This is a genomic window from Skermanella sp. TT6, assembly GCF_016653635.2.
Lineage (GTDB): Bacteria > Pseudomonadota > Alphaproteobacteria > Azospirillales > Azospirillaceae > Skermanella > Skermanella cutis.
This window is the reverse complement of the sequence record NZ_CP067420.1, coordinates 1359057-2262500: the sequence shown is the minus strand read 5'-3', so window position 1 is coordinate 2262500 and position 903444 is coordinate 1359057. Positions and strand designations below refer to the sequence as shown.

At 67.5% G+C, this 903444-nt stretch carries 859 protein-coding genes, 5 tRNA genes, 1 other RNA gene, 10 pseudogenes and 1 other annotated feature (1 of these 876 cut by a window edge); of the genes and pseudogenes, 432 read left to right on the top strand and 443 right to left on the bottom strand.

Translation table 11 applies throughout. The annotated features are described in order from the left end of the window. The 3 genes from IGS68_RS10675 to IGS68_RS10665 all read right to left on the bottom strand — a co-directional run. Positions 1 to 2041, bottom strand: the 5' portion of a protein-coding gene (locus tag IGS68_RS10675) for an ATP-binding protein (RefSeq protein WP_201079754.1). 1484 nt of this gene lie to the left of the window's left edge; 2041 of the gene's 3525 nt are visible here — the first part of the coding sequence; the start codon lies at positions 2039 to 2041; its stop codon lies beyond the left edge, outside the window. Then, entirely contained in the window at positions 2038 to 3303 is a 1266-nt protein-coding gene (locus tag IGS68_RS10670) for a metallophosphoesterase family protein (protein WP_201079752.1), read from the bottom strand. The genes IGS68_RS10675 and IGS68_RS10670 overlap by 4 nt, the downstream gene beginning before the upstream one ends. 145 nt (positions 3304 to 3448) lie before the next feature. Further along, a complete protein-coding gene (locus tag IGS68_RS10665; RefSeq protein WP_201079750.1) occupies positions 3449 to 5431 on the bottom strand; it encodes a protein meaA in 1983 nt (660 codons plus the stop codon). A gap of 462 nt (positions 5432 to 5893) precedes the next feature. On the opposite strand from IGS68_RS10665, the gene ccrA reads away from it, so the two are divergent. Beyond that, positions 5894 to 7177 (top strand): crotonyl-CoA carboxylase/reductase, encoded by a 1284-nt coding sequence (gene ccrA / locus IGS68_RS10660; RefSeq protein ID WP_201079748.1) that lies wholly within the window; start codon positions 5894 to 5896, stop codon positions 7175 to 7177. A gap of 52 nt (positions 7178 to 7229) precedes the next feature. Here the strand turns inward: ccrA and IGS68_RS10655 are convergent, their stop codons facing one another. After that, the gene (locus IGS68_RS10655) at positions 7230 to 8573 is read right to left on the bottom strand and encodes a GH1 family beta-glucosidase (RefSeq protein ID WP_247881271.1); all 1344 of its coding nucleotides are present in this window, start codon (positions 8571 to 8573) and stop codon (positions 7230 to 7232) included. A gap of 207 nt (positions 8574 to 8780) precedes the next feature. Here IGS68_RS10655 and IGS68_RS10650 point away from each other — a divergent pair, with 207 nt between their 5' ends. The 6 genes from IGS68_RS10650 to IGS68_RS10625 all read left to right on the top strand — a co-directional run bounded on the left by IGS68_RS10650 (position 8781) and on the right by IGS68_RS10625 (position 14121). Continuing rightward, entirely contained in the window at positions 8781 to 10478 is a 1698-nt protein-coding gene (locus tag IGS68_RS10650) for an acyl-CoA dehydrogenase family protein (RefSeq protein WP_201079744.1), read from the top strand. Between the two features lie 67 nt (positions 10479 to 10545). Then, positions 10546 to 10743 (top strand): twin transmembrane helix small protein, encoded by a 198-nt coding sequence (locus IGS68_RS10645; protein ID WP_201079742.1) that lies wholly within the window; start codon positions 10546 to 10548, stop codon positions 10741 to 10743. A gap of 49 nt (positions 10744 to 10792) precedes the next feature. Then, a complete protein-coding gene (locus IGS68_RS10640) occupies positions 10793 to 11362 on the top strand; it encodes a cob(I)yrinic acid a,c-diamide adenosyltransferase (protein ID WP_201079740.1) in 570 nt (189 codons plus the stop codon). A 160-nt stretch (positions 11363 to 11522) separates the two neighbouring features. Further along, on the top strand, positions 11523 to 12272 hold the full coding sequence (locus IGS68_RS10635) for an electron transfer flavoprotein subunit beta/FixA family protein (protein WP_201079738.1): 750 nt from the start codon (positions 11523 to 11525) through the stop codon (positions 12270 to 12272). Between the two features lies 1 nt (position 12273). Then, on the top strand, positions 12274 to 13215 hold the full coding sequence (locus IGS68_RS10630; RefSeq protein ID WP_201079735.1) for an electron transfer flavoprotein subunit alpha/FixB family protein: 942 nt from the start codon (positions 12274 to 12276) through the stop codon (positions 13213 to 13215). 33 nt (positions 13216 to 13248) lie between these two features. After that, a complete protein-coding gene (locus tag IGS68_RS10625) occupies positions 13249 to 14121 on the top strand; it encodes a 3-hydroxybutyryl-CoA dehydrogenase (RefSeq protein WP_201079733.1) in 873 nt (290 codons plus the stop codon). A gap of 65 nt (positions 14122 to 14186) precedes the next feature. Here the strand turns inward: IGS68_RS10625 and IGS68_RS36170 are convergent. Then, positions 14187 to 14564, bottom strand: a pseudogene (locus IGS68_RS36170) (CcdB family protein). Further along, on the bottom strand, positions 14509 to 14745 hold the full coding sequence (locus IGS68_RS10615) for a type II toxin-antitoxin system CcdA family antitoxin (protein WP_206379355.1): 237 nt from the start codon (positions 14743 to 14745) through the stop codon (positions 14509 to 14511). The pseudogene IGS68_RS36170 and the gene IGS68_RS10615 overlap by 56 nt, the downstream one beginning before the upstream one ends. Positions 14746 to 14898: 153 nt before the next feature. Between IGS68_RS10615 and IGS68_RS10610 the strand changes: the two genes are divergently transcribed. After that, positions 14899 to 15249, top strand: a complete 351-nt coding sequence (locus IGS68_RS10610) for a DUF3140 domain-containing protein (protein WP_201079727.1) — start codon at positions 14899 to 14901, stop codon at positions 15247 to 15249. A 5-nt stretch (positions 15250 to 15254) separates the two neighbouring features. On the opposite strand, the gene IGS68_RS10605 is transcribed toward IGS68_RS10610, so the two are convergent. After that, positions 15255 to 16262 (bottom strand): alpha/beta fold hydrolase, encoded by a 1008-nt coding sequence (locus IGS68_RS10605; protein WP_247881269.1) that lies wholly within the window; start codon positions 16260 to 16262, stop codon positions 15255 to 15257. Positions 16263 to 16357: 95 nt separating this feature from the next. Next, a complete protein-coding gene (locus IGS68_RS10600) occupies positions 16358 to 16957 on the bottom strand; it encodes a TlpA family protein disulfide reductase (protein ID WP_201079725.1) in 600 nt (199 codons plus the stop codon). A 61-nt stretch (positions 16958 to 17018) separates the two neighbouring features. Here IGS68_RS10600 and argH point away from each other — a divergent pair, with 61 nt between their 5' ends. The 4 genes from argH to IGS68_RS10580 are packed head-to-tail and all read left to right on the top strand — an operon-like array spanning position 17019 to position 22603. After that, the gene (argH, locus tag IGS68_RS10595; protein ID WP_201079722.1) at positions 17019 to 18434 is read left to right on the top strand and encodes an argininosuccinate lyase; all 1416 of its coding nucleotides are present in this window, start codon (positions 17019 to 17021) and stop codon (positions 18432 to 18434) included. Next, a complete protein-coding gene (locus tag IGS68_RS10590; protein WP_201079721.1) occupies positions 18431 to 18649 on the top strand; it encodes a hypothetical protein in 219 nt (72 codons plus the stop codon). The genes argH and IGS68_RS10590 overlap by 4 nt, the downstream gene beginning before the upstream one ends. Next, the gene (gene lysA / locus IGS68_RS10585; protein ID WP_201079719.1) at positions 18646 to 19914 is read left to right on the top strand and encodes a diaminopimelate decarboxylase; all 1269 of its coding nucleotides are present in this window, start codon (positions 18646 to 18648) and stop codon (positions 19912 to 19914) included. The genes IGS68_RS10590 and lysA overlap by 4 nt, the downstream gene beginning before the upstream one ends. Before the next feature lie 40 nt (positions 19915 to 19954). Further along, positions 19955 to 22603 (top strand): TIGR02302 family protein, encoded by a 2649-nt coding sequence (locus IGS68_RS10580; RefSeq protein ID WP_201079717.1) that lies wholly within the window; start codon positions 19955 to 19957, stop codon positions 22601 to 22603. Positions 22604 to 22923: 320 nt separating this feature from the next. On the opposite strand, the gene IGS68_RS10575 is transcribed toward IGS68_RS10580, so the two are convergent. Together IGS68_RS10575 and IGS68_RS10570 are read right to left on the bottom strand one after the other, a co-directional pair. Further along, entirely contained in the window at positions 22924 to 23319 is a 396-nt protein-coding gene (locus tag IGS68_RS10575) for a response regulator (RefSeq protein ID WP_201079715.1), read from the bottom strand. 109 nt (positions 23320 to 23428) lie between these two features. Next, entirely contained in the window at positions 23429 to 24103 is a 675-nt protein-coding gene (locus IGS68_RS10570) for an MJ0042-type zinc finger domain-containing protein (protein WP_201079713.1), read from the bottom strand. A 189-nt stretch (positions 24104 to 24292) separates the two neighbouring features. Here IGS68_RS10570 and ftsE point away from each other — a divergent pair, with 189 nt between their 5' ends. The 6 genes from ftsE (at position 24293) to IGS68_RS10540 (ending at position 30773) form a co-directional block, all read left to right on the top strand. Continuing rightward, the gene (gene ftsE, locus IGS68_RS10565) at positions 24293 to 24955 is read left to right on the top strand and encodes a cell division ATP-binding protein FtsE (protein WP_246148206.1); all 663 of its coding nucleotides are present in this window, start codon (positions 24293 to 24295) and stop codon (positions 24953 to 24955) included. Beyond that, positions 24955 to 25836, top strand: coding sequence for a cell division protein FtsX (locus IGS68_RS10560; protein ID WP_201079711.1), 882 nt, complete (start codon positions 24955 to 24957; stop codon positions 25834 to 25836). The genes ftsE and IGS68_RS10560 overlap by 1 nt, the downstream gene beginning before the upstream one ends. Further along, a complete protein-coding gene (locus IGS68_RS10555) occupies positions 25833 to 26435 on the top strand; it encodes a YdcF family protein (RefSeq protein ID WP_247881268.1) in 603 nt (200 codons plus the stop codon). The genes IGS68_RS10560 and IGS68_RS10555 overlap by 4 nt, the downstream gene beginning before the upstream one ends. A gap of 30 nt (positions 26436 to 26465) precedes the next feature. Then, complete coding sequence (locus IGS68_RS10550) at positions 26466 to 27371, top strand: TrmH family RNA methyltransferase (RefSeq protein ID WP_201079709.1); 906 nt, start codon at positions 26466 to 26468, stop codon at positions 27369 to 27371. A gap of 63 nt (positions 27372 to 27434) precedes the next feature. Continuing rightward, entirely contained in the window at positions 27435 to 28226 is a 792-nt protein-coding gene (locus IGS68_RS10545) for a lysophospholipid acyltransferase family protein (RefSeq protein WP_371821890.1), read from the top strand. Positions 28227 to 28478: 252 nt separating this feature from the next. Next, the gene (locus IGS68_RS10540) at positions 28479 to 30773 is read left to right on the top strand and encodes an adenosylcobalamin-dependent ribonucleoside-diphosphate reductase (RefSeq protein WP_201079707.1); all 2295 of its coding nucleotides are present in this window, start codon (positions 28479 to 28481) and stop codon (positions 30771 to 30773) included. A 24-nt stretch (positions 30774 to 30797) separates the two neighbouring features. On the opposite strand, the gene IGS68_RS10535 is transcribed toward IGS68_RS10540, so the two are convergent. From IGS68_RS10535 to IGS68_RS10510, 6 genes are all read right to left on the bottom strand, one after another. Continuing rightward, entirely contained in the window at positions 30798 to 31820 is a 1023-nt protein-coding gene (locus IGS68_RS10535; RefSeq protein ID WP_201079705.1) for an isopenicillin N synthase family dioxygenase, read from the bottom strand. A gap of 21 nt (positions 31821 to 31841) precedes the next feature. Continuing rightward, positions 31842 to 32720, bottom strand: coding sequence for a glycine betaine ABC transporter substrate-binding protein (locus IGS68_RS10530; protein WP_201079703.1), 879 nt, complete (start codon positions 32718 to 32720; stop codon positions 31842 to 31844). A gap of 201 nt (positions 32721 to 32921) precedes the next feature. After that, a complete protein-coding gene (locus IGS68_RS10525; protein WP_201079701.1) occupies positions 32922 to 33740 on the bottom strand; it encodes a hypothetical protein in 819 nt (272 codons plus the stop codon). Between the two features lie 11 nt (positions 33741 to 33751). Continuing rightward, on the bottom strand, positions 33752 to 34318 hold the full coding sequence (locus IGS68_RS10520; protein WP_201079699.1) for a putative glycolipid-binding domain-containing protein: 567 nt from the start codon (positions 34316 to 34318) through the stop codon (positions 33752 to 33754). Next, positions 34315 to 36453 (bottom strand): mechanosensitive ion channel family protein, encoded by a 2139-nt coding sequence (locus IGS68_RS10515; protein ID WP_201079697.1) that lies wholly within the window; start codon positions 36451 to 36453, stop codon positions 34315 to 34317. The genes IGS68_RS10520 and IGS68_RS10515 overlap by 4 nt, the downstream gene beginning before the upstream one ends. A 4-nt stretch (positions 36454 to 36457) precedes the next feature. Next, a complete protein-coding gene (locus tag IGS68_RS10510) occupies positions 36458 to 36817 on the bottom strand; it encodes an RT0821/Lpp0805 family surface protein (protein ID WP_201079695.1) in 360 nt (119 codons plus the stop codon). A 239-nt stretch (positions 36818 to 37056) separates the two neighbouring features. Here IGS68_RS10510 and IGS68_RS10505 point away from each other — a divergent pair, with 239 nt between their 5' ends. Together IGS68_RS10505 and aqpZ are read left to right on the top strand one after the other, a co-directional pair. Further along, positions 37057 to 37968 carry a hypothetical protein gene (locus IGS68_RS10505; protein WP_201079693.1) on the top strand — a complete coding sequence of 304 codons (912 nt, stop codon included), beginning with the start codon at positions 37057 to 37059 and terminating at the stop codon, positions 37966 to 37968. 204 nt (positions 37969 to 38172) lie between these two features. Continuing rightward, positions 38173 to 38910 (top strand): aquaporin Z, encoded by a 738-nt coding sequence (gene aqpZ, locus IGS68_RS10500; protein WP_201079691.1) that lies wholly within the window; start codon positions 38173 to 38175, stop codon positions 38908 to 38910. A gap of 45 nt (positions 38911 to 38955) precedes the next feature. On the opposite strand, the gene sugE is transcribed toward aqpZ, so the two are convergent. Together sugE and IGS68_RS10490 are read right to left on the bottom strand one after the other, a co-directional pair. Further along, the gene (gene sugE / locus IGS68_RS10495) at positions 38956 to 39276 is read right to left on the bottom strand and encodes a quaternary ammonium compound efflux SMR transporter SugE (protein WP_201079689.1); all 321 of its coding nucleotides are present in this window, start codon (positions 39274 to 39276) and stop codon (positions 38956 to 38958) included. Positions 39277 to 39398: 122 nt separating this feature from the next. Next, positions 39399 to 40097, bottom strand: coding sequence for a gamma-glutamylcyclotransferase (locus IGS68_RS10490; RefSeq protein ID WP_247881267.1), 699 nt, complete (start codon positions 40095 to 40097; stop codon positions 39399 to 39401). A gap of 120 nt (positions 40098 to 40217) precedes the next feature. Here IGS68_RS10490 and IGS68_RS10485 point away from each other — a divergent pair, with 120 nt between their 5' ends. Then, complete coding sequence (locus IGS68_RS10485) at positions 40218 to 41249, top strand: DUF2125 domain-containing protein (RefSeq protein ID WP_201079687.1); 1032 nt, start codon at positions 40218 to 40220, stop codon at positions 41247 to 41249. A gap of 3 nt (positions 41250 to 41252) precedes the next feature. Here the strand turns inward: IGS68_RS10485 and IGS68_RS10480 are convergent, their stop codons facing one another. The 3 genes from IGS68_RS10480 to IGS68_RS10470 all read right to left on the bottom strand — a co-directional run bounded on the left by IGS68_RS10480 (position 41253) and on the right by IGS68_RS10470 (position 44142). Continuing rightward, the gene (locus tag IGS68_RS10480) at positions 41253 to 42173 is read right to left on the bottom strand and encodes a prephenate/arogenate dehydrogenase family protein (RefSeq protein WP_201079685.1); all 921 of its coding nucleotides are present in this window, start codon (positions 42171 to 42173) and stop codon (positions 41253 to 41255) included. Beyond that, complete coding sequence (gene hisC, locus IGS68_RS10475; protein ID WP_201079683.1) at positions 42170 to 43276, bottom strand: histidinol-phosphate transaminase; 1107 nt, start codon at positions 43274 to 43276, stop codon at positions 42170 to 42172. The genes IGS68_RS10480 and hisC overlap by 4 nt, the downstream gene beginning before the upstream one ends. A gap of 68 nt (positions 43277 to 43344) precedes the next feature. Next, complete coding sequence (locus IGS68_RS10470) at positions 43345 to 44142, bottom strand: chorismate mutase (protein ID WP_247881266.1); 798 nt, start codon at positions 44140 to 44142, stop codon at positions 43345 to 43347. A 258-nt stretch (positions 44143 to 44400) separates the two neighbouring features. Between IGS68_RS10470 and metX the strand changes: the two genes are divergently transcribed. Further along, the gene (gene metX, locus IGS68_RS10465) at positions 44401 to 45621 is read left to right on the top strand and encodes a homoserine O-acetyltransferase MetX (protein ID WP_201079679.1); all 1221 of its coding nucleotides are present in this window, start codon (positions 44401 to 44403) and stop codon (positions 45619 to 45621) included. Beyond that, a complete protein-coding gene (metW, locus tag IGS68_RS10460; protein WP_201079677.1) occupies positions 45618 to 46277 on the top strand; it encodes a methionine biosynthesis protein MetW in 660 nt (219 codons plus the stop codon). Before metX ends, metW begins: the two co-directional genes overlap by 4 nt. Positions 46278 to 46295: 18 nt before the next feature. Here the strand turns inward: metW and IGS68_RS10455 are convergent, their stop codons facing one another. Next, complete coding sequence (locus IGS68_RS10455) at positions 46296 to 46709, bottom strand: DUF3574 domain-containing protein (RefSeq protein ID WP_201079675.1); 414 nt, start codon at positions 46707 to 46709, stop codon at positions 46296 to 46298. A gap of 85 nt (positions 46710 to 46794) precedes the next feature. Between IGS68_RS10455 and IGS68_RS10450 the strand changes: the two genes are divergently transcribed. Further along, complete coding sequence (locus IGS68_RS10450; RefSeq protein WP_201079673.1) at positions 46795 to 47157, top strand: hypothetical protein; 363 nt, start codon at positions 46795 to 46797, stop codon at positions 47155 to 47157. A gap of 6 nt (positions 47158 to 47163) precedes the next feature. Here the strand turns inward: IGS68_RS10450 and IGS68_RS10445 are convergent, their stop codons facing one another. Further along, positions 47164 to 47670: a DUF1499 domain-containing protein gene (locus tag IGS68_RS10445; RefSeq protein ID WP_201079671.1), complete on the bottom strand. Its 507-nt coding sequence runs from the start codon at positions 47668 to 47670 to the stop codon at positions 47164 to 47166. Between the two features lie 161 nt (positions 47671 to 47831). Here IGS68_RS10445 and trmFO point away from each other — a divergent pair, with 161 nt between their 5' ends. Then, complete coding sequence (gene trmFO, locus IGS68_RS10440) at positions 47832 to 49211, top strand: methylenetetrahydrofolate--tRNA-(uracil(54)-C(5))-methyltransferase (FADH(2)-oxidizing) TrmFO (RefSeq protein ID WP_201079669.1); 1380 nt, start codon at positions 47832 to 47834, stop codon at positions 49209 to 49211. Positions 49212 to 49257: 46 nt separating this feature from the next. On the opposite strand, the gene IGS68_RS10435 is transcribed toward trmFO, so the two are convergent. Next, positions 49258 to 50109, bottom strand: a complete 852-nt coding sequence (locus tag IGS68_RS10435; protein WP_201079667.1) for a phytoene/squalene synthase family protein — start codon at positions 50107 to 50109, stop codon at positions 49258 to 49260. A 141-nt stretch (positions 50110 to 50250) separates the two neighbouring features. Here IGS68_RS10435 and hpnC point away from each other — a divergent pair, with 141 nt between their 5' ends. From hpnC to IGS68_RS10415, 4 genes are all read left to right on the top strand, one after another. Then, a complete protein-coding gene (gene hpnC, locus IGS68_RS10430; RefSeq protein ID WP_201079665.1) occupies positions 50251 to 51123 on the top strand; it encodes a squalene synthase HpnC in 873 nt (290 codons plus the stop codon). Further along, on the top strand, positions 51120 to 51983 hold the full coding sequence (gene hpnD, locus IGS68_RS10425) for a presqualene diphosphate synthase HpnD (RefSeq protein ID WP_201079663.1): 864 nt from the start codon (positions 51120 to 51122) through the stop codon (positions 51981 to 51983). Before hpnC ends, hpnD begins: the two co-directional genes overlap by 4 nt. A 7-nt stretch (positions 51984 to 51990) precedes the next feature. After that, positions 51991 to 53331, top strand: coding sequence for a hydroxysqualene dehydroxylase HpnE (gene hpnE, locus IGS68_RS10420; protein WP_201079661.1), 1341 nt, complete (start codon positions 51991 to 51993; stop codon positions 53329 to 53331). Positions 53332 to 53400: 69 nt separating this feature from the next. Beyond that, complete coding sequence (locus tag IGS68_RS10415) at positions 53401 to 54000, top strand: superoxide dismutase (RefSeq protein WP_201079659.1); 600 nt, start codon at positions 53401 to 53403, stop codon at positions 53998 to 54000. A 54-nt stretch (positions 54001 to 54054) separates the two neighbouring features. Here IGS68_RS10415 and IGS68_RS10410 read toward each other — a convergent pair whose 3' ends face one another. Genes IGS68_RS10410 through yajC form a run of 4 tightly spaced genes read right to left on the bottom strand, consistent with a single transcriptional unit; the run spans position 54055 to position 57474 of the window. Then, positions 54055 to 54429 carry an Mth938-like domain-containing protein gene (locus IGS68_RS10410; RefSeq protein WP_201079657.1) on the bottom strand — a complete coding sequence of 125 codons (375 nt, stop codon included), beginning with the start codon at positions 54427 to 54429 and terminating at the stop codon, positions 54055 to 54057. Positions 54430 to 54460: 31 nt separating this feature from the next. Continuing rightward, the gene (gene secF / locus IGS68_RS10405) at positions 54461 to 55405 is read right to left on the bottom strand and encodes a protein translocase subunit SecF (protein WP_201079655.1); all 945 of its coding nucleotides are present in this window, start codon (positions 55403 to 55405) and stop codon (positions 54461 to 54463) included. Between the two features lie 12 nt (positions 55406 to 55417). After that, a complete protein-coding gene (gene secD / locus IGS68_RS10400) occupies positions 55418 to 56992 on the bottom strand; it encodes a protein translocase subunit SecD (RefSeq protein ID WP_201079653.1) in 1575 nt (524 codons plus the stop codon). A gap of 29 nt (positions 56993 to 57021) precedes the next feature. After that, entirely contained in the window at positions 57022 to 57474 is a 453-nt protein-coding gene (gene yajC, locus IGS68_RS10395; RefSeq protein ID WP_201079651.1) for a preprotein translocase subunit YajC, read from the bottom strand. A 227-nt stretch (positions 57475 to 57701) separates the two neighbouring features. On the opposite strand from yajC, the gene IGS68_RS10390 reads away from it, so the two are divergent. Continuing rightward, on the top strand, positions 57702 to 58577 hold the full coding sequence (locus IGS68_RS10390; protein WP_201079649.1) for an ATP-binding protein: 876 nt from the start codon (positions 57702 to 57704) through the stop codon (positions 58575 to 58577). Here IGS68_RS10390 and IGS68_RS36165 read toward each other — a convergent pair. From IGS68_RS36165 to IGS68_RS10350, 8 genes are all read right to left on the bottom strand, one after another. Next, positions 58534 to 59883, bottom strand: a complete 1350-nt coding sequence (locus IGS68_RS36165) for a peptidoglycan DD-metalloendopeptidase family protein (RefSeq protein WP_201079647.1) — start codon at positions 59881 to 59883, stop codon at positions 58534 to 58536. The two genes, IGS68_RS10390 and IGS68_RS36165, sit on opposite strands and share 44 nt — an antisense overlap. A 5-nt stretch (positions 59884 to 59888) precedes the next feature. After that, a complete protein-coding gene (locus IGS68_RS10380) occupies positions 59889 to 60554 on the bottom strand; it encodes a protein-L-isoaspartate(D-aspartate) O-methyltransferase (RefSeq protein ID WP_201079645.1) in 666 nt (221 codons plus the stop codon). Then, complete coding sequence (gene surE, locus IGS68_RS10375; protein WP_201079643.1) at positions 60551 to 61333, bottom strand: 5'/3'-nucleotidase SurE; 783 nt, start codon at positions 61331 to 61333, stop codon at positions 60551 to 60553. The genes IGS68_RS10380 and surE (IGS68_RS10375) overlap by 4 nt, the downstream gene beginning before the upstream one ends. Then, positions 61326 to 62600, bottom strand: coding sequence for a serine--tRNA ligase (serS, locus tag IGS68_RS10370; protein ID WP_201079641.1), 1275 nt, complete (start codon positions 62598 to 62600; stop codon positions 61326 to 61328). The genes surE (IGS68_RS10375) and serS overlap by 8 nt, the downstream gene beginning before the upstream one ends. 134 nt (positions 62601 to 62734) lie before the next feature. Continuing rightward, a complete protein-coding gene (gene tatC, locus IGS68_RS10365; protein ID WP_201079639.1) occupies positions 62735 to 63535 on the bottom strand; it encodes a twin-arginine translocase subunit TatC in 801 nt (266 codons plus the stop codon). Beyond that, positions 63532 to 64059 carry a Sec-independent protein translocase protein TatB gene (tatB, locus tag IGS68_RS10360; protein ID WP_201079637.1) on the bottom strand — a complete coding sequence of 176 codons (528 nt, stop codon included), beginning with the start codon at positions 64057 to 64059 and terminating at the stop codon, positions 63532 to 63534. The genes tatC and tatB overlap by 4 nt, the downstream gene beginning before the upstream one ends. Before the next feature lie 104 nt (positions 64060 to 64163). Next, positions 64164 to 64475: a twin-arginine translocase TatA/TatE family subunit gene (gene tatA / locus IGS68_RS36295; RefSeq protein ID WP_201079635.1), complete on the bottom strand. Its 312-nt coding sequence runs from the start codon at positions 64473 to 64475 to the stop codon at positions 64164 to 64166. 113 nt (positions 64476 to 64588) lie between these two features. Continuing rightward, positions 64589 to 65872, bottom strand: a complete 1284-nt coding sequence (locus IGS68_RS10350; protein ID WP_201079633.1) for an ABC transporter ATP-binding protein — start codon at positions 65870 to 65872, stop codon at positions 64589 to 64591. A gap of 664 nt (positions 65873 to 66536) precedes the next feature. Between IGS68_RS10350 and IGS68_RS10345 the strand changes: the two genes are divergently transcribed. Continuing rightward, a complete protein-coding gene (locus tag IGS68_RS10345; RefSeq protein WP_206379354.1) occupies positions 66537 to 67037 on the top strand; it encodes a hypothetical protein in 501 nt (166 codons plus the stop codon). 5 nt (positions 67038 to 67042) lie between these two features. Here IGS68_RS10345 and IGS68_RS10340 read toward each other — a convergent pair whose 3' ends face one another. Together IGS68_RS10340 and IGS68_RS10335 are read right to left on the bottom strand one after the other, a co-directional pair. After that, positions 67043 to 68314, bottom strand: coding sequence for a glycosyltransferase family protein (locus IGS68_RS10340; RefSeq protein WP_201079629.1), 1272 nt, complete (start codon positions 68312 to 68314; stop codon positions 67043 to 67045). A gap of 48 nt (positions 68315 to 68362) precedes the next feature. Then, complete coding sequence (locus IGS68_RS10335; RefSeq protein ID WP_201079627.1) at positions 68363 to 69088, bottom strand: DUF1194 domain-containing protein; 726 nt, start codon at positions 69086 to 69088, stop codon at positions 68363 to 68365. Positions 69089 to 69180: 92 nt separating this feature from the next. On the opposite strand from IGS68_RS10335, the gene ptsP reads away from it, so the two are divergent. Genes ptsP through IGS68_RS10320 form a run of 3 tightly spaced genes read left to right on the top strand, consistent with a single transcriptional unit; the run spans position 69181 to position 74634 of the window. Beyond that, complete coding sequence (gene ptsP, locus IGS68_RS10330; RefSeq protein ID WP_201079625.1) at positions 69181 to 71700, top strand: phosphoenolpyruvate--protein phosphotransferase; 2520 nt, start codon at positions 69181 to 69183, stop codon at positions 71698 to 71700. A gap of 3 nt (positions 71701 to 71703) precedes the next feature. Then, entirely contained in the window at positions 71704 to 72720 is a 1017-nt protein-coding gene (gene pfkB / locus IGS68_RS10325) for a 1-phosphofructokinase (protein WP_201079623.1), read from the top strand. Between the two features lie 33 nt (positions 72721 to 72753). Beyond that, positions 72754 to 74634: a PTS fructose-like transporter subunit IIB gene (locus IGS68_RS10320; RefSeq protein WP_201079621.1), complete on the top strand. Its 1881-nt coding sequence runs from the start codon at positions 72754 to 72756 to the stop codon at positions 74632 to 74634. Positions 74635 to 74701: 67 nt separating this feature from the next. On the opposite strand, the gene IGS68_RS10315 is transcribed toward IGS68_RS10320, so the two are convergent. Further along, positions 74702 to 74929, bottom strand: a complete 228-nt coding sequence (locus IGS68_RS10315) for a hypothetical protein (RefSeq protein WP_201079619.1) — start codon at positions 74927 to 74929, stop codon at positions 74702 to 74704. A 273-nt stretch (positions 74930 to 75202) separates the two neighbouring features. Between IGS68_RS10315 and IGS68_RS10310 the strand changes: the two genes are divergently transcribed. Next, positions 75203 to 76210 (top strand): glycosyl transferase family protein, encoded by a 1008-nt coding sequence (locus IGS68_RS10310; protein WP_201079617.1) that lies wholly within the window; start codon positions 75203 to 75205, stop codon positions 76208 to 76210. Between the two features lie 59 nt (positions 76211 to 76269). Here the strand turns inward: IGS68_RS10310 and IGS68_RS10305 are convergent, their stop codons facing one another. Then, entirely contained in the window at positions 76270 to 78135 is a 1866-nt protein-coding gene (locus IGS68_RS10305) for an NYN domain-containing protein (RefSeq protein WP_247881365.1), read from the bottom strand. A gap of 395 nt (positions 78136 to 78530) precedes the next feature. Continuing rightward, positions 78531 to 78953 (bottom strand): PAS domain-containing protein, encoded by a 423-nt coding sequence (locus IGS68_RS10300; RefSeq protein WP_201079613.1) that lies wholly within the window; start codon positions 78951 to 78953, stop codon positions 78531 to 78533. Positions 78954 to 79389: 436 nt separating this feature from the next. Between IGS68_RS10300 and IGS68_RS10295 the strand changes: the two genes are divergently transcribed. After that, positions 79390 to 79578: a hypothetical protein gene (locus IGS68_RS10295; RefSeq protein WP_201079611.1), complete on the top strand. Its 189-nt coding sequence runs from the start codon at positions 79390 to 79392 to the stop codon at positions 79576 to 79578. A gap of 20 nt (positions 79579 to 79598) precedes the next feature. Here the strand turns inward: IGS68_RS10295 and IGS68_RS10290 are convergent, their stop codons facing one another. The 3 genes from IGS68_RS10290 to IGS68_RS10280 form a co-directional block, all read right to left on the bottom strand. Then, positions 79599 to 80426: a hypothetical protein gene (locus IGS68_RS10290; RefSeq protein WP_201079609.1), complete on the bottom strand. Its 828-nt coding sequence runs from the start codon at positions 80424 to 80426 to the stop codon at positions 79599 to 79601. Between the two features lie 75 nt (positions 80427 to 80501). Next, complete coding sequence (locus tag IGS68_RS10285) at positions 80502 to 81455, bottom strand: aldo/keto reductase (protein ID WP_201079607.1); 954 nt, start codon at positions 81453 to 81455, stop codon at positions 80502 to 80504. A 115-nt stretch (positions 81456 to 81570) separates the two neighbouring features. Then, positions 81571 to 83025, bottom strand: a complete 1455-nt coding sequence (locus IGS68_RS10280; RefSeq protein ID WP_201079605.1) for an acetamidase/formamidase family protein — start codon at positions 83023 to 83025, stop codon at positions 81571 to 81573. A gap of 349 nt (positions 83026 to 83374) precedes the next feature. Between IGS68_RS10280 and IGS68_RS10275 the strand changes: the two genes are divergently transcribed. Beyond that, a complete protein-coding gene (locus IGS68_RS10275; protein ID WP_201079603.1) occupies positions 83375 to 84445 on the top strand; it encodes a glycosyltransferase in 1071 nt (356 codons plus the stop codon). Between the two features lie 117 nt (positions 84446 to 84562). Beyond that, a pseudogene (locus tag IGS68_RS10270) lies at positions 84563 to 85217 on the top strand (transposase). 185 nt (positions 85218 to 85402) lie between these two features. On the opposite strand, the gene IGS68_RS10265 reads toward IGS68_RS10270, so the two are convergent. Then, the gene (locus IGS68_RS10265) at positions 85403 to 85741 is read right to left on the bottom strand and encodes a hypothetical protein (protein ID WP_201081742.1); all 339 of its coding nucleotides are present in this window, start codon (positions 85739 to 85741) and stop codon (positions 85403 to 85405) included. On the opposite strand from IGS68_RS10265, the gene IGS68_RS10260 reads away from it, so the two are divergent. From IGS68_RS10260 to IGS68_RS10250, 3 genes are all read left to right on the top strand, one after another. After that, a complete protein-coding gene (locus tag IGS68_RS10260) occupies positions 85740 to 86696 on the top strand; it encodes a serine hydrolase domain-containing protein (RefSeq protein ID WP_247881265.1) in 957 nt (318 codons plus the stop codon). The two genes, IGS68_RS10265 and IGS68_RS10260, sit on opposite strands and share 2 nt — an antisense overlap. A 258-nt stretch (positions 86697 to 86954) precedes the next feature. After that, positions 86955 to 87764: a DUF2189 domain-containing protein gene (locus tag IGS68_RS10255; RefSeq protein ID WP_201079599.1), complete on the top strand. Its 810-nt coding sequence runs from the start codon at positions 86955 to 86957 to the stop codon at positions 87762 to 87764. 95 nt (positions 87765 to 87859) lie between these two features. Then, positions 87860 to 89200, top strand: a complete 1341-nt coding sequence (locus tag IGS68_RS10250; RefSeq protein ID WP_201079597.1) for a PQQ-dependent sugar dehydrogenase — start codon at positions 87860 to 87862, stop codon at positions 89198 to 89200. Positions 89201 to 89206: 6 nt separating this feature from the next. Here the strand turns inward: IGS68_RS10250 and IGS68_RS10245 are convergent, their stop codons facing one another. The 13 genes from IGS68_RS10245 to IGS68_RS10185 all read right to left on the bottom strand — a co-directional run bounded on the left by IGS68_RS10245 (position 89207) and on the right by IGS68_RS10185 (position 102485). Further along, entirely contained in the window at positions 89207 to 89626 is a 420-nt protein-coding gene (locus tag IGS68_RS10245; protein WP_201079595.1) for a hypothetical protein, read from the bottom strand. A gap of 54 nt (positions 89627 to 89680) precedes the next feature. Further along, positions 89681 to 90397 (bottom strand): ABC transporter ATP-binding protein, encoded by a 717-nt coding sequence (locus tag IGS68_RS10240; RefSeq protein WP_201079593.1) that lies wholly within the window; start codon positions 90395 to 90397, stop codon positions 89681 to 89683. After that, a complete protein-coding gene (locus IGS68_RS10235; protein ID WP_201079591.1) occupies positions 90394 to 91188 on the bottom strand; it encodes an ABC transporter ATP-binding protein in 795 nt (264 codons plus the stop codon). The genes IGS68_RS10240 and IGS68_RS10235 overlap by 4 nt, the downstream gene beginning before the upstream one ends. Further along, a complete protein-coding gene (locus IGS68_RS10230) occupies positions 91185 to 92027 on the bottom strand; it encodes a branched-chain amino acid ABC transporter permease (RefSeq protein ID WP_201079589.1) in 843 nt (280 codons plus the stop codon). Before IGS68_RS10230 ends, IGS68_RS10235 begins: the two co-directional genes overlap by 4 nt. Before the next feature lie 4 nt (positions 92028 to 92031). Further along, positions 92032 to 92913: a branched-chain amino acid ABC transporter permease gene (locus tag IGS68_RS10225; RefSeq protein WP_201079586.1), complete on the bottom strand. Its 882-nt coding sequence runs from the start codon at positions 92911 to 92913 to the stop codon at positions 92032 to 92034. Positions 92914 to 93009: 96 nt separating this feature from the next. Then, complete coding sequence (locus IGS68_RS10220) at positions 93010 to 94137, bottom strand: ABC transporter substrate-binding protein (protein WP_201079584.1); 1128 nt, start codon at positions 94135 to 94137, stop codon at positions 93010 to 93012. A 217-nt stretch (positions 94138 to 94354) separates the two neighbouring features. Then, entirely contained in the window at positions 94355 to 94936 is a 582-nt protein-coding gene (locus IGS68_RS10215; protein ID WP_201079581.1) for an acyl-CoA carboxylase biotin carboxyl carrier protein subunit, read from the bottom strand. A gap of 102 nt (positions 94937 to 95038) precedes the next feature. Further along, a complete protein-coding gene (locus IGS68_RS10210; protein ID WP_201079579.1) occupies positions 95039 to 96040 on the bottom strand; it encodes a hypothetical protein in 1002 nt (333 codons plus the stop codon). Then, on the bottom strand, positions 96037 to 96489 hold the full coding sequence (locus IGS68_RS10205) for a DUF6932 family protein (protein ID WP_201079577.1): 453 nt from the start codon (positions 96487 to 96489) through the stop codon (positions 96037 to 96039). Before IGS68_RS10205 ends, IGS68_RS10210 begins: the two co-directional genes overlap by 4 nt. 365 nt (positions 96490 to 96854) lie before the next feature. After that, complete coding sequence (locus tag IGS68_RS10200; protein WP_201079575.1) at positions 96855 to 98861, bottom strand: acetyl/propionyl/methylcrotonyl-CoA carboxylase subunit alpha; 2007 nt, start codon at positions 98859 to 98861, stop codon at positions 96855 to 96857. A 5-nt stretch (positions 98862 to 98866) separates the two neighbouring features. Beyond that, a complete protein-coding gene (locus tag IGS68_RS10195; protein WP_201079573.1) occupies positions 98867 to 99658 on the bottom strand; it encodes an enoyl-CoA hydratase/isomerase family protein in 792 nt (263 codons plus the stop codon). 38 nt (positions 99659 to 99696) lie between these two features. After that, positions 99697 to 101304: a carboxyl transferase domain-containing protein gene (locus IGS68_RS10190; RefSeq protein ID WP_201079571.1), complete on the bottom strand. Its 1608-nt coding sequence runs from the start codon at positions 101302 to 101304 to the stop codon at positions 99697 to 99699. Between the two features lie 8 nt (positions 101305 to 101312). Then, positions 101313 to 102485 carry an isovaleryl-CoA dehydrogenase gene (locus IGS68_RS10185; protein ID WP_201079569.1) on the bottom strand — a complete coding sequence of 391 codons (1173 nt, stop codon included), beginning with the start codon at positions 102483 to 102485 and terminating at the stop codon, positions 101313 to 101315. Positions 102486 to 102668: 183 nt separating this feature from the next. Between IGS68_RS10185 and IGS68_RS10180 the strand changes: the two genes are divergently transcribed. After that, positions 102669 to 103325, top strand: a complete 657-nt coding sequence (locus IGS68_RS10180) for a TetR/AcrR family transcriptional regulator (RefSeq protein WP_201079567.1) — start codon at positions 102669 to 102671, stop codon at positions 103323 to 103325. Here the strand turns inward: IGS68_RS10180 and IGS68_RS10175 are convergent. The 4 genes from IGS68_RS10175 to IGS68_RS10160 all read right to left on the bottom strand — a co-directional run bounded on the left by IGS68_RS10175 (position 103270) and on the right by IGS68_RS10160 (position 108419). Then, complete coding sequence (locus tag IGS68_RS10175; protein ID WP_201079565.1) at positions 103270 to 104898, bottom strand: acyl-CoA synthetase; 1629 nt, start codon at positions 104896 to 104898, stop codon at positions 103270 to 103272. The two genes, IGS68_RS10180 and IGS68_RS10175, sit on opposite strands and share 56 nt — an antisense overlap. 8 nt (positions 104899 to 104906) lie before the next feature. Beyond that, the gene (gene kdsA, locus IGS68_RS10170) at positions 104907 to 105755 is read right to left on the bottom strand and encodes a 3-deoxy-8-phosphooctulonate synthase (protein WP_201079564.1); all 849 of its coding nucleotides are present in this window, start codon (positions 105753 to 105755) and stop codon (positions 104907 to 104909) included. 95 nt (positions 105756 to 105850) lie between these two features. Next, the gene (locus IGS68_RS10165; protein ID WP_201079562.1) at positions 105851 to 107017 is read right to left on the bottom strand and encodes a hypothetical protein; all 1167 of its coding nucleotides are present in this window, start codon (positions 107015 to 107017) and stop codon (positions 105851 to 105853) included. Further along, on the bottom strand, positions 107010 to 108419 hold the full coding sequence (locus IGS68_RS10160) for a hypothetical protein (RefSeq protein ID WP_201079560.1): 1410 nt from the start codon (positions 108417 to 108419) through the stop codon (positions 107010 to 107012). Before IGS68_RS10160 ends, IGS68_RS10165 begins: the two co-directional genes overlap by 8 nt. Positions 108420 to 108686: 267 nt before the next feature. Between IGS68_RS10160 and IGS68_RS10155 the strand changes: the two genes are divergently transcribed. Together IGS68_RS10155 and IGS68_RS10150 are read left to right on the top strand one after the other, a co-directional pair. Next, positions 108687 to 109811: a hypothetical protein gene (locus IGS68_RS10155; RefSeq protein ID WP_201079558.1), complete on the top strand. Its 1125-nt coding sequence runs from the start codon at positions 108687 to 108689 to the stop codon at positions 109809 to 109811. Positions 109812 to 109834: 23 nt separating this feature from the next. Further along, positions 109835 to 110212 carry a hypothetical protein gene (locus IGS68_RS10150; protein ID WP_201079556.1) on the top strand — a complete coding sequence of 126 codons (378 nt, stop codon included), beginning with the start codon at positions 109835 to 109837 and terminating at the stop codon, positions 110210 to 110212. A 2-nt stretch (positions 110213 to 110214) separates the two neighbouring features. Here the strand turns inward: IGS68_RS10150 and IGS68_RS10145 are convergent, their stop codons facing one another. From IGS68_RS10145 to IGS68_RS10130, 4 genes are all read right to left on the bottom strand, one after another. Next, a complete protein-coding gene (locus tag IGS68_RS10145) occupies positions 110215 to 110574 on the bottom strand; it encodes a hypothetical protein (RefSeq protein ID WP_201079554.1) in 360 nt (119 codons plus the stop codon). A 216-nt stretch (positions 110575 to 110790) separates the two neighbouring features. Next, complete coding sequence (locus IGS68_RS10140) at positions 110791 to 111780, bottom strand: HD domain-containing phosphohydrolase (protein ID WP_247881264.1); 990 nt, start codon at positions 111778 to 111780, stop codon at positions 110791 to 110793. Positions 111781 to 111807: 27 nt separating this feature from the next. Then, the gene (locus IGS68_RS10135) at positions 111808 to 114027 is read right to left on the bottom strand and encodes an ATP-binding protein (RefSeq protein WP_201079552.1); all 2220 of its coding nucleotides are present in this window, start codon (positions 114025 to 114027) and stop codon (positions 111808 to 111810) included. A gap of 73 nt (positions 114028 to 114100) precedes the next feature. Then, complete coding sequence (locus IGS68_RS10130; RefSeq protein ID WP_201079550.1) at positions 114101 to 114625, bottom strand: putative pterin-binding protein; 525 nt, start codon at positions 114623 to 114625, stop codon at positions 114101 to 114103. A 617-nt stretch (positions 114626 to 115242) separates the two neighbouring features. On the opposite strand from IGS68_RS10130, the gene IGS68_RS10125 reads away from it, so the two are divergent. Then, entirely contained in the window at positions 115243 to 115548 is a 306-nt protein-coding gene (locus IGS68_RS10125) for a type II toxin-antitoxin system Phd/YefM family antitoxin (protein ID WP_201079548.1), read from the top strand. Further along, positions 115502 to 115753 (top strand): hypothetical protein, encoded by a 252-nt coding sequence (locus IGS68_RS10120; RefSeq protein ID WP_201081740.1) that lies wholly within the window; start codon positions 115502 to 115504, stop codon positions 115751 to 115753. The genes IGS68_RS10125 and IGS68_RS10120 overlap by 47 nt, the downstream gene beginning before the upstream one ends. Before the next feature lie 21 nt (positions 115754 to 115774). On the opposite strand, the gene IGS68_RS10115 is transcribed toward IGS68_RS10120, so the two are convergent. From IGS68_RS10115 to IGS68_RS10100, 4 genes are read right to left on the bottom strand one after another with little or no spacing between them, the layout of a single operon-like run. Beyond that, positions 115775 to 116824, bottom strand: coding sequence for a formate dehydrogenase subunit gamma (locus tag IGS68_RS10115; protein WP_201079546.1), 1050 nt, complete (start codon positions 116822 to 116824; stop codon positions 115775 to 115777). Between the two features lie 19 nt (positions 116825 to 116843). Beyond that, positions 116844 to 117443, bottom strand: a complete 600-nt coding sequence (fdh3B, locus tag IGS68_RS10110) for a formate dehydrogenase FDH3 subunit beta (protein ID WP_201079543.1) — start codon at positions 117441 to 117443, stop codon at positions 116844 to 116846. A gap of 25 nt (positions 117444 to 117468) precedes the next feature. Further along, entirely contained in the window at positions 117469 to 120360 is a 2892-nt protein-coding gene (locus tag IGS68_RS10105; protein WP_201079541.1) for a molybdopterin-dependent oxidoreductase, read from the bottom strand. A gap of 25 nt (positions 120361 to 120385) precedes the next feature. Further along, on the bottom strand, positions 120386 to 120616 hold the full coding sequence (locus IGS68_RS10100; protein WP_201079539.1) for a twin-arginine translocation signal domain-containing protein: 231 nt from the start codon (positions 120614 to 120616) through the stop codon (positions 120386 to 120388). Positions 120617 to 120825: 209 nt separating this feature from the next. Between IGS68_RS10100 and IGS68_RS10095 the strand changes: the two genes are divergently transcribed. Continuing rightward, positions 120826 to 121188 (top strand): hypothetical protein, encoded by a 363-nt coding sequence (locus tag IGS68_RS10095; protein ID WP_201079537.1) that lies wholly within the window; start codon positions 120826 to 120828, stop codon positions 121186 to 121188. A gap of 118 nt (positions 121189 to 121306) precedes the next feature. On the opposite strand, the gene IGS68_RS10090 is transcribed toward IGS68_RS10095, so the two are convergent. Further along, positions 121307 to 121711 carry a tellurite resistance TerB family protein gene (locus IGS68_RS10090; RefSeq protein ID WP_247881263.1) on the bottom strand — a complete coding sequence of 135 codons (405 nt, stop codon included), beginning with the start codon at positions 121709 to 121711 and terminating at the stop codon, positions 121307 to 121309. Between the two features lie 184 nt (positions 121712 to 121895). Between IGS68_RS10090 and IGS68_RS10085 the strand changes: the two genes are divergently transcribed. Continuing rightward, positions 121896 to 122318, top strand: coding sequence for a response regulator (locus IGS68_RS10085; protein WP_201079533.1), 423 nt, complete (start codon positions 121896 to 121898; stop codon positions 122316 to 122318). Continuing rightward, a complete protein-coding gene (locus IGS68_RS10080; protein ID WP_201079531.1) occupies positions 122251 to 123924 on the top strand; it encodes a sensor histidine kinase in 1674 nt (557 codons plus the stop codon). The genes IGS68_RS10085 and IGS68_RS10080 overlap by 68 nt, the downstream gene beginning before the upstream one ends. Here the strand turns inward: IGS68_RS10080 and IGS68_RS10075 are convergent. Next, a complete protein-coding gene (locus IGS68_RS10075) occupies positions 123901 to 126705 on the bottom strand; it encodes an ATP-dependent DNA helicase (RefSeq protein WP_201079529.1) in 2805 nt (934 codons plus the stop codon). The genes IGS68_RS10080 and IGS68_RS10075 overlap by 24 nt on opposite strands. A gap of 110 nt (positions 126706 to 126815) precedes the next feature. Between IGS68_RS10075 and mtgA the strand changes: the two genes are divergently transcribed. Continuing rightward, positions 126816 to 127526: a monofunctional biosynthetic peptidoglycan transglycosylase gene (gene mtgA, locus IGS68_RS10070; RefSeq protein WP_201079527.1), complete on the top strand. Its 711-nt coding sequence runs from the start codon at positions 126816 to 126818 to the stop codon at positions 127524 to 127526. Positions 127527 to 127592: 66 nt separating this feature from the next. Continuing rightward, complete coding sequence (locus IGS68_RS10065; protein WP_201079525.1) at positions 127593 to 127862, top strand: ATP-grasp domain-containing protein; 270 nt, start codon at positions 127593 to 127595, stop codon at positions 127860 to 127862. Between the two features lie 401 nt (positions 127863 to 128263). Here IGS68_RS10065 and IGS68_RS10060 read toward each other — a convergent pair whose 3' ends face one another. From IGS68_RS10060 to IGS68_RS10050, 3 genes are all read right to left on the bottom strand, one after another. Further along, positions 128264 to 129691, bottom strand: a complete 1428-nt coding sequence (locus tag IGS68_RS10060; RefSeq protein ID WP_201079523.1) for a cytochrome P450 — start codon at positions 129689 to 129691, stop codon at positions 128264 to 128266. A gap of 119 nt (positions 129692 to 129810) precedes the next feature. Beyond that, complete coding sequence (locus IGS68_RS10055; RefSeq protein ID WP_201079520.1) at positions 129811 to 130245, bottom strand: hypothetical protein; 435 nt, start codon at positions 130243 to 130245, stop codon at positions 129811 to 129813. Positions 130246 to 130318: 73 nt separating this feature from the next. After that, positions 130319 to 130939: a TetR/AcrR family transcriptional regulator gene (locus IGS68_RS10050; protein WP_201079518.1), complete on the bottom strand. Its 621-nt coding sequence runs from the start codon at positions 130937 to 130939 to the stop codon at positions 130319 to 130321. A gap of 85 nt (positions 130940 to 131024) precedes the next feature. On the opposite strand from IGS68_RS10050, the gene IGS68_RS10045 reads away from it, so the two are divergent. The 4 genes from IGS68_RS10045 to IGS68_RS10030 all read left to right on the top strand — a co-directional run bounded on the left by IGS68_RS10045 (position 131025) and on the right by IGS68_RS10030 (position 135146). Beyond that, on the top strand, positions 131025 to 132317 hold the full coding sequence (locus tag IGS68_RS10045) for an MFS transporter (protein ID WP_201079516.1): 1293 nt from the start codon (positions 131025 to 131027) through the stop codon (positions 132315 to 132317). A 53-nt stretch (positions 132318 to 132370) separates the two neighbouring features. Continuing rightward, positions 132371 to 132844 carry a MaoC family dehydratase gene (locus IGS68_RS10040; protein ID WP_201079515.1) on the top strand — a complete coding sequence of 158 codons (474 nt, stop codon included), beginning with the start codon at positions 132371 to 132373 and terminating at the stop codon, positions 132842 to 132844. 42 nt (positions 132845 to 132886) lie between these two features. Next, positions 132887 to 133759 carry an SMP-30/gluconolactonase/LRE family protein gene (locus tag IGS68_RS10035; RefSeq protein ID WP_201079513.1) on the top strand — a complete coding sequence of 291 codons (873 nt, stop codon included), beginning with the start codon at positions 132887 to 132889 and terminating at the stop codon, positions 133757 to 133759. 298 nt (positions 133760 to 134057) lie between these two features. Further along, entirely contained in the window at positions 134058 to 135146 is a 1089-nt protein-coding gene (locus tag IGS68_RS10030; RefSeq protein WP_201079511.1) for a fatty acid desaturase, read from the top strand. A gap of 104 nt (positions 135147 to 135250) precedes the next feature. On the opposite strand, the gene IGS68_RS10025 is transcribed toward IGS68_RS10030, so the two are convergent. From IGS68_RS10025 to IGS68_RS10010, 4 genes are all read right to left on the bottom strand, one after another. Further along, on the bottom strand, positions 135251 to 136612 hold the full coding sequence (locus IGS68_RS10025) for a sensor histidine kinase (protein ID WP_201079509.1): 1362 nt from the start codon (positions 136610 to 136612) through the stop codon (positions 135251 to 135253). A gap of 19 nt (positions 136613 to 136631) precedes the next feature. After that, positions 136632 to 137852 carry an FIST signal transduction protein gene (locus IGS68_RS10020; protein ID WP_201079507.1) on the bottom strand — a complete coding sequence of 407 codons (1221 nt, stop codon included), beginning with the start codon at positions 137850 to 137852 and terminating at the stop codon, positions 136632 to 136634. Beyond that, positions 137849 to 138211 carry a response regulator gene (locus IGS68_RS10015; protein WP_247881261.1) on the bottom strand — a complete coding sequence of 121 codons (363 nt, stop codon included), beginning with the start codon at positions 138209 to 138211 and terminating at the stop codon, positions 137849 to 137851. The genes IGS68_RS10020 and IGS68_RS10015 overlap by 4 nt, the downstream gene beginning before the upstream one ends. 458 nt (positions 138212 to 138669) lie before the next feature. Continuing rightward, positions 138670 to 138876, bottom strand: a complete 207-nt coding sequence (locus tag IGS68_RS10010; RefSeq protein WP_201079503.1) for a hypothetical protein — start codon at positions 138874 to 138876, stop codon at positions 138670 to 138672. Between the two features lie 309 nt (positions 138877 to 139185). Between IGS68_RS10010 and IGS68_RS10005 the strand changes: the two genes are divergently transcribed. From IGS68_RS10005 to IGS68_RS09985, 5 genes are all read left to right on the top strand, one after another. Beyond that, positions 139186 to 139506, top strand: a complete 321-nt coding sequence (locus IGS68_RS10005; protein WP_201079501.1) for a ribbon-helix-helix domain-containing protein — start codon at positions 139186 to 139188, stop codon at positions 139504 to 139506. Positions 139507 to 139579: 73 nt separating this feature from the next. Then, positions 139580 to 139975, top strand: a complete 396-nt coding sequence (locus tag IGS68_RS10000) for a VOC family protein (RefSeq protein ID WP_201079499.1) — start codon at positions 139580 to 139582, stop codon at positions 139973 to 139975. Between the two features lie 76 nt (positions 139976 to 140051). Continuing rightward, positions 140052 to 140603, top strand: a complete 552-nt coding sequence (locus tag IGS68_RS09995) for a twin-arginine translocation signal domain-containing protein (RefSeq protein WP_201079497.1) — start codon at positions 140052 to 140054, stop codon at positions 140601 to 140603. 18 nt (positions 140604 to 140621) lie between these two features. Further along, positions 140622 to 142193: a GMC family oxidoreductase gene (locus IGS68_RS09990; RefSeq protein WP_201079495.1), complete on the top strand. Its 1572-nt coding sequence runs from the start codon at positions 140622 to 140624 to the stop codon at positions 142191 to 142193. A gap of 313 nt (positions 142194 to 142506) precedes the next feature. Then, entirely contained in the window at positions 142507 to 143577 is a 1071-nt protein-coding gene (locus IGS68_RS09985) for a fatty acid desaturase (protein WP_201079493.1), read from the top strand. Between the two features lie 54 nt (positions 143578 to 143631). Here the strand turns inward: IGS68_RS09985 and IGS68_RS36160 are convergent, their stop codons facing one another. Continuing rightward, a complete protein-coding gene (locus IGS68_RS36160; RefSeq protein WP_201079491.1) occupies positions 143632 to 145803 on the bottom strand; it encodes a right-handed parallel beta-helix repeat-containing protein in 2172 nt (723 codons plus the stop codon). A 569-nt stretch (positions 145804 to 146372) separates the two neighbouring features. On the opposite strand from IGS68_RS36160, the gene IGS68_RS09975 reads away from it, so the two are divergent. Together IGS68_RS09975 and IGS68_RS09970 are read left to right on the top strand one after the other, a co-directional pair. Continuing rightward, positions 146373 to 147767 (top strand): right-handed parallel beta-helix repeat-containing protein, encoded by a 1395-nt coding sequence (locus IGS68_RS09975; RefSeq protein ID WP_201079489.1) that lies wholly within the window; start codon positions 146373 to 146375, stop codon positions 147765 to 147767. A gap of 312 nt (positions 147768 to 148079) precedes the next feature. Then, positions 148080 to 148535 (top strand): YcbK family protein, encoded by a 456-nt coding sequence (locus IGS68_RS09970; RefSeq protein WP_201079487.1) that lies wholly within the window; start codon positions 148080 to 148082, stop codon positions 148533 to 148535. A gap of 85 nt (positions 148536 to 148620) precedes the next feature. On the opposite strand, the gene lysM is transcribed toward IGS68_RS09970, so the two are convergent. Both lysM and IGS68_RS09960 read right to left on the bottom strand, forming a co-directional pair. Then, the gene (gene lysM, locus IGS68_RS09965) at positions 148621 to 149085 is read right to left on the bottom strand and encodes a peptidoglycan-binding protein LysM (protein WP_201079485.1); all 465 of its coding nucleotides are present in this window, start codon (positions 149083 to 149085) and stop codon (positions 148621 to 148623) included. A 128-nt stretch (positions 149086 to 149213) separates the two neighbouring features. Beyond that, positions 149214 to 150227 carry a zinc-binding alcohol dehydrogenase family protein gene (locus IGS68_RS09960; protein ID WP_201079483.1) on the bottom strand — a complete coding sequence of 338 codons (1014 nt, stop codon included), beginning with the start codon at positions 150225 to 150227 and terminating at the stop codon, positions 149214 to 149216. 108 nt (positions 150228 to 150335) lie between these two features. Here IGS68_RS09960 and IGS68_RS09955 point away from each other — a divergent pair, with 108 nt between their 5' ends. The 3 genes from IGS68_RS09955 to IGS68_RS09945 all read left to right on the top strand — a co-directional run bounded on the left by IGS68_RS09955 (position 150336) and on the right by IGS68_RS09945 (position 153522). Next, positions 150336 to 151262 carry a LysR family transcriptional regulator gene (locus IGS68_RS09955; RefSeq protein ID WP_201079481.1) on the top strand — a complete coding sequence of 309 codons (927 nt, stop codon included), beginning with the start codon at positions 150336 to 150338 and terminating at the stop codon, positions 151260 to 151262. Between the two features lie 121 nt (positions 151263 to 151383). Then, positions 151384 to 152391 carry a calcium-binding protein gene (locus IGS68_RS09950; protein WP_201079479.1) on the top strand — a complete coding sequence of 336 codons (1008 nt, stop codon included), beginning with the start codon at positions 151384 to 151386 and terminating at the stop codon, positions 152389 to 152391. A 129-nt stretch (positions 152392 to 152520) separates the two neighbouring features. Continuing rightward, positions 152521 to 153522 carry an Rpn family recombination-promoting nuclease/putative transposase gene (locus IGS68_RS09945; RefSeq protein WP_201079477.1) on the top strand — a complete coding sequence of 334 codons (1002 nt, stop codon included), beginning with the start codon at positions 152521 to 152523 and terminating at the stop codon, positions 153520 to 153522. A gap of 25 nt (positions 153523 to 153547) precedes the next feature. On the opposite strand, the gene IGS68_RS09940 is transcribed toward IGS68_RS09945, so the two are convergent. From IGS68_RS09940 to urtA, 15 genes are all read right to left on the bottom strand, one after another. Further along, positions 153548 to 154582 (bottom strand): aldose epimerase family protein, encoded by a 1035-nt coding sequence (locus IGS68_RS09940; RefSeq protein ID WP_201079475.1) that lies wholly within the window; start codon positions 154580 to 154582, stop codon positions 153548 to 153550. Positions 154583 to 154591: 9 nt separating this feature from the next. Further along, on the bottom strand, positions 154592 to 155863 hold the full coding sequence (locus IGS68_RS09935) for a glycerate kinase type-2 family protein (RefSeq protein ID WP_201079473.1): 1272 nt from the start codon (positions 155861 to 155863) through the stop codon (positions 154592 to 154594). A 52-nt stretch (positions 155864 to 155915) separates the two neighbouring features. Beyond that, positions 155916 to 156803, bottom strand: coding sequence for a 2-hydroxy-3-oxopropionate reductase (gene glxR / locus IGS68_RS09930; RefSeq protein WP_201079470.1), 888 nt, complete (start codon positions 156801 to 156803; stop codon positions 155916 to 155918). After that, positions 156800 to 157540, bottom strand: a complete 741-nt coding sequence (locus tag IGS68_RS09925; RefSeq protein ID WP_201079468.1) for a FadR/GntR family transcriptional regulator — start codon at positions 157538 to 157540, stop codon at positions 156800 to 156802. Before IGS68_RS09925 ends, glxR begins: the two co-directional genes overlap by 4 nt. 42 nt (positions 157541 to 157582) lie before the next feature. Beyond that, positions 157583 to 158410, bottom strand: coding sequence for an NAD-dependent epimerase/dehydratase family protein (locus tag IGS68_RS09920; protein ID WP_201079466.1), 828 nt, complete (start codon positions 158408 to 158410; stop codon positions 157583 to 157585). A gap of 189 nt (positions 158411 to 158599) precedes the next feature. Then, entirely contained in the window at positions 158600 to 159514 is a 915-nt protein-coding gene (locus IGS68_RS09915) for a DMT family transporter (RefSeq protein ID WP_201079464.1), read from the bottom strand. 116 nt (positions 159515 to 159630) lie between these two features. Next, positions 159631 to 160314, bottom strand: coding sequence for a hypothetical protein (locus IGS68_RS09910; RefSeq protein WP_201079462.1), 684 nt, complete (start codon positions 160312 to 160314; stop codon positions 159631 to 159633). Between the two features lie 171 nt (positions 160315 to 160485). Then, positions 160486 to 161643 (bottom strand): hypothetical protein, encoded by a 1158-nt coding sequence (locus IGS68_RS09905; RefSeq protein WP_201079460.1) that lies wholly within the window; start codon positions 161641 to 161643, stop codon positions 160486 to 160488. 245 nt (positions 161644 to 161888) lie between these two features. Continuing rightward, positions 161889 to 162242, bottom strand: coding sequence for an FmdB family zinc ribbon protein (locus IGS68_RS09900; RefSeq protein WP_201079458.1), 354 nt, complete (start codon positions 162240 to 162242; stop codon positions 161889 to 161891). Between the two features lie 11 nt (positions 162243 to 162253). Continuing rightward, a complete protein-coding gene (gene fmdA / locus IGS68_RS09895) occupies positions 162254 to 163483 on the bottom strand; it encodes a formamidase (RefSeq protein ID WP_201079457.1) in 1230 nt (409 codons plus the stop codon). Positions 163484 to 163539: 56 nt separating this feature from the next. Continuing rightward, a complete protein-coding gene (urtE, locus tag IGS68_RS09890; protein ID WP_201079455.1) occupies positions 163540 to 164229 on the bottom strand; it encodes an urea ABC transporter ATP-binding subunit UrtE in 690 nt (229 codons plus the stop codon). Positions 164230 to 164244: 15 nt separating this feature from the next. Further along, complete coding sequence (gene urtD, locus IGS68_RS09885; protein WP_201079453.1) at positions 164245 to 164991, bottom strand: urea ABC transporter ATP-binding protein UrtD; 747 nt, start codon at positions 164989 to 164991, stop codon at positions 164245 to 164247. Between the two features lie 3 nt (positions 164992 to 164994). Then, positions 164995 to 166134, bottom strand: a complete 1140-nt coding sequence (gene urtC / locus IGS68_RS09880; RefSeq protein WP_201079451.1) for an urea ABC transporter permease subunit UrtC — start codon at positions 166132 to 166134, stop codon at positions 164995 to 164997. Positions 166135 to 166144: 10 nt separating this feature from the next. Next, positions 166145 to 167071: an urea ABC transporter permease subunit UrtB gene (gene urtB / locus IGS68_RS09875; protein WP_201079449.1), complete on the bottom strand. Its 927-nt coding sequence runs from the start codon at positions 167069 to 167071 to the stop codon at positions 166145 to 166147. A gap of 101 nt (positions 167072 to 167172) precedes the next feature. Beyond that, positions 167173 to 168459 carry an urea ABC transporter substrate-binding protein gene (urtA, locus tag IGS68_RS09870; protein ID WP_201079447.1) on the bottom strand — a complete coding sequence of 429 codons (1287 nt, stop codon included), beginning with the start codon at positions 168457 to 168459 and terminating at the stop codon, positions 167173 to 167175. Between the two features lie 167 nt (positions 168460 to 168626). Here urtA and IGS68_RS09865 point away from each other — a divergent pair, with 167 nt between their 5' ends. From IGS68_RS09865 to IGS68_RS09855, 3 genes are all read left to right on the top strand, one after another. Then, positions 168627 to 172016 (top strand): hybrid sensor histidine kinase/response regulator, encoded by a 3390-nt coding sequence (locus IGS68_RS09865; protein ID WP_201079445.1) that lies wholly within the window; start codon positions 168627 to 168629, stop codon positions 172014 to 172016. Beyond that, entirely contained in the window at positions 172000 to 172938 is a 939-nt protein-coding gene (locus IGS68_RS09860; protein WP_201079443.1) for a response regulator transcription factor, read from the top strand. The genes IGS68_RS09865 and IGS68_RS09860 overlap by 17 nt, the downstream gene beginning before the upstream one ends. 126 nt (positions 172939 to 173064) lie before the next feature. Next, positions 173065 to 173514 carry a phasin family protein gene (locus IGS68_RS09855; RefSeq protein ID WP_201079441.1) on the top strand — a complete coding sequence of 150 codons (450 nt, stop codon included), beginning with the start codon at positions 173065 to 173067 and terminating at the stop codon, positions 173512 to 173514. Between the two features lie 72 nt (positions 173515 to 173586). Here IGS68_RS09855 and IGS68_RS09850 read toward each other — a convergent pair whose 3' ends face one another. Further along, positions 173587 to 174135 (bottom strand): hypothetical protein, encoded by a 549-nt coding sequence (locus tag IGS68_RS09850; protein ID WP_201079439.1) that lies wholly within the window; start codon positions 174133 to 174135, stop codon positions 173587 to 173589. A 375-nt stretch (positions 174136 to 174510) separates the two neighbouring features. Between IGS68_RS09850 and IGS68_RS09845 the strand changes: the two genes are divergently transcribed. From IGS68_RS09845 to IGS68_RS09830, 4 genes are all read left to right on the top strand, one after another. Continuing rightward, positions 174511 to 175710, top strand: coding sequence for an IS256 family transposase (locus IGS68_RS09845; protein ID WP_201070895.1), 1200 nt, complete (start codon positions 174511 to 174513; stop codon positions 175708 to 175710). A gap of 548 nt (positions 175711 to 176258) precedes the next feature. Continuing rightward, positions 176259 to 176597, top strand: coding sequence for a hypothetical protein (locus tag IGS68_RS09840; protein WP_201079437.1), 339 nt, complete (start codon positions 176259 to 176261; stop codon positions 176595 to 176597). Between the two features lie 185 nt (positions 176598 to 176782). Continuing rightward, complete coding sequence (locus tag IGS68_RS09835) at positions 176783 to 178252, top strand: mechanosensitive ion channel family protein (protein ID WP_201079435.1); 1470 nt, start codon at positions 176783 to 176785, stop codon at positions 178250 to 178252. A gap of 186 nt (positions 178253 to 178438) precedes the next feature. Then, the gene (locus tag IGS68_RS09830; protein ID WP_201079434.1) at positions 178439 to 178762 is read left to right on the top strand and encodes a hypothetical protein; all 324 of its coding nucleotides are present in this window, start codon (positions 178439 to 178441) and stop codon (positions 178760 to 178762) included. A 50-nt stretch (positions 178763 to 178812) separates the two neighbouring features. Here IGS68_RS09830 and IGS68_RS09825 read toward each other — a convergent pair whose 3' ends face one another. Continuing rightward, on the bottom strand, positions 178813 to 179541 hold the full coding sequence (locus IGS68_RS09825; RefSeq protein WP_201079432.1) for a Crp/Fnr family transcriptional regulator: 729 nt from the start codon (positions 179539 to 179541) through the stop codon (positions 178813 to 178815). Positions 179542 to 179766: 225 nt separating this feature from the next. Between IGS68_RS09825 and IGS68_RS09820 the strand changes: the two genes are divergently transcribed. Beyond that, positions 179767 to 181362, top strand: a complete 1596-nt coding sequence (locus tag IGS68_RS09820) for a DUF4384 domain-containing protein (protein ID WP_201079430.1) — start codon at positions 179767 to 179769, stop codon at positions 181360 to 181362. A 12-nt stretch (positions 181363 to 181374) separates the two neighbouring features. Here IGS68_RS09820 and IGS68_RS09815 read toward each other — a convergent pair whose 3' ends face one another. Next, positions 181375 to 182406, bottom strand: coding sequence for an FAD-dependent oxidoreductase (locus IGS68_RS09815; RefSeq protein ID WP_201079428.1), 1032 nt, complete (start codon positions 182404 to 182406; stop codon positions 181375 to 181377). A gap of 501 nt (positions 182407 to 182907) precedes the next feature. Here IGS68_RS09815 and IGS68_RS09810 point away from each other — a divergent pair. The 4 genes from IGS68_RS09810 to IGS68_RS09795 are packed head-to-tail and all read left to right on the top strand — an operon-like array spanning position 182908 to position 186239. Beyond that, positions 182908 to 183987, top strand: a complete 1080-nt coding sequence (locus IGS68_RS09810; protein ID WP_412766133.1) for an inositol-3-phosphate synthase — start codon at positions 182908 to 182910, stop codon at positions 183985 to 183987. Between the two features lie 7 nt (positions 183988 to 183994). Next, entirely contained in the window at positions 183995 to 184600 is a 606-nt protein-coding gene (locus IGS68_RS09805) for a histidine phosphatase family protein (RefSeq protein ID WP_201079425.1), read from the top strand. Next, positions 184597 to 185355 carry a TIGR04290 family methyltransferase gene (locus IGS68_RS09800; protein WP_201079423.1) on the top strand — a complete coding sequence of 253 codons (759 nt, stop codon included), beginning with the start codon at positions 184597 to 184599 and terminating at the stop codon, positions 185353 to 185355. The genes IGS68_RS09805 and IGS68_RS09800 overlap by 4 nt, the downstream gene beginning before the upstream one ends. Continuing rightward, entirely contained in the window at positions 185352 to 186239 is an 888-nt protein-coding gene (locus IGS68_RS09795) for a glycoside hydrolase 5 family protein (RefSeq protein ID WP_201079421.1), read from the top strand. Before IGS68_RS09800 ends, IGS68_RS09795 begins: the two co-directional genes overlap by 4 nt. Positions 186240 to 186410: 171 nt before the next feature. Here IGS68_RS09795 and IGS68_RS09790 read toward each other — a convergent pair whose 3' ends face one another. Then, entirely contained in the window at positions 186411 to 188078 is a 1668-nt protein-coding gene (locus tag IGS68_RS09790) for an MFS transporter (RefSeq protein WP_201079419.1), read from the bottom strand. 190 nt (positions 188079 to 188268) lie between these two features. Here IGS68_RS09790 and IGS68_RS09785 point away from each other — a divergent pair, with 190 nt between their 5' ends. Then, on the top strand, positions 188269 to 188745 hold the full coding sequence (locus IGS68_RS09785) for a CYTH domain-containing protein (protein WP_201079417.1): 477 nt from the start codon (positions 188269 to 188271) through the stop codon (positions 188743 to 188745). Between the two features lie 19 nt (positions 188746 to 188764). Here the strand turns inward: IGS68_RS09785 and hisE are convergent, their stop codons facing one another. From hisE to IGS68_RS09755, 6 genes are all read right to left on the bottom strand, one after another. Beyond that, entirely contained in the window at positions 188765 to 189130 is a 366-nt protein-coding gene (gene hisE, locus IGS68_RS09780) for a phosphoribosyl-ATP diphosphatase (protein WP_201079415.1), read from the bottom strand. A gap of 165 nt (positions 189131 to 189295) precedes the next feature. Continuing rightward, complete coding sequence (locus IGS68_RS09775; protein WP_201079413.1) at positions 189296 to 190072, bottom strand: ABC transporter ATP-binding protein; 777 nt, start codon at positions 190070 to 190072, stop codon at positions 189296 to 189298. Then, positions 190069 to 190929 (bottom strand): ABC transporter ATP-binding protein, encoded by an 861-nt coding sequence (locus IGS68_RS09770; RefSeq protein ID WP_201079411.1) that lies wholly within the window; start codon positions 190927 to 190929, stop codon positions 190069 to 190071. Before IGS68_RS09770 ends, IGS68_RS09775 begins: the two co-directional genes overlap by 4 nt. Then, entirely contained in the window at positions 190926 to 191840 is a 915-nt protein-coding gene (nikC, locus tag IGS68_RS09765; RefSeq protein WP_201079409.1) for a nickel transporter permease, read from the bottom strand. Before nikC ends, IGS68_RS09770 begins: the two co-directional genes overlap by 4 nt. Further along, the gene (locus IGS68_RS09760) at positions 191837 to 192841 is read right to left on the bottom strand and encodes an ABC transporter permease (RefSeq protein ID WP_201081231.1); all 1005 of its coding nucleotides are present in this window, start codon (positions 192839 to 192841) and stop codon (positions 191837 to 191839) included. Before IGS68_RS09760 ends, nikC begins: the two co-directional genes overlap by 4 nt. A 72-nt stretch (positions 192842 to 192913) precedes the next feature. Beyond that, positions 192914 to 194527 carry an ABC transporter substrate-binding protein gene (locus IGS68_RS09755; protein WP_201079407.1) on the bottom strand — a complete coding sequence of 538 codons (1614 nt, stop codon included), beginning with the start codon at positions 194525 to 194527 and terminating at the stop codon, positions 192914 to 192916. A gap of 240 nt (positions 194528 to 194767) precedes the next feature. Here IGS68_RS09755 and IGS68_RS09750 point away from each other — a divergent pair, with 240 nt between their 5' ends. The 6 genes from IGS68_RS09750 to IGS68_RS09725 all read left to right on the top strand — a co-directional run bounded on the left by IGS68_RS09750 (position 194768) and on the right by IGS68_RS09725 (position 200553). Then, a complete protein-coding gene (locus IGS68_RS09750) occupies positions 194768 to 196057 on the top strand; it encodes an MFS transporter (protein ID WP_201079405.1) in 1290 nt (429 codons plus the stop codon). Positions 196058 to 196191: 134 nt separating this feature from the next. After that, positions 196192 to 197031 (top strand): branched-chain amino acid aminotransferase, encoded by an 840-nt coding sequence (locus IGS68_RS09745; protein WP_201079403.1) that lies wholly within the window; start codon positions 196192 to 196194, stop codon positions 197029 to 197031. Further along, a complete protein-coding gene (locus IGS68_RS09740; protein WP_201079401.1) occupies positions 197028 to 198191 on the top strand; it encodes a bifunctional GNAT family N-acetyltransferase/class I SAM-dependent methyltransferase in 1164 nt (387 codons plus the stop codon). Before IGS68_RS09745 ends, IGS68_RS09740 begins: the two co-directional genes overlap by 4 nt. Positions 198192 to 198314: 123 nt before the next feature. Continuing rightward, positions 198315 to 198671 carry a response regulator gene (locus tag IGS68_RS09735; protein WP_201079399.1) on the top strand — a complete coding sequence of 119 codons (357 nt, stop codon included), beginning with the start codon at positions 198315 to 198317 and terminating at the stop codon, positions 198669 to 198671. A gap of 8 nt (positions 198672 to 198679) precedes the next feature. After that, positions 198680 to 199294 (top strand): chemotaxis protein, encoded by a 615-nt coding sequence (locus tag IGS68_RS09730; protein WP_201079397.1) that lies wholly within the window; start codon positions 198680 to 198682, stop codon positions 199292 to 199294. Between the two features lie 20 nt (positions 199295 to 199314). Continuing rightward, positions 199315 to 200553: a sensor histidine kinase gene (locus IGS68_RS09725; protein WP_201079395.1), complete on the top strand. Its 1239-nt coding sequence runs from the start codon at positions 199315 to 199317 to the stop codon at positions 200551 to 200553. An 11-nt stretch (positions 200554 to 200564) separates the two neighbouring features. Here IGS68_RS09725 and IGS68_RS09720 read toward each other — a convergent pair whose 3' ends face one another. Next, complete coding sequence (locus tag IGS68_RS09720; protein ID WP_201079393.1) at positions 200565 to 200846, bottom strand: PIN domain-containing protein; 282 nt, start codon at positions 200844 to 200846, stop codon at positions 200565 to 200567. Between the two features lie 232 nt (positions 200847 to 201078). On the opposite strand from IGS68_RS09720, the gene IGS68_RS35935 reads away from it, so the two are divergent. After that, complete coding sequence (locus tag IGS68_RS35935; protein WP_256445759.1) at positions 201079 to 201210, top strand: hypothetical protein; 132 nt, start codon at positions 201079 to 201081, stop codon at positions 201208 to 201210. A 67-nt stretch (positions 201211 to 201277) separates the two neighbouring features. On the opposite strand, the gene IGS68_RS09715 is transcribed toward IGS68_RS35935, so the two are convergent. The 3 genes from IGS68_RS09715 to IGS68_RS09705 form a co-directional block, all read right to left on the bottom strand. Further along, a complete protein-coding gene (locus IGS68_RS09715; protein ID WP_201079391.1) occupies positions 201278 to 203461 on the bottom strand; it encodes a xanthine dehydrogenase family protein molybdopterin-binding subunit in 2184 nt (727 codons plus the stop codon). Positions 203462 to 203464: 3 nt separating this feature from the next. Next, positions 203465 to 203926: a (2Fe-2S)-binding protein gene (locus IGS68_RS09710; protein WP_201079390.1), complete on the bottom strand. Its 462-nt coding sequence runs from the start codon at positions 203924 to 203926 to the stop codon at positions 203465 to 203467. Positions 203927 to 204042: 116 nt separating this feature from the next. Further along, positions 204043 to 205368: a YihY family inner membrane protein gene (locus IGS68_RS09705; RefSeq protein ID WP_201079388.1), complete on the bottom strand. Its 1326-nt coding sequence runs from the start codon at positions 205366 to 205368 to the stop codon at positions 204043 to 204045. 167 nt (positions 205369 to 205535) lie between these two features. Between IGS68_RS09705 and fabI the strand changes: the two genes are divergently transcribed. The 3 genes and pseudogenes from fabI to IGS68_RS09690 all read left to right on the top strand — a co-directional run. After that, a complete protein-coding gene (fabI, locus tag IGS68_RS09700) occupies positions 205536 to 206396 on the top strand; it encodes an enoyl-ACP reductase FabI (protein ID WP_201079386.1) in 861 nt (286 codons plus the stop codon). Between the two features lie 4 nt (positions 206397 to 206400). Next, entirely contained in the window at positions 206401 to 207477 is a 1077-nt protein-coding gene (gene aroC / locus IGS68_RS09695; RefSeq protein WP_201079384.1) for a chorismate synthase, read from the top strand. Positions 207478 to 207592: 115 nt separating this feature from the next. Next, a pseudogene (locus IGS68_RS09690) lies at positions 207593 to 209086 on the top strand (PAS domain-containing sensor histidine kinase); the annotation flags it as partial. 99 nt (positions 209087 to 209185) lie between these two features. Here the strand turns inward: IGS68_RS09690 and IGS68_RS35480 are convergent. Then, positions 209186 to 209824, bottom strand: coding sequence for an exopolysaccharide biosynthesis protein (locus tag IGS68_RS35480; RefSeq protein ID WP_247881260.1), 639 nt, complete (start codon positions 209822 to 209824; stop codon positions 209186 to 209188). A gap of 177 nt (positions 209825 to 210001) precedes the next feature. Between IGS68_RS35480 and IGS68_RS09685 the strand changes: the two genes are divergently transcribed. Both IGS68_RS09685 and sppA read left to right on the top strand, forming a co-directional pair. Beyond that, the gene (locus tag IGS68_RS09685; RefSeq protein WP_201079380.1) at positions 210002 to 210574 is read left to right on the top strand and encodes a peroxidase-related enzyme; all 573 of its coding nucleotides are present in this window, start codon (positions 210002 to 210004) and stop codon (positions 210572 to 210574) included. A 47-nt stretch (positions 210575 to 210621) separates the two neighbouring features. Then, the gene (gene sppA, locus IGS68_RS09680) at positions 210622 to 212382 is read left to right on the top strand and encodes a signal peptide peptidase SppA (RefSeq protein WP_247881259.1); all 1761 of its coding nucleotides are present in this window, start codon (positions 210622 to 210624) and stop codon (positions 212380 to 212382) included. Here sppA and IGS68_RS09675 read toward each other — a convergent pair. From IGS68_RS09675 to IGS68_RS09640, 8 genes are all read right to left on the bottom strand, one after another. Then, the gene (locus IGS68_RS09675) at positions 212379 to 214049 is read right to left on the bottom strand and encodes a hypothetical protein (protein WP_201079378.1); all 1671 of its coding nucleotides are present in this window, start codon (positions 214047 to 214049) and stop codon (positions 212379 to 212381) included. The genes sppA and IGS68_RS09675 overlap by 4 nt on opposite strands. Positions 214050 to 214160: 111 nt before the next feature. Continuing rightward, positions 214161 to 214901 (bottom strand): TlyA family RNA methyltransferase, encoded by a 741-nt coding sequence (locus IGS68_RS09670; protein ID WP_201079377.1) that lies wholly within the window; start codon positions 214899 to 214901, stop codon positions 214161 to 214163. 70 nt (positions 214902 to 214971) lie between these two features. Then, complete coding sequence (locus IGS68_RS09665; protein ID WP_201079375.1) at positions 214972 to 217071, bottom strand: hypothetical protein; 2100 nt, start codon at positions 217069 to 217071, stop codon at positions 214972 to 214974. A 490-nt stretch (positions 217072 to 217561) separates the two neighbouring features. Continuing rightward, positions 217562 to 219505 carry a 1-deoxy-D-xylulose-5-phosphate synthase gene (dxs, locus tag IGS68_RS09660; protein ID WP_201079373.1) on the bottom strand — a complete coding sequence of 648 codons (1944 nt, stop codon included), beginning with the start codon at positions 219503 to 219505 and terminating at the stop codon, positions 217562 to 217564. 28 nt (positions 219506 to 219533) lie between these two features. After that, complete coding sequence (locus IGS68_RS09655) at positions 219534 to 220400, bottom strand: polyprenyl synthetase family protein (RefSeq protein ID WP_201081228.1); 867 nt, start codon at positions 220398 to 220400, stop codon at positions 219534 to 219536. 23 nt (positions 220401 to 220423) lie between these two features. Further along, positions 220424 to 220675, bottom strand: coding sequence for an exodeoxyribonuclease VII small subunit (locus IGS68_RS09650; protein WP_158048179.1), 252 nt, complete (start codon positions 220673 to 220675; stop codon positions 220424 to 220426). Positions 220676 to 220796: 121 nt separating this feature from the next. Further along, positions 220797 to 221726: a histone deacetylase family protein gene (locus tag IGS68_RS09645; RefSeq protein WP_201079371.1), complete on the bottom strand. Its 930-nt coding sequence runs from the start codon at positions 221724 to 221726 to the stop codon at positions 220797 to 220799. A 232-nt stretch (positions 221727 to 221958) separates the two neighbouring features. Then, entirely contained in the window at positions 221959 to 222186 is a 228-nt protein-coding gene (locus tag IGS68_RS09640; RefSeq protein WP_201079369.1) for a sulfurtransferase TusA family protein, read from the bottom strand. 245 nt (positions 222187 to 222431) lie between these two features. Between IGS68_RS09640 and IGS68_RS09635 the strand changes: the two genes are divergently transcribed. Next, a complete protein-coding gene (locus IGS68_RS09635) occupies positions 222432 to 222779 on the top strand; it encodes an ArsR/SmtB family transcription factor (protein WP_201079367.1) in 348 nt (115 codons plus the stop codon). A gap of 1 nt (position 222780) precedes the next feature. Here IGS68_RS09635 and IGS68_RS09630 read toward each other — a convergent pair whose 3' ends face one another. Next, on the bottom strand, positions 222781 to 223197 hold the full coding sequence (locus IGS68_RS09630; RefSeq protein ID WP_201079365.1) for a DUF423 domain-containing protein: 417 nt from the start codon (positions 223195 to 223197) through the stop codon (positions 222781 to 222783). A 296-nt stretch (positions 223198 to 223493) separates the two neighbouring features. Here IGS68_RS09630 and IGS68_RS09625 point away from each other — a divergent pair, with 296 nt between their 5' ends. Then, positions 223494 to 225098: a hybrid sensor histidine kinase/response regulator gene (locus IGS68_RS09625; protein WP_201079339.1), complete on the top strand. Its 1605-nt coding sequence runs from the start codon at positions 223494 to 223496 to the stop codon at positions 225096 to 225098. Positions 225099 to 225115: 17 nt separating this feature from the next. On the opposite strand, the gene IGS68_RS09620 is transcribed toward IGS68_RS09625, so the two are convergent. The 3 genes from IGS68_RS09620 to wrbA (IGS68_RS09610) all read right to left on the bottom strand — a co-directional run bounded on the left by IGS68_RS09620 (position 225116) and on the right by wrbA (IGS68_RS09610) (position 227706). After that, a complete protein-coding gene (locus IGS68_RS09620) occupies positions 225116 to 225913 on the bottom strand; it encodes a protein phosphatase CheZ (RefSeq protein ID WP_201079337.1) in 798 nt (265 codons plus the stop codon). 138 nt (positions 225914 to 226051) lie between these two features. Then, the gene (locus IGS68_RS09615; RefSeq protein ID WP_201079335.1) at positions 226052 to 226999 is read right to left on the bottom strand and encodes a glutathione S-transferase family protein; all 948 of its coding nucleotides are present in this window, start codon (positions 226997 to 226999) and stop codon (positions 226052 to 226054) included. Between the two features lie 104 nt (positions 227000 to 227103). Next, entirely contained in the window at positions 227104 to 227706 is a 603-nt protein-coding gene (gene wrbA, locus IGS68_RS09610; RefSeq protein ID WP_201079332.1) for an NAD(P)H:quinone oxidoreductase, read from the bottom strand. A 145-nt stretch (positions 227707 to 227851) separates the two neighbouring features. Between wrbA (IGS68_RS09610) and IGS68_RS09605 the strand changes: the two genes are divergently transcribed. The 9 genes from IGS68_RS09605 (at position 227852) to IGS68_RS09565 (ending at position 238611) form a co-directional block, all read left to right on the top strand. After that, on the top strand, positions 227852 to 228778 hold the full coding sequence (locus IGS68_RS09605; protein ID WP_201079330.1) for a LysR family transcriptional regulator: 927 nt from the start codon (positions 227852 to 227854) through the stop codon (positions 228776 to 228778). A gap of 95 nt (positions 228779 to 228873) precedes the next feature. Then, on the top strand, positions 228874 to 230142 hold the full coding sequence (locus IGS68_RS36155) for a fasciclin domain-containing protein (protein ID WP_201079328.1): 1269 nt from the start codon (positions 228874 to 228876) through the stop codon (positions 230140 to 230142). A gap of 156 nt (positions 230143 to 230298) precedes the next feature. Beyond that, positions 230299 to 230952: a TetR/AcrR family transcriptional regulator gene (locus tag IGS68_RS09595; protein WP_201079326.1), complete on the top strand. Its 654-nt coding sequence runs from the start codon at positions 230299 to 230301 to the stop codon at positions 230950 to 230952. Between the two features lie 10 nt (positions 230953 to 230962). Beyond that, positions 230963 to 232198: an efflux RND transporter periplasmic adaptor subunit gene (locus IGS68_RS09590; protein ID WP_201079324.1), complete on the top strand. Its 1236-nt coding sequence runs from the start codon at positions 230963 to 230965 to the stop codon at positions 232196 to 232198. Positions 232199 to 232230: 32 nt separating this feature from the next. Next, positions 232231 to 235356 (top strand): efflux RND transporter permease subunit, encoded by a 3126-nt coding sequence (locus IGS68_RS09585; RefSeq protein WP_201079322.1) that lies wholly within the window; start codon positions 232231 to 232233, stop codon positions 235354 to 235356. 112 nt (positions 235357 to 235468) lie between these two features. Next, a complete protein-coding gene (locus IGS68_RS09580; RefSeq protein WP_201079320.1) occupies positions 235469 to 236695 on the top strand; it encodes an MFS transporter in 1227 nt (408 codons plus the stop codon). Positions 236696 to 236828: 133 nt separating this feature from the next. Then, positions 236829 to 237410 carry a YqaA family protein gene (locus tag IGS68_RS09575; protein ID WP_201079318.1) on the top strand — a complete coding sequence of 194 codons (582 nt, stop codon included), beginning with the start codon at positions 236829 to 236831 and terminating at the stop codon, positions 237408 to 237410. 31 nt (positions 237411 to 237441) lie between these two features. Beyond that, the gene (locus tag IGS68_RS09570; RefSeq protein ID WP_201079316.1) at positions 237442 to 237948 is read left to right on the top strand and encodes a disulfide bond formation protein B; all 507 of its coding nucleotides are present in this window, start codon (positions 237442 to 237444) and stop codon (positions 237946 to 237948) included. An 18-nt stretch (positions 237949 to 237966) separates the two neighbouring features. Continuing rightward, a complete protein-coding gene (locus tag IGS68_RS09565) occupies positions 237967 to 238611 on the top strand; it encodes a demethoxyubiquinone hydroxylase family protein (RefSeq protein ID WP_201079314.1) in 645 nt (214 codons plus the stop codon). Between the two features lie 111 nt (positions 238612 to 238722). Here the strand turns inward: IGS68_RS09565 and IGS68_RS09560 are convergent, their stop codons facing one another. Beyond that, on the bottom strand, positions 238723 to 239286 hold the full coding sequence (locus IGS68_RS09560) for an HNH endonuclease (protein WP_201079312.1): 564 nt from the start codon (positions 239284 to 239286) through the stop codon (positions 238723 to 238725). A gap of 197 nt (positions 239287 to 239483) precedes the next feature. Beyond that, entirely contained in the window at positions 239484 to 240146 is a 663-nt protein-coding gene (locus IGS68_RS09555) for an alpha/beta hydrolase (protein ID WP_201079310.1), read from the bottom strand. 144 nt (positions 240147 to 240290) lie between these two features. Here IGS68_RS09555 and gluQRS point away from each other — a divergent pair, with 144 nt between their 5' ends. Next, complete coding sequence (gene gluQRS, locus IGS68_RS09550; RefSeq protein ID WP_201079308.1) at positions 240291 to 241130, top strand: tRNA glutamyl-Q(34) synthetase GluQRS; 840 nt, start codon at positions 240291 to 240293, stop codon at positions 241128 to 241130. A 12-nt stretch (positions 241131 to 241142) separates the two neighbouring features. Here gluQRS and IGS68_RS09545 read toward each other — a convergent pair whose 3' ends face one another. The 3 genes from IGS68_RS09545 to IGS68_RS09535 form a co-directional block, all read right to left on the bottom strand. After that, positions 241143 to 241997 (bottom strand): DUF4743 domain-containing protein, encoded by an 855-nt coding sequence (locus IGS68_RS09545; RefSeq protein WP_201079306.1) that lies wholly within the window; start codon positions 241995 to 241997, stop codon positions 241143 to 241145. 57 nt (positions 241998 to 242054) lie between these two features. After that, on the bottom strand, positions 242055 to 242372 hold the full coding sequence (locus IGS68_RS09540; protein ID WP_247881255.1) for a hypothetical protein: 318 nt from the start codon (positions 242370 to 242372) through the stop codon (positions 242055 to 242057). Positions 242373 to 242573: 201 nt separating this feature from the next. Continuing rightward, the gene (locus IGS68_RS09535) at positions 242574 to 243899 is read right to left on the bottom strand and encodes a branched-chain amino acid ABC transporter permease (protein ID WP_247881254.1); all 1326 of its coding nucleotides are present in this window, start codon (positions 243897 to 243899) and stop codon (positions 242574 to 242576) included. A gap of 100 nt (positions 243900 to 243999) precedes the next feature. Here IGS68_RS09535 and IGS68_RS09530 point away from each other — a divergent pair, with 100 nt between their 5' ends. Continuing rightward, a complete protein-coding gene (locus IGS68_RS09530; protein WP_201079304.1) occupies positions 244000 to 244566 on the top strand; it encodes a hypothetical protein in 567 nt (188 codons plus the stop codon). 19 nt (positions 244567 to 244585) lie between these two features. On the opposite strand, the gene IGS68_RS09525 is transcribed toward IGS68_RS09530, so the two are convergent. Then, positions 244586 to 245287 carry an alpha/beta fold hydrolase gene (locus IGS68_RS09525; protein ID WP_201079302.1) on the bottom strand — a complete coding sequence of 234 codons (702 nt, stop codon included), beginning with the start codon at positions 245285 to 245287 and terminating at the stop codon, positions 244586 to 244588. Continuing rightward, complete coding sequence (locus IGS68_RS09520) at positions 245284 to 245826, bottom strand: hydrolase (RefSeq protein WP_201079300.1); 543 nt, start codon at positions 245824 to 245826, stop codon at positions 245284 to 245286. The genes IGS68_RS09525 and IGS68_RS09520 overlap by 4 nt, the downstream gene beginning before the upstream one ends. Before the next feature lie 211 nt (positions 245827 to 246037). On the opposite strand from IGS68_RS09520, the gene IGS68_RS09515 reads away from it, so the two are divergent. Together IGS68_RS09515 and IGS68_RS09510 are read left to right on the top strand one after the other, a co-directional pair. Then, positions 246038 to 247501 (top strand): DEAD/DEAH box helicase, encoded by a 1464-nt coding sequence (locus IGS68_RS09515; protein WP_201079298.1) that lies wholly within the window; start codon positions 246038 to 246040, stop codon positions 247499 to 247501. A gap of 14 nt (positions 247502 to 247515) precedes the next feature. Beyond that, on the top strand, positions 247516 to 247758 hold the full coding sequence (locus IGS68_RS09510; RefSeq protein WP_201079296.1) for an Lrp/AsnC ligand binding domain-containing protein: 243 nt from the start codon (positions 247516 to 247518) through the stop codon (positions 247756 to 247758). A 51-nt stretch (positions 247759 to 247809) separates the two neighbouring features. Here the strand turns inward: IGS68_RS09510 and ggt are convergent, their stop codons facing one another. Further along, a complete protein-coding gene (ggt, locus tag IGS68_RS09505) occupies positions 247810 to 249561 on the bottom strand; it encodes a gamma-glutamyltransferase (protein WP_247881253.1) in 1752 nt (583 codons plus the stop codon). A gap of 55 nt (positions 249562 to 249616) precedes the next feature. Next, the gene (locus IGS68_RS09500) at positions 249617 to 250111 is read right to left on the bottom strand and encodes a hypothetical protein (RefSeq protein WP_201079294.1); all 495 of its coding nucleotides are present in this window, start codon (positions 250109 to 250111) and stop codon (positions 249617 to 249619) included. A 139-nt stretch (positions 250112 to 250250) separates the two neighbouring features. Here IGS68_RS09500 and IGS68_RS09495 point away from each other — a divergent pair, with 139 nt between their 5' ends. Both IGS68_RS09495 and IGS68_RS09490 read left to right on the top strand, forming a co-directional pair. Further along, positions 250251 to 252164 carry an AI-2E family transporter gene (locus IGS68_RS09495; RefSeq protein WP_201079292.1) on the top strand — a complete coding sequence of 638 codons (1914 nt, stop codon included), beginning with the start codon at positions 250251 to 250253 and terminating at the stop codon, positions 252162 to 252164. Between the two features lie 66 nt (positions 252165 to 252230). Further along, positions 252231 to 252644 (top strand): response regulator, encoded by a 414-nt coding sequence (locus IGS68_RS09490; protein WP_201079290.1) that lies wholly within the window; start codon positions 252231 to 252233, stop codon positions 252642 to 252644. A 94-nt stretch (positions 252645 to 252738) separates the two neighbouring features. Here IGS68_RS09490 and IGS68_RS09485 read toward each other — a convergent pair whose 3' ends face one another. Beyond that, positions 252739 to 253422 (bottom strand): SRPBCC family protein, encoded by a 684-nt coding sequence (locus tag IGS68_RS09485; RefSeq protein WP_201079288.1) that lies wholly within the window; start codon positions 253420 to 253422, stop codon positions 252739 to 252741. Between the two features lie 56 nt (positions 253423 to 253478). Next, the gene (locus IGS68_RS09480; RefSeq protein WP_201079286.1) at positions 253479 to 253790 is read right to left on the bottom strand and encodes a hypothetical protein; all 312 of its coding nucleotides are present in this window, start codon (positions 253788 to 253790) and stop codon (positions 253479 to 253481) included. Positions 253791 to 253953: 163 nt separating this feature from the next. Between IGS68_RS09480 and IGS68_RS09475 the strand changes: the two genes are divergently transcribed. Continuing rightward, on the top strand, positions 253954 to 254496 hold the full coding sequence (locus IGS68_RS09475) for a hypothetical protein (protein WP_201079284.1): 543 nt from the start codon (positions 253954 to 253956) through the stop codon (positions 254494 to 254496). 234 nt (positions 254497 to 254730) lie between these two features. On the opposite strand, the gene IGS68_RS09470 is transcribed toward IGS68_RS09475, so the two are convergent. The 4 genes from IGS68_RS09470 to IGS68_RS09455 all read right to left on the bottom strand — a co-directional run bounded on the left by IGS68_RS09470 (position 254731) and on the right by IGS68_RS09455 (position 258662). Beyond that, positions 254731 to 255579, bottom strand: coding sequence for a 3-hydroxyacyl-CoA dehydrogenase family protein (locus IGS68_RS09470; RefSeq protein ID WP_247881252.1), 849 nt, complete (start codon positions 255577 to 255579; stop codon positions 254731 to 254733). A 31-nt stretch (positions 255580 to 255610) separates the two neighbouring features. Continuing rightward, a complete protein-coding gene (locus IGS68_RS09465; RefSeq protein WP_201079280.1) occupies positions 255611 to 257392 on the bottom strand; it encodes an acyl-CoA dehydrogenase in 1782 nt (593 codons plus the stop codon). 193 nt (positions 257393 to 257585) lie between these two features. After that, positions 257586 to 258008 carry a hypothetical protein gene (locus tag IGS68_RS09460; RefSeq protein ID WP_201079278.1) on the bottom strand — a complete coding sequence of 141 codons (423 nt, stop codon included), beginning with the start codon at positions 258006 to 258008 and terminating at the stop codon, positions 257586 to 257588. A gap of 327 nt (positions 258009 to 258335) precedes the next feature. Further along, positions 258336 to 258662 (bottom strand): response regulator, encoded by a 327-nt coding sequence (locus IGS68_RS09455; RefSeq protein ID WP_201079276.1) that lies wholly within the window; start codon positions 258660 to 258662, stop codon positions 258336 to 258338. 232 nt (positions 258663 to 258894) lie between these two features. Here IGS68_RS09455 and IGS68_RS09450 point away from each other — a divergent pair, with 232 nt between their 5' ends. Beyond that, the gene (locus tag IGS68_RS09450) at positions 258895 to 259875 is read left to right on the top strand and encodes a sensor histidine kinase (protein WP_201079274.1); all 981 of its coding nucleotides are present in this window, start codon (positions 258895 to 258897) and stop codon (positions 259873 to 259875) included. Between the two features lie 137 nt (positions 259876 to 260012). Here the strand turns inward: IGS68_RS09450 and IGS68_RS09445 are convergent, their stop codons facing one another. The 4 genes from IGS68_RS09445 to IGS68_RS09430 all read right to left on the bottom strand — a co-directional run bounded on the left by IGS68_RS09445 (position 260013) and on the right by IGS68_RS09430 (position 264327). Beyond that, positions 260013 to 260783: a hypothetical protein gene (locus tag IGS68_RS09445; protein WP_201079272.1), complete on the bottom strand. Its 771-nt coding sequence runs from the start codon at positions 260781 to 260783 to the stop codon at positions 260013 to 260015. 40 nt (positions 260784 to 260823) lie between these two features. Next, on the bottom strand, positions 260824 to 261249 hold the full coding sequence (locus IGS68_RS09440) for a DUF350 domain-containing protein (RefSeq protein WP_201079270.1): 426 nt from the start codon (positions 261247 to 261249) through the stop codon (positions 260824 to 260826). 33 nt (positions 261250 to 261282) lie between these two features. Then, entirely contained in the window at positions 261283 to 262977 is a 1695-nt protein-coding gene (locus IGS68_RS09435; RefSeq protein WP_247881251.1) for a DUF2491 family protein, read from the bottom strand. Between the two features lie 138 nt (positions 262978 to 263115). Continuing rightward, complete coding sequence (locus IGS68_RS09430) at positions 263116 to 264327, bottom strand: acyl-CoA dehydrogenase family protein (RefSeq protein WP_256445758.1); 1212 nt, start codon at positions 264325 to 264327, stop codon at positions 263116 to 263118. A gap of 165 nt (positions 264328 to 264492) precedes the next feature. Here IGS68_RS09430 and IGS68_RS09425 point away from each other — a divergent pair, with 165 nt between their 5' ends. Then, on the top strand, positions 264493 to 265167 hold the full coding sequence (locus IGS68_RS09425) for a TetR/AcrR family transcriptional regulator (protein WP_201079268.1): 675 nt from the start codon (positions 264493 to 264495) through the stop codon (positions 265165 to 265167). On the opposite strand, the gene surE (IGS68_RS09420) is transcribed toward IGS68_RS09425, so the two are convergent. Further along, positions 265159 to 265932 (bottom strand): 5'/3'-nucleotidase SurE, encoded by a 774-nt coding sequence (surE, locus tag IGS68_RS09420; RefSeq protein ID WP_201079266.1) that lies wholly within the window; start codon positions 265930 to 265932, stop codon positions 265159 to 265161. The two genes, IGS68_RS09425 and surE (IGS68_RS09420), sit on opposite strands and share 9 nt — an antisense overlap. A 171-nt stretch (positions 265933 to 266103) precedes the next feature. On the opposite strand from surE (IGS68_RS09420), the gene IGS68_RS09415 reads away from it, so the two are divergent. Then, positions 266104 to 266868, top strand: coding sequence for an SDR family NAD(P)-dependent oxidoreductase (locus IGS68_RS09415; RefSeq protein ID WP_201079264.1), 765 nt, complete (start codon positions 266104 to 266106; stop codon positions 266866 to 266868). Positions 266869 to 266883: 15 nt separating this feature from the next. Beyond that, on the top strand, positions 266884 to 267951 hold the full coding sequence (locus tag IGS68_RS09410; RefSeq protein ID WP_201079261.1) for a phosphotransferase: 1068 nt from the start codon (positions 266884 to 266886) through the stop codon (positions 267949 to 267951). 29 nt (positions 267952 to 267980) lie between these two features. Here IGS68_RS09410 and IGS68_RS09405 read toward each other — a convergent pair whose 3' ends face one another. Both IGS68_RS09405 and IGS68_RS09400 read right to left on the bottom strand, forming a co-directional pair. Continuing rightward, a complete protein-coding gene (locus IGS68_RS09405; RefSeq protein ID WP_201079259.1) occupies positions 267981 to 268223 on the bottom strand; it encodes a hypothetical protein in 243 nt (80 codons plus the stop codon). Between the two features lie 116 nt (positions 268224 to 268339). Next, positions 268340 to 268549, bottom strand: a complete 210-nt coding sequence (locus IGS68_RS09400) for a cold-shock protein (protein ID WP_158046181.1) — start codon at positions 268547 to 268549, stop codon at positions 268340 to 268342. 408 nt (positions 268550 to 268957) lie between these two features. Here IGS68_RS09400 and IGS68_RS09395 point away from each other — a divergent pair, with 408 nt between their 5' ends. Then, the gene (locus IGS68_RS09395) at positions 268958 to 269644 is read left to right on the top strand and encodes a LuxR C-terminal-related transcriptional regulator (RefSeq protein ID WP_201079258.1); all 687 of its coding nucleotides are present in this window, start codon (positions 268958 to 268960) and stop codon (positions 269642 to 269644) included. Between the two features lie 28 nt (positions 269645 to 269672). Here the strand turns inward: IGS68_RS09395 and IGS68_RS09390 are convergent, their stop codons facing one another. The 3 genes from IGS68_RS09390 to IGS68_RS09380 form a co-directional block, all read right to left on the bottom strand. Then, entirely contained in the window at positions 269673 to 270716 is a 1044-nt protein-coding gene (locus IGS68_RS09390; protein ID WP_201079256.1) for an NADP-dependent oxidoreductase, read from the bottom strand. Between the two features lie 425 nt (positions 270717 to 271141). After that, complete coding sequence (locus IGS68_RS09385) at positions 271142 to 271465, bottom strand: response regulator (protein WP_201079254.1); 324 nt, start codon at positions 271463 to 271465, stop codon at positions 271142 to 271144. A gap of 52 nt (positions 271466 to 271517) precedes the next feature. Then, complete coding sequence (locus IGS68_RS09380; RefSeq protein ID WP_201079252.1) at positions 271518 to 273293, bottom strand: histidine kinase famiy protein; 1776 nt, start codon at positions 273291 to 273293, stop codon at positions 271518 to 271520. A 297-nt stretch (positions 273294 to 273590) separates the two neighbouring features. Here IGS68_RS09380 and IGS68_RS09375 point away from each other — a divergent pair, with 297 nt between their 5' ends. After that, complete coding sequence (locus IGS68_RS09375; protein WP_201079250.1) at positions 273591 to 273980, top strand: DUF983 domain-containing protein; 390 nt, start codon at positions 273591 to 273593, stop codon at positions 273978 to 273980. 56 nt (positions 273981 to 274036) lie between these two features. Further along, complete coding sequence (locus IGS68_RS09370; RefSeq protein ID WP_201079248.1) at positions 274037 to 275440, top strand: aminotransferase-like domain-containing protein; 1404 nt, start codon at positions 274037 to 274039, stop codon at positions 275438 to 275440. Between the two features lie 55 nt (positions 275441 to 275495). On the opposite strand, the gene IGS68_RS09365 is transcribed toward IGS68_RS09370, so the two are convergent. Continuing rightward, on the bottom strand, positions 275496 to 278231 hold the full coding sequence (locus IGS68_RS09365) for a glycosyltransferase (protein ID WP_201079246.1): 2736 nt from the start codon (positions 278229 to 278231) through the stop codon (positions 275496 to 275498). A gap of 276 nt (positions 278232 to 278507) precedes the next feature. Between IGS68_RS09365 and pal the strand changes: the two genes are divergently transcribed. Beyond that, complete coding sequence (pal, locus tag IGS68_RS09360) at positions 278508 to 279080, top strand: peptidoglycan-associated lipoprotein Pal (protein ID WP_201079244.1); 573 nt, start codon at positions 278508 to 278510, stop codon at positions 279078 to 279080. Between the two features lie 119 nt (positions 279081 to 279199). On the opposite strand, the gene IGS68_RS09355 is transcribed toward pal, so the two are convergent. The 10 genes from IGS68_RS09355 to IGS68_RS09310 form a co-directional block, all read right to left on the bottom strand. Next, positions 279200 to 279493 (bottom strand): ferredoxin family protein, encoded by a 294-nt coding sequence (locus tag IGS68_RS09355; RefSeq protein WP_201079243.1) that lies wholly within the window; start codon positions 279491 to 279493, stop codon positions 279200 to 279202. Further along, positions 279490 to 280791 carry an FAD-dependent monooxygenase gene (locus IGS68_RS09350; protein WP_201079241.1) on the bottom strand — a complete coding sequence of 434 codons (1302 nt, stop codon included), beginning with the start codon at positions 280789 to 280791 and terminating at the stop codon, positions 279490 to 279492. Before IGS68_RS09350 ends, IGS68_RS09355 begins: the two co-directional genes overlap by 4 nt. Positions 280792 to 280817: 26 nt before the next feature. Continuing rightward, entirely contained in the window at positions 280818 to 281921 is a 1104-nt protein-coding gene (locus tag IGS68_RS09345; RefSeq protein ID WP_201079239.1) for an electron transfer flavoprotein subunit alpha/FixB family protein, read from the bottom strand. A 108-nt stretch (positions 281922 to 282029) separates the two neighbouring features. Next, a complete protein-coding gene (locus IGS68_RS09340; protein WP_201079237.1) occupies positions 282030 to 282860 on the bottom strand; it encodes an electron transfer flavoprotein subunit beta/FixA family protein in 831 nt (276 codons plus the stop codon). A 196-nt stretch (positions 282861 to 283056) separates the two neighbouring features. Beyond that, positions 283057 to 283392, bottom strand: coding sequence for a nitrogenase-stabilizing/protective protein NifW (gene nifW / locus IGS68_RS09335; RefSeq protein ID WP_201079235.1), 336 nt, complete (start codon positions 283390 to 283392; stop codon positions 283057 to 283059). 46 nt (positions 283393 to 283438) lie between these two features. Next, complete coding sequence (cysE, locus tag IGS68_RS09330) at positions 283439 to 284248, bottom strand: serine O-acetyltransferase (protein WP_201079233.1); 810 nt, start codon at positions 284246 to 284248, stop codon at positions 283439 to 283441. Positions 284249 to 284269: 21 nt separating this feature from the next. Next, positions 284270 to 285427, bottom strand: coding sequence for a homocitrate synthase (gene nifV, locus IGS68_RS09325; RefSeq protein WP_201079231.1), 1158 nt, complete (start codon positions 285425 to 285427; stop codon positions 284270 to 284272). 48 nt (positions 285428 to 285475) lie between these two features. Then, a complete protein-coding gene (gene nifS, locus IGS68_RS09320; RefSeq protein WP_201079229.1) occupies positions 285476 to 286672 on the bottom strand; it encodes a cysteine desulfurase NifS in 1197 nt (398 codons plus the stop codon). Positions 286673 to 286677: 5 nt separating this feature from the next. Beyond that, a complete protein-coding gene (gene nifU, locus IGS68_RS09315; protein WP_201079227.1) occupies positions 286678 to 287628 on the bottom strand; it encodes a Fe-S cluster assembly protein NifU in 951 nt (316 codons plus the stop codon). A gap of 69 nt (positions 287629 to 287697) precedes the next feature. Next, positions 287698 to 288096: a HesB/IscA family protein gene (locus tag IGS68_RS09310; RefSeq protein WP_201079225.1), complete on the bottom strand. Its 399-nt coding sequence runs from the start codon at positions 288094 to 288096 to the stop codon at positions 287698 to 287700. Between the two features lie 247 nt (positions 288097 to 288343). Between IGS68_RS09310 and IGS68_RS09305 the strand changes: the two genes are divergently transcribed. After that, a complete protein-coding gene (locus IGS68_RS09305; protein WP_201079223.1) occupies positions 288344 to 288850 on the top strand; it encodes a hypothetical protein in 507 nt (168 codons plus the stop codon). 94 nt (positions 288851 to 288944) lie between these two features. On the opposite strand, the gene IGS68_RS09300 is transcribed toward IGS68_RS09305, so the two are convergent. The 8 genes and pseudogenes from IGS68_RS09300 to IGS68_RS09265 all read right to left on the bottom strand — a co-directional run. Next, complete coding sequence (locus tag IGS68_RS09300) at positions 288945 to 289565, bottom strand: nitrogen fixation protein NifQ (RefSeq protein ID WP_247881249.1); 621 nt, start codon at positions 289563 to 289565, stop codon at positions 288945 to 288947. Positions 289566 to 289620: 55 nt separating this feature from the next. Continuing rightward, a complete protein-coding gene (gene fdxB, locus IGS68_RS09295; protein ID WP_201079221.1) occupies positions 289621 to 289914 on the bottom strand; it encodes a ferredoxin III, nif-specific in 294 nt (97 codons plus the stop codon). A 45-nt stretch (positions 289915 to 289959) separates the two neighbouring features. Beyond that, positions 289960 to 290157: a CCE_0567 family metalloprotein gene (locus IGS68_RS09290; protein WP_201079219.1), complete on the bottom strand. Its 198-nt coding sequence runs from the start codon at positions 290155 to 290157 to the stop codon at positions 289960 to 289962. 14 nt (positions 290158 to 290171) lie between these two features. Beyond that, positions 290172 to 290630, bottom strand: a complete 459-nt coding sequence (locus IGS68_RS09285; RefSeq protein ID WP_201079217.1) for a NifX-associated nitrogen fixation protein — start codon at positions 290628 to 290630, stop codon at positions 290172 to 290174. A gap of 7 nt (positions 290631 to 290637) precedes the next feature. Then, positions 290638 to 291009: a nitrogen fixation protein NifX gene (nifX, locus tag IGS68_RS09280; protein WP_247881361.1), complete on the bottom strand. Its 372-nt coding sequence runs from the start codon at positions 291007 to 291009 to the stop codon at positions 290638 to 290640. Positions 291010 to 291109: 100 nt separating this feature from the next. Next, the gene (gene nifN / locus IGS68_RS09275) at positions 291110 to 292480 is read right to left on the bottom strand and encodes a nitrogenase iron-molybdenum cofactor biosynthesis protein NifN (protein ID WP_201079215.1); all 1371 of its coding nucleotides are present in this window, start codon (positions 292478 to 292480) and stop codon (positions 291110 to 291112) included. 10 nt (positions 292481 to 292490) lie between these two features. Continuing rightward, positions 292491 to 293864, bottom strand: coding sequence for a nitrogenase iron-molybdenum cofactor biosynthesis protein NifE (gene nifE / locus IGS68_RS09270; RefSeq protein ID WP_201079213.1), 1374 nt, complete (start codon positions 293862 to 293864; stop codon positions 292491 to 292493). A 110-nt stretch (positions 293865 to 293974) separates the two neighbouring features. Next, positions 293975 to 294427, bottom strand: a pseudogene (locus tag IGS68_RS09265) (nitrogenase component 1); the annotation flags it as partial. Positions 294428 to 294481: 54 nt separating this feature from the next. Here IGS68_RS09265 and IGS68_RS09260 point away from each other — a divergent pair. Next, positions 294482 to 295713 (top strand): IS3 family transposase gene (locus IGS68_RS09260; protein ID WP_201072042.1). Its coding sequence is split into 2 segments (ribosomal slippage): positions 294482 to 294776 and positions 294776 to 295713, totalling 1233 coding nucleotides; the frame shifts between segments, so codons are not numbered across the junction. Beyond that, positions 294766 to 294882: a sequence feature (AL1L pseudoknot), on the top strand. It overlaps the preceding gene by 117 nt. Before the next feature lie 38 nt (positions 295714 to 295751). On the opposite strand, the pseudogene nifK reads toward IGS68_RS09260, so the two are convergent. From nifK to nifH, 3 genes and pseudogenes are all read right to left on the bottom strand, one after another. Continuing rightward, positions 295752 to 296849 (bottom strand): annotated as a pseudogene (gene nifK, locus IGS68_RS09255) (nitrogenase molybdenum-iron protein subunit beta); the annotation flags it as partial. A 101-nt stretch (positions 296850 to 296950) separates the two neighbouring features. Next, positions 296951 to 298396, bottom strand: coding sequence for a nitrogenase molybdenum-iron protein alpha chain (gene nifD, locus IGS68_RS09250; RefSeq protein WP_201079209.1), 1446 nt, complete (start codon positions 298394 to 298396; stop codon positions 296951 to 296953). Positions 298397 to 298544: 148 nt separating this feature from the next. Then, positions 298545 to 299444, bottom strand: a complete 900-nt coding sequence (gene nifH, locus IGS68_RS09245; protein WP_201079207.1) for a nitrogenase iron protein — start codon at positions 299442 to 299444, stop codon at positions 298545 to 298547. Positions 299445 to 299776: 332 nt separating this feature from the next. On the opposite strand from nifH, the gene IGS68_RS09240 reads away from it, so the two are divergent. The 5 genes from IGS68_RS09240 (at position 299777) to IGS68_RS09220 (ending at position 304842) form a co-directional block, all read left to right on the top strand. Then, on the top strand, positions 299777 to 300640 hold the full coding sequence (locus IGS68_RS09240; protein WP_201079205.1) for an NAD(+)--dinitrogen-reductase ADP-D-ribosyltransferase: 864 nt from the start codon (positions 299777 to 299779) through the stop codon (positions 300638 to 300640). 30 nt (positions 300641 to 300670) lie between these two features. After that, positions 300671 to 301564 (top strand): ADP-ribosyl-[dinitrogen reductase] hydrolase, encoded by an 894-nt coding sequence (gene draG, locus IGS68_RS09235; RefSeq protein ID WP_201079202.1) that lies wholly within the window; start codon positions 300671 to 300673, stop codon positions 301562 to 301564. A gap of 25 nt (positions 301565 to 301589) precedes the next feature. Then, a complete protein-coding gene (locus IGS68_RS09230; RefSeq protein ID WP_201079200.1) occupies positions 301590 to 301982 on the top strand; it encodes an ArsC/Spx/MgsR family protein in 393 nt (130 codons plus the stop codon). Positions 301983 to 302023: 41 nt separating this feature from the next. Continuing rightward, a complete protein-coding gene (locus tag IGS68_RS09225; protein WP_201079198.1) occupies positions 302024 to 302785 on the top strand; it encodes a class II glutamine amidotransferase in 762 nt (253 codons plus the stop codon). Between the two features lie 77 nt (positions 302786 to 302862). Continuing rightward, positions 302863 to 304842 carry an ATP-binding protein gene (locus IGS68_RS09220; RefSeq protein WP_201079197.1) on the top strand — a complete coding sequence of 660 codons (1980 nt, stop codon included), beginning with the start codon at positions 302863 to 302865 and terminating at the stop codon, positions 304840 to 304842. Positions 304843 to 304844: 2 nt separating this feature from the next. Here the strand turns inward: IGS68_RS09220 and IGS68_RS09215 are convergent, their stop codons facing one another. From IGS68_RS09215 to nifB, 11 genes are all read right to left on the bottom strand, one after another. Continuing rightward, positions 304845 to 305678 carry an SIR2 family NAD-dependent protein deacylase gene (locus IGS68_RS09215; RefSeq protein WP_201079195.1) on the bottom strand — a complete coding sequence of 278 codons (834 nt, stop codon included), beginning with the start codon at positions 305676 to 305678 and terminating at the stop codon, positions 304845 to 304847. A 13-nt stretch (positions 305679 to 305691) separates the two neighbouring features. Continuing rightward, a complete protein-coding gene (locus tag IGS68_RS09210) occupies positions 305692 to 306885 on the bottom strand; it encodes a DegT/DnrJ/EryC1/StrS family aminotransferase (RefSeq protein ID WP_201079193.1) in 1194 nt (397 codons plus the stop codon). Further along, positions 306882 to 307163, bottom strand: coding sequence for a hypothetical protein (locus IGS68_RS09205; protein ID WP_201079191.1), 282 nt, complete (start codon positions 307161 to 307163; stop codon positions 306882 to 306884). Before IGS68_RS09205 ends, IGS68_RS09210 begins: the two co-directional genes overlap by 4 nt. 3 nt (positions 307164 to 307166) lie before the next feature. Then, positions 307167 to 307373, bottom strand: coding sequence for a putative nitrogen fixation protein NifT (gene nifT, locus IGS68_RS09200; RefSeq protein WP_201079188.1), 207 nt, complete (start codon positions 307371 to 307373; stop codon positions 307167 to 307169). 51 nt (positions 307374 to 307424) lie between these two features. Then, positions 307425 to 308570: a cysteine desulfurase family protein gene (locus IGS68_RS09195; RefSeq protein ID WP_247881248.1), complete on the bottom strand. Its 1146-nt coding sequence runs from the start codon at positions 308568 to 308570 to the stop codon at positions 307425 to 307427. A 45-nt stretch (positions 308571 to 308615) separates the two neighbouring features. After that, entirely contained in the window at positions 308616 to 308972 is a 357-nt protein-coding gene (locus IGS68_RS09190) for a nitrogen fixation protein NifZ (RefSeq protein ID WP_201079186.1), read from the bottom strand. Positions 308973 to 309010: 38 nt separating this feature from the next. Beyond that, positions 309011 to 309319, bottom strand: a complete 309-nt coding sequence (locus IGS68_RS09185; protein ID WP_201079184.1) for a nitrogen fixation protein NifZ — start codon at positions 309317 to 309319, stop codon at positions 309011 to 309013. A 36-nt stretch (positions 309320 to 309355) separates the two neighbouring features. Next, positions 309356 to 310126 (bottom strand): 4Fe4S-binding leucine-rich repeat protein, encoded by a 771-nt coding sequence (locus IGS68_RS09180; RefSeq protein ID WP_201079182.1) that lies wholly within the window; start codon positions 310124 to 310126, stop codon positions 309356 to 309358. Then, entirely contained in the window at positions 310123 to 310680 is a 558-nt protein-coding gene (locus IGS68_RS09175; RefSeq protein ID WP_247881247.1) for a hypothetical protein, read from the bottom strand. Before IGS68_RS09175 ends, IGS68_RS09180 begins: the two co-directional genes overlap by 4 nt. 117 nt (positions 310681 to 310797) lie before the next feature. After that, complete coding sequence (locus IGS68_RS09170) at positions 310798 to 310989, bottom strand: 4Fe-4S dicluster domain-containing protein (protein WP_201079180.1); 192 nt, start codon at positions 310987 to 310989, stop codon at positions 310798 to 310800. A gap of 131 nt (positions 310990 to 311120) precedes the next feature. Then, on the bottom strand, positions 311121 to 312665 hold the full coding sequence (gene nifB, locus IGS68_RS09165; protein WP_201079178.1) for a nitrogenase cofactor biosynthesis protein NifB: 1545 nt from the start codon (positions 312663 to 312665) through the stop codon (positions 311121 to 311123). Between the two features lie 556 nt (positions 312666 to 313221). Between nifB and IGS68_RS09160 the strand changes: the two genes are divergently transcribed. From IGS68_RS09160 to IGS68_RS09140, 6 genes are all read left to right on the top strand, one after another. Then, positions 313222 to 313581, top strand: a complete 360-nt coding sequence (locus IGS68_RS09160; protein WP_201079176.1) for a hypothetical protein — start codon at positions 313222 to 313224, stop codon at positions 313579 to 313581. Positions 313582 to 313909: 328 nt separating this feature from the next. Beyond that, complete coding sequence (locus IGS68_RS35930; RefSeq protein WP_256445757.1) at positions 313910 to 314038, top strand: hypothetical protein; 129 nt, start codon at positions 313910 to 313912, stop codon at positions 314036 to 314038. Between the two features lie 109 nt (positions 314039 to 314147). Beyond that, a complete protein-coding gene (locus IGS68_RS35460) occupies positions 314148 to 315008 on the top strand; it encodes a transglutaminase family protein (RefSeq protein WP_247881360.1) in 861 nt (286 codons plus the stop codon). 104 nt (positions 315009 to 315112) lie between these two features. Further along, positions 315113 to 315979 (top strand): transglutaminase-like domain-containing protein, encoded by an 867-nt coding sequence (locus IGS68_RS09150; RefSeq protein ID WP_201079172.1) that lies wholly within the window; start codon positions 315113 to 315115, stop codon positions 315977 to 315979. Next, entirely contained in the window at positions 315976 to 316209 is a 234-nt protein-coding gene (locus tag IGS68_RS09145; protein ID WP_247881246.1) for a hypothetical protein, read from the top strand. Before IGS68_RS09150 ends, IGS68_RS09145 begins: the two co-directional genes overlap by 4 nt. Further along, positions 316202 to 316366, top strand: a complete 165-nt coding sequence (locus tag IGS68_RS09140) for a hypothetical protein (protein WP_201079170.1) — start codon at positions 316202 to 316204, stop codon at positions 316364 to 316366. Before IGS68_RS09145 ends, IGS68_RS09140 begins: the two co-directional genes overlap by 8 nt. Before the next feature lie 21 nt (positions 316367 to 316387). Here IGS68_RS09140 and IGS68_RS09135 read toward each other — a convergent pair whose 3' ends face one another. Further along, on the bottom strand, positions 316388 to 316720 hold the full coding sequence (locus IGS68_RS09135; protein WP_201079168.1) for a hypothetical protein: 333 nt from the start codon (positions 316718 to 316720) through the stop codon (positions 316388 to 316390). Between the two features lie 47 nt (positions 316721 to 316767). Continuing rightward, the gene (locus tag IGS68_RS09130) at positions 316768 to 317034 is read right to left on the bottom strand and encodes a hypothetical protein (RefSeq protein WP_247881245.1); all 267 of its coding nucleotides are present in this window, start codon (positions 317032 to 317034) and stop codon (positions 316768 to 316770) included. A 653-nt stretch (positions 317035 to 317687) separates the two neighbouring features. Between IGS68_RS09130 and IGS68_RS09125 the strand changes: the two genes are divergently transcribed. The 5 genes from IGS68_RS09125 (at position 317688) to IGS68_RS09105 (ending at position 323541) form a co-directional block, all read left to right on the top strand. Further along, positions 317688 to 318998 carry a hemopexin repeat-containing protein gene (locus IGS68_RS09125; protein ID WP_201079164.1) on the top strand — a complete coding sequence of 437 codons (1311 nt, stop codon included), beginning with the start codon at positions 317688 to 317690 and terminating at the stop codon, positions 318996 to 318998. Positions 318999 to 319033: 35 nt separating this feature from the next. Then, the gene (locus IGS68_RS09120) at positions 319034 to 320494 is read left to right on the top strand and encodes a hypothetical protein (RefSeq protein WP_201079162.1); all 1461 of its coding nucleotides are present in this window, start codon (positions 319034 to 319036) and stop codon (positions 320492 to 320494) included. Positions 320495 to 320600: 106 nt separating this feature from the next. Continuing rightward, complete coding sequence (locus IGS68_RS09115) at positions 320601 to 322139, top strand: hypothetical protein (protein WP_201079160.1); 1539 nt, start codon at positions 320601 to 320603, stop codon at positions 322137 to 322139. Between the two features lie 83 nt (positions 322140 to 322222). Continuing rightward, entirely contained in the window at positions 322223 to 322987 is a 765-nt protein-coding gene (locus IGS68_RS09110) for a peptidoglycan-binding protein (protein ID WP_201079158.1), read from the top strand. A gap of 11 nt (positions 322988 to 322998) precedes the next feature. Beyond that, complete coding sequence (locus IGS68_RS09105) at positions 322999 to 323541, top strand: hypothetical protein (RefSeq protein ID WP_201079156.1); 543 nt, start codon at positions 322999 to 323001, stop codon at positions 323539 to 323541. A gap of 194 nt (positions 323542 to 323735) precedes the next feature. On the opposite strand, the gene IGS68_RS09100 is transcribed toward IGS68_RS09105, so the two are convergent. Next, positions 323736 to 324827, bottom strand: a complete 1092-nt coding sequence (locus IGS68_RS09100; protein ID WP_201079154.1) for a glycerol dehydrogenase — start codon at positions 324825 to 324827, stop codon at positions 323736 to 323738. 183 nt (positions 324828 to 325010) lie between these two features. Here IGS68_RS09100 and IGS68_RS09095 point away from each other — a divergent pair, with 183 nt between their 5' ends. The 10 genes from IGS68_RS09095 (at position 325011) to pdxA (ending at position 336263) form a co-directional block, all read left to right on the top strand. After that, positions 325011 to 325904, top strand: coding sequence for a DMT family transporter (locus tag IGS68_RS09095; RefSeq protein ID WP_247881244.1), 894 nt, complete (start codon positions 325011 to 325013; stop codon positions 325902 to 325904). A gap of 184 nt (positions 325905 to 326088) precedes the next feature. After that, a complete protein-coding gene (locus tag IGS68_RS09090; protein ID WP_201079150.1) occupies positions 326089 to 326649 on the top strand; it encodes a 2,4'-dihydroxyacetophenone dioxygenase family protein in 561 nt (186 codons plus the stop codon). Between the two features lie 93 nt (positions 326650 to 326742). Beyond that, positions 326743 to 327831, top strand: a complete 1089-nt coding sequence (locus tag IGS68_RS09085) for a TRAP transporter substrate-binding protein (protein WP_201079148.1) — start codon at positions 326743 to 326745, stop codon at positions 327829 to 327831. A gap of 115 nt (positions 327832 to 327946) precedes the next feature. Then, positions 327947 to 329080, top strand: coding sequence for an iron-containing alcohol dehydrogenase (locus IGS68_RS09080; protein ID WP_201079146.1), 1134 nt, complete (start codon positions 327947 to 327949; stop codon positions 329078 to 329080). A 53-nt stretch (positions 329081 to 329133) separates the two neighbouring features. Further along, entirely contained in the window at positions 329134 to 330129 is a 996-nt protein-coding gene (locus tag IGS68_RS09075) for a dihydrodipicolinate synthase family protein (RefSeq protein ID WP_201079144.1), read from the top strand. Between the two features lie 70 nt (positions 330130 to 330199). Then, positions 330200 to 331300 (top strand): TRAP transporter substrate-binding protein, encoded by a 1101-nt coding sequence (locus IGS68_RS09070; protein ID WP_201081206.1) that lies wholly within the window; start codon positions 330200 to 330202, stop codon positions 331298 to 331300. Between the two features lie 43 nt (positions 331301 to 331343). After that, a complete protein-coding gene (locus tag IGS68_RS09065; RefSeq protein ID WP_201079142.1) occupies positions 331344 to 331997 on the top strand; it encodes a TRAP transporter small permease subunit in 654 nt (217 codons plus the stop codon). Continuing rightward, a complete protein-coding gene (locus IGS68_RS09060) occupies positions 331994 to 333886 on the top strand; it encodes a TRAP transporter large permease (RefSeq protein ID WP_201079140.1) in 1893 nt (630 codons plus the stop codon). Before IGS68_RS09065 ends, IGS68_RS09060 begins: the two co-directional genes overlap by 4 nt. 101 nt (positions 333887 to 333987) lie before the next feature. After that, complete coding sequence (locus IGS68_RS09055) at positions 333988 to 335265, top strand: four-carbon acid sugar kinase family protein (protein WP_201079138.1); 1278 nt, start codon at positions 333988 to 333990, stop codon at positions 335263 to 335265. Beyond that, on the top strand, positions 335262 to 336263 hold the full coding sequence (gene pdxA / locus IGS68_RS09050) for a 4-hydroxythreonine-4-phosphate dehydrogenase PdxA (RefSeq protein WP_201079136.1): 1002 nt from the start codon (positions 335262 to 335264) through the stop codon (positions 336261 to 336263). Before IGS68_RS09055 ends, pdxA begins: the two co-directional genes overlap by 4 nt. A gap of 29 nt (positions 336264 to 336292) precedes the next feature. Here the strand turns inward: pdxA and IGS68_RS09045 are convergent, their stop codons facing one another. The 3 genes from IGS68_RS09045 to IGS68_RS09035 all read right to left on the bottom strand — a co-directional run bounded on the left by IGS68_RS09045 (position 336293) and on the right by IGS68_RS09035 (position 338181). Beyond that, the gene (locus IGS68_RS09045; protein WP_201079134.1) at positions 336293 to 336532 is read right to left on the bottom strand and encodes a YlcI/YnfO family protein; all 240 of its coding nucleotides are present in this window, start codon (positions 336530 to 336532) and stop codon (positions 336293 to 336295) included. After that, positions 336529 to 336951, bottom strand: coding sequence for a putative toxin-antitoxin system toxin component, PIN family (locus tag IGS68_RS09040; RefSeq protein ID WP_206379353.1), 423 nt, complete (start codon positions 336949 to 336951; stop codon positions 336529 to 336531). Before IGS68_RS09040 ends, IGS68_RS09045 begins: the two co-directional genes overlap by 4 nt. 495 nt (positions 336952 to 337446) lie before the next feature. Further along, a complete protein-coding gene (locus tag IGS68_RS09035) occupies positions 337447 to 338181 on the bottom strand; it encodes an SDR family NAD(P)-dependent oxidoreductase (RefSeq protein WP_201079130.1) in 735 nt (244 codons plus the stop codon). Positions 338182 to 338265: 84 nt separating this feature from the next. On the opposite strand from IGS68_RS09035, the gene IGS68_RS09030 reads away from it, so the two are divergent. Next, on the top strand, positions 338266 to 338700 hold the full coding sequence (locus IGS68_RS09030; RefSeq protein ID WP_201079127.1) for a winged helix-turn-helix transcriptional regulator: 435 nt from the start codon (positions 338266 to 338268) through the stop codon (positions 338698 to 338700). Positions 338701 to 338768: 68 nt separating this feature from the next. Here IGS68_RS09030 and IGS68_RS09025 read toward each other — a convergent pair whose 3' ends face one another. Beyond that, positions 338769 to 339317, bottom strand: a complete 549-nt coding sequence (locus IGS68_RS09025; protein WP_201079125.1) for a cupin — start codon at positions 339315 to 339317, stop codon at positions 338769 to 338771. 177 nt (positions 339318 to 339494) lie between these two features. On the opposite strand from IGS68_RS09025, the gene IGS68_RS09020 reads away from it, so the two are divergent. Further along, positions 339495 to 341024, top strand: a complete 1530-nt coding sequence (locus tag IGS68_RS09020; protein ID WP_201079123.1) for a UxaA family hydrolase — start codon at positions 339495 to 339497, stop codon at positions 341022 to 341024. 116 nt (positions 341025 to 341140) lie between these two features. On the opposite strand, the gene IGS68_RS09015 is transcribed toward IGS68_RS09020, so the two are convergent. Further along, positions 341141 to 342733, bottom strand: coding sequence for an alkaline phosphatase D family protein (locus tag IGS68_RS09015; protein WP_201079121.1), 1593 nt, complete (start codon positions 342731 to 342733; stop codon positions 341141 to 341143). 335 nt (positions 342734 to 343068) lie between these two features. Then, positions 343069 to 344076 (bottom strand): GntR family transcriptional regulator, encoded by a 1008-nt coding sequence (locus tag IGS68_RS09010; RefSeq protein WP_201079119.1) that lies wholly within the window; start codon positions 344074 to 344076, stop codon positions 343069 to 343071. 488 nt (positions 344077 to 344564) lie between these two features. Between IGS68_RS09010 and IGS68_RS09005 the strand changes: the two genes are divergently transcribed. Genes IGS68_RS09005 through IGS68_RS08975 form a run of 7 tightly spaced genes read left to right on the top strand, consistent with a single transcriptional unit; the run spans position 344565 to position 352294 of the window. Further along, complete coding sequence (locus IGS68_RS09005) at positions 344565 to 345119, top strand: TRAP transporter small permease (protein WP_201079117.1); 555 nt, start codon at positions 344565 to 344567, stop codon at positions 345117 to 345119. Beyond that, positions 345116 to 346396, top strand: a complete 1281-nt coding sequence (locus tag IGS68_RS09000) for a TRAP transporter large permease subunit (protein ID WP_201079115.1) — start codon at positions 345116 to 345118, stop codon at positions 346394 to 346396. Before IGS68_RS09005 ends, IGS68_RS09000 begins: the two co-directional genes overlap by 4 nt. A gap of 58 nt (positions 346397 to 346454) precedes the next feature. Next, a complete protein-coding gene (locus IGS68_RS08995) occupies positions 346455 to 347477 on the top strand; it encodes a TRAP transporter substrate-binding protein (RefSeq protein ID WP_201079113.1) in 1023 nt (340 codons plus the stop codon). A 36-nt stretch (positions 347478 to 347513) separates the two neighbouring features. After that, the gene (locus tag IGS68_RS08990; RefSeq protein ID WP_201079111.1) at positions 347514 to 348791 is read left to right on the top strand and encodes an alpha-hydroxy acid oxidase; all 1278 of its coding nucleotides are present in this window, start codon (positions 347514 to 347516) and stop codon (positions 348789 to 348791) included. Further along, entirely contained in the window at positions 348788 to 349693 is a 906-nt protein-coding gene (locus IGS68_RS08985) for an NAD(P)-dependent oxidoreductase (RefSeq protein ID WP_201079109.1), read from the top strand. The genes IGS68_RS08990 and IGS68_RS08985 overlap by 4 nt, the downstream gene beginning before the upstream one ends. Before the next feature lie 44 nt (positions 349694 to 349737). Continuing rightward, the gene (locus IGS68_RS08980) at positions 349738 to 350667 is read left to right on the top strand and encodes a dihydrodipicolinate synthase family protein (protein WP_201079107.1); all 930 of its coding nucleotides are present in this window, start codon (positions 349738 to 349740) and stop codon (positions 350665 to 350667) included. A 46-nt stretch (positions 350668 to 350713) separates the two neighbouring features. Beyond that, positions 350714 to 352294 carry an aldehyde dehydrogenase (NADP(+)) gene (locus IGS68_RS08975; RefSeq protein ID WP_201079105.1) on the top strand — a complete coding sequence of 527 codons (1581 nt, stop codon included), beginning with the start codon at positions 350714 to 350716 and terminating at the stop codon, positions 352292 to 352294. A 59-nt stretch (positions 352295 to 352353) separates the two neighbouring features. Here IGS68_RS08975 and IGS68_RS08970 read toward each other — a convergent pair whose 3' ends face one another. Further along, on the bottom strand, positions 352354 to 353388 hold the full coding sequence (locus IGS68_RS08970) for an ABC transporter substrate-binding protein (protein ID WP_201079103.1): 1035 nt from the start codon (positions 353386 to 353388) through the stop codon (positions 352354 to 352356). Between the two features lie 219 nt (positions 353389 to 353607). Between IGS68_RS08970 and IGS68_RS08965 the strand changes: the two genes are divergently transcribed. The 6 genes from IGS68_RS08965 (at position 353608) to IGS68_RS08940 (ending at position 359193) form a co-directional block, all read left to right on the top strand. Then, positions 353608 to 354663 carry a TAXI family TRAP transporter solute-binding subunit gene (locus IGS68_RS08965; RefSeq protein WP_201079101.1) on the top strand — a complete coding sequence of 352 codons (1056 nt, stop codon included), beginning with the start codon at positions 353608 to 353610 and terminating at the stop codon, positions 354661 to 354663. After that, complete coding sequence (locus tag IGS68_RS08960) at positions 354660 to 355283, top strand: hypothetical protein (RefSeq protein WP_201079099.1); 624 nt, start codon at positions 354660 to 354662, stop codon at positions 355281 to 355283. Before IGS68_RS08965 ends, IGS68_RS08960 begins: the two co-directional genes overlap by 4 nt. 89 nt (positions 355284 to 355372) lie before the next feature. Then, a complete protein-coding gene (locus tag IGS68_RS08955) occupies positions 355373 to 356353 on the top strand; it encodes a S1C family serine protease (protein ID WP_201079093.1) in 981 nt (326 codons plus the stop codon). An 89-nt stretch (positions 356354 to 356442) separates the two neighbouring features. Further along, positions 356443 to 357198 (top strand): (Fe-S)-binding protein, encoded by a 756-nt coding sequence (locus IGS68_RS08950; RefSeq protein ID WP_201079091.1) that lies wholly within the window; start codon positions 356443 to 356445, stop codon positions 357196 to 357198. Further along, positions 357182 to 358582, top strand: coding sequence for a LutB/LldF family L-lactate oxidation iron-sulfur protein (locus IGS68_RS08945; RefSeq protein ID WP_201079089.1), 1401 nt, complete (start codon positions 357182 to 357184; stop codon positions 358580 to 358582). The genes IGS68_RS08950 and IGS68_RS08945 overlap by 17 nt, the downstream gene beginning before the upstream one ends. Continuing rightward, positions 358579 to 359193, top strand: coding sequence for a LutC/YkgG family protein (locus IGS68_RS08940; protein ID WP_201079087.1), 615 nt, complete (start codon positions 358579 to 358581; stop codon positions 359191 to 359193). The genes IGS68_RS08945 and IGS68_RS08940 overlap by 4 nt, the downstream gene beginning before the upstream one ends. A gap of 137 nt (positions 359194 to 359330) precedes the next feature. Here IGS68_RS08940 and IGS68_RS08935 read toward each other — a convergent pair whose 3' ends face one another. From IGS68_RS08935 to IGS68_RS08925, 3 genes are all read right to left on the bottom strand, one after another. After that, positions 359331 to 360794: an adenylate/guanylate cyclase domain-containing protein gene (locus IGS68_RS08935; protein WP_201079085.1), complete on the bottom strand. Its 1464-nt coding sequence runs from the start codon at positions 360792 to 360794 to the stop codon at positions 359331 to 359333. Between the two features lie 154 nt (positions 360795 to 360948). Continuing rightward, positions 360949 to 361482: a DUF697 domain-containing protein gene (locus IGS68_RS08930; protein WP_201079083.1), complete on the bottom strand. Its 534-nt coding sequence runs from the start codon at positions 361480 to 361482 to the stop codon at positions 360949 to 360951. Beyond that, positions 361482 to 361772, bottom strand: coding sequence for a hypothetical protein (locus IGS68_RS08925; protein ID WP_201079081.1), 291 nt, complete (start codon positions 361770 to 361772; stop codon positions 361482 to 361484). Before IGS68_RS08925 ends, IGS68_RS08930 begins: the two co-directional genes overlap by 1 nt. Before the next feature lie 153 nt (positions 361773 to 361925). Here IGS68_RS08925 and IGS68_RS08920 point away from each other — a divergent pair, with 153 nt between their 5' ends. Beyond that, entirely contained in the window at positions 361926 to 362252 is a 327-nt protein-coding gene (locus IGS68_RS08920) for a hypothetical protein (protein WP_201079079.1), read from the top strand. A gap of 216 nt (positions 362253 to 362468) precedes the next feature. On the opposite strand, the gene wrbA (IGS68_RS08915) is transcribed toward IGS68_RS08920, so the two are convergent. Next, on the bottom strand, positions 362469 to 363149 hold the full coding sequence (wrbA, locus tag IGS68_RS08915; RefSeq protein ID WP_201079077.1) for an NAD(P)H:quinone oxidoreductase: 681 nt from the start codon (positions 363147 to 363149) through the stop codon (positions 362469 to 362471). A 238-nt stretch (positions 363150 to 363387) separates the two neighbouring features. On the opposite strand from wrbA (IGS68_RS08915), the gene IGS68_RS08910 reads away from it, so the two are divergent. Next, positions 363388 to 363681, top strand: coding sequence for a hypothetical protein (locus IGS68_RS08910; protein ID WP_201079075.1), 294 nt, complete (start codon positions 363388 to 363390; stop codon positions 363679 to 363681). Here the strand turns inward: IGS68_RS08910 and IGS68_RS08905 are convergent. Both IGS68_RS08905 and IGS68_RS08900 read right to left on the bottom strand, forming a co-directional pair. After that, positions 363675 to 363872, bottom strand: a complete 198-nt coding sequence (locus IGS68_RS08905; RefSeq protein WP_201079073.1) for a hypothetical protein — start codon at positions 363870 to 363872, stop codon at positions 363675 to 363677. The two genes, IGS68_RS08910 and IGS68_RS08905, sit on opposite strands and share 7 nt — an antisense overlap. Before the next feature lie 69 nt (positions 363873 to 363941). Continuing rightward, complete coding sequence (locus IGS68_RS08900) at positions 363942 to 364790, bottom strand: phytanoyl-CoA dioxygenase family protein (RefSeq protein ID WP_201079071.1); 849 nt, start codon at positions 364788 to 364790, stop codon at positions 363942 to 363944. Between the two features lie 471 nt (positions 364791 to 365261). Between IGS68_RS08900 and IGS68_RS08895 the strand changes: the two genes are divergently transcribed. Continuing rightward, positions 365262 to 366254 (top strand): MBL fold metallo-hydrolase, encoded by a 993-nt coding sequence (locus IGS68_RS08895; RefSeq protein WP_201079069.1) that lies wholly within the window; start codon positions 365262 to 365264, stop codon positions 366252 to 366254. A gap of 47 nt (positions 366255 to 366301) precedes the next feature. Here the strand turns inward: IGS68_RS08895 and IGS68_RS08890 are convergent, their stop codons facing one another. The 6 genes from IGS68_RS08890 to IGS68_RS08865 form a co-directional block, all read right to left on the bottom strand. Next, a complete protein-coding gene (locus tag IGS68_RS08890) occupies positions 366302 to 366874 on the bottom strand; it encodes a hypothetical protein (RefSeq protein ID WP_201079067.1) in 573 nt (190 codons plus the stop codon). Between the two features lie 183 nt (positions 366875 to 367057). After that, positions 367058 to 368854, bottom strand: a complete 1797-nt coding sequence (locus tag IGS68_RS36150) for a calcium-binding protein (RefSeq protein WP_305800086.1) — start codon at positions 368852 to 368854, stop codon at positions 367058 to 367060. A gap of 740 nt (positions 368855 to 369594) precedes the next feature. Beyond that, positions 369595 to 369903, bottom strand: a complete 309-nt coding sequence (locus tag IGS68_RS08880; RefSeq protein ID WP_201079063.1) for an RNA polymerase sigma factor — start codon at positions 369901 to 369903, stop codon at positions 369595 to 369597. A 150-nt stretch (positions 369904 to 370053) separates the two neighbouring features. Continuing rightward, positions 370054 to 370743: an SDR family oxidoreductase gene (locus IGS68_RS08875; protein WP_201079061.1), complete on the bottom strand. Its 690-nt coding sequence runs from the start codon at positions 370741 to 370743 to the stop codon at positions 370054 to 370056. 152 nt (positions 370744 to 370895) lie between these two features. Further along, positions 370896 to 372389, bottom strand: coding sequence for an amidohydrolase family protein (locus IGS68_RS08870; protein WP_201079059.1), 1494 nt, complete (start codon positions 372387 to 372389; stop codon positions 370896 to 370898). Positions 372390 to 372526: 137 nt separating this feature from the next. Continuing rightward, positions 372527 to 372724 carry a DUF2735 domain-containing protein gene (locus tag IGS68_RS08865; RefSeq protein WP_201079057.1) on the bottom strand — a complete coding sequence of 66 codons (198 nt, stop codon included), beginning with the start codon at positions 372722 to 372724 and terminating at the stop codon, positions 372527 to 372529. Between the two features lie 469 nt (positions 372725 to 373193). Between IGS68_RS08865 and IGS68_RS08860 the strand changes: the two genes are divergently transcribed. Then, a complete protein-coding gene (locus IGS68_RS08860) occupies positions 373194 to 374240 on the top strand; it encodes a glutamine synthetase beta-grasp domain-containing protein (protein ID WP_201079055.1) in 1047 nt (348 codons plus the stop codon). A gap of 87 nt (positions 374241 to 374327) precedes the next feature. On the opposite strand, the gene IGS68_RS08855 is transcribed toward IGS68_RS08860, so the two are convergent. From IGS68_RS08855 to IGS68_RS36455, 5 genes are all read right to left on the bottom strand, one after another. Next, positions 374328 to 374825, bottom strand: coding sequence for a DoxX family protein (locus IGS68_RS08855; protein WP_201079053.1), 498 nt, complete (start codon positions 374823 to 374825; stop codon positions 374328 to 374330). 114 nt (positions 374826 to 374939) lie between these two features. Further along, positions 374940 to 376058, bottom strand: a complete 1119-nt coding sequence (arsB, locus tag IGS68_RS08850; RefSeq protein WP_201079051.1) for an ACR3 family arsenite efflux transporter — start codon at positions 376056 to 376058, stop codon at positions 374940 to 374942. An 18-nt stretch (positions 376059 to 376076) separates the two neighbouring features. Next, entirely contained in the window at positions 376077 to 377339 is a 1263-nt protein-coding gene (gene arsJ, locus IGS68_RS08845; protein WP_201079049.1) for an organoarsenical effux MFS transporter ArsJ, read from the bottom strand. Positions 377340 to 377350: 11 nt separating this feature from the next. Beyond that, positions 377351 to 378370 (bottom strand): ArsJ-associated glyceraldehyde-3-phosphate dehydrogenase, encoded by a 1020-nt coding sequence (locus IGS68_RS08840; protein WP_201079047.1) that lies wholly within the window; start codon positions 378368 to 378370, stop codon positions 377351 to 377353. Positions 378371 to 378445: 75 nt separating this feature from the next. Beyond that, positions 378446 to 379381: a metalloregulator ArsR/SmtB family transcription factor gene (locus IGS68_RS36455; protein ID WP_201079045.1), complete on the bottom strand. Its 936-nt coding sequence runs from the start codon at positions 379379 to 379381 to the stop codon at positions 378446 to 378448. Between the two features lie 180 nt (positions 379382 to 379561). Between IGS68_RS36455 and eno the strand changes: the two genes are divergently transcribed. From eno to IGS68_RS08815, 4 genes are read left to right on the top strand one after another with little or no spacing between them, the layout of a single operon-like run. Next, a complete protein-coding gene (eno, locus tag IGS68_RS08830) occupies positions 379562 to 380860 on the top strand; it encodes a phosphopyruvate hydratase (protein WP_201079043.1) in 1299 nt (432 codons plus the stop codon). Next, positions 380857 to 381867 (top strand): phosphotransferase family protein, encoded by a 1011-nt coding sequence (locus IGS68_RS08825; RefSeq protein ID WP_201079041.1) that lies wholly within the window; start codon positions 380857 to 380859, stop codon positions 381865 to 381867. Before eno ends, IGS68_RS08825 begins: the two co-directional genes overlap by 4 nt. Positions 381868 to 381880: 13 nt before the next feature. Beyond that, on the top strand, positions 381881 to 383347 hold the full coding sequence (locus IGS68_RS08820) for a multicopper oxidase family protein (RefSeq protein ID WP_201079039.1): 1467 nt from the start codon (positions 381881 to 381883) through the stop codon (positions 383345 to 383347). A gap of 28 nt (positions 383348 to 383375) precedes the next feature. Next, a complete protein-coding gene (locus IGS68_RS08815) occupies positions 383376 to 383876 on the top strand; it encodes a c-type cytochrome (protein ID WP_247881243.1) in 501 nt (166 codons plus the stop codon). Here the strand turns inward: IGS68_RS08815 and fahA are convergent. Next, the gene (gene fahA / locus IGS68_RS08810; RefSeq protein ID WP_201079037.1) at positions 383857 to 385134 is read right to left on the bottom strand and encodes a fumarylacetoacetase; all 1278 of its coding nucleotides are present in this window, start codon (positions 385132 to 385134) and stop codon (positions 383857 to 383859) included. The genes IGS68_RS08815 and fahA overlap by 20 nt on opposite strands. A gap of 12 nt (positions 385135 to 385146) precedes the next feature. Next, positions 385147 to 386454 carry a homogentisate 1,2-dioxygenase gene (gene hmgA, locus IGS68_RS08805; RefSeq protein WP_247881242.1) on the bottom strand — a complete coding sequence of 436 codons (1308 nt, stop codon included), beginning with the start codon at positions 386452 to 386454 and terminating at the stop codon, positions 385147 to 385149. A gap of 203 nt (positions 386455 to 386657) precedes the next feature. On the opposite strand from hmgA, the gene IGS68_RS08800 reads away from it, so the two are divergent. Both IGS68_RS08800 and IGS68_RS08795 read left to right on the top strand, forming a co-directional pair. Further along, positions 386658 to 387059 (top strand): thiol-disulfide oxidoreductase DCC family protein, encoded by a 402-nt coding sequence (locus IGS68_RS08800; protein WP_201079033.1) that lies wholly within the window; start codon positions 386658 to 386660, stop codon positions 387057 to 387059. Next, complete coding sequence (locus IGS68_RS08795) at positions 387056 to 387997, top strand: alpha/beta fold hydrolase (protein ID WP_201079031.1); 942 nt, start codon at positions 387056 to 387058, stop codon at positions 387995 to 387997. The genes IGS68_RS08800 and IGS68_RS08795 overlap by 4 nt, the downstream gene beginning before the upstream one ends. Before the next feature lie 25 nt (positions 387998 to 388022). Here the strand turns inward: IGS68_RS08795 and IGS68_RS08790 are convergent, their stop codons facing one another. Then, positions 388023 to 388598 (bottom strand): rhomboid family intramembrane serine protease, encoded by a 576-nt coding sequence (locus IGS68_RS08790; RefSeq protein ID WP_201079029.1) that lies wholly within the window; start codon positions 388596 to 388598, stop codon positions 388023 to 388025. An 82-nt stretch (positions 388599 to 388680) separates the two neighbouring features. Further along, entirely contained in the window at positions 388681 to 389145 is a 465-nt protein-coding gene (locus IGS68_RS08785; protein WP_201079027.1) for a response regulator, read from the bottom strand. Between the two features lie 234 nt (positions 389146 to 389379). Between IGS68_RS08785 and IGS68_RS08780 the strand changes: the two genes are divergently transcribed. From IGS68_RS08780 to IGS68_RS08770, 3 genes are all read left to right on the top strand, one after another. Next, positions 389380 to 389775 (top strand): CobW C-terminal domain-containing protein, encoded by a 396-nt coding sequence (locus IGS68_RS08780; protein WP_201079025.1) that lies wholly within the window; start codon positions 389380 to 389382, stop codon positions 389773 to 389775. Between the two features lie 160 nt (positions 389776 to 389935). After that, positions 389936 to 390091 carry a hypothetical protein gene (locus IGS68_RS08775; protein WP_201079023.1) on the top strand — a complete coding sequence of 52 codons (156 nt, stop codon included), beginning with the start codon at positions 389936 to 389938 and terminating at the stop codon, positions 390089 to 390091. 14 nt (positions 390092 to 390105) lie between these two features. Beyond that, positions 390106 to 390930, top strand: a complete 825-nt coding sequence (locus IGS68_RS08770) for a DUF1206 domain-containing protein (RefSeq protein ID WP_201079021.1) — start codon at positions 390106 to 390108, stop codon at positions 390928 to 390930. Between the two features lie 15 nt (positions 390931 to 390945). Here the strand turns inward: IGS68_RS08770 and IGS68_RS08765 are convergent, their stop codons facing one another. The 5 genes from IGS68_RS08765 to IGS68_RS08745 all read right to left on the bottom strand — a co-directional run bounded on the left by IGS68_RS08765 (position 390946) and on the right by IGS68_RS08745 (position 397661). Then, entirely contained in the window at positions 390946 to 392217 is a 1272-nt protein-coding gene (locus IGS68_RS08765; protein WP_201079019.1) for a D-amino acid dehydrogenase, read from the bottom strand. 55 nt (positions 392218 to 392272) lie between these two features. Next, a complete protein-coding gene (locus tag IGS68_RS08760) occupies positions 392273 to 393643 on the bottom strand; it encodes an alanine/glycine:cation symporter family protein (protein WP_247881241.1) in 1371 nt (456 codons plus the stop codon). A 336-nt stretch (positions 393644 to 393979) separates the two neighbouring features. Next, complete coding sequence (locus IGS68_RS08755; RefSeq protein WP_201079017.1) at positions 393980 to 395659, bottom strand: serine protease; 1680 nt, start codon at positions 395657 to 395659, stop codon at positions 393980 to 393982. 179 nt (positions 395660 to 395838) lie between these two features. Continuing rightward, complete coding sequence (locus IGS68_RS36145; protein ID WP_201079015.1) at positions 395839 to 396744, bottom strand: terminase small subunit; 906 nt, start codon at positions 396742 to 396744, stop codon at positions 395839 to 395841. A 140-nt stretch (positions 396745 to 396884) separates the two neighbouring features. Further along, positions 396885 to 397661 carry a sulfite exporter TauE/SafE family protein gene (locus IGS68_RS08745; RefSeq protein WP_201079013.1) on the bottom strand — a complete coding sequence of 259 codons (777 nt, stop codon included), beginning with the start codon at positions 397659 to 397661 and terminating at the stop codon, positions 396885 to 396887. Between the two features lie 164 nt (positions 397662 to 397825). Here IGS68_RS08745 and IGS68_RS08740 point away from each other — a divergent pair, with 164 nt between their 5' ends. From IGS68_RS08740 to IGS68_RS08730, 3 genes are all read left to right on the top strand, one after another. Then, positions 397826 to 398716: a LysR substrate-binding domain-containing protein gene (locus IGS68_RS08740; protein WP_201079011.1), complete on the top strand. Its 891-nt coding sequence runs from the start codon at positions 397826 to 397828 to the stop codon at positions 398714 to 398716. Positions 398717 to 398924: 208 nt separating this feature from the next. Beyond that, positions 398925 to 399605, top strand: a complete 681-nt coding sequence (locus IGS68_RS08735) for a hypothetical protein (RefSeq protein ID WP_201079009.1) — start codon at positions 398925 to 398927, stop codon at positions 399603 to 399605. A 58-nt stretch (positions 399606 to 399663) separates the two neighbouring features. Next, positions 399664 to 399876 (top strand): hypothetical protein, encoded by a 213-nt coding sequence (locus IGS68_RS08730; protein WP_201079007.1) that lies wholly within the window; start codon positions 399664 to 399666, stop codon positions 399874 to 399876. Between the two features lie 64 nt (positions 399877 to 399940). Here the strand turns inward: IGS68_RS08730 and IGS68_RS08725 are convergent, their stop codons facing one another. From IGS68_RS08725 to IGS68_RS08685, 9 genes and pseudogenes are all read right to left on the bottom strand, one after another. Beyond that, on the bottom strand, positions 399941 to 400594 hold the full coding sequence (locus IGS68_RS08725) for a hypothetical protein (protein WP_201079005.1): 654 nt from the start codon (positions 400592 to 400594) through the stop codon (positions 399941 to 399943). A 1224-nt stretch (positions 400595 to 401818) separates the two neighbouring features. Next, positions 401819 to 402241, bottom strand: a pseudogene (locus tag IGS68_RS08720) (DDE-type integrase/transposase/recombinase); the annotation flags it as partial. A 48-nt stretch (positions 402242 to 402289) separates the two neighbouring features. Continuing rightward, the gene (locus IGS68_RS08715) at positions 402290 to 403510 is read right to left on the bottom strand and encodes an IS256 family transposase (RefSeq protein WP_201072050.1); all 1221 of its coding nucleotides are present in this window, start codon (positions 403508 to 403510) and stop codon (positions 402290 to 402292) included. A gap of 58 nt (positions 403511 to 403568) precedes the next feature. Beyond that, positions 403569 to 403792, bottom strand: a pseudogene (locus tag IGS68_RS08710) (IS3 family transposase); the annotation flags it as partial. A gap of 58 nt (positions 403793 to 403850) precedes the next feature. After that, on the bottom strand, positions 403851 to 404195 hold the full coding sequence (locus IGS68_RS08705; RefSeq protein ID WP_201079003.1) for an HVO_A0114 family putative DNA-binding protein: 345 nt from the start codon (positions 404193 to 404195) through the stop codon (positions 403851 to 403853). Further along, positions 404192 to 404485, bottom strand: coding sequence for a toxin-antitoxin system TumE family protein (locus IGS68_RS08700; RefSeq protein WP_201079001.1), 294 nt, complete (start codon positions 404483 to 404485; stop codon positions 404192 to 404194). Before IGS68_RS08700 ends, IGS68_RS08705 begins: the two co-directional genes overlap by 4 nt. A gap of 431 nt (positions 404486 to 404916) precedes the next feature. Then, entirely contained in the window at positions 404917 to 406077 is a 1161-nt protein-coding gene (locus IGS68_RS08695) for a trypsin-like peptidase domain-containing protein (protein ID WP_201078999.1), read from the bottom strand. Between the two features lie 48 nt (positions 406078 to 406125). After that, positions 406126 to 407301: a M20 family metallopeptidase gene (locus tag IGS68_RS08690; RefSeq protein WP_201078997.1), complete on the bottom strand. Its 1176-nt coding sequence runs from the start codon at positions 407299 to 407301 to the stop codon at positions 406126 to 406128. Continuing rightward, positions 407298 to 408083: an IclR family transcriptional regulator gene (locus tag IGS68_RS08685; RefSeq protein ID WP_201078995.1), complete on the bottom strand. Its 786-nt coding sequence runs from the start codon at positions 408081 to 408083 to the stop codon at positions 407298 to 407300. The genes IGS68_RS08690 and IGS68_RS08685 overlap by 4 nt, the downstream gene beginning before the upstream one ends. A 181-nt stretch (positions 408084 to 408264) precedes the next feature. On the opposite strand from IGS68_RS08685, the gene IGS68_RS08680 reads away from it, so the two are divergent. The 6 genes from IGS68_RS08680 (at position 408265) to IGS68_RS08655 (ending at position 415099) form a co-directional block, all read left to right on the top strand. Next, positions 408265 to 409803, top strand: coding sequence for an ABC transporter substrate-binding protein (locus IGS68_RS08680; protein ID WP_201078993.1), 1539 nt, complete (start codon positions 408265 to 408267; stop codon positions 409801 to 409803). A gap of 76 nt (positions 409804 to 409879) precedes the next feature. Beyond that, the gene (locus IGS68_RS08675; RefSeq protein ID WP_201078991.1) at positions 409880 to 410797 is read left to right on the top strand and encodes an ABC transporter permease; all 918 of its coding nucleotides are present in this window, start codon (positions 409880 to 409882) and stop codon (positions 410795 to 410797) included. A 3-nt stretch (positions 410798 to 410800) separates the two neighbouring features. Next, positions 410801 to 411721, top strand: coding sequence for an ABC transporter permease (locus tag IGS68_RS08670; protein WP_201078989.1), 921 nt, complete (start codon positions 410801 to 410803; stop codon positions 411719 to 411721). Between the two features lie 2 nt (positions 411722 to 411723). Continuing rightward, positions 411724 to 412698: an ABC transporter ATP-binding protein gene (locus tag IGS68_RS08665; RefSeq protein WP_201078987.1), complete on the top strand. Its 975-nt coding sequence runs from the start codon at positions 411724 to 411726 to the stop codon at positions 412696 to 412698. Further along, positions 412695 to 413714 carry an ABC transporter ATP-binding protein gene (locus tag IGS68_RS08660; protein WP_247881240.1) on the top strand — a complete coding sequence of 340 codons (1020 nt, stop codon included), beginning with the start codon at positions 412695 to 412697 and terminating at the stop codon, positions 413712 to 413714. Before IGS68_RS08665 ends, IGS68_RS08660 begins: the two co-directional genes overlap by 4 nt. Then, complete coding sequence (locus IGS68_RS08655) at positions 413711 to 415099, top strand: M20 family metallopeptidase (RefSeq protein ID WP_201078985.1); 1389 nt, start codon at positions 413711 to 413713, stop codon at positions 415097 to 415099. Before IGS68_RS08660 ends, IGS68_RS08655 begins: the two co-directional genes overlap by 4 nt. A 19-nt stretch (positions 415100 to 415118) precedes the next feature. Here the strand turns inward: IGS68_RS08655 and IGS68_RS08650 are convergent, their stop codons facing one another. The 4 genes from IGS68_RS08650 to IGS68_RS08635 all read right to left on the bottom strand — a co-directional run bounded on the left by IGS68_RS08650 (position 415119) and on the right by IGS68_RS08635 (position 418286). Continuing rightward, the gene (locus IGS68_RS08650) at positions 415119 to 415427 is read right to left on the bottom strand and encodes a hypothetical protein (RefSeq protein WP_201078983.1); all 309 of its coding nucleotides are present in this window, start codon (positions 415425 to 415427) and stop codon (positions 415119 to 415121) included. A gap of 174 nt (positions 415428 to 415601) precedes the next feature. Then, complete coding sequence (locus IGS68_RS08645) at positions 415602 to 416717, bottom strand: THUMP domain-containing class I SAM-dependent RNA methyltransferase (RefSeq protein ID WP_201078981.1); 1116 nt, start codon at positions 416715 to 416717, stop codon at positions 415602 to 415604. Positions 416718 to 416807: 90 nt separating this feature from the next. Next, positions 416808 to 417356 (bottom strand): hypothetical protein, encoded by a 549-nt coding sequence (locus IGS68_RS08640; protein WP_201078979.1) that lies wholly within the window; start codon positions 417354 to 417356, stop codon positions 416808 to 416810. A 30-nt stretch (positions 417357 to 417386) separates the two neighbouring features. Continuing rightward, a complete protein-coding gene (locus tag IGS68_RS08635) occupies positions 417387 to 418286 on the bottom strand; it encodes a hypothetical protein (protein ID WP_201078977.1) in 900 nt (299 codons plus the stop codon). A 621-nt stretch (positions 418287 to 418907) separates the two neighbouring features. On the opposite strand from IGS68_RS08635, the gene dcd reads away from it, so the two are divergent. After that, positions 418908 to 419501: a dCTP deaminase gene (gene dcd / locus IGS68_RS08630; protein ID WP_201078975.1), complete on the top strand. Its 594-nt coding sequence runs from the start codon at positions 418908 to 418910 to the stop codon at positions 419499 to 419501. 347 nt (positions 419502 to 419848) lie between these two features. On the opposite strand, the gene IGS68_RS08625 is transcribed toward dcd, so the two are convergent. Then, positions 419849 to 421096 carry an MFS transporter gene (locus IGS68_RS08625; RefSeq protein ID WP_201078973.1) on the bottom strand — a complete coding sequence of 416 codons (1248 nt, stop codon included), beginning with the start codon at positions 421094 to 421096 and terminating at the stop codon, positions 419849 to 419851. Between the two features lie 311 nt (positions 421097 to 421407). Here IGS68_RS08625 and IGS68_RS08620 point away from each other — a divergent pair, with 311 nt between their 5' ends. The 14 genes and pseudogenes from IGS68_RS08620 to IGS68_RS08555 all read left to right on the top strand — a co-directional run bounded on the left by IGS68_RS08620 (position 421408) and on the right by IGS68_RS08555 (position 434827). Continuing rightward, positions 421408 to 422277 carry a nitrilase family protein gene (locus IGS68_RS08620; RefSeq protein ID WP_201078971.1) on the top strand — a complete coding sequence of 290 codons (870 nt, stop codon included), beginning with the start codon at positions 421408 to 421410 and terminating at the stop codon, positions 422275 to 422277. A gap of 59 nt (positions 422278 to 422336) precedes the next feature. Next, positions 422337 to 423488 carry a substrate-binding protein gene (locus IGS68_RS08615; RefSeq protein ID WP_201078969.1) on the top strand — a complete coding sequence of 384 codons (1152 nt, stop codon included), beginning with the start codon at positions 422337 to 422339 and terminating at the stop codon, positions 423486 to 423488. 76 nt (positions 423489 to 423564) lie between these two features. Further along, positions 423565 to 424401, top strand: a complete 837-nt coding sequence (locus tag IGS68_RS08610) for a branched-chain amino acid ABC transporter permease (protein WP_201078967.1) — start codon at positions 423565 to 423567, stop codon at positions 424399 to 424401. After that, complete coding sequence (locus tag IGS68_RS08605) at positions 424394 to 426211, top strand: branched-chain amino acid ABC transporter ATP-binding protein/permease (protein ID WP_201078965.1); 1818 nt, start codon at positions 424394 to 424396, stop codon at positions 426209 to 426211. Before IGS68_RS08610 ends, IGS68_RS08605 begins: the two co-directional genes overlap by 8 nt. Further along, on the top strand, positions 426208 to 426939 hold the full coding sequence (locus IGS68_RS08600; protein WP_201078963.1) for an ABC transporter ATP-binding protein: 732 nt from the start codon (positions 426208 to 426210) through the stop codon (positions 426937 to 426939). The genes IGS68_RS08605 and IGS68_RS08600 overlap by 4 nt, the downstream gene beginning before the upstream one ends. A 16-nt stretch (positions 426940 to 426955) precedes the next feature. Continuing rightward, complete coding sequence (locus IGS68_RS08595; protein WP_201078961.1) at positions 426956 to 427699, top strand: DUF1028 domain-containing protein; 744 nt, start codon at positions 426956 to 426958, stop codon at positions 427697 to 427699. A 23-nt stretch (positions 427700 to 427722) separates the two neighbouring features. After that, positions 427723 to 427896, top strand: coding sequence for a hypothetical protein (locus IGS68_RS08590; protein WP_201078959.1), 174 nt, complete (start codon positions 427723 to 427725; stop codon positions 427894 to 427896). Further along, positions 427896 to 429293 carry an amidase gene (locus IGS68_RS08585; protein WP_201078957.1) on the top strand — a complete coding sequence of 466 codons (1398 nt, stop codon included), beginning with the start codon at positions 427896 to 427898 and terminating at the stop codon, positions 429291 to 429293. The genes IGS68_RS08590 and IGS68_RS08585 overlap by 1 nt, the downstream gene beginning before the upstream one ends. A 270-nt stretch (positions 429294 to 429563) precedes the next feature. Further along, positions 429564 to 429707: pseudogene (locus IGS68_RS35440) on the top strand (alpha-hydroxy-acid oxidizing protein); the annotation flags it as partial. Between the two features lie 390 nt (positions 429708 to 430097). Then, a complete protein-coding gene (locus IGS68_RS08575; protein ID WP_201078955.1) occupies positions 430098 to 431045 on the top strand; it encodes a siderophore ABC transporter substrate-binding protein in 948 nt (315 codons plus the stop codon). A 46-nt stretch (positions 431046 to 431091) separates the two neighbouring features. Next, positions 431092 to 432054 carry an ABC transporter permease gene (locus IGS68_RS08570; protein WP_201078953.1) on the top strand — a complete coding sequence of 321 codons (963 nt, stop codon included), beginning with the start codon at positions 431092 to 431094 and terminating at the stop codon, positions 432052 to 432054. 7 nt (positions 432055 to 432061) lie between these two features. Beyond that, the gene (locus IGS68_RS08565; protein WP_201078951.1) at positions 432062 to 433012 is read left to right on the top strand and encodes an iron chelate uptake ABC transporter family permease subunit; all 951 of its coding nucleotides are present in this window, start codon (positions 432062 to 432064) and stop codon (positions 433010 to 433012) included. Then, on the top strand, positions 433009 to 433767 hold the full coding sequence (locus IGS68_RS08560) for an iron ABC transporter ATP-binding protein (RefSeq protein ID WP_201078949.1): 759 nt from the start codon (positions 433009 to 433011) through the stop codon (positions 433765 to 433767). The genes IGS68_RS08565 and IGS68_RS08560 overlap by 4 nt, the downstream gene beginning before the upstream one ends. A gap of 85 nt (positions 433768 to 433852) precedes the next feature. After that, positions 433853 to 434827 (top strand): 2-hydroxyacid dehydrogenase, encoded by a 975-nt coding sequence (locus IGS68_RS08555; protein WP_201078947.1) that lies wholly within the window; start codon positions 433853 to 433855, stop codon positions 434825 to 434827. 28 nt (positions 434828 to 434855) lie between these two features. Here IGS68_RS08555 and IGS68_RS08550 read toward each other — a convergent pair whose 3' ends face one another. Then, complete coding sequence (locus IGS68_RS08550; RefSeq protein WP_201078945.1) at positions 434856 to 435749, bottom strand: LysR family transcriptional regulator; 894 nt, start codon at positions 435747 to 435749, stop codon at positions 434856 to 434858. Positions 435750 to 435849: 100 nt separating this feature from the next. Here IGS68_RS08550 and IGS68_RS08545 point away from each other — a divergent pair, with 100 nt between their 5' ends. Together IGS68_RS08545 and IGS68_RS08540 are read left to right on the top strand one after the other, a co-directional pair. After that, on the top strand, positions 435850 to 436941 hold the full coding sequence (locus IGS68_RS08545) for an aldo/keto reductase (RefSeq protein WP_201078943.1): 1092 nt from the start codon (positions 435850 to 435852) through the stop codon (positions 436939 to 436941). Between the two features lie 39 nt (positions 436942 to 436980). Continuing rightward, positions 436981 to 437490, top strand: a complete 510-nt coding sequence (locus tag IGS68_RS08540) for a nuclear transport factor 2 family protein (RefSeq protein WP_201078941.1) — start codon at positions 436981 to 436983, stop codon at positions 437488 to 437490. Between the two features lie 47 nt (positions 437491 to 437537). On the opposite strand, the gene IGS68_RS08535 is transcribed toward IGS68_RS08540, so the two are convergent. The 9 genes from IGS68_RS08535 to IGS68_RS08495 form a co-directional block, all read right to left on the bottom strand. Next, positions 437538 to 437873, bottom strand: a complete 336-nt coding sequence (locus IGS68_RS08535) for a type II toxin-antitoxin system PemK/MazF family toxin (protein ID WP_201078939.1) — start codon at positions 437871 to 437873, stop codon at positions 437538 to 437540. Further along, positions 437873 to 438109, bottom strand: a complete 237-nt coding sequence (locus IGS68_RS08530; RefSeq protein ID WP_201078937.1) for an AbrB/MazE/SpoVT family DNA-binding domain-containing protein — start codon at positions 438107 to 438109, stop codon at positions 437873 to 437875. Before IGS68_RS08530 ends, IGS68_RS08535 begins: the two co-directional genes overlap by 1 nt. Before the next feature lie 158 nt (positions 438110 to 438267). After that, positions 438268 to 439500 carry an IS66 family transposase gene (gene tnpC, locus IGS68_RS08525; protein ID WP_247881239.1) on the bottom strand — a complete coding sequence of 411 codons (1233 nt, stop codon included), beginning with the start codon at positions 439498 to 439500 and terminating at the stop codon, positions 438268 to 438270. A gap of 13 nt (positions 439501 to 439513) precedes the next feature. Next, positions 439514 to 441118 (bottom strand): ISL3 family transposase, encoded by a 1605-nt coding sequence (locus IGS68_RS08520; RefSeq protein ID WP_201070890.1) that lies wholly within the window; start codon positions 441116 to 441118, stop codon positions 439514 to 439516. A 112-nt stretch (positions 441119 to 441230) separates the two neighbouring features. After that, positions 441231 to 441665: a transposase gene (locus IGS68_RS08515; protein WP_201078933.1), complete on the bottom strand. Its 435-nt coding sequence runs from the start codon at positions 441663 to 441665 to the stop codon at positions 441231 to 441233. Between the two features lie 57 nt (positions 441666 to 441722). Then, positions 441723 to 442076: an IS66 family insertion sequence element accessory protein TnpB gene (tnpB, locus tag IGS68_RS08510; protein ID WP_201078931.1), complete on the bottom strand. Its 354-nt coding sequence runs from the start codon at positions 442074 to 442076 to the stop codon at positions 441723 to 441725. Then, positions 442073 to 442462, bottom strand: coding sequence for an IS66-like element accessory protein TnpA (tnpA, locus tag IGS68_RS08505; RefSeq protein WP_201078928.1), 390 nt, complete (start codon positions 442460 to 442462; stop codon positions 442073 to 442075). The genes tnpB and tnpA overlap by 4 nt, the downstream gene beginning before the upstream one ends. Positions 442463 to 442992: 530 nt before the next feature. After that, complete coding sequence (locus IGS68_RS08500; RefSeq protein WP_201078926.1) at positions 442993 to 444447, bottom strand: class I SAM-dependent DNA methyltransferase; 1455 nt, start codon at positions 444445 to 444447, stop codon at positions 442993 to 442995. Further along, positions 444444 to 445121, bottom strand: a complete 678-nt coding sequence (locus IGS68_RS08495; protein ID WP_201078924.1) for an HNH endonuclease family protein — start codon at positions 445119 to 445121, stop codon at positions 444444 to 444446. Before IGS68_RS08495 ends, IGS68_RS08500 begins: the two co-directional genes overlap by 4 nt. A 177-nt stretch (positions 445122 to 445298) precedes the next feature. On the opposite strand from IGS68_RS08495, the gene IGS68_RS08490 reads away from it, so the two are divergent. After that, the gene (locus IGS68_RS08490) at positions 445299 to 446375 is read left to right on the top strand and encodes an IS5 family transposase (protein WP_201081198.1); all 1077 of its coding nucleotides are present in this window, start codon (positions 445299 to 445301) and stop codon (positions 446373 to 446375) included. A 903-nt stretch (positions 446376 to 447278) separates the two neighbouring features. Here IGS68_RS08490 and IGS68_RS08485 read toward each other — a convergent pair. From IGS68_RS08485 to IGS68_RS08450, 8 genes are all read right to left on the bottom strand, one after another. Continuing rightward, complete coding sequence (locus tag IGS68_RS08485) at positions 447279 to 447428, bottom strand: hypothetical protein (RefSeq protein ID WP_201078922.1); 150 nt, start codon at positions 447426 to 447428, stop codon at positions 447279 to 447281. Continuing rightward, positions 447425 to 447703, bottom strand: coding sequence for a hypothetical protein (locus IGS68_RS08480; RefSeq protein ID WP_201078920.1), 279 nt, complete (start codon positions 447701 to 447703; stop codon positions 447425 to 447427). The genes IGS68_RS08485 and IGS68_RS08480 overlap by 4 nt, the downstream gene beginning before the upstream one ends. Before the next feature lie 133 nt (positions 447704 to 447836). Beyond that, positions 447837 to 448424, bottom strand: coding sequence for a class I SAM-dependent methyltransferase (locus IGS68_RS08475; protein ID WP_201078918.1), 588 nt, complete (start codon positions 448422 to 448424; stop codon positions 447837 to 447839). After that, a complete protein-coding gene (locus IGS68_RS08470) occupies positions 448424 to 449170 on the bottom strand; it encodes an HNH endonuclease family protein (RefSeq protein WP_201078916.1) in 747 nt (248 codons plus the stop codon). The genes IGS68_RS08475 and IGS68_RS08470 overlap by 1 nt, the downstream gene beginning before the upstream one ends. A gap of 133 nt (positions 449171 to 449303) precedes the next feature. Beyond that, on the bottom strand, positions 449304 to 450056 hold the full coding sequence (locus IGS68_RS08465) for an IS5 family transposase (RefSeq protein ID WP_201078914.1): 753 nt from the start codon (positions 450054 to 450056) through the stop codon (positions 449304 to 449306). A gap of 409 nt (positions 450057 to 450465) precedes the next feature. Continuing rightward, positions 450466 to 450541, bottom strand: a tRNA-Glu gene (locus tag IGS68_RS08460). 98 nt (positions 450542 to 450639) lie between these two features. Next, positions 450640 to 451668 carry a threonine aldolase family protein gene (locus IGS68_RS08455; RefSeq protein WP_201078912.1) on the bottom strand — a complete coding sequence of 343 codons (1029 nt, stop codon included), beginning with the start codon at positions 451666 to 451668 and terminating at the stop codon, positions 450640 to 450642. A 75-nt stretch (positions 451669 to 451743) separates the two neighbouring features. After that, the gene (locus tag IGS68_RS08450) at positions 451744 to 452109 is read right to left on the bottom strand and encodes a hypothetical protein (RefSeq protein ID WP_201078910.1); all 366 of its coding nucleotides are present in this window, start codon (positions 452107 to 452109) and stop codon (positions 451744 to 451746) included. Between the two features lie 23 nt (positions 452110 to 452132). On the opposite strand from IGS68_RS08450, the gene IGS68_RS08445 reads away from it, so the two are divergent. Together IGS68_RS08445 and rpoH are read left to right on the top strand one after the other, a co-directional pair. Continuing rightward, a complete protein-coding gene (locus IGS68_RS08445) occupies positions 452133 to 453194 on the top strand; it encodes an RluA family pseudouridine synthase (protein WP_201078908.1) in 1062 nt (353 codons plus the stop codon). Positions 453195 to 453327: 133 nt separating this feature from the next. Continuing rightward, positions 453328 to 454212 carry an RNA polymerase sigma factor RpoH gene (rpoH, locus tag IGS68_RS08440; protein WP_201078906.1) on the top strand — a complete coding sequence of 295 codons (885 nt, stop codon included), beginning with the start codon at positions 453328 to 453330 and terminating at the stop codon, positions 454210 to 454212. A gap of 12 nt (positions 454213 to 454224) precedes the next feature. On the opposite strand, the gene IGS68_RS08435 is transcribed toward rpoH, so the two are convergent. Then, positions 454225 to 454704 carry a hypothetical protein gene (locus IGS68_RS08435; protein ID WP_201078904.1) on the bottom strand — a complete coding sequence of 160 codons (480 nt, stop codon included), beginning with the start codon at positions 454702 to 454704 and terminating at the stop codon, positions 454225 to 454227. Then, the gene (locus IGS68_RS08430; protein ID WP_201078902.1) at positions 454701 to 456749 is read right to left on the bottom strand and encodes a protein kinase domain-containing protein; all 2049 of its coding nucleotides are present in this window, start codon (positions 456747 to 456749) and stop codon (positions 454701 to 454703) included. Before IGS68_RS08430 ends, IGS68_RS08435 begins: the two co-directional genes overlap by 4 nt. Positions 456750 to 457081: 332 nt before the next feature. On the opposite strand from IGS68_RS08430, the gene IGS68_RS08425 reads away from it, so the two are divergent. From IGS68_RS08425 to IGS68_RS08405, 5 genes are read left to right on the top strand one after another with little or no spacing between them, the layout of a single operon-like run. Then, positions 457082 to 458680 (top strand): ABC transporter substrate-binding protein, encoded by a 1599-nt coding sequence (locus IGS68_RS08425; RefSeq protein WP_201078900.1) that lies wholly within the window; start codon positions 457082 to 457084, stop codon positions 458678 to 458680. 10 nt (positions 458681 to 458690) lie between these two features. Continuing rightward, positions 458691 to 459647, top strand: a complete 957-nt coding sequence (locus IGS68_RS08420) for an ABC transporter permease (RefSeq protein WP_201078897.1) — start codon at positions 458691 to 458693, stop codon at positions 459645 to 459647. Further along, positions 459628 to 460467: an ABC transporter permease gene (locus tag IGS68_RS08415; RefSeq protein WP_247881238.1), complete on the top strand. Its 840-nt coding sequence runs from the start codon at positions 459628 to 459630 to the stop codon at positions 460465 to 460467. The genes IGS68_RS08420 and IGS68_RS08415 overlap by 20 nt, the downstream gene beginning before the upstream one ends. Continuing rightward, on the top strand, positions 460464 to 462536 hold the full coding sequence (locus tag IGS68_RS08410; protein ID WP_247881237.1) for a dipeptide ABC transporter ATP-binding protein: 2073 nt from the start codon (positions 460464 to 460466) through the stop codon (positions 462534 to 462536). The genes IGS68_RS08415 and IGS68_RS08410 overlap by 4 nt, the downstream gene beginning before the upstream one ends. Then, positions 462533 to 463387 (top strand): phosphate/phosphite/phosphonate ABC transporter substrate-binding protein, encoded by an 855-nt coding sequence (locus IGS68_RS08405; RefSeq protein WP_201078893.1) that lies wholly within the window; start codon positions 462533 to 462535, stop codon positions 463385 to 463387. Before IGS68_RS08410 ends, IGS68_RS08405 begins: the two co-directional genes overlap by 4 nt. 66 nt (positions 463388 to 463453) lie before the next feature. Here IGS68_RS08405 and IGS68_RS08400 read toward each other — a convergent pair whose 3' ends face one another. The 10 genes and pseudogenes from IGS68_RS08400 to IGS68_RS08355 all read right to left on the bottom strand — a co-directional run bounded on the left by IGS68_RS08400 (position 463454) and on the right by IGS68_RS08355 (position 470378). Further along, a complete protein-coding gene (locus IGS68_RS08400; RefSeq protein ID WP_201078891.1) occupies positions 463454 to 463972 on the bottom strand; it encodes a hypothetical protein in 519 nt (172 codons plus the stop codon). Between the two features lie 29 nt (positions 463973 to 464001). Beyond that, entirely contained in the window at positions 464002 to 464280 is a 279-nt protein-coding gene (locus IGS68_RS08395) for a DUF2934 domain-containing protein (RefSeq protein WP_201078889.1), read from the bottom strand. Positions 464281 to 464513: 233 nt separating this feature from the next. After that, positions 464514 to 464720, bottom strand: coding sequence for a DUF2795 domain-containing protein (locus IGS68_RS08390; protein WP_192499005.1), 207 nt, complete (start codon positions 464718 to 464720; stop codon positions 464514 to 464516). Between the two features lie 313 nt (positions 464721 to 465033). Continuing rightward, a pseudogene (locus tag IGS68_RS08385) lies at positions 465034 to 465234 on the bottom strand (amino acid ABC transporter ATP-binding protein); the annotation flags it as partial. A gap of 75 nt (positions 465235 to 465309) precedes the next feature. Then, entirely contained in the window at positions 465310 to 465657 is a 348-nt protein-coding gene (locus IGS68_RS08380; protein ID WP_201078887.1) for a HepT-like ribonuclease domain-containing protein, read from the bottom strand. Further along, a complete protein-coding gene (locus IGS68_RS08375; RefSeq protein ID WP_201078885.1) occupies positions 465654 to 465947 on the bottom strand; it encodes a nucleotidyltransferase family protein in 294 nt (97 codons plus the stop codon). The genes IGS68_RS08380 and IGS68_RS08375 overlap by 4 nt, the downstream gene beginning before the upstream one ends. A 107-nt stretch (positions 465948 to 466054) precedes the next feature. Beyond that, entirely contained in the window at positions 466055 to 466831 is a 777-nt protein-coding gene (locus IGS68_RS08370) for an amino acid ABC transporter ATP-binding protein (RefSeq protein ID WP_201078883.1), read from the bottom strand. Positions 466832 to 466855: 24 nt separating this feature from the next. Then, on the bottom strand, positions 466856 to 467995 hold the full coding sequence (locus IGS68_RS08365) for an amino acid ABC transporter permease (protein ID WP_201078881.1): 1140 nt from the start codon (positions 467993 to 467995) through the stop codon (positions 466856 to 466858). Between the two features lies 1 nt (position 467996). Then, a complete protein-coding gene (locus IGS68_RS08360; RefSeq protein WP_201078879.1) occupies positions 467997 to 469196 on the bottom strand; it encodes an amino acid ABC transporter permease in 1200 nt (399 codons plus the stop codon). A gap of 156 nt (positions 469197 to 469352) precedes the next feature. Beyond that, the gene (locus tag IGS68_RS08355; protein WP_201078877.1) at positions 469353 to 470378 is read right to left on the bottom strand and encodes an amino acid ABC transporter substrate-binding protein; all 1026 of its coding nucleotides are present in this window, start codon (positions 470376 to 470378) and stop codon (positions 469353 to 469355) included. Between the two features lie 324 nt (positions 470379 to 470702). On the opposite strand from IGS68_RS08355, the gene metC reads away from it, so the two are divergent. Then, positions 470703 to 471878, top strand: a complete 1176-nt coding sequence (gene metC, locus IGS68_RS08350; protein WP_201078875.1) for a cystathionine beta-lyase — start codon at positions 470703 to 470705, stop codon at positions 471876 to 471878. After that, positions 471875 to 472282: a phosphoribosyl-AMP cyclohydrolase gene (hisI, locus tag IGS68_RS08345; protein WP_201078873.1), complete on the top strand. Its 408-nt coding sequence runs from the start codon at positions 471875 to 471877 to the stop codon at positions 472280 to 472282. Before metC ends, hisI begins: the two co-directional genes overlap by 4 nt. Positions 472283 to 472857: 575 nt before the next feature. Here the strand turns inward: hisI and IGS68_RS08340 are convergent. Further along, positions 472858 to 473091 (bottom strand): hypothetical protein, encoded by a 234-nt coding sequence (locus IGS68_RS08340; protein WP_201078871.1) that lies wholly within the window; start codon positions 473089 to 473091, stop codon positions 472858 to 472860. 185 nt (positions 473092 to 473276) lie between these two features. Between IGS68_RS08340 and IGS68_RS08335 the strand changes: the two genes are divergently transcribed. Beyond that, complete coding sequence (locus tag IGS68_RS08335) at positions 473277 to 473462, top strand: hypothetical protein (RefSeq protein WP_201078869.1); 186 nt, start codon at positions 473277 to 473279, stop codon at positions 473460 to 473462. A gap of 536 nt (positions 473463 to 473998) precedes the next feature. On the opposite strand, the gene IGS68_RS08330 is transcribed toward IGS68_RS08335, so the two are convergent. Continuing rightward, positions 473999 to 476269, bottom strand: coding sequence for a helicase-related protein (locus IGS68_RS08330; RefSeq protein ID WP_201078867.1), 2271 nt, complete (start codon positions 476267 to 476269; stop codon positions 473999 to 474001). 514 nt (positions 476270 to 476783) lie between these two features. Between IGS68_RS08330 and IGS68_RS08325 the strand changes: the two genes are divergently transcribed. Further along, positions 476784 to 478103, top strand: a complete 1320-nt coding sequence (locus IGS68_RS08325; RefSeq protein ID WP_247881236.1) for a globin-coupled sensor protein — start codon at positions 476784 to 476786, stop codon at positions 478101 to 478103. Between the two features lie 144 nt (positions 478104 to 478247). Here IGS68_RS08325 and IGS68_RS08320 read toward each other — a convergent pair whose 3' ends face one another. After that, positions 478248 to 479405 (bottom strand): PQQ-dependent sugar dehydrogenase, encoded by a 1158-nt coding sequence (locus tag IGS68_RS08320; protein ID WP_201078863.1) that lies wholly within the window; start codon positions 479403 to 479405, stop codon positions 478248 to 478250. A 185-nt stretch (positions 479406 to 479590) separates the two neighbouring features. Here IGS68_RS08320 and IGS68_RS08315 point away from each other — a divergent pair, with 185 nt between their 5' ends. From IGS68_RS08315 to IGS68_RS08305, 3 genes are read left to right on the top strand one after another with little or no spacing between them, the layout of a single operon-like run. Further along, positions 479591 to 480433 carry an IclR family transcriptional regulator gene (locus IGS68_RS08315; RefSeq protein ID WP_201078861.1) on the top strand — a complete coding sequence of 281 codons (843 nt, stop codon included), beginning with the start codon at positions 479591 to 479593 and terminating at the stop codon, positions 480431 to 480433. Continuing rightward, positions 480430 to 481446, top strand: a complete 1017-nt coding sequence (locus IGS68_RS08310; RefSeq protein ID WP_247881235.1) for a 2-dehydro-3-deoxygalactonokinase — start codon at positions 480430 to 480432, stop codon at positions 481444 to 481446. The genes IGS68_RS08315 and IGS68_RS08310 overlap by 4 nt, the downstream gene beginning before the upstream one ends. After that, positions 481443 to 482120: a 2-dehydro-3-deoxy-6-phosphogalactonate aldolase gene (locus tag IGS68_RS08305; protein WP_201078855.1), complete on the top strand. Its 678-nt coding sequence runs from the start codon at positions 481443 to 481445 to the stop codon at positions 482118 to 482120. The genes IGS68_RS08310 and IGS68_RS08305 overlap by 4 nt, the downstream gene beginning before the upstream one ends. Before the next feature lie 85 nt (positions 482121 to 482205). On the opposite strand, the gene IGS68_RS08300 is transcribed toward IGS68_RS08305, so the two are convergent. Next, entirely contained in the window at positions 482206 to 485580 is a 3375-nt protein-coding gene (locus tag IGS68_RS08300; protein WP_201078852.1) for an ExeM/NucH family extracellular endonuclease, read from the bottom strand. Between the two features lie 471 nt (positions 485581 to 486051). Between IGS68_RS08300 and IGS68_RS08295 the strand changes: the two genes are divergently transcribed. Then, the gene (locus IGS68_RS08295; protein ID WP_201078850.1) at positions 486052 to 486375 is read left to right on the top strand and encodes a hypothetical protein; all 324 of its coding nucleotides are present in this window, start codon (positions 486052 to 486054) and stop codon (positions 486373 to 486375) included. A 213-nt stretch (positions 486376 to 486588) separates the two neighbouring features. Here IGS68_RS08295 and IGS68_RS08290 read toward each other — a convergent pair whose 3' ends face one another. The 7 genes from IGS68_RS08290 to IGS68_RS08255 form a co-directional block, all read right to left on the bottom strand. Further along, a complete protein-coding gene (locus IGS68_RS08290; protein WP_201078848.1) occupies positions 486589 to 488193 on the bottom strand; it encodes an alkaline phosphatase D family protein in 1605 nt (534 codons plus the stop codon). 121 nt (positions 488194 to 488314) lie between these two features. Then, positions 488315 to 489424 (bottom strand): sensor histidine kinase, encoded by a 1110-nt coding sequence (locus IGS68_RS35435; protein ID WP_247881234.1) that lies wholly within the window; start codon positions 489422 to 489424, stop codon positions 488315 to 488317. A gap of 83 nt (positions 489425 to 489507) precedes the next feature. Next, complete coding sequence (locus tag IGS68_RS08275; RefSeq protein WP_201078846.1) at positions 489508 to 490527, bottom strand: ATP-binding SpoIIE family protein phosphatase; 1020 nt, start codon at positions 490525 to 490527, stop codon at positions 489508 to 489510. Further along, positions 490509 to 490946 (bottom strand): ATP-binding protein, encoded by a 438-nt coding sequence (locus IGS68_RS08270; protein WP_201078844.1) that lies wholly within the window; start codon positions 490944 to 490946, stop codon positions 490509 to 490511. The genes IGS68_RS08275 and IGS68_RS08270 overlap by 19 nt, the downstream gene beginning before the upstream one ends. Then, positions 490936 to 491337 carry an STAS domain-containing protein gene (locus tag IGS68_RS08265; RefSeq protein WP_201078842.1) on the bottom strand — a complete coding sequence of 134 codons (402 nt, stop codon included), beginning with the start codon at positions 491335 to 491337 and terminating at the stop codon, positions 490936 to 490938. The genes IGS68_RS08270 and IGS68_RS08265 overlap by 11 nt, the downstream gene beginning before the upstream one ends. Before the next feature lie 17 nt (positions 491338 to 491354). Beyond that, positions 491355 to 492212, bottom strand: coding sequence for an STAS domain-containing protein (locus tag IGS68_RS08260; RefSeq protein WP_201078840.1), 858 nt, complete (start codon positions 492210 to 492212; stop codon positions 491355 to 491357). Between the two features lie 15 nt (positions 492213 to 492227). After that, positions 492228 to 493007, bottom strand: a complete 780-nt coding sequence (locus IGS68_RS08255) for a response regulator (RefSeq protein ID WP_247881232.1) — start codon at positions 493005 to 493007, stop codon at positions 492228 to 492230. A gap of 294 nt (positions 493008 to 493301) precedes the next feature. Here IGS68_RS08255 and IGS68_RS08250 point away from each other — a divergent pair, with 294 nt between their 5' ends. Genes IGS68_RS08250 through IGS68_RS08240 form a run of 3 tightly spaced genes read left to right on the top strand, consistent with a single transcriptional unit; the run spans position 493302 to position 496084 of the window. Beyond that, positions 493302 to 494027, top strand: a complete 726-nt coding sequence (locus tag IGS68_RS08250; protein WP_201078836.1) for a DUF2161 domain-containing phosphodiesterase — start codon at positions 493302 to 493304, stop codon at positions 494025 to 494027. A 42-nt stretch (positions 494028 to 494069) separates the two neighbouring features. Next, on the top strand, positions 494070 to 494939 hold the full coding sequence (locus IGS68_RS08245; protein WP_201078834.1) for a protein-L-isoaspartate(D-aspartate) O-methyltransferase: 870 nt from the start codon (positions 494070 to 494072) through the stop codon (positions 494937 to 494939). Beyond that, the gene (locus tag IGS68_RS08240; RefSeq protein WP_201078832.1) at positions 494867 to 496084 is read left to right on the top strand and encodes an erythromycin esterase family protein; all 1218 of its coding nucleotides are present in this window, start codon (positions 494867 to 494869) and stop codon (positions 496082 to 496084) included. Before IGS68_RS08245 ends, IGS68_RS08240 begins: the two co-directional genes overlap by 73 nt. Here the strand turns inward: IGS68_RS08240 and IGS68_RS08235 are convergent. The 3 genes from IGS68_RS08235 to IGS68_RS08225 all read right to left on the bottom strand — a co-directional run bounded on the left by IGS68_RS08235 (position 496017) and on the right by IGS68_RS08225 (position 498927). Further along, positions 496017 to 497312: a TRAP transporter large permease gene (locus tag IGS68_RS08235; protein WP_201078830.1), complete on the bottom strand. Its 1296-nt coding sequence runs from the start codon at positions 497310 to 497312 to the stop codon at positions 496017 to 496019. The two genes, IGS68_RS08240 and IGS68_RS08235, sit on opposite strands and share 68 nt — an antisense overlap. Continuing rightward, the gene (locus IGS68_RS08230; protein ID WP_247881231.1) at positions 497309 to 497863 is read right to left on the bottom strand and encodes a TRAP transporter small permease; all 555 of its coding nucleotides are present in this window, start codon (positions 497861 to 497863) and stop codon (positions 497309 to 497311) included. The genes IGS68_RS08235 and IGS68_RS08230 overlap by 4 nt, the downstream gene beginning before the upstream one ends. A gap of 74 nt (positions 497864 to 497937) precedes the next feature. Beyond that, positions 497938 to 498927 (bottom strand): TRAP transporter substrate-binding protein, encoded by a 990-nt coding sequence (locus IGS68_RS08225; protein ID WP_201078828.1) that lies wholly within the window; start codon positions 498925 to 498927, stop codon positions 497938 to 497940. A 114-nt stretch (positions 498928 to 499041) separates the two neighbouring features. Here IGS68_RS08225 and IGS68_RS08220 point away from each other — a divergent pair, with 114 nt between their 5' ends. Both IGS68_RS08220 and IGS68_RS08215 read left to right on the top strand, forming a co-directional pair. Next, the gene (locus tag IGS68_RS08220) at positions 499042 to 499794 is read left to right on the top strand and encodes a trypsin-like serine peptidase (protein ID WP_201078826.1); all 753 of its coding nucleotides are present in this window, start codon (positions 499042 to 499044) and stop codon (positions 499792 to 499794) included. Between the two features lie 22 nt (positions 499795 to 499816). Then, entirely contained in the window at positions 499817 to 500413 is a 597-nt protein-coding gene (locus IGS68_RS08215; RefSeq protein ID WP_201078824.1) for a 2-hydroxychromene-2-carboxylate isomerase, read from the top strand. Between the two features lie 63 nt (positions 500414 to 500476). Here IGS68_RS08215 and IGS68_RS08210 read toward each other — a convergent pair whose 3' ends face one another. Next, positions 500477 to 500782, bottom strand: coding sequence for a sll1863 family stress response protein (locus tag IGS68_RS08210; RefSeq protein WP_201078822.1), 306 nt, complete (start codon positions 500780 to 500782; stop codon positions 500477 to 500479). A gap of 391 nt (positions 500783 to 501173) precedes the next feature. Between IGS68_RS08210 and IGS68_RS08205 the strand changes: the two genes are divergently transcribed. Next, on the top strand, positions 501174 to 502226 hold the full coding sequence (locus tag IGS68_RS08205) for a Glu/Leu/Phe/Val family dehydrogenase (protein ID WP_201078820.1): 1053 nt from the start codon (positions 501174 to 501176) through the stop codon (positions 502224 to 502226). A gap of 68 nt (positions 502227 to 502294) precedes the next feature. Here IGS68_RS08205 and IGS68_RS08200 read toward each other — a convergent pair whose 3' ends face one another. Next, entirely contained in the window at positions 502295 to 502582 is a 288-nt protein-coding gene (locus IGS68_RS08200; RefSeq protein WP_201078818.1) for a (2Fe-2S)-binding protein, read from the bottom strand. Positions 502583 to 502736: 154 nt separating this feature from the next. Between IGS68_RS08200 and IGS68_RS08195 the strand changes: the two genes are divergently transcribed. From IGS68_RS08195 to IGS68_RS08170, 6 genes are all read left to right on the top strand, one after another. After that, positions 502737 to 504023, top strand: a complete 1287-nt coding sequence (locus tag IGS68_RS08195; RefSeq protein WP_201078816.1) for an ABC transporter substrate-binding protein — start codon at positions 502737 to 502739, stop codon at positions 504021 to 504023. 9 nt (positions 504024 to 504032) lie between these two features. Further along, positions 504033 to 504992 carry a carbohydrate ABC transporter permease gene (locus IGS68_RS08190; RefSeq protein WP_201078814.1) on the top strand — a complete coding sequence of 320 codons (960 nt, stop codon included), beginning with the start codon at positions 504033 to 504035 and terminating at the stop codon, positions 504990 to 504992. Positions 504993 to 504995: 3 nt separating this feature from the next. Then, a complete protein-coding gene (locus IGS68_RS08185; protein ID WP_201078812.1) occupies positions 504996 to 505829 on the top strand; it encodes a carbohydrate ABC transporter permease in 834 nt (277 codons plus the stop codon). Positions 505830 to 505856: 27 nt separating this feature from the next. Beyond that, positions 505857 to 507497, top strand: a complete 1641-nt coding sequence (locus IGS68_RS08180) for an alpha-glucosidase family protein (protein ID WP_201078810.1) — start codon at positions 505857 to 505859, stop codon at positions 507495 to 507497. 7 nt (positions 507498 to 507504) lie between these two features. Further along, positions 507505 to 508653, top strand: coding sequence for an ABC transporter ATP-binding protein (locus IGS68_RS08175; protein WP_201078808.1), 1149 nt, complete (start codon positions 507505 to 507507; stop codon positions 508651 to 508653). A 620-nt stretch (positions 508654 to 509273) separates the two neighbouring features. Beyond that, on the top strand, positions 509274 to 510167 hold the full coding sequence (locus tag IGS68_RS08170) for an SAM-dependent methyltransferase (protein ID WP_247881357.1): 894 nt from the start codon (positions 509274 to 509276) through the stop codon (positions 510165 to 510167). Here the strand turns inward: IGS68_RS08170 and IGS68_RS08165 are convergent. The 3 genes from IGS68_RS08165 to IGS68_RS08155 form a co-directional block, all read right to left on the bottom strand. Continuing rightward, the gene (locus IGS68_RS08165; RefSeq protein ID WP_201078804.1) at positions 510157 to 510381 is read right to left on the bottom strand and encodes a hypothetical protein; all 225 of its coding nucleotides are present in this window, start codon (positions 510379 to 510381) and stop codon (positions 510157 to 510159) included. The two genes, IGS68_RS08170 and IGS68_RS08165, sit on opposite strands and share 11 nt — an antisense overlap. A 34-nt stretch (positions 510382 to 510415) precedes the next feature. Then, complete coding sequence (locus IGS68_RS08160) at positions 510416 to 510847, bottom strand: Fur family transcriptional regulator (RefSeq protein WP_201081190.1); 432 nt, start codon at positions 510845 to 510847, stop codon at positions 510416 to 510418. Between the two features lie 190 nt (positions 510848 to 511037). After that, positions 511038 to 511904 (bottom strand): protein phosphatase CheZ, encoded by an 867-nt coding sequence (locus tag IGS68_RS08155; RefSeq protein ID WP_201078801.1) that lies wholly within the window; start codon positions 511902 to 511904, stop codon positions 511038 to 511040. 274 nt (positions 511905 to 512178) lie between these two features. Between IGS68_RS08155 and IGS68_RS08150 the strand changes: the two genes are divergently transcribed. Next, on the top strand, positions 512179 to 514467 hold the full coding sequence (locus IGS68_RS08150; protein ID WP_201078800.1) for a sensor domain-containing phosphodiesterase: 2289 nt from the start codon (positions 512179 to 512181) through the stop codon (positions 514465 to 514467). On the opposite strand, the gene IGS68_RS08145 is transcribed toward IGS68_RS08150, so the two are convergent. After that, complete coding sequence (locus IGS68_RS08145) at positions 514454 to 514774, bottom strand: heavy metal-binding domain-containing protein (RefSeq protein ID WP_201078798.1); 321 nt, start codon at positions 514772 to 514774, stop codon at positions 514454 to 514456. The two genes, IGS68_RS08150 and IGS68_RS08145, sit on opposite strands and share 14 nt — an antisense overlap. A gap of 343 nt (positions 514775 to 515117) precedes the next feature. Here IGS68_RS08145 and IGS68_RS08140 point away from each other — a divergent pair, with 343 nt between their 5' ends. Next, the gene (locus IGS68_RS08140; protein WP_201078796.1) at positions 515118 to 515732 is read left to right on the top strand and encodes a TetR/AcrR family transcriptional regulator; all 615 of its coding nucleotides are present in this window, start codon (positions 515118 to 515120) and stop codon (positions 515730 to 515732) included. Between the two features lie 51 nt (positions 515733 to 515783). On the opposite strand, the gene IGS68_RS08135 is transcribed toward IGS68_RS08140, so the two are convergent. From IGS68_RS08135 to IGS68_RS08115, 5 genes are all read right to left on the bottom strand, one after another. Then, positions 515784 to 517301, bottom strand: coding sequence for a TAXI family TRAP transporter solute-binding subunit (locus tag IGS68_RS08135; RefSeq protein ID WP_201078794.1), 1518 nt, complete (start codon positions 517299 to 517301; stop codon positions 515784 to 515786). Positions 517302 to 517314: 13 nt separating this feature from the next. Next, positions 517315 to 518523, bottom strand: a complete 1209-nt coding sequence (gltS, locus tag IGS68_RS08130; RefSeq protein ID WP_201078792.1) for a sodium/glutamate symporter — start codon at positions 518521 to 518523, stop codon at positions 517315 to 517317. A 145-nt stretch (positions 518524 to 518668) separates the two neighbouring features. Further along, positions 518669 to 520033: a pentapeptide repeat-containing protein gene (locus IGS68_RS08125; RefSeq protein ID WP_201078790.1), complete on the bottom strand. Its 1365-nt coding sequence runs from the start codon at positions 520031 to 520033 to the stop codon at positions 518669 to 518671. Next, positions 520023 to 524345, bottom strand: a complete 4323-nt coding sequence (locus tag IGS68_RS08120) for a PAS domain S-box protein (RefSeq protein ID WP_201078788.1) — start codon at positions 524343 to 524345, stop codon at positions 520023 to 520025. Before IGS68_RS08120 ends, IGS68_RS08125 begins: the two co-directional genes overlap by 11 nt. A 103-nt stretch (positions 524346 to 524448) precedes the next feature. Continuing rightward, positions 524449 to 526620 carry a putative bifunctional diguanylate cyclase/phosphodiesterase gene (locus tag IGS68_RS08115; RefSeq protein WP_201078786.1) on the bottom strand — a complete coding sequence of 724 codons (2172 nt, stop codon included), beginning with the start codon at positions 526618 to 526620 and terminating at the stop codon, positions 524449 to 524451. 334 nt (positions 526621 to 526954) lie between these two features. Here IGS68_RS08115 and IGS68_RS08110 point away from each other — a divergent pair, with 334 nt between their 5' ends. The 6 genes from IGS68_RS08110 to IGS68_RS08085 all read left to right on the top strand — a co-directional run bounded on the left by IGS68_RS08110 (position 526955) and on the right by IGS68_RS08085 (position 530802). Further along, positions 526955 to 527953 (top strand): ABC transporter substrate-binding protein, encoded by a 999-nt coding sequence (locus IGS68_RS08110; RefSeq protein ID WP_201078784.1) that lies wholly within the window; start codon positions 526955 to 526957, stop codon positions 527951 to 527953. Further along, positions 527953 to 528708, top strand: a complete 756-nt coding sequence (locus IGS68_RS08105; protein ID WP_201078782.1) for an ABC transporter permease — start codon at positions 527953 to 527955, stop codon at positions 528706 to 528708. The genes IGS68_RS08110 and IGS68_RS08105 overlap by 1 nt, the downstream gene beginning before the upstream one ends. A gap of 93 nt (positions 528709 to 528801) precedes the next feature. Next, positions 528802 to 529026 carry a hypothetical protein gene (locus tag IGS68_RS08100; protein WP_201078780.1) on the top strand — a complete coding sequence of 75 codons (225 nt, stop codon included), beginning with the start codon at positions 528802 to 528804 and terminating at the stop codon, positions 529024 to 529026. A gap of 67 nt (positions 529027 to 529093) precedes the next feature. Beyond that, positions 529094 to 529426: a hypothetical protein gene (locus tag IGS68_RS08095; protein ID WP_201078778.1), complete on the top strand. Its 333-nt coding sequence runs from the start codon at positions 529094 to 529096 to the stop codon at positions 529424 to 529426. 142 nt (positions 529427 to 529568) lie between these two features. Beyond that, positions 529569 to 529895: a hypothetical protein gene (locus IGS68_RS08090; RefSeq protein WP_201078776.1), complete on the top strand. Its 327-nt coding sequence runs from the start codon at positions 529569 to 529571 to the stop codon at positions 529893 to 529895. Positions 529896 to 529953: 58 nt separating this feature from the next. Beyond that, positions 529954 to 530802, top strand: coding sequence for a class I SAM-dependent methyltransferase (locus IGS68_RS08085; protein ID WP_247881230.1), 849 nt, complete (start codon positions 529954 to 529956; stop codon positions 530800 to 530802). 31 nt (positions 530803 to 530833) lie between these two features. On the opposite strand, the gene IGS68_RS08080 is transcribed toward IGS68_RS08085, so the two are convergent. Next, a complete protein-coding gene (locus tag IGS68_RS08080) occupies positions 530834 to 531352 on the bottom strand; it encodes a PAS domain-containing protein (RefSeq protein ID WP_201078774.1) in 519 nt (172 codons plus the stop codon). A gap of 211 nt (positions 531353 to 531563) precedes the next feature. On the opposite strand from IGS68_RS08080, the gene IGS68_RS08075 reads away from it, so the two are divergent. From IGS68_RS08075 to IGS68_RS08065, 3 genes are all read left to right on the top strand, one after another. Further along, the gene (locus IGS68_RS08075; protein ID WP_201078772.1) at positions 531564 to 533129 is read left to right on the top strand and encodes a phospholipase D-like domain-containing protein; all 1566 of its coding nucleotides are present in this window, start codon (positions 531564 to 531566) and stop codon (positions 533127 to 533129) included. 58 nt (positions 533130 to 533187) lie between these two features. After that, on the top strand, positions 533188 to 534060 hold the full coding sequence (locus tag IGS68_RS08070; protein ID WP_201078770.1) for a hypothetical protein: 873 nt from the start codon (positions 533188 to 533190) through the stop codon (positions 534058 to 534060). Between the two features lie 84 nt (positions 534061 to 534144). After that, the gene (locus IGS68_RS08065) at positions 534145 to 534636 is read left to right on the top strand and encodes a hypothetical protein (protein WP_201078768.1); all 492 of its coding nucleotides are present in this window, start codon (positions 534145 to 534147) and stop codon (positions 534634 to 534636) included. Between the two features lie 6 nt (positions 534637 to 534642). Here the strand turns inward: IGS68_RS08065 and IGS68_RS08060 are convergent, their stop codons facing one another. The 6 genes from IGS68_RS08060 to IGS68_RS08035 form a co-directional block, all read right to left on the bottom strand. Next, positions 534643 to 535656, bottom strand: coding sequence for a lytic transglycosylase domain-containing protein (locus tag IGS68_RS08060; protein WP_201078766.1), 1014 nt, complete (start codon positions 535654 to 535656; stop codon positions 534643 to 534645). Between the two features lie 234 nt (positions 535657 to 535890). Continuing rightward, entirely contained in the window at positions 535891 to 536298 is a 408-nt protein-coding gene (locus tag IGS68_RS08055; RefSeq protein ID WP_201078764.1) for a hypothetical protein, read from the bottom strand. Positions 536299 to 536373: 75 nt separating this feature from the next. After that, complete coding sequence (locus IGS68_RS08050; RefSeq protein ID WP_201078762.1) at positions 536374 to 537129, bottom strand: DUF72 domain-containing protein; 756 nt, start codon at positions 537127 to 537129, stop codon at positions 536374 to 536376. Between the two features lie 17 nt (positions 537130 to 537146). Continuing rightward, positions 537147 to 538421: a TRAP transporter large permease gene (locus IGS68_RS08045; protein ID WP_201078760.1), complete on the bottom strand. Its 1275-nt coding sequence runs from the start codon at positions 538419 to 538421 to the stop codon at positions 537147 to 537149. Further along, complete coding sequence (locus tag IGS68_RS08040) at positions 538418 to 538912, bottom strand: TRAP transporter small permease (RefSeq protein WP_201078758.1); 495 nt, start codon at positions 538910 to 538912, stop codon at positions 538418 to 538420. The genes IGS68_RS08045 and IGS68_RS08040 overlap by 4 nt, the downstream gene beginning before the upstream one ends. Before the next feature lie 12 nt (positions 538913 to 538924). Then, positions 538925 to 539905, bottom strand: coding sequence for a TRAP transporter substrate-binding protein (locus IGS68_RS08035; protein ID WP_247881229.1), 981 nt, complete (start codon positions 539903 to 539905; stop codon positions 538925 to 538927). A gap of 219 nt (positions 539906 to 540124) precedes the next feature. Here IGS68_RS08035 and IGS68_RS08030 point away from each other — a divergent pair, with 219 nt between their 5' ends. After that, on the top strand, positions 540125 to 541648 hold the full coding sequence (locus IGS68_RS08030; RefSeq protein WP_247881228.1) for a PAS domain-containing sensor histidine kinase: 1524 nt from the start codon (positions 540125 to 540127) through the stop codon (positions 541646 to 541648). Then, positions 541638 to 542255, top strand: a complete 618-nt coding sequence (gene fixJ / locus IGS68_RS08025) for a response regulator FixJ (RefSeq protein ID WP_201078754.1) — start codon at positions 541638 to 541640, stop codon at positions 542253 to 542255. The genes IGS68_RS08030 and fixJ overlap by 11 nt, the downstream gene beginning before the upstream one ends. Before the next feature lie 1491 nt (positions 542256 to 543746). Here fixJ and IGS68_RS08020 read toward each other — a convergent pair. Further along, entirely contained in the window at positions 543747 to 544289 is a 543-nt protein-coding gene (locus tag IGS68_RS08020; protein WP_201078752.1) for a hypothetical protein, read from the bottom strand. Positions 544290 to 544292: 3 nt separating this feature from the next. Between IGS68_RS08020 and IGS68_RS35920 the strand changes: the two genes are divergently transcribed. Beyond that, complete coding sequence (locus IGS68_RS35920; protein ID WP_256445756.1) at positions 544293 to 544418, top strand: hypothetical protein; 126 nt, start codon at positions 544293 to 544295, stop codon at positions 544416 to 544418. A 44-nt stretch (positions 544419 to 544462) separates the two neighbouring features. Here the strand turns inward: IGS68_RS35920 and IGS68_RS08015 are convergent, their stop codons facing one another. The 3 genes from IGS68_RS08015 to IGS68_RS08005 all read right to left on the bottom strand — a co-directional run bounded on the left by IGS68_RS08015 (position 544463) and on the right by IGS68_RS08005 (position 546567). After that, entirely contained in the window at positions 544463 to 545503 is a 1041-nt protein-coding gene (locus IGS68_RS08015; protein ID WP_201078750.1) for an Rpn family recombination-promoting nuclease/putative transposase, read from the bottom strand. Between the two features lie 147 nt (positions 545504 to 545650). Continuing rightward, on the bottom strand, positions 545651 to 546208 hold the full coding sequence (locus IGS68_RS08010) for an SRPBCC family protein (RefSeq protein ID WP_201078748.1): 558 nt from the start codon (positions 546206 to 546208) through the stop codon (positions 545651 to 545653). Beyond that, complete coding sequence (locus IGS68_RS08005) at positions 546205 to 546567, bottom strand: ArsR/SmtB family transcription factor (RefSeq protein ID WP_201078746.1); 363 nt, start codon at positions 546565 to 546567, stop codon at positions 546205 to 546207. Before IGS68_RS08005 ends, IGS68_RS08010 begins: the two co-directional genes overlap by 4 nt. A gap of 172 nt (positions 546568 to 546739) precedes the next feature. Here IGS68_RS08005 and IGS68_RS08000 point away from each other — a divergent pair, with 172 nt between their 5' ends. Next, positions 546740 to 547126, top strand: coding sequence for a response regulator transcription factor (locus tag IGS68_RS08000; RefSeq protein ID WP_247881227.1), 387 nt, complete (start codon positions 546740 to 546742; stop codon positions 547124 to 547126). 24 nt (positions 547127 to 547150) lie between these two features. Here IGS68_RS08000 and IGS68_RS07995 read toward each other — a convergent pair whose 3' ends face one another. From IGS68_RS07995 to cydD, 4 genes are all read right to left on the bottom strand, one after another. Next, complete coding sequence (locus tag IGS68_RS07995) at positions 547151 to 548365, bottom strand: hypothetical protein (protein ID WP_201078742.1); 1215 nt, start codon at positions 548363 to 548365, stop codon at positions 547151 to 547153. Positions 548366 to 548639: 274 nt separating this feature from the next. Next, positions 548640 to 549914, bottom strand: a complete 1275-nt coding sequence (locus IGS68_RS07990; RefSeq protein WP_201078740.1) for a M20/M25/M40 family metallo-hydrolase — start codon at positions 549912 to 549914, stop codon at positions 548640 to 548642. Between the two features lie 60 nt (positions 549915 to 549974). After that, on the bottom strand, positions 549975 to 551645 hold the full coding sequence (gene cydC / locus IGS68_RS07985) for a thiol reductant ABC exporter subunit CydC (protein WP_201078738.1): 1671 nt from the start codon (positions 551643 to 551645) through the stop codon (positions 549975 to 549977). Next, positions 551638 to 553323, bottom strand: a complete 1686-nt coding sequence (cydD, locus tag IGS68_RS07980; protein WP_201078736.1) for a thiol reductant ABC exporter subunit CydD — start codon at positions 553321 to 553323, stop codon at positions 551638 to 551640. Before cydD ends, cydC begins: the two co-directional genes overlap by 8 nt. Positions 553324 to 553511: 188 nt before the next feature. Here cydD and IGS68_RS07975 point away from each other — a divergent pair, with 188 nt between their 5' ends. Beyond that, complete coding sequence (locus tag IGS68_RS07975) at positions 553512 to 554285, top strand: cyclic nucleotide-binding domain-containing protein (protein ID WP_201078734.1); 774 nt, start codon at positions 553512 to 553514, stop codon at positions 554283 to 554285. Between the two features lie 10 nt (positions 554286 to 554295). On the opposite strand, the gene IGS68_RS07970 is transcribed toward IGS68_RS07975, so the two are convergent. After that, entirely contained in the window at positions 554296 to 554625 is a 330-nt protein-coding gene (locus tag IGS68_RS07970; RefSeq protein WP_201081184.1) for a DMT family transporter, read from the bottom strand. A 27-nt stretch (positions 554626 to 554652) separates the two neighbouring features. Next, the gene (locus tag IGS68_RS07965) at positions 554653 to 555213 is read right to left on the bottom strand and encodes a TetR/AcrR family transcriptional regulator (RefSeq protein ID WP_201078732.1); all 561 of its coding nucleotides are present in this window, start codon (positions 555211 to 555213) and stop codon (positions 554653 to 554655) included. Between the two features lie 216 nt (positions 555214 to 555429). Between IGS68_RS07965 and IGS68_RS07960 the strand changes: the two genes are divergently transcribed. The 9 genes from IGS68_RS07960 to IGS68_RS07920 all read left to right on the top strand — a co-directional run bounded on the left by IGS68_RS07960 (position 555430) and on the right by IGS68_RS07920 (position 562446). Further along, positions 555430 to 556167, top strand: coding sequence for an SDR family oxidoreductase (locus IGS68_RS07960; RefSeq protein ID WP_201078730.1), 738 nt, complete (start codon positions 555430 to 555432; stop codon positions 556165 to 556167). Positions 556168 to 556196: 29 nt separating this feature from the next. Beyond that, positions 556197 to 556997 carry an SDR family NAD(P)-dependent oxidoreductase gene (locus IGS68_RS07955; protein WP_201078728.1) on the top strand — a complete coding sequence of 267 codons (801 nt, stop codon included), beginning with the start codon at positions 556197 to 556199 and terminating at the stop codon, positions 556995 to 556997. A 2-nt stretch (positions 556998 to 556999) separates the two neighbouring features. Then, a complete protein-coding gene (gene nthA, locus IGS68_RS07950; RefSeq protein WP_201078727.1) occupies positions 557000 to 557650 on the top strand; it encodes a nitrile hydratase subunit alpha in 651 nt (216 codons plus the stop codon). After that, entirely contained in the window at positions 557647 to 558303 is a 657-nt protein-coding gene (nthB, locus tag IGS68_RS07945) for a nitrile hydratase subunit beta (protein WP_201078725.1), read from the top strand. The genes nthA and nthB overlap by 4 nt, the downstream gene beginning before the upstream one ends. Then, positions 558300 to 558551 carry a nitrile hydratase accessory protein gene (locus IGS68_RS07940; protein ID WP_201078723.1) on the top strand — a complete coding sequence of 84 codons (252 nt, stop codon included), beginning with the start codon at positions 558300 to 558302 and terminating at the stop codon, positions 558549 to 558551. Before nthB ends, IGS68_RS07940 begins: the two co-directional genes overlap by 4 nt. A gap of 65 nt (positions 558552 to 558616) precedes the next feature. Then, the gene (locus IGS68_RS07935) at positions 558617 to 559609 is read left to right on the top strand and encodes a tripartite tricarboxylate transporter substrate binding protein (protein WP_201078721.1); all 993 of its coding nucleotides are present in this window, start codon (positions 558617 to 558619) and stop codon (positions 559607 to 559609) included. Positions 559610 to 559624: 15 nt separating this feature from the next. Continuing rightward, positions 559625 to 560098 (top strand): tripartite tricarboxylate transporter TctB family protein, encoded by a 474-nt coding sequence (locus IGS68_RS07930; protein ID WP_201078719.1) that lies wholly within the window; start codon positions 559625 to 559627, stop codon positions 560096 to 560098. A 6-nt stretch (positions 560099 to 560104) separates the two neighbouring features. Then, positions 560105 to 561589, top strand: a complete 1485-nt coding sequence (locus IGS68_RS07925) for a tripartite tricarboxylate transporter permease (RefSeq protein ID WP_201078717.1) — start codon at positions 560105 to 560107, stop codon at positions 561587 to 561589. Positions 561590 to 561765: 176 nt separating this feature from the next. Continuing rightward, on the top strand, positions 561766 to 562446 hold the full coding sequence (locus IGS68_RS07920; RefSeq protein WP_201078715.1) for a hypothetical protein: 681 nt from the start codon (positions 561766 to 561768) through the stop codon (positions 562444 to 562446). Between the two features lie 126 nt (positions 562447 to 562572). Here the strand turns inward: IGS68_RS07920 and IGS68_RS07915 are convergent, their stop codons facing one another. After that, positions 562573 to 563043, bottom strand: coding sequence for an Rrf2 family transcriptional regulator (locus tag IGS68_RS07915; protein WP_201078713.1), 471 nt, complete (start codon positions 563041 to 563043; stop codon positions 562573 to 562575). A gap of 118 nt (positions 563044 to 563161) precedes the next feature. After that, on the bottom strand, positions 563162 to 563704 hold the full coding sequence (locus IGS68_RS07910) for a hemerythrin domain-containing protein (RefSeq protein ID WP_201078711.1): 543 nt from the start codon (positions 563702 to 563704) through the stop codon (positions 563162 to 563164). A gap of 446 nt (positions 563705 to 564150) precedes the next feature. On the opposite strand from IGS68_RS07910, the gene IGS68_RS07905 reads away from it, so the two are divergent. Beyond that, a complete protein-coding gene (locus tag IGS68_RS07905; protein ID WP_201078709.1) occupies positions 564151 to 564492 on the top strand; it encodes a DUF2934 domain-containing protein in 342 nt (113 codons plus the stop codon). 54 nt (positions 564493 to 564546) lie between these two features. On the opposite strand, the gene IGS68_RS07900 is transcribed toward IGS68_RS07905, so the two are convergent. The 5 genes from IGS68_RS07900 to IGS68_RS07880 all read right to left on the bottom strand — a co-directional run bounded on the left by IGS68_RS07900 (position 564547) and on the right by IGS68_RS07880 (position 572847). Continuing rightward, positions 564547 to 566103 carry a SpoVR family protein gene (locus IGS68_RS07900; RefSeq protein ID WP_371821888.1) on the bottom strand — a complete coding sequence of 519 codons (1557 nt, stop codon included), beginning with the start codon at positions 566101 to 566103 and terminating at the stop codon, positions 564547 to 564549. Between the two features lie 67 nt (positions 566104 to 566170). Next, entirely contained in the window at positions 566171 to 567478 is a 1308-nt protein-coding gene (locus IGS68_RS07895; protein WP_201078707.1) for a YeaH/YhbH family protein, read from the bottom strand. Between the two features lie 20 nt (positions 567479 to 567498). Beyond that, complete coding sequence (locus IGS68_RS07890) at positions 567499 to 569445, bottom strand: PrkA family serine protein kinase (RefSeq protein ID WP_201078705.1); 1947 nt, start codon at positions 569443 to 569445, stop codon at positions 567499 to 567501. 1207 nt (positions 569446 to 570652) lie between these two features. Beyond that, entirely contained in the window at positions 570653 to 572257 is a 1605-nt protein-coding gene (locus IGS68_RS07885) for an alpha-amylase family glycosyl hydrolase (protein ID WP_201078703.1), read from the bottom strand. Between the two features lie 77 nt (positions 572258 to 572334). Next, positions 572335 to 572847, bottom strand: a complete 513-nt coding sequence (locus IGS68_RS07880) for a hypothetical protein (protein ID WP_201078701.1) — start codon at positions 572845 to 572847, stop codon at positions 572335 to 572337. Positions 572848 to 573075: 228 nt separating this feature from the next. On the opposite strand from IGS68_RS07880, the gene IGS68_RS07875 reads away from it, so the two are divergent. The 3 genes from IGS68_RS07875 to IGS68_RS07865 all read left to right on the top strand — a co-directional run bounded on the left by IGS68_RS07875 (position 573076) and on the right by IGS68_RS07865 (position 576581). Then, positions 573076 to 574818, top strand: coding sequence for a methyl-accepting chemotaxis protein (locus tag IGS68_RS07875; RefSeq protein WP_201078699.1), 1743 nt, complete (start codon positions 573076 to 573078; stop codon positions 574816 to 574818). An 88-nt stretch (positions 574819 to 574906) separates the two neighbouring features. Beyond that, positions 574907 to 575374, top strand: a complete 468-nt coding sequence (locus IGS68_RS07870) for a RidA family protein (RefSeq protein ID WP_201078697.1) — start codon at positions 574907 to 574909, stop codon at positions 575372 to 575374. A 40-nt stretch (positions 575375 to 575414) separates the two neighbouring features. Next, positions 575415 to 576581 (top strand): GNAT family N-acetyltransferase, encoded by a 1167-nt coding sequence (locus IGS68_RS07865; RefSeq protein ID WP_201078695.1) that lies wholly within the window; start codon positions 575415 to 575417, stop codon positions 576579 to 576581. A 6-nt stretch (positions 576582 to 576587) separates the two neighbouring features. Here the strand turns inward: IGS68_RS07865 and IGS68_RS07860 are convergent, their stop codons facing one another. The 5 genes from IGS68_RS07860 to IGS68_RS07840 all read right to left on the bottom strand — a co-directional run bounded on the left by IGS68_RS07860 (position 576588) and on the right by IGS68_RS07840 (position 581757). Next, the gene (locus IGS68_RS07860; RefSeq protein WP_201078693.1) at positions 576588 to 577706 is read right to left on the bottom strand and encodes a CaiB/BaiF CoA transferase family protein; all 1119 of its coding nucleotides are present in this window, start codon (positions 577704 to 577706) and stop codon (positions 576588 to 576590) included. Continuing rightward, positions 577703 to 578221: a hypothetical protein gene (locus IGS68_RS07855; RefSeq protein ID WP_201078691.1), complete on the bottom strand. Its 519-nt coding sequence runs from the start codon at positions 578219 to 578221 to the stop codon at positions 577703 to 577705. Before IGS68_RS07855 ends, IGS68_RS07860 begins: the two co-directional genes overlap by 4 nt. Before the next feature lie 139 nt (positions 578222 to 578360). After that, the gene (clpA, locus tag IGS68_RS07850; RefSeq protein ID WP_201078689.1) at positions 578361 to 580661 is read right to left on the bottom strand and encodes an ATP-dependent Clp protease ATP-binding subunit ClpA; all 2301 of its coding nucleotides are present in this window, start codon (positions 580659 to 580661) and stop codon (positions 578361 to 578363) included. A gap of 6 nt (positions 580662 to 580667) precedes the next feature. Then, positions 580668 to 580994: an ATP-dependent Clp protease adapter ClpS gene (gene clpS, locus IGS68_RS07845; protein ID WP_158046428.1), complete on the bottom strand. Its 327-nt coding sequence runs from the start codon at positions 580992 to 580994 to the stop codon at positions 580668 to 580670. A gap of 334 nt (positions 580995 to 581328) precedes the next feature. Then, entirely contained in the window at positions 581329 to 581757 is a 429-nt protein-coding gene (locus tag IGS68_RS07840) for a phasin family protein (RefSeq protein WP_201078687.1), read from the bottom strand. A gap of 309 nt (positions 581758 to 582066) precedes the next feature. On the opposite strand from IGS68_RS07840, the gene IGS68_RS07835 reads away from it, so the two are divergent. Continuing rightward, positions 582067 to 582834: a peptidase gene (locus tag IGS68_RS07835; protein ID WP_201078686.1), complete on the top strand. Its 768-nt coding sequence runs from the start codon at positions 582067 to 582069 to the stop codon at positions 582832 to 582834. A 13-nt stretch (positions 582835 to 582847) separates the two neighbouring features. Here the strand turns inward: IGS68_RS07835 and IGS68_RS07830 are convergent, their stop codons facing one another. Continuing rightward, positions 582848 to 583420: a hypothetical protein gene (locus IGS68_RS07830; RefSeq protein WP_201078684.1), complete on the bottom strand. Its 573-nt coding sequence runs from the start codon at positions 583418 to 583420 to the stop codon at positions 582848 to 582850. A 202-nt stretch (positions 583421 to 583622) separates the two neighbouring features. On the opposite strand from IGS68_RS07830, the gene IGS68_RS07825 reads away from it, so the two are divergent. Then, complete coding sequence (locus IGS68_RS07825; protein ID WP_247881226.1) at positions 583623 to 584885, top strand: D-alanyl-D-alanine carboxypeptidase family protein; 1263 nt, start codon at positions 583623 to 583625, stop codon at positions 584883 to 584885. Between the two features lie 64 nt (positions 584886 to 584949). Here the strand turns inward: IGS68_RS07825 and IGS68_RS07820 are convergent, their stop codons facing one another. Further along, positions 584950 to 585603 carry a hydrolase gene (locus IGS68_RS07820; protein ID WP_201078680.1) on the bottom strand — a complete coding sequence of 218 codons (654 nt, stop codon included), beginning with the start codon at positions 585601 to 585603 and terminating at the stop codon, positions 584950 to 584952. 149 nt (positions 585604 to 585752) lie between these two features. Between IGS68_RS07820 and IGS68_RS07815 the strand changes: the two genes are divergently transcribed. Then, complete coding sequence (locus IGS68_RS07815; RefSeq protein ID WP_201078678.1) at positions 585753 to 586646, top strand: LysR family transcriptional regulator; 894 nt, start codon at positions 585753 to 585755, stop codon at positions 586644 to 586646. 259 nt (positions 586647 to 586905) lie between these two features. Here IGS68_RS07815 and IGS68_RS07810 read toward each other — a convergent pair whose 3' ends face one another. The 7 genes from IGS68_RS07810 to IGS68_RS07780 form a co-directional block, all read right to left on the bottom strand. Continuing rightward, entirely contained in the window at positions 586906 to 587655 is a 750-nt protein-coding gene (locus IGS68_RS07810; protein ID WP_201078676.1) for an isochorismatase family protein, read from the bottom strand. Positions 587656 to 587777: 122 nt separating this feature from the next. Beyond that, positions 587778 to 589163, bottom strand: a complete 1386-nt coding sequence (pgmG, locus tag IGS68_RS07805) for a phosphoglucomutase/phosphomannomutase PgmG (protein ID WP_201078674.1) — start codon at positions 589161 to 589163, stop codon at positions 587778 to 587780. Next, complete coding sequence (locus IGS68_RS07800) at positions 589160 to 590515, bottom strand: UDP-glucose dehydrogenase family protein (protein WP_201078672.1); 1356 nt, start codon at positions 590513 to 590515, stop codon at positions 589160 to 589162. Before IGS68_RS07800 ends, pgmG begins: the two co-directional genes overlap by 4 nt. Before the next feature lie 86 nt (positions 590516 to 590601). After that, positions 590602 to 591471, bottom strand: coding sequence for a UTP--glucose-1-phosphate uridylyltransferase GalU (gene galU, locus IGS68_RS07795; RefSeq protein WP_201078670.1), 870 nt, complete (start codon positions 591469 to 591471; stop codon positions 590602 to 590604). A 104-nt stretch (positions 591472 to 591575) separates the two neighbouring features. Continuing rightward, positions 591576 to 592298, bottom strand: coding sequence for a DnaJ domain-containing protein (locus IGS68_RS35430; protein ID WP_247881225.1), 723 nt, complete (start codon positions 592296 to 592298; stop codon positions 591576 to 591578). Positions 592299 to 592313: 15 nt separating this feature from the next. Continuing rightward, positions 592314 to 593030 (bottom strand): vWA domain-containing protein, encoded by a 717-nt coding sequence (locus IGS68_RS07785; RefSeq protein ID WP_201078668.1) that lies wholly within the window; start codon positions 593028 to 593030, stop codon positions 592314 to 592316. Positions 593031 to 593146: 116 nt separating this feature from the next. Continuing rightward, positions 593147 to 595201, bottom strand: coding sequence for a molybdopterin-containing oxidoreductase family protein (locus tag IGS68_RS07780; RefSeq protein WP_201078666.1), 2055 nt, complete (start codon positions 595199 to 595201; stop codon positions 593147 to 593149). 153 nt (positions 595202 to 595354) lie between these two features. Between IGS68_RS07780 and IGS68_RS07775 the strand changes: the two genes are divergently transcribed. Next, positions 595355 to 596668, top strand: coding sequence for a hemolysin family protein (locus tag IGS68_RS07775; RefSeq protein WP_201078663.1), 1314 nt, complete (start codon positions 595355 to 595357; stop codon positions 596666 to 596668). A 10-nt stretch (positions 596669 to 596678) separates the two neighbouring features. Here IGS68_RS07775 and IGS68_RS07770 read toward each other — a convergent pair whose 3' ends face one another. The 3 genes from IGS68_RS07770 to IGS68_RS07760 all read right to left on the bottom strand — a co-directional run bounded on the left by IGS68_RS07770 (position 596679) and on the right by IGS68_RS07760 (position 599369). Continuing rightward, the gene (locus IGS68_RS07770) at positions 596679 to 596900 is read right to left on the bottom strand and encodes a hypothetical protein (protein ID WP_201078661.1); all 222 of its coding nucleotides are present in this window, start codon (positions 596898 to 596900) and stop codon (positions 596679 to 596681) included. Positions 596901 to 597082: 182 nt separating this feature from the next. Continuing rightward, positions 597083 to 598432 carry a dihydrolipoyl dehydrogenase family protein gene (locus IGS68_RS07765; protein ID WP_201078659.1) on the bottom strand — a complete coding sequence of 450 codons (1350 nt, stop codon included), beginning with the start codon at positions 598430 to 598432 and terminating at the stop codon, positions 597083 to 597085. Positions 598433 to 598541: 109 nt separating this feature from the next. After that, positions 598542 to 599369, bottom strand: a complete 828-nt coding sequence (locus IGS68_RS07760; protein ID WP_247881224.1) for a transglutaminase-like domain-containing protein — start codon at positions 599367 to 599369, stop codon at positions 598542 to 598544. Positions 599370 to 599576: 207 nt separating this feature from the next. On the opposite strand from IGS68_RS07760, the gene IGS68_RS07755 reads away from it, so the two are divergent. Both IGS68_RS07755 and IGS68_RS07750 read left to right on the top strand, forming a co-directional pair. Beyond that, the gene (locus tag IGS68_RS07755) at positions 599577 to 600485 is read left to right on the top strand and encodes a cytochrome c oxidase assembly protein (protein ID WP_201078657.1); all 909 of its coding nucleotides are present in this window, start codon (positions 599577 to 599579) and stop codon (positions 600483 to 600485) included. 84 nt (positions 600486 to 600569) lie between these two features. Continuing rightward, entirely contained in the window at positions 600570 to 601070 is a 501-nt protein-coding gene (locus IGS68_RS07750; RefSeq protein ID WP_201078655.1) for a YciE/YciF ferroxidase family protein, read from the top strand. A 60-nt stretch (positions 601071 to 601130) separates the two neighbouring features. Here the strand turns inward: IGS68_RS07750 and IGS68_RS07745 are convergent, their stop codons facing one another. After that, positions 601131 to 602699 carry a cisplatin damage response ATP-dependent DNA ligase gene (locus tag IGS68_RS07745; protein ID WP_201078653.1) on the bottom strand — a complete coding sequence of 523 codons (1569 nt, stop codon included), beginning with the start codon at positions 602697 to 602699 and terminating at the stop codon, positions 601131 to 601133. Then, the gene (locus IGS68_RS07740) at positions 602696 to 603796 is read right to left on the bottom strand and encodes a ligase-associated DNA damage response exonuclease (RefSeq protein WP_201078651.1); all 1101 of its coding nucleotides are present in this window, start codon (positions 603794 to 603796) and stop codon (positions 602696 to 602698) included. Before IGS68_RS07740 ends, IGS68_RS07745 begins: the two co-directional genes overlap by 4 nt. Positions 603797 to 603920: 124 nt before the next feature. Between IGS68_RS07740 and IGS68_RS07735 the strand changes: the two genes are divergently transcribed. The 10 genes from IGS68_RS07735 (at position 603921) to cysG (ending at position 617072) form a co-directional block, all read left to right on the top strand. Continuing rightward, a complete protein-coding gene (locus IGS68_RS07735) occupies positions 603921 to 604856 on the top strand; it encodes a carbohydrate kinase family protein (protein ID WP_201078649.1) in 936 nt (311 codons plus the stop codon). 9 nt (positions 604857 to 604865) lie between these two features. Next, positions 604866 to 605846, top strand: coding sequence for a pseudouridine-5'-phosphate glycosidase (locus tag IGS68_RS07730; protein ID WP_201078647.1), 981 nt, complete (start codon positions 604866 to 604868; stop codon positions 605844 to 605846). A gap of 249 nt (positions 605847 to 606095) precedes the next feature. Next, positions 606096 to 606671, top strand: a complete 576-nt coding sequence (locus IGS68_RS07725; RefSeq protein ID WP_201078645.1) for an ANTAR domain-containing response regulator — start codon at positions 606096 to 606098, stop codon at positions 606669 to 606671. Between the two features lie 390 nt (positions 606672 to 607061). Continuing rightward, the gene (locus IGS68_RS07720) at positions 607062 to 608489 is read left to right on the top strand and encodes a CmpA/NrtA family ABC transporter substrate-binding protein (RefSeq protein WP_201078642.1); all 1428 of its coding nucleotides are present in this window, start codon (positions 607062 to 607064) and stop codon (positions 608487 to 608489) included. A gap of 38 nt (positions 608490 to 608527) precedes the next feature. Then, entirely contained in the window at positions 608528 to 609403 is an 876-nt protein-coding gene (ntrB, locus tag IGS68_RS07715; RefSeq protein ID WP_201078640.1) for a nitrate ABC transporter permease, read from the top strand. 13 nt (positions 609404 to 609416) lie between these two features. Continuing rightward, positions 609417 to 610217 (top strand): ABC transporter ATP-binding protein, encoded by an 801-nt coding sequence (locus IGS68_RS07710; RefSeq protein ID WP_201078638.1) that lies wholly within the window; start codon positions 609417 to 609419, stop codon positions 610215 to 610217. Positions 610218 to 610239: 22 nt separating this feature from the next. Continuing rightward, a complete protein-coding gene (gene nirB / locus IGS68_RS07705) occupies positions 610240 to 612705 on the top strand; it encodes a nitrite reductase large subunit NirB (protein WP_201081176.1) in 2466 nt (821 codons plus the stop codon). Positions 612706 to 612710: 5 nt separating this feature from the next. After that, entirely contained in the window at positions 612711 to 613055 is a 345-nt protein-coding gene (gene nirD, locus IGS68_RS07700) for a nitrite reductase small subunit NirD (RefSeq protein ID WP_201078636.1), read from the top strand. Continuing rightward, complete coding sequence (locus IGS68_RS07695; protein ID WP_201078634.1) at positions 613052 to 615676, top strand: nitrate reductase; 2625 nt, start codon at positions 613052 to 613054, stop codon at positions 615674 to 615676. The genes nirD and IGS68_RS07695 overlap by 4 nt, the downstream gene beginning before the upstream one ends. Next, complete coding sequence (gene cysG / locus IGS68_RS07690) at positions 615651 to 617072, top strand: siroheme synthase CysG (RefSeq protein WP_201078631.1); 1422 nt, start codon at positions 615651 to 615653, stop codon at positions 617070 to 617072. Before IGS68_RS07695 ends, cysG begins: the two co-directional genes overlap by 26 nt. Here cysG and IGS68_RS07685 read toward each other — a convergent pair. Continuing rightward, positions 617042 to 618232, bottom strand: coding sequence for a glycosyltransferase (locus tag IGS68_RS07685; RefSeq protein WP_201078629.1), 1191 nt, complete (start codon positions 618230 to 618232; stop codon positions 617042 to 617044). The genes cysG and IGS68_RS07685 overlap by 31 nt on opposite strands. A 486-nt stretch (positions 618233 to 618718) precedes the next feature. Here IGS68_RS07685 and IGS68_RS07680 point away from each other — a divergent pair, with 486 nt between their 5' ends. From IGS68_RS07680 to hemA, 3 genes are all read left to right on the top strand, one after another. Then, positions 618719 to 620206, top strand: a complete 1488-nt coding sequence (locus IGS68_RS07680; protein WP_201078626.1) for a hypothetical protein — start codon at positions 618719 to 618721, stop codon at positions 620204 to 620206. Positions 620207 to 620346: 140 nt separating this feature from the next. Then, complete coding sequence (locus tag IGS68_RS07675; protein WP_201078624.1) at positions 620347 to 621738, top strand: aspartate aminotransferase family protein; 1392 nt, start codon at positions 620347 to 620349, stop codon at positions 621736 to 621738. Between the two features lie 198 nt (positions 621739 to 621936). Further along, positions 621937 to 623154, top strand: coding sequence for a 5-aminolevulinate synthase (gene hemA, locus IGS68_RS07670; RefSeq protein WP_201078622.1), 1218 nt, complete (start codon positions 621937 to 621939; stop codon positions 623152 to 623154). A gap of 46 nt (positions 623155 to 623200) precedes the next feature. On the opposite strand, the gene IGS68_RS07665 is transcribed toward hemA, so the two are convergent. Further along, entirely contained in the window at positions 623201 to 623902 is a 702-nt protein-coding gene (locus tag IGS68_RS07665; protein ID WP_201078620.1) for a PRC-barrel domain-containing protein, read from the bottom strand. Positions 623903 to 624084: 182 nt separating this feature from the next. Here IGS68_RS07665 and IGS68_RS07660 point away from each other — a divergent pair, with 182 nt between their 5' ends. Both IGS68_RS07660 and IGS68_RS07655 read left to right on the top strand, forming a co-directional pair. Beyond that, positions 624085 to 624630, top strand: a complete 546-nt coding sequence (locus tag IGS68_RS07660; RefSeq protein ID WP_201078618.1) for a hypothetical protein — start codon at positions 624085 to 624087, stop codon at positions 624628 to 624630. Positions 624631 to 624747: 117 nt separating this feature from the next. Further along, positions 624748 to 625518, top strand: coding sequence for an Hpt domain-containing protein (locus IGS68_RS07655; protein ID WP_201078616.1), 771 nt, complete (start codon positions 624748 to 624750; stop codon positions 625516 to 625518). A gap of 9 nt (positions 625519 to 625527) precedes the next feature. Here the strand turns inward: IGS68_RS07655 and IGS68_RS35425 are convergent, their stop codons facing one another. From IGS68_RS35425 to IGS68_RS07585, 14 genes are all read right to left on the bottom strand, one after another. Further along, positions 625528 to 626517: a DUF1186 domain-containing protein gene (locus IGS68_RS35425; protein ID WP_247881223.1), complete on the bottom strand. Its 990-nt coding sequence runs from the start codon at positions 626515 to 626517 to the stop codon at positions 625528 to 625530. Positions 626518 to 626589: 72 nt separating this feature from the next. Then, a complete protein-coding gene (locus IGS68_RS07645) occupies positions 626590 to 628548 on the bottom strand; it encodes an O-linked N-acetylglucosamine transferase, SPINDLY family protein (protein WP_201078614.1) in 1959 nt (652 codons plus the stop codon). 96 nt (positions 628549 to 628644) lie between these two features. Further along, the gene (gene rpoC, locus IGS68_RS07640) at positions 628645 to 632838 is read right to left on the bottom strand and encodes a DNA-directed RNA polymerase subunit beta' (RefSeq protein ID WP_201078612.1); all 4194 of its coding nucleotides are present in this window, start codon (positions 632836 to 632838) and stop codon (positions 628645 to 628647) included. A 196-nt stretch (positions 632839 to 633034) separates the two neighbouring features. Then, positions 633035 to 637225: a DNA-directed RNA polymerase subunit beta gene (gene rpoB / locus IGS68_RS07635; protein WP_201078610.1), complete on the bottom strand. Its 4191-nt coding sequence runs from the start codon at positions 637223 to 637225 to the stop codon at positions 633035 to 633037. A gap of 259 nt (positions 637226 to 637484) precedes the next feature. Then, complete coding sequence (rplL, locus tag IGS68_RS07630; RefSeq protein ID WP_201078608.1) at positions 637485 to 637859, bottom strand: 50S ribosomal protein L7/L12; 375 nt, start codon at positions 637857 to 637859, stop codon at positions 637485 to 637487. A gap of 48 nt (positions 637860 to 637907) precedes the next feature. Continuing rightward, on the bottom strand, positions 637908 to 638438 hold the full coding sequence (gene rplJ, locus IGS68_RS07625) for a 50S ribosomal protein L10 (RefSeq protein ID WP_201078606.1): 531 nt from the start codon (positions 638436 to 638438) through the stop codon (positions 637908 to 637910). Between the two features lie 300 nt (positions 638439 to 638738). Then, positions 638739 to 639455 carry a 50S ribosomal protein L1 gene (gene rplA / locus IGS68_RS07620; protein WP_201078604.1) on the bottom strand — a complete coding sequence of 239 codons (717 nt, stop codon included), beginning with the start codon at positions 639453 to 639455 and terminating at the stop codon, positions 638739 to 638741. Positions 639456 to 639461: 6 nt separating this feature from the next. Then, a complete protein-coding gene (gene rplK / locus IGS68_RS07615; RefSeq protein WP_201078602.1) occupies positions 639462 to 639890 on the bottom strand; it encodes a 50S ribosomal protein L11 in 429 nt (142 codons plus the stop codon). A 142-nt stretch (positions 639891 to 640032) separates the two neighbouring features. Next, positions 640033 to 640563 (bottom strand): transcription termination/antitermination protein NusG, encoded by a 531-nt coding sequence (gene nusG, locus IGS68_RS07610; protein ID WP_201078600.1) that lies wholly within the window; start codon positions 640561 to 640563, stop codon positions 640033 to 640035. A 4-nt stretch (positions 640564 to 640567) separates the two neighbouring features. Then, positions 640568 to 640765, bottom strand: coding sequence for a preprotein translocase subunit SecE (secE, locus tag IGS68_RS07605; RefSeq protein WP_201078598.1), 198 nt, complete (start codon positions 640763 to 640765; stop codon positions 640568 to 640570). A 118-nt stretch (positions 640766 to 640883) separates the two neighbouring features. Continuing rightward, positions 640884 to 640959: transfer RNA gene (locus IGS68_RS07600), tRNA-Trp, on the bottom strand. 155 nt (positions 640960 to 641114) lie between these two features. Further along, the gene (gene tuf / locus IGS68_RS07595; protein ID WP_201073040.1) at positions 641115 to 642305 is read right to left on the bottom strand and encodes an elongation factor Tu; all 1191 of its coding nucleotides are present in this window, start codon (positions 642303 to 642305) and stop codon (positions 641115 to 641117) included. A 90-nt stretch (positions 642306 to 642395) separates the two neighbouring features. Then, a tRNA-Gly gene (locus tag IGS68_RS07590) sits at positions 642396 to 642469 on the bottom strand. A 76-nt stretch (positions 642470 to 642545) separates the two neighbouring features. After that, positions 642546 to 642631, bottom strand: a tRNA-Tyr gene (locus IGS68_RS07585). A 125-nt stretch (positions 642632 to 642756) separates the two neighbouring features. Between IGS68_RS07585 and rlmB the strand changes: the two genes are divergently transcribed. Next, the gene (rlmB, locus tag IGS68_RS07580) at positions 642757 to 643602 is read left to right on the top strand and encodes a 23S rRNA (guanosine(2251)-2'-O)-methyltransferase RlmB (RefSeq protein WP_201078596.1); all 846 of its coding nucleotides are present in this window, start codon (positions 642757 to 642759) and stop codon (positions 643600 to 643602) included. Between the two features lie 9 nt (positions 643603 to 643611). Here rlmB and IGS68_RS07575 read toward each other — a convergent pair whose 3' ends face one another. Further along, entirely contained in the window at positions 643612 to 645561 is a 1950-nt protein-coding gene (locus IGS68_RS07575; protein WP_201078594.1) for a bifunctional 2',3'-cyclic-nucleotide 2'-phosphodiesterase/3'-nucleotidase, read from the bottom strand. Positions 645562 to 645738: 177 nt separating this feature from the next. On the opposite strand from IGS68_RS07575, the gene IGS68_RS07570 reads away from it, so the two are divergent. From IGS68_RS07570 to IGS68_RS07520, 11 genes are all read left to right on the top strand, one after another. After that, positions 645739 to 645813, top strand: a tRNA-Thr gene (locus IGS68_RS07570). 194 nt (positions 645814 to 646007) lie between these two features. Next, positions 646008 to 646382 carry a hypothetical protein gene (locus IGS68_RS07565; protein ID WP_201078592.1) on the top strand — a complete coding sequence of 125 codons (375 nt, stop codon included), beginning with the start codon at positions 646008 to 646010 and terminating at the stop codon, positions 646380 to 646382. Positions 646383 to 646541: 159 nt separating this feature from the next. After that, positions 646542 to 647660, top strand: a complete 1119-nt coding sequence (locus IGS68_RS07560) for an NAD-dependent epimerase/dehydratase family protein (protein WP_201078590.1) — start codon at positions 646542 to 646544, stop codon at positions 647658 to 647660. 38 nt (positions 647661 to 647698) lie between these two features. Next, positions 647699 to 649570 carry an SDR family NAD(P)-dependent oxidoreductase gene (locus IGS68_RS35420; protein WP_247881222.1) on the top strand — a complete coding sequence of 624 codons (1872 nt, stop codon included), beginning with the start codon at positions 647699 to 647701 and terminating at the stop codon, positions 649568 to 649570. Further along, positions 649567 to 650871, top strand: coding sequence for a TIGR04295 family B12-binding domain-containing radical SAM protein (locus IGS68_RS07550; protein WP_201078588.1), 1305 nt, complete (start codon positions 649567 to 649569; stop codon positions 650869 to 650871). The genes IGS68_RS35420 and IGS68_RS07550 overlap by 4 nt, the downstream gene beginning before the upstream one ends. Before the next feature lie 2 nt (positions 650872 to 650873). After that, entirely contained in the window at positions 650874 to 652031 is a 1158-nt protein-coding gene (locus tag IGS68_RS07545; RefSeq protein ID WP_201078586.1) for a glycosyltransferase family 4 protein, read from the top strand. A gap of 34 nt (positions 652032 to 652065) precedes the next feature. Next, a complete protein-coding gene (locus IGS68_RS07540) occupies positions 652066 to 653184 on the top strand; it encodes a CgeB family protein (RefSeq protein ID WP_201078584.1) in 1119 nt (372 codons plus the stop codon). After that, on the top strand, positions 653184 to 654281 hold the full coding sequence (locus IGS68_RS07535; RefSeq protein ID WP_201078582.1) for a CgeB family protein: 1098 nt from the start codon (positions 653184 to 653186) through the stop codon (positions 654279 to 654281). Before IGS68_RS07540 ends, IGS68_RS07535 begins: the two co-directional genes overlap by 1 nt. Then, complete coding sequence (locus IGS68_RS07530) at positions 654278 to 655405, top strand: CgeB family protein (protein WP_247881221.1); 1128 nt, start codon at positions 654278 to 654280, stop codon at positions 655403 to 655405. The genes IGS68_RS07535 and IGS68_RS07530 overlap by 4 nt, the downstream gene beginning before the upstream one ends. Positions 655406 to 655615: 210 nt before the next feature. Further along, entirely contained in the window at positions 655616 to 656254 is a 639-nt protein-coding gene (locus IGS68_RS07525) for a helix-turn-helix domain-containing protein (RefSeq protein ID WP_201078580.1), read from the top strand. A 350-nt stretch (positions 656255 to 656604) separates the two neighbouring features. After that, the gene (locus IGS68_RS07520; protein ID WP_201078578.1) at positions 656605 to 657234 is read left to right on the top strand and encodes a S24/S26 family peptidase; all 630 of its coding nucleotides are present in this window, start codon (positions 656605 to 656607) and stop codon (positions 657232 to 657234) included. Here IGS68_RS07520 and IGS68_RS07515 read toward each other — a convergent pair. Together IGS68_RS07515 and IGS68_RS07510 are read right to left on the bottom strand one after the other, a co-directional pair. Further along, a complete protein-coding gene (locus IGS68_RS07515) occupies positions 657225 to 659132 on the bottom strand; it encodes a PAS-domain containing protein (RefSeq protein WP_201078576.1) in 1908 nt (635 codons plus the stop codon). The two genes, IGS68_RS07520 and IGS68_RS07515, sit on opposite strands and share 10 nt — an antisense overlap. 300 nt (positions 659133 to 659432) lie before the next feature. Beyond that, positions 659433 to 660035, bottom strand: a complete 603-nt coding sequence (locus IGS68_RS07510) for a HupE/UreJ family protein (RefSeq protein WP_201078574.1) — start codon at positions 660033 to 660035, stop codon at positions 659433 to 659435. A 361-nt stretch (positions 660036 to 660396) separates the two neighbouring features. On the opposite strand from IGS68_RS07510, the gene IGS68_RS07505 reads away from it, so the two are divergent. The 16 genes from IGS68_RS07505 to IGS68_RS07430 all read left to right on the top strand — a co-directional run bounded on the left by IGS68_RS07505 (position 660397) and on the right by IGS68_RS07430 (position 675022). Beyond that, on the top strand, positions 660397 to 661497 hold the full coding sequence (locus IGS68_RS07505) for a hydrogenase small subunit (protein ID WP_201078572.1): 1101 nt from the start codon (positions 660397 to 660399) through the stop codon (positions 661495 to 661497). Between the two features lie 72 nt (positions 661498 to 661569). Beyond that, complete coding sequence (locus IGS68_RS07500; protein WP_201078570.1) at positions 661570 to 663363, top strand: nickel-dependent hydrogenase large subunit; 1794 nt, start codon at positions 661570 to 661572, stop codon at positions 663361 to 663363. Between the two features lie 16 nt (positions 663364 to 663379). Continuing rightward, positions 663380 to 664138: a Ni/Fe-hydrogenase, b-type cytochrome subunit gene (gene cybH / locus IGS68_RS07495; RefSeq protein WP_201078568.1), complete on the top strand. Its 759-nt coding sequence runs from the start codon at positions 663380 to 663382 to the stop codon at positions 664136 to 664138. Beyond that, positions 664135 to 664746, top strand: a complete 612-nt coding sequence (locus IGS68_RS07490) for a HyaD/HybD family hydrogenase maturation endopeptidase (protein ID WP_201078566.1) — start codon at positions 664135 to 664137, stop codon at positions 664744 to 664746. The genes cybH and IGS68_RS07490 overlap by 4 nt, the downstream gene beginning before the upstream one ends. A gap of 16 nt (positions 664747 to 664762) precedes the next feature. After that, complete coding sequence (locus IGS68_RS07485; RefSeq protein WP_201078564.1) at positions 664763 to 665086, top strand: HypC/HybG/HupF family hydrogenase formation chaperone; 324 nt, start codon at positions 664763 to 664765, stop codon at positions 665084 to 665086. Beyond that, the gene (locus IGS68_RS07480; protein WP_201078562.1) at positions 665086 to 665466 is read left to right on the top strand and encodes a thioredoxin domain-containing protein; all 381 of its coding nucleotides are present in this window, start codon (positions 665086 to 665088) and stop codon (positions 665464 to 665466) included. The genes IGS68_RS07485 and IGS68_RS07480 overlap by 1 nt, the downstream gene beginning before the upstream one ends. Positions 665467 to 665521: 55 nt before the next feature. Next, positions 665522 to 666376 carry a hydrogenase expression/formation protein gene (locus IGS68_RS07475; RefSeq protein ID WP_201078560.1) on the top strand — a complete coding sequence of 285 codons (855 nt, stop codon included), beginning with the start codon at positions 665522 to 665524 and terminating at the stop codon, positions 666374 to 666376. Further along, complete coding sequence (gene hybE / locus IGS68_RS07470; protein WP_201078558.1) at positions 666373 to 667134, top strand: [NiFe]-hydrogenase assembly chaperone HybE; 762 nt, start codon at positions 666373 to 666375, stop codon at positions 667132 to 667134. The genes IGS68_RS07475 and hybE overlap by 4 nt, the downstream gene beginning before the upstream one ends. Before the next feature lie 4 nt (positions 667135 to 667138). Then, positions 667139 to 668323 (top strand): nickel-dependent hydrogenase large subunit, encoded by a 1185-nt coding sequence (locus IGS68_RS07465; protein ID WP_201078556.1) that lies wholly within the window; start codon positions 667139 to 667141, stop codon positions 668321 to 668323. Between the two features lies 1 nt (position 668324). Next, positions 668325 to 668657: a hydrogenase maturation nickel metallochaperone HypA gene (gene hypA / locus IGS68_RS07460; RefSeq protein ID WP_247881356.1), complete on the top strand. Its 333-nt coding sequence runs from the start codon at positions 668325 to 668327 to the stop codon at positions 668655 to 668657. Beyond that, positions 668657 to 669568, top strand: coding sequence for a hydrogenase nickel incorporation protein HypB (gene hypB / locus IGS68_RS07455; protein ID WP_201078552.1), 912 nt, complete (start codon positions 668657 to 668659; stop codon positions 669566 to 669568). Before hypA ends, hypB begins: the two co-directional genes overlap by 1 nt. 3 nt (positions 669569 to 669571) lie before the next feature. After that, on the top strand, positions 669572 to 671821 hold the full coding sequence (gene hypF, locus IGS68_RS07450; RefSeq protein ID WP_247881220.1) for a carbamoyltransferase HypF: 2250 nt from the start codon (positions 669572 to 669574) through the stop codon (positions 671819 to 671821). Between the two features lie 9 nt (positions 671822 to 671830). After that, entirely contained in the window at positions 671831 to 672100 is a 270-nt protein-coding gene (locus IGS68_RS07445) for a HypC/HybG/HupF family hydrogenase formation chaperone (protein ID WP_201078550.1), read from the top strand. Further along, complete coding sequence (hypD, locus tag IGS68_RS07440) at positions 672097 to 673242, top strand: hydrogenase formation protein HypD (protein WP_201078548.1); 1146 nt, start codon at positions 672097 to 672099, stop codon at positions 673240 to 673242. The genes IGS68_RS07445 and hypD overlap by 4 nt, the downstream gene beginning before the upstream one ends. 5 nt (positions 673243 to 673247) lie before the next feature. Beyond that, positions 673248 to 674300 carry a hydrogenase expression/formation protein HypE gene (gene hypE / locus IGS68_RS07435; protein WP_371821887.1) on the top strand — a complete coding sequence of 351 codons (1053 nt, stop codon included), beginning with the start codon at positions 673248 to 673250 and terminating at the stop codon, positions 674298 to 674300. A gap of 14 nt (positions 674301 to 674314) precedes the next feature. Further along, entirely contained in the window at positions 674315 to 675022 is a 708-nt protein-coding gene (locus IGS68_RS07430) for a Crp/Fnr family transcriptional regulator (RefSeq protein WP_201078546.1), read from the top strand. 364 nt (positions 675023 to 675386) lie between these two features. Here the strand turns inward: IGS68_RS07430 and IGS68_RS07420 are convergent, their stop codons facing one another. The 5 genes from IGS68_RS07420 to IGS68_RS07400 all read right to left on the bottom strand — a co-directional run bounded on the left by IGS68_RS07420 (position 675387) and on the right by IGS68_RS07400 (position 679675). Continuing rightward, on the bottom strand, positions 675387 to 675632 hold the full coding sequence (locus IGS68_RS07420) for a type II toxin-antitoxin system ParD family antitoxin (protein ID WP_201078542.1): 246 nt from the start codon (positions 675630 to 675632) through the stop codon (positions 675387 to 675389). Positions 675633 to 675775: 143 nt separating this feature from the next. Beyond that, positions 675776 to 676630: a formyltetrahydrofolate deformylase gene (purU, locus tag IGS68_RS07415; protein ID WP_201078540.1), complete on the bottom strand. Its 855-nt coding sequence runs from the start codon at positions 676628 to 676630 to the stop codon at positions 675776 to 675778. An 88-nt stretch (positions 676631 to 676718) separates the two neighbouring features. Further along, positions 676719 to 678104, bottom strand: a complete 1386-nt coding sequence (locus tag IGS68_RS07410; RefSeq protein WP_201078538.1) for a hypothetical protein — start codon at positions 678102 to 678104, stop codon at positions 676719 to 676721. Continuing rightward, positions 678094 to 678672 (bottom strand): BON domain-containing protein, encoded by a 579-nt coding sequence (locus IGS68_RS07405; RefSeq protein WP_247881219.1) that lies wholly within the window; start codon positions 678670 to 678672, stop codon positions 678094 to 678096. The genes IGS68_RS07410 and IGS68_RS07405 overlap by 11 nt, the downstream gene beginning before the upstream one ends. A gap of 163 nt (positions 678673 to 678835) precedes the next feature. Continuing rightward, positions 678836 to 679675 carry an N-acetylmuramoyl-L-alanine amidase family protein gene (locus IGS68_RS07400; RefSeq protein WP_201078534.1) on the bottom strand — a complete coding sequence of 280 codons (840 nt, stop codon included), beginning with the start codon at positions 679673 to 679675 and terminating at the stop codon, positions 678836 to 678838. A gap of 313 nt (positions 679676 to 679988) precedes the next feature. Here IGS68_RS07400 and IGS68_RS07395 point away from each other — a divergent pair, with 313 nt between their 5' ends. From IGS68_RS07395 to IGS68_RS07370, 6 genes are all read left to right on the top strand, one after another. Further along, positions 679989 to 680150, top strand: a complete 162-nt coding sequence (locus tag IGS68_RS07395; protein WP_201078532.1) for a hypothetical protein — start codon at positions 679989 to 679991, stop codon at positions 680148 to 680150. Positions 680151 to 680268: 118 nt separating this feature from the next. Then, positions 680269 to 681057: a 2-oxo-tetronate isomerase gene (otnI, locus tag IGS68_RS07390; protein ID WP_201078530.1), complete on the top strand. Its 789-nt coding sequence runs from the start codon at positions 680269 to 680271 to the stop codon at positions 681055 to 681057. A 93-nt stretch (positions 681058 to 681150) separates the two neighbouring features. After that, the gene (locus IGS68_RS07385; RefSeq protein WP_201078528.1) at positions 681151 to 682032 is read left to right on the top strand and encodes an FkbM family methyltransferase; all 882 of its coding nucleotides are present in this window, start codon (positions 681151 to 681153) and stop codon (positions 682030 to 682032) included. Between the two features lie 592 nt (positions 682033 to 682624). After that, positions 682625 to 683215: a MotA/TolQ/ExbB proton channel family protein gene (locus tag IGS68_RS35415; RefSeq protein ID WP_247881218.1), complete on the top strand. Its 591-nt coding sequence runs from the start codon at positions 682625 to 682627 to the stop codon at positions 683213 to 683215. Further along, a complete protein-coding gene (locus tag IGS68_RS07375; RefSeq protein ID WP_201078526.1) occupies positions 683202 to 683810 on the top strand; it encodes a hypothetical protein in 609 nt (202 codons plus the stop codon). Before IGS68_RS35415 ends, IGS68_RS07375 begins: the two co-directional genes overlap by 14 nt. Next, positions 683810 to 684334 (top strand): hypothetical protein, encoded by a 525-nt coding sequence (locus IGS68_RS07370; RefSeq protein WP_201078524.1) that lies wholly within the window; start codon positions 683810 to 683812, stop codon positions 684332 to 684334. Before IGS68_RS07375 ends, IGS68_RS07370 begins: the two co-directional genes overlap by 1 nt. A 78-nt stretch (positions 684335 to 684412) precedes the next feature. Here IGS68_RS07370 and IGS68_RS07365 read toward each other — a convergent pair whose 3' ends face one another. From IGS68_RS07365 to IGS68_RS07345, 5 genes are all read right to left on the bottom strand, one after another. Further along, positions 684413 to 685417, bottom strand: a complete 1005-nt coding sequence (locus IGS68_RS07365; RefSeq protein WP_201078522.1) for a TIGR01620 family protein — start codon at positions 685415 to 685417, stop codon at positions 684413 to 684415. Next, positions 685414 to 686832: a YcjX family GTP-binding protein gene (locus tag IGS68_RS07360; protein WP_247881217.1), complete on the bottom strand. Its 1419-nt coding sequence runs from the start codon at positions 686830 to 686832 to the stop codon at positions 685414 to 685416. Before IGS68_RS07360 ends, IGS68_RS07365 begins: the two co-directional genes overlap by 4 nt. 64 nt (positions 686833 to 686896) lie before the next feature. Beyond that, positions 686897 to 687994 carry a right-handed parallel beta-helix repeat-containing protein gene (locus tag IGS68_RS07355; RefSeq protein WP_201078520.1) on the bottom strand — a complete coding sequence of 366 codons (1098 nt, stop codon included), beginning with the start codon at positions 687992 to 687994 and terminating at the stop codon, positions 686897 to 686899. 60 nt (positions 687995 to 688054) lie between these two features. Then, positions 688055 to 689107 (bottom strand): esterase-like activity of phytase family protein, encoded by a 1053-nt coding sequence (locus IGS68_RS07350; RefSeq protein ID WP_247881216.1) that lies wholly within the window; start codon positions 689105 to 689107, stop codon positions 688055 to 688057. Positions 689108 to 689184: 77 nt separating this feature from the next. After that, the gene (locus tag IGS68_RS07345) at positions 689185 to 689976 is read right to left on the bottom strand and encodes a radical SAM protein (protein ID WP_201078518.1); all 792 of its coding nucleotides are present in this window, start codon (positions 689974 to 689976) and stop codon (positions 689185 to 689187) included. A 245-nt stretch (positions 689977 to 690221) separates the two neighbouring features. Here IGS68_RS07345 and IGS68_RS07340 point away from each other — a divergent pair, with 245 nt between their 5' ends. Next, positions 690222 to 690515, top strand: coding sequence for a hypothetical protein (locus IGS68_RS07340; protein ID WP_201078516.1), 294 nt, complete (start codon positions 690222 to 690224; stop codon positions 690513 to 690515). Between the two features lie 379 nt (positions 690516 to 690894). Beyond that, positions 690895 to 691527 (top strand): sensor histidine kinase, encoded by a 633-nt coding sequence (locus IGS68_RS07335; RefSeq protein WP_201078514.1) that lies wholly within the window; start codon positions 690895 to 690897, stop codon positions 691525 to 691527. A 93-nt stretch (positions 691528 to 691620) separates the two neighbouring features. Here the strand turns inward: IGS68_RS07335 and rplS are convergent, their stop codons facing one another. From rplS to ffh, 5 genes are all read right to left on the bottom strand, one after another. Continuing rightward, entirely contained in the window at positions 691621 to 692019 is a 399-nt protein-coding gene (rplS, locus tag IGS68_RS07330) for a 50S ribosomal protein L19 (protein ID WP_201078512.1), read from the bottom strand. A 71-nt stretch (positions 692020 to 692090) separates the two neighbouring features. Beyond that, a complete protein-coding gene (gene trmD / locus IGS68_RS07325) occupies positions 692091 to 692858 on the bottom strand; it encodes a tRNA (guanosine(37)-N1)-methyltransferase TrmD (RefSeq protein ID WP_201078510.1) in 768 nt (255 codons plus the stop codon). Next, positions 692858 to 693472: a ribosome maturation factor RimM gene (rimM, locus tag IGS68_RS07320; RefSeq protein WP_201078508.1), complete on the bottom strand. Its 615-nt coding sequence runs from the start codon at positions 693470 to 693472 to the stop codon at positions 692858 to 692860. Before rimM ends, trmD begins: the two co-directional genes overlap by 1 nt. A 37-nt stretch (positions 693473 to 693509) precedes the next feature. Further along, complete coding sequence (gene rpsP, locus IGS68_RS07315) at positions 693510 to 693887, bottom strand: 30S ribosomal protein S16 (protein ID WP_201078506.1); 378 nt, start codon at positions 693885 to 693887, stop codon at positions 693510 to 693512. 104 nt (positions 693888 to 693991) lie between these two features. Further along, positions 693992 to 695356, bottom strand: coding sequence for a signal recognition particle protein (gene ffh, locus IGS68_RS07310; RefSeq protein ID WP_201078504.1), 1365 nt, complete (start codon positions 695354 to 695356; stop codon positions 693992 to 693994). 970 nt (positions 695357 to 696326) lie between these two features. Here ffh and IGS68_RS07305 point away from each other — a divergent pair. Continuing rightward, complete coding sequence (locus tag IGS68_RS07305; protein WP_201078502.1) at positions 696327 to 696914, top strand: exopolysaccharide biosynthesis protein; 588 nt, start codon at positions 696327 to 696329, stop codon at positions 696912 to 696914. Between the two features lie 989 nt (positions 696915 to 697903). Here the strand turns inward: IGS68_RS07305 and IGS68_RS07300 are convergent. After that, positions 697904 to 698797, bottom strand: coding sequence for an MBL fold metallo-hydrolase (locus IGS68_RS07300; RefSeq protein ID WP_201078500.1), 894 nt, complete (start codon positions 698795 to 698797; stop codon positions 697904 to 697906). Between the two features lie 202 nt (positions 698798 to 698999). Here IGS68_RS07300 and IGS68_RS07295 point away from each other — a divergent pair, with 202 nt between their 5' ends. After that, complete coding sequence (locus IGS68_RS07295) at positions 699000 to 700331, top strand: pentapeptide repeat-containing protein (protein ID WP_201078498.1); 1332 nt, start codon at positions 699000 to 699002, stop codon at positions 700329 to 700331. Positions 700332 to 700375: 44 nt separating this feature from the next. Here the strand turns inward: IGS68_RS07295 and IGS68_RS07290 are convergent, their stop codons facing one another. Genes IGS68_RS07290 through IGS68_RS07280 form a run of 3 tightly spaced genes read right to left on the bottom strand, consistent with a single transcriptional unit; the run spans position 700376 to position 703457 of the window. Beyond that, positions 700376 to 701740: a glutamate--cysteine ligase gene (locus IGS68_RS07290; protein ID WP_201078496.1), complete on the bottom strand. Its 1365-nt coding sequence runs from the start codon at positions 701738 to 701740 to the stop codon at positions 700376 to 700378. 10 nt (positions 701741 to 701750) lie between these two features. Continuing rightward, complete coding sequence (locus IGS68_RS07285; protein ID WP_201078494.1) at positions 701751 to 702548, bottom strand: 16S rRNA (uracil(1498)-N(3))-methyltransferase; 798 nt, start codon at positions 702546 to 702548, stop codon at positions 701751 to 701753. A gap of 30 nt (positions 702549 to 702578) precedes the next feature. Next, on the bottom strand, positions 702579 to 703457 hold the full coding sequence (locus IGS68_RS07280) for an alpha/beta fold hydrolase (RefSeq protein WP_201078492.1): 879 nt from the start codon (positions 703455 to 703457) through the stop codon (positions 702579 to 702581). Positions 703458 to 703712: 255 nt separating this feature from the next. On the opposite strand from IGS68_RS07280, the gene IGS68_RS07275 reads away from it, so the two are divergent. Beyond that, positions 703713 to 705101 carry a hypothetical protein gene (locus IGS68_RS07275; protein WP_201078490.1) on the top strand — a complete coding sequence of 463 codons (1389 nt, stop codon included), beginning with the start codon at positions 703713 to 703715 and terminating at the stop codon, positions 705099 to 705101. Positions 705102 to 705257: 156 nt separating this feature from the next. Next, positions 705258 to 706499 carry a hypothetical protein gene (locus IGS68_RS07270; protein ID WP_201078488.1) on the top strand — a complete coding sequence of 414 codons (1242 nt, stop codon included), beginning with the start codon at positions 705258 to 705260 and terminating at the stop codon, positions 706497 to 706499. On the opposite strand, the gene IGS68_RS07265 is transcribed toward IGS68_RS07270, so the two are convergent. Further along, positions 706490 to 706753 (bottom strand): hypothetical protein, encoded by a 264-nt coding sequence (locus tag IGS68_RS07265; protein WP_158046516.1) that lies wholly within the window; start codon positions 706751 to 706753, stop codon positions 706490 to 706492. The genes IGS68_RS07270 and IGS68_RS07265 overlap by 10 nt on opposite strands. 202 nt (positions 706754 to 706955) lie before the next feature. Here IGS68_RS07265 and efp point away from each other — a divergent pair, with 202 nt between their 5' ends. From efp to IGS68_RS07230, 7 genes are all read left to right on the top strand, one after another. Continuing rightward, the gene (gene efp, locus IGS68_RS07260; RefSeq protein ID WP_201078486.1) at positions 706956 to 707522 is read left to right on the top strand and encodes an elongation factor P; all 567 of its coding nucleotides are present in this window, start codon (positions 706956 to 706958) and stop codon (positions 707520 to 707522) included. Between the two features lie 9 nt (positions 707523 to 707531). Beyond that, positions 707532 to 708353, top strand: a complete 822-nt coding sequence (locus tag IGS68_RS07255; RefSeq protein WP_201078484.1) for an inositol monophosphatase family protein — start codon at positions 707532 to 707534, stop codon at positions 708351 to 708353. 114 nt (positions 708354 to 708467) lie between these two features. Continuing rightward, on the top strand, positions 708468 to 709361 hold the full coding sequence (locus IGS68_RS07250; protein ID WP_201078482.1) for an OmpA family protein: 894 nt from the start codon (positions 708468 to 708470) through the stop codon (positions 709359 to 709361). Positions 709362 to 709426: 65 nt separating this feature from the next. After that, positions 709427 to 710569 (top strand): flagellar motor protein MotA, encoded by a 1143-nt coding sequence (locus IGS68_RS07245; RefSeq protein WP_201078481.1) that lies wholly within the window; start codon positions 709427 to 709429, stop codon positions 710567 to 710569. Between the two features lie 37 nt (positions 710570 to 710606). Beyond that, positions 710607 to 712103 (top strand): peptidoglycan -binding protein, encoded by a 1497-nt coding sequence (locus IGS68_RS07240; RefSeq protein ID WP_201078479.1) that lies wholly within the window; start codon positions 710607 to 710609, stop codon positions 712101 to 712103. A 68-nt stretch (positions 712104 to 712171) separates the two neighbouring features. After that, positions 712172 to 713074 (top strand): Rpn family recombination-promoting nuclease/putative transposase, encoded by a 903-nt coding sequence (locus IGS68_RS07235; protein WP_201078477.1) that lies wholly within the window; start codon positions 712172 to 712174, stop codon positions 713072 to 713074. 17 nt (positions 713075 to 713091) lie between these two features. Continuing rightward, entirely contained in the window at positions 713092 to 713268 is a 177-nt protein-coding gene (locus IGS68_RS07230) for a hypothetical protein (protein ID WP_201078475.1), read from the top strand. A gap of 41 nt (positions 713269 to 713309) precedes the next feature. Here the strand turns inward: IGS68_RS07230 and IGS68_RS07225 are convergent, their stop codons facing one another. From IGS68_RS07225 to IGS68_RS07200, 6 genes are all read right to left on the bottom strand, one after another. Next, complete coding sequence (locus tag IGS68_RS07225; protein WP_201078473.1) at positions 713310 to 714359, bottom strand: sulfate/molybdate ABC transporter ATP-binding protein; 1050 nt, start codon at positions 714357 to 714359, stop codon at positions 713310 to 713312. 33 nt (positions 714360 to 714392) lie between these two features. Further along, positions 714393 to 715301 carry a sulfate ABC transporter permease subunit CysW gene (gene cysW, locus IGS68_RS07220; protein WP_201078471.1) on the bottom strand — a complete coding sequence of 303 codons (909 nt, stop codon included), beginning with the start codon at positions 715299 to 715301 and terminating at the stop codon, positions 714393 to 714395. Then, a complete protein-coding gene (gene cysT, locus IGS68_RS07215; protein WP_201078469.1) occupies positions 715291 to 716139 on the bottom strand; it encodes a sulfate ABC transporter permease subunit CysT in 849 nt (282 codons plus the stop codon). The genes cysW and cysT overlap by 11 nt, the downstream gene beginning before the upstream one ends. A 3-nt stretch (positions 716140 to 716142) precedes the next feature. Further along, entirely contained in the window at positions 716143 to 717183 is a 1041-nt protein-coding gene (locus tag IGS68_RS07210; RefSeq protein ID WP_201078467.1) for a sulfate ABC transporter substrate-binding protein, read from the bottom strand. A gap of 235 nt (positions 717184 to 717418) precedes the next feature. Beyond that, the gene (locus IGS68_RS07205) at positions 717419 to 719353 is read right to left on the bottom strand and encodes an AsmA family protein (RefSeq protein ID WP_201078465.1); all 1935 of its coding nucleotides are present in this window, start codon (positions 719351 to 719353) and stop codon (positions 717419 to 717421) included. 116 nt (positions 719354 to 719469) lie between these two features. Continuing rightward, positions 719470 to 721146 carry an acyl-CoA synthetase gene (locus IGS68_RS07200; RefSeq protein WP_201078463.1) on the bottom strand — a complete coding sequence of 559 codons (1677 nt, stop codon included), beginning with the start codon at positions 721144 to 721146 and terminating at the stop codon, positions 719470 to 719472. Positions 721147 to 721318: 172 nt separating this feature from the next. Here IGS68_RS07200 and IGS68_RS07195 point away from each other — a divergent pair, with 172 nt between their 5' ends. The 10 genes from IGS68_RS07195 (at position 721319) to IGS68_RS07150 (ending at position 729787) form a co-directional block, all read left to right on the top strand. Next, on the top strand, positions 721319 to 721975 hold the full coding sequence (locus tag IGS68_RS07195) for a formyltransferase family protein (protein ID WP_201078461.1): 657 nt from the start codon (positions 721319 to 721321) through the stop codon (positions 721973 to 721975). 6 nt (positions 721976 to 721981) lie between these two features. Further along, positions 721982 to 723088, top strand: a complete 1107-nt coding sequence (locus tag IGS68_RS07190) for a glycosyltransferase (RefSeq protein WP_201078459.1) — start codon at positions 721982 to 721984, stop codon at positions 723086 to 723088. 155 nt (positions 723089 to 723243) lie between these two features. Then, positions 723244 to 725151: a propionyl-CoA synthetase gene (locus IGS68_RS07185; protein WP_201078456.1), complete on the top strand. Its 1908-nt coding sequence runs from the start codon at positions 723244 to 723246 to the stop codon at positions 725149 to 725151. A gap of 118 nt (positions 725152 to 725269) precedes the next feature. Then, positions 725270 to 725542, top strand: coding sequence for a type II toxin-antitoxin system ParD family antitoxin (locus IGS68_RS07180; protein WP_201078454.1), 273 nt, complete (start codon positions 725270 to 725272; stop codon positions 725540 to 725542). Between the two features lie 2 nt (positions 725543 to 725544). Next, positions 725545 to 725715: a type II toxin-antitoxin system RelE/ParE family toxin gene (locus IGS68_RS07175; protein WP_201078452.1), complete on the top strand. Its 171-nt coding sequence runs from the start codon at positions 725545 to 725547 to the stop codon at positions 725713 to 725715. 10 nt (positions 725716 to 725725) lie between these two features. Beyond that, positions 725726 to 725875: a hypothetical protein gene (locus IGS68_RS07170; protein WP_201078450.1), complete on the top strand. Its 150-nt coding sequence runs from the start codon at positions 725726 to 725728 to the stop codon at positions 725873 to 725875. Positions 725876 to 726103: 228 nt separating this feature from the next. Beyond that, on the top strand, positions 726104 to 726613 hold the full coding sequence (locus IGS68_RS07165; protein WP_201078448.1) for a sigma-70 family RNA polymerase sigma factor: 510 nt from the start codon (positions 726104 to 726106) through the stop codon (positions 726611 to 726613). Positions 726614 to 726673: 60 nt separating this feature from the next. Continuing rightward, positions 726674 to 727540, top strand: a complete 867-nt coding sequence (locus IGS68_RS07160) for an anti-sigma factor family protein (RefSeq protein ID WP_247881215.1) — start codon at positions 726674 to 726676, stop codon at positions 727538 to 727540. Between the two features lie 162 nt (positions 727541 to 727702). After that, positions 727703 to 728998: an O-acetylhomoserine aminocarboxypropyltransferase gene (locus IGS68_RS07155; RefSeq protein ID WP_201078444.1), complete on the top strand. Its 1296-nt coding sequence runs from the start codon at positions 727703 to 727705 to the stop codon at positions 728996 to 728998. Between the two features lie 6 nt (positions 728999 to 729004). Continuing rightward, entirely contained in the window at positions 729005 to 729787 is a 783-nt protein-coding gene (locus IGS68_RS07150; protein ID WP_201078442.1) for an alpha/beta fold hydrolase, read from the top strand. A gap of 12 nt (positions 729788 to 729799) precedes the next feature. On the opposite strand, the gene IGS68_RS07145 is transcribed toward IGS68_RS07150, so the two are convergent. The 3 genes from IGS68_RS07145 to IGS68_RS07135 form a co-directional block, all read right to left on the bottom strand. Further along, positions 729800 to 730111, bottom strand: coding sequence for an AzlD family protein (locus IGS68_RS07145; protein WP_201078440.1), 312 nt, complete (start codon positions 730109 to 730111; stop codon positions 729800 to 729802). After that, on the bottom strand, positions 730101 to 730820 hold the full coding sequence (locus IGS68_RS07140) for an AzlC family ABC transporter permease (protein ID WP_201078438.1): 720 nt from the start codon (positions 730818 to 730820) through the stop codon (positions 730101 to 730103). The genes IGS68_RS07145 and IGS68_RS07140 overlap by 11 nt, the downstream gene beginning before the upstream one ends. A 76-nt stretch (positions 730821 to 730896) precedes the next feature. Beyond that, entirely contained in the window at positions 730897 to 731808 is a 912-nt protein-coding gene (locus IGS68_RS07135) for a LysR substrate-binding domain-containing protein (protein WP_201078436.1), read from the bottom strand. A 90-nt stretch (positions 731809 to 731898) separates the two neighbouring features. Between IGS68_RS07135 and IGS68_RS07130 the strand changes: the two genes are divergently transcribed. Together IGS68_RS07130 and IGS68_RS07125 are read left to right on the top strand one after the other, a co-directional pair. Then, positions 731899 to 732762 carry an alpha/beta fold hydrolase gene (locus IGS68_RS07130; protein WP_247881214.1) on the top strand — a complete coding sequence of 288 codons (864 nt, stop codon included), beginning with the start codon at positions 731899 to 731901 and terminating at the stop codon, positions 732760 to 732762. A gap of 45 nt (positions 732763 to 732807) precedes the next feature. Next, a complete protein-coding gene (locus IGS68_RS07125) occupies positions 732808 to 733242 on the top strand; it encodes an acyl-CoA thioesterase (RefSeq protein ID WP_201078434.1) in 435 nt (144 codons plus the stop codon). A 67-nt stretch (positions 733243 to 733309) separates the two neighbouring features. Here the strand turns inward: IGS68_RS07125 and IGS68_RS07120 are convergent, their stop codons facing one another. Then, entirely contained in the window at positions 733310 to 733786 is a 477-nt protein-coding gene (locus tag IGS68_RS07120) for an Hsp20 family protein (RefSeq protein ID WP_201078433.1), read from the bottom strand. Between the two features lie 267 nt (positions 733787 to 734053). On the opposite strand from IGS68_RS07120, the gene IGS68_RS07115 reads away from it, so the two are divergent. Beyond that, complete coding sequence (locus tag IGS68_RS07115) at positions 734054 to 734455, top strand: DUF1465 family protein (RefSeq protein ID WP_201078431.1); 402 nt, start codon at positions 734054 to 734056, stop codon at positions 734453 to 734455. Between the two features lie 12 nt (positions 734456 to 734467). Here the strand turns inward: IGS68_RS07115 and IGS68_RS07110 are convergent, their stop codons facing one another. Then, positions 734468 to 735472, bottom strand: coding sequence for a LysR family transcriptional regulator (locus IGS68_RS07110; protein ID WP_247881213.1), 1005 nt, complete (start codon positions 735470 to 735472; stop codon positions 734468 to 734470). Positions 735473 to 735499: 27 nt separating this feature from the next. Here IGS68_RS07110 and IGS68_RS07105 point away from each other — a divergent pair, with 27 nt between their 5' ends. After that, a complete protein-coding gene (locus IGS68_RS07105; RefSeq protein WP_247881212.1) occupies positions 735500 to 736516 on the top strand; it encodes an NADP-dependent oxidoreductase in 1017 nt (338 codons plus the stop codon). A 141-nt stretch (positions 736517 to 736657) separates the two neighbouring features. Here IGS68_RS07105 and rpmE read toward each other — a convergent pair whose 3' ends face one another. Beyond that, the gene (gene rpmE / locus IGS68_RS07100) at positions 736658 to 736882 is read right to left on the bottom strand and encodes a 50S ribosomal protein L31 (RefSeq protein WP_037457659.1); all 225 of its coding nucleotides are present in this window, start codon (positions 736880 to 736882) and stop codon (positions 736658 to 736660) included. Between the two features lie 183 nt (positions 736883 to 737065). Here rpmE and IGS68_RS07095 point away from each other — a divergent pair, with 183 nt between their 5' ends. The 4 genes from IGS68_RS07095 to IGS68_RS07080 all read left to right on the top strand — a co-directional run bounded on the left by IGS68_RS07095 (position 737066) and on the right by IGS68_RS07080 (position 740460). Next, a complete protein-coding gene (locus tag IGS68_RS07095; protein WP_371821886.1) occupies positions 737066 to 738904 on the top strand; it encodes an ABC transporter transmembrane domain-containing protein in 1839 nt (612 codons plus the stop codon). Between the two features lie 9 nt (positions 738905 to 738913). Further along, positions 738914 to 739138 carry a hypothetical protein gene (locus tag IGS68_RS07090; protein WP_201078427.1) on the top strand — a complete coding sequence of 75 codons (225 nt, stop codon included), beginning with the start codon at positions 738914 to 738916 and terminating at the stop codon, positions 739136 to 739138. Between the two features lie 81 nt (positions 739139 to 739219). Further along, entirely contained in the window at positions 739220 to 739684 is a 465-nt protein-coding gene (locus IGS68_RS07085) for an RrF2 family transcriptional regulator (RefSeq protein ID WP_201078425.1), read from the top strand. 173 nt (positions 739685 to 739857) lie between these two features. After that, positions 739858 to 740460 carry a hypothetical protein gene (locus IGS68_RS07080; RefSeq protein ID WP_201078423.1) on the top strand — a complete coding sequence of 201 codons (603 nt, stop codon included), beginning with the start codon at positions 739858 to 739860 and terminating at the stop codon, positions 740458 to 740460. 9 nt (positions 740461 to 740469) lie between these two features. Here the strand turns inward: IGS68_RS07080 and IGS68_RS07075 are convergent, their stop codons facing one another. After that, positions 740470 to 741084: a PAS domain-containing protein gene (locus IGS68_RS07075; RefSeq protein WP_201078421.1), complete on the bottom strand. Its 615-nt coding sequence runs from the start codon at positions 741082 to 741084 to the stop codon at positions 740470 to 740472. 281 nt (positions 741085 to 741365) lie between these two features. Here IGS68_RS07075 and IGS68_RS07070 point away from each other — a divergent pair, with 281 nt between their 5' ends. Beyond that, positions 741366 to 741572, top strand: coding sequence for a hypothetical protein (locus tag IGS68_RS07070; protein ID WP_201078419.1), 207 nt, complete (start codon positions 741366 to 741368; stop codon positions 741570 to 741572). 40 nt (positions 741573 to 741612) lie between these two features. On the opposite strand, the gene IGS68_RS07065 is transcribed toward IGS68_RS07070, so the two are convergent. The 3 genes from IGS68_RS07065 to IGS68_RS07055 form a co-directional block, all read right to left on the bottom strand. Next, entirely contained in the window at positions 741613 to 741840 is a 228-nt protein-coding gene (locus IGS68_RS07065) for an HNH endonuclease (RefSeq protein WP_247881211.1), read from the bottom strand. Positions 741841 to 741964: 124 nt separating this feature from the next. Beyond that, complete coding sequence (locus IGS68_RS07060; RefSeq protein ID WP_201078417.1) at positions 741965 to 742747, bottom strand: 3-hydroxybutyrate dehydrogenase; 783 nt, start codon at positions 742745 to 742747, stop codon at positions 741965 to 741967. 112 nt (positions 742748 to 742859) lie between these two features. Continuing rightward, the gene (locus IGS68_RS07055) at positions 742860 to 746138 is read right to left on the bottom strand and encodes an AsmA family protein (RefSeq protein WP_201078415.1); all 3279 of its coding nucleotides are present in this window, start codon (positions 746136 to 746138) and stop codon (positions 742860 to 742862) included. Positions 746139 to 746398: 260 nt separating this feature from the next. On the opposite strand from IGS68_RS07055, the gene IGS68_RS07050 reads away from it, so the two are divergent. Together IGS68_RS07050 and IGS68_RS07045 are read left to right on the top strand one after the other, a co-directional pair. After that, positions 746399 to 746581: a DUF4169 family protein gene (locus IGS68_RS07050; protein WP_158046555.1), complete on the top strand. Its 183-nt coding sequence runs from the start codon at positions 746399 to 746401 to the stop codon at positions 746579 to 746581. Positions 746582 to 746701: 120 nt separating this feature from the next. Further along, positions 746702 to 747505 (top strand): DUF2189 domain-containing protein, encoded by an 804-nt coding sequence (locus IGS68_RS07045; protein ID WP_201078413.1) that lies wholly within the window; start codon positions 746702 to 746704, stop codon positions 747503 to 747505. Positions 747506 to 747518: 13 nt separating this feature from the next. On the opposite strand, the gene IGS68_RS07040 is transcribed toward IGS68_RS07045, so the two are convergent. The 3 genes from IGS68_RS07040 to IGS68_RS07030 form a co-directional block, all read right to left on the bottom strand. Further along, complete coding sequence (locus IGS68_RS07040) at positions 747519 to 748634, bottom strand: 5-(carboxyamino)imidazole ribonucleotide synthase (RefSeq protein WP_247881210.1); 1116 nt, start codon at positions 748632 to 748634, stop codon at positions 747519 to 747521. Then, a complete protein-coding gene (gene purE, locus IGS68_RS07035; protein WP_201081147.1) occupies positions 748631 to 749098 on the bottom strand; it encodes a 5-(carboxyamino)imidazole ribonucleotide mutase in 468 nt (155 codons plus the stop codon). The genes IGS68_RS07040 and purE overlap by 4 nt, the downstream gene beginning before the upstream one ends. Positions 749099 to 749237: 139 nt before the next feature. Next, complete coding sequence (locus IGS68_RS07030) at positions 749238 to 749438, bottom strand: YdcH family protein (protein ID WP_158046558.1); 201 nt, start codon at positions 749436 to 749438, stop codon at positions 749238 to 749240. A 197-nt stretch (positions 749439 to 749635) separates the two neighbouring features. Here IGS68_RS07030 and IGS68_RS07025 point away from each other — a divergent pair, with 197 nt between their 5' ends. The 3 genes from IGS68_RS07025 to IGS68_RS07015 all read left to right on the top strand — a co-directional run bounded on the left by IGS68_RS07025 (position 749636) and on the right by IGS68_RS07015 (position 751658). Beyond that, positions 749636 to 750721 (top strand): ATP-dependent 6-phosphofructokinase, encoded by a 1086-nt coding sequence (locus IGS68_RS07025; protein WP_201078411.1) that lies wholly within the window; start codon positions 749636 to 749638, stop codon positions 750719 to 750721. After that, complete coding sequence (locus IGS68_RS07020) at positions 750711 to 751250, top strand: TIGR02444 family protein (RefSeq protein WP_247881209.1); 540 nt, start codon at positions 750711 to 750713, stop codon at positions 751248 to 751250. The genes IGS68_RS07025 and IGS68_RS07020 overlap by 11 nt, the downstream gene beginning before the upstream one ends. A 105-nt stretch (positions 751251 to 751355) precedes the next feature. Next, entirely contained in the window at positions 751356 to 751658 is a 303-nt protein-coding gene (locus IGS68_RS07015; RefSeq protein ID WP_201078409.1) for a hypothetical protein, read from the top strand. Between the two features lie 34 nt (positions 751659 to 751692). Here the strand turns inward: IGS68_RS07015 and IGS68_RS07010 are convergent, their stop codons facing one another. The 3 genes from IGS68_RS07010 to IGS68_RS07000 all read right to left on the bottom strand — a co-directional run bounded on the left by IGS68_RS07010 (position 751693) and on the right by IGS68_RS07000 (position 754177). Beyond that, a complete protein-coding gene (locus IGS68_RS07010) occupies positions 751693 to 752319 on the bottom strand; it encodes a UbiX family flavin prenyltransferase (protein ID WP_201078407.1) in 627 nt (208 codons plus the stop codon). 6 nt (positions 752320 to 752325) lie between these two features. Then, the gene (locus IGS68_RS07005) at positions 752326 to 753027 is read right to left on the bottom strand and encodes a DUF1013 domain-containing protein (RefSeq protein WP_201078405.1); all 702 of its coding nucleotides are present in this window, start codon (positions 753025 to 753027) and stop codon (positions 752326 to 752328) included. 142 nt (positions 753028 to 753169) lie between these two features. Next, positions 753170 to 754177, bottom strand: coding sequence for an NAD(P)H-quinone oxidoreductase (locus tag IGS68_RS07000; protein WP_201078403.1), 1008 nt, complete (start codon positions 754175 to 754177; stop codon positions 753170 to 753172). A 156-nt stretch (positions 754178 to 754333) separates the two neighbouring features. Between IGS68_RS07000 and IGS68_RS06995 the strand changes: the two genes are divergently transcribed. Continuing rightward, the gene (locus IGS68_RS06995; RefSeq protein WP_201078401.1) at positions 754334 to 754516 is read left to right on the top strand and encodes a DUF1192 domain-containing protein; all 183 of its coding nucleotides are present in this window, start codon (positions 754334 to 754336) and stop codon (positions 754514 to 754516) included. Positions 754517 to 754576: 60 nt separating this feature from the next. Next, positions 754577 to 755437, top strand: a complete 861-nt coding sequence (locus IGS68_RS06990; RefSeq protein WP_201078399.1) for a sulfite exporter TauE/SafE family protein — start codon at positions 754577 to 754579, stop codon at positions 755435 to 755437. On the opposite strand, the gene IGS68_RS06985 is transcribed toward IGS68_RS06990, so the two are convergent. From IGS68_RS06985 to fumC, 3 genes are all read right to left on the bottom strand, one after another. Next, positions 755425 to 756144, bottom strand: a complete 720-nt coding sequence (locus IGS68_RS06985; RefSeq protein ID WP_201078397.1) for a DUF599 domain-containing protein — start codon at positions 756142 to 756144, stop codon at positions 755425 to 755427. The two genes, IGS68_RS06990 and IGS68_RS06985, sit on opposite strands and share 13 nt — an antisense overlap. 17 nt (positions 756145 to 756161) lie before the next feature. Then, complete coding sequence (locus tag IGS68_RS06980) at positions 756162 to 756392, bottom strand: ribbon-helix-helix domain-containing protein (RefSeq protein WP_201078395.1); 231 nt, start codon at positions 756390 to 756392, stop codon at positions 756162 to 756164. Positions 756393 to 756489: 97 nt separating this feature from the next. Beyond that, the gene (gene fumC / locus IGS68_RS06975) at positions 756490 to 757890 is read right to left on the bottom strand and encodes a class II fumarate hydratase (RefSeq protein WP_201078393.1); all 1401 of its coding nucleotides are present in this window, start codon (positions 757888 to 757890) and stop codon (positions 756490 to 756492) included. 336 nt (positions 757891 to 758226) lie between these two features. On the opposite strand from fumC, the gene IGS68_RS06970 reads away from it, so the two are divergent. After that, positions 758227 to 761733, top strand: a complete 3507-nt coding sequence (locus IGS68_RS06970) for a PAS domain S-box protein (protein WP_201078391.1) — start codon at positions 758227 to 758229, stop codon at positions 761731 to 761733. A 61-nt stretch (positions 761734 to 761794) separates the two neighbouring features. Here IGS68_RS06970 and IGS68_RS06965 read toward each other — a convergent pair whose 3' ends face one another. From IGS68_RS06965 to IGS68_RS06950, 4 genes are all read right to left on the bottom strand, one after another. Then, positions 761795 to 763201: an FAD-linked oxidase C-terminal domain-containing protein gene (locus tag IGS68_RS06965; RefSeq protein WP_201078389.1), complete on the bottom strand. Its 1407-nt coding sequence runs from the start codon at positions 763199 to 763201 to the stop codon at positions 761795 to 761797. A gap of 334 nt (positions 763202 to 763535) precedes the next feature. After that, complete coding sequence (locus IGS68_RS06960; protein ID WP_201078388.1) at positions 763536 to 763853, bottom strand: c-type cytochrome; 318 nt, start codon at positions 763851 to 763853, stop codon at positions 763536 to 763538. Positions 763854 to 763918: 65 nt separating this feature from the next. Then, entirely contained in the window at positions 763919 to 765169 is a 1251-nt protein-coding gene (locus tag IGS68_RS06955) for a PQQ-dependent sugar dehydrogenase (RefSeq protein ID WP_201078387.1), read from the bottom strand. A gap of 135 nt (positions 765170 to 765304) precedes the next feature. Further along, entirely contained in the window at positions 765305 to 768907 is a 3603-nt protein-coding gene (locus IGS68_RS06950) for a hydantoinase B/oxoprolinase family protein (protein WP_201078386.1), read from the bottom strand. 122 nt (positions 768908 to 769029) lie between these two features. Here IGS68_RS06950 and IGS68_RS06945 point away from each other — a divergent pair, with 122 nt between their 5' ends. Genes IGS68_RS06945 through IGS68_RS06935 form a run of 3 tightly spaced genes read left to right on the top strand, consistent with a single transcriptional unit; the run spans position 769030 to position 770490 of the window. Continuing rightward, the gene (locus IGS68_RS06945) at positions 769030 to 769812 is read left to right on the top strand and encodes a DUF3750 domain-containing protein (protein WP_247881208.1); all 783 of its coding nucleotides are present in this window, start codon (positions 769030 to 769032) and stop codon (positions 769810 to 769812) included. Positions 769813 to 769867: 55 nt separating this feature from the next. After that, the gene (locus tag IGS68_RS06940; RefSeq protein WP_201078384.1) at positions 769868 to 770131 is read left to right on the top strand and encodes a type II toxin-antitoxin system ParD family antitoxin; all 264 of its coding nucleotides are present in this window, start codon (positions 769868 to 769870) and stop codon (positions 770129 to 770131) included. Then, a complete protein-coding gene (locus IGS68_RS06935; RefSeq protein ID WP_201078383.1) occupies positions 770128 to 770490 on the top strand; it encodes a type II toxin-antitoxin system RelE/ParE family toxin in 363 nt (120 codons plus the stop codon). The genes IGS68_RS06940 and IGS68_RS06935 overlap by 4 nt, the downstream gene beginning before the upstream one ends. A 39-nt stretch (positions 770491 to 770529) precedes the next feature. On the opposite strand, the gene IGS68_RS06930 is transcribed toward IGS68_RS06935, so the two are convergent. Beyond that, positions 770530 to 771096, bottom strand: coding sequence for a GNAT family N-acetyltransferase (locus IGS68_RS06930; protein ID WP_201078382.1), 567 nt, complete (start codon positions 771094 to 771096; stop codon positions 770530 to 770532). Between the two features lie 260 nt (positions 771097 to 771356). On the opposite strand from IGS68_RS06930, the gene IGS68_RS06925 reads away from it, so the two are divergent. The 23 genes and pseudogenes from IGS68_RS06925 to IGS68_RS06815 all read left to right on the top strand — a co-directional run bounded on the left by IGS68_RS06925 (position 771357) and on the right by IGS68_RS06815 (position 798418). Next, entirely contained in the window at positions 771357 to 772097 is a 741-nt protein-coding gene (locus IGS68_RS06925) for a TerB family tellurite resistance protein (protein WP_201078381.1), read from the top strand. Between the two features lie 59 nt (positions 772098 to 772156). Then, entirely contained in the window at positions 772157 to 773980 is a 1824-nt protein-coding gene (locus IGS68_RS06920) for an ATP-binding cassette domain-containing protein (protein ID WP_201078380.1), read from the top strand. Continuing rightward, positions 773977 to 774852, top strand: a complete 876-nt coding sequence (locus IGS68_RS06915) for a DMT family transporter (protein WP_247881207.1) — start codon at positions 773977 to 773979, stop codon at positions 774850 to 774852. The genes IGS68_RS06920 and IGS68_RS06915 overlap by 4 nt, the downstream gene beginning before the upstream one ends. Then, complete coding sequence (locus tag IGS68_RS06910; RefSeq protein ID WP_201078379.1) at positions 774849 to 775559, top strand: N-acetylmuramoyl-L-alanine amidase; 711 nt, start codon at positions 774849 to 774851, stop codon at positions 775557 to 775559. Before IGS68_RS06915 ends, IGS68_RS06910 begins: the two co-directional genes overlap by 4 nt. Before the next feature lie 72 nt (positions 775560 to 775631). Beyond that, an RNA gene (rnpB, locus tag IGS68_RS06905) (RNase P RNA component class A) lies at positions 775632 to 776049 on the top strand. A gap of 570 nt (positions 776050 to 776619) precedes the next feature. After that, entirely contained in the window at positions 776620 to 777063 is a 444-nt protein-coding gene (locus tag IGS68_RS06900; protein ID WP_201078378.1) for a division/cell wall cluster transcriptional repressor MraZ, read from the top strand. A gap of 9 nt (positions 777064 to 777072) precedes the next feature. Beyond that, the gene (gene rsmH / locus IGS68_RS06895; RefSeq protein ID WP_201078377.1) at positions 777073 to 778032 is read left to right on the top strand and encodes a 16S rRNA (cytosine(1402)-N(4))-methyltransferase RsmH; all 960 of its coding nucleotides are present in this window, start codon (positions 777073 to 777075) and stop codon (positions 778030 to 778032) included. Next, on the top strand, positions 778029 to 778445 hold the full coding sequence (ftsL, locus tag IGS68_RS06890) for a cell division protein FtsL (protein ID WP_201078376.1): 417 nt from the start codon (positions 778029 to 778031) through the stop codon (positions 778443 to 778445). Before rsmH ends, ftsL begins: the two co-directional genes overlap by 4 nt. Beyond that, the gene (locus IGS68_RS06885) at positions 778442 to 780190 is read left to right on the top strand and encodes a peptidoglycan D,D-transpeptidase FtsI family protein (RefSeq protein WP_201078375.1); all 1749 of its coding nucleotides are present in this window, start codon (positions 778442 to 778444) and stop codon (positions 780188 to 780190) included. Before ftsL ends, IGS68_RS06885 begins: the two co-directional genes overlap by 4 nt. Then, positions 780177 to 781646 carry a UDP-N-acetylmuramoyl-L-alanyl-D-glutamate--2,6-diaminopimelate ligase gene (locus tag IGS68_RS06880; RefSeq protein WP_201078374.1) on the top strand — a complete coding sequence of 490 codons (1470 nt, stop codon included), beginning with the start codon at positions 780177 to 780179 and terminating at the stop codon, positions 781644 to 781646. The genes IGS68_RS06885 and IGS68_RS06880 overlap by 14 nt, the downstream gene beginning before the upstream one ends. Next, positions 781646 to 783157, top strand: a complete 1512-nt coding sequence (locus IGS68_RS06875) for a UDP-N-acetylmuramoylalanyl-D-glutamyl-2,6-diaminopimelate--D-alanyl-D-alanine ligase (RefSeq protein ID WP_201078373.1) — start codon at positions 781646 to 781648, stop codon at positions 783155 to 783157. The genes IGS68_RS06880 and IGS68_RS06875 overlap by 1 nt, the downstream gene beginning before the upstream one ends. A 12-nt stretch (positions 783158 to 783169) precedes the next feature. After that, on the top strand, positions 783170 to 784255 hold the full coding sequence (gene mraY, locus IGS68_RS06870; RefSeq protein WP_201078372.1) for a phospho-N-acetylmuramoyl-pentapeptide-transferase: 1086 nt from the start codon (positions 783170 to 783172) through the stop codon (positions 784253 to 784255). Between the two features lie 4 nt (positions 784256 to 784259). After that, entirely contained in the window at positions 784260 to 785645 is a 1386-nt protein-coding gene (gene murD, locus IGS68_RS06865) for a UDP-N-acetylmuramoyl-L-alanine--D-glutamate ligase (protein WP_201078371.1), read from the top strand. Then, the gene (gene ftsW, locus IGS68_RS06860; RefSeq protein ID WP_201078369.1) at positions 785642 to 786766 is read left to right on the top strand and encodes a putative lipid II flippase FtsW; all 1125 of its coding nucleotides are present in this window, start codon (positions 785642 to 785644) and stop codon (positions 786764 to 786766) included. The genes murD and ftsW overlap by 4 nt, the downstream gene beginning before the upstream one ends. After that, a complete protein-coding gene (murG, locus tag IGS68_RS06855) occupies positions 786763 to 787947 on the top strand; it encodes an undecaprenyldiphospho-muramoylpentapeptide beta-N-acetylglucosaminyltransferase (protein ID WP_201078368.1) in 1185 nt (394 codons plus the stop codon). Before ftsW ends, murG begins: the two co-directional genes overlap by 4 nt. Further along, positions 787947 to 789391 (top strand): annotated as a pseudogene (gene murC, locus IGS68_RS06850) (UDP-N-acetylmuramate--L-alanine ligase); the annotation flags it as partial. The gene murG and the pseudogene murC, both read left to right, overlap by 1 nt. Then, positions 789374 to 790348 (top strand): UDP-N-acetylmuramate dehydrogenase, encoded by a 975-nt coding sequence (gene murB / locus IGS68_RS06845; RefSeq protein WP_201078366.1) that lies wholly within the window; start codon positions 789374 to 789376, stop codon positions 790346 to 790348. The pseudogene murC and the gene murB, both read left to right, overlap by 18 nt. Next, positions 790345 to 791274, top strand: a complete 930-nt coding sequence (locus IGS68_RS06840; RefSeq protein ID WP_201078365.1) for a D-alanine--D-alanine ligase — start codon at positions 790345 to 790347, stop codon at positions 791272 to 791274. The genes murB and IGS68_RS06840 overlap by 4 nt, the downstream gene beginning before the upstream one ends. After that, complete coding sequence (locus IGS68_RS06835; protein ID WP_201078364.1) at positions 791262 to 792170, top strand: cell division protein FtsQ/DivIB; 909 nt, start codon at positions 791262 to 791264, stop codon at positions 792168 to 792170. Before IGS68_RS06840 ends, IGS68_RS06835 begins: the two co-directional genes overlap by 13 nt. A gap of 135 nt (positions 792171 to 792305) precedes the next feature. Continuing rightward, a complete protein-coding gene (gene ftsA, locus IGS68_RS06830) occupies positions 792306 to 793574 on the top strand; it encodes a cell division protein FtsA (RefSeq protein ID WP_201078363.1) in 1269 nt (422 codons plus the stop codon). Between the two features lie 189 nt (positions 793575 to 793763). Next, entirely contained in the window at positions 793764 to 795575 is a 1812-nt protein-coding gene (gene ftsZ / locus IGS68_RS06825; protein ID WP_201078361.1) for a cell division protein FtsZ, read from the top strand. A 316-nt stretch (positions 795576 to 795891) separates the two neighbouring features. After that, complete coding sequence (lpxC, locus tag IGS68_RS06820) at positions 795892 to 796806, top strand: UDP-3-O-acyl-N-acetylglucosamine deacetylase (RefSeq protein WP_201078359.1); 915 nt, start codon at positions 795892 to 795894, stop codon at positions 796804 to 796806. Positions 796807 to 796906: 100 nt separating this feature from the next. Further along, positions 796907 to 798418: a class I SAM-dependent methyltransferase gene (locus tag IGS68_RS06815; protein WP_201078357.1), complete on the top strand. Its 1512-nt coding sequence runs from the start codon at positions 796907 to 796909 to the stop codon at positions 798416 to 798418. Positions 798419 to 798427: 9 nt separating this feature from the next. Here the strand turns inward: IGS68_RS06815 and IGS68_RS06810 are convergent, their stop codons facing one another. Further along, the gene (locus tag IGS68_RS06810) at positions 798428 to 799372 is read right to left on the bottom strand and encodes a bifunctional riboflavin kinase/FAD synthetase (protein WP_201078355.1); all 945 of its coding nucleotides are present in this window, start codon (positions 799370 to 799372) and stop codon (positions 798428 to 798430) included. Between the two features lie 132 nt (positions 799373 to 799504). After that, positions 799505 to 799954 carry a MaoC family dehydratase gene (locus IGS68_RS06805; RefSeq protein WP_201078353.1) on the bottom strand — a complete coding sequence of 150 codons (450 nt, stop codon included), beginning with the start codon at positions 799952 to 799954 and terminating at the stop codon, positions 799505 to 799507. Between the two features lie 238 nt (positions 799955 to 800192). Between IGS68_RS06805 and IGS68_RS06800 the strand changes: the two genes are divergently transcribed. Beyond that, positions 800193 to 800996 (top strand): SDR family NAD(P)-dependent oxidoreductase, encoded by an 804-nt coding sequence (locus IGS68_RS06800; RefSeq protein ID WP_201078351.1) that lies wholly within the window; start codon positions 800193 to 800195, stop codon positions 800994 to 800996. A 7-nt stretch (positions 800997 to 801003) separates the two neighbouring features. On the opposite strand, the gene IGS68_RS06795 is transcribed toward IGS68_RS06800, so the two are convergent. Continuing rightward, positions 801004 to 801627: a LysE family translocator gene (locus IGS68_RS06795; protein ID WP_201078349.1), complete on the bottom strand. Its 624-nt coding sequence runs from the start codon at positions 801625 to 801627 to the stop codon at positions 801004 to 801006. A gap of 297 nt (positions 801628 to 801924) precedes the next feature. Continuing rightward, positions 801925 to 802146 carry a hypothetical protein gene (locus tag IGS68_RS06790; protein WP_201078347.1) on the bottom strand — a complete coding sequence of 74 codons (222 nt, stop codon included), beginning with the start codon at positions 802144 to 802146 and terminating at the stop codon, positions 801925 to 801927. A 194-nt stretch (positions 802147 to 802340) separates the two neighbouring features. Between IGS68_RS06790 and IGS68_RS06785 the strand changes: the two genes are divergently transcribed. After that, entirely contained in the window at positions 802341 to 803090 is a 750-nt protein-coding gene (locus IGS68_RS06785; RefSeq protein ID WP_201078345.1) for a hypothetical protein, read from the top strand. 116 nt (positions 803091 to 803206) lie between these two features. Then, the gene (locus tag IGS68_RS06780; RefSeq protein WP_201078343.1) at positions 803207 to 804241 is read left to right on the top strand and encodes an alpha/beta hydrolase; all 1035 of its coding nucleotides are present in this window, start codon (positions 803207 to 803209) and stop codon (positions 804239 to 804241) included. Here IGS68_RS06780 and IGS68_RS06775 read toward each other — a convergent pair. After that, a complete protein-coding gene (locus IGS68_RS06775; RefSeq protein ID WP_201078341.1) occupies positions 804200 to 804913 on the bottom strand; it encodes an orotate phosphoribosyltransferase in 714 nt (237 codons plus the stop codon). The two genes, IGS68_RS06780 and IGS68_RS06775, sit on opposite strands and share 42 nt — an antisense overlap. 28 nt (positions 804914 to 804941) lie before the next feature. Further along, positions 804942 to 806000 (bottom strand): dihydroorotase, encoded by a 1059-nt coding sequence (gene pyrC, locus IGS68_RS06770; RefSeq protein WP_201078339.1) that lies wholly within the window; start codon positions 805998 to 806000, stop codon positions 804942 to 804944. Positions 806001 to 806179: 179 nt separating this feature from the next. Between pyrC and hisS the strand changes: the two genes are divergently transcribed. After that, entirely contained in the window at positions 806180 to 807541 is a 1362-nt protein-coding gene (gene hisS / locus IGS68_RS06765) for a histidine--tRNA ligase (RefSeq protein WP_201078337.1), read from the top strand. A gap of 136 nt (positions 807542 to 807677) precedes the next feature. Here hisS and IGS68_RS06760 read toward each other — a convergent pair whose 3' ends face one another. The 4 genes from IGS68_RS06760 to IGS68_RS06745 all read right to left on the bottom strand — a co-directional run bounded on the left by IGS68_RS06760 (position 807678) and on the right by IGS68_RS06745 (position 811521). Next, a complete protein-coding gene (locus IGS68_RS06760; RefSeq protein WP_201078335.1) occupies positions 807678 to 807953 on the bottom strand; it encodes a hypothetical protein in 276 nt (91 codons plus the stop codon). Positions 807954 to 808537: 584 nt separating this feature from the next. Continuing rightward, positions 808538 to 809245 carry an ABC transporter ATP-binding protein gene (locus IGS68_RS06755; RefSeq protein ID WP_201078333.1) on the bottom strand — a complete coding sequence of 236 codons (708 nt, stop codon included), beginning with the start codon at positions 809243 to 809245 and terminating at the stop codon, positions 808538 to 808540. Continuing rightward, positions 809242 to 810492 (bottom strand): ABC transporter permease, encoded by a 1251-nt coding sequence (locus tag IGS68_RS06750; protein WP_201078331.1) that lies wholly within the window; start codon positions 810490 to 810492, stop codon positions 809242 to 809244. The genes IGS68_RS06755 and IGS68_RS06750 overlap by 4 nt, the downstream gene beginning before the upstream one ends. Positions 810493 to 810501: 9 nt before the next feature. After that, positions 810502 to 811521 (bottom strand): efflux RND transporter periplasmic adaptor subunit, encoded by a 1020-nt coding sequence (locus IGS68_RS06745; protein ID WP_201078329.1) that lies wholly within the window; start codon positions 811519 to 811521, stop codon positions 810502 to 810504. Between the two features lie 100 nt (positions 811522 to 811621). On the opposite strand from IGS68_RS06745, the gene IGS68_RS06740 reads away from it, so the two are divergent. The 3 genes from IGS68_RS06740 to thiE all read left to right on the top strand — a co-directional run bounded on the left by IGS68_RS06740 (position 811622) and on the right by thiE (position 813798). Then, positions 811622 to 812059: a hypothetical protein gene (locus IGS68_RS06740; RefSeq protein ID WP_201078327.1), complete on the top strand. Its 438-nt coding sequence runs from the start codon at positions 811622 to 811624 to the stop codon at positions 812057 to 812059. Positions 812060 to 812145: 86 nt separating this feature from the next. Then, positions 812146 to 813075 (top strand): class I fructose-bisphosphate aldolase, encoded by a 930-nt coding sequence (locus IGS68_RS06735; protein ID WP_201078325.1) that lies wholly within the window; start codon positions 812146 to 812148, stop codon positions 813073 to 813075. Positions 813076 to 813159: 84 nt separating this feature from the next. Then, positions 813160 to 813798 carry a thiamine phosphate synthase gene (gene thiE / locus IGS68_RS06730; protein ID WP_201078324.1) on the top strand — a complete coding sequence of 213 codons (639 nt, stop codon included), beginning with the start codon at positions 813160 to 813162 and terminating at the stop codon, positions 813796 to 813798. Between the two features lie 19 nt (positions 813799 to 813817). On the opposite strand, the gene IGS68_RS06725 is transcribed toward thiE, so the two are convergent. Further along, a complete protein-coding gene (locus IGS68_RS06725; protein ID WP_201078323.1) occupies positions 813818 to 814270 on the bottom strand; it encodes a hypothetical protein in 453 nt (150 codons plus the stop codon). 212 nt (positions 814271 to 814482) lie between these two features. Further along, the gene (locus IGS68_RS06720; protein WP_201078322.1) at positions 814483 to 815685 is read right to left on the bottom strand and encodes an aspartate transaminase; all 1203 of its coding nucleotides are present in this window, start codon (positions 815683 to 815685) and stop codon (positions 814483 to 814485) included. Between the two features lie 224 nt (positions 815686 to 815909). On the opposite strand from IGS68_RS06720, the gene IGS68_RS06715 reads away from it, so the two are divergent. From IGS68_RS06715 to IGS68_RS06695, 5 genes are all read left to right on the top strand, one after another. Then, positions 815910 to 816629, top strand: coding sequence for a hypothetical protein (locus IGS68_RS06715; protein WP_201078321.1), 720 nt, complete (start codon positions 815910 to 815912; stop codon positions 816627 to 816629). A gap of 92 nt (positions 816630 to 816721) precedes the next feature. Continuing rightward, complete coding sequence (gene uvrB, locus IGS68_RS06710) at positions 816722 to 818911, top strand: excinuclease ABC subunit UvrB (RefSeq protein ID WP_412766132.1); 2190 nt, start codon at positions 816722 to 816724, stop codon at positions 818909 to 818911. A gap of 58 nt (positions 818912 to 818969) precedes the next feature. Further along, complete coding sequence (locus IGS68_RS06705) at positions 818970 to 819257, top strand: AbrB/MazE/SpoVT family DNA-binding domain-containing protein (protein WP_201078320.1); 288 nt, start codon at positions 818970 to 818972, stop codon at positions 819255 to 819257. Continuing rightward, a complete protein-coding gene (locus tag IGS68_RS06700) occupies positions 819254 to 819673 on the top strand; it encodes a PIN domain-containing protein (protein WP_201078318.1) in 420 nt (139 codons plus the stop codon). The genes IGS68_RS06705 and IGS68_RS06700 overlap by 4 nt, the downstream gene beginning before the upstream one ends. A gap of 135 nt (positions 819674 to 819808) precedes the next feature. Continuing rightward, positions 819809 to 820411 (top strand): ATP-dependent Clp protease proteolytic subunit, encoded by a 603-nt coding sequence (locus IGS68_RS06695; protein WP_201078316.1) that lies wholly within the window; start codon positions 819809 to 819811, stop codon positions 820409 to 820411. 96 nt (positions 820412 to 820507) lie between these two features. Here the strand turns inward: IGS68_RS06695 and IGS68_RS06690 are convergent, their stop codons facing one another. The 4 genes from IGS68_RS06690 to aguA all read right to left on the bottom strand — a co-directional run bounded on the left by IGS68_RS06690 (position 820508) and on the right by aguA (position 823332). Further along, the gene (locus IGS68_RS06690) at positions 820508 to 821017 is read right to left on the bottom strand and encodes a DUF305 domain-containing protein (protein WP_201078314.1); all 510 of its coding nucleotides are present in this window, start codon (positions 821015 to 821017) and stop codon (positions 820508 to 820510) included. A gap of 258 nt (positions 821018 to 821275) precedes the next feature. Further along, complete coding sequence (locus IGS68_RS06685; protein WP_201078312.1) at positions 821276 to 821887, bottom strand: LysE family translocator; 612 nt, start codon at positions 821885 to 821887, stop codon at positions 821276 to 821278. A gap of 35 nt (positions 821888 to 821922) precedes the next feature. Then, positions 821923 to 822219: a hypothetical protein gene (locus IGS68_RS06680; RefSeq protein ID WP_201078310.1), complete on the bottom strand. Its 297-nt coding sequence runs from the start codon at positions 822217 to 822219 to the stop codon at positions 821923 to 821925. A gap of 99 nt (positions 822220 to 822318) precedes the next feature. Further along, a complete protein-coding gene (gene aguA / locus IGS68_RS06675) occupies positions 822319 to 823332 on the bottom strand; it encodes an agmatine deiminase (RefSeq protein ID WP_201078309.1) in 1014 nt (337 codons plus the stop codon). Positions 823333 to 823535: 203 nt separating this feature from the next. Here aguA and IGS68_RS06670 point away from each other — a divergent pair, with 203 nt between their 5' ends. Then, positions 823536 to 823727 (top strand): hypothetical protein, encoded by a 192-nt coding sequence (locus tag IGS68_RS06670; RefSeq protein ID WP_201078308.1) that lies wholly within the window; start codon positions 823536 to 823538, stop codon positions 823725 to 823727. 37 nt (positions 823728 to 823764) lie between these two features. On the opposite strand, the gene IGS68_RS06665 is transcribed toward IGS68_RS06670, so the two are convergent. From IGS68_RS06665 to IGS68_RS06650, 4 genes are all read right to left on the bottom strand, one after another. Next, a complete protein-coding gene (locus IGS68_RS06665; protein WP_201081139.1) occupies positions 823765 to 824601 on the bottom strand; it encodes an ABC transporter permease subunit in 837 nt (278 codons plus the stop codon). After that, complete coding sequence (locus tag IGS68_RS06660; RefSeq protein ID WP_201081137.1) at positions 824601 to 825512, bottom strand: ABC transporter permease subunit; 912 nt, start codon at positions 825510 to 825512, stop codon at positions 824601 to 824603. Before IGS68_RS06660 ends, IGS68_RS06665 begins: the two co-directional genes overlap by 1 nt. A 106-nt stretch (positions 825513 to 825618) precedes the next feature. Then, complete coding sequence (locus IGS68_RS06655) at positions 825619 to 826764, bottom strand: ABC transporter ATP-binding protein (protein ID WP_201078307.1); 1146 nt, start codon at positions 826762 to 826764, stop codon at positions 825619 to 825621. A 95-nt stretch (positions 826765 to 826859) separates the two neighbouring features. After that, a complete protein-coding gene (locus IGS68_RS06650) occupies positions 826860 to 827960 on the bottom strand; it encodes a polyamine ABC transporter substrate-binding protein (protein ID WP_201078306.1) in 1101 nt (366 codons plus the stop codon). Between the two features lie 387 nt (positions 827961 to 828347). Between IGS68_RS06650 and IGS68_RS06645 the strand changes: the two genes are divergently transcribed. Together IGS68_RS06645 and IGS68_RS06640 are read left to right on the top strand one after the other, a co-directional pair. Further along, complete coding sequence (locus IGS68_RS06645; protein WP_201078305.1) at positions 828348 to 828560, top strand: hypothetical protein; 213 nt, start codon at positions 828348 to 828350, stop codon at positions 828558 to 828560. Continuing rightward, on the top strand, positions 828557 to 829036 hold the full coding sequence (locus IGS68_RS06640) for a hypothetical protein (RefSeq protein WP_201078304.1): 480 nt from the start codon (positions 828557 to 828559) through the stop codon (positions 829034 to 829036). Before IGS68_RS06645 ends, IGS68_RS06640 begins: the two co-directional genes overlap by 4 nt. Before the next feature lie 349 nt (positions 829037 to 829385). Here IGS68_RS06640 and IGS68_RS06635 read toward each other — a convergent pair whose 3' ends face one another. Continuing rightward, positions 829386 to 830729: a glutamine synthetase family protein gene (locus IGS68_RS06635; RefSeq protein ID WP_201078302.1), complete on the bottom strand. Its 1344-nt coding sequence runs from the start codon at positions 830727 to 830729 to the stop codon at positions 829386 to 829388. A gap of 198 nt (positions 830730 to 830927) precedes the next feature. Here IGS68_RS06635 and IGS68_RS06630 point away from each other — a divergent pair, with 198 nt between their 5' ends. From IGS68_RS06630 to IGS68_RS06610, 5 genes are all read left to right on the top strand, one after another. After that, positions 830928 to 831239: a hypothetical protein gene (locus IGS68_RS06630; RefSeq protein ID WP_201078301.1), complete on the top strand. Its 312-nt coding sequence runs from the start codon at positions 830928 to 830930 to the stop codon at positions 831237 to 831239. Between the two features lie 167 nt (positions 831240 to 831406). After that, the gene (locus IGS68_RS06625; RefSeq protein WP_201078300.1) at positions 831407 to 832504 is read left to right on the top strand and encodes a TRAP transporter substrate-binding protein; all 1098 of its coding nucleotides are present in this window, start codon (positions 831407 to 831409) and stop codon (positions 832502 to 832504) included. A 132-nt stretch (positions 832505 to 832636) separates the two neighbouring features. Then, complete coding sequence (locus IGS68_RS06620) at positions 832637 to 833449, top strand: phosphatase PAP2 family protein (RefSeq protein ID WP_201078299.1); 813 nt, start codon at positions 832637 to 832639, stop codon at positions 833447 to 833449. Further along, positions 833449 to 834726 (top strand): NAD(P)/FAD-dependent oxidoreductase, encoded by a 1278-nt coding sequence (locus IGS68_RS06615; protein WP_201078298.1) that lies wholly within the window; start codon positions 833449 to 833451, stop codon positions 834724 to 834726. Before IGS68_RS06620 ends, IGS68_RS06615 begins: the two co-directional genes overlap by 1 nt. Before the next feature lie 128 nt (positions 834727 to 834854). Next, on the top strand, positions 834855 to 835586 hold the full coding sequence (locus IGS68_RS06610; protein WP_201078297.1) for a hypothetical protein: 732 nt from the start codon (positions 834855 to 834857) through the stop codon (positions 835584 to 835586). A 15-nt stretch (positions 835587 to 835601) separates the two neighbouring features. Here IGS68_RS06610 and aptA read toward each other — a convergent pair whose 3' ends face one another. After that, the gene (gene aptA / locus IGS68_RS06605) at positions 835602 to 836933 is read right to left on the bottom strand and encodes an omega-aminotransferase AptA (RefSeq protein ID WP_201078296.1); all 1332 of its coding nucleotides are present in this window, start codon (positions 836931 to 836933) and stop codon (positions 835602 to 835604) included. A gap of 195 nt (positions 836934 to 837128) precedes the next feature. Here aptA and IGS68_RS06600 point away from each other — a divergent pair, with 195 nt between their 5' ends. Next, a complete protein-coding gene (locus IGS68_RS06600; RefSeq protein ID WP_201078295.1) occupies positions 837129 to 837677 on the top strand; it encodes a cupin domain-containing protein in 549 nt (182 codons plus the stop codon). 173 nt (positions 837678 to 837850) lie between these two features. On the opposite strand, the gene spbR is transcribed toward IGS68_RS06600, so the two are convergent. Together spbR and IGS68_RS06590 are read right to left on the bottom strand one after the other, a co-directional pair. Beyond that, the gene (gene spbR, locus IGS68_RS06595; protein ID WP_201078294.1) at positions 837851 to 838963 is read right to left on the bottom strand and encodes a SpbR family protein; all 1113 of its coding nucleotides are present in this window, start codon (positions 838961 to 838963) and stop codon (positions 837851 to 837853) included. A gap of 236 nt (positions 838964 to 839199) precedes the next feature. Continuing rightward, the gene (locus IGS68_RS06590) at positions 839200 to 839949 is read right to left on the bottom strand and encodes a DUF6969 family protein (protein WP_201078293.1); all 750 of its coding nucleotides are present in this window, start codon (positions 839947 to 839949) and stop codon (positions 839200 to 839202) included. A gap of 200 nt (positions 839950 to 840149) precedes the next feature. Here IGS68_RS06590 and IGS68_RS06585 point away from each other — a divergent pair, with 200 nt between their 5' ends. Beyond that, complete coding sequence (locus IGS68_RS06585; protein WP_201078292.1) at positions 840150 to 840920, top strand: DUF2927 domain-containing protein; 771 nt, start codon at positions 840150 to 840152, stop codon at positions 840918 to 840920. A gap of 23 nt (positions 840921 to 840943) precedes the next feature. Here IGS68_RS06585 and IGS68_RS06580 read toward each other — a convergent pair whose 3' ends face one another. The 5 genes from IGS68_RS06580 to IGS68_RS06560 are packed head-to-tail and all read right to left on the bottom strand — an operon-like array spanning position 840944 to position 845546. Continuing rightward, the gene (locus tag IGS68_RS06580) at positions 840944 to 841915 is read right to left on the bottom strand and encodes a TAXI family TRAP transporter solute-binding subunit (protein WP_201078291.1); all 972 of its coding nucleotides are present in this window, start codon (positions 841913 to 841915) and stop codon (positions 840944 to 840946) included. Positions 841916 to 841921: 6 nt separating this feature from the next. Next, entirely contained in the window at positions 841922 to 842590 is a 669-nt protein-coding gene (locus IGS68_RS06575; RefSeq protein ID WP_201078290.1) for an ABC-type transport auxiliary lipoprotein family protein, read from the bottom strand. A gap of 4 nt (positions 842591 to 842594) precedes the next feature. Beyond that, positions 842595 to 843602: an MlaD family protein gene (locus tag IGS68_RS06570; protein WP_201078289.1), complete on the bottom strand. Its 1008-nt coding sequence runs from the start codon at positions 843600 to 843602 to the stop codon at positions 842595 to 842597. A gap of 2 nt (positions 843603 to 843604) precedes the next feature. Beyond that, positions 843605 to 844396, bottom strand: a complete 792-nt coding sequence (locus tag IGS68_RS06565; RefSeq protein ID WP_201078288.1) for an ABC transporter ATP-binding protein — start codon at positions 844394 to 844396, stop codon at positions 843605 to 843607. A 7-nt stretch (positions 844397 to 844403) separates the two neighbouring features. Beyond that, a complete protein-coding gene (locus IGS68_RS06560) occupies positions 844404 to 845546 on the bottom strand; it encodes an MlaE family ABC transporter permease (RefSeq protein WP_201078287.1) in 1143 nt (380 codons plus the stop codon). Between the two features lie 107 nt (positions 845547 to 845653). On the opposite strand from IGS68_RS06560, the gene IGS68_RS06555 reads away from it, so the two are divergent. Next, positions 845654 to 846169 carry an adenine phosphoribosyltransferase gene (locus IGS68_RS06555; RefSeq protein WP_201078286.1) on the top strand — a complete coding sequence of 172 codons (516 nt, stop codon included), beginning with the start codon at positions 845654 to 845656 and terminating at the stop codon, positions 846167 to 846169. On the opposite strand, the gene IGS68_RS06550 is transcribed toward IGS68_RS06555, so the two are convergent. Beyond that, entirely contained in the window at positions 846157 to 847137 is a 981-nt protein-coding gene (locus IGS68_RS06550; protein ID WP_201078285.1) for an Rpn family recombination-promoting nuclease/putative transposase, read from the bottom strand. The two genes, IGS68_RS06555 and IGS68_RS06550, sit on opposite strands and share 13 nt — an antisense overlap. Before the next feature lie 106 nt (positions 847138 to 847243). Next, positions 847244 to 848449, bottom strand: coding sequence for an amidase (locus IGS68_RS06545; protein WP_201078284.1), 1206 nt, complete (start codon positions 848447 to 848449; stop codon positions 847244 to 847246). Between the two features lie 292 nt (positions 848450 to 848741). Between IGS68_RS06545 and IGS68_RS06540 the strand changes: the two genes are divergently transcribed. The 4 genes from IGS68_RS06540 to IGS68_RS06525 all read left to right on the top strand — a co-directional run bounded on the left by IGS68_RS06540 (position 848742) and on the right by IGS68_RS06525 (position 852266). After that, positions 848742 to 849467: a cysteine hydrolase family protein gene (locus IGS68_RS06540; protein WP_247881206.1), complete on the top strand. Its 726-nt coding sequence runs from the start codon at positions 848742 to 848744 to the stop codon at positions 849465 to 849467. A 49-nt stretch (positions 849468 to 849516) separates the two neighbouring features. Further along, the gene (locus tag IGS68_RS06535; RefSeq protein ID WP_247881205.1) at positions 849517 to 851196 is read left to right on the top strand and encodes a CocE/NonD family hydrolase; all 1680 of its coding nucleotides are present in this window, start codon (positions 849517 to 849519) and stop codon (positions 851194 to 851196) included. Continuing rightward, a complete protein-coding gene (locus IGS68_RS06530) occupies positions 851193 to 851783 on the top strand; it encodes an NAD(P)H-dependent oxidoreductase (RefSeq protein WP_201078283.1) in 591 nt (196 codons plus the stop codon). The genes IGS68_RS06535 and IGS68_RS06530 overlap by 4 nt, the downstream gene beginning before the upstream one ends. A 108-nt stretch (positions 851784 to 851891) precedes the next feature. Further along, positions 851892 to 852266 (top strand): response regulator, encoded by a 375-nt coding sequence (locus IGS68_RS06525; RefSeq protein ID WP_201078281.1) that lies wholly within the window; start codon positions 851892 to 851894, stop codon positions 852264 to 852266. A gap of 6 nt (positions 852267 to 852272) precedes the next feature. On the opposite strand, the gene IGS68_RS06520 is transcribed toward IGS68_RS06525, so the two are convergent. From IGS68_RS06520 to IGS68_RS06505, 4 genes are all read right to left on the bottom strand, one after another. Further along, positions 852273 to 855344, bottom strand: a complete 3072-nt coding sequence (locus IGS68_RS06520; RefSeq protein WP_201078279.1) for an efflux RND transporter permease subunit — start codon at positions 855342 to 855344, stop codon at positions 852273 to 852275. Positions 855345 to 855348: 4 nt separating this feature from the next. Then, a complete protein-coding gene (locus tag IGS68_RS06515; RefSeq protein ID WP_201078277.1) occupies positions 855349 to 856452 on the bottom strand; it encodes an efflux RND transporter periplasmic adaptor subunit in 1104 nt (367 codons plus the stop codon). A 181-nt stretch (positions 856453 to 856633) separates the two neighbouring features. After that, positions 856634 to 857968, bottom strand: coding sequence for a cytosine deaminase (locus IGS68_RS06510; RefSeq protein WP_201078275.1), 1335 nt, complete (start codon positions 857966 to 857968; stop codon positions 856634 to 856636). Between the two features lie 477 nt (positions 857969 to 858445). After that, positions 858446 to 859252 (bottom strand): creatininase family protein, encoded by an 807-nt coding sequence (locus tag IGS68_RS06505; RefSeq protein WP_201078272.1) that lies wholly within the window; start codon positions 859250 to 859252, stop codon positions 858446 to 858448. A gap of 153 nt (positions 859253 to 859405) precedes the next feature. Between IGS68_RS06505 and IGS68_RS06500 the strand changes: the two genes are divergently transcribed. The 7 genes from IGS68_RS06500 (at position 859406) to IGS68_RS06470 (ending at position 865741) form a co-directional block, all read left to right on the top strand. Next, positions 859406 to 860149 (top strand): phosphodiesterase, encoded by a 744-nt coding sequence (locus IGS68_RS06500; protein ID WP_247881204.1) that lies wholly within the window; start codon positions 859406 to 859408, stop codon positions 860147 to 860149. A 40-nt stretch (positions 860150 to 860189) separates the two neighbouring features. Next, positions 860190 to 860960, top strand: coding sequence for an SDR family oxidoreductase (locus IGS68_RS06495; RefSeq protein WP_201078268.1), 771 nt, complete (start codon positions 860190 to 860192; stop codon positions 860958 to 860960). A 409-nt stretch (positions 860961 to 861369) separates the two neighbouring features. Continuing rightward, complete coding sequence (uvrC, locus tag IGS68_RS06490; protein WP_201078266.1) at positions 861370 to 863331, top strand: excinuclease ABC subunit UvrC; 1962 nt, start codon at positions 861370 to 861372, stop codon at positions 863329 to 863331. Positions 863332 to 863396: 65 nt separating this feature from the next. After that, a complete protein-coding gene (pgsA, locus tag IGS68_RS06485) occupies positions 863397 to 864026 on the top strand; it encodes a CDP-diacylglycerol--glycerol-3-phosphate 3-phosphatidyltransferase (protein ID WP_201078263.1) in 630 nt (209 codons plus the stop codon). 42 nt (positions 864027 to 864068) lie between these two features. Further along, positions 864069 to 864320 (top strand): molybdopterin converting factor subunit 1, encoded by a 252-nt coding sequence (gene moaD / locus IGS68_RS06480; RefSeq protein WP_201078261.1) that lies wholly within the window; start codon positions 864069 to 864071, stop codon positions 864318 to 864320. A gap of 5 nt (positions 864321 to 864325) precedes the next feature. Further along, positions 864326 to 864799, top strand: a complete 474-nt coding sequence (locus tag IGS68_RS06475; RefSeq protein ID WP_201078259.1) for a molybdenum cofactor biosynthesis protein MoaE — start codon at positions 864326 to 864328, stop codon at positions 864797 to 864799. A 171-nt stretch (positions 864800 to 864970) separates the two neighbouring features. Next, positions 864971 to 865741: a substrate-binding periplasmic protein gene (locus IGS68_RS06470; protein WP_201078257.1), complete on the top strand. Its 771-nt coding sequence runs from the start codon at positions 864971 to 864973 to the stop codon at positions 865739 to 865741. A 199-nt stretch (positions 865742 to 865940) separates the two neighbouring features. On the opposite strand, the gene IGS68_RS06465 is transcribed toward IGS68_RS06470, so the two are convergent. The 3 genes from IGS68_RS06465 to IGS68_RS06455 all read right to left on the bottom strand — a co-directional run bounded on the left by IGS68_RS06465 (position 865941) and on the right by IGS68_RS06455 (position 868861). Further along, complete coding sequence (locus IGS68_RS06465; protein WP_201078255.1) at positions 865941 to 866210, bottom strand: hypothetical protein; 270 nt, start codon at positions 866208 to 866210, stop codon at positions 865941 to 865943. An 89-nt stretch (positions 866211 to 866299) separates the two neighbouring features. After that, the gene (locus IGS68_RS06460) at positions 866300 to 867163 is read right to left on the bottom strand and encodes a universal stress protein (RefSeq protein ID WP_201078253.1); all 864 of its coding nucleotides are present in this window, start codon (positions 867161 to 867163) and stop codon (positions 866300 to 866302) included. Between the two features lie 144 nt (positions 867164 to 867307). Beyond that, complete coding sequence (locus IGS68_RS06455) at positions 867308 to 868861, bottom strand: bifunctional aminoglycoside phosphotransferase/ATP-binding protein (RefSeq protein WP_201078251.1); 1554 nt, start codon at positions 868859 to 868861, stop codon at positions 867308 to 867310. Between the two features lie 297 nt (positions 868862 to 869158). Between IGS68_RS06455 and IGS68_RS06450 the strand changes: the two genes are divergently transcribed. The 7 genes from IGS68_RS06450 to pqqE all read left to right on the top strand — a co-directional run bounded on the left by IGS68_RS06450 (position 869159) and on the right by pqqE (position 876564). Next, positions 869159 to 872263, top strand: coding sequence for a phosphoenolpyruvate carboxylase (locus IGS68_RS06450; protein WP_201078249.1), 3105 nt, complete (start codon positions 869159 to 869161; stop codon positions 872261 to 872263). Positions 872264 to 872302: 39 nt separating this feature from the next. After that, on the top strand, positions 872303 to 873280 hold the full coding sequence (locus IGS68_RS06445; protein WP_206379352.1) for a phosphatase PAP2 family protein: 978 nt from the start codon (positions 872303 to 872305) through the stop codon (positions 873278 to 873280). Between the two features lie 108 nt (positions 873281 to 873388). Further along, entirely contained in the window at positions 873389 to 873466 is a 78-nt protein-coding gene (gene pqqA, locus IGS68_RS36290) for a pyrroloquinoline quinone precursor peptide PqqA (protein WP_084165078.1), read from the top strand. 40 nt (positions 873467 to 873506) lie between these two features. After that, on the top strand, positions 873507 to 874421 hold the full coding sequence (gene pqqB / locus IGS68_RS06435; RefSeq protein ID WP_201078245.1) for a pyrroloquinoline quinone biosynthesis protein PqqB: 915 nt from the start codon (positions 873507 to 873509) through the stop codon (positions 874419 to 874421). Further along, positions 874418 to 875152 carry a pyrroloquinoline-quinone synthase PqqC gene (gene pqqC, locus IGS68_RS06430; protein ID WP_201078243.1) on the top strand — a complete coding sequence of 245 codons (735 nt, stop codon included), beginning with the start codon at positions 874418 to 874420 and terminating at the stop codon, positions 875150 to 875152. Before pqqB ends, pqqC begins: the two co-directional genes overlap by 4 nt. Positions 875153 to 875155: 3 nt before the next feature. After that, positions 875156 to 875434, top strand: coding sequence for a pyrroloquinoline quinone biosynthesis peptide chaperone PqqD (gene pqqD, locus IGS68_RS06425; protein WP_201078241.1), 279 nt, complete (start codon positions 875156 to 875158; stop codon positions 875432 to 875434). Then, a complete protein-coding gene (gene pqqE, locus IGS68_RS06420) occupies positions 875431 to 876564 on the top strand; it encodes a pyrroloquinoline quinone biosynthesis protein PqqE (protein WP_201078239.1) in 1134 nt (377 codons plus the stop codon). The genes pqqD and pqqE overlap by 4 nt, the downstream gene beginning before the upstream one ends. A gap of 1 nt (position 876565) precedes the next feature. Here pqqE and IGS68_RS06415 read toward each other — a convergent pair whose 3' ends face one another. Continuing rightward, a complete protein-coding gene (locus IGS68_RS06415) occupies positions 876566 to 877939 on the bottom strand; it encodes a hypothetical protein (RefSeq protein ID WP_201078237.1) in 1374 nt (457 codons plus the stop codon). A gap of 198 nt (positions 877940 to 878137) precedes the next feature. Here IGS68_RS06415 and IGS68_RS36140 point away from each other — a divergent pair, with 198 nt between their 5' ends. Then, entirely contained in the window at positions 878138 to 881008 is a 2871-nt protein-coding gene (locus IGS68_RS36140; RefSeq protein ID WP_201078235.1) for a DUF4214 domain-containing protein, read from the top strand. 216 nt (positions 881009 to 881224) lie between these two features. Here the strand turns inward: IGS68_RS36140 and IGS68_RS06405 are convergent, their stop codons facing one another. Continuing rightward, positions 881225 to 884215, bottom strand: a complete 2991-nt coding sequence (locus IGS68_RS06405) for a bifunctional [glutamine synthetase] adenylyltransferase/[glutamine synthetase]-adenylyl-L-tyrosine phosphorylase (protein ID WP_201078233.1) — start codon at positions 884213 to 884215, stop codon at positions 881225 to 881227. A 147-nt stretch (positions 884216 to 884362) separates the two neighbouring features. Here IGS68_RS06405 and IGS68_RS06400 point away from each other — a divergent pair, with 147 nt between their 5' ends. Continuing rightward, the gene (locus tag IGS68_RS06400) at positions 884363 to 887560 is read left to right on the top strand and encodes a YhdP family protein (protein WP_201078231.1); all 3198 of its coding nucleotides are present in this window, start codon (positions 884363 to 884365) and stop codon (positions 887558 to 887560) included. 27 nt (positions 887561 to 887587) lie between these two features. Here the strand turns inward: IGS68_RS06400 and tyrS are convergent, their stop codons facing one another. Then, the gene (gene tyrS, locus IGS68_RS06395; protein ID WP_201078229.1) at positions 887588 to 888841 is read right to left on the bottom strand and encodes a tyrosine--tRNA ligase; all 1254 of its coding nucleotides are present in this window, start codon (positions 888839 to 888841) and stop codon (positions 887588 to 887590) included. A 150-nt stretch (positions 888842 to 888991) separates the two neighbouring features. Here tyrS and IGS68_RS06390 point away from each other — a divergent pair, with 150 nt between their 5' ends. The 3 genes from IGS68_RS06390 to IGS68_RS06380 all read left to right on the top strand — a co-directional run bounded on the left by IGS68_RS06390 (position 888992) and on the right by IGS68_RS06380 (position 891559). After that, positions 888992 to 890062 (top strand): anhydro-N-acetylmuramic acid kinase, encoded by a 1071-nt coding sequence (locus IGS68_RS06390; RefSeq protein ID WP_201078227.1) that lies wholly within the window; start codon positions 888992 to 888994, stop codon positions 890060 to 890062. A 92-nt stretch (positions 890063 to 890154) separates the two neighbouring features. Then, on the top strand, positions 890155 to 891339 hold the full coding sequence (locus IGS68_RS06385) for a type II toxin-antitoxin system HipA family toxin (RefSeq protein WP_201078225.1): 1185 nt from the start codon (positions 890155 to 890157) through the stop codon (positions 891337 to 891339). Beyond that, on the top strand, positions 891332 to 891559 hold the full coding sequence (locus IGS68_RS06380; protein WP_201078223.1) for a helix-turn-helix transcriptional regulator: 228 nt from the start codon (positions 891332 to 891334) through the stop codon (positions 891557 to 891559). Before IGS68_RS06385 ends, IGS68_RS06380 begins: the two co-directional genes overlap by 8 nt. A gap of 7 nt (positions 891560 to 891566) precedes the next feature. Here IGS68_RS06380 and IGS68_RS06375 read toward each other — a convergent pair whose 3' ends face one another. Next, positions 891567 to 892229, bottom strand: coding sequence for an alpha/beta hydrolase (locus IGS68_RS06375; protein WP_201078221.1), 663 nt, complete (start codon positions 892227 to 892229; stop codon positions 891567 to 891569). 368 nt (positions 892230 to 892597) lie between these two features. Between IGS68_RS06375 and IGS68_RS06370 the strand changes: the two genes are divergently transcribed. From IGS68_RS06370 to IGS68_RS06330, 9 genes are all read left to right on the top strand, one after another. Continuing rightward, positions 892598 to 893074 carry an Rrf2 family transcriptional regulator gene (locus IGS68_RS06370; RefSeq protein WP_158046665.1) on the top strand — a complete coding sequence of 159 codons (477 nt, stop codon included), beginning with the start codon at positions 892598 to 892600 and terminating at the stop codon, positions 893072 to 893074. Between the two features lie 27 nt (positions 893075 to 893101). Next, complete coding sequence (locus IGS68_RS06365) at positions 893102 to 894244, top strand: cysteine desulfurase family protein (RefSeq protein ID WP_201078219.1); 1143 nt, start codon at positions 893102 to 893104, stop codon at positions 894242 to 894244. A gap of 170 nt (positions 894245 to 894414) precedes the next feature. Next, positions 894415 to 895077 (top strand): molecular chaperone DnaJ, encoded by a 663-nt coding sequence (locus tag IGS68_RS06360; protein WP_247881203.1) that lies wholly within the window; start codon positions 894415 to 894417, stop codon positions 895075 to 895077. Between the two features lie 150 nt (positions 895078 to 895227). Next, complete coding sequence (locus IGS68_RS06355) at positions 895228 to 895557, top strand: ferredoxin family 2Fe-2S iron-sulfur cluster binding protein (RefSeq protein ID WP_158046668.1); 330 nt, start codon at positions 895228 to 895230, stop codon at positions 895555 to 895557. A 6-nt stretch (positions 895558 to 895563) separates the two neighbouring features. Continuing rightward, positions 895564 to 896235 (top strand): thiaminase II, encoded by a 672-nt coding sequence (gene tenA / locus IGS68_RS06350; RefSeq protein ID WP_201078217.1) that lies wholly within the window; start codon positions 895564 to 895566, stop codon positions 896233 to 896235. Between the two features lie 100 nt (positions 896236 to 896335). Next, a complete protein-coding gene (gene murI, locus IGS68_RS06345) occupies positions 896336 to 897220 on the top strand; it encodes a glutamate racemase (RefSeq protein WP_201078215.1) in 885 nt (294 codons plus the stop codon). Positions 897221 to 897336: 116 nt separating this feature from the next. Then, positions 897337 to 897636, top strand: a complete 300-nt coding sequence (gene rpmB, locus IGS68_RS06340; RefSeq protein ID WP_201078213.1) for a 50S ribosomal protein L28 — start codon at positions 897337 to 897339, stop codon at positions 897634 to 897636. A 251-nt stretch (positions 897637 to 897887) separates the two neighbouring features. Further along, on the top strand, positions 897888 to 898538 hold the full coding sequence (gene upp / locus IGS68_RS06335; protein ID WP_158046673.1) for a uracil phosphoribosyltransferase: 651 nt from the start codon (positions 897888 to 897890) through the stop codon (positions 898536 to 898538). A 126-nt stretch (positions 898539 to 898664) separates the two neighbouring features. Beyond that, positions 898665 to 900350, top strand: coding sequence for an ABC transporter permease (locus IGS68_RS06330; RefSeq protein WP_201078211.1), 1686 nt, complete (start codon positions 898665 to 898667; stop codon positions 900348 to 900350). Positions 900351 to 900374: 24 nt separating this feature from the next. On the opposite strand, the gene ppk2 is transcribed toward IGS68_RS06330, so the two are convergent. After that, positions 900375 to 901289, bottom strand: a complete 915-nt coding sequence (gene ppk2, locus IGS68_RS06325; protein WP_201078209.1) for a polyphosphate kinase 2 — start codon at positions 901287 to 901289, stop codon at positions 900375 to 900377. Between the two features lie 206 nt (positions 901290 to 901495). Here ppk2 and IGS68_RS06320 point away from each other — a divergent pair, with 206 nt between their 5' ends. Next, positions 901496 to 901843 (top strand): hypothetical protein, encoded by a 348-nt coding sequence (locus IGS68_RS06320; protein ID WP_201078207.1) that lies wholly within the window; start codon positions 901496 to 901498, stop codon positions 901841 to 901843. Here the strand turns inward: IGS68_RS06320 and IGS68_RS06315 are convergent. After that, positions 901824 to 903263: a protein adenylyltransferase SelO gene (locus tag IGS68_RS06315; RefSeq protein WP_201078205.1), complete on the bottom strand. Its 1440-nt coding sequence runs from the start codon at positions 903261 to 903263 to the stop codon at positions 901824 to 901826. The two genes, IGS68_RS06320 and IGS68_RS06315, sit on opposite strands and share 20 nt — an antisense overlap. Positions 903264 to 903444 lie beyond the last annotated feature (181 nt).

Sequence of the window (903444 nt, the reverse complement as noted above, 5' to 3'; positions counted from 1 at the left end):
GCCGGCAGCTCGCTTCCAGGTCCCGGGCCGAGTCGGCGTCGCGGACCAGGGCGGCGACGCGGGCGAGCCAGGCCGACATCTCCCGCGGGGACGCCGGGACCAGCCCGGCCGGCCGCCACGCCGCGGTCCAGGCCGCTTCCAATTCCGCACGGCTGCGTTCGCAGGCCGATGCCTCGTGGGCGGCGGAGGTCAGGCGCCGGACCGTATCCTGGTGGCGCGAGGTGAGCTGGACATAGCTGGCGACCCGGTGGGCTTCCGCCTCCTTGCGGTCCACCAGATCGTCGGCGGCGCGGATGGTCCGCTCGAACAGACCCGGCAGGTCGTGCGTCGAGTCGAACAGCTCGGCCTCGTCGGTGGACAGGGGCGGCGGGTCACGGTCGATGAAGGTCCGGCGAACGACCCGCCAGCCGGTATCGCGCCGGCGGCGGGCCTCGGCGATGGCGTCCGCGGTGGGGATTTCGCTGGTCCCCTTGAGGGCCGCCAATTCCGCATCGAGCTGGCTGAGCTGGCCCCGAAGCTCTTCGGCCTTCTCGCGCGCCCGGGTTGACCGGGACTCCAGGTCGGCGAACTCCTTCTCGAACCGGTTGACGGTGCTGTCATCCGGCACCTTGGCCTGGAGCAGGCCATCGAGCGACCCCTGCCACAGGGGCAGCGCCGCGACCTGGGCGGCGATCCGTTCCTTGAGGCGGTGAAGCCGGGCCTGCCCCTCGGCAAGGGTCTGCTCCAGGGTTCCGCGCGCCTTCACTTCGGCGATGGCGGCGGAAAGGATGACGGCGTCGGCGGGCGTGCCGATCGCTTCCAGCTGGGCCTCCAGCCGGGCCGCCTCCACCCTGCATTTCGCGAGCTGGTCGGCGGCCGCGTCGGACCGGGCGCGCAGCCTGCCCTCCTCCGCGATCAGGGCGCGCACGTCGGCCAGGACGGATCTCGGCGGAATCGCTTCCGCCGCCCGGTCGATCGGCAGGGACGAACCGAGCCGGCGCAGCAGGTCGGCTGCCTGGTCGCGCAACTGGCGCAGCTCGCTTTCCCGCTTGGGCAGGTCGGTGCGCTGGTCCCGGATCGCTCCGCGCTGTTCGTGCAGGGCCTCGATCGCCGCCCCGCTCGCCAGGATCGCCTCGGGGACCGTGAGGCCGTCCAGTTCCTCGGCAAGCTTGGCGGCGACGGCGCCGCAGCGTTCGACGTCGCGGGAGGCCTCGTCGCGCTGCCGCAGGGCGGCCTGCCGCCGGTCGGCCGCATCCTCCGCCAGCACGAGGGCGTCGGCGAGCGCACCGAGGGAGTCCTCCAGCTCCGCGATCTGGCTGACCAGGTGGCGGGTGCGGCGGATGCGCTCCGCCTTGGCACGGGCAGCTTCCAGCTGGTTGAGGCGTTCGCGGCAATCGCGGATCCTGGCCTCGGCGGCCTCTGCGTCGGCCTGGACCTGGCGCCACTCGTCGCCGCTGACCGCCGCCTCGCGCAGCCGCTTGCGCGCGTCGGCGTGGCGGTCCAGCGCCTGGTAGAACGGCTTCGACGCGACGCGGCGGGAGGAGAACAGCGCGTTCGCCTCGGCATCCAGTTCGGCGAGCACCTGGGAGATGCCCATCACCCCGGCGCCCGCCCCGAACAGGCTCTGCCCGACGTCGCCGCGGGCGGCCAGGATGTCCTCGCCGCCCCGGCGCAGCCGGTTGTGGTCCAGCCCGAACATGCCTTCGAAGAAGTCGCGGTCGATCGGCCCCAGGAAGGCGGCCAGCGCGGAATCGGGAAGGCTGCCCGAGCCGCCGGCGTCCAGCAGGGTGTTCTGCCGGCCCTTGCGCCGCTGGAAGGCGAGACGCCTGCCGTCCGCCGCCTCGATCTCCGCGGTCAGGCGCAGGTCGGCGTAGTCGTGCTTGAAGTTGTAGGGCGACCGCGTCTCGATCCCGAAGAACAGGTCGCCCAGCGCCCGGAGCGTGGTGGTCTTTCCCGCCTCGTTGCTGCCGCAGACGATATGGAAGTCCGGCCGCACACCGAGATCGATCCCGCCGTCCGTGAAATGGCCGAAGCGGTCGAGGCCCAGTCGGATCAGTCTCATCGGTCGAGCTCCCGGTCGAGCAGGCGTGACAATACGATCGCCCTGGCGTCGGCGATCAGCGCGGCGGGGTCCTTCAAGGCGGCGAGTTCCTCGCCCTGGTCGTGCTGGCGGTCCAGTTCGCGCGGCATCTTGCCCATCATTTCCTCCAGCTCGGACCGGACGGTCTCCTGAAGCTCCGGGTCGGCGGCGAGGCTGTCCAGGGAGCGCAGCAGGCTGCCGACCGCGTCCTGGCGCAGGCTGAGGGTGACGAGGTCGCGCATCGGCCGGGTGGCGCCGATGATCTTCTCGATCCAGACGGCATCCGCCCCCAGGTCGAGCGCCACCGCCCGCACCTCCGCCATGAAGGAGTCCTGCCGGGACAGCAGCCCGCCATGGAGCGGCGTCGCACCGGTCAGCCGCAGGCGGGCGGCCAGCGGCCGGCCCTCGCACCCATCGGCCGCCGCTTCGAGAGCGCCGCGGACCCGGGCAAGCGCCTCGCCGGGCGACTCGCAGCCGGTCAGGTCGGCCTCGACCATGGCCCACCGGAGCACGTCCACCGGGCGGTGGTCGAGCCGGGTCACGTGTCCGTCCTCGACAGTGACCATCATGCAGCCCTTGGCCCCGGTCTCCCGGATGTTGCGGCCCTGGAGGTTGCCGGGGAAGACGATGTACGGGTGCTCGTTCAGCACCTCGCGGGTATGGACATGGCCGAGCGCCCAGTAGTCGTAGCCATGGCGGGCGAGGTCGGCCGGATCGCACGGCGCGTAGCCGGCATGGCCTTCGCGCCCGTCCGCCGAGGTGTGCAGCAGGCCTATGTTGAAATGCCCCGGAACCGGCGGCTTGTACCCGGCCGCCAGGTTGTCGGTCACTTCCCGCTGCTTGAAGCTCTGGCCGTGCAGGGCGACCTTCAGGCCGGGAAGCAGGTGCGTTTCCGGCTTGCGGGAGGAGAATACCGTGACGTTCTCCGGCAGCGGCAGCTTGCGGGTGATCTGGCTTTCCGCGTCGTGGTTGCCATGGATCAGGAAGACGGGGATGCCGGCCTGGCGCAGGCGCGCCATCTGCTGGACGAAGAACAGGCCGGTGTTGAAGTCGCGCCAGTCGCCGTCATACAGGTCGCCGGCGATCACCACGAAATCGACCGCTTCCTCCTGCGCCAGATCGACCATCGCCTGGAAGGCGCGGCGCGTGGCGCCCCGCAGCAGATCGACCGGCGCGCCATCGTAGGCGGCCAGCCCGACCAGCGGGCTGTCGAGATGGATATCGGCGGCGTGGATGAACTTCATGGCTGCCTCGGACCCTGCTCAATACGACAGGTAGTATCCCGAACAGCCGAAAGACGCAAGAGGTTGGGGTTCCTTGGCCACAGATGGACGGCGATGGGCAGGGATGTCCGCTTCCATCGCCGTCCATTTGCGGGCAGACTTCAACTTATGCGGCCCGTTCCCCGCGTTCGTCCACCAGGGTGACGATGTCGTCCATGATGGCGGTCAGGTCGTAGTCCTTGGGGGTGTAGACCCGGGCCACGCCGGCGGCCTTGAGGGTGCGCTCGTCCTCCGGCGGGATGATGCCGCCGACAACCACCGGGATCTCGCCCAGGCCCAGGCGGCGCATGCGGTCGAGCACGTCTGTCACCAGGGCCACGTGGCTGCCGGACAGGATCGACAGGCCGACGACATGGACGCCCTCTTCCAGCGCGGCGTTGACGATCTGCGCCGGGGTCAGCCGGATGCCCTCGTACACCACTTCCATGCCGGCATCGCGGGCGCGCACCGCGATCTGCTCCGCCCCGTTGGAATGGCCGTCGAGTCCCGGCTTGCCGACCAGCATCTTGATCCGCCGGCCGAGCCGCTCCGACACCTGGGTGACCCGCTCGCGCACGGTGGCCAAGCTGTCCGCGCCGCCAGCGGTGGCCGCCTTGCCGACGCCCGTGGGAGCGCGGTACTCGCCGAAGACGCCGCGCAGGACGGCGGACCATTCGCCCGTGGTGACGCCGGCATGGGCGCAGCGGATGCTGGGCTCCATGATGTTGCGCCCCTCGCGGGCGGCGGCGCCGAGATCAGCCAGGGCCGCTTCGACGTCGGAGGCGTTGCGGGCGGCACGCCAGGCTTCGAGCCGGGCGAGCTGGTCCGCCTCCGCCTGGGGATCTACGGCCAGGAAGCCGCCGTCGTCGCCGGCGGTCAGCGGCGACGGCGCCGATTCGGTGAATTTGTTGACGCCGACCACGATCTGATCGCCGGCCTCGATCGCCGCGAGGCGCTTCGTGTTCGACTCGACCAGACGCTGCTTCATGTAGGACGACTCGACGGCGGCGATGGCGCCGCCCATGGCGTCGATCCGGGCCAGCTCGTCCAGCGCCTCGGCCATCAGCTCCTCGACCTTGCCGTCGATCACGTGGCTGCCGTTGAACAGGTCGCCGTACTCCAGCAGGTCGGTCTCGAACGCGACGATCTGCTGGAGGCGCAGGCTCCACTGCTGGTCCCACGGGCGCGGCAGGCCCAGCGCCTCGTTCCAGGCGGGAAGCTGGACCGCGCGGGCGCGGGCGTCCTTGGACAGGACGACGGCCAGCATCTCGATCAGGATGCGGTAGACGTTGTTCTCCGGCTGGGGTTCGGTCAGTCCCAGGCTGTTGACCTGGACGCCGTAGCGGAACCGGCGGAACTGCTGGTCCGCGATGCCGTAGCGGTCGCGGGTGATCTGGTCCCACAGGTAGGTGAAAGCCCGCATCTTGCACAGCTCGGTGACGAACCGGATGCCGGCATTGACGAAGAAGCTGATACGGCCGACCACCTGGGGGAAGTCCTCCGCCGGGACCTGTCCCGACGCCTTGACGGCGTCCAGCACCGCGCAGGCGGTCGCCAGGGCGAAGGCCAGCTCCTGCACCGGAGTCGCCCCCGCCTCCTGCAGGTGGTAGGAGCAGACGTTCATGGGGTTCCACTTCGGCACTTCACGGTAGGTGAAGGCGATCATGTCCGTGGTCAGCCGCATCGACGGTTCGGGCGGGAAGATATAGGTGCCGCGGCTGAGATATTCCTTGATGATGTCGTTCTGGGTCGTCCCGGCGAGCTGCGCCCGGCCGGCGCCCTGCTGCTCCGCGGCGGCGATGTAGAGCGCCAGCAGCCACGGCGCCGTCGCGTTGATCGTCATGGAGGTGTTCATCTCGCCCAGCGGGATGCCGTCGAACAGCGTCTTCATGTCGCCGAGATGGCAGACCGGAACGCCGACCTTTCCGACTTCGCCCCTGGCCAGCGGATGGTCGCTGTCGTAGCCGGTCTGGGTCGGCAGGTCGAAGGCGACGGAAAGGCCGGTCTGCCCCCGCTTCAGGTTCGTCCGGTACAGCGCGTTGGACGCGGCGGCGGTCGAATGGCCGGAATAGGTCCGGATCAGCCAGGGCTTGTCGCGATGTCCACTCATTACGGCGCTTTCCCCTTCGCACGATTCACAATGATCCCATGATCCCGGTCACCGCCGGCCGGCGGGCGGCCCGTCTCCGCTAACACCGCCGGACGCCAGACCGCAAGCTGCCCGATCTCGTCCGATGGAACACCTTCCCAGGGTGTCGGCCCCAGGGTGTCGGCCCCAGGGTGTCGGCCCCAGGGTGTCGGCCCCAGGGTGCCGGCCCGTGCTGCGGATGCGAACAGCCTTTTTCCAACCGATAGTGCTTTCGACTGATTGTTTCAGTGACCGGATGACCGGTGAAACAATTTACCGTATTGTGCGTTGCATCGGAAGGATCATCCTGTTTAGACTGCGCAGACTCTACGATCCATAGGGTTTTAAGCTTCAGGGCGTCTCGACATCGACGCATATGCAGCGAAGTTCGATACGGCCGTATCGGGGTATCCTGCGGCAGAAAAAGGTTTTGAGGAACAAGGCATGACCGAGGCAGCGAACGTCATCACCCGCCCGGCCGGTCCGGCGGTCAAGGACCTCTACGACGTGGGCGAGATCCCGCCGCTGGGCCATGTGCCGGCGAAGATGCACGCCTGGGCGATCCGCCGGGAGCGTCACGGCGAGCCCGAGAAGGCCATGCAGCTCGAAGTCGTCGCGACTCCGGAGATCGGACAGGACGAGGTCCTGGTCATGGTCATGGCGGCCGGCGTCAACTACAACGGCATCTGGGCCGGCCTCGGCAAGCCGATCTCGCCGTTCGACGTGCACAAGGCCGAGTACCACATCGCCGGTTCCGACGCGTCGGGCATCGTCTGGGCCGTCGGCAGCAAGGTCAAGCGGTTCAAGGTCGGCGACGAGGTCGTGGTCCATTGCAACCAGGACGACGGCGACGACGAGGAGTGCAACGGCGGCGACCCGATGTTCTCGACGTCCCAGCGGATCTGGGGCTACGAGACTCCGGACGGCTCCTTCGCCCAGTTCTGCCGCGTCCAGGCCCGCCAGCTGATGGCCCGGCCGAAGCACCTGACCTGGGAAGAGAGCGCCTGCTACACGCTGACGCTGGCGACCGCCTACCGCATGCTGTTCGGCCACCGCCCGCACATCCTGCGGCCCGGCCACAACGTGCTGGTCTGGGGCGCCTCGGGCGGCCTGGGGTCGATGGCGATCCAGCTGATCGCGACGGCCGGCGCCAACGCGATCGGCGTCATCTCGGACGAGACCAAGCGCGACTTCGTGCTGTCCCTGGGTGCGAAGGGCGTGCTGAACCGCAAGGACTTCGACTGCTGGGGCCAGCTGCCGGACGTGGATGACGCCGCCGGCTATGCCGAGTACATGAAGCGGGTCCGCCCCTTCGGCAAGGCGATCTGGGACATCACCGGCAAGGGCAACGACGTCGACTTCGTGTTCGAGCATCCGGGCGAGCAGACCTTCCCGGTCTCCTGCTTCGTGGTCAAGCGCGGCGGCATGGTGGTGTTCTGCGCCGGCACGTCGGGCTTCAACCTGACCTTCGACGCGCGCTTCGTGTGGATGCGCCAGAAGCGTATCCAGGGCAGCCACTTCGCCAACCTGCTGCAGGCCAGCCAGGCCAACCAGCTGGTGATCGAGCGGCGCCTGGACCCCTGCATGTCGGAAGTCTTCTCGTGGGAGGACATTCCGCGCGCCCACACCAAGATGCTCCGCAACGAGCACAAGCCCGGCAACATGGCCGTGCTGGTGAACGCACGGCAGCCGGGCCTGCGGACCCTGGAGGACGTGGCCGAGGCGTAAAGCCGGAGCCGGTTCCGAGGCCGCCGGGGACGACCTCCCCGGCGGCCCGCCTTCACAGCGGCACCGCGTTCGCCTTCGCCACGTCGCCGTACCAATAATAGCTGGCCTTCGGCCGGCGCCGCATCGTCTCCCGGTCGACCTGCACCAGGCCGAAATGCTGGGTGTAGCCGTAGCCCCACTCGAAGTTGTCGAGCAGGGTCCAGACGAAATAGCCCCGCAGGTCGGCGCCGTCACGGATCGCGCGGTGGCAGGCCAGCAGGTGGTCGCGGATGAAGAAGATCCGGGCGCCGTCCTCGGCCTTGCCGCTGGGACCTACCCAGTCGCCATAGGACGCGCCGTTCTCCGTCACGTAGACCGGCGGGTTGCCGTAGCGGTCGCGGAACTCGATGAGCTGTTCGTACAGCCCGTCGGGCTCGATCGGCCAGCCCATGTCCGTATGCTTCGTCCCGTCCGGCGACGGGCCGAAATTGGTGCCGAAGAGGCCGCCGGGATCGGCCACCTGATGCATGCGGCTGTAATAGTTGAGTCCGAGGAAATCGATCGGCTGGCGGATCGTCTCCATGTCGCCCGGCTTGACCAGCGGCTTGAAGTCGGCGATCAGGCTGTCGGGATACTCGCCCTTGAACAGCGGGTCCAGGCAGGCGCGGTTCCACACCGCGTCCCATTGCGCCGCCGCGTGCCGGTTGGAGTCGGGTCCCGGGGCCGGCTTGACCGGCTGGACGCTGAGCACCGTGCCGAGTTGCCAGTCCTTGCCGCCGGCGGAGCGCAATGCCGCGAGCGCCCTGCCCTGCGCGAGGTTCTGGTGGTGGATCGCGGCGCAGTAATTGGTGCGGCCGCGCAGGTCGGGGGCATGGCCGCCTACGCCGTGGCCGAAGATCGCGACGACCGAGGGCTCGTTCAGCATCACCCAGTGCTTCGCGCGGTCGCCGATCCGGCCGGCGACGATCTGCGCGTAGTCGGCGAACCAGGACGCTATGTCGCGGTTGCCCCACCCGCCCCGGTCCTGGAGCGCCTGGGGCAGGTCCCAGTGATAGAGGCACGGCCAGGGTTCGATCCCGCGCCGGAGAAGGGCGTCGGTGAGCCGGTCGTAGAAGTCCAGGCCCCTGGCGTTGGCCGGGCCGGTGCCGGTCGGCTGGATCCGGGGCCAGGCGATGGAGAAGCGGTAGGCCTTCAGCCCCGCGTCGGCCATCAGCGCTACGTCCTCCAGGTACCGGTTGTAGTGGTCTGCCGCGACGTCGCCGGTACCGCCGTCGAGCACCTTGCCCGGAGTGCGGCTGAACGTGTCCCAAACGCTGGGACCGCGCCCGTCGGCATCGGCGGCTCCCTCGATCTGGTAGGAGGATGTCGAGGTTCCCCAGACGAAGCCGTCAGGGAATTGGACGAATTGCTGGGCCATGGCCGACCTCGTGAGCGGGGCCAGCGCGGCCCCTGCCGCAATCCCCAGGAACTCCCGGCGGCCAAGAGTTACACCCGCACCCTCTTTGGCGAACATTGCTCGGCAGCCTCTCGGATCGTTCCATTGTTTCATTGACGCAGTGCACACCATCCCGCATTTTGCAGGACAACACGCAGCCCGGCCTGCATTTAGTACACGGAGCCCGTTATGACCAGCGTCGCCGTCAAGCTCGATCCCGTCCCGTCCGCAGCCTTGCTGCTCGATGATCTGCTGCCGCTCTGCGCCGAGGCCCTGCCCGCCGCGGAACGGCTGGTGGAGAGTGCGCGCGCATCGGTGCTTGGGATCGTGACCGCCCCCGGCGGCAAGATCGACGCCGACCTGCTGGAGGCGAACCAGACCGCGGCCCATGGCTATGCCTGGATGGCCACTTATGTCGAGGGCCTGCGCCAGATGCTCGGTTGGGCGACCAGGCTGGACGCCGCCGGCGAGCTGGGCGAGCTGGAGTCGCTGATGCTCCAGGCGGCCTTCGGGGAATACCTGGCGCAACTGGTCGGCGGCGTTCCGCTGAGCCAAGTCGAGATCGTCCGCCCCGGCGACCTGGGCGTCCCGGCCGAGGCGCTGGCCGAGTACCGCACCGGCGCCGTCGCGACGCTGATCGACCAGGGCGCCGCGGCCCCGGTTCGGCTGCGCATCGCCGAGCTGGTCGCCGATCACCACAGCTTCGGCAAGCTGGCGCTGGAGGACGAGACGCTGGACATGGTGCGGGACCAGTTCAGCCGATTCGCCGCCGACATGGTCGTGCCGCACGCCCACGGCTGGCACGAGCGCGACGAGCTGATCCCGCTGGAAGTGGTCGAGCAGATGGCCGAGCTGGGCGTCTTCGGCCTGACCGTGCCCGAGGAGTTCGGCGGCCTGGGCATGGGCAAGACCGCCATGTGCGTCGTGTCGGAGGTGCTGAGCCAGGCCTATATCGGCGTCGGCTCGCTGGGCACCCGGTCGGAGATCGCGGCCGAGCTGATCCGCCTGGGCGGCACCCAGGAGCAGAAGGAGAAATGGCTGCCCAAGCTGGCCAGCGGCGAGATCCTGCCGACCGCCGTCTTCACCGAGCCGAACACCGGGTCGGACCTGGGCTCGCTGCGCACCCGCGCGGTGCGCGAGGGCGACACCTATAAGGTGATGGGCAACAAGACCTGGATCACCCACGCCGCCCGCAGCGACCTTATGACGCTGCTGGTCCGCACCGACCCGAACACCACCGACTACCGCGGCCTGTCCATGCTGCTGGCCGAGAAGCCGCGCGGCACGGTGGAGGATCCGTTCCCCGCCGACGGCATGACCGGCGGCGAGATCGAGGTGCTGGGCTATCGGGGCATGAAGGAGTACGAGATCGGCTTCGACGGCTTCGAAGTCCCGGCGGAGAACCTGCTGGGCGGCGTCGAGGGCCAGGGCTTCAAACAGCTGATGGAGACCTTCGAGAGCGCCCGCATCCAGACCGCCGCGCGCGCGACCGGAGTGGCCCAGAACGCCATGGAGCTGGGGCTGCAATACGCCACCGAACGGGTGCAGTTCGGCAAGCCCCTGATCAGGTTCCCCCGTGTCGCGGCCAAGATCGGCTGGATGGCGGTCGAGACGATGCTCGTCCGGCAGCTCACATATTTCGCCGCGCGCGAGAAGGACCAGGATCGCCGCTGCGACATCGAGGCCGGCATGGCAAAGCTGCTGGCCGCCCGCGTCGCCTGGTCGAACGCCGACAACGCGCTGCAGATCCACGGCGGCAACGGCTACGCGACCGAGTACCAGATCAGCCGCGTGCTGTGCGACGCCCGCATCCTCAACATCTTCGAGGGTGCGGCGGAGATCCAGGCCCAGGTGATCGCGCGCGGCCTGCTCGGCCGGCGGAACTGACGGGCGGAACGGCGGCACGGCCGATACGGGGCTGTGCGGCGGGACGGCGGCACACTATATCCAGGGGATGAGCGGAATTCTGACATTTCTCCTGGTCGTGGCGATGCTCGCCGTCCTTGGCGCGCTGTTCGTCGGTCTGTTCGCCATGGTCCGTGGCGGCGAGTTCAACGACAAGTACGGCAACCGCATGATGCGGCTGCGCGTGATCCTCCAGGGGGTAGCCCTGGTGCTCTTCGTCCTCGCCGTCATCGCCTCGTCGGCCTGAGGCCGCGCGAAGCCAGACAGGAACAAACGGTACCAGGAGGGCACACCGCATGGTGCAGCTGACGCGGATCTACACCCGGGGCGGCGACAAGGGACAGACCTCCCTCGGCGACGGCAAGCGCGTCGCCAAGCATGACCTGCGCGTCGCGACCTACGGCACGGTGGACGAGGCGAACAGCGTGATCGGGCTGGCGCGCCTGTCCACCGGGGACCATCCCGGGATCGACGCCATGCTGTCGCGGATCCAGAACGACCTGTTCGACCTGGGCGCCGACCTGTGCACGCCGGAGCAGGAAAACCCGCCCTACCCGCCGCTCCGCATCGCCGACGCGCAGGTGGAGCGGCTGGAGCGCGAGATCGACGCCATGAACGCGGAACTCAGCCCGCTCAAAAGCTTCGTCCTGCCCGGCGGCACGCCCGCCGCGGCGCACCTGCATCTCGCCCGCACGGTCGCGCGGCGGGCGGAGCGGCTGATGACGGAACTGGCGGAGCACGAGCCCGTCGGCGGGCCGGCGTTGAGATACATCAACCGGCTGTCGGATCACCTCTTCGTCATCAGCCGTTATGTGAACGACAAGGGCGCGCTCGACGTGCTGTGGGTGCCGGGCGCCAACCGCTGATCCTTCCCGAGGGCGGGCGCCGCCGCGTCATGCCTTCAGATTGACACGGTTGATGCCAAATCCTATGGTTCGCCACCGCTCGCGGTGTATTTTGTGCACTGCGGTCATGCCGTCGCGCGGGCATGAGCCACTGTCGTGTACCGATAACTAAGGATTTGAAATGAAAGTCCTCGTCCCGGTTAAGCGGGTGGTCGACTATAACGTGAAGATCCGCGTCAAGGCGGACGGCTCGGGAGTCGAGACTGCCAACGTTAAGATGTCGATGAACCCGTTTGATGAAATCGCGGTTGAAGAAGCGGTTCGTCTGAAGGAATCGAAGGCGGCGACCGAAGTGATCGCCGTCAGCCTGGGCGTCCAGGCCTGCCAGGAAACCCTGCGCACCGCGCTCGCGATGGGGGCCGACCGGGCCATCCATGTGCTGACCGATGCCGACCTGCAGCCGCTGGCGGTCGCAAAGGCGCTCAAGGCCGTCGTCGAGAAGGAACAGCCGCAGCTGGTCATCATGGGCAAGCAGGCGATCGACGACGACGCCAACCAGACCGGCCAGATGCTGGCGGCCCTGCTCGGCTGGGCCCAGGGGACTTTCGCATCCAAGGTGGTGCCCGGCGGCGAGACCGTGACCGTGACCCGCGAGGTGGACGGCGGCCTGGAAACGGTCGAGCTGAAGCTTCCCGCCGTGGTGACGACCGACCTGCGCCTCAACGAGCCGCGCTACGCGTCGCTGCCGAACATCATGAAGGCGAAGAAGAAGCCGATCGAAACGGTCTCGCCCGCCGACCTCGGCGTCGATCCCGCGCCGCGCCTGAAGACCCTCAAGGTCGTCGAGCCGCCCAAGCGCTCCGCCGGCGTCAAGGTCAAGACGGTGCAGGAACTGGTCGACAAGCTGAAGAACGAAGCCAAGGTGATCTGATATGAGCGTCCTCGTCATCGCGGAAAACGCCGAAGGCGCGATCAAGCCCGCCACCCTCAACACCGTGACCGCCGCCGCCAAGCTTGGCGGGGACGTCCACGTCCTGGTCGCCGGCGCGAACGCCAAGGGCGCCGCCGAAGCCGCCGCGAAGATCGCAGGCGTGTCGAAGGTGCTGGTCGCGGACGCCGAACCCTACGCCCACGGCCTGGCGGAGAACGTCGCACCGCTGATCGTCGATCTGGCGAAGGGCTACAGCCACGTGCTGGCCCCGGCGACGAGCTTCGGCAAGAACGTCATGCCGCGCGTCGCGGCCTTGCTCGACGTGGCCCAGATCTCGGAGATCGTGGGCGTGAACGACCCCGACACGTTCGACCGGCCGATCTATGCCGGCAACGCCATCGCCACCGTCCAGTCGTCGGACCCGATCAAGGTCATCACCGTGCGCGGCACGGCGTTCGACGCGGCTTCGGCCGAGGGCGGCAGCGCCACGATCGAGGATGCGGCGGCCGGTGCGGATGCCGGCCTGTCCAAGTTCGTCGGGCAGGAGCTGTCCAAGTCGGAGCGCCCGGAACTGACCAGCGCCAAGACGATCGTGTCGGGCGGCCGGGGCATGCAGTCCGGCGAGAACTTCCATATGCTGGAAACACTGGCCGACAAGCTGGGCGCCGCGGTCGGCGCGAGCCGTGCGGCGGTGGATGCCGGCTACGTTCCCAACGACTATCAGGTCGGCCAGACCGGTAAGATCGTGGCACCCGAGCTCTACATTGCGGTCGGCATTTCCGGTGCCATCCAGCACCTGGCCGGGATGAAGGACTCCAAGGTCATCGTGGCCATAAACAAAGATGAGGAAGCGCCGATTTTCCAGGTCGCCGATTACGGCCTCGTGGGGGACCTGTTCAAGGTCGTTCCCGAGCTGACGGAGGAACTGGACAAGGTGCGATAACCCCTTCCTCCAACGTCGCCGCAAGGAACATAAATGATTCAGAAGATCGGTGTCATCGGGGCCGGGCAGATGGGTGCGGGTATCGCCCATGTCTGCGCAGTGTCAGGCTTTGACGTCAAACTGTCCGACATCAGTGCCGATGCGCTGAACAAGGCGGTGAGCAATATCGACAGGAACCTGGAGCGCCAGGTCGCCAAGGGCAAGGTGAGCGAAGCCGACCGGCACATGGCCGTCGAGCGCATCACCACCGGCACCGATCTGGCGATGTTCGGGGACTGCGACCTCGTCATCGAGGCGGCGACGGAAGCCGAGGAAGTCAAGCGGGAAATCTTCAAGCGTCTGGTCCCCAACCTCAAGGCCGACGCGCTGATCGCGAGCAATACCTCGTCGATCTCGATCACGCGGCTGGCCGCGGTGACCGACCGGCCGGCCAAGTTCATGGGCATGCACTTCATGAACCCGGTGCCGGTGATGCAGCTCGTCGAGCTGATCCGCGGCATCGCGACCGACGAGGACACGTTCCAGGCGATCAGGGACCTGACGCAGAAGCTGGGCAAGAAGGCCGCCGTGGCGGAGGACTTCCCGGCCTTCATCGTCAACCGCATCCTGCTGCCGATGATCAACGAGGCGGTCTATACCCTCTACGAGGGCGTGGGCTCGGTCGAGGCGATCGACACCGCGCTGAAGCTGGGCGCCAATCACCCGATGGGACCGCTGGAACTGGCGGACTTCATCGGCCTGGACACCTGCCTGGCGATCATGCACGTGCTCTATGACGGCCTCGCGGACAGCAAGTACCGTCCCTGCCCGCTGCTGGTGAAGTATGTCGAGGCCGGCTGGGTCGGGCGCAAAGCGGGCCGCGGCTTCTACGACTACAGCAAGGAAGTGCCGGTTCCGACCCGCTGAGCGTCGGTTCTAATTCACGGCAGACCGACAAGGGACCCGCTGACCGGCGGGTCCCTCGCTTTTCGTCAGAGGTCGCCGGTCAGGATATCGATGGCGGTCCTGACGGCGAGCCTGTGATCGACGAGGCTCGCCACGACAGGCCCGATCTCCGCGGTGGAGATACCGGCGATCTGCGGCGTCATCATGACGACCGCTTCGTCCCCGATCTAGAACACGGGCATCAGGCGGGCTGTCACCGTTCCTACAGCGCCGGCCCGGACCAAAGGCACGACGACCCGGGACCGTTGAACCTGGACGAAGTCGCTTTGAACAACCAGCAGGAAGGGAACCGGGTGATCCTCCCGCCCCTGGGCGGATGGATTGAGGCAGACATCGAGAAAGCGCACGTCAGAAAAGCCGCCTTCCGGCGCTGAAAATCCCGTGCGCTTCGACGAACCTGTCATAGTCCTCGAAGGCTTGGCGGTTCTCCTCGATCCACTGTTTCCGCCGGGCAGCCGCGACCGCGTTCTCCAATGCGGCTTCGAAGACTTCGGACAAGTTGATGCCGAGTGACTTGGCTTCCGCGACCAACTCGGCCCGAGCCGAAACGTTGGTAGGCTTCCGCAGTGCCGTTCCCCGCGCCATGTCCATCCCCATCAATACGATGCGCACGGATTATGCGCGTGAAGCATGATCTGTCAAAGCTCCTCCCTTTCCTTCCGGGAGCATGCCGCCAGTTTATTGTGGCGGATCGGGGTTCCCGTTCCGGAACCGTATCGTCACCGCAAGGGAGCATGCATGTCGTTCAGCGATGAAGAGAAAAAGAAGATCCGCGCCGATTACGCCGACGCCGTCAACATGGCCCCGAAGGAACTGGGGCGCTGGCTGGAAACGGAAGAGAGCAAGGGCGTAGGATTCAACCGAGACGGAGAGGACGAGTCGGTCGGCCATCAATCCGGCCGGCGGATCGTGGAGATCGCCCGCACCAAACAGGGCGACCTGACCGACGACGACTATGCCCACATGCGGAAGGTCGTGGCCTATGTCCACCGGCACTGCGCGCAGGGGCCGTCCCATGATGTCGAGACGTCACGCTGGCGCTACAGCCTGATGAACTGGGGCCACGATCCTCTCAAGAAGAGCGGCTGAAGACCTTAAGGATGTGCCGCCAGGCCGGGAACCCGCGGGGCGCCAACCCGGCCGGCCCGGGCCGTCTGCTCGATGGCGTCGGCCACCTCGTCGGGTGCCGCGTAGTGGACCATGTGCCCGGCTCCGGGAACCAGGCGCAGGTCGCTGGTCGGGATAGTTTCATGCAGCCAGACGGCATGGGTCTCGTGGTCCACCACCCGGTCCTCGGTACCGGCGAAGATCGTGACCGGCATGCGGAGGTCGCGGACCCGCTCCTCCATCCCGTACACGGCCGGCACCATCGTGACGGCATCCTGGGCCTCGGCCCTGATCTGCCCGGGCCGGACGGGGAAGACGCGGGGGAATTCCCGGTCGAAAAGCTCGGGAACCGGCAGCGGCGCGAACATGGCCTTCAAGGTGGGCGTCATCAACGCCGATCCCACGAGCGGGGACACCGTATAGCGCAACACGTCGCCGAAGACGGGAACGGCGGGTGCGGCGACCAGCGGCACGTCCGCCCGGAAGGTGGTCTGGTAGTACCCCGCCAGCAGGACGAGGCCGCTCACCGCGTCCGGGTGGCTCAACGCGAGTTCCAGGGCGACGAGGGTGCCCCAGGAATGACCGACCACGACGGCACGGTCGATGCCAAGTTGGGCGAAAGCCTCGCGCAGCAGGTCCGCCTGTTCCCGCGCCGTCCACATCGGCCCGTACGGCCGGTCACTGTAGCCGAAGCCCGGGCGGTCGATGGCGATGACGCGGTGATTGGCGGCCAGGCGGTGGAACACGCCGCTCCAGACATAATCCTCGGCGGTGACGATGTTGCCATGGAGCAGGACGACCGGCGTGCCCTCGCCCCGCTCGATGTAGTGGAGGCGTACGCCGTCCACCGTGACGAACCGGCCGGAAGGCGGGTGCTCGCGTTCCGCCTTGCGCGACCGCCAGGTATTGAAGAGCGCCGCTGCCGCCAGGGCCGCCGCCGACGCGACAAGGATGGTTCCGGTGCGCGATGCCCGGGGTGGTCTGTAGCCGTACACTGGGTCCTCCGGAATGGTCCGTGGCCGCGGCGCATCATCCTGCGCCGCGGCGATCTCGACTCAGGGAACCGGACGGCCCGGGGAATGTTCCGGCGTCAACCGCCGGTCCTCATCATCCTGGGCGGCCGGACGCCCTGGTCGATGAAGTGACGGAGCATGCGGACCGCCTCCTCGCTGTCCCACTCCGCGTCGCCCTCCAGCCGGCCGAGTTCGAAGCCGTCGCGATCGATCACCAGGGTGGTCGGCAGGCCGCGCGGCTTGAGCGTGCCCATGGCGGCGCTCTGCGGATCCAGATACATGGTCAGGTTGCGCACGCCGACGCGGTCGAAGAACGGCTGGACCACGTTCCTGCCGCCGCGGTCGAGGGACAGGGCCACGACCTCGAACTCCTCGCCGCCCAGCCGGCCCTGCAGGGCGTCGAGCGACGGCATCTCGCGGACGCACGGGGCGCACCAAGTCGCCCACAGGTTCAGCAGGACGACCTTGCCCTTGAAGTCGGACAGATCGCCGCGCCCGCCGTCCGCGGTGATGAAGCTCAGTTCAGGGACCGGCCGGGGCTGGTCCGCCGGCTTGAACTTTTCCATGGAGCCTTCGAGCGGCGGGCGGGCCGCGTTCGCCTGCCCTGCGTCGCTTGCGACCCACCATCCGGCGACGCAGACGATGCCGAGCATTGCGGCGGCGATTAAATTACGCATACTGACCACCTTTTTCATATCCCGTCCCGTAGCTTCCCTGGCCCCGAACAAACCGCATCCCATGACCGAACAAGCAACATCCAAGAACGCCGGCAGCTCCGCCAACCAGCTTTGGGGCGGACGCTTCGCAAGCGGACCGTCCTCGATCATGGAACGCATCAACGTGTCGATCGGATTCGATCAGCGTCTGGCGGTCCAGGACATCGCGGGCTCCAAGGCCCATGCCGCCATGCTCGCCCGGCAAGGCATCATCGGCAAGGACGACGCGTCCAGGATCATCGAAGGCCTGGACCGTATCGCCAAAGAGATTGCCGACGGCGGCTTCACGTTCAAGACCGAACTGGAAGACATCCACATGAACGTGGAGGCGCGGCTCGCCGAGCTGATCGGCGAACCGGCCGGTCGGCTGCACACCGCGCGGTCCCGCAACGACCAGGTGGCGACCGATTTCCGCCTGTGGGTGCGCGACGCGCTGGACCGGCTGGACGCCGGGCTGAAGGACCTGCAGTCCGCAATGATCGACTTGGCGGAACGGCACGCCGACACGGTGATGCCGGGCTTCACCCACCTGCAGACGGCGCAGCCGGTGACCTTCGGGCACCACCTGCTGGCCTATGTGGAGATGCTGGGCCGGGACCGGGGCCGCATGCGCGACGCCCGCGCGCGTCTGAACGAATGCCCGCTGGGATCGGCGGCGCTGGCCGGCACCTCCTTCCCGATCGACCGCCACGGCGTCGCGGAGGCGCTGGGCTTCGACCGGCCGACCGCCAATTCGCTGGACGCCGTGTCCGACCGCGACTTCGCGCTGGAGTATCTCGGGGCCGCCGCGATCTGCGCGGTCCACCTCTCCCGCCTGGCGGAGGAGATCGTGGTCTGGTGCAGCGACGCCTTCCGCTTCGTCAGGCTGACCGACGCCTTCACCACCGGCAGCTCGATCATGCCGCAGAAGAAGAACCCGGACGCGGCGGAGCTGGTCCGGGCCAAGTCGGGCCGCGTGATCGGCGCGCTGGGCGGGCTGCTGATCGTCATGAAGGGGCTTCCGCTGGCCTATTCCAAGGACATGCAGGAAGACAAGGAACCGGTGTTCGAGACCGACGACACGCTCGGGCTGTGCGTCGCCGCGATGGCCGGAATGGTCCGCGACATGACGCCCGACGCCGGCCGGATGCGGGCAGCGACGGAAGCCGGCTTCATCACCGCGACCGACCTCGCGGACTGGCTGGTCCGGGTGCTCGGGCTGCCGTTCCGCCAGGCCCATCACGTGACCGGGCGGATCGTCAAGCTGGCGGAGGACAGGAACGCCAGGCTGGCCGACCTGAGCCTCGACGACCTCCGGTCGGTCGAGCCGCGCATCACCCAGGCCGTCTTCGACGTGCTGACCGTGGACGCCTCGGTCGCCAGCCGGACCAGTTTCGGCGGCACCGCGCCGGAGACGGTCCGCAAGGCGGTGGCTGCGGCCCGGGAGCGCTTCCTGTGAGCCGGCAGGCATCGCTCCGCCTGGCGGCGGCGGGCCTCGCCGTCCTGGCCCTGGCCGGTTGCGGCAAGAAGCCCGGCTATATCGAGCCGCCCCAGGGCCGCGCCGCCGACCGCTTCCCCGGCACCTATCCAAACCCCGCCCTCGACCCGCAGCCGCTGCCGCAACCGCAGCGGCAGGCGCCGGCCCCTACGCAGCCCCAGCCGACCACGCCATGAACCCTCACTTCACCTATCGCGACGGCGTGCTGCATGCCGAGGACGTGGCGCTGCCCGCCCTCGCGGCGGAAGTCGGCACGCCCTTCTACTGCTATTCCACGGCGGCGCTCGAAGCGAACTACCGCGCCTTCGCCACGGCCTTCGAAGGCACCGACACCGGCATCTGCTACGCCCTGAAGGCCAACTCCAACCTTGCCGTGATCCGGACGCTGTCCCGCCTCGGCGCCGGCGCCGACGTGGTGTCGGAGGGCGAGATGCGCCGGGCGCTGGCGGGCGGCGTGCCGGCTGACCGGATCGTCTTCTCCGGCGTCGGCAAGACGCGCGGCGAGATGCGGGCCGCCCTGGAGGCCGGAATCTTCCAGCTCAACGTCGAGTCCATTCCCGAGCTGGAGGCCCTGAGCGAGGTCGCGGCCTCGATGGGCCGGACAGCCTCCATCGCGATCCGGGTCAACCCGGACGTGGACGCCCGGACCCATGCCAAGATCGCGACCGGCAAGAAGGAGAACAAGTTCGGCATCGACATCGACCATGCGCGCGAGATCTACGCCCGCGCCGCCGCCCTGCCGGGGATCGCCCCCGTCGCGGTCGCGGTGCATATCGGGTCGCAGCTGACCAGCCTGGAGCCCTTCCGCGCCGCTTTCGAGCGGGTGGTCGAACTGGTCCACGCGCTCCGCGCAGATGGGCACGACATCAAGCGCCTGGACCTGGGCGGCGGCCTCGGCATCCTGTACCGGGACGAGGAGGTTCCGGCCGTCGGCGCCTATGCCGGGATGGTCAAAAGCATCACCGGCAACCTGGGCTGCCACGTGACGCTGGAGCCCGGCCGGGCGCTGGTCGGCAACGCCGGCATCCTGGTCACCCGGGTGATCTTCCGGAAGACCGGGCTGCACCGGGAGTTCCTGATCGTCGACGCGGCGATGAACGACCTGATCAGGCCCTCGCTTTACGACGCCTGGCACACCATCCTTCCTGTCGTCGAACCGTCCTCCGACGCGCCGGGCTCGCCGATCGACGTTGTCGGCCCGGTCTGCGAGTCGGGGGATACTTTCGCGGTGCAGCGGGTCCTGCCACATTTGGACCAAGAAGATCTGGTGGCATTCCTGTCGGCGGGAGCTTACGGCGCGGTGATGTCGTCCAGCTACAACACCCGCCCGCTGATCCCCGAGGTGCTGGTTTCGGGGGCCGACCACGCGGTCGTCCGTCGGAGACCGACCGTCGAGGAGATGCTGGCGGCGGAACGGGTGCCGGCATGGCTTGACCCCTGACGGGGTGCCGGCGGACAGGGTTTCTTTGGGGGGAAGCGGTATGAACGGGACCGACGATCGCACGCAGAGCCCCACCCGGCGCAAGGGAGCCGCCGGCGAGCCGACGATCCGGCTGGCCCTGGCTCGCGGAGCGCTGGCGTGGGAGCAGCTCTGGCCGGCTCTCTGGCCGGCGGCGGGAGTCGCGGGACTGTTCATCGCCCTCGCCCTGTTCAACGTGCTGCCCGCCCTGGGCGGCTGGCTCCACGCGCTGGTGCTGGTGCTGTTCGCCGCGGCCTTCGCCGCCGCCCTCTATATCGGGGCGCGGCGGATCAGGCTGCCGGACGACACCGCGGCGCTGCGGCGTCTGGAGCGGGACAGCGGGCTGACGCACCGGCCGCTGGCCGCGGTCCGCGACAACCTCGCCAGCGGCTCGGACCCGGCGAGCGCCGAGCTTTGGCGGCTCTACCAGGAGCGCGCGCGCCAGCGCATGAAGTCGCTGCGGGTGAAGCTGCCCCACCCCAACCTCGCCGCCCGCGATCCCTGGGCGTTCCGGGCAGCCGTCGGCCTGATCCTGTTCGTCGCGGCGTTCGGGACCTGGGGCGACTGGCGGCCCCGCCTCGCCGCGGCGCTGTCGCCCCATCTGGACGGGTCGGCGGGAGACGCCCGGGCTATGCTGGACGTCTGGGTGACTCCGCCCGACTATACCGGCCTGCCGCCGATCTTCCTGCGGTCCGCCCAGCCCGCCCCGGCGGCCCAGCAGGCTTCCGGCAATGCCTCCGAGCCATCCCAGCCGGCCGGGCCGGTTCCGGTGCCGACAGGCAGCGTCGTGCTGGCCCGGGTGACCGGCGGTTCCGGCGTCCCGGCGCTCAACGCCAACGGGACCAGCATGGCCTTCGAGCAGATCGACCAGTCCAGCTACCAGGCCAGCCAGCCGGTCACCACCGGCGGCATGATCGAGATCCAGCAGGACGGCGGGTCGCTGGGATCATGGCCGATCACCGTCGTTCCCGATACCGCCCCGATCGTGGCGCTGCCCGCGCCCCCGGCCGCAGGCGAGCGCGGCGCGATGCGGGTGGAATACGAGGCGCGCGACGACTACGGCATCGCCGCCGTCCAGGGCACCATCCGGCTGAGCGGCGACGGCGCCGAGCCGGGATTGGACCGGACCCCGATCGAGCTGCAGCTCCCACTGCCCGGCGTGCGGCCCAAGGTGGCCCGCAGCGCCAGCTTCCATGACCTGACCCCCCATCCCTGGGCCGGCCTGCCGGTCACGCTGCGCGTATCCGCGACGGACGGGGCCGGCCAGACCGGCATGACCGAGGACGTGGCCCTGGTGTTGCCGGAGCGGGAGTTCCTCAACCCCGTCGCCCGGGCGATCATCGAGGAACGCAAGAAGCTGACCCTGCGCCCGGAATCCAGCCGCGAGGAGGTGGCGCGCGGTCTCGGCATCATTTCGGCACGTCCGTTCCAGTTCCGCGACGACGTGGTCGTGTTCCTGTCGCTCCGGTCGGCAGTGGCTCGCCTGTACCTGGACGAGTCCGCCGACGCGGTTCCCGCCATCCAGAAGCTGCTGTGGGATACCGCCCTGCGGGTCGAGGACGGCACGCTCTCGATCGCCGAGCGCAACCTGCGCGACGCGGAGCAGCGCCTGATGGACGCCTTGGACCGGGACGCTCCGGACGCGGAGCTGCAGAAGCTGATGGATGAGCTTCAGCAGGCGTTGAACGAGTTCCTGGACGCCATGGAAGAGCAGATGCGCCAGGCGATGGAACGCGGCGAGCAGCTGCCCCAGATCCCGCCGGAGATGCAGGGCCAGACCATGGACCGGCAGGATCTCCAGCAGATGCTGGACCAGATGCGGCAGATGGCCGAGACCGGCTCCCGCGAGGCGGCACGCGAGATGTTGTCCCAGCTTCAGCAGATGCTCGAGAACCTGCGCAACGGCAACATGGCCCAGATGCAGCAGAACCAGCAGAACCAGGCCGGGCAGATGATGCAGCAGCTCCAGGATCTGGCCCAGCGCCAGCGCGAACTGCTGGACCAGAGCTTCCGTGAATCCCAGCAGGGGCAGGAGGGCCAGGAGGGACAACAGGGGCAGCAGGGCCAGCAAGGGCAGCAGGGGCAGATGCCGAGCCGGCAGCAGCGCCCCGGCCAGCGCGGCCAGCAGGGACAACAAGGGCAGCAGGGACAACAAGGTCAGCAGGGCCAGCAGGGCCAGGGTTCGGCAAGCGCGGCCGAGCAGGAGGCGCTTCGGCGCGAACTGGGTGAACTGATGCGGCAACTGGGCGAGATGGGCGGAGAGATCCCGCGCCCCCTGGGCCGGGCCGAGCGGGCGATGCGCGATGCCGGCCAAGCGCTGGAGCAGGGCATGCCCGGCGCCGCGGTCCCGCCCCAGACCCAGGCGCTGGACGAACTCCAGCAAGGCCTGCAGTCCATGGCCGAACAGATGGCGCAGCAGATGATGATGGGCCAGCAGCCGGGCCAGATGCCCGGCCAGCAGCAGATGCAGCAGTCGAACCGCGGCCGGGACCCGCTCGGCCGCCCCCTGCCCGGCTTCGGCCGCGCGGACACCAACGACGTGCGGATTCCCGAACAGTCGGACCTGCAGCGCGCCCGGGAGATCCTGGACGAACTCCGCCGCCGCGCCGGCGAGTTCAACCGTCCGCAGTTGGAGCTGGACTATATCGACCGCCTGCTTCGGCGCTTCTGAGAGACGGGGCGGCCCCGTGAGGTAGTCTTGTAGGTCGGCGAGAGCGAAGCGGCAGCCGACACCTGCTGGTGCTGCACAGTGGTTCTGACAAGTCCTGTGGAGCGGAGTGGCGTAGGTCGGCCTTCGCCCGTCAGGGCGAACGCCGACACCCTGCGTCAACGCTCCGGCCACGCTGTCGGCGTCGGCCTTCGGCCGAGGCCGACCTACGGTTCATCGATCAAAACCACCGTGTAGAGCCTCTACTCGCCTGCTTGTCGGCTGCCGCTTCGCCATAGCCGATCTACAGTTGCCGCCAGGTCCGACTACAATGCAGGATCGGCTCAGTCCCTGCCGCCGATCTCCAACGCTGCGCGGGCTGCGGCGCAGATTTCCTGAAGGCTGAAAGGCTTGGGGATCACCGCGTGGATCAGGGCTTCCAGGTTGCGGGCGCGGGTGTGCTCCGCCGGGTAGCCGGTGATCAGCAGGATCCTGATCTCCGGACGGTGCTTGGCGGCGCTGAGCGCCAGCGCAATGCCGTCCACGACCGGCATGACGATATCGGCGACCAGCAGGTCGTAAGGCTCGGTATCGAGCGCCTGGAGGGCCTGCTGGCCGTCCTCCACGTCCGTCACCGCGAAACCGGCATGCCTGAGCGCGCGGGCGACGAAGCTGCGCACCCCGGGGTCGTCCTCGGCGAGGAGGACCCGGTGCGCGGGAATTCCCGGAACTTCACTCATCGGCTGCTGAACCCGCGGCTGTCCTGATCGATACCGCCGCCAGTTAGCCACCGGAACGGACGGCGGTCCAGGACGCCGGCGAAGGACCGGGGCCCGCGCCCGGAGTAGTTCAGCCGCCGGTTCCCTGCTGGAAGGTGATGGCGATTTCGGCGATCACGCCGGGAGGTTCGCGCATCTCGCTCTGGAAGGTCGCGATCTCGCCGGGGAGCAGCGTCTCGTGCGAGGCGGTGAAGCTCCAGTCGCCGACGGGGACCTTGTCCGGTCCCAGGGTCACCGCGCGAAGCGGCGGCACCGCACGCTCCCGGTCCGAGACGTTGGTGATCTGCCCTTCGATCACGAGGATCGTGATGCCATCCTCGACCCGCTTCTCGGACCGGACGTTCTGGAGCTGCAACCCGGCGCCCAGCGCCTCGACCGGCAGGCCGATGGTCTCGAACAGCCTTGCCGAGGGGGGCCAGATCTCGGCGATCTCCTGCCGCATGAACAGCCCGCCGGCCAGAAGCAGCACGACCGCCGCCGCCGCGGAGACGATCAGCGGAGCTTTCGACTTGGGCTTCGGCGGCACAGGCTTGCGGATCGCCGGCAGGTTGGATCCGGGCGGGATCGGCTTGACCTCGATCTCCTCCGGCGGGGGTGCCAGATCGACGGGCTTGGGCATGTCCACCGGCGGGCGCTGCATCCAGCTGTGGCCGCACTTGGCGCAACGCACCATGCGCCCGTCCCTGCCCAGGGTGGCGGGGTCGACCAGATAGCGGGTAGAACAGGCCGGGCAGGTGAGAATCATAAAAGCTATGAAGAAATCGTGGAATCGCAGGATGTCTTATAGAAACTAAGGAGGTATTAAGCAAGTCGGGGGCTTGCTTCATATGCCGAAGCGCCGCTGGTATAGACGCCTTCGGGCGCGCCGTGCGATGCTGCCCGCCGTCCAGGGTTGCGAAGGTGGAAGGATTTGATTCGTTTCGAGAATGTCGGTATGCGCTACGGCAATGGGCCGGAGGTGCTGCGGGACGTCAGCTTCACGTTGGAACCCGGGACGTTCCATTTCCTGACCGGCGCCAGCGGCGCCGGCAAGTCCTCGCTGCTGCGCCTGATGTATCTGGCGCACCGGCCGTCGCGCGGGCTGATCACCATGTTCGGCCACGACATCGCGTCGCTGAAGCGGGGCGAGCTGCCGCCGCTGCGCCGCCGCATCGGAGTGGTTTTCCAGAATTTTCGCCTGCTCGACCATCTCTCGGCGCTGGACAACGTGGCATTGCCGCTGCGGGTCGCCGGAGCGCGTGAGTCGCAGGTGCGCGAGCATGTGGCGGAGCTTCTGAGCTGGGTCGGCCTGGGCGACCACCTGAACGACAAGCCGGCGACGCTGTCGGGCGGCCAGCAGCAGCGAGTCGCCATCGCGCGGGCGGTCATCACGCGGCCCAGCCTCCTGCTCGCCGACGAGCCGACCGGCAACGTGGACGACAGGATCGGCATGCGCCTGCTCCACCTGTTCGAGGAACTGAACAAGCTCGGCACGACCATCGTGATCGCGACCCATAACGAAATGATGATAGAACGGTTCGGCTACGCCCGCATGGTGCTCGACAAGGGCATGCTCCAGCACCTGCCGCGGGGCGGCGGCGCAACCCGGATCGCCTGATGTTCCGCACCCACTACGATCTGCCGCTTCAACGCGACGTGACGGGACGGTTCCTGCCCTGGATCATCGCCCTGATGGTCTATCTGGCGATCCTCGCGATGGCCGGGTCCATGGTGCTGTCCGACATGGCGCGGCGCTGGGACCGCGGCCTTGCCGGAACCCTGACCGTCCAGGTGCCGCCGCTGCCCGAGGGAACGCCGGCGCTGGACCAGCGCGTCCAGTCCGCGCTGGGCGTGCTTCGCGCCACGCCGGGAATCGCCAGGGCCGATCCCCTGCCCCGCCAGGATCTGCAGGGCCTGCTGGAGCCGTGGCTGGGCACCGGCGCGCTGAACGCCGACCTGCCCGTGCCGGCCATGATCGACGTGGCCCTGGCCGGCGGCAGGATCGACATGAACGGCCTTGCCCAGCGGCTCAGGGCAGCGGTGCCCGGAGCCGAGCTGGACGACCACGCGGCTTGGCTGAAGGATCTGCTCGCGATCGCCCGGGCGGTCGAGGCGGTGGCGCTGGGAATACTCGCGCTGGTCGGCGGGGCCGCGGTCGCGACGGTGATCTTCGTCTCCCGCGCCGGCCTCGCGATCCACGGGCAGGTGGTCGAGCTGCTGCATGTCATGGGAGCGCCCGACCGCTACGTCGCCCGCCAGTTCCAGAGCCATGTGCTGGGACTTGCGATCCGCGGCGGGATCATCGGGACGGTGCTGGCGGCGGCGACCCTGATCGCCCTGAAGCGGGCCGGAGGGGAGTATGCGGCCGGCCTGATGCCCGACATGGCGCTGAACCAGCTTCAGCTGGTGTCCCTGGCCGCCGTCCCGGCGATCGCGGCCGTCCTGGCGGCGGTGACCGCCCGGATCACCGTCATGCGCGCCCTGGCGCGGATGCCGTGATCCTGGCGCAGCGCGTCGCGCGCGTGCTGCTGCCGCCGGCCGCGCTGCTGGGTCTGGCCCTGGTCTGCTGGCTCGGCGGGCTGGTCTGGTTCGCCCAGACCATCCCGAGGGAGGACGGCTGGGCCGACCGCGCGACCGACGCCATCGTCGTCCTGACCGGCGGCAGCGAGCGGATCAGCACGGGGGTCCAGCTCCTCTCCCGCGGCCTGGGTCGGACCCTGTTCGTGTCCGGCGTCCATCAGGGCGTCGACCTTCGTGACATGCTGCGGGCGGCCAGGCTGGAGCCGAGCACCCTGGAATGCTGCATCGTGCTGGGCTACGAAGCCGGCGACACGGTCGGCAACGCCGCGGAGACGGCGGCCTGGATGCGGAGCCGGAGTTACGAATCGCTGCGCCTCGTGACATCGAACTACCATATGCGGCGCAGCCTGCTGGAGTTCGGCATGGCGATGCCCCAGGTGGACGTGGTACCGCATCCCGTCGCTCCCGACGCGGTCAAGCTGGCGGACTGGTGGCGCTGGCCCGGAACGCTGGCGCTGATCGTCAACGAGTACAACAAGTACCTGTTCGCCCTGGCGCGCTATACGCTGTCGTCCTGATGCCGAGCCCCGGCAGGAATGATCCGAACCATGCCCAAACCACCCCGCCCCCGTCCCCAGCCCGGCAAGGGCGCCCCCCGGTTCAAGGCGGCGGGCCGCCGGCCTCCCGGCAGGGCCGCTCCCGAGCTGATGGACCGCCCGGAAAGGCCCGAACCGCCGCAGGAGAAGCTGCTTCGGATCACCGGCCTTCCGGCGGTCTCCGCGCTGTTCGAGCGCAACGGCCGGCTGGTCGAGCGCCTGTTCTTCGACGAGCGGAACGCCGGGGCGGTCGCCGCCTTCTGCCGCGACCTGGCGAAGGCGCGCAAGCCCTACCGGCAGGTCGATACCGACGAGCTGGCGCGGGTCGCGGGAACGGTCCTGCACGGCGGCGTCGTGGCGGTGACCCGGCCCCGTCCCCTCCCGGCGTTCGATCCGGCCGAAGCGTCCCGCTGGGCGGCGGAAGGCAAGCCGCTGCTGCTGCTGGACGGCATCGGCAACCCGCACAACCTGGGCGCCATCGTGCGGACTGCGGCCTTCTTCGGGCTGGAGCGGATCGTCATATCCGACCATCCCGCGCAGGCCGGCCCGTCCGAAGCGAGCTACCGGGTCGCCGAGGGCGGGATGGAGCATGTCAGGCTCTACCGCGCGACCGGCTTCGCGCGGGTGCTGAAGCAGCTGGCGTCCAGCTACCGGGTGCTGGGAACCGCGCTGGGACGCGGGGAGCCGCTGGACCAGCCCGCCGACCGCCGGCCGACGGCCATCGTGCTCGGCAACGAGGAGGACGGACTGGGGCGCGAAATCCTGGACGCCTGCGAGGGAGTCGTGACCCTGGCGGGATCGGGCCGGGTCCAGTCGCTCAACGTCGCGGCCACCGCGGCGATCCTGATCCACGAACTGACCAGGGCGCGACCCTCCGTCCGCCAAGCCGGACTGGCGTCCGGCGCCCGGGCGCGCTAGAAGGGACGCCGCGCCGGGCGACCGGCGCATCCGACCGTGCGAGATACCTCCATTCAGAAGGCCTTGTCCAAGACGCCCATGACCGTCGCCCGTTCGCTCCTGTTCAATATCGCGTTCTTCACCTGGACGACGGTGTGCTGCTTCGGCCTGCTGTGGATGCTGCTGCTGCCGCGCCGGCAGATGGTGCATGTGGTGGAGTGGTACCTGCGGACCGTCTATTTCCTGGAGCGCGCGATCCTGGGGCTGGACTACGAGGTGCGCGGGCTGGAGAACGTCCCGCGGAACGGCTCCTACATCCTGGCGGCCAAGCACCAGTCCGCCTGGGAGACCATGAAGCTCCACCTGCTGATCGACGACCCGGCGATCATCCTGAAGCGCGAGCTGCTGTTCCTCCCGATCTGGGGCTGGTACGCCGCCAAGGCCCGGATGATCGCGGTCGACCGGAGTGCCCGCGGCAGGGCCATCGCATCGATGGTCGAGGGAGCCGCCCGGGTTAAGTCCGAAGGAAGGCCGATCGTCATTTTTCCCCAGGGAACCAGGACGGCCATCGGACGTTACCTCCCCTACCGGGTGGGGGTAGGAGTGCTCTACAAGGAACTGGACCTGCCGATCGTGCCCATGGCGCTGAATTCCGGCGTCTACTGGGGCCGGCGCAGTTTCCGGAAACGGAGCGGGAAAATTCTGGTGGAGTTCCTTCCGCCGATCGAGCCGGGCCTCGGACGGGACGCGGCGCTGGCGGAACTGGAAACCAGGCTGGAGGCGGCGACCGATCGACTGGTGGTGGAAGCGGGCGGCCCTCCCACGCAGAAGCCGGCCAAGCAGGTGCCCCAAGGAGCGCCGGCAGCAATGCCCTGACTTTTTCAGCCTGTGGAAAACTCTGTGGATGTGCGCGTCGGCGTTGCACCGGATGCGGCTCGCGTGCAATACCGGCCGATCTGTCCGGTTTACGACCGCCTTAAGAACATATCGGGAACAAAATCGGCTTGACCCGGGCGGACAAAGACACCAATTTTCCGGATAGGCCTGAAGAACTCCACGAAAATCCTTGTTGAACAATAAGTTTGACGTTTTCATCGCAGCCAGGAGCGGTGGCGGACGGAGACCAGCATGACCTCGGTGGCAGCCATATCCCAGCAGATCTGGGATATGAAATACCGGTTGAAGCTGCTTGACGGGCAGCCTGTGGACAAAACGGTCAGCGACACTTGGACGCGCGTGGCCAAGGCCCTGGCCGAGCCCGAAAGAGATCCCGCAGCGTGGGTCCCCCGATTCGCCGAAGCGCTGGCCGACTACCAGTTCCTGCCCGCCGGCCGGATCCTCGCGGGCGCCGGTACCGGACGCAACGTCACCCTGTTCAATTGCTTCGTCATGGGACGGATTCCGGACGACATGGGCGGCATCTTCGCCCACCTGCGGGAAGCGGCGCTGACCATGCAGCAGGGCGGCGGCATCGGCTACGACTTCTCGACGCTCCGCCCCAAGGGCGCCGCGGTGCTGGGCGTGGGGGCCGACGCCTCCGGCCCGCTGTCCTTCATGGACGTGTGGGACGCCATGTGCCGCACGATCATGAGCGCCGGACACCGGCGCGGCGCCATGATGGCGACCCTGCGATGCGACCACCCGGATATCGAAGCCTTCGTCGAGGCGAAGCGCGAAGCCGGGCGCCTGCGGATGTTCAACCTGTCGGTCCTGGTGACCGACGCCTTCATGACGGCGGTCCGCCAGGACGACGCTTGGCCGCTCACCTTCAACGGCACCGTCTTCAAGACCCTGCAGGCCCGCGACCTGTGGGACCGCATCATGCGGGCGACATACGCCTATGCCGAACCGGGCGTCATCTTCATCGACCGGATCAACCAACACAATAATCTGTGGTACGTTGAGGATATCTCTGCAACCAATCCATGCGGGGAGCAGCCGCTGCCGCCCTATGGCGCCTGTCTGCTGGGATCGATCAACCTCGCGGCGCTTGTCCGGAAGCCATTCACCGAGCAGGCGCACCTGGATATGGACCGTCTGGCGGAATTGGTGCCCTTGGCCGTCCGCATGATGGACAACGTGGTCGATGCCTCCCGCTTCCCGCTGCCCGAGCAATTGGCGGAGGCGAAGGCGAAGCGGCGGATCGGGCTGGGTGTCACGGGATTGGCCGATGCCCTGATCCTGTGCCGGGCGCGCTACGGCAGCGAGCAGGCGGTCGCCCTGACGGAGCAGTGGCTGGCGGCCCTGCGCCGGCACGCCTATCTGGCCTCGACCCGGCTTGCCGCCGAGAAGGGCAGCTTTCCGCTGTTCGACGCGGAGAAGTTCCTGGCGGGCGCCAATGCGCTGACGCTCGACACGGACGTACGCGACGCCATAGCGGCGTATGGCCTGCGCAACGCGCTACTGACGTCGATCGCGCCGACCGGCACGATCTCGCTGTTCGCCGACAACATCTCGTCCGGGATCGAGCCCGTCTTCGCCTACAGCTACGACCGGAACGTGCTGATGCCCGACGGCTCGCGCCGTCAGGAGGAGGTCTCCGACCATGCCTTCCGGCTGTTCCGGCAGATGTTCGGGGAGCAGGCTCCCCTGCCCGACTACTTCGTCGACGTGCAGGCGCTCAGCCCGGCCGACCATGTGGTGATGCAGGCGGTCGCCCAGAAATACGTCGACAGCAGCATTTCCAAGACGATCAACTGCCCCGAGGACCTGTCGTTCGAGTCGTTCAAGGATGTCTATGTCCACGCCTTCGAGCTTGGCTGCAAGGGCTGCACGACATACCGCCCCAACGAGGTGACCGGTTCGGTGCTCTCGGTGAAGAAGGCGGAGGAGAAAGCCAAGACTCCGCCTGCCGCGCCATCCACTCCGGCAACGGTGCAGGATGCGGGCGCCGTGGTCTACATGACCCAGCCGCTCGACCGGCCGGACGTGCTTCCCGGGCAAACCTACAAGGTCCGCTGGCCGGAGAGCGACCACGCCCTCTACATCACCCTGAACGACATCATCCAGGACGGGCGGCGGAGGCCGTTCGAAGTCTTCATAAACTCCAAGAACATGGAGCATTATGCCTGGACCGTGGCGCTGACGCGCATGATCAGCGCGGTGTTCCGGCGCGGCGGCGACATCGCCTTCGTGGTGGAGGAGCTGAAGGCGGTGTTCGACCCGCGCGGCGGCCAATGGATGAACGGCCGCTACGTTCCCTCGCTGCTGGCCGCCATCGGCGAGGTGATCGAGCGGCACATGATCGGGATCGGCTTCCTGCCCGAACACGGCGAGGGCGGCGGGACGGCGGAACCCGTGCGCCGGGCGGTCGGCGCGCCGGGCGGCCACCAGCGCCAGTGCCCGCAATGCGGCCAGCCCGGACTAGTCCGCCAGGAAGGGTGCGACCAATGCCCGAACTGCGGCTATTCGAAATGTAGCTGAGGAAGGCCGGGCGTTGGGTGGCCGTCAGGACTTGGTCGCCACGCCCCGGGTCTCGACGAAGGACTGCATCGCGCGGATAAGGTGCTCGCCGTAGCGGATCGGTTCGAGATGGGGCGGTCTTTCCGCCGACGGGATCGGATGCATCACCGCATCGACCGCGGGTTCGAAGAAGAACGGCGCGGAGAAGCGCTCGCGCCCGTCGCCCAGCACGCGATGCGCGGTCGCGACGAAGCGCCGGTCTGTCCAGTGCTGGAGCGCCCCGCCGAGGTTCACCACGAACGAGTCCGCCAGCGGCGGAACGTCGATCCACCGGCCGGCGCCGTTGCGGACCTGGAGCCCGCCGGTGTCGTCCTGATAGAGCAGCGTCAGCAGGCCGGAGTCCACGTGGTTCTCCGCCATGACGGGCCGCCGGACGCCGTCATGGACGACATGTCCGTCGGCCACGCCCACCAGGGACGCGTCGGTCCGCGGCGGGTAATGCAGCAGGCGCAGGGTCGAGTTGGTCGCTTCGAAGTGCGGATCGAACCACCCCTCCTCCAGGCCCAGGTAGCGGGCCATGGAACGCATCAGGATCCTGCCCAGGTCCGTCATGGCCGCGTAGTGAGCGCCGATCTCGGCCCGCCAGCCGGGCAGGTCCGCCTCGTCCGGCCAGACGTTGCGTTCGATCAGCGGATGTTCCAGGGGATAGCGCGGATCGCCGTGAACGAACTCCGGCCCGACGTCGATCCCCTCCTTGAACGACAGGTCGCCGTCGACGGTGGGGAAGTAGCCCCGGTAGCTGTTGGTGTTGGCCGGGACGAAGCGCCGCCGCGCCAGCGGCCGTTTCCGCTCTTCCGGCAGGTCGAAGAAGCGGAAAAGGCTGGCGAGCCGCCCGGGCGGCGCGAACTCCCGAAGCGCCGCCCCCGATATCACGAAGAAGCCGATCTCCTCGCAGGCTCCGCCGATCGCGCGATCCACGCCGTCGCGGCCAGGCTTTCCGGCCCCGTCTCCGCCTTGGAACAGGGGAGAGGTATCGATCACCGGAATTTCATCGAATGTATGCTGCATCTCCGCCTCTCCGGCCCGGGGTCAGTTCTGCGCGGACTGCCGCGAATCCAGCCAGCCGTCCACCAGGGACCGGTTGGCGGCGATCCATGTCCTGACCCCCTCCTCGGGCGATTCGGCCTCGCTCACCTCCGCCATCAGGGTCCCCAGGCTGTCGTCGTCCATGCTCCAGGCGTTCAGCCAGCCGAGGACTTCGGGGAAGTCCTCGGCGAAGCCTTTCCGCGACATGAAGTGGATGTCGTCGGTCGCACCGTAGGCGTTGCGGGGATCCTGAAGATACTTGAGGTCGTATTTCGCGAAGACCCAGTGGGGGCTCCACAGCGTCACGACCACCGGCTCTTCCTGGCGGTAGGCCCGGTCCAGAGTGCTGATCATGGCCATTTCGGACGAGGTCACCAGGTTGTAGTCCAGCCCGTAGGTCTTGATCGCCTCCTCCGTCATGGCCATCAGGGAGGAGCCGGCCTCGATGCCGACGATCCTGTCGGACGAGCGGCCGTCGCCGAAGGTGGCCGCCTTGTCCTTGAGATCCTCGATGCTGCCGATTTCCATGTAGGCCGGCACGGCAAGGCCGAGGCGGGCGCCGTGGTACCAGGACTCGTGCAGATCGATCCTGTCCTTGAAGCGCTCGTAATAGGCGGCATCGGTGGTCGGCATCCAGATCTCGAGCGCCAGGTCGATGGCGTTGGTGGAAAGCCCGGTGTAGAGGATCGCCTTCTCGACGGTCTTCAGTTCGACCTCATAGCCTTTCTCCTCCAGCACCTGCTGCCACATGTGGCTGACGGCGATCGCCTCCGCCCAGTTGTTGAGACCGATCCGAATGGGGTCTTTCGCGAATGCGCTCGCCGAGCTCAAAGAGGTGACGAGAAAGGCTCCTAGGATCGAGAAAAGCTGGAGGCGCCTCATGATGCTGTTCTCCTCGCATGATGGCTTCTTTGCTGCCCCTGTGTATTTCAAAACCTCCTTCATTGTTCCCATCAAATCTTTATCGACGCGGATTTTTCTTTTTCGCTCTCGCGCATCCGACGGCCGAGCATCCCGCCGTTGGAACGGACGTCCGCGACCGGGTCTAGGCCGTTCCGCGGATGGGGGCCGGCCCCCGTGGGATCAGTGCCCGAAGGATCGGCAGGCCCTTTGCGCGATCGCTTCGGCGACCCTCGCCTGATGGTCGAGCAGCGGCATCTCTCCCGGTGAGACGTCGAAGCCTTCAGCCCAGATGTAGCGTGCCGTCCGCGTCTCCATCATGCGGGCATTGACGCGGATCCGGCCGTCCACGACGCGGACGCTGCCCTCCAGGATCAAGTCGGCTCCCGGCGCGCCGGGGGCATGCCGTTCGTCCACTACCAACAGATACGGGTTACCCGTCAGGGTCCGCTTCAATTCGTCCTGCAGGCCCGATGCCATGTCGGCCCCCATCCCGTCGAGCGGAACAAAGGCATTGACCTGAACGGTCCGCACCGGGACGCCGCCTCCGGTGTCGCCGCCGAGCAGGGCCAGCAGGCCCAAGGCGAGGACCGTGCCGCCGAGCGCCGTCCGCCGCCGTCCGAATGCGGGTGGCGGCCTCCGTTCCTCCACGGGTGGAGCGATGCGAACGAAGACGGGGACGTAGGATCCTTTCGGCAACTCGATCCGGACGGTGCAGGCGCTCCCGTCGGTCAGGTAGTAATGTTCCAGCCGCCGGCGCAAATGCCCGGCTTCGATGCGGACGACGGGATCGGCCTGGGGATCGAAGCTTTCGTCCCGCCCCAGGACGGACACGGCGATCGCGTAGGCCTTGATTCGGTCGGTGCGGCCCGCCAACGTCTCCTCGACCACGTAGCGCAGGAAGTTCCTGCACCGGGTCGCCCGCCGGAAGGCCTCGGTGGCACAGATGGCGTCGAGATGGTCGAGGATCTCCCCGTCGGTCGGCTCCCCCGTCGGCGCCACGGCGGCCTCCGCTACGCGATGCGCCGGAACAGATCCGGGTATTCGACGACGAGCCCGTCGCCATCCACCTCGACATCCCGCGCGAAGTCGCCGTCCAGGGATTCGTAGCGATACAGCCGGCCAGGCTCCAGGCAGGTGTAGCGCTGGCGGCCGGCGGTCACGGACAGATCGGGAGGCGACACATAGGCGACCAGGATATCGGCGCTCTCGCCGGCGCGCAGCCCGAGCCGGCGGATCGGCAGGGTGTTGGTGAACGGCGTGACGGCGAGATCGACGTCTATCGCCCCCTGGAGAGGCCCGATAGGCGTGCCGGTCGCGGTCGTCCACGCCCCTGCCCCGTCGCCGGCGATGTGCAGCGACCGGGCGGAGCCGATCAGCCGCACCTCCAGCGTCCTGACCCGCCACGTGGGATCGCAGGAGACGCGGTAGGTAAGCGCGAACCGCTCGCCGGGGTCCGACGTGGCGATGACCGTCGCCTCCGCGACGATACCCTGCGGCGTTTCCTGGAGCACCAGGTGCTCCAGCCCCGTCCCCGCCCAATCCCGCCAGCGCGCGATGATGATGCGCCCGTCGCTCATGCCTGCTCCTTCGCTTGCGTCCGGCCGCCGAGCGGATCCCGGATCGCCTCGACCGCCGCGAACCCGACGGCGCGGCTGGCGGCGTTCGGATCGTCGACCCGGACGACCACCCCCCGGCCGACCAGGTCGATGCCGTTCTCGTTGAACGCCTTTATGATCCTCTGATAGGCCTCGCGGCGGATGGTGAACTGCTCTCCGGGCTTGGCGATGTACTTGACGCCGATGATCACCGCGTCGTCCTCGACCCGGCGGACGCCCTGGGATTTCAGCGGCTCGATGAAGCTGGGCCCCATCTCCGGGTCTTCGGACAGTTCGGCGCCGATCCGCTTGATCAACTTCTTGACCAGGCCCAGGTCGGTTTCCGGCGGTACGCGGAACTCCAGCCGCATCAGCGCCCAGTCCCGGGTGTAGTTGGTCAGCGCCCGGATCTGGCCGAAGGGCAGCGTGTGGATCGCACCCCGGTGGTGGCGCAGCTTGAGGGAGCGAAGCGAAATGTTCTCCACGGTGCCCCGGAGCTGGCCGACCTCGACATAGTCGCCGATATGGAAGGCGTCCTTCAGCAGGAAGAAGATTCCCGACAGGATGTCGGCGATGGTCGACTGGGCACCCAGCCCGATCGCGATGCCCACCACGCCGGCGCCCGCCAGGAGCGGCCCGATGGCGATCCCCAGGGAGGACAGCACGATCATCACGACGACGGCGACGAGCGAAACCTGGAGGAACTTGCGGACCAGCGGCAGCAGGGTCGCCATGCGCTGGGCGGTCCGGCGGTCGCGATCGTTCTGGGACGCGATGAGGCGGTCGAAGCTCCGGACCAGCAGCGCCCAGCCCACATAGCCGAGCAGCAGCACCACGCCGGCGTCGAACAGCAGCCGCAGCGCCAATCCGAACGGGCCGGTCTGCCGTTCCGCGTCGAATCCCCAGATGAGGGCGGTCGCGACCACCGCCAGCACCAGCAGGGCAGTCCAGACGGCCCGCATCAGCCGCACCGTGATGGCGGACCCGTCGCCGTCGCCGGCATCGGCCGCCGCGTGGAACCGGGCGATCGGGCGATGGAGCAGCAAGGCGGCCATGGGAACCGCGGCCGCCAGGGCGAAGCTTGCCAGCAGGCGGAGGCCCGTTCCGGGCTCCAGCCGCAGGGCCGCCGCGGCGAGGGTCAGCCAGAGGCCGGCAAGGTAGACGGTCGCCAGAACCAGGCCGGTGCCGATGCCGCGGCTGGCCCGGAGGTCGAGGTCCAGGTAGCCGCCGATGATCGCGGCGATGGCTTGGCGCCGGCTCCAGAGCTGGACCGCCAGATACAGGAACGGAAATGTGCTGACCGGCAGCATCAGGGCGATCAGCGGGTCGTAGGCCATGCCGAGCGCGTTGAGCAGATCGAACAGGCCGAGCAGCGCGGCACTCAGGACGGCGACCCACACGCCCGACCGGCGGATCGCCGCGGCGGCCCCGTCCTCCACGGGGAGGAGCCTGAGGTCCGCTCGTCCGGGGGCGCAGAGGAGCCGGAAGGCCAGGTCGGCGACCAGCACCGTCAGCGCGGCCTGGAGCGCCGCGAGGAAGATCGCGGGGGCCGCGGGATGGGTCGGACGCAGGATCGCATAAGCCAGCAGAAGGCCGGCGATGAACCCCGCGATCCGCAGCAGATCGCGGGCGACGTTCCGCAGCACGCTGCCCGGCGCCGATGGAAGCAGCCGGCTCAGGGCGGCCCAGACGAGGGTACCGGCCGCGAACAGCAGGGCCAGCGACGCCACGAGACGCAACGGCCGGATGGCAGCGTCGCGCCCGTTCGGCCGTTCGAAGGCATCGGCGAGCGCCGCCGGTATGAGCGGATAGGACCTGGCCACGGCATCCAGGCGTCCGGCATAGAAAGCCAGGAGACTGGCGGGCCGGGGAGCCGCGGCGCGGTCCCGGATTTCCCCCAGCAGCCTGTCGCGCAGGGCGGCGCGGACCTGCTCGCCATCCATGACGGCAAGCAGGGCGTCAGCCTGGGCGGACGTCAGCCCGTCGGGAAAAGCCTGCATCACGGCATCGATACCTGCGGCGGATGGCGGTCCGGCCGGTTGGGCGGACGCGACGCCGGGACCGGTCCCGGCACCCAGAAGGAGCACCAGGAAGATCAGCCGGACCAACACCATCATGACGTCAGCGCGACGCGAACTTCCAGGTCCCGTCCGCGATCCGGCAGACCGGAAGCACATACACCACGCTCCGCTGTCCCACGTCGCTGGTGAGCTTGGCGTCGCGGCAGGGCAATCCGTTCCGCTCATAGCTCCGGATCATGGTTATGGTCCCGGCGTTCCCGGTCTGCGGGTTGGACCAGGGCCGAGTCTCGCCGTCGGGGGCGTTGCGCAGCATGTCCGCCCCGACGCCCATGATGATCTTGGTGTCGTCCCCCCGGTAATGCGCCTCGCCCAGGCGGCTGCCGAACAGCAGTTGGGCTTCGGCCGCTTGGATGTGAAGAAGCATCGACGCGGCCAGCGCCAGCAAACCCGCTCTCCTCAAGGCCGACCCTCCCTGGAAAAAAGAACGTTGGCCGAAGACGGACAACAGTGCGCCGCATTTCGGGTGGCGACAGGTCCGCACCGGCATATGCCTATAAGGATCCGCATAGCCTGAATATTTCAAGCCCAAGAATTCATCCAGAGGTATTATAACTCCTGTGGGGAGGGGTCAGGGAGAAGCGAAAGAGTAAGGTCTGTCGGACAGAGGGAAAAAGCCGTCCAACAGGGGGGCAGACGATCATGGGCTCTCGCCAGAACCGGCACTTTCCCGAGCCAGAGGAAACCGCCGTCTTTGCTTCCCCGATATGCCCTTCGCAGGTCCGCCAACAGCTGGACCGTATCTGCGCGTCGGAAGATTTCCGGCGCGCCGATCGGAGCCGGCGCTTCCTGAGCTACATCGTCGAGGAAACCATCGCCGGCCGCGGATCGCGCATAAAGGCCTATTGCGTCGCGACATCGGTGCTCGACCGGGACGAAACGTTCGATCCCCAGACCGACCCGCTGGTCCGGATCGAAGCCGGCCAACTCCGCCGTCGGTTGGAGCGGTATTATCTCACCCACGGAGCCGGGGACCCGGTGCTGATCGATCTGCCCAAAGGCGGCTATATCCCGGTCTTCAGCCTGAGGACGCCCGCGGCAGCGGCCGGCCTGCGATCCCTGAAGCATGTCCGGGCCGGCATATCGGGAACGGCTGCCCTGGCGACGCTCGGTGCGGCCGGGTTTGTCGGTGCGGCCTTCTTCATCCATGATCCGGTCGTGGTCGGTGCCGCCCTGGGCGGCCCGGCGATCCGGGCAGTCCAGGTCCTGCCCTTCACGCCCGCCGACACTGCCCGGAGCGCCGAAATAGCCTCCGGACTGGCGGACGAGATCACCCAGGAACTGATCCGACGCGGGACCCTTGCCGTGCTTGGCCCTCGGGATCCCGGCACGGGGAAGGCGTCCGGCGCCGATGCCATCCTGACCGGCACGGTGCGGACCGGCTCGGGCGTGGTGCGCGTCACCGCCAGCTTGGTGAGCGCCGGGAACGGCACATACATCTGGATGAAGGCGTACGACAGGCCTTCGGGAGAGCCGGTATTGGCCGTGCAGCACGCCGTCGCCACGGAGATCGGCTCGGGATTGAACCCGCAGGCGCAAGGGCAGCGAGATTGATCGCCTGCCGAATTCTTCAATCGGACCAAAGGGCTGAACGGGTAAACTACGGTAATTTACGTTTCCGCGACGCCCTCCGCCTCTACTGTCGCGCGGCAAGAAGAAGCGCCGGTCGAACGCGCGCAGGGAATGGCCCGATGGAAGGGGCCAAGTGGACGGCATGCCGGACGACCGGCACGCCCAGATCCGGTTCAGGAGGGATCAATGTCGCAGTTACGGCGGACTTCCGCTGAGTTTCTCGGTACATTCTGGCTGGTCTTCGGCGGATGCGGAAGCGCCGTGCTGGCCGCCGCGTTCCCCGAGGTCGGCATCGGCCTGCTCGGCGTCTCGCTGGCATTCGGCCTGACCGTCCTGACGATGGCCTACTCGATCGGCCATATCAGCGGGTGCCATCTCAATCCCGCGGTGACCGTCGGCCTGTGGGCCGCCAGACGGTTCCCGGCCAAGGACATCCTGCCCTACATCGTCGCCCAGATCGCCGGTGCGATCGTCGCGGCGATCGCCCTGTACGTGATCGCCAGCGGCAAGGCCGACTTCAGTCTCGCGGTGAACGGCCTGGCGACGAACGGCTTCGGCGCGGCTTCCCCCGGCGGCTACACCCTGGCTTCGGGAATGCTGATCGAGATTATCCTGACCTTCGGCTTCCTGGTCGTGATCCTCGGTTCAACCGACACCCGGGCTCCGGCCGGCTTCGCGCCGCTCGCGATCGGGCTGGCGCTGACCCTGATCCACCTGATCAGCATCCCGGTCACCAACACCAGCGTGAATCCGGCGCGCAGCACCGGCCCGGCACTGATCATGGGGGGCGTGGCCCTGCAGCAACTCTGGCTCTTCTGGGTGGCTCCGCTGATCGGCGGCGTCCTGGGCGGCATCGCCTACCGCATGCTGTCGGCCGAGGAGACGGTCGTGAAGCCGGCGATCACCGGCGAGCCGGCGCGCTGAGACTTCCAAGGGGCGGAGAGGATCCGCCCCTACGCCGACGGGAGGTCAAGGACTGGAAACCAGCTTCAGGCCGACGATGCCGGTGACGATCAGGGCGACGCAGCCCAGCCGCAAGGCGTTTGCCGGTTCTCCATGGATCACGATGCCGGCGATGACGGTTCCCACGGTTCCGATGCCGGTCCAGATCGCGTAGGCCGTCCCAAGGGGAAGGGTGCGCAAAGCGAGGCCGAGCAGCCCGAGGCTGACGACCATGCTGCCCGCCGTCAGCAGCGACGGGACAAGACGGGTGAAGCCGGCCGTCTGCTTCAGGCCAAGGGCCCAACCGATTTCGAAAGCGCCGGCGAGAAGCAACAGAACCCAAGCCATCACAGACCTCCCGAGTCCGTGGCTGGGTCGTCCCGGCCTTGATGAATGGAAATCGCGGGGTCGTCCCCGCAATCGGACATTTGGTCATCCGGGACGGCGGATCAAGCCCCGGCAGCCCAAGGTCACGGGTGCTCCGCTCCCCTTTGCATCAGCTGCCGCACGTCGACCAGGAGCCGTTCCAACCCCCGATCCGCCACGCCCAGTTCGCGCAGGTGTCCCACGGTGTTCGCCAGGTAATCCAGGTTCGGGCCGCGCTCGCCGATACCCTGCCGGATATGCCGGACCACGTCGGACACGCACATGTCGCCGCAATACTGCCGATGGCTCCGGTCGGCGACGAAAGTGCAGGCGGTGACGTTGCCGCCCCTGGTCCGGACCCGGAGCAGCTTGGGGTGATAGACCCCGCTGACCATTTCCCGGTCCCACAGATAGTCCAGCGTCCCGGCCACATGGGCCGCCTCGACCCTGAAGACCATGCCGCGGCAGGATCCGCCGCGATCCAGTCCCAGCACGAGGCCGGGCCGGTCGGGCGTGCCGCGGTAACGGTGGGAATAGACGCAGAACCGGCGGTGATACCCCCGCAGCAGCGCCAGCCGGCGCTCCGCGAAAGGAAATTCCGGGTTCCACATCAGTGAGCCATAGCCGAATACCCACAGGTCGGTATCGGGCGGAACCTTGATCTTGGGGAACGTCCTGGCCGTCGAGGGAGCGAAGACCATGAGCGGTTCGCCGGTACAGGCGGCGGGCTCCGGCAAGGCGGGATCTTGGGTCTCGGAGGCGTCCTCCGCGACCGTATCGCGGAATGAATCTTCGGCAGACATGATCGTCAGATAGTGTCTCCTCGGCGTCGATGCCACGATATCACACATCAAGGCGCCCCTCGACCTCCAACGGCACAACCCGCTATAAGGCAATCGCACAACCGCTCAAGGCCTTCCCACATGCGTGCCAAGCCGTTCGTCTCGCTGATCGTCCTGTTCGGCATCGCCGCCGCTGGCTATTCAGCGTGGTGGTTCTATCTCGCCGGGCGGGTGCGTGACGGCATCACCGACTGGATCGCCCAGCAACGCGCGGAGGCGGCGCTGATCGAGTACAGGGACCTGGAGATATCCGGCTTTCCCCTGTCCCTCACGGCGAGCGCCGCCGACGTTTCGATCCGCCGGGCGGACGGACTGCAATGGCGCGGATCGGCGGTCATCGCCAGCGCCCGCCCCTGGTATCCGCTCGACATCGGCGTCAACCTTCTGGGCAGCCACCAGGCCGGCCTGGTTCAGGCGGGCGGCGATCCGGCACTGGGCATCGACGCTCCCGCCGGGGCGAAGGGGAGCGTTCGACTGGATCTCTCCGGCGCGATCCGCCGGATGACCGTCGACCTCGGGCGGTCGACGGTGACGCTGCCGGACGGTCAGCAGGCGATCCTCGGCCGCGCCGAGGTGACCGCGGCGCTCCCGGAAGCGCCGCCCGCCGACCATACGGCGACGGCGCTGTCGATCGACGCCCGCCTCGGCGACGTCCGGCCGCCGCCTTCGGTCACGACCCCGCTGGAGGGAGACATCGAGACGGCGGCGGTGACTGCCCGGATCAAGGGAGCCTTGCCCGACCGTCTCGGCCGGCCCGCCATCGCCGCCTGGAGCGAGAGCGGCGGCACGATCGACATCGACTCGCTGACGCTGAACTGGGGGCCGCTCCGCATAGCCGGCCAGGGAACGCTGGCGTTCGACCGCGACCTCCAGCCGATCGGGGCGATCAGCGCGGCGGTGGAGGGCGTGAACCCGACGATGGACAGCCTCGCCACGGCCGGGATCGTCCGGCCGGGCGACGCCGCCATGGCGAAGATGGCCCTCACCTTGCTCTCCCGCCGGACGACGGCCGACAACCAGCCGATCGTCGAGGCGTCTCTGACGGTCCAGGACGGCTGGCTCTATTTCGGCCCGATCCGCTTGCTGAGGATCCCCCGCGTCGCGTGGGAGTGAGATTCAGGCCTGCTTGGCGTCGATGACGCCGCGGCGGATCGCCCGGGTGCGGGTGAACAGCTCTTCCAGCTTGTCGCCCTCGCCCCAGCGGATCGCCCGCTGTAGCGCGGTCAGATCCTCGTTAAAGCGCTGGATGATCTCCAGCACCGCTTCGCGGTTGTTGAGGAAGACGTCCCGCCACATCACCGGATCGCTGGCGGCGATCCGGGTGAAGTCGCGGAAGCCGCCGGCCGAGAACTTGATCACCTCGGACTTTGTGTCCTCCTCCAGGTCGGTCGCGGTCCCGACGATGGTGTAGGCGATCAGGTGCGGCAGGTGGGACGTGATGGCCAGCACCTTGTCGTGGTGCGAGGCCTCCATGAACTCCAGGTTGGAGCCGAAGCGACGCCACATCTCGGCGACCCTGGCGACCGCCTGCTCGTTCGCCCCGGGCGGCGGCGTCAGGATGCACCAGCGGTTCTCGAACAGTTCGGCGAAGCCCGCTTCCGGGCCGGAATGCTCCGTGCCTGCGACGGGATGGCCGGGAACGAGGTGGACGCCCTCCGGCAGGTGGGGCGCCACGTCGCGGATCACCGCCTGCTTGACCGACCCGACGTCCGTGACGATCGCTCCGGGACGGCAATGCGGGCCGATGACGGGGGCTATATGGGCATAGGCGCCGACGGGCGCGCACAGCACCACCAGGTCGGCGTCCTTCACGGCCGCGGCGGCGTCGGTGGTGGCACGGGAAACCAACCCCAGCTCCAGCGCCTTGTCGCAGGTGGCCTGGCTGCGGGCGCTGCAGACGATCTCGCCCGCCATGCCATCCCGGGCCAGCGCCCGCGCCATGGACGAGCCGATCAAGCCGATGCCGATGAAGGCGACCCGGTCGAACAGCGGCGAGCCGCTCCCGGCCCGCGCTCCGGCGATGTCGGTCGCGGTCATGCTTCCCCCTTCAGGAACGCGGCGACGGCATCGACCACGGCGCGCATCTCCTCCTCGGTGCCGATCGACATGCGCAGGCAGTGCGGCAGGCCGTAGCCCCCCATCTGGCGCACCAGGATGCCGCGCGCCTTCAGGAACTGCCGGGCCGCCTCGGCCGCCTGGTTGCCGTCGGACGACCGGTTGGCGAAGGAGACCAGGACGAAGTTCGCGATGCTGGGATGGACCTCCAGCCCCAGCTCGGTCAGCCGCGCGCTCAGCCAATCCCGCCAGATCTCGTTATGGCGGCGGGACTCCTCGATGAAGGCAGTATCCTCGACCGCGGCGACGCCGGCGATCTGGGCGGCCGAATTGACGTTGAAGGGCCCGCGCACCCGGTTCAGCACATCGGCGATGGCCGGCGGGCAGTAAGCCCAGCCCAGGCGCAGGCCGCCCAGCGCGTAGATCTTGGAGAAGGTCCGGGTCATCACGACATTGCCGAACTCCTCCACCAGCTCCGATCCCGCGGTGTAGTCGGGACGGTCGACATACTCTGCATAGGCCGCGTCGATCACCAGCACCACGTGCCCGGGCAGCCCCGCGTGCAGGCGCCGCATCTCGTCGGAGGTCAGGAAGCTGCCGGTCGGGTTGTTGGGGTTGGCGATGAACAGGATCTTCGTGCGCTCGGTCACGTGGGCCAGCAGCGCGTCCACGTCGGCCTTCAGCCCCTTCTCGGGAGCGGCCACCGGCGTGGCGCCGACCGACTTGGCAGAGATCGGGTACATCAGGAAGCCGTGCGCGCTGTACAGCACCTCGTCGCCCGGACCGGCATAGGCACGGGTCAGCAGTCCCAGCAGCTCGTCCGAGCCGGTTCCGCAGACGATCCGGGAAACATCCAGCCCGTAGAGCCGGGCCAACCCGTCGCGCAGCGCCGTCGATCCGCCGTCGGGATATCGGTGAAGTTCCGCCGCCGCCTGCCGGTACGCCTCCATCGCGCGCGGGCTGGGGCCCAACGCGCCTTCGTTGGAGGCGAGGCGGATCAGCCGGTCGACACCGGGAGCATGGGCCTCGCCGCCGACATAGGGGGAAATGTCGAGGATTCCGGGACGGGGAGCCGGAGCAGACATGGCAGAGCTACTTTCCTGATGAAATCAGACAGGGGACCGAAGTTCGACGAATCCAAGCTTTTCGGGGATCAGAGCTTCTTGGGGTCGGAGGAGCTTCCGAGCGGCACCGCGTACCCGCCGATCGGGGTGGTCCGCAGCAGGATATCGCCCATGTTGGCCGCGAAGGCGGACAGACGCTTGTCCTGCAGGTCGACATAGTCGGCGACCTCGACCAGATGGAGCGGGCCGCCGCCGGATTCCCGGCCGGTCCAGCTCCGGAAACTGACGGTGGCCAGGCCGGCGGCTTCCAGCGCCTCCTTCAGCCGGCCGCGGCTGCGATCCTCGGTCAACTCGATGCCCAGCAGGGTGCGGTCGTCGCCGGTCCGCTCGTGCTGGATCAGGGCGATGGCGAGGGCGTCCCGGTCGTCGCCGCGCGCGTTGCCGCGGCCGCAGAACGGCAGGCTGGCGACCACCCGCGGCGTCTTGGGGTCCTGGTTCATCAGGTACCGCCACCAGGGATCGTGGTCGTCCTCCTCCGGCATGGGTACGACGCCGACCGTCGCCGTGCCGTCGGCCACGGCTCGGATCGCCGCGGCAGGCGTGTTGACCGCCGTCATCGGGACCGAGCTGCCGTAATGGTCGCGGGAGATATCCCAGAAGCCGCGCCTGTCCTCCGGCGCGTAGACCGCGATGGCGAACGGCCCCTGGATGCGGGAAAAGGTCGCGATCATCTCCCGCCACAGCCGGGCCAGGACCTGCATCGGGAAGGGACCGGTGTGGCGCGCGGCGAGTCGGCGCAGGATCGTCGCCTCCCGCCCGGGCCGGACGATCTGGTTGTCCGGCCGTTTGGCGATGCCGACCAGTTCCACCACCTGGGCGCGCCGCATGATCAGATCATGGATCTTGTCATCGATTTCATCGATTTCGCGACGCAGTTCATCAAGCGATGGCGTTGGTGAGGACATGGACTTCAGATCTTGCCGGTCAGGGAGTGGACGGAGCGGTCAACGCAGCCGGATAGTAGTAGTCTCGGACCCTGGCAAAATCAAAGAAAACGTTGACACCCCCATGGCTTGCTCCCTAGCTATGCGGCTTCCTGGCTGGCAGCTTTGCCCCCACACTTTCGAAGCAGGTTCGCCCGACCGATGAGCGCGTCCATTCCGTTTCGCCAGCCGCCAGGCGTCGCCGAGGCTGCCGGTTCCGTTTCGGAGGGGACGAACCGGCGGGTGGTGCTGGGGACCGACCGGCCGATGCGGCTGGACTGCGGCGTCGAACTGTCGAACTTCACCGTCGCCTACAGCACCTTCGGCACGCTGAACGCCGACCGGTCCAATGCCGTGATGGTCTGCCATGCGTTGACCGGCGACCATTTCGTGACCGACTACCACCCCGTCTCGGGCAAGCCCGGGTGGTGGAGCATGCTGGTCGGCCCGGGGCGGCCGATCGATACCGACCGCTATTTCGTCATCTGCTCCAACGTGATCGGCGGCTGCATGGGCAGCATCGGCCCGGCCGAGACCGATCCCGCGACCGGCAAGCCCTATGGCCTGGGATTCCCTGTCATCACGATCGCCGACATGGTGCGGGCGCAGAAGCTGCTGGTCGACCATCTCGGCATCGAGAAGCTGTTCTGCGTGGTCGGCGGGTCCATGGGCGGCATGCAGGTGCTGCAGTGGGCGGTCAGCTACCCGGAGCATGTCTTCGCAGCGCTGCCGATCGCGACCGCCGCCCGTCACTCCGCCCAGAACATCGCCTTCCACGAGGTCGGGCGGCAGGCGATCATGGCCGATCCGGACTGGTGCGGCGGCGACTACCTGAACCAGGGGGTGCGGCCCCACCGCGGGCTGGCGGTGGCGCGCATGGCCGCGCACATCACCTACCTGTCCGAGGCGGCGCTGCACCGCAAGTTCGGCCGCAACCTGCAGAACCGGCAGGCGGTGACCTATGGCTTCGACGCCGACTTCCAGGTCGAGAGCTATCTTCGGCACCAGGGCATCACCTTCGTCGACCGGTTCGACGCCAATTCGTACCTGTATATCACCCGGGCGATGGACTATTTCGACTTGGCGGCGGAGCATGGCGGCGTCCTCGCCAACGCGTTCCGGGTCAAGGACGGCCCCACTCCGGTCCGGTTCTGCCTCACCTCCTTCTCCAGCGATTGGCTGTTCCCGACCACCGAGTCCCGGGCCGTCGTCCACGCGCTGAACGCGGTGGCGGCCAATGTCAGCTTCGTGGAGGTGGCGACCGATAAGGGACACGATGCCTTCCTGCTGGACGAGCCTGAATTCCACCAAGTCGTGCGGGGCTTCCTGGACGGCTGCGCGGAGCACCGGGGCCTGACCAACCGGCGGGCGGCGACGGCATGAGCCCGCTCGACGATGCCTCCTCCCGGAACCGGCGTTCCGGCACGATCCGTTTCGACCTCAAGCTGATCGCCGACATGGTCGAGCCGGGCAGCCGGGTGCTGGACATCGGCTGCGGCGACGGCGCGCTGCTCGACTTCCTGGTCCACGAGAAGGGCGTCGACGGCCGAGGGATCGAGCTGAGCATGGACGGGGTGCATACCTGCGTCAGCCATGGCCTGTCGGTGATTCAGGGCGACGCCGAGACCGACCTGAAGGACTATCCGAGCGGCGCCTTCGACTATGTCATCCTAAGCCAGACGCTCCAGGCGATGCGCGCACCCCGCACCGTGCTGGAGGAACTGGTGCGGATCGGCGACCGGGCCATCGTGTCCTTCCCCAATTTCGGCTACTGGCGGATCCGCATGGCGCTGCTGTGGCTCGGCCGCATGCCGGTGACCGAGCGCCTGGGTTATGAGTGGTACGAGACGCCGAATATCCATTTCTGCACGATCAAGGACTTCACCAGCCTGTGCGACCGGCTGGACATCACGATCGATCGCAGCGTGATCCTCGGCCGCGACAACCGCCCTACCCGCCTGGCGTCTGCCGACGGCATCGCCAACTTCTTCGGCGAGCAGGGCGTCTTCATGCTGCGCCGGAACGACCGGCAGGGTTGATTCGGGCGGACGCCCCGGTCAGAAACTGACGCAGGCCGGGCGGGTCATGGTCAGCACGGCCTGCTGGTCGAAGCGCCGCTTGTAGGCGTCGGCGATCTCCGCGACGCGGGGGCGGTCCCGCGCGGCGTCGGACAGGACGACCACCAGAACCTTGCTCGGCTCCCGCACGATGGTGCCGTTGCCGGTGTCGCGCCACTGACCGCCGGCATCGAGGACCGTCAGGCCGTCGGGAAAGCGCGGCGTCACCTCCTCGTCCACGAAGCGGCTCCAGTCGGCGTCGGTCACGCCCAGGCTGTTCCCGATGTTGCGGCCGAATACGACTTCCGCCACGAGGCCGGGGGTCGCGCCGGGACCGCAGCCCGCCGCCATCGGGCCGGCGCAGCCGCCGAGAAGGGTGCCCGTCAGCGCCAACGACATCATCCGGTTCCGCATGGCTGTTCCTCCGTCACGGGACGCCCAGGGAATGTACGCGGACATCGGCTGTTGTTCATAGGGAAACCGCCGGAGGAACCCCCCTATGCGCATGCGCTTCTTTGCCGCCGCCCTGTCCCTGGTCTTCGCATCCTCGGCCGCCTTGGCCCAGACCACGGCCCAGGCACCGGCCAACCCGAGCAACGATCCTGCCGAACGGCCCCTGATGACGGCTCCGCAGCCCGGCGACCAGACGACGACCGATCCGGTCACGCCGAGTCCCGGAGTTTCCGGCGAGGCTCCGAGCCGGGAACTGACCGGGCAGGGCGACACCGGCGTGCCGGGCGGCACCCCACAGGCGGAGGATGCGCCCGCCGAGATGACCGGACCGGGCGAAGCCCAGAGCGAAAGCGCAAACCCTCCCCCGGCCGCGGGGACGCCGCCGGCCGCGCAGCCGCCGCAGCGTTGATCGGGGTCAGGCGCCGATGCGCCGCTTCAGGTCGGCGAGCCATGCCTCCACCCGCCGGCGGTTGACCCCCATGTCCGAGTAGCCGAAATGCGACCGGCTGTAGACGGCGACCGTTGATCCGCCCTCGCCCGCCGGCAGGATCGCCACGTCGACATAATCGGGAAAGCGCAGCAGGGCGCTGCGCTGCACCAGCAGCATCCGCATTCCGTCGGGCGACCGTTCCAGCAGGGTCGTGCGCGGCGCCTCCTCGACCACCGCCAGCATGGCGTCGCGCAGCCGTTCCGGCGGGACCGGGAACACGGGGCTCTCGGCGTCCGGCTCCGCCCTCGGCGTCGTTCCCGGAGGCGCCACCAGGTATTGGTTCGGGGTGGAGGCGCGTTCCAGAACCGCGAAGTCCGCAGGCGCGCGGTCTCCCGGCGCCCCGTCGGCCCAGGGTCCGAGCTGCCAGCCGTACCAGCCGATCGCCGCGAGGAGGATCACGGCCAGCAAGCCTCTGGCCACGGGCTTCAGCATGTCGGCTCCTGTCGTGAGGAAGGCGGGCTCCAGGCCCGGAACCGCTTTTCGATCGGTTTAGCTTCATGGGAGGCGCTGGGCAAGGCCGATCCGGACCCTTGCCAATCCGCGTCGGATGCGCCATCTGCGCAGTCTGACCCATGAAGGCAAGTAGCGTACAGATGAGCATATCGCAGCAGCACCTCCCCCGCCCCGTCCATGTCATCGGCGGCGGACTCGCCGGCAGCGAGGCCGCGTGGCAGATCGCCTCGGCCGGCGTCCCGGTCGTGCTGCACGAGATGCGCCCGGTGCGCAAGACCGACGCCCACCAGACCGACGGGCTGGCGGAGATGGTGTGCTCCAACTCTTTCCGGTCCGACGACGCCGAGTACAACGCGGTCGGCCTCCTTCACGAGGAGATGCGCCGCTGCGGTTCGCTGATCCTGCGCTGCGCCGACGCCCACAAGGTGCCCGCCGGCGGCGCGCTGGCGGTGGACCGGGACGGCTTCTCGGCGGCCGTGTCCGAGGCGCTGGCCGGCCACCCGCTCGTCAGCATCGTCCGCGAGGAGGTCGCCGGCCTGCCGCCGGCCGACTGGGACAGCGTGATCGTCGCGACCGGCCCGCTGACCTCCCCCGCGCTGGCGGAGGCGGTCCGGGAGTTGACCGGCGAGGAGAGCCTGGCCTTTTTCGACGCGATCGCGCCGATCGTCTACAAGGAGAGCATCGACCTGTCCAAGGCGTGGTTCCAGTCGCGCTACGACAAGCCCGGTCCCGGCGGCACCGGCCAGGACTACATCAACTGCGCGATGAACCGGGAGCAGTACGAGGCCTTCATCCAGGCCCTGCTCGACGCGCCCAAGACCGACTTCAAGGAGTGGGAGAAGAACACCCCCTACTTCGAGGGTTGCCTGCCGATCGAGGTGATGGCGTCGCGCGGCGTCGATACCCTGCGCTACGGCCCGATGAAGCCGGTCGGGCTGACCAACCCGCATGCGCCCCCCGAGGCCGGCCGCCGCTCCCACGCGATCGTCCAGCTTCGCCAGGACAATGCGCTGGGCACGCTGTACAACCTGGTCGGCTTCCAGACCAAGATGAAGTATGCCGACCAGACCCGGGTGTTCCGGATGATCCCGGGGTTGGAGAACGCCGAGTTCGCGCGGCTGGGCGGCCTGCACCGCAACACCTTCCTGAACAGTCCGAAGCTGCTCGACCGCGAGATGCGCCTGAAGGCGATGCCGAGTTTGCGCTTCGCCGGGCAGGTGACAGGCGTCGAAGGGTACGTCGAATCGGCGGCGATCGGCCTGCTGACCGGACGCTTCGCCGGCGCCGAGCGGCTGGGCAGGACCTGCACCGCCCCGCCGGCCACGACGGCGCTGGGCGCGCTGCTGAACCACATCACCGGCGGCGCCGAGGCGGAGACCTTCCAGCCCATGAACGTCAATTTCGGCCTGTTCCCCGACTTGGAGGGCAAGATCAAGGGCCGGGACCGCAAGCTGGCCTATACCAGGCGGGCGCTGGGCGACCTGGACGGTTGGCTGGGAACGAGGCAGGCCGCGGAGTAGGATCGCCGCGGATCACGATTTCCCGCCGACGGCGAGCCCCGGGCCGTCAATACCGGCCCGTCATGGCCCGCCAAGCCAGCCGGGCCTGCCGGAACGGGTTGGGCATCTGGACACGGGGAGCGAACACGTCGTTCCCCGCCTTCGCGATGACGCCCAGGTAGATGTCCGCCAGGGTCGCGGTCAGCAGGGCCGGATAGCCTGCGCGCGGCACCTGCGCGCGCAGCGCCCGCGCCTCCTCCAGATGGGTACGCGCCATGCCGGACACCTCCGCCACGACGCCCTTCAATCCCTCCGGAGGCTTCAGGTCGAACAGGCTGCGCTCCGACACGCCGTGACGCTCCAGCACGTCCTTGGGAAGGTAGAGCCGGTGGCCGCGCGCGTGGAAGGGTACGGCGCGCAGCAGCCCGGTGAGCGCCCAGGCGATGCCGACATGGCGGGCCGCGGCGTCGGCCGGCGCGTCGCGGACCCCCAGGATCTCCAGCGCCAGCTTGGCCAGCGGCGCCGAGGTGACTTCCGCGTAGCTGGCCAGGCACGTCCCGTCGGCCGGGGGCTCGTCGGTCAGGTCCGCTTCGCGGCCGTCGATCAGCGTCTCGAAATGGGCGCGGGTCAGGTCGAACCGGCGGATCGCATCGGCCAGGGGCATCAGCACCTCGTGGCGGCGGCCGGCGCCGGCATAGACCTCCCCGATGCTATCATGCCACCATTGCAGCCGGATCTGGCCGAGGACGGGTTCGGTCACCACCTCCCTGGTCTTGGCGATCTCCAGGTTGAAGGCGTAGAGGGCGAACAGCGCCTCGCGCCGGTCCGGCGGTGCGAACAGGCAGGTCAGGAACCGGTCGTTGTCATACTTCCGGACCTCTTGCCCGCAATAGGAAAGGGCCGCGTCGGAGTTAGCCATGAAATTTCGAGGGAAGCCGCATCGTGACGAAGGAAACCAGTGCCAACATGCTCTATAGTGGGCCTCTGGCGCCATGACATATTGGCCTCGCGCGGCTGATCGGCCAGACCCTTAGCCCGACCTCGCTCAACGCGGACACCCATGGCCGAGTTCAACATCGCACCGCCCGCCACAGGAAGCACCGAGCCGTCAGCGAAGAAGGACGCGAGCGGCGAGAATTTCCCGGTAGCATCGCGGCTGCTGCCGAAACGCCTTCGCCCGCACGTGATGGCCTTCTATCACTTCGTGCGGCTCGCCGACGACATCGCCGACGATCCCGACCTGGAACCGGAACTGAAGCTGAGCCACCTGGACGCGCTGGAGCGCGCCCTGGTCAAGGGCGAGGCCCACAGCGCCTATCTCCAGCCGGCGCTGGACCTGCACGCCAGCCTGAAGCTGACCCGGATCCCCGATACCCATGCCAGGCAGGTACTCCAGGCCTTCCGGCGCGATGCCAAGAACACGCCGTGCCGGACCTGGAGCGACCTGATGCTCTATTGCCGCTACTCGGCGGCGCCCGTCGGCCGCTACCTGCTGGACCTGCATGGCGAGGGGGCCAAGGCGGTCGGGCCGTCGGACGCCCTGTGCGCGGCTCTCCAGATCCTCAACCATCTTCAGGACTGCCGCGAGGACTGGGTCCAGCTGGGGCGCTGCTATGTTCCGCGGATCTGGTTCGAGCAGTCGAAGGTCAGCCCGGAACGGCTGGTCGAGCGCAGCTCGAACGACCAGCTCCGCGCGATCCTGGACCGCACCCTGGACGAGGTGGACAAGTTGCTGGAACGCGCGGCGCCGCTTCCCGGCCTGGTCGTCCATCGCGGACTGCGCCTGGAAAGCGCCGTGATCCTCAGCCTCGCCCGGGCGCTGTCGCGCCAGCTGCGCCGGCAGGATCCGCTGGCCCGCCGGGTCAAGCTGACCACGCCGGGGCGGGTCGTGGCGACGTTCCAGGGCATCGTGGCCGGGCTTAGCTCCAGATGACCGTGCAGACGGCCGATCCAGCCGCCCCGGGAGAGATCGCGGGGAAGTCCGGCACGACTTTCTTCTGGCCCATGCTGCTGCTGCCCAGGCCCAAGCGGGCAGCCATGTTCGCGATCTATGCCTTCTGCCGGCAGGTCGACGACATCGTCGACGAGCCGGGACCGCTGGAGAAGAAACGCGCGGCGCTGGCGGTTTGGCGCGAGCAGGTCCGCTCGCTCTACATGGGCGGGGCTCCGGTCGGTCCGGTGGCCGCCGGGCTCGCCGATGCCATCGCGCGCTATCATCTGCCCCGCGGGGAGCTGGAAGCGGTCATAGACGGCATGGCGATGGACCTGGGCACGCCGCTTCGGGCGCCCCCTCTCGATACGTTGCGGGTCTATTGCCGGCGGGTCGCAGGCGCGGTCGGGCTGCTGGCGATCCGGGTGTTCGACCGCGCCGATGCCGAGACCGAGGCTTTCGCCCTGGCCGTCGGCGACGCGCTTCAGATGACCAACATCCTGCGCGACCTGGAGGAGGACGCCGCGATCGGCCGCCTGTACCTGCCGCGGGAGCTTCTGGTCCGTGCCGGCATCTCCGCGAACGATCCGACGGAGGTGCTGCGCCACCCCAACCTCGGCAAGGCCTGTGACGCCCTGGCGGACCTGGCCGAGACACGCTTCGCCGAAGCCGACCGCCTGATGGCGGGCTGGCCGAGGCGTCGCCTTTGGGCAGCCCGCGCCATGATGATGCTGTACCGCCGCATGCTGGACCGGCTGCGGGCACGGGGCTGGCGCGACATCGGCCGGCGTCCGCGCCTGCGCCGGGCGGAGAAGGCCTGGGTGACGCTGCGCTGCCTTGCCGGACGGCCGCCGCGGAGCTGATGACGCCATGACTACCGTCCATGTCGTCGGCGCCGGCATGGCCGGCCTCGCCGCCGCCGTCTCCCTGGCCAGCGACGGGGCCAGCGACGGGCGCCGCGTGATCCTGTACGAAGCGGCCGGACAGGCGGGAGGCCGCTGCCGTTCCCTGCGCGACCCTGTGCTGGATCGGACGATCGACAACGGCAACCACCTGCTGCTGGGTGGAAATCGGGCGGTGTTCGCGCTGCTCGACCGGATCGGCGCCCGCGACCGCCTGGTCGCCGCCGCGGATCCTGCGGAGTTCCCGTTCCTCGATCTCGGCACGGGAGAGAGATGGGCCCTGCGACCCAATGGCGGCCCCCTTCCCTGGTGGATGCTGGTACCGGGCCGCCGGGTTCCGGGAACGCGGCTGCGCGACTATCTGGCGCTGCTGAAGCTGCTGCGGGCGGGCCCGGACGCGACGGTGGCCGACTGCCTGGATACGGAATCGGTGCTCTACCGGCGCCTGTGGGAACCGCTGGCCGTCGCCGCGCTGAACATCGCGCCGGACCGGGGATCGGCGCGCCTGATGGGTGCCGTCGTGGCCGAGACCTTCCTGCGCGGCGGGGCCGCCTGCCGGCCCTTCGTCGCCGCGCGCGGCCTGTCCGACACCTTCGTCGATCCGGCGCTGGCCCACCTGGCTTCACGAGGCGGCGACCTGAGGTTGAAGGCCCGGCTGCGGCGACTCGTGACTGAGGACGGACGGGTCGCGGCCCTGGAATTCGCCGGCGAGACGGTGGAGCTGCGGGCCGGCGATGCCGTCGTGCTCGCGCTGCCGCCGGCCGGCGCCGCCGAACTGCTGCCCGGATTGGCGGTGCCGGAGGAGCACACGGCCATCCTGAACGCCCATTACCGGCTGGACCGACCGGCGGTCCTTCCGGGCGGCCGGATCTTCCTGGGCCTGATCGGCGGAACGGCGGAGTGGCTGTTCGCCCGCGACGACGTCGTGTCGGTCACGGTCAGCGCCGCCGACCGGCTGATCGACCGTCCGGCGGACGATCTGGCGGCGCTGCTGTGGCGGGACGTGGCATCCGCCTGCGGCCTGGGTCCGGCGATGCCGCCCGCCCGGATCATCAAGGAGAAGCGGGCCACTTTCCGGCAGACCCCGGCCGACTCGGAACGCCGTCCGGGTCCCGTGACAGACCTGTCGAACCTGTCGCTGGCCGGGGATTGGACCGCGACGGGTCTTCCGGCGACCATAGAAGGGGCGATACGGTCAGGAAACAAGGCCGCCGCTGCGGTGTTAGACTCTGGATCGGTCGAAAGGCCGGCGCGGACCGCGATGCAGGCTTCACAACGGCGCCCGCTCGACATATCTCAACGGGCGTAGCCTCAAGCAAATTTGCCCCGGCGACCCTTCGCTGCGGCATGTGTCCCGAAAAAACGAAATGAGGAACCGATGGCCTTTGAACTTCCCCCGCTGCCGTACGCGTACGATGCGCTGGATCCCTACATGTCGGCGCAGACGCTGCAGTTCCACCACGACAAGCATCATCAGGCCTACGTCACCACCCTCAACAACCTGATCAAGGACACCCCCCTGGCGGACAAGTCGCTTGAGGAGATCTGCAAGGCGTCCTACGGCGACCCGTCCAAGCAGACCATCTTCAACAATGCCGGCCAGCACTGGAACCATACGCTGTTCTGGCAGATGATGAAGAAGGGTGGCGGCGGCGCCATCCCGGGTGAGCTGGAAGCCAAGATCAAGGAGGATCTGGGCGGAATCGACCAGTTCAAGGAGGCCTTCACCCAGGCCGGCCTGACGCAGTTCGGCAGCGGCTGGGCGTGGCTGGTGGTCGACGGCGGGAAGCTGAAGGTCACCAAGACCCCGAACGGCGAGAACCCCCTGGTCCATGGCCAGACCGCCCTGCTCGGCTGCGACGTGTGGGAGCACTCCTACTACCTGGATTACCAGAACCGGCGCGCCGACTACCTCAAGGCGTACCTGGACAACATGGTGAACTGGGAATTCGTCGCCGAACTGTACAGCAAGGCCTGACCGGCCCTGCGAACGGAAGAAAGGGGCCCCGGCGGGCCCCTTTTTTCATGCCTGTCAGACCGGCAGGAGAGCGGCGGCGACGCGGCGCTCCTCGGACAGAAGCACGTTGTAGGTGCGGCAGGCGGCTCCCGTTTCCATCACGTCCACGACGATTCCCGCCTCGCGCAGTTCGCGGCGCAGCTTCGACGGCAGCAGGCCCATCTTGGGACCGGAACCGAGCAGAAGGATCTCGACCGCCGGCTGCGCGCCGCGGATCACGCTGAAGCTTTCCACCGAAAGCTCCGCGAAGCTGCCGGCCTGCCAGCCCTGCGTACGGTCGGGAAAAACCAGCACCGGCCCTTCGTAAAGGGTACCGCTGACTCGGAAGATGCCCGGGCCATAGGCGTCGATGACCTGACGGTCTGCCGGGATCAGCGGCGTCACATCCATGATCGTCCCTTTCGGTTCCGTTCGCCCGCGGTCAGGCGCTGCCCGCCGCGGCGGCCTGGTCCTTCCTTCCCGCACCGCCGGACCGGCCGCGGCGGACGTTGAGATACAGCAGCAGCGGTACGGCGACGCAGATCGACGAGTATGTCCCGATGCCGATGCCCCAGATCAAGGCGATGCTGAATCCGCGGATCACTTCGCCGCCGAACACCACCAGGGCCAGCACCGCCAGCAGGGTGGTCCCGCTGGTGATCAACGTACGCGCAAGCGTCTGGTTGATCGCCGTGTTCAGCACCGTGGGGAGGTCGGTGGATTTGTGCCGGCGCAGGTCTTCCCGAACCCGGTCGAACACCACGACGGTGTCGTTGATGGAGTATCCCGCGACGGTCAGCACCGCGGCGACCGTGCTGAGGCTGAACTCCATCTGGGTCAGCGCGAACAGGCCGATGGTGGCGATCACGTCATGGGTGAGCGCCGCGACCGCGGCCACGCCGAACTGCCACTCGAACCGGAACGAGACATAGGCGAGGATTCCGCCGATCGCCAGGACCACCGCCAGGATGCCGGCCCGGATCAGCTCGTCGCCGACCTGCGGTCCGACGAACTCGGTCCTGCGGTACTCGACGCCCGGCCCGAGGGCACCGCGCACCTGCTCGATCGCCGCCATCTGGGCCGCTTCGCCGCCTTCCTGGTGAGGAATGCGGATCATGACGTCCCGCGGGCCGCCGAACTCCTGAAGCGTGGCCTGCCCGACGCCGAGGCCCGACAGGGTGTTCCGCATGGAAGCGATATCGGCCGGTCCCTCCGTGCGGACCTCCATCAGGATGCCGCCGCGGAAGTCGATGCCGAAATTGAGCCCCTGGGTGGCGATGACCAGGACCGAGCCCAGCACCAGGAGGGCCGAGAAGGCGAAGGCGATCAGCCGGCGGCCGATGAAATCGATCTTCGTGTTGTCGGGTATCAGTCGTATCGGACGCATCGGTATTCCGCCTCAAATCGGGATGGCGCGCGGCCGGGTGCGGCGGAGCCAGGTGATCACCATCAGTCGGGTGACCATGATCGCGGTGAACATGGAGGTCAGGATGCCGATCGCCAGGGTGACGGCGAACCCCTTGACCGGCCCGGACCCCAGGCTGAACAACAGCAGCGCCGCGATCAGCGTCGTCAGGTTGCTGTCTATGATGGTGGTCAGCGCGCGGCTGTAGCCGGCGTCGATCGCCGCGACGGGGCTCCGGCCGTTCTGCATCTCCTCGCGTATCCGCTCGAAGATGAGGACGTTGGCGTCCACCGCCATGCCGATCGTCAGCACGATTCCAGCTATGCCGGGCAATGTCAGCGTCGCCTGGAGGACCGAGAGGGCGGCGAAGATCAAGGCGATGTTGAACACCAACGCCACATTGGCCATCAGGCCGAACAACCCGTATGAAGCGCCCATGAAGACCAGGACCAGGACCAGGCCGAGCATGCTGGCGATCTTGCCGGCCTCGATGCTGTCGGCGCCGAGGCCCGGGCCGACGGTCCGCTCCTCCAGGATGGTCAGCGGCGCGGGCAACGCGCCGGCGCGCAGCAGCAGCGCCAGGTCCTGGGCCGCCTGGACCGTGAAGTTCCCGGAGATGACCCCGCTGCCGCCGAGGATCGGCTCCCGGATGACCGGGGCGCTGATCACTTTCTCGTCGAGCACGATCGCGAAGGGGCGGCCGACATTTTCGCGGGTCGCGTCGCCGAACCGGCGGCCGCCGATCGAATCGAACCTGAAGCTGACCACCGGCTCGTTGTTCTGGAAGGACGGCTGGGCGTCCACCAGCGTGTCGCCGCCGACGATGACCCGGCGATTGACGACGTAGGTCTGTCCCGGCACCTCCGCCGACGGCAATAGCTCGGTCCCCGCGGGAAGCCGCCGCGCCGCCGCGTCGGCCGCGCTGACCGATTGGTCGACGAAACGGAAATTCAGCTTTGCGGTCTGGCCGATCAGGCGCTTGACCCGCTCGGGATCCTGCAGGCCGGGCAACTGCACCAGGATGCGGTCATCCCCCTGGCGCTGGATGGTCGGCTCGCGCGTGCCGGTCTCGTCGATGCGGCGGCGGATGATCTCGATCGACTGATCGACCGCCGACCGCTTGCGCGCCTCGACCGCGGCCTCGGTCAGGCGCGCGTTTATCCTGCCGCCTTCGCCGCTCTCCACCGCGAGGTCGCTGTCGAGCCCCCGGGCCAGTTGGTAGGCCCGATCCCGATCCGCCGGGTCGCGCACGGCGAAGGTCACGGCGCCGTCCTGGACGCCCAGGTCGGTGTAGCCGATGCGGGCTTCCCGCAAGGCGGTGCGGGCACTGTCCACCAGGCCGTTCAGGCGTTCCGTGATGACGGTGTCCACCTGCACTTCGAGCAGCAGGTGCGAGCCGCCCTGGAGGTCGAGGCCCAGGTTGATGGTCCGGGTGGGCAGCCAACTCGGCAGGCCCTGGCCCATTTCCTCCACGGTCGATCGTGCGAGCAGGTTCGGAGCTGCGTAGATCACCCCCAGAACACAGACAAGGATGACCAGGACGATCTTCCACTTGGCGAAATGAACCATGGCTTGCAGATACCTGCCTCTTCGTCTTGTTACTTGCGGCCGAACATCTTGCCGATGCCGCGGGCCGGTCCGGTGGCGTTGTCCTGCACCGGCTCGACTGTCGTCTCGACCGCCTCGGCATCCTTGCCGTCGGCCGTCGTGCCCGCGGCTGTCCGGCCGCCCTTGGCGGGCTCGGTCTTCGCCAGCACCATGTTGATCGTGGAGCGAAGCACGCGAACGCGGACGCCCTCGGCGATCTCGACCACCAGCTCATCGTCCGTGCCGACCTTCGTGATGGTGCCGACGATGCCGCCGCCGGTGACGACCCGGTCGCCTCGGCGCAAAGCCTCGAGCATGGACTTATGCTCCTTCAGCTTCTTTTGCTGCGGACGAATCAGCAGGAAATAGAAGACGACGAAGATCAGGATCAGCGGCAGAAACGACATCAGGCCAGCCGCTCCCGCCCCATCCGCGGCCTGTGCATAGGCCGTTGATACGAACATCCGGTGCTCCTCTCGTTATATTCTTGGCGGACCGCGGGACTATAACGGCCCGCGCCCGGGTTGCAATCGAAACCGGCCAAGACTGACGCGCCGTCCGGAAGTCCTTCCGGGATGGCCGACCCGTCTTGTGCTGCGCCCGAGCTATGCTAGGGTTTGCCGCCCATGCGGCCCGGTCGGGTCGACCGGGCTCCACATTCCTACCGCATATGTAGTCAGGTTCCCGGTCAGTGCAAACAGCTTCAGACAAAGACGATACATCCCTGCCCGTCCTGCTCGCCCGAATCGCCGGCGCGCTCGAACGCCTCGCCCCGCCGCCGGCCCCGTCGCCGGACCTGTCCGGGGCCGACGCCTTCACCTGGCATGCCGAGGGCCGGCGCCTCGTCCCGGTGCCCCAGGTCAACCGGGTGGAGCTGCCGCTCCTGCAAGGGGTCATGCGCCAGCGCGACACCCTGCTGGAGAACACCCGCCGTTTCGCCGATGGGCTGCCGGCCAACAACGCGCTGCTGTGGGGCGCGCGGGGCATGGGCAAGAGCTCCCTGGTGAAGGCCGTCCACGCGACGGTGTCGGAGGAGAAGCCCGGCATGCTCGCCCTGGTGGAGATCCACCGGGAGGACATTCCCTCCCTGCCGGAGCTGCTGAACCTGCTGCGCGCCTCGAAGCGCCGCTTCGTCCTCTTCTGCGACGACCTGTCGTTCGACCATGACGACGCCGCGTACAAGTCGCTGAAGGCGGTGCTGGACGGCGGCATCGAGGGGCGCCCGGCCAACGTCGTGTTCTATGCCACGTCGAACCGGCGCCACCTGATGTCGCGCGACATGATCGAGAACGAGCGCTCGACCGCGATCAACCCCCACGAGTCGGTGGAGGAGAAAGTGTCGCTGTCGGACCGTTTCGGCCTTTGGCTGGGGTTCCACAACTGCGACCAGCAGACCTTCTTCGCGATGGTCGAGGGCTACGCCGATCGTTTCGGCCTCGACATGGGCCGGGAGCAGCTCCGGGCGGAGGCGATCGAGTGGTCGATGACCCGCGGCAGCCGGTCGGGCCGCGTCGCCTGGCAGTTCATCCAGGACTTGGCCGGCCGTCTGGGGAAGCGTCTCGACTGACGCGCCGCTCGCCGGAGAGATGGTCGCGCGGGTCCATCGCCCGGTTGGACTTGCGCAGTTCGAAATGGAGCTGCGGGGACGAGACGTTGCCGGTACTGCCGACCGTGCCGATCTTCTGCCCGCGCTTCACCGTGGCGCCGCGATCCACCGTCATCTCGTCCAGGTGGGCGTAGGCGCTCATCCAGCCGTCCGCGTGCCGGATCAGCAGCAGGTTGCCGAAGCCGCGCAACTCGTTGCCGGCATAGGCGACCACGCCGTTCTCGGCCGCGACGACGGGCGTCCCTTTCGGCGCGCTGATGTTCAGGCCGTCATTGTGAAGACCGCCCGGCTTGGGTCCGAACTCCGACAGGATGGTGCCCCTGACCGGCCACTGGAAACGGCCGGAACTGCGCGGTTCCGGCGTTTCGATGGCGGGCGGCTTGGCCGCCACGGACGGGGGAGGAACGGCCGCGGGCGGTGCCGGGACTGCTGCGGGCGGCGGGGGCGCCGGAGCGGGGACCGCGGCCTGGGGCGGCTTCACCGGAATGCGGGGCACCGGCCGGGCTGCCGCCGGCGCGGGGGGAGGCTCCACGGCGGCGACCTGACCGTTCGGCGGCGGTGCCGGCACGGGGATCGGGGCCGGCTGGACCGGAGCGGGCACCGCCATGACCGGCGGCGCGGGGACCGGTTCCGGAGCAGGCGCCGGCAGGGGACCGGACTGCACCGCACCGTACCCCGGACGCGGCGAATAGGGCGGATACTGCGTCTGGGGCACGGGTTGCGGCACCGGCTGGGCCGGGGGAGGCGGCAGCGCCTGCGCCGAGACGGTCGGGCGCGGCGCCGCATCCGGCGCACGGCCCGCCGCCAGGGCATTCCGTTGGCCGACATCCGCGCCAGGAGCCTGGGCGACCATCGTGTCCGGGCCGCCCGGCAGCTGGAGCTGCTGGCCCACCCTGATCGCGAACGGTTCCTTCAAGCCGTTCGTCCGCGCCAGTTCGGACAGGCCGACCCGATGCATGCGCGAGATGCTTGAGATCGTGTCGCCGCGCTGGACGGTGTAGAACCGGGCCGTAGGCAGCCGGAGCCGCTGGCCGACCGCAAGGCCGTAAGGCGGCTTGAGGCCGTTGAGCTCTATCACCTCGCGCATGGGGACATTGTACCGGCGCGCGATCTCATAGACATTGTCGCCCCGCGCGACCGTGATCATGCCCGGCGCCGACGGTACCGGCTGCTCCTGGTAGATCGAGACGGGAGCCGGCGCGTCGGCGCGGGTACACCCCGCGATGGCGAGAGCGGCGAACAGGGCCAGTCGCTTCCGCGGTCCCATGGCGGTCACGACGTGCGGAGGCGGGCGACCGGCACCGGGACCGGTTCGGGAAGCAGGGGCACGAACCGTACGGGCCACAATTCCTCCCTGTGCAGGCCGGTTTCGGTGCGGCGAATGCGATAGACCCGCTGGTCCCGCCGGTCGTTCCCCAGCGGAACGACCATGACGCCGCCGACAGCGAGCTGGTCGGTCAGGTCCTGCGGTATCGCGCCGTCGGCCGCGGCGGTCACCAGGATGCGGTCGAACGGCGCCTGCTCGGGCCAGCCCTTGGTGCCGTCGCCCGCGCGGGTGGTGATGTTGTGCAGCCCCAGTTGATGGAACCGGGCCTCGGCGTCGCGCAGGAGCGGACGGTGCCGCTCGATCGTGTAGACCCGCCGGGTCAGCCGCGACAGGACGGCGGCCTGATAGCCGGAGCCGGTGCCGATCTCCAGCACCTTCAGCCGGTTATGCAGTTCCAGCGCCTGCGTCATCATGGCGACCACCAGCGGCTGGCTGATCGTCTGGCCGGACCCGATCGGCAGCGCCATGTCCTCATACGCCTGGTCGAGGAAAGACGGCGGGACGAACGCTTCGCGCGGCAAGCGCTCGATCACGGCCAGCACCGCCGTGTCGGTCACGCCCGACCGGCGAAGCTGCATGATCAGGCGGATCTTGCGCGCATCGATGCTCAAGCGAACACCGTCCTCAGCGTATCGAGGGTGGGGGTATGGGTCAGGTCGAGGAACAGGGGCGTGATCGAGATGCCCTTGTCCATCACTACCCCGATGTCGGTGTCCGGCAGCGTGTCGGCGTCGCCCCGAAGGGTTCCGATCCAGAAATAGGCCCGCCCGCGCGGATCGATACGCTCCGTCAGGTCGTCGCCGACCTTTCGCTGGCCGTGGCGCACCACATGGATCCCCTGCGCCTCGCCGGGCTCGACGCTGGGGAAGTTGACGTTCATCAGCACGTTGCGGGGCCATGCGACCGACACCGCCTTCCGCACCACTTCCGGCCCCCAGTGCAGGGCGGTCTGCCACAGCGCCGGCTGGGCCGGATCGAGATGCTGGCTCATGGCGATGGCCGGGACGCCCAGCAGGGTCGCCTCCATCGCGGCGGCGATCGTGCCGGAATAGGTCACGTCCTCGCCCAGGTTGCTGCCGTGGTTGACGCCGGACAGGACCAGGTCGGGCTTGCGGTCCTTGAGGATGTGGTTGATGGCCAGCAGGACGCAGTCGGTCGGCGTGCCGTCCACCGCGAACCGCCGCTCCGCCATCTGCCGCATGCGCAGGGGCCGGTGCAGGGTCAGGGAGTGGCTGGCGCCGGACTGCTCGGTTTCGGGCGCCACCACCCAGACGTCGTCCGACAGGGACCGCGCGATCTTCTCAAGCACCTCCAGGCCGGGCGCATGGATGCCGTCGTCGTTGGACAGCAGGATCCGGGCCTTCGAAACGTCCAGGGGTGCCTTAAGCATCCGCCGCAATCCTATCGAGTCCGCCCATGTAGGGCCGCAAGGCTTCCGGCACGATTATGGACCCATCTGGTTGCTGAAAGTTTTCCATGACGGCGATCAGGCAACGGCCGACCGCGACGCCGGAGCCGTTGAGCGTATGGACGAACTGGGTGTTCTTGTCGCCCCGCGGCCGGCAGCGCGCCTTCATGCGGCGAGCCTGGAAATCCCCGCAGGTCGAGCAGCTCGAGATTTCCCGGTAGGCGTTCTGTCCCGGAAGCCAGACTTCGATGTCGTAGGTCCTGGCCGCGGAGAAGCCCATGTCGCCGGTGCACAGCGCGATCGTGCGATATGGCAGCTCCAGCCGCTGCAGGACGGTCTCGGCGCATTGGGTCATGCGTTCGTGCTCGGCGTTCGACTGGTCCGGGCCGGTCACGCTGACCATCTCGACCTTCCAGAACTGATGCTGCCGGATCATGCCGCGAGTATCCTTGCCGGCGGCGCCGGCTTCGGACCTGAAGCAGGGCGTCAGGGCGGCCATGCGGAGCGGCAGGTCCTCCAGATCGAGGATCCGGTCCGCGACCAGATTGGTCAGCGGCACCTCGGCGGTCGGGATCAGCCAATGGCCGCTGGTGGTGCGGAACAGATCCTCGGCGAACTTGGGGAGCTGGCCCGTGCCGAAGGCGGCCTCGTCGCGCACCATCAGGGGCGGCATGACCTCGGTATAGCCATGCTCGGTCACGTGGAGATCGAGCATGAACTGGCCGATCGCCCGCTCCAGCCGGGCAAGCTTGCCGCGCAGGACCGTGAACCGCGCACCCGACAGCTTGGCCCCGGCGGCGAAGTCCATCATCCCCAGCTTCTCGCCGAGCTCGAAATGCTCCAGCGCCGTGTTCAAGCGGGGCGGCTCGCCGACTCGGCGCAGCTCCACGTTGCCGCTTTCGTCCGGACCGTCGGGAACGTCGTCGGCCGGTATGTTGGGCAGGCTGGCAAGCAGGGTTTCGAGGGCGGCGCCGGTTTCCCGCTCCTCCTCCTCCGTCTGCTGGATGCCTTCCTTCAGGCCGGCCACCTCGGCCATAAGGTCCTGGGCACCGCGTCCCTCTCGCTTGGCCTTGCCGATCTCCTTGGAGGCCTCGTTCCGGCGAGCCTGCATCTCCTGCAGCGCGGTCTGGGCGGCGCGGCGGCGGGCGTCGAGGTCGAGGATTTCACCCGACATGGCCGACAGCCCCCGTCTCGCCAAACCACGGTCGAAAGCTTCGGGATTGTCGCGAATCAGGCGTAAGTCGTGCATGAGGCCACTGGATCGAAGACGTTACGGGAAGTTGTTTATAAAGCTCCTCATGTCCCCGGTCCAGCCGTGCGGACCAGAGTGCCGCGGGCTGTGCTCATTCCGCCGCACTCTGTGGCCTTTTCCACCCAGGCCCCTCACTCTGCCGCTTCGGCTTCCTCGTCGCGCTTGGCCCGCTGCTTCTCCATGACGCGCGCGATCTGCACCGAGACTTCGTACAGCGCATAGAGCGGAATGGCGAGGCCGAGCTGGCTGATCACGTCGGGGGGCGTCATGATCGCCGCGGCGATCAGGATGACGACGATGGCGTATTTCCGCTTGGACGCCAGCGCCTCCGAGGAGACGATGCCGGCCCGGGCCAGCAGCGTCAGCAGCACCGGAAGCTGGAAGGCGATGCCGAACGCGAAGATCAGCGTCATCACCAGCGACAGGTACTCGCCCACGCGCGCCTCGAACTGGATCGGCAGCCCCTCGGGGCCGGGCGCCAGCTGCTCGAAGCTCAGGAAGAAGCTCCAGGCGAGCGGGAAGACCGCGTAATAGACCAGCGCGCCGCCCATGAAGAACATGATCGGCGTGGCCACCAGGAACGGCAGGAAGGCGTTGCGCTCATGCTTGTAGAGGCCGGGAGCGATGAACATCCAGAGCTGGCTGGCGATGATCGGGAACGCCAGGAACATGGCGGCCCAGAAGGCGACCTTGACGTAGGTGAAGAACGCCTCCGTCAGGCCGGTATAGATCATGCGGCGGCCTTCGTGGCCGAGCAGGTCGGCCAGCGGACGGACCAGGAACGCGTAGATGTCGGCGCTGAAATAGTAACAGATCAGGAAGGCGGCGAAGATTGCCGCTATGGAGTACATCAGCCGGTTGCGCAACTCGATCAAGTGATCGAGCAGCGGCATCTTGCTGTCGTCTAGGCCGTCGTCACTCACGGTGGTCATGCCCGCTTGTCAGAGGTATCGGACGGCACAACGGCCGGCTCGGGGGTCTTCCGCTCGGCCGGCACGACCGGAAGCTGCGGCTCGGCGGCCGCCGCGGGGAGCTGCGCGGGCGGGCGACTGGACTCCGGACCCGTCGCACCCCCGTCCGCGTCCCGGTGGGCCACCCTGTCCGCTTCGGCTTCCGGGTCGGAGCCGTCCTCCGCGCGCGGACGGGCCTTGACAGCCGGGGTCGACGTGACGTTGGGATCGAAGGCGTTGCGCAGGGAGCCGGAGGGGTCGATGGTGTTCTCCACCTCCTTCGCCAAGTTCAAGTTGCGCAGTTCGGTCGCCTGCCGGCGCACGTCCTCCAGATCGGCCTCGCGGATCATTTCGTCCACGCTGTTCTGGAAGTCGCGGGTCAGCATGCGCGCCTTGCGCACCCAGATGCCCACGGTCTTCAGGACCTTGGGCAAGTCCTTGGGCCCAATGACGAGCAGCGCCACCACCATGATGACGAGCAGTTCGGACCAGCCAATATCAAGCATTACGGATCGTCCAGGGACGGCGGAAGGGACCCGCTACCAAAGGCGGGACGGCGTGCGACATGGTACTGCTGCCAAGCGCTTTGCGGACGCTCTGCCAGGACCGCTCAGGTCTTGGCCGTTTCGTCCTTCCTGACCGTGGTGGTGTGATCCACTGTCGGCGTTCCGGCCGGCGGAACGGGAGCCATCGGCTGGGCCGGCGCGGCGTGGACCGGGTGCTGGACCGGCTGGGTCGTGGCGTGGCTGTCGATAACCCTGGGCTGGTCGGCGACGCCGTCATCGTCGTCGTCCTTCAGGCCGGACTTGAAGTTCTTGACCCCCTTTGCGACGTCGCCCATCACCTTCGGCAGCTTGCCGGCTCCGAAAATGATCAGGACGATCACGAGGATCAGGACCACCTGCCAAATACCGATACTCATTGAGAAATCTCCAAAGTCCGCTCGTGGGTGCGCGCTGCGGCGCGATATTGGCAGAAAGCCAAACCGACCGCAACGATCCGGGGGATCAAAGCGCCCCGGGATATCACAACTGTTTATGTCGGATCTTTGGCGGGAAATACAAAGGCTTGCCGGAGGTCCAGCGTGATTGCCACGTGCGAATCCTCGGGCGGAAGAAACTGGCCGGGCATCCGGGAGTGCAGATGGCGACCCTGGCCGCCGTCCGGCACGTCGAGATGGATCAGGCTTGTCCGGCCGAGCAGCCGGGCCGCCATCACGCGGCCGAGATTGGGAACGCGGGCGCCTGCGGCAGCTTCCGGCGCGGCAAGCCGGAGCGCCTCGGGACGGATCAGCACCTCCGCCGCGGCTCCTTCGGGCAGGTCGCAGGGCACCCGGCCGACAGGAGTGTCGACCGCGCCGCCGCGTACCCGGCCGGCGATCCGGTTGACCTCCCCGAAGAACTGCGCGGCGAAACCATCGGCCGGGCATGTGTAGAGATCGACCGGGCTGCCGAGCTGGATCAGCTTCCCGTCGCGCATAAGGGCGATCCGGTCGGCCAGGAACATCGCCTCTTCCGGGTCATGGGTGACCAGCATGGTGGCCGCCCCCGTCTTCTTCAGCACATGCAGCGTCTCGTCGCGAACCTGCTCGCGCAGGCGGGCGTCCAGGCCGGAGAACGGCTCGTCGAGCAGAAGGACCGCAGGATTGGGTGCCAGCGCGCGGGCCAGCGCCACGCGCTGCTGCTGCCCGCCGGACAAGGCATGGGGGAAATGGTCCGCATGGGAAGCCATCCCGACCTGCTCCAGCGTCTCCATGGCGCGGCGGCGCCGGCTCTCCACCGGAATGCCGGACAGTCCGAACCGGACATTGTCGATCACCGACAGGTGCGGGAACAGGGCATAGTCCTGGAACACCAGCCCGACGCCGCGCCGTTCCGGCGGAACGCAGCCATCGCCATCGGCGACCACCTTGCCGTTGATCCGCACCGTGCCGTGCTGGAGCGCCTCCAGCCCCGCCGCGATCCGCAGGAGCGTTGATTTCCCGCAGCCGCTGGGACCGACCAGGCACATGATCTCGCCGCGCGCGATGCCGAGGCTGACATCATCCACGGCCATCATTCCGCCGTAGCGGTGCCGCACATGGTCGATGCCGAGCGCCTCCTCCGCCGATGCGGCGTGCTTCGGCGCCGGACCGGCCACGTCGTGCGACGCCGCCTGGGCAATGTCGGGACCACCGGGCGCGGCAGAGACGGAACCGGATCCCGCCGGCGACTTTCCGACCCAGGCCGCCGACCGGCCGCGCAGGGCGGCCCGCAGCGCCGAACGCAGGCTCGAAGGGCGGGAAGCCGCGGTACGGTCGTCGAAATAGGAATGATCCATCGGTCCCGGTCGCTGCTTTGGGGGCGGGCGCAAGCGGCTATTAAGGCACGCCCGCACAGGATTGCAATTGGTTCTTAAAACCAGTCGCAGGGCGGAGGCCGTTTGTCGCAGGTTCCCATGGACCGCAGGAACGGTCGGACGGAGTCATCATGATACGCTCTGGAGGGCCAGCCGGAAATCCGTCTCGCCGAGCGGCACCTTACAAGGCCTTTCGGCCTTCCGGGGAAAGTCCGATTGGCGAACCACATGCCGGTTGCGACACCTTGACTCGAAAACCTCCAAAGTGGCATAAAATTTCCGAAAACTATCAGATCCAAGGTTCGATGATGTCGTTTGATGACTTCGTTCAACGATTGACGCAGTGTCTTGAAGCGGCATTCGGACCTGGAAGGGTCAAGGTTCAACCAGTCGGCGGCTACGGGAACCATGGCAGGCAATTTACCGTAGGTAGCTGCCACGTGATCCTTAATCCTGGAATCGGAGGGCTGAACGTCAATGACGCGCTCATAGCGAAGTTCGTTGCGAAGTTCGATCGCCTGATGAGACCGATTCCGCAAGGGAACAGGTTGTTGTTGGATTGCGCGCGCCAATCTTGATAGCTTGTCGAAGTTGGTATACCCTAATTCTTCACGTTATGGTCGTATGACGTTAGGCAGGAAAACCAATGGCTACGTACCCGGCGACGGTCAAGAACGATCCTGATGAGGGAATATTCGTAATCGAGTTTCCTGATTTCGAGGAAGCGATCGCCGCGGGAAGATTGGAAAAGGACAATCCTTTAGACGTCGGCCGAAGATGCCTGATGGACACCATCTGGTTCCGGCTGGAAGGAGGGCGCGGGATACCGGCGCCATCCCAGCTGAGTTCCGATCAGCTTCCGATTCCCGTTGCCAATTTCACCGTCAACGACAATGCGGCGATCGAGAACGCCGTTCTCGATTCCTTCGTGAAGGCGGTGGACGAGTCCGCGAAGGAGATCATGCGGCACGGCAGGCATCGGATCGCCGAGGCGGTTCACTCGAAGCAGTGGCGCCCCAGGAACAGCAGGATCTCCAACATCCAGGAAGCCCATATGGCGAAGGTCTGGGACATCGTCGCTTCGCTCGTACACCACCGCGAAGAGGCGCGATCCGATGGCCGAAACACCGTCTGGCCGCATTTCTGAAAGGCCTAGGACGATACCGGGCGGGATTTCCCCGCACGGCCCGAGTTCGGGACGGATGCGAGCGCGAACCCGCCGACAGCCAGCAGCATCGGCAGGATGGAGAAGATGAAGCGCCCCTCCTCGCCCCTTTCGCCGATCGATACCAGGATCACGACGAGCAGCGTCGAGGCAGCCAACCACCAGCGTTGGTCGAGCCAGGGCCAGCACCCGCGGCGGATCAGCACGGCGGCCCCGACTGCGGCATAGCCGGCCATGGTCAGGAGCAATACCGTCACGACGCCCCGGTAGGCCAGGATTCCGATTCCCTGGGGATCCCGGTCGTACATCCGCGTCGGCGCGCTGGCGAAAACCGCGAGGCGGTCCAGCACGTGGCCCGCGGCGCGGACCGGATCCTCCAGGATCCTCGCGACGATCAGCGACTTGAGCGCCTCGCTCTCCCTGTACACCTCGGACGTGTTCAGGTCGGCCCAGAGTTCGTCGGCACCTTCCCGGACGCGCGGCAATTCCTCAAGGCGGCGGGCGGACCGTATGTCGGGGTCGAAATCCTCCCAGGCGCGCTGGAGGTTGAAACCTGAAACGTTGGTCCAGGCGATCTGATGGTCATGGGCCAGCCAGACATGCAGGTGCCATCCGCCCGAGAGGATCGCCACGGGAATGAGGAAAGCGGCCAGGGCCCCTGCCCTTCCCGGTGCCGTCCTGGCAATTCGATGGACCTCCACCGCCAGGAACAGCGGCAGCAGGAAGATCATGAAGGGCCGGGTCAGTTCCAGCAGCGAGAGGCACAGCCCGGCGGCCGCCAGCCTGCCCGGCCGCCGATCCCGCAGCCAAGCCCGGACCAGGAGGAAATAGCCGAGAGTCAGCAGGGCGAAGAGGGGGTCGTAGTTCGCCGGGTTTCCGGCGTGGACCGCCACTCCCCGGTGCGCCAGGAACAGTCCGAGGATCAGCACCGCCGCCCGCAACCGGAACCGTTCCGGCTGGATCAGCACGGCCAGCGCGAAGGCCGATGCCACTGTCAGCGGATACAGGAGGTCGGAGAACAGGGTCAGGTCGCGGAAATTGACCCACCACAGCAGTTCCAGGGTCGAGAGCACGGGAGGGATTCCGGTGCGCAACCCCGCCAGGTAACCCCAGACGTCGGCCGCGGTCCGGAACGTCTCCAAATCCAGCGTCCGCATCCAGGTGACCGCGGAGGTGGCCGTGTAGCCCCAGACCGGCACGAGGAAAGCGCCGCAGATCAGCAGGAACCGCCCGACGTTCCCGCACCTATCGATACCCATGCCGGCGATCCGCGCTCCGAAGCCCTGTCAGGATCTCCGAACACCGGGTCAGGGCACAGGTTCCGGCAGGGCCGCGATCTCCCTCAGCAGCTTCGCGATGATCGCGTCGGCGAAACTCGAAGGATCCCTGGCGACGACGACGAACGAGCCGGGCCCGCCGATCACGTTCTCCTGGAAATAGAGATCCAGGTGGCGCCGCCGGTCGCGGTCCTCGGCCCAGGGCAGCAGGCCCGCGCGCAGGATCGGCAGCCCGTTGATGATGATGCCGGCCCGGACGGCATCGTCGCGGGCGAGCGTGACCGGACGGCCGACATTGTTCTCCCCGTCGCCGGAGATGTCGATCACCTGCCGCGTTCCCTCGAACCCGTTCGACTCGAACAGGCGGACGCAGTGGTCGATCAGGGCGCTGATCGAGGTTCGGGACTCGGTAACGGTCGGGCCGCCCGCCAAGTCCCGGCTGAAGGCCCTGGCGCTCGCCGGACCGTCGATCACCCGCCAGTCGACCACGGTGCGCTGCAGCTTGTCGTCGGCCCATTCCACATAGGTCACCGCGATCCGGCCCAGCGCGCCGCCCTGGATCGCCTCGACCACCCGCCTGTCGTTGATGGCGCGGGCATAGCCGTTGCGTTGGAGATGGGCGTCCTCCTCGTTGACCGAGCCGGAGACGTCAACGGCGAGCACCAGTTCCAGGTCCACCGGAACCTCCGCCCGGGCCGCCACTCCGGATAACGCCAGCAGCCCGGCGAAGCCGCTCAGCAGAGCAAGCACCTTCATCCTGTTCCCCCCAATGCCAACCCGACGATTGCAACGCTTTCTCCGGCATCGGGTTAGTTAGTTTGAGTCTGATGCCCTAAAAGGAAAGCCGAATGGTCAGCTTGGGACCGGAGAATGTGCGGATAGGCGCCCATGCCGCGGACAAGGCGGACGCCATACGCCAGGCGGGCGCCATCCTGGTCGACGGCGGCTACATCCAGCCCGGCTATGTCGACAGCATGATGCGCCGCGAGACGGTCACCGCGACCTATCTGGGCAACGGCATCGCGATTCCCCACGGCTTGCCGCAGGACCGTGAGCTGATCCAGCACACGGGCCTGTCGGTCCTGCAGCTGCCCTACGGGGTCGAGTGGAATCCCGGCGAGGTCGTGTATCTGGTGGTGGGGATCGCGGCCCGCTCCGACGAGCATATCGGCGTGCTGCAGAAGCTGACCGACGTGCTGGAGGACGAGGCGACGGTGATGCGGCTCGCCCGCACCCAGGACGTCAACGAAATCGCGGCGGCGCTCGACCCCGCGCGGTCGGCCGAAGCGCCCGCGGCCCCGGCCCCTTCCCCCCCGATCCTGGGCGCCGGACAGCGGGTGGACGTCGAAGTCACTGGCGGCACGGGCCTGCACGCCCGGCCGGCCTCGGTCTTCGTGTCGCTGGCCAAGCAGTTCAATTCCGATATCCGGGTCAGCCACGCGGGCAAGACCGCCAACGGCAAGAGCATGGTGTCCATGCTCCGGCTCGGCGTCGAGCGCGGCGGCATCATCAGCATCACCGCCGACGGCCCGGACGCGGCCAAGGCCCTGCAGACGCTTCGGGAAGCCGTGGAGACGGGCCTGGGCGAGGAGGACGAGGCGGCCCACGCGGCACCGGAACCCGCGGTGCAGGTCGGCCGGCCCGAGTCCTTCCCGCCCGAGGCGGCGCCGGACGAGCCGGGGCTGATCCGCGGCGTCGCGGCGGCTCCCGGGATCGCGATCGCACCGCTCCACCAGCTGCGCAAGCAGGCGGACGAAGTCCTGGACCAGCACGCCGTCGACGCGGCCGCCGAGCATTCGGACTTCGACCATGCGGTCGACCGGGCCGGTGCCGAGCTGGAGGAGCTTCACCGCACCGTCGGACGCCGGGCCGGCGAGATGGAGGCCCGGATCTTCGCCGCCCACAGGGAGTTCCTGGAAGACCCCGATCTGGTCGATGCGGTCCACCACCGCATCGACGGGGGAGAGAGCGCGGCCTTCGCCTGGCGCGAGACGATCGATGAGCGGGCGAACGATCTGGCCGCCCTCAGCGATCCGCTGCTGGCCGGCCGCGCCAACGACCTGCGCGACGTCGGCGCCCGGGTGATGCGCCTTCTGGTCCGACGCAACGAGGCGGAGGCGACCACCCTCCCCGACCACGAGATCATCCTGGTCGCCGAAGACCTGACGCCGTCCGACACGGCGTCCCTCGATCCCGACCTGGTCAAGGGCATCCTGACGGCTCTGGGCGGTCCCAACTCCCACACCGCGATCCTGGCCCGCTCGCTGGACATCCCGGCGGTGGTCGGAGCCGGGCATCAGGTGCTGGAGCTGGCAAGCGGCGTTACCGCCGTCCTGGACGGCTCGCGCGGGACGGTCCTGCCCGACCCCGACGCGGAACGGCTGGAACGGGCCCGGCAGGCGCAGCACGGCGCCGGCCAGCGGCGCGCCGTGGTACTGGAAGCGGCCTATCGCCCGGCGATCACCGTGGACGGCCACCGGGTGGAGATCGCCGCCAACATCGGCGCGGTGCCCGAAGCGGAACGGGCGGTCAATGCCGGGGGCGAGGCGGTCGGGCTGCTGCGAACCGAGTTCCTTTTCCAGGACCGTACCGACCCGCCCAGCGAGGAGGAGCAGTACGAAGCCTACCGCGCGATGGCCGAATCGCTCGGCGGGCTGCCCCTGATCGTCCGCACGCTGGACGCGGGCGGCGACAAGCCGCTGCCCTACATCTCGATGGCGCACGAGGACAATCCGTTCCTCGGCCAGCGCGGCATCCGACTGTCGTTTTCGATGCCGGACCTGTTCCGCAGCCAGCTCCGCGCGATCCTGCGCGCCGCCTCGCACGGGGAGATCAAGATCATGTTCCCCATGATCACCTCCGTGCATGAGTTCCGGCGCGGCCGTGCCCTGGTCGAGGAGGTCCGGCGCGAGGTGGACGGACCGAACGTCGATGTCGGCATCATGGTGGAGGTGCCCTCGTCGGCCGTGATGGCCGACCTGCTGGCACGCGAGGTGGATTTCTTTTCCATCGGGACCAACGACCTGACCCAGTACACCCTGGCGATGGACCGCGGCCACCCGGCGCTGGCCCGCGAAGCCGACGGGCTGCACCCCGCCGTGCTGCGGATGGTCGACCAGACCGTGCGCGCGGCCCATGGCGAAGGGAAATGGGTCGGTGTCTGCGGCAACCTCGCGGCCGATCCCGCCGCCGCCCCGATCCTGATCGGCCTTGACGTGGACGAGCTGAGCGTCGGCGTGCCCAACATCCCGGCCTTGAAGGCGCAGATCCGCGAGATGGCCTACGAGGACGCCAAGGAGCTGGCGCGCCGTGCACTGGCATGCAGCGCCGCCTCGGAAGTCCGGGCCCTGACCGGCGAGGCGGCCTGAGCCATGGACAACAGGGAGACCATGGACACCGAGACCTCGGCCGACACCCGCGCGACGGGCGCCTCGGATGCGGACGCGACGGTGCGCGTCGCCACCGTCACCCTCAACCCGGCGATCGACCAGACGATCTCGATCCCCAACTTCGCCGCCGGACAGGTGAACCGCGTCGAGTGGGAGCAGGCAGATCCCGGCGGCAAGGGCGTCAACGTGGCGGCCTTCCTGGCCGATTTCGGCTGCGCGGTCAGCGTCACCGGGTTCCTTGGCACCGATAACATCGAGATCTTCCGGAATTTCTTCGCCGAGAAGGGGATCGCCGACCGTTTCGTGACCGTGCCCGGCCGTACCCGGGCCAACGTCAAGATCCTGGACACGCCCAGCAAACGCATCACCGACATCAACCTGCCGGGCCTGGCCTTCTCGGCCGAAAACCTGACCTGGCTTCGAGGCGCCATCGACACGCTGTCGATCGACCACGACTGGTTCGTGCTGTCGGGCAGCACGCCGTCCGGCACGCCCGATACGGTCTATGCCGATATGGTCGCCGACCTGGGCGGGCGCGGCAAGAAAGTCGTCCTGGATGCCAGCGGCCCCGCCTTCGCGCAGGGCGTCGCCGCGCTGCCTCATGCGATCAAGCCGAACCTGGAGGAACTGGAGGAGCTGGTCGGCCGCGAGCTTCCCGACGAGGCGGCGATCCTGACCGCGATCGAGGAGCTGATCGACCGCGGCATCGGCTGCGTCGTCGTCTCCATGGGGGCCGACGGCGCGATCTTCGCCGAAGGCACGACCCGTCTCGCGGTGAGGCCGCCGGCGGTCATCGTGCGCAGCACCGTGGGAGCCGGCGACGCCATGGTCGCCGGCTTCATCCTGGGCAAGCTGCGCGGCCTGGACCTGGAAGGCTGCGCCAAGCTGGCGACCGCCTTCTCGCTCGGCACGCTGACGACCGTCGGACCGCACCTGCCGCCTCCGGAAACGATCGAGAAATCCATCGGCGAGATCGATGTCCGGGTCATCGCCCGATAGCCGCGCTCCCGTTGCCGCCTGGAGAAGAGAATCATGAAGAAAGTCGTCGCCGTGACGGGTTCGAGGACTTCCGCCGCCCACACCGCGATGGCGGCCGAAGCGCTGGAAGCCACGGCCGACATGCTGGGATACGACATCCGCGTCGAGCGTCTCGGCCCGGAGGGAGCCAGCGACCGGTTGTCCGAGGTCGAGATCCGCAATGCCGACGTGGTGATCCTGGCGACCGATCAGCCCGACGACCAGGGCCGGTTCGAAGGCAAGAGCGTTCACCGGGCCACGCCCGGCGAAGCGATCCGCCACACCGCGCGCCTGCTGCGGGAGGCTGCCGGAGACCGGGACCTGCCGCCGGTCGCCGAGCTGGCGTCTCCGGGAACGGTGCCGCCGGAGCCCCAGGCCGGCCGGTCCGCACCTCCCCCGGCCGCCTCTCCCGAGCCGGCACCGCAGCCCTCGCGGGCCGCCGCGCCGCCCCCCGCGGCGGAAGCGCCGAAGCGGATCGTGGCGATCACCTCGTGCCCCACGGGCATCGCCCACACCTTCATGGCGGCGGAAGCGCTCAACAAGGCCGCCCGCGCCATGGGTCACCAGATCAAGGTCGAGACGCAAGGCTCCGTCGGCGCCGGCAATCCCCTGACCCCGGAGGAGATCGAGGCCGCCGACGTGGTGATCATAGCGGCCGATACGAACGTGGCGCTCGACCGCTTCAGCAATAAGCGGGTCTATTCGACCTCCACCGGCAGGGCGCTGAAGGGCGGGAAGGAAGTCATCGCGACCGCCTTCGAGAAGGCCGAGATGCCGGGAGACGGCGGCGGAGGCGCCCGGCCCGCCGTCGGCAGGAACCTCGCCGGCGAGGTCGAGCGGCTGAAGGCGGAGCGCTCGGCGCAACGTACCGGCCCGTACAAGCACCTGATGACGGGCGTGTCCTACACCATCCCGGTGGTCGTCGCGGGTGGTCTCGCCATCGCGCTGTCCTTCATGTTCGGCATCGACGCGGCGAACGAGGAAGGCTCGCTGGCCGCGGCACTGATGCAGATCGGCGGGCAGGCCGCCTTCGCCCTGATGGTGCCGGTCCTGTCCGGCTATATCGCCTTTTCCATCGCCGACCGTCCCGGCCTCGCCCCCGGGCTGATCGGCGGCATGCTCGCCAGCCAGATCGGCGCCGGCTTCCTGGGCGGCCTGGCCTCCGGCTTCCTGGCGGGGTACATCGCCTATTACCTCAGGAGCTGGATCAGGCTGCCCCAGAACCTGGAGGGGCTGAAGCCGGTGTTGATCATACCGCTGCTCGCCAGCGTCGCGGTCGGCCTGCTGATGATCTACGTGGTCGGCACGCCGATCGCGGCGATCCTGTCCGGCCTTACCACGTGGCTCAGCGGCATGACCTCGACCAACGCGGTGTTCCTGGGCCTGCTGCTGGGCGGCATGATGGCCGTCGACATGGGCGGGCCGGTCAACAAGTCGGCCTACACCTTCGCGGTGGGTTTGCTGGCTTCGGAGACCTACCTGCCGATGGCGGCCGTCATGGCGGCCGGCATGACCCCGCCGCTGGGGCTGGCGCTCGCCACAATGATCGCGAAGAACCGCTTCAGCCCCGACGAGCGGGATGCCGGCAAGGCGGCAGGCGTGCTGGGCATCTCCTTCATCACCGAGGGAGCGATCCCGTTCGCCGCGAAGGACCCCCTGCGGGTGATCCCGCCCGCCATCGTCGGCTCGGCCCTGACAGGTGCCCTGTCGATGCTTTTCGGCTGCATGCTGCGGGCACCCCACGGCGGGATCTTCGTGCTGGGCATCCCCAACGCGGTCACCAATGTCGGTCTCTATGCGCTGGCGATCGTGATAGGGACCGTGGCGACCGCCGGGCTGGTGATCGTCTTCAAGAAGCCGGGAACGGAAGCGACGCTGGGCGCCGAGGCGGCATAATCCCTTGCCGCCGGCTTCGGTCCGTGGGCGACGGGCAGGTGTCGCTGCCCGGCGCCGGTCGCGATGCTCAGCCCTGCGGCCCGGGGGATCCGGGCACGTCGGTTGCCGGAGGGGTCGGTTCGGGATCGTCCCGGCTGGCATCGTCGCTGTCGGGTGCGATATCCGCGATGGCGTCGTGGTCCAGCCGCTTCGCCTCCTCGACCAGTTCGATGCCTTCGCCATTCTTGCCGGCCTTCGCCTTCTGCATGCCCTCGATAGCCATTTCTCGGGCTTGGTCCTGGTTGTCCTCGGCCATAGGGGCGTCTCCTTGGTGATGTCGGGAGGGAATCCGGTTGACGCATCTGGAACGGAGCCGCGGCCATGCTCGTTCCCACCACTCGCAGGCCGAGTCCGCATCAAGACGCGGCCGGCGTTCCGACGGTGGTGGGATCGGCTGTGCCAAGCCCCGCCCATGCCGGGCGCTTCCCTGTCCGCCTGCACCGGGACGCCGGCTGCCGAACAAGATGCTGCACCGCACCAGCGCGTCCGCTAGAGTATCGTTGATGGAAATCGGGGAAAGTCACCGAGTATGCAGGAGCATCCGTTCGCCGAATATACGAGGGCTTTGGGCAAGGGACCGAAGCTGTTCCGCGACCTGGAGGAGCACGAAGCCGAGGCGGCCATGGCGATGGTCCTGCGCGGCGAGGTCGATCCCATCCAGCTCGGCGCCTTCCTGCTGCTTCTGAGGCGCAAGGGAGAGACCGGAGCCGAGCTGGCCGGATTCGTCAGGGCGGCGAAGTCGGTGCTCGCCCGGCCCGACGACGCGATCGTTCCCGACCTGGACTGGCCCTCCTACGCCGATCGGCACCGGCAGCAGCCCTGGTTCGTCCTGTCGGCACTGCTGCTGGCGGCCGAGGGCGTCAAGGTGCTGATGCACGGCATCGACGGCGGATCGGAAGGGTATGCCCCGACTCCGGCTGCGCTGGCCCGGCTGGGCATCCTGCCCTGCGGATCGCTGGCCGAGGCGGCGGCCAGCCTGCGGAGCGGCAATTTCGCCTATATCAGGCTGCAGGATTTCTGTCCCGAACTGGAGCGGCTGTTCCAGCTCCGCCCGCTGCTGGGCGTGCGGACCGCGGTGAACACCTTCGCCCGGGACATCAATCCGCTGGACGCCCCCGCCCAGATCCAGAGCGTCTTCCACCCGCCCTACCGCCCGCTGCACCAGGAGATCGCGATCCGCCTGGGCCAGCCCCGCGCCGCCATTTTCAAGGGCATCGGCGGCGAGGCGCAGCGTTCCCCCTTGAAGGAGTGCGTGGTCGCGACCGTGGAGGACGGGCAGGCGGCGGAGGAGTTCTGGGCTCCCCGGCTCGCCGAACGGATGGAGACGACCTACCAGTGGCGCGCCGAGGACCTGGATCCCCGCCACCCCGCCCTGCTGTGGGCGGGAGAACTGGACAATCCGGTCGCCGAGCAGGCGGTCATCGCGACCGCAGCCGTCGGCCTGAAGGCCATCGGCCGAGCCGCGTCGATCGAGGAAGCCGAGGCACTGGCCGAGCGGCTGTGGCAGTCGCGGTCTCCAGACCGGTTCCGCACCTGACTTCCCAGGCATCGTCGGGGAAACAGCCATCCGGCACGTAACCGATGGCGAGGCCGGGTTCATACCGTGAGCAGCGGCCCCGGCTTCTCCTCCATCGGCTCCGGATGGGGGGCTGCGCCGGAATCCGCAGCCTCCCCGCTTTTCAGGACGAAGCGCCAGGGCTGGCCGGGAGGCTGCGTGACCATCATCTCGGGGTGGAGATCGATGATCCTCTCGACCAGGATCCGGAGGTTGCCGCAGCCGAACCATGAGCGGTCGCCCCAGGTATTCACCTGCCTGACGATACTGACGAGGTCGAGACCCGTGAGGGTTCCCTTCCCCGTCACCTCATCGAGCACCCGGTCCGCGACCTCCCGGATCAACGTAGAGAAGTCGATGCCGGCGGGGGACGATGACGACGCCGAGCCACCCGCGCCTCGTCTCCCCGGCTGCAGGTCGCCCCAGGTCGCTCCGGTCAGCCATATCGCGAAGAGGGCGTGGTCGCGGTCGCTCAGCGTCAGCTGCGCGTTGGCGCAGGTCTCGATGGCGTTCCGCATGAAGAAGCGGGCTATCGCGCCCGGATCCGCCTCGTCCTCGGTGAAGTTGAAGTCCGACATGGCCAAGCCGGTAACGACGTAGGAGATCGCCGCCTTGTCCACATCGACGCCCCCCTCCGCGCAGATCGCCGAGACCTGCCCTTCGAGGGCCAGCTGATCCTGATAAGGCTCCCGTTCCAGGGCCTGCCCGATGGCGCGGAACAGCTTGCCATAGGTGGCTGCCGGCAAGGGGGGCATGTCGGTGATCGAGGCGATACGCCCGATGAAGTCCTGGAGTTCCTCGGCCTCCGTTTCGGTCGGCTGAACGCCGGCGTCGGGTAACGCCGGCGGCCTGTGCCGCGAGCGGTCGAACGCGAAGCCGGTGCCGGTGGTATCGATGCCGATATCCGGACCGCCGTTGGCAAGGATCAGCGCCTTCAGGGTGCCATGCCCCGCCCATTGGCGCTGCTCCTTGACCCAATGGCCCATGGTGCGGGTGACCGTCTGCCCCAAGGTGGCAAGGGCTACGGGTCTGTCCGACGCCGAAAGCTCGGCACGCACGGCCGCCATGATGCGGCTTTTCAAGGCCGCGTCGTCCAATGCCGCCAGATCCTGCCCGGCGGGCGATCCGGCGGCGGACGGTCCGGCACCCTTCCATTCCACCCGCCAGTCCGCTTCGCCGATCGCCCTCAGTTCCAGGCCGGGCAACAGGCCGCAGAGCTGTTCGACCAGGGAACGCAGGTTGCCGAAGCCGAACCAGGAGCTGTTGGTGAACTGGGGAAACCTGCGCAGCACCTCGTGCACGTCCCGGCTGGCGACCGGTCCGCTGGAACGCGCCTGTTCGGCCAGCGCCCCGGCGACGCTGGGCAGGAGGGCCGCATAGCCATCGCCGCGCCCGCCGGAGGTCGGGATCGGCGCCGCCGAGGACCCGAAGGCGGAACGCGCCTCTATTCCCAGGGCCTCCTCGACGAAGACGTTCTGGTCGATCACGGAGTCGCAAGCGGCGCGGTACGCCGCGGCGGAAAACCGGCTGCTCCAGATGGCGGTGCGCCGGTCGTGGGCGCGCAGCCTCAGCAGGACCGGAGTGAAATCGGCATCCGCGGACAGGATGATGAATTCGTCGATTCGGGTCGTGTGGGTCAGGGTGTCCAGGATGTCCATCACCATCACGATGTCGGCGCTGTTCTTGCCGCGCGACGTGACGGGTGGGCAGTCGATGACCGAAAACGCATTCCGGCTGAAATAGGCCCGATAGTTGCCGAATCCGGTGGCGGTCGGGTTCAGGTAGCAGCGGCGGATAAGGATCGCGCGACGGGCCGCGTGAGGATTTCCCTCGTAAGCGCCGCTTTCGAGCCACCTGAGCCAGCGAAGCGGATCGGTCGCGAAACGCTCGGCCGACTGAGGATTCACATTCAAGAGGTTGATGTAGACGTTATCGAAATCGACGAAGACAGCTGTCTTTATACGACCGGAATCCTGCAACGCGCCTGCTCCCCGCTTTGCCGCCGCCTTCGCTTCGCGATGGCGTCGGCCTTCCCGGTCCCCGATGGGAATCGGCCGATACGTATTTCGCGGGATTTAGTTTAATAATCCGTAATCGGTGCGCCTTCCGCTGCGGTAGCGGCGGAGAGGAACGTGCGAGAGCGCGCTCACGGGATGGTCGTCGGCCGGAGGACAAGGAATATTATGGTTAACGTTTAATCAACCAATCCAGGGCCATAGTGTGCGGGCGCCATACTCGGTGCGGTTCTTCCTTGTAGACTTGGGCCCCGCGCGTCATCCGCTGCGGGGCTCTTTTTTGGTCGTCACGCGATCCCGTTCCAGGACCGCTCGCGGGGGGGCACCTGCCAGATATCCAGGAAGCTCCAGACCATGTTCACCGTTTCGCCGTCGTCCGACAACGGGAACAGGCTGTCCGTCAGCCGGACGACGAGTTTGCTCTGCCCGACATAGGGACGGTCGGTGAGCAGAGGCCGGCCTGTGGTCGCGACATACTCATAATCCGTCCATCCCTTGTTGCCAGGGATCAGGAACGGCAGCTCGGAGAAGCGGAGCCCGCGGAGGTTCCTGGAGGTGATCCTGTCGATCGCCGTGCCCAGCAGCCTGAAGCGGAAGTCCAGGGGATCGCGCAGCACCTCGACCAGTGCCGTGGACGACAGGAGGCGTGGAATCTCCACCGGATCGATGTCGGCCCGTGACGGCATGCGGCGGTCGCCGCGTTTGGCCATCCAGTAGGTCCAGGCTTCCGCTACGAGAGGCGACGAAACCGCCGGAAAATCCTCGAGACTGCTCCTGGCATACTCTGCCCAGACACCGATCAAACTTCACCTCAGCTTCACGCGTATCGGATCAGCTTATCCCTACGCTTCCGAACACGCATTGGTCAGGCATTTTCCCTTGAACCCTTATAGATAAATATAATTACGGTACAAAACCCTACCTAGTCCAGACTCGGTATCGACGAGTCAAGATTGTGCAATTTTCCTCCTTCGGTACTATGACCGTAATCACAGCCATGGCCCCTGTCCGGTGAGATGATTCGCTCTATTGTCTCGACTCGCCACGAATCCGAATTTCGATTGTTGAGTCAAGACCGGATCAAGCGGGACACGATATATGTGCGTTCAAACGACTGAAACGGCAGGGCTTCGGACGATCAGGACATTGGCTGTCGTACTGGCGTGCTCCTTCGGCTACGCAGCGGGTGCCGTGGAACAGGCGGCGGTCGGCGACCCCTGGCCGACCGCGGTCCGCGCCGATGTTGCCGGCAAGCCGGCCCCGCGCGAGGCATACATGCCGGCCGCCACACGTTCCGAGCCCAGCCCGCCGAAGCGGATCGAAAAGCTTCTCTGAGCCCCGGGCCGCCGGTCCGGTCAACTCAGATCGTACCATACTCCGTGCTCCCGGCATATGGTACCGACCCCACCGCGCGAGACGGCGCCATGGGAATACTCACGGATCACGGTACGGCATGTGACCGCGGGGCTTCGCCCATCGTCGCCCTTCGACGTTTCGGCAGCCCCGATCGAGACAACCCCGCTGGCCCCCGTCGCAGGATTGCTCCATGCCAGCTTCGATCCGGCGGCTTCCTCCACCAACCTCAGCAGTGCCGCAGCCTCGCGGGGACGGTCCTCGTCGGGCACCAGGGCGGTCGCGGCACGGGTCGCTTCGCTCGCGGCGTAGGCGGCGTCCACCTCGGCCTGCGCCGCCTGCGCGGCCATCAGCTTGTCGTGCGCGGAAATCGCGCCATCGGCCATGGACGGCAGCCCGGTGACCATCGTGGCGCCGCCGGTGGCCATCGCGATCATCATCCGCCGGGCCACGGCCGGTCCATGCTCCGCGGCGATCTCGGTCAGCGCTTCGCGCACGAGATCCGGCGGACGCGGCCCCGTGACGATGCCGGACGCCAGCGTAGGCAACGGAACGCCGACCGTATCGAGCGGCCTCTCGTCGGTTGCCATGGCTTCCGCGTACCGCGCTGCGGCTTCGTCGAACAGCGCGTTGATACCCGTGCGCTCCGCCACCCGATCGAACACGCCCGTCCTCTGGACGGCGGAATAGGCCTGATCGGTCATCTGCTCGACCGCGCAGCCGGTCATCAGCAGAGCGCCCGCGAGCGCCGCGCCGGCCAGCGGCCGGTGCGGGGACTTGAACGGGGTACGCCTGGAAATCGAAGAATCTGAACCGGTACCGGTTTTCACGGTCGCATCCTGTCGCAGTCACCTGTCGGAAGGGCCGTGAGGTGTCTCACATAACTGGTTAACGGATAGTTCCGCTCACCCTCCACTCGCCTTGTCTAAGCGATCGATCGATGCACGATCAAGTATGAGCCGTGCGGCCGCGGTCAGGTCCTTCAATTGTTCCAGGCTGGTCGCGCTGACGATCGGCGCCGTCAGCCCGGGGCGGGCGATCAGCCATGCCAGCGCGACCTGGGACGGATTGGCATCGTGCCGCGCCGCGACCTCGTCCAGTGCCGCCAGGATCGCCAGGCCTCGGTCGTTCAGGTACTTGCTGACGACGCCCTGGCCGCGCGGGCTCTTGCCGGCATCCTCGGGCGAGCGGTACTTGCCGGACAGGAAGCCGCTGGCCAGCGAGTAATAGGAGATCACGCCGAGCTGGTTCTCGCGGCAGATGCCCTCCAGGTCGGCCTCGTATCCGGCACGGTCGAACAGGTTGTATTCCGGTTGGAGCGACTCATAACGTGCCAGGCCCGGCTTGCCGCCGACCTCGAGCGCCTCCCGAAGGCGTGCCGGGCCGAGGTTGGAGGCGCCGACCGCCCTCACCTTTCCCTGGTCGATCAGGTCCTGGTACGCCGCCAGCGTGTCCTCGAAAGGAGTCTCCGGATCGTCCCAGTGGGACTGGTACAGGTCGATATAGTCGGTCCGGAGGCGGCGCAGGGAATCTTCCACCGCGGTCCGGATGTAGGCCGGTGCCAAGCCCTTCTTTCCCGGTCCCATCTCCGACCCGACCTTCGTCGCGATCACCAGCCTGTCGCGGTCGCCTCGGCCCTTGAGCCAGCTCCCGATGATGGTCTCCGACTCGCCGCCCGTGTTGCCGGGCGCCCAGGTCGAATAGGAATCCGCCGTGTCGATGAAATTGAAGCCCTGCTCGACGAAGGCGTCGAGCAGCCGGTGGGAGGTCGGCTCGTCGATCGTCCAGCCGAACACGTTGCCGCCGAGACAGAGCGGGACGACCGTCAGGCCCGACCGGCCGAGTTGCCGCTTTTCCATGTCATCAGTCCCCGGTATCGGTGAAGGATAGCGAAGCGCCGGCGGCGCTTCGCCCTATCATCCAGCGAACACCGAGCCGGTGGAGACGTTCCGTTCCCGGAAGGTCCCTGTCAGATCAGGCATCGGCCGCGGAGAAGATCGACTTCTTGATGATCGCATGGACGCCCCAGTTGCCGTCCACCACCTGTGTGATGCCGAAATCGACGCCCAGCGACATCAGGGAAATGGCTTCGTCCTCGGTCAGCCCCTTCGCGTTCATCAGGAACCGGCGCATCTTTCGGAAAGCGTCCCGGAGGGCGAGATCCACGGACGACTTCTCGTAAATCGCCGACTGGGCGCCGGATCCCAGCTGCTCCAGGTAGTTCGGATAGCTGAATCCGTGCATCACCCAATCCTCCGCCGTCTCCAGCATGGGATAGTCCAGCCCTTCCAGGGCGGTGCCGGCCAGATCGGCGGCCTTGTGCAGGATGAACTGGAACGTTCCGGTGAAGGAACATTCGATCGCCGTACCGCACAGTTCCGAATCACCCTGGGAGGCGTGCGGGTCCCCGGCAGAGAACAGGGCGCCCGGCACGGCCACCGGGTAATACATGGTCGCCCCTTTGCCAAGCCGCCAATTGTCCATGTTGCCGCCGAAATAGGCGGGAGGAACGGAATCGACGAGTTCCGCCTCCCGGGGAGCGACGCCGAGGACCCCGAAATGCGGGCGCACCGGGATGCGGATGCCTTTCAGCACGTCGAAGTTCTTCTGGATCGTCGAGTGATCGACGGGAACGCCGGGATAATCGATCTTGCCATGGACGACCCCGAACGGGTCCGTCTGCGGCGTCCAGCGGTAATTGTAGACGGCCTTGGCCCAGTTCCTCTCCCCGCGCGCGTCGATCTCGTAGATCGTGATGACCTCGCGCTCCTTGGGCTCGGTCAGCAGGTCCTTGTAGTGATAGCCCCACCACGCGGCGGCATTGACCCCGAAGGTCTTGCCGGCGAATTCCGGGTTCGCGCTGGGCCGCGGCTTCATGTCCACGATGCGGACCTCCAGCACGTCGCCCGGCTCTGCTCCCCGGACCGCCACCGGACCGGTGCAGATATGGACGCCGAACCCTTCGCCGGCCCCGCGGCCATGGATCGAGGCATCCATCGGGCCGGCGCCCCGGCGATCGACGTTCTTCTTCTCCCGTGTCCAGTGGAAGACGCTTTCGGCACCGGGATCGCCCGTCACCATCCGTTCGGCATCGTCGTTGGCATGGTGGGTCAGCGTCTCTATCGTGACGTAATCTCCAGGCGAGATTTCGACGCGCGGCTTCAAGCTCTTGCTGAAGTAACCCCAGTGGACCGTGTCGGCCGTGGCCGGCAGGTAGTGGTGGCTGATCCGCTCCGGCTGCCGCACCTGCGCCGCCGCCGACATCGCAGGGGTGACAAGCGACAGTCCGCCGGCTCCCAGGACGCCGGCGCCGCCCGCGGCGGCAAAGGCGCTCTTCAGGAAAGTCCGGCGCTCATGATCCATGGTATTCAGGAAAGCCCGGCGATGCTCCTCGAAATCCGGGCAGTTGCGGTCGTCACCTTGGCACATTTTCTTGCTTCTCCGCTCTGGTCCAGGCCCACCCTGCGCAGGAGCCTGCTGTGCGCCCGCGCCCATAATACCGTATGCAAGTTATAGGCCTTACGGGAGGCAAGCCACGATGGTCTGGACAAGCGGGATATTGCCCGTCCAAACAGCACATCGACCAACATCGGAGCACTTTCGAACGATCGCGCGACTCGCGATAACAAGTCGCTCAGGCGCGTTGACACCTCATATCTTATGAGTTAATACTTTAGATATAAGCGCTGCAGGGGGATGTCTTCTGAAAAGAGCGCCATCGCCCCCCAGGGTTGCAACAACTCAGCGCCCCAATCAGAAGTACCGGGACCCAAGCGACATGAAAATCATGCAGTTCATGCTAAGTCGTGCAAATGGCGGCGCTGAGATGCATTTTGCCGATATGGTGATGGCGCTGCACAGACACGGCATCGATCAAGTGGTCATCGCCAATCCCCTCTCAGATCGTTACGAAGATTTGAGGTCAGCTGGAGTGAAGCTGGTACTGTCACACGGATGGCAGGCCAAATCCTTAATTCCGCGCTGGTACATCAGGCGAGCGATCGCCTATGAAAAACCCGATATCATACAGTGCTGGATGCGGCGAGCGGCGACGATGACTCCAATCACCGCCATCCCGACGATCGGGTGGTTCGGTGGCTATTATGATCCCGCGAACTTCGCCTCCTGCAAGTATTTCATCGGCGTCACTCCCGGCATCGTGGATCATATGGTTGCCAAGGGAGTCCCTCCGGCGCGGGCGTACTGCGTCAATACTTTTTCCAGCGCCAACGACCAAGCACCAGCCTCACGGGCGGAAATCGGCACGCCCGATGGCGTTCCGGTTCTGCTGACGCTGTCCCGCCTCCATATCAAGAAGGGTCTCGACATCGCCATAAAGGCGCTGGCCTCCATCCCAGACTGTCACCTGTGGATCGCGGGCGACGGGCCACTGGAAGCTGAACTCAAGTCCCTGGCAGGGAGCACAGGGGTAGCCGACAGGGTCAAGTTTCTGGGATGGCGCTCTGACCGGGGCGCTCTCCTGCGCGCGGCGGATATCTGCCTGCTGCCATCCCGGTATGAGCCGTTCGGAACCGTCATTCTCGAGGCTTGGCAAAACCGCACGCCGATCATATCCGCCATGTCTGCCGGGCCTCGCGAAACGATACGCCACGCTGACGACGGTCTCATGGTGCCCATCGATGACGTGGAAGCCTTGGCTGACAGCATACGCCGGATCCTGATCGAACCGGAACTTGCCGACCGCCTCACTTCCAGGGGAAGCGCTCGGTACCACGGCCACTTCACCGAGGAAAGGGCGGTTGGCCGTTTGCTGAGCATCTACGAGGGAATCCATTCGGCAACGCCTATGAGCGTAATGCCGGAGTTGGTGTCGGTCGGAAGTTCGTGAAGGTGTGTATGCTCGACGTCTCCAGCATGTCAAATCATCAGTCCCAAGAAGCTGTCAGGCAAACCTTGGATCCTCTAGGGCCAAATATAGCTTGGTGACTATGCCAATATTCATGGAATGACTGAGCATAACAGTCTTGTTGTTCTGACCGATGATCAATGGGCGGTTTCGAGACCGCTGATCGATGAGTGCCGGCCGCGGGGGCAAAACGGGGTCGGTTGCGCTTCGCGAAACCATCGAGGCGATTGTCTGGCGCCATCGCAATGGTGCCAAATGGCGAAGTGTCCCGGCTGATCTGGTGCCGTGGTGGCGGGCGGCACAAACTTTCATCCGCTGGAGCCAACTGGGCGTCTGGGAGCGGCTTCTGGAACAGGTTCAGGACCGTAGCATTGAGTTGGGCATGTCATTTCTCGACAGGACTTCGACCAGGGCGCACCACAAGGGGGCGGGGGCGTTCAAAAAGGCTCACGAATTGCCGCTGGCGCGCGATCTGGTCGACTGCCTGCCCGGTATTCCCGGCTGGGTCGTTGGCGACAAAGGCTATGCCTCCCACGCCTTCCGCCAGCTCATTTGGGACCACGGCGCGCGGCCGGCGATCCCGGCCAAGAACAAGGACGCGCCTGTGACCTGTCCCGGATGGGTATATGACAATCGCAACCGCGTGGAACGGCTGTGGGCACATCTGAAGGAAAGGCGCGCCGTCGCCACCCGGTATGAGAAGACCGCCTGTTTCTTCATGGGCGTTCTCTGCATTGCTGCAACCTTCTATTAGATGAACCAAGAACTCAATTCATAACAGATCATAAGCCACCCTTTATCCAACGCTTTTCTTCGGAAGCACTGTATAGCTTGCATCGATGCCGCGTGCGATCTGTACGAACCCGACCATTGCCGACTACATAGCCATAACATTTACTCGTGTGGCTGGTCGAAGGCGAGATCACCGGACTGACCGGGTTACTTGTTTTGCTCGGGATCATCTTTCTCCCCGCGGCAAAGATACCCCTCGCTGCGTTTTCCACCTCCGACCGTTGCCTCGCCATCGGCGCGCTTGTCGGGGTCATCACCTTCATATGGCCCCTGCCAAGCAGCCAAAGCGCTTTCAGCAATGGAAGCGGCGGCCTCCTGCGGCTGTCGCTTGACACCAAACGTCCGACCGTCGCTCCAGCGTTGACGAGTGAGCGGCCAGCGCCAATTAAGCGCCATGACCCCGCGCTCATCCCCCTTTTCCCTTCTTTCCATTGGCAAGGCGCTGTTTTTAGCCGCACTTGCTGGGATTATCCCCCATGCTTCCATGGCCGCACAGGTGCCCCGCCCGATGGATCGGGCGGCGCTCGACGGGGCGCTCGCGCAGGCCGCCGACTTGGCGGCCCTCCGTTCGCTGATCGTCGCCCGCGACGGCGTTCCGGTCGTGGAGCGTATCTTCGACGGGCCAGGCCTGGACAGCCCTGTGAACGTCAAGTCGCTGTCGAAGACCGTGATCGCGGCGCTGACCGGCATCGCCATCGACCAGGGCGTCTTCGAGGGAGTGGATCAGCCGATCGTCGAGATCCTGGGCAGCCAGGTGCCCGCCGGCGCCGATCCGCGGCTGGGACGGGTGACCATCGACCATCTGCTGGCGATGCGCTCCGGGTTGGAGCGGACATCAGGTTCCTTCTATGGCCGATGGGTGACCAGCCGCGATTGGGTGAGCTTCGCCCTCGCGCGCCCCTTCGTCGACGAGCCGGGAGGCGGCATGCTCTACTCCACCGGCAACTCCCACATCCTGTCCGCCGCCCTGACCCGAGCGGCCGGGCGCAGCACCCTGGCCCTGGCACGCGACTGGCTCGGCGAGCCGCTGGGCATCGAGGTGCCGGTTTGGCAGCGCGATCCACAGGGCATCTATTTCGGCGGCAACAACATGCTGCTGTCGCCCCGTGCCCTTCTCCGCTTCGGTGAGCTTTACCGCAACGGCGGCGTGGCGGACGGGCGCCGCATCCTGTCGGAAGACTGGATCCGCGCCTCCTGGACCCCGCAGGCCCGATCGGTGCATACCGGGGACAGCTACGGCTATGGCTGGTTCATCCGGGAAATGCAGGGGCATACCGTCTATTACGCCTGGGGCTATGGCGGGCAGATGCTCTATGTCGTGCCCGACCTGGGACTCACCGTGGTCATGACATCCGACCCGGACTCGCCCTCGGGGCGGACCGGCTATGTCCGGGACCTGCATTTCCTGATGGCCGAAGGGATCATTCCGGCTACAGAATAGTTTCCGCCGGTCGCGCACCCGAAAAATCGGGTAATCCCTCCCCCGGCTTTTCCCGGCCGTCGTCGCTTACCGGTTAGGGTTGTATTGGTCTGTCGCCTTAACAATGATAGATTCGGTTGCCAGGGATACGGTCGGCGTCACCCGGCCAGGGTGACCGCACGGTCCGACCCACAGGTCGACGGCCGATGAATCGTGCCACCTGCGCAATGACCGCAGCATGACCGCTTCTGACGGCCGCTCTCAGAGGGAGGCAGGAAGATGGCGAACAGAACCGCGACGAACGGATCTACGGTCCGGGAAGTGGCTTACGGCGAAGCCTATCCCGGCGTGCGCAAGATCGATTTGAACGACATCAGGGATTCCCTATCGAAAGGAGTCGACGACTTCCTCGCGATGCCGACGCAATTGCTTTTCTTAGGCATCATCTATCCGCTGGTCGGCGTGGTCGCCGCTCGCTGGGCTTATGGCGCCGACCTCCGCCCGCTGCTTTACCCGATGATCGCTGGGTTGACGCTGATGGGGCCGGTCGCCGCCATCGGCATCTACGAACTCAGCCGACGCCGCGAACAGGGCAAGCCCGTCTCCTGGCTGAATGCCTTCGACGTGCTGAAATCCCCGGCGATCGGGTCGATCATGGTGCTGGCCGTCGGACTGGCCGCGCTTTTCGTCGCGTGGCTCGCCGCCGCCTCCGGGATATACGAGGCGACCCTGGGCGCGTCCATGGCGGCGCCCGAGGGCGGATTCCTCTACCGGGTCTTCAACACGGCCGAGGGATGGCAGATGATCTTCCTCGGCAACCTGGTCGGATTCCTGTTCGCCGTGGTGGTGCTGGCGACTTCCGTCGTGTCGTTCCCGCTGCTGCTGGACCGCGACGTCGGGCCGGTCGCAGCGGTCAAGACCTCGCTCCGGGCCGTCATGGCCAATCCTGTCCCGATGGCGGCCTGGGGCCTCGTGGTCGCCGTGTCTATCGCGGTCGGATCCGTGCCCTTCTTCGTCGGCTTGGCGGTCGTGATGCCGATCCTGGGTCATGCCACTTGGCATCTGTACCGCAAGGTCATCGTGAACTGATCAACTCTGTGTGATTGGAAAAGCGCCGGGCGCAACAGCTTTACGGGTTTCGTGTTGTTCCTGTAGACACCTTTAGATTTCAGGAACATCGCGAAATGCGCACGCTTTCAACCGCTTCGTTCCTTCTCGCCGCGGCAGGCCTGACCCTGGCCGGCTGCGGCGAGAATGCGTCGCTTCCGGTTTCCGCGGGCACGGGTCCGAACCCGGAACTGCCTGCTCCCAACGAGGAGTCGCCGATCCCCACCGTCCATATCGCCCCTGCGAAGGGCTGGGCAGAGGGCGACAAGCCGACCGCCGCCCAGGGCCTCGGCGTGACCGAGTTCGCCGCCGGCCTGGATCATCCCCGCTGGCTCCACGTGCTGCCCAACGGCGACGTCCTGGTAGCCGAATCCAACGCCCCGCCCAAGGACGAGGACGGCGGAATCAAGGGCTGGGTCATGAACCTGGTGATGAGCAGGGCCGGTGCCGGCGTACCCAGCGCCAACCGGATCAGCCTGCTGCGCGACGGCGACGGCGACGGCATCGCCGAGACCAAGACAGCGTTCCTGGAGAATCTGTTCTCGCCGTTCGGCATGTTCCTGGTCGGCAACGACCTGTACGTGGCGAACGCCGACGCGATCGTGCGGTTTCCCTATGAGGAAGGCCAGACGAAGATCACGGCGCCGGGAACCAAGGTGGTCGATCTGCCGGCAGGCATCAATCATCATTGGACCAAGAACGTCATCGCCAGCCCGGACGGCAATCTGCTGTACGCGACCGTCGGATCGAACAGCAATATCGGCGAGAACGGCATGGAGATGGAGGAAGGCCGCGCCGCGGTCTGGGAGATCAACCCGCAGACCGGCGAGCACCGGATCTTCGCCTCGGGCCTCCGCAATCCGAACGGTCTAGACTGGGAGCCCACCACCGGCATGCTGTGGACCGCGGTCAACGAGCGCGACGAGATCGGCGGCGACCTGGTGCCGGACTACATGACGTCGGTCCAGGACGGCGGCTTCTACGGCTGGCCCTACAGCTACTACGGGCAGCACGTGGATGTCCGCGTCGAACCGCAGCGGCCCGATCTGGTCGAACGGGCGATCGTGCCGGACTACGCCCTCGGCCCCCATACGGCCTCCCTGGGCCTCGCCTTCTCCGACGAGAACACGCTGACCGACCAGTTCTCCAACGGGGTTTTCATCGGCCAGCACGGGTCCTGGAACCGCAAGCCGCGCAGCGGCTACAAGGTCATCTTCGTCCCCTTCGCCGACGGCAAGCCGTCGGGCGATCCGGTCGACGTGCTGACCGGCTTCGTCAACGATCAGGGCGACGCGCTGGGCCGGCCGGTAGACGTGGCGCCCGATGGCAAGGGCGGGCTGCTGGTGACCGACGACGTCGGCAACCGGGTCTGGCGCGTCGGTGTCGAAACGACCGTGGGCCAGGCGGCCCAGCGGTAAGCCAGGTCAGGAGACTATCCCGGCCATGCGGGCCAAGGTCAGCCGCCATCCCCGAAGGCTCCTGACCCGCTGGCCCAGCTCGGCGGCGCTGCGCAGTTCCTGGCTTTCCAGGCGGCTGCGCAGCTTCGCCATCTGGTGCTGGTCCCGCTGGCGGGCCATGTCGTCGTCGGACAGCGCCTCGCCCCGGCTGGGCGGCGGGGCGGAGGCGTCGAAGCTGCCGCCGGCCCGCCGCAATGCGGCGGCCGGGTCGGCGCCGTCCCGCATCATTTCCGCCGCCTTCTCGATGAAGGGCCTGGCCGCTTCAGGCACGCGGACGGTGACGCTGGTCAGCCCGTCGGCATCCGCGGGCCGCTGAACCGGCGCCGCTGTCCGTGCCGCCCGGGTTTTCTGTCGCGCCGCACCGCGGTTGCTGTTTCGTGCCATCATTCACCGATTGCTGGACATCCCGCCAATAAACCGCGGGAATATCAGATTAACTCGTCAATGACCACCCAGATAGGCCGCGGCAACCTGCGGGTTTTCGGCGATCTCCGCCCCCGGACCTTGCAGCGTTATCGTGCCGCTCTCCAGCACATAGGCATAGTCGGCGATTTCCAGCGCCGCCTGGGCGTTCTGCTCGACCAGGAGGATGGTCGCGCCTTCGCGCTTTAGGTCGGCGATGATCCGGAAGATCTCCTCGACGAACAAGGGGGCCAGCCCCATGCTCGGCTCGTCCAGCAGCAGCAGGCGGGGTGCGCCCATCAGCGCGCGCCCGATGGCGAGCATCTGCTGCTCGCCGCCCGACAGCAGGCCCGCCTGCTGGGACAGCCGCTCACGCAGACGGGGGAAACGCTCGAGAACGCGGTCGCGGCGCCTGGCGTACTCCGCCGCACCGGGCGCCTGGAGCCCGCCGAGCTGGAGATTCTCGTCCACGGTCATTTCGGCGAAGACCTGCCGGCCTTCCGGGACCTGACGGATGCCCAACCGGGCGACGCGATGAGCCGCGCTGCCGGTGATGTCGGCGCCGTCGAAGCGGACGGTACCGGCGGTCGGCTTCAGAAGGCCGGCCAGGCCGCGCATGGTGGTGGTCTTGCCGGCCCCGTTGGCACCGATCAGGCAGACCACGCCGCCGATCGGGACGGACAGGTCGATCCCCTTGACCGCCGTGGTCCTGCCATAGCCGAGGTGAAGACCGGATACTTCGAGAAGAGTGCTCATGCGCCGTGCGCCTTCGCCAGACGTTCGGCAACCTTGGTGCCGAGATAGGCCTCGATCACGGCCGGATCGTCGCGCACCTCGCGGGCGGTGCCCTCGGCGATCTTGCGGCCGAAGTTCAGCACGGTGATGCGGTCGCACAGGTCCATGACGAAGCCCATGTTGTGCTCGACCAGCAGAAGCGTGATGTCGCGGCGGGCCACTTGGCGGAGCAGCGCCGCGAGGTCGCGGGTCTCCGTCGGGTTCATGCCGGCGGCGGGTTCGTCCAGCAGCAGCAGGCGCGGATTGCCGGCCAGCGCGCGGGCGATCTCCAGCCGGCGCTGGTCGCCGTAGGAAAGGTCGCCGGACCGCAGCCCCGCCTTGTCGGCGAGTCTCACGAACTCCAGCAATTCCATGGCCTTCGCCTTGGCCGCCCGTTCCTCCCGCCGGAATGCGGGCAGGCGCAGCAGCGCCGCGAGGCCGGACGACTCCAGGCGCGTATGCATCCCGGTCATGACGTTCTCGACCACCGTCATGTCGGAGAACATGCGGATGTTCTGGAACGTGCGGGCGACGCCCAACCGGGTCCGCTCGTACGGGGCCGCGCCGGTGATCTCGTGCCCATCGAGCGTCAGCGTGCCCGACGTCGGCGGCAGGAGCCCCGAGACCAGATTGAAGAACGTGGTCTTGCCGGCCCCGTTGGGGCCGATGATGCCGTGGACGGAACCCGCCGCCACATCGACGTCGACCTGGTTGACGGCCAGCAGCCCGGTGAACTGCTTGGAGACCTGCCGGGCGGAAAGCAGGATGGTCATGGCGCCCGCCTCAGCCTGAAGGGAATGACGCCGCGCGGCAGGAACAGCACCGCGACGACGATGATCAGCCCGTTGATCACGAGCCGGAAATCCTGGAGCGGACGCAGCACCTCGGGCAGCGCCGTCAGGATCATGGCGCCGATCACCGGGGCGATTGGGGTGCCGATGCCGCCCAGCAGCGCGAAGCTGAGGATCGTCACGGCCATTTCGAAACCGAATTCATTGGGACCGATGAAGCTGTTGCTATGCGCCGTCAGGCACCCGGCCAGCCCCGCCAGCATGGAGGAGACGATCAGCGCCCCCAGCTTGTAGCGCGGCAGGTTGACGCCCATCACGCTGGCCACAGCCTCGTCCTCGCGCATCGCCTCCATGGCGCGGCCGATCTTCGACCTGCCGACCATCCAGAATCCGACGACGCCGAGCAAGAGCAGCAGATAGATCAGCCAAAGGTCCGCCTTGCGCGGGATGCCGGACAGGCCGAGCGCCCCGCCGGTCAGCCCTTCGGCATTGATGTAGAGGACGCGCAGCACCTCGCCCAGCGCGATGGTGGAGATCGCCAGGTAGACGCCGCTGAGCCGCAGCGTCGGGCCGCCGATCACCAGCGCGACCAGGGCCGGCGCGAGCGCCGACAGCGGCAGCACCAGCCAGAAAGGCAGTCCCAGGTTCAGCGTCAGCAGCGCCCCGGTATAGGCGCCGATGCCCATGAAGGCGGCCTGCCCCAGGGAGAGCTGCCCCACGGCCATCACGCAATACATCGACAGGGCCAGCAGCCCATGGACCCCGAGAGCGTGGATCAGCGTCTCGTAGGTGAACAGGAAGTCGTCGAGCCAGATGGGCATGGCGTCAGGCCCTCTTCGCCTGGGCGCGGCCGAACAGGCCGACCGGGCGGAACCACAGGGTCAGCACCAGGATGGTGAAGGCGACCGCCTCCCTGGCGTTGGACGAGATGTAGCCGGCCGTCAGCACTTCCAGCAGGCCCAGCAGCACGCCGGCGATCAGCGCGCCGCGGATGTCGCCCAGGCCGCCGATGATGATGACGGCGAAGCCCCGCAGCATCATGTGCTCGCCCATGAAGGGCTGGATCGCGTTGAAGTTCAGGCCGATCAGGACCCCGGCCGCGCCGCCCAGCATGCCGGACAGGAAGGAGACGGCCGCGACGGTCAGGCCGACATTGATGCCCATCAGGCGGGCGGCGTCCTCGTTCTCCGCAAGGGCGCGGATCATCAGGCCGAGCTTGGTACGCTGGAGCAGCACGAACAGCAGGGCCACCAGCACCAGCGTGGTGCCGATGATCAGGATCTGCACCGTGGAGATCCGGACATCACCGAATTCGAGGGCGGAGTTGTCGACGAAGCCGAAGGGGAAGCGCTGGATGTCGGTGCCGATGAAGACGGCCATCAGCGAATAGAGCGCCAGCACGGCGCCCAGGGTCACCATCAGCGACGCCAGTTCGCCGGCCTTGGCCCGGCGGAGCCGCGTCAGCAGGAGCCAGTCCGCAACGACGGCCACCAGCCCGGCCGCGACTGCGCCCAGCGGCAGCGCCACCCAGATGTTGGCGCCAAGCTCGCGCGCGGCGGTCAGCGCCACGAAGGCGCCGACCGAGAAATAGAAGCCATAGGTCAGGTTGATGACCCGGAGCACGCCGAAGATCAGCGTGAACCCCAGCGCGAAAAGCGCATAGGTCGAACCCAGCACCAGGCCGTTGACCAATTGTTGGGACAGCATGGAAGGTAGGCGCCAATTCGTGGATCTGGAAACGCCCCGCAAAGCGGAAGCCCGCCGCGAGGGCGGGCCTCCCTTAGCACGGTGCGTCGGCCGGAACTACTCCAGGATTTCGAACCGGCCATTTTTCATGGACAGCACGACGACGCCCTCGTTGGAGGCGGGATCGCGGCCCTCGGTGAAGGTGAACGGCCCCATGACGCCGTTGAAGTCGGTCTTGTAGAGCGCCTGGCGGATCTTGTCGCTATCGGCCGCACCCGCCCGGTCGATCGCCTGGGCCACGATGTACATCGTGTCGTAGGCCTGGGCGGCGAACTGGTCCGGGTCCTTGCCGTTCCGCTGCTTGTAGTCGGCCACGAACTTCCGGTTCGCCTCGTCCGGCTTGGCGATGAACCAGGGGCTGCCGACCAGCAGGCCGTCGGCCGCGGCGCCGGCGATCTCCCCCAGCTTCGGCGAGTTGGCGCCGTTGCCGCCGATGAAGCGGACGCTGCTGGGAATGCCGAGCTGGCGCGCCTGGAGGACGACGCCGGAGATCGGCTCGACCAGCGCCGAGATGGTGATGGCGTCGACGCCGAGACCCTTGATCTTGGTGAGCTGGGCCGAGAAATCGGTGTCCTTGCTGCCGAAGGTCTCGATCGTCGCGATCTCCAGCCCCAGCTCCTCGGCCGCGGCTTTCATGCTGTCGAAGCCCGACTTGCTGAAGGCGTCGTCGTTCGCGTACATCATCGCGATCTTCTTGATGCCGAACTTCTCCTGCGCCGTCTTCAGCGTGACCGGGACGACGTCGGATTCCGGCAGCGACGTGCGGAAGATGAACGGGCCGATCTCGGTGATGCCCTTTGCGGTGGTCGAGGTGCCGACCGTGACCACCTCGCGGCCGTTGGTGACCGGGCCGACGGCGAACATCTCGTTGGACAGCGTCGGGCCGATCACGACCGGCACCTTGTCGCGGCCGACCAGCTTGCGCGCGGCGTTCACCGCCTGGTCCTTGTTGCCGGCCGAGTCCTCGACGATCAGCGCCAGCTTCTTGCCGCCGAGCACGCCGCCCTTGGCGTTGATCTCGTCCATCGCCAGTTCGAGGCCGCCCTTGATGGCGGTGCCGTAGGCGGCACTCGGCCCGGACAGGATCTCGATGGCGCCGATGGTCACCGTCTCCTGCGCCATGACAGGCGTCGCCAGGAGCGAACCGAGCGTGATCGCCCCTACCGTCGCAAGCATCCTGGACATGTTATTTCTCCCTGAGTTTTCCCGCTGGCCCGGAACTTGTCCGGCCGGCTCTCAAAATGCAAGCTCCGACCCTACGACCGGGCAGTCCCGTAGGTCGGCTAAAGCGAAGCGGCAGCCGATAGAGCAGGCGCGTTGCCGTCGGCTGCCGCTTCGCTTTAGCCGACCTACGATTCCTGCAATCAAAGGTATGTTGTGTCGATAGGGTGCGGGTTCTGACCTATGGCGCCGAGGTCTCCGCGAAGCCGATCAGCTCGGCGCCATCCTCGACTTGGTCGCCGACGGCGTAGCGGACCTTCTCGACGGTGCCGTCCGCGGGCGCCTTGATGGTGTGCTCCATCTTCATCGCCTCCATCACCACCAGCGGCTGGCCCCTGGTGACCACGGCTCCCGGTTCGGTCAGCACGGCGATGATTTTGCCCGGCATCAGGGCGATCAGGCGGCTGCCCGGCGCTTCCGCCGCGTCGGCGCCGGCCAGCGGCTCGATCAGGGTCAGGCGGTGGCTGCCGCGCTCCCGGAACACGGCGATGTCGGCGCTCCGTCGCACGACGGTCCCCTTCAGCCTCCGGCCGCCGAGGTCGGCGGACAACGTGCCGTCAGGGGCCAGGCGGCCCGACGCCTCCACGGTGCCGCCGGGCAGGTCCGGCCGATAGCGCTGGCGGCGATAGATCAGGTAGACCGGCCGGTCCGTCCTGTTGTCGCGGAAGGTGAGCGTGTCGTGGGCGTCGTCGTTCAGACCCCAGCCATCGCTGCCCGCCCACGGGCTGTATGGGACGACCAACGCCGTCGCGATCGCCCGCATCTTAAATCCTCACAACCACTTACTCTCCGCACCCTTTGAGCTTAACTCTGGAAGGTTTTGTGGAAACTTTACTCTGGATTGTCTGACGCTAGATAATGTGAATCAAAAAAGTTCTTTCTGTGGATCGGGCGGCAATGGAGATAGAAAACTAATGCTTTTTACCTCGACAAGGCGAGGACTTTCATCTTTTCTGCGCTCAACAAATCCTCGAACACTGACACGTGCGTCGAGCAGTCTTCTCGGCTCCACTCCCTCAACTCTCGTGTATATGCATCTTATATCTTGTAGTTCATGGTTTGCAATACCTCTAAGCTCAAACCTTTTTGCATCTAAATCTATTTCTCTAATCGTACCCTGAAGCTCTATAAATTCATTACTCACAACAGGCTGGACTAACATTTTCCCTATTTGCTGACGCAATGCTGGGGTTAACTCAGCCGGCCGTCGTTCTTCGATGGCAGAAGTAACACCGATTGCTGATACACCGGTTCGGCCGGACGGCGCAATACGGCGGACTGCGACTAGAGCAGCATCACGAATCTTCGGGTCATCAATTACGTCAGCGACCTGTCGAGTCGCATCCACTGGATCCATTATCTCAATTGTGTGAGAAACGTCATTAATCACTCGAAGTGCATTCTGCGTCGCTTTGAAGAGAGTATCTTCTTGCTGCAATAAATTTGCATGACGCTTGCGCTCTCGCGGAAGCGGTACATTAAACCCGATGTAAAGACTGCCTCGTGCCAATCCTGATAGCTCTAGATCAATGTCAGCTACTGTGACTCTATGCTCGGGAAGCATTCCCGCAATAGATTTTGTTAAATTGCGAACCTGATCCTTAACATTGTTAAACAAGCTTGATACCAACGAAATACGCGGCATCGTCTCGACGGCCGCTCCCTCCACATGCAGAAGAAGCTCAGAGTTATCCTTAGCTTTTGCCAGAGGCATCTCATTGACATAGATTTGGTCTAAAAGGCGAGCATATCGGCCATAGACCGGTTCAAAATCGAACCCCAATTCTTGTGCTCGCATTCTCCAAATCGCTATTTCTTCATGGATCACACGAGCACGCTGTTCGACTTGCTCAACCCAGGTTGTCATGGCACAATCCTTAATAGCCCCTTCCGGGCACCTGGCATCAATCCGCGCCTAAGGGCTTCATCTATTCTAACATACTCGAAAAACGCACGCAGGTCTCTTTGGGCCCCAGGAGCATAAACCCAGAAATCAACACGGAACTGATCTTTAACCATTTGATATTGTGTAGCGTTCACGTAAAACCAGTGGTTGCGCGTTGCGTCAGAATCGTCAGTTAAATCGAAAACGACATCAATGTCCTTGGGGTTCGCTTTGTCGCTGGTGAACCCACCATCGATTAGAATGCATTGAGGAAGCGGTTGATTTCGGACCCAAACCAAAAAACGGTTGAAATCGCCCCACAGCTGCCGCCGGTGGCCATTTCCTGTATATGCACTTTGAACTTCATCCAATGTACAGTTGTGCTGCCCTACCGGCAGGACACCATGTTGTGTAAGCTGGGGAATGGGCATGCGAACGTCTTAAATCCGTCCTTATGGCTGCCAAACCTTTTGCTGCGGGCCTTTTCTGAAGGTGTAGGTTAGCAGCTAGCAGCACGTAGGGTGGAAGACCAATGACTGTGCGAGAACCATCTACGGCATACCCTACATCAAACTCAACCATTAAGAGCTTAACTAGACATATCTGGTCACATTGTCACACCTTACAGCTAGAATACCATTGAAAACGTACGAGCGCGATTTCTACTACCTTTACGAGCATTTTGGACATATTATTTCTCCTTGAGTTTTCTAGCCGGGCCGGAACTTGTCCGGCCGGATCTCAAAATGCAAGCTCCGACCCGAAGGCTGATCAGTCCTGTAGGTCGGCAGGGGGCTTACGATGCGGATGTCTCCGCGAAACCGATCAGTTCGGCGCCATCCTCGACTTGGTCGCCGACGGCGTAGCGGACCTTCTCGACGGTGCCGTCAGAGGGGGCCTTGATGGTGTGTTCCATCTTCATCGCCTCCATCACGACCAGCGGCTGGCCCTTGGTCACCACCGCTCCCGGCTCGGTCAGGACGGCGATGATCTTGCCCGGCATCGGGGCGATCAGGCGGCTGCCCGGCGCTTCCGCGGCGTCGGCGCCGGCCAGCGGCTCGATCAGGGTCAGGCGATGGCTGCCGCGCTCGCGGAAGACGGCGATGTCGGCACCCCGGCGGACGACGGTGCCCTCCAGCCGCCGGCCGCCCAGGTCGGCGGACAGCGTGCCGTCGGGCGCCAGACGGCCCGACGCCTCGACGGTGCCGCCGGGGAGGTCGAACCGATAGCTGCCGCGGCGGTAGATCAGGTGGACCGGCCGGTCCATCCCGCCGTCGCGGAACGTCAGCGTGTCGTGGGCGTCGTCGTTCAGCCGCCAGCCGTCGCTGCCCGCCCACGGGCTGTACGGGTCGGCCGATGCCGCCGCGACAGCCCGCGCCTTGGCGGAGCGGTCCAGCAGCACCGCGAGTGACGCCAGCGCCAGCACCTCGTCGTCGGCCGGGGCCGGTTCCGGCAGCAGGTCGTCCTGGTACCGCTCGATGAACTTGGTGTCTAGATCGGCCGCGAGGAACGCCGGATGGGAGGCGATGGCCAGCAGGAAGTCGGTGTTCGCCGCCAGCCCGACCACCTGGGTCGCGGCCAGCGCGCCGCGCAGCTTGCGCACCGCGGCCGCCCGATCCTCCCCCTTGACGATCAGCTTGGCGATCATCGGGTCGTAGTGGATCGAGATCGTGTCGCCCGCGCGCACCCCGGTATCGGTCCGAATGCCGAAATCGAGCGGCGGAAAGACCAGATGATCCAGGCGGCCGGTCTGCGGCAGGAAGCCCTTCTGCGGGTCCTCGGCATAGAGCCGGACCTCGATGGCGTGGCCGTGGATGTGCAACCGGTCCTGGGTCCGCGGCAGCGGCTGGCCGGAGGCGACGCGCAGTTGCCATTCCACCAGGTCCTGCCCGGTAATGTACTCCGTCACCGGATGCTCGACCTGGAGTCGGGTGTTCATCTCCATGAAGAAGAAAGAACCGTCCTCGTCCAGCAGGAACTCCACCGTCCCCGCCCCGACATAGCCGATCGCCCGGGCGGCAGCCACGGCGGCCTCGCCCATGCGGCGGCGGGTGTCCGGATCCAGGTTGGGGGCAGGAGCCTCCTCCACCACCTTCTGGTGGCGGCGCTGGATCGAGCAGTCGCGCTCGAACAGGTAGACGCAGCCGCCGTGGGTATCGGCGAAGACCTGGATCTCCACGTGGCGCGGTCGGGTGACGTAACGCTCGATCAGCACGCGGTCGTCGCCGAAGGCGTTGATCGCCTCCCGCTTGGCGCCGTTAAGTTGGTCATCGAAATCCTCCGGCCCGGAGACCACCCGCATGCCCTTGCCGCCGCCGCCGGCCGACGCCTTGATCAGCACCGGGTAGCCGATGCGGCCGGCCTCGGCGCGCAGCAGGTCCGGGTCCTGGTCCTCCCCGTGGTAGCCCGGCACCAGCGGCACGCCGGCCTTCTCCATCAGCGCCTTGGCCTCGGACTTGCCGCCCATGGCGCGGATCGCCGACGCCGGCGGGCCGATGAAGACGACGCCGGCCTGCTCGCAGGCTTCGGCGAAGCCGGCATTCTCCGACAGGAATCCGTAACCGGGATGGATGGCCTCGGCGCCGGAACGCTTCGCCACGTCCAGGATGGCGTCGCCGCGCAGATAGCTCTCGCGGGCCGGCGCCGGACCGATATGCCAAGCCTCGTCGGCCATTTCCACATGCAGGGCGCCGGCATCGGCGTCGGAATAGACCGCGACGGTGCGGATGCCGAGTTGCCTGGCGGTACGGATGACCCGGCAGGCGATCTCGCCCCGGTTGGCGATCAGGATCTTGGAAAACATGGTGTCTACCTCGCCGTCCAGGCCGGCTTGCGCTTTTCGAGGAACGCCGCCAGACCCTCGCGCCCTTCTGAGGAGGCGCGGATGGTGGCGATGCGTTCGGCGGTGTCACGGATCACGGCGGCGTTCACGGGCCGGTGCGCCACGGCGAAGATCAGGTCCTTGGCAGCCTTCTGCGCGGCCGGACCGCCTTCGGCCAGGCGCGCCAGCACGCTGTCCAGCGCCTCGTCCCATCGGTCGGCCGGAACCACTTGATGGACCAGCCCGATGCGCAGCGCCTCGTCGGCGGCGAACCGTTCCGCCGTCAGGAAGTAGCGCCGCGACGCCCGCTCGCCGATCGCCGCCACCACATAGGGCGAGATGACGGCCGGGATCAGGCCCAGTCTCACTTCAGATAGGCTGAAGGAGGCCCCTTCGGCCGCGATGGCGATGTCGCAGCAGGCGACCAGCCCGACGCCGCCGCCGAACGCGGCTCCCTGCACCACCGCGATCGTGGGCCGGGGCAGGAAGTTGAGGGTCCGCATCAGCTCGGCCAACCCTTCGGCGTCGCGCAGGTTTTCCTCACGGCCGTAGCCGGCCATACGCTGCATCCAGCCCAGGTCGGCCCCGGCCGAGAAGCTTTTCCCCGCGGCCCGGAGCACGACCGCGCGCACCCGGTCGTCCTCGCCCAGGCGCCGCAGGGTCGCGGTCATCTCGGCGATGACCTGATCGTTGAAGGCGTTGTGGACCTCCGCCCGGTTCATGGTGATGGTGGCGATCCCGTCGTCCCGGATGTCGGTCAGGATGCTGGTGCTGTCCATCGGCGTTTCCTCCCTGCCTTTTGCCCTGCCCTTTCCCATCACATCCGGAACACGCCGAACTTCGGCGGCGGGATCGGGGCGTTGAGGGCGGCGGAAATGCCGAGGCCGAGGGTCATGCGGGTGTCGGCCGGGTCGATGATGCCGTCGTCCCACAGCCGGGCGCTGGCGTAATATGGATGGCCCTGGTGCTCGTACTGCTCGCGGATGGGCGCCTTGAACGCGTCCTCGTCCTCGGCGCTCCAGCTCTTGCCCTGGGATTCCATGCCGTCGCGCCGGACCTGGGCCAGCACGCCGGCGGCCTGCTCCCCGCCCATCACCGAGATGCGGGAGTTGGGCCACATCCAGAGGAAGCGGGGGCCGAACGCCCGGCCGCACATGCCGTAATTGCCGGCGCCGAAGCTGCCGCCGATCACGACCGTGAACTTGGGCACCTGAGCGCAGGCGACCGCGGTGACCAGCTTGGCGCCGTCCTTGGCGATTCCGCCCGACTCGTACTTCTTGCCGACCATGAAGCCGGTGATGTTCTGGAGGAACACCAGCGGGATGCCGCGCTGGCAGCATAGCTCGATGAAATGGGCACCCTTCAGCGCCGACTCCGAGAACAGGATGCCGTTGTTGGCGATGATGCCGACGGGGTAGCCGAAGATGTGGGCGAAGCCGCAGACCAGCGTGGTGCCGTAGAGCTGCTTGAACTCGTCGAACTCGGAACCGTCCACGATCCGGGCGATAACCTCGCGCACGTCGAAGGGCTTCCGGGTGTCGCTGGGGATGATGCCGTACATCTCTTCGGCGGCATAGAGCGGTTCGGCCGGGGCGCGCAGCTCGACCTGGGGGCGCTTCGGCCGGTTCAGATTGCCGACGATCCGCCGCGCGATGCTCAGCGCATGGGGATCGTTCAGCGCGTAATGGTCGGTCACGCCGGAGGTCCGGCTATGGACGTCTGCGCCACCCAGGTCCTCCGCCGAGACGACCTCGCCGGTGGCGGCCTTCACCAGCGGCGGGCCGCCGAGGAAGATGGTGCCCTGTTTCCGCACGATGATCGACTCGTCGCTCATGGCCGGAACGTAGGCGCCGCCCGCCGTGCAGCTTCCCATCACCACCGCGATCTGCGGGATGCCCTGGGCCGACATGGTGGCCTGGTTGTAGAAGATGCGGCCGAAATGGTCCCGGTCGGGGAACACCTCGTCCTGGTTCGGCAGGTTGGCGCCGCCGCTGTCCACCAGATAGATGCAGGGAAGGTTGTTCTCCCGGGCGATCTCCTGGGCGCGCAGGTGCTTCTTGACGGTCAGCGGAAAATAGGTCCCGCCCTTGACCGTGGCGTCGTTGGCGATCACCACGCATTCCCGCCCCGACACCCTGCCGATGCCGGTCAGGATGCCGGCGGCGTGGATCGGCTCCTCGTAGACTCCGTGGGCCGCCAGCTGGGAGAATTCCAGGTACGGTGTGCCGGGGTCGAGCAGCGTGCGGACGCGGTCGCGCGGCAGCAGCTTGCCGCGCGACAGATGGCGGTCTCGGGCCTTCGCCCCTCCCCCCTGCTTGATCTCGTGGACCCTGTCGCGCAGGTCGGCGACCAGCCCGCGCATCGCCTCGGCATTGTCGGCGAAGGCGGGGTCGCGGGTGTCGATGACGGATTTCAGGATGGTCATGGCGGGTCTCAGGCCGTCTCTTTGAACAGTTCGCGGCCGATCAGCATGCGCCGAATCTCGCTGGTGCCGGCGCCGATCTCGTACAGCTTGGCGTCGCGCAGCAGGCGGCCCGTCGGATACTCGTTGATGTAGCCATTGCCGCCCAGCAGCTGGATGGCGTCCAGCGCCACCTGGGTCGCCGCCTCGGCCGCATACAGGATGGCCCCGGCCGCGTCCTTGCGGGTGGTCTTGCCGGCGTCGCATGCGCGGGCGACGGCATAGACATAGGCGCGGCAGGCATTCAGCCGGGTGTAGATGTCGGCCAGCTTGCCCTGGACCAGCTGGAATTCGCCGATCGGGGTGTCGAACTGCTTGCGCTCGTGGACGTACGGAACGACCACGTCGAGGGCCGCCTGCATGATGCCGACCGGGCCGGCGGCCAGGACGGCACGCTCGTAGTCGAGGCCCGACATCAGCACGTTGACGCCCTTGCCCACGGGGCCGAGCACGTTCTCCTCCGGCACCTCGCAGTCCTCGAACACCAGTTCCGAGGTGGGCGAGCCCCGCATGCCCAGCTTGTCCAGCTTCTGCGCCGGGCGGAAGCCCTTGAAGCCCTTCTCGATCAGGAAGGCGGTGATGCCTCGCGGCCCTGCCGCCGGGTCCGTCTTGGCGTAGACCACCAGCGTCTCCGCATAGTGGCCGTTGGTGATCCACATCTTGGAGCCGTTCAGCACGTAGCGGTCGCCGCGCCGGTCGGCGCGCAGCCGCATCGAGACAACATCGGAGCCGGCGCCCGGCTCGGACATGGCGAGCGCCCCGACATGCTCGCCGGACAGCAGCTTGGGCAGGTAGCGGTTCTTCTGTTCCGGCGTGCCCCAGCGGTTGATCTGGTTGACGCACAGGTTGGAGTGGGCGCCGTAGCTGAGCCCGACCGAGGCCGAGGCGCGGCTGATCTCCTCCATCGCGACGACGTGGGCGAGATAACCCATGTCCACCCCGCCGAACTCCTCCGACACGGTGATGCCGTGCAGACCCAGTTCACCCATGGCCGGCCACAGGTCGATCGGGAAGGTATCGGTGGAGTCGATCTCCGCCGCGCGGGGGGCGACCTTGTCCTGCGCGAAGGTGCGCACCGTGTCGCGCAGCATCTCCAGGTCCGAACCGAGGCCGAAATCGAGTTCGCTATGGGTGGGTATCGCCATTGTGTCCGCTCCTCCCGCTGGGCCGTCACCCGGACGCCGCCGGGCTCATTTAAATACGAACATACGTTTTTATTTTGCTGCGCGCAACGGCGCATCGGCCGCATAATAGGGCATGACGCCCAGGATTGCCCCGGCTTTCGGATCTGCTATGAACCCGGTGGCATAGAGCTGAGGAACGCCATCATGGCACGCACCGCGGGATCCAACGGAACCAGGACGCTGGAAGCGATCCGCAAGGCCGGGCTGCGCCTGATCTACCGGCAGGGCTACGAGGCGATGAGCCTGCGCCAGCTGGCTTCCGAGGTCGGCATCCAGGTCGGGTCCCTCTACAACCATATCTCCACCAAGCAGGACCTGCTGTTCGACCTGATCCGGGTCCATATGGAGGAACTGATCGCGCGGCTGGACCGGGCGCTGGAAGGCTTCGACAGTCCGGCGGACCGGCTGGACGCCTTCATCCGCTTCCATGTCGAATACCATATCGCCCGCAAGCGGGAAGTCTTTATCAGCTATTCCGAGTTGCGCAGCCTGGAACCGAAGAACTACGACGTCATCGTGGAGCTTCGCGGCCGCTACGAGCGCCGGCTGATCGACATCCTGGACGAGGGCGTGGCTCATGAAGACTTCACCACCGCTGACACCACCGTCGCCGCCTTCGGCATCCTCGCCATGCTGACCGGCGTCTGCACCTGGTTCAAGCCGGGCGGGCGGCTGAGCAAGGACGAGGTGATCGAGGTTTATTCCGGCATGATCCGGGACGGGCTGGTCCGCCCCGGCGCCGGCTTCACTCCCGACCGGCTGCTTCCTCGGCCGCCTGCCGGCGCAGTACCCGGCGCATGACCTTGCCAGTCACCGTCATCGGCAGTTCGGGGACGAAGGCGACGTCGCGCGGGTACTCGTGGGCGGCAAGCCTGGTCTTCACGAACTCCTGGATCTCGCGGGCCAGATCGTCCGACGCCTCCCGGCCTGGGCGCAGCACCACGTAGGCCTTCACACGCTCGGTCCGGATCGGATCGGGCACGCCGATCACGGCGGCCAGGGCCACCGCTGGGTGGCCGAGCAGGCATTCCTCGACCTCGCCCGGCCCGATCCGGTAACCGGCGCTGGTGATCACGTCGTCGTCGCGTCCGACATACCAGAAGAAGCCGTCCTCGTCGCGGCGCCCCAGGTCGCCGGTCACCAGCCAGTCGCCGACGAACTTGTCGGCGGTGGCCTCCGGCTTGTTCCAGTAGCCCAGGAACATCACCGGGTCCGGGCGGCGGATCGCGATCGAGCCGACGGCGCCGTCCGGCAGTTCGTTGCCCTCGGCGTCGATCACGGCGACATGGTGTCCGGGGACGGCCCTGCCCATGGACCCCGTCCTGAACCCGAGCGGAGCGGCGTTGCCGACCACGACGTTGCACTCTGTCTGGCCGTAGAACTCGTTGATCGTGACGCCGAACACCGAACGTCCCCAGTCCAGCAGTTCGCCGCCCAGAGTCTCGCCGCCGCTCGCGACGGTGCGGAGCGACAGCCCCTCCCCCGTCACGCCGGCCTGCCGCATCAGCTTGATCGCGGTCGGCGGCAGGAAGACGTTGCGGACGCCGTGCCGCTTCATCAGGTCGACAGCGCGCTGCGGGTCGAACTTGCGGAACCGGTGAGCCAGGACGGGGACGCCGTGGTGCAGGGACGGCATCAGCACGTCGAACAGCCCGCCGATCCAGGCCCAGTCGGCCGGTGTCCAGAACAGGTCGCCGGTTTGCGGAAAGAACTCGTGCGGCAGTTCGACGCCCGGCAGGTGGCCGAGCAGCACCCGGTGCCCGTGCAGCGCGCCCTTGGGGCTGCCGGTGGTGCCGGAGGTGTAGATGATCACGGCGGGGTCGTCCGGCCCGGTATCGACCGGCGTGAAGCCGTCCGACGCGCGGGCGAGCGCCTCGTGGAAGCCGAGGGTCCCTTCCGGCGCCCCGTCGATGCACAGTACCAGCGTCAGGCCGGGCAGCCGGTCGCGCAGGGGCATCACCTTGGCGTACCCGGCGGCGTCTGTGACCAGCACGCGGGCGCCGCTGTCGGAGAGCCTGTATTCAAGGGCTTCCTCGCCGAACAGGGCGAACAACGGGATGGTGACCATCCCCGCCTTGAACCCCGCGATGTGGGCGATCGCGGTTTCCGGCGACTGCGGCAGCAGCACGGCCAGCCTGTCGCCCCGGACCGCGCCGTGCGCGGCCAGCACGTTGGCAAGCCGGTTGGACTGGTGGAACAGATCGCGGAAGGTATGGCGCCGGACGGTGCCGTCCTCCTCCTCGACGATGAGGGCGACGCGGGCGGGATCGCCGGAGTGGCGGTCGCAGACATCGACGCCGATATTGTAGCGCTCCGGCACCGGCCAGGAAAACGACCGGTACAGCTCCGCGTAGTCGTCGTGGCGCGTCAGCATGGGGTGCCCTACCGCATCAGTCGCCCGACCGGCCGGCTCTTGGCGAGGCGGTCGAACTCCACCAGATCGCCAAGCACCTCGGCCATGCGCGACAGCGGCACCATGTTGGGGCCGTCGCTCGGCGCATGGTCGGGGTCCTGATGGGTTTCCATGAACACGGAGGCGACGCCGATCGCGACGGCGGCGCGCGCCAGGACGGGCACGAATTCCCGCTGGCCGCCGGAGGTGCCGCCTTGTCCGCCTGGCTGCTGGACGGAGTGGGTCGCGTCGAACACCACGGGATAGCCGGTCTCGGCCATGATCGGCAGCGACCGCATATCGGACACCAGCGTGTTGTAGCCGAAGCTGACGCCGCGCTCGCACAGCAGGATGTTCTCGTTGCCGGTGCTGGCGATCTTCGCCGCGACGTTCTTCATGTCCCAGGGAGCCAGGAACTGTCCCTTCTTGACGTTGATCGCCCGGCCCGTCGCCCCCGCGGCCAGCAGCAGGTCGGTCTGGCGGCACAGGAAGGCGGGAATCTGGAGGATATCGACCGCTTCCGCCACCGGCGCGCATTGGTCGGGCGCGTGGACGTCCGTCAGCACGGGGATGCCATGGACCTCCCGCACCTCCGCCAGGATCGGCAAGCTTTTCTCCAGGCCGAGACCGCGGGCGGTGTTGACAGAGGTCCGGTTGGCCTTGTCGAACGACGACTTGTAGATAAGTCCCAGGCCGAGCTTCCGGGTGATCTCCAGCAGCGCCTGGGAGGTCTCCAGCGCGTGGGCCCGGCTCTCCAGCTGGCAGGGGCCGGCGATCAGCACGAACGGCTTGTCGTTGGCGAAGGTGAGGGATCCCACCTGTACGGACTTGTTCATCATCGGTGTTCCCGGCGTTGCCCGGTCAGGGCGTGAGATCAGGGTGTAAGGATAGGGCGTCTGGCCCCAACCATACTCCACCGGGCACGGCGATCCAGTCAAAGTGCGGCGGTGCGCGCCTTGATCGTCTCGATTCGGCCGACGATCTCGTAGTCGATCTCGCCGGTCCGCCAGTCCTGGAGTTGCTGGACGATCCGGTGGCGGATGCCGGCCAGGTTGTCCATCGTTACCCGGACCGTGTTCTCGCACTCGCTCTTCGGGACCAGCGGGATGACGCGCATGATTTCCGCGATGCGGCGGTGGTCGATGTTCTGCCGGTCGGCCATGGCGGCCTGCCACAGTTCGCAGACGTCGAGCCAGCCGTCGAGCAGCCAAGCGAGCCGGTCGATGCTCTGGCGCAGGCGGAGGATGCTGGCGTCCCACGCGCCGAAGAAGGCCGGCAGGTTCTGAAGCTCGCGGTCGATCTCCGCGATCATCCGCTCGGCCATACGGGCGGTCACGCCGGCGGTCTCGCCGGCGAGATGCCCTGTCGCGCCGATATTGGCGGCCGAGATCGAGTTGCGCAGATCGCCGACCCGGCGCAGGATCCGGCGCAGGTAACCGGAATCCTCTTCGCCGGCGAAGCCCAGCGGTCCGACCGCGTCGCTCAGTTCGAGGATGCGCGCCCGGCACTGCCCCGGCTGCTGCCCGACCAGGCGCGCGAAGGCGTCGGCGACCTGGATGATCAGCGTTTCGCCGACCCGGCCGCGGACGCGCTGCATCAGGTCGTCGGTCGTCCTGTCCAGCACGCCGGTCAGCCGGACGACCCGGCGCAGCATGGCTTCCTGATTGATCTTCTCTTCCCGGGCGATCCGGGCCATGGCGGCGCCGGCCGCCTCCGCCGCCTCCACCCCGGCCAGCCCGGTCTTGGCGACCCGGTAGGCCGCGAGCCGCATGCGCATAGGCGTGATCGCGTCGGCCAGGCTGATCTCCGCCTGGAGCGCCCGGTCGTGCAGGGTCAGCCGCATAACCGAGGTCAAGCCGTCCCAGGGGAAGACGTAGATCGAGCGGCCTCCGGAGAAGCCGGTCACCAGCACTTCCAGGTGATTGGTCCTGGTGTCGCGTCGGACCCGCGAGAACGCCAGTTCCGGCGTGGTGAAGGGAACGGTGGTGCCGCGCTCGTCGAAGGTCGAGGGCGCGTAGTCGTAGGCCAGGCGGAGCGCCTGGGCCTCGCCTGCGGACGGGGACCGGCTTGCTTCCGTTCCCCTGGCCATGGTTCTACTCATGATTGGCGTTCATGGCATGGATGATCTTCAGCAGGAACTGCGCCGGATCGGCGCTCGCCGCGAAACCGAGCCGGACGGCGCAATCCTCCAGCATCCCCAGCACGGTTTCCTCGCTGCTGATCGGCTCGAGCGAGCGGGCGACCTGGACCGCGATGGACAGCGCATTCTGCTTCTCGCGGCTTCCGGCGGCGGCCCGCTCCGAGGCGATCCGCTCCAGACGCCCGGCTACCCCGGAGACGGTGTCCGCCGTCAGGGCCTTGAGTTCGGCGGGAACCTCGAACTGCTGCTTCACCGCGTTGTGGACCTTCGCGACCGCCAGCACGGCCCGTGTCAGGACGGTGATCTCCTCGGCGCTCGGCAGGCTGCCGCCCGGGGACGAAACGAAGGATCCGACGTTTTCCTCCGCGGCCTTGGTGAACCGGTCGCTCAGGAAGTCGTGGATCCGCTCCTCGACCTTGTCGATCCGCTGACCGACCTGCCGGGTCAGGTGCGGCGCCGCGACACGCAGCACGCCGAGGCTCTCGATCGCCGCCCTGACCTTCTCGGCCGCATCGTCGAGGTCGGCCGCCGTTTCCAGCGGCATGGCGAATCCCGCCTTGAGGGTCTCGCCCTCCTTCGTGACCAGTGCCTCGCACAGGTCGGAGGCGACCGAGGGTCCGCCGCGGCTGCCGTTGCTCTCGGCCAGGGCTTCGATCAGCGGAGCGGTGTGGTCCGCCAGGTCCGGGTCCATCAGGAGCACCATGAAGAACAGCTTGAACCAGCGCTGGTCGCCCTTTCGGGAGGCGGCCTCGCGGCCGAGTGATATCACCGATTGGACATACTGTTCGCCGATCCCGATCAGCTGCTCGGACGCCATGATCTGGCGCCGGGCGGTCATGATGGCATCGCGCATCTGGTAGAGCGCATGAACTTCCTGGATGACGTCGGGAAGATCGGGATGTTGCTGCGCCACGGCCTTGGCAAAGGAACGGTCTGCCGCCAGCCTGGAATGGATCTCCTCCACCGCGCGGGCGAAGGATGCGAAGAGTTGGCGGTGGACGGTCAGCGGACACGGCTCGTCCATCAGGTACTCGCCGGAAGCATCCACCTGCCGCGCGGCCTCGGCATCGTCCAGATGCTCGAGCACCAGCGCCCACAGGGGGGAGACGCTGCTGCGCGGGATACTGCCCAGGGGCCGCGGACGGGCCGGTTCGTTGCAAAGCAGGCTTTCGAAGGGCACGCAGAAGAGCCGCTCGGCGGTGAGCCTGCGCAGCGGACGGATCTTCTTCAGCCGATGGCGAAGCTGGTCCTTGAACATTCCCCGCAACGCGTCGTCGGGCATCTTGTCGGCCAGGGCATACACCATCCTGACCTTGTCCTCCGACAACTCGTCGAGCGCCCTTCTTTCCGGCAACTGAAGCATGTCTCTGTCCTTCGGCCACTCCAGGCATGATAGCCGCCACACGTAAAAATTTACATACTATCGATAGGAATAGGTCACGCGATTGGAACGGCATGCGTCGATTAACTGGATTTTTAACCAAGGAGTGCTCTTCTGGAATACCATTATAGTTACCTCTATCAGGTTATACCTCTTTATATAGTTGGATATCCGCCAAGAATGTCTAAAATGGTAGACATCGAAGAATAGGCGGCGATCTTGCCGGACGGTTGCATTTTGAGGGTTGGAATGACTGGTACTTCGGCCATCAGCCAAGTCGCGGATGTCGTCCAGGACATGGTGCCGTCCACGTTCGAGGAGCGTGGCACCACGATCCCCTTCACGACGCCCGAGCTGGCCTATTCCCGCCTGCGCCGCGGCGCCCGCGGGAGCCTGGAAGTCCTGGTGAACGGCTTCTCCGGCGGGCGCTGCACCTATGTGTTCCCTTGGGCCAGCATACCACAGGTCGTCCGGCTCACCCTGCACGACAAGGCGCTTCATGCCGAGATCTCCTATTCAGACGCCACCACTCCGGACAAGATCAGGCTGGCGGCGTATCGGGTGGCGCGGACCGGGCTGGGCGGCCCGGAACTGATCGACATGGCCTCCCGGTCGATCGAGCAGGAAGCGACCGAGAAGCTGGCCAGCAGCTTCTTCCTGATGCTGAAGGTGATCGAGGCGACCGGAGTCAACACCGACCGGGCGACGCTGGCCCTGATCAACATCAACTCGCCGGAAGGCAAGGCCATGGTCCGGCAGGCGTTCCGCCGGCTGGGCGACGTCATCGGAACCACGCCCGAGGTCTGCCACCAGCGGATCACCGAGCTGGGCGACGTGATCCAGCCCATCGGGTTCGAGATCGAGGGGCAGCGCGGACGGCTGCGCCAGCTCCTGCACCGACTGAACCAGTTCCGCGACGAGGTCGTCCGGGGCGAATCGGGGGGCACCGCCCGGACGCTGGCCGACGTGGCCCAGCTCACGCTGCGGATCGGCAACGGGATCATCGCCGACATCGACCGCGATATCGCGGCAATCGTCCGCTACGTGACCGACTGGGACACCCGCCTGCCCGCGACCCGCCAGAGCATGGAGCGGCTGTCCTGGCTTCTGGACGGCTGGACCTATGTCTGCGACCTCTGGGAGGACTCGAATTCCGACCGGTCGGTTCCCAAGCGCCAGCGCATCAACGAGATCATGCGGATCATCCCGGTGGTCCCCAGGAGCGAGGCCAATTCCGGAGTCCGGACGGAGACGGGCGATCCCCAGCGCCGGCAGACCCGCATCGTCCAGCAGAACGAGGACTGGCGGACCGGACAGATCGACCATGAGATGGCGGCGCGGCTGGGCAGGCTCAATGCCCGCACTCCGTCCTGAACCGGCCGGCGGGGAGCAGCGGCATGGCTGACGCGAACGCCAGGACCGGTTCCGAGGGCGGTGAATTCTACAGGGTCGTCGACAGCACGGGCGAACTGATGGGCGAGTTCCCCTCGTCGAGGATCGCCCGGGAATTCGCCCGCCGCATGATCGAGGCGGGCAAGGCCAGCACCCTGGTGGTTGAATGGTCCAACAACGGCCGGCGCGGCGAACTGTCGATCACCCGCAGGATGGTCAACGCGGCCGAGAAGCGCGCGGCCGAGGCGAAGCGCCGGGCGAATCTGGAGGCGCGCCGCAGGGCGAACCTGATCAGCGGCCTCGCCGCGGCGGTCGTGGCCTTCCTGGCGCTGATCCAGGTCGCCGCGACTTACATGCAGGCCAGGGAAAATCTCTGGCCCTAGTGTCAGACCTGGCGGTTCAAGCCGATCTCCAGGCTCGCGAACTCGGCTGCCAGCCGGTCGCGGGCCCGTTCCATCGCGTCGATGTCCTCCAACAGGAGGGCGTCCTGGCAATCGGCGCAGAACTGCCTGACGACGAGAGCCTCCTCCAGAGCGTCCCCGAGATCGTCCGAGAAGCTGGCGAGCTCGGCCACCATGCGGCCGGCAACCTCGCCGATCATCTCGGCCTGCATCTCGAGGTTTCGGAACAGGTCGGCCGCGGTCACCGCGTAGGGGACGGCCTGGGTCACCGCTGAACGGCTCCGTGCGGCGCGGACCTCCGCCAAGTCGATGATGCTGCTGCCCTGGGCCGGATTGCTGGTCATTTGTGCACCTCGCGAGCGATCTTCAAAAATTCAACTCATGAGGAGATGATTTGCACAATCGATGCCAAGTATTCATCTGACTTTTAGCCTACATGGAGGCATTCATAAGCCCTATTCTCTGCGTACTCCTCTGCAAAAAAATGAAAGCCGCTTCGCAATTCGCGAATCCGAAGCACCGGCGAGTGCATTATGCGGCGGTTCGAACGGAACGATGGCTCAGTCCGCGAACTCCGCCCGGATCTTCAGCACCGCGGGCAATTTGGCGAAGAACGCGTCGATGCAGACCGGATCGAAATGCGTCCCGGCATTGTCCCGAAGGAAAGCCAGCGCCTCTTCCAGGGACCATGCCGCCTTGTACGGACGCTGCGTGGTCAGCGCGTCGAAAACGTCGGCGATGGCGATGATGCGGCCGGCCAGGGGGATTTCCTCACCCTTCAGGCCCCTCGGATAGCCGCTGCCGTCGAACTTCTCGTGATGGGTCAGCGCGATCGACGCCGCCAGCCGGATCAGGGGAGAGGAACTGTCGTCCAGGATGCGATAGCCGTGCACCGTGTGCAGTTTCATGATCTCGTATTCTTCCGGCGAGTAGCGACCCGGCTTGAAAAGGATCTCGTCGGCCACCGCCACCTTGCCGACATCGTGCATGGGAGCCGCCATCTGGATGCGCTCCTGCATCGCGTCGGACATCCCGACGCCGGCCGCGATGATCCGGGCGTAGCGTGCCATGCGGTCGAGATGGGCGCCGGTCTCGCTGTCCCGGGACTCGATGGAGCGCGACAGCCGCATGATCAGCTCGTTGGCCGCCTGCTCCCTCAGCCGCCGGTGGCTGGCCCGGAGCTCCAGCAGGTTGCGGCAGCGCGCGGTGAACTCGATGCGGTCGATCGGCTTGCTCAGGAAATCGGTGACTCCCCGGACCAGCGCTTCGCGACGGAATTCCTTAGCCCCCTGCCCGGTCACCATGATCACCGGAACCTCGGCCGTGTTCCCGATGCCCCGAAGACGGTGCAGGAATTCCAGACCGTCCATCTTCGGCATCATGAAGTCCGTGACCACCAGGTCGACGTCGTGCCTGTCGCACCAAGCCAGGGCTTCTGACGCGCAGCCCACGCCATGGACGGAAGCGCCGGCGATCGCCTGGGCGTAACGGCTCATCAGCATCAGGTTCGCCGGATTGTCGTCGACGATCAGCAGATCCATCGCGGTCATTGCGGTCCTTCCGATCCAGGTTCCGGTTCACGCCGCGAGTTCACGCGAGAGCAGGACGCGGCGGGCTTCGGCGAGGGCCGTGTCGAGCCGGTCCATCATCCGGCCGAGGGATGCCTGCGCGCCGTCCGTCCCGTCGCGGCTTCCGGCGATGGCGGTGCGCAGCCTTTCGCTGGCCGCCACCAGCGCCGGCAGCCCGAGCGTTCCCGCGGCACCCGACAGGCTGTGCAGTTCGACCTCGACCGCCCTGAAGTCCCCTGCCGCCAGACGGTCGCGCACCCTCCCGACGCGACCCGCCGAGTCCTTCAGGAACGTCTCGAACAGCTTGCCCGCATCCGGACCCATGGTCTCCAGCAGATCCTCCAGCGCGTTCGGGTCGACGACGGGCGCAGCGAGCCCCGCCTCCTCCGGCGGGACCCAGTTGCGACCCCAGGTCCGCACGGCTTCGTCGAGCCGGGCCCGGCTGATCGGCTTGGGCATGTAGTCGCTCATGCCGGCATCGATGCAGCGGGCCTCGTCGCCGCGCATGGCATGGGCCGTCAGCGCGATGATCGGGATCGTGGCCGCATGACCGCCGAGCGCGCGGATGCAGCGGGTCGCCTCGAAGCCGTCCATCTCCGGCATCTCGATATCCATGAGCACCAGGTCGTAACCGCCCCGTTCGACGCGGTCGACCGCCTCGATGCCGTTGCCGACCACGTCGACCACATGCCCGCGGCGCTTCAGCATGCCTGCGGCCACCTGCTGGTTCACCGGATTGTCATCCGCCACCAGGACCCGCAGCGACCGGGCATCGCCGGCCTGGGAAAGCTGTGCAGGCAACCGGCCGGATACGTGCGCCGCCGACGCGGCCAGCCCCACGCCCGTGGGTTCCGACCTGGCCGGTACGGCCTCGACCGATCCGAGTGCCGGCCTTAGCGGCAAGGTGAACCAGAAGGTGCTTCCGCTGCCCTGGACGCTCTCGACGCCGATGCGCCCGCCCATCATCTCCACGAGGCGCCGGCTGATGGCGAGGCCGAGGCCGGTGCCGCCGGATTTCCCGCGCTCCTGCCCGTCGACTTGGTTGAACATCTGGAACAGTTCGGCCCGCCCCTGCTCGGATATCCCGATGCCGCTGTCCCGGACGGACAATCTCAGCTCCCCCGGATCCCCCGCCTCGACCAGGACGCCGACGCTGCCCTCGGACGTGAACTTGACCGCGTTTCCGACCAGGTTCATGAGCACCTGACGGACCCGGCCGGCATCGCCCCGGAGCGCCACGCGCGCCGCGGGATCGATCACCGCCTCCATCGCGATACCCTTCTCGGCGGCCCCGGGAGCCAGCAGATCGACCACGCCCCGGACCAGCGGCTCGAGCTCGTAGTCGGCATCATCGAGTTCGAGTCGTCCGGCCTCCATCTTGGAGAAGTCCAGGATGTCGTTGAGCACCGTCAGCAGAGCCTCCGCCGAGGTCAGGATCACCTGGGCCTGACGCCGCTGCTCGGGGGTCAGGGAGGTTTCCAGCAGCAGGTCGGCCATGCCGATCACGCCGTTCATCGGCGTGCGGATCTCGTGGCTCATGGTCGCCAGGAAGACGGACTTGGCGCGGTTCGCCGCCTCGGCGGCGGAAAGCGCCCGCTCGAGATCGGCGGCCAGCGCCGTCTGCCGGATGCGGGCGCGGTGGAGGTCCCGAAGCTGCCGGAACAGAAGGAACACGAGGCCCGCCATGCTGGCCGCCAGCGCGGCGACGCAGATCGCGAGCAGGGTCGAAAGACGGTGGGTGCGCTCGCGATAGTCCACCATGTCCGCCGAGCGGCGGGCATTGATCCTGACGAGTTGCTGTTCCGTCAATTGCCGCAACCGGCGGACCGCCTCTCGAAACGGCTCCACCGCGGCCAGCTCGGCATAGGGTGACAGCGACTCGATCTCGGTGACGATCCGCTCCGCAAGGTCTCGGTCGGCCGGATTGAGGGCGATGATACCGGCCAGCTGGCCGCCGCGGAGGAGATTGGTCCGGCTGAACAGGATGTCGTATCGAAGAGACACCTCGCCCGCGTGTTCCGGGGATGGATTGGCGACATAGGTCGCGAGCGCCGATTCCAGCTTCACCGTCTCGCGGTCCAACTGATAGACCGCCCAGACCGCGTCCTCGCGCACGCTGTTCTCGACTTCCGCCTGGCGATCGATCAGGAGGGCCAGCAGTACGACGCAGGAGCCGAACAGCAGGCCGCTGAGCGCGAGCAGCAGCCGCGCGCGCAGGGACTGGATCACGATCGGCCACCTCCTGGTTGACGACATGGACGGAAGAACCACTGCATTGCGGCCACGGCGCGAAAGCACCGCCTCAATGGACCTCAATGCTCTTTACCTGCCAGACCGAGCGGCCGAAATAAACTTCGTTGTAGAGATCCGGATTGGTGTCGAAGGGGTAGATCACGAAAATCGGCCCCTGATGGCGTACCGGCAGATAGGCGTCGTTCTTCTTCAGCGCGAGGATGACATCGAACTTCATGAAATCTTCGAAAGGGACTTCGGCTGAATAGTCGTTGAGCGCGGTGATCCGAAGCTTGGAGCCCTTCGCTCCGACCGCCTGCAGAACGGCCCGGGCGAGCGGCCCCTCGAACGCGTTCACACCTTCCGCCCAGGGAGTCGTCACCTTCGCCACCCGGCGTGGCAAGGCTTCCAGCATCGCGATGTCGAACTGCGCCCCGGCGGCGCCGTTGGTCTGAGCGATTTTGCCGGTGACGGTCAGCACGACCGGCCCGCTCGGCGCTGCGAGCGTTTCGGCGGCAGCCGAATGGAATGCTGACATCCAGATCATCAGCGCGATGGCAATCAACGAAGGGATGGAGCGATGCGACGCGAACATGAGGACACCTATGACGGGTACGGCGAAGTGATACCTCTTAGGATATTTCCATGCTAGCTGGCAATTTGGCATAAATCCCGACGGCATCGAAGTAAGTGGCGGAACGGCCGATCCTCCTCCCCTCCCCCCCTATCGGCCGCAAATGTCAGCATCCGTCATCGACGATCATGTCGGCATGAGGCTGGGCCGGCGGAGCGATGGCCGGTGTGGAGTGTATCAATCAAAAGCGGAGACGGCCGGCCAGCGTGTCTCACGGGACATGCACTCCGTGAGACTCTAGGAATATTATCTCATTAGTCGGAATTCCGCAAACCTTCCGAACAGGATCGGGCTCGGCCTGGAACTGAACCCGATCTGGTCGATCCACCCGGGACGGCTGATCCGATGCGTTGCGCCATGGGCGCAACCTACGACCGTCGGCCCGCATCACCTCTGCCCTGCATCGAGCCGTAGGTCGAGCCCATGGCGCAACACAGTGCGGTGAGTTGAGCGGTCGGCTGCGACGACCGGAGCGGTTCAAACTGATCGGGCACAGTTCTAACCTTTTGTTCACTTCTGCCATTCAACTGTGCCGCCGCTTGAAGTGCCAAGCAACCGCAAAGGCGGGGTGTGAACAAATGAAGATTATTACTGCAACCTCGGTTCAAAACCGCTTCGGGCAGTACCTTGACGAATGCGATCGGGAGGCAGTCGGAATCTCACGAAACGGCCGTATGAAAGGGATTCTTATGGGGATCCATGAATACGATGCGCTGAAAGCCATTGAGGCCGCCTACTTGGCGGACCTGGCAAAATCAGCGACCGATGCCGACTTCCTGGGTACCGACGAATCCGAGGCGATACTTAGGGCACTGCCCAAGCCCGGAGCCCAGATAGTTGACAGTGAAGCTGAACTTCGACAGAGACGTAAAAAAGTATCTTGAGTTTCTTGATCCTCGCACTCAGGCAACCATCAGGCGCAGGCTGGAGAATCTGCGGCTTGATGACGAGATTGGCGAGGTCGAGGGGAAGTATCTGGAGACGGTGATCAGAGACACTTCCCCCGGCATTACAGTCATTTATCAGTATCGAGAACGGCAGTTGATGATCTACAGGATCATCGTCCATCGGCAGGCAAGCCTTCGATGATCGATGCCAACCGTTCCGCCCTCACTCCGCCGGCAGGCCGGGGGATTGAGGGTCACGATGCGTGGGCACCTTGCTCGGGCCGTCGCGGGTGTCGGTCGAGATGCCCTGGGTCTTCAGCCAGCCGGCATGGTGCTCGCGGGCCCAGTTCAGGTCCACTTCGCCGTTGCCCATGGCGTCGAAGGCGCCCTCCATGCCGATGGTGCCGATATAGATGTGGCCGAAGATGACGGCCATCAGGACCGCCGTGCCCAGCCAATGGACGATATGGGAGATCTGCATGCCGTTGACGCCCGTCAGGTAGAACGGGAACATCAGCATGTAGCCGCTGACCGCCATGGCGAGGCCGCCCAGCACGATGGTCCAGAAGATCATCTTCTGGCCGGCATTGAAACGGCCGGCCTCGGGATGCATCCCGTTGTTCAGGAATCCTCCGCCCTGCTTGATCCAGGTCAGATCAGCCTTTTCCGGAATGTTGTCCTTGATCCACAGCACCAGCATCATCAGGATTCCGAGCACGAAGGGGAAGCTCAGGAAGTTGTGGGCGAATTTCCCATAAGTGGCCAGGGCCGTGAAGGCCTCGTGCCCGATCAGCGGAATCATCAGGGGCCGACCGAAGGCCAGCACCAACCCGGTCAGGCCCAAGACGATGAAGCTGGTGGCGGTCAGCCAGTGGGCGAACCGGTCGATCGGCATGAAACGGGTTACCGTCCGTCCGGCCCGGCCCGCAACGATCCGGATCTTGCCGCGGAACATGTAGAACACGGCGAGGCCCAGCAACATGCCGCCCATCACGACGCCGGAGATGATGCGGCCGTAATAATTGCGGAATTCCCGCCAGTCCCGGCCCTGGGGCTGCACCAGCGTCGCCAGCTTGCCGTCCGGGATGCTGACATAGCCCTGAACCTTGCCCTGGAGCTGCTGGTACAGCTCGACCTCCTCCTTGGAAGAGGGGGAGTTGGGCGTGACCACCTGGTCCAGCTGGGCATGGGCCGAGGGCACCGCGGCGAAGAGAAAGGCCGCGACGAGCAATCCGGGCAGAAGCCCGAGGATTTTCCGGGGCGTTATCGGCATAGCGTGTTCTCCTTCGCCATCAGACACCCCGGTCCGTCTGGCCGTAGGCGGTGGTCCAGCCCCAGGCGCCCGAGCCGTAGCCGCGGCGGACGACCCGCTCCTTGTAGATGTCCGCGATGATGTCGCCATCGCCGGCCAGCAGGGAGCGGGTCGAGCACATCTCGGCGCACAGCGGGAGCTTGCCTTCCGCGAGGCGGTTGGTGCCGTACCCGTGGTACTCGATCAGGGTCATGTCCTCTTCCGGCCCGCCGGCGCAGAAGGTGCATTTGTCCATCTTGCCGCGGCCGCCGAAGTTGGTCGTCTGAGGGAACTGGGGCGCTCCGAACGGGCAGGCGTAGAAGCAGTAGCCGCAGCCGATGCACAGCTCCTTGGAGTGCAGCACCACGCCGTCGGCCGTGGTGTAGAAGCAGTCCACCGGGCACACCGCCGCGCAGGGCGCGTCGGTGCAGTGCATGCAGGCCATGGAGATCGATTTCTCGCCCGGCTGCCCGTCGTTCAGCGTGATGACCCGGCGGCGGTTGATGCCCCAGGGAACGTCGTGCTCGTTCTTGCAGGCGGTGACGCAGGCGTTGCACTCGATGCAACGGTCGCTGTCACAGAGGAATTTCATTCTTGCCATGGTCGGTACTCTCGCCCTCCCCCGCTCAAGCCGGCTCGATGCGGCACAGGGTCACTTTGGTTTCCTGCATGAACGTCACAGGGTCGTAGCCATAGGTCATCACCGCGTTGACCGGGGCTCCCAGCACGATCGGGTCGGTGCCCGGCGGATACTTCTCCCGCTGGTCCACGCCCTCCCAGAAGCCCGAGAAGTGGAACGGCATGAAGGCGACGCCCTGCCCCACCCGGTCGGTGACGAAAGCCATGACCCGGGCCTTGCTGTTGTATTCCGGGCCATAGACCCAGACGTCGGACCGGTGGCGGATGCCCAGCCGCTCGGCGTCCCTGGTGTTGACCTCGACGAACATGGTCTGCTGAAGCTCGGCCAGCCACGGGTTGGACCTGGTCTCCTCGCCGCCGCCCTCATATTCGACCAGGCGGCCGGACGTCAGGATGATCGGGAACTCCTTCGAGACGTCCCGCGCCTGGACGGATTTGGCGAGATGCGTCATGCGGAAGTCCCGGCGGTCGTCGATCGCGGGGTACTGCGCCACCAGATCGCGGCGGGGAGAATAGAGGGGCTCGCGGTGGATCGGCACGGGGTCCGGCAGGTTCCAGGCCACCGCGCGCGCCTTGGCATTGCCGTGAGGCACGCAGCCATGCTTCAAGGCGACCCGGATGATGCCCATGGACAGGTCGGTCATCCAACTGACCTGATCGATGTTGTCGCCGCCGATGGCGTCGATCACAGCCAATTCGTCGGGTGTCAGATCGACGTCCCAGCCGAGCTTCCTCAACACCGCCATGGTGAACTCGGGATAGCCGTCGGTGATCTCCGAGCCCTTGGAGTAGGAGCCGTCGGCCAGCAGGCTGACGCCGTTGCGCTCGATCCCGAAGCGGGCCCGGAAGGTCGTGCCCCCTTCCATGACGTGCTTGGAAGTATCGTAGAGGACGGCGGAACCGGGGTGCTTCATCTCCGGCGTGCCCCAGCAGGGCCAGGGCAGGCCGTAATACTCGCCCTCGCACGGTCCCTTGGTCGCCCGCATGCTGATCTTGTCGAAGTCGGCCTGGTACTCCATGTGCATCTTCAGCCGCTCGGGCGACTGGCCGGTGTAACCGGTCGAGAGGGCGCCCCGGTTGATTTCCCGCAGGATGTCCTCGGCCCGGGGCTTGGTGCCGTCCACCGTGATGTGCTTGAAGAGCTGGTCCGCGAAGCCGAGCTTGCGGGCCAGGAGATACATGGTTTCGTAGTCGTCCTTGGACTCGAAGATCGGATCGACGACCGCGTCCGACCACTGGAGAGACCGGTTCGACGCGGCGCGGCAGCCGGCCAGCTCGAACTGGGTGCAGGCCGGCAGGATGTATGTCCCGTTCTTGCGGTCGCTGACCGAGGCGAAGGTCGTCGGGTGCGGGTCGACCACCACCAACAACTCCAACGCCTCGAGGCCGCGGCGCATCTCGGGCATCCGGGTGACCGTGTTGCCGCCATGGCCGAAGGTGATGAAGGCCTTGATGTTGTTGGGCTGGTCCAGTTCACCCGGCTTCGCCAACACGGCGTCGAACCAGCGGGTGGTCGGGATGCCCTTCGTCTCCATCAGCTCCTTGGACGCGAAGCGGCCCTGCAGCCACTCGTATTCGACATCCCACACGCGCGCCCAGTGCCGCCACGCTCCCTCGGCCAAGCCGTAATAGGACGGCAGCGACGTGACGTCGAGGCCCATGTCCGTCGCGCCCTGGACGTTGCTGTGACCGCGGTAGATGTTGGCACCGCCGCCCTCGGCGCCGATGTTGCCCAGCGCCAGCTGGAAGATGCTGAAAGCTCGGACATTGGCGGTGCCGACCGTCTTCTGGGTGGCGCCCATGCACCAGATCAGGGTCGACGGCCTGTTCTTCGCCATCAGTTCCGCGGCCTTGCGGAGCTGGTCTCCCGGCACGCCGGTGACCCGCTCGACCTCCTGCGGGTTCCACTTCTTCACCTCGGCCCGGATCTCGTCCATGCCGTAGACGCGCTGGCGGATATATTCCTTGTCCTCCCAGCCGTTCTCGAAGATGTGCCAGAGCATTCCCCAGATCACCGGTATGTCGGTTCCGGGCCGGATGCGGATGTAGTCGGTCGCGTGGGCGGCGGTGCGGGTGAAGCGGGGATCGATGACGATGAAGGGAGCGCGGTTGTGCTCCTTCGCGCGGAGCATGTGCTGCATCGACACCGGGTGCGCCTCGGCCGGATTGCCGCCGATGATCATCAGCGCCTTGGCGTTCTGGATGTCGTTGTAGCTGTTGGTCATGGCGCCGTAGCCCCACGTATTCGCGACGCCCGCGACAGTGGTGCTGTGACAGATGCGCGCCTGGTGATCCACCGTGTTGGTGCCCCACAGGGCCGCGAACTTACGGTAGAGATAGGCGCCCTCGTTGGAGAACTTGGCCGAGCCCAGCCAGAACACGCTGTCGGGACCCGATTTCTCGCGGATCTCCAGCAGCTTGTCGCCGATCTCGTCGATCGCCTGATCCCAGGAGATGCGCTGCCACTCGCCGTTGACCAGCTTGACCGGATATTTGTTGCGCCGTTCGCCCTTCGTCAGCTCGCGGACCGACGCGCCTTTGGCGCAGTGGGTTCCCTGGCTGATCGGGCTGTCCCACCCCGGCTCCTGCCCGACCCAGACACCGTTCTGCACCTCGGCGATGACCGTGCAGCCGACCGAGCAGTGGGTGCAGATGCTCTTGCGCCGGGTGACTTCCAGGTCCGGGTCGACCGGCCCGGCTTCCGCCTTGCGGACGGTCGCGAGCGGCAGCGCCCCCAGCGCCGCCATCCCGCCGGCGGCCAACCCCGAGTTCCGCAGGAAGGTACGGCGGTCCAGTGAACCGCCGGCGTTCGCCGCCGCGGCCAGGGTTGAAGCGAGCGGCGAGCGTTGGGCGGTTCCCGAGCGTCTCTTGACCAGCATTGACGTCTTTCCTCCTGGATCCGCCCTAGAGGCGGTTCAGCGCATAGAACTGCTTCACATGGGCGGTTTCCTGGTAGCGCGGCTTCACGCGCTCCTCGGGAGACTCCTCGGCCGCCACGCCCGTCGCGGCCAGGGGAACCGCCACCGCGGCCGCCGTGCCGGCGAGGCCGATCGTTTTCAAGAAATCCCGACGCTCGACCGGTGAACCGCCGATCCCGCCCTTCCGCTCAACACCGATTTTCTTATCCGATGACATTGTCCGGTCGTCCTCATTCTTCCCGCCCCTCCCGACACCCGGCCCGGGAGACGGTCTGGCACCTACGTGCTGGACAACACGCAGGGACGCGAAAAGTCCCAGTCTCGAAAGCACTAGAAACCAACTGCCAATGTGGCTGTTGAGCGCTCGACGCAGACCTGTCCGGCCCCGGCCGCGATGGGGCGGATGAAGTAGGAAGGATCAATATCTTGCACGCGAAGCCGATCATCCTGGGGGCGGCCCTGCTGGCCGTGGCCGCCGTCTCGGCCGGGGCCCAGGGAATCAAGAAGGAAACGTTGACCGATGATCCGAACGTCACGCGCAGCCTGGAGCCCGGCTCGACGCCCCAGGGCACGCGGTCGCCGGGCGTCAACGAGAAGCGGAACGAGGACAATGGCGAGATCCAAGGGACCATGGATCGGCTGAGGGCGAATCCGACCGACGTCCAGGGCAACCAGGTGCAGCGGGAAACCCGCGACAGCGGCCAGCCGCAGGGTGAGGAGTCGGAGCAGGACAAGGAGGATCGTGCCGGCGTGCCGGATGCCAACCAGCCGGAGGAACAGCCCAAGTAGAAGGGGCTTTGCCGATCGAGGGCGATCCGATCGCGTCGCGTGGAAAGCCATTCCCCAAAAGATCGAAGGATGGGCGAGCCCGCAGCCTGCCCGCCCCATCCGCCTTTCCGGTTCCGCGCTACAGCACCATATGGCGGGCGCGGGCGCCGCGTTCGATCGCGGCGGCGTTGAGCCGGTCGATCTCCAGGCTGTCGCGCAGCAGTTCCAGCAGGCGCAGTTCCTCCTGGGTCGTATAGCCGTCGGCGGCGGCCACGTCGCAGGCGACGGCGTAGGCGGTTTCCCTCAGCTTCTGGGGCAGCCCCTGCTTGATCTCGCCCAGCGCCGCATCCAACCCGTCGCGCTGACCGAGCAGTTCGGTGCAGTCGGCGGCGATCTCGGCCAGACGGCCGGTATCGAAGTCGCGGAAGACCGGCAGGTACCGGACCGTCTCGCTGATGGTGTTCAGTTCCGCATCCGTCATGTCCGCATCGGAAGCTGACACCATGACCATGGTGTAGATCAGCGCGGTATGGTGGTCGATCATGATGAGCCTTCTCGCGTTTGGTCCTGCGCACATGTGCCCGCGCGCCCGACGAACTTCAAGGGTGGCGCATGACCTCATGCATAGCCGCTTTTTCCGTGCGGAGGCTGCCTCGACACGGCAACGGCTTCACCTTATCTTGTTGCATACCGAGAGACGGCGGTTCCGTCCGATGGGGAATGTTCAGATGACGGCTTTGCCGAACGCCGTGCCGGACCGGAAATCCGCGAAGGATGAGCCGCCCGTCCGTCATTTCGCGCAGGTGATGATCTTGGAGGACGAGCCGCTGGTGGCGCTGGAACTCCAGATCCTGGTCGAGGACATGGGGCACCGCGTGTGCGCCGTGGTCGACACCGAAGCCGACGCCGTGCGCCAGGCCGACGCGACGGCGCCCGACCTGGTGATCGCCGACATCCAGCTCCGGCAGGGCAATGGGGTCAATGCCATGGAGCGGATCGCCGAACGCCGCGACGTTCCGGTGATCTTCGTGTCCGGCAATCATGCCTTCACCCCCAACCCGCAGATTCGGACTGCCCGCTTCATTGCAAAACCCTTCCGCGTCGAGAGCCTCAGGCAAGCAGTCGCCGACCTTTGCCGCGGCGTGGCCTGAAACCGCGTCTCGCTGGCGGCTGATACGTCCGGGCAGCACGGCGAGCACCATCTATCTGAGCATCTTCGCCCTGCTGGTGATCGTCACGGCCGCTTCGTGGCTGATCTACGACGCGCGGCGCAACCTGGTGCTCGAGGCCGAGCGGACGGCGGGCACCGCGGCCTTCTTCCTGGCCGACCATGCCACGCGGCTTTTCGAGGCATCGGACCTGGCGCTGCTGGAGGCGACCAACGCCGTCGAGGCCATGGACTGGGACCGTGTCGCCGGAGACGAGGAGCTGTGGGAGCGGCTGCGGGCCCTCAGCGAACGGTTCCCCTATATCGACCATATCTGGCTGAACGACAGCAGCGGCCAGCTGCGCATGAGCACGGTGGACCTGCCGACGCCGCCCAGTTCGGCGGGCGATCGCGACTTCTTCCGGGCGCACCAGGAACCCGGCAGCGGACTGTTCGTCGGCGAGCTGATCATCGGCCGGGTCACCGGGGAACCGACCTTCCTGCTGAGCCGCCGGCTTTCGGCGGAGGACGGGACGTTCCGCGGCGTGGTCTCCCTGACCATCGACTTGACCTACTTCTCGACCTTCTACGGGTCCCTCGACCTCAGGCTGGACCCGGTGATCAGCCTGGTGCGCGCATTGGACGGCTCGATCCTGACCCGCGTCCCGCTGGGCGAGCCGCAGCCCCTGCCCACCCTGCCGATCCAGGCCGACGCCGGATCGGGGTCGAGCGGCCCCTCCTACTATCTCACCGACTGGCATACGCCCGTCCACGCCTTCCACAAGGCCGAACGCCTGCCGCTCCATGTCAGCGTGGCGGTGCCGAACGGGAACATCACCCGGGAATGGGCATCCCGGATCTGGGCCTACTGGGTGGTCGCCGGGGTCGCGGGGATGGCCTTGTGGCCGTTGTCGGTCATGGCGGTACGCCAGGCCCAGGCGGATCGGATCGCCAAGGAAACCCTGGAGCAGCGGGTGGAGGAGCGGACCCGCCAGCTCACCGCGGCCAACGCGCAGTTGGAGACCCTGTTCCAGGAGGTCCATCACCGGGTCAAGAACAACCTCCAGGTCATCACCTCCCTGCTCCGGCTCCAGGCGGCGCGGTCCGGCGACGCGGAGACCCGATCGTCGCTCCAGAAGAGCGTGGACCGCGTCCATGCCATGAGCCTGGTCCATCACCTGCTCTACAGTTCCAAGGAGCTGACGGACGTCGATTTCGCAAAGTACCTGGGCGAGCTGGCGGCGAACCTTCAGAGCGCCTACGGGACCGAGAGCCATGTCCGCCTGGAGATCGACGTCGGCAGTTCCTGGTTCCCGCTGAACCGGGCGATCCCCCTGTGCCTGATCGTCAACGAGATGATGTCGAACGCGTTCAAGCATGCTTTTCCGCACGGTCGGGCCGGGACCCTGCGCATCCGGCTGCGCGAGGACGACGGCGCCTTCGAGCTGCGGATAGAGGACGATGGCGTGGGGCTGCCCGACGGATTCGATCCGGCGGGCGGCAAGGGCCTGGGAATGCAGATCATCCGATCCCTGGCCGCCCAGCTGGAGGGGACCGTGACGTTCGGACCGTCCGAGAGCGGCGGGTCAGCCTTCCGGCTCACCTTCTGAGGGCTCCGGCGCGAGGAACCCGCGCGTCACCCGGACCGCCTCGGCGAGGCCGACCCGGCGCAGCTCGACGCCCTCCGGGAACGCCCCGGCCAGCCTGGACGGCATCATCGGGTCGAGCAGGACGAAGACACCCGTGTCGTCGGCACGGCGGACCAGCCGGCCGAACGCCTGCTTCAGCCGCAGGCGGGTGATCATGTCGTCGTAGCGCTTGGCGCCGAACGCCTCGCGCCGGGCCCGGTGGAGGATATCGGGACGCGGCCAGGGCACGCGGTCGAACACGATCAGGCGGAGCGAGCGGCCGGGAACGTCCATCCCGTCGCGCACGGCGTCGGTGCCCAGCAGGCAGGCCTGCTCCTCTCCCCGAAAGATGTCGATCAGGGTGGAGACGTCGAGCCCGTCCACATGCTGGCCGTAGAGCGGCAGGCCGGCCAGTTCCAGCGGCTCGGCGATGCGCTGGTAGACGGCACGCAGCCGGCTGATCGCGGTGAACAGCCCCAGAGCTCCGCCGCCGGCCGCCAGGAACAGCTCGCGGTAGGCGGCGGCTACCTGGACCAGGTCGTCCTTGCGAACGTCGTTGACCACCATCACCCGGGTTCGCGCCGGATAGTCGAACGGCGACGGCACGCTGGCCCGCAGCGCCGGCCAGGCCATATGGACGGCGCCGGTGCGGACGGAGGCGGCCAGCCAGTCCTGTTCGACATCCCCCGTGCCGTCGGTCAGGGTGGCCGAGGTCACCACCATGCCGTGGGCCTGGGCGCCGACGGTCGCGACGAACGGGATGGTCGGGTCGACATAGTGCCGGTACATGCCGACATCCAGGTCGCGGCCGTCCTGCCGCTCGATTCCGAACCAATCGACGAAACCGGGCGGGGTCGGCTTGCCGATGCTCGCGAGCATGTCGCGCCAGCCCTTGAGGGTGACGCTGCCGCGCCGCTGGAGGCTGCGGCAGACCGCCTCGATCCGCCGGCGGGTATCGCTGTCCAGCTCGGCCGCCTCCGTGTCGAGCCGGGCCGCGAGGCGCTTGCCCAATTCTTCCAGCGGTTCCTGAAGGCGGGCCAGGGCCTTCCCAAGCTCGACGGCGGCCTCCGTCAGGCCGTCCACCGGGTCGGCGGTCTCGGTCTCCAGGCTGTAGAAGCTGTCGCGGCCATGGGCGCGGGCATGGACCTGCCGCCGGACCATCAGCAGGAAGGCTTCGGCGGCCCCGGTCCCCATCCCGTCGGTCAGTCGGTTCGACCAGCCCTCACCGGGCAGCGCGCGAGCCGCCATGACCACGTCGTCGACCAGGGCGGCGCTGGTCTCGTCGGCGGCGACGAGGTCCTCGACCCGCCGCTTGAGGCCCCGCGCCCGGCTGCTCCGCCCGCCCTCGGCGCCCAGCAGCCAGCGGCGAAGCTCGGCGGTCTCCTGCGCGGTCAGGTGGCCGGCGAAGGCGCTGTCGGCGGCGTCGAAGACATGGTGCCCCTCGTCGAAGACATAGCGGGTCGGGGCCGTCGTATCCTCCCCTCCCAGCGCCGCCTGGATCATCACCAGCGCGTGGTTGGCGATCACGATGTCGGCCTTGCGGGCGCGGCGGATCGTGTTCTCGATGAAGCATTTGCGGTAATGCTGGCAGGCCGAGTAGATGCACTCCCCGCGGCGGTCGGCCAGCGTCACGGTGCGTGCCCGGCCGACCAGGTCGGGCAGCCAGCCTGGGAAGTCGCCGCCCTGCATGTCGCCGTCGCGGGTGGCGGCGACCCAACGGACCATCAGGCCCAGGGCGGTCGCGTAGGCGGGCAGCGACGGCAGGGTGGCGACCGCCTCCTCCAGGTTCAGCAGGCACAGGTAATTCTCCCGGCCCTTGCGCAACACGACCTTGCGCGCCTTCACGTCCGGGTCGCGGTGGAGCCGGTCCAGCTCGCCGTCGATCTGGTGCTGGAGGTTCCGGGTGTAGGTGGAGATCCACACGGGGCCGCGGTTGATCTCCGCCCACAGGCTGGCGGGCGCCAGATAGCCCAGGGTCTTGCCGACGCCCGTGCCGGCCTCGGCCAGGACGAGGTTCGGCGTCCCGGGATAGTTGCGCGGGGTGAAGGCGGTGCTGACCGCGCTGGCATAGTCGGACTGCTGCGGGCGCGGCTCGGCCGCCTTGCCGCGGATGCCGGCCTGGAGCAGGTCGGCGAGGCGGCGGCGCGCGTCGTTCGCATGGACGGCGATCTGGCCGGGCGGCGGCTCTGGAGCCCCCTCCTCCCATTCCGGCAGGCGCTTCCAGACCTGGAAAGCGCCGAGCGCGCGGCGGCCCGGCGGGCCGTTGGGGGCGCCGAGCGCCGACAGCACGAAGGGTGCCCAGCCCCAGGCGTAGCCCTGCGCGCCCGCGCCCATGTACCAGGCGATGGCCACCGGGTCGGACTTCTCCTCCCGGTCGGGATCGGTCAGGTCGGTCAGGAGCTGGCGGGTGGCGCGGATCAGGGTCAGGGCGTCGTCCTCCGCGCCGTCGGGCCTGGGCAGGCCGAGCGCCTCGGCGAGGCCGCGCGGGGTCGGGACGACGAAGCGGGCGGGATGGACGAAGGCGAACAGTTCCAGCAGGTCGAGCGCCGCGAAGCGGTCGGCGTTCAGCCGGCGGCCCAGCGCCCGGGCGTGGCAGACCAGCAGCGTCTCCCGCTGGAGCCGGCGCCGGGCTTCGTCCAGGTCGATGGTGTCGATCTCGCCGTCGGCGGTCAGCCAGACGGCCCGCCGCGCCCCGGCGACCAGCGCGGGCACGTCGGGCAACAGCAGGCGCCGCGGCGGCGCGGGGGATTGAACCATGTCCATCACGGCCGCAGTATAGAAGCCCGGACGCCGCGGCGCGAGCGGAACAGGCCGAGGTTGCCTCCCCCTTCAGGGTGGTTATGATGGCCGCCCGTCCCCAGGCCGCAGGTCCCATGTCCGTCATCCAGCGAGTTTCCACCGCCCTGCCCCGGCGGCGTATCCTTCCGGCCATGCTGGCGATCGGGCTGGGCGTCGCCGCGGTCACGGTCGGATGGGTCGCGCTGTACCGGGTGGTGCCGCCGCCCGGCACGCCGCTGATGCTGATCCGGGCGATCGACGGTGCCGGGATCGAGAAGGACTGGGTCGGCCTCGAAAGCCTGTCCGACGCCCTGCCCCGGGCGGTGATCGCGTCCGAGGACAGCCTGTTCTGCAGCCATGCCGGCTTCGATTGGGCCTCGCTGCGCCAGGCTTGGCAGGGAAACCTGGCCGGCCGGTCGCTGCGGGGCGGCAGCACGATCACCATGCAGACCGCCAAGAACGCCTATCTCTGGCAGGACCGGACCTACCTGCGGAAGGGGCTGGAGGCCTGGTTCACGCTGTGGATCGAGCTGGTCTGGCCGAAATCGCGGATCATGGAGGTCTACCTGAACATCATCGAATGGGGCGACGGCATCTACGGCGCCGAGGCCGCATCCCGCGCCTATTTCGGCAAGCCGGCATCGGCCCTGACCCGCCGGGAGGCCGCGCTCATGGCGGCGGTGCTGCCCAATCCGCTGCGCTGGTCGCCCGCCAAGCCGACCCGCTACATCGCCGGTCGGGCCAACGTGATCCAGCAGCGCATGGCGATCGTGGAACGCGACGGGCTGGACGATTGCATCGGCTGACCGGGGGAAACCCTTCCGCGCTCCTTCTGTTGACATGGGAGATCCATCAAGGAAAGGGACCGACGCATGTCGGAAACGACGACCGACCACGACAAGATCCGCAAGTGGGCCGAGCAGCACGGCGGCAAGCCGGCGGTGGTGAAATCGACCCACGGCCAGGGCGGCGTCGGGATCATCCGGATCGAGTTCCCGGATGCTCCCAATTCGAAGAACGACAGCCTGGAGGAAATCTCCTGGGAGGAGTTCTTCAAGCAGTTCGAGGACCACAAGCTGGCCATGGTGTTCGAGCAGAAGAGCAACTTCAACAAGATCATCAGCCGGGACTCGGCGAAGTAGCGCCGGCGGCGCGGAAGCCGGCACCCTCCTCGGGATAACGTACCATCGGACTCTTCCGGGACAGCGGGCATTCGAGACAAACTCGGTCCCCTGTCACCACCGGGTGGACCCAATGGAGCGTTCGGCTTCCGAGGACCTCATTCGCGCCGTGGTTTGCGCCTATGCCCGTGCGAAGAGCATGCGGCCCCATCCCGACGCCGGGTATCGGGCCGCCCTGGAGATACTCCTGAAACACAATCGAAAATTGACGCCCGAAGAAGCCGCCGACCGTCTGATAGCGATGTTGTGCTATGCTGCTCACCGGCGGCCCGAATGGCTCCAGGTCGAGCAACCGGTGGCCGGCGCCTTCCTGAGGCGGCCTCCGAGCGACCGGGTCGCGGATCCATGACGTTCCGCGTCGCCTAACCGGTCCGCCGGACCAGATCGAACCGGGCCGCACGATCCGGCTGGGTCGTGATGACGGCGGTCGGCAGGACGGGGGGATGGTGATCGGGCAATCCGATCCTGAAGGCCGACGCCATGGCTGCGACGACCAGGACGGCCTCGGTCAGGGCGAACTGCGCGCCGATGCAGACGCGGGGTCCCAGGCCGAACGGGAGATAGGCGAACCGGTCGGGAGGAGCGGCGTCGGGCAGGAAACGGGCCGGGTCGAAGACGTCCGGATCCCGCCACAACTTGCGATGCCGGTGGAGGACCCACGGAGCCACCATGACAAGGTCCCGGGGGCGCACCGGCACGCCGCCCACGAGATCCTCGCCGATCGCCTCCCTGACGAGGATGAATGCCGGGGGGTAGAGGCGGAGCGCCTCCTGGACGACGGCCCTGGTCAGAACGAGGACGGGCAGCGCCAGGGCGGCCCCGTCGCGGGAAAGGTCGAGGCCCGCCGCCTCGCTGGCGACGCCCTCCTGGATGTCCGGCGCAAGCGCCAGCAGGTACAGCGACCAGAAGATCGCGAGCGCCGTCGTCTCATGGCCGGCTACGATCATCGTGGCGACCTGGTCGCGCAGTTCTTCGGCCGGGATCCCGGCGCCGGTCTCGGGATCGCGGGCGGCGCGCAGGAGGTCGAACAGGTCGCGGGGCGTGTCGGCGGAGCGGGCGGCGCCCCGAGACCGCTCCGCCATGATGGTTTCGATCAGCCCCATCCATTCGGCCTGGAAGCGCCTCCGGGCGAGGTCGTGCAGATTGGGAACCGAGGCCGGAAGCAGGAAATCGAGCAGGTAGGGCCGTCCCAGCCGCTCCGCGTAATGCGCGATGAGCCGGCGCATCTCGGCACCGTGGGCCGACATCTCCACCGAGAACATCGAGCGGCCGGCGATATCGAGCGCCAGGTGCTGGCAGAACGAGACCAGTTCGACAGGGCCATCCTCGGCGCGGGCCGCGACGCCGGCGAGCGCCTCCCGGGTCGCGTCGGCGATGTGGCGGGCGAGCACCGGGATCGCGCGCGGTGTGAAGGCCGGCGCCAGGGTCTGCCGCTGGTGGCGCCAGCGCTGGCCCTCGCTGAGGAACAGGCCGTCCCCCACGAGCGGGCGGATGATGCGGATCGACGCCGGTGTCCGCCGGTAATTCGCATGATTATCGATCAGCACATGACGGATGGCATCCGGGTCGTTCACGAGAACCCGGCCCCGCCAGAGGAAGGACGAGGCGATGACGTCCCGCTCGTAGGCCTGCCGGGACCAGGCGGTCAGCGCATTCGTTCGGAAGGCCCTGAGCTGCCTGTACCAGGGCAGCGGCGCCGCCGCCGGTTCCAGGCGGGGAGGAACCACTCCGGCCGGACCCCGGCCGAGGGGGGTGGAAGCCTTGGGCTCGGGGGAGATCGACGCTGTCATCCGTCGGGACCGCGTTCTGGTGCAGGGACCCTATCGTACCCCATCCATGCCGGCCGCGGCGATATCTTCGGTGAACCCCCCGGACGGTAGGGGGGCGGGCTCCGCCTCGGGGGCTGGCGTCACTCGGAAACCGACGCCGGGATGCGGCAGCTGAATTCGCGGCCGTGCAGCGTGCGGTACAGGGCCCGCAGCTTCTGCCGGTCGGCGTCGCGCAGGCAGCCGCGCATCAGGTCGTCGTGGAGTTGCACGGCCTGGGTGCGGTTGAGGCCGTGTCCCTTGGACAGCAGGACGGCGAGCAGAAGGGAAGCGTCGGCGTCGGTCCGGGCCTGGCGCTGGTCCGCGGCGGCCATGGCGCGCCGCAGGTCGGCGATGGCGTCTTCCTTCCCATTGATCCTGCCGGAGGGATCGGTGTTGCGGATCTGGAGCGGAGACGGCCGGCCGCCGATGCCGAGGCGTTCCGCGGCGACCAGGGCGGTTTCATGCTGCGGCGCACCGCCGGTGCGGCTCCGGCGGCGGGACAGCAGGTTGGACAGGCGGTCAAACAGGCCAGCCATCCAAACTCGTCACCCTCCCACCGAACGCGGTTCCCGCACCCGAAGGAGTGCGTCGGAGGTAGTTACGCCATCTTCATTTATTTATAGTTAAGGGACGGCAGGCGGCTTCCACCAGCGCGTCGGCCGCCGCCGCGGCGGCCTGGCCGACACCGTCGGCACCCAGCGTCTGGCCGCTGGTATAGGCACCGTCCATCACGAGCAGGAGCTGGTCGGCCAGCAGCTCGGGATCGATGGCGCCGACGGCGTTCGCCAGGCCCCGCAGACGTTCCCTGAGTTCGCGCTTGTTGGCCCGGGCGACGGCATGGCCGGGATGGTCCGGCTCGGGGAATTCGACCGCGGTGTTGATGAACGGGCAGCCGCGATATCCAGGCGACGTCGTTCGCTTGCCGAGCGCCGTGAACAGCGCCCGGATCTGCGCCCTCGGATCGTCGGGATGATGCGCGGTCACGCGGTCCCACCAGTCCCAGTAAACGCGATCGAAATCCTCCAGGAAGGCTGCGACCAGTTCGTCCTTGCCGGAGAAGTTGCGGTAGAGGCTCATCTTCGCGACGCCGGAACGGGCGATCACGGCATCCACGCCGACCGCCCGGATGCCATCGCGGTAGAACAGCTCGGCCGCCGCCTTAAGGATGCGCGCCCGGGCCGATTTGGCCGAGCCGTCCGAGGCCGGCTCGTCCTGGATAGGTTCCTGCATGGGTGCTCGTCCGATCAAATCCGTTGACAGATGATACAGGACGGTCTCTATCATTGCAAGAGTTCCTCCTACCGGAGCCATTCCGATGTCTCTCCAAGGTTCCCGGCTGGCGCGCGGGCGCGTCCACTATGCATGGTATGTCGCGGGCATCACCTTCGTGACGCTGCTGGTCGCGGCGGGCATCCGGTCGATGCCGAGCGTCCTGATCGTCCCCGTCGAGCAGGAGTTCGGCTGGTCCAGGGCGACCATCTCATTCGCGGTCGCGATCAACCTGGTGCTTTACGGATTGATGGGGCCGTTCGCGGCGGCCCTGATGGATCGGCTGGGCATCCGGACCACGATCGTCGCCTCGCTGCTGCTGGTGGCCTCCGGCATCGCGCTGACCCCGCTGATGACGGCTCCGTGGCAGCTGGTGCTGCTATGGGGAGTGGTGGTGGGAACGGGAACCGGCATGACGGCCCTGGTGCTCGGCGCCACGGTGGTGAACCGCTGGTTCGGGGAGCGCCGCGGGCTGGTCATGGGCCTGCTGACCGCCAGCACCGCGACCGGGCAGTTGCTGTTCCTGCCGCTGCTGGCGATGATCGTGCAGCAAGTCGGGTGGCGCGCGGCGGTGATCGGCGTCGGCGCGGTGGCGCTGGCCGTCATCCCGGCGGTCCTGCTGCTGATGCGCGAGCGGCCGCGCGACCTCGGGCTGGCGCCCTTCGGCCGGACGGAAATCGAGACGCCGCCGCCGCCCGTCGCGGGCAACCCGTTCGGCCATGCGCTGGGCGCCCTGGCGGAGGGCGTGCGGTCCCGGGATTTCTGGCTGCTGTTCGGCACCTTCTTCATCTGCGGGCTCAGCACCAACGGCCTGATCGGCACCCACCTGATCGCCGCCTGCATCGATGCCGGCATCCCGGAACTCCGGGCAGCGGGGCTGCTCGCGATGATGGGCGTCTTCGACCTGGTCGGGACGACGCTCAGCGGCTGGCTGTCGGACCGCTACGACAACCGTCACCTGCTGGCTTGGTATTATGCGCTGCGCGGCCTGTCGCTGCTGTGGCTGCCCTTCGCGCTGGACCTGTCGTTCTTCGGCCTGTCGCTGTTCGCCGTCTTCTACGGCCTTGACTGGATCGCGACGGTTCCCCCGACGGTCCGCCTCGCCACCAACGCCTTCGGGCGGGACAAGGCACCGATGATGTTCGGCTGGATCTTCACCGGGCACCAGATCGGCGCCGCGGTCGCCGCCTTCGGCGCCGGCGCGATGCGGACCGTCATGGACGGCTACCTGGAGGCCTTCCTGCTGGCCGGGCTCGCCTGCCTGCTGGCCGCCGGCATGTCGCTCATGATCGGCCGGGCGCCCGCGACGCCGGCCCGGGTCGTACGGGAAGCGGCCTGACGGCGTCTGCCATCGATACGACACGCCCCCTGGAATATGGAAGGAGCCTGACGATGCGTACGCTGGACGACCTGACGGCGGGAGACCGGTTCGCCGGCGGCCCGCTGGTGGTGACCGAAGCGGATATCCTCGAGTTCGCCGGCCGGTACGACCCGCAGCCTTTCCATCTCGACCCGGTTGCCGCCGGCGAGACGGTGTTCGGCGGCTTGGCGGCGAGCGGCTGGCACACGGCGGCGCTCACCATGAGGATGATCGTCGACGGCGAGGGGGAACTCGCCGGAGGGTTCGTCGGATTGGGCATCGAGGAACTGGCGTGGCCGCAACCGGTCCGTCCGGGCGACGTCCTGCGGATCGAGAGCGAAGTGCTGGGGGTCAGCCCCTCGGCCTCGCGGCCGGACCGCGGAACGGTGCGGATGCGCACCTTGACCTATAACCAGAAGAGCGAGGTGGTCCAGCGATTCACGGCCGTCCTCCTGGTGCCGCGGCGCACCGGGTTGCCAGGGGAACGTCAGGTTGGTAATGGTTAATACATCGATATAAGGAATGGTCGGGCCTGGGGGAGCTTGCGCATGGACATCGAACGGATCGTCGCGGAACCGGCAAAGCTGGGCGAAAGCCCGGTCTGGTCGGTCGCCGAGCAGAAGCTCTACTGGGTCGACATCGACGGACGCGCCCTGCACCGCTTCGATCCCTCCTCCGGCCGGGACGAGAACTGGCCGATGCCGGAGGAGATCGGCTGCATCGCGACCCGCCGGGACCACCGCATGCTGCTGGCGCTGCGCAACGGATTCGCCAACTTCGATCCCCGGACCGGAGACCTTGTCCGTCTGCTCGACCCGGAAGCCGACAAGCCCGACAACCGCTTCAACGACGGCACGACCGACAGCAAAGGCCGTTTCTGGGCCGGCACCATGCGCATGGGACCTCCGGGCGAGCGCCCGGAAGGCGCCTTCTACCGTCTCGATGCGGATCTCGGATGCCATAGGATGATCGACGGATTCTGGACGACGAACGGCCTTGCCTTCAGCCCGGACGGGCGGACGCTGTACATGTCGGACAGCAACGCCAAGGTCCGCACCGTCTGGGCCTTCGACTACGATCCGGACGCGGGCGTTCCTTCCAACCGCCGCGTCTTCGTCGATACGAGGGGCATGGCCGGCCGGCCCGACGGCGGCGCCTGCGATGCCGACGGCTGCTACTGGATGGCCGGGATCGGCGGCGGCGAACTGGTCCGCTTCACGCCCGCAGGCGCGATCGACCGCACCATAAGGGTGCCCTGCCGAACGCCGACCAAGATCGCGTTCGGCGGGCGCGGACTGGACGTCATCTACATGACGTCGCTCCAGAAGGCCGGCGAGGAGCCCGACCCGCTGGCCGGCTGCCTGTTCGCGATCACCGGGACCGGCGTCACCGGTGTGGAAGTTCCGCCGTTTGCCGGTTGAAAGTAATTTTCGGATAATTCAAAAATAGAATCAAAATAGGATCATTGCGACAATTGCCAGGAACTACACCAGCTTTAAACAGAACAGATCGGATACAATAACAACAAAAACTGAATTTTTTATAAGGCTAATATAGCCTTTCAACCATTTCGTAGATTATCTGTAGCAATAGGACCCAACCCAAAGGAGATAAGGGATGTCCATTGCTACGTTCGAACGCAATATTTCCGTCAAAAATGATTCATCGGAAGGGATCGCCAACGCTCTTCCCGCTTCGGCGAACGACATACGGGCCGGCATGTACAGGCGGTTGCCCGCCTCGCTGCAGCCCTTCCTGACGTGGCTGACCGCCCGCCCCGCCCCGGGCGAGGCGGCGCGGCCCCGCACGGCCATGTTCCACGTGGTGACCGCCTTCGGCACCCTCGGCGCCGGCGTGGCGCTCAGCTTCCTGGCGCTGCACCTTTCCGGCTTCTGGCTGGCCGCCCTGCCCTTCCTCCTGATCCTGTCGGCTTCCGGCATGGGCAAGCTGCAGGCCGTCGTCTTCCATCACTGCGCCCACGGCACGGTGTTCCGGAAGAGGGAAACGAACCGCCTGGTCGGGGAAACCATTTCGATCCTTCTGCTGATGAAGCATTTCGACGTGTACCAGCACGAACACATGCTGCATCACAGCCCCAACAAGCTGCTGACCCACGAGGACGAGTTCACCCAGTTCGTCATGAACCTGGCCGGACTGAGGCCCGGCCTGCCGAAGCCCGTGCTGTGGCGCCGGGTGATCATCAGCTTCGTCTCGCCCTTCTTCCACCTGCGATTCCTGCTGGCGCGCGTCTCGGCCTGCCTGCTCTCCCACTCGACGGCCCATAACCTGATCGGCTGGGCGGCCTGGGGCGGCCTGTTCCATCTCGTCTGGCTGACCGGGACCTGGACCGAGGTGGCGGTCGCCTGGCTGCTCCCGGTGACCGTCCTGCTGCAGATCGGAACGGCGCTCCGGACCCTGTGCGAGCACCGCTTCCCGGAACAGGAAGTGATCGATGCCCGCGGCAAGACCTTCGTCTGCCTCGCCACTGCGGGCGTCTTTCCCGGAGCCGCGGTTCCGGCGGCGTCCGCGGCCACTCCGGGCGGCCTGCTGGCCTGGGCCGGCTGGTGGACGTCCATGCTGACGGTCCACCTGTTCTCCCGCGTGTTCGTGCTGGTCGGCGACGCCCCGTGCCATGACTTCCACCATCGCCGGCCGGCATCGCGCCGCTGGACGGACTATATCCACGCCCGCCAGAAGGACGCCGACACCGGCTGCCAGAGCTTCCCGCTCGGCTACATCGAGACGTGGGGGCTGATCGAGGCGATCGACGAGAACCTCGCCTCCCTGAGCACCGCCGGAAAGATCTGAGGGCAAGCCAAGGGTATCGCCGAGGCTGCGGCCTGCCCGAGAATCGGGTGACGCGGCGAAAATTTCCGGAAAGGGATCCGCTCGACGGAGTTCGTTTCGAAGGGTCAGGCGCGGTAGAAGACCGACGCCGACCCGTCGGCGACCCGCTGGCGGGGAAGCTGGACGGTCACGGTGGTGCCCCGTCCCGGTTCGCTGTCGATGGCGAGGGAGCCGCCATGACGTTCCGCGAGCGTCCTGCACAGCGGCAATCCGAGCCCGGTCCCGCCGAACCGGCGGGTATAGGTATTTTCAAGCTGACAGAACGGCTCCATGGCGCGGGGGATATCCTCCGGCGCGATGCCGATGCCGGTATCGATCACCTGGAGCACCGCTCCGCCGTTCTCGGTCAGATCGGCCCGGATCTCGACCCGGCCGCCCGCGGGGGTGAACTTGACCGCGTTCCCGACGAGATTGATCAGGATCTGGCGGATGCGGGTCGGATCCGCGAGAATGGCCGGCATTCCGTTCCGGATACCGACCGCCAGCGTGACGCCGCGGCTCCGCGCCAGGGGCGCGACGGCGCCGAGGGCGGCTGCCGCTGCCTGGTTGAGATCGACATGCTCCTCCCGCAGGGTGGCCTTGCCGGACTGCAGGCGGGAAAAATCGAGGATGTCCTGGATGAGGTTCAGGAGGTGCTGGCCGTTCTCGTGGATGTCGGAAGCATATTCCCGGTACTTCTCCTGCGGGGCCGACCCGTAGAATTCGTCCCGGATGATCTCCGAAAAGCCGATGATCGCGTTCAGCGGCGTGCGCAGCTCATGGCTGAGGTTGGCCAGGAAGGCCGCCTTGATCGAATTGGCCTCCTCGGCCGCGATCTTCGCGATGCGCAACTCCTCCTCGGCCCGCCGGCGCTGCATGATGTCGGCGAAGACTCCGAGCGCCGCCTCGACGATCTCGCGGTCGTCGGCGCCGAAGGGACGCGAAACATTCGCCTCCATCCGGTTGCCGAGCAGCAGCGCTATGCCCGAGGCCGGATCATAGGCCCAGATCACGAACGGGAGGCCGAGCGCTTCCGTCAGGACGGCGCCGATCCCGTCGCAGGCTTCCCGCGACGAGGTGAAGTAGAATTCCGGCGGCTCCGCCAGCGGCACGTTCTCCACGGGACGCGGCCGGCCGAAGCCCAGCCGGTTGACGATGGTGAACAATCCCCGGTGCGGGTCGCGCCGCAGGATGGCGCCCCGGTCACAGACCAGGTTGTCCAGCACGATCTCCAGCATGCGGTTGCCGACCGCCTCCTCCGAGGCCTCGACGTTGACGAGGCCGAAGGCGGTCCGCAGCAGCCGGGCCGCCGTGCGGGACCTGCGCGCTTCCCGGTGGGCACGGCTCTGGTCCTCCTGCAGGCGCAGGACGCGGGCACCCAGATCGTTGCATTGCCGACGATAGAAGGCGAGTTCGCGTTCCAGATCCTCGACCCTGCGTTCCGTCATGCGCGTTCCTGTCCCGCCCTCATGGACCACGGTCGCCGTGCAGGATGGTCAGGACGGCTGTCCAGTCCAGCGAGCGGCTCTGCTCCTCCCCGACGGGCGCGATCTCGACTCCCGAATACAGGCCCAGCAAGGGAGCCGGTATGGCAATCTCGTCCAACAGGACTTCCGCCTCTTCGATCTCGGATCCGCTCCTTGCACTCGCCCGCCCGGCGCAATCGATGTAGAGCGCCAGGATAGGCCGCCGGCCGGAAAACCGTTCGTTCATCAGACGCACGCCGTCACGAACACTTTGCACCATCAGACCATTGTCCCGCGACATAATCTGAACGACCGATCCCAGGTGAAAGTCCGGTTCGAACAAAGTAATGGATCGGCGCTCCGGAGATGCCCGCAGGATCAGGCGATTTACATAGCGATTTTCGTCGTACTCGGCAAACGGATCGCCGTGCTTCTCGCCGAGGGTAACCATAAGAGACAGCGCCCTGCCGTGGCTTTCTCCGATCTCGATCCCGAGCATGCCCTCCAGCACGGAAAGCGCCGGGCGGCCGTCCAATTCCAGGACGTCGGCCCCCTCGACCGCGGTGATCGTCATGAACGCGCTGACCGGCACGCAGCCATGGAGGATGGCCGTCTCGGCGCCCACCGAGGGGGGCAGGACGACGGCGACGGCGGCATGCTTGCGCGGGCGGGTGCCGTCGAAGACGTAGCCGTCCGACAGGTTCATGTCGGTCAAGGTGCCGGCGCCGACCAGATGGGGACGGCGGCCGCCGAGCCCCTGGTAAATGCCTTCGACCAGCGGGCTAGCCGGGTGCAGGCGCGGCGGAACGGTCGACGCGACGCTGTCGTAGAACAGAAGGACGACGCGGCCGTCGTCGACGATCCCGCCCAACCGGTCCCCGAGCCGGCGGCCGGCCGGGCCCTCGCCGTCGAGCAGCCCGTCGTCTACCAGGATGACCGGCTTGCCGAGACCTGCCGGGAACAGGCCCACGGCGACCTCGAAACCGCTATAGCCGAACCCCGCTCCCGTGATGCCGCCCGCGGCCGAACCGCCGACCACCGCGATGGCGCCGACGACCCCGCGGAGGCCCGCCAGGACCAGGGCGGGATCATGCTTGCCCCCGCAGAAGAGCAGCGCCCAGGCCGGCGCTTCGTCCGCGTCCAGCAACGCCACCGCCCGACGCGCCGCTTCCGTGCCGGCTTCCTTCGGATCGGGATTGTTGCTGCGGCCGACGCCGATCAAGATCCCTCCCTTCCTCCCTCTTGCCCGACGAGCCGGAAATTGGCGTGTCGCCGGACCAGCTTGAGCAGTTCAGGCGCGGAAATCGGTTTCGCCACGTACTCGTCGCATCCGGCGAGACGGATCACGGCCTCGTCCTCCGGCGTCGCATAGGCGGTCACCGCGATCAGGGGGATCTTGTGGAGCCGGTCGCTGTTCCGGATCGCCCTTGCGACGTCGACGCCGGACATGTCGGGCAGCCCGATATCCAGCAGGATGACGTTCGGGATGAACTGCATGGCCTGGTCGAGCGCCTGCTCGCCGTCGGTCGCCGTCAGCGTCGTGTAGCCTGCCGCCTGGAGCAGGTCATCGAGCAACTTCAAATTGAACGGATTATCCTCAACGATCAGCACGGACCTTGTGTGAAGCGGAGGCTTGCCTTCACCTCCACCTCGACGGGGCTCCGGTGCCGCCGGGGGAGACGCACCTTCGCCGGAAACAAGAGACAATCGCCGCGACATGCGAACCTGTTATTGAAATGGAGCCTCAATATCTCCCACCTGAATGGGGATATCCAGAAGAAAAATCAGGCCAACTATCGGCGAACATGCTTAACAGAAATCGACCCGCATAGCGGTGCCCATGCCTGTGGATTTTTATTAAACTTGCGCTGCCTTGTCGAAACAACGCGATCAACAAGATGCAAAATTGGAAATGATTTCGGATCGATCTACAACGTGCGGGGCGGCCGAAATCATCGGGGCGGCATGGACCGGAGAGCCGGCGACGGAGATCCTCCGCCACCGGTCGCCGGCAGCTACTTGGAAGGGAATCCAGCCCCTCAGCGGTTCTCGACCGCCCAGCCGCGATAGAACAGGGCGAAGCCCACGATCGCCATGGCCACGGCAATGACCATTCCGAAACCGCCGATTTCCGTCTCGATCCAGAAAGCGTTCAACAGCACGCTGAAGAAGATCACGACGAAGCCTGCCAGTGCCTGCGGCGTCTGCGAACACTTCTGTATGCGGTGGAGCCTTGTCCAGTACATTCCCGGTTCATCCTTCCCCGCCGACGATCGCCCCGGCCCGTACCAGGATCCGGATCGTGACCATTGCGCAGCCGCCGAGCCACGCCTTATTGCTTATCCGTCAGTAAGACGGATTTATTTGAACCCTTCAATGGTTCGGAAGGAGGGTGGCGGGCGATCAAACGTCGCAGGCGCGGATACTCATCCCGATCCGCCGCGTCGTCGTGCAGTCGTCACTTCGGACTAATGGCAAGACGGCGAAACGAGCATATGATTTCTCCCAAGCCGTCGAAAGACACGACAGGACGGCATCATGACGGGAGAGAGACGATGTGCAGAGTATTCGCCATGCAGGATCCGGCTTCCTACGCATGCGAGACACGGGCCGTCCGGCTGCACGGCCATACGACGAGCATCCGGCTGGAGGCCGAGTTCTGGGCGATCCTCGAGGAGATCGCCGGCCGCGAAGGGCTGACGCTGGCCCGCTTCCTCTGCACCCTCCATGACGAGGTGCTCCAGCAGCAGGGCGACGTGCCGAACTTCGCCTCCATGTTGCGGGTCACCTGCGCGCTCTACCTGCGCGACCCGGCAGCCCATGCCGCGGCCATCGCGAGCCGGCGGATGCGGAAAATCGATGCTGTAGTAGCATGATACTACCTCCCGCCTGAAGCGCCGCCCTAGGATTTCGCTTGTACGAGCGAAAGACCAGGGAGGCGGAACCACCATGGCCAAAGTCATCCACGCGATGATCCGCGTGCTGGATGAGGACAGGTCGCGCGACTTCTACGGCCGGGCATTCGGCCTGGAGGCGGCGGACCGTTACGAGTTCGAGGGCTTTACCCTCGTCTACCTGCGCAACCGGGAGGCCGACTTCGAGGTCGAGCTGACCATCAATCACGGCCGGACCGAACCCTATGTCCATGGGGACGGATACGGACACATCGCGGTGGCCGTGGACGACCTGGATACGGAGCATGGCCGTTTCACCCGGCTGGGCTTCAATCCGAACCCGATCAAGGAATTCATGCGCGACGGCGCCCTGATGGCGCGCTTCTTCTTCGTGCAGGACCCCGACGGCTACAAGGTGGAGGTGTTGCAGCGCCACGGCCGATACCGTTGAGCGGACCCGCGAAGGGTCGGAGCGATGCCTTCCAAGAAAAAAACGATCGAAAAACCGTCTCCGAGGGAGGAGCACAATGAGGACCATCGACAAGCGGGTCAAGGTGACCCGGCGCAACTTCCTGAAATCGGGCGCGGCGGCGGCCGGCGTCACGGCCCTGGCGAGCGGAACCGTGGCGATCGCCCCGTCCGGCGCCTGGGCGATGACCGCGAAGCATCTCAAGCCGGCCACCATGGTGACCCTGGTCCGGATGGCGCGCGACCTGTACCCGCACGACCGGCTGGGCGAGGCCTATTATGCCCGGGCCGTCGAGCCCTATGACGGCAAGGCCGGCGAAAACCCCGACCTGAAGCAGCTGATCGAGGACGGCGTGGTCGGCCTCGACACCGCGTCGCAGGCGAAATACGCCCGTCCCTATGCCGATGTCGTCGAGGAGGGCGACCGGGTCGCCGTCCTGAAGTCGATCGAGTCCACCCCATTCTTCCAGAAGGTGCGCGGCGACATGGTCGTGGCGCTTTATAACCAACCGGAGGTGTGGGTGAAGTTCGGCTACGAAGGCTCCTCCGCCGAGCATGGCGGCTACCTGGAGCGGGGCTTCGACGACATCGACTGGCTGAAGAACGCCTGAGCGGGAGGGATCGGGATCATGGCTGCGAAATTCGACCTCAACGACGACGGCGTCGTGGTGATCGTGGGCTCGGGCGCCGGCGGCGGCACGCTCGGCAACGAACTGGCCCAGAAAGGCGTCAAGGTGGTGGTGCTGGAGGCCGGCCCCCGCGTGGAGATGGAGGAGTTCGTCAACAACGAGTGGGAGTCCTTCTCGCAGATCAGCTGGCTCGACAAGCGGACGACCTCGGGTAGCTGGCGCGTCGCGAAGGATTTCGCCGGGCTTCCGGCCTGGATCGTCAAGGCGGTGGGCGGCTCGACCGTCCATTGGGCGGGCGCCAGCCTGCGTTTCCAGGAGCACGAGTTCAAGACGAGGACCCATTACGGCGAGTTGGCCGGGGCCAACCTGCTGGACTGGCCGATCACGCTGGCGGAGTTGGAGCCCTACTACGCCAAGGCCGAGCACAAGATGGGCGTGACCGGGACCAACGGCATCCCCCGCCTGCCCGGCAACAACAATTACAAGGTGCTGGCGGCCGGCGCCAAGGCGCTGGGATACAAGGAATTCCACTCCGGCAACATAGCGATCAACTCGCAGGAGCGCGACGGCCGGGCGTCATGCCGGCAGATCGGCTTCTGCTTCCAAGGGTGCAAGACGGGGGCGAAATGGTCCACCCTGATGGCCGAGATCCCCAAGGGCGAGGCGACCGGCAACCTGGAGGTCCGGTCAGACGCGCAGGTGCTGAAGATCGAGCATGATGCCTCGGGCAAGGTGACCGGCGTGCTTTACGGCGACAGGGCCGGCAACGTGATGCGGCAGAAGGCCCGCGTCGTCGCGGTAGCCGGCAACTCGATCGAGAGTCCGCGCCTGCTGCTGAACTCGGCATCCAGCATGTTCCCGGACGGCCTCGCCAACAGTTCCGGCCAGGTCGGGCGCAACTACATGCGCCATACCACGGGATCGGTCTACGCGGTGTTCGAGAGGCCGGTCCACATGTATCGCGGCACGACCATGGCCGGGATCATCCGCGACGAATCCCGATTCGATCCGTCGCGGGGCTTCGCCGGGGGATACGAGCTGGAGACGCTGTCGCTGGGCCTGCCGTTCATGGCGGCGTTCCTCAACCCCGGTGCCTGGGGCCGCGGCTTCACCTCGGCGCTGGACGGCTACGACCACATGGCGGGCATGTGGATCGTGGGCGAGGACATGCCTCAGGAGAGCAACCGGATCACCCTGCACGCGACCGAGAAGGACCAGTTCGGCCAGCCGATCCCGAACGTGCATTTCGACGACCACCCCAACGACGTCGCCATGCGCAACCACGCCTTCCGCCAGGGTTCGGCCCTGTACGACGCGGTGGGGGCGACCCGCACGATCCATACCCCGCCCTACCCTTCCACGCACAATCTCGGGACAAACCGGATGAGCGAGAAGGCGCGGGACGGCGTGGTCAACAAGCACGGGCAGACCCATGACGTGAAGAACCTGTTCGTGTCGGACGGCAGCCAGTTCACCACCGGGGCCGCCTGCAATCCCACCCTGACCATCGTCTCGCTGGCCATCCGCCAAGCCGAGTTCATCGCCGACCGGATGAGCAAGCGCGAGATCTGACGGCCGCCGGGCGGTACCCGTGAAGGGCGCGCAGCCGGGAAGGCTGCGCGCCCTTTCGATTCGCCTCCTGGTAACCACCCTCGCGCGCGACATATATGTTGGTGCGCAATTGCGCCGGAAAGTGTATAACCCCGAGCGCCGCGTCGATGGCGAATGGAAATTTCAGTATCTTAGGGATTTCCTCGCGCCCCGGACTCGTAAATCATTAAGAAGGGCATAATTTGCCCACAATCAAGGTCCATGAACGCGGTGCGACACTTGCTGATTCTTCCCGTGGCCGGAGCCACCCGTTCTCCCTCTTCAGGAACTCCCTATGCTGCCCGATGAAACCGGGGTGCAGCCAATATGCGCCTCGACCCCAACGCCTGCGACCCTTCAGGACAGAAAGCAGGCAGCTCGCCGCTGGGCCCAGCAGCTCGCGGCCTTCAAGCAGCCCGTCCTGGGCCACAGCGTCGGACAGATCGGAACGACACTGTTGCCGCTCGCCGGCCTGACCGTCCTGATGGGTTTCAGCCTGCAGGTGGGATACTGGCTGACACTGCTGCTTGCCATTCCCGCCGCCTTCTTCCTGGTGCGGGCCTTCATCCTCCAGCATGACTGCGGCCACGGCAGCCTGTTCAAGTCCGGCTGGGCCAACGACGCGCTCGGACGCTGCCTCTCGGTGCTGACCATGACGCCCTATGGCTACTGGAAGCGCGAACACGCGATCCACCACGCCACCTCGGGCAACCTGGAAAAGCGCGGCATCGGCGACATCACGACGCTGACTGTCCGGGAATACCTGGCCCTGTCGCGCTGGGGCCGGCTGCGCTACCGGCTGTACCGGCACCCGATCGTGCTGTTCGGCATCGGCCCGGCCTTCATGTTCCTGATCCGCCACCGGATCGCGATCGGGGACGGCACCAACGACCGTGCCGCCTGGACCAGCGTCCTCAGCACCAACGCCGCGATCCTGGCGGCACTCGCGGCGGCCTCCCTCCTGTTCGGCTGGTTGCCGGTCCTGATGGTGTGGGGCCCGGTCATCCTGCTGGCGGCGACGATCGGCATCTGGATGTTCTACGTGCAGCACCAGTTCGACGGGGTCCAGTGGCACCATGAGGACGACTGGGATTTCCACGCCGCGGCGCTGGACGGCTGCTCCTTCTACGACCTGCCGCGGTGGCTGCACTGGCTGACCGGTTATATCGGTTACCACCACGTGCATCACCTGTCGTCGAAGATCCCGAACTACAGGCTGCGGGACTGCCACCTGTCTATTCCCGACCTGCAGCGGGTCCGCGCCCTGGGCCTGCTCGAAAGCCTGAAGACCGTGAGCCTTGCCCTGTGGGACGAGGACAGCCGCAGGATGATCCGCTTCGGCGACCTTCGCGAGCGCATGGCCTGACACCGGCCGGGCCGCAGGGGAGCGGCCCGGTACAGCCACGGCCCGGCCGGCCGGTCAGACCAGCAGCCAGGCCGCCTTGCCGGGCTGCATCGAGCCGATGTCGTCGGACCCGACCCCCGCCAGGGTGACAAGCTCGTCCACCTTGCCGTCGTTATGGACCCACACGGCCACGGCGCCGGCTCCCTTGGCGACCACCTCGACGTCGTAGTCCGCACGATGGCCGGACATCAAGGGCCTCAGATCCAGGATGTCCTGGCCGACCTTGAAGTCCATGATCACGTCGCCCTTGTCGCCGAGGCCGTTGAACACGAATCTGTCGCTACCGCCGCCGCCGTAGAGCTGGTCGGCGCCGCCGCCGCCGATGATGGTGTCATTGCCGGCACTGCCCTTGATGATGTTCGAGAGGCCGTTGCCGGTCAGTGTCATGCCGCCCGCGCGGAGACCGATCAGGTTCTCGACATTGTCTGGCAGCGTGTAGGCGATGTCCCAAAGCTTGACGGTATCGATCCCCTCACCCGGCTTCTCGACTACCTTGTCGTAGATGCTTCCGGCCACGTAGGTGTCGTCGCCCTTGCCGCCCGCCATGACGTCGTGCCCGGAGCCGCCGTCCATCTGTTCGTTCCGGTCGGTGCCGGTCAGGGTATCGTTCTTCGCCGTGCCCTTGATCGTGTCGGTGAACGCGGCGCTCTCGCGCCACTGGGCCAGGGTGGGCAGCGGCGTCGGCGTCGAACCGACCGGACTGAATCCGAAGTCGTCGGCCGCGAAGGCGGCGATCTTGATGTTCAGGAACTTGAGCGTCTGCCCGCCGCCGAGGTCCAGGACGACATCCGCACCGGCCTGCTTCATGGCCGCCTTGACCGCCGCGAAGCTGCCGAAAGGCGTTCCCTCCAGGCGCACCGTGTCGCCCGCCCCGGCACCGGCCTTGAAGTCGGTGATGACGTCGTTGCCCTTGCCCTTCGCGATCACGAACACGTCGTTGCCGCCGCCGCCGGTCAGGCGGTCGTTGCCGGCGGCGCCGTCGAGCACGTCGTTGCCGGCCCCGCCCTTGATCACGTTGTCCTTGGCGTTGCCGGTGACCTTGGAACCGCCCGGGCGCGTCACGTTGGCGTTCTCGACCGACGACGGCATGGCATAGCTCGGGTCGGTCACCGTGACCGTATCGACCGGATCGGACGGCTTGGGAACCGCTCCGACCGTGCCGGAACCGGGGCCCGCCTTGCCGTTCCACACCCCGTCGAAGCGGTTGTTGGAAACCTCCAGGCCCTTGCCCTGGCCGGATTCGACGTTCAGCCAGTTGTTGGAGCGGTTGATCGTGTTGTTGGTGATCGTGATGTCCGAGGACGGGGTAGCCTTGCCGCCCGTCTTGCCGGCCGCGACGTTGACGACGGTGTAGTATTTGGGATTGCCGGCCAGCAGGTTGCCGGTCGCCGTGCTGTCGACCGCGCCGAGGAAGGTGAGCGGGCGCTTGCCCACGTCGAAGACCTCGTTGCCGATCGCGACGACGTTCTTCGCCTCGTAATCGCGCATGCCCGGCCGCATCCATTTGGGCGTCGTCCAGCCGCCGATGGAAATACCGTCCACGTCGACGTCATGGACCCTGTTGTACTCGATCCGGACGTTCGTCGAACCACCCTTGGCGAACAGGCCGGCCACACCCGTGACCTTGGAAATGTCATTGCGGGCGATGACGCTGTCGTTGACCGCGACGAAGTCGATACCCTGGTCGCCGGCACCGATGATGGTGTTGCCCAGGATATGGACGTTGTCGCCCTGGGAGATCTTGATGCCATCCATGCCGGCGCCGCGGATGATGTTGCCCTCTACGACGATGTTCTTGACCATGTCCTTGAAGTCGGTGCCGGCCATGCCGAACTGGATGCCGTTCTGCTTGGACTGCGCGGTCACGTCGAAGCCGCGAACGACGATGTTTTCCTCGCCGAAGCCGGCGATGGTCGCGGTACCCGCGCTGGCGGGCTTGATCTTCGCGGCCCCGGCCCCATCGGCCGAGATCAACCAGATCGGCGCCTTTTCCGTACCGCTATGCTTGAAATTGACGTTCTCAACATAGGTCCCCGCCTTCACCATGATGGCCGTTCCGGGCGTAGCCTTGTCCAAGGCGGCCTGGATCGTCTTGAAGGGAGAACCTTCGGAGCCGCTGTTGCTGTTGCTGCCCTTGTTGGAAACCCAAATGGTGCGTTGCGGCGTGATGTTGGAAAACGGCGTCAATTTACAGTTCCTCTCGAATTTCTGCGAGGGCCGATCGGCGGATGTCTCCGCGCGAATTCCGGCCCTTCATCGAACCCCGTATCACTAGATCGGGTTACCTCTTTCGAGAGAATGTACTGGACGATTTAATAGACCGTTACCGTCAAGTCCGACCGATCAATGAATCTGGATTATTGATCGATATCGGGGAAATACTCCGATTTCGAAACCAATTCCGATGCACGTGAAATCCCGGATAGTTGCTGGTGTTACGGGCATTTTCCTGCGCCTTTGGACCGGCAATCACAAAGTCTATTAACAGATATTCAGAACTTGTGACCTGAAAACGATCACAGCCGGGTCGGATCCGTGTCACAACTTCGTACCGGCTTTTGTCGGAACAGCAGACGCCTTTTTTGCTCCCCCGCGTGGATCGTTTGCATGTAATTTCCGGTCCGTTCGCTGTACGGACAAGTACAAATCATCAATTCGCTGCACCAGATCCGGATCAAATCCACAATCAGTGAGTAAAACCCACTTTACTCAAGGGAATCCCGGACTGTAACGCACAATCAAAGAGTGGCATTGAAATGGGCGATCGTCAGATCTGGGTTTCCAATTCCGGAAGCAACTCAAACTCCGGCAGCTCTTCAGCTCCTCTGAAGACTATACAGGCCGCAATCGACCGCGCTTCGGGCGGTACCGACATCATGGTCAAGGCGGGCACCTATGTCGAAAACGTTCGCGTCCGCAAAGACGACATTTCGCTGATCTCGGCCGACGGAAAGCATGAGGCGACGATCAAGGCGGCCTCGCAGAAAGGTGCGGCGATCAGCGGCTTCGGGGTCGAGGGCATCACGATCAAGGGCTTCGAGATCGACGGGCCGTCCGGATCCAACGCCGTCCATTTCGGCATGTCCGGCCGCGGGTTCAACGATCCGATCCGCGACCTGACCATCCAGGACAACAAGATCCACAGCTCGGGGCTGGACGGGGTCAAGGTTTCCCAGGCGTACAATGTCAAGGTGCTGAACAACGACATCTCCGGCTCCGGCGAGGAGGGGATCGATTTCGTCGCGGTCAACAACTCGCGCATCGCCGGAAACGACGTGTCGGGAAGCGACGGTCCCTCCGGTCTCGGCGTCAAGGGCGGCTCGTCCAACGTCACGATCGAGGACAACACCGTCTGGGACTCCAAGGGCGCGGGCATCAGCGTCGGCGGCTGGACGACGGCCAAATGGATGTGGCCGAACGCGCGCAGCTATGAGGCCAAGAACCTGACGGTCGTCGGGAACGAGGTCTCGGACGTGGGCAAGGCCGCGATCCTCGTCTCCGGCGCGCGGGACAGCCATATCGGCGACAACTATCTCGACCCCGACAACGGACAGAAGGCCGCGATCTGGGTGGATCGCAGCAAGGCGTCGCACCCGAGCCCCATCTACTCCAAGGACATTTCCATCGAGGGCAACTCCTTCGAAAGCTCCAAGCTGGTGCAGGTGAACACGGGCAACGGCACAGGCCTGGAAGTCAGCGGCAACACGGCGGCCGCTTCGGGGCAAAAGGGCGTCTGGGCTTCGGCCAAATCCGCCGCCGGTGCCGCAGATACCGCCCACGCCGCCCATGCCGCCGAGGCTCCGAACGATGCGGCCCCCGACGTGATCGCGATCGCCCGGGAAGATCTGCCGGAGAGCTTCCACATCCAGGACGGCGGAGACCTGCCGGACATCCAGATCGTCGTGGGCGACGAGTCCGTGATCTATAGCCCGATCCGCGACGGCAGCCTTGACGGGACTGACCTGCCGGACGGCGCCGCGCCGACGGACGGCTACCTGTTCTTCGGACTGCCAGCCGAGAAGGCCGGCGACGCCGCGACCGACGATGCCGCCGTGATCCTCACCGGGTGGCATGCGGTCGAGGATGCGCCGCACGCGGAACTCGCAGCCGCCGTCCAGGGTAGCTCCGCGACCGCGGACTGGCTGCTGTAAGGATAGTCCACACCCCTCTCTTTCGGGGAATTCGAGGCTCTCTTCCGGTTATGCCCACCCGGAAGAGAGCCTGTGCGGAATTGTGCCAAAATGGTCTCTAGCTTGGTTAATTATCGGTAAATTTTTTGGGTTGACGCCGAAACAATTTCCAGTCATGGGCATTGCTTGCGTGACGATATTAACCATAATGGGGCTGGTTTTATGCATTTTCGCGGTAAATCTGGGGCGGTGTCGAGGCGATCGCTGCTGGCGGCGGGGGTTTCCGCAGCATTCCTCTCAGCGATCAAACCAGCCGCTGCCGCGGTCGCTCCCGTGAAGGACAGACAGCTTCACCTTTACCATCGCCAGACCGGCGAATTCTTCAAGGAAATCTATTTCGAGGACGGGTTCTACCGCGTCGACGCGCTGGACAAGATCAACTGGGTCCTTCGCGACTGGCGCACCGACGCGACGACCCCGATAGATCCCGCCCTGCTCGACATCCTGTTCAATGTCGCGAACAGCGTGGAGGCCGGCAAGCCTTTCGAGATCCTGTCCGGTTACCGCACGCCCGCGACCAACGCGGCCCTGCGCCGACATGGCGTCCGGACCGCGTCGCACAGCTATCACATGGTCGGCCAGGCGGTCGACATCACGCTTCCCGGCGTGAGCCTCCGCAACATGCGGAAGGCGGCCCTCGCGCTCGGCAAGGGCGGCGTCGGCTATTATCCCAGGTCGGGCTTCATCCACGTCGATACCGGCGACGTCCGGCAATGGAACGGGCGCTGAGGCGCTCCCGCGCATCACGAGACGACGGAGGGAGCGCCGGCGGCCCGGGCCGCCGGCGCTCCGCGTCCGCCGCGCGGTGGATCGCTCAGGGAATACGCAGCATCTGGCCCGGATAGATCTTGTCCGGATCCTCCAGCATCGGTCGGTTGGCCTCGAAGATCGCCGGATACTTGTTGGGATCGCCGTAGAGTTCCTTCGCAATCTTCGAAAGCGAGTCGCCCTTCTTCACCGTATAGAAGCGGGACTCCGGTGCAGCGTTGGTGGCCGCCGGAGTGGCGGCGGCAGGAGCGTCGGCCTGGGACACCGTCAGGCGATCCTCGACCTTGGCGACGCCGTGCACGTTCCCCAGCGCCAGGACGATCTTCTCGCGCTGCTCCTGGGACGGGGCGGTACCAGAAACGGTGACGGTGTCGTCCTTTACGTCGACCGTGAAATCCTTGGCCTCAAAGCCGAGCTTGGTGACTTCGGCGCGCAGATCGTCGGGTGTCGGGGCGTCGCTGCCGATACCCAGCTTGCGGCCCGCGTCCTTGACAAAATCGAAGAAGCCCATGGTGTTCTCCTCAAAGGGGGTGGACCGGGTGCGGAAACGGGGCGGGCCGTCGAAGCGGCCCGCCCTTGAACCGGACAACAAACACCCGGTCGGCCCCACGGTTGCGTCGAGGGCCGGATCGCGTCGAGTCAAAAGCCGGTCAGGACGATCTTGCCGATCGAGCGGCCGCTCTCCAGTGCCGCATGGGCCTTGCGCAGGTTCGCGGCATCGATCTTGCCGAATTCCTGGCCGAGGGTGGTGCGGATCAGCCCCTCGTCCACCAGGGCGGAAACCTCGTCGAGCAGCTTGTGCTGCTGGATCATGTCGGGCGTCTCGTGCATGGCGCGGACGAACATCAGCTCGATATGGAGCGTCCCCGCCTTGCCCTTGATCTGCATGACGTCCAGGGACGCGGGATCGTCGATCAGGGTGATCTCGCCCTGGGGAGCCAGCACCTTGACGATTTCCGCCCAGTGCCTGTCGGTGTGCGTGAGGGACAGGACGTAGCGAACGGTCGGGTGCCCGATCCTCGCCAGTTCCTCCGACAGCGGCCTTGAATGGTCGATCACGTGATGCGCGCCCGAGGCCGTCACCCAGTCCCGGGTTTCCGGCCGGGAAGCCGTGCCGATGATGGTCAGGTTGGTAAGCCTGCGGGCGAGTTGCACCGCGATCGACCCGACTCCCCCGGCCGCCCCGATGATCAGGATGGCGTCGTCGGTCGGCGCCTTGCCGACCGGAATGCGGAACCGGTCGAACAGGCATTCCCACGCGGTGATGGCCGTCAGCGGCAATGCGGCCGCCTGGGTGAAGGACAGGCTCCGGGGCTTGCGGCCGACGATCCGCTCGTCCACCAACCCGTATTCGGCATTGCTGCCCGGGCGGGTGATGCTGCCCGCATAGAAAACCTCGTCGTCGGGCTTGAAGAGCGTTACTTCGCGTCCGACCGCTTCCACGACGCCGGCGGCGTCCCATCCCAGGATCACAGGCTGTTCGGGCGTTCCGGCACGGCGCATGCGGACCTTGGTATCGACCGGGTTGACCGAGACCGCCTCGATCCGAACCAGCAGGTCACGCGACCCCGGCTCCGGCCGGGGCGCCTCGAAATCGAACAGGGAGCGCTCATCGGTGACGGGCAGGCTTTCGCTGTAGCCGACGGCTTTCACTGGCTGATCCTCCTTCATGAAACTGGCAATCTGCCCCCTAAGATGGATCACCGGTGCTGGACATATAATTGGCTTGAATCCGAATTGACTATTCGGCCTTATCGAACAATGAACCTCAGCCTTTCCGACCTGACGCTCTTTGTCCGCACCGCGACGCTCGGCAACATCAGCGCGGCCGGGCGGGAGATCGGCCTTGCGCCGGCGTCGGCCAGCCAACGCCTCCAGGCGATCGAGCGGGAGATCGGGGCCCGGCTGTTCCACCGGACCACGCGGAAGGTGGCCCTGAACGAGGACGGCCGAGTCTTCCTGGCTTATGCGCAGAAGATCCTGACGGATGCCGAAGAGGCCCGGGACGCGGTGACGGGGGCGCAGTCGCCCGCCGGGATGCTGTCGGTCACCGCCCCCGCCTCCTTCGGTCGCCAGTACATCTCGCCGGTCCTGCCCGAGTTCCTGAAGGCCCATCCCAGGCTGAGGGTCCGGATGCACCTGATGGACCATGTGGTCGATATAGTGGCCCAGGGAATCGACGTCGCCATCAGGATCGGCACCCTGCCCGACAGCACGCTGGTGGCGAAGCGGCTGGTGACCAACCGCCGCGTCGTCTGCGCCGCGCCGGCCTATCTGGCCGAGTACGGCACTCCCGCCACGCCGGCGGACCTGGAGGGGCATGCCTGCCTCGTCCTCGGCGACCAGCGCCTGTGGCGCTTCGAGGGTGCCGGGGGATCGGGAGGCGAGGTCGCGGTGCGCGTCTCCGGCCCGCTGGAGAGCAACCATGGCGAGGTGATCAAGGACGCCGCCGCCGCGGGTATCGGTATCGCCATCAAGTCGACCTGGGATGTCGCCGACCTGCTGCGCGACGGGCGGCTGGTGCCGATCCTCGGAGATTATCCGCTGGCGGGCGACAGCGCGATCTGGGCGGTCTATCCCAACGTGCGGCTGCTGCCGGTCCGGGTCAGGCTGTTCATCGATTTCCTGGGGAAACGCTTCGGGCAGCCGATACCCTGTTGGGACGCTGCGAGCACCGCCGAAGGATAGGGACAATACTTACTAAAGGGTTAATTCTCATTTCACACGCTAACGTGTTATTAACCAACCCGAATGGCGTGGTTAGTGCGCTCCCCTCCTTCTCGACCTTCATTCCTCAAGGGACCCCACGATGACGACCCGGATCGGCACCTCGGTACGCGATGTCCTGTATGGAACCCGCTGGGCGGACACGCTCCGCGGCGAGGCCGGCAACGACTATCTGAACGGACAGGGCGGCAACGACACCTTGTCCGGAGGTACCGGTGACGACAAGCTCGACGGCGGGGCCGGCAACGATACGCTGCGGGGAGGCGACGGCATCGACGCCCTCTTCGGCGGTGATGGTTCGGATGTCCTCCACGGCGACGCGGGCAACGATTACCTCTCCGGTGGCGCCGGGTTCGACCAGCTCTTCGGTGGTGCCGGCAACGACCGCCTGGTCGGCGGCGAAGGTACCAACGACCTGTTCGGCGGTAGCGGCAACGACGTCCTGGTGCTCGAGGAGCACGGCACGGTCCGGGAGACATCCTCCCGCTTCTCCGGCGGGACGGGTCGCGACACCCTGCATGTCGTCGCGGACGACGCCCGGGTGCTCGTGGATCCCTACACCGGATCGACCGCGACCGCGCCGGCGCGCATCGCCATCGACCTGGACGACGAAGGATCCGGCGGCAGCCTGTGGTTCCAGGACGGCGACGGCTGGGCCTTCGAAGCTGCCGGCACGTTCGACGGGATCGAGACCTTTACCGTCTCCGAGGGTACCCGGCTGGACTTTCATGGCGGAGCCGGCGATGCGACGGTGACCGGCGGCCGGCATGCCGACCTGTTCGAGGGCGGCTCGGGCAGCGAGACCTTCCAGGGGGGCGGCGGGGCCGACCTGTTCCTGATGAGCTGGAACGGCTCTCTTCAGGGGATGGGTCATGACAGGATCGTCGGCTTCAAGGCCGCCGAAGGCGACCGCATCGCTTCCGCGTTCTTCACCGGGACGCATGGGGTCGATCTGAAGACGACCTGGGTCGAGAAGAACGGCCATACGGTCTTCACCACCCGGATGCCAGACGGAACGGTCGTCCACACGCTCGACGTGGACGCCGTCGGCCTGCCGAGGGAAACCATGGCCGATTACGATTGGGCATGAGACCCCGGACGAGACGGAACGGGCATCGGCGGATTTGACGCGGCCCGACAGGCAGGGTACCGGTTGGTCCAGCCGACGGGTTCGTGCGATGGCATGCGCACGCACTCCTCCGCCAGGTTGCTTCCCGCCATGCGCTCCCGCCTGATCCGCCGTCACGACCAGTTCTTCAAACGGCTGCTCGAGCAGCCCGGCGCGGCGGGAGCGCTGCTCCGGGAGCGGCTTCCGCCCGAAATCGCGAAGCTGCTGGGTCCCGACGAGCCGGTTCTGGTGCCTGGCTCCTTCGTGGATCGGGAACTCCGCGAATACCGGACGGACCGGCTCTACCGGGTTCGCCTGCGGGACGGCCGAGAAGCGTATCTTTATGTCCTGATCGAGCATAAGTCCAACCCGGACCCGCGGATCGGACTTCAGCTCCTGGGCTACATGGCACAGGGTTGGCTATCCTGGGACAAGCGGGAGGGAAAGGCATCGGACGGCAGCCTGCGGCCGCTGCCGCTGCTGTTCCCTCTCGTGGTCTATCACGGCGCGGCGGAATGGGGCGTGCCTCTCACCTTCGCCGGAGGCCTCGATCCCGTCGATGAGACGATCCGGCCGTATGTCCTGGATTTCCGCTACTCCCTTGCCGACATCGGAAAGATCGACGACGCCGGCCTGTCACGGCAGAAGGTGCTCCGGATCGGATTGCTTCTGCTGAAGCATGGCAGCCGGGGCGGCGACTTGCGCCAGATCCTGATCAAGGTCGGACGCGCCGCGGCGGCCCTGAGCACCGATGACTTGATAGCCCTGTTACGATACATTCTTTCCGAGCCCAATGAGGTCGAGGCGGCGATGCTTCGGGACGTGCTGAGGGAAATCGTACCGGGTCAGGAGGCAAGGATCATGTCGATCGCAGCGGAGCAATTGAAAGCCGAAGGAATCGCTGAAGGGATCGCTGAAGGCATGGTTCGGGGCAAGGCGGAGGGCAAGGCCGAGATCCTGCTGCGGCTGCTGCGGCGACGGTTCGGCGAGATATCCGGGGCGACCCTGGACAGGGTTCGTGCCGCTTCGGACGAGGAATTGACGGCCTGGGCGGAGAACATTCTCGATGCGCCGAGCTTGGATGCGGTCTTCCATCCTTCCAGGGCGAACTGACCGCAGCCATGCCGCGGCGCGTCCGTCAGGCGAACCGGTAGATCGTGGTCGAACGGAAGGCTTTGCCGGGATCCAGGCGCGTCGACGGAAAATGGGGCTGGTTGGGAGAATCAGGGAAATGCTGGGTTTCCAGGCACAGGGCGTCGCCCTGGCGGTATAGCTTTCCGGCGGCCCCGGTCAGGGTGCCGTCAAGATAGTTGCCGCTGTAGAATTGGACGCCGGGTTCCGTCGTCAGCACCTCCATCATCCGCCCGGACCCCGGATCGCGAACGCGGGCCGCGAGCGTCAACTCACCGGGCGAGGACTTGTCCAGCACATAGTTGTGATCGTAGCCGCGGGTGATCGCCAGTTGCGGATGGCCGTCGCGCAGGCGGGCGCCGATCGCGGTCGGACGGGTGAAGTCGAACGGCGTTCCCGCCACCGGCTCGACGGCGCCGGTCGGGATCGAGGTCGGGTCCACCGGCGTGTAGTGCGAGGCGTTGAGATAGACCTCGTGCCCCTCGACGGTGCCGGAGCCCTCGCCCGCCAGGTTGAAGAAGCTGTGGTTGGTCAGGTTGACCACCGTCGCCCGGTCGGTGACCGCGTGATAGTCGATCCGCAGCGCGTTGTCGTCGCCCAGCGTGTAGGTGACGGTCACGTCGAGAGTGCCGGGATAGCCCTCCTCCCCGTCGGGGCTCCGGTATGACAGGGCGAGCGTTCCGTCACCGGCACGCTCGGCCCGCCAGATTCGGGTGTCGAAGCCGCCCGGGCCGCCATGCAGGGCGTTGGGGCCGTTGTTGGCGGCGAGCGTGAAATCCTCGCCGTCGAGGGTGAACCGACCCTTGGCGATCCGGTTGGCGTAGCGCCCGACGATGGCTCCGAAATAACGCCCGGGAGCGGCGTAGTCCTCCAGCCGGTCGAAGCCCAGCACGACGTTGGCGATGCTGCCCCCGGAGTCCGGAACGTGAAGCGCCTTGACGACCCCGCCATAGGTCAGGATCTCCACCGCCATTCCGCTGTCGTTCGCCAGCGTGTGGAGGTCGACGCCCTCGCCGAACGGTCGTTTCTCTTGCCTTGCCATGCCGAACCCCTACTCCGCCGGATCTATCAGGATCGCGCGGAAGTCGTTGACGTTGGTCAGGGTCGGCCCGGTGACGACCTGGTCGCCCAGCGCCTCGAAGAAGGTGTGGCCGTCGTTGTCGGCCAGCTTCGCCTTCGCATTGATGCCGCGCTCGGCGGCCCGGCGCAGGGTGTCGGGAGTGATGATGGCGCCGGCCACCTCCTCCGCCCCGTCGATGCCGTCGGTATCGCCGGCGATGCCCCAGATCCCCTTGGCGCCGTTGAGGGCGACGGCGGTGGAAAGCAGGAACTCGACGTTGCGCCCGCCCTTCCCTTCGCCCTTTACAGTCACCGTCGTCTCGCCGCCCGACAGCAGGACGCAAGGCGCCGGCAACGGGTGGCCATGGGTCGCGGCGGAGAGCGCGATGCCGGCCATGATCTTGCCGACATCCGTCGCTTCCCCTTCCAGCGCGTCGCCCAGCAGCAGCGGGGTCACGCCGGCCTTGCGGGCCACTTCGGCGGCGGCTTCGAGCGAGAACTGCGGCGTCGCGATCATCACGTTGGAGATATTGGCGAGGCGCGGGTCGCCGGGCTTGGGCGTCTCGTCCTCGCCCCGGTCCAGGTGGCGCTGGACCGCGTCCGAGGGCGTGATGTTGTAGCGCCGGAGCACGGCCCGGGCATCCTCGAACGTGGACGGGTCCGGCACCGTGGGACCGGAGGCGATGACCGAGGGATCGTCGCCGGGCACGTCGGAGATCAGCAGGCTGACCACCTTGGCGGGATGCGCCGCGGCGCCCAGCCGCCCGCCCTTGATCGCCGAGAGATGCTTGCGGACCGCGTTCATCTGCCCGATGTCGGCGCCCGAGGCGAGCAGCGCCTTGTTGACGGCCTGCTTGTCCTCCAGCGTCAGGCCCGGAGCCGGCAGGGCCAGAAGGGCCGACCCGCCGCCGGAGATCAGGAACAGCACCAGGTCGTCAGGCCCCGCCCCTTCCGCCAGTTCCAGCACGCGCGCGGCGGCGGCGTGGCCTGCCGCGTCGGGAACGGGGTGGGACGCCTCAACGATCTCGATATGACGACACGGCACGGCATGCCCGTAACGGGTGATCACCAGCCCTTCGACGGGTCCGGGCCAATGGTCCTCGACCGCCTTCGCCATGGCGGCGGAAGCCTTGCCGGCTCCCAGCACGATGGTGCGGCCCTTGGGCGGCGGCGGAAGATGCCGCGGCACGACCTTCTCCGGCAATGCCGCATCGACCGCGGCATCGAACATCGCCCTCAGCAGATCGCGCTGCCGTGTCGCCATGATGGGTGTTCCTTTCCCTCTGTGTCGCCCGTTCGGGCCGTTCTGGGGCGCTCTACTTGGCGCCGATCTCGTGGTTTGCCATAAGTTCGAGGGCCCGCACCAGTGCCGAATGATCCCAGGCCCCGCCGCCGTTGGCCGAACAGGTGTTGAACAGTTCCTGGCAGGTCGCGGTGTTCGGCAACGCCACCTTCAGTTCGCGGGCCCCCTGGAGCGCCAGGTTGAGGTCCTTCTGGTGCAGCTCGATGCGGAAACCCGGATCGAAGGTCCGCTTGATCATCCGCTCGCCGTGGACTTCCAGGATCTTGGAACTGGCGAAGCCGCCCATCAGGGCCTGCCGCACCTTGGCCGGGTCGGCTCCCGCCTTGGAGGCGAACAGCAACGCCTCGCCGACCGCCTCGATGGTCAGGGCCACGATGATCTGGTTGGCGACCTTGGTGGTCTGCCCGTCGCCGTTGCCGCCGACCAGGTTGATGTTCTTGCCCATCAGGTCGAGCAGCGGCTTGACCCTGTCGAACACGGACTGCTCGCCGCCGACCATGATGGTGAGCGTGCCGGCCTTGGCCCCGACCTCGCCGCCGGACACGGGCGCATCCAGGTAGTCGCAGCCCAGCTCGTTGATCCGGCGGGCGAAGTCCTTGGTCGCCATGGGCGCGATCGAGCTCATGTCGATCACCACCTTGCCGGCGGCAAGCCCCGAGGCGACGCCGTCGGTGCCGAACAGCGTTTCCTCCACGTCGGGAGTGTCGGGGACCATCAGGATGATGACGTCGGCCGCCTCGGCGACCGCGCGGCGGGTGTCGACCACCTTGGCTCCGCCCTGGACCAGTTCGTCCGGGATGGGCGAGCGGTGCTTGACCACGGTCAGCTCGTGGCCGGCCGACAGGATGTGCCCCGCCATGGGGCGGCCCATGATGCCGAGCCCGATGAAACCTACCTTCATGTCTCTTCTCCTTGGTTATCCGGTTGCGGGCCCGTTGCGGGCCAGTCCTCGGCCAGCATGATCCTCTCGACCCCCGCCAGATGCTCGCGCATCGCGTCGCGGGCGGCAGGACCGTCGCGGCGCCCCAGCGCGTCGAGGATCCGGGCATGCTCCGCCAGCGACGTCCGATGGTTCTCCGGCAGGCCGGTGCGCCGGCTCAACCCGTCGAAGATCGGCTCGCCGGATTCGCGCCACAGCCGGTCGACCATGGACGCCAGCACCGAGTTGCCGGTCGCCCTGGCGATCCGGGCATGGAAAAGGCGGTCGGCGGGCCGGACGTCCTGGCCGACATCGACCCCTTCCCGCATCCGGTCCAGCGCCTCCGCGATCGAGGCGAGATCGTCCGGCGTCGCGCAGGCGGCCGCGGCGGAAGCGATCTCCGGCTCGATCAGCAGGCGCGCGGCGATCAGGTCGAACGGGCTCGGGCCGATGTCGGGCGCCGAGAAGGGTGGCGATGCCTCCTGCGGGGCCTTGCGGACATAGGCGCCGGACCCGGTCCGCACCTCGACGAGGCCGGCGATCTCCAGCGCGATCATGGCTTCGCGCACCGTCGGGCGGCTGACGCCGAGCTGCCGCGCGAGGTCGCGTTCGGGGGGCAGCCGGTGACCCGGCGGGAATTCGCCCCGCCGGATCAGGTCGCCGAGTTGCCCGGCGACCTGCTGGTACAGCCGCTGCGTCTCTACGGTCTGGATGGGCACGCAAGGTCCTCCGGAGTCCGGCCGGGCGATACCGGCCGGCGGTCAGCGGTCGTCGGCCGACAACGGGCGGGGCCGGCGGTCCTGCGGAGTATAGTTCATCGGGGCGAGGCTGCCGCCCTGGTAACGCCGGCCGACCGCGTCGAGCGGGTTGGTCTTGGACAGGATCTCGGCGGCGTAGTCCTCCGCGTTCTGGCGGGGATGGTAGCCAAGCCGCTCGGCGCCCGAATTGTCCCAATAGGAACGCGTGTTGGCCGAGACGCCCCAGACCGCGAGATAGCCGATGTCCGGCGCCGTGACGCAGCGGACGATCAGTTCGATCATGTCCTCGTGTCCCAGCCAGGTGCTGAGATGGCGGAACTGGGTCGGCCGCTCCTCGGCGGAGCCGATCCGCAGGCTGATCCCCTCGATACCGTGCTTGTCCCAGTACATCCGGGTCATGGCTTCGCCCCAAACCTTGCTGAGGCCGTAGAAGCCGTCGGGCCGGTAGTCGCAATCGAGTTCCAGCTTCTCCTCGACCGGATGCATGCCCGTCGCGTGGTTAGAACTGGCGAAGACGATGCGCCGCACGCCGTGCCGGCGGGCACCCTCGTAGACCTCGTACAGGGCCCGTAGGTTGTTCTCGATGAGTTCGGGCAGAGGCTTCTCGTTGCTGGTGCCGGCCATGTGGACCAGCACGTCGGTGCCGGCGAGCAGCCGGTCCACCACCGCCGGATCGCGAAGGTCGCCGTGGCAGACCTCCTCCTCCGGCGAGATCGGCTCGAGCGGACGGGATCCGCCGGCCGAGCGGAGACCGAATCCCCGGGCCAGCAAGGCCGGACGCAGAACGCGCCCGATCGAGCCGCTACCCCCCGACAGGGCAATCTTCGTCATTGCGGCCGGCTTTCCGTGGCTGCGTGGCTTGAGAAGGCGTCCGATGACGACATCCGCATTTCCATCTCCCTGATGGCGGGCCCGTCTTGCTCCCGCGGGCGTTCGAATGCCGTTGAGTGTCGGACAAAGCGCTTCGGCCGTCAACCGGCTAAATGGCCGGGTGGCCTGACCAATTTTCCGAACCCGTGGTCAGGCCTTGCGTTCCTGCGCCAGCAGGTAGAGGCCCGAAGCGATGATGATCGCGGCGCCGGCGAAGGTCCAGGGCGACGGGACATGGCCGAAGACGAGGTAGCCCAGCGTGACCATGCCGATGATCTGCGCGTAGGTGAAGGGAGCCAGCACGGAGGCCGGGACATGACGATGGGCGAGGATGAGGAGGAAGTGTCCTGCCGCACCGAAGAAGCCGGCGCCGCCCAGCATCGCCCAAGTCGCGAGATCCGGCGGCGGAACCCACGCGGCATAAAGCCAGGGCAGCAGGGCGACCGTCGGGAAGGCCGCCATGACCAGCAGCATGCTGCCCGGCGATTCCGACTGGGCCAGCGACCGGGTCATGATGACGTACCCGGCGCTGGTCGCGGCGGATGCCAGCGACAGGAGCACGGCCCAATGCACTTCTGCGACGCCGGGACGGGTCACCACCAGGATCCCGGCGAATCCGACGGCGATGGCGGCCCAGCGCTTCGGCCCGACCGTTTCCTTGAGGAACAGGACGGACAGGATGGCGATGAACAGCGGTCCCAGGAACTGGATCGTCACCGTCTCGACCAGTTGCAGATAGCGCAGCGCCATGAAGTTGAGGCCGGTGCAGAGCGTCAGCAGGGCCGCGCGGCCGATCTGGGCGAAGGGCCGGTTGGTCCGCCACGCCGACCGGGAGCGCCACGGGTTCAGGAACACCATGGCCAGGACGAAATGGATCGCGTAGCGGAACCAGACGACCTCCACGGTCGGCACATGCCGGCTGCTCAGCTTGGCCAGCGTGTCGAGGAAACAGAACAAGGTCACCGCCGCGACGGCGAGGCCGATGCCCTGGAGCCGGCGGCTGCGCGCGACGGCGGCATCGACCGGGGCGTTATCGGCCAGCGTCTGGGCCTGGGCTTGCGTCACTGCTGTGGTCCGTTCTGCGCGATGCCGGGCAGGAGCAGCCCGGCGGGCGGGGAAGTACCACGCGCAGATAGCCCCTGCGCCGTAAGCTGGCAACTCACCTTATCGTCAGCGGAAAGTCAGCGGAGCGACCAGACGGCGGTCGGAGAGCCGGCGTTCTCGGTGCACAGGGGTAGCGCTTCCCCGTTCCGGTAGACGCGATAGCACTTGCCGGGATCTCCCGGGAGGAAGCGCGACGCCGGATCGAGGCCGGCGGGAATCCCGTCGGTCAGGAGCCACCGGTTGTCGGGCTGGAGGCAGATCGACGCCGGCTGCGTCCGGCAGTCTCCCTGGCCGGGCGCGCAGGCCCGATAGCTCACCGCGTAGCACAGGTCCTGGACCGGCGCGCTCTGGCCGCCGGCCTGGGCCGGCTGTTCCGGCGGGCCGCTCTGCCCGCTTCGGGGGGCGACGGCCGGCGCCTCCTCCCTGTCGTCAGTGGCACCGGTGCAGGTATAGCCGCTGGCTTCGAAATCCCGCTTCATCCTGGCTATGGCGTCGATGCAGACCTGGCCGGTCTCCCGCGCTTCCCACAAGGTCTGCGGCGGTTCGGCGTTACGGTAGTAACGTACGGAACACGGCGCCCCGCCCGGCTCGAAGACCCGGTCCATGCGCCGGGTCTGGTCCGTCAGGGTGCATATGTGGGTTTCGGTCTGCTCGGCCTTGACCGACGCCGGATCGATCAGCAGGCACAGGACGGCGGCCTGGAGCGTCGTAAGCAGCCTGATCGGCAGTCCACCGTCGGTTTTCTGGCGGTCCCGGATCAATGATCTCTCCCCTAGCCTTCCACGATACCGGACCTGTTAACACGTAGAGTCCGCTTTGTGGTCAAGAAGGGTGCGATCGGTCGCCGTGGGCCGGTCGCTCTTTCGGGCTAACGCGGATCGAATGCGCCGGGACCGCGGGCCTCGCGGCCCGCGGTCCCGATGGGACGAGGATCACTGGGACGGCTGGCTCGACCCGCTCGCCGGGGCCTCCCCCTCGGCGGCGGGCCTGGCGGCCGCGCGCAGCACCTCCGCCTGGTTGACCATCTGGTCGCGCAGGAGGCTGAGCTGCTTCTCGGCATCCAGGAAGACAGCTTTGGCCGCTTCGGCCTGACGGGTCGCTTCCTGCTGCTGCTGGCGCAACGCGTTGAGGGCTTCCGAACGCTGGGCCACCTCGTTGCCGATGGCGGCAAGGTTCTGGCTGGCGAGCGATACCGCTCCCTGGAGATCGGCGATCCGCCTTTCGCTCTGGGCGATCTCCTCATTCAGCCGGTCGCGCTGGGCCGTAAGATTGGCGAGCTGGCCTTCGATCTCCTTCGAGGCGGCCTCGGTCCTGGCGACCTGATCTTCCAGGGCTTCCCGGGTGCCGACCGCGGCTTCCATGGCGGCCATGTCGGCGACGACGCGTTCCTTTTCGGCCTGGACCCTTTCGATGTCCCGGCCGAGTTCCGCGACCTTGGCCTGGGCGAGGTCACGCGCCCAGGCGACGCCGCCGATCCTCTGGACAAGCTCGTTGCGTTCGGCCAGCAAGTTGGCGCGCAGGTCTTCCAGCCGGGCGACCTCGTCGACCAACGGCAACAGCTCGTCGCGCTGGCTGGTGAGCGTCGCCATCCGCCTCTGCAGCTGCGCGAGGTCGGCCTCTCCGACATCGCGCGCCCACGTGACGGCGCCGAGCCTCTGGACGATGCCGTTCCGCTCGTTCAGCATCATCGACCGCTCGACCTGGACATCGGCGAGTTCGTCGTTGAGGCTGGCGACCTGGGCGGTCAGCGGCTGCAGCTGGTCGCGCTCGCCGGTAACGGCGGCAAGCTGTTCCTGGGTGGTGGTCAACTGGCCCCGGGCGGTGGTGAGCTGCCCCTGAACGTCGCCGAGCTGCGACTGAAGACCGGCGACTTCCGCTCTCAGGTTATCGGCCTGATTACTGTAGGTATTGGCCCTGGTCCAGCCGGTCACCGCCAGGATCAGGGCGATGGCCGTCGCACCGCCGAGCAGGTAAATCGTCCGCCGATTGACCCAGCCGGGCTCCCGGGCGGCGCTATCCGTATTGGTGTTTTGCGTTCCGCTCGGGGCGGCCGACCCCGTGGGCTCGGCCTCTGGTCCATTGTGAGCCACGCTCGCCTCCCTGTGCTCTCTATTTCGTCTCGATGTTTTGGCTAGAGGGCCATAGGTGCGCATGACAAGTCAATAACCGGGTGAGTACTATCGGGTTTCTCCAGGGACTACGACTTTCGCTCCAGCTTGAAGCCCGCACGCCGTATTGATGGTGGTGAAACCGCTTTCTCGTCTTGGGTAACTACATATTCACGTGACGAGGGGAGCCGATCGTCCGGCTCCCCTTTTTCATGACGACTGCGCAATCAGTGCGAGATCATCCAAGGACGTTTGGACGGGAACGTCTTGGCGCCGTCCCGCGTATACACGGCGCTGCCCTTGCCGCCGGAGCAGCAGGAGCAGCCCGGACCATGGGCCATCGCATGACCTGCCGCCCGGTCCGACTTCTTCGACAGCTTCGGCGCGTGGGCGCTCCGCTCGTTGGTTTCGAAGGCGGTCCGGCGCGCCGGGTCCATGCCGCCGATGTTGGGGAAGGACAGGTAGGCCCGGGGCGCCGGCGCTCCGCAATCGGGGCAGCCGCACGGCTCCGCCGACCGCGCCATGGGCCGCAGCGCCGTGAAGGCGCCGCAGCTTTCGCACATGTAGTCGTAGACCGGCATGGTGCTGCTCCTCAAAGGTCCGGGGTGAGCGGCACGTCGACCGAGCCGTCCAGCATCTTCTTCGGTCCGTCCGAGCCGGGATTGATGTCGAACTCGAACACCCCGGTCGGCAGCCACAGGGTGGCGCAGGCGTTGGGAATGTCGACGACGCCGCTGATGTGACCCTGGACCGGCGCCGTGCCGAGAACCGCGTAGGCCTGGGCGCGGGTGAAGCCGAACTTGGTCAGGTACTCGATCGCGTTCAGGCAGGCCTGGCGGTAAGCCACGTGGACGTCGAGATAGTGCTGGACGCCGCCCTCGTCGACCGAGATCCCCTCGAAGATCAGGTAGTCGTCGTAGGTCGGCTTGATCGGGCTGGGCTTGAAGATCGGGTTCTTGATCCCGAACTTCGCCATGCCTCCCTTGATCAGCCCGACCTTCAGATGGATCCAGCCGGCCATCTCGATGGCGCCGCAGAAGGTGATCTCGCCGTCGCCCTGGCTGAAATGCAGGTCGCCCATGGACAGCCCGGCCCCTGGCACATAGACCGGGAAGAAGACCCTGGCGCCGCGCGACAGGTCCTTGATGTCGCAATTTCCGCCATGCTCGCGCGGCGGCACGGTGCGCGCGCCCTCGGCTCCCGCCGCCTTCGCGTCGTCTCCCTTCATGCGGCCCATGTGGGCGGTCGGGCCGTAGGGCAGCGTGGCGAGCGCCGGCACCCGCTCGGGATCGGTGTCGAACAGAGCCTTCTCGCGGGTGTTCCAGGTCTGGAGCATGTCGCGGGACGGCAGGCAGCCGATCAGGCCCGGATGGATCAGGCCGGGGAAGCGAACGCCCGGCACGTGGCGCGACTTGGTGAACATGCCCTCGAAGTCCCAGATCGACTTCTGCGCCTCGGGGAAATGCTCGGTCAGGAAGCCGCCGCCGTTCTTTTTGGAGAAGAAGCCGTTGAATCCCCACTGGCTGGCCGGGAAGGCACCGATATCCAGGAAGTCCACCACCAGCAGGTCGCCCGGTTCCGCCCCTTCCACGCCGATCGGGCCGGACAGGAAATGGACCTGGGTCAGGTCGACGTCGCGCACGTCGGCGGCGCTGTCGTCGTTCTTGATCTGGCCGCCGGTCCAGTCGAAGCACTCGACGATGAAGTCGTCGCCGGGCTTCACCGTGGCCACCATCGGGATATCCGGGTGCCAGCGGTTATGGATCATGTCGTTGTCGTAGGGGGAAGAGCCCAGGTCGATCTTGATGATTGTTTCCGCCATGTCAGCACTCCTTCTCGATGGGTTGTTTGTCTTGAGGGCGAAAGGAATTCCGGTATTCAGACCGACAGGTATCGGGCGACCTGCGCCTCGTCGATTCCGGCCCTCGGCTGGTCCTGGACGATGTCGCCGTTCTCCAGCACGAGGACGCGGTCGGCGATGTCGAGCGCGAAGCTCAGCACCTGCTCCGACACGACGATGCTGAGGCCGCGCTCGTCGCGGATGCGCTTCAGGGTGCGGGCCATGTCGCGGATGATGGAGGGCTGGATGCCCTCGGTCGGCTCGTCCAGGAGAAGCACCTTGGGCCGGCTGGCGAGCGCGCGGGCGATGGCGAGCTGCTGCTGCTGGCCGCCGGACAGGTTGCCGCCGCGGCGGCCCCTCATCTCCAGCAGCACGGGAAACAGCTCGTAGATGTCGGGCGGGACCCTGCTCTCGCCCGACACCGTCAGGCCGGTCTCGATGTTCTCCTGCACCGTCATGGTGGAGAAGATCATGCGACCCTGCGGCACGAACCCGACGCCCTTGGCCACGCGCTGGTGGCTCTTCAGGTGGGTGATGTCGGCGCCGCCGACCGCGACCGAGCCGCTGCGGGTCGGCACGATCCCCATCAGGGACTTCATCAGCGTGGTCTTGCCCATGCCGTTGCGGCCCATGATCGCGACGATCTCGCCGGGAGCGACCATGAAGTCCAGGCCGTGGAGAACCTCGCTCTGGCCATAAGCCACGTGAAGGTTGGAGACGTTGAGCATTTCCGGCGTTCCCCCTCAATGGCCAAGGTAGACTTCGACGACACGCGGATCATTCTTCACGTGGCCCATTGATCCTTCGGACAGGACCTTTCCCTGATGCAGGACCGTGACGCGGTGGGCGATGTCCTCGACGAACTTCATGTCGTGCTCGATCACGATCACCGCGCGGTCCTTGATGATCCGGTTGAGCAGGTCCGCCGTCTTGACCCGCTCGGCGACGCTCATGCCGGCCACCGGCTCGTCGAGCATCAGGAGCTTGGGGTCCTGGATCAGGAGCATGCCGATCTCCAGCCACTGCTTCTGCCCGTGGCTCAGATGTTCCGCCCGCTGGTCCAGATGGTCGGCCAGGAAGATGGTTTCCGCGATCTCGTCGATGCGGTCGCGCACCGCGGCGTCCCGCTTGAAGGCGAGCGCGCCGAACACGGAGTGGCCGCGGGGATAGGAGATCTCCAGGTTCTCGAAGACGCTGAGATCCTCGTAGATCGACGGGTTCTGGAACTTGCGGCCGATCCCCTCGGCCACGATCCGGTCCTCGCGCAGCCGGGAAATCTCCTTACTCTTGAACTTGATCGACCCCCCGGTGGCGCGGGTCCGGCCGCAGATCAGGTCGAGCACCGTGGTCTTGCCGGCCCCGTTGGGGCCGATGATCACGCGGATCTCGTTCTCCTCCACATAGAAGGACAGGTTCTCGACGGCCTTGAAGCCGTCGAACGACACGGTCAGGCCTTCGACCGAGAGGAGGAAGCTGGTCTCGTTCGCCATGGTTCAGGTCCTCCGCTCGGCGGCGGCGGCAGGCGGGGCGATCGGGCGGGCGCCGGCGCGGAACGCGGCCCAGCGGTCGAACAGCGGCTGGACATGGACCTGCCAGAGGCCGGCAAGGCCGTTGGGGAACGCCATGACGACGCCGATGAACAGGGCGCCCATCGCGAACAGCCACAGTTCCGGGAAGCTCTCCGAGAAGATCGTCTTGGCGTAGTTGACGAACAGCGTGCCGTAGACGGCGCCGAACAGCGACAGCCGGCCCCCGACGGCGCAGTAGATCACCATCTCGATCGACGGCACGATGCCGACGAAGGACGGCGACATGAATCCGACCTGGAGCGTGAACATCGCCCCGCCGACCGCTGCCAGGACGGAGGCGAAGCAGAAGATGAAGATCTTGAAGTTGGAGACGTCGTAGCCGGAGAAGCGGACCCGGTCCTCCTTGTCGCGGATCGCCACCAGGATGCGGCCGTACTTGGAGCGTCGGACGAACTGAGCCAGGAGCAGGCAGCCGAGAAGCAGGGCGACGGTGACGAAATACAGCACCTCCTTCGCGAAGTCGGTGCGGATGTCCCAGCCTTTCAGCGTGCGCAGGTCGGTGATGCCGTTGATGCCGCCGGTATAACCCTGCTGCCCGATGATCAGGATCGTCAGGATCGCGGCGATGGCCTGGGTGATGATCGCGAAATAGACCCCGCCGACGCGCCGCTTGAACATCGCGACGCCGATGATCCAGGCGAAGGCGGCCGGCACCACCAGGATCGCGACGACGGTCAGGGTCAGGCTGTGGAACGGCTGCCAGAAGAAGGGCAGTTCGGTGATCTGGTTCCAGTCCATGAAGTCGGGGATGCCGGGCGTGGACTGGATCGCCGTCGCCTCCGGGCTGGAGGCTTCGAGCTTAAGGAACATCGCCATGCAGTAGCCGCCGAGCCCGAAGAAGATCCCCTGCCCCAGGCTGAGGATGCCGGCGTTGCCCCAGCACAGCACCAGCCCCAGCGCCACGAAGGCGTAGGTCAGGTATTTGCCGACCAGGTTCAGCCGGAAGCTGTCGAGAGCCATGGGGAAGACGACCAGCAGCAGGGCCGCCAGAACGACCAGGAAGAAGACTTCGTTGCGCCTGAGAAAGATATTGCCGCTTCTCATGGATGGTCCCTCATCGCCTTACCTTGAGGACGAACAGGCCCTGGGGCCGCAGCATGAGAATTCCGACGACCGTCAGCAGCGTCAGCACCTTCGCCATCGAGCCGCTGAGGAAGAATTCCATGGTGGACTGGGCCTGGGAGATCACGAAGGCCGACGCGATGGTGCCGAGCAGGCTTTGGGCGCCGCCGAACACCACCACCAGGAAGGTGTCGACGATGTAGAGCTGACCGGAAGTCGGACCGGTCGAGCCGACCATGGTGAAGGCGCTTCCGGCGACCCCGGCGATGCCGCAGCCGATGCCGAAGGTGTAGCGGTCGACCTTCTCGGTATCGATGCCGACCGCGCCGGCCATGACCCGGTTCTGCATGACGGCCCGGACCTGCTTGCCCCAGCGCGAGCGGTACATCAGCACGCCGACCGCGATCGTGATCATCAGGGTCAGCGCCATGACGAACAGCCCGTTGATCGGCACCTCGATCACGTCGGTCACCGGCAGCGAGCCGATCAGCCACTGCGGCAGTTCAACGCCGACCTCCCGGGCGCCGAAGACGGAGCGGTAGAACTGCTGGAGGATCAGGCTGAGGCCCCAGGTCGCCAGCAGCGTATCGAGCGGCCGGCGATAGAGGTGCCGGATCATCGCCCATTCCACCAGCATCCCCAACGCCCCCGCCCCGACGAAGGCGAGCGCCATGGCGACGAAGAAATAGACGCTGAACAGGGCCGGGATATGGTTGAGGAAGAAATTCGACGTGAAATAGGTGATGTAGGCTCCCAGGATCAGAAATTCCCCGTGCGCCATGTTGATGACGCCCATCTGCCCGAAGATGATCGCGAGCCCGAGGGCCATCAGCACGAAAACGGAAAACAGGATCAGACCGGCGAATCCCTGCATGGCGAAAATGGAGCCGAGTTCGGCCAGCGTGTAGCCTTCGAACATGGATCGCTCTCCTGACGAATGGTGCTCCCGCACGGTCGGAGGGTGCGCGTCCCGCGCACCGGAGGCGGCGGGGACGCCGCCCCTCCGAACGCGCCTTCAGGTCACTGGTAGCCCTTGGGGAAGGGATCCGGCTCCATCAGGTCGGCGGTCTCGTAGATCACCTCGTACTGGCCGTCGGCCTTGGCCTTCCCGACGCGGGTCTTGCTCCACAGGTGATGGTTCTCGTGGATCCGGACATAGCCTTCGGGCGCCTGCGGGAACTCGATCCCCGGCGAGGCCGCGGCGACCTTGTCCACGTCGAAGCTGCCGGCTTTCTCCACCGTCAGCTTCCACAGCCACGGCCCCAGATAGGCGGCCTGGGTCACGTCGCCGATCACGATGTTCTCGCCCCACATCTTCTTGAAGGCTTCCACGAAGGCCTTGTTGTTAGGGTTGTCGAGCGACTGGAAGTACTTCATGCAGGCATAGGCGCCGGCGATGTTCTCGCCGCCGATGCCGAGGATCTCGTCCTCGGTGACCGAGATGGTGACCAGCGTCTGCTTGGACAGGTCGATGCCGGCCGCCTTGAGCTGCTTGTAGAAGGCGACGTTGGAGCCGCCGACGATGATCGCGTAGATCACGTCCGGCTTGGTCAGCTTGATCTTGTTGATGACAGAGTTGAACTGGGTATGCCCGAGCGGGAAATACTCCTCGCCGACGACCTTCAGGCTGTTCTTCTCGATATGCTTGCGGGCGATCTTGTTGGAGGTGCGCGGCCAAATATAGTCGGAGCCCAGCAGATAGAAGCTCTTGGCCTGCTTCTCCTTCACCACCCAGTCGATGCCGGCCAGGATCTGCTGGGTCGCTTCCTGCCCGGTATAGATGACGTTCTTCGACTGCTCCAGCCCCTCGTAGAAAGTGGGATAGTAGAGCATGCCGTTGTATTGCTCGAATACCGGCAGCACCGCCTTGCGCGATGCCGACGTCCAGCAGCCGAAAACGGCGGCGGCCTTATCGTTGACCAGCAGCTTCTTGGCCTTTTCCGCGAAGTTGGGCCAGTCACTGGCGCCGTCCTCCTGGATGAACTCGATCTTGCGGCCGAGAACGCCGCCCATCTCGTTGATCTGCGCGATCGCCAGCTTCTCCGCCTGGACCGATCCGGTCTCGCTGATCGCCATGGTGCCGGTGACGGAATGGAGGATGCCGACCCGCACGGTGCTGTCCGTCACCGCGAGGCCCGTCGTGTTGACCGCCGAGGTGGCAGGCGCCTGGGCATAGGCGGGCCTGGAGAGCAGCCCCGGCAGCAGCGTCGCCGCGGGGAGCGCCGCCATGCCGAGCAGAAGCTTGCGGCGCAGGGTGGATTCGGGACCGTTCGATTCCGGGCCGGTCGGGAAATGGTCGGAAGACATGCAACCTCCTTGTGCTTATCGGCGTCAGGCAGGCGCAAAGGTTCCGGTCGATGCCGCGATGCAGCAATACGGCAATTGACGTATATGCTAGTATTCAGGCGTCGGGCTAGCGTGACCGACACCCATCGCTTCGGGGGCTTTTCACTCTGACGGCAGATCGAGGACGGATGGCGGCGCTTCAGAAAATCGTCAGGGTCCGGCGCACCTACAATCAGTGGGTCGCCAACCAGACCCTGGAGGATTTCGCGCTGCGCTTCACCGCCAAGGGTGCGCGCCGCTGGTCGGCGCTGCGGGTCGCCAACACCGCGCTCGGCGCGATCTCGTTCCTGGCGCTGGAGGCGATCGGCGGGACGGTGACGCTGAACTACGGCTTCACCAACGCGATGGCGGCGATCCTGGCCGTGGGCCTGCTGATCTTCATCACGGCGGTGCCGATCAGCTACTATGCCGCCCGCTACGGGGTGGACATCGACCTGCTGACCCGGGGCGCCGGGTTCGGCTATATCGGCTCGACCATCACGTCGCTGATCTACGCTTCCTTCACCTTCATTTTCTTCGCGATCGAGGCCGCGATCATGGCCCTGGCGCTGGAGATGGGGTTCGGCATCCCCCTGTCGGCCGGCTACCTGATCAGCTCCCTGGTGGTCATCCCGCTGGTGACCCACGGCATCACCTTCATCAGCCGGTTCCAACTCTGGACCCAGCCGGTCTGGGTGGTGCTGCACGTGCTGCCCTTCGTCTTCATCGCGATCCACCAGTCCAACGGGTTGCGGGAATGGACCGGATACTCCGGGCTGGTCGGGGCGCCGGACGGATCGTTCGACCTGCTGCTGTTCGGGGCGGCGTCGGGCGTGATCTTCGCGCTGATCGCCCAGATCGGCGAGCAGGTCGATTTCCTGCGCTTCATGCCTGTGAGGCGCAGGGGCAACCGCGTCGCCTGGTGGACTTCCCTGCTGTCGGCCGGGCCGGGCTGGATCGTGCTGGGCATGATCAAGCTGGCGGCGGGGTCGTTCCTGGCGGTGCTGGCGGTCGGCCAGGGCATGTCCGTCGAGCAGGCGGCGGAACCGACGCGGATGTATCTGGTGGCGTTCGGCCACATGTTCACCAGCGCCGACATGGCGCTGTTCGCGATGGTGGCTTTCGTGGTCGTGTCGCAGATCAAGATCAACGTCACCAACTCCTATGCCGGCTCCATCGCCTGGTCGAACTTCTTCTCCCGCCTGACCCACAGCCATCCGGGACGGGTGATCTGGCTGGTGTTCAACGTCGCGATCGCCTTCCTGCTGATGGCGGTCGGGATCTACAAGGCTCTGGAGCAGATCCTGGGCCTTTACTCGGTGGTCGCGGTCTCGTGGGTCGGAGCCATCGTCGCCGACCTGCTGATCAACAAGCCGCTGAAGCTGAGCCCGCCGATCATCGAGTTCAAGCGGGCGCACCTGTACGACATCAACCCGGTCGGCGTCGGCTCGATGCTGCTGGGAGTCCTGGCCTCCGCCCTCGCCTTCACCGGGCTGCTGGGTGCCACGGTGCAGGCGCTGGCTCCCTTCGTGGCTCTGGCGGTACCGTTCGCCGCGGCCCCCCTGATCGCATGGGCCACGGGCGGGAAATATTACATCGCGCGCTCCTCGGCGGGACTGCTGCCGGCAACGCCGACGATCCGATGCGTGATCTGCGAACATATGTTCGAGCGGGAGGACATGGCGTTCTGCCCCGCCTACTCGGGAGCCATCTGCTCCCTGTGCTGCTCGCTGGACGCCCGCTGCCACGATGTCTGCAAGCCGCAATCGCGCATGCCGGAGCAAGTGCTGGGCTGGCTGAGGCTGGCCCTGCCGGAGCGGATGGTCGATCGCGTCAACTCCCGCCTGGGCCACTATCTGGGCCTGCTGGCGCTGTTCGGGCTGATCATCGGCCTGATCCTGACGGTGATCTATCATCAGGCGGTGCTCAACGACGACGCCCACCGCGACACCATCGCCGGCATCTTCTGGAACCTGTTCTTCATCCTGATGATCATCACCGGGGTTGCGACCTGGCTGTTCGTGCTGGCCCAGGAAAGCCGCAAGGTCGCCCAGGAGGAGACAGTGCGCCAGACCAACCTGCTGATGCAGGAGATCGAGGCGCACGAGCGGACCGACGCGGAGCTCCAGAAGGCCAAGGAGGTCGCCGAGGCGGCGAATCTCGCCAAGAGCCGCTACGTCGTCGGCATGAGCCACGAGCTGCGCTCGCCGCTGAACGCGATCTTCGGCTATGCCCAGCTTCTGGAGGCCGACCAGACCATCCCGCCGCGCCGGCGCGACGCCATCAAGGTGATCCGGCGAAGCTCCGAGCACCTGTCGAGCCTGATCGAGGGGCTGCTCGACATCTCGAAGATCGAGGCCGGCCGGCTGCGGCTGAACCGGGACGAGGTCCATCTGGTCGAGTTCCTGAACCAGATCGTCGACATGTTCAGGCTCCAGGCGACGGCGAAGGGAATCGAATTCGTGTTCGACCGGCCCGACACGCTGCCGCTGGTGGTCCATACCGATGCCAAGCGCCTGCGCCAGATCCTGATCAACCTGCTGTCCAACGCCATCAAGTTCACGCCCGGCGGCTTCATCGCGCTCCGCATCCGCTATCGCAGCCAGGTCGCCGACATCGAGGTGGAGGACAGCGGCATCGGAATCCTGCCCGACGACCTGGGCCGCATCTTCGAGCCGTTCGTGCGCGGCCAGCAGGCCGGCGCGCGGATGACGCCCGGCACGGGGTTGGGGCTGACCATCACCAAGCTGCTGACCGAGATCATGGGCGGCGAGATCTCCGTCAGCAGCGCCGCCGGCAAGGGCAGCGTGTTCCGGGTCAAGCTGCTGCTGTCGGAAGTGCGGCGGCCCGGCCGGCTGGCCCCCGTCGCGCGAAACATAACCGGCTATGCCGGGCCGCGCCGGACGGTGCTGGTCGCGGACGACGATCCCGACCACCGGGACCTGGTCACCGACATCCTGGGGCCGTTGGGATTCATCGTCTTCACGGTTACGGACGGCGCGGCCTGCGTGGCCTCGGCCCGGGAGATCCAGCCCGACCTGGTGCTGATGGACATCTCCATGCCCGGGATCAACGGGCGCGACGCCGCCCGGCTGCTGCGGCGGTCCGGCGAGGCGAAAGCGCGGATCATCATGATTTCCGCCAATGCCGCCGAAGGACGGGCGGAGCCGGGGGCCGAGGAGGACGGCGGCACCGCCCATGACGGCTATCTGGAAAAGCCGATCACGATCCCGGCGCTGCTCGACGCGATCCGGGCCGTGCTGGGGCTGGACTGGGTCCACGACGCCTCGGTCGAGCCGGCCGAGCCGACGCGGGCCGGCTTTCCGCCGGACACGGTGCCCGGGCGGGGGCACCTGGACGACCTGCGGCAGCTCGGCCGGATCGGCTATGTGCGCGGGATCAAGACCAAGCTCGACGAGATCGAGGTGAAAAGCCCCGAGTGCGGGCCGTTCGTAAGCCACATGAAGTCGCTGGTGAACGACCTCGCGCTCGACGATTACATGCGGACCTTGGAGGCGCTCGATGGTCATGCTGGATAGGCTGAAGGCACGCGACATCGTGCTGGTCGTCGATGATTCCCCGGAAACGCTCGGCATGCTGACCGACGCGCTGGAAGAGGCCGAAGTGACGGTGCTGGTGGCGCTCGAAGGAGCCAAGGCGCTGGCGCTGGTCGACGAGATCACGCCCGACGTGATCCTGATGGACGCGATCATGCCGGGAATGAACGGCTTCGAGACCTGCAAGCGGCTGAAGGACAAAAAGAACGTCGCCCATGTGCCGGTCATCTTCATGACCGGCCTGACCGAGACCGAGCACATCGTCGCGGGCTTCGAGGCAGGCGGCGTCGATTACGTCACCAAGCCGATCGTGCCGGACGAGCTGATCGTGCGGATGCACGCCCATCTGGCGAATGCGCGTCTGGCCCAGAGCGCCCGCAGCGCGCTGGACGCCACCGGCAGGTTCCTGCTGGCCGCCAGCAAGGCCGGCGAGGTGCTGTGGTGCACCCCGCAGGCGAGCATCCTGCTGGCCCCGCTGCTGGACGCGGCCGCCGGTGACGGCGGACGCCTGCCTTCCGCCGTCAGGAGTTGGCTCGCGGAGCGCGACGGTTCCGGGTCCGACGGGCGGACGGACAGCGTCGCCGTGACGTGCGGCGACGAGGGGCACCGGATCCAGTTCACCTATGTCGGCCGCGCCGGCCCCGACGAGTTCCTGCTGAGGCTGGTCAACAACCGGAGCTGCACCGAGGAGGCCCTGCTGAAGGAACGGCTCTGCCTGACCGCGCGGGAGTCGGAGGTGCTGCTGTGGATCGCCCGCGGCAAATCCAACCGCGACATCAGCGAGATCCTGGGCATGAGCGCCCGCACGGTCAACAAGCATCTGGAGCAGATCTACGCCAAGCTGGGCGTGGAGAACCGCGCCTCGGCGGCGGTGGTCGCGATCCGGACGGTGGGATTGACCTGAGGGAACTCCGCGCCGATCCCCGACAACATTTCGTCTTTCCAAGTGTTGAGTCCATGTCGCCATGCCCGACGCCGGTTCCGGCAGACGGGAGGGCGCCTCTACAACCATCCGCATCGGGAGGAAAACATGGCGGACGACAAGGGCAACACCGGAGCTGCCGCGACCGGCAGGGGGACCCAGCAGGCCGAGAACGCGCTTCGCCAAGGGGCCGACCAGCTTCGCAACCAGATGGGCAACATGGCCGACGTGGCGGGAATGTCGGCGAAGGTTTCCCAGGAGATGATCCAGCGCTCCGGCCAGAACTTCGAGATGATGAAGCGGATCGCCGAGACCATGACCTCGGGCGCCCGCAGCGCGGCCGCCGAGTGCGCGGAGTATGCCAAGCATTCGGCCAAGCGGCAGTCGGAAATGATGCAGCAGCTCGCGTCGGCGCGCAGCCCGAACGATGTCCTGGACATCCAGAACCGTTATCTTCAGGACAATCTGAAGGAGCTCCTGAGCTTCAGCGAGCGCCTGTCCCGCCTGTCGGCGGACAAGGCCAAGGAAGCCAGCGAACGGTTGGACAACAAGGGCTGATTGGCCGTTGTCCGTTCAAAGTGATACAAGCGCAAATCTCCGGGCCGTTCATTGGAGCGGTCCGGAGCGGCATCAGCAGGTCGAGCCGCGGAACGCCTTCAGGCGGGTGACCCCAGCGTCCAGATAACATACCGCATCGAAGAAGATGCCCAGGTTCTCCTGGTTGCAGTGCCGCCTTTTCACCAGATAAAGCAGTTCGGTCTCCAGATCCTGAAGCGCTTTGGCAGTGATATGGGGATTTCGATGAGTCCCCATGAAGCTGGACAGATGATCCTGACTTATGTTGAGGTTCAGAAGCTGCAAGACAGTGTGTATCGCCGCTTTTTCTTGCAAGGTATGCGCTTCGGGCGGATCCTCATCAAGCCCATGTAATTGAAGATGGACGATACGCCTCTGGCAGAGCCTGAACAAGAGCACTCCCGCCACTTTGCCTTCCGATACGCCGTTCTGCAGCTTCCGGCGCGTCTGCAGGAACTCCAAATCGGTTTCACACTCTCGCAATGCGGCGATGAACTCCGCCTTTGAGATGCTGATCAGGGACCGCTTGCTTGGGTCGGTAGCGGCCAACATATAGCACGAAAATTCGGTCACAAGGTATAGAATATTATTTTTATCGAACATAATAATACCATAGCACGAGCGAAGCTTGAACAAACAGAATCACTCTACAAATCGAATCTTTTCATACGCCCTGCTCTTTCGTCCATTGTCGGCTTATCTGCCGCCTCAATCAATTGGTTGAAGCCTTCCGGGGTAGTCGCCATTCCGCTATTTCCGCCTTGCGGAACGCTCGGAGCCCCCTCTTTGACGCCCATGGCTACTTGATGCGCGAAACGCCTGGATCAAGTCCCCAGGCGTGGTGTAGGAGCGCCCGTTCCGGGGCAGGCCCGCAGGGAGGCGTAGCCGACCGGAGGGCCTGCCCCGGAACGGGCGGTCATCGTGGTTCTCGGGTAAAGTCTGGTCACCACAACACATACCTGATCCAAGGTGACCACGATGACCGACGAGATGATGACGCTTCGCTCGATGCTTGAAAAGGGCACAGATGCGGATGTGCTGCGTGAGATGATCGGCTTTGCCGCCCAGCGGCTGATGGAGATGGAGGTTCAGGCGGTGACCGGCGCCGGTCACGGTGAGCGCTCGGCTGACCGCCTCGCACAGCGCAATGGCTACCGGGATCGCGACTGGGAAACCAGAGCCGGCACGGTGGAACTGCGCATCCCCAAGCTGCGCAAGGGCAGCTATTTTCCAGGATTTCTGGAGCCGCGCCGGATGGCCGAGAAGGCGCTGACGGCGGTGATCCAGGAGGCCTACATCCAGGGCGTTTCGACCCGCGGGGTGGACGATCTGGTCAAAGCCATGGGCACGAGCGGCATCTCCAAGAGCCAGGTCAGCCGCCTGTGCGAAGAGATCGACGACCGGGTCAAGACGTTCCTGAACCGTCCGATCGAAGGCGACTGGCCTTACCTCTGGATCGATGCGACCTACGTCAAGGTGCGCCAGCAGGGACGCATCGTGTCTGTCGCCGTGACCGTCGCGGTGGCGGTCAACACCGATGGCCGGCGCGAGGTGCTGGGCATGGACATCGGCGCATCGGAGGCCGAAACCTTCTGGCTCGAATTCCTGCGCAAGCTCAAGCGTCGCGGTCTCGCCGGCGTCAAGCTGGTGATTTCCGACGCCCATGAAGGCATCAAGGCCGCTGTCCAGCGCGTGTTCCAGGCGACATGGCAGCGCTGCCGGGTGCATTTTATGCGCAACGCCATGGCGCATGCTGGCAAGCAGGGCAAGCGCCTCTTCGCCGCGTTCATCGCCACCGCCTTCGCCCAGGACACCGCCGAGGCCGCCAAAGTCCAGTGGCGCCAAGTCGCCGATCAGATCCGCGCCAAAGTTCCCAAGCTGGCAGCCCTCCTGGACGAGGCGGAAACCGACGTGCTGGCCTACATGACGTTCCCAAAGGAACATCGGGTCAAGATACACTCGACAAACCCGATCGAGCGCCTGAATGGCGAGATCAAGCGCCGGACCGACGTTGTCGGCATCTTTCCGAACGAGGACGCCATTACTCGCCTCATCGGCGCTATTCTCCTGGAGCAGAACGATGAATGGGCCGTCCAGCGCGCCCGCTACATGACACTGGAAACTATCGCTCCACTCGGCGATGATAGCCCCATCATGCTGCCCGCCGCAGGGGCATGAGCAACCCGGCCAGACTGCTGGGAACCAGGATGATTGGTGACGCCAATCCTACACCACGTCTGGGGACACGATCAAACGCCTGAGTATTTCTTCGTCTTCAAGTTCGGCAAGTGTCGGCATTAAAAAACTCCTAATTGAAAAATCCACCAGCTTAAGACATCTTTTTAGCATGCTTTTGACGGACTTCAATCACGATTTCACCCCAGTGATTATAATGAAATGTAACGCCAGTCACTTTGAAACTAATGAATACCGTCGTCGTCAAGACTGAATGCCTGTGTGTTCAGTCACCCAAAGGCGTTGAAATATGCAATGACCTGCACATTCCAAACTATCATCCACAAGATATAGGAATACATCGGCCTGTCCGCCTGCCATGCAGCTCAAGCGTCATATGCCCTCGGTGCGATCTCCTTCACACCGAAAGTCAAACTCCTGTGGGCCGGTTTACAGGGTCCGGGGCGGGGAGCGGATAGGGTTTGTCCATCGAGAACGACAGCGGCGACCGCCGCGAACCCAACCACCCAGGCCCTGAAGGAGATACCGTCATGATCCGCATCACCAACGCCCCCGCGCTGGCCGCCCTGATCGCCCTGTCCATCGTCACCGGCTCCCTGCCAGCCGGCCCGGCCCTGGCCCAGCAACGCGGCGGCGTCGAGATCGGCGGCAACGCCACCGTCATCGGCCTCGCGAACAACGCGGTCAACGCCGCCACCGGCTTCCTGGCGAAGGCGGACCAGAACATCGGCGCCGTCAAGGGCGACGTGAACATCAAGGGCAACGCGACCGTCATCGGCCTCGCCAACAACGCGGTCAACGCGGCCACGGGCTTCCTGTCCAACGCCTGCCAGTCGGTCGGCGTGGTCAGTTCCGAGAGCGACTGCTGATCCCGTAGCGCAGCTCCGCGCTCCCTTCCGCCTCTCCTCTCCTCTCCACTCTCGCCCCGCGGCCGACGCCGCGGGGCATTTTTCGTCGGAGCGCATTTCCTCCGCTTCTCGCGAACGGCGCTTCACGCCTAAACTCGCCTGCCCGCTTCCCTGGAACTCGCCGGGAATCGATGATGCGAGACGCGATGAAGACGTCCGGACACCGGCCGCCCCTGCCCATCCTGCCGCTGGCGGTCACCCTGTGCGGTTTCGCCCTGGGCTTCCTGTGGCCCGCCGTCCGGTCGCGGCTCGGGCTGGGACCGGACGGCGCCCTGGACGATACCGTGACCCTGGTGGCCGGGTCCGCCGGCTGGTTCGGGCTTGCCTGGGTCGCGACCCGCGTGGTCGACGGCCTGCTGCGCTCCCCGGCCACATCCGGCCAGTCGCCGGCGGCGCCCCGGCTGGTCGGCGACTTGGCGCGCGTCCTGTTCTTCGGGCTGGCCGGGCTGGCGGTGGCAAGCTTCGTCCTTCATCTGCCGGTCACCGGACTGGTCGCGACGTCGGGCGTGGTCATCGCGGTGCTGGGGTTCGCGCTGCGCAACATCCTGGCCGACATCTTTTCCGGCATCGCGATCAACGTCGAGCACCCCTACCGGATCGGCGACTGGATCCAGGTGGGAACGGCGTCCGGCGGACCGGGGCCGACGGGCAAGGTGGTCGAGGTCAATTGGCGCTCGACCCGGCTTCTGACGACGGATGGGACCACCGTCATCCTGCCCAACGGCCTGATCGCGGGCAGCCGCTTCGTCAATCTCAGCCTGCCGGATCCCTCCTACCGGGCCTCGTTGCGGGTCCACCTGGACGCCGCGGTCCCGGTCAAGAGAGCGCGGCGGGTGCTGATGTCCGCCCTGCTGTCGGTCGATCACCTGCTGGGCGAGGGTCCGTCCGACGTGGTGGTGGAAAGCGTTGGGGAGGCCGGCGTCTGCTACCTGCTGCGGTTCCGCGTGCCCGACCACGGCGCCGAGATTGCCTGCCGGGACGCCGTCGCCGCCGCCATGCTGAAGGCGTTGCGCGACGCCGGCCTGTCGATCGCCGCGCCGCGCCGCAGCCTGGTTCCTCAGAGCCGCACCGCCCGCGACCTGGAGGGTATGGATATCTGCCGCCGCATGCTTGGCGCGGTCCCCTTGTTCCAAGCCTTCACGCCTGGCGAACTGGATGCCCTGGCGAGCCGGATGATGCGCAGGCAGTTCGCGGCCGGCGCCGTCGTGGTGAACCAGGGCGACCAGGGGTCTTCGCTCTTCCTTGTGACGGAGGGGTTGCTGGAGGTCCGCGGGACCCTCGACGGTGACGGCGGTGCCCGGACCGTCGTGCTGGACCGCATGGCGCCGGGAGCGATCTTCGGCGAGATGGCGCTGCTGACCGGCGAGCCGCGCAGCGCCACGGTGGCGGCCATGACCGACGCCGTCGTCCATGAGCTTGCCGGCGAGCATCTGCGCCCGCTGCTGCATGATCGCGCCGAACTGGCGGAGAGGCTTTCCGAGCTGATGGCGGAGCGGGCGGAGCACAACGCGGAGAAGCGCGCGACCGCGTTGCGCCCGGCGCCCGAACCGCCGGTCCCCCATCGGCCGGACCTGCTGAACCGCCTGCGGGACTTCTTCGGACTGCCGGCACCGTGACCCGGTCCATGCGACTGCCGCTCATCGATGAGCCGGGCGTGGCCCGCTTCACAGTGATTCCGGGACGGGTGTAAGCCGGATTACATCGACGGCTCAAGGGTTTGGGTAGGTTTGTTTCATCGCGAAGGACGCGATCGGCGCTGAAGCCGGAACCCACCGCAAACCCAATGAAAAGGAGTTCAGTCCATGATCCGCATCACCACTGCCCTGGTCGCCCTGTCCATCGTCACCGGTTCCCTGGCCGCCGGCCCGGCCTTGGCCCAGCAGCGCGGCGGCGTCGAGATCGGCGGCAACGCCACCGTCATCGGCTTGGCCAACAACGCGGTCAACGCCGCCACCGGCTTCCTGGCGAAGGCCGACCAGAACATCGGTTCGGTCAAGGGCAACGTGAACGTCAAGGGCAACGCCACCGTCATCGGCCTCGCCAACAACGCGGTCAACGCTTCGACGGGGTTCCTGTCCAGCGCCTGCCAGACGGTCGGCGGCATCAACTCGGAAAGCGACTGCTGACCGGCGCCACGGCACGGCCCCGCGGCGCAGCGATCGCCGCGGGGCGGGGATCAGGCTTCCGCCTCGTCCTCGTCGTAGAAGTCGGCAAGCTCGCGCAGGCCGTCGAGGTCGCGGATCGTGACCGATCCCGCCGAGACGGTGATCAGCCCGTCGCGCTGCCATTCGTTCAGGTGCTTGTTGGTGCTTTCCCGGGTGATGCCGACCAGGGTACCCAACTGCTGCTGGGAGAGCTTGACGTCGATCCGGGTTCCCCCGCCGCGCTCCTCCACACCGAAGGCTGTCGCCAAGCGGACGAGGCAGCGGGCGAGCCGGATCGGCACTTCCAGGAACAGGGTGTCCTCCAGCTGGGTGCTGGTCCTCCGCAGCCGGTCGCACAATACGTTGAACATGCGCAGGCAGACGGTGGGATGGCTTTCCAGCCAGGGCAGGAAATGCCGACGCTCCAGCACCAGCAGGCTGGTGTCCTCGATCGCGACCGCCTCGGCCGTCCGCGGCTTGCCGTCCAACAGGGCGATCTCGCCGAAATACTCGCCCTTCCGGACGATGTTCAGCGTGACCTCCTTGCCCTCGGCCGAGTAGCTGCAGATCCGCACCCGGCCCGACAGCACGGCCATCATGCTGGAGCCGGGGTCGCCCTGGCGGAAGATGATGGTCCGGGGCCGGTGCTGCGCCACGGTGGCATAGGCGGCCAGTTGCGACAGATCGCCGGGATCGACATGCTTCAGCAAGGAATGCTCCGCCAGGACGGCAAGCTTTTCCTCCAGTCCCATCATGGCCATCGGCGATGCCTCTCAGGCTAAGCCCTGTCATGGACCAGGACATACCAAGGATTGTGTTTTTCCATGATTTGAGAAGCATTATGGTCACGCCGATCCGGGACTGTCCACTTCTCCCTAGACGGTGGAAAGCTAAACGAAATAGCGATTGCCCCCTCCAGTCTTTCAGATAGAGACTGATACCCCTTCAAGTTCCCAAGCCGTAGCGATCAGGAAAGGAGTCCCACCATGCCCAAGATCCGCCTTCGCCGTCGCGGACCGGCCCGCCGTGGCTGGGCCAGGCGCGCCGGGTGGCTGGCGGGCGGGTGCCTGATGCTCGCGGGATGCATGTCGGACCCGGCGATAGCCCCCGTCGTGGTGGAGCCGAAGACGCCGACCACGAAGACGATCAGCAGCTTCACCAGCAGCCTGCAATGCATGGACACCCTGCTGTGGCAGCACGGCAAGAGCGACATCTATATCATGACCTCGGGCATTCCCGATGCCACCGGCAAGGTCGCTGCCGGAACCAAGGAGATGCTGATCACCGCGATCTCCCGCATGTCGGCGCGCAGCAACGCGTTCCGCTTCGTGGACTTCGAACCCAACCCGAGCAGCGACGTCACGGCCCTGTCCGCCCTGATCGGCGTGCAGCCCAACTTCGTGGTGCCCAGCTATTACATCCGGGGCGCCATCACCCAGCTGGACGAGAACGTGCTGAGCGAGCTGCAGGGCGGTTCCGTGTCCCTGCCCTTCCTGGACCTGGGAGCGTCGCGCGACCGGATCGTCTCGGTCGTTTCGGTCGATCTCAATGTCGGCGAGGTGGTGACCCGCCAGATCCTGCCGGGCATGTCGGCCAGCAACTCGATCGCGGTGGTGCGGTCGGGCATCAGCGGCGATGCCGGCGGCCGGATCGACAAGGCCGGGTTCGCCTTCAACGTGGCCTTCAACAAGTCGGAGGGATTCCACCAGGCGGTCCGGACGCTGGTCGACCTGAGCGTGGTCGAGACGCTGGGCAAGCTGACGCGGGTGCCCTACTGGCAGTGCCTGGGCCTGGACCAGACCAACCCGACCTTCCGGGCGCAGGCCCGCGAATGGTTCGACACCACCCCGCCCGACGAGCAGGTCCGCTTCGCCCAGCAGATCCTGTCCAGCGGCGGCTATTACGAGGGTCCGATCACCGGCATCTATGACATAGACACCAAGGAGGCGGCGGCTCGCTATCAGACCGACAACGACCTGATCGCCACGGGCAGGATCGATTTCGACCTGTACTATTCGATGTTGGGCAAGCCCGGCGTGACCGCCCGCGCGCCCGGACGCACCGGCGCCATAGCCAATGCGGGCGGCCCCGGCATTCCGCTGGTCCCGACCGATGCGAACGGCGAGCGCCGCCTGGACCTGTTCCTCAACACCGACCGCGGCCCGGTGCCCCAGTTCAAACAGGGCGAGGCCCTGGTGGTGAAGGTGCAGGCGACCGCGGACGCGTTCCTCTATTGCTATTATCAGGACAGCGACGGAACCGTGGCGCGGGTCTTCCCGAACCGCTTCCAGCCCGACGCCTTGGTGACGGCGAACCAGCAGGTCGAGATCCCGCCCGGCTACGAAAAGCCTTTCAACATCCGCCTGGACAGCGTCGGCGACAGCGAGGCGGTCGCGTGCTTCGCCTCGGCCCGAGAGGTCGGCCTGTCCCTGCCCGATGCGATGAAGATCGAGGACCTGAGGCCGATCCCGCAGGCGACCCTTCAGGGCGTCACCCAGGCGTTCAACGAGATCCCGGGCGGGAACGTCCGGACAAAGCGCCTGAACCTGCGCGTCGTCCCGGCCAACACGGTCGATTTCTGAGCTGCGTCCGCCTTACGCCACCGCAAGGCTGGACGGCGGAACCGGCAGCATGCCCGACCAGTCCGCGCGTCCGGACAGCGCATCCAGCACGGCATCGGCAAGCGCCAGGGCCGCCCGGGTCTCCGACCGGGCATCGATGCCGAACAGGTTGATCAGCCCCGGGATGCCGTGTTCCGCCTGTCCCTGGATCCGGAAATCGGGCGACCGGGGTCCATCCGTGCCCGGCTCGTCGCCGCGGCCAGCCACGTCCCTCGACTCGGACAGGACGTCCATCCAGCTTTCGCCTTGGAAGCCGGAAAAGAAGAGGGCAGCCGACTTGGGTCCGCGGCAGCCCGGCACCACGAGGCGGTCGAACGGTGCCGTCCCTTCCAGCTTGTACCGTTTCGATCCCGGTCCGGACAGCTCGGGCGGCGCATGGTTCCGCATGCCGTCGACCCGGGCGGCGATCTGGACCGCCTCGTAATCCTCCGTCGCGTTGATCAGGCTATCGCAGCGAACCGTCTCCAGCTCGCCCGGCATCCCGCCGAGATCCACCTCGAACCCGCGTCGCATGGGGTAGGCCGCGACCAGCCTGCAATCCTCGGTGACGAAGGCGCCGGCGTTCTCCGCCTCGATCCGCAGGGCAAGGCGAAGCGCGTCGCCATCGACGATGCCCGCGTCGGGAGCGAACAAGCCGCCGACGCATCGCAGCCCCCGCTCGTGGGCGGCCACATCGGCCACGGACAGCAAATCGACCGAGGGGTCGCGCTGCTTGATGTCTTCGAGCACGGCCATCTCGGCGTCGTCGCGGGCGATCAGGAGCTGTCCCGTTCGCCGGAACGGGATCTCCTGGCGGGCACAATAGGACGCCAACGCCTGCGCCCCCTGGGCGGAGAAGCCGGCCCGCAGGGTCCGGGGCCGGTCCACCACCGAGGCCTCGACCGGCTCCGGCCACCCGCCGGCGGCCATGGCAAGTCCCCCGTCATCCTGCTGGCGGTCGCGCCGGGCGATCAACATCACTTCCCGCCCGTCCAGAGCAAGACGCCTCGCGACGGCGGCACCCAAGGTTCCGCTCCCGATCACGACACATTCTATCCTGTCAGCCGACATGAAAAATCCCTCGTCGTGAATAACCCTGGCCTATGACGAAAGACGCTGCCAGCGGTGGATGGTGCGGAGAATTCGTGGACAAGTTCTCTTCGCTTCCCGACATCTATGTCTCTGGCATCCGGAGACAATGTGACGGCTCCCGATAGTAAATTTAAGTCGCCTTTTGTTCATAGAACGATATGGCATCGAAGTATTTTCCGTGGGCATTCTGCACCTTCCTTCGGACGATGCCGTCCTTCGCTGGTCGATCTACCGTCGGATGCCGGCACGGGGTGGCCCGGATCAAGATAGCCGGAACAAGATGGAACGTGGCGTGTTTCGCTCCTCGCCGTCGGAACCGGGTTTTGCGGTGCCGAAGGCATCCAAGGCCGTGGCGGAAGCCATTTCGGAACCAGGGACGGTACAGGCGGTTGCTCCCATTCCGCCTGGTGCGGATCATCAGAACGGAGCATGCTCGTGAACGGAAAAAAGGTTCGCCTCGCGATCGTCGGCGTCGGCAATTGTGCGTCATCGCTTGTGCAGGGCCTGGAATATTACAAGAACGCCGCCGATGACGATCAGGTGCCCGGCCTGATGCATGTGACGCTCGGCGGCTACCATATCCGCGACGTCGAGGTGGTGGCCGCCTTCGACGTGTCCGACGCCAAGGTCGGGCGCGACCTGGCAGAAGCGATCCATGCCCACCCGAACAATACCGTCCGCTTCGCCGAGGTGCCCAGGTCCGGCGTGACCGTGGAACGTGGGCCGACCCTGGACGGACTCGGCAAATACCTGGGTCAGGTCGTTACGGAATCGGAACGCCCGGTCGCCGATGTCGCCGAGGTGCTGCGCCGGAGCGGCGCAGAAATCCTGGTATCGTACCTGCCGGTCGGTTCGGAACAGGCGACGGAGTTCTATGCCGAGCGGGCCCTGGAAGCCGGGTGCGCGCTGGTCAACTGCATCCCGTCCTTCATCGCGTCGCGCGACTCCTGGCGCCGCCGGTTCGAGGAAAAGCGGCTGCCGATCATCGGCGACGATATCAAGTCCCAGGTCGGCGCCACCATCGTGCATCGCGTGCTGACCAACCTGTTCCGCGAGCGCGGCGTCCGCCTGGACCGCACCTATCAGCTCAATTTCGGCGGCAACGCCGATTTCGAGAACATGCTGGAGCGCGAGCGGCTGGAGTCCAAGAAGATCTCCAAGACCAACGCGGTGACCAGCCAGCTCGACGTGCCCCTGTCCAACGAGAATGCCCATGTCGGCCCGAGCGACTACGTGCCGTGGCTGGCCGACCGCAAATGGTGCTACATCCGGATGGAGGGCACGACCTTCGGCAATGTCCCGCTGAATTGCGAGCTGAAGCTGGAAGTCTGGGACTCGCCCAACTCTGCCGGCGTGGTCATCGACGCCGTGCGCTGCGCCAAGCTGGCGCTGGACCGCGGCATCGGCGGCGCGCTGATCGGCCCGAGCAGCTACTTCATGAAGACGCCGCCGCAGCAGTTCACCGACGCAGAGGCCCGCGCCCGCACCCTGCGCTTCATCGACGGCGAAGCCTGACGGCAACGTGACACCGGGCATCCTGACCATCCATCTCGTGCGGCACGGCGAGCATGACCTCTCCCCGGGTCTGCTCGCCGGCCGCACGCCGGGCGTGACCCTGTCGGAACGCGGGATCGAGCAGGCCCGGCGCACGGCGGAGCGGCTGGCCCGGGCCGGCGGCATCGCCGCCGTGTATGCGAGCCCGCTGGAACGCACCGCACGGACGGCCGGCATCCTCGGGGAGCGGCTCGGGCTGGCGGTCGAGACCGTCGATGCCCTGGCCGAGATCGACTTCGGCGACTGGATCGGCCGCAGCTTCGCCGAGCTGGACGAGCACGAGGACTGGCGCCGCTGGAACCATTTCCGGAGCGGGACGCGCCCGCCCCGCGGCGAGACCATGTCGGAGGTGCTGGGGCGGGCCCTGGGCTTCATCGAGGAGCTGATCCGCGGCGGCCCGAGGGGCTCCGCCGTGCTGGTCAGCCATTGCGACGTGATCCGGGCCGTCCTGGCCCATTATCTCGGCATGCCGCAGGACCTGCTCCTGCGGCTGGAGGTGGCACCCGCCTCCGTCAGCACCGTCGAGATCGGCCCCTGGGGGCCCCGCATCCTGCGGATCAACGAGGAACCATGATGAGCGAGCAGGACGAAATCCGGCGCCAGATCGATGATCTGGGCCAGTGGTTTCATAATATCGAGTTGAAGGGCGTGCGGACCGCGCCAAACCATTTCCTGGGCGACTATCCCAACGTCAAGTGGCAGCGCTTCGCCCACGCGGTACCCGAGGACCTGCGCGGCATGACCGTGCTGGATATCGGCTGCAACGGCGGCTTCTACTCGATCGAGATGAAGCGCCGCGGCGCCGACCGGGTGGTCGCGATCGATTCCGAGCCGATGTATCTGGGGCAAGCGCGTTACGCAGCCGAAATGAGTGGTGCCGAGATCGAGTTCCGCGAGATGTCGGTCTATGACCTGGGCCGGCTCGGCGAGCGTTTCGACCTCGTGATATTCATGGGCGTGCTCTATCACCTTCGGCATCCGCTGCTGGCGCTGGACCTGATCCACGAGCATGCGGCGAGCGACCTGCTGCTGTTCCAGTCCATGATGCGCGGCAGCCAGGAGGTCGAGCCCTTGGAGGAGAACTACCCCATCACGGAGACCGGCATCTTCGACAAACCCGGCTATCCGAAGATGCATTTCGTCGAGCGCCGCTATTCCAACGACGACAGCAACTGGTGGATCCCGAACCGGGCCTGCGTCGAGGCCATGCTGCGCGACAGCGGTTTCGAGATCGAGCAACGGGCGGAAGAGGAGGTCTATCTCTGCCGCCGGACCGAGCGCCGGGCGCCGGGGATGGCCGCCGTATATCCAGCGAGGGGACAGCAATGATCGAAGCGGCGATGATCTGGAACGAGCCCAACAACAAGTCACACTGGGATCCCGAGCTTGACCCGGACTGGGTCGCCTTCGGCCAGATGGCGTCGCTGGCGGGCCAGGCGATCAGGGCGGAAGCACCGAACCTGCTGCGCGTCCTGGGCGGCATCTCGCCGATCGACCCGGTGTTCATCTCCAAGCTCCGCGCGCGCGGCGTGCTCGACCATGTGGACGTGGTGGCGGTCCATGGCTTCCCGCTGGATTGGAACCTGTGGCCGATCCACGAATGGCCGGAACGCCTGAAGGAGATACAGGCGGTCACCGACCTGCCGGTCTGGGTAAGCGAGGTCGGCGTCTCCACGTTCGGCGCGGAGGAGGTCCAGGAGTTCGGCCTGCAGCGCACCGCCGACCTGCTGATCGGCCGGGTACCGCGCATCCACTGGTACAGCCTGTACGACCTGCCGCGCTCCTGGGAGGCGACGACCCGGCACCGGGAGGCGGAGGGATCGTCCTATTACCGGCACTTCTACATGGGCCTGCTGCGCGAGGACGGCTCGCCGAAGCTGGCGATGAGCCACTTCAACCGCTACACGCCCGACATGGGCATCTGCCAGTGGTTCCATTACGAGGACCATCGGCTGGACGATGCCGTACGCTGGCTGCGCGACCTGGGCGTGCGTCACCTGCGCACGGGTCTGAGCTGGGCCGACAGCTTCCGCCCGAACGCCCTGGATTGGTTCGACCGCCAGATGAAGGCGCTGGAGGAATTCGACGTGACGGTGACCTTCTGCTTCACGCCGGAACATCGCGGGCTGGCCCCCCACCACACCAGCCCGCCGCAGGTGCCGGAGGAATTCGCGGAGTTCTGCGCCACGATGGTGCGGCGCTACGCAGCCTGACCTAGGCCCGGCCGCGCTGGCCAAAGCGAAGCGGCAACCGGCAAGCCGGCATGGAGCGCCCGGTCGCCGCTTCGGAGCGCCTCTCCAGGCGACGTGGAACGGCGTGCTTCTGGTTTTCTGCCGCGGATGGACGCTGATGGGTTCGGATATCCGGTTCCATACCTCGTAGCCTCAATGCTCGGCATCGGCACCCGGCGGCCAGCCCATGCGCGGGGTGCCGCGGGCCAGCAGATGGGATACCCGGGGGTCGGCGGAGCCTCGATGGAAGGCGCGGACCCGGTCCAGCGTGTCCCGGTCGGCCATGGTGGTGCGGCGCTGGTGGCGCAGGTCGTCGAGCCAGGAGCGGAGCAGGAAAGCCTCGATCCAGCGCGTCGGGTTGGCGGCATCCTGATAGAGGGTCCAGCGTACGGCCCCGTCGCGGCGCCTCAGCCGGCGCAGGCTCCGCATCGCGGCGGCGAAATCCCTGGCATCGGCGGGATCGACCTCGTACTCGACCGTCACCGCGACGGAGCCCGGCCCGGCGTCCAGGCCGGGCGCCAGGGTCGGGCGCGGCAGCGCCGTGATCGGCGACATGTCGGGCGCGATGTTGGCCGGCAGGCGGAAGCGCAGGCCCAGGACCAGGCTGATCGCCAGGGCGAGGCCGGCGGCGGTGAGCGCCTGCCCCGTGCCGACCGACTCGGCCGCATGGCCCCAGCCCCAGCTTCCCAGCGCCAGCCCGCCGAACAGCGACATCTGGTAGATCGACAGCACCCGCGCCTTCACCCAATTGGCGGCGGAGAGCTGGACCATGACGTTGAAGCTGGAAAGCGTCATCATCCAGGCCGCCCCGCCCAGGACGAGCGCCGGGATCACGGCGTAAAGGTTGGGGAACAGCCCCAGCACCAGCATGGTGACGGCGAAGGAGGCCGTACCGATCGCGACCAGCATCTGGCCGCTGGTGCGCCGGCGCAGCACGCCGATGTTCAGCGCACCGATGATGGCGCCGACGCCCAGGCTGCCGAGCAGGATGCCGTAGGTGAAGGGTCCTCCGCCCAGATCCTCGCGCGCGACCAGGGGAAGCAGCGCCCAGGCGGCGCCGGCCGCTGCGGTGAAGACGAAGCATCGCAGCATGACCGTCAGCACGGTGGGCGAGCCGCCGACATAGCGCAGGCCGCTGGCCATCGCCGGAAGCAGGCTCTCGCGCGGCAGCTCGTCCACTGACCGCTTCGGCCGCCATGCCAGCAGCACGCCGATGATGAAGATGTTGGAGACCGCGTTGAGGATGAAGGAAGCCTGGACGCCCAGCGTCGCCACCACCAGCCCGCCGATCGCCGGCCCGACCGACCGGGCGATGTTGAAGCCGATGCTGTTCAGCGCCACGGCGGCCGGCAGCTCCGACCGGGGCACGAGGTCGCCGACCGAGGCCTGGTAGGCCGGCTGGCGGAGCGCCGACCCGGTGTCCATCACGAACACCAGCGCCAGCAGCAGCCACGGCGTCACGGCCCCCGCCCCCTCCAGCACGGCGATCAGGGTGGCTCCCGACAGCACGATGATCTGGCCGGTCATGAACACCAGCCGCCGGTCCCACAGATCGGCCAACGCGCCGCCGAACAGGGAGAACATCAGCACCGGCAGCGCCGTCGCGGACTGCACCAGCGCCACCATGGCGGCACTGTCGGCGATCGAGGTCATCAGCCACGCGGCGCCGACCGACTGGATCCAGACGCCGAAATTGGACATCAGGGTGGCGAGCCAGATCGCCCGGAACATCGGGTAGCGGAACGGTGCCAGCGCCGAGGGCAGCTTCGGCATGCTCACGGCAGCGGCGGTCGTCTTGATGTCTTCTTCTCGTGCCGGCATGAATCAGCGGAGTCGGGGTGTGCGGAAGATGGGAACGGCATCCGGTTCAACACGTCAGCACGCCAACCGGCCCAGGGGAGAGCAAGGGCGGGGCGAAACAAAAGGTATATGACCGTCGGCGGTATTCCGCTTTACGTACCGGTCATACCGGTCTACTCTCCCCCCGTCTCAACGCACTCGGTTGGCAATTATGTCATTCGAAATCGAAAGAAGATTCCTGGTCTGTCAGGATATCGGCGGGCTCTGCCGACATGGCGACAGAATAATCCAGGGCTATTTTCCTTTCGATCGGCAGTCACGAATCCGAGTTCGTATCCGAAACGATCATGCATACCTGACGATCAAGGGTCCGAGGCGGGGCGCGGTCCGGTCGGAGTTCGAAAGCGACATTCCTTTGGCTATCGCAGCGTCCATGCTATCGCAGCTGCCACGGGAAACACTGGTCGAGAAGGTCCGCTACACGGTCCCTTACGCCGGCCTGATGTGGGAAATCGACGTATTCGGGGGCTTGAATGCCGGCCTCGTCGTGGCGGAAGTCGAGCTTTCCCATCCGGAGCAGGAAGTCGTCCTGCCCCACTGGGTCGGCCGGGAAATCACCTACGACGCCCGCTACGGGAATTCCAGACTCTCCGTCGAGCCCATTTCCAGTTGGACGCAAGCCGCCTGAGCTTCCTGCGCAGGTACTTTCAAACGGCCTTGCGCACCAGAACCGGTTCATCGGCGACCGGCGGCCTGTCGGAACTCTTCGGCAGTTTCTCAGCGATACCGAGCGCGGTTTCGCGCCGCCGCATCTCCTCCCAGATGTCGTCGGGCGTGATCCCCATGTCGGCCCACAGGACGGTCAGGTTGTAGATCAGGTCGGCACTCTCGGCAACCACGCCATCATGGTTGTGCTGGACGGCCTCGATCACGATCTCGACCGCTTCCTCCCCCACCTTCTGGGCCATCTTGGCCCGACCGGCTTGGTGGAGCTTCGCCGTGCGCGACTTCTTGGGATCGAGTTCCCGGTGCTCAAGCACAGAATTGTATAGACGTCTGAACGAGTCATGCATGATATCGGTACCAATGGGCAGCCAGACTGGACTGCGACCCACTATGCCTGAGTCGCTCCCATCCTGGAATGTTAATGACAGACATTACAGGTGGTAAGCTGACGCAGCCTTGTCACCCGTTCTTCATCCCCCTTTCGGGCAGGATGGCCCGGCCCGCTGCGGTACTCAGGCGAAATCCCGGAAACTGTCGGCCGCCGTCCGGTCATAGCCCTGGCTGGCCCGCAGCAGCTGCCGCGTATAGTCCTGCGCGGCCTCGCCCCGGCGCAGGTCTGCGACGGACATCTCCTCCACCACGCGGCCCCGGTTCATCACGGCCAGCCGGTCGCACATGTAAGCGACGACCGACAGATTATGGCTGACCAGGATATAGGTCAGGCCGCGCTCCGTCCGCAGGCGCTTCAGCAGGTTGAGGATTTCGGCCTGGACGGAAACGTCCAGCGCGGAGGTCGGCTCGTCCAGCAGAAGCACGCGCGGTTCCAGGATCAGGGCGCGCGCGATGGCGACCCGCTGGCGCTGCCCGCCCGAGAGCTGGTGGGGAAAGCGGAAGCGGAACCGGGGGCCGAGACCGACCTCCCGCAGGATGCGCTCGATCCGCCGGTCGGCGTCGCCCAGCCCGTGGATCGCGACGGGTTCCGCCAGGATACGGTCGACGGTGTGGCGCGGGTGAAGCGAGCCATAGGGGTCCTGGAACACCATCTGGCAGCGTTTGAAGAACGCCTTTTCCCGCCGGTGCCGTTGCGCCTGCCCGTCGACCGACACGATGCCGGACCAGTCCGGATTGAGCCCGATGATGGCGCGCAGCACGGTCGACTTGCCGGAGCCGGATTCACCGACCAGCCCGAAGCTCTCGCCCTCCCCGACCCGGAAACTGACGTCCTGGACTGCGTGGATGGCGCTCTCGCCGTGGCCGAAGATGACGTTCAGGTCCTCCACCGCGATCATCGGCCGCTCCCTGTCCCGATCCAGGCGGGGTCGCGGTCCAGGACCGGCAGTTCGGGCCGCGTCTCGTCCAACCGGGGAAGACTGTCGAGCAGTCCCCTGGTATAGGGATGCATGGCGTCGTGCAGTTCGTCGGCGCGGCAGGTCTCGACCACGCGGCCGGCATACATGATCAGGATGCGATCGCAGAACGAGGCGACCAGGTTGAGGTCGTGGCTGATGAAGACCAGCCCCATGCCCCGCCTGCCGCACAGCTCGTCCATGATCGCCAGCACCTGCATCTGGACCGTGACATCCAGCGCCGATGTCGGCTCGTCCGCGATCAGCAGGTCGGGGTCGGGGATCAGCATCATCGCGATCATGATGCGCTGACCCATCCCGCCGGAAACCTCGTGCGGGTACAGGTCGAACACCCGCTCCGGATCGCGGATGCGGACGGCTTCCAGCATCTCCAGCGCGCGCCGCCGGGCGTCGCGCCGGCCCGCCCCGCTGTGGACCTGGTAGGCTTCCGCGATCTGGCGGCCGACGGTCATCACGGGATTGAGCGAGAACTTGGGGTCCTGCATGACCATGGAGATGCGCCGGCCGCGGATGCCGCGCATCGTCCGTTCGGAAGCCGTGCTCAGGTCCATGCCGTCGAACTCGATCCGGTCGGCGGAGACCTCGCCCGGCGGCGGGACGAGGCGCAGGACGGCTCGCCCCGTCATGGATTTGCCGGAGCCGGACTCGCCGACGATCCCCAGCTTCTCCCGCCCGACGGTGAAGGAGACGCCGCGGACGGCCTCGGTGAAGCCGTCGCGCGCCGGAAAGCGGACGCGCAGGTTTTCGACGGTGAGGAGAGGAGGTGTCAGGGAAGTCATCCGTTCTTGGGGTCCAGCACGTCGCGCAGACCGTCGCCCAGCAGGTTGAATCCCAGGCTGACCACGAAGATCGCCAGTCCCGGCAGGGTGGCGACCCACCACTGCTCCAGCAGGTACTGGCGCCCGGTCGAGATCATGGCGCCCCATTCCGGCAGCGGCGGCTGGGCTCCCAGACCCAGGAAGCCCAGGCCCGCGGCGGTCAGGATGATGCCGGCCATGTCGAGCGTCACCCGCACGATCAGGGAGGAGGTGCAGAGCGGGATCACGTGCCCCGCGATGATCCTCACCGGAGAGGCGCCTTGCAGGCGGACGGCGCTGATGAAGTCGCTGTGGCGGATCGTCATGGTTTCCGCCCGGGCGATGCGGGCATAGGGCGGCCAGGAGGTGATCGCGATGGCGATGACCGCGTTCTCGATCCCCGGCCCCAGCGCCGCGACGAAGGCCAGCGCCAGGATCAGCTTGGGGAAGGCCAGGAAGATGTCGGTGATGCGCATCAGCACGATGTCGGTCCAGCCGCCGAGATAGCCGGACACGGTGCCGATCAGCAGCCCGACCACCGGGGCGGTCACCGCGACCAGGAGCACGATGTAGAGCGTCAGCCGCGAGCCATGGACGACGCGCGAGAAGATGTCGCGACCGAACTGGTCGGTTCCGAACCAATGGGCAGCGCCGGGCGGCTGGAGGCGGTTGGCGAGGTCCTGGTCGTAGGGCGACTGGGTGGCGATCAGCGGGGCGAACAGGGCGACCAGGACCAGGGCCGCGATGATGAAGAAGCCGACCATGGCGAGCCGGTTGCGCGAGAAAGCCAGCCAGCCGGCATAGAGCCGGCCAAGCCGCGCCTGCCCCCGCGAGCGCGGCGTGTCGGTCAGCAGCCAGTCGCGCAGGCCTCCCTTCATGGATGCGCCGGTCATCGCCGCGCCCTCGGGTCCAGCAGCCGGTACAGCAGGTCGGACAGGAGGTTCAGCCCGATGAAGACGGCTCCCACCACCAGGGTGCCGCCCAGCACGGCGTTCATGTCAGCGCTCAGCAGGCTGTTGGTGATGTACTGGCCCAGGCCGGGCCAGGCGAACACCGTCTCGGTCAGGACGGAGCCTTCCAGCAGGGTGGCGTAGGACAGCGCCACCACCGTGATCAGCGGCACCGCGATGTTGCCCAGCGCGTGGCGCCAGACCACGCGGGCTTCGGACAGGCCCTTGACCCGGGCGGTCGTGATGTATTCCTGCCTGAGCTGGTCCAGCATGAAGCTTCGGGTCATGCGGCTGATATAGGCGATGCTGAAATAGCCCAGGATGGAGGCCGGCAGGACCAGGTGGGACAGCGCGTTCCAGAAGATCTCGGTCTCGCCGGCCAGCAGCGCGTCCACGGTCAGGATGCCGGTCACCGGATCGACCAGCCCGTCGTAGAAGACGTCCAGCCTGCCCGGCCCGGGCGCCCAGTCCAGCTTGGCGTAGAACAGCAGCAGCCCGACCAGCCCCAGCCAGAACACCGGCACGGAATAGCCGACCAGCCCCAATACGCGCACCAGATGGTCGGGCCAGCGGCCGCGATGGACGGCGGCCATCACCCCGGCGGGAATGCCCAGCACCACCCCTATGATGACGGCCGCGGTCGCCAGTTCCAGCGTGGCGGGAAAGACGCGGGCGACGTCCTCCAGCACCGGCCGCGAGGTCAGCACCGAGGTGCCGAGATCGCCGCGCGCCACGTCGGCGACGTACAGGCCGAACTGCTGCCACAGCGGCAGGTCCAGACCCAGCTCCTGCCGCATCCGCTCGTAGGTCTCGGCATTGGCGCGGTCGCCGACGGCGGCGAGCACCGGGTCGATCGGCACGACCCGGCCGATGAGGAAGGTCACCAGCAGCAACCCGAGAAGCGTCAGCGCCACCGAGGCCAGCAGCCCGGCGACCCCCCGCAGCGGCCCGGCGGGGCGCCGGGGCCGCCGGGCGGCGGTGTTGCCGCCCGCTTTGACGATGTCGGTCAAGACCCGCTACTTCTTGGTCGCGAGCCGATACAGGTTGGTGTCGAAGCTGGGCCCCCAGACCAGCCCTTCCACGTTGGTCCGCACCGCGGGGACCTCGACCTGCTGGAACATGATGACGAAGGGGCTGTCCTCCATCACCGTCTTCTGGAGCTCACGATAAGTCTCGGCCCGCTTGGAGGCGTCGCGCTCCAGCACGGCCGAGGCCGTCTTCTTCGTAAGCTCGGGAATGTCCCAGGCGTTACGCCACGCGAGCGTCTTGGACGCACCGTCGTCCGCATTGTTCGGGTTGGACGCGAAGGTCTCGGCGTTGGTGTGCGGGTCCTGGTAGTCGGGCCCCCACTGGCCGATATAGATGTCCTGGTTGCGCGCCCGGTACTTGGTCAGCGCCTGCTTGCCGTCCATGGGCAGCAGCTCGATCTTGACCCCGGCCGCCGCGGCGCTGGCCTGGATGGTCTGCGCCATGTCCATGGTCGGCGAGGTGTTGCGCACGTCCATTGTCACGGTGAAGCCGTCGGGGTATCCGGCGGCGGCCAGCAGTTCCCGCGCCTTCGCCGGATCGTACTTGAACGGCTTGTCCTCCACCGCGCCCAGGAAGCCCTTGGGCAGGAAGGCCTGGTGGACGGTGCCGAGGCCGTTCATGATGCTGCCGCGCATGGCGTCGTAATCGACGAGATGGCGCATCGCCTTTCGGACCTCGGGCTTGGCGAGGATCTCGTTCTTCTGGTTGAGGCTTATGTACCAGAGCGTGCCCTTGGGCGCCTCGACCAGCCGGATGTCCTTGGACGCGCGGAGCGGCTCGAACTGCTCCGGCTTGAGGTTGCGCGCAACATCAACGTCGCCCTTCTCCAGCAGGAGCCGCTGGGTGGCGGGCTCGGGGATGTGGCGGATGATCACCCGCTTCATGGCCGGACCGCCCTGCCAGTAGCCCGGATAGGCATCCAGCATCAGCATCTCGCTGGCTTTCCACTGGCGGAGCTTGAACGGGCCGGAGCCGGCGGAATTGGTCTTCAGCCAGTTGGTCCCGAAGTCGCCGTCCTTCTCGTTCTGCTGGACCAGCTTGGAGTCGACGATGGAGGCGACGCCGGCGGTCAGGCAATACAGCACGAAAGTCGGCGCGTAGGCCTGGTCGGTCTCCATCACCAGCGTCCGGGCATCGGTGGCCCGGACCTTCTGGTCCACGTTGTCCTTGGTGAAGCCGAACTGGGTCAGGATGAAGGCCGGGGACTTGTTCAGCTTGACCGCGCGGCGGAGCGAATAGGCGGCGTCCTCCGCGGCGAGGGCGTTGCCGGAATGGAACTCGACTCCGTCGCGGATCTTGAAGGTATAGGTCTTGCCGTCGTCCGAAACCTCCCAGCTCTCCGCCAGCCCGGGCAGGATCTTGCTGACATCGTTCACGTCGTAGGAGATCAGCCGCTCGTAGACCTGGGCACCGTACTCGGCGCCGGACAGCTCGAAGATCTCGGCGGGATCGAGGCTGATGATATCGTCGAACTGCCAGGCCATCACCAGCGCGTCCTTCGGCGTGTCCGCCAGGGCCTGCGTTCCGGCCCCCACGCCGGTTCCCACGACCGCGAGCGCCACGAAGGCGGCTCCCATAAGATTCCGGGCGAACTTATCCATGACGCGGCCTCTCTCCTGTCCTGGCATCTTGTTGATTCGTTTGCCCTGTCCGGTCCCGGCGTCGGGCTTCGATGCGCCTGCGAAGGATTGACCGTCCGGTCAGGTCCTGTCAAGCGACGCACCTGGAGAAGCGGCGCGATGGAATTGCTGCCCCTTGGCTTTTGGGGGTCGCGCCGGGCTTGCCGACGGGGCAGGATGCGCCCGCCGCATCCGTCCCTCTGAGCAAGCGCCCCATCCATCATGCTGCCGATCGTCCGATCCATCTCCTCCCTGCTGACCGCCGTCGCCCTGCTGATGCTGGGCAGCGGAATGCTCAGCACCCTGGTCGGCGTGCGGCTGACCGCCACGGGGGTCGGGCCGGTCGCGATCGGCTTCGTCATGGCGGCCTATTATGCCGGGCTGACCGCGGGGTCGCTGTTCGGCTACCGGGTCATCGCGAAGGTCGGTCATATCCGGGCCTTCTCCGCCTTCGCGTCGGTGTTCTCCGCCGCGACCCTGGGGCACGCGCTCTATCTCAGCCTGCCGCTGTGGGCGGTGCTGAGGCTGGCCGAGGGCTTCTGCATGGCCGGGCTGTTCATGTGCATCGAGAGCTGGCTGAACGACCGGGCGACCAGCCGGACGCGCGGGCAGATGCTGTCGCTCTACATGATCACGCTCTACGGCGCCATGGCGATCGGGCAGCAGCTGCTGAACCTGGACGACCCGACGGGCATGCTGCGGTTCATCGCGATCTCGATGCTGACCTCGCTGGCGCTGGTGCCGGTGGCGCTGACCCGCAAGGCCCCGCCCCTGCTGCCCGACATCGCCTCCTTCGGCATCCGGCGGCTGTACGAGGCGTCGCCGCTGGGGATCTTCGGGACCTTCGTCAGCGGCATCGTGACCGGCGCCATCTACGGCCTGGCGCCGGTCTACGGCACCCAGCAGGGATTCGGGACGGCGGGCACCGCGCTGTTCATGACCGTTATCATCCTGGGCGGCGTGGCGCTGCAATGGCCGCTGGGCAAGCTGTCGGACGTGTTCGACCGCCGCACCGTGATCATCGCCCTGTCGGCGGCCACGGCGGCGGTCAGCGTCGGCATGATCACGGCGTCCGAGATCGGAGGCGACCTGATGCTGATGCTGGTGGCGGCACTGTTCGGCGGACTGTCCTTCACGCTCTATCCCGTCTGCGTCGCCCACACCAACGACCATATCGACAAGTCGGAGCTGGTGCAGGCCAGCGGCGGACTGATCCTCGCCTATTCGGTCGGCGCCACGATGGGGCCTCTGGCGGGCTCCGCCGTGATGTCTGTCCTGGGCGGCCCGGGGCTGTTCGCCTTCACCGGGGCCGGCGCCGCGGCGGCCGTGGTATTCGGGCTGTACCGTACGGCCAAGCGCGCCGCTCCGCCGTCCGAGGCGCAGGGCCCGTTCCGCAGCCTGCCGCGGACCACGCCCGTGGTCGCCCCCCTGGACCCGCGCGGCGAGGAGGAACCCCAGCTCTCCCTGGACCTGCCGGAAAGCCGGCTTGGCGGGCGGCGTGCCGCGGAATGAGGCATTCCGGGCCCGCGTGGGCATGCTTGCCATTGGTTCATGGGCGGACCGGAGATATGGTGTAGGCAAATCGGTTGACCATCCAACCGGGGCAATCCGGCCCCGGCGCAGCGCAAAACAGTGGAGTACGATTCATGGCCGGCAGCGCGCTCACCTTCTTCAAGGGGCAGTGGCTCGAAGGCAATCCGGGGATCATCGGCCCGATGAACCATTGCATGTGGCTGTCGTCGGTCGTTTTCGACGGCGCCCGCGCGTTCGAGGGCGTGGCCCCCGACCTGGACCGCCATTGCGAGCGGCTGATCGCGTCCGGCCACGCCCTGGGGCTGGCGCCCATGCTGACGGCCGGAGAGATCCAGGAACTGGCGATCGACGGCATCGGCCGCTTCCCGCCCGGCACGGCGCTTTACATCCGCCCGATGTTCTTCGCCGAGGCAGGCTGGGTTATGCCCGATCCGGCGAGCACCGCCTTCGCGCTGACCGTCCATGAATCGCCGATGCCTCCGGTGACGGGGTTCACCGCCTGCCTGTCGACCAGGCGGCGGCCCCTGCCCGGCACGGCCCCGACGGACGCCAAGGCCTCCGCCCTCTACCCCAACGCCGGCCTGGCGCTTCGCGAGGCGCAGGGCCGCGGCTTCGACAATGCGATCCTGCTGGACCCGCTGGGCAACGTCGCGGAGTTCGCGACCGCCAACCTGTTCATCGCCAAGGACGGCGCGGCCCATACGCCGGTTTGCAACGGCACCTTCCTGAACGGCATCACGCGCCAGCGGGTGGCGCAGCTGCTGCGCGACGCGGGGGTCCCGGTGTTCGAGCGCACGATCACCTGGGCCGAATTGATGGACGCCGACGAGGTGTTCTCCACCGGCAACTATTCCAAGGTCGTCCCGGTCACCCGGGTCGAGGACAGCCGCTTCGAGCCCGGCCCGGTCTTCAAGCGTGCCCGCGACCTCTACTGGGACTTCGCGCACCGGTGAGCGGCGCCGACGCATTTCCCGTGGTGCGCGACGGCCGGGACGGCGACGCGGACCAGCTTATCCGTCTGATGGCCGACGTGTTCGCCGAGTATCCCGGCTGCGTGCTCGACGTGGACGGGGAGGAGCCGGACCTGCGCGCCATCGCGACGGCCTATGCCGGCCATGGCGGCCGCTTCTGGGTCGCCGAGTCCCCCTCGGACGGCCGCATCGTCGGCATGGTCGGCGGCCGCCCCCTGGGCTCCGCCGACGGGCATTGGGAGCTGAAGAAGCTCTATGTGGACCGCAGCGCCCGAGGCACCGGCCTGGGATCGCACCTGGTCCGGCTGGTGGAAGCGGAGGCCGCCCGGCGTGGCGCCCCGGTGCTGGAGCTGTGGAGCGACACCCGGTTCCTCGACGCCCATCGCCTCTACCAGCGACTGGGCTTCCGGCGCGGAACGGAGCTGCGGGAACTGCACGACCTCAGCAACAGCGTCGAGTACCACTTCGCCAAGCCGGTCGCCGTGAGCAAGGAAACGCGGTCCCTGGCCCGCATCCTGGAGCACCACGGCATCACCGTGGTGCTGGACGTCGGCGCCAATGTCGGGCAGTACGCGACGCGCCTGCGGCACGGCGGATATGACGGCAGGATCGTCTCGTTCGAGCCGCTGCCGGAGGCGAGGGCCGCCCTCGCCCGCGCCGCCGCCGGAGACCGGCTGTGGCAGATCGCCCCGCAGGCGGCGCTCGGTGCCGACCGCGGCACCGTCACGCTCAATGTCTCCGCGGAGTCGGACATGAGCTCGACCCTGCCGTTCCGGCCGGAGATGGGCGAACTGCTCGACAGCGCCGCCTATACCGGGTCGGTCACGGTGCCGATCACGCGGCTCGACGAGGTGTTCGACGCGCATGTGGCGCCCGGCGACCGCTGCTTCCTGAAGATCGATACCCAGGGCACCGAATCCGCCGTCCTGGACGGCGCCGCCGGCCGGCTCGACCGGATCAGCTGCATCCAGCTGGAGTTGTCCGTCGTTCCGGTCTACCAGGGGGAGCCGGGTTATCTAGACATGATCGACGGGCTGGCCCGGCTCGGATTCCAGCCGGCGCTCTTCATCCCGGGCTATTTCAACCGGCGCACGGCACGAATGATCTCCATGGACGGAGTGTTTGTGCGTTTATCCCAGTAATTTTCATTTAAGCATCTGTAAATGACTCATCGGCCATATCTGTAGGTACGATCCAGGACGCTCCGACGGCGCGTTCGACACGGTTCGGACGGCAGCGTTTCTGAGTTTTCTGAAAGTCACTTCATGACCACGATCCTGATCATCGACGACAGCCAGCTTGCCCGCAACATGGTATCGGGCATGGTCCGCGGCGCGCGGCCGGAGTGGCAGATCGTCACGGCGAAGAACGCGGACGACGCCCTTGAGAAAGTCGCCGAGGTCACCCCCGACGTCGCGATCGTGGATTTCAACATGCCCGGCATGGACGGGCTGAACCTGTCCTGCGAGCTGCACAGCCGGTTTCCCGACCTGGACATCAGCATCCTGACCGCGAACGTCCAGGACAGCATCCGCCGCAAGGTGACCGACAAGGGGTTCCGCTTCGTCGAGAAGCCGATCACGCCGGACAAGATGCGCGACCTTCTGGCCTCGATCCCGTGAGGACCGTCATGCAGTTGACGGAAGCGGAAAGCGACGCGATCATCGAACTGTTCAATCTCGGTATGGGCAGGGCCGCCGGCGCGCTCGGCCAGATGGTCGATGCCGAGGTCGCCCTCTCCGTTCCCAGCCTGGAGATCGTCCGCCGGACCGATGCCCCCGATCAGCTCGGCTGCCCGGCGGGGCAGCGGATCTGCGCGGTCCGGCAAACCTTCGCCGGCCCCTTCGACGGCCAGGCCATGCTGATCTTCCCGGAAGGCAGCAGCCTGGAGCTGGTCCGCCGGCTGCTGCCAGACAGCCCGCCGCTGGGCGACATGACCGACCTGGAGGAGGAGGCGCTGACGGAGGTCGGCAACGTCATTCTGAACCATTGCCTCGCCAGCTTCGCCAACTTGCTGCATTCCGAGATCAGGACCGAGATCCCGGTCTATCAGATCGGCCGGCCGGAGGAGATCATCGGAACGGCGGCCGGGACGACGGCCAGCACCTATGTGCTGATCATCCGGGTCGATTTCGGCCTCTTCGCGAAGCGCATCGAGGGCCATGTCCTCTTCCTGCAGGACATCGCGTCGATCCAGGCATTCCAGACCGCCATCCGCGCCTTCGTGGCCAGCATGGACGCCTGACGGGCGGAATCGAAGGCGCCATGTCGATTCCCCCGGGCCTGTCAGACCAGATCGTCCACAACAGCGATATCGGTCTCCTGGTCGTCGACCGGGACGAGCGTGTGGTGGTCTGGAACCGCTGGCTGGCCGTTCATTCCGGAATTCCCGAGACGACGGCGCTCGGAGCGCCGCTGACCGGGCTGTGGCCGACGATCGCGAATTCCCGTGCGCATCAAGCGATCCGGGAGGCGCTCGAGCATGGCCGGGCCGGCTTCATTTCCCACGCCTTCAACCCCATGCCCTTCCCGCTCCACGGGCTGGCCGGCGACCGCTTCGGCGACCCGATCGACCAACTCGTCCTGGTACGGGCGCTGGACTCCGAGCGTGGCGAGCGGCGCTGCCTGATCCAGATCGAGAACATCTCCAGCGCGGTCCGCCGCGAGAAGCACCTTCGCGCCCAGATCCGCGAGTTGCAGGAGACCAAGTCGCGCCTGGAACAGCAGGGCCGCGACCTCGAGGAGATGGCCCGGCGCCTGCGGTCCGCGCGCGACGACGCCGAACGCGCGAACCGCGCCAAGACGGAGTTCCTGGCCAACATGAGCCATGAGCTTCGCACGCCGCTGAACGCGATCATCGGCTTCTCGGAGATGCTCGAGTCAGGCTATGGCGGCACGCTGAGCGAGCGGCAGGCCAGCTACACGCGGGACATACACGACAGCGGACAGCACCTGCTCCAGATCATCAACAACGTGCTCGACATGTCGAAGGTCGAGGCGGGGCAGTACCAGCTTTTCGAGACGGCGGTGGATATCGGCGAAGTCGCCCGCACTGCCCTGTCGATCGTGGGCGGCCAGGCACGGGACCGCGGGCTGTCGCTGGAAACGAGGATGGCCGCCGACCTGCCCGTGGTGATGGCGGACGAACGGACCTTGCGGCAGGTCCTGCTGAACCTGCTGTCGAACGCGGTGAAGTTCACCCATCCCGGCGGCCGGATCACCCTGTCGGGCGGAAGGAACGCCGAGGGCGATATCGAGGTGCATGTGGGCGACACCGGCATCGGCATCCCGCCGGAAGCGCTGGACCTGGTGATGGAGCCGTTCCAGCAGGCGAACGGCAGCTTCAGCCGGGAGTACGAGGGGACGGGGCTGGGACTGACCATCAGCAAGAACTTCATCGAGCTTCACGGCGGCCGGCTGACGATCGCCAGCGAGGTCGGCGTCGGCACGGTGGTGACCGTTCTGCTGCCGAAGTTCAGGGTGCTGAGCGACACGGGGGATTGATCGAGCCGGCGTCAGGCGCTCCGCCAGGGGTTGGGAAGCCTGACGCCAATCGGCTCGAATTCCCGCCGATCGCGGGTGACCATGGTCAGACGATGAGCCAAGGCGATGGCGGCGGTGAGGCTGTCGCGGTGCGGTTGCGGATCGGGCAACCGCAAGGCGGCGCAACACAGCGCGACGGCGGCACCGACAGGAAGGATGCGGCTATCGAACGCAGGGATCGCTTTGGAACCGATCCAGCCGATCAGGCCGCGGTTTGCCGTTTCCGGCCGGAAGCGAACGCCGGCATCCACCATCTTCGCGACCCCTCTGAACGGAAATGCCGTTTCCCCTGTTAAGGGTGGTACCCGCAACCAAGTGGAGGTCAATTTGCTTCCCCCGCAGCCACTCCCGCCGCAGCCCCTCCCGCCGGGTGGGTCGCCGCTGCCGAACGAGGATTTGCCAAATCCCGGCCCCGCCGACGTGCCGCCGGCTCCCCAGCCGGATTTGCCGCCGAGCCAAGTCCCTCCTTCGATGGGTTGAACCACCATGGCAGAAAAGAAAGTAAATTCAGTCGAGGCAAAGCAGGCGACGAAGGAGGGGGTGGGACGCTACGTCCTCACCATCTCCTTCGTGCTCGCGGCGATCGCGCTGGTGATCGCCTACTTCGTCGTCATCTGAACGCCGGCTCCCGGCGATCCGCGGGGGTGGGCGTTACGCCCACCCGAGGTGGGCATGATGCCCACCCTTACACGTTCATGTCGCGGGTGAAGGGCAGGTTCCGGATGCGCCGGCCCGTGGCGGCGAACACGGCGTTGGCGACGGCCGGGCCGACGGGTGGCACGCCCGGCTCGCCGACTCCGGTCGGAGCAGCCGCCGATGGGACGATGTGGACCTCCACCGCCGGCATCTCCTCGATCCGGAGCACCCGGTAGTCGTGGAAATTTGACTGCTCCACCCTGCCCCGGTCCAGCGTCACTTCCCCGTACATCACGCCGCCCAGGCCGAAGCCGATGCCGCCTTCCATCTGCGCCCGGATCACGTCGGGGTTGACCGCGAGCCCGCAATCGACCGCGCAGACCACGCGGTCCACCTTGACCGACCCGTCCGTCTGCATGGTGACCTCGGCAACCTGTGCGACGAAGGTCGAGAAGGACTCGTGGACGGCGACGCCGCGCGCCTTGCCTTCCGGCAGCGGCGTCCCCCATCCGGCCTTCTCCGCCGCCAGGTTCAGCACGCCCAGGTGGCGGGGATGCTTGGCGAGCAGCGCGCGGCGGAACTCGACGGGATCCTTGCCGGCGGCACTCGCCAGTTCGTCGATGAAGACCTCCGTCGAATAGGCCGTGTGGGTGCTGCCGACCGCCCGCCACCACAGCACCGGCACGCCGACCTCGGTCGTGTGGAGGTCGACCAGCATGTTCGGGATGTCGTAGGGCAGGTTCGAAGCACCCTCGACCGACGTTCCATCCACGCCATCCTTGATCAGCACCGGGGCGAATGGCGTGCCGCCGATGATCGATTGCCCGACGATCCGGTGCTGCCAAGCGACCGGGTCGCCGGCCGCGTCCAGGCCCGCCGTCAGGGTATGGTAGTACATCGGCCGGTACCGGCCGCCGCGGATGTCGTCCTCCCGCGTCCACACCAGCTTCACCGGCGTCCCCCGGTCCAGCGCCTTGGCCACATGGACCGCCTCGACGATATAGTCCGAGGCGGCGTTGGCCCGGCGTCCGAAGCTGCCGCCGGCCACCAGCGTGTTGATCCTGACCTGTTCCGGTTTCAGCCCGGCCGCCGCGGCGGCGTTGTTCTGGTCGATCGTCTGGAACTGGTCGCCCGCCCAGATCTCGCATCCCGAGCCGTCGAGCCGGACGACGCAGTCCAGCGGCTCCATCGGGGCATGGGCCAGATAGGGGAATTCGAAGGAGGCCGTCACCGTCTTCGCGGCACCCGCGAGCGCCTTGGCGGCGTCACCCTCGACTCGCGCCGGGGCACCCGGCTTTCCGGCAAGCGCCTTGTACTCCGCCAGCAGTTCGGCGGTGCCCCGGGTCTCGGCCCGGGACTCGTCCCACTCGATCGCCAGGGCCTCGCGGCCTTTGGAGGCGGCCCAGAAATTCGTGGCGGCGACCGCGACGCCGGAAGGTACCCGGACGACATTGACCACGCCGGGGATCGCCAGCGCCTCCGCATCGTCGACCGACTTGACCGTGGCGCCGAACACCGGCGCGCGGGCGATCACGGCGGTCAGCATGCCGGGCAGCACAACGTCCAGGGCGAACGTCGCGGTACCGTTCGACTTCGACCGGGTGTCGACCCGGGGAACCGAGGTGCCGATCAGGGTGAACCGGGACGGATCCTTCAGGGGCACGTCGGCCGGTACCGGCAGGGCCGCCGCCTTGGCCGAGAGGTCGCCGAAGGTCGCCGACCGGCCCGACGCGGCGTGGGAGACGACGCCCTTCTCGACCGCGATCCCGGCGCGGTCCACCTTCCACTCCCGAGCAGCCGCCTCGACCAGCAGGGCCCGGGCGGTGGCACCCGCCTTGCGAAGCTGCTCGTAGGAATTGGCGATCGAGGAGCTGCCGCCGGTCCCCTGGACCGGGCCGAACGCCAGATTGTTATAGAGTGCGGCATCGGCCGGAGCTCCCTCGACCCGCATCTGCGACCAGTCCGCGTCGAGTTCCTCGGCGACCAGGGTGGCAAGCCCGGTATAGACCCCCTGCCCCATCTCTAGATGCTTGGACAGGACCGTGACCGTGTTGTCGGTGCCGATGCGGACGAAGGCGTTGGGAGCGAACGCCCCGCCGGCCGCAGCGGCGGAGGCGATCTTCGGACCGCCGCTCCAGTGGAAGCCGATCGTCAGGCCGGCCGCCGCGGCGGCGCTGCCCTGAAGGAAGCGGCGCCGGCTCGGCTTCGGGTCGATCGCGAAATTCTTGAGCATGGATCAGCCCTCCATCATGCCGGAAGCGTCATGGATCGCGGCGCGGATGCGCACATAGGTCGCGCAGCGGCAGATATTGCCGCTCATCGCCGCGTTGATGTCGTCGTCGCTGGGCTTGGGCGTCTGCTCCAGCAGGGCGACCGCCGACATGATCTGGCCGGATTGGCAATAGCCGCATTGCGGCACCTCGACCCGTTCCCAAGCGGCCTGGACGGCGGTCGCCGCCTTGCCCGCGATGCCTTCTATGGTGGTGACGGACTGGCCGCCGACATCGCCGACCGCCATGGAGCACGACCGGGTCGGCTGGCCTTCCACATGCACCGTGCAGGCGCCGCACTGGGCCATGCCGCAGCCGAACTTGGTTCCCGTCAGACCAGCGACATCCCGGATCGCCCACAGCAGGGGCATCTCCGGATCGACGTCCAAGGTGACCGGCTTGCCATTCAATACAAACGAAACCGCCATCACTCTCTCCCTGAACCGCGTTTTGCACGGTACTCGTCGCAAATGACGGGGCCAAAGGCAGTGCGTGCCGTCACAAGGCCAGGGGAATTCCGCGATGCGCGCCGGACGGCCCGGTATCACTCCCCGGCGCGTCGGCGGCTGTGGCTGAAGCTGAGGAATTCGGCGCTTTCATGCGGCGGGCACAGCAGATCCTTGATGGGGATGCACAGCAGGTCCTTCTCCGCTTCGTCCGCCGCCTCCAGCAGCTTGGCGCACCGTTCCTGCCAGGGCGCGTCCAGGGCTCCGACGCCGCGGACCGTTCCGCGCAGGCCGATCCCCAGGCCCTTCAGCAGGTCGTGCAGGGTCGAGGAACTGAGGTCGCGGGTGGTCACCCAGGCGCCCTGGCTGGTCCGCGCGACCCAGTGGCTCTGCCGCAATTGCTCCAGCATGCCGTCGATCACGGCGCCGCCGACCGGCACCCGGCCGATCAGGGTCCGCCGGCGCATGCCGACCCCAAGATGGCTGGCGCGCAGCAGTTCGGCCAGTACGGCCAGCGCCACCGCGACCCGCTGGGCCGGCAGCAGTCCTTCGGGACCGATCTTGGTGATCTTGCCGGCCCGCCACTCCGGCAGGGCCGCCGCGACCTCCGCGCCGATCAGCACGGTGGACCAGGCGATGTAGAGCCACAGCAGGAAGATCGGGATGCTCGACAGGGCCCCGTAGATCGTGCGGTAGGCCGGGAACTGGGTGATGTACCAGCCGAACAGGCCCTTGGAGACTTCCAGCAGGACCGCCGCGATGAAGGCCCCCAGGACGGCGTCCTGCCAGCGGACCGCACGGTTGGGGATCAGCAGGTAGATGAGCGTGAACCCGATCCATTCGAACAGCCCGGGCAGCATCAGCCGCCAGGTCCGGATGATCTCGGCCTCGGTGTTGAACTGGAACGTCGCCAGCAGGTAGCTGGAGAACGACAGGCTCGCGCCGAACAGCAGGGGCGTCAGCGTCAGGATCGCCCAGAACGCCAGGAGGCGGGTGATCAGCGAGCGCGGCTCGGACACCCGCCAGATCGCGCTGAAGGATCCCTCGATCGTCCAGAACAGCATGACCGAGGTGATCGCCAGGCCGACGATGCCGAACGCGGTGAGCTGGCCGGCATTGCCGGCGAATTGGATGATGGTGTCCTGGATGGCATCGCCGACTTCCGGCACCAGGTTGCGCAGGATCAGGGTCTGCGCCTGCTGCTGAAGAGTCTCGTAAGCGGGAAAGGCCCGGAAGATCGCGAAGCCGATGGTCATCAGCGGCACCACGGCGAGCAGCGAGGTGTAGGTCAGCGCCGCCGAGGTGGTCAGGCAGTCGTCCTCGAAATACCGCTTGAACAGGTATTGCATGAAGCTGGCGAAGTCGCGCAGCCGCAACGGCAGCCCCTTGATCTTTTCCGATGTCCGGCCGAGCTGGAACTGCATCACGGATGTTCCCGCGGGTGGCGGAGCGCGGCCGAGGCGGTTACCGGCATAGGCGAACCGCTTTTCCCGTCCGGTCCGCCATGCCCCATCCCACCTTTGACCCGCATTTCCTTTGGTGTACGATGCCGGCCGCTTTCAAGCGCCGACAGCAAAAACACGAGGCCTCGATGTCTACTTCCTCCCAACTCATGGCCGGCAAGCGTGGCCTGGTCATGGGCGTGGCCAACGAACGGTCGATCGCCTGGGGTATCGCCAGCGCGCTCGCCGCGCACGGCGCCGAACTCGCGTTCACCTATCAGGGCGACGCCTTGGGCAAGCGCGTCAAGCCGCTGGCCGAGTCGGTCAGGTCCCCGCTCGTCGTGCCGTGCGACGTGACCGACGAAGCCAGCCTCGACGCCACTTTCAAAGCCGTCCAGGACCAGTGGGGCAAGCTCGACTTTCTGGTGCATGCGATCGCCTTCTCGGATAAGAACGAATTGGACGGTAAGTATCTCAACACTTCGCGCGCCAACTTCGCGCGTACGATGGATATTTCCTGCTATTCGTTCACCGCGTGCTGCCAGCGCGCCGTTCCCCTGATGACCGACGGCGGCAGCCTGCTGACCCTGTCCTATTACGGGGCCGAACGGGTCATGCCGCATTACAACGTCATGGGCGTGGCCAAGGCGGCCCTGGAAGCGAGCGTACGGTATCTCGCCGTCGATCTAGGCGGCCACAACATTCGTGTCAACGCGATCTCCGCCGGACCGATCAAGACCCTGGCCGCCAGCGGCATCGGCGACTTCCGCTATATCCTGAAGTGGAACGAGCTGAACGCCCCGCTGAAGCGCAACGTCACCATCTCGGAAGTGGGCGGCTCGGCGCTCTACCTGCTGAGCGACCTGGGCTCGGGCGTCACCGGCGAGGTCCACCACGTGGATGCCGGCTACCACACGGTCGGCATGGTGGCCGTGGATTCGGCCGCGGAGACGGCCCAGCTCCTGCAGGGACTGACCGGACAGGGATCCTCCGGCGCGGCCAAGGGCTGAGACAATGGCGGGAAACAGCTTCGGCACGGCCTTCCGGTTCACCACCTGGGGCGAGAGCCACGGGATCGCCATCGGCGCCGTCGTGGACGGGGTCCCGCCGAGGCTGCCGCTCAGCGAGGCTGACATCCAGCACTTCCTGGACCGGCGCAAGCCGGGACAGACCCGGTTCACCACCCAGCGGCGCGAACCGGACACGGTACGCATCCTGTCCGGTGTGTTCGAGGGTCTGACCACCGGCACGCCCGTCTCGCTGATGATCGAGAACCAGGACCAGCGGTCCAAGGATTATGGCGACATCGCCCGCAAGTTCCGGCCCGGGCATGCCGACTACACGTACCAGGAAAAGTACGGCATCCGCGACTATCGCGGCGGCGGCCGGTCGTCCGCGCGGGAAACGGCCTGCCGGGTCGCCGCCGGGGCGATCGCGCGCAAGGCCCTGGGCGACGGCGTCACGATCCGGGGCGCGCTGGTCCAGGTCGGACCGCACCGGATCGACCGCGATCGCTGGGATTGGGGTCAGGTGGACGCCAATCCGTTCTTCTGCCCCGACGCCGAAGCCGCGGCCCTTTGGGAGACCTATCTGGACGAGGTCCGGAAGAGCGGTTCCAGCGCCGGCGCGGTCATCGAGGTGGTGGCGTCCGGAGTGCCGGCCGGCTGGGGCGATCCGCTGTATGACAAGCTGGACAGCGACCTCGCCCGCGCCATGATGACCATCAACGCGGTCAAGGGGGTGGAGATCGGCGACGGCTTCGGAGCCGCCGAGCTGTCCGGCGAGGCCAATGCGGACGAGATGCGCCGCAACCCGGACGGCTCGGTGCATTTCCTGTCCAACCATGCCGGCGGCATCCTGGGCGGGATCTCCACCGGGCAGGACATCGTCGTCCGGTTCGCCGTCAAGCCGACCAGTTCGATCCTCACGCCGCGCCTGACCGTCGACCTCGACGGCAACGAGACCGAGATCCTGACCAAGGGCCGGCACGATCCCTGCGTCGGCATCCGGGCGGTACCGGTCGGCGAGGCGATGATGGCCTGTGTCCTGGCCGACCACATGATGCGCCACCGCGCCCAGTGCGGGGGGTGAAAGGAGCGATCGGGAGGGGGGCCGGGTTCACGGCATTCTTTTCAAATCTTCGTTGGGCCGATTCAATCCTCCGCTTGTTTCACTTCGATAGTGAAGAAAACGGTTCAGGGTGGTAATGCGCAACATGCCTGCCGAAACGGACGACGAGACCGGGACGGGCGAACGCGCGAAGGAAATGGATGATGTCAATCTGAGCCATTTCCTTCAGGCCTTCTTCGACCAGGTTCCGGCCATACTCTATATCAAGGATGAAGCGGGACGTTACGTGAAGATCAATCCGCACTGCGAGCGGATCTTCCACGTCAGCGACGCGGAGGCCCGGGGACAGACGGACGACAAGTTCTTCCCGCCGGAAATGTGCGCGCAGTTCCAGGCCAACGATCGTATCATCCTCGAAACCGGCGAGCCGCAGACCTTCGAGGAGACCGCGGTCATCGGCGACGACGTCCATACATACCTCGCCCGCAAGTTCCGCGTGAGCGACGAACGGAACGGCAAGCACTATGTCTGCGGGATATCTACCGACGTCACGTCGCTGAAGAATTCGGAGAACAAGCTCGCCGCCGCCACGGCTGAGGCGGAGCGCGCCAGCCGGGCGAAGTCGCAGTTCCTGGCCGCGATCAGCCACGACATGCGCCAGCCGATCCAGGCGGCATCGCTGTTCCTGGGCGTGCTGGACGGCAGGATCGCGGACCCGAAGGCACGCGAGGTGCTTGAGCGGGTGCGGTCCTCGATCGACGCCGTCCACGGCATGCTGGGAGACCTGCTCGACCTGTCGCGCCTGGACGCGGAGCTGATCGAGCCGACCCCCCGGCCCGTCCCGATCGGCGAGATCCTGTCGCGTCTGCACGCCGAGTTCGCGCCCCAGGCCGAACTGAAGGGCATCACCCTGCGCACCGTGCCGTGCGCGACCAACGTCGCCACCGACCCGGACCTGCTGATCCGTATCCTGCGCAACCTGCTCGCCAACGCCGTGGCGCATACCGCCACCGGCCGCATCCTGCTCGGCTGCCGGCGCAGCGGCGGCATGGTGCGGGTGGTGGTCGCGGATACCGGCGCCGGCATCCCGGAAGGACAGCAGCACAGGATCTTCGAGGAGTTCTACCAGATCGGCAACCCGGAGCGGGACCGTAGCCGCGGGTTCGGGCTCGGCCTCGCGATCGTAAGCCGGATCGCCAGTATGCTCGGCCACCCCGTGGCCCTGCGCTCCACCGTCGGGAGGGGATCGGTCTTCTCGGTCACGATCCCGGTCGCGGCACCCGCTCCCGTACCGGGTCCGCAGCTCCAGGCCCGAGACGACGCGAACGGCGGCGCCTTGGCCTGCCGTCCCGTGCTCCTGATCGAGGACGATCCCGCCGTTATGGGAGCCCTGGAGATGCTGCTCGAGGAGTGGGGGCTGCCGGTCGTCACGGCCCAGACCGTCGAGGAACTGGCGGACAGCCTCGGCCGGCTGGAGACGGTGCCGGCATTGATCATCGCCGACTACCGCCTGCCGGGCGGCAGCACGGGTGCGGACGCCGTGGCGCTGGCACGCTCCCGCGTGTCGCCCGACCTGCCGGCCATCATCATGACCGGCGACACCGCGCCGGAGCGCCTGCGGGAAGCCCGCGCCAACGGCAGCCATCTGCTGCACAAGCCCGTCCAGGCCGACCAGCTCCGCCACGTGGTCGGAGCGATCCTCGGACGGCAAGCCGCCCCGGAGGCCCGGCTAGAGGCCGAGGGCCGGGAACAGGGCTTCGCCCGCCTGGACGACGCCGGCCAGGATCGCGGCGGAAACGAACACCGTCGCGACGCTCAGGCCGAACCCGGCCATCAGCATCATGCCGTCGCGTTCCGCCAGTCCCAGTGAGATCACGCACAGCGCGATCGCGGGGAACCAGCCCAGAAGCGGGATCGGCGTCATCAGGACGACGCACAGCGCGACGCACAAGGCGCCGATCAGGCGTTCCCCAAGGGGCGAGGTCAGCCACAGCATGCGCGGCCTGAGCACGTCTTCGAGCCGGCGCATCCGCGGGATGAGCCTGTCGAGCATGCGCGCCGCCTGATCCCGCTTGACGCTGCCCCTGAGCAGCCCGCGCGGCAGCCAGACCGACTGACGCCCGATCATCAGCTGGACGGAAAGCAGCACCAGCGGAAGGTCGAACACGATCGCCATTCCGATCGGGAGCGGCAGCAGCGTCGGCAGGGCCATCGCGAGCATGAAGCCGCCGAACGCGCGATGACGCAGGGCGTCCACGAGGTCGGCGAGGCTGACGCGGTCGGCCGGAAGGTTATTCCGGAATTCGGTCAGGAGATCGGTGATGCGGCGTGTGTCGCAGGCCGTTTCGGCACCGATAACGGCAGTCATGGGAAAGCAACCATCAACAAAAGGGAGCCCGAGGGCTGGGGCGCGAACGACGTACGGGGTGGATGTCGTCCACCGCCGTACCGGGCTTGAATCCGTACCGCCTACATAGGACAGTGTACGGGCCGCACAATAGACGGGTCAAAACAGATCCGCCATTACCCAGGAGGAAACACAGAGATGCCACAGCCTGATCACGCGATGGCGCTGCCCGTACCCGACGCGGACACCCTGGACGACGACCTTCAGGCCTATTTCGCGAAATGCCGGGACAAGCTCGGCCTGGTGCCCAACGTGCTGCGATCCTATAGCGCACGGCCGGAGAAGCTGCGTACATTCATCAAGCTGTACAACGAGCTGATGCTGGGCGACAGCGGCCTCGACAAGCTGGAGCGCGAGATGATCGCGGTCGTGGTATCCTCCGCCAACCGCTGCTACTACTGCCTGGTCGCCCACGGGCAGGCGGTCCGCAGGCTGTCGGGCGATCCGCAGCTGGGCGAGATGCTGGTGATGAATTATCGCGTGGCGCCGCTGTCGCCGCGCCACCGCACCATGCTGGACTTCGCCTGGAAGCTGACCGTGACGCCGCACCTGATGGACGGGGAGGATCGGCAGGCCCTTCGCGACGCCGGCTTCGCGGAGGCCGACATCTTCGATATCGCCGACGTCGCCGGTTTCTACAACATGTCCAACCGGGTCGCTTCGGCGGTTGATATGATCCCCAACCCCGAGTACCACGGAATGGACCGGTAAGGCACCCAGCGGTCGGGTAGCAACCGGCGCGGGCCAATTCGGGAGACATGATGTTCCGCTTCATCAAGGGCCTTTTCGCGTTGATCGGTTTGATCACCGTGCTGCTGGCCGCCGGCGGCGGTTATCTCGCCTACCGCTTCCTGGAGCGGGAGGAGCCCGCTCCCGAGACCATCGTGCTCGAGCTGGACCTGGACCAGCCGCTGGCGGAGTACGTGCCCGACGATCCGCTGGCTGGCGCGCTATTCGCACGTACGGAGAGCCTGCGCGACATGGTCGACTCGCTCGACCGTGCGCGGAGCGATCCTCGGGTGAAGGGCGTCGTGGCTCGGCTCGGCGGCGACCGGATCGGTACGGGCAAGGTCCAGGAACTGCGCGCGGCGATCCAGCGGTTCCGCGACAGCGGACGTTTCGCCTACGCGTTCGCAGAGACGTTCGGCGAACTGGGGCCGGGCGACCGCGCGTACTATCTGGCGAGCGCGTTCGACCGGATCTGGCTTCAGCCGGTCGGCATGGTCGGGCTGACGGGCATCGGCGCCACGATACCGTTCGCCCGCGAAGCGCTGGACGAGTTGCAGGTCCAGCCGGAGCTGCGGCACCGCGAAGAGTACAAGAGTTTCATGAACACCTTCACGGAGCGGGAATTCACGGAACCGCACCGGGAGATGATCGAAGCCCTGGTCGGCGACCTTCACGAGCAGCTCGTCTCCGGGATAGCCGAGGGACGGGGCATGGACCCTGCCGCCCTGCGCCAGCTGATCGACCGCGGGCCGTTCCTGGACCGCGAATCCGTGGAGGCGAAGCTGGTGGACCAGCTGGGATATTTCGACGAGATCAGGGACGCCGCGCTCGACCGCGCCGGGGCCGGCGCCGAACTGGTCGAGGGCGGCGACTATCTGGACGTCGCCGGTCGGCCCCATGGATCCGGCCCGACGATCGCGCTGATCTACGGCACCGGCTCCATCCAGAGGGGAGAGAGCGGCGTCGATCCGCTGATGGGCGGAGCCTCGATGGGATCGGACGACGTCGCCGCTGCGTTCGAGGAAGCGGCCGAAGATCCCAAGGTGCGCGCCATCCTGTTCCGGATCGACAGCGGCGGCGGTTCCGCCGTCGCCTCGGAGACGATCCGCCGGGCATTGGTCAAGGCGCGGGAAGCCGGGAAGCCCGTGATCGTGTCGATGGGCGAAGCCGCCGCGTCGGGCGGCTACTGGATCGCCATGAACGCCGACAGGATCGTTGCCCAACCCGGCACCCTGACCGGATCGATCGGCGTCATCGCCGGCAAGGTGGTGACGACAGGCCTTTGGGGCAGGCTGGGCATCGACTGGGAGCAGGTGACCCGCGGCCGCAATGCCACCATGTGGTCGCCGCTGTCAACCTACAGCGAAAGCGAATCCCAGCGGCTCGATACGATCCTGGACGACATCTACGGCGCCTTCGTACGGAACGTCGCCGAGGCACGAAAGCTTCCGGCCGCCGCCGTGCGGGACATCGCCAAGGGCCGTGTCTGGACCGGCTCCCAGGCCAAGGCGCTGGGCTTGGTGGACGAACTGGGGGACATGGACGCGGCGCTGGGCTTCGCCCGGGAAGCGGCCGGCCTGGCCCGCGATGCCGGCGTGACGCTTCGACTCTTCCCCGAGCCTGAATCGCCCTGGCGGCAGGCGCTCGACCTGGTCTCCGGACGGTCGGAAGCGGCCGCCACGACGGCTGTGCTGGGGCGGCTTCAGCCCCTGCTCCGGGAATTGGCCCCGCTGGTCCGCGACCCCGCCGCCGAGACCCTGTCCATGCCTCCGACCGGGCTGCTGCGTTAACGTCGCCCGAGGGGGGAGAGCCGGCACAGGAAAGTCGGTTCCGGAGGGCGCACGGTCGACTCCACCTTGGCGCAGCTGTCGTCCCCGATCACGAAGCCGAAGGAGCGGAACGCCTCCTCGACACCCTGCCCGCGCCGGTCGCGACGGAACATCCCGAACACGGGTCCCTCATGCCCCGAGACGATCGCCGCGGCCTGCCGGGTGAAGGGGTCGTCGGCCCTGTAGGCATAGTCGAAGCCGTCCAGCCGGATGAACCGGTTGGACGGGTGGAAGGCTGGAATGAAGTGGGCATCGGCGCTGCGCCCCGCCATCAGGATCACGGCGTCCCGGAGGCCGCGGTACTGCACGGGAACGGATGCTCCTACGAACGGATCGTCGTTCCAGTCCTTGCGGGCGAAGTCCGCCTTGCTGGTGGTCGCCACCAGCGCAAGGCAGCACGCCACCGTGGCATAGGTGCCGGCCCGGGGGCCGAGCAGCGCCACCAGCATGACGCAGAGCAGCAGCGGAACCAGCATTTCCAGGGGTACCGCATAGCGGTAGATGGAGAACAGGACCAGCCAGCCGGCATAGCCGACCAACGCCGTCCACAGCAGCATCCGGGCGTTGAAGCCCGTGAAGACGCCGCCGTTCAGCCGCCAGCGGACCATGCGGGTGGTCAGGGCGGCGACGAGCAGGGCGACCGCCACGGCGAAGGCGGCCAGCAGGCGGAAATCCCGCCAGGGCGCCTCGGAGATACGGTCGGCATCGAAGCTGAAGATGACGGGATAGACCAGATACTCCAGCACGTCCGCCGGGAGGTAGCGCAGGTCCCGGCCCTCCCCGGCGCCGACGAAAGGCGATCCGAACAGACGGTTGAAGAACGGGAAGAAGGGATTGCCGAACTCGGCCTGCATCCGCACCATCCAGAAGCCGGCCGACAACAGCAGCCCCACGACCGCCGCCATCCCGGCCGCGGCGCAGGCCAGGACTCGGTCGCCCGCCCGGCCCGCGGTAGCCAGGGGTGCAGCGACGATCGCCAGCACGAAGGGCGCCAGGGTCAGCTTCAACCCCAGCCCGATCCCGACCACCAGTCCGGCACAGGCCGGGCGCAGCAGCTTCGGCAGGCGCCCCCTGCCGCCGCCGGGCTTGCCCAGCAGGATCAGGAGCGCCCCCAGGAAGAACAGGCTGGCGATGAGGTCGTGGTGCCACGACCCGAGGGTACCCATGGCGGCGGCCGTCCCGAAGCCTGCGGCTGCCAGGAAGCCCGGCAGAAGGTTGGGCATCGCGGAAGATCCCCTGACCCTCGGCCCGAGCGCCAGGCGGGCGCAATGGAACAGAAGGATCACGTTGATGCCGTGGATGGCGCCGAGGGTGAACCCGACGGCGCGCGCCGGCAGGGTTTCCACGCCGACATAGAACGCGATGTCCAGGACGGGGTTGAGGAAGGTATGGAAGACCGCGGGCAGGATATCGTACCCCAGCCGGTCGTTCAGGAAGGCATAGCCGTTATAATAATGATAATGGAGCAGGTCCCAGGCCATGCTCTTGCCCATGTACAGGGACAGGAGCCCGGAGGCCAGCGGCGCCAGCCAGACGAGAACCGGAATGGCGGCATTGGCGTACCGGAAGATTTCCAGGCCATCGTTCTTGCCGCGGCTTGTTCCGCTTGTGGTCGTCTGTGCCGTCATAGGGTGTCCCGGTCTGCTGGCGCTGGGTCTATGGCGCGTCATTTACCGGCAAGGACTCGCCGGCCGGCCGTGTTCATTCTGTGACGCGCACCTCTCTGGAGGGGTGGCCCGTCAGCCCTCCCGGACACCCCCGACGAGGAACTCCCGGTTCCCTTCCGGTCCCTGGATCGGGCTTTCGGTAATACCCAGGACGCGCCAACCGGGTATCCCGGACAGCCAGGCGGAGACGGTGTCGCATACCTCCCGGTGCAGTCCGGGGTCTCGGACCACTCCTCCCTTGCCGACCCGGCCCTTGCCCACCTCGAACTGGGGCTTGATCAGCGCCACCAGCCTGCCGCCCGGCCGTGTCAGGCTCAGCGGCGCCGGCAGTACGGTCATCAGGCTGATGAAGCTGGCGTCGCAGACCACCAGGTCGATCGGCTCGGGGACCTCCGCCGCGGAGAGATTGCGTGCGTTGGTCCGCTCCAGCACCGCTACGCGCGGGTCCTGCCGCAGCTTCCAGGCAAGCTGGCCATGCCCGACATCGACGGCGTAGACCTTGGCGGCTCCACGGGACAGCAGGACGTCGGTGAAGCCGCCGGTCGAGGCGCCGACATCCAGGCAGACCAAGCCTTCGGCATCGATGCCGAAGTGATCCAATCCCTCGACCAGCTTCAGCCCGCCGCGCGACACCCAGGGATGGTCCTGCCCCTTTACCGAGAGCGGAGCATCCCCCGCCAGCATCTGGCCCGCCTTGTCGATGCGCAGCGTGTCGGAATAGACGAGGCCGGCCATGATCAGGGCCTGTGCCTTCGACCGGCTTTCGACGAGGCCGCGTTCGACCAGCAGATTGTCAACGCGCGAGCGCGTCATGCCGGGGTCTTCCTTTCCAAACGAATCTGACATCGCGACGCCGCATCGATAGCAAGCCCGTGGATCGCTGTCAGGGAAGTCTGTCGCGGGACAGCGGATCCAATCGGTATTCCAGCAAACCCAAGCCCAGCACTCGACTGTCGAGGCTCGTCCCGAGCAAGCTCGGGCTTATGGGGTCCTCGGCGACAAACTCCACCTTGATCGCCTGGCCCTTGGGCCGCTTCAGGACGGCGGAAAACTCCGACGGCGTCGGCAATACGTCCCACGTCGCCACCAACGCGCCGTCGGCGAACACCTTCACGCGCTGGGAAGGCGCTGGAGCATGAGGAAACGCCTGGGCCAGGACCGTCAACAGGAAGGTATCGTTTCCGGGTGCGGGCGGCATGATCCAAAGCGTCGCACGCGCGCGCCCCCAGATTCCCCAGCTCTCGTTGGGCCACCAATCCGAGCCGAGAGCCTGTGAACCCTGCTTACCGATTCCCACCTCCATGGGCTGGGCGAGCGGCATTGAAGGCATGGGAATAGATGAGTTGATTTCCTGATCCCACCGAAGAGCGGCAATGTCCAGGCCGCAAAGTCCCTCGATGTCGTGCTTGTCCGCATAATCCTTGACGCGCAGCGCATAGTCGAACCGCGTAGGATCATTGAAGTTCCAGTCAGGCGGGTTGAATGTAGAGACTCCGTTTATGGTTTCGAGATCAAATACTTCTCCGATGAGCATCGCATCGACGTTATGGCTGTACTGCTTCAGCAGATCCGGCTGGCCCGGCGATTTACCTTCACGGGAGACCATGGCTGCGAAGGCCAGGCATTCCGCGGGGGGCGGAGGAAGGTCGGCGAGCCGGCGTTTTTCCTCCATGCCATCGAGCAACGCGACACTCCCGGTGTTCAATTGCTCAACCACCAGCAGCAATCCAAGTCCCACCTGCAGAAGCACGCGGCCCCGCATCTTGAACATGCCGGCCAGCCCGATTATCGCTATCACGGCTACCGGTCCTGCCAGGAAGATGTAGGATCGGACGACGGCACGGGTCGCCTTGGCACCGGGAACCGCCTGATAGATCCAGATCCACAGCGAGTTGCCGCCGATATTGAGCGTCAAGATCCAGAACACGACGACAGCGACGATCGGTGCCCGCAGGACCGATAGGTGCTTCCAGCACCATATCGCGCCGATGACGAAGCATATCAGCAGCACCGGGGGTATCCCGACGACGTGCTCCCCCCTCAAGGGGAAAATGTCGGGATGATGTGCATTCACCGTCCGGACGATACCGCCGTAGAGCAGGTTGTCGGGCCCGACATTGAACAGCGTGAATGGCGCCCCGAGGTATGGCGACACCTGGGAGTAGTCGTGCATCCCCGTCTCGGCCGCGCGAGGAAGATAGAGCTCGAGGAAAGGCATCAGGCTGATCGCCGTGACCCCGAGCAACAGCACCAGGACTAACGCGTGGCGCCGAGCCAGAGCCAGCCCTTGGTAGGCTATCGACCTGCCGACCTGTCCGGTAAAGGGCAAAGCCAAGAGACAGAGAAGGGTGTAGAACGCCAGGAACCATGCCGTGTAGAAGGCGGTGAGCAGCCATGCCGCATAGAGCACGACTGCTGCGGTTCCCCACCCCAGCGCCGCTGCCCGGCTATCCGTGACCAGACCGGACACCATCCGCGCAGCCAGCCACACGAACAACGGCACCAACGACACGGTCAGTATCTGTGCATGGCCGGATTGCAGGAACGCGCCCGAACTGACGGTAAATAGAACCGCCGCCAACAATGCCCAGCCGAAATCCAATCGCAGGATTTGGCGCGACAGTATGAACGTCGCGGAGAACCCGATTATACGGAAAACGAAATTGACCAGCTCAGCGGAGAGGAAAGGATCTGCCCCGGCTCCTCTGAACAAAGCATGCCAGAATCCGAACAGGAAATAGCCGTCATTGTAGGCGAGTGTGCTATCATAAGGAAAGAAGTAGTTCGTCGTGTCCCAGTCGGATAAACCTTTGTAAACATTATTCCAATGCTCAAGAATGCTGATCTGGATTATCCCATCAAGCCGATCGCCGGTCGTTACGGCAAATCCCGTTGCGATCTGGTCCTGAAAAACAAGCACCAAAGACAAGACGAGCGCAATAGCCCATAGAACGCTGCGCACAGCGACATTCTCATTATTCATACTCGAGCTTTCTCGGACAATAAGATCGGAACCCTACCCGATTTGATTAATACCATTAGTCATGATGATGAGATGATTGCGAATGGCGAGTCCTGCCGAATCCATCCCGTGTGATACGGAATGTTTCTTATGCAATGCAATATCCCAAAAGTAGAGCGAACTTGATGCCGCATGACTTCCTGGCCTGCGCAGTTCCATTGCAGCAGACCGGACAGGCCATGTAGTGAAATGGGCCGGCGCGACCTTGCCTACGACGCACCGTAGGGGTCGGGGTAAGCGAATCCCGGATCTTCAGAAGTGATGACGCTCGCGCCCATCACCAGCGAAACCCGGGAGTTGCCGGCTTCGACCTTTTTCAGCTGCTTGCGGGGCGTGCAAGGCGAAGCCCGCTTGTGCGCCGATCGGGCGCGCGGCACCTGCGGCCGTCGCTGCCCGATGCGGCAAGTCGCGCCGCACTCCTGGTCTTCCCGGCACGGCGCCGTGCGCCAGGCTACGCCCGCGCCGCACCCTGTCCGGCCAGCCCCTGGGCGGCCCCGTCGACGCCCATCGCCTTCAGGGCGGTCGCCACGATGTGCCGTGCCGCCAAACCGGCCTCCTCGTACTGCTTCGCGGGCGTATCGTGGTCCAGGAAATGGTCGGGCAACACCATGCACCGGATCTTCATCCCATGGTCCAGCAGCCCGGCCCCGGCCAGGAAGTGCAGGACGAAGCTGCCGAAGCCGCCGACCGAGCCCTCCTCGATGGTGATCACGACCTCGTGCGAGGCGGCGACACGCCGGATCAGATCCTCGTCCAACGGCTTGGCGAAGCGGGCATCCACGACGGTCGTGGACAGGCCGCGCGCCGCCAGGTCCTGGGCGGCGGACATGCATTCCTGCAGGCGGGCGCCGAAGCTCAGAAGCGCCACCTTGCTGCCTTCCTGGACCACGCGGCCCTTGCCGATCTCCAGCACCCTGCCCCGCTCGGGCATGTCGCGGCCGACGCCTTCGCCGCGGGGGTAGCGGAACGCGCTGGGGCGGTCGTCGATCGCCGCGGCGGTCGCCACCATGTCCATCAGCTCGACCTCGTCCGAGGCGGCCATCAGGACCATGTTCGGGAGGCAGCCCAGATAGGCGATGTCGAACGATCCGGCATGGGTGGCGCCGTCGGCGCCGACCAGCCCGGCCCGGTCGATGGCGAAGCGGACCGGAAGGGATTGCAGCGCCACGTCGTGGACGACCTGGTCGTAGCCGCGCTGTAGGAAGGTCGAATAGATCGCCGCGAAGGGCTTGTATCCCTCCGTCGCCAGCCCGGCGCAGAAGGTGACCGCATGCTGCTCGGCGATGCCCACGTCGAACAGGCGGTCGGGAAAGCGCTTGTCGAACAGGTCGAGGCCGGTCCCGGACGGCATCGCGGCGGTCACCGCGACGATCTTGTCGTCGGCCTCCGCCTCCTTGATCAGCGCCTGGGCGAAGACACGGGTGTATGTGGGCGCGTTGGACTTCGCCTTGGCCTGGGCGCCGGTCACGACGTCGAACTTGGAGACGGCATGGAGCTTGTCGGCCGATGCCTCAGCCGGTGCGAAGCCCTTGCCCTTCTGGGTCACCACATGGACCAGGACCGGCCCCGTGTCCTCGGTGTCGCGCAGGTTCTGCAGCACCGGGAGCAGGTGGTCCAGGTTGTGGCCGTCGATCGGCCCCACATAGTAGAAGCCCATTTCCTCGAACAGGGTGCCGCCGGTCACCATGCCGCGGGCATATTCCTCCGCCCGGCGGGCGGCCTGCTTGAGCGGCCGGGGGAAGTGCTCGGCGATATCCTTCGCGAGATGGCGGAGGCTCAGGTACGGCTTCGACGAGATCAGCCGCGACAGGTAGGCGCTCATGGCGCCGACCGGCGGGGCGATCGACATGTCGTTGTCGTTGAGGATGACGATCAGGCGGGACTTGTCGTCGCTGCCGGCATTGTTCATCGCCTCGTAGGCCATGCCGGCGCTCATGGCGCCGTCGCCGATCACGCAGATCACGTGGTTGCGCTTGCCGGACAGCCGATTCGCGACGGCCATGCCGTACCCGGCCGAGATCGAGGTCGAGCTGTGGGCGGTGCCGAACGGGTCGTACTCGCTTTCCGACCGCTTGGTGAAGCCGGACAGCCCTCCCCCCTGGCGCAGGGTGCGGATACGGTCGCGCCGCCCGGTCAGGATCTTGTGCGGATAGGCTTGGTGGCCGACATCCCAGATCAGCCTGTCATCCGGCGTGTCGAAGACATGGTGGAGGGCCACCGTCAGCTCGACCACGCCCAGGCCGGCGCCGAGATGGCCGCCGGTCACCGAAACCGCGTCGATCGTCTCCGTCCGAAGCTCGTCCGCCAGCTGCCGGAGCTGATCGGGCTTGAGCTTGCGGATCTGGGCCGGGACGGTACAGCGATCGAGCAACGGGGTCTTGCTGGGTGCGGTCAATACAACCTCCTTTGGTCAGGCGCGCCGCTCAATGACGCCGCTCAACGACATAGGTTGCGACAGATTTCAGGATATCCGCCCGGCCATCGAAAACATCGAGATGACGGGCGGCCTGGTCGGCCAGCAGGCGCGCCTGGTCGCGCGCCCGCTCGACTCCCAGGATCGAGACAAAGGTCGCCTTGCCGGCCGCCGCGTCCTGGCGCGCCGGCTTGCCCGTAACGGACGGGTCGCCGTCGATGTCGAGCAGGTCGTCGGCGATCTGGAAGGCAAGGCCCAGATCGTGGGCGTAGTTTTGCAGGGCATGCATTTGGGGCGGCGACGCGCGCCCCAGGATGGCGCCGGCGCAGCACGAGAAGGCGATCATCTCGCCGGTCTTGAGCCGCTGCAGCCGGGTCGTGGCCCCCATGTCGAACTGCGTCGTCTCCGCGATCAGGTCGAGCATCTGGCCGCCGACCATGCCGTGCATGCCGGCCGCCCTGGCCAGCGCCGCGACCAGCGAGCACCGGACCTTGGGATCCTCGTGGGTCTGGGGATCGGCCAGCACCTCGAAGGCGAGGGTCAGCAGGGCGTCGCCGGCCAGGATGGCGGTCGCGTCGTCGAAGCGCTTGTGGACGGTGGGGCGGCCGCGCCGCAGGTCCGAATTGTCCATCGCCGGCAGGTCGTCGTGGACCAGCGAATAGCAGTGGACGAACTCCACCGCCGCCGCCACCCGCACCGCGCAGTCGCGGGCGACGCCGAACAGGCCGGCGCTGGTCATGACCAGGAAGGGACGCAGCCGCTTGCCGCCGCCCAGGCATGCGTAGCGCATCGCCTCGAACAGCTTGGCCTCGGTGGTGTCGGACATCGGCAGGAGATGGTCGATTTCCTGCTCGACCAGTTCTGCCGCTTCGCCCATGGCGGAGGAGAGTTCGTTCGCCACTATTCGATCCGCGCGGGTTCTGCGCCGATCGAACCGTCGGCGGCAACGGTGATCCGGTCGACCTTCGCCTGGGCTTCGCGAAGCTTGGCCTCGCAGTGGCGGCGCAGGGCCGTGCCGCGCTCGTAGGACGAGATCGCGTCGTCGAGCTTGGCGCGACCCTCCTCGAGCTGGCGCACGATCCGCTCCAGCTCGCCGAGGGCGTCTTCGAAACTCAGCGCTGCGACATCGGGGGGTATTGCGGGGTCAGCCATCATCCTACCGTCACCAGGGTACCTTGGCGACTTTAGGGCGGTCGCCGGCCTGTCCGCAAGTCCGGCTTGGCTGCCGGACCGCGAAGGCGGACCGATCCCCCTGACGTGGAGGCCCGGCGGATCACGCCGCCATCAGTTCCTGTACGTGCGCGGCGCAACTTGAGGCAAGGGCGCGAATGTCGTACCCCCCTTCCAAGGTGGATACGATGCGTGCACCGCAATATTCGCGCGCGAACTCGCCCAGCTTGCGGGTAACCCAGACATAGTCGTCGTCGACCAGGTGCAGGCTTGCGAGCGGATCGCGGGTGTGCGCGTCGAAACCGGCCGAGATCATGATCAGCTCCGGCTGGAAATGCTCCAGCGCCGGGAAGATCCGGGTCATCATGGCGTGGCGGAATTCCGGGCTGCCCGCCATCTCGGGCAGCGGCACGTTCACGATGTTGTCGGCCACGCCGCGCTCCTCCAGGAGCCCGGTGTTCGGGTACAGATGGGCCTGGTGGGTCGAGGCGTAGAACAGGCCGGGATCGTTCTGGAAGATGTCCTGGGTGCCGTTGCCGTGATGGACGTCGAAATCGATCACGGCGACCCTGCTGATGCCGTGGACCTTGCGCGCTTGCTCTGCCCCGACCGCGACGTTGTTGAACAGGCAGAAGCCCATCGCCCGGGCCGTCTCGGCATGGTGGCCGGGCGGCCGGGTCGCGCAGAACGCGTTGCGCGCCTCCCCGCCCATGACGGCGTCGACGGCGGCGCACACGGCGCCGGCGGCCCGGAGCGCCGCCTCCCCGGAACTGGGGCACAGCACGGTGTCGCTGTCCAGTTCGACATGGCCCTCCGTCGGGATCGCGGCCAGCACCCGCTCGATGTAGGAGATCGGATGGACCCGGGCGAGCTGCTCGATCTCGGCGCGCGGCGCGACGCGGCGGTCGAGGAAGTGGAAAGCCTCGCCTTCCAGCGCCGCCAGGACGGCCTTCAGGCGCTCGGGGCATTCCGGATGCCCGATGCCGGTGTCATGGTCGATGCAGGAGGGATGGCTGAAAAGGGAGGTATACATCGGTCTTCTTCTTTTTCTGAGCGTTTCCCCGCGTGACGGGCATGGTCCCAGATCGCTCCCCGGTTTGCATCGGGAATTTTCCGAATCCAGCCTCACGGCCTACCGCGCATCCTCCCTTGCCGGGGTGGCAGCCCCCGACGGCGAAGGCGCGGCTCTCCCGAGTATCCGCGAACGGCGGCTTTCCCGCCGCAACTATTCCCGGGAAGAGGGAGCGCCATCTTGCCGCGCCCGGTCAACCGGACTTCCGTATCCTGAAGGTATAGACGGCGCCGTCCAGGTCGACCGACAGGAGCTCGTGGCCGGTCGCTTCGCAGAAGGCGGGGAAATCCTTCGTGGCGGCGGGGTCGGTCGCCTCGATCACCAGGACGTCGTCGGGGGCCAGGTGCTTCATAGCCTTGCGGGCGCGCAGCACGGGCAGCGGGCACGTCAGGTCCTTGGCGTCGAGGATGTGATTTGCCATGGCGGTATTCCTTGAATGCTGATGGCGAAAGCTGATAGGAGCGGACCGGCTTACGCCCGGCAGGCGCCTGGCGGCAAGACCGGCCGCGCCGCATCCGGTCGCGTGACTGGCGGAACGGTGAATTGGCTTTACGGAGCCGGCCGGATCGCCGATATGTAACCCTGACTTTAGAATTATCAGTCTATCTCAGCCCTTTTCCATGCCGGTTCCGGGGCGACCGGCGGCAGCGAGAGAACCGCGTCAGTATGACCATAGAGGATCTTCAGGAAAGCGCCCGCGAAGCGAGCAAACTGCTGAAGGCGATGAGCAACGAACGCCGACTGCTGATCCTCTGCCACCTCGCCTTGGGGGAAAAGTCGGTCGGGGAGCTGGAGACGCTGGTCGACCTGAGCCAGTCCGCCCTTTCACAGCATCTGGCTCGGCTGCGCCGGGACAATCTGGTGCGCACCCGCAGGTCGGCGCAGACGATCTACTATTCCCTCCAGGGCGGCGAAGCGGCGGCCGTCATGAAGGTGCTCCACGATCTCTACTGCGCGCCGCAGCCGGACCGGATGGACGTACCGGCGGCCGAGGACAGCGCCGCCGTCGCCTGAGTCACCCGCCCGGGCCCCGCCCTTCGCCGGACATCGTCCAGCGCACCCCCACGGCGGCCAGGGCCAGCCAGCCGACCATGAAGGCCATTCCGCCGACCGGTGCCACGGCACCCAGCGGGCTGGGCCCCTGCACCGCCAGGAGATAGAGCGCCCCGCAGAACAGCAGGGTGCCGAGCAGGAAGCACCAGCCCGCCACCCCGAGCAGCCAGCCCGCCCGCCCCGCGGCCCCGAAGCGGGCCAGCGTCGCGACCCCACCCAGCGCCAGGGCATGCCACATCTGGTATTGCCCGGCGATCCGGAACAGTTCGACCGAACGGGCGTCGGACAGCCCGTGCGACGCATAGGCTCCGGTCGCCACCGCGATGCCGCCGCTCAGTGCCGCCAGCACGAGCCACAATCCGGTGATGCGTTGCGACATAACTCAGAACTCCCGCTTTCCGCCGTCGCCCGCTCCCCGTGCCCTGCCCGCTCGCCATCCATGCGGACGGATATGGCCCGGCGTTTGCTACGACCATAAGGGTGAGCAGCGGCGACAGCTATATCCTTTGGTTTATGCAAGCTGCTTCGCATTTTGCAATTCGAGACGCCGAGCCGAAGACCATGCCCCATCTTTCGCGCATTACGCCAGTCCTCAAGCAAAGCATCGGCGGCCGGTCCGGGAAGATCGACGGCGGGCACCATCCCGCGAAGGCCGGGCCGCAGGGAACCGAGGGGATGTTGGGCGCCCTCATGGCCGCCACGTTCGACGGCATGGCGTTCCTCAAGGCGGTCCGCGACCCGAACGGCCGCGTCGTCGATTTCCGCTGGCTCCTGATCAACGAGGAAGGCGCCCGGCTGATGGGCCGCCGCTCCGCGGACCTGATCGGCCGGCGGCTGACGGCGACATTGCCGGACCTGGTGCCGGGCGGCCTGCCCGACCGGCTGGCCGCCGTCGCCGAATCAGGAGAGGGCGCGCGTTTCGCGGGTCCCTCCTGCGGGACCCGGGCAAGCGTCGAACAGTTCGATTATTCCGCCGTGTCGATCGACGATGGAGTGGCCCTCGGCTTCCGGCCGGCCCGGTCCTTCGGCGGGGCAACCGCAGAGGATGCTCGGCATGCCGAACGCTCCAAGGCCACGTTCCTCTCGCTGATGAGTCACGAGATCCGGACGCCGCTGAACGGGGTGGTCTGCGCGCTCGACCTGCTCGCGGAGGGCGTCGCGCCGGAGGACCGCGACGCCTTCATGGAGACCGCCCGCAACTCGGGCAGGGATCTGGCCCGGGTCATCGACGAGATCCTGGATTTCGCGAAGCTGGAGAGCGAGCCCGTCGAACTGCTGGACTGCCCGTTCCGCCTTACCGACGTGGTGGCCGCGGAGATCGACGCGGTGATCCGGACGGCCGAGGCGAAGGGGCTGACCATCGCCTGCCGGACCGACGCGGCGTTGTCCCGGACCGTACGGGGGGACCGCCAGAAACTGGCCAGGATCCTGCGGAACCTGCTGTCCAACGCGATCAAGTTCACCGAAGCCGGGGGACTGGCCGTGGCGCTGGAGAGCGCCGCCGGGTCCCTCGGCCCGATCGCCGGCGATGCCGCGGGCGACCGGGGCGGCGAACTCGTATCGTTCGTGCTTTCCGTGACCGACTCCGGCATCGGCATCGATCCCGGCTACCGGGCAAGCCTGTTCGAAGCTTTTTCCCAAGCCGACTGGTCGATGAACAGGCGCTACGGCGGTTGCGGCCTGGGACTCGCCGTCGCGAGCCGGCTCGCCGCGGCGATGGGGGGCCGGCTGACGGTGCTCAGCGAGCCGGGAACCGGCAGCAGCTTCCGCCTTCACCTGACGATGCGGGCCGCCGATGGCCCGGGAACGTCGCCGGCCTCCACGTCGGGCACGGTTCGGCCTCTCCCGGCGGGGCGTCAGGCCGCGGCACCCGGTCCCGCATCCGGGGGCAACCGGCCGAAGATCCTGCTGGCCGATGCCAGCGAGGCCAGCCGCCTGGTGACCGGCCTGATGCTGATGCGCGCGGGCTTCCTGGTCCATACCGCGACCACCGGGAGGAGCGCGGTCGACGCGGCGGGCAGGACGCTGTTCCAGGCCGTCCTGCTCGACATGGCGATGCCGGACATGGCAGGGCTGTCCATGGCCTCGTCCATCGGAGCCCCCGGGGGAGTCAACGCGGGAACGCCGATCATCGGCATGACGGCGCATGCCGACGCCGCGGAAGCCGCCCGCTGGCGCGCCGCAGGTCTCGGCGGCCTGCTGGTGAAGCCGTTCCAGAAACGCGACCTGCTCGAAATGCTGGGAATCTGCATGGGAGGCTCGGCCCTTGCGGCCGAGTGAGGGCTGCGCGCCCCCGATCAGCCGAACAGGGCGTCGATTTCCGCCTGGCTGATCGCCTTGCCCTGGAGTTGCGGTCCGTTCAGCAGCTTCGCCTCATCCGCCACCGGGACCTCGACCGACGCCGGCAGGTTCGCGAAGGCCTCGGCGCCCCAGGTCTGAATCATGTTGACGACCCGCTCCTCGATGAAGTCGAGCGTCCGCACGACCTTGCCGATCCGCTGGCCGGTAATGTCCTGGAAGTTGCAAGCCTCGAAGATGCTCACGACGGCCTCCATGATCCCGTCGAGGTCGGCCTTACCCTCGGGATCGTCGGTCTTGGCCTTGAGCTTGACCGCCGTCCGCTCGATCAGTTCGGCGGCGCTCAGCACGCCGTTGGTTGCATGCTCGGTGGCGCTGACGATGGCCGCCAACTCCTCCCCGGCGACCACCAGCCTGTCCTGTTCCGCCTTGGGATGACGCAGGGCCGCGATCTCGATATGGGTCGCCTGGATGCGCTGCTGCAGGTCGGCCACATCCGGTCCAGGGGCGGGGGCCGGTCCAGGGGCGGGGGCCGGTCCAGGGGCGGGGGCCGGTCCGGGAGCGGGGGCCGGTCCCGGCGCGGGGACCGGCTCCAGCACCGGCTGGAGCGCCGCCAACTCGTCGAGCCGCCGCTCGATCCGGTCGATCGCCGCCATCAGCTCCGCGGGCGTGGCTGTCGGAACGGGAACCGGGACAGCAAGCTCCGGCTTAGCGACGGTTTCCAGGTCGGCCGACGCCCCGTGCCGGAAAGGCAGGCCTCGGCGTTGCAGTTCTGCGGTGAATGGCTTGGCCGACATGCCGTCGATCTCTGCGAAGCTGGTGCGGGACAACAGGGGCAGAGTATCGACGTATACACTTTATCGAAGGTTAACACGTCGCATGCGAAACGTCGCATTCCGGTTGAACCGCAGCGCTCCGGATCCTTTGGAACCGTTTCAGGACCGGTCTCGGTCGTGGGGAGCGCCATAGTCCAGCGCCGGCCCCTTCGGCACGATGCCTGTCGGGTTGATGGTCTTGTGGCTGCCGTAGTAGTGCCGCTTGATGTGCTCGAAGCTGACCGTATCCGCCACTCCGTCCACCTGATAGAGCTCGCGGAGGTAGTTGGACAGGTTCGGATAGTCCTCGATCCGGCGCAGGTTGCACTTGAAATGGCCGACATAGACCGCGTCGAACCGGACCAGGGTGGTGAACAGCCGCCAGTCGGCCTCGGTCAGGCGGTCGCCGGCCAGGTAGCGCTGGCGGCCCAGGCGCTCCTCCAGCGCGTCTAGCGCCTCGAAGAGCTGGTCGAACGCACGCTCATAGACGGTTTGGTCCGTCGCGAAGCCGGCCTTGTAGACCCCGTTGTTGACCCGGTCGTAGACATAGGCGTTGATCTCGTCGATCTCGCCGCGCAGATCGGCCGGATAATAGTCGGACGAGGGATCGCCGAAGGCGTTGAATTCGGTGTTGAGCATCCGGATGATCTCGGCCGATTCGTTGTTGACGATCGTCCGCTTCTGCTTGTCCCACAGCACGGGCACGGTCACCCGGCCGCTCATGTCGGGCTTCACCTCGGTGTAGACCTCGTAGAGGAAGCGCTTGCCGTTCACCGGATCCGCGCCGGGAGCCAGTTCCCAGCCGTTCTCCAGCATCAGCGGCTCGACCACCGAGACCGAGATCGCGTCGTCCAGTTTCTTCAGCTTGCGGAAGATCAGGGTCCGGTGCGCCCAAGGACAGGCCAGCGAGATATAGAGATGATAGCGTCCCGGTTCGGCCTTGAAGCCCGACGAGCCGTCGGCCGTGACCTGGTCGCGGAATGCGCTCTCCTGCCGCTTGAAGGCCCCTCCCGTCGATTTCGTGTCGTACCACTGGTCGTGCCAGCGTCCGTCGATCAGCAAACCCATGGTGGTCTCCTCCAGCGTTGCGTTGCGTTGCGATCCGGTACCGTGCCCCCGGCCGGACCGGGAGCACGGGTCTTCAACATCAGCCGTGCAGCTTTGCTGCGGTATCAACCGTGCAGCTTTGCTGCGATCTCCGCGACGTGCCGGCCCTGGAAACGGGCGCCTTCCAGCTCGATCGCGCTGGGCTGGCGCGAGCCGTCGCCGCCCGCGATCGTGGTCGCGCCGTAGGGCGAGCCGCCGGCGATCTCGTCCAGGGTCGTCTGGCCGGCGAAGCTGTAGGGCAGGCCCGCGATGACCATGCCGTGGTGGAGCAGCGTGGTGTGGAAGGACAGGATGGTGCTCTCCTGCCCGCCGTGCTGGGTCGCGGTCGAGGCGAAGACGCTGCCGACCTTGCCGATCAGCTTGCCCTGCGCCCACAGGCCACCGGTCTGGTCGAGGAAATTGCGCATCTGCGACGCCATGTTGCCGAAGCGGGTCGGCGTGCCGAAGATGATGGCGTCGTAGTCGGCGAGTTCCGCCGGAGTCGCGACCGGGGCTGCCTGGTCCAGCTTGACGCCGGCCTTGGCCGCGACTTCCGGCGGCATCAGCTCGGGTACCCGCTTGACCGTCACCTCGGTGCCGGGAACCGAGCGGGCTCCTTCGGCGACCGCTCCGGCCATGGTTTCGATGTGACCATAGCTGCTGTAGTAGAGGACCAGGACCTTCGCCATGTCTCGTCTCCCTTCTGGGTGGATCCGTCGGCACCGGACAACCGCGCCGACGCCACAACAGGTAACGCGTTGCGTTGGACCTGATAATCGCTGATAATCTCACTTCATTGTTCTGCAAGACGCAACAATACGGCGGGTTGGACGCATGGACCGGCTGGACGACATGTGCGTGTTCATCCGGGTGGTGGATTGCCGCAGCTTCACCCTCGCGGCGGAGCGGCTGGGCCTGTCGAAGTCGGCGGTCAGCCGGCGGATGGCCGACCTGGAGAACCGCCTGGGAGCCCGGCTGCTCAACCGGACCACCCGCAGCCTCAGCCTGACCGAGGTGGGGCAGGCCTTCTACGACCGCTGCACGCGGATCGTGGCCGACGTGGAGGAGGCCGAGCGCGCCGTCGCCGACCTGCACGCGCAGCCACGCGGCACCTTGAGGATCAATGCCCCGATGTCGTTCGGCATGATGCACATCGCGCCCGCCATCGCCGAGTTCCTGCGCCGCCATCCCGGCCTGGAGATCGAGATGGACCTCAACGACCGGTACATCGACCTGATCGAGGAGGGCTACGACGTCGCGGTGCGGATCGGCAAGCTGCGCGACAGCAGCCTGGTGGCCCGGCGCCTCGCCCCGAACCGGCGGGTCGTCGTGGGAAGTCCCGGCTACTTCAGGGAACACGGGCGCCCAGCCCATCCCGACGACCTGGGCGGCCACAATTGCCTGATCTACACCAACGCACCGCTGGCCGACCAGTGGCAGTTCCGGGTCGGCGGCGAGGTGCGGTCGGTGAAGGTTTCCGGCACGCTGCGGGTCAACAACGGCGAGGTGTTGCGGGAAGCGGCCGTCGGCGGCCATGGCATCGCGATCCTGCCGACCTTCATCATCGGCGAGCAGATCGCCCGCGGCCATCTCGACGTCGTGCTGATGGACTTCGCCGCCGGGGACGGCGCGGTCCACGCGGTCTATCCGCACGGCCGCCACCTGTCGCCCAAGGTCAGGGTTTTCGTCGATTTCCTGGCCGGACGGTTCGGCCCGGTGCCTTACTGGGACGCCTCGCTTCATGTGCTGACCGGGGGATGACCCGGCCTCCCGCGGGAACCCTTCTCTTCGCTCCGTTGTTGTAGCGGTCAACAGGCTCGATGCTTGTCAAGAGACAAAACGCGGAGGATGAGGATATGAACAGGCTTATGTTCGGCGCGGCGATCATCGCGCTTACCGCAGGGACAATGGGATCGGTCCATGCCCAGACATCCCCCGGCAGCACCCAGGACTTGCAACCGGCTTCCTGCACGCAGCTCGAGATCGGGCAGGTCGGTAACCGGGTGGACCAGCTCCAGGGTCAGCAGAAGGCCGAGGCTGAGCTGATGCTCCAGCGGGCCCGGGAGGCGCAGAGCGACGGTCAACTGAACGAGTGCCGCCAGATCCTCGCCGATCTCGAGCAGATGCTTCCGGGCGGGCAGCAGGTCACCAGGACGACTCCGCTTCCCGCCATCCTCGGCGGCGAGGGTGGACAAGGTGGCCAGGGCACCGCGCGGAACGGCGCCGACCCGCAGCAGGCCCCCATCCAGGCCGACAACGTGGTCGCGGCGCTGCGGGAGAACCGCCAGTTCAGCACCCTGGTCGGGCTGATCGAGAGTGCCGGCCTGGCCGAGACGCTGAGCCAGTCGGGTCCCTACACGATCTTCGCGCCGACCAACGCGGCCTTCGAGAAGCTGCCCCAGAACGTCCGCGACCAGCTGACGCAGGAGCAGAACCGCGACCAGCTCCGCACCGTGCTGTCCCAGCACGTGGTCCAGAACCAGAGCATCGCTTCGACGCAGATCCCCCAGGAAATCAACGCGATGGGCGGCGGGCCGATCGACGTTTCGATGACCAACGGCCGCCCGCGCCTCAGCATCGGCGCTCCCCAGCCGCCGGCCCAGGGCCAGACCGCGAACCAGACGGCGGCTTCCCAAACCGCTGCTTCCGAGCCTGCGGCCATGTCGGAAGTGCGTGACGCCCGCACCGCGCTGGAGAACGCGAACCAGACCTTGGGCGGCGAGGGCCAGGAGATGGAGGCCGTCCAGGACCAGATCTCGACCGCGCGCCAGGCGCTCGACCGCGGCTTGGCCCAGGCCCAGCAGCCGAACCGGGCCCCCCTCGAGCAGGCGAGTTCCGCGATCGCCCGCGCCGATCAGGCCGTGCAGGCCAACGACCGGAACGCCGCCCGCCAGGCCGTCGACGACGCGCTGCTCCAGCTCCGCCAAGCCGAGACCGCGATGACCGACGGGTCCGGGGCCGCGACGGGCGGCCAGACCGATGGCGGCCAGCAGCGGACCGCCGACCGTTCGAACCAGGATCCGGCCTCGATAACGGTCGGCGATATCCGTACGGGCAACGGCTTCGTCCACGGCATCGACCAGGTGCTGGTGCCCGAGAACGTGCAGGAGGCCCTCGTCCAGTAAGGACAGCAGGCAACCCCAAACGACCTTTCCAGGGCCGGCGCTCCGAACGCCGGCCCTTTTTGTTTGCATTTGTCGCACTTGACGCCCGTTCGCGATCGGCGTAGATCAGTGAGTGAATGAACGTTCACTCTCAGCATAGACGGCAGCACGGCGGCAATGGCACCAAGCGTCAAGGAAGACCCTGCCTCAACGACGACGGCGGATTTGCGGGAGGCGCAGCAGCAGCGCATCCTCGCTGCCGCCATGACCTGCTTCGCGCGGTCGGGCTTCCATAAGGCCAGCATGCAGGATATCTGCGCCGAGGCCGGCATGAGCGCAGGCAACCTGTACCGTTATTTCCGCAGCAAGGAAGCGATCATCGCCGCCATCGCGGAGGCCGACCGCGTCCGCAATGCCGAGATCTTCGAAGTCCTGGAGCGGACGGACGATCCGGTGCGCGGCCTGTGCGCGCTTGCGCGCGCCTTCCTGCGCGAGATGCATGGCCGGGAGGCGCCGGCGCTCTGCACCGAGATCATCGCCGAGGCGTTGCGCAATCCCGAGATCCGCGCCATGTTCGAGCGCAACATAAACGAGGCCCACGCCGCGTGCGCCAAGGCGCTTCGCCGGGGGATCGAACAGGGCACCGTCGATCCCGGCATCGACGTGGACGTCACCGTCCGGCTGCTGATGGCCATGGGCGACGGCATCATCGCCCACCGGCCCATGGCCGATTTCATGACCGACGACAGGATCGACGCCGTTCTCGACACCCTGTTGGAACGATTCCTGCGGCCAGGCGCCCCTCCCACTCCGCCTCCCATCTCCGAATAAGGCCAAGACCATGCCCCGAGCACCCGACCGCCTCTCGTCCATGGGCAAGCTGCTGCTTGGCGCGGCGCTGCTCGGCTGGTCAGCAGCCACGCTCCCCGCCGCCTCGTCCGCCCTCGCGGCGGAACCCGCCGCCGTCGTTCCCAAGCCGCCCAGCGTCAGCGTGGTCAAGGCCCAGGCCGGCACCCTGGCCGAGACGATCCTGATGACGGGCACCCTGGTCGCGCGGGACGAGGTCCTGGTCGGACCGGAGATCGACGGCCTCGCCATCACCGAACTGCTCGCCGAGGAAGGCGATCGGGTCGAGCGCGGCCAGGTCCTGGCCCGCCTGTCGCGCGACATGCTGGATGCCCAGGCGGCGCAGAACAGGGCATCGATCACGCGCGCCATGGCGGCCATCGCCCAGGCCCGCAACCAGATCGCGGAGGCGAATGCCCAGGCGCGCCAAGCCGAGGCCGCCTTCGAGCGCGCCCGCACCCTCCAGGAGCGGGGCAACGCCTCGCAGGAGGCGCTGGAGCAGCGCGAGGCGGCGGCCCTGGTGGCCCGCGCCCGGGTGGCCGTCGCCGAGGACGCCCTGCGGGTCTCGCAGGCCGACAGGGACCTGGCCGAGGCCCAGCAGCGCGAGATCGAGGTTCGCATCGGCCGCACCCAGATCAAGGCCCCCGCCGCCGGCATCATCAGCCGGCGCGAGGCGAAGCTGGGTGCGCTGGTCTCCCCCGGCGGCGAACCGCTGTTCCGGATCATCGGCAACGGCACGATCGAGGTCGAGGCCGCCGTGCCGGAGACGGCGCTCGCCCGGCTGCGCGTCGGCCAGCCCGCCCAGGTCCGTCCCGCCGGCATGACCGATCCGGTTCCCGCCCGGGTCCGGCTGGTCTCCCCCGAGGTCGACCGCACGTCCCGCCTCGGCAGGGTGCGGCTCACGGTTGACAGCGTCCCCGGCCTGGCGGTCGGGGCCTTCGCCCGCGGCGCCGTCGAGGTGGACCGCCGCGACGGCATCCTGGTGCCGCTGTCGGCCGTGCTCAACCGGCCGGAGGGTTCCGTGATCCAGGTGGTACATGACGGCATCGTGGAAACCCGGCCCGTCATCGTCGGGCTGAAGGCCGAGGGCAAGGCCGAGATCCGTGACGGGCTTGCCCCGGGAGAGGACGTGATCGCCGTGTCCGGCACCTTCGTCCGCGACGGCGACCGGGTAACCCCGGTGCCGCATCCTCCCGCCGTATCGGCGGTGCAGACCAGCAGCGTCCCTTAAGCGTTCCCAAGAGAGAAGCGGGAGCCCGTCCCATGTCGCTCAACGTCTCCGCCTGGTCGATCCGCAGTCCGGTCCCGGCCCTGGTGTTCTTCGCGGTGGTCATGCTGCTGGGGATCGTGTCGTTCCAGTCGCTGCCGATCACGCGGTTTCCCAACATCGACGTGCCGGTCGTCTCGATCACCGTGACCCAGTCGGGGGCGGCGCCGTCCGAACTGGAATCCCAGGTCACCAAGCAGGTCGAGGACGCGGTCGCCAACATCACCGGCGTCAAGCACGTCACCTCGACGATCACCGACGGCACCTCCACGACCGCGATCGAGTTCCGGCTGGAGGTGGACACCGACCGGGCGGTCAACGACGTGAAGGACGCGATCGCCAAGATCCGCGCCGACCTGCCGCGCACCATCGACGAGCCGATCATCGAGCGGATCGACGTGGAGGGCCAGGCGATCCAGAGCTACGCCGCCTCCGCTCCCGGCATGACGCTGGAGCAGCTGTCCTGGTTCGTGGACGACGTGGTCAGGCGCAAGCTCCAGGGTCTGAAGGGCGTCGGCCGGATCGACCGGATCGGCGGCGTCGAGCGCGAGATCCAGATCCAGCTCGACCCCGACCGGCTGATGTCGCTGGGCATCACCGCGGCCGACGTGAACCGCCAACTCCGCGCCACCAACATCGACCTGGGGGGAGGCCGCGGCGAACTGGGCGGCCAGGAGCAGGCGATCCGGACGCTGGCCGGCGCCCGCACGCTGGACGACCTGCGCCAGACCCGCATCGTGCTGCCCGGCGGGCGCGAGGTGCGGCTGTCCGACCTGGGCGAGGTGGTGGATTCATACGAGGAGCCGCGGTCCTTCGCCAAGCTGAACGGCGAGCAGCAGGTCGTCTCGTTCAGCGTGTTCCGATCCAAGGGGGCCAGCAACGTCGAGGTTGCCCGGGTGGTCGAGGCGGAGCTTGCCCGGCTGTCGGAAGCCCACCCCGACGTCAGCTATACGCTGATCGACGACACGGTGGACTATATCGAGGGCAACTACGAAGCCGCCATGGGCACCCTGCTGGAAGGTGCGGCCCTGGCCATCATCGTCGTCCTGGTGTTCCTGCGCGACTGGCGCGCGACCCTGATCGCCGCCGTCGCGATGCCGCTTTCCATCATCCCGGCCTTCTGGGTCATGAGCATGATGGACTTCTCGCTCAACCTGGTCAGCCTGCTGGCGATCACGTTGGTGACGGGCATCCTGGTGGACGACGCGATCGTCGAGATCGAGAACATCGTCCGCCATATGCGCATGGGAAAGTCGCCCTACCGCGCCGCGATGGATGCGGCGGACGAGATCGGCCTGGCGGTCATCGCGATCACGCTGACCATCGTCGCGGTGTTCGCCCCGGTCAGCTTCATGGGCGGCATTCCCGGCCAGTATTTCAAGCAGTTCGGCCTGACGGTCGCGGTGGCCGTGCTGTTCTCCCTGCTGGTCGCCCGGCTGATCACGCCCATGATGGCGGCCTACCTGATGCGCGCCCACCCGCCCCGGCCGGAGCGCGACGGCGCGCTGATGCGGGCCTATACCGGGTTCCTGAGGGTCACGCTCCGCTGGCGGTGGATGACGCTGCTGGCCGGCGTCGGGCTTTTCGCCGTCTCCATCTGGAGCACGTCGCTGCTGCCCACCGGGTTCATCCCGGCCGAGGACGCGGCCCGTTCCGTCGTCTCGGTCGAACTGCCGCCCGGCGCCACGCTGGAGGACACCGCCCGGACCACCGACCGGATCGCCACGACGCTCCGCGAGATGCCGGAGATCAAGTCGGTCTTCGCGATGGGCGGCACGACCCCGACCGGTGCCGGCCGCGAGGTTCGCAAGGCGGCGCTGTTCGTCATGCTGACGCCGAAGGGCGAGCGCGAGATGACCCAGAAGCAGGTGGAGGGGGAAATATCCCGCCGCCTGGCCGAGGTGCCCGACATCCGTGCCTGGTACGTCAACGAGCGCGGCGAGCGCGAGCTGTCGATCACGGTGATGGGCAACGACGGCGTGGCCCTGGGCGAGGCGGTCGCCTCGATCGAGGCGGCGATGCGGCGCGAGCCGGGCTTCTCCAACGCCGCCGCCAGCGCCGGGCTGGACCGGCCGGAAATCCGGGTCCTGCCCCGCCTGGACGAGGCCGCCCGCCACGGCGTCTCGCCCGAAACGATCTCGGAGACGGTGCGGGTCGCCACGATCGGCGACATCGGCGCCAACCTGGCCAAGTTCAATGCGGGCGACCGCCAGATCCCCATCCGCGTCCAGCTCGACACCCAGGCCCGCCACGACCTGCGGCTGATCGAGACGCTGGCGGTGCCCAACACGGCGGGGGTCGCCGTGCCGCTGATGTCGCTGGCCGACATCTCATTCGGCCAGGGTCCCTCGTCGATCGAGCGCTACGACCGGGAACGGCGCGTGCTGATCGGGGCCGACCTGACCGGCGGCCTGACGCTGGGCGACGCGCTCGCCCGGGTGAAGGCGCTGCCGGAGGTCCGGGACATGCCGGCCGGCACCCGTATCCAGGAGAGCGGCGACGCCGAGATCATGGGCGAGGTCTTCGCCGGCTTCGCAGCCGCGATGGGCGCCGGCCTCCTGATGGTGCTGGGCGTGCTGGTGCTGCTGTTCCACAACGTGTTCCAGCCGATCACCATCCTGCTGTCGCTGCCGCTGTCGATCGGCGGCGTCATCATCGCATTGCTGCTGACGGGCAACCCGATCAGCATGCCGGTGGTGATCGGCATCCTGATGCTGATGGGCATCGTCACCAAGAACGCCATCATGCTGGTCGATTTCGCGGTGGAACAGGAACGGAAGGGCATGAACCGGATCGAGGCGATCATCGACGCCGGCCGCAAGCGCGCCCAGCCGATCATCATGACCACCATCGCGATGGCGGCCGGCATGCTGCCCAGCGCCATGGGAGCCGGCGACGGCGGCGAGTTCCGCGCGCCCATGGCGATCGCGGTGATCGGCGGCCTGCTGGTCTCCACCGTGCTGTCGCTGATCTTCGTGCCCAGCTTCTACACCATCATGGAGGGGCTGTCGGAACGGGTCGGCAGCGTGCTGGGCCGATTCGTCGGACCCCGGGAGGAGGACGACCCGCACGGCGCGCCTCATCCGGCGCCGGCCCTGCCGGTCCGCCACGCGGCGGAGTAGGACATCGGGGAGCTGCCATGACGAAGGGTGCGTTGACCGATGTCGGCGCACCCTTCATCGTTTGATGCCAAACAGTCATGCGCCCCTCAGCCATTCCGCCGGTCCACTCCCCTTGAGCTATCTCGCCTTCATCGCCGCCCATGGGCGGATGCTCGCCTTCGGCTTCCTGCTGACCCTGTTCTCCAGCTTCGGCCAGACATTCTTCATCTCGCTGTCCGGCGGCTACATCCGCGAGGAATTCGGCCTGACCAACGCCGAATTCGGCCTGCTCTACTCGATCGCGACCCTGGGCAGCGCAACGGCGCTGATCTGGGCGGGCCGCTGGATCGACACCACCGGCTTGCGGCGCTACGTGACCGCCGTCTGCCTGGCGCTGGCCGCCGCCTGCATCGGGATGGCGACCGCCGGCCACGCGGTCCTGCTGGTGCTGGCGCTGTTCGGCCTGCGGCTCGCCGGACAGGGGCTGATGCCGCATACCGCCTTCACGACCATGGCCCGCCGGTTCGACACCGGCCGCGGTACCGCGCTGAGCCTCGCGGCGCTCGGCCACCCGACCGGGGAGGCCCTGCTGCCCACGGTGATGGTGACCGCCCTGGCGCTGCTGGGCTGGCGGAGCGCCTGGGCGGCCTGCGCCGGCGTCCTTCTGGCGGTGGTGCTGCCGGTCCTGCTCTGGCTGCCCCGCTCGGAGCCAGCCGCGCCCGAGCCGTCCCCCGCCGGATCCTCGCCATCGACCCGTCCGGTGGCGGCCCGGGACTGGACGCGCGCGGAGGTGCTGCGCGACCCCCGATTCTACATGGTGCTGCCGGCGTTGCTCGCCCCCGGCTTCATCAACACCGGCGTGTTCTTCCACCAGATAGCCCTGGTCGAGTCGAAGGGATGGCCGCTGTCCCTCTTCGCCGCCGGCTTCGCGCTCTACGCCGGGACCACCATCGTCACGTCGCTGACCGTCGGTCCCCTGATCGACCGCCTGGGCGCCGTTCGCCTGATGCCATTCTACCTGCTGCCGCTGGCGGCGGCCCTGCTCGTGCTTTCCTCCACCGCCGATCCGCTGGCCGCGGCCGGCTTCATGGCGCTGGCCGGGATCACGGCCGGGATCAGCGCGATCATCGTCGCGGCCGTCTGGGCCGAACTGTACGGAACCCGCCACCTGGGAGCGATCCGGTCGCTGTCGGTGTCGGTCACCGTTCTGGCGACGGCCCTGTCCCCGGGGCTGTTCGGCTGGCTGCTCGACCGGCAGGGCAGCTTCGACGGCATCGCGATGGGGAGTGCCGCCGGCGTGCTGGCGGCGGCGGCGCTGACGGTCCCTGCCGTGCGGCGGCGCGCCGGAGCGGCTGCGTAAGGACGGTAAGCTCGAAGCGCCGTGCCAAGCGACGATCGTGCCGATTGCGTGCACTGCAGCGGACTGTTAGACACGACCGCGGATACCGGACGCCGCCATGCGGGCCGGCAAACTGCTATGGGGTGGCCTTTCCGTGATCAGACCGCTGTACGACTGGACGATGCGCCTTGCGGGTCATCGCCATGCCATGTGGGCGATGGGGTTCATCTCCTTCATCGAAAGCTCGGTCTTCCCGGTACCGCCGGACGCCCTGCTGATGCCGATGGTGCTGGCACGCCGCGACCGGGCCTGGGCGATCGCCGCCGTCTGCACGATCGCCTCCGTCGTGGGCGGAGCCTTCGGCTACTTGATCGGCTATTTCCTGTGGGACGCGATCGGCCAACAGGTGATGAACCTGTACGGCTACACCGACAAGATGGACCAGTTCGCGGCGCTCTATAACGAGTGGGGCTTCTGGATCGTCGCCGGCGCCGGCTTCACGCCGTTCCCCTACAAGGTCATCACCATCGCCAGCGGGGTCACCCACCTGGACTTCGCCATCTTCATGATCGCGTCGGCCGTATCGCGCGGCGCCCGCTTCTTCCTGGTCGCCGGGCTGCTGTGGTATTTCGGGCCGCCGATCCGCACCTTCATCGAGAAAAACCTGGGCATTCTCGCCACGGCGTTCTTCCTGCTGCTGCTGGGCGGATTCGTGGCCGTACGGTACATGGTCTGATGCCCCCGGCCCGTCTTCGCCATCGGACACCATGAACACGTCAGACGCCCTGTCCGCCCCCCGCCTGCCCGCGCTGTTCCTGCTGGGAGCCGGCATCGGATCGTTGCTGGCCGCGTTTTTCTTCCAGTACGTCGTCGGGCTTCAGCCCTGCGTGCTCTGCATCTGGCAGCGCTGGCCCTATGTCGCCGTGATCGTCCTGGCGGCAGCGGCGCTGCTGCTGGCCCGCTCACCGAAGGCGCGGGCGGCGCTTCTCGCCCTGTGCGGCGTGGCCCTGCTGATCGGCGGCGGAATCGCGGTCTTCCATGTCGGCGTCGAACAGCATTGGTGGACGGGAACGCCGGGATGCGGCGTCACGGGAACGGCCGATTCGGTCGAGGCGCTCCGCGCGCAGATCATGGCGACTCCCGTCGTCCGGTGTGACGAGGTCGCCTGGTCGCTGTTTGGCATTTCCATGGCGGGATACAATATCCTGATCTCGCTCGTGCTGGCGGCGATCGCCCTGGCCGCCGCCGGCCGCGCCGCTTCTGCGGCGCGCTGAGAGGAAGAGGAGAGACCGATGACCCTGACCAACGAACGGCCGCAGCCGACGGGCCGTGACGAAATCCCGCTGATCGAAGCGTCTCCCGGCCGGGTCGACGAGGCCGGGCCGCCGAAGCCGTCCCGTCCCCGTTACCTGCCGGGCGATCCCGAGATCCGCGAGCAGCTCGCCCGCATGATCCGGGTGAACCATGCCGGCGAGTACGGCGCCAAGCGGATCTACGAGGGACAACTGGCCGTGCTGCGGAACTCTCCCGCCGCCAAGACCATCCGCCACATGCAGGAGCAGGAACAGGAACACCTGGACACCTTCAGCCGGCTGATCGTCGAACGCCGCGTACGGCCCACCGCGCTGCATCCGCTGTGGCACGTCGCCGGCTTCGCCCTGGGCGCCGCCACGGCGCTGATGGGCCAGCGCGCCGCCATGGCCTGCACGGTCGCGGTCGAGGAGGTCATCGACGAGCACTATGCCCAGCAGGCAGAGCAGCTCGGCGACACCGAGCCGGAGCTGAAGGGCTATATCGAGAAGTTCCGCGCCGAGGAACTGGAGCACCGGGACATCGGCCTGGCCCACGAAGCCGAGCAGGCGCCGGCCTATCAGGTGCTGACCGGCCTGATCAAGGCGGGGTCGCGCGCCGCGATCTGGGCGGCCCAGCGCTTCTGAGATCGGTGCCTGTCGATATTGCGCGGCAATCGGTCATGGCTGCACGGTGGTCCTGACAAGTCGTGTGACGCCGACCTACGCTCCCCAGCACTTCCCGGGCGGCCGAAGCGGTCAGAACGGGTCGAGTTCGGTATCCCAGTAAAGAAAATCCCGCCAACTTTCGTGCAAGAAGTTTGGCGGGAAGGATCGTCCGTTTTCCTGAAGCTGGTGCGCCGTCGGCTGGAAGGGCGGCATTAACGGTACCATGCCGCACTGGTTGGGTAGCCTGTTCCCTTTCCTGAGATTGCACGCCGAACAGGACGTCACGACGTTCTCCCACGTCGTTCGCCCGCCTTTCGACCGCGGGATCACGTGGTCGAAGGTCAGCTCCTGGGTCGGGAACGGCTCGTTGCAGTACTGGCACGAGAACCTGTCGCGCAGGAAGACGTTGAACCGGGTGAAGGCGGGACGGCGGGCCGCCGGGATGTATTCCTTCAACGAGATCACGCTGGGAAGCTTGATCTCGAAGTTGGGAGATCGGACGACCCGGTCATATTCGGAGATGATGTTCACGCGGTCGAGGAAGACGGCCTTGACCGCTTCCTGCCAGGACCACAAGGACAAAGGGAAGTAGCTCAGCGGACGGAAATCCGCATTCAGTACCAGCGCCGGACAGTGATCGGGTGGTGGTGCCAAGCCCACGCCCTCCTCTGGTTCCCTTGCCTGTCAGGCCCAAGCGCCTGACTTGGATGCGCTTCTCTCATAGAGCATCCTCGACCCAAACTCAACAAGCTGGACCGCCGGACATTCCCAACTTCATGATGCTGTAACGGTGCGTCGTACCAACTGGCCCATCCACGCGGGCGGACGGGCCGGAGCCTACGGCGTGCGGGTCATCCCAAAAGCGCCCGTTTCAGGAAGAAACCGCCGCGGGTCAGGCCGTCCTGGTCGATTCCGTGGCCCAGGCCGGGCCGGACTTCGACCTCCACGGGAACGCCGGCGGCTTGAAGGACAGCCTGCGCGGCCGGCAGGGCCTGCGGCGGCACCACCTGATCGGCATCGCCATGGACCAGGAGGACCGGCGGACGGGACTTTATCTCCCCCGCCAGCAGATCGGGAGCGAGCAGCGCGCCGGAATAGCCCAGGACGGCGGCGACCGAGTCGGACCGGCGGAGCGCCACGTAAAGGGACGTCATGGTGCCTTGCGAGAACCCGACGAGCGCCAGCTTGTCCGCCGTGAGGCCGCGTTCCGCAAGGGCCTGGTCGATGTAGGCGTCGATCACCGGAGCGACCCGCTTGACCCCCGCCGTCATGGCGGACATCGAACGATCCAGCAGGCTGAACCATTGATAGCCGTAGGGCGACATGTCGCACCGGTCGGGCGCGTTGGGGGAGATGAACTCGGCATCCGGAAGCAGGGCGCTCCAATAATCCGCCAGCGAGATCAGGTCGTCGCCATCGGCGCCGACTCCGTGCAGCAGGATCACGAGCTGGCGGGCGGGTCCACCGGACGCGGGCGGGACGCCGGGTCCCGAGAGTTTGGCAAGGTCGCTCATGGGTGTGTTTTGACCAACCCCATTCGTCCTGTCAATCTCCCTACGAACTACCAACGGAGATTTGAACGGCGGCGCTTCCCACACAGACGCCCTGGACAGGAAGGGCTTGGCAAGGCACGAGCCGCAGGGCCACATGAGGGGGCCATGAGCATCGTCACGCGCTTCGCCCCCAGCCCGACCGGGCATCTCCACCTGGGCCATGCCCATTCCGCCCTGTTCGGCTGGCACGCGGCAGTCGATCACGGCGGACGCTTCCTCCTGCGGATCGAGGACATCGATCCGGCCCGGTGCCGGCCGGAGTTCGAGCGCGACCTGATCGAGGACCTGGAATGGCTCGGCCTGGACTGGCCCCGACCGGTCCGCCGCCAGTCGGAGCATCTGGACGATTACCGCGCGGCGCTGGAACGCCTGGACAGTCTCGGCGTGACCTATCCCTGCTTCTGCACGCGCCGGGAGATCGAGGAGGAGATCGCGCGCGCCGGGCACGCCCCCCACGGACCGGACGGCCCGCTCTACCCCGGCACCTGCCGCGCGCTGACGGCAGGGGAACGAGCGGACCGAATCGCCCGGCGCCTGCCTTTCGCCGTGAGGATCGACGTCGCCCGTGCGTCGGACTCGGCGGGGCCGCTCACCTGGCATGACCGCGCCGCCGGTATGGTACCGGCCACGCCCAGGGTCCTGGGCGACGCCGTCCTGGCCCGGAAGGACGTGCCGACCAGCTATCATCTCAGCGTCACCGTGGACGACCATCTGCAGGGCGTGACCCTGGTGACTCGCGGGAAGGACCTGTTCTGCGCCACCCATCTTCACCGGCTGCTGCAGGCGCTGCTGGGATATCCCACGCCGGAGTATCACCACCACGGTTTGCTGACCAACGAGCGCGGCGAACGGCTCGCCAAGCGAGACAGGGCGGTGTCGCTCCGGGCGCTCCGCGCCGCCGGCCGGACCCCGGCGGAGGTCAGGGCCATGGCGGGATTTCCGTGAAGGGGAAGTTCCCTAGAGGGGGCGCCGCAGACCCATGACGAGGTCCAGGTAGTCGGGCTGCTCGGGCTTCAGGCAGCCGTGGCGCACCAGGAAGTCGATGATCACCAAGTTCACGTTGAACTTGAAGTCGTCGGTGTCGCGAACGCGGGCGGCCACCTGATCGAGCGGCCACAGCATGAATTCCTCCACCTCCCCGTCGGTGTTCCTGGGCGTGAAGTCCTCTGCCAGTTCCAGGTCGTAGAGGAACAGGGTATCGGGTTTCAGCCCGGCCTCGTTTTCCATCATATAGGATACGGCGCCGACGGGCACGGCGCGGCGGGCGGCGTCCGCGGACAGGCCGGCCTCCTCCTCCGCCTCCTTCACGAGGTTCTCGTCGAGAGACAACCCGTAGGGCTGGCCGCCGGCAACCAGGTTGTCCAGCTTGCCCGGAGCGATCCTGCGGTCGGTGGCACGCCTGCCGACCCAAAGATGCAGCCCATCCGGTCGCCGGACGAAGCCGTTGATGTGGAGCCCGAAGGAACGGATGCCGAAGAAGGCTACCGCCGATCGGTCGATCTTCAGCAGCGGCTCGGCTCCCCAGGCCGTCACCACGGGATAGGCTTCCCGGCGGAGGCGCTGGATCGTGCCGTCGGCGACCAGGGCGTCGAGGACCCGGGCCATGGCCTCCGACCGCGCAGCGAACGTGCCGAGAGTCTCGCGCAGGAAAATCCCGTCCTGACCGACGTCGAACACGTCGTCGAAGCGGGTGAGATGGTCCGCCAGGGCGTGGCGCACCCATCCCACCTGATCCCCTCCCACCCGGAAGGGGCGGAAGTCCGACAGATCGTGCGTGTTGCAGGCGCGGATGTGATGCAGGTAACTGGTCATGGGCGGATTAAACCCCCGCCCACGGCGTTCGTCACGCTGTTTTGTCCGGTGCGGCCCCTATTCCGCGGCGGCCCGGAACCGCTCCGACGTCAGCACCGTGTCCACGTCGGGGATCTGGCGAAGGCAGGCGGCGACGTATTCGGCCTCGCTCCGCACCATGCCGTGCATCTGCAGGTCGATGATCAACTCGTCATCCCGAACGCCGCCGACCCGGCTATGCCAGGAAGTCGGAACCAATCCACGCTTGGCGAAAAGCTCGAGAACGCGCGGCATCACACCGGGATCGGCGGAAGCCTGCACCGAGAAGCAGGCGGTCGTGTCGGCATCGTAAGGGCGGGTTTCGGCACCGGGTGCCGACAGGGTGGGCATGGCCATCGAAGGCTATCCTTCATGCGATATCGTCTGGCTGGGTCAGCGGTTGAGTACCCCGGCCCTCAGAGGAGGACCGGGCCGCTAATTCGCGCGATGATCGCTATGAAGGCTGCCCTGTGCATGGGGTGGAACATAGGGGGCTCGCCCGATGCCGGTCAAGTGCCATGCTGCCGCAGCCGGCAGCCGGCAGCCGCGGCGAGGATTTCAGTCGCCCCGGGTCCGCTCCACGCCGAGCAGGCCGGTCGGGCGCATCACCAGCACGGCGATCAGGGCGGCGAAGACGGCGACGTCCTTGTAGGCCATGGGAAACCAGGCCGCCCACCCGGTCTCCAGCGCCGCGATCAGCAGCCCGCCCAGGAAGGCGCCCGGAACGGACCCGATGCCGCCGACGATCGCCGCGGCCAGCGCCTTGAAGCCGAGCAGCGTTCCCATGTACGCGTTCACCCCGCCATACTGCAATGCCACGATGAACCCCGCGGCAGCGGCGCAGGCGGAACCCAGGGCGAAGGTCGCGCCGACCGTCCGGTCGGTATCCACTCCCAGCAACTCGGCCATCGCCATGTCGTCGCTGCAGGCCCGGTTGTCGCGCCCGAACCCCGTGCGCCGGAGCAGCCACCAGAGGCCGCCGGAGCACGCGACGGTCACCATCATGACAAGCGCCTGCCCGACCGAGACCGTGACGGGAAAGCCATCGCCGCCGGCCAGGGTGATCCTGCCGGTCAGCACCGGCGCCAGCCAGCGGTCGCGCCCGCCCTGGAGCAGGCGCACCCCCTCCTGGAGCGCGATCGAGGTTCCGATGGCGGCGATCAGCGGAATCTGGGTCGGCGTCCGGCGCAGCGGCCGGAACACCAGACGCTCGATCGACCAGCCCTGCCCCGCCGTGAGCGCCACCGCCGCCAGCAGCACCAGCGGCAAGGCTCCCCATCCCGCCCCGCCGAGGCCCATGAAGACCACGGCGGCGATGACGCTCTGATAGGCGCCGAGCATCATGAGTTCGCCGAACGCGAAGTTGATCCGTCCGATGATGCCGTAGACCAGGGAGAACCCGACCGCCAGCAGGGCGTAGATGCAGCCGAGCACGGCGCCGTTGACCGTCTGCTGAAGCGCGTAGAGCCAGGCCAGCCTCCCGGGCTCCATCGGGACCGCCGAGGAGTCGGCGGACGGCGTCCGATCGGCGGGCGCAGATTTCTCCAGCGCAAGCCAGCGCTTCAGGAAGAAGAGGCGCAGGCCCGTCACTTCCCCGACATGGCTGGTGGCGACGCGGATCAGTTCCAGCGGGGCGTTCTCCACCCGCCGCGGGGAGAAGCGGCAGGCGATCCAGCGCGCTTGTCCGTCTGCCGTCCTGTAGCCGACGATCACGCCGTCGGGATCGGACGGATCGGACTCCGGCGGGCCGACGGAGACCCGGCCCATGTCCGGTTCGAAGGCGCCGATCGCCCGGCCGCAGGCCCCGACCTCGCCCGGATCGGGTCCGCAGCCGGAGAGCAGCAGGATCAGGACGAGCAATGGAAGAAGCGGGCGGACAGGCATACGGTCGGCATTCCACCAATGCGCCGGCGCCGTCCGGATTGGCGGATCGGCGGAAAGGGTTCATATCAGAGGGGGAAGTTGTCCGACCAGAGGTTCCGACATGGCGCGTTCCGGATTGGCATCCTGCGGGATCGTGGCGGCGGTGCTCCTGCTGGCCGGGTGCGGCGGCAGCCGGGTGGTATCCGACACGCCGAGCACGGCCTATTCCCCGCTGGAGTTCAGCGCTGCGGCCGGCGGACGCGACTTGATGACGGAAGTCGTCGGAAACCCGTTCGGCATGGACCGGGCCGCCTTCGGCACCTCGGTGACGGACCTGATGCAGAACCAGCATTTCGGCCCGGCGACCCGTTTCACCACGACGCCCGGCGACAGCGCCGATCCGCGGTACAAGGTGGTGATGGTGTTCAACCCGGCGGAGAACGTGGCCAATCCTCAGATCTGCGGCGGCCGTCCGATCGCGACGGACGACCGGCCCGGCCAGCCGATCCGCCTGCAGGCGGCGTTCTGCCGGGGCGGGACCCTGACGTCGACCAACGGCTGGGCGCCGGCCTTGTCCTCACCGCAGGACCCGGCGTTCCGCAGCCTGATCTCGGACGCTACCTTCTCCCTGTTCCCGGTTCGCGACCCGAATCGGGGCGGGGACGACTGCAGGCTCGCCGGCTGCTGACCTGAATTCCAGCCCCGGCTCAGGAATAGACGAGCCAGTCCCGCATCAGCGCCGTCGCGGCGAAGGGCCGTTCCAGGGTGGCGAGGTGGCCGCACTCCTCGATGACGGCGAGGCGGGCGCGGGGTATCAGGTCCGCCATCTCGACATGCATTTCCAGTGTGCTCAGCGCGTCCTGGCGGCCGCACAGCACCAGGGTGGGACTGGATATGCCGGGCAGGTCGCCGCGGCTGTCGGGACGGCACATGATCGCGGTCTGCTGGCGCAGGAAGGCATCCTTCCCGACCCGCTCCGCCATACCCGTGACGATGCCGGTCAGGGCCTCCTCCTCCGTCCTGGACGGGTGGATCAGCATCGGCAGCAAGCGGGGCGTCACGCCGCGGAACTCACCCTGGTTCGCGAGGGCCATCAGGCCGCGCCGCCGCCGGCGCTGCTCGTCGGTATCGGCCCGCGCGTTGGTGTCCAGCAGCGCCAGCTTGGCGACGCGGTCCGGCGCCCGCCGCGCGATCTCCAGCGCCACGTATCCGCCCATGGACAGGCCCGCGACGGCGAACCGCTGCGGAGCCGACTCCAGCACCGCGTCGGCCATCGCGGCGATGCTGTCATGGCGGGTCAGGTCGGCGACGCCGACGTCGGCGACCTCGCCCAGGTAGCGCGATTGGTGCGCCCACAGCGCGCCGTCGCACAGCAGGCCCGGAAGCAGGATCAGGGGAAGTCTGGTCATCGGATCAGCGGAAGAACCTTCTTGAAAGCGGGCGTGTCGGCACGCCCCAGCCATTCGAACATGACCATCTCGGACGTCACGATCTGGACGCCCCGCCCGCGCATCCGTTCCAGGGCGAGGTCGCGGTTGAGCGGTACCCTGGAGCCGACGGCGTCGGCCACCAGGAAGCAGTCGAAACCGGCTTCGGCCAGTCCCAACGTGGTTTGGAGCACGCAGACATGGGTCTCGGTTCCCGCGACGACGATCTGGCTTCGGTCGAGCTTGCGGACGCGGTCCATGAATCCGGCCTCCCGCGCCGCGCCGAAATTGATCTTCTCGATCACGGCCCCCGCCGGCATCAGGTCCGCGACCGGCGCTATGGTGTGGCCCAGGCCCTTGGAATACTGCTCCGTCGCCAGCACAGGGACGCCCAGTTCGGCCGCGGCGAGAAGCAGCTTCCGGATGCAGCCGACGACCGCCTCGACGTCGTGGATCGCCGTCGCGAGGCGCTCCTGGACATCGACCACGAGCAGGATCGACCGATCGGAGTCGAGCAGCATGGCGCAGATCCTTCTTGCGGAATTCCTCGGGTGACACTATCGTCCGCGGCATTGCGAAGCCAAGCCTATCGCACCGTGCCGCGCACCGCTGAGAAAAATCGGTGCGACAATACGGAATGTTGACATGATGGTTTGACTTTCCATACTGCCGCTCCAATCTGTGCTGCAAGCCGATAGGCTTACGCTGCTTTCTCCAACCGACACTGGCTTAATGAATTTTTCGGAAATTGGGCTCGGGCCCGAAGTCCTGCGCGCCGTCGAGGATGCGGGCTATACCCAACCGACTCCGATCCAGGAACAGGCGATTCCCTGGGTCCTTCAGGGACGGGACGTGCTGGGGTGTGCCCAGACGGGTACCGGCAAGACGGCAAGTTTCACCCTGCCCATGATCGAGATCCTGGCAAACGGCCGGGCCAAAGCGCGCATGCCGCGCTCGCTGATCCTGGAGCCGACCCGCGAGCTCGCGGCCCAGGTCGCCGAGAATTTCGAGACGTACGGCAAGCACCACAAGCTTAACATGGCGCTGCTGATCGGCGGCGAGTCGTTCGGCGACCAGATCAAGAAGCTGGACCGTGGCGTCGACGTCCTGATCGCGACGCCGGGCCGCATGATCGACCTGTTCGAGCGCGGCAACATCCTGCTCAGCGACATCAAGATCTTCGTGATCGACGAGGCCGACCGGATGCTCGACATGGGGTTCATCCCCGACATCGAGCGGATTGTGGCGCTGCTCCCGAAGATGCGCCAGACCCTGTTCTTCTCGGCGACCATGCCGCCGGAGATCAAGCGGTTGGCCGACAACTTCCTGATGAACCCGCGCGAAGTGTCGGTCTCTCCGCCCGCCTCCATGGCGGAGACCGTCACCCACGCATTGACCGTCGTCCAGCCCGAGGACAAGCGCCGGGCGTTGCGCCATCTGCTCAGCACCGAGGACGTCAAGAACGCGCTGATCTTCTGCAATCGCAAGCGCGACGTGGCCATCCTGCACAAGAGCCTGGAAAAGCACGGATTCAACGCCGGGGCGCTCCACGGCGACATGCCGCAGAGCAAGCGGACCGAGACGCTGGAAGCTTTCAAGAAGGGCGAGATCACGCTGCTGGTGTGCAGCGACGTGGCGGCGCGCGGCATCGACATCGCCGGCCTCAGCCACGTCTTCAACTTCGACACTCCGCTCCACGCGGAGGACTATGTCCACCGGATCGGCCGCACCGGCCGGGCGGGCCGCCAGGGCCGCGCCTTCACGATCGCCAATCCGGAAGAAGGCAAGCAGGTCGCCGCGATTTCCAAGCTGATCAAGCGGGAGATCCCGCTGATCTCGATCGATGGCGTCGATCTGGCCGAGTTCGAGGAGATCTCCGACCGACGCCGTCGGCGTCCCGCGCGCAAGGACGAAGCCCGGAAGGAAGAGGCTCGGAAAGAAGAGGAGACCAAGGCAGCGCGTCCGCCGAAGTCGGATTCCCGCCCGCGGCCTGAGCCCCGGCCCGAACGCGAAGCCCGTCCCGACCGCGAGCAGCGGGCCGAGTCGATGCGCTCCGACGCGCCTCGCCGCGACCGCGACGACCGCCGCCGCCGCCGCGAGGAGGACGATGACGACGAGGTCGTGATCGGTTTCGGCGACCACATTCCGGCCTTCCTGCTGCGCCGCGCCCGGCCGGTCGCCACTCCGGAAGCGTAAGGACGGTCCCGGCCATGCAGACCATCTTCATCATGGTCAAATGCGACCTCGGGCAGGCCTACGAGGTCGCGGACCGCGCGGTGCAGGACGTGGAGCAGGTGTCGGAGGTCCACTCGACCTCCGGCCAGTACGACCTGCTGATGAAGTGCTACCTGGACGACGAAACCGACATCGGCCGCTTCGTCACCGAGCAGGTGCAGACCCTGCCGGGTGTGAAGGACACCTTCACCTTGATCACCTTCAAGGCTTTTTCCTGACGATCCGCTCGTTGACGGTCCAAGTGGCCGGCGCCCGAAGGCCGCGCCGGATCATCGGCCGACCGCCAGGTTCTCCCGCCGGATGTCGGCGCCTCCCAGCAGCCTGCCCTCTTCCACCGCGATGATGCTGAGCCCGCTGGTCAGGTCGGTGACCGTGACGCCGTGCCCCATCCGCTCCAACTCCGCGGCGAGGTCGGTCACCGAGGTGCCGGCTTCCAGCAGGGTCGCGGGCGCCTTCCCGTTGTTGTTCTGGAAATGCGGCAGCGCCGCCACCTGCTGCGGGTCCAGTCCCCAGTCGATCAGCGCCACGACGCTCTGCGCGACGTAGGAGATGATCGAGGATCCTCCCGGCGAGCCGAGCACGTATCTCACCTTGCCGTCCTCGTCGAACACGATCGTCGGCGCCATGGAACTGCGCGGGCGCTTGCCCGGCTCCACCCGGTTGGCGACGGGCTGCTCGGGCGGGCCGGCGGCGAAGGAAAAATCCGTCAGCTCGTTGTTGAGCATGAAGCCGCGCACCATGCGGCCGGAGCCGAAGGCGCTCTCGATGGTGGTCGTCATCGACACGGCGTTGCCGAACCGGTCGACGATCGAGATATGGCTTGTCGCCGGGACGTCGCGGTGGACGCCGTCGAGGAACCGGCCCGTTTTGAACGGCGGATCGCCGGGTTCCGCCGGTCCCATGTCGCGTTCCGTGCCGATCAGCCCGGCCCGCGTCCGGAGATACTGCCGGTCCAGCAGCCCGCGCACCGGCACATCCACGAAATCGGCGTCGGCCACGTACCTGTTGCGGTCGGCGAAGGCCAGCCGGTTCGCCTGGGTATAGAGATGCACCGACCGCACGCTGTTGGTCCCGGCGGCCGCCATGTCGAAAGGCTCCAGCATCGCCAGGATCTGGGCCACCGCGATCCCGCCCGACGAGGGTGGCCCCATGCCGCAGACCTTGTACGCACGGTATGCGCCACAGACGGGAGCACGCTCCTTGACCCGATAGGAGGTGAAATCGCTGGGTGCCAAATCCCCGGCGCGGGGCTCACGACGGACCGCCGAGATGATGTCGTCCCGGATCTGGCCGGCATAGAAGGCATCGGCATTGCCATGCCGCACCAGGGCCTCGACCGACCGGGCATATTCCTCGTTGAGCAGCAAGGTTCCGGCCTGCTTCGGCGTGCCGTCCGGATTGAAGAAGTAAGCCTTGGCGGCGGGATCGTTGGGAATGCGGGCCGAGGCCTTGATCGAGTCGGCCAGTCGCGGCGATATTTCGAATCCGCCGCGCGCAAGCTCGATCGCGCGCTCCGCCAAGTCGGCCATCGGCAGCGTGCCGAACCGGCGGTGCATCTCCTCGATCAGCTTCGGCGTTCCCGGGACGCCCGTCGAAAGGCCGCTCTCGATCGCATCGGCCAGGGACAGCCCCTCGAACCGGGCCGGCGTCGCGGCACCCGGCGCGGTTTCCCGCGCGTCCAGCGTGATCAGCCGGCCGGTCGCCGCGTCCTGGTAGACCAGGAAGGCGCCTCCGCCGAGCCCGGAGGATTGCGGCTCCGTGAGCCCGAGGACGAGTTGGGCCGCGACCGCGGCGTCGATCGCGTTGCCGCCCCGCTCAAGTACCGCGAGGCCGGCGCGCGACGCCTCCGGATTGGCCGTCACGACCATCTCGGTCCCGGCGGCGACCAGGGGTTTCTGCCGGAAGCCGGTGGCGATCTCCGGCGGCATGCGGTCGTTCAACTGCAAGGCCGACGCCGGCAATGCCGCGACGATGGTGCCGACCGCGCCGGCGACGATGGATAGAGCGACTCGCCTGCGCATCAAGCCCATCCTTCGGCTCCTCGGGATTTGCGGGTCATGGTTCGACGTGGAGAGGCTACATGGGCGAGCCTACACCACTTTCCCGGGCCAGTTCCTGCGCTTCTTCGAGGCGTTCGGTGCATTGGGCCATGTCGCCCTGGCGTCCGGCATTGCGCGCGCCGAGCAGCAGGGTTTCCAGCTGCGCCCGCTCAGCCGCACCGATCCCCGGCTGGGCCGAGGGCGCATCCGGGACCGCCCCATCGGGAGCGCCGTCCTGCTGCGGGATCGCGGGAGCCGTGTTCATCCCGTCGGCGCTCGGGTTCGGCGGCTCGACCACGCGGCCGGTGCCGACATCGGGCGGCTGGATGACGCCGCCGGACTGGGCGAGGTTCTCGCTGGCAGCACTCCCCCCGCTTCCGGCCTGGGGAGCATTTCCGCTCAACCCCAGCGAATCGGCCAGCCTGTCGACCTCGGCAAGGCAATCCCGTGCTTGGCCCTGCTGGGCAAAAGCGGCCGAAGTCGCGCCGGTCAGGATGACCGACGCCGTCAAGAGCATACCCAGTCCACGCATTCGAACCTCCTTCGACCTTTGATCTCCTGTCAACACCCGGAGGGGCGGTTTCGTCCCCCTTCGCGAGGAGGGGCGCAACAAGTGATCGGGGTGAATGTTCACAGGAGGTTCTATTCCCAACTTGCGGCCGCCCATCAAAATGTCACTCACGACGTCGAGTTCCCGGGCCCTTTCCCCGCAATCCCCCGCCTCCCACGGCCATGGCGCCGCCCGGCCGGTCCGCGTCCAGCCGGCGGCCCCGGCGTTTTCGCCCGGCACGACGCTCGGCATCATCGTGACCGTCGTCGCGGCGCTCTATTTCGGCAGGGACATCCTGATGCCGGTGGCACTGGCGGTCCTGCTCAGCTTCGCGCTGGCGCCGATCGTGATCCGGCTGCGCCGGTGGGGATTGGGCCGGGTTCCCTCGGTGATCCTGGTGGTCGTGCTGATGTTCATGGCCATAGTGGGATTCGGCACATTGGTCGCGAGCCAGCTGGTCGATCTGGCGCGAAACCTGCCGAACTACGAGCAGAACATCCGGGCCAAGATCCAGAGCGTGCGCGGCGCCACCGAGGGAGGCGGAGGCGGCGTGATCGACCAAGCCTCGGAAATGCTGCGCGAGCTCAGCAGGGAGCTGGAGCAGGCGACCACCCCCAGCCCGGAAGCGGTCGCCCGCCAGGCCGCGGAGAGCGGACAGCTCGACGTGCTGCGCCCGATCCCGGTGGAGATCCACGAACCGCGCCCGTCTCCCTGGAACGAGATCCAGACCTTCCTGGGGCCGCTGGTGGCCCCGATCGGCACGGCCGGCATCGTCCTGGTGTTCGTGATCTTCATGCTGCTTCAACGGGAGGATCTGAGGGACCGGCTGATCCGGCTGGTCGGGGCGAACGACCTGCACCGGACGACGGAGGCGATGGACGAGGCCGGGGCCAGGGTGAGCCGCTATCTGCTGATGCAGCTGATCATCAACGTCACCTACGGCATCCCGGTCGCGATCGGCCTCTATTTCATCGGAGTGCCGAACCCGATCCTGTGGGGCGTGCTGGCGACGGTGCTGCGCTTCATCCCCTATGTCGGCCCGGTCGTGTCCGCCTTCTTCCCAATCGTGCTGTCGTTCGCCGTCTCGCCCGGCTGGACCGACCCGCTGCTGACCATCGGTCTGTTCCTGAGCCTGGAGCTGTTCAGCAACAACGTCCTGGAACCCTGGCTCTACGGCAGCAGCACCGGCCTGTCGCCGCTCGCGGTGATCGCGGCGGCCGTGGTCTGGATCACCCTGTGGGGGCCGGTCGGAGTTCTGCTCGCGACGCCGCTGACGGTCTGCCTCGTCGTCATCGGCCGCCACGTGCCGCAACTGCAGTTCCTCCACGTGATGTTCGGCAACGATCCCGTCCTTCCGGTCGAGGCGAGGTTCTACCAGCGATTGCTCGCCCGGGACCCGGCGGAAGCGGCGGAGCTGGCGGAGGAGGCTGCCGAGGAACGCCCGCTCTCGGTCCTGTACGATGAGCTGGTCCTGCCCGCGCTTCATCTCGCGGAGGCCGACCGCCAGCGCGGCGCCTTTGACACCGCCACCCAGGCAGCGATCGCCGAAGGCATCGACACCGTGGTCGAAAGCCTGGACGATTACGAAGAGCCTGCTTCCCCCGATGGCGACGAAGACAAGCCTCCGCCGGTACCCTCGCGCGTCCTGTGCATCGCCGGCCGCAACGAGCTGGACCGGGCGGCGGCGGTCCTGGCTGCCCATCTGCTGGAACGGGACGGGCTGAAGGCCGAGGCCCTGCCCTGCGAAGCCGTGTCGCTCCGCAACCTCAACAAGCTCGACACCGCGGATGTCCGGCTCATCTGCCTGTCATACCTCAACCCCGAGTCGGTCCAGCATGCCCGGCGGGTGGTGCGCCGCCTGCGCGGCAGGTTGGGCACTTCGGTGCCCATCGTGGTCGGTCTGTGGAGCGGACAGGGCACGCTCCCTCCGCCCGATGCCGAGAGCACCATCGCCGCGGACCGGCTTGAAACCACCCTGTCCGGAACGATCGCCCACATCAGGAAACAGCAAATCTTCGGGAGTACAGAGGGCTGATCCCTTTCGTTACTTGTTGTTGGTAAGGAATTGACCAAACAACCGAAAGTGCAAAGGGGAATTACGTTGGGTGGAGTTCGTCTCATCATAGCCGAGGATCAGTTGCTGGTCGCGCTCGACATGGAGACGATCGTGACCGGCGCCGGCCATGAAGTCTGCGGCATCGCCTCCAATGCCGACGAGGCGCTGACCCTGGTGGCGGAGCACAGGCCCGACCTGGCGCTGCTCGACGTCGAGCTGGGCGGCACCGACGGGCTGGAGGCGGCCCGCCTGATCATGGACCGGTGGCAGGTGCCGACGCTGCTGGTCACCGGTCACGTCACCATGGAGATCGCGCGGGGGGTGGGGGTCGTCGGGCTGGTGCGCAAGCCCTTCACGGAGCGCACCCTGCTGGCCACCATCGACGCCTGCCTGTCATGGCTTGCCGACGGCGTGGTCCAGGAACCGCGTCCGCCGGGTTTCATCGGGCCGGACATCTAGGGCGACCGGAAGGATCGTCTCCGGGCGTCGGGCCCGCAGGCCCGACGCATCGCAGGGAACACGGTTGACGGACGGGTCCGGCCGCGGAAGGGGATCAACCGCTTCGGCCGGACGGCTGCCCTTCGGTGGTGGTGATCTCGCCCGCTTCCATAAGTTGCTTGAGCCGGCGCAGCGCCCGATGCGCATGGAGCTGGGGCTCCTGTCCCGACAGCATGGCGATACCCCGGCCCAGCCGGCCCATCGGCGGCTCGTAGGTGAGTTCGAGGCGCACCTCGGTGCCGCGGCCGGCCGGCGCGTCGGCGAACGCCACCCAGCCAGAGTTATGCACCTGCGCGTCGCCGACGCTGCGCCAGGCGATGCGCTCGTTCTCACGATCGTCATCGACCTCCGCGTCGAAGGCGACCTTGGCTCCGCCCGGCCCGTTTACCACCCAGTGTGAGTGGCGCGGGTCGCGCACGTCGATCCGGTCGATTTCCGTCATGATCCGCGACAGGTTCGTGAAGTCGCGCCAGAACCGGTACAGTTCCTCGCGCGGCTTGGCGATCGTGACCGAATGGCGGATGGTGACCGGTTTCGGCTGGGTGGCCGGCATGTCGCGCAGGTCCGGCAAATGGAGGCGCTCCCTCACCGCCTCGTTGGCGACGCCGCTGGCGAGCAGCCCCGCCCCGGCCGCCGTCAGTGCCGCTCCCGCCCAGCCGCCGCGGCGCAGCCCTTGTACGGCCAGCAGTCCTCCGCCGGCCAGCAAGGCGTAGCGGCCCCAGTTCGCAGCAGCCGTCATAGATCGATCCATGTCTGTTTTCCCTTCTGGTTTGCCGTTGATGACCGCGTCCGGTGTCAGGGAAGACCGCCGATGCCGCCCAGGGTGCCTGCCTTGGTGCCCGTCGAATCCGGATCCTCGTCATGGCCGTAAGGCTTGCCGTCCGCGTCCAGGGTCGGCGAGGCGCCCTTCTCCATCCGGCGCTCCTTGCCCGTGCGCATGGCTTGGTCGGGTTCGGGGTCGAGCCCTCCGACCGAAGCCGATTCGCCCTGCTCGTCGGCAAGGTGGCGGGCATCGCGCTCCATGATCACGTCGGTCCGGCTGCGGATGTCCTGCGGACGCTCGCCCACCGGCTTTTCACGCTGTTCGCGGGCTTCACGGTCATTCATTGCCTTGTCCCTGGCCTGTTGCGATGCCCTGGACAACAGCGCGGATGGCATACCATTGCGCGGTAACGCGCGGTTCCACCCTGGCTTGTCGCGGACTATCCGGGATCGGCATGGAACGTGTATCATCAAGGTGCGGTGATCACGGCACGCGGAGCGACGATCGATGACATCCCGGATTGCCACGAAGGACGCCCCGATGCGGGTCGCCGCCGCCATGGTGACGGCGCTGATCCTGGTCCCGGGTCTTTCCCACGGGGCGGCCATCGCCTCGGAGAAGGCCAACGGCCTGACGCTCGATCCACCCAGCGGCTGGAGACGGTCCCAGGAAGGGGCCAACGTCGTTTACCGGACCGAGACGTGCAGCCTGTCCGTCCTGGCGCCGCGCGCGATGGGCGGCGACCGCCCGGTCCCGTTCTTCCAGCAGACCTGGAATTCGGTGAAAGGCTCCCTGCGGGTTCTGCGCGAGCAGCCGCCCACGCAGATGCGGACGGGCGACGGATCGGTCGGCCGCTACGCATCGGCCGTGGTGGACTCCGGAGTGGACGAGCGCGTCGTCGCCGTGTTCATGGCGAGCGACTCGCGGGACGCCCACTTCATGGTCTTCACGGGAGAGGCGGCGGATTGCGAGCCCCATCTGCCGAGGGCGGAGGCGGCCATGCGGAGCGTCACCCTGGGCCAGCGCGGCGCGGCGCCCTCCCCGCTGTAGCGCAATCGCCAAGCGGGACCCGAACCCGCGCAGCCCGGAGCGGTACCCGATCAGGTTGAACCGCTCCGGTCCTCGCAGCGCACCGTTCCCCTCGCCGCACCGTGTCGCGCCATGGGCGCAACCTGCCGCTCGATGCAGGGCGGAGGCGATGCGGGCGAACGTTTGTAGGTTGTGCCCATGGCGCAACGCATCGGATCAGCTGCCTCGGGCGGACCGACCTGATCGGGAACAGCTCTAGCGGCCGTAGGCTTTCCACCCGCGGCCGGTGCGGCGCCCCTGGTGGCCGGCCGCCACCCGCTGCTTCAGGAGGGGGCGCGGCAGGAAGCGCGGGCCGTAGGCGTCGTGCAGGATCTCCTGCACCTGGAGCGTCAGCCCGTTGGTCACCAGGTCCATCAGTTCGAACGGACCGACGGGATGACCGAGGCCCAGGCGGCACGCCTTGTCGATGTCCTCCGGCGTCGCGACCTCCTCCTCGGCGAGGCGGACCGCCTCGATCAGGAAGGCGTGCAGCACCCGGTTGACCGCGAATCCGGCGACGTCCTTCACCCTGATCGGTTCCTTCGCGGCGGCCCGGCAGATCTCCATAACCCGCTCCACCACCTCCGGCGCCGTCTCGAAGCCGGGGATCACCTCGACAAGCTTCATGCGGCTGACCGGCGAGAAGAAATGGGTGCCGAGGAAGCGGCCCCGACGCCCCGCCGACAGCGCCGCCGCCAGCGTGGAGATCGGGATGGTCGAGGTGTTGCTGGCGAGCAGGCAGTCGGGCACGCAGATCGCGTCCAGCCGGCGGAAGACCTCGGATTTGACCGAGACGTCCTCGAACACCGCCTCGATCACGAACTCGCGGTCGGCATAAGCGGCAAGGTCCGGCGTCGGCAGCAGGCGGTCGAGCGTCGCCTGCTTGTCCTCCGCCTTGTAGAAGCCGCGCGCGGCGCCCTTGTCCAGCACCTCGCCGAGCCGCGCCATCGCGCGCTCGACCGAAGTCGCGTCGCTGTCGTGCAGCCGCACCTCGTTCCCGGCGAGGGCGAAGCTCAGGGCGATCTCCGCGCCCATCATCCCGGCGCCGACGATTCCGATTCTCATGGGCAATTCTTCCAGAAAGATGTGGGGTCGGTCAAAACCAGTCCGGGCGCATGTCGAGCAGCGTCGGATCGAGCGAGAGCAGCACCTCGGCATGGGCCCGGGCGCGCGGCAACTCGTAATGGAAGAAATAGCGGCAGGCCTGGAGCTTGCCCGACCTGAATGCCGCATCGGGATGCTCCCGGACCGCGACGGCCTGCCTCAGCCACATCCAGGCGACGACGGCGTGGCCGACCAGGTCCAGGTACAGCGAGGCATTGGCGAGCGCGCGGTCGGATGGTCCGGCGGCCAGCGTCGAGGTGACCCGTTCGATCAGGTCCCAGGTGCGTGCCAGATCTGCGGCGTGACCGGCGGCCTCCCCGCTCGCGGCCCGGTCGATGGCGGCGCGGATCTCGCGGGCCAGCAGCCTGAAGGCGGCACCGCCCTCCATGGTCACCTTGCGGCCGAGCAGGTCCAGCGCCTGGATGCCGTTGGTGCCCTCGTGGATCGGGTTCAGCCGGTTGTCGCGGTAGAACTGCTCGACCGGGTATTCGCGGGTATAGCCGTAGCCGCCATGGACCTGGATGGCGAGATCGTTGGCTTCCAGGCAATACTGCGCCGGCCAGGCCTTGACCAGCGGCGTCAGGATGTCGAGCAGGAGTCCCGCCTCGCGCCGGGCGCCCTCGTCCGCGGCGGTCCGCCGCTCGTCGACCAGCCGGGCGGCGTAGAGGCAAAGCGCCAGCCCGCCCTCGACATAGGCTTTCTGGGCCAGCAGCATGCGGCGGACATCGGCATGCTCGATGATGGGCCGCTGCGGGGTCGACGGGTCCTTCGCTCCCGCCGGGCGTCCCTGGGGACGGCTGCGGGCATAGTCGAGCGCGTGGAGGTATCCGGTATAGCCCAGCATGACGGCGCCGAGCCCGACCGCGATCCGGGCCTCGTTCATCATATGGAACATGTAGGAGAGGCCCTGGCTCGGCTCGCCGACCAGCCAGGCGACGGCCCCCTCCCCCTCGCCGAAATTCAGCATCGTCGAGGTGGTGCCGCGCCAGCCCATCTTGTGGATCAGGCCGGCCAGCGCCACATCGTTGCGCCGCCCGAGGGAACCGTCGGGCTCGACCAGGAACTTGGGCACCAGGAACAGGGAAATGCCCCTGATCCCCGCCGGCGCGCCGCGGACGCGGCCCAGCACCATGTGGACGATGTTCTCCGACAGGTCGTGGTCGCCGCCGGAGATGAAGATCTTGTTGCCGGTCAGCCGCCAGGTACCGTCGCCGGCGGGCTCCGCCGTGGTCCTTATGTCCGCCAGGGAAGAGCCGGCATGAGGCTCCGTCAGCGCCATGGTGCCGATCCAGCGCCCGGCCAGCATGTTCGGGACGTACCGGGCTTTCTGCTCCTCCGACCCGTGGGCCAGGATCAGGTTGGCGGCCGCCATGGTCAGCATGGGATAGGAGGCGGTCGCCATGTTGGCCGCCTTGAACAGCCCGAAGCCGGCCAGCGCCACCGTATGGGGAAGCTGCATCCCGCCGAGTTCGAAGTCCTGGCCGGCGGCCATCATGCCGGCCTTGGAGAAGGCATCCAGCGCCTCCCGGACTTCCGGAGTCACATGGACCCTGGAACCGTCGAAGCGGGGCTCCTCCAGATCGGATTTGCGGTTGTGAGGGGCGAAGTACCGTTCGGCCAGCCGAAGCGCCGTATCGATGGACGCATCGAAGGTCTCGCGGCTGTGCTCGGCGAAACGGTCGCGTGCGGTCAGGTCCTGGACCCGGAGCACGTCATAGAGCTGGAAATCCAGGTCGCGCCGGTCGATCAGCAAGCTTGGCAGCAGGCTCGGCATCACGCTCCGACAAGGCCAGACCGGCGGAACGCGACCACCGGCCCGGTCCCGAAGGTCGGGGCCAAGCCGGCAGCGACGGAGAGGCCGGAAACCGGCGTCATCTGCGTAACCTCCCTAGAGGGGATTGTTCTTCCTGAATGCCCTGGTGTCCGGGCTTGGCGGGACTGTATATTCAAACAAACGTATGAGTCAATCACGCAGGTGGCGCATCGAAGCGGAAATCCGCGGGATTCCGCCAAAGCGCGGCTCGCTCCCCCAGCCTGTCCCGCAGATCGTCCCGCGCCCTTTCCATGGCGTCGATATCCGTCATCGCCATGGCCTCGTGGCAGTCGGCGCAGAAGTCGGTGGTTTCCTGGATGGAAAACGACATGAGTTCGAGCCTGCACTGCATCAGCCCCAGATGGACGGACAGCAGGTCGACCTGATGGCGGAGCGAGCCGATCCGGGCCTGGAGCACGCCGAGGCCATCGGTTCGCGGACTCCGACGTTCTCCGGACCGCCCGGTGCGTGCGGCGGCTGCCCGCTGGAAATCGATGATCCTGGCTGTCCCCATGATCATGCTCCCTGGACGCCGGTCGTCCGGCTCACCGGAGTTCGACAGCCCGTTCTTTGTCATGATTCCTCCTCGGTGAGCAGGTGAAGGCTTCCGGTCGCGCAAGAAAGCTCGGAGACTGGACTTCGCTTGGAAACCGCTCTTGCCTGATGGGAAGGAGGCTATTCGGTTTTGCGCGAAACGGTAATCGAGCTGAAGGTTAGAATTCGAAGTGTCGCGGTGATCGGGAGTATAAGGCGGTTACATAGAATGTCATACGGGCAGGCCGGGACGTCCGCCGCTGCCCTATGCCGCCTTGCCTAGGGACGGTCGGGCGACCTCGCTCGGGATCATACACCGGCGCACGGCTCTTCCCCGCGCGCGCCGCCCCAAAGGACGGAGTCGGGCCGGTCAGTCGATCTCGGTCAGCGCTCCGCCGAGTGCATCCGCCACTTGATCCATGGCGAAAGGTTTCACCAGATAGCCGAAGGGCTGCGCGACGTCGGCACGCTGCCGCGTAAGCGGGTCGGTCTGGGCGCTCATGAAGATGGAGCGGATGCCGAGACCTCCCCTGATCTCCAAGGCGGCGGCGATACCGTCCGTGCCTCTGGCAAGCCGGATATCCATCAGCACGAGATCGGGTCGAAGCCTCACCGCGGCCTGGACGGCCGCAGGCCCGGTATCGACGACATCGACCACGTCATGCCCGAGTTCGACGACCATGTCCTCGATATGCATGGCGGTGATGGCCTCATCCTCGACTATGAGGACGCGGAGCGTGCGATAAGGCTGCTCCGATCCGCCGACAGGGGAATCCGCGGAGTATACCGCCCGGCACCTGGTAAGGTGGTTGGAACCGGCGCAGCCCAAGCCTTGCATCCATCTTAGCTTTCTTCGCATGTTGCCGATTGGCAGGCTACACTTCCCGCTCGACGCGCATGATGTCACAGCCATACCGAGGAGTACCAGCATGTCGAAGGCGGACAGGGACGGCGAACATCAGTTCCGCCTGCTTGCCGATAACGCCCCGGTCATGATCTGGCGGTCGGACCTGACCAAGGCATGCGATTTCTTCAACCAGCCATGGCTCGAATTCTCCGGCCGGACGATGGAAGAGGAGATCGGATTCGGCTGGGCCGAGGGCGTCCACCCCGAGGATTACGATCGTTGCGTCGAGATCTACACGACCAGTTTCGACAGGCGGGAGTGCTTCACGATGCCGTACCGGCTCCGGCGGTACGACGGCGAGTATCGCTGGCTCCTGGACAACGGGCGCCCATACAACGATTCCGACGGCAATTTCGCCGGCTATTTCGGCTCTTGTATCGACATAACCGACATGAAGCGGGCGCTGGACGACAAGGACGTGCTGCTGCGGGAGGTGCATCACCGGGTCCGCAACAACATGCAGCTCATCTCAAGCCTGCTCGAGATGCAGGCCGGCACCGCACAGGCTCCCGAAGTCAGGAGCAAGCTGCAGGAGACGGCGTGGCGAGTCCGCTCGATCGCGCTGGCGCAGGAACAGCTTCACGAGGCCGGGAACTTCGCGAACGTCGACCTGGGGGACTACATCCGATCCCTGGTCCAGGTCGTCGGAGACATGCAGGAGCGAATCGCCTTCGAGGTCGAAGTCGATCAGATCCCCTTCTCGCTGGACCGGGCGGTCCCGATCGGGTTGATCGTCAACGAACTCCTGACCAACGCGCTGAAGCACGCCTTCCCTGGCGACAGGGCCGGCACCGTCCGGGTAGAGGCGCGCCGGGAACGCGACGGAACCGTCGCCGTCACCATCGCCGATGACGGTGTCGGCCTCCCCGCCGCCGAGTCGCCGGAGCGGGCGCGCAGTCTGGGGTTCCGGCTGGTCAGGCGGCTGGCGATTCAGGCCGGAGCCCACATGTCGGTGGAGAACGCCGGCGGCACCCGCCACCGGATCATCCTGCCCCCGGCATGACGCGAGGCGTGACTGCCCATGCGATCAGGCGATGGACCGCAGCCGAGGTGGAGCGAAGCGGGACCCGGCAGTCAGGCGCGCCGGTGCCCGCCCCGCCCCGGGAGACGGGGCGGACACCGATCGGGAAGCATGAGGAACTACTTGCGTGCGCGGATCGCAGCCAGCCGGTCGGAAAGGGCGGCCGGGGCCGGCGCCTGGCCCGACGCCAGCCGCAGGGCGGCCGCGATGTTCGGATCGTCCTCCTCCGGCTTGGTCGGCTTCAGCAGCTTGGCCTTCGACGCCGCCGCGTCGGCCGACGCCATGTCGCGGGCAGCCGAGTCCTGCATGGCCTTCAGCGCCACGCTCAGCCCGCTGGTGGCGCTCGCCAGCCCGGCGGCCTGCCGGGCGGCCTCGGCGCGCCGCTCGGCGGCATCGCGCTGCTGCTGGGCGCGCGACATGTCCCGCTGGGCGCGGTCGAGATCGCTGCGGGCGCGCTTCAGCTTGGCCCCGGCGTCGGCGTAGGTCTGCTCCAGCATCTGCAGGAAGTCCTGGGCATCCTTGGCCTCGGCCTCCTCGCGCTCGATCTCGGGCGCCATCTCCTCCAGCATGGAGACCAGGGTGTTCAGGCTCTTTTCGAAGGCGGCCTTGCGGCCCGGATCGCTCTCCGCGGCCAACTGCTTCTCGATCTGCTCCGCAGCGGCAAGGCGCTGGCGCGACAGGGAATTGATCGCGTCGGCTTCCTTCTTCTCCCGCTCGTAGCTGGCGCGGGCGTGGGCGACCTGGAGGCCCAGGTCGTCCAGATGCTGCTCCATGGTGCGCAGTTCGGCCTCGGTCGCGGCCTGCGGATCCCAGCGGACCAGCGCCTCGACGCTGGCCTGGACGGCGCGGTCCGTCTTGACACCGACGAGGTTGCGAATGAACGAGATCATCTAGGGCTCCTTGCCAAATTGGTCGATGCAGATTTGGGCATCAGCCTGCCATCGCGCCAGCGTTCAACAGACCGATTCCGATCTGAATTCCCGCGAGCGTCAGTGCCGCCGCGACGTTCCCGCCTTCGATCATGGGCCGCATGTCGCGGAACAGCAGGGTCGCGATGCCGAAAGCGGCGAGTTGGAGAACCAGGGCGATCAGGCCCCAGATCACGATGTCGAGCAGGAACAGGCTGGTGGCCAGCGTGGCGGCCAACGGTATGGCGAACGCGATGATGGTGCCGCCATAGACGATGCCGGCCGCGACGTTGCCGCCGCGGACGAGATGCCGCTCGTTGAACGGGGTGATCGCGGTGTAGCAGGCGACGCCGAGCGCCAGCAGCAGCAGGGTCACCACGAAATGCAGCAGCAGGACGGGCAGGCCCTGGCCAAGGCTGGAGAGGACGGTGCCGAAATCGGTTTCCATGGGGTGTCCGTGCTTCTTTGGTGGCGGGTCGGTTCAGGCGAGCGAGAGCATGGCGGGATTGACGTCGATGCCGGCGTGGATATCCACCCAGGCCCGGCTGCCCTCCTCCACCGCGGATACCATGATGTATTCGGTCGGCGGAGCCGGATCGGCGGCCCCGGTCGGGGCGGCGTAGAGCATGGTGGTGAGCGTCCGGACGGTCATGCCCTTGGCGTCGGTGCCGTTCTCGTACAAGGTGTGCGGTTGGATGCGCGAGGCCCCGGGCGCCCAGGCACGCGGGTAGACCTTCCCGTCCTTGGTCTGGAACTCCGGCCAGCCGATCATGCCTTCGCGCCGGTCCAGCCAGAATCCCCACTCCTCTTCGCTGCCGGGGTGGACCTCGTCCACCAGGGAGAAGAAGCGGCATTCGTCCGGCTGTCCCGCGGTGTTCAGGTGAATCTGGAAAAACCCCGTCTCCTCCGGCAGGTAGAGCCGGTGCAGCGTCGCGGCGCCGTCGCCGACGGTGGAGACCATGGCGACGCTGACCAGCATGTTGGAGCCGGAGACCTCGCTGGGCGCCGTGACCTTGGTCGTCCCGCCGGCCAGGATGAAGGGCGTCGGGTCCATGGTCAGCGTCATGCCCACCCGGAACAGCGACGGCGTGTAGGTTTCGCCGGACAGCTTCTGGCGCAGGATGTTGCCCGCGGTCTTCAGATTGCTCATGGAGCCACTCCCTCCGGAACGGGCGGGCCGCGCGCCCCTCTGCTTGCGCCACAGCCAGACCAGGAAAATCACGCCCCCGCCGACCAGGAGGATCGACACGAAGCCGAACTCGCCGAAGCCGCCGCCCGAACCGCCGGGTGCGTCCGCGGTCTCCGCCAGCGCCACCTCGCGCGGGGTGTCGGGCGGCAGGTATTCGGGATCGCGGGGCTGTCCCTGCTTGCCAGCCAGGGACTGGTCGAGCGAGTTCAACTTCCCCCGCAGGTCCGCGTTGTCGGCGGCGAGGCGGTCGGCCTCGGCCCGCCACTGCTGGTAGCCCGGATCGTTCTGATGATTATGGAAGAAGTCGGCGTAGCCGGGGCGGGTCAGGTTGTCGAGCAGGAACCACAGGAACAAGCCGTCCCAGATCCCGAACCGGGATGCCGACCGGGCCGCGTAGCCGGGCACCGACCAGCCGCGCGCGCCGCTCCAGCCGCCGAAGCCGCCGCCGTATCCGCCCGTCGAGTAGCCACGGCCGAACGATCCGCCATAACCGCCTCCGCCGTAGCTTCCGCCGGAACCCCAGCCCCAGCCGGAGCCGCCGCTGCGGCGCTGCCCGCCGTACTGGGTGCCGTAATCCGGCCTGGGAGCCGTCGGAGCCGCCGCCGGCGGGGGTTGCTGCTGTTCGCGGTAGCGGCTGAGCGCGTCGCCGCCGGACTGGCGCGACATGGCGCGGTCGCCGGCAGACGGCGTACCCGAGCCGAAGATGCCGCCGCCCGAGGTCGACGGCCTCGAATAGCCGCCGCTGGCCGACGGCGTCCTGCTCGACCGGCTGGGTGTCCCGAACGACGGCGTGCGCGAATAGCTGCTGCTGGGACGGGAATAGCCGCCCGACGACCGCGATCCGCCCGACCTCGGCCGAGCCTCGGCATGGTCCGCGCCCAGCGTGACTTCGACGCGGCCGCCCGACGGCCCGCGTTCCACCGCCGGAGCGCCGGTCAGGACCAGCGCGGCGCCGAGCGCCACCACCTTGAGCCATCGCCAAGTCATATGCAGAAGCCGATCCTTCCCTGTATCCCGTGCCGCCGAGGCGCGGCACGGAACCGTAAACACGTCGGGAAGCGTTTTATCCCTTCCGCAGTCCGGGCGGGAAGCCTCTTTATCGGCGACGTTTTCGGATAATGCGGCTCAGCCGTGCCTCGCCAGCTCCAGTCGAGCGACGGACTCCAGGTGAACCTCGTCCGGCCCGTCCGCCAGCCTGAGGGTACGGGCCGAGGCCCAGGCATAAGCCAGATGGTGGTCCTGGCAGACGCCGGCGCCGCCATGGACCTGGATCGCCCGGTCGATGACCGCCAGCGCGACATTGGGCGCCACCACCTTGATCATCGCGATCAGGCCCCGAGCCTCCTTGTTGCCGACGGCATCCATCCGGCGCGCCGCTTCCATCACCAGAAGCCGCGCCTGTTCGATCTCGATTCGGGACCGCGCGATCTCGTGCCGCAGGGCGCCCTGGTGGGCCAACGGCTTGCCGAAGGCGACGCGGGCGTGGGCGCGGGCGCACATGGCTTCCAGCGCCCTCTCGGCTTGGCCGATCAGGCGCATGCAATGGTGGATGCGGCCCGGACCCAGGCGTCCCTGCGCGATCTCGAAGCCCCTGCCTTCGCCCAGCAGGATGTTGGAGGCGGGAACGCGGACATCGGTATAGGTCACTTCGGCATGGCCGTGGGGCGCGTCGTCGTAACCGAACACGGTCAACGGCCGGACCACCTCGACGCCGGGCGTGTCGAACGGCACGAGGATCATCGACTGCTGCCGGTGCTTCGGCGCGGACGGGTCGGTCTTGCCCATCAGGATCGCGATCCTGCAACGCGGGTCGTTGGCCCCCGACGACCACCATTTGCGGCCGTTGACGACGTAATGGTCGCCGTCGCGCTCGATCCGGCATTCGATGTTGGTGGCGTCGGAAGACGCGACGTCCGGTTCGGTCATGGCGAAGCAGGAGCGGATCTCGCCGGCCAGCAGCGGTTTCAGCCAGCGCTCCTTCTGCTCCGGCGTGCCGTAACGGACCAGGACCTCCATGTTGCCGGTGTCCGGCGCGGAACAGTTGAAGATCTCCGGCGCCATGAAGGAACGGCCCATGATCTCGCACAGCGGCGCGTAGTCGCTGTTGGACAGCCCGGCGCCCAGTTCGCTGGCGGGCAGGAACAGGTTCCACAGCCCCTCCTCCCGCGCCTTGGCCTTCAGTTCCTCGACGATCGGCGGGGCCTGCCAGCGATCGGCCTGGGCGGCGTGCTGCTCATGCCATACCGCCTCGTTGGGATAGATGTGCCGGTCCATGAAGGCGAGCAGCCTGTCACGCAGGCCGGAGGCGTCGGAGGCGGTCTGGAGGCTGGCGGACACGGCGTTCTCTCCCTGATCGGAAAATTCATTCAAACGATCGTTTCAATCGGAGACGATAGATCCTTTACAGGCCGTTTGTCCATGGGCATATCGCGCCCCGTCGTCATTGATTGAAGCGAACGTATGAATTAAGATTGAAACGCTGTTTGAATGCGGAACTGGATCATGCGCGGATTGGAGACCAAGGAGATCATCCTGGACACGGCGGAGCGACTGTTCGCGGAGCGGAGCTTCGCCAGCGTGTCCCTGCGGGAGATCACGGCCGCCGCGGGCGTCAATCTGGCCGCGGTCAACTATCATTTCGGCTCCAAGGACGCCTTGCTGCTGGCGGTGTTCAAGCGCCGCGCCGCCGACCTCAACCGGGAGCGCGTGGCCCTGCTGAAGGAAGCGGAGGCGCGGGCCGCCGGCGGGCCGGTACCGCTACGCGAGATCCTGCACGCCCTCCTGTGCCCGCCGATCCGCTGGACCCAGAACCCCAGCGGCGGGCTGTCGGTCTTCATCCAGTTCATGGCACGGGTACGCACCGACGGAACGCCGGAGATGCGCGCCCTGATGGACAAGGATGTCGGGCACCTGCAGCGTTTCGTGGTGCCGCTCGGCCGGGCGATGCCCCATCTGCCGCAGGAGGAGATCTATTGGCGCCTGCACTTCACGCTGGCGCTCATGCACTACACCATCACCGACCTGGGCCGGCTGGAGGCCATCTCCGGCGGCCTGTGCGACCTGGAGGACACCGACGCGCTGATCGAGCGGATGATCGACTTCGCGGTGGCCGGGTTCCAGGGACCGCACGCGTCGGCCAGGGCAGCGGTCTCGGAGACGGCCTCGGCGTCAGGATAGCGTCTTGCGCAGATCGGCCATGGCGTCCAGGTCGGTGCGGTCGAACTTCAGCGGAGTGACGGCCACCGCGCCCCGCTTCAGCGCGGCGACGTCGGTATCCGGGGCCAGTTCGCGGCGCTCGCGCAGGAAGCGCAGCCAATAATAGGCTTTCTCGCGGGTATCCTCCCGCTGTTCGATGCCGATGTTGAGGATGCCGCCCTCGCCTTGGCGGACCGCCTCCATCGCGGTGACCTCGTCCGGCGGGATGTCGGGAAAGTTCACGTTGTAGCAGAGATTGCCCGACCAGCCGCCCGTCGTCAGCGTCCGGATCACCTTCGGCGCCCAGTGGGCGGCGGTCTCCCAGGGCACGGAGTTGCGGGTGCGGTACGACTGGCTCAGCGCGATCCCGCGGATGCCCAGGAACAGGGCGGTCATGGCGCCGGCGACCGTGCCGGAATAGGCCACGTCGTCTCCCAGGTTGGCGCCCGCGTTGATGCCGGACAGCACGAGGTCGGGACGCTGGTCGCCCATCAGGTGCTGCACGCCCATCAGGATGCAATCGGCCGGCGTTCCGTTGACGCTGTAGCGCCGGTGCCCGCGCTCGCGGACCCGGATCGGCTGGTGCAGGCTGATGGAGTTGGCCGTGCCGCTCTGGTCATGTTCCGGCGCCACCACCCAGACTTCATGCGCCAGCGTGGCCGCGGCCTCTTCCAGGATCTCCAGGCCCGGCTCGCCGATGCCGTCGTCGTTGGTCAGAAGCACGCGGTTGAACGGACGGTCCGTCATGTCGGTTTCTCCTTGGGTCCATGGACGGAGCCCGCTCGACAGGCCCCGCCCCATGGCGTAGAATTAGAACAAACGTTTGAGTGAATCCAGAAGCCTCGGCTTGCGGTTCACGAAAGGCGGGGCACCATGCCACGGGCTTCGCTCCAAAGACAGGAACCTGAGGGGAAGCGCATGTTCGACTTGACGGGCAAGGTCGCCCTGATCACCGGCTCCAGCCGGGGGATCGGCCGGTCGATCGCGGAATGCATGGCGCGGGCCGGCGCAAAGGTGGTGATTTCCAGCCGCAAGGCGGACGCCTGCGCCGCCGTGGCCGAGGAACTGGGGCGCGCCGGCTTCGAGGCGATGGCGGTGCCGTGCAACATCTCCCGCAAGGAGGAACTTCGCACCCTCGTCGATACCACGCTGGAAACCTGGGGGCGGATCGACGTGCTGGTCTGCAACGCCGCGACCAACCCGGTCTACGGCCCATCGATCGAGGTCAGCGACGAGGCCTTCGACAAGATCCTGGGCACCAATGTCCGCAGCACCTTCTGGCTGTGCAACATGGTCCTTCCGCAGATGGCGGAGCGGGGGGACGGCGCGGTCGTCCTGCTGTCCAGCATCACCGCCCTGACCGGCAATCCCGTGATCGGCATCTACGGCGTCTCCAAGGCGGCGGAAGCGCAGCTCGCCCGCAATCTCGCGGTCGAATGGGGGCCGCGCGGCATCCGGGTCAACTGCATCGCCCCGGGCCTGGTGAAGACCGACTTCGCGCGGGCCCTGTGGGAGAACCCCGACCTGCTGAAGCGCGTCGAGGAGCGCACGCCCCTGCGACGGATCGGCGATCCGGACGATATCGGCGGTATCGCCACGTTCCTGGCGTCGCGCGCCGCGCGTTTCGTCACGGGACAGGTCATCGTCGCCGACGGCGGCGCCACGATCTCCGACCCGCTCTGACACCCGGAGAAAGCCATGACGACGAAGCCCAATCCCGGAAAGACCGATACCGGCGCGGTGCGCGAGGCGCACCGGTTCGACGAGGGCGCCCTGGTCTCCTACCTGACCGCGACCCTGCCGGGCTTTCGCGGTCCGGCGGCCATCAAGCAGTTCAAGGGCGGCCAGTCGAACCCGACCTTCCTGATCGACACTCCGGACCGGCGCTATGTCCTGCGCAAGAAGCCGCCGGGCACCCTGCTGCCCTCCGCCCACGCGATTGAGCGCGAATACAAGGTGATGGCCGGGCTGAAGAGCGCCGGCTTCCCCGTGGCGACTCCGCACCTGCTGTGCGAGGACACCTCGATCATCGGGACGGCGTTCTACGTGATGGATTTCGTCGAGGGGCGCATATTCTGGGACCCGGCCCTGCCCGGCCTGTCGCCGGACGAGCGCGCCGGCATCTTCGACGCCATGAACGACACGCTGGCCCGGCTCCACACAGTCGACTGGCGCGCGGCGGGCCTGGCGGACTACGGCAAGCCGGACAACTACATCGGCCGCCAGATCGACCGCTGGACGCGCCAGTACCAAGCCGCCCGGACCGAGCCGATGCCTGCCATGGACCGGCTGATCGAGTGGCTTCCGGCGAACCGGCCGCCTGGGGACGAAACGGCGATCGCCCATGGGGATTTCCGGATCGACAACATGATCTTCCATCCGACCGAGCCGCGGGTCCTGGCCGTCCTGGACTGGGAATTGTCCACCCTCGGCCATCCCCTGGCCGATCTCGCCTATAATTGCATGATCTGGCACCTGCCGACCGGGCAGAAGGCCCTGACCGGCTTGGGCGGACTCGATCTGGCAGCGCTCGGACTGCCGACCGAGGACGCGTATGTGGCGGCTTATGCGAGACGGACGGGCCGCGCCGGGATCGACAACTGGCGCTTCTACATGGCCTTCGGCCTGTTCAGGATCGCCGCGATCGCCGAAGGGGTGCGCGCTCGGGCACTCCAGGGCAACGCCAGTTCGGCCGACGCCGACGCGGTCGGCGGCATGGCGCCGCTGCTGGCGGAGCTGGGGTGGCAGCAGGCCCGGCTGGCCTGAGGAACGGCAGATACCGGGCGGTCCGGGTTCTACTCGGCCGCCTTCGCCTTCGCGCGCTTGCGGGCGGATGCGGGGCGCGCCGCGTCCGACGCCTGCTTGGCGGCCTGCTTGGCCTGCCGGCGGGACGCCAGTTCCTGCTCGAGCGCCGGCATCAGGGCCGTCGCGGCTTTCTTCTGAGCCGTCGTGCCGCTCTGCAGCAGGCGCGAGGCATTTCCGTTCAGCGTGGCGAGGGCGCTGTCCGTCATATCGGGAAGCTTGGCAGCAAGATCCACGATGGTGACCTCCCTTGTTCGGGGTCGCCTTCAGGAACCGAACCGGGGCCGGTTCACCTGGAGGGAGACCGGGCCAAAAACAAAACGGGCGGCCGAAGCCGCCCGTCCCGTACCAGTCAGAGGGCCCGGAGGCTTTCCGCCGAGCTCTTGCCGCGACGCGGGTCGCGGACGATCTCGTAGGAAAGCTTCTGGCCTTCCTGGAGATTGCCGAGGCCGGCGCGCTCGACGGCCGAAATGTGGACGAACACGTCCTGGGTGCCATCGTCCGGCTGAATGAAGCCGAAGCCCTTGGTGCTATTGAACCATTTCACGGTGCCAGTGGACATATGTCTCTCCCAAGCTGGCGTTGCCCCGCGCAATATCGCGGATAGGGCATCGAGGTGACTGAGGGTAGACCAGTACCGGCACGAGGGACGGTAGACGTGGAAGACCAGAACAGCATCGACACCCCTAATGTGGGACTCCCCGTCACCATAAGCAAGGCGCGATTTCACCGGAAGCACGAGCCGACGGATTTAATCCCGGCACCGAAATTCGCAAAAGATCGGCAAGAATTAGCGCGCGCTTATCGCCAAAAGAGCCGGGACTGATTCTTCTCGAAAATTGGGGGAATATGTGTTAATCCATAAAGACAATAACCCTAAATAGGCGACAAAAAGGCCTTATTTTTCCACTTTCATCCTGTCGCCTTGAGGTAAGTTGGGATGGTTTCATTTATACCTCTGAGGAACCCAATGCCTCCTGTACAGGTCCTTTTGATCGACCACAACAAGCTGTTCCGCGAAGGCCTGAAGCTCCTTCTGAGCGGGGAGAAGTTCGAAATCTCCGGCGAAGCTCAGAACGTCGCCGAGGGCGTCTCCCTCGTGCAAGGCGGGTTGAGGGTCGAGCTCGTGCTGCTCGACATGACCTGGAACAGCGACACGGAAACCGAAACCCTGCGGACCCTGCGCGACCTGCTGCCGGACGGCCGGATCGTGCTGCTGGCCGCCGACATGGACCCGCAGCGGCTGATCTCGGCCCTTGCCGCGGGTGCCGACGGCTGCCTGATGAAGGATCTGTCGGCCGATGCGCTGATCCAGTCCCTCCGCCTCGTCATGATGGGCGAGAAGGTTTTCCCGACCCATCTGGCGGCCCTGCTGATCAGCGGGCGGATCAACACCAGCACCCTGGACATGCCGAGCGCCCGCAAGGGCCTGTCCCAGCGCGAGGTGCAGATCGTCCGTTGCCTGCTGAACGGCGACAGCAACAAGGTGGTCGCAAACCACCTGAACATCACGGAAGCCACCGTGAAGGTCCACCTGAAGAGCCTGCTGCGCAAGATCAACGCGACCAACCGGACGCAGGCCGCGATCTGGGCGCTCAACAACGGCTTCGCCAACGAGCCGGCCCAGCAGCAGCAACCCACGAGCAAGGCGGGCTGAGCGCTCCTGGCGCCCAGCACCTCCGGTCTCAGTCCTGGCTGATCCGGACCAACTGCTTGCCGCGGTTGGCTCCGGCCAGCATCCCGATGAACGCCCGGGGCGCGGACTCGATCCCTTCGGCCACGTCCTCCTTGTAGGTGACGCGGCCCTCGCTCAGCCATCCGGCCATGGTATGGCGGAATTCCTCTGTCCTGTGGGCGTGGTCGAAGACCAGGAAGCCTTCCATCCGGGCCCTCTTGACCAGAAGCTGCCTCATCCATCTGATGCCGATGTCACGCTTCTCCAACTCGTTGTAGACCGCGATGGTCCCGCAGACGATGACCCGGCCGTGCAGGGCGATGTTGGCCAGGGCCGCGTCGTGGACGACTCCCCCGACATTGTCGAAGTACACGTTCACGCCGTCGGGACAGCAGTCGGCCACCTCCCGCGACAGGGTCTCGAACTCCTTGGTCCCGCCGTCCCGATCCTTGTAGTTGAGCGCCGCGTCGAAGCCGAGCTGGTCGCGGACATAGGCGAGCTTGTCGTCCGACCCGGCGATGCCGACCACCCGGCAGCCGCGGATCTTCGCGATCTGGCCGACCACCTGACCGACGGCGCCCGATGCCGCCGAAACCAGCACGGTCTGTTCCGGCTGCGGCTCGCCCAGGTAGAGCAGTGCGCAGTAGGCGGTCATTCCCGGCATGCCCAGCACGCCCAGATAATAGGAGGCCGGAGCCAAGTTGGGATCGATGCGGGTGATCCGCTCGCCGGGAAGCACCCCGAATTCCTGCCAGCCTGTATTGCCCAGCACCATGTCGCCGGGGCGCCAAGCGGGATGCCGCGACGCGACGACCTGTCCGACCGCTTCGCCGGGCATGACGCCGCCGACCTGCACCGGCTCGGCGTATGACTTCGCGGCGCTCATCCGGCCCCGCATATAGGGGTCGAGCGACAGGAAGCCGTTGCGGATCAGCACCTCGCCGTCGGCCGGATCGGCGAGCGGTACCCGCTCGATCCGGAAATCGCCTTCCACCGGAGCCCGGTTCACCGGCCGCTCCGCCAGCACCACGCGCGTGTTGTTACCCTCGGGCATGTCGCCTCCACTCCCTCGCCGCTTTCTTGAGGCGCTTCTCAAAGAACGCGCTCTTCGTTGATGCAATGCCGCCCCGTACCGGGACCGGAGAGTCCGGCCCGATCGTTCCGGGTGTCGGGGGCGTGATGCGGATGGGACACTAGCGTTTGCATGCCCGATGAACAAGCGTCGCGGCCCCCGCCTCTCGGCGGCTTGCGGATCGTTGACGGATCGCGCCCGGCGGAGAAGAAAAAAAGGCCGCCCGAGGGCGGCCTGAGTCTAGGGAGGAAACGCCCAAAGAGGCGTCGCAGCATCGCTGCTGCACTGCGGAAAATGGTCTCGCCGCGAATTGGTTGCAACAGAAAAAGCCCGGCGCGCATCAGACTTTCCGAATATGCACGTCAAGCCATCGGAACATCACCCTGTCGCCCGCGAGAAAGCGGGGCTCAGAAGTCCCGAAGGGTACCGCTGTCGGCCAGCAACTCGGTCAGCCGGGCCGTCAGGGCACGAGGGCTGACCGGCTTGGCCAGCAGGACGGTCAGCGGGGCACCCAGGTGGACCTCGCCGGCATATCCTGTCACGACCACCGCCGGCAGGTCCGGCCGCCGTTCGCGCAGGCGATCCAGCAGTTCGCGCCCGCCCATGCGCGGCATCGCCAAGTCCGTGACCAGGGCTTCCGCCGGGTCGCGAGCATCCGCCTCCAGAGCTTCGATACCGTCCCGCGCCACGGTGACCCGGTGTCCCTCTCCTTCCAATGCGTCCTGAAACATCAGCGCGATCAAAGCCTCATCCTCGGCCAAAAGCACATGCGCCACGTCGGCTTCACCCCTCGTGCTGAAATCTTTCCGCGTCGACCGGCCGAGCGGATCCGCCGTCGCCGAGCGCCGCCCGCACCCGCTCGGCCAAGTCGGTGCGCCGGTATGGCTTGTTCAGGATATCCATTCCCGACCAGTCCGCTCCCGGTGCGGCCTCCTCATCGGTGTATCCGGTCGTGAGCAGCACCGGGAGGCTGGGAAAACGCTCCCGCACCCGCCGTGCCAGCACCAACCCGTTCATCCCTCCCGGCATGACCAGATCCGTGAACAGCAGATCGATGGAATCCCGGTCGTCCAGCAATTCGATCGCCTGCTCGCCGCTGCGGGCCGAAACCACGCGGTAGCCCAGGCCCCGCAGGTGGGTTTCCGCCACATGGCAGACGTCGTCATTGTCCTCGACCACCAGGATGGTCCTGACCGGACCGGCACCGGACCTGTCTTCCTCGCGCCCGATCCCGCCGACCACCTCCGGCTCGGGAAGGCCCGGGCGCGTGATCTCCACGGGGAAGATCATCCGCACGGCGGTTCCCTCCCCGGGCCGGCTTTCAATCTCCAGCCGCCCGTGGGACTGCTGGACGAAGCCGTGAACCATGGCGAGGCCGAGGCCGGTACCCGGCGATTTCGTCGTGAAGAAGGGCTCGGTCGCACGCCGCGCCACCTCCGGCGGCATGCCCTGGCCATCGTCGGTCACGCACAGCACCACGTAGCTTCCCGGAGGAAGCTGGTGGGCGGCGGCCTTCCCGTTCAACGTCCGGGTCGCGGTCGCGACCGTCACCCTGCCGCCGTCAGGCATCGCATCGCGTGCATTGATCAGCACGTTCAGCAATGCCATTTCCAAATGCACCGGATCCAGCGTGCTGGACGGCAGCCCCGGCTTGAGATCGAGCCGCAGGTCGACCTTGTCGCCGATCGTCCGGACCAGCATTTCGCTGAACTCGACCACCAGCGAATTGAGGTTCACCCGCCGCGGCTCCAGCCGTTGCTTGCGCGCGAAAGTCAACAGCTGCTGGGTCAGCTTCGCCCCCTGCCCGGCCGCCCGGCCGGCCCGGTCGATCGCGCGGTGCAGCACCTCGTCGTTGCCGGCCCGGGACGCGGCGATCTCCAGATTGCCGGAGATGACCTGAAGCAGATTGTTGAAGTCGTGGGCCAGCCCAGCGGTGAGCTGTCCGATCGCCTCCATCTTCTGAGCTTGACGGAACGCCTGCTCCGACGTGCGCCGCCGGGTCACGTCCATCTGGGATGCGAAGAAGTAGAGCAGGTTTCCGTCCTGATCGAAGATCGGGCCGATGAAGAGCGCGTTCCAGAACGGGGTTCCGTCGCGCCGGTAGTTCAGGATGTCCACCGCGACCGCCCGCTGCTCGGTCACCGCGGCGCGGATCTCGTCCACCGCCTCGGGGTCCGTCTGCGGGCCTTGGAGGAAACGGCAGTTCCGCCCCAGTACCTCGCTCTCTTCGTACTGGGTCAGTTCGAGAAAGGCGAGGTTGGAGAAGACGATCGGATTGTCCGGCTGGTTGGGATCGGTCACCAGCATCGGCATTCGCGTCATCTCGACGGCCGCGAAGAACACGCTGCTGCGGTCGTCCAGCCCCGGGCGGGTGATGTAGCTCTCCTGCCAGTGGCGGGCGCCCGCGGTTCCCGTGGGCGAGTAGGCGTTGCCGCGGTCCAGGTCGCCACTGGCGGAGCGGCCGGCGCTCTGGCCGCCGCCCTCCACGTCGAGCGATCTTTCGTCGCCCGTCCTGTTACCTTTCCCACCCACCATGAACCGCCGCCTGTCCTGTACCATGAAACACACCAGAGTCCGTCACGACCTCGAGCCTAGGTCGCTTCGCAGGAGCAAGTGCTGGGGAAAGCCGCGCCTGAACGGGGCCGCGCCGATGCGGCCTGACGGAGCTAAACGTCGGATCGAAGGGGTTGTTCCAGTCGAATGCCCCGATTTCGTACCCTCAATGCCCCACGGCAACCGGGAACCAGCCCGGCCGGGTGCAGGACCTGGACACCAAGACCTGACATTCATCCTTGTATGGATGTCATGTTCGAATACATTGCCCATAGAATTGATCCATACAATCGGTGCATCGACATGGAACCCTATAGCGAGCCTCTCGGCAAAAGCTCCCTGGAACTGGGTACACGGGGGTTGTGCCCCCGGTGCGGCAAGGGTCATATCTTCAACGGTTTCCTGACCCTGACGAAGCGGTGCGAAGTCTGCGGCCTCGATTTCTCCTTCGCCGATCCGGCCGATGGCCCGGCTTTCTTCGCCATGTCCATCGTCAGTTTCCCCATCGTCGCGTTCGCGGCGTGGCTGGAACTGGCGTTCCAGGCGCCGATCTGGGTCCATCTGGTGACCACCCTGCCGCTGCTGGTGGGATCCTGCCTGGCATTGCTCCGGCCGCTGAAGGGCTGGCTGGTCTGTTCGCAATACATCAACAAGGCGAACGAAGGCCGCTTGACCCCGCGCGACCAGCCCTGACAAATGCCGGATACGCGTTGGCGGCCGATCGGGAATCGTGAAAAGGGGAGCGAAGCTTGAAGGAGGACTCCGCACCCTGCTCCTGGATACCCGATCTTTCCGACGCTTCCGGTCCGATCTATCTCGCTCTGGCGGATGCGATCCAGGAGGGCATCGCCGCCGGGACCCTGCCGGAGGGTGAACGCCTGCCCACCCACAGGGCTCTCGCCGCCGCCCTCGACCTGGACCTGACGACGGTGACCAGGGCCTATGGCGAAGCGCGCCGGCGCGGACTGGTGGATGCCGCGGCCGGACGCGGCACGTTCGTACGCGGCCCTTTGGCGCAGCCTCCCATGGTCGAACCCTTGCCTGCGGAAATCGACCTTTCGATGAACTTGCCGCCGCAGCCCCCGGCGGCGGCCATCCCGGCGAAGCTTTCCCAGACCATGGCCGCGATCCTGCGGCGAAGCGATGCTGCCCGGGTGCTCAGCTACCATCCCAGTGCCGGCGGCACTGCGGAGCGCGCCGCCGCGGCCCGGTGGTTGGCCCCCCTGCTCGGCACCGTCCCGCCGTCCCGCGTCCTGGTCACGGCCGGTGGACAGGCGGCGCTCATGGCGCTCCTGACGACCCTGGCACCGCCGGGCAGCACGGTCCTGACAGAGCAGTTCACCTATCCGGGCCTGCGGGCCATCGCCGTCCAGACCGGCATCGCGCTGGAGGGGCTGCCCATGGACGGGGACGGCCTGCTTCCCGAAGCCCTGGATGCCGCCTGCGCCCGGCTGAAGCCGGCGGCGCTCTATACCATCCCCACCATCCAGAACCCGACGGCAGCCACCATGCCGCCGGCGCGCCGGGCCGCCGTGGCGGAAATCGCCCGGCGCCATCGGCTGGCGGTGATCGAGGACGACGCCTACGGTCTGCTGCCGTCAGCGCCGGCGCCGCCGCTGGCGACCTTTGCGCCCGACCGGACCTGGTATCTCGGCACGCTGTCGAAGTGCCTGCTGCCGGCCCTGCGGGTGGCATATCTGGTCGCTCCCGACGATCGCTGCGCCGCCCGGATCCAGGCAGCGCTGCGGGCGGTCTGCCAGATGGTTCCGCCCCTGTCGGCCGCGGTCGCGACACGGTGGGTTCAGGATGGCACCGCCCTGCGTCTGGTCGAGGACATCCGGGCCGAGGCGGCCCGCCGTCAGGACGTCGCCCGCCGGATCCTGCCGGCCGGCAGCTTCGCGGCTCACGGCCAGGGTCACCACATCTGGCTCAGGCTGCCCGCCTGCCGGAGCGCCACCGGCTTCGCCACCCAGGCCCGGCGCTTCGGCCTTGCCCTGGTCCCCGACACCGCCTTCGCCGTCGGACCGGCACCCGACGCCTCCGTCAGGATCTCGCTGGGAGCGGCGCCCGACCTCGACAGCCTTGCCGCTGCGCTCGGGAGGATCGGCAGTCTTCTGGACGAAAATGCCGACGCCCTGGCGGAGATCGTCTGACCTCCGGCAGGGCGCCGTCGCATTTCACGTCACGATAAGGCAGGCCCGGAGACGGTCAGCCCCCCACTGCGTCGACGACCAGCGCGCCGGCCGGCTGGGGTGCCGCCGAGGGAACGGCGACCGGCTCCGGCATGGGGTCGGCGGCCTTCTCTCGGACCGGCATCAGGTCGGTCGCCGCCAGCAGCGCCGCGATCAGGTTGGGCACCGCCATGACAGCCAGCAGGATCGTCCACAGGGTCAGCGACACGGTCCCGGCATGGTTGAGCACGGTCGCGATCAGGCAGCAGACCACCAGCAACCCGGCCAGCACGGCTTCCGGCACGGCGGGAAATTTCGCCGCCTTCTTCCGCTTGCCCTTCGACGTCACCTTGAAGGGTTCGTGCTTGGTGAACAGACCCTTCAGAACGGCGGCGCCGACGGTGTAGTTCAGGCTCATGCCCAGCAGCGCGGTGCCGACCGTCTCGCCCCAACCGTGCCGGGAGGCGAACTTCGTCAGCGCCATGCTGGCCGCGGCGCGCAGCATCAGCGCCGCGATGGCGATCGCCGTCACCTCCGGCGGCGGCAGGTGCAGCGGCAGCACGGTCGCCAGCAGGGTCCACGTGATGGCGCCGGCACCGGCGATAAGCCCCAGGGCATCGGACCACCAGCGCGCCCAGCCGGTCCAGAAATGGAACTTCTGGGCGCCGTTCAGCCCCTTGGCGCCGGGCAGCAGGGCCCGCAGGTGGGCTTTCATGATCTGGACCGAGCCGTAGGCCCAGCGGTGGCGCTGCTGGCGGAAGTCCTTGTAGCTGTCCGGCGTGATGCCGGCGCCCAGCCGTTCCGTCGTGTAGTGCTGCTTCCAGCCCTGCTCCAGCAGGGTCAGGCCCAACTCGGTGTCCTCGACGATGCACCACTCGGACCAGCCGCCCAGGTCCTCCAGGGCGGAGCGCCGGACCATGATCATGGTGCCGTGGGCGATCAGGGCGTTGTCCTCGTTCCGCTCGACCATGCCGCTGTCGAAGAAGGCGCGGTACTCGGCCGCCATCAGGCGCTTCAGCAGCGACTGGTCGCCGTCACGATGCTCCTGCGGCGCCTGGACGAGGCCGACGGCCGGGTCCGAGAAGGCGGGAGCCAGCCGGCTCAGCCACTGGGGCGAAACCGCGTAGTCGGCGTCCAGCACCGCGATCACCTCCGCCTCGTCGGCGGTGATCCGGAGGGCGCGGTTCAAAGCGCCCGCCTTGAAGCCGGTGATCGGGTTGAAGTTGGCGAACTTGAACACGGTGCGGCCCAGCCGCTCGTTCAGGGCCCGGCAATGGTCCTCGACCGGGGTGATCAGGCCCATGTCGTCGGTATTGTTGATTGCGACGACCACTTCGAAGGCCCCGTACTCCTGGGCGGCCAGGCTGTCCAGGGTGGCGTTCAGCATCGCCGGATCCTCGTTCCGGGCGGCGATGTGGACGGACACCATCGGCTCCCGCACGGCCACGCCGGCGTTGCGGATCAGCGCCGCGGCGCCCTCGGCCGGCAGCAGGCGGGTCGGCCGGCGGCCCAGCAGGGTGCGGGTCATCTCGTCCAGGTCGGCGAGCGCCAGGATCAGCAGGATGCCGCCCAGCGTCAGGCCGCTGCCCCACATGATCACGGTGCCCATGGTCGGATAGACGCCCATGGCGGCCAGGACGGCCCAGGCGGTCATGCCGGCCGAGCCGTGGGCGGCGATCGACCACAGCAGGGTCTGCAGGACGGTGGCACGCCGGCGGAACAGGGCGGGCAGCGACAGGAACACGCCGACCAGCACCGAGGCGACGCCGACCGCGAAGGCTTCCGGCTTGGGCTCGACCGCGCCCTGGAGCTGCCACTTGGGCTGCCGGTCGGCGTCGAGCACGCCCCAGAACGGGCCGGGGCTGCCCTCGATCGCGGTCTTCCAGGGCTGGTCGAACGCCTCGATCACGTTGTACTCGACGCCCATGCGCTTGGCGTCCTGGGCGAATTCACGGATGATCCGGGCCTGCTCGGGACGCGACGCGTGGGCATTGCCGAAATTGTCGCCGTCCGACGGCCAGCCGATTTCGCCGACCCAGATCGGCTTGCCCGGATAGGCCTGCCGGATGCGCTTGATCTTGTCCATGGCGTAGGGCAAGGCGCCGGAGCTGTCGAGCTTTTCCCAGTACGGCAGTGTGTGGATGCCGACGAAGTCGGACACCGCGACCGTCTTCGGCGCGTTCAGCAACTCCGACCAGGTGTCGGCCGTGCCCACGGGGATGCGCCGCGGCACCCGTGCCCGCACCTCGGCGACCAGCGCCGCGAGGCTCTCGTCGGTCTGGTCGGCGCGCAGCAGCGACTCGTTGCCGACCACGACCCGCACGACGTTGGGCGTGCTGCGCGCGATCGCCACGGCCTGGTCGATCTCCTGCCTGTTGTGTTCGGCATCGGCGTTCAGCCAGATGCCCAGGCTCACCTTCAGGCCCATGCGGGCCGCCACGCCGGGCGCGCGGTCCTGACCGTCGGAAACGGTATAGGTCCGGATCCCGTCGGCGATCCCGTTGATCGCCGCCATGTCCTTCCGGATGTCGGCGACCGACACGTGCTGGTCGTCTTCCGGGCTGAAGTCGCGGCCTGAAGGGCTGTACGACACCGACTGCAGGCGGCTTGGCGATGCCGCCACATCCACCGGGGCGGTCTGGCCGCGCCAGATGCCGAGGTGGGTCATCGCGGTGCCGGCGATGACCGCAGCCATTAGGGTCAGGGAAAGGATGGTCCGCCTGGGCGGAGTGCGTGTGTCCACCGCCGGTGAGCCGGTGGGAAGGATCGACATGGCCGTTTTCTGGGGGTGAGTGGTTGAGCGGGAAGCTACTCAGGAAGGGGTGATGCCGGGGCGGCCGTACCAAATCCGATTTCGCCGCCACATTACCGGATCACACTCTAATCGAGTTTGCGCAGATGGGTATGTGACAGCTATCACTTGGCTACGATGTCGCAGGGGCCGAATGCCGCCAATCGGCTTCTTGTTGGTTTCGTTAACGGTTTAGTAGCCATATTTATTCTATGTGTCTGCGGACAAATCTAGGCCAGTCGTCATAAAGGGTATGCAATGCGGTTGAAGCTTATGGGGATAGTGGGCGCCCTGCTCGTTCTGACGGCTTGCGAGTCGGCTCCGTGGGACGCCTCGAGCAGCAGCGGCATGGGCGCGGTGAACGGAGCCCCGATCGGCGGAGTGGGCGCGGGCGGCCCGGGCGGAGTCGGGGTCGGAGGCATCGGGGGTGCCGGCGGCCTTTCGGGTGCGCGTCCCGGTGCCGGCGGCGTGATGCCGGGTTCCCAGCAGGATCTGGCCAACAGCGTCGGCGACCGGGTGTTCTTCGGATACGACCAGGTCGATCTGAGCGCGGAGGCCCGGGCGACGCTGGAACGGCAGGCCCAGTGGCTGAAGCAGTACGCCAACGTGACCGTCACGATCGAGGGTCACGCCGACGAGCGCGGCACGCGGGAATACAACCTGGCGCTCGGCGACCGCCGTGCCAACTCGGTCAGGAACTATCTCGTCACCCAGGGCATTTCGCCCAACCGCATCGCGACGCTGAGCTTCGGCAAGGAGCGGCCGGCGATCGGCGCGTCCGGCGAGCAGGCCTGGGCCCAGAACCGACGCGCGGTGACCCTGGTCAACTGACCTCTCTCCGCGGCGGCAGCCAAGCAAAAGGGCCTCGGGAGCGAACCTCCCGAGGCCCTTTCGTTTTGCTGCCGCCGAACGGGCGTGGAAGCGCCCCGTTCCGCGGATCGGATCCGACCTCAGCCGAACTTGTAGCTGATGCCGTAGCCGCCGCGCGGATAGTTCCACGAGACATTGCCATGGTCCTGGCAGATGACCCGACAGGTGCCGCATTCCAGGCAGCCGTCGGTCACGAGATTGACGCCGCCGGCGTCGTCCTTCGTGTAGCAGTTCGCCGGGCAGCAGAAGGTGCACGGCTGGCCCTTGCAGTTGGACGCGCAGACCTCGGCGTCCTTGATGTAGATGTGGGGACGGTTCTCGTCGACGATGTACCGGTTCTGGTAAAGCTTGTCTTCAACCTTGATCATGCTCATCGGAAAGCCCTCGCCAGCTTGAATGCGTCACCGACCAGTCCGAACAGCGAGCGCCGCTTGGCGAACGATTTCAGGATCTGGTTCTCCTTGGTCTTCTTGTCGACATTATCCACGGTAAAGAGATTGTGGGCGGCGCCGTTCAAGAGGTCCGGATAGGCGCTGAAGAACTGCGGCGACATGTGCATGATCTCCGGCAGGTTCTTGTACTTCTTCAGGTCCTTCATGACGAAGCTCTCGTCGAGCTTCTTCTTGTAGAGGGCGAGATTGGCGGCGACCGGCGCCTTGCCCTGCTTCTTCAGCTCGATGAGCGTCTCGGCGGCGAAGCGGCCGCTGGTCATCGCCAGGTTCGACCCTTCGCGGTGGGCGGCGTTGTTCAGGTGGGCGGCGTCGCCGACCACCATCCAGCCGTCGCCGCAGACCTGCGGGACCGCCTTGTAACCGCCTTCCGGGATCAGGTGGCCGGCATACTCCTTGACCTCGCCGCCCTGGATCAGGGGCTTGATCACCGGATGGTTCTTCAGGTCCTCGAGCAGCTTGTACGGGGCGATGCCCTTCTCCTTGAAGTCGGAGATCAGGCAGCCGATGCCGATGGTCAGCGATTCCTTGTTGGTGTACAGGAACGCGGTTCCGACCATCCCGCCGGTGACCTTGCCCATCATCTCGATGACGACGCCTTCGTCGCCCTTCACCTGGAACCGCTGCTCGATCAGCGCGGGGTCGATGAAGTGGATCTCCTTCACCGCCAGCGCCGCGTTCTCGGGCGGCAGCTCCGGCTGAAGGTCGGCGCGGCGGGCCAGCAGGGCGTTGACGCCGTCGGCCATGATGACCACGTCGGCATGGACCTCGCCGTTCTCGCGGTCGGTGCGAACGCCATAGACCTTGCCGTTGGCATCGCGCAGCAGTTCGGTGACCGTCGTCTCGCAGATCACGAGGGCGCCGGCTTCGCGGACCTTCTCGTTGAACCACTTGTCGAACTGGGCGCGGATGATGGTGTAGCGGTTCGGGCGCTCGCTGTTGAAGCTGTCGGATCGGTAATTGGTGCCGATATAGCTGTCGTCGCCCAGCAGCCAGATGCGCTGTTCGATGATGTGGCGTTCCAGCGGCGCGTCGTCGCGGAAATCGGGGATGATCCGCTCCAGCGCGTCGGCATACATGATCGCGCCCTGGACGTTCTTCGAGCCGGAATACTCGCCGCGCTCGATCTGCAGGACCTTCAAGCCACCCTTGGCCAGGGTATATGCCGCCGAGTTGCCGGAAGGCCCGGCGCCGACGACGATGGCATCAAACTTCTCTACCATGTCAGGCACTCTCCTCTGGCGGGTGGTCAGCTCGCCTTGCGGTTGACCAGTCGGCGCTGGCGGAACTGCTCCGTCAAGGCCGGAAGAATCTGCAGCGCGTCGCCGACGATGCCGTGGTGGGCGAAGTCGAAGATCGGTGCGTTGGGATCGGAGTTGATCGCCAGGATCACGTCGGAATTCTCGCAGCCGACGCGATGCTGGATGGCGCCCGAGATCCCGGCGGCGATGTACAGCTTCGGCCGGACCGTCTTGCCGGTCTGGCCGACCTGCCGGTCGCTGGTGACCCAACCGGCCTGCGTGCAGGGCCGCGACGCACCGACCTCGGCCCCCAGCACTTCGGCCAGGTCCCAGACCAGCTTGAAGTTCTCCGGCTTCTGGAGCCCCTTCCCGCCCGACACGATGATGTCGGCGAAGGCGAGCTGAGCCTCCTCCTGGTCGCTGTCCGGGATGAAGTCGAGGACCTTGGTGACGAACACCTCTTCCGCCAGGTTGGGCGTCACTTCGATGACGCGGCCGGTTCGGGTGCCGTCGCGCTCGGGCATCTGCATGACGCGCGGGCGGATGGTCGCCATCTGCGGACGGTAGGCCAGCGTCTGGATGGTGCACAGCAGGGTGCCGCCGAAGGTCGGGCGGGTGGCCGCCAGGCTTCGGTTCTCGGCGCTGATGTCCAGTTCGGTGCAGTCGGCGGTAAGTCCGGTCAGCAGCGTGGTCGCGATGGCGCCCGCCAGGTCGCGGCCCAGCGTCGAGGCGCCCAGCAGCACGATCTCCGGCTTGAAGGTGTTGACCACGTCGGTCATCACCTTGGAATAGGGCTCGGTCCGGTACTCGGCCAGCACGGGGTCGAGCACCGTGTAGACCACGTCGGCACCATAGGCGATCGCCTCGCCGGTGATCTCCCGGATGAAGGGGCCGGGAGCGCCCAGGATCACGGCGCCGACCTCGACGCCCAGCTTGTCGGCCAGCTTGCGGGCCTCGCCCAGCAGCTCGTACGAGACGGTGTGGACCTTGCCGCGCTCCTGCTCGACGATGACCCAGACACCCTTGTAGACTTTCAACTCTTCCGGCAGTTCGAACTTGCGGCCGCCGGCGGCCTTCTTGGCGGGGGGTGGATTGGCAGGCGCTTGGCTCATATCGGCCTCACAGTCTCGAAGAAAGGGTTCGGCGGACGTCGGACGGGTCGGGTGCGATCGGGGGTTGGCGGCGGCCGTGGCAGGCGCCCGCCTTCCGCGATCCCTCCCTTATCGGACCAGGTCGTTCGCCAGCTTCGGGTAGGTGGTGAAAAGCATGTCGATCGCCGCCGCCGCCTGGGCCTCGGCACCGCCCTCGGCTTCGATCATCTTCGCCTTCTCGGCGCGGGGCTTCGGCACGAACACCTTGGAGACGACGGTGGGCGAGCCCTTCAGGCCGACCTTGTTCTCGTCGTCGACGCAGGTGTCCTTGCTCCAGGTCTTCAGCGGCGTGCGCGCGGCCCGGAACATGTCGTCCATGGTGCCGAAGCGCATCGTGTTGGAGCCTTCGAGCATGGTGATCATGGCCGGCAGGCGGCTCTTCAGGACCTGCACGCCACCCTCGGAACGCCGCTGGACGGTGATCTCGCGGCTTTCGAGATTCACGTCCTCGATCTTCGCGACATAGGTCAGCTGCTGGAGATTGAGGCGCGTGGCGATCCCCGGGCCGACCTGGGCGGTGTCGCCGTCGATCGTCTGCTTGCCGCAGAACACCAGGTCGACCGGCTCCTCCTTGTGCAGCTTCCGGATGGCGGAGGTCAGCGCGTAGGAGGTCGCCAGCGTGTCGGAGCCGGCGAACTTGCGGTCGGTCAGCAGCACCGCGTCGGTAGCACCGAAAGAAAGCGCCTTGCGCAGGGACGCTTCGGCCATGGGCGGACCCATCGTCAGGACGGTGACCCGGCCGCCGAAACGGTCCTTCAGACGCAGCGCCTCTTCCAGGGAGAAAAGGTCGTAGGGGTTGATGATCGCCGGCACGCCCTGGCGCATGATGGTATTGGTGACCGGATGGATCCGGATCTGGGCGCTGTCGGGCACCTGCTTGATACAGACGACGATGTGCATCCCGCTATCCTCTCGACTGGTGGCCCCTCAGGGCTTGCTCAACTCGACTTATGCAGGGGTCATGCCAACCTGAGAAACGCCAGAGCAGAGGTGGCAAACCATTGATTTCGATACGCTTATTCGAAGCTGATCGGATTCTGCTCCTCGCGGCGGCACTTGTCGGCTAACCGACAGGAGCCACCGCTTGTCGGCTTTGTCACCGGGCGCCGGACAGGGTCAGGCTCTCCAGCGGAACGAAGCTGGCATTGTGCCGTTCGGCTTGGTCCTTGTGGACCTTGAAGACCTTCTCGGCGATCGCGTCGGACTTGACGAAATCCTGGTACGCCTGCGTGATCAGCACCCTGTACCGGTCCCGCAGGAGATCCTCGGCCAGGCTGTCCAGGTTGGCCTCCTCGGCCAGGTAATCGTGGAATCGCTGCAGGATATGCAAGCGGTTGACATGGACAACCCGCGCATCGAATTCGATTCCGAAGAACCGCAGGAAATCTTCGGCGGTGTTCAGATCGTCCAAGTCGTCCTGGAAGCTGCTCATGGGAGAATTCCTGTCGGTCGGAAGTTTGTGAGGATCTTCGTGAGGATCAATGTTCGCATCCCGGCAACTCGCAGCCGGGCTGGTCGCAACTGTTGCCGCACCGCGCGCAGACGATGCCTTCCATGGCCTGGCTCAGTTCGCCGACGACCTCGGCGGCGGTGTGCTCGTCCAACCGGTTTTCGATCTTGTTGATGTGCTCGATCAGGCAGGCGAGCGCCCGGCCGACCGGGTCCGGCATCAGGTGATGGTCGAGGTCGATTCCGTGATCGGCGATGCGCCGCTCGATCGGCTTGACGATCCGACCGGGAATACCGACGACGGTCATCTCCGCCGGGACGTCCTTGGTCACGACCGAGTTGGCGCCGACCCTGCCGTTGCGTCCGATGGTGATCGGCCCCAGGATCTTGGCCCCCGCCCCGCACATCACGCCGTCCTCCAGCGTGGGATGGCGCTTGCCCTTGTTCCAGCTGGTGCCGCCGAGGGTCACACCATGATAGAGGGTCACGTCGTCGCCGACCTCGGCGGTCTCGCCGATGACCACGCCGGCACCGTGATCGATGAAGAAGCGCCGCCCGATGGTGGCTCCGGGATGGATGTCGATGTTGGTGACCATGCGCGCCAGATAGCTGACGAAGCGCGCCGGCCAGCGGACGTTGCGGCGCCACAGGGCGTTGGCGATGCGGTGCGCTATGATGGCGTGGATGCCCGGGTAGCAGGTCAGGACGTCGAAGGTGTTGCGCGCCGCCGGGTCGCGGTCGGCGACGCATTCCACGTCCTCGCACAGCAGGCTCCAGATGCTCCGTTCCGGCGGCGGTGCCGCGCCGGACGGAGGGGATGCTTCGACGATTCCGGACATGTCGGGTCTCCCGGTTTCAGATCAGGATGCCAGGGCGGCCGACTGCTCGCCCGGTGCGGCGTCGCGGCGGAACTGGAGGAGTTCGTCAGGAGTCGGCGGCCGCTTGAAGGCACCGGCCATCCGGCGCACCCGCGGCAGGATTGCCTGCGCCTCGCCGTCGCTCAGCTGGATTCCCAGGCCGGCGAACGCCAGCTTGACCCCGGCCGAGCCGGAATGCTTGCCCAGCACGATGCTGTGCCGACGTCCGACCTCCGCCGGATCGAATCCCTGGTAGGTCAGCGGATCGCGCAGCAGGCCGTCCACATGGATGCCGGCCTCGTGGGTGAAGACCGCGCCGCCGACGATGCTCTTGTTGATCGGCACCGGGCGGTTGGACGCGCTCGCCACCAGCTCCGAGATGGCCGGCAGGCGCATCGCCGCGATGCCGGTATCGGTGCCGTAGAGATGGCGGAGGCCCATCACGATCTCCTCGAGGGCGGCATTGCCGGCGCGCTCTCCCAGGCCGTTGACGGTGGTGTTGACATGGGTGGCGCCGCCGCGGACCGCGGCCAGGGAGTTGGCGGTGGCGAGGCCCAGGTCGTCATGGGCGTGGATCTCGATCTCCAGGTCGGTGCGGGCGCGCAACGCCTGGATGAAACCATAGGTTTGGAACGGATCGAGCACGCCCAGCGTGTCGGCGAAACGGTAGCGCCGGGCACCGGCGGCCTGGGCCGTTTCGGCGACCCGCGCCATGAAGTCGGGATCGGCGCGGGAGCTGTCCTCGCCGCCGAACCCGACCTCCAGCCCCAGGTCGCGGGCGGTGCGGATCTGCCGGTCGATCTGGTCCAGCGCCCAGGCCCGGTCGCGGCCCAGTTTCCGCTGGATATGGATGTCGGACACCGGCATCGACATGTTGACGAACGAGACGCCGCAGGTGGCTGCCTCCTGCAGGTCGTCGGCCCGCATGCGGCACCACACCATCAGGCGCGCCCGGTCCAGCCCGGCGGCGGCCACCGCGCGGATGCTCTCCCGCTCCTCCTCGCCCATGGCGGGAATGCCGATCTCCAGCTCGGGAACGCCCGCGGCGTCCAGCGCGCGGGCGATCGCGATCTTCTCCTCGACGGTGAAGGCGACCCCGGCGGTCTGCTCGCCGTCGCGCAGCGTGGTGTCGTTGATCGTCACGGAGCTCGGCTCGGGCATCGCGGGGACTCCAGAGGAGGACTTTGTAGATCGGGTAGAGCGTTCTGCTTACGAATAGACGGGCTGGAAGCCGGCCGCGGCACCCTGGCTGGTCCAGTAGGGCGACAGCTTGCGCAGCCGCTCGATGATGCCGGGCATGACCCGGATCACCGTATCGATCTCTTCCGCCGTGGTGTCGCGCGACAGGGAGAACCGGGTGGCGCCGTGGGCCGCCGTGTAGGGCACGCCCATCGCCCGCATCACGTGGCTCGGCTCCAGCGAGCCGGACGTGCAGGCGGATCCGGAGGACGCGGCGATGCCTTCCTCGTTCAGCAGGAGCAGGATCGCCTCGCCCTCGATGAATTCGAACGCGATGTTGGCGGTGTTGGGCAGGCGGTTGGCCGGATTGCCGGTGACGAAGCAGTTGGGGATCGCCTCGACCAGCGCCGTCTCCAGCCGGTCGCGGAGCGCCGCCACCTGGGTCAGCTCGATCGGCAGGGACTCCCGCGCCAGTTCGCACGCCTTGCCCAGCCCGACGATGGCCGGCGCGTTCTCGGTGCCGGCTCGGCGGCCGCGCTCCTGGTGGCCGCCGCGGAGCATCGGCCGGAAGCGGACCCCGCGCTTGACGTACAGCGCACCGATGCCCTTGGGGGCGTGCAGCTTGTGGCCCGACAGCGACAGCATGTCGATCGCGGAGTTCGCCAGGTCCATCGGCAGCTTGCCGACCGCCTGGACGGCGTCGGTGTGGAACAGGGCGCCGACCTTCTTCGCCATGCCGGCCAGCAGCTCGATCGGGAAGATCGTCCCCGTCTCGTTGTTGGCCCACATGATGGAGACGACGGCGACGTTCTCGGACAGGGCCGCCTCGTACCGCTCCAGGTCCAGGTTTCCCTTACCGTCCACCGGGATGCGGTGAATCCTGTAGCCTTCCTTGCTTTCGAGGAAGTCGCAGAGGCTGAGGATGGCGGGATGCTCGACCACGGAGGTCACGATCTCCCGGCGTTTCGGATAAGCCTTCAGCGCCGACAGGATGGCCGTGCTGTCGGACTCGGTCCCGCCGGAGGTGAACACGATCTCGGTGTCGAAGGCGGCGCCGATCAGCTTCTGCACCTCGCCGCGGGCCCATTCGATCTTGCCGCCGACCGCGGCGCCGTAGCCGTGCATCGACGACGGATTGCCGAAATGCTCCGTGAAGAACGGCATCATCTCGGCGACGACGGCCGGATCGACCCGGGTGGTGGCGTTGTTGTCCAGATAGATTCCCATACCGCTCACTCCGCCGCCATCATGGTGTGGGGGATGACACGGACCAGCTCGCCCAGCTTCTCGACGAGCTTGGTCTGGATGCCCTCGATCGTCACCGACGCCATCTGGCAGCCGGAGCAGGCGCCGCTGAGGCGCACATAGATGTTCTTGCCGTCGATATCGACCAGCTCGACATCGCCGCCGTCCTGCTTCAGGTAGGGGCGCATCTCCTCCAGGGCCGCGATCACGATCTGCATGCGCTGGACGTTGCTGAGCTTCTTCGCCGGGGCGGCCGGCCTGGCCGCCTCGGGCGCGGCGGGGGCCGCGGCGAGCGGGGCGATGTCGCCCAGGCCGACCAGGGCAGGCGCCGCGGGCGCCTTCGCCGCGACCGGCTCCAGCACCTTGCCCTGCTTGGCGAGCAGGCTCTCCAGCAGGTCCTCGATCTTCTCGTGGCAGGTCTTGCAGCTCGCGCCGGCCTTCGTGTAGTTGGTGACCTGCTCCAGCGTGGTCAGGGCGTTGACCTCGACCGCGCGCTCGATCATCGCGGCGTCGACGCCGAAGCACTTGCAGATCAGCTCGCCCTCCTCGTGGTCGTCGACCCACTCCTCGCCGCGGTAGTTGGCGATGGCGGCGCGCAGCGCCTCGGCGCCCATGACCGAGCAGTGCATCTTCTCCGGGGGCAGTCCCTCCAGATAGTCCGCGATGTCCTTGTTGGTGACCTGGAGCGCCTCCTCCACCGTCTTGCCGATGATCATCTCGGTCAGCGCCGAGGACGACGCGATGGCGGAGCCGCAGCCGAAGGTCTGGAACCGGGCATCCTGGATGACCTGGGTCTCGGGCTCGACCTTGAGCATCAGGCGGAGCGCGTCGCCGCAGGAAATGGAGCCGACTTCGCCGACGGCGTTCGCCTCTTCCAGGACACCGGCATTCTTCGGATTGAAGAAGTGCTCCTTGAGCTTGTCAGAGTAGTTCCACATTGGTCTGTTCTCCTGTGTCGGCCCGGTGCCTGACCGGCCTGGTATCCGAAAGGCGCAGCCGCGGCGGCGTCAATGATGATGGCCGTGGCCGCACGATCCGCCGGCCTCGCCATGGGCGCCGGCGGACTTGGAACTGCAAGAGGAGGAAGAGGTGGAGAAGGATGAGCCGCAGCCGCAGGTAGAGGTCGCGTTGGGGTTGTCGAACTTGAACCCCGCGCCGCCCACGCCCTCGACGTAATCGACGACGACGCCGTTCAGGTGGACCATGCTGCCGGCATCGATGAAGACCTTCACGTCGCCGTATTCCAGCACGGTATCGTCCTCGCCGGCGCCCGCTTCCAGGCCCATCTGGTATTTCAGCCCGGCGCAGCCGCCGTCCGCCACCTGGATGCGCAAGCCCTGCGCGGCGGCCGAAGCGGCCAGGACCCGCTGGAGAGTGCTTACCGCCGAATCCGTCAGCGTCACCATCGAACCTGTCTCCTTAGGACGAGATTTCTCAGGATCTTCCACACAGCAAGATCCGGGCCATTTGCAATATATTGATTTTACTCAGACTTTTATTTCGGCCCCTCTGAACCTTGGCGGCTTGCCGACAGAGGCCTGTCGCAAACCCGACAAGGCGGCGCCCTCGCCGGGTCTCGCGAGAAACAGTCTTATAACCATAAAAAATTTATGGTATTTACCGGGAGCCAACTTGCCGGCAGGAGATACCGCGATGCGCCAGTTCGAGTTCAGGATCCCCGACGGCAGGATGGCGTTCGGCGACGTCCCCGAACATATCGATGCCCGCCTTCAGGAGGCGGTGAAGGCGCGCTTGGCCGGCGACCTGGAGGCATCGGAAAGCCTGCTGTGGGAAGCGCACCTTCTAGGGCCGAAGGTCCTGCCGGTGTACTACGCCCTCTACAAGTTCTACTTCAACCAGCGCCGCCTGGATCAGGCGGAGCGCGTCGCCCTGATCGGACTGGACGCCGCGGCCCGCCTCGGCGGGTTCGATCCGGACTGGCGCCGCCTGTCCCCCGGCGCCGCCGATTGGGCTTCCGTGACCGGCGCCTCCCATTTCTATCTGTTCACCCTGAAGGCCCTCAGCTTCATCACCCTGCGCGGCGGCCGTACCGGAGAGTCGCTGGCCATGCTGGCGAAGCTCAGGGAGTTGGATCCGGCCGATACCGTCGGCTACGGCGTGATCGCGGCCTTGGCCGAGAGGGTCGCCGGCGGGGAGTAGACCAACCGCTTCCATGGTGCGTCGAAGGATGGGGTGAAACTCACGGCGAATGCCAACCCCCGCTGATCGAAGTTCCGGCGCACGACGGTCCGCGTCACTCCTCCGGACCGAAGCAGTGTTTGAAATCCGTGCAGACCCCGCAGCTCGGTGCCTTGCACAGGTTAAGCCCTTCGCGGTCGCAGAGCTGCTTGTAGAAGAATTTCTTCCACTTCATGTCGCCGGTGTTCTTCGCCGACAGCGGCCCGAAGTGACGGAGGAGCAGCCCGGAAAGATCCTTGCGGCTGGTCAGCCCGAGATCCTGCCACAAATGGTTCGAAAACAGGCAGGCCCGGGCCACCATCGCGGCCAGCCAGACCGCCTCTTCGGCAGGGGCGGTGACATGGTCGAGCAGCAGGGTTCGGAGATCATCGACCTCCTCCGCCAGTACCAGGTCGGCGACCGCCCTGCCCTGCCGCCGGCCGCGCCGGGCCGCGATGTACCCGGCGACCGGGGAGTCGAGGCCGGCAAGTCCCGGAAAATGCTTGGAGAGCAATCGGTCCAGTTCATCCGGCGCCAAGCCGATGGCGTCGTCCAGCGGATCGGCGCCGTCGGCGGCCCTGGCCGACAGGATGCAGGCGAAGACATGGCTGTCGGGATCGCCGGCATCGGCCGCCGCCTCCATCAGCGCGCCGTAAAGGACGGCGGCATCGGCAAGGGCGAACGGAGCAGGCGTCATGATGGTCATGTCCGACCCTTCACGGCACAAGGAATTGCGGAGCGGCCGGGCGGGATCAGGCCGCCAGGGCGGAGTGGGTGAAACAGCTCTTGCCGCAGACCTTGGAACAGGACTGGCAACCGATGCAGTTCTCCCCGTTGGCGATGCTCATGACCTTCTTCTCGGCTTCATCGTCCTGGGCGTCCACGATGTCGCCGTCCTCGGTGATGCCGATCATGTTCAAGACGCCCTGCGGGCAGACCTTGAAGCAGCGGCCGCAGCCGATGCAGGCCTTCTGGTTCAGGTCTTCCACGAACTTGGGAGTCCACGACCCGCCACCCTTCGTCTTTCCCTGGACAAATCCGCTCATCGTGAACTCTCCTCGCATTCTCTTGTCGTGTTATGGCCGTAGTGGTTAAGAGGTCAGGGCCTTCAGCTCCGCGCGCTTCTCCGTCAGCAGCTTGAAGGCGTCGTAGGTTTCCTGCGCCACGTCCAGGATCTTCTCCCAGCCGCCGGGAAGCTCTTCGGACAGGTCGTGCAGATCCATCTTCTTCGCGGTCGCCCGCGCGTTCAGCTTCTTGATCTCGTCCTTGAGGGCGTCGATGTCGCTCATGTCCAGGGTCTCCCTCAGAGTTCGGCCACGTCGCGGTGCTTCTCGATCAGCGCCACGGCCTCGTCCACCAGCTTGGCGCCGTCCTGCGCGACCGCCTCGACCGAGGGAAAGCCGAAGCGATGGACATCGCGGATATGCTTGCTCAGCACCACCAGCCGACCGGTCAGAAGGACCATGCGGCCGAACCCCTCGTGGCTCATCTTCATGATCGGCGTCGCCATCAGGCGGGTCCGCTTCTCGATGGTCAGGCCGATCGCCTTGTAGAACTGCTCGACCCGGGTGATGGTGTCGGGATCGGGGTCGCCGATGATCGGAATCAGCCGGCGCTCTTCCTTGGTCAGGATGAAGGGCCGCAGCAGAACGTCGTCACTCTTGCCTTCCCAGGCGCCATAGGTGTCCTCGGCGCGGATCAGCGAAACCAGGGTCTTCAGGAACTCCTGGTCGACCACCGGGGCTTCGATCGTTTCGGACATGCTCTTCTCACTCCTCGTCGAAATTGCGGGCGACTTCCGCGCCCTTGCTCAGTGCCTTGCGCAGCCAGGGCGGCGGCGACCCGTTCAGGGTGACAACCAGCTTCTCGCATAGGTCTATGATGGCCTCGGGCTGCTCGACCTTGACCGGGTGGATCTTCTTCGCGACGATCCGGGCCGCCGCGGAGGCCCCGATGGCGGCCAGGTAGACGATGGCGCAGTCCTCGATGGCGGCGATCTTGGGGACCAGCTTGTCCTCGTTGCCGTCCTCGAACATCTGGCCGTTGAACTGGACCGCCTCCAGCAGGCGATAGCCCGTGGAGTCTATCTCGTAGATCGCGATGTTCTTGGCCCACCCGAAATGGGCGTCCACTCGGGTCATATCCTGGGTACAGAATGCAACCTTCATCATTCCCTCTCGCTTGGCCGGAGCACCCGAACCGTCCGGCGGGGCCGCCGTTCCGGGCGTGGTGGAGACGAGCCTAAGCCGCCGCGTGCGGACCGGCATGGTGGTCCTCCATCCCTCTGGGAGTGGACCCGGCATCGTGGGCGGCGTGCGCGTGGTCGTTGGCAAGGAAGATGTTGCCCAGCTCGAACAGCAGCTCGCGGGTGCCGCGATAGCCCACGGTGACCCGGTGCCCGGCGCCCAGGCGGTCGAAGGTCGGAAAGCCCGCGCGCACCAGCGGCGTTCCCAGCCGCTCTACGGACTGCCGGGCGTGGCTGTTGGAAATCACCAGGTCGGCGCCGCGGGACAGCGTCTCGAAATCCTCGTGGTCGCCGACCAGCAGCGACCATGCCTTGATCCTCTCCAATGCCGGCGACTGGGTCGGGGCCACCGCGGCGGTGACTTCGCAGCCCATGTCCCGCAGGAAGCCGCAATAGGCGTAGAGAAGGTCCGGCTCCAGGGCCACCGCCACCCGCTTGCGGGTGAAATAGAAATGCCCGTCCAGCATGCCGTCGACCAGATGTTCCCGCTGGCGCCGGATCCGCGGCGGAACCGGCCTGCCGCTGACCTCGGCCAGCGTCCGGACCAGATGGTCGACCGCCTCCAGCCCGACCAGCCGGTCGAACAGCTTGAAGGGGACCCCCGTCTTCCTCTCGAGCACCTGGGCCGGCTTGCGCATGTGCTCGCCGATCGCCAGCGTCAGGACCGCGGCTCCCATGCCCTTGATCTCGGACACCGTCACGCCGCCCAGGGTGGTCGCCTTGAAATCGTCGGGCTGGCGACCGCCCATCGAGGTGGACAGGTCGGGCAGGATCACCGGGGAGAGGCCGAACCCCTCGACCAGATCACGGATCTCCTCGACGTCGCCAGGCGTCAGATGGCTGCCCGCCAGCACGTTGACGCGGCCGGACACCTTCATCTCGGCGGGAGAGACGAGGCTTTCGATGACTGCGGTCACCGTGTTGGCGAAGCCGTCCTCAAGCCCCCCGGTGAAGTCCGGCGTGTTGATGAAGACAAGGTTGCACTTCGCGGCAATTTCCGGGTGCTTCTTGCGGAAGGTCGCGAGCGCCCCCTGCATGTCCTCGCCCTTGGTCTCGGTCAGCCCGGTCGTGCAGACGCCGATGATCTCCGGCGTGTTGCGCTCGTACATGGTGAGCACCGCCGCTTCCAGGTTTTCGTAGCCGCCCAGGATTGTCTGGACCTGGTCCATGGCGGTGGTCTGGAGCGGGATCGCCTCCCGGAAGTGCCGGACCATCAGGACCAGGCCGAAGGCGGTGCAGCCCTGGCTGCCGTGGAAGCAGGGCAGGCAATTGTCGATGCCCAGCAGGGCGAGCGCGCCGCCCAGCGGCTGGCTCATCTTCAACGGATTGATCGCGGCGGCCTTGTTGGACTGGTGAGCCTTGAACATAGCCGTCCCCTCATTCCCACGGTGCCGGCATGCGGACCTGGCGCCAGATCGGGTTGCCGAGGGTCTTGTCGATTTCCTCGACCAGGGCCACGATGCCCTCGTAGCCGGCGAAGGCGACATGCCGCTCCTGGTTCACGTCCAGCCAGGGGACCTTGGCCTTGAGCGCGATGAACTGGCTGCGTCCGCCGGACAGCATGATGTCGGCCTTGCTCTCGCGCAGCATCTTGGCGATGTCGCGGGGCTTGAGGTCTTCCCACATGTGGAATTCCTCGCCCTTCATCTTCTTGATCCGGTCCTTGTCTTCTTTGGTCGACTTCTTGACGCTGGTGCCGATGATCTCCAGCCCGGCGCCCTCGAGCGCCGACACCATCGACCAGCTCTTGACGCCGCCGGTGAACAGCAGCACCCGCTTCCCGGTCAGCCGCTCCTTGTAGGGATCGAGGCGGCGCCAGGCGCGCGCCTCCTCCTCGCGGATGATGGCGTCGGTGCGCGAGATCAGCTCGACCGGCGCACCGCGCTCCACCAGGAGCATCGCGATGTTGCGCAGCGTGTCGCTCATGTCCGACACGCCGTAGAAGGACCCTTCGAAGAACGGGATGCCGTACCGCTCCTCCATCTTGCGCGCGACGTTGATCAGCGCCTGGGAGCAGACCAGCATGTTGACCCGGGCGCGGTGCGCCGAGGCGACCTCGTTGTACTTGCCGTCGCCCGAGATCATGGAAAGGATGCGCACGCCCATCCGGTCGAGCAGCGGCTTGACCTGCCAGAACTCGCCGGCGAGGTTGTATTCGCCGATGATGTTGATGTCGTAGGGCGTGGTGAATTCGGGTTCGCGAGTCCCGATCACATGGTCCAGCAGCGTCTCGCCGGCCAGCTTGTTGTCCAGGTTCTTGCTGCCCACGAATCCGGGCGCATTGACCGGGATGATCGGCTTGCCCAGCTTGTCGGCGGCGAACTTGCAGACGGCTTCCACGTCGTCGCCGATCAGGGCCGGGACGCAGGTCTGGTAGACGAAGACGGCGGGCGGATCGTACTTCAGGACGATCTCCTTGATCGCCTTGAACAGCTTCTTCTCGGCGCCGTGGATGATGTCCAGTTCGCTGAGATCGGTGGTGAAGCCGGTGCGGTAGAGCTGCGAATGGGACGACTTCGAACCGCGGTTGTCCCAGGAATTTCCTTCGCAGGCGATCGGCCCGTGTACCAGATGGGCGGCATCGGCGATCGGCTGCAGCGCGATCTTGGCGCCGTCGAAGGCGCAGCCGCCGGCGGCGGCACCCGGCTTCAGGGCCTTCGTGCAGCCTTTCTTGCGCTCCTTCTCGGTCTTCCCCTGGTTCGTGGCACAGCCAGGTTCATTGAAGACTTCCTGTACCTTGTCGACCAGCATCTCGATCCCCCGTCAGCAGACCGCACCCGAAGATGCGCCGATGTGAAGCGCCGTAGTCCAGGGTAGTGCCCGGCGCCGCACCGGAAGATGCGGCGCCGGGGTTCGCGTGCTCAGCGGATCAGGTCGAACGAGTAGTCGGTCTCGCCGGCGATGTTCGTCTTCTGGTCGTAGTCGTCCAGGATCTTGTCCAGGATCCGGACCAGGACATTCAGGCCGCCCTGATAGCCCCAGGTCGGATAGCGGTGGTGGTGGTGACGGTCGAAGATCGGGTAGGTCAGGCGGATGAGCGGGATCTTGGTGTCACGCTCCAGGTACTTGCCGTAGCTGTTGCCGATGATGTAGTCGACCGGGTCGGTGAACAGCAGCGAGTGCAGGTGCCACAGGTCCTTGCCGCCGTAGGCGGCGCCCGACTTGCCGAAGGGGCTGCCGTCGAGCAGCTTCTGGACCTGCTTGTCCCACTTCTTGGAACCCGAGGTGGACAGGATGTGGACCGGCTCGGCCCCCATCTCCAGCAGGAACTTGGTCATGCCCAGGCAGAAGTCCGGGTCGCCGTAGACGGCGAAGTGAACCGCGCCGGGTTTACCGGAGGCCCCATTTCTTGAGAGACTGGGGTCATCATGACGAAACAGGCATCACCCAAGTACGCCCCTGAAGTCCGCGAACGCGCGGTTCGGATGGTGTTCGAGCACGAAGGCGAGCACGCGTCGCAGTGGGCGGCGATCAGCTCGATCGCGACCAAGATCGGCTGCACGGCGGAGACGCTGCGGGGCTGGGTCCGGCAGGCCGAGCGCGACCAGGGCAAGCGGCCTGGTCCGACAACGGACGAGCAGGAGCGGATCAAGGCGCTGGAGCGCGAAGTCCGTGAGCTGCGCCAGGCAAACGAGATCCTTCGCAAGGCATCGGCGTATTTCGCCCAGGCGGAGCTCGACCGCCCGTTCCGGAAATGATCGCCTTCATCGACGAGCAGCGCGCCGTCCACGGGGTCGAGCCGATCTGCAAGGTGCTGCCGATCGCCCCGTCGACCTACCGCGCCCATGCCGCCCGGCGGACTGACCCGTCAAAGGCGCCGGCCCGCTGGCGAAGCGATGCCGAGATAAGCGTGGTTATCCGGCGGATCTGGGATGAGAATTTCCAGGTCTACGGGGTCCGGAAGGTCTGGCGGCAGTTGCGGCGGGAAGGCCTTGCCGTGGCGCGTTGCACGGTAGCCCGCCTGATGCGGCGTATGGGGCTGAAGGGGGTGACACGCGGCAAGACGGTACGGACGACGATAAGCGACCTGGCGGCGCCGTGTCCGCTCGACCGGGTGAACCGTCAGTTCCGGGCGCCCCGCCCGAACACCCTGTGGCTGGCGGATTTCACGTATGTGGCGACTTGGCAGGGCTTCGTCTACGTGGCCTTCGTCATCGACGCCTTTGCCCGGCGGATCGTCGGCTGGCGGGTCTCCAGCACCGCCCACGCCGGCTTCGTGCTGGATGCCCTGGAGCAGGCGCTTCACGACCGCCGACCTGCCAAAGGCAGCGGTCTCATTCATCATTCCGATCGCGGGTCGCAATATGTCGCTATCAAGTACACCGAGCGTCTCACCGACGCTGGCGTCGAGCCCTCCGTGGGAAGCGTTGGCGATTCCTATGACAATGCCTTGGCCGAGACGATCAACGGCCTCTACAAGACCGAGGTGATCCGGCGCCGCGGACCGTGGCGCACCCTGGAAGCCGTCGAGTTCGCCACCCTGGAATGGGTGGACTGGTTCAACCACCGGCGCCTGCTCGAGCCCATCGGCAATATCCCGCCCGCCGAGGCCGAAGCGCGCTACTATGCTCAAACCGAGGACGTCGCCATAGCGGCGTGACTCAACTAAATCGGCCTCCGGGAATCCCGGGGCGGTTCAAAGCGCTTGCCGTGGATGTGGGTGTGGCTGTCGGCGATCGCGTCGACCAGGCGGCCGCGCTCCAGGGTCAGCTCGGCCGGGACCGGCTTGCCGGTCAGCTCGACCAGCTTCAGCAGGAACTCGTCGGTGGCGCCGACGCCCATCGGATAGTTGAACTTGGCGACCGCCTGGTCCTTGTCCTTGATGTAGGAGAGGGTCTGCGGGGTGCAGTACTCCTGCATCGAGATCGTGGCCTTGGCGTTCTTCGCGGCCTTGGTCTGCTCCAGCGTCGTGCCGCCGTCGTAGAGGCGGAACTGGCCGTCGGTCGGGGTGTCGAACACGTCCGAGACGTCCGACAGGATGGTGGCGTCGATGCCGAACAGGCCGAAGATGCGCTTCAGTTCACGGTTGTTGCCGACGGCGTAGCCGTCGAAGCCGCCGATCACGTTGACGCTGTCGTTCTCTTCCCGGGCGGGCGAGCCCTCGGCATCCCAGAAGTAGCTCAGGATGCCCTTCATCATGTTGTCGTAGCCGGTGACGTGGCTGCCGACGAAGGCCGGAGTGTGGGCGTGGGGCGCCGGGAAGTCCTGCGGGATGCTGTCCTTGTTCTTCGCGTTGACGATGAAGCCCTGCAGGTCGTCGCCGATGACTTCGGCCATGCAGGTGGTCAGGACGGCGATCATCTTCGGCTGGTACAGGCTGTAGGTGTTCGCCAGGCCGTCGATCATGTTGTTGAGGCCGCCGAACACCGCCGCGTCCTCGGTCATCGACGAGGAGACCGCGGAGTTCGGCTCCTTGAAGTGACGGGTCAGGTGCGAGCGGTAATAGGCGACGCAGCCCTGCGAACCGTGGACGAACGGCATCGTGCCTTCGAAACCCTGGGCAGCGAACACCGCCCCGAGCGGCTGGCAGGCCTTGGTCGGGTTGATCGTCAGCGCCTCGCGGGAGAAATTCTTGGCCTTGTATTCCTCGGACTTGGTCCACTCGGCAACCCGGGAGACCTCTTCCTTGGGATGGCCGTACTCGAACTCCGCCTGCTTGCGCGCGAACACGTCCTTGTATTCGGGCTGGCGGAAGAGCTCCATGTGGTCGATAACTTTTTCGGGATTCTGAGGCATATTCGTCTCCTAGGAATTCCAAGCCGGCAGGAACCGGACGGCGGCGGCAGGCGGGGATGGAGGGCGGGGGCGCCTCGGGCGCCGCCGCCGCCAAGTTGATGTCAGGCCCAGGGAGCCTTGGTCAGGTTCCACACGGGGTTGTTGATCGCCATGTCCATGTCGCGGGCGAAAATGGCGAACCCGTCATAGCCGTGGTAGGGGCCGGAGTAGTCCCAGGAGTGCATCTGACGGAACGGCTTGCCCATCTTCTGGAAGACGTACTTTTCCTTGATGCCCGAAGCGACCAGGTCGGGATCCAGCTTCTCGACGAACTTCTCGAATTCGTAGGCCGTGACGTCGTCGTAGATCAGCGTGCCTTCCTTGGTGTAGTGGGTGGTCCGCTGATAGTCGTCGTTGTGGGCGAACTCGTAGCCGGTGCCGGTCACTTCCATGCCCAGGTCGTGGTAGGCGTCGACCACGTGGCGGGGACGCAGGCCGCCGACATACAGCATGACCTTCTTGCCTTCGAGCCGGGGCTTGTACTTGGCGATCACGCCGTCGACCAGCGGCTGGTACTTGGCGATCACGGCCTCGGCATTCGCCTGGATCTTGTCGTCGAACAGCGCCGCGATCTTGCGCAGGCTCTCGGCGATCTGCGACGGGCCGAAGAAGTTGTATTCCATCCAGGGGATGTTGAACTTCTCTTCCATGTGGCGGGCGATGTAGTTCATCGACCGGTAGCAGTGGATGAGGTTCACCTTGGCCTTCGGGGTGTTCTCCAGCTCGGCCAGGGTGCCGTCGCCCGACCACTGGGCGATCACGCGCAGGCCGATCTCCTCCAGCAGGATGCGGGAAGACCAGGCGTCGCCGCCGATATTGTAGTCGCCGATGATGGTGACGTCATAGGGCGTGCCCTCGAAGTCGGCCTTCGGTTCGGTCTTGTCGAAGATCCAGTCGCGGATGGTGTCGTTGGCGATGTGGTGGCCCAGCGACTGGGACACGCCGCGGAAGCCCTCGCAGCGGACCGGGACGATCGGCTTGCCGATCTCGGCCGACTTGTTGCGGGCGACCGCCTCGATGTCGTCGCCGATCAGGCCGATCGGGCACTCGGACTGGATGGAGATGCCGTTGACCAGCGGGAACAGCTCGTTGATCTCGTCGATGACCTTGCCGAGCTTCTTGTCTCCGCCGAAGACGATGTCCTTCTCCTGGAAGTCGGACGTGAAGTGCATCGTGCCCCAGCTGTCGACGCCGGTGACGCCGATGTAATAGTTGCGGCGGCCCGACCAGGAATAGTAGCCGCAGCCGACCGGGCCGTGGGAGATGTGGATCATGTCCTTGATCGGACCCCACACCACGCCCTTCGAGCCGGCATAGGCGCAGCCGCGGATGGTCATCACGCCGGGGATGGACTTGACGTTCGACTTGACGTCGCAATCCTTGGCCTCGGCGGCCTGGATGCCGATATGCTTCGCGCGGCGCTTGCGCGACTTCTCGGGATAAGCCTCAAGCACCTCGTTGATGAGGGCCTGGGTCGCTTGTTTGCTCTCTTCGTTCGCCAAGCTCATGCCGGCCTCCTGCTGCTCTTCCGTTGCGCGCCGCGCGCGCGATGCGTGGTCCCAGCGCGTCGGTGCGCTGCAGTGATCAACTGCGCCATGGGCGCAATCCTAGGGGATCGGGGGCCGCACCCCGGAGGGAACGCGGCCCCGGGTGCCGTCAGGCGGTGGCGGCGGCCTTGGCGGCTTCCTTCGCCATCAGCTCGGCGAGCTGCTGCTCTTCCGACTTCATGATGCCGAAGTCCATCAGCATCTGCTCCAGCTCTTCCATGGTGATCGGGGTCGGGATCACGCCGTTGCCGGAGTTGTTGTGGATCTTGCTGGCGAGCTGGCGGTACTCGTCGGCCTGCTTGCTGTCCGGCGCGTACTCGATGACGGTCTGGCGGCGCAGCTCGGCATGCTGCACGATGTTGTCGCGCGGCACGAAGTGGATCAGCTTGGAACCCAGGCGCTTGGCCAGCGCGTCGGCCAGGTCGTACTCGCGGTCGGTCTGGCGCTCGTTGCAGATCAGGCCGCCCAGGCGGACGCCGCCGCTGTTGGCGTACTTCAGGATGCCCTTGGAGATGTTGTTGGCGGCGTAGAGCGCCATCATCTCGCCGGACATGACGATGTAGATCTCCTGGGCCTTGTTCTCGCGGATCGGCATGGCGAAGCCGCCGCACACCACGTCGCCCAGCACGTCGTAGGACACGTAGTCCACGTCGTCATAGGCGCCGTTCTCTTCCAGGAAGTTGATCGCGGTGATGACGCCGCGGCCGGCGCAGCCGACGCCGGGCTCCGGGCCGCCGGACTCGACGCACTTGATGTTCTTGTAGCCGATCTTGACGACGTCCGAGAGCTCCAGGTCCTCGACCGAACCGGCCTCGGCGGCGAGGTGCAGGACGGTGTCCTGGGCCTTGGCGTGAAGGATCAGGCGGGTGCTGTCAGCCTTCGGATCGCAGCCGACGATCAGGATCCGCTGATCCAGCTCGACCAGGGCGGCCAGGGTGTTCTGGGAGGTGGTGGACTTGCCGATGCCGCCCTTCCCGTAGAAGGCGATCTGACGAAGCTTGTTAGCCATAAGTTCTCGCTCCTTGGCAGGCTGAAGTAGCCGTTTCGTGGTCCAGTCGCGGCGGGTACAGGGCCGCAGCACGGACCCTCAGATGCACCCCGCGTGCCAAGTCGGGAAACTACATCAACTACTTGAAACTGCTATGTTTTCTAGGCCGGTGACAGCTTGTCGCAGGAGGTCCGCAAGCTGTGTGATACCTGACAATCCCCTACACATTGTCGGGTCTGGCACACCGCGCCGGCTTCCGGGTGGACAATGACCATGCGGCGGGGAGGCTTTTCGGCAGATGGTTACAAGAGGCGAGCCGGACGCTATTCTGCACCCGTCTGAAAGGTGACGGCATGACCGACGACAACGATAACGAAAAAGCGGACGAACCCGCTCCCGTAGCCCAGCGCCAGCACCGGACCGGCCTCGTCAGGGTCCCGCCCGCCCTGCTGGGCTCCACCGCGTTCAACGACGCGCCGGTTCCTCTGCATATCAGCGGCACGCGGCAGCTCCATAAGGAACTCTTCGTCCGGCTGGACGGAACCAAGGGGACGCACGAGGCGGCCGAGGTCTTCCAATCCTATATGAGCGATGCCTTCGGGATCTCGCCCGACTTCAGCGGCAGCGCCGGCGCCGACGGGCGGAAGCGTTTCCGGTCCTCCTACCTGCGTCTGCTCAAGGGCTGGATGTTCGACAGCAACAACGCGGAGGGCGCCGTCCTGAAGGGCTGGGCGGAGAGCCGCTTCGGCCTGTTGCCGACCTTCCACAAGGAGCCGATCCGCCGGATGGCGTCGGAAGCCTGGGCCGGGTACCTGGAGCAGAAGCTGTCGACCCGATTCCACAACAACAGGATTCACGAGCAGCTCGACCTGCTGTTCGAGTTCTGCCAGTGGTCGGTACCGCGCCTGTTCGGTCCCGATTGCGCCCATTTGACGCTGTTCCGCGGCGTCAACGATTTCGAGGAGCATCATATCGTCGAGACGTCCGACAGCCGGACGGCCTGCCGCCGGACCGTGGTCCTGCGGCTCAACAACCTGGTATCGTTCAGCAATGACCGGGATATCGCGGGCCAGTTCGGCGACCATATCCTCGAAGCCAGGGTTCCCTGCGCCAAGCTCGTGTTCTTCCGCGACCTCCTGCCACGCTACCCATTCCAGGGAGAAGGTGAATACCTTGTCGTCGGCGGCGACTACCGGGTCGTCGCCTCGATAGTCTAGGACTGCTCACTGGAAAGCACGGCACAGCCAATGATCGACCCGAAGATCAGGGATCGCGCCCTGGGTGCGTATCTCGGCTTGGCCTGCGGTGACGCGCTTGGCGCCACCGTCGAGTTCATGACCAAGAGCGAGATCGCCCGCGAATACGGCATCCACCGCCATATCAGGGGCGGCGGCTGGCTGCGGCTGTCGCCCGGCCAGGTCACCGACGACACCGAGATGTCTGTCTGGCTCGGCCGCGCCGTGCTGAAGGCCGGCGGCTGGGACCTGAAGCTCGTGGCCGACGGCTACGCCGAATGGCTGCGCGGGGTTCCGGCCGATGTCGGAGACACCACGCGGCGCGGCATCCGGAACTACATGATCAAGGGCGAGATCGAGGCTCCCCTGTCCGAGACCAGCGCCGGCAACGGTGCGGCGATGCGGAACCTGCCGGTGATCCTCTCCACCCTCGGGGATGACGAGGCCTTCGTCCGGCGCAGCCTGGAGCAGTCGCACATCACCCATAACAATCCGCTGTCGGACGCCGCGGTCCTGTGCCTGGGCCGCATGGTCCGGCGCCTGATCCTGGGCGGCGGCATCAAGGAATGCCGGGAGGAGGCCAACGCCCTGGTGGCCCAGCACAGGGCCTTCCGCTTCGCGCCCTATTCGGGGCTGTCCACCGCCTACATCGTCGATACGATGCAGACGGTGTTCCACTACTATTTCCGGACCGACAGCGTCGAATCCTCCATCGTCGAGACCGTCAACCAAGGCGGCGACGCAGACACCACCGGCGCCATCATCGGCATGCTGGCAGGCGCCACCTATGGCGTCGACGATATACCCGCGCGCTGGCTGCGCAAGCTCGACGGCGAGGTGCGGGCCGAGATCGAGCGGCAGACCGACGGGCTGCTGGCGCTGGCCCCCGCCTTCCGCACGCCCTGAGACGAGACGAAAGGACGTTCCAGCCATGGCGACCGTGATCTTCTATGAAAAGCCCGGCTGCATCGGCAACGCGAAGCAGAAGCGCCTGCTGGCCGAAGCGGGCCATAGGGTGGAGGCCCGCAACCTCCTGGCCGAGGCTTGGACTGCCGCGACGCTCCGGCCGTTCTTCGGCGAGCGGCCCGTCGCGGACTGGTTCAACAGGTCGGCCCCGGCGGTCAAGTCGGGCGAGATCGATCCCGGCCGATTCGACGAGGAGTCGGCGCTGGCCGCCCTGATCGCGGCGCCCCTGCTGATCCGGCGTCCCCTGATGCAGGTCGGCGACCGCCGCGAGGCCGGGTTCGAGCCGGATCTGGTGGATGCCTGGATCGGGCTGGCGGCGCCGGTGGGCGGCTCGATCGAGGGGTGCCCGCGCCAGTAAGCCTCTCGACAGAAGGGCCGGATTCTCGTAAGGCCAGGAGCATGTGCGAGCTCCTGGGCATGAACGCCAACGTTCCGACCGACATCTGCTTCAGCTTCGCCGGCCTGATGCGCCGCGGCGGACAGACCGGCCCCCATTCCGACGGCTGGGGCATCACCTTCTACGACGGCAAGGGATGCCGCAGCTTCCACGATCCGCGTCCCAGCGCGGAGTCGGAGATCGCGCGGTTCATCCGCAGCTATTCCATCAAGAGCACCAACGTGATCTGCCATATCCGGCGCGCGAACCGGGGCCGGGTGGCGCTGGAGAACACCCATCCCTTCATCCGCGAGCTGTGGGGCCGCTACTGGACCTTCGCCCACAACGGCCAACTCAAGGGCGTCAAGGCGCTGCCGCTGTCGGTCTACCAGCCGGTCGGCAGCACCGACAGCGAGCACGCCTTCTGCTGGATGCTGGACCGGCTGCGCGAGCGCTGGGACCGGCCGCCGGCGTTCAAGACCCTGTGCCGGGAGATCAAGGCGCTGGCGGAAGAGCTGAACGGCATGGGCGTCTTCAACCTGCTGCTGTCCGACGGACGGGCGCTGTTCTGCTTCTGCAGCACCAATCTCGCCTGGCTGACCCGGCGGCATCCGTTCGGCAACGCCACCCTGATCGACGAAGACCTGAGCGTCGATTTCGCGCAGGAGACGACGGCGAAAGATGTCGTGACGATGATCGCGACCCGCCCGCTGACCCGGGACGAGGAATGGACGATCATGGACAAGGGGTCGCTGGTGGTTTTCCGCGACGGGTGTTGCCTTTGACGATGGATGTATTATTGTAATTGAACTAAATACCTCCGACTCGCGTTGGAGCATCGATTATCGGGAGCCGGCACCGTATGACCGATCACAGCACCGGTCCTGATTCCCTGCTGGGCGCCCTCCTCCGCGCCTCCCCGAGCGCCGTCGTCATCGTGGAACGGCCGGCGGAATCGTCCGTTTCACGCATCATCAGGTCCAACCAGGCAGCCGTATCCCTTCCGACGGCGATCATGGCGGCATTGCTGGACCGGTGCGACGAGGCGTCCCTGACCGGGACGGCCGTCGCCGTGGACCTGCCGCATCAGGACGAAGCCGGCGAGCGCTGGCTACGGCTGACCGCCAGCCGCGAGGGCGCCGTGGTCGTCGGTTCCGCGGCCGACATCACCGAACTGCGGAGGACGCGCCAGGATCTGGACGATCTGAAGGCGGCGTTCGACGGGGCGAAGCGCGAGGCCGAGCGGCAGCGCGAGGCGGCGCACGCGGCCGGCGAGGCGAAGACGCGCTTCCTGGCGACCATGAGCCACGAGCTCCGCACGCCCATGAACGCCATCCTGGGATTCGCCGACCTGTTGAAGGTCTGCACGATCGAGCCGCAGCAGGTCTCCTATGTCGAGATCATCCGGCGCTCTGGCCAGGACCTGCTGCGGGTGCTTAACGACATCCTGGACTTCAGCAAGATCGAGGCGGGGTTCCTGACCCTGGAGCGCCGTCCCTTCAGCCCGGCCTCGATCGCCCGCGACGTGGTCATGCTGTTCGCCGCGACCGCCCGCGACAAGGAGACGTCGCTGTTCGTGACCACCGACTCCGACGTTCCGGACTGGATCGAGGGAGACGTGACGCGGCTTCGGCAGGTGCTGTCGAACCTGATCGGCAACGCCTGCAAGTTCACCGAGGACGGGCGGATCGACGTCCGGGTCTCGGTCGGTCCCGCAGGTATGGTCGAATTCGCGGTGATCGATACCGGGATCGGCATGACGCCCGAGCAGGTCCGCCAGCTCTTCCGGCCCTTCGTCCAGGCCGACGTGACGACTACCCGCCGGTTCGGCGGCACCGGCCTGGGGCTGGCGATCAGCAAGCGGCTGGTCGAGGCGATGGGCGGAACGGTGCGCGTGACCAGCATGCCCGGCGAGGGCTCCGCCTTCCTGGTCCGGATACCGGCGCATGTCTGCGCCCCGCCGGCCTATGCCGACGACGACGGACTGGAAGAGGCGACGGCACCCGACTTTCGCCGGGTGCTGCTGGCCGAGGACAACGCGATCAACCGCATGCTGGTCGAGCGCATCCTGGAGCAGGACGGCCACGAGATCGTTTCCGTGCCGGACGGTCGACTGGCGGTGCTGGAGATCGCGGAGAGCGGCCTCCGGGCTGCGGACAACCCGTCCGGCTACGATCTCGTGCTGATGGACATGCACATGCCGGAAATGGACGGCCCGACCGCGACGCGGACGATCCGGGAGCTGGCCGGGCCGGCATCGTCGATTCCGATCGTCGGGCTGAGCGCCGATGCCATGACCGACCAGATGGACCGCCACATGTCGGCGGGGCTGGACGCCTATCTGACCAGGCCGATCGACCATGGGAAGCTGAGGGCCATCGTCGCCCGGACGCGGCCGAGCGTGCCCGGAGGGCCCGTGAAGATGCCGGAACCGGCTGTGGAGCTGGAACCCCGCCGGGAGGAACCGGAGCCGCAGCACGACCGGGACCTGATCGACGAGGCGCAGATCGAGGAGATCCGCGCCGGCGTGGGCGACGAGATGCTGGCCGAGCTTCTGTCGGCCTTCTGCGACGATGTCGGGAAGGAGTTCGACCGGGTGCGGAACGCCAGCGCCGCGGAGGATTGGGCGGCCCTGGCGGTATCGGCCCATACCCTGAAGGGAGTGGCCAGCAACCTGGGCGCCGCCCGGATCGCCGGGCTCGCCAAGTCGCTGGAACTCGCCGCCAAGGACGCCGCCAACCTCAATACCGTGGCACCGATCCTGGAACTGGACAGCGACCTGTTCGGCAACCTGGCGACGGCGGTTGACCGCACGGTCCGGGAGCTTTCCCGCCGGACCTGAGGTCAGGCTCCGGACAACGCTTCGACCGCTTCGGCCAGGGGCAGGTCGATGCGCGTGATGCCGTAGGTCTCGATGAACTTGGCCTCGTTCCGGGACAGCTCTCCGGAAATCACCGCCCAATGCCGCTCGGCCGACCGCTTGATGATCTGGCGGGCGAAGGTGCGGCCGATCTCGCCGTCGAAACGGCACCCCAGGAACAGGAAGTTGCGTCCCGCCCGGAGGTTCTGCACCGCCGCCGGGATCGGCGACTGGATGTCGATCTCCGTCAGGACCTCGACATAGTCGCTGTCGGAAACCAGGTAGTTGCCGGCCGGCGTCACGGCCCCCATGGGCTTGTAGAGCACCCGGTTCCAGCCGGCGGCGGCATCGGCATCGGCCGGCTCGCCGTCAGGACCGAAATAGCGGACCCACTCGCCCAGGGACTGCGGATGGCTCATACCCTGGATCTGGCCCCAGAACGGGGAGCCGGCCAGCGCGCGCGCCATGGTGTCGTCGTACCAGGTGTCGACGATCAGCGGCAGTTCCGGAATTCCGGCGAGGTAGCGGTGGAGCGCCGTGGGCTCCGGCCCGGTCTTGAACAGACCTGTCAGGATGGTTTCCAGGGTCCGGCGGTGCTTGTGGCTCTCGATATACTGGCTGGCCGCGGTCAGGTGGCGGCGGATGCGGCCGGGCACGGCGGCCTTGGCGGTCAGCGCCGCGACCAGTTCCTCCGGCGAGCGGGGGATCGGGCACGCGCCCTCGACCAGGTCGAACACGCCGGCGCCGAGATACGGGATCACCTGCCGCGCCTTCAGGCCGCCGGCGACTTCCGCCAGCAGGGTGTGGGCTGTCGTCATGGTCTGGATTCCTTCAATAGATGGCGGCGCCTGCGCCGGAATTGACGGTGGCGTCCTTGAGCCGCTGCACGATGAACTCGACCTCGTCCCGGTCGAGGGCGCCGTGGAACGGCACCGCGATCACGCGGTCGGCGGTCTTTTCGGCGACCGGGCAGTCGCCGCGCCGTCCGCCCCGCTCGGCGTAGAATTGCTGGATATGGAGCGGGACGCCGAACGACGCCGAGTCGATCCCCTGGGTCAGCATGTCCTCGATCACCGCGTTGCGCAGGCTGACCGAGAAGCGGGTGCCGAGATGGACCGCGTAGGCGTGGCAATGGACCACCGTCACGCCCGGCGCGTGGTAGGGCGGTTTGATCCCCTCGAAGCTCTGCATCGCCGCCTCGTAATATCCGACGACGGCGCGGCGGCGCTCCAGGATCTCGCCGATCCGCTTCAGCTGGACGAGGCCGAGGGCCGCGTTCAGGTTGCTGAGCTTGGCCTGCCAGGGAACATTGTGGCTGATCACGACCGACTTCAGATGCTCCGGCTCGCGCTTGCGCAGGTAGCGCAGGCGGGACGCCAGGCCGTCGTCGTCGGTCACGACCATGCCGCCTTCCCCGCACAGCAGCGGGCCGGGTTCGGAGAAGTCGAACACCGCGCAGTCGCCGAAGCTGCCGACGATCCGCCCGTGGTAGGTCGAGCCGATCGCCTCGGTCGAGTCCTCGATCAGGACGACGCCGCGCTCGCCGGCCAATGCCCTCAACTCGTCCCAGGGCGCGGGATGGCCGTTGGTGTTGCCGGCGATGATCGCCCTGGTCGCCGGGGTGATGCGTTCCGCCGCCTTGACCGGGTTCAGCGTGTGCGACCAGTAGTCGATGTCGGAGAACACCGGGTTGGCGCCGGCCAGCGCCACGGCATGGACCACCTGGTGCCAGCCGTAGGGCGAGCACAGGATGTCGTCGCCCGGCCCGAACCCGTAGGCCTTCAGCGCCAGCAGCATCGCCATGGTGCCGCTGGTCACCGCGACCGCGTGGCGGCGGCCGACATAGGCGGCGAAGGCCTCCTCGAAGGATTCCGTCAGGCGTCCGTCGTTGAGGCTGGCCGAGGTCAGGATGCGCTCGATCACCCGGGTCTCGGCGGCACCGATGTCCGGCTGGGTCAGCGCGATGTCCGCGAAGACCTCTTCCTCGGTATCCTCGGTCTCCGACGGGCCGGGAGCGCCGGTCATGCCGCCTCCTCGCGCTCGGCGATGACGATGCCGGTCGCCCGGGCCGGCTCGCGGGTCACCTTCCAGCAATGGTCGTGGCTGTCCACCAGATAGAGCAGGTAGGAGGGTTCCTCGCGGAACGGCTCCTCCGACAGGTCGCTCTCCAGGCAGCCGGTGATGGTCAGACCCTGGAACCTCTGCTTGAGCGTCTTGACGACGGCGTCGCGGCGGGTTCCGGCGGCGTAGAGCTGGGAGGCCTGGGCGGCGATGGTCTCGATGCCGGCGAGGGAGAGGGCCATGGCTCAGCCCTCGATCTTGCGGGCTTCGACGGTCAGCGGCAGGCGGGTGTCTTCCGGAAGGTCGGGCATTTCCAGGACCCAACCGTTCTCCAGGGTGACCTTGCCGCCCCAGATCGCCGGCTTCTCGGACGAGACGACGTTCGTCTCCAGATCCTTCTTGGCGACGTAGATCATGAACTGGCCGCCTGACTTGCGAAGCATCACTTTCATCGGAACTCTCCAGAGGTCATCAAATGTCAACTCGGCCCGCACGGATCGCCGTCATGCCGCGAGGCGGGCGGCGATCGGCGGCAGGGCATCCAGGACGGCGTCGATGTCCGACGCCTGGGTGTAGCGGCTGAGGGAGAAGCGCAGGCTGGACGCGGCCAGGGCGGAGCCGAGCCCCAGCGCCAGCAGCACGTGGCTGGGGTCCATGCCGCCCGCGGCGCAGGCGGCGCCCATGCTGACCTGGATCCCCGCCTGGTCGAGCTTCATCAGCAGCGCCTCCCCCTCCATGGGTCGGCCGCTGCGGTCGATGAAGCTGATGTTGGACGTGTTGGGAATGCGCGCGGCGTCGCCGCCGTTGACCCGCGCACCCGGCATCCGGGCCAGCACACCGGCTTCCAGCCGGTCGCGGAGCGCCGCGACGGCGGCGCCGGACCGGGCCGCCAGCGCCTCGACCGCGAGCCGGGCCGCGACACCCAGTCCGACGATCGCCGGGACGTTCTCGGTCCCGCCGCGCAGGTGCCGCTCCTGGTGACCCATGATCACGGGCGCGAGGGCGAAGCCCTTGCGCACGAACAGGACGCCGACGCCCTTCGGCCCGTGCAGCTTGTGCCCGGAGAAGGTCAGCAGGTCGATCTTCATCTCGCGTAGGTCGACCTCCAGCCGGCCGACCGCCTGGACCGCGTCGGTGTGGAAGGCGGCGCCGCGCGACCGGGCGATGTCGGCGGCCTCCGCCACCGGCATCAGGACTCCGGTCTCGTTGTTGGCCCACATCACCGAGACCAGCGCGGTATCGCTCGACACGACCGAGGCCAGTTCGTGCCGGCGGAAGAGGCCGGAGGCGTCCACCGGCAGGACTGTGACATGGTAGCCCTGGCTGCGCAGGTCCTCGAACAGCATCAGGTTGGACGGATGCTCGACCGCCGTCGTCACCACGTGGCGCCGGTCCGGCCGGGCGCGGAGCGTCCCGAGGATCGCCAGGTGGTTGGCCTCGGTGGCGCTCGACGTGAACACCACCTCCGACGCCTTGGCGCCGATCAGCCCGGCGACCGCGCCGCGGGCCTGCCCCACCGCCTGCTTGACCGCCATCGCCGGACCATGGGCGCTGGACGGGTTGGCGTAGAGCTCTCCCAGGTAGGGAAGCATGGCGGCCACGACTTCGGGGGCCGGCATGGTCGTGGCGTTGTTGTCCAGGTAGATCACGGCACACCTCGCATCAGTCGGTCGCGGCGCCCTGCGGGGCCGGGATCAATCCATCCGTCCCGGAACCATGGACCGGGCCCCCAGGACCGGGGCGATCTCCTCCTCCAGGCAGCCGACCAGCTTGCCGCCGGGGAACTCGACCAGGTAGACCGGCAGGTTGTTGGCTTCCGGGGCGTAGCCGACGCGGATGATCTCGCCGACCGTGTCCTTGACCACGAGAAGGCTTCCGGCCGGGCTGTCGGGATGGCTGCCGTCGTTCAGCAGGTCGGACAGCGCCTTGACGGCGATGCCCCACTCGTACTTGGGCTCGCGCGGCGGCACGTACCCGGTCCCGCCCTCCGGCTCCGGGACGGCGATGTCGGAGGTGAGGCCGGTGTCTTCGAGGGATTTCTGATCGGTCATGGCTTCGCTCCGGGGGTGGGATCGGGACGGGCGGCGGTTCAGCCGGCGCGGACGTGGCTCTGCGGGGCGTTGGCGAGGGCATCGACCATCTCCAGCTCCTTGGCGCGCATGCCGATCACCCGGCGATGCTCGTAAAAATCGACGCTGTAGATGTGATACATCTGGAGATAGGAGCCGATGCTGATCACGTAGCCGACGGAGCCGGCCGGGATCAGCACGTCGCCGACCGGCGCGCCGGGATAGGTCCCGTCGTTGCGGATGTCTCGGATGCTGCGGACCTTCTGGCCGACCTCGTACTCGGGCGGGCCTTCCAGTTCGTTGGCGTCCTGCGGATCACGGTTGGCCATGGCGGGGGCTCCGGCTCGGGGTGATGTCATCGGATGTCATGGAACGTCGTCCTGAAGGACGAGGCCGGCGCGCCGGCGCCGGGCGATCTCGCGCACCTCGTCGACCGGATCGTCGATCAGGGAGTCCAGGTACTCGTCCGCGATGCGGCTCGCGACGACGTAGCGCACGCACCAGTCGGCATCGTTGACCATGGCGCTGAGCTTGTCGGGGCAGAGCCGCTGGGCGACATGCAGGCGGACGCGCTGGCTATCGTCCCAGGCCATGCTGGCGAGCCATTCCAGGCCGATCCGCCGGGCGACCTCCAGCCGCACCTCGGCGTCCTCGTCGCGCATCATGGCCGGCAGCATGCCTTCCGGGACGCGGCGGGCCACGCGCAGGCGGACGGAGTAGTCCGGGTCGCGCATCATCGGGGCGAGGTCGCCTTCCTCCAGCCGGCTGGCGACGGAGATCCGCACCTCCCGGTCGGGATCGCCCCGCATCTTGAGCAGCAACCGGCGCGGCAGGCGGCGGGCGACGCTGCTGCGCACCGTCTCGTCCAGGTCGTCCATGAGGCGCGGCACGTGGAACAGCGGCGCATGGCGCACGGCGATGGCGCGCACCTCGAAGTAGGGATGGTCCAGCTGTTCTACCGCGAGATCCTCGTTCCACTGGAAGAACCGCTGGATGCGCTTGGCGTAGCGATCGTGGACGCAGGCCTTGAGCGGCTGGCACCGGCCATCCGGCTTGCGGTCGGCATAGCGGCAGGCGGAGCAGTCCACCGGCCGGCCGAGCCAGTCCAGGGCCTCGTCCATGTCATGGAACGTCATGATTCGTCATCCTCGCGGTCGTTCGCGCGCCGGTCGAGGACTGCCAGCAGGGGCCTGACGCCGATCCGGTCCGCCGGATCGAGTTCGGCCACCTTCTCCAGCAGCGCCCGCCCCTCCTCCTGCCGGCCGAGCCGGGCATGCAGGTAGCCCAGCGCCTTGACCGTGAAGAGATAGATCCGGGGCGCCGGCTCCAGGGCGTCGAAATCGGCGTGGCGGCGCGTGACCAGCCGCCAGTCGGAATGATTGAGACCGATGCCGGCGCTCGCATGGTCGAGCATCCGGACGGCGTAGGTCAGCGTCTCGGCAAGGCGTGCCTTGTAGAGGAAGTACTTGTAGTGTCCGAGATCGACCGCCCGGTGACCCGGCGCGATCGCCGCCGCCCGTGCCAGATGGGACTCGGCCAGCGCGTCGTCGCAATAGTGGCGGCCCGCCAAATGAAGCTGCCGCTCCGCCTCCGCCGGAAGGTCGCCGCCATAGTAGCGGCGCGACAGCCAGGCATCGTCGTCCGGACCACTCGTCGTCAGATCCAAAGGCGCCGTGTCGGGCGGTGTCACTCGCGCGCTCCCGTCAACGCTGGGCGGAAAAGGGGATGGGCGGGGCCGAGGTGCCGAAGACGGGAAGACGCCTGGACCGGCGCTTTCCCGTCCTTCCGAGGCTCCGGATGCGGGGCGTCAGGCCGGCACGCAGCAGTCGGCGGGGCAGACGGCCGCGCATTGCGGGGAGTCGAAGCTGCCCTGGCACTCGGTGCACTTGGACGCGTCGATCACGTAGGTGCCCTTCTTGAAGCTGATCGCCTCGTTCGGGCATTCGGCTTCGCAGGCGCCGCAGACGGTGCAATCGCTCGCTTTGATCTTGTAGGCCATCGGTCTTCTCCTGTTGTACCCGGCCTCGCCGCCGGGATTCCGCTCGCAGTCTCGATTCTCACGCCACCCTGGTCTCTCGCCAAGGTGGCCGATCAGCGCACCACGCGCCTTAGTCGGATCTCCGGTCCGGATCAGGCGCGACGTGCGGTATAGGCACCCTGGCGGATCACCGCGTCGGCGCCGATCTTCTGGCGGATCGCACCCGTCCCGAGCCGCTCGGTGTAGGCGGCGTAGTAGGCCAGGGCCGATTCCTCGATGTATTCGAAGGCGAAGCGGTCCACCGGCTCGATCCCGGCCGCTTCCAGGGACTTGCTCGGGCAGCCGCCGATCTTGGCGACCAGCACGGCGACGCAGTCGTTGATCGCCTGGATGATCGTTTCCAGCCCGTCCTCGTCGCCGGAACCGCCTTCGCAGTAGAGGTCGACGCGCCGGTGGCCGACGAACTTGGCGCCCCTGGCATCGACCTCGTAGATCTGGAACTCCTTGGCGTGGCCGAAATGCTCGTTGATCCGCTCGCCGCCCTTGGTCGCCACCGCGATCAGGATCGGCTTCTCGCCGGCGATGTGGGCGACCTCGGCGATGGCGGCGGCCTTGGACTGGTGGCGCTGGGCGCGCTCGGCCTCGACATGCTCGCGGTAGGTCTCGCGTTTGGTGAAGCCGCCGCCGTCGATGTCGATGTCCATCTGCATGACCTTCTCGGCGGTGAACTCCTCGCCCCGGTCTTCGCCCAGCAGGCCGACGGCGTCGGCGCGGCACTGGCGGCAGTGGCGCATCAGCTTCATGTCGCCTTCGCACCTGTCCTGAAGCGCCTTCAGCTCCTGCGCGGTCGGCCCGCGCTGGCCGGTCAGGCCGAAATGGGTTCCGTGCGCCGGATCCGAGATCAGCGGCATGATGTTGTGCAGGAACGCGCCGCGGGCCTTGACCTCGCGGTTGACGTCCATCAGGTGCTCGTCGTTGATGCCGGGGATCATGACCGAGTTGATCTTGGCGAGGATGCCGGCGTCGCGCAGCATCTCCAGCCCCAGCATCTGGCGCTCGTGGAGGATCCTCGACGCCTCGATCCCGGTCCAGCGCTTATGGTCGTAGAAGATCCAGGGGTAGATGTGCTGGCCGACCTCGGGATCGACCATGTTGATGGTGATCGTGACGTGGTCGATGTTCAGGTCCTTGATCCGGTCCACATAGTCCGGCAGGGCCAGCCCGTTGGTGGACAGGCACAGCTTGATATCCGGAGCCAGCCTGGAGAGCTGCTCGAAGGTCTCGATCGTCTGCTTGGCTCCGGCCGCGAGGCTGTCGCCCGGCCCGGCGATGCCGACCACCGAGAGTTGCGGGATCTCGGCGGCGACGGCCAGGACCTTGCGGACGGCCTGCTCGGCGGTCAGCTTCTCGCTGACGACGCCAGGGCGGCTCTCGTTGGCGCAGTCGTACTTGCGATTGCAGTAGTTGCACTGGATGTTGCAGGCCGGGGCCACCGCCACGTGCATGCGCGCATAGTAGTGGTGCGCCTCTTCGCTGTAGCAGGGATGGTTCTTGACCTTCTCCCAGACTTCCGGCGCCATGTCCGAGGGACCGTCGGAGGAGCCGCAACTGGATGTCGTGCAGCCCGAAGCGGCCGGTGCCGGCTTGGACTTCAACTCCCCCACGCCGAGGATGCTGTCCAACGAGATTACATTCATGGTCCAATCCTTCCCTTGCAGCCGAAGGGCGCCTAGACGCTCTGCGGGAGGACTGAGCAAGAACGGGGCCAATCCGGAAGACTCCGGAATCTCCACTATAGATCAACGAGTTATTCGATCCTCACGGACCGCGCAGTGTCGTGTTGGCAACGCGACGACCCGGCCTGCTGTCGGGATCATGTCGGGTATACGACACGGTTCACGGATCTTATCCGGTGATTGTCGCACCCCCGATGGTGCCGCCGGCCTTGCACGATCCCGCGGGAAGGCATCCCGACGCTGCCCTGGACCGCGAAGTCCAGATCCAGGCGGAGCGGATAACGATCTCGACACCCAAAATGGAACGTGATACCCAAACCAGACGGATGGCGGACTTACGGTATAGATGCAGGCCATACGGTCCGACTGATGGGACTCGGTCACTCTACCTTTGGGGTCAGTCTCATTTGAGCGGATTGCTGTATTTGACGCCGAGTCTACCTTTACCTGAACAGCTCGATTTATCCGATCAGGATCGGCGATGATAACGATAAATAATTGCCGAATTGCATGTTGCGTGCTTCTGCTGACTTGTCCGTCCGGAGCTGGCGCTACCGAACGCTTGGCGCCCGAGCGGAAGGACAGCCTCGACAAGGTCAGCCTGTGCATCGATCTTTCGAAGAAGCTGGTTCCCCCTGGCGGGTCGTTGATCTACTCGCATCCGTATCTGGAAAAGGACGAGGACAAGACCCTCGTGACGATCTATGTGAAATGGAGAAGCGCGAGCACCGTGGAGAACGGTCAGGGGACTCCTGCCGATCATCCGTTCGTCTCGCCGGAGACGCCCTATTACTGCATCTGGAACGGCGAGAAACTCCTGATGCACGGCGATCTCAAATCGCTGGAGGAGACCCTCCAGGCCGGCTCGATGACGTGAGTCCGGACCGGCCTTCCAGAGGGCCTGCGGGCGCTTCCGACAATAGCGGGAAATCGTTGCGTCGGTCGGTCCGCGCACGGATGTTTCGAGGCCGGGGCCGTCGTTCGGACGGTTTCACACCGCGCCGATTTACCGCAAGACCATTCCACAGGGAATGGACGGATATTGTTGGTTCAGCCGAATTACTTGCAATTTTGTTTTCGGTACCCACATGTGATCGGTCTAGACTCGTGTCCGCGTTTCGCGTTCCTGTTTCCGGGAAACAGGCTGCTCGGCGCTGGGACCTGCAGGGTCGCTTCGTTCTCGCCGCCACATCCGGGGAATCGCCATGGCCAAGGGTCAGAAGAAGAGCAATCGCGAAGCCAAGAAGCCGAAGAAGGCGAAGGCCGCTCCGGCGATCAAAACCTCCATCATGCCGCCGCCGGGCCGACTGGTCCCGCCCAAGGGGGCTGCATGACCGGATCGGCAGCCATGGGCGGGGATGGAATGCGCTTGCCGGGAAGGCGATCGACCTGACGGCTGTCCTGCCCCCCGTCTCCCCCGCGGCTTCGCCCCGATTGCTGACCGTGCGCCACGTGACGACATACCGTTATGCCTGCCCGGTCAGGCTTGGCGATCACCAGATGATGTTCCGGCCGCGGGAAAGCCATGATCTCCGCCTGGTCAGGACGCGACTGAGCATCTCTCCGGAACCGCAGAGCCTTCGCTGGCTCCACGACGTCTTCGACAACTCTCTGGCGGTGGCGAGCTTCGACACCGAGACGGCGGAACTCGTGTTCGACAGCGAGGTGACGCTGGAGCATATCGAGGCGCCGCATCCCGATTACGCGCTGGCCGACGATGCGCAGGATTTCCCGTTCGCCTATTCGCGCGAGGAACGCCTGGACCTTGCCCGGGCGCTGGAGCGACATCATCCGGCCGGCGAAGTGGACCGGTGGGCCGCCGGGTTCCTGCCCGCGGGCGGCAGGGTCGGCACCATGGCGCTGCTTCGCAGGATCACCTTGGGCATCCGCGAACAGCTGACATATTCGCGGCGTTACGAGCGCGGCGTCCAGACGCCGGCCGAAACCCTGGCGAAAGGCACCGGCACCTGCCGCGACTATGCGTTCCTGATGATGGAAGGGGTGCGGGCTCTCGGCCTGGCCGCCCGTTTCGTCAGCGGCTACATCTTCGTGCCCGGCGCCGAGTCCGTCCCGGTCATCGGCGGCGGGGCGACCCACGCCTGGCTTCAGGTCTATCTGCCCGGCGCGGGCTGGGTGGATTTCGATCCGACCAACAGCATCATCGGCAACCGCAACCTGATCCGCGTCGCCGTCGCCTGGGCGCCGGCGCAGGCGCTGCCGCTGTGGGGAACCTATACGGGGACGAGGTCCAGCTTCCTGGGGATGGATGTCAGCGTAAGCGTGCTGGACGAGGGTGCCGCCTGAACGCGCCGCCCCCTCCTTGCCGCCCGCCGGCACCGACTGGCCCATGTAATGCAAGGGCGATACCGCCATCGACAAGCCCGGCATCAACACGAAGGAGCCCAACCATGAAGATCAAGGTCGGATACGAGCTGATCTACGAGTGTCCGCAGCCGACACCGATGCTCCTGATGCTCAACATACATTACACCCGCGCCTCCGACATCGTGGTGCCCGACCATCTCGTCACCGAGCCGGCCGTGCCGATCACGGCCTATCGCGACGGGTTCGGAAACTGGTGCAGCCGGATCACGGCGCCGAAGGGAGTGACGCGGATCAGCACCACCGCCGTGGTCCGCGACAGCGGCAAGCCCGACCCGGTCGTCCCGGAGGCCCGGCAGCACGCGCTGGAGGAGCTGCCGGAGGAAGCGCTGGTGTTCCTGCTGGCCAGCCGCTACTGCGAGACCGAACTCCTCAGCGACGTCGCCTGGAAGCTGTTCAGCGGGACCAAGCCCGGATGGGACCGGGTGCAGGCGATCTGCGATTTCGTCCACGAGCATATCAAGTTCGACTACATGCAGGCCCGGGCGACCCGGACGGCATTCGAAGCCTACAACGAGGGCGTCGGCGTCTGCCGCGACTATGCCCATCTCGCGGTCACTTTCTGCCGCTGCCTGAACATTCCGGCGCGCTATTGCACCGGTTATCTCGGCGACATCGGCGTACCGCCGCCCCATGGCGTGATGGATTTCGCCGGCTGGTTCGAAGCCTATCTGGGCGGCCAGTGGTACACCTTCGATGCCCGCAACAACACGCCACGCATCGGCAGGGTCCTGATCGCCCGCGGACGGGACGCAGTCGACGTCGCCATCAGCACGACCTTCGGCCCGAACACGCTGACCGGTTTCACCGTCTGGACCGACGAGATCGGTTCTGACGGCAAGCCTGTTCCTTCGGCCAGTGCCCCTGGCCAGCACCTGGGAGAACAACAATGACGAACCGCCGCAGCACCACGCCCGCAAGGGTCATGTCCGAAGTCGGCCACCACAAGTACGAGGTCGGACAGCTTGTCGACTTCACGCCCGCCGCATCGCCCCGCGAAAAGTCCGTTGGCCGTTATGAGATCGTCCGCCATCTTCCGCCGGAAGGCGCCGACAATCAGTACCGGGTCAAGAGCGTGCAGAACAACCAGGAGCGGGTGGTTCGGGAGAGCCAGCTTGGCTGAGTTGAATCGACACGACGTGGAAGCCCTCGCCCAGAAGCTTTACGAGGCAAGCGCTCCCGACGGGGTTCCGTGGTCGGAGCGCAGCCTGGTGGTGCGGGATCCCTGGCTGGCGACCGCACGGAAAAGGCTGCTCCTGGACGGTCCGGCGGGCACCTGACCGGCCGGACTTCCGCCGGGATCAGGTCCCGCTGCCGCCCGGCGGCCCCCCTTCCGCCCGAGGATCGCCGGACAGGCGCCGGATGTCCTCCAGGGCACTCGCGATGAGTTGCCTGTGCCGCGGATCGTGCCCCTCCGCGGTCCCGGCGAAGAGGGTGATGAGATACAGGGCCTTCTTACCCGCCTCTTCCCACGTCGCCGCGGGACCGGCGCACAGGGCTTCTTCCATTTCGTCCTGGTGACGGCGAAGCATCGCCCGGTCCGCCTCGACCTCGGCGGTGTGCCGCCGGTCTACGGTGGCTTTCTGGGCAGCCATGCCTCTGTGAACGTCGAGTTCGACGGGGTCCGTCGTCATGCCGATCCTTTCTGGTGACTGGCGTTCTCAAGCCGAAAAGGGTGAGTTCAGCCTTTTCCCGCCTCGTCCCGTTGCTTGGCTTCTTCCAGTTCGACGGGATCGATCACGGCGACCTGGATCAGATTCGCCTGGCCGGGCGGCGGAGGCAGGAACATCAGGGTCTCGGTCCGCCGATAGGCGGGGAAGGAAAGCCCTTCGATGAGTTCCTCATAGGTCTCGACCTTGTAGGTTCCCGCCGGCAGGGGTTCATCGAAGCCGCTCAGCCGGAACGGATTGTCGAAGGTGATGGTGCTGAGCACCCTGCGCTGAGTCATGGTCCGCCTTCCGCAGCGCCAAACCCGGCATGCTCCGGATCGGAGCAGCATCGGGAACGTCATTCCACCCTGACATGTGGGGACTGCCCGGGAGTATTGCATCAAATCATTGCCATGAGGAGCCGCCTGCCGCCTGCACCGCCGGCTGCGGAATCATCGCAAGCCATTTAGGTGTTAAGCACCTAGAGATGATGGAAATCTTCTCGCAATGAAGGCAGTATAGTTTCAGGTCTCGACAGAGAAGTTTACCTTAATCCGAAAGTGACACTGATTTTTTGAAGGACCAGGCACGGCGATCATTTGATCAGACGTTCGTCCCGTAAGGACGGTTGCCGGCCGTGTCTGCCCCATAAATTGTTATGTGAAATATAATCCTTTTGCATGCAGGTCGGGTAGAGCGAAGCGGCATCCGACGCCGATGCTTCCGCTTGCGGGGTGCCGCTTCGCCCTAACCGACCTACGGTTACCTTGATCCGGGCTTGACGAAGAAGCAAAGATAAAGCTTCCCGGACACATCTATTATTTTACGAAATAAATACTCCTGGCAACCGCGGACTTGGTCCGGGCAGCTGCGGTGAGTCCTGCAATAAGTTGGCCGGACAAGCTTCTTTTCTTCCGGGGTAAGTCTCGACGACTTCGTGAGGGGATGCATCATGCCAAGTCAGCTTACCGGATCAGTGGCATTGCCCAACGACGAATGCCTGCTGTTCTCCGATAACGTCTTCCACGTGCTTGACGCCGTTTCCGGAACCGTCGGCGACGGGCCGCTGCCGATCACGGACCGCTTCACCGGGCTCTGGTCCATGGGGAAGGTCGTCCCCGTATACTGGGGCTGCGGCAAGATGTTCTTCTTCAACGGTCCCGAGTTCGTGCGGTTCGACTTGCGCACGCAGCAGGTCGATTATCCCGAACCCCGGATCGTCGCCCATGGATGGCCGGGCCTGTGGCCCTCGGGGATAGACGCGGCCTTCAACGCCGGCAACGGCAAGATCTATTTCTTCAAGGGCGGCGCCTATATCCGCTACGACATGGCGCTTGACCGCGCCGACCCGGGATATCCCCGCGGCATCGCCGAGAACTGGCCGGGCGTCTGGCCGGACGGGGTGGATGCGGCCCTCTGCCCCGACGGTTTGACCGTCGTGTTCTTCCGGGGCACCGAGCACGTCATCTACGACCTGCTGGGCGACGCCGTGGTCGCCGGACCGCTGCCCAACGACGGGCTGGCGATCGATCCCCTGCCCTCCGGTTTCATGCGGCCGGCCCGCGACCTGACGCCCCAGCAGGCCAACGGCATCGTGGCGCACCTGGCGCAGCGCGGCCAACTGACGCTCAAGGAAGGGCAGAACCCGCTGAGGATCGGTGGCGACGGAACGATCCTGTCACCGACGCCCCGGCAACGGATCGCGCTGTCGCCGGCCCTGGTCGCTGGCGTGCGCTACGCCAACAAGCTGAACCGCTCGGCCGACGTGATCGACAATGTCGATCAACGGATGGCGGTGGCGCTGTGGCGGCTCGCCCGCTGGGCCAACGCGTCGAGCCCGGATGTCGAGGTCATCACGCATCTGGGGATCGGCCATGGCGGACCGAACCCGGACGATTGCCACAATCTGGGTCGCGCGATCGACTTCGCCGGCATCGAAGGCAGGCTTTCCGGCCGGCCCTTCGCCCTCGACGTGCTGCGCGACTGGGGCAGCCGGCCGGCATCCGCTCCGGGCACCTATCGCCTCGGCGAGGACGACGAGCCCGCCTGGGAGCTTTTCAAACGGGTCTACGCCTTCGGCACGTTCGAGTGCGAGTGCCGCGGGGCGGGCAAGGATCCCTGGCCGCCGACCGAGATCGGCGAAGGCGGCTACGTGATCTGCCCCGACTATCACGGCGCCGGCACGCCCGACGACCTGCGCCTGCGCCAGCAGCACTCCGACCACATCCACATGCAGATCGGCCCCACCCGCGGCGCCTGGTGAGGTGCCCGCGTCAATCCGCGAAAGGGAGCTTTCCAATGGCATACACGCTGAACGAGCTTGGCCGCACGCTGAGAGCCCAGCTTGCCGAAATCGTCACCGGCGGCGACGCGACGGCAGCCGCAGCCGCTGATTCCTTCATCACCTGGTGCACCCCCGGCATGCCGATGGAGGAATCGGACTTCGACTTCGCGGCGAAGGGGCTGGGCACCGGCGCCACCGCGGAGGAGGAGAAGCGGCTGCTCCAGCAGGCCTATGTCTTCTCGACCCTGGTCGATTTCATCCCCGACGTTTCGGGCCTGCTGTCGATCGACAAGCAGGTGGCCGTGTTCCGCACGTCCCAGGCCCGCCTGTCGCACATGTACGGCGAGATCCTGCGGCTCTCGAAGGTGGTCGACCAGGAACTGTCGCCCGAGAACCTGGCCAAGCTGGAGCGGTGGCGCGGCAAGCTGAAGACCACCCGCAAGATCAAGGACTTCATCACCGACGAGGAAAAGGAGGTCACGGAGGATTCACCGGCGGTCGCGGCCTACAACAAGTATTTCGCGGACTTCCTCGCCGCCCGCCTCGAATACAACAACAAGCGCATCCAGGCGGCGGTCGCCACCGGCGCGGAAGGCAAGTCGGCGGTGATGGACTGGTCGTCGAACCAGCCGCTCTACCGCATGAAGGTCAGCCAGGCCGAAGGCAACTGGGCGGCCATGGGGTACCGGAACGAGGTGGAGCAGCTCTGGGCCGCGATCGGCCAGATGACCGCCCGCAGCATGAAGCTGTGGAAACAGCGCCTGCTGGAATCCCTCGATGATTCGAAGATCGCGGCGGTCGGCCCCGGCCAGACCTTCCAGTACGCGATGCCGATCCCCGGCAATTTCGCGAACGCCAAGGGCTGGACGGAGTACAAGGTCTACTCCAACAAGCTCACCTCGGAGATGGAGCAGAAATCCAGGTCGTGGAGCGCCGGCGGGTCGGCCGGCTGGGGCCTTTGGCATGCCAGCGCCGGAGTGCAGAGCCAGAGCTCGCAATATACCAGCGACTTCTCGGTCTCGAACTTCGAGCTGGGATTCGAGCTGGCGCAGATCCCGATCAGCCGGGCCTGGTTCTATCCCGAGTTCTTCATGAACCGGGGATGGACGCTGGACCGGGGACGCGGGTGGAACTACGACCAGTTCCCGTCCGACGGCGCGAACCCGCCCAAGGGCAACTTCGTGGGATATCCGACCTCGATCATCTTCGCGCGCAAGATCAACATCAAGTCGTCCGAATTCGCCTCGGCCTACCGCGCGCATACCAGCAGCCTGTCCACCAGCGCCAGCGCCGGCTGGGGTCCCTTCACGATGCGCGGCAACTATTCGACCTCGGAAAGCGGCCGCAGCTACGAGAGCAACGCGTCGGGCGAGTCGATCGCCGTGCCGGGGATGCAGATCATCGGCTTCGTGAACCGCCTAGTGCCGAAGAGCCCGAACCCGTTCCCGGACATTCCGGCCGAGGCGTTCGAATAACGCCGCCCAAGCGACACCGGCGGCACCCGGCGGCGCATCCGCCGCCGGGTGCCGCTCCGACCTACCCGACCTGCGGGCGAGGCCTTCGTCCGCCGAGGACACGATCATGGACGCAGCGGTACAGATTGCCTTGATGGAGAAGCTGAAGGCCGTGCTGGCCGAGCCGGGAACCTTCATCTCGTTCCCGACCGTGCCGCTCTCGTTCACGAGCGACGGACTGGCGTCGATCATCGACGGAGCGCAGACGCCCGGGGAGCTTCAGATACAGACCTCGTGGCTCGGCGCCGTCAACCAGGTACCGACCGGCGAGATGCTGATGAGCCTGAGCGACCGCTATCTGTGGAAGGCTTTCGCGGACGTGGTCCACGGCCCGGTGAAGCTGGCCCAGGGCACCTTCTCGGCCGAGGACCAGGCGGCGCTGGCCGCAGCGGAGGCTACGCTTTATCGCGCCGACCCCGCCACCGGCCAGCGTGTGCCGTCCGACAAGCTGAAGGCCTATGACCAGCATCGGGACGTCTGGTTCGGCTGGAACCAGACGCTCCGCAAGCGGGAGATCGAGGTCGCGGCTTCGCCCGATTCGGAGGAACGGAAATACTGGGACGAGGTCGAGCGGCCGACCTATCTCGGCAAGATCCGCGAGGCGGAGGATCTCTGGCGCGTCGCGGGCTTCCGCCAGGAGATCGATGCCGCCTACGGCACCGTCAAGGCGTTCGCGGCGCGCGGTCCCAGCCAGTCCTGGACGCAGTGGGGAAGCAGGCTGTCGCTCGACATCGACACCCAGAGCGACCTCAACAGCATCAAGTCGGTGCCGACCGGCTTCAGCCCGGTCGATTTCATGCATGCGGGCACCTGGCCGTCGTTCACGCTGGGCAACGCGGAGGTCGGTGCGCTGCTGGCCCGGGCGCCCGCGGACCTGCTGCAACGATTCGCCGTGACGGGAGTGTCGCCCGACATCGCCAGCGTGTCGTTCGAGTACACGTCGGTGACGATCCTGCGGGACTGGTTCGCGCCCGAGGTCTTCCAGGCCCGCTTCTGGCGGTTCGGCGATGCCGGACGGCTGCTGTCCGACGGCGCCACGCCGCCCCGGGGCGAGTTGCCGGGCTACATCGCCGCCGTCGTGTTCCTGCGCAACCTGATCGTCGAGCGCCGCGCCGGCAGCCAGCCGGAGCCGGTCCGGCCCGGGCTCGTCCTCAGCCCGTTCATCGGGCTCCGCAAGGACAGCATCCCCGTCTCTCCGGGGCCGATGGCCCCCCGGCCGCTCCCGGATCAGGCGGTGCGCGTGAGGGATCATCGGATGGGGACGGCACTTCGGGCCGCTGGCGGGGTGATGACGGCCCGGGCCGTCGCGGTGGACCGCGGCGCCAACGTCGCGGCGATCGGTGCGGAACCTCGCGTGATGGCGTTGAAGGCCCAGACCTTCAACCGGCTCGACGCGAAATACGCCGACATCGCTTCGGTGGAACGGGAACTGGCGGTCCGGCGCCCGGGCATCCGGCCGCTTCCCTTTCCCCGGCCACAACAGCCGGCGCCTCCGGAGATCGTCCGGCAGACCGCCTTCACCGGCGGCGACATGGGGGTGCTGGCCTTCGTCTGCCGGTCCCTGCCCCGCTGCCCGGATCCCGATCCGGCGCTGGTTTGGACGTGACCGGATTCGCCGATCCCGACACCGGCCGAAAAAATCAGAGAACCCTCCTTTCCAGCTTTCCCGCAAACCCGAGAGGTGGCCCCATGTCCTTCACCGAACTCGTGACCGTTCCGGCCGGCATCAACCCGAACGTCAGCAGCGCGAAGCAGGCGACCATGCTGGCCCTGCTCGGAAATCCCCGGCAATCCTATGACCAGGAATGCCGCGAAGTGACGGATATCAGGCTGGCATCCATGATCGTCTTCCGATCGGTGGGCCGCCTGAAGGTCCGGGGCCTCGGCCCGGCGGTCGACTCCCTGGAACGGGTGCTCGCCGCTATCGAACGGGAGGAGCCGGCCATCCATGCCGTTCTTGGACATGTCGGCATGCTGTGCGCCCGCAATGTCCGGGGCTCCAACACCTCGATCAGCAACCATTCCTGGGGAACCGCCATCGACGTGACGCTGGAAGGAATCCTCGACCGGCGGGGCGACGACAGGGTGCAGGTCGGCCTGACGAGGATCGCGCCGATCTTCAATGACCACGGGTGGTTCTGGGGGGCCGGCTTCCGCACCGAGGACGCCATGCATTTCGAGTGCGGCGACGAACTTGTCCGGCAATGGCACCGCGACGGCCTGCTGGCGGGACTGGCCCCGGACAGCGCCCCGGACCCGGTGCTGAGCCTTGGCGACCGCGGCCCCGAGGTTCTGGAACTGCAGCGGAAGCTGAACGAAACCGGCGCGGGGCTGGTCGAGGACGGCATCTTCGGACGCGGCACCCATGCCGCCGTGATGGCTTTCCAGGCGCGGAACGGATTGTCCGCCGACGGTGTTGTAGGCCCCATGACGCGCGAGGCGCTGGGTCTTTGATGGCGATGCGGATGTTCCGAGGCAAGGCGGTCTGGGCGGTCGCGGCGGTGGGCATGTCGCTCGCCGCCCTGCCCGCCCGGGCGCAGGTCAGCGAATACACCTCCGTGGCGGAAGCCGACTGCCGGCCGCCGCCGCCGGAGACGATTGCCGTCTACCAGGCCCTCGACCTGGGCGCGGAGGTCTGCGGGTCTCGGTCGGGCATTGTTCTCGTGATGGTTTCGTCGGACCGCAGTTCATGGCTCGACATCATCCGGGGCGACCGGATCTGGACGACCGAGGATGCGGTCGTCTATGACCGGCCGGTCGGAAATTTCCCCAATGTCGGTGCGGGGAAGGTCGAGTGGCGGCTCGCGCAGGGCGATCATCCCGCTGCGCTGATCTTCCGCGTGGCAGGCGAAGCGGACGGCGCCCGGCGCAGCCTGCTGCTCGTCGTCCGGCTGGAGGAGGATGCCGCCTGCCTGCTCGGCCGCGTGACGACCAACGAGGAGGCCAGGACCCTCGCCGACGGTCCGCAGACCTGCGACGAGGAGAACCAGCTGCCGCTCCGGCCATAGCTTTACCCGATCAGGTTGAACCGCTCCGGTCCTCGCAGCCGGCCGTTCCAGTCGCCGCACCGTGTTGCGCCATGGGCGCAACCTACGGCTCGAAGCAGGGCGGAGTGATGCGGGCCGACGATCGTAGGTTGCGCCCATGGCGCAACGCATCGGTTCGGCTTCCTCGGGGCGGATCGACCTGATCGGGTATAGATCTAAGGCCGCGGTAGGGTGCCTGCCCGGCCGTCCAGGAAACGCATGGCGCGGACGAGATCCCCCGGGGCGGTGTCGCGGTCGAAGTTGCGGGCGTGCGGCGCCTGGAGAGTCAGTTCGGCGATCAGGGCATAGTCGGCATCGGACGGCGCCTCCAGTCCCAGGTCGGCAAGCCCGCAGGGAAGTCCGGTACCGCGATAGAAGGCGAGAAGGTCGTCCATGAAGGCCGGATCGCGTTCCTCGAGCAGGCACTGGACGAGCAGGGCGTAGGCGACCTGGAGCCCGTGGAGCGACCCGGCCAGGGCCGGCACGGCGGACAGGCCTCGGGTCATGGAATGGACGATGGAGAGTCCGCCGTTCTCGAAGGCAAGGCCGCTCCACAGGACGGTCGCCTCCACCACGCGCTCCACGGCCTCGTCGGGTTCCCCGCGGTCGACCGCCGCCAGCGCCGGGGCGGCATGGTCGCGCAGGCAGCGGTAGCAGGCGTCCGCCAGGACCAAGCCGACCTGGGGCGGGCGGCTTCCGAAGATGTTCCGCCCGCCGCTGAGGGCGCATTGCGCCGCCTCGAAGGACTTGACCAGAGCATCGCCGATGCCCGCGAGGAAGAGGATGCGGGGCGCCCGGACGATGACGGCGGTATCCACCAGCACCAGGGCGGGATTGCGCGGCAGCCTGTCGACGCGCAGCAGGCGGTGGTCCTCGTCGTAGAGGACGTAGACGTGGCTGGTCGGCGCATCGTTGGAGGCGACCGTGGGCAGGCTCGCCACCTCGGCGCCGAGCCGGGCCGCCAGCCCCTTGCCGGCATCGATGCATTTCCCGCCGCCGGCCGCGATGACCACCTCCGGGCGCTCGCCGCCCAGCGCTCCGTGAAGCCGGTCGATCTCCCCTGGCGTGATCTCGCCGCCGAAAGCCAGCTTGCGCAGGGTGACGCCCGCGGCGTCGCAGCCCGCCGCCACGCGCCCGCCGACGAGCCCGTCCACCACCGCGTCGGCCACGAGCACGGCGCTCTTGCCGAGCCGGCCGACCTCCTCCCCGATCCTGTCGAGTGTTCCCGGACCCTGGATGTAGCGGCCGGGAGAGCCGAAGATGATCATGCCTGTCCTTCCATCCGCATGCACGCGGCCGCCGGGCCGCGATCGGAGCCAAACTATCAACGGTGCGGCGAAACGGATAGGGAGCCGCCTCGGCGCATGGCAGGGTTCTCCGGTCTCGCCCCGGACCACCGGCATCGGCTATCGAGGAGGCGTTGCTCCGTTGCCTCAAGGAATGATGCCGCCGTGCCGTCCAAAAACCGCCTCTTCGATCAGGTGTGGCTCCTGCTGATGCTGCCGCCGCTGTTCTGGGCAAGCAACGCCATCGTCGGCCGGGCCGTGGCCGGCGCGGTTCCGCCGGTCGGCCTGGCGTTCTGGCGCTGGACCCTGGGCGCCCTGCTGATCCTTCCCTTCGCATGGCGGCACCTGAGGGCCGACGCGGACGTGCTGAAGCGGCACCGGGCGGTGATCGCCCTGCTGGCCCTGCTGGGCATCGCCGTCTTCAACACCCTGGTCTATCTCGGCCTGAACACCACGTCGGTGCTGAACGCGGTCATGATGCAGACCGGCATTCCGCCGCTGATCGTGCTGATGAGTTTCCTGATGTTCCGGGATCGCGTTTCCGCCGTTCAGGGCGCGGGAATCGCGCTGTCGCTGGCGGGAGCGCTGACGCTGATCTCCAAGGGCGATCTCGGCGCGCTGGTCCGGCTGGACCTCAATCCCGGCGATCTGTGGATCTTCGTGGCGGTGGTCAGCTACGCCGGCTACACGGCCCTGCTGAGGCGGCGGCCGGCGGTGCATGCGTTCAGCTTCCTGTTCGTGACCTTCGCGGCCGGCGCCGCCATGATCCTGCCCTTCTACCTGGTGGAGACGCTGGGCGGGCGGCCTTACGAGGTGACGGCGCTGGCGATCGGGGCGACGGTCTACGTGGCGCTGTTCCCGTCCATCCTGGCCTATCTCTGCTTCAACCGGCTGGTGGCCGTGGCGGGGCCGAACCGCGCCGGGATGTGCATCCATCTGGTACCGGTATTCGGCACCGTCCTGGCGATCCTGTTCCTGGGGGAAACGCTCCACGTCTTCCATATGGCAGGCATCGCCCTGATCGCGGTCGGCATCGCGCTGGCGACGCGCCGCCGATGAACCGTTTGATACCCAAACTAATTCCAACGTTATACTGAAGCCATGGCGCTCTCCATGGTACATGGCATCGACGGAAGAGTTTCCCACGAAACATGGACGGCGCATAAGAGCAGTTCCCACAATCGCCCTCAGGCATCGTAGCGCCGAGCGGGACCCAGGCGGACAACATCAGGACCGGATCACGATGACCCAATCTCCGAATCATGCGGCCCCGGACAAACCGGCCGTTTCCCCCATCAACGAGAAGTGGGCTCCCTACCGGCACCCGCAGCCGGTGGACTCCCCTCCCGAGCTGGTGATCCCCAACGCGATTCCCACCGATGAGCGTATCTGGGTCCCGGTCGAGGAGAATGTCTGGTTCCGTCCCCTTCTGCTCGCCGCGTCGCGCGGATACTGGATGAACCTGCTGCGCGTCAGGAAGGCCGGCGTGCTGTCGCGCCACCGGCATCCGCAGCCCGTCCATGCCTTCGTCCTCAAGGGCGAATGGCGCTACCTGGAACATGATTGGGTCGCTACCGAGGGATCCTACGCCTACGAGGCGCCGGGCGAGACCCACACGCTGGTGGTCGATCCCCACGTGGAAGAGATGATCACTCTGTTCCAGGTCAACGGCGCCATGATCTACGTGGACCCTGACGGCAAGACCCTGGGCTACGACGACGTCTTCACCCGCATCGAGAAATGCAGGGCCCACTATGCGACCAACGGCCTGGGAGCCGACTATATCGACCAATTCATCCGTTAGGCGCAAAGAACTTTCCAGCAAAGCTGTTGCACACCGGTCCGTCTCCAGCTAATCCGAACAAAAGCAACGAACAGACCATACAGGGAGACTTTCATGAAACGCCGTCAATTCCTGACGACCGCCGGCGCCGGCATCGCGACCGCCGGTGTCGCTGCCCCCGCCATCGCCCAGAGCTCGCCGGAAATCCGGTGGCGCCTGACCTCGGGCTTTCCCAAGTCGCTCGACACCATCTATGGCGCGGCCGACCTGATGTCGAAGTATGTTTCCGAGGCGACGGACGGGAAATTCCAGATCCAGCCCTTCGCGGCCGGCGAGATCGTCGGCACCTTCCAGGCGCTCGACGCGGTCGGGAACGGCACCGTGGAAATGGCGCACTCGTCATCGTATTACTATGTCGGGAAGGATCCGACCTTCGCCTTCGCCAGCGCCGCTCCGTTCGCGCTGAACACGCGCCAGCAGAACGCCTGGATGTATCATGGCGGCGGGCTCGATCTCTACAACGAGTTCTACAAGAAATTCAACGTTTACATGCTTCCGGGCGGCGCCACCGGGGCCCAGATGGGCGGCTGGTTCCGCAAGGAGGTGAATACCGTCGCCGACCTCGCGGGCCTCAAGTTCCGCATCGCCGGCCTGACCGGCGAGGTCCTGGCGAAGCTGGGCGTCATACCGCAGCAGATCGCGGGCGGCGACATCTACCCCGCCCTGGAGCGCGGCACCATCGACGCGGCCGAATGGGTCGGCCCCTACGACGACGAAAAGCTCGGTTTCCAGAAGGTTGCGCCATACTATTACTATCCCGGCTTCTGGGAAGGAACCGGGATGATGCATTTCTTCTTCAATCAGCAGAAGTGGGAAGAGCTTCCGAACAACTACAAGACCATTCTCAGGGCGGGCGCGGCCTACGCGAACGTGGACATGGTCGCGAAGTACGACGCCAGGAACCCGGCGGCGCTGAAGAGGCTGGTCGCGGGCGGCGCGCAGCTTCGGCCGTTCTCCCAGGAAATCCTGGAAGCGTCCCTGAAGGCGGCGCAGGAGGTCTATACCGATCTCTCCGCCAAGAACCCCGACTTCAAGAAGATCTATGAGTCGATGCGCGCCTTCCGCGGCGAGGAATACCTGTGGTTCCAGATCGCGGAGTTCTCCTTCGACAACTTCATGATCCGCGCGCGCTCCAGGCTCTGATCGGCACGGCCGATCGAAGCCCGAAGGGCCATGACGACGTCCCGGCCCCGGCCGGGGCGTCGGGCGATTCGGCCGCCAGCAGCATCCTTCCAATCATTCAGCCGGTACCAGCACCATGTCGATGATCTCCTACCTGACGACGATCCGTTTCGAATTCGGCGCCATCAACGGCATCCAACAGGACCTGACCGACCTGGGGATCCGCAAGCCCCTGATCATCGCCGACGAGGGAGTGGTGAAAGCCGGGCTCGTCGGCAGGATCACCGCCGTGGTGGAGGGCGGCGGCGACCTGCCGGTCTTCACCGGAACGCCGACCAATCCGACGCAGGAGGCGGTCGAGGCGGCTCTGTCGATGTATCGCGATCAGGGCTGCGACGGCCTGATCGCGGTGGGCGGCGGCTCTCCGATCGACCTTGCGAAGGGCGTCGCCCTGCTCGCCTCCCATGACGGACCGCTCGAACACTATGCCGCAATCCTCGGCGGCATTCCCCGGATCACGTCGGCCGTCGTGCCGGTCATCGCGGTCCCGACCACGGCCGGGACGGGAAGCGAAGTCGGCCGGGCATCGCTGATCACGCTGAAGGACGGCCGGAAGCTCGGCTTCATCTCGCCCCACCTGATCCCGAAACGGGCGGTCTGCGACCCGGAGCTGACGCTCGGCCTGCCCGGCTGGCTTACCGCCGCGACCGGCATGGATGCCGTCACCCATTGCATCGAGACCTACCTCAGCCCGCGCGACAACCCTCCCGCGGAGGCGATCGCCCTGGACGGGCTGAAACGGGCGGTCGACAACATCGAGAAGGCGACCGCCGACGGGTCCGACCGCGACGCGCGCTACCAGATGATGATGGCGGCCCTGGAAGGCGGCCTCACCTTCCAGAAGGGCCTGGGCGCGGTGCATGCCCTGTCGCATCCCCTGGGCGGCTTGAAGGATGTCTCGCTCCACCACGGCACCCTCAACGCGGTGATCCTGCCGGCGACCCTGCGCTTCAACCGCAGCCATGCGGAAGCGAAGTACGCGGCCATTCGCTCCACCCTCGGCCTGGCGCCCGACGCCGACCTGGCCGACTATTTCGCCGGGCTCAGCAGCCGGCTCGGCCTGCCGAAGACCTTGAAGGAAATGGGCGTTTCCTCCGCGATCGTGCCGGCGATCGCCCGGGCGGCCGTCGAGGACCATTCCCACGCGACCAATGCCCGCCCCGCGACGGTCGAGGACTACGAGCGGATGCTGACCGAGGCGATCGGCTGACGCCCGGCGGCGTTTCCGCCATTCCTTCATCCTCTCGCGGACAGGAGAACGCGATGCCGACCTCCCAGCACGATACCCGGGCCGACCGGCTCTGGGTCCCCCTGCTCACCCAGTACCGGCGGCAGGGCGGAGCGGTCGAGATAGATCCCGACCGCACCGCCGCGCACCTGTCGTTCATCCGGCCGTGGGTGGGCCAGTTCCTGCTCGCCGGCTCCACCGGGGACGGGTGGGAGATGAGCCTGGAGCAGCTTCTGGTGCTCGTCCGCCTCACCGGCCGGCGCGACCTCTTCGAGGGCAGCCGGTTCCTCGTCGGGGCGCTCCGGCCGACCACCGAGGGGGTCGTCGAATGGGCGCGGGCGATCGAAGGCACGCTCGACGGGATGGGGACCGCCGCCGGCGAGTTCCGCGGACTGGCGGTCTGCCCGCCGGTCGATGCCGGCGCCAGCCAGGCGGACATCGTCAGGCACTACGAGCGGGTCCTCGCCGAAACCCGCAGCGACATCGCCGTCTACCAGCTGCCGCAGGTCACCCACTGCTCGATCGAGCCGGAAACCATGCGCACGCTCGCCGCCAATCCGCGGGTCACCATGTTCAAGGACACCAGCGGCGCCGACGCGGTGGCATTGTCCGGGTTCACCGGCCCGCTGATGGTGCGGGGGGCGGAAGGCGGCTATGTCGACAACCTCAAGCCTTCCGGACTGTACGACGGGTGGCTGCTCAGCACCGGGAACGCCTTCGGGTCCCAGCTCCGCCGCATGATCGACCTGCTGGAAGCCGGGCGGGAGGAAGAGGCCAAGGCGGTCTCCCGCGTGCTGACCGTGGTCGTGAACGAGATGTTCGCGGCGGCGGGAAAACTGCCCTTCGGCAATCCCTTCTCCAACGCGAACCGGGCGGTGGACCATCTCTGGGCCCATGGCGCGGGATGGGTCGACGCACCGGCCCCCCTGACCATCTCCGGCAACGAGATACCGAGGGAACTGCTGGAAACCGCGTCGGACATCGTCGGCCGGTTCCCCACCCTGCCGGAACGGGGGTATCTAAGCCGCTGACGCCGGCGGGGGATATCGAGATCCGGCCAAGACAACCAGAAACGTCCAACCAGGAGGAAACAGTCCCATGATGAAACGTCGCGACATGCTTGTCGGCGGCCTGGCGGGCGCTTCCGCCGCCGCCGCCGCGGTGGCCGGCGGCCCCGCTCCCGCGCAGGCCCAGAGCACCGAGATCAACTGGCGCATGACGTCCAGCTATCCGGCATCCCTCGACGCCGTCTACGGCGCGGGCGATACCTTCATCAAGGTCCTCGGCGAGATCTCGGACGGGCGGATGCGGATACAGCACTTCGCCGCGGGCGAGATCGTCGGCGGGTTCCAGGCGCTCGACGCGGTCCAGAACGGCACGGTGGAGTGCTGCGATACGGCGCCTTTCTATTATGTCGGCAAGGACCCCTCCTTCGCGTTCGGCGCCTCCGTGCCGTTCGGCCTCAGCACGCGCCAGCAGAACGCCTGGTTCTTCCAGGCCGGCGGGCTGGAGCTGCTGAACGAGCTGTTCAACCAGCACAATGTCGTCGGCATCCCGATCGGCAACACCAATGCCCAGATGGCCGGCTGGTTCCGCAAGGAGATCAAGTCGGTGGACGACCTGAAGGGGCTCAAGATGCGGATCGGCGGGCTTGCCGGCCAGGTCATCGCCAAGCTGGGCGCGGTGCCGCAGCAGATCCCCGCGGGCGACATCTATCCGGCCCTCGAACGCGGGACGATCGACGCCGCCGAATGGGTCGGCCCCTATGACGACGAACGGCTCGGCTTCGCCAAGGTCGCGCCCTACTACTATTATCCGGGCTGGTGGGAAGGCGCCTCCGCCATCTTCCTGTTCATCAACAAGGACAGGTGGGAAGCGCTGAAGCCGCTCGACCGCGCCCAGATCACCGCCGCGGCCCATCAGGCCAACACGCTGACCATCGCCAAGTACGACCAGGTCAATCCGGGCGCCATCCGCCGGCTCGTCGCCGCGGGCGCGCAGCTGAGGGCGTTCCCGCCCGAGGTGATGGAAGCCTGCCTGAAGGCCGCGAACGAGGTCTTCGCGGAGATCAGCGCTCAGAACCCGCTGTTCAAGCGTCTCCACGACCATATGACGGCATTCCGCAACGAGCAGTATCTCTGGCAGCAGATCGCGGAATACAGCTACGAAACGTTCATGATCCGGGCGCGCGGCCGCGGCTGACCGACCGTTCGCCGGAACAGGACAAAGTCCCTGGAGGAAACCCGTGCAAGCATTGTTGGGCGTCAGCCGCACCATCGACAACGTCAACATATGGGTGGGCCGCATAGCCGCCTGGGCGATCGTGGTCGCCGTCCTGGTCTCCGCGATCAACGCCATCGTCCGCAAGGTCCTGGGCACCTCGTCGAACGCCTGGCTCGAACTCCAATGGTATCTGTTCGGCGCGGTCTTCATGCTGTGCGCGGCCTGGACCTTCATCGCGAACGAGCATATCCGGATCGACATCGTCGCGAACAGGTTCCCCCGGCGGGTCCGCAACTGGATCGAGGTGATCGGCCATGTCTTCTTCCTCGGCGGCTTCTGCGCCGTCCTGATCTATACCTCGATCCCCTTCTTCCTGAACTCCTACGCGTCGGGCGAGGTTTCGACCAACGCCGGCGGCCTGATCATCTGGCCGGCGAAGCTCCTGATCCTGGTCGGGTTCGTTCTGCTCGCCCTCCAGGGGGTCAGCGAATTGATCAAGCGCATCGCCATCATGCGCGGTGACATTCCCGATCCCGGGATCGGCGGGCACCACGACGCGATCGAGGGCGAAGTCGAGCGCCTGCTTTCCATCCAGAAAGATGGCCCCGGCGAAGGCCTGGCAGCCGGAAAGCCTCAGACCACCGCAGCGCCGCAAGCTTCCAGGAACGACCCATGATCGAAATCATCGCGCAGAACATGGCGCCCATCATGTTCGTGGCGCTCGTCCTCTTCCTCCTGCTGGGCTATCCCGTGGCCTTCGCGCTCGCCGCGAACGGCCTGCTGTTCTTCGTCATCGCGGTCGAGCTGGCGCCTTTCTCCAACGGGGAAATAACGCTGTCCTGGCCGCTCCTCCAGGCCATGCCGGAACGCGTGTTCCAGACCATGGCGAACGAGACGCTCCTGGCGATCCCGTTCTTCACCTTCATGGGCCTGATCCTGGAGCGCTCCGGGATGGCCGAGGACCTGCTCGACACGATCGGGCAACTGTTCGGAACCATCCGCGGCGGCCTGGCCTTCGCGGTCATCTTCGTGGGCGCCCTGCTGGCGGCGACCACCGGCGTGGTCGCCGCGTCGGTGATCTCGATGGGCCTGATCTCCCTGCCCATCATGATGCGCTACGGCTACGACAGCCGGCTGGCGACCGGTGTCATAGCCGCTTCGGGAACCCTGGCGCAGATCATCCCGCCGTCCCTGGTGCTGATCGTGATGGCCGACCAGCTCGGCCGCTCGGTCGGCGACATGTACGAGGGCGCCTTCCTTCCCGGCCTGGTCCTCACCGGCTTCTATGTCGGCTACGTCTTCCTCATAACGCTGCTGAAGCCCCAGTCGGCGCCGGGCCTGCCGCTGGACGCCATCGGCTACCACGAACCCAACAATACGCGCGGGACCTGGCAGCTCGGCCTGCTCGCCGTCTTCTCCAGCCTGGTCGGCTACTATGTCATGCTTCAGACCGGCATAGCCGGCGGTGCCGACTTCGTCATCCTGCTGATCTCCGTCGCCGTCGTGGTGGCACTGGCCTGCGCCGTGCTGAACAGACTGTTCGGCGCGGAGCGGGTGCCGGCGACGGCGGCCGTGACCGCGGTCCTGGCGGCGGCCTGGTGGTATGCCGACCAGACCGGGAGCGTGACCTGGACCATCGCCGCCGAAATGGCGGTCGCGGCGGCCAGCTACGCGCTTCTGGTCGGCCTGGTCGAGCGGACGACGGGCCTGCGCCTGATGTCGAGGATCGCGGAGCAGGTCACCTTCGTGATGGTGCCGCCGCTCCTGCTCATCTTCCTGGTCCTGGGCACCATCTTCATCGGCGTGGCGACTCCGACCGAAGGCGGCGCCATGGGCGCGCTGGGCGCCGTGATCCTGGCCGGGATCAAGCGGATCCTGGACCGCAACCCGGACCGCCTGAACCCGTCGATCATCCGGCAGGCAACCGAGTCCACCGCCAAGCTGTCGGCCTTCGTGCTGTTCATCCTGCTCGGCGCCCGCGTGTTCTCGCTCACCTTCTACGGCGTCAACGGACACCTCTGGGTCGAGCACCTGCTGACCTCGCTGCCGGGAGGCCAGACCGGCTTCCTGATCGTCGTCAACGTGATGGTGTTCCTGCTGGCGTTCTTCCTCGATTTCTTCGAACTCGCGTTCATCGTCATCCCCCTGCTGGCTCCCGCCGCCGACAAGCTGGGGATCGACCTGATCTGGTTCGGCGTGATCCTGGCTGTCAACATGCAGACCAGCTTCATGCATCCGCCCTTCGGCTTCGCCCTGTTCTACCTGCGGTCGGTGGCGCCCAAGGTGCCCTACATCGACCGGGTCACCAAGAGGCGCATGGAACCGATCGGGACCGGCCAGATCTATTGGGGTGCCGTGCCGTTCGTGGTCATCCAGTGCATCATGGTCGGGGTGCTGATCCTCTTCCCCGACCTCGTCATGCACTACAAGGCATCGGAGACGCAGCTGGATCCGACGGAAGTTCAGCGCCAGTTCGACAACCTCCAGCTCCCCGGCATGGATGGCGGGGGCGGCGACATGCCCGACCTGCCGTCGTTCGACCTGGAGCCGCCCAAGATCGAGTAAGGGGCCGATGTGACGTGAACGCGAGACTTCGGGGGTGATGACCGGGGAGCAGCGCTGTTCATCCATGAAGCGGATGAACAGCGAGTGAGGTTGAAGGTCCCATGAAAATAACCTCGCCCGGAACCGCCCGGTGGCTGATCGTCGCCGACGACCTTACCGGAGCCGCGGACTGCGCGATCGGCTTCGCGCGGCGGGGTCTGGCGGCGGCCGTCGGCTGGGGCGCTGCGGCGGAAATCGACGTGAGGTTCCCCGTCTTCTCGTACGACGCCGCCAGCCGCGGCCTGCCCGCGGCCGAGGCGGCGGCGTCCCATCGCGCCGCCCTCGCCCGCTTCCTCGACCGCGACGGCATCCTTTTCAAGAAGATCGACTCCACGCTCAGGGGCCAGCCCGCCTCCGAGATCGCCGCGGCGATGGAAGCCGTGCGCGGCCGGGAGGGCCGGGCGTTCGGGATCCTCGCGCCGGCTTTTCCCGCGACCGGCAGGACCACCGAGGATGGGCGCGTCCTTGTCGACGGCAGGCCGCTCGAGGAAGCCGAGGTTTGGCGGCGCGACCACAGCTATCCGAACGCCGACCTGGTGGAAATCCTGGCGACGGCGGGGATAGGGGGCGTAAAGGTTCCGCTTGCCACGGTCAGGAGCGGAGCGGACACGCTTCGCGAAGCCTTCGCCGGGCTGGCCGCCCGGGGAGACGTCGTCGCCGTCTGCGACGCCACCACCGGCGATGACCTGGACCGCATCGCCGCGGCGAGCCTGCCGGCCGGAAAACCGGTGTTTTTCATCGGCAGCGCGGGACTTGCCCAGGCGCTGGCCGCGGCGGCTCCCGGCGAGCGGTCGGATCCGGCAGTCCTGGCCGGGGCCGCCGGCGGCACCCTGATCGTGGTCGGCTCGCTCGCCGGGGCGTCGCGGGCCGCGGCGCGCAGCCTTGCGGAACTGCCGGGCGTGCGGTACGTCCCGGCCGACCCGGCCATCCTGCTCGACGACGGTGCCGCCGATGGGCGTGCCGCCCTGGGACGGGCGGTGATCGACGGTCTCGGGTCCGGCGAGGATGTGCTGGTCGAGATCCTGACGGGCGGAGAACCGGACCTGCGCATCGGCCCCGGGCTGGCCGCCGGACTCGCGGACGTGCTGCATCCGGCCGCTTCCCGTATGGGCGCCTTCGCGGCCACGGGCGGCGAGACGGCCTCGGCGCTCCTCACCCGCTTCGGGGTGAGCGGTCTCCGGTTGGTGGACGAGATAGAACCGGGCGTGTCCCTGGGACTGACGCTCGGCGACGTGGCGGTTCCGGCCGTCACCAAGGCAGGCGCGTTCGGCGACCAGGGCAGTCTGGTGCGGATCGTCCGGCGCCTGCGTTCCATAAGAAACAAGGGAGTACTGGAATGAACCGTCCGACCATAGCGATCACCATGGGCGATGCCTCGGGCATCGGTCCGGAGGTCATCATGAAGGCGCTGTCGCAACCCGCCGTGCGGGAGATGTGCAACCCGCTGGTGGTCGGCGACGCGGAGCGCCTTCGGACGGCCGGCCGGATCGTCGGCTCCCCCATGCGGGTCGAGAGCCTGGAGGATGCGGGGCAGGCCCGCTTCGATCCCGATACCGTGAACTGCGTGGACCTGAAGCTCATCCCCAAGGACCACCCCTTCGGGCAGGTCTCCGCGATTTCCGGCGAGGGGTCGTTCCGCTACATCGAGCGCGCGGTCCGGATCGTCGAGGCCGGCCAGGCGGACGCGATCTGCACGGCCCCGCTCAGCAAGGAGGCGCTGCACGCCGCCGGGCACAAGTATCCCGGCCATACCGAGCTTCTGGCGATGCTGACCGGGACGCCCGAGGTCTCCATGATGCTGGTCTCGCCGAAGCTCCGCGTCATCCATGTCACCACGCATATCGGGCTGATCGACGCGGTCGAGCGCATCGAGCCCGGCCTCGTGGAGCGGACGATCGCGCGGGGCCACGACACCCTGGTCAAGGCCGGGATCGCCTCGCCCAAGATCGGCGTCTGCGCGATCAATCCCCATGCCGGCGAGAACGGGCTGTTCGGCCGCGGCGAGGAGGCCGCCAAGATCACGCCGGCGGTCGAAGCCTGCCGGGCCAAGGGCTGGGACGTCACGGGGCCGCTGCCGGCCGACACGCTGTTCTTCCTCGCCGGGCGCGGCGACTACGACATGGTCGTGGCGATGTACCACGACCAGGGCCACGGCCCGATCAAGGTGCTCGGCCTGGAAGCGGGCGTGAACATCACGGTCGGCCTGCCGGTGATCCGCACGTCGGTGGACCATGGCACCGCCTTCGACATTGCCGGCAAGGGAATCGCCGACGAGCGCAGCCTGATCGAGGCGCTGCGGCAGGCGGCCGACCTGGCGCCCAGGCGGATCGCCGCCTGAGGCCGGGAGGATTGCCCGACCAGCCCGGCTCAGCCGGGCTCATCCCCCGCCGCGGGCGACGCGTCGGGAGCCTGGTCCAGCACGGCCAGGAAATCCGCCCGCCGTCCCTGCGCGGCCTCGTTGCGCAGATAGTCCAGAGTCATCACGCTGGCCATCTTCTCGGCGGCGGCGCTGGCGATGAACTGATTGACCGACACGCCGTCGCGGGCAGCCAATTCCTTGATCGCGCGGTGCACGGATTCCGGCAGCCGGATGGTCAGGGCGGTCATGGGAGCGTCTCCGGAAGGTGAAGGAAGGCGCCGGGCGTGATGGCCTCCACGCCCAGTTCGCGGCAACGCCGGAAATCCCGGACATTGTGGGTGACGATGAAACGGCTGCCGGAGGCTACGGCGCATTCGACCACCATGTCGTCGTCGGGGTCGCGCAGAAAGGGCCGCCACAGATAGTGGACATCCTGGAGGTGCGACAGCGACGCCAGATAGCGTAGAAATCCAAGCATCTGTTCGACGTCGATGCCCGGCGGCCGGTGTTCGTCCCGCGTCAGCACGGCTTGCCATTCCATATAGAGCGCCACAGTCAACGCCGGGGTGAACCGCGGCGACGGCAGGCTGCGCAGCAACCGCTGGCTGGCACCGTGCCTCGATCGCATCGCCGCCACCAGCACAGAGGTATCAAGCACGACCCGCATGGTTATACCTGTATAACCGTTCGCGGATCGGCTCGCAAGCGGCGTCTGTCTTGGCGCATATAGTCTTCGGGCGGCGATAGGTACCGGCGCCCACATGCGCCGAATGCGGTTGCCAGCGCGGGGAAGCGCGCCGCGGTCGAGATAGGCGGTAAGGGGATCGCTGACGAGCGCAGCCTGATCGAGGCGCTGCGGCAGGCGGCCGACTTGGCCCCCAGGCGGGTCGCCGCCTGAGGCCGGGAGCGGTCGAGGGAGTCTCGCTGAGCGGGGCGAACGGTCTTATCTTGATCCCAGCAGCCGCCTCGCGAGCCCTGAGCCCCTGGACGATCAACATGCCGGCAGAGCGGAGTTTCTGCTCAGTGCCCTCAGGCCTTCGGCCACTGCGGGCCAGGGCCGGATCGAGGCTGGCGCGGGCCCGCTCCCGCAGCGAGTTCACGGCAGCGGGTTGAGGGCCTCGATCCCGTTTACCGAAGCCCTCACGCTCAGACGCTCAAGTCCTCAGACTTGCGCCAGCCCTCCATCGACGAACACCTCGCCGCCGGTCATGAAGCTGCTGTCCGAGGACGCCAGGAACGCGGCCACCGCCCCCGTCTCCGCCGGGTCGCCCATGCGTCCGAGAGGCGTCGTGCTCCCGAGCGCATCCATCCCTTCCTCGCCCACTACCTCCAGCGCCAGCTCCGTCTTGGTCGGGCCGGGAGACAGCACATTGACGCGGATGCCTGTGCCGCGCAGGTCCAGCGCCCAGCTGCGTGCGAGGTTGCGGACCGCGGCCTTGGTCGCGCTGTAGACGCTGAACTGCGGCGTCCCCATCACTCCCGTGCTTGAACCGGTCAGGATGATCGACGCTCCCTCCGTCATCAGCGGCAGGGCTTTCTGCACCGTGAACACCAGGCCTTTCACATTGACGTCGAAAATCTGGTCGTAATGCTCGGGCGTGATCTCGCCGAGCCGCGCGAACGATCCGGTCCCGGCGTTTGCGAACAGAATGTCGAGCCCGCCTCGTTCGGCTTCGACCGCTTCGTACAGCCGGTCGAGGTCGGACGGATTCGTAACCGAACCCCTTACGGCTTTCGCCGAGGAACCCAGCTGCGCCACCGCGGCGTCGAGCACCTCCTGCCGCCGCCCGAAGATGTAGACGAAAGCTCCTTCGTCGACGAACCGTCTGGCGGCCCCTAATCCGATACCGCTTCCGCCACCCGTCACCACCGCGGTCTTACCCTGTAGTCTGCTCATGACGTGCTCCTTCATTGAGGTTGCACTGAGCTGGCCATCCACCCACCTATCGACAAGTATGCACCTTTTGGTAAGTACCCAGAAATGACGCTCGATCGTTCAGACCCGACCCAGCCATCGGCGCAGGCACCATCGCCGGCGCCGAACTGCACCCCGACCTTGCCAGGCTTCACCTGCGGCCTCGACGTGACCTTGCGGGTCATCTCCGGCAAGTGGAAGCCGCTGATCCTGTATTTCGTCGCCCAAGGTGGCCGGACCCGCTACGGCGAGCTCAAGCGAGCGGTGCGCACCGTCAGCGATAAGATGCTGATCCAGCAGCTCAAGGAGCTGGAGGCAGATGGTCTTGTGAAGCGGACCGACTACAAGGAGGTCCCTCCGCGCGTAGACTACAGCCTTACCCCCCTGGGCCGCAGCCTGGCCGAGGCCCTCGTGCCGCTCTGCTCTTGGGGCACGGAGCACATGGCGGAGGTCAGCCGGGTCTTCGCCCAACGCGACGCCTCTAATGTCAAGGGACGGTAAGCCGAACGACGAGCGGACAGGCGGTTGGCCGGCGTTCAGCTCAGGCCGTGCCTAATGGGATGATCCAGTCACTCCCGTGTCGTGATTCCTGGGGTTCCGTTCCCTCTTGGATGCTGCCAGAGCTCGCAAAGAGGACCGTTCCGGCCGGCCACCGGATCCGTATCGGGGAAGCCCAGCCCCGCCATCTTCGCCACCTCCGCGTCGGTCGGCGCTTCCCGGCTGATGTCCCAGTCCTGGCCGGGCGGATAGGCGCCGACCACCAGGAAATCCGCGCTGGCGTCGATCCGGCAATGACCGGTGCCCGCGGGCAGGACGGCCACGTCGCCGGCCGTCACCGCGACCTCCTGCCCTTCCGGGCCGCCGAGCAACAGCCTCGCCGAGCCGGCGGCGAACCCGAGCACCTCGTGCGCCGCGGGATGATAGTGGTGATAGGGAAAGACGCCGTTCCGCCACTGCGCCGGCCAGCCGTTGCGCCCGAACAGCGCCTCGAAGCCGGATGCCGTCTCCTCCTCGGACTTGCCCGCGATCACGCCCCGATAGAGCAGGACGGGAAGAACCGGGTTGTTCGGCACCCAGCCGTTCCGGGCGAGCAGCAGGGTTTCAGGTTGTACGGGCATGCCTTCCGTTCCCCTCAAAGATCGTTGAGCCGGACTTTGATAACACCACGGCATCCGATTTGATCACCAGGTCCAGTCACAAAGATTGATTTTTGGATGCAAAATCCATATTTTACCGGCACGCCAGATTTCAGACGGGGCGTACGGCCCCGCGCACAGTCAGAGGAAGCGCCCGCGATGGTTCAGGTTTCTCCCGTCATCCAATTGAATCCGCTCGACAATGTCGCGGTCGCACGGGTGAAGCTCGCGCCCGGGACCGTGCTCGACGGGTTCGGGATCACGGTCACGGACGCGGTGCCGCAGGGGCACAAGGTCGCCGTGACGGGCATCGCCGAGGGGGAGCCGGTGCGCAAATACGGGCAGATCATCGGCGTCGCCAGCGCCGGGATCGCTCCGGGGCAGCATGTCCATACCCAGAACCTGGAGATGCGCGACGTCGAGCAGCACCATGATTTCGGCGTCGACGCGCACGAGCCCGACTATATCCCCGAGGACCGGCGGGCGCGCTTCATGGGATATCGGCGGGCGACCGGCAAGGTCGGGACGCGGAACTACATCGCCGTCATCTCCTCGGTGAACTGCTCGGCCACGGTGTCGAAGGCGGTCGCCGACCATTTCAACCGCATGGGCGGGCTGGAAGGCCGGCGCAACATCGACGGCGTCGTGGCCCTGACCCACGGCGGCGGCTGCGCCATGAACACCCAGGCGGAAGGCTACAGGTACCTGACCCGGACGATCTGGGGATACGCGACCCACGCGAATTTCGGCGGCGTCGTCATGATCGGCCTCGGTTGCGAGACGAACCAGATCTCGCTGATCAAGGAAATGTACGGCCTGACGGAATCGCCGAACTTCCGTACCATGAACATCCAGGGGGTCGGCGGCACCCGCAAGACCATCGCCAACGCGATCGACGTGATCGGCGGGATGCTGGACGAGGTGGATTCCGCACGCCGCACCTCCGAGCCGGTGTCGGAACTGACCCTGGCGCTGGAATGCGGCGGTTCCGACGGCTATTCCGGGATTTCCGCGAACCCAGCCCTGGGGTACGCCTCCGACCTGCTGATCCGGCACGGCGGCACGACGATCCTCAGCGAGACGCCGGAGATCTACGGAGCCGAGCATCTGCTGACCCGCCGCGCCGCGTCTCCGGAGGTGGCCCGCAAGCTGCTGGAGCGGATCGAGTGGTGGCGCGACTACGCCGAACGCAACAAGGCCGAGCTGAACAACAATCCCTCCTACGGCAACAAGGCCGGCGGGCTCACCACGATCCTGGAGAAGTCGCTGGGCGCGGTCGCCAAGGGCGGCAATTCGCGTCTCAACGCGGTGTACGAATACGCCGAGCCGGTCAAGGAAAAGGGCTTCGTCTTCATGGACTCGCCCGGCTACGACCCGGTGGCCGTGACCGGGCAGGTCGCCAGCGGCGCCAACATGATCTGCTTCACCACGGGCCGCGGTTCCACGTCGGGCTTCAAGCCGACGCCGTCGATCAAGCTGGCCACTAACAACGCCATGTACGAGCACATGGCCGAGGACATGGACATCAACTGCGGCGGCATCGTCACCGGCGACGAGACCATCGAGCAGTCCGGACAGCGGATCTTCGACAAGATCGTCTCGGTGGCGTCGGGCGAGCGGACCAAGAGCGAGGAATACGACTACGGCAACAACGAGTTCGTGCCCTGGCAGGTCGGCGCGGTGATGTGAGGACCGGAGACTCCCTCGCCTCCCAAGTCTCTCGAAAGCAGCGGGGCCGGGACATCGATCCGGACGGCCGGCCTCCGCTGATCCCGGCGCGGTTCACGAGCCGCCCGACGGTCCATTTACCAACGGACCAACCCAAGGACGGATTGCATCACGGTCCCCCCGGCCTCGTCGGCGACGGGGATCGGGCGTCCCCGATTGTCGATGGCCGTGACGGCGATCCGGGCATTCGCCCTGTCCACGGCGACCTGGCAGAAATTGTCCTCCTGGGTGAAGCCCCAGGCCCGATAATCCATGGTCAGTCCGGGAGAGATCGTGAAGGTATCGGACTGCGCGGCGGCCTTGGAATCATGCACGTAATCGGACGGCGACCCGTCGGCGAAGGGAAAGGGCCAGTAGAACGCCGAGGAGGTTATCGCGAAGGCCTTGATCCCGGACGCCGTCCCCGCACCGTCGAATGACATCTCGGCGACGTTGGCACAGTGGATGTCACCCGACAGGAAGACCACGTTCTGGACGCCGTGATCGACGATGCATCCCAGGATCGCGGCCCGGGTCGCCGGAAATGCCGGCCAGGAGTCGCTTTTGTCCAGCCCCGTCTTTCCAGCCCCGGTGCGCTCGGAAATGTTGTTGGGGACGAAGACGTTGGGGCTGACGATGAATTTGGGGATGTTGCCCAGTCTCTCCTGGCAATCCTTCAGCCGGGCAAGGAGCCGGCTGAGCTGGGTCTCCTCGCCGGGCACCAGCGCGGGGCGTCCAAGCAGCTGGTTGTCGTCGATCGAGTCCGGCCTGTCGTCCTTGTAGCGTTGCGTCCGGGTGTCGAGCGCGAAGAATGGAAAGCCCGCGCAATCGAACTTGTAATAGAGCAGCCGGTCCCATGTGCGCGGACCGTGGCTCCACTGGTAGCTCATGTAGGCGCCGATGGCGAGGGTGAACAGGACGCGTTTGCGCCGGTCGCGGATGCGGTCCTGAGCCCAGTTGTCCTCGATCTCGTGGTCGTCCAGGATCATGTAGCTGGGCATCGACCGCAGCAGCCGACGCATGTTCGGGGAGCCGAACGCGTTGGCGTATCGATCCTGGAACTCGACATAGTCGTCCGCCCGGCCGACGGGCACGACCCGGTTGAACATATCGGCATAGATCTGGTCGCCGGTCATGAGCGTGAACATGGGAGCGCCGGCGCCGCCCTTGGCGAGGTCGGCCATCGGGCCGAAGATCCTGTCGGACCTCTTGACGCCCCAAAGCAGGCCGGGATAACGGCAGGAGCCCATCAGGAAGTTCAACATGTCCGCCGACCCGGCGGGAAAGGTCCGGAACTGGGCCTCGGCGCTCTCTTCCGGGAGGTTGAGCAGATCGGGTATCCAGACCTTGGCCGGCGGCAACCGGCGGGCTATCTCCCTGTCCGCGACCATCTCGTCGTCCGGGAAGGCATCGTCCATCACGAGCGTTCCGAGCCGGACCCGGTAGACGGTATCGGCCTTCAGGGGTGCCGGGGACTGCCCCGGAGCCGGGGTCCGGGACCCGTCGTCGGCATAAGTGTACTGGGTGATGCAGAGGTCACGACCCAGGAAGAATGTGCCGGTCCGGTCGAACTCCCGGTGGAGCCTGAAATAGAAGGCCGGCGGGGACTTCAGCGCCTTTCCGCCCTCGGACACGATAGCGCCGACTCCGATGGTCCGCCCCGAGGAACTCAGGTCGGTGCCTCGGTCCACGGGATCCGCTCCCCGCATCCAGAGCCGGCACGCGTCTCCGGTCGTATGCCCGACGATCGGACCCAGGTCCGGCGGTCTCAATCCTGCCATTCGATCCCCCCAATATGGATTCCACTCTGATTGGCCGCCGCGAGAACAGAGGCAGCGGCGGGATCATGTTGCAGGCGTCAACCGGGCGTAATCCTCTCTCCCGGCCAGCAAGCACAGCCCGGAAGGGCGGTGCCATACTGGACCTAATCGGCTTGGACAGTCTCCCGGGTAATCCGTATCATCAAGGTTCATCGATGCGCGACGCTGAGCCTGCGCGACATCTTGCCCCAAGCCCGTCTCGCCGATCAGACCGCGAATGCCGCTTCCTTGGCGTAGGGAAGGTCCAGTGGAACGCCCATGGAACGGGTGTGCCGCACCCGGTCCAGCACCTTCAGCCGCGCCTTGTCCAGGTGCGCCCTGGCTTCGCGCGCTACGGCATCCCCGTCACGCCGCATCATGGCGTCGATGATCCGCTGGTGCTCGTGGAAGAAGGGTTCCTCGTGGGGCAGCGCGATCTCGCGGCCGAGCAGGTGCTTCCCGAAGATCAGGATGCAGCGGGTGCGCTTCAGCGCCTCGACCAGTTCCGGGTTGGGGCAGTGGCCCAGGCAGCGGACGTGCAGGTCGAGTTCCAGGTCGTCGAGCTCCTCCGCGGGCAGGTTCGGGTAGTGCTGCATCGCTTCTGACAATCGGCGGCCGACCCGTTCCAGCTCGTCCAGGGGGATGGCGCCGGCGGCCTTGGACAGGGCTATCGGCTCCAGGTGCTCGCGCAGTTCGTACAGGCAATTGACCCTGTGCTCGTCCAGGGGAACGCTGTACCAGCGCGACCGCTCGTCCTTGACGACCAGGCCGTTGACCTGGGCCAGCATCAACACGTCGTGCATCACCGTCCGGCTGACGCCGTAATGGTTGGCAAGCTCGTTCTCGTTGATCCGGAAACGGCCGTGGAGCGAGCACCTTATCAGCTGGCTTTCGACCGGATCGTGGATGCTCTCCAGCGCCCGCTCCTTCAGGCCGATCGCCTCCTGATCCTCCAGCCCCAGGGCCTTGGCGCTGATCGGCGTCCGGATCACGGTGCCCTGATCGGTTCCCACGATGTAGCCCCGCCCCTCGAACCGGCTGATCATGCCGTCGGCGTGCAGCTGCGCGAAGGCCCGCTTGATCGGCCCGCGGCTCGACCCGACGAGGTTGGCCACGTGGGTTTCAAGCAGCAGCTGGCCTTTGGGAAGCATCCCGCAAAGGATCGCCTCCTGAAGGAGCGCCGTGATCTTCGTGGTCAGGCGGCTGTCCTGTTGCTGGGTCTTCGCAGTCGTCATCTTTCCCGTGCAGACTCTCAAAGCCATGGTTGCGACGGCCGGACGCGGACACGGCACCGTCCATTATGGCACGGCGCCGAGCCCGCGCCATGGCCTCGCGTTCGAGCGGTCTCCTTGCCGCAGCTCGGGCCGCAGCTCGGGCCGCACCCGGGGGTGCCCCGGATTGGTCATCGGCGGAATCGGCCGTCCTCAGAAATGGCTATTGTCGGCAAAAGCCATTGATGCTAAGCATCACACAGGGCGGTCGCCGATGACAAGCAAATTGGGGGAGAGAGACCGGGCTTTCGTAGCCAAGAAGATGCCCATATGCAACACCGTCATCGGAGAGCCGCACCGATGCGAAATGAAAAACCACATCAGAACTGGGTTTGCGATCACGGCGACAAGGGGCCGCTGGATTCGTACGACACGATTATTTTGCGTTCTGCCCAGAGCCGAGCCTTTTAAAAGAAGTGCTTGACTTCGGGAGTCGGAACATGGGGAGGCAAATGTCAAAAATAGCTGACGCCTACTTCGGCCTCATAAAGATCCTGATTGCGGCCTGCCTAGTCGTCATGGTCGTCCTGGTATTCGGCAACGTGGTCCTGCGTTACGGGTTCAACAGCGGCATCACCGAGTCCGAGGAGTTGTCGCGCCTGTTGTTCGTCTGGATGACTTTCCTCGGTGCGATCCTGGCGCTCCGCGACCATGGGCATCTGGGCATGGACATGCTGGTCAACCGGCTTCCGAAGGCCGGCAAGATGGTCTGCTTCTTCGGCAGCCACCTGATCATGCTCTACGTCACCTGGCTGCTGCTCGAGGGAAGCTGGGAGCAGACGATCATCAACATCGACGTCGCGGCCCCTTCCACCGGCCTGTCGATGGGCCTGTTCTACGGCATCGGCATCGTGTTCGGCGTGTCGGTGATCGCGATCCTGCTGGTCAACCTGGCACGCGCCGCGACCGGCCGCATGGGCGACCGGGACCTGGTCACCGTGACCGAGTCCGAAGGGGAAGTCGAGATCGCGGGCCTCCGGAAAGACAGCAGGAGCACCCTCCCATGACCATCACCATCTTCCTCGGCTCGCTGCTGGGGGCCATGGCCATCGGCACCCCGATCGCCTTCGCGCTGCTGCTGTGCGGCGTGATGCTGATGTTCCATCTCGACCTGTACGACGCCCAGATCGTGGCGCAGAACGTGATCAACGGCGCCGACAGCTTCCCGCTGATGGCGGTCCCGTTCTTCATGCTGGCCGGCGAGATCATGAACGCCGGCGGCCTGTCGCGCCGCATCGTGACCATCGCCATGGCGCTGATCGGCCATGTCAGGGGCGGTCTCGGCTACGTCGCGATCCTGGCGTCCTGCGTCATGGCCAGCCTGTCCGGCTCGGCCGTCGCGGACGCGGCGGCCTTGGGCGCCCTGCTCGTCCCCATGATGGTGCGGGCGGGCCATGACAGGGCGCGCTCGGCCGGCCTGATCGCGTCCGGCGGCATCATCGCCCCGATCATCCCGCCCAGCATCGGCTTCATCATCTTCGGCGTCGCCGCCAACGTCTCCATCACCAAGCTGTTCCTGGCCGGCATCGTGCCGGGCCTGCTGCTGGGTCTCGGCCTCGTGTTCACCTGGTGGCTGGTCGCGCGCAACGAGAGCGTCGAACCGCCGCGGCGCGCCTCCCGCCGCGAGGTCGCCCACGCCATCCTCGACGGCTTCTGGGCCCTGCTGCTGCCGGTGATCATCATCGTCGGCCTGAAGATGGGCGTCTTCACCCCGACCGAGGCGGCGGTCGTGGCGGCCGTATACTCGCTGTTCGTCGCCACGGTGATCTACCGCGAACTGCGGCCGGCGCAGCTGTTCGGGCTGTTCGTCACGGCCGCCAAGACGACGTCGGTGGTGATGTTCCTGGTCGCCGCGGCCATGGTTTCGGCCTGGATGATCACGGTCGCCGACCTGCCGGGCCAGGTCACCGAGCTGCTGGCGCCGTTCATGGACAACCAGACGCTCCTGATGATCGCGATCATGCTGCTGGTGGTGATCGTCGGGACGGCCATGGACATGACGCCGACGATCCTGATCCTGACGCCGGTCCTGATGCCGGTGATCAAGGAAGCCGGCATCGACCCGATCTATTTCGGCGTGCTGTTCATCATCAACAACGCCATCGGCCTGATCACCCCGCCGGTCGGCGTCGTGCTCAACGTGGTGGCCGGCGTCGCGAAGATCAGGATGGACGAGCTGATCAGGGGGGTGTGGCCCTTCATGATCACCCACCTGATCGTGCTGGTCCTGCTCATCCTGTTCCCCATCCTCGTCACGGGCCCGGCAAGCTGGTTCTACGGCTGAGCTCCGCGTCCCCCGGCGCAAACCCTTCCATCCAATCCAAGACAAGAGGAAACGTCCGATGAAACAGTCGATCAAGACCGTGCTGGCCGGCCTCGCCCTGGCCGGCGCCCTGTTCACGGCCGGCACAGCGACGGCGCAGGACATCCAGTCGCGCAACTTCAAGGTCGCGTTCGTCCAGAACAACGACCACCCGCACGGAATCGGCGTGAAGAAGTTCGGCGAACTGCTGGAGCAGAAGAGCGGCGGCAAGATGAAGGCCAGGGGCTTCGGCGGCGGCCAACTCGGCGGCGACGCCCAGGTGATCTCCTCCCTTCAGGGCGGCGTGCTCGACATGACGCTGGTCAGCCCCGGCCTGCTGACCGGACTGGTCAAGGAATTCTCAGTCTTCGACCTGCCGTTCTTCTTCAACGACTACCGCGAGGTCGACGCCGTGATGGACGGCCCGGTCGGCACCCGGCTGCTGGAGCGGCTGCCGGAGAAGGGGCTGATCGGCCTCGGCTATTGGGACCACGGGTTCCGCAACCTCAGCACCGCCAAGACGCCGATCAACAGGATGGAGGACATCGCGGGGCTGAAGGTGCGCGTGATCCAGATCCCGATCTTCATCGACACCTTCGCGGCGCTGGGCGCCAACCCGGTGCCCCTGCCCTTCCCGGAACTCTACACCGCGCTGGAGACCGGGACCGTGGACGGCCAGGAGAACCCGTTCGCCTCGATCGAGACCAGCAAGTTCTACGAGGTCCAGAAGTTCGCGGCCACCACCGGCCACGTCTACAACCCGCTGGTCGCCATCTTCAGCAAGCGCGTCTGGGACAAGCTGTCCGAAGAGGAACGCCGCATCGTCCAGGAGGCGGCGACGGAGGCCGGCCTGTACGAACGCCAGGTCTCGCGCGAGGCCAACCAGAAGTCCATGCAGACCCTGCGCGACGCGGGCATGCAGATCACCGAGCTGCCGGCCTCCGAGATCGACCGCATGCGCGAGAAGGTCAAGCCGGTGACCGACAAGTACGTCCAGAGCATCGGCCCCGAGCTCGTCCAGGAGATGCAGGCCCAGGTCCAGAAGGTGCGGGACGGCAAGTAAGGGCCGGAACCGGGAAACCGGGGCTCGGAGAAATCAATGAAAAGGCGGCTTTACCAGGGAACCGACTTCCGGCGGGCGCAGAACATCGACGAGCTGCGCGCCGTCGCCCGCAGGCGCGTTCCCAACTTCTGCTTCGAGTATGTCGAGGGCGGGTCGGACGACGAGGTCACCCTGCGGCGCAACCGGTCGGTCTTCGAGGAGATCGGTTTCGTGCCGCGGACCCTGGTGGACGTCTCGGCCCGCGGCCAGACGGTGGACCTGTTCGGCAAGCCGTCGGCGGCGCCCTTCCTGATCGGCCCGACGGGCTTCAGCGGTCTGCTCGCCAAGGAGGGCGACCTGGCGCTCGCCCGCGCCGCCGCCGCGGCCGGCATCCCCTTCGTCCTCAGCAACGCCTCGACCCTGCGGCTGGAGGAGGTGGCGGAGCGGGCCGGCGGCCGCGTTTGGATGCAGCTCTACCTGTACCGGACCCGCGCCTTCGCGGCCAAGCTGGTAGAGCGGGCCAAGGCGGCCGGCCTGGAAGCGCTGGTCGTCACCACGGACAGCGCGATCTTCGGCAACCGGGAATGGGACCGGCGCAACTATGCCCGGCCCCTGAAGCTGAACCTGCGCAACACCCTCGACGTGGCCCTCCATCCGCGCTGGATCCTAGACGTGCTGGTGCCCGACGGCGTGCCGCGCTTCGCCAACCTGGGCGACCTGCTGCCGCCCGGCCGGGACAGCGTGCGCGGAGCGGCCTCGGCGATCGCGAAGGAACTGGACCCGTCGCTAAGTTGGACGGACATTCGCTGGCTGCGCGACATGTGGCCGGGCAAGCTGATCGTCAAGGGCGTCATGACCGCCGAGGATGCCGCCCTGGCGGCGGAGTGCGGGGCCGACGGCATCGTGCTGTCCAACCATGGCGGCCGCCAGCTCGACGGCGCCGTCTCGACCATGGAAGTCCTGCCGGAGGTGGTGAGCGAAGTCGGAGGGCGGTTGACGGTAATGCTCGACGGCGGCTTCCGCCGGGGCTCCGACATCGTCAAGGCGCGGGCGCTGGGAGCGGACGCCGTGCTGCTCGGCCGGGCCACGACATACGGCCTCGCCGCCGGCGGCGAGGCGGGCGTCGCCCACGCGATCGACATCCTGAAGACCGAGGTGGACCGCGTGGTCGGCCTGCTCGGCTGCGCCGACCTGTCGCAGCTCGACGCTTCGTTCCTGCGCTGGCCGGGCCACCCGATGCCGCCGGCCCGGAACACCGGACCCGGGCGGGGCATCCTGTCCCCGGTCGCCGGGCTGGCAACGAATTCCAATCAGAAGAGGGAGGCCCAGATATGAGCAAGGCAACACGGGTCGGCTTCGTCGGCCTCGGACTGATGGGCACGGGCATCGCGCGCAACATCCTGCGCAAGGGCTTCCCCGTCGCCGTCCTGGCCCACCGCAACCGCCAGCCGCTGGAAGAGCTGCTGGCCGAAGGCGCCGCCGAGGCGGCGAGTGCCGCCGAGCTGGCGCGCGAATCCGACGTGGTGATCGTCTGCGTCACCGGGACGCCGCAGGTCCGCGACGTGCTGTTCCGGGCGGGCGGCCTTCTGGAGGGCGTGCATGACGGCCTGATCGTGATCGACAGCAGCACGGGTGACCCGGAGTTCGCGGCCGAGGCCGAGGCCGCCGTCCAGGCGCGCGGCGGGCGCTTCATGGACGCTCCGGTCAACCGGACGCCCAAGGAGGCGGCGGAGGGCCGGCTGAACGTCCTGGCCGGCGGCGACGCCGCGACACTGGAGGCGGTCCGGCCGGTGCTCGAAACCTATTCCGAGACGATCCATCATGTCGGGCCGCTGGGGTCGGGATACCGCGCGAAGCTGATCCACAACTTCATCGCCCAGGGCACCGCCGTCCTGCTGGCGGAGGCGTTCTGCACCGCGGCCAAGGTCGGGCTGGACCTGGAGGCTTTCGCCGACCTCTGCCGGCTCAGCGGCGCGCACAGCCGCACCTTCGACCGGATCGTTCCCTTCGTCCTGGAGGGCGACGATTCCGGCCAGAAGTTCACCCTGCGGAATGCGGTCAAGGACATGCGCTCCTACACCCGCCTCGCGGAATCGGCGCCCACCACGGCCTTCGCGGCGCAGGCGGTCCACCAGACCTACCTTCTTGCCACCAACCTCGGTCACGGCGACAAATACGTGCCTCATCTGTTCGATGTGATCGGACAGATGAACGGCGTGACCGTCCGAGCCCGCTGAGGGCCGGACCCTTCCAAGTACCCCATGGACAAGGACCCGCAATCATGACAGCACAAGGGCAGCCGCGCTACCGGGGCGTCTTTCCGGTGGCGCCGACCGTATTCACGGACTCGGGCGACCTGGACCTGGACGGCCAGCGCCGCGCCATCGACTTCATGATCGACGCCGGCTCGCACGGCATCTGCATCCTGGCGAACTTCTCCGAACAGTTCGTGCTGACCGACGCCGAGCGCGAGCAAGTCCAGGACGCCGTCCTGGAGCATGTCGCCGGCCGCGTGCCGATCATCGTGACGACGACCCATTTCGGCACCGCCGTCTGCGCCGAGCGCAGCCGCCGCGCCCAGGAGGCGGGAGCGGCCATGGTCATGATCATGCCGCCCTACCATGGCGCGACGTTCCGGGTGCCGGAGGAGTCGATCTTCCAGTTCTACCAACGCGTGTCCGACGCGATCGACATCCCGATCATGATCCAGGACGCGCCGGTCGCCGGAACGCCTCTTTCGCCGGCCTTCCTCGCACGAATGGCTCGCGAAATCGAAAACGTTTCCTATTTCAAGATCGAGGTCCCGCAGGCCGCCGCCAAGCTCCGCACTCTGATCGAGCTGGGCGGCGACGCGATCGAGGGACCTTGGGACGGCGAGGAGGCGATCACGCTGCTCGCCGATCTCGACGCGGGTGCGACCGGCGCGATGACGGGCGGGGGCTATCCGGACGGCATCCGGCAGATCACGGATCCGTACGAGGCCGGCCGCCGCGAGGAGGCGATCGAGGCCTATGGCCGGTGGTTGCCGCTGATCAATTACGAGAACCGCCAGGCCGGCCTGATCGCGGCCAAGGTCCTCATGAAGGAAGGCGGCGTCATCAAGTCCGAAGCGGTCCGCCACCCGCTTCAGCCGCTGCACCCGAAAACCCGCGCCGGGCTGATCGAAACCGCCCGGCGTCTCGACCCGCTCGTCCTCCGCTGGGCACGCTGAGGACGGACGGGACCCCGAGAAACGGTTCCAGAGGAGTTAGTCGAACATGAAAATCACCGGTGACATGCTGATCGGCGCCAAGTCCGTGCGCGGTCGCGAAACCACGTTCTACGCGGTGAACCCCGCCGACGGAAAGAAGATGGAGCCGGCCTTCGGCGGCGGCGGCGAAGCCGAGGTCCGCGAGGCCTGCGAGCTGGCCTGGGCCGCCTTCGACAGCTACCGGGAAACCAGCCTGGAAGCCCGCGCGACCTTCCTGGAGACCGTTGCCCAGAAGATCATGGACCTGGGCGACCCGCTGGTCGAGCGGGCCTCCGCCGAGAGCGGCCTGCCGCGCGCCCGGATCGAGGGCGAGCGCGGCCGAACCGTCGGCCAGCTCCGCCTGTTCGCCGGGGTCGTCCGCGAGGGCGGCTGGATCGAGGCGCGCATCGACCCCGCCCTGCCCGACCGCAAGCCCCTGCCGCGCCCCGACCAGCGCCAGCGCCACATTCCGCTCGGCCCGGTCGCGGTGTTCGGGGCCAGCAACTTCCCGCTCGCCTTCTCGGTCGCGGGCGGCGATACCGCCTCGGCACTGGCCGCGGGCTGCCCGGTGATCGTCAAGGCCCACTCGGCCCATCCCGGCACGTCGGAGCTGGTGGGCCGGGCCGTCCAGGCGGCGGTCGCGGAGTGCGGCCTGCCCGAGGGCGTCTTCTCCATGGTGTTCGGCGCCGGCAACTCGGTCGGCACCGCCCTGGTCTCGGACTGGCGGATCAAGGCCGTGGGCTTCACCGGATCGCGCCGGGGCGGCATGGCCCTGGTGAGCGTCGCGGCGGCCCGCCGCGAGCCGATCCCGGTCTATGCCGAGATGAGCAGCATCAACCCGGTCTTCCTGCTGCCGTCCGCGCTGTCGTCGCGCGCCGAGGCGCTGGGCAAGGGCTATGTCGCCTCCCTCAACCTGGGCGCCGGCCAGTTCTGCACCAATCCCGGCATCGTGCTGGCGCTCGACGGCCCCGACCTCGACCGTTTCCTGGAAACGGCCAAGGCGGAAGTGGGCAACAGCGCGGCCTCGACCATGCTGACTCCCGGCATCTTCGCCGCCTACGACGAGGGCGTGCGGAAGCTTTCGGGCAATTCGAAGGTCCGGTTGCTCGCCCGCGGCCAGGCCTGCTCCGGCCCGAACCAGTGCCAGACCGCCGTGTTCGAGACCGACGCCGCCAGCTTCCTGTCCGAGACCGACCTCCAGGAAGAGGTGTTCGGCGCCTCGTCCCTGGTGATCCGCTGCCCGGACCTGGAGACGGTGCGCACCGTCGCCGAGCATCTGGAAGGCCAGCTGACCGCCACCGTCCAGGCCGACGAAAGCGACCTCGACGCCGCCCGGATGCTGCTGCCGGTCCTGGAGCGCAAGGCCGGCCGGGTGCTGTTCAACGGCTGGCCGACCGGCGTCGACGTCAGCCACGCCATGGTCCATGGCGGCCCCTTCCCGTCCACGGCGGACGGCCGCAGCACTTCGGTCGGCACGCTGGCGATCCGGCGCTTCCTGCGCCCGGTCTGCTACCAGGACGTTCCGGCCGGCCTGCTGCCGGAAGCTTTGAAGGACGGCAATCCGCTGAAGCTGTGGCGCCGGATCGGTGGCGAGATGGGCCGCGACTGAGACCGTCGATCGGTCTGACGCAGGGGGGAGGTGCCGGCCGGCACCTCCCCTTTCGCTTTTTACCCCGCCTTCGGAACCGCGTCGAAGAAGCTGTAATCGAACAATTCGTCCAGGTTCACCGGCTTGACCTGCGTCCCCAGGGTCTGCTGGAAGTCCTGGAGCACGGCCGTGGCGTCCCGGATCACATGGGGGTCGGCGACCAGGTTGGTGTGGGGGGACCTCAGCGCCTTGCCGATGATCCGCGGGTCCACCAGCCCCTTGCCGACGAAGGCGGCGACATGGTCGGTCGCGCGGTCCAGCCAGGTCCGGGCGAACTCGGTCGCGCGGACATGGAGCTCGACCAGGGTGGCGACGGCGTCCCGATCGGCGGCGATCGTGGCTTCGCGCACCGCGAGCACGGCGCCCGGCTGGCGCGGCAGCATGGTGCCGGCCGGGGCGACGATCCGGGCGGTCGGGTCGCGTTCCTGCACGATCGTCAGGATCGGCTCCAGGATCGAGGCGCCCTCGACCGCGCCGGCGAGCAGCGCCTGCTGCACCTGGTCCTCGCCGACGCCGACGATCTCGACATGCCCGGGATCGGCCTGGGCGACCCGGTTCAGGTAGTATCTCAGGATCGTATCCGGCACCGAGCCGGTCGGCAGGGTGGCGATCTTGGCGGGGCGGCCCGCGCGGTCGTGGAAGCTCTTGAACCCTTCGGCCGCCGAGGGCGCCGCGGCCATCATCTCCGCGAAGGGGCCTCGGCCGATCAGGGCTACCTGGTCGATGATGTTCGAGGCGAGCACCTTGACGTCGATGCCCCGCGAGCGGGCGACCATGGCCGGCCCGATCCCGACATAGGCCACGTCCAGGCTTCCGGACGCCAGCGCCTGGACCATCGCGGGTCCGGAGGAGAACTGCGTCAGTTCGAGCTTCAGACCGGCCTTATCGGCCCAGCCCTCCCCCTGCATGATGAAGAGCTGGGTCATGGGGATGATGGGGATATAGCCCACCCTCAGGGTCACCGGTGCCGCCAGGGCGGAGACGGGCAGCAGGGCCGCCGCGGCTGCGATGCCGGAGAGATGGACGAACCGGCGGCGGGACAAGGCGATGGACATGGGCGGGCGCTCCGGGAAGGTTATGCTTTTTGCCGACCTTACCATCCCAGGGCGGCGGAATCGTGGGGCATCCCTGGTATCGGACTTGGCCGATAGTAAGAGGCGCGGCGACGCGATGATCCCCGTCCTGTCCTATCGATCATCATCGGAATTGCCTTTCCCTTGACGGGGGGCGGCTGCTCTCCTGGAGCCGCTTTCCCCGATACGGACACCGTCCTGATGCTGATTACCGTCAAATCCATACTGATCGCTGCCAGATTTGCCGCCGCCGTGGCGATCGGCGCGCTCGTTTCCCAGGAAGCCATGGCACAGCAGGCGCGGGAAACCCCCGGGACGCAGGCTGCGGCACCGGCCCGCAAGGGCGGCCAATCCCCGGCGGAGCGGATCAACGCCTGGACCGTCGGGCTGGCCGGCGGACAGCTGGAGGGGGCGCCGCTGCGCCTGGCATCGGAGATCGCGCGCGTCGTCGACGACGGCGACAATGCCCACGTCCTGCCGATCGTCACGCGCGGCCCGACCGAGAACGTCAATTCCCTCCTCTATCTCCGGGGAGTGGACATGGCCATCATCAACACTGACGTGATCGAGGAGTACAAGGCCCAGGTTCCGAACATCCAGCAGCAGATCACCTACGTGCTGAACCTGTTCCCGTCGGAGCTTCATGTCTTCGTGCGGCCGGAGATCCAGTCGCTCGACGACCTCGAGGGGAAGAAGGTGAACTTCAACACCCTCGGCACGGCGGCGGCCTATTCGGGGCCGCTGATCTTCACCCGGCTGGGCCTGGACGTCGAGAAGACCTTCATTCCCCATCCGGTGGCGCTGGAGCAGATGCGCAACGGCACCGGCGACATGGCGGCGGTCGTGTTCATCACCTCCAAGCCGGTCGACGCCTTCCTCAAGGGCCGTTGGGAGCCGGGCTTCAAGTTCCTGCCGGTCGAGTACGACAGGAAGTTCGAGGACTATTATCTCCCGTCGCGGCTGGAGCCGGCGGACTATCCGAACCTGATCCCCGAGGGCAGCCAGGTCGCGACCATCGCCGTCCCGACCTTCCTGGCCGCCTACAACTGGCCGCGTAGCTCGGACCGCTACCGCCGCATGGCCCGCTTCGTCGACAACCTGTTCAGCCGCATGCCGACCCTCCAGGGCCCGGGCTTCGACCCGAAATGGAAGAACGTCAACCTCGCCTCCCGGGTGCCGGGGCTGGAGCGGTACCGCGCCGCGCAGGACTGGCTGGATCGGTCCGGGTCGGCCCAGGAAAGCAGCCTGCCGCGATGACGACCTCGACTGCCTATCCCGAAGCTCCGCAGCCCGCCGGCCCGGAGCTGCGGAGGACGCTGGTACGCTGCCTTGCGGCGGCGATCCTGCTGCTGTCCGCCTCCGCATCGGCGCAGACCACCGACGACGCCCCGCGGACGGAGGCCGCGGACTGGATCGTCAGCGAGACGGCCTCTCCCGTGGACTACAGCCGGCAGGTCAGCGCCACCATGCTTTCCGCAGCCCCTCCCGGGGGGCGGGAGATGTCCTTCGCCATGCATTGCAGGCAGGGGAAGACCGAGCTGGTGCTGGGCGTCCCCGACTTCGCCCGCTACCCCGCGGGCACCGCGCTGGTGCTGGAATTCCTCCCGCTTACGGAGGAGGGGCTGCGCGACCGGACGGTGGAGCGCCGCTGGGTCCGGCATCGCGGTCAGGAGCAGCGGTGGAACGAGCTGAGCGGCACCACGGACGTGTCGCTGCGGGGCGATACCGTCGGCTTCCTCAAGCAGCTGCCGGACGGAGGCCGGCTTTTCGTGCGGATGAAGGACAAGCGGGGCGACACGCACGAGGCCGAATTCAACCTCGCCGGTCTCGATTCCGTCCGCGAAAAGCTCGCCTCCGCCTGCGGCTGGCCTGCCTGATCGCCCCGCATCCCTGTTGGAAGGACATGCCGGGCTTATCTATCTGTCTGGACCAGTTCAATCAGGGTTCTCTCGAAGGAGGCTTTCCGATGCCATCGTCCGATGACTGGCAGATCCCCCCCGAATTCCAGCCGGATCCCGACGCGGTGGCCTTTGATCTGGATCGCGCCCTGTCCTCGGTCGTGGCCCTGAGGGCGAGCGTTCCCGACGACGCCTTCACGGCGGAAACGCTGGGGACGCAGAGGGCGGGGCAAGGCGCCGTGATCCGCGAGGACGGCTTGGTGCTGACCATCGGCTACCTGATCGCCGAGGCGGAGGAGATCTGGCTCACGACCAGCGAAGGCCGGGCCGTGAAGGGCCATGTCCTGGCCTATGACTACGACAGCGGCTTCGGCATCGTCCAGGCGCTGTCGCCGCTCGGCGTGCCGGCGCTGTCCCTGGGCAACTCGCGCCACGCGACCGTGGGCGAGCATGTGGTGATCGGCGGGTCCGGCGGCCGGCCCCATTCGCTGGCGGCGCGTGTGGCGGCCCGGCAGGAGTTCGCGGGCTATTGGGAATATCTGCTGGACGACGCCATCTTCACGGTGCCCGCGCACCCGAACTGGGGCGGCACGGCGCTGCTGGGACCGCAGGGCGAGCTTCTCGGCATCGGTTCGCTCCAGCTGCAATCCCGGGACACCGGCGGGCGGCTCGTTCCGCTGAACATGAGCGTGCCGATCGACCTGCTGAAGCCGATCCTGGACGACCTGCTGAGGCTCGGCCGCTCCAGCGGACCTTCCCGGCCCTGGCTCGGGCTCTATGCCACCGAGGACGAGCGCGACCGGGTCGTGCTTGCCGGCCTGGCGGGCGACGGCCCGGCGCGGCGCGCCGAGCTCCGCGCCGGCGACATCGTGCGCGCCATCGCCGGCAAGCCGATCGAGTCGCTCGCCGGGTTCTATCGGTCGCTATGGTCCCTCGGCCCCGCGGGCATCGACGTGCCGCTCACCGTGGAGCGCGAGGGCGACGTGTTCGACCTCCGCGTCGGCTCCGCCGACCGCAGCCGCTTCCTGAAGCCCAGCCGGCTGCATTGAGGGCGGCGAAGTAGCGGGCGGGGCGTAACGGCCGGCCGGTTCAGGTGTTCACACTCTACCACCTGGGACCACCCCGACCGGAGCCGCCCGTGCGCGTCGCGCTGTTCATCACCTGCTACAATGACACCCTGTTCCCTCAGACGGGCATCGCCACCGTCCGCCTGCTGGAGCGGCTGGGCCATACCGTCGAGTTTCCGGAGGATCAGACCTGCTGCGGTCAGATGCACTCCAACACGGGCTACGGCGACGAGGCCATCCCGCTGATAAGGCGTTTCGTCAAGTCGTTCCGGGACGCCGAGGTCATCGTCTCCCCCTCGTCGTCCTGCGTTTCCAATATCCGCACGGCGTGGCTCCGCACCCTGGCCGACACCGGCGACGAGGCGCTGAAGCGCGACGTGGCCGAGATCGTGCCGCGGGTCTTCGAGCTGTCGCAATTCCTGGTCGAACGGCTCGGGATCGACGATGTCGGGGCCTATTATCCCCGCCGCGTCACCTACCACCCGACCTGCAACTCGCTGCGCGCGCTGAAGGTGGGCGACGCGCCGATGAGGCTGCTCGCCAAGGTGCGCGGCCTCGACCTCGTCGAGCTGCCGGACGCGCGGGAATGCTGCGGCTTCGGCGGCACCTTCGCGGTCAAGAACGAGGACACCTCGGTCGCCATGCTGTCGGACAAGATGCGCTCGGTGCTGGGCACCCGGGCGGAGATCTGCACCGCCCTGGACAGTTCGTGCCTGATGCATATCGGCGGCGGGCTGCACCGGCTGCGCAGCGGCGTGCGGACCGTCCATCTGGCGGAAATCCTGGCTTCAACGGAAAAGGACTTCATCCATGGCGAGCGCCGCTGAGCCGCGCACCTTCCCGCAGCTGGCGAGGCGCGCGGTCGCCGACACCCAGCTCCGCCGCAACATCGGCAACGCCACCCAGACGATCCGCACCAAGCGCGCCGGCGTCGTCGCCGAAGTGCCGGACTGGGAGGAGCTGCGCGAGGCCGGCCGCTCCCTGAAGGAGCACACGCTGCGCAACCTGGACCGCTACCTGGTCCAGCTGGAGGAGTCGGTCACCAGGGCCGGCGGGCAGGTCCACTGGGCCAGGGACGGCGCGGAGGCCACCCGCATCGTCACCGACATCGCCAGGCGGCACTCCGTCAAGGAGGTGATCAAGGTCAAGTCGATCACGACCGAGGAGATCAAGCTGAACGAGGCGCTGGAGGCCGCCGGCATCCGGCCCTTCGAGACCGACCTGGCGGAGCTGATCATCCAGCTCGGCGACGACGTCTCCTCCCACATCCTGGTGCCGGCGATCCACCGCAACCGGGCGGAGATCCGCGAACTGTTCATGCGGAAGCTGGGGCTGGAGGAGCTGTCCGACCGCCCGTCCGACCTGACAGCGGCGGCACGCTCATACTTGCGCGAGAAGTTCCTGACCGTCCCCATGGCGGTCAGCGGGGCCAATTTCGGCATCTGCGACACCGGCACGGTCTGCGTCGTGGAGTCGGAGGGGAACGGCCGCATGTGCCTGACGCTGCCCAAGGTCCTGGTCAGCGTGATGGGGATCGAGAAGCTGGTGCCGACCTGGGAGGACATGGAGGTTTTCCTCCAACTCCTGCCGCGGTCCTCCACCGGCGAGCGGATGAACCCCTACAATTCCCTGTGGACCGGCGTCACGCCAGGGGACGGCCCGCAGGAATTCCATCTGGTGCTGCTCGACAACCGCCGCACCGACGTGCTGGCCGACCGGACCGGACGGCAGACGCTCAACTGCATCCGGTGCAGCGCCTGCCTGAACGTCTGCCCCGTCTATGCCCGGACGGGCGGCCATGCCTATCATTCCGAATACCAGGGACCGATCGGCGCGATCCTCACGCCCCAGCTCCACGGGATGGACGCGGCGGCCTCGCTGCCCTTCGCCTCGTCGCTGTGCGGCGCCTGCTACGAGGTCTGCCCGGTCAAGATCAACATTCCCGAGGTGCTGGTCCATCTGCGCACCCGGGCGGTCGCCCGAAGCGGCCCCAGCCTGGAGAAGCTGGCCATGGGCGCCGCGATCCGGATGTTCGACAATCCCGGCCTGCTGGAGACCGCGCAGAAGATCGCGCGGATCGCCCAGCGGCCGTTCGTCAGCGACGGCTACATCACCGGCGGGCTGGGGCCGGTCCGCCAGTGGACAAGGGCGCGCGACCTCCCCGCCATCCCCGACCAGAGTTTCCGCGAGTGGTGGAGGACACGCCGGTGAGCGTCGCGCGCGAGGAGATCCTGGGCCGCGTCAGGGCAGCCCTGGCCGGCGATCCGGCGGGGGAAGTCGCCGTGGCCCGCGGCTACCGGACGTCCTCCGATCTGTCGGGAGCCGCCCTGGTCGACCGCTTCGCCGAGCGGGCGGAAGCCTACAAGGCGACCGTCCGGCGGGTCGACGCCGCGGGTGCCACGGAGGCGATCCGTCGGCTCCAGGGGCGCTTCGTCGTGCCGTCCGATCTGGCGGAGTCCTGGCTGCCGGCCGATTTCGTACGGGACGACGGCGGCCTGGACCACCGCGAACTGGATGCCGTGGCCGGGGTGGTCACCGGCTGCGCCCTCGCCATCGCCGAGACCGGGACCATCGTGCTGGACGCCGGGGCGGAACAGGGCCGCCGGGCTATCACCCTGCTGCCCGACTTCCATGTCTGCATCGTTCCGGCCGATCGGATCGTCGCGTCGGTACCAGAAGCCATCAGGGCGCTGCGCGGCTCCCTGCCCCGCCCGCTGACCTTCATGTCAGGGCCGTCGGCGACCTCCGACATCGAGCTGAACAGGGTCGAAGGCGTCCACGGCCCGCGCAGGCTGGAGATCCTGATCGTCGGGACGGCCTAGAACTGAACCCGATCAGGTTGATCCGCCCGAGACAGCTGATCCGATGCGTTGCGCCATGGGCGCAACCTACGATCGTCGGACCGCGTCACCTCCGCCCTGCATCGAACCGGAGCGGTTCGACCTGATCGGGGACCGCTCTAGCGGAGCCGGGCTGCCGGGGTCAAAGACCCGCCTCCCGCAACCCTGAAGACCGGCATCTCCAGGTTGACGCCCTTCAGATGCGCCGTCCGCCGCTCGACGACGAAGGGCTCCAGCAGCTCCCCGACGCCGGGATAGTCATGCACGTCCCTGGTCAGGTAGATCTCCTCGGCCTGGGCAAGGCCCTGCACCCGAGCCGCGATGTTCACCGCCTGGCCGAAATAATCGAGCTGGTCGTTCGACGTGACGGCGATCGACGCCCCCTTGTGCAGGCCTATCTTCAGGATCAGCGGCCGGTCGACATGGTCCCGGTTGAACCGCTCCATCTCGTCGAGCATGGCCACCGCGGCGGCGACCGCGTCGCGCGGGTTCAGGAAGGCCGCCATGACGGCGTCGCCGATGGTCTTGATCACGGTGCCGCCGTTGGCGACCGTAACGTCGCGGAGCCGGTCGAAATGCTGCTGGACCAGGGAGAAGGCGCTGAGATCGCCGATCCTGTCGTACAGGGCGGTGGAGCTCTTCAGGTCGGTGAACAGCAGGGTTATGTCCTTCACGCCGATCCCCTCGCTGGCGCGGATCAATTCGGACCGGAACAGGGTGCGGAAGGTTTGCGTGGTGAGCAGCCGCTTGCCGGTCAGGAACGGCCTGAACAGGATGTCCGGGTGGGAGAAGCCCGGCGACGTCACGGTAAGCCCGAACAGGCGGCGCCGCGCCGAGGCGTTCCGGATCTCCAGAACGATGCGGCCGGGGGCGATCCGGCCCGTCGCCGGCTCGCACGACCTGTCATCGTAACCGACGGAGAGCGGCCGCGGCGCGGGCGGCGCGTCCTCGGCGACGGTGAACTCGAAGCCGTCGTCGGCGTCGAAATCCCAGCCGAGCAGGGTTCCCTCCCCCACGTCGATCTCGATCCGCTCGACCGCGTGCGGCTGTATGAATCGGACCTCCGGGGTGGCCGCCGCGAAGTGGTCCATCCAGGGCTTCCCGTCCGGCGTCACGCCGTCGAGCGTGACGCGGCATTGGAAGCAGTAATCCCGTGCCGGCAGGGCGTCCGGATCATGGAACCTGATCCGGCGGACATTGGCGCAGACCGTGAAGGTGATGGTGATGTAGTCGTCCAGGACCGCTTCGTAATCGGTGCGGCACAGGGCGCAGCGATAGTGCTTTTCGAGGGTGCGCAGGCTGCCGAAGCTCTCGACGATGCAGGCGCACAGCGGGCAGACCAGGAGCCAGTCCATCTCGAACAGGCCGAGCGAGGAAGCGTGGAGGAACAGGTCGATCGCCTCCGCTTCCGCGATGCCCCGTTCGGTGCCGAACGCCAGCGGATTGATCCGATAGAGCTCCCGGTCGTCGGCGGTGCGCAGGAAGCTTTCGAGCTTCGACATGACCCGCGGGCTCCAGGCCCGCACCGTCTCGAGCGTTGCGAGGCGTTTGTCCAGTTCCGCCTCGTCGATCCCCGTCTTCATGGTTTCCCCCTCGTTCGAACGATCGCTGCCGAGGACTCTCCGTTCCCTAGAAAAGGAACAAATCATGAACTTCATTCTACAGCACCGGTCCGGACGTGCCAGTGCTCATTAGGGGCGTTGGACGGAGCGGCTAACCCTGGATCGCGGAGCAGGCTCACGGGACGGCTGGCGGCGTCTCCTTCATTCTCTGCCTCGCCTGGCGGTACTGTTCCTTGAACGCCGCCTTCAGGGCCTGCCTGCTCATCTGGCCGTCCTGCTTGAAATAGGTCTCGGCCGTGTGGCCCACCGCATAGGTCACGGCCCCGCACAGCACGGCATCCGCAGCCATGGCCGGAATCGTCCCCAGCCCGGTGAGCTTCAGGGCGTCGTTGACGAACTTGCCGCCCGCGAGCAGAAGGCCGGTCGAGAGTCCCATGCCCCGCAGGATCTGGAACAGCAGGCCCCTGGCCTTGTCCTTGTCCCACAAATGGCCGTGGGCCCGGCCGATGAAGACGATCATCGTCATGTTGATCATCACCAGCGCGACCCAGGAGACAGCGGGCCATGCGCCCCAGAAGGCGGCCTGCGCGGTCGCGTGGTTGATGATCACGCCAGCCCGTTCCGCCGGGGATCGGGTATCGTCGTCGGCCTCCTCGAAGCTCCTGTCGATTTCCTCGGCCTTCGGTTCGGGCTGCTTCTCCCCAGCCATCACGCCTCCTCCCGTCCCGCGGAAGCCGGCTTGCGCCCCTCCGTCTCGTCGGCCACTTCGCTCACCGCTTCGGCCAGCGTTTCGAGGACGTCGGCAAGCTGGTCGGGCGGCAGGTCGTTCGCTTCCACCCCGGCGGCTTCCAGCATTCGGACGACCTCGTCGGGGTCGAGGTTCCGGGCCAGGATCTCGAGGTGGTCGCCGTCGAGCGACGACAGGGCATCGCTCACCGCATCGCCGGCGATGCCGAGATGTCCTTGGAGGGCTTCGACCAGCTGGTCGAAATCGATCATCGATGTCTCCCACTCATGGGCGGTACAGCCTCCCCGGCGCTCCCGGGAACGGGATGGGACACGAAAGGGATAGGGACTGTACCAAAGTCGGTTGAAACAACATCAGGTTCAACATGTTGGCATGACGAGCAATCGCAGATTATCCGGTGACCCATGACGGACCTATTGCAGCCCGCCACGGCGGAAGCTCCCTTCGATTGGCACTTCCCGGTCCGGCCGGGTTGGGAAAACGGGACGGACAGGTTGTCCCGCCCCGATGATGACGGACCCGCGCGATGCTGGAAGGCGGTCCTGGCGGATCTGCTGGACCAGGCGCTGACCGTGGACGCCTTCATCGAGACGGCCCGGCAGGCGTTCGGCGAGGACTGCACCGTGGTTCCGCCGGGCGGGGGCATCTCGATGCAGCAATTCACGCCGCCCCGGCGGATCGTCATCACGAGCATGGTCGACGACATGGTCACCGGGGCCGCCTGCTACTAGAGCGGTCCCCGATCAGGTTGAACCGCTCCGGTCCTCGCAGCCGGCCGTCCCAGTCGCCGCACCGTGTTGCGCCATGGGCGCAACCTACAGCTCGATGCAGGGCGGAGTTGATGCGGACCGACGATCGTAGGTTGCGCCTATGGCGCAACGCATCGGTTCGGCTTCCCCGGGGCGGATCGACCTGATCGGAAACCGCTCTGGCAGGTCCGCCCGGGCTCAGGGCTGCCCGGCGGTCCCGCCGACCTCGTTCTCCGGGGTCCGCATGTCCGGGGCCACGGGACCGCCCTCGCCTGCCGTGCCGGACAGCTTGGCGGTGATCTCGGCCACGTGCCGGCCCTGGAAGCGCGCCCCGTCCAGTTCGTTCCGGCTCGGCTGGCGGGAGCCGTCGCCGCCGGCCAGGGTGCTGGCGCCATAGGGCGTTCCGCCGCTGACCTCGTCAAGCCGGGTCTGACCGGGGAAGCTATAGGGCAGGCCCACGATGATCATGCCGTGGTGCATCAGGTTGGTGATGATCGAGAACAGGGTGGTCTCCTGCCCGCCGTGCTGGGACGCGGTGCTGGTGAAGGCGCTGCCGACCTTGCCGACCAGGGCTCCCTTGACCCACAGGCCGCCGGTCTGGTCCCAGAAGTTCGCCATCTGGGACGTGATGCGGCCATAGCGGGTGGGCGTGCCGACGATGATGGCGTCGTAGTCGCCGAGCTCGTTCGGGCTGGCGATCGGAGCAGCCTGGTCCAGTTTCATGTGGGCGTTGCGGGCGACATCCTCGGGGACGAGTTCCGGCACCCGCTTGACGGCGACCTCCGTCCCCGGCACCGACCGGGCTCCCTCGGCGATGGCGTCGGCCATCTGCTCGATATGTCCGTAGCTCGAATAATACAGCACCAGCACCTTCGGCATCGACCTATATCCTTTTGAAAACAGAGGAAAGTGTCCGGCGCCGCGCGCGGCGGCGCCGGTCTGCCGAGAAAACCCGCGCTGTTCCTCTTGGTTCCTGACCGGGCTGCGGCATGACTCGCTTCGGGACGGGCAGCGCCCTGGCTGCATGCCCTGCCGGCGAGACCAAGCCGATCGCGGATTGTTGAGAGGGACGAGCCTCTCGGTGTCTCCTTGCGGAAAAGCGACGGGGGAGGAAGCGATGGAACGCAAATTTGTCTGGCCGGCCGCCTGCTGCCTTGGCCTTGCAATCGCGGTGATCTGGCTGGTCTGGGCCTTCGGCGACTACGCGGGGATCAGCCTGACCGCCGGTTGGGCGGCGGCACTGGGCGTGGCCGCGACGATGGCGCTCGGTCTGGGCCTGATGGCCGTCATCTTCCACGGCCGGCGAAGCCGGCGCGACCAGGCGGTTGACCGGACGATCCAGGGAAACCCCGTGGGAAGGAGTGACCCGCCTCCGGGCGGGTCAAGCCGTCGAGGGATCGACCGTCAGTAGCGCCCCGGCATGCCGCTGCCGCCGCCCATCTGGTCTCCGCTCCCGCCGTCTTGCCGGGTGGCGCCATAGGCCTTGATCTCGGCGTCGAGCTCCATGCGGCGGCGCCCCTGGGGGGAATCGTCCGGCGCGTCGCGAAGCTGCTGGAACTCCTTCATGGCCTTCTCGAACTCTTCGGTGCTGCTGATCGGCATGTCTCGCTCCAATTTCGGGTCTGCCTATCCTCAACAGATATGGCGACGAAACGGCGAGGTGATATTTTCTCAGCCGGTCACGTAATGCGGTTCCGGGCGGTGGTGCAGATCCTCGTAATGCACCAGGACCGGCTCGCCGAGCGGGACCGGCCGGCCGTCGCGCCAGGTCCACTCCCCGCGGTCGCAATCGGCCCCCCGGACGTAACCGTTGATGTAGAGCCGCCGGTCGCGGCCGGAGCGGTTGGCGGCCGACCCATGGATCATGTATGGGTGCCACAGGCCGACGTCGCCCGGCTCCATCTCGAAGTCGACCAGCCTGGAGGGATCGAGGCCGTGGCGTTCCAGAGCCTCCTCCGCGATGCCCGAGCCCAGGATGCTGGCGCGCGGCAACAGGTCCAGGTCGCCCAGCAGGTGGCTGCCGGGATAGAGGCGCATGGCCCCGCTCCGCGCCGTATGCGGGTCCACCGCCAGGCCCGTCTGCACATAAGAGTCGGACAGGTTCCGGTACGCCTCGCGCGGGCGGCGGAAACGGCTGTCCTGGTGGAAGGCGTAGTCGCCGCCCGCCGCCCCCGGCGGCTTCCAGTGAAGCTGGTTGATGATCTGCTTGAGATCCCCGCCCAGCAGCGGTTCGAGCAGCCGGAGCATGCGACCGTCCTGGCGGAACGCGTTCAGCACCGGGTCGCCGTAGGACGGCCATTGCACCATGCGGACGGTATGGCCCAAATTCCCGTCGTCAGCGACGCGGACATGGAAGTTGCCGTGACGGAAACTGCTCGGGTGCTTCAGCCCGGCCTGGAACTGGCGGTCGAAGGCTTCGGCCAGCACCGCCACGTCGGCCGCGGAAAAGACGCCCCGCACGACGACGAAACCGTCACGGCGATAGGCATCCCGGATCTCGGATGGGGACGGCAGGGGCATGGTCGGCGTCTCCGGTCAAAGGACGGCACTCCCCAATTTCTCGCATTTCATCCCATGCCGTCAATCATCCCGCGTGCATTCAACCCGCGGTACACCCCAATCGCCGCGCGTACCCGACCGTCCGAACCCGACATGTCGTGCCTTCCCGCTTCAGGCATTTCCCGGGAAACCGCACGCGTCCGGCGTTCGGCCCGAACTCCGGGCACGGACAAGGAATTAATACTATTGCATCGAAGAAGACGACTATACTTTGGGCATCCGCGAGCATCTACTTTGATGCGGGCGGGAGCCGTCGATGCCTGCCCTTCTTGATTGCAAACGCTTGATCCAGCGATGACGAACGCCGGGATGCCCGCCGCACAGGTCGCCCACGCCGGCGATGGCATGGCTGACGCCAGACGCCGAGACGCTTGGTTTGAGCGTCGCCTCCTCCCGGCCCGCAGGTAAACAACAACGACAAGGGAGATATGAATGTCCAGGAATGGGTTGTTTCTGTCGCGCCGCGAGATGCTGATCGGAGCCTCCGCCGCCGGCGTCGTGGGAAGCCTGGCGGGACCGCTGGGAAATCCCGCCTTCGCCCGGGCCCCGATGCTCAATACCCAGGCTCCCTATTTCTACCGGTTCAAGCTGGGCGATGCCGAAGGGACCATCGTGTCGGACGGCACCCTGCCGCTGGGCGATCCCCGCAAGAACTTCACCGGCCTCTCCGAAGAGGAGATCCAGCGCCAGCTTCACGACAACTTCCTGCCGGGCGACAACGCCGTGCTGGAGCAGAACGTGCTCGTGCTCAATACCGGCGACCGTCTCGTGCTGTTCGACACCGGCATGGGAAGCCTTCAGCTTTTCGGGCCGACCACGGGCAAGCTGATGAACAACCTCCGGCAGGCCGGCATCGATCCGAAGGACATCGACGCCGTGGTCATGTCGCACGCCCATATCGACCATTGCGGCGGCTGCATGGCCGACGACGGCACTCGGAACTTCCCGAACGCCCAGTACTACATCACCCAGGCCGACTACGAGTTCTGGACGGATGAGACCAAGGTGCCGGCCCAGTTCAAGGTCTTCCTGGATACGGCCGTCAAGAACCTCTCCCCCAACCGCGACCGGATCAAGTTCATCAAGGACGGCGAGGAATTCCTGCCCGGCATCCACGCGATCCTGGCACCGGGGCATACCGTCGGGCACACGATCTTCATGATCAATTCAGGCAACAGCTCCCTGTGCTACATCGCGGACCTGGCGCATCACCCCGTCCTGCTGCTGGAAAAGCCGCTGACCGAATTCATGTACGATACCGACCCCAAGCAGTCGGCCCAGTCCCGCATGAAGATGCTGACCATGCTGGCGGCGAACCGGACGCCGATCCTCGCCTACCATTTCGCGTGGCCCGGCATCGGCCACGTGGCGAAGCACGGCGAGGGCTTCCGCTACCATCCCCAGGGCATGAAGATGGAGCTCTGACAAGAGGACGGCCGGCCAGGCCCGTGGCTTGGCCGGCTCCTTGCCTGTCAGCCGAAGGCATCCGCGTCCGGCGAGGGCGGAACGCCGAGAAGATCCACGAACTGCCGTTCGAACCAGTGCAAGGCGCCGTGCAGGCTCTTGCCCCCGCCACGGACCTCCGCCAGCCCGACCTCCATGTTTTCGATCGCTTCCGCGATCACCGTCGGAAGGCCTGTTGCGGGCCCGAGTTCCCATGCCAGCGCCTCCAGGCCGCCGAACGACGCCACCTCGGCGGTGAGCGCCAGCGTGCTCAGGCCCGCATAGAGGCTCGCCTCCGGATCTTCGAGCCCGGAACGGGCATCCAGCGCGGCGATGCCGCCGATGAGGTCGGCATGGGCGGATATCAGGTCGCCGGGCGTCAATCCTCCGGCATCGATGGCGGAAGCCTCTATCGTCCGGTCATGCGTCTTGAAGAGTCCGTCGAGGCAGTCGACCGGGATGCCGTCCGGTCCCGCGTCGTTGAGAGGCCCGCCGTAGTTGCCGTAGGACGGGATCCTGATCCCTCCCGGGGGAAGGTCGGCCGACAGGTTCGGGCCGAACTTCGGATTGAACTTGATCGTCTTTTCCCAATCGATATACATCTATGACCAGCTCCGGATTGCGCGAAGCGGCGATCCTAAATGCAGAAAGGCGCCGAAGGTCAACCTGAAGTTAGGTGATGTACCGATGCGTCGTCCCGTTTCACCGGGCTCGATCCAGCGTCCGGCGGGAACGAAGTCCCGCGGGCATCACCGGAGTCCACCGTCCCGGCCGGCCTCGCCGGCTCAGAGCAGGAACATGGATTTCTCGACGGCCGCGATGCCGTAGACCTGGATTTCGAAGTCCGGCCGGCCGTCACCATCCACGTCCCCCTGCACGAGCTTGAAGTCCTTGACCTTGGACCAGGCGAGTTGCCCGGCGACCTTGCCGAAGCGTGCCTCGCCGATGAAGGTGAAGGCCTGGTTTCCGCCGGCCGCCGAGTTGGCGTCGATCCCGGTCAGGTCGATGCGGTCGGAGCCCCGCTGGAAGTCGAGGATGCTGTCCCGCTGTCCCCAGCCGGGAGGACTGTCCCTGGTCGTCTCGAAGACGAAAACGTCCGCCCCGCTTCCGCCATAGAGCCGGTCCATGCCCGCTCCCCCCGTCAGGATGTCGTTGCCGTCGCCGCCCTTGAGGACATCCCTGCCGGCGCCGCCCTGGAGGATATCCGCGCCGGCGCCTCCGTAGAGATGGTCGTTGCCGTCGCCTCCCAGGAGGCTGTCGTTGCCGTCGAGGCCGTGCAGCTTGTCGGGGCCGTCACCACCCCGGATGACGTTGGCTTCCCTGTTGCCCCGGCCGGTCAGCCCCGCCGAGGAGGTGATCGTCAGGTTCTCGATCGCGGAACCCAAGGTCCAGGAGATCGAGGATTGGACGGTATCCCGCCCCTCCCCGGCATGCTCCTCGGTCACGTCGCGGGGATTGTCGACGACGAAGATATCGTCTCCGGCCCCTCCGATCATCTTGTCGGCACCCGTCCCGCCGTCCAGGAGATCGTTCCCGCTGCCGCCGGACAGGTGGTCGGCTCCCCCATTGCCGATCAGGGTGTCGTTTCCCGCATTGCCGACCAGCACGCTGGGATCGTCGTCGCCGATCAGGCGGTCCGCGTAGGGCGAACCGATCACGTTGTCGATGCCGCTCAGGCGGTCGTTTCCGCCCCCGCCGCTCGCCTTTCCGAGCGAGAGATCGACGACAACGCCCGACTTCACCCAGCTGTAGTCGACCAGATCCCGGTCGTAGTCACCCTTGAACACGTCGTCGGCGGTGGAGCCGCGGAAGGCACCGGAAGAGGACAGTTCCCCATTGCCGTAGCCGGAACGGTCGAAATTCAGCCCCACTTCCCCCGCCGAAACGAATCCGACCGTCCCCACCTTGATCGACCCGGTATAGGGATGGTTCGGGAAGGTTATGGTGTCGCCCTTGCGGACCGCGCCGTCCAGCCAGGCCGATGGGTAGACCGAGTTGTACTCGGCTCTCTGGCCGGGCTGCTCCGTCACCAGGACGTTCTTGAAGGAAACCGGGTATTTCTGGTCGCCGGGCTGGGCGAAGTAGTACAGCCAAGACTTCGCATCGCCGCCCGGCAGCTTCCGCATCTCGACGTTCTCGAGGGTTACGGACCCGATCGGGTCCCTCGGCTGGAGGAACAGGCCCTGGTAGGTGGTCGTGCCGGTGACGTTGAAGAACTTGAGATCGCCGACCGGTCCCTGGGGCTGGAACACGTCGCCGTGTATCCCGTGATAGCTGCCCTTCACGTTCTCGATCAGGGAGTTCTGCAGGATGAAGTCGGCCCGCTTGCCGGCGGCGCCGTAGAAATTGATCGCATCCTTCCCGCCGACATGCCGGTGGTCGATATGCACGCCCTCGACATAGACCGAGCCGTTCACCTTGGTGAAATTGAGGGTGCCCGCCGCGGAACCGTGCGACTTGGGCTCGAACTTGCCGCCGATCAGGACGATGTTGTTGCCGCCGACCGTCTGAAGCCGGTCCAGCGTCCTGACCTCGTCCGAAGCGATGAAGAGAACGTCTTCGTCCTTGTCGAAGGTCCACACGGTTCGCGAACCTGTCTTGCTCAGGTCGATCACAGTGTGGTTCGGCTTGAGAACCGGAGCATCCCAACGTTTCGCCGGACTTTGAGACATGAGGAACACCTGAAGCAGAATAAAGGGTCCCGGCAGGGTGCGTCTCAGGGGTTAAGGATACCTCTATCGATTTTTCTATTAACCATAATATCGGCATCTACATCGGGGTGTCCGTTTGACACCATCGGTTCATCTGTAGCTGCTTTGCGCAAATCTTTCTAAAGTGCCGAATTTCATGACGGAACTTCGGAAAGCACCGGATCGTGCGGTTCAGGAGATCGACGGTCGGGGAAGACCAACGCAGAAAGGCCCCGCGCCTTGAGAGGCGCGGGGCAGTGCGAGGTTTGAGCGCGGTACCGCATCGCGCCGCGATCATCATCAGCCGGGCTTTATTAACAAATCATTAACCATGATTACGCAGAACTTTATCATTTTTTAGTAGCCGACTTTCCACAGGACCCGTTGTATCGATAAGGACCTGAGTATCCGACCGGTGAGGATCTCTTGCTGTTCGCCTGTGTGGACGGCGATCTGGGCGAGGACCAGCGGCGGCTGGTCTAGGAACTGATCTCCGGAGATCCTGATGTGAGCCACGGGATCCTGCGGATCCGTGGATTGAGCAGGCTGATCAGGGCAGCGTATGGTGATGACGGCGACGAACCCGCCCGAACGTCCTCGCGCCCATTCCCGTCCTCGGGAAGCGACGGTCGTTAAAGATCAAGTGTGCGGATAAGCCCCAGCCGGGCACGAAGCAGACGATCCTTGACCTCGACGGTGGAGATGCCGAGTTCATGGACGGCATCCCGATAACTCATGCCCTGCACGCAAACGAGCAGGAGAACATCCCGTCCTTCGGCAGGCAACTTCCCCGCCTTCATTTCGCTTGCTGGGATGACGTTGGATGTCGATGGATTTTGCTCGGACTCTCCACCACGTCGCTCATTATCTTCCGTCCGGGCCAGGCCAGCACATGAAACGATTGAACGACAATTCGATGTCATCGATGCACAGGTATTCATGGTTCGGGAATATATCCAGAAACCCTGACGCTATCTGGACAGCTTGATCGGATGGCATTCTCCGGGGCATTTTTGCGGTATGCGTTCAGGACAGGTTCGGCCAGGAGGCGACGGAACGGTCGCACCCCTGGCACCTCGGCTTGCCGTGGACTACTGCACGGGCGGCGTCGGCAGGATCGTCAATTCGTGAACATCCACGCCCGGGGGTTGGGAAAGGGCGTAGATGACGCTGCGGGCGACGTCTTCCGGCCGCAGGGCATCGGGTTTGGGATCGTCGAAGAAGGGCGTGTTCACCATTCCTGGCTCGATCAGCGTGACCCGGACTCCGCTGCCGCGCAGTTCCTCCCTCAAGGCGTAGCCGATGGCCGAGACGGCCCATTTGGTCGCCGCATACATCGACCCTGCCAGCACCCGCCGTCCCGCGACCGACCCGGTGATCACCACATGGCCGCGCGCTTCCTTGACATGCTCCAGCACCGTCCGGAGCGTGTATGCGACGCCGAGGATGTTGACGTCGACCATCCTGCGCCAGCTCTCCGGAGGTGCCCCGGAGAAGCCGCCCGGCTCGCCTCCGATGCCGGCATTGGCGAAGACGGCGTCGATGCGGCCGAACCGCTTGACGGCGGCATCCACCATCCGTTGCTGGTCCTGGAAGTCGGTGACGTCGCAAGCCACGGCGCAGGCGCGATCCTCCCCGATTTCCCGGACCAGCGTCTCGAGCTTGTCGGCGGAGCGCGCCGCCAGCACGAGGTTCCATCCGTTCCCGGCGGCGGCACGGGCCGTCGCGGCGCCGATGCCGCTGGAGGCTCCGGTTATGAGCAGGACCTTGGCGTCGGACATGTGCGTTTCTCCTCCTGTAGCAGTGCTTTCGCGCCTCAGGGCGCCGCCGTGGTGAAACGCCCTGCCTCGAAGACCTGTTCCGGACCGCACTTCCCCGGCCTGGACGGTGGTTTCGGCCGCCCGCAGCCATGCCGCCGGGGAGCGGGAGCCGTTCAGCCCGCCGCCCTGTCCCGGACCTTGAGGCTGGCCTCGGTGGCGCGGCGCACCAGTTCCGCCGTGTCGATCGCGGTCAGCCTGCCGTTCCGCTTGAGGATGCGGCCGTCGACCATGACCATGTCGATGTCCGCCGGACGGGCGGAATGGACCATGAGATGGGCGATGTCGGTCGTCGGCGCCGCATGGAGCCCGCCGGTGGCGATCATGACCAGGTCGGCGCGCTTTCCGGCCGCGATCGACCCGACGCGATCCGACAGGCCGAGCGAGCGGGCACCTTCCAGCGTGCCGAGTTCGAGCGCCCTCCTCGCGGTCATGCCGGCTTCCCGCTCCGCTTGGCCGTTGTACAGGTTGTGGGTGATCTTCATGACCTCCAGCATGTCGGCCCTGCCGGTCAGGGGCGTCGTGTCGACCGACAGCCCGGTCGTGACGCCGCCGTCCAGGAACGCCTTGATCGGCGGAACGCCGTAGCCGATGGTCATTTCGGAATAGGGCGAAACGGTCAGGACGGCTTTCCGGTCGGCCAGCATCGCGATCTCGGCGGGCGAGGCATGCGTGGCGTGGACGATCTGGAAGCCCTCGTGCAGCAGGCCGAGGCGGTCCAGCGCCGCCACGTGCCCGTGGTCGGCCGGGGTCGAGTTGGCGTGAAGCGTGATGGGCAGCCCGCGCTCCCGCGCGGCGTCGTAATCGGCCCGGTAGACGGCGGGTTCGACCGGAACGATGCGGCTCTCGCCGCCGTCTCTCTCGACGGCCTGGACGCCGCGCCAGCCGAGGCCGAGGGAGAGAAGGCCGTCGTTCCCGAACTCCTGCCACTGGTCGTGCAGGCGCGTGAAGTCGGCGACGTCCAGCGGCTGCTGCGGCGACAGCGGGCGGTAAGGGCCATAGGAGAAGCGGCCGCGGACTCCGCTGTCCGCCAGCGCCTGGAGACCGCTGCGGGCGTGCCGGGGCGTGCGGATATTGTGGCACCAGTCATGGACGGTGGTGATTCCCGCGTCGATCGCCTCGGCGGCCGATAGCAGCGTGGCGATGTACATGTCCTCGGGATCGAACGCCGCCCCGACCTTCGACACGACCTGGAAATAGCCGTTGCCCTGGGTGCCGGTCGCCATGTTGCGCATCAGCGACGTCCACATGTGCCAGTGGGTGTCGACGAAGCCGGGGGCCACGATGAAGCCGGCGCCCTCGATGGTCTCGGCGGACGGCGCCTCGAGATCCTTGCCGACGGCGACGATCACCCCGTCGCGGACATGGACGTCGCCTTCGGCAACATCGCCCGCGCCGGCATCCGGGGTCAGCACGTGGGCTCCGCGGATGATGAACTCGCCCCGTCGGGGGGACTGGTGAAGAAGCTGGCCGGAACCGGCGGTGCCGGTCTGGGCGAGGGCCGAGCGGAATGGCATCAGCGCCGTGCCGAGCGCTATCCCGCCCAGGAAGGAGCGGCGGCTCACCGCGAGGCGGCGCGGATCGGGGAAACTGCAGCAGTCGCAATGCATCACGGACCTTTCGGGAGAAGATGACGGGCATCGTCTCCCCTCAGATCTGAGGCTGGTTCGCTCCGTTTCCAGGCCGGCGGCTTCTTCCGGTGACCGGACTCGTCACGAGGCCGGCCGATGCCGCGCGGGCGGACGCCTCAGCGCTTGGCGTTCTGCTCCGCTTCCCGGATCGCCGCCTCATGGTACCAGCCGCTGCCCGAAGCGGTGTCGAGGACCGGCATCGACGCCGGATCGGCAGCCGCCCTCGCCTCTTCGGCAAAACTGCGGAACTGTGCGCCCTTCTTCAGCGGGAACTTGATTATCGTGGCGGATCGGATTCCCGGGTTCGCGGTCATAGTTTACAGCTCCTTAAGACTGGCTCCCAAGATCAGGCTGCTGCCGTACTGAGTATATAATGTCGCACCCGCAGGATTTGCACCCTTTTGTGCAGACAGCCTCATTTAAAATCACTCAATGCCTATTTTGTCAGCATATCGTTATTTGCCCAGTTCCTTGGCATCGGTCAGGCGAGCAAAGCCGCGATAGCGTCGGCAGAGGCCCGAATGCGATCTTAGGCGAGATTTGCGGTGATCCCGACCGATTGAAGGTGTGCCGTCATCCGTCTGCCCGGACCGGCGGCGCACCCTCCCGCGTCCCGATGCGCGACCGTCAAGCCGACCGGCACGCGAGATACAGGCTGGCATGCGAAATGCAGGACAGACGAAATGCAAAACGAAGTTACGCGCCGGTGAGCGCGCTTGCCCCGGCGGCAGGAAGCGCCGCACCGGTCCTGGACGAACGTCAACACCTCACGAGAGACCCGCAATGACCAAGTATAAGCTGGAGTACATTTGGCTCGACGGGTACACTCCGGTCCCGAACCTGCGTGGCAAGACGCAGATCAAGGAATATGCAGACTTCCCCACGCTCGATCAGCTTCCCCTGTGGGGCTTCGACGGAAGCTCGACCAAGCAGGCGGAGGGCAGCAGCTCCGACTGCGTCCTGAAGCCTGTCCGCATCTTCCCGGACAGCGAGCGCAAGAACGGCGCGATCGTCCTGTGCGAAGTCATGATGCCCGACGGCGAGACCCCCCATCCGTCCAACATGCGGGCGACCATCCTGGATGACGAGGGCGCCTGGTTCGGTTTCGAGCAGGAATACTTCTTCTACAAGAACGGCCGGCCGCTGGGCTTCCCCGAGACCGGCTACCCGGCGCCGCAGGGCCCCTACTACACCGGCGTCGGCTACAGCAAGGTCGGCGACGTGGCGCGCAGGATCGTCGAGGAGCATCTCGATATCTGCCTGGCCGCGGGCATCAACCACGAGGGCATCAACGCCGAGGTGGCGAAGGGCCAGTGGGAATTCCAGATCTTCGGCAAAGGCTCGAAGCGCGCCGCCGACGAGATGTGGGTCGCCCGCTACCTGCTGGAGCGCCTGACCGAGAAGTACGGCATCGACATCGAGTATCACTGCAAGCCGCTCGGCCAGACCGACTGGAACGGCTCCGGCATGCATGCCAACTTCTCCACCGCCTTCATGCGCGAGACCGGCGGCAAGGAGTATTTCGAGAAGCTGATGACCGCGTTCGAGGCGGCGAAGGACGAGCACATCGCGGTCTACGGCCCCGACAACCATATGCGGCTGACCGGCAAGCACGAGACCCAGTCGATCCACACCTTCAGCTACGGCATCGCCGACCGGGGCGCCTCGATCCGGGTGCCGCACAGCTTTGTGCGCAACGGATACAGGGGTTATCTGGAAGATCGCCGTCCCAACTCCCAGGGCGACCCGTACCAGATCGCCTCCCAGATCCTGAAGACCGTCGCGTCCGTCCCGACGGGTGCCGAGGCCGGCGTCTCCGCCGCCGCCTGACCGCCATCCGGACGCGGAAAGCGGCGCGGGTCCCCGAGGATCCGCGCCGCTTTCCGTTTCGGTCCGACCGGTTTTACGGCCGGGGGTTCAGAGATACCTGCCGTTCTCCCGGCGCCACCGCCATCCGTCGATGCTGAAGCGGCCGGGCCCCGCCGCGGCGAAGGCCAGCAGGCCGCCCGTGATCGCGAGGTTCTTCATGAACTGGGTCTGCTGCGCGGCCACCTGCTCGGGCGGCATGATCCAGAAGCGGTGCGCGATGTAGGTGGCGACGACGGTGAAGGCCGCCACCAGGAGGGCTGCCAGCCAGGTCCATGCGCCGAGGATGATGGCAAGCCCGCCGAAGAACTCGACGAAGGCCCCGAGCGGAGCAGTGACCGACGCGGCCGGCACCCCCATCGACTCCATGCGGGCGGTGAACGCCGACAATTCCATCACTTTCCAGAACCCGCTGTTCACGAAGATCGCGCCGATCGCGACCCGGCCGATCAGCAACAGCCCGTCCTGCCAACCGGCGGTCAACCTGTCCCCTGAAATCTCCACCTCCGCCCTGGGAAGCGGCGCGATCGTCTCGTCATACCTTGCCATGTTCGGCTCCAATTCCTGATGAAAGACCCCGTATCGGAATGTTTCTCACTCCACCAGAGTAAAGCCGTATCCGTCAACAGACCGGTCGGTGCAATCCCTTGCGGAAGATCGGGTTCAGCGGCGGGACAGGCCGCCGGACCCGGCCGGCACCCGCGCCGAGGCCGCCTCGACGGGGAAGCGGTCGCGGGTGCGGTTGCACAGGGCTACCAACGACAGCATCACCGGCACCTCGACCAGCACGCCGACCACGGTCGCCAGCGCGGCGCCGCTTTCCAAGCCGAACAGGCTGATCGCCACCGCGACCGCCAGCTCGAAGAAGTTGGAGGTGCCGATCAGTGCCGCGGGGGCGGCAATCGCGAACGGCACCCGCCATGCCCAGGCCCAGACATAGCCGATCGCGAAGATGGCATAGCTCTGGACCAGCAGCGGCACCGCGATCAGCAGGATCACGAAGGGCTGCTCGACGATGGTGCCGCCCTGGAAGCCGAACAGCAGCACGATGGTCGCCAGCAGGCCGATGATCGTGTAGGGCTTCAGCCGGCCGGTGAAGCGCGTGACGGCGTCGGGGTCCTCCGCGGCATGCAGGGCACGCCGGGTCGCATAGCCCGCCGCCAGCGGGATCACCACATACAGCACCACCGACAGGATCAGGGTCTGCCAGGGCACGACGACGTCGGTGACGCCCAGCAGCAGCGCCACGATGGGCGCGAAGGCGATGACCATGATGATGTCGTTCAGCGACACCTGGACCAGCGTGTAGGTCGCGTCGCCGCGGGTGAGCTGGCTCCACACGAAGACCATCGCGGTGCAGGGCGCCGCCCCCAGCAGGATCATGCCGGCGATGTATTCCTTGGCGTCCTGCGGGTCGACCAGGTCGCGGAACAGCAGTTCGAAGAACAGGATGCCGAGACCGGCCATGGTGAAGGGCTTGATCAGCCAGTTCACCACGATGGTGATCACCAGTCCCCTGGGCCGTTCCCCGATCCGCCGCAGGGAAGAGAAGTCCACGGCCACCATCATCGGATAGATCATCACCCAGATCAGCACCGCGACCACGAAGTTGACCGAGGCGAACTCCAGCGTCGCCAGGAAGCCGAACAGGCCCGGCAGAAGCAGCCCGAGGGCGATGCCGGCTCCGATGCACAGGGCGACCCAGACGCTGAGATAACGTTCGAAGGCCCCCAAGGGAGCACCGGCGGACCGCCGGGCCGTGATTTCGCATTGAGCGGACATGATATCCAAGTCTCTCCTTCAGTCGCCGTCGGGAACAGCCCCCGCCGGCCGGGCGGCATGGCTCGCGTCCACATGGGCGCCGGTCGGCAGCAGCAGCACGAGGGCCGCCGATGCCGCGACCAGGCCCGCGGCGGTCACCAGGCAGCCGGCGAGGCCGAACCACTGGTAGGTCAAGCCCGACAGCAGGCTCCCCACCAGCCGCCCGCCGGCATTGGCCATGTAATAGAAACCGACGTTCAGCGCGACCTTGTCGGCATCGGTGAACGCCAGGATGAGGTAGGAGTGCAGCGAGGAATTCACCGCGAAGGCCACGCCGAACAGGCCTAGGCCGACCATGACCGCCAGGGCCGGGTCGACGCCCGCCCGCAGGGCCCCGACGAGCGCCAGCGGGATCACCGCGAGCACCGCCGCCCACAGGCGGGCGGCCCGCACCTCGGACGAGGTGCCGTCGGTGGAGCGCCGGACGATCGCCGGCGCCGCCGCCTGCACGAAGCCGTAGCCGATCACCCAGGCCGCCAGGAAGCCGCCCACCTGGGCAAAGGTCCAGCCGAGCTGGGCATAGAGGAAGATCGGAACGCCGACGACGAACCAGACGTCGCGGGCTCCGAACAGGAAGAACCGCGCCGCCGAGAGGATGTTGATCTCCGGCGACTTGGCGAACAGGCTGCGGAACCCGGCCTTCGCCTTGGACTTCCCGAAATCCCCCCTCAGCAGCACCATCGCCGCGATGAGCACCAAAGAAAGGGCCGCGGCCATCAGCCAAAGCCCCTGCACGAAGCCCACCGTGGACAGAAGCAGGCCGCCCAGGAAGAAGCCTACGCCCTTCAGCGCGTTCTTGGAGCCGGTCAGCAGCGCCACCCAGCGGAACAGCGTTCCCTCCGCGCCGGCGGGCACCACCAGCTTGATGGCACTCTTGGAGCTCATCTTGGTGAGATCCTTGGCGATCCCGGCCAGCCCCTGCGCCGCGACCACGTAGGCGACGGACAGGGCGAACTGCCACCCCGGGTCCAGCAGGGACAGCATGACCAGCGCCGCCACCTGGAGCCCCAGCCCGGCATGGAGCGTGATCCGAAGCCCCAGCCGCGAGCCGATCCAGCCGCCGATCAGGTTGGTGACGATCCCGAAGAACTCGTACAGGACGAACAGGAACGCCAGCTGGAACGGCGTGAAGCCCAGCGTGTGAAAATGCAGCAGGACCAGCATGCGCAGCGCGCCGTCGGTCAGGGTGAAGCCCCAATATGCCGCGGTGACGATCGCGTAGTCGCGCAGGGTACCGCCCATGTCCGCCCGCCTTAGCCGCGCCGCAGAGAGCCGGCCACCTTGGCTGCCAGCTCGGCGAGACGGTGGGCATAGCCAATCTCGTTGTCGTACCAGGCGAAGATCTTCACGGCGGTGCCGTCGACCACCAGGGTGGATGGGCCGTCGATGATCGACGACCGGCTGTCGCCGCGGAAGTCGATCGACACCAGCGGCCGGGACTCGAAGCCGAGGATGCCCTTCAGCGGGCCGTCGGCAGCCTCCTTCAGGAAGGCGTTGACCTCCTCGACCGTGGTCGGCCGGGCCACCTCGAACACGCAGTCGGTCAGCGACCCGGTCAGCAGGGGCACGCGCACGGCCAGTCCGTTCAGCTTGCCCTGGAGCTCGGGATAGATCAGTCCGATCGCCGTGGCCGAGCCGGTGGATGTCGGGATCAGCGACATCAGCGCCGAACGGGCGCGCCGCAGGTCCTTGTGCGGCGCGTCCACGATGACCTGGGTGTTGGTCGCGTCGTGGATCGTGGTGATGACCCCGTGGCGGATGCCGAGCTTTTCCTGGATCACCTTGACGACCGGCGCCAGGCAGTTGGTGGTGCAGGACGCGGCGGTGACGACGTGATGGCCGTCCGGGTCATACAGATGGTCGTTGACGCCCATGACGATATTCAGGGCGCCCGGCGTCTTGACCGGTGCCGCCACGATCACCTTGCGGGCCCCGCGGTCGAGGTGCGGGGTCACCGTCGCGGTCGTGACGAACTTGCCCGAGCACTCCAGCACCAGGTCGACGCCCAGGTCGGCCCAGGGAATACCGCCGGGCTCGCCGTGGTCGGTGAAGCCGACGCGCCGGTCGCCGATGCGGATGCCGCCGTCCTCGGCGGCGACCGGCACGGGCCAGCGGCCCTGGACGCTGTCGAATTCCAGCAGATGGGCGGCCGTTTCCGGGCCGCCCTTCACCTCGTTCACGTGAACGACGTCGAGCAGGCCGCGGTCTACGGCGGCCCGGCAGGCGAGCCGCCCGATGCGGCCGAAGCCGTTGATGCCGACGCGGATGGTCATGGGTCACCTTTCCGGCCCGCCGCCACTGACGAACCGTCCTGAAAAAGAATCATCGTGCGCGGAGCAGCCCTGCGATCAGCCGGCCGCCGCGACCTCGTCCTCGGACAGCCTGATCCTGCCGATCTCGGCCAGGCGGTTGCGCAGGCTGAGCTTGTCCAGCGCCTCCAGGCGCAGGCTCGTGAAGATCTTGATCCGGCATTCGAGCTCCAGGTAGGAGCGTTTGAAGACCTTCCGGATCCGTTCGTCGGATCCGACGAAGGCGGCGGGATCCTCCACGCCCCAGTGGGCGCTCATCGGCTGGCCGGGCCATGCCGGGCAGGGTTCGCTGGCCGCGCTGTCGCAGACGGTGAAGACGAAATCAAGCTCGGGCGCACCGGGTGCCGCGAACTCGTCCCAGCTCTTCGACCGGAGATGATCGGTCTTGTAGTTCAGCCGCTTCAGCAACTCGATCGCCTTCGGATGCACGGCGCCGCGCGGCTGGCTGCCGGCGCTGTAGGCGTTGAACCTCCCCTGCCCCCAGCGGGTCATGGCGCATTCCGCCATGATGCTGCGCGCAGAGTTGCCGGTGCACAGGAACAGGACGTTGTAGGGGCTCTCCAGGCTTGGACGTTCTGACATCGGAGCACTCCATGCTGCGGATTCGGCTAGGACTGGGCGCGCCCCGTACCGGTCCGGAGGACAGGCAGCCGCGGCGAGCGCCTGCAGCGACGGGCTGCAGACTTCAGGATTTCCCTGGCAGCAGTCCTCGGTCAGGAAGACCAGGAGGTCCCGCATGCCGTCGTAATTCGCGTTGTAGATGATCGACCGCCCGACCCGGCTGGAGGTCACGAGACCGGCATTTGCCATCAGCGCCAGATGGCTCGACAGCGTGTTCGGCGGCACTCCGAGCGTGCGCGCGATCTCCCCGGCCGGCATGCCCTCCCCGCCCGCCCTGATCAGCAGGCGGTAGACATCCAGGCGGGTTTCCTGGGCAAGCGCGGACAGGGAGGCTATCGCATGTTTCGTATCCATGATTCGAGAAATATCGAAATATGACCCGGGACGCAAGACGCAAGTTGCCGCCCGTCCGGAAGGCCGCCACGGAACCCGCCCCTGAACGTGCGGGCTTCGCACGCCGTGCCCCGATGTGGCACGGTGGCGGCATTGCCGTTCCGGCACATCCGGGCGCGGACCAGGACAACGGGAGGAAAGATGGCGAAGACCACGATCACGGCCGTGAAGGCCCGACAGATCCTAGACTCCCGGGGGCGGCCGACCGTCGAGGCGGACGTGATGCTCGAAGGCGGTGCCATGGGGCGGGCGTCGGTACCGTCCGGCGCCTCGACGAGCCGGAGCGAGGCGCACGAACTCCGCGACGGCGATGCAGCATCCTATTTCGGGCGCGGGGTGTCGAGAGCCATGGCGAACGTCGCGGAGGAAATCGCACCGCTCCTGCGGGGCCGGGACGCCGACGACCAGGCGGGAATCGACGGTGCCCTGCAGGCGCTGGACGGAACGCCGCGCCTGGAGCGCCTGGGCGCGAATGCGGTCCTGGCGGTCTCGCTCGCCATCTGCCGGGCCGCGGCGGAAGCCGGCCGCGAACCGCTCTATCGCCGCCTCGGTGCCCTGGCGGGCGCCGGCGACCCGATGCTGCCGCTGCCGATGGTGAACATCCTGAGCGGCGGGCTCCACGCTGGCCGCGGCATGGACGTGCAGGATTTCCTGGCCGTCCCCTTGAGCGCCGCGGACTATCCCACGGCGCTCCACGACATCATCCGGGTACGCGCCGCCGCCGAGGACGTGGTCGACCGCTATGGCGCGCCCGTGCTCCTCGCCGACGAGGGAGGGCTGAGCCCGGGATGCCCCTCGGCCGAGATCGCGCTGGGATTGATGGTGGAGGCGATCGAGCGCGCGGGCCTGACGCCGGGGCGGGACATCGGGATCGCCATCGACGTGGCGGCGACGTCGCTTCTCGGAGCCGACGGATCATACGCCCTTTCCCGCGAAGGGCGCTCCCTGGACAGCGCCGGCATGATCGAAACCGTCGCGGGATGGGTCGGGCGCTTCCCGATCGTGTCCGTGGAGGACGGCCTGCACGACGAGGACTGGAGCCATTGGCCGGAACTGACCCGCCGGCTCTCCCGCATCCAGGTGGTCGGGGACGATCTGTTCAGCACCAACCCGGAGCGGATCCGGCGCGGCATGGACCTCGGCGCAGCCAACAGCGTGCTGATCAAGCTCAACCAGAACGGAACCTTGACCGGCACGCTGGACGCGCTCGCGACGGCGCGGGCCGGCGGCTATTCGACCGTGGTCTCCGCCCGGTCCGGGGAGACCGGGGACAGCTTCATGTCCGACCTCGCGGTGGGCGCCGTCGGCGGACAGATCAAGATCGGCTCGGTCCGCAACACGGAGCGGCTGGAGAAGTACAACCAGCTCCTGCGGATCGCCGAGGAACCTGGGGTATCCTATGCCGGCGCGCGCTTCCTGGCCGGACGGAGGGGACCGTGACGGACTCCGATGCCGGCTTTCCCGAGGACATGCGCCGATTCCTCGCCGACCTCGGCATCCAGGGACAGGACCTGAGAGCCCGTCCGCTGACGGGCGGCGTGTCCTCCGACATCTGGTTCGTCGAGGTGGACGGACGCGCCGTCTGCATCAAGCGGGCGCTGCCGACGCTTCGGGTGGCGGCCCACTGGACCGCCCCAGTCGAGCGGAGCGGCTTCGAGTACGCCTGGTTCGAGAGGGTGCGAGAGATAGCCCCGGCGACGGTGCCGCCGCTGATCGGACGCCATGCCAGCGGCAACATGTTCGCCATGGCGTTCCTTCCGGCGGACCGTTACCCCGTGTGGAAAGCCCTGCTGCTCCGGGGCACGGTCGATGCCGCCTTCGCCGCCGCCGTCGGGGAGATCCTGGGGGCGATCCATGCCGGTACGGCCGGCGACGGACGAACCGCCGGGGCGTTCGCGACCGACGCGTCCTTCCACGCGCTCCGCCTCGAACCCTATCTGCTGGCAACCGCCCGCCGCCACCCGGACCTTGCCGACCGGCTGCAAGCGATCGCCGCGACGACCGGAACCACCAAATTGGCGCTGGTCCATGGGGACGTCAGCCCCAAGAACATCCTGGCCGGGCCCGAAGGCCCGGTGATCCTCGACGCGGAATGCGCCTGGTACGGCGACCCGGCGTTCGACCTGGCCTTCTGCCTGAACCACCTGCTCCTGAAATGCCTTCCGGTCCGCGACAGGACGGGCCTGCTCATGGATGCATTCGACCGGATGGCCGGCGCCTACCTGCCCCATGTGTCCTGGGAGGATGCGGCGGCATTCGAGAGCCGTTGCGCGGCCTTGCTCCCGGCGCTCCTGCTTGCCCGCGTTGACGGCAAATCGCCCGTCGAGTACGTGACCGGGGAGACGGACAGGGAAATCGTCAGGGGCGTTGCGCGCGGCCTCGTGGCCGAGCCGCCCGATCGGCTTTCAACCGTCAGGCACCGCTGGCTCGACGGCCTGCGGCATTGAGACAAGGGATAAGATGAGCCGGAACCCGCTGGTCCTTCCACTCACGCGCCGGAGCCTCCTCCTCGCGGGCGGCGCCGCCGGCGTGGCCTCGATGGTCCCGGCGCCCCTTCGCCCCGCAGCGGCCTTGGAGGCGACCCACACCCTGGCACCCGGCCCCGCACGGATCCGGATGGTCGGCGACGCCTACCCGGAGACGACCGTATGGGCCTATGACGGCCGGGTGCCCGGTCCGGAGATCCGCGTCCGCCAAGGCGACCGCCTGCGCATCGCGGTCACCAACCGGCTGGTCGAGGAGACGACCGTCCACTGGCACGGGCTCCGGGTCCCCAACGCCATGGACGGCGTGCCGCACCTGACGCAGCGCCCGATCGCTCCCTTCGAGACCTTCACCTACGAGTTCGATGCCGTGGATGCCGGGACCTTCTGGTACCACCCGCACCAGCGCAGCCACGAGCAGGTCGGCCGGGGCCTTCACGGCGCGCTGATCGTCGAGGAGCGCGAGCCGGTCACGGTCGACCGCGACCTCTGCTGGGTGCTGGGGGACTGGCGCCTGAAGGAGGATGCGTCGATCAGCAACGACTTCGGCGCCATGATGGACATGAGCCACGGCGGCCGGCTCGGAAACACCGTCACCGTCAACGGCCGCGTGCTCGACGAGGTGCCGGTGCGGGCCGGCGAGCGGGTCCGGCTGCGCCTCGTCAATGCCGCCAACGCCCGCATCTTCGGGCTGCGCTTCCAGGAGCACCGGCCGGTGGTGATCGCCATCGACGGCCATTCGGTCGAACCGCACGAGCCGGAGGACGGCCGCATCGTCCTGGCGCCCGCGATGCGCGTCGACCTCGTGATCGACATGACCGGCGCTCCCGGCGACCGGACCACCGTCATCGACGATTTCTACCCCGACCGCGCCTACCGGCTGCTGGACCTCGGCTACGGGCCGGACCGTCTGCGCGACAAGCCGCCGGACACGCCGGTCCGGCTGCCGGCGAACCCGGTGGCGGAACCCGACCTCTCCGCCGCGGACCGCCACGAGGTGACCCTGGGCGGCGGGATGATGGGAAGCATGGCCGGAGCCATGGTGGATGGGCGCATGACCGACATGCGGACCCTGTTGCGCCAGGGCATGGCCTGGGCGATCAACGGCGTTTCCTCCGGCGGTGCCGACCGGCACGGCGGCGGGGATGCCGGGCATGTCATGGCCCCGATCCTCACGGTCGCGCGCGGCCGGACCTGCGTGATCGCCATGGCGAACGAGACAGCGTGGCCCCATCCGATGCACCTGCACGGCCACACGTTCCGGGTGCTGTCGCGGAACGGCCGTCCGACCCGCTTCAGGGAGTGGCAGGACACCGTCCTGCTGGCCCCGCGGGAACGCGTCGAGATCGCCTTCGTCGCCGACAATCCAGGTGACTGGATGTTCCACTGCCATATCCTCGAGCATCAGGCCGCGGGAATGATGAGCACCATCCGCGTCGCCTGAGCCGGCCTACCTTCGGAGGAGAACCGCCATGCCTGTCCCGTACGTCCGAAGTCGGATGACGCGGCGCCGCCTGGCGGCGTGGGGCGGGGGCGCCGCGCTGGCGCTCCTCGCGGTGGTCGGCCTCGCCGTCTGGATGCAGGCACCCGAAGATGCCCGGATCGATCCGGCGGACCCCGCCCAGGTGGCCCTCGGCCAGGCCGTCTATGCCGGTAACTGCGCGTCCTGCCACGGCGCCGCGCTGGAGGGGCAGCCGGACTGGCGCGAGCGGAAGCCCGACGGCAGGCTGCCCGCCCCGCCCCACGACGTCTCCGGCCACACTTGGCATCACCCGGCCGAAACGCTCTTCGGCATCATCAAGGACGGAATGGCCGCGCACGCCCCTCCCGGCTACGAGAGCGACATGCCCGCGTTCGGCGGCACGCTTTCCGACGAGGAGATCCGGGCGGTGCTGGCATTCATCGCGAGCCGCTGGCCGGAGAACGTCCGGGCCCGCTGGATGTCCGCCGGCATCAGCCGAGGGCCGGCGTGACGCGCCCGGTGACTTCGCCGAAGCCGATGCGGTAGCCGTCGCCCTGGCACCAGCCGGTGATGGTCACCTCGTCCCCGTCCTCCAGGAACGAGCGTTCGCCGCCTCCCGCCAGGGCGAGCGGGTTCCGGCCGTTCCAGGTGAGCTCCAGCAGGCTGCCGAAGCTGTCCGGCTCCGGGCCGCTGATCGTGCCGGAGCCCATCAGGTCGCCCACGCGGGTGTTGCAGCCCGATATCGTATGATGGGCAAGCTGCTGCGCCATGCTCCAGTACAGGTGCCTGAAGTTCGTCCGGCAGACCGTGGTGGCGTCGGCGTTTCCGTCGGGCCGCAACGCGACCTCCAGGTGGAGGTCGACCGACGCCTTGTCGACTTGGCGGAGGTAGGGCAGCGGCTCCGGGTCCTGCGGCGGGCCGGGCACGCGGAACGGCTCCAGCGCGTCCAGCGTCACCACCCAGGGAGAGATCGAGGTCGCGAAGCTCTTGGCGTTGAACGGCCCGAGCGGCACGTATTCCCACTGCTGGATGTCGCGGGCGCTCCAGTCGTTCATCAGCACCATGCCGAAGATGTGCCCCTCCGCCTCGTCCACGGGGATCGGCTCGCCCAGCGCGTTGCCCCGGCCGACTATGAAGGCGGTTTCCAGTTCGATGTCGAGCTTGCGGCTGGGGCCGAAGCTCGGCTGATCCGCGGTGGGCTCCTTGGTCTGGCCGTTGGGCCGGCGCACCGGCGTGCCGCTGACCACCACCGAGCTGGCCCGGCCGTTGTACCCGACCGGCAAGTGCAGCCAGTTGGGCAGCAGCGCGTTCTTCGGGTCCCGGAACATCGAGCCGACATTGGTGGCATGTTCCCTGGACGAATAGAAATCGGTGTAGTCGCCGACCTCGACCGGCAGGTGGGCGCGCGCACCGGCCATCGGCACCAGGGCGCGGGCGCGCAGGGCCGGGTCGTCCCGCAGGATCGGGCTATCGTGGCGCAGAAGCTCGCTGACACGCACCCGCACCTGCCGCCAGGCGTCACGTCCCAGCGCGATGAAAGGGTTCAGGCTGCGCCGGGCGAACACCCGTCCGCCGGACGGGTCCGCGGCCAGCAGGCCGGCCTCCTCCAGCGCCGCCAGGTCGAGGATCCGGTCACCGATCGCGACGCCGACCCGCGGCGCCCGGTCGGCATCGGTCGAGAACACCCCGAAGGGCAGGTTCTGGATCGGGAAATGGCTGTCGGGCGCCACCTCCACGAAGGACCTCAGGATAGGATCGTTGGGATGCATGTCGGCTGCTCCTCAGCGGCGTCCGGGATCGAAATGCTTGCGCAGCCGCGTCCCGTAGGTGCCGTAGTCCTGCTGAAGCTGCTCCAGCCCGGCGGCGAAGGCGGTGACCCGCTGGGGAAAGCGCGTCTCGAACATGAAGGCCAGGGTGCCTTCCAGCTTATGAGGTTTCAGGTCGGCATTGCTCGCCGCCTCGAAGGCGTCCGCATCGGGCCCGTGCGGCAGCATCGTGTTGTGCAGGGAGAAGCCCCCCGGCACGAAGCCGCCCCCGGTCTTGGCGTCGTAGACGCCCTGGATCAGCCCCATGAACTCGCTCATGACGTTCATGTGGTACCAGGGAGGGCGGAAGGTGTTCTCTGCCACCATCCAGCGCTCGGGGAAGATGACGAAGTCGATGTTGGCGGTGCCCGGCGTCTCCGAGGGGGAGGTCAGCACGGTGAAGATCGAGGGGTCGGCATGGTCGAACAGGACGGGGCCGACCGGCGAGTAGCGCCGCAGGTCGTACTTGTACGGCGCGTAGTTGCCGTGCCAGGCGACCACGTCCAGCGGCGAGTGGGCGATCTCCGTCACCCATAGCAAGCCGCCCCACTTCACGGTCAGCCTCGACGGTGCGTCGCGGTCCTCGTAGGCCGCGACGGGGGTGAGGAAGTCGCGCGGGTTGGCGAGGCAGTTGGCACCGATCGGGCCGCGCTCCGGTAGCGTCAGGCTGCCGCCGTAGTTCTCGCACAGATAGCCGCGGGCCGGACCGTCCGGCAGTTCGGCCTTGAATTTCACCCCGCGCGGGATCACGGCGATCTCGCCGGGAGCGATGCCGATGGTGCCGAACTCGGTGCGCAGCCGCAAGGCGCCCTGCTGGGGCACGAACAGCATCTCGCCGTCGGCGTTGTAGAAATACTCGTCCTCCATGGAACGGGTGGCGAGATAGACGTGGGCCGCCATGCCGGTCTGGCTGCCGGCATCGCCCGCAGTGGTGATGGTCCGCACCCCCTCCACGAGCGAGAGCGGCTCCGAGGGGATCGGCACCGGGTCCCAGCGCAGGGGTGACGGCGGGATCTCGACCTCGACGCAGGGTGCCGTGCGCCATGGGCCGGCGTCGGCCCTGGCGAACCTGCCCCAGTGAGCGACGGTCGGCCGGATGCGGTACAGCCAGGAGCGCTCGTTGGACGCGCGCGGCGCCGTGAAGGGCGAGCCGCTGAGTTGCTCGGCATAGAGGCCGTAGGCGCAGCGCTGCGGCGAGTTGCGGCCGATCGGCAGGGCGCCGGGCAGCGCTTCGGACTCGAAGCCGTTGCCGAAGCCGGATTGGTAGGCCAGTTCGGTTGCCATGGGTGTTCCTCCGATCATCGTTTTCCCGCAGGAGCGGTTTCGCGATCGCCCCTTCGATCCCCTTGGATAATCATGTGGGACGGTCATCCGGCTTTTTCCCGGCTTCGGTGCGACGAGGATACCGGATACGGATCCGATCGGAACCCGGCGGTCATCGATGCGTCCTCCCTGGACGGCGGCCCGCAGGCGCCCATGTCTCTGTCATGAACGCGCCTCGCTCCTCCCCTCCCGCCGCGACCGTCTACTATGACGGCGCTTGCCCGATCTGCTCGCGGGAAATCGCCTTCTACCGTCGGCGCGACATGGAGGGCCGCATCCGCTGGCAGGACCTGCGCCGGGAGCCGGTCGACCAGACCCGGGACGGGATCGGCCAGGAGGCGGCGCTCGCCCGGTTCCATCTGCGCCGGGCGGACGGCACGTTGCTTTCGGGCGCCGCGGCTTTCGCCGCCCTCTGGTCGATGATCCCCGGTTTCCGGGGTCTGGCATCCCTGGCGCGCCTGCCCGGCATGATCCCCGTGCTGGAGCGCGGCTACCGGCTTTTCCTGCGCCTGCGCCCGCTGCCTTCAGCCCAGGGCGCCTGCCCGGACGATCGCTGCGGAACATGAGTCTTCCTGGGACCGGGAGCTTCGGCTGGACGGCGGCAGGCATCCTGCTTGCGGCCCTGGCCGGCGTCGGCCTGTGGCTCTGGACCCCTGACAAATCCAGGGCTGAACTGGAGGCCCGGTATCTCGATGCGCCGGCGGACCTGATGGAGGTGGCCGGCTTGCGCCTGCATGTGCGCGACCGCGGCCCCCGGGACGCCCCGGCGATCATCCTGCTGCACGGCTTCGGGTCGAGCCTGCACACCTGGGAGCCGTGGGCCCGGGATCTTTCGGCCGATTACCGGGTGATCCGCTTCGATCTTCCGGGTTCGGGCCTGTCGGAGCCGGACCCCACGGGGGACTACACGATCGGACGCAGCATGGAGATCCTGCAGGCCCTGATGGACAGGATCGGGATCGGCCGGGCGAGCCTGGTCGGCAACTCCCTGGGCGGGAGGATCGCCTGGAACTTCGCGTCGCGAAGCCCCGAACGCGTGGAAAAGCTCGTGCTGATCTCTCCCGACGGCTTCGCCAGCCCCGGCGAGGAATACGGGCGGAGGGTCGAGATACCCCTCCCCCTGAAGCTGATGCGCTACGCCCTGCCCCGCATCCTGCTGAGCATGAACCTGGCCCCGGCCTACGGCGATCCGGGCAGGATGACGGATGCCTATCTCGACCGCTACCACGATCTGATCCGGGCACCCGGCGTCCGGGACGCGATGATCGCCCGGATGGAGCAGGCGATACGCGAGGATCCCGTGCCCCTGCTGCGGCTCGTCCGCGCCCCGACCCTGCTGCTGTGGGGCGAGAAGGACGCGCTGATCCCCCTCACCAACGCCGAGGACTACCTGCGGGTGCTGCCCCGCGCGACGCTGGTGCGCCTGCCCGGCATCGGCCATGTCCCCCAGGAGGAAGCTCCCGCCGCCTCCTTGGAGCCGGTGAAAGCGTTCCTCGCCCGGTGAGCGCGCGGTGTCCCGGCGACGGGCGTCAGGAGCGGCGGGATACCGGATGACGCGGAGCAGGGGCGGAACCGGCGCGCATGACGACGCCGAGGACCACGCCGAGCACCCCGCCCAGGATGTGCGCCGTCTGGGAAATGCCGTCGTCGGCGAACAGCGCCATCACCTCGCGGCCGAGATAGAGGGCGGCCACCAGCAGAACCGTGACCGGGATCGTGCCGGACCGCCCCGCCAGCATGGCGGTCAGCATGATCAGGCAGAACACGGTCCCGCTGGCGCCGATCAGGGCGCCTCTCGGGTCCAGGACGCACTGGGCCAGCCCGACCGACACCGACGCCGTGACCAGGATGGCCAGCATCCTGAAGGAGCCGAAGCGGTCCTCCAGCAGAGGTCCGGTCAGCAGGATCACCACGAAATTGGACAGCAGGTGGGTCATGCCGCCATGGGCCAGCGTCCAGGTCATCAGGGAGATGAGGAAGTCGCCGTCCCACGGCCGGATCGGCCCGTGGATCGCCAGCTTTCCCTGCACCGGCAGGACGGTCGCCGCGACGGCGGCCAAGGTATAGCAGACGGTCACCGGCGCGTTAAGTTCGATCCTGGGCAAGGCGGCACCTGGGCTGTGATATCCAGCCGAGACCATAGATAATCCAGCGGCCGCCGTCACCGGGGAGTCGGCGCCCCGGCGATCAGGATGCGGCCAGGACGGCCTCCTGTCGCTCCGTCGGGGATTTCTTGCGCAACGCGGCGGCGACGGAGTTCAGGACGGCATTGACGCGCACGGGCTTGATCAGGATGTCCGACGCGTATTCCCGCCCGTCCAGGGCCGCCCTCTGGTAGTCGGAGGTGACGAAGATGATTTCCACTCCCATCGGATGCAGCTCGGCCGCGACCGATATGCCGTCGATGGCACCCGCCAGCTCGATGTCGAGCAGCGCCAGGTCCGGCAGGTCCTGGAACGCCGCGCGGAGCGCTTCCTCGCCGGTATCGACCGGTCCCAGGACGGCGTAGCCTTCCCTTGCCAGGATGGATGCCAACCCCACGGCTATCAGGTGATTGTCTTCGCAGACCAGGATGCGCTGCGCGATGGACCGTTCCGTGCTGGCGGCGATGTCTACATTAAAAGGCATCTGGGCGACCCCCATGCTGAGCATGACCTCCGGGATTTGGCCCCCAGAATGCGCCCTGGAATGTTAACCAAACGTTAGCCATAAATTGTGACTCATTGAAACTATTCCTCGTGCCCTTCTCCGCGGTTCAATACCTGCGCGACCTGGGCGTCCTGGGTGGAGCCAACGGCCAGGGCACGGTGTTGCTATGCAGGGAGTTGCGAAAAGCAGGCGCTTCCCGTCCGCACCCGATCAGAAGCCCGCGGGGGAGAAAGTCCAGTGACACGCACCGTCGTACTCAGCACCGGCGGTACCATCGCGTCGCGCTACGGCGCGGACCAAGAGTCCGTGGTGAGCGACGTGGCGGGCTCGACGCTCGGCTCCCTCGCCCCCGGCGTGCCGGTCGCGGCGGAGGAGTTCTCCAACCTCGGAAGCTACCGGATCGACCTGCCGACCGCCTTCGAGCTGGTTTGGCTCTCGATCCGGGGAGTGGACACTCCCGTCGTCGTCCAGGGAGTGCAACATCTGATCCACAAGCCGGTTCATCTCGACGCCTGGCCCGACGGCATTCCCGGCACGCGGATCGTCGTCATCGCCCAGGGCCTGGACCCGGCCGTCGTCCGGCGATCCTTCAAGGCCTTCGTTGATGTTCCGGCCGGGCAGGACGCGACCTGACGTTTTCGACCCCGACCGCCCCCTTATCCGGCCGGCGTGACCGGCTGCCGATCACCACGGAGGCGAGCGGCGTACGACTTTCGTTTTCACCCCCCAAAGCGCAACGATCGACGGATTTCCCGGTTGAAGGATTGAAGCGAACTTTAGGGGAATGCGATCCATGCGTACCATGAAAATCGTTCTTGCCGCCCTGGCCCTCCCGGTGCTGCTGGCCGCCTGCGGATCGGACGACACGGTGACGGAGCGGACGACGACGACTCCGGGCACCTACTCGGACACCGTGACGACCGAGCGCAAGACGACGATCGACGACTGAGCCGGCGGACCGTGATGGGCAACCTGGCTCGTTTCGAGTCCCTGGCGCGTCTCGGCTACGGCGCCCGCGGAGTCGTCTATGTGCTGGTCGGCTGGTTCGCCATGATGGCCGCGATCGGTGCCGGCCAGCTGACCGATACGAAGGGCGTGCTGCGCGAGATCCTTCAGCAGCCCTTCGGCAAGGCGCTGCTGGCGGTCGTGGCACTCGGGCTGGTCGGCCACGCGGTTTGGCGGGTCGCCCAGGCCTGGTTCGACCTGGACGGGCACGGCGCCAAGGCCAAGGGGCTGGCGGTGCGGGGAGGCCTCCTGGCGAGCGGGGCGATCCATGTCTCGCTCGCCTTCTTCGCGGTCTCCCTGGTGCTCGGCTGGCAGGGGCCGGGATCGGGAGGCGGCGGCGACGGAGCCCAGGACTGGACCGCCTGGCTGCTGTCCCAGCCCTTCGGCCGCTGGCTGGTGGGCGCCGTCGGCGTCGCCGTCCTGGGAGCCGCCGCCGGGCACTTCGTGAAGGCCTGGAACGCGTCGTTCCGCCGCTTCCTGAAAGCCGATCCGAAGGCGATGGAGATGATCTGCCCGATCGGCCGGATCGGCCTCGGCGCCAAGGGCGTCGTCTTCGTGATCATCGGCATCTTCTTCCTGACCGCCGCCTGGCAGTCCGATTCTTCGGAATCGGGCGGGCTCGGCAAGGCGCTGCAGACGCTCCAGGAGCAGCCCTACGGCGCCTGGGTGCTCGCCGTCGTCGCCGTCGGCCTGTTCGCCTTCGGCATCTACAGCGTGATCCAGGGGGTCTACCGCCGGATCGACTGTCCGGATGTACTCGCCCGCCTGGACGTCCCGGCCTGACGGCCGCCGCGCCGGTCAGGCGGCCGTCCGGGTCTGCAGGACGGGCGGATCGGCCGGCAGGGCGAGGGCGATCTTCTCGGCGACGATCTGCGCGGTGGCCGCGGAGAGCGTCCAGCCGAGATGGCCGTGGCCGGTGTTGTAGAAGACCCCCGGGCGACGCCCCGCGCCGACGCGCGGCATCATGTCCGGCATCATGGGGCGGAGGCCGCTCCACGGCTCCACCCGGCCGGTATCGACCTGCGGGAACAGGCCCCGGGTCCAGTCGACCAGCGGCCGGATCCGGTCGGCGCGGATGTCGCGGTTCTCGCCGTTGAACTCCGCCGTGCCCGCGACGCGCAGGCGGTCGCGCCCCAGCCGGCTGGTGACGATCTTGGCCTTGTCGTCCAGCAGGCTGACCCAGGGCGCCGCCGCGCGGCTGGCGTCGTCGTCGAGATGGACGGTGATGGAGTAGCCCTTGACCGGATAGATGTTCACCCGGTCGCCGACCATGGCGGCGAACTTCCGGCTGGCGACGCCGGCGCAGATGACGACGCCGTCGGCCACCAGCTCGTCGCGGGACGGGCGGGCCGCGCCGTCGGCGCCGGACCAGGCGACCTTGACGCCGGTATCCATGTGCTCGATCCGCTCCACCGCGGCATCGTGGACGAAGCGGACGCCGAGGCGGGCGCACGCCCGGGCCAGCCCGCGGGTGAACTTGTGGATGTCGCCGGTGGCGTCCGAGGGCGTGAAGAAGCCGCCGTGGAAGTCGCCAGGGAGCGCCGGCTCGATGGCGCGGATCTCCTCGGCGGTCACCGGGCGCCGGTCCAGCCCGCCCTCCACCAGCATCTCGTTGACGCGGGCCGCGTGCTCGAAGCCCTTGCGGTCGCGGTAGAAGTGCAGGATGCCGCGGGTCTCCAGGTCGAAGTCGATGCGCTCCTTCTCCGCCATGGCGAACAGGTGGCGCCGCGCCTCGATGGCGAGGCGGGTGGTCGCGACCGTGTTGGCGCGGTAGTGGCGGATGTTGCCGACGAACTCGGCCATCCAGGAATATTTGTGCCAGTTGGGCGACGGGTTCATCAGGAGCGGCGCGTCGCCCTTGAGCATCCAGGCGAGGCCCTTGACGACCGTGGACCAGTGGTTCCAGACCTCCGCGTTGCTGGCGGAAAGCTGGCCGCCGTTGGCGAACGAGGTTTCCATCGCGGCGTAGCGCTGGCGGTCGAACACGGTGACGGCGTAGCCCTTGCCGGCGAGGGCGTAGGCGGTGGTCACGCCGGTGATACCGGCGCCGATGACGGCGATGTGGCGCATGAAAGTTTCTCCGGTGCGCAAGAGGGCTTTGTCGATCGCTCGCTTCAGGGCGGGACTATTCCGCGGCCACCAGCCTGCCGTCGGTTTCCCGCGCGAAGTATTCGCGGCTCAGCTTGACGATCACGGGCGACAGCAGCAGCAGCGAGATCAGGTTGGGGATCGCCATGAAGGCGTTGAGCGTGTCGGCGATCAGCCAGACGAGGTCGAGCTGGGCCACGGCGCCGAGGAACACCGCCAGCGTCCAGCAGATCCGGTAAGGCTTCGCGGATCTGGTGCCGACCAGGAATTCCCAGCACTTCTCGCCGTAGTAGGACCAGCCCAGGATGGTGGTGAAGGCGAAGACCGCGAGCTCGACGGACAGGAGATACTGGCCGATCCCCGGCATCGCCGCCTCGAACGCCGACGACGACAGCACGGCTCCGGACTGGCCGCTGTTCCAGACGCCGGACACGATGATCGCCAGGCCGGTCATGGTGCAGACGATGAGGGTGTCGATGAAGGTGCCCATCATGCCGACCAGGGCCGAGCGGACCGGGCTGCGCGTGGTGCCGGCCGCCTGGGCGATGCCGGCGGTGCCGAGGCCGGCCTCGTTGGAGAAGATGCCGCGGGCGACGCCGTAGCGCATGGCCGCCCAGACCGCGGCGCCGGCGAAGCCGCCGCTGGCCGCGACCGGGGTGAAGGCGTGGGTGAACACCAGGGAGATCGCCTCGGGCAGCCGGTCGGCGAAGACGACCAGGACGAACAGGGCGCAGAGCACGTAGCTGACGCACATAGCCGGGACCAGCGCCTCCGCCACCCGGCCGATCCGCTTGATGCCGCCCAGGATGACGGCGCCGGTGACGACGGTCAGGACGACGCCGGTAAGCCAGACCGGAACGCCGAAGGTGTTCTCCGCGACCCCGGCGATGGCGTTGGCCTGCACCATGTTGCCGATGCCGAAACCGGCGAAGCCGGCGGTCAGCGCGAAGGCCACGCCGAGCCAGCGCCAGCGCGGGCCGAGGCCGTTCTTGATCGCGTACATCGGCCCGCCGACATGCTCGCCCTTGTCGTCCACCTCGCGGTAATGGACGGCCAGAAGGACCTCGGCATACTTGGTCGCCATGCCGACCAGCGCGGTGCACCACATCCAGAACAGGGCGCCCGGGCCGCCGAGGGCTATGGCGGTCGCGACGCCCGCGATGTTGCCGGTGCCGACCGTCGCGGCCAGCGCCGTCATCAGGGCCGCGAAGGGGCTGATCTCGCCGTCTTGCGCGGATCCCGCCTTGCGGCCCTGCCAGACGAGCCTGGTGCCGTAGCCGATCTTGGCGAGCGGCATCAGCTTGAGCCGCACCTGCAGGAACAGGCCGGTGCCCAGGATCAGCACCAGCATGGGGACACCCCAGACAACGCCGTTCAAGGCGTTGAGGCCTTCGGTGAAAGCTTCCACGTTTCCTCCGACTGAATCTTTGTTCTGTTTCTTTGTTCAGTGTTCCGGGAAGGCCGGGCGGACCTGCGGGCGACCTGGATCGCCGGCCCGGAACCGGTCTTCGTTAACCGGAATTCAGCAAACGCCGTGCCACTCCGGAAAACGCCGTGTTACGGCGCTTTCCCGGGCGGCTTGGGGGCTTATGGGTGTATGCGGAGGTTTACGCCGCCACCGCGCAAAGAGGCCGGAGGCGAGGAAGTGTGCGAAGAATCAGGGGCTTACCCAAGCTGTACGCCAGGGCTTACAGCGTATACGAAGATGTACAGGCGGATGCTGCCCGCCTATCGATGCACCGTTTCAGCCCCCCATGGATTTTGCCATGTTCTGGCGGATAGACTGTATCCAAACCCCTTCGTTCGCCTCGTGGAGGCCGGACTGCCCGTTCAGCTTGCGCATCTCCTTCCCGCCGCGGCAATGCAGGCCGATGACCCGCCACCCCTGCCCGGCGAATACCGGGCTGCCGGAACTGCCGGGTTGCGTGGGGGCGCGGTACTGCAACAGGCAGCGGTCGGCCCGGCTGGGCCGGCCGGCGGTCGGCCCCTCGTGGTCGAGCAACCGGTTGTCCTGAAGGGAGAAACTGAGGTCGCCTCCCAGGGGATGGCCGATGATGTAGACCCGCTGGTCTGCAGCCAGGAAAGGCAGGCCCTTCGAGATGGGACAGGGTTCGACGCCGTGCGGCGTCCCGTCCAGCCGCAACAGGGTCGCGTCGAGATCCAAGGGAGAGGAACTCCAGACCACTCCAGCCACGCCATATTGCGGTGCGGAAAAGCCAGGTTCGGCCGCGGCCTCGAAAGTGACCGCCGCCTCTTCGCTGCACAGGTCGGCGCAGTCCTCGGGATTGTCGCTGACCACATGGGCATTGGTCAGCAGGAAACTCCCATCTCCGAGGGACTGGTGCAGGTCGCTGCCGCGCAGCAGGAAGCCGGTCCCCCTGCCCCGCCCGTCCGGAGCGCGGATCATGGCGACCGCCCGCGCCCGTTCCATGCCCATACGCATCCACTTGTAGGTGGTTGAACCGGTATCGCCCAGGACGCGCTCGAAGGTGCTTGGATCGGCACCTTGCATCCCCTGCACCTGACCGGGCGTGAGGCTGATGCGGCCGTCCTCGCGCCGGAGCAGTTCGGCCCGGAGCACGGACAGCAGCGCGCCGCCCTGCCCGCCATAGGCCCCGAGGTCCCATACCTCGGTGAGCTGGCGCAGGGTGCCGGCGATGGCGAAGGCGTCCACGTCCTGCGCGGCCAGGTACTTGCCGAGCCAGCGTTCCGCCCCGGGCCAGTCCTCCAGCGCGATGCAGGCCTCGGCGGCGGTGGCGTAGTCCCAGGCGGGCAGTACCTCCGTCCAGCGCTGGCCGATATGGTCCCTGATGCGAGCGGCCAGCTGCGCGGCGTCGGGCGCGTTCGGGACCCGGATGCCGTCCCGCTCGGCGCGGCGCAGAAGGGCGACCACGTTGACGCCGTGCCAGACCCGCTCCGCGTCGGCCTCGTAGATCCTGTTGTACCACGCGACGGACTGGCCCAGCGCCGACTCGCCCATGCCCAGCCGGCTGCCCCGGGCCTCGACGAAGATCTGCTTGTAGGTGCGGCCGAGCAGTCCGCATGTCTCGGGATACTCGACCCGGTCGTTGCGGGCGCGCTCCTCCAGCCGTTTCAGCAGGTCGAGGGCGGGGATGAGTTCCCCCCGGTCGATCAGCGCCTGGGCGTATTGGTGGTAGACGAAGTGCGAATCGCAGCCCATCCGGATCATCGCGTCGGCGAACCGTTGCAGGGTGCCGAAATGCCGCCAGCGCCGCAGTTCCCCGAGAACCCTCTTGACGAGGGGCGTGGCCGGCGGGTCCGACTGGCGCCGCAGATGGGCGACCAGGATCTCGGCCGCCTCGTCCAGCCGCGCGGCATCCAGGTTGCGGGCCGCGTCGAGGACGTCATCGACCATTTCCGGCAGGTCCGGCGGTTTGGCAAACCCGGTTGTCGCTGGGGTCATGGACGTTCCTTCGTCGGGTAGGCCCGGTGGCGGGCTGGCGCCTTATGGGCGTCGGGCGATCACCATCCAGGCTGCATGTCATCCGACGCTATATTCTTTTCAGGGAATTTTCCAGAAATCGATCCTCTTCTGCGTGCGCTTCGCTGTCCCGTCGCGGGTCTGGTGGCCGGGAAAGCCGGTCAGCCGCAGAGGCTGTCCGCCAAGCTCGGCCCTGCGGCGGCAAGCGCGCGGAGGGTGGGATGGGCGCTGCCCGGCTTGGCGGCGGAAATGATGCCGGGGGACGGCCCGAACGCCGGGACGGAGCCGGCCAGCGACGTCGAGCAGAGGAGCGCGGACAGGTCGGAGGTCAACAGTTGCAATTCCCGCGCAAGGTCATCATCGGTCATCATTCCGGACGGCGCCGCCGGCCGTGCGGCTGCGGATCGGGACGCGCCGGGCTCCGGGGACGCCTGCGGTGCCGGTTCGGCAGGCTGTGCCGGAGCGGTCGCGGGAAGCTCGGCGGGCGTGGACGGTACGGAAGGTGCCGAAAGGTCATCATCGGTCATCATGGCGGCGTTGCCGGCCTCCTCCGCCGCGGGTTCCCGCGTGGAGCCGGGACGGAAGCGGAGGGGGTCGAGTTCCTCCTCCGGGTCGGCGGCGAGCTGTTCCAGATCGGCGTCGGGATGGGGCCGGTTGTCGAGGCAGCCGTTATAATGATGGGCGATCCGCTTGTCCTGGATGACGCCGCACAGCTTCAGGCCGAACTCGACGGCGCGGAGCGCCACCCCCAGGCGCTTCGTCTCCAGGGCGTCCTCGATGATGCGGGCCACCTGCCGGTCGGCATGGTCGAGGCGCGCCTGATGGTCTGCCCTCCGGGCTGCCCGGATCTCGTCGATCCGCACCCGGATTTCCGGCTGGCGCATCAGGAAGGCGCCCCGCTGCTTGGCGCCGTTCCCCGAATAGCCCGCCTGCCGCGCCGCCTCCGCCCCGCCGACGCCACCGGCCATGGCGTGGCAGAAAGCTTCCTGACGCGAGGTCAGCAGCGGCCGGGAGGATGCGGCAGGCCGGGACTTGGCGGTGGGTTCGGCGGGGGCTGGGGCGGACATGGCGGGGGCCTTTCGGGACGCGGAAGAGGTTGTGGATTATTATCCTATAACCATGACTATAATCAAGCCGAACATCTCGCGTCGGTCCGATCGCATCCGCGGGCCGCGTGGCATGGCGTGGCGGGAGAATCCGCTTGTCTTCAAAGCAGCGGTCGCAAGGCCAGATGCCCGCCCAGCGCCAGCAGTCCCAGGAAGAAGCAGCGCCGGAAGGTTTCGGGCCGCACAAGGGTCCGCACCCGCTGGCCGAGCGCCATTCCGGCAAGCGCCGGGACCAGGGCCAGCAGCGACGCCCCGGCCACGGCCCCGTCGAACGCGCCGCCTTCCGCCAGCCCCGCCGCCATCGCGACCGTGGAGGTCAGGAACGACAGGCCGAGCGCCTGGACCAGATCGTCCCGCCGAAGCTCCAGCGCCTGGAGCCACGGAACCGCCGGGATCACGAACACGCCGGTGGCGGCGGTGACCGCGCCGGTAGCGGCACCGACCAGGAGCGAGAATCGCCCTTCCACCCCGTGGGGAACCGTGAACCGCGCCCGGGAAAGCCCGAAGCACGCATAGGCCAGCAGGGCGACGCCCAGCGCGGCGGCCGCATGGTCCGCTTCCCCGCCGGCCATCAGGCCCGCGCCGGCCAGGGTCGCGGCCCAGGTCCCGATGCAGATGCCGACCAGCATCGGCCAGAGCCGCCGAAGCAGCACCCTGAAGCTGGGACCCGCCGCCAGTTGCCAGACATTGGTCACCAGGGACGGTACCACCAGCAACGCCGCGGCTTCGGCAGGCGGCATGACCAGACCGAGCAGGCCGATGGCGACCGTCGGCAGGCCGAGCCCGATGACTCCCTTCACGAAGCCGGCGATCAGGAAGGCGATGGCGGCGATGATGGTGCCGATGGTGGTGATGGTAGCGATGGTGGTGGTGAACATGGGTCCTCCGGCTGTGCGCGGCCTGCGCGGCCGGTGTGTCCTGTATGCCCTGTGCGGCCTTGCGCCGAAATTGACGATGCCAGGCATCCGCCGCAATGTGGGAGTCACAGTGGCAGCCTTCGGATGAGCCGAAGCCTGCCGTTCCAGCCCCGGAGGGAGCCCCCATGCGCTTCGACCTGACCGACCTGCGCCTGTTCCTGCATGTCGCGGAGTCCTCGAACATCACCAGGGGAGCCGAACGGGCCGGTCTGGCCCTGGCGTCTGCCAGCGCCCGTATCCGCGCGATGGAGGAGGAACTGGGGGTTCCGCTGCTCGAACGCGGGCGGCGCGGCGTGCGGACGACGCCCGCCGGCCAAGCTCTCGCTTTCCATGCCCGGACGGTGCTGGAGCAGATGGAGCGGATGCGGGGAGAGCTGGGCGCCTATGCGCGCGGGCTGAAGGGGCATGTGCGGCTGTGGGCGAATTCGGCGGCCGTGGCCGAGTTCCTGCCCGATCCGCTGGCGGGCTTCCTTGCCGCCAACCCGCATATCGACATCGACCTGGACGAGAAGCCGAGCCCCCGGATCGTCGAGGGCGTCGCGGAAGGCCTGGCGGATATCGGCATCGTCGCGGACGGCATCGATGTCGGCGATCTGGAGACCCGCCCGTTCCGGATCGACCGGCTGGTGGTCGTGGCCCCTCCCGATCATCCGGCCGCCGCGTTCCGGCACGTGGCTTTCCGCGAGATCGTGGACGCGGAGTTCATCGGCCTGGGCCGGCACAGCGCCTTGCAGGAGCATATCCGGCTTCACGCGGCGCGCATGGGGCGAACGCTGAAACTGCGCGTCCGGATGGGCGGATTCGATGCGGTCTGCCGGCTGGTGGCCCAGGGCGTCGGCCTTGGCGTGGTGCCGGAGATGGCGGCGCGGCGGTGCGCGGCGAACCTGCCGATCCGGGTGGTCGGCCTGACGGATGCGTGGGCGCTGCGGCACCTGACGATCTGCCTGCGCCGGTTCGACCAGCTTTCCCCGCAGGCGCGGCTGCTGGTGGAGGCGCTGGGGGCGGATGGGAGCTGAGGAGCGGCAAAGCGCAGCATTCGGAACAATCCAGGACGGCGGCTCCGGTGCCTTGCCTGTCCGAGGGAGCCTGGATGGTTGAATACTTTAGGGAGGCTCCGGTTCTTCCTGGCCGGATTGCCCAGATCACGCTTCATTCCTTATCCTGATCCCGAGAACTACGGAAGCGGCGGGGAGGAATGCCATGGGCAACGAAGGACGACGCGGAATGAAACCTCCTATCCGGCTCAACCGGATTTCTCTCTGCTGCGCGGCCGCCGCGCTGATGGCGGCCGGAGGCGCCGCCGCCCAGGACCGCCCGCCGCCGCTGAAGCTGTCCCAGGATGTCGCCGTCACCTATCGCTACGTGATGGACGGCGAAGCGCTGGCCGCTGCCGCCGGCATCGATCCCGACTCCATGGTCGGCCAAGCCATGCGCGACATGGCCGACATCCAGACCCGCACCCTGCGGCAGGCCTCGACCGGTCGAATCCGTTCCGAGAATGCCGGCCTTGTCCAGATCGTCGATCCCCGGAGCAGGCGAAGCTGGCAGTTCGACACGTCCCCCGACGCTCCCGGCGGGCGCGTCGTCTTCGTGAGCGAGGGGGAAGACGAGGTCGGCATGCAGATCGAGGAGGTTGCCCAGGATCCCGAGTTCCTTATGCGCCGAGAGGCAGGCGTTGACACGGTGGCGGGCCAAGACTGCACCAACTGGCGCATCCAGCCCCACGACGACGACTCCGTGGTATGGGCCGCCTGCTTTGCGGCCGACGGCCTGGCCTTGCGCATCAGGCTGGAGAGCGAAGGCATGACGTCCGTCCAGGAAGCGACGCAGATCGACTACGGCCCGCTCGACCCGGCGTTGTTCTCGCCGCCGGCGGACTGGCCGGTGCAACCGGCCATCGAGTAGCCTGCGGGGGACTTGTATAGCATTCCAATAAAACGTGTGGTGCAGGGAAGCCGTATGGATGACGGGCGGGGAGGCGGTTGAAGGCCTGATGGACGATGGCCGGTCCGAGGCCGATCAGATTGGGAGCCATGAGGAGTTCGGGCACCCAGCCATGCCTGAACTCGTGATGGTCGGCCAAACAGCAAAAGACAATCGCCGAACACACAGCAATTCAAATAATGATACCTTCGTAGCAGCTATCTCCTCCGAAATAAATACTGGTTTTTTGTAATCTCTTTCTAAACGCTATCATTTAGAATTCAATCATCAAATTCATCAAAATCTTGACCATAGACTTATGTTGAGAGTGCCTTCAGTGCATTTTCAACTACATCGAATCGATTTCGCCACTCGGCCATCCCGAACCATTGGCAGTCATGCTCTTTCGTCCCCGGCCTGATACGCCTTTTATACAGGTAAAGGTGCACGCCGCGGCCGTTGACATGTATCCCTTTCGCAACTTGGGCACGGATTACATCACCAGGTATGATGTAAAAATCTACATAGCGTCGCATCGGGATATCCTCACGTCCGTCGCGCCGTCGTCCGAGAGGGCGAGGGTCAAGAATGGCTCCGATATCCACTGCGATTTCGATATCGAAGTTCAGATCTGCGGCTTCCGGTCGGTTCGCCGTGTGTGCCCAGCCAATCGAGTCGACATAAGTGCCACCCTTCACCTGAACGCGGAGTCGATCGCCAACTAGAATATCGTACCCAGGCATGTTCCGGCGTATTTCATCGGCATCGACAACCGGCATTATCTTCGCCGCAGGCGCCAGCATGGCCATCGTCGCGTCCATAGCCAGCGTCCTGCTTATGTGGTGTCTTTCGTTCCGACCGAATTCATTTGATTTTCCAGTGCCGATTTCCTGCAACACTGCCAAGTTCAAGCGCTGGACAATGGCTTCACTGGGACGCCATAGAGGGTTAGCGATGCTGATCATGGTCATGACGCTTCAAGTCATCAAAACTGGTAAATGAGGTTTTGCGGTGGGATGGAACCAAAAGGTAGTTCGACTCCCCCATTGGAAGGATCACGAGCAGGTGCGTCGAACGGCTTCGGCACGCTTGGATCACATTTGAGCATACCAGCCTGAGCAAGCTCTTCTTGCAATGTTCGCCAATCGATTTTTGGCGATCCGTCCTGGCGTCTGAGCCAGCCTACTGCAGGATCATCCGGTCCCTGGCCGAACTGCGTGACAAGTCGATGCCAGAGATCATACACAGCACGGTTCCCGAGGTTAGTGACTTCTGCCTCCGGATACTGCCACCAGCAAAGCCACCGATATGCTGAGCATGCATAAGTTGGTTTGAATGTGAAGAACCCGTCATAATATGGACTGTGGATGACTTTAAGAGCCCCAAGGAGGCCGGTTTGAGATACTTCTGCACCAACCCACAGGCGTCGTCGAACTTTGGTTTGCGTGTATGTTGATTTATCGCGCCAAGCATCCCACGGTGGAGCATTGTGCCAGGAACGAGACCCAGGCATTGCATGTGTTTCGTCGGCCGGTCGCCCCAAAGCAGTTCTCACATGTGCAACCGCGCCGTCGGCATACGCAACAAACCATTCTTTCGTGTTATTGCCGGTCTTGAACGGGCGAAGTCCAACATGAGCGGCTTTTTCCGCTTGGTTCAGCGCCGGGCCGTCCGTTTAGCGCCATAGCGCGATGCAAGTCAACTCTCGCGGCGTCTGGCTTCGCGCCTGCCGAAATCGCATTGGCCATCCAGAGTCCTTTCCAACCTTTACAAGGTCCGGCCGTCCAGTGTCTTGGAGGATGTAAATTACTCTGTCAGCCACAAAGAACTCCTTACCTAAACTGTCTTCAGGCGGTTATCTATCGGAAGCTGCATATAAGCATGATTCTCTGTCCACTGACATAATGAACTTGGCAGGGCGCAGATTTTTCGACATATGCGCCCCCATTTCCAATTATCTGTAATTGTATAGGGCGCCTGAATGCGCGTTGTAATGGAGATGGGGCGATTTGCCTTGCTCCGAAGCTCCTGGAGCCACCGTTCAGGCGGACTCCGGGCGTGATCATGCCGCAATCAGCAGCTTGGGCAGCCGGATCAGGTTGCAGGCAGTGGCTGTCCGGGTGAGCATCCAACCGAGATGGGCAGTGAACCGCACCGGGATTCCCGGAGGCCCATTTGGTTGAGTCACGCCCCCTGGCGACGTCCTCGGTTTGAGCATAGTAGCGTGCTTCGGCCTCGGCGGGTGGAATGTTGCCGATGGGTTCGAGCAGGCGCCGGTGGTTGAACCCGTTGATCCATTCCAAGGTGGTGAACTCGACGGCTTCCAAGTTGCGCCATGGCCCTCGGCGTCGGATCACCTCGGTCTTGTAGAGGCCCTTGATCGTCTCGGCCAAGGCGGCGTCATAGGAATCTCCGACGCTGCCGACCGACGGCTCGACACCGGCTTCGGCCAAGTGCTCGGTGTAGCGAATGCTGACATACTGCGACCCGCGGTCGGAATGGTGGATGAGGCCGCTGCCTTTGGCCGGACGGCGGTCGTGAAGCGCCTGCTCCAGGGCATCCGGGACAAATCCGGCGTGTGCGGTGCGCGAGACCTGCCAGCCGACAATCCACCGGGCACGTGTGGGACTGTCGGGAATTCCGTGCTTGGCGGGGCGGGTTCAGTATCAGGCGGTCATCGCCTTTGCGAACCGGTCGCCGAAGATGACAGCCATCTGGGCTTTGGCGGCCGTCCATTCCCGGGGCGGCATCTTCCAGTCTTTCTCCGCGCGGTTCAAGACGAGAAACAGGAGCTTCAGCGCGGCCTCGTCATTGGGGAAATGCCCCCTGGCCCGGACCGCCCGGCGCAGCTTTGAGTTCAACGCTTCAATGGCATTGGTCGTGTAAAGGATGCGCCGGACCTCGCGCGGGAAGGCAAAGAAGGGGATGACCTCCGGCCACGCCCGCCGCCAAGCCTTGCCGATGGCCGCGTATTTTTCGCCCCAAGGCCCGGTCTCAAAGGCGCTCAGAGCCATCTCGGCGGCCTTGTCGTCGACAGCGTCGTAGACCGTCTTCAGGGCGGCGGCGATGGCCTTGCGGTCCTTCCAGGACGCGAACTCCATGCTGTGGCGCAGCAGATGAACGACGCAAGTCTGAACAATCGTCTCCGGATAGGCAGCCGCGATCGCCTCGGGAAAGCCTTTCAGCCCATCGACGACGGCCAGCAGGATGTCCTCCACACCCCGGTTCTTCAACTCGTTCAGGACGCGCAGCCAGAACTTGGCGCCCTCGTTCTGTTCGATCCACAGGCCCAGCACCTCCTTGGCGCCGTCGGCCCGCACGCCGATGGCGACATGGATGGCCTTGTTGCGGACCAGACCTTCGTCGCGGATCTTGACCCGGATGGCATCCAGGAACACCAGGGGGTAGATCGCCTCCAGCGGCCGGTTCTGCCAGGCCGTCACCTCCTCGATCACGGCGTCCGTCACCGTGGAGATCAGGTCGGCCGACACCTCGATGCCATAGAGCTCCCGCAGGTGTCCCGTGATCTCCCGGGTTGACATGCCGCGTGCGTACATTGAGATGATCTTCTCGTCGAAGCCGGGGAAGCGCCGCTGGTATTTGCCGATCAGCGCCGGATCGAACGTCCCCGACCGATCGCGGGGAATGGACAGACCCATCGAGCCGCCATCGGTCAGCACCGTCTTGTGGCCGTAACCGTTGCGACGGTTGCCGCTCTCATCTCCAGCCAGATGATGATCCAGCTCCGCCTTCAGCGCCCGCTCCGTCAGCGCCTTCTTCAGCTGGTCGAGCAGGCCGTTCTGGTCGAATGCCGTCTTCGCATCGGCTCCAGCCAGCAGCTGGTCAAGGATCGCGTCAGGGATAACAGGATCTTTGCGTCGGGCCATTCAGGGTCTCCTTCTGTTTCAGGATAACCCCGCCAAGCACGAAATTCCCGATAGTCCCAAACGTGTCGATGACGAAGGCCACGTAAACGAAGCCTTGCCATGTCGCCACAAACGTGAAATCCGCGACCCACAAGGCGTTCGGGCAGGACGCCTGGAACTGGCGGTTCACCCGGTCGAGCGGACACGGTGCCACCCGGTCGCTGATCGTCGTCCGCACCGTCTTGCCGCGTGTCACCCCCCCTTCAGCCCCATACGCCGCATCAGCCGGGCCACTGTGCAACGGCGCCACGTCAACGACAGCGGCAACCCGCCCTCGGGCAAGGTCCGGCCTGATCCACTCTCAAAGTGCCATCTTCATCTCGATAGAGTCGTACTCGGCGCGCAACCCGTCATGATCATCGATCAGACCGGCCGAGATCAGCGCCGTGACATCCTGATGGACATTCTTGTAGTCACGGTTGAGCGCCTTCGACAGGCTCCGGATGCTGGTTTCCGGGTTGCGGTGAAGATGCCGCAGGATTTCCAGACGCTTGCTGGTCAGAACCTGCGTCAGTCCCTCCCAGGACTCGAAAGTGATATGAGCCTCTTGAACCGCTTCCCCAGCTTCATGCCGGCGTAGCGCATCCTTGATCGAGCCAGCCTCCCGCGCGAGATCGACCCCGACATGAATCTCCAGCGTGCTCACAGCTTTCCCTCCCGTATCGCAGTCACATCGGCCATGAAATCATCAATCATCCTGTCGAGATCCGTGAATGGATAAGACAATTCATCTTCGCGGATGTGTTTGTGATCGCCCTTGCCCCGCTCATTGTCGTAACCGACCAGCCGCACACCATCGCGGCCATAAAACAGGCTGTATTTGTATTTGTGCCGGCTGGCCATGACCGGCGACGGCACCGACCAGATCCGGATTTGAAGGATCCCACCGTCGTCATAGATGACCTTGCGGTCGATCAAGGGGCGCGCCTTGCTCATCCTTGAACTTCTATCAGGATTTTCCTATGGCTTCAATAACCATATGGCGAGATACACCATAACGAACAGTCGGCAAGATACGCTGCGTTGGCGCGAGGATGCCGTGATTGCCCGCGTGGATGATGCTGGACGGCGAGCCTCTTCCCGATCACCAAGCCTTGCTGCATTGATCAAGTTCATCGAATGCATCTTGGTAAGATGCTGCCTCCGGAATGCCTTGCATGCCGGTACGTCGGTTTCCAACTCCTACAGGAGGGTTGCCGATTTGGGGACTCTGTGCCTCGCGAGTTGCTTGAACTTCTTTCGCTCCGCGTGGGTCGTCCTTCGCCCGCCAGGGCGAACGCCGACACCCTGCATCGACGCTCCGGAAAGGGCGTCGGCGTCGGCCTTCGGCCAAGGCCGACCTACGATGCAACCCGGCCGGGTGTCGATCAGCCGCCGGGGGGCTTCGGCTCCTCCTCGATCCGGGCGGTCAGGGTGTCGCGGGCGCCGTTGCGCTCCACGGTGAGAGTCACCGGGTCGCCGACGCGCTTGAGGCCGACATGGTTGCGGACCTGGGTGGCGCTGCGGACTTCCGCCCCGTCGATGGCGATCACCACGTCGCCGCGCCTCAGGCCGGCGCGGTCGGCGGGGGAGCCGGTTTCGACCGCGGCGATGATGGCGCCTGATGTCGAGCGGGTGCCGAGGGCCGCCGCGATGTCGGGCGTCAGGTCCTGGACGGAGATCCCGATCCGGCCGCGCCGGACCTCGCCGTACCGGATGATCTGGTCCATCACGGTCCTCGCCATGTTGGCGGGCACGGCGAAGCCGATGCCGACATTGCCGCCGCTGGGCGCCAGGATGGCAGTGTTGATCCCGACCAAGCGACCCTGGAGATCGACCAGCGCGCCGCCGGAATTGCCGGGGTTGATCGAGGCGTCGGTCTGGATGAAGTCCTCGTATCCCTCGACCCGCAGGCCGCCGCGGCCGAGCGCGCTGACGATGCCCGAGGTGACCGTCTGGCCCAGGCCGAACGGGTTGCCGATGGCGACGACGTAGTCGCCGACCTCCAGCGCGGCGCTGTCGCCGAACGGCACGGCCTGGAGGTCTCCCAGGGAGCCGCCCTGGGGACCGCCCTGGGAGCCGTCGCCCGGCACGATCCGAAGCACGGCGATGTCGGTTCCGGGGTCCCGCCCGACCAGCCGGGCCTCGAAGCGGCGGTTGTCCTTGGTGGTGACCTCGATCGACTCGGCCTCCGCGACCACGTGGCTGTTGGTCAGCACATAGCCCCGCCCGGCATCGACGATCACGCCGGAGCCGCTGGAGAAGGTCCGGCGCGGCGGCTGCGGTGGGCGTTGCGGCAGCGGCAAGTCGGGCAGATCGAAGAAGCGCCGGAAGAAGGGGTCGTTGAGCAGCGGGTTCAGGGCCTGCGCGCGGCCCGTCACCGCGACGTTGACGACGCCGGGCGTCACCTCGCGGAGCATCGGGGCGAGCGTCGGCACTCCCGGGACCGGGGAGGCGTCCGGCGCCGAGACCGCGCACCCGCCGACCGCCAGGGCGGCGGAAAGGCCAAGCGCCAGGGCGAGCGCGATCGGGGGGCTTGCTGCGGGCATGTCGGGCACACTCCTGCTCGGCTTGCGGTTCCGGACTTCCCCTCCGGGTCAGGCGGGGCGGGCCATCCTCAGAACGGTCGTGGCAAGGATCTGGGCGCGGGCGAGCAGGGAGGGAACCTCGATATACTCGTCGGCGGTATGGGCCTTGCCGCCGACCGGACCCGTGCCGCACAGGGTGGGCGCTCCCAGGCTGGCGGTGAAGCCGGAATCGGCGCAGCCGCCGGTGAACTCGCCCGAGATCGGGTGGCCCAGCTCGGCCGCGACGGCGAGATAGGCGCCGGTCACCGCCTCGCTCGCGGGCGTCGGCACCAGCGGCAGGAACTCGCTCAGCAGGGTCGCGCGCGAGCGGGTGCCGGGCACCTGGACCTCCGCCATGATCCGCTCCACCGAGGCGACGAGATGGTCGCGCTGGTCGTTGGTCACGTAGCGGGTGTCGATCTCGCCCCGGGCGTGGGGGGCCGTGGTGTTGTGGGACTGGCCGCCGCCGGCCAGGCCGACATTCACGGTGATGCCCTCGGGCACGCGGGTCAGGCCGTGCAGGGCCAGGATCTTGTGCGCCATCTCGCCGATCGCGCTGGCGCCGTCGGTGAAGTTGACCCCGGAATGGGCCGCCTTCCCCGTCACCTCGAAGGTGAAGTGCAGCCCGCCCTTGCGCCCGGTGACCACGTTGCCGGACACGCGCCCCGGCTCGGCGTTGAAGACCGCGCGGGCCTTCCGGGCTTCCCGCTCGATGAAGGGCCGGGAGGCGAGCGAGCCGATCTCCTCGTCCCCGGTCATCAGGGCGACCAGCGGGACGCCGGGCGCGAACCGCTTGAAGGCCGCCATGACGAAGGCGTTCATGACCAGCCCGCCCTTCATGTCGGCGACGCCGGGCCCGTAGGCCCGGCCGCCGTCGATGCGGAAGGGCCGGCGGGACGCCTCGCCCTTGGGGAACACGGTGTCGCGGTGGCCCATCAGCAGGAAGGCCGGGGCGGCATGATCGGGGCCGGCAGGGTCGGGAGCCGTGGCCATGCGCATCACGTCGCCGCGCTCCGCGACCGGCTCGGTCTGGACGGCGATCCCGGCGGACTCGAAGAATTGCTCCAGCCGCGCGCCGACCGAGTCCACGCCGGGCTTGTCGTAGGAGCCGCTGTCGATGTTCACCAGCTCGGCCAGCAGCGCCAGCATGGCGGGTTCCCGCTCGGCCAGCCAGGCCCGGATCTCGTGTTCGTTCGCGTCCTTCATGATGCTTCCCTGATTCGTTTCACGGTGGCCCGGCTGAGCGCCTGGGCCGTCTCGATCGCCGGGCCGGCGAATTTGCGGGCGTATTCCTCCGGCGTCCATTCCGCCAGCGAGCCCGCGATATGGACCGCCGCGACCGGGTTGCCGCCGGAGTCGATCACGGCGGCGCCGATCACCACCTCGCCCAGAAGCACCTGCTCCGCCGCGACCGCGTAGCCCTGGCGCCGGACGGCGGCGATCTCCTCCAGGAGGAGTTTCGGGTCCACCAGGGTCTTGGGCGTCAGCGGGGACAGGTCGGAACGCGCAACGATGTCGGCCGCGCGGGCGGGCTCCAGCTCCGCCAGGATCGCCCGGCCGCCCGCGGTGCAGAAGGTCGGCACCCGGCGGCCGACCAGCGAGGCCGCGAAATACTCCCGCTCGCTCTGCTGGCGGATCGCGTAGATCACGCTGGTGTCGTCGAACAGCGACAGCTTGATGTGCTGCCCGGTAAAGCGCCGCAGCTCGATCAGCGCGGGCGTCGCCGCCTCGATCAGCGGGTTGGAGCGGAGATAGTTGTAGGTCACCTCCAGCAGCCGCTTGCCCAGGCCGTAGCGCCGCGTTTCCGGGCATTTCTCCAGGTATCCCGCGAGATGGAGCGTGTGGGCGAAGCGCTGGGCGGCACTCTTGTCCACGCCGCAGCGGGCCGCGATCTCCGTCAGCCCGAGGAAACGGGTCCCGCCGTCGAACGCCTGGAGGACGCGCAACGCCTTCTCCACCGACTGCACCAGCAATGCGTCCCGCGCCATGGATCCTCCGAAGGGCCGATTATTGGGGTTGCCCGCAATCAATATACGGTATTAAATGATCACAAATCGGTATCGCCCTGCAATACGCAATCTCGCGGCGACCCGAAAAGGCTACGGACGGAAAACGTCCCGGGGAGACTTCATCGGCATGCGCACAGCAAGCAACGGAGGGAGACCGAAGATGAAAAAGAGCACTGGAAAGGTGCGCAACGGCCTGCTCGCGGCGGCCCTTCTGGCGGGCACCGGCCTGCTCACCCAGCCGGCCCTAGCCGGGAAATCCGACAACAGCGTCCACCTCGCCTACGACCAGGCTCCGGAGAGCGTAGATCCCTTCTTCAACAATGTCCGGATCGGCGTCATCATCGGCCAGCATGTCTGGGACACGCTGGTCTACCGCGACCCCGATACGGGCGAGTACAAGGGGCAGCTCGCCAAGGCCTGGCGGCAGGTGGACGACCGCACGCTGGAATTCGACCTGCGCGAGGGCGTCAAGTTCCACAACGGCGAGGAATTCGACGCCGACGACGTGGTCTATACGCTGAACTTCGTTTCCAAGCCGGAAAGCGGAGTCACGACCCAGCAGAACGTCGCCTGGATCGAGAAGGCGGAGAAGCTGGACAAGTACAAGGTCCGGGTGACGACCAAGCAGGTCTTCCCGGCCGCGATCGAGTACCTGTCCGGCCCGGTGGTCATGCACCCCAACGAATATTACGCCGAAGTCGGCCCGCAGGGGCAGAACCGGAAGCCGGTCGGCACCGGCCCGTTCCGCGTGGCCGCGCACGAGATGGGCAAGTCGATCACGCTGGAGAAGAACCCGGATTACTTCCAGGATTCTCCCAAGAAGCAGGGGCCGATCGAGACGGTCGAGATCCGGTTCATCCCGGACCGCCAGACCCAGATGGCCGAGGTGCTGTCCGAGGGCGTCGACCTGATCATGCACGTGCCCAAGGACCAGGCCGAGCAGATCGAGATGGTTCCGCACCTGAAGGTCGTCAGCGGCGAGACGATGCGCATCGTCTTCATGCAGATGAACACGCTGGAGGGCACGCCGTCCCCGGCCCTGAAGGACGAACGGGTGCGCCGGGCGATCCTCCACGCGATCGACCGCGAGACCATGGTCAAGGAGATCGTCGGCGCCGGATCGCGGGTGATCCACACGATCTGCTTCCCCGAGCAGTTCGGCTGCACCGACGAGGGCGCGCCGCGCTACGAATACGATCCGGCGAAGTCGCGGCAGCTGCTGGCGGAGGCCGGGTTCCCCAACGGGATCGAGCTGAACATCGTGGCCTACCGGGAGCGCAACCAGACCGAGGCCATGATCGGCTACCTCCAGGCCGCCGGGATCAAGGCGAACCTGAACTTCCTGCAATACGCGGCCATGCGGGAGCAGATCCGAAGCAACAAGGCCATGCTGACGCACCAGACCTGGGGCTCGTTCTCGGTCAACGACGTGTCGGCCTCGACCCCGGTCTATTTCAAGTTCGAGAGCGACGACGTCACGCGGGACCCGGAAGTGCGCGACCTGCTGCAGAAGGGCGACACCAGCGTCGATCCGGAGACGCGGAAGGAAGCGTACGGCAAGGCGCTGGCGCTGATCGCCGAGCGGGCCTACGCGGTGCCGCTCTACTCGCTTCCCGTCTACTACGTCGCGGCCAAGGACCTGGAGTTCAAGGCTTACGCCGACGAGATGCCGCGCTTCTGGGAGATGACCTGGAACTGAGGCCCCTCCTTCGGGCGGGGCGCCGGCTCAGGACCGGACGGGGCCCCGCCCGGCTTTCGCAGAAAAGGACCTCGACGTGGCACTCTTCATCCTCAAGAGGCTCGGCCTCGCGCTGCTCGTAGCGCTCACGGTCTCGGTCATCTCCTTCGTCCTGCTGCGCACCTCGGGCGACGCCGCCATCGCGATCGCCGGCGAAGGGGCGCGGGACGTGGATATCGAGGCGATCCGGCAGGCCTATGGGCTGGACCGGCCGCTGGCGGTGCAGTACCTGGTCTGGCTGGGGCAGACGCTGGGCGGCGACTTCGGGCAGTCGCTCTATTTCAAGACCGACGTGGTCGACCTGGTGCTCGCCAAGGCGCCGGTGACGCTGATGCTGGGCCTGCTGTCGCTGGGCTTCGCGCTGCTGGTCGCGGTGCCGCTGGGCGTGCTGGCGGCGGTCTTCGCCAACAGCTGGATCGACCGGGCGGCGCTGGCGATCGCCGTGTTCGGGCAGGCGATGCCGAACTTCTTCTTCGCGCTGCTGCTGGTCATGCTGTTCTCGATCACCTACCGCTGGCTGCCGGTTTCCGGCTCCGGGACCTGGCTGCATTTCGTGATGCCGACGGTGGCGCTGGGATATTATGCGGCGCCCGCCTTCATGCGGCTGGTCCGGGCCGGCATGGTCGAGGTGCTGTCGGCCGACTATGTGCGGACGGCGCGCGCCAAGGGCCTGCCGACCCGCATGGTCGTTTTCAAGCACGCGCTGCGCAACGCCATCGTGCCGGTGGTCGCCCTGTCCGCCGTGCAGCTGGGATACCTGCTCGGCGGGTCGGTGGTGATCGAGACCATCTTCGCCCTGGATGGGCTGGGATTCCTGGCATACCAGAGCATCACCCACAAGGACTTCCCGGTGATCCAGGCCGTGGTGGTGATGCTGTCGGTGATCTACGTGCTGCTCACGCTCCTGGGAGACATCGCCAATGCCTGGCTCGATCCGCGGATCCGGGTGGCCTGAGCCATGACCGGAACAGCATTTCCCCCCGCCGCCTCCGCCCCGTCCAGTGTCGCCGCCGTGGCCGAGCTGAGCGCCGGCGCCCGGCTGCGCCGGCGCATGTTCGGCCAGAAGAGCTTCGTCTTCGGCGTCGGGCTGCTGCTGGTGATCGTCGCGGTGGCCCTGCTGGCGCCGGTGCTGGCGCCGCACGACCCCTATGCCCAGAACCTGTCGCAGCGCATGGTCCCGCCGTTCTGGTACGCCAAGGGCAGCTGGGAACACCTGCTCGGCACCGACAACCTGGGCCGCGACTATCTCTCCCGCCTGCTCTACGGCGCCCGGATCTCGCTGCTGATCGGCCTGTCGGTGATGGTCATCTCCGGCCTGATCGGCACGACCATGGGGCTGCTGGCGGGCTATTTCGGCGGCAAGGCCGACCTGATCGTGACCTTCCTGATCACGACCCGGCTCGCCATGCCGGTGATCCTGGTGGCGCTGGCCGTGGTCGCCATGGTCGGCGGCTCGCTGCCGGTGGTGATCCTGGTGCTGGGCTTCCTGAAGTGGGACCGCTTCGCGGTGGTGATGCGGAGCGCCACCCAGCAGGCCCGGGCGCTCGACTACGTGACGGCGGCGGAGGCGGCCGGCGCCTCGACGCCGCGGATCATCCTGGGCGAGATCCTGCCCAACGTGTTCCCCCAGCTGATCGTCGTCGCCACGCTGGAGGCGGCGAGCGCCATCCTGCTGGAGGCGGCGCTGTCCTTCCTCGGCCTGGGCGTGCAGCCGCCGCTGCCGTCCTGGGGCCTGATGATCTCGGAGGCGAAGACCTACATGTTCTTCTCGTTCTGGCTGATCGCGATACCCGGAACGCTGCTGGCGCTGCTGGTGCTGTCGATCAACCTGGCGGGCGACGGGCTGCGCGACGTCGTGGCGCCGGAAGGACGGGGCTGACCATGACCGTGGAACGCCCCATCCTGGAGGTAGAGAACCTGTCGGTCGATATCAGGACCGCCGGGGGAACCCTGAAAGCCGTTCGCGACGTGTCGTTCTCCGTCGGGCGCGGCGAGACGCTGTGCCTGGTCGGCGAATCCGGCTGCGGCAAGTCGGTCACCTCGCTCGCGATCATGGACCTGCTGCCCCGGGCGGCGACCCGGCGCGTCTCGCGGCTGGCGTTCGACGGGGTCGATCTCGCCCGCAGCGGCAAGGGAGCGGTCAACGCGCTGCGCGGCAACCGCATGGCGATGATCTTCCAGGAACCCATGACGGCGCTGAACCCGGCCTACACGATCGGCGACCAGCTGACCGAGGGCTATCGCCGGCATAAGAAGGCGGGTGCCGCGGAGGCCCGCGAGCGGGCGGTCCACCTGCTGGAGAAGGTCGGCATCGCCGCGGCCGGCGACCGGCTGGGCCAATATCCGCACCAGCTCTCCGGCGGGCTGAGGCAGCGCATCATGATCGCCATGGCGCTGATGTGCGGCCCCGACCTGGTGATCGCCGACGAGCCGACGACGGCGCTGGACGTGACGATCCAGGCGCAGATCCTGCGGCTCCTCGCCGAATTGCAGCGCGAACTGGGCATCGCCCTGGTCCTGATCACCCATGACCTGGGCGTGGTCGGCCGCATCGCCGACCGGGTCGCCGTGATGTATGCCGGCGAGGTGGTGGAGAACGGCACGGCGGCGGAGATCTTCGCCCGCCCGCGCCATCCCTATACCCAAGGGCTGATGGACTGCATCCCGCTGCCGGGCCGGACCAGGCCCGGCGAGCGGCTGGGCGTGATCCCCGGCGTGGTGCCGTCGCTGGTCGGCGGGATCGAGGGCTGCCCGTTCCGCGACCGCTGCCCCCACGCCCGGCCCGTCTGCGCCGAGGCCCCGCCCGTGAAGACCCGGGGCGACCATGCCTGGCGCTGCATCCTGGAGGACGCATGACCGCGATGATGGACATTCCCCTGATCGAGGCGCGGGGGGTTACCCGCTCGTTCAAGGTCGGCGCCGGCCTGTTCAACCGGAAGCGCACGCTGCACGCGGTCAACGGCATCGACCTGACCATCCGCAAGGGCGAGGTGCTGGGGATCGTCGGCGAGTCCGGCTGCGGCAAGTCCACCCTGGCCCGCATCCTGCTGGGCCTGCTGCCGCCCTCGACCGGGACGATCAGCTTCCAGGGGCAGGAGCTTTCGACGCTGGACCGCCGGGCGGTGGCGCGCCAGGTGCAGCCGGTGTTCCAGGACCCCTATTCCTCGCTGAACCCGCGGCGGCGGATCGCCTCCATCGTGTCGTTCCCGCTCGACGTCCACGGCATCGGCACCTCGGCCGAGCGGCGGCGGCGGGCGCTGGAGATGATGGACCTGGTCGGCCTGCCGGCGCGCTTCGCCGACCGCTTTCCCAGCGAATTGTCGGGCGGCCAGCGCCAGCGCGTCGCCATCGCGCGGGCCCTGGTGATGAAGCCGGAGATCGTGGTCTGCGACGAGCCGACCTCGGCGCTCGACGTCTCCGTCCAGTCGCAGATCCTGAACCTGCTGCTGGACCTGCGGCGCGAGCTGAACCTCACCTACGTCTTCATCAGCCACAACCTGGCGGTCGTCGAGCACATCGCCACCCGGGTCGCCGTGATGTATCTGGGCCGTGTCGTGGAGCTGGCGGAGACGGCCGAGCTGTTCGCGAACCCGCGTCACCCCTACACGAGGGCGCTGCTGGCCTCGATCCTGACGCCGGAGCCGGGGCTGGGCATTCCCGAGACGGGGCTGGGCCTGGCCTTCCCCGACCCGCTGAACCCGCCGCCGGGCTGCGTCTTCCACCCGCGCTGCCCCAACGCCTTCGGCCCCTGCCCGACCGTCGTGCCGCGCGCGCTGGGGCAGCACCCGGCGGGCCTCGTCGCCTGCCACCTGCACGATCCGGACTACAACGACACCGCCACCACCAACAACCAGGGAAACCGCCCGTCATGAGCCGCGACGCCGCCATCGCCCGTGCGACAGACTATTTCGATTCCGGCGCCTTCCGCACGGACCTCGCCCGCCGCGTCGCGCTGCGGACGGAGAGCCAGGACCCGGAGCGGACGCCCCTGCTCGACGCCTATGTCGAGGGGGAGATGCGGCCGGCGCTCGAAGCCCTGGGCTTCACCTGCGACACCGTCCGGCACGCGCGCGCCGGGGGACCGTTCCTGATCGCCGAGCGGATCGAGGACAGGTCGCGGCCGACCGTGCTGGGCTACGGCCACGGCGACGTGATCCGGGGCCTGGACGACGGCTGGAGCGAGGGGCTGTCGCCCTGGGAGATGCGCGAGGTGGGCGACCGCTGGTACGGGCGCGGCGTCGTCGACAACAAGGGACAGCACTCGATCAACCTGGGCGGCCTGAAGGCGGTGCTGGAGACCCGGGGCAAGCTGGGCTTCAACGCCAAGTACCTGATCGAGATGGGCGAGGAGACCGGCTCGCCGGGCCTGCGGGAGGTCTGCGCCGAGCACCGGGACCGGCTGGCCGCCGACGTGCTGATCGCCTCCGACGGGCCGCGGCTGTCGGCGGAGCGGCCGACCGTCTTCCTCGGCTCCCGCGGGGGCGTCACCTTCGACCTGTGGATCGACGCGCGGGACGGCGGGCATCATTCCGGCAACTGGGGCGGGCTGCTGTCCAACCCGGGCATCCAGCTCGCCCACGCCATCGCCAGCCTGGTCGGCCCGACCGGCCAGATCCGCGTGCCCGAGCTGGTGCCGGCCGAGGTGCCCGCGAGCGTGCGCCGGGCGCTCGCCGACTGCGAGGTGGACGGAGGGCCGGACGGTCCCGCCGTGGAGCCCTGGTGGGGCGAGCCGGGCCTGACCCCGGCGGAGCGGGTGTTCGGCTGGTGCTCGCTGGAGGTGCTGGCCTACGAGACCGGCAATCCGAAGACGCCGGTCAACGCGATCCCGCCGCGGGCCTGGGCGCGCCTCCAGCTCCGCTTCGTCGTGGGGGTCGATGCGCAGGCGGTGCTTCCCGCCGTGCGCCGGCACCTGGACCGTCACGGCTTCCCGATGGTCCGGGCGGAACTGTCGCGCGAGGAGATCTTCCGGGCGACGCGCCTGGACCCCGAAGACCCCTGGGTGACCTGGGCGGTGGACTCGATCGCCCGGACGACGGGGAAGAAGCCGGCGATCCTGCCGAACCTGGGCGGGTCGCTGCCGAACGACACCTTCTCCGAGATCCTCGGCATGCGGACCGTCTGGGTCCCGCACTCCTACCCGGCCTGCTCGCAGCATGCGCCGAACGAGCACCTGCCGGTGGCGATCGCCCGGGAAGGCCTGGCGATGATGGCGGGGCTGTACTGGGACCTGGGGGAATCCGAGGTGCCGGCCCGCTGACGCCGGCCCGGCTTCCGGATCACACGGCCGGGGTCAGCAGCGGATGGATCCAGGTCCAGTCGCGGAGCGGACGGGCGGTCGCGCCGCTATGGGCCGGGCCGCGAGGGACCGGGCCTGTCGCCTGGGCGACGAGGGCGCGAACCATGGGGCGCGCCCTCGCCACGCGAAGATGCTGCTTCGGAAGCTGGGTGTATCTGGTTTCACCCGCTTCGTCCTGGCCGATGTTGCAGATGCACATGCCGTCTTCGAGGGTCGAGCAGACATAGACTTGCTGCCCCTTGAGAGAGCCCTGGGTGACGATCGCAAAGACTTCACGGGGATCGGCCATGAAACGCTTCCTTCAAGATGACCATCGGGGTCGGCAACCGGCTTGCCCGTCACCGAGCTTCGACATGATGATCATGATGAAGCGTTAATTATTTTGCAATGCAGCGAAGTCGATCCAGGAAAATCGACTTCCGTATTGGTATTCAATATTTAGTATGCCAGGATCAGGCCATCCTCACGGCAGGGGGCCGGTCCTGAACAGGGTCACCCGCACCCCTCCGTTCGACACCGGGGCGGACGGCGGTTCGAAGGGCAGCAGGGTCGTCCTGGCCAGCGACGGGTCGCTGGTCACCAGCCCGACCCTCCAACCGGAGAAACGCGCGAGAAGCGTCTGCCCGAGGGCGCCGTAGAGAGGGTACAGGCTCTTGCTGTCCCCGATCCGGTTGCCGTAGGGCGGATTGACGATGACGAGGCCGGGAGGACCGGCGGGCGGTGCCAGGTCGCTGATCGCGTGGTGCCGGAACTCCGTCAGGTCGGCGACGCCCGCCCGCTCCGCGTTGGCGCGGCTCATGGCGACGGCCCCCGCGTCGCGGTCGCTGCCGTGGAACCGGAGGTCGGGCCTGGTTCCGCCGCCGGTCCCGCGCAGGCGCTGCCAGGCCGCCTCGTCGAAGCCCGCGAGCATTTCGAAAGCGAAGCGCCGCGACCGGCCGGGGTGGAGGCCGGCGGCGATCTCCGCCGCCTCGATGACAAAGGTGCCCGACCCGCACATGGGATCGACGACCGGCTCGGCGCCGTCGTAGCCGCATTGGCGCAGGAAGAGGGAGGCCAGCGATTCCCGCATCGGCGCCTTGTTGACGGCCTCCTTGTGGTTCCGCTTGTGCAGGGATTCGCCCGACGTGTCGATGCTGACGGTGCAGAGGTCGTCGTCGATCCGCGCCTTGACCTGGATCTCGGCCTCGGCGGAAACGGGGGCGCCGAGTTCCTCCCGGATCGCGGTCGCGATCCGCTGCGCGGCGGCGCCGGCGTGATAGATGCGGGAGCCCTTGCAGGACGCCTCGACGCGGACGGGCACGTCCGGCCGAAGGACGTCTCCCCAGGCCAGCCGGCGCGCCCGCTTGTCGAGCTGGGCGAGGTGGAAGGCCCGGAAGGCGCCGATGCGCGCGAGGACGCGGCTGGCACCGCGGATTTCCAGGTTCGCCCGCCACACCTCGGGCCAGCCGCCCCTGACCGTCACGCCGCCCTTGACGGCCATGGGTTCCCTGAAGCCCTTTGCCTGCGCCTCCGCGCAGAGGACGGGCTCCAGGCCGGGAAATGTCACCAGGAAGATTTCGAAATCGGCGTCCGTGTTCATCCCGCCTACATATCGCCCCGGCGCGCGATCATCGACACCTTTCTCGCGAGATCGTTCCTTGCGCGATCGGCGGGGAGAATGGACGGGGCTTCAGCGGCGGTAGAGGAGTTCCAGCATCCGGGCGATGTTGTCGCGGATCGCCTCTTCCAGCGCGTCCCGCTCCATCAGCACGGGCTCCGGCAAACCGGCGGTGACTTTCCGCTGGGCGCTGGTATCCATGTCGGCGCGCCAGACTTCGGCCCCGGTCCCGGCATCCCTCAGGACATAAACGGCGGTGATGCCGATTTCCGTCTCGAACGGTCCCGGTATGGCCGGCGTCCGCGCGCCGGAGATCGCCATGTCGAGCCGATAGGCCGGGCGGCTCGCGGCCAGAAGCCCGCGGCTGGCCAGCGTGTTGATCAGCGCCTCCCGCAGATCGGTGGAGGAGATCGCGCCGACGCCGGCGATCTGCCCCGCGGCGCTGCCTTGCAGCGCTATCTCGCCGACCTCGATCCCTTGCTGGAGGGTTGCGTCCCTCGGCTGGGGCGGTTCCTGCGGATCGACGGGGACCACCATCTGCGGCATCCGGGGATGGACCGCGCCGGGCTGGGTCTGACAGGCGGCGAGCAGGAAGGCGAGGAGAAGGACGACGTGACGCATACCGCACTTGTACACACCGATCCGGGCCTGTCATCCCATCTTTGGGGGAAACCCGAAATCAACCTTATCGCCCGCTTCCATGATCACCGTCGAGAGATAGTCGGAGAGCATGGCCCTGTCCCTGCTCTCCAGGAGGATCTTGGAAGACACGTTGCCGTTGCCGGTCCTCAGCCCCGGCGTCCGGCCTTCCCAGGCGCCGAGGAACCGGTCCAGGGAAGCGTTCCATCGCGGATCGCTGTTCCGGCAGAAGATCTTCGACAGCGAGAAGTGGGGCACCTTGCGGAAGGGGGACGGAAGGCTCCGCCCCTGGAAGCGGGCCGGCGGCTCCCCCAGGGACCGGTAGCGGGACTCCAGGGTCCGGCGGAAGTCCCGGAACGTCGCGCCGCCGCTCTCCATGCCGATGGTCACGACCGGGATGCCGAGCAGCGCCACGATCCCGGCGATCAGACGGGCGTTCTCCTCCTGGTCGTGGCGAATGGCCCGATCGACCGCGCTATCGACGACGCCGTCCCTCAGGGTCTGCGTCAGCCCCGCGGTGCGCGGCGTATGGTAGGAGCTCTTGTTCAGCACCATGACCTTGGACCGGAAAGATCCCGGGCCGTAGATCCCGTCGAAGAAGGCGTGGGCCATCCGTCCGGCGCGCCCCGCCGCGCAGAGATAGACGGAATTCTCCCACTCCCTGCGGCCGGGATTGTCGCCGACCAGGACGAGGTCGGGCAGCGGCCCGCCGTCCGCGGCATAGTCCGAGAGGTCCCGGTTCTCCACGAAGAGGGACGATACGGTGTCCCTCAGGCCGCGCGTCCGCTCCCCGTGGGCGGCGACGATCTCCCGGAAGGCCGCGACCGGGGCGGAGGTCCCGCCGGATGCGGGCGGATCGCCGGGAATGACGGCCGGAGTGGCGGTCGCCCTCGCTTCCAAGGTATGGGACATGGACCGGACTGCATCCTTCTTATCAGGGCGGGGTTCGGCGGAAGCCTTGAGGCATGGAGTTCCGCAGGTCAAGGGCGTGGCTGTCCGGCACGGTTTTTGCGCACTGCTCACAAGCCTGAACTCAAGGCGAAACTACCCCTTTTTTCGTCATGGCCGGACTTGATCCGGCCATCGTCTCACAGGTCTCACCGGGGCTCCGTGGCTGGAGATGCCCGGATCAAGTCCGGGCATGACGATAAAGGGAAGATGAAATGCCCCGAGCATCAGCTTGGGGTTGATGAGCAATCGCTGTGCCGGACAGCCGTGGATCAAGTCCGGGCATGACGATAAAGGGAAGATGAAGTATCCTGATCATCAGCTTGGGGTTGATCAGCAATCGCCGTGCCGGACAGCCGTGGGTCAAGCCCGGTCATGACGATAAAAAGAAGAACGCTCTACTGGAAAAGCATCCTCTGATCGAGTCGGCAGTCGCCGGGCGGTCCGTGGGGACGGGGCTCCTCCCGGGCACCACGCCCCGCTCCGGCGTGTTCCTTGTCGAGGGGCATCGATCGGGCTATAGAGAACGCCGTGGCAGCGACCGGAGGCATTGCGTTTGCGGTCCCGGCAGGAGGTTCGGAAGGCATGAAACTCTCAGACGTAGATATTCACCGATACCTCGCCGAGGGACGCATCCAGATCGACCCTTTGCCGACGGAAAGCCAGATCGGCGCCATGTCGGTCGATCTCCAGCTGGGGGACACTTTCCAGGTGTTTCCGCCCGGCAAGGCGGCCTTCGTGGACCTCGCGCCGCCCGTGGGGCATCCCAGCCAAGTGCCGGACAAGCTGATGGACCGGGTGACGATCCCCGCCGGGGAGTCGTTCTTCCTGCATCCCGGCGAACTGGTGCTGGGCATCACCGTACAGCGCATCCTGCTGCCGAACGACATCGCCGGACGCCTCGACGGGCGCAGCAGCCTGGCGCGGCTGGGCCTTATGGTGCATGCGACGGCGCACACGATCGATCCGGGCTGGAACGGCCGCATCACGCTGGAATTCTTCAACTGCGGCCGCCTGCCGCTGGCGCTGCGTCCCGGCATGCGCATTTGCGCGCTCAGCTTCGAGACGCTGATGTCGCCGACCTCAAAGCCCTATGCCGCGCGGGCCGACGCCAAGTACCGCGACCAGCTCGATCCCCTGCCGAGCCGGATCAACCTGGAACAGCCGCTCAAGGAATAGCGGCGGTGCGCCGTGCGCACGCCCCCGTGAATGGGCGATGGTTTCTCCTTTGGAAACCACCTGTCGCGCGGCCGGCCATTTCCGGTCACTCCGGAAGGGTCCCGGAAGATGACCGGCATACGAACTGGCGGGATGCTATGTATTGCGCAGCCGGATCGCGGCGGCGGCCGGCCCAATGAGACGCTTCAGACTAAAAGCCCCGTCGCGGCGATGCGACGGGGCTTTCTTATGGACCATACCGCACCCCGAGACCTCGTGGCCGGCGGCTTTCCCCGGCGTCGCGACTTGCCTCCTGCGCGGTCGTCCTGGAATCCGGGTCCCGGTGATCCAAGATCCACTCCACAGGCTCACTCGGCCGGGACCGCCACCAGGGGACGCGCGGTTTCCCGGATCGGCAGGTGGACGAGGGCGCTGAAGGCGCCGATGCCGACGCCGATCCACCACACGGCATCGTAGCTGCCGTAGGCGTCGTAGAGCCGGCCGCCGAGCCAGACGCCCATGAAGCTGCCCAGCTGGTGGCTCAGGAACACGATGCCGTAGAGCGTGCCCATGTAGCGCAGCCCGTAGAGATGGGCGACCAGGCCCGAGGTGAGGGGCACGGTGGCCAGCCACAGGCTGCCCATCACCGCCGAGAACACCAGCACCGTGGTGGGCGTCATCGGCGTCAGGATGAACCAGGCCGAGGCCAGGGTGCGGCCCGTGTAGATCCCGGCCAGCAGGTATTTCTTGGTGTAGCGCTTGCCGGCCCAGCCCGCCGCCAGCGTTCCCGCGATGTTGCCCAGCCCGATGATCGAGATCGCGACGGCCCCCAGCGCGCCGGTCGTCGTGATCCCCATCGCGTGCAGGACGCTGCCCAGCATGATCGGCCCGCACACCTCGGCCACGAAGGCCGGGAAATGGGCGGTGATGAAGGCGAGCTGGTAGCCGCAGGAGAAGAACCCCAGGAAGATCAGCGCGAAGCTGGGGTCGCGCAACGCGCCCAGCACCACCGTCCCCATGCTCTGCTGGAGCTCCGTCCGGGAGACGGGAGCGGGCGAGCGCATCCAGGGCAGCACCAGCAGCACCGCCAGGATCAGCGCCGCGAAGGCCAGGAACACGCCCTGCCACGGCATCAGCGCCAGCAGTCCCTCGGCCAGAGGCGGCCCGACCACCTGCCCGGCGGACCCGGCGGCGGTCACGATGGCGAGCGACATGGAGCGGTTCTCATCCGACGAGGCCCGGCCGACGACGGCCAGCACCACGCCGAAGCCCGTGCCCGCGATGCCCAGCCCCACCAGCACCTCGTACAGGTGATGCTGGATCGGCAGGGTGGCGCCCGCCGAGAGCACGAGGCCCAGCGCGTAGGCCAGGGCGCCGAGGATGATCGCCTTGCGGTCGCCGATCTTCTCGGCCAGCGCGCCGAAGAGCGGCTGGCCGAAGCCCCAGGCGAGATTCTGGATCGCGATAGCGAGCGAGAACTCGGCGCGAGGCCAGTTGAACTCCATCGCGATGGGAAGCTGAAAGACGCCGAAGGAGGCGCGGATGGCGAACCCGACCAGCACCACAAGGCTGCCGGCGAGGAGGACAGGCGTGATGAGGGCGGAGCGCTGGGTCATCCGATCTGTCTGCGCCGGGCCGGGAATCCTGTCAACCGGCGGAATCGCCAAGCCTGCCATGCAGCTGATGGGCAGAGGCGGGAAGGCCCCATTTCGCGGCAAAGCGTGATCAAACCTTATGCATAACGTCTACCGAATAGGCGTCTACGGAATTTGTGCGCGTTTCCGCGCCATTTTTCTTGATCATACTTCTGTATTCTGTATTGGAAATGAAACATAGTTAACGCGCTGGTAATACCAGCTGTCCAACGACCCAGGCCTTTGGCGACCAGCCTGCCGCCGGGCGTTCTGATCGGTAGGGTGGAGTGCACATGACAGGTGAAGCGGAAATCCAGATTTCGTGCCTGCAGTTCGAGCCGCGTATCGGCGAACTGGAGCGAAACGTCGAGACCAGCATTTCCCTGATCCGCGATGCCGCGGCACAGGGCTCGAAACTGGTGGTTCTTCCCGAGCTTTGCAATTCGGGCTATGTGCTCGGCTCCCGCAAGGAGGCCTACGAGCTTTCGGAAACCGTCGAAACCGGGAGATCCATCGCCGCCTGGGCGAAGGCGGCGGCCGACCACGACCTCCATGTCGTTGCCGGCTTCCTCGAGCGGCAGGATGATCGCCTCTACAACAGCGCGGTCGTGATCGGGCCCAAGGGCGTGATCGGCACCTATCGGAAGAACCATCTGTGGAATGCGGAGGCGCTCTACTTCGAGCGCGGAGACCTGGGGTTCCCGGTGTTCCACACGCCGTTCGGCAGGATCGGCGTCCTGATCTGCTATGACGGCTGGTTCCCCGAGGCGTGGCGGCTCCTGGCCCTTCAGGGTGCGGATCTAGTTTGTGTGCCTACCAACTGGGTTCCCATGGCGGAGCAGCCCGCCAACGCGCCGGCCATGGCCAACATCCTTTGCATGGCGGCCGCCCACAGCAACTCGATGTTCGTCGCGGCCTGCGACCGGATCGGGACCGAACGCGGCCAACCGTTCATCGGGCAGAGCCTGATCATCAATCCCAACGGCTGGCCGATCGCCGGCCCCGCCAGCGTCTCCGACCCCGCGATGGTGACCGGCATCTGCAATCTTTCAGCGGCACGGCGCCAGCGCACCTGGAACGACTTCAACCAGGTCATGCGGGATCGGCGAACCGACCTCTATCCGGAAATGCTCGGCACGGCGGCTCGGCCCGGCTGGTACTGACGACAGCCGCGCCCAACGAATTTCGCTCAATGAACCTCGTCCAAAACAGGGAATGAACCATGAAGACGCTTCAATGGATCGGAAGCCTCGCGCTGCTGGGCGCCTTGATGAACGGCGCCGTCGCACAGGAGACGGTCAAGATCGGCATCCCGGTCGGCCTGAGCGGCGCGAACAGCGTGGTGGCGCCCTCGGTCGTGCAGTCGAGCCAGCTGGCCGCGGAGGAGATAAACGCGGCGGGCGGCATTCTCGGCCGGCAGGTCGAGCTGGTCGTCGCCGACGACGGCAGCGGCGCGCAGGGTGCGCAACGCGCCTTCAACTCGTTGGTGTTCCAGGACGACGTGGACGTCCTGATCTCGATGGAGACGAGCGCCGCCCGCAACGCCGGTCTTCCCATCGTCAACCGGGCGGGCAAGCCCTACATCTACACGTCGTTTTACGAAGGGCGCTCGTGCAGCCCCTGGATGTTCGTCCCCGCCTGGGTTCCGGACCAGCAGGTCAAGCCGATCGTCGACCATTTCAGCGACACGCTGAACGCGAAGACCTTCTACCTGATCGGCAGCGACTACAATTTCGGGCGCGGCATGCTCGAGTTCACGCGGCAATACATCGAAGAGAAGGGCGGCCGGGTCCTGGGTGAGGAATACCTGCCGATGGACGGTTCCGACTGGACTCCGATCATCAGCGACCTGCGCTCCAAGAACCCCGACGCCCTGATCACCTCCACGGCCGGCGGTGCGCCCAACGTCACCCTGACCAAGCAGCTGCGCAACGCGGGCGTCACGATCCCCTACGGCAACCTCGCCGTCGACGAGGGCACCGCCAAGACGATGGGCGCCGACGCCACAGGCATGTTCATCTCGCAGTCCTACATGACCGGCATCGACAGCGCCGAGAACAAGAAGTTCCTGGATGCGATGCAGAAGAAGTTCGGCGGCGAGCTGAAGACCCCGAACGATCTCTCCGTGCCGCAGTACGAGGCGATCTATCTCTACAAGGCCGCCGTCGAGAAGGCCGGGTCGACCGATCCGGAGGAAGTCGTCGAGGCCCTGCCCGAAGTGTCGTTCACCGGACCGCGCGGAACCATCCGGATGGACAAGCAGCACCATACCGCGCTGACGATGTATCTGGGCCAGGTCAAGGACGGCGGCAGCGTCGAGGTCATCAAGACCTTCGAGAACGTCGATCCCGGCCAGCAGTGCCCGAACCTCTGATCCATCGTTCCATCGGGCCGGGCGCCGCCGACCGGCCGCCCGCCCCGCTTCCAGCACGGCCAAGAACGGAAACCGGATGGCAGTCCTCCTGCTCGACATCCTGACCACGGCCTCGATGCTTTTCATCGTGGCCACCGGACTGATGATCATCCTCGGCGTCATGAAGCTGATCAACTTCGCCCATGGCGCCTTCCTGACCGTGGGCGGCTACACCGCCCATGTCGTCACCGCCCACGGTTTCAGCCCCTGGCTGACCATACCGGCCGCCGCGGCCTTCGGCTTCGTCCTCGGGATCGTGGTCGAACGGCTGGTGGTCCGGCCGCTCTATTCCAGGCCGCTGGACGCGATCCTGGCGACCTGGGGACTCGGGATCATCATCGCACAGGTCATCGTCTTCGGCTTCGGGCGGGAGGTGCAGTTCGCCCAAAGCCCGATCTCGGGAACCATCGACCTGCTCGGAACCGCCTACTCGTCCTGGAGGCTGATCCTGATCGCGGTCGCCGTCGTCCTGGGCCTCCTGCTGACGGCGCTGCTCTACCTCACCCGCTTCGGCCTCAATGCCCGCGCGGTGATCATGAACGAGAACCTCGCGCGGGGGCTCGGCATCGACAGCGTCAAGGTGCGTGCCGTGACGTTCGGGCTCGGCGCGGCGCTGGCCTGCGCGGCGGGCGCCCTGATCACGCCGCTGCTGTCGGTCGATCCCAACATGGGCCTGCCCTGGCTGGTCAACTCGTTCATGCTCGTGCTCGTTTCCGGCGTCGCGGTCCCCGGCCTGGCCCTGGCCTCCCTGGTGCTCGGCGGCGCCCAGGTGCTCGTCAGCACCTTCGTCAGCCCGATCCTCGGCGGCATCACGATCGTCGTGCTCGCCGCCGTCATCCTGCGCATCAAACCTCAAGGACTCTCCCGTGGCTGAAGCAATTCCGGACGCGACCGGGCGGTCGAGGCGCCAGATCCTGCGCACGGCCGTGGGCGCAGCCATCGCCCTGATCATCATCGGTACGGCGCCGCTCTATCTCGGCACCTACATGACGAATATCCTCACCCGCGCGCTGTTCCTCGCGGCCCTGGCGCTGACGGTGGACCTGGTCTGGGGCTATGCGGGCGTCCTGACCTTCGGGCAATCGGCCTTCTTCGGCATCGGAGCCTATGCCTGCGCGCTGGTCTTCACCCACTGGGGCTTCGGCCCCTGGTGGGCGATCGGCGCGCTGGCCGCCGGCATCGCCGTCGCGATGGTCACGGCTTGGGCGACGGGCCTGCTCTCGTTCTACCACGGGGCCTCGCCCCTCTATTCCTCGATCGTCACGCTGGCCCTGCCGATCGTGCTGGTGCAGGTCATCTTCTCCGGCGGCCGCTTCACCGGGTCGAGCAGCGGCCTGTCCGGGTTTCCGACCTATTACTGGTCGATCGACACCTGGTTCTGGATCGCCGGCACCTTCCTGGTCGCGGTCGGCGCCGTGGCGTGGCTGTTCGTCCGCAGCGACTACGGCCGCATCCTGGTGGCGATCCGGGAGAACGAGGACCGCTGCGCCTATCTCGGCATCCCGGTCTCGCGCATCAAGACCGGCCTCTTCGTCGCCTGCGCCGGCATCGCGGCCGTGGCCGGCTTCGGCTACGCGGCCTTCTCCAACGTGGTGGCGCCCGAACTCGCCGGCTTCCTCCTGGGCACGGAATCCCTGATCTGGGTGGCGCTGGGCGGGCGCGGGACGCTCATCGGCCCGATCCTGGGCGCCATCGGCATCGATGTCACGTCATCCTACCTGTCGGGCAACCTGCCGTTCCTCTGGAACTTCATCGTCGGCGTCACCTTCGTGGTCGTCATCATCCTGCTGCCGAACGGCGTGGCATCCCTGGTGACGGGCGCGTGGCGCCGGTATCGCAGGCGCGGCTCCGCCGACGGGGAGACGGCGCGGGGAACCGGCATCAGGCTCGTCCCCTCCGCCAAGGGGCACCCGGCCGCGGCGGGCGCCTCCGCCGCCCCGATCCGGATCGACGGCCTGACCTGCCGGTACGGCAGCCTGACCGTGCTGGACGGCATCCAGGTCGAGGGCATCGCGGGCCAGCTGCTCAGCATCGTCGGTCCGAACGGCGCCGGCAAGACGACCCTGATGCGCTGCATCAGCAACGGCACGGAGCGCACGGGCGGCACCGTCGCGATCGCCGGGACCGAGATCGGGCGGAGTTCTCCGCAGAAGATCGTCGGGCTCGGTGTCGGGCGCAGCTTCCAGAACACCAGCCTGTTCGACAGCCTGACCGTCGGCGAGTGTCTCAGGCTCGCCCGCTACCGCATCGACGGAGCCAGCCGGCTCCATCGCAGCGAGACGGTGGCCCTTCCCGATCCGGCGCTGGAGATCCTGGCGGCCACCGGCCTCGACCACAAGCTGGGCGTCGAGACGCGCTACCTGTCGCACGGCATGAAGCGCGGGCTCGAACTCGCGATGGTCCTCGCCACCGAGCCGCGCGTCCTGCTGCTGGACGAGCCGACGGCCGGCCTGACCCGGCCCGAGCGGGTCGCGATCGGGCATGTCCTGACCCGGCTGGTCGAGGAATACGACCTTTGCATCTTCCTGATCGAGCACGACCTCGATTTCGTCCGGGAGATTTCCAACCGCATCGTCGTCCTGCACCAGGGCAAGCTGCTGCTCGACGGCACCGTCGAGGAGGTCGTCTCGTCCGATCTCGTCAAGGCCGTCTATGCCGGTCAGGAACTGGAGGCCGCACCGTGAGCGGAACGGATACCCAAACCGCCGGCCGGAGCCGGCTGGAGATCGCCGGCCTGAGCAGCGGATACGGCGCCGCGACGGTGATCCGCGACGTCTCGTTCTCGATCGCACCGGGCGAGATCCTGGTCGTGCTCGGCAAGAACGGGATGGGCAAGTCGACGCTGCTGAAGACCATCATGGGCTTCGTCCGGGCCAGGACCGGCACCATCCGCCTGGACGGGCACGAGATCGCGAACCGCGCGCCGCACCTCAACGCCCGCGAGGCGCTGGCCTACACGCCGCAGGAATACGCGATCTTCCAGGATCTCACCGTCGAGGAGAACCTTCGGCTGGGGGTGACCGAGGACCGCCTCCTCGGCGAACGGATGGACGAGGTCGAGGCGGCCTTCCCGGTGATCGCCAAGCGGTTCAAGCAGCGGGCGGGAACGCTGAGCGGCGGCGAGCAGAAGATGCTGCTGCTGTCGCGCAGCCTCGTCTCCCGGCCGCGGATCATGCTGATCGACGAGATTTCCGAGGGCCTCCAGCCGTCCATGGTGGACCGGATGGCGCAGGTCCTGCGCTCGACCAAGGAGCGGAACGGCGTGACCGTCCTGCTGGTCGAGCAGAACCTGCCCTTCGCCCTGTCGGTCGCCGACCGCTACGCGATCCTGAAGATCGGCGAGATCGTGGAGGAAGGCGACGTGGCGCACGCCGACACGGCCGCGGCCCTGGAGCAGCATTTGCGCATCTGATGCGGAGGAGCCAATCATGAGTATCGAGGCGAATACCTTCTCCATCGTCGCCCGCTGCGCGTCGACGGGCGAGCTGGGGGTCGCCGTCGCGTCGGCGGTCCCGGCCGTCGGCTCGATCTGCCCGTTCGTCCGCCCCGGCGTCGGGGCCGTCAGCACCCAGTCCTGGGTCAACCCCTATCTGGCCGTCCGGATCCTGGACGCCATGCAGGCCGGCAGCGACGCCCGGTCCGCGCTGGACGGCGCGCTGGCCGAGGATGCGGAGGCGAATCTGCGCCAGGTCGGGGTCGTGGACGCTTCCGGCGGCTCGGCGTCCTGGACCGGAGGCGATTGCACGCCCTGGCACGGCGAGGTCGACGGCCGGGATTTCGCGGTGCAGGGCAACATGCTGACGGGCGGCGAGGTGCTTTCCGCCATGGCCGGGACGTTCCGGGAGACCGCGGGGCAGCCGCTGGAAGACCGGCTGATGGCCTGCCTGGAGGCGGCGCAGGCGGCGGGCGGCGACAAGCGCGGCCGACAGTCCGCCGCCCTGGTCGTGTTCGGCGCCGAAGCCTACGCCAAGCTCGACGTGCGGGTCGACGAGGACCCCGACCCGATCCCTCGCCTGCGCCGGACCTTCGGGATCGCCAAGGCGCAGCTGCTTCCCTTCATCGCCGGGATGCCCAAGCGGGAGGGCGGCAGCGCGTTCCCGCCCGAGGTGATGGATCTCCTGCTGCTGTCGCCGCCGGACCGGCCGGCGGGTGGAGGGAGCGCCGAGCCATGAGCAGCGGAGGAGGAAAAGACGTCATGACCGGACACGCATCGGACCCCGGGAGCCTGGTCGCGTCGGAGCGGGACGCCGAGATCCGCGAGGCGTACAAGGTCGTCGCCGCCGAGATCGGGAAGCTGCGCGGCCTGGACCTGGGCGACCACCACCCCGCCGTCGTGTTCCGTCCGCTGCGGAAGAAGGAATCCTCCTGATGCGCGTCGAAGAAGCCATGCACCGGCCGATCGGGGAAGCCGCGGAGGCGATCAGGGCCGGGGAGCTCTCCCCCGTCGGGCTCACGGCCGCCTATCTGGATCGGATCGCGGCGAAGGACGGCGATCTGAACGCCTTCGTCCATGTCGCGGCCGACGCCCTCGACCAGGCGGAAAGCCTTGCCGCGGCGGCCAGGGAGGGGAGGATCCTGGGCCCGCTCCACGGCATTCCCCTCGCGATCAAGGACAATTACCTGACCGCGGACATGCCGACGCGGGCGGGCACCGAAGCCACGATCGAGTTTCCCAGGACGGAGGGGGCGGCGGTCCGCAAGCTGCGCGAGGCCGGCGCCATCCTGCTCGGCAAGACCCGGATGCATGAATTCGCCTGGGGCATGGAGACTCCGCCGGCCCGCAACCCGTTCGATCCGGACCGGGTTCCCGGCGGCTCCAGCGGCGGTTCGGGGGTCGCCGTCACGGCGGGTTTCGCCATGGCGGCGCTCGGGTCCGACACCGGCGGGTCGATCCGGATTCCGGCAAGCCTTTGCGGCACCGTCGGCATCAAGCCGACCTTCGGGCGGATCGGACGGTCCGGCATCGTTCCCCACAGCTGGTCCCTGGACCATGCCGGTCCGCTGACGCGCAGCGTCGCCGACGCCGCCCTGCTGGTCGACGTCCTGTCCGGTCACGACCCCGATGATGCCGGCTCCGCCGACGAACCGCCGACCGCGCTGCACCCGATCGTCCCGTCGGCACGCGAAGCCGGCGCCGCCGGACTGCGGGTCGGCGTCTGCCGCAACCATTTCTTCGAGGCGCTGGACGACGAGGTCGGCGCCGCCGTCGAAGCGACGATCTCCCGGCTCGCCGCCGGCGGCGCCGAGGTGGTCGAGTTCCGGGTGCCGGAGCTGGCCTATGGCCTGGGAGCCATCTTCGCGATCGAGCTGGCGTCCTCGACCGCCTACCATGTCCATCACCTGGCGGCGGGCAGGACATCCGCCTATCGGGACGATGTCCGCCTGCTGGTGGAGATGGGACGCCTCGTCACCGCATCCGATTACCTCCAGGCGGAGCGGTACCGGACGATGCTGGCGGAGAAGTTCCTCCGGGTGTTCGCCGGGGTGGACGTCGTCGTCGGCCCGACGATGCCGATCACGGCCTGGCTCTCGGGCCAGCGGGAGGTCGAGCTCGACGGCAGGCGCGAGAGCGTGCTCGAAACCTCCTGGAGGTTCACCTATCCCTGGAACCTGCTCGGCCTGCCGGCCATCAGCCTGCCCTGCGGCTACGACCGAAACGGCCTTCCCATCGGATTCCAGATCGCGGGAGCCGCATTCGACGAGGCGAGCGTGATCCGGGCCGCGGCCGTGGTGGAGCGGACGGTGCAGATGCGGTGGTGCTTCTGAGCTGGAATTCGCAGGTTTCGGGAGATTGGCAGACCTCAAGCATTGATCCAGAAGAAGTCTTCGGCGGCGATGAACTGGAGTGTCGGCGGGTCGAGGTCACGCTGGCCGGGGTTTGCCGCCACCTCGGCGTCGAAACCCAGCGGCAGTGGTCCCATCTCGCAGTCCTGCGCACCACCCCGGCCTTGCACGACCTATTCTCCCTGATCACCCTCGGGCGCGCGCGGCATCATCGTCTTCAACCATGGCGGGCGGAGGCTGGACACCCTGCCGGTGGCCGATGAAACTGCCGGGCGCGTGCCGGTGCTGATGGACGGGGGCATCCGACGGGGAACCGACATCCTCAAGGCCCTCGCCCTGGGCGCTTCCGCCGTGATGGTCGGCGAGCCGGTCCTGCACGCCCTGTCCGTCGGCGGCGCCATCCTGCAGACCGAGTTGGAGGTCGCCATGGCGCTGACCGGACGGGCGCGCCTGAACCGACATCGACCGGTCGGCGATCTGGACATTCTGAAGATGTGCCCGATCAGGTTGAACCGCTCCGGTTCACTCGACGCATCGTGTTGCGCCATGGGCGCAACCTACGGCTCGATGCGATGCGGGCCGACGGTCGTCGGTTGCATCCATGGCGCAACGCGTCGGATCGGCTGTCTCGGGCGGAGCGACCTAATCGGGAACAGCCCTAACGGCTTGCGTCCCGCCCAAAAGAGCAATATGAGAATGTTTCGCATTCGCGATATCGGAGCAGCTTCGGCGGATCACCGCCCGAGATCACCGCCCGGCAGGGGCCCAGCATGGAAGGACAAGAGGATGGCATATCGCCCGATAGCGCCGACATTGGCGGGGTTCGCGAAGATCCTATCGGTTGCCGCCGCGGTCGTCGCGCTGGCGCAGGCCGTGCCGGCTTCGGCCCAGGAGCGGATCGAGATCACCCACGCGCAGGGCAGGACGTCCGTTCCCCGCAACCCCGAGCGGATCGTCGTCTTCGACCTGGCGTCCCTCGACACCCTCGACGCGCTGGGCGTCGAGATCGACGGGGTGCCGGGCGGACTGCTGCCGGAGTATCTGTCCAAATACCGGTCCGACGACCACGCGAAGGTCGGGACGCTGTTCGAACCGGACTACGAGGCGGTCAACGCCCTCGCTCCCGACCTGATCGTCGTCGGCGGACGCTCGTCGACCAAGTACAGGGAACTGGCCCGGATCGCGCCGACCATCGACATGACGGTCGATACGGGCGACTACATGGGCAGCGTCACCCGCAACGTCGAGCAGCTCGGCCGCATCTTCGGCAAGGAGACGGAGGCGGAGAGCAAGCTGGCGACGATCCGCCGCTCGATCGAGGACCTGCGCGCCACCGCGTCGGGCATCGGCGAAGGGTTGCTGGTCCTGACCACGGGGGCCAAGATGAGCGCCTACGGCCCGGGATCGCGGTTCGGCATCCTGCACGACGTGTTCGCCGTGAAGCCTGCGGAGGAGAACCTCCAGGCCTCGCTGCACGGCCAGTCGATCTCCTCCGAGTTCATCCTGGCGGCGAACCCCGACTGGCTGTTCGTGATCGACCGCGATGCGGCGATCGGGTCGGGGAACTCCTCCGGAGCCGTGCTCGGCAACGAGCTGGTGGCCCAGACCAAGGCCTGGAAGCAGGACAACGTCGTCTATCTGGACGCGGTGAACTGGTATCTGGTCGGCGGCGGGCTGATCTCGCTCCAGGCCATGGTCGACCAGCTGTCCCAAGCCTTCGCGAAGAGCGGCTGACCGGCTCCGGGCACCGGCCGCCCCCAACCCGCTCCATCGGACTTCCATGACGAAATTCCTCCTCGCCGCGGCCGGCGTCGGCCTGCTGGCCGTCCTCAGCCTGTTCGTGGGAGCCACTCCCCTGTCGCCGGCCACGCTGCTCGCCGCCGGGCCGGAGAGCGAGGCCGTGCGGGTGCTGCTGGCCAGCCGCATCCCCCGCACCGTCGCCGTGATCCTGTCCGGGATGGCGATGGGCGTCAGCGGCCTGATCATGCAGCTGATCGTGCGAAACCACTTCGTCGAGCCCGGCACCGCCGGGACGGTGGAATCCGCGAGCCTGGGCATCCTGATCGCGACGCTGCTGGCGCCCGGCATCGACCTGATCGGCAAGATGACGGTCGCGGCCCTGTGCGCCCTGGCCGGCACGGCCCTGTTCCTGTTCATCCTGAGCCGCATCCCCCTGCGCTCGGCCCTCCTGGTGCCGCTCATCGGCCTGATGCTCGGCGGGATCTTCGACTCCGTCACGACCTTCTTCGCGTACCGCTACGACCTGCTGCAATCGCTGAACGCCTGGACCACGGGCGACTTCTCCGGCGTCCTGCGCGGCCGCTACGAACTGCTGTGGATCGCCTTCGCCCTGACCGCCGCCGCCTATCTGGCGGCCGACCGCTTCACGGTGGCCGGCATGGGCCGGGACTTCACGACCAACCTGGGAATGAACTACCGGCGGGCCCTGTCCTTCGGGCTGGTCATCGTCTCCATGAGCACGGCCGTGGTCGTCGCGACGGTGGGGACCATCCCCTTCCTGGGGCTGATCGTGCCGAACCTGGTCAGCATGGCCGTGGGCGACAACGCGCGCCGCGCGGTCCCCTGGGTGGCGCTGGGCAGCGCCGCGTTCGTCCTGGTCTGCGACCTGATCGGCCGGACCGTGCGCCACCCCTACGAGATCCCGGTGGGCACGATCGTCGGCGTCGTCGGGAGCGCGCTGTTCCTCTATCTCCTGCTCAGGAAGGGCGCCTCCGATGGTTAGGCCCGGGATGCCGACCCCGCGGCAGGCGCTGCTGCTCCTTTCCTTCGCCGCGCTGGCGGCCATCGCCGCCTTCATGACCCTCGGCGTGCGGGGAAACTGGGATTTCGTCCTGCCCTTCCGCGGGACCAAGGTCGCCGTGATGGTGCTGGTCGCCTATGCCGTCGCCGTCTCCACGGTGCTGTTCCAGACGGTGACCGGCAACCGCATCCTGACGCCGGCCATCATGGGCTTCGATTCCCTCTACGTGCTGATCCAGAGCTGCGCCGTGTTCCTGCTCGGATCGACCAACGTGGCGATGATCGACCACCGGCTGCGCTTCGGCGGGGAGGTCGCGGTGATGGTGGCCTTCTCCGTCGTCCTCTACGGCGCGATCTTCTCCAGGAGCCGGCGCGACCTGCACCTGCTGATCCTGGTCGGAATCGTCTTCGGCATCTTCTTCCGGAGCTTGGCGAACTTCCTCCAGCGGCTGATCGATCCGGCCGAGTTCGCCTTCCTCCAGGACCGGTTCTTCGCGAGCTTCAACTCGGTCGAAAGCGACCTGCTGGCGACGGCCGCCCTCCTGGTCGCCGCGGTGTCGCTGGTCGCGTGGCGCATCATGCACAGTTTCGACGTGCTGGCCCTGGGGCGGGAGCGGTCGATCGGCCTGGGGGTCGACCATCGGCGGATGGTGACGATCGTCCTGGTGCTGGTGGCGGTGCTGGTGTCGGTATCGACGGCGCTGGTCGGACCGATCACCTTCTTCGGGCTGCTGGTGGCGAACCTGGCCTATCTGGCGGTCCCGTCGGGCAAGCACCGCTTCGTGCTTCCGGCCGCCGTGCTGCTCGCGGTCATCGCCCTGGTCGGCGGGCAGACGATCCTGGAACGGATCTTCGCCTTCGACACCAACCTTCGGATCATCATCGAGTTCCTGGGAGGAATCGTGTTCATCAGCCTAGTCGTACAGGGGAAGGCCCGATGATCGAGGCGAAGGACGTCACCAAGCGCTATGACGGCACCGTCGTGGTCAGGGACGTGTCGCTGCGCCTGCCGGCGGGCGGCGTCATCTCCATCATCGGCCCGAACGGGGCGGGGAAATCGACGCTGCTGTCCATGATCAGCCGCCTGCTGCCCATGTCCGCCGGCACGGTGACGGTCGACGGGCTGGACGTGACCCGGACGCCGAGCGCCGTCCTGGCGCAGCGTCTCTCCATCCTGCGCCAGGACAACCATATCGCCTCGCGGCTGACGGTCCGCGACCTGGTGGAGTTCGGGCGCTATCCCTATTCGAAGGGCCGCCTGACCGAGGCCGACCGCGCGCATGTGGAGCGGGCGATCGACCATCTCGGCCTCGGCGCGTTGTCCGGGCGCTTCCTGGACCAGCTTTCCGGAGGGCAGCGGCAGCGCGCCTTCGTCGCGATGGTGCTGTGCCAGGACACCGACTATGTCCTGCTGGACGAGCCGCTCAACAATCTGGACATGCGGCATGCCGTTTCCATGATGAAGCAGGTCCGGCGCTTCGCCGACGAGATGGGCAAGACGATCGTGCTGGTCCTCCACGACATCAATTTCGCGTCCTGCTATTCGGACCACATCGTCGCCATGCGCGACGGCGCGGTGCTGTTCCAGGGACCGCCCGAGGCGGTCATCCGCGAGGAGGTGCTGGAGGCCGTCTATGATCTCCCCATGACGGTGCAGGTCGTCGAGGGCAAGCGGATCTGCGTCTATTTCACCTGATCTTTCGCCCCTGGGCCGCCCCTGGGCCGGCCCGGACCCGGGCAGACCCGTTGCGCCGCCCCGGAGCGTCGTCTAACGTCCCGGGATGAGCACCATCATACTCCTCGCCGCTTCGTTTCCCGCCGAACTCAAGGACAGGATCACCGGGATCGCCGGGAACGGACCCCGCTGCAGGGTGGCGGGCCCGTTCGACCCGCCGACCGGGGCCGCCCTTTCGCCCGGCGACGCGGCGGCCGTCCGCGTGCTGGTCACCATGGGAACCTTGAGGACCGACGCGGAGGTCATGGCCCGCCTGCCCTCGCTCGGCCTGATCTGCTGCTACGGCACCGGCTACGAGGGCGTCGACCTGGAGGAGGCGCGCAAGCGCGGGATCATGGTCACGCACAGCCCGGCGGCCAACGCCCCGGCGGTCGCGGACCACGCGATGGCGCTGCTGCTGGCGGCAGGCCGGCGGATCGCCCTGGCCGACAGGTTCGTCCGCGACGGGCTGTGGAGCGGCCATTCCGCGGCGCGCATGCCGCTGGTGCGCGGGCTGACCGGGCGCAGGATCGGCGTGTTCGGCTTCGGCGCGATCGGCCGGCGGATCGCCGCCCGCGCCGCGGCGTTCGAGGCGGAGGTGGCCTATCACAACCGGTCGCGCAAGCCCGACGTGCCGTACGCCTTCCATGACACGCTGGAATCGCTGGCGGACTGGGCCGACGTGCTGATGATCGCGGCGCGGGCGGATGCCGGAAACCGTCACCGTGTCGGCCGGGAGGTGATGAAGGCGCTGGGTCCGGACGGCATCGTGGTCAACATCGCGCGCGGGTCGATCGTGGACCAGGAGGCGCTGATCGACCTGCTCCGGTCGGGCGAGCTGGGCGGCGCAGGGCTCGACGTGTTCGAGCACGAACCCGCGGTACCCGACGCCCTGAGGGCCATCCCGCACGCTGTTCTGACCCCGCATATCGGGGGCGGCACCCACGAGGCCCACGAGGCGATGCAGGGCCTGGTCGCCGCCAACGTCGCGGCGTTCCTGGCCGGCGCTCCCGTGGTGACGCCGGTGCCCGAGATGGCGTGAAGCCGGGGAACCTGCCTTCGGCGTGCCGTCAGGCGCCGCGGTAGCGGACGTGGTCGATCAGGGCTCGCAGCTTGGGCGGGAGGTTCCGGCGGTCCGCGAAGTAGAGGAAGAAGCCCGGGAACGGCGGGCAGTATTCCTCCAGCACCGGCACCAGTTCCCCCCGGTCGAGATAGGGCCGGAACGTCTCCTCCATGCCGAAGGTCAGGCCGCCCCCGGCGCAGGCGGTCCGGATCATGAGCCACATGTCGTTGGTCGTGATCCTGGGGTCGACCGCCACGTCGAACTCCCGGCCATCCTCCTCGAATTCCCAGCGGTAGGGCGCCACCTCCGGGGCGGAGCGCCAGCCGATGCAGGCGTGCCGGGGAAGCTCGGTCGGATGGGACGGCGCGCCGAAGCGCTCCAGGTACGACGGCGCGGCCACCACGAGCTGGCGCTGGTCGCCCGAGACCGGCACCGCGATCATGTCCTGCTCGATGACCTCGCCGAGCCGGACGCCGGCATCGTAGCCTTCCGCGACGATGTCGAACTCCTCGTCCGTCACGGTCACGTCGAGCTGCACGCCGGGATGGGCCTCGCTGAACCCCGCGAGCAGCGGGCCGGAGATGAACCGCTCGGCGATCGAGGAGACCGCGAGCCGCAGCAGCCCCGTCGGCTTCGCCTCGCGGTCCCGGGCGGCATCGAGCGCCGTCCCGACCTCGGCGATGGCCGGTGCCACGCGCCGGTAGAGCTGCGCGCCGGCCTCGGTCAGGCTGACGCTGCGCGTCGTCCGCTGGACCAGGGCGACGCCCAGCCGGTCCTCCAGGCGCCGGATCGCCTGGCTGACGGCGGGCCGGGTCACGCCGATGCGATCCGCGGCGGCGCGGAAGCTTCCCGCGTCGGCGACCGCGAGGAACACGGAAACGAGGTTCAGATCTGTGGTCATCGGTTAGCGGCGCTTACCAAGCTGGTCAGCATTGGGCGAATTGTCCCACGGATCGGCCCGGTATACCTGTGTTCCCGACGAAACATGGAGACTTTGGACCATGAAGACGGGAACCATGGAGACGGGGACGATGACCTCCCTGGACAGCTATCGCCTTCTCGGCCGCTCCGGGCTTCGCGTGTCGCCGCTGGCGCTCGGCACCATGACCTTCGGCCAGGACTGGGGCTGGGGCTCCGACGCGGGGGAAGCCCGCCGGATCTTCGACCTGTATGTCGATCGCGGCGGCAACTTCGTCGATACGGCGGTGAACTATACGGACGGCGCCTCCGAGCGGATCACGGGCGAGTTCATCAAGGACAAGCGCGAGCGCATCGTGCTCGCGACCAAGTTCACCATGGCGCGGGAGCCGGGTAACCCGAACGCGGGCGGCAACCACCGGCTCAATATGGTGCGCTCGGTGGAGCAGAGCCTGCGGCAGCTCGGCACCGACCGCATCGACCTGCTGTACCTGCATGCCTGGGACATGACGACGGGGCCCGAGGAGGTGATGCGCGGGCTGGACGACCTCGTCCGGTCAGGCAAGATCCACTATGCCGGCATCTGCAATACGCCGGCCTGGCGCGTCGCCCAGATGCAGGCGATCGCCGACCTGCGCGGCTGGTCGCCTTTCGTGGCGCTCCAGATCGAATACAGCCTGGTCGAGCGCACGGTCGAGCATGAGCTGATCCCCATGGCGGCGGCGCTGGGCATGGGCGTGCTTCCCTGGTCGCCGCTGGGCGGCGGCGTGCTGACCGGCAAATACGCCCGATCGGACGTCGCGGACTCGGGCGACGCTGCCGTGGCGCCGACCCGCAAGGGGGTGATCGCCTCGTCCGGGCACCTCACCGCGCGGTCGATCGGGATCGCCGAAACGGTCCGGGCCGTCGCCGACGAGATCGGGGCGACCCCGTCCCAGGTGGCCATCGCCTGGACGCTCGCCAATCCGGCGGTCACCTCGCCCATCCTGGGGGCGCGCACGGTCGCGCAGGCGGAGGACAACCTGGGCGCCCTCGACCTGGCGCTGTCGCCCGAGCATATCGAACGGCTCGACCGGGCGAGCGCGCCTGAGCCGATCTTCCCCGCCCGCTTCGTCGGCCGGCCCATGGTCCGGCAGCTCATCTTCGGCGGCGCGTCCGTCGGTCGGCGCGTCTGACCTGGCACCCGGAGCAAACAAAACAAGGAGCAAGAAGCCATGAACCCCAAGGCATATCCCACACTGGCATGGTGCGTGTCCTTCGCGATGGTCTCGGCCCTCGGGTCGAGCGCGGTGATCGCCGGCACAGGAACGGGCACGGCGGAAAACCACAACAGGCGCGTCGTGACGGAAGCCTTCGACCGCTGGGCGGCGGGCGGAACATCCTTCTTCGATGATGTGCTCGCCGAGACCGTCGTATGGAGGATCGAGGGATCCGGCCCGAGCGCCGGGGTGTTCCGGGGTCGCGAGACCTTCGTGAAGGAGGCCGTCCTGCCTTTCACTTCCCGGCTTTCCACTCCGGTGCGGCCGACGTCCTCGACCATCTGGGCCGACGGCGACCATGTGATCGCCCACTGGGAAGGCAGCGCCGTCGCCCGCGACGGCAGGGATTACAACAACCGCTACGCCTGGATCCTGCGCATGCAGGACGGGAAGGCGGTGGAGGTGACGGCCTTCCTCGACCTCGCCCCATATGACGATGTCCTGCGGCGGATTCCCGCGCCTTAGCGGTGGGATGAGGGGCGGCGGGTGGCCGCGACCGAAGGAGTTGGAAATCAGGTCAGGCCCAGCAGCGGCGCGATTCGGGCCTGTACCTCCTGGACGATCCTGTCAGGTACCTTCGCGGCGAACTCGATGCGGCGGGCGTGTCGGTCGATGCTCTTGACTTGATCGGCCAATATCGCACCGGAGATGGGCAGACCCCCGGGCAGGACCACTTCGAACGGATAACCCTTGATCGTTCCCGTGACCGGGCAGACGATAACGAAGGAGGTTCGCTGATGGTACTCCCTGGGCGACAAGACCAGTGCGGGCCGCCGCCCCGCTTGCTCATGCCCGGCGTTGGGCGTGAAGTCGATCCAAACCAAGTCGCCACGGTTTGGCGCGGCCATCAAAGCAGCTCGCGCCCCACTGGGGCATCATCAAAGCTTTCGGGCAGGTTTTCCGGGGTGATGCCGGCAATCAACTCTTCCAAGTCGTAGCGAGGTTTCGCCGGATGAAGAATCACGGTACCCGCCTCCACGACCAGTTCCACCGCTGCGCCTTCAGACAGCCCGGCCTGTTCAAGCACCTGCTTCGGCAGGCGCACCGCGAGGCTGTTACCCCAGCGAGAGACTTCGGTACGCATCTTATCCTCCGTCTGTATATACAGAGACTATACGATGATGTCATCTTATGGTCCAGCAAATCCCTCGGGGATTGTGCGCCGATTGTTGAGCGACAATTAGCTTGGCCGGTGGTGAGGCCAAGATGTAAGCGTACGCGGAACGCCCCTGCCGGTGGGCTTCAGGCGTTTGCGGGCTCCGGCGGCATGACCCAGGGAAGCAGGGCGCCGTAGTCGGTCAAAGCCTGATCGCGGCCGATGGTTTCCAGGACACGGGTAAGCCAGACACGCGGATTGTGGCCGTTGAGCTTGGCGGTTTCGATGAGCGTATAGAACGCGGCGGCCGTCTCACCGCCGGAATCGGAGCCGGCGAACAGCCAGTTCTTGCGGCCGACCGCGATGGTGCGCATCGCGCGCTCGGCGATGTTGTTGTCGATTTCCAGCCGGCCATCCTCGATGTACCGGGTCAGTTCGGTCCAGCGCGCGACCGCGTAGCGGATCGCCCCGGCCAGGGGCGACTTGCCCGAGATCTTGCGCAGCAGGCCGTCCAGAACCGTTCGCAGGTCGGCGACCAGCGGCGCGGCTTCGGCCCTGCGGACGGCGGCGCGCTGGTCCGGCGGCTTGCCGCGCACCTTGTCCTCGACCGCGTAGAGCTGGCCGATGCGGTCCAGGATGTCCTTGGCCGCCGGCCCCTTGTCGGCCTTCCAGATGTCGAACACCTTGCGCCGGACGTGCGCCCAGCAGGCAATCTCCACGACCTCGGCCGGGGTGGCGGCCGAGCCCTTGTAGAGCGCGAAGAAGCCGGCATAGCCGTCGGCCTGCAGGCTGCCGCGCCAGCCCGCCAGATGGCCCTGCGGGTGTTCGCCCTTGCGGTCGGGCGAGTAGCGGTACAGCACGGCCGGCGCCGTGGCGTCGCCGCCGGCGCGGTCGTCGCGGGCATAGACCCACAGCCGCCCGGTCCGGGTCTTGCCGGCGCCTGGCGCCAGCACCTTCACCGGCGTGTCATCCGCATGCAGCTTGGCCGCCTCGAACACATGGGAGGCGACGGCGTCGGTCAGCGGCTCCAGCAGCACCGCGGTGCGGCCGAGCCATTCGCTCAACGTCGAGCGCGGCAGCTCGATGCCCTCGCGCGCGAAGCGCTCGGCCTGCCGGTATGCGGGCAGGTGGTCGTCGTACTTGGCCAGCGCAATGTCGGCCAGCAGGCTGGGAGCCGCGTTGCTCTTGGGGATCGGCAGCGGCGGCGGGGCCGCCTGGCTGATGTCGCCGCAGCACCGGCAGGCCATCACCGGCCGCACGTAGCGGCGTACCCGCAGCCGGGCCGGCACGACCTCCAGCACCTCCGACTGTAAAGGGCGGATGAAGCTTGGTCCATCCGCATTCCCGGTGCACAAGCGGCAAGTGCATTTCCACGTCATATTTTCTCCGATGTCATGCGGCCTCCAGAACCCGATAGCGCAGCAGGTCGAAGCCGGCCCGCCCGCACATGGTACGCTTGATCGTCTTGAGTCGACTGACCTGACCTTCCACCGGGCCGCTGCTCCACGACAGCGACAACCCGGCCCGGACCGCCGCCAAGTCCCGTTTCAAGCCGCCGGCAAACCCGGTCAGCGCCGTTCCCTGCGCTGCCGCGAGCCACGGATCCAATCCGTCGGCCCGCCTCTCTCGGACCATCGCGCGAAACTCCCGCGCCAGCGCGATCACCACGGCCAAGTCCGGCGATCCGGCGAGCAGGGCCTCGACGAACTTCCCTGCGGTCTCGTCGATCTCGTTGGCATCGGCCACCACCAGCCACGCCGCGCGCCGGCCGGAGGGCGCCTTCCAGGCGGTCGTAGACGACTCCAGGTCGGCAGGCCCGGCACCGGTGCCCCGCAGCCGGCGCCGAACCCATTCCTGCACGGTCTTGGGTCGGCCCGAATAGCCCCGGTCGCGGATTTCCCGCCACAGCCGGGCGGTGTTGGTGCAGCCCTCGGCCCAGCGTTGCCGCAGGTACTCGGCATGGCGGTCGATTGTGCTCCCATAAGCCGGTTTGCTCCACGACGGAGGCCGGCCCGCCCGCAACCATGTCCGGATCGTGGCGCGGTCCAGGCCAGTGCTGCGGGAGATAGCACTCTGCGACCAGCCGCGGGCGTGCAGTGCTGCGACTTCCTCGAAACGGGCCTGCCGCGCCGCCCGCTTGTCCAGCGTGCGCTGCTGGCTGCGGGGCAGAGGCCGGGGCTCCGGCGGAGCGTTGGGAACCGGAACCGTCGTCACCGCCGTGGCTGCCTTGGTCGCAGTGCGGATGGCCCGGTGATGCCGGTCGAGAACGCCGGCCAGGGCGTCGCCGAGATTGCGCAGAAGATGCCAACGGTCAGCCACCTGGACCGCGTCCGGAGCTCCGGTCCGGGCGCCGTCGGCATAGGCACCGGCCCGGTCTCGGGCAACGATCTCCACGCCGGGGTGTGCCTTCAGCCAGGCGGCAACTGTTTCTCCGTCGCGATCGGGCAGCAGGTCGATGGGGCGGCTGCGCTCCAGATCGACGATGAGGGTGCCGTAGCGCCGGCCACGCCGCCAAGCCCAATCATCGATGCCGACGACGCGCGGGGTCGGTGCCACCGGGAGGGGAGCCGCCCGGATCAGGCGCAGCAGGGTGTCGCCGCTGACCGGCATGGCGAGGCGGTCCGCTAGGCGGGCGCCCGACTCGCCTCCGGCATGTAGGGCGATGCGGCGTTGCGCCTCGGCGAGGCGGACGGTCCGCCGAACCCTCGGCAGGGCCACCTCCGGCAGGCGCTCGGCGAAGATCCGGCGCGGGCATCTTGGGGCGGAGCAGCGAAAGCGACGGACCTGAAGCTCGAGATGGCCGATCCTCCCCTGCCAGGGGAGATCCCCAAGATGCCGGATGTAGCGGCTGTGGACGCGACGCGAGTGGCGCCGGCACAAGGGACAGGACGCCGTGGCGGCGCGAGCACGAACGGCGACGACAACACGATCAGGGCGGACGACGACCCGCTCAACCGCGAGACCGGCGGGCAGCAGGGACAGCAACGAACTGGACACGGAGAAGACGGCACTCTCGGGGGAAAAGCGTTTCCCCTCATATGGTTATCCTCACCCTCTGGCGCACTCGCCCTGCACCGGGAATGCGGATGGACCAGTATTCACCCGGCACTTACACCGACACGTCCTCGCCGATCCGGTGCAGGTCCACCTGGCAGCTTGGGCATCTGGCGTAGGGGGGCGCCAGCACCTCCTCTTCACGGGGCAGGTTCGCCGGCAGCGGCCGGCGGACCGGACGCGCCCGCTCCGCCCCGGCCTTCCCGGACCCGGGATCTTCCGCCACCGGGGCCGCCGCCGGGACCGCCGTCGCGCCCTGGCACTGCTCCAACTCCTCGATCTGCAGTTCGAGCTGGTCGGCCAGGCGCTCCGAGCTTTGCCCGAAGTGGCGCCGCCGCAGCGTGGCCAACTGCGCCTTGAGGGTCTCGATGATGTGATCGCGCGCCGTGACCGCCTGGTCCCGCTCGGCCAGCCGGACGTTCAACTCCGCGACCAGGGTCCGGAGCGCCGTCACGTCGTCTGGCAAGGGAGAGGCCGGGGTGTTCAGCATGGCGCCAGTGTAGGAGGACCGGCCGCGGACCGCCCTGAGTCATGGCGCCGCACGTCCTCACGCCGCCCGGCTCGGCGCCGGCTCGTCGGTCCGGCGCAGGGCGCGCCAGTCGATCCCCTCGAGCAGCATCGCCAGTTCCGCCGGCGACAGGCGGACCTGCACGGCGGCCGGGCTGGGCCAGACGAACCGGCCCCTCTCCAGCCGCTTGGAAAAGAGGCACAGCCCTTGCCCGTCCCAGGCCAGAACCTTCAGCAAATCCCCGCGCCGGCCCCGGAAGACGAAGAGATGGCCGGAGAACGGGTCCTTGTCCAACTGCTCCTGGACGATGGCGCTCAGCCCGTCGAAACCCTTCCTCATGTCTACCGGCCCGGCCGCCAGCCAGACCTTCATGCCCTGCGGCACCGCGATCATGACCGGCTCCTCAGGGCGGCGACCAGGGCCTGGAGCGCGCCGGCCGGGTAATCGGCTCCGACCTCCAGGCGCGTCCCGTCGGAGAAAGTGACCGATGCCCGCGCTGCCATGCCCGCGGACCGCGGCTCCGGTTCCTGCCCCGGCGGAGCATCGAGCATGACCGGGATCAACAGCGCCGTGCCGCACCCGCTGCGCCCGTCCCCGATTCCCCCGCCGTGCAGCTGCTTGCGCCAAGCGTAAAGGCAGCTCTCGGCAACGCCGTGGCGCCGCGCCACATGCGAGACGATCGCCCCAGGCGCAAATGCCTCCCCGGCCAGACGCGCTTTCTCCTCCAGGCTCCACCGCCGGCGGCGCTCCCGCCCGGTGACGATCTCGACACGCTGCATCCTTGTGAGCCTCCGTATGGACTCCAGTGGAGCCTCCGAAAGCCCGCTCTTCCCATATCATGTTTCCTGTGAACAGCCGGCTTTGCCCGGACGCTTACGCCAAGATTGCCGTGGCGGCCGAGTAGGAGAGAGAGAGAGAGAGAGAGAGAGAGAGAGAGAGAGAGAGAGAGAGAGAGAGAGAGAGAGAGAGAGAGAGGCGAACAGGAGGGGGAGGGGGAGATGAAGGAAGCCTTCAACAAGCCGATCGCTGCCTGGAGCATTCGCTTTCGCCATCGCATTGCTGATCGGGCACGGTATGGCCCTGGCGAATTAACCCGGTCGAACCGCCGTGGTGCGTGACCCGTATGCCCGATGGTGTGGGAAGGGCGGCACCGTGAGGTGTCCCCCTATCCCGATCAATTTGCGTTGTACGCCATGTCAACACGCCATATCTGGGCAGCCGGAGCGGAAACGGCCAGAGATCTGCCGAAATCAGCTCGAAAGACCCCGTCTTACCGTAAAAATCTGCAAGGATCCGGAATGCACCCCATTTACCGCAATCCTGCGGCCACATCCCTAAACGAAGTCAACGCAGCCTCGAGATGCTCAATAATCTCCTGTTGCAAGACGTCAGGTGCGGGAAGATCATCGAGGTTCTGCAGGCTGTAATCCTTAATCCAAAAGATGTCGAGACTAGCCTTGTCCCGCGCGACAAGCTCTGCATAGCTGAATTTCCTGAAGCGCTCCGTCTCGCTTCGTTCATGCCGGTTCTCAGGGTTGTAGCAGGCAATAAAGTCCTTCAGATCATCCAGCTTCAGAGTCCTAGTTTTTAGCGTGAAATGCATGTTCGTGCGCAGGTCATAGAACCACACGTTTTTCGTATGGACATGACCGTCTTTAGGCTTTGCATCGAAAAATACGACATTTGCCTTCACCCCTTGCGCATAGAAGATACCGGTAGGCAGGCGCAGGACCGTATGCACGTCACAGTTTTCTAGGAGCTTACGGCGGATTTTCTCTCCGGCTCCGCCTTCGAACAGCACGTTGTCCGGGAGCACCACGGCCGCCTTACCGTCAACCTTCAGCATGCTAACGATGTGTTGCAGAAAATTCAGCTGCTTGTTCGATGTGGTTTCCCAGAAATCCTGCCGTTCATAGGTCAAAGCATCTTTGTCTTCCTCACCCTCGCCATTGGTGAAAGTCATGCTGCTCTTTTTCCCGAAGGGCGGGTTGGCGAGCACATAATCCACCTTGCGCTTCGGTTCGGAAATCAGAGCATCGGACCGATCTACCGACGGCTCACCGTCCAGTTCCCCAATATTATGCAGGAACAAATTCATCAGGCACATGCGGCGTGTACTAGGAACGATCTCGTTGCCGTGGAATGTCTTGTCACGGAGGAATTCCTTCTGGCGCTTGTCGAGTTTGGCTCCTGAGCGAGTAAGCCAAGCATAAGCCCCAAGGAAGAACCCACCCGTGCCGCAGGCCGGGTCAGCTATGATCTTCATCGGCTTAGGACGGACGCAGGCCACCACAGCCTCGATCAGGGCTCGCGGCGTAAAATACTGGCCCGCACCGCTTTTGGTGTCTTCCGCATTCTTTTGGAGCAAGCCCTCGTATAGGTCGCCTTTCGTGTCGGCAGCAAGGCTGATCCAGCTTTCAGCATCGATCAGCTGCACAAGGCGGGATAGCTTTGCCGGATCTTGTATCTTGTTCTGCGCCTTAAAGAAAATTGCTCCAAGCATGCCCTGCTCTTGGCTCAGCTTGTGCAGCGTAGCGAGATAATGCGCCTCCAGCGGCTCACCCGTCTTGGTTCGCAGGCTGGCCCAGTCATAGCCTTCGGGGACCTGGGTATCGCGGTAATAGGGCGCTCCCGCATATTCGTGCGCCAGCTTCAGGAACAGCAGATAAGTCAGCTGTTCCAGATAATCGCCATAGCTCACTCCGTCGTCACGCAGGGTGTGGCAGAAGTTCCAGATTTTCTGGACAAGGGCGCTTGTGTTCATAGCAGTGCATCCACCCATGGTTTGTCCCGGTGTGTCCCGATGGCCGACCGGAAAAAGCTCGAATATTCATGATGCCGAGACATGTGAAGTTCTATTTGGGCGGCCACGTCAGGATGATTGCCGGCAAGACGAATAAGATCATCCAAAAGACGCCAGCATTTCTTTTTGCTCTCAGGTGAGTTGAAAGCATTGAAGCCGAGTTGCTTGATCGTATACTGAGCCCGCTCGAATTCCCATGTCCCAGCCGGCGCCGCGGGCTTTACCTCACCGTCAATACCGTGGGCTAAAAGGTGGCAATCTTCTTCGATGCAAGGGTCCAGCAATCGAGGGACTTCAGTAGCTAAGGACGCTCCTGGCACGGTGCAACGGGCACCCTCATCCTGAAGGGGAAATTCCTCCGCCTTTCCATGCACCGTGCCGCCAACATCAGTTTCAGGCCTATTGCAACGCTGGCACGAAAGCCGGAAATTCCACCATTCATAGGCGATCCAGTAATAGCCAGTGTCACCCGCCAGCTTGCTTCCATCGACGGTAATTCCAAGTTTGGGTCGAAAGTGGTCCACGTCGAGGGGCGCGCGGGTGTGCTTTGCCTCGCAGTACCAGCACTTGCCGCCGCTTACGTCTGAAAGCCACCTCTTTAGCACTTTCCAGCTGGCGTGCTTCTTGAGGTACACAGCCCGAAGTGCATGAGTGCCCTGCCCTGCCAACCCTGCGACCCTGCCGACGTAGATCCTGTTCCAACTTTCAGGCAGATGAGGAGGATGCTCTAGCAGGCTGCGGAAAAAGGGCTGTGCACGGCCTGCCGGTCGTGATTCTCTACGGTGGTGGAGACTGCGGCCGGCGAGGGGACGATGCGGGGATTGGACGAACGCAGCGAGGGTCTGTTCAGCTACCTGAGCTGTGAAGCGCGGGTTCCGGCGAGCCATCCGTTGCGGCCGATCCGGGCCATCGTGGACGAGGCGCTGGAGGTGATGTCGCCGGCCTTCGAGGGGCTGTACTCCAGGATTGGGCGACCATCGATCCCGCCGGAGAAGCTGCTGCGGGCGCTGCTGCTGCAGGCCTTCTACTCGGTGCGCTCGGAGCGTCAGCTGATGGAACAGCTCGATTACAACCTGCTGTTCCGCTGGTTCGTCGGCCTGTCGATGGACGCGCCGGTGTGGGACGTGACGGTGTTCACCAAGAACCGTGAACGGCTGCTGGCCGGCGATGTGGCGGCCAAGTTCCTGGCCACCGTGCTGGATCAGCCGCGGGTCAAAACGCTGCTGTCGGACGAGCATTTCTCGGTGGACGGCACGCTGATTGAAGCGTGGGCCTCGGTGAAGAGCTTCCGGCCCAAGGACGGCAGCGGCGAGCCGCCGGGGCCGGGACGCAACGGCGAACGCGACTTCCATGGCGAGAAGCGCTCCAACGAGACCCACGCCTCGACTACCGATCCCGAGGCGCGGCTGTACCGCAAGGGCAACGGGCAGCCGGCGAAGCTGGCCTTCATGGGCCATGCGCTGATGGAGAACCGCCACGCCCTGGTGGTGGATGTCCGGCTGACGGCGGCCACCGGCTTGGCCGAGCGCGAGGCGGCGGTGGCCATGGTCGAGGCCATTCCGGGCCGCCACCGCATCACGGTCGGGGCCGACAAGGCCTACGACACCAGGGATTTCGTGGCGAACATGCGCGAGTTGGGCGCGGCCCCGCACGTCGCCCAGAACACGAACAACCGACGCTCGGCGATCGACGGCCGGACCACCCGCCACCCCGGCTACGCCGTCAGCCTGCGTATCCGCAAGCGGATCGAAGAGGTGTTCGGCTGGATCAAGGGAGCCGGCTTGCGCAAAACGCGTCATCGCGGCACGGCCCGTGTCGGTTGGATGTTCACGCTGACCGCCGCGGCCTACAACCTGATCCGCCTGCCCAAGCTGCTGGCTGCGGCATAACCACGCCCGGAGTTCGCCTGAACGGCGGCGCCGGGAGCCCCGGATCGAGGCAAACCGCTCCATCTCGTCCAAAACGGGCGTCCTAAGCGCCCTCTTCAAGCCTCAGCGGAGGCAAGAGCGCTGCGAAGGCCCGTTTTTCCGCGTCCTGCTAGGACGTCGCCGGCGCGGAGTACCTGCTTAGCCCGAGTAGGTGCGTCGGCAGCCGGAAGCGTCTTGGCATTGACGATTCTCTTGGTTTCCCGATCGATGCTGCCGATATCTACATATATGAAATCACCGTTAGGGCCAGATTGATCGACAGCTTCATAAGCAACTTCGCCCAACGTTACCAAGAGATCGGAATTTTCACCGCTCACGGCACCAATCCCACATTCATCTCGTTCATCAGCTCATCCAGTTGCGCGCCGAATAGGCTCCACGCCTTTTGCATGCCACCCTTATCCGCCAGGATAGCATAAGAACCTGTTTATAGACGTCATGCGCTGATTTCCTTGGTTGTAAGCCGCGCCAGCTGCTGGGAGAGGATCGAGATGAAGGCGATCTCGATGAAGAGATGAGGTGCTCCTTTGTCCACTCAAAGATGGTATTCAATCGGTGGTAGCGAGCAAGCCAGGAGAAGGAGCGCCCAACCACCCACCGAATATCGTTTGGAATGAAGGTTCCGCGTCCGCCGATGGGCGTCATCGACACGCCACGCGGTCCAAATCCGCTAAGTCAATTCAGGCTGAAATCGCAAAAACTCACACGCTCTGACTGTGCGACCTTCCACTGACGGTAAGCTTTCACGGCACGATCCAGAATTTCACGCGGCGGAAGTGACATCACCTCACGGCCCTCTGCCAGCGCTTTGCGCGTCACCTCCTTGCCGTCTTTCCGCCGGGTTGCCTTGTGCAAGACGGTTTGTCAAAGGTTTTCGTACTGCTTGTTGAGCATGGCCTTCCAAAACCCGAACGCCAGCGCCGCCACCACGCGGCCAGGGGTGATGGATTTGCCCCCTTCCTGCAGGCCCGCCTTGGCCTTATCCAGCTGCTCCCGCTGGTGTTCACCGTTCATAGCGGCAACTCGTCCAAGCCGCTGAAGGGGGCATCATCCCCGTCCAGCTTCCTGACGGACGGTTCCGCTTGCGAGGGTGTCTGGATCACCTCCGTCTTCCGCCCCCGGTACGCCGCTGCCCTGACTGCGGAGTGCCCGCCGATGAGCTTGTAGGTCTCCTTGAGTTCGGCGTTCTCCTTGCCGACCCAGGTGAGAATAACCCTCTCTACCCGCTTGCCTACAAGGACCCGTTCCAGCTGCACGTGATAGCTGCTGAAGGCGTTGACCTCGCGCAAGGCAGGCTTAATCACGAACTGCTCGAGGCCATCAATCAGCGTCGACTTGTTCTCGCCGTTGGTATCGCAGGCTGCAGTAGAAGATTTGGATCCGATGAGCGGCGTCCGAAGAACCTAGCCGTACTCGTAAACCTCATGCATTGCGCTGGGCCAAACAGCTCACCCAAGCTTCCGCATCACGCCTAGGGCGCACATCCGCTGTCATCCACAACTCGATCATTGAAAGGTCGGTGACCTGGGCGACGAGGTCGGGCACAAAGGACTCATCCATGTCGATGAAAGTCCGACCGTCCACGAATCGCTCCGAGGTGCCGTGCTTGAACGAGAAATAGAGTACACCGCTCGGCACGAGCGCGTCTCGTAGGCGGCGGCAGATCTCCACCATCTGCGTTCTGGGCACGTGCAAGAGTGACGCGCTGGCCCAGATTCCGTCGAACTCCCCTTGCCAAAACACCTCGGCGAAGGTCATTTGGAGGACTTCGAGCCCTGTGTGGATCTGAGCTCTCCTGACCATCTCAGCGGACGCGTCGAACGCCACCACGTCAAAGCACATCGCGGCAAACGCCTTCGCATCCCGGCCAGATCCGCAGCCGGCGTCGAGCACGCGGCCGCCTACCGGAAGAAGCTTCGCAAAGCGGTGCTGAAGGGCAGTCATGTCTGCGGTGACCGTATCTCGGAAAAATCGGTCAGCGTTCTCGTCGTAGTACCCCACCGACGACATCAGAAAGCCGCCATCGCTTTATGCACCGGATACCAATCCGCCACCCGCAACGTCATTGCCTCCATATGAACGAGCCTTAGGAAAGATGCTCGACCGCACTTGGTCGGTCCAGTCTGCGCAATCAACGTCTCGCGAAGCGGGTGATGGCTGCCGATAAGGAACTCGTTTCGGGCATGGATGCGGTCAAGAAGCCGGGCAGATGGCACCCGGTCTGATTTACCCATCCCGCCCCTGTTGCAGCCGCGGCAAGCCAGCACGAGGTTCCAGACTCCATTGATGTTGCCGGGCAGCCAGGCGCCCAGCACATGGGGAATGAAGTGGTCGATGTCCGCCAGCTCGATCGAACCGGGCAAGATGCTGATGGAACCGAAGCAGTAGAAGCAGCGGCCCTTCTGATAGCCGTTCAACGCGCCGCGAGCTGATGTGACGGTCACACGGCGCCCCCGCAGGTCGGCACCGAAGTCAAGCCAGTCGGGATCGTAGCTGACCAGCGGCACCGCAACGCCGAGTTCCCACGCCGTTTCAACGAGACGCCATCGAGCCTCGACCTCCTCCACGAGATCACCGGCTTGGCGATCGGCAGCGAGGCGCCGGAAATCATCTGTAAGCCTGATCCCCTTGCTCTCCCGTCGTTCATCTATAAAGAACCGGACCCCGAGTTCCCCACCGATGTTGTGGAAGGCATCAATGACGTTGTTGAAGCCGAGGCGCACGGTCATGTCACGGAGCGCCTCGTCGTCAACCACGCCTTCAGTCCAGGCGACACATGCCTTGAGGAATTGGCCCTCGGACGTCGTGATCTGCTTCGGGGCATTCTGTAGGTGGTGGCAAAGGGCCTTGGCGTAGGGAAGCGCAAGTTCGTCTAGGGCCTGTTGACATTCATCGGGTTGCGAGGACTGATCCGACGAGATGGATCATCGCCGCGAAGCTCGTGTCGGTTTTGTCGTAGCGGGTGGCGATGCGGCGGAATCCCTTGATTTTGCAGAAAAAGTTCTCGACGAGATGGCGCCACTTATACATCTCGAAGTCGCAGGGTATGTCGGTGGCCCGGTTGCTCTTTGGCGGGATCACGGCCACCGCGCCACGGTCGTTCAGATCGGCGCGCAGGGCGTCGCCATCGAAAGCCTTGTCCGCCCGCAGGGCGGCGACGTCGAGATCTTTCAGAAGCGGGGCGACACCCACGCTATCGTGCCGCTGCCCCGGCAGCAGGACGAAGCGTACGAGATTGCCCAGCGCATCGACCAGAGCGACGATCTTGGTCGTCAAGCCACCGCGGGAACGCCCGATAGCCTGTTTTCTGGGTCCCCATTTTGCGCCGGTCCCGTGCTGATGCACCCGGACGATGCTTCCATCAACGATCACGTACTCGAAGTCGGCATCAGCCGATAAGGCGCCGAAGATCTTCTCGAACACGCCGCCCTTGGCCCAGCGACGAAAGCGCTGAAAGACCGAGTTCCAGTTCCCGTAACCCTCAGGAAGATCGCGCCATGGCGCTCTAACACGAGCAATCCAGAGAACCGCCTCGACAAAGCGTCGGTTGTTGGCCCCTGAGCGCCCTGGATCTCCGACCTTTCCCGGAACAAGCGGGGCGATCCGCTCCCACTGATCATCGCGCAATACGATCCGATCCATGACCACCTTCCTTTCGGGAGCCTTGAATCAGATTTCAGCAGGGGTGCGAACCCCTTATCGAACTCGAATGTCAACAGGCCCTAGTCGGATCAGGTCGCCCGGTGCGGTGCCAGCGCTGAGGAGCGCTTCACCCAGCGCGAACTTGAACGAAGCCGTGTTCCGCCCGAACAGGATGATTGCTCGCCATCGATTCTCGGTCGTAGGCTCGACGTTGAGAAAGCCATTCATGTTGGCACGCAGCCGCAAGAAGGATCGTTGAGAGAGCACGGCGGTACTGGTTCATGCCCGCTGGCGACAAGATAGCCGATTACAAACAAGCATGCACCTAGCCGAACAGTGACGGCACGACCAAATCTATGTCGTATATTTGCCGTACAAATAAGAAGTCGCAGCTAAGTGCTTGATAAGATGGCGTCCCCAAGGGGATTCGAACCCCTGTTACCGCCGTGAGAGGGCGGTGTCCTAGGCCTCTAGACGATGGGGACATCGCTGGGCGAGAGGCCGGCTGTATAGCCAACGTGCCGGCCTCCCGCAAGGGCTATTTCATCGCGCGTTCAAGTTTTCGCCATCGAGCTTTCGCCGTTCAAGATTTCGCCAGCGCCCGCGCGTCGGCGATCATGCGGTCCACGTCCTCGGCCGAGGTGTTCCAGGCCGTCACCAGCCGCACCACCGGGCCGTCCCAGCGGTAGAAACGGTAGCCCCGCTCCAGCAGGCCGGCGGTGACCGGCTCGGGCAGGCTGATGAAGATCTCGTTGGCTTCCACCGGGTCACGCAGGTCGGCGCCGGGGAGTGCCGCGAGGCCGGCGGCGAGGCGGTCGGCCATGGCGTTGGCGTGGGCCGCGAGGCGCAGCCAGAGGCCGCCTTCCAGATAGGCGTCGAGCTGGGCCGACAGGAAGCGCATCTTGCTGAACAGGTGGCCGGCGCGCTTGCGGCGGAAGGCGAAGCTTCGGGCCAGCTCCGGCTTGAAGAAGACCACGGCCTCGGCGGCCAGGGCGCCGTTCTTGGTGGCGCCGAACGACAGCACGTCCACGCCGGCGCGCCAGGTCAGGTCGGCGGGGGAGCAGCCCAGCCGCGCCACGGCGTTGGCGAAGCGGGCGCCGTCCATGTGGACCGGCAGGCCGTGGGACCGCGCCACCTCGGACAGGGCCGCGACCTCGGCGGGGGTATAGACCGTGCCGGACTCGGTCGCCTGGGTCAGCGTCACCGCCGCCGGCTGGACATGGTGGACGACGCCGGCACCCGCCTTCTCCAGGGTGGCGCGCAGGGTCGCGGGCTCGATCTTGCCGCCGGCGCCGGGCAGTCCCACCAGCTTGGCGCCGGCGGTGAACATCTCCGGGGCGCCGCATTCGTCGGTGTTGACGTGGGACATTTCGTGGCAGTAGACCGCGCCGTACGGCGGCGCCAATGCTGCCAGGGCCAGGGCGTTGGCGGCCGAGCCGGTCGCCACGGGGAAGGCCGCAACCTCGTGGTCGAACAGGGCGGACAGCTTCTCGGAGACGCGGGCGGTCAGCGGGTCCTCGCCATAGGACGGCGTCGGGCCGCTAGAGGCGGCGACGAGGGCTTCGAGGATTTCCGGCGCGGCGCCGGTCACGTTGTCACTGGTGAAGTTCACGGGACTCTGATCCGGTGTTGCGGGCAAGATCGACTGTATGCTGGAATGATACAGTATAACGGGGTGTGATGGGCATCATTGGCGCGGGGCGGTTGGCCGGGCATATTCGGGACTTGTTCCGCCGGCCGGGCCGGTCGTGACGGTCGCGGTCACGGCACCGTTCCGGGGGTCCAGGACGTAGAGGCGGTCGCCCTGCCCGCCGGGCAGGCGCACGTTGAAGACGACCCGGCTGCCGGACGGCACCACGGTTTCGATGGTGGCGCCCTCGGGCAGGCCCAGGGCGGTTTCCGCGATGCCGCCCGGCGGCGGAGGTGGCGGAGCGCCCGGCTCGGCCCGGCGTTCGGGATCGGTCATGCGGTTGTAGACCTCATAGCCGATGAAGATGAACCCCGCGGCGATGAAGAGGCCCATGATGACGAGGATGGCTTTGAGTGCCCGCACGATCGAGGTCCAGTCTGTTGAAGATGACGGCTGACGAAGAGGACGAGATGGAAGACCCGGACGGCGAAGCCGATCCGGAGGGCGAGCCGTTCAGCTTCACCGCGGCCGAGGCCGACCGGGGCGAGCGGCTGGACAAGCTTCTGGCCTGCGGGCTCGACGGCCTGTCGCGCACCCGTATCCGCTCGCTGATCGACCAGGGTCGGGTTTCGAGTCTCGGCCGGACGATAGCCGACGCGTCATTGCGGGTCAAACCCGGCCAGACCTTCGACGTCCTGGTGCCCGAGCCGGAGCCGGCGCTTCCCGTCCCCCAGGAAATCCCGCTCGCCGTCGCCTACGAGGACGACGACCTGCTGGTGATCGACAAGCCCGCCGGCATGGTGGTCCATCCGGCCGCGGGCAACGCCGACGGGACGCTGGTCAACGCCCTGCTGTGGCACTGCGGCGACCGGCTGTCCGGCATCGGCGGCGTGCGCCGGCCCGGCATCGTCCACCGGCTCGACAAGGAGACCAGCGGGCTGATGGTGGTGGCCAAGAACGACCTGGCGCATGGCGGCCTCGCCGCACAGTTCGCCGACCGGTCGCTCAGCCGCACCTACCACGCGGTCGTGGCCGGAGTCCCCTCCCCCGCCCGGGGCGAGATCACCGGCGACATCGGGCGCAGCCCGTCGGACCGCAAGAAGATGGCGGTCGTCGCCGGCGGCAAGCCCGCCCTGACACGCTACCGCGTGCTGAAGGCGTTCGGAACCTGGGCGTCGCTCGTGGAATGCACCCTGGCGACCGGGCGGACACATCAAATAAGGGTGCATATGACCCATGTTGGACATCCCTTGATCGGCGATCCGGTTTATGGTGTCCGTAAAAATGGTATCAGAGGCGCATCCAGGGGAATCGGACCCGGGGCCGCGTCCGCCAGGGCCCGCGGACTCCCGGAACCGGTCCGGGACGCGGTTGTTGCCCTGGATAGACAGGCCCTGCACGCCGTGGCGCTGCGGTTCAACCACCCGCGCGACGCCCGGCCGATGCAGTTCGAATCCGAATTACCTTTGGACATCCAAAGGTTAATAGGCAGCTTGGAATCGATTTAAAACTATACCCGAGCTGCGAAGTGGGGTATTATGGCTGCAAAGGCCGAGCCCCGGATGGGTCGGTCCCCGCGGCGGTCGGGGACCAAGGTTACTCAGGCACGAAAAACCACCGCCCGAAGAGAGGGGCTAGCAAATGTCGAACACTCCCAGCGTTCCGGTGATCAGTTCCGAAGGCAATCTGGCCCGTTACCTTCAGGAAATCCGCAAGTTCCCCATGCTGGAGCCGCAGCAGGAGTTCATGCTCGCCAAGTCCTGGCGGGAGCACGGCGACACCGAGGCCGCCCACAAGCTGGTGACCAGCCATCTGCGGCTGGTCGCGAAGATCGCCATGGGCTACCGGGGCTACGGCCTGCCGCTGTCCGAGCTCATCTCGGAAGGCAATGTCGGCATGATGCAGGCGGTCAAGCGGTTCGACCCGGACCGCGGCTTCCGGCTGGCGACCTACGCCATGTGGTGGATCCGCGCCGCCATCCAGGAATACATCCTGCACAGCTGGTCGCTGGTCAAGATGGGCACGACGGCCGCGCAGAAGAAGCTGTTCTTCAACCTGCGCAAGCTGAAGGGCCAGATGCAGGCGATCGACGAGGGCGACCTGTCGCCGGAGCACGTGACCCAGATCGCGACCAAGCTCGACGTGCCGGAACAGGACGTGGTCAACATGAACCGCCGCCTGGCCAGCCCCGACCATTCGCTGAACGCGCCGCTGCGCGCCGACAGCGAGGGCGAGTGGCAGGACTGGCTGGTGGACGAGAAGGACACCCAGGAGATCCACCTGGCCGAGCGGGAGGAGCTGACCAAGCGCCGCGCCCTGCTGAAGAGCGCCATGACCAACCTGAACGAGCGCGAGCGGCATATCCTGACCGAGCGGCGCCTCCGGGACGAGCCGACCACGCTGGAGGACCTGTCGCAGCACTACGGCATCAGCCGCGAGCGTGTGCGCCAGATCGAGGTCCGGGCGTTCGAGAAGCTCCAGAAGAACATCAAGAACGCGGCGATCGAGCAGCGGCTGGCCCAGTAGGGGCCGGCCGCTCTACTCCTCCGGCTTCCCCTCCTCGACGATGCCGCTGACTTCCGGCCCCCATTCCGCGATCAGTTCCTGCTGCTCGCCGAGCCTCTTGGCGATGCGGTTCTCGGCGCGGAGCGTGATCCAGCCCGCCACCGCGGGCGGAATCCCGTAATAGAGCGCCCAGCCCATCCCGGCGGCGCCGTACATCACCAGCCAGGAGAAGGGGTCCGACATCACCTTGGACAGCGCCCCCATGGTATGCCCGCCCTGCCAGAGGCCGATGAGGAAGGCGACAACCCCGACGAAGTTCAGCGCCCCCACGGTCATGGGCGCCGTCTTGTCCGGGTCGCGGTCCACGACATAGGCGACCGCGGTCGGGATCATGCCGACCGCCAGCAGGATCGTGCTGGGCAGGAAGATCAGCCCCGCCGGGAACAGGATCACCAGAGCGGTGACCATGCCGCTGGAGTTGCCCTTGCCCCTCTTGCCGCCTCCCCGGCTCATCGCAGCATGACCATGTAGACGCCGATGCCGACCAGGGCCACGGTGGCGACCAGGCTGGACACCACCGCCGCCGCCTGGCGGCCGGAGCTCTCGGCGATCTCCGTGCGGTTCGCGATCTCCCGCTTCAGCTTCTCGACCTCGCGGCCGGCGATCTGGAACTCACGCCGCGCCCGAGCGAACTCGATCTCGTCCTTGCGGATCGCCGCCGGGTCGTCGATCAGTTTCAGCAAGCCCAGCAGGTTCCCCTCGGCCGCCGTGCGCGCCGCCTCGCCGCGCAGCTTGGCCCGATGCGCCCGGCTGTGGAAGCGGTCGATCGCCGGGCCGATCAGGTCGATCATCCAGCCGCACAGGTTCGGCAGGCTGGCCGGGCCGTAGCGCTTCTGCACCTCGGCCAGCACGTTGACCATGGCCGAGATGCGGCGCAGCGTCTCGCCGCTGGGCGTGGTCAGCGCGATCAGCCGCTCGTCCAGCTTGCGGTAGCGCGCGATCAGGAAGGCCGCGACGTGGCGGTCGATCGGCTCGCGCGGGCGGCCGGGCCGGGACGCCACCTCCTCCAGCGCGGTCAGCAGCTCGTTGCCGCTGGTCACCATGTGGTTGCGGACCATCGGGCTGAAGCAGGGCTGCATCGGGTTCAGCTCGTACAGCACCCGCTCGATGCCGTAGCCGGAGCCGAGCCGCTCCAGCAGGGTGCGCAGCGCGTCGAAGGTCTGGCTGAGGGGCACGTACTCGGCCTTGAACTCCGTCTGCATGCCGACCCAGAACATCGGCAGCTGGGCGGAGATCGCCTCGCCCAGCGCCTGGTAGCCATCGTTGCGGGCGAAGGCCTCGGCCATGGCGCTGCCGAAGCCGTCGATCATGACCGCCTTCTGCTTGTACCGGATGGGCGCGGGCGGATCGAGCGCGATGCAGACCCGGGCGACCAGCCGCTCCTCGAAGTTGCCGCCCTTGTTGACGCCGGCCGAATCGACCGCCGTGGCCACCGCCTCGGCGCGCGCCTCGTCGCCCAGGCTGCGGCGCAGCCAGCGGTCCAGGTCGCCGTTCTCGATCACCGGGACGGCCGCGGCCGGATTCCTGGCGAAGACCCGGGCCAGCCCGCGGCAGTGCCAGTAGCTCGCCCCGGAGAACTCGAACGGCCGCGCCGCCTTGCGCGGCACCTGCGGCTGCTTGGGACTCAGCCGCCGGCCGCTCAGCCAGAGATCCAGGTCGTTCAGGGTCCAGCGCATCTTGGGGTCGTCGGCCAGCAGCCCGCGCAGCGGCTCCATCAGGTTGAGCGACAGCCGGGCCGTGCCGACCAGCGCCGGATAGGTCCCGCGGTCCATCTTGGCCTGAAGCATCGCCTCGTCGTCCAGGTGGCGCACGGGGTTGCGGCCCAGGAACAGCAGCAGGACGGTGACGCCCAGCGCGTAGAGGTCGTCGGCGGTGGTCCCGGTCCCCCGCCCCGACGGCTGCGCCATGCCGCGCTCGATCGTGAGGAACAGCGGCGCCTGCCCGAAGGAGGTCGCCGTCGAGACGCATTCGCCCAGCATCACGCCCGCCGTGCCCTGGTCGCGCAGGAAGATGTTGGTCGGGCGGATGTCGCCGTGGACGATGCCCCGGCTGGACAGTTCGCGGAGCGCCGAGGCGAGCGGCTGGATCACCGCGCGGGTGATCTGCTCCTCCGTCATCTGCTCCCGGGTGTCGTTCAGGCTGTTCATCAGCCGGCGCCCGCCGGGATTTTCCAGGATGAAGACGGTCCGCTTCAGCCCGTCGAGCGGCCAATCGACCACGGCCCATTCGACCATGCGCATCAGGGCGACATGCTCGACGCCGCGGATGCCGGACAGCAGGTCCATGCGGGCGGGCACGCCCGACGTCGCGACGATCGCGAAGACATCCATCCTGCGGTCGCGGAGCGCGCGCACGGCATAGGCCTTGCCGGCCGGCCCGTCCAGGGCGGGCAGCGGGTTTCCGGGCTGTATCTCGAATCGCCCGGCCAGCGAGACGGGTTCGACGTCGCGGCCGGCGGGGCCGGATCCAGGGGCGGTGGCTTGGGCGGCGGTCGCCATCAGGTCGCAGGGGTCCCGGAATGCAAACAGCGTCGGGACCAGCTTGACCCGGCGACCGATAAGGAAGCGTTAAGGGCTTTCACCTGGAACCATCGGCGCCCGGCCCGACCGGTCGGGTTACGCCGGCAACCAAATCCGGCCCCCGGCGTTTATTGTCACCATTTTATCCGAATAACACGGCTACGGTGCCATATTGCTCCTTCGGCGCTGCCCCGGCAGCCTGTAAGAAACTTGACCGACGGGTCCCTGTCCTGGCAGGTCCCCGGCCCTGAACACCGCGGAAGACCGGCGCCGCGCGACGTGCGCGCCCAAGAACTGGAGGCACCAGAACCATGGAAAAGCGCACCGATGGGAGCTTTCCCGCCACCACCCCGCCGGGCCCGAAGGCCGAAGGCGCCACCCGCCGCCAGTTCCTCGCCGGAGCGTCGTCGCTGGCCCTGGGGGTCGCGTTCGGCCTCGGCGGAGCGGCGGCTTGGCCGGTCCCGGCCTCCGCCCAGGGCACGCCGCGGCGCGGCGGCTCGCTCAAGATCGCGGTGCCGGCCGCCACCTCGATCGACCCGGTCCGGCTGAACAGCTCGGGCGGCATCGCGATCGTCCAGCAGGTCGCGGAATACCTGGTCTATGCCGAACCCGACCTGACGCTGCGCCCGGTGCTGGCGACCTCGTGGGAGCCGAGCGAGGGCGGCAAGGTCTGGACCTTCGCGCTGCGCCGGGGGGTCAAGTTCCACGACGGGCGGCCCCTGACCGCCGACGACGTGGTCGCCACCTTCCAGCGGCTGGTCGATCCGGCCAACGCCTCGCCGGCCGCCGGCGCCATGCCGTTCCTGAAGAAGGAGGGCGTCGCCAAGGTGGACGACCACACCGTGCGCTTCACGCTCGACCGGCCGATCGGGACCTTCCCCTACTTCACCCACACCTACAATTGCGTGATCCTGCCGGCCGATTATGCCGGCAACTTCGCCGAGAAACCGATCGGCACCGGGCCGTTCAGGCTGGTCTCCTACCGGCCGCAGGAAGGGGCGAAGTTCGAGCGCAACGCCGACTATTGGGACCAGCCCAAGCCTTACCTGGACCGGCTGGAGATCCAGACCTTCGAATCGCCGCAGCCGATGGTGCTGGCGCTCCAGTCCGGCGACGTCCAGGTGGTCCAGCAGCTCAGCTACATCGATGCACAGGGCATCCGGAACGACACCAACATCACCCTGATCCAGGCCGACGCCGCCGACCACCGGCAGCTGTGCATGCGGACCGACATGAAGCCGTTCGACGACAAGCGGGTCCGCCAGGCGGTCGCCCTCTGCTTCGACCGCCCGGCCATGGTGCGGGGCCTGCTGGGCGGCCTGGCCGACATCGCCAACGACCATCCGATCGCGCCCATATATCCGGAGAAGATCGAGCTGGCGCAGCGCCAGGCCGACATCGCCCAGGCGCGCCAGCTGCTGGCCGACGCGGGATATCCCCAGGGCTTCCCGATCGACCTTTATACCCACCAGTACCTGGAACTGCCCCAATACGCGGCCCTGGCCCAGCAGATGCTGGCGCCGGCCGGGATCAAGGTGAACCTGAAGGTAGAGCCGACCAACCTATATTACAACCATTGGACCGAGGTCAGCTTCGGCCTGACCGATTGGACCAGCCGGCCGGTCGCGGCGCAGATCCTGGCGCAGTCTTTCCGCGGCGATGCCGAGTGGAACGCCGCCCACTGGAAGAACGAGGCGTTCGACGCCCTGCTCGCCCGGTTCGAGGCGGAGCCGGACGAGGCGCAGCGCGGCAAGCTGGGGTCGGAGATGGCGGCGATCCTCAACGACGAGGTCCCGGCGGTCATCGCCTATTTCAACAAGAACCTGCGGGCGGCGCGCACCGGCGTGAAGGGCCTGACCGGCAGCATGTCCAACTATCTCGACATGGCCGAGACCTGGCTGGACGCCTGAGGAGGCGGGCATGCTCCGCTTCCTCGGGCGCCGCATCCTGCTGGTCCTGGTGACGCTGGCGGTCGCGTCGATCCTGATCTTCGCCATCACCAACGTGCTGCCCGGCGACGTCGGGCGGATCATCCTGGGGCCGTTCGCGCCCCAGGACGCGGTCGAGCGGCTGAACGCCGAGCTGGGCGCCGACCGGCCGCTCGCGGTCCGCTACGCCGGGTGGCTTTCCGGCGTGGCACGGGGCGACTGGGGCCGGTCCTACGCCTTCGACACCGCCGTTCTCCCCCTGGTGGCGGAACGGCTGGGCCGCTCCCTCCTGCTGGCGGGCAGCGGCCTTGCGGTGCTGGTCCCGCTGGCGGTCGCGGCCGGCGTGGCCGCGGCGCGGCGGGAGGGCGGGTTGTTCGACCGCGTGCTGTCGGTGGTCGGGCTGGCGGTCGGAGCCCTGCCGGAGTTCGTCACCGGCGTCTTCCTGATCCTGGTGTTCGGCATCTGGCTGGGATGGCTGCCGATCCAGGCCCTGCCGCCCGAGGGCGCCGGGTCGTTGACAGTGGCGGCCCACTTGGTCCTGCCGGTCGGCTGCCTGGTGCTTCTTCTGTTCGCCTACCTGTTCCGCATGACCCGGGCCAGCATGATCGAGGCGCTGGCGTCGGACTATACGAGGACCGCCGTGCTGAAGGGACTGCCGCAGCGGACCGTGATCCGGCGCCACGTGCTGCGCAACGCGCTGCTGCCGACCATCACCGTGATCGGCGCCCAGATCGGCTGGCTGGTCGGCGGCCTGGTGGTGGTCGAGACGCTGTTCAAGTATCCCGGCATCGGCAGCCTGATCCATTTCGCGGCGACCAACAAGGACATCCCGCTGCTGGTCGGCTGCTCGCTCGCCATCACCTTCGTGTTCGCCCTGGGCAACCTGGCGGCGGATCTCCTCTATGCCGCGCTGAATCCACGGGTACGCCATGGCCGTAACGCTCACTGACCGAAGGCGCCGGACCGCGATGCCGCGCGGCACCGTCTCGCTCGCCGTGGGGGCGCTGATGATCCTGGTCTGGGTGGTCACCGCCCTGGGCGCCGCCTGGATCGCCCCCTACCCGCCCGCCGACATCGATTTCCTGGCGATCTCCCAGCCGCCGTCGGCCGCCCACTGGTTCGGCACCGACCAGCTCGGCCGCGACATCCTGAGCCGGGTGATCCATGGCGGGGCCTATGTGCTGACCATCGCGCCGGCGGCGACGCTGCTGGGGCTGGTCCTGGGCGCCGCGATCGGGCTGGCGACCGCCTGGTTCGGGTCCTGGGTGGACGAGGTGGCGATGCGCGTTCTGGACGCGGTCATGGCCTTTCCGATCGTCATCCTGGCCATGCTGGCGCTGACCTTGCTGGGGGCCGGAACCGGCAACGTGGTGCTGGTGATCGGGCTGGTGTTCGCGCCGCTGATCGCCCGCACCGTGCGAGCCGCCGCCCTGGTCGAGGCGCGCAAGGAATATGTCATGGCGGCCCAGCTCCGCGGCGAGGGCGCCCTCTACATCATGGCGATGGAGCTTCTGCCCAACGTGCGCGGGCCCCTGGTCGTCGAGGGGACTGTCCGGCTCGGCTACGCCGTCTTCACCTCCGCGACGCTGGGCTTCCTCGGCCTGGGCGTCCAGCCGCCGACCCCCGACTGGGGCCTGATGGTCAGCGAGAACCAGGCGCTGCTGACCACCGCCCCCTGGACCGTCCTGTTTCCAGCCCTGGCGATCGCCTGGGTGGTGGTCGCGATCGGGCTGGCCGCCGACGGGCTTAAGGAATTTCTGGAACCGTGACCGCATCCGCCCCCCTGCTCGAACTCGACCAAGTCACCATCAGCTACCGGCGCCGGCGCGACCGCGTCGATGCCGTCCGCGGCGTCTCGCTGGTGATACAGCCCGGCGAGGCCTACGGGCTGGTCGGCGAATCCGGCTGCGGCAAGTCCACGCTCGCCATGGCCGTGATGCGCCACCTGCCGAAGAACGGCATCCTCAGCGGCGGCCACGTCCTGTTCGAGGGCCGCGACCTGTTCAGGCTCGGCGAGGCGGAGCTTCGCCGGGTGCGCGGCGGCCGCATCGCCATGGTCTACCAGAACCCGGGCAGCGCGCTGAACCCCACCCTGAAGATCGGCGAGCAGGTGGCCGAGGTGTTCCGCCTGCATGCCGGCATGAACCGCCGGAACGCTGCCGAGGCGGCCCGCGCCATCCTGGGCAGGGTCCGGATCGCCGACCCCGACCGGGTCGCGGGCCTCTATCCCTACCAGCTCTCCGGCGGGATGCAACAGCGCGCGGTGATCGCCATGGCGCTCGCCACCGACCCGGCCCTGCTGGTCCTGGACGAGCCGACGACGGCGCTGGATGCCACCGTCCAGGCCGACATCCTGGACCTGTTCGCCGACCTGCGCGGGGAGATGAACGCATCCATCCTGTTCATCAGCCACAACCTGGCCGTGGTCCAGCAGGTCTGCGACCGCATCGGCGTGATGTATGCCGGCGAGCTGATCGAGCAGGGCAAGGTTTCGGAAGTCTTCAAGCGACCCAGGCATCCCTATACCGCGGCGCTGTTCGACTGCATCCCCGATTTCGGCGTGCGCAAGCGCGACCGGCGGCTGGCCGGGATCGCCGGAGGCGTGCCCGACCTGGCCGACCTGGGGACCGGCTGCCTGTACGAGCCGCGCTGCCTGATCTCCCGCCAGGTCTGCCGGGTCGAGCATCCCGACCTGCTGCGCGCCGGCACCCGCCACCTGAGCCGCTGCTTCTTCCACGGCGAGACCCCGGCGCCCGGCAGCGCCGCCCGCGGCAGGCCGGAGCCGGTGCCGGAGCCGATCCAGGGGATACCCCTGCTCAGCCTTTCCGGCGTCGGTCGGCGCTATGGACGCGCCCATATCCTCAAGGACATCGACCTGGAGATCGCGCCGGGCGAGACCTTCGGGCTGGTCGGCGAGTCCGGCAGCGGCAAGTCCACGCTGGCGAAGGTGATCGCCGGGCTGGTGCCGCCCAGCGCCGGGACGGTGGCCCTGGCCGGCGAGCGGGTGGCGGGACAGGCCGGCCGGCGCACCCGGCGGCAGCGCCGCGACGTGCAGATGGTCTTCCAGACGCCGGACACGACGCTGAACCCGCGCAAGCGCGTCGCCTCGATCCTGGGCCGCGCCGTGCGGGTGCTGGCCGGGCTTGGCGGGCGGCGGAAGCGCGACCGCTCGGCGGCATTGCTGGGCGACGTGCAGCTTCCGGCGGAGATGCTGGGCGCCACCCCGGACCGGCTGTCCGGCGGCCAGCGCCAGCGGGTCGCCATCGCCCGGGCCTTCGCCGGCGACCCGCGCTTGGTGATCCTGGACGAGCCGACCTCCGCCCTGGACGTGTCGGTCCAGGCGTCGATCCTGAACCTGCTGCTCGACCTTCAGCGGGAAAGCCAGGCGGCCTACCTGTTCATCTCCCACGACCTGGCGGTGGTCCGCTACCTGTCGGACCGGATCGGCGTGATGTATCTGGGCGAGCTGGTGGAGGTCGGGCCGACCGAGCGGGTGTTCCGGCCGCCTTTCCATCCCTACACCCAGGCGCTGATCGAGGCTGTGCCCCGGCTCGGCGCCGCCGCCCTGGAGCGCGCGGTGAGCCTGGACAGGCCGGCGCCGAGCCCGGCGGACCGGCCCGAAGGCTGCCCGTTCCAAACCCGGTGCCCGCGGGCGTATGATAAGTGCCGGAGCGAGGCGCCGCCGTGGCGCGATGCGGGAGGGGGACACATGATCCGGTGCTGGGTGGCGCTCGACGCGCTGGAGGCGTCGCAGACTGCGGCACAGACGGAGGCGGCGCAGAGATCCCGGCGCGGCCGGGCCGCGCAGGCTCCGCTGCCGATCGGCCGGCGCCCATGAGTCCTGGAGGAGCGGGCTCCGAAGCAGCACCCACCGCCCTCGCCGTCCGGCGGGCCTCCCTGCCGATGTATGATCTTCCGGAACTGCGGGACGCCCACGCGGCCCTGTGGCATGCCGTGGCGGGGCACATGGACCGGGCCGGCCTGGGCGGCGTGCCTGGCCTGCTGACCTTCGACGGCGAGCCGGCCGACCTGTGGCAGGCGCCCGACCTGCTCCTCAGCCAGACCTGCGGGCTGCCGCTGGTGACCCGGCTGGGCGGCATGGTCAGGGTCGTGGCGACGCCCCGCTACCGGGCGCCGGGGTGCAGCGGCAGCCGTCACCGCGGTTTCATCGTCGTCGGCTCGGACAGCCCGGTGCAGCGTCTGGTCGAACTGCGCGGCAGCCGCTGCGTGATCAACGGCTGGGACAGCAATACCGGCATGAACATGCTGCGCGCCGCCGTCGCCCCCCTGGCCCGGGACGGCCGCTTCTTCGGCTCGGTATCGGTCAGCGGCAGCCATCTGGCGAGCCTGAACCGGGTGGCCGACGGCGGCGCCGACGTCGCGGCGGTGGATTGCGTCACCTTCGCCCATCTCAGCCGCCATCGCGCCGCCTTGGTCGAGGGCGTCCGGGTACTCGCCGTAACCGCGGCGGCGCCCTGCCTGCCGCTGGTGACCGCCGCCGGCACCGACGACGACACGCTGGCCGCCCTTCGCGCGGCGCTCCAGGCCGCCGCGGCGTCGCCCGGCCTGTCGGCGGTGCGGGCCGACCTGCTGCTCGACGGCTTCGACTTCCTGCCCGACCGGGCCTACCGCGTCGTCACCGGCCTGGCGGCGCAGGCCGCGGCGGTGGGGTATCCGGAGCTGGCGTGAAACCCTTAAGTCGCGACGGGTCGGGGTTCGTCTTGAGGGTGAAGACCGGCTGGGGCTGAAATACGCTCATCCCCCGCCCGATCCGGTCATGGCCGACCGCGCCGTCTGCCGCGCCTGCCGAACCTTGTCCAGGCAGGTCCCGGTGTCGCCCCGCTCGGCGGCGGCGCGGCCTTCGCGCAGCATCGCGGCCATGTCGTCGCGCTGCTGCGGCGTGATGGTGGCGCCCGCGCGGGTTCCCGGCTGCTGACCGGGGTTCTCCCCCAAGGGTATCGGCTCGACGCCGCGGTCGGGCTGCTCGGAGCCGACGCCGCTGCCGATGCCGGACGGCGCTACCGTGCCACCCGAGCGTGCCAGATCCCGGGATATCGCCTCGCGGCTGGTCGCCGAGCTTTGGGCCCGGTCGGCGTTGGGCGTTCCACCACCTTGCGGACTGGCCCCGGCCTGGTCGCCCGCCGGCCCGCCGCCTTGCGCGAACGCGGCTTCGAGGCGCTGTATCTCGTCCAGGCAGCTGTCCTGCTGCGCCACCGCCGGACAGGCGGCGCCGGCCGCGATCAGACCGGCAATGGCAAGGATTCGGACACCCATCGAACCTCTCCTCTGATCGCTTCCCGGGGTCAGGTCGCGTCCTTCCGCCGGGCCTTGGCCATCCTGCTGCTGTTGGCGGCACCCGGCGACAGGGGAGCCTGCGGCGATCCGGTCGCCTCCGTGCGTCCGGCAGCAACGGCCGACAGGTTCGGCTCGCCGTCGAACTCCCGGCCCGTCGCGGCATCCTCGGCCGCCAGTTCCCGGCAGGCCTGTTCCCAATGCTCGTCGTTGCGGCCGTCGGGCTGTCCGGCATGTTCCCAAATCTCATGGGCGCGCCGCCTGATGCGATCTTCCAGGTTCCCCGTCATCGCCAGTCCTCCCCTAGAGTCCTTCGTTGGAGCGGTCTCCGATCAGGTTGACCCGCTCCGGTCCTCGCAGCCGGCCGTTCCAGTCGCCGCACGGTGTTGCGCCATGGGCGCAACCTACGGCTCGATGCAGGGCGGAGGCGATGCCGGCCGATGAGCGTGTGTTGCGCCCATGGCGCAACGCATCGGATCAGCTGTCTCGGACAAATCGACCTGATCGGGTACAGCTCTAGCGTTCAGCCGGCTTTGCCCACGCCCTTCATGACGTCGGCCATCGTCTCGTACCGGCCGTCGGGCATCTTGCCGATCAGGTCGACGACGCTCTCGTCGGCACCCTGCTGCTTCGCGTGCTTGACCAGATCCTCCTTCCCTGCGGGGAAATCGATCCCCTTCAGGTGATGGGTCACGTCGGTCGGGGAATGTCCGTCCAGTCCCTTGCTCATGTCGAGGTCTCCGGTTCAAATGCCAGTCGAGACCCTGACAACAGGTGCCCTCGGACTTCGTCCCGAGAACCATTGCGACACACGATCGATGTCACGCGCGTAATCGAGCATGTCGCCAAGGCGGACCATGGCGTTGCGTTTCACAGGGGCACGACCTCGGCCAGAACGGCTTCCGCCAACCGAGGGCGCAAGGCCTCCCGTTCCACCAGGTCGACTGAAATCCCGAGAGCATCGCCGAGTTCGATCTGAAGTCCCGCGAAACTACTCGGCCGTCCGGCGGAATGGCGGCGGCATGGATGCCGCCGCCCTGCCTTCAATGCGCCAGGATCTGGCTGAGGAACAGCTTGGTCCGTTCCGACTGCGGATTGTTGAAGAACTCCAGCGGCTCGTTCTGCTCGACGATCTCGCCGCGGTCCATGAAGATCACCCGGTTCGCCACGGTGCGGGCGAAGCCCATCTCGTGGGTCACGCAGAGCATCGTCATGCCCTCCTGGGCGAGGCTGATCAGGACGTCGGAAACATAAGAACGAAGGGAACTGCGTATTCCGGGCAGCGGCCTGATTTGACCGCCTGCACCACCCGCGCCGCGTCAGTCGCTATTCAACTCGGCGATCAGGTCGGGAAGACGCTTGGTCAGGCGAGGTATGAACACGGTCGCAGTTTCATATATTCGGGGTACGCTGATACCAAGATAGTCATGCGCGATAACGTTCCGCATACCGATGATCTGACGCCAGGGAATGTCAGGAAATCTTGCTTGCGTCTCCGGAGGAACACGCTTGGCGGCTTCGCCGATTACCTCCAGAGCCCTCAATACCGCGTACTGGGTCTTGCGATCATCCGCAAATCCGCGGGGATCAATTCCCGCGACAAACACTTCGATATCACGCGCGTAATCGAGCATGTCGCCAAGGCAGACCATGGCGTCGCGCTTCACAGTGGCACGACCTCGGCCAGAACGGCTTCGGCCAACCGAGGGCGCAAGGCCTCCCGTTCCACGAGGTCGACTGAAATCCCGAGAGCATCGCTGAGTTCGATCTGAAGTCCCGCGAAACCGATCAGATCAATTCCCTCGCCCAATTCGACCAGCAAGTCCAGGTCGCTTCCTTCGCGCTGTTCACCCCGGGCGTAAGACCCGAACACACCCATGGAACGAATGGGGTAATGGCGGCGCAAGGTCGGCTGCAACGAGCGCAGCTCGGTCAGGATATCTTCAAGGGTGCGCATGTCGGCCTCGATCGGAACGGACGCTCCGCATTGTACCGTAGCTTCTTCAGGCAATGAAGCCTACCGCGAAACCGAGAGGCGGCGGCATGGATGCCGCCGCCCTGCCTTCAATGCGCCAGGATCTGGCTGAGGAACAGCTTGGTCCGCTCCGACTGCGGATTGTTGAAGAACTCCAGCGGCTCGTTCTGCTCCACGATCTCGCCGCGGTCCATGAAGATCACCCGGTTCGCCACGGTGCGTGCGAAGCCCATCTCGTGGGTCACGCAGAGCATCGTCATGCCCTCCTGGGCGAGGCTGATCATGACGTCCAGCACCTCCTTGATCATCTCGGGGTCGAGGGCGGAGGTCGGCTCGTCGAACAGCATCACCTTGGGATTCATGCACAGCGAGCGGGCGATCGCCACGCGCTGCTGCTGGCCGCCGGAGAGCTGGCCGGGGTACTTCCGGGCTTGGTCGGGAATGCGCACCCGCTCCAGGTACTTCATGGCCATGGCCTCGGCCTGGTCCTTGGGCATCTTGCGGACCCAGATCGGCGCCAGGGTGCAGTTCTCCAGCACCGTCAGGTGGGGGAACAGGTTGAAGTGCTGGAACACCATCCCGACGTCGCGGCGCACCTGGTCGATGTTCTTCAGGTTGTTGGTCAGCTCGATCCCGTCCACCACGATGCTGCCGCGCTGGTGTTCCTCCAGCCGGTTGATGCAGCGGATCAGCGTGGACTTGCCGGAGCCGGACGGGCCGCAGATGACGATCCGCTCGCCGCGCGCCACCGTCAGGTCGATGCCCTTCAGCACGTGGAATTCGCCGTACCACTTGTGCACGTCGCTGAGTTGGACCGCGATGTCGTTGCCGGCTTGGGGCGCCGCCGTTTGTCTCGCATCGCTCATGTGTCGTCTCCCTGTAAGATGCGTTTATCGTTTGTGGCCGCGGTGCAGCTCCTGCTCCAGCCACTGGCTGTACTTCGACATGAAGAAGCAGAAGACGAAATAGATCACCGCCACGAACAGGTACGACTCCTTGTAGAAGCCGCGCCAGGCCGGATCGGTCAGCGCCGCCTTCGACGCGCTCATCAGGTCGAACAGGCCGATGATGATCACCAGCGAGGTATCCTTGAAGAAGCCGATGAAGGTGTTGACCAGCGGCGGGATCGTGATCGACAGCGCCTGCGGCAGGACGATCATGCGGGTCTTCTGCCAGTAGGTCAGGCCCAGGCTGTCCGCCGCCTCGTACTGGCCCTTGGGGATCGCCTGGAGGCCGCCGCGGATCACCTCCGCCAGATAGGCCGACGCGAACAGGATCAGGCCGATCTGGGCGCGCAGCAGCTTGTCGATGGTCACGCCGGTCGGCAGGAACAGCGGGAACATCACCGATGCCATGAACAGCACGGTGATCAACGGCACGCCGCGGATCAGCTCGATGTAGGCGACGCAGATCGACTTGACGATCGGCAGGTCGGACCGCCGCCCCAGCGCCAGCAGGATCGACAGCGGGAACGCCACTATCAGCCCGACCACCGACAGGATCAGCGTCAGCGGCAGGCCGCCCCACAGGGTGTTGCGGACCAACGGCAGGCCCAGCACGCCGCCCCACATCAGCACGCCCACGGCGACCGCGGCAACGGCCCAGACGGCCGCGAGCCAGGGCCGCCAGAAGTTGCGGTTGCAGCTCACCGCCAGCATCCCGACGATGATCAGGATGGACGCGATCGGCCGCCACTGCTGGTCGTAAGGGTAAAGCCCGAACAGGATCAGCCGGTACTTCTCGTGGATGAAGGCCCAGCAGGCCCCGCCCGCCGCCCGGCAGGTCTGGTTGGTCACCCCCTCGCCGGGCAGGACGCTGTTGAAGAACAGCCAGTCGAGCAGCGGCGGGATCACCTGGTAGGCCAGCCAGAGGATCAGGATCGTCAGGAGAGAGTTGAACCAGCTGTTGAACAGGTTCGCCCGGATCCAGCCGAGCGGGCCGAGCGCCAGCGCCGGCGGCTTGACGACCTGGGAACCGGAGGAGTCGGACGGCACCGAACCGGAACCCTGGAGGGAGATATGGTCTGCCATGTCAGCGCTCCACCAGGGCGATGCGGGTGTTGTACCAGTTCATGAACAGCGAGATGCCCAGGCTGATGGTCAGGTAGACCGCCATCATGATCGACACCGCCTCGATCGCCTGCCCCGTCTGGTTCAGGGTCGTGTTGGCGACGCTGACCAGGTCGGGATAGCCGATCGCGACCGCGAGCGAGCTGTTCTTGGTCAGGTTCAGGTACTGGCTGGTGGTCGGCGGCACGATGATCCGCAGGGCCTGGGGCAGCACGACGAGGCGAAGCACCTCGCCGCGGTGCAGCCCCAGGGCGGAGGCCGCCTCGGTCTGGCCCCAGTTGACCGCCCGGATGCCGCTTCGGACGATCTCGGCGATGAAGCCGGCGGTGTAGATCACCAGGCCCATCAGCAGGGCCGCGAATTCGGGGCTGATGGTGATGCCGCCGCGGAAGTTGAAGCCCTGGAGCACCGGAACGTCGAGCGCGGTCGGGGCGCCGCCGACGACCCAGGTCAGCAGCGGCAGCGCCAGCAGCAGGCCGATCGAGGCGAACACCACCGGGAACTGCTGCCCGGTCGCCTCCTGGCGCTTGCGCGCCCAGCGCGCCAGCAGCCAGACGCCGACCATCGCGGCCACCAGCGCCAGCCCGACCCAGGTCCAGATCGGGTCGTCGGCCAGGCTCGGGAACTTCATGCCCCGGTTGCTCAGGAACACGCCCGGTATCGGGTTCAGCGCCTGGCGCGGCTGCGGCAGGCTCTCGCTGATCACGGCGTACCAGAAGAAGAGCTGCAGCAGGACGGGGACGTTGCGGATCACCTCGACATAGATCGAGGCCAGCTTCGCCACCAGGAAGTTGCTCGACAGCCGCGCGATGCCGATGATGGTGCCCAGGACGGTCGCCAGGATGATGCCCAGCACCGCCACCTTGATGGTGTTCAGGAAGCCCACGAGGAGCGCTTGGCTGTAGCTGCTCGCCGGCGAATAGGGGATCATCGCCTCGCCGATGGCGAAGCTCGCCTCGCGGTCCAGGAAGGAGAAGCCCGTCGCGATGTTCTGCCGCGCCAGGTTCTCCAGCACGTTGGACACCAGGTACCAGCCGAGCAGCACGACGCCGCCCAGCACCAGGATCTGGAAGAAGATCGCCCGGACGTTCGGATCGTTGATCAGGGAACGGCGCGGCGCCTGGGGAGCCAGGTTCCCGGGGCCTCTGGTCGATATTGCCAAGGATCTCTCCTTTCCCGGTTGAACGGGAGCCCGGCCCGGCCCCAGGGCCTGTAGGTTGGCCTCGGGGAGGGCGGGCCGGGAAGACGGGCGGAATTGACTGGGAAGAAAACGGGGCGCCGCCGTCCCGCGTTCTCGCGGGGGCGGCGGCGCGCCGGATCAGCGGATCGGCGGAGCGTACATCAGGCCGCCGTTGGTCCACAGGGCATTCGGGCCGCGCTCCAGCTTCAGCGGCGTCTTGACGCCGACGTTGCGCTCGAAGATCTCGCCGTAATTGCCGACGGTCTTGATCACGTTGTAGGCCCACTTCTCGTCCAGGCCGAGCGCCTGGCCCATGCCGGGGTTCGAGCCCAGCAGCCGCTGGACGGTCGGATCCGGGCTCTTCAGCATCTCGTCCACGTTGCCCGAGTTGATGCCCTTCTCCTCCGCCTCCACGGTGGCGTAGACCGTCCACTTGACGATGTCGAAGAACTCGTCGTCGCCGTGGCGCACCGCCGGGCCGAGCGGCTCCTTCGAGATCAGCTCGGGCAGGATGATGTAGTCGTCGGGGTTGGGCGCCAGGGTCGAGCGGATCGACGCCATGCCCGAGGCGTCGGTGGTGTAGACGTCGCAGCGTCCGGAGAAGAAGGCGGCGTTGACCTCGTCGAAGGACTCGATCACGACCGGCTGGAACTGCATGCCCTTGCCGCGGAAATAGTCGGCCAGGTTCAGCTCGGTCGTGGTGCCGGGCTGCACGCAGACGGTGGCGCCGTTCAGCTCCGCGGCGCTGGAGACGCCCAGTGCCTTCGGGACCATGAAGCCCTGGCCGTCATAGAAGGTGGTCGGCGCGAAGTTCAGGCCGAGCGAAGTGTCGCGGGTCAGCGTCCAGGTGGTGTTGCGCGACAGGATGTCGATCTCGCCGGACTGCAGGGCCGTGAAGCGCTGCTGCGCGGAAAGCGGGGTGAAGCGGACGGCCTTGGCATCGCCGAAGATGGCGGCGGCGACCGCGCGGCAGACGTCCACGTCCAGCCCCGTCCAGTTGCCCTGGCTGTCCGGGTTGGAGAAGCCCGGCAGGCCGGTGTTGACGCCGCACTGGACGAACCCCTTCTGCTTGACCGCGTTCAGCGTCGGTCCGGCGAATGCGGCCCCGCTGCCCAGAGCGATCGCCAGTGCTGTGCCCATCGCGGCAATGATTTTCGTTTTCATTGGACCTACCCTGTTTTCTTCGAACGTGCATGAACCTGCATTGGGTGCGGCCGGAACAGTCCGGCCACCCGATCAAGTTCTAGCAATGTTTGAGCCATTTGGAATAGCTTTTGATTGATGCTGCCCCTACAAAAGTGCATGACCCCGACCGCGTCACGGCCCCCGGGCCGGTTCGATCGATAGCGCCGCCGCGTTCCGCGATGCCGGTCCGCGAACGGGGTTGGCCGAAGCCCGCGGGAATGACAGACTGCGCCTTCGTCAAGAGCCCCGTCGTCCGCCCGCGGCGCGCCGGGGACGACACCGCCCATCTTCTCAGCAGAAGCCATGAAAAACGCCAGTCCAGACACCATCCTGACCCATGCCGGCAACGACCCGCACGCCAATTTCGGCATCGTGAACCCGCCGGTCTACCATGCCTCGACCGTGCTGTTCCCCACCGTGGCGGCGCTGGAGGAGGCCGGGCACTCGTTCGACGGGGTCCGTTACGGCCGTATCGGCACGCCCACCTCCCAGGCGTTCGAGGCGACGGTCGCGCGGCTGGAGGGCGGCTTCAAGGCGGTGACCGCGCCGTCGGGGCTGGCGGCGATCACGACGGCGCTGCTGGCATTCGTGTCGGCCGGCGACCATGTCCTGGTCACCGACAGCGTCTACGGGCCGACCCGGCTGTTCTGCTCGGACATGCTGAAGCGGCTCGGCGTCGAGGCGGAGTTCTACGATCCGCTGGCCGGGGCCGCCATCGAGCGGCTGATCCGGCCGAACACGCGGGTGGTGTTCCTGGAATCGCCCGGCTCCCTGACCTTCGAGGTGCAGGACGTGCCGGCCATCGCCGCCGCGGCCAAACAGGCCGGAGCCGTCGTGATGATCGACAATACCTGGGGAACGCCGCTGTTCTTCAAGCCGTTCGACCACGGCGTCGACCTGTCGATCCACGCCGCGACGAAATACATGGTCGGCCATTCCGACGCGATGCTGGGCGTGATCACCGCCGGCACGGAGGAGGTCTGGAACCGCCTGAAGCGCAACTCCGTGCAGCTCGGCACCTGCGCCGGACCGGACGACATCTATCTGGGGCTGCGCGGGTTGAGGACCATGGGCGCCCGCCTCCGCCAGCACCAGGACACCGCGCTCGACCTCGCCCGCTGGCTCCAGGCGCGGCCCGAGGTCGCCCGGGTGCTCCACCCCGCCCTGCCCGACGACCCCGGCCACGCGCTCTGGCGGCGCGACTTCACCGGCGCCTGCGGCCTGTTCGCGATCGAGCTGAAGCCCTGCTCCGCGGCGGCGGTCGCCGCCTTCCTCGACGGCATGGAACTGTTCGGGATGGGCTACAGCTGGGGCGGCTACGAGAGCCTGATCCTGCCGATCCACCCGGAGAAGCTGCGCACCGCGACCCGCTGGCGAACCGACGGCCCGATGATCCGTCTGCACGCCGGCCTGGAGGACCCGAACGACCTGATCGCCGACCTGGATCGCGGGCTCGCCCGACTGGCGGCCGCGGCATGACCACGGTTACCGGCAAGCGCGAGCTGCTCGACCTCGTCAGCTTCGACGCCAACGGGCTGGTCGCCGCCATCGCCCAGCAGCACGACACCGGCGAGGTGCTGATGCTGGCCTGGATGAACCGCGCCGCCCTGGAGGAGACGCTGGCCACCGGCCGCGTCTGCTACTTCTCCCGCTCGCGCGGCAAGCTGTGGCGCAAGGGCGAGACGTCCGGCCAGGTGCAGCACCTGAAGGAGCTTCGGGTCGACTGCGACGGCGACGCCGTGCTCGTCCTGGTCGACCAGACCGGGGTCGCCTGCCACACCGGTCGCCGAAGCTGTTTCTACCGGGCCGCCCGCCAGGGAGGGGTCGAGACCATCCTGGACGTCGAGACGGACCCGGAGAAGCTGTACGGGTCGAGGGACTAGAGCTGTACCCGATCAGGTCGATCCGATGCGTTGCGCCGCGTGGAGCGGGCGGAAGGGTTCCGAAGGAGTGCGGAGGAATGCCGCAAGGGATGTATTAAGACTTCCGAAAGCATGACGAGAGGCGGGTCGGCGGGCTTTTTTCGAAAACCTTCAATAAGGCCCCCGACTGTTGATCTAGATCAACGAGGCGGCCCGAGCCCTGGTATAGAAACACTCTTGTCTCTAACCCTCCCTGTAATCGCCTTTCAGCCAGAGGTTCTCCCAAGGACCTCTGGCTTTTTTCTTTTCCGGCGCGGGAAAATCCATACGAAGGATAGGGCGATAGCTTGCCTTCTCCTATGAAAGAGGCACAAAAAAGAGGTGACAGCAAGCTGTCACCCGAGGCGAATGCGCGATGAGTAGAGGATGCGAACGGACCTTGTCCTGCCATGGGCTCTCACTGCAGGTCGGGTCGTGTTCCGGTCGCAGGAATAAATTAACCATAACCGGTCACTCCGCACACTGCGCACCCGGGGCATCACAGGTTTGTCACAATACGCATGAATTAGCCATGTTCCCACTCCCGCCGGCTCCGCTCAGCGTCGCCCGAGATAGCGCAGCAGGGCGGCGACCAGTGCCAGGGGAACCACCACGACCGCCCCGACCAGGACATAGGGAAGCGCCCATTCCGCGACCCCCGCGAACAGGCCGAAGACCGCCAGGATGGTGTCCCAGGTGTCGTGGAGAATGCCCATCGGTTCGATGTCGAGGAAGGACAAGGCCAGCCCTACGAACAGGGAGAGCACGATTATTCTGACGATCCAACTCATCGGGGTGGAACAGCTCCGTCGATTAGCGTGGTTGCGATCCGCCGACAGGCCGATCGCGCGAGGCATACGCGAAAAAACCTGACCGGTGGGCGGAATAATGGAATGTTCTCCGCTGTTAAAAAGGGGTATCGGACGAGACTTGTTCCGTCCGGCCACGAGGCGACGCAACGGGGGAACGTATGGTCGTGGAGCATGAACACTGGGCGGTGGCCAACCTCCTGATCGGCCGGTACGGCCGTCTCGCAGCGCGGCAGGCCGAAGCGCGGATCGAAGATGCCGACGCCCGCGGGGATCGGGAAGGTCGGGAGATCTGGCGCAGCGTCCTGGGAGCGCTGGACAGCCAGGGCCGTTGCCTGGGGCAGTTCCGGTAACCTCCAGACGCCCACGCGGGACGCGAAGTGCCCGCTTCCGAACGTTAACCCATTATACAAAATACACTTCTTATTTTTCTCTATTCATCGGCGCAGCCATCCGAAACACAAGCATCCGGCGCTCAGCCGGTCGTCGATGCGCCCAGGAAGATGCCGATAGAGACCATCTCCTGGATCGAAATGGAACTGCGACCATTCGCTACATTTGGTATAGTCCTAAAGCCATAGTCGAACCGACTGCATTCCAGCCCTTGGGCCTTGATCCGGACCCCAACTTTTCATCCCCAAATTCTGGGGATAACTCTGTGGATCGAGAGGGCTCCCCCCAACGAAATCCTGCCACTTGACCCTTGTGCCTATTTTTTAGGCACTCGTTTGCTTTTGCCGTGTCAAGCAGAAGTTTGAGGTTTCACTTGGAACCGCTTCAATGAAGAATCAGTATTCATGTGCCGTCCTTACAACACCCTCAGAACATCTCCACCCCGCGAAGAATACAGTTGACAGCCGGCGCGCGTGCCTGTGGACGGCCGCCCCCGTCACCGCCTCCGTGGCCCGAAGCGCTTGCGCGGCGCCCCGCGGAAACCGGCCTTGGGCTTCCCGGCCTTTCCCGGCGACCCGGCGGACTGCTTGGGCTCCCGCTCTCGGCGGGCACGGGAGGCGAGCAGGTCCCCCAGCCGGCTGCCGATCAGGGCGCGGCGCTCGCGCACGGCGTCGCGGTCGGGGAACAGGGTCCGGAACCGCCGTGCCGCCCAGTAGTACAGGTCGCAGGCGCGCGACAGGTCTTCCAGCGCCTGGTCGTCCAGCCCCTCGATCCGGCCCGGCACCACATGGCCGATCGGCATCGGCTCCGCGGTCTCGACGGCCTGGAGGATCGCCCGGAACAGCCGCATCTCGGCTTCCTTCTCCAGGTCGGCCGGGATGAACAGCAGGCTCAGCTTGTCCGGGAAGCCCAGGGACCGCTCGTCGAGCAGCTGCGCCAGGCGGCGGAGCGCCCCCAGGTCGCCGATGCGGTACAGCGACCCCGCCGTCCTGGCGGCGGCGAACCAGTCGATCAGAAGCGCCATCTCCGTCGCGCCGCTGTATTCCGCCAGCCGGGCCAGCATCCCGCGGGTCGGCCGGACGGCGAGCGAGGCCTGCGGCCCCAGGCGGGCGTCGGTCCGCTCCATCAGCGTCTTGAGCGCCTGGGGCGTGTTGCGGGCGACCACGCCGAACTCGCCGGCCTCGAACTGGCCGAAGCGCCCCGCCCGTCCGGCGATCTGCCGGATCTCCACCGGCGACAGCGGGCGTACGGCGGTGCCGTCGAACTTCTCCAGGGCGGTGAACAGCACGCGGCGCACCGGCAGGTTCAGCCCCATGCCGATCGCGTCGGTCGCGACGACCACGTCCGCCAGCCCCGACAGGAAGCGCTCGGCCTCCAGCCGCCGGACATCGGGCGCCAGCGCCCCGTAGAGGACGGCGGCCGTAAGCCCCTGGGTGTGCACCGCGTCGCGGATCAGGTGGACATCCCGCCGGGAGAAGGCGATCAGCGCGTCCCCGGCCTCCACGTCGGTCCATTCCAGGCGCCGCGGGATCATCGACAGCGGCGCCTTCCGCTGCAGCTCCACGACTTCCAGCGGCTCGCCCAGATACGCGGCCACCCGCTCGACCAGCGGGCGCGCCTCGGGCGCTCCCAGCAGATAGACGGTGTCGGCGGGAGCGCCGATCAGCGCGGCGGTCCAGGCCCAGCCCCGGTCGGGATCGGCCAGCATCTGGACCTCGTCGATCACCGCCACGTCGACCGGCCGTTCCGGGTCCATCATCTCGATCGTCGAGGCGACGTGCCGGGCGTCGGGCGTCCTGATCTCCTCCTCGCCGGTGAGCAGGGTCGTCGGCGTACCGTCGCGGTTCAGCCGGTCCATGACCTCCAGCGCCAGCAGCCGCAGCGGCGCCAGATAGACGCCCGAAGAGGCCCCCCGCAGGGCCTCCAGCGCGCGGTGCGTCTTGCCCGAGTTGGTCGGCCCCACCACCAGGACCAGCCGCCGCCCCATGCCGCGCGCGACCGGGAAGAGAAGCTCGTAGCGGGAGAAGTCGAAATGGCGGTCGATGAAGGCCCGGCCGCGCGCCTCGGCCCTGTCGCGCCGCCAGGCGTCGAACTCCCGGTCCCAGCGGCGCAGGATCTCGTCGGCGTCCTGGTGGTTGCGGCTCGTCCGGCCGAGCCGGTCGCACAGCGAGCCGAACGTCCAGCCGTCGTCGCCGGTGCCGGCCTCGTCCGCGTATCGCCAGAGCCGTTCGGCCAGCCGCGCCGCATCCGCGTGCAGCCGCTCGGCCAGGACCCCGTCGGCGACCAGGCGGTCGCGCAATACCGCATGGCCCGGGCCGGCCTCGTCCAGCCCGGCGAACTCGTCCACGTCGATCTGGCGGGAGACCGCGAAGCGGATCGGCTCCTCCATGCCGGTCCAGGGCAGCGCGTCGGTCATGACCAGCCGGACCCGGTCGCGCCCGTCGCCGGGATGGAGCGAGACGTGCCCGGCCGGGTCGAGGGCGCGGCGGGACGCGGCCAGAAGCTCGTTGCGCCGTTTCGCCCGGTCCAGATGCCCCTGGATCTCGCGCATCACGGCGTCGCGCCGCTCGATCGGGACCAGCAGGTCGCGCTTGCCCTTGGGCAGCGGCAGGCCCAAGCTTGTCAGCCCGGACGCCGCGGCCATCTCCATCCGCGCGATCCCCGCCTCGGCAAGGGTCAGGCAGTCCGGATGCCGGCGGGCGATCTCGTGGATCAGGTGCGGGTCGGCGTCCCCGGGGAGGTCCTGGACATCCGAATCTTCAGCCATGGCGTCACGTTCCAGCTCTAGGTCTCTGCCTTGACCCGCCGGGCGCTTCGCCGGGTCGAAAGGACGGAAGATGCTCGCCGCGGACCGGCCGGGTCAACCCGCAGCACGGCGGCGGTCCGGATGCCGACCCCGCCAGCCAGGGCGGCCGAAGGCCACCCTCGGACGCTGCCGCCCCTTTGTTACCATCCGTTAATACAAGTGACTTTTCTGTCAGCATAAGGCGGTTCACCACCGACTGCTGAGAACTAGCCAGGTAGAGAGTCACAGGACCCCACGAAAAGCCTTGTTCGAAATCCCAAACCGGATACTTGTTGTTATTCTTGGGATCGAAATTATCCGAACTACTTCTAGGCATTTTTCTATACGGCGATTATGACCAAAGATGGATCGAAATTGCCGCTCATTGCGGGCATCATCCGTTGGAACCTTAGGTACTACCACATTTTGGAAAAGAACGTTCCGGACTCGGGGAATCGAGATGGATGCCGACAGCAAGCGCGATGAAGTCCAACGCTTGGATTTCCTGCAAATCGACCAGAAGACACGTGACACCTTGAAGGAGTTCGCCGCGGACCTGGAGGAGCTGCTGCCCCCGGCTCTGGACGGGTTCTATCGGCATGTCCGGAACTACCCCGAACTCAAGGCGATGTTCTCCAGCGAGGGCAGCGTCCAGCATGCCCGGTCGGCCCAGCTGAAGCACTGGCTCAACCTGTTTTCCGGCAGGTTCGACAGCGAGTATTTCGCCTCGGTCAGGCGCATCGGCCTGACCCACAGCCGGATCGGGCTGGAACCCCGCTGGTACGTCGGCGGCTACGCCTTCACCGTCAACCACCTCTACGATGCCGCCACGCGGAAGTTCAGCACCCGGTGGCGGCCGGAAGTGGCCCGGGCGAAGCTGTCCGACCTTCTCGCCGCGCTGAACAAGGCGGTGATGCTCGACATGGACCTCGCCATCTCCATCTATATCGAGGAGAACAAGGCGGCCTACGACCGGCAGCTGGACCAGCTCGCCGAGAGCTTCCGCGGCACCGTGGTCGACATCGTGGAGGCGGTGGGCGGCGAGGCCGGCCATCTGGACGCCACCGCCGAGGCGATGTCCGCGGCGGCCGAGGAGACCAGCCGCCAGGCGATCGCCGTGGCCGCCGCCGCCGAGCAGGCCAGCCAGAACGTCGAGACCGTCGCCGCCGCGGCGGAGGAGCTGTCCAAGTCGATCCAGGAGATCACCCGGCAGGTGACACGCTCGTCCGACACCTCGCGCCGCGCGGTCGCCGACGGGGAACGGACCGGAGGGCTGCTTCAGACCCTGTCCGGCGCCGCCGAAAGCATCGGCGCAGTGGTCAGCCTGATCAACGACATCGCCAACCAGACCAACCTGCTGGCGCTCAACGCCACGATCGAGGCCGCCCGCGCGGGGGAAGCCGGCAAGGGCTTCGCCGTTGTCGCCAACGAGGTCAAGCAGCTCGCCACCCAGACGGCGCGCGCCACGGGCGACATCAAGGGTCAGGTCGACGAGATCCAGGAGGCGACCCAGGGCGCGGTGGCCGCCATCCGCAATATCCTGGGCACCATCACGGACATGGACCAGATCTGCTCCCTGATCGCCGCCGCGGTGGAGGAACAGGCGGCCGCGACCCAGGAGATCGCCCGCAACGTCGAGCAGGCGGCGGTCGGCACCCAGGAAGTGGCGGTCAACATCGCGGGCGTCACGTCGGCCTCGTCGGAGACCACCCGGTCGGTGTCCACCGTGCGGAGCACCGCCGGCCAGCTCAGCGGCCAGTCGGCGGCGCTCCAGCGGGAAGTCGGAAACTTCCTGCGCTCGATCAAGGCGGCCTAGAGCGGGACCCGACCGGGTTGAACCGCTCGGGTCCCGTGTTGCGCCATGGGGGCAACCTACGGCTCGATGCAGGGCGGAGGTGATGCGGACCGACGATCGTAGGTTGCGCCATGGCGCAACGCATCGGGTACAGCTTTAGCGGAATCAGCCCTCCGCGGGATACACGCGCAGGATTTCGCCGTCGGACTGGTCGGTCAGAAGATACAGCGCGCCGTCGGGCCCCTGCTCGACGGCGCGTATCCTCTGGTTCAGGTCCCCGAACAGACGTTCCTCGTGGGTCACGCGGGTGCCGTCCAGTTCCAGCCGGGCCACGTCCTTCGTCGCCAGCCCGCCGTTGAAGACGCTGCCCTGCCAGGCGGGGAACGCCGACCCGGTATAGAAGGCCATGCCGGAGGACCCGATCACCGGGGTCCAGTGATGCACCGGATCCTCCATCCCCTCGGCCTGCTGCTTGCCCGTGCCGACCGGGCTGCCGTCATACTCGACGCCGTACGACACCACCGGCCAGCCGTAGTTCTTGCCGGCTTCCGGGATATTGATCTCGTCGCCTCCGCGGGGGCCGTGCTCGTTGACCCACAGCACGCCGGTTTCCGGATGAAGCGCCGCGCCCTGGATGTTGCGGTGGCCGTAGGACCAGATTTCCGGCAGCGCGCCCTGCCGCTCGACGAACGGATTGTCCTCGGGCACCGACCCGTCCGGCCGGATACGGATCACCTTGCCCAGATGGGAGTCCAGGTCCTGCGCCTGGGTGCGGAACTCCCTCTCCGACCGCTCGCCCAGCCCGATGAACAGGTAACCCTGATTGTCGAACACCAGGCGCGAGCCGAAATGCTTGGTGCCGGGCAGCTTCGGCTTCTGCGAGAAGATGACCTGCACTTCCGACAGGCTGCCGGCGTCCGGGCTCAGGATGCCCCGCGCCACGGCGGTCGAGTTGCCGCCTTCGCCGGGCTCCGTAAAGCTGAAATAGACCAGCCGGTTCTGCGCGAACTGCGGATCGAGCGCCACGTCGAGCAGACCGCCCTGTCCGCGGCTGTCCACCTCGGGAACGCCGCCGATGGGCTCCGAAACGGTGCCGTCGGCCGCGACATGCCTCAGGTTCCCGCTCTTCTCGGTCACCAGCATGGCGCCGTCGGGCAGGAACGCCAGCCCCCACGGATTGGCCAGGCCATCGGCGAAAGTGGTCACCTGAACCCTGCCCTTCTCGGTCTCGAAGGTCTCGTCGACGGCCAGCGCCGGGTTCAGGCCTGCCAGCGCCGTGGTCGCAAGGAAGGCGGCCGCGATGGCGGGGGAAACGTATCGCATAGGGGTCTCTCCTCGTCTCGTCGATTCGCAGACCTAGATAAGGGCCGAGACGGGTTGAACAACCGCGAGATACCTACAATTCCAGCCGGATCGTCCCAACATGCGGGACACTTTCAATCTATTTGACATACTCGGGTATCGATTCCTAACATCGCGCCCGGCCAACGCGGGAGCGGATCAACACCATGAAGGGCGACCACGCAGCCGTCCTGGAACAGCCCCAGGAATCGGACCGGACAGGGGAGCGGGCGCCGGAGAAGCGCCAGGGGAGCGGCACCCAGACCCTGCTGAGGGGGCTCGCCCTGCTGGAATGCGTCGCGGAGGGCATCGGGGACGTGAAGGGCATCGCGGCACGGCTCGGCACGCCGCGCAGCACCACGCACCGCATGCTCAACAGCCTGGTCGCCGAACGCTACCTGCACCATGTGCCGTACAAGGGCTACCTGCTCGGGCCGAAGCTGATCCATCTCGGCATGCGGGCACTGGAGCATCGGCCCCTGGTGGCGATGGCCCGCCCCCATATCGAGGCGCTGGCGCGGCTGACCGGCGACACGGTCCATCTCGGCGTCCTGGAGGACGGGGAAGTCTTCTACCTGGACAAGGTCCCCGGCACCCGCGGGCTGGAAATGCGCTCGCGCGTCGGCCTGGCCATGCCGGTGGCCTCGACCGGGTTGGGCAAGAGCCTGATGCTGGGATTGCCGCCGGACCGGTGGCCGGACCTGTACGAACGCGCCCGCGCGTTCGCCTCGGCCGCCCCGGGCCGGCCGCCGCTCGCCCCCTGGCCGGAGTTCCGGCGGCGGCTGGCGGAATATGCCGACCAGGGCTGGTCGTACGACCTGGAAGAGAACGAGATCGGCATCCGCTGCGTGGGCGCCCCCGTGCGCGACGTCCGCGACCAGGTGGCCGCGGCGGTCAGCGTGGCGAGCGCCGTTCCCTTCATGCCGGAGCAGAGGATGCGGGAGCTCGGACCGGCGGTCCGCGACTGCGCGGACGCGATCTCCAAGGAGTTGGGATGGAAACCCCAGTGACCGAAAAACCGGATGCCCCCGCCCTGATCGCGCTGGACTGGGGCACCTCCAGCCTGCGCGGATACCTGATGGACGCGGGCGGCAGGGTGCTGGACCGGCGCTCCAGCGCCCACGGCATCCAGAGCCTGCCGGTCCCCGGCATTCCCGGGTTCGAGCAGGCCTTCGCCGATCTCTGCGGCGCGTGGCTGAAAACCCATGGCAAGCTTCCCGCCGTGGCCGGCGGCATGGTCGGCAGCGCCCAGGGCTGGGCGGAAGCGCCCTATGTCCCCTGCCCCGCCGACACCGGCAGCCTCGCCGGAAAGGCCGTCGCGGTGGAGAGCGCGTCGGGCGTGCGCGTGCTGATCGCGCCCGGAGTCATCTTCGACCCGCCCGACGCCGTTCCCGACGTGATGCGCGGGGAGGAGATCCAGATCTCCGGCGCGCTGGCCGACCATCCCCACCTCGCCGGCCGGGCCTGCGTCGCGCTGCCGGGCACCCATTCGAAATGGGTCCAGGTGACCGACGGGCGCATCGCCCGGTTCGCCACATACATGACCGGCGAGCTGTTCGCCGTGCTGTCGCGCCACTCGATCCTCGGCCGGCTGATGCTGGACGATGCCGCGGCCTCTCCCGCCGACCGGTCCGCCGCCGAAGCGGCCTTCGCGGCCGGGGTGCGGACAGCGCGCGACGGCTTGGCCGGCGACCTGTCCCACCAGATCTTCGCCGTCCGCACGCTCGGCCTCACCCGCCGGCTGCCGCCGGAGGTGCTGAAGGACTATCTGTCCGGCCTGCTGATCGGCAACGAGCTGGTCTCCGGCCTCGCCCGCATGCGCGACACGCTGGCCGGCGACACGCCGCTGCTGTTGATCGGCGACGCCGCCCTGTGCCGGCGCTATGTCCGCGCGCTCGACCTGCTGGGCACGGTCCCGGCGGCCCTGCTCGACAACACCGCCCCCCGCGGGCTCTTCCAGTTCGCCGTAGAGGCCGGGCTGGTCACCTCCCCCGTTTCCTCCGACAGGAGCGACATGCCATGAACACGACGCCGGCCGGAACCGCCCCGGACCTGCCCTCCCCGGACCTCGGGGCGCGCCTGGACGCCGCCTTCGCCGCCCTGCCGCTGGTCGCCATCCTGCGCGGGCTGACCCCGCGGGAGGCGGAGCCCGCGGCCCAGGCCCTGTACGACCGCGGCTTCCGCCTGATCGAGGTGCCGCTGAACTCGCCGGAGCCGTTCGACAGCATCGGCGCGATCCGCAGGCTGCTGCCGCAGGACGCGATCGTCGGCGCCGGCACCGTGATGACCCCCGACCAGGTGAAGACCCTCGCGGGCCTCGGCGCCGACATCGTGGTCATGCCCCACGGCGACACGGACCTGATCCGCGCCGCCAAGTCCGCCGGCCTCGCCTGCCTGCCGGGCGTGACCACCCCGACCGAGGCCTTCGCGGCCCTGAAGGCCGGCGCCGACGCGCTGAAGCTGTTCCCGGCCGAGCTGATCAGCCCCCGCATCGTCAAGGCCATGCGCGCCGTGATGCCGCCCGGCGTCCGCCTGCTGCCGGTCGGAGGCATCGCCCCCGAGACCATGCGCGACTATCGCGACGCCGGCGTCGCCGGCTTCGGCCTGGGCTCCGCCCTCTACACCCCCGGCATGGACGTCCCGGAGCTGGCCCGGCGCGCGGAAAGCTTCGTCGCGGCGTGGCGGGAGATCGCCTGACGCAGATACGAAGGCCGACGTTCCGGAATGCCGTCGGCGCCGGCCTTGCGGACCGGCGCCGACCTGCGAGGATATTGCCGTCAGCTCAGGCGAAGAGCTGGCCGTAGTCGTCCACCCCCGTCACTCCCACCAGCGCCACCGTGGCGCCGTTGAACTGCAGCACCGTCGTGTCGGCACCCCCGGTCCCGTCGCCGTCCACTTCGGTCACGCCGCGAAGACGCAGGCCGCCGTCGATCTCCAGCCGGTCCCCTTCGGCCGCATCGAAGTCGAGCAGGGTGTCCTTGCCGCCGCCCCGGGACACCACGAAGATATCGGCGCCCGCGCCTCCTTCGAGCCGGTCGTCGCCCGTGCCGCCGTCGAGCCGGTCGTTGCCCGAGCCGCCGAACAGGGTGTCCTTGCCGTTGCCGCCGAGCAGCGTGTCGGCGCCGTCCAGTCCGCGGACCATGTCGTCGCCGTTTCCGGCCCGGTAGGTGGTGGCGAAGCCGGCCGCGTCCTGGAAGGTATCCGCCTTGTTGGTGCCGGCCACCGTCCGGGCCGGGTTGTCCAGGTCGAGACCCGCCAGCAGGGGATCATGGTCGGACACCCGGGCCGCGACCGAACCGTCGAAGTAATCGGGATCCCGGCCGAAATCGAGGTTGTAGTCGAGCGCGTCGGCCTCGTCGGCGTTGATGTGCCACTCGGTGATGCCGGTGACTTGGTGCGCCAGGGTTCCGTTCGCCAGGATGTAGTCGAGCGAGCCGATCTGGCCGTCGAACACGTAGGAGTACGGATCGTCGATCCGCTCCTGAAGGTTCTCGTAGCCGGCCGCCTTCAAGGTATCGATCGGGTCCTCCCGGAAATAGGAGTTCAGGTCGCCGAGGATCATCCGGTCGCCGTCGTCGGTGCCCGTGGGGTTGGTGCCCAGCCACTCGGTCAAGGCCTCGGCGGCCAATTGGCGCTGGTTGTTCCAGCTCCCGGCGCCGTCGCCCCGGTCGGCGTCCTCGCCCTGCCCAGCGCCGCCCTTGGACTTGAAGTGGTTGGCGACCGCGGTGAACTGCTCGCCCGTCCCGGGCTCCTCGAAACTCACCGCCAGGGCGGCGCGGCTGGTGTTCTCGCCGTTGAAGATGCGGCCGATGGTGCTCTCGGCCAGGAGCTCCGGCCTGACGTCGGAATCGTCCAGGATCGCCACTTCGGTGTCCCGGGCGATCCGGACCTCTTCCGGCTTGTAGATCATGCCGACGGCGATCGCGTCACCGCCGACGAAGTCCTGCCCGGGGCGCACCCAGTCGTACAGGGTCTTCCCGGCCGCCGCGTTCAGCTCGCCGACCAGATATTCGACCGCATTGCCGGACGAGCCCTCGATGAAATCGTTCTCCAGCTCGACGAGGCCGAGCACGTCGGCGTCGAGCCCCAGGATCGCGGTCACCAGCTTGTCGGTCTGGCGCTCGAACTCCGCCGGGCTGTTGGCCCCGCGCGGCTCGAACCCGTTCTCCGTCCTATTGCCGCCGGCGTTCAGGGTGGTGAAATAGTTCAGGACGTTGAAGCTGGCGACCTGCAGCGTGCCGCCGACCGGGTCTGGTTCGGATGGGCGCTCGTTGACGGACATGAAGGTATTGTCGCCGTCCTCGACCGACCGGACGCGGTAGGCTCCCGCCGGGCCGAAGCCAAGCACGCCCGTCAGCCCGGTGACCGTGTCTCCCATGCGCGGCGCCGTCGCGGTGCCGTAGCCGGGCTCTTCCGGGTTCGCGGCGGTCGGACCCGCGCCGTCGTCGTCGGGATCGAAACCGTCGAGGAAGTCGATCGGCTGGTTCTGGCTGTTCAGCCCGTCGTCGTAGGTGATCGAGCGCGATGCCAGCTGCCGGAGGTGATCGGCGTAGCCCGCCGCATCCGGTTCGTTCGTCTGGGTGAACTGGTACGGACGATCGTCCGCTGACTCGTCGATGCGTCCCGCCAGGCGGTCGCCCTCGCCGGCATAAAGCTCGATCTCGTTGAAGCGGTCCAGGTTGAACTGCTCGGTCACCGCCAGCGTCTGCGGGATGGTGACCAGCATGCCTTCATAGGCTTCCAGGTCGGGCTGGAAGCCGTTCGATGCCGAACCGGTGGTGCCGGCGGCCGGCAGGTCCATCTCCACCGCGAGCGTGCCGATATCCGCCACCGCGCCGGCAGACACCACCTGGATGTCGGCGGCGCCGGCGACGGTGAGCTGGGTCTCGCCATTGAACTCCGCCACCGTCCCGGTCACCCGGACGAGGTCGCCCTCGTTCACGTCGGCGCGGAGGGGGCCTGCCCCTTCGTAGACGAAGATGCCTTCGGAGGTGAGGCCGTCGGCGTCCCGGTCGGCCGCTTCCTCCACAAGGTAGAAGCCGCCGATCTCCCGCCGGGGGTCGGCATCTCCGTTCTGGAAATCGCCGACCACGACGGCCTCGACGGTGACCCTGCCGCCGACGAGCGGGCTCGCCGTGCCGCCGCCCTGGACCTGAGAGATCCGGGATATGCCGACATCGTCGTCGACGATGGTCGCCGTGCCGGAACCGTCGGCGATCCGTGCCTCGCCGGCCGTCGCGGTCGGATCGGACAGCGAAAGCGTGAAGGTCTCGTCGGGTTCGGGCACGGAGTCGTCCGCGATCTCCACGGTCACCTGGCGCGAGAGCTCCCCGCCTTGCTCGAAGGTCAGCGTGCCCCGGGTTGCCGCATAGTCGCCGCCGGCCGTGGCGCTGCCGTCCTGCGTCGCGTAATCGACCGTGAAGGCCGTCGCGGCATCGGTACGCGAGACGGTGAAGACCGCCGTTCCGTCCGCCTCGTTCACCGTGACGTCGCCGACCGATACCTGCGTCGCCCCATCGCCGAACACATCGGAGCTGCTGACGCGGATATCGTCGATGCCGACCCACTCGTCATTGCCGACGGCGTTGGTCGTGATGACCCTCACCTGGAGCTGCGGCTGGTCGCCGGCTTCCGGCGGGAGCGCCACCGACACGGGGATCGACGCGCCGCCCAGGTTCGGTCCCTGGGTCGCGTCGGCCAGGTAGCCGCCCTCGACATTGGTCCAGCTTCCCGTTTCGCCGAGGCGGTACTGCACGGCGACCTGCTGGACGGCATCGTCGGGGCCGCTTTCCAGGTCCCGCGCGGTGAAGGTCAGCTCGATGTTTTCCTGCCCGGTCGAATCGAGATGGATCACGACGTAGGGCGCATCGGCGGTTGCCGACCCGCTGAGCGCCACGGTCGGATCGCCGATCGCGAATTCCGTCACGCCGCCGGTGTTGAAGGTGTTGGGATTGGTCTGGTCGGCATTCACGTCCAACACGGCGGATGTTCCGATCACCGTACGCGGATCGGCCCCGGTCGCCGAGGTCAGGTCGTCGCCGCGGTACCCCATGATCGACGGGACTCCGGACCAGTCGTCGTTCTTCGCGATCAGGCCGGCCTCGCTCCAATCCTGCGCGAACGCGCCTTGGGAGAGCCGGTGGTATTGGCTGGTCATCTTTCCTCAACCCTGTTTGTCGGACACCCGCGGGGGGCGCCTGCGGCCGCGTCGTGGCGGCCTGGATGGCTTTGGCGGGACGGCATCCCTGGCGGGGCATGCCGGCTGTCGTGCAAATCGGCGGCGAGCAAATTGTCCCTGCTCGGACCGGATTACTTCCGGACGCCGCCGGCATCGACCGGCAGGACCGAAGGCCAGACTTGTAGTGACGATCTGTGACAGGGAGATGAAATCCAAGGCAGGGCATTAGTTTTTCTTCATAGATCTGTATTTTGTCCATCAGGCAGGGCAATCTTGAGACATACTATTTATTATTATTTTATGATCATGCTAATCATTTAGCGGGTCTTTGTTGGACACTCTCCCATCGCGCATGGGCACGCCGGCGGGCCGTTCCAGACGGAGCTTTCCCCATGACCCGAAACCCTGTGCTATCCTGTCCGGCGTTCATCGGTGCGGATCGAAAGGACGATGATGACGGCGCAGTTCTCTCACCGGCTGATGACTGTCGAGGAATTCCTGGACTGGGATGACGGCCGGTACGAACTGGTCGACGAGATCCTGTCCACCAACGAGGCCGACACGCGCGAGAACATCACGCGCTACATCTCGCTGACTTCCATCCGGGAGGTCGCCTTGTTCCACTCGGAGATAAAAGTCGCCGAGCGCTGGAGACGCGGTGCGGACGGGTGGTCCGACGACCCCGATCTCTTCACCGGCTCCATGAGGCTCGACACGATCGACCTGAGCCTGGATTTCGACGAAGTCTATCGCTGGGTGAACTTCCGGGGCTGAACTGGATTTGACTATGGACGTTTCCGAGGAGCGATCTTCTTTATCTGCCCACAGATACACGCAGATGGACGCAGATGATTTTCATTTCGACTCATCGGTGCCCATCCGTGGACGATGAAAGGGCCTGCCGACGCCGGGCCGGCAGGCGTCGGCGGCCGTGCGGAGGAGGCCGCCGTCCGCCCCGCGGGACGCAACCCCTCCCCGCCTGGGTCGTCACGCCGCCGGCAGCAACTCCTTCGTGTAGAGGCTCTGCCCGTCCAGGTCCTTGAGGGTCACCAGCATCACGCCGTCCTCGCCGATGTCAACCTGGCCGAAGAACTGCATCCCGGCCGACGGGGCCAGGTTGGACTGGCCGTCCGGCGGAGCCTTCACGAACATCAGCTGCGGGCCGAAGGTGTCGTCCAGCTCGTTGGGACCGAAGGTGCCGGAGTTCAGCGGGCCGGAGACGAACTCCCAGAACGGCTCGAAGTCCTGGAACTTCGCCTTGTTCGGATCGTAATAATGGGCCGCGGTGTAGTGGACGTCGGCGGTCAGCCACACCGTGTTGCGGATGCCGTTGCGCCGGATGAAGCTCAGCAGGTCGGCGATCTCCAGCTCGCGGCCGCGGGCCGGGCCGTTGCCCTGGGCGATGGCTTCCGACCCGGTCTTGTCCTTGCCGTTGTCGTACACGATCACGCCGATCGGCATGTCGGCCGCGATCACCTTCCAGGTCGCGTTCGAGGCGAGCAGGGCCTGCTTCAGCCAGCGGATCTGTTCGGAACCCAGGATGGCGGTCTCCGGTCCCATCTCCTCCTGGAGGTTGGCGGTGTTGGGGCCGCGGTAGCTGCGCATGTCGATGCGGAACACGTCGAGATGCGGGCCGTAGGAGAATTTGTTGTAGATCCGGTCGCGGTTCTCCGGGTCGTGCCGGATCGGCATGTATTCCAGGAAGGCGCGCATTCCGTTGGCGGCCAGCACCGCGGCGCTCTTCTCCTTGTAGCGCTGGTCCGCGTCCATGCGCTTTTCCCAGTACCAGTTGTTGGTCGCCTCGTGGTCGTCCCACTGGGCGAACATCGGCACCTCGGCGTTGAAGCGGCGCAGGTTCTCGTCCATCAGGTTATAGGCATGGGCGCCGCGGAAATCGCCCAGCGTCTCGGCGACCTTGGACTTCGCCTCGGTCGTGATGTTCTTCCAGACCCCGCCGCCCGGCAGTTCCTTGGTCTCCGGGATCGGGTTGTCGGCATAGATCGTGTCGCCGGAATGGATGAAGAAGTGGGGCTCGGTCCGGCGCATCGCCTCGTAGATCCGCATCCCGCCGAAATCGGGATTGATGCCGTATCCCTGCCCGGCCGTGTCGCCGGACCAGACGAAGCGGACCCGGCCGTTGCCCGGGGCGGTGCGGAACTGGCCGGTCACCGGCTCGCTGAAGCTCTTCAGGTCGGACAGGTCCTGGAAGCTGACGCGGTAGAACACGCGCTGGTCGGCCGGCAGCCCGGACAGGTCGAGCCGGGCGGTGTAGTCGCTGTCGGTGACGGCGACCGGACCTTCGAAGCGCCTGGCGTTCCTGAAGCTCTCGGTCGTGGCGACCTCCACGATCATGCGGGCCGGCCGGTCGGCCCGGCTCCAGACGATCGCCCGCCCGCCGGACAGGTCGCCGGACTGGACGCCGTAGGGCATGGCGATGCGGCGGCTGTCGGCGGTGACGATGGCCGGGGCCGCCTGGGCCAGCGCCCGGCCTGCCGTCGACGCCGCGACCAGCAGACCGCCGCCGGCCAGCGCCGAGTTGTACAGGAACGAGCGGCGGGTGACCCACCGCCGGGGCTCGGGAATTTTGGACATGATCAGGATTCTCCCGTTCCGGTTTATCGATCGGCGGAAGCTACCCACTGCTCATGACAGTTTTTCATGCGGGGGCAGGCGCAAACGGGCACCCCCCATCGGCTAGGCCGCCCCTCCGCTCTCAATCCCCGTGCAGCGGCATCGTCACGGTCACCCGCGTGCCGCCGTCGCCGTTCGCGCCCTCGATCTCCAGCACGCCTTCGACCCGCGTCGCCAGGGCGCGGATCAGGTTCATGCCGAGGCTGTCTGTCGCCTCCTCCGGCATGCCCTTGCCGTTGTCGGTGACCTCGAGCCTGAGGCGCTCGCCCGGCAGGACGGTCAGCGACACCCGGATCTCGCCCCGGGCCCCGTCGGGGAAGGCGTGCTTGAAGGCATTGGTCACGATCTCGTTGATCAGCAGGCCGAGCTGGATCGCCATGTCGAGCCCCAGCGCCACGTCGTCGGTCTCGACCATCAGCTCCGGCCCGTCGCCCCGCGCGGTGAAGGAGGTCCGCAGGTGGGCGCACAGGTCCCGGACATAGCCGGAGAGATCGACGCGGGCCAGGTCGTCGGATTGGTAGAGCTTCTCGTGGACGATGCTCAGCGAGTGGATGCGGCTGCGCACGTCGTCCAGTTCCTGCCGGACCAGCGGGTTGGTGGACTTGCGCGCCTTCAGGCTGACCAGGCTGGAGATGATCTGGAGGTTGTTCTTGACCCGGTGGTAGACCTCCTTCAGCAGCACTTCCTTCTCGACGACGCTGGCGCGGAGCGCCGCGTTCGCCTCCAGAAGCTCCTCCTCCCGCTGGCGCAGGTCGTTCAGGCTGCTCAGCAGCTCCTGGTTCTGGCGCTGGACCTCCTCGACCGGGTCCAGCGGCTGCTGGCGCGCAAGCTCGTCCATCAGCTTGTTGATGAACTCCGGGATCGGCATGCCCAGCGGCTTGGACAGGATCCGGGTCAGCCGGACCATCGTCCCTTCCGCGGACGTCTCGATGTCCAGCCTGTCCATCAGGCGTTGGGCGCCGAGCAGGCCCAGCCCCATGCCGGTGCGCGACCGGTAGCGGCCGGCCAGGATATCGTCCAGCTCGGAGATGCCCGGCCCCCGGTCGCCGACCTCGATCACCAGGGCCACCTTCCCGGCGACCTCCTGGATCTTGAAGTCGGCCTTGCCGCCTTTGGCATAGGCATAGGCGTTGCGGCAGACCTCCGACACCGCCGTGGCTATGCGGGTCTGGTCCTGGACCTCGAAGCCCATCCGGTCGGCGACCAGCCGCGCCCGCTGCCGGGCATGGACGATGTCCCGGTCATGGCGGACATGGACCGTGAAGAGGGGCCAGGTCAGGGGTCTCTGGTCTTCAGCACGACGATCAGGTTGTCGTCCCGGACCCGCTTGAAATCGCGGTACAGCACGGCCGCGATCATCGTCGGGTGTCTTGTTGCCAGCCCCGGGTAGCTGTCGATATCCCATTTAGTGCTCAAACCGTCCGAATGGAAAACCGCCAGCAGATCGCCACCGTAACCATACTCGTATTCCTTCACTTTCGACATATTATGCCCGACGACGCCGTTTTGCGACACCGTTCGGACCTGCCCTTCCCGCGACCGGAAGTACCCCGCGATATTGCCCACCCCGGCGAACAGGATGCGGCGCTCGACCGGCTCGATCCGCACCACGGCGATGGCGGCGCCGCGCGTCCCCCGCAACGCCCGGTGCAGATCCTCGACCAGGGGTTCGGGCATCCGCTCCTTCGACCGCCTGAACCCCGCCCGGGCGGCATCCGCCGCGTCGGCGGCGCCGAGACCATGGCCGAGGCCGTCACACAGCAACAACAGCGTGGCGCCGCGATCGGTCACCCGGACCGACCAGGTATCGCCGCTCACCGCCTCCCCGATGCGCGGAAGGCAGACCGCCCCGACTTCCAGCCCGGGAAGGTCGGGCGCGGACCGGCCACCGCCGGCCCGCACGCCGCAGAAGATCGCGGTACCGCCGCCCGGCTTGGAATAGACGTCGAAATGGTCGGACTGGCGCTGGATCGCGCCCAGCCCGGTGCCGGGACTGTCGCCGCTGGTGACGCCGTCCCGCAGGCAGTCCTGCACGTTGGCCATGCCCGGACCGCTGTCCAGGGCGATCACGGTGACCTCGCCGCTGGTGCCCGACGACCTGGCGTCCAGCAGGATCTCCCCGCCGCCGCCGTGGCGCAGGATGTTGGTGGCGGCCTCGGTCACGACCAGTGCGAGACGGGCGCATTCCTGCTCGCCGAGACCGGCCGGGGACGCCAGCTGCACCGCCTTGCGGCGTGCCTCGGCGACCTGGGTCTGTTCCCGGATTGGGACCGAAACTACGGCCGTTCCGTCCATGATGCGACTTTCACTATGGTTCCCTCGCCCGGCGCGGACCGGATCTCGAACTCCTTGCAGAGGCGCTTGGCGCCGCTCAATCCAAGCCCGAGGCCGCCGCCCGTGCTGTAGCCATCCTTCAATGCCAGGGCGATGTCGGCGATCCCCGGCCCCCGGTCGCTGAAGATCATTTCGACCTTGCGCCTCGACATCCGGCCGACGATGGCGATCCGCATCTCGCCTCCGCCGCCATAATCCAACGTGTTGCGCGCCAGTTCGCTCGCGGCCGTGACCATGCGGGTGGTCTCGATCTTCGAGGCTCCGATGGTCGCCATGGCGGCCGCGGCCACCCGCCGGACCCGGCTGACGTCGGCTCCGGTCTGGATCGGGATCACCTCGCCGTCGGCGGCTCCTCCCTCGTGCCCCGGATCAGGCCTCATGGAGGCGCGCGGCCTCCCCGTCGGCGCCCCGGCGGATCAGCTCCATGCCGCGGTCCACGTCCAGGGCGGTGCGGACGCCCTGCAACGACATGCCCAGTTCCACCAGCGTGATGGCGACCGCCGGCCGCATGCCGACGATCACCGTGGAAGCGTCCAGGATACGGGCGATCGCCGAGATGTTGGCGAGCATGCGCCCGATGAAGCTGTCCACCACGTCCAGGGCCGAGATGTCGATCAGGACGCCCTTCGCGTGGGTCTTGGAGATCCGCTCGGCCAGATCGTCCTTCAGCGTCATGATCATCCTGTCCTCCAGATCGACCTGAATCGTCAGGAGCAGGCAGTCGCCGATCTGGAAGATCGGGATGCGGTTCGGCTCGAGGAAGTGGGTCATGTCGATCCTGCCGCCGCTCAGCGGTTCGAGAAGGTGACGCCGGTGCGTTTCAGCGCATGGGCGAAGGCGCTCTGGAGGTCGGCCTTGGTGGCGACCTGCGGCAGTTCCACGCCGAGATGAACGATGGTCTGGGCGATCTGCGGCCGGATGCCGCTGATGATGCATTCCGCCCCCATCAGCTTGGCCGCGGCGGCCGTCTTCAGAAGGTGTTGGGCGACCAGGGTATCGACCGTGGGCACGCCGGTGATGTCGATGATCACGATCTCGGCCTTGCTCTCGACCACGGCTTCGAGCAGGTTTTCCATCACGATCTGCGCGCGCGAGCTGTCGAGCGTGCCGATCAGCGGAAGCGCCACGATGCGATCCCAAAGCTGCACCACCGGGGTGGACAGCTCCAGCATCTCCTGCTGCTGGCGCTGGATGATCTCCTCCCGGCCGCGCAGATAGATGTCGTTCGTATAAAGGCCCAGCTTGTCGAGCAGCACCGTCGCCGACCAGGCCTCCTCGACCAGGGTCTGCGGGTCGTCCTTGTACTGGTCGCGCAGGCATTCGAAGATCGGCTGCTTGAGCGCCAGGATGAACGTGGCGGTCTCGGTCGGGGTGAAGCCGTGATCGACGCGGTAATTGGTGACCTCGGTCAGCATGTCCCGGACATCCTGCCACTGCTCGCTCTCGATGTCGAAATTGACCCCGTTCTGGGTCGCGGCGGTCAGATGCGACAGGAAGCTGCGCGACTGGCGGCGGATCTCCGCCTCGCGCATCAGATCGGCGCGAAGCACACCGACGTCGGATTGGGCTGCGATCCAGTCGGTCAGGATACGATCCTGGTACCGGCTCAGGAGAGCCGGGAGCTTGCTGCCGGAAGAGTCGGGCATCTTTTCTTCTTCTCGTCAGTTCATCTTCTGGGGCGGATGCACCGCCAGCGCCTGGCCGATCGCGGTCCGGAGAACCTCCGGCTGGAACGGCTTGGCGATCAGGAAGGCCGGCTCCAGCTGCTCGCCGGTCAGCAGGCGTTCCGGGAAACCGGTGATGAAGATCACCGGAAGGTTGGTCGACCGCAGGATCTTCTGGACGGCCTTGATGCCGCTGTCGCCGCCCTTGAGCTGGATGTCGGCCAGGATGAGCTCCGGCGCGGTTTCCTGGGCGAGGCGCAGGGCCTCCTCCTCGCGGGCGGCGGAACCGCATACCTGGTGGCCCATGTCGGTCACGAGGCCGGCGATGTCCTCGGCGATCAGGGGCTCGTCCTCGATGATCAGGACGCGGACGGAAGTCTGCTTGGCCAGTTCGGCCCGGGCCGCCTCCAGCTCGTCGCGGATCTCGTCCGTGGTGACGCTGAGGATGCGGCCGGCCTCGTCGAACGAGAAACCTTCGAGCGAGATCAGCAGCAGGACCTGGCGCTGGCGCGGCGGCAGCCGGCCGACGCCCTGGATCACCTTGGCGTCAGGATTGCCGTCGGCGATGTCGGGCACGGCTTCGGGAAACGTCTCGTCCACCAAGGACCAGACCTCGTGGAATAGGGCGAACAGTTCGAGCCGGATGTTGCCGGCAGGATCGATGCGGTCGGGCTCGGCAAGATAGGCTTCGAGGCACACCCGGACATATTGGTCGCCGCGATCCTGGGAACCCAGGAGAGCGCGGGCGTAGCGCCTCAAATAGGGAAGATATTTCACAATCTCTGCGGAGGATTCCGGCATTCTGATCTCGACGGTCCATCATGAAGCTGATCTGCCCGCCTTGTTTCCGGCGGGATTCGATTCCGAAAGTTCCAGATAACATACTCGCGTATCCGACGGATGGGGGTATTCGGCCTAAACCCTTTCGCGGCGGATGAACATCGCGGTCCGACCGGCAACGCCTGAAGTCATGAAAGGTTGCAGGCACGCGTGAATTGACACGGCCCGCGGCGGGGAGCAAAGGTCTGGACGATCGTCCCAGCCAGCCCCGCAGCCAGCGAGAAAGCCGCCTTGCCCATCACTTCCGAGGTCGAACTCTACGATCCGGTGAAAGCCTTCCTCGAAGCCCAGGGATACGACGTCAAGGGAGAGGTGCGGAGCTGCGACCTGGTCGCCGTCCGAGCCGGCGAACCTCCCGTCCTGGTAGAGCTGAAGCTGCGGTTTTCCCTGTCGCTGGTCCTCCAGGGAATCGACCGGCTGGCCCTGTCGGAGCGCGTCTACCTCGCGGTGCCCCGGCCGACCGGCCGGCGGGCATCGGGGCCCAACGCTAACGACGGCAATGTCCGCAAGCTGTGCCGCATGCTGGGGCTGGGGCTGCTGACGGTAGATCCGGCGGCCCGCGCCGGCCGGCAGGTGGATCTGGTGATCGAGCCGGCTCCCTACCGCCCGCGGGTGAACGCCAAGCGCGCCCGGCTGCTGCTGAAGGAGCACGGCCGGCGGCTCGGCGACCCCAACCGCGGCGGATCGAGCAAGGTCAAGATCGTCACCGCCTACCGCCAGGAAGCCCTGCGCTGCGCCGCCCTGCTGAAGGCGAACGGCCCGATGGCCGTGGCGGCGCTGCGGCGGGACGGCGACGCCCCCAACGCCGCCGGCATCCTCCAGCGGAACGTCTACGGCTGGTTCGAGCGGGTCAGCCGCGGCAGCTATCGCCTGACCGGGGAAGGGCTGCGCGGGCTGGAACAGTTCGCGCCGGAAATTCCGGCGGAGGAGCTGGCCGAACACTCCGCGCCGCCGTGATGTTGACTTGACGGGGGGAGTGCATCACCGGGAGGCTGGACGATGGGCAGCACGGATTTCGCTGAAAGGCGCCGGATCATGGTGGAACGCGACATCGCGCCCCGGGGGATCGACGACGCCGGCGTGATCGCCGCCCTGGGCCGGGTCCCGCGGGAACTCTTCGTCCCCGAGTACCTGGCGGACCTCGCCTACGACGATTCGCCGCTGCCGATCGAGCAGGGCCAGACGATCTCGCAGCCCTTCGTCGTCGCCCTGATGATGCAGGCGGCGGGGCTGGTTCCCGGCGCCAGGGTGCTGGAGATCGGAACCGGGTCCGGCTACTCGGCGGCCGCGCTGGCGGCGATGGGATGCGAGGTCTATTCGATCGACCGGCACGCCTCCCTGGTGGAGGCCGCCCGGACGCGGCTCGATCGGGCGGGCTATCCGGGCGTCCATCTTCGGGCCGGCGACGGGACCCTCGGCTGGCCGGAGGCGGCGCCGTTCGACGCCGTCATCGTGACCGCCGGCGGACCGGGCCTGCCCGAGCCCCTGTCCCGCCAGCTGAAGGTCGGCGGGCGGATGATCATGCCGGCCGGCGCGGAGGCCGGCGGCCAGCGGCTGATCCGGCAGCGGCGGACCGGAGAGGACGAATTCATCCAGGAGGATCTCGGCCGGGTCGCCTTCGTGCCGCTGATCGGCGCCCATGGCTGGCCGGAACCGACCCGCACCGAGACGAGGCGCCGCTCCCCGGCCTTGCCCCCCGACGCGGCGGAACGGGTCCGCGATGCCGCCGAACCGCTGCCCGATGCGGACGACGCGCGGTTCGGGGGCCGTTCGACCGGATCGCCGACGCCAGGGTCGTGCTGCTGGGCGAGGCGACCCACGGCACCTCCGAATTCCACCGCGCCCGCGCGCGGATCACCGAAAGGCTGATCGCCCGGCACGGCTTCACCGTCGTGGCGGTCGAAGCCGACTGGCCCGACGCCGAGCAGATCGACCGGTATGTTCGCGATCGGCCGCCGGTCGATCGGGACGGAGCGGCCTTCTCGCGGTTTCCCGACTGGATGTGGCGGAACGAGGAGGTGGCGGGCTTCGTCGATTGGCTGCGCCGCCATAACGACGGGATCGAGGATTCGCGGCGGCGGGTCGGCTTCCATGGCCTGGACCTTTATGGCCTCGACGGGTCGATCGCCGCCGTCCTGGATCATCTGGACAGGGTCGACCCGGAGGCCGCGGCGGTCGCGCGGGAGCGGTACGGCTGCCTGGCGCCGTGGCGGCAAGCGCCGGAAACCTATGGCCGCGCGGCGCTGGCCGGCGGGTTCGCCAGTTGCGAGAAGGCGGCGGTGGACATGCTCCGCGACCTGCTCGACCGGCGGCTCTCGCGCGGGACCGCCGGCGGCGAAGGCTGGCTGGACGCGGAGCAGAACGCCCGCCTGATCGCCTCGGCCGAAGAATATTACCGCACGCTGTACATGGGAGCGACCAACAGCTGGAACCTGCGCGATCGCCACATGTTCGAGACGCTCCGGTCGGTCATGGAGGCCCGCGGCCCGGGGACCAAGGCGGTGGTGTGGGCCCACAATGCCCATGCCGGGAATAGCGCGGCCACCGAGATGGGCCGCCGGGGACAGGTCAACCTGGGAATGCTGTGCCGCGAGGCGTTCGGAACCGAGGCGGCCCTCGTCGGGTTCGGGACCGACCGCGGGACGGTGGCCGCGGCGTCGCGGTGGGACGGCCCGATGGAGGTGATGGAGGTGCCGCCGGCGCATCCCGACAGCTACGAGCACCTGTGTGCCCTCGCCGGCAAGCCGCGCTTCCTGCTCGACCTGCGGCCCGGACGGAACGAGACCCTGGTCGAGGAGCTGAGGCGGTTCCGGCCGGAGCGGGCGATCGGCGCGGTTTACCGCCCCGCGGCCGAGCGGGAGAACCACTATTTCCAGGCCTCCCTGCCCGGCCAGTTCGACCTTTACGTCTGGTTCGACCGGACCGCCGCGATCCGGCCGCTGGCGCCTACTGCACCGCTGCCTGGCCGAACAGGAAGTTGGGCAGGAACAGCGACACCCACGGCACGTAGGTGATGATGATCAGGAAGGCGAACAGGATGCCCAGCCAGGGCAGCGCCGCCCTGACCACCTGCATGATGCTCATGTCCGTGATGCCGGCCGTCACGAACAGGTTCAGGCCGACCGGCGGGGTCACCATGCCGATCTCCATGTTCACCACCATGATGATGCCGAGATGGATCGGATCGATGCCGAGCTGGGTCGCGATCGGGAACAGGATCGGCGCCAGGATCAGGATGATGGCCGACGGCTCCATGAAGTTGCCGGCGACCAGCAGGATGATGTTGACGACGATCAGGAATTGCCAGGGCTCCAGTCCCGCTTCCGAGATGCTGCGCGCGATGTTCTGGGGGATCTGCTCGGTCGTCAGAACATGGGCGAACAGGAAGGCGTTGGCGATGATGAACAGCAGCATGATGGTCACGCGGCCGCTGTCCACCAGGACCTTGGGCACGTCCTTGAAGCCCATGTCGCGGTAGATGAACAGGGCGGCGACGAAACCGTAGACCGCGGCGACCGCCGCCGCCTCCGTCGGCGTGAACACGCCGCCATAGATGCCGCCCAGGATGATGACGATCAGCAGCAGGCCCCAGATCGCCTCCTTGCCGGCCCGCCCGAGTTCGGCCAGCGAGGCGCGCGGCTGGCGCGGCAGGTTCTTGTAGCGGGCGACGACGTAGATGGCGCCCATCAGCATCAGGCCGAGCAGCAACCCGGGGATCACGCCGGCCATGAACAGGCGCCCGATCGAGCTTTCGGTCGCGGCGGCATAGACGACCATCACGATGGACGGCGGGATCAGGATGCCCAGCGTGCCGGAGTTGCAGATGACGCCGGCCGCGAACTCCTTGGTGTAGCCGGTCCGCACCATGCCGGCGATCACGATCGAGCCGACCGCGACCACGGTCGCCGGGCTGGAGCCCGACACGGCGGCGAACAGCATGCAGGCCAGCACCGAGGCGATCGCGAGGCCGCCGTGCAGGTGGCCGACCGCCGCGATGGCGAAATTGATCATGCGCCGGGCGACGCCGCCCGTGGTCATGAAGGACCCCGCCAGGATGAAGAACGGGATCGCCAGGAGCGTGTACTGCTCGAAGGTCTGGAAGAACTTCAGTGACAGCGAGGCCATGCTGTCGTTGGCGAACAGCAGGATGGTCAGCAGCGACGACAGGCCCAGCGAGATCGCGATCGGCATGCCCAGCAGCATGAAGACGAACAGCGTGACGAAGAGAAACAAGGTGGTCATCGCGACGTCCTGTCCAGTCCCGGGTTGCCGCCGGTGAGTCCCTGTTCCTTCAGGACGTCGGCCGCCTCGTCCGCGAGTTCGAAGCCCGAGCGCCGGCCCGTCAGGATCGCGTAAGCCTCCTGGGCGAGCCGAAGGCCCAGCAGCCCGAAGCCGATCGGCAGGATGACGGTGAGCATCCAGCGCTCGACCGGGATGTCCTCCGCCTCGATGCCAAGGCGCATCAGCCGGCTGATATAGCCGTAGGAACCCCAGGCCATGATGCCCGCGTAGAGCAGGCAGAAGCCGATCGCGACGAGGCCGACCCAGCGGCGCAGGCCGGCGGGAAGGCTCTTGACCAGCAGGTCGATGCCGATATGGGCGTGGACCCGGACGCCGTAGGAGATGCCGAACAGCACCATCCAGGCGAACATGTAGTTGGTCGCCTCGACGCCCCAGATGATGCCGGAGTTGAACCCGTAGCGCAGGACGACCTGCGCGAAGGTCAGGATCGTCATGCCGGCCAGGAGAAGGGCTATGAAGCCCTCCTCCAGATGATTGATCAGTCGGGTCACGATCCCTCTTCCCGTTTAGGCCTTCCCGTTCAGGCTTGTCCGCGGGACCCCGTCGCCGGGGTCCCGGAGGAACGTCACTTGGCGGCGTTGGAAGCGCTCGCGGCCTTGATCAGGTCGGCCCCGATGTCCTTCTCGAAGGTCGCCCAGACGGGAGCCATGGCCTTGCGCCAGGCTTCCGTCTCCTCCTTGGAGAGCTTGATGATCTCCGAGCTGCCGCTCTCGGCGATCCGCTGCCGGTCGCGCTGGTTCAGGTCCTCGGCCATCTTGTTCACCTCGACCGTCACCTCGTTCAGGATCTTCTCCAGCTCGGTCCGGACGTCGGTGGGCAGTTCGGTCCAGAAGTCGGTGTTGGCGACGACCATGTAGTCGAGCGCGCCATGGTTGCTCTCGGTGATGTACTTCTGGACCTCGTAGAACTTCTGCGAGTAGATGTTCGACCAGGTGTTTTCCTGCCCGTCGATCGCGCCGGTCTGGAGCGCCTGGTACACCTCCGCGAAGGCCATCTTCTGCGGGTTGGCGTTCAGCGCCTTGAACTGCTCCAGCAGCACGTCGGAAGCCTGGATGCGGAACTTGCGGCCGGCGGCGTCCTCGGGCTTGCGCAGCGGGTTGTTGGCCGAAAGCTGCTTCATGCCGTTGTGCCAGTAGGCCAGCCCGATGAAGCCCTTCTTCTCCATCGAGGTCAGCAGCTTCTTGCCCTCGGGGCTGGCCTGGAAGCGGTCCACCGCGGCGATGTCGTCGAACAGGAACGGCAGGTCGAAGACCTGGAGCTGCTTGGTGTACTTGTCGAACTTGGACAGCGAGGGGGCGATGAGCTGGACGTCGCCGAGGGCCAGCGCCTCCATCTCCTTCGCGTCGCCGAACAGCTGGGAGTTCGGATAGACCTCCACCTTGACCTTGTCGTCGCCAAGCCGCTCCTTGACGAGCTTCTGGAACATCAGCGCGCCCTGGCCTTTGGGCGTGCTGTCGGCTACCACGTGGCTGAACTTGATGGTTACCGGCTTGGCAAAAGCGGTTCCGGCGGCGAGAATGCCGGCAAGGGCGATGGCGGTAGCGAAGAGACGCATGAACTTTCCTCCGAAGGAGATTTTCTTCGATATTCTGCGAATAGGGGTAATGGAGCGGGCAGCGGTTTGCAAGCAATGTGTTTGACCGGCCGGCGGGCGCCTCGCTTGCTCGCAATGGCTGCAATCCTGGCATTCGCCACGATCGGGGGAGCCGAGGCCGCGGACCGCGACCACTTACCCGGGATACTCGGACGCGACGACCGCACCCCGCTGGACAATCAGGACTGGCCTTGGGCCGCGATAGGACGGGTCAACCGGACGATCGGCGGGTTCTGCACCGGAACGCTGATCGGTCCGCGCCACGTGCTGACCGCGGCGCACTGCCTGTTCAACAGGCGCACGGGGCGCCTGATCGGCGCCGGCGACATCCACTTCCTGGCGGGGTACCGGCGTGGCAGTTATCTGTCGCATTCCGTGGGCCGAAGGATCCTCGTGGCGGCCGGATACGATTACCGCGCCCCGTTCGAGGCCGCCAACCTGGGAGCCGACTGGGCCATCCTCGAACTGGCCGAGCCCATGGCCATCAGGCCGGTCCCGATCCGGAAGGAGCCGCTGCCGTCGGGGGTCGAACTGGTCCGCGCCGGCTATGGCCAGGACCGTGCCCATCTGCTGTCGATCCACGACGGCTGCGCGCCCCGCCCGGGCTCCTCCCCGCCGGGCCTGCTGATGCATACCTGCGACGCCACCCATGGCGACAGCGGGTCGCCCCTGCTAATGCGCGGCCCGGAGGGGCCGGCCATCGTCGGCCTGGACGTGGCGGCGGGGCGGCTAGGCGGCACGCTCGCGGGGCTTGCCGTCCCGGCCACCAGCTTCCATACCTTCGCCTCCGCCACGCTCTCGGGCTCCGGCGGGAACGAAGAACCATAACCAACGAGGGGGACACGCCGCCATGGCGCCACGGATAGACTATTTCTTCACGCCCATCTCGCCCTGGGTCTTCCTGGGATCGGAGCGGTTCCACGCGATAGCCCGCGCGGCGGGAGCCGAGGTCGCCTACCGGCCGGTCGATTTCGGCCGCATCTTTCCGGCGTCCGGCGGGCTTCCCCTGCCGAAGCGCGCGCCCCAGCGGCAGGCCTACCGGCTGACCGAATTGAAGCGCTGGTCGGAGCATCTGGGCGTCCCGCTGATCCCGCAGCCGTCCAACTTCCCGCAGCCCGACGAGCTGGCCGCGCTGACCCTGATCGCGGCGGACCGGGCGGGCGCCGACATGGCGGCGCTCTGCACCGCGTTCGGCCGCGCGGTCTGGATCGAGGACCGCGTCCTGTCGGCGCCGGAGACCTTGGCCGACATCCTGTCGCGGCACGGCGCCTCGCCCGACCTGATCGACCGGGCGCAGTCGGACGAGGTGCGCGCCCTCAGGGACACCTACACCGAGCAGGCGCTGTCGACCGGCGTGTTCGGGGCGCCGACCTACGTGGTGGACGGGGAACTGTTCTGGGGCCAGGACAGGCTGGATTTCCTGGAGCGGAAACTCTCCCGCTCCTGAGGCGGGAAGCTACCCGTGCACAGGGCCCGACCCCGGGGGCGGGCCCTGTCCGGGGCGGGCAAGTCAGGCGGCCATGGGGCGGTACTGGTTCTCGATCGTCTCGATGCCGGCGCGGAATTGGGCAAGCGCTGCCTCCGCATGCACCTTGACCAAAAACCAAGCATCCTCGGAGGCGCGCCGCGCGTCCTCCAGCCGGGCCTGGCAACGGTTGCGCAGACCGCGCAGTTCATCGAGCGAGCGCTCCAGAAGGAACTTCTGATCACCCTGCACCCGCTCGGCGACGGCGCGCAGATTGTCCAGTCGTTCGGTCAAGGCCTTCATTTCAAGCGACGAAGCCGATTCGAACCGATCCCTGCTCCGATGTTTCATGAGACCCTCCCAACTACACTCCTCATCGGTCCATCACCTGCATGATCCGGGCCATCCCTCTCCCCGCGCCGCGGTCGTTGATCGCCGCCTTGGTTGCGCCTGATATCAACCATCCCGGCGCCCCTGTATTCCACGCCTGTTCCGCGCCTTGCCCGCCGGTTCCGGTCCCCGGGGCCGGCAGGGACGACTCTTGACCGCAAGATTGTTTCTCGGACCAACCGTTACAAGTCCCTTTAGGGCTGGCAACAGATCACAATAATAACTTAACTGCTTTTTTCTGACGCCGATCAGAACTCGTTGCCGAAAGCCAATAACGGATCAATACTAAAGTAATGATCAAGCTTCAAGCCCACCTCCAAAGATTGCTGCATCGCACAAAACGAGGTTGAGTATGGCCGTATTCTCACTGCAGGACTTCGACGGACATGAGCAGGTAGTTTGCGCATCCGATCCCGACTCGGGATTGAAGGCGATCATCGCCGTCCATGACACCGCCCGCGGCCCCGCCCTGGGCGGTTGCCGCATGTGGAACTATGCCAGCGAGGATCTCGCCATCCACGACGTGCTGCGCCTGTCCCGCGGCATGACCTACAAGAACGCCCTGGCCGACCTCCCCTTCGGCGGCGGCAAGTCGGTGATCATCGGCGACTCCCGCGCGGACAAGACGCCCGAACTGATGGCCGCCATGGGCAGGGCGGTCGAACGCCTGGCCGGCCGCTACATCATCGCCGAGGATGTCGGGACCTCGGTCGAGGACATGGCCACGGTCCGGAGCGTCACGCGGCACGTGGCCGGACTGCGCGACGGCAGCGGCGACCCCTCCCCCGCTACGGCGCGCGGGGTCTTCATGGGCATCCGGGCCGCGGCGGATTACCGGCTGAGGCGCAACAGCCTGGACGGGCTCCGGGTCAACGTCCAGGGCCTGGGCCATGTCGGCTGGGACCTGTGCCGGCAACTCGCCGGGGAAGGCGCCCGGCTGGCCGTCAGCGACATCCGCCGCGACACCGTCGAGCGGGCGGTCGAGGCCTTCGGGGCCACTCCGGTAGATGCGGAGCAGATCTACGACGTGGAGGCCGACGTCTTCGCCCCGTGCGCGCTGGGCGCGGTGATCGACGACGACACCCTTCCCCGCCTGAAGGTCGCGGTGGTGGCCGGATCGGCCAACAACCAGCTCGCCGAGAGCCGCCACGGAACCGGGCTGGCCCGGCGCGGCATCCTCTACGCGCCCGACTTCGTCATCAATGCCGGCGGCGTCATAAACATCAGTTACGAATTCGGCCGGAACGGCCAGGGCTATGACCGCGCGGCGGCATTCGCCCATGTGGACCGGATACACGATACGTTGCTGAGGATCTTCCAGAGGGCCGATGCGGAAGGGATTCCGACAAACATCGCCGCCGACCGGATCGCGGAGGAACGTTTCCGCCCGTCAAGGGTTGCATAGGCTCGCGAGGCGCACCATGGCGCGGCCGTGATGCGGCTTGGACCGGCGGCAGATCGAGCGGTGAGGAGCTATTCGGCCGCGATGGCGGCTTCTTCGGGAACGGAAGCGGAGCAGGTATTCGCGCAGGCCAGCGTATTGCGATGATCCGTCACCATCTGGCGCACATAGGGGACGCATTTCCCGCACTGCGGCTTGCACCCCATGCAGGTGAAGAACCCCGCGGCAGAGCAAACGCCGTCGGTGAGAGCTTGCTTGACCTTCTTCTCGGTAAATCCGTGGCAGATGCAGACATACATGATCGTTTGAACCCAGCCGATGATGCTCCAATGGTTAGAGCAGTTGAGAATGAGTGTCAATCGCTTAGTTGATCGTAATCCGCCGTGGTCGAGATCGCCGCACCTGCTTAAATCATAAGCGTGTCTTGAATGAACACATCGCTAACGCGAAGCATGAAAAAGGTCGGTGAATAAGGCCTGGAGCAAAAGTGACATAAGGGAGGTCCGACGAGCCATGAGGAAAATTGTCGCGGCGGCGGCGCTGTCGTCCGCCCTCGTTTTCTCCGGGACCGTCCATGCGCAGGGCGATCCCGGGAAAGTCGCCATCTCGATTTCCTGCGGCTCGGTCGGCATCGAATTCCAGGTCTGCAGGACCGGCGTCGAAGCCTGGGCCAAGGCGACCGGCCACCGGGTCCAGCTCGTCTCCACCCCGAACGACAGCAACGAGCGGCTGGCCCTCTACCAGCAGCTGCTGGCCGCGAAATCCGGCGACATCGACGTCTTCCAGATCGACGTCGTCTGGCCCGGCATCCTCGCCAACCACCTGATCGACCTGCGCGAGCACATCGACCCGAAGATGCTCGACCAGCATTTCGAGGCGATCGTGAGGAACGACATCGTCGACGACCGGCTGGTCGCCATGCCCTGGTTCACCGACGCCGGCCTGTTCTATTACCGCAAGGACCTGCTGGAGAAGTACGGCCGGCCGCTGCCGACCACATGGCAGGAGATGACGGAGACCGCCCGGATCATCCAGGAGGGCGAGCGGGCCGCCGGCAATGACCGGATGTGGGGTTTCGTCTTCCAGGGCCGCGCGTTCGAGGGACTGACGGTCAACGCGCTGGAATGGCTGGACAGCTTCAACGCCGGGACGATCGTCGACGAGGACGGCGAGATCACGGTGAACAACCCGCGCGCCGCCGACGCCCTGACGCTGGCGGCCTCCTGGGTCAACGACATAGCGCCGCAGGGCGTGATCAACTACAGCGAGGAGGAGGGCCGCGGCGTCTTCCAGTCCGGCAACGCCGTCTTCATGCGCAACTGGCCCTATGCCTGGCCGCTGCTGAACGCGGAGGACAGCCCCGTGCGCGGCAAGGTGGCGGTAGGCCAGCTTCCCAAAGGCGGGCCGGACGGCAAGCACACCGCCACGCTGGGGGGCTGGCAGCTGGCCGTCTCCAAGTATTCGCAGCATCCGGAGGTCGCGGCCGACCTCGTCCGCTATCTGACCAGCCTGGAGGAGCAGAAGCGCCGGGCCGTGGTCGGCGGTTTCAACCCGACCATCGACGCCCTGTACAAGGACGAGGAGGTGCTGGCCGCCAACCCGTTCTTCGGAGACCTGTACGAGGTCTTCGTCAACGCGGTGGCGCGGCCGTCGCGGGTGACCGGCGTGCGCTACAACCAGGTCTCGGCGGAGTTCTGGAACGCGGTCCACGCGACGCTGTCCGGCCAGACCGACGCGAAGACAAGCCTGGCGGACCTGGAGCGGACGCTCGACCGGGTCAGCCGCGGCGGCCGGTGGTAGGAGGCGAGGATGACGACCGTATACGACGCGGGACGGGCCACGAATCCTGCGGCGCGCGGCGGAGCCGCTTCCTCCCGGGACTCCCTGCTGACCCGCCGCCGCCGCCGGGCGGCCTGGCTGTTCCTGGCGCCGATGATCCTGGTCTTGGCGCTGGTCGCGGGATGGCCGCTGCTGCGGACGATCTATTTCTCCTTTACCGACGCGACGCTGTACGACCTCGAATACCACGAGTTCATCGGCCTGCTGAATTTCTACTATTTGGCGATCGACCCGCACTGGTGGCGCGCGGTCTGGAACACGGTATTCTTCGCCGTGGTTTCGGTGAGCATCGAGACGGTGCTGGGCATGATCATCGCGCTGACGCTGAACGCGCACATGCCGGGCCGCGGCCTGCTGCGGGCGGCGATGCTGATCCCGTGGGCGATCCCGACGGTGGTGTCGGCCCAGATGTGGGGCTGGATGTACCATGACCTCTACGGCGTGATCAACGAGATCTTCCTGTTCCTCGGGCTGATCGACCAGCCGCGCGCCTGGATCGCGGACCCCGCCCTGTCCATGTATGCCGTCATCGCCGTGGACGTCTGGAAGACCACGCCCTTCATGACGCTGCTGATCCTGGCGGCGCTCCAGCTGCTCCCCGGCGAGGTCTACGAGGCCGCCCGGGTGGACGGGATCAACCCGGTCAAGGTCTTCTTCAAGGTGACCCTGCCGCTGATCAAGCCGGCGCTGATGGTGGCGATCATCTTCCGCACGCTGGACGCGCTGCGCATCTTCGACCTGATGTACGTGCTGACCGGCAACAGCCGGGCGACCGCATCCATGTCGGTCTATGCGCGCCAGCAGCTGGTGGATTTCCAGGACGTCGGCTACGGCTCCGCCGCCTCCACCTTCCTGTTCCTGATCATCGCGGCCTTCACCGTCATCTACATCACCGTCGGCAAGGTGAATTTCGACCAGGGAGGCAAGTGAGCCATGCGCAGCCGCAAGATCGTCGGCCGGGTGCTGTTCTACGTCCTGGTCGCCTTCATCGTCGTCTACACGGTGTTCCCGTTCTACTGGGCGATCGTCTCGTCGCTGAAGGCGGGCTCCGGGCTGTTCCAGGTGGAGTTCTGGCCGTCCAACCCCGCCTGGGACAATTATGTCGGCGTGTTCCAGGGGCAGCCGTTCGGCCGCAACATCCTGAACTCGGTCATCGTGGCGGTGTCGGTGGTCGTGCTGTCGCTGTTCATCGCCGTCACCGCCTCCTACTCGCTCGGCCGGGTCCAGTTCCGCGGGCGCACCACCCTGCTGCTGGTCGTGCTCAGCGTCTCCATGTTCCCGCAGGTCGCCGTGCTGTCCGGCATGTTCGAGCTGATCCGGTGGCTCGGCCTCTACAACAACCTGCTGGGGCTGATCCTGTCCTACATGATCTTCACCCTGCCCTTCACGGTCTGGGTGCTGACCACCTTCATGCGGGAGCTGCCCAAGGAGCTGGAGGAGGCCGCGATCGTGGACGGGGCGAGCTCCTGGGTGGTGATCACCCGGGTCTTCCTGCCGCTGATGGGGCCGGCGCTCGCCACCACCGGCCTGCTCGCCTTCATCGCGGCCTGGAACGAGTTCCTGTTCGCCCTGTCCTTCACCCTGTCCAACGAGATGCGCACCGTCCCGGTCGCCATCGCGCTGATCACCGGCACCAGCCAGTTCGAGCTGCCCTGGGGCAACATCATGGCGGCGTCGGTGATCGTCACGGTGCCGTTGCTTGTGCTTGTCATGATCTTCCAGCGAAAGATCGTCTCCGGCCTGACCGCCGGCGCGGTGAAGGGCTGACGAGGCGATGCGGGGAGGGAACGGGCCATGACGGAATGGTGGCGCGGCGGGGTGATCTACCAGATCTATCCGCGCAGCTTCAGGGACAGCGACGGCGACGGGATCGGCGACCTGCGCGGCATCGCCGAGAAGCTGGACCATGTCGCCGGGCTGGGGGTGGACGGGATCTGGCTGTGCCCCTTCTTCAAGTCGCCGATGAAGGATTTCGGCTACGACGTGGAGGACTACCGCGCCGTCGATCCCATGTTCGGCACGCTGGAGGATTTCGACCATCTGCTGGCCCGCGCCCACGATCTGGGCCTGCGCGTCATCATCGACATGGTGCTCAGCCACACCTCCGACCTGCACCCGTGGTTCCTGGAAAGCCGGGAGTCGCGCGACAATCCGCGGGCGGACTGGTACGTCTGGGCGGACGCCAGGCCGGACGGGACCCCGCCGAACAACTGGCTGTCGGTGTTCGGCGGCTCCGCCTGGGCGTGGGAGCCCCGGCGCAACCAGTATTACCTGCATAATTTCCTGACCAGCCAGCCCGACCTGAACCTGCATGACGGCCTGGTCCAGGACGCCGTGCTGGACGCCTGCCGGTTCTGGCTGGATCGGGGCGTGGACGGCTTCCGGCTGGATACCGCCAACTTCTACATGCACGACCCGGAACTGCGCGACAACCCGCCCCGGCCGAGCGGGTCCGGCGCGCTGGAGGGCGTCGCCTCGGTCAATCCCTACGGCATGCAGCGGCACGTCTACGACAAGTCGCGGCCGGAAAACCTGGCGTTCCTGCGCCGGCTGCGCGCCCTGATGGACCGCTATCCCGGCACCATGACCGTCGCCGAGGTGCATGACGACGACAGCACCATGCGGAGCGCCGAGTATGTCGGCTCCCCCGACCTGCTGCACACCGCCTACGGCTTCACGCTGCTGACCGAGCGGTTCGGCGCCGGGGTGATCCGGGGGGCGCTGGAGTCCTTCGAGCGGCAGCCCGGCCGGGGCTGGCCGGCCTGGGCGTTCGGCAACCACGACGTGATCCGGCCGGTCACCCGCTGGGGCAAGGGAGAGGGCGGCGACGGTTTCGCCAAGCTGCTGGTCGCCCTGCTCTGCTCGGTCCGCGGCACCGCCTTCCTGTACGAGGGGGAGGAGCTGGGCCTGCCCGAGGCCGACGTGCCTTACGGGAAGATCCAGGACCCCTACGGCCTGCCGTTCTATCCCCGGTACAAGGGCCGTGACGGCTGCCGCACGCCGATGCCCTGGCGGCACGACCATCCGGCCGGAGGATTCACCGACGGCACGGCCGAGCCCTGGCTTCCGGTGGCGGAGGAGCATCTGCGCCGCGCGGTGTCGGTCCAGCACGGCGATCCCGGCAGCGTGCTGAACTTCACCCGCGGCTTTCTGCGCTGGCGGCGGGAGCACCCGGCGCTGGTGACCGGCGACATCCGCTTCCTCGACGCGCCGGAGCCGGTGATCGCCTTCGTCCGGAGCGGCGGCGGCGAGGAGGTGCTGGCGGCCTTCAACCTGGGCGGGGAACCGGCGGCGATCGAGGCGCCGGGCGGGGTGGAGGCTCTGTCCGGCCATGGGCTTGACGGCACCCTGGACGGAGGGAGGATCCGGCTGCCGGGGCACGGCGCCTTCCTGGGGCGCCTATCGGGGACCGACAATAACACGACGGGAGGGTAATCCGCCTATGGCCGACGTCACGCTGCGCGACGTGCGCAAATCCTTCGGGGGCCTGGAGATCATCCATGGTGTCGATCTCGACATCAAGGACAACGAGTTCACCGTGTTCGTCGGCCCCTCGGGCTGCGGCAAGTCCACCCTGCTGCGCCTGATCGCGGGGCTGGAGGACATCACCAGCGGCGAGATGACCATCGACGGCGTCCGTGTCAACGACCTGCCGCCCAAGGAGCGCGGCATCTCCATGGTGTTCCAGAGCTACGCGCTCTACCCGCACATGACCGTGTACGACAACATGGCGTTCGGCCTGAAGCTGGCCAATTCCGGCAAGGACGCGATCGACGCCAAGGTGCGGGAGGCGGCCCGCATCCTCCAGATCGAGAACCTGCTGACCCGCAAGCCGCGCGAGCTGTCCGGCGGCCAGCGCCAGCGGGTCGCGATCGGGCGCGCGATCGTGCGGGAGCCCAAGGTCTTCCTGTTCGACGAGCCGCTGTCCAACCTGGACGCGGCGCTTCGGGTGCAGATGCGGATCGAGCTGGCGAAGCTGAAGGAGGATTTGAACGCCACGATGGTCTATGTCACCCACGACCAAGTCGAGGCCATGACGCTGGCCAACAAGATCGTCGTGCTCCGGGCCGGGCACGTGGAGCAGGTCGGCTCCCCGCTGGAACTGTACCACCACCCGCGCAACCTGTTCGTCGCGGGCTTCATCGGCAGCCCGAAGATGAACTTCATCGAGACCGCGGCGACCGGGATCGACCGCGACAGCGCCACGGTCCAGCTTCCGGGCGGCGGCACCCTGACGGTCCCCGCCCGATCGGCCGGCCTGGCGCCCGGCGCCCCGGTCACGCTGGGCGTCCGTCCGGAGCATCTGGTCGCGGGGGACCCCGGAAGTGGCGGGGGCGACGCCGTGATGGACGGCAAGGTCTTCGTGGTCGAGCGGCTGGGCGGCGAGACCTATTGCCATGTCAGGACGGCGGACGGCCAGTCGATCGTGCTGCGCACCGGCGGAGAGGACACCGTCCGCCCCGGCGAGCAGATCCGCATCGGCATCCCCGCCGGGGCCTGCCACCTGTTCGACCGCGACGGCATCGCCCTGGACCGGCTGGAACGCCACCCCATGGCCGACCAGGAGATGCCCCGGCACGCGCATGCGTAAGGCGGAGGGGCATTGGGAGCAAGGGAGGTTATCGTCGCCGCTCCAGCCCTGGAAGGCGAGGCGTAGGCGCCGACATGAGCTCCTTCATGATCATGACCGGACTTGATCCACGGCTGTCCGGCACGGTGATTGCCTTGCGCTACAAAAGGGTTAATCTCAGGTAAAATTAGTCCATTTTCGTCATGGCCGGACTTGATCCGGCCATCTTTCACGGGAAGCATCGGAGCCTCCGTGCCTTGAGATCCGCGGGTCAAGCCCGCGGATGACGAACCGGAAGAGAAAACGATCGTTAGTAACGTTCCCAATGGTTGAATAGCAAACAACGTGCCGGACAGCCGTGGACTTGATCCGGTCATCCCCGCGCGAACTTCCTTCCGCCGGTTTGCGCGTGGATGCGCGGGTCAAGCCCGCGCATGAAGGGACATGAAGGGATCAGAGGTTCGCAGACGGAGAACATTTTCCAACACCGCGATCGTGGTGCCCGGCAGCCGAGGAAGAGCCCTTCGGAACGATTGATCGCGGCGGGCGGCTGGGCTATGCGGGGTCATCGCCCGTCAGGAGCTTGGAGCACCGTGCAAGACCCGTCACCGCAGGCCGAAACCCCGGGCGAGCCGCTGGGCATGACCGGATACCTGGCGCCCGAAGGGTATGTGGACGAGCTGATGGCCGAGCTGGGGGACGTCGCCGAGGTGCATGACCGGCTGGTCTTCGCGCCCGGTCCGGCGCGGCCGGTGAGCTGGGTGGAGAATGTCTGGTACGACCCGGTGCGGCTGCCGGTCGCGTCGATCAAGTCGGCGGCGCGGGAGCTGCGGGGCATCCAGCGGAACTGGGCGCTGTGGCCCGGGCTCCACAACGGGCGGGCCAAGCTGATCCAGGACCAGCTTCCCCATATGTCGGCCAAGCCGCTGGTCTTCCCCTCCCCGGCCCCGACGGCGCCGCTGGGGTCGTGGATGATGGAAAGCGCGACGTCGCTGATCGCGGCGGCCCGCTGCTCCAGCCCGTTCCGCCACGGCGCGGTCGAGTTCGTCGAGAACAGGACCGTGCCGCCGACCCGGGCCTACCTGAAGCTGTGGGAAGCGCTGACCCTGGCCGGCAGCATGCCGGGTCCCGGGTCGGTGGCGATGGACCTGGGCTCCTGCCCCGGCGGCTGGACCTGGGTGCTGCACGAGCTGGGCGCCCGGGTCATCAGCGTGGACAAGGCGCCGCTGGCGCCGCACATCGCGGCGCTGCCGCGGGTCGATTACCGCCGGCAGAGCGCCTTCGCCCTGACCCCGTCGGAGATCGGGCCGGTGGACTGGCTGTGCTCGGACGTGATCTGCTATCCGGAGCGCCTGCTGCGGCTGGTCCGCGAGTGGGTGGACAGCGGCCTGTGCCGCAACTTCATCTGCACCATCAAGTTCCAGGGGCCGACCGACCATGCGGCGACGCGGGAGTTCGCGTCGATCCCGGGCAGCCGCGTCGTCCACCTGCACCACAACAAGCATGAGCTGACCTGGATGCTGGTCAGTGCATGACGCCGTCCCACACCCATTCCGCCACGGTCAGCTCGGCCTGCCGGGGTATGGCGCCGGGATGATGGTAGCGGAAGACCGCCAGCGCCGCCTCGAAGGCGTAGCGTTCCGGCTGGCCGCAGCGGCGCAGTTCGCTGTAGGCGCGCCGGACGGCGGGACGGCAGCAGGACAGGTCGTCGCCGCAGATCGATAGGGTCTTGGAAGGTTTGTCGCTCATCGCTCGCTCCGCCGGGATCGGGTGCTGGGCCTGGTCATTTCGCGCCGTGCCGCGCGGAGCCTTCCAGCGGCACGCCGTAGAGTTCGAGCCGGTGGCCGAGAAGCTCGTATCCCAGTTCCCCGGCGATACGCTGCTTGATCGCTTCCAGCTCGTCGCAATTGAACTCGACCACCTCGCCCGACTGGACGTCGATCAGATGATGGTGGTGCTCGTCGCGCGCCTCCTCGAAGCGGGCGCGGCCGTCGCCGAAATCGAGCCGCTCGATGACGCCGGCATCCTCCAGCAGCCGCACGGTGCGGTAGACCGTGGCGATGCTGATCCGGTCGTCGATGTCCGCCGCCCGCTTGAAGACCTGCTCGACGTCGGGATGGTCCGTCGCGACCGACAGCACGCGCGAGATGACGCGCCGCTGCTCGGTCATCTTCAGTCCCTTCTCGACGCAGATCTGCTCAAGGCGCGACAGCATGCAGGCTTCGTTCTTCGGGGCTCTCGTCATGATCCATCCATGCCGTCACACCGCCCGGCCACCAGGAGGTGATAGACCGAGGCATGGCTTAAATCATAGGCCCAGATCGGGGCGGCGCGCCAGTCCGTGTACCCGTGGTTGCCCGTGCGACCGATTCCCGCACTGCACCGGAAGCCGCGATCCCTTCCGGTCAGCCGAACAGGGCGTCGATCGCGGACTGGTTCAACGGATGCGGCGGCTCCTCCTCCTCGGGCTCGGCGGCCGCGGCGGGCGGGCTTTTCCGGGCCGGAGCGGGGGGAGCGTCGGGGTTCCCGCCCAGGGCGGCGGCCACCGCGGGCGGAGCGGTCGCCAGTCCTGCCATGAGGTCGTCCACCTCGTTCTGGCGGATGCCGTCCAGGGAGGGGCCGTGGAGCAGATGCGCGTCCGGCCGGGTGTCCGCCGGCTCGCGCGGCACGTCCTCCGCCCGGATGTTGTCCACGCCCCAGATGGAGATCATGGAACCGATGCGCTGCTCGATATAGCGCAGCACGTTGATGACCTTGGTCGTCCGCTGGCCGGTCAGGTCCTGGAACGAGCAGGCGGTGAAGATCTCCATCACCTCGCCCTCGATCCGGGAATGGAGCTCCGCCGCGTCGCCGCCTTCCCGAAGCTTGCCGATCATGTCGAGGATGCGCTCGGCCGAGGTCAGGATGTCCGAGGAGGCGCGCTCGGTCGAGACGATGATCGCGTCCAGCTCGTTGGTGGCGGTGGAGAAGCGGTCGCTGCCGTCCTCGGTCGGGCGCAGGGCCGCGATCTCCCGCCGGGCATGGGAAATGGTGGCGCTCATGTCCTGAAGCTCGTGGCGCAGGACCTGGACGCGGTTGACCATGTTGTTGGCGTCGGCCTGCTGCTTCCAGAGATCGCGCAGGTCCGCGACCAGCGACCGGACCTCATCCGCGACGCCGGTCTGGGCGCGCCGGGTGTGCTCGCGCAGGAACAGGCGCCCCCGCGGCGTCCGCGAGATGAACTCCTCGATCTGCTGGAAATCGCCCTCGGGCAGATGCCCACCTTCAGTCATGACCATCCTCCAGGCCCATCGACCGCTTCCGCAGCCGGTCGAACAGGTCAGTTCATAAAGCTCCTACCCGAAGAGGTAATCAATAATCTCCAGGGTGTCGCAAGTGGAAATCTTCCTGGCCCGCGTGTGAAGACGGTCTTTCCGCATAGGCATCGGCCACAGGTCCGGTCCGGCCTCGGCGGGCGCCCCGCGCCCGTTTCGGTCGCAGTTTCAGCGTTTTTTAATCGAGCCCCATTAGGTTGCAGAATCGTACGCTGCATGCGGGGTTCGACGGGTGCTGGAACTGGATCTGAGGGTTGAGCGCCAGAGCGCGGCTCTGGGCGCGCTGGCACGGCACGACTGTTTCGTCCGAGCCGATCTGGCCGTCTGCCTGCGCCGGATCAACCGCGTCGCGGCCGAGACGCTGGAAGTCGCCCGGTCCAGCATATGGCTGCTGAACGAAGACGGCACGTCCCTGGTCTGCGCCGACCATTACGACGCGTCGAGCACCGTGGACGGTACCGGGCAGATCCTGGAGCGGGCCGAGTTTCCCCATTACTTCCAGGCGATCCTGGAAGACCGCGTGATCGCGGCATCCGACGCCCAGAGCGATCCCCGGACCTGCGAGTTCACGGAGAACTACCTGATCCCGCTCGGAATCGCCTCCATGCTGGACGCGCCGATCCTGTTCGGCGGGCGCACCGTGGGCGTGCTGTGCATCGAGCATATCGGCCTGCCGCGCGGCTGGCCGCGCGACGAGCAGGTCTTCACCGCCTCGCTCGGGGATTTCGTGGCGATGGCGCTGGCCGCCGAGGAGCGGACCCGTGCCGAGTCGGCCCTGCGCCGGGCCGAGGAACGCTACCGCGGCATCTTCGAGAATGCGATCGAGGGGCTTTTCCAGATGTGCCCGGACGGACGCTTCACCGACGTCAACCCGGCGATGGCGCGCATGCTGGGCTTCGCCGACGCCGCCGGCTTCCTGGCGGCGCGCGGCCCGGTCGGAGCGCCGCTCTTCGTCGATCCCAGCCGCCGGGCGGAGCTGATGCGGCTGGTCGATGCCCAGGACCGGGTGGTCGGCTTCGAGGCGGAGTTGTACCGCCGCGACGGCCCGGTGATCTGGGGCGGCTTCAGCATCCGGACGGTGCGCGGCGCGGACGGCCGGATCCTGCGCCTGGAGGGATCGCTGGAGGACGTGACGCTGCGCCGCCGGGCCGAGGACCAGCTTGCCCACGTGGCGCTCCATGACGGGCTGACCAACCTGCCCAACCGCGCGCTTTTCATGGACCGGCTGGCCCAGAGCCTGGCCCGCGCCCGGCTCTCGAAGGTCGGGACGACGGCGGTCGTGCTGCTCGACGTGGACCGGTTCAGCCTGATCAACGACAGCCTGGGCCACGCCGCCGGCGACCGGCTGCTGATCGACCTGGCATGCCGGCTGTCCGCGCGCCTGCGTCCGGGGAACACCCTGGCCCGGCTGGCCGGGGACGAGTTCGCCGTGCTGGCGGAGGGGCTGGCGGACCGGGACGCGGCGCTGGAGCTCGCGGAGTCCCTGAGGTCGTCCGTCGCCGGGCCGTTCGTCGACGCGACCGACCAGGAGCTGTTCGCCTCGGCGAGCGCCGGCGTCTGCTTCGACGTGGGCGGAAGCCAGGGTCCGGACGACATGGTGAGGCACGCGGGCACCGCGCTGCACCAGGCCAAGGCCCAGGGACGCGCCCGCTGCCTGGCCTTCACCGACGACATGCGGACGGAACCGCTGCTGACGCTGAAGCTCCAGAGCGACATGCGGCGCGCGATCGAGCGGGACGAGTTCCTGCTCTATTACCAGCCGATCCTGTCGCTGCCGGATCGCCGGCTGACCGGGTTCGAGGCGCTGATCCGCTGGAACCACGCCCAGCGGGGGCTGATCCCGCCGGCGACCTTCATCCCCATCGCGGAGGAAAACGGCCTGATGACCGACCTCGGCGACTGGGTGACCAACGCGGCCTGCCGGCAGATGCGGGCCTGGCAAGACCGCGTCGGCGCCCCGGTGCCGCTGTCGCTCAGCATCAACGTGGCGCCCACGCAGCTGATCCACCCCGAAGCCTTTCCGCTGCTGGACCGCGCCGTCGCGGCGAGCGGCGTCGACATCGGCAGGATCAAGCTGGAAGTCACCGAGACGGCGCTGGCCGGCGACGCCGAGTTGCTCCCGCAACGGTTGCGGGCGCTAAGGGAGCGCGGCTTCCGGATCCTGATCGACGATTTCGGGACCGGCTATTCGTCGCTCAGCCGCCTCCACCGGTTCCCGATCGACGGGCTCAAGATCGACCAGAGCTTCGTCAAGCCGATGCTCTACGATCCCGACAGCGCGGCCATCGTCCGGACCATCGTGGCGCTGGGAAAGGCGCTGGAGCTGGACCTGTTCGCCGAAGGCGTCGAGGACGAGGGAACGGCGGCGGAACTGGGCCGCATGCAGTGCGACTTCGCCCAGGGCTACCTGTTCGCCCGGCCGCTACCGGTGGATGCCGCCGACGGGCTGGTGGAGGACCTGATGGAGGAGCTGGCGGGAAAGCCCGCGGACCGTCCGGTCCGGACGCTCAACCCAGCCTGACCGCCGTGCCGTTGATGCTGACCATCAGCATCCCGTTCTCCTTGCCGAGCACCTCGTAGTCGAGGTCCACCGCGACCACCGCGTCGGCGCCCAGGCGTCGGGCGGCATCCTGGAGGTCCGCCATGGCATGCTCGCGCGCGTCCTTCAGGGCGTTCTGGTAGCCGCCCGACCGGCCGCCGACGATGTCGCGGATGCCCGCGAAGAAATCCCGGAAGACGTTGACGCCGATGATCGCCTCGCCCGTGACGACGCCCAGGTATTCGACGACGCGACGGCCCTCGACTTGATCGGTAGTGGTAATGATCATCGTGAGTTCCTCCGCAGTTTCATGTGAATGGCCCCCGGCCGGTCCGTCCGACCGAAAGGATCGGGGGCAATCTCCGGAACACCCGGACGCCGAGTAAAGATCCGGGAGCCTCAATTGGGCGAGACATTTTGACGCTGCGTCATCGCCCCGGCTAGCCCGATTGCGGCAACACGGTACTAATCTCAATATCCCTAGAAAAGTTGTGGTTTGGCGCCGCATCTCGGCTGGGGACGTCGAGGATAACGGTACCCGCCCCGCCGAGGGATCCAAGGGTTCCGGGCACTGCCGCGGACAGCGGCCGTCGCCTCGCCGCAGATGTGCCCAACGGAGGAGACCCACTCTCATGAACCAAAAGCAGCAGGGGCCGAAGCCGGGAGACAGGCTGCTGACGACCGCCACCCGCCTGTTCTGCCGTCACGGAATCAACGCGACCGGAATCGACAGGATCCTGGCGGAAGCCGGCGTCGCCAAGATGACTCTGTACAACCAGTTCGGCTCGAAGGAAGGGCTCGTCTTCGCCGTCCTCGAGCGCGAGGGCGAAGCTTGGCGCCAGTGGTTCCAGAAGGCCGTCGAGGAGCTTCCCGGCTCTCCCGCGGACAAGCTGGTGGGGATCTTCGGCGTGCTGGAGAACTGGTTCAAGCGGGACGGCTTCTACGGCTGCGCCTTCATCAACGCGGTGGCGGAGCACAACAAGGAGGACCCGCGCATCCGTGCGCTGGCCCAGGCGCACAAGAAGAAGGTCCTGACGGTGATCCGCGGGCTCGCCGACCAGGCCGGCGTGCTGGACCCGGAATCCCTGACCGACGCGATCGGCATGCTGGTCGACGGCGCGATCATCGCCGCCGTCATAACCGGCACTTCCGAGCATGCGCGGCGCGGGGCCGACGCGACCCGCATGCTCCTCGCGTCGCAGATGCTGGGCAACAAGGCGCCGGCGAGCCACGCCCACGCCGCTTAGGCGCCTGTCCGCGCACCCCGGGCGGCGAGACGCCGCCGCTTCCGGAAACGGCTACTGGCCGGCGGCGGTGGACCCGTCGCCGAGCCAAGCCTCGGCGGCGGGATGGAGCGGGATCGACAGGCCGCTCTCCGCCCGTCCGCGGGAGATCAGCGCCCCCGCGGCGCTGCCCGCCGCCAGGAAGTCGATATCCTTGAACACGGTGTCCAGCAGGGTGGTCACCTCGACGTCCGGCATGTCCCGGCGCGACACCAGCAGGGCGGTCACCGCGACGGTGGGGACCGGCTCCGTCTGCCGGGGATAGGTTCCGGCCGGCAGGGTCAGCGGCACCAGGTTGCCGTCGGAACCGGCCAGTTCCTGGATGGCGTTCCGGTCAAGGGGCAGGAACCTGATTCCGCGTTCGGCCGAAAGCCGCTGGAACAGCCGGGCCGGCGCGTTGATGACGCTTACCAGGGCGTCGATGTTTCCGGCCACCAGCGCCTCGACCGCCCGGCTCGGCCCCATTTCGGTCACCTCCGCGAAGTCGTCCGGGGCGAGCCCGTGCGCCTCCAGGACGGACCGGGCGGTCAGCAGCGACCCGGAGCGCGGAAGCCCCAGGTCGATCCGCTTGCCGCGCAGATCGGCGACCGTCCCGATCTCCGCGTCGGCCCGGACCACGATGTGGACCGGTTCGGGGAACAGGCTGGCCAGCGCCCGGAGTTCGGGATTCGGCCCGGCCCCCTCGAACAGGGAGCCTCCCCGGGCGGCCATGGCCGCGATGTCGTTCTGGGCCAGCGCCACGTCGGCCGACCCGTCCTGGATCAGGCGCAGGTTCTCGACGCTGCCGTCGGTCGCGACCCCTGACGCGCGCACGCCGTCGGCCGAGATCGACGCGGCGACGGTCCGGGCTATCAGGTCGTATTCGCCCCCTTCCGGCCCGCCCGCGACGATGAAGGCGCGCTGGAGCCGGTCGAGCCGCAGCGTGATCTGACGGTACGCCCCGTCCAGCTCCTCGGTGATGATCTCCCGGGCCTGCCGGGCATCATCGGTAGGCGGGCCTTCGAACAGGGCCATGATCTGGTCCACCAGCCCGCGGGCGATGGCCGGCGGTCCCGTATTGTCCAGGGGCGGCGCCTCGCCGACCGGCGCCTGCGCGACCACGACCGGCCGCCAGTCGCCGTTCGTCCGCTCGAACCCGACGGAACCGCTGACCTCCACCGTGTCGCCGGCCTCGTTGCCGTCGCGCCGGATGCCCTTCAGCCCGTGCTCGGTGGCGCCGAGCAGGTTGGCCAGCGCCGACACGTTCAGCGCTTCCCAGTCGCCGAAGGAATAGTCGCGGAGCACCCGCAGGTCCGCGTTGTAGTAGACGATCCTCCGCTCGGCGCCGCCGGCGTCGGCCGGCAGGGGGCCGCTGCCGACCCGGTTGAAGTCGGCGATCTCGAACATCGGATCGGGGAAGGTGGTTTCGAGCGCGGACTGGAGCGCGTCGCGGACCGCCGCCTCGTCCGGCACCTTCTCGCAGGCGGCCAGGAAACCCAGCGCCGCGACGAGCACCAGGAGCCGCGCCGGCATGCGGAACAGCCTGTCGATCATGGCGCATCCTCCCTCAAAGGCCCAGTTGGGGCAGGCTCATGAAGCCCTGGATCACCAGCGCGTTGGCGAGGTCGATCAGGAAGGCTCCGACGATCGGGATGATCAGGAACGCCTGGGGCGAGTGGCCGTAGCGGCCGGCGACCGCCTGCATGTTGGCGATCGCGGTCGGCGTGGCTCCCATGCCGAAGCCGCAGTGGCCCGCCGACATGACGGCGGCGTCGTAATTCGACCCCATGACCCGGAACGTCACGAAATACACGTAGGCCGCGATGGCGACGGCCTGGACCGCCAGGATGGCCAGGATCGGCAAGGCCAGAGACACCAGCTCCCAGAGCCGGAGCGCGATCAGCGCCATGGCCAGGAACAGCGACAGCGACACCGTGCCGAGCAGGTCGATGGTGGCGCCGTCGACCTGGCGCAGCCCGGACAGGCCGAGGGCGTTGCGGATGAGGACCCCGGTGAACAGGGTCCAGACGAAGGCCGGCAGCGTCAGGTAATCGTTCTTCAGGACCTGGCCCAGGTACGAGCCGATCATGACGCAGATCACGATCAGGAACAGCGTTTCCAGGAAGCTTTCCGGACTGAGGCTGCGCACCTCGTCGCCGCCCAGTTCGCCCGGAGCGCCTTCGAGCTCGACCCCGGTCCCGGCCTTCAGGTTGTTGCTCGAAATCAGCCGCTGGGCGATCGGGCCGCCGATCAGCCCGCCCAGCACCAGCCCGAAGGTGGCGCACGCCATCGCGACTTCCATGGCGCCCTGGAGATTGTAGTCCTCCCCGAAGCGGGTGGCGTAGGCGGCGCCGGTCCCGTGCCCGCCGGACATGGTGATCGAGCCGGCGAGCAGGCCGGTCAGCGGATGCATGTCGAGGCTGATCGCCGCCGCGACGCCGACCGCGTTCTGGATCACCAGCATGACCACGACGACGGCGAAGAACACCAGGACGGTGCGGCCGCCCTGCATCAGGGTCTTGACGTCGGCGCTCAGCCCGATCGTGGCGAAGAACGCCAGCATCAGCGGCGTCTGGAGCGACATGTCGAAGCTGATCTCCATGCCGGCGCCGACCCGCAGGCCGGTGATCACCAGCGCCGCCAGCAATCCGCCGACGACCGGCTCGGGAATATTGTACCGCTGAAGGAAGCCGACCTTCGAGATGACGACGCGGCCGATCAAAAGGACCACGATGGCCGCGACCAGCGTGGATACGACGTCGATTTCCATTTCCATCCAGCCTCCCTTGCCCCGTCCCCTCGGCCCAATGCCTTTCGGCCTAGGCCGTCCCGGGGATCGCCTGATCACCAGCTAACCCATGGACCAGGGGGGAAGTGGCAGCGGCGCCGCGGAAGCGACTTACTTTCCACGCGAAATAGCCTTATTTTCCGCCTGCCCCTTTCGTTTCAGGGTTGCCCGAAGGGTGCGGCAGCTCAACGCCGCGGCAATCCGTGAGATCGGCGCCGTGAAACCCCGTCCGGTCCAGCGTCGCCCCCGTCAGGGTCGCATGGCGAAGGTCCGCGTCGGCGAAGTCGGCGCCGGTCAGGTCGGCCCGGGTCAGCTCCGCGCCGGTCAGCCGGGCCCGGCGGAGGGAGGCGTCGCGCAGGCAGGCGTTCCACAGCCGGGCGCGCTCCAGGTTCGCCGACAGCAGGCGGTTGCCGGCGCGCTCGTTCAGGCGGACGGAATCCAGGACGGCGCCGGACAGGTCGGCATCGGCAAGGAAGGTCCGGCGCAGGGTCGCCGCCCTCAGGTCGCAGTTCCGCAGATTGGCCTCGCGCAGGTCCGACATGGTCAGGTCGACCACGGTCAGCACCGCGCCGTCCAGGTTGGCCCGTTCCATGGCGCAGTTGGTGATGACCGCGCCGCCGAGATCGACCCCAGGAAGCTCCAGGCCCGCGAGGTTGAGCCCCGTCAGCTCCAGCCGCTTGCCCTGGTGGCCCTGGGTCCTGATCCACAGGCCGTGGGCGCGCAGGAGGTCCGAGATCGAGGTTTCGCCGGCCGGACGGGGCAGGTTCTTCGCCCCGTCGGCGACCGACAGGATCTGGGCATCGACCACCGCCCCCATCAGGTCGGCGCCCTGCATGCGAGAGTTCCGCCAGTTGGCGCCCTTCAGCACGGCACCGTGGAGGGTGGCGCCCGACAGGTTCACTTCGCTCAGCTCGGCGCCTTCCAGCACCACGCCGGTCAGGTTGGCGTTGCGGAAATCGACGCGGGCGAGCTTGGCCCCGACCATGACGGCGTCCGTCATGTCCGCCTGCATCGCGAGCGTCCCGGCGATGCGCGCCCGCGTCAGGTCGGCGCCCTTGAAGGTGGCGCCGACCAGTTCGGCCGGCGACGCCTCGAACGAGATGCGGTTCTCCTGGTCGAGCTTGGCCAGGGAGCCCTCGCGGATATTGGCGAGTTCCAGCACGGCGCCCGTCAGGTCCGCCCCGCGCAGGCAGCAGCCGCGCAGGTCGGTCCGGCTGAGGTCCGCCTTCTGAAGCTGGGCCAGCCGCAGGTCGGCGCCGTACAGCACGGCATCGCCCAGGTTGATGCCGCGTCCGTCGATGCCCTTCAGCAGGGCACCCGTCAGGTCCGCCCCCGACAGGTCGGCACCGGCGAGGCTGAGGCCGGACAGGTCGTGGAACGCCAGGTTGGCTCGGGCCCCGTTCGCGGTGCCGCGCCGGAACCGCGTGTGCCGGGCAATGGCGACGCCGAGCTGCGCCTGATCCAGCCGGATCCAGGTTTCGGGCGTGCTAGCGGTCATCGACGATATCCCAGGGTTGCAGTTGGCGCTGGGTTCCGAGCACCCGCTCGATCGGAAGCCGCACCGTGACGGTCGTGCCGATGCCCACCGCGCTGTCGATGTCCAGGGTGGCGCCGTGCAGGCTGAGGAAGGAGCCGACGATGGCCAGCCCCAGCCCGGTGCCCTCCTCGCCCGACTGGCGGACGTTGCTGGCCCGTCCGAACGCCTCCAGGACGCGGGGGATCTCACCGTCGGGAATGCCGATGCCGGTGTCCTTGACGGTGATGCAGACGTCGCCGAAGGCATCCACCAGGGTGCCGATCTCGACCATCCCGCCGCGCGGGGTGAACTTGACCGCGTTGCTCAGCAGGTTGACCACGACCTGCTTCAGGGCCCGCTGGTCGCCCATGACGGCCGGCACCGGCTCCGGGCGGAGGGCGATCATGACCCCCTTGCCGGCGGCCTGGTCGCGCAGCAGCCGGACCGAGGCGTCGACGATCCGGCAGAGGTCGAGCTGCTCCTCCTCCAGCACGTAGCGCCCGGCCTCGACCTTGGACAGGTCGAGGATGTCGTTGATCAGCGACAGCAGGTGACGGCCGCACTGGTCGATGTCCTCGGCGTATTCCTGGTACTTGGGCGAGCCGAGCGGCCCGAAATACTGGCCCTTCATGATCTCGGAGAAGCCGATCACCGCGTTCAGCGGCGTCCGCAGTTCGTGGCTCATCTGGGCCAGGAACTCCGACTTGGCCTTGCTCGACTGCTCGGCGTGGAGCAGCGCCATGTCGGCCTCGCGACGCACCTGCTCCAGCTCGAGCGAGACGCGGACGAAATCGTCGAACCGCTGGTCCAGCCGCGTCCGGGCGGCGCGCAGCTCGGCTTCCACCGTCCGCCTGGCCGAGATGTCGGCGACGACGCCCACATAGCGGCGGCGCCCGCCGGCCGTGAAGGCGGCCATGGAGATCCGGGCGGGGAAGGCGGAGCCGTCGCGGCGCCGCGCCAGGAACTCGGTGCCGACAGCGGGATCGCCGGCTTCCGGATCGGGTTGCAGCAGGCTGAGGGCGGCGGCGCCGGACAGGGTCTCCTCCGCCAGCAGCACGCCGACGTCGCGGCCCCGCAGTTCCGCGGCGGACCAGCCGAACATGCTCTCCGCCATCGGGTTGAACTCCTCCACCGCGCCGTCCTCGCGGACGGTCAGGATGCCGACCAGCGCGACGCGCAGGATGGTGCGGAGCTGGTCCTCCCGCTGTGCCAGCGCGAACTCGGCCCGCCGACGGGCCGTGACGTCGGCCTGGGTCGCGACGAAACCGCCGTCCGGCAGGTCCTGGCGCCACACGTCGAGGATCCGGCCGCCGTGTCCCCCCATGTCGACCCGCGCGGGCGGCGGGGCGGACAGCCACCTGTCCATCCAGACCATGTCCTCGGCGATCCGCGCGTCCAGCACGGTCGGGTCGGTGCCCCCGGCCAGCGCCATGGACTGCTCGACCCGCCACCGGACCAGCCGCTCGATCGGGGTGCCGGGCGCTCCCAGGTCGCGGGGAAACCCGTGGAGCGCCAGGAAGCGGTCGTTGACCAGCCTGACGCGGCGCTCGGCGTCGAACACGACGATGCCCTGCCCGATGTTGGACAGCACCGTTTCCAGGAAGGCGGATTTCTCGGCCAGCGCTTCGCGCGCCTCCACCTCGACCGTTATGTCGGAGATCGTCCCGACGAACCGCCTGGCCCCGCCGCCGGCATCGAAGGAGGCGGCACCCCGCGCGACCAGCCAGATCCAGCGCCCCGACTTGTGGCGCATGCGGAAGGCCGCCTCGTAGAACGGGCTGCCGCCGGTCAGATGCCGTGCCAGGGACTCGTCGACCCCGGCACGGTCATCGGGATGGATGCGCTCGCGCCAGGCGGCGTCGCTGAGCGTCAGCTCGTTTTCGGCATATCCAAGTATGTGCAGATAGGGCGGGGAGAACCACCGGTCGCCCGTCACGAGATCGGCGTCCCAGATGCCGCAGCCTGCCGCCGAGGCGGCCAGACGGAACCTCTCCTCGCTGTCGCGCAAGGCCCTGGCGGTGCGCCGCCGCTCGCTGACATCGGTGATCAGCAGGAGCACGTAGGTCTGTCCGTCCAGGCCGACGAAGGGTTCGCGGATCACCTCGACGCCGCGGGTCCGGCCGAACCGGGTGACCAGCTGGCGCTCGCGCAGGCGGGGCCGCTTGCGGGACGTCTCCTGCCCCGGCGGCGGGCCGGGCTGCGCCCCGGGCGCCGGCTCGCCGGCCAGCAGGGTCCCGATCGGGCGACCCAGGAGCTCGACCATCTCGAAGCCGGAAAGGCGGCACAGGGTATGGTTGGCCTTGATGCAGACGCCGTCATCGCGAGTCACCGCCACGGCCATGGGCACCGCCTGAAGGAGCGTGTCCAGCAGTTCGAAGCGGCCGAACAGGGCGCCGCTCCAGGGGACGAGGCCGACCGGCTCGCCCGCCGCGGAGGGGCGCCGCACCTCGCTTTCGGGGAGGCCGGCATTGCGCTCGCGGGGGAAGGTGACTGTGACCGTGCTGCCCTGGTCCGGCGCCGTCTCGATCCGCAGCTCGCCGTCGTGGAGCTCCACCAGCCGCTTGACTATCGCCAGGCCGAGGCCGGTGCCTTCCCGTCGGCGCGTCAGGGACGCCTCCAGCTGGCTGAACGGCTCCAGGGCGCGGGGCACGTCCTCCAGCCGCATCCCGATCCCTGTGTCGCTGACGCTCAGGACGACCGATTCGTCCGGTCCGCCCCGGGCATCCAGCCGGACCGTCCCGCCGGCCGGCGTGAACTTGACCGCGTTGGACAGGAGGTTCTGGACGATCTGCCGGATCCGGGCCTCGTCCGCACGGATCAGCGGGCCGGGCTGCCCGGCATCGCACAGCACGGTGACTCCGCCCGCTTCGGCGGCGCCGGCCACCAGCTGGATCTGGCCGCGGGCGACCAGCGCCAGGTCGAGCGTCGCCTCCCTCAGCGCGAGCTGCCCGGCGTCGATCCTCGACAGATCCAGAATGTCGCTGATCAGCGCCAGCAGATGGCGGCCGCTGCCGACGATGTCCTGGACATAGTCGCCGTAGCGTTCGTTGCCCAGCGGGCCGAACAGCTCGTCGCGCAGGATCTCGGCGAACCCGATGATCGCGTTCAGCGGCGTGCGCAGCTCGTGGCTCATCATGGCCAGGAACTCGGACTTGGCCCGGCTCGCCTGCTCGGCCTGCTCCTTGGCGAGCCGCAGCATCTGGCCGCTCTCCACCAGCAGCGTCACGTCGGTATGGACGCCGACCATGCGGATCGGCTTGCCGTCGGGGTCGCGGACGCTGCCCCCGCGCGCCAGGATGTGCCGGATGGTGCCGTCCCGGTGAATGAACCGGATGGTCTGTTCATAGGGCTTCCCATCGTCCCAATGGCGCTGGATCCGGTGGAGGGCGCGCTCGCGGTCCTCCGGCAGCACCAGCCGCTGGAGCGCTTCCAGGTCGTTGGGCAGTTCGTCGTCGGCGTAGCCGAGGATCTCCTTCAGGCGCGGCGACAGCCAGATCGTCCCGGTCCTCAGGTCCCAGTCCCACAGCCCGTCGCGCGTGCCCTCGATCGCCAGCCGGAAGAAGTCGCGGCTGTCCTGAAGCTCGCGCTCGACCTGCTTGTGCCGCGTGATGTCGAAGCCGACCGACTGGTACTCGACCGGCCTCCCCTCGCCGTCATGGAACGCGCGGTCGCTCCACAGCAGCCAGCGCACCGTCCCGTCCGGCAGCGTCACCGGCCGCTCGTGCCGCGCCACCGGCCGGTCGGGAGTGAGGTCGGCCAGGCACGCCCTGATCCTCCCGGCCTCCTGCGGCGAGACCAGATCGACGATCCGGCGTCCGACCAGGTCGTCGGGAACCGACCCGAAGCGGCGTGCATAGGCGGCGTTGGCGAAGGTGAGGGTCGTGTCGGGGCGGTAGCGGACGACCAGTCCTGCCTGTTCCTCGATGATCGCCTGGGTCCGGGAATCCAGTTGGGTCCAGGAAGACGCCGGAGACCGTGCCGTGACGGTGACCATGATCCGGACGACATCGCCGTCCAGCGGGATCGGGACCAGGACCATGCGCCAGCTTTCGCGCCCGGGATCGAGCGCCACGTCGACGTCAATCTCGACCGGCTGGCCGGTGCCCGAGCAATCGTCCGCGGCCCGGCCGACCAGGCCGGACAGGCACGCCGGATCCACCCGCCCCAGGGCGGTTTCCAGCCGGCCGTTCACCGCCAGCACCGCGGCTTCCGCGGACGCGTCGATCACGAACGCCGGTGAGCCGACCAGATCCAGGATGGCGCGCAGATCTTGGGGAGGGCAGCGGGCGTACATGTTCCGGCTAAACCACGCGAAGTGAAGCTGCACTCTCCTTCAGCCGACGCCGTTAATCCACTATAAAGTGGTAGATAAGATTTGGGATACCATTTGGTCGCGCTTACCGCGCGGCCAGTTCCTTGACCGCCAGCAGGCGCGCCGGACGCCAGGTTTCCGGCTGGCTGCGGAGCAGCAGGCTGAGCGCCATCGGCGGGACAGGCTGGGAGAACAGGTAACCCTGCAGCAGGTCGCATCCCACGTCGGTCAGGAAATCCCGCTGGGCCGCCGTCTCCACGCCTTCCGCGACGACGGTCAGCCCGAGGCCGTGGGCCATGCCGACCACGGCGCGGACGAGCGCCGCATTCTTGAGGTTGTGAGGCACCCCGTCCACGAACATCCTGTCGATCTTCAGCTTGGTGATGGGCAACTGCTGGACGTAGCTGAGCGAGGAATAGCCGGTCCCGAAATCGTCGATCGCCGTTTCCACGCTGATCGACGCCAGAGCGGAGATCGCCTGCACCGTCGCCTTGAGGTCGCGCACCGCGGCCTGCTCGGTGATCTCGATCCCGATCAGCCCGGCGAGGTGCGGCTTCTCCTTCATCAGTTCCGCCAGCCGCGTGGTCAGCCGCCCGCGCAGAAACTGCTGACCGGACACGTTCATGAAGACCCGGCCGCAGCCAAGCCCCTCGTCATGCCAGCGGGCGACCTGATCGGCGACCGCTTCCAGCACCCAGTCGGTGATCGAGACGATCAGGCCGCTGTCCTCGGCGATCGGGATGAACTCGGCCGGGGACACCGCGCCCAGGCTGGTGTGCGACCAGCGAAGCAGCGCTTCCGCGCCGGCGACCTTGCCGGTCTTCGCCTCGACGATCGGCTGGTAGACCACCCTCAGCTCGTCGCGCTGGACGGCGTGGGCGAGATGCATGGTCAGGAAGGTGCGGCGGCTTGCCGCCTGGGCCATCTCCGGCGTGTAGAAGCAGACGGCGTTGCCGCCCTCGTGCTGGACGGTCTGGAGCGCCAGCTCCGCCTTGGTCAGCAGTTCCTCGACCCGCTTGACGCTCCTGTCGTGGATCGCGGCGCCGATGCTCATGCGCACCAGGACCATCTGGCGGTCCACGTAGATCGGGCTGAGCAGGCGGGCATGGACATGGTCGGCGACCTCTTCGGCCGCCTTGCGGTCCGCGAAGCAGGCCAGCGCCGCGAACTCGTCCGCGCCGACGCGGCACAGGATCGACCCCTTGGGCAGGATCTCGCCGAACCGGCCGACGATCGCCTTCAGGACGCCGTCGCCGATATGGTAGCCCAGTCCCTCGTTGATCTCCCGGAACTGGTCCACGTCGAAGCTGAACACCACGTGGGTCCTGCCGGCCTGGGACAGCCGCCCGGCCATCTGGCGGTCGCACTCCTCCAGGAAGGCCCGGCGCGACAGCAGGCCGGTCAGCGGGTCGTGGTTGGTCAGGAAGCGGGCCCGCTCCTCGGCCGCGTGGCGGTCGGAGACGTCCCGGGCGATGCCGATGAAGGTGACCTCGTCGTTGAATCGCATCTCGCCGACGCTGAGATGGACCGGGAAGACGGAGCCGTCCTTGCGCTTCGCCAGCACCTCGCGGCCGGTCCCGATGATCTTGGCGCGGCCCGACGCGAGATAGCTGTCGATGTACCCCGCATGGCGGTGCTCGTGCGGCGTCGGCATCAGCAGGGCGACGGGCGCGCCGACCAGCTCCGCCTCGTCGTAGCCGAACATACGGCAGCAGGCATGGTTGACCGACTGGATGATCCCGCGGGCGTCGATCGTCATGATGCCGTCGACCGCCGCGTCGAGCAGCGATGTCGCGAACTGCTCCCGGCGGAGCAGGTTCTCGAGGGTGCGCTGCCGCTCGGTCACATCCTCCAGCAGCGCCAGGAAGCCGACGGCGGTCCCGGCCCGGTCGCGGTGCGGGACAAGGCAGCCGCGCAGGTCGATGTGCCGGTCCGCCGCGGGGGACGCGGCGAAGCCGAACCGCACCGTCTCGCCCGCCGACGCGCGGCGCGCCAAGTCGTCGGGGAAGAAATCCGCGCCGTCCCCGGCGGCGGCTTCCAGGATGTCGGAGAACCGGGCGCCGGCCAGGGCCTCCGCGTCGATGCCGAGCGCCGCGCGGAACAGGGCGTTGGCGAAGCGGCAGGATCCGTCGGCACCGAAATAGGCGACGCACACCGGGACATCGTCCAGGACGCTGGATGCCAGGGAGGACAGGAAGCCGTCTCCCGCTGCGGCGACGAAGGTTCCGAAGAGATCCACTGATTGACCTTCGGCCATCACTCCACTCCGCAGGCGGCTTCGATCCGGGATTTTCGTTTACCGCGCTGCATGCGAAAATCCCGGGACATTTGGCATAGAATATTTAAGCATTTGTTACTAATGGAATAACGGCATCTGCGGTGCGTCCTATGACGCTAAGCTGATGCACCGGCCCGGGGCGAAGCCATCGTTCCAAAGTACAACCGATGGCGCGTACCGCCGCGCGGGGAATGCCGCTATCCTCCGACAGCCGCCCCGGCAGGCGGCTCACGGCCGAACCCGGAAAATCGGCCGGCATCGAAAAAACGGGCATCGAAAAATCGGCCATCGGAAAATCGGGAGGAACCGGTCCATGCGACACCTCGTCACCAGCCTCGTCGCGGTGGTGTGCCTGCTCTTCGGCGCCCAGTTCCAGGGGCCGGGCCGGGCCGCGGGAGCCGAGACCCCGCCGGTCCGCGTGGGCGTGCTGAAATTCGGCACGGTGAGCTGGGAGCTCGACACCATCAAGCATCACGGGCTGGACGCGGCCGAAGGCCTGGATCTCCGGGTGGTCGAGCTGGCCAGCAACCAGGCGACGCAGGTGGCGCTCCAGGGCGGCGCGGTCGACGTGATCGTGTCGGACTGGCTGTGGGTTTCCCGGCAGCGTGCGGAAGGCGCCGACTTCACCTTCGCCCCCTACTCCACGGCGGCCGGCTCGGTCATGGTCCCGGCCGACTCGCCGATCCGGTCGCTGGCCGACCTGAAGGGGCGGCGGGTCGGGGTGGCCGGCGGGCCCCTGGACAAGGGATGGCTGATGCTGCGCGCGCTGACCCTGCAGCAGCACGGCTTCGATCCGGACAAGGACAGCGAGAAGGTGTTCGGGGCGCCGCCGCTGCTCAACGAGCAGGTCCGCGGCGGCGGGGTCGAAGCCGTCCTCAACTATTGGAACTTCGCGGCCCGCCTGAAGGCGGCGGGCCTGCGCCGGGTCGTCACGGTCGAGGAGATCGCCCGCGGCCTGGGGATCCGGACCGACGTGCCGATCATCGGCTATGTCTTCCACGACGCCTGGGCCGAAGCCAATCCCGAAACGGTCCGGGGCTTCCTTCGCGCCTCCCTGAAGGCCAAGGCGATCATGCGCGAGAGCGACGCGGAGTGGCGCCGCCTGGCGCCCCTGACCAAGGCGGAGGACGACGCGACGCTGCTGGCGCTCCGCGACGGCTACCGCGACGGCATCCCGACCGCCTGGAGCGATGCCGAGCGGGAGGACGCGGCCCGCGTCTACGAGATCCTCGCGAAGCTCGGGGGCCGCGAGCTGGTCGGCGATTCCCCGCGCCTCGCCCCCGGCACGTTCTGGACCGGATTCGATTTCTGATGATTTTGCCGAAAGTGGGCCGCCTGCCGGCCCACATCCTGTCGCTCCTGGTCCTGGTGGCGCTGTGGCAGGCGGCATCGATCGCGACGGCCAGCCGCCTGTTGCCCGGACCGGCGGCCGTCGCCGCGCGCCTGATGGACGAGATCCTGCGGGGCGGTCTGCTTTTCGACCTCGCCGTGACCCTCGGGCGGGTCTGCGCGAGCTTCGTCATCGCGATGGCGATCGGGACGGCGCTGGGGATCGCGATGGGCCGGCTCCGGCTGCTCGACCGGCTGCTGGACGGCTGGCTGGTGCTTTTCCTCAATGTCCCGGCGCTGGTGACGATCATCCTGGCCTATGTCTGGTTCGGCCTGACGGAGGCGGCGGCGATCTCGGCGGTCGCCGTCAACAAGATTCCCAACGTGGTCGTGACCCTGCGCGAAGGCGCCCGCGCCCTGGACCGCGACTACCTGGAAATGGCCGAGGCCTATCGGCTCGGTCCGGCCAAGACCCTGCGTCACATCGTCCTGCCGCAGCTCTATCCGTTCCTGCTGGCGGCGGCGCGTTCGGGCCTCGCCCTGATCTGGAAGATCGTCCTGGTCGTGGAGTTGCTGGGCCGCAGCAACGGCATGGGCTTCCAGCTGCAGGTGCTTTTCCAGCTGTTCGACGTCACCGGCATCCTCTCCTATACCGCGGCGTTCATCATCGTCGTGCAGGTCATCGAGTTCGCCGTGCTACAGCCCCTGGAAATCAGGGCGTCGCGCTGGCGGCGCTGACGCATTTATGTTGCCGAGTCCCGCAGTTTTCTGGTTAAACGAATTTAACTACAAAATATTTTTCTGGAACCAGAACGCGGGGTCAGACGTTACATGCCTTATGTCCTCCTGGTCGTCGCCTGCCTGACGGGCCATCCGGCGGAATGCCGCCGACAAGAGCTTCCCCTGCCCCAGATCACCAACGCCACCGCCTGCCACCTGGGCGGTGCCGTCCGGCTGCGCGACTGGATCGCCGAGAACAGCGGATGGCGGCTAACCGATGTCCGGTGCCTGCCCCCACCCCATACCAATGCGCGGATCGCTACGGCAGGAAATTAACAGTTTGGTTACAGAGGATAGTTAACGTCAGCCCTTGAACAGTATTACTCCCCAGAGGGTCAGCCCCATGGTGCAGCAAGACGACGTGATCGAACGGACTTCGATCGTGACCTATGCCCTGCTCGAGGAATTGCACACGGTTCTCGCCGATTCCGCCAAGCCTGACGAGACCAGCCTTGGCGTCATCATGGGACTGGCGATGTTCCTGGACGAGAAGATCGGCCCGATGCGGTCCCAGAAGCTGATGTCGCAGGCGCCCGGCATCATCCTGAAGACCGACGCCCACGTGACGGACGAGCTGATGCAGCGCTTCGCTCCCGTCCTGCGCGCCTTCGGCACCCACTTGGCGGACTTCGCCACCGCGGCGGCACCGGCCCGGCCGCTCACGAAGGTCGTCTGACGGCGGATCGCCGGCCACCGCGGGCCGCGAGCCGGCCCGCGGACGGCCCGCCGAAAGCGTCGCGGGACCTTCGCGGCCCGCGACGCGCCGGACCGAAGCTGATACACTGCCGCGTGGAGCGCAACCGGGCGGGAGGCAGCTCATGGATTGGCTCGTCACTCTCGGCATCGCGATCGTCGCGGCGGGTACGGTCTTCGTCCTTGTCATCGGCATCGCCGTGCACGACCTGCGCGGCCACTTGAGGCGCGGCATCTCGGACGCTTCCACCCGCCAGGCCAAGTCCCTGCGCAAGATGGCCGAGAACATGACCACCCTCCAGAAGGAGCTGCGGGAAGCCCAGGCGCAGATCCGGTCACTGGTCCGCGCCAACCGCAGGCTGAGCGACCGGCTTGCCGACCTGTCGGCCCGTGTCGATGCCGACGACGACGACGGCGTGATGATGGAAGACGACGACCGGGTGCTGCATTGAGCCGTTCCCAAGCGTTATCCTGCCGATCGTCTTCCCCTTCCCAACCGTCGGTATGAACGTGACCACACAGCATCAAGTCCTGCCCGACGCAGCCCTTGAACGCGCGCGCTGGACCGCCAGCGGACCGGCCTGGGACCGATGGTCGGATCCGATGGCGGACATGGCCGACCGGCTGAACCTGCCGCTGCTCGACGCGTGCGGCGTGATGCCGGGCGAGGCCGTGCTCGACCTCGCGTCCGGCGCCGGGGAGCCGGCCTTGAGTGCCGCGAAGCGCGTGGGCCCGGGCGGGAGCGTGCACGGCGTGGACCTGGTCGAGGCGATGCTGGCCGGCGCCGTCCGGCGCGCGTCGGCCTTCGACGGGCCGCCGCCGCGGTTCACCGTCGGCGACATGACGGCCCTGCCGTTCGCGGACGGGCAGTTCGACGGGGTGACCTGCCGGTTCGGCATCATGTTCGTACCGGACACCCGGGCGTGCCTGGCCGAGACGGTGCGGGTCCTTCGCCCCCACGGCAAGGCGGCCTTCATGGTCTGGGGACCGCTGGCCGACAACACCCTGTTCCGCGAACTGGACCAGGCGGTGACGGAGATCCTGGGTCCGGACCCGGCCGACGCCCTGGCTCCCCTGTTCCGCTTCGACCAGCCGGGAACCCTTGCCCGGCTGATGGAGGAGAGCGGACTGCGCGACGTTTCGGAGCAGTCGCTCCGCCCGACCGCCCGGGTGCCGCTGGAAAAGCCGTTCTGGCGCGCCTCGCTGGACATGGCCTTCGCGCCCCGGATCTCGGCGGCGCCGGCGGACAGCCGGGAACGTCTGGACGCGGCGATCACCGCGCGTTTCGCCGCCCTGGCGGTGGAAGGCATCTGCGCGCTCCACCTGCACGCGATGATCGTTTCCGGGGAGAGGGGCTGACGATCGGGCCCGGCCAGCCACGCCAGCCACTTCAGCATTCCCGTCCGTGGGGATCGAGCACCATCAGGATGCCGAGGATCATGGCCGTGGAGCCGTCCGGCCCGGCCAGGGGCAGCAGAAGCTCCTCGAAATTCAGGTAGTCCCGGCCGCACCAGCCCAGGTCGCCCGAGCGGTACCGGGGCTCCTGGGCCAGCGCGACTTCCCTCGCCCGGGCGACGGCGGATAGCCGCTGGGACTCGGGAAGGCCGGCTCCCAAGGGCTGCCCGGTCATGGGACGGCGCTGCAGCCAGGACAGCTTCGCGCCGGCCACGCGGTGGGTGAACCACGGCTCGCCGTCATGCACGTTGAGCAGAAGGATGTTCTGCAGCGGCGCCGGAAAATCGGCGGGATCGATGTCGCGCCGCCGGGGCAGCGCCATGCCGGACGGGCATCGGGACAGCCAGTACCCATGGAGACGCTTCAGGCTGACGTTGGCCTGCCGGGGAAGCCGCCACCCGGATAGGAAGACACCGTCCTGGCGGCTCTGCTCGATGGATGTAGAGGGGTTCATGGACACCACCCTATCGGCCGCCGAATTTAATGTCCAGATCATCATTAATTGTATCTAAATCCAAACGTTCCCTATGGCAGGCGCGCCACAAACATTCGATTTCGAAGTACTGCGTTCGCCGATCAGCGAAGTGAAAGGAACGACAAAGCGGCTGGGGAGTTTATCGAGCACCGCTCACCGTTCCGGCCAAAAACAAGACCAGAGTCCAGCCATGTCAGTTACGAGACCGATTCTTGTTCCAGGCCGAACCTGTTGGCGCACCGAGAAGGCCAACCGTCTTGCCCTGATCATCGATGCCTGCGATTATTTCGCGGCGGCGAAATCCGCGATCGCCCGCGCCCGCCACTCGATCTACATGATCGGCTGGGATTTCGACCTTCGGCTGAAGCTCGACCAGGGCAACCCCGACGTGGAGGAGCCGGACGAACTCGGCGCCTTCCTCAAGCACACGGTGAACAGCCGGCCGGGGCTGCAGGCCTATATCCTGAAATGGGACATGGCGCTGCTGTTCACGCTCAGCCGCCAGATCCTGCCGATCCTGGCGCTCGACCTGATGACGCAGCGGCGCATCCATTTCCGGCTGGACGCCCAGCATCCGGCCGGCGCCGCCCACCACCAGAAGATCATCGTGATCGACGACGCGCTGGCCTTCTGCGGCGGCATCGACATGACCGACTCGCGCTGGGACACCCGCGACCACGCGCCGGACGACGAGCACCGCCGGCTGCCCGACGGGTCGCCCTACGGCCCGTTCCACGACGTCACCACCGCGGTGGACGGGGAAGCGGCCCGCGCCCTGGGCGAACTGGCGCGGGAGCGCTGGTTCCGCGCCACCGGCGCCCGGCTTCCGCCGCCGCCGCCGGGCGAACTCGATCCCTGGCCGGACCGGCTGAAGGTGACCCTGCGGGATATCCCCATCTCGATCGCGCGCACCTCGCCGCGCCACGGCAAGTTCGAGGAAGTCCGCGAGATCGAGCGGCTCTACCTCGCAGCCTTGATGGCCGCGAAGCATACGGTCTACATGGAAAGCCAGTACATGGCGTCGCACGCGATCCGCGACGCCATCATCAAGCGGCTGCGCGAGCCGGACGGCCCGGAGATCGTCATCGTCAACCCGATGACGGCCGACGGCTGGCTGGAGCAGTCCGCCATGGATACCGCGCGGTCCTTGATGGTGCGGCAGATCCGCGAGGAGGATCGCCATGGCCGGTTCCGCATCTACTACCCCGTCAACGCGGCCGGGACGGACATCTATGTCCACGCCAAGGTGGTCGCGGTCGACGACTGGTTCCTGCGGGTCGGTTCGTCCAACCTCAACAACCGGTCCATGGGCTTCGACACCGAATGCGACCTCGCGATCGAGGCGATCGAAGGCGACGATGCCGCCGACCGGATCCGGGAAACCGTGACCGCCTTCCGCAATGACCTGATCGCGGAACACCTGGACGTGTCCATCGCGACGGTGGAGGAGAGGTTCGCCGCCGGCCAGTCCCTGATCGAGGTCATCGACGGGTTGCGGGCAGAGGAGGGACGGACGCTGGTCCCGTTGAAGATCGAGGAACTGAACGAGGTCCAGGAGCAGGTGGTCGAGGCCCGGCTGCTGGACCCCGAGCGCCCGAAGCAGATCGAACGCACCCTGACCCACGTGGTCAAGAGATATGCCACCCGGCCGAACCTTGCGGCGCTGGGCGCCGCGGCCGGGCTGGGCATCGCCGCCATTGCCGGCAGCCGCCTCTATGCCAGGCGTTTCACGGCCCGGCGCACCAAGGATCGCTGAACGGCGGCCCCGCGGCGCGCCCGGCATCGAACAGAGTGATTGGGAAGGATCGAAGGACATGCAAGGCAGACGGTATCAGGACAGCTATGGGACCTGGGGCGGATCGGCCGCCCCCGTCGCCGGAACGGAAATCATAGAGTATCGCCGCATCGCCTGGTCGGCGGTCTTCGCCGGCGTGGTGGTGGCGCTGGCGCTCAATCTCGTGCTGGCAATCCTGGGCATCGGCATCGGGCTGACCACCATCGATCCGGCCCAGGGGGAGTCGCCGCAGGCCGCCACCCTGGGGATCGCGGCGACCCTGTGGTGGATCGTCAGCGCCCTGATCTCGCTGGCGGCCGGCGGCTGGGTGGCCGGCCGCATGGCCGGCATGCCGACGCGGGTCGACGGCGCGCTGCACGGCCTGATCACCTGGGGCATCGCCACGCTGCTGCTGTTCTGGCTGCTGACCAGCGCGGTCGGGAGCCTGATCGGGGGCACCTTCTCGGTCGTCGGCAACGCGCTCTCGACCGCCACGCAGGAAGCGACCCAGGCTGCCGGCCAGGCGGCGGGACAGACCGACCCGGGCACGGCCCAGGGCATCCAGGAACAGGCCCGCGCCCTGCTCGCCCCCGAGGGCGGATCGCTGCCGCAGGGTGCGCTCGACACCGTGAGCCGGATCGCCCGCGGCGACGTCTCCCAGGAGGAACTGCAGTCCGCCGCGACCCGCCTTGCCGAACAGGCCGGAATTCCCCAGGAGCAGGCCCGGCAGACCATCGACAACCTGCGCCAGCAATATGCCGAGACGGCCGAGCAGGCCACCCAGGCGGCGCAGGCCACCGCCGACACGGTATCGTCGGCGGCCCTGTGGTCGTTCCTGGCCTTGGTGCTGGGCGCCCTTGCGGGGTCGCTCGGCGGCATGGCGGGCTCCCCGGCCGGCTGGGACCGCTACTGACGAGCCTGTAGAGGCGTTTACCCCGCCTTCATCGGTTTCTGGCAGCCATGTCGTCACACCTCAGCGGCGGCATGGCTCCAGATTATGACGCATTTCCGGTTTCGCTCCCTGGCGGTCGCCGCCCTCCTGGTTCCGTGCGCCGGCCTGTCCGGGGCAGCGGCGCAGGACGGGCCGCCGCCGGCCATCGTCCTGGCCGAGCCGCCCGGCCCGGTGGCCGACCTGACGATCGCGGGGCATATCGACCGGATCGAGATCGGCCGGGAAATCGTGATGGAAGGCTGGGGCCTGCTGTCATCGGCCTTCCCGGATTCGGGCGCCGGGCTTCCCGGGTCCGTCAGGATCCATAGCGACCTGGACCTCCGGGGGATCGCGGCCCGCCGGGTGGAACGGCCCGACGTTGTGGCCGCCGTCGGAAAACCGGACCTGCTATTCTCGGGCTTCGTCATCACGCTAGTGCCGGCGCGCGCGATGCCGCCCGGCGGGTTCACGCTGTGCGTGACGACCGACGACCCGCTCTACGGACGCTTCCGCATGCACGACAACCCGCAGGTGCCGTGTCCGCTCAACCAAAAGTAGGCGGTATCAGGAAGGGGAGACCGTCATGCAGGCCGAACCCTGGCTGGTCAGCCGCGCGCAGGCCCGGTCGGCGCTGGCCGAGGTGACGCCGAGCAGCCGGGCGCGGTACAGGCGTCCGGCCGGCGTATTGACTTCCATGACATAGACCCGCGCCGGGGTCAGGAGATCGGGAACGGCGCGGCGCGCATCCTCCACCGCCTTGTTGCTCTCCGTCGGCGAGCGGAAGGCGCCGACCTGGATGCCCCAATCCCCGGCCGGCCCGTTGGCCGGAACCATGGCGACCTGCTGGATGGGTGCCGCCGGGACCGGTGTGATCGGAACTGGGGCGATCTGGACCGGGGCGATCGGAACCGGTGCGGCGCTGGCGGTGACGACCGGGCGGGCGCGCGGCGGCGCGGCGGCCGCCGCGACCACGGTCCTGGACGGGATGGTCCTGGACTGGATGGCCGGAGGAGTCGCCGCGGCATACAGGGTGTCGGTGACGCGCCGCGAGGGGTGGATGCCGTCGATCTGGGGCGAGATCATCGCGACGTAGTTGCGGGTCTCCGACGGCAGGCCGCGGTCGCCGGTCAGATATTCCCCGTACCGGCCGGGGCCGGCATTGTAGGCGGCGAGGAAGCCGGGCGAGCCGAACTTCTCGTACATCTCCCGCAGGTAGGCGGTGCCGGCCAGGATGTTGTCGCGCGGCTCGAACGGGTCCGATCCCAGCCCGTGCTTGACCCGCAGTTCCTCGTAGGTGGAGGGCATGACCTGCATCAGCCCCATGGCGCCGGCCCGGCTGACGATGGGGCGCCCGTTCATGTGGGTCCGCCCGCCGCTCTCGACCTTCATCACCGCCCTGATCCAGGGTTCCGGCACGTCGAACCGCTGAGACGCCTCCGCGATGTGCGAGGCCCAGGGATCGCCCGCGAGGCCCCCGGCGTAGCCGCCCTGCGCCGCAGGTCCCGTCCGTTCCGACGGCGAGCTGGAGCAGCCGCTCAGCAGCGCCGCGGCGATGCCGATGGCGATCCCGACGACCATGCCGCGAGGAACTGCGCCGCGAAGAAGTCGGGCCGGATCTTCAGGGGGCGGCGTTGGTATCGGCATGGTTCAACGGGCTTATAAAGACGAGGATATAAGTTCATAATATCGTTTGGGGTTTCCGGTCAATAAAATCCTCCCGCACGTCCGCTGCCCCGCCCCTGCCGGACCTTCGGGATAAACCAATGCGCGAGTCCCCCGGCGGCCGCGCGGGACGGCCGCCGGGACGGGCGGTCAGTACCCGTAGGAATGCTGCTGGGGCTGATGCTCCCCGCCACCCTCGTGGTGATGGCCCTCGTGGTGGTGGCCCTCGTGGTGGTGGCCGTGGTCGTGATGTTCCCCTTCCTGCTGGCCGCCTTCCGTCACGGAGAGGGCGAGGTCCGGGAAGCTGCGCTCGACGATGCCGATCAGGACCTCGATGCGGTCCGCGGCATGGTCGGCCTTGGCCTGGAGCTCGTCGTACCGGCGGCGCAGCTCGTCCAGTTCGGTCCGCGCGGCGTCGCGCTCCTCCACCACGGTGCGATGCTCGTAACGCTGTTCGTCCAGCTTCTTCGACACGCTGTCGATCACCTGATCGATGCGCGCGAGGGCACTGTCCAGCTTCGATGCCTGGCTGTCGGAAGAATGCTGAAAATCGCTCATGCTGATCTGCTTTGCCTGTCTGAAGGTGCCCCTTGGCGCGGCCATTGATCGCGCGCGCCCGATACCGGGTCAACCCTATAATCGTCGCGGGTTTCGCTCGCCCGAACAAAGTCCCGACCAGACGGCCCAGGCGTTCTGGGGAGCGGCACCCAGCGCGGTGTTGTCGAAGACGCACCAGGCGGGCGCCGATGCGGAATCCCTTCGCAGGGCCGCTTCCACGGTGGCCAGCCGCTCCGGCCCGTAGTCGGTGTGATAAATCTCGGGCGAGCCGTGGAGCCGCCTGTAGACCAGCCCGCCCCATCCGCCCGGCGCCTCGCCGCCGGGAACCGCGACCGGATCGGCGGCCACGCGGGCCACGCGGAAGCGCTCCAGCAGGGCTTCCGGACCGTCGTTGAACCAGCTCGGGTGCCTGGGCTCGCAGGCGATGCCGCCGTCGAAACGATCGCGCAGGAGGGCGAAGAAATCCTCCGCGACGGCGCGGCGGAAAGCCAGGCTCGGCGGCAGCTGGACCAGCAGCGGCCCGAGGCGGTCGCCGAGTTCGCGGACCTCGCCCAGGAACCGGTCGAGCGGCTCGGCGGGATCTGCCAGCCGGCGCTCGTGGGTGATCAGCTTGGGCACCTTGACCGCGAATCGGAACCCGTCCGGGACCGAGGTTGCCCAGCGGGCATAGGTCTCGGGCTTGTGCGGCCGGTAGAAGGAACTGTTGATCTCCACCGCCGGCAGGCTGCGCGCGTAACGTTCCAGATGGCTTCCCTCGGCCGGGAAGAGGTTGGCGTGCCGGCTGGGGATCGACCAGCCGGCACACCCGACATAGACCGGATGCTGACCCATGCCGCCTCAACGGCGGTTCAGTACAGCAGGTTCCGGAACACCAGGGAGACGTCGGGCACGAAGGTGACGATCATCAGGCAGGCCAGGATCACCAGCACGAAGGGCACCAGCGGCCGGACGATCCGGTCGAGCGGGATGTTCGCGACCTGGCAGGCGGCGAACAGGTTGACCCCGAACGGCGGCGTGATCATGCCCATGGCGAGGTTGACCACCATCACGAGCCCGAAATGGATCGGATCGATCCCGAAATGGGCCGCGACGGGGGCCAGGATCGGGGCCAGCACGATGATCGCGGCCGAGGTCTCCACGAACATGCCGAGCACGAACAGGAAGGCGTTGACCGCCAGCAGGAACATGACCGCGCCGTCCATCGACTGCACCAGCCACTCGCCCACCGCGACCGGGATGCCCGCCCGGTTGATCAGGAAGCTGAAGAGGCCGGCCGTCGCGATGATGAACATGATGATCGCCGACGAGATGACGCTTTTCCGAAGGATCGGCCCCAGGTCGGCGATCCTGATCTCGCGGTAGATCACCAGCCCCACCACCAGGGCGTAGAAGACCGCGACCACCGACGCCTCGGTCGGGGTGAAGATGCCGCCATAGATGCCGCCGATGATCACGACCGGCATCAGGAGCGCCAGCGCGGAGCGCTTCGCGGCGGCGCCGATGCCCAGCCGGCCGTCCTGGTCGTCGCGGCCGTAGCCCTTGATGCGGCACCAGACATAGACGAAGGCCGTCAGGGCGCCGGCGATCAGGAGGCCCGGCCCGATCCCGGCGATGAACAGCTCGCCGATTGAGACTTCCGCCGAGACCGCGTAGAGGATCATCGGTATCGAGGGCGGAATGATCACCCCCAGCTCGGCCGAGGTCGCCTGGAGGGCCGCCGCGAAGGGGGCGGGATAGCCGTGCCTGACCATGGCCGGGATCAGGATCGCGCCGATCGCGAAGGTGGTGGCGACGCTGGACCCGGAGACGGCGGCGAAGATCATGCAGGTCAGCACGCAGGTGCAGGCGAGCCCGCCCTGGACGCCGCCGACGATCGACTTGGCGAAATCCACCAGCCGGGTCGAGATGCCGCCGACCTCCATCAGGTTGCCGGCCAGGATGAAGAAGGGGATCGCCGCCAGGGGATAGCGGTCGAGCGACACGAAGAGCTGCTGGGCGACCAGCAGCAGCGGCAGGTTGGTGAAACCCGCGATGCCGACGACGCTGGCGATGCCGATCGAGATGGCGATCGGGACGCTCAGCGAGAACAGCACCAGCATGGTGACGAGGATGGTCGTGCTCACCCGGCGGCTCCTTTGAGTTCCACGTCCCGCCGGTCGAAATAGTGGGCGACCACCGCCAGCAGCGAGAAGAAGGCGCCGACCGGCAGGGCGGCGTAGGCCCAGGCGATGGATATCTCCAGGCCGGCCAGGGTCTGGAAGCGGACGCGCCACGCCATCTGGACGCCGAACCACAGGATGACGCCCAGCAGGGCGAGGCTGTTGAGGGTGATGAAGCCGCGGAGCGCGGTTCGCCAGGGGCCGGAAGCCGCCCTGTAGGCGAGATCGACCGCCACCAGCGCGCCGTGCCGGAAGGCGATCGTGATGCCCAGGAACACCATCCAGATCAGGCAGGTGCGGGTGAGCGCCTCCGACCAGGTCGAGGGCTGCTCGAAGACGAAGCGGGTGACGACCTGGTAGAAGGCGGACGCCGCCGCCACCACCAGGCAGGCGGCGGCGGCGTGCCCGATCACCCGGTTGACCGCCCCCTCGATCGCCAGGAAGATCCGGATCATGGAGCGCGGCGATCAGGGCGTGTAGTTGCGGATGCGGTCGATGTTCTCCTTGCCGAACCGCTTGGAGTATTCCGCGTAGGCCGGCTCCAGCGCCTGCTGGAACTTGGTGCGGTCGACGTCGGTGATGACCTCCATCCCGGCCTTGCGCAGCTCGTCCACCCCGTTGGACTCGACCGCGGCGACCTTCTCCCGCATCGCCTTGGCGGCGACGGCGGCCGAGTCGCGGAACATCTGCTGCTCCTCGGCGGTCAGCCCGTCGAAGGTCGAGCGCGCCATCAGGATCATGGCCGGGGAATAGACGTGGCCGGTCAGCGTCAGGTACTTCTGGACCTGGGCGAACTTGGACGCGGTGATGACCGGGATCGGGTTCTCCTGCCCGTCCACGGTGCCCTGCTGGAGGGCGGTGAACACCTCCGTGAAGGCCATCGGCGTCGGCAGAACGCCGAGCTGGCGGAAGGCGGTCATGTGCACCTGGTTCTCCATGGTGCGGACCTTCAGCCCCTTGGCGTCGGCCGGATCGTTGATCGGGCGCTTGCTGTTGGTGATGTGGCGGAAGCCGTTCTCGCCCCAGGCCAGCGCCACGATCCCCTTGTCCGGGAACAGCTTGAGCATGTCCTGGCCGATCGGCCCGTCGAGCACGGCGCGGGCGTGGTCATAGTCCTTGAACAGGAACGGGATATCCACCACGGCCACTTCCGGCACGAAGTTGCCGACCGGGCCGGTCGAGGTGACCACCAGGTCGAGCGTGCCGATCTGGGCGCTCTCGATCATCTCGCGCTCAGCGCCGTTGGGCGTGGAGACGACCTTGAACTTGCCGTTGCTGCGCCGGGACAGCTCGTCGGCCAGGGTGGACGCCGCCACGCCGTAGTGCGAGGTGGCGGCCGTGGGGTGGCCGAGCTGGAGCGTCGTCTCCGCCCGGGCGGCCCCCGTCAGGGCCGACCCCGCCGTGAGCGCGAGGGCCAGGGCACCGGCCATCCAATATGTTACCTTCATGAGCGTGGAACCTCCCAGTCCATTTCCTTGACCGCACCCTCGATCGTCGTGTGGCGGCCCGAATCTTGCGGACAAGGTTTAGCAGCCGGGCGGAAAACTTCAATTCCCATCGCTCGGGCGACGGCAAGATATTTGCATTTGCGACGAGTTGATTAGACCATTTTGTTCAGTTTTTCTGGTACGATCTCCGAAAGGCCAAGTTCCCAGAGCATGCATCCCGTGGACAAGCACCCAATTCCCGCAGCAGACGACGACAAGCTGCGCGCCCTGATCGACACCGCCCCCGACGGCATCGTGATCATCGACCGGTTCGGCAGCATCCAGACCTGCAATTCGGCCGGCCTGCGGCTGTTCGGCTATGCCCCGGAGGAGGTGCTGGGCCGGAACGTCAGGATGCTGATGCCCGACCCCTACCGGGAGGAGCACGACGGCTACCTGCGGAACTATCGGGAGACGGGCCACCGCAAGATCATCGGCATCGGGCGCGAGGTCCAGGGCCGGCGCAAGGACGGATCGGTCTTCCCGATGGAGCTGTCGGTCGGCGAGGCCGGGGCGGACGAGGACCGCATCTTCATCGGCATCATCCGCGACATCACCGAGCGCAAGCAGCAGGAGGCCGTCCTGCGCGAGCGCAAGGCCCGGCTCACCTCCATCCTGGAGACGGTGCCCGACGCGATCATCGTGATCGACCAGCACGGCATCATCGAGTCGTTCAGTCCTGCCGCGGAACGGCTGTTCGGCTACGCCCCGGCGGAAGCCGTGGGGCGCAATGTCAGCATGCTGATGCCGGCCCCTTACCGCGCCGCCCACGACGGCTACATGGACCATTACCTGACGACCGGGGAGAAGCGGATCATCGGGATCGGCCGGGTGGTCGTCGGCCAGCGGGCGGACGGCACCACCTTCCCGATGGACCTGGCGGTGGGCGAGGTCACCCTGGCGGGACGCCGGCTGTTCACCGGATTCGTCCGCGACCTGACGGAGCACCAGCACGCCGAGAAGCGGTTGCAGGACCTTCAGTCGGAGCTGCTGCACGTCTCCCGCTTCAGCGCCATGGGCCAGATGTCCTCGACCCTGGCCCACGAGCTGAACCAGCCCCTGACCGCCATCACCAACTATGTCAAGGCGTGCCGCCGCATGATGGACGCGGCGGAGCACAAGCCGGGCGTGAAGGTGCTGGAGACCATGGACAAGGCGGTCGCCCAGGCGACCCGCGCCGGGCAGATCATCCGCCGCATGCGGGACTTCATCGAGAAGGGCCAGACCGACCGCACGGCCGAGCCGATCAACAAGGTGATCGAGGAGGCGAGCGCCCTTGCGCTGGTGGGCGCCAAGCAGGAGAATATCCGGGTACACTTCGACCTCGCGCCGGACGCGCCGGCGGTCTGGATCGACAAGATCCAGATCCAGCAGGTGGTCCTGAACCTGGTGCGGAACGCCATGGAGTCGCTTGCCCTGAGCCCCGTCCGCGACCTGACCATCGCCACGGCGATTACCCACGACGACCTGGTCGAGGTCTGCGTGAGCGATACCGGGCCGGGCCTGGCCCCGGTGGTGGCGGCCAACCTGTTCCAGCCCTTCGTGACCACCAAGGAGAAGGGAATGGGCCTGGGCCTGTCGATCTGCCGCTCGATCATAGATGCCCATGGCGGGCGCCTGTGGGTCACGCCCAACCCGGGAGGGGGCGTGACCTTCCACTTCACGGTGGAGGTTGCCCGCCCGGAGAACTCGGATGATGCCTGAACACGGTCGGCCGGGAACCGTCGTAGTGGTCGACGACGACGACGCGGTCCGCGACTCCCTTCAGATCCTGCTCGAATCCGCCGGATTCACGGTGGAAGCCTTCGCCTCCCCGGTGGAATTCCTCGCCTCGCCGGCCCCGGCCGAGGCCGGCTGCCTGCTGGTCGATGTCCGGATGCCGGAGATGGACGGCATCCAGGTGCAGGAGACGCTGAACGCCGGCAACAGCCAGCTTCCCGTCATCGTCATGACCGGCCACGCCGACGTTCCCCTGGCGGTCCGGGCGATGAAGGCGGGGGCGGTCGATTTCGTCGAGAAGCCGTTCGACGACGAGGCGATCATCGAGACCGTGCGCCGCGCCCTCCAGCTCCGCCCCGCCGCGAACCCGGAGGTCGCCCAGCGGATCGCGCAGCTTACCCCGCGCGAGCGCGAGGTGCTGGAAGGGCTGGTGGCCGGCCATGCCAACAAGGTGATCGCGTACGAGCTGGACATCAGCCCGCGCACGGTGGAGATCCATCGGGCGCGGGTGATGGAGAAGATGCAGGCCCGGAGCCTGTCCCAGCTTGTCCGGATGGCGCTGGAGGCCGGCATCGCGCCGCCGGGGGCGTGAGGGGCCGGCGGCGCGCGAGGGGTCAGGGGTCAGGGTTGGGGGTCAGGCGTCGAAGCGGCCGGCGGTCAGCAGGTCCAGGATGACGGCCCCTCCCCCGATTATGTCATCATGTGTATCATTCGCCAGGGCGGTTACCCGTCGGGTCGGGGGTTGAGCGGCGGATTCTCCAACGCTGCTCCCCCCTCCTGATGTCAGCAAATGTCATCATTCGCCCTGTCTCAGTCCAGGGGTTCACTCCAGCGGTCCAGCACGGTGATAGCCGTGTGGCGACAGATGCCGGGGACGGGCCGAAGCACTCCCCCTTCATCATGACCGGACTTGATCCACGGCTGTCCGGCACGGTACTTGCTCATCAACCATTGGGAACGTTACTAACGATCGTTTTCTCTTCCGGTTCGTCATCCGCGGGCTTGACCCGTGGATCTCAAGGCACGGAGGCTCCGATGCTTCCCGTGAAAGATGGCCGGGTCAAGTCCGGCCATGACGAAAATGGAGTAATTTTACCTGAGATTAACCCTTTCGTAGCGCAAGGCAATTACCGTGCCGGACAGCCGTGGACTTGATCCGCTTATCCACGCGCGAACTCCATTGCGTTGGTTTGCGTGTGGATACGCGGACCATGTCCGTGGATGGAGCAAAAGCCACGCCGCATACTGCCCTTAGTTCGGGTAGAGCAAAGCGGCACCCGACATAAGCCGGCGCGCTGGTGTCGGGTGCCGCTTTGCTCTACCCGACCTGCATTTTCCGGCGAACCAGCAGTTGCTGTTCACGCGGCGGCGAGCGATTACCGACGGTAAGCCACCCTGGCGTAACGTCAGCAAGTGTCATCATCCGCCACGGCCGGCCCCCGCCAGGGCGCGGGTGGGCTTCTGGCGATAGGTTCCTCCTCCTGCCTCATGCGCGGGCTTGACCCGCGCATCCACGTGCGAACGTGCGCGACGGAGTTCGCGCGTGGATGCGCGGATCAAGTCCGCGCATGATGAAAAGGGAGTGCCGCTGCCCGCCTGCAGGGTTGACGCCGACCCCGGCCGGGGCGCGGGTGGTCTTCCGGCGACAGGCGCCTCCTTCCACCTCATGCGCGGGCTTGACCCGCGCATCCACGCGCAAACCGGCGTGATGGAGTCCGCGCATGACGAAAAGGGAGTGTTGCCGCTGGCACTCGACGCACTTGGGCGGGAGGCGATCACCGCTCCGGACAGCCGTACCAGTCGTCGGGCCGACAGCGGGTTGAGTTGGAGAGTTCGCCCCCCGGGGTGATGTAAACAAACGTCATGATCCGTGGGTACCCGGCGCAGGGCATCCGCGACGGAACGGGACCGCCCCGGCTTGTTTCTTATTCACGCTTCAAAGATCCCGGTCGCGATGGCACTCACGGTACCGGCGCAGTGTATAGGCATTTATGCTGAAACGCCAGCGAACAGGCAGGCGGAGCGGTTTCGGATCGGGCGGGCGCGGACCATCCCGGCGCGTTGCAGCCGACCCGCCCGGGCCTCATTCGCCGCTTGCGCGGATCTGCTCCTGTAGCTGCCGTATTGCCACCACCCGGTTCTGCCAACGAAGTTTTTCGGCGGCTGCGGCAGCTTCATCAAGCACGGTCAGCGCGGCTTCGCGGTTGCTGGAAACGGCAAGGAGTTGCCCGAAATAGAATGCTACTTCAGCCAGGAAGTCGGCCTGCCCAAGATGGCGGGAAATGGCAAAGCTTTCCGCCAGCTCGTCGGCAATGATCTTCAAATTTTCTTGATCGTATACTCCACGCTTAGTCCGAAGCATAGCGCACGGGTAAAGCATGTATGCAAAGTTGTGGATTTCTCCCATTTGCTGAGAAATTGGCAAAACTTCCTCGCGGCGGATGCGCAGCGCCTCGTCGAACTCGCCGCGCGCCTGGAGGATGTCGGCGATCTTGCCCAGGGTTACAGCTCGCTCGTGCATGTAGCCCAACTTCTCAAAATGCCGCTTCACCTCATTGAGCAGGCGTTCAGCCTCGACTAGGTCTCCGACTTGACGGAATCGCTCAGCGGCTTGAGTCAGCAGCATAGCATGGGTGGAGATGTCATCCTTGGGCGCGGCCAGGGCGCGGTCCAGCAGCTCATCCAGCGCCGCCGCTTCACCAAGCCGGTCCGCGCACAGAACTCCAAGAAGGAGCAGGTGAAGGGAAGGAGTTAAATTTCGGTCATCCGTTGCGGCCCAATCTATGGTTGAACGCCGCCTCAGATGCGGAGGTCGGGAAAGACGTCGCCCGGGGTGCGGGCATCGATCAGCCGGTCCATGAGGGCGTCGAGCTGTTCGGCCGTCGCGCTTTCGATCAGGCGCTCCGCGCCGCCCGGCAAGGCACCGAACCGGCGGGTGAACTGGCGCCGGAGCATCGCCGCCCGGCCAGCCGCCATTCCCTCGGCTTTTCCCTGTATGATGCCTTTGGCTACTCCCTCCGTGATGCCTTCGGCCTTGCCTTCGGCCCTGCCCTCCGCGACGCCTTTGGCGAGCAGTTCCTGTTCCCACTTCCTGATGCGGTCCGCCAGCATGCCCTGAACCTCCTCGATATCCATCGACACCGTCGCGGCCTCCGGGCCGCCGACCAGTCCCCTGACCGCGTTCTCCACCACCTCGCCGAACGCCAGCCGCAGCGTCGCGTGGCCCGGATGCCCGGCGAACCACGCCACCGCTTGGCTGACCAGTCCGGGCAGGTCGTCCGGCCGGTCGCAGGTCTCGATCCGGAACAGCAGCGCCACCAGGCTGTCGTGCCGGGCCAGGTCTTCGGCGCGCAGCCGGTTCTCGTCGATCAGATGGTAGCGGACCTGCGGCTGCCAAGGCCAGAGGGGCGAGTCCTTCGGCAGGGCGATCAGCTCGGTCGTGTCGGCAGGGCCGGTCCAGCGGGCTTCGCCGCAGTACAGCACGATCGGCAGTAGCGGCGGCAGCCGGCCGCCCTGGGCCAGCGCGGCCTCGGCGACGAGTTGCTGCCACAGCAGGCCGGCATAGACCTGCACCCGCACCGGCATGAACCTCTCTGGGGTCCCCTGGAACTCCAGCATCAGGTAGATGTGGACCATCTCTCCGGAAAGCGTCGGCACCCGCCAGACCATGTCGCCCTCGCGCCGGTCGCCGCGGGCGGCGTGGAACTTGGCGTTGACCCGTTCGAGCCGGGAGAAGTCGAGCATGTCCGCGATCCCGGCGGGCAGGAAGCCGCGCACCAGCTGCTCGATCATCACCGGGTCGGAGAACAGGCGGTGGTACAGGGAGTCGGGGGCTGGCATCGTCGCGGGCACCGGAAAGGGAAAGCTCGCGCTTCAGGCAGCACACTCCCGCAACCACTCGCAACCTCCGGCAGGCCGCTGCGACCTTCTGACCCGGGCCGGTGCCCTGGAAACCCGGCGGCCCGCCGGAAAGCCATCACCCTTGGATCAGGAGTAGACCGGCTCCAGCTTTCCGAACAGCGTCCAGAAGGACGGCGGGGTGCGGCCGGAGAGCTTGTCGGCGAGGATCGACAAGTGGCTGTGCCAGCCGGCGCCGACATTGGTCATGGAACGGGCGTCGGGCAGCCGGCTGTGGGTCAGGATGAGGCGTACTCCCTCCCCTTCCTCGGCCAGTTCGAAAGTCACTTCGGACGGCTCCTCGGTCCCGCCGCCCCAGGTGATCGCCAGCAGGCGGGGCGGTTCGAAGCGGGTTATCTGGTGGGCGGTGGTTATTCCGGCATCGTAACGGTGGAACCTCTCGGGCGTGGGAATGCGTACGGGTGACAGGCCGCTGTTGTCGAAATGGAGGGAGAAGGCGGTGCCGGCGCGGGGCTCCATCTCGCCGGAGGCCAGCCATTGGCCGCGCTTCTCGGACTCGGTCAGGTAGGCCCAGACCCGCTCGATCGGGCCGGGCAGCAGGCGCTCGAACCGGATCGTTCCGGGTTCGACGATGGTCCCCATGCCGTCGGGGATCGTTTCAGGCGCGGTTTGTTCTGCGGCGGTCATTCGCTTCCTCCTCGGTCGGTGGTCTCTTCGGTGGGTTCGGCCTTGAGCAGGGCTTCCAGGGCGTCGAGACGGCCGGACCAGAAGCGCTCGTAGAAGCGGATCCAGTCCTGCGCGGCGACCAGAGGCGCCGGCTCGATGCGGCAGACATGCGCCCTGCCCCGCACCTGGCGGCGGACCAGCCCGGCGCGTTCCAGCACGCGGACATGCTTGGACGCCGCCTCCAGCGACATGGAGAAGGGGGCGGCCAGTTCGCCGATCCGGCGTTCGCCCGATGCCAGATCGCGCAGCATCGCCCGCCGCGTGGGGTCGGCCAGGGCCTGGAACACGAGATCAAGGTTCGTCGTCTCTCGTTCAACCATGTGGTTGAGTTAAGTCGGTCGGCGCCGGAATGTCAACCGATTCGTTGAGTATGGCGGGGCACTAGGGGTTATTGCGTATTTATCGCCGGGGCGGTCGGGCTTATCTTGCCCCTACGAAGCGCGACGGCAGCCGATGAAGTCGCGATTCAACGTCCGACCGCGGGAGGCTGGGGTGAGTGCGCAGTATAATCGGACGGTCTTCCTGGTCGATGACGACGAACCCGTGCGGGACTCGCTGAAGACCCTGCTGGAATCCTACTGCATGCCGGTCGAAGACTATCCTTCCTGCCCCGAATTCCTTGAGCACTTCAAGGCGGAGGATGGCGGATGCCTGGTGTTGGACCTGCATCTGCCGGTGATGAGCGGCCTTGAATTCATGGAGACCTACGGCACCCGGCTCAAAGACATGCCGGTGATCCTGATCACCGGACGCGGAGACCCCGCCACCAAGGCGCGGGCGCTGGAGGCGGGGGTGCTGGCCTTCGTCGAGAAGCCGTTCGAGGACGAGATCCTGGTCGAGATGATCCGGACCGCGCTTACCCGGCCGACCCGTCACTGAGACCGGCCGGAAAAGCGCCGCCGGTCAGAAGCGCAGCTTCAGCCTGCCCATGATCCGTTCGTAATCGTCACCGAAGCCGTAGGACACGCCCAGCTCGACCCGGTCGAAGCGGAAGCGACCGGCCGTCGCCGCCTTGGCGAGGCTGACGGTGACCTCGTCGAACGCCTCGACGAACAGGTCGTCGCCGAGATACCGGCTGTCCACGAACGACGCCGTCACGCTCAGCGGGGCCACGCTGTCGGTCAGGTCCCGCGACACCGAGATCCCGTTGCGCAGGATGACGTTGGTCAGGTCGTAATCGATGTCGTAGTCGCCGACCGATACGCCGGTCGCCCGGTAGACGCCCGCCATGTTGCCCAGCCCGAACCGCCAGCCGCCCCAGTCCCAGCGGAAGTCGCTGGTCAGCGATCCGGAATAGACCACCGCCGCGGCGCCCATGTCGATCGACCCGGCGACGCCGGCCCGGACCGCCGGGGTCAGCGACCAGGAGTCGGTCAGCGGCACCCGGACGCCGATGCCGAGCGATCCGGACAGGGAGTCGGAGTCGCCGGTCCGGATCCAGTTGACCGGCAGGTCGAACAGGACGGCGGTGTCGGACCCGTCGAAGTTGAGGCGGTAGGACAGCGCGCCGGTCACCCGGTCCTGGTCGTAGCCGCCCGGGGCCGTGCCCCGCCCGCCCTCGACCGTGAAGCCGAACAGGTCGGTGCCGCCCTCGCCGCCGGAGTGGCCGAGCGCGTCGGTGCCCTGGGCAAAGTCGGCTGCACCCATCAGCGACATCAGGCTGTCCGGGTTGCCGGCCACCGGATCGATCGCGGTCTCCCGGACGGCGGCCTGGAGGATGCTGGTGACGTCGCTGGCCCCCTGCCCCTTGAAGTAGTCGGATAGGGCGTCCTCCGCCTCGTCGCGGGTGGCGCCGGTGAAGGTCCGCTCGATCCCCGCGGCGGGCACCTTCAGCACCAGGTCGGCCCCGGCGCCCGGATACTCGATCGTAGCGCCCAGGCCCCGCAGGTTGAAGACGGCGGTGGCGGGGGCGTTGTCGGAATAGCTCGGCAGGAGGTTTCTCAGGCTGGTGCCCGAGACGCTGTCGATGGCATCCTCGATGCTTTTGTAGCTGTAGGTCCTGCTCTCGCCGTTGGCGCTCAGCGTGGCGACGAAAGCGTCCGCCGCCCCGGCGCCCGAGGCCGGCACCAAGACCAGCGGCAGCAGTACCAGCGGCAGCAGCGCCGTCGAGACGGCCATCGGGGCCGCCGGAATACCTGACCTGTTCACCCAAACCCTCGCGATCCACAATGGGCGGGTCGCCTGCCGCCCGCCGTGGCGAGGGAATAGGATAAAGTAGTTAATTAGCCATTAAGGTTAATCCGGAGGAGCCGTAGGTCGGCCTCGGCCGAAGGCTGACGCCGACAGCGTGGCCGAAGAGTCGAAGCGGGGTGTCGGCGTTCGCCCTGGCGGGCGACGGCCGACCTACGGTAGAGCGACGCGGCGGATCGATGGAGAGCACCGTGCGGGAATTCTACTCGCTCTTCGACTGGGGGTTTTCCGAGAGCTCCATGATCAGGCTGGTGGTCAGGTAGAGCCGCGGGGCGATGCTGGACAGTTCGACGTATTCCTCGGGCGAATGCAGGCCGGCGCCGACGACGCCCATGGTCTCCAGCACGGCGGGCTTGGGGCTGTCGGGGACGTAGGCGTAGCCGGCATCGGTGCCGAAGCGCATGGCGACCGGCTCGACGGTCTGGCCGATCCGGCCGTAAAGCTGTTTCGCGAGGGCGGCCAACTGTTCGGAGCCCGGATTCCTCGCCAGCGGCGGGCGTCCCTTCTCGATGCGGAACGACACTTCGGTGTCGGGGATCAGCTTGTCCGCTATGATCCGCCGGCCGTCGGCCAGGACGCGGTCGTACTCGGTCAGGTCGGAATAGCGCATGTCGGCTTCGGCGGAGGCGGCCGGCGGGATTATGTTCCGCTTCTCCCCGCCCTTGACGATGGTCCAGTTGACCGTGGTGCCCTTCGCCGGATCGCCCAGGTCCTTGAGCCGGACGATCTGGTGGGCCAGCTCGGTGACGGCGTTGCGCCCCTCCTCGGGAGCGGAGCCGGCGTGCGACGCCCTGCCCTTCACGTCCAGATAGACCGTGTTGATGCCGTTGGTCGCGGTCGTGACGGCATCCTTGTCCGGCGGCTCGTAGGAGAAGACGTAGTCCTGCCCGCGCGCCAGGTCGGCGATCATCTTCTTCGATCCGCCCGAGCCCATCTCCTCGTCCGGGTTGAACAGGACGGTGATCGAGCCGTAGCGGTCGAAGCCCTGGTCGCGCAGCAGTTTCAGCGAATGCAGGATCATGGCGAGACCGCCCTTGGCGTCGGCGACGCCCGGCCCGTGGACCCGCTCGCCATCGACCCGGAAGGGACGTTCCGCGGCCGTGCCGGGTCCGAACACCGTGTCGTAATGGACCATCAGCAGGAACTTCGCCTCTCCCGACCCTTTCAGGGTGCCGACGATGTTGTTGCCGGCGGACGGCTGCGCCGGCGTGACCTCGACCTCGGCGCCGAGGGCCTTCAGGCGCTCCACCAGGATGCCTTCGACCTTGGACAGCCCTTCCGCGTTGCCGGTGCCGGAATCGATGGAGACAAGCTCTTCCAGGGTCGTCAGGAACTCCGGCCTCTCGGACTCCGCGCGCTTCAGCAGGTCTTCGGCCGGCTTCTCCGCCGCTTGGCCGGCACCGGGGACTCCGAAGGACGAAACTCCGATGGACGACAGGGCGATCGCCGCCGCGAAGGTTGCAGGCCGCATGAGCATGGAGGGCGTTCCTCGACTGGATTGACCGGTTTCTCGTCCCCCTTCAACACCCGGCGGCGGTCAAGATCGCGTGGACAAAAGGAAGCCATCCTCCAGCCGCCGGACGATGTCGGCACCGGTGGCCAGGGTCTCCCGGTGGGTGATCAGCAGGACGGTGCGGCCGGCGAGGCGCGGGCGGAGTTCGGCCATCAGGGCCGCCTCGGTCGCGGCGTCCAGCCCCTCGGTCGGTTCGTCCAGGATCATCACCGGCGTGTCCTTCAGCAGCGCCCGCGCCACGGCCAGCCGCCGGGCCTGGCCGCCGGACAGAAGCACGCCGTTCTCGCCGACCCAGGTCAGGATGCCGTCGGGGAGGGATTCGACGAAGTCGGCGAGCTGGACGACTTCCAACGCCTCCCACAGCTCGGCGTTGGTGGCGCCGGGGCGGGCGATCAGCAGGTTGTCCCGGATGTCGGCGGCGAACAGGTGGGTGCCCTGGCTGACATAGGCCATGTGCCGGTGCAGGTCCTCCTGCCGCAGGTCGCGCAGATCGACGCCGCCCAGGGTGACGCGGCCGGCATCCGGGTCCGTCAGGCGAAGCGCCAGCCGGGCCAGCGTGGACTTGCCGGCCCCGCTCGGCCCCAGCAGCACCGTCACGCGCCCGGCGGGCAGCTCCAGGGAGAGGTCCCGGATCACCGTCTTGGTGCCGTGGGAGAGGCCGACCTGCTCGAACCGCAGGGCGAAGTCGCCGGGAGGCGGCGCCGGCTGGTCCGGGTCGCGCACGCCGGGCGGCATCTCCGCGATTTCCAGCAGGCGGCGGGCGGCGGCGCGGGTCCGGCCGAGATACTGGTAGGCCAGCGGCAGCGGGGCCGTCGCCTCGAACACAGCCATCACGACGAATACGGCCAGGGCGGCGGTCGGGCCGTCCAGCCGGTCCCGCTCCACCTCCCCGACGACCAGCAGCAGGGCGGTCCAGACGGCGAGCCCCGCGGCCAGCATGGTCAGCCCGGCGGACAGGCCGGTGATCGAGCTCATCCGCCGCTGCCGCGCGATCAGCAGGTCGGTGTCGCGCGACAGGGCTTCCAGATGCCGTCCGTCGGCGGCGAAGGCCCGCAGGTCGGCCAGCCCCTGGATGCCGTCCACGGCGCGGGTCCGGAGCCGCGCGCCGATCTGCACCAGGTCGCGCCCGGCGCCGGCGCCCAGCCGCCCGGCCAGCGCGGGCACGCCGACGCTCGCGACCAGCATCAGCGCCGCCGCGGCCAGCGCCACGCCGGGATCGATCCAGCCCAGCGGCGTCAGAACCCCGATCGCGGTCAGCAGGGCCACGGCGCTGGGGGCGACCACCCGCAGGTACAGATTGTCGAGCGCGTCGATATCGGCGGTCAGGCGGGTCAGCAGGTCGCCGCCGGTCAGGCGCGCCACCTGCCCGGCGTCGAGCGGCAGGGCGCGCTCGAACAGCCAGCGGCGCAGGTCGGCCAGCAGGCGGAAGGTCGCCTCGTGGTTGACCAGCCGCTCGGCGTAGCGGCCGGCGGTCCGGACCAGGGCGGCGGCGCGGATGCCGGCGCTGGGCGTGAAGATGTTGAAGCCCGCGACGCCCAGCCCCAGGCCGGCCAGCGCGCTGCCGGTGATGAACCAGCCGGACAGGCCGAGCAGGCCGATCCCGGCGGCGAGCGTCACCAGCATCAGCAGCGCCCCCAGCGCCATGCGCCCGCCCTGCCGGCGGAACAGCTTGAGGAAGGGCCAGAGGTCACGCATCGGCCACCGCCACGCTGCCGCCGATCTCCACCCGCCGGTCGGCCCAGCCGATGCCGGACAGGCTGTGGGTGGCGATCAGGACGGTACGCCCCTGCGCCAGGGTACCCAGCGCCTCCAGCACCAGCGCCTCGTTGGCGGGGTCGAGGCCGGCGGTCGGCTCGTCCAGCAGCAGGACGGGCGCGTCCTTCAGGTAGGCCCGGGCCAGGGCCACGCGGCGTGCCTCCCCGCCGGAGATGCCGTGGCCGCGCTGGCCGATCAGGGTGTCCAGTCCGTCCGGCAGGCGGGCCGCGAAGTCGCTGACCCGCGCGGCGGCGGCGGCGGCCTCCACCGCCTCGTCGGAGGCGTCGGGCCGGGCCAGCCGGATATTGTCGCGGATCGTGCCGTGGAACAGGTGCGGGTTCTGCCCGACCCAGGCGGTCACGTCGGCCGGGTCGATCCGCCCGACCTCCAGCCCGCCGATCCGGACGGAGCCGGCGGCGGGCCGCAGGAAGCCCAGGAACAGGCCGATCACCGTCGATTTGCCGGTGCCGCTGGGGCCGACCAGGGCCACCCGCTCGCCGGCGGCGACGCTCAGCGAGAAGCCGGCCAGGACCGGCCGCGCGCCCTCCCCTCCGCCATGGGCGAATTCGACGTCGGTCATTTCCAGCGCCATCGGGCCGGCGCCGGCCGGCGGGCGGATGCCGGCGGGCGGATGCGCCGGGGTGTCCAGCACCGCCAGGATCTGCCCGGCGGCCCCGACCGCGGCGGCCCGGTCGTGATAGTGGGCGGCGAGCTGGCGAAAGGGCAGGAAGAATTCGGGCGCCAGCAGGAGGACGAACATCCCGGTCGCCAGGGTGACGTCGCCGCTGGGGCCGAACCGGACCCAACCCAGCAGGCTGAACCCGACATAGATGGCGACCACGGCGACCGCCATGGCGCTGAACAGCTCCAGCACGGCGGAGGACAGGAAGGCGATGCGCAGGACCCCCATGGTGCGCCGGCGGTACTCGTCCGAGACCTGGCCGATCAGTTCCAGCTCCCGCCGCGCCTGGCCGAACAGCTTCAGCGTGGTCAGCCCCTGGAGGCGGTCCAGGAAATACCCGCCCATGCGGGCCAGGGCCTCGAACTGGCGGCGGCTGGCGGCGGCGGCCCCCATGCCGATCAGCGACATGAACAGGGGCACGAAGGGGGCCGCCGCCAGCAGCATGGCGCCGACCACCCAATTGATCGGGAAGATCGCCGCCAGCAGGGTCAGCGGCACCAGCACCGAGAGCGCCATCTGCGGCAGGAACCGGGCGAAATAGCCGTCCAGCGCATCGACCTGCTCGATCAGGACGGTGGACAGGTCGCCGCTGTGACGCCCGCCGGCATAGGCCGGGCCGAGCCGCGCGATATGGCCGTACAGTTCCCGCCGCAGCGCCGACCGCACGCGGGCCGCCGCGGCGAACCCGGCGACCTCCGCCCCCCAGGCGCAGGCCGCCCGCGCGCCGTAGACCGCGAGCAGCACCCACAGGGCCGGCATCAGGTCCGCGCGCGGAACCCCGTCGACGATGGCCGCATGGAGCACATGGGCGATCAGGCCGGCCTGGACCAGCAGCAGGACCCCGCTGGCGAAGCCCGCGCCGACCGCGAGCCCGATCCCCAGGCGGGCCTGCCGCGCCAGCCCGCCGAGCCACTTCGCCGCCTGCCGATCCGTCACCGGTCCCTCTCGTCCATCCCGATCTTCACACCTGAAATAGCCTCCGACGGCATACGTAGAACCCCTTACGTACAAACCCTTACGTAAAATACCGAACTTAGCCGCAGGGCCGGCTGGCTCTATACCTCGGTCACGGACGACGGAAAGTCCAAAGAATCCGATCAAGCGGAGCGGAGAGGATAGAGATCATGGCCCCAGCCCTTGCGATCGCCGACACGGCACCGGCAGCATCTTCCGCAACCCTCGGAGGCATGGTCCAGGCACGCCGGCAGACGGCCAACATCTCCGCCCCGCCGCCGTCCTGGGCGTCGGGCAACGCTTCCCGCTGGGCCATGCACACCTCCGATCCGCTCGACGCCATCGCCACGGTCGCGACCGTGGACCGCGACTGCCCGCTGTTCCGCGAGGGCGACCACGCCGACAACGTGTTCGAGGTGATGAGCGGCACCATCCGCGTGTTCAAGCTGCTGCCCGACGGCCGCCGCCAGATCATCGGTTTCCTGGAGGCCGGGGACTTCCTGGGCCTGTCCTTCAACGACACCTATCTCTATACGGCCGAAGCGGTGACCACGGCGGCGGTCCGCCGGTTCCCGCGGCGGCGCCTGGAGGCCCTGATCGACGAGAACCCCGTCGTCCGCCGCCGCCTGCTCGCGGTCACCGCCAACGAGCTGCTGACCGCCCAGGAGCAGATGGTCCTGCTGGGCCGCAAGTCCGCCAAGGAAAAGCTCTGCACCTTCCTGATGACGCTGTCGCGCAAGGCGGCCAAGCGCGGGCTGAGCGACACGCGGCTGAGCATGCCGATGGGCAGGTCGGACATCGCCGACTATCTGGGCCTGACGATCGAGACCGTGTCGCGCACCATCACCTGCCTGAAGACGGCCGGGCTGATCCGGCTCCTGGAAGGCCACAAGATCGAGCTGGCCGACCCGGACGCGATATCCGAGCTGTCCGACGCCGCGTGACGCGCGGCGGTCAGTGCGGCACCGACTTCGAGAAAACGTTGACGACGACCACGCCGGCCAGGATCAGGCTCAGCCCCAGCACCGCCGGGGTGTCGAGCGCCTGCTTGAACCAGAAGAACCCCACCAGGCTGATCAGCACGATGCCCAGGCCGCTCCAGATCGCGTAGGCGATGCCGACCGGCAGGGTCCTGAGCGCCAGCGACAGCAGGAAGAAGGACGCCCCGTAGCAGGCCAGCGTGACCGCGACCGGCACCGGCTTGGTGAACTGTTCTGACGCCTTCAGGGCCGAGGTCCCGATGACTTCCAGCACGACGGCGGCGAACAGGATCGCATAGACCATCATCGATTCTCCTCCGCGCTCGGATCCTCAGGAACGGGTCAGCGCGACCAGGCGGTCGGCGACCTGCCGCCGCGTCTCCGCGTCGATGTCGTACAGCCCGCAGACGTCGGCGAACCACAGGCCGTCGGCCGCCAGCCGGGCGACCAGGGCGTCCACCGGATCCGCGCATTCCGCCCGGTCGGCATCCCGGAACTCCTTCAGCCGGCCGCGCCAGCCGTCGAGGAGCGACGGGTCGGACATGAAGGCGGCGCTGAGGGCGGCCCAGCGCCTGATCTCCGCCTCCGGCTCGCTGACCGCGGTCCGCACATAGGCCCGGGCGCCGCGCCCGCGCGGGTCCGCATCCGCCGCCGCGGCCGTGTCGGCTGCCCGCGCGAAGCGCTCGGCCATCGCCCCGACCATGGCCGCCAGCAGCGCCTGCTTGCTGGGGAAATGATGCAGCAGCCCGCCCTTGCTGACGCCGGCCCGCTTCGCGACCGCCTCCAGCGTCAGGGCCGCGACCCCCGCCTCCCCCACGATTTCCCCAGCCACCTCCAGCAGGCGCTGCTGGGTGGCTTCGGGCCGGCGTCGGCGGGTGCGGGTCTCGGTCATGCCGCTTACATACCGTCCGGACGGTATGTAAGGCAAGTTGATCCGGAGGGACGTGCATCCGTGGATATCCCTTTAAACCGGCCCACGAAGGAGAGATGGCTCGAAGCAGAGGTGGACATACCAGTTTACCCGCGCGAAACTGTCCCGGCCCGGGCAATCCGGGTGGAGAACAAAGCAGGCCGCGAGGGAAAGCGGCTCGCAGGGGGAGACTGAAGTATGCGTTTGTCCGGCAAGACCGCGTTGGTAACCGCGGCGGCCCAGGGGATCGGCCGCGCCACGGCGCTGGCCTTCGCGCGCGAAGGCGCCGAAGTCGTCGCGACGGATCTCAACGTCGACAAGCTGAAGGAACTGGAAGGAACCGAGCGGCTGACCGTGCGCCGGCTCGACGTGCTCGACCCGGAGGCGATCCGGCAGCTCGCGGGCGAGCTCGGCGCGCTCGACGCGCTGGTCAACTGCGCGGGATTCGTCCACAACGGCACCATCCTCGACTGCGAGGAGAAGGACTGGGACTTCTCGTTCGACCTCAACGTCCGCAGCATGTACAGGACCGTCCGCGCGTTCCTGCCGGCCATGCTGGAGCGCGGCCAGGGCGGGTCGATCGTCAACATCGCCTCTGTCGCCTCGTCCGTGAAGGGCATTCCCAACCGGTTCGTCTACGGCGCCAGCAAGGCCGCGGTGATCGGGCTGACCAAGTCGGTCGCCGCCGACTTCGTGACCAAGGGAATCCGCTGCAACGCGATCTGCCCCGGCACGATCCAGAGCCCGTCGCTGGACGAGCGGATCGCCGCCACGGGCGACGCCGAGGCGGCCCGCAAGGCCTTCGTCGCGCGCCAGCCGCTCGGCCGGCTCGGCACGCCGGAGGAGATCGCCGCCATGGCGGTCTATCTCGCCGCCGACGAATCCGCCTTCACCACCGGCCAGATCCACATCGTGGACGGCGGCATCAGCATCTGAGTCCCTACCAGGAACATGAGGACCAAGACATGGCAGACGTGACCGTCGCCGACATCGAGGCCGCCCGCAAGGCCGCCCGCTACCCCAGCCTGGACGGCAGGGCCGTCCTGATCACCGGCGGCGCCTCGGGCATCGGCGCCTCCACCGTGGCGCATTACGCCGTGCAGGGCGCCAAGGTCGGGTTCATCGACCGCGACGAGGCCGCGGCCGAGGGGCTGCTCGCCACCCTGCGCGAGGCCGGGGTCGCCGCCCCGCTCTTCGTCGCGTGCGACCTGACCGACATCGCCGCCGCCAAGGCCGCCGCCAAGCGGATCGAGGACGGGCTCGGCCCGATCCGCGTGCTGGTCAACAACGCGGCGCGCGACGACCGGCACACCATCGCCGAGGTCACCCCGGAATACTGGGACGACCGCTTCAACGTGAACCTGCGGCACCAGTTCTTCATGGCCCAGGCGGTGGCGCCCGGAATGGCGCAGGCGGGCGGCGGCTCGATCGTCAATCTGGGCTCGACCTCCTGGTATGTCTGCACCGACGACCTGGCGGTATACCAGGCGGCCAAGGCCGGAGCCCTGGGGCTGACGCGGGCGCTCGCCCGGGACCTGGGGCCGTCCGGCATCCGGGTCAACCACGTGGCGCCGGGCTGGATCATGACCGAGCGTCAGAAGTCCCTGTGGGTGACGCCGGAGAAGCTGGAAGGCAACCTCGCCCGCCAGTGCCTGAAGGAAGAGCTCAAGCCGCACGACGTGGCGCGGATGGTCCTGTTCCTGGGGGCCGACGACAGCCGCATGTGCTCGGCCCAGACCTTCATCGTGGACGCGGGAACCGTCTGACCATGGGCGGTCATCATGACCATGATCACGGGCATGGGAACGGGCACGCCCACGCGGATCCCCCCTCCCCGCTGGCTCGTCGGGTCAAGGCGCTGGAGGACCTGCTGGTCGCCAAGAAGCTGGTCGATCCGGCCTCCCTCGACGCGCTGATCGACACCTACGAGCACAAGGTCGGCCCGCGCAACGGCGCGCGGGTCGTGGCCCGGGCCTGGGCCGATCCGGCCTACAAGGCGCGGCTGCTGGACGACGCGACCTCGGCCATCGCCGAGTTCGGCTTCACCGGCCGCCAGGGCGAGGACATGGTCGTGGTGGAGAACACGCCGGAGGTCCACAACCTGGTTGTCTGCACCCTGTGCTCCTGCTATCCCTGGCCGGTCCTCGGGCTGCCGCCGGTCTGGTACAAGTCGGCGCCGTACCGGTCGCGGGCGGTGCTCGACCCGCGCGGCGTGCTGGCCGAGTTCGGCACCGAGGTGGCGGACGGCGTCGAGGTGCGGGTCTGGGACAGCACGGCGGAACTGCGCTACCTCGTTCTGCCCGAACGCCCGCCCGGTACGGAAGGCATGGGCGAGGAGGAACTGGCGGACCTGGTCACCCGCGATTCGATGATCGGCGTGACCCACGCCGGGCCCCCGGCCGGGAAGCAGACGGCATGAACGGCGCCCACGACATGGGCGGCATGCACGGCATGGGGCCGATCGACACCGATCCGGACGACCCGCCGTTCCATGCCGAGTGGGAACGGCGGGCCTTCGCGGTCACGCTGGCCCTGGGTTTCCACGGGCGGTGGAACATCGACACCTCCCGCCACGCGCGGGAGAACCGTCCCCCGCCGGAATACCTGGGCAGCAGCTATTACGAGCTGTGGTTCAAGGCGGCGGAGAAGCTGGCGCTGGACACCGGCCTGATCACCGCCGAGGAGCTGGCGACCGGCGTTCCGCGATCGGTATCCGACACCCCGCCGCCCGATCCGGAACGGGTCGCCGCGATCCTCCGCAAAGGGTCGAGCGCGCGGCTGCCGGACACGGTGCCGCCCCGCTTCAAGGCGGGGGATCGCGTGCTGGTCCGGGACGTCACGACACCCCGCCACACCCGCGTGCCCCGCTATTGCCGGGGCAGGATCGGCACGATCGGCCGCGACCACGGCGTCCATATCTTTCCCGACACCCACGCCCACGGCGAAGGGACGAAGCCGCAGCACTGCTACAGCGTGCGCTTCACCGGCCGCGCGCTGTGGGGCGACGCGGCGCGGGAGAACGACACCGTCCTGGTCGATCTGTGGGACGACTACCTGGAGCCGGCGCCATGATCGGCCCCGGGGACGAGCGGCCTTTCCGGGAACCGTGGGAGGCCCAGGCCTTCGCCATGACGGTCAAGCTCCACGAGGCCGGCCATTTCACCTGGTCCGAATGGGCCGCGACCCTGTCGGAGGAGATCGCGGCCGCGCAGGACCGGGGCGATCCCGACCAGGGAAACACATACTACCATCACTGGCTGCGCGCCCTGGAGCGCATGGTCGTGACCAAGGGCCTGATAGAGCCCGATGAGATGCCTTGAGGATCCCCGGACGGAACGCGGGATCCACGGGGAGAGGATAACAACAAAAAACTGGGGGAAAGACGATGATCAGAAGAACCTTCATCCGCACCTGCACCGCGGCCTTCGGCGCCCTGGTGACCGCCGGGATCGCCCTGGGGACCGCCCCGGCCTTCGCGGCCTATCCCGAGCGCCCGATCACCATGATCGTGCCTTGGGGAGCCGGCGGCGGCACGGACGCCACCGCCCGGATCATCAGCAGCCTGCTGGAGAAGTCGCTGGGCCAGCCGATCAACGTGGTCAACCGGACCGGCGGCAGCGGCGTGGTCGGCCACCAGGCGATCGCCAGCGCCTCGCCCGACGGCTACACGCTGGGCATCGCCACCGTCGAGATCGGCATGATGCACTGGCAGGGCCTGACCCAGCTCACCTATGCCGACTACACCCCGCTCGCGCTGATGAACGAGGACCCGGCCGGCCTCCAGGTCGCCCAGAACAGCGAATACGCGTCGGCCCGCGACCTGCTCGAAGCGATCCGCGCCAACCCGGGCGACATGAAGGCGTCGGGCACCGGCCAGGGCGGCATCTGGCACCTGGCGATCGCCGGCATGCTCCAGGAGGCCGACATCGATCCGCAGGCGGTTCCGTGGGTCCCGAGCCAGGGCGCCGCACCCGGCCTCCAGGATCTCGTCGCGGGCGGCGTCGACATCGTCCCCTGCTCCCTGCCGGAGGCGCGCTCCCTGATCGACGCCGGGCGGGTCAAGAGCCTCGCCATCATGGCGGACGAGCGCAACCCCCTGTTCCCCAATATCCCGACGCTCAAGGAACAGACCGGCATCGACTGGACCATGGCCGCCTGGCGCGGCATCGTCGCCCCGAAGGGCCTGCCGGACGACGTCGCGCAGAAGCTGAAGACGGCGCTGAAGGATGTCTATGACAGCTCCGAGTTCAAGGACTTCATGAACCAGCGCGGCTTCGGCATGATCTACGCCTCGGGCGAGCAGTTCGAGAATTTCATGTCCGAGAGCAACGACAGCCTCGGCAAGGTGATGAAGGCGGTCGGCATCGCGAAGCAGTAAGACGATCCTTCAGCGATGCGGATCAACGACGCCATCCTGGGTGCCGTGCTGCTGGCCTTCGCGCTCGCGATCGGCCTGTACGCACGCACCCTGCCGACGATCCCGGGCCAGGAATACGGCGCCGCCGTGTTCCCGACCTGGATCGCCTTCGCCATCGGCGCCTGCTCGCTGGTCCTGATCGCCGGGGGACTCCGGCACTGGGCCGAGACGGGCGCCGTCTCCCTCGCCTCCTGGGCGCGCTCGGGGCATCATCTCCGGGCGCTGGGGATCACCGTGGCACTGGTGGTCTTCTATATCCTGGTGTCCACCCCGCTCGGGTTCATCCCCACGGCCTTCGTCACGCTGACGGTGCTGTTCGCCGTGCTCGGCGTGAGGCCGGCGCTGGCTCCCGTACTGGCCGCCGTCCTGACCATGGTGATCCATTACGGCTTCTACAGCCTGCTGCGCGTGCCGCTGCCGTGGGGCGTCCTGACCCCCTGGGCGTGGTGACGCCGCATGGACGCGATCCTCCTTGCCTCCCAGATGGTGTTCCAGCCGCAGGTGCTGCTCACCATCATCATGGCGGCGCTGTTCGGCCTGTTCGTCGGCGCGGTCCCCGGGCTCACCGCGACCATGGCGACGGCGCTGCTCGTCCCGATCACCTTCTTCATGGAGCCGGTTCCCGCGATCGGCGCCATCGTGACCTGCTCGGCCATGGCGATCTTCGCCGGCGACATCCCGGGAACGCTGCTGCGCATCCCCGGGACCCCGGCCTCGGCCGCCTATACCGACGAAGCCTACGCCATGACCCGCAAGGGCAAGGGCGAGCTGGCGCTGGGAGCCAACCTCCTGTTCTCGGCCCTGGGCGGCCTGTTCGGCACCGCCATCCTGATCGTCGCCGCCCCGTCGCTGGCGGAAGTGGCGCTCCGCTTCAGCTCGTTCGAGTATTTCTGGCTGGCCTGCCTGGGGCTGACCTGCGCCACAGTGGTCGGCACCGGCTCGACGGTGAAGGGGCTGGTCAGCCTGCTGATCGGGCTGTTCGTCGCCACCATCGGCCTGAACAACCCGGCCGGCGTGCCGCGCTTCACCTTCGGCAACGTTGACCTGCTGGGCGGGATCGACTTCATCCCGGCCATGATCGGGTTGTTCGCGGTGTCGGAGATCTTCCGCTACGTGCTGGGCATGGCGCCCGACCTGGACGGCGCGCAGACCCGGGTCGGCAACCTGTTCACCGGCTGGGGACGGCTGATGAAGCAGTACTGGCGCCAGTCGATCCGCGGCAACATGATCGGCATCTCGATCGGCGCCCTGCCCGGGGCCGGCGCGGATATCGCGTCGTGGGTCAGCTACGCCGTCAGCAAGCGGTTCTCGCGCACGCCGGAGAAGTTCGGCACCGGCCATGTCGAAGGCATCATCGAGAGCACCTCGTCCAACAACGCGGCGCTGGGCGGGGCCTGGGTGCCGGCCCTGGTGTTCGGGATCCCCGGCGACAGCATCACCGCGATCGTCATCGGCGTGCTGTACCTGAAGGGCATGAATCCCGGCCCGACCATCTTCATCAACAACCCTCAGGACATCTACGCGGTCTTCCTGATCTTCATCCTGGCCAACATCTTCATGGTTCCGGCCGGCTGGGCGGCGATCAAGTCGGCCCGCGTGCTGATGCGGGTGCCGCGCAACGTGCTGATGCCGACCATCCTGATGTTCTGCGTGGTGGGGTCCTTCGCCATCAACAACTCGGCGTTCGGCATCACGGTGATGCTGGTCTTCGGGCTGCTGGGCTTCGTGATGGAGGAGAACGGTTTTCCGATCGCGCCGACCATCCTGGGGATCGTGCTCGGTCCCATGCTGGAGGAGAACTTCGTCACCTCGATGATCAAGTCCGGCGGCAGCTTCGCAGGCTTCTTCGAGCGGCCGATCTCGGGAACCCTGGGCGTGATCACCCTGGCGATCTGGGTCGTCCCGCTGGTCCTGTTCGTCTGGCGGAAGACACGGAGCTGAGCCACGGCGCCGTTCTTCTGCTTCTTCATGCGCGGGCTCGACCCGCGCATGACGATGAGGGGATGTGAGCGCCGGCCGTGGCGCTGACCCGGCCGCGCATGTGGGTTTACGGTCCATTAAGCTTAATGGACGATAACCAATGGCATCACAGGCTCGAACCGTGCGGAGCTTTGCCGATGTCATTGAATTTCCTGGTTCGGGGCAAGGTGGACAACCTTCCCCAACCGCAGAAGGATGGTGAGACGCGGGCGCTGCCCGCGATCTCGCCGCCCAAGCCCCAGCGCGAGCGCCTGGCCGCCCCCGCCCCTTCCTCCGCCGAACCGAAGATGACCGACGACCTGCACGCGATCGCGACGCTGATCGGGCAGCTCAGCGACGAGCCGCCCGGGCGCGGCGCCCCGCGGCCGAAGTTCGAGGAGGCCGCGGACCCGGACGACGAGGAGGACGGCGTCCTCGACCTTTCCGCAGACACCAGCGCGCACGAGGATCCCTTGTTCGACGAATGCCAAGCCACGCTCGCCCGCCTGGACGCCGCCAAGAACAGTGGCGAGTCGCTGCTGTCCCAGATAGAGGCCTTCTCCGGCACGCTGGAGCGCCAGGCCGCCGAGCTGTCGATGGCCAGGGCCTCCATGGCGAAGCTGGCGTCGGACAACAGCCGGCTGGTCAACGAGAACGACCGCCTGCGCGTGATGCTGCGCTCGCTGCTGGACGCGATCGACGCCGACGCCCGGCGCAACAACGAGAGCATCGCCGCCGCCGAGCGACGGCTGCGCGACCTGCACCGTCCCGCCGGCGACCGCCAGGGTTCGGACCGGACCAAGCAGCCCCCCGCCCGCGGGCTCGTCGCGGAGGGATAGCGGTCTGGGCGTGTCGGCCGGAGCCGGGATATCGGGGTCAGACCACCATTTCCCACCGGCATTCCCGAATGATCACGTTCAGGGGAAATGGTGGTCTGACCCCGAAATCCCTTGTCGGCAGCGGCGCTACCCAACCTGATCGGGCACAGCCCCGGCGGCCCGGTCGAGCTGGAGCAGCTCCGCGAGGCGCTCCCTCGGTTCCACGAGCTGGGCAAGCGTGTACTGGTCCAGCACGCCCAGGAACGCCTGGAGCGCCCGGCCCAGCGCCCCCTTCAGGACGCAGGCCGGGACGATGCGGCATCCGGCGGCGGCTTCGCCGTCGAAGCACTGCACCAGGGCCATGTCCTGCTCCATCTTGCGCACCACGTCGCCGATCACGATCTGCGCCGCCGGCCGGGCGAGCCGCAGGCCGCCGTTCCGGCCACGGACCGTCTCCACGAAGCCCATCAGCCCGAGCTGGTGGACCACCTTCAGCAGGTGGTTGTTGGATATGCCGTAATGGTCGGAAATCTGCTTGATCGTGACCAGCTCCTCCTTCCGAACCCCCAGGTAGATCAGGACCCTGAGGGAATAGTCGGTATAGGTGGTCAGGCGCATGGCGAACTCCGAGCCGGCCGGATTAATGATGCACCCGATATATAAGTTTTCCCGGGCGGCGGAGTAGCCCCCTTAAGGAGCCCCCTCGACGGAGACGGCTCCGCGCCCGAAAAAAGGTTCAGGCCTCGCTGAGGAGCAGTTCGCCCAGCTTCTGGTAATGGGCCTTGCCGCCGGTCAGCGGATCCTCCTGCCGGCCGACGCTGCTTTCCAGCTCCGCCCAGTCCTCCGCGGTCAGGATGCGCGCGGCGGCGGGCAGCACGTCGCCCACCTCCCGCATCATGTGGGACCGCTGGAAGTCCACATAGTCCATGGCGGCCTTGACGAAGACGTCGCGCGGCATGGTCGCGTCCTCGATCAGCTGCTCGACCAGCGTGGCGAACTTGGCCGAGACCTGGGGCATCCGGGCGTGGTCCTCCAGCAGGGCGTCCACCGCGTCGGCGAAGGCCGGCTCGCGCTCCCGGAGCTTCCGGAAGACCGCGTTCTCCTTGGGATGATGGTAGAGATCGGGGTACGCCTGGGTATAGTCCATGATCAGGTGGAGCAGATCCAGGTCCGGCGTCTCGGACTCGTTGAACAGCGTCACCTGTCGGTCGATCAGGTGAAGCAGTTTCGCTATCGTCCGATGCTCGTCATTGATCGCCGTGATGATTGCAGGCGTCATCGAAGCTCTCCTTCCTGTCGGTGACAGGACGATCTGGCAGTGTCCGGACCCTGCGCGGGTCGTCCGTTGTTCTTGTGCCGATCAGGAGTCTATGCCCGCTTGCCGCCTGCCGCGATGCGACAAACCGCGCCGATGCCAGCGCATGCGCGCGCTACCTCATCAAAGTGAACAGGATGACCAGCAGCCCCAGCGCGCCGCCGATGATCAGGTAGAGCGGATCGATGCCGGAGCGCCGCTTCTTCGCGTTTTTCATTGTCTCCTCCCCCAGGGACCGGCGGTCGGCCGGTGACGGACCTGGGTCCGATCATCCTCCCGGACGGGGACCGAATCCAGCGTGAATCGACTCCCGTGGTAGTCGTCGGAAAGGGCGCGACCATCCCCCCGCCGCCCTGTTCTCACGAGTGCCGCCTTCCGTCGGCTTCACCCTTCTTGATCAGGAGACCACCATGGACATCGACCGCGTCAGACAGCGTGCCTACGAAATATGGCAGCAGGAGGGGCAGCCCGAAGGCAAGCAACAGGAACACTGGGAACAGGCCATGCGCGAGGTCGGCGGCGGCCAGGGCGAGGGCCAGGGCGCGCCCGGAGAGGACATGCAGTCCGGCGCCGGGCTGCAGTCGGGCGCCGACGACGACAAGGCGATGGGCAGCATCTCGGATGCCGCGGGCGCCATGCGCGAAGCGTCGGGAGGTCCGGAAGTCGGGGCGGCCGAGGGCACCGACGCCGACCAGTTCGGCAAACAGGCGGTCGAACCCGGCGTCCAGGACGAGACGGGCGGCGGCGCCTGACGCGGGCCGCCCCAGGGGACAGGTCGGCCTCCGGCCGGAGCCGACCTGCGGCCGTCAGCTCAGCAGCAGCGAACTGGCCGAGACGGTGTGTTCCTTCAGGACCGCCTCGGTCGTCGCGTCCACCTCCACCAGCATCACCTCGTAGCCCCAGAGATTGGCGATGTGGCGGAGCACCGCCCGGGCGTCGCTCTCGTCGAGCAGCACCCGGTTGATCACCCGGTGCTGGAGAATCAGCTTGCGGTCGCCTGCCAGGTCCACGTCGAGGATCTGGATGTCGGGTTCCAGGTAGCCGATGTCGTACTGGCGGGCCAGCGCCTTGCGGACCTTGCGGTAGCCGCGCTCGTTATGGATCGCCTCGACCAGCATCTCGGGTTCGGACGCGTCGTTCCGGACCTCGAACATGCGCATCTTGCGCATCAGCGCCGGGCTCAGATACTGGAGCACGAAGCTCTCGTCGCGGAAATTGGCCCAGGCCTCGCGCAGCGTCCCCATGGCGTCGCCGTTGCCGGCATAGTCGGGGAACCATTCCCGGTCCTCGTCGGTCGGCTCGGTCGCGATGCGCTCGATGTCCTGCATCATCGCGAAGCCGATGGCATAGGGATTGATGCCGCTGAACCGGGGATCGTCGAAGTTGGGCTGGAACACCACGCTGGTGTGGGAATGCAGGAATTCCAGCAGCGCCCCGTCGGACATGAGACCCTTCTGGTGCAGCCTGTTCATGATGTAGTAGTGGGTGTAGGTGGCACACCCCTCGTTCATCAGCTTGGTCTGCTTCTGCGGATAGAAATACTGGGCGACCCGGCGGACGATGCGCAGGATCTCGCGCTGCCACTGGTGCAGGCGCGGCGCCTTCTTTTCCAGGAAGTAGAGGATGTTCTCCTCGGGCAGCGCCAGCAGCGCCTTGCGGCTCTCGACCGCGGAGACCGACTCCTTCACCCCCGGCTTGGTCGGGACGGTCCGCCAGAGGTCGTTGTACATCTTGCGGTTATATTCCTGCCGCTCGTCCTCGCGGCGCTGCTCTTCCCGCAGGTCGAGCGGCTGCTTGCGCGGATAGCGGTGGACGCCATGGCTCATCAGCGCATGGGCGGCGTCCAGCGTGCGCTCGACGGCCTGGTGGCCGTAGCGCTCCTCGCACTTGAGGATGAAGGTCTTGGCGAATTCCAGATAGTCCAGGATGCCCTTGGCATCGGTCCACTGGCGGAACAGGTTGTTGTTCTTGAAGAAATGGTTGTGGCCGAACGCGGCGTGGGCGATCACCAGCGTCTGCATGGTCATGGAGTTCTCCTCCATGATGTAGCTGATGCAGGGGCTGGAATTGATCACGATCTCGTAGGCCAGGCCGCGCAGGCCCTTGCGGTACAGGGTCTCGTCCTGCGCGAAGTGCTTGCCGAACGACCAGTGCTTGTACATCAGCGGCATGCCGATGGACGAGTAGGCGTCCAGCATCTGCTCGGCCGTGATCACCTCGATCTGGTTCGGATAGATGTCCAGACCCATCTCGTCGAACGCGATCCGCTCGATCGCGTCATAGGCGCGCTTGATCTTGTCGTAATCCCAGTCCGCGCCTTCGAAGATCAACTGGTTGCCGTCGTCGAGCATCTGCATGGACATCTGTCGTTCCTTCGGCCCGCTGCCCGGGCCCGCTGCCTAGGTGTGTCCGCGTCGGCCTGTCCGCTTCTCAGGCCGTCGCGTTCTCCCGCGAGAACAGGTCGCGGAAGACCGGGAAGATCTCCCGGCGGGTACGGACCTTGCGCATGGCGATCGGCGCCCCCGGTTTCGCCACCAGCTTGTAGGTCCGCCAGAGATCGGTCTCGCGCCCCAGCGAGGAGCCGAGCGCCCCGCCCAGGCCGCCCTCGTAGTCCTGGCTGACCTCGATATAGGCGAAGTACTGGCACATCGGCAGGATCACGTTTTCCAGCAGCGCCGCGGACTTGGCGTTGTCGTTCGACATGTTGTCGCCGTCGGACGCCTGCGCCGCGTAGATGTTCCACTCGGCCTCGGGATAGCGGTCCGCGATGATCCGGCGCATCTCCTCCAGCGCGGTGGAGACGACGGTGCCGCCGGTCTCGGCGCTGTAGAAGAAGGTCTCCTCGTCGACTTCCTTGGCCTCGTGGGTGTGCCGGATGAAGACGATGTCGACATGGCGGTAGCGCCGCTTCAGGAACAGGTAGAGCAGGATGAAGAACCGCTTGGCGAGGTCCTTCATGTGTTCCGTCATCGACCCGGAAACGTCCATGAGGCAGAACATCACCGCTTGGGCCACCGGACGGGGCACCCGCTCGAACCGGTTGTAGCGGACGTCCACCGGGTCGAGGTAGGGGATCACCTTGCTGCGCCGCATCTGGCGCTCCAGCTCGCCGCGCAGCTCCGCCAGCCGCGCGTCGTCGGTGCCGCCGGCCTCCAGCTCGGCGATCTCCTGCTCCAGCCGCTCGATCTCCTCCGGCTTGGGCCGGCGGAGCGCTATGCGCCTGGACAGGCTGTTGCGCATGGTGCGCACCAGGTTGAGGTTGGACGGCGACCCGCTGGAGCTGTAGCCGGCGCGGTGCAGCGAGTAGTTCTCCGTCTGCTTGATCTTCTGCTTGACCAGATCGGGAAGTTCCAGGTCTTCCATGAAGATGTCCAGGAACTCCTCCCGGCTCAGCACGAAGCGGAAATCGTCCTCGCCCTCGCCGTCGGGGCTGCCCTCCGAGCCGCCCCGCCCGCCGCCGCCTTCCGGCCGCGGGATGGTGTCACCTTCCACGAACTCCTTGTTGCCCGGCACCACGTGCTCGCGCAGTCCGCCGCTCGCCGAGCGGTGGAAGGACGGCTCGCGCACGCCGCCCGTGGAGATCGAGATCTTGTCGCCGTTCTCGATGTCCTGGATGCTGCGCTTGCCCGAACTGTCGCGCACCGCCTTGACGATCTGCTCCTTGGCGCGGCGCAGGAAGCGCTGGCGGTTTGCCAGGCTTTTGCCCTTGGGATTGAGGCGCCGGTCAATGATGTTCATTTCAGCGAACTTCCCTTCCCTCAGCCGGCCTGCTTCACTCGCATGTACCACTCGACCAGCCGGCGGACCTGCCGTTCAGTGTAACCCCGCTCCATCATACGCTCGACGAAGTCGGAATGCTTCTTCTCGGTCTCGCTGTCCTTCTTGCTGCCGAAACTGATCACGGGCAGCAGATCCTCCACCTGGCTGAACATGCGCCGCTCGATGACCTCCCGGATCTTCTCGTAGGAAGTCCATGACGGGTTCCGGCCGGCGTTGTTGGCCCGCGCCCGCAGCGCGAACTTGACGACCTCGTTGCGGAAGTCCTTGGGGTTGGCGATGCCGGCCGGCTTCTCGATCTTGGTCAGCTCCTGGTTCAGCAGGTCGCGGTTCATCAGCTGGCCGGTGTCGGGATCCTTGAAGTCCTGGTCCTCGATCCAGGCATCGGCATAATCGACATAGCGGTCGAACAGGTTCTGACCATAGTCGTGGTACGATTCCAGGTAGGCTTTCTGGATCTCGTTGCCGATGAACTCCGCGTAGCGCGGCGCCAGTTCGCCCTTGATGAACTCCAGGTATCGCTTCTCGGTGTCCTCCGGGAACTGCTCGCGCTTGATCGACTGCTCGAGCACATACATCAGGTGGACCGGATCGGCCGAGATCTCGGTGTTGTCGTAGTTGAAGGTCGCCGCCAGCACCTTGAAGGCGAATCGGGTCGAGATGCCTTCCATGCCCTCGTCGACGCCGGCCGCGTCCCGGTATTCCTGCATCGACCGGGCCTTCGGGTCGGTCTCCTTCAGGGTCTCGCCGTCATAGATCCGCATCTTGGAATAGATGCTGGAATTCTCGTGCTCGCGCAGGCGCGACAGGACGGAGAAGCGGGCCATCATCTGGAGAGTCGCCGGCGCGCACGGGGCGGCCGCCAGGTCGCTGCCCTGGATCAGCTTGTGATAGATGCTCTGCTCCTCCGTCACCCGCAGGCAGTAGGGCACCTTGATCACGCAGATGCGGTCGATGAAGGCCTCGTTGTTCTTGTTGTTCTTGAAGCTCTGCCACTCCGCCTCGTTGGAGTGGGCCAGGATGATGCCCTGGTACGGCATGGCGCCGATATTCTCGGTGCCGACATAGTTGCCTTCCTGGGTCGCCGTCAGCAGCGGGTGCAGCATCTTGATCGGCGCCTTGAACATCTCGACGAATTCCAGGATGCCCTGGGTCGCCCGGTTCAGGCCGCCGGAGAAGCTGTAGGCATCCGGATCGTTCTGGCTGAACATCTCCAGCTTCCGGATGTCGACCTTGCCGACCAGGCTGGAAATGTCCTGGTTGTTCTCGTCGCCCGGCTCGGTCTTGGACACGCCGACCTGGCGGAGCTTGGACGGCATCAGGCGGACGACGCGGAACTTGGAGATGTCGCCGCCGAACTCGTCGAGCCGCTTGACCGCCCAGGGGCTCATCAGGCCGGTCAGGCGCCGGCGCGGGATGCCGAACTTGTCCTCCAGCACCGGCCCCATCTGCTCGGGGTCGAACAGGCCCAGCGGGCTCTCGAACAGCGGGCTGATCTCCTTGCCCGCCTTCAGCGCGTAGATCGGCTGGTGCTCCATCAACGACTTCAGCCGCTCCGCGAGGGAGGACTTGCCGCCGCCCACGGGACCCAGCAGGTAGAGGATCTGCTTGCGCTCCTCCAATCCCTGGGCGGCATGCCGGAAGAAGCCGACGATACGCTCGATCGTCTCCTCCATGCCGTAGAAGTCGCTGAAGGCGGGATAGACCTTGATCGTGCGGTTCATGAAGATACGGCCGAGGCGCGGGTCCTTGGCTGTATCCACGACCTCCGCTTCCCCGATCGCCGCCAGGATCCGTTCCGCGGCGGTGGAGTAGATCAGAGGGTCGCCCTTGCACGCCTCAAGGTACTCGACGAGGGTCATCTCGACTTCTTTGCGACCCTCGTAGTTCTGTGCGTAGCGAGAAAACAGGTCGTCGGCCGGGAACATCGGTCACTCCTCTGTGAAAGGGTCTCCATTGGTCCTGCAGCGCTCGACTGGCTTCATACGTCCACTTCTCCGCCAGGGCTGCCGCAGGCAACGAAAGTCGTCACTCCTCCCCGCCGAACTCTGAGGCTGTCCTTTTCTGGATCGTTACTTTTCCGGTCAAGAAAGTTCCCGGCATCATAACGGATTAGCCTAGACCACGAGCGGTTCGCGTTCATCGAATCTATATAGCTAGTCTCAAAGAGATTTCTAACGCGTTGCCGTAATTGCACGCGCCGGCCTGGCGTGTTGTTTCGAGAGCCGGTTTTTCCAAAGAACGATCCGTCAGCCACCCTGCCCCGATCTTCTCCGCATGGTTGCCTTGGAATTGGACTATTCGATGGCAAGACGGAGTATACCGCACTGCGGCGATCTGAAGCAGCCTTATCGGCGATCGGGCCAGGGGCGTTCCATCGGAAGGTGTACGTGTCGGGCGAAACTGGCCGTGGCCGGAACGGCGAACCCTCGGCGCGGCAGTCGGACGAAATCGCCCGGCTGAGGCTATGACGGTCTGCGGTTCGTTGCTTCAAGCCGTTCCCCTTTCAGACACCCTGATGGTTAATCGTTACGTTAAGCGGCGCTTCGTTAACAAGGAGTTTCAAACACAAGCGGGCATCGGGGCAAGAGCGGATTGCGCGCACCGTTCCCGCCCTGCGGAATGTGGGCCGGCCCATGGATGCGTCCGGCTGCCCGAATGCATCCGTACTCCCGCCTCCCCCCGTCGCTTTCAGCCGATCAGCGCGGGAGCGGCACCACTTGGCGGGCGCCTTCATCCAGTATCTCCGCATGCGCTGTGATTAATCAAACACACCCAAGGCGTACTCGTTCCGCCTCGCGCGGCACCCGAAACCGCCGTCGAAGACGAATCCTGCAGTTCGATGACACCGACTCGATAGACCGGTCGGGCGACTCCTTTCGGGGGCGTGCAACCCGGCCGCCACGCCACCTGTTGCAGGAATAAAACAGGAGGATGGAAATGGCAGATCCGAAACGGGACCCTGGACAGGAACACGGGGACACACCTCGCACCGGCCGGAAAGAACCGCCCGGCGAACAGGAACAGACCGGGATCATCCCAGGCAAGGTTCCGGGCTCCCCCGCCGATCCGGAGGACCCCCGGTTTCCCGGCAGCCAGCCGGACCTCGCCTGAGCGACGGGTCCGGCTTCACCCTTACGGTGCGGCCGGGACGACGATGACGCCTTCGTCGCCGCGCAACTCCACGGTGGTGCCGCGCAGGGCCTCGGAACGGTCCAGATGCGTGGAAAGCCGGACCCGCCCGCCGGCGAAGCGGTCCGGCAGATCCACCCGGGCCGGCGTCGGCCCGAGATTCAGGGCGACGGCGAAGCGGTCGCCTGCCGAGACGCGCTGGAAGACCAGGAGATCGCCGTCCGCCGAGACCGGCTCGTAGGACCCGATCGACAGGGCCGCCTCGCTCCGACGCAGCGCGACCAGCGCCCGGTAGAGGGAGAGCATCGACCCAGCGTCGCCGGACTGGGCCTCCACGTTGACCTCGCGGAAATTGCCGGGGATCGGGAGCCAGGGCCGGCCGGTAGTGAAACCGGCGTTGGGCGCGGCGCTCCACTGCATCGGCGTACGCTGCGGGTCCCGGCCCAAGCCCTTGCCGGGCACGTTCTTCTCGAACGGGTCCCGGACCTGGTCGGGCCGGATGGGGCTGTTCTCCATCCCCAGCTCGTCGCCGTAATAGAGCGTCGGGGTGCCGCGCAGGGTCAGCAGCAGCATCGCGGCGACACGGGCCTGGGCGGGGCCGACGCGGCTGGCGATCCGCGGCTTGTCATGGTTGCCCAGGACCCAGTTGGGCCAGCCGCCGGGCGGCAAGGCCCCCTCGTAGTCGCCGATCAGCCCTTCCAGGGTCCGGGCGTGCCACGGCGCGTCGATCAACTGGAAATTGAACGGCATATGGGCGCCGGCCAAGTCGACGCCGTAATAGGCCATCAGCCGTTCCAGGGGCAGGTAGATCTCCCCGATCAGCACGCGGTCGTCGTACTCGTCGATCACGGAGCGCATCTCGCGCACCACGTCCTGCACCTCGGGCCGGTCGGCGGTGTAGAGGGGGACGAGCCGGTGGAACGGGTCCATACCCGGCGTCCATCCCGGGGAGATAGGATTATTGCGGAACTGATCATCCTTTATCAGATGCCAGATCACATCGACGCGGAAACCGTCGACGCCGCGCGCCATCCAGGAGCGGAGCGCATCATACATGGCCTCCCGCACGGCGGGGTTGCGCCAGTTGAGATCGGGCTGCTCCTTCAGGAAAGCATGGTAATAGTACTGACCCGTCCCGGCGTCGAATTCCCAGGCGCTGCCGCCGAAATTGCTCAGCCAGTTGTTGGGCGGGCCGCCATCGGGCGCCGGGTCGCGCCAGATGTACCAGTCGCGCCTCGCCGAGTCCCGGGATCGCCGCGCCTCCTCGAACCAGGGGTGCCGGTCCGACGTGTGGTTCGGCACGAAGTCCAGGATCAGCTTCAGCCCCCGCCGATGGACCTCTGCGACCAGGGCGTCGAACTGCTCCTGCGTCCCGAAGATCGGATCGATGCCGGTGAAGTCGGCGACGTCGTAGCCGAAATCCGCCATCGGCGAAGGATAGATCGGGGACAGCCAGACGGCGTCGACACCCAGTTCCACCAGATGGTCCAGGCGGTCCATGATGCCCGGCAGATCGCCGATGCCGTCGCCGTCGCTGTCCTGGAACGATCTTGGATAGATCTGATAGACGATGCCGTGCTGCCACCAGGCCGTGCCGGTCTTGTGCATGGTGGAATGCCCTTTCGGATACCTGCGGTTCCCTGGGAAACGCGCGTGTCCGGCAATCGGCTCCAACCATTCCGCCCCTAGTGGATCATGACCCCGTCCGGAACCGTCGAGCCCGCCGGCATATCGCGGTAGGGCAGCATCAGGCCCCGCACGGCGAACGCCTCGGCGAACCGCGTCGCGCCCATCAGCAGGCCGTCGGGATGCGCGATGCCGGAGAGCGTCTGCGCCGCGGTCTGGGCGAGCAGCCCGTCGCCGCGCTGGCAGGCGCCGAGGAGGACCAGCAGCAGGGCTTCGTCGTCGCCGACGCAGCGGCAGCAGGGCTGGTGGTGGGTGATGGTCCGCCGTGCCGTCCGGCGCAGCGCCTCGATCATCTCGGCCAGTGCCGCCGCGGCCTCGCGCGCGACCGGCTCGCCGCAGCGGCGCTGCAGGCCGCGCCAGACCGTGTCCCACTGTTCCGGCGCCTGGTGGCGCAAGCCCAGGACCCAGCGGCGGAACGCCCACACGATCAGGGATTCGGGATCCTCCTGCTCCGGGACGAAATCGAGGTCCGGCATGCTGGCGGTCGATCGGTCGAGCATCTGGTACGACATGGGGATCCTCTGAAAGTGATAATCACTCGCACTCTCTTTGCATGAATACGCCTATTGAGAGTCATTCGCAACATATCTGGAGGGCATAGGCGCGACAGAGTGGCGCAGCATCCGTCCCGAAGCGCGGCGGCGCCCCGGCGATTAACCTTGGATTCGCGAAGATGCGAAAGAGTCGCGGGAACAAGGCAAAATCCGAGCAGCGCCGAGGGTGCAACGATGTTCTCCGGAATGAGCATAAGACGAAAGATCCTCCTGATCGTCGGCGCCGGCCTGGTGGGACTGCTGACAGTCACCGCCGCGGCCCTGGGCACCCTGAGGAGCCAGATGTTCGCGGACCGGCAGGTCCAGACGCGCCAGCTGGTGGAGGTCGCCGTCGCCCAGATCGACCACCATGCCAAGCTCGCCGCGGCAGGATCCATGACGCAGGATGCCGCCAAGGCGGCGGCCCTGGCCGGCGTCACGGCCCTGCGATATGCGGACGGCGAATATTTCTTCGTCCTCGATCCGTCCGGCACGGTCCTGGCCCACGGCACCAACCCCCAGCTGGTCGGCAGGAACCTGCGGGACACCAAGGACGCCAACGGGTTCGCCTTCGTCGGCGAGATGACCCGGCGCGCGATCGCCGACGGATCGGCCGTCGTCCGCTATGTCTGGCCGAAGGCGGGAGCGACCGAGCCCCAGCCGAAGATCGGCTACTCCAGCCACTACAAGCCCTGGGACTGGGTCGTCGGCTCCGGCCTCTACGTGGACGATGCCGAGGCCGCCTTCCTCCTGAGCGGCCTGGAACTGGGAGCGGTCTGCCTGGCCATCCTGATCGTCCAGGGGATGATCGCGGCGGCCCTGGCCCGCGCCATCGTCCGCCCGATCCCGGTCATGCAGGGTTCCATATCGGCCGCGCGGACGGGCGACCTGTCGCGGACGGTCGGCATCGACAGCGGCGACGAGATCGGCGCCATGGCGCGGGACTTCAACCACCTGCTGGAGAGCCTGAAGGACAGCCTGGGGCAGGTCAGCGAGGCCAGCGGCTCGGTCTCCACCGCGTCGGTCGAACTCACCGCCTCCGCCGAGGAGATGAGCCGGAACGCGGAAACCATGAACGGCCACGCCGACCAGATCAACAGCGCCGTCGTCGGCGTGGTCGGGGCCGTCGGCGACCTGACCGCCATCGCCGAGGAGTTGGCGAGCAGCGCCGACGGCGTGGCCGCCGCGTCGGAGGAAATGACCGCGTCGATCCGCGAGGTGGCGCGCCATGCCGCGGCCAGTTCCGACGTCGCGCACAAGGCCTCCTCCGCCGCCGACCAGGCGCGCGACACCCTGCGGGGCGCCGAGCAGGCGATCCGGTCGGCGGTCGACAATATCCGCCAGCTATCCCAGAACAGCACGGAGATCGGCGAGGTGATCCAGGTGATCTCCGACATCGCCGAGCAGACCAACCTGCTGGCGCTGAACGCCACGATCGAGGCGGCGCGGGCCGGCGAGGCCGGAAAGGGTTTCGCCGTCGTCGCCACCGAGGTCAAGAACCTGGCGACCCAGAGCGCCCGGGCGGCCGAGCAGATCGCCCAGCGGATCACGGCGACCCAGGAGCAGACCGAGCGATCCGTCACGTCGATCGACCAGGTCGCCGACGCCATGTCCAGGGTCTCCGGTTCGATCGGCGCGATCCACGAGGTGATCTCCCAGATCGACCGGATCGCCGGCTCGATCGCGGCCGAGGTGGAGCAGCAGAGCGCCACCACCAGCGAGATCGGCCGCAATGTCGGGCAGGTCGCGACCTCGGCCAAGGCGGTGGCGTCGGACACCAGCCAGACGGCGGAGGAGGCGAAGCTGGTCAGCGAGGCGGTCCGCACCATGGTCGCCATCGCGCAGAGCACCGCGGCCGGCGCCACCGAGACGTCGAGCGCCGCGGCGGAGCTCAGCCGGCTGGCGAACCAGCTCGACGGGCTCGTCGGGCGCTACAAGCTGAGCGCCTGATCCCTCCGCGCCGGCGGCCCTGGCCCGCGGCGGATTGTCCCGCTATGGTCCTCCCTTCCGACACAACGATACGGGAAGGAAGAGAACCATGGCGGGAATCATCGCCGCGCGCCTGACGGAACTGGGCATCGAACTGCCGAAAGTGGCGGCTCCGGCCGGGGCCTACGTGCCTTACACCCTGTCCGGCAAGATCCTGTTCGTCTCCGGCCAGATCCCCATGCGGGACGGCTCGCTGACTCACAAGGGCAAGGTCGGCACCGACGTTTCGGTCGAGGAGGGCCATGCCTGCGCCCGGGTCTGCGCGCTCAACATCCTGGCCCAGGTGGCTGCCGCCTGCGGCGGCGACCTGGACAAGGTGGCGCGGTGCCTCAAGCTGGGCGGCTTCGTCAATTGCGGGCCCGATTTCAACGACCACCCCAAGGTGATCAACGGCGCGTCGGAACTGATGCTTGAAGTCTTCGGCGAGGCCGGCAAGCATGCCCGGTTCGCGGTCGGCGCCCCGTCGCTGCCGCTGGGATGCTCGGTCGAGGTCGAGGCGGTCTTCGAACTGAAGTGAGCGTCTTGCGCCGCAGCGCGAAACGCTTAATTCTCTGGTCATGCCAGATGGAAACGACAGCATCACGGTCAAGGTGATACCGGGTATCGGCGCGGTCGACGCCGCCGCCTGGGATGCCTGTGCCGGCGCGGAGAACCCGTTCCTCAGCCACGCCTTCCTGGGAGCGCTGGAAGACAGCGGGTCCTGCCGCGCCGCGACCGGCTGGCAGCCCCAGCATCTGGTGCTCGAAAGTCCGGAGGGCGGGGTCTGGGGAGCGGTCCCGCTCTACCTGAAGAGCCATTCCTACGGCGAATACGTGTTCGACCACGCCTGGGCGAACGCGTACGAGCGGGCCGGCGGCAGCTACTATCCCAAGCTGCAGGCCGCCGTTCCCTTCACGCCGGTGACCGGTCCGCGCCTGCTGGTCCATCCCGAGGCCCCCGCCGGAGTGGCGCCGGCGCTGATCTCGGCACTGGAGCAGATCGGGCTGCGCCACGCCGTCTCCTCGATCCATGTCACCTTCCCGACCGAGTCGGACTGGAACCGCTTCGGCGAGGCCGGCTGGCTCCAGCGGATCGGGCAGCAATACCACTGGGAGAACCGGGGCTACGGCAGCTTCGACGATTTCCTGGGCGAGCTGAATTCCCGCAAGCGCAAGTCGATCCGCAAGGAACGGCGCGAGGTGGCGGAGACGGGCGTGAAGATCCACACCCTGACCGGACCCGACCTGCGGCAGGAGCACTGGGACGTCTTCTACAAGTTCTACATGGACACCAGCGACCGGAAATGGGGCAGCGCCTACCTGAACCGGAAGTTCTTCCGCCAGCTGGGCGAGACCATGGCCGACCGGGTCGTGCTGATCCTGGTCGAGGACGACGGCGACTGGGTCGCCGGCGCCCTGAACCTGCTCGGCGGCGATACGCTCTACGGCCGCAACTGGGGCTGTCTCGCCACGTACAAGCACCTGCATTTCGAGGCGTGCTACTACCGCGCCATCGACTTCGCGATCGAGCGCGGGCTGAAACGGGTGGAGGCCGGCGCCCAGGGCCAGCACAAGATCCAGCGCGGCTACCTGCCGACCCCGACATACAGCGCCCACTGGATCCGCGATCCGGGATTGCGCGCGGCGATCGCCGACTATCTCAGGCGCGAGCGGCCCGCCGTGGAGAACGAGATCGCGATCCTGATGCAGGACAGCCCGTTCCGGCAGGAGAACGGCTGCGGCTGACCCGCGTCAGGCGGTCTTCCAGCGGTCCAGCAGGGCTTCCGCATCGACCTGCCGGAGAGGCGGCCGGGCCGGCGGCGAGCCGCCGTCGACCCGCAGGCCGAACAGGGTCTCGACCAGAGGCTCGGCGTCCCCCGACACCCTCACCTGCCCGCGCGCGGCGACGTGGGGATGGGCGGAAACGTCGGCCAGCTCGACCACCGTCTCGAAGCAGCAATCCACCTCGGCGAACAGCGCTTCCCAGTGGGCCAGCGGCTGGGCCGCGACCGTCGAGGCCACCTCAAGGATCAGGTCCCGCTGCGGCATCGGCTCGAACTGGCGCGGGGTCCAGTCGGGCCGGCCCAGGGTGGCGCAGAAGGCCGCCCAGAACTTCTCCTCGATGGCGCCCAGGCTGACGAAGCGGCCGTCCGCCGTGCGGTAGATCTGGTAGCAGGCCGCCCCTCCCGTCAGCAGGTCGCCCGCCGGGCGGGGAGGCGCGCCGCGCCGTGCCAGGGTGAGCGGCCAGGACTGCCAGCCCAGCACCGTCTCCATCAGGCTGAGGTCCAGGAAAGCCCCCTGCCCGGTCCTGCCCCGGCGGAACAGGGCGGCCGACACGGCGGCGACGGTCTGGATGGCGGCGGCATGGTCAGCCACCGGCGGATGGGCCATTGCCGGAGTGCCCGCAATTCCCGACGAGGCCAGGCCGCCGCCCAGCGCCATGTAATTGATGTCGTGTCCGGCGCGCAGGCGATAGGGACCGTCCTGCCCCCATCCGGATAGCGCCGCGTGGACGAGGCCCGGATTCAGCTCCCCCAGCCGCGCGCGCGACAGCCCGAGCCGGTCCAGCGTGCCCGGCCGGTAGCTCTCGACGAGCACGTCGGCGGCCCGCGCCAGGGACTCGAACGACGCCCGGTCGGCGGCCTGCTTCAGGTCGAGCAGGACGACCGTCTTGCCGGCATTCACCAGCTTGTAGGCGGGAGCCAGCCCGTCCGAATCGGTCCCGCCGAGCCGCCGCATCGGGTCGCCCGACGGCGGTTCCACCTTGACCACGTCGGCCCCCATGTCCGCCAGCATCTGGGCGGCGAAGGGACCCGGCAGGTATTGGCTGAGGTCGAGGACGCGGACTCCGTCGAGCAGGCCGCCGGTCATACCGCGCCGGTCCCGAACTTCAGCAGTCCGGGGGCCTTGTCGATGATTTCTTCCAGAATCGCCTCCGCCGTGTCCAGGTCGTTGGCCAGGCCCGTGCTCAGCCGGCTGACATAATCGGGCCGGCGCAGCTTCTCCCGCGCCTCGTACAGGCTGTGCAACTCGGCGATGAAGATCTCGCGCGCGCCCAGCGGCAGGATGGTATTGGCCGAGAGGACGAAGAAAAAGCGCATGCTGGCCTTGATCAGCAGGCCCAGCATCAGGATGTCCATCCGCTCGAACTCGGTCTTCAGGTCGTCGACCCGGCCGTCGGCCACGTGCTTCAGGCGCCCCTCGATCAGGATGCACAGCGCCTTGAACTCCCCGACCTTCTCGCGGAAATGACGGTAGGCGACGAAGCTGTTGTTGGCCGCCTCGCGCTGCGCCTCTGTGGCGAGTTTCGCGGCTTCGCGGGCCTGCCGTTCGAGCGCATGCAGCAGGCCTTCCACTTCGCTGCGCTTGTAGGTGCGTTGGACCAAGGGAAGACATCCAGACGATAGCGTTGGCTTCCTAATAGCACGCAAAAAAAAGGGCGTCATGCACGATGACGCTCTTTCCGTTACCATGGCCGACAAAGCGGGGCTCCCGGGAGCCCCCGCCCCATCAGGCGGTGGAGTGTCAGTCCACCATCTCGGGAACCTTCTCCTCCTCGTTGTCCGTCGGCGGCGGATCGGGATAGGTGAAGGTCAGCTTGTCGTCCGCGACGGTCACTTTGACGGTTCCGCCCTTGGCGAGCTTGCCGAACAGCAGTTCCTCGGCCAGCGGCTTCTTGATGTTCTCCTGGATGACGCGGCCGAGCGGCCGGGCGCCGTAGAGGGGATCGTAGCCCTTCCGGCCGAGCCATTCCCGGGCCTCGTCGGTCAGCTCGATCGTCACGCCGCGATCCGTGAGCTGAGCCTCCAGCTGGATGACGAACTTGTCGACGACCTGGCCGATGATCTCCGGCGACAGCGCGGAGAACGGGATGATGGCGTCCAGGCGGTTGCGGAACTCCGGCGTGAACATGCGGTTGATCGCCTCCATGTCCTCGCCGACCCGCGCCGCCCGCTCGAACCCGATCGCCGGCTTCGCCATGTCGGAGGCGCCCGCGTTCGTGGTCATGATCAGGATCACGTTGCGGAAATCGACCGTCTTGCCGTTGTGGTCGGTCAGCTTGCCGTGGTCCATCACCTGCAGCAGGATGTTGAACAGGTCCGGGTGGGCCTTCTCGATCTCGTCGAGCAGCAGGACCGCGTGCGGGTGCTGGTCGATCGCGTCGGTCAGCAGGCCGCCCTGGTCGAACCCGACATAGCCCGGGGGGGCGCCGATCAGGCGCGACACGGTATGCCGCTCCATGTACTCGGACATGTCGAAGCGGATCAGCTCGATCCCCAGCGTCATGCTGAGCTGGCGCGCCGCCTCGGTCTTGCCGACGCCGGTCGGACCGCTGAACAGGTAGTTGCCGATCGGCTTCTCCGGATCGCGCAGGCCGGCGCGGGCCAGCTTGATCGCCGAGGACAGGGCCTCGATCGCCTTGTCCTGGCCGAACACCATGGTGCGCAGGTCGCGCTCCAGGTTCAGCAGCACCTCGCGGTCGTCGCGCGACACGCTCTTGGGCGGGATCCGGGCGATCTTCGCGACCACCGCCTCCACGTCCTTGACCGAGATGGTCTTCTTCCGCCGCGACTCCGGCACCAGCATCTGCGCGGCGCCGACCTCGTCGATGATGTCGATCGCCTTGTCCGGCAGCTTGCGGTCGCCGATGTAGCGGGCCGACAGCTCGACCGCCGAGCGGATCGCCTCGTTGGTGTAGCGGATCCGGTGGTACTTCTCGTAGTAGGGCTTCAGGCCCCGCAGGATCTTGACCGCGTCCTCGATCGACGGCTCGTTGACGTCGATCTTCTGGAAGCGCCGGACCAGCGCCCGGTCCTTCTCGAAGTAGTTCCGGTATTCCTTGTAGGTGGTCGACCCGACGCACCGCAGCGCGCCGCTGGCGAGCGCCGGCTTCAGCAGGTTCGACGCGTCCATCGCACCGCCCGAGGTGGCGCCGGCGCCGATCACCGTGTGGATCTCGTCGATGAAGAGGATGGCGCCTTCCATCGCCTCCAGCTCGGACAGGACCGCCTTCAGCCGCTCCTCGAAGTCGCCGCGGTACCGGGTGCCGGCCAGCAGCGAGCCCATGTCGAGCGAGAAGATGGTCGCGTTCTCCAGGACGTCCGGCACTTCGCCGTGGACGATCCGGCGGGCCAGGCCCTCGGCGATGGCGGTCTTGCCGACGCCGGGATCACCCACGTAGAGCGGGTTGTTCTTCGAGCGGCGGCACAGGATCTGGATGGTCCGCTCGACCTCCTGCTCCCGCCCGATCAGCGGATCGATCTTCCCGCTGGCGGCCTTCTTGTTGAGGTTGACGCAATATGCCTCGAGAGCTTCAGTGCCTTTCTTCACGACCTTCTCCGCCGCAGCGTCGTCGTCAGCTCCCGATACCCGCTTCGTCTCGTTGCGGCCCGGCGCCTTCGCGATCCCGTGAGAAATATAGTTCACCGCGTCGAACCGGGTCATTTCCTGCTCCTGCAGGTAATAGACCGCATGGCTCTCGCGTTCAGAGAACAGCGCAACCAGCACATTCGCTCCGGTCACTTCCTCACGGCCGGAACTTTGTACGTGGATCGCCGCCCGCTGCAGCACCCGCTGGAAGCCGGCAGTCGGCTTCGCGTCCTCGGGACGGTTGGTGATCAGGTTGGAGAGCTCGTTGTCGAGGTATTCGCCAAGCTCCGAGCGCAGCTTGTCGAGGTTCACGCCGCACGCCCGCAGGACGGCTACAGCATCCTGGTCTTCCGTGAGCGCGAGCAGGAGATGCTCAAGCGTGGCGTATTCGTGACGGCGCTCGTTGGCGTAGGCTAGGGCTCGGTGCAGCGATTGCTCGAGATTACGCGAGAGCATGCCGGGCTAATCCTTCTCCAGGGTGCATTGCAAAGGATGCTGGTGTTGGCGGGCAAAGTCCATCACCTGGGTAACCTTCGTTTCGGCTACCTCGTAGGTGAAAACTCCGCAGATGCCGACGCCACGCCGATGCACGTGCAACATGATGCGCGTGGCTTCCTCGCGGTTCTTGTTGAAGAATCGCTCCAACACCAGAACGACGAACTCCATCGGAGTATAGTCGTCGTTCAGCATTAGAACTTTGTACATAGAGGGTTTCTTCGTCTTGGGCTTGGCCTTGACGACCACTCCCGTCACGGTCCCCTCGTCCCCGTGCTTGTCGCTGTCGGCCATGGGCAAATTTAGCAATCATCGCGATGGACATCCTCCGACAATCATATGAGATTTCCGGACGCGCTTGGAAGAGGCGTCTTGTGCCAAATCCACATCGGGGGGAAGGATTCCCGAGAATTGATCCCAGGCGGCCGACTTCGCGCAATAATCGAAATGCCCCGTCCTCCGAAACGGGCATACCGGACCGATCGTTCCAAACGCGGAATTTCCGAACACCGGAGTCACGAACGGCAACGGCCCGGCGGTCACTCTGGACCGCCGGGCCGTCTGCGCTTCGGCTCTGCCGGGACGGCGCGGCGCCGCGGCGCCGCGCCGTCCCGAAGATGTTCCCGCGTTACGCCGCCAGCGGCTTGCCCAGCTTCTCGATGGTGGCGTTGAGGCGCGCATTGATCGGCTGGAACGCCTCGTTGGCGACCTTGACCGACAGCTCGGACAGCTTGGCGCTTTCGGCCAGCGCGGTGTCGAGCGTGGACTTGGTGTAGCTGGACTGCAGGTCGACCAGGTCGCGGACGGTCTTGACGCTCATCGCGGCCTTGCCGGCGGCGGCGCCGCTCTCCAGCGAGGACTGGGAGTAGGCCAGCGCGCGCTTGCCCAGTTCCTCGAAGCCCTTCGCGAGGACGGTGCCGGCCTGGATCAGGGCGTCGACGTTCGCCTTGCTGAAGGTGGCGTATTCCTCGTAGCCTTTGACGATCTGGGCGGCCGCCTTCTCCATCTGCTCCTTGGAAACGGTCGCGAACTGCTCGTAAGTCGGGGTCGTGGACATCTGGACTTCCTTTCGGTTGGTCGCCGCCACCAACTCCGTCGGAGGGTCGCGGCTGGGTTTCGCATATGCGCGCGCCAGGCCTCTGAACTTTCATGCTGCAGTGCAGCAATGCGCTTACTATAGGCATTTTCCCGACGCCGTCAACGATTTTTGTGCACTGCACAATGAGCTTTGGGAAAGCGTTTCCGCATCATTAACGGGGTGTTCACCAACTCCCGCCATGGTCGGCGGCAGGGCCGGGACCGCGCTTGTGGCGGAACCGCCGGCGTGACAGGATGTGTCGCCTTTTCGCCTTTGGATTTACCGGAAATGACCTACTGCCTCGGCATCAAGATCCGCGATGGCCTGATCGGCCTGTCCGACGGCCGCATCACCAGCGGTTCCCAGCTTTCAGCGGCCCGCAAGGTCACGATCATGGGATCGGGAAGCCACCGGTTCTTCATCATGAACTCGGGCCTGCGCAGCGTGCGCGACAAGACGCTGGCCTATCTCCGCCGGGACATGACCAAGCGCCCGACCGAAAGCTTCTCGAGCATGCTCGACGCGGTCGGCGCCTTCACGACCTGTCTGCGGCAAGTCGCCGCGGAGGACAAGGAGGCCCTGGAGGCCAGCAAGCTGCACTTCAACCTGCACGCCATCATCGGCGGCCGCCTGTCCGACGACCGCGAGCCGACCATGTTCCTGGTCTATCCCGAAGGCAACTGGATCGAGGTGGACGAGCGCACCCCCTATCTCTCCATCGGCGCCACCGCCTATGGCAAGCCGATCCTGGACCGGGCGCTGCGCTACGACACCTCCATGCAGACGGCGCTGAAGCTGGCGTACCTGTCCTTCGACTCGACCCGCTTCAGCTCGGCCGACGTCGGTTTCCCGATCGACATGGTGACCATGACGAACGGCGACGGCAACTGGCGCCAGACCCAGTACGACTATGACGATCTGGTCGACCAGCGCCAGTGGTGGAACCGCAACCTGACCGACCTGGCCCAGCGCATGCCGGACGGCCCCTGGATCGACAAGCTGATGCCCGCCGCGCAACCGACGCTGGCGGTGGTCGGCGGGGAAGACCGGGAATAGGCCGCTCCGCCGGTCACCGTCCCGGCCCGTCGATGATCTCGAGCCGCTCGGCGGGGTTGGAGAAGGCGGTCAGGAAATAGGCGCCGTCGTGGCAGCCGCTGGCCAGCCAGAGCACGCCGCCCGGCTTCGTCCGGAATCCTCGCAGCGGCGTGTCGAAGACGCCGTTGTCGGCGAGGCTGCGGGTCAGCCAATCGAACTGCTCGGGCGACAGCCTGATGCGGGCGGCGGCGCCTTCGCCGGTGCCCAGCGCCTCTTCGGGTTGGCGCCGCGACAGGTCGGCCGCGGGTATCTCGCGCGCTTCCACCACGGCGCCGCCGGGGCGGCCGGAGCGCCCGTCGTCGCCTTCCCCATGCACCTCGTAGGTCCTGAGCCGGGCGCTCGACCGCGCATTGTGGATCAGGCGGTAGCGGTCGGGAGCCTCGGCGGAGCACTGGGCCCGCAGATCCTCCCCGTTCACGTAGCTGAACCAGGTGAGCTTGCGCACGCCCGCATCCTCGGCCGGGCCGAGCGAGGCGCACCCGGTCAGGGCTTGACCGAGCAGGAGGAGAGCCGCCGCGGCGGCCGGACCGAACGGTGTCAGGCGCATGACGGACAATATACCACCCACCGCCGGGACGGACGATAGAAGCACCCGACAATCTTCCGGTGCGTCACTGCCTCATCCTTTAGGGATCAGGGTCGGAAGACCACAGTCGCGCCCGTTTAACGAAAGGACGGTAGACATTGATTCAACACGAACTTACCATCCGGCCAAAGATTTGTTCAGAAGGTGTATTGGGGGCTCCGCCGTGTCAAATCCGTCCCGCCGACCGGGCTTTCTCGCCACGATCATCCTGGCCCTGTCGCTCCTTCTCATAGGCTCCCTGGCGGACCCGGCACTGGCCCAATCGAAATACGCCTCCATCGTGATCGATGCCGGCAACGGGGAGGTCCTGTACCGGGCCAATGCCGACGATCCCAAGTACCCGGCGTCGCTGACCAAGATGATGACCCTCTACCTGACCTTCGAGGCGCTGCAGAAGAAGCGGATCAAGCTCGGTCAGAGCCTGACGGTATCCCGCAAGGCGGCGTCGCAGCCGCCGACCAAGCTGGACCTCAAGCCCGGCCAGCGGATCAAGGTCGAGCACGCGATCCTGGCGCTGGTGACGAAGTCGGCGAACGATGCCGCCATGGTCCTGGCGGAGGGAGTCGGCGGCTCCGAAAGCCGTTTCGCCACGATGATGACCCGGAAGGCGCGCCAGCTCGGCATGTCGCGGACGACCTTCCGGAATCCGCACGGCCTGCCCGACGAGCGGCAGGTCTCGACCGCGCGCGACCTCGCCATCCTGGCCTCGGCGCTGATCCGCGACTATCCGAAATACTACCCCTATTTCAGCCGGGCCAGCTTCACCTATCGCGGCGTCGAGCACCCCAACCACAACCGCCTCATGGGCGTCTACAAGGGCATGGACGGGCTGAAGACCGGCTATATCCGGGCATCGGGCTTCAATCTGGCGGCATCGGCGGTGCGCCAGGGCCGGCGCCTGATCGCGGTGGTCATGGGCGGCGATACGCCGGCATGGCGCGACGCCCATCTGGCCGAACTGCTCGACCAGGGTTTCGCCACGCCGCGCACGCCCGCGCCGCTGGTCGCCTCGCTCCGCGCGCCCGCCCGCCCGGACCGCAAGCCGGATATCGCCGGCGGCGACGTCGAGGTCGCCAGCCTGGAGGAGGTCGTCGACAGTTCCGACCTGGCGACGCTGGCCGCAACCTTGAGCCCGCCGCTCGGCGCGGGCGGCAGCGCCATCGCGTCGGAGACCGGCGTCTGGGGCGTGCAGGTCGGCGCCTTCAGCGACGCCCGCGCCGGCCGCAAGGCGCTCGACTCGGTGAGCCGCCGGCTGCCCTCGCTCCTGTCCCGGGCCTATCCTCAGATGATCCAAGTGACGACCGGTTCCGGCCGGCTGTTCCGCGCCCGCCTGATGGGCCTGGACGAGACGACCGCGCGGAACGTCTGCGCCAGCCTGGAACGGGCGGGCGACGCCTGCATCATGGTGGCGCCCCAGGGTCTGTGAGGTCCCTGGGGGCGCCTGTCCGCCGACGGGCGCAGTGCGCCGGATCCTCGCCCTCCGCGCCTGGTCAGTCCACGGTGCCTGGCACCGGCGTGTTGAGCAACTGCTGTTCCCAAAGGAAAGCGATGCCGCTTCCGGCGGCATGCTGCACGAGCACCTCCGAAAGCTCGGCGGCATGCTCCGTGCGGGCCCAGTCACGCTGCCATTCCGACGCCACCGCCAGCCAAGTCATCATGTTCGCGCCGGCCGCGATCATGCGTCGGATCGCGACTTCGTGGGCTTCGGTCGAAACGCCTCCGGATGCATCGGTGACGACCGTCACGTCCCAACCCTCGCCAAGAGCCTGGATCGTCGGCATCGCGACGCAGATCTCGGTCCAGAGGCCGGCGATGATGAGTTGCTTGCGACCGGTAGACTTGACCGCGTCCACGACCTTCCTGTCCTCCCAGGTGTTGATGAAGGTCCGATCGATCACCTCCTGGCCAGGGAACACGTCAGTGATCTGAGGGAAGATCAGGCCGCCCCTGTCGGCGATCACGCTTGTCAGGATCGTGGGTACGCCGAAGGCTTTGGCGACCTTCGCCAGCGCCGCCGTATTGTTGACCACCATCTGCGGCTCGTGGCTGTTCACGTTCGCAAGCTGGTAAGGCTGGTGATCGATCAGAACGAGGACCGAGTCTTCGGGACGAAGAAGCGAACCAAGGCCATTCCGAAAAGTCATTGCGACTTCCTTTCCTGCCGATCGAACGGCATCGGGTTTGCGGGAGACATCCGCCGGGAGCGACTGCCCGCCCGCAATTAACCGTTCCCTCCGGCGATTCGATAGTGCCATGGTCGGGAAAGCTGTGTCGCAGTTTGGGGAACGCCGAAGTGGACATCGAAGATCTGCAGACATTCGTCGCCGTCGCCGATGCCGGCGGGGTATCCGCCGCCGCGCGCCGGCTCGGCGTTTCCAAATCGGTCGTGAGCCGGCGGCTCTTTCGGATCGAAGCGGAACTCGGCATCCAGCTTCTCGCACGGACGACCCGCGGTGCCGCCCTGACGGAAGCCGGCGTCACGTTTCGGGACCATGCGGCCCGGGCCAGCGCCGAGATGGACACCGCCAGAGAGGCGATTCTTCCCGATGGCGATCTGCGCGGCCGCCTGCGCATCGCCATGCCGTTTTCCTTCGGGCCGACCCATTTCGCACCCGTGATCGCGGAGATGGCAAAACGTCATCCGCGGCTGCACATCCATTCATCCTACAGCGACCGTTTCGTCGATCTCATCGCGGAGGGCTTCGATTGCGCCATCCGGGTCGGCTATCTTCAGGACTCCAACCTGATCGCAAAACGCGTCGGGCCGATCTACGGAAAGCTTCTGGCAAGCCCGGCTTACATCAAGTTGCACGGCGCTCCTGAGACGCCCGAACAGGTTCTCAACCACCCGGCGCTCATGCAGGGGGTGGAAACCTGGCAGTTCACGGATGGCGACGGGATCATCACGGTTCAGCCGCAGGGCAGCTTCAAGGCGGACAACGCGACGGCGCTTGCCGCAGCCGCCGTTGCGGGGCTGGGGATCGCCTGGCTTCCCGATTGCATCACGTACGGCCACGTCGTCTCGGGCGCACTCGTGCCGATCATGACGGGCTATCCACCGCCCCCGGCGGCCGCCTATGTCGTCCGTCCGCCCGGCCAGCATCCCGCCCGGAAGATACGGGTCCTCACCGAGATGATGACCGAGTATTTCAAACGGAACCCGGACCTTTGGGGTCTCGACTCCTGAGCCGGGAAAGGTGCGCAGCAGGCAGGTTCGACGGGGCTGGCTGGGCATTCCGTTCGCCGCGGAACAGCCCGGCCGGCCACGCATGCTCCCAACCGAACCTAAAGCGGTCCCCGATCAGGTTGAACCGCTCCGGTCCTCGCAGCCGGCCGTTCCACTCGCCGCACCGTGTTGCGCCATGGGCGCAACCTACGGCTCGATGCAGGGCGGAGGTGACGCGGGCCGACGATCTTAGGTTGCACCCATGGCGCAACGCATCGGATCAGCTGTCTCGGGCGGATGGACCTGATCGGGGACAGCTCCAAGCCAGTTCGCCCGCCAGCACGGCGCCCCGCGACGCCATGACATACAGGCCCATGTGGTGGGTTTCCGCCTGGGGATGGGCCGCCGTGTCGGGCAGGCCCAGGTCCCGGGCGACGGCCAGGGGAAGGTCGTAGGTGGCGCATCCCGGTTCGTAGACCACGATGTCCTCCAGATCGCCCGCCATGCCGTGGTTGCGCGCCGACAGCAGGGTCAGCACGAAATCCATCACGCAGATGTCGGTGCAGATGCCGACCGCCAGCACCGCCTTCAGCCGGTTTCCCGTGATCCAGTCCAGCAGGCGGTTGCGGCCGTCCGGCCCGATGGCTCCGATGAAGCCGTTGATGCAGTCCTTCCGGATCAGTGTCGCGGCGGGGGAATCGGCAAGCCATTCCAGTTCGCCGACGAGGTTCTCCTGGCCGGTGCCGATCTCGCAGTGGGGAGGATAAGGCGGCTCGGGCTTGCCCGGGACATGGGTGTCGAGGAAGGCCAGGGTCGGCCACCCCTCCGCCTCGAACCGGCGCGCCAGCCCGACGGTCTCGGTCACCATCCTGTCCACCTGGGCATTGGGAGAGGCCGGGGCCAGGGGGCCGCATCCGACGGTGCAGAATCCGTGGACCTCGTCGACGATGACCAGGCCGGTCGGCTTGGAGGCCGGGTCGAACCGGCCGAGCGCTATGGGAAGCGTCTGAAGGAAGAGGGTGTCCGGCATGGCGATGGTCCTTGATCACCGTAGGTCGGATGGAGCGAAGCGGCATCCGACAGAGCCGGTGCGTGGATGTCGGGTGCCGCTTCGCTCTACCTGACCTACAGGATACGGCAAACTTCGGAAGATCAGAAGTCCGCCGGGGCCGAGATGCCGCTGGCGCCGAGCTGTTCGACCAGCAAGGCCTTCAGCCGCTCCAGCCCTTCGGGGCTGAACGCCTCGCAGCGGGCGACCAGCACGTCCTGGGTGTTGGAGGCGCGCAGCAGCCACCAGCCGTCCTCGGTGTTGACCCGGACGCCGTCGATGTCGTTGACCGTGGCCCCGCTCGCCGCCAAGCGCGCCTTGACCTCCTTCACGACGGCGAACTTGCGCTCCTCGTCGGTCTGGAAGCGGACTTCCGGCGTGTTGAACACCTGCGGCAGCACGTCCCGGAGCTCGGCCAGCGTCTTGTCCGACTTGGCGACCAGGGCCACCAGGCGAATGCCGCAATAGAGGGCGTCGTCGAAGCCGTACCACTTGTCGGCGAAGAAGATATGGCCGCTCATCTCGCCGGCCAGCGGCGAGCCCGTCTCCGCCATCTTGGCCTTGAGCAGCGAATGGCCGGTCTTCCACATCAGCGGCTTGCCGCCCAGGCGCTCGATCTCGTCGAACAGGGTCTGGCTGGCCTTGACGTCGGCGATGATGGTGCCGCCGGGATGGGTCTTCAGCACCTCGGAGGCATAGATCGCGACGAGCTGGTCGCCCCAGACGATCCGCCCGCCGGCATCGACCGCGCCGATCCGGTCGCCGTCGCCGTCGAAGGCGATACCCAGGTCGCACTTGTGCTCGGCCACCGCCTGCTGGAGGTCCACCAGGTTCTCCGGCATGGTCGGGTCCGGATGGTGGTTCGGGAAGTTGCCGTCGATGTCTTCGAACAGCAGGATGTGCTTGCCCGGCAGCCTGGCCGTCAGCCGCTTCAGGATCTCGCCGGCGGCGCCGTTGCCGGCATCCCAGGCGACGGTCAGGTCGCGGGCGCCGTCGTAGTCCTTCAGCAGGCGCTCGACATAGGCGTCGCGGATGTCGATCTTCTCCGCCCGTCCCTCGCCCACGGCGTAGTCGCCCTTGGCCGCGATCTCGCCCAGCTCCAGGATGGCCTGGCCGTAGACCGGGGCCTTGCCCATCATCATCTTGAAGCCGTTGTAGTCCGGCGGGTTGTGCGACCCGGTGATCATGACGCCGGCCGAGGCCCCGCGGTCGCGGACCGCGAAATAGAGCATCGGGGTCGGGCCGAGGCCGATCCGCTCGACATGCAGGCCGGTCGAGACCAGTCCCTCGACCAGGGCCGCCTCCAGTTCCACGGAGCTGAGCCGGCCGTCATAGCCGACGCAGACCCGGTCGCCGCCGCCCCTGACCACCACGGTGCCGAAGCTGCGCCCGATCGCCCGGGCATCGGCGGCGGTCAGGGTCTTGCCGACGATGCCGCGGATATCGTACTCGCGCAGGACGGTGCCGTGGAACTTGTGGGTTTCAGTCATGACTCGAGAACCTTCTCGCGCAGTTCGCGATTGTTGATGCGGAAACGCGAGGGGCGCCCGACGCAGGTATAGGCGAACCCGGCCATTTCCATGTCATCCGGATTGTAGACATTGCGAAGATCTACCATAACCGGAGTTTTCATCAACTCCCGCACGCGCTTAAGGTCTAGCACGCGGAACTCGTTCCACTCCGTGAGGAGTGCCACGGCCGAAGCCCCCTCCAGGGTCTCGTATGCGTCGCCGCACCAGGTGACGCCGGGCAGCAGCTTCTCGGCCTCGTGCCGTCCGGCCGGATCGAAGGCCCGGATCACGGCGCCCTTCTCCTGCAGGGCCGGGACGATGTCCAGCGAGGGGCTGTCGCGCATGTCGTCGGTGTTCGGCTTGAAGGTGACGCCGAGCACGGCGATCGTCTTGCCGTCCACGTCGCCGCCGCAGGCCTCGACGATCCGGTCGGCCATGGATTGCTTGCGCTTGGTGTTGATGTCCACCACCGTCTCGACGATCCGCAGCGGCGAGCCGTAATCCTGGGCGGTGCGGACGAGGGCCAGCGTGTCCTTCGGGAAGCACGACCCGCCGTAGCCGGGACCCGGATGCAGGAACTTCTTGCCGATCCGTCCGTCCAGACCGATGCCCTTGGCGACGTCGTGGACGTCGGCCCCGACCTTCTCGCACAGGTCGGCGATCTCGTTGATGAAGGTGATCTTGGTCGCCAGGAAGGTGTTCGCCGCGTACTTGATCAGCTCGGCGGTCTCCAGGCTGGTCATCACGATCGGAGTCTCGATCAGGTAGAGCGGCCGGTACAGGGCGCGCATCACCGCGCGGGCGCGGTCGCTGTCGGTCCCGATCACGACCCGGTCCGGCCGCAGGAAGTCGCCGATGGCCGACCCCTCGCGCAGGAACTCGGGGTTGGACGCCACTCCGAATTCGACGTCGGGGCGGGTCTTGCGGACGATGCGCGCGACTTCGCGCCCGGTGCCGACCGGCACCGTGGACTTGGTCACGATGACCGTATAGTCGTTGATGCCGCGGGCGATCTCCTCGGCGGCGGCGTAGACGTAGCTGAGGTCGGCATGTCCGTCGCCGCGGCGGGAAGGCGTGCCGACCGCGATGAACACCGCGTCGGCGTCGGCTACCGAACCGGCCAGGTCAAGGCTGAAGGACAGCCGCCCGGCCTTGACGTTCTTCGCGACCAGATCGTCGAGGCCCGGTTCGTAGATCGGAATTTCGCCGCGGTTCAGCCGGTCGATCTTGCCCGCGTCCTTGTCGACGCACACGACGTTGACGCCGAACTCGGAAAAACAGGCGCCGGAAACCAAGCCGACATAGCCTGTTCCGATCATTGCGATACGCATGGGCCGTGCCCTCTATCTCAATATTTCAACGTGAATGCCGGCCGCGGAGCGGCCGGATTACCTGGGTGGCCGGGGTATATACCGGATCAGATCAGCTTGGCGATGGCCTCGCGGACCAGGTGCCCGATGTCGGGACGCTCCAGCGCGAACGCCAGGTTGGCTTCCAGGAAGCCGACGCGGTCGCCGCAATCGTACCGGGTGCCCTCGAACCGCAGGCCGTGGAACGGCTGGTTCCCGATCAGGCGCGCCATGCTGTCGGTCAGCTGGATCTCGTTTCCGGCGCCGCGCTCCTGGCGGTCGAGATGGCCGAAGACCTCCGGCTGGAGGATGTAGCGGCCGATGATCGACAGGGTGGACGGCGCGACCTCGGGCTTCGGCTTCTCGACCAGGCCCTTCACCGCGGCCAGCCGGCCGTCGTCGGACGCCACGTCCAGGATGCCGTATCGGTTGGTGTGCTCGCGCGGCACGTCCACGACCGCGACGATGTTGCCGCCGACGTCGTCATAGGCCTCGACCATCTGCTTGAGGCAGGGGGTGCCGGCCAGCACGACGTCGTCGGGGAGCAGGACCGCGAAGGGCTCGTCGCCGACCAGCTTGCGCGCGCACCAGACCGCGTGGCCGAGGCCGAGCGGCTGCTGCTGGCGGGTGTAGAAGAGCTTGCCCGAACCGATCTCCGTCGCCTTGACCGACTCGAGCGCATCGAGCTTGCCCCGGGTTTCCAGGACCTTGTTGAGATCGCCATTGATGTCGAAATGGTCTTCGATCGCCGATTTGCCCTGGCTGGTCACGAAGATGATGTCTTCGATGCCGGCGGCGCGAGCTTCCTCGACGGCGTGCTGGATCAGCGGCTTGTCGACCAGGGGCAGCATCTCCTTGGGAATGGCCTTGGTCGCGGGCAGGAACCGGGTGCCCAGTCCGGCAACCGGGAAAACCGCTTTACGCACTGCTTTACGCATGGGTGTCTCTTTTCGCTACGCGTGGAATGATGGGAAGAACCCGAAGCGGCACTTTACGACTTGAATTTTCTGCCACAAGCGTGTGCTGCGGCGCAACCCACGCTTTACGAGCGTAAGAGCAGATCTTTGGCCTGATTGATCTTGGCCGCGAGATATGTCGACCCGCCCTGATCGGGGTGCATCTTCAGCATAAGTCTTCTGTGGGCATCCTTTATTTCGCCCTCGCTTGCGCCGGGCTGAAGGCCTAATACCTCATATGCTTCCTCGCGCGTCATGGCGCCGCCGGTACCGCGTGAACCCGCGGACCCGCCCCCGTGTTCCCCGGCGCCCGGAGCGCCGGCTCGCCAGTCCTCCTCCCGCGTCCTATCGAGATAGGCTTCCAGGATCGCGGCGGACTGCGAATCGGCATCCCGGCATTCCCGGAGGAGGTCCAGCAGTTCCTCCAGCCCCAGATCGTCCAGCATCCTGCCCTGGAACCGGCCGCGCAGCACCTCCCCGCCCATCCGGCCGCTGTCATGGTCGAGCCGCATCCGCAGGAACGAGGTCTCTATGGTCGAGCTCTGCCCCTCGCTGGGGCCGGCCGCCGCCTTCACGCGGTTCATCAGGGCGCGCCAGCGGAGCACCATCGGCAGGACGAAGGCGGCGACCGCCATGGCCGTGCCGAGGCGCCCGGTGATCGCCAGGAAGACCACCACGACTACCGTGACGCCGATCGTCGTGTATTTCACGCCCTTCGCGAGGCTCTTCGGGTCCGCGTTCACGAAGGCCTGCGCCAGCAGGTAGAAACCCACCAGAAGCGCGATGCCGAGCAGGAACAGCGGGAACATCTGGGCTTCGCGTCCCTACCTGTTGCCGACCTGGTGGGAGAGCAGGCGCACCACATCCCCCTTGCCCCGGCTGTAGTCGGCCAGCGCCGGCCGGCCGCCGGCGGCGAACACCGCCACGGCGCTCAGAAGTTCCTTGAGCTGCTGGGCGCTGGAGGCGTCGAACGGGCAATAGGCGCCGCCGCTCAGCCGGGCGATCTGCTCGAAGGCGCGCCGGGCGATCGGCTCGCCGCCCTCGTGGAACATGAACACCGGGACGCCGAGCAGCCCCAGTTCCCCGGCATGGTGGCAGAGCCTGTCGACCTCCTCCTCCATGCAGTCGCCGACGAACACGACGGCATCGACCTTCTCGCGCCGGCTCTCCTTCAAGGCATGGTTCAGCACCCGGTCGATCTGGGTCTGGCCGCCCAGGCAGGTGACCGACGTCATCCGCTTCAGCAGGTCCTTGGCGTTGCCGACCCACGGGCTCGCCTGGCACTGGCGGAAGCCGCGATAGAACACGAGCTGCACGTCCAGGCCGCCCAGCGCCGCCGTCGCCTCGAACATCTCCGCCTGGATCTGGCACGCCCTGTCCCACGACGGCTGCCGGCTGGCGGTCGCGTCCATGGCGAACATCAGGCGACCGCGCCGGCCGGACTGCCTGAGGTTCGGCGTCGCCGCCACTTTCCGCAGGAAGGCATCCACGTCGGACTGGCTGGACTTGGTGGTCGGCAGTGTCTTGTCGTCGTCTGCCATGGCGGCCCGTATCTCCTGTCTATGGGAAACCGAGGGCGTGCGTCCCATAAACGGAAATGGAACCGGATTCGTGCTGTTTCCAGAGCCCACTCTTTCGGGGATACGGGACTGGACGCTCACCCCGCCCGCAGCCACACCGCCGTGTCGTGGAACACCGCCCCGCCGAGCGGGCGCCCGGGGTCGGCGCCGGTCAGCACGTTGATCCCGCGTCCCTCGACGAAGCAGTCGTTGGGCCAGATCCCCTCGACCACGACCACCCCGGGCTGGAGCCCATCGAACGGCCTGACATGGACCAGCACGCTGCCCCGGCGGTTGCCGATCCGGACCAGCCCGCCGTCGGCCAGCCCCAGGCCGGCGCAGTCCTCGGGATGGACCAGGGCTGTCGGCCGCCCCTCGCGCTTCCGGGCGCTCGGCGTCTCGGTGAAGCTGCTGTTGAGGAACTGGCGGGCCGGCGGGGCGACCAGCCGGTAGGGATGCTCGTCCGTCGCGGCTTCGATCACGTCGAAATGATCGGGCAGCGGCGGCATGTCGGCATGGTTCGGACCGACCCGAGACCAGTCCGGCTTGAAGTGGAAGCGCCGGTCCGGCGTGCCGAACCCGTCGAGGAAATGGCTGTCCGTCTCGGCGATGCAGTCGTGCCAGCGCCGGTCGCGCAGCGTGGCCGCGTCGGGCCAGCCGGACGCCTTCAGGGTGGCGTCGACCAGTTCCCATGCGGTCATGCCGAAGCCGGGATGCTCCGCCCCCAGGCGCCTGGCGAGGCCGCGGATGACCTCGTGGTTCTCCCGGCACGCTCCGGGCGGATCGATCTGCCTGGCCCCGACCTGGAGATGCATCTGGCCTCCGGCGGTATAGAGGTCGTCATGCTCCAGCATCATGGTCGCGGGCAGGACGATGTCCGCCAGCCGGGCGGTGTCGGTCATGAACTGCTCGTGGACGCAGACGAAGAGGTCGTCGCGCAGCAGGCCGGCGCGCACCTTCTCGCTCTCCGGCGCGACGGTCGCCGGGTTGGTGTTCTGGATCAGCATCGCGTGGACCTGCGGCCCGGCGCCCAGCGCGTCCCGCTCCCCGACCAGCACCGGCCCGATCCTGGACATGTCGAGCACCCGGACCCCCGGGTCGAGGCGGTCGCGCCCCTCGATCAGCGTCTTGTCCAGGCGGTAGATCGCCGAATTGCTGTAGAGCGCCCCGCCGCCCTCGTGCGCCCAGGCGCCGGTGACGACGGGCAGGCAGCTCACCGCGTGCATCTGGGCGGATCCGTTGCGGCTGCGCGAGAAGCCGTAGCCGAGCCGGAGGAAGCTTCGCTTGGTGGAGCCGTAGAGCCTGGCGAAGGCGACGATCGCCTCCTCGTCGAGGCCTGTGATGGCGGACGCCCAGGCCGGCGTGCGCGTCTCCAGATGCCTTTCCAGCTCGTCCGGCGCGTCGGCGTAGCGCGCCATGTAGTCCCGGTCGGCGTAGCCCTCCCGGAAAAGGACGTGCATGACCGCGCAGGCGAGCGCGCCGTCGGTGCCGGGGCGCGGCGCCAGGTGCAGGTCGGCGCGCTCCGCCGTGCCGGTGCGGTAGGGATCGACGACGACCAGCTTGGCTCCCCGCTCCTTCCGGGCGCGCGAGATCCAGCTCATGACGTTGACCTGGGTCGCCACGGGGTTGCCGCCCCAGACCACGATCAGGTCGGACAGGGCCATTTCGCGCGGGTCGGCGCCGCGCTTCACCCCGGTGCCGGCCAGCCAGCCGGCATCGGCCAGCGCCGTGCAGATCGTCGTCGCCTGGCGCGAATAGCCCATGACGTTGCGCAGCCGCTCGATGCCGTCGCGCTGAACATGTCCCATGGTGCCGGCGTAGTAATAGGGCCAGACGGCCTCGGGGCCGTGCTCGCGGGCGACGCGGGCGAACTGCTCGGCCACGATGTCGAGCGCCGCCTCGAACGGGATCTCCCGCCATTTCCCCTCGCCCTTGGCGCCCACGCGCTGGAGCGGCATGGTCAGCCGGTCGGGATGGTGGACCCGCTCGGCATAGCGGGAGACCTTCGCGCAGATCACGCCGTCGGTATAGCTGTTGTCCGGAGCGCCGCGCACCCGGCCGATGCGGTTCGGGGCGATCCGCTCGACTTCCAGCGCGCAGGTGCTGGGGCAATCGTGCGGGCAGACGGAAGGGACGAACGTAGAATCAGGCACCGGAACAACTTTCGATAAACAAGCCGCGGAGCGGTCTGGACGGATCGGCTGAGCCCAAATCTAGCCGTATCCGGAGGTCCCGGCAATGCGCCTTCCCCGGCGCCCTCCCCGGTGTGTTAACGTCCGGCAGCGAAATGTCGAATCGAGGAGTTCATGTTCGCCTGGGAACTGACCGTGGTCGTTCTGCTGATCGTGCTGAACGGTTTCTTCGCCATGTCCGAACTGGCCGTGGTATCCGCCCGGCGGGCAAGGCTTCAGCAGATGGCCGAGGCAGGCGACCGGGGAGCCCGGGCGGCGATGCGCCTGGTGGAGGACCCAAGCAAGTTCCTGTCGACGGTCCAGGTCGGCATCACCCTGATCGGCATCCTGGCGGGCGCCTACGGCGGCGCGACCCTCGCGGGATACCTGGCGGTGGAACTGCGCGGCATCCCGGCGATCCAACCCTATGCCGACGGCGTCTCGTTCGCCGTGGTCGTGGTGCTGATCACCTATCTGTCGCTGATCATCGGCGAGTTGGTGCCCAAACGCATCGCCCTGGTCAATGCCGAGCGGATCGCCGCCGTGGTTTCCCGGCCGATGGGCCTGATCGCGGCGCTCGGCGCGCCGCTGGTCTGGGTGCTGGGCGTCTCGACCAACCTGGTTCTCCGCCTGCTCCGCCTCAACCAGGTCAAGCAGGCCGAGGTGACCGAGGAGGAGGTCAAGTCGATGATCGCCGAAGGTGCGCGCACCGGCGTCTTCGACCCGGCCGAGCGCGAGATGATCGAGGGGGTGCTGCGGCTGGCGGACCGGAGCGTGCGGACGATCATGACCCCGCGGCCGGACGTCCACTGGCTCGACCTCGCCGATGGCGCCGAGGCCATCCGGCGGGAAATCGCCGAGAGCGGCCGTTCCCGCTTTCCCGTCAGCCGCGGCGACCTGGACGAGATCGTCGGGATCGTCAAGACCAAGGACCTGCTCGACCAGTTGTTGACCGGCCGGCCGCTCGACCTCCAGTCCTGCATCGAAAAGCCCCTGATCATCCATGACGGCACCAAGGTGCTGCGGGTGCTGGAACTGTTCAAGCAGACCGGCCAGCACATGGCGATCGTCGTCGACGAGTACGGCTCCGTCGAGGGCATCGCCACCGCCGCCGACATCCTGGAGACCATAGCCGGCGACTTCCCCGAGGCGGGCGAGGACGAGGCCGGTCTGGTGCGCCGGGAGGACGGGACATGGCTGGTGGACGGCATGCTTCCGATCGACGAGGCCGAGCACCGGCTGGGCCTGCGCGGACTGCGCGGCGACCGCGATTTCCACACGCTGGCCGGCTTCGTCATGGCCGAGCTGGGCCACGTGCCGAGCGCCGGCGAACATTTCTCCTGGCGCGGCAGCCGGTTCGAGGTGGTCGACATGGACGGCCGCCGGGTCGACAAGGTCCTGGTCACGACCCGGCCGGCGGACAAGGAGGACGACGGTCCGTCGATCTGACCGCCGGGGATCAGCCTCCCGCCCACCAGGAGCGGCCGGAATCCACCGCGGCGCGCACGGGCTTGACGATCCGCTCGACCTCCGCGGCGACCCGATCCTCGGGCACGCCGGGAAACAGGTCGCGATAGCACTGGCGCGCCAGCTCGGCGGCGGTCGCGTCGTCGGCCCTGAGGCTTCGCGCATTGGCGTAAGCCTCCGCCACCGCCACCTCGTCGTCGACACCGCCCGCCATTCGAAGCACTCCCCCGATCGATGGAGGATACAGTACCCCGAAGACACTTCGATATTAAACTAAATTTAGTTAGGAATTTCGGTTTAGGACGTTGGAACAGGACGCGGAACGATCGTCTCGATCGCCTCATGCCGCCCCGGCCGGGAGCCGGTGCCGACCTACCGCCAACGATACCGGGGCCGTCAGACCATGGAGGCGACGTCGGCTCCGCCGGTCGGATAGGCGAAGGGGGTCTCCGCGAGCCGGTCGGCGGTGATCCCGTGGCGGATGGCCAGCGCGAACAGGTTGATCACCTCGTCGGCATGGGGACCGACGAGATGGGCGCCCAGGATACTGCCGGTGCCCTCCTCCACCAGGACCTTGTGGCCGGAGCAGGGCTCGTTGAGCCGCCGGGCGCTGAACCAGTCGCCGGTGACGGCGTGGTTGACCCGGAAGCGCAGTCCCCGGCGCGCCGCCTCCTCCTCCTGCAGGCCGACGGACGCGAGCGGCGGCAGGGAGAAGACGACGCTCGGCATCCCGCCGTAATCCACCCGGCGCCCGGCCCGGCCGGTCAGGTTGGCGACCACCACCTCGGCATCGTGGCTGGCCTTGGGGGTCAGCGGCATGCCGGAGGCCGCCGCGTCGCCCGCGGCGAAGACGCGCGGGTTGGTGGCGCTGCGCAGATGGCCGTCGACTTCCACGCCGCGCTTGCCCGCGGCCACGTTCCCGGCCTCCAGGTCCAGCCCGCCCAGGTTCGGCACCCGTCCGGCCGCGTGGACGACCAGGTCGGCATCGAACCGGAGGCTCCGCCCTTCCTGGTCCGCATGGACGCGGTAGCCGTCGGCGGTCCGCTCCACCACCGTGACGGCGGTCCCGACCCGGACGTCCACCGGCAGGTCGTGGGTCCGCTCGACCAGCAGGTCCACCAGGTCGGGATCGAAACCGGCCAGCAGCCGCACGCCGCGCTGGAGCATGGTGACCTCGGCGCCGGCACGCACGGCGAGATGGGCGAACTCCATCGCGATGTAGCCGCCGCCGACCAGCGCGACGCGGCGGGGCAGCCGCTCCAGGTCCAGGAAGCCGTCGCTGTGCAGCAACAGGTCGGCACCCTCGATCGGCAGGTCCGCCGGCCTGGAGCCCGCCGCCAGCACGAAGTGCCCGGCCTGCAGCACGGCGTCGCCGACCGCCATGGCGTCGGGAGAGACGAAGCGGGCGGTGCCGTGCAGCATGACGATGCCGGCGTCCGCGAGGGAGGTTTCCTTGGACGGGGTCACCGGGTCGGTGAAACGCCGCTTGAAACCCATCATCGCGCGCCAGTCCGGCACCGCCGGCTCGGCGAAGATGCCGACCTCGCCCAGTTGCGCCATGGCCGCCACGGGCTCCGCCGCCGCGCGCAGCACCTTCTTGGGATCGCAACCCCGGAGCCGGCACGTCCCGCCATAGGGAAGCTCGTCGACGATGGCGACGTCGAGACCCGCCGCCCGGCACCCTTTCGCGATGGCCGTTCCGGCGACCCCGGTCCCGACCACGACGATGTCAAAGTTTCGGGTCATTTCGGTCCTCCCCAGGGCCGAGCGCCCTTCGATCAAACAGTGATGCCGTTCCGCGTCCTGCAACAACATGCCGGACGGAGACTTGTCATCATGCTTCCCGCGAGGGATATCAGGCGACCTGCTCCGTCCAGACAAGGAAACTCTTGAGGGTATGGGCCCCGAAGGTCGTAATCATCGCGACATCCGCGGCGTCGCGGCCCTTCGCGATGGGGATGCGGCCGATCCGCGGCTGGTTGTGGCGCGCGTCGAACATGTGCCAGCTTCCGTCCAGGTAGACCTCGAACCACGCGTTGAAATCCATCGGGAACGGCAGCGCCTCGATGCCGATGTCGCCCAGGTAGCCGTTGACGAACCGGGCCGGGATGTTCAGCGCGCGGCACAGCGCGATGGACAGGTGGGCATAGTCGCGGCACACGCCCCTTCGCTCGTCGAAGGTCTCAAGCGCCGTCCGGGTGTTGCGCGCGTGCCGATAGCCGAACTCGACCGCGCCGTTCACCCAGTCGCAGACCGCCTGCACCCGGTCCCAGCCCTCCGGCACGGAGCCGAACAGGTCCCAGGCGGCCTCGGACAGCAGGTCGGTCTCGCAATAGCGGCTGCCGAACAGGAAGGGCAGCACCTCGGGCGGCAGCCGGTCGACGCGGTGCCGGCGCGCGCCCGCGTTCCTCAGGTCGGGCACGCCGCTATCGCGCACCAGCCCGATGGAGCGGAAGGTGGTGACGCCGGGGCCGACCACGGCGCGGGAGCACCGGTTGCCGTAGACGTCGAGGAACTGCTCCACCGGGACCGCGGGAAACGTCTCCGCCACGTCGCGCTTCAGCAGGCTGCGTTCGCGGCTTGGGTGGACGCTCAGCAGGAGCAGGACCGTGGTCGGCCGGGCCACCTCGATGGAAAATTCATAACCGACCTTGATGACGATTCCGGGGTCGGTTCGCTCCATCCGAAATGGTGCAATGATGATCGACACGCGCCTTGACACTCCAAGCCAAATTCCGCGGACCTTATTATTGCCGATTGGTCGGGTCAAATGCCCGTGACGAATAGCTGGCTGCGGCATTTTGGGTAGATTGATTAAAAAGTTCGAACCATGCCGCCATTCTGTTCGTTACCCGTTATTGATGATCGGAACAGACGACGCCGGGACACTATGCCGCTCCATTTCCTCCTGACGGCTCTTCTTCTGCTGCCGCCCCTGCCGGCCCTGGCCCACGGGCTGACCGTGATCCCGCCGGAAGGGATCTGGTACGCGTGGTCCATCGATCCCCTGGTGCTGGTCCCGCTCGCCCTGACGCATTGGCTCTATGGGCGCGGAGTGGCGCGGATGTGGAGCCGAGCCGGAACCGGGCGGGGCGTTCCCCGCTGGCGGGCCGCCTGCTTCCTGACGGGGGAGCTCACGCTCGTGCTGGCGCTGGTATGGCCGTTCGACGCGGTGGGCGGCACGCTATTCTCGGCCCACATGGTCCAGCACATGCTGCTGATGGTGGTGGCCGCGCCGCTGCTGGTGCTGGGAACCCCGCTCGCCCCGATGATGCTGGCGCTGCCGGAGGGCTGGCGACCCGCCGCCGCCGGGATGGTGCGGAAGCTCCGGCCGGGGCGGTTCCTGACCCGGCCCTCGGTCGCGGCGGTGATCCAGGGCGTCGCCCTGTGGGCCTGGCACGCGCCGGCGCCGTTCCAGGCGGCGCTGTTGGACGACGCGATCCACACGGCCGAGCACGTCACCTTCATGGCGAGCGCGGTGCTGTTCTGGTGGAGCGTGCTGCATGCAGGCCGCGACGGACCCGGCGGCTACGGGGCCGCCGCGGCCTGGACGCTGGTGACCGTGATCCACGGCGGCATGCTGGGAGCCCTGCTGACCTTCGCCCGGACTCCGCTCTATCCGGCCTACGGCGATTCCGCCTCGCTCTGGGGGCTGACCGCGCTGGAGGACCAGCAGCTGGCCGGGCTGATCATGTGGGTCCCGACCGGCATCGTCCATCTGGGCGCCGGGCTATGGCTGATCGGGGCCTGGCTCTCGGCGGTCGAGCGCCGCAACGCAAACGTCACGGAACCGACCTGAGGCTGCGCTGTTGGGGACGGACGATCGCGGAGAGGGCAAGCCCCCGGCCCGCGAGACGAGTTCAACCCGGCAAAGGAGCACACCATGGCTGTCAAGACGATGCAGGACCTGATGATCGAGGAACTGCGCGACATCTATCATGCGGAAAAGCAGCTGACCCGCGCGCTCCCGAAGATGGCCCGGGCCGCGTCGAACGAGCAGCTCAAGCAGGCGTTCACGCAGCATCTCGAGGAGACCCGCGGCCAGATCGAGCGCCTGGAGCAGGTCTTCGAGAAGCTGGACACCCGGACCCGCGGCAAGCACTGCCACGCGATGGAAGGGCTGATCGAGGAGGCCAAGGAAGTCATGGAGATGGGCTTGGCGCCCGAGCTGCTCGACGTGGCCCTGATCGCCGCCGCCCAGAAGGTGGAGCATTACGAGATCGCCGGTTACGGCACGCTGCATGCCCTGGCCTCGGCTTCCGGCATGAAAGAGGTCGCCCAGCTCCTCGAAGAGACCCTCAACGAGGAAAAGAAGACCGACGAGCTGCTGAACAAGCTGGCGGTGGGCGACGTCAACAAGAAGGCCATGCAGGCCGCCGCCTGATCTTCCGGCACACCTGAAGACCACCCCGCCCCCTCCCGGGGCGGGGTTTTCGCTGCCCGCCTACTCCACGATTAGCTTTTCCAGGGTCTCCAGCCGGTCGGCCTCGGCCGGCGGCTTGTCCCAGCGGATGCGGGCGACGCGCGGGAAGCGCATGGCGACCCCGCTCTTGTGGCGCGTCGAGCGGTGGACGCTGTCGAACGCCACCTCCAGCACCAACCCCTGCTCGACCTCGCGCACCGGGCCGTAGCGCCGGGTCGTGTGGTTGCGCACCCAGCGGTCCAGCATCCCCAGTTCCTCGTCGGTGAAGCCGGAATAGGCCTTGCCGACCGGCACCAGCTCGTCGCCCTTCCAGGCGCCGAACGTATAGTCCGAATAGAAGGACGACCGCTTGCCGTGGCCGCGCTGGGCGTACATCAGCACGGTGTCCAGCGTCAGCGGCCCGCGCTTCCACTTGAACCACGGCCCCTTCGGCCGACCGGCGACATAGGGGCTGTCGAACCGCTTCAGCATCAGGCCTTCGATGGAGCTCTCCCGCGCGCCGTCGCGCAGCTCCGCCAGCTCGCCCCAGGTCGAGAAGGGCAGCATGGGCGACAGGTCCATGCGGCGCGGAAGCGTCCGGGCGTACCAGTCCTCCAGCCGGCGGCGCCGCTCGTCGAATCCCTGCTGCCGCAGATCCTCCGGCCCGTCGAACAGGATGTCGTAGAGCCGGACATGGGCGGGGAAGTCCAGCAGCATCCTGGCGGTCACGGTCTTGCGGTTGAGGCGCTGCTGAAGGTCGTTGAAGGGCGCCACGGCGCCGTCGCGCAGCACCAGCAGCTCGCCGTCCAGCACGGCGTCGAACGCCATCGCCTCCAGCATGTCGGGGAAGGCAGGGCCGATGTCGTCGCCGGTGCGCGAATAGATCCGGCATTCACCCCCTTTGGCGACGAGCTGCACCCGGATGCCGTCCCACTTCCATTCCGCCCGGTAGAGGGCGGCGTCCAGCGCCGCGATGTCCTCGTCCTCCAGCGGGTTCGCCAGCATCAAGGGTCGGAAGCCCGCCCCCTCGCCGACGGCGGGCCGCTCCTCCCGCCCTTCCAGCCAGGCGAACAGCGGCAGGTAGGGCGGCGTCAGGCCGTGCCACACCTCTTCTATGTCGTCGACATTCTGGCCGCCCCACTCGGCCAGCGCCGTCTTGGCCAAGCGGGCCGAGACGCCGATCCGCAGCGAGCCGGTGATCAGCTTGATCAGGGCGTAGCGGCCCTGGGCGTCCAGCGCGTCGAGCCAGCGCTCGACCAGCCGGGGCACGTCGGCGCGCCTGGTCTCGGCCAGCGTCTCCACCACCTCCGCCAGGGTCGGCTGGTGGTTGGCCCCGGGGCGCCGAGGCCAAATCAGGGAGATGGTCTCCGCCGTGTCGCCGACGAAGTCGTAGGACCAGCCGTAGAGCACCGGATCGACCCGCGTCATGACCAGGTTGCGGAGCGCCGCCGGCTTGGCGTCGGTGAAGGTCAGGCCGCCGGTCAGCGCCGCCAGCGCGATGCCCCGTTCAGGGTCGGGCGTGTGGCTGAAATAGTCCGCCATCAGCCGGATCTTGCCGTTGCGCGACGGGGTGAAGACCAGGGCGTCGATCAGTTTGGCGAACCGCTTCACAGCAGCGCCCCCTGGGCCGGGGCCGCCCCTGCCGCCGGCGGCTGCTCCAGGTCGGGAAGCTCTCCCTGCCCCTCCTCGTCGAAGCCGACCAGCGCCAGGGCGCGGGCGCGGATGCCCCGGCCGGTGGCGTGATGGACCAGCGCCTCCTCCCGCCCGTGGGTGACCCAGACCTCGGGGGCGCCGACTTCCTCGAGGGTCATGCACAGCTCGTCCCAGTCGGCATGGTCCGAGATCACCAGCGGCAGCTCGACGCCGCGCTGCCTGGCCCGCTGGCGCACCGTCATCCAGCCCGAGGCCATGGCGACCACGGGGTCGGGCAGCCGGCGGGCCCAGCGGTCCGCCACCGCCGAGGGCGGCGCCATCACGATATGGCCGACGAAGGCATCCTTCTTCAGCCCGGTCGCCGGCACCAGTTCGCCCAGGTCCACCCCCAGCTCCCGGTAGAGGTTGCACAGCGGGATGTGCGCGCCGTGGAGGAAGATCGGCTTGTCGTAGCCGGCCTGGCGGATCAGGGCGATCACCCGCTGGCACTTGCCGAGCGCGTAGGCCCCGACCACGTGGCTGCGCTCCGGGAACAGCTCGACCGAGTGGAGCAGCCGGGCGATCTCGCCGCCGTCCGGCGGGTGGCGGAACACCGGCAGGCCGAAGGTCGCCTCGGTCACGAACACGTCGCAGGGCACCGGCTCGAACGGCGCGCAGGTCGGATCGGCCCGGCGCTTGTAATCGCCCGAGACGACGATCCTGCACCCCCGGTACTCCATCACCGCCTGGGCGCTGCCCAGCACATGGCCGGCCGGGACGAACCGGACGTCCACCTCGCCGATGCGCACCGTCTCGCCATAGGGCAGCGGCTGGAGCGCCCCGCCCGCCGCCTCGCCGTAGCGGGCGCGCATGATCGCCAGGGTGTCGGGGGTCGCGAGCACCCGTTCGTTGTTCGGACGGGCATGGTCGGCGTGGCCGTGGGTGATCACGGCGCGTGCGGCCGGGCGGACCGGGTCGACGAAGAAGTCGCCCGGTTCGACGTAGAGACCCTGGGGCAGCACCTTGATCCAGGATTCGGGAGGCCAGGCTTCTGGGAGAGCGGTCGGAGCGGTCATGGTGGATATATGGGCAACATCGCGGGAAAAAGCCAAACCCGCCGTCATCCCGGCTCTTGCGGTATCACCCGTTCTAAGTTCATCCTGTTCTTTAGAAGGATTCCACGAAGGAGAGGCTTACCCCATGGAGCCCACCGTCGCCTGCATCGGTGCCGCCCACATCGATCGCAAGGCCATCGCTGCCGGTCCGGTCGTCCCGGGAAGTTCGAATCCCGTCAGCATGCGGCTGGGAATGGGCGGGGTCGCCCGCAACGTGGCGGAGAACCTGGCCCGCCTGGGGCTTCCGGTGACGATGGTCAGCCGGGTCGGCGCCGACCGCGAGGGCGACGCTGTGCTCCAGGGGCTGGCCGACGCGGGCATCGGCGTGGACGCCTGCACCCGTTCGGCCACCTCGCCGACGGCCTCCTACACCGCGCTGATCGACCGCGGCGGCGAACTGGTGGTCGGGCTGGCCGACATGGGCATCTACGACGAGCTGACGGCGGAGCTGATCGAGCCGTTGCTGCCCCGCCTGGAGCGCATCCCGGTCTGGTTCATCGACTGCAACCTGCCGGCGGAGTCGCTCCGCCTGCTGCTGCGCCGCAAGCCGGAGGGCTGCACCGTCTACGTGGACTGCGTCTCGGTCGCCAAGGCCGCCCGGCTCCAGGGCATCCTGCGCGGCATCGACACGCTGTTCGCCAACGGGGACGAGGCGGCCTACCTCTCCCACGTTCCGATCCGCGCGCCCCTGGACGTGTGCGAGGCCGGCTACCGCCTGATGTGCAACGGCGTGGGCAGCGTGGTGATCACCCGCGGCCAGGAAGGAGCCTTCGTCGCCTCCCCCTTCGACTATGATTTCTTCCTGCCGCCGCCGGTCGATGTCCACGAGGTGACGGGCGCCGGCGACGCGCTGGTGGCGGGGGTGATCTTCGGCCGGATCGGCGGCCATTCCATGGAGGACGCCATGCGGATCGGCCTCGCCTGCGCCGCCTGGGCGGTGGAGACCGCCGAAACGGTGAACCCGTCGCTCAACGCCGATCTCGCCATCGAACGCGCGGGACTTTTGCGGAAATCCGCGTAGACTGCCGGCATGCACGATTACCTAGCCATCCACCCCGAGGTCGCCGAGGCGCTCCAGGCCAGAAAGGCCGTGGTCGCGCTGGAGTCGACCATCATTTCCCACGGCATGCCCTATCCGCGGAACGTGGAGACGGCCCGCCTGATGGAAAAGACCATCCGCGACGGCGGCGCCGTGCCGGCGACGATCGCGGTGCTCGACGGCCGCATCCGCATCGGACTGACCGACGACGACCTGGAGCATCTCGGCAACAGCCAGGCCCAGGGCCGCGAGGTCATGAAGCTGAGCCGGCGCGACCTGCCGGTGGCGCTCGCGACCCGCGCCGACGGCGCCACCACGGTCGCCGCCACCATGATCTGCGCCGCGCTGGCGGAGATCGCCGTCTTCGCCACCGGCGGCATCGGCGGCGTCCACCGGGGCGCGGAGAGCACGCTGGACATCTCCGCCGACCTGGACGAGCTCGCGACCACCAACGTCGCCGTGGTCTGCGCCGGCGCCAAGGCGATCCTCGATTTGCCCAAGACGGTCGAGTACCTGGAGACCCGCGGCGTTCCCGTGCTGGGCTATGGCACCGACGAACTGCCGGCCTTCTACACCCGCTCCAGCGGCATCCGGCTGGCGTCCCGATGCGACAGCCCGGCCATGGTCGCCCGGATCCTGCGCGCCAAGTGGCAGCTCGGCCTGAACGGCGGCGCCGTGATCGCCAACCCGATCCCGCAGTCGGCGGCGCTCGACCAGGACTTCGTCGACGACGCCATCGCCCGGGCGCTGGCCGATGCCGACGCGCAGGGCGTCAAGGGCAAGGACGTGACCCCGTTCCTGCTGTCCCGCCTGGAGGAACTGACCGGCGGCGCCAGCCTGGAAGCCAACATAGCCCTGGTCCGCAACAACGCCGCCGTGGCGGCCTCCATCGCCCACGCCTATGCCGAACTGAGCGCGGAGACGGCGCTGCCGCCGAAGCCGCACCTGACGCGGACGCGGCCCTGGTACTGACGGGTAGCCGGCGCTTCCGGTTTTCTGGCCACAGATGGACGCAGATAAACTCGGATGAGCTCCGGCATACCGGCGCTTCCGAGGACGGCCGGCGCTTGTCCATGAACCATATCTGCGCCCATCTGCGTGCATCTGTGGCCAAGAAATAGAACCTCCCAACGCGTCCCCGTCAGCCGTCACCCCGTGGCCCACGGCTTGCTTGTCGTCCGCGCGATGAAACGGTGATGACAATCCACAGGAACGTTGGAATTGCGCCTTCTGGTCGTCGATGAGAACCCCGAGAGGTCCGATGTCGTCCTGTCCGGCCTCAAGGAGGCCGGTTACGACGTGGTCGCCACCATCAGCAAGGACGACGACCTGCGCGAGGGCATCAGGACCCACCGGCCGGACCTGGTCATCATCGACCTGGAGTCCCCCTACCGCGACTATCTGGAGAACCTGATCACGATCAACCGCGAGAACCCGCGGCCGATCGCGATGTTCGTTGCCCAGGAAGACAGCACGCTCATCAACGAGGCCATCGAGACCGGGGTCAGCGTCTATGTCGCCGACGGGCTCAGCCCCAAGATGGTCAAGTCGATCCTCCAGATCGCGATCGTGCAGTTCACCAAGTTCCGGAAGCTCCAGGAGGAACTGGACAGGTCCAAGACGGCGCTGGCCGACCGCAAGGTGGTCGAGCGGGCCAAGGGCTTGCTGATGGCCCACAAGGGCGTGACCGAAGAAGAGGCATACCGCTTCCTCCGCAAGCTCGCCATGGACCAGAACAAGCGCCTCGCGGAGATCGCCGAGAACATCCTGTCGCTCTCCCAACTGTTCAAGGGCTGACGAGCCCGTCACCCAAACCGTTGAAATAGCTTGGTTTGCCCGACCGGCCCCTGATCATTTTCCAGGCAGAATTGCGCACTGCACAATTTTTGACCGGCAGTGGCGGGATCGCAGGCATTTCGGTGGCCGTTCGGACGGCCCGGCTGGAGCGGAAACCAGGCTCCCCGCGGCTTTCCGCGCCTGCCGAATGTTGGCACATGGCTTGCTAGTATGAATAGCGTGCGGCGCGGCGATCCAATGGCGGAGCGCCAGGCGCACGAGACAGTGTCGGTCCAACGGCGGAACGACCTACCCCGGATAATGGCGTCCGAATGCCGAGCGGCTCCCAACAGCCCGCTCGACGTTCCGGCGCCTTTTTTATTGCCGAGATTTCGGCCGATGGAGCGAGCGATGTCCAAGGACCCTGCACTGTTCACCTCCAAGCTCACCGCCCGGCAGGACCGCCGCGGCATTCTCAAGGCCGGCGCCTCGCTCGCCGGCACCGCGGCGCTGCTCTCCGCGATCAGGGCGGCCACCCCGGCGGGTGCCTGGGCGGCCGGCACCGACGGGATCGAGAAGACGAAGCTGACCCTGGGCTTCATCCCGCTGACCGACTGCGCGCCGCTGGTGATCGCCTCCGAGAAAGGCTTCTTCGGGAAGCACGGCCTGGAGGTGGCGCTGTCCAAGGAGGCGTCCTGGGCCAATATCCGCGACAAGGTGATGATCGGGGCGCTCGACGGCGCCCACATGCTGGCCGGCATGCCGCTCGCCGCGACGCTCGGCATCGGCGCGATCCAGAAGCCGACGGTCACCGGGTTCTCCATGGACCTCAACGGCAACGCCATCACCGTTTCGACGGCCCTCTACGACCGCATGGTCGAGATCGACCCCGAGACCATGAGGAAGCACCCGGTCGGCGCCGCCGCCCTGAAGAAGGTGATCGACGCCGACAAGAAGGCCGGGAAGGAGCCGCTGACCTTCGCCATGGTGTTCCCGGTCAGCACCCACAATTACGAACTGCGCTACTGGATGGCCTCGGCCGGGATCGATCCGGACGAGGACGTCCGCCTGATCGTGATCCCCCCGCCGCAGATGGTCGCCAACCTCCAGGCCGGCAACATCCAGGGATACTGCGTCGGCGAGCCGTGGAACGCCCGCGCCGTGCAGGCCGGGATCGGCCGCACCCTGGTGACGAACTACGACATCTGGAACAACAAGATCGAGAAGGTCTTCGGCGTCAACCAGGACTGGGCCGACGCCAACCCCAACACCCACAAGGCCCTGATCCGCGCGCTGATCGAGACGGCGCAGTGGATGGACGAGCCGGGCAACAGGATGGAGGTGGTCGAGATCATCTCGCAGAAGGCCTACGTCAACGCCCCGGCCGACGTGGTCAAGATGTCCATGACCGGCACCTTCCAGTACGCGCCCAAGGAACCGGCGCTGCCGATGCCGGACTTCAACGTGTTCCACCGCTACGCCGCCAATTTCCCGTGGCGCAGCCAAGCGGTGTGGTACCTGACGCAGATGGCGCGCTGGGGCCAGATCGAGCAGCCCATCAACTTCGCCAGGACCGCCGAGGCGGTGTTCCGCACCGACATCTACCGCGAGGCCGCCAAGGAACTGGGCGTCGCCTACCCGACCGTGGACTGGAAGTCGGAAGGAGCGCGGGCGGAGCCCTGGACCCTGGCGGACGCGACCCGGCCCATCGTCATGGGGCCGGACCGCTTCCTCGACGGCCGAACCTTCGATCCGGCCGACCCCGTGGGCTATCTGCGCGGCTTCGAGGTCTCCAAGCCCAGGATTGACCTGGACGCCCTCGCCCAGGCGAACGTCTGAATCGTCCGTCGCTCCAGATCATCAAGGAGTTTCCAGACATGACCAGCGTCCCGGTGGACGAGACCACGCGCTCGCCCGCAGTCCAGCCGCAATCCTCCCTGCCCGCGGCCCCGTCGGCGGCGGCCCGCCTCCGCGAACGGGTGTTCCAGGCGCTGCCCGACATCGTGCTGCCGGCCATCACCCTGCTGGTGGTCCTGCTGGCGTGGCACCTGGTGGCCGTCAACCTGGGCGGCGGCTTTCCCGGCATCGGGGAAACCTGGGAGCGCGGCGTCGAGTTGCTGTCCGACCCGTTCTACAGCAACGGTCCCAACGACATGGGGCTGTTCTGGCAGGTGCTCTACTCGCTGGGCCGCGTGATGGCAGGCTTCCTGCTGGCGGCCCTGGTGGGAGTACCCGTCGGGTTCCTGATGGGCTCCAGCGCGATCTTCCGCAAGGGCTGGGCGCCGCTGATCCAGATCCTGCGGCCGGTCAGCCCGCTGGCCTGGCTGCCGATCGGGCTGCTTCTGTTCCGGGCGGTCGATCCCTCCGCGATCTTCGTGATCTTCATCACCAGCATCTGGCCGATGATCCTGAACACCGCGGCGGGGGTCGAGGCGATCCCCAACGACTACCGCAACGTCGCCGCCGTCCTGCGGCTGAACCGGATCGAGATGGTCCGCCACATCCTGCTGCCCGCCACCCTGCCCCACGTGCTGACCGGCATGCGCCTGTCCCTGGGCATCGCCTGGATGGTCATCGTGGCGGCCGAGATGCTGACCGGCGGCATCGGCATCGGCTTCTTCGTCTGGGACGAATGGAACAACCTTAACGTGTCCAGCATCATCGTCGCCATCGTGGTGATCGGGCTGGTCGGCATCCTGCTGGACATGGGCATGAACCTGATCCAGCGCCGCTTCGACCACACCAAGCGCTGAAGGGACACCCGACATGACCGCATATCTCAGCATCGAAGGCGTCGGCATCACCTTCAACCCCCGGAAGTCGCCGGTTCCCGCCGTGCGCGACGTGGACCTCAAGATCGCCCGGGGCGAGTTCGTCAGCATCATCGGCCATTCCGGCTGCGGCAAGTCCACCCTGCTGAACATCGTCGCGGGCCTGCTGAAGCCGACCCTGGGCGGGGTCTTCCTCGAAGGGAAGCTGGTCGACGCGCCGGGTCCCGACCGGGCGGTGGTGTTCCAGAACCACTCCCTGCTGCCCTGGCTGACCGTCTACGACAATGTCCGGCTGGCCGTGGACAAGGTGTTCGGCAAGACCCGCGGCGCGCAGGAACGGCACGACTGGACCCTGCACAACCTGAACCTGGTCGGCATGTCCCATGCCACGGGCAAGCACCCGTCCGAGATTTCCGGCGGCATGAAGCAGCGCGTCGGCATCGCCCGGGCGCTGGCGATGGAGCCCAAGGTGCTTCTGATGGACGAGCCGTTCGGCGCCCTCGACGCGCTCAACCGCGCCCGGCTCCAGGACGCGCTGATGCAGATCCAGAACACCCTGCGCAACACGGTCATCATGATCACCCACGACGTGGACGAGGCGGTGCTGCTGTCCGACCGCATCGTGATGATGACCAACGGCCCCGCCGCCACCGTCGGCGAAGTGCTGGACATCCCGCTGGAGCGCCCCCGCAGGCGCCTCGACCTGGCCGACGACGCGACCTACGCCCACTGCCGCGGCGAGGTGCTGCGCTTCCTCTATGCCCGGCATCGCCCCGCCGACGCCGATGCCGCCTGAGCCGGAGACTCCCCCCATGGACATGATGGCAAGACCCAAGGAACGCCTCGTCGTCGTCGGCAACGGCATGGCCGGCATCCGCACCGTCGAGGAACTGCTCCAGCGCGATCCCGACCGGTACGAGATCACCGTGTTCGGCGCCGAGCCCCACGTGAACTACAACCGCATCATGCTGTCGCCGGTGCTGGCCGGCGAGAAGACCTTCGACCAGATCGTCCTGAACGACCGCTCCTGGTACGAGCGGAACGGCATCACCCTGCTGACCGGCGAAAAGGTCGAGACGATCGACCGGGAGGCCCGGACGGTGACCTCGGTCGGCGGCAGGACGGTCGGCTACGACCGGCTGCTCCTGGCGACCGGCTCGGACCCGTTCATCATCCCGGTGCCCGGCCGCGACCTGCCCGGCGTGGTGACCTTTCGTGACATGTTCGACGTGGAGTCCATGCTGAGGAAGGCCGCCGACGGCGGCAGGCACGCCGTCGTGATCGGCGCCGGCCTGCTGGGGCTGGAAGCGGCCAACGGGCTGGCGGTCAACGGCATGAAAGTGACCGTGATCCACCTGATGGGCACGATCATGGAACGCCAGCTCGACGAGGCGGCGGGTTTCCTGCTCCAGCGCGAGCTGGAAGGCCGCGGCATCTCCGTGATGACGAATGCCGACACGAAGGCCATCCTGGGCGACGACCACGTGACCGGCGTGCTGCTGAAGGACGGGCGCGAGATCCCGGCCGACCTGGTGGTCATGGCGGTCGGCATCCGGCCCAGCACCGGGCTGGCGAAGTCCGCCGGCCTTGCGGTCGAGCGCGGCGTCGTGGTGGACGACCATATGGTGACCTCCGACCCCGCCATCCTGGCGGTCGGCGAGTGCGTGCAGCACCGCGGGGCGACCTATGGCCTGGTGGCGCCGTTGTGGGAGATGGCCCGGGTCTGCGCCGACCAGCTCGCGGGCAGGCGGGACTCCGCCTATGCCGGCTCGGTCACCAGCACCAAGCTGAAGGTGACCGGCATCGACGTGTTCTCGGCCGGCGACTTCGGCGGCGGCAAGGACTGCGAGGACATCGTCTTCCGCGACGCCGCGCGCGGAGTCTACAAGCGCATCGTGCTGAAGGGGGACAGGATCGCCGGCGCCGTGCTGTACGGCGACACGCGGGACGGCGCCTGGTACTTCCAGATGCTCCGGGAGGCGGAGAACGTCGCCCCCTTGCGCGAAACCCTGATTTTCGGCCCTGGATTCGGGGGCCAAGGCTTCGGGGGTGCCGCCGCAAACCCTAAGGCCGCCGTTGCCGCCCTCTCCGACGATGCGGAGATCTGCGGCTGCAACGGCGTGTGCAAGGGCGCCATCACCAGGGCCATCGCCGACAAGGGCCTGACCACGCTGGACGACGTGCGGTCGCACACCAAGGCGTCCGCCTCCTGCGGGTCCTGCACCGGGCTGGTCGAGCAGCTGCTGGAGCTGACGCTCGGCGACGGCTACCAGGCCGCCGCGGCCGCCAAGCCCCTGTGCAAATGCACCCACCATCCCCACGACGACGTGCGCCGGCTGATCGTCGCGGGGGAGCTGAAGAGCATCCCGGCGGTCATGCAGGCTCTGGAATGGAAGACGCCCAACGGCTGCCATGTCTGCCGGCCGGCGCTCAACTACTACCTGCTGGCGGCGTGGCCGGGCGAGTACCGGGACGATTACCAGTCCCGTTTCGTCAACGAGCGGGTCCACGCCAACATCCAGAAGGACGGGACATATTCGGTCGTGCCGCGGATGTGGGGCGGCCTGACCTCCGCCAAGGAGCTGCGGGCCATCGCCGACGTGGTGGACAAGTTCGCCATCCCGACGGTCAAGGTCACCGGCGGCCAGCGGATCGACCTGTTCGGCGTGAAGAAGGAGGACCTTCCCGCCGTCTGGAAGGACCTGAACGACGCCGGGATGGTCTCCGGCCACGCCTATGCCAAGGGGCTGCGGACGGTGAAGACCTGCGTCGGGTCCGAATGGTGCCGGTTCGGCACCCAGGATTCGACCGGCATGGGCGTCAAGCTGGAGCGGATGACCTGGGGCACCTGGACCCCGCACAAGGTCAAGCTGGCGGTCTCGGGCTGCCCGCGCAACTGCGCCGAGGCGACCATCAAGGATTTCGGCGTCGTCGCGGTGGACAGCGGCTGGGAGCTCTACGTCGCCGGCAACGGCGGCATGAAGGTCCGGGAATGCGACTTCCTCGCCAAGGTCGAGACCGAGGAGCAGGTGCTGGAATATTGCGGCGCCTTCCTCCAGCTCTACCGGGAAGAGGCCCGATACCTGGACCGCACGGCGCCGTGGGTCGAGCGGGTCGGCCTCGACTATGTGAAGAAGCGGGTGGTCGAGGACGGCGAGGGCCGGCGCGCCCTGTTCGCCCGCTTCCAGTTCTCGCAGGTGTTCTCGCAGACCGATCCTTGGGAGGAGCGCGCTTCCCGGGGCGTCGATTCCCATGAGTTCGCGCCGCTCGCGATGGTGGGGTGAGGATCATGAAGGAAGACATCACCTGGATAGAGGTCGGCCGGGTCGCCGACATCCCGCCGGCCGGGGCGCGGGTCGTCAAGACGAAGCACGGCGACATCGCGGTCTTCCGCACGGCGGACGACGACGTGTTCGCGGTGCGCGACCGCTGCCCCCATGCCGGCGGGCCGCTGTCCCAGGGCATCGTCCACGGCGCGCGGGTCACCTGCCCTCTGCACAACTGGGTCATCGACCTGGCCTCGGGCGAGGCCGCGGGGCCGGACGAGGGCTGCGCCGGGACCTTCCCGGTGCAGGTCGAGGACGGCCTGATCCGGCTGGGCCTGCGGCCGGGCCAGCTCGCGGCGGCGTCATGACCGGCGCCGTCCGCACCACCTGTCCCTATTGCGGCGTCGGCTGCGGCGTGGTCGCCAAGGCCGGCGGTGCGGGCGGCTGGACGATTTCGGGCGACCCCGAGCACCCGGCCAATTTCGGCCGGCTCTGCTCCAAGGGCAGCGCCCTGGGGGAGACGCTGGGATTGGGCGGCCGGCTGCTCCATCCCGTCGTGGACGGCGGGCGCGCCACCTGGGACGAGGCGCTGGAGACGGTGGCGAACCGCTTCCGCGCGGTCATCGACGAGCACGGGCCGGACGCCGTCGCCTTCTACGTCTCGGGACAATTGCTGACGGAAGACTACTATGTCGCCAACAAGCTGATGAAGGGCTTCATCGGCTCGGCGAACATCGACACCAACTCCCGCCTGTGCATGGCGTCGAGCGTGGCCGGCCACCGCCGCGCGTTCGGCGGCGACGTGGTGCCGGGAAACTACGAGGACCTGGAACTGGCCGACCTGGTGGTGCTGGTCGGCAGCAACCTCGCCTGGTGCCATCCCGTGCTGTACCGGCGGCTGGCGCGGGCCCGGGCCGAGCGCGGAACAAGGATCGTGGTGATCGACCCGCGCCGGACGGCGACCTGCGACGCCGCGGACCTGCATCTGGCGCTGAAGCCGGGCAGCGACGTGGCCCTGTTCAACGGGCTGCTGGCCTATCTGGACCGGTCGGGAGCCCTGGACCGGGATTACATCGCCCGGCACACCGGCGGCTTCGCGGAGGCCCTGGCGGCCGCTGCCGGGGAACCGCGGGCGGTCGCCGAAGCCTGCGGGCTGGACGCCGGCGAGGTCGAGCGGTTCTACGGCTGGTTCGCCGGGACGGAAGCGACCGTCACGGTCTATTCCCAGGGCGTGAACCAGTCGTCTCGCGGGACCGACAAGGTCAACGCGATCGTCAACTGCCATCTGGCGACCGGGCGCATCGGCCGCCCGGGCATGGGCCCGTTCTCGGTCACCGGCCAGCCCAACGCCATGGGCGGGCGCGAGGTCGGCGGGCTCGCCAACCAGCTCGCGGCCCACATGGCGTTCACGCCGGAGGCGGTCGAGCGCGTGGAGCGGTTCTGGCGGGCGCCCCGGATCGCAAGGCGCGAGGGGCTGAAGGCGGTGGAGCTGTTCCAGGCGGTCGAGGATGGCCGGATCAAGGCCCTGTGGGTGATGGCGACCAACCCCGCCGTCAGCCTTCCCGACGCCGGCCGGGTGACCCGCGCGCTTGCGTCGTGCGAGTTCGTCGTGGTTTCCGACTGCACCCGCGACACCGACACCACGGCCCATGCCGACGTTCTGCTTCCGGCGGCGGCCTGGGGGGAGAAGGACGGCACCGTCACCAATTCCGAACGCCGGATCTCGCGCCAGCGGAGCTTCCTGCCTCCTCCGGGCGAGGCCAGGCCGGACTGGTGGATCATCGCTCAGGTCGCGTCCCGGATGGGCTGGGGCGAGGCGTTCGGCTACGGGTCGTCCGCGGAGATCTTCCGCGAGCACGCGGCGCTTTCCGGGTTCGAGAACGATGGCGGGCGGGCCTTCGACATCGCCGCCCTGGCCGATGCCGACTATGACGCGCTGGAGCCGGTCCAATGGCCGGCGCCCGGAACGGCCCGGCTGTTCGGGGACGGACGCTTTCCGACGGCGGACGGGCGCGCCGCCTTCGTGCCGGTGCGGGCGGCTCCTCCCGCAACGCTCCCGGACGCCGGGTTCCCGTTCGCCCTGAATACCGGCCGCATCCGCGACCAGTGGCATACCATGACCCGCACCGGCCGGGTGCCCCGGCTGGCCAGCCACATCGCCGAGCCGTTCGTCGCGGTCAACCCGGCCGACGCCCAGGCGGCGTCACTGGAGGACGGCGGTCTGGCGGTGGTCCGCTCCGCCCATGGCCGCGCCATCCTGCGGGTCCGGGTCACCGGCGACCAGCCGCCGGGCCGGCTCTTCGCGCCGATGCACTGGAGCCGGCAGTTCTCGGCCGAGGGCGCCGTGAACGCGCTGGTCGCCCCGGTCACCGACCCTATATCGGGCCAGCCGGAGCTCAAGCATACCGCCGTCGGCCTGGCGCCCTTCGAGCCGGCCTGGACCGCCTTCCTGATCACCCGGGAGGAGGTTCACCCTCCGGGGGACGCCGAATACTGGTCGCGGGCCAGCGCGGCCGGCTGCAGCGTCCTGACCCTGGCCGGCGCCGCCGCGCTGGCCGACGTGACGGCCTGGGCCGAGACGCTGCTGCCGCCGCTGCCGGGGATCGACTACCGCGATGCGCGGCGCGGGGTTCACCGCTGGGCGCGGCTCGACGGCGACCGGCTGGACGCCTGCCTTTTCCTCAGCTTCGGCCCGACCCTGCCCGCGCGGGAATGGCTGGTCGGCCTGTTCGACGCCCCGTCGATCGACACGGACGCCCGGTGCGGGCTGCTGAGCGGCCGGGCGCCGGCCGGCCGGCCGGACGAGGGACGGGTCGTCTGCGCCTGCTTCGATGTCGGCCTGAACCGGATCGCCCGCGCCATCCGCGACGGCGGGCTGACCTCAGCCGAACAGGTCGGCGCGGCGCTGAAGGCCGGCACCAACTGCGGATCCTGCATCCCCGAGCTGAAGGAGCTGATCGCCGATGCGCGACGCGACCAGGCAGCCTGAGACGCTGCCCTACCTGCCGCTCTTCATGGACCTGAGGAAGGGGCGGCCCTGCCTGGTGATCGGCTCCGGCGACATGGCGGCCAACAAGACGGCCCTGTTGCGCCGGGCGGGCGCCGACGTCCGCAACCTGGCCGCCGCCGACTTCACCCCGGCGGCCCTGGACGATGTCGCCCTGGTGGTGGATGCCGCCGACGACGCGCGCCTGACCGCGGCGCTCGCCGGCCTCGCCAGGGCGCGCGGGGTCCCGCTGAACGTCGTGGACAAGCCGGAATTCTGCGACTTCATCTTCCCGGCGATCCTCGACCGCTCGCCGGTGGTGGTCGCCGTCTCGACCGGCGGGCTGGCGCCGGCCCTGGCCCGGCTGATCCGCCAACGGCTGGAACTGGCGGTCCCCTCGGCTTTCGGAAGGCTGGCGCGGCTGGCCGGGGAGTTCCGCCGCAAGGTGCAGGACGCGCTGCCGACCGCGCGCCAGCGCCTGCGCTACTGGGACGAGGTGCTGGACGGGCGCGCCGGGGACCTGGCGATGCATGGCCGGGAGGACGAGGCCCGTGCGGAGATGGAGCGCCTGCTCGGCCGGACCGCCGCCGACGGCACGGACTCCGGTCCCGGCAGGGTCCATCTGGTCGGCGCCGGGCCGGGCGATCCCGACCTGCTGACCCTGGCCGCGATCCGGGCCATCAAGCGGGCCGACGTCATCCTGTACGACCATCTGGTCGGCGAGGGAGTCCTGGAGTTCGCCCGCCGGGACGCCGAGCGGATATCGGTCGGCAAGCGGGCCGGGCGTCATTCGGTGAAGCAGGCCGACATCAATGCCCTGCTGCTCGAACATGCCTGCCGGGGCCGGCGCGTGGTCCGGCTGAAGGGCGGCGACCCGCTGATGTTCGGCCGCGCGGGCGAGGAGGCGGAATATCTGCGCCGCCACGGCATCGAGGTGTCGATCGTGCCCGGCGTGACGGCGGCGCTCGGCTGCGCCGCCGCGGCGCAGATTCCGCTGACGCTCCGCGGAGTGTCGCGCAGCGTCCAGTTCGTCACCGCCCACTGCCTGGACGACGACGCGACCCGGGCGTTGGACTGGAGCAGGCTCGCCAATCCGGACGGCACGCTGGCGATCTACATGGGGCGAAGCCAGCTGGCGCATTTCAGCGCCAGGCTGATCGAGGCCGGACTGTCGCCGGACACGCCGGCCGCCGCCATCGAGAACGGCACCCGCCCCGACGAGCGGCGCTGCTTCGCGACGCTGGATACCCTGCCGGCCCGCGCCGCCGCCGAGCTGGGCGACGGGCCGACCCTGGTCATGGTCGGCGCCGCGATCGGCCACCGCCCGCAGGAGGCCGCCGCCCCGTTGGACGAGCCGGAGCCGGCACGCTACGCGATGGAGCGTGCCGCCGCCGGCTGAAGCAGTTCCAGGTAGCGGTCCACCGCCCGCTCGACGGTGAACTCCTCCGCCTTGGCGCGCAGCAAGTCGGCGGGGACCGGATTGTCCAGCCCCTGCTCGATCGCATGGGCCAGCGCCTCGGAGTCGCCGACGGGAACCAGCCCGCCGAGCCTGCCGTCCTCCAGGATCTCGCGCGGGCCGCTCGGGCAGTCGGTCGAGACCGTGTTGGTGCCGCAGGCGATCGCCTCGATCAGGACGGTGGGCAAGCCCTCGAACTGGGACGACAGCACGAACAGCGAGGCCTTCGCCATGAACGCCATGGGATTGTCGACGAAGCCCGGCAGCTGCACGTCCTTGGATATGCCGAGTTCGTCGGCAAGCTGCTCCAGGTCCGGGCGGAGCGCCCCCTCGCCGAGGATCAGCAGCCGGGCCGGGCGCTTGGCCCGGACACGCGCGAACGCGAGCAGGAGGTTGGCGAAATCCTTCTGCGGGGACAGGCGGCCCACCCCCAGGATCACCGGCGGCTCCCCCTCGGCGAACCAGGGATGGTTGACCGGCTCGGCGGCGCGGACCAGCAGGTCGGGCGTGACCACGGGATTGTGCGCGACGTCGATTCGTCCCCGGTCCAGCCGCGCGAAACGGGTCAGGTCGTCGGCGACGCCGCCGGACACCGCGATGATCTTCGCCGCGCGGGGATACAGGTAAGGAACCAGCCGGTAGGCCATCCGGAGCGTCGAGCTGGCCTTCGCCCCCATGTTCCGGCTGATCTGGTTGTGCTCGGTTATGGCGATCCGGGTCCGGCCGCCGGCCAGGAGGCGGGCCAGCAGGGCCGCGATGTTGACATGGACCAGGGCCGTCAGCAGCACGGCGGGCCGCTCGCGCCGGAGATAGCGGGCCAGCGCCACGACGCTGTTGACGGTGCGCCGCGTGCCGAGCTCGACCACGCGGATGCCGGGCGGGATGTCGTCCACATAGGCCCCTTCGCGCCGTACGAGGACCAGATCCACGGGGTAGCCGCGCCGCGCGATCCCGGTGGCGAGGGCCAGCATCACGCGCTCGGCCCCACCGCCGTAGAGATCCTGGAGAAACACGGCGATCCGCGAGGGGGCTTCCTGAGCCCCGGCGTGCTGTGTCCGCATTATGTCGCCGAGGGAGATCGCGTCTTCAGTGTGAATCGTCAAAGTGACATCTCCTCAAGGCGGGAGGATCCGGGCGCGCCGGTCGATCCATTTCGAATCAGGTTTAAGTAAAACTGAAGGCTTATCCACAGTCAAAGACGTCAATCCAGGAATAATGCGGTCTGGTAACGTTCCTCAAAAGCCAAATGCCTGTAGCATCGACATTGTGCCTACTTTTTACCAGCACGAATGCGCAAGCACTGAACATTACCCAGCCTGCATTGCCCTGCTTTCGCTTTTATCTGCTCTCCGAAAACCCTTTTCCACCCAAACTCCTGTTGATCATCAACTAATTATTATTTTTGACCAACTCCTCTAGAAGGGGTAGCGGGTATTTTTCTTCGTCGGGATGTGCCATCGCGGTCGGAGGCGGCACCGCCGCCCTGCGGCTTCCTCGGGGGTTTTTGATGTTATTTTTCATAGAAATAATGTAAGTTCATGCTTCCTGAACGTGTTTCCATTCCGAAATTTTACGCAGGAGTTTATTTTATGAAGTACCATGGCAATCTAACAGCGTGCCTGCTGGCTGCATTGACGCTGCTCGCCGCTCCGGCCCAGGCGGCGGACCCGGATTACGGAGTTCCGCTGCCCAATCCCGCGATCCCGGATTACGTCTTCCCGGCGCCGGAAACGGCGCTCCTCACGGCCGTCAACAACGCGGATACGGCTGCCATCTACCGGCACGGCTGGGGTCTCTGGGCCTCGCTGACGGCGCCCACCACCCGGACGGCCTATGGCATCGCCGATGCGCCCGTCTATCTCACCTGGCTGACGAAGCAGGACCTGGTCAACCTGAGCACGGCTGCGACTTCGGCCACCCCCTCGGCCACGACGGCCGGCGCCACGACCAGGGCCGCGGCGTCCGGGCCGGGTCGCAGCCTGGGGCTGAAGCCGCTCAGCCAGCTGCGCAAGTTCGGGATCGACAGCTCTGCGCCCAAGCCGAAGGCGGCGACTCGGGCCGCGGCGGTGACCCCGGACACGCAGGTCTTCGAGACGGTCGCCTATGATCCGACCGCCGCCAAGTTCATCAACGACAACAAGCTGTTCGTCCTGTCGACCATCCAGGCCCTGTACACGGCGGGCCAGGCGGAGATCCCGACCTTCCCGGTCACGGCGGTGTCGATCAAGCCGGTCTACAAGATCGTCTCCCAGTCCGAACTGATCGGCGGCAAGTACTACGCCATGCCGGCCTGGCCGGGCACCCCGGTCGTGACCGCCGAGATCGTGACCTCGGGCTATCCGGAGACGGCGTGGCCCGGATGCGTCTATGTGGACGTCACGAACCCGGGCGCGTCCAAGTCCACCGGGATCGACGGCGCCTGCAGCGGCCAGACCGCGGCCTCCACCTACGGGCTCGGCGACTTCATCAATTATCCCGTGACGTCGAGCAACGTCGCCGCGTTCAACGCCGAAGGATACGACGTCGCCGCCGGCGACTACCTGCTGCTGATGGCGATGCATGTCACGTCGCGCGAGATGGCGGAATGGACGTGGCAGACCTATTTCTGGACGCCGGCCCCGATGAACCCGCCCCTGCCCAGCAGCGACGCGATCGCCGCGGCCCAGCCCGCCGCGCTGAGCATGCCCGCCGCCCACTATGCCATGTCGATCGGCTATCAGATGATCAGCCCGAACCAGCCGATCAACGGCGGCAACAACGACGGCAAGCCCGTGGTCGTCTACAATCCGTACCTGGAGTCCGGGTTCAATGCCCAGGTCTTCAGCGTCAGCCGGCCGGTCACGGACCCCAACACGGGCGTCGCCTGGACGGGACAGGTGGGCGTGGAGACCAACTGCATGACCTGCCATTCCCTGGCCGCCGTCAATTTCGGGACCGGCGGCGGCACGGGTTACGCGACCACCTTCTACATCGGCCGCAACGACCCGATCTTCGCCGGAACGGTGCAGACCGACTTCCTGTGGTCGATCGCCGACGTCGTGTCCTCCCAGCAGACGTCCTCCGCCGTCAAGAAGTAGGCAGGGGAGACTTGAGGCCGCCATGCCGGGACGAGCGCCCGCATGGCGGCCCCGCACCGAAGTTCCTTGGTTGCCAAGGGGCTGCCGCAGTACGATCTGATCCGAGGGACCAAGTCGGATCGGAACGGACAGAGCAAGAAATGACCAAGGTCGGAAATTCGGCGGCGAGCCGCGACAAGGCGTTCTACCTGCACCCCTACACCAACCTGAAGACCCACGAGGAGGTCGGACCGCTGGTGATCGAGCGGGGCGCCGGCGTCCACGTCTTCGACGACGCGGGCAAGGCCTACATAGAGGGGATGGCCGGCCTGTGGTGCACCGCGCTGGGCTTCGGCGAGGAAAGGCTGGTGGAGGCGGCGACGCGCCAGATGCGCAAGCTGCCGTTCTACCATGCCTTCGGCCACAAGGCGCATGATCCCGGCATCGACTTGGCCGAGGCGCTGATCCGCATCGCCCCGGTGCCGATGTCGAAGGTCTTCTTCACCAACTCCGGGTCGGAAGCAAACGACACCGTCGTCAAGCTGGTCTGGTACTACAACAACGCGCTTGGCCGGCCCAACAAGAAGAAGATCATCGCGCGCCAGAAGGGCTATCACGGGGTCACCGTGGCGGCCGCCAGCCTGACCGGGCTGCCGCACCTGCACCGCGACTTCGACCTGCCGATCGCCGGAATCCTGCACACCGACTGCCCGCACTTCTACCGCTACGGCGAGGAGGGCGAGACGGAGGAGGATTTCGCGATCCGCCTCGCCGACCAGTTGGAGCAGCTGATCCTGGCCGAGGGTCCGGACACCGTCGCCGCCTTCATCGCCGAGCCGGTGATGGGCGCCGGCGGCGTGATCGTGCCGCCCGCGACATATTTCGACAGGATCCAGCCGATCCTGAAGCGCTACGACATCCTGTTCATCGCCGACGAGGTGATCTGCGGGTTCGGCCGCACCGGGTCGATGTTCGGGACCCAGACCTTCGGCCTGAAGCCCGACATCATCACCGTCGCCAAGGCGCTGTCGTCGGCCTACCTGCCCATCGCGGGCGTCATGATCTCCGAGCCGATCTACCAGGCCATGGTCCGCCAGTCCGAGAAGATCGGTACCTTCGGCCACGGATACACCTATTCCGGCCATCCCGTGCCCGCGGCGGTAGCGCTGGAAACCCTGAAGATCTACGAGGAGCGCGACGTCGTCGGCCATGTCCGGGCGGTGGCTCCCCACTTGCAGGACGGCCTGCGCCGCTTCTCCGGCCATCCCCTGGTCGGCGAGGTGCGCGGGGTCGGCCTGATCGCCGGCGTCGAGGTCGTGGCGGACAAGGCGACCAAGGCGCCGTTCGACCCCAAGCTGGCGATCGGCGGCCATGTCGCCCGTTTCGCCCAGGAGCATGGGCTGATCGTCCGCGCCATGGGCGACACCATCGGCTTCTCGCCGCCGCTGGTGATCAGCCCGTCCGAGTTGGACGACCTGGTCGAGCGTTTCGGGAAGGCCCTCGACGACACCCTCGCCATGGTGACGGAGAAGGGTCTGGCCGCCGTCGCCTGACGACGGTTTCCGACCGGGTTCCTTGACCAGGATCAATGCCGGATGGACTGAATCGTCTAGTTTCTCGCGACGGCCCGGCGGATCCGGGCCGCCGCGACACGGTGCCACGCTGCATCGCCGTGCTGCCGATTTACATGTTCCATAAAGTGTCGAATTCTGACACGTTGTTGAAAAAAGAGAACCTACGGATCACGCGCCATGGATTACGAAGCCTTCTTCCGGACCCAGATCGACAATCTGAAGCGTGAAGGCCGATACCGGGTCTTCGCCGATCTGGAACGCCGGGCAGGCAATTTCCCCAAGGCGAAGCGCTACGACGGGGCGAGCGGCACCGTCCAGGAAGTCACGGTCTGGTGTTCCAACGACTATCTCGGCATGGGCCAGCATCCCGCCGTCCTGCGGGCCATGCACGAGGCGCTGGAGACCTGCGGCGCCGGTGCCGGCGGCACCCGCAACATCTCCGGGACGAACCACTACCACGTCCTGCTGGAGCGCGAGCTGGCCGACCTCCATGGCAAGGAAGCGGCGCTTCTGTTCACCTCGGGCTACATCTCGAACCAGGCGACGCTCAGCACGCTGGGCAAGCTGCTGCCCAACTGCGTGATCCTGTCCGACGCGCTGAACCACAACTCGATGATCGAGGGCATCCGCCAGTCGGGCGCGGAGAAATACGTCTTCCGCCACAACGACCCGGAGCACCTGGACCAGCTGCTGGGCCGGCTGCCCGCCGACCGGCCGAAGCTGGTGGCGTTCGAGTCCGTCTATTCCATGGACGGCGACATAGCCCCGCTCGCCGAACTGTGCGACGTCGCGGACAAGCATAACGCCATGACCTACCTGGACGAGGTCCATGCCGTCGGGATGTACGGGCCCCGCGGCGCCGGCGTCGCGGAGCGGGACGGCGTGATGCACCGGCTGACCATCATCGAAGGGACGCTGGGCAAGGCGTTCGGCGTCATGGGAGGCTACATCACCGGGTCTTCCGCCCTGGTGGACGTGGTGCGAAGCTTCGCCTCCGGCTTCATCTTCACGACCTCGCTGACCCCGTCGATCGCCGCCGGAGCGCTCGCCAGCGTGCGCCACCTGAAGCAGAGCCAGGCCGAGCGGATCTCCCACCAGGAACGGGCCGGCACGCTGAAGCGCCGGTTGCTGGACGCCGGCCTGCCGGTGATGCCGTCGGTCAGCCATATCGTTCCCGTGCTGGTCGGCGATCCCCGGCTGTGCAAGCAGGCGAGCGACGACCTGCTGGAGCGGCACAACATCTATGTGCAGCCGATCAATTATCCGACGGTCCCCCGCGGCACCGAGCGGCTTCGGATCACCCCCTGCCCGCTCCACACCGACGGCGACATGGACCATCTGGTCGATGCCCTGCTCGACGTCTGGAGCCGGCTGGAACTGAAGAAGGCGGCCTGACCCCCGGAGGTCAGGCCGCCTTCGCGACTGCTGGGGGCGCCGGGGATCAGTCGCCCTGGCGCGCCTCGTTCTCGGCGGCCTGGGGCTGGATCTCCGCCTGGGTGGCGTCCACGCGGATGGTCTGGGCCCGCTTGTCCACGCCGGCCACCCGGTCCCAGGGCACTTCGTAGATGGTGTCGCCGACGACACCCAGCAGCCCGCCGGTGCTGACGAGCAGGGTTTCGATGCTGCCGGTCTCCACATTGACGACGGTGCCCGCGACATCGCCGAAATTCTCGTTGTCGGACAGGGTGACGGACATGTTCGCCAGATCCTCGACATAGATCTGGTTGGCCGCGAGGCCGCCGCCGCCGCGGGAGCCGGTCGGCGACTGCGCTTCGGTCGTACGGAGCGCCGCCGGGCTGTCCCTGTCGGCACCCGCGTCGGCCTGGGGCGTCCCGCCGTCGCGCACCGGTCCTCCGGAACCCGCCGGCGGCGTCACGTTGGTCGCCGCGGTACCGCCTTCCTCGCCGCCGACCGCCGGCTGGCGGGGTCCCTGCGGCTGGACGTTGGGATTCGCCGGCGTTGCCTGCTGCGAGCCTTCGGGCCCGCCCATCTGCCGGCCCGACGGCAGGGTCTCCGGCGTCTGGACGCCTTCCATCTGGTCGGTGCTCGGGCGCCCGCCCATGGCCGGCGTATCCTGCGCATAGGCCCCGGTGCCCAGGGTGGTCAGGATAGCGGTCGCCGCCAGAAGTGTTTTGAGGGACACGGTTGTCTCCTTGATCGTGTGAATCTGCTATGCTTCCCAACAGGACGCCTCGTGCGGCGTTCCGTGCCGTCGTTCGTTGCCGAGCGGAATGCGAATGCGTCGCAAAAGCATCTATGGACTTATCGGCCGGGGCGCACTATCTTCCATGACGAGCCGTTGGACTGTTCCGAGGGAGTGGCACCATGTACCGCGACAATTCACTGATGCCGAAGGAGGCCGTGCGCCTCGCCGTTCTCGGAACGCTCGCCCAGGCGGGGTCCATGCGTTACGCCGATCTGGCCGGCGCGCTCCGCCATTTCACCAGCCGCATCGTCGGCCCGTCGCTCGACCTGATGGGGACGTCGCTGGAACTGCTGCGCTATGACGGCTCGATCGAGGCGCTGGACGGCACCGGGATGGAGGACAATGCGGTCCTCGCCGTGACCGATGCCGGCCGCCGGGAGTTCGAGACCCTGATGCGCGCCAATGTCCGCGCGCCGTCTTCCGACGATCTGAACAAGCTGGTGATCACCCTCAAGCTCCGCTTCCTGCATCTCCTCGACAGGGCGGACCAGCAGGAACAGATCGATCTGCTCGCCAGCCTGTACGAGACGGAATTGGCCCGCCTGCAGGATCTCCGGCGCCACCATGACGGCGACCCCGGACACCTGACCGAGTGGCTGGACCATGACATCGCCCAGGTCGAGGCCCGCCTCCGCTGGTTCCAGGACCTGTACGACCGTACCTGACTTTCTTCGAATGCCGGGGGCTGCGCCGGTAGGCCTAGCACAAGACGAGTAGTGCCAAATCGGCGCCGAAAGGGTTATGATATACTCCCTTTTCCCAGCGCCGTGGCCATGCCCCCGATGTCAGCCCATCTCGATGCCGACGACTTAGCCGATCAACTGCGTGTCGAATTCAAGGACGATGCGCAGGATCGCCTCGATATCGTTTACCAGACGCTGGACAAGCGCCAGAACGACACACTGTCCGACGAAGAGGCGCTGATGATACTCCGCCGCGAGGCCAGCAAGCTTCGCGGCATCGGCGCTTCCTGCGGTTTCCCCCTGGTCAACCTGATGGCCCACCGGCTGGAGACCTATCTGGGGGGCAACCTGACCCGGCTGAACGAGCGCCAGATCGAGGACGTGACCCGGTTCGCCGACCGGCTCGCCCAGGCCGTGGACCGGGAGGAGCTTCCCGACGTCGCGACGACCAACCAGATCATCCGCTCCCTGCCCGTCCGCTATGAATTCGACATCACCGACATCGAGGTGCACGACGTCGAGATCATGCTGGTGACGCCGTCCAAGGTGGTGAGCAAGCTGGTCAGCACCGAGATGGCGGCCTGCGGTTTCCGCACCGTCATCGTCCGCGACCCGATCGAGTCGATCGCGCTGGCCGTCCGCATGCCGCCGGACATGATCATCGCGTCGGCGGTGATGGATGGGCTGGGCGGGCTAGACCTGCTCCGCGGGCTGCGTGCCATGTCGCCCACCCAGGATGTGCCGATGGCGCTGCTGACCAGCCTCGACACCGTCATCAAGGATGTCCCGGACGGCATCGCCGTGATCCGGGTCGGCACCCATTTCGGCGACGATTTCGCCGGGGCGATCACACGCTTCAACCTGGGCTGACGGGGTCCCTCAGCGCCACTGGCCGCAGCACCTCTTGAACTTCCGGCCGCTGCCGCAGGGACAGGGGTCGTTGCGGCCGACATACCGGTACGGATTGAGGACGGTCTGCTGTCCGCCGAGGCCGATGGACGGCATTCCCGGGAAAGCCATGGCGGGAGAGCCGGGCGCGTCCCACCCGGCCAGCGCCGGTTCCCGCCGGCGCAGGGTTTCGGCGATCCGGACCACCTCCTCGTCGATTTCCTCTTCTCCGGCCTCGGCGTCCCAGTCGTCGCGGATCGTCCAGTCCCGGAGTTCGGCGACGGTATCGCCGAAGGGCGTGTATTCGTCGTTGATCCCGACCAACAGCTCCCCGGCCTGGGCATCGGCCAGGATCCGCTCGAAATCCTCCCGGGACAGGAACTGCGGATCGATGATCCCGGCACAGAAACTCTGCTCGACCGCGTCGCGCAGTTCGGTGAAGCCCATCTGGGCGATCAGTTCCGCCCAGCCGGACGACACGACGCCGTCGCCGTCACCCGCCAGATTGCCCTGCAGGCGTCGAAGATAGTCCGCCAGGGCGGACCGTTCGATGCGGCCGGCGACCGTCAGCATGCCCAAGGTGTCGAGCATGCGCCGCCTGACATGACAGTCCGCGGCGGGATTCTCGACAAGATCCTTCAGCGGGGCGGGATCGCCATCGAACAGGTTGAACATCACGCGATGTGCCGTCACGGTGACGGCATCGCCCAGCACCATATCGATCTTCTCGGAGTCCTGCGCCAGCAGTCCCGCGACCGTCCGGTAGGCCGAGGTCGCGCGCCAGGAACCGAGCAGATGCACGGCCAGGAACAGCAGGCCTTCTTCCCCGGCAAGCTCCAGCATCGGCGTGTGGTTTGCTCGCGCGACGATTCCGGTCAGGATCGGAACCATCTCGTCGCGCCGGGACGCGGCTTCGCGAACGGCTTCGATCGGAACGGTCGTCGCTTCCCTGAATGCAGAGATGATCTGCTCGGTCTCCATGGCCTCCCCCTCTGCGCCGGCCGCAGTTTAGCAGCAAGCCGGCCGGGGTGAAGTCCCTCGCGACATTTATCCTCAACTTACGCAATGCTGCCGCCACATCATGCGGTACGCCGCTTCCAGGCCGCGGGTGAAGGCCGCGCCGTCGCACAGGGGTGAGGCGGCCATGCGCCCGCGCAGGCCCGAGCGCAGGCCGCCGAGGGCTTCGCGGTCCCGCGACAGCGCGGCGGCGATCCGCACATAATCGTCGGCATCGACCGCCGCCCATTCCGGATGGCCCAGCACCGTCACATGGCCCACGCTGTGCCGGGAGCAGAACCGCCGGCCCGGCAAGGTGACGACGGGCACCCCCATCCACAGCGCCTCCAGGGTCGTGAGGCCGCCCGAATAGGGAAACGGGTCCAGCGCGATGTCGACTCCGGCATAGGACTCCAGCATGTCCGCATGTCCGCCGCCCTGCGCCAGTTCCAGCCGGTCGGAGCCTATCCCGGCAGCCCCGAACCGCGCCGCGACACGGCCGCGCAGGTCGGGGCACCGGAGTTCCCGGGTGTTGAGGAGCAGCCGGCCGCCGGGTACCGCATCGAGAACCCTTGCCCACAGGGCGATCACGCCATCCTGGATCTTGGCAAGTCGGTTGAAGCAGCCGAAGGTGACATGGCCCAACCCCAGGGCCGGCGGCGGTGCCACGGGCGGGGCGTAGGCGGGCGGCCCATAGGGGACGTATCCCCCGGGAAGCCGGACGATCCGTTCCGTATGGAGCTCTTCCGCCCCGGCCGGGCATTGCCGCGGATCGCCGATCAGCCAGTCCATGGCCGGAAGGCCCGACGTGCCGATCAGCCCGCCCCAGGTCGCCAGGACCGGGGCCGGGGTCCGGGCGAAGACTCCCAGGCGGTTGTGCGCGGTATGGCCCGAGAGATCGACCAGCAGGTCGATCCCGTCGGCGCGGATCCGCCCGGCCAGAGCCGCGTCGTCCATGCCGGCGGTCGGAACCCAGGAGGCGCAGTGCCGTCGCAGATGGTCTGTCACTTCGTCCGCGACCGTCCGGCCCGAGTAGGCATGGATCTCCACCGCCGCCGGATCATGGTTGGGCAGGACCGGCGAGAGGAACCAGCCGACCGGGTGCTTCCCGAAATCGGCGGAGACATAGCCCACGCGGAGCCGGCGATTGGGGTCGCGCCCGCGGTCCGGACGGGGCTCGGCGAGGCCGGACAGACCGGACCCCCAGGCCCGCAGCTCCGTTACGAGATCCCGGTCATCGACCGTGGGAGAAAGATGCAGGGCATAGAGCCGATTCTCCGTGGCTCCGCGATGGTCCGGCTCCCGTTCGATCACCCGGGCATAGGCGGCGACGGCGGCATCGGGATCGCCGGCGTCGATCAGGACGTTGCCGAGTTGCAGCAGCGCCGCGATGTCGGCGGGGGCGATCGCCGCCGCATGGCGGGCGGCGCGCTCCGCCTGCCCGATCAGGCCCGAGGAGGCCAGGACGATCGAGAGTGCGACATGCGTGGCGGCATGCTCGGGCCGGGCGGCGACCGCGCGGTGGGCGAGCGCCACGGCTTCCTCGGTCCGTCCCAGGCGATCCAGGACGATGGCGAGGTTGGCGAGGGCGTCGCCCTGCTCCGGTGCCATCAGCACGGCGCCCTCCAGCACGCCGGCGGCATCGTCCAGCTGTCCGGCCTCCATCAGGGCGCAGCCGAGATCGTTCAAGGCGAAGGCATCGTGGGGTGCCAACCGGGCCGCCGCGCGATAATGGACAAGCGCGCCGGGCCGGTCGCCGCGCTTGTCCAGGAGCAACGCCAATGCCCGCCGGCCGTCCGCCGACTCCGGGCACAGATCCACCGCCCGCTCCAGCAGGTCGAGCGCCTCGGCGGCGTGACCCTGCTGGTGGCGCAACAGCCCGAGGAACCGGAGCAGATCGGGATGGCCCCGATGGACGGCGAGGAGGCTTCGGTAAGCGGCCTCCGCTTCCGCGAGCCGGCCGGCGCGATGGAGCGCCAAAGCGTCGTCCAGGCTCATGGCCGATGCCGGTTCCATGCCCATCACCTCCCCGTACGGTCGAATGCGGACGGAAAAGGCCGCCCCGGTTTCCCGGAGCGGCCTTCTTTCCATGCTTGGCGTCGGACCCGCGGCTTACGCCACGTTGGGCCGGCTTTCCGGCAGGCCCGGCATGACGCTCTCGCTGCCGTCGTGCTCGATCGGGGTGGTCTCCCGGTCGCGCTCGGCGGCGATCTGCTTCAGGCGGTTGACCACCGAGCCGGTACCGGCCGGGATCAGGCGACCGACGATCACGTTCTCCTTCAGCCCGTCCAGGTTGTCCACGCGGCCCGAGACGGCAGCCTCGGTCAGCACGCGGGTGGTTTCCTGGAACGAAGCGGCGGAGATGAACGACTTGGTCTGGAGCGAGGCCTTGGTGATGCCCTGCAGGACGGGGCGCGCCTTGGCCGGACGAAGCTGGACGCCGTCGGCGCCGGCTTCCGCGATGACCTTCTCGTTCTCGATGTCGAACTCCTGACGGTCCACCTGCTCGCCCACCAGGAAGGTGGTGTCGCCGGCGTCCTCGATCTCGACCTTCTGCAGCATCTGGCGGACGATCACCTCGATGTGCTTGTCGTTGATCTTCACGCCCTGCAACCGGTAGACCTCCTGGATCTCATTGGTGAGGTAGGCGGCCAGCGCCTCCACGCCCATGACCGCCAGGATGTCGTGCGGCACGGGGTTGCCGTCCATCAGGAGGTCGCCGCGCTGGACATAGTCGCCTTCCTGGACCGAGATGTGCTTGCCCTTGGGGATCAGGTATTCCTTGGGCTGCTCGCTCTCGTCGTTGGGAACGACCACGATCCGGCGCTTGGTCTTGTAGTCCTTGCCGAACTCGACCCGGCCGTCGGTCTCCGAGATGATCGCGAAGTCCTTCGGGCGGCGGGCCTCGAACAGCTCGGCCACGCGCGGCAGACCGCCGGTGATGTCGCGCGTCTTGGAGCCTTCGCGCGGGATGCGGGCCAGCACGTCGCCCGCCCGCACGCGGGCGCCGTTCTCGATCGACAGGATGGCGTCGACCGACATGTAGTAGCGCGCTTCCATGCCGTTCGGCAGCTTGACCACGTCGCCGTTCTCGTCCCGCAGGGTGATGCGCGGACGGAGGTCGGCACCGCGGGGCTGCTGGCGCCAGTCCACCACCACCTTGCTGGAGATACCGGTCGCCTCGTCCATGACCTCGCGGACGGACACGCCCTCGATCAGGTCGACGTAGTTGGCGATACCCTCGCGCTCGGTGATGATCGGCAGGGTGTACGGGTCCCACTCGGCCAGCTTGCGGCCGCGCTCGACCTTCTCGTCCTCGGCCGCCAGCAGCTTGGCACCGTAGGGAATACGGTGACGCGCCTTCTCGCGGCCCTGGTCGTCCACCAGCACCAACTCGCAGTTCCGTCCCATGACGACCGGCACGCCCTCGGAGTTCAGAACCACGTTGCGGTTCTTGATCTGGAGGGTCGCGTCGAACGCCGCCTCGACCGAGGACTGCTCGGCACCGCGCTGGGCGGCGCCGCCGATGTGGAAGGTACGCATGGTCAGCTGGGTACCCGGCTCCCCGATCGACTGCGCCGCGATGACGCCGACCGCCTCGCCGACATTCACCAGGGTGCCGCGGGCCAGGTCGCGGCCGTAGCACTTGGCGCACACGCCGTCGCGGGTGTGGCAGGTCAGGACAGACCGGATCAGCACCGAGTCGATGCCGGCCTGCTCGATCTTGTCCACCAGCGCCTCGTCGATCAGAGCGCCCGCGTCCACGACGATCTCGCCGGTCAGCGGGTTCTTCAGCTCGACGGCCGTGGTGCGGCCCAGGATGCGGTCCGCCAGCGGAGCGATGACCTCGCCGCCCTCGATCACGGCCTTGACGGTGATGCCGTCGGTAGTGCCGCAATCGACCTCGACGATGATCGCGTCCTGGGCCACGTCCACGAGGCGGCGGGTCAGGTAGCCCGAGTTCGCCGTCTTCAAGGCGGTGTCGGCCAGACCCTTACGGGCACCGTGGGTGGAGTTGAAGTACTCCAGCACGGTCAGGCCTTCCTTGAAGTTCGAGATGATCGGCGTCTCGATGATCTCGCCCGACGGCTTGGCCATCAGGCCGCGCATGCCGGCCAGCTGCTTGATCTGGGCGGCCGAACCACGGGCACCGGAATGCGCCATCATGTAGACCGAGTTGATGCCCTGGCCCGGACGGTCCTTCTTGATCACGTCCATCATGGCGTTGGCCACCTTCTCGGTGGTTTCCGACCAGACGTCGACGACCTTGTTGTACTTCTCGCCCTGGGTGATCAGGCCGTCCAGGTACTGCTGCTCGTACTCCTTGACCCGCTCCTGCGCGTCGGCGACCAGCGCTTGCTTCTCCGGCGGGATGACCATGTCGTCCTTGCCGAACGAGATGCCGGCGCGGCAGGCATGGCCGAAGCCCAGCTTCATCAGCCGGTCGGCGAAGATCACCGTCTCCTTCTGGCCGCAATGGCGGTAGACCAGATCGATGACGTTGGTGATCTCCTTCTTGGTCAGCAGGCGGTTGATGACCGAGAAGGGGACCATCTTGTTGCGCGGCAGGATCTCGGACAGCAGCATGCGGCCCGGGGTCGTCTCCACCCGCACGGTGATCGGCTTGCCCTCGTCGTCGATCGTCTTGTAGCGGGCCTTGACGCGGGCGTGCAGGCTGACCGCCTTGGCGTCCAGCGCCTGCTGGATCTCGCCGATATTGGCGAAGGCCATGCCCTCGCCCTTCTCGCCGGCCCGGTCCATCGTGATGTAGTACAGGCCCAGGACGATGTCCTGGCTGGGCACGATGATCGGCTTGCCGTTGGCGGGCGACAGGATGTTGTTGGTCGACATCATCAGGACGCGCGCTTCGAGCTGGGCTTCCAGCGACAGCGGCACGTGGACCGCCATCTGGTCGCCGTCGAAGTCAGCGTTGAAGGCGGTGCAGACCAGCGGGTGCAGCTGGATCGCCTTGCCCTCGATCAGCGTCGGCTCGAACGCCTGGATGCCCAGGCGGTGCAGCGTCGGCGCGCGGTTCAGCAGGACCGGATGCTCGCGGATGACCTCCTCGAGGATGTCCCAGACCTCCGGCCGCTCCTTCTCGACCATGCGCTTCGCCGCCTTGATGGTCGAAGCCATGCCGTACAGCTCGAGCTTGGCGTAGATGAAGGGCTTGAACAGCTCGAGCGCCATCTTCTTCGGCAGGCCGCACTGGTGCAGCTTCAGCTCCGGGCCGACCACGATGACCGAACGGCCGGAATAGTCGACGCGCTTGCCGAGCAGGTTCTGACGGAACCGGCCCTGCTTGCCCTTCAGCATGTCGGACAGCGACTTCAGCGGGCGCTTGTTGGCGCCCGTGATGACCCGGCCGCGGCGGCCGTTGTCGAACAGGGCGTCGACGGCCTCCTGCAGCATGCGCTTCTCGTTGCGCACGATGATGTCCGGCGCCTTCAGCTCGATCAGCCGCTTCAGGCGGTTGTTCCGGTTGATCACGCGGCGGTACAGGTCGTTCAGGTCCGAGGTCGCGAACCGGCCGCCGTCGAGCGGGACCAGCGGACGCAGCTCGGGCGGGATGACCGGGATGACGTTCAGGATCATCCATTCCGGCCGGGAGCCGGATTCCTGGAACGCCTCGATCAGCTTCAGCCGCTTGACCAGCTTCTTGCGCTTCGCCTCGGAGTTGGTCTCCCGCAGCTCGTCGCGGCAGGTGATGCGCTCCTGCTCCAGGTCGATCTGGGACAGCATGTGGCCCAGCGCCTCGGCGCCGATCTTGGCTTCGAACGCGTCGTCGCCGTACTCTTCCTGGGCGGAGATATACTCCTCCTCGCCGAGAAGCTGGTGGAGCTTCAGCGGGGTCAGGCCGGGCTCGACCACGACGTAGTTCTCGAAATACAGGACCCGCTCCAGATCCTTCAGCGTCATGTCGAGCAGCAGGCCGATGCGGCTCGGCAGGGACTTCAGGAACCAGATGTGCGCCACCGGCGAGGCCAGCTCGATATGGCCCATGCGTTCGCGGCGCACCTTGGACAGGGTGACCTCGACGCCGCACTTCTCGCAGATGATGCCGCGGTACTTCATGCGCTTGTACTTGCCGCACAAGCACTCGTAATCCTTGATCGGACCGAAGATACGGGCGCAGAACAGCCCGTCGCGTTCCGGCTTGAAGGTACGGTAGTTGATGGTCTCCGGCTTCTTGATCTCGCCGAAGGACCAGGAGCGGATCCGCTCGGGGCTCGCGATCGAGATACGGATCTGATCGAAGCTCTGCGGGCCCTGGACCTGGCCGAAAATATTCATCAACTCGTTCATGAACCTCTCCCCTGAGCGGGGCCGGCCCGGTGGACCGGCTGAGAGCGGCGGATGGAAATCACGGATATCCGCCGTCTGATTATGTCTCGAACAGCATTCCGCCGGTCATGATCCCAAAATCATCGCCCGGCAGCGGAGTTCCGGATGGAAACGGACGGGGGCGGCTCTCACCGCCCCCCGCCCCGGTCCGCCCGGATCAGTAGGCCCGTTGGTTCAGCTCGACGTTCAAGCCGAGCGAACGCAGCTCCTTGACCAGCACGTTGAACGATTCCGGGATACCGGCCTCGAAGTTGTCGTCGCCGCGGACGATCGCCTCGTAGACCTTGGTACGACCGGACACGTCGTCCGACTTGACCGTGAGCATTTCCTGCAAGGTGTAGGCGGCGCCATAGGCTTCCAGCGCCCAGACCTCCATCTCGCCGAAACGCTGCCCGCCGAACTGGGCCTTGCCGCCCAGCGGCTGCTGGGTGACCAGGCTGTAGGGACCGATCGACCGGGCGTGGATCTTGTCGTCCACCAGGTGGTGCAGCTTCAGCATGTAGATGTAGCCGACGGTCACCTTGCGGTCGAACGGCTCTCCGGTCCGGCCGTCGATCAGCGTGCTCTGGCCCGACTTGTCCAGGCCCGCCATCTCCAGCATCCGGCAGATGTCGTCCTCGCGCGCGCCGTCGAAGACGGGAGTGGCGAAAGGCACGCCGATCCGCAGGTTTCCGGCCAGCTCCAGCAGTTCCTTGTCCGACAGGTCGGCGACGTCGGTGTCGTAGGCCTTGCCGTAGACCGCCTTCAGCTTCTCCTTCAGGTCGGCGATGACCTTGGTCATGCCGTCGTCGGAGCTGCGTTTGGCCGCCGAACGGTAGGTCTGGACCATCTGGTCGATCTGGCGCCCGAGCCCGGCCGCGGCCCAGCCCAGGTGGGTCTCCAGGATCTGCCCGACATTCATGCGCGACGGCACGCCCAGCGGGTTCAGCACGATGTCGACCTGCCGGCCGTCTTCCAGGAACGGCATGTCCTCCTTGGGAATGATCTTGGAGATCACGCCCTTGTTGCCGTGCCGGCCGGCCATCTTGTCGCCCGGCTGAAGCTTGCGCTTCACCGCGACGAAGACCTTGACCATCTTCATCACGCCCGGCGGGAGCTCGTCGCCGCGCTGCAGCTTCTCGACCTTGTTCTCGAAGCGGGCCTGGAGGGCGTCGATCGAGTCGTCGAACACCTTGCCGACCTGCTCGATGGTCTCCATCACCTGCTCGTTCTCGACGCTGATCTGGCGGGTCTGGCCACCGGTCAGGGGAGCGAGATCGGCTTCGGTGATCTCGGCGCCGGTGCGGAAGCCCTTGGGACCGCTGACCGACTTCTGGCCGATCAGCAGCTCGCGCAGGCGGCCGTAGAAGCTGCGCTCCAGGATCTTGCGCTCGTCGTCGCGGTCCTTGGCCAGGCGCTCGATCTCGGCGCGCTCGATTGCCATCGCGCGCTCGTCCTTGTCCACGCCGCGGCGGGAGAAGACGCGCACCTCGACGATGGTGCCAGCGACGCCCGGCGGCAGGCGCAGCGACGTGTCGCGCACGTCGGACGCCTTCTCGCCGAAGATGGCGCGAAGCAGCTTCTCTTCCGGCGTCATCGGGCTTTCGCCCTTCGGCGTCACCTTGCCGACTAGGATGTCGCCCGGCTTCACCTCGGCACCGATATAGACGATGCCCGCCTCGTCGAGGTTCTTCAGGGCCTCTTCGCCGACGTTGGGGATGTCGCGGGTGATCTCCTCCTGGCCCAGCTTGGTGTCGCGGGCCATGACCTCGAACTCCTCGATATGGATCGAGGTGAAGACGTCGTCGCTCACGATCCGCTCGGAGATCAGGATCGAGTCCTCGAAGTTGTAGCCGTTCCAGGGCATGAACGCGACCAGCACGTTCCGGCCCAGGGCCAGCTCGCCCAGCTGGGTCGAGGGGCCGTCGGCGATGATGTCGCCGGCCTGCACCCGGTCACCGACACGCACCAGCGGACGCTGGGTGATGCAGGTGTTCTGGTTCGACCGCTGGAACTTCAGCAGGTTGTAGATATCGACGCCGGGGGCGGCCGTGTTGGTCTCCTCCGTGGCGCGGATCACGATACGGGTCGCGTCCACCTGGTCGATCACGCCCGACCGGCGGGCCGCGATCGCCACGCCCGAGTCGCGGGCGACGGTCGCTTCCATGCCGGTGCCGACCAGCGGCGCGTCGGACTGGATCAGCGGCACCGCCTGGCGCTGCATGTTGGAGCCCATCAGCGCGCGGTTGGCGTCGTCGTTCTCCAGGAACGGGATCAGCGCCGCGGCGACGGACACCAGCTGCTTCGGCGAGACGTCGATCAGGCTGATCGCCTCGGGGCGGAACATCAGGTACTCGCCGCCCTGGCGGCAGGACACCAGGTCCTCCACGAAGCTGCCGTCCTCGTTCAACTCGGCGTTGGCCTGGGCGACCGTGTAGCGGCCCTCCTCCATCGCCGAGAGATAGACGACCTCGTCCGTCACCTTGCCGTCCACGACCTTCCGGTACGGGCTCTCGATGAAGCCGTACTGGTTGACGCGGGCGTAGGTGGCCAGCGAGTTGATCAGGCCGATGTTCGGGCCTTCCGGCGTCTCGATCGGGCAGATGCGGCCGTAGTGCGTCGGGTGCACGTCGCGCACCTCGAAGCCCGCCCGCTCGCGGGTCAGGCCGCCCGGGCCGAGGGCCGACAGGCGCCGCTTGTGGGTGATCTCCGACAGCGGGTTGGTCTGGTCCATGAACTGGGAGAGCTGCGACGACCCGAAGAACTCGCGCACGGCGGCGGCCGCCGGCTTGGCGTTGATCAGGTCGTGCGGCATGACCGTGTCGATCTCGACCGAGCTCATGCGCTCGCGGATCGCGCGCTCCATGCGCAGCAGTCCGACGCGGTACTGGTTCTCCATCAGCTCGCCGACCGAGCGGACGCGGCGGTTGCCCAGGTGGTCGATGTCGTCGATCTCGCCGCGGCCGTCCTTCAGCTCGACCAGGACCTTGAGGATCGAGAGGATGTCCTCCTTGCGGAGCACCCGCATCTGGTCGTCGGTCTTGAAGCCCAGGCGCGCGTTCATCTTGACGCGGCCGACCGCGGACAGGTCGTAGCGCTCCTGGTCGAAGAACAGGCCGTTGAACAGCGCTTCCGCGGACTCCAGGGTCGGCGGCTCGCCCGGGCGCATGACCCGGTAGATGTCGATCAGCGCGTCCTCGCGGGACGCGTTGCGGTCCGCGGCCATCGTGTTGCGGATGTACGAGCCGACATTGATGTGGTCGATCGCCAGCACGGGGATCGAGCTGATCCCGGCCTTCTCCAGCTTCTCGATGTCGACCAGCGACAGCTCGTCACCGGCCTCGTGGTAGACTTCGCCCGTCTTCTCGTTGATCAGGTCGGCGGCCAGGTACCGGCCGGCCAGCTCCTCGGTCGCGACGAGCTGCTCCTCCAGGCCCTGGTCGACCAGCTTGCGGATCGCCCGCGGGGTCATCTTGGTGCCGGCCTCGGCCATCACGGTGCCGGTCTTGGCGTCGATCAGGTCGCCGACCAGCTTGATGCCCTTCATGCGATCGGCGTTGAACGGGGTCTTCCAGCCGTTGGCCGCCCGCTCGTAGACGATGCTGTCGTAGAAGGTGCCGAGGATCTCCTCCTTCGACATGCCCTGCGCCTCGTAGGGCTGCAGGCCCTGGGGTCCGCGCTCCTCGCGCAGGGCTGCCGTCTCCGCGCTGTCCAGGGCGAACAGCAGCGTGGTCGCCGGCAGCTTGCGGCGGCGGTCGATGCGGACGAAGACCAGGTCCTTGGCGTCGAATTCGAAGTCCAGCCAGGAACCGCGGTAGGGGATGACGCGGGCGGCGAACAGGTACTTGCCGGAGCTGTGGGTCTTGCCCTTGTCATGGTCGAAGAAGACGCCGGGGCTGCGGTGCATCTGGCTGACGATGACCCGCTCGGTGCCGTTGATCACGAAGGTGCCGTTCGCCGTCATCAGGGGCATGTCGCCCATGTAGACGTCCTGCTCCTTGATGTCGCGGATCGACCGGAGGCCGGTTTCCTCCTCGACGTCGAAGACGCTGAGGCGCAGGGTCACCTTGAGCGGAGCCGCGAAGGTCATCCCGCGCTGCTGGCACTCTTCGACATCGTATTTCGGCTGTTCAAGCTCATACTTCACGAAGTCGAGCACGGCGCGGTCGGAGAAGTCCTTGATCGGGAAAACAGACCGGAACACCTCCTGCAGGCCCACATTGCCGCGGCGCTCGGGCGGGACGTCCATCTGGAGGAAGTGATCGTAGGAGCTCCGCTGCACCTCGATGAGGTTGGGCATGCGGGTTACCTCGGGGATCCTCCCGAAGCTCATGCGAACACGCTTACGTCCCGTAAAGGATTTGGCCATGGATGCCCCTCGTAGACTCATCCGATTTTGCGTCCCCAAGGGACGCGAAACGGTGCCGCAGCCTTTCCGTTAACCTTACGGAAGGTTGCGCACCGTATACTGTGTCATGTCCGTCGTCATACGCTGCGCGGCAGACACCGGGCACCATACGACTGCCGCCAGAAAATGCATACAACGCCGTTCGACGGCATGCCCCCTTTCGGGGGGCAGGCCGTCGTCAAGCGCTTGAATATGAACTCTGTCGTTCAGCAAGACGGTCTTACTTAATGTCGACCGTCGCGCCCGCTTCTTCAAGCTGTTTTTTGATCTTGGCGGCCTCGTCCTTCGACACGGCCTCCTTGACCGGCTTCGGAGCGCCTTCCACCAGGTCCTTCGCCTCCTTGAGGCCCAGGCCGGTGATGGCGCGGACTTCCTTGATGACGTTGATCTTCTTGTCGCCGGCGGCGGAGAGGATCACGTTGAACTCGGTCTGCTCCTCGACCGGCGCGGCGGCGGCGGCCGGAGCGGCGGCAGCGGCGGCCACCGGAGCGGCGGCGGAAACGCCCCACTTCTCTTCGAGCATCTTGGAAAGCTCGGCCGCCTCGAGGACGGTCAGAGCGGACAGGTCGTCAACCAGCTTGGCCAGATCAGCCATTTTGAACTCCGTTTTGAGCTTGAACTTCTGTTTAGATCGTAAGGAGGCTTAAGCCGCCTCGTCCTGCTTGTTCTGGGCGTCGGCATAGGCCGCGAGAACGCGGGCCACCTGGCCACCCGGAGCCTGAAGCACACCGGCGATACGGGTCGCGGGAGTGCTGATCATGCCCAGGAGCTTGCCGCGCAGTTCGTCGAGCGACGGCAAGGACGCGAGCGCCTTGACACCTTCGACGTCGAGGGTCTGGGTGCCGAGAGAGCCGCCGACAATCTTGAACTTGTCGTTGCCCTTGGCATAGTCGGCGGCCACCTTGGCGGCCGCGACCGGGTCCTTCGAGTAGGCGACCGCGGTCGGCCCCTTGAACAACCCGTCCAAACCTTCGAACTGCGTACCCTTGAGGGCGATGCGAGCGAGCCGGTTCTTCGTCACCTTGAAGCTGGCGCCCGCAGCGCGCATCTTGCGGCGCAGGTCCGTCACCTCGGCCACCGTCATCCCGCTCTGCTGGGTGACGACGACGAGACCGGTGTCCTGCAACGCAGAGTGCAACGCCGCGACCGTCTCTTCCTTCTGAGTGCGGTCCACGGATCGTCTCCGTTGCTAAATGGCCTGGGCACCCTCGACCTTGAGGAAACCCCTGCCGTGCAGACAATTGGAACCCCTCCCCAAGTGAGTGGGGGGAACGGTCCCGGTTTACCTGTCCCAGAAGTTCAAGCCGTCAGTGCCGGCCGGGGCTTCACCCGTCCGGTAATCGGTTGCAACTCCCGTCTATGCAGGCGAATCTTAGGCCGGCGAACCGGCGCCTGCAGTCTCGGACAGGGCGGACGGTGCGGACACCGTCCTGACGGCGGCGGTTCCGGTCGCCCGGTCCCGCCGCCATGTCCCTTACGCGTTGGCGGTGGTGCCCGCCGCGGCGATGGTCGAGAGATCCAGCTTCACGCCCGGACCCATGGTCGAGCTGAGCGAGATCTTCTCGATGTACTGGCCCTTGGCGCCCGTCGGCTTGGCGCGGTTGATCGCGCCGACGAAGGCCCGGATGTTCTCCAGCAGCGCGTCGTCGCTGAAGCTGGCCTTGCCGACGCCCGCATGCACGATGCCGGTCTTCTCGGCGCGGAACTCGACCGAACCGCCCTTGGCCGCCTTGACGGCCTCGGTCACGTTCGGGGTCACCGTGCCCAGCTTCGGGTTCGGCATCAGGCCGCGCGGACCCAGGATCTTGCCGAGCTTGCCGACCACGGCCATCATGTCCGGGGTGGCGATGCACCGGTCGAAGTTGATCTCGCCGGCCTGGATCTTCTCGGCCAGGTCATCCGCACCGACGATGTCGGCGCCGGCCGCCAGGGCCTCCTCGGCCTTGTTGGCGCGCGCGAACACCGCGACGCGGACGGTCTTGCCGGTGCCGTTCGGCAGGGTGACCATGCCGCGGACCATCTGGTCGGCGTGGCGGGGGTCGATGCCCAGGTTCATCGCGAGCTCGATGGTCTCGTCGAACTTGGCGGTCGCCTTGGACTTGATCAGCCGGAGGGCGTCTTCCAGCGGCAGGAAGCCGTCGCGGTCGATGCCCTGGTAGGCGTTCTTGAGGCGCTTTCCGATACGTGCCATGGTCTCTTACTCCACCACTTCCAGGCCCATGGAACGGGCGGAGCCCGCGATCATCTTGGCGGCGCCGTCAACGTCGTTGGCGTTGAGGTCGACCATCTTCGTCTGCGCGATCTCGCGGATCTGATCCATCGAGATCTGGCCGATGAAGCCCTTGCCGGTCGTCTGCGAGCCCTTGGTGATGTTGGCGGCCTTCTTGATGAAGTAGGTCGCCGGCGGGGTCTTCGTGACGAAGGTGAAGGTACGGTCGCCGAACGCGGTGATCACGACCGGGATCGGCATGCCGACCTCCAGGTCCGCGGTCCGCGCGTTGAACGCCTTGCAGAACTCCATGATATTCAGGCCGCGCTGACCCAGCGCCGGACCGATCGGCGGCGACGGGTTGGCCTTGCCGGCCGGCACCTGAAGCTTGATGTAGCCGATAATCTTCTTTGCCATCGTGACACCTCTCCAAATGGTCCTCGGAGGACCATGTCGCAACCCCCGGAAACAGGACCGCGGGGCTGCAGGGCGCGCGGTACGGCCATGGCGAGCCTCCCGCACAAATCAGCCGGGACGCCTGGGCGCCCCGACGCCGGGATCAGATCTTCTCGACCTGCCCGTATTCCAGCTCCACCGGGGTGGAGCGGCCGAAGATCGACACCGCGACCTTGAGCCTGGCCTTCTCCTCGTCCACTTCCTCGACCATGCCGGTGAAGGAGGTGAAGGGGCCGTCGTTGACCCGGACCTGCTCTCCGACCTCGAAGGTGATCGACGGCTTGGGCCGCTCGATGCCCTCCTGGACCTGGTAGATGATCCGCTCGGCCTCGGACTGGCTGATCGGCTGCGGCTTGCCGCCGCCGCCCAGGAAGCCGGTGACTTTCGGCGTGTTCTTCACGAGACTCCAGGTCTCGTCGCTCAGTTCCATCTTCACCAGGACATAGCCGGGAAAGAACTTCCGCTCGGCGTTGACCTTGGCGCCCCGGCGAACCTCGACCACTTCCTCGGTCGGCACCAGGATTTCCTCGAACATCTCGGCGAGGCCCTTCTGGGCGGCCTTCTCGCGGATGCCCTGCGCGACCTTCTTCTCGAAGCCGGAATAGACGTGAACGACGTACCAGCGCATCGCCATGGCTTCAGACTCCCAGGCCGAGAATCGTGCGGACGCCCAACGACAGCACCTGGTCGACCAGCAGGAAGAACAGGGACGCGGCGATGACCATCACGAACACCATGCCGGAGGTGATCGTCGTTTCCTTGCGCGTCGGCCAGGTAACCTTGGCCACCTCGCGCCGGACTTCGCGAGCGAATTCTGCAGGGTTCTTTTTAGCCATCGCGGTTGGGCCGCCAGTCTCACTTAAGTACAGCCGTCGCCATCAAGGCGCCGGCCAGAAATTCAGATCGTCACGGCCTGTGCCGTCATCGCCTGCTCGGATGTCCGCCTGCCAAGAGTGGCAGGAGTGGAGGGGCTCGAACCCCCAACCCCCGGTTTTGGAGACCGGTGCTCTACCAATTGAGCTACACTCCTACGGCGCCCGTCCGCCGGACTTTGCCCCTGCGCCGAAGACGCTGCCGTCTCGACTTCGGGGTGGCGGGGGGTTTTATCGGATCCTTCGGCAACAATCCAGCGAAAAGGCCGCCGCCGGAAAATAATTCTCCGGCGGCGGCCAGGTCAGCGGAACCTTACTTGATGATGCTGGCGACGACGCCGGCGCCGACGGTGCGGCCGCCCTCGCGGATGGCGAAGCGGAGGCCTTCGTCCATGGCGATCGGGGCGATCAGGGTGACGGTCATGGCGACGTTGTCGCCGGGCATGACCATCTCGGTGCCTTCCGGCAGGGCCACCATGCCGGTCACGTCCGTGGTCCGGAAGTAGAACTGCGGACGGTAGTTGGTGAAGAACGGCGTGTGCCGGCCGCCCTCTTCCTTGGTCAGGATGTAGGCCTCGGCCTTGAACACGGTGTGCGGCGTGATCGAGCCGGGCTTGGCCAGCACCTGGCCGCGCTCGACGTCCTCGCGCTTGGTGCCGCGCAGCAGGGCGCCGATGTTGTCGCCCGCCTGGCCCTGGTCGAGCAGCTTGCGGAACATCTCGACGCCGGTCACGGTGGTCTTGACCGTGTTCTTCAGGCCGACGATCTCGATCTCCTCGCCGACCTTGACGATGCCGCGCTCGACGCGGCCGGTCACCACGGTGCCGCGGCCCGAGATCGAGAACACATCCTCGATCGGCATCAGGAACGGACGGTCGACCGGGCGCTCCGGCTGCGGGATGTACTCGTCAACCGCCGCCATCAGCTTCAGGACGGCTTCCTTGCCGATCTCCGGGCTCTTGTCCTCCAGCGCCATCAGCGCCGAGCCGTGGACGATCGGGATGTCGTCGCCGGGGAAATCGTAGCTGCTCAGCAGCTCGCGCACTTCCAGCTCGACCAGCTCCAGCAGCTCGGGGTCGTCGACCATGTCGACCTTGTTCAGGAACACCACGATCGCCGGGACGCCGACCTGCCGGGCCAGCAGGATGTGCTCGCGGGTCTGCGGCATCGGGCCGTCGGCCGCCGACACCACCAGGATCGCGCCGTCCATCTGCGCGGCACCCGTGATCATGTTCTTCACGTAGTCGGCGTGGCCCGGGCAGTCGACGTGGGCATAGTGGCGGTTGGCCGTCTCGTACTCGACGTGCGCCGTCGAGATCGTGATGCCGCGGGCCTTCTCCTCCGGCGCCTTGTCGATCTGGTCGTACGCGGTGAACGTCGCACCGCCCGTCTCGGCCAGAACCTTGGTGATCGCCGCCGTCAACGAGGTCTTGCCGTGGTCGACGTGACCGATCGTGCCGATGTTGCAGTGCGGCTTGGTCCGCTCAAATTTCGCCTTCGCCATCGCTCTTTCTGTCCCCGCGGCTTTAGCCGACATCCATCCGAAGATCAAAAACCAAAACTTACCGGAGCCGGCGGCCGCGTCGTCGAGGAATGGAGCGGGTGAAGGGAATCGAACCCTCGTCACCAGTTTGGAAGACTGGAGCTCTACCATTGAGCTACACCCGCCCGAACCATTTCCTGACGGCGCCATCGACACCGGTCTGCCGATCCCGGCCGGAGGATCCGGCCCTGATGGCAGAGATGGTGGAAGGGGCTGGATTCGAACCAGCGTACGCTATCGCGGGCAGATTTACAGTCTGCTGCCTTTAACCACTCGGCCACCCTTCCAACCGCCCCGGTCGCCCGGGACGGAGATGCGCACTATGGTAATTTCGCTCCCAATGTCAACGGCTAAAGATGGCCGAACTCAACGCTGGCGTCGTAATTCGAGGCGGGGCAAAGTCGGTTCCATCATGACCAGACGCAAGCCGCCCCGCCCCGCCCATCCCGCTTCCCAGACACCCGGCCAGCCGCCCGGCCAGCCCGGCCGCCGGCACAAGCCCGGCGGCGCCCAGTCCGGCCGTCCCGGCCTGCTGTTCGGGCTCCATCCGGTCGCCGCGGCCTGGACCAACCCGGACCGGCGCTGCACCCGCCTGCTCGCGACCGAGGCGGGACTCGCGAGCCTCGCGGGCGCCCTGGACCAGGCGCGCGCCGCCGGGCTGGAGCGGCCCAAGCCGACCGTGACGGAACGGACCGAGCTGGACCGCCTGCTGCCGCCCGGCGCCGTCCACCAGGGACTGGTGTTGGATGCCGCCCCCCTGCCGGAGATCGACCTGGAGGACATCGTCCGGCAGGGATCGATGAGGGAGGGCGACGTGATCGTCGTGCTGGACCAGGTGACCGATCCGCACAACGTGGGCGCCATCCTGCGTTCCGCGGCCGCCTTCGGGGCCAGCGCCGTGGTCCTGCCCGACCGCAACGCGCCCGAGCTGACCGGCACGCTGGCGAAGAGCGCCTCGGGTGCCGCCGAAGTCGTGCCCCTGGTGCGGATCGTCAATCTCGCCCGCTCGCTGACCGAGCTGCGCGAGGCCGGCTACTGGTGCGTCGGGCTTGACGAATCGGGTGCCAGGACGCTCGCCCGGATGGAACTGAAGGGCCGCGTCGCGCTGGTGCTGGGCGCCGAGGGCAGCGGGCTGCGGCGCCTCACCATGGAACGCTGCGACGAGATCGCCCGGCTGCCGACCGGCGGGCCGATCGGCAGCCTGAACGTGTCCAACGCCGCGGCGGTGGCGCTCTACGAACTGGCCCGGCTTCGTTGAGCCGGCATCCTACCGGGACAGGTCGATGCGGTACTTCGCGAAGCCGTCGCCGGCGTCGCCGAGCGCGCTGATCCTGCTTCCGGCGGGAATCGCCTCCTTCGCCTTCGGCGACGAGGGGAAGGTCACCACCGCGTCGCCGCCGATCGGGCTGAGCGACCAGTTCCCGTCGGATGCCGGGTCGATGGTCCGGCGGTCGAAGATGTAGTTGACCAGCACCGTGCGGTTCTCGTCCGGGGCCTCCAGGATGACGTTCGACCCGTCGAGGCCCGGAAACTTGCCGCCGCCGCCGGCACGGTAGTTGTTGGTCACGACGACGAACCGCCGCGACTCGTCAATCGGCCGGCCTTCGAAGGCCAGGTCCTTGATGCGGTGCGAGGCGGGCGCCGCGAGCTTGCCGTCGCCGTCGTAGCGGGCCGGCTGCGACACGTCGATCCGGTAGGTCACGCCGTCGATGACATCGAAATTGTAGCTGGGGAACGAGGGGTTCAGCAGCGGCTGCTCGCCCGCCTGCGCCGGGTCGATCCGGTTGAACGCGCCAGCCGACATCTCCAGCCATTGCCGCACCTGGGCGCCGGTCATCACCACGGCGCGCAGGGTATTGGGATAGAGATAGAGGTCGGCCGCGTTCCTGATCGCGATCCGGCCCACCGGAATGTCGGTGTAATAGTCCGGCCCGCCGCGGCCGCCGGCCTTGAACGGCGCTCCGGCCGACAGCACCGGCAGGCCCTCGTACTCGGTGCCGGCCAGCATCCGCTTGGCGTACCAGACCTGCGCGTTGGTCACGATCTGGACGGAAGGGTCGTCCTGGACCAGGGCGAAATAGCTGTTGATCGGCGCCGTCGTCTCGCCGATCGGCTGCCGGACATAGGCCAGCGTCGCCTCGTGGTCGGCCTTCAGCGCCTCGACGATGGCGGGATCCGACTCGACCAGCGCCACCTTCCGCTTGTCCCGGGTCTCCCAGATCGGCCGCACGGAGGAAACCGCGTCGGCGACCGACCATTTTCCGCCCTCCTCCTTCAGGATCAGGTCGATCAGGCCCAGGTGGCTGCCCCAGAAGCCCGGCATCACGACGGGGACGCCGCGGACCTTGCCCTTGGCCATGTCGGTGTCGGGCAATCCGGCGAAATCCGGGCCGGGAAAGACCTTGTGCTGGTGCCCGGTGAGGATCGCGTCGATCCCCTGGACCCCGGCGAGGTACCAGGCCGCGTTCTCCTCCCCGCCGACCCGCGGCTCGGCCGACAAGCCGCTGTGGCTGAGGGCCACCACGATGTCGGCCCCCTTGGCGCGCAGTTCGGGCACGTACTTGCGGGCAGCCTCGACGATGTCGGTGGTGACGACCCGGCCCTCCAGGGCGGCCTTGTCCCAGGTGGTGATCTGGGGGGTGACGAAACCGATGACGCCGATCTTCAGCGGATGCGACTTCCCCGACTCGTCCACCACCTGCCGCGTCAGGATCTCGTAGGGCTTGAAATAGGGCTTGCCGTCGCCGGCACGCTCGACATTGGCGGCCACGACCGGAAAGGCGGCGCCGGCCTGCGCGTCGCCGAGGAAATCCAGGCCGTAGTTGAACTCGTGGTTGCCGACCGTGGCGGCATCGTACTTCAGCAGGTTCATCGCCTTGTAGACGGGATGGACGTCGCCGCGCCTCAGGCCGCGCTCGCGGGCCACGAAATCGCCGAGCGGATTGCCCTGGATCGCGTCGGCATTGTCAAGCAGCAGGCTGTTCTTCGCTTCGTCCCGGGCCTTGGCGATGAGGGTGGCGGTGCGCGCCAGCCCGACCGTGACGTCCTCCTTGTCCGAATAGTAGTTGTAGGGCAGCACGTTGACATGCAGGTCGGTGGTGCCGAGCAGCCGGAGCCGGACGGTAGCGTCGGCCAGGGCGCCGGTGGCGAAGCATGTGGCGGTCAGGCATGTCGCCGCGCCGAGGGCCAGCGCGGACAGGAAGCTTCTGCGGTCCATCTCATCTCCCGGAAGGGCGGAACGCGGGGCACGGACCCCACGCATGCCCATGGGTTACCGGCACCGGACGCCGGGCGTCAACCGGCCTGCTCCCCTTTCGCGCAGGGAGAGGAAATCTTCACCGCGGGCTTGTTCAGCACGGCCCGCGGCGCTAGTCTGCATGCCGTTCGACCCGGGGCCGGCTTAGCACAGTGGTAGTGCAGCGGTTTTGTAAACCGAAGGTCGGGGGTTCAAATCCCTCAGCCGGCACCAGTCGAAGCCCCGTTTGCCGGAAGTTACCCGGAAAATCCAGAAACGACGCCGCGGCGCGCCCGGCGGCCCTGCCCTAACGGGACTTGTTTCCTGGAACCAACCCCCTGCCCGCTCGTTGATGTCCCGGACGCGCGCAACGCCGCGCATCCGCAAGAGACCACTCACACGAACAGCAACAGGCGCAGGGAACCCCAATGGCCGACCGCGAAACGGACCGCGATATGGGCGCGGCGCACGATGCAGCCAGCCGCCCCGATCCCGCAAAGACAGCCAGTCCCGACCCGATGGAACGCGGTCATCTCCGAGACCAGATCGACAGCGGCAAGTTCCGCGACAAGGTGGCCGCGCCCGATCCGGCGACCTCTCCGCTGGGCACCGACGACGAGGCGGCCGGCGTGCCGACCCCGGCCGCCAAGGTCCAGTACGAAAGCCCCGCCGCGCCGGCGCACGCCCCGGCCAATTCCCATTCCAGGGACACGCCTCCGAGCCATCTCGGGCCGATGATCGCCGCCGGCATCGTGGTGGTGGCATTCGTCATCGGGCTGATCATGATCTTCTCGGCCGGCTGACGGCGTCCCTCCCATCCCCCCTTCCCAACGGCTCGCCGGAACTTCATAGGCGAGCCGTCCTATGCCCTTGCACCAGCCTCTACCCCGCAAGGATGATTGGAACATCGACCGGCCGGATCCCGTTCTCCTCCTGGAAGAAAATCCGGGGAAAACAATCTTATGTCAAAAAAGATACTCATCACTGGCGGAGCCGGCTTCATAGGCTCGCACCTGGCCGATGAACTGGTTGCCGCCGGCCATGAAGTCCGGGTTTTGGACAATTTATCCGAGCAGGTCCACGGCAGCGGCGGCGCCCGGCCGGACTATCTCAGCCGTGACATCGAGCTGCGCGTCGGCGACGTGCGCGATCCGGTCGCGGTCAAGTCCGCGCTTCAGGGCATCGACGCCGTCTATCACTTCGCCGCCATGGTCGGCGTCGGCCAGAGCATGTATCAGGTCGACGATTATGTCGGCGTCAACGACCTCGGCACCGCGGTGCTGCTCCAGGCGCTGATCGAGCGGCCTGTCGAGCGGCTGGTGGTCGCCAGCAGCATGAGCATCTACGGCGAGGGCCTGTACCGCGACATCAAGGGCGAAATCGTCACCCCGGCCGAACGCAGCCTCTCCAGGCTCAAGGACGGCCTGTGGGAGCCGCTCGGCCCGGACGGCGGCGAGATCACGCCCGTCCCGACGACGGAGGACAAGGCGCCGACGCTGTCGTCGATCTATGCGCTCAACAAGTATGTGCAGGAGCGCATGTGCCTGCTGATCGGGCAGGCCTACAACATCCCGACCGTCGCGATGCGCTTCTTCAACGTGTTCGGCACGCGCCAGGCGCTGTCCAACCCGTACACGGGCGTGCTCGCGATCTTCGCCTCCCGGCTGCTCAACGGCAATCCGCCGATGATCTTCGAGGACGGCCTGCAGCGCCGCGACTTCGTCCATGTGGCCGACGTGGCGCGCGCCTGCCATCTGGCGCTGAACGCCAAGGACGCCGCCGGGCATGTCTTCAACGTCGGCAGCGGCGAAAGCTACAGCGTGGTCGAGGTTGCGGAGCAGCTCGCCGCCTCGCTCGGCAAGTCGCGCATCGCGCCGACGCTGACCAAGAAGTTCCGCGTCGGCGACATCCGGCACTGCTTCGCCGACATCGGCAAGGCGCAACGGCTGCTGGGCTACCGGCCCGAGACGTCGCTGGCCGACGGCATGGTCGAGCTGGCCGCGTGGCTCGACGGCCAGATCGCGGTGGATCGGGTCGACCAGGCGAGCCGCGAACTGGCGGCCAGGGGTTTGGCCGTATGATGGGCGACCGGGACACCCCCAGGGATCCGCCCGCGGCCATGCCAGGCTTCACCACAACCTTCCGACCCGACGACCGAGCCCGCGCCGAACAGGCCGTGGCGGCCCTGAAAGGACTGGGCGTGCGCCGCTTGCGCGTCCAGGCCGATTCCGGCGGCTGGCACGGCTGGCTGCTCCCGCGCCTCGCGGCGGAGTTCGACCTGCTGCCGGTCCTCGCCCTCGGCGAGGCCGATGCGCCCGATGCCGTCGGGACGCTCCTCCCGGCCCTGCCCGCCGTGGAGTGGGTCGAGATCGCCGCCGCACCGGGCCGGATCGCGGCGATCGCCGGAGCGGCCGCCGCGATCCGGCAGGCCGGCCGCAAGGTCGTGCTGAGCGGCCTTGATCCGGCGGCCCTGGAACTGCTGGCGCAACGGGGCGGCCTCGGCGACATCGACGCCGTCGGCATCGGGGCGTTCCCCGGCACCGGCGATACGTCCTGGCCGGGCTGGGAAGCGGTCGTCGAAGAGTACGCCCAGGCGATGGCCGGGGCCGGCCGGGTCCCCGCCCTGTGGATCACCGGAACGGGCTTCTCCACCTGGCGCCATGACGAGCGCGGCCAGATCAGGGCCTTTCTCGCCGCGGCCGAGGCTCCGGCCGACCGGGTCTACTGGTCGTCGCTCCTGGACCTGGCCGCGGACGAGTCCAGCGCACGGGGCTTCCATGCGGACGAGCGGGATTACGCACTGGGCGTGCTGCGGGCCGACCGCTCGCCGAAGCTCCTCGGCCGGCTGCTGGAGCAGGGCGGCATCGCGGCGGTCCGCTCGGTCGACCGCCTGGGCCGCCCCGGATCCCCCCGTCCGGCGTCGGGCAGCACGGGCAAGCCCGTGGTCATCACCGGCGGGGCCGGCTTCATCGGGACCAACCTGGCCGACCGCCTGGTCCGCGGGGGCCACCGGGTCATCGTCTACGACAACCTGTCGCGCCCCGGCGTCGAGCAGAACATCGACTGGCTGAAATCGACCCACGGCAGCGCGGTCACCTTCGAATTGGCCGACATCCGCGATCCCCACGTGCTCCGCGAGGCGGTCGCCCAGGCCGGCAAGATGTTCCACTTCGCGGCGCAGGTCGCCGTGACCACCAGCCTCGTGGATCCGATCACCGACTTCGAGATCAATGCCCGGGGCACGGTCAACCTGCTGGAGGCGATGCGGGCCCAGGCCGAGCCGCCGCCCCTGGTGTTCACCTCGACCAACAAGGTCTATGGCAAGCTGGCCGACCTGGAACTGCGGCTCGAAGGCGAGCGCTACGCCCCGGCCGATCCGGAGATCCGCGCCCGCGGCATCGACGAGTCGCGCCCGCTGGACTTCTACAGCCCCTACGGCGCGTCGAAGGGCAGCGCCGACCAGTATGTGCTGGACTATTCCCGCACCTACGATCTGCCGACCGCGGTCTTCCGCATGAGCTGCATCTACGGGCCCCACCAGTTCGGCACCGAGGACCAGGGCTGGGTCGCCCATTTCCTGATCCGCGCGCTGGACGGCGAGCCGATCACCCTGTACGGCGACGGCCGGCAGGTCCGCGACATCCTGTTCGTCGAGGATCTCGTGGACGCCTTTCTCGCGGCGCAGGAGCATATGTCGTCGATTCGGGGACAGGCCTTCAACATCGGCGGCGGTCCCGACAACGCGACCAGCCTGGTCGAGCTGCTGGACCGGATCGGATCGACCACCGGCCGCCGGCCCGACGTCAGCTTCGGTCCCTGGCGGCCGGGCGACCAGCTCTATTACGTCTCCGACACGGCCAGGTTCAACGCCGCGACCGGGTGGCAACCGAGGGTCGGGATCGCCGAGGGGATCGCGCGCCTGTCCGGCTGGCTGACCGAGAACCGGATCGCGGGCGTCGAGGCGCCCGTCCTGAGGAGGGCGGCATCATGAAGTTCGCCCTGATCAACCCGAACTGGAACTTCGACGGCAGCATCTATTTCGGCTGCCGCGAACCGCACCTGCCGCTGGAGTACGGCTACTCCAAGGCGCTGATCGAGCGCGCCGGCCACGAGGCGATGATCATCGACGGCCAGCTCATGGACCTGGGGCTGGACGAGATCCGCGCCCGCGTGACCGACTATGCGCCCGACTTCACCGTGGTCACCACCGCCCCCAGCTACCTGTTCTGGCGCTGCGCCCCGCCGGAGCTGCGGGTCCCGCAGGAGGTGCTGAAGGCGGTCGGCGACGTCGGCGGCACCCTGGTGGCGGTCGGGCCGCACGGTTCGACCACGCCGCGGGCGGCCTATGCCAAGCTGGGCGTCGACGTGGTCGTGATGGGCGAGTGCGAGGAGCTGCTTCCCCGCCTCGCCGACGAGCCGTGGGACTCGATCCCGTCGATCTGCTTCGGGCCGCGCGATAACCCCAAGGTCAATGGCGGCCCCTTCGCCTCGCGCTTCACCGACCTGCCGGCGCTGTCCTGGCCCGACGAATGGGTTGCCCGCCACCATCACCACCATCACCGTTTCGACATCGATACGAACGGCCCCCGGCCCGGTCCGGGAGCGGAGATGGAGACCTCGCGCGGGTGCCCCTACCGCTGCTCCTTCTGCGCCAAGGAGAATTTCCGCGACAAGTACCGCAAGCGCCCGCTCCCGGTGATCCTGGAGGAGCTGGACCGGCTGATCGCGCAGGGCGTCGAGTATGTCTACTTCATCGACGAGATCTTCCTGCCCAACGCCGAGCTGCTGGAAGCCTTGGCCGGGCGCCGGATCAAGTTCGGCGTCCAGACCCGGATCGATCTGTGGAAGGAGCCGATGCTGGAACTGCTCGGCCGGGCCGGCTGCGTCTCGATCGAGGCGGGCGTCGAGAGCCTGACGCCGGAAGGGCGCCAGGCCCTGGACAAGAACTGCCGCATGTCGACCGACGAGCTGACCGATCGGCTGATCTTCGCCAAGCGGCACGTCGCCTTCGTCCAGGCCAACCTGATCGAGGCCGGCACCGACGACCAGGCGATGGTCGATGCGTGGCGGAAGCGGCTGCTGGAGCACGGCGTCTGGGCCAACGAGCCCGTGCCGCTGTTCCCCTATCCCGGCTCGCCGGACTACCGGAAGCTGTGGGGCCTGCCGGACGACCAGGCGTGGGAACGCGCCCTCGACCACTACCTGACCCACCACGTGGACTTCAGCGACATCCAGGACCAGCGGCCCCTGCCGCTGCGGGAACTGGAGCTGGCCGCCCCGGACGGGCGCTGACCATGGTTCCCGCGTCGGGCTCTCCGCGCCGGGTGCTGATGACGGCGGACGCGGTCGGCGGGGTCTGGGACTATGCCCTGGAACTGGCCGGCGGGCTGGCGCGGCGCGGCGTCCGCGTCACCCTGGCGGCCATGGGACCGGCGCCCTCCCCGGCGCAGCGCGCCCGGGCGATCGCGATCCCCGGGCTGGGCCTGCACCTCGGCGAGTTCAAGCTGGAATGGATGGAGCGCCCGGAGGACGACCTGGCCGCCGCGGGCGAGTGGCTGCTGGACCTGGCGGAGCGGGTGGCTCCCGACCTGGTCCATCTCAACGGCTATGCCCACGCGGCCTTGCCCTGGGAACGGCCGGTGGTCGCGGTCGCCCATTCCTGCGTGCTGTCCTGGTGGCAGGCCGTCCACGGATGCCCGGCGCCCGCCGACTGGCGGCCCTATGCCGACCGGGTCGCCGCCGGCCTGGCGGCGGCCGACCGGGTGGTTGCCCCGACCCGGGCCATGCTCGACGCGCTGGAGACCCATTACGGCCCGGTCCCACACGGGCGGGTGATCTGGAACGGCCGGGACGGCGGCACCTGGCACCCCCGGCCGGACCGGGAACCCACCGTGATCAGCGTCGGGCGGATCTGGGACGAGGCCAAGAACATCCGCGCCCTCGACCGCGTCGCCGCGGAACTGGACTGGCCGGTGGTCGTCGCCGGCTCCCGGCGGCACCCGGACGGGCGAAGCCCCGGAGGCGGCGCCATGCCGGCGAACCTGCGGCTCCTGGGCCATCTCCGCCCCGACGAACTGGCCGACTGGTACGGGCGGGCGGCCGTCTTCGCCCTGCCGGCCCGGTACGAGCCGTTCGGCCTGTCGATCCTGGAGGCCGCGCTGTCCGGCTGCGCGCTGGTGCTGGGCGACGTGCCGAGCCTGCGCGAGCTGTGGACCGGCGCGGCGGTGTTCGTCCCCCCGGACGACCCTGCCGCCCTGGCGCGCGAACTGCGGCGGATGGCCGCCGATCCCCCGCGCCTGCGGGCGCTCGCCACCGCGGCGCGCCAGCGCGCACGCAGCTATGGCACGGAACGCATGGTCGCGCGTTATCTCGACGTCTATGCCGACCTTCTGGACGCGCCGCGTTCGATCCCGCTTCACCGCGAAAGCGCCGCCGTTCCGCTGGAACGCTGACCTCGTCGCCGATCTTCAAGCCAAGCGGAGACCCATGCGCTTCGTCTATTTCACCCACTCGCTGGTGTCCGACTGGAATCACGGCAACGCCCATTTCCTGCGCGGCGTGATCCGGGAGCTGACCGCCCGAGGCCATCAGGTGCAGGTGTTCGAGCCGCGCAACGGCTGGAGCCTGCAGAACCTGATCGCCGACCAGGGAGCCGAGGCGGTCGCCCGCTTCGCCGCCGTCTTCCCCGGCTTCGGCTCGACCAGCTACGATCCCGTCACCCTGGACCTGGACCGCGCCCTGGACGGTGCCGACGTCGTGATCGTCCACGAATGGAACGACCACGGCCTGGTGGCGGACATCGGCCGCAGGCGCGCCGCCGGCGGCCGCTTCCAGCTGCTGTTCCATGATACCCACCATCGTTCCGTCACCGATCCGAAGGCGATGGCGGCCTATGATTTGACGGCGTATGACGGCGTCCTGGCCTACGGCGCGGTGATCCGGGAGATCTATCTGAAGATGGGCTGGGGCCGACGCGCCTGGACCTGGCACGAGGCGGCGGACACCGCCCTGTTCCGCCCTCTGCCCGGCCGCCCGCGCGAGGGAGACCTGGTGTGGATCGGCAATTGGGGCGACGGCGAGCGCTCGGTGGAGCTCGGCGAGTTCCTGCTGCTGCCCATCCGCCAGCTCAAGCTGAAGGCGCGCATCCACGGCGTGCGCTACCCGGCCGACGCCAAGGCGGCCATAGCGCTGGCCGGCGCCGAGTACGCCGGCTACCTGCCCAACCACGAGGCTCCCGAGGCCTTCGCCCGGTTCCCGGTGACGGTCCACGTGCCGCGCCGGCCCTATGTCGAGACCCTGCGCGGCATCCCGACCATCCGCCCCTTCGAGGCCCTGGCCTGCGGCATCCCGCTGGTCTGCTCGCCCTGGGACGATGCCGAGGGACTGTTCCGCCCCGGCAGCGACTACCTGATAGCCCGTGACGGTACCGAAATGACCAAGCATCTCCGAGACATCCTCAACGATCTGGACTTGGCGGCCTCGCTCGCGCGGAGCGGCTACGAGACGGTCCAGTCCCGTCACACCTGCGGCCACCGGGTCGACGAGCTGCTGGAGATCTGCCGCGGCCTGAAGCAGGAAAGACCCCTGCTGCAGGAGGCCCGCTGATGGCCGGCCTCGACATCTCCTTCTACGGGTCCAGCCTGGTCTCGGCCTATTGGAACGGCGCCGCGACCTATTACCGGGGCGTCATCCGGGCCCTGGCGGCGCGCGGCCACCGCGTGACGTTCTACGAGCCGGACGCCTACGAGCGCCAGCAGCACCGCGACATCCCCGATCCCGACTGGGCGCGGGTGGTGGTCTATGCCAACGACGAGGACAGCGCCCGCCGGGCGCTGGAGCAGGGGCGCAACGCCGACGTGATCGTCAAGGCCAGCGGCGTCGGCGTGTTCGACAGCCTTCTGGAGGCCGGCGTGCTCGAGGTGCGGCGCCCGGACGCGACGGCGATATTCTGGGACGTGGACGCGCCGGCGACGCTGGCGTCCATGCGGGAGAATCCCGGCGACACCCTGCGCCCCCTCATTCCCCGCTACGACATGGTCCTGACCTACGGCGGCGGCGATCCGGTGATCCGGGCCTATCGCGAGTTCGGCGCGCGGGATTGCGTGCCGATCTACAACGCCCTGGACCCCGACACCCACCATCCGGTGCCGGCCGACCCGCGGTTCGCCGCCGACCTCGGCTTCATGGCGAACCGCCTGCCCGACCGGGAGGCACGGGTCGAGGAGTTCTTCCTGAAAGCCGCGGCGAAGCTGCCCGGCCGCCGGTTCCTGCTGGGCGGCAACGGCTGGGGCGACAAGCCGATGCCCGGCAACGTCAACTATATCGGCCACGTCTATACCGCCGACCACAACGCCGTGAACTGCTCGGCCCTGGCCGTGCTGAACGTCGCCCGCGACAGCATGGCCGCCGTCGGCTTCTCGCCGGCGACCCGCGTCTTCGAGGCGGCGGGAGCCGGCGCCTGCGTGATCACCGACGCCTGGGAAGGGATCGAGCAGTTCCTGATCCCCGGCGAGGAGATCCTGGTGGCGCGCGACGGCGCGGAAGTCGCGGCCCATGTCGACGCGCTGACGCCCGAACGGTCCCGCGCGATCGGCGAGGCGGCCCGGCGCCGCATGCTCGACGCCCACACCTACGCCCACCGCGCCGGGGAGGTCGAGGCCCTGCTGGTGAACGGCGCCCATGCCGGGCGGGTCCCGGCATGAACGGCATCGTCGACGGGCGCATGGCCGAACGCGCCGCCGGGCTGTCGATCGTCGTCCTCGGCCTCAGCATCACGTCGTCCTGGGGCAACGGCCACGCGACCACGTACCGGGCGCTGGTCAAGGCCCTGGCCGATCGCGGCCACGACGTGCTGTTCCTGGAAGCCGACCGCCCCTGGTACGCCGCCCATCGCGATCTGGCCGAGCCGCCCTTCTGCCGGACCGCGCTCTACCGGGACCTGGAGGACCTTCGCGACCGGTTCGCCCGGGAAGTCCGCGACGCCGACCTGGTGATCGTCGGATCCTTCGTTCCGGACGGCGTCGAGGTCGGGGACTGGGCGATCCGGACCGCGCGCGGCGTCACCGCCTTCTACGACATCGACACCCCGGTGACGCTGGCCAAGCTGGAACGGGGAGACGTCGAGTATCTGAGCCCCGACCTGATCCCGCGCTACGATATCTACCTGTCCTTCACCGGCGGGCCGACCCTCGGGCGGCTGGAGCGGCAGTTCGGCTCGCCGATGGCCCGTGCGCTCTACTGCTCGGTCGATCCGGAACGGTACTATCCGGAGCCGGGAGCGGACTGCGCGCGCTGGGACCTGGGGTATCTCGGCACCTACAGCCCGGACCGCCAGCCGACCGTGGACCGGCTTCTGGTCGAGCCGGCCCGGGCCTGGGCGGAAGGAAGCTTCGTGGTCGCCGGACCGCAATATCCCGACTCCATCGGCTGGCCCGGCAACGTCCGGCGGGTCGACCACCTGCCGCCGGACGAGCATCGCGCCTTCTACAACGCCCAGCGGTTCACGCTCAACGTGACGCGGGCCGACATGATCGCGGCCGGATGGTCGCCCAGCGTCCGGCTGTTCGAGGCCGCGGCGTGCGGGACGCCGATCATCAGCGACTGGTGGCCGGGGCTGGACGGCCTGTTCGAGCCGGGCACGGAGATCATCATCGCGGCGGATGCCGGGACCGTGCTCGATACCCTACGGTCGATGTCCGACGACCATCGCCAGGCGATCGGCGAACGGGCCCGGTCGCGGATCCTCGCCAACCACACGGCGGCGCACCGCGCGGCCGAGCTGGAAATGTTCGTGGCGGAAGCGCGGGCCGACGTTTCCACCGCGTGATGGATCGGGGAAATGCCGGCCGCGGACATCTTGTCGCGGCCGGCGCCGGTTCCCCCGGATGGGCAGCCCGCGCCGCCGGGCCGCCATGCCCCGTCAAAGACGTATCCCGGTAATGACGTGCCACCGGCGCGGGTTAAATCTGTTTCTATGTGCCGGAAATTTTAGGTAAAGTGGAAATGTATTCGAGCAGCCGCAATTTCGAGAAAAAAGATGGAATCCAAGGTTGAGCATGACGGCACCCGCCTTCGCAACTACCGGATGATGAAGAACATCACGCTGACGAAAGCCGCCGGCATGTGCGGCGTGTCGAAGAGCGAGCTGTCCAAGCTGGAGTCCGGGGCGCGGCCGATCCGGCCCGACCATGTGATCAAGCTGGCCGGGGTCTACGGGATCACGCCCCTCGACCTGCTGACCCCGGACAGCAAGCTGCGCGCCTTCATCGAGCACGCGATCGACGCGCCGGTCCAGCAGAACGAGATCCCGCTGTACGAGGGCCGGGCGCTCTCTTCCCGGCAGAAGGACGCGGTCCCGACCGGCAAGGTCCCCTGCCCGATCCAGCTGGTCGACGTGCCGGGCGCCTATGCCGTCAGCATCAGCGACATGGCGAATGCCCCGGCGCTTCTGCCCGGCGTGATCCTGCACGTCCACCCGCAGCGTCCGGTCGTCATCAATGACCTGGTCGTCAACCGCGTGACCTGGTCCCCGCTGGTGTTCTTCCTGCGGCAGTCCGACGACGGGGACCTTTACGGCCTGACGCTGTCCAAGAAGCGCGTCGACCTGGACCGCGACGCGATCGACCTGCTCCACAAGGTGGCGGGAGTCTGGATGATCAATGGCGCGCGCGAGTGAACGGACACGCGCGAGTCGCTCCCTTTTCCTGAGCCGCAACCCCACGACGCCGCCCGCGCGGGGCGCACCGGCGCCCGATCCGCCCCGTCCCGCGCCGCACGACGGACGTTCCGGTTCGGACATTCGGTCGGATTTCGCATAGCGCTGCCCCTAAATCGGCCTTCAAGCGGCTCTGACCTAAGTCGTATGATTACTTCCCGTTCATGAACATTCCCGGATCGGAACATCATCCGACGGCATCCGATAGTATTGATATCTAACCATTTTTCATCTTTCCGAGCGGCGAAATAAGAAAATACACAGGATTTTCTTTTTGCTATGACTGCGTAGCAAGCAGTTGGGGGCAGACGATGAAAATGGTTTTGGATGGCGCGGATGGTCATCGCCAATCGGTTCTTGCCCTGATCAGGACCAAGAGCACGCTGAAGGCGGCCAGCATCGCCTGTGGCAGAAATCATGGCTACTTCCATCAGTATCTGTTCCAAAGCAAGCCGCGTTTCCTTCCGGAAGACGTGCGGATCAAGTTGGCGCAGTACCTGGGAATAGCGGAAAATCGGCTGCGAGAACCGGAATTGCTTGTTTCGGCGGATATGCCGGTTTCTGCTTCTGCTGAGACCCGCCCCAGGCTGATGGTTTACGGACGGGCATCCGATCTGGAGATCGACATGACCTTGCCGGTCGCCGAAACCGAGCGGCCGGCCACGCTGACCCATGTGATCGACGCCTTCGCCGCCTATGTCCACGATGCGGCGCTCAGTCCGTGCCTTCCGGTCGGCAGCCTGGTCTATGTCGATCCGAGCAAGCCGCTGCGCCCTGGCGACTTCGTTCTGGTCAAGCGGGCAGCCACCGCCAGGATCGCGGTTTTCCGCGGACGGATCGCCGATGGCGTCATGCTCGATTTCGGCGGCGGGCGGGAGGAGTCGATGGGCATCGGGCAGCTGGCGGCCATCTGCAAGATCGTCGGCGTCGATTACCCCTGATGCGGAGCGTTGCCGGGCGACCGCTGCCCTGACAGCGGCAGTATGACGCAGACCCGGGTACCGACGCCGAGTTCGCTCCGGATGTCGATCCGGCCTCCGTGCATCTCCGTGAGGGAACGGGTCAGGGCCAGCCCGAGACCGGTCCCGGCATGCCTGCGGGTGTGGCGGTTGTCGATCTGTTCGAACGGCGTCCCGACCCTTCCCAGGTCCTCGGGCGCGATGCCTATCCCGGTATCGGACACCGCGACGTGCATCTCGTCCGCGACGACCTCGGTCGAGACGGTCACCCTGCCCCCACGGTCGGTGAACTTGATCGCGTTGGAGAGCAGGTTGAGCAGGATCTGGTTGAGCGCCCGCTCGTCCGCGAGGACGGTGGCTCCGCCGGCCGGCATCTCGCCGTCGCCGGGCTCGACGATCTCGATGCCCGCCTCGTCGGACCGGAGGCGGACCATCCGGGTGCAGCGGCGGACCACTGAGGATATGTCGACCTCGGTCCGGTGCAGCACGTATTTCCCGGCCTCGATCTTCGACATGTCGAGGATATCGTTGATCAATTCCAGCAGGTGCCTGCCGCTGGTATGGACGTCGCGCGCATATTCGACGTAGCGCCGGACGCCGACCGGCCCCAGCGCCTGGGTCTCGATCATTTCCGAGAAACCGATGATGGCGTTCAGCGGCGTCCGCAATTCATGGCTCATCATGGCGAGGAACTGCGACTTGATGCGGCTGGCCTCCTCCGCGTTGTCGCGCGCGGTCAGGTAGCGCGACGCCAGCTCGGACAGCGCGCCGGTCTGGGCCTCCAGCCGCGAGCGCGCCTCCTCCAGCTCCGCGACGTGGACGCGCAGGCTCTCCTCGCTGGTCTTCAGCTTCAGCTCCTGCTGCTTCAGCAGGGTTATGTCGGTCCTGATGCCGACGATGCCGCCTTCCGACGTGCGCCGGTAGCTGCCGAGGAGCCAGCGTCCGTCCGGCAGCTCCTGCTCATACTCGCCTTCCAGCCGGACGCCGTCCGGCGCCGGGCACGCGTCGCCCGAGCCCGCGGGCGACAGGTCCCGGTAGCGGCTGTTGCACAGGACCAGCCGCTGTTCGGCGTCCCACAGCACGAAGCCCTCGCTGACGCTCTCGATGGCGTCCCTCAGCCGCTGCTCGACGCGCCTGATCTCCGTCACGTCGACCCAGGCCGCGACCATGTATCCGCGCGGCGTCTTCTGCTCGCTGACCCGGAAATGGCGCCCATCGGCGAAGGTCACCGTCAGGTCCCGCTCGACGCCGGAGTCCCCGCGGCATCGCAGCCGCGCCTGCACCCACTCCTCGGCCTCGCCCTCGATCCCGTAGAGTCCCGCCTCAACGTTGGCCCGCAGCAGCCGTTCGAACCGGACCCCGGGGCGGATCAGGTGGGCATTGGGCGCGAACAGGTCCCGGAAGCGCTTGTTGTGGAGGAGCAGCCGGCCCCGGGGGTCCCACAGGGTTATGGCTTGCGAAACGGAGTCGATCGCCTCCTGCAGGCGGTTGTTCGCCTCGCGCAGGGCGTCCAGCTCGAGGCGCCGGGCATCCAGTTCCAGCCGGCGCGCCGTGACGTCGCGCTGGACCGCCAGCAGCAGGCGGCGCCCGCCCGCGACGTCCTGGAAAGGCGAGATCGTCAGGTCCGACCAGTATTCCCGTCCGTCCTTGGCATAGCCGCGGAGCTCCGCCCGCACCGCCTGCCCGAGGCCGAGCGCCCGGCGTATCCTGGCAAGCTCCCGGCGGGGCGGATAAATGCCCGGGAGGAACCCCGGCGCCAGGCCGGCGATCTCCTCCGGCCGGTAGCCCGTCAATTCGGTGAACGCGGGATTGACGTAGACGACGCGGGCTTCGGACAGATCGGCGACGCCGTCTGCGCCCGTGCAGTCGGCAATGGTCACCGTATCCGGGGAAAGGCGAAACAGGGAATCGAAAGCGGGTTCCGGCCGCAAGGCCGAAGGAACTGAGTGTATCACCCTGGTGATCGCTCCGCTTTCCATGATTCGTGCAGTGTGCGGGCCCTTCGCCCGGCCTCTTGTCGATACGAAATACTAGGGACCGGCGAATGAATCTTTCGTAAAGGTTCCGCAGGCAGATGGTGGCAAAAAAACACCTCCTCCCCGCGAGGGGAGGAGGTCCGCGGCGACGGCGCCGCTCCGCCGCGTCCGGAGCCGGAGCGGCGGAGGGAAGGCCGGTTCCGGTCAGCCCATCAGGACCAGGGCCACGCCGCCGATGCCGACCAGCGCGCCGCTGCCGCGCACCGCGATCGTTCCGGCCGACCCCCGGGCGACGTTGCGGATGGCGAGGATCGCCCCGATGCCGGCGCCGTGCAGCAGCGCCGTCGCCAGCGCGAAGCCCAGGCCGTACAGCCACGGCGAGGCCGCCGCCGGCATCTCGGCGCCGTGCGCGTAGCCGTGGAAGACCGCGAAGAGCGCCGTGATCGCGGCGCAGGCGGCGAGCGGAAGCTTCGGCTGGAGCGCCACGAGCCCGCCCAGCACCAGCACCGAGCCGACGATGCCCAGCTCGACCGACGGCAGCGGCAACCCCGCCATGCCGGCCAGTCCGCCCAGGACCATCGTTCCCACGAACGACGCCGGCAGCACCCAGAGCGCCCGGCCGCCCAGCTGCGCGGCCCACAGGCCGACCGCGACCATGGCGAGCAGATGGTCGAGGCCGCCGAGCGGATGCTCGAAACCGTGCATGAACCCGCCCGGCTCCATGTGCCCCGTGTGTGCGAGCGCCGCCATCGGCATGGCCGCCAGCGCGGCCGCCACGAGCCCTAGTCCGAGACCTGTACGCCTCATGTGATCGTCTCCTGAAGAAAGAATTGAAGCCGCCAATGCGCAACCTTGCCAGTGGGCAACTGGCCGACAGGTGACCTGGACCGGGACGGCAACATCAAGGGTGGATATTTTAACAAAAATTGCCCAATCGCGGTTGATCCAGATCAATGTGAGCCAAAGACGCAAGACTGATTGTCTATGACCTGGCTGGCAGGGGAAAGCCCGGGTGAAGGAATCGCCGGGACAGCGACGGAAAGCAAGGGTCGCGTTCGGCTAGAAGGCTGATTTCGGGAAGCGGCGGCATCCCGCGGGGAGTTCCGCCACAGACATCCATCGGGCCGCCGGGACAGGGCAGTCGGGTACAAGCGAAAGGAACGGGCCGATGGCCAGGGTGGAAACCTTCTACGACGTGATCCGGCGGCAGGGCATCAGCCGCCGCAGCTTCCTCAAATTCTGCTCGCTTACCGCGGCTTCCCTCGGACTGGCGCCGGCCTTCGGGCCGCGCATCGCCCACGCGATGGAGACCAAGCCCCGCATCCCGGTGCTCTGGCTGCACGGGCTGGAATGCACCTGCTGCTCGGAGAGCTTCATCCGCTCCGCTCACCCGCTGGTCAAGGACGTCGTCCTGTCGATGATCAGCCTGGACTACGACGACACCATCATGGCCGCCGCCGGCCACCAGGCGGAGGCGATCCTCGACGAGATCCGCCACGAGTACAAGGGCCGCTACATCGCGGCGGTGGAGGGCAACCCGCCGCTCAACGAGGACGGCATGTACTGCATCATCGGCGGCCGGCCGTTCGTCGAGCAGCTCCGCGAGGTCTGCTCGGACGCCATGGCCGTCATCTCGTGGGGATCCTGCGCGTCCTGGGGCTGCGTCCAGGCGGCGAAGCCCAACCCGACCCGCGCGACCCCGGTCCACGAGGTCATCACCGGCAAGCCGATCATCAAGGTACCCGGCTGCCCGCCGATCGCCGAGGTGATGACCGGCGTGGTGACCTACATGCTGACCTTCGACCGCATTCCCGAGCTGGACCGCCAGGGCCGGCCCAAGATGTTCTACAGCCAGCGCATCCACGACAAGTGCTATCGCCGTCCCCATTTCGACGCCGGCCAGTTCGTCGAGCAGTGGGACGACGAACAGGCCCAGAAGGGCTATTGCCTCTACAAGATGGGCTGCAAGGGCCCGACCACCTACAACGCCTGCTCGACCACCCGGTGGAACGCCGGCGTTTCGTTCCCGATCCAGTCCGGCCACGGCTGCATCGGCTGTTCCGAGGACGGTTTCTGGGACAACGGCTCGTTCTACGACCGTCTCACCAACATCAAGCAGTTCGGCATCGAGGCGAACGCCGACCAGGTCGGCGGCACCGTCGCGGGCGTGATCGGCGCCGGCATCGCGGCCCATGCCGCGGTCAGCGCCGTCAAGCGCGCCCGCATGAAGGCCGGCGAGACCCAGGCCCCCGCCACCCCGCACGACTGACCGCTGGTCCGCACCCGGAAAGAGCGCCCGGACCCGTGAACGCGAAGACACAAGGACTAGAGGAACAGCGCGATGGCAACCGTTTCGACGCCGAACGGATTCTCCCTGGACAATGCCGGCCGCCGGGTGGTGGTCGATCCCGTGACCCGGATCGAGGGGCATATGCGCGTCGAGGTCAATCTCGACGGCGACAACGTGATCCGCAACGCGGTCTCCACCGGCACCATGTGGCGCGGCCTGGAAGTGATCCTGAAGGGCCGCGACCCGCGCGACGCCTGGGCCTTTACGGAACGGATCTGCGGCGTCTGCACCGGAACCCACGCGCTGACCTCGGTCCGCGCGGTGGAGGACGCGCTGGACATCAAGATCCCCGAGAACGCGAACACGATCCGCAACATCATGCAGCTGACGCTGCAGGTCCATGACCACCTGGTCCATTTCTACCACCTGCACGCGCTGGACTGGGTCGACATCGTTTCCGGCCTGAAGGCGGACCCGAAGGCCACGTCGGAGCTGGCCCAGAGCATCAGCTCCTGGGGCAAGTCCTCGCCGGGATATTTCCGCGACATCCAGGCCCGGCTGCGCAAGTTCGTGGAGAGCGGCCAGCTCGGCCCGTTCAAGAACGCCTACTGGGGACACCCCGCCTACAAGCTGCCGCCCGAAGCCAACCTGATGGCGACCGCCCACTACCTGGAAGCGCTCGATTTCCAGAAGGAGATCGTGAAGATCCACACGGTCTACGGCGGCAAGAACCCGCATCCCAACTGGCTGGTCGGCGGCGTGCCCTGCCCGATCAACATCGACGGGACCGGGGGGGTCGGCGCCATCAACATGGAGCGGCTCAACCTGGTGTCGTCGATCATCGACCAGTCGATCGAGTTCGTGAACCAGGTCTATATCCCCGACCTGATCGCCATCGCCGGCTTCTACAAGGATTGGCTGTACGGCGGCGGGTTGGCGAGCACGTCGCTGATGTCCTACGGCGACATCCCGGAGCGGGCGAACGACTATTCCGACAAGAGCCTGATGCTGCCGCGCGGCGTCATCCTCAACGGCAAGCTGGACGAGATCCACGAGATCGACCTGAGGGCGCCCGACCAGGTGCAGGAGTTCGTCAATCACTCCTGGTACAAGTACGCGGACGAATCCAAGGGCCTCCACCCCTGGGACGGCGTGACGGAGCCCAACTACGTGCTCGGCCCCAATGCCAAGGGCACCAAGACCCGGATCGAGGCGGTGGACGAGGGGGCGAAGTACTCCTGGATCAAGTCGCCGCGCTGGAAGGGCCACGCGGTCGAGGTCGGGCCGCTGGCCCGCTACGTCATCGGCTATGCCCAGAACAAGCCGGAGTTCAAGGAGCCCGTCGACCAGCTCCTGAAGGCCCTGGACGTGCCGGTCACCGCCCTGTTCTCCACCCTGGGCCGCACCGCGGCGCGCGGGCTGGAATGCGCCTGGGCGGCGGAGAAGCTGCGCCACTTCCAGGACAAGCTGGTCCGCACCATCAAGGCCGGCGACGAGAGCACGGCCAACACCGCCAAGTGGGACCCGTCGAGCTGGCCCAAGTCGGCCAAGGGCGTCGGCTTCACCGAGGCGCCGCGCGGCGCGCTGGGTCACTGGATCCGGATCGAGAACACCAAGATCGCCAACTACCAGGCCGTCGTCCCGACCACCTGGAACGGCAGCCCGCGCGACACCAAGGGCAATATCGGCGCATTCGAGGCCTCGCTGCTCGACACCCCCATGGCCGACCCGGAGCAGCCGCTGGAGATCCTGCGCACCTTGCACAGCTTCGACCCCTGCCTCGCCTGCTCGACCCACGTGATCGCGCCGGACGGCAGGGAACTCACCGAAGTCACCGTGCGCTGAGCGGAGGACCACCCCCATGACCGCGCATGTCGACAAGACACCGGCAACATCCCCCGCCGACGACGAGATCGCCGATCTCGCGACCGCGCGCAACCACCTGCAGGTCCGCCAGACCGCCATCTACGTCTATGAATGGCCGGTCCGCCTGTGGCACTGGACCAATGCCCTGGCGATCCTGGTGCTCGCCGTCACCGGCTACCTGATCGGCTCGCCGCCGGGCTCCCAGCCGGGCGAGGCGAGCGACGCCTACCTGATGGGCTATATCCGCTTCGCCCATTTCGCCGCCGGCTTCGTGATGGCGATCGGCATGGCGGGGCGGATCTACTGGGCCTTCGTCGGCAACGTCCATGCCCGCCAGATGTTCGTCCTGCCGTTCTGGTCGGGCAAGTTCTGGCGGGAAGTGCTGATCGAGGCGCAGTGGTACGCCTTCATGCGCGACTACCCGAAGAAGTATATCGGCCACAACCCGCTGGCCCAGCTCGCCATGGTGACGATCTACAGCCTCGGCAGCATCTTCATGATCGTCACGGGCTTCGCGCTCTATTCCGAGGGGGCGGGCCAGGGGAGCTGGCTTGACACGCTGTTCGGCTGGGTGATCCCGCTGGCCGGCAACTCGCAGAACCTGCACACGATCCATCATCTCGGCATGTGGGTGATCGTCACCTTCGTGATCATCCACGTCTATGCCGCGATCCGCGAGGACATCATGAGCCGGCAGAGCATGATCAGCACCATGATCAGCGGCTGGCGGATGTTCAAGGACGACGGCAAGTGAGCATCGAAACCGGTCGTCCCGTCCTCGTCCTGGGCATCGGCAACATCCTCTGGGCCGACGAGGGTTTCGGCGTGCGGTGCGTGGAAGAGCTGCACCGCCGCTGGAGCTTCCCCGACGACGTCCTGGTGATGGACGGCGGCACCCAGGGCCTCTATCTCGTCCACTACGTCAAGGCGGCCCGCCGGGTCATCGTGTTCGACGCCATCGACTACGGCGAGGAGCCGGGAACCTTGAGGCTGGTGCGCGGCGAGGAGGTGCCCAAGTTCACCGGCGCCAAGAAGATGAGCCTGCACCAGACCGGCTTCCAGGACGTGCTGAGCGCCGCCGAACTGCTGGGCGGCACCCTCGACGACATCCTGCTGATCGGTGTCCAGGCGGTCGAGCTGGATGACTACGGCGGGAGCCTGACCCCGCCGGTCCGGGCCCGGATCGAGCCGGCCCTGGCCATCGCGGTCGAACAGCTGGAGCGGTGGGGCTATCCCGCGACGCCCCGGACCGCCGCTCCCGACCATCTGCTGCACGGCGGCATCGGTCTCGCCGATTACGAAGCCGGCCGCCCCTCCGCCGAAGACGCCTGCCGCGTCGGCGACTCCCGCTTCTTCGCCTGATCGGAGCCGAACGGCCATGTGCATCGGCATCCCCATGCAAGTCCGCTCCGAAAATGGACTGACCGCTCTGTGTGCCGGCCGCGGCGAGGAGCGCCGGGTCAGCCTGCTGCTGACCGGCGAACTGCCGGTCGGCGCCTGGGTCATGGTCCATGTGGACACCGCGATCCGGATCCTGGACGAGGCCGAGGTCCCGCTGATCAACGATGCGCTCGACGCGCTGGAGGCGGCCGGGCGCGGCGATCCCTTCGAGCACCTGTTCGCCGACCTGATCGGCCGCGAACCCCAGCTTCCCGATCATCTGCGCGAGACGCAGCCCGCCCCCTCACGAGGAAATGCCTGATGCCCGCGACGGTCATCGAACGCCTGATCTCGATCGAGAACTGCCCGGTGATCACCGAGGGCACGCTCGACAATTTCCTGGACGGCAGCGGAATGGCGATCCTCTTCTTCACGGGCGATCCGCGCCAGCGGCCCGAAAGCAACGACGTCGCCGTCGTCCTGCGCGAGCTCAACACGGTGTTTCCAGGCCGGCTGCGCGTCGGCATCGTCGACCAGGCGGCCGAGGCCGCGCTGAAACCCCGCTTCGGCGTGCTGGTCGTGCCCACCCTCGTCTATGTGCATCAGGGCGAGTTCGTCGGCCTGATCCCCCGGATCCAGGACTGGCAGAGCTACGTCGAGAAGACGCGCGCCTTCCTCGAAGCCGCGCCGCCGAGCCCCTGACCGAATCCCGCCGCCCCTGTCGCCAGAAAAGGGACCGACCACGATGCGCCACCCGATGAAATGGGAAAACGAAGAGCAGCCGACCGGCGTATTCCTGGGCGGCGCGGAAACCGAGTCCCTGGACCTGATGCGGATGCCGGCCGCCGTCCGGCGTCTCGACCGGCTGTCGCTGCCCGGCACTGCGCCGGGCCTGTCGGATGCCGCCCGCATCCTGTCGGCGGTCCGCGCCGCCCTCGACGGCTTCACGGTCGACTCTTCCCCGGCACTGTTCCCGCTCACCGGCCTGGACGAGGCGGCGGCGGCACTGCTAGACGACGCCCTGGGCGAGGGCGAGGTCGGCATCGTCGTGGCGGGCACCAGCGAGTACCAGATCCAGGAGTCCGTCCTGCCCGGGGTCTGGCGGGTGAAGACCTTCGCCCTGGCGGACGGTCCCGCGGGCGCCCTGGCCGGCGACCATATCGAGGTGGCGGACGTCCCCGGCGTCGTGCGCGCCGCCGCCCTGGGCGGCACCCGCGCCCGGCTGGAGATCGGCGAACCGCCGGAGGGCTGCATGAACGTCATGCCGGTCCTGGCCGAGCTTCGGGCGCGCACGGCGGCCTATGCCCAGGGCGACCGCAACCACGTCATCAGCTTCACCCTGTTCCCCATGAACGAGACGGACATGGCGTTCCTCAAGCGGACGCTTGGCCTCGGACCGGTCCAGGCGGTCTCCCGGGGTTACGGCACCTGCCGCGTCACCCTGACCGGCCAGCGCCACGTCTGGAGCGTCCAGTACCTCAACGCCATGGACACCGTGATTCTGGACACCCTGGAGATCGGCGACGTCCCGGTCGCCCTGTCGGCGGCTGACGAGGATTTCCAGGACAGCGCCGAGCGGCTGGGCGAGATCCTGGAGGCCTATTTCCAATGACCGGCGCGTCATCGGCACCGCAGAACCTTTTCGAGGGCTCGTTCCTGGGCGATGCCACGCGGATCGCCCCGGACGCCCGGCTGGAATGCGGTATCTGCTGGACCCCCTACGATCCCGCGGAGGGCGACCCGGTCTGGCAGATCCCGCCGGGAACCCCCTTCGCGGCCCTGCCCGAGGACTGGCGCTGCCCGACCTGCGACGCGGAGAAGCACAAGTTCATGGTGCTCGACGCTCCGGCCGTCGCCCCGGCGGAGCCGCCGCCCGGCTACCCATCCGGCGCGCTGACCGAAGCGTACGGGCGGATCGCGCGAACGGTGATGTCCGGACTTCCGCTCTACAATCCCCGGCTGGCGGTCGAGGCGGTCGGATTCCGGCGGCACGGCGACGGCTGGCTCGGGATCATGGTGACGCCCTGGTTCATGAACGCCGTCCTGGTGCCCGGCGTTCCTGGAGCCTGGAACGGCATGAGGGACGGGGTGAAATCGGTACGGCCCCTGCCGTCCGGCGACTACGAGTTCGTCGCCGGCCATCTCGACGGCGTCGGGACGATCCTGAACTGCTCGCTCTTCTCCCCCATGTTCGAGTTCGAGGAACAGGCCGTCGTCCGCCAGACCGCGGAAGCCGCCCTCGCGGCCCTGCTCGAACCCGAGGCGGGTGCCGAGGCATCCCCGCCCCCCTCTCCCGCGCCCGCGGCGCCGGCACCCTCTCCGGCCGAGGTGAGCCGCCGTCACTTGCTGCGCGGCAGCTTCGGAGGCTGACGCCATGAACGCGCGGGCCGGCATCGAAGGTACGCTCTCGTTCCAGATCCTGGCGATCGACGCCACGGTGGCCGACGTGCGCCTGAAATCGTCGCGCGGGACCGGCATCGACCGCATGCTGGCCGGACGGCCGGTGGCCGAGGCCCTGTCCCTGGTCCCGATGCTGTTCAGCCTCTGCGGGACCGCCCAGGGCGTCGCCGCCGCCCGCGCCTGCGAGGCGGCGGCCGGCATCGTCCCGGCGGGCGCGCAGCAGGCGGCGCGCGAGTTGCTGGTCCTCGGCGAGATGGTCGCCAGCCACGCCTGGCAACTGGCGATCGAGTGGCCGCGCCTGCTGGAGGAGGCTCCGGACCCCGGCGTCCTCCTCGGGGTCCGGCGAGCCGTGGCGGCTCTTCCCCGGGCCCTCTACCCCGCGGGCGACTGGACCCGCCCGGGCGGCGGCGCGCTCAAGCCCGACGCCTCGGCCCTCGACGGTCCGCTGGAGCATATCGCCGGCGCGGTCGAGGCGCTGGTCGGCGCCGGCTTCGCGGAGGTCCGGGACGGCGACGACCTCGCCCGCTGGAGCCGACGGGCCGATACGACGGCGGCCCGGTTGATCGGTCGCGTCATGGCCGACGACATGGCCGGCTTCGGGCGGAGCGGGATCGCCAACCTGCCCGACCTGCCGGACCGCTGGTTCGCCGACCGGCTGTCCGGCGACCCCGGCTTCTCCATGGCCCCCGATGTCGACGGCGGACCGGCGGAAACCGGAGCCCTGGGACGGGTCGCCGGCACGCCCCTGATGGCCGGCCTGGCAGGTCGCTTCGGAAACGGCCTGCTGCCGCGTTTCACCGCCCGGCTGGTCGACTTGGCGGGCCTGTCTGCCCGGATGCGCGACGTCGCGGGGCGGCTGGAGCCCGCCAGGCCGGCGCCGCCGGAAGCGGGCCAGGGGGCTTCCGGCTCCGGTGCGGGCTCGGCGGAGACCGCGCGCGGCCGGCTCGCCCACTGGATCGCGCTGAACCGGGGAGTGGTGACCGCCTACCGGTCGGTCGCTCCCAACGAGTGGAATTTTCACCCGCGCGGCGCCTTCGTCCGGGGCCTCGTCGGCCTGCCGGCCGACGACGGGCTGCGGCGGAGGGTCGACCTGCTGATCGCCGCCCTCGATCCCTGCGTCCCGTGCCACGTGATGATGGAGGAACGCGCCGGTGCATGAGATGGCGCTCTGCCAAGGTATCCTGGACATCATCCGCGACCGGGCCGCGGAAGAGGGGTTCGACCGCGTCGCGGTGGTGCATCTGTGCGTCGGGGCGCTCTCCCATGTCGATCCCCACGCCCTGGAGTTCGGGTTCGACGCGGTGACCCGGGGAACCCTGGCCGAGGGCGCCGAGCTGAAGATAAACCGTCCGGCGGGACAGGCCTTCTGCATGGCCTGCTCGCAAACGGTCACCCTGGCGGCCCGGGGCGAAGCCTGCCCCGCCTGCGGCAGTCACCAGCTGATGGTGGTCGCCGGCGACGAACTGCGTGTCGAAGAACTGGAGGTCTCGTGATGTGCACCGTCTGCGGCTGCGGCCCCGGGGAAACCCGGATCGACGGACTCGAACCCGGAACCGGCATGGAACATGACCACGAGCATGTGTCCCCCGACGGCACCGTGCTTCGCCACAGTCACAGTCACAGTCACAGTCACGGGCACGGGCACGGGCACGGGCACGGGCACGGGCACGGGCACGGGCACGGCCATGATCACGGGCACGACCACGGGCACGACCATCGTCATGCCCATGACCGCCCGACGCGGCTGATCCGGATCGAGCAGGATATCCTGGCGAAGAACGGCCGCTTCGCCGCCGTCAACCGGCAACTCCTCGCGGCATCGCGCACCTTCGCCGTCAACCTGATGTCCAGCCCCGGATCGGGCAAGACGACGCTGCTGGTGCGGACCCTCACGGATCTCGCCGCGAGCACTCCCATGGCGGTGATCGAGGGCGACCAGCAGACCAGCTTCGATGCCGACCGCATCCGCGCCACCGGCGCGCCGGCGGTCCAGATCAATACCGGCAAGGGATGCCACCTCGACGCCGAGATGGTCACCCAGGCGCTCGGGACGCAGCCGCCGCCCGCGGGCGGCGTGCTGTTCATCGAGAATGTCGGGAACCTGGTCTGCCCGGCCGGTTTCGATCTGGGCGAGAACCGCAGGGTCGTCGTCGTTTCCGTGACCGAGGGAGAGGACAAGCCGCTCAAGTACCCAGACATGTTCGCGACCGCCGACCTGATGGTGGTCAACAAGATCGACCTGCTGCCCCACCTCCAATTCGACGTTCCGCGCCTGATCGCCAGTGCCCGGCAGGTCAAGCCGTCGCTCGACATCATCCAGGTTTCCGCCACGACCGGGACCGGGCTGGACCGGTGGTATGCCTGGCTTGCCGCCGGCATCGCCGCCGCCGAAACCGGAGGCTGAGCCGTGGTCGTCGATCCCATGCCGGTGAGCCGCTCCCGCGTGCGCGTCCGGGGGCTGGTCCAGGGGGTCGGGTTCCGGCCGTTCGTCCATGACCTGGCCGGGCGTTACGGCCTGACGGGCTGGGTGCTGAACGATACCGACGGCGTCCTGCTGGAGGTGCAGGGCAAGGATCCCGCCGGCTTCCTCGATGCCCTGGCATGCCGCGCCCCGCCGCTCGCCCAGGTGGACCGGATCGAGGTGGAGCCGCTGGCTCCCGATCCCGCCGAGAGCGGGTTCGAGATCCGCGACAGCGTCGCCGCCGGTCCCGCGCGCACCATGATCGGACCGGATGCCGCCGTCTGCCCGGACTGCCTGGCCGAACTGTTCGATCCCGCGGGCCGGCGCTGGCGCTACCCCTTCGTCAACTGCACCCATTGCGGGCCGCGCCACACCATCACCCGTTCCCTGCCCTACGACAGGCCCCAGACCTCCATGGCAGGCTTCCCGCTCTGCCCGGACTGCGCCCGCGAGTACGCCGACCCGAACGACCGACGCTTCCACGCCCAGCCGATCGCCTGCCCCGCCTGCGGACCCAGGCTCCACATCCGGGTGGAGGAGATCGTCGCACGCCTCCGCGCCGGGGAGATCGTCGCGATCAAGGGTCTCGGCGGCTTCCACCTCGCCTGCGACGCAGCCAACCCCGGGACGGTCGCCCGGCTGCGGGCGCTCAAGCAGCGCAACGGCAAGCCTTTCGCGATGATGGTCGCGAGCCTGGCCGAGGCGCGGCGGATCGCCGAGACCAGTCCCGCCGAGGCGGCACTCCTGGCCGGCCCCGAGCGGCCGGTGGTGCTGGTCCGCCCGCGGTCCGGCGCGGCCGCCCCGACGGTCGCCCCCGACCTCGCCCCGGACCTCGCCTGGCTGGGCCTGATGCTGCCCTATACGCCCCTGCACTACCTGCTGTTCCACGAGGCCGCAGGACGTCCGGCGGGAACCGCTTGGCTGGACGAGCCGCTGGGTTTCGCCCTGGTCATGACCAGCGCCAACCCCGGCGGCGAACCGCTGGTGATCGGCAACGCCGAGGCGGCGGAACGGCTGGGCGACATCGCGGACTGCATCGTCACCCACGACCGGGATATCGTCGCGCGCAGCGACGACAGCGTGGCGCGGGTGATCGGCGGCGCCCCGATGCTGATCCGCCGCGCCCGGGGCTACGTTCCCCTCGGCATCCCCCTCGGCGGGCCGGTGCCGCCGGTCCTGGCGGTGGGCGGGCACCTCAAGAACACCGTCTGCGCGACGCGCGGGAGCCAGGCCTTCCTGTCCCAGCACCTGGGCGACCTGGAGAACGCCTCGACGCTTCGCTTCTTCGAGGAGACGATCGCCCACCTGCTCGACATACTGGAGGTCGAACCGGTCGCAATCGCCCATGACCTGCATCCCGACTTCCTGTCGACCCGCCATGCGGAGGCGCTTGGTCTTCCCTGCATTCCGGTACAGCATCACCATGCCCATGTGGCGGCGGTCGCGGCGGAGTACGGCCGCTCCGGGCCGATCGTCGGCCTTGCCCTCGACGGCTTCGGCCTGGGCGACCACGCCGACAGCCGAGGGGGAGAACTGCTGCGGGTGGACGGTTCGCGGTGCGACCGGCTGGGACACTTCGCTCCCCTGGCGCAGCCCGGCGGCGATGCCGCGGCGCGCCAGCCCTGGCGCATGGCGGCGGCGGCCCTGCACCGGCTGGACCGGGCCGACGAGATCGCGCATCGCTTCGCGCGGTTCGGCAATACCGCCTTGCTGGTCCAGATGCTCGACCAGGGGCTCAACTGCCCGCCGACCACCTCCTGTGGGCGCTGGTTCGATGCCGCCTGCGGCCTGCTGGGCGTGCGCAGCATGTCGGGGTTCGAGGGCGAGGCCGCGATGGTGCTGGAGTCGCTGGTGACCCGGCCCACGGTGCTGCCCGGCGGCTGGACGGTCGACGGCGGCGTGCTCGACCTGATGCCGCTGCTCGATGCGCTCCGCGGCCTTCCTCCCGCGACCGGAGCCGACCTGTTCCACGGCACCCTGGTCGCCGCCCTGGTCGACTGGGCCCTTCCCGCCGCTGAAGGAGCCGAGATCATCCTCTCCGGCGGCTGCGTCATGAACGCCGTGCTGACCGAGGGCCTGATCAAGGGTTTCGCCCGGCATGGAATCACCGCCCTGGTGCCGCGCCGGGTACCCGCGAACGACGGCGGTCTCAGCCTGGGTCAGGCCTGGGTCGCCGTGCACCACTTGATCCGCTAGGAAATCGCCATGTGCCTCGCCTTGCCCGCCCGGATCGTCGAGATCCACAATGACGACAGCGCCACGGTGTCGCTCGGAGGCGTGCGCAAGCAGGTCTCCACCGCGCTGATCGAGGAGCCGGCCGTGGGCGACTACGTGATCGTCCATGTCGGCTACGCGCTGTCCAGGCTCGATCCGGCGGAAGCCGAACGGACCCTGGCGCTCCTCGCCGCCCTGGAGCAATCCCCGCCCGGGCAGGAGCCGGAACAGGAGCCGGAACAGGAGGATGCCGCCGCATGAGATACGTGGACGAATACCGCGACGGCGCCCTGGCGTCCCGGGTCGCCGCCGCCATCGCCGCGGAGGCCGATCCCGGCCGGCACTACGCACTGATGGAGTTCTGCGGCGGCCACACCCACGCGATCTGCCGCTACGGGATCGAGGATCTGCTGCCGCCCAACGTCTCGATGATCCACGGTCCCGGCTGTCCGGTCTGCGTCCTGCCGATCGGCCGGCTCGACATGGCGATCGAGCTGGCGATGCGGCCGGAAGTGATCCTGTGCACCTACGGCGACATGATGCGGGTGCCCGGCCGCGACCGCACCAGCCTGATGAAGGCGAAGGCCGGGGGTGCCGATATCCGCATGGTCTACGGCAGCGGCGACGCGCTACGGATCGCCCGCGAGAATCCGGGCCGCGAGGTCGTCTTCTTCGCGATCGGGTTCGAGACCACGGCGCCGACCACCGCCGTGGCCCTGGTCCAGGCGGCGGCGATGGATCTCCGCAACTTCAGCGTCTTCGCCAACCATGTGCTGACGCCGTCGGCGATCCAGGCGATCCTGGACAGCCCGGAGGTGGCCGCGACCGGCACCGTGCGGGTCGACGGCTTCATCGGGCCGGGACATGTCAGCACCATCATCGGCTCGGCGCCCTACGAGCGGTTCGCCCGCGACTATCGCCGCCCCATCGTGGTCTCCGGGTTCGAACCGCTCGACGTCATGCAGTCGATCCTGATGCTGGTGCGCCAGCTCAACGGCGGACGCTGCGAAGTGGAGAACCAATTCAGCCGCGCGGTATCCCGGGACGGCAACGGCAAGGCCCAGTCCCTGGTGGAACGGGTGTTCGAACCGCGCGACAGCTTCGAATGGCGGGGCCTCGGGACGATCCCGGACAGCGCGCTGCAGATCCGCGAGGAGTTCGCGGACTGGGACGCGGAACGGCGCTGGCAGCTCCGCTACGTCCCGGTCGCCGACAACAGGGCATGCTCCTGCGCCCAGATCCTGCGCGGCGCGAAGAAGCCGCTGGACTGCGCGATCTTCGGCACGGCCTGCACCCCCGAAAACCCCATGGGGTCCTGCATGGTCTCGCCGGAAGGCTCCTGCGCGGCGTATTATCTGTACGGCCGCTGGCGTGACATTCCCAAACGGGTCAAGACGGGTTGACATCGATGATGCAGGACGACCGCCGGCCTTTCACCCGCAAGCTCGACCTGAAGAACGGCCAGGTCGACATGAGCCACGGCAGCGGCGGCAAGGCCATGGCCCAGCTCGTCGAGGAGCTGTTCGGCGCGGCCTTCGACAATCCGCTGCTGGCCCGCCGCAACGACCAGGCGGTCTTCGACCCCCCGGCCGGCCGGCTCGCCGTCACCACCGACAGCTATGTGGTCTCTCCCCTGTTCTTCCCGGGCGGCGACATCGGCTCGCTGGCGGTCCACGGAACGGTCAACGACTTGGCGATGGCGGGCGCCCGGCCGCTCTACCTGACGGCGGGCTTCATCATCGAGGAGGGCTTCGCGCTCCGCGATCTCGCCCGGATCGTCGCTTCGATGGCGACCGCGGCGGCCGAAGCCGGCGTCGCGATCGTGACCGGCGACACCAAGGTGGTCGAGCGCGGCAAGGGCGACGGCGTCTTCATCAACACGACCGGCATCGGCGCGGTGCCGCCCGGCGTGGCTCCTTCCGGCGACAGGGCGCGGCCGGGCGACGCGGTCCTGGTCAGCGGCTTCGTCGGCGACCATGGCGTCGCGATCATGTCCACGCGCGAGAACCTCAGCTTCGAGACGACCATCGCCTCCGACAGCGCGGCGCTTCACGGCCTTGTCGCGGCCATGGTCGGCGCCGTTCCCGACATCCACGTGCTCCGCGACCCGACGCGCGGCGGCCTGGCGACCACGCTCAACGAGATCGCGCGGCAATCCGGGGTCGGCATGCTGCTCGACGAACGGGCGATCCCGGTCCGCGGGGAAGTCGCCGCCGCCTGCGAATTGCTGGGCCTCGACCCCCTCTATGTGGCGAACGAGGGCAAGCTGGTGGCGATCTGCGCACCCGGGGATGCCGCCCGGCTGCTCGACGCCATGCGCGGCCATCCGCTGGGGATCGATGCCGCGGTCATCGGCACGGTCATTGACGACGACCATCGCTTCGTGCAACTGCAGACGACATTCGGAGGAAAGCGCATCGTGGACTGGCTTGCCGGCGAGCAGCTGCCCCGGATCTGTTGAGGCGGGAGGACGGCGTGAAGGAGCGGGAGATCGGCGACGCCTGGAAGGGACCTCCGCAATGCCGGAGCTGCGGCATCCGGGACCTCGTGCTCTTCGCCGACCTTCGGCAGACCGATTTCAGCCTGATCCACCTGCCGATCGACGAGGTCCGGTTCAAACCCGGGGAGTCGCTCTATCATGCCGGCGACTCGAAGCCTTACCTGTTCACCCTGCGCGAAGGCACGGTCAAGCTGGTGCAGTACCTGCCGGACGGATCCCACAGGATCGTCCGCCTGCTCCGCCAGGGCGCCGTAGCCGGCCTTGAAGCCTTGCTCGGCGAGCCCTACGCCCACACCGCGACGGCCCTGCAGCCCGTCCTGACCTGCCGCATCCCACGGGCGGTGGTCGACCGCCTCAGCGCCGAGACCCCACGCCTGCACACGCAGCTGATGAAGCGCTGGCATCAGTCGCTCCAGCAAGCCGACGACTGGCTGACCGAGCTTTCGACCGGCAGCGCGCGGCTCCGGCTGGCGCGCCTGCTGCTCCAGATGCTCGACGCGACGGACGGCGATATCTGCCACCTGCCGATCCGCGAGGATGTCGGCGCCATGCTGGCGATCACCATGGAAACCGCCAGCCGCACGGTAGCCGAATTCCGGCGCGCCGGCCTGATCGCCGACGTCGGCGACCATCTGGTCCGCTGCAATCGCGAGGGGCTGGAGGACGTGGTGGCGGAAGCCTAATCCTTTGCCCTGTCCGTGAGATCGACCGGAAGATGGGTCATGATGTCCATGGAGTCATGCAGGATTCGCAAGACATCGACAAACGCCTCCTCGCCTGACACCGAAGCTCGATACAGGACGATGTGCCGGCCTTTGCGCCCTTTCCGGGCGACATGCAACGAATACAGGCCGGGCGAGATATCGTCCCGGACCCTTACGCCGACGACATCCGGACCCTCGGACAGGTCCTTGAGGGAAGCCCCGAGAGTCCGCGAATACTGCATGGCCTAGTGGCGGCCGAACTGCCGCAATGTCCAAACCAGAATTTCCTGGAAATCGGTTTCTGCGGCAGCGGAAAGGCGTAACGTCCAGGAGGTATCTTTCCTCAACGCCGTCGAGGGTCGCCGGAGTCTTCACCGATCGCCTCACCAGCCAGTGAGGCAAGGTGATAATCAAGGGTATCGGCTGACGAGAACGAGCGGTACCGGCCTTCATCGATATCGGTGGCGCCGATGCGAACGGCTTCCCGCAACGCATCCAGGCGGATGCGTTCCTCCGCATCCTGATGTTCGATCAACCTCAGACCTTCGCGGAACACTTCGCCGGCATCTTGGTAACGGCCGGATGCCACGAGTCAATCGACCAGTTGAGTTTGATGATCGGTCAGAAAAACGTTGCGGGTAGGCACGATCAGCACCCTCGATATGCGAAGTCTCGCGGATTGTATGCGACCAGCGCGCCACCATCAAGAGGTGCCGGTGTCAGTGTGGCTCCTTACCGGAAGACCACCGTCTTGCTGCCGTTCAGCAGGACCCTGTGTTCGATATGGTACTTGACGGCACGGGCCAGCACGACGCTCTCCACGTCGCGGCCGACCTCGACCAGGTCGTCGGGAGTGCGGGTGTGGTCGACGCGCTCGACCTCCTGCTCGATGATCGGACCTTCGTCCAGGTTGGACGTCACGTAATGGGCGGTCGCTCCGATCAGCTTGACGCCGCGGGCGAAGGCCTGGTGGTAGGGCTTGGCGCCCTTGAAGCTGGGCAGGAACGAGTGGTGGATATTGATCGCGCGCCCGGCCAGCCGCTCGCACAGCTCGGGCGAGAGCACCTGCATGTAGCGCGCCAGTACGACCAGGTCGATGCGCTCCTGCTCGATGATCTCCCACAGCCGCGCCTCCTGCTCCGCCTTGTTGTCGGGCTTGACCGGCAGGTAATGGAACGGGACGTTGTGCCAGGCCGCGAGCTGGTAGAAGTCGCGATGGTTGGACACGATCGCCGGAATCTCGACGTTCAGGCCTCCGACCCGGTAGCGGTAGAGCAGGTCGTTCAGGCAGTGGCCGAATTTCGAGACCAGGATCAGCAGGCGCTGCGGGCGTTCCGCGTCGTGCAGGTGCCAGGTCATCCCGAACCGGCGGGCGACCTCGGCGAACTGGGCTGCCAGACCCTCGCGGTCTGGACCCGCCTCCGGAGCGGCCAGGAAGATGCGCAGGAAGAACAGGTCGCTGGTACGGTCGCCGAACTGGGCGCTGTCGATGATGTTGCAGCCCCGCTCCGCCAGGAAGCCGGATACGGCCGCGACGATGCCGACCGTGTCCGGGCACGAAATGGTCAGAATGTAGCGGGCGGTCATCTCGGTTCTTTCCAGGACGGCTGGTGGCACGATCCGTGGAAAGAAGCGCAACCGGGCATCCCGTGCAAGTGCCAATCCTCTGCCGCGCTCAATCGAGCATCGGCAACCCGCTCTCGATCCTGACCAGCGCCGCCAGCAGCGGCACTCCGATGTCGCGCCGGACGAAGGCGCTGCTCCGGTCGGCGGCGGCGATCGCCTGCGACATGCTGTTCCGCCAGCGGTCGTCGCCATACATCAGCCTCTCCGCCTTGGCGCGTTGGGCCAGGACCGTCGGGCGCCGATTGGCCGGCACTTCGGCAAGCTTCACGAGACGCCCCATCCATTGCTGGGCGATCGCCAGCTCGCCCCGGCGGAGCGACGCCGCGATGAATTCCGACAGGATCTCCGATTGCGGATCGGGGTCCTGGACCTGTTCGAGATAGGCGGAGGTCAGGGACACCTCTCCTCCTGCCGCGAGCCGGCCGAGCACGGCGGGAACCGTCCAGGGACTGTCCTCCTGGACCGTACGCAGCAGGCCCAGCGCCAGGTTCACCTCGCCCAGGTCGGCGGCGGCCACCGCCAGTTCCGCCGGACAGCACTCCTGCTTCGTCTCGCGGAAGCGGGAGAACTGTTGCTCCACCGTGTTCAGGAAGAGGGTCCGCGCCTCCGCCTCTCGGCCGACCCGCATCAGCGCCTGCACGACCAGCCCCAGTTCCCAGGCGCAGGCATTCGCCTGGGCGTAGTTCCGGGCTTCGGTGGTCAGCACCGACGCCAGTTCCTTCTCCCCGCGCCAGCCGGCGATCTCGGCTATGTCCGTGAGGTTGTAGAGACGCGTAGAGCAGTCGGCGATGCCCCGCGTGATCTGGAGGGCCATCTCGGTCTGGCCGGTCAGCGCCAGGGCACGGGCGACGAACAGGTCCTCTTCCTGGGACTCGGCACTGGTGGCCGCCCCGCGCCGAAGCGCGCCGACGAAGGGAGCGATGATCTCCCGCGCGCGCTCGGCACCGCCGTTCAGGTGGTAGGCCACGGCGAGCGAGAGCCAGTCCCACCGTGGCGTGGAGATCGGATGCTCGATGGGCGGCAGCAGGTTCTCGATCTTGTAGAGGAAGCAGGCCGTGGACAGGGCTTCGTTGCAGATCAGGGCCCGGACGCGGTTTCGGAACTCGAAGACGTCGAAATCACCGATGAACTGGTTGGTGATGAGCTGGACCGCGACCGGGCTTTCGGGATAGCGCTGCACGATCTCGTTCAGAAGCCGGTCGGCGTCGCGCAGCAGGCGCGCCTCCTCGGCCGGATCGAACGTGGCGTTGGCCTGCTGGATGAGCTGCATGGCCTGGACGAACTGCCGGTTCGCGCTGCCGGTGCTCTCCTGCGCCCGGGCGGTGGACGGAAACCCCGCCGCCACCCCGGCCGCCAGCAGGGCCAGCACCGCCGCCACGACCAGCAGGAACGCGCCGGGCCTGCGCCGACCATGGGCGGCTGCGTCAGCGGACATAGCTCACGACGCGCTTCACATAGGGCAACGACCTGGCATGGCCGGTCACCCGCTCCAGTTCGGCCGGGTCGCGCGCGTTGCCCATCAGGTAGACGACGCCGTTGACCGTCTCGATCGAATAGTTGATCGACGAGACCTCCCGGTCGAACAGGAGCTTGCCGCGCAGCTGTGTGCTGATCCAGGTGTCGCGGGTTGAGTCGCCCAGCGTCGAGGCGTCGTCCACGACGATCTCGTTGATCACTTCGCGAACGCCATTGGCCTGCCAGGCAAGACGGACCGCATCGAGCCGCTCCTCGGGCGTCCTGGCGCGCCCGGTCAGGAGGACGGTGCCCTGGTTGACCGTCATGCCGAGGCGCGAATGCATCTCGACGCTGTGCTGGAACCAGTAATGATTGATCTGCGCCTGGATCTCGGTATCGCTGATGGCGCCGCCCAGTCCCCGCTCCTGCGAGGCCGCGACGACCGCGGTGGTGGCGGCGCCGCCGACGACGAGCGGCGCGCACCCCGGCAGGGCGGCGATGGCCAGGGTTCCCAGGACGAACAGCGAAAAACGCGCGCGAGACCTCAAAGCTTCCTCCGTACACCGGTCGCGATCCACGTCCGGGCGGCGCGAAGAAGTCACGCCCGCCACGTGATTGCAACACATATTTGAATTACTCGAAACTGGAGCCACGGCTTTTTCGTCTATCGTGGCCCGATTGCAGCAGACAGTATCATACCGGTCCGCGCGCTCACGCGAACGGAGCGCTTGTCATGACGTCGGCCAGCTCACGCGACAGCACGTCGGCGATGCGGCGGCGCTGGGCAACGTCGCGCAGCAAATCCTCGTCACGCGGGTTGGACAGGAAACCGGTCTCGATCAGGACCGACGGAACATCGGGCGCCTTCAGGACCGCGAAGTTCGCCGACCTCTTGGGATTGTCGAGCAACCGGAGCGAGCGTCCCGCGCCCTCCACGAGGCTGCTCTTCGCCATCAGCGACGCGGTGACGGTATGGCGGGCGACGAGGTCGGACAGGATCGCCGCGACTTGAGGCCGGGTGTGCCGCAGGTCGATGCCCCCCGAACCGTCGGCAAGGTTCTCCTGCTTGGCCAGCGCGAAGGCGAAATCGTCCGACGCCTTGTCGGACAGGGTGTAGGCGGACAATCCGCGTGCATCGCGGTTGGGCGCGCTGTCGGCATGGATCGATATGAACAGGTCGGCCCCGGCGTCGCGCGCTATGGCGACCCGCTCGGCCAGCGGCAGGAAGATATCGGTATCCCGCGTCAACTTCGCCGCGACGCCGGGAACTCCCCGAAGCCGACGCGCGATCTCGCGCGCGATATCCAGCGTGATCTCCTTCTCCAGCGTTCCCCGGACGCCGATGGCGCCGGGGTCGCGGCCGCCATGCCCCGGGTCGATCACCAGGAGTCGCCGGCTCGGCGCGGCCGTCGGGGGCTCGGGCTTGCGCTGTGGTCCGTTGGCGGGAGCGGCGGTGGCGCTGGCGGGCACCAGAAGGCCCGCCAGACCGGAGGTCCCGATTCCGAGCAAGGGCGCGTTCAACGCCAATTGAAGCAGAACCCTGCGCTTCATCCGATAAGACTACCCATCGATCCTGTGGTCATCGGTCCAGTGACTGGCCCCCAGGCCGGCGGCATGGACCTCGGCGGCCAGTTTAGGGGGCTGTTGGTTAACTGTTAATTACCCCACCCGCTGCTTGTCGAGTCCCGAGAGAGCGGTGCACCCGAATTTCCGCCCTGGATTTCCAGTTCGGATCCCGCCGGAAGCGCCCCTCCCGGAGCATTCCCAAAGCGGTGGCGAAATCGATTGCATTTTCGACTTATGATATCTTGTTCTCGATCCCGACTCGGGTCAGACTGTTCTCTTGAAGATGGTGGAGGCGGTCATGAAGGAAGCCTTGATCAACATCATCCGCGAGGAGCGCGTGGCTCTGGAAGCCCGTATAGCCGACGAGTTGAAGCGGCGGGTGCCGGATGACATGAGGATCGAAGCCCTGCAGGAGGAAGCGTCCGACCTGCGGCGGCAACTCGAACGGTACGAGCAGTAGGCGGCCGGCTCCCGCCGCGCCGCAGGCTACCCCCTTTGAAAGCCCGTACGGCCTTGCAACCGGGGCCGCTACGGGCTTTTGTTTGCCCTGCCACCAGATCAGGGAAAACGGGGGAACCATGCCCAAATTCGCCGCCAATCTGTCCATGATGTTCCAGGAGCACGATTTCCTGGACCGTTTCGGCGCCGCCGCCGAATGCGGCTTCCGGGGAGTCGAATACCTGTTCCCCTACGAATGGCGCGCCGCCGAGATCAAGCGTGCGCTCGACGACGCGGGGCTCGAGCAGGTGCTGTTCAACATGCCCCCCGGCGACTGGGCCGGCGGAGAGCGCGGCATGGCGGCGATTCCGGGGCGGGAGGCCGAGTTCGCCGAAACGGTCGAAAAGGCGATCGAGTACGCGCGCGTGCTGGACTGCCCGCGGCTTCATGCCATGGCCGGCATCGTGCACGCCGGGATCGACCGGGAGGAGGCCGAGGCCGTCTACGTCTCCAACCTGCGCCATGCCGCGGATGCGGTCGCCCGGCACGGCATCACCCTGCTGGCCGAACCGATCAACAGCCGGGACATGCCGGGCTATTTCCTGAACACCTCGACCGCAGGCCGCAAGATCATGGCCGCCGTTTCCCGTCCCAACCTCAAACTACAGTTCGACATCTACCATACCCAGATCATGGAGGGTGATCTGGCGGAACGGCTGCGTCGGAACCTGGAAGCGATCGGCCATATCCAGATCGCCGGGACGCCTGGGCGGCACGAGCCGGACATAGGCGAGATCAACTATCCGTTCCTGTTCGACCTGATCGACGAGATCGGTTATACCGGCTGGATCGGCTGCGAGTACCGGCCGCGTGCCGAAACCCGGGCCGGGCTCGGCTGGGCGAAGGCGTACGGCATCAGCGCCGGGTGACAATCAAGGTTAGGAATTCATTAATGACCCCATGGGCGAGCCATGCTAGTCATGGCCCGCCACCACCTTGCGCGTGGTCCATGGGGATACGAGATGCCGCACTTGTCCGGGATCGATACCGGGAACAACCAGGCCGGACTCAACCAGGAGCCGCCGTTCGGCACCTATGCGCCGTCCCGCTTCCAGCGCGCCGTGATCGGGCTGACCCGGACCCAGCCCGAGACCTGGCTCGGCAAGCGTATCGCCTTCGCGGCCCGGCGGCTGGTCCTGGCGGGTCTCAAGTCCCCTTTGGACGTCGATGTCTTCGGGCGGAGGTTCAGGGTGCACCCGGAAGACAATGTCTGCGAGAAGCGGGTGCTTTTCACGCCGCAGTTCTTCGATCCGGTAGAACGCCAGGTGCTGACCGCTTGTCTGCATGACGGCTTCACCTTCGTCGACCTGGGCGCGAATGTCGGCGTCTATTCGCTGTTCGTCGCCGGTCTCGCCGGAAGGAACGCCCGCGTGCTGGCGGTCGAACCTCAGCCGGAAATCTACCGCCGGCTCGCCTTCAACGTGACGGCCAACGATCTGGGAACCATCCGGACGCTGCAATGCGCGGTGGCGGACCGCACGGGGACCCTGGACCTGTTCATCGATCGCGGCAACCGGGGCCAGAGCAGCATCGCCATGAAGACGGGCGAGCGGGTCTCCGTGCCGTGCAGGACTCTCGACGGCCTGCTCGCCGAAGCGGGGTTCGACCGGGTCGACGCCCTGAAGATCGATATCGAGGGAGCCGAGGATACCGTGCTGGTGCCGTTCTTCTCCTCCGCGCCGGAACGGCGCTGGCCGGCGCTGATCCTGCTGGAGATGTCGAGTGACCGGTGGAAGACGGATTGCGTCAAGCTGTGCATCGACCACGGCTATCGGATCAGTCAGAGGACGCGGCTGAACGTGATCCTGCGGAGGACGCCGGACGGGGCTTCGGCCGCGGCCTGATCGTCCTGAGTCGGCCTGGAGTCGGAGCCCTGCACAGCCATTGTGCAGCGCAGCATGACGGTTCCGTTCTTCCGGGAAAAGCCCGGCGCGCCGGGCGGGTTTTCCGATAAACCTTTCGCGAACAAAGCGATGCCTGCGGCGCGGCAGCCCCGGCCCGGTTTTCGCGATACCAGGATATGGTCGGCCATATCCGTGACATTCTGTCGCTCAAATCGTTAAAAACTGCTTTATTTTCGGCTATTTTGCACAATTAATAGGCAATTCTGACGCCGGTTCCCGGCTTTGCTTCAATTCTGTGCACGATCCAGCGCCCTTGGCTCGACTCCCCGGTCTTGTGACGGTTGTGTTGCTGTGTACAATCAGCAGGTCGCGCAAAAAAAGATGCTTGGCATAACGATTGCGATAGGGAGTTGGAGAGATGAAGTTCTGATCAGCCGCTTGTCAACGGAGAGCCTTGATGACCGATGCGACTGCTGAGACCGTCCACACGGCGCGGAGTACCGTGCCAACCGTTCTACACACACGGTCTTCCAACACCATTGTCGATCTCGCCCGCAACCCTCAGAAATACCTTCTAGTTCTTCGTTTTGCCTTGGTCAATACAGTCGCTTCCGCTCTCCTGGCCGCAGCATGGCTTCAGGGATGGATCACGCCGATCCTCGTTTCCGACGATACCGGGTTGTGCCAGCTCATCTTCGCCGTTTTCCTGGTCGGTTTGGCGGTCTCGGCCGCCAAGGTCTGGCGCACCAGCTGCGAGCTCAACGCGTGCAAGGACTTCCAACTCCATGGCAATTCGCGCGCCGCGCGCTACGTGGCCGAGGTCATGGGCCGTGACAGCGGCAGCCGGAGCATCCTCGCCGGCAATCTCCGCCTGAAGCTGTCGTCGCGGGTCGCGATGGTCCGGCATCTGGCGGCGAGCCTTGTCCTGCTCGGGCTGATCGGGACCGTCGTCGGCTTCATCATCTCCCTGAGCGGGGTCGATCCGGCGAAGGCCGGCGACGTGGCCTCGATCGCCCCCATGGTCACCAAGCTGATCGAAGGCATGTCGGTGGCGCTCTACACGACCCTGGTCGGCGGCGTGCTGAACATCTGGCTGAGCATCAACTACAACATGCTCGCCACCGGCACCGTCAACCTGATCACCGAGATCTCGGCGCTGGGTGAACGCCATGCAGGGTCTTGACCAGTTCGACGACGAAGACGTCAACGGCACCGTCTTCCGCGACGTCATAACGCTCGCCCTGTGCGGCTTCGTGGCTGTCGTGATCCTGCTGCTCCCGCACCTCAATCCCAAGCAGCAGGCCCAGGCCGCCGTCAGCACGACCCCCGGCAACATCATGGTCGAGGCCCGGTGGGCCGACGAGCTGGATACCGACATAGACCTTTGGGTCCAGGCACCCGGCGACGTACCGGTCGGGTATTCCAACAAGTCCGGCGTCATCTTCAACCTGCTGCGCGACGACCTTGGCCGAAATGCCGACCCGACCCAGCTGAACTATGAAGTCAGCTACAGCCGAGGCATACCGCCGGGCGAATATGCGATCAACCTGCACATGTACCGCAACAAGGCCCGGGTCTCGCCGGTCAAGGTCACGGTCGTGACCAGCGTCAAGAAGCCCACCGCCGAGTCCGCGAAGCAGGTGCTGTCCAGCACGGTCGACCTGACGGTCGAGAACCAGGAACTGACGGTCTACCGGTTCAAGCTGACGGAGGCAGGGGATCTCGTCCCCGGCAGCGTCAACAGCCTGCCGAAGGCCCTGCGCAAGTGGAGGCAGTGATGCAACTCATGATGAACCTCTTCGTCGTGGCCGTCGTGCTGGCCGCGGGGCTCGCCACCATCAGCATCTGGTCGCCCCGCAAGCTGTGGGTGAAGATCGGCGCCGTGACGCTGGCCGCCGCCTTCATGCCGCTGTCCTACGCCAGCTTCGCCGACCTGCTGAGCAAGCCGAAGCCGGTGGCGCTGGAATGGTTCCACCGCAGCATGAGCGAGGCGACCGTGCTGAGCGCCCGGATGCAGGAGGGCGAGGCGATCTACCTGTGGCTCCAGCTGCCCGGGACCGCGGAGCCGCGCTATTACAAGATCGGCTGGAGCGAGGACGTCGCCAAGCAGCTCCAGCAGGCGATGCGCGAGGCCGAGAAGAACCAGGGCGGCCTGAAGATGGAACTGCCGTTCGAGAATACCTGGGACAAGGACAAGCCGATGTTCTATGCCCTGCCCCAGCCGAAGCTGCCGGAAAAGAACGGCGAGCGCGGCGGCGGGGACGCGCCCCTTGTCTATCAGCACCCCGGCACCAGCGCCTGACGGTCAGACCTCCGGTCGAGCGGCTCTCCGGAACGCCTCCTCCCGACCCCGCGGAGGAGGCGTCCCGCTTCGCGGCCCCTACAGGACCTGCTTCGGCACGTTCAGCAACTCCCGCCGGATCCGCTTGAGGCTGGGACGGTTGGTCTCGTCGTAGGCCAGAGGCCGGCACAGATGCATGGCCGTGAGGCCGACGCGGGCGGTCAGCAGCCCGTTGATCACCCCCTGCCCCACCCGGGTCGAGAGCGATGCCGCGAGCGTGCTTCCCAGGGCCTCGACCATCAGGTCGTTGCCGCTCTCCGCGACTCCGGCGATCGCGATGTTGGCGAGCATCCGGCGCAGCAGCTTCAGGCTGCCGACATAGCCGGGACGGGCGCCGTAGAGGGTCGCGACCTCGCGCACCAGCTTCAGGTTCCGCCACAGCACGATCACGACGTCGAGCAGGGCCGCCGGGCTCAGCGCCGTGGCGACCGCGGTGTCGCGGGCGGCCCGCAGGACGAGCTGGTACGAGCGGCGGTCGATGTCCTGGAGCAGCTGGAGATCGACCATGCGCACGACTTCCCGGTCGTCATGGGCGTCGCTGAGATTGTCCTTCAAGGCGGCGACCTGCGCCGACAGGTCGCGCCGGTCGCGGTAGAGCGAGGCAACCGCCCCGGCGTAGCGCGCGGCCTCGCCATGGGTGCCGGAAGTCCGCAGGTGCTCCGCCTCCTCCCGCAGCCCGTCGATCCGGCGCAGGCGCCGCAGGCTGCGCAGTTCGCCCGAGAGCAGGCCGAAGCCGCCCAGCACGGCCCCGCCTGCCAGCGCGACGGCGCCGCCGCCCAGCAGCACGCTGGTTTCGAAGGCGCGCCGGATCAGGTCGACGGTGTCGTACCCGACCGCCAATGTCACCAGGGCCGCCGCCGAGCCGACCAGCAGCCGGACAGCCCAGCGCCGGGGTGCCGGGACGGGATCCGGCAGGTCGGCTTCGCTCGGAAGGCCCGATACCGCGGTACCGGCGGCCCGATCGTCCGGGACCACGGTCACGGCGCCGCCGGGGTCCAGTTCCATCGGCGCGATGAAGTCCTTGTCCCGCGTCCGCCCGGTCATGACAGGAAATCTCCGATCAGGAAGTCCAGCGCCTGGTCGAGCCGGATATTCGGCAGACCCCGGCCCTGCCGGGCCGACAGCAGGGGCGGCCGGAAGTCCAGGAAGTTGAGCCGGCGAACGCCGTCGTCGGTCAGCAGCCGGTGGTCGTCCGGGATCTCGCCGGGATACAGGACGGTCGGTTCGGTCCGCCCGATGGGAATGCCCCGCACGCAGGCGAGCTGCCGGCCCTGGTGCTCCGCCATGACCGTCTCGGTGCATTTCAGCGCCGCGATCGCCATGGTCTCGACCCGCGCGCCCTCGAACCGGATCGCGTTCCGCCGCTCCTCGACCAGTCCGTCGAGCAGGCGGCGCAGGTTGGCATGCTGGTTGGACGGGATGTGGTCGGCCTTGGTGGCGGCGAACAGAACCCGGTCGATCCGCCCGCCGAGCAGCCGCCCGAGCCAGCTCGACCGTCCATGTCGGAAGGATTCCAGCGTGGCGGACAGGGAGGTCTGCATGTCGGCCAGGGCGGCCGGCCCGGCGTTAAGCGCGCCGATGACGTCCACCAGCACGATCTGGCGATCCAGCCGGGCGAAGTGCTCGGTGAAGAATCGCCGGACGACGTTGGTCTTGTAGGCCTCGAACCGCTCCTCCATCATCGCCCATAGGGTATGCCGCCCGGCCCGAGCCGAGGGTTCCGGCAAGGGACAGAAGGCGAGCACCGGGGCGCCGACCAGCTCCCCCGGTTCCACGAAGCGGCCGGGCTGGATCAGGCTGAGCAACTGGTCGGAGGCCCGGCATGCCAGCAGGTATTGGGTGTAAAGCTCGGCCGATCGGCGGGCGACCGCCTCCTCGGCGGGGCCGGCCGGGTCGCGGTTGGACAGGTAGGCCAGCCATTCCGCCGCCAGGGCGTCGCGCGGCGGACGCCTGGCAAGCTCCAGGGTCTCGCGCGACCACTCGGCATAGCTCCGGTCCAGCAATGGCAGGTCGAGCAGCCACTCGCCGGGATAGTCCACGATGTCCAGGTTCAGCCGGGTCGGCCCGAGCAGGCGGCGCTTCAGCATCGTCCCCGGCATGTAGCGGACCGCGACCCGCACCTGGCTGGTGACCTTCGTGTTGTTCGGCCATTGCGGATCCGGCGCGGTCAGCCGGGCGATCTGGCTTTCATAGTCGAAGCGCGGCACCGCCTGGTCGGGCTGCGGCTCCATGCGGGCGGCGATGAAGCGGCCGGTCGCGACCACGTCCAGGAACGGCAGCCGGTCGGCATGCAGCAGGTTGTCGATCAGGGCGGTGGTCAGCACCGTCTTGCCGGACCGGCGCAAGCCGGTCACGCCGATGCGCAGGTTGCCGTCCAGCATCCGGTCGGTCAGTTCGCCGACGCGGTCGAAGGCCCGGCTTCCCAGGTTGGTCAGGTCGCGGAAGGGTGATGGAGGCAATCTCTGTCTCGACAGGTCCGGTTGGTGCGGATTCGGTTGGAATGAATTCTGCGGTAAAGCCTGTCTATCGTGAACCGGCAGGAAGCACATCCGTCCTGTGGAGGTCGGCCCACCGGGCGAGATCGCCGCCTTGGACCGCCGCCGTGCCGATTCCGGGCGCCGGCTCGCGCTCGTTGTTCTCCAGCAGGTTGTCGTGGTTGTGCATCGGCTCGTGACCCCGGTTGCTGACCCGCTCGTTCAGGCACGCCCGCCGGCCGGCGCAGAGGTTGCGCGCGACCTTGTTGCCGGTGGCCCCGTAGATCAGCAGCCCGACCCGCCCGGCCTCGATGTCGTTCCCGACGACCGTGTTGTACTTGGCCTCCGAGTCCGTTCCGGGACGCATCCAGCGCCCCGTGGTCAGCCCGCCGACGGAGATGCCGTCGCGCTCGCATCCTTTCATGACATTGCCGGCGACGAAGTTGCCCTCGCTGCCGCCCTTCATCATCAGGCAGGTATGGCCGGGCGTCCCGTCGACGATATTGCCGACCAGCCGGGACCGGTTGACCGCCACGAGGTCGATGCCGCCGTCACCGTTGTCGTTGCGGTCGGCGCCGCTGTCGCGGACGATGTTGCGATAGAGATGGACATTGTCCGCCTGGCTGATCTTGATGCCGTCCTCGCCCGCCCGCTCGACCAGGTTGTCGGCGATCACGATGTTCCGGGCATACCGGGACATGTCGCTGGTATCGCGCCCGGACAGGCCGAACTGGATGCCGTTGCCGCCGGCCCCGGCGATGACATGGAAGCCGAACACCCCGACGTTCCGCGTGCCGAAGCCGTAGATCCCGGTTTTCTCCGACACGATGCGCGCCTTCCCGTGGCCGTCGGCCGAGATCAGCCGGATCGGGGCGCTCTCCGTCCCGTTCTTCGAGAACTTGACAGGCCCCCGATAGGTTCCCGCCCTGACCATGATGTCGGTTCCGGGCACCGCGCGCTCGATCGCCACGTTGATGTCGCTGACCGGTCCGTCGGGGGAAACCCAGATCCGGTATCTCTGCTCGCCGCCGCCGTCGAACGGCGCGGCCGCCCGGGACGGGGCCGGCCAGGCGGAGACGGCGGCCGCCAGCAGCAGGGCGAGGAGGATCGGATGCTTCATCGACGGGGAAGACGGCAGGAAAGGCATGGGTAACGCGAACTCCATCCGGTCAGGAGAGATTGCGGGTAGGGCGGAACGGATTTCCGGTCAGGCACCGATCTCGAACATCATCAGCAAGGTCCGCTGGAAACCCCAGAGATTGTCGTCGGAGACGAGGTAGAGCAACGTGCGGCCATCGGGCGTCGCCACCACGGAGATCCCCTCGAAATTGTCGGTCGTGACCGGCGGCTCCAGCACAGCCAGCTCGGTGCCGGACAATTCCGCGCCCGCCTCTATCGAGGCCCCGGGCACCCGGACGATCCGCGCGCCGAACCCGCCCAGGATCGAGGCCCGCCGCTCCACGACCACGAGGTCGCCGTCCGGCAGGATCGCGGCATCGGTCGGGCGGTACGGCGCCTTGCCGCGATAGCTCAGGCTTTCCCAGCCATCGGCACCGCCCAGCCAAGCCCGGCTGAAGCCGGCCTTGTCGTCGGACCCTTCCTCGATGACCAGCATCCGCCCGTCGGGAAGGGCCGCCAGCGCTTCCGGCCCGCTGTTGCCCTCGGCGCTGCGGATCCCCGGCGGGCGCGGCAGCTTGGGCAGGGGCCGGGTCACCGGCCCGTCCGGGTTGGAGGCATAGAGCTCGACCCGGTGCCAGCGCTCGAAGCTGACCGCCCAGCGCCCGTCCGGAAGCCGGGCCAGCCCCTCGGCGTCGGCGCGGTTGCCCTCGGCCTGCTTCCCGTCGATGTCGAGCAGCGGCGCCACGGTGATGCCGCGCACCCCCGCGAGGTCGCCCTCGTCGTCGTAGTCGATGTTGCCGGTGATCACCTTGCCCCGGTCGGAGATCGCGACGAACCGGCGTCCGTCCGGGTCGACCTCGATGCCGGAAAGGCCGCCGAATTCCGGATCGGGATCGGTGAGCGCCACGCCGCCGCGGTACCTCAGCGATCCGATGTCCCGCCGGTCGGGCCGGCTGTCGTCGAGCCGGACGGCATAGGAGTTCTCCAGGGGACCGTTCGCGGTGAGCGGCGAACAGCCGACCACCGCCAAGGTGGCGAGCGACGCGAGGAAGAACGCCCGCCGGACGAAATCTTGAAGTGCAGCCATGGCCCCATAGATGGCATCGCCGATGATGCGGTGCGACAGCTTTTCTCGGTTCATGCCGGGTACCACGCCGCGGTAAGACCTTTGTCCCCCGTCGGACCGGAGGTTCTCATGCCGATCATCCGGAAACCGGATCAGTAGGCTCGCAGGCCCCGGCTGCGGAAGATGTTCCGGACCGCGCGGACCTGCCGGGCGCTGGGCGCGCCCAGGGTACGGAGCGCCGGCGACGGGCAGCGGTCGCGAAGATGGGCGGTCGCCAGCCGATGGAACGGCAGCACCTCGATCCGCTCCACGTCCGGCAGCGAGGCCGCGAACTCGGCCAGGGTCTCCACGTGGCGGGGATCGTCGTTGACGCCGGGGACCACCGCGAAGCGCACCCATACCGGCTTGCGGGCAGCCCGCAGCATCCCGGCGAACCGCAGGGTGCCCGCCGACGACGGAGACGGCCGTCCGTCCAGCGCCCCCGGCTCGACCGGCGTCAGGTCCAGCACCACAAGGTCGGTCAGATACAACAAGCCCTTGGCCGCGAACAGGTTCCCGCCCCCGCAGGTGTCCAGGGCGGTGGCGATGCCCATGTCGCGGCAACGCCGGAACAGTTCGCGGATGAAGGCCGCCTGGTCGAGCGGTTCGGCGCCGGCCACGGTGACGCCGCCGCCCGACACCCGCATATAGTCGGCGTAGCGCGCGATCTGCTGCATCAGGGAGTCGATCTCCCCGGCGCCCCTGCCCCTCGGCTCGGCTTCCGAAACCAGGGTGTTGCCCGGTTCTGCGCATTGGGTGCAACGCAGCGGGCACCCGTCCAGGAAGATGACGAACCGCACCCCCGGCCCGCCGGGTCCGGTGCCGAGCGCGGAGACGGAATGGATCCGCCCCGAAACGTTTCGGGAACTTTCCGGCGGCTCCGTCTGATTGGAAAGATCGGTCATGAAATCCCGTGCGCCCGCCTGGCCGGATGCGTTTGCGCCATCGAGCCGCCGGTACGGCACCGACCTCGATCATCACCATGGAGCAGGTCGGTGGCGGGCGCCTTGATCCACATCAACCTGCGCGGCATCGGGTTCCGGCGGGATCCGGGTAACCGAATCTACACGCGTTGCGCCTAGCCTTGCAGACGGTGCCCGCTCGGAGGGCTGGATCGGAAACGACGCGACGCAAGGCAATGACATCGCACATGACGTATGAACTCGTTCACAAGTTCCGTGGTCAGGGCAAGATGAACGAGGCTGAGGATTGGATAAGGGCCAACGTCAAGGGCCTGTGGGAGCTTCAGTTCCTCGGGATGTCCGAGGAGATCGACGAGTTCAAGAAGACCAAGACCTATATCTTCCATGTCCGGTTCACCTTCGGGCGAAGCGAGGACATGAAGCGCTTCAAAGACGAATACATCGATGGCAAGCCGCCGCGACGTGCCCAGGCGTCGGCACCGGCGAAGAAGCGCGGGTTCTTCAGCCGCCTGTTCAACTGACCGAGCCACATCGTCCGAGCCGGGACGGCCTCACCCATCCTGTTCCGACCGCCGCATCGGAACCCCGAGCCACGCCGGATGTTGTACACGAAACACAAGAGGCGGAGTCCGGATCCAGGCCGCGATCGCCGGACGACAATTGCTTCTTCTTGTAACTTTTAGGAAAAATCGAAGAAAATATTCGGCAACAGGATGATCCCTGTGCGTCCAATCACCTAAGCCGGAAAGTATATTTGAGAGTTAGCCTGTTTGCTGTACATAATGGCGCATTCGATGGAAACTCGGTGGGTTGGATAATTTCTTCCCGCAGAGCTTTTGTTCCGCGGCGTTGCGACCACGGTCAGGAGATCCGCCTTTGACAACAGCACATGCTCCTGACATGGACGAACATACGCGGCAACTTGAACAGGCCCTGAAGGAGAAAGAGGCGGCCCTGCGCGAACTGCAGCACAGGGCCAAGAACAGCCTTCAGCTCGTCATCAGCCTCCTGAAGCTCCAGAGCGGCCGCATTCGCGACCCTGATGCCCGGACCGCCTACGACTTGACGCTTCAGCGGATCGAGGCGCTGGCCATCGCCTACCGTCACCTGCACGAGTCCGGCAGCGAGACGCAGGTCGAGTTCGGCCGGTATCTGAGCGAATTGGTGACGACCACCAGCGCCAACGTGCCGGGCGGAGCCCAGGGGACCGAGATCGACGTCCAGTCCGAGAAGATCACCGGCGGCCTTTCGCTCGCCGTGCCGCTGGGCCTGATCGTCAACGAGTTGCTGACCAATAGCCTGCGGCACGCCTTTCCGGCCAAAAGCTGGATCCGCATCTCGCTGACGCGCCCCGCCCCGGACATGCTCGACCTGGTGATCGCCGACAACGGCCGAGGGCTGCCTTCCGGCTTCGACCCGGACGCCGATGCCGGGATGCTGCTGGCCGAAGCGCTGGCGGCGCAGTTGAACGCGACGCTGACGGCCGAGACGACCGGCAGCGGCACCGTCGTGCGGATGGCGATCCCGCTCTGACGGCCCCGCGGCTCCCTCCCGAAACAGGAAAGCCCGCCGAACGGGGTTCGGCGGGCTTTCGCGTCTTGTTCGGCAAAGGTGCCGGCGCGGTCCTTACTTGGACGCGGCCTCTTCCTTGTTGTTCATGCCGCGGCCGGTCGTGCGCTCGCTGATGCGCGCCCGCTTGCCGCGCAGCTCGCGCAGGTAATAGAGCTTGGCGCGGCGGACGTCGCCCTTGCGGACCAGCTCGATGCTGTCGATCCGCGGGCTGTACAGCGGGAACACGCGCTCCACGCCCTCGCCGTAGCTGATCTTGCGAACGGTGAAGCTGCTGTTCAGCCCGGCGTTCTTGCGGGCGATGCAGACGCCCTCGTAGGCCTGGACGCGCTCGCGCGTGCCCTCGACCACCTTCACGTTGACGCGCAGCGTGTCGCCGGGGGAAAACTCCGGAACGCCGCGCTTGTCGACCAGCTTCTGGACCTGTTCGGCCTCGATCTGCTGAATGATGTTCATCGCACTCACCCCTTACCTTCACTGATGGCGCGCCGAACCCTTGGCAGGCTCCCGGCGGACCCGTTTGTCATCTATTCCATCGTCACGACGCGGTCGCGCCGGCGGCGCTTCCGCGGTTCTTCCGCCTCGCGGGCGGCCTCGTAGCGGGACCACAGGTCGGGCCGCCGGGCCCTGGTGATCCGCTCCGCCTCGGCCAGCCGCCAGGCCCGTACCTTCTCGTGGTGACCGGAAAGCAGGACTTCCGGCACCGTGCGCCCCTGCCAGTCGGCCGGCCGCGTATAATGGGGATACTCCAGCAATCCCCGCTCGAAACTCTCCTCCCCGGCGGTCTCCTCGTTGCCCATGACGCCCGGCAGAAGCCGGACGACGGCATCGATCAGGGCCAGGGCCGCCGGTTCGCCGCCGGACAGCACGAAGTCGCCGAGGCTGACCTCCTCGGCCCGGTGGGCCTCCAGGACCCGCTCGTCGACCCCTTCGTAGCGTCCGCACAGAAGGGTCACCAGGGTTTCCGCCGCCAGTTCCCTGACCAGGGGCTGGTCGAGCAGGCGCCCGCGCGGCGACAGGTAGATGACCCGGCCGCGTTCCGCCGCTTCCGCGCCGCCGGTGGCGGCCGTCAGCGCCGCGTCCAGGACATCCGGCCGCATGACCATGCCGGGACCGCCGCCGAACGGGGTATCGTCGACCGAGCGGTGTTTATCGCGTGCGAAAGACCGGATGTCCACTGCTTCCAGGGACCAGATCCCGCTTTCGAGCGCCCGCCCGGCCAAGCTGAGACCCAGCGGCCCCGGGAACATCTCCGGGAAGAGGGTCAGCACGCGGACGGTCCAGGACCGGTCCATCACGCCCCCTCCCTGCCGCCGGCGCCGTGATCGCCGCCGTCATCGTCGTCGTCGTCCCGATCCGGGGCGCCCGGCGGCGCCAGCAGGTCTTCGGGCGGGTCGGCGACGATGCGTCCGCCGGCCACGTCCACCACCGGCACGACGGCCCTGGTGAACGGAACCATGGCGGTCCGCCGGTCGGGAAGCACCACTTCGAGCATGTCCCCGCCGCCGAAATCGTGGAGGGCGACCACCGTGCCGATCCGCTCGCCGTCCGGCCGCAGGACCGGCAGGCCGATCAGGTCGGCATGGTAGAACTCGTCCTCGTCCTCGGGCGGCGGCAGACGATCCCGCTCGACATGGAGCAGCACGCCGCGCAAGGCTTCCGCGGCGGTCCGGTCGGCAACCCCCTGCACACGGGCCAGCCAATAGTCCTTCATCGCCGACTGGAGCTCGACGGTGAAGCGGCGGGTACCCGTGTGGTCGGTGAGCGGATTGTAGTCCGCGATGGCGGCGGGATCGCCGGTGAAGCTCTTCAGCTTCACCAGGCCGCGCACGCCATGCACGCCCACGATCTGGCCGACGCACACGCGTGCGCCAGTTGCATCGGGCTTGCCTGCGGACCGGGGTGCCATGGGAGGAGACCTGAGCCTTCGAGATTACCGGGCGTGATTACTCGGCGCTGCCGGCGGCTTCCGCCTCGGCGCGCTTGGCGGCGGCGGCCTGCTCCGCCTTGATCCGCTCCTGGGCCTTCGCCTTCGGGGCGGCCTGCTTCGGGTTCTGGCGCTGGGACGGCATCGGCATGACCTCCGCGCGGCCGAGGAACAGCTCGACCCGGTCGGTCGGCTGGGCGCCGACGGACAGCCAATGCTTGGCGCGCTCGGTATTGAGCACGACCCGCTCCGGATGATCCTTGGCCAGCATCGGGTTGTAGGTGCCGATCTTCTCGATGAAGCGGCCATCGCGCGGGCTGCGCGCGTCGGTGACGACGATGGCGTAGAACGGGCGCTTCTTGGCGCCGCCGCGGGTCAGACGGATCTTCAAGGACATTGCGAAACTACTCTCTTCACTCAGGTTGCAGGTATTGGCTGTCTTGTCGGTAGGCGAACTGTCTTAGGCGAACCGTCTCGGGGCGAAACTGTCCGTGCGGCGGCTTACGGGAAGCCCTTGCCGCGGGGAAGAAGACCGGCCAGGCCCTGGCGCATCATGCCTTTCTGGCCCATCTTCTTGACCTTCTTCATCATGGTCTGCATGTCCTGGAACTGCTTGAGCAGCCGGTTGACATCCTGGACCTGCACGCCCGACCCCAGGGCGATGCGGCGCTTTCGCGACGCCTTGATGAGGTCGGGATTGCGCCGCTCGGCCTTGGTCATGGACGAGATGATGGCTTCCTGCTTCTTCAGGATGCCCTCGTCGATGTTGGCGTCCTTGAGCTGGTTCTTGATCTTGCCGATGCCCGGCAGCATCCCGAGCATGCCGCCCATGCCGCCCATCTTGCGGATCTGCTTGAGCTGGTTCGCCATGTCGTCGAGGTCGAAGGTGCCCTTCTCCATTTTCTTGGCGAGCTTCTCGGCCTCCGCCTTGTCGATGTTCTCGGCGGCCTTCTCGACCAGGCTGACCACGTCGCCCATGCCGAGGATCCGGCCGGCGATGCGGTCGGGGTGGAAGGCTTCGAGGGCGTCCACCTTCTCGCCGACGCCCAGCAGCTTGATCGGCTTGCCGGTGATCTGGCGCATCGACAGCGCGGCGCCGCCGCGGGCGTCGCCGTCGATCCGGGTCAGCACGATGCCGGAGATGCCGACGCGGTCCTGGAAGTTGGTCGCGACCGTCACCGCGTCCTGACCGGTCATGGCGTCCACGACCAGCAGCGTCTCCACGGGCTTCGTGGCGTCGCGGACGGCGGCCACCTCGGCCATCAGCTCGTCGTCGATCGCGAGGCGGCCGGCGGTGTCGAGCATGACGACATCGTAGCCTTCGAGCCGGCCGGTCTGCATGGCGCGCTTCGCAATCTCCACCGGCTGCTGGCCGGGGACGATCGGGAGGGTCGCGACCTGGACCTGCTCGCCGAGGATCTTGAGCTGTTCCTGGGCCGCCGGGCGCCGCGTGTCCAGCGAGGCCATCAGGACCTTCTTGCGCTCCCGCGTCTTGAGGCGGAGCGCGATCTTGGCGGTGCTGGTTGTCTTGCCCGAGCCCTGGAGGCCGACCATCAGGATCGGCACGGGGGCGGCGGCCTCGAGGTTGATGCCTTCGCTGGACGAGCCCAGCATCTCGACCAGATGGTCGTGGACGATCTTGACGACCATCTGGCCCGGGGTCACCGAGCGCAGGACCTCCTGGCCGACGGCCTTCTCCTTGACGCCGGCGATGAACTGCTTGACGACGGGCAAGGCCACGTCGGCTTCGAGCAAGGCGACGCGCACCTCGCGCAGAGCGATCCCGACATCCTCCTCGCTCAGCGCGCCACGCCGCGTGAGACGATCGAAGATGTCTCCCAGCCGTCCGGTCAGCCCTTCAAACATGCGTCACTCGGTCATGGTTCGCGAAAGTCGGATGCCCCGCCCCACTGCGCCGCCGCGACGGCCAGACTGGCTGGCCATGCGCCCGACATGCGCCCAAACGGAAACGCGCCAGTGCGCGAAACTCGCGGACCGGCGGGCACCCTCGGGCGCATAGAAGGCGGCTCATGGGATTGAGCGGACCGCGAAACTAGGGGACCGGAGCGGCGATGTCAACAGGAGGGTTATGCCTCCATGCGGCACCCTCCGGCACCTTCCTCGGCTACCGCAGATCTCCCCCTGTAAAGGCCGCAAATGTCATCATTCGTGACGGCAGGCCCCGACGGTCGGGAAGCCGGCGGGTGTTCGTGACCGCGGCTGACGACACCCCCCTCCCCTGGCAAGGACGCAAATGTCAGCATCCGTGATGACAGGGCTGTCGGCGAGCGATGTCGCGGTGCGTCGAGCAGCCGTTGCGATCCCGCAAAGTTGCATGCGTCATGACGACGCTCGTATGAGGCGAATGCCTGTTCTAGTTTGGATATGCGGACAGCGACCGGGACTGGCCCGGCCGCCTCCGCTACAGAGGGAGCAGTCCGATGCGGAAACATCGGTTCTCTCTCCAGGTCTGGTTCCAGGCGTTCAGGGTGAAGATCCTGTTTGTCCTGCAATTCTAGACCGGGAGCCGGCGGCGGGAGACACATCCCGCCGCCTACTCTCGAAAGATAAGCGAACCACCGAAATTCTTCAACGGTGTCGTGGGCCTCCGGGGCGGAGGATTGCGCCTGCCGTGAGGTCGGCATGCCGGCCGGCAGACCGGCTTCGTGCAGGCACTCGACCATTTTTCGCTTGCGGATGCGGCGTACCCGGATATGCGGGATCCTTGTCCGGAAACATGCCCCCGATGTGGAGTTGATGGATCTCTCGGCGGACCTTCCCGGTTCCTGTGGAGACCTCGCCGAAAAACCTTGGGTCCACTTCAGGAGAATGCAGCATGAGTGATCAACCACACCGCGCCCTCAGCGATGTCCTTGATCGATTGGAGAGCACGGCACGAGGCGAGAGCATAACCGTGCAGGAAGTGGTCGAGAAACTTGGTCACAAATCCTTTGCGTCATTGATGCTGATTTTTTCACTGATCTCCACCTCGCCGGCCAGCGCGATCCCTGGCCTGACGGCGACGGTCGCGGCAATCATCTTCATTCTGGTCGTGCAGATGATCCTCGGACGGGATTGCGTCTGGCTGCCACAGATCATCAGCCATCGGCGCCTGTCCACGGAGAAGCTTTGCAAGGGGATCGGCTGGCTGCGCAAGCCCGTGCTGTTCGTGGAACGGTTCTTGAAAGCGCGGCTCACTCTTTTCCTTCATCGGCCGTGGCTTTTCCTGCCTTTGTTCCTGATCCTGGCGCTGACGCTGTTCATGCCGTTCATGGAGGTGATACCGACCTCGGGGTCCATCGCGTCGGCCGTGATAGCATTCTTTGCTGCCGGGCTGCTGACCAGGGACGGCGGCCTCGTCCTGTTCTCGCTGATCCTGCTCCTGGCGGTGCCCGTGGCCGTCTGGCACTTCGGCTTCAGCTGAACCGCGCGAAGTCCCGAGTCCCGCATCCCACTGTCGCGGATGGCAATCATATTTGCGGCTCTGTGAATTCAAAACGGATGAAATTTCGTCTGCAGGTTGCTACGCGCGGACTCGAACCAGGTATCGCTCCGCATGACGGCGCTGGCGGAGTCTGCAAGCGATGAGCGGGTCAAGCCCAAGGCTGTCCGGCACGGCTGTTGCCGATCAACCATTGAGAACATTTCTAGAGACTGTTTTCTCCTTCAGTTCGTCATCCGCGGGCTTCACCCGCGGATCTCAAGGCACGGAGGCTCCGATGCTTCCCGTGAAAGATGGCCGGATCAAGTCCACGGCTGTCCGGCACGGTTTTGCTTTTTCGCTCGAAAGGCCGCGCTGTGGACGAGAACGCCCCCTTTTCGTCATGGCCGGACTTGATCCACGGCTGTCCGGCATGGCGGTTGCGCACTGCTCACAAGCCTGAACTCAAGGCGAAACTACCCCTTTTTCGTCATGGCCGGACTTGATCCGGCCATCGTCTCACAGGTCTCACCGGGGCTCCGTGGCTGGAGATGCCCGGATCAAGTCCGGGCATGACGATTAAGGGAAGATGAAGTATCCTGAGCATCAGCTTGGGGTTGATCAGCAATCATCGTGCCGGACTGCCGTGGACTTGCTCCGGCCATCATCTCGTAGGTCTCACCGAGGCTCCGTGGCTGGAGATGCCCGGATCAAGTCCGGGCATGACAACAAAGAGAGGCGTCCCCTCTCTGAGAACCCGCTGTGGCTGAGCAAGCAGCAACCGTGCCGGACCGTCACGCCAACTTGGTGACGATGCCGATCGCCCGCTTGCGGCAAAGGCTCATATCGTCCCCGCGCCCGGGTCGTCGCGCCGGTTCATCAGGCGACCGCGACCGTGTCTCCGCGAGATCCATGAGCGTCCCCATAGCCTTCTCAAACCATGATACCGGCAACTTGTATTGTATGTGGGAAGCCGCAACGCGATCCGCCGGCTAACGGTACGCCGAGCCGTCCTCCGCCCGGGCGGGGTGGTCCAGGTAGCGGCCCTGCTTCGGGACGGCGACGCGGTCGAATTCCTCCGCCAGGCGGTAGAGGGCGGTGCGCATCTCCGGCCCTTTCATGGGTTCGCCGTGCCCGGTGACGACCAGGTCGGGATCGAGGGCGGCGAGCCTCGCGACGGACCGCTTCGCCTTGTCCCATTCCACGGTGTAATAGGTCGGCGGGCCGTGCATCTCCGCCCGCTGGACCGCGACGGCGTAGGCGGACTCCTGCCCCGTCGTCACGAAGGCGTCGCCGGCGACGATGGTGCGGTCGGTCTCGCGCCAGAGCGACACGTGGCCGACGCTGTGGCCGGGCGTGTGGAGCCAGCGCCAGCCGGGCATCTCCGGGATGGTGCCGTCTTCCGGGAAAGCCCGGAGCCGGCCGCCGACATCGACAGGGCCGCGCGGGTAGAAGCGGGCCAGGGCCGCCATGGCGCCGCCGCCGACGGAGGGATCGCCCGGCGGGTAGGACGCCCTGCCGTTCAGATAGGGATGTTCGAGCGGGTGGGCATAGACGGGAACGTCCCATTCCCGGGCCAGATCCTCCAGCGCGCCGATATGGTCGAAATGGCCGTGGGTCATGACGATGGCCGAAGGCCGGGCGCCGGGGCCGAACCGCTCGCCAGCAGCCCCCGTGATCATGCCCTTGGTACCGGGAATGCCCGCGTCGATCAGGACCCATTGCCGGTCGCCGGCGCCGGGACGGCCCCAGAAGACGACGTTGACGATGCCGAGCCGGCGGTAGGCCAGGTCGGGGGCGATCTGGTGGGTCTTGTCGCCGCGCGCCGAGTCCAGTTCGGGATCGACCGCGCTGGCGTTCGGGGACAAGGGAATCTGCTCGGCCATCTCTGTGCTTTCCCGCCTTCGGTTTCTGTCCGGAGATCCGGTCATCGGGTCCGCTGAACCAACCGGCCGCGGTTCCGACCGTTCCCGAAGGAGTTTGGAAAGATTTCACCCTTGGTTACCGATCGGTCACAGCGACCTTAACGAATCGTTCGTCCTTTCCGCATATCCTTGCCTTGGAAGACTCCAGGATGGCTCCCCCCAAATGGCTTCTGCCTCCGCCGAAACCAGCGAGATCCCCCGCGCCAAGCTCTCCCAGCAGGAGCTGAACGCCCTGACGAACCGGCACAAGGCGTTCCTGAAGCGGCAGCCCGGGGGGACGCGCGCCGTTTTCAAGATGCGCGACCTGTCACACCTGGATCTCAGCGGACTGGACCTGACCGACGCCGACTTCAGCGGGGCCAAGCTGTTCAGCACCCGCCTGCTGGGCTGCAACCTGACGGGCGCCGATCTCTACGGCACCGACCTGCGCCTGGCGAACCTGACCGGCGCCACCCTCATGAAGACCGACCTGCGCGGCGCCTGCCTGCGCGGCGCCATCCTGAGCGAGGCCATGCTGATCGAGGCGGACCTGCGCGACGGCATGCTGGTCCATATGGGCAAGTCGGGCGAGATGGCGTCGGTCAACCAGGAGGCGGTCAAGCTCACCACGGAGCTGACCTGCGCCATCATGCGCGGCGCCAACCTGTCGCGCGCCCGGGTATCCAACGCCTTCGTGATGCAGACCGACATGACCGACGCGGTCATGCGCGGCACCAAGTTCGTCCGGGCCAACCTGACCAATTCCGACCTGACCGGGGCGGACCTGCAGGGCGCCGACCTGACCGGCGCCAACCTGACCGGCGCCCGGCTGACCGGTGCCATCCTGTCCGGCGCGGTGCTCGACAGCGCGCGGCTGGCGAACGCCGTGCTGATCGGCGCGATCCTGGACGACGCGCAGCGCCGCGCGCCCGAACTGGCTGGAGCCGTGCTGGCGAAGGATTTCGCCGGCCTCGGCCGCACCTTGCCGGAGATCGCCGCGGGCCACGCCGCCTGGATGGACAGCGGGGGCAAGGAGGGGCATCGCGCCGACCTCTCCGGCTATGAGCTGACCGGATTCGACCTGCGTGGGATGAACCTGTCGGCCGCGGTGCTGCAGGGCGCCACCCTGGTCAAGGCCGACATGAGATCCGCCGTGCTGGCCATGGCCGACATGTCGCTGTGCGACCTGCGCCGGATCAACCTGTCGAACGCCGACCTGCGCGGAGCCAACCTGGAGCGGGCGACCCTCACCGGGGCGGACCTGAGCGGCGCCAAGCTGAACCCCGTGCACATCCAGAGCGGCAGCGGCCATGTCTGGCGCGCCAACCTGCACCGGGTACGGCTGGAGGGGGCCAATCTCCAGGGCGCCGACCTGCGCAAGGTCAACCTGACCGACGCGGTGCTGTCGCGCGCCGACCTGCGCGGGGCGGACCTGCGGGAGGCCAACCTGACCGGCGCCGACCTGAAAGGCGCCCGGTTGGAAGGCGCCGACATGGCCGGGGCCACGGGCGCCTGAGCCGGCGTCCGCACTGGCGATTCCGCTCAGCCCGAAGGTTCGACTCAGTAGGAGAATTCGGCGAAGACGCGGTCGATGTCGCCCTGCCATTCGCCATGGTAGCGGTTGAGCAGGATCGTCGCCGGGGTCGCGCCGGTCTCGGCCACTTCCAGCAGGGTATTGATGAAGTGGGTCTCGTCGTCGCCCCAGCGGTCGTTGCGGGCGCGCCGCCGCAGACCTTCTCCGGCGATCCCCAGGACCTCGGCCGCAACCTCGCGCAGGGGGCGGCCCCGGTGGGTGGCGTCCAGGGCGAGGCGCGGCACCTCGGCGCGGAGATGGGCCCGCTCCTCCGCCGTCCAGTCCTTGACCAGGTCCCAGGCGGCGTCCAGCGCCGTGCCGTCGTAGAGCAGCCCGACCCACAGGGCCGGCAGCGCGCACAGGCCGCGCCACGGTCCGCCGTCGGCGCCGCGCATCTCCAGGTAGCGTTTCAGGCGTACTTCCGGGAACAGCGTGGTCAGGTGGTCGGCCCAGTCGGTCATCAGCGGCAGTTCGCCCGGCAGCGCCGGCAGGCGGCCCTGGAGGAAGTCGCGGAAGCTCTGGCCTGAGGCGTCGATGTACTTCCCGTCGCGGTAGACGAAGTACATCGGCACGTCGAGGGCATAGTCTGCATATTGCTGGAACCCGAACCCCTCCTCGAACACGAACGGCAGGTCGCCGCAGCGGTCGGGGTCGGTGTCGGTCCAGATATGGCTCCGGAAGCTCTGGAAGCCGTTGGGCCGGCCCTCGGTGAAGGGCGAGTTGGCGAACAGCGCCGTCGCGATCGGCTGGAGGGCCAGGCTGACGCGGAACTTCTTCACCATGTCGGCCTCGGACCCGAAGTCCAGGTTGACCTGCACGGTACAGGTCCGCATCATCATGTCGAGGCCGAGCGAGCCGCGCTTCGGCATGTACTCGCGCATGATCTTGTAGCGGCCCTTGGGCATCCACGGGATCTCGTCCCGCTTCCATTTCGGATTGAAGCCCAGGCCGATCATGCCGATGCCCAACTCGCGGCCGACCTGCTTGACCTGGTCCAGGTGCTCGTGGACCTCCGCGCAGGTGTCGTGCAGGGTTTCCAGCGGGGCACCGGACAGTTCCACCTGCCCGCCCGGCTCCAGGCTGATGTTGCAGGAGCCGCAGGTCAGCGCGATGACGTTCTCGCCCTCGTACACGGGTTCCCAGCCGAAGCGGGTCATCCGGTTGAGCAGCTCGCCGATGCCGTCCGGCCCGTCGTAGGGCAGCGGGCGCAGGTCGCTGGTGCGGTACGCGAACTTCTCGTGCTCGGTCCCGATACGCCATTCCGACGCGGGCTTGCTGCCCTGCTCGAGATGGCTCACCAGACTGCGCGGGTCGGAAATCGGTTCGCCGCGGGACTTCGGAGGGGCGGACATGGGTGCCTGATCAACCTGGTTCTTGGAAACGGAACGGGGGACGCACGTCGGCGCCGCCTGCCGCCCAGTCCCCGGCGAGGGCCTGCCAGCAGGCGAGCGCGGCGAGCGCCGCCGTGTCGGCACGCAGGATCCTTGGCCCCAGCCCGACCGGAACAACAAATGGCAGTTTCAGCAACCCGTCAAGCTCCTCCTTGGCGAAGCCCCCTTCCGGGCCGGTCAGGATCGCCGCCGGGCCGGGCGCCAAATCCGCGACGGCGCTGGCGATCGGCCTGACCGGACCGGCTTCGGCGCATAGCAGGATCACGCGTTCCGCCGGCCAGTCGCGCATCGCCTGGTCGAGCCGGGCCGGCTCCCTCAGCTCCGGAACGGTCAGACGCTCGCACTGCTCCGCCGCCTCGATCGCGTTGGCGCGCAGCCGGTCGACATTGACGCGGGCCACGTCGGTATGGCGGGTCAGCACCGGCCAGACCAGGGACGCGCCGAGCTCCGCGGCCTTCTCCGCGACGAAGTCGATCCGCGCCCTCTTGATCGGGGCGAACAGCAGCCACAGGTCGGGTTCCGGCGCCTGGGGCCGGCGCAGCGCATCGACCGCCAGGCTGCACCAGCCCTTGCCGAAGCCGTCGATTCGGGCGGCCCACTCGCCGTCGCGGCCGTTGAACAGCGCGACCCGGTCGCCGCGGTCGAGCCGAAGCACATGGCGCAGATAATGCGCCCGCTCGTGGTCGAGGCCCACGGTGGCCCCGCCAGACAGCGGTTCCGCGACATAGAGGCGGGTCCGCAGGGGTTCGCGGTCGGTATCGGTCTCCATGGTCTCCATCAATGGTCGGGCGGGATCGGGTCAGGTTTCGAGGAAGTCGAGCAGTGCGGCGGCGAACTCCTCCGGCCGCTCCTCGGGAATGAAGTGGCCGCAGTCCAGCGCCTGGCCGCGCACGTCCAGCGCCACTTCCCGCCAGGTCGCCGGCACGTCGAAGCAGCGGTCCATGGTGGCCCGCGCGCCCCACAGGGCCAGCAGCGGGCACGACACCTTCACGCCGGCGGCGCGGTCGGCCCGGTCGTGCTCCAGGTCGATCGTGGCGGCGGCGCGGTAATCCTCGCACATGGCGTGGATCGCGGCGGGATTCCGGAAGCAGCGGATATACTCGGCCATGGCTTCCGGCGTGAAATGGGCGGTGCCGACGCCCCACATGCTGGTCTTGCGCCGCAGGTAGAATTCCGGATCCAGGCCGATCATGTGCTCCGGCAGCGGGTGGGGCTGGATCAGGAAGAACCAGTGGTAATAGGCGGTGGCGAGCTGCTGGTCGACGCTCTGGAAGGTGGTCAGCGTCGGCACGATGTCGAGCACCGCCAGCCGCCGGACCCGGGCGGCATGGTCGATCGCCATGCGGTGGGCGACCCGGCCGCCGCGGTCGTGGCCGACCACCTGGAAGCGCTCGAACCCGAGGATGCGCATCACCTCCACCTGGTCGCGCGCCATCTCCCGCTTGGAATAGGAGGAATGGTCCTCCGTCGTCGGCACCTTCTCGCTATCGCCGTAGCCGCGCAGGTCGGTCGCCACGACGGTGAACCGTTCGGCCAGGGCGCCGGCCACCTTGTGCCAGATCACGTGGTTCTGCGGGAAGCCGTGCAGGAGCAGCAGGGGCGGACCGTCACCGCCGACGACGAGGTTGATCTCGGCACCGCTGGTCGCGATGCGCCGCCGCGTGAATCCTTCGAACATTCCGTCGTCTCCCGAAGCTTCGTGGATTTGGAGTGGCGCGCCACTTTCCCATACCGCTTCCCCGGTTGTCTGCAAGATCCCGCGTTCAGGCCGGAGCCGGCGCAAAATGATTAGGCCTGACGGGAGATCCGGCCGGGCGCGACATCACCCCCGCGCGGGCCTGGGCAGCGGCTTCATAGCCCTTAAGGAAGATTTAATTCTCCTTAAATTCAGGTTAATTGATAGGGGTAGTCACTCCCTGGCCCGATCCCCGACATGACCGTCCCCATCAAGCCCGCTGCCGAACCCGCCGCCATCCTGAACCTTGCCCGGGGGACCGTCGCGGGGTCCGGCGACCGCCTGCGCGAAGTCTACCGGCTGTCCGACGGTCTCGGCGATCCGGCGATGCGCTCCACCCTGATGGAGGCGATGCGGTCCTGGCTGCGGATCGAGAAGCCGCCCCGGCGGAACACCGCCCAGCGCCGGTTCTGCGAGCCCTTCGAAGAATTGCTGTGCGGCCCGGTCGGGCGCCAGCGCCAGCGGTTCCAGATCCCTCGGCCGGCGATCGCGCCACTGTGGGACCTGATCGCGAGCGAGACCGGCAAGGGCGGGTCCGACGATCTCGAAGGCTGCCACAGGGCGTTGCGCGCGGTGCTCGACCGGGCCAAGGCCGACCCGGCCTTCGCTCGCAGGCAGGCCCGCGCCTATCCCGATTTCTGGGCGATCGCGGGGGAGATCGACTGCGCGATCCGGGTCCGCGAGCCGGTGCTCAGCCTGCGCCGCCTGCTGGCCGGCGCGGTGCCGGACCGCCCCGACCCGGCCGCGGTGGCGGCGCTCGGCCGGTTCGTCTCGGAATTGGGCGAGCAGGACCGCGGCAGCGTCGACCTGTTCCTGATGCTGCTGGCCCGGCATCCGGAGACGGGCCGTTCGGCCCTGGACCTGATCGACGCCCTGGCGCGGGGGGCCGCCGCCCTGCCCGCCGAAACCCTGGAGACGGTCTATGCCGCCGCGATCGGCGACCTGCATGCCGGGGCGAAGGCGGCGTTCGACGGCAGCCCGGGAACGGCCGACCTGAACAAGGCGCTGGACCGGATCGAGCCGGCGGCGCGCCACCTGACCGGCCTGAAATCCAGCGCCGGCGGACGGATCCCGCGCAACGCCGCCCGTCTCCATCGCCTGGAGAGCGAGCTTCACGACCTGCTGAACGACCGTTTCCTGGGCGAAGTCGCGGCGCGGACGGACGAGCATGCCCGCGTTCTGGCCGACATCGGTGCCGGCGGAGGTGGCGGGGAAACGGCCGGGCGGGGCCAGGACCGGCGGGCCTTCGACGAGGCGATGTCGGCGCTCGCCCGAAGCAGGCAGCTGTTCAAGGCGCTGGGCCGGCTGGACGCGTACCGCCGCGAGGTCGAGACGGTCCAGGCCCAGGTCTCCCGCGACCTGGGCTCGCTGGCCGACAGGGCGGCGTCGGCGGACGCGGGAACGAGGCGTTCCGCCCTGGAGGCGACCGTCACGACCTTGCACGGGCTGGAGCGGATCTGCCCCGGTGAAGCCTTGATGCCGCTGCTGGCGGAGGGATTCTCGAAGCTCGGCGGCGACGGCACCGGGGACCTGATGGTCGACTTGATCCGCCACATGAATCCCGCGCCGGCCGCGGCAACGAGGTGAATACCTCTTAATGGGGTGCGTTCATACCTCTTAAGTAAAGTTTAATTCTATCGATTTGACGTCTATTGATACTGCTATTGATAGGAGTAGACGCGCCGCACGACGACGGTGCGGCGGCCTCCGGTCCCCAACCCCTTACCCAGGCAGGGCTCGACCATGGCGCTGATCTCGTACCGGACGCTGTCAGTCTCATGCCGCGGCGCGGCCGACGAGCCCTGGTCCGTCGAGCCCGGCCCCGTCCCGAACGAGATCCGCGCCGCGCTCCGCGATCGGGTGCCCGCCCTGCCCCGGCTGCGCGAGCACCGCCGACGGTCGTCCGAACTGCGCCGTTTCTGCGAACCCTTCGCCGACCTGCTGTGCGACACCGTCCCGCCCCGCCGCCGGGTCGGCCAGATCCCCCGCTCCGTGCTGCGCCCCCTTTGGACGCTGCTGCTGGCCGAACGGGCCGCCGACCGGCGCGGACGCCGCGGCGCGGGCGGCGAGATCGGCGCGGTCGAGGTCGCGGGGCTGATCCACCGGGCCCGGCGGCAGCCCGACTTCGCCGAGCGCGCCGCATCGGTCCATCCCGATTTCTGGAACATCGTGGACGATATCCGGGCGGCGCTGATCCTGGACGACCGCGTCCACGACGCCCGAGCCCACCTGGCGGCGGCGGCGGCGACCGGCCAGTGCCCCCACTGGCTTCTCGACCACCTGGCGGCCTCGGTCGCCGGACTGTCGGCCGCCGATCCGAAGGCGGCCGACCTGTTCGTCATGCTGGTGGCGCGGCACCGGCCGGTCGCCCGGACCGCCCTGGAGATGCTGGACCGGCTGGCCGACCGGCCGGAGACCCGGATGCATGTCGCCGGACTGTTCGACCGGATGGCCGAGGACGTCCGGACCCGCGCGTTCGCCGCCGTGCCGGAGCGCGGCCCCGCCGACCCGCTGGCGCTGGAGGCGGCCGTGCGCGACCTGGCCGCGCTGAAGCTGAGCGCCGGTCGGGCGACCCACGCGGCGGCGGCGTTCGGCGCCCTGGAAGCGGACCTGCGCGCGCTGCTGGCCGGGCGGTTCCTGGCCGGCGCCGCGGAGCGAATCGCCGGGCTGGTTCCGACGGACCGGACCGACCTGCGCCACCCCGACGTCGCCCGGCTTCGGGCCGCCCTGGCGGCGCTCGCCCGCAGCCGCCGGCTGTTCAAGGCGCTGGGAACCCTGCCCGTCTTCGAGCGCGCGCTGGCGTCGGTCGGCGAAGACGCCGTCTGCCGGCTCGCCGGGCTGGCGGCCGGGATCGACGGCCTGCCGGCCGAGGAACGGCCAGCCGCCCGCACCGTGATCGGGGACGCGCTCGGCGCGCTGCACCTGGTGACGCCGCCGCAAGCCTTCCGCCGGGCGGCGGAGCGGGTGCTGCCGGCTCAGTCGTAATCGTTGTCCTGGGCCATCTCGTCGGCCAGCTCGCCCGCGAGCTCGGCGAAAAGCTGGGCGTCGACGTCCAGCCCCTGCTCCTCGCAGATCCGCACGAAGACCCGGTAGGCGTGCAGGATCGCCACGTCCAGCACCGCCTCGTCCCCGTCCTCGCTGTGCCGGTCGGTGATCTCCCGCTCCCGAAGCGTCCCCACGATGTCGTGCTGGGCCGCTTGGAGAACCGCTTCCATCGCACGCCTGTGGAGATTGGACATCTGAACTGTTCCCTTGCCGTGAGTGTGGGGCCGTGAGTGTGGGGTCGTAAGCGGTAACCGTCATAGCAGGTCGGCGTTCACTCCGCTCCCGTCGATTTGGCATCCGAATCGCCACGGCCCATGCCGACCGCACATTGCTACCGTGTCTCCGACCTGATAGGTTCCGCGCTTTCCGAATCAGCGTCAACGACGGTCAAATACCATGAAGGTCAACGCCAACCAGATGCGTCCGGGCCACGTCCTGGAGCACAATGGCAAGCTGATGGTGGTCCTGAAGACCGCCATCGTGCAGCCCGGCAAGGGCGGCGCGTTCATCCAGCTCGAGATGAAGGATGTCCGCACCGGCAACAAGATGGTCGAGCGGTTCCGCACCCAGGAGACGGTCGAGCGCGCCCGTCTGGACGAGCACGAGATGCAGTTCCTGTTCGCCGAGGGTGACAACTTCACCTTCATGGACAAGGAGAACTTCGAGCAGATCGTGATCCCGCGGGACATCATCGGCGATCCCGCCGTGTTCCTGCAGGAAGGCATGTCGGTCACCGTGCAGACCCACGAGGGTTCGCCGCTGGGCGTCGAGCTGCCCGCCACCGTCACGCTGGAAGTGGTCGAGGCCGACCCCGTCGTGAAGGGCCAGACGGCCTCCTCCTCCTACAAGCCCGCCAAGATGGACAACGGCGAACGGGTCCTTGTTCCGCCGCACATCGAGGCCGGCACCCGCATCGTCGTGAACACCAGCGACGGCACCTACCTGGAACGTGCGAAGGACTGACAACCCGTTATGGCAAGCCGCTCGGCAATCATCAACGTCATGGCTCGCGCCGCCGAAAAGGCGGCGCGCGGGCTGGTCCGCGATTTCGGCGAGGTCGAACACCTGCAGGTCTCCCGCAAGGGACCGGCCGACTTCGTCTCGACCGCCGATACCAAGGCGGAGCAGACGCTCAGGGCCGAACTCCAGAAGGCGCGGCCGGACTTCGGCTTCCTGATGGAGGAGACGGGCGAGAGCGAGGGCAAGGACGCCAGCCAGCGCTGGATCGTCGATCCGCTGGACGGCACCACCAACTTCCTGCACGGGCTGCCGTTCTGGGCCATCTCGATCGCGCTGGAGCGCGAGGGAGAGATCGTCGCCGGCGTCATCTACGAACCGCTCCGCGACGAGCTGTTCTGGGCCGAGAAGGGGGCCGGCGCCTGGAACAACCACGCGCGCCTGCGCGTGTCCGGCCGGCGCAAGCTGGACGAGTCGGTGATCGCCACCGGCCTGCCCTTCAAGGGCCGCGGCAACCATCCGGAACACGTGGCGCAGGTCCAGGCCATGATGGCCGAGACCGCCGGCATCCGGCGATTCGGATCGGCGGCGCTCGACCTGGCCTATGTCGCGGCCGGACGGTTCGACGGCTACTGGGAAAGCAACGTGCAGCCGTGGGACGTGGCGGCCGGCATCCTGATGGTGACCGAGGCCGGCGGCTTCGTCACCGAGATCGGCGGCGGGCGCAATCCGCAGCGCGGCGACAGCGTCCTGGCGGCCAATTCGCACCTGCACCTTATGATCGCCAAGGTGCTTCGCGGTGCCACGGCAACCCGGAAGCCACAGGCCGAGGGCTAACCATCGCGTGTGGTTGATGGCGGGTTGTCGGACTCCCGTCATTGGGCTATCGTGCCCGCGTGCCGCCCCGGCGTTGCCGGCCTCCAGACCCTTGGATCGGCCGGAAATTCCGAGATGGCAGGCACCTTGAAGGCTTGGGTACGGGGACACATGGGTCGCTACGTTCCGACTGCCGTCCGCCGCATGGCGCTCGGTTGCGCGCTCGGCGCCGCGACGATTCCGTGGCTGGCGGAGGCTCCCGCCGTGGCGCAGGAGGCGGCATCCCCCGCGGCTCCCCCGGGTATCCCGGCGCGCAAGCCCGCGCTGCCGGACACGGCGGCGGGATCGCGACCCGTGCCGCCGGCCGCCAGCGCCACCCGGCCGCTTCCGGTCCCTCCCTCCCCCGGTCTGGGCGGAACCCCGCCGGTCGCCGCCGGCCGCGCCGCGCCGCCGCCGCCCGGCCTCGATGTCGGCGTCCCGCCGGACATCGCCGCCGCCCCCGTCCCGCCGTCCCCGTCCGAGCTTCCCCGGGCGGAGCCGCGCGCGGACGTGCAGTTCGACACGCCGGTGCCGCCCGCCGTTCCCGGCGAGCCCCGCCGGATCACCTCCATGCCGGACCTTCCCGACCCGCGCGTCCGGTCCGATACGGCCCAGCCGGCGCCCGAGGTGGCGGCGACTCCGCCGGCCCCCTCCGGGCCGCCCGCCGAAGTGCCGGACGGGACCGAGTTCCGCTTCGTCTATCCCGACCCCGCGGCGGACGCCCTGTCCGCCCGCGACACCGCGCTGCTGGACGGCGTGGCCGCCCGGCTGCGCCGGGACGAGGTGATCCGCCTCCAGGTCACGGCCTATGCCAGCGGCACGCCCGAGACCGAACGGGAGGCCCGGCGCCTGTCGCTCGACCGCGCGCTGGCGGTGCGCTCGCACCTGATCGGCCAGGGCGTGCGCAGCACCCGCATCGACGTCCGCGCGCTGGGGACGCACGCGCTCGACGGGCCGGCCGACCGCGTCGACCTGCTTCTGGTGAACTAGTGGCATACCCGGCCCACCCCCTCCCGACCTCTTCACCTGAGAGAGCCCCTGAGAGCATGGTGTCCATGTCGCGGCCGCAGCGCTACATCACCCGTATGGTCCTGTTCGTCGCCGCGGTGCTCGCCATCGTGCTCCTGCTCTTCCCGGCGCTGGAACGGTCCTTCATGGCGAACCCGGCGCTGAACGGGCTGATCATCGCCGTGCTGCTGCTGGGCATCGGCTACATCTTCCGCCAAGTGCTGATGCTGAAGCCGGAGGTGGCGTGGCTGGAGAGCTTCCAGACCAACCGCCCGGATTCGGACACTGTTCCGGAACCGGTGCTGCTGGCCCCCATGGCCCGCATGCTGGGCGAGCGCCGCGGACGGCTGAGCCTGTCGGCGCTGTCCATGCGCTCGCTGCTCGACGGCATCGACGCCCGCCTGGACGAGACGCGCGAGATCTCCCGCTACCTGATCGGGCTGCTGATCTTCCTGGGCCTGCTCGGCACCTTCTGGGGCCTGCTGGGCACCGTGAGCGCGGTCGGCGGCGTGATCTCCAGCCTGTCGGTCGAGGGCGGCGACATGGGCATGATGTTCGGCAACCTGCAGCAGGGGCTTCAGGCGCCGCTGTCGGGCATGGGCACGGCCTTCAGCTCCTCGCTGTTCGGCCTCGCGGGGTCGCTGGTCCTGGGCTTCCTGGAATTGCAGGCGAGCCAGGCGCAGAACCGCTTCTACACCGACCTGGAGGACTGGCTGTCCGGCGCCACCCGGCTGTCGAGCGGCGCCGGCTTCGGCGAGAGCGAGCAGTCGGTGCCGGCCTACCTTCAGGCCCTGCTGGAGCAAACCGCGGAGAACATGGAGAACCTGCAGCGCACGGTGGCCCAGGCGGAGGACGGCCGGCGCTCGGCCAACCAGAACCTGCTGGCCCTGACCGAGAAGCTGAGCACCCTGACCGACCAGATGCGGACCGAGCAGACGCTGATGCTCCGGCTGGCCGAGAACCAGATGGAGATGAAACCGATCCTGGGCCGGCTGGCCGACGCGCTGGGCAACCAGCAGCTCGGCATGGACGAGGCGACCCGCCAGCATATCCGCAACATGGACGTCTATACCGCGCGCCTGCTGGAGGAGGTCGCCACCGGCCGGGTCCAGTCGGTCCAGGAGATCCGCAGCGAGATCAAGCTTCTGGCACGCACCATCGCGGCCCTTGCGGAAGACGGCGAGCGATGAGCGGGCGCGTGCCGGAGCGGCCGGACGGTAGCGGCTGATGGCAGCCATCGGTCGCGGGCGGCGCAGCGCCGAGCGTTCGGTCAATATCTGGCCGGGCTGGGTCGATGCCCTGTCCTCCCTGGTCATGGTCGTGATCTTCGTGCTGATGGTCTTCATCGTGGCACAGTTCTACCTGTCCAACACGCTGTCGAGCCGCGACCAGGCGCTGACCCGGCTGAACCGCCAGCTGTCCGAGCTGAGCGACCTCTTGTCGATGGAACGGGAGGCCAACGCGGATCTGCGGGTGAACATCGCCCAGCTCTCCGCCGAGCTTCAAAGCTCGACCGCCACCCGCGAGAGCCTGAGCGCCAGCCTTGCCGAGGCCCAGGCCCGCCAGGACGAGCTGGGCGCCCAGGTCTCCGCCCTGTCGCGCCGGGGCGAACAGGCCAGCGGCGAGATCACCCAGGTCAGCCGCGACCTGGAGGACGCCTACAAGGTGATCGAGGCCGACCGCCAGAAGATCGAGGCATCGCTGCGCGAGATCGCCAGCCTCCAGGCCGACATCCAGGCCCTGCGCGACGTCCGCGAAAGGTTGGAAGGCGAAGTCGCCGCCCTCACGACCCTGTCCCGGAGCACCGAGGCCGAGCGGGACCGCACCGCCGCGACCCTGGAGCAGACCGAGGCCGCCCGCGCCCGGGCGACCGAGGAGCTTCGGCTGACCCGCGAGCAGCGCGAGGCGCTGATGGCCGAGCTGTCCGCCGTCCGCGACCGGTCGCAGCAGCTCGAAGCCCAGTTGAGCAGCGAGCAGGAACGCACGGTGCTGGCCCAGCGCGAGATCGAGCATCGGGAGACGCGGATCGAGGAGCTGGTCATCGCCTTGGACCAGACCCAGGCGGCCCTGACAGGCGAGCAGAAGCTGACCGAGGAGGGCCGCGCGGAGGTGGCCGTCCTGAACCAGCAGATCGCGGCGCTCCGCGACCAGCTCGCCCGCCTGACCGCGTCGCTGAACCTGGCGGAGTCCCAGAGCCAGGAGCAGCAGGCCCAGATCTCCGACCTGGGCCGCCGGCTGAACCTGGCGCTCGCCAGCAAGGTCGAGGAGCTGGCCCGCTACCGGTCGGAGTTCTTCGGGCGCCTGCGCGAGGTGCTGGGCAACCGGCAGGACATCAGGATCGTCGGCGACCGCTTCGTCTTCCAGTCCGAAGTGCTGTTCCCCAGCGCCTCCGCCACGCTGGAGGAAGGCGGCAAGGCCCAGCTCGCCCAGTTGGCCGCGACCCTGCTGGACATCGCGAAGCGCATCCCGCCGGGCGTCAACTGGATCCTGCGCGTGGACGGCCATACCGACCCGCGACCGATCTCCAACGTGCAGTTCCCGTCCAATTGGGAATTGTCTACGGCGCGCGCGATCTCGGTAGTCAAGTTCCTGGTGGAACAGGGCATCCCGTCGGACAAGCTGGTGGCGGCCGGATTCGGCGAGTACCAGCCGCTGGACCCCGGCAGGAACGAGGACGCCTTCGCCCGCAACCGGCGCATCGAGATGAAGCTGGACCAGCGCTGAGAAGGGTCGGCGCGGCAGTGACAGGAAGCTCCGGCGGGTCTGCACCAGGGTGAGGATATGGAAAGGCCATGAAGCAGACGCCCACGGTGCCGGAGACTTCACCCGAAAGCTCGACCGACGAAACGACCAATGGTTCAAACGGCCCTTCGGAAGAGGACGGCTCCGCGGGTACCCGCCCCCTGATCCGCAGGCACGATCAGTTCGCGAAGCTTGTCCTGGACCGGCCCGGCAACGCCGACACGTTCCTGCGCGAGCGGCTGCCGGCGTCGGTCGTGGCCGGGCTGACGGCAGACAGGGCGGTGGACCGGTCCGAAAGCTTCGTCGATCCGGTGCTGGCGGAACTGCGCGGAGACAGGGTCTACAGCTTCGGCCTGCGGAACGGGTTGCCCCTGCTGGTCTGGACCGTGCTGGAACACAAGAGCGCCGGCGAGGCGGACGCGCTGGTGCAGATCCTGGGCTACCTGAACGGAACGGCGGTCAAGGGCGCACGGCGGATCGAGTACCCCGACGGCACCGTCCGGGTGGTGCCGGCTCCCGTCCTGGCCGTCATCCTCTATCATGGCAGCGGCCGGTGGCCGCATCCGCCCAGTCTCGGGGAGGCATACGGCGTACCGGATGAGGTGCTGGCAGCGGGTCCGCTGGATTTCAGCTATACCCTGGTCGATCTTTCCGCCATTCCCGACGCGGAACTGTCGCGCGATCCCGATCTCCAGGCCGGTCTGCTGATGCTGAAGCATGCGACCCGCGACGGGAATCCGGAAGTCACGCTGGAGCGACTGCTGAGCATCGCGGCGGTAATCGGCTTGACCGTGCTGCGCGCTGTGGTCAGACATGTTTTCGTGGTGGACGACGGCAGGAACCGGGAGCGTCTTCGGACGGTATTGAGCCGGGTAGCGCCAGGACAGGAGGAAAAGATCATGCCTACGATTGCCGAACTGTACATCGCTGAAGGCGAAGCACGGGGGAATTGAGAGGCAGAGCTCAGGGTATGGCGGAAGGCAAGGCCGAGGTCCTGCTGCGCATGGTTCAGCGACAGTTGGGCACGGTACCGACGTCGGTCGAGCAGGCGGTGAAATCGGCGCTGGCCGCCGATATCGACGGGTGGATCGAAGCCATGCTGGATGACAGGCCTCTGGACGAACTCTTTCCGGAGATCACCCACTGAGAGACCGCCAAGGCATCGCGGGCGGTCTCCGCTGAACGCCCCTATCGCGGGAAAATCCGGGCGTTGTTGATCCGCAGGGCGCACCAGGCGCCGACGCTGAGGCTGAGGGCCGGCAGGCGCTCGCGGCCGACCTCCACCTCCAGCACGTGGCCGGCATAATCAAGCTCGACCCGGGCGTTCGGGCCGACCTGATGGATCAGGCGGACCTGGGCCGCTTCCGGGCCTTCGCGGCCGATCGGCACGAGGTCGATCTCGTGGGGCCGGACGAAGCAGGTCGCGGCGCCGTGGGTGCCGTTCAGCCCGGGCATCCTCAGTTCCGCACCCTGGGTGGTCCGCGCAAGGCCGTTCTCGATATCGCAGTCGAAGCGGTTGACCTGTCCCAGGAAGTCGCAGACGAAAGCCGAGGCCGGCTCGTCATAGACCTGGGCGGGCGAGCCGATCTGCTCGATCCGGCCGTGGTTCATCACGACCACCCGGTCGGCCAGTTCCAGCGCCTCCTCCTGGTCGTGGGTGACGAAGACGCTGGTGATATGCATCTCCTCGTGTAGGCGCCGCAGCCAGCGCCGCAGTTCCTTGCGGACCTTGGCGTCGAGCGCGCCGAACGGCTCGTCCAGCAGCAGGACCTTGGGCTCGATCGCCAAGGCCCGCGCCAGGGCGACGCGCTGGCGCTGTCCGCCGGAAAGCTGGCTGGGGTAGCGGTCGGCCAGCCAGTCGAGCTGGACCATCCGCAGCAGTTCGGTGACCCGCGCCGCGATGGCGGCGTTGCTCTGCCGTTCGGCGCGGGGCCGGACCCGCAGGCCGAAGGCGACGTTCTCGAATACGCTCATGTGCCTGAACAGCGCGTAGTGCTGGAACACGAAGCCGACCTCGCGGTCGCGCGGCGCGCGGCCCTGGGCGTCCTCGCCGTTCAGCCGGATCTCGCCGGCATCGGCGAACTCCAGCCCGGCGATGATCCGCAGCAGGGTCGTCTTGCCCGACCCGGACGGCCCCAGGAGGGCCAGCAACTCGCCGTCGCGGACGGTCAGATCGACCCCGTCCAGGGCGGCGAAACTGCCGAAGCGCTTGGCGATGCCCCTGATTTCGATACTCATGGCGGGCTTTCTCCCCTAATCCGTGGCCGCGTGTCAGCGCCGGGTCGCCGCGATCTGGCCGGCATGGCGCCATTCCAGCAGGCTCTTCACCACCAGGGTGACCAGGGCCAGCAGGGCCAGAAGCGACGCCACCGCGAAGGCGGCGACGAAGTTGTATTCGTTATAGAGAATTTCGACATGCAGCGGCATCGTGTTGGTCTCTCCCCGGATATGGCCGGACACCACCGAGACGGCGCCGAACTCGCCCATGGCGCGTGCGTTGCACAGAAGCACGCCGTAGAGCACGCCCCAGCGGATGTTGGGCAGCGTCACCCGCGTGAAGGTCTGCCAGCCGCTGGCGCCCAGCACGCGGGCGGCCTCCTCCTCGTCCACGCCCTGCTCCTGCATCAGCGGGATCAGCTCCCGGGCGACGAAAGGGAAGGTCACGAAGATGGTGGCCAGCACGATGCCCGGCAGGGCGAAGATGATCTGAACGTCGTGCTCGCGAAGCCACGGCCCCAGCAGCCCCTGGGCTCCGAACAGCAGCACGAACACCATGCCGGAGATCACCGGTGACACCGAGAACGGCAGGTCGATCAGGGTGATCAGCAGGCTCTTGCCGCGGAACTCGAACTTGGCGATGCACCAGGACGCGGCGACGCCGAACACCAGGTTGAGCGGCACGGCGATGCCGGCCGCCAGGAGCGTCAGCTTCATCGCCGAGACCGCATCCGGCTCCACCAGGGCTTCAAGATAGGCGCCGAAACCCTGGCGAAGCGCCTCGAAGAACACGGCGACCAGCGGGATCACCAGGAACAGCAGCAGGAAAAGCAGGGCGATGCCGATGAGCACGGCCTTGACCAGCGGCGACTCGCCAAGCGCCGGGCGCGGGATGCTGCGTCGCCCGGTCACGGGCGGCGTGCCGGCGGGCGGCGTGGTGGCGATGACGATTTCAGCCGGCATGGCGCGCCCTCGTCCAATGCTGGAGCAGATTGATCGCAAGCAGCAGGAAGAACGACGCCACCAGCATCGCGGTCGCGATGGCGGTCGCCCCGGCATAATCGAACTGCTCGAGCTTGATTATGATCAGCAGGGGCACGATCTCGGACACGCCGGGCAGGTTGCCGGCGATGAAGATGACCGATCCGTATTCCCCCACGCCTCGGGCGAAGGCCAGCGTGAAGCCGGTCAGCAGAGCCGGCATGATCGCGGGGAAGACGACCCGGCTGAAGATCTGCCAGCGGTTGGCGCCCAGGCTGGCCGCGGCCTCCTCGACCTCCGGCTCGGCGTCCTGGAGCACGGGCTGTACCGTGCGGACGACGAACGGCAGGCCGATGAAGGTCAGCGCCACAATGATGCCCAGCGGCGTGAAGGCGACGCGGAACGGCAGGAACTGGCCGATCCAGCCGTTGCCGGCATAGAGCGCCGTCAGCGCTATGCCGGCCACCGCCGTCGGCAGGGCGAACGGCAGGTCGACCAGCGCGTCGATCACCCTGCGGCCGGGGAACTGGTAGCGGACCAGCACCCAGGCCACCAGCAGCCCGAACACCGTGTTGATCAGCGCCGCCGCCAGGGCGGTCAGGAAGGTGACCCTGAAGGCGGCGATCACGCGGGGTTCCATCAGCACCGCCCAGAGCCCGCCGAAGCCCAGCCCGGAGGCCTTGAGGGCCAGGCCGGCCAGCGGGATCAGGACGATCAGGCTGAGATACGCGACCGTGAAGCCCAGCGTGATCCCGAAGCCGGGAAGGATGCTCGGCTTGCGGAAGCTATCCCGGAGATTTCCTGCGACGAGACCGGTCATGGTTCATTTGCCCGCCGCCGCGGAGACCTTGTCGAAGATGCCGCCGTCGGAGAAATGCCTGTCCTGGGCCTGGGTCCAGCCGCCGAACTTCTGGTCGATGGTGAACAGCTTGACCTGGGCGAACTGATCGGCGTACCGGGCCGCCACCTCGGCCAGGCGGGGCCGGTAGAAGTGCTTGGCGGCAAGCTCCTGCCCCTCGGGCGAATAGAGCGTCTTCAGGTAGGCTTCCGCCGCCATGCGGGAGCCCCGGCGGTCGACGACCTTGTCCACGACGGCGACCGACGGCTCGGCCAGGATGCTGAGCGAGGGGGTGACGATGTCGAACTTGTCCGGTCCCAGTTCCTTCACCGCCAGATAGGCCTCGTTCTCCCAGGCCAGCAGCACGTCGCCGATCTGGCGCTGGACGAAGGTGATGGTCGAGGCGCGGGCGCCGGTGTCGAGCACGGGAACGTTCTTGAACAGCGCCTGGACGAACTCCTGCGCCTTGGCCTCGTCGTTGCCGTACTTCTCCAGCGCGAAGCCCCAGGCGGCCAGATAGTTCCAGCGAGCGCCGCCCGAGGTCTTCGGGTTGGGCGTGATCACCTGCACATCCGGCTTGATCAGGTCGTCCCAATCGCGGATCTGCTTGGGATTGCCCTTGCGCACCAGGAACACGATGGTGGACGTGTAGGGTGCGCTGTTGTCGGGCAGCCGGCCCTGCCAGTCCTTCGCGATCAGGCCGGTCTGGGCGATGGCGTCGATGTCGTAGGCCAGTGCCAGGGTGACGACGTCGGCCTCGAGCCCGTCGATGACGGACCGGGCCTGCTTGCCGGAGCCGCCGTGGGACTGCCGGATGGAGATCTTCTCCCCGTTGTTTTCAGCCGCCCAGCGCTCGGCGAACAGCTTGTTGAACTCGACATAGAGTTCCCGGGTCGGGTCGTAGGACACGTTGAGGAGGGTCGAGGCGGCGAACGCCGGCGCCGCTCCGAACCCGACCGCCCCCAGGGTGACACCGGCCGCCAGCATGAGGGTGGCGGCGCCGCGCGCGATATTCCGGAACACCATGGCACAAATCTCCTGGTCTGGCTTCTCGGCCGAGATGTCGGGCCATTTCACACGATGATTAGGCACAAATCTCGATCGATCTGGTGTAGATTACGCACGCAATCGGGATGCAGCCAAGCTGTTTTTTCAGCGACGGGGAGGCCGGCCGCAGGTCGGATGGTGCGCGGCGGTATCCGACATCGCCGCGCTTGCTTGTCGGATGCCGCTTCGCCGTATCCGACCTACGGTACCGGCATCAGTTCTGGCCGGCCTGGCGGAGCAGTTGGCCGCAGGGGCTGTCCTGGCCGTCACCGGGTTCGATCAAGGGGATCAGCGCCGCGAGGGGCGTCAGGAGCACCCCCAGGGCCACGGCCGCCGCGCCGCGCGCAACGGCCGCGGTCGGATCGACGGTGACCTGGGGATCGGCGAAGGTGCCTTCCGCCCCGACAGGGGTGCGGGCGGAGAGCGGGCTCGGGTCCTTCGGATGGGCCAGCATCTCGATGTCGAACTGCTCGGTCTTCAGGTTGGCGGACGCCTCGCCGGTGACGTTGGTGTCCTCGGTGTCGAATACCAGCGCGTTGGACTTCACCATGCCGTCGGTGATGCCCAGGTCCGCCACGACGCAGCGCACGCCGACCGGTTCGTCCTCGGACAGGATGAAGCCAAGGGCCTCGGCGATGTCGATGCCGATCACCTCCAGGATGAGGTTGCTGACCTTGCCGCCCTCCATCACGGCCGAGATCTGGCCGTTGCTCGATCCCAGCATACTGCGGACCGTATCGCCGTTGCCCTTGAGCAGGAGCTTGCCGCCGAATGTGCCGCCCATGTCCTCGGCGAACTGCGTGCCGCGGAAGAAGCGCGCCAGGTCGAGCGCCCTCATTTCCAGGTTCATCTCGATGGCGGGCGGCTTCTCCTGCCCGTCCACCTGGATGATGCCGCCGGCCTTGCCGCCGGCCACCTGGAGCCGGACCGGTTCGAGCCGGGCGCGGCCGTTCTCGACGATCAAGCGCGCATCCAACTCGCCCGCCGGCACGTTGGGGACCAGCAGCCGGTCGGCGTGGTAGCGCATCTCGACGTCGGCCGCCTTCAGCATTTCCACATTGATCGCCGTGTCGGGAATGACCCGGCCCTCCTGCTCCAGCCGGCGGGCCAGCTCGATCTGGTCGGGAGACGCGGTCTCGCCCTCGCCTGTGCCGCCGGGTGCTCCGACGAAGCCGGCGAGATCGTCATAGTCGAGATTGCGGGACGACAGGTTGCCGGTGATCTTCGGGCGCTCGTGCCCGAGGTCGATGCGGACCTCGCCGCCGATGTCGCTGTCGCCGATCCGGCCTTCGGCATCGGTCATGGACCAGACCTTCCCTTGCCGCTCCAGCCGGCCGGAGATGTCGAACGGCGGCGTGGCGGGGGACGGGAAACCGATGATCGGGAACAGGTCGGCGAGGTTCTGCCCCTTCACGTCGACGGTGATGTCCATCCCGGCAAGTTGCTGCGGGTCCGTCAGCGATCCTTCGACCACCGTGCGGGTGCTGCCGACGGTGGCTTCGGCGCGGACGGGGAACGGGGCCTGCCTGTCGCGCAAGGCCAGGAAGGTGCCGGTGGTGGCGTCGAGGTGGAACGGCTCGTCGGCGTACCTGCCGTCGGCGACCATGCGGACGCGGTCCTCGCCCTGCTCGTTCCGCTCCGTGTTGACGGTGCTGGCGACGTCGATGCTGAGCGCGTCGTCGCGGTAGGCGACTTCGCCGCCCTGGACCTCGATATGCCCGATCTCCGGCAGGTCGGGGCTGCCGTCGCCCTCCTGGGGGGGATCGCCCTGGAGGTTGGGGAAGTCCCAGTTGCCGGTGCCCTCGGCGTTGCGGGCCAGGTTGATCTTGGGATCGACGAGCTTCACCTCGGGGATCGAGATGGTCCCGCCGATCAGGCGGCGCAGGTCGATGGTGGCCTCGACCGCGCCGATGTCCGCCATGTTCCCGTCGCCGGCCCAATCGGCGTTGGCGACATGGATGCCGCCGGCCCGGATACGCGGGGTCAGAGACCAGTCGATGTCGAAGTTCTCATCGATCCTGACCTCCCGTCCGAGCGCGGCGCTCGCCTGCCGGGCCACCAGATCCCGAGCCCAACTCGTCTCCAGCATCAGCAACGCGCCGACGACCAGGAGCACGAGCACCCCGACCACGATACCGACCCACTTCAACGCCCGACCCACAGTGCCACCTCGACCAAACCAACAGGTCACGAGTCAACGGGCGCGGACGGCTTTCGTTTCGAAATCGATCAATCGGGCTGGGCGGGCGGGGTCGGCGGGCGCGCTCAGCCGACGGCCGGCTTGCCCGCCGCGGCGGTTTCCTGATTCAATTGCTTCGCCATGTCGCGCAGCACGAACTTCTGGATCTTGCCGGTGGAGGTCTTCGGCAGGTTGGTGAAGACCACGGTGCGCGGGCTCTTGAAGTGGGCCAGGTGCTCGCGGCAGAAGGCGATGATCTCCGCCTCGGTGACCTCGGCGCCGTCCTTCAGGGTCACGAAGGCGCAGGGCGTCTCGCCCCAGCGCTCGTCCGGCCGGGCGACCACGGCGGCGTCGAGCACGGCCGGGTGGCGGTAGAGCACCGCCTCCACCTCGATGGTCGAGATGTTCTCGCCGCCCGAGATGATGATGTCCTTGGACCGGTCCTTCAGCTCGATGTAGCCGTTCTCGTGCATCACGCCCAGGTCGCCGGTGTGGAACCAGCCGCCCTCGAACGCCTCCCGCGTGGCGACCGGGTTCTTCAGGTAGCCCTTCATCACCACGTTGCCGCGCATGAACACCTCACCGATGGTCTTGCCGTCGGCCGGCACGGGTTCCAGCGTCGTGGCGTCGGCCACCATCAGCCCTTCCTGGACGACGTAGGTCACGCCCTGGCGGGCCTTGAAGACGGCGCGCTGCTCGATCGGCAGGGCGTCCCATTCCTCGTGCCAGGCGCAGACCACGTCGGGGCCGTAGACCTCGGTCAGGCCGTAGACATGGGTGATGGCGAAGCCCATCCGCTCGATCTTCTCGATCACCGCGGCGGGCGGAGCGGCGCCGGCGGTCATCATGCGGATCCCGGCTGGGATCTCGCGCCGCTGGTCGTCGGGCGCGTTGACCAGCAGGCCCATCACGATCGGGGCCCCGCACATGTGGGTGACGCCGTGGTCGGCGATGGCGTCGTACATGCCCTTGGCGGTCACGGCGCGCAGGCAGACATGGGTCCCGGCCATGGCGGTGATGGTCCAGGGGAAACACCAGCCGTTGCAGTGGAACATCGGCAGCGTCCACAGGTACACGGGATGGTGCGGCATCGCCCAGGTGACGGAGTTGCCCATCGCGTTGAGATAGGCGCCGCGGTGATGGTAGACGACGCCCTTGGGGTTGCCCGTGGTGCCCGAGGTGTAGTTCAGCGCGATGGCCTGCCACTCGTCGCCGGGCATCTCCCACTGGAAGGCGGGATCGCCCGTCTCCAGGAACTGCTCGTAGGTCTGCTCGCCGATCAGGTCGCCGCCCTTGGCCAGCGGGTCGTCGATGTCGATCACGATCGGCCGGTGCCGGGGATCGATCATGTGGACGGCCTTGTTGATCACCCCGGAGAATTCCCGGTCGGTGATCAGCACCTTGGCCTCCCCGTGCTGGAGCTGGAAGGCGATCGCCTCCGCGTCCAGGCGGATGTTCAGCGCGTTCAGCACGCCGCCGGCCATGGGGACGCCGAAATGCGCCTCGAACACCTCGGGAATGTTGGGCGCCATCACCGCCACGGTGGTGCCGAGGCCGACGCCGCGCTTCGACAGGGCCGAGGCCAGCCTGACGCAGCGCTCGTAGCTCTCGGCCCAGGTCCGGCGCACGGCGCCGTGGATGACCGCGGTGCGGTTCGGGTAGACCGAAGCGGTGCGGCGGATGAACGACAGGGGGGACAGCGGAACGTAGTTCGCCTCGTTCTTGTCCAGTTCAATCTCGAAAGGATTGCGGTGCTGAGTCATCCGTTTGGTCCCGGGATTGCGGTGGGCGCCCTTGACGGGCATTCTTGTCCCGGCAGCATAGCCCGTCCCGGTGCCGGTATGGAATGCTCCGGTGCGCGCATCCCGCGACACTTCGCCTCCCGATATCCGTCCTCCCGACACCTTACCCCGATCACGGACATCCGACCCCGGAATGGCAAGCGTCCTCATCCTCCTCACCGGGCACCGCGAAGCGCCCTACCTGATCGACTATCTCCGGGGCTACAGCGACACGCTGCCGATCCTCCACGTCACCGACCGCGAGGACCTGGAACGCGAATGCCTGCCGGGCCGGGTGCTGATCGCCTTCTGCACCGCCGTGATCGTGCCCCGTCACCTGCTGGACCGGCTGGGCCGGCCGGCCTTCAACTTCCATCCCGGGCCGCCCACATATCCGGGCCGCAGCCCCGAGAGCTTCGCCGTCTACGACGGCGCCACCCGGTTCGGCGCCACCTCCCACGTCATGGCGCCGCGGGTGGACGAGGGGCCGATCGTCGGGGTCGAATGGTTCGACGTGCCGCCGGGGACCGGCCAGATGGGGCTGGCCGACCTGGCTTTTCAGGCGACGCTTCGGCTGTTCGCCCGGCAGGCGCCGATCATGGCGCTGTCGTCCCGGCCGATGAAGGTGCTGGACGTCCGGTGGTCCGGCCGGAAGACCCGTCGCTCCGACTACGACCGCATGACCGACCTGCCGGCCGACATCGACGCGGTTGAGTTCGAGCGCCGGCTGAAGGCGTTCGGGGAGGATCCCGAGACGCGGATCACGGTCACCCTGCACGGCCGCCGCTTCCTGCTGGAGCAGGAGGCTTGATCCCGGATGCGGCTGTGCTTCGTCGACCTGATGCCGTGGGACTACGACGCCGACACGCCGTACGAACGCCCCCTGGGCGGCATGCAGTCGGCCGCCTGCCACCTGGCGGCGGCCCTGGCGAAGCGGGGGCACGAGGTGGCGCTGGCCACCCGCACCGGCCGGCCGGGCCGGCGGCGCGGGGTCGCCTGCCTGGCGCTGGACGACCGGGGCGACCGTGACGCCCTCAGGCGGGGGAGCTGGGACGCCGTCGTGTCGCTGACGGCGCAGGCCGGCCCCGTCCGGACGCTGGTGGCCCCGGGCACGCGCGCGTTCCTGTGGACCGGCCATGCCGACGACCAGCCGGCCGTGGCCTGCCTGAAGGATCCGGCGGAGCGGCGGGGCTGGGACGGCGTGGTGCTGGTCGGCGAGTGGCAGCGGGCCTGCTACGCCGCGAGCTTCGGGCTCGAACCCGGACGGAGCACCGTGCTGCGCAACGCCGTCTCCCCGCCCTTCCAGGACCTGTTCGAGGACGCCCGGGACCTGGCGGCGGCGAAGGCCGGGGACGGACCGATGGATCTCGCCTACACCTCGACCCCGTTCCGCGGGCTCGAGCTTCTGGCCGGCATGTTTCCCCTGATCGCCCGGCCGGCGCGCCTGCGCGTCTTCTCCGACATGGGACCCTACCCCACGGGTCCGGCGGACAGCCAGTTCGCGGGCCTGTACGAGCGCTGCCGGTCCACGCCGGGAATCGAGCATGTCGGGTCCCTTCCCCAGCCCCGGCTGGCGCGCGCGCTGCGCCCGGTCCCCATCCTGGCCTATCCCTGCACCTTCCCGGAGACCAGCTGCATCGCGGTGATGGAGGCCATGGCGGCCGGTTGCGCCGTGGTCGCCAGCGACCTGGGCGGCTTGGCGGAAACGACGGCCGGCCATGCGCTGCTGGTGGATCCCGGCGAGGATTGGAGCAGCTTCCCCGGGCGGTATCTGTGCGCCCTCGACCTGGTCATGGCCTCGGTCCGGTCGCCCGCCGGGATCGCCCGGCTATGGGAGCAGGTGCGCTTCGTCAATGCGACGGCGACCTGGGACGCCCGGGCACGGGAATGGACTGACCGTCTGGCAGCCTGGCCGCATTGGTAGGACCGGTTCGGAGGCTCAAAATGTCGCATGCGGCCGGAAACCGGAAACACCTGTGCAAAACGCGCGCGGCCTGACGCAATATTCGCCCGCGTCGCCGGAATGTTTCCAGGACGCGAGGAATCGACACACCGCTCCAATCAAGAAGAAGGCGTTCCATGACCGGTCGTTATGCTGAGCTTCACACCCGCTCGATCACCGATCCCGCAGGCTTCTGGGGCGATGCCGCCCGCGACATCGATTGGATCAAGCCGTGGGACAGCGTTCTCGACAGTTCCAACCCGCCCTTCTACCGCTGGTTCACCGGCGGGGTGCTGAACACCTGCCACAACGCCGTCGACCGCCACGTGGCGGCCGGGCGCGGCGAACAGGCGGCGATCATCTATGACAGCCCCGTCACCGACACGGTCCAGAGCATCACCTACGCCGAGTTGCAGGACCTGACCGCGCGCTTCGCCGGCGCGCTGCGCGGCCTGGGCGTCGCCAAGGGCGACCGGGTGATCCTGTACATGCCGATGATCCCGCAGGCCGTCGTGGCGATGCTCGCCTGCGCCCGGCTGGGCGCCATCCACTCCGTGGTGTTCGGCGGGTTCGCCCCGCACGAGCTGGCGACCCGCATCAACGATGCCAAGCCCAAGGCCATCGTCACCGCGTCGTGCGGCATCGAGGGCAAGAAGGTGCTGGCCTACAAGCCGATGCTGGACGCCGCGATCGACCAGTCGGACCACAAGCCCGACCATGTGGTCGTGTTCCAGCGCCCCCAGGCGACGGCCGAGCTGAAGGCGCCGCGCGACGTGGACTGGGCCGAGGCCGTTGCGGTGGCGGAGCCGGCGGAATGCGTGCCGGTGGCGGCTACCGACCCGCTCTACATCCTGTACACGTCCGGCACCACCGGCCAGCCCAAGGGCGTGGTCCGCGACAACGGCGGCCATGCCGTGGCGCTGAAATGGACCATGACCAACATGTACGACATCAAGCCGGGAGAGGTGTTCTGGGCCGCCTCCGACGTCGGCTGGGTGGTCGGGCACTCCTATATCTGCTACGCCCCGCTGCTGCACGGCTGCACCACGATCGTGTTCGAGGGCAAGCCGGTCGGCACGCCCGACGCCGGTACCTTCTGGCGCGTGATCCAGCAGCACAAGGTCACGGCCCTGTTCACCGCGCCGACCGCCTTCCGCGCGATCAAGCGCGAGGACCCGAACGCCGAGCTGATCGGGAAGTACGACCTGTCGAGCCTGCGCACCCTGTTCCTGGCCGGCGAGCGGTCGGACCCCGACACGCTGCACTGGGCGGAGGACCACCTGAAGGTCCCGGTGATCGACCACTGGTGGCAGACCGAGACCGGCTGGTGCATCGCCGGCAACCCGATGGGCATCGAGCGGTTCAAGATCAAGTACGGCTCGGCGACCAAGCCGCTGCCGGGCTGGGACGTACGCTGCCTGGACGTCTCGAACAACGAGGTCAAGCGGGGCGACATCGGCGCCATCTCCGTCAAGCTGCCGCTGCCTCCCGGCACGCTGATGACGCTGTGGAATGCCGACCAGCGCTTCGTGAAATCCTACATGACGGACTACCCGGGATATTACCAGACCGGCGACGCCGGGTTCATCGACGACGACGGCTACGTCTACATCATGGCCCGCACCGACGACATCATCAACGTCGCCGGCCACCGCCTGTCCACCGGCGGGATGGAGGAGGTCCTGGCCTCCCACAAGGACGTGGCGGAGTGCGCGGTGATCGGCGTGGCCGACGAGCTGAAGGGGCAGGTTCCGCTGGGCTTCATCGTGCTGAAGAACGGCGTCGACCGCCCCCATGCCGACATCGTCAAGGAGGTGGTGCAGCTCGTCCGCGACGAGATCGGCCCGGTCGCGGCGTTCAAGCTCGCCATCGTGGTGGACCGCCTGCCCAAGACACGCTCCGGCAAGATCCTGCGCGGCACCATGCAGAAGATCGCCGACAGCGAGTCGTACAAGATGCCGGCAACCATCGACGATCCGCTGATCCTGACCGAGATCGCCGAGGCGCTGCAGGGCATCGGTTATGCCAAGGCCGGGATGGTGTAGAGCGATTCCGCAGATCGATCGGCGCCGCCCGCATGTCAGGCGGCATCTGCATGCGAGGGGGCATGGGCCGTTGTCCTGATAACAAGCTTTGCTATACCTTGTTATCAGGAGGTGTCCCATGAACGTATCCCTTACTCCCGAGCTGGAACGGCAGATCGAGCAACGCGTGGCGAGCGGGCACTACACGTCGGCAAGCGAGGTGATGCGCGAGGCGCTGAGGCTCTTCTTCAAGTATGACGAGGCGCGCTGCCGTGAGATCGATTTGCTCAATCAGAGGATAGCGGAGGGATTGGCTCAGCTGGATCGCGGCGAGGCAATCCCCGGTGAAGAGGCTCGTCGCATGACCGAAGAACGCATCGCCATGCGACGCAAGGCCAAGCAGACACAGTAGACATGCCCTATTCCGTCGCGCCGCTCGCACTTGATGACCTCGACGATATCCATCCATACCTCGAGGTCATCAATGGCTGGGGTGCGGCCGACAGCCTTATCGATCAGTTATACGAACAATTCTCAATGATCGGCGAAAACCCGGGCATGGGACATAGCCGGCATGGGACATAGAAGGCGTGATTTGACGGATCATGACGTGTTCTTCTGGAACGCCCTTCAGCGTCATGCCGTGATCTACCGGAAATCCTCGCCCGTGGAGATCGTCCGGGTGATCGCCTGGCGCAGGCTGGATCCCGCCCTGCTGACGCCGGCGGGCGGCCTGCGGATGTGATCCGTATTCCGGCGGGAGCACCGCCCGCCCATCCCGACGGCGCCCTTCTCGGAGCGCCGTCATTTTTTTGACAAACGATCGGCGCCCGCTGGAATAAGGGGCAGACCTCCGGTGTTCGCAGGGTTGAGTTTCGGCTCGTGGCTTGAATCCGCTTTCGGGACCGCCGACATCGGAACTTTGCGGACCAACGAAGGTTTCGCCTGAATTATCCACCAACCGGATGAAGCAGTGAGCAGATTCGGGACTGAGCTGGAAGTACAGATCGCATCGCTTCGACGATATGCGCGGGCTCTCCTGCGCGACAGGAACGACGCGGACGATCTGGTCCAGGAATCGCTGGCCCGCGCGCTGTCGCGTGCCGACCGATTCAAGCCTGGGACGAACCTCCGGGCCTGGTTGTTCACGATCATGCACAATGTGCACGTGAACCAGGTTCGCCAGAAGATCTCTCGGCCGGACGAGGTACCGGTCGAGGACTACGAGATGCGGCTGATCACGCCGGCCCGTCAGGAGACCAGCATCGAGCTGCGCGACATGTCCAGGGCGCTCGCCGGCTTGCCCGAGGAACAGCGCCAGGTCCTGCTGCTGGTGGCCCTGGAGGGCTTGAAGTACGACGAGGTCGCCGCGGTCTTGCAGATACCGATCGGCACCGTGATGTCGCGCCTCAGCAGGGCGCGCGAGGCGGTGCGGATCAAGCTCGCGAACGAGGGCGGGGTGCCTCTCCGCCGGGTCAAGTAGGACAATCACATGGTGGCGCGGCCCGTCGAAGATCGAGATCTTCATGCATACGTCGATGGCTTGCTGGATACCCAGCGGCGCATCGAGGTGGAGGCTTGGCTGGCGGAGGATCCGGCCTCGGCCGAACGGGTGAATGCGTATCGCAGCCAGATCGAACAGCTCCACGACCTTTTCGATGGCGTGCTGCGCGAGCCCGCGACGGCGGAGATGGAGGACCTTCACGACCGGCTGTCCGGACGCATGGCCGGGAACGACAACCGGCGGCGCGGCTGGATCCATTCTCCCTTCGCCCGCATGGCGGCGGCCGTCGTCCTGCTGCTGGCCGGGGGCACCGGCGGGTGGATGCTGCGGCCGCCGGCCGAGCCGGTGGCGGTCGAGCAGCAGCCGACCTTGCAGTCGTTCGCCCGGGAGGCGGTGCAGGCCCACACCTTCTACGCATCGGACAACCGCTTCGCCGTCGAGATGGGCGGCGAGGACCGGGGAGCGTTGGACAGCTGGCTGTCGGAACGCCTGGGCAGGCGCATCTTCGGGCCCGATCTGTCGAGCGCCGGCTACCGCCTGATCGGCGGCAGGTCGCTGCCGACGGCAGCGGGCGCCGGCGCGCAGTACATGTACGAGAACGACGCCAAGCGCCGCCTGACGCTGTTCGTCGGCACGCCCAGCAAGGCCGGGCAGGAAGCCGCCTTCAGCTACGTCCAGAAGGGCGACGTGTCGATGTTCTACTGGGTGGAGGGCTCGATCGCCTATGCCCTGATCGGCCGGCTGGAGCGTGAGCAGCTGATGAACATCACGCAGACCGTCTACCGCGAGCTGAAGGGCCGCAACGTACCGCCGCCGCCCGCTCCCGCGCCGCCGCCCGAAGCGGCCAAGCAGCCGCCGCAGCCCGCGGCGCAGCCGGTCGGCGACGTGAAGCGCAAGGACATGTAGGGGATGCCCCGATAACCGCACGGCCCGCCCGCAACCCGCTTGACTGCGGTGATTTGACACAATAGGCTCACGTCCATCGCTCGAGTTGAGCAGGCGAGGCAATAATAAAGAGGGCCGCATCAAGCGGCCCTCGTCCTTTTTGGGGAGGGGGACGACGCGACCATGGCAGACGGTCCGTTTCTGAAGTTCGATACGCTCAGCCTTCATGCCGGGCAGCAGCCCGATCCCGCGACCGGCGCCCGCGCCGTCCCCCTCTACCAGACGACATCCTACGTCTTCCGCGACACCGACCATGCCGCGGCGCTGTTCAACCTGGAGCGCCCGGGGCACATCTACAGCCGGATCTCCAACCCCACCGTGGCGGTGCTGGAGGAGCGGCTGGCCGCCCTGGAAGGCGGCGTCGGCGCCGTCTGCACCGCCAGCGGACAGGCCGCCCTCCATCTGGCGATCGTCACCCTGATGGGAGCCGGCGGCCATATCGTCGCTTCCAAGGCGATCTACGGCGGCAGCCATAACCTGTTCACCCATACCCTGCCCCGCTTCGGCATCACCACCAGCCTCGTCGATCCGCGCGATCCCGGCGCCTTCCGGGCGGCGATCCGGCCGGAGACGCGGCTGGTATTCGCCGAGGTGCTGGGCAATCCCGGTCTGGAGGTCCTCGATCTGCCGGCGGTGGCCGAGGTCGCCCATGCCGCCGGGCTGCCGCTCATGATCGACGGCACCTTCACGACGCCTTACCTGTGCCGGCCGTTCGAGCACGGAGCCGACCTGGTCATGCATTCCGCGACCAAGTGGCTGGGCGGCCACGGCGTCGCGATCGGCGGGGTCCTGGTCGACGGCGGGCGGTTCGACTGGGAGGCGTCCGGCCGTTTCCCGACGCTGACCGAGCCCTATGCAGGGTACCACGGCATCGACTTCGCGGAGGAGTTCGGCCCGGCCGCCTTCGTCATGCGGGCGCGGGCGGAGGGCTTGCGCGACTTCGGCGCCTGCCTGAGCCCGGCCAACGCCTTCCAGATCCTCCAGGGCGTCGAGACGCTGCCGCTGCGCATGCGCGCCCATGTGGAGAACGCGCGCAAGGTCGCCGGCTTCCTTGACGGGGCGGAAGGCGTCGCCTGGGTCCGCCATCCCGACCTGCCCGGCCATCCGGACCACGACCTGGCGCGCCGGCTGCTGCCCAACGGCGCCGGATCGATCGTCACCTTCGGGATCGCCGGCGGGCGGGAAGCGGGGCGGAAGTTCATCGAGGCGCTGCGGCTGTTCTCCCATCTCGCCAATGTGGGCGATGCCAAGTCCCTGGTGATCCACCCCGCCAGCACGACCCACCAGCAGATGGACGCCGCCGCGCTGCACGAGGCCGGGGTCGGCGAGGAGATGATCCGGCTGTCGGTCGGGCTGGAGGATCCGGGCGACCTGATCGGCGACCTCAAGCAGGCGCTGCGCGCCTCGCGGAAGGGGTGAGCCGGGATGGAACTGACAGTCGACGGACACAAGGTCTTCGCCGCGACCGGCGGCCGGGACCTGGACCCTGCCCTTCCCCTGGTGGTGCTGATCCACGGCGCGGGCATGGACCATTCCGTCTGGAGCCTGCAGGCGCGCTATCTCGCCCACCACGGCCGCTCGGTGCTGGCGGTGGACCTGCCGGGCCACGGGCGTTCCGGCGGGGCGGCGCTGGGCAGTATAGAGGAATTGGCGGACTGGACGGCGCGGCTGGTCGAGGCGGCGGGCTTCGAGCAGGCGGGGCTGGCCGGCCACTCCATGGGCGCGCTGGCCGCGCTGGAGACGGCGAACCGCCATCCCGGACGGGTGCGCGCGCTGGCCTTGCTCGGCGTGGCGGAGCGCATGCCGGTCCACCCCGACCTGCTGGCCGCCGCCGCGTCGGAGGACGACCGGGCCTATGCGGGGGCGATCGCGATGGTGATCGGCTGGGGCTTCGGCACCCTGCGCGGCGGCTCGGCGGCCCCGGGCCTGTGGCAGGTCGGGACCGGCATCCAGCTGATGCGCCGGGCGCCGCGCGGCGTGCTCGCCACCGATCTCGCGGCCTGCGACGCGTGGCGCGGCGCGCCCGACGTGCGCTGCCCGACGACGCTGGTCCTGGGCGCCGGCGACCGCATGACCCCGGCCAGGTCCGGAAAAGCGCTGGCGGCGAGGATCGCGGGGTCGAAGACCGTGGTGCTCCAGGGATCCGGCCACATGATGATGGTCGAGGAGCCCGACGCGGTGACCGACGCGCTCCGCGCGTCCCTGTGAGGCTCCGCACGGCTATATGAGGCGCAGGACGGCGACGCCGACGACGCCGGCCGCCATGGCGACCAGGAAATTGCCGGTGGCCCGGGCCAGGACGAGCGTCAGCAGCGCCGCCCCCCATCCGGCCGGGCCGGAATTGAGCACCAGCGGGGCGCACAGGGCGGCGAAGACCGCTCCGGGGATCTGGGCCAGCCAGGCTTCCAGGAAGCGCGACGGCCGCAGCCGCCGGATCAGCCAGAAGCCGCCCGCCCGCGTCGCGTAGGTGGCCAGCCCCATCAGGGCGATGGTGGCGACTCCCTGATACCCGTCCAGGGCTTCAGCGGGCATGGCGCAGCGCCCCCACCAGGCTGCCGGCCAGGGCGCCGCCCAGGATGTACCAGGTGCCGGGAATCGTGCGCTCCATCGCCAGGGCGACCGCGGCGGCGACCAGCCAGGGCAGCAGGTCCCCGCGCCCGCGCCAGAAACCGGCCAGCAGGGCCACGAAGAAGGCCGTCCCCAGGAAGTCGATGCCGTAGCGGTCGAGGTCGGGCAGCATTCCGCCGAACACCCGGCCGGCGAGGGTCCCGGTGTTCCAGAACAGGAAGATCGTCAGGCCGCTGCCCAGCAGGAAGGCGGCATCCCGGCCGCCGTTCCGCATGTCGGCGACGCTGAGCCCCCAGGATTCGTCGGTCAGGAAATACAGGCTGCCATAGGCCCGCGACGGCCGGACATGCTTGAGCCAGGGCGCGAGGGTGGCGCCCATCAGCAGGTGGCGGGCATTGACCACCAGCACGGTCGCCACCAGGGCGCCGACCGGCAGCGGGTCGCCCCACAGCTCCACGGACAGGAACTGCGAGGCGCCGGCGAAGACCAGGGCGCTCATCAGCGAGGTTTCCAAAAGGGTCAGGCCGTTCTGGCCCGCCAGGAAGCCGTAGAACACGCCGAACGCCAGACCGCCCGTCGCGATCGGGAGGGTTCGCAGGGCGCCGGCCGCCAGTCCGGCGCGGGAAAAGGCGACGGGAGGTCCGCCGGGAAACGGCCGGATGTTTTCGGGCATTTGCCGGCTCTCCTCTTGTCATTATCTTTCTGGACAGGAGGGCGGATTGAAGCTTCCGTGGGCGAATAGGTCAATCTTATTGTCGTTTATGCGCCCGTATGCCTGCCATGTGCGGTATCGCCATGCGATCCAGGATGAAGCGGGCCAGCCGGTCCGCCGCGGGCGTCGGGGTTCCGGACCGGGTCACCAGGGCTATGGCGCTGTCGGGCAGGGCCGGATAGCCCTCGTCCGGGGTCAGGACCCGCATGCCGGGCAGGATGGTGCTTCGCGCCAGGGCGGTGACTCCCAGCCCGGCCAGGACGGCGGCCTGCAGGGCCGAGACCGCGGCGCTGGTGCAGCGGATCTCCCACGAGCGGCCGACCTGTCCCAGGGCAGACAACATGAACCGCCGGTAGAGGCACGGCGCCGGCGAGACCGCCAACGGGACCAGCCCGTCCGCTCCGCAGTTCCAGTCGGCCCGCGCCACCCAGTGCAGCGGTTCCCGCCAGACCGTGCGGCCGGGGCTCTCGTCCGGGACGTGCTTGACCAGCACGAGATCGAACAACCCGGCCTCCACGCCGGACTGGAGCACGGCGGAGGCATCCACGGTGATCTCCGTCGTGACGGTGGGAAAGCAGCGGGCGAATTCGCCCAGGATGTCGGACAGGAACTGGGCCGCGAACTCCTCCGCCGTGCCGAGCCGGACCGTGCCGCCGATCGGCGGCGCGACCAGCCGGCCGACCGCCTCGTCGTTGATCGCCAGGATGCGCCGCGCGTAGGTCAGCAGGTGCTCGCCGGCCTCGGTGGGAACGACATACCGGCCGCTGCGGTCGCACAGCCTGGCCCCGATCTGGTCCTCGAGCCGCTTGATCTGGACGCTGACCGCCGACTGGGTCCGGCCCAGGATCTCGCCCGTCCGCGTGAAGCTGCCGGTTTCGGCGACGGTCAGGAAGGCCCTGAGGAGATCGATGTCGAGGGTCGGCGGCGAGGGATCATGACGGGGCGGCATGCTGCGCATTCACCTTATGAATTTTCCCGGCGGCGTCGGCACCTTTACGCTCCGCCAGGAAGGAACGCTTTTCCCAATCGGGAGGTCCAATTGATCGAGAATTTTATGCATCGGCGTTTCGACCTGGAGGGGACGGAGATCGACGCCGCTGTCGGCGGCGAAGGCCCGCCGCTGCTGCTGCTCCACGGATATCCGCAGACCCACGTCACCTGGCACCGCGTCGCGCCCGTCCTGGCCCGGCGCTTCACCGTCGTGGCGCCTGACCTGAGAGGATACGGCGACAGCGCGCCGGCCCGGGACGGAGACTACTCGAAACGGGCCATGGCGTCCGACCAGGTCCGGCTGATGGCCCGGCTGGGCTTCGACCGGTTCGGCGTCGCGGGGCACGACCGGGGCGGCCGGGTCGCCTACCGGCTGGCGCTCGACCACCCCGGCCGCGTCGGCCGGCTGGCGGTCCTGGACATGGTGCCGACGCTGGACATGTGGGAGATGATGGATGCCGGCATGGCGATGTCCGTCTATCACTGGCTGTTCCTGGCGCAGCCCGACGGGCTGCCCGAAAGCCTGATCGGAGCCGATCCCGCCGGCTACCTGATCCGGACCGTGCGGAGCTGGTGCGCCGATCCGGACGTGCCGGAGCCGGCGGCCCTGGCCGAGTATGTCAGGTGCTTCCGGCGGCCGGAGGTGATCCATGCCGCCTGCGAGGACTACCGCGCCGGAGCCGGCGCCGACCGGGAGCACGACGCCGCCGACCGGACCGCCGGGCGGCGGATCGCCTGCCCCGTGCTGGCGCTGTGGGCGCGCGGCGGGACCGATGGCCGGCCCTACGACCCGCTCGCGGTGTGGCGCCGCTGGGCCGACGACGTTTCGGGCCGGGAGATCGGCTGCGGCCATTTCCTCCAGGAGGAGGCGCCCGACGAGGTCGCGCGTGCCCTGCTGGCGTTTTTCGAATAGAAGGGCCGGGCGACGACGCGAAACCAAGGCGAAGAGGTTCGGCACGTGACTGCTGCGATCGAAACCCGGGAGGATTACCGGCATTTCCTGGCCATCCCGACGCGCTGGATGGACAACGACATCTACGGCCACGTCAACAACGTGGTCTATTACTCGTACTTCGACACGGTCATCAACGGCTACCTGATCCGGGAAGGCGGCTTCGACATCCATGCCGCGCCGGTCATCGGCGTGGCGGTCGAGACCATGTGCAAGTTCAGGAAATCGCTGGTGTTTCCCCAGACCGTGGACGCCGGGCTGCGGGTCGGCAAGCTGGGCAATTCCAGCGTGCGGTACGAGGTGGGGCTGTTCGCCGAGGGCGACGGGGAACCGGCGGCGTCGGGCCACTTCGTCCATGTCTTCGTGGAGCGCTCGACCATGCGGCCGGTGCCGATCCCCGACGCCCTGCGGGCCTGCATGGAGCGGCTGCTGGTGGCGTGAGCCGGAATGCAGGACGGCGCCCCGTTTCCGGGGCGCCGCCAGTTCTTGCCTTCGCAGAGGCCTGCCGTCACGCGGCCTGCTGCTGATCGGACTGCTTGTGCTCCAGCACCTGGGACGGAGCGGCCGAAGCGATCTTGATCGTGCGGGGCTTCATCGCCTCCGGGATTTCGCGGACGAGTTCCACGTTCAGGAGACCGTTCGCCAAATTGGCGCCAGTCACCTTGATGTGGTCGGCTAGCTGGAAGCGGCGCTCGAATGCCCGTCCTGCGATACCGCGATAGAGGTATTGGCCGTTTTCCGCGTCATTCTTAGTTTTACCAGTGATCACAAGCAGATTTTCCTGCGAGGTGATCTCCAGATCCTCGGCACCGAAGCCGGCGACCGCCATCGTGATGCGGTAGGCGTCGTCGGACAGCTTCTCGATGTTGTACGGAGGATAGGACAGGGCTGAGTCATCGACCTTGAGCGCGGACTCCAGGACACGGGTCATGCGGTCGAAGCCGACGGAAGAACGGAACAACGGCGACAGATCATAGGTGCGCATTTCATACCCTCCAAAGAGCGATATCAGCGTCGGGGTTCACCACCATGGTCCAACCCCTCCTCTTCGTGGACCGGACCCGGTATCGGCGCCCCGTCCACGCCAGAGGAGATAATCACGCCGATCCGGGGTTCAAGAGGGGATTCGCATCGTTGATTCTGTCGCAGGGCCGGCGCGCGATTGGGGATGCCCCGGGGCGCGTCATTCATTTTTAATCTGTAGCTGGGACCATCGATCATGGGACTTGAGATCCCCGAGACGGGAGACAGAGTGAGCGGCCCGACAGCCTTCTTCAATCGTACATACGACGAGACGATGGCGCTGCTCATCGAGGCGAGGAACTACATCGCCTACAACGAGGCGGCCGACCAGCGCGGGCTGCCGCCCCAGGTCCGGCTTCAGGTCAGCTACGAATCCCTGCGGGTGACCAGCCGCCTGACCCAGGTGATGGCCTGGCTGCTGGCACAGAAGGCAGTGCATGCCGGCGAGCTCACGGCGCAGCAGGTCGCGACCGAGGAATACGCCCTGGCCGGCGGCGACGTCTGCACCGACCCTTCGGGCCCCGACAACCAGGAGCTTCCCGCCGGCCTGCGCAGCCTGCTGGAGCGAAGCTACAAGCTGTACATGCGGGTCGCCCGCCTGGACGAGCAGGTCCGGCGCAACGTCGCCTGAACCGCGGGCTGGTCAGGCCGGCGGCGTGGCCGCGGCCGACATCCGCTCGCGGAAGATCTCCTGCAATCGGACGATGAAGGCGCGCACGGCAGGGTTGGTATTGCGGCTTTCCGGCCAGAGCGCGGTTATGTTGTCCCGCTCGACGGCGAAGTCGGACAGCACCGGAACCAGATCCCCGCGCGCCACGTGGGGCGCCGCCACGAAAGTCGCGGCGATGCCGATCCCGCCTCCCGCCGCGAGCATCGCGACCAGCGCATCGCTCGCATCGACGACGACGCCGGACGGCGGCATGATCTCGATCGTTCTTTTCCCCATCCGGAAAGGCCAGCGAAAAGCCTGGCCCGTGCTCTGGTAGCGGAGATTGACGGTGTCGTGCCCCTCCAGGTCATCCGGATGCAACGGGGTGCCGCGTGCCGCGAGATAGTCCGGCGATGCGAAGGCGCAGAGCCGGTGCGGCGCAAGCCGGCGCGACAGAAGCCGTGAATCGGCGAGTTCCCCGATCCGCACCGCGACGTCGATGCCTTGCTCGACGATATCGACGATCCGGTCGTTCAGCCGCAGATCGATCGTCACCCTGGGATGAAGTCTCCGGAATTCCGGCAGGGCCGGCGCGATCACATGCATGCCGACCGGGAGCGACGCGGAAATCCGCAGGGTGCCCGACGGCTCGGACCGCGCCGCCATCGCGGCCTGCTCGATGGCTTCCGCATCGTGCAGCAGTTTGAGCGCGAGTCGATGCAGTTCGCGTCCCTCCGGCGTGAGCGTCAGCGAGCGGGTCGTGCGGGTGAAGAGAGACACGCCCAGACGCTGCTCGAGCCGCTGCACGCTCTTGCTGACGGCCGAAGGAGAAATGGATAGCGAACGCGCAGCCGCGGTGAAGCTGCCCATCGATCCGGCGCGGGCGAATGCTATCAGGCCGGTCAGCCGTTCCAGTTGGATTTGTTCCGTCATGGCACAATAGAACCGAAGCTTGCCTCGATTATCAATCCCCACTCCGCCGACCACATGGCTGCCCATGGAACGATGCATTCCCTGGAGGTAGTGGTGAGCGATACGATGAAGGCGGTCCGTTTCCATGGGTTCGGCGGCCCCGAGGTGCTGCGGTACGAGACCGCTGCGAGGCCCGAGCCGACGGCCGGCGAGGTGCTCGTCCGCGTTCGCGCGGCCGGTCTCAATCCGCCCGACCTGTACCTGCGGGAAGGTTACAGGATGCTCCCTCCCGAGTGGCAGCCGCCGGTGCGGTTCCCCGCCATCCCGGGGACCGACATCTCCGGCGTGGTCGAGGCCGTCGCCGAGGACATCGTCGGCTTCTCCGTCGGGGATGAAGTCTATTCCATGGTGCGCTTCCCCGGCGGCCTCGCGGGGGACAGCAGTGCCTATGCCGAGTATGTGAGCGTGCCGGCGTCGGAACTCGCACCCAAGCCGGCAAGCATCGATCACGTGCAGGCCGCCGGAGCCCCCATGTCGTTGCTCACGGCATGGCAGTTCCTGGTCGATCCCGGGCACGACGAGCCGAACCCGCTTCAGCCGGACCGGCATGTGCCGGTGCCGCTCGAGAACAGGACCGTTCTCGTGAACGGGGCCGCCGGCGGCGTGGGGCACCTCGCGGTGCAGGTGGCGAAGTGGCGGGGTGCGCGCGTCATCGCCGTGGCGTCGGGCAGGCACGAGGCGCTTCTGCGCGAACTCGGCGCCGACGAGTTCATCGACTACACCCAGACCGCGCCGGAGACCGTCGTCCGCGGCGCCGACCTCGTCATCGACACGGTGGGCGGGCCGAAAGCCGGCCGGTTCCTTCGCACCCTGAAACGGGGCGGCGCGCTGTTCCCGATCTTTCCGCTGGGCTTCTCCGGCGCCGAGGAGGCCGCGAAGCTGGGCGTGACGGTCTCGACCACCCAGGTCCGATCAAGCGGCGCGCAGTTGGACGATGTCGGGCGCCTGCTCGATGACGGCACCCTCCGGGTCGTCATAGACAGCACCTATCCGCTCTCCCAGGCGCGTCAGGCCCACGAGCGGGCCGCGAGGGGCCACGTGCAGGGGAAGATCGTGCTGACCGTCGAGTGACGCGGTTTCCGCGCCTGGCGGGGCCGGCGCGGACATGCGAAAAGGCGCCCGGGTCACGGACGCCTTTTCACGGTGTCGATCTCATGTCAGGCACGGCCCTGCGAAAGCGTGCGGCTAACGGGCTTGACGCCCCTAAGCGGCTTACTTCTTCAGGCCGAAGCTGCCGAAGCGCTTGTTGAACTTCGCGATCTGGCCGCCGGTGTCGAGCAGCTTCTGCACGCCGGTCCAAGCCGGATGCGACTTCGGATCGATGTCCAGGCGCAGCGTGTCGCCAGCCTTGCCCCAGGTGCTCCGGGTCTGGAACGAGCTTCCGTCGGTCATGACGACGTTGATCTCGTGATAGTCCGGATGGATGTCTTTCTTCATGGCCCAAGTCCCCGAAAACGAGCGCGCCTTATAGCGGACCGCTCGCCGGGACGCAAGCGGCATATCGGGAAATCGGGAGTCGGGCGGGCTGATGTGACGCGGGCGGCCCGGCTTGTTGCCCCCGCGACAGCTTGCTATACCAGCAAAGGCCGTTCAAGCTCCGTCATTGCGGGATCCCTCCTGGTGTTTCGAAATAAGAACAATGCTGAGGCCACGTCCGGCCAGGGGCCTGTCCAGCGCCGCGACCTCGGCCCGCTGCGCCAGCTCATCCCGTTCCTGAAACCGTACCGCCTGGCGATCGCCGGCGCCGTCGTGGCGCTGGTCGTCGCGGCCGCCACGGTGCTGGGACTGGGAGCCGGCCTGCGCGCCCTGGTCGACCAGGGTTTCGCCGCCGGGAACGCCGGGCTGCTGGACCAGGCTCTGCTGGTCATGCTGGGCGTCATATTCATCCTGGCGGCCTCCACCTTCGGGCGGTTCTACCTGGTCTCCTGGATCGGCGAGCGGGTCGTCGCCGACCTGCGCCGGGCCGTGTTCGACCACGTGGTCAGGCTGAGCCCCGCCTTCTTCGAATCCACGCGCACGGGCGAGATCCTGTCGCGGCTGACCACCGACACCACCGTGCTCCAGGTCGTGGTCGGATCCACGGTGTCGATCGCGCTGCGCAACCTTCTGCTGCTGGCCGGCGGATCGGTGATGCTGGTGATCACCAGCCCGAAGCTGACCGGCCTCGTCTTCCTGGTCGTGCCGCTGGTGGTGGTCCCGATCGTCGTGTTCGGCCGCCGGGTGCGCAAGCTGTCGCGCGAGAGCCAGGACCGCGTCGCCGATGTCGGCTCCTTCGTGGACGAGACGCTGGGCGCCATCCGCACCGTCCAGGCCTATGGTCACGAGGACGCGGAACGGCGCAACTTCGGCACCCGGGTGGAAGAGGCCTTCGACGTGGCGGTCCGCCGGGTGCGCGTGCGGGCGATCCTGACGGTCATCGTCATCGTCATGGTGTTCGGCGCGATCGGCACCATCCTGTGGGTCGGCGGCCATGACGTGCTGGCCGGCCGCCTGTCCGGCGGCGACCTCTCCGCCTTCGTCTTCTACGCGGTCGTCGTCGCCGGGTCGGTCGGCGCCATCAGCGAGGTGATCGGCGACCTCCAGCGCGCGGCCGGGGCGACCGAGCGGCTGTTCGACCTGATGGCGACCGCGCCGCAGATCACGGCGCCCGCCGATCCGGCCCCGCTGCCGGTACCGGTGAGGGGCGCCGTCGCCTTCGATGCCGTCCGCTTCCATTACCCCTCGCGTCCGGACGACGCGGCGCTCGACGCCTTCAGCCTGTCGGTCGAGCCGGGCGAGACGGTCGCCCTGGTCGGACCGAGCGGCGCCGGCAAGACGACGGTCTTCCAGCTCCTGCTGCGCTTCTACGATCCGCGCGACGGCCGCGTCCTGGTCGACGGCGTCGACGTCAGGACGGCGGACCCGGCCGAGGTTCGCGCCCGGATCGGGCTGGTGCCCCAGGATCCGGTGATCTTCTCCACCAGCGCCCGCGAGAACATCCGCTACGGCCGGCTCGATGCCAGCGACGACGAGGTGCGTGCCGCGGCGGAGGCGGCGCACGCGCTGGACTTCCTGGAGCAGCTGCCGGACGGGCTGGATACCTATCTGGGCGAGCGGGGCGTCAGGCTGTCGGGCGGCCAGCGCCAGCGCGTCGCCATCGCGCGAGCCATCCTGCGCAATCCGCCGATCCTGCTGCTGGACGAGGCGACCTCGGCCCTGGACGCGGAAAGCGAGCGAGTCGTCCAGGCGGCGCTGGAGCGGCTGATGGAGAACCGGACCACCCTGATCATCGCCCACCGCCTTTCGACGGTGCTCAACGCGGATCGCATCGCGGTCATGGATGGCGGACGGCTGGTTGCAACCGGGAGTCATTCCGAACTGATCCGTCAGGGCGGTTTGTACGCGCGCCTCGCGTCGCTCCAGTTCGACCGTCGCGAGGATGACGGGCAATCCCTTGCCTTGCGCGGCGTAGCGGAGTAGGTCTTTGACATGGTTGACACGCGCCCTACCGGTCCGAACACGAACCTTCCCGTCCGCAGCGACACCGGCAGCGGCCGCACGCCGGCCGGCCGGCCGGTCGAGGAGCCGAAAAGCAGGCGGACCCATGCCGGGCGCGTCCCCAGCCTGAAGCAGCTTGCCAGCCTGATGGTGGACGGCATCCTGACATTGCCGTCCTATTACCGCCGAGGCATGTACCTGGATCTGCTGGTCTGATCCCGCGGTCCGGCTTCGGTCGCATCCCGGTCCGACGCCCTTTCCCATTTCCACCTTCCGGCCCCGGCGGCACCCTCCCCCATGCTTTCCCAGAAAGCCAAGTACGCCCTTCGCGCCCTCCTGATGCTGGCGGAGCTGCCGGAGGACGACCTGGTCATGATCGCCGACATCGCCGAACGGGAGAACGTCCCGCGCAAGTTCCTGGAAGCGATCCTGGTGGACCTGCGAAAGCGCGGCCTGCTGGACAGCCGCCGGGGAAAGAACGGCGGCTATCGCCTCGCCCGGCCGGCCGCCGCGATCTCCTTCGGCGAGGTGATCCGGATCGTGGACGGCCCCCTGGCGCCCCTGCCCTGCGCCAGCCGAAGCAGCTTCCGCCCGTGCGAGGACTGCACCGACGCGGAGACCTGCTCGGTCCGCTGGCTGATGCAGCGCGTCCGGGATGCGACGGCGGACATCCTGGACAACTGCTCGCTGGAGGATGGCCTGAAACACCGGCGGGCGACCGGTACCCTGCCGGGCGAGGAGACGGCCGCCGCCACCGCCTGAGGCGTCCGGCGGCGCGGTTTCCCCTTCGTTTCCAAATTCCTCCGGCGCGGAGCTTTCGAGACGGCGCCCGATGCTCCATGTTCAATGCATTCTGAATTTGGGATGCTCCGCGCCACGGCTGGTCGCCTGACCGCCAGCCCTGGCGCGGCGGCATCGGTGCGGGAGTGCAGGTCATGCAGCGGAATCACCAGCGGCCCTCGGTTTTCCGGGCATTCGTGTTCGGACTCGTGCTCGCAGCGGCGCTGGCGTTGCTGCCCGCGGGCGCCGGTGCCGCGGACACGCGGAAGCTCCAGGAGTTCATGGGCAACTATGTCGGCCAGAGCATTTCGCTGGCCGACCAGGGCCTCAACGAGCGCGACCTGGCCGTGACCATCAAGCCCTATGGAAACGACGGCTTCTCGCTGGACTGGACCACGATCACCCGGCGGATCGACGGCAAGACGAAGCAGCAGTCCTATTCGGTCGCCTTCGAGCCGACCCAGCGGGCCGGCATCTTCAGGGCGGCGCAACGGCGCAACATGTTCGGCCACTTCATGCCGCTCGATCCGATGGCGGGCGAGCCCTACCTGTGGGCGCATCTCGGCAACGACACGCTGACGGTCCAGGCCCTGCTGATCACGGAGGACGGCGGCTACGAGATCCAGACCTATGAGCGCACGCTCGCACCCCATGGCCTGGACCTCAAGTTCTCGCGGGTGTCGGACGGCAAGGTCCTGAAGACGATCAGCGGCGTCCTGCGAAGGGTCAAGGACGGCCAGGTCGACCAGGGAAAGTAGACCACGCTCTCAGTCCAGCAGGGTGCTCCTGACGGTGATAAAGCGGGTGATGGTGCCGAGCCAGCCGGGAGCGAGGCCGAAGCCTCGCAGGAACAGGCAGCCGACCACCCGCGATACCCGGCCCTCGGCGTCCGCGAAGGGAAGCAGCAGGCGTTCGCAGGTCACCGGCGCCGCGCCCCGCCGACGCAGTTCGTCGTCGGACCAGGTGACCTGGCCGGTCGCACGGACCTTCTGGCAGTCGGCTTCGAGCCGTTCGCTCCCCGGACCCAGGAGGGCTGCGCCGAGATGGCGGCCGGACAGGTCGACGCCGAAGGCCCGGACGAGGCCGCTGCCGAACCGCGTCAGGCGGGTCCCGGCATCGGTGAACTTGACCTCGAACATGTCCGGCAGCCAGGGAGCCAGTTCCGGCACGATGTCGAGCGACCACACCGGCGGATGATCAGGGTCCCGCTGGTGGCCCAGCCATAGCTCGTACATGCACCAGAGGCGCTGGTCGCCCGGATAGAAGCTGCTGAGATTCCAGGAGAAGCCGTCGTGCATCCCGGCGGTCGCCACAGGGTTGGCGATGGCAGGTTCGCTGTAGAACCGTTCCCACTGAGCCGTGACGGTTTGCGCAATGGACATGAGGGCCTCGCCGGTAGGGGTCCCAGGGATCTTCCTGGCATACCGACGATAAGCAGGAAGCATGCCAATACGGAAAATTCAGGCTAAATCACTTGTTCCAAAGCTGTGACCTCTGAGGTGGGGGAGACGGACCCGGCCGGACGGGTCGGCGGAACGGCAGATTCTGCCGGTGGGAAACTCCTGCCGGAACATGTCGCGGCACGCTGCGTTGCTTTTCCAGCGACCAGGGGCCCCGGATCGCCGTCAGTCTTTCAAAAAGCAACGCGAGCAGGAGAAGAACCATGAGCACGCTTTCGCATTTTGCAGCCGGCGCAATCCTGCTGCTGGCCCTGGCCGGCTGCAGCGACAACATGATGGGCCGCTCCGACCCGCCGGCCACCTCCCCCGCCGGCACTTCGACCAACGGCCTCGGCACCGACCAGGTGGTGTGCCCGCCCGGAAGCCAGCAGCCCGAGTGCCTGCGGCCCCGGACCAATCCCGACGACTGATCGGTCGGCATCACGGGCGAGCATCGGGCCGGGCCCGCGATCAGCGGCGCCCGGCCCGATGCCGCGTCATGAAGGCCGGCGGTTTGCGGGCCACCCATCGGATGAAGCGGGCGATCTCCGGATGCTCCCGAAGCCGTTCGACCGTGTGGTAGTGGTCGCGCAGTTCCTTCTCGCTCAGCACCATGTGGATCTTGGCGTGGCAGATCCTGTGCAGGGCCACCGTCTCGGTTCCCTTGTAGGTACGCGGCACGAGATGGTGGAGGTTCACGCTTGGCCCGGGAACCAGCGGCCGGCCGCAGAGAGGGCAGTCGCCCCCGGCATCATTTCCCCCCGTCACCGAGGCCGGGCGAAGGCGCCATGGGCGCCCCCTCCCCCAGCGCGGGCGGGACAGGCTATTGCGCCGTCCACCCGCCGTCCATCGACAGGGAGGTGCCCGTCATGTTGGCGGCGGCGTCGGAACACAGGAACACCGCGAGTTCGCCCAGCTGCTCCGGGGTCACGAACCGTTTGGACGGCTGCTTCTCCCCCAGGAGGTCGCGCGCCGCCTCCTCGCCGGTCAGGCCCTTGCGCTCGGCCAGGGCGTCGATCTGCTTCTGGACCAGCGGGGTCAGTACCCAACCCGGGCAGATCGAGTTGGAGGTGATGCCGGTCTCCGCGTTCTCCAGCGCGATTACCTTGCTCAGCCCGATGACGCCGTGCTTGGCGGCGACATAGGCCGACTTGTTGACGCTGGCGACCAGACCGTGGGCCGACGCGATGTTGATGATGCGGCCCCAGCCGCGCTGCTTCATCTGCGGCAGGGCGTAGTGGGCACCGTAGAAGACCGCGGACAGGTTGATCGCGATGACGGCCTCCCAGCGCTCGGCGGGAAACTCCTCCACCGGGGCGGTGAACTGGATGCCGGCATTGTTGACCAGGATGTCGACCTTGCCGAGTTCGGCGGTGGCATGGTCGATCAGCCCCTTGATCTGGTCCGGCTTGCTCATGTCGGCGCCGTCATAGCCGACCTTGACGCCGAACCGGTCGGCGATGCCCTTCGTCAGGGAGGCGATGGCGTCGGCATCGCCGAAGCCGTTCAGCATCACGTCGGCTCCCTTGGCCGCCAGGGCCTCGGCGATGCCGAGGCCGATGCCGCTGGTGGAACCGGTGACGACGGCGGTCTTGCCTTTAAGCATTCTTGATCTCCTTCGAGGGCGAGGCTGCGACAGGAGTGATAGACGCTGGTGCGGTGGAGGCCAAGCACTTCGCTGTGCGCCCCTGCCCGAACCTCCGCGCGGCGGCGGAGGATCAGCGGGCGGGTGCCGGCTCCACCGGGACGACCACGGCGCCGGGCGGCAGCGGGCGGGCATCGGCCGCCTTGCGCCGGCTCGACTCCGCGGCCCGGCTCTCCAGGACTTCGGCCAGTTCCCCGGTCTCCAGCGTACGGCGCGGGCGGTCCAGGGGACCGGCGAGCGTGAGGCCGAAGGCCGGCAGCTCGGGATCGGCGAGCAGCTTGACGCCGAGGCCCAGGTCGAGCGACCAGTCGGTCAGGCTGGCCGAGCCGCCGCCGGTGATGTCGGCGTTCGGCGCGGTCATGGCGAGATCGTCCGATCGGACCACGCCCCGGTCGATCGTCAGGGTTCCGGCAAGCCGGTCGAACGGGCTTTCCCCGCCGGCCATGGCCCTGGCGACCTGGTCGAGCGCCTGCTTCGGCTTGTCGGCGCCGGTCACCGCAGCCAGGGCGCCTTCCAGGTCCATTCCCGAGAGGGTGCCTTCCCGCACCACGATTCTGCCGGTGCCGCCCAGGGCGGCGACCAGGGCCGCGGGGCTGGTCCCGACGGTGTCGATATCCAGGTCGAGGTTGAGGACGCCTTCCGCAAGGTCGACCCCGGCCGGTCCGGTACGGAGCCGGGCCAGGTCGGCATCCACGACCGCCAGCCGTGCCGTGACCCGTGGCGGTGCGCCGGGTGCCGCCGTCAGGCTGCCGGACAGGCCGATCCGCCCCCCGAAAGCGCCGCCGTCGAGCTGTTCGACGGTGAGGGTACCGCCCTCCAGCCGGGCGCGGACGGCGGGGTCCGCCAGACGCCGGTCGCCATGGACGATCGCGCGGGAGGTCAGCGCGAGCTTGCCGTCGATGGCCCGCAGCCAGTCGAGGGAGATCGGGGCCTCGGACCACAGGGTCCCTTCCGCCGCCAGGGCGGGCTGGATCAGCGAGGGAACCACCAGGGCCCGCGAGGATGCCTGGAGAAACTGGTCGATCACGATCTCGCCGGTCTGAAGACGGGCGTCGATGGCGGCGCGCTCGCCCGCGAGGTCGATCGTGGCTTCGCCCTGGACGCTGACCGGCCCGGCCGTCCCCTGGATCGCCGAGAGCGAGAGCGCCGAGTCGGAGCCCGCCATCTCCGCATAGACGTCGAATGCGCCGAGAGTTCCGGCCGGGCGCCAGTCCGGGGCGAACAGCTGCATCAGACGGGCGGCGTCCGGATGGGTGGCCCGGACCTTGATGTCGTAGTTGGGCGCGGTCGCGATCTGGCTGAGGCTGCCGCCCGCCTGGACGGACCCGCCGCCGCCCGCGAAGGTCAGGTCGAGCGCCAGACGCTCCGGGTCGCCCGCCACCCTGCCCTTCAGGGCCGCCTCGCCCAGGCGGTCGGCGGGCGGCAGCGCCGCCGGCCAGGACGCCGGGAAGGCGCGGTTGAGCGGAACCAGGGAGCCGGCCTTCAGGTCGATCGAAAGGTCGATGTCGTCGAGCGGCTTCAGCTTCCTGATGCCGCCCTGGACCGTGCCGGACACGCCGGCGGCATCGGCCGCGCGGAACTGCCGGACCGACAGCGCCCCGTTGGACAGGGTGCCGTCGAAGCCGGCCTGCTGCACCGGGATGCCGGCGACGGTCAGGGTGCCGATCTCGGCGTTCAGGTTGGCGTCGAAGCCCTCCAGCCACCCGGCGAGATCGGGCCGGGCGACCCCTTCCGGCCGGACATGGATCTCCCCGGTGTCGGTCACCCCGGTGAGATCCGGCGCGTAGGCGTCCAGGTTGAGGCGGTCGATCTCCAGCCGGGCGCCGAAGCCGGGACGCCCGCGATCCACATAGGCGACGCCGCCGGTCATCCGGGAGGTATCGACCCTGAGGTCCAGCCCGGCGAACTGGAAATTGCCGGGCCGCCCGGTCAGGCGGCTGGTCATGGAGAATTTGCGCAGCCGGTCGGCCGGGACGCGATCCACCGAGTACCCCAGCCACTCCAGCAGCGCCCTGAGATTGTCGGCGTTGGCATCGACCGAGACGTCCGCCACGGGCAACCCGCGTTCCGCCGTCAGCGTGCCCGTGACCGCGACGTCGGCGCCGCCCGGCAGCAGGGCGGAAAGCCGGCGCAGCGTCATGGAGCCGTTCTCCAGGCCGGCATCCAGTCGGGCCTGCCGGACGATGTTGCCCCGGTAATTGAGCGCGTCGATGTTGAGCGTCAGCTTGCCCGCCAGGCCGGCGGGCAGCCGGAAGGCCGGCACGCCGTCGCCCCCCAGGGCCGCCCAGCTGTCCAGGTCGAACCGGTTGAAGGTCAGCGCCAGCTCGCCCTGCGCCGGCCCGGCTGCGGCTCCGGTCGCCGGCCCTGGCGCCGTCCCCTGGATGGCCCCCGGGGAGGGCGCGCCGGCGGGCAGGTACTTGAGCGCGCCGGTGCCGCGGGTGTCGCCGACCTGGAGTTCGATCCCGTTCAGCTCCACCAGCCGCGTCGAGGCGTTGACCGCGGTGCGGAAGGCGAAGGGCTGGCGCAGCACTCCCGGGAGCTCGACCGTCGGCGGCTCCCCGACGGCCTTCAGCACCGCCGCGGTGGCCGGCCGCAGGTCCGGCCCCTCCGCCCGGAGGTCGCCCTGGACCCGCGCCTCCGCGCCGGTGATGACGATGCCGGCGAACCGCAGGGTGCCGGCCGCGTCCGGCTGGCGGAGGGCGACTCGGACGGGCAGTGCGCCGCCCTCCCCCATCCTGCCCGCGGTCAGCTCGACCGCGAGCGGGACGCCGCGTGCCAGAACCGAGCCCTGGAGCTGGAACGGGCCGACGAGGCTTCCGGCGACGATCTGGGCGTCGACCGACTCGACGCGCTCATGGATGGCGGCGCTCGCGTCGCGATAGATGACGGTGCCGTTCTCGATCGTGACCTTGTCGAGCTGCACCGCCTCGGCGAGGTGGTTCGACGACAGCGCAGCATTGCCGGCCGGGGTGAAGTCCCAGTTGCGGCGGCCGTCGCGCATGACCTCGAGCGCTATGACGGGTTCGATCAGCGCGATGCTCTGCACCTGGATGCGTCCGCTCAGCAGCGGCATGAAGGCGACTCGGACATCCAGCTTGCGCAGCCGCGCCATGTCCGGCTCCGCCGCGCCGGGCAGGCCGGCGAGCCGCGCGCCGGCCACCGACAAGGTCGGCCGGGGCAGCAGGGCGAGGTCGATATCGCCGTCCAGGGTGACCGCGCGGCCGGTGGCGGCGCTGATCCTCTCGGCGATGTCCACCTTGTAGCTGTTCCAGTCGATAAGGCTGGGAATGACGAGGACGGCGCCGACGACCAGCAGCAGAACGGCCAGGAATCCGATGAGAAGCTTCTTCACGAGGGGTCCGCCGATACCATTCGTTCCAGTGGCTCGCGGCGCCGGGGTCCGGTCCCGGTACCGCCGAGGGGGCGCCGTTCGTACTATAGATGCCGGCCCTATCCCGCTGCCGCCCGATTGGGCGAGTATGCGGGACCGGGTACCTGCGCTAAGCTAAAGAAGCAGGCGTGTTTAAGCAAACCACCATTGCTCCAAGTCGCAATTTCGGCTTACGCAAGGCGATTTGTAGGCACAGGCAACCAACAGGACGGGACCATCCCATGGGAGACGTCGTCAATCTGAACCGCTTCCGCAAGGCGCGGGAGAAGAGCGAACGGGAAGCCCAGGCGGCGGCCAATCGGGCGAAGCACGGCCGCACGCGCGAGCAGCGCGCCCGCGAGAAGGACGAGGCGGCACGGCGGGCCAAGGACCTGGAGGGAAAGAAAATAGACGATCCTGTCTAGTTAACGGAAAGCTAAGTCCATCAAATCCTGGCGTCCTGAAAGATTCGCTCTTACCCCAAAGGTAAAATGCGCTACATTGTCGCAGATCGACGCCCAGTGTGGGCTTTTGGGGAGGCCACGATGACTTACGCTCATAACAATTCGAACGGCTCGCATGCCGGATCGTCTCGCGCATCCGCGGTTCCGCACATCCGCTCCGTCAGCCTGGACCGCCCCTGGGCATGGCTTTCCGCGGGATGGGAGGACTTCAGCCGCGCCCCCATGGTCAGCCTGAGCTACGGAATCGGCTTGGTGGCCATCAGCTACATGCTCGTCCTCGGACTCACTTCGGTCGGCCTCTTCTACCTCGTATTGCCGCTGGTCGCCGGCTTCATGCTGGTGGGACCGATCGTCGCGGTCGGCCTCTACGAGGTGAGCCGGCTGCACGGCGAGGGTCGGCCCGCCGGGCTGATGGACGCTTTCGGCGCCTATGGCCGCAATGCCGGCCAGATCGCCGGCATCGGGCTGGCCCTGATGCTGATGCTGCTGTTCTGGGTGCGGGTTGCGCTGCTGGTGTTCGCGCTGTTCTTCAGCTACCAGCCGCCGACCCTCGAAGGCTTCGTCAACACCGTCTTCTTCACCGAACAGGGCATCCTCTTCCTGATCGTCGGCTCAGCCATCGGCGGCGTGATCGCCTCGGCCGTGTTCGCGGTCACGGCGCTCTCGATCCCGATGCTGCTGGACCGCGACACCGACCTGTTCACCGCGATCACCACCAGCATCACCGGGGTGATGAAGAACTGGAAGACCATGGCCGGCTGGGCCGGGCTGATCGTCCTGTTCACCGCGGCCGGGCTCGCCACCGCGTTCATCGGCCTCGCCCTGGCGCTGCCGCTGATCGCCCACGCCAGCTGGCACGCCTACAAGGACATCGTCGGCGACTGAGCGGACGGGCCGGTCAGGTTCCGGCCGCGGATCCGAAGGGGACGAGGCGCGTCACGTGGCCCATCTTGCGGCCGGGACGCGCCTCGGCTTTTCCATAGAGATGAAGCCGGGCGCCGGGTTCGGCCAGGAGTTCCGGCCACCGGTCCGCGTCGGAGCCGATCAGGTTCTTCATCACGGCGTCGGCGGTGCGCTCGACCGATCCGAGCGGCAAGCCGCAGACGGCGCGGACCAGTTGCTCGAACTGGCTGGCGGCGCAGGCGTCGATGGTCCAGTGGCCGGAATTGTGCGGCCGGGGAGCCAGTTCGTTGACCAGCACCGCGCCATCGCGGGTGACGAACATCTCCACCGCCAGCACGCCGACGAACTGGAGCGCCTCGGCGATCCGGCAGGCGATCCGCCCTGCTTCGTCCGCGATCTCCGGCGCCACGGCGGCGGGTGCGATGGTCTCGTCCAGGATATGGTTGGCGTGGCGGTTCTCGACCGCCGGATAGGCCGCCATGGCGCCGTCCTGCCCCCGGGCGACGATCACCGAGACCTCCAGCGCGAAATCGACGAACCCTTCCACGATGGCGTCCACGCCGCCGATGCTTTTCCAGGCGTCCACCGGCGCCACGTCGCCGGTCAGCTTGACCTGGCCCTTGCCGTCGTAGCCCATGCGGGCCGACTTCATCACGCAGGGCGTCCCGATCTCCTGGAAGGCGGAGGCTGCCTGGCCGGGGCACCGGGCCGGCCGCCAGGGCGCCGTGGCGATGCCGAGGCGGTTGACGAAGTCCTTCTCCAGCAGGCGGTCCTGGGCGATGGCGAGCACGCCGGGGCCGGGATGGACCGGGACGAACTTGGCGAGGAAGGCGACGGTCTGGACCGGGATGTTCTCCCACTCCAGAGTGACCACGTCGACCGAGCGGGCGAACCGGGCCAGCGCCTCGTGGTCGCCGTAGCCGGCCACGGTCTCCGCCGCCGTGACCTGGGCGCACGGGCTGTCCCGGTCGGGCGAGTAGACATGCGTCCTGTAGCCCAGCCGGGCCGCCGCAAGCGCCGTCATCCGGCCGAGCTGCCCGCCGCCCAGCATGCCGATGGTGCCGCCGGGGGCGACGGTCCGCACGGGACCTCCCGTCATGGGGCCGGTCATGGCGCGGCCTCCGCCGGGACCTCGGCCACGGCGCCGGTCTGCCGCTCCCGCCAGGCGTCGAGCGCCCGGGCGATGCCCGCGTCGGACAGGGCCAGGACGGCGGCGGCCAGCAGGGCCGCGTTGATGGCGCCGGGCTTGCCGATCGCCAGCGTCCCGACGGGTATGCCGCCGGGCATCTGGACGATGGACAGCAGGCTGTCCATGCCTTTCAGCGAATGGCTCTCGATCGGCACGCCGAACACCGGCAGCGGGGTCATCGCGGCGGCCATGCCGGGCAGATGGGCGGCGCCGCCGGCACCGGCCACGATCACCTTGATGCCGCGGTCGCGGGCGCCCGAGGCGTATTCGTAGAGGCGCTGCGGCGTGCGGTGGGCCGAGACGATGCGGGCCTCGAACGGGACGCCGAGCGCGTCGAGGACGTCGGCGCCGTGCTTCATGGTCGGCCAGTCGGACTGGCTGCCCATGATGATGCCGACCAGCGGCGCCGGGGCGGAATCGGGGATCGGTGTTGCGTTGGCGCTGGTCACTGTGGGCGGCCCGATGCTCGAAGTTTGGAAAACGGCGATTATAGGAACGCGGGGCCCCGGGGCAAGCCCGCGCCCGTCAGGCGATGATGTCGGGCAGTAGCCGGCTTTCCAGCCGGGCGATCTGGTCCTTGAGCAGCAGCTTGCGTTTCTTCAACCGCTGGATCTGGAGCTGGTCGAAGGGAGCCTGCTCGCCGATGCGGGCGATCACATCGTCGAGGTCGCGGTGCTCGCTGCGAAGCGACGCCAGCTTCTGCTGCAAAATTTCCTGTTCATTCATCGGTAGGTACGCATCTTCGTGCAAAGCCGGGGCCGCCCGGACCGATCCGGGCCGGGATGTCGAGGGCGCGTTATAACAGAATTCGGCGCCACCCGTGAGAGCCTTGCATGGGTGGTTGCGGCATTGGCGCGGTTTGGTAACACTGCCCTGGCCCTTTACGGGGCCTCGACACCGGTCACAGCGAAAGACGGGCGGACATGAAGGGTGAAAAGCGCATCGGCATCCTGACCAGCGGCGGCGACTGCGCGGGTCTCAACGCGGTGATCCGCGCGGTGGTCCACCGGGCGACGCTGACCTACGGCTGGCAGGTCATCGGGATCAAGGAAGGCACCATGGGCCTGCTGTCCCGGCCGGTCCAGTACGAGGTGCTCGACCTGGACATGGTCGGAAGCTCCATGATGCGTCAGGGCGGGACGATCCTGGGCACGACCAACCGGGGAAACCCGTTCGCCTTTCCCATGTCCGACGGGACCGTGAAGGACCGCAGCGCCGAGATCGCCGGCGGCTACCGGGAGATGGGCCTGGACGCGCTGATCGGCATCGGCGGCGACGGCAGCTTCGCGATCCTGCGGAAGCTGGCCCAGCAGTGCGGCATGAACCTGGTCGGCGTGCCCAAGACGATCGACAACGACCTCGGCCTGACGGAGGTGTCGGTCGGCTACGACACCGCGGTCGCCGTCGCGACCGAGGCGCTGGATCGGCTGCAGCCGACGGCGGCCAGCCACGCCCGCGTCATGGTGCTGGAGGTGATGGGCCGCGACGCGGGCCACATCGCGCTGGCGGCCGGCATCGCCGGCGGAGCCGACGTGATCCTGATCCCGGAGATCCCCTTCCAGATGGACCGCATCGCCGACAAGATCCGGCAGGTCCGCAACCAGGGCCGGAACTTCGCGCTGGTCGTGGTGTCGGAGGCCGTGAAGACCAGCGAGGGCAAGGAGATCCAGAAGGAATACCAGGGCGGCGAGAAGCGCTTCGGCGGCATCGGCAACTATATCGGCGAGCAGATCGCCGCCGCCACGGGCGCCGAGACCCGCGTGACGGTGCTGGGCCACGTCCAGCGCGGCAGCATGCCCAGCCCGCGCGACCGGCTGATCGCCTCGGCCTTCGGCGTCCATGCGGTCGACCTGATCGCCGAGGGCAAGTTCGACCGCATGGTCGCCTGGTCCAACCGCGAGGTGATCGACGTCTCGATCGAGGACGCCATCGCCCGCTACCAGGCGGTCGAGCTGGACGGCGCGCTGGTCAAGACCGCCCGCGGCCTGGGCATATGCCTTGGCGACTGACGGCGGCGGGGACCCGGCGGCGGACCCCGCCGGTGACCTGTGGCGGTTCGCCCTGGCGCTCTACGGCCGGCCGGGCGTGTCGGACCGGTGCCTGATGCTCCAGGACCGGCACGGGTGCGACGTGACGGTGCTGCTGTTCGCCGCCTGGGCCGGGGCCGCGCGCGGCATCGGCCTGTCGGCCCAGGACCTGGCCGCGGCCCGGACGGCGGTCGAGGCCTGGCACGAGGAGGTGGTCCGGCCGCTGCGCGCGGTCAGGCGCCGGCTCAAGCATGGTCCCCCGCCCGCGCCGAGCGGCCGGACCGGCGAATTGCGCGCCGGGATCCAGGCGATCGAGATCGAGGCCGAACGGATCGAACTGGAGGTGCTGGCCGGCCGCCTTCCCGCTGCCGCGGCGTCGGGGCAGCCCTCGCCGGAACTGGTGCTCGCCAATCTGCAACTCGTGGTTCCGGACCTGGAGGAAGAAGGCCGGGAAGCGCTCCGCGCCATCGCCGGAACGGCATATTCGATCGGGAGCGCCATCGAACTTTAGGCTCACCAAGGAGTTTCCTGAAGATATCGGGGCAGCAGCGTCTATCCTGTCATGGAACGGCAATGGATGCGGGCAGGCCGAATTTCCAAGGAAAGCACCGGCGCGATGATGGAACTCATGTTCACGCTCAAAGGCTGTACACCGACCGTCGAGGAACGCGCCCGGCGCCTGCTCAAGTTCGAACTGGGATACGAGAACGCGGGATCGACGGTGACGGTCGCGATGCTCTTCGCCCGGTGCCACGTGGACCCCGGCGAGACCGCCCAGCACCTGATGCGCATTCCGCCGCGCGACGCGGTCGATCATCTGGCCGACTGGATCCACAGTTTCCAGATCGACGGCGAGTTCTGCCCGGAGCCGAAGGCCTTGGCCAGAGCGGCGCTTCGCCACGCCGGACGGGCGGTATAGGGCGACATCCCCGCGATCCGGGCCGGAGCGCCGTTCAGGGCGCGGGTGACCGCCCGCGTCTGACGCCGCCTTCCTCCGCCGGCTCGCCCCAGCGGCGGACCAGGCCGGCATCCAGGTCGAACATGTCCAGGACACGCCCGACGGTGTGGTCGATCAGGGCATCCACCGAGTCCGGGCGCGCATAGAGGGCCGGGACCGGCGGGGCGATCACGGCGCCCATCTCGGCGAGCGACACCAGCGTGCGCAGATGGCCGAGATGGAGCGGGGTTTCCCGGACCATCAGGACGAGGCGGCGGCGCTCCTTCAGGACCACGTCGGCCGCCCGGGTCAGCAGCGTGGAGGTGACGCCGGTGGCGATCTCGCTCATGGTCCGGATCGAGCACGGCGCCACCACCATGCCCAGGGTGCGGAAACTGCCGCTGGAGATGGCGGCGCCGATGTCCTGAATGGGATAGGCCACGGTCGCCAGCGCGCGCACGTCGGCGATCTTCAGGTCCGTCTCGCACGCCAGGGTCACTTCCGCCGACCGGCTCATCACCAGATGGGATTCGACGCCGAGCCGGTTCAGCGCCTCCAGCAGGCGGACGCCGTACATCACGCCCGACGCGCCGCTGATCCCGACGACGAGGCGGAGCGGGCGACCGGCGGCGATGTCATCCATGGCGGATCAGTCTACCGTCTCGTCCAGGTCGGAACCGTAGCCGCCGGCGTATTTGTCGCGGCCCCGGTCGTGTTCGTCGTCGTCATCGCGCCCGGCGGCAGCGGGCTCGTCGGCGAAGCCGGAGCCGCCTTCACCCTCGTACTCCTGATCGTCGCCCTCCTCGTCGGCCATCGTGACCGGGGCGCCGCCCGGGCGACGGATCGTGGCGATCGCCTCCTCCAGCTCGCGCTGGGTGCACAGGCCGAGCAGCACGGGGCTGCGCGGCTTGATGTTGGGCGTGTTCCAGTGGGTCCGGTCGCGCACGGCGGCGATGGTCGGCTTGGTCGTGCCGATCAGGCGGCTGACCTGGGCATCGGACAGGTCGGGAAACTGCTTGACGATCCAGGCGATGGCGTCCGGCTTGTCGCCGCGCTTGGTCACCGGGGTGTAGCGCGGCCCCTTGGAACGGGCGACCGGCTGCGGCAGGTCCTGGACGAGAAGCCGGAGCTTGGCGTCGGGATCCTTCTCGCACCGCTCGATCTCCTCCTTGGAGAGCTGGCCGTTGGCGATCGGGTCGAGCCCGACCATGCCGACCGCCACTTCGCCGTCGGCGATCGCCTTGATCTCCAGCGAGTGAAGGCCACAGAAGGCTGCGATCTGCTCGAAGGTGAGCGCGGTGTTCTCGACCAGCCAGACGGCGGTCGCTTTCGGCATCAATGGCAGGGGCATCGGTCCTCCGGAAACTCTCTGGCTGGCTCGTCGTTGCGCAAGCGCGACCCTTGATATCCAATATAGGGTGTCGGGACAGCGTCGGCGAGCAGGTTGGTCGTCTATGGCGTGTATGTACTCGAGGCCTGCCCGGGCCTTCAACTCAGGCGTCGAAGGTCAGGACGATCTTGCCGATATGGCTGCTGGTCTCCATCAGGGCATGGGCGGCGGCGGCCTCCCGGAACGGGTATGTCTTGTAAATCAGCGGCTTGACCTTGCCGGCCTCGATCAGCGGCCAGACCTTCTCCCGCAGGGCGGCGGCGATGCGACCCTTGTCGGCCACGGTGCGCGGCCGCAGGGTCGAGCCGGTCAGGGTCAGCCGCTTGACCATCACGGGCGTCATGTTCAGCGTGACCTTGGAGCCGCCCAGGAAAGCGATGCTGACATGCCTGCCATCGGGCGCCATGCAGTCTATGTCGCGCTGGACATAGTCGCCGCCGACCATGTCGAGGACCACGTCCACGCCCTTGCCGCCGGTCAGCTCCTTGACGACGGCGGCATAGTCCTCGGTCTTGTAGTCGATCGCCCGGTCGGCGCCGAGCCGCTCGCAAGCCCGGCACTTGTCGGCGCTGCCGGCGGTCGTGAAGACCCGCGCGCCGAACGCCTTGCCCAGCTGGATGGCCGTCGTTCCGATGCCGCTGGAGCCGCCGTGGATCAGCAGCGATTCGCCCTCGGCCAGGCGCCCGCGGTCGAACACGTTGGTCCAGACGGTGAAGAAGGTCTCCGGCACGCCGCCGGCCTCGGTCAGGCTCAACCCCCGGGGGACCGGGAGCACCTGGGGAGCCGGCGTCACGCAGAACTCGGCATAGCCGCCGCCCGGCGTCAGGGCGCAGACCTGCTGGCCGACCTGGAGGTCCGCGACACCGGAGCCGACCGCCGCGATCTCGCCGGCCACTTCCAGGCCGGGAAGGTCGGAGGCGCCGGGCGGCGGCGGATAGGCCCCCTGGCGCTGAAGCACGTCGGGCCGGTTGACGCCGGCCGCCGCGACACGGATCAGCACCTCGCCCGGCCCGGGCTGGGGAACCGGTCGGGTCGTCGGTCGCAGCACGTCGGGACCGCCGGGGGCGGAGATCTCGATCGCGGTCATGGTGTGCGGCAGGGCGGAGGCCATGGGCTTCCTCTTGTAGGCTTCGATCGATTGCGGGATAGATTGCACATGTACCCCTCGGGGAAGGTCGATACAAGCGGACTCGGGGGTGGCGCACCGTGATTTACCCCGGACCGCTCCCCGGGCGGCCCTGGACCAAGCGAAGCGGGAGGACGAGACGTGAACCTGGAAGAGCTGGAACCCGCGAAGAAGCCCGCGGCCAAGAAGGACCTGACGGTGATGTCCATCGACGAACTGCGCGACTACATCGCCACCCTGCAGGGCGAGATCGAGCGGGCCGAGGGCGCCATCGCCGCCAAGCAGGCGCATCGCAGCGGCGCAGAGGCGTTCTTCAAGAAGTAGGAACGCCGCCGGCCGATCGGTCGCATTGCCGCGGACCGGAAATCGCCGTATCCCACCGTGATGAGCGATTCGGAACCGCATGGCACCAAGGATTCATGGCGCGCCCGGGCGTTCGGGCTGGGCGGCGCCATCGGCGTGCTCGGCGGGCTGATCGGCCTGGGCGGCGCGGAGTTCCGCCTTCCGGTCCTCCACGGGCTGTTCCGCTTTCCGATCCACCAGGCCGTCCGGTTCAACCTGCTGATCAGCCTGGCCACGGTGATCGTGTCGCTGGTTGCCCGGCTTGCCTTCTCGTCCTTCCCGGCCCTCGGCCCGCTGGCCGGAGAGATCCTGGCCGTGGCGGCCGGAGCCGTGGCGGCGGCTTGGTTCGGGACCGGCCTGCTCGGCCGTCTTTCCGAACGCTCCCTGACCCTGCTGGTGGCCGGGCTCCTGGCCGGCATTGCCGGACTGCTGCTGGCCGAGGCGGCGCTTCCCGTCGGGTTCTCGTTCGGGCTCCCCGATATCGTCCCCTTGCGGATCGCGATCGGCATCGCCGCCGGAGCCGCCATCGGCATGGTCAGCAGCCTGCTCGGGGTGGCCGGCGGCGAGCTGATCATACCGACCTTCATTTTCGTCTTCGGCACGGACGTCAAGACGGCCGGAACCGCCAGCCTGATCATCAGCCTGCCGACGGTGCTGGTCGGGGTGGTCCGGTATTGGCGCCAGGGAGCCTACCGGAGCCGCGGCCCGCTGGTTGACGTCGTGGCCCCCATGACAGCCGGATCCGCGGTCGGCGCCGTCCTCGGCGCCGGACTGGTGGGAATGGTGCCTGCCGGGCTGCTCAAGCTGGTGCTGGGGCTGATCCTGGCGGTGTCCGCGCTCAAGATGCTGGCCGCCCGGACGCGGAAGGCGGCGGTGCCGCCGCTCCGGCCTCAGGACCGGTGATCCTCCCCGGATCGCTGCCCATCCCCGTCCTGGAGCTTCTCGGCGTGGCGGTGCATCGCGCGGAAGGTCCGGGAGACGAACTGGCGGCGGAGCAGGATCATGACGACCCACAGGGTGGCGGCCATGAACAGGTACGGGCCGATGAACCAGGTCAGCGCCGCCAGCGCGAAGTAATAGGCCCTCAGCCCGCCGTTGAAGCTGGCCCCGGCGAGGCTCAACACCGTGCCGATCTCCTCCGCGTAGGCGTCGCGGTCGGCCGTGGCCAGGGGCGGCATGGGGGCGCTGCCCATCATGGCGCAGCAGTAATTGTACTGGCGGATCGCCCAGGTGAACTTCATGAAGCCGAAGATGAAGATGCCGAACAGCAGCAGGATCTTCAGCTCGAAGAACTCGCGGCTGACCGGGTTGGCGACGCTGAGCTGGCTCAGCATGCCGTGCGCCGCGTCGACCGAGCCGAGCAGCCCGACGAGGCCGGCCAGCACCAGCATGGAGGTGGAGGCGAAGAAGGTCACGGAGTGGATGGTGTGCCCGACCAGGGCGGTATCCATGATCCTGTTCTCGCGGTCCAGCATCCGGCGCATCCATTCGCCCCGGAGCAGCTTGAGATGCTGGTTGACGCCCCACAGGCCGCTGGCGAGATGGTCCATGACCAGCGTGTAGCTGCACCATGCGGCCAGGAACAGGCCGAACGCGGCCAGGTCGGGCATCGAAACGTCCTGCGGCATCATTGCCCTTCGGGGGATCGGAGCCTGGAGACTTCGGCGAGGACGAAGACCCGGATGGCGCTGGACAGGTTGCCGGAGCGGCCCTCGTCGATCTGCTCGATCAGGCCGTTGACCGAAACTCCCCGGGAAGCCGCGATGTCCTTGAGCGCGTCCCAGAAGGCGGCCTCGAGCGAAACGCTGGTCGAGTGTCCGGCGATGGTGACCGACCGTTTCCTGATCGCGCTGTCCATGAACCTTCCGAGATTGCCGCCCTGGGAGGCCGGAGGGTGCCGCCCGCCGGCGCCTTCCCCCTGGGGAGAAGGAGCCGTCGGGCGGGTGCAAGTGGCGTCAGCGCGGGCCGATCATGTCCAGCGGGCGGACCCACTGGCTGAACTGCTCCGGCGTCAGCAGGCCGAGCGCCACGCCGGCCTCGACCAGGGTGGTGCCTTCCTTGTGCGCCTTCTTGGCGATCTTGGCGGCGTTGTCGTAGCCGATATGCGGGTTGAGCGCCGTCACCAGCATCAGCGACTCGTTCATCAGCTTGGTCACGCGATCGACGTTGACCTCGATCCCGACCACGCAGTTGTCGGTGAAGCTGCGCGCGGCGTCGGCCAGCAGCCGGACCGATTGCAGGAAGTTGTAGATGATGACCGGCTTGAAGACGTTCAGCTCGAAATGGCCGTTGGCGCCGGCGAAGGTGACCGCGGTATGGTTCCCCATGACGTGGGCGCAGACCATGGTCATGGCCTCCGACTGGGTCGGGTTGACCTTGCCCGGCATGATCGACGAGCCGGGCTCGTTCTCCGGCAGGCTGATCTCGCCGATGCCGCAGCGCGGTCCGGACCCCAGCAGGCGGATGTCGTTGGCGATCTTGAACAGGGAGACCGCCACGGTGTTCAGCGCGCCCGAGCCTTCGACCAGCGCGTCGTGGGCGGCCAGCGCCTCGAACTTGTTCGGCGCGGTGACGAAGGGAAGGCCGGTGATCTGCTCGACGTTCCTCGCGAATTCCTCGGCGAAGCCCTTCTTGGCGTTCAGGCCGGTGCCGACCGCGGTGCCGCCCTGGGCCAGCTGCAGCAGGCGCGGCAGGATGCCCTTGACCCGCTCGATGCCGTAGGCGACCTGGGTCGCGTAGCCCGAGAACTCCTGTCCGAGGGTCAGCGGCGTCGCGTCCTGGAGGTGGGTACGGCCGATCTTGACGATCTCGGCGAACTCCTTCGCCTTGGCGTCCAGGGCCGAATGCAGGTGCTCCAGCGAGGGCACCAGCTCGTGGTGGACCTGCTCGACCGCGGCGATGTGCATGGCGGTCGGGAAGCTGTCGTTGGACGACTGGCCCATGTTGACGTGGTCGTTGGGATGGACCGGCTTCTTGGAGCCCATCTCGCCGCCCAGGAGTTCGATCGCGCGGTTCGAGATCACCTCGTTGGCGTTCATGTTGGTCTGGGTGCCGGAGCCGGTCTGCCAGACCACCAGCGGGAAATGGTCGATCAGCGTGCCGTCGATGACTTCCTCCGCCGCGTCGAGCATGGCCTGTCCGACCTTGGCGTCCAGCACGCCGAGCGACATGTTGGCCATCGCCGCGGCCTTCTTCTGGATGCCCAGGGCGCGGACCAGGGGAGCCGGCATGCGCTCGCCGCCGATCTTGAAGTTCTGCAGCGACCGCTGGGTCTGAGCGCCCCAGTAGCGGTCGGCCGGGACTTCGATGGGACCGAAACTGTCGGATTCGGTGCGAAACGCTGGCTTGTCGGCCATGGACTGGTTCCCCCGGGAGATGGTGTCGTCGATTGACCGGGGTTTTACCACAGCCTCGCCCGGGAACAAGCGGCGAGGGAGCGGCAGCCGCGCCGGGTCAGCTTATGCCGCACCTGGGCAGTATGTCCTTCGCGAGTTTGATATTGACAGTATGCTGGTAGATCTATCTCGGTCTTTGCCTTTTGAGGTACCATCTCGCTCGGCATGGGGGCGCCAAGCGGAACAGGCCGGCGTTCGGACTGCCTGTCCGGCGATTCGCCGGCTGGGCTTCCACTCTCCGGCGGTTCATTATCCCGCAATCGACCATCGAGCAGTTCCGGGGCAAACCTGCAGAAGATGCATACGCTAGAGTCGAAAGATCCGAAGGACGGCATCGCTCCCGACGAGAGGCACTATGCGCGCCTGCTCCAGGGCATGCTCGACAGCGCGTTCATCGGGCTGATGGCCTTCCGCTCGGTCCGGGACCCGGAGGGGCGCATCATCGATTTCGAATGGGTGCTGGTCAACGCCGCGGCGGAAGCGATGATCGGCCGGCCGGCGCTCACCCTGATCGGCCAGCGGCTGCTCGAGGAAATGCCCGGCAACCGCATCGACGGCCTGTTCGACGCCTATGTCGGCGTGGTGGAGAGCGGCGAGCCTTGGGAAGGCGAGCGCTGGTACGACCATGACGGCATCCGGAGCTGGTTCACGATCCGGGCGGCACGGCTGGAGGACGGCTTCGCCGTGACCTTCGCCGATATCACGGAGGCCAAGCGGGTCGAGCGCGAGCTGCTGGACAGCCGGGAACTTCTGACCCTGGCCCTCCAGGCCGGGCGCGACGGCATCTGGGACTGGGACCTGCGGACCGGGCGGATCTGGTTCTCTCCCCAGTGGAAGGCGCAGCTGGGATATGCGGACCATGAGATCCCGAACACGCTGGAGGCCTGGGGCGAGCTGATCCTGCCCGAGGACAAGGCGGAAGCGCTCCGGCTGGTCGAGGACTACAATTCCGGCCGGGTGGACGGATTCGAGACGGTCCAGCGGTTCCGGCACAAGCGCGGGCATGTCGTCTATATCTACAGCCGGGCGATCCATGTGCTGGATGCCGGCGGGAAGGCCGTGCGCATGGTCGGCGCACACACCGACATCACCCAGCAGAAATGTTCGGAGGAAGCGGCGCGGCGGGCCGAGCAGCGCCTGCGCGAGGCCATCGACGCGATTCCCGACGGCTTCGTCCTGTTCGACGCCGACGACAGGATGGTGATCTGCAACGAACGCTACAGCACCATCTACGGCATGGCGCCGGACGCCTTCCGGCCCGGCATGAGCTTCGCCGAGATCCTGAGGCTCTATGCCGAGAAGGCGCGGCCGGACGAGGCGACCGGGCATCCCGGCGGGATCGACGGCTGGATCCGCGACCGCATGGAGGTCCACGAGAACCCCGGCACCCGGATCGAGCGCCGGCTGGACGACGGCCGCTGGCTGCGGATCGAGGAGCGCCGCACGCGCGACGGCGGCATCGTCGGGACGCGGAGCGACATCACCTGGATGAAGGACCAGGAACGCAGGCTGCGCGAGCAGGCGCAGCTTACAGAGGCGATCCTCGACGCGATCCCGGTGAACGTCTTCGTCAAGGACGAGGCGCGGCGCTTCGTTCTGTTCAACCGCCATTTCGCCAACTACATCCAGCGCGACAAGGACTCGCTGATCGGGCGGACGGCCTACGATATCTTCGATGCGCAGACCGCCGAGCGGCTTGACCTGGAGGACCGGCAGGTGCTCCAGGAGGGCGCCCTGCTGAATTCGGTCATCGACCTGGAGATCGGCGGGAAAACCCGCACCCTGCTGGCCCACAAGCATGTCGAGGTGCTGGGCGAACGCCGCCTGCTGATCGGCTCGTCGGTGGACATCACGCACCGGCGGGAGGCCGAGAAGGCCTTGGCGGAGAGCGAGGCCCGGTTCCGCGACCTGATCGAGGGATCGATCCAGGGCATCGTGATCCACCGCGGCTTCCGCCCCCTGTTCGTCAACGGCGCCTTCGCGCGGATGCACGGCTACGGGTCGGCCGACGAGGTCATGGCCCTGCCCTCGCTGCTGGCGCTGCTGACGGAGGATCGCCGCGCCGAGGCGGCCGCGGGCCTGGCCGGCCTGATGGACGGTTCCGATACCGACGCGCTGGGCGCGCGCGAGCCGCACCTGCGCAAGGACGGCGCGCTGATCTGGGTCGACGTCCAGGGCCGGGTGGTCGACTGGATGGGCGAGCCGGCGCTCCAGGTCACCGTGATCGACGTGACCGACCGCAAGCGGTTCGAGGACGAGCTGGAGCAGGCCCGGCGCGACGCGGACGAGCAGCGCGAGCGGGCGGAGGCGGCCAACCGGGCGAAGTCCCAGTTCCTGGCGATGATGAGCCATGAGCTTCGGACCCCCATGACCGGCGTGCTGGGGATGATCGACCTGCTGCTGGGCGGCGACCTGCCGGAGGAGCAGCAGGGCTTCGTCGAGGTGCTGCGCACCTCGGCCGGCGCACTGATGAACATCCTGAACGACATCCTGGACTTCTCGAAGATCGAGGCCGGGCAGCTCCGGCTGGAGACGATCGAGTACCGGCCCCGGGACGTGATCGACGAGGTGGTCCGGCTGTTCGCGGCACGGGCGTCGGCGAAGGGCGTCGGGCTCCATGTCACGGTGGGCAGCAGGATGCCGGCCGTCGTCCGGGGCGACCCGACGCGGCTGCGCCAGGTGCTGTTCAACCTGGTCGGCAACGCGATCAAGTTCACGGAGCGCGGGCGGATCACCGTGCTGGCCGACCGGGGAGGCGCGCTGGAGCCCGGCGGCGGGCCGGAACTGTCCTTCGAGGTCGTCGATACCGGCATCGGCATGACGCAGGAAGAGCAGGCGCGCCTGTTCGAGGCGTTCGTCCAGGCCGACAGCTCGACCACCCGGCGGTTCGGCGGGACCGGCCTGGGGCTCGCGATCTGCCGCCGCCTGGTCACGGCCATGGGCGGGGAGATCGGGGTCCGGAGCTCCCCAGGCGGCGGCTCCGCGTTCCGGTTCACCATCCGGGCCGAAACCGCGGTGTTGCCGACAGCCTCCCCGCGGCCGTCGCGCACGGTGCCGGAAGCGTCGCGGGCCTGCCGGGTGCTGCTGGCGGAGGACAGCGACATCAACAGGATGATGATCTCGACGGGGCTCCAGCGCATGGGCCACTCGGTCGAGGCGGTCTCGAACGGGCAGCTGGCCCTGGAGGCGGCGGCGCGCGAGCGGTTCGACATCGTGCTGATGGACATGCAGATGCCGGTGATGGACGGCCCGGCGGCGGCGCGGGCGATCCGCGAGCTGGACCCGCCGTTCCGGTCGGTGCCGATCGTGGCGCTGACGGCGGACGCGATGCCGGAGAACCGCGAAACCTATGCCGCGGCCGGGCTGGACGGGTTCCTCACCAAGCCCATCGAATGGGCGAGGCTGTCCGCCGTGATCGTCGATCTGGTCGACCGCTGCGAGGCGGCCGCGCCGACGGGGGAGGCCGACGGTGCTGCCGGCATGGCGGCGAAGCTGAGCGAACTCACCCGGGCGGTCGGCCGGGAGAACCTGGACGCGATGCTGGCGGTGGTTCCCGACGCGGCCCGGCGCGAACTGGCGCGCCTGCGCGCGGCCGGCGACAACCGTGCCGAGGCCGTGGGCGCCGCCCACAGCCTGCACGGGCTGGCCGCCAATTTCGGCCTGGAGCGGCTGCGCCGGCTGGCCAAGGCGGTGGAAGTCGGACAGATGCCCGCGGACGGCGCGGGCGACCAGATCGCGGAGGCGATCGACGAGTGCGAGGCGACGATCGCCGGATGGCGGAAGACCTCGCGGGCGGCCTCATAGAGATGCGGCCGGGCGATGCGGCCGGGACCGGGCCGCGGGTTTCAACCGGGATCGCTGGAACTCACACCCGGATCACCTTGCCCGGGTTCATGATGTTCTTCGGGTCGAGCGACTGCTTGACCATGCGCATGACGCTGACCGCCTCGCCGTGCTCGGCGGGCAGGAAGTGCATCTTGCCGTAGCCGACGCCGTGCTCGCCCGTGCAGGTGCCGCCCATGGCGAGCGCGCGCATCACCATGCGCTCGTTCAGCTCCGCGGCTTCCGCGAGTTCGGCCGGGTTGGCGGGATCGACCAGGTAGACCAGATGGAAGTTGCCGTCGCCGACATGGCCGACCAGGGGCGCCGTCAGGCTGGAGGCCGCGATGTCGGCCTTGGTGTCGACGATGCATTCGGCGAGGCGGGAGATCGGCACGCAGACGTCGGTCGGCCAGCCCTTGGAGCCGGGACGGAGCGCCAGCGCCGCGTAGTAGGCCTCGTGCCGGGCCTGCCACAGGCGGGAGCGGTCCTCCGGGCGGGCCGCCCACTGGAAATCGGTGCCGCCGAACTCCTCCGCGATGGCGGAGACCATCTCGGCCTGCTCCTTGACGCCGGCCTCGGTCCCGTGGAACTCGAAGAACAGGGTCGGGGCGACCGCGTAGTCCAGTTTGCTGTAGGCGACGACCGCGCCCATCTGGACCTCGTCCAGCAGCTCGATGCGGGCCACGGGAATGCCGGACTGGATCGTCGCGATGACGGTATCGACCGCGTCCTTGATGGTCGGGAACGGGCAGACCGCCGCGGAGACCGCCTCCGGGATGCCGTAGAGGCGCAGGGTCACCTCGGTGATGACGCCCAGGGTGCCCTCGGCGCCGACGAACAGGCGGGTCAGGTCGTAGCCGGCGGCGGACTTGCGGGCACGCCCGCCGGTCCGGACGATGCGGCCGTCGGCCATCACCACCGTCAGACCCAGCACGTTCTCCCGCATGGTGCCGTAGCGCACGGCGTTGGTGCCGCTCGCGCGGGTCGACGCCATGCCGCCCAGGGAGGCGTCGGCGCCGGGGTCGATCGGGAAGAACAGGCCGGTGTCGCGCAGATGCTCGTTCAGCTGCTTCCGGGTGACGCCGGCCTGGACAGTCACGTCCAGGTCCTCCGGGCTGACCCGCAGCACGGCGTTCATGCCGGAAAGGTCGATGCAGACGCCGCCCCGAAGGGCCGCGACGCCCCCTTCCAGCGAGGTGCCGGTGCCGAACGGGATGACCGGCGTGTCGTGCCGGGCGCAGGCCGCGACGACGGCCGCGACCTCCTCCGTGCTTTGGACGAAGGCGACCGCGTCGGGCGGGACGACGGGGTGGTAGGACTCGTCCTTGCCATGGTGCTCCCGGACCGCGGCCGAGGTGCTCAACCTGTCGCCGAGCAGAGCTCGAAGCTCCTCGATCAGGGCTGCGTCGGCGGGAGCGCGGGACTCCACGGCATGCGCGGGGGCGGTCATGGCGATTTCCTCAAGGTGGCGTTTTCCGGCAGCGTAAGGGAGCCGGTCCGCCGCCGCAAGGCCATGTGGTGTTACCAGTTCACGGAGCGGATCCACGGCTGTCCGGCGCGGCGATTGCTTGCGCTACGAAAGGGTTGGTCGCAGATAAAATTACTCCGTTTTCGTCATGGCCGGACCTGATCCGGCCATCTTTCACGGGAAGCATCGGAGCCTCCGTGCCTTGAGATCCGCGGGTCAAGCCCGCGGATGACGAACCGGAAGAGAAAACGATCGTTAGTAACGTTCCCAATGGTTGATCAGCAATCCTCGTGCCGGACAGCCGTGGGGCGGATCCTCACTTGCCGGGATCCAGGCCTTCGTAATAGGCCGCCAGCGCTTCGATCTCCGCATCGGTCAGGGACTTGGCGACGACGTTCATCATCTCGCTCTTGCGCGCCCCGCTGCGGAAAAGCTCGAGCTGCTGGACCATGTAGAGGGATTTCTGGCCGGCCAGGTTGGGGAACACCGGGGAGGTCCCGATGCCGTCGCGGCCGTGGCAGGTGATGCAGGTGCCCAGCTTCGGGACGTTGGATGACTGGGCGGACGCCTGGGCGGCGGCGACGAGGGGAGTGAACGCGATGGCGGAGGCCAGCGCGACGGCAGGCAACTTCATGACGACCCCGGAAACTGCTTCAGGAAATCCCGGGGCGCGGACGGGCGCGCCCCGGGCGACAGGCGTTACTGGCCTTCGTAGGAGATGCGGTAGATCGCGCCGGCCGTGTCGTCCGAGACCAGGAGCGAGCCGTCCAGGTATTGCTGGACATCGACCGGGCGGCCGAGATACTCCCCGGTTTCTTCGTCCAGCCAGCCCGACGCGAACACTTCCGTGCCCGCCGCCTTGCCGTCGGCGCCGATCCGGGTGAACATGATCCGGGCGCCGATCGGGGTGGTGCGGTTCCAGGAGCCGTGCTGGGCGCTGAAGATGCCGCCCCTGTATTGCGCCGGGAACATCCTGCCGCTGTAGAAGGTCAGCCCCAGGTCGGCCGCGTGGGCATCCATCTCCACTTCGGGGAAAACGAGATCGGCCGGCGGCTCGTCCTTCGACCAGTCCTCCGTGCGGACCTTGCCGCCGCCGTACCAGGGATGGCCGAAATTCTGGCCGGCCTGGGTCACCCGGTTGATCTCGCCCGGCGGGATGTCGTCGCCCATGCCGTCCACCTGGTTGTCGGTGAACCAGAGGATCCTGTCGGCGGGATTGAAGGCGATCCCGACCGAGTTGCGGATGCCGCGGGCATAGGTCTCCTGCCCGGTGCCGTCCCGGTTCATGCGCTGGATGGTGCCGTAGGGGTCCATGTTCGACCCCTTCTCGTTGGGCCAGACGTTGTAGGGCTGCCCCAGCGAGACGTAGAGCTTGTTGTCGGGGCCGATCGTGCAGACCCGGGCGCCGTGGTTGAAGTGCTCCTCCTCCTTGGGCAGGAACTGCTCCTTGACGACCTGCACCGCGACGTCGGGACCCTCGTAGAAGAACTCCACCGCCGGGAAGGCCAGCACGCGGTTATGCTCGGCGACATAGAGGATGCCGTCGGGGCTCATGCACATGCCGTTGGGGATCTTGAAATTGACGCTGGGGGCGAAGCGCTTGACCTCCTCCGCGTGGCGGTCCTTGTCGCGGTCGGTCACCGCCCAGACGTCGGTCTTTCGGGTCCCGACATAGACGGCGCCGACATTGCGGCCGACCGCCATGTGCCTGGCGTCGGGCACGATCGCGTAGACGTCGATCTTGAATCCGGGAGGAAGCTTGATCCTCTCCAGGTTCTTGCGGAGCTGTGCCAGCTTGGCCGGGTCCTGGGGCACCGTCTTGAGCGTCAGGTCGGTCCCGGTGGTCCGGAAATCCTGGAGGCGGTTCAGGTTCTCCTGGGCCAGCGCGGGCGCGCCGGCAAGGCAGGTTCCAAGCAGAAGGCAACCGACGAAAGTCCTCAGACCAGACATATGTGTCTCCTCCCGATTGTTTCACCTGGAACTTCTTGAGAGTCCCATGGCTTTCTTGATCTTAAATCCTAGAATACTTGGTCAAGGGTCGGCAGGGTATGCGCGCAGGTGGTAATACCAGGGAGAAGGCAGGACTCACCCTGCCCGCCCGAAGCCTCCGCCGCTCGGCGTTTCGATCACCATGACGTCTCCGGCTCCCATCTCGACCTTTTCGGTCGGCCCAAGGGCCTGGACGGCGCCGTCGGCACGCTCGACCCGGGCGCTGCCCGGCTCGCCCGACTCGCCGCCCTCCAGCCCGAAGGGCGGCACCACGCGGTGGTTGGACAGGATCGCGGCGGTCATGGGCTCCAGGAAGCGCATCCGCCGCACGGTACCGTCGCCGCCGCGGTGCCGCCCCCGGCCGCCGGATCCTTTCCGGATCAGGAACGATTCCAGCAGCACCGGGAAACGCCATTCCAGCACCTCCGGGTCGGTCAGGCGGGAATTGGTCATGTGGGTGTGGACGGCGTCGGTACCGTCGAAGTCCGGCCCCGCGCCCGACCCGCCGCAGATCGTCTCGTAATACTGGTAGCGGTCGTTGCCGAAGGTGAAGTTGTTCATGGTACCCTGGGCCGCGGCCATGACGCCGAGCGCCCCGTACAGCGCATCGGTGACGCATTGGGAGGTCTCGACGTTGCCGGCGACCACGGCGGCGGGATACCGCGGCGCCAGCATGGAGCCTTCGGGAATGACGATGCGCAGCGGCTTCAGGCAGCCGTCGTTCATCGGGATGTCGTCGTCCACCAGCGTCCGGAAGACGTAGAGCACGGCCGCCCGGCAGACGGCCGAGGGGGCATTGAAATTGTCGTCGAGCTGGGGGCTGGTCCCGGTGAAGTCGATGACGGCGCTGCGCTCCTCCCGGTCGATGGAGATCCGGACATGGATCTCGGCGCCGTTGTCCAGGCGCTGGACGAAGCTGCCGTCCTTCAGGACGCCGAGCACGCGGCGGACCTGCTCCTCCGCGTTGTCCTGGACATGGCCCATATAGGCGGTCACCGTTTCCAGCCCGAAATGATCCACCATGCGGCGGAGCTCCTGCACGCCCTTCTCGTTGGCGGCAAGCTGGGCCTTCAGGTCGCCGACATTCTGGACCGTGTTGCGGACTGGAAATCGTCCCGAGGTCAGGAGTTCGTGCAGGGCGTCCTCCCGGAAGGCGCCGCCGTCGACCAGCATGAAATTGTCGATCAGCACCCCCTCCTCCTCGATCGTCCGGCTGTCGGGCGGCATGGAGCCGGGGGTGATGCCGCCGACGTCGGCATGGTGGCCGCGCGAGGCGACGTAGAACAGGACGTCGCGGCCGGCGTCGTCGAACACGGGGGTGACCACCGTGATGTCCGGCAGGTGGGTTCCGCCGTTGTAGGGATCGTTCAGCATGAAGGCGTCGCCCGGATTCATGCCCCTGGCCTCGCCCGACCCGCCCGGAGCGCCGCGGCGGCGGATGACGGCGCGCACGCTCTCGCCCATGGAGCCCAGGTGGACCGGCATGTGGGGCGCGTTGGCGATCAGGCCGCCCTCCGCGTCGAACAGCGCGCAGGAGAAGTCGAGCCGTTCCTTGATGTTGACCGAATAGGCGGTGTTCTCCAGCGTCACGCCCATCTGTTCCGCGATCGACATGAACAGGTTGTTGAACACTTCCAGCATGACCGGATCGACGCGCGTGCCGACCGCGACGCGCGACGGCAGGGCCTGGACGCGGGTCATGACGAGATGGTCGCGGTTGGTGACCTCGGCCCTCCAGCCGGCTTCCACCACCGTGGTGGCGTTGGTCTCCCGCAGGATCGCGGGGCCGTCGATGCGGTCGCCGGGGCGGAGCGCCGTCCGGTCGAACACGGGGGTGCCGCTGAGCGTGGCGAGCGGCCGGAGCGGCGCCCGGCGGGGTTCGGGCGCCAGTTCCGGGTCGTCCGCCGTCGCGGTGGAGCCGATCACCTCCACCGACACCGCCTCGACCACCAGCGGCTTGCCGGACATGGCGAAGCCGTAGCGCTGCCGGTGGGCGGTCTCGAAGGCGTAGTGGATGGTCTCCATGTCACCGAAATCGACAGCCAGGGCGGTGTCGGTACCCTGGTACTTCAGGTGGACCGTCCTGACCTCACGGATATCCGCCCCGCCCAGGTCCTGGAGCGAAAGCTCGTGGCGGCCATCGGCCTCCAGCTCGTCCAGGGCCGCGGACAGGGCCGACATCAGGCCGGGTTCCAGCGGGGCTTCGACCGCCCGCTCGCGGATCGTCACCGTGTCGGCGAGCCCCATGCCGTAGGCCGACAGCACGCCGGCATGGGGATGGATGAACACCCGCCTCATGCCCAGCGCGTCGGCCACCAGGCAGGCATGCTGCCCGCCGGCCCCGCCGAAGCAGGTCAGGGTATAGCCGGTCACGTCGTAGCCGCGCTGGACCGAGATCTGCTTGATGGCGTTGGCCATGTTCTCGACCGCGATCTTCAGGAAGCCTTCGGCGACCTCCTCCGGCGTGCGGGCGTCGCCGGTGGCCCGGCGGATCTCGTCGGCCAAGGCCGCGAACTTCTCCCGCACCACGTCGGCGTCCAGCGGCTGGTCGGCGTCCGGCCCGAACACCCGGGGGAAGAAATCCGGGTGTAGCTTGCCGAGCATGACGTTGCAGTCGGTCACCGTCAGCGGCCCGCCCCGGCGGTAGCAGGCGGGGCCGGGATTGGCGCCGGCGCTTTCCGGACCGACCCGGTAGCGGCTGCCGTCGAACACGCAGATCGATCCTCCACCGGCGGCGACTGTATGGATCCGCATCATCGGCGCCCGCATCCGGACGCCGGCCACCTGCGTCTCGAAGGTCCGCTCGAACTCGCCGGCATAGTGGGACACGTCGGTCGAGGTGCCGCCCATGTCGAAGCCGATGATGCGGTCGAAGCCCGCCATGGTGGACGTCCGCACGGCGCCGACGATCCCGCCGGCCGGGCCGGACAGGATCGAGTCCTTGCCGTGGAACAGGCGCGCGTCGGTCAGGCCGCCGTTGGACTGCATGAACATCAGCCGGGTGCCGCCGAGCTGGGCCGCCACCCGGTCGACATAGCGGCGCAGGATCGGCGACAGGTAGGCGTCGACGACGGTGGTGTCGCCCCTGCCGACCAGCTTCATCAGCGGGCTGACCTCGTGGCTGACCGACACCTGGGTGAAGCCGACCGAGCGGGCGACCTCGGCGACGGCGTGCTCATGCTCCGGATAGCGGTAGCCGTGCATGAAGACGACGGCGCAGGAGCGGATGCCGGCCTCGTAGGCGCGCGTCAGCCCAGCCCGTGCGGCGGCGAGATCGACCGGGACTACCACCTGCCCGTCGGCGGCCACGCGTTCCGGAACCTCGACCGTGCGGGCGTAGAGCTGTTCCGGCAGGACGATATGGCGGGCGAAGATCTTCGGCCGGGCCTGATAGCCGATGCGCAGCGCGTCGGCGAAGCCCCGGGTGGTGACCAGGACGGTGGGTTCGCCCTTCCGCTCCAGCAGGGCGTTGGTGGCGACCGTCGTCCCCATCTTCACGGCGTCGATGCGGTCCGCCGGGACCGGAGATCCCTCGGGAACGCCGAGCAGGTCGCGGATGCCCTGGATGGCGGCGTCGGCATAGCGTTCCGGATTGTCGGACAGCAGCTTGTGCGTCACCACCGCGCCGTCCGGCCTCCGAGCCACCACGTCGGTGAAGGTGCCGCCGCGATCGATCCAGAATTGCCATTTGCCGGTCATGCCCTGCCCGCTCCCCTGATTTCCGAATTGGTTTCGCATCGCAACAATATTGAGGCACACCCGCTTGGAATGTGCCACCCCCGAGGATTATCTTCTATGTCATGAAAGCCATGATCGTTTCGATGGCGGTCCTGTTGTTCCTGCTGACCGGTCCGATGCTGGTGGTAGCGATGGGGACCGTGACGCTGGGGGGCCACTGGTCCACCGCCAGCCGACAATCCTCCCGCCAGGCTCCCGACCCGGCGACGACACCCGAGGCGGTCGTGCAGGTCTATGCCGCGCGCGCCTTCTCCTGGCGGGGAGCCTTCGGCACCCATCCCTGGTTCGCCGTCAAGCCGGCGGAAGCCTCGGAATACACAGTGTACGAGAAGATCGGCTGGCGTGTCATGCGCGGCCTGCCGGCGATCTCGATCGCCCGGCGCACGCCCGACGCCTACTGGTTCGGCCAGAAGCCGACGATCCTGGCCGAGCTGCGCGGCCCGGCCGCCGAAGCGGCCATCGCCAAGCTGGATGCCGCCGCCAAAGCCTACCCTTACAGCGATACCTATCGGATCTGGCCCGGCCCGAACAGCAACACCTTCGCCGCCTTCGTCGGCCGGGCGGTGCCGGAACTGCGCCTCGACCTGCCGCCCACCGCGCTGGGCAAGGACTATCTGGCGCCCTGGAGCCTGTTCGCCCCGGCGCCCAGCGGGACCGGCTGGCAGATGTCGATCTTCGGCCTGGCCGGCGTGCTGGTCGCGGTGGAGGAAGGCATCGAGGTCAACGTGCTGGGCCTGACCGTCGGCATCGACCCGCTCGACCTCGCGATCAAGCTGCCGGGTTTGGGGCGATTGGGACCGGGACCGGGCGCCGAGGTTGACGAGGAGATCCTGGAACGCGGCCGGGATCGCCAGCCGCCAGGGTGAGATTTGACAGAATTTGCCAAATAGCCGATGCTGCGGCGACTGGATGGAGGGTCATATGCCGACCATGAATGTAAGCCTCCCAGCGGAATTCGTCGAGTTCGTGGAAAAGGAGGTCGCCTCCGGGGAGTACGGCACGGCGAGCGAGGTGATCAGAGATAGCCTTCGCCTGCTAAGGCGCGAAAGGGCCGCCCGGGAGGAGCGACTCGCGGTGTTGCGCCGCGAAATCAACATCGGAGTCGAGCAAGCGAGAAATGGCCAGTTTTCAAAACTGACCATTTCCGATATCGCGGCCTCGTTGCGGGACGAAGACTTGCCGTGAGCGGTCCGGGTTACCGGCTTACCGAAGCCGCTGCCGACGACACCCGGGATATTCTCAAAGCCTCCGCCAGACAGTTCGGACCTCTGCAAAGAGAGCGGTACGCCAAACTGCTCATCAAGGCCGCGGAGATGCTGGCGCAGGATCCGGAGCGCCCCGGGTCCTGGAACCGGAACGATCTCAGGAAGGGGGTAAGGTCCTTCCATGTCGAGCATGCGGCCGGACGACGGGGGGCTGCCTCCCACATCCTTTATTATCTGGCCCGGCACATGGACGACGGTTCGAACACAATCGTGATCGTTCGCATCCTTCACGAACGGATGCAACCAGCCCATCATCTTCCCGAAACTTTCGACTTCTGACCTGATCTCGCCCCGGCGATGATCGGCGCCGGAAGTAACTCACGCCGCCGCGGGTTCCGGCTCCGGACCGCCGCTCCACTGATCGAACATGCCATTGACCATGGCCGTGCCGCTGTCCAGCGCCTCCTGGAGCAGGCTCATCTGGTTGGGCCAGGGGAGCTCGATGCGGCCGATGACTTCGCCGCACTCGCTTTCCAGGTTGCCGAGGAACTTGCGGACGATCGCCTGCATGCGGCGATTGCTGATCAGGCAGATCAGCACGAGGCGGCGAACCGTCCGGTTGCGGGCGACGGTCAGGATGCGCTGGATGACGCCCGACCCCAGCCCCTGGTTCTGGAAGCCCGGCTCGACGCTGACCGCCAGCTCGCCCTCGCCCGGCCAGACCTTGGGCTCGGTCCGCAGTTCGGCGACCGCGCGCAGCTCGCCGCGCACGAAACAGCCGACCATGATGGTGAAGCGCCAGTCGATGCCGCGGCAGTAGCCGACGATCGCCTCGTCGGTCTTGAACCCGCAGAAGCGGGCGTACCGGTCATTGGCGGAGAGCCTGAGCAGGTGGTCGCGATAGGCGTTCAGATCGGTTGGAAGGAGCTTGCGATAGACCGTCATGGACGTGGTACTTCCGTGGAATCATAGCGGTTAACGCCTTCATCCCTGGAGCTTCCTTCCCCCGGTCGCACGCGGCGGCCGTTGCTGGCCGATAGGTACGATCACTGCCACTATATTGCACTGCAGCAAACGGTTTGGAAGGAGGATGGTTGCCGCGTTGCGAAAAAACAGCAGCGAATGACGTCGATGTCACAGTTGGCGCGGACCGGATCGCTGGCTATGCTCTGCCCCTCTCCATTGCCGGACCAGTCGCGAGCATCATGAGTATCTGGGGGAAAGTTCTGGGCGGAGCCGCGGGCTTCGCCATCGGCGGCCCGATCGGGGGTCTTCTCGGGGCGGTCGCCGGCCATGCGGTCGACCTGTACCGCGAGGACGAGGAGGGCGAGACCGATGCGACGCAGCAGATCGCCTTCACCATCGGCGTGATCGCGCTAGGCGCCAAGATGGCCAAGGTCGACGGCGTGGTGACCCGCCACGAGGTCAACGCCTTCAAGCAAGTGTTCAAGATCCCGCCCGACGAGATGAAGAACGTCGGGCGCATCTTCGATCTGGCGCGCCGCGACAGCCAGGGCTGGGAACCCTACGCCAATCAGATCGCCAAGCTGCTGGCCGACCGCCCGGCCGTGCTGGAGGACCTGCTGGACGGGCTGTTCCACATCGCGCGGGCCGACGGCGAACTGCGCGAGGCCGAGATCGGCTACCTGGAAGGCATCGCGAAGGTGTTCGGCTTCTCCGACCGGGACTTCCTGCGGATCCGGGCGAGCAACGGCTGCGCGCCCAAGGACGATCCCTATGCCGTGCTCGGCCTGACGCCCGACGCCTCCGACGAGGAGATCAAGGCCGCGCACCGCGGGCTCGTCCGCGACCATCATCCGGACCGGCTGATCGCCCAGGGGCTGCCGCAGGATTTCGTCGACATCGCCAACGACAAGCTGGCGGCGATCAACGCCGCCCACGACCGCATCCGCAAGGAGCGGGGCGCCGTGATGGAAACCGCGTGACCGCCCTGCGGAGTTAGCGCTTGCCGAGACCGGGGGTATCCCCTTTATAGCTTCGGATCATGGCAGCTAATCCTCCCCTGGTCGCGCTGATGGGCGCCACGGTCACCTTCGGCGGTCTGCCGGTGTTCGAGAAGATCGATCTCGGCATCGCGCGGGGCGACAAGGTGTGCCTGGTCGGACGCAACGGCAGCGGCAAATCCACCCTCATGAAGCTGTTGGCGGGGCAGATCGCCCCGGACGACGGCGAACGTTTCCTCCAGCCCGGCGCGCGCGTGGCCTATCTGGCGCAGGAACCCTCGTTCGAGGGTTACGCGACGGTCCACGACTTCGTCGCCGAAGGGCTGCCGCCGGACGACCAGGACGCGCTCCACCGGGTCGACGCGGTGCTCGACCGGCTGGCGCTGGCGGTCGACCGGTCGCCCGCCAGCCTGTCCGGCGGCGAGGCACGCCGCGCGGCGCTGGGACGGGCGCTGGTCTCCGCTCCCGACGTGCTGCTGCTGGACGAGCCGACCAACCACCTGGACCTGCCGACGATCGAGTGGCTGGAAGGGGAACTCCAGTCCTATCGCGGCGGGCTGCTGCTGATCAGCCACGACCGCGCCTTCCTGTCGAAGCTGTCCCGGCGGACCCTGTGGCTCGACCGCGGCGGCATCCGCGAGACCGAGCGCGGCTTCGCGGAGTTCGAGGCCTGGCAGCAGGAGGTCTTCGCGTCGGAGGAGATCGCCGCCCACAAGCTGGACCGCAAGATCGCCGCCGAGACCCAGTGGATGCGGGAGGGCATCAGCGCCCGCCGGACCCGCAACATGGGCCGGGTCCGGGCCCTGCAGCAGCTTCGCACCGACCGCGCCGAACGGGTGCGCGGCGGCCAGCAGGTCAAGCTGGGGGTCGCCGAGGGCGAGGCCAGCGGGCGCATGGTGATCGAGGCGGAGCACGTCGCCAAGGGCTTCGACGCGCCGGACGGACGGCGGGAGGTCGCCAGGGATTTCTCGACCCGCATCCTGCGCGGCGACCGGGTCGGCCTGATCGGCCCGAACGGCGCCGGCAAGACCACGCTCCTGAAGATCCTGACCGGCCAGATGCCGCCCGATTCGGGGACGGTGCGGCTGGGCGTCAACCTGCAGCCGGTCTATTTCGACCAGCGCCGCGCCGCGCTCGATCCGGACGCCACGATCCATCAGACGCTCTGCCCGTTCGGCGGTGACAGCGTGTCGGTCGGCGGGCAGTCGCGGCACGTCGCGTCCTACATGCGGGACTTCCTGTTCGATCCCAAGCTGAAGGACACGCCGACCCGGGCGCTGTCCGGCGGCGAGCGGAACCGGCTGCTGCTGGCGACCCTGTTCGCCCGGCCGTCGAACCTGATGATCCTGGACGAGCCGACCAACGACCTGGACATGGACACGCTGGACCTGCTGGAAGAGGTCCTCAGCGACTATGACGGTACCCTGCTGCTGGTCAGCCACGACCGCGACTTCCTGGACCGGCTGGTGACCTCGGTCATCGCGGTGGAGGGAGCCGGCGAGGTCCAGGAATATGTCGGCGGATACTCGGACTATGTCACCCAGCGCCCGGACCGCGCGGTACCGGACGCGGGCAAGACCCGGAAGAAGGACGCGGGCCCGCCGGCCGAGGCCAAGCAGCGCCGCAAGCTGAGCTACCAGCAGCAGCGCGAGCTGGACCAGCTGCCGAAGCGGATGGAGGATCTGGGCGGAAAGATCAAGGCGGCGGAGGCGAAGCTGGCCGACGCCGATTTCTTCGGCCGGGACCCCGCCGGATTCCAGAAGACCAGCGAAGGCCTGGGCAAGCTCCAGGCGGAGCTGGAGGCGGCGGAGGAACGCTGGCTCGAACTGGAGGCGCTGCGGGAAGAACTGGAAGCCTCCTCTTGAGCCCCCGGGACATCGCGGCCACCCTGGTCGTCATGGTGATCTGGGGCCTCAACTTCGCCGTGGCCAAGTACGGCCTGCGCGAGTTCTCGCCCATGCTGCTGATGAGCCTGCGGTTCGCCATGGTGGCGGTCATGCTGCTGCCGTTCGTGGCGGTGCCGTGGGGACGCATGAAGGAGATCCTCGTGCTGTCGGTGCTGCTGGGCGGCCTGCATTTCCCGCTGATGTTCACCGGGCTCACCCGGGTGGACGCGGCCGCGGCCTCGATCGCGATCCAGCTCCAGGTGCCGTTCTCCTCCATCCTCGCGGCGATCCTGTACAAGGACAAGCTGGGCTGGCGGCGCGGGCTGGGCATGGCGATCTCGTTCGGCGGCGTGATCGTGATCGCCGGCGAGCCCCGGGCCCTGGACGGAAGCTGGTACCTGGGGCTGGTGGTGGTGGCCGCGCTGATCTTCTCCATCGTCAACATCCAGATCCGCCGGATCGGCTCGATCAACGGCTTCTCGCTGAATGCCTGGATGTCGGTCATGGCGGCGCCCCAGCTGATCGCCGTCTCGCTGCTGATGGAGACCGGGCAGATCGAGCAGATCAGGGCGGCGTCCTGGCTCGGCTGGGGCAGCATCGCCTACATGGCGATCATGGTCACCATCGTGTCCTACGCGCTCTGGTATCCTCTGGTCCGCCGCTATCCGGTCAACCAGACCATGCCCTGGACGCTGCTGGTGCCGGTGTTCGGCGTGCTGTCCGGCGTCCTGCTGCTGGGCGAGCCGCTGACGCCCGCCATGGTGGTCGGCGGCTCCCTGACGCTGGTCGGCGTCGCGGTGATCATGATCCGGAAGGCTCCGAAGCAGAACCAGAACCAGTCGGCGACATGACGCTCTCCCCCAACCATGGACCGCGCCCCGACGGCGTGCCGGTCGATATCCTGCTGGTCCACTACACCGGCATGCCGACGGGGTCCGGGGCCCTGGAGCGGCTGTGCGATCCGGCTTCCCAGGTCAGCGCGCACTATCTGGTGGACGAGGACGGGACGGTGACCGCCCTGGTGCCGGAGGAGCGGCGGGCGTGGCATGCCGGCGTCGGCTGCTGGCACGGCGAGCGCGACATCAACAGCCGCTCGATCGGGGTGGAGCTGGTGAACCCCGGGCACGAATGGGGCTACCGCCCCTTCCCGGCGGCCCAGATGGAGGCGTTCGCCGCCCTAGCGCGGGGCATCCTGGATCGGCATGGGATTTCGCCCCACCGGGTGCTCGCCCACTCCGACGTGGCGCCGGCCCGCAAGGAGGATCCCGGCGAACTGTTCGACTGGCGGGGACTGGCGGCACGGGGGATCGGGCTGTGGCCGGAGCCGGACGCGCGCGACGACGGACCGGGCTATGCGGTGGCGGAAGCGCAGGACCTGCTGGCCCGGTTCGGCTACGACGTCGCGGCGTCGGGCGTGCTGGACGCCCCGACCCGGATTGCGGCGACGGCGTTCCAGCGCCATTTCATCCCCGACCGGGTGGCGTTCGGCCTGGACCGGACCTTCATGCGCGTGCTCCGGGCGGCCGTGCGGCAGGCGGAAGCCCTCGCTTCCCGCTGATTTCCCCTCTTTACGGCGCCGGCATTGCAATTTTGTTGCATCGCACCCGCCCAGTGCCTAAGTTCCCGGCCGCCAGGTGGCTGGATGGCCGCTTCCCATGGGATCCCATGGGGAGAGGAAAGTCCGGGCTCCACGGAAATACGGTGCCGGGTAACGCCCGGCGGGGGCGACCCCAGGGAAAGTGCCACAGAAAGGAAACCGCCTGCCCAGCGCCGGAGTTCGCCTCCGGAGTCGGCAGGCAAGGGTGAAAGGGTGCGGTAAGAGCGCACCGCGGCTCCGGCAACGGAGACGGCATGGTAAACCCCACCGGGAGCAAGACCGAATAGGGGCGGCTTGGCCACGAGCCTAGCGCATTTCCGCGCCGTCGCCCGGGTTGGTCGCGTGAGGCGTCCGGTAACGGACGTCCCAGATGAATGGTCATCCACCACCCCTTTCCGGGCGACCGGATCGCGGGTGGGGACAGAACCCGGCTTACAGGCCACCTGGCACCCAATAATTAAGTTTTTTCTAATTCAACTTTCAGGATGTTCCTGCCGGCCGTGGGTTTTCATGGGCCGGAGCCTGGGACAATGATGGGACGTAGCGGGATAATCCTGTGGACAAGCTGTTGATCACTATTCCGCATGATTGCCGCGACCGGTTTTTCCAGTCCGAGTCGTTCAATGATTCAAGGACTCGTCGTTTGACTTCGCCCGATCGTTATAAGAACGAAAAGTGAACAAACTTCAGAAACGCTCTTAGGATTAACTTGATGTTTAGGTTCTCGCTAAAAAGCGTGGCATCCACAATCCAACCTTGAGGAAAGACGAACGCAGCCGCGAAATTTCTTGATTCCAAAGGCCAATTACTGGCAACGGCATTGACGGCCCATGAAATCCCATGTTATCCCATACTCACCCAAGCTGCTGGGGCGGTACCCTTAAGGTCTAACCCCGAGGGCAAACCTAACCAAGGCGAAGGTGGTGCGGGGCCGATGGCTCGGACCGCAGGGCTTGAGGGTTAAATGGCCATCTTCTTGTCCTCTTTCTTGAACAAGGTAGACAAGAAGGGCCGTGTGTCGGTGCCAGCTTCCTTTCGGGGCGTGCTGGCCAAGGACTCCCCCGAAGGCGTTGCGTCCAGCGTGATCGTGTTCCGCTCCCTACAGTTTTCTGCACTCGAAGCGTGTAGCCCGGAGCATATGGACAGGCTGGCCGAAACACTGGATCAAATGGACATCCCGCCGGAAGAGAAGGACCTCTTCCAGGCGACGATCTTCGCCGGCTCGATCCAGCTGGGGATCGACGCCGAGGGACGGATCCTGATCCCCCAGGACATGCTCGATTTCGCCGGGATCACCGAGCAGGCCTCGTTCGTGGCCAACAACAAGACCTTCCAGATCTGGGAGCCCGCGGCCCATGCCGCCCGCATGGAGGAGGCGCGCAAGCTCAGCCGCGCCGCCGGCCTGTCGCTCAGCAGCATCAGCCTGTCGGGCCGCCGGCCCGCCGCCGCCCCGGCGAAGGAATAGGGGCGCGGCATGGCGACGGCTTACCAACATGTCCCGGTCCTGCTGGAAGAGGTGGTGGCGGCCCTGGCCCCCCGGGACGGCGGCGTCTACGTGGACGGCACCTTCGGCCGCGGCGGCTACGCCCGCGCGATCCTGGCCGCCGCGGACTGCACCGTCTGGGGGATCGACCGCGACCCGGCGGCGGTCGCCGCGGGCTCGGCCCTGGCGGAGGAGTTCCCCCGTCGGTTGAACGTCATAGAAGGCCCGTTCGGCCGGATGGACGCGCTTCTGCGCGACGCCGGGGTGGAGGGCGTCGACGGCGTCACGCTGGACCTGGGCGTCTCGTCGCCGCAGATCGACGACCCGGCGCGCGGCTTCTCGTTCCGCGCCGACGGCCCGCTCGACATGCGCATGGGAAATCATGGGATGACGGCCGCCGACGCGGTCAATTCCCTGGGAGAGACCGAACTGGCCGACGTGATCTACCGCCTGGGCGAGGAACGGATGTCGCGCCGGGTCGCCCGCGCGATCGTGGCCGCCCGCGCCGAGGAGCCGATCGACCGGACCGCCCGGCTGGCGGAGATCGTCCGGCGGGTGGTCCCGAAGAGCCGCGACGGCATCGATCCGGCGACCCGGACATTCCAGGCGCTCCGCCTCTACGTCAACGACGAGCTGGGCGAGCTGGACCGGGGCCTGGCCGCGTCGGAGCGGCTGCTGCGTCCCGGCGGGCGGCTGGCGGTGGTCTCCTTCCACTCGCTGGAAGACCGCCGGGTCAAGGAATTCCTGCGGCGGCGGTCGGGCAACAGCCCGGCCCCGTCGCGCCACGCACCGGTGGAGCGGACGGCCGAAGCGGCGCCGACGTTCCGCCTGATCTCCCGCAAGCCGGTGACCCCCGGCGACACGGAACTCGTCAACAATCCCCGCGCCCGGTCAGCCCGGCTGCGCGCGGCCGAACGCACGAAGGCACCGGCCTTCGAGGAGGCAGCATGATCAGCAAGTCCACGGTGATCTGGCTCGGTCTGGCGGGCCTGGCGAGCGGGGCATTGTTCCACACGAGCTACCGGGTTCAGGCGCTCGGGGAGGATCTGGCCGGGTTGAACCGCGCGATCATCCATGAGCAGGAAGCCATCCAAATCCTGAAGGCCGAGTGGAGCTACATGAACGATCCGACCCGGATCGAGGAGATGGCGCGCCGGCACCTGGTGCTCGGCCCGACCGCCGCCGGGCAGATGATCGCGTCGGTCGAGACCATCCCGGCGCGGCTGCATCCGGCCGATCCCAACGCGCCGGCGGGCTCCGCCCTGGTCGCCGGGACGACGGTGCCGATGCCGTCGCGCAAGCCGGGCGGCAGCGGCGTGCCGGCCGGCTCCGTGGTGCTCGCCACCTACAAGGTGACGCAATGACCGACATCCACGCGTCACGCCACTGGCACACGGACCGCCCGGAAGCGGCGCCGGCTCCCCGCGCCGCCGAGCGGCGCGCCGGGAGCCGCGCCGCGCAGGCGCTGGACCAGGCGCGCAGCCGGCTGATGGTGACCGTCGCGGTCTTCGCGCTCGCCTTCGGCGCGGTCGGCGTCAAGCTGGTCGACGCCACCGTGATGAGCCAGGGGGGCGACACGGGGCTGGCGCAGGCCGCTTCCGCCCATGCCATCCCGGCCAGCCGCGCCGACATCGTGGACCGCAACGGCGTGCTGCTGGCGAGCTCGCTGGCGACCGCGTCGCTGCACGCCGACCCCAAGCTGGTGATCAACCCGCTGGAGGCGACGCAGAAGCTGACCTCGGTGCTGACCGACCTGGATTACCAGGACACCCTGGCCAAGCTGAAGAGCGACAAGCGGTTCGTCTGGATCCGGCGGAACCTGTCGCCGCGCGAGCACTACGAGGTCAACCGGCTCGGCATCCCCGGCCTCTACTTCCAGCGCGAGGAGCGACGGGTCTACCCGAACGCCAACCTGACCGCCCATGTCGTCGGCTTCACCGGAGTCGACAACAACGGCCTGATGGGGATCGAGCAGTCGTTCGACAGCCGCCTGAGGTCGTCGAGCGAGCCGGTCCAGCTCTCTCTCGACGTGCGCCTCCAGCACCTGGTCAAGCGGGAGCTCCAGAACGCCGTGGACGAGTTCCAGGCCCTGGGCGGCGCCGGGATGATCATGGACGTCAAGACCGGCGAGGTCCTGGCGATGGTCTCGCTGCCGGACTTCGACCCCCACTCCCCGACCAGCGACGAGAACGCGCGCTTCAACCGCAACACGCTCGGCGTGTACGAGATGGGCTCGACGTTCAAGATCTTCAATTCGGCCCTCGCCCTGGAGTCGGGCAAGATCCGCATGGGCGACAGCTTCGACGCGACCAAGTCGGTGCGGGTCGGGCGGTTCACGATCAGCGACTACCACGGCAAGAACCGCTGGCTGACCGTCCCCGAAGTCTTCATGTACTCGTCCAACATCGGGTCGGTCCGGATGGCGATGGAGGTCGGCACGCCGGCCCAGCGCGCGCTGATGGACAAGCTCGGCCTGCTCAAGCGGTCGCCGATCGAGATCCCCGAGGTCGGAGCGCCGATGGTGCCCAATCCCTGGCGCGAAGCCAGCACGATGACGATCTCCTTCGGCCACGGCCTGTCGGTCAGCCCGATCCAGATGGCGTCGGCCACCGCCGCCTCGGTCAATGGCGGCCTGCTGCACCCGCCGACCCTGCTGCGGCGGAACCCCGGCGATCCGGTACCCGCGGAACGCGTAATTTCGCCACAAACCTCGGACCAAATCCGCCGGCTGATGCGCCTGGTCGTGACCCAGGGCACGGCGACCGGAGCGGCCGCCCCCGGCTACGTGGTCGGCGGCAAGACGGGCACCGCGGAGAAGACCAGTGGGCGTGGCTATGCGAAGAAGGCCTTGTTGTCGTCGTTCATCGGTGCCTTTCCGATCCAGGATCCCCGCTATCTCGTGATGGCCATGGTCGACGAGCCGAAAGGCAACAAGCGCACCTACGGCTACGCCACCGGCGGCTGGGTCGCGGCTCCGCTGGCCGGCAGGATCATCCAGCAGATGGGTCCCCTGATGGGCATCAGCCCGATCGACGAGACCCGGCCCGACATCCGCACGGCGACCGAAATCCATCTCAATCCCCGGGGAAGCACCCTTGCGTCTTACTGACCTCGCCTCCTCCGACACCACCCAGGCCGCGCCGCTCCAGGCCCGCGATCCCCTGATCGCGGGCCTGACGAGCGATTCGCGCGCGGTCAAGCCGGGTTTCCTGTTCGCGGCGCTGCCGGGAAGCAAGGCCGACGGGCGGGCCTTCGTGGCCGACGCGGTGGCGCGCGGCGCGGTGGCGGTGCTGGGACCGGCCGGCACGGTGCTGCCGGACGGGGCGCCCGACGGCGTCGCCGTGATCGAGGACGAGAACCCCCGGCGCCGGCTGGCGCTGATGGCGGCCCGCTTCTACGGGCGGCAGCCGGCCCACGTCGCGGCGGTGACCGGCACCAACGGCAAGACCTCCACCGTGCAGTTCGCCCGCCAGCTCTGGTCCCTGCTCGGCCACCGGGCGGCAAGCCTGGGCACCCTGGGCATCACGGCGCCGGGGATGGAGCGCTACGGCTCGCTGACCACGCCGGACACCGTGTCTCTGCACCAGGCGCTCGCCGAGCTTGCCGATGTCGGGATCGACCATCTCGCCATGGAGGCGTCGAGCCACGGTCTCGACCAGCACCGCCTGGACGGCGTGGCGATCGAAACCGCAGGTTTCACAAATTTGTCACGCGACCACCTGGATTACCACGGCAGTATGGAGGCTTACCTCGCGGCCAAGTCGATGCTGTTCGACCGCGTCCTGCCCCCCGGCGGGACGGCGGTGCTGAACGCGGACGCGCCCGAGTTCACCCATCTGTCAGAGCTGTGTTCGCGGCGTGGTCATCGCCTGATCGGCTATGGCACACAGGCGAAGGAGCTTGTCTTGCGCGACCTGATCCCCCTGCCCCACGGACAGCGGCTGAAGCTGACCGTGCTCGGCCGGGACCACGACATCGACCTGCCGCTGGCGGGGCGCTTCCAGTGCATGAACGCGCTGTGCGCGCTGGGCATGGCGATCGGCACGGGCACCGACCCGGACGAGGCGGCGGCGGCGCTGGAGCGGCTGGGCGGCGTCCGCGGCCGGCTGGAACTGGTCGCCCACCACCCCTCGGGCGCCCCGATCTACGTGGACTATGCCCACACGCCCGACGCGCTGGAGACGGTCCTGCGGGCCTTGCGTCCCCACGCGGCGAAGCGGCTGGTGGTGGTGTTCGGCTGCGGCGGCGACCGTGACCGGGGCAAGCGGCCGGTCATGGGCGAGCTGGCGGACCGGCTGGCCGATCGGGTCATCGTGACCGACGACAACCCCAGGACCGAGGCGGCGGAGGCGATCCGGCGCGAGGTCATGGCCGGCTGCCCGGACGCCGAGGAGATCGGCGACCGCGCCGCGGCGATCCGCGCCGCCGTCGGGGACCTGGCCGAGGGGGACGTGCTGGTGATCGCCGGCAAGGGCCACGAGCAGGGCCAGACCGTCGGCACCGTGGTACGGCCGTTCGACGACGCCGACGAGGCGCGCGCCGCCCTGCGGGAGGCCCTGGTCTGATGGCACGCCCCCCCGTTCTCTGGACCGCCGGCGACGTCGCCGCGGCGACCAACGGCACCCTGCACGGCTCCGCCGACGCCCTGGACTGGCAGGCGACCGGCGTGTCGATCGACAGCCGCACGATCCAGCCGGGCGATCTTTTCATCGCTCTGAAGGGTCCGAACTTCGACGGCCACGGATACGTGGCGCAGGCGCTGGCCGCCGGCGCGGCCGCCGCCCTGGTGTCGCACCGGCCGGACGGCGTCGGGCCGGACGCCCCGCTGGTCATGGTCGAGGACACCTTCGCCGCCCTCCAGGACCTGGGCTCGGTGGCGCGGTTGCGCACCGGCGCCAAGATCGTCGCGGTGACCGGGTCGGTCGGCAAGACCAGCACCAAGGAGGCGCTGGGAACCTGCCTGTCCGCGCTGGCGCCCACCTTCGCCACGGCGGGAAGCCTGAACAACCATTGGGGCGTGCCGCTGAGCCTGGCGCGCATGCCGCCGGACTGCACCTACGCCGTGTTCGAGCTGGGCATGAACCATGCCGGCGAGATCGGCCCGCTGTCCCGCCAGGTCCGCCCCGACGTCTCGGTGATCACGACCGTCGAGGCGGTCCACCTGGAGCATTTCCCGTCGGTCGAGGCGATCGCCGACGCCAAGGCGGAGATCTTCGAAGGCATGGCGCCAAACGGCGCCGTGGTGTTGAACCGCGACAACCCGCACTATGCCCGGCTGGTCGCCGCCGCCCGCACCCGCGGGCTGTCGCGCATCCTGGGCTTCGGCAAGGCCGAGGACGCCAGCGCCCGGCTTGCCGACTGCTCGATCCATGCGACCTGCAGCGCGGTCAACGCGGTGATCAAGGGCGAGGCGCTGCAATACTGCCTGGCGCTGCCCGGCCGCCACCACGTGATGAACAGCCTGGCCGTGCTGCTGGCGGTCCGCGCGCTGGGCGGCGACGTCGCCGCGGCGGCGCGGGCCATGGCGACGCTGAAGCCGATCAAGGGACGGGGTGCCCGCCGGCGCGTGCGGCTGGCCCAGGGCGCCCTGACCGTGATCGACGAGAGCTACAACGCCAGCCCGGTGTCCATGGAAGCGAGCTTCCAGGTGCTGGCCAAGGGCGATCCGGGCGTCGGCGGGCGGCGCATCGCCGTGCTGGGCGACATGCTGGAGTTGGGCGAGCGGTCGCCCCTGCTGCACGCGGCCCTGGCCGAGCCGCTGAAGGCCGCCTCGGTGGACCTGGTGTTCTGCGCCGGCCCCGACATGAAGCGCCTGTTCGACAGGCTGCCGGCCGCCCTGCGCGGCGGCTGGGCCCCGGACAGCGCGGCGCTGGCCCCGCTGGTGGCCGGGGCGGTGCGCGCCGGCGACGTCCTGATGGTCAAGGGGTCGGCCGGCAGCCGCATGGCCGCCGTGGTCGACGCGGTCGCCGCCCTCGATACCGGGGGCGATTCCGATTCGAACTCCCGAACGACTCCCGACGAAACTCCCGGCGAAATTCCCGACGACAGGGCGCAACGCGCCGCACGGCAGGGCTGAGGCGATTCCACGATGCTTTATCACCTGCTGTTTCCCCTGGCGGATGATTTCATCATCTTCAATCTGTTCCGGTACATCACGTTCCGGACGGGCGGAGCGATCCTGACCGCGTCCGTGATCAGCTTCGTGTTCTTCCCGACCCTGATCCGCTGGCTGAAGTCCAAGCAGGGCGAGGGCCAGCCGATCCGCAGCGACGGGCCGGAAACCCACCAGAAGAAGAAAGGCACGCCCACCATGGGCGGCCTGATGATCCTGATCGCGGTGATGATCAGCACGCTGCTGTGGGCCGACCTGACCAACCTGTTCGTCTGGGTCGTCCTGCTGGTCACCGTGGGCTTCGGCCTGATCGGCTTCGGCGACGACTTCCTGAAGCTGACCAAGCGCAACACCAAGGGCCTGTCGGGCAAGCTGAAGCTGGCCGGCCAGATCGGCACCGGCGGGGCAGCGGCCCTGATCATCGCGGTGTTCGGCCAGGACACCGTGTCCCACGGGCTGGCCGTTCCCTTCATGAAGGACCTGCTGATCGACCTCGGCTGGTTCTTCGTGCCGATGGCGGTATTCGTCATGGTCGGCGCCAGCAACGCGGTCAACCTGACCGACGGGCTCGACGGGCTGGCGATCGTGCCGGTGATGATCGCGGCGAGCTGCTTCGGCCTGATCGCCTATCTGGTCGGCAACACGGTATTCGCCAACTACCTGCAGATCCACCACGTGCCGGGAACCGGCGAGCTGGCGGTGTTCTGCGGCGCCATGGTCGGCGCCGGCCTGGGCTTCCTGTGGTTCAACGCGCCGCCCGCCATGGTCTTCATGGGCGACACGGGGTCGCTGTCGATCGGCGGCGCGCTGGGCGCCATCAGCGTCATCACCAAGCACGAGCTGGTGCTGGCGATCATCGGCGGCCTGTTCGTGCTGGAGACGGTGTCGGTGATCGTCCAGGTCACCTCCTACAAGCTGACCGGCAAGCGGGTCTTCCGCATGGCGCCGCTGCACCATCACTTCGAGAAGAAGGGCTGGGCCGAGCCGACCGTGGTCATCCGCTTCTGGATCATCGCCGTGGTGCTGGCCCTGGTCGGCCTGTCCACCCTGAAGCTGCGGTGACGCCATGATCGACCTCAAGCATCTCCGGGGGAAGCGCTACGCGGTCATGGGCCTCGCCAAGTCGGGTCTGGCCACCGCCAGGGCGCTGGCCGACGCCGGCGTGGAGATCCTGGCCTGGGACGACGGCGAGGCGGGCCGCGCCGCCGCGACCGCCGCCGGCATCCCGCTGACCGACCTGAACACGGCCGACCTCTCCGGGGTCGAGGCGCTGGTGCTGTCGCCCGGCATCCCGCACAGCTTCCCGAAGCCCAACGCGGTCGCGGCACGGGCGAAGGATGCCGGCCTGCCCATCGTGGGCGACATCGAGCTGCTGTACCGGGCGCAGCCCAAGGCGGCCTATGTCGGGATCACCGGGACGAACGGCAAATCCACCACGACGGCGCTGATCGGGCACATCCTGGCGCTCGCCGGCCGGAGGATCCAGGTCGGCGGCAATCTCGGCACGCCGGTCCTGAGCTTCGAGCCGCTGGGGGAGGACGGCATCTACGTGCTGGAGATGTCCTCGTACCAGCTGGAACTGGTGCCCTCCGTCGGGTTCAACGTGGCGATCCTGCTGAACGTCACGCCCGACCATCTGGACCGCCACGGCGGCATGGACGGCTATGTCGCCGCCAAGCGCCGCATCTTCCAGCACCCGAAGCGCTCGCACACAGCCATCGTCGGCGTGGACGACGCCCATTGCCGGGCCGTCTTCGAAGATCTGGAGCACACCGTCCCCTGCGCCGTGGTCCCCGTCTCGGCGGAGCGGCCGACCAAGGGGATCCATGTCCTGGACGGCAAGCTGTACGACGGCGGCGCCGAGCCGGTGATCGACCTCGCCGGGATCGCCGCCCTGCCCGGCCGGCACAACTGGCAGAACGCGGCGGCGGCCTTCGCGGCGGCCCGCGCCTGCGGCGTCCCGGTGGACACCATCCTGGAGGGCCTCCGCAGCTTTCCCGGACTGGCGCACCGCCAGCAGATGGTGGCGGACCGGAACGGCATCCGCTTCGTCAACGACAGCAAGGCGACCAACGCGGACGCGGCGGCCAAGGCGCTGGTCTGCTACGACCCGATCTACTGGATCATCGGCGGGCAGCCCAAGGAAGGCGGCCTGGACGGTCTGGAGCCTTTCATGCCGCGCATCCGCCACGCCTTCCTGATCGGGCAGGCGACGGAGCAATTCGCCGCGTGGCTCGACCGCCACGGTGTCGCCTATACCCGGTGCGGAACCCTGGAGGCTGCCGTGCCGGCCGCGGCGGCCATGGCGCGGGACGAGGCGCTCCCCGGCGCCACCGTGCTGCTGTCGCCGGCCTGCGCCTCCTGGGACCAGTTCAGGAGCTTCGAGCACCGCGGCGAGGTGTTCGCGGCCCTGGTCAATGATTTTCTGGTGAAGAAGGAAATCGCGGGATGACCGCTTTCGCCCGGACCGACCATTCCATATTCGGCAAATGGTGGTGGACGGTGGACCGCTGGACGCTGGCGGTGGTGGCGGTCCTGATGGGCCTCGGCATCGTGCTGGTCCAGGCGGCCAGCCCCGCCGTGGCCGAACGCATCGGGCTGGACAATTTCCACTTCGTCCAGCGGCACATCCTGATGCTGGTCCCGGCCTGCATGCTGATGGTCGGCGTCTCGCTGCTGAGCCCTCGCGGGATCCGGCGGACCGCGGTGATCGCCTTCATCTTCTTCACCATCCTGCTGGCGCTGACCATGGTCATCGGCTTCGAGATCAAGGGTGCGCGCCGCTGGATCCATGTCCCCGGCCTGTCGATCCAGCCGTCGGAGTTCGTCAAGCCGGCCTTCGCCGTGGTCGCCGCCTGGCTGTTCGCCCACGGCAAGACCAGCGACCGGTTCCCCGGCGCGATCATCTCCATCATGCTGTACCTGATGATCGTCGGGCTGTTGATGATGCAGCCGGACCTGGGCATGACCTTCGTCGTCTCGGTGGTGTGGTTCTGCCAGTTCTTCCTGGCGGGGCTGCCGATCGTCCTGGTCGCCATCCTGGGCGTGCTGGGCATCACCGGCCTGGTCGGCGCCTACATGCTGTTCCCACACGTGTCGAGCCGCATCGACCGCTTCCTCGACCCGGCGGCGGGCGACAACTACCAGGTGACCCGGTCGCTGGAGGCGTTCCAGAACGGCGGCGCCTTCGGTACCGGCCCCGGCCAGGGCAGCATCAAGATGATGCTGCCGGACGCCCATGCCGACTTCATCTTCGCGGTCGCCGGCGAGGAGCTGGGGCTGTTCTGGTGCCTCGTCCTGATCACGCTGTTCGCCTTCATCGTGATCCGCGGGTTCCTGCGGGTGATGCGCGACGACAACCTGTTCGTCGTCCTGGCGGTCACCGGGCTGCTGACCCAGTTCGGGCTCCAGGCCTGGATCAACATGGCGTCGAGCCTGCACATGATGCCGACCAAGGGCATGACCCTGCCCTTCATCAGCTACGGCGGCTCGTCGCTGCTGGCGCTGGGCTTCGGCATGGGCATGGTGCTGGCGCTGACCCGCAAGCGCTTCGGCGGAGGAGACGGGACATGACGCCCATCGAGACGCAAGCCCCCGTCGTCCTGGCCGCGGGCGGCACGGGCGGGCACATGTTCCCGGCGGAGGCGCTGGCCCGCGAGCTGCTGGCGCGCGGCAACCGGGTGGTGCTGGTCACCGACCGCCGCGGCAAGGCCTTCGGCGACGCCCTGCCGGAGGTCGAGGTCCACCGCATCCGCGCGTCGAGCTTCGGCAGCGGCGTGATGGGCAAGCTGCGCGGCGCCGTCGAGCTGGGCCTGGGCGCCCTCCAGGCGCGGCGCCTGATCGCGGCCCTGCGGCCTTCCGTCGTGGTGGGATTCGGCGGATACCCGTCGGTCCCGACGGTGCTGATGGCGCAGCGGGCCGGCGTGCCGACCGTGCTGCACGAACAGAACGCGGTGCTCGGCCGGGCCAACCGGATGCTGGCGTCGGGCGCCGCCCGGATCGCCACCAGCTTCGCAACCGTGTCGGCGGTCAAGCCGGCCGACCGGGCGAAGCTGGTGACGACCGGCAACCCGGTGCGCCCGGCCGTCACCGCCGTCCGCGACCTGCCCTATCCGACGCTGGAACCGGGCGGCGAGCTTCGGCTGCTGGTGGTCGGCGGCAGCCAGGGGGCCCGGATCTTCAGCGAGATCGTGCCGGAAGCGCTGGCGCTGCTGCCCGCCATGCTGCGGGAGCGCATCCGCCTCGCCCAGCAATGCCGGCCGGAGGACCTGGAAGCGGCGAAGGCCGCCTTCGCCAGGGCCGGGGTCGATGCCGAGCTGTCCAGCTTCTTCCGCGACGTGCCGGACCGGCTGGCGGCCTGCCACCTCGCCATCTGCCGCTCGGGCGCCTCGACCGTAGCCGAGCTGGCCGCGGCCGGCCGGCCGGCCGTGCTGGTGCCCTACCCGTTCGCCATGGACGACCACCAGACCGCCAACGCGCAGGCCGTGGCCGATGCCGGCGGCGCCTGGCTGATGCCCCAGCCGGCCTTCACGCCGAAGGCGCTGGCCGACCGGCTGGAAGCCCTGCTCGACCTGCCCGCCACCCTGGCCAAGGCGGCCGAGGCGGCCCGCGCGCGCGGCGCCGCGGACGCGGCCTCGCTCCTGGCCGACATCGTCATCGACATCGCCCCTGGCGCCGCCAAGGGCGCCGCGTCACCCCGAAGCGACCGGCCCAAGGCCGGCGCGGACCGTTACTCCACCGAGGCCGCCGAATAATGAGAGCCCTGCCCCTGTCCATCGGGACGATCCACTTCGTCGGTATCGGCGGGATCGGCATGAGCGGCATCGCCGAGGTGCTGCGGAACCTGGGTTATTCCGTCCGCGGGTCCGACATCGCCGACAGCGCCAACGTCAAGCGCCTGCGCGCCCTGGGCATCCCGGTCGAGATCGGCCATCGCGGCGAGAACCTGGCCGACGCCTCGGTCGTGGTGATCTCCTCCGCGGTCAAGAAGGACAATCCCGAGGTCGCCGCGGCCCGTACCGCCCTGATCCCGGTGGTCCGCCGGGCCGAGATGCTGGGCGAGCTGATGCGGCTGAAATGGTCGATCGCGATCGGCGGCACCCACGGCAAGACCACGACCACCAGCATGGTCGGCACCCTGCTGGAAGGCGCCGGGCTGGACCCGACCGTGATCAACGGCGGCATCATCAACGCCTACGGCACCAACACCCGCCTGGGCGCCGGCGACTGGATGGTGGTCGAGGCGGACGAGAGCGACGGCACCTTCACCAAGCTGCCGGCGCTGATCACCGTCGTGACCAACATCGACCCCGAGCACCTGGACCATTACGGGACCTTCGACGGGGTCCGCTCCGCCTTCGACAGCTTCGTGCAGAACATCCCCTTCTACGGCTTCGCGGCGCTGTGCATCGACCATCCCGAGGTCCAGGCGATGATCCCGCGCGTCGCCGACCGCCGGATCGTGACCTACGGCTTCAGCCCGCAGGCCGACGTGCGCGCGGTGGACGTGGTGACCGGGACCGACGGCGCCCGCTTCGACGTGGCGCTCAGCGACCGCGTCGCCGGGGAGCCGCGCGTGATCGAGGGCATCCACCTGCCGATGTTCGGGCTGCACAACGTGCAGAACAGCCTGGCGGCCATCGCGGTCGGCAACGAGATGGGCATCGACGGCGACAAGATCCGGTCCAGCTTCGCCCGCTTCTCCGGCGTCAAGCGGCGCTTCACCAAGACGGGGGAGAGCAACGGCGTCACCGTGATCGACGATTACGGCCACCACCCGGTGGAGATCGCCGCCGTGCTGAAGGCGGCGCGGACCGCCGGGACCGGCCGGACCATCGCGGTGGTCCAGCCGCACCGCTACAGCCGGCTGCACAGCCTGTTCGAGGATTTCTGCGCCTGTTTCAACGACGCCGACACTGTCCTGGTCGCCGACGTCTATGCCGCCGGCGAGCAGCCGATCGAGGGCGCCGACCGCGACGGCCTGGTAGAGGGGCTCCGGATGCGCGGCCACCGCCAGGTGCTGCCGCTGCCGTCGGCGGAAGCCCTTCCCTCCATGGTCCGCGACCTCGCCCAGCCCGGCGACTTCGTCGTCTGCCTGGGCGCCGGCAACATCACCGCCTGGGCCAACGCCCTGCCCGGCGAGCTGGACAAGCTCCACGGCACCGAGGGAGGCAAGAACCGATGACGGCGGCCGCTCCCATGCACCACCACGAGCCCCACCTGATCGACCGCCTGCCGGCGGTGCGCGGACGGGTGACCGCGAACGCGCCGCTGGCGAACGTCACCTGGTTCCGCGTCGGCGGTCCGGCGGAGGTGATGTTCAGGCCGGCCGACGCCGCCGACCTGGCCGGCTTCCTGGCGGGCTGCCCGGCCGACGTGCCGGTGACCGTGATCGGCGTCGCGTCGAACCTGCTGGTGCGCGACGGCGGCGTGCCCGGCGTCGTGGTCCGGCTGGGCCGCGCCTTCGCCGAGATAGCCGTGGACGGCGGGACGGCGGACGGCATGGAGATCCGCGCCGGCGCCGCCGCGCTGGACCTGAACGTCGCGGTGGCGGCGCGCGACGCCGGCATCGCCGGGCTGGAGTTCCTGTCGGGCATCCCCGGCACGATCGGCGGCGCGCTCCGCATGAACGGCGGCGCCTACGGCCGCGAACTGTCCGACGTGGTGGTCTCGGCCACCGCCCTGGACCGCCAGGGGCGGGAGCACGTTCTGGACCGAGGGGCGCTGGGCCTGACCTACCGGCACTGCGCGGTGCCGGAGGATTGGATCTTCACCGGCGCCACGCTGCGCGGGCATCCCGGCGATCCTGCCGGGATCGGCCACCGCATGCACGAGATCTCGTCGGCCCGGGCCGACAGCCAGCCGGTGCGCGCGCGGACCGGCGGCTCGACCTTCGCCAACCCGCCGGGCGAGAAGGCCTGGGCGCTGATCGACCGCGCCGGCTGCCGGGGCCTGATGATCGGCGGCGCGCAGGTGTCGGAGAAGCACTGCAACTTCCTGCTCAACCTGGGTTCCGCCACGGCGGACGACCTGGAGTCCCTGGGCGAGGAGGTCCGCCGCCGCGTCTACGAGACGTCGGGCATCGAGCTGCGCTGGGAAATCCGCCGCATCGGCGTTCCCGCGCCGGGCAAGACCATTCCGGGGAGCACGCCATGACCGCGAAGCCGCAGCATGTCGCCGTCCTGCTGGGCGGCTGGTCGGCCGAGCGGGAGGTGTCGCTGGTCAGCGGCGCCGCCGCGGCCAGGGCGCTGCGGGAGAGCGGCTACCGGGTCACCGAGATCGACGTGAGCCGCGACCTGGGCGCGCTGATGGCCGCCCTGACGCCGCGCCCCGACGTGGTGTTCAACGCGCTGCACGGCCGCGGCGGCGAGGACGGGACGATCCAGGGCGTGCTGGACATCCTGGGCCTGCGCTACACCCATTCCGGCATGACGGCCTCCGCGATCGCCATGGACAAGACGCTGACCAAGCGGTTGCTGGAGAGCGTCGGCGTCCGCTCGCCCAAGGGGATGGTGGCGACGCGGGAGCAGGTGCTGGCCGGCGACATCATGCCAGCCCCCTATGTGCTGAAGCCCAACAACGAGGGATCGAGCGTCGGCATCCGGATCGTCCGCCCGGGGGACAACCGCGACCTGGTGGACGCCGAGAGCTGGAACCACGGCGAGACGGTCCTGATCGAGCAATACATCCCCGGCCGCGACCTGACCGTCGCGGTGATGGGCGACCGTGCCCTGACCGTGACCGAGATCCGGCCCCATTCCGGCTTCTATGACTATTCGGCGAAGTATACCGACGGTCGGGCTACGCACCTCGTCCCGGCCCCCGCCCCGCAGGCCGTTCTGGACGAGGCCATGCGGATGGCCCTGCTCGCCCACCGGACTTTGGGCTGTGCCGGGGTGAGCCGCAGCGACTTCCGTTGGGACGATGCAATTAAGGATAGCGCCGGAGTTTATTTCCTAGAAATTAACACACAGCCCGGTATGACCCCCCTGTCCTTGGTTCCCGAACAGGCGGCACATCTGGGTATATCCTTTGCCGAACTGGTCGTCTGGATGGTGGAGAACGCCGCATGTCACGTGTGAACAAGCCGACCCTCTGCGCGCCACGCGACCTTCGCGCCCGCACGGCGGAGCGCGCGCGCAACGCCACCCAGAAGGCCACGGAGAAGGCGAACCGCCGCCGGTCCTGGCCGCGCTGGACCGAGAAGGCGATGCGCCTGGGCCTGATCGCGTTCCCGATCCTGCTGGCCGGCGGCGCCGGGGCCTGGGCCTATCAGACCGGGTGGTTCGGCACCATGGCCGACCGGACGACCGCCGCCCTGATCGACCTGACCGTCGATGCCGGGCTGGAGGTCCAGGAGGTGCTGGTCGAAGGCCGGGTCGAGACCGACCGGAACGCCGTGATGGCGGCGATCCAGGTCAAGCGCGGCGACCCGATCCTGCGGTTCGATCCGGAGGCGGCGCGCGCCGGCCTGGAACGGCTGCGCTGGGTCGCGACCGCCACGGTCGAACGCCGCCTGCCCGACACCGTGTTCGTCAAGCTGGACGAGCGCAGGCCGATGGCGCTGTGGCAGCGCGACGGGAAGCTGGCGCTGATCGACCGCGACGGCGAGGTGCTGACCGAGCGCGAATTGGGCCGCTACAACAACCTGCTCCAGATCATCGGCGCCGATGCGCCGAAACACGCGCCGGAACTGCTGGGGCACCTGGCGACCGTGCCCGCGCTGTTCGAGCGGGTCAATGCCGCCAGCCGCGTCGGCGGCCGGCGCTGGGACCTGCATCTGGCCAACGGCGTCGTGGTCCGCCTGCCGGAGAGCGACATCGGCGGCGCCCTGAAGCATCTGGCCGAGCAGGAGCTGAAGCAACCGGTGCTTGATCGCGACATAGTCGCCGTCGACCTCCGCCTGCCGGACCGGCTGGTGATCCAGACTTCGGCGACTGCGGCACAACGTCGCCGTGTGCCTGAGGAAAAGATCTAAAGCCGTATCCGACTAACCGAAATAGGTAATACATACCAAATGCAGTAAGGCAATCGCCGTTTGAAATACTGTATCTTGGGATGATAAAGTGATTACTGCGTTAGGCCGAGGCCTGAGGGGACTGCGAGCGAAGCGATGGCCTTCAACGGGAGCAAGAGAGTGAAGCGACCGGTGCGCGGCGGGGTAATCGCCGCGCTGGACGTCGGCACAACCAAGGTCTGCTGCTTCATCGCGCGGGTCGAGGATGGCGGCGCGTTGCGGATCATCGGGATCGGCCATCAGGTATCACGCGGCCTGAGGGCCGGCACCATCGTCGACATGGACGCGGCGGAACAGGCGATCGGCACGACCGTCCACGCCGCGGAGCAGATGGCGGGCGAGACGATCCGCGAGGTGCTGGTCAACATCTCCGGCGGCCAGCCGGTCTCGCAGACGACCAACGTCGAGATCCCGATCGGCGGGCACGAGGTCGGCGACGCCGACGTGCGCCGGGCCCTGGCCCAGGCTCGCCAGTTCCAGGGCAACGCCGACCAGGAGCTGATCCACTCCATCGCGGTCGGCTATTCGATGGACGGCAACCGCGGCATCCGCGACCCCCGCGGCATGTTCGGCGAGAAGCTGGGAGTCCAGCTCCACACCGTGACCGCGGGATCGAGCGCGGTCCGCAATCTCGCCACCTGCGTCGCCCGCTGCCACCTGGACATCGAGAGCTTCGTCGTCTCCCCCTTCGCCAGCGGCCTCGCGGCCCTGGTCGAGGACGAGATGGAGCTGGGCTGCACCCTGATCGACATGGGGGGCGGCACCACGACCATCTCGGTCTTCTTCGACGGCAAGTGCGTCTACACCGACTGCGTGCCGGTCGGCGGCAGCCACGTGACGAACGACATCGCGCGGGGCCTGACCACGCCCGTGGCCCACGCGGAGCGCATGAAGACCCTGTACGGCAGCGCCATCGCCAACGTCGCCGACGAGCGCGAGATCATCGACGTGCCCCAGGTCGGCGAGGACGAGCCGGCCCAGGCCAACCACGTCCCCAAGTCCCTGCTGGTCGGCATCATCCAGCCCCGGCTGGAGGAGATCTTCGAACTGGTCCGCGCCCGCCTGGAAGTCAGCGGCATGGGCAAGGTGGCCGGCCGCCGGGTCGTGCTGACGGGCGCCGCCAGCCAGCTGCCGGGCACGCGCGAGCTGGCCCAGCTCATCCTGGACAAGCAGGTCCGGCTCGGCCGGCCGATGCGGATCGACGGGCTGGCGGAAGCCACCGGCGGTCCCGCCTTCTCGACGGCGGCGGGGCTGCTGGCCTTCGCGGTGCAGAGCCACGCGGAGCTTCCGGGCTTCAGCGCCGAGGCGGAACCGCCGAAACATCTTTGGGGACGCGTGAGCCTCTGGCTGAAGGAGAACCTATGAGCCGGGGCCAGGAACAGTCGACAAAGCGGAACAGCGCGCCGCGCGGATGCCGGGACAGAGACGCCCGCATCCGTGAAAGCGATCGGACACGACGGGCGATATGCAGGCCGGCACTGACCGGCGGTGTGAAAACCAACATGAATTCATGGAATTGAATTCGGGCGAATTCGAAGGGAACTGGAGGCTGTCATGATCAATCTCAGCATGCCGGAAATCGAAGTGGATCTGCGGCCGCACATCACGGTGTTCGGCGTCGGCGGGGCTGGCGGCAACGCCGTCAACAACATGATCAAGTCGAACCTGGAAGGCGTCGAGTTCGTCGTCGCCAACACCGATGCGCAGGCGCTGAAGGGCGCCCTGGCGGAGAAGCGCCTCCAGCTCGGCACCACGATCACGCGCGGCCTGGGCGCCGGCTCGCGCCCGGACGTCGGCCGCGCCGCGGCGGAGGAGCAGCTGGCCGAGATCATGGGCTACCTGGAAGGTGCCAACATGGTCTTCATCACCGCCGGCATGGGCGGCGGCACCGGCACCGGCGCGGCGCCGGTGATCGCGCGGGCCGCGCGGGAGCAGGGCATCCTGACCGTCGGCGTGGTGACCAAGCCGTTCCACTTCGAAGGCGCGCACCGCATGCGCCTGGCCGAGACCGGGATCAACGAGCTCCAGCAGTTCGTCGATACCCTGATCATCATCCCGAACCAGAACCTGTTCCGCATCGCCAACGAGAAGACCACGTTCGCCGACGCCTTCAAGATGGCCGACGACGTGCTGCATTCCGGCGTGCGCGGCGTGACCGACCTGATGGTGATGCCCGGCCTGATCAATCTCGACTTCGCCGACATCCGGTCGGTGATGACCGAGATGGGCAAGGCCATGATGGGCACCGGCGAGGCGTCGGGCGAGCGCCGGGCGATCGACGCGGCCGAGGCCGCGATCAGCAACCCGCTGCTGGACGACGTGTCCATGAAGGGCGCGCGCGGCGTGCTGATCAACATCACCGGCGGCATGGACATGACGCTGTTCGAGGTCGACGAGGCGGCCAACCGCATCCGCGACGAGGTCGATCCCGACGCCAACATCATCTTCGGCTCGACCTTCGACCAGGACCTCGACGGCCGCATGCGCGTCTCGGTGGTCGCCACCGGCATCGAGGCCGAGAAGATCGCCCATCCCCGCCCCGCCGCGGCGACCAACGGGCTGAGCGTGGTCAGCGGCGGCCGCAAGACCGTTTCGCCGGCCCCGGGACCCGCGGGCCTCGTCGCGCGCGCCGACCAGGCCCGCCAGCCGACCGACTACCACCACACGCTGGTCGCCGCCCCGATCCATCCGGGCGCGGCCCAGGGCCATGGCGGCCAGGGCCAGGGTGGTCCCCAGGGCTACGCGCCCCAGATGCATGCGCCGCACCAGGGCCACGCCGCGGTCGGCAACACCGTCCGGTCGTTCCCCATCGAACCGCAGCAGTACCAGCATCCCGAGCCGACGCCCGCCGTCTATGCGCCGCCGGCCGAGCCGGCGGCCCCCCCGGCGCCGCAGCACATGGAAGGCCAGCCGGCCCATCACCAGTCGGAACTGGCGGCCCCGCCTCGCGGCCGCGAGCCCGAACGGGTCAGCGGTCCGCTGCGCGGCCAGAACCAGGACGGCGTCTTCATCGCTCCGCGTCCGGCCGACTCCGGTCCGCGTCCGCAGAGCCAGAACCTCAACACCGAGCGCTATCTCGCCCCCACGGCGGCCCTGCCCGAGGCGGCCCCGAAGAAGCGCGGCAGCTCGCTGTTCGAGCGGGTGACCGGCCTGGGCCGGCGGATCATGGAAGGTTCGGAACCCGAGCAGCAGGCCCGCCAGGCGCCGCAGCCGCCGGCCCCGCCGGCAAGCGTCAAGCAGGCTCCGGGCGGCGCGCCGCAGGCACCCCGCCCGGCGGCCGAGCCGATGGACCGTCCGGCCAAGATGAGCCACGCCGAAGAGGAGATGCTGGACATCCCCGCCTTCCTGCGCCGCCAAGCCAACTGACCCGTGACCCGCGGGCGCCGAGGCGCCCGCGGGTCACGCGGACCGGTACCGGAAAGAGCCCCCGCCCTCGCGGCCGGGGGCTTTTTTCTTGGCCCAATGCTTGAAGCAAGAGGACACGGGTGTGATGACCATCACTCGAGGACTATGCCGCAACTGCGTAACAATCCGTAACAAAGAGTGATTTGTGCTCTGGCGCGGGACTTGATAGGTATTGATCGTGGGTAACGCCCACGACAGCCGAGTGCTTATCGAAGTATTGCCCACACGACGCATAGCAGGTAATCAAGTGTCCGAGCAAAGCCAGAGTAACGAGACGATGTTTCAGCAGACGCTGAAGAGCCCGATCAACTGCACCGGCATCGGCCTGCATTCCGGGTCCAAGGTCTCCATGCGCCTGATGCCGTCGGATGTGAATACCGGCATCGTGTTCGTGCGTACCGACCAGCCGGCCGACCGCGCGACCATTCGGGCCGACTGGGATCGGGTGACCGATACCAAGCTGTGCACCGTGGTCGCCAACGACGCCGGCGTTTCGGTCGGCACGATCGAGCACCTGATGGCAGCGCTTCGCGGTTGCGGCATCGACAACGCAGTGATCGAGCTGAACGGCCCTGAAGTGCCGATCATGGACGGCAGCTCGGCTCCCTTCGTGTTCCTGATCGAGTGCGCCGGCATCCGCCAGCAGGACAAGCCGCGCCGCCTGATCAAGGTCCTCAAGCAGGTGACGGTCGGCGACCAGACCCGCTTCGCCAGCCTGTCGCCCTCGCCGGTGACCGGCTTCAGCTTCGAGATCGATTTCGCCAGCGCCGCGGTCGCCCGCCAGGAGACCTACGTCAAGCTCGGCAGCGGCACCTTCAAGGCCGAACTGGCCCGCGCCCGCACCTTCGGCTTCCTTCACGAGGTCGACCAGATGCGGAAGCTGGGCCTGGCTCGCGGCGGTTCGCTGGACAACGCCATCGTCATCAGCGGCGACAAGGTGCTGAACGAGGGCGGCCTGCGCTACACGGACGAGTTCGTGCGCCATAAGATCCTGGACAGCATCGGCGACCTGTATCTGGCCGGCGCGCCGATCATCGGCCATTTCCATGGTTGCCGCTCGGGCCATGCGCTGAACAACCAGCTGCTGCGCGCCATGTTCGCCGACCAGACCGCCTGGTGCCATGTCGATGCCGACGAAGCCGGTGCGACGCCGGCGGAATGGGCCCGGGAGAAGATCGCGGCCGTCGCCTGATCGGCGTCCGAAACCGGACCGACCATCCCGAAAGGCACCGGAGGGCTTCCCTTCCGGTGCCTTTTTCGTTCTGATGGAGCCCTCAGCGGAGGGGCGGGCCATGTCCGGGGATCGCGCGTCGGGCTACGTGACCGAGATAGAGTATACCGGCGGATTCTATCCCGAACTGGGGCCGGTGCGGCTCGGCTTCGCGGCGCAGGCCGCCGGCCTCGGCAGTCCCGATCCCGGACTGCCCTTCACCTATCTGGAACTGGGCTGCGGCCAGGGACGCTCGACGGCGCTTCATGCCGCATCCCTGCCCCACGGCCGGTTCTTCGCCGCCGACCTGAACCCCGCCCATATCCGGAACGCCCGGGCGCTCTCCGAATCGGCCGGCCTCGCCAACGTGACCTGGCTGGAACGGAGCTTCGCCGAGCTGCTGGACGAGGATCTGCCGGATCTCGACTTCATCACGCTGCAAGGCGTCTATTCCTGGATCAGCGCGGAGAACCGCCGGCATGTGGCCGAGCTGGTCCGGCGGCGACTCAAGCCGGGCGGCCTGGTCTATCTGAGCTACAACGCCCTGCCCGGCTGGACCGCAGCGGCGCCGCTCCGCCGGCTCATGGCCGACCATGCCTCCCTCGGCACCGGGCCGCTGGAAGGCCGCATCCGCGACGCGGTCGGGTTCGCCGGCGCCCTACGCGACGCTGGGGCGCGCTATTTCGAACGCAATCCCGCCGCGGCGTCCCGCCTCGACCAGATCGCGGAGAAGTCGCCGGCCTATCTGGCCCACGAATATTTCAACCGGGACTGGACGCTGTTCTACTTCGCCGACGTCGCGGCCGAGATGGCGGAGGCCGGGCTGGGCTTCGCCGGATCGGCCCACCTGATGGACCGGGTCGAAGCCCTGACGATCCCGGCGGCGGCACGGCCGGCCTTGGCCGGTATCCACGACCCGACATTCCGCGAGACGGCGAAGGACTTCATCACCGGTCAGCCGTTCCGGCGCGACGTTTTCGTCCGGCCGGGAGCCCGGCCGGCCCCGGACCCCGTCCTGGCCCTTGTCACGCCGCGCGAGGCCTGTCCCGGCCGCGTCGCGGTCCCGGCCGGCGATTTCCGGATGGAGGGGGCGGTCCATGGTACCGTGCTGGACACCCTGGCGGGGGAACCGCAGCCGCTTTCGAGCCTGCTCGCCCTGCCGGCCCTGGCCGAACGGGGACATGGCCTGGGGCTGGAGGCGGTCATGACGCTGGTAGGGCTGGACCTGATCGGCCCCGCGCTGCCGCGGGCGGGCCTGCCCGGACGGCTGGCCTCGACGCGCCGCTTCAACGCGGCGATGCTGGACAGGCAGAGGGCCGGCCTGGAAAGCTCGGTCCATCTGGCGTCGCCGGTACTGGGGAGCGGCGTCGAGGTCAACCTGCTGGAAGGCCTGACCCTGTCGGCATGGCGGGACGGGGCCGGGGATCCGGCCCGGTTCGTCTGGAACGTGCTGGCCGGACGGGGCCAGCGCCTCGTCAAGGATGGCAGGACGCTGGAGAGCGAGGCCGGCAACCTGACGGAGATCGCGGAGCGTATCGAAGCCTTCGCGGCGGGGCGCCTGCTGGTGCTGAGCCAGCTGGGCGTCGCCGAGTGACGCGCGTCGTCAGGCTTCCGCGGCCAGCAGCCGGCGCGCGGTTTCCGCGTCGGCCAGGATCTGCTGCTTCAGCGCGTCGAAGCTCTCGAACTTGCGTTCCGGCCGGATGAAATCGATCATCTGCACCCGCAGGTGCCGGCCATAGAGGTCGCCGGAAAAGTCGAACAGATGGACCTCCAGCAGTTCCTTCAGGCCGTCGACCGTCGGTCGCCGGCCGAGATTGGCGACGCCGTCCGTCCAGACCGTCTGCGGCCCCTGGTCGATGCCGGCGCGCACGGCATAGACTCCGTAACGGGGGCGCAGATACTCTCCCAATTCCAGGTTGGCGGTCGGGAAGCCGATGGTGCGGCCCCGCTGGTCGCCATGCTCGACCCTGCCCTCCAGCTCCCAGGGGCGGCCCAGGACGACGGCGGCTTCCCGGGGATTCCCCGCGGCCAGGAGGTCGCGCACGCGGGTGGAGGAGAATACCCCGCCCGCGGCGTCGGCGGCGGGCTTCACCTCGGTCACGCCGAAGTCCGCGATCCGTGCCGCCTGGTATAGGAAACCGACGTCGCCGCCGCGCTTGTGGCCGAACACGAAGTCATAGCCGGCCACCACGTGGCTGGCACCCAGTCCGGCCAGCAGCACCTCGTCGACGAATTGCTGCGCCGTCCGTTGGGAGAACGTCTGGTCGAAATGGATCACGAACAGCAGATCGACCCCGAGATCCTCGATATGCCTGGCCTTGGTGCGGAAGGGAGTGAGGCGGAACGGCGCGTCGGCCGGCCGGAACAGGCTGCGCGGATGGGGTTCGAAGGTGAGCACGGCGAGCGGCTTGCCGCTGGCCCTGGCGATGTCGGCGGCGGTGCCGATGACGATCCGGTGACCGCTATGGACGCCATCGAAGTTGCCCAGCGCCACCACGGCGCCGCGCGCGTCCTCCGGCAGGTCTGTATAGTGTCTGAATAGTCTCATACCGGGCACCCCCTCGCCGCCCGGACCTCGATTAGCTCAAAAGAACAAGGATGTATATAGGCGGCGAGCGGCGCGTGGTAAGCGCGCCGAGCCCGGTGGCCCACGGTCCCCGGGGAGCGGACCTCCCGTCCGTCACATGCGCGAGGGGACCATCAGCAGGGCGTCGCCGTCGATCACCACGTTGCCCGCCACGGTGCAGACCGTCTTGACCGCGACGCGCCGCTTCTCGGGGAAGACCTCGGTGACGGTGACGCGCGCCTGCACGGTGTCGCCCGGCTTGACCGGCGCCTTGAACTTCAGGTTCTGGCTCAGATAGATGCAGCCGGGGCCGGGCAGCTTGGTGCCGAGCACGGTCGAGATCAGGCTGGCGGTCAGCATGCCATGGGCGATGCGGCCCTGGAACATGGTGGTGCTGGCGAATTCCTGGTTGAGATGCACCGGGTTGGTGTCGCCCGAAACGCCGGCATACAGCACGATGTCGGCGTCGGTCACGGTCCGCGCGTATACGGCGGACTGGCCGACGAAGAGGTCCTCGAGAAAAAACCCGGTCAGGCCGTCGTTGGCACCGCGCACGTCATCCATAATCCGACCTCTTCCAATTCCTATTGCACACGGATTGTGCATCACGAAGCTGTTTTTTCGCAATGCGGCATAACCGCGCCCAAGCCACCATCCCATAAGACTTATGAAGGAGAGGTTAGTTCCCGATACCTGTTGAATCGGCCCGGCGCGTTTGACTTTCCGGCTACCCGAGCAACCGTCTATCGGATCCGCCGCACTTCCCGTCAGGGACTCCCGGCACTTCAAAGGATGGCACAGCATGAGTCACGGCTTCGCTCTCATCACCGGCGGCACCACCGGCATCGGCGCCGCCTTCGCCAGGCTGCTTCCGGAAAGCACCAACCTGCTGCTCGTCGCACGCAACGAGGAGAGGCTCTCCGAACGGCGCGCCGAGCTGGAGAGGTCGGGCCGCACGGTGGAGACGGTCGCCGCCGATCTTTCCACGCGTGAAGGCCGCGACAAGCTGCTGGACAAGGCGTCCGAATGCGAGATCGACCTGCTGATCAACAATGCCGGGGCGGGCCGCTTCGCCCGAGTCCTGGACAACGACCCGGACGACGAGCTGGCGACGGTGGAACTGAACGTCGTCGCCCCGACCGTGCTGACCCGCGCGCTGCTGCCGGGCATGATCGAGCGCGCCCGGCGCGATGGCCGGCGGTGCGGGCTGATCCTGGTGTCCAGCACGACCGCCTTCCAGCCGATCCCGCTGCTCACGACCTATTCGGCGACCAAGTCCTTCGTGCTGGCCTATGGCGAAGGCCTTCGGGAGGAGACGAGGCGCGACCCGCTGGATCTGCTGGTGCTCTGCCCCGGCGCCACCCGCACCGAGTTCAGCGAGCGCTCCGGCTTCGACCTGGGGAAGCTTCCAGGCGCCGACGACCCGATGAAGGTCGCCCGCGAGGGGCTGGAGAACCTCGGCCACCGCACCGTCCATGTGGTCGGCATGGGCACGCGGGCGGCGCTGACGCCCTTCCTGATCCCGCGCCGCATCGCGACCACGGGTGCCGGGGCGATCATGTCGATCCTCGGCAAGGCCAACCGGCTGAAGCCGCGCCAGATGTGACGCCGGATCACCCGGCGCGCAGGGCGTGCCACAGGGTGCTGACGGCGAAGCCGATGAACATCACCCCGGTCGCGCGGATGATCCAGATCTCCCCCGACCGGTACAGGCGGCGCAGCGGCGGCGTTCCCACCAGCCAGATCAGGATGGCGTCCGCGACCAGGAACCCCGCGAACACCGCGCCCAGCAGGAGCGGCGCGTTGGCCGCGGTCAGGGACTCCAGGTCCTGGGCCAGCAGCGCCGTGAAGACGGACAGGGTGACCGGATAGCTCTTGGGATTGGTGACCCCGAACATCAGGCCGCGGGCCAGGGGCCGCCGGACGGAGGTGGAGACCTGCCCGGAGGCGTCGCGCCGGACCAGGACGGCGCGGGCTCCGAGATAGAGCAGGTATGCCCCGCAGGCCAGCGCCAGCACCTGGAACACGACCGGCGCTATGACCTTGGCGCCGATCAGCGCGGTCAGCGCCAGCATCGCCCACAAGGTATCGCCGACCAGATGCCCGACCAGGAACCCCGCCCCGGCCCGCCGCCCCTGGGCGGCACCGATCCCCAGCAGGGCCAGTACGGCCGGCCCTGGCGTCAGGACGACGATGGCTCCCGCCGTCGCGGCCGCCAGCAGGATCGAGGCTTCCATGGTTTTCCACCTGTCCGTTCAGGGCATCGGTCTTCGAGGATGGCGGCATCCTGCAATTCCTGGAACCTGCGGGCAAGGGCGTCATTCGGTGTTCCGGTCAGGGCACGACGTCGCGTACGCCGCGCTCCATCTGCTCGGAATGCTCGAATCGAGGTTTTGGGTTTAAAACTTTTAATAACTTTTCCCGCCTAACTAGGCCCTGTCTGAAGCTGGCCGGCGAGTCGTGATCGGCTTAGCCATATTCCTGGATGGGCCTGACCTTTGGATGATCGAGATTTGTCGGTCGAGACATTCTTCTCATCGCCGAAACTGGCGATGAACCGAATCCGTTGGCGAACCCGCGATCACTCGGAGTACGCTGCCGCCACCATTCGTTTGGAAACGGCAGGTTTTAGGAAAGGTGCTGACCGCCTTGAATTGACCGCCCACTTGAGGCGAATCCCAAGAAAATTGAACTTCAATCTGCTGTTTTACAACAAGTGTGTATTTCGGCTTGACGTAGAGCCTGCCCGCAGTCATCGGAATTTGCTTACCGGGAAATCAACCTCATGTACACATTGGCAGGCATGGCCTCTCTTCGAAGCACAACCAGATACGAGGACAATGTCGCATGCGGAATGGCTTGACGAATTCTGCCGGAATTGCCATATAATTTACCCATATCCATATCGACCTCCTCCGTATGATAGGGAGCAGCTGAAGCTGGACCTTAAATGAACAAGGTTATGCCAACGGAGGTGGAGCGAATTGCTCGCTCCTTGATTTCCGCAGAAGAGACCAATCTGGGCATCGAGGTAACTACGCCTGTCATATACCCGAATGGCAACTGCGTGACAGTCGTCGTGGAGCAGACGCGATCCGGATTGGCCGTTCACGACGCCAGTTCCGGCGCGATGTTTCTCGCATCCGAAGGTATTCACTTCACCCGCCAGATCGCTAGAAGATTGGCGCCGCTGGTCGCCGATTACGGCTGCAAACTGGACGATGGCCGGGTTGCCAGAAACACCGACAGCACCGATCTTGCTGTGGCCATCGCACTGGTCGCAAATGCATCGCGTCTGGTCGCGGACCATGTTCTAGAAGTCAGACGCCAAACCGAAGTCGAGTTCCGCCATGCCGTCACTGAACGCCTCCGGGAATTCGTCGGAGAAAGGCTGCGCGAGAACGAGACTTTCCACGGTGCCAGCGGACGGGTCTACAGGGTGGCAAACGTGATTCTGGATGCGGAACAAGCGTGCCCCATCGCATTCATCGTATCGCTGGCGTCTCGCGGTACGGTGCCCGCCTGCTTCTCCGAAATGTTCGATCTGAAGAATGCATTCCCAACCGTGGCGAACGAATCAGTGTATGCCGAGCACGGCGACCTCCGTCCGGAAGACAAGGCTTTTCTCGGACAAGTGAGCAAGGTGATCGCCTTCGGCCAGGCTTCGACGGAATTTGCCAAGTTCAAGGCGGCCGTCTGATGATCCTGCACCGTGAGACTGGCGGGAACGTTTCCGGCGAGCAGTGTTGATACCGCCTTGCCAAGTCTTGCGGGATCCTGGCAATCAGAAGTGATCGTCGTTCATCGGAGCCCCCCGTGCCGGACTTGGCCACATCCGCCGCATCCCCAGCCGACCTCGCGGCGGCAGCGCCCGTTCGCCCGGAACCGCCGCCGGCCATCGGCTGGCTGACCCTGCCGGATGGGGCGGTGGTCCGCCATGCCTGCTGGGAGCCCGACGGGGCGCCCCGGGCGACGCTGCTGATGCTGAACGGGCGGTCGGAGTTCATCGAGAAGTACACCGAACTGGCGCGTGACTGGAACGCGCGCGGGTTCCGCGTCTTCAGCCTGGATTGGCGCGGCCAGGGGCTTTCCACCCGGCCACTGCCGCCGCCCCGCCATGAACGGCATTACCTGACCGACTTCGCGATCCTGGAGGAAGACCTGCAGGTCTTCCTGGAACGGGTCGTCGTGCCGCGGCAGGCCGGGCCGCTGGTGCTCTATGCCCATTCCATGGGCGGGCATGTCGCGGCGCGCTACCTTACGTCGGGCTGGCATCATTTCGCCGCCGCCGTGCTGTCGGCGCCGATGGCGGACATCGACACGCAGGGGTTCCCCCGCCCCGTGGTGCGCGCTCTGGCGGCGCTGATGAGCCTCGCCGGGTTCGGCACCGCCTATGCCCTCGGGCAGGGCGACTATGATCCGGACCGGCAGGATTTCGCGACCAACCCCGTCACCCACGACGCGAGGCGCTGGGCGGTCCATCACCAGTGGTTCCGCGCCCATCCGGAACTGCGGGTCGGCGGAGTCACCTGGGCGTGGCTGCACGCGACCTTCCGCTCGGTGGACCTGCTGGCCCGGCCGGAGACGTCGGCGGCCGTCGATCTGCCCATGCTGGTGCTGAGCCCGGTGCAGGACCCGCTGATCCCCCCCGAGGCGCACCGGGACCTGTGCCGGCGCTACCACAAGTGCCGGCTGGTGCGCTACCCCGAGGCCCGGCACGAGATCATGATGGAGGCCGACGATCTCCGCGCGCGGGCCTGGGCCGATATCGACGGCTTCCTGGCCGAGGTGCTGCCGGAAGCGCCCGCCCTACGAGGAGGGATACTCGGCGACGCCGCCATGGGCGCCTGACCAGTCCACCGGGTTGTTCAGGAACTTCTCGACCTCGCCCAGGGTGTGCGTGTCGAAATAATTGTTGTCCTTGGCGACGCGAAGCACGTCCCACCAGGTCGCCAGCGCGTGCAGGCGCACGCCCATGTTGGCCATGTTGGTGCGGCTTTGCGGGAAGATGCCGTAGTGGAAGACCACGAAGGTGTCGGATACCCGGGCGCCGGCATCGCGGAGCGCCTGGACGAAGTTGATCTTGCTCTTGCCGTCGGTGGTCAGGTCCTCGACCAGCAGGGTGCGGGCCCCCTCCACCACGTCGCCCTCGATCTGGGCGTTGCGGCCGAAGCCCTTGGGCTTCTTCCGGATATACTGCATCGGCAGGGCCAGCCGGTCGGCGATCCAGGCGGCGAACGGAATGCCCGCGGTCTCGCCGCCGGCGACGATGTCGATCGACTCGAACCCGACCTCCCGGGCCAGGGTGGCCGCCGCGAAATCCACCACGGCGCCGCGGGCGCGCGGATAGGAGATGATCTTGCGGCAGTCGATATAGACGGGGCTGGCCCAGCCGGACGTGAAGATGAACGGCTTGTCGCCGTTGAAATGCACCGCCTTGATCTCGATCAGCATCTTGGCGGTGAGCGTGGCAATGAAGTCCGGATCGTAGGTCGTGCCGAGCGAGGCGTGGGGCGAGGTCATGGGCGGGGTCCGTGGCAGGAGTCAGAAGTCAGGATTCGGGGACAAGGCGCCAGTCCAGGCGCTCGCCGCTCCGGAAGGGCAGCACGGCGTCGCCGTCGGCGGACAGGACGATGTCGGGGACGGTCTGGCCGGTCCGGTCCAGCGTGATCGTGTCCGGATTGGGATCCAGCCCGTAGAAGCGAGGGCCGTTGAGGCTGGCGAACGCCTCGAACCGGTCGAGCGCCCCCTCCTCCGCGAAGACCTGGGCATAGACCTCCACCGCGGTCGGCGCCGTGAAGACGCCGGCGCAACCGCAGGCGCTTTCCTTGGCGGTGACCGGATGGGGAGCGCTGTCGGTGCCGAGGAAGAACGGCGCCGCCCCCGACGTGGCGGCACGGCGCAGCGCCAGCCGGTGGCGCTCGCGCTTGGCGATCGGCAGGCAATAGAGATGCGGGCGGATGCCGCCGGCGAAGATGTGGCTGCGGTTGATCACCAGATGATGGGCGGTGATGGTGGCGCCCAGCCGGCCGCTGGCGTCGGCGGAGACGAAGTCGGCCGCCTCCTCCGTCGTGATATGCTCGAACACCACCTTGAGCTCCGGATAGCGTTTCAGCAGCGGCGCTAGGACGCGGTCGATGAACACGGCCTCGCGGTCGAAGATGTCCACGTCCTGGTCGGTCACCTCGCCATGGACCAGCAGCGGCATGCCGATGCGCTGCATCCGCTCCAGCACGCCCGCGACCTTGTCCAGGTCGGTCACGCCGTGGGCCGAGTTGGTGGTGGCGTGCGCCGGGTAGAGCTTGACCGCGGTGAAGACGCCTTCCTCGTGGCCGCGGGCGATCTCGTCCGGATCGGCGCCGTCGGTCAGGTAGCAGGTCATCAGCGGCTGGAAGGTCGAGCCTTCCGGCAATGCATCGCGGATCTCCGCCGCGTAGCGCTTCGCCTGATCCACGGTGGTGACCGGCGGCTTGAGGTTCGGCATGATGATGGCGCGGCCGAACTGACGGGCGGTGAAGGGCAGCACCGCCTTCAGCATGGCGCCGTCGCGCAGATGCAGGTGCCAGTCGTCGGGACGGCGTATGGTGAGGCTGTTCGGCGTGTCTGACATCGCATGCGGTCCGCTGACGGGGGGATCTTCCGGCATTCGCCTCAGCGGGTTTTAGAGGCTTTGCGCGGCTGGCTCAACCGGCATAGGCGGTGGTCTGGTTTGCGCAGGACATCGGAAGCCGCTAGATTGCCGGCCCTGTTGAAGCTCCCCGAAAAATCCGGCCCCCGAAGAAAACCGACATGAGCCTGATCCAAGCCAAGACCCCGCCGGGCGTGATGGAACTGCTGCCCAAGGACCAGATCGCTTTCCAGCGCTTCCTGGACACCATCCGGCGCGGATACGAGCGCTTCGGCTTCCTGCCGGTGGAAACCCCCGTGTTCGAGACGGTGGACGTGCTGCTGACCAAGACCGGCGGCGAGACCGAGAAGCAGGTCTATTTCGTCCAGTCCACCGGCGCGCGGCAGCAAGGCAAGGACGCCGAGCTGGCGTTGCGCTTCGACCTGACCGTGCCGCTGGCCCGCTATGTGGCCGAGCACGAGCACGACCTGGCCTTCCCGTTCCGCCGGTATCAGATGCAGCGGGTCTATCGCGGCGAGCGGGCCCAGAAGGGGCGGTTCCGCGAATTCTACCAGTGCGACATCGACGTGATCGGCAAGGACACGCTGCCGGTCGCCTATGACGCCGAAATGCCGGCGGTGATCTACCATGTCTTCCGCGAACTGGACGTCGGTGGCTTCACCATCAACTTCAACAATCGCAAGATGCTGGCCGGCCTGTTCGAGACCTTCTCGATCGAGGACGGCGAGCGGCGCAAGCTGGCGCTCCGCGAGATCGACAAGCTGGACAAGATCGGCCGCGACAAGGTGATCGAGAGCCTGTCCGGCGAGGGGATCGGGTTGGACCGCGAGCTTGCGACGCGGTTGCTGGACGCCATCGGCCTGACCGGCACCAATGCCGAGATCATGGCGGCCCTGGGCGCCATGGCGGGCAGGAGCGACCTGTTCGCCCAGGGGTTGGCGGAGCTGGACGCCGTGCTGGCCGGCCTGAAGGCGTTGAAGGTCCCGGAGGAGTTCTACCGGATCAACCCGGCCATCGCGCGCGGGCTGGACTATTACACCGGCACGGTCTACGAGACCTTCCTGAACGACTTCCCCGGGGTGGGCAGCGTCTGCTCCGGCGGGCGCTACGACAATCTGGCGAGCCACTACACCAAGTCGAGGCTGCCGGGCGTCGGCATCTCGATCGGCGCCACCCGGCTGTTCTACCAGCTGAAGGAGGCGGGCGTCATCAAGGGCGACGGCAGCACCAGCGCCGTCCTGGTGACCCAGCTGGACCCGGCGCTGTCCGCCGACTATCTCGCGATCGCCGCCGAGTTGCGCGACGCCGGGATCAACACGGAGGTGCAGTTCGAAGCCTCCAAGATCGCCAAGCAGCTCAAATACGCCGACCGCGCCGGCATCCGCTTCGCCGTCCTGATGGGCACCGACGAGCAGGCACGCGGCACGGTGACGCTGAAGGACCTGGGCAAGGGCGAGCAGCACGACGTGCCGCGGGCGGAACTGGCAGAGCGGGTGCGCGGCTTGATCGATGGCCAGAGATAACGGCGATGGCCGGAGATGATCCCGGCGGTATCTCCGGCCTTCGGCGCTTTCGGTGGCCATCCTTGGCATGAATTGACCTCGCCGGCTCCGTGCCACGGACGGCGCAATCCGGCTTACGGCGGGGTCATGTCTTCCGTCACTTGGTCGCGCAAACCCGGAAATAGCCGGTGTTCCAATGGGTCCAAACGCCGTCCGGCTCCATTGCCTTCCAGGCGCCGAACAAGGGAACCCCTCGCACGAGGTTGAGGGTGATCGTGGTGCTCGTCAGCTCGATCGTGACCGGATTGGCGTCATCTTTCTGGCTCCACATCCGGGCGCAGCTGTACGCGGCCACCTTGTCGGGCGAGAACATGACGGAGACGAAGGCGGGAATGGCCACGCTGCTTGTCACGATAGTGGAATCGACGGACATTGAAATGTCATTTCTTGATTTCTTCATGGTAGTGCAGAGCGACTATACACTTCCTATCCGCCTAAAATATTTCAAGAATACAATTACTATAGAAACATGAATTCGACTTCTGAAACCATCTAATCTGCTTCATACGATGGTGTTTATACTACGGGTCAAACTAATGATAGTCTCATGTCAACAGCATTGAGGATCGGTAGTCGAGTTCCGGCAGAGATGTCGGACGTTTACAGCCTGGCATTGGAGCGGTCCCCGGTCAGGTCGATCCGCCCGAGACAGCTGATCCGATGCGTTGCGCCATGGGCGCAACCTACGATCGTCGGCCCGCATCACCTCCGCCCTGCATCGAGCCGTAGGTTGCGCCCATGGCGCAACACAGTGCGGCGAGTGATACGGCAGGCTGCGAGGACCGGAGCGGTTCAACCTGATCGAGGACCGCTCTAACGTTCCAAACTGGTAAAGTTTCAATGCCGGTCGTATCATAGATAAAGATGGTATCGGCCGGTTGATATAAAGATGACTATCAGTAGATCTGACAGCATATCGGCGCAATAAGATAAGCTAAAAGATAAACTTTTAAATTGTTATTCAGACGTCGGTGAAGCGTCAATCGATGACCTCATTGCCAGCCGCCCGTCCACCAGACTGACCCGCCGGCTGGTCTGCGCCGCCAACCCCTCGTCGTGGGTCACCGTGATCACCGTCGTGCCCGTCTCGCGCGTCAGCCGGGCGAAGATGTCGAAGACCGTCTGGGCGCTCTTCGTGTCCAGGTTGCCGGTCGGCTCGTCGGCCAGGATCACCCGCGGCCGGTTGGCGAGCGCCCGCGCTATGGCGACGCGCTGGCGTTGTCCGCCGGAAAGCTGGGACGGCAGCTTGGAGGTTTGGTCGCCCAGCCCCAGGTCTTCCAGCAGACCTTCGGCACGCTTCCGCAACTCCGTCTCCGGGCTGCCGCCGAGCTTGCGCATGGGGATCATCACGTTGCCCAGAACCGTGAATTCCGGCAGCAGGAAATGGAACTGGAAGACGAAGCCCAGCTTGGACAGCCGCAGCGCCGCCAATTCGGCGGCATCGGCCTCCGCGGTGTCGCGGCCTTCCAGGAGGATCGAGCCGGAGGTCGGCCGGTCGAGCAACCCCAGCAGATAGAGCAGCGACGATTTGCCGGAGCCGGAGGGGCCGGTGATCGCGACGAACTCCCCCTCCCCGATGGCGAGGTCGATGCCGTCGACCAGCGTCACCGGGACAAGGCCGGGCAGCACGCGGCCGACGCCCCTCGCCTCGACCACCGGCTTCATGCCGCACCGCGGATGATGTCAACCGGGTTCGCGCCCGCTGCGCGGCGCGCCGGTATCCAGGCCGCCACGCCCGACGCCGCCAGGGAGAACAGACCGCCGATCCAGTAATGGGTCAGCGACCATTCCAGGAAGAAGCGGTCGTTGCGGACCATGCCGCCGACATCGAACCGGATGCTGGCGAGCAGCGACGTCAGCCCGAAGCCGATCAGCCAGCCCAGCACCGCGCCGATGACTCCGATCATCAGTCCCTGCATCAGGAATGTCCGGCGGATGTCGGACTCGGTCAGGCCGATGCTCTTCAGGATCGCGATGTCCCGAGACTTCTCGTACACCACGGTCGAGATGATGTTGAAGATGCCGAAGGCCGCGACCACCATGATGGCGCCGACGGTGGAATACATGATGGCGTTCTGGATCCTGAAGACGCCGAACACGCCCTCGTTCGCCTCCTGCCAGCTTTCGGCCCGGTAGCCGTAGAGCGACTCGATCCGGGCCGCCACCTCGCGGGCGTCGTCCACCCGGTCCAGGCGGATGCGGATCTGGTTGATCACGTTGGCCCTGGATTGCAGGATCTGGGCCTTCTTCAGCAGGATATAGGCCTGCCCCTCGTCGAGGTTGACGATGCCGGTACGGAACAGCCCGACCAGCTTGACCCGCAGGATCACCCCGGCCGGCGAGATCGCGTTGAGGCTGTCGCCCATCTTGGCACCCAGCTTGTCCGCCAGCCCCACGCCCATCACGATGCCGTTGGCGGCGCTGGACAGGTCGGCGAGGCGGCCTTCGACCATGTCCTGCTCCAGCTGGGTGACGCGCACCTCGCGCTCCGGCACGATGCCGATCAGGCTGGCGCTCTGGTCGGCGCTGCCGTAGCGCAGGATCACCTGCCCGGTCAGCGACGGGGCCACCCACAGGCCCGGCCACTCCGACAGCGCCGCGACGAGGGTGCCGGCCTTGCGGATGCCGCGAATCTCGTTCCGCGGCTTCAGCCCGTGAAGGGCCACGGCGCCGCCGGGGAAGGCCGCGGCGACGGGCTGGACCGCCGGCTCCCGGAACTGGTCGCGCACGGTGATGTGGGGCGACGCGTTGATCACGGTATCGACGAAGTAGCTCTGGAAGCCCTGCATCAGCGCCGCCATGGCGATGAAGAACCCCACGCCCAGCGCCACGCCCATGACGGACACGATCGTCTGCCGCTTGCGGCCCAGAATATGGGTCAATGCCAGATCGAGGAGAAGCGGGCGCGGCATGGCGGCCCCTCAGGATCGCTGCCGATTCGGCCGGACCGACGAACCGTCGGCCAGCCCCGGCGGCGGGTCCAGCACCACGGTCTCCCCTTCCGCCAGGCCCTCCCGGATCTCCACGACGCCCTGCCCGACCACGCCCATGACGACGGGCCGCCGCTCCGCGCGTCCGTCCCGCACCACGAAGAGATGGCCGGCGGACAGGGCGGACTGGGGCACCAGCAGGGCGGCATCCTCCCGGCGCACCACGATGTTGGTCTCCACCGTCATGCCGATCATCAGCGGCGTGTCCGGCGGCAGGGCGATCCGGACCCGATAGCTCTTGTTGACCGGATCGCCCTTCGGCGTGATGTCGGCCACCGTGCCGTCCAGGACGCGGCCGGCGAAGGCGTCGGCCTTGATAAGGGCCGGCTGGCCGGAGGATATCTGGGGGATGTCCTCCTCGTCCACCTCCGCCTCGATTCGCAGGGGGCTGGGCTGGCCGATCCAGAACAGGACGTCCTCGGGCCGGGCGATCTCCCCGATCTCGCCGTCGCGGCGCAGGACCATGCCGTCCATGGGCGCCCTCAGGCGATGGTCCTCGACCCGCTGGCGGGCCGCGTTGAGGGTGGCGGCTGCCTGGTCGAGCTGGCTGCGGGCTCGCTCCTCCACCTGCGTCGTGGTGACGCCCCGCCGCGCCAGTTCGGACACCCGGTCGAGTTCGGACCGCAGGAAGCGCAGTTCGGCTTCGAGCTGGGCGACCGCGGCCCGGTGCTCGCGGTCGTCCAGCCGCATCAGGATCTGGCCGGTCTTGACCGCGTCGCCCTCGAACGCCTCGACCGAGGCGATCCGGCCGGTGCCGAGCGGCTGGACCTTGGCCCAGGAGACCGGCTCCACCGTGCCGCTGGCATAGACCGCCTCGACCGCCGGCCCGCGGCCGACCGTCGCCGTCGCGACCGCGGGAACCCCGTAAAGATACTGGAACAGACCCAGGGCGAGGATGGAGCAGGCCAGGAGGAAGGTGGTTATGAGGAATCCGCGCCTGATCCTGTGCATCTATCCGCCGACATGATCGTTCAAGCCTCCGGCATCCTCCTATATAGGAAGGGGAAGTGCCAACCTTCCCATGCTTGGGGCAGAGCCGGCGAGCAGCGTCTTGATCCTTTCTTCCCTTCCACCCCCCACCGTTCCCCCGGCCGTCCTCGTCCACGGAATCGACGGCCTGCGCGCCGCCCTCGCCGCGGCGGCGGACCTCGGGCGCCCGCTCACCGTGCTGAGCTTCCCCGGGGCGGCCGGATCCGCCGGGGCCTCCTGGTTCCATGCCCTGGTGTGCATGGGATCGGCGGATTATCCGGACGTGCCGGTGACGGCGGTGCTGGACTGCGGCGGACAGCCCGGCCACGCCCTGGCCGCGCTGCGGGTCGGGGTCCGCCATCTGCTTCTGGCCGACTCGGTGCCGGCCTGGACGCGCGTCCGGGCCATCGCGGAAACGGCGGGAGGCACGCTGTATGGTTTTGCCGGTCCGGTCTTCGATCCGCGCTTCTTCCGCGACCCCGTCAGGGGATGCCGCGAATGGCTCGCGGTAAACCCATAGGGCGAACCGACGCAGCGTTGCAAACGGTGCCCCGAACGGCTATGCAAAGCCGCATTTCCGACAGAAAACAAATCGGGACCTGGACCATGAAGATCACGCGCCGCGTCAAAGAGATCCTCGCCAATTACGAGAGCGACAATCCGGGAACCAAGGGCAACCTCGCCCGCATCCTGATGGAAGGCCGTCTCGGCGGTACCGGCAAGCTGATCATCCTGCCGGTGGACCAGGGGTTCGAGCATGGCCCGGCGCGCAGCTTCGCGCCCAATCCCGCCGGCTATGACCCGCACTACCACTACCAGATGGCGATCGACGCCGGCCTGAGCGCCTATGCGGCTCCCCTGGGCCCGCTGGAGGCCGGTGCCGACAGCTTCGCGGGCGCCATCCCGACCATCCTGAAGATGAACAGCGCCAACAGCCTGTCGCGCCAGAAGGAAGCCGCCGACCAGGCCGTGACCGCCAGCGTCAAGGACGCGCTGCGGCTAGGCTGCACGGCCATCGGCTTCACCATCTATCCCGGCTCCGACGCCATGTACCAGCAGTACGAGGAGATCCGGGAACTGAGCGCCGAGGCAAAGAGCTACGGCATCCCCACGGTCCTGTGGTCCTATCCCCGCGGCGGCCCCGTCACCAAGGACGGCGAGTTGGCCGTCGACGTGATCGCCTATGCCGCCCACATGGCGGCCCTGCTCGGCGCCCACGTCATCAAGGTCAAGCTTCCGACCGACTATCTGGAGAACGCCGAGGCCAAGAAGGTCTACCAGGAGCGCCAGATCCCGATCGGCACCCTGCCGGAGCGGGTCCGCCATGTCATGCAGTCCTGCTTCAACGGCCGCCGCATCGTGGTCTTCTCGGGCGGTGCCCACAAGGGCGAGGATGCCATCTTCGACGACGCGCGGGCGATCCGCGACGGCGGCGGCAACGGCTCGATCATCGGCCGCAACAGCTTCCAGCGGTCCCGCGAGGACGCGCTGGCCCTGCTCGACCGGCTGGTGAAGATCTATCTCGGGAAGGAATAACTCCCGGGCCTTCCGCTCCCCCGGGCCGGGCTCCCGTCGCCCGGATCCGGGGGAGCGTCTTCATTTCTGGCGGAGTTTTCTCCCATGGCGGACTGCCGCCTCTATCTCTGCACGCCGCCGGCCCTGGATCCGGCCGTGTTCGCCGACCAGCTGGCGCAAGCCCTGGACGCAGGCGACGTCGCCTGCATCCAGCTCAGGCTGAAGGACGTTGACGACGACACGGTGCGCCGCGCCGTCGACGTGCTGCGACCGATCTCGCAGTCGCGCGGCGTCGCCTTCATCCTGAACGACCGGCCCGACCTCGCGGCGGAGACGGGATGCGACGGCGTGCATGTGGGCCAGAGCGACTGGCCCTATGCCAAGGCGCGGAAGGCCGTGGGGGCCGATGCCATCGTCGGCGTGACCTGCCACGACAGCCGCCACCTGGCGATGGAGGCGGCGGAGGCCGGCGCCGACTATGTCGCGTTCGGCGCGTTCTATCCGACCACGACCAAGCCGTCCCACTACCGGCCGGAGCCCGACCTGCTGCAATGGTGGTCGGAGATGATGGAAGTCCCCTGCGTGGCGATCGGGGGCATCACGCCGGAGAACTGCGCCCCCCTGGTCAAGGCCGGCGCCGACTTCATCTGCGTCGTGACGGCGGTGTGGAACCATCCGGAGGGTCCGGGCGCCGGGGTCAAGGCGTTCAACGCGGCGATCGAGGCGGCCTCGGGAGCCACCTGACCGCCGCCGCGGACCGGTCCTACCGCGGCATGACGGTGCCGACGGCGGCCAGAACCGCCGGTTCCCGCCCTCGCGACCCTCGGGTTTCCAGGCTTTCGCGGGCCGCCCGGGCATCGCCGGCGACCACCGACAGGAACAGCGCCATGGACAGGATGGCCAGGAACGAGCCGGCCAGCGTGACCACGAAGGCGACCGGGTTGCCCGTGGAAAGCAGAACCCCCAGCCCGCCGGCCATCCCGACGAAACCGGCGATCCCGGTACCGACCTGAACCTTCGCCAACCGCGTGACGGGACGGGCTCGCCCCCGGTGATAAAGGCCGTAGAGGCACATCGTCACCCATCCCAGCAGGTTGAGGTGAGCATGCGCCGGGGCGAGCGTGAAGTCGTGCGCCACGCCCATATAGATGCCGAAGGACATTCCGGTCAGGGCCGCGGCGGCGGCCACGACGAAACAGACATATTCCAGTTTCATGATCTTCCTCGTTGCCTCTCCCGCGCTGCTCGGGGAGCGCGCGTCTGAACTCGATCCGCGCCGCGACAGGGCGACGCGAACCGGGCCAGACTGGCAGGAGATGACAGCGGGGACTGTCGCCCCGTTCACACCGGGGCGCTCTCTTTCGGCCGGTATCCGACCGGAGGGGGGCCGGGGTTCCGCCCAGGCGGCGGAACCCCCTTCGCGGCCGTTTACCTCAGCGCCGCGCAGGCGCGCTGGATGCGCTGGCAGGCCTCTTCCAGCTCCGCGGTCGAAGTCGCGTAGGAGATGCGGAAGAAGGGCGCCAGCCCGAAGGCCGAGCCCTGGACCACCGCGACGCCTTCGGACTCCAGCAGGTAGGTGACGAAATCCTCGTCCGTCCCGATCACCTTGCCGTCCGGGGTCGTCTTGCCGATCGTGCCCTCGCACGAGGGATAGACGTAAAAGGCACCTTCCGGCTTGTGGCACTTGATGCCGCTCGCCTGGTTCAGCATCGACACGACCAGGTCGCGGCGCTCCTTGAAGGCTTCCGCCCGTTCCTTGATGAAGTCCTGCGGGCCGTTCAGCGCCTCGACGGCGGCCGCCTGGCTGACCGAGGACGGGTTGCTGGTGCTCTGGCTCTGGATCACGCCCATCGCCTTGATCAGCTCCTTCGGGCCGGCCGCGTAGCCGATCCGCCAGCCGGTCATGGCATAGGCCTTGGACACGCCGTTGACCGTCAGGGTGCGGTCGTACAGCGACGGCTCGACCTGGGCCGGGGTCGTGAACTCGAACCCGTCATAGTTCAGGTGCTCGTACATGTCGTCGGTCATCACCCAGACATGGGGATGGCGGACCAGCACGTCGGTCAGCGCCTTCAGCTCAGCCCGGGTGTAGGCGGCGCCGGTCGGGTTGTTGGGGCTGTTCAGGATCAGCCACTTGGTCTTCGGCGTGATCGCCTTTTCCAGGTCCGCGGGCTGGAGCTTGAAGCCGGTGTCGGCCGGGCATTCTACCGGAACGGGCACGCCGTCGGCCAGCAGCACCATGTCGGGATAGCTGACCCAGTAGGGTGCCGGGACGATCACCTCGTCGCCCGGATTCAGGGTCGCCATCAGGGCGTTGTACAGCACCTGCTTGCCGCCGGTCCCGACGGTCACCTGCTCCGGCGTGTAGTCCAGCCCGTTCTCGCGCTTGAACTTGGCGCAGATCGCCTTCTTCAGCGCCGGGGTGCCGTCCACCGGGGTGTACTTCGTGTCGCCGGAGCGGATCGCCGCGATCGCGGCCTCCTTGATGTTGTCCGGGGTATCGAAGTCGGGCTCGCCGGCGCCGAGGCCGATGATGTTGCGGCCGGCGGCCTTCAGCTCACGGGCCTTCTGGGTGACGGCGATGGTCGGCGAGGGCTTGATGTTGCTCAAGCGGGTGGCGATGAACGGCATGGCATGGGATCCGGTGCGGATTTCGATCTGGGCGAGGTCTGTTGAATCTACGCGGCGGAGACCCTACGCCCGCCGCTTCCCCCGTGCAAGCGGCACGGACGATGGAGATAGGCCATCCGATTGCCCTCGGCGGATGCAGGATGGTACAGGAGAGTCGACTGTTACGGGTTCCCTATGCTAAAGTTGCGCCCCTTCTCCACTTTGGTTCATGGAAACGTACGGCGGTGCACGCCCCAGGCCTCACCCAACTGCTTGTCTACAGCGCGTTCATCGTGCTGGGCATGGCCGTGCTGTACGCGTTCAGGCCGCCGCCTCCGCCGAAGGTCAAGGGCCAGCGGATCACGCTCCGCAGGACCATAGACAACCTCAACCATCCCTCCCTGCACGATGTCCGGATCATCGACAAGCAGGGCCGCATCGTCTGCATCGAGCACATCATCCGCCTGCCGGCGAGCATCGTGCTGATCGGGACGGTGGCGGCCTCCGCCAAGGGCGAGGTGACCGGCAGCGAGTTCTCCCGGACCTGGAAGATCTCCAACCGGGGCGGCACGACCACCTGCGTCAATCCGCTGCTGGAACTCCAGCCCCTGAACCTCGCCTTCAAGCGCCGCTTTCCCCTGCTGCGGATCCGCGGCCTCGTGGTTTTTCCGGATACGGTCAGTTTCCCGAACGGTGCGCCCAAGGGGGCGGTTTGCGCCTCCGACTTCGAGCGGTGGATCGAGGAGGTCCTGAAGATGGACGGCACCGTCAGCTCCGCGACCGAACAGGCGTGGCCCGCGATCACCGCCATGGTGGCGTCCGCCCAGGCCCGCATCGAGCAGGCCCGGGCCAAGGGCCTGCTGGGGGGACAGGAAGCGGCCACGGGCGGCCGCAAGGCGAAGCCCGGCAAGAAGACCCTCGGCCCGGTGCCCGTGCGCGCCGCGGCGGCCTCCCGCGGACGGTGATGCCGGGGCGGCCATCGGGCGCGATCATTTGGTGAACGGATTCGCTCCCAAGGGACTGGCAGCGGGTGCCCGCGTTGAATATCTTACCAGCCATGACAATGCCCCCATCCATGCCCATGCTGATGCCGAAAGCCGCCGCCCTGCCGAAGCTGGAGGGGGGCAAGCGGCTCGAGATCGTGTCCGATTACAAGCCGGCCGGCGACCAGCCGCGCGCGATCGAGGAGTTGCTGAACGGCATCCAGCAAGGCGAGCGCGAGCAGGTGCTGCTGGGCGTCACCGGGTCGGGCAAGACCTTCACCATGGCCCACGTGATCCAGGAGATCCAGCGCCCCGCCCTGGTGCTGGCGCCGAACAAGACCCTGGCCGCCCAGCTCTACGGCGAGATGAAGAGCTTCTTCCCGAACAACGCGGTGGAGTATTTCGTCTCCTACTACGACTACTACACGCCGGAAGCCTACGTCCCACGCACCGACACCTATATCGAGAAGGAAAGCTCGATCAACGAGCAGATCGAGCGGATGCGCCACGCGGCCACCCGGTCGCTGCTGGAACGCGACGACGTGATCATCGTCGCGTCGGTGTCGTGCATCTATGGTATCGGCTCGGTCGAGACCTACTCGGAGATGACGCTGGGCCTCCAGACCGGGATGACGGTCAACCGGTCGGAGTTGCTGTCCCGTTTCATCGACCTGCAATACAAGCGCAACGACCTTGGTTTCGGCCGCGGAACGTTCCGGGTGCGGGGCGATACCGTCGAGCTGTTCCCCGCCCACATGGAGGACCGCGCCTGGCGGTTCTCGCTGTTCGGCGACGAGCTGGAGGGGATCTTCGAGATCGACCCGCTGACCGGCGAGAAGCTGATGGCGCTCCAGGCGGTAAAGATCTACCCCAACAGCCACTACGTGACGCCCAAGCCGACGCTGCACCAGGCGATCAAGCAGATCCAGCACGACCTGAAGGTCCGGCTGGCCGAGTTCGAGGCCGAAGGCAAGCTTCTGGAGGCCCAGCGGCTGGAGCAGCGGACCCAGTTCGACATCGAGATGATGCTGGCGACCGGAAGCTGCGCCGGCATCGAGAACTATTCCCGCTACCTCTCCGGCCGCCAGCCCGGCGAGCCGCCGCCGACGCTGTTCGAGTACCTGCCCAAGAACGCCCTGCTGATCGTGGACGAGAGCCACGTGATGGTGCCGCAGGTCGGCGGTATGTACCGCGGCGACTACATGCGGAAATCGACGCTGTCGGACTTCGGCTTCCGCCTGCCGTCCTGCAAGGACAACCGGCCGCTGAAGTTCGAGGAATGGGACGAGATGCGGCCGCAGAGCGTGTTCGTCTCGGCCACCCCCGGCCCGTGGGAGATGGAGCGGACCGGCGGCGTCTTCGTCGAGCAGGTCGTCCGCCCGACCGGCCTGACCGACCCGCCGGTGATCATCCGCCCGACCGAGACCCAGGTGGACGACCTGATCGCCGAGTGCAAGGACTGCGCGGCCAAGGGCCAGCGCGTGCTCGTCACGACCCTGACCAAGAAGATGGCCGAGGCGCTGACCGAATACATGCACGAGGCCGGCATCAAGGTCCGCTACATCCATTCCGACGTGGAGACGCTGGAGCGGATCGAGATCATCCGCGACCTGCGGCTGGGCGCCTACGACGTGCTGATCGGCATCAACCTGCTGCGCGAGGGCCTGGACATCCCGGAATGCGGGCTGGTGGCGATCCTGGACGCCGACAAGGAAGGCTATCTGCGGTCCCGCACCTCGCTGATCCAGACCATCGGCCGGGCGGCGCGGAACGTGGACGGACGGGCGATCCTGTACGCCGACAAGATGACCAACAGCCTCCAGGCGGCGATCGACGAGACCAACCGGCGCCGGGAGAAGCAGAAGGCCTACAACGAGGCCAACGGCATCACGCCGGAGTCGGTCCGCAAGCAGATCTCCGACATCATGGAGAGCGTCTACGAGCGCGGCGACCGGGTGACGGTGAAGACCGGCGACGCCGACCGCAACAACATGATCGGCCATAACCTCAAATCCTACATGGCCGACCTGGAACGCCGCATGAAGACCGCCGCCGCCGACCTGGAGTTCGAGGAGGCCGCCCGCCTGCGCGACGAGCTGCGCCGGCTGGAGGCCATGGACCTGGGGATCGACGGCGGCGACGCCCCCGCGATCGGCCTGGGCACCAACCGCGCCGTTCCCGACGGCAGCGGCCGGGCGGCACCCGCGCGCGGCGCCGCCGACGGACGGGGAAAGCCGAGGGGGCGGCGGCGCAAGGGGCCGTGATGGCTCGTAGCGCATTCAGCCGCATTGCCGCCGGACAGGGTCGAGCGTATATGAAGAAATGATCTATCGATCAAACCCTCAGCAAGGCGCGATCCCGATGCCCGCAACGATGGTCAAGAGCGACGGCGGTGACACCATTCCGGAGAGCATCCGGGAGTATCTGCGGATCGGCCCTGACGATCAGGTCGAGTTCGTCATCGATCCCCAGGGAAGGGTCTTGGTGGTGCCTGCCCGGGTTCCTGTCGAGCGCCTCCGCGGATGCCTGCCGAAACCGGAACGGCCGGTTTCGCTGGAGGAGATGGAGGAAGCGATCGCTAGCGGCATGGCCGGCGAAGAAGAGCCATGATCGGCCTGGATACCAACATTGTGATCCGGTATCTGCTTCAGGACGATCCTACGCAATCCGAACTGGCGGCTCAACTGATCGAGCAGGTCTGTTCTGCAGAAGAGCCTGGTTTCATCGCGATTCCCGTACTGGTCGAAATGGTCTGGGTGCTCCGGCGCGCCTACCGCTTCGACCGGATCTCGATAGCGGAAGTGATAGGATTGCTGCTTCGAGTGGAGCGGGTCAAGGTGGAAGGCGAGGAGATGGTGCGACTTGCGCTTTTCGACTTCAAGGAGGGGTTCGACTTCGCGGACGCGCTGATCGGACATCGCAATCGTGCTGCCGGTTGCCGTACGACCGCAACTTTCGACCGCCGTGCCGCAGCCATGCCGGCCTTCTCGTCGGTTCGCTCGGTGATCGGAACGCAGCCCCATTGAATCCGAATGCCGGCCGCTGGTGGCCCATCGGAATCTCGGCCAGCAGTTGAACCCGCGGGCAAATCCGGCTATGCAAGTCATGCGAACGAAATTCGCCGTGCGCCTCCGCGCGGTGTGAGGTCCGAGGAGAATTTGATGTTTTGGGTCATGGACGAAGAGCCGAAGGAAGAGACGCCCAAGCCGACCCCGGCACCGTTCAGCACGGTTCTTCAAAACCTGTTCAAGTCGCGCACGGTCATGATCTTCGGCGAGATCAACCAGAAGGTCGCCGAAAGCACCTGCGCCCAGCTTCTGGCCCTGGCGGTCGAGAATGACGATCCGATCCGGATCATCATCAACTCGCCGGGCGGCCACGTGGAGTCGGGCGACAGCATCCACGACATGATCCGGTTCATCACCCCGCAGGTGAAGATGATCGGCACCGGCTGGGTCGCCAGCGCCGGCGCGCACATCTATCTCGCCGCGAAGAAGGAAAACCGGCTCTGCCTGCCGAACACCCGCTTCCTGATCCACCAGCCGCTGGGCGGCGCCGGCGGACGGGCGACGGACATCGCGATCGAGGCGAAGGAGATCATCAAGATGCGCCGCCGCATCAACGAGATCATCGCCCGCGAAACCGGCCAGCCGCTGGAGCAGGTCGAGAAGGACACCGACCGGAACTACTGGATGTCCGCCGAAGAGGCGAAGGACTACGGCATCGTCAGCCGGATCGTCCAGGGCGCCCGGGAGATCGACTGAGGGCCTGCCTGAAGTTTTCGACAGTGCTGAAAGATCGGAATGCGGGCTTCGGCCCGCATTTTTCGTACTTGCTGAACAAGCGCCTCCGTGGCGCACCTATGGGCGCGCAACTTCGCCTTGCCTCGCTTTCGGCATCAGGTCGGGTGCGTCCGGTGGGGGTGGGTTCCGGTCGAGGTCGGCGATCAGCTGCTTCATCTCGGCGATCTCACGAACCTGTGCCTCGATAATCTGGTCTGCGAGCTGACGCACGCGAGGATCACGAATATGAGCGCGTTCACTGGTCATGATGGCGATCGAATGATGCGGGATCATTGCCTTCATGTAGGACACGTCGGTCACCGTTTCCTGGCTGCGCACCAGCCAGAGCGCGCCGGAGAACACCACCGCGCCGCCGATCAGAATGGCGATGTTCACCGTGTTGTTTCCGTACATCTTCCTCATGAATAGCATCATGATGATGGCCATGGCTGCCCCCATCACGATGGCCATCCAGGTTCGTGTCTGGCTGTAGAATATATGCTCCACTTCATAAGTGTTTAGATACATCAGAATGAACATCACAACTGTCGATACTAAAATCATTGCAGCAAAACGGGCATAACTCATGACATCCACCTTTCTGGTAATCAGCCGATGCAGGATCCGCTTGCAGTAAACAGATGTCATATCGGGCTGGTTCACCACATTGGGTGAAGCGGCACATGCCGCCACAATCGCATTTTTATTTAACTTTCATTTATGTCGGCACGTTCTGGAAATGGTCGTCGAGTACAGGACGCACGATCCTTCCGACCGACCGCCCCTGAACCAACGCGGACTGCCGTGGAAACTATGGCGTGGCAGGGCTAATGGACCTGCGGAGCATCACCGATCGGCAAAAGCCAGCTTCGCCCCCAGCGCCGCGAAGGCGCCGGCAAAGGTCCGCCGCATCCAGAGCAGCACGCGCGGTCGAGAGATCACGTGGCTCCGGATCGAGGCGGCGAAGATCCCATAGCCGACGAAGGCGGCGAAGGTCAGCAGCATGAAGACGGCGCTGAGTTCCAGCATGCGCGGGAGCGGATGCGGTTCGGTGGCGCTGACGAACTGCGGCAGGAACGCCAGGAAGAAGATCGACAGTTTCGGGTTGAGGATATTGACCAGGACGGCGGAGACGATCACCTGGACCGCCGACCGGGGGGTGACGTCCTTGTCGACGCTGAGCGCGCCCTGTTTCCTCAGCGTGTTCCAGGCCATGTAGAGCAGGTAGGCCACGCCCAGGTACTTGAGGATCTGGAACGCCATCGCGCTGGCATGGAGCAACGCCGCCAAGCCCAGGATCGCGGCGGCCATGTGCGGGATGATGCCCAGGGTGCAGCCGAAGGCCGCGATCAGGCTTGCCCGAAACCCGCGAGAGAGACCCGCCGCCAGGGTGAACAGGACTCCGGTACCGGGCGATGCGACAACGATCAGCGACGTTACCAGGAAGTCGATGCCCACGACAGTCTCCAGAGGGCGGCCTCCAGAGATGAAGCCTACGCCCGGATGTCCACCAGACTGCCGCGCCCCTTCGCCGCCCCACCCCCGGAGGTGCGGGTGGACAGAGCCTGCGCCGTCGTATCGACGGATTGGCCGGTCTCGGTCGAACTCATCGCGCGCCGGGGTGCCTCGGCCTTGTAGACCGGGGCGGGGGCCTGGACCGTCTGGGTCCGCGTGACGGTCGCGGTCTGCATGGCCGCCGCCATCGCAGGATTGACCGCATAAGCCGCCGAGGCCGCATTGTACGGCTTGGCGACGATCGGTGGCTGTACCGGCGGTATGTTGACGTTCATGACCCGCACCTTGAAGCTGGTTGAGGGGTGCTTAGCGGTCGAGCGGCCTTATGATGACACAACTTTACTGCGGAGTCACGAAGCTTCCCATAACGTCTCTCAGCCGGCCGGCTGCTGCTGGGTGATGCAGTGGATGCCGCCTCCGCCCTTCACGATGTCGAGGGCCAGCACCTGGAGCACCTCCCGGTCCGGGAACACCTTGCGCAGGGTGCGGAAGGCCTCGTCGTCGGCGGCGTCCTCGTAGGCCGGCATCACGATGCCGCCGTTGGCGATGTAGAAATTGGTGTAGGACAGGGTCAGGCGGACGCCGTTGTGGTCGCGGCGGTGCGGCTGGCGGAGCGGCACCACCTCGATCTCGCGGCCATGGGCGTCGCGGGCGGCCTTCAGGCGGTCCAGGTTGTCCTGGAAGATCTTGAAATTGGGATCGCCGGTGTCGTCGGTGGTCAGCGCCAGCACCACGCCCGGCCGGGCGAAGCAGGCGATCTCGTCGATGTGGCCGTCGGTCTCGTCCTGCTCGTAGCCGCGGCCGAGCCAGATCACCTGGCGGACGCCGAGATAGTCCTTCAGGTGCTGCTCGATCTCCGATTTGCCCAGGTTGGGATTGCGGTTGGGATTGAGCAGGCATTCCTCGGTCGTGATCAGGGTGCCCTCCCCGTCCACATGGAAGGAGCCGCCCTCCAGGATCAGCGGCGCCTGGTAGCGCGGCAGTCCCAGATGCTCCAGCACATGCCCAGCCAGTTCAGCATCGACCTGATGGTCCGGGTAGTTATTGCCCCAGGCGTTGAAGCCCCAATCGACGCCGGCGACCTGGCCCGCGTCGTTGACGACGAAGGTCGGCCCGGTGTCCCGGATCCAGCTGTCGCTGATCGGCATGGGCAGCACCTCGATCCCCGGGCCGCAGGCCAGGGACACCTCGGCCACGTCGGCCTGGTTGCACACCATGGCGACGGGCTCGAACTGGGCGATGCTCTGGGCGACCTCGGCATAGGCGGCGCAGGCGGCGTCGATGCCGCCGGCGAAAGTCTCGGGGCGGCAGGGCCACGCCATCCAGCAGCGGCTGTGGCGTTCCCATTCCGCCGGCATGCGGAAACCGTCCGCGGCTGGAGTGGACATGGTCTGATACCCCCTCAATGAATACGCCCCGGTGACACTAACCACCGGGGCGCGATCTTGGCAACCTCCCGGAACGGGAGCGAACCCGGCCGGGATAATCGGAAAATTTTCTTTGAAAAAAGAAACGAGGCCGAAGCGCTCTAATCGCGGCGCCTGGTCGGGGGATGTTGGGCCGGGAACCACTCGGACGAGGTGGCCGGACGTTGGAAGCGGGTCTGGGCGGCGGGGCCGAGACGGAGCAGGCCAAGGAACACGAGGAAATTCACGATACGCCTCTTCAGCAGTTTCACCTGATGAAGAAGTTATTCCCCTGCCGGGAGAAAGACAACCCCCTGCCCCGCTCCGCCGGGGCCGCCATGCGCGGCGCGCATGAGATAATGCAGCCCCGCGCATGAAGACCAATCCCGCACCGGCGAAGAAAAGCCGAAAAACTCAAGCGTTCGACGAGGCCGCCATCTGTTCGTCCTGCTTCCTGATTCTTTCCTGGCGGGCCATGAAAACTCCGGCCACGATGATGCCGGTCGTCACCAGGGCGACGATGATCGTCGCCAGCGCGTTGATCTCCGGCGTCACGCCGAGGCGCACGCTGGAGAAGATCACCATGGGCAGCGTGGTCGAGGCCGGACCCGACACGAAGCTGGCGATGACGAGGTCGTCCAGCGACAGCGTGAAAGCCAGCAGCCAGCCCGACACGATGGCCGGCGAGATGATCGGCAGGGTGATCACGAAGAAGATCTTGGCCGGCCGAGCGCCCAGGTCCATCGCCGCCTCCTCGATCGATTCATCCAGGCTGACCAGCCTGGACTGCACGATGACCGCGACGAAGGCCATGGTGAAGGTGATGTGGGCTATGGTGATGGTGGTCATGCCGCGCCCCTCGGGCCAGCCGATGAACTGTTCCAGGGAGACGAACAGCAGCAGCAGCGACAGGCCGGTGATCACCTCCGGCATGACCAGCGGCGCCGTGATCATGCCGCCGAACAGGGTCCTGCCGCGGAACCGGCCGAACCGGGCCATCGCCATGCCGGCCAGCGTGCCCAGCACGACCGAGAAGGTGGCGCTGAGCGCCGCGATGCGCAGCGACAGCCAGGCTGCGGACAGCATCTGGTCGTTGTTCAGCAGTCCCGCATACCACTTGGTCGACCAGCCGCCCCAGACGGTGACGAGGCGGCTCTCGTTGAAGGAATAGATGATCAGCAGGATGATCGGCACGTAGAGGAACGCGTAGCCGAACGCCATCATGGTGAGCACGAAGCTGGAGCGTCGCATCATTGTCTTGCCGCCTCCTGCTGCTTGCCTTGGTAATACTGGAACAGCATGATCGGAACCACGAGGAACAGGAGAAGCGCTATCGCCACGGCCGAGGCGACCGGCCAGTCGCGGTTGGCGAAGAACTCGTTCCACAGCACGGCGCCGATCATCAGCGTGTTGGGCCCGCCCAGCAGGGACGGAATCACGAACTCGCCGACGGCGGGGATGAAGACCAGCAGCGAGCCGGCGACGATGCCGGGCACCGACAGCGGCAGCGTGACGCTGAGAAACGCCGTGAAAGGCTTGGCGCCCAGGTCGGCCGCCGCCTCCAGCAGGGTGTCGTCCAGCTTCTCCAGGGTCGCGTAGAGCGGCAGGATCATGAACGGCAGGTAGGAATAGACGATGCCGATATAGATCGACGTATCGGTGTAGAGGATCTGGAGCGGCGCGTCGATGACGCCCAGCCAGAGCAGGAAGTTGTTGAGCAGCCCCTCCTGCTTCAGGATGCCGATCCAGGCATAGACCCGGATCAGGAACGAGGTCCAGAACGGCAGGATGATCAGCATCAGCAGCGGCCCGCGCCAGGCCTGCGGCGCCTTGGCGATGCCGTAGGCCATGGGATAGCCCAGCAGCAGGCACAGCACGGTCGAGACGAAGGCGATCTTCAGCGAATTGAGATAGGCCACCGCGTACAGGCTGTCGGTCAGCAGGAACAGGTAGCTGCCGAAATTCAGCCGGATGGTCAGGTACGTCTCCTCCGCCCACTCGACCAGGGCGGTATAGGGCGGGATCGCGATCGCGGCTTCGGAGAAGCTGATCTTCAGCACGATCGCGAAGGGGATCAGGAAGAACAGCAGCAGCCAGACATACGGAACCATGATGACCAGCCCGCGCCCCATCAGGCCCAGCCGGCGCAGCAGGTCCAGCATCAGGCGGACGGGAAGGAACTGGCCCAGGTCGAAGCCCGGCGACGGCGCGTCCTTGCTCATGCGGTCTCCCAGCGGAACGAAACCCTGCCTGCTCATCGGAGCTTCCTCATTGGGTCAGCACGACGCCCGCGAAGGGCTGCCAGGTGACGTACACGCGGTCCTCCCAGGTGATCGGCATCTCGGTCAGCCGGCTGAAGTTCGGCTGGGTGACGCGGACCATCTTACCGGACTCCAGTTCGATCAGATAGATCGACAGGTTGCCCAGGTAAGCGATCTCCCGTACCGTCCCGCGGGTCGCATTGCGGCCGCCGCCCGTCGCCGGGGGCTCCTTGGAGAGCGCCATCTTCTCCGGCCGGACGGCGACCGACACCGGAGTGCCCAGCGGGACGGGGACGCCGTGGTTGATGTAGAGGTCGCACCCGGCCTCCTCCGACTGGATCAGCACGTGGTCGGGCTCGTCCTCCAGGATGCGGCCGGCGAACATGTTGACCGAGCCGACGAACTCGGCCACGTATTTCGAGTTGGGATACTCGTAGACTTCGGCGGGCGTGCCGACCTGGGCGATCCAGCCGCTGTTCATCACGGCGATCCTGGACGACATGGTCATGGCCTCCTCCTGGTCGTGGGTCACGATCACGAAGGTGATGCCGACCTGCTCCTGGATATTGACCAGCTCGAACTGGGTCTGCTCGCGCAGGCGCCGGTCGAGCGCGCCCAGCGGCTCGTCCAGCAGCAGCAGCTTGGGCCGCTTGACGAGGCTTCGGGCCAGCGCCACGCGCTGCCGCTGGCCGCCGGAAAGCTGGTGCGGCCGGCGCTTGGCGAAGCGGCCGAGCTGGACCAGTTCCAGCACCTCGGCGACGCGCTGGCGGATCTGGTCGCGCGGCACGCGGTCCTGCTTCAGGCCGAAGGCGATGTTCTGCTCGACCGTCATGTGCGGGAACAGGGCGTAGCTCTGGAACATCATGTTGACCGGGCGGTCGTACGGCGGAATGTTCGACATGTCGACGCCGTCGATGAAGATCTTGCCCGAGGTCGGCATCTCGAAGCCGGCCAGCATGCGCAGGAGCGTGGTCTTGCCGCTGCCCGACCCGCCCAGCAGCGAGAACAGTTCCCCCCGGTAGATCGACAAGGAGACGTCGTCCACGGCCGTGAAGTCGCCGAACTTCTTCGTGACCTTCTCGATCCTCACATAGGGCTGTTCCTTGGGATCCTGCCAGGGTTCCAGCTTGATCTTGCGGTTGGGCTGAGCCATTTCCGGGTTCTCCCTGCGATCACGGCATCCGGCAAACAGAAGCCCCGGCCGTCGCGACCGGCCGGGGCTTGACTCCTTTGGATAGCGGTACCCGCTTACTGACCGGTCTTGACCCGGGTCCAGGAACGGGTGCGCAGCCGTTCGGCCGCCGGCGACACGGCCGAGACGGTGAACATGTTCCGCTTCGCCTCCTCCGACGGGAAGACCGCCGGGTTGCTCTTGACCGCCTCGTCCACCTGCTCCAGCGACGCAGGGACGGCGTTGGCGTAGTTGGTGAAGTTGGTGATGCCGGCCATCACCTCGGGCTTCAGGACGAAGTTGATGAATTTGTGGGCCGCGTCGGCGTTCGGCGAGTCGGCGGTCACCGTCATCATGTCGAACCAGAGCTGGACGCCCTCCTTCGGCACGACGTAATCGACGGTCACGCCGGCATTGGCCTCGGCGGCGCGGGCCTGGGCCTGGATCACGTCGCCCGAATAGGCCAGCGCCACGCAGGCGTCGCCGGCCGCGAGGTTGTTGATGTTCTGCCCCGTGACGAAGTTCTTCACGTAGGGGCGGATCTTCATCAGCGTCTCCTCGGCCTTCTTCAGGTCGTCCGCCTTGTCCGAGTTGGGATCGAGGCCGAGATAGTGAAGCACGGTCGGGAAAGTGTCGGTCGCCGAATCGAGGATCGTGATGCCGCAGGGGGCGATCTTCTTGGCGACTTCCGGATCGAAGATCAGGTCGAAGCTGTCGAGCGGCGCGTCGGGCATCAGGGCCTTGATCTTCTCGGCGTTGATGCCGATCCCGATGGTGCCCCACTGATAGATGACGCCGTACTCGTTGCCGGGGTCGGAGCGCTCGACCTGCTTCATCAGCACGGGGTCGAGGTTGTTCAGGTTCGGGATCTTCGACTTGTCGAGCTTCTGGAGAGCCCCGGCCTTGATCAGCCGGCTCATGGTCGGCTCGGCGGTGGGCACCACGATGTCGTACCCGGAGCGGCCGACCAGCAGTTTCTGCTCCAGGATCTCGAGGTTGTCGTAGATGTCGTAATTGTAGGAGATACCGGTTTCCGCCTTGAAGTCCTCAAGGGTCGTCTCGCCGATATAATCGTTCCAATTGTAGATGTTGACCGTCTGTGCCGACGCCAGGCCCGGCGCCAAGACGGCGACGGCGGCAACGGCGCCGATCAGGCTGCTTACGATCCTCTGCTTCATCCCGCTGAACCCCGACATTCTTGCAAATTTCATCACTCCGGCCGAGCGGACGCGCGCCCGTTACGCCGACCGGTTTGGGCATCGCCGCGTCGGCGGCTATTGCACTCATGGGCAGGGGGGTTGTCAACGCCGCAACGCAAACATTCGCTGCAAAGCTTTGGCGGGTCTGCCGGAGACGACGAGGATGGGGCGGAGGCAGCTTGACGCAGCCCACGACCAATTTTCTGAATTAATTCGCATATGCGCGAAAAAGAGGTAAATTCATGCCGTCATAGCTCCTTGGAGGATCGCACGGCAGCCCGGCTCGGATTTCTTCCGAGGACGGTAGGCATGCCCCGCCGGCTTCCCACAACGCGAGCACCACGCCACCCTGTCAGAGGCCATCCCATGCCCAACCTTGCCGTCATAGCTGACGATCCGGAAGAGTTCCGGCAATCGATCGAGCGCATGAACAACTCTGACTATCAGCGTAGCGCCGTCAGCTTCAATCACGGACTTCGAACCGCGCGGGAGTTGGAGGATCTGGTATGCAGGGAGCCTTTCGTACCGACCAACCTGGATGCCGTCGCCGACCTCTTGAAGGAATCGAATGACGAATGAGCGAAGGCGGTCTGGAAGGCGAGGTACTTTCTCATCGCACACGCGAAAAGCTGCTTGAGGCTTACGCACGCTCCTTGATCAATGCATGCAGGACAGTCCGTCTCGAGTTCAGCCTTGTATCCTATTCTGAGCGGGAGCTGAGACTCGCGCTCGATGAAGCCGATATCGACTTGACCGCGTTGTTCCGGCGCAGGCAACCTGCCGACGGCCTGTCTCCCGGCAAGATCGCGGGCATCATCGCTTTCAGGCTGGGACGATTCAAGATCGTGCATGTGGCAGAGCAAGGCCAAAGCCACGGCCTGATCCGCCTGATCCAGGATCTTGCGGCGATCTACGCCGTTCAGTCCGTGCTCCTTCGCATGGACCTACCTGACAGGAGGGTACTCGAAACCGCCTACCAGATGTCGAGACGCCACGCCAATCAGGAGACCTTGGGCATCGTTTTCGACGCGATCGCGCCGAGCATGGCGGCCTGATACAATTGAAGGACGGCGCCCGCTGAAGCGCCACGCTCAGCCGCCTGCAGATCGCCCAGGCGGAAGGGCAAGGCATCCCGACGATCCTGGAAGCGGACGCGAACCGCGTGACCTGCGTCCTGCCGGCACACCCCCGGTCGGCATCGCCGCATCGCTGGAGATGTGCCCGATCAGCTTGAACCGCTCCGGTCCTCGCAGCCGGCCGTTACATTCGTCGCACCGTGTTGCGCCAGGGGCGCAACCTGCGGCTCGATGCAGGGCGGAGGTGATGCGGGCCGACGATCATAGGTTGCGCCCACGGCGCAACGCTTCGGATCGACCTGATCGGGCACAGCTCTAGGAACGGTCCTCACACGTTCAGCAGCAGGTTCTCACGCTCCCAGGAGCTGATCACCCGCTGGTAGGCATCGTACTCCGCTTGCTTGACATGGGTCACGGCGGCGACGAAGCGTTCGCCGAAGATCTCGCGGAGCGGCTTGCAGGCATTGAACTTGGTGATCGCGTCGGACTGGTGTCGCGGCAACGTGTAGGCCAGCCGGTGGGCGCTGCCCTTGACCGGGTCGGTCGGCTCCAGCGACTGGATCATGCCGATATAGCCGCAGGCGAGAGAGGCGGCGAGCGCCAGGTAGGGATTGGCGTCTGCGCCGGCCACGCGGTTCTCGACCCGCCGCGACTCCGGCGGCGAGACCGGGACGCGAAAACCGGTGGTGCGGTTGTCGCGGCCCCAATGGACGTTGATCGGGGCGTCCGAGCCGGCGATCAGGCGGCGGTACGAATTGACGTTGGGCGCGAGCAGCGGCATCGCCGAAGGAAGGTACTTCTGGAGGCCGGCGATGTGGCTGAGGAACAGCGGCGTGTCCTCCCCGTCCTCGGTCGAGAACAGGTTCTGCCCGGTGTTCTTGTCGACCACGCTCTGGTGGACGTGCATGGCGCTGCCCGGCTCGCCCTGCATGGGCTTCGCCATGAACGTGGCGTAGACATTGTGCCGGATCGCGGTCTCCCGCACCGTCCGCTTGAACAGGAAGACCTGGTCGGCCAGTTCCAGCGCATCACCGTGGTTGAAGTTGATCTCGATCTGCGCCGCGCCGGCCTCGTGGGTCAGCGTGTCGATGTCGATCCTCTGGGCTTCGCAGTAGTCGTAGACGTCCTCGAAGATCGGGTCGAACTCGTTGACCGCGTCGATGCCGTAGGCCTGCCGGCCGCTCTCGGTCCGGCCGGAGCGGCCGACCGGCGGCACCAGCGGATAATCCGGGTCCTTGTTGATCTGGACCAGGAAGAACTCCAGCTCGGGGGCCACGATCGGCTGCCAGCCGCGCTCTTCGTACAGCTCCAGCACCCGCTTCAGCACCCATCGGGGCGAGATGTCCACCGGGCTGCCGTCGGCATAGTCGCAGTCGCTGATCACCTGGGCGGTCGCCTCCGCGTACCAGGGCACCATGCGGATCGTGTTCTCGTCGGGGCGCATGTAGATGTCGGAATTGGCCGGGCTGGTGACGTCCTCGTCATCCGGGTACTCGCCGGTCACCGTCTGGATGAAGATCGCCTCCGGCATGCGCAAGCCGCGCTCGCGCAGGATTCGGAGGAACTTCTCGGCCGGCAGGATCTTGCCGCGCGCGATCCCGGACATGTCCGGAACGAGACACTCGACCTCGGTGATCTGGCGGCCCTGGATGAAATCGCTGAGGAGGTTCATACATCTGACGGCTCGGGCGCACCCCGGCCGGCTCCGCGTTGTTGCGCCTGACACCGGCCATTATGGGTCGATGCCGCGGCACGCGCCAGGGGGGCCGTTGCGGGTTGGGCGAAATTCGCTTGGCCAACCCCGATTTGGTGCTTGCACCCGGAGCGTCGTGGCCTTAGCGCATCGGGAGTACGAAGTGAAGGATCCTCCATGCGCATTGCTTTCCTGGCCTTGCCGCTGCTGCTGTCCGGCTGCGGAGTCATCGAAATGGTCGCCAGCGGTGTCGCCGACGGCACCAAGTTCGTCATCAACCGGGTCGAGAACGACCCGCAGGTCCAGGAGACCCGACGCCAGCAGGGCTATGCCCCGGCGCGGGGCCAGGACCTGACGGCGCCGCAAGCGGTCCCGGCCCAACCCTATCCGGACCAGACCCGGCCGTCGTACCAGTCCGGCGGAGCGACGGCGGCACCGGCTCCGCTGGCCGCTCCGGTGACCCCGGTGACCCGCGGCGAACCCCTCTGAGCTGACGCCCCCTTCGGCCGGGACATCGCCGGCCCGGATATCGCCGGCCGGGACATCGCCGCCCGCGGGCACCTCCGTCCGCGGGTATCGCCGTTGTGCGGAAGGATCGAAGGGGGCACTATGCGGCCCCCAAGGGTGCCGAACAGGCTTCCACCAAGAGAGGCGAGATGAAGAGACGTCAATTCCTCACCACGGGCGCGGCCGGTGGTGCCGTAGCGCTGGGCGCCGCCGCAAGCTTTCCGGCTCCCGCCATTTCCCAGGGCCGCCAGCAGTGGACGATGGTCACGTCCTGGCCCAAGAACGCGCCCGGCGTCGGCGTCAACGCCCAGCGGGCCGCCGACATGATCGGGGCGCTGAGCGGCGGCCGGCTCACGGTCAAGCTCTATGCCGCCGGCGAGCTGGTCCCGCCGTTCGAGGCGTTCGACGCCGTCGCCAGCGGCACCGCCGACATGCTGCACGCCACCCCCTATTACTGGCAGGGCAAGAACCCGGTGTTCCACTGGTTCACCGGCGTGCCGTTCGGTCTCACGGCGGCCGAGTTCAGCGGCTGGATCTATTACGGCGGCGGCCAGCAGCTGTGGGACGAAGCTTACGCGCCGTTCGGCGTCAAGCCGTTCTATGCCGGCAACAGCGGCGTCCAGGCGGGCGGATGGTTCGTGCGCGAGGTCACCGGCCTGGCCGACCTGCGCGGCCGGAAGTTCCGGATCGCCGGCCTGGGCGGCGCCGTGATGCAGAAGATGGGCGTCAACGTCGTGCTGACGCCGCCGGGCGAGATCTTCGCCGCCCTTCAGTCGGGCGCGGTCGACGCGGCGGAGTGGGTCGGCCCCTGGAACGACCTGGCGTTCGGCCTGTACCAGATCGCCAAGTTCTACTACCTGCCCGCCTTCCACGAGGCAGGTCCTGCGCTGGAGATCAGCGTCAACAAGCAGAAATACGACGCCCTGCCGAAGGACCTCCAGCAGATCGTCGCGGCCGCAGCCCAGGCGACGGCGACCACCACGCTGGCCGACTTCACCTATCACAATGCCCAGTCCCTGGAACCGCTGGTCCGCGACCATGGCGTGCAGCTCCGGGAATGGCCGGAGGAGGTGGCGGTCGAGATGGGCCGGGCGACCCGCGAGGTCATGGCCGAGATTTCCGCCGCGAACGACATGACCCGGAAGGTTCATGCCTCCTTCTCCGCCGCCCTGGAGAAGTCCCGCGCCTGGAGCCGGTGGAGCGACCTCTCCTACCTGAACCTGCGCGAGAAGGCGCTCGGCGCCTGAGTCGTCCCGTCCCTCGCCCGGGGCCGCGCTGTTAGGGCGCGGCCCCCGACCGTGCCGTCGAGGTAGACACGGCATCGCCCGCCACCCATAAAGTCTCCCCGTTCGTTCCTGGACACAAGGCGGAATGCGACGATGGACCTCGACGAGCCGATGCGGATCGACGGCGACATGGCCGTGCTCCGGTCCCGCCGCACGCGCTGGATCACCCGGATGGGGCTCGCCGTCCTGATCCTGCTGGTTCTGGTGCCGGCGATCGATCTCGGCATCTCCCGCCTGTTCTATGACGCTGACGAGGGCTTCGTCTGGCGGAACCGGCCGGTACCGGAGGCGATCCATGGCGCGATCCAGGTCCTCGCGCGGATCATCGGCGCGGCGACCCTCCTGGCCTTCCTCCATACAGCCGGCCGCTCGCTGTGGAACCTGCTGCGGACCTGCGAGGGTGCACCGGTGGTCCTGCTCGGGCTCGGACCGCGAAGCTGGGCCTTCCTGTTCCTGGGCCTGTTGCTCGGACCCGGGCTGGTCGCCAACGTCGTGCTGAAGGACATGTGGAGCCGCGCCCGGCCGGTACAGGTGGCGGAGTTCGGCGGCGACCAGTATTTCAGCCCGCCCTTGGTGATCAGCAACCAGTGCGAAAAGAACTGCTCGTTCGTCGCCGGTGACGCGGCCATGGGATTCTATCTGCACATCTTCGCCTATGTTGCGATGCGGCGCTTCGCCGGACCGCTGCTCGTCGCGGGCATGGCAGCCGGGCTCGCCGCGGGGCTCCTCAGGATCGGCATGGGAGCCCATTTCTTCAGTGACGTGATCTATGCCGGAGTTTTCATGACCTTGACCATCGCCGGGCTGCACGCCGCCATGTTCTCGCCCAGGCAGACCCTGGACCTGTGGCGCCGCTGGACACCCTGGTGCGACAGCCGCTGGCCGTCGCGCGAAGGAGGGTCCTGATGGCCGGTCGCGGCCATCCCCGTTCCTGGTATTCCGAGACCGCCCTGCCCCAACCCGATCATCCGCCGCTGGCGGGCGATCTGAGGTGCGACGTCTGCATCGTGGGCGGCGGCTATACCGGGCTTTCCGCGGCCCTGCATCTGGCGGAGCGGGGCTATGACACCGTGCTGCTGGAGGCCGAGCGGATCGGCTGGGGCGCCTCGGGGCGGAACGGCGGACAGATCGTCACGGCGTACAATCCCTCCATGGGGACGATGGAGGGGTGGGTCGGCAAGGACGACGCGCGCCTGCTGTGGGAACTGGGCGAGGAATCGAAACGGATCCTGGCGGACCGGGTGGAGCGCCACGCCATCGACTGCGACCTGCGCTGGGGCTACGTCCTGGCGGCGCTGAAGCGGCGGCAGCTTGCCGGGCTGCGCGACCTGGAAGCGGAGTGGAGCGAAGGTTACGGCTACCAGGAGGCACGCCTGCTGGACCGGGACGAGATCCGCTCCATGGTCGCGTCCGATGCCTATGTCGGCGGGCTGTTCGACGGCGGCAGCGGGCAGCTCCATCCGCTGAACTACGCGATCGGGCTTGGCCGCGCCGCGACCGGGGCGGGCGTCCGGATCTTCGAGGGTTCCCGGGTCGAACGGCTCGAGACCGGCACGACGCCGGCCGCCCACACCGCCGCCGGCACCGTCCGGGCGGACTACCTGATCCTGGCGGGCAACGCCTATCTGGGTGGGCTGGTGCCCGAACTGGCGGCCAAGATCATGCCGGTCGCGACATACATGATCGCGACGGAGCCGCTGGGCGAGGAACGCGCGACGTCCCTGATCCCGTGCGGACACGCAGTCGCCGACGTCAACTTCGTCCTGAACTACTACCGGCGCTCGCCCGACCACCGGCTGCTGTTCGGCGGAGGCGTCAGCTATTCGGGGCTCGACCGGCCGGACCTGAAGCGTATCCTGCGCCGCACGATGCTGCGCTACTTCCCGCAGCTGGCCGATTCCGGGATCGACCATTGCTGGGGCGGCCATGTGGCCATCACGCTGAACCGCACGCCCCATTTCGGGCGGATCGGCTCCAGCATCTTCTTTGCCCAGGGCTATTCGGGCCACGGCGTGGCGCTCACCGGCCTTGCCGGAAAGCTGATCGCCGAGGCGGTCGGCGGGACCGCGGAACGTTTCGACGTCTTCGCCCGCCTGCCGCACCAGCGTTTTCCCGGCGGTCCCGCCCGCATGCCCTTGCTGGTGCTCGCCATGGCCTGGTTCCGCCTGCGCGACCTGCTGTGAAAGGATTACCGCGGCGGCGCGGAGAGCGCTCGGATCGACTGCAAAAAAGACGTAATCTGGAGGAGGAATGGTCGTTCCGTCCCGGAAAGCCGTGCGAAGAGCCCCTGCCAACAGCCAAGCCTTGATCCGTGCCCTCCAGAAACCCGATACTGCTATCCGCCCTGCTCCTGTTCTGGGCCATGGCGCCGGTCCGTGCCGAAGCCCAGACCTGCTCCGCCCGGCCGCCGCCCCCGACGGTGTCGGTCGAGACCGCCCAGACCGATGTTCTCGCCAATGAGGATCTCGGCTTCGGCGAACTGACCCGCCTGTTCCGCAAGCCCGGCGCCCACCCCGCCGGGCTTTACACCGGAGCGATCGCGGTCGCCCAATCGGCCCGGTACCGCTGGGTCGACGACGGCAGGGAGATCTGCGTGTCCCTCGACACGATCGAGGTGACGATGACGCTGACCGAGCCGAAGATCTATATCGGGCGGGAACTGTCGGACGACGCCTGCGCCCGCGAATCGGTCTGGCGCCACGAGATCGTCCACTACCGGATAGACCAGGACGTGCTGCAGCGTTTCGCCCCGATCATGCAACGGGCCGTCGAGTTCGCTGCGAAGCAGGCCGGCGGTCAGGTCGCCAGGCGGGAAGCCGACGTCACCCGCATCGGCGAGCGGATGGCGCGGTCGGTCCGCCAACATGTGGACCGGGTCTCGCGCGACATGCAGAGCGACCGCGACAGCCTGCACGACCGTCACGACTCGCGCGAGGAATACGCCCGCACCTCGACCGTGTGCTCCCGCGGCGATCTCGGCAACTCCCGGCCCGTGCTGTGCGCGTCCGAGCCGCACCTTTGCACGAACCTGGAGAAGCCGTGATGCCGGCCGGGCGGCCTACTCGATGGTTTCCAGCACCTCGCGCACGGTGGTGAACAGCCGGTCGATCTCGGCCTTCTCGATGATCAGCGGCGGGGACATGGCGATGATGTCGCCGGTGGTCCGGATCATCACGCCGCGCTCGTAGCATTTCAGGAAGGCTTCGAAGGCCCGCTTGGTCGGCTGGCCGGGCAGCGGTTCCAGCTCGATGCCGGCGATCAGGCCCAGGTTGCGCAGGTCGATGACATGGCGGGCGCCCTTCAGGCTGTGGACCGCCTCCTCCCAATAGGGCGCAAGGTCGGCCGCGCGCTGGAACAGCCCCTCCTCCTGGTAGGTGTCCAGGGTGGCCAGGCCCGCGGCGCAGGCGACGGGGTGGCCCGAATAGGTGTAGCCGTGGAACAGCTCGATGGCGCCTTCCGGCCCGGTCATGAAGGCGTCGTAGATCTGCTTGCGCACGAACACGGCCCCCATGGGGATCGTGCCGTTGGTGATGCCCTTGGCGGTGCAGACGATGTCGGGCATGACGCCGAAATGCTCGGTGGCGAAGCTGGCGCCCAAACGGCCGAATCCGGTGATGACCTCGTCGAAGATCAGCAGGATGCCGTGCTTGTCGCAGATCTCGCGCAGCCGCTGGAGATAGCCCTGCGGCGGGATCAGCACGCCGGTCGAGCCGGCGACCGGCTCCACGATGACGGCGGCGATGTTCGAGGCGTCATGCAGGGTGACGATGCGCTCCAGCTCGTCGGCCAGATGGCCGCCCCATTCCGGCTGGCCGCGGCTGAACGCCTGGTGCGCCTTGTCGTGGGTGTGCGGCATGTGGTCGACGCCGTTCAGCAGGCTGCCGAAGAACTTGCGGTTGGAGACGATGCCGCCGACCGAGATCCCGCCGAAGCCGACGCCATGATAGCCGCGTTCGCGGCCGATCAGCCGCTGCCGGGTCCCTTCGCCCCGAGCCCGCTGATAAGCCAGCGCGATCTTCAAGGCAGTATCGACCGATTCGGAGCCGGAGTTGGTGAAGAAGACATGGTCCAGGTCGCCCGGCATGATCGTGGTCAGCCGCGACGCCAGCTCGAACGCCAGCGGATGCCCCATCTGGAAGGCCGGCGCGTAGTCGAGTTCCGAGATCTGGCGCTGGACCGCCTCGACGATCCTGGGGCGGCGGTGCCCCGCGTTGACGCACCACAGCCCGGCGGCGCCGTCGAGGATCCGACGGCCGTCCTGGGACGTGTAATACATGCCCTCCGCCGACACCAGCATGCGCGGCGCTTTCTTGAATTGCCGGTTCATGGTGAACGGCATCCAGAAAGCTTCGAGATTGTTCGGCTGGCTGGGCGTCGTGATGCCGTCCATGACGGGTTCTCCTTGAAGAATGAGGGAACTGCGAAGGGGTGGACAAAACGGTCCATCCACACCGATAGTCAGCGTAAGCCACGCTCAAGAAAATCGACAAGCGCTTTCCGGCCCGAAGTCGGGTCAATATGAAGCCTTGCCAGCCCGCAATGTTCTTGTTGAATATACTCAACAGGTTTAACAGGGACGGCGGCGATGGACTTCGATGTGGGCGCCCGGTTGCGGGCAATCCGCGAGATGCACGGCCTGTCGCAGCGGGAACTGGCGAAACGCGCCGGGGTCAGCAACGCATCGGTCTCGCTGATCGAGCAGAACCGGTCGAGCCCCTCGGTCGGGTCGCTGAAGAAGGTGCTCGACGGCATTCCGATGAGCCTGGCGGACTTCTTCTCGATGGAGCAGGCCCCGCGCGAGCAGGTGTTCTTCCGGGCGGAGGAACTGGCGGTGATCAGCGACGGGCCGATCCGCTATGCCCAGGTCGGGCGCGACCTGGGTTCAAGGGCGCTGCAGATCATACACGAGCGATACGAGCCGGGGGCGGATACCGGGCAGAGCATGCTGCGCCACGCCTCCGAGGAGGGAGGCGTCGTACTGCGGGGAAAGCTGGAGGTCACCGTCGGCGACCAGCGCCGGGTGCTGGGTCCCGGCGACGCCTACTACTTCAACAGCAGGCTGCCGCACCGTTTCCGGACGGTCGGGGACGAGGTCTGCGAGGTCGTCAGCGCCTGCACGCCGCCGAGTTTCTAGCGCTGCACCCCATCGGGTAGATCCGCCCGAAACAGCTGATCCGATGCGTTGCGCCATGGGCGCAACCTAAGATCGCCTGCCCGCATCACCTCCGCCCTGCATCGAGCCGCTGGGCGCCGAGTGGAACGGCCGGCTGCGAGGATCGGAGCGGTTCAACCTGATCAGGGACCGCTCTAGGCCGCCGGTTCGACCAGATCGCCCAACTTGTTGAGCAGGTAGTCGAGGTCGTCCGACGCAAGATCCTCGTACTGGGTCAGGATGCGTTCGATCATGCGGCGGCGGTGGCGGTCCAGGTCCCCCGGCTCGCCGTCGAACAGGGTCTCGTGGGAGACATCGACCGCGACGCGGAAGGCCGGCAACAGCCGGGCGGGCAGTCCCGCCCGCTCGTAGAGCGACTTCAGGCCGAGCCGCCCGGCATCATGGATCAGCAGGCGGGCATTGGTCAGCGGAACCTTGCCGAGCAGGGATAGGCTCGCCTCCAGAAAGGCGACGTCGCCCATGCACAGCGCCCGAAGCATGAGCGACGGGGTCAGGCGCCCGTTGAGGTGAAGCTGCTCGACCAGCCGTTCCACGTCGGCATCGTCCTTGCCGTCGGTGAACAGCGAAACCGTCGCCCGCTCCCGGCTTTGCAGGACGAGGTCGCTGGCGATCCCGGCGGGGAGTTCGTGATGGGTGACGAGATAGTCGCGGAGCGTATCGGAGACCAGGGCGACCAGCCGTTCGGCGACGGTCACCGGCAGCTGGTCGCGGTGGACCAGCGGTTCCTGGACGGCGGGGCTGTCGCCGAAGCGGTCCAGCACCCGGCCCAGGCTCTCCTCGGGGATCGTTGCGCCCGGGTTGGCGACCAGCCGAGCCACGGCCTGCTCCGGGGCCGACTCGACAAGGACGTCGGCCACTTCGGCGCTCACTTCCGGCCGGCCGGCGATCGCGGTCTGCTTGGCGGCCGTGCCGGTGCGGACGAGTTCGATCAGGTCGTCGTCGGTCAGGACCGAGGAAGCCCCCAGGACCGGCAACGCCACCGCCTCCACGTCGCGCGCCAGCGTCAGGGCCACGTCCCGCGGCAGGCTCAGGGAAGACTTGAGATTCTCCGCGAGCGCCTGGCGCACGCGCTCGGCGGCGTCGCGCGCCATCACCCGAACGATGCCCTCGGCCAGCTTGCGCTCGCCGTCGGTCAGTTTCACGCTTTCCAAGCTTGCGGCCACCTTGGCGGCCATCTCGGCCCTGGTCTGCGGAGACGGATCCGCCAGAAGCCGTTCGACATCCCGTTGGGTCAGGTGTTCGGTCATGTTTCCAGTCGCGTTCAGGCACCGCGGGACAGGGCGGCGCGAAGCCGGTTCCACCTTTTCGTAGTAAAACCATGATCCGGAAAAATGCTTAACCAATGCTTAAGATAATTCGGTACGGATCAAAGCAGTCACTGGGAGCGAAAACCGCGTCACGCGGATATGTCGAGACGAGCCAAGCGGTGCCACTCCAGCCTTGTCGGAAGCCATGCGATGCGGAGTCACGCCGCGTCTTGCGTTCAACACGCCTCCCGGGCGGCGGCGTTCTCCCGGCGGCGGGCCTTCGCCAGGGCAAGCTCGATCCGCGCGATCTGATCCTCGATGGAGACCCAATGCTCCGAAACGACCTCCAAGTCGCGGTCCTCGTAGACGTCGGAACCGGGCCGCTTTTCCTGCCAGCGGGCGATCTCGGCGTCGCGGGCCTGCAGCAGCCCCACGATCTGCGGCCTGAACAGGCGGACCAGGGCGGTGATCCAGCGGTTCACGGCCCAGGAAGGCCGGGCATGGTCTATGACGAAGCACTCCAGCATCCGTGCCACGTCGGAAGCCGAATACCAGGTTTCGCCGGTGACCCACCGGTTGGTGGTGAACAGCCGGATGGGCAGGCCGGCGCGGTCCATCGAAATGCCGACGATGTGGCATAGCGCATCGTTCTCGCCGCCCTGGTCCCTGGAGTCCGGGATCCGCGCCGCGGTGATGCCGGACGGCATGCCGAGCGGCCGCAGGAAGGTATGGAAATGGCCATGCTCACCGGAGACCCGTTCGTCCTCCGGGTGGGCATGATAATAGTACTGGGCGTGGAATTCGGCGTCATAGACGTCGCCGGGAGGATAATGGCGCCATTCGTAGAAGGTGCCGGCCCCGCGCAGAACCTCCCCGACGATGTTGTCGCCGGTCTTCGCCAGCACGCGCTGACAATTCATCACCTCGCGCGCCGCCTCGGCCATTGCCTGCAGCTCGCCGCGTGACAGCGATCCGAAATCGGTCATCGCCGAAAATTCCCGTCTCCGAAGCCCGGTTTACCGCCGGGTCACGTCATCAGTTTAACCCACAAACTTTGAACGGGCATTCGAGATTTTCGGCCTATCCCCGCATGGCGTGCACGAGCGCACCGTCGTCCTGGAACAGCGCGGCCGGCAAATCGGTTACGTTATCGTCGCCGCTGAAGGCCGCCGACAGGATCATAGCCATGGATGCGCGCTGCTACGGGATACCTTGTGCCGTGCTTCTGATGGCGGCCTGGAGCCATGGTGCCGTGGCCGCGGGCGAGGCCCATGCCATGGCATCCGGCCTGCCGGCGCTGGCCATGGCGGCTCCGCCCGATCCGGCGGGATCGCGCCCCCAGTGGCTGGCGCGGGCCGTCGGGCTGTTCGACCGCGGGGCGCTCGCCAACGAGATGAATGTCAGGCGCCCCCTGACCAAGTGGACCCGGCCGATCGACATCGCGGTACGGGGCGACGCGGGCGGCGACTGGCTGCCGAGGATCGAGGAGATCGCCACCGAACTGGCGGAACTCACCGGCGAGGGTGTCACGGTCCATGACAATCCCCTCTGGGCCGGCGACATCGACGTCTATCTGACCAACCGTGCCGGCTACTGGCCCTTCTTCGTCGATCCGATCGACGGCAGGCGAGACCAGCCCTTCACCTGCATCGCCCTGCCCTCCGCGGTCGGCGGAGAGATGCGCAGCTCCAAGATCCACATCAATGCCGGTGCGCTGCCGCCCCAGGCGGTCGGTGCCTGCCTGCTCGAGGAGATCTTCCAGAGCATGGGCTTCTTCGGGGAGACTCCGGACGATCCGACGTCGCTGCTGGACGACGGGGTCGGCTACCAGGAACTGGGATCCATGGACCGACTGCTGCTGCGGACCCTCTACGACCCCCGCCTGGCGGCCGGGATGGAACGGGCCGAGGCGCTGAGCCTCGCGCGGGAGATCCTTGAAGAGCATCTGTCCCGGTAAAGTCGACGGGCCGCCGCTCCCTGCTATCTCATGCCCGCTTCCTCGAAGTAACGCATGGCGCCGTCGTGCAGCGGAACCGCCAGGCCTTCGGCGGCGACGGAGGGTTTTTCCAGGGACTGGAGCGCCGGATGCAGGCGCTTGAAGGCATCGAAATCGTCGAACACCGTCTTCACGACCTGATAGACCAGGCCGGCATCCACCGCGGCGGTGGTGGCCAGGACGGCCCTGACGCCGAAAGTTTCCACATCGTCCGGGTTGCCGGTGTACATGCCGCCCGGTATGACCACCCGCGCGTAATAGGGACCGTCGCCGAGCAGCTTCCGGACCGGCCGGCCGTCGATGCCGACCAGCTTGACCGAACAGGCCGACGCGGCCTGCTGGACCAGGCCGTTGGGGTGGCCGCCCGCATAGACCACGGCATCCACGCGGTTGTCGCACAGCGCCTCCGCCTGTTCCGACGCGGGCATTTCCGATGCCAAGCTGAAATCGCGCGCCGTCCAGCCCCAGGCCTTCATGACCGTATCCATCATCGCCCGGTTGCCCGAACCGGGTTCGCCGACACCGACCCGCTTGCCCTTCAGGTCGTCGAACGCGTCGATGCCGGCCCCGGCACGCGCGACCACCGTGAAGGGCTCGCCGTGAAGCGCGAAGACGGAGCGCAGTTCCCCGTGGGGTCCCTGGTCATGGAAGCGGCCGCTGCCCTTGTGGGCGTGGAAGAGCCAGTCCGACTGGGTCACGGCCATGTCCATCTCGCCGGTGCGCAGGGCGCCGAGGTTGGACAGCGATCCTTCCGTGGCCTCCACCGCGCACCGGATGCCGTGCTGGGTGCGGGCGCGGTTGACCATCCGGCAGACGGCGCCGCCGGCGGGATAGTAGAGGCCGGTGACCGCGCCGGTGCCGATGGTCAGGTATTGCGGCTCCTGGGCATGGGCCGGGACGGACAGGGCAGGCACGGTGATGGCGGCCATGAAAAGGGCCAGGATGGTTCTGGACATCGCTCCTCAGGAATTCCGGCGTGTACTTTCACGGTCGAGCCTCGCCGTCTCGGCCAGCGACCATTCGACCAGGCGCCGCAGCACCTTTCCCAGCGCCTCGTCATAGGCGGCGATGATGTCCTCGAAGCCCGCGCTGCGGGCGGGCTCGAACGCCTCGAAGGTCCTGCTGGCCTCGATGCTCCGGCGCGGCATCGCGACCAGCTTGGCGTTGATGCGAACATGGACGCGCGGAGGCGCATTTTCCACCGCCGGGTCGTACTCGGCCTGGAATTCGCGCAACTCGCTCTTCAGGATGACGTCGGAGCGCAGGCCGATGGTGTCGCGCCCGACGGAGAGCGCCTTGCCGGAGTTCTCGAAGCTCTCGACCATCAGGGTCTGGACCATGGCCGGCGCCCGGTCGGTCCAGCTGACCCCGGCATAGTAGTCGAGGCTGGTGGGGGCACGGCTCAGCGCGATCCGCCCCGTATCGATCCCGGCTGCGGCGACCGGCGGCTCGATCAGGATCTGGGAGCGGACCACCGGCAATCCGTCCGCGAAGGTGTTCTTGGGCGTCAGGGTGAAGAGCTTGGGCGGCGGCGAGAATCCCGGCAGCGCGCAGGCCGCGAGCAGGCCGAGGATCATGCAGCAGGCAGGCAGGAGCCGCGCGGAGAGCGGAACCGGGACAGGCGGTCTCATGGGCTCACTCCACGCTCACGCCCTGCCGGGTTCCGCCGAACAGGAAATCGCCGGGATCGCGCTCCAGGCGGGTCGTCACCCGGGCCAGATTGTTGACCAGGCCCCTCAGCTCGGCGATCAGCAGGGTGAACTCGTATAAGCCGGTGCCGGTGAAGTCGGCGATCGGCTCGCGGTTCTCCTTGACCAGCGCCTCGGCCTCCAGGGTCGTCCGGTTGAGCGACGCCGCCAGTGTCCGCAGTTCGCCGGTCAGGCGCGAGACATCCGCCGTAACCCGGCCGGCGTCCCTGCCGACGCCGCCCAGCGTGGCACGCGCCTGGCCGAGCGTCGCGTCTGCACCGTCCGTCAGGCGCCCGGCATGGTCGCGCAGGTCCAGGACGAGGCCGTTCACCATGCCGAGAGTGGCTCCCATTTCCGCCAAGGTCCCCTCCGCGCCGGAAGCGGCCCTGGCGAGATGCTCGGTCATGGTCCGCACATTGACGAGGATCCGGGAGACCTCGGCCTGGTTCTGCGCCGTCAGGAACCCGGTGAGCTGGCCGGACAGGCCGACCAGCCGGTTCAGCAGTTCGGGGGTCGTCTCGACCAGCGCCGCGAGGGACGACGGACGGCTCTGGATGATCGGCAGATCGCCGTCCTCCGCCTTCAGGAGCGGGCTTTCCTGCGTTCCGCCGGAGATCTCCACGTAGACGGCGCCGGACAGCCCCTCCAGGGCCAGGTAGGCGATCGCATCCTCCTTGATGGGCGTGTTCGCCGCGACCTCGATGACGACCCGGACCCGACCGATGTTCCTCGGGTCCAGGCGGATGTCGCGCACCGTGCCCAGCGCGATGCCCCGGTAGCGGACCGGGCTTCCCTCCTGCAGTCCCGCGACCGAACCGGTGAACAGGATCTGGTAACGCGACGATCCCGCCTCCTCGAAGCCGGACTTGGCCAGCCACACGGTGAAGGCGAACAGGCAGCCCATCAGGAACAGCGTGAAGACCCCGACCAGAAGGTAGCTTGCCCGCGTCTCCATCCTCAGGCTCCGATCCCGGAAGGCCCCGCTCCGGCATCCAGCGCCGCCCGGCCGCGCGGTCCCTGGAAATACTCCCGGATCCAGGGATGGTCCAGCAGCCGCAGGGCATCCAGGGTATCGACCACGATCCGCCGGTCGATCAGGACGGCGATCCGGTCGCAGATCGCCCGCAGGCTGTCCAGGTCGTGGGTCACCATGAAGACGGTCAGGCCGAGGCTGCGCTGGAGGTTGCCGATCAGTTCGTCGAACGCGGCGGCGCCGATCGGATCGAGCCCGGCGGTCGGCTCGTCCAGGAACAGGATCTCGGGATCGAGCGCCAGGGCCCGGGCCAGGCCGGCGCGCTTCCGCATGCCGCCCGACAGCTCCGACGGGTACTTGGCCCCGGCCGACGGCGGCAGGCCGGTCATGGCGATCTTGATGCGGGCGACCTCGGCGATGGTGAGCGGATCGAGCCGGGTATGCTCCTTCAAGGGCACCATGATGTTCTCGGCGACGGTCATGGAGCTGAACAGGGCACCGTCCTGGAACAGCACGCCCCAGCGTGCCTGAAGCCGGATTCGACCGGCATCGTCCAGTCCGGCGGTGTCGTCGCCCAGCACCTCGATCCGGCCGGCGGCCGGGCGGTTCAGTCCGATGATCGTCTTCAGCAGCACCGACTTGCCGGTTCCGGACCCGCCGACGACGCCCAGAACCTCTCCCCGGCGCACGTCCAGGTCCAGGCCGTCATGGACGGTCTGGCTGCCGAACCGGGTGACGAGGCCGCGCACCCGGATCACCGGCTTGGACGCCGGCATCACCGGCTCAGACGCCGAGATAGGAGAAAAGGATCGAGAAGAGAGCATCGAGCACGATCACCAGGAAGATCCCCACCACCACCGACCGGGTCGTCAAGCGGCCGACGCTTTCGGCGCTGCCGCTCACCTTCAGCCCCTCGTAGCAGCCGACCAGCGCGATCACGAAGGCGAACACCGGCGCCTTGGACAGTCCCACCATCAGGGTGGACAGGGTGATCGCGCCGTGGAGCTGCTGCACGAACTGGCCGAAACTGATTTCCAGTACGAAATAGCACATAACGGCGCCCCCCACGAGGCCGACGACGTCGGCGTAGAAGGCGAGCAGCGGCAGGGTGACCATCAGCGCAAGGGCGCGCGGCAGAACCAGCAGCTCCATCGGGTCGAGCCCCAGCGTGCGCAGGGCGTCGACCTCCAGGTTGACCTTCATGGTGCCGATCTGGGCGGTGAAGGCCGACCCGGATCGGCCGGCGATGATGATGGACGTCATCAGGATGCCGATCTCTCGCAGGATCGATATCCCCAGCAGGTTGACCACGAACAGCTCGGCACCGAACTGTCGGAGCTGGTCCGCCCCCTGGTAGGCCAGCACGACACCGATCAGGAACGACAGCAGACCCACGATCGGCAGGGCGTTCAAGCCGGTCTGCTCCATATGGTGGACGAGCGCGGTCAGCCGCAGCCGGCGCGGATCCACCGCGGCGCGGCCCAGGGCCGCCACCATCATGCCGAGGAAGCTCAGCAGGCTCGCCAGCTCCCGCGCCGCCTGCACCGTGGCCCGGCCGGTCCGTTCGACCATCGCCACGATCGGATGAGCCCGCGTCAACCGCGAGGGCTCGCAGCTCCGGTCGGCCCGGTGGACGGCTTCGATCAGGGCGGCGTGCTCCGGCCGGGCGCCGGTCATCTCGACCTCGATCCCATCGTCCTCCAGGCGGTCCACCAGCCGCAGCAGCAGGAGCGCCCCGACCGTATCCACCGCGGCGAGGCCGGAGAGATCCAAACCGAGGCGCACGCCCGGCCGGGGACGTAGCGCCTCGATCTCAGGTCCAAGGCGGCCGGCGGTCGCGATCACCCAGGGTCCCGTCGCGGCGAGCACGCCGCCCGCATCCTCACCATCCCCGGCCCACGCCAACCCGGCCCGATGATCCGACAAGAGGGGTCTCCCGTTTGCAAGTGAGGCGCGGGGCGACTAGGATGCGGGCCTTCAGCCTTCGACGGCGTCAGGCCCCAGGGCAAGTCACGGGAACGCGCAGGACAGCGATGAACATCAAGGACCATATCCGAAGCATCCCGGATTTTCCCAAGCCGGGCATCCTGTTCTACGATATTTCGACCCTGCTCGCCCACGCCGATGCATGGCAGGAGACGGTCCGCCAGCTTTCCGACGCGGTGAGGCCGCACAAGCCCGACCTGCTGGTCGGCATCGAGTCCCGGGGATTCCTGGTGGCTGCCCCGCTGGCGCTCTCCCTCGGGCTGGGGTTCGTGATGATCCGCAAACGCGGCAAGCTGCCGGGCGACATCATCACCCACAGCTATGACCTGGAATACGGGACCGACACCATCGAGATCCAGGCCGACGCCATCAAGCCCGGTGCCCGCGTGGTCGTGCTCGACGACCTGCTGGCGACGGGAGGGACCATGGCGGCGGCGATCAGCCTGCTGCGCCGGATGGGTGCCGAAGTGGCCGCCGCGCAGTTCATCATCGAACTGGGCTTCCTGAACGGCGCCGCGAAGCTCGACGTGCCCGCCCAGGCGCTGGTGACTTACGAGTCCTGACGGCGCTCGACGTCCGCGAAGACGTCGTCGGGCGACGCCGCGGTCAGCGAACGCCTCAGAAGCGTGTCAAGCCGATCGGGCGAGGCCTGGAGCAGACGGGCCTCGACTTCGGGCGGCACCAGGCCGAACCGCGTCTCCAGGGCCAGCCGGATGCTATCCAGCTTTCCTTCCGCCCTGCCCTCCGCCTTGCCCTCGATCACGCCCTTGGCATGACCCTCGTCCAGCCATTGCTGCGCAGCGAGCGATACCATGTCCTGCTCCCGGTCCGGCCTGACCCTGGCGTTCACCGTCCGCATCATGTCGACGGAGATCCGCGGGTACATCTCCAGCATATAGTACAGCACTTTCTGCGCCAGGGGCGAGCCCTCGCGCAGGCCCGACAGCACCGCCTCCAGCAGCATCTCCGGATCGGGCTGGCGGTAGACGTACTTGAGCGGCAGCAGCGCCGCCCGGACCTCCGGGTCGGAGGAGAGCTGGTCGTCGGGAATGGGGACGATGTTGCAGACGACGTAGCGGAAGTCGCGCAGCAGGTCGCGCAGGCCCTCGTCGGCACCGATGACGTCGATGACGGAGGTCGGCACCGTCCACGGTCCCCGCCCGTGATAGAACACCAGCGGGACGATCGGCGGCAGCCGGCGCATCCTGGAGGCGTCGTCGCCGACGAAGCTCTCCCAGATGTCGACCAGGTAGCCCAGCACCTGGAGCGGGGTCCGGGGATCGGCGTGGCTCTTGTGCTCCAGCAGCACGTAGATCAGCAGCGTGCCGCCGTCGCGCAGCCGGACCGAGAACAGGCGGTCGACCCAGCTGGGGGTCAGCGTCCGGTCGACGAAGCTGCCGTCCAGCGGTACCGGCGGCTCGTCGCCCAGGCGGGCGGCGATGTCGGCCGGCAGGTAGTCGCGGATCAGGATGCCGGCCCGGACCGGATCGTCCAGCAGGGCCCGGAACAGGAGATCATGCTGCTGGCCCATCGGAAACCGACCGTCCGCATGCGGTGGAATGAATGGGCACAAGAGCCCGTCGTCCCCATTCCGGCAATGCGGCATCTCGCCCCGACGTCCGGCTCGGGACCGTCTTCTACAGCGCCGCCGCGGCCCGCTTCGCCGCGGCCAGCAGCATCGCGTCCTCTCCCCGTCGGGCCACCAGCGAAAGCCCGACGGGGCAGCCGTCGACCTCGGCCGCCGGGATGCTGACCTGGGGCAGGCGAGCCAAGCCCGCGATGCACGTCATGCTGAGGACGCGGGCGCGGAACTGGTCGAGTTCGGCCTGCGGCGTGCCCTTCAGCGGCGCCACGGTGGGCGAGGTCGGCATCAGCAGCAGGTCGCCGGCGCCGAGCAGGCTGTCCATCTGCTCGGTGACCCGGCGGCGGAAATTTTCGGCCTTCGCCGCGGCGGCGTCGGTGACCGTCGACGCCGCCTTGAACCGCTCCGCGACGCCCGGTCCGAATTGCGGCCGGTGCCCGGTGATCCAGGCGCCGTGGGTGCTCCAGACCTCGCGCATCTGGAGCGTCCTGAAGGCGTCCAGCCAGCCGTCGGTCAGGCCCTTGCGGCTCAGGGTGACGTCGCGCGGCGATCCCAGCGCTGCGGTCACGGCGTCGATCGCGGGTCCCAGCGCCTGCCGCACCGGGCCGTCGGTGAGGGCGAAGGCGTCCTCCACCAGCAGGATGTTGCGCCACCGGCCGCCCTCGTCCGCCAAGTCCAGCAATACCTGCCCCAGGCGTTGCAGCAGGCCGGCATCGGGCGCGAACCAGCCGACTGTGTCGAAGCTGGGCGCCAGGGGCGTCACGCCGTCCAGCGCGATGCGGCCATGGGTCGGGCGAAAGCCGTAGATGCCGCAGAAAGAGGCCGGAACCCTGACGGACCCTCCCGTATCGGTGCCGAGCGCCAGCGGAACGGCGCCGCCCGCGACGGCGGAGGCCGATCCGCTTGAAGAGCCGCCGGGGATGCGTTGCGGAGCCCTGGGATTCAGCGGCGTGCCGTAATGGGCGTTCTCGCCGTTGATGCTGAAGGCCAGCTCGTCCGTGACGGTCTTCCCCACCAGCCGTGCGCCGGCGTCGAGCACCGCCTGCACCGCGGGCGCGGTCCTTGCCGGCACGGGATGGGAGGCCAGCCAGGTGGGATTGCCGGCGCAGGTCGCGTGGCCGGCGACATCGTAGAGATCCTTGGCCGCGAAAGTCAGCCCGGCCAGGGGACCCTCCGCGGTGCCGGCGATGTCCAGATCGACATGGCGGCAGAAGGCTCCGAGCTTCTCCCAGGCTGGCCGTCCCCAATCGGCAGGTCCCATTTCTTCCCGACCCATCTTCCACCTATGACGCCCTTCATACGATAGCCCGCTTCGCCCGCGCATCAAGCCCATAAGACGGGCAAGGGTCCGCACAATTCCTGTGCAGGAGAGCGCCCTCCGGCGCGGCAGCCATGACCCAGCGGCGGTACGTCCGGCTCCGCTCCCTTTGGCACGGCATATGCGATTCGGGGCTACCAAGGCGACCCGCGACCATGGGAGGAAGAACTTGGCGATGACTCCGCTCGGCTCCGTACCGGCCAACCGGTGGCGCGTATCCAGGGAAACCGTCGACATGGTCCGGCCACCGGCGACGCCGCGCCCGCTCGCCGCCAGGGCCGAGCCGCAGAACCTGGTGATCGATCTGGCACGGACCGCCATCGTGGTGATCGACATGCAGAACGACTTCTGCTCGCCCCAGGGCTGGCTCGCCCATGTCGGGGTGGACGTCACGCCCGCCCGCACGCCGATCACCCCGCTTGCCGCGCTACTGCCCAGACTGCGGTCGACGGGAGTGCCGGTGCTGTGGGTCAACTGGGGCAACCGGCCGGACCGGCTGAACCTGAGCCCGTCGATCCTCCACGTCTACGACCCGACCGGCGAGGGACTGGGGCTGGGCGACCCCCTGCCCGGCGCCGCCGGCCCTGCCGCCGGGGCCAGGGTGCTGGAGCGCGACAGCTGGGCCGCGGCGATCGTGGACGGGCTGCAGGTGGCGCCGACCGACATCCATGTGGCGAAATACCGGATGAGCGGCTTCTGGGATACCGACCTCGACAGTATCCTGCGCAATCTGCGGGTCACGACGCTGCTGTTCGCCGGGGTAAACCTGGACCAGGGCGTGATGTGCACGCTGCAGGACGCCAGCTTCCTGGGTTACGACTGCATCCTGGTCAACGATTGCTGCGCCACCACGTCGCCGAGCTATTGCCTCGAAGCGACGCTGTACAATGTCAAGCAATGCTTCGGCTTCGTGACGACTTCCGACCACCTGCTGAACGGCTTGAAGGACCGAGCTACATGAACCCCATGGTCGAGACCGTCGCCGACGGCAGGACCACCCCGTCGGGGCCATGGTCGCCATGATTCCGGCTCGGGCCGCCCGGGACCGCAGGACGCCGCCGCTGCCGGTACGGCGGCCCCGCACCGTGTCCATGACCACGCGCGACGGAGTCCGGCTCGACGCCGACATCCACGAGCCCGACGCCGCCGGCCCGTTCCCCGTGCTGCTGATGCGCCAACCCTACGGCAGGGCGATCGCCTCGACGGTCGTCTACGCGCATCCCGCCTGGTACGCGGCGCACGGCTACATCGTGGTGATCCAGGACGTCCGGGGCTGCGGCACGTCGGAGGGCGACTTCCGGCTTTTCGAGCACGAGGCGGAGGACGGCGCCGACGCGGTCGCCTGGGCAGCCGGTCTGCCGGGATCGACCGGGGCGGTCGGCATGTACGGCTTCTCCTACCAGGGCAATGCGCAGCTGCTGGCCCTGGCCGGCGGCTCCCCTGCGCTGAAGGCGCTGTGCCCGGCCATGGTCGGCTGGGACATGCACGGCGACTGGGCCTACGAGGGCGGCGCCTTCCGCCTGGCGGACAACCTGGGCTGGGGAATCCAGATGGCGGCCGAGGCGGCACGGCGCCGCCACGACTTCATCGCCCACCAGGCGCTCTATGCCGCCTCGCGCGCGCTGCCGCTGGACGAGGAACTGCCCACCCATCCGCGGGTGCTGCGTGGCTATGCCCGCTACACCCACTACGACGACTGGCTGGGCACCCCCCTGCCCTGCGCCTATTGGGACGCGATTTCGCCGCGCACCGCGCTGGAGGGCAGGCAGGTGGACGTGCCGATGCTCCATATCGGCGGCTGGTTCGACCAGATGCTGACCGGCACGCTGGCGGCCTTCCGGGACATCAGCGCCCGGACGGAAGCGCCGCAACGCCTCATCGTCGGCCCCTGGTGCCATCTGCCCTGGGGACGCCGGGCCGGCACGGTCGATTTCGGTCCGGAGGCGGCGCGCTCGATCGACCGCGAGCAGCTCGCCTGGTTCGACCGGTTCCTCAAGGGCATTGCGGACGCGGAAGCTCCGGCGGTCGAACTGTTCGATCTGTGCGCCGGGTGCTGGCGGAGCTTCGACGCCGTTCCGGACCCGGAGCCGGCCGCGCTCCATATCTCCAGCACGGGCTTGGCAGCCGCCACGACGGAGGACGGAGTCCTGGCCGAGCGCCCCGGCATCGCCTCGGCCGACCGGATCGTTCACGACCCCTGGCGGCCGGTCCCCACCGTCGGCGGCCACGCCTCCGGCCTCGGCGGCATGCGCGACCGGGCCGACGTGGACCAGCGGGCCGACGTCGCCTGCTATACCTCCGAACCGCTGTCGGCGCCGGTGCTGCTGGCCGGGACGGTCGTCCTTGAACTGACGGTGGAGGCCGACGCGCCCAGCTTCGACGTTTCCGCCGTGCTGTCCGAGGTGGAGCCCGACGGGCGCGCGCTGAACCTGACGCAGGGCCATGCCCGGGTCGAGGAAGGTGCTCCGACCCGGCCGCTGCGGATCCCCATGCGGGCGCTGTGCGCCACGGTGCCGGCCGGCAGCAGACTGCGCCTCAGCCTCGCCGGCGCCTGCTTCCCCGCGTTTCCGGTCAACCCGGGCACCGGGGCGGAGCCGGCCGAAACCCGGCTGGTCGACTGCCGGACGATCACGCTGGCCTTCCATGCCGCTGGAACCCGCCTGCTCGTTCCGCTAATCAGGCCGGCATGAGAATCAACGTCATCTATGCCCACCCTTCCGACGGCAGCTTCAACGCCGCGATCCACCGCACCGTGGTCGACACCCTGGCCAGGGCCGGCCACGAGGTCCGCGACTTCGACCTCTATGCCCGCGGGTTCGAGCCCCGGCTGAGCGCCGCCGAACATGGAGCCCACTACGCCCAAGGCGAGAACGAGGCGCCGGTCCAGGAATATGTCGACGCCCTGCGCTGGGCCGAGGCACTGGTCTTCGTCTTTCCGACCTGGTGGTACGGCGTGCCGGCGATCCTGAAGGGCTACCTGGACCGCGTCTGGCTTCCGGGCGTGGCCTTCCACCTGCCGGCGGACGGCGGGCGGATCCAGCCCGGCCTGGCCAATATCCGGAAGCTCGCGGTGGTGACCACCCACGGGGCGCCGTGGTGGTTCATGAAGCTCTGGATGCGCGAGCCGGGCAAGGCGGTCTTCATGCGCGGACTGAAGCCGCTGCTGGCGCGCGGCTGCCGGACCGTCCACATGGCCTACCCGTCGATGGACAAATCGACCCCGGACAGCCGGGGCCGGTTCCTGCGCAAGGTGGAGAAGACCTTCTCAGGCTTCTGACCCGGCGACCAAGGACGAGGCTGAGAAGTTCGCCATATTCGGATTGAAAATTTTCATAAAGGGCCAGTAGATTCGAATTTCGGTCCACTCGGTTCAAGCGGTGTCCCAATGCAGATCCTGATCGCCGAGGACAATATCATCAATCAGAAGTTGGTGGACCTGATCTGCCGGAAAGCCGGCTACCAGACCCGGATCGTCCCAGACGGCGAGGCGGCGGTCGAGGCGATGAAGGACGGCGGCATCCAGCTGGTCCTGATGGACGTGATGATGCCCCGGATGGACGGCATCCAGGCGACGCGCCTGATACGGGCCATGCCCGGCGATACCGGCCGGATCCCCATCGTCGCGGTCACCGCCCATACCGACGGCGACAACCGGGAGGCCTGCCAGTCCGCCGGGATGGATGCCTTCGTCGGCAAGCCGGTGCGCCCGGCGGAACTGCTGACCGTCATGGCCGATCTGCTGACCCGGGGATCGGCCTGAGGGCCTCTACTCCGCCGGATGCGGCTGGGCGCCGGCCGGCACCGAATGCTCGAACGGCTTCTTGCGCGCGATGTAGGTATAGACCGTCGGCACGACGAACAGCGTCAGCAGGGTTCCCAGCAGCATGCCGCCGACGATCACCGCGCCGATCGCCTGCCGGCTTTCCGCCCCGGCGCCGGTCGCCAGGGCCAGCGGAACCGCGCCAAGCACCATGGCGCCCGTCGTCATCAGGATCGGCCGCAGGCGCAGCACAGCGGAGCGGACGACGGCGTCGCGCACCTCCACCCCCTGGCGCTGGAGCTGGTTGGCGAACTCGACGATCAGGATGCCGTGCTTGGTGATCAGGCCGACCAGGGTCACCAGCCCGATCTGGCTGTAGACGTTCATGGTGGCCCCGGTCAGCTTCAGCGCCAGCAAGGCGCCGGTCATGGACAGCGGCACCGTCAGCATGATCACGAAGGGATCGACGAAGCTCTCGAACTGGGCCGCCAGCACGAGGTATATGAAGGCCAGCGCCAGCACGAAGGTGACGTAGAGGCTGCTGCTCGACTCGCGGAACTCCCGGCTCTGCCCGGCATAGTCGACCTGGGCCGCCGCCGGCAGCGACCGTTCGGCGGCCGCGGTCAGGAAGGCCAGCCCCTCCCCCAGGGTATAGTTCGGCCCCAGGGTCGCGGTGATCGTGGCCGAGCGCAGCTTGTTGAAATGGTTCAGCTCCTTCGGCGAGACCCGTTCCTCGACCTTGAGCAGGTTGGCGAGGCTGACCATCTCGCCCTGCTTGCCGCGCACATAGATCCGGGCGATGTCGTCCGGGTTGGTCCGGTCCACGTCGGCGACCTGGACCACCACGTCGTACTGCTTGCCGTTCTGCTTGAACCGGGTGACCTGCCGGCCGCCCAGCAGGGTTTCCAGCGTGCGGCCGATGGTATCGATCTCCAGCCCCAGGTCGGCCGCCTTGTCGCGGTCGAGCGAGATCTTGAGTTCCGGCTTGTTCAGCTTCAGGTCGGTGTCGACGTTGACCAGACCCGGGTTGGTCCGCGCCTCCGCCAGCATCCTGTCGACCATGCCCTGGAGCTCGGAATAGGGAAGCGAGGTCTGGATGACGAACTGGATCGGCTTCTCGGTCGGGCTCTGGCCCAGCGAGGGCGGGTTGGCCGGGAACGCCAGGGTGCCGGGAACGCCGAAGAATTTCGGCGCGAGCTGCTGGACGACCTCCTGCTGCTTGATCTCGCGGTCGTCCCAGTCGGTCAGCCGGACGAAGGTGATGCCCTGGTTGACCACCGGGAAGCCCACGACCATGAAGAACTTCTCGACCACCGGGACCTGCTTGATGAAGCCTTCGATCGCCCGGGCATAGCGGTCGGTGTACTGGATGGTCGATCCTTCCGGGGCGATGATGATCCCGACGATGGTGCCGCGGTCCTCGGTCGGGGCCAGCTCCGACTTGATCTGCCCGAACAGGACGTAGCTGGCCGCGGCGACGCCGATCCCGACCAGCAGGATCAGCGGCCGGGCCTTCAGCGAGACGCGGAGCAGCCAGCGGTAGCCGTTGGTCAGGCCGTTCAGCAGCGCCTCGATCGCGTTGTAGAAGAAGCCGTGGCGCGTCTGGTGCTTCAGCAGCTTGGAGCACATCATCGGCGACAGGGTCAGCGCCACGAAGCCCGAGACCAGCACGGCGCCCGCCAGGGTCAGCGCGAACTCGGTGAAGAGCCGTCCCGTACGCCCGGTCTGAAAGCCGATCGGAGCGTACACCGCCGCCAGCGTGATGGTCATCGCGACGACGGCGAACCCGATCTCGCGGGAGCCCTGGATCGCCGCGCGGAACGGGGGCATCCCTTCTTCCACGTGGCGGTAGATGTTCTCCAGCATGACGATCGCGTCGTCCACCACCAGCCCGATCGCCAGCACCATGGCCAGCAGGGTCAGCGTGTTGATGCTGAAGTCGAACACGTACATGATCGCGAAGGCGCCGATCAGGGACACCGGGATCGTGACCAGCGGGATCAGGGTCGCGCGCAGCGAGCGCAGGAAGAAGAAGATCACCAGGACGACCAGCACGATCGCCTCCAGGATCGTGTGGAACACGGCGTCGATCGATTCCGCGATGAAGACGGAGCTGTCGTAGCCGATATCGACGCTCATACCTTCCGGCAGGCCGGCGCGGATCACCGGCAGCGTCCGCTGCACCGCCCCGGAGACCTCGAGCGGGTTCGCGGTGGACTGCTTGACGACGCCCATGGCCACGGCGTTGCGCCCGTTGAACCGGGCGTTGACCCGCTCGTCCCGGGCGCCCAGCTCCGCCCGGCCGACGTCGCGCAGCCGGACCAGATAGCCCGACTCGTCCCGCAGGATAACGTTCTCGAACTCTGCCGGCGTCCGCATGTCGGTCTCGGACACGACGGTGAACTCGCGCTGGGCGCTCTCCACCCGACCGGCCGGGATCTCGATGTTCTGCCGGCGCAGCGCCGTCTCGACGTCCTGGGGGGTGACCTTGTAGGCGGCCATGCGCGTCGGGTCGAGCCAGATCCGCATGGCGTACTTGCGCTCGCCGAAGATCCGGACGTCGGCGACGCCGGGCAGGTTCTGAAGCCGGTCCTTGACGAACCGGTCGGCATAGTCGGTCACCTCCAGCGGGGTGTTCCGGTCGCTGGAAAAGGCCAGGTAGATGATCGGCTGGGCGTCGGCCTCGACCTTGGCGATCACCGGCTCGTCGATCTCGTCCGGCAGCGAGCCGCGCACCCGGCCGACCCGGTCGCGCACGTCGTTGGCCGCCACGTCGGGGTCCCGGGTGATCCGGAAGCGGACGGTGATCTGGCTGGTCTCCGACCGGCTGATGGAGGACATCACGTCGATGCCCTCGATGCCGGACAGGCTCTCCTCCAGCGGCTGGGTGACCTGGCTCTCGACGATCTCCGCGCTGGCGCCCTGGTACTTGGTGGTCACGGTGACCACCGGCTCGTCGATCTTGGGATATTCGCGCACCGCCAGCCGCTGGTAGGCGACGATGCCGATCAGCAGCACGGTCAGGCTCATGACCGTGGCGAGCACCGGGCGGCGGACGCTGAGTTCGGAGATCTGCATGGCCTCAGCTCCCGACCGGGGGGACCACGGTGACCGGCGCGCCGTCTCGGATCTTCAGATGCCCGGCGGTCACCACCACGTCGCCGGGCAGGAGCCCGTCCAGGATCTCGACCTTGGCGGCGCGGCGTTCCCCGGTGCGGACCTTGACCCGCTGGACCTTTCCGTCCGTCACCTTGAAGACGAACTGGTCGGCCCCGACTGCGACCAGGGATTGTTCCGGCACGAGGATCGAATCCTTGCGGGTCGTCAGGGTCAGGGTGACGCGGGCGAACAGGCCGGGCCGCAGCGCGTCGTCGCCGTTGGGAACGCGGGCGCGGACATTGATGCTGCGGCCGTTGACGTCGACCAGCGGGTCGATCGCGTAGACGGTGCCGGCGAAGCTGCGTCCCGGCACCGCGTCGACCGTGACCGCGAGGGTCTGGCCGACCCGGACCGAGGGCAGGTAAAGCTCGGGCACGCGGAAATCCAGCTTCAGCGTGTCGATGGCTTCCAGGTTGACGATGTCCTTGCCGGACTGGACCACGTCGCCGACGCTGACCCGGCGCAGGCCGAGCACGCCGTCGAACGGCGCCGTCAGGTCCAGCTTGGCGAGTTGGGCCTTCGCCAGCGACACCGACGCCTCGTCCGCCAGAAGCTTGGCGCGCGCCTGGTCGCGGGCGCGGGCGCTGCCTGAGCCCTGGCGGTACAGCTCGTCGGCGCGGTCCGCCTCGGTCCTGCTGAGATTGAGGCTGGCCATGGCCTGCTCCAGCGTCGCCCGCGCGATGGCGTCGTCGAGCTTGAGCAGGACGGTGCCCTTGCGGACCCGCTCCCCCTCGTTGAACCGGATCTCCGTGATCCGCCCCGCGACCTCCGGCCGGATCACGACCGATTCGTCGGAGAAAAGCGTCCCGACAGAGGTCACGGTGCGCGACACGTCGCCGACCTCGACCTGCTCGGCCTCCACCGGGATGCCGCCGGGCGGCCCGCCCCCGCCGCCGGGACCGCTGCCGCCGGGCGCCTGCGCGGCCGTCGGCATATCGGCGGCTTGGTGGACGGTGAAGTACCACCAAGCCCCGCCGCCGAGACCCAGCAGGGCAACAAGGATGAACAGGCGACCGATCAGCTTCATGGATCGTTCCGGCCGCGACCAGACCGGCCTTTCTAGGGAGGAGCTTCGACAGGTGCATACGAAACCGTCAGCACCCCTTTACTAAAATGATCATGGCTTTGTCGGCACGCAAAGTCGAGCCTGCCGACCGGCGTTGCGCGCATGCAAGCCATGCGGGCAAGACAGCCCGGCCGCGTGCGGCTTACGCGAACAGCTCGTCCAATTCCCGGTAGTCAGGCACCTTCGCCTCCAGCGGAACGCCGGCACGCAGGACGGTGCGGTCGGACTGGGGCCGCGACAGCAGCTCGCTGTAGGTGCGCGCCCGGAAGACTATCAGGTCGGCCGTGCGGCCGGCCCCGATCAGGCCGGCATCGGGCAGCCGCATCACATGGGCCGGAACCGGCGCCGTGGTCCGGGGCCAGTCGCCGAACGGGCGGTCCAGGTGCAGGATGCGGGTCGCCTCCCGGTAGACCTCCACCATGTCGTGGTCGCCGTAGCCGTAGAACGGGTCGCGGCAATTGTCGGAGGCGACCGCCACCGGGATGCCGCGGGCCCGCATCTCGTGCAGCAGGGTGACCCCGCGCCAGCGCGGGGTCCGGCCCGGCGCCCGGTCCTGGAGATAGAGGTTGCACATGGGCAGCGTGACCACGCAGAGCCCCGCCTCGGCCGCCAGGTCCAGGGTGGCGAGCGCCCGCTCCGGTTCCTGGGCGGCCAGACTGCAGCAGTGGCCGCACAGCACCCTGCCCTTGAAGCCGGTGCGCAGCACGGCCCGGGCGATATGGTGCAGGCTCTCGGCCCCGGGGTCGCCGGTTTCGTCCACGTGGAAATCCACGTCGAGCCCGCGCTCCGCCGCCAGCGCGAACAGCCGGTCGAGCGCCGCGTCCAGGTCTTGGATCATGTAGCTGACGCAGCCCAGCACGCCGCCATGGCGCTGCACCAGGTCGGCGATCCGGACCGCCTCGTCGGTCAGGTAGGTCTCGATCATGATCAGCGAGACCGCCTGGAGGGTGATGCGGCCGGCCCAGCGCTCGCGCGCCTCGGCGAACACCGGCCAGGAGATCTCGGCCTGCTTCCCTAGCGAGTCCAGGTGGGTGCGGACCGCGGCGGTGCCGTGGGCGTAGCTGCATTTCAGCCCGAACTCCATCCGGGCGGCCACGTCCCGGGCGCTCCAATGGGCCTCGCGGTCCCGCTCGACGGCGCCGAGCGCACCCATGAAGGTGCCGTCCGGGTTCTCCTGGCGCGCCCAAATGTGCCCTTTGTCCAAATGGGTGTGGAGATCGACCGGGCACGGCCAGACGAGGCCGTTCTCCAGGGTGACGCCGGGACCGCAGCAGGGCGCCGTGCCGCCGGGAACGACCGCCGCGACCTTGCCGTGCTCGATCCGCAGATCGACCGTCGCGAGGCCGTCGCCGCCGGCGCGGATCGCCACCTCGGGCGGCGGGTCCTCGACCAGGGACAGGGGAACGGTGGCTTTCTTCAGCCAGAACTTGGCGCCCAGGGACGCGCCGGCGAAGGACTTCTGGAACGGGATCGGCATGATCTGAAACCGGTCTTTCGGCTGCGGATGCGGTTCTCTCGGATTTGCCGGTTTTCCCGTCCGGCGGTGCTCTCTTGCCGGCGCCTCGGCCCGGAGCGCCGGGGCGCCCTCGGCACCATGCATAGCATGATATCCCGAGTAGCGAGCAGAATCAGCGGCGGGGGCGGCTCGGCGGCCGGCAGGCGGGCGTTGCCCATGGCTCCGGCACGGCGGCGCCCTGAACCGGGAAAAGAGGGGGGCGAGGTCCAATGCGGAGGGGACCATGACCCCGCCCCCCTTGAGTGAACTGTGGACGGGCGATCCGGACGGCCGTCGGCGCCCGATCGATGCCGCCATTTGGCAGGTCAAGCATTCAGCAAAATCCGTACCACCGTGGGAATGTTGAAGCTCTAACTGGTGCGGCATCTTCGCTGCCCGAAAAAACGTCGCCGGAGCGGCACTTGTATAAAATTCAGGCAAACAGCCGCGGCACCGCCGTCACACCCGGTCGCGCAACGCGTCGAGCGGGAAACGGTCCACCTCCCCCAGCAGCTCGACAAGGCAGCGGGCGGCGTGGTCGACCAGCTTGGCGCCCCGATCCGCGTCGGCGTCCGTCGCGTCGCCGCAGGCGCCGAACAGGTTCAGGTCCTGGGTCTGCCAGCCGAAGCCGACCTTGCCTTCCGGGGTCAGGTACTTGAACTCCTGCTCCATCTCGATGCTGAGGGAGTCGAATTTCCGGCGCTCCGCCGGGCGCACCATGTCGGGGCGCAGGTGGAGCATCATCGAGGTCTCGATGCCGCCGCCATGGATGCCGTGGACGATTTCGGACGGCGGGAAAAGCCCCTCCGGCAGCCCCGGGCTGAACCAGCTGCAGGTCACCACGAACATCTTCAGGCGGACGCGCAGGTCGCGCGCCACGATGTCCATGACCTGGGGCTGGCCGCCGTGGCTGTTGTACAGGACCAGCTTGCGGATGCCCGCGCGGTGGACGCTCTCGCCCACCTCGGTCCAGATTCGGATCAGGGTCTCGGCCGACAGCGACAGGGTCCCGGGGTAGGCCTCGTGCTCGTCCGACTTGCCGATGGGGAGCATCGGCAGGACCAGCACCGACAGTTGGTCCGGTATCAGCGGCACCGCCCGCGCCACGATCCCGGCATTGATCGCGCTGTCCACCCAGACCGACAAGTGCGGCCCGTGCTGCTCCACCGCGCCGACCGGCAGCACGGCGATGGTGCGTTCGGCATCCAGCGCCGCGAACTCCTTGGTTGTCAAATCCTGCCAGAATCGGCTGTGCGGCACCGGCATCCGTTTTTTCCTCCCCGCATGACCGGGCAAACGGCCCGATCGGAACTCCGTGTGAGATGGTTTTGCCGGCCGGTCGTCTTCAAGTAGCATGCCACACGACATTCCCTACGATGAGTGGCCGCGATGCTGATTGCCCAGATCACGGATCTTCATGTGACCGAACCAGGCACGCTCGCCGCGGGCCGGATCGACACCGGCGCCGCCCTGGCCGCCACCGTGGCGCACCTGAACCGCCTGCGTCCCCGCCCGGATCTGGTGGTGATCACCGGCGATCTCGCCAACGGCCCCCGGCCGGCCGAGTACGAGGCGCTGGCACGGCTGCTGGCCCCGTTGGAACCGCCCTGGTGCGCGATCCCCGGCAACCACGATGACCGGGACGCGCTCCGCGCGCTGTGCGCCGGCCAGCCCTGGCTGCCGCTCCCCGGACCGTTCTTCCATTACGCGATCGACCACCTGCCGGTGCGGCTGATCGCCCTGGACACGCTGGTGCCCGGCGAGACACCGGGATTGCTGTGCGACCGGCGGAGCGACTGGCTGGCCGACCGCCTCGCCGAGGCGCCGGGGCGGCCGACCCTCCTGCTGATGCACCACCCGCCCCACGAGGTCGGGATCGGCTTCATGGACGCGCTGCGCTGCTTCGGGACGGAACGGCTGGCCCGCCTCGTGGAGGAGCACCCGGCGGTCGAACGGATCCTGTGCGGCCATGTCCACCGTCCGACCCTGGTCCGATGGCACGGCACCGCCGTCAGCACCGCGCCGAGCGCCGCCTTCCAGTTCGCCCTCGCCCTGGAACCGGGTTCGACGCCGACCGTGTCGGACGAGCCGCCGGCCCTGGCCCTCCATCTGTGGCGGGCCGGACAGGGGCTGGTCAGCCATCTGCAGGCGGTCGGCGCGTGAAGCCGCTTGCCAGCGGACCAGGGCGGGCTAGATTGGCGCCATGGTAACGATCAAGAAGAAAGCCGTGTTGATCACGGGGGCCGGCAAACGCATCGGCCGGGCCATGGCGCTGGACCTTGCCTCCCACGGCTGGGGGGTCGCCGTCCATTATTTCACCTCCAAGGACGACGCCGACGAGGTGGTGGCCGAGATCACCCGCGCCGGCGGCAGGGCCGCGGCCGTCCAGGCCAACCTCGGCAGCGAGGCCGACACGGTCGGGCTGGTCCCGGCGGCGGCCGAGCGGCTGGGACCGCTGACCGCGCTGATCAACAATGCCAGCGTGTTCGAGCGGGACGAGATCGGCACCGCCGACCGGGAGAGCTGGGACCGGCACATGGAAGCCAACCTGCGGGCCCCCCTGGTGCTCTCCCAGGCGTTCGCCAAGCAGCTCCCGGCGGAGGAGCGCGGCTGCATCGTCAATATCCTGGACCAGCGGGTCTGGAACCTGACGCCGCACTTCCTCTCCTACACCCTCAGCAAGGCCGGCCTGTGGACGCTGACCCGGACCCTGGCCCTGGCGCTGGCGCCGCGGATCAGGGTCAACGGCATCGGGCCGGGGCCGACCCTGAAGAACGACCGCCAGACGGAGGAGCATTTCGCAGCGCAATGGGAGAACATCCCGCTCCAGCGGCCGACCTCGCCGGAGGAGATCTGCGACGGGGTCCGCTTCATCCTGGACGCTCCCGCGATGACCGGGCAGATGATCGCGCTGGACGGCGGCGAGCATCTTGGCTGGGCACAGCCGGGACGCGGATTCGTGGCAGTCGAGTAGGTCCGGACGACAGTATCCGAATACACGGAACTGTCATGGCGACAGACCTGGGGCTCCTCTCCTTTCGAGTTTTGCACATCCGCCGCACTCGCGGCGGTCCGTGTCTTGTCAACCCTGAAAAAGCGACCCGGCCTCATGCCGCAGCCGCTTGACAGGAAAATTCATGAATGAAAACAATAACTTGCGTTTTCTGCCTCATATTTAGGCAGATACTGGAAACGCCGAGATATACTGATTTCCCGGTGAGTCGTCCGCAGGTTATCGACATAGTTATCCACAGTTTCCGTGGATAGTCCCGAAGCACTCCAGGCCTCTGCCGGGAAGCGATTGAGTCGGAACCGGCATCTCCGCTCGCCGGTTGACGGCAGCGGTTGACCGACCGTGGAAAACCGCCAACATACCGCCCATCATGGCAGCAAATCAGACCGTACAGCCCACGCCCGATATCACCGAGCCCGATATCACCAAGACGGCGGAACCCGCAGCGTCCCCCGCTCCGGCGGCCCGCCGGCGCGCGAGCGCGGGCAACCTGGCGCAGGGGGCGGAGGTGATCCGGGGATATCTCCGGACGCTGCCGAATAGCCCCGGCGTCTATCGGATGATGAACGAGGCCGGCGACGTTCTGTATGTCGGCAAGGCCAAGAACCTGAAGAAGCGCGTGGTCAACTATACCCACGTGATGAAGCTGCCCAACCGGCTCCAGCGGATGGTGGCGGAGACGACGACCATGGAGTTCGTCACGACCCATACCGAGGTCGAGGCGCTGCTGCTGGAGTCGAACCTGATCAAGCGGCTGATGCCGCGCTACAACGTTCTGCTGCGGGACGACAAGTCCTTCCCCTACATCAAGATCACCCGCGACCACGACTATCCCCAGCTGACCAAGCACCGCGGGGTGCGCGACAAGGCGGCCGACTATTTCGGCCCGTTCGCGTCGGGCAGCGCCGTCAACCGGACTGTGACCGCCCTCCAGCGCGCCTTCCAGCTCCGCAACTGCGCCGACACGGTCTATGCGACCCGGACCAGACCCTGCCTGCAGTACCAGATCAAGCGCTGCACGGCGCCCTGCGTCGGGCGGGTGACGCCGGAGGAGTACCAGGCCCAGGTGGCCCAGGCGCGCGCCTTCCTGTCGGGCAAGAGCCGCGACATCCAGGCGGAGTTCGCCCGGCAGATGCAGGCCGCCGCCGAAGCGCTCGATTTCGAGACCGCCGCCCGCTACCGCGACCGCATCCGGGCGCTGACCGCCACCCAGGCGCACCAGGACATCAATGTCGAGGGGGTCGAGGACGCCGACGTGATCGCCTGCCACCAGGACGGCGGCTCCACCTGCATCCAGGTGTTCTTCTTCCGGGGCGGCAGCAACTACGGCAACCGCGCCTATTTCCCCAGCCACGACCGGAACCTGGAGTTGCCGGAGGTGCTGGGCTCCTTTATCAGCCAGTTCTACGACAACAAGCCCGCTCCCCGCCTGATCCTGGTCAGCCAGGAACCGGCGGAGCAGGATCTCATCGCCGAGGCGCTGAGCCTGCGCGCCGGCCACAGGATCGAGCTGGTCGAGCCCAAGCGCGGCGACAAGAAACGGCTGGTCGACCACGCGCTGGTCAATGCCAGGGAGGCGCTGGGCCGCCGCCTGTCGGAGAGCGCGTCCCAGGCCCGCCTGCTGGAAGGCGTCGCCGAGGCTTTCGGGCTGGACTCCGTGCCGGAGCGGATCGAGGTCTACGACAACAGCCACATCCAGGGCACCAACGCGATCGGCGGCATGATCGTCGCCGGGCCGGACGGGCTCATGAAGAACAGCTACCGCAAGTTCAACATCCGCTCCGACATAGCGCCGGGCGACGACTATGGCATGATGCGGGAAGTGCTGACCCGGCGCTTCTCCCGCGCGCTGAAGGAGGACCCGGAACGCGAACGCGGCACCTGGCCCGACCTGGTGCTGATCGACGGCGGCCAGGGACAGCTGAGCGCCGCCATGGAAGTGTTCAACGACCTGGACATCGCCGATCTGGCGGTCGTGTCGATCGCCAAGGGTCCCGACCGCAACGCCGGCCGGGAACGGTTCTTCATGCCCGACCGGCCGCCGTTCGGGATGGACCCGAAGGACCCGGTGCTCTATTTCCTGCAGAGGCTGCGCGACGAGGCCCACCGCTTCGCCATCGGCACCCACCGGGCGCGCCGGACGAAGGCGATCGGCCAGTCGGTGATCGACGAGATCCCCGGGATCGGACCGTCGCGCAAGAAGGCCCTGCTGCACCATTTCGGATCGGCCCGGGGCGTCGAACGGGCGGGCCTGGCCGACCTGGAGGCAGTCGAGGGGATCAACCGGACGGTGGCGAAAAAGATTTATGACCACTTCCATCCAGACGGCTAGAATGCCGCTCCAGCCGCCGGGCCGATCCAGGTCCGCCGGAACGCCGCCAATCAGAGCCTTTTGTCATGCTGACCAGCCTGCCCAATCTTCTCACGCTCTCACGGATCATCGTCATCCCGATCATCATCGGGCTGTTCTTCGTCCGTGAGCACTGGGCGGCCTGGACCGCGTGCGCCCTGTTCGCGCTGGCCGCGATCACGGACTACTTCGACGGCTACCTGGCGCGGAGCTGGTCGCAGGTGTCCATCGTCGGAAAGTTCCTCGATCCGATCGCCGACAAGCTCCTGGTCGCCGCCGTGCTGTTCATGCTGGTGGCGGTGGACAAGCTGAGCGGAATCTCGGTGCTGCCGGCCGTCGTGATCCTGCTGCGGGAGGTGCTGGTCTCGGGCCTGCGCGAGTTCCTGGCCGGGATCCGCGTCGGCATGCCGGTCAGCAAGCTCGCCAAATGGAAGACCGCGATCCAGATGGTGGCGCTGGGCATCCTGATCGTCGGCGACGACGGCCCGTCCGGCGTGCCGGTCCAGGCGATCGGCGAGCTGGGCCTGTGGGCCGCCGGGCTGCTGACCCTGATCACCGGCTGGGACTACATGCAGGCCGGCTGGAAGCACATGAACGAGGAGCGGGAACCCGAGCCGGAAGCGGTGCCCCGCCCGGCCCAGCCGCACGGCGCCAACACGGCGCGCAGCGCGGGCTGAGACCGGAACCGCACGGCTGAAGCCATATCAGGAACGATCGCCATGAAGCTGCTCTATTTCGCCTGGCTACGGACCAAGACCGGGATCACCCAGGAGGAGGTGGCGCCGCCCGAGCATGTGCGCGACGTGGCGTCCCTGGTCGAGTGGCTGCGCACCCGCGGCCCCCGGTTCGCCGACGCCTTCGGGAACGCCGCCGTCATCCGGGTGGCGGTCAACCAGGAATATGCCCGTCCCGACCATCCGCTCCGCGCCGGGGACGAGGTGGCTCTCTTTCCGCCCGTCACGGGAGGCTGAAGGACATGGCGATCCGCGTCCAGCGGGAGGATTTCGACGTCGGCGCCGAGCTGGCGGCCCTCACGCAAGGCAACCACGCCATCGGCGGAGTCACCAGCTTCGTCGGACTCGTGCGCGAGATGGGCGGCGGGCCGAGCGCCATGACGCTGGAGCACTACCCGGGCATGACCGAGCGCCAGCTGGCCGGGATCGAGGACGAGGCGCGGCGCCGCTGGCCGCTCCAGGCGGTGCTGATCATCCACCGCTACGGCCGCCTGGAACCCGGCGACCGGATCGTGCTGGTCGCCACCGCCAGCGCCCACCGCGAAGCGGCGTTCGAGAGCTGCCATTTCCTGATCGACTGGCTGAAGACCCGTGCCCCCTTCTGGAAGCTGGAGGAGACCGCGGAGGGCAGCCGCTGGGTCGAGGCCAAGGACGATGACGATGCCGCGGCGGCGCGATGGACCGTTCGGCCCGCACCCGAGGGAGCTTCGTCCTGAATCCGCCGCCCCTATCCGTTCCGGCCTAGGCCATTCCTTAGAATGCACCCGACACTTCGTATGACTGGTAATTTTGCCGCACTGACATCATATTAATTGTAGAGTAACCCTTTCGACAGAGGATCCTGGGCAACCGACCGGGAACTTACAACAAATCGAAAGGGACCACCCATGTTCCAGCGCGATGGTGCGGGCAACAAGAGCAGCTTTTTCGGCAAGGCCGTCCAAACCGCCGCAGCCCTGGTGCTGTGCGCCGGGTTGTTCGCCGCTGGCACCGCCCGGGCCGATATCCGGATCGTCACCAGCGTCCTGCCCCCCCTGACCGACGATTCGGGAACCGACAAGGGCTTCCTGTACGACGTCGTGGAGGAGATCAAGAAGCTGGTGAAGGTTTCGGCCCCGATCGAGATGATGCTCTGGACCGACGCGTCGAAAATCGCCCAGAACGAGGCGAACATCGTGATCTTCCCGCTGACCCGGACGCCGCAGCGGGAGAACAGCTTCCGCTGGATCACCAAGATGTTCGACATGAAGCGGTCCTTCACCACCCTGCCGGGCACGACGCCGATCAACACGCCGGAGGAGGCCAAGAAGGTCGCGTCGATCGGCGTGCTGGAGCGCAGCTCCTCCCAGACCTTCCTCAAGGAATACGGGCTGACCAACACCGTCGAGTTCCCGTCCAACAAGGCCCTGGTCGAAGGGTTGGCCGCCGGCAAGGTCGTGTCGATCTACGGCATCAACCCGATGACCGTCAGCGAGTGGCGCGGCATCGGCCGCAAGGACCAGCTCGTGTTCGGCACCCCGGTCGAGATCACCGGCTCCTTCATCGGCACCAGCCTGAAGGGCGACCTGGTCAAGATGGAGGAGTGGCAGTCTGCCTTCGAAGTGATCCAGCAGGACGGCACCTTCGACCGGCTGCTCGTCAAGTACGGCCTGAACTGACCGCGCGCATCGACGATACCGATCCGGCCCCCGCTCACGCGGGGGCCGGTTTCGTTCTTGCAGCTGCACCGTTGCGGTTTGCGGTAGGTCGGCCTCGGCCGAAGGCCGACCTACGGTATTCCGTGCCGCCACGCCGTCAAAACGACCGTACCGGTTTCCTGGATTCTGCCGCCATGGGCCGCGCGCATCGGGACCCCGTTCAGCAGAGCCTGCCTTCCTGGTGGGTGTCCATGAAGTGCCGGAGCACCAGCTTCAGGCGGGCGACGTTCCGCATGTCGCCCCGTTCCTGCGCATGCCTGATGTCGTCGAGGATGATCCCCTTGATGCAGGTCTCGCCGTCGGGCCGGTGCAGGAGATAGTTGCCCATTTCCAGGGCGATCATCTCCGGCACGTGCTCGTGCTCGGCAATGGCCAGGATTTCGTTTTCGGTCAGTTCACTGAGCGCGATGCAGTCCTCTATCGTGATCATGTCTTGGAACTCCTCCGGTATGTCGCCCCTGTTGTCCGGGGCTTTTGGAATATTCGCGTCCGCCTCGCCGTTCCTCCGCGCCCGTCTCCTCAGTGCGCCATCAGGACGGGCAGCCCGGGATGGGACAGGACGTATCTGGTGACGCCGCCGAGGATCATCTCGCGGACCCGGCTGTGGCCGTAGCCGCCCATGACCAGCAGGTCGGCCTCCAGTTCGCCGACGCGGGCGATCAGGGCGGCGCCGACCGACTCCTTCGCCGGCCGGATCGTGTCGATCGCAGGCTGGATGCCGTGCCAGGCCAGATAGTCCGCCAAGCGCGCAGCCTCTTCGGCGGAGGTGACGGCGGTGTCCGCCGTGACGATGCGGACCGCCGCGGCCCGGATCAGGAAGGGCATGGCGGCCGCGACCGCCCGGGCGCATTCGGCCCCACCGTTCCAGGCGATGGCCACCGTTCCGCCGATCTTGGCCGGCGGCCGTTCCGGGGCCAGCAGCAGCGGCCGGGCGGATCCGAGCAGCGTCGCTTCCAGCGTCACCGAGAGCCGGCTGTCGCCGATTCCCGCCGTCTGCGGAAAGACGACCAGGTCGGCCAGCCGCGCCTCGTGGGGGATCACGTCCTCCATCACGCCGGTCACCGACCGCATCCGGCCCGATGCCATGCCCGGGCCGGGAGCGGACTGAACCAGGGCCGCCTGGGCGGCCGCGCGCGCCGCTTCGAAATGCTTCCGGGCGATCTCGGCGTCGGCGGCGAATTCCTGCTCGGACGCCTTCATGATCTCCTCGATCATGGGTCCGGACAACCCGTCGCCCAGCATCGGAACCATGTCGCGCGGGTCGCCGCCGACATGCAGCGCCTCCACATGGGCATCGAATGTCTTGGCGACGGAGAAGCCCATCGCGAGGACCGAGCGATCGCAGTCGCGGCCGATCAGCGGCACCAGGATTTTTCGGAGCATTCCAGTCTCTCCCTCGATCGGGGAACCCTTATGGTTAGCGCAAGACTAAGACCGTCAGCCACGCTCCACAATGATGCACATCAATTCGCACAGACAATCTTGCCGCCGTGGCATGTATCCGTGCCGCCACCCATTTGGTGGCAATTATCTGATAATTTTCCCTATATTTGATATGACGGATTCCATATCACCGACCGACGAGATGCGATGCCAGGTCAGCGGCTCAATTTCATAAAGTAGCTGCCGGCGCACAACCGCCTCGTCCGCGTCCGACGCATCGCCGGTCCGCGATCCCACGCGGGCCATCAGGGTGTCGGCGTCCGCCTCCAGCCAGATACCCCGGAACGGCACGCCGGCGTGCCGCGCCACCGCTTCCAGGTCTGCCCGCTCCTCCGGCCGGGCATTGACGGCATCGACGATAACGGCGTGCCCGGCCCGGACGATGCGCCCGGCGCGCTCCAGCAGTCCGGCATAGACCCGGCGGGTCGCCTCCCCGGCATAGGCCTCGGCCGGCAGCCGCTCGGTTTCCGCCGCGCCGAAGAGCTGCTTCCGCAGCACGTCGCTCCGCAGGACCACCGCCCCCGGCGCCGGGCCGATGCCGGGCGCCAGGGCGCGGGCGACGGTCGTCTTGCCGGTCCCGGACAGGCCGCCGAGCGTCACCATCATGGGCTTCGGCGGGTGGATCGCCCTCACGGCATGGTCCAGGTAGGACAGGGCCTCGGCATGGGCCGCCGCCGGATCGGGCTGCGCCCCGGCACCGCTCGCCAGCACCTTGGCCCGGACCGCCGCACGGGCGGACAGGAACAGCGGCAGCAGCGCCAGCCCGTCGCAGTCGCCCGTCAATTCCAGCATCCGGTTCAGCAGCGTGTTGGCCAGCGGGCGGAGCCCGCGATGCTCCAGGTCCATCAGCAGGAAGGCCAGATCGTACAGCACGTCGACGATGGCGATGTCGTCGTTGAACTCCACGCAGTCGAACAGCGTCGGCCGGCCGTCGACAAGGCAGATGTTCCGCAGGTGCAGGTCGCCGTGGCAGAACCGCACGGAACCGCCCTCGCGCCGCCGGTCCAGCAACCCGCCCAGCCGGTCGAGCGCGGCGGCCGAGGCCGTGCCGAGCGCCCGGACCCGGTCGGGAGGAAAGACGTCCGGCCGCTCCGCCAGTTCCGCGACATTGTCCTCGAACACCCAACGCATGGCGTCGGCCCCGCCGCGGTCGGTGACCACCTCGGCCCCGGCGTGGAAGGAGCCGATCGTCTCCGCCAATTCGCGCATCAGCCCGGCCGTGAGCGCGCCGCGATCGGCCATGCGGTCGAACAGGGCTTCCTGGTCCAGCCGCGCCATCACCACGACCCAGTCGGCCGGGACGCCTTCGGACCTCGAAAGGGGCGCCCCGATCCCGCCCAGCGCCAGGGAGCCGTCGGGCCGCCGCAGCACGGGGACCGCTCCGAGATAGACCGAGGGCGCCGTGCGCCGGTTCAGCCGCACCTCCGCCTCGCAGGCGGCGCGCCGGCGCTCGACCGTGCCGTAGTCCATGTAGGGAAAGCGCACCGCGCGCTTCAGCTTGTAGACGCGATCGCCGGCCAGGAAGACGATGCTTCCGTGGGTATCGACGCGCTCGACCTCGGCGCCCCCGTGGGTGTCCGGGGCGGACAGGAAATCCACGACGGCGGCCTGGTCCGAAGGGTCGGGATCATGGGTCATGCTCCAGTCTAGCAGCCGTCTCGCCCGCAATGGAAGGCACAGGCGGAGGGGAGGCGCCGGTCCTTGCCGCACCGCGACGGACATTTCCATAAAACGCGACCCTAAACCGTTGACAGGCGAATCGGTCCGACGCATCGTTCCCGTACCGCGGCGCAGCACCTTCGGCGCGCCGTCCCGCCTGGACCAAGCTTCCCCGGAAGCCCCGACAAGGGAGAGACCGACGCCATGCCACGGCGCCCCCTCGCACCCGTTGCCGGTGCCGTCCCGGGCCGCAACCGCCCCATGAAAGCCCGCAAGATGCCTCAGGACGCCCCGGTCTCCGACATCGCCCCCATTCCGGACGTCCCCGTCCCGCCCGCGCCCGGCCCGGCGCCGGAAACCTGCCCGACGTCGCCATCCGGGCGATCGCCCGTGGCGGACCTGCGCTGGCCTCTGCTGACCGCCGACGCCAGCTTTCCCGCGGGAAGCGCGTCGCCCGCCGACCTCGCCGCCCTGACGGCTGAACTGGGCGAGGCCTTGAGGCGGTTCTCCGCCGCGACCGACGACGATCCGTTCAGCAACCCGGTGCAGCGGGTGGCGCTGGAGCTGTCGCGCAAGATCGAGGACGGCTCGGTCTCCTACGCGACGCTGGAACAGCTGATCCAATACCTGTCCGCCGACGGCTTCATTGGCCGCGCCGCCCGCCTGTCGCGCTATGTCGGGGAGATGGATCCCGAGGCCAACGCCGCGTCCCTGGCCACGCGGATCCGCGCGCTGGCGGTGCCGCCGGGCGCCAAGGCCCCGGTTCCGTTCGAGGCGTTCCGCGCCCAGGTGGAGCGCGAGCTGTTCGGCATCGTCATGACCGCGCACCCGACCTTCAACCTGTCGGGCGAGCTGATGGAGCTGCTGACCACCCTGGCGTCGGGCCGGGCCGGCGACGGCACGCCCCTGTCGGACTCGACCCGCGCCGAGCTGATCGAGCACATGGCCGGGCTGGCCCACCGTCCCGACGACGACCTGAGCCTGACGCGGGAGCACAACCTGTCGCTGATCGCGATCGGCAACGTGCAGGCGGCGCTGCGCCGGCTCTACGCGATCGTCTACGCCGTCGCGGAGGAGGTCTATCCCGAGCGCTGGACCGAGCTGACGCCCAAGATGATCACGGTGGCGAGCTGGGTCGGCTACGACCTGGACGGAAGGTCGGACATCCGATGGACCGATACGCTGCGCAAGCGCCTGATCGTCCAGGTAGGCCAGCTCCGCCACTACCGGGAGGAGGTGCGCGCCGTGCGCAGCCTCGCCTCGGCCGGGGAGGAGATCCGCCACACCCTGGACCTGCTGGAATCGCGGTTGGCGCTGGCGATCAACGAGGTGACCGACGAGATTGGCGTGTTCGGCCAGGACCCCGGCGAGGCCGGCGCCCTGCCCCACATCCAGCGCATCGCCCAGCGCATGCATGACGGCATCTCGCTGCGGCTGATCGACAATTCCCAGGCGATCGGCCTGATCGACCGCGTCATCCGGCTGGCGACCTCCGGCGGCACCGACCGGGGCCCGGCGATCCGGCGGCTGTGCACCCTGCGGGCGGAGCTGGCGAACTACGGCCTGGGCATGGCGCACACCCATGTCCGGATCAACGCGACCCAGCTTCACAACGCGATCCGCAAGACTGTCGGGATGGAAACGGCGCCTGACGACCCGCGCTACCGCCAGTCCTACCTGGCGTCGCTGAACGAGCTTCTGGACAGGGTCAGACCGCAGACGATCAATTTCGGCTCGATCATGTCGGAGCGGACCTCGGCCAAGCGGCTGTTCATGATCGTGGCGCAGATGCTGAAATATGCCGACGCCACCACTCCCGTCCGGTTCCTGATCGCAGAGTGCGAATCCGCCTTCACGCCGCTGACCGCGCTCTACTACGCCCGCCTGTTCGGGGTCGCGGACAAGATCGACATCAGCCCGCTGTTCGAGACGGAGAAGGCGCTGGAGCTGGGCAGCCGGGTGATCGACCAGCTGCTGGAGAACCCCCACTACCGGGCCTATGTCCAGGCGCGCGGGCGGCTTTGCATCCAGACCGGCTTCTCCGACGCCGGGCGCTACCTGGGGCAGACGCCGGCGTCCGCCTCGATCGAGCGGCTGCGGCTGCGCATCGCGCGGCTGTTCCCGAAGCACGGCCTGACCGGCGTGCAACTGGTGATCTTCGACACCCACGGCGAGTCGATCGGCCGCGGCGCCCATCCCGCCGGGTTCGAGGAACGGCTGAGCTACACCGCGACCCCCTATTCGCTGGAGTTCCTGGCCGACAACAAGGTGGACTTCAAGCAGGAGGTCAGCTTCCAGGGCGGCGACGGCTTCCTCTACTTCGTGACGCCGGCCGGCGCCTTCGCCGTGGTCACCCGCATCCTGGAGCACATGCTGGGCGACCGGGGCGACGCGCGGAGCGATCCGTTCTACGAGGATCCCGACTACATCACCGAGTTCTTCACCACGGTGAAGGAATTCCAGGTCTCGCTGGTCAGGAACCCCGACTACGCGGCGTTGCTGGGCGCCTTCGGCACCAACCTGCTGTTCCCGTCGGGCAGCCGGGCGATCAAGCGCCAGCACGACAGCGCCGACGACAGCGAGCAGGCCTCGGTCAGCCAGATCCGGGCGATTCCGCACAACGCGATCCTCCAGCAGCTTGGCCTGCCGGCCAACACGATCAGCGGCGTCGGCGAGGCGATCGGCAAGGACCCGGAACGGTTCCGCCAGCTCTATGCCCGGTCCAGCCGGTTCCGCCAGCTGATCGGCATGGTCGAGTACGGCGCCGCGATCGCGTCGCCCGACGCGCTGCGGGCCTATGTGGACACGCTCGATCCCGGGCTGTGGCTGCTGCGGGCGGCCAAGACGCCGGACAAGGCGCGGGCGGAGGAGATGCGACGGCTGGCCCGGTACCTGGAGGACACCCAGCTCCACGCCCGCCAGACCAAGGTCGGCCGAAGGCTGTTCGCCGACTATTGCCTGCTGCGCGACGGCCTCGCCCTGGTCGAGGGCGGCGGCTGCGGGGCGCTGGTCACCCCGGCCGCGCGCGAGCAGCTGGCCATCCTGCATGCTGTCCGGATCGCGCTGATCCACGAGATCTTCCTGCTGGCGACCCATATCCCGCAGTTCAGCAGCCAGCACAACACGACCCATGCCCGGCTGCTGACGCGGGTGCTCCACCTGGACATCCCGACCGCCGTCAGCCAGCTGGAGCGCATCTTCCCCGCGACCACCGACGACGCGGTGACCGGCGACTTCGGGGAGCGGGCGACCTATGTCAGCGACGAGAGCCAGAATTACCAGCGGGAGAACGAGGGCATCTTCCAGCCGATGAACGGCTTGTACGAGCTGATGCGCCGGGTCAGCGTCGGCGTCGTCCACCGCATCGGCTTCTTCGGCTGACGCGATCCGGCCGGCAACTTCGCCGGTCCCCCGGCGTTGATGCGACATCTGGTCAGCGTCGGGAGGTCCGCCATTTCCACCTTGAATCTACTGCTCGCGGTGGCGCTCCTGGCCGCCGGGCTGGCAATCCTCTACGGGCTGGCGCGCGGACTGCTGTGGCTGGTCGGTCGGGGAGCGGAGCGCCTCCAGGGGCCGGTCAGGATGTCGCGGCATTGGGTACGGGACCGGCCGGTGGTGGCGCTGTTCGAAAGCCGTTTCCCGCAAACGTTCCGGTTCCTCAAGGCGCGGTTGAGCACCCGCCCGTTCACCGGGCTGCCCCTGACCCTGATGGTGATCTTCACGGTCTATCTGGTGGCCCTGTTCGGCGGGATGGTGCAGGAACTGCACGAGGCCGAGGACCTGGTGGCGCTGGACAACGCCGTGGACCGCTGGTTCGACGCCCACCGGGTCGAGCCCTTCATCGGGGCCATGGTCTGGCTGACCCTGTGGGGCCAGGGGCCGACCATCACCATCGTCGGGCTGGTCGCCTCCCTGCTGTGGTGGAGCAGCAGCCGCGGCCATCTGGTCGTCCCGTTCTGGATCTGCCTGATCGGGGCGCAGGTGACGACCTGGACCGCCAAATACGTGATCGCGCGCGAGCGGCCGGGCGCCTGGGACCTGCTGGACGAGCACAGCCCCGCCTTCCCCAGCGGCCACGCCACCGCCGCCATCTCTGTCTACGGCTTCATCGCCTACAGCGTCTGGCGCACCATCCAGACCCAGCCGCGCGCCCGCTTCGAGGTGCTGTTCTGGGGAGCCGTCGCGATCATGCTGATCGGCTTCAGCCGGATCTACCTGAGCGTCCACTTCCTCAGCGACGTCGCCAGCGGCTATCTGGTCGGCGGCTTCTGGCTGGCGGTCGCCGTGACGGTGACGGAGTGGCGCACGGCCCGGCGCGACGGCAGGCGAACCCCGAATGGTCATGGCCCCGATCGGGGATCCGATCGGGGGCCTCCCCTTGACCTGATCGGCACTTAGACCAAAGTACAGCGTTACAGTCTCGTCCGGAACGCTATTATGGAGTTCCTTACCGCGAAAAGGTGAGGCGAGTGCTGCTCGTAACATCAACCTGGAGAGGATCACGCTATGAAGTGGAAGACCCCCCGCATCGTCGAGATCGCCGTCGGCATGGAAATCAACTGCTACGCCTGCGCTGAGATCTAAGCTATCCGCCCCCGCCTGCGGTTGAAGACTGGATACGGCCGTGAAGATAGTTGTGCTGGGCTCGGCCGCCGGCGGTGGCTACCCTCAATGGAACTGCAATTGCGACACTTGCCGGCGCGCCCGCACCGGTGATCCGGCGGCCAAGCCCCGGACCCAGTCGTCGCTCGCGATCAGCGCCGACGGCGAGCGCTGGTTCCTGCTGAACGCATCGCCCGACCTGCGCCAGCAGATCCTGAGCACTCCCCTGCTCCACCCGCGTCACGGCAAGCGGCACAGCCCGATCGCCGGCGTCGTCCTGACCAACGGCGACGTGGACCATATCGCGGGACTGATAAACCTCCGCGAAAGCCAGCCGCTGTCGCTCTACGCGACCTCGCGCATCCATGCGGTGCTGGCCGCCAACAGCATCTTCCAGGTCCTCAACCCGGACCTCGTCGAGCGCCGCACCCTGGCGCTGAACGATCCGGTCGAGCTGGTGGGCCCCGACGGCCCCAGCGGCATCCGCGTCGAGATGTTCGCCGTGCCGGGCAAGGTGGCGCTCTACCTGGAGGACGCCGCCCCCGTGCTGGACGGCGAGACGGAGGACACCGTCGGCCTCCGCATCAGCGGCGGCGGCAGGAGCTTCTTCTACATTCCCGGCTGTGCGAAGCTGACCCCGGCATTGGCCGACCGCCTGCGCGGGGCCGACCTGCTGCTGTTCGACGGGACCCTGTGGCGGGACGACGAGATGGTCCTGAACGGCGTCGGCAGCAAGACCGGCCGCCGCATGGGCCACATGAGCGTGTCCGGCCCCGACGGGTCGCTGGCCGCCTTCGCCGACCTCGGCATCCGGCGCAAGATCTTCATCCACATCAACAACACCAACCCCATCCTGCTGGATGACAGCCCGGAACGCGCCGCCGTCGAAGAGGCCGGCTGGGAAGTGGGGGAAGACGGACGGGAAGTTTCGCCATGACCGAACTGCTGAGCCAGGACCAGCTCGAAGAACGCCTCCGCGCCATCGGCGCCGCGCGCTATCATAGCCTCCACCCGTTCCACCAGCTGCTGCACACCGGCAAGCTGGATTTCGGCCAGGTGCAGGCCTGGGCGCTGAACCGCTATTATTACCAGTGCAACATCCCGATCAAGGACTCGGTCGTGCTGTCCCGGCTGACCAGCGTCGAGGACCGGCGGGCCTGGCGCCAGCGCATCATCGACCATGACGGCACCCAGCCCGGCGAAGGGGGCATCGCCCGCTGGCTGAAACTGACGGAGGGGCTGAAGCTCGACACCGCCTATGTGGAGAGCTGCGCCGGCATCCTGCCCGCGACCAAGTTCGCGGTGGAAGCCTATGTCCATTTCGTGCGCGACCGGACGGTGCTGGAGGCGGTCGCCTCGTCGCTGACCGAGCTGTTCTCGCCCGGCATCATCCAGAACCGGGTCTCCGGCATGCTGGCGAACTATGATTTCGTCAGCAAGGAAACGTTGGCCTACTTCAACAACCGCCTGACCGAGGCGCCGCGCGACGCCGACTTCGCGCTGGCCTACGTCAAGCGGGAAGCCCGCCGCCCCGACCAGCAGCAGGCGGTGCTGGCGGCGCTGGAGTTCAAGTGCGACGTGCTGTGGGCCCAGCTGGACGCGCTCTACCACGCCTATGTCTCCCCCGGCCACATCCCCCCGGGCGCCCTCGTGCCCGAGCGGCGCTGAGCCATGGCGACGATCACCGAGGAAAACGTGCCGCGGCTGCCGCGGCACGTGAAGTTCCGGTTCGACCAGGCCCGCGAGGCCTGGGTCGTCCTGGCCCCGGAAAAAGTCTTCATGCCCGACGAAATCGCGGTCGAGGTCCTGAAACGCTGCGACGGGGATACCACCTTGAAGGACATCATCGACGACTTGGCGAGGACCTTCGAGGCGGAACGCGACGTGGTCGCCGCCGACGTTGTCGCCATGCTCCAGGATCTGGCCGACAAGGGGATCATCACGACATGAACGCCCTCTCGCCGTCACCCGCGAAGGACAGGGCCGCAAAGGCCGCTCCGGCCCCGCCGCTGGCGCTGCTGGCCGAGCTGACCCACCGCTGCCCGCTGCAATGCCCCTACTGCTCCAACCCGGTGGAGCTGGAACGCTCCGGCGCGGAGTTGGACACGGCGACCTGGAAGCGGGTGCTGACGGAGGCGGCCGAGCTGGGCATCCTTCAGGTCCATTTCTCCGGCGGCGAGCCGACCGTGCGCAAGGACCTGGCGGAACTGATCCGGCACGCGGCCAAGCTGGGCTGCTACACCAACCTGATCACCTCGGGCGTGCTGCTCGACGCCGCCCGGCTGAAGGAACTGTACGACGCCGGGCTGGACCATGTGCAGCTCAGCTTCCAGGACACCGATATCGAGAGCGCCGAGCGGATCGGCAATTTCGCGGGCGCCCAGGCCCGCAAGCTGGAGGTCGCGCGCCTGATCCGCGAGGCGGACCTGCCGCTGACAGTCAACGCGGTCGTCCACCGGCACAATCTCGGCCGGCTGGAGGAGATGATCCAGCTCGCCCTGGACCTGGGGGCCGAGCGGCTGGAGGTCGCCCATGTCCAGTACTATGGCTGGGCGCTGAAGAACCGGGCGGCGCTGCTGCCGACCCGCGAACAGCTCGACCGGGCGACGGAGGTGGTGACCGCGGCGCGGGAGCGGTTGAAGGGCCGGCTGATGATCGACTATGTCGTCCCGGACTATTACGCCAAGCGCCCGAAATCCTGCATGGGCGGCTGGGGCCGCCAGTTCCTCAACGTCTCGCCGGCCGGCAAGGTGCTGCCCTGCCACGCGGCCGAGAGCATCACCGGGCTGGAATTCGACCGCGTCCAGGACCATCCGCTGGGGGAGATCTGGCGGAACTCCGCCGCGTTCCAGGCTTATCGCGGCACCGACTGGATGCCGGAGACCTGCCGGACCTGCGACCGCCGGGAGATCGACTGGGGCGGCTGCCGCTGCCAGGCCTTCGCGCTGACCGGCAAGGCCGACGCGGTCGATCCGGCCTGCGGGCTGTCGCCGTTCCATGACGAGATCTTCGCCCTGGCGGAACGGGAAGCGGGCGCGGCGCCCCCGCCCTTCGTCTATCGCCGCATCGGCGGGGCGTGAGTCAGGACTGCGCCGGGAGCGGGCAGCGCCGTCCGGTCCAGGGCGGCGGCGCCGGGTCGGTCATGACCCCCTGGGCACCGATGCCGGCCAGCACGATCTGGTCGTCGGCGACGAGGTCGTAGAACTGGGTATAGCCGCCCTCGAACACGATGGTGAAGCGGGTGCCCAACTCCTTGTAGGCCGAAATCGCGCGCTTCTCGTCGCCGCCGAACGTGCTCCAGGAGGTCTGGACGCCGTCTTCCCATTGAAGGTAGCCGATGTCGCACCGCGCGCCCCAGCGCCCGCGCAGGGGGGCCGGGACGGACGGCGTTCCCGCCACCGCGCGGGCGGCCTCGAAACGGGACCGGGCCTCGTCGAGCCGTGACAGCGCGGTCGCGCGGTCGATCGGGTCCGGCGCCCATTCCACCCCTGGCGGCGGCTCGGCGTCGGGACAGCGCACCAGCGTCGGCCCGCCCTCGTGCAGGCCGGTCCGGCTGCTGAAATAGGAGACCTGCCGGAGCCGGTCCGGGGCCAGCGCGCGGTAGCGCGATTCCGAGGTCTCGTCGAAGACAGTGATGTCCACTCCCTCCGTGCCGTAGAAGACCGGCCCGCCCGAGGCGAGCGCCAGCCGCGCATCGACCAGGATGCTGCTGTCCGGCCGGAAGATCAGAAAGTCGTTGGCGCAGGCCTGCGTGTCCTTCGCCCATTTGCCCAGGATCGGGGACGCGCCGGAAGCCGGCTCCGCAGGGGCGGGGTCGGCGGCGGCGGGCTCCACCGGAACCGGAGCCGGAGACAGAACCGGGGGCGCGGAAGCCTCTGGCCGTGCCGGTCCCAGGTCGGCGAGACGCAGGGGCTGTTCCGGCGGACGCGGCGACGGCCGTTCGGGCAGGTTCAGCAAGGCGGCACCGAAAATTCCGGAAATCACGAGCCCGGCGCCGATCGCCCTGCCGGCTAGCCGCCGGCCGGGAGGCCAGAGGCGGGACGCCGCTTTCGGGGCCGCCGCGGACCTGCCGCGGGAAAGCCTGTGCCTGGCGACCGCTCCCGGATCGTCGATTTCCGGTTCCGACCCCAGGCGGAAGGAGCGCGGCCCCTCCTCGCCGCCGTCGTCGTGCGGGAAATGCCCTTCCGGCAGCGGGGTCAGGTCGAGGACATCGTCGGCATTGATCGCGTCATGCCCTTCCTCCCCGGTCGCCTTCAAATGCTCCCAGATCACCCGCTCGGGCCTGTCGTCCAGCGCGGGGTCGAACAGCGCGAGCCGCACGCCGTCGAACGGGTACAGCGTCATCAGCGAATAGGCCATGCGCGCGGCGGCGATGTCGTCGGCCATCAGGCACAGGACCGACCACCTGCCTCTCTCCAGCGTCTCGACCGCGAACCTGAACCCGGCGACGTCCATGCCGATCTTCCACCCTTACCCGCAGCAATCCGCGCGGCGAGTGTCGCATATTACCCCTATCGAACGCGCTAGAAAAAATGGCGCAGCCATCGGGGTGGCGCGCATGCGGCACGGCCCAACTCTTTATAAAGGGCTAATTTCGTCTCGAATCCCACTATCAATCGTCCTTGCTCCGACAGATGATCAAGGGCGAGTTCCATGGGTATCCGTACAGTCTTCAAGCTCGGCAATGTCTGGGACCAGGGTTTCGCGGCCGAGATCCTGGTGGTCAACGACGGTCCGGAGACCGTGACCGACTGGCACCTGTCGTTCACGGCGCCCTGGGTCCTCCAGTCCTGGTGGAACGTCACCGCGCTGCCCTCCCCGACGGGAGTGACCACCTTCGGCAATGTCGGCATGAACGGGACGCTGGCGCCCGGCCAGAGCGCCAACATCGGCTTCACGGCGCAGGGGACCCCGGCGGAACCGGTGTTCCTGCCGTCCGCTCCCGGGCAGGCGGACGCGATGCCGTACCTGACGGTGACCGACGGCTTCGCGGTCGAGGGGGATTCCGGCACCACGCCGCTAACGTTCCACCTCAGCCTGTCGCAGGCGTCGGCGACGCCGGTCACGGTGCGCTGGGAAACGGCCGCGGGCGGCGCCACCGCCGGGACCGATTACCGGACCGCCGGCGGCACCGTGACCTTCGCCCCGGGCGAGACGAGGGCCACCGTCCGGATCGACGTCATCGGCGACACCGTGGCGGAACTGAACGAGACGGTGCGGCTGGTGGTCAAGTTGGCCGAGGGGGCCGTCCCGGTCCGCTGGCAGGCGACCGGAACGATCCATGACGACGACGGCCCGTCGCCCGCGGCGCCCGGCGTGGTCGCCGACGGCTTCCTGTCCACCCGCGGCAACGAGATCGTCGATGCCGCCGGCACGCCGGTCCGCTTGGCCGCCGTCAACTGGTTCGGCCTGGAATCCCTGCGCGCCTCGCCGGACGGGCTGCAGGCCCGGAACTGGCAGGACATGATGAAGCAGATGGCCGACGCGGGCTTCAACGCGATCCGCCTTCCCTTCTCGTCCGAACTGCTGGACGGCAGGGCTCCGGCCAACATCAACGGCACCCTCAACCCCGACCTGGTCGGGCTCGACGGCCTCGGCATCATCGACAGGATCGTCGAGCATGCCGGGCGGATCGGGTTGCGCATCATCCTCGACCACCACCGCAGCGCCGCCGGCGACGGGCCGAACCAGAACGGCCTGTGGTACGAGGGCGCCCATACCGACCAGGAGTGGATGGACGACTGGGTGATGCTGGCCCAGCGCTACAAGGGCAACAGCACCGTGGTCGCCGCCGACCTGCACAACGAACCGCACGGCCAGGCGACCTGGGGCGACGGCAATCCCGCCACCGACTGGAAGGCGGCGGCCGAGCGGGCCGGCGCGGCGATCCAGGCGGTCAATCCCGACTGGCTTATCCTGGTCGAGGGGATCGAGAGCTACAAGGGAAGCTGGTACTGGTGGGGCGGCAATCTCCAGGGCGTCGCCGACCATCCGGTCGAGTTGCCGGTCGCCAACAAGCTCGTCTACTCGCCCCACGACTATCCCGACTCCGTCCATCGGCAGCCCTGGTTCCAAGCCGACGACTACGCCGCGCAGCTCCAGGGCCTGTTCGACACCCAGTGGGGCTTCATCGCGCGGCAGAACATCGCTCCCGTGATGCTGGGCGAGTTCGGCACCAGGCTGAACGACCCCAAGGACCTGGTCTGGCTGTCGAAACTCACGGCGACGCTGAACGGGGATCTGGACGGCGACGGCGTGACGGACGCAGGCCAGCCCGCGGCGGGGCTGTCCTGGGCGTGGTGGTCGTGGAACCCGAACTCCACCGATACCGGCGGCATCCTGGCCGACGACTGGCGCACCGTCCTCCCGGAGAAGCTGGCGGCCATCGCCGCCTTGCGCGGCAGCGCCTTCGCCGCCGCCGACGGCGGTTCCTTCGGCGACGGCCCCGTCGGGCTGGCGCTTGCCGGAGGCGCCGGGTCGGACCTGCTGCGCGGCGGTGCCGGAAGCGATCTGATCCGGGGCGAGGGCGGCGACGACCGGATCTTCGGCGGTGACGGCGACGACCGCCTCTACGGCGGCACCGGCGACGATTGGCTGGAAGGCGGCGCCGGGAGCGACCTGATCGACGGCGGTCCGGGCATCGACACCGCCATCTGGGCGGGACCCCGGCGGCAGCATGCCGTGACCTTCGACACGGGCGGCGACGTCAGGGTATCGGGTCCGGACGGCGTGGATACCGTGCGCGGGGTGGAGCATCTGGTCTTCACGGACGGCCGTTACGTGACCGATACGGGGGATACCGCGGCGCAGGTCCACCGGCTCTACGGCGCAGCCCTGGACCGTGCGCCGGACCCGGGCGGCCTGCTCGCGTGGAAGGCGGCCCTGGATGCCGGCGCGCTGACGCTCGCCCAGGCTGCCGGCGGTTTCGTCGGGTCGGAGGAGTTCCGGCTCCGCTACGGTCCGCTGGAAGACCGGGGCTTCGTCGAGCAACTCTACCGTAACGTCCTGCATCGCGAGGGCGAGGAGGCGGGCGTGACCAACTGGACCGGCTCGCTGGGCGCCGGCCTCACCCGGGCCGAGGCGCTGGTGGGCTTTTCGGAGTCGGTGGAGAACGTCCAGCGGACCGCTCCCGTCATCGAGCGGGGACTCTGGCTGCGCGACGACCAGGCCGCGGCGGTGGCCCGCCTCTACGACAGCGCGTTCGACCGCCTTCCCGACGCGGGAGGGCTGGTCGGCTGGACGGCGGCGGTCAAGGCCGGCATGACGCTGCACGAGGCCGCCGGAGGGTTCATCGGCTCGAACGAGTTCCAGCAGCGCTACGGCGCGGTGGACAACGCTGGGTTCGTCGACCTTCTGTACCGAAACGTGCTGGACCGCCAGGGCGATCCGGACGGCCTGCGGAACTGGACCGGCGCCCTGGACGCCGGGATGACGCGGACCGAGGCGCTGGTCGGCTTCTCCGAATCGGTCGAGCACAAGATGCAGCGGGCTCCGTACATCGACGACGGGATCTGGTTCGCCTGACTGGAATCAGTGTTGTCGCACAATGGTTTAGAGCAATTCGCCGTAGGTCGGCCTTCGCCCGCCAGGGCGAACGCCGACGCCCTGCATCAACGCTCCGGCCATGCTGTCGGCGTCGGCCTTCGGCCGAGGCCGACCTACGGCGCCCCACTCACGACCACTGTGCCGGAACACTGGCGGGATACTGCCGGAAAGACGACCTCGCCAAGCGGCGTCGCGTCACCCCAGGTCGGCCAGCCGCGCCGCCGGCTCGTCCACCAGATCGACGAAATGGCGGTGCGCCCGGGCGGCGATGCCGCGGGCCTTGGCTTCGAGCGCGTCGAAGCCGAAGCCGGCGTCATCGGCGCTTTCCGGGAAGGCGGCGCGGATCAGGGCCTGGCGCAGGCCGGCGGGGGCCTTCTCGGCTACGAACCGGCCCTCCGTGGTCAGGCGCAGGAAGCCCTGGATGCGGCGCCACAGCGACAGCGCCGCGCACAGGTCGTCCGCGACCCTGCCGTCCAGCAGGCCGGCCCGGGCCGCGGCGCGCAGCGCGGCCGCGGCGTCGCCGCTGAGGATTTCCGGATGCTCGGCCGCGTGGCGCAGCATCAGGTACTGGGCGACGAACTCCACGTCGATGGTGCCGCCCCGGACATACTTGACGTCCCAGATGTCGGTCGTGCCGAACTCCTTGTCGATCCGGGCTCGCATCTCCGAGACGTCTCGCAGCAGCTTGTCGGGATCGCGCGGGCGGGTGAGCACCCCGCGCACGGCGGCTTCCAGCCGTTCGACGAGGCCGGGCGGACCGTGGATCACCCGGGCGCGGGTCAGCGCCATGTGCTCCCAGGTCCAGGCGTCGTTCGCCTGGTAGCGGGCGAAGCTCTCCAGGCTGATCGCCAGGGGGCCGGCATTGCCGCTGGGGCGAAGCCGCATGTCCACGTCGTAGAGGCGTCCTTCGCCGGTCGGCGCCGTCACGGCGTTGATCATGCGCTGGGTCAGCCGGATGAAATACTCGTTCGGCGCCAGCGGCTTCTCGCCGTCGGACGTGCCGAGGTCCGGCGGCACGTCGTAGACCATGATCAGGTCCAGGTCGGAGCGTAGGGTCATCTGGCGGCTGCCCAGCTTGCCCAGCGCCAGGATCGCCACCCCATGCCCGTCGAACCGGCCGTGGCGGCGGGCGAACTCCTCCGTCACGCGCGGCTCCAGGGCCGCCAGCCCGAGGTCGGCGACGTCGGACAGGAAAGGCCCGCAGCGCTCGCCGTCGGTGATGTTGCGCAGGATATGGATGCCGGCCCAGACGATCTGGTCGTTGGTCCAGCGGCGGGTGATGTTCAGCACGTCCTCGAAATCGCGCGCCTGGCGCAGCAGCAGGCCGAGCTGCTCGGCCAGCGCCCCGCGGGACGGCAGCGCGTCGAAGAATCCCGGCGTCAGCACCGCGTCGAGCCGGTTGGGGTTGCGGCTGAGCACCCCCGCGAGGCGCGGGGCGCTGCCCATGATCTCGGCCACCAGGTTGAGCAGGTTGGGGTTGCTGTAGAACATCGAGAAGAGCTGCACGCCGGCCGGCAGCCGGGCCAGGAACTCGTCGAAGCGGTTGAAGGCGTCGTCCGGGTTCGCCGTGTCGCCCAGCGCCCGGAGCAGGGTCGGCGCCAGTTCGGTCAGCAGTTCCCGCGCCCGGGTGCTCCGGGTCGCCCGGTAGCGGCCATGGTGCCAGGCGCGCACAGCGGCGGCGACCGAGGACGGGTTGCCGAAGCCCATGGCACGGAGCGTCGCCAGGGTGTCCGGATCGTCCTCGGTCCCGGTGAACACGAGGTTGCCCGCGCCGGCCAGGGGCGGCGCCTCCTCGAACAGGGCCGCGTAATGGTCCTCCACCAAGGCCAGCGTGCCCAGCAGGTCGGCGCGGAACGGCTCCGCCGCGTCGTAGCCCATGAAGGCGGCCAGCGCCGCGATCCCGGCATCGTCGGCCGGAAGCGTATGGGTCTGGCGGTCGTCCCTCATCTGGACGCGGTGCTCGACCTTGCGCAGGAAACCGTAGGCGCGGATCAGGTCGTCGGCGACCGACCGCTCGATCCGGCCGGCCGCGACCAGGGCCAGCAGGCTCTCCACCGTGCCCGAGGTCCGGAGCGTCGGGTCGCGGCCGCCGAAGATCAGCTGCTGGGTCTGGGCGAAGAACTCGATCTCCCGGATGCCGCCCCGGCCCAGCTTCACATTGTGGCCGTTCACCGCCGTCGTCCGGTAGCCCCGGTGGGCGTTGATCTGGCGCTTGATCGAGTGGATGTCCTGGATCGCCGCGAAATCCAGGCTGCGGCGCCAGACGAAGGGGACCAGGAAGCGCAGGAAATGAGCCCCCGCCTCCAGGTCGCCGGCGACCGCGCGGGCCTTGATCATGGCCGCGCGCTCCCAGTTCTGGCCCAGGCTGCCGTAGTAGGATTCCGCCGCCGAGATCGAGACCGCCAGCGGCGTGGCGCCCGGATCCGGGCGCAAACGGAGATCCGTGCGGAAGACGTAGCCGTCCCGCGTACGTTCCTCCATAATGCGGACAAGATCGCGGGCGAGACGTACGAAGGTCCGGGCCATGTTGTCCGGCTGGGTGGTCTGGACGACATGGTCGTCGTAAAGGACGATCAGATCGATATCACTGGAATAATTGAGCTCTCGCGCCCCGAACTTGCCCATGGCCAGAATGATCAAACCGCTTCCGACCGACGGCCGCTCCGGCTCGGGAAGGATCAGCGCCCCGCCCGCCGCCGCTTTCGACAGCAGATGGTTGCAGGACAGGCGGAGCGCGTCCTCCGCGAAGGTGCTGAGCGCCCCGGTGACGCGGGCAAGGTCCCATGCCCCCGCCATGTCGGCCAGCGCGGTGACCAGCGATACCCGGCGCTTGGCGACCCGCAGCCTCGCCATCAGGCGCGCCATGTCGCGCTCGCCGGCCAGTTCGGCGCGGATCGCCCGCAGTTCGGCGTCGAAACCGGCATCCCATCCCTCCGTCAGCATGCGCCGGGCGAAGGGCAGGTCCATCACCATGGCCTGGGTCAGGAAGGGGGAGTTTCCGAACACCGCCTCCAGCAGCCGGCGGCCCGCCGGGTCTTCGGCATATGCGCGGGCGAACGCGGCGGCCTCGGCGTCGGGGCAGCGGGCGGCCTGCTCCGCCCAGCGTTCCAGCCCGAGGGAGGTCGCGTTGGGGTCCGCCGGCTTGGGCAGGGATGTCGGGTCGAAAAGGGCGTCGGCGGCTGTCATGGCGGCTGGACTGTTCGCTGCGGAGGTCCGGCGCGGGCCGGAGATGGAATCGAGACTGCGCGCCGGAAGCGTTCGGGTCAACCGTGGCGCCGGGAACGGTGCCTGTATTTTCGCCAGGGGGACAGTCATCGGGATGGACGCGTCGAGGTGATCCGGAAGGCGGGACGATTTACCGGCCTCGTGCTGATCGAGGCCGTCAGCGCCGTCCTGATCGGGCTGACGGTCGTAGTGGCGCTGTTCCTGTGGCGTCTGTCCGGCGGTCCGATCCAGGTCGATTTCCTGACCCCGGTGATCGAGCAGACGCTGAACGACTCACGCATGGGCGTCCGGGTCGACATCGGCGAGACCGTGCTGAATTGGGGCGGCACGGGGACCGAGGACGGGGACCGCGCGTTCGACTTCCAGGCATTCGACATCCGCGCCCGCGATGCCCGCATCTACGGTCCGACCGGCGCGCTGATCGCGGCGGTGCCGGCATTGGGCATCAGCTTCGACATGCGCGAGCTGGTGCAGGGCCATGTCCAGCCGACCGTGCTCCGGGTTTTCCAGCCGGACATCCAACTCCAGCGCGCGGCGGACGGCACGGTCGATGTCGATGTCCGCACCGGCGACCTGCCGGTCGAGCATGGCGAGGTCGACGTGGTCGAGGAGGTGCTGAAGGCGCTGCAGCAGCCGCCCGGCACCAAGCCAGGCCCGCTGTCGCGCCTGTCAGAAGTCCGCGTTTCCGGTGCGCGCCTGACCCTGGACGACCGGCTGCTCGGCCAGGTCTGGCAGGCGCCGCGGGGCGACGTCATCCTTCGGCGCGACGAGGCGGGTTTGGGCGGCAGCGCCCGCCTCGACCTGGAAATGGGCAACCGCGTCGTCCGGCTCGATGCCCGGCTCCGGTTCCGCAGTGCCGACGGGATCACCGAGGTGACTGGACGGTTCGGCAATGTGTCGCCGGCCGACCTGGCCGGCCGGGCTCCCGCGCTGGCGGCGTTGTCCGGCGCCGCCATGGTGCTGGACGGCAAGGCGGAGCTTCGCCTGGACCGCGCCTTCGTCCCGATGGAGGCGCAGATCGACGTCTCCGGCCGGGACGGTACCCTCACCCTGCCCGACTTCTATGCCGAACCGCTGAAACTGGCGCAGGCGCGGCTTCGCGCCTCGTTCGACAGCCTGAAGCGCCGCGTCGTGGTGGACGAATTCACCGCGGCCCTGGGCCCGGATCCGGGCGGGCCGACCGTCTCGCTGAACGCCGTCGCGCTCGATCTCGGCAACCGCAAGCTCGACGTGACCGGATCCGCCGAGATCACGGGCGTGCCGATCGACGAGTTGCACCGGCTATGGCCCCGGGGAGTCGCCGCCAACCCGCGCGGCTGGATCACCGAGAACCTGTCGGCCGGCCGCGCCGAGCAAGCCCGCGCGACCGCCCATGCGGTGATCGACCTGGACGCGCCCGACGAGTCCACGCTGGCATCCTTGGACAGCGAGATCCGGGTCAAGGGCGTGCAGGTCCGCTATTTCAAGGAGTTGCCGCCGGTCACCGGGGTGGACGGGGTGGTCCGGATCTCCCCGAGCACCCTGACCGTGGACGCCGAGGGCGGGCAACTCCGCGACATGGCCGTCGGCGCGTCGAAGATCGTGATCACCGGGCTGGACCGCGATGACCAGGCGATCGACATCGCGACCCCGGTCTCCGGCCCGCTGCGGACCGCGCTGGAGGTGCTGAACCACAAGCCGCTCGGCTTTCCCGACAAGCTGGGGCTGAAGCCGTCGTCGGTCGGCGGATCGGCCAGCGCGCGGCTGACCTTCAAGTTCCCGCTGTTCAACAGCCTGACGGTGGACGACATCGTGTTCGGCGCGAAGGGCAAGCTGTCGGACGTGTCGGTCAGCGGCCTGCTGCCCCGCCTGCCGGTGACGAAGGCGGACGGCGAGCTGACGCTCGACCCGCAGAAGCTGGTGATCGCCGGCAATGCGCGGGTCAACGGCATCCCGGCCGATTTCAGCTGGATGGAAAGCTTCTCGTCCAAGGCCGACATCCTGACCCGGATCACCGCGCGCGGCGTGCTTGGGGACGCCGACCGCGAAAGGCTGGGCTTTCCGACCCGGCCCTTCCTGACCGGACCGGTCGGCCTCGACGCCGTCTATACCGTCGCGAAACCGGGCCAGGGCAGGCTCGCGGCGAACCTGGACCTGCGGGACGCCGGCATGGCGGTCGAACTCCTGGACTGGACCAAGCGGCCGGGCATGCCCGGAACCGCCCGCGCGACGCTGGAACTGGCCAGGGGCGACCCCGTCCGCCTGTCCGACATCGCCCTGGACACGTCGGGGCTCGCGGCCACCGGCGCCGTGGAACTGGCGCCGGACGGCGCCGTCCGGGGCGTGACGGTGGCCGGCCTGTCGCTGGGGGCGACCCGCCTGGCGGGCGACGCGGCGCCGATGGCGGGGGGCGGCTGGAAGGTGAACCTTTCCGGGCAGAGCCTTGACCTGCGCCCGCTCCGCGACGGGAAGAAGGGCAAGCCTGCGGATGGAGAGGACAAGATCCCGCTCGAAGTGACGGCGGCGGTGGACCGGGTCGTCCTGGGCGAAGGACGGAGCCTGCGCGAAGTCTCGGCAAATCTCCAGCGCGACCCGGAGGGATGGACCGCGGCCCAGGTCAATGCCCGGGTCGGCCAGTCCGGTTCCCATCTCGTGCTCCAGTACGCGCCCGAGGCGGCGGGCCGCCGGCTCGTGCTGGAGACCGGCGACGCCGGCGCGATGCTGTACGCCCTGGACCTGTTCGACAATATCCGCGGCGGCAAGCTGACCATCGTCGGCCGCACCGACCCGTCCCGGCCGGGCAGCCCGCTGGCCGGACGGATCGAGATGAGCGACTATGCCATGGTCAACGCGCCGGTGCTGGCCAGACTTCTCAATGCGGTGTCGCCCAGCGGGTTCGCCGAACTGGTGGAAGGCCGCAGCCTCGGCTTCTCCAAGCTGACCGGCGAGTTCAGCTGGGAGGAGCGGCAGGAGAAGGTGCGTTTCGACGATGTGCGCACCTCCGGGTCGGCGCTGGGCTTGACCATGGAGGGGACCATCGACGTTGGGGGCGAGCGCGCGGACCTGCAAGGTACCATCGTGCCGATCTACGGCCTGAACCGCCTGCTGGGCTCCATCCCCGTGCTGGGCGACATCCTGACCGGCGGCGAGGGCCAGGGGATCTTCGCCGCGACCTACCAGATCCAGGGGCCGCTGAACGACCCGTCGGTCCGGGTCAACCCGCTGGCCGTGCTGGCTCCGGGATTCCTCCGCAACCTCTTCTTCCTGGACCACGACGCGGGCACGGACAAGAGCCCCTGGGTCTACGAGTATCCCGAGAGCGACTGAACCGGAGGCGGCAAGCCGGCCGCCGCCTCACATCGCCTTGACCAGGGCGTGGCGCTTCTTGCCGGCCGACAGCTTCAGCACGCCCTCAGCGTTGAGGTCGCCCGTGCCGGTCACCTGCGCCTCATCGACCACGACGGCGTCGTTCAGCCGGGCGCCGCCGCCCTTGATCAGGCGCTTGGCCTCGCCCTTCGAGGCCGCCAGGTCGGCGCGGACCAGCAGGTCGATCACCGGGATGCCGGCGTCCAGCTCGGCGCGGGCGATCCCGACCGTCGGCAGGCCCTCGGCCAGCCCGCCCTGCTCGAAGGTGCGCCGCGCGGTCTCGGCGGCTTCCAGCGCCGCGGCCTCGCCGTGGCACATCCGGGTCGTCTCGAAGGCCAGGCGCTTCTTGGCCTCGTTGATGCCGGCCCCCTCCAGCCGCTCCAGCTCGGCGATCTCGTCCAGCGGCAGCTCGGTGAAGAGGCGCAGGAAGCGGCCGACGTCGGCGTCCTCGGTGTTGCGCCAGAACTGCCAGTAATCGTAGGGCGAGAGCCGGTCGGCGTTGAGCCAGACGGCCCCGCCCAGGCTCTTGCCCATCTTGGTGCCGGACGCGGTCGTCATCAGCGGGGTGGTGAGGCCGAACAGGCCGGCCTGGTCCACCCGGCGGCCCAGCTCGACGCCGTTGACGATGTTGCCCCACTGGTCGGAGCCGCCCATCTGGAGCCGGCAGCCGACGCGGCGGTGCAGTTCCAGGAAGTCGTAGGCCTGGAGGATCATGTAGTTGAACTCCAGGAAAGTCATCGGCTGCTCGCGCTCCAGCCGCAGCTTGACGCTGTCGAAGGTCAGCATGCGGTTGACCGTGAAATGCACGCCCATGTCGCGCAGGAACGTGATGTAGCCGAGCTTCTCCAGCCAGTCGGCGTTGTTGACCATGGCGGCGTCGGTCGGCCCGTCGCCGAAGGTCAGGAATTGGCCGAACACCCGCTTGATGCCGTCCATGTTGGCCGATATCTGCTCGTCGGTCAGCATCTTGCGGCTCTCGTCGCGGCCGGTCGGATCGCCGATCTTGGTGGTCCCGCCGCCCATCAGGACGATCGGCTTGTGCCCGCAGCGCTGCAGCCAGCGCAGCATCATGATCGAGACCAGATGACCGACATGCAGGCTGTCCGCCGTGCAGTCGAAGCCGATATAGGCGGTCACGATCCCCTCGGAGGCCAGCGCGTCCAGGCCTTCCAGGTCGGTGCACTGATGGATGAATCCGCGCGTGGTCAGGATGCGCAGGAATTCCGAACGGAGATCGCTCATCTCTAGGGTCCAGGTCTTGAAGGAGGGTTCCGAGGGCGGCGTCTGTTAGCACAAACCGCCGAACCGGGCCAGCGGGGCTTGCGCGCCTTAGCCTTCCCATGGGAAACAGGGCGGCACCCGCCCTTCTTTGCCAGCACCATAGCAGCCAACATGACGCTTAACCCCGTTCGGACCGCCCTGGGCCTGATGAGCGGCACGTCGCTCGACGGCATCGACGCCGCGGTGATCCGCACCGACGGCCTCACCTATGTCGAAACCGGCGATTTCATCACCGTTCCCTACGATGACGGTTTCCGCGAGCGGCTGCGCGGCTGCCTCGGCGGCCGGGGTCCCGTCGGGGAAGTCGAGCGCGAGCTGACGGAGCTGCATGCCGGCGTGGTGCGCCGGCTGGCGGAACGGACCGGTCCGATCGATCTGATCGGGTTCCACGGCCACACCATCCTGCACGCCCCCGAGCGCCGCCGCACCTGGCAGATCGGCGACGGCGCGCTGCTGGCCTCGCTGACCGGCATTCCCGTGGTCCACGACTTCCGCAGCGCCGACGTGGCCGCCGGCGGCCAGGGGGCCCCGCTGGTCCCGCTGTACCACCAGGCGCTGTCGGCGGATCTGGACCGCCCCCTGGCGGTGTTGAACATCGGCGGCGTGGCGAACGTGACATGGCTGGGCCGGCGCGGGGGCAAGGACGTGCTGGCCTTCGACACCGGCCCCGGCAACGCCCTGATCGACGACTGGGTCCTGTCCCGCACCGGCCGGCCGTTCGACGCCGACGGCGCCCTGGCGGCATCCGGCACCATCGACCAGAGCGTCCTGTCCCGCCTTCTGGCAGCCCCCTATTTCAAGAAGCAGCCGCCGAAATCGCTCGATCGCGACGGCTTCGACGTTTCGCCGGTCGAGGCGCTTAACGCCGCCGACGGCGCCGCCACCCTGACCGCCTTCACCGCGGGCGCGGTCGCCCGCTCGGCCGCGCTGCTGCCTCAGCCGCCGCTGCGCTGGCTGGTGACCGGCGGCGGCCGGCTGAACGGCTTCCTGATGGACCTGCTTCGGGACATGCTGGGCGTGCCGGTCGAGCCGGTGGACAGCGTCGGATGGCAGGGCGACGCGCTGGAGGCGCAGGCCTTCGCCTATCTGGCGGTCCGAAGCCGCGCCGGCCTGCCGCTCAGCGTGCCGGGCACCACCGGCGTTCCCCGCCCCCTCACCGGCGGACGCTTCAACGAGCCCTGATCGGGACGGTTTTCCGTACCAACTTACGTGCCGGTATGGTTTATTGTACCAACGGCGCCCCCTGAGGGTCGTTTAGTACGGAAAACCATACCATGGCTACCCTCCGGTACGGAATCGTCACCTACAAGGGCCTGCGCGCCGGAACCCTTAGCGAGGAACCGGCGGGCGGAACACGTTTCGAATATGCCGACGGGTTCCGCGAAATGATCGGTTTCGCCCTTCCGGCCGATCGGCCGAGCCACGACGATCCCCACGGTCTCATCCCGTTCTTCGCCCATCTCGGCCCGGAAGGATGGCTCAGGCAGCGCCAGAGCGCCTATGCGGAAATCGACGGTGCCGACGATTTCGGCATCCTCCTGGCCTACGGCCGCGACTGCGTCGGCGCGGTCGGGATGGAAGACCCTGCCGGACACCCCGCAAGCAACGCTCCCAAGGTGATGGCGTCGTCCCTGGACCGCGCCGCGACGGCGGTGGAGCGGACGATCAGCGGCGTCCAGGCCAAGATCCTCTGTACCGGCCGGGACGGCTTGATCGCTCCGGCCGGCGCGGACGGGCCGGCCCCCTTCATCGCCAAGTATCCCGACCGCATGCTTCCCGGCATGATCCGCAACGAAGCGACGACCCTGGAGCTATGCCGCGTCCTGCTGGGAAGCGAAGAGGTCTGCGATGCCCGGGTGGGAACCGTCGAGGGGGTGGACGGTGTCGGCCTGATCGTCCGGCGATTCGACCGGCATGGAGAGGCAAAGCTACGCTGCGAGGATTTCATGCAGGTGCTGAACCGCCGGCCCGGCCGGGATCATCAGGGAAAGTACGATGCGGGCTACGAGGATCTGGCCGCCGCCTTGCGCCGCTCGGCGGCTCCGCTGCTGGACGCCCGGCGCGCGTTCCGCAGGCTGGCGGCTTACGTGCTGCTCGGCAACGTCGATTGCCACATGAAGAACTGGAGCCTACTCGAAACGCCTTCCGGGATGAGGCTGGCTCCGGTCTATGACGCGCTGAACGGATACATCTACGCCGCACAGGGCTACACCACGCGCTTCGGCCTGGAGATCGACGGAGAGCGACGCCAGTGGGACACCTACGACCGGGCCTTGCTGCTGGATCTCGCGGAGAGGCTCGGGCTCGGCCGGCGCGCCGCCGAGACCGCGCTCGCCTCCCTGGCGCGCAACGGCGACCGGCTGTTCGGCCATCTGGATCAGCCGCTCGGCCTGCCCGAGGAGCAGGCCGCGGCCTATCGCGGAACGGTGCGCGAAGCCTGGAGGAGGCTCTATGGATAAGCTTCCCTCGCTGCGCCGCATAGGCCGGATGGCCCGGGAACGACGGCTCGCGGAGCGGCTGTCGCAGAAGGAGCTTGCCGAACTGGCCGGCGTCCACCACGCCACCGTCGTGGCGCTGGAGAAGGGGGAAGGCACCCTGCGCCTGGTCAATGCCTGGCGCGTGCTCGGCGTGCTGGGGCTGGCGGAGGCCGGCCTGGATGGGGAGGAGTTGGAAAGCTGACGGCCGCCTATTCGGCGACCGCCGCCATGCGGCTTCCCAGGGCGTTGTCCAGATAGTCGTCCACGTGCTTGTCGAGCGCTTCCACATGGTTGGAGAACAGGTGGGTGGCGCCGTCCACCACCTTGTACTCGATCCGGATGTCGCGCTGGTGCGACAGCTTGTTGACCAGCTTGTGGACCGAGTTTTCCGGCACCAGCTCGTCCTTGTTGCCGTGGACGATCAGGCCCGAGGACGGGCACGGCGCGAGGAAGCTGAAATCGAACGAATTGGCCGGCGGGGCGACCGAGATGAAGCCGTCGATTTCCGGGCGGCGCATCAGGAGCTGCATGCCGATCCAGGCGCCGAACGAGTGTCCGGCGATCCAGCAGGCCGACGCGTTGGGATTGAAGGTCTGGAGCCAGTCGAGCGCCGAGGCCGCGTCGCTCAGTTCCCCCTCGCCCCGGTCGTAGCTGCCCTGGCTGCGCCCGACCCCCCGGAAATTGAACCGCAGCGTCGAGAAGCCGCGCCGGCCGAACGCATGGAACAGGGTGTAGACCACCCGGTTGTTCATGGTTCCGCCATGATGGGGATGGGGGTGCAGGAACAGCGCGACGGGAGCGTTGGGCTGCTTGCCGTGAATATACCGGCCTTCGATCCGTCCGGCCGGTCCATTGATCATTACTTCAGGCATTGCGGTTTGGGTCCCGGCGAAAACAGGTTGGCCCATACCTGGCGGCATGGGCGGCGGGGCTCGATGAAAATCCCGACCAAGGGAAAAACCAAGGCGGAAGGTAGGATATTCACCAGAGCATGAGAAGATCCCGCCGTTGCAATACTTGACCACTGCACTGGGTCATCATATATCGGATGATACCTCCAACGTCATCAAGCGGGTATAGCCCAGACGTTGGTCATACCAGTCCGACAAGACCGCCGACTATATCACAGCGAGTAACCGAGTGATCAAGCATCTTCGCAAGCAAATCCATGGCGGGATCACCGGGACATCGCAGGGGTAGTGCCGATGCACCGCCCGGGAACAGGAACAGGGAGGCCGACGTGAGACTGAGCACCAAGGGGCGGTATGCCGTGATGGCGATGGTCGATCTTGCAAGCAGCAGCCGCGGCGGCCCGATCGCACTTGCGGACATCGCCGAACGCCAGGAAATCTCCCTCTCGTACCTGGAGCAGCTGTTCGCCAAGCTGCGCAAGGGCGGCCTCGTCAAGAGCGTCCGCGGTCCCGGCGGCGGCTATCTCCTGGCCCATCCGGCCGACGCGATGCGGATCTCCGACATCATCCTGGCGGTGGACGAGCCGATCCGCGCCACGCGCTGCGCCGCCGGGTCGCCGGCCGGCTGCAGGACCAACCGCAGCCGCTGCCTGACCCATGACCTGTGGGAGGAACTGGGCAACCAGATCCACCTCTACCTCAGCAGCGTCACCGTCGCCGACGTCTGCGAGCGCCGCATCCTCGGCTCGTCGCACGTCATGCTGCCGGAAGCGGTCAGCGAACCCCGGGCCGCGGCGGCCGAATAGGACCCGAAGCTGGAGAATCCGACCCAGATGCCCGGCACGGCCTATCTCGACTACAACGCGACCGCGCCCATCCTGCCCGCCGTGCGCGACGCCGTGATGGCGGCGCTGGAGACCGCCGGCAACCCCTCCTCCGTCCACGGCTTCGGCCGGCGCGCGCGGCGGCTGGTGGAGGACGCGCGGGCCGAGGTGGCGGCGCTGGCCGGCGTCGCCCCGGCGCGGGTCGTGTTCACGTCGGGCGGGACCGAGGCGAACACGTCGGCCTTGGCCACGGGAGCCGCGAGGGGCAACGGCCGCCGCGTGCTGGTGTCGGCGATCGAGCATGATTCCGTGCTGGAGACCGTTCCCGATGCGGAGCGGATCCCGGTCACGCGGGACGGCACGGTCGACCTCGCGGCGCTCGACCGGATGCTGGCGCGGGACGGCGGGACGGCCCTGGTCTCGGTCATGCTGGTCAACAACGAGACGGGCGTGATCCAGCCGGTCGCCGAGGCGTCGCGCCTCGCCCATGCCCACGGCGCGCTGTTCCATTGCGACGCGGTGCAGGGGGCCGGCCGCATCGGCATCGACGCCGACCCGCTCGGGATCGACCTGTTGACCCTGTCGGCCCACAAGCTGGGGGGTCCCCACGGCGTGGGCGCCCTGGTGGTGCGGGACGGCATCCCGATCATTCCCGTGCTCCGCGGCGGCGGGCAGGAACAGCGCCGCCGGGCCGGCACGGAGAATGTCGCCGGGATAGCCGGGTTCGGCGCCGCCGCCAGGCTCGCTCGGGACGCCGCGGACGGGACGGATCGGCTGGGCCGGCTGCGCGACGGGCTGGAGCGGCGCATCGCCGAGGCGGCGGAAGCGGCCGGCGTGCCCGTGCTGATCCATGGCCGAGCCGCGCCGCGGGTATCGAACACGACCTGCGTGTCGATCCCGGGCATCCCGAGCGAAACGCAGATCATGGCGCTGGACCTGGCCGGCGTGGCGGTCAGCGCCGGCTCTGCCTGCTCCAGCGGCAAGGTCAAGCCGTCGCACGTGCTGACCGCGATGGGCGTGGATGCCGGCGCAGCGTCCTCCGCCATCCGGGTCAGCCTGGGCTGGGCGACGGGACCGGAGGAAATCGACCGTTTCGTCGATGCCTGGAGCGCGCTGTGCCGGCGCCGGGCACGCGCCACGGCCGGGTCCTGACGGTTTGTCCGAAGGTCTGGCCGCGACGTATGGCGTTGCCCGGGGAACACCTTATCTGTAAAGACGCACGACCTGTAAGGACGCAGGCCAGCCCGCGGGATACGGGTTCCGTCACCCCGGGCACCGGCTCCATGACATTCTGGCTCCATAACATTCAGAAGCGATGCGGCATGATTGAACGCAAAGGCGGCGGGGCACGGGGCGGCTCGGGAAAAGGCGGAATCGGCGGCGGGCCCGGAACCGTGGCGGGAGACCTGGTCCCGTGCTGGCTCTGCTCGCATTCGGTCTCGCCGCGCGCGCTGTTCTGCCACAACTGCGGCACGGTGCAGCCGCCGCGCTCGATCGATCCCTTCACGCGGCTGGGGCTGCCGGTCCGCTTCGACCTGGACCCCGCGACGCTGGAGCGGCAGTTCGCCGGCTTCCGCCGGACCCTCGCGCCGGAACGGTTCGAGAGCAAGGGGCCGCGGGAGAAATCCAACGCGCGGGCGCAGTTCGACGCCTTCAGGCACGCCTACGACACGCTGCGCGATCCGATCCGCCGCGCCCGGTTCCTGCTCGACATCGTCCATGGCGCCGGCCAGCCGACCCCCGCCGATCCGGAACTCGACGGGATGGAGGCCGCCCTGGCGGGTGCCGGCGACACGGCGGAACTGGACCGGGTGGCCAACCAGGCCGCCCGCGGCACGGAGCAGTGCATCCACGACCTGTCGTCCGCGTTCCGCGCCGGGGACCTGGACGCCGCGGCGCTCATCGTCCACCGGCTGGAGCGGCTCGAAGCGCTCACCGGCGCGGCGCGGCGGCGGCGTCCCGGCCTGCGCGGCGACGCTCCCTGAGACGGTCCGCGGGGAGACGCGCCGGGAGGACACGCGGAGGAAATCGGTGGAAATGATGAAGGATTCGCTTGACGGGGCGATAGGTCGAACCTTTAGTCCCGCGTCTCGGGTTTTCGACCGGTAAGTGAAGAACGACGGAGTTGTGGCATCATGCCGAAGATCACATTCATCGACACCGAGGGCAACAAGCGCGACGTGGATGCGCCCTTGGGCCTGTCGGTGCTGGAAATCGCCCATCGCAACGACATCGACCTGGAAGGGGCGTGCGAGGGCTCGCTGGCCTGCTCGACCTGCCACGTGATCGTCGAACCCGAATGGTACGACCTGCTGACCGACGCGTCCGAGGACGAGGAGGACATGCTGGACCTCGCCTTCGGCCTGACCAAGACCTCCCGCCTGGGCTGCCAGATCATCATGTCCGAGGAGCTTGACGGCCTGACGGTCCGGCTGCCCTCCGGCACGCGCAACATGATGGGCTGACGCCCGATGGCCGCACGCCTGTTCGACCGCCTGAAGGAGGCGGCGGGACCGGAATGGACGGGCTACACCCGCCACGAGTTCGTCCGCCGGCTGGGCGACGGCAGCCTGCCCGAAGCCTCGTTCCGCCACTACCTGATCCAGGATTACCTGTTCCTGATCCATTTCGCCCGCGCCTACGCGCTGGCGGTCTACAAGAGCGACACCCTGGCCGACATGCGGCAGGCGGGCGCGTCGCTCTCGGCGATCCTGGACCTGGAAATGGGGCTGCACGTCGGGTTCTGCGCCGGATGGGGCCTGGACGAGGCGGCCATGGCGGCCTCTCCCGAGGCGACCGGCACCCTGGCCTATACCCGCTACGTGCTGGAACGCGGCACGGCCGGCGACCTGCTCGACCTGCACGTGGCGCTGGCGCCCTGCATCGTCGGCTACGCGGAGATCGCCGCGGAACTGACGGCCGATCCGGCGACGCGGCTGGAGGGGAACCCCTACCGCGCCTGGATCGAGATGTATGCCGGCGAGGAATACCGCGCCGTCGCGGCGGCCGAGATCGACCAGCTGGACAGCCTGTACGGAAGGCGCGGCGGGGAGGCGCGGTTCCCCGACCTGGCCCGCACCTTCACGACCGCGAGCCGGCTGGAAGCCGGGTTCTGGGAAATGGGCCTGAAGCTGCTGCCCTGAGCGTGCCGCGGGTGGCGGCAATCTTGATTAACTGCGTCTTCACCATATTGGCCCAGGGTCGGGAGATCCTTTCCCCTGGCCCTCCCTCCGGTGAGTCTCCATGACCTTCCATGACCGGCCGATCGGCATCTTCGACAGCGGTGTCGGCGGCCTGACCGTGCTGCGGGCACTCCGCGAGCGGCTGCCGACCGAGCAGCTGCTCTACCTGGGCGACACCGCCCGCCTGCCCTACGGCACCAAGAGCCCCGAGACGATCGCCCGCTACGCGGTCCAGGCGGCGGGGCTGCTGGTCGGGCGCGGCATCAAGCTGCTGGTGGTCGCCTGCAACACCGCGTCGGCCCACGCGCTCGACGCGCTCCGCGACGCCTATCCCCAGATCGAGGTGACGGGCGTGATCGAGCCGGGCGCCGAGGCGGCCTGCGCCGCGTCGGCCAGCGGGCGGATCGCGGTGATCGCGACCGAGAGCACGGCGCGGGCCGGCGCCTACGAGGCGGCGATCCGCCGGATCCGGGGGGACGCCGAGATCGCCACCCGGGCCTGCTCGGTGTTCGTGGCGCTCGCGGAGGAAGGCTGGCTCGACGGGCCGGTGGCCGAAGCCGCCGCGCGGCGCTATCTGGCGCCCCTGTTCGCGGACAAGGACGCCGGCTCCAGGCCGGATACCCTGGTGCTGGGCTGCACCCATTTCCCGCTCCTGAGCCCCGTGCTGGAGACGGTGGTCGGCCCTGGCGTTGTCCTGGTGGACAGCGCCCGCACCACCGCCGACAGGGTCGCCCTGATGCTGGACCGCGCCGGGGTCGCCTCCCGCAACGTGCATTTCCCGGCGGAGATCCGCCTGCTGGCGACCGACGCTCCCGACCGCTTCGCCCGCGTCGCCGCGAACTTCCTGCCCTTCCCGATCACGCCGGCCATGGTGGAGCTGGTCGACCTGCAGCAGGCTTCCCCGGCGGCCGGACCCGCCCGGCCGTCCCGGCCGCTGGAAGTTTGATTTCCGGGTCCCCTCGGCTTGACTTCTCCGGACGGCCTGCCTATAAACCCGCTTCCGCCGGGCGGAGGTGCCGTCCGGACCTGGTTTTTGTGTTCACAGAGTTAAGGACCTGTCCGATGGCACGACGTTGCGCCGTGACCGGCAAGGGCGTGATGTTTGGCAACAACGTCAGCCACGCCAACAACAAGAATCGCCGCCGCTTTCATCCGAACCTGCAGGAAACCTCGCTGCTGAGCGACGCTCTGGGCAGCATGGTGCGCCTCCGCCTGTCGACCAACGCGATCCGCACGATCGAGCACAAGGGCGGCCTCGACGCCTTCCTGCTCGACACCAAGGACGCGTCCCTGAGCCTCGAAGCGCGCCGCATCAAGCGCCGCATCGCCGCCAAGGTCGAGCAGCAGCAGGCCGCCGCCTGACCTGACGGTCGGTCCCCCGGCTATCGAGCCGGCATCGGGATCGGCAACATCGAGTTCGTTGGATTGGAGCCGGCCGCGCAAGCGTGCCGGCTCCAGTCTTTTCCGGCCCCAGTCTTTTCCGGCCCTCGACGTCCAGGGCCTCGCCGGCCGTGGCCCAGCCCATAACCACCCTTTCTCGCTCCGCCTCCGCGCGCTATTCTGCCGCAGTCATTCGACCGCCTCGCCTCAACAGCTTCGGAAAAGCCCGCCCCATGCAGACCCATCCCGACTTTCCGAACCTGTTTATCCTGAGCCACCCGCTGATCCAGCACAAACTCAGCCACATGCGCGACCGGAACCGCTCGACCATGGGGTTCCGCGCCCTCCTGAAGGAGATCGCGCTGCTGATGGGCTATGAGATCACCCGCGACCTCCCCATGACGACGGAGCGGATCGAGACTCCGCTGGCGCCGATGGACGCCCCGGTGCTGGCCGGCAAGAAGCTCGCCATCGTGCCGATCCTGCGCGCCGGGCTGGGCATGGCGCAGGGACTGCACGAGCTGGTGCCGTCCGCGCGCGAAGGCCATATCGGCCTCTACCGCGATCACGAGACGAAGCAGCCGGTGGAGTACCTGGTCAAGCTGCCGGAGCCGGAGGGCCGCATCTTCGTCCTGGTCGACCCCATGCTGGCGACCGGCAACTCCGCCGCCTATGCATGCGACGTGCTGAACCGCCACGGCGTCGAGGACCGCAACATCCGCTTCATGGCCCTGGTCGCGGCGCCGGAAGGCGTGCGCGTGTTCCAGAAGTCGCACCCCGACGTGGCGGTCTTCACCGCTGCGCTCGACAGCCACCTGGACGAGAACGCCTATATCGTTCCCGGCCTGGGCGACGCCGGCGACCGGATGTTCGGCACCAAATAATCCCGCTCCGGGCAGGGACCTGCCCCGAACCGGGGCGGGTGCGTCGATCTTGTCATTGCGACTTATTAGCAGCATATGGAACGATAGCGGTTTCCCGGTGAACCCCGTTCCAGCGAAGTCGAACCCTTGACCCTCAACGCCCTGAGCATCGCCGCCGACCGAGCCCGCCACCGCCTGCTGCCGAGCGGCTGGACGGCCGCCACCCTTCTGATCGCCTGCCTGGTGGCGCTTCCGGTGGTGGTGGTGGTGAGCCGCATCTTCATTCCGACCGACGGCGTCTGGTCCCACCTCGCCTCGACGGTGCTGCCCTATTACCTGGGCAACACGGCGAAGCTGGTCTTGGGCGTCGGGGCGGGCACGCTGGTGATCGGCGTCGGAACGGCCTGGCTGGTCACCATGTGCCGGTTTCCCGGCAGCCGCGTGCTGGAATGGGCTCTGCTGCTGCCCATGGCGGTTCCGGCCTATGTGATGGCCTATGTCTATACCGACCTTCTGCAGTTCGTCGGGCCGGTGCAGACGACGCTGCGCGAGCTGACCGGCTGGACCCGCCACGACTACTGGTTCCCCAACATCCGCTCGCTGGGCGGCGCCGTCGCGATGCTGACCCTGGTGCTGTACCCCTACGTCTACCTGCTGTCGCGCGCCGCCTTCCTGGAGCAGTCGGTCTGCGTCCTGGAGGTCAGCCGGACCCTGGGGCGCGGCCCCTACCGCAGTTTCTTCGGCGTGGCGCTGCCCCTGGCGCGGCCGGCGATCGTCGCGGGGCTGGCGCTGGTCCTGATGGAGGTGCTGGCCGACTTCGGCACGGTGCAGTATTTCGCCGTGGACACCTTCACCACCGGCATCTACCGGACCTGGTTCGCCATGGGCCAGCCGGTCGCGGCGGCGCAGCTCGCCTCCGTGCTCATGCTGTTCGTTCTGGTGCTGATGCTGATGGAGCGCTGGTCTCGGGGATCCGCCAAGTTCCACCACACGACAAGCCGGTACCGCCGCCTGCCCAGCTACCGCCTGCGCGGCCTGCGCGGCGCCGCGGCGCTGGCCGCCTGCGTGCTGCCGCTGCTGCTGGGCTTCCTAGTGCCGGCGGCGGCGCTGCTGGACCTTGCCCTGGAGGACGGCGACGCGCTCCTGGGAGCGATGTTCTGGACCCTGGCGACCAACAGCATCCTGCTGGCGGCGCTGACCTCGGTCCTGGCGGTCGCCCTGGCCGTCGTCCTCGCCTACGGGCTGCGGCTCCGCCCCTCCCCCGTCCTGAAGGGCGCGGTGCGGATCGCCTCGATGGGCTACGCGGTGCCGGGATCTGTGATCGCCATCGGCGTGCTGATCCCGTTCGCCCGGCTGGACAATGCGCTCGACGCCTTCCTGGTCGAGCATTTCGGCATCTCCACCGGCCTGCTGCTGAGCGGAACGATCGCGGCGCTGATCTTCGCCTATCTGGTCCGCTTCCTGGCCGTATCGTTCAACACGATCGAGGCGAGCCTGGGCAAGATCCGGCCCAACATGGACCAAGCGTCCCGCGTGCTGGGCCAGACCCCGTCGGGCACGCTGGTCAAGGTCCATGCGCCCCTGATGCTGGGCAGCCTGCTGACGGCGGGCCTGCTGGTGTTCGTCGACGTGATGAAGGAGCTGCCGGCGACCCTGATCGTCCGCCCCTTCAACTTCGACACGCTGGCGGTGCGAACCTACCAGCTCGCCGCCGACGAGCGCCTGGCCGAAGCCTCCGCCCCGGCGCTGGCGATCGTCGCCGTCGGCATCCTGCCGGTGATCCTGCTGAGCGTCGCCATCACCCGCTCCCGGCCCGGCCACGCGGAGGATTGAGGCGGATCGGAACGCGCCGCCCCCTCAATAGATCCCCGGCACCCAGCGCTGGTCCGACTTCGCCGGACGTTTGTACCCCGTGTCCTCCTGCCGTGGTGGCAGTTCCAGGGCTTCGGGCAGCAGGTCCTTGTAGGGGATCTGGCGGAGCAGGTGGGCGATGCAGTTCAGGCGGGCGCGCTTCTTGTTGTCGGCATCCACGATGTACCAGGGCGTGCGCTTCAGGTCGGTGTGCTTCAGCATGACGTCCTTGGCCTGGGAATACTCGACCCAGTGCTTGCGCGACTCCAGGTCCATCGGGCTCAGCTTCCAGCGCTTGATCGGGTTGGTGGTGCGCTCGATGAAGCGGCGCTCCTGCTCCTCGTCGCTGACCGAGAACCAGTACTTGATCAGGATGATGCCGGACTGGACCAGCATCTCCTCGAACAGCGGGCAGGAACGCAGGAACTCCTCGTATTCGTCGTCGGTGCAGAAGCCCATCACCTTCTCGACGCCGGCGCGGTTGTACCAGCTGCGGTCGAACAGGACGATCTCGCCCTTGGCGGGCAGCTGGGCGACGTAGCGCTGGAAGTACCATTGCCCCCGCTCCTTCTCGGTCGGGGTGCCCAGCGCCACGATCCGGCAGACGCGCGGGTTCAGGCTTTCGGCGATGCGCTTGATCACCCCGCCCTTGCCGGCGGCGTCCCGCCCCTCGAAGATGATGCAGACCTTCAGCCCCTCGACCCGCACCCATTCCTGGAGCTTGATGAGCTCGAACTGCAGCTTCGCCAGCTCGTCGATGTATTTGTACTTCTTCACCGGCTTGTCCGGCACCTGGCCCGATCCCAGCACGTGCCAGTGCGCCTCGACCGCCGCGACCTCGCGGGCGTCGCGCAGCACCTCTCCCGCCATTTCCAGGACCGCCTTCTTCTTTTTCTTTCCGCCCGTCTTCCCGTCGCCCATGGCCGCATCCATCCGGTGGCTGGTTCCCATCATGTCAGCAGTATTACAACCGAATCGGCCGAGGGGAGGATGGGACACATTACCGCTGCCGCGGGACCGGCGGCGCCGCACGCCACGAAGCGTCAAGACGCTACAGGGTATCTTTACCGTTCCCGCGCTATACCCCGCCCATCGGTTTCGGGGTGCCTGGGATTTCCGTTGTGATCATGAACGTGCTGGAAGTCGCGGTCTTCGCGATGGTCGTCCTGGGTCCTCACCAGCAGCCCTTCGCATGCGCCGTCTCGATCGGCGGCGTCCGGTGCTCGCACGGGATCGCCGCCTTCCGCGACGGGGCCAACGACATCCTGATGTCCGACGGCGTCAAGGTGGCGAAGTCGCCCAAGGGCGAGCTTCTGTTCTCCAACGGGATCCAGGCCCATATGGACTCGCTCGGCTGGGTCCAGTTCTCCAACGGGGTCGCGGTCCGGCGCGAGGGGACGGAGCGGTTCCGCTTCAGCACCGGCATGGTCTGCCGCTACACGGCGGTGGGCCAGGTCAACTGCGCCCGGGAATGAGGGTGCCGAACGCCTCCGCCGCGGTCGCGATTTCCTCCAGCTTGGCCCGCCAGGGCGACCAGTCGTCCGCCTCGGCGATCGGTGCCCACAGGGCTTCGATCTCCTCGATCAGCAGCGTGCAGGGGTTGCCCCCGAAGTAAGGATGCGACAGGTTCGCAGCCCCCGTCGGCCGCCGCCCCAGCAGGCCGGCGCGGACCGGGGCGAAGTCGACCCCGGCGTACAGCCCGGCAGCGGGGCTTTCGCCCGCGCGCCGCTCGCTCTCCGGGCCGCCGCGCCAGTCGAAGAAGAAGCGCTCGAACGGCACCCCGCTCGACGCCATGAATCCGTACAGCGCGCTGACGAAATCGAGGTCGGCGGCGGGCTCGCCGTGTTCCAGCGCCAGCCGGTCCAGGGTCGCCCGGGCCAGCGCGCCGGCGAACAGGCCGTCGAAACCGTTGACCGCAAGCTCCAACCTGGCCGGCGACGCGAAGGGAATCAGGCATTCGGCCAGCCGGCACAGGTTCCAGCGCAACGCGCCGGGCTGGCGCCCGAAGGCGTAGAGGCCGACCGGATCGAAATAGGCCGCGACGAACTTGGGGTCGTAGACCGGCAGGAAACGGTACGGGCCATAGTCGAAGCTCTCGCCCGTCACGGTCACGTTGTCGGTGTTGATGACACCGTGGACGAAGCCGGCCGCGGTCCATTCCGCGCCCATGCGGGCGACGTTGGCGCAGGCGCGCTCGAAGAAGGCCAGGGTCCGCGCGCCCTCGTCCTCGCTCCAGGCGTCCGGCATATAGTGCCGGATGCTGTGGTCGACCAGCCGCCGCAGGCCGTCCTGGTCGCCCAGATAGGCCAGCCGCTGGAAGGTGCCGATCCGGATGTGGGAATGGCTGAGCCGGACCAGGACCGAGGACCGGGTCGGCGACGGCTCGTCGCCCCGGAACAGGTTCTCGCCGGTCTCGATCAGGCTGAAGCTCTTGGATGTGTTGACGCCCCGGGCTTCCAGCAGCTCGGTCGCCAGCACCTCCCGGACGCCGCCCTTCAGCGTCAGGCGGCCGTCCGCCCCGCGCGACCACGGCGTCTCGCCGCTGCCCTTGGTGCCGAGATCGAGAAGACGCCCGTCCACGGGGTCGCGAAGCTGGGCGAACAGGAAACCGCGCCCGTCCCCGAGCTGCGGATTGTAGCTACGGAACTGGTGCCCGTGGTAGCGGAGCGCCAGCGGCCGCGCCAGGCTGCCGGGCAGCGGTTCGAATCGGCCGAAATGCGCGATCCACTCGCTCTCGGTCAGGTTCCCCAGCCCGACCCGGCGCGCCCAGCGGTCGTTCCGCCAGCGCAGGACATGCTTCGGGAAGTCCGCCGGCTCGACCACGTCGAAGAAGGCGTCGCCCAGATCCGCGTGGTGCCGGGCGGGAAGAAATCCGGCTGCGTCCGGTTCGGCCATGGGTGCCCCCGATCAGAATGGTTTCGCGAAGGTGCCGCAGCGGTACGTGCCCGCACCGGTACCCAGGCCAACATGCGCCGCGGGCAACCATCACGAAAAGCCGGTTCCGGGGGCAAGAAGTAAATTACGATCCATTGGCAGGATATATTGTATTAACCGCAATATGATATTCGAATTGCCG

Bases quoted from the DNA above. Each gene is read 5' to 3' on its own strand.
- IGS68_RS10205 (WP_201079577.1), bottom strand. From the start codon at position 96,489: ATGCCCATTCCCCAGCTTACACAACATGGTGTCCTGCCGGTAGGGCAG.
- nifX (WP_247881361.1), bottom strand. From the start codon at position 291,009: ATGACCCGAGTGGACGCCCATTTCGGGTGGGCCAAGAACATCGCGATC.
- IGS68_RS09040 (WP_206379353.1), bottom strand. From the start codon at position 336,951: ATGCGGGTCGTGCTTGATACCTCTGTGCTGGTGGCGGCGATGCGATCG.
- IGS68_RS09135 (WP_201079168.1), bottom strand. From the start codon at position 316,720: ATGACGACGGACCCCGTCGAACTCGACGTTCACAGAGGCATGGCTGCC.
- IGS68_RS36145 (WP_201079015.1), bottom strand. From the start codon at position 396,744: ATGTCCGCCCCAGCCCCCGCCGAACCCACCGCCAAGTCCCGGCCTGCC.
- IGS68_RS09770 (WP_201079411.1), bottom strand. From the start codon at position 190,929: ATGACTTCCCTGACACCTCCTCTCCTCACCGTCGAAAACCTGCGCGTC.
- IGS68_RS09950 (WP_201079479.1), top strand. From the start codon at position 151,384: ATGACGACCCGGATCGGCACCTCGGTACGCGATGTCCTGTATGGAACC.
- IGS68_RS08895 (WP_201079069.1), top strand. From the start codon at position 365,262: ATGTCCAGGAATGGGTTGTTTCTGTCGCGCCGCGAGATGCTGATCGGA.
- IGS68_RS10345 (WP_206379354.1), top strand. From the start codon at position 66,537: ATGGCTACGTACCCGGCGACGGTCAAGAACGATCCTGATGAGGGAATA.
- IGS68_RS06580 (WP_201078291.1), bottom strand. From the start codon at position 841,915: ATGTCCAGAACCATCCTGGCCCTTTTCATGGCCGCCATCACCGTGCCT.
- IGS68_RS09440 (WP_201079270.1), bottom strand. From the start codon at position 261,249: ATGGAAACCGATTTCGGCACCGTCCTCTCCAGCCTTGGCCAGGGCCTG.
- nifH (WP_201079207.1), bottom strand. From the start codon at position 299,444: ATGGCTAACAAGCTTCGTCAGATCGCCTTCTACGGGAAGGGCGGCATC.
- IGS68_RS10215 (WP_201079581.1), bottom strand. From the start codon at position 94,936: ATGCGGGCGATCGCGACGGCGTTGGTCGTCCCATACAGCCCGTGGGCG.
- IGS68_RS06615 (WP_201078298.1), top strand. From the start codon at position 833,449: ATGGCCGGTCGCGGCCATCCCCGTTCCTGGTATTCCGAGACCGCCCTG.
- rimM (WP_201078508.1), bottom strand. From the start codon at position 693,472: ATGGCACCCCGGTCCGCAGGCAAGCCCGATGCAACTGGCGCACGCGTG.
- IGS68_RS07500 (WP_201078570.1), top strand. From the start codon at position 661,570: ATGGCAACCGTTTCGACGCCGAACGGATTCTCCCTGGACAATGCCGGC.
- IGS68_RS09670 (WP_201079377.1), bottom strand. From the start codon at position 214,901: ATGACGCGCTCGCGCGTTGACAATCTGCTGGTCGAACGCGGCCTCGTC.
- IGS68_RS08425 (WP_201078900.1), top strand. From the start codon at position 457,082: ATGGAAAAGCGCACCGATGGGAGCTTTCCCGCCACCACCCCGCCGGGC.
- IGS68_RS08900 (WP_201079071.1), bottom strand. From the start codon at position 364,790: ATGCCCCTGCCGTCCCCATCCGAGATCCGGGATGCCTATCGCCGTGAC.
- IGS68_RS09720 (WP_201079393.1), bottom strand. From the start codon at position 200,846: ATGGTGGATGCCGGCGTTCGCTTCCGGCCGGAAACGGCAAACCGCGGC.
- sugE (WP_201079689.1), bottom strand. From the start codon at position 39,276: ATGGCTTGGGTTCTGTTGCTTCTCGCCGGCGCTTTCGAAATCGGTTGG.
- nirB (WP_201081176.1), top strand. From the start codon at position 610,240: ATGATGGCAAGACCCAAGGAACGCCTCGTCGTCGTCGGCAACGGCATG.
- IGS68_RS08490 (WP_201081198.1), top strand. From the start codon at position 445,299: ATGCGGGGATTGGACGAACGCAGCGAGGGTCTGTTCAGCTACCTGAGC.
- clpS (WP_158046428.1), bottom strand. From the start codon at position 580,994: ATGGCCGACAGCGACAAGCACGGGGACGAGGGGACCGTGACGGGAGTG.
- nifE (WP_201079213.1), bottom strand. From the start codon at position 293,864: ATGCTGGTCGACAAGGTACAGGAAGTCTTCAATGAACCTGGCTGTGCC.
- IGS68_RS07755 (WP_201078657.1), top strand. From the start codon at position 599,577: ATGCCGCTCCATTTCCTCCTGACGGCTCTTCTTCTGCTGCCGCCCCTG.
- IGS68_RS10180 (WP_201079567.1), top strand. From the start codon at position 102,669: ATGGCACGCACCGCGGGATCCAACGGAACCAGGACGCTGGAAGCGATC.
- IGS68_RS10060 (WP_201079523.1), bottom strand. From the start codon at position 129,691: ATGACAGCGTCGATCTCCCCCGAGCCCAAGGCTTCCACCCCCCTCGGC.
- IGS68_RS08745 (WP_201079013.1), bottom strand. From the start codon at position 397,661: ATGTTCACCACCACCATCGCTACCATCACCACCATCGGCACCATCATC.
- IGS68_RS09650 (WP_158048179.1), bottom strand. From the start codon at position 220,675: ATGGCTGACCCCGCAATACCCCCCGATGTCGCAGCGCTGAGTTTCGAA.
- IGS68_RS09655 (WP_201081228.1), bottom strand. From the start codon at position 220,400: ATGGGCGAAGCGGCAGAACTGGTCGAGCAGGAAATCGACCATCTCCTG.
- IGS68_RS06620 (WP_201078299.1), top strand. From the start codon at position 832,637: ATGGACCTCGACGAGCCGATGCGGATCGACGGCGACATGGCCGTGCTC.
- IGS68_RS07445 (WP_201078550.1), top strand. From the start codon at position 671,831: ATGTGCCTCGCCTTGCCCGCCCGGATCGTCGAGATCCACAATGACGAC.
- IGS68_RS07140 (WP_201078438.1), bottom strand. From the start codon at position 730,820: ATGCCCGAAAACATCCGGCCGTTTCCCGGCGGACCTCCCGTCGCCTTT.
- IGS68_RS08300 (WP_201078852.1), bottom strand. From the start codon at position 485,580: ATGACCAGCCAATACCACCGGCTCTCCCAAGGCGCGTTCGCGCAGGAT.
- IGS68_RS08355 (WP_201078877.1), bottom strand. From the start codon at position 470,378: ATGAAAACGAAAATCATTGCCGCGATGGGCACAGCACTGGCGATCGCT.
- hisC (WP_201079683.1), bottom strand. From the start codon at position 43,276: ATGTCTGCTCCGGCTCCCCGTCCCGGAATCCTCGACATTTCCCCCTAT.
- IGS68_RS08975 (WP_201079105.1), top strand. From the start codon at position 350,714: ATGAAAATCACCGGTGACATGCTGATCGGCGCCAAGTCCGTGCGCGGT.
- uvrC (WP_201078266.1), top strand. From the start codon at position 861,370: ATGGCAGCAAATCAGACCGTACAGCCCACGCCCGATATCACCGAGCCC.
- ftsE (WP_246148206.1), top strand. From the start codon at position 24,293: ATGCGCTACGGCAATGGGCCGGAGGTGCTGCGGGACGTCAGCTTCACG.
- IGS68_RS08860 (WP_201079055.1), top strand. From the start codon at position 373,194: ATGACCAAGTATAAGCTGGAGTACATTTGGCTCGACGGGTACACTCCG.
- IGS68_RS07765 (WP_201078659.1), bottom strand. From the start codon at position 598,432: ATGACCCGAAACTTTGACATCGTCGTGGTCGGGACCGGGGTCGCCGGA.
- IGS68_RS09545 (WP_201079306.1), bottom strand. From the start codon at position 241,997: ATGACCAGTTACCTGCATCACATCCGCGCCTGCAACACGCACGATCTG.
- IGS68_RS09380 (WP_201079252.1), bottom strand. From the start codon at position 273,293: ATGGTACAGGACAGGCGGCGGTTCATGGTGGGTGGGAAAGGTAACAGG.
- IGS68_RS06600 (WP_201078295.1), top strand. From the start codon at position 837,129: ATGGACTTCGATGTGGGCGCCCGGTTGCGGGCAATCCGCGAGATGCAC.
- IGS68_RS07720 (WP_201078642.1), top strand. From the start codon at position 607,062: ATGTCCAAGGACCCTGCACTGTTCACCTCCAAGCTCACCGCCCGGCAG.
- IGS68_RS09525 (WP_201079302.1), bottom strand. From the start codon at position 245,287: ATGACCAGACTTCCCCTGATCCTGCTTCCGGGCCTGCTGTGCGACGGC.
- IGS68_RS08725 (WP_201079005.1), bottom strand. From the start codon at position 400,594: ATGACCATGATCAGCATCGCTAACCCTCTATGGCGTCCCAGTGAAGCC.
- IGS68_RS07250 (WP_201078482.1), top strand. From the start codon at position 708,468: ATGGCAGGCACCTTGAAGGCTTGGGTACGGGGACACATGGGTCGCTAC.
- clpA (WP_201078689.1), bottom strand. From the start codon at position 580,661: ATGCTCTCGCGTAATCTCGAGCAATCGCTGCACCGAGCCCTAGCCTAC.
- IGS68_RS09415 (WP_201079264.1), top strand. From the start codon at position 266,104: ATGTTCGACTTGACGGGCAAGGTCGCCCTGATCACCGGCTCCAGCCGG.
- IGS68_RS10235 (WP_201079591.1), bottom strand. From the start codon at position 91,188: ATGACCATCCTGCTTTCCGCCCGGCAGGTCTCCAAGCAGTTCACCGGG.
- sppA (WP_247881259.1), top strand. From the start codon at position 210,622: ATGATGTTCCGCTTCATCAAGGGCCTTTTCGCGTTGATCGGTTTGATC.
- IGS68_RS08910 (WP_201079075.1), top strand. From the start codon at position 363,388: ATGGAACGCAAATTTGTCTGGCCGGCCGCCTGCTGCCTTGGCCTTGCA.
- IGS68_RS06530 (WP_201078283.1), top strand. From the start codon at position 851,193: ATGAGAATCAACGTCATCTATGCCCACCCTTCCGACGGCAGCTTCAAC.
- IGS68_RS10230 (WP_201079589.1), bottom strand. From the start codon at position 92,027: ATGCCCATCTGGCTCGACGACTTCCTGTTCACCTACGAGACGCTGATC.
- IGS68_RS07785 (WP_201078668.1), bottom strand. From the start codon at position 593,030: ATGGCAGACGACGACAAGACACTGCCGACCACCAAGTCCAGCCAGTCC.
- IGS68_RS10655 (WP_247881271.1), bottom strand. From the start codon at position 8,573: ATGGCCCAGCAATTCGTCCAATTCCCTGACGGCTTCGTCTGGGGAACC.
- dcd (WP_201078975.1), top strand. From the start codon at position 418,908: ATGAAACTCTCAGACGTAGATATTCACCGATACCTCGCCGAGGGACGC.
- IGS68_RS10670 (WP_201079752.1), bottom strand. From the start codon at position 3,303: ATGAAGTTCATCCACGCCGCCGATATCCATCTCGACAGCCCGCTGGTC.
- IGS68_RS08690 (WP_201078997.1), bottom strand. From the start codon at position 407,301: ATGAAGGACGCGAACGAACACGAGATCCGGGCCTGGCTGGCCGAGCGG.
- nifV (WP_201079231.1), bottom strand. From the start codon at position 285,427: ATGCCCGAGCCGAGCTCCGTGACGATCAACGACACCACGCTGCGCGAC.
- IGS68_RS10250 (WP_201079597.1), top strand. From the start codon at position 87,860: ATGCGCACGCTTTCAACCGCTTCGTTCCTTCTCGCCGCGGCAGGCCTG.
- IGS68_RS10265 (WP_201081742.1), bottom strand. From the start codon at position 85,741: ATGGAAGCATGGGGGATAATCCCAGCAAGTGCGGCTAAAAACAGCGCC.
- IGS68_RS09645 (WP_201079371.1), bottom strand. From the start codon at position 221,726: ATGTATACCTCCCTTTTCAGCCATCCCTCCTGCATCGACCATGACACC.
- IGS68_RS08535 (WP_201078939.1), bottom strand. From the start codon at position 437,873: ATGGCCGCGCCAAACCGTGGCGACTTGGTTTGGATCGACTTCACGCCC.
- IGS68_RS07830 (WP_201078684.1), bottom strand. From the start codon at position 583,420: ATGCGCCTGACACCGTTCGGTCCGGCCGCCGCGGCGGCTCTCCTCCTG.
- IGS68_RS06705 (WP_201078320.1), top strand. From the start codon at position 818,970: ATGATCTATCGATCAAACCCTCAGCAAGGCGCGATCCCGATGCCCGCA.
- IGS68_RS08275 (WP_201078846.1), bottom strand. From the start codon at position 490,527: ATGGACGGAACGGCCGTAGTTTCGGTCCCAATCCGGGAACAGACCCAG.
- IGS68_RS10125 (WP_201079548.1), top strand. From the start codon at position 115,243: ATGAAGATTATTACTGCAACCTCGGTTCAAAACCGCTTCGGGCAGTAC.
- ccrA (WP_201079748.1), top strand. From the start codon at position 5,894: ATGACCGAGGCAGCGAACGTCATCACCCGCCCGGCCGGTCCGGCGGTC.
- IGS68_RS07370 (WP_201078524.1), top strand. From the start codon at position 683,810: ATGCAACTCATGATGAACCTCTTCGTCGTGGCCGTCGTGCTGGCCGCG.
- IGS68_RS09755 (WP_201079407.1), bottom strand. From the start codon at position 194,527: ATGGATAAGTTCGCCCGGAATCTTATGGGAGCCGCCTTCGTGGCGCTC.
- IGS68_RS09800 (WP_201079423.1), top strand. From the start codon at position 184,597: ATGATGAGCGAGCAGGACGAAATCCGGCGCCAGATCGATGATCTGGGC.
- IGS68_RS06360 (WP_247881203.1), top strand. From the start codon at position 894,415: ATGATTGAACGCAAAGGCGGCGGGGCACGGGGCGGCTCGGGAAAAGGC.
- IGS68_RS09205 (WP_201079191.1), bottom strand. From the start codon at position 307,163: ATGGCCCTCTCCCTCGCCGGCATCGAGACCATCGCCGCCCAGGCCTCC.
- IGS68_RS10025 (WP_201079509.1), bottom strand. From the start codon at position 136,612: ATGACGGAACGCAGGGTCGAGGATCTGGAACGCGAACTCGCCTTCTAT.
- IGS68_RS08370 (WP_201078883.1), bottom strand. From the start codon at position 466,831: ATGAGCGATGCGAGACAAACGGCGGCGCCCCAAGCCGGCAACGACATC.
- IGS68_RS10455 (WP_201079675.1), bottom strand. From the start codon at position 46,709: ATGCGGAACCGGATGATGTCGTTGGCGCTGACGGGCACCCTTCTCGGC.
- eno (WP_201079043.1), top strand. From the start codon at position 379,562: ATGGCGAAGACCACGATCACGGCCGTGAAGGCCCGACAGATCCTAGAC.
- IGS68_RS10065 (WP_201079525.1), top strand. From the start codon at position 127,593: ATGTCGGAAACGACGACCGACCACGACAAGATCCGCAAGTGGGCCGAG.
- IGS68_RS06755 (WP_201078333.1), bottom strand. From the start codon at position 809,245: ATGAAGCCGGTGGTCGAGGCGAGGGGCGTCGGCCGCGTGCTGCCCGGC.
- IGS68_RS06785 (WP_201078345.1), top strand. From the start codon at position 802,341: ATGAACAAGGTTATGCCAACGGAGGTGGAGCGAATTGCTCGCTCCTTG.
- IGS68_RS10280 (WP_201079605.1), bottom strand. From the start codon at position 83,025: ATGTGCCAAGGTGACGACCGCAACTGCCCGGATTTCGAGGAGCATCGC.
- IGS68_RS07760 (WP_247881224.1), bottom strand. From the start codon at position 599,369: ATGGAGCGAACCGACCCCGGAATCGTCATCAAGGTCGGTTATGAATTT.
- IGS68_RS10155 (WP_201079558.1), top strand. From the start codon at position 108,687: ATGACTGGTACTTCGGCCATCAGCCAAGTCGCGGATGTCGTCCAGGAC.
- nthB (WP_201078725.1), top strand. From the start codon at position 557,647: ATGAACGGCGCCCACGACATGGGCGGCATGCACGGCATGGGGCCGATC.
- IGS68_RS08785 (WP_201079027.1), bottom strand. From the start codon at position 389,145: ATGCTCAGCATGGGGGTCGCCCAGATGCCTTTTAATGTAGACATCGCC.
- IGS68_RS09940 (WP_201079475.1), bottom strand. From the start codon at position 154,582: ATGGCAAGGCAAGAGAAACGACCGTTCGGCGAGGGCGTCGACCTCCAC.
- IGS68_RS07920 (WP_201078715.1), top strand. From the start codon at position 561,766: ATGTCATTGAATTTCCTGGTTCGGGGCAAGGTGGACAACCTTCCCCAA.
- rpmB (WP_201078213.1), top strand. From the start codon at position 897,337: ATGGCACGACGTTGCGCCGTGACCGGCAAGGGCGTGATGTTTGGCAAC.
- ppk2 (WP_201078209.1), bottom strand. From the start codon at position 901,289: ATGGGCGACGGGAAGACGGGCGGAAAGAAAAAGAAGAAGGCGGTCCTG.
- IGS68_RS06750 (WP_201078331.1), bottom strand. From the start codon at position 810,492: ATGCCGCGCCCGCTTCTCCTCGATCTGGCATTGACCCATATTCTGGGC.
- IGS68_RS09920 (WP_201079466.1), bottom strand. From the start codon at position 158,410: ATGACGAAGATTGCCCTGTCGGGGGGTAGCGGCTCGATCGGGCGCGTT.
- IGS68_RS08615 (WP_201078969.1), top strand. From the start codon at position 422,337: ATGAAGACGCTTCAATGGATCGGAAGCCTCGCGCTGCTGGGCGCCTTG.
- IGS68_RS08890 (WP_201079067.1), bottom strand. From the start codon at position 366,874: ATGTATATCGATTGGGAAAAGACGATCAAGTTCAATCCGAAGTTCGGC.
- IGS68_RS10350 (WP_201079633.1), bottom strand. From the start codon at position 65,872: ATGGATCATTCCTATTTCGACGACCGTACCGCGGCTTCCCGCCCTTCG.
- IGS68_RS07890 (WP_201078705.1), bottom strand. From the start codon at position 569,445: ATGTTCCCGGCCGACGACCTGTTTTCTCGCTACGCACAGAACTACGAG.
- IGS68_RS07395 (WP_201078532.1), top strand. From the start codon at position 679,989: ATGAAGGAAGCCTTGATCAACATCATCCGCGAGGAGCGCGTGGCTCTG.
- hisI (WP_201078873.1), top strand. From the start codon at position 471,875: ATGACCACGGTTACCGGCAAGCGCGAGCTGCTCGACCTCGTCAGCTTC.
- IGS68_RS06950 (WP_201078386.1), bottom strand. From the start codon at position 768,907: ATGACCGGCAAATGGCAATTCTGGATCGATCGCGGCGGCACCTTCACC.
- rpoC (WP_201078612.1), bottom strand. From the start codon at position 632,838: ATGAACGAGTTGATGAATATTTTCGGCCAGGTCCAGGGCCCGCAGAGC.
- wrbA (WP_201079077.1), bottom strand. From the start codon at position 363,149: ATGCCGAAGGTGCTGGTGCTGTATTATTCGAGCTACGGACATATCGAG.
- IGS68_RS09035 (WP_201079130.1), bottom strand. From the start codon at position 338,181: ATGAGCAGACTACAGGGTAAGACCGCGGTGGTGACGGGTGGCGGAAGC.
- ftsZ (WP_201078361.1), top strand. From the start codon at position 793,764: ATGATCAATCTCAGCATGCCGGAAATCGAAGTGGATCTGCGGCCGCAC.
- IGS68_RS07655 (WP_201078616.1), top strand. From the start codon at position 624,748: ATGTCAGCCCATCTCGATGCCGACGACTTAGCCGATCAACTGCGTGTC.
- IGS68_RS08020 (WP_201078752.1), bottom strand. From the start codon at position 544,289: ATGCTGCTGACTCAAGCCGCTGAGCGATTCCGTCAAGTCGGAGACCTA.
- IGS68_RS10310 (WP_201079617.1), top strand. From the start codon at position 75,203: ATGCAGGAGCATCCGTTCGCCGAATATACGAGGGCTTTGGGCAAGGGA.
- IGS68_RS07660 (WP_201078618.1), top strand. From the start codon at position 624,085: ATGTACCGCGACAATTCACTGATGCCGAAGGAGGCCGTGCGCCTCGCC.
- nifS (WP_201079229.1), bottom strand. From the start codon at position 286,672: ATGGGAATCTATCTGGACAACAACGCCACCACCCGGGTCGATCCGGCC.
- IGS68_RS09520 (WP_201079300.1), bottom strand. From the start codon at position 245,826: ATGCTGCTCGACTCCGATCGGTCGATCCTGCTCGTGGTCGATGTCCAG.
- IGS68_RS10535 (WP_201079705.1), bottom strand. From the start codon at position 31,820: ATGCAGCATACATTCGATGAAATTCCGGTGATCGATACCTCTCCCCTG.
- IGS68_RS10315 (WP_201079619.1), bottom strand. From the start codon at position 74,929: ATGGCCGAGGACAACCAGGACCAAGCCCGAGAAATGGCTATCGAGGGC.
- aroC (WP_201079384.1), top strand. From the start codon at position 206,401: ATGGCGGGAAACAGCTTCGGCACGGCCTTCCGGTTCACCACCTGGGGC.
- IGS68_RS07770 (WP_201078661.1), bottom strand. From the start codon at position 596,900: ATGGCGGGCGGTGTCGACGACGAGGTGGCGGTGGCGGAGGCTTACGCC.
- IGS68_RS08160 (WP_201081190.1), bottom strand. From the start codon at position 510,847: ATGCTGTCGCGCCTTGAGCAGATCTGCGTCGAGAAGGGACTGAAGATG.
- hypB (WP_201078552.1), top strand. From the start codon at position 668,657: ATGTGCACCGTCTGCGGCTGCGGCCCCGGGGAAACCCGGATCGACGGA.
- IGS68_RS08545 (WP_201078943.1), top strand. From the start codon at position 435,850: ATGAAGACGGGAACCATGGAGACGGGGACGATGACCTCCCTGGACAGC.
- rpoH (WP_201078906.1), top strand. From the start codon at position 453,328: ATGTCGAACACTCCCAGCGTTCCGGTGATCAGTTCCGAAGGCAATCTG.
- IGS68_RS07505 (WP_201078572.1), top strand. From the start codon at position 660,397: ATGGCCAGGGTGGAAACCTTCTACGACGTGATCCGGCGGCAGGGCATC.
- nifD (WP_201079209.1), bottom strand. From the start codon at position 298,396: ATGAGCTTGGCGAACGAAGAGAGCAAACAAGCGACCCAGGCCCTCATC.
- IGS68_RS08070 (WP_201078770.1), top strand. From the start codon at position 533,188: ATGCAAGGCAGACGGTATCAGGACAGCTATGGGACCTGGGGCGGATCG.
- hpnC (WP_201079665.1), top strand. From the start codon at position 50,251: ATGGCCGAGTTCAACATCGCACCGCCCGCCACAGGAAGCACCGAGCCG.
- IGS68_RS09410 (WP_201079261.1), top strand. From the start codon at position 266,884: ATGACGACGAAGCCCAATCCCGGAAAGACCGATACCGGCGCGGTGCGC.
- IGS68_RS09955 (WP_201079481.1), top strand. From the start codon at position 150,336: ATGAACCTCAGCCTTTCCGACCTGACGCTCTTTGTCCGCACCGCGACG.
- IGS68_RS08190 (WP_201078814.1), top strand. From the start codon at position 504,033: ATGACGACCGTATACGACGCGGGACGGGCCACGAATCCTGCGGCGCGC.
- IGS68_RS09010 (WP_201079119.1), bottom strand. From the start codon at position 344,076: ATGACGACTGCGAAGACCCAGCAACAGGACAGCCGCCTGACCACGAAG.
- IGS68_RS08110 (WP_201078784.1), top strand. From the start codon at position 526,955: ATGCGACACCTCGTCACCAGCCTCGTCGCGGTGGTGTGCCTGCTCTTC.
- IGS68_RS10600 (WP_201079725.1), bottom strand. From the start codon at position 16,957: ATGCGTAATTTAATCGCCGCCGCAATGCTCGGCATCGTCTGCGTCGCC.
- tnpA (WP_201078928.1), bottom strand. From the start codon at position 442,462: ATGCAGCGTGTCGAGATCGTCACCGGGCGGGAGCGCCGCCGGCGGTGG.
- IGS68_RS08225 (WP_201078828.1), bottom strand. From the start codon at position 498,927: ATGCGTCTCTTCGCTACCGCCATCGCCCTTGCCGGCATTCTCGCCGCC.
- IGS68_RS09625 (WP_201079339.1), top strand. From the start codon at position 223,494: ATGTTGGGCGCCCTCATGGCCGCCACGTTCGACGGCATGGCGTTCCTC.
- IGS68_RS07900 (WP_371821888.1), bottom strand. From the start codon at position 566,103: ATGTCCATGCAGATGCTCGACGACGGCAACCAGTTGATCTTCGAAGGC.
- IGS68_RS08245 (WP_201078834.1), top strand. From the start codon at position 494,070: ATGGGCAGCACGGATTTCGCTGAAAGGCGCCGGATCATGGTGGAACGC.
- IGS68_RS08430 (WP_201078902.1), bottom strand. From the start codon at position 456,749: ATGGCGACCGCCGCCCAAGCCACCGCCCCTGGATCCGGCCCCGCCGGC.
- IGS68_RS06455 (WP_201078251.1), bottom strand. From the start codon at position 868,861: ATGACCCATGATCCCGACCCTTCGGACCAGGCCGCCGTCGTGGATTTC.
- IGS68_RS07925 (WP_201078717.1), top strand. From the start codon at position 560,105: ATGGACGCGATCCTCCTTGCCTCCCAGATGGTGTTCCAGCCGCAGGTG.
- IGS68_RS08640 (WP_201078979.1), bottom strand. From the start codon at position 417,356: ATGCGTCACGTCGTCCTTCTCCTCGCCTTCCTGCTCGCCGCCTGTCAG.
- IGS68_RS08155 (WP_201078801.1), bottom strand. From the start codon at position 511,904: ATGACTGAAGGTGGGCATCTGCCCGAGGGCGATTTCCAGCAGATCGAG.
- IGS68_RS07975 (WP_201078734.1), top strand. From the start codon at position 553,512: ATGGCCCCAGCCCTTGCGATCGCCGACACGGCACCGGCAGCATCTTCC.
- IGS68_RS09865 (WP_201079445.1), top strand. From the start codon at position 168,627: ATGGCGGCGCTTCAGAAAATCGTCAGGGTCCGGCGCACCTACAATCAG.
- IGS68_RS07965 (WP_201078732.1), bottom strand. From the start codon at position 555,213: ATGACCGAGACCCGCACCCGCCGACGCCGGCCCGAAGCCACCCAGCAG.
- IGS68_RS06690 (WP_201078314.1), bottom strand. From the start codon at position 821,017: ATGAGTTATGCCCGTTTTGCTGCAATGATTTTAGTATCGACAGTTGTG.
- IGS68_RS09080 (WP_201079146.1), top strand. From the start codon at position 327,947: ATGTCGATGATCTCCTACCTGACGACGATCCGTTTCGAATTCGGCGCC.
- IGS68_RS09005 (WP_201079117.1), top strand. From the start codon at position 344,565: ATGTCAAAAATAGCTGACGCCTACTTCGGCCTCATAAAGATCCTGATT.
- IGS68_RS08305 (WP_201078855.1), top strand. From the start codon at position 481,443: ATGAACACGACGCCGGCCGGAACCGCCCCGGACCTGCCCTCCCCGGAC.
- IGS68_RS09120 (WP_201079162.1), top strand. From the start codon at position 319,034: ATGGCATACACGCTGAACGAGCTTGGCCGCACGCTGAGAGCCCAGCTT.
- IGS68_RS06835 (WP_201078364.1), top strand. From the start codon at position 791,262: ATGTCACGTGTGAACAAGCCGACCCTCTGCGCGCCACGCGACCTTCGC.
- IGS68_RS06550 (WP_201078285.1), bottom strand. From the start codon at position 847,137: ATGGGCCAGCAGCATGATCTCCTGTTCCGGGCCCTGCTGGACGATCCG.
- IGS68_RS08050 (WP_201078762.1), bottom strand. From the start codon at position 537,129: ATGGGTCAGCATCCGGTCTATGTCGGGTGTGCCGGCTGGTCGATCCCC.
- IGS68_RS07565 (WP_201078592.1), top strand. From the start codon at position 646,008: ATGGCCGACCGCGAAACGGACCGCGATATGGGCGCGGCGCACGATGCA.
- hmgA (WP_247881242.1), bottom strand. From the start codon at position 386,454: ATGGCAACCGAACTGGCCTACCAATCCGGCTTCGGCAACGGCTTCGAG.
- IGS68_RS06795 (WP_201078349.1), bottom strand. From the start codon at position 801,627: ATGGAAGCCTCGATCCTGCTGGCGGCCGCGACGGCGGGAGCCATCGTC.
- IGS68_RS08210 (WP_201078822.1), bottom strand. From the start codon at position 500,782: ATGAAACATCGGAGCAGGGATCGGTTCGAATCGGCTTCGTCGCTTGAA.
- IGS68_RS07865 (WP_201078695.1), top strand. From the start codon at position 575,415: ATGCCAGATGGAAACGACAGCATCACGGTCAAGGTGATACCGGGTATC.
- IGS68_RS08930 (WP_201079083.1), bottom strand. From the start codon at position 361,482: ATGGCTGGGGAGAAGCAGCCCGAACCGAAGGCCGAGGAAATCGACAGG.
- IGS68_RS08320 (WP_201078863.1), bottom strand. From the start codon at position 479,405: ATGCGATACGTTTCCCCCGCCATCGCGGCCGCCTTCCTTGCGACCACG.
- pdxA (WP_201079136.1), top strand. From the start codon at position 335,262: ATGAACCGTCCGACCATAGCGATCACCATGGGCGATGCCTCGGGCATC.
- IGS68_RS10665 (WP_201079750.1), bottom strand. From the start codon at position 5,431: ATGAGTGGACATCGCGACAAGCCCTGGCTGATCCGGACCTATTCCGGC.
- IGS68_RS06445 (WP_206379352.1), top strand. From the start codon at position 872,303: ATGCGACATCTGGTCAGCGTCGGGAGGTCCGCCATTTCCACCTTGAAT.
- IGS68_RS09830 (WP_201079434.1), top strand. From the start codon at position 178,439: ATGATCCGCATCACCACTGCCCTGGTCGCCCTGTCCATCGTCACCGGT.
- IGS68_RS09595 (WP_201079326.1), top strand. From the start codon at position 230,299: ATGGCACCAAGCGTCAAGGAAGACCCTGCCTCAACGACGACGGCGGAT.
- nirD (WP_201078636.1), top strand. From the start codon at position 612,711: ATGAAGGAAGACATCACCTGGATAGAGGTCGGCCGGGTCGCCGACATC.
- IGS68_RS09460 (WP_201079278.1), bottom strand. From the start codon at position 258,008: ATGACAAAGAACGGGCTGTCGAACTCCGGTGAGCCGGACGACCGGCGT.
- IGS68_RS09300 (WP_247881249.1), bottom strand. From the start codon at position 289,565: ATGACGCCTGCTCCGTTCGCCCTTGCCGATGCCGCCGTCCTTTACGGC.
- IGS68_RS10285 (WP_201079607.1), bottom strand. From the start codon at position 81,455: ATGGAAAAGCGGCAACTCGGCCGGTCGGGCCTGACGGTCGTCCCGCTC.
- IGS68_RS09995 (WP_201079497.1), top strand. From the start codon at position 140,052: ATGAGGACCATCGACAAGCGGGTCAAGGTGACCCGGCGCAACTTCCTG.
- urtA (WP_201079447.1), bottom strand. From the start codon at position 168,459: ATGTCTTCCGACCATTTCCCGACCGGCCCGGAATCGAACGGTCCCGAA.
- IGS68_RS08560 (WP_201078949.1), top strand. From the start codon at position 433,009: ATGATCGAGGCGAAGGACGTCACCAAGCGCTATGACGGCACCGTCGTG.
- IGS68_RS06925 (WP_201078381.1), top strand. From the start codon at position 771,357: ATGAGTATCTGGGGGAAAGTTCTGGGCGGAGCCGCGGGCTTCGCCATC.
- IGS68_RS06630 (WP_201078301.1), top strand. From the start codon at position 830,928: ATGCGCATTGCTTTCCTGGCCTTGCCGCTGCTGCTGTCCGGCTGCGGA.
- rplA (WP_201078604.1), bottom strand. From the start codon at position 639,455: ATGGCACGTATCGGAAAGCGCCTCAAGAACGCCTACCAGGGCATCGAC.
- IGS68_RS07050 (WP_158046555.1), top strand. From the start codon at position 746,399: ATGGGAGACGTCGTCAATCTGAACCGCTTCCGCAAGGCGCGGGAGAAG.
- IGS68_RS08290 (WP_201078848.1), bottom strand. From the start codon at position 488,193: ATGTCCAAAATTCCCGAGCCCCGGCGGTGGGTCACCCGCCGCTCGTTC.
- IGS68_RS10320 (WP_201079621.1), top strand. From the start codon at position 72,754: ATGAAGAAAGTCGTCGCCGTGACGGGTTCGAGGACTTCCGCCGCCCAC.
- rsmH (WP_201078377.1), top strand. From the start codon at position 777,073: ATGGCGACGGCTTACCAACATGTCCCGGTCCTGCTGGAAGAGGTGGTG.
- yajC (WP_201079651.1), bottom strand. From the start codon at position 57,474: ATGTTCGTATCAACGGCCTATGCACAGGCCGCGGATGGGGCGGGAGCG.
- IGS68_RS09785 (WP_201079417.1), top strand. From the start codon at position 188,269: ATGTCATTCGAAATCGAAAGAAGATTCCTGGTCTGTCAGGATATCGGC.
- IGS68_RS10625 (WP_201079733.1), top strand. From the start codon at position 13,249: ATGATTCAGAAGATCGGTGTCATCGGGGCCGGGCAGATGGGTGCGGGT.
- IGS68_RS06655 (WP_201078307.1), bottom strand. From the start codon at position 826,764: ATGGCTCAGCCCAACCGCAAGATCAAGCTGGAACCCTGGCAGGATCCC.
- murD (WP_201078371.1), top strand. From the start codon at position 784,260: ATGATCGACCTCAAGCATCTCCGGGGGAAGCGCTACGCGGTCATGGGC.
- IGS68_RS07480 (WP_201078562.1), top strand. From the start codon at position 665,086: ATGCCCGCGACGGTCATCGAACGCCTGATCTCGATCGAGAACTGCCCG.
- IGS68_RS07175 (WP_201078452.1), top strand. From the start codon at position 725,545: ATGCCCTATTCCGTCGCGCCGCTCGCACTTGATGACCTCGACGATATC.
- metX (WP_201079679.1), top strand. From the start codon at position 44,401: ATGAGCGCGTCCATTCCGTTTCGCCAGCCGCCAGGCGTCGCCGAGGCT.
- IGS68_RS09240 (WP_201079205.1), top strand. From the start codon at position 299,777: ATGACCGACGACAACGATAACGAAAAAGCGGACGAACCCGCTCCCGTA.
- cysW (WP_201078471.1), bottom strand. From the start codon at position 715,301: ATGCCGGCTGAAATCGTCATCGCCACCACGCCGCCCGCCGGCACGCCG.
- IGS68_RS09020 (WP_201079123.1), top strand. From the start codon at position 339,495: ATGGTTCAGGTTTCTCCCGTCATCCAATTGAATCCGCTCGACAATGTC.
- IGS68_RS08105 (WP_201078782.1), top strand. From the start codon at position 527,953: ATGATTTTGCCGAAAGTGGGCCGCCTGCCGGCCCACATCCTGTCGCTC.
- IGS68_RS35935 (WP_256445759.1), top strand. From the start codon at position 201,079: ATGGCAGAAAAGAAAGTAAATTCAGTCGAGGCAAAGCAGGCGACGAAG.
- IGS68_RS09365 (WP_201079246.1), bottom strand. From the start codon at position 278,231: ATGTCGATCCTTCCCACCGGCTCACCGGCGGTGGACACACGCACTCCG.
- IGS68_RS10035 (WP_201079513.1), top strand. From the start codon at position 132,887: ATGGACATCGAACGGATCGTCGCGGAACCGGCAAAGCTGGGCGAAAGC.
- IGS68_RS06800 (WP_201078351.1), top strand. From the start codon at position 800,193: ATGAGTCACGGCTTCGCTCTCATCACCGGCGGCACCACCGGCATCGGC.
- IGS68_RS10415 (WP_201079659.1), top strand. From the start codon at position 53,401: ATGGCCTTTGAACTTCCCCCGCTGCCGTACGCGTACGATGCGCTGGAT.
- IGS68_RS07230 (WP_201078475.1), top strand. From the start codon at position 713,092: ATGGCGGAAGGCAAGGCCGAGGTCCTGCTGCGCATGGTTCAGCGACAG.
- IGS68_RS09450 (WP_201079274.1), top strand. From the start codon at position 258,895: ATGTCGAAGGCGGACAGGGACGGCGAACATCAGTTCCGCCTGCTTGCC.
- IGS68_RS09470 (WP_247881252.1), bottom strand. From the start codon at position 255,579: ATGAGAATCGGAATCGTCGGCGCCGGGATGATGGGCGCGGAGATCGCC.
- IGS68_RS08970 (WP_201079103.1), bottom strand. From the start codon at position 353,388: ATGTCCATCGCCTTGTCCCGCCGCCGGTTCGTCCATCTCTCCGGCATC.
- aguA (WP_201078309.1), bottom strand. From the start codon at position 823,332: ATGTCCACTCCAGCCGCGGACGGTTTCCGCATGCCGGCGGAATGGGAA.
- IGS68_RS07400 (WP_201078534.1), bottom strand. From the start codon at position 679,675: ATGAAGCGCAGGGTTCTGCTTCAATTGGCGTTGAACGCGCCCTTGCTC.
- nthA (WP_201078727.1), top strand. From the start codon at position 557,000: ATGGGCGGTCATCATGACCATGATCACGGGCATGGGAACGGGCACGCC.
- IGS68_RS36155 (WP_201079328.1), top strand. From the start codon at position 228,874: ATGAACAGGCTTATGTTCGGCGCGGCGATCATCGCGCTTACCGCAGGG.
- ggt (WP_247881253.1), bottom strand. From the start codon at position 249,561: ATGCGCAGGCGAGTCGCTCTATCCATCGTCGCCGGCGCGGTCGGCACC.
- IGS68_RS09090 (WP_201079150.1), top strand. From the start codon at position 326,089: ATGACCCAATCTCCGAATCATGCGGCCCCGGACAAACCGGCCGTTTCC.
- IGS68_RS09485 (WP_201079288.1), bottom strand. From the start codon at position 253,422: ATGACGGCTGCTGCGAACTGGGGCCGCTACGCCTTGCTGGCCGGCGGA.
- IGS68_RS06920 (WP_201078380.1), top strand. From the start codon at position 772,157: ATGGCAGCTAATCCTCCCCTGGTCGCGCTGATGGGCGCCACGGTCACC.
- hypA (WP_247881356.1), top strand. From the start codon at position 668,325: ATGGCGCTCTGCCAAGGTATCCTGGACATCATCCGCGACCGGGCCGCG.
- IGS68_RS09715 (WP_201079391.1), bottom strand. From the start codon at position 203,461: ATGCTCAAGAATTTCGCGATCGACCCGAAGCCGAGCCGGCGCCGCTTC.
- IGS68_RS06700 (WP_201078318.1), top strand. From the start codon at position 819,254: ATGATCGGCCTGGATACCAACATTGTGATCCGGTATCTGCTTCAGGAC.
- fmdA (WP_201079457.1), bottom strand. From the start codon at position 163,483: ATGGCGGAAACAATCATCAAGATCGACCTGGGCTCTTCCCCCTACGAC.
- IGS68_RS08655 (WP_201078985.1), top strand. From the start codon at position 413,711: ATGAGCCGCGACGCCGCCATCGCCCGTGCGACAGACTATTTCGATTCC.
- IGS68_RS09055 (WP_201079138.1), top strand. From the start codon at position 333,988: ATGAAAATAACCTCGCCCGGAACCGCCCGGTGGCTGATCGTCGCCGAC.
- IGS68_RS07040 (WP_247881210.1), bottom strand. From the start codon at position 748,634: ATGACCGGCCCCATGACGGGAGGTCCCGTGCGGACCGTCGCCCCCGGC.
- IGS68_RS08960 (WP_201079099.1), top strand. From the start codon at position 354,660: ATGACGACCTCGACTGCCTATCCCGAAGCTCCGCAGCCCGCCGGCCCG.
- IGS68_RS09210 (WP_201079193.1), bottom strand. From the start codon at position 306,885: ATGACCGGCGCTCCCGGCCCGTCGGAGACCGAGGATACCGAGGAAGAG.
- argH (WP_201079722.1), top strand. From the start codon at position 17,019: ATGACCGAACAAGCAACATCCAAGAACGCCGGCAGCTCCGCCAACCAG.
- tatC (WP_201079639.1), bottom strand. From the start codon at position 63,535: ATGACCACCGTGAGTGACGACGGCCTAGACGACAGCAAGATGCCGCTG.
- IGS68_RS09900 (WP_201079458.1), bottom strand. From the start codon at position 162,242: ATGCCGGTCTACGACTACATGTGCGAAAGCTGCGGCGCCTTCACGGCG.
- IGS68_RS09635 (WP_201079367.1), top strand. From the start codon at position 222,432: ATGACCATAGAGGATCTTCAGGAAAGCGCCCGCGAAGCGAGCAAACTG.
- IGS68_RS08735 (WP_201079009.1), top strand. From the start codon at position 398,925: ATGAAACCTCCTATCCGGCTCAACCGGATTTCTCTCTGCTGCGCGGCC.
- IGS68_RS07465 (WP_201078556.1), top strand. From the start codon at position 667,139: ATGAACGCGCGGGCCGGCATCGAAGGTACGCTCTCGTTCCAGATCCTG.
- IGS68_RS08555 (WP_201078947.1), top strand. From the start codon at position 433,853: ATGAGCACCATCATACTCCTCGCCGCTTCGTTTCCCGCCGAACTCAAG.
- IGS68_RS08390 (WP_192499005.1), bottom strand. From the start codon at position 464,720: ATGAGCAAGGGACTGGACGGACATTCCCCGACCGACGTGACCCATCAC.
- IGS68_RS08075 (WP_201078772.1), top strand. From the start codon at position 531,564: ATGTCAGTTACGAGACCGATTCTTGTTCCAGGCCGAACCTGTTGGCGC.
- IGS68_RS07540 (WP_201078584.1), top strand. From the start codon at position 652,066: ATGCGCTTCGTCTATTTCACCCACTCGCTGGTGTCCGACTGGAATCAC.
- IGS68_RS09945 (WP_201079477.1), top strand. From the start codon at position 152,521: ATGCGCTCCCGCCTGATCCGCCGTCACGACCAGTTCTTCAAACGGCTG.
- secD (WP_201079653.1), bottom strand. From the start codon at position 56,992: ATGGTTCATTTCGCCAAGTGGAAGATCGTCCTGGTCATCCTTGTCTGT.
- IGS68_RS07560 (WP_201078590.1), top strand. From the start codon at position 646,542: ATGTCAAAAAAGATACTCATCACTGGCGGAGCCGGCTTCATAGGCTCG.
- IGS68_RS09115 (WP_201079160.1), top strand. From the start codon at position 320,601: ATGGACGCAGCGGTACAGATTGCCTTGATGGAGAAGCTGAAGGCCGTG.
- galU (WP_201078670.1), bottom strand. From the start codon at position 591,471: ATGCGTAAAGCAGTGCGTAAAGCGGTTTTCCCGGTTGCCGGACTGGGC.
- IGS68_RS07300 (WP_201078500.1), bottom strand. From the start codon at position 698,797: ATGGCCGAGCAGATTCCCTTGTCCCCGAACGCCAGCGCGGTCGATCCC.
- cybH (WP_201078568.1), top strand. From the start codon at position 663,380: ATGACCGCGCATGTCGACAAGACACCGGCAACATCCCCCGCCGACGAC.
- IGS68_RS08700 (WP_201079001.1), bottom strand. From the start codon at position 404,485: ATGAGCAAGGCGCGCCCCTTGATCGACCGCAAGGTCATCTATGACGAC.
- IGS68_RS08715 (WP_201072050.1), bottom strand. From the start codon at position 403,510: ATGGCCCGACGCAAAGATCCTGTTATCCCTGACGCGATCCTTGACCAG.
- IGS68_RS06990 (WP_201078399.1), top strand. From the start codon at position 754,577: ATGAGCGATTCGGAACCGCATGGCACCAAGGATTCATGGCGCGCCCGG.
- IGS68_RS10300 (WP_201079613.1), bottom strand. From the start codon at position 78,953: ATGGCCAAACGCGGCGACCGCCGCATGCCGTCACGGGCCGACATCGAT.
- IGS68_RS06930 (WP_201078382.1), bottom strand. From the start codon at position 771,096: ATGACGGTCTATCGCAAGCTCCTTCCAACCGATCTGAACGCCTATCGC.
- fdh3B (WP_201079543.1), bottom strand. From the start codon at position 117,443: ATGGCAAGAATGAAATTCCTCTGTGACAGCGACCGTTGCATCGAGTGC.
- IGS68_RS09935 (WP_201079473.1), bottom strand. From the start codon at position 155,863: ATGGCGACACGGCAGCGCGATCTGCTGAGGGCGATGTTCGATGCCGCG.
- arsJ (WP_201079049.1), bottom strand. From the start codon at position 377,339: ATGGGCGGTACCCTGCGCGACTACGCGATCGTCACCGCGGCATATTGG.
- IGS68_RS10220 (WP_201079584.1), bottom strand. From the start codon at position 94,137: ATGTCCAGGATGCTTGCGACGGTAGGGGCGATCACGCTCGGTTCGCTC.
- IGS68_RS10335 (WP_201079627.1), bottom strand. From the start codon at position 69,088: ATGAAGGTGCTTGCTCTGCTGAGCGGCTTCGCCGGGCTGCTGGCGTTA.
- IGS68_RS06355 (WP_158046668.1), top strand. From the start codon at position 895,228: ATGCCGAAGATCACATTCATCGACACCGAGGGCAACAAGCGCGACGTG.
- IGS68_RS10000 (WP_201079499.1), top strand. From the start codon at position 139,580: ATGGCCAAAGTCATCCACGCGATGATCCGCGTGCTGGATGAGGACAGG.
- IGS68_RS06940 (WP_201078384.1), top strand. From the start codon at position 769,868: ATGCCGACCATGAATGTAAGCCTCCCAGCGGAATTCGTCGAGTTCGTG.
- IGS68_RS06555 (WP_201078286.1), top strand. From the start codon at position 845,654: ATGAACATCAAGGACCATATCCGAAGCATCCCGGATTTTCCCAAGCCG.
- IGS68_RS08665 (WP_201078987.1), top strand. From the start codon at position 411,724: ATGACCGTGGAACGCCCCATCCTGGAGGTAGAGAACCTGTCGGTCGAT.
- IGS68_RS09310 (WP_201079225.1), bottom strand. From the start codon at position 288,096: ATGGTGACGCTGACGGATTCGGCGGTAAGCACTCTCCAGCGGGTCCTG.
- IGS68_RS35425 (WP_247881223.1), bottom strand. From the start codon at position 626,517: ATGGAGACCGAGCAGATCATCTCTGCATTCAGGGAAGCGACGACCGTT.
- IGS68_RS07970 (WP_201081184.1), bottom strand. From the start codon at position 554,625: ATGGTCTATGCGATCCTGTTCGCCGCCGTCGTGCTGGAAGTCATCGGG.
- IGS68_RS10520 (WP_201079699.1), bottom strand. From the start codon at position 34,318: ATGAGCGACGGGCGCATCATCATCGCGCGCTGGCGGGATTGGGCGGGG.
- IGS68_RS08660 (WP_247881240.1), top strand. From the start codon at position 412,695: ATGACCGCGATGATGGACATTCCCCTGATCGAGGCGCGGGGGGTTACC.
- IGS68_RS08905 (WP_201079073.1), bottom strand. From the start codon at position 363,872: ATGCCGATCAGCAGCACCGAAGAGTTCGAGAAGGCCATGAAGGAGTTC.
- IGS68_RS06565 (WP_201078288.1), bottom strand. From the start codon at position 844,396: ATGCCGGCGTCCAAGCCGGTGATCCGGGTGCGCGGCCTCGTCACCCGG.
- IGS68_RS08650 (WP_201078983.1), bottom strand. From the start codon at position 415,427: ATGGCCGATCCCCGTGAAGTCTTTGCGATCGTCACCCAGGGCTCTCTC.
- IGS68_RS08485 (WP_201078922.1), bottom strand. From the start codon at position 447,428: ATGAACGGTGAACACCAGCGGGAGCAGCTGGATAAGGCCAAGGCGGGC.
- IGS68_RS10085 (WP_201079533.1), top strand. From the start codon at position 121,896: ATGACGGCTTTGCCGAACGCCGTGCCGGACCGGAAATCCGCGAAGGAT.
- IGS68_RS07290 (WP_201078496.1), bottom strand. From the start codon at position 701,740: ATGTCCGCCCCTCCGAAGTCCCGCGGCGAACCGATTTCCGACCCGCGC.
- pal (WP_201079244.1), top strand. From the start codon at position 278,508: ATGCGGTTGAAGCTTATGGGGATAGTGGGCGCCCTGCTCGTTCTGACG.
- IGS68_RS07110 (WP_247881213.1), bottom strand. From the start codon at position 735,472: ATGGGCAGCCATGTGGTCGGCGGAGTGGGGATTGATAATCGAGGCAAG.
- serS (WP_201079641.1), bottom strand. From the start codon at position 62,600: ATGCACGACTTACGCCTGATTCGCGACAATCCCGAAGCTTTCGACCGT.
- IGS68_RS09000 (WP_201079115.1), top strand. From the start codon at position 345,116: ATGACCATCACCATCTTCCTCGGCTCGCTGCTGGGGGCCATGGCCATC.
- gluQRS (WP_201079308.1), top strand. From the start codon at position 240,291: ATGAGCATCGTCACGCGCTTCGCCCCCAGCCCGACCGGGCATCTCCAC.
- IGS68_RS07990 (WP_201078740.1), bottom strand. From the start codon at position 549,914: ATGCTCATGCGGCCTGCAACCTTCGCGGCGGCGATCGCCCTGTCGTCC.
- IGS68_RS07305 (WP_201078502.1), top strand. From the start codon at position 696,327: ATGAGTGATCAACCACACCGCGCCCTCAGCGATGTCCTTGATCGATTG.
- IGS68_RS09750 (WP_201079405.1), top strand. From the start codon at position 194,768: ATGCTGCCGATCGTCCGATCCATCTCCTCCCTGCTGACCGCCGTCGCC.
- IGS68_RS06575 (WP_201078290.1), bottom strand. From the start codon at position 842,590: ATGAGACCGCCTGTCCCGGTTCCGCTCTCCGCGCGGCTCCTGCCTGCC.
- IGS68_RS08870 (WP_201079059.1), bottom strand. From the start codon at position 372,389: ATGCATTGCGACTGCTGCAGTTTCCCCGATCCGCGCCGCCTCGCGGTG.
- IGS68_RS06405 (WP_201078233.1), bottom strand. From the start codon at position 884,215: ATGACAGCCGCCGACGCCCTTTTCGACCCGACATCCCTGCCCAAGCCG.
- IGS68_RS09665 (WP_201079375.1), bottom strand. From the start codon at position 217,071: ATGAATAATGAGAATGTCGCTGTGCGCAGCGTTCTATGGGCTATTGCG.
- IGS68_RS35435 (WP_247881234.1), bottom strand. From the start codon at position 489,424: ATGGGCTTCGAGGTCCAGGACCAGACCCGCATAGCCACGGCGGTGTCG.
- IGS68_RS07015 (WP_201078409.1), top strand. From the start codon at position 751,356: ATGATGGAACTCATGTTCACGCTCAAAGGCTGTACACCGACCGTCGAG.
- IGS68_RS06945 (WP_247881208.1), top strand. From the start codon at position 769,030: ATGGCGGTCCTGTTGTTCCTGCTGACCGGTCCGATGCTGGTGGTAGCG.
- IGS68_RS08365 (WP_201078881.1), bottom strand. From the start codon at position 467,995: ATGGCAGACCATATCTCCCTCCAGGGTTCCGGTTCGGTGCCGTCCGAC.
- IGS68_RS06385 (WP_201078225.1), top strand. From the start codon at position 890,155: ATGGCTACCCTCCGGTACGGAATCGTCACCTACAAGGGCCTGCGCGCC.
- IGS68_RS06365 (WP_201078219.1), top strand. From the start codon at position 893,102: ATGCCCGGCACGGCCTATCTCGACTACAACGCGACCGCGCCCATCCTG.
- urtE (WP_201079455.1), bottom strand. From the start codon at position 164,229: ATGCTCAACGTCTCCAACCTTCACGTGGCTTATGGCCAGAGCGAGGTT.
- IGS68_RS06680 (WP_201078310.1), bottom strand. From the start codon at position 822,219: ATGAACGTCAACATACCGCCGGTACAGCCACCGATCGTCGCCAAGCCG.
- IGS68_RS09990 (WP_201079495.1), top strand. From the start codon at position 140,622: ATGGCTGCGAAATTCGACCTCAACGACGACGGCGTCGTGGTGATCGTG.
- IGS68_RS09705 (WP_201079388.1), bottom strand. From the start codon at position 205,368: ATGCAGTTCCAGCTCGGCCGGACATCGGAAAAGATCAAGGGGCTGCCG.
- IGS68_RS07365 (WP_201078522.1), bottom strand. From the start codon at position 685,417: ATGACCGGGCGGACGCGGGACAAGGACTTCATCGCGCCGATGGAACTG.
- IGS68_RS08145 (WP_201078798.1), bottom strand. From the start codon at position 514,774: ATGATCATTACCACTACCGATCAAGTCGAGGGCCGTCGCGTCGTCGAA.
- wrbA (WP_201079332.1), bottom strand. From the start codon at position 227,706: ATGGCGAAGGTCCTGGTCCTCTACTACAGCAGCTATGGTCACATCGAA.
- IGS68_RS08515 (WP_201078933.1), bottom strand. From the start codon at position 441,665: ATGCTGAACACCCCGGCCTCTCCCTTGCCAGACGACGTGACGGCGCTC.
- IGS68_RS08775 (WP_201079023.1), top strand. From the start codon at position 389,936: ATGCGTACCATGAAAATCGTTCTTGCCGCCCTGGCCCTCCCGGTGCTG.
- IGS68_RS08120 (WP_201078788.1), bottom strand. From the start codon at position 524,345: ATGTACGCCCGCTGCCCTCCCCAAGATCTGCGCGCCATCCTGGATCTG.
- IGS68_RS07385 (WP_201078528.1), top strand. From the start codon at position 681,151: ATGCCGCACTTGTCCGGGATCGATACCGGGAACAACCAGGCCGGACTC.
- tatA (WP_201079635.1), bottom strand. From the start codon at position 64,475: ATGAGTATCGGTATTTGGCAGGTGGTCCTGATCCTCGTGATCGTCCTG.
- IGS68_RS07475 (WP_201078560.1), top strand. From the start codon at position 665,522: ATGAAATGGGAAAACGAAGAGCAGCCGACCGGCGTATTCCTGGGCGGC.
- IGS68_RS10560 (WP_201079711.1), top strand. From the start codon at position 24,955: ATGTTCCGCACCCACTACGATCTGCCGCTTCAACGCGACGTGACGGGA.
- IGS68_RS10245 (WP_201079595.1), bottom strand. From the start codon at position 89,626: ATGATGGCACGAAACAGCAACCGCGGTGCGGCGCGACAGAAAACCCGG.
- IGS68_RS07255 (WP_201078484.1), top strand. From the start codon at position 707,532: ATGGCAAGCCGCTCGGCAATCATCAACGTCATGGCTCGCGCCGCCGAA.
- IGS68_RS09775 (WP_201079413.1), bottom strand. From the start codon at position 190,072: ATGATCGCGGTGGAGGACCTGAACGTCATCTTCGGCCACGGCGAGAGC.
- tenA (WP_201078217.1), top strand. From the start codon at position 895,564: ATGGCCGCACGCCTGTTCGACCGCCTGAAGGAGGCGGCGGGACCGGAA.
- tnpC (WP_247881239.1), bottom strand. From the start codon at position 439,500: ATGACGTGGAAATGCACTTGCCGCTTGTGCACCGGGAATGCGGATGGA.
- IGS68_RS06910 (WP_201078379.1), top strand. From the start codon at position 774,849: ATGACGCTCTCCCCCAACCATGGACCGCGCCCCGACGGCGTGCCGGTC.
- mtgA (WP_201079527.1), top strand. From the start codon at position 126,816: ATGTCCGTCATCCAGCGAGTTTCCACCGCCCTGCCCCGGCGGCGTATC.
- IGS68_RS08965 (WP_201079101.1), top strand. From the start codon at position 353,608: ATGCTGATTACCGTCAAATCCATACTGATCGCTGCCAGATTTGCCGCC.
- hypD (WP_201078548.1), top strand. From the start codon at position 672,097: ATGAGATACGTGGACGAATACCGCGACGGCGCCCTGGCGTCCCGGGTC.
- IGS68_RS10115 (WP_201079546.1), bottom strand. From the start codon at position 116,824: ATGCCGATAACGCCCCGGAAAATCCTCGGGCTTCTGCCCGGATTGCTC.
- IGS68_RS09530 (WP_201079304.1), top strand. From the start codon at position 244,000: ATGGCGCGTTCCGGATTGGCATCCTGCGGGATCGTGGCGGCGGTGCTC.
- IGS68_RS09225 (WP_201079198.1), top strand. From the start codon at position 302,024: ATGTGCGAGCTCCTGGGCATGAACGCCAACGTTCCGACCGACATCTGC.
- IGS68_RS35420 (WP_247881222.1), top strand. From the start codon at position 647,699: ATGCCAGGCTTCACCACAACCTTCCGACCCGACGACCGAGCCCGCGCC.
- IGS68_RS06660 (WP_201081137.1), bottom strand. From the start codon at position 825,512: ATGCTGGACCTGCTGCGCCGGCTGGGCCTGATGGGGCGCGGGCTGGTC.
- IGS68_RS09180 (WP_201079182.1), bottom strand. From the start codon at position 310,126: ATGACGTTCCATGACATGGACGAGGCCCTGGACTGGCTCGGCCGGCCG.
- IGS68_RS07210 (WP_201078467.1), bottom strand. From the start codon at position 717,183: ATGGTGTTCCGGAATATCGCGCGCGGCGCCGCCACCCTCATGCTGGCG.
- IGS68_RS10645 (WP_201079742.1), top strand. From the start codon at position 10,546: ATGAGCGGAATTCTGACATTTCTCCTGGTCGTGGCGATGCTCGCCGTC.
- IGS68_RS10340 (WP_201079629.1), bottom strand. From the start codon at position 68,314: ATGGGTATCGATAGGTGCGGGAACGTCGGGCGGTTCCTGCTGATCTGC.
- IGS68_RS07010 (WP_201078407.1), bottom strand. From the start codon at position 752,319: ATGGATGACATCGCCGCCGGTCGCCCGCTCCGCCTCGTCGTCGGGATC.
- IGS68_RS09845 (WP_201070895.1), top strand. From the start codon at position 174,511: ATGACCGACGAGATGATGACGCTTCGCTCGATGCTTGAAAAGGGCACA.
- IGS68_RS07280 (WP_201078492.1), bottom strand. From the start codon at position 703,457: ATGTTCGAAGGATTCACGCGGCGGCGCATCGCGACCAGCGGTGCCGAG.
- IGS68_RS09975 (WP_201079489.1), top strand. From the start codon at position 146,373: ATGGGCGATCGTCAGATCTGGGTTTCCAATTCCGGAAGCAACTCAAAC.
- IGS68_RS06965 (WP_201078389.1), bottom strand. From the start codon at position 763,201: ATGACCGCCCCCGCGCATGCCGTGGAGTCCCGCGCTCCCGCCGACGCA.
- IGS68_RS09860 (WP_201079443.1), top strand. From the start codon at position 172,000: ATGGTCATGCTGGATAGGCTGAAGGCACGCGACATCGTGCTGGTCGTC.
- IGS68_RS08375 (WP_201078885.1), bottom strand. From the start codon at position 465,947: ATGCGCACCCTTGAAGATATCCTGACCGAGCTGCGCTCGTTGCAGCCG.
- IGS68_RS07530 (WP_247881221.1), top strand. From the start codon at position 654,278: ATGAACGGCATCGTCGACGGGCGCATGGCCGAACGCGCCGCCGGGCTG.
- IGS68_RS07090 (WP_201078427.1), top strand. From the start codon at position 738,914: ATGGTTGACACGCGCCCTACCGGTCCGAACACGAACCTTCCCGTCCGC.
- IGS68_RS08295 (WP_201078850.1), top strand. From the start codon at position 486,052: ATGATGACGGCGCAGTTCTCTCACCGGCTGATGACTGTCGAGGAATTC.
- IGS68_RS07345 (WP_201078518.1), bottom strand. From the start codon at position 689,976: ATGACCGATCTTTCCAATCAGACGGAGCCGCCGGAAAGTTCCCGAAAC.
- IGS68_RS09745 (WP_201079403.1), top strand. From the start codon at position 196,192: ATGGCCGGCAGCGCGCTCACCTTCTTCAAGGGGCAGTGGCTCGAAGGC.
- lysA (WP_201079719.1), top strand. From the start codon at position 18,646: ATGAACCCTCACTTCACCTATCGCGACGGCGTGCTGCATGCCGAGGAC.
- IGS68_RS06840 (WP_201078365.1), top strand. From the start codon at position 790,345: ATGACCGCGAAGCCGCAGCATGTCGCCGTCCTGCTGGGCGGCTGGTCG.
- IGS68_RS08590 (WP_201078959.1), top strand. From the start codon at position 427,723: ATGACCGGACACGCATCGGACCCCGGGAGCCTGGTCGCGTCGGAGCGG.
- metC (WP_201078875.1), top strand. From the start codon at position 470,703: ATGAAAAACGCCAGTCCAGACACCATCCTGACCCATGCCGGCAACGAC.
- IGS68_RS06520 (WP_201078279.1), bottom strand. From the start codon at position 855,344: ATGCAGATCTCCGAACTCAGCGTCCGCCGCCCGGTGCTCGCCACGGTC.
- IGS68_RS08500 (WP_201078926.1), bottom strand. From the start codon at position 444,447: ATGAACACAAGCGCCCTTGTCCAGAAAATCTGGAACTTCTGCCACACC.
- IGS68_RS06980 (WP_201078395.1), bottom strand. From the start codon at position 756,392: ATGGACAGCGCGATCAGGAAACGGTCGGTCACCATCGCCGGACACTCG.
- IGS68_RS07225 (WP_201078473.1), bottom strand. From the start codon at position 714,359: ATGAGTATCGAAATCAGGGGCATCGCCAAGCGCTTCGGCAGTTTCGCC.
- IGS68_RS08205 (WP_201078820.1), top strand. From the start codon at position 501,174: ATGGCCGTATTCTCACTGCAGGACTTCGACGGACATGAGCAGGTAGTT.
- IGS68_RS09290 (WP_201079219.1), bottom strand. From the start codon at position 290,157: ATGAGCGACATCGACGCCCTCAAGGACGAGATCAAGAAGCTGAACGCG.
- IGS68_RS09125 (WP_201079164.1), top strand. From the start codon at position 317,688: ATGCCAAGTCAGCTTACCGGATCAGTGGCATTGCCCAACGACGAATGC.
- IGS68_RS09100 (WP_201079154.1), bottom strand. From the start codon at position 324,827: ATGATCATCTTCGGCTCTCCCGGCCGCTACATCCAGGGTCCGGGAACA.
- lpxC (WP_201078359.1), top strand. From the start codon at position 795,892: ATGTTTCAGCAGACGCTGAAGAGCCCGATCAACTGCACCGGCATCGGC.
- surE (WP_201079266.1), bottom strand. From the start codon at position 265,932: ATGACGGACCGTCCGTTCAACCGCGTGCTTCTGACCAACGACGACGGC.
- IGS68_RS08235 (WP_201078830.1), bottom strand. From the start codon at position 497,312: ATGACCACCTTGTTTCTCTTCGTCACGCTGTTCGTCTTCATGCTGCTG.
- pgmG (WP_201078674.1), bottom strand. From the start codon at position 589,163: ATGACTGAAACCCACAAGTTCCACGGCACCGTCCTGCGCGAGTACGAT.
- pqqA (WP_084165078.1), top strand. From the start codon at position 873,389: ATGAAGTGGAAGACCCCCCGCATCGTCGAGATCGCCGTCGGCATGGAA.
- IGS68_RS09230 (WP_201079200.1), top strand. From the start codon at position 301,590: ATGGCGACCGTGATCTTCTATGAAAAGCCCGGCTGCATCGGCAACGCG.
- IGS68_RS07870 (WP_201078697.1), top strand. From the start codon at position 574,907: ATGGCGGGAATCATCGCCGCGCGCCTGACGGAACTGGGCATCGAACTG.
- IGS68_RS08415 (WP_247881238.1), top strand. From the start codon at position 459,628: ATGGCCGTAACGCTCACTGACCGAAGGCGCCGGACCGCGATGCCGCGC.
- IGS68_RS10055 (WP_201079520.1), bottom strand. From the start codon at position 130,245: ATGGCTGGCCTGTTTGACCGCCTGTCCAACCTGCTGTCCCGCCGCCGG.
- IGS68_RS09045 (WP_201079134.1), bottom strand. From the start codon at position 336,532: ATGACCGCCCTGACCATCCGGCTGCCGGAATCCGTGCACCGCGCGATC.
- IGS68_RS07030 (WP_158046558.1), bottom strand. From the start codon at position 749,438: ATGAATGAACAGGAAATTTTGCAGCAGAAGCTGGCGTCGCTTCGCAGC.
- IGS68_RS10195 (WP_201079573.1), bottom strand. From the start codon at position 99,658: ATGGACAGCACCAGCATCCTGACCGACATCCGGGACGACGGGATCGCC.
- IGS68_RS09105 (WP_201079156.1), top strand. From the start codon at position 322,999: ATGTTCCGAGGCAAGGCGGTCTGGGCGGTCGCGGCGGTGGGCATGTCG.
- IGS68_RS07680 (WP_201078626.1), top strand. From the start codon at position 618,719: ATGAAGTACCATGGCAATCTAACAGCGTGCCTGCTGGCTGCATTGACG.
- IGS68_RS07075 (WP_201078421.1), bottom strand. From the start codon at position 741,084: ATGTCCATTGCGCAAACCGTCACGGCTCAGTGGGAACGGTTCTACAGC.
- IGS68_RS10515 (WP_201079697.1), bottom strand. From the start codon at position 36,453: ATGATGGTGTTGGTCCGGCTGATCTTCCTGGTGCTCCTTCTGGGTGCC.
- IGS68_RS07070 (WP_201078419.1), top strand. From the start codon at position 741,366: ATGAGCACGCTTTCGCATTTTGCAGCCGGCGCAATCCTGCTGCTGGCC.
- IGS68_RS09675 (WP_201079378.1), bottom strand. From the start codon at position 214,049: ATGACGGCACAGACGACCACAAGCGGAACAAGCCGCGGCAAGAACGAT.
- IGS68_RS08550 (WP_201078945.1), bottom strand. From the start codon at position 435,749: ATGACCACAGATCTGAACCTCGTTTCCGTGTTCCTCGCGGTCGCCGAC.
- IGS68_RS08980 (WP_201079107.1), top strand. From the start codon at position 349,738: ATGACAGCACAAGGGCAGCCGCGCTACCGGGGCGTCTTTCCGGTGGCG.
- IGS68_RS10530 (WP_201079703.1), bottom strand. From the start codon at position 32,720: ATGAGGCGCCTCCAGCTTTTCTCGATCCTAGGAGCCTTTCTCGTCACC.
- IGS68_RS07120 (WP_201078433.1), bottom strand. From the start codon at position 733,786: ATGCGCACCTATGATCTGTCGCCGTTGTTCCGTTCTTCCGTCGGCTTC.
- surE (WP_201079643.1), bottom strand. From the start codon at position 61,333: ATGCTTAAGGCACCCCTGGACGTTTCGAAGGCCCGGATCCTGCTGTCC.
- IGS68_RS07750 (WP_201078655.1), top strand. From the start codon at position 600,570: ATGGCTGTCAAGACGATGCAGGACCTGATGATCGAGGAACTGCGCGAC.
- IGS68_RS08935 (WP_201079085.1), bottom strand. From the start codon at position 360,794: ATGAAGACGGGGATCGACGAGGCGGAACTGGACAAACGCCTCGCAACG.
- murI (WP_201078215.1), top strand. From the start codon at position 896,336: ATGACCTTCCATGACCGGCCGATCGGCATCTTCGACAGCGGTGTCGGC.
- tyrS (WP_201078229.1), bottom strand. From the start codon at position 888,841: ATGAGCGATCTCCGTTCGGAATTCCTGCGCATCCTGACCACGCGCGGA.
- IGS68_RS07410 (WP_201078538.1), bottom strand. From the start codon at position 678,104: ATGTCCGCTGACGCAGCCGCCCATGGTCGGCGCAGGCCCGGCGCGTTC.
- IGS68_RS08565 (WP_201078951.1), top strand. From the start codon at position 432,062: ATGCCGACCCCGCGGCAGGCGCTGCTGCTCCTTTCCTTCGCCGCGCTG.
- IGS68_RS08670 (WP_201078989.1), top strand. From the start codon at position 410,801: ATGACCGGAACAGCATTTCCCCCCGCCGCCTCCGCCCCGTCCAGTGTC.
- pqqD (WP_201078241.1), top strand. From the start codon at position 875,156: ATGGCGACGATCACCGAGGAAAACGTGCCGCGGCTGCCGCGGCACGTG.
- IGS68_RS08635 (WP_201078977.1), bottom strand. From the start codon at position 418,286: ATGTCCCATACCTTGGAAGCGAGGGCGACCGCCACTCCGGCCGTCATT.
- cysG (WP_201078631.1), top strand. From the start codon at position 615,651: ATGCGCGACGCGACCAGGCAGCCTGAGACGCTGCCCTACCTGCCGCTC.
- aptA (WP_201078296.1), bottom strand. From the start codon at position 836,933: ATGGACGGCATCACGACGCCCAGCCAGCCGAACAATCTCGAAGCTTTC.
- IGS68_RS06505 (WP_201078272.1), bottom strand. From the start codon at position 859,252: ATGCCGGTGCCGCACAGCCGATTCTGGCAGGATTTGACAACCAAGGAG.
- IGS68_RS10255 (WP_201079599.1), top strand. From the start codon at position 86,955: ATGGCGAACAGAACCGCGACGAACGGATCTACGGTCCGGGAAGTGGCT.
- IGS68_RS07835 (WP_201078686.1), top strand. From the start codon at position 582,067: ATGACCTACTGCCTCGGCATCAAGATCCGCGATGGCCTGATCGGCCTG.
- IGS68_RS06775 (WP_201078341.1), bottom strand. From the start codon at position 804,913: ATGACCTCGCCCCACGCCTCGCTCGGCACGACCTACGATCCGGACTTC.
- IGS68_RS06635 (WP_201078302.1), bottom strand. From the start codon at position 830,729: ATGAACCTCCTCAGCGATTTCATCCAGGGCCGCCAGATCACCGAGGTC.
- IGS68_RS10260 (WP_247881265.1), top strand. From the start codon at position 85,740: ATGGCCGCACAGGTGCCCCGCCCGATGGATCGGGCGGCGCTCGACGGG.
- IGS68_RS07895 (WP_201078707.1), bottom strand. From the start codon at position 567,478: ATGAACATCATTGACCGGCGCCTCAATCCCAAGGGCAAAAGCCTGGCA.
- IGS68_RS08195 (WP_201078816.1), top strand. From the start codon at position 502,737: ATGAGGAAAATTGTCGCGGCGGCGGCGCTGTCGTCCGCCCTCGTTTTC.
- purU (WP_201078540.1), bottom strand. From the start codon at position 676,630: ATGACCGCCCGCTACATTCTGACCATTTCGTGCCCGGACACGGTCGGC.
- IGS68_RS09725 (WP_201079395.1), top strand. From the start codon at position 199,315: ATGTCGATTCCCCCGGGCCTGTCAGACCAGATCGTCCACAACAGCGAT.
- IGS68_RS10175 (WP_201079565.1), bottom strand. From the start codon at position 104,898: ATGCTGACGCGCCACGACGACTACGCGGAGCTGTACCGGTCGTTTTCC.
- nikC (WP_201079409.1), bottom strand. From the start codon at position 191,840: ATGACCGGCGCATCCATGAAGGGAGGCCTGCGCGACTGGCTGCTGACC.
- IGS68_RS07935 (WP_201078721.1), top strand. From the start codon at position 558,617: ATGATCAGAAGAACCTTCATCCGCACCTGCACCGCGGCCTTCGGCGCC.
- thiE (WP_201078324.1), top strand. From the start codon at position 813,160: ATGGCGGACTGCCGCCTCTATCTCTGCACGCCGCCGGCCCTGGATCCG.
- IGS68_RS09730 (WP_201079397.1), top strand. From the start codon at position 198,680: ATGCAGTTGACGGAAGCGGAAAGCGACGCGATCATCGAACTGTTCAAT.
- IGS68_RS09400 (WP_158046181.1), bottom strand. From the start codon at position 268,549: ATGTCCACTGGCACCGTGAAATGGTTCAATAGCACCAAGGGCTTCGGC.
- IGS68_RS09085 (WP_201079148.1), top strand. From the start codon at position 326,743: ATGAAACGCCGTCAATTCCTGACGACCGCCGGCGCCGGCATCGCGACC.
- nifW (WP_201079235.1), bottom strand. From the start codon at position 283,392: ATGAGCAGCTTCCAGGACGACTTGGACGATCTGAACACCGCCGAAGAT.
- IGS68_RS07710 (WP_201078638.1), top strand. From the start codon at position 609,417: ATGACCGCATATCTCAGCATCGAAGGCGTCGGCATCACCTTCAACCCC.
- IGS68_RS09150 (WP_201079172.1), top strand. From the start codon at position 315,113: ATGAAGATCAAGGTCGGATACGAGCTGATCTACGAGTGTCCGCAGCCG.
- nifN (WP_201079215.1), bottom strand. From the start codon at position 292,480: ATGTTCAAGGCTCACCAGTCCAACAAGGCCGCCGCGATCAATCCGTTG.
- IGS68_RS07485 (WP_201078564.1), top strand. From the start codon at position 664,763: ATGTGCATCGGCATCCCCATGCAAGTCCGCTCCGAAAATGGACTGACC.
- murG (WP_201078368.1), top strand. From the start codon at position 786,763: ATGACGCCCATCGAGACGCAAGCCCCCGTCGTCCTGGCCGCGGGCGGC.
- IGS68_RS07820 (WP_201078680.1), bottom strand. From the start codon at position 585,603: ATGACTTTTCGGAATGGCCTTGGTTCGCTTCTTCGTCCCGAAGACTCG.
- IGS68_RS07350 (WP_247881216.1), bottom strand. From the start codon at position 689,107: ATGAACCGAGAAAAGCTGTCGCACCGCATCATCGGCGATGCCATCTAT.
- IGS68_RS10010 (WP_201079503.1), bottom strand. From the start codon at position 138,876: ATGTACTGGACAAGGCTCCACCGCATACAGAAGTGTTCGCAGACGCCG.
- IGS68_RS08995 (WP_201079113.1), top strand. From the start codon at position 346,455: ATGAAACAGTCGATCAAGACCGTGCTGGCCGGCCTCGCCCTGGCCGGC.
- IGS68_RS08815 (WP_247881243.1), top strand. From the start codon at position 383,376: ATGCCTGTCCCGTACGTCCGAAGTCGGATGACGCGGCGCCGCCTGGCG.
- IGS68_RS08865 (WP_201079057.1), bottom strand. From the start codon at position 372,724: ATGACCGCGAACCCGGGAATCCGATCCGCCACGATAATCAAGTTCCCG.
- IGS68_RS07840 (WP_201078687.1), bottom strand. From the start codon at position 581,757: ATGTCCACGACCCCGACTTACGAGCAGTTCGCGACCGTTTCCAAGGAG.
- IGS68_RS08680 (WP_201078993.1), top strand. From the start codon at position 408,265: ATGAAAAAGAGCACTGGAAAGGTGCGCAACGGCCTGCTCGCGGCGGCC.
- IGS68_RS07930 (WP_201078719.1), top strand. From the start codon at position 559,625: ATGCGGATCAACGACGCCATCCTGGGTGCCGTGCTGCTGGCCTTCGCG.
- IGS68_RS10615 (WP_206379355.1), bottom strand. From the start codon at position 14,745: ATGGCGCGGGGAACGGCACTGCGGAAGCCTACCAACGTTTCGGCTCGG.
- rpmE (WP_037457659.1), bottom strand. From the start codon at position 736,882: ATGAAGAAAGACATCCATCCGGACTATCACGAGATCAACGTCGTCATG.
- IGS68_RS09075 (WP_201079144.1), top strand. From the start codon at position 329,134: ATGCCGACCTCCCAGCACGATACCCGGGCCGACCGGCTCTGGGTCCCC.
- IGS68_RS08875 (WP_201079061.1), bottom strand. From the start codon at position 370,743: ATGTCCGACGCCAAGGTCCTGCTCATAACCGGAGCCTCCAGCGGCATC.
- rpsP (WP_201078506.1), bottom strand. From the start codon at position 693,887: ATGTCCTTGAAGATCCGTCTGACCCGCGGCGGCGCCAAGAAGCGCCCG.
- IGS68_RS08135 (WP_201078794.1), bottom strand. From the start codon at position 517,301: ATGATCGACAGGCTGTTCCGCATGCCGGCGCGGCTCCTGGTGCTCGTC.
- IGS68_RS08060 (WP_201078766.1), bottom strand. From the start codon at position 535,656: ATGGTCGTCGGGATCGCCATCGGCATCGCCGCGGCGCTGCTGAGCGGC.
- IGS68_RS08140 (WP_201078796.1), top strand. From the start codon at position 515,118: ATGAACCAAAAGCAGCAGGGGCCGAAGCCGGGAGACAGGCTGCTGACG.
- IGS68_RS09215 (WP_201079195.1), bottom strand. From the start codon at position 305,678: ATGACGACAGCCCACACCCTGCTGGCGGAAGTCGCCGGCGGCCTGAAG.
- IGS68_RS08570 (WP_201078953.1), top strand. From the start codon at position 431,092: ATGACGAAATTCCTCCTCGCCGCGGCCGGCGTCGGCCTGCTGGCCGTC.
- IGS68_RS06570 (WP_201078289.1), bottom strand. From the start codon at position 843,602: ATGGAGACGCGGGCAAGCTACCTTCTGGTCGGGGTCTTCACGCTGTTC.
- urtD (WP_201079453.1), bottom strand. From the start codon at position 164,991: ATGGCGAACGAGACCAGCTTCCTCCTCTCGGTCGAAGGCCTGACCGTG.
- IGS68_RS06460 (WP_201078253.1), bottom strand. From the start codon at position 867,163: ATGCTCCGAAAAATCCTGGTGCCGCTGATCGGCCGCGACTGCGATCGC.
- IGS68_RS10410 (WP_201079657.1), bottom strand. From the start codon at position 54,429: ATGGATGTGACGCCGCTGATCCCGGCAGACCGTCAGGTCATCGACGCC.
- IGS68_RS09170 (WP_201079180.1), bottom strand. From the start codon at position 310,989: ATGGCCTACAAGATCAAAGCGAGCGATTGCACCGTCTGCGGCGCCTGC.
- IGS68_RS10480 (WP_201079685.1), bottom strand. From the start codon at position 42,173: ATGACCGCGACCGACATCGCCGGAGCGCGGGCCGGGAGCGGCTCGCCG.
- IGS68_RS10580 (WP_201079717.1), top strand. From the start codon at position 19,955: ATGAACGGGACCGACGATCGCACGCAGAGCCCCACCCGGCGCAAGGGA.
- IGS68_RS09535 (WP_247881254.1), bottom strand. From the start codon at position 243,899: ATGCCTGTCCGCCCGCTTCTTCCATTGCTCGTCCTGATCCTGCTGCTC.
- IGS68_RS07080 (WP_201078423.1), top strand. From the start codon at position 739,858: ATGCAGCGGAATCACCAGCGGCCCTCGGTTTTCCGGGCATTCGTGTTC.
- IGS68_RS36165 (WP_201079647.1), bottom strand. From the start codon at position 59,883: ATGGGACCGCGGAAGCGACTGGCCCTGTTCGCCGCTCTCGCCATCGCG.
- metW (WP_201079677.1), top strand. From the start codon at position 45,618: ATGAGCCCGCTCGACGATGCCTCCTCCCGGAACCGGCGTTCCGGCACG.
- secE (WP_201078598.1), bottom strand. From the start codon at position 640,765: ATGGCTAAAAAGAACCCTGCAGAATTCGCTCGCGAAGTCCGGCGCGAG.
- IGS68_RS09480 (WP_201079286.1), bottom strand. From the start codon at position 253,790: ATGAATGACCGTGAAGCCCGCGAACAGCGTGAAAAGCCGGTGGGCGAG.
- IGS68_RS06885 (WP_201078375.1), top strand. From the start codon at position 778,442: ATGACCGACATCCACGCGTCACGCCACTGGCACACGGACCGCCCGGAA.
- IGS68_RS10140 (WP_247881264.1), bottom strand. From the start codon at position 111,780: ATGACCGCGATGGATCTGCTGATCGTCGACGACAATCCGGCGAACCTG.
- IGS68_RS09515 (WP_201079298.1), top strand. From the start codon at position 246,038: ATGAATTTTTCGGAAATTGGGCTCGGGCCCGAAGTCCTGCGCGCCGTC.
- IGS68_RS07085 (WP_201078425.1), top strand. From the start codon at position 739,220: ATGCTTTCCCAGAAAGCCAAGTACGCCCTTCGCGCCCTCCTGATGCTG.
- IGS68_RS08595 (WP_201078961.1), top strand. From the start codon at position 426,956: ATGAGTATCGAGGCGAATACCTTCTCCATCGTCGCCCGCTGCGCGTCG.
- nifU (WP_201079227.1), bottom strand. From the start codon at position 287,628: ATGTGGAACTACTCTGACAAGCTCAAGGAGCACTTCTTCAATCCGAAG.
- IGS68_RS09475 (WP_201079284.1), top strand. From the start codon at position 253,954: ATGACATCCCGGATTGCCACGAAGGACGCCCCGATGCGGGTCGCCGCC.
- IGS68_RS10200 (WP_201079575.1), bottom strand. From the start codon at position 98,861: ATGTTTTCCAAGATCCTGATCGCCAACCGGGGCGAGATCGCCTGCCGG.
- IGS68_RS08090 (WP_201078776.1), top strand. From the start codon at position 529,569: ATGGATTGGCTCGTCACTCTCGGCATCGCGATCGTCGCGGCGGGTACG.
- IGS68_RS07045 (WP_201078413.1), top strand. From the start codon at position 746,702: ATGACTTACGCTCATAACAATTCGAACGGCTCGCATGCCGGATCGTCT.
- IGS68_RS07155 (WP_201078444.1), top strand. From the start codon at position 727,703: ATGGCAGACGGTCCGTTTCTGAAGTTCGATACGCTCAGCCTTCATGCC.
- IGS68_RS08055 (WP_201078764.1), bottom strand. From the start codon at position 536,298: ATGAGCGATTTTCAGCATTCTTCCGACAGCCAGGCATCGAAGCTGGAC.
- IGS68_RS36140 (WP_201078235.1), top strand. From the start codon at position 878,138: ATGGGTATCCGTACAGTCTTCAAGCTCGGCAATGTCTGGGACCAGGGT.
- IGS68_RS06815 (WP_201078357.1), top strand. From the start codon at position 796,907: ATGTCCGGGGATCGCGCGTCGGGCTACGTGACCGAGATAGAGTATACC.
- IGS68_RS07880 (WP_201078701.1), bottom strand. From the start codon at position 572,847: ATGTCGTACCAGATGCTCGACCGATCGACCGCCAGCATGCCGGACCTC.
- IGS68_RS07295 (WP_201078498.1), top strand. From the start codon at position 699,000: ATGGCTTCTGCCTCCGCCGAAACCAGCGAGATCCCCCGCGCCAAGCTC.
- ftsL (WP_201078376.1), top strand. From the start codon at position 778,029: ATGATCAGCAAGTCCACGGTGATCTGGCTCGGTCTGGCGGGCCTGGCG.
- IGS68_RS10445 (WP_201079671.1), bottom strand. From the start codon at position 47,670: ATGCTGAAGCCCGTGGCCAGAGGCTTGCTGGCCGTGATCCTCCTCGCG.
- cysE (WP_201079233.1), bottom strand. From the start codon at position 284,248: ATGTCCGGAATCGTCGAAGCATCCCCTCCGTCCGGCGCGGCACCGCCG.
- IGS68_RS10275 (WP_201079603.1), top strand. From the start codon at position 83,375: ATGAAAATCATGCAGTTCATGCTAAGTCGTGCAAATGGCGGCGCTGAG.
- IGS68_RS35480 (WP_247881260.1), bottom strand. From the start codon at position 209,824: ATGACTGCCGTTATCGGTGCCGAAACGGCCTGCGACACACGCCGCATC.
- IGS68_RS09685 (WP_201079380.1), top strand. From the start codon at position 210,002: ATGCCACAGCCTGATCACGCGATGGCGCTGCCCGTACCCGACGCGGAC.
- IGS68_RS08100 (WP_201078780.1), top strand. From the start codon at position 528,802: ATGCCTTATGTCCTCCTGGTCGTCGCCTGCCTGACGGGCCATCCGGCG.
- IGS68_RS07675 (WP_201078624.1), top strand. From the start codon at position 620,347: ATGACCAAGGTCGGAAATTCGGCGGCGAGCCGCGACAAGGCGTTCTAC.
- IGS68_RS07195 (WP_201078461.1), top strand. From the start codon at position 721,319: ATGGCAAGCGTCCTCATCCTCCTCACCGGGCACCGCGAAGCGCCCTAC.
- IGS68_RS08095 (WP_201078778.1), top strand. From the start codon at position 529,094: ATGGTGCAGCAAGACGACGTGATCGAACGGACTTCGATCGTGACCTAT.
- IGS68_RS07955 (WP_201078728.1), top strand. From the start codon at position 556,197: ATGGCAGACGTGACCGTCGCCGACATCGAGGCCGCCCGCAAGGCCGCC.
- IGS68_RS10650 (WP_201079744.1), top strand. From the start codon at position 8,781: ATGACCAGCGTCGCCGTCAAGCTCGATCCCGTCCCGTCCGCAGCCTTG.
- IGS68_RS09395 (WP_201079258.1), top strand. From the start codon at position 268,958: ATGCCTCCTGTACAGGTCCTTTTGATCGACCACAACAAGCTGTTCCGC.
- IGS68_RS10485 (WP_201079687.1), top strand. From the start codon at position 40,218: ATGCGTGCCAAGCCGTTCGTCTCGCTGATCGTCCTGTTCGGCATCGCC.
- secF (WP_201079655.1), bottom strand. From the start codon at position 55,405: ATGCGTCCGATACGACTGATACCCGACAACACGAAGATCGATTTCATC.
- IGS68_RS09375 (WP_201079250.1), top strand. From the start codon at position 273,591: ATGGAACCCTATAGCGAGCCTCTCGGCAAAAGCTCCCTGGAACTGGGT.
- IGS68_RS07860 (WP_201078693.1), bottom strand. From the start codon at position 577,706: ATGACCGGCGGCCTGCTCGACGGAGTCCGCGTCCTCGACCTCAGCCAA.
- IGS68_RS10575 (WP_201079715.1), bottom strand. From the start codon at position 23,319: ATGAGTGAAGTTCCGGGAATTCCCGCGCACCGGGTCCTCCTCGCCGAG.
- IGS68_RS06805 (WP_201078353.1), bottom strand. From the start codon at position 799,954: ATGGATGACGTGCGCGGTGCCAACGACGGCCTGACCGGGTTTTTTCTC.
- IGS68_RS09130 (WP_247881245.1), bottom strand. From the start codon at position 317,034: ATGACTCAGCGCAGGGTGCTCAGCACCATCACCTTCGACAATCCGTTC.
- IGS68_RS08220 (WP_201078826.1), top strand. From the start codon at position 499,042: ATGGCTGCAATCCTGGCATTCGCCACGATCGGGGGAGCCGAGGCCGCG.
- IGS68_RS08855 (WP_201079053.1), bottom strand. From the start codon at position 374,825: ATGGCAAGGTATGACGAGACGATCGCGCCGCTTCCCAGGGCGGAGGTG.
- IGS68_RS09825 (WP_201079432.1), bottom strand. From the start codon at position 179,541: ATGGCCATGATGGGACTGGAGGAAAAGCTTGCCGTCCTGGCGGAGCAT.
- IGS68_RS10435 (WP_201079667.1), bottom strand. From the start codon at position 50,109: ATGGCTAACTCCGACGCGGCCCTTTCCTATTGCGGGCAAGAGGTCCGG.
- IGS68_RS35930 (WP_256445757.1), top strand. From the start codon at position 313,910: ATGGCCAAGGGTCAGAAGAAGAGCAATCGCGAAGCCAAGAAGCCGAAG.
- IGS68_RS10505 (WP_201079693.1), top strand. From the start codon at position 37,057: ATGGGCTCTCGCCAGAACCGGCACTTTCCCGAGCCAGAGGAAACCGCC.
- IGS68_RS08620 (WP_201078971.1), top strand. From the start codon at position 421,408: ATGACAGGTGAAGCGGAAATCCAGATTTCGTGCCTGCAGTTCGAGCCG.
- purE (WP_201081147.1), bottom strand. From the start codon at position 749,098: ATGGGCAGCCAGTCCGACTGGCCGACCATGAAGCACGGCGCCGACGTC.
- IGS68_RS07150 (WP_201078442.1), top strand. From the start codon at position 729,005: ATGGAACTGACAGTCGACGGACACAAGGTCTTCGCCGCGACCGGCGGC.
- IGS68_RS08420 (WP_201078897.1), top strand. From the start codon at position 458,691: ATGCTCCGCTTCCTCGGGCGCCGCATCCTGCTGGTCCTGGTGACGCTG.
- IGS68_RS06470 (WP_201078257.1), top strand. From the start codon at position 864,971: ATGTTCCAGCGCGATGGTGCGGGCAACAAGAGCAGCTTTTTCGGCAAG.
- IGS68_RS35430 (WP_247881225.1), bottom strand. From the start codon at position 592,298: ATGTTCCCGCTGTTCCTGCTCGGCATCGCGCTTCTGGTGGGTTTCTAC.
- IGS68_RS08040 (WP_201078758.1), bottom strand. From the start codon at position 538,912: ATGATCCGGATCTTCCTGGCGATCGAGGGGGCGGTCAACCGGGTGATC.
- IGS68_RS08170 (WP_247881357.1), top strand. From the start codon at position 509,274: ATGACCGGATACCTGGCGCCCGAAGGGTATGTGGACGAGCTGATGGCC.
- IGS68_RS07270 (WP_201078488.1), top strand. From the start codon at position 705,258: ATGGCGCTGATCTCGTACCGGACGCTGTCAGTCTCATGCCGCGGCGCG.
- IGS68_RS09850 (WP_201079439.1), bottom strand. From the start codon at position 174,135: ATGTTCGATAAAAATAATATTCTATACCTTGTGACCGAATTTTCGTGC.
- IGS68_RS07340 (WP_201078516.1), top strand. From the start codon at position 690,222: ATGACGTATGAACTCGTTCACAAGTTCCGTGGTCAGGGCAAGATGAAC.
- IGS68_RS06695 (WP_201078316.1), top strand. From the start codon at position 819,809: ATGTTTTGGGTCATGGACGAAGAGCCGAAGGAAGAGACGCCCAAGCCG.
- IGS68_RS09060 (WP_201079140.1), top strand. From the start codon at position 331,994: ATGATCGAAATCATCGCGCAGAACATGGCGCCCATCATGTTCGTGGCG.
- IGS68_RS10005 (WP_201079501.1), top strand. From the start codon at position 139,186: ATGTGCAGAGTATTCGCCATGCAGGATCCGGCTTCCTACGCATGCGAG.
- IGS68_RS10075 (WP_201079529.1), bottom strand. From the start codon at position 126,705: ATGGACATGGTTCAATCCCCCGCGCCGCCGCGGCGCCTGCTGTTGCCC.
- IGS68_RS06510 (WP_201078275.1), bottom strand. From the start codon at position 857,968: ATGCCGATCCCGTTCCAGAAGTCCTTCGCCGGCGCGTCCCTGGGCGCC.
- IGS68_RS07810 (WP_201078676.1), bottom strand. From the start codon at position 587,655: ATGCCGGACACCCTCTTCCTTCAGACGCTTCCCATAGCGCTCGGCCGG.
- hypE (WP_371821887.1), top strand. From the start codon at position 673,248: ATGATGCAGGACGACCGCCGGCCTTTCACCCGCAAGCTCGACCTGAAG.
- IGS68_RS07800 (WP_201078672.1), bottom strand. From the start codon at position 590,515: ATGCGTATCGCAATGATCGGAACAGGCTATGTCGGCTTGGTTTCCGGC.
- IGS68_RS06725 (WP_201078323.1), bottom strand. From the start codon at position 814,270: ATGAAACTGGAATATGTCTGTTTCGTCGTGGCCGCCGCCGCGGCCCTG.
- IGS68_RS09340 (WP_201079237.1), bottom strand. From the start codon at position 282,860: ATGCACATCGTCGTCTGTATCAAGCAGGTGCCCGACAGCGCCCAGATC.
- IGS68_RS09425 (WP_201079268.1), top strand. From the start codon at position 264,493: ATGCGCGGATTGGAGACCAAGGAGATCATCCTGGACACGGCGGAGCGA.
- IGS68_RS07135 (WP_201078436.1), bottom strand. From the start codon at position 731,808: ATGCCGCCCCGTCATGATCCCTCGCCGCCGACCCTCGACATCGATCTC.
- pfkB (WP_201079623.1), top strand. From the start codon at position 71,704: ATGGACAACAGGGAGACCATGGACACCGAGACCTCGGCCGACACCCGC.
- IGS68_RS10540 (WP_201079707.1), top strand. From the start codon at position 28,479: ATGACCTCGGTGGCAGCCATATCCCAGCAGATCTGGGATATGAAATAC.
- IGS68_RS08265 (WP_201078842.1), bottom strand. From the start codon at position 491,337: ATGACCCACTTCCTCGAGCCGAACCGCATCCCGATCTTCCAGATCGGC.
- IGS68_RS06320 (WP_201078207.1), top strand. From the start codon at position 901,496: ATGAACGTGCTGGAAGTCGCGGTCTTCGCGATGGTCGTCCTGGGTCCT.
- IGS68_RS08330 (WP_201078867.1), bottom strand. From the start codon at position 476,269: ATGGCTGAAGATTCGGATGTCCAGGACCTCCCCGGGGACGCCGACCCG.
- IGS68_RS09555 (WP_201079310.1), bottom strand. From the start codon at position 240,146: ATGAGCGACCTTGCCAAACTCTCGGGACCCGGCGTCCCGCCCGCGTCC.
- IGS68_RS09540 (WP_247881255.1), bottom strand. From the start codon at position 242,372: ATGGCCATGCCCACCCTGTCGGCACCCGGTGCCGAAACCCGCCCTTAC.
- IGS68_RS09305 (WP_201079223.1), top strand. From the start codon at position 288,344: ATGCGCCAGTTCGAGTTCAGGATCCCCGACGGCAGGATGGCGTTCGGC.
- IGS68_RS09590 (WP_201079324.1), top strand. From the start codon at position 230,963: ATGCCCCGAGCACCCGACCGCCTCTCGTCCATGGGCAAGCTGCTGCTT.
- IGS68_RS08435 (WP_201078904.1), bottom strand. From the start codon at position 454,704: ATGAGCCGGGGAGGCGGCAAGAGGGGCAAGGGCAACTCCAGCGGCATG.
- cysT (WP_201078469.1), bottom strand. From the start codon at position 716,139: ATGACCGGTCTCGTCGCAGGAAATCTCCGGGATAGCTTCCGCAAGCCG.
- IGS68_RS09500 (WP_201079294.1), bottom strand. From the start codon at position 250,111: ATGCGTGGACTGGGTATGCTCTTGACGGCGTCGGTCATCCTGACCGGC.
- hemA (WP_201078622.1), top strand. From the start codon at position 621,937: ATGGATTACGAAGCCTTCTTCCGGACCCAGATCGACAATCTGAAGCGT.
- IGS68_RS06375 (WP_201078221.1), bottom strand. From the start codon at position 892,229: ATGCCTGAAGTAATGATCAATGGACCGGCCGGACGGATCGAAGGCCGG.
- hpnD (WP_201079663.1), top strand. From the start codon at position 51,120: ATGACCGTGCAGACGGCCGATCCAGCCGCCCCGGGAGAGATCGCGGGG.
- IGS68_RS07960 (WP_201078730.1), top strand. From the start codon at position 555,430: ATGCGTTTGTCCGGCAAGACCGCGTTGGTAACCGCGGCGGCCCAGGGG.
- IGS68_RS10040 (WP_201079515.1), top strand. From the start codon at position 132,371: ATGCGTACGCTGGACGACCTGACGGCGGGAGACCGGTTCGCCGGCGGC.
- IGS68_RS06585 (WP_201078292.1), top strand. From the start codon at position 840,150: ATGGATGCGCGCTGCTACGGGATACCTTGTGCCGTGCTTCTGATGGCG.
- IGS68_RS09445 (WP_201079272.1), bottom strand. From the start codon at position 260,783: ATGATCTCGTTCATTCGCAACCTCGTCGGTGTCAAGACGGACCGCGCC.
- rpoB (WP_201078610.1), bottom strand. From the start codon at position 637,225: ATGGCCAAATCCTTTACGGGACGTAAGCGTGTTCGCATGAGCTTCGGG.
- IGS68_RS09840 (WP_201079437.1), top strand. From the start codon at position 176,259: ATGATCCGCATCACCAACGCCCCCGCGCTGGCCGCCCTGATCGCCCTG.
- IGS68_RS06665 (WP_201081139.1), bottom strand. From the start codon at position 824,601: ATGCGACGCTCCAGCTTCGTGCTCACCATGATGGCGTTCGGCTACGCG.
- IGS68_RS06720 (WP_201078322.1), bottom strand. From the start codon at position 815,685: ATGCCGTTCATCGCCACCCGCTTGAGCAACATCAAGCCCTCGCCGACC.
- IGS68_RS07940 (WP_201078723.1), top strand. From the start codon at position 558,300: ATGATCGGCCCCGGGGACGAGCGGCCTTTCCGGGAACCGTGGGAGGCC.
- IGS68_RS08985 (WP_201079109.1), top strand. From the start codon at position 348,788: ATGAGCAAGGCAACACGGGTCGGCTTCGTCGGCCTCGGACTGATGGGC.
- IGS68_RS06315 (WP_201078205.1), bottom strand. From the start codon at position 903,263: ATGGCCGAACCGGACGCAGCCGGATTTCTTCCCGCCCGGCACCACGCG.
- nusG (WP_201078600.1), bottom strand. From the start codon at position 640,563: ATGGCGATGCGCTGGTACGTCGTTCACGTCTATTCCGGCTTCGAGAAG.
- IGS68_RS06760 (WP_201078335.1), bottom strand. From the start codon at position 807,953: ATGTCCGTCGATTCCACTATCGTGACAAGCAGCGTGGCCATTCCCGCC.
- IGS68_RS07520 (WP_201078578.1), top strand. From the start codon at position 656,605: ATGAAAATGGTTTTGGATGGCGCGGATGGTCATCGCCAATCGGTTCTT.
- IGS68_RS10210 (WP_201079579.1), bottom strand. From the start codon at position 96,040: ATGACAACCTGGGTTGAGCAAGTCGAACAGCGTGCTCGTGTGATCCAT.
- IGS68_RS10225 (WP_201079586.1), bottom strand. From the start codon at position 92,913: ATGCTGTCCCAACAATTGGTCAACGGCCTGGTGCTGGGTTCGACCTAT.
- IGS68_RS07645 (WP_201078614.1), bottom strand. From the start codon at position 628,548: ATGGAACCGGCATCGGCCATGAGCCTGGACGACGCTTTGGCGCTCCAT.
- spbR (WP_201078294.1), bottom strand. From the start codon at position 838,963: ATGACCGAACACCTGACCCAACGGGATGTCGAACGGCTTCTGGCGGAT.
- rlmB (WP_201078596.1), top strand. From the start codon at position 642,757: ATGACCAGACGCAAGCCGCCCCGCCCCGCCCATCCCGCTTCCCAGACA.
- IGS68_RS10090 (WP_247881263.1), bottom strand. From the start codon at position 121,711: ATGATCGACCACCATACCGCGCTGATCTACACCATGGTCATGGTGTCA.
- ftsW (WP_201078369.1), top strand. From the start codon at position 785,642: ATGACCGCTTTCGCCCGGACCGACCATTCCATATTCGGCAAATGGTGG.
- urtC (WP_201079451.1), bottom strand. From the start codon at position 166,134: ATGAGAAGCGGCAATATCTTTCTCAGGCGCAACGAAGTCTTCTTCCTG.
- rplS (WP_201078512.1), bottom strand. From the start codon at position 692,019: ATGAACATCATTCAGCAGATCGAGGCCGAACAGGTCCAGAAGCTGGTC.
- IGS68_RS09345 (WP_201079239.1), bottom strand. From the start codon at position 281,921: ATGAGCCAAGCGCCTGCCAATCCACCCCCCGCCAAGAAGGCCGCCGGC.
- tnpB (WP_201078931.1), bottom strand. From the start codon at position 442,076: ATGATCGCGGTGCCGCAGGGCATGAAGGTCTGGCTGGCGGCCGGGCCG.
- fdxB (WP_201079221.1), bottom strand. From the start codon at position 289,914: ATGAGCGGATTTGTCCAGGGAAAGACGAAGGGTGGCGGGTCGTGGACT.
- IGS68_RS08880 (WP_201079063.1), bottom strand. From the start codon at position 369,903: ATGAATACCTGTGCATCGATGACATCGAATTGTCGTTCAATCGTTTCA.
- IGS68_RS10640 (WP_201079740.1), top strand. From the start codon at position 10,793: ATGGTGCAGCTGACGCGGATCTACACCCGGGGCGGCGACAAGGGACAG.
- urtB (WP_201079449.1), bottom strand. From the start codon at position 167,071: ATGTTCGAAGGCTACACGCTGGCCGAACTCGGCTCCATTTTCGCCATG.
- IGS68_RS06985 (WP_201078397.1), bottom strand. From the start codon at position 756,144: ATGCCCGACCTGGCCGCGTTCGGCCTGTTCCTGGCCGCATGGTGCAGC.
- IGS68_RS08755 (WP_201079017.1), bottom strand. From the start codon at position 395,659: ATGACCCCAGCGACAACCGGGTTTGCCAAACCGCCGGACCTGCCGGAA.
- IGS68_RS08765 (WP_201079019.1), bottom strand. From the start codon at position 392,217: ATGCGCCACATCGCCGTCATCGGCGCCGGTATCACCGGCGTGACCACC.
- IGS68_RS08270 (WP_201078844.1), bottom strand. From the start codon at position 490,946: ATGAGGCCTGATCCGGGGCACGAGGGAGGAGCCGCCGACGGCGAGGTG.
- fixJ (WP_201078754.1), top strand. From the start codon at position 541,638: ATGATGCCTGAACACGGTCGGCCGGGAACCGTCGTAGTGGTCGACGAC.
- IGS68_RS08610 (WP_201078967.1), top strand. From the start codon at position 423,565: ATGGCAGTCCTCCTGCTCGACATCCTGACCACGGCCTCGATGCTTTTC.
- ptsP (WP_201079625.1), top strand. From the start codon at position 69,181: ATGGTCAGCTTGGGACCGGAGAATGTGCGGATAGGCGCCCATGCCGCG.
- hpnE (WP_201079661.1), top strand. From the start codon at position 51,991: ATGACTACCGTCCATGTCGTCGGCGCCGGCATGGCCGGCCTCGCCGCC.
- IGS68_RS09570 (WP_201079316.1), top strand. From the start codon at position 237,442: ATGAACACGTCAGACGCCCTGTCCGCCCCCCGCCTGCCCGCGCTGTTC.
- IGS68_RS06645 (WP_201078305.1), top strand. From the start codon at position 828,348: ATGCCCAACCTTGCCGTCATAGCTGACGATCCGGAAGAGTTCCGGCAA.
- IGS68_RS10160 (WP_201079560.1), bottom strand. From the start codon at position 108,419: ATGCTTCAGTTGCCGGAAAGAAGGGCGCTCGACGAGTTGTCGGAGGAC.
- IGS68_RS09145 (WP_247881246.1), top strand. From the start codon at position 315,976: ATGACGAACCGCCGCAGCACCACGCCCGCAAGGGTCATGTCCGAAGTC.
- tatB (WP_201079637.1), bottom strand. From the start codon at position 64,059: ATGCTTGATATTGGCTGGTCCGAACTGCTCGTCATCATGGTGGTGGCG.
- IGS68_RS07910 (WP_201078711.1), bottom strand. From the start codon at position 563,704: ATGACGCCTGCAATCATCACGGCGATCAATGACGAGCATCGGACGATA.
- IGS68_RS08175 (WP_201078808.1), top strand. From the start codon at position 507,505: ATGGCCGACGTCACGCTGCGCGACGTGCGCAAATCCTTCGGGGGCCTG.
- IGS68_RS08185 (WP_201078812.1), top strand. From the start codon at position 504,996: ATGCGCAGCCGCAAGATCGTCGGCCGGGTGCTGTTCTACGTCCTGGTC.
- IGS68_RS06515 (WP_201078277.1), bottom strand. From the start codon at position 856,452: ATGAAGCTGATCGGTCGCCTGTTCATCCTTGTTGCCCTGCTGGGTCTC.
- rplL (WP_201078608.1), bottom strand. From the start codon at position 637,859: ATGGCTGATCTGGCCAAGCTGGTTGACGACCTGTCCGCTCTGACCGTC.
- IGS68_RS09640 (WP_201079369.1), bottom strand. From the start codon at position 222,186: ATGGCAAATCACATCCTCGACGCCAAGGACCTGACGTGCCCGCTGCCC.
- IGS68_RS09385 (WP_201079254.1), bottom strand. From the start codon at position 271,465: ATGTTTCAGGACGCATTGGAAGGAGAGGGACACCGGGTCACCGTGGCG.
- IGS68_RS06380 (WP_201078223.1), top strand. From the start codon at position 891,332: ATGGATAAGCTTCCCTCGCTGCGCCGCATAGGCCGGATGGCCCGGGAA.
- IGS68_RS06745 (WP_201078329.1), bottom strand. From the start codon at position 811,521: ATGCACAGGATCAGGCGCGGATTCCTCATAACCACCTTCCTCCTGGCC.
- IGS68_RS07240 (WP_201078479.1), top strand. From the start codon at position 710,607: ATGGCAGCCATCGGTCGCGGGCGGCGCAGCGCCGAGCGTTCGGTCAAT.
- IGS68_RS08540 (WP_201078941.1), top strand. From the start codon at position 436,981: ATGAACCCCAAGGCATATCCCACACTGGCATGGTGCGTGTCCTTCGCG.
- IGS68_RS08990 (WP_201079111.1), top strand. From the start codon at position 347,514: ATGAAAAGGCGGCTTTACCAGGGAACCGACTTCCGGCGGGCGCAGAAC.
- IGS68_RS07695 (WP_201078634.1), top strand. From the start codon at position 613,052: ATGACCGGCGCCGTCCGCACCACCTGTCCCTATTGCGGCGTCGGCTGC.
- IGS68_RS07995 (WP_201078742.1), bottom strand. From the start codon at position 548,365: ATGGCCGTCTCGACGGCGCTGCTGCCGCTGGTACTGCTGCCGCTGGTC.
- IGS68_RS08035 (WP_247881229.1), bottom strand. From the start codon at position 539,905: ATGAAGGTAACATATTGGATGGCCGGTGCCCTGGCCCTCGCGCTCACG.
- fabI (WP_201079386.1), top strand. From the start codon at position 205,536: ATGTCTACTTCCTCCCAACTCATGGCCGGCAAGCGTGGCCTGGTCATG.
- IGS68_RS09790 (WP_201079419.1), bottom strand. From the start codon at position 188,078: ATGCCGGCACGAGAAGAAGACATCAAGACGACCGCCGCTGCCGTGAGC.
- pyrC (WP_201078339.1), bottom strand. From the start codon at position 806,000: ATGTCAGACACGCCGAACAGCCTCACCATACGCCGTCCCGACGACTGG.
- IGS68_RS09585 (WP_201079322.1), top strand. From the start codon at position 232,231: ATGTCGCTCAACGTCTCCGCCTGGTCGATCCGCAGTCCGGTCCCGGCC.
- IGS68_RS07180 (WP_201078454.1), top strand. From the start codon at position 725,270: ATGAACGTATCCCTTACTCCCGAGCTGGAACGGCAGATCGAGCAACGC.
- IGS68_RS09285 (WP_201079217.1), bottom strand. From the start codon at position 290,630: ATGTCCGAAACGATCGAAGCCCCGGTGGTCGACCAGGAGTTCCTGAAG.
- trmFO (WP_201079669.1), top strand. From the start codon at position 47,832: ATGAGCATATCGCAGCAGCACCTCCCCCGCCCCGTCCATGTCATCGGC.
- IGS68_RS06495 (WP_201078268.1), top strand. From the start codon at position 860,190: ATGGTAACGATCAAGAAGAAAGCCGTGTTGATCACGGGGGCCGGCAAA.
- gltS (WP_201078792.1), bottom strand. From the start codon at position 518,523: ATGGAAATGGAAATCGACGTCGTATCCACGCTGGTCGCGGCCATCGTG.
- IGS68_RS06640 (WP_201078304.1), top strand. From the start codon at position 828,557: ATGAGCGAAGGCGGTCTGGAAGGCGAGGTACTTTCTCATCGCACACGC.
- IGS68_RS09620 (WP_201079337.1), bottom strand. From the start codon at position 225,913: ATGTCGGCCAAGCCATTCACCGCAGAACTGCAACGCCGAGGCCTGCCT.
- IGS68_RS08010 (WP_201078748.1), bottom strand. From the start codon at position 546,208: ATGACCGCCGCAGAACAAACCGCGCCTGAAACGATCCCCGACGGCATG.
- IGS68_RS08215 (WP_201078824.1), top strand. From the start codon at position 499,817: ATGGCGCCACGGATAGACTATTTCTTCACGCCCATCTCGCCCTGGGTC.
- IGS68_RS08795 (WP_201079031.1), top strand. From the start codon at position 387,056: ATGAGTCTTCCTGGGACCGGGAGCTTCGGCTGGACGGCGGCAGGCATC.
- IGS68_RS09855 (WP_201079441.1), top strand. From the start codon at position 173,065: ATGGCGGACGACAAGGGCAACACCGGAGCTGCCGCGACCGGCAGGGGG.
- IGS68_RS08840 (WP_201079047.1), bottom strand. From the start codon at position 378,370: ATGACCATCCGCGTCGGCATCAACGGCTTCGGCCGCATCGGGCGGCTC.
- hisE (WP_201079415.1), bottom strand. From the start codon at position 189,130: ATGCATGACTCGTTCAGACGTCTATACAATTCTGTGCTTGAGCACCGG.
- IGS68_RS07145 (WP_201078440.1), bottom strand. From the start codon at position 730,111: ATGCCCGCTGAAGCCCTGGACGGGTATCAGGGAGTCGCCACCATCGCC.
- IGS68_RS07730 (WP_201078647.1), top strand. From the start codon at position 604,866: ATGCACGATTACCTAGCCATCCACCCCGAGGTCGCCGAGGCGCTCCAG.
- IGS68_RS09710 (WP_201079390.1), bottom strand. From the start codon at position 203,926: ATGGCGGTTTCGTTTGTATTGAATGGCAAGCCGGTCACCTTGGACGTC.
- IGS68_RS07545 (WP_201078586.1), top strand. From the start codon at position 650,874: ATGGTTCCCGCGTCGGGCTCTCCGCGCCGGGTGCTGATGACGGCGGAC.
- tuf (WP_201073040.1), bottom strand. From the start codon at position 642,305: ATGGCGAAGGCGAAATTTGAGCGGACCAAGCCGCACTGCAACATCGGC.
- ffh (WP_201078504.1), bottom strand. From the start codon at position 695,356: ATGTTTGAAGGGCTGACCGGACGGCTGGGAGACATCTTCGATCGTCTC.
- IGS68_RS06810 (WP_201078355.1), bottom strand. From the start codon at position 799,372: ATGAGACTATTCAGACACTATACAGACCTGCCGGAGGACGCGCGCGGC.
- IGS68_RS08400 (WP_201078891.1), bottom strand. From the start codon at position 463,972: ATGGGTGTCCGAATCCTTGCCATTGCCGGTCTGATCGCGGCCGGCGCC.
- IGS68_RS06970 (WP_201078391.1), top strand. From the start codon at position 758,227: ATGCATACGCTAGAGTCGAAAGATCCGAAGGACGGCATCGCTCCCGAC.
- arsB (WP_201079051.1), bottom strand. From the start codon at position 376,058: ATGTCCGCTCAATGCGAAATCACGGCCCGGCGGTCCGCCGGTGCTCCC.
- fumC (WP_201078393.1), bottom strand. From the start codon at position 757,890: ATGGCCGACAAGCCAGCGTTTCGCACCGAATCCGACAGTTTCGGTCCC.
- IGS68_RS07575 (WP_201078594.1), bottom strand. From the start codon at position 645,561: ATGGACCGCAGAAGCTTCCTGTCCGCGCTGGCCCTCGGCGCGGCGACA.
- IGS68_RS10570 (WP_201079713.1), bottom strand. From the start codon at position 24,103: ATGATTCTCACCTGCCCGGCCTGTTCTACCCGCTATCTGGTCGACCCC.
- IGS68_RS08475 (WP_201078918.1), bottom strand. From the start codon at position 448,424: ATGTCGTCGGTGGGGTACTACGACGAGAACGCTGACCGATTTTTCCGA.
- pqqE (WP_201078239.1), top strand. From the start codon at position 875,431: ATGAACGCCCTCTCGCCGTCACCCGCGAAGGACAGGGCCGCAAAGGCC.
- IGS68_RS09190 (WP_201079186.1), bottom strand. From the start codon at position 308,972: ATGACCGATCAGAAATCCCTCGAAGACACCGGCCTCACCTCCGACATC.
- efp (WP_201078486.1), top strand. From the start codon at position 706,956: ATGAAGGTCAACGCCAACCAGATGCGTCCGGGCCACGTCCTGGAGCAC.
- IGS68_RS07775 (WP_201078663.1), top strand. From the start codon at position 595,355: ATGTTCGCCTGGGAACTGACCGTGGTCGTTCTGCTGATCGTGCTGAAC.
- cydC (WP_201078738.1), bottom strand. From the start codon at position 551,645: ATGCGTGACCTCTGGCCCTTCCTCAAGCTGTTCCGCCGGCAGGGCGGG.
- IGS68_RS08730 (WP_201079007.1), top strand. From the start codon at position 399,664: ATGACGGGCGGGGAGGCGGTTGAAGGCCTGATGGACGATGGCCGGTCC.
- IGS68_RS07265 (WP_158046516.1), bottom strand. From the start codon at position 706,753: ATGTCCAATCTCCACAGGCGTGCGATGGAAGCGGTTCTCCAAGCGGCC.
- IGS68_RS08465 (WP_201078914.1), bottom strand. From the start codon at position 450,056: ATGGATCGGATCGTATTGCGCGATGATCAGTGGGAGCGGATCGCCCCG.
- IGS68_RS09070 (WP_201081206.1), top strand. From the start codon at position 330,200: ATGAAACGTCGCGACATGCTTGTCGGCGGCCTGGCGGGCGCTTCCGCC.
- lysM (WP_201079485.1), bottom strand. From the start codon at position 149,085: ATGGGCTTCTTCGATTTTGTCAAGGACGCGGGCCGCAAGCTGGGTATC.
- IGS68_RS07885 (WP_201078703.1), bottom strand. From the start codon at position 572,257: ATGCACAAGACCGGCACGGCCTGGTGGCAGCACGGCATCGTCTATCAG.
- IGS68_RS07285 (WP_201078494.1), bottom strand. From the start codon at position 702,548: ATGGAGACCGATACCGACCGCGAACCCCTGCGGACCCGCCTCTATGTC.
- IGS68_RS09220 (WP_201079197.1), top strand. From the start codon at position 302,863: ATGACCGATCACAGCACCGGTCCTGATTCCCTGCTGGGCGCCCTCCTC.
- IGS68_RS07005 (WP_201078405.1), bottom strand. From the start codon at position 753,027: ATGCCCCTGCCATTGATGCCGAAAGCGACCGCCGTCTGGCTGGTCGAG.
- IGS68_RS09985 (WP_201079493.1), top strand. From the start codon at position 142,507: ATGCTGCCCGATGAAACCGGGGTGCAGCCAATATGCGCCTCGACCCCA.
- IGS68_RS10030 (WP_201079511.1), top strand. From the start codon at position 134,058: ATGTACAGGCGGTTGCCCGCCTCGCTGCAGCCCTTCCTGACGTGGCTG.
- kdsA (WP_201079564.1), bottom strand. From the start codon at position 105,755: ATGATGAACAAGTCCGTACAGGTGGGATCCCTCACCTTCGCCAACGAC.
- glxR (WP_201079470.1), bottom strand. From the start codon at position 156,803: ATGAAGGTAGGTTTCATCGGGCTCGGCATCATGGGCCGCCCCATGGCG.
- IGS68_RS08065 (WP_201078768.1), top strand. From the start codon at position 534,145: ATGACGCATTTCCGGTTTCGCTCCCTGGCGGTCGCCGCCCTCCTGGTT.
- IGS68_RS08125 (WP_201078790.1), bottom strand. From the start codon at position 520,033: ATGACCGCTAGCACGCCCGAAACCTGGATCCGGCTGGATCAGGCGCAG.
- IGS68_RS08005 (WP_201078746.1), bottom strand. From the start codon at position 546,567: ATGGTTGAACGAGAGACGACGAACCTTGATCTCGTGTTCCAGGCCCTG.
- IGS68_RS07275 (WP_201078490.1), top strand. From the start codon at position 703,713: ATGACCGTCCCCATCAAGCCCGCTGCCGAACCCGCCGCCATCCTGAAC.
- IGS68_RS10150 (WP_201079556.1), top strand. From the start codon at position 109,835: ATGGCTGACGCGAACGCCAGGACCGGTTCCGAGGGCGGTGAATTCTAC.
- ntrB (WP_201078640.1), top strand. From the start codon at position 608,528: ATGACCAGCGTCCCGGTGGACGAGACCACGCGCTCGCCCGCAGTCCAG.
- IGS68_RS08080 (WP_201078774.1), bottom strand. From the start codon at position 531,352: ATGAACCCCTCTACATCCATCGAGCAGAGCCGCCAGGACGGTGTCTTC.
- IGS68_RS08740 (WP_201079011.1), top strand. From the start codon at position 397,826: ATGCGCTTCGACCTGACCGACCTGCGCCTGTTCCTGCATGTCGCGGAG.
- hisS (WP_201078337.1), top strand. From the start codon at position 806,180: ATGAGCCTGATCCAAGCCAAGACCCCGCCGGGCGTGATGGAACTGCTG.
- IGS68_RS06415 (WP_201078237.1), bottom strand. From the start codon at position 877,939: ATGGACGTCGCCGGGTTCAGGTTCGCGGTCGAGACGCTGGAGAGAGGC.
- IGS68_RS08770 (WP_201079021.1), top strand. From the start codon at position 390,106: ATGGGCAACCTGGCTCGTTTCGAGTCCCTGGCGCGTCTCGGCTACGGC.
- IGS68_RS08315 (WP_201078861.1), top strand. From the start codon at position 479,591: ATGAAGGGCGACCACGCAGCCGTCCTGGAACAGCCCCAGGAATCGGAC.
- IGS68_RS09110 (WP_201079158.1), top strand. From the start codon at position 322,223: ATGTCCTTCACCGAACTCGTGACCGTTCCGGCCGGCATCAACCCGAAC.
- IGS68_RS06465 (WP_201078255.1), bottom strand. From the start codon at position 866,210: ATGATCACGATAGAGGACTGCATCGCGCTCAGTGAACTGACCGAAAAC.
- nifB (WP_201079178.1), bottom strand. From the start codon at position 312,665: ATGAATGTAATCTCGTTGGACAGCATCCTCGGCGTGGGGGAGTTGAAG.
- IGS68_RS08115 (WP_201078786.1), bottom strand. From the start codon at position 526,620: ATGGCCGAAGGTCAATCAGTGGATCTCTTCGGAACCTTCGTCGCCGCA.
- IGS68_RS09465 (WP_201079280.1), bottom strand. From the start codon at position 257,392: ATGCCGAGCCTGCTGCCAAGCTTGCTGATCGACCGGCGCGACCTGGAT.
- IGS68_RS08445 (WP_201078908.1), top strand. From the start codon at position 452,133: ATGACGGCTGACGAAGAGGACGAGATGGAAGACCCGGACGGCGAAGCC.
- IGS68_RS08165 (WP_201078804.1), bottom strand. From the start codon at position 510,381: ATGAGCGACAAACCTTCCAAGACCCTATCGATCTGCGGCGACGACCTG.
- hybE (WP_201078558.1), top strand. From the start codon at position 666,373: ATGACCGGCGCGTCATCGGCACCGCAGAACCTTTTCGAGGGCTCGTTC.
- IGS68_RS08180 (WP_201078810.1), top strand. From the start codon at position 505,857: ATGACGGAATGGTGGCGCGGCGGGGTGATCTACCAGATCTATCCGCGC.
- IGS68_RS07905 (WP_201078709.1), top strand. From the start codon at position 564,151: ATGGACATCGACCGCGTCAGACAGCGTGCCTACGAAATATGGCAGCAG.
- IGS68_RS09390 (WP_201079256.1), bottom strand. From the start codon at position 270,716: ATGCCCGAGGGTAACAACACGCGCGTGGTGCTGGCGGAGCGGCCGGTG.
- IGS68_RS06545 (WP_201078284.1), bottom strand. From the start codon at position 848,449: ATGGGACCTGCCGATTGGGGACGGCCAGCCTGGGAGAAGCTCGGAGCC.
- IGS68_RS09185 (WP_201079184.1), bottom strand. From the start codon at position 309,319: ATGGCCAACCGTGATCCGCAGGACGCCAACGAACTGGAAGGCCCGCCC.
- IGS68_RS09820 (WP_201079430.1), top strand. From the start codon at position 179,767: ATGCCCAAGATCCGCCTTCGCCGTCGCGGACCGGCCCGCCGTGGCTGG.
- IGS68_RS08695 (WP_201078999.1), bottom strand. From the start codon at position 406,077: ATGCCCGCAGCAAGCCCCCCGATCGCGCTCGCCCTGGCGCTTGGCCTT.
- IGS68_RS09355 (WP_201079243.1), bottom strand. From the start codon at position 279,493: ATGAGCATGATCAAGGTTGAAGACAAGCTTTACCAGAACCGGTACATC.
- IGS68_RS10100 (WP_201079539.1), bottom strand. From the start codon at position 120,616: ATGTCATCGGATAAGAAAATCGGTGTTGAGCGGAAGGGCGGGATCGGC.
- IGS68_RS10240 (WP_201079593.1), bottom strand. From the start codon at position 90,397: ATGAGCACTCTTCTCGAAGTATCCGGTCTTCACCTCGGCTATGGCAGG.
- IGS68_RS08645 (WP_201078981.1), bottom strand. From the start codon at position 416,717: ATGAACACGGACGCCGATTTCGAAATCTTCCTGGTGACATTTCCCGGC.
- uvrB (WP_412766132.1), top strand. From the start codon at position 816,722: ATGACAATGCCCCCATCCATGCCCATGCTGATGCCGAAAGCCGCCGCC.
- IGS68_RS08625 (WP_201078973.1), bottom strand. From the start codon at position 421,096: ATGACCCAGCGCTCCGCCCTCATCACGCCTGTCCTCCTCGCCGGCAGC.
- IGS68_RS08260 (WP_201078840.1), bottom strand. From the start codon at position 492,212: ATGCCCGACTCTTCCGGCAGCAAGCTCCCGGCTCTCCTGAGCCGGTAC.
- IGS68_RS08395 (WP_201078889.1), bottom strand. From the start codon at position 464,280: ATGACGGGGAACCTGGAAGATCGCATCAGGCGGCGCGCCCATGAGATT.
- IGS68_RS07915 (WP_201078713.1), bottom strand. From the start codon at position 563,043: ATGCGCCTGACCACCTATACCGACTATTCCCTCAGGGTCCTGATCTAC.
- IGS68_RS10490 (WP_247881267.1), bottom strand. From the start codon at position 40,097: ATGTCTGCCGAAGATTCATTCCGCGATACGGTCGCGGAGGACGCCTCC.
- IGS68_RS08920 (WP_201079079.1), top strand. From the start codon at position 361,926: ATGACGGACCTATTGCAGCCCGCCACGGCGGAAGCTCCCTTCGATTGG.
- IGS68_RS07190 (WP_201078459.1), top strand. From the start codon at position 721,982: ATGCGGCTGTGCTTCGTCGACCTGATGCCGTGGGACTACGACGCCGAC.
- murB (WP_201078366.1), top strand. From the start codon at position 789,374: ATGACGGCGGCCGCTCCCATGCACCACCACGAGCCCCACCTGATCGAC.
- IGS68_RS08925 (WP_201079081.1), bottom strand. From the start codon at position 361,772: ATGATCGATTTCGACCAGCTGGTCGAAGCCCTCCAAGGACATCTCGGC.
- IGS68_RS09835 (WP_201079435.1), top strand. From the start codon at position 176,783: ATGAAGACGTCCGGACACCGGCCGCCCCTGCCCATCCTGCCGCTGGCG.
- IGS68_RS07535 (WP_201078582.1), top strand. From the start codon at position 653,184: ATGGCCGGCCTCGACATCTCCTTCTACGGGTCCAGCCTGGTCTCGGCC.
- nifT (WP_201079188.1), bottom strand. From the start codon at position 307,373: ATGAAAGTGATGCTTCGCAAGTCAGGCGGCCAGTTCATGATCTACGTC.
- IGS68_RS10635 (WP_201079738.1), top strand. From the start codon at position 11,523: ATGAAAGTCCTCGTCCCGGTTAAGCGGGTGGTCGACTATAACGTGAAG.
- IGS68_RS06790 (WP_201078347.1), bottom strand. From the start codon at position 802,146: ATGACTGCGGGCAGGCTCTACGTCAAGCCGAAATACACACTTGTTGTA.
- IGS68_RS06475 (WP_201078259.1), top strand. From the start codon at position 864,326: ATGGCGATCCGCGTCCAGCGGGAGGATTTCGACGTCGGCGCCGAGCTG.
- rplK (WP_201078602.1), bottom strand. From the start codon at position 639,890: ATGGCAAAGAAGATTATCGGCTACATCAAGCTTCAGGTGCCGGCCGGC.
- draG (WP_201079202.1), top strand. From the start codon at position 300,671: ATGATCGACCCGAAGATCAGGGATCGCGCCCTGGGTGCGTATCTCGGC.
- IGS68_RS08340 (WP_201078871.1), bottom strand. From the start codon at position 473,091: ATGAGTTGGATCGTCAGAATAATCGTGCTCTCCCTGTTCGTAGGGCTG.
- IGS68_RS06960 (WP_201078388.1), bottom strand. From the start codon at position 763,853: ATGAAGTTGCCTGCCGTCGCGCTGGCCTCCGCCATCGCGTTCACTCCC.
- mraY (WP_201078372.1), top strand. From the start codon at position 783,170: ATGCTTTATCACCTGCTGTTTCCCCTGGCGGATGATTTCATCATCTTC.
- IGS68_RS10450 (WP_201079673.1), top strand. From the start codon at position 46,795: ATGCGCATGCGCTTCTTTGCCGCCGCCCTGTCCCTGGTCTTCGCATCC.
- IGS68_RS35920 (WP_256445756.1), top strand. From the start codon at position 544,293: ATGGGTGGAGATGTCATCCTTGGGCGCGGCCAGGGCGCGGTCCAGCAG.
- IGS68_RS08800 (WP_201079033.1), top strand. From the start codon at position 386,658: ATGAACGCGCCTCGCTCCTCCCCTCCCGCCGCGACCGTCTACTATGAC.
- IGS68_RS07875 (WP_201078699.1), top strand. From the start codon at position 573,076: ATGAGCATAAGACGAAAGATCCTCCTGATCGTCGGCGCCGGCCTGGTG.
- IGS68_RS09795 (WP_201079421.1), top strand. From the start codon at position 185,352: ATGATCGAAGCGGCGATGATCTGGAACGAGCCCAACAACAAGTCACAC.
- IGS68_RS10190 (WP_201079571.1), bottom strand. From the start codon at position 101,304: ATGACCATCCTGAAATCCGTCATCGACACCCGCGACCCCGCCTTCGCC.
- IGS68_RS09735 (WP_201079399.1), top strand. From the start codon at position 198,315: ATGACCACGATCCTGATCATCGACGACAGCCAGCTTGCCCGCAACATG.
- IGS68_RS08530 (WP_201078937.1), bottom strand. From the start codon at position 438,109: ATGCGTACCGAAGTCTCTCGCTGGGGTAACAGCCTCGCGGTGCGCCTG.
- IGS68_RS08575 (WP_201078955.1), top strand. From the start codon at position 430,098: ATGGCATATCGCCCGATAGCGCCGACATTGGCGGGGTTCGCGAAGATC.
- IGS68_RS08945 (WP_201079089.1), top strand. From the start codon at position 357,182: ATGGCGAGCGCCGCTGAGCCGCGCACCTTCCCGCAGCTGGCGAGGCGC.
- IGS68_RS09025 (WP_201079125.1), bottom strand. From the start codon at position 339,317: ATGCCCGTACAACCTGAAACCCTGCTGCTCGCCCGGAACGGCTGGGTG.
- upp (WP_158046673.1), top strand. From the start codon at position 897,888: ATGCAGACCCATCCCGACTTTCCGAACCTGTTTATCCTGAGCCACCCG.
- IGS68_RS10165 (WP_201079562.1), bottom strand. From the start codon at position 107,017: ATGAGTAGAACCATGGCCAGGGGAACGGAAGCAAGCCGGTCCCCGTCC.
- IGS68_RS06650 (WP_201078306.1), bottom strand. From the start codon at position 827,960: ATGAAGCAGAGGATCGTAAGCAGCCTGATCGGCGCCGTTGCCGCCGTC.
- IGS68_RS06540 (WP_247881206.1), top strand. From the start codon at position 848,742: ATGGTCCGGCCACCGGCGACGCCGCGCCCGCTCGCCGCCAGGGCCGAG.
- IGS68_RS07525 (WP_201078580.1), top strand. From the start codon at position 655,616: ATGGAATCCAAGGTTGAGCATGACGGCACCCGCCTTCGCAACTACCGG.
- ftsA (WP_201078363.1), top strand. From the start codon at position 792,306: ATGGCCTTCAACGGGAGCAAGAGAGTGAAGCGACCGGTGCGCGGCGGG.
- IGS68_RS09350 (WP_201079241.1), bottom strand. From the start codon at position 280,791: ATGGTAGAGAAGTTTGATGCCATCGTCGTCGGCGCCGGGCCTTCCGGC.
- IGS68_RS07200 (WP_201078463.1), bottom strand. From the start codon at position 721,146: ATGACTCAGCACCGCAATCCTTTCGAGATTGAACTGGACAAGAACGAG.
- IGS68_RS10630 (WP_201079735.1), top strand. From the start codon at position 12,274: ATGAGCGTCCTCGTCATCGCGGAAAACGCCGAAGGCGCGATCAAGCCC.
- IGS68_RS07335 (WP_201078514.1), top strand. From the start codon at position 690,895: ATGGACGAACATACGCGGCAACTTGAACAGGCCCTGAAGGAGAAAGAG.
- IGS68_RS08820 (WP_201079039.1), top strand. From the start codon at position 381,881: ATGAGCCGGAACCCGCTGGTCCTTCCACTCACGCGCCGGAGCCTCCTC.
- IGS68_RS10045 (WP_201079516.1), top strand. From the start codon at position 131,025: ATGTCTCTCCAAGGTTCCCGGCTGGCGCGCGGGCGCGTCCACTATGCA.
- IGS68_RS07025 (WP_201078411.1), top strand. From the start codon at position 749,636: ATGAAGGGTGAAAAGCGCATCGGCATCCTGACCAGCGGCGGCGACTGC.
- IGS68_RS10185 (WP_201079569.1), bottom strand. From the start codon at position 102,485: ATGGCGATACCCACCCATAGCGAACTCGATTTCGGCCTCGGTTCGGAC.
- IGS68_RS06535 (WP_247881205.1), top strand. From the start codon at position 849,517: ATGGTCGCCATGATTCCGGCTCGGGCCGCCCGGGACCGCAGGACGCCG.
- IGS68_RS07510 (WP_201078574.1), bottom strand. From the start codon at position 660,035: ATGAGGCGTACAGGTCTCGGACTAGGGCTCGTGGCGGCCGCGCTGGCG.
- trmD (WP_201078510.1), bottom strand. From the start codon at position 692,858: ATGGACCGGTCCTGGACCGTCCGCGTGCTGACCCTCTTCCCGGAGATG.
- IGS68_RS09030 (WP_201079127.1), top strand. From the start codon at position 338,266: ATGACGCTCGATCGTTCAGACCCGACCCAGCCATCGGCGCAGGCACCA.
- IGS68_RS07355 (WP_201078520.1), bottom strand. From the start codon at position 687,994: ATGCCTTTCCTGCCGTCTTCCCCGTCGATGAAGCATCCGATCCTCCTC.
- IGS68_RS10105 (WP_201079541.1), bottom strand. From the start codon at position 120,360: ATGCTGGTCAAGAGACGCTCGGGAACCGCCCAACGCTCGCCGCTCGCT.
- IGS68_RS08585 (WP_201078957.1), top strand. From the start codon at position 427,896: ATGCGCGTCGAAGAAGCCATGCACCGGCCGATCGGGGAAGCCGCGGAG.
- moaD (WP_201078261.1), top strand. From the start codon at position 864,069: ATGAAGCTGCTCTATTTCGCCTGGCTACGGACCAAGACCGGGATCACC.
- IGS68_RS10470 (WP_247881266.1), bottom strand. From the start codon at position 44,142: ATGCGGCGCGCCCAGGTGGTGGAACTGGTCGGCATCGCCAAACGGCCG.
- IGS68_RS06590 (WP_201078293.1), bottom strand. From the start codon at position 839,949: ATGACCGATTTCGGATCGCTGTCACGCGGCGAGCTGCAGGCAATGGCC.
- IGS68_RS10050 (WP_201079518.1), bottom strand. From the start codon at position 130,939: ATGCAGGAACCTATCCAGGACGAGCCGGCCTCGGACGGCTCGGCCAAA.
- IGS68_RS06525 (WP_201078281.1), top strand. From the start codon at position 851,892: ATGCAGATCCTGATCGCCGAGGACAATATCATCAATCAGAAGTTGGTG.
- IGS68_RS09630 (WP_201079365.1), bottom strand. From the start codon at position 223,197: ATGTCGCAACGCATCACCGGATTGTGGCTCGTGCTGGCGGCACTGAGC.
- IGS68_RS06450 (WP_201078249.1), top strand. From the start codon at position 869,159: ATGCCTCAGGACGCCCCGGTCTCCGACATCGCCCCCATTCCGGACGTC.
- IGS68_RS06735 (WP_201078325.1), top strand. From the start codon at position 812,146: ATGAAGATCACGCGCCGCGTCAAAGAGATCCTCGCCAATTACGAGAGC.
- IGS68_RS10145 (WP_201079554.1), bottom strand. From the start codon at position 110,574: ATGACCAGCAATCCGGCCCAGGGCAGCAGCATCATCGACTTGGCGGAG.
- IGS68_RS07735 (WP_201078649.1), top strand. From the start codon at position 603,921: ATGGAGCCCACCGTCGCCTGCATCGGTGCCGCCCACATCGATCGCAAG.
- IGS68_RS07000 (WP_201078403.1), bottom strand. From the start codon at position 754,177: ATGGCCTCCGCCCTGCCGCACACCATGACCGCGATCGAGATCTCCGCC.
- IGS68_RS06625 (WP_201078300.1), top strand. From the start codon at position 831,407: ATGAAGAGACGTCAATTCCTCACCACGGGCGCGGCCGGTGGTGCCGTA.
- IGS68_RS06875 (WP_201078373.1), top strand. From the start codon at position 781,646: ATGGCACGCCCCCCCGTTCTCTGGACCGCCGGCGACGTCGCCGCGGCG.
- IGS68_RS09605 (WP_201079330.1), top strand. From the start codon at position 227,852: ATGGACCGGCTGGACGACATGTGCGTGTTCATCCGGGTGGTGGATTGC.
- IGS68_RS08405 (WP_201078893.1), top strand. From the start codon at position 462,533: ATGAGTCCTGGAGGAGCGGGCTCCGAAGCAGCACCCACCGCCCTCGCC.
- IGS68_RS07060 (WP_201078417.1), bottom strand. From the start codon at position 742,747: ATGCTTAAAGGCAAGACCGCCGTCGTCACCGGTTCCACCAGCGGCATC.
- IGS68_RS09495 (WP_201079292.1), top strand. From the start codon at position 250,251: ATGTCACTCACGACGTCGAGTTCCCGGGCCCTTTCCCCGCAATCCCCC.
- pgsA (WP_201078263.1), top strand. From the start codon at position 863,397: ATGCTGACCAGCCTGCCCAATCTTCTCACGCTCTCACGGATCATCGTC.
- pqqC (WP_201078243.1), top strand. From the start codon at position 874,418: ATGACCGAACTGCTGAGCCAGGACCAGCTCGAAGAACGCCTCCGCGCC.
- IGS68_RS09435 (WP_247881251.1), bottom strand. From the start codon at position 262,977: ATGACTTGGCGATGGCTCAAGGTGGTGGCGCTCGGCGCCGCGCTGGTC.
- IGS68_RS07740 (WP_201078651.1), bottom strand. From the start codon at position 603,796: ATGACCGCTCCGACCGCTCTCCCAGAAGCCTGGCCTCCCGAATCCTGG.
- otnI (WP_201078530.1), top strand. From the start codon at position 680,269: ATGCCCAAATTCGCCGCCAATCTGTCCATGATGTTCCAGGAGCACGAT.
- IGS68_RS09565 (WP_201079314.1), top strand. From the start codon at position 237,967: ATGACCCTGACCAACGAACGGCCGCAGCCGACGGGCCGTGACGAAATC.
- IGS68_RS10130 (WP_201079550.1), bottom strand. From the start codon at position 114,625: ATGTTCGCGTCGCATCGCTCCATCCCTTCGTTGATTGCCATCGCGCTG.
- IGS68_RS09455 (WP_201079276.1), bottom strand. From the start codon at position 258,662: ATGCATATCGAGGACATGGTCGTCGAACTCGGGCATGACGTGGTCGAT.
- IGS68_RS10610 (WP_201079727.1), top strand. From the start codon at position 14,899: ATGTCGTTCAGCGATGAAGAGAAAAAGAAGATCCGCGCCGATTACGCC.
- IGS68_RS07550 (WP_201078588.1), top strand. From the start codon at position 649,567: ATGAAGTTCGCCCTGATCAACCCGAACTGGAACTTCGACGGCAGCATC.
- IGS68_RS06955 (WP_201078387.1), bottom strand. From the start codon at position 765,169: ATGTCTGGTCTGAGGACTTTCGTCGGTTGCCTTCTGCTTGGAACCTGC.
- IGS68_RS07235 (WP_201078477.1), top strand. From the start codon at position 712,172: ATGAAGCAGACGCCCACGGTGCCGGAGACTTCACCCGAAAGCTCGACC.
- IGS68_RS08955 (WP_201079093.1), top strand. From the start codon at position 355,373: ATGCCATCGTCCGATGACTGGCAGATCCCCCCCGAATTCCAGCCGGAT.
- IGS68_RS07245 (WP_201078481.1), top strand. From the start codon at position 709,427: ATGTCGCGGCCGCAGCGCTACATCACCCGTATGGTCCTGTTCGTCGCC.
- IGS68_RS07375 (WP_201078526.1), top strand. From the start codon at position 683,202: ATGCAGGGTCTTGACCAGTTCGACGACGAAGACGTCAACGGCACCGTC.
- IGS68_RS09615 (WP_201079335.1), bottom strand. From the start codon at position 226,999: ATGGGTTTGCTGATCGACGGACGCTGGCACGACCAGTGGTACGACACG.
- aqpZ (WP_201079691.1), top strand. From the start codon at position 38,173: ATGTCGCAGTTACGGCGGACTTCCGCTGAGTTTCTCGGTACATTCTGG.
- fahA (WP_201079037.1), bottom strand. From the start codon at position 385,134: ATGCATCCCAACGATCCTATCCTGAGGTCCTTCGTGGAGGTGGCGCCC.
- IGS68_RS08685 (WP_201078995.1), bottom strand. From the start codon at position 408,083: ATGGCGCGGGACGCATTGCTGGTGCAGTCGGTGGAGAAGGCGTTGCGC.
- IGS68_RS10550 (WP_201079709.1), top strand. From the start codon at position 26,466: ATGCCCAAACCACCCCGCCCCCGTCCCCAGCCCGGCAAGGGCGCCCCC.
- IGS68_RS06390 (WP_201078227.1), top strand. From the start codon at position 888,992: ATGACGCTTAACCCCGTTCGGACCGCCCTGGGCCTGATGAGCGGCACG.
- IGS68_RS08015 (WP_201078750.1), bottom strand. From the start codon at position 545,503: ATGCCAGCCCCCGACTCCCTGTACCACCGCCTGTTCTCCGACCCGGTG.
- IGS68_RS09510 (WP_201079296.1), top strand. From the start codon at position 247,516: ATGCAGACCATCTTCATCATGGTCAAATGCGACCTCGGGCAGGCCTAC.
- IGS68_RS07185 (WP_201078456.1), top strand. From the start codon at position 723,244: ATGACCGGTCGTTATGCTGAGCTTCACACCCGCTCGATCACCGATCCC.
- IGS68_RS36455 (WP_201079045.1), bottom strand. From the start codon at position 379,381: ATGGATACGAAACATGCGATAGCCTCCCTGTCCGCGCTTGCCCAGGAA.